General features: G+C 60.2%; 836 protein-coding genes, 7 tRNA genes, 1 other RNA gene and 7 pseudogenes (2 of these 851 running past the window's edge). 341 read left to right on the top strand and 510 right to left on the bottom strand.

What is annotated here, in order from left to right:
* The 16 genes from ACOYXG_RS07520 to ACOYXG_RS07445 all read right to left on the bottom strand — a co-directional run.
* Positions 1-130, bottom strand: partial view of a carbohydrate-binding protein gene (locus tag ACOYXG_RS07520; protein WP_460356818.1) — the 5' end (the start) only. Its footprint begins 2,312 nt before the window's first position; 130 of the gene's 2,442 nt are visible here — the first part of the coding sequence; it begins with the start codon at positions 128-130; its stop codon lies off the left edge, out of view.
* 235 nt (positions 131-365) lie between these two features.
* Positions 366-758, bottom strand: coding sequence for a DUF2802 domain-containing protein (locus ACOYXG_RS07515; protein WP_007961680.1), 393 nt, complete (start codon positions 756-758; stop codon positions 366-368).
* On the bottom strand, positions 759-1,244 hold the full coding sequence (locus ACOYXG_RS07510; RefSeq protein WP_003222936.1) for a chemotaxis protein CheW: 486 nt from the start codon (positions 1,242-1,244) through the stop codon (positions 759-761).
* Between the two features lie 90 nt (positions 1,245-1,334).
* A complete protein-coding gene (locus ACOYXG_RS07505; protein ID WP_460356814.1) occupies positions 1,335-2,297 on the bottom strand; it encodes a CheW domain-containing protein in 963 nt (320 codons plus the stop codon).
* 105 nt (positions 2,298-2,402) lie between these two features.
* The gene (locus ACOYXG_RS07500; RefSeq protein ID WP_003222933.1) at positions 2,403-3,191 is read right to left on the bottom strand and encodes a ParA family protein; all 789 of its coding nucleotides are present in this window, start codon (positions 3,189-3,191) and stop codon (positions 2,403-2,405) included.
* Between the two features lie 43 nt (positions 3,192-3,234).
* Positions 3,235-4,125 carry a flagellar motor protein MotD gene (gene motD / locus ACOYXG_RS07495; RefSeq protein WP_027613922.1) on the bottom strand — a complete coding sequence of 297 codons (891 nt, stop codon included), beginning with the start codon at positions 4,123-4,125 and terminating at the stop codon, positions 3,235-3,237.
* Positions 4,126-4,140: 15 nt separating this feature from the next.
* Positions 4,141-4,881 (bottom strand): flagellar motor protein, encoded by a 741-nt coding sequence (locus ACOYXG_RS07490; RefSeq protein ID WP_007967839.1) that lies wholly within the window; start codon positions 4,879-4,881, stop codon positions 4,141-4,143.
* Complete coding sequence (locus ACOYXG_RS07485) at positions 4,881-6,017, bottom strand: protein-glutamate methylesterase/protein-glutamine glutaminase (RefSeq protein WP_095139385.1); 1,137 nt, start codon at positions 6,015-6,017, stop codon at positions 4,881-4,883. Before ACOYXG_RS07485 ends, ACOYXG_RS07490 begins: the two co-directional genes overlap by 1 nt.
* Before the next feature lie 49 nt (positions 6,018-6,066).
* Positions 6,067-8,349: a chemotaxis protein CheA gene (locus ACOYXG_RS07480; protein WP_460356808.1), complete on the bottom strand. Its 2,283-nt coding sequence runs from the start codon at positions 8,347-8,349 to the stop codon at positions 6,067-6,069.
* Positions 8,350-8,403: 54 nt separating this feature from the next.
* Positions 8,404-9,192, bottom strand: coding sequence for a protein phosphatase CheZ (locus tag ACOYXG_RS07475; RefSeq protein WP_027613919.1), 789 nt, complete (start codon positions 9,190-9,192; stop codon positions 8,404-8,406).
* A 17-nt stretch (positions 9,193-9,209) separates the two neighbouring features.
* Positions 9,210-9,581, bottom strand: a complete 372-nt coding sequence (locus ACOYXG_RS07470; RefSeq protein ID WP_024012118.1) for a chemotaxis response regulator CheY — start codon at positions 9,579-9,581, stop codon at positions 9,210-9,212.
* A 165-nt stretch (positions 9,582-9,746) separates the two neighbouring features.
* The gene (fliA, locus tag ACOYXG_RS07465; protein ID WP_007920004.1) at positions 9,747-10,487 is read right to left on the bottom strand and encodes an RNA polymerase sigma factor FliA; all 741 of its coding nucleotides are present in this window, start codon (positions 10,485-10,487) and stop codon (positions 9,747-9,749) included.
* The gene (gene fleN / locus ACOYXG_RS07460) at positions 10,484-11,314 is read right to left on the bottom strand and encodes a flagellar synthesis regulator FleN (protein ID WP_003222917.1); all 831 of its coding nucleotides are present in this window, start codon (positions 11,312-11,314) and stop codon (positions 10,484-10,486) included. Before fleN ends, fliA begins: the two co-directional genes overlap by 4 nt.
* A gap of 113 nt (positions 11,315-11,427) precedes the next feature.
* On the bottom strand, positions 11,428-12,768 hold the full coding sequence (flhF, locus tag ACOYXG_RS07455; protein WP_003222914.1) for a flagellar biosynthesis protein FlhF: 1,341 nt from the start codon (positions 12,766-12,768) through the stop codon (positions 11,428-11,430).
* A gap of 11 nt (positions 12,769-12,779) precedes the next feature.
* The gene (gene flhA / locus ACOYXG_RS07450) at positions 12,780-14,909 is read right to left on the bottom strand and encodes a flagellar biosynthesis protein FlhA (protein ID WP_027613918.1); all 2,130 of its coding nucleotides are present in this window, start codon (positions 14,907-14,909) and stop codon (positions 12,780-12,782) included.
* A 218-nt stretch (positions 14,910-15,127) separates the two neighbouring features.
* Complete coding sequence (locus ACOYXG_RS07445; protein WP_460356801.1) at positions 15,128-15,802, bottom strand: hypothetical protein; 675 nt, start codon at positions 15,800-15,802, stop codon at positions 15,128-15,130.
* A 604-nt stretch (positions 15,803-16,406) separates the two neighbouring features.
* Here ACOYXG_RS07445 and ACOYXG_RS07440 point away from each other — a divergent pair.
* From ACOYXG_RS07440 to ACOYXG_RS07430, 3 genes and pseudogenes are all read left to right on the top strand, one after another.
* The gene (locus ACOYXG_RS07440; protein WP_262142808.1) at positions 16,407-16,766 is read left to right on the top strand and encodes a DUF6124 family protein; all 360 of its coding nucleotides are present in this window, start codon (positions 16,407-16,409) and stop codon (positions 16,764-16,766) included.
* Positions 16,767-17,109: 343 nt separating this feature from the next.
* On the top strand, positions 17,110-20,031 hold the full coding sequence (locus ACOYXG_RS07435; protein ID WP_460356799.1) for a hypothetical protein: 2,922 nt from the start codon (positions 17,110-17,112) through the stop codon (positions 20,029-20,031).
* 29 nt (positions 20,032-20,060) lie between these two features.
* Positions 20,061-20,279 (top strand): annotated as a pseudogene (locus tag ACOYXG_RS07430) (DUF6124 family protein); the annotation flags it as partial.
* A 229-nt stretch (positions 20,280-20,508) separates the two neighbouring features.
* Here the strand turns inward: ACOYXG_RS07430 and flhB are convergent.
* From flhB to ACOYXG_RS07365, 13 genes and pseudogenes are all read right to left on the bottom strand, one after another.
* A complete protein-coding gene (gene flhB, locus ACOYXG_RS07425; RefSeq protein WP_027613915.1) occupies positions 20,509-21,648 on the bottom strand; it encodes a flagellar biosynthesis protein FlhB in 1,140 nt (379 codons plus the stop codon).
* 3 nt (positions 21,649-21,651) lie between these two features.
* Positions 21,652-22,437, bottom strand: a complete 786-nt coding sequence (gene fliR, locus ACOYXG_RS07420) for a flagellar biosynthetic protein FliR (protein ID WP_027613914.1) — start codon at positions 22,435-22,437, stop codon at positions 21,652-21,654.
* Positions 22,438-22,440: 3 nt separating this feature from the next.
* Positions 22,441-22,710: a flagellar biosynthesis protein FliQ gene (gene fliQ, locus ACOYXG_RS07415; RefSeq protein ID WP_007920026.1), complete on the bottom strand. Its 270-nt coding sequence runs from the start codon at positions 22,708-22,710 to the stop codon at positions 22,441-22,443.
* Complete coding sequence (gene fliP / locus ACOYXG_RS07410; RefSeq protein ID WP_115990419.1) at positions 22,707-23,465, bottom strand: flagellar type III secretion system pore protein FliP; 759 nt, start codon at positions 23,463-23,465, stop codon at positions 22,707-22,709. Before fliP ends, fliQ begins: the two co-directional genes overlap by 4 nt.
* The gene (fliO, locus tag ACOYXG_RS07405; RefSeq protein ID WP_460356794.1) at positions 23,465-23,917 is read right to left on the bottom strand and encodes a flagellar biosynthetic protein FliO; all 453 of its coding nucleotides are present in this window, start codon (positions 23,915-23,917) and stop codon (positions 23,465-23,467) included. The genes fliP and fliO overlap by 1 nt, the downstream gene beginning before the upstream one ends.
* The gene (gene fliN, locus ACOYXG_RS07400; RefSeq protein ID WP_460356791.1) at positions 23,918-24,379 is read right to left on the bottom strand and encodes a flagellar motor switch protein FliN; all 462 of its coding nucleotides are present in this window, start codon (positions 24,377-24,379) and stop codon (positions 23,918-23,920) included.
* A 52-nt stretch (positions 24,380-24,431) separates the two neighbouring features.
* Positions 24,432-25,400, bottom strand: a complete 969-nt coding sequence (fliM, locus tag ACOYXG_RS07395) for a flagellar motor switch protein FliM (RefSeq protein WP_003222890.1) — start codon at positions 25,398-25,400, stop codon at positions 24,432-24,434.
* Between the two features lie 9 nt (positions 25,401-25,409).
* Positions 25,410-25,913 carry a flagellar basal body-associated protein FliL gene (gene fliL, locus ACOYXG_RS07390; protein ID WP_047599975.1) on the bottom strand — a complete coding sequence of 168 codons (504 nt, stop codon included), beginning with the start codon at positions 25,911-25,913 and terminating at the stop codon, positions 25,410-25,412.
* A gap of 213 nt (positions 25,914-26,126) precedes the next feature.
* Positions 26,127-27,518 carry a flagellar hook-length control protein FliK gene (locus ACOYXG_RS07385; RefSeq protein ID WP_460356787.1) on the bottom strand — a complete coding sequence of 464 codons (1,392 nt, stop codon included), beginning with the start codon at positions 27,516-27,518 and terminating at the stop codon, positions 26,127-26,129.
* Positions 27,519-27,624: 106 nt separating this feature from the next.
* Complete coding sequence (locus tag ACOYXG_RS07380) at positions 27,625-27,972, bottom strand: Hpt domain-containing protein (RefSeq protein ID WP_027613911.1); 348 nt, start codon at positions 27,970-27,972, stop codon at positions 27,625-27,627.
* A 37-nt stretch (positions 27,973-28,009) separates the two neighbouring features.
* On the bottom strand, positions 28,010-29,707 hold the full coding sequence (locus ACOYXG_RS07375; protein ID WP_460356784.1) for an ATP-binding SpoIIE family protein phosphatase: 1,698 nt from the start codon (positions 29,705-29,707) through the stop codon (positions 28,010-28,012).
* A 5-nt stretch (positions 29,708-29,712) separates the two neighbouring features.
* Positions 29,713-30,018, bottom strand: coding sequence for an STAS domain-containing protein (locus tag ACOYXG_RS07370; protein WP_103368110.1), 306 nt, complete (start codon positions 30,016-30,018; stop codon positions 29,713-29,715).
* 192 nt (positions 30,019-30,210) lie between these two features.
* Positions 30,211-30,321: pseudogene (locus ACOYXG_RS07365) on the bottom strand (flagellar export protein FliJ); the annotation flags it as partial.
* A gap of 136 nt (positions 30,322-30,457) precedes the next feature.
* On the opposite strand from ACOYXG_RS07365, the gene ACOYXG_RS07360 reads away from it, so the two are divergent.
* Positions 30,458-30,811, top strand: coding sequence for a hypothetical protein (locus ACOYXG_RS07360; RefSeq protein WP_027613907.1), 354 nt, complete (start codon positions 30,458-30,460; stop codon positions 30,809-30,811).
* Between the two features lie 35 nt (positions 30,812-30,846).
* On the opposite strand, the gene fliJ is transcribed toward ACOYXG_RS07360, so the two are convergent.
* The 41 genes from fliJ to ACOYXG_RS07155 all read right to left on the bottom strand — a co-directional run bounded on the left by fliJ (position 30,847) and on the right by ACOYXG_RS07155 (position 79,764).
* Positions 30,847-31,296, bottom strand: coding sequence for a flagellar export protein FliJ (gene fliJ / locus ACOYXG_RS07355; protein WP_095139370.1), 450 nt, complete (start codon positions 31,294-31,296; stop codon positions 30,847-30,849).
* Between the two features lie 6 nt (positions 31,297-31,302).
* Complete coding sequence (gene fliI / locus ACOYXG_RS07350; protein ID WP_007966241.1) at positions 31,303-32,661, bottom strand: flagellar protein export ATPase FliI; 1,359 nt, start codon at positions 32,659-32,661, stop codon at positions 31,303-31,305.
* Positions 32,651-33,445 (bottom strand): flagellar assembly protein FliH, encoded by a 795-nt coding sequence (fliH, locus tag ACOYXG_RS07345; protein WP_460356778.1) that lies wholly within the window; start codon positions 33,443-33,445, stop codon positions 32,651-32,653. The genes fliI and fliH overlap by 11 nt, the downstream gene beginning before the upstream one ends.
* 4 nt (positions 33,446-33,449) lie before the next feature.
* Positions 33,450-34,469 (bottom strand): flagellar motor switch protein FliG, encoded by a 1,020-nt coding sequence (fliG, locus tag ACOYXG_RS07340; protein WP_007920042.1) that lies wholly within the window; start codon positions 34,467-34,469, stop codon positions 33,450-33,452.
* Complete coding sequence (gene fliF, locus ACOYXG_RS07335; protein ID WP_027614236.1) at positions 34,462-36,249, bottom strand: flagellar basal-body MS-ring/collar protein FliF; 1,788 nt, start codon at positions 36,247-36,249, stop codon at positions 34,462-34,464. Before fliF ends, fliG begins: the two co-directional genes overlap by 8 nt.
* Before the next feature lie 15 nt (positions 36,250-36,264).
* Positions 36,265-36,594 carry a flagellar hook-basal body complex protein FliE gene (fliE, locus tag ACOYXG_RS07330; protein WP_096796266.1) on the bottom strand — a complete coding sequence of 110 codons (330 nt, stop codon included), beginning with the start codon at positions 36,592-36,594 and terminating at the stop codon, positions 36,265-36,267.
* A gap of 252 nt (positions 36,595-36,846) precedes the next feature.
* Complete coding sequence (locus ACOYXG_RS07325; protein WP_097090141.1) at positions 36,847-38,226, bottom strand: sigma-54-dependent transcriptional regulator; 1,380 nt, start codon at positions 38,224-38,226, stop codon at positions 36,847-36,849.
* Positions 38,227-38,231: 5 nt separating this feature from the next.
* Positions 38,232-39,425 (bottom strand): sensor histidine kinase, encoded by a 1,194-nt coding sequence (locus ACOYXG_RS07320; RefSeq protein WP_179353308.1) that lies wholly within the window; start codon positions 39,423-39,425, stop codon positions 38,232-38,234.
* Between the two features lie 125 nt (positions 39,426-39,550).
* Positions 39,551-41,026 carry a sigma-54 dependent transcriptional regulator gene (locus tag ACOYXG_RS07315; RefSeq protein ID WP_003222863.1) on the bottom strand — a complete coding sequence of 492 codons (1,476 nt, stop codon included), beginning with the start codon at positions 41,024-41,026 and terminating at the stop codon, positions 39,551-39,553.
* Between the two features lie 172 nt (positions 41,027-41,198).
* Complete coding sequence (fliT, locus tag ACOYXG_RS07310; RefSeq protein ID WP_007966233.1) at positions 41,199-41,495, bottom strand: flagellar protein FliT; 297 nt, start codon at positions 41,493-41,495, stop codon at positions 41,199-41,201.
* A gap of 11 nt (positions 41,496-41,506) precedes the next feature.
* A complete protein-coding gene (fliS, locus tag ACOYXG_RS07305) occupies positions 41,507-41,905 on the bottom strand; it encodes a flagellar export chaperone FliS (RefSeq protein WP_027614233.1) in 399 nt (132 codons plus the stop codon).
* Between the two features lie 129 nt (positions 41,906-42,034).
* Positions 42,035-43,507, bottom strand: a complete 1,473-nt coding sequence (fliD, locus tag ACOYXG_RS07300; protein ID WP_103368115.1) for a flagellar filament capping protein FliD — start codon at positions 43,505-43,507, stop codon at positions 42,035-42,037.
* Positions 43,508-43,590: 83 nt separating this feature from the next.
* Positions 43,591-43,950 (bottom strand): flagellar protein FlaG, encoded by a 360-nt coding sequence (locus ACOYXG_RS07295; protein WP_097090143.1) that lies wholly within the window; start codon positions 43,948-43,950, stop codon positions 43,591-43,593.
* A 73-nt stretch (positions 43,951-44,023) separates the two neighbouring features.
* The gene (locus ACOYXG_RS07290) at positions 44,024-44,884 is read right to left on the bottom strand and encodes a flagellin domain-containing protein (protein ID WP_007958307.1); all 861 of its coding nucleotides are present in this window, start codon (positions 44,882-44,884) and stop codon (positions 44,024-44,026) included.
* Between the two features lie 237 nt (positions 44,885-45,121).
* Positions 45,122-45,394: a hypothetical protein gene (locus ACOYXG_RS07285; protein ID WP_097090144.1), complete on the bottom strand. Its 273-nt coding sequence runs from the start codon at positions 45,392-45,394 to the stop codon at positions 45,122-45,124.
* Positions 45,391-46,680, bottom strand: a complete 1,290-nt coding sequence (locus ACOYXG_RS07280; RefSeq protein WP_097090145.1) for a motility associated factor glycosyltransferase family protein — start codon at positions 46,678-46,680, stop codon at positions 45,391-45,393. The genes ACOYXG_RS07285 and ACOYXG_RS07280 overlap by 4 nt, the downstream gene beginning before the upstream one ends.
* A gap of 86 nt (positions 46,681-46,766) precedes the next feature.
* Positions 46,767-47,693, bottom strand: a complete 927-nt coding sequence (locus tag ACOYXG_RS07275) for a ketoacyl-ACP synthase III (RefSeq protein ID WP_460356768.1) — start codon at positions 47,691-47,693, stop codon at positions 46,767-46,769.
* 227 nt (positions 47,694-47,920) lie between these two features.
* Complete coding sequence (gene pseI, locus ACOYXG_RS07270) at positions 47,921-48,973, bottom strand: pseudaminic acid synthase (protein ID WP_097090146.1); 1,053 nt, start codon at positions 48,971-48,973, stop codon at positions 47,921-47,923.
* Entirely contained in the window at positions 48,966-50,471 is a 1,506-nt protein-coding gene (gene pseG / locus ACOYXG_RS07265) for a UDP-2,4-diacetamido-2,4,6-trideoxy-beta-L-altropyranose hydrolase (protein WP_460356765.1), read from the bottom strand. The genes pseI and pseG overlap by 8 nt, the downstream gene beginning before the upstream one ends.
* Positions 50,468-51,163: a pseudaminic acid cytidylyltransferase gene (gene pseF / locus ACOYXG_RS07260; protein ID WP_097090148.1), complete on the bottom strand. Its 696-nt coding sequence runs from the start codon at positions 51,161-51,163 to the stop codon at positions 50,468-50,470. The genes pseG and pseF overlap by 4 nt, the downstream gene beginning before the upstream one ends.
* Positions 51,160-51,780 (bottom strand): pseudaminic acid biosynthesis-associated methylase, encoded by a 621-nt coding sequence (locus tag ACOYXG_RS07255; RefSeq protein WP_097090149.1) that lies wholly within the window; start codon positions 51,778-51,780, stop codon positions 51,160-51,162. The genes pseF and ACOYXG_RS07255 overlap by 4 nt, the downstream gene beginning before the upstream one ends.
* A 31-nt stretch (positions 51,781-51,811) precedes the next feature.
* Positions 51,812-52,969, bottom strand: coding sequence for a UDP-4-amino-4,6-dideoxy-N-acetyl-beta-L-altrosamine transaminase (pseC, locus tag ACOYXG_RS07250; RefSeq protein WP_460356761.1), 1,158 nt, complete (start codon positions 52,967-52,969; stop codon positions 51,812-51,814).
* Positions 52,966-53,967 carry a UDP-N-acetylglucosamine 4,6-dehydratase (inverting) gene (gene pseB / locus ACOYXG_RS07245; RefSeq protein ID WP_027614222.1) on the bottom strand — a complete coding sequence of 334 codons (1,002 nt, stop codon included), beginning with the start codon at positions 53,965-53,967 and terminating at the stop codon, positions 52,966-52,968. Before pseB ends, pseC begins: the two co-directional genes overlap by 4 nt.
* 30 nt (positions 53,968-53,997) lie before the next feature.
* Positions 53,998-56,913: a TIGR00180 family glycosyltransferase gene (locus ACOYXG_RS07240; protein ID WP_460356758.1), complete on the bottom strand. Its 2,916-nt coding sequence runs from the start codon at positions 56,911-56,913 to the stop codon at positions 53,998-54,000.
* Positions 56,914-56,968: 55 nt separating this feature from the next.
* Positions 56,969-57,706, bottom strand: coding sequence for a cephalosporin hydroxylase family protein (locus tag ACOYXG_RS07235; protein WP_027614220.1), 738 nt, complete (start codon positions 57,704-57,706; stop codon positions 56,969-56,971).
* Positions 57,707-57,723: 17 nt separating this feature from the next.
* The gene (locus ACOYXG_RS07230) at positions 57,724-58,794 is read right to left on the bottom strand and encodes a class I SAM-dependent methyltransferase (protein WP_460356755.1); all 1,071 of its coding nucleotides are present in this window, start codon (positions 58,792-58,794) and stop codon (positions 57,724-57,726) included.
* Positions 58,791-59,642, bottom strand: a complete 852-nt coding sequence (locus tag ACOYXG_RS07225; protein WP_460356753.1) for an NAD-dependent epimerase/dehydratase family protein — start codon at positions 59,640-59,642, stop codon at positions 58,791-58,793. Before ACOYXG_RS07225 ends, ACOYXG_RS07230 begins: the two co-directional genes overlap by 4 nt.
* On the bottom strand, positions 59,639-60,865 hold the full coding sequence (locus ACOYXG_RS07220; RefSeq protein WP_460356750.1) for a methyltransferase domain-containing protein: 1,227 nt from the start codon (positions 60,863-60,865) through the stop codon (positions 59,639-59,641). The genes ACOYXG_RS07225 and ACOYXG_RS07220 overlap by 4 nt, the downstream gene beginning before the upstream one ends.
* Entirely contained in the window at positions 60,862-61,422 is a 561-nt protein-coding gene (gene rfbC / locus ACOYXG_RS07215) for a dTDP-4-dehydrorhamnose 3,5-epimerase (protein WP_460356747.1), read from the bottom strand. Before rfbC ends, ACOYXG_RS07220 begins: the two co-directional genes overlap by 4 nt.
* Positions 61,419-62,501 (bottom strand): CDP-glucose 4,6-dehydratase, encoded by a 1,083-nt coding sequence (gene rfbG, locus ACOYXG_RS07210; protein WP_097090155.1) that lies wholly within the window; start codon positions 62,499-62,501, stop codon positions 61,419-61,421. The genes rfbC and rfbG overlap by 4 nt, the downstream gene beginning before the upstream one ends.
* On the bottom strand, positions 62,483-63,256 hold the full coding sequence (rfbF, locus tag ACOYXG_RS07205; protein WP_095139348.1) for a glucose-1-phosphate cytidylyltransferase: 774 nt from the start codon (positions 63,254-63,256) through the stop codon (positions 62,483-62,485). The genes rfbG and rfbF overlap by 19 nt, the downstream gene beginning before the upstream one ends.
* Before the next feature lie 255 nt (positions 63,257-63,511).
* Positions 63,512-65,518 (bottom strand): calcium-binding protein, encoded by a 2,007-nt coding sequence (locus ACOYXG_RS07200; RefSeq protein ID WP_150367980.1) that lies wholly within the window; start codon positions 65,516-65,518, stop codon positions 63,512-63,514.
* Positions 65,519-65,738: 220 nt separating this feature from the next.
* The gene (locus ACOYXG_RS07195; protein ID WP_460356744.1) at positions 65,739-69,332 is read right to left on the bottom strand and encodes a glycosyltransferase; all 3,594 of its coding nucleotides are present in this window, start codon (positions 69,330-69,332) and stop codon (positions 65,739-65,741) included.
* A 109-nt stretch (positions 69,333-69,441) separates the two neighbouring features.
* Positions 69,442-71,013 carry a flagellar hook-associated protein 3 gene (locus ACOYXG_RS07190; protein WP_103368129.1) on the bottom strand — a complete coding sequence of 524 codons (1,572 nt, stop codon included), beginning with the start codon at positions 71,011-71,013 and terminating at the stop codon, positions 69,442-69,444.
* Positions 71,014-71,026: 13 nt separating this feature from the next.
* Entirely contained in the window at positions 71,027-73,072 is a 2,046-nt protein-coding gene (gene flgK, locus ACOYXG_RS07185) for a flagellar hook-associated protein FlgK (protein WP_460356741.1), read from the bottom strand.
* A 21-nt stretch (positions 73,073-73,093) separates the two neighbouring features.
* Positions 73,094-74,380 carry a flagellar assembly peptidoglycan hydrolase FlgJ gene (flgJ, locus tag ACOYXG_RS07180; protein WP_225137948.1) on the bottom strand — a complete coding sequence of 429 codons (1,287 nt, stop codon included), beginning with the start codon at positions 74,378-74,380 and terminating at the stop codon, positions 73,094-73,096.
* 11 nt (positions 74,381-74,391) lie between these two features.
* The gene (locus tag ACOYXG_RS07175) at positions 74,392-75,480 is read right to left on the bottom strand and encodes a flagellar basal body P-ring protein FlgI (protein ID WP_177325661.1); all 1,089 of its coding nucleotides are present in this window, start codon (positions 75,478-75,480) and stop codon (positions 74,392-74,394) included.
* Between the two features lie 27 nt (positions 75,481-75,507).
* Entirely contained in the window at positions 75,508-76,203 is a 696-nt protein-coding gene (gene flgH, locus ACOYXG_RS07170) for a flagellar basal body L-ring protein FlgH (RefSeq protein WP_027613958.1), read from the bottom strand.
* 52 nt (positions 76,204-76,255) lie between these two features.
* Complete coding sequence (flgG, locus tag ACOYXG_RS07165) at positions 76,256-77,041, bottom strand: flagellar basal-body rod protein FlgG (protein WP_003222804.1); 786 nt, start codon at positions 77,039-77,041, stop codon at positions 76,256-76,258.
* Between the two features lie 45 nt (positions 77,042-77,086).
* Positions 77,087-77,827 carry a flagellar basal body rod protein FlgF gene (locus ACOYXG_RS07160; protein WP_007965507.1) on the bottom strand — a complete coding sequence of 247 codons (741 nt, stop codon included), beginning with the start codon at positions 77,825-77,827 and terminating at the stop codon, positions 77,087-77,089.
* A 374-nt stretch (positions 77,828-78,201) separates the two neighbouring features.
* Positions 78,202-79,764 (bottom strand): sigma-54-dependent transcriptional regulator, encoded by a 1,563-nt coding sequence (locus ACOYXG_RS07155; RefSeq protein ID WP_096796287.1) that lies wholly within the window; start codon positions 79,762-79,764, stop codon positions 78,202-78,204.
* 383 nt (positions 79,765-80,147) lie between these two features.
* Here ACOYXG_RS07155 and phhA point away from each other — a divergent pair, with 383 nt between their 5' ends.
* From phhA to ACOYXG_RS07125, 6 genes are all read left to right on the top strand, one after another.
* Positions 80,148-80,939, top strand: coding sequence for a phenylalanine 4-monooxygenase (phhA, locus tag ACOYXG_RS07150; RefSeq protein WP_007965510.1), 792 nt, complete (start codon positions 80,148-80,150; stop codon positions 80,937-80,939).
* A 118-nt stretch (positions 80,940-81,057) separates the two neighbouring features.
* The gene (locus ACOYXG_RS07145; protein WP_003222798.1) at positions 81,058-81,414 is read left to right on the top strand and encodes a 4a-hydroxytetrahydrobiopterin dehydratase; all 357 of its coding nucleotides are present in this window, start codon (positions 81,058-81,060) and stop codon (positions 81,412-81,414) included.
* Positions 81,414-82,607 carry an amino acid aminotransferase gene (locus tag ACOYXG_RS07140; RefSeq protein ID WP_098967801.1) on the top strand — a complete coding sequence of 398 codons (1,194 nt, stop codon included), beginning with the start codon at positions 81,414-81,416 and terminating at the stop codon, positions 82,605-82,607. The genes ACOYXG_RS07145 and ACOYXG_RS07140 overlap by 1 nt, the downstream gene beginning before the upstream one ends.
* Positions 82,608-82,875: 268 nt before the next feature.
* Entirely contained in the window at positions 82,876-83,007 is a 132-nt protein-coding gene (locus ACOYXG_RS07135; RefSeq protein WP_256214475.1) for a hypothetical protein, read from the top strand.
* 70 nt (positions 83,008-83,077) lie between these two features.
* Positions 83,078-83,260: a hypothetical protein gene (locus ACOYXG_RS07130; protein ID WP_025113527.1), complete on the top strand. Its 183-nt coding sequence runs from the start codon at positions 83,078-83,080 to the stop codon at positions 83,258-83,260.
* 103 nt (positions 83,261-83,363) lie between these two features.
* Complete coding sequence (locus tag ACOYXG_RS07125; RefSeq protein ID WP_460356734.1) at positions 83,364-84,563, top strand: MFS transporter; 1,200 nt, start codon at positions 83,364-83,366, stop codon at positions 84,561-84,563.
* Between the two features lie 62 nt (positions 84,564-84,625).
* Here ACOYXG_RS07125 and ACOYXG_RS07120 read toward each other — a convergent pair whose 3' ends face one another.
* Together ACOYXG_RS07120 and arfB are read right to left on the bottom strand one after the other, a co-directional pair.
* Positions 84,626-85,918 (bottom strand): hypothetical protein, encoded by a 1,293-nt coding sequence (locus ACOYXG_RS07120; protein WP_460356731.1) that lies wholly within the window; start codon positions 85,916-85,918, stop codon positions 84,626-84,628.
* A 200-nt stretch (positions 85,919-86,118) separates the two neighbouring features.
* Positions 86,119-86,532, bottom strand: a complete 414-nt coding sequence (gene arfB, locus ACOYXG_RS07115; protein ID WP_027613963.1) for an alternative ribosome rescue aminoacyl-tRNA hydrolase ArfB — start codon at positions 86,530-86,532, stop codon at positions 86,119-86,121.
* 146 nt (positions 86,533-86,678) lie between these two features.
* Here arfB and queC point away from each other — a divergent pair, with 146 nt between their 5' ends.
* The gene (gene queC, locus ACOYXG_RS07110) at positions 86,679-87,377 is read left to right on the top strand and encodes a 7-cyano-7-deazaguanine synthase QueC (protein WP_115987972.1); all 699 of its coding nucleotides are present in this window, start codon (positions 86,679-86,681) and stop codon (positions 87,375-87,377) included.
* A gap of 62 nt (positions 87,378-87,439) precedes the next feature.
* Here the strand turns inward: queC and ACOYXG_RS07105 are convergent, their stop codons facing one another.
* The 3 genes from ACOYXG_RS07105 to ACOYXG_RS07095 form a co-directional block, all read right to left on the bottom strand.
* Positions 87,440-88,315: a queuosine precursor transporter gene (locus tag ACOYXG_RS07105; RefSeq protein WP_139054133.1), complete on the bottom strand. Its 876-nt coding sequence runs from the start codon at positions 88,313-88,315 to the stop codon at positions 87,440-87,442.
* Positions 88,299-88,904, bottom strand: coding sequence for a helix-turn-helix transcriptional regulator (locus ACOYXG_RS07100; protein WP_027613966.1), 606 nt, complete (start codon positions 88,902-88,904; stop codon positions 88,299-88,301). Before ACOYXG_RS07100 ends, ACOYXG_RS07105 begins: the two co-directional genes overlap by 17 nt.
* A 210-nt stretch (positions 88,905-89,114) precedes the next feature.
* Positions 89,115-89,408 carry a hypothetical protein gene (locus ACOYXG_RS07095; protein WP_460356727.1) on the bottom strand — a complete coding sequence of 98 codons (294 nt, stop codon included), beginning with the start codon at positions 89,406-89,408 and terminating at the stop codon, positions 89,115-89,117.
* Between the two features lie 67 nt (positions 89,409-89,475).
* On the opposite strand from ACOYXG_RS07095, the gene ACOYXG_RS07090 reads away from it, so the two are divergent.
* Entirely contained in the window at positions 89,476-90,825 is a 1,350-nt protein-coding gene (locus tag ACOYXG_RS07090; protein WP_460356724.1) for a serine hydroxymethyltransferase, read from the top strand.
* Positions 90,826-90,880: 55 nt separating this feature from the next.
* On the opposite strand, the gene ACOYXG_RS07085 is transcribed toward ACOYXG_RS07090, so the two are convergent.
* Positions 90,881-92,302 carry an amino acid permease gene (locus tag ACOYXG_RS07085; protein WP_027613968.1) on the bottom strand — a complete coding sequence of 474 codons (1,422 nt, stop codon included), beginning with the start codon at positions 92,300-92,302 and terminating at the stop codon, positions 90,881-90,883.
* An 893-nt stretch (positions 92,303-93,195) separates the two neighbouring features.
* On the opposite strand from ACOYXG_RS07085, the gene ACOYXG_RS07080 reads away from it, so the two are divergent.
* Positions 93,196-93,333, top strand: a complete 138-nt coding sequence (locus ACOYXG_RS07080; protein WP_003222780.1) for a hypothetical protein — start codon at positions 93,196-93,198, stop codon at positions 93,331-93,333.
* A 71-nt stretch (positions 93,334-93,404) separates the two neighbouring features.
* The gene (locus tag ACOYXG_RS07075; RefSeq protein ID WP_460356720.1) at positions 93,405-94,370 is read left to right on the top strand and encodes a M29 family metallopeptidase; all 966 of its coding nucleotides are present in this window, start codon (positions 93,405-93,407) and stop codon (positions 94,368-94,370) included.
* 219 nt (positions 94,371-94,589) lie between these two features.
* Here ACOYXG_RS07075 and rluB read toward each other — a convergent pair whose 3' ends face one another.
* From rluB to ACOYXG_RS07045, 6 genes are all read right to left on the bottom strand, one after another.
* Positions 94,590-95,804: a 23S rRNA pseudouridine(2605) synthase RluB gene (gene rluB / locus ACOYXG_RS07070; RefSeq protein WP_183781814.1), complete on the bottom strand. Its 1,215-nt coding sequence runs from the start codon at positions 95,802-95,804 to the stop codon at positions 94,590-94,592.
* A 142-nt stretch (positions 95,805-95,946) separates the two neighbouring features.
* The gene (locus ACOYXG_RS07065) at positions 95,947-96,138 is read right to left on the bottom strand and encodes a DUF1289 domain-containing protein (protein WP_047292462.1); all 192 of its coding nucleotides are present in this window, start codon (positions 96,136-96,138) and stop codon (positions 95,947-95,949) included.
* A gap of 131 nt (positions 96,139-96,269) precedes the next feature.
* The gene (scpB, locus tag ACOYXG_RS07060) at positions 96,270-97,247 is read right to left on the bottom strand and encodes an SMC-Scp complex subunit ScpB (protein WP_460356716.1); all 978 of its coding nucleotides are present in this window, start codon (positions 97,245-97,247) and stop codon (positions 96,270-96,272) included.
* Between the two features lie 11 nt (positions 97,248-97,258).
* Entirely contained in the window at positions 97,259-97,957 is a 699-nt protein-coding gene (locus tag ACOYXG_RS07055; RefSeq protein WP_171061841.1) for a segregation and condensation protein A, read from the bottom strand.
* A gap of 123 nt (positions 97,958-98,080) precedes the next feature.
* Positions 98,081-98,710 (bottom strand): L-threonylcarbamoyladenylate synthase, encoded by a 630-nt coding sequence (locus ACOYXG_RS07050; protein ID WP_007966016.1) that lies wholly within the window; start codon positions 98,708-98,710, stop codon positions 98,081-98,083.
* 13 nt (positions 98,711-98,723) lie between these two features.
* Positions 98,724-99,587, bottom strand: coding sequence for a PHP domain-containing protein (locus ACOYXG_RS07045; RefSeq protein ID WP_460356712.1), 864 nt, complete (start codon positions 99,585-99,587; stop codon positions 98,724-98,726).
* Between the two features lie 87 nt (positions 99,588-99,674).
* Between ACOYXG_RS07045 and ACOYXG_RS07040 the strand changes: the two genes are divergently transcribed.
* The 6 genes from ACOYXG_RS07040 to ACOYXG_RS07015 all read left to right on the top strand — a co-directional run bounded on the left by ACOYXG_RS07040 (position 99,675) and on the right by ACOYXG_RS07015 (position 104,183).
* Positions 99,675-100,271, top strand: a complete 597-nt coding sequence (locus ACOYXG_RS07040) for a septation protein A (protein WP_027613975.1) — start codon at positions 99,675-99,677, stop codon at positions 100,269-100,271.
* A gap of 1 nt (position 100,272) precedes the next feature.
* Positions 100,273-100,572 (top strand): YciI family protein, encoded by a 300-nt coding sequence (locus ACOYXG_RS07035; RefSeq protein ID WP_007966019.1) that lies wholly within the window; start codon positions 100,273-100,275, stop codon positions 100,570-100,572.
* A 297-nt stretch (positions 100,573-100,869) separates the two neighbouring features.
* The gene (locus tag ACOYXG_RS07030) at positions 100,870-101,280 is read left to right on the top strand and encodes a translation initiation factor 2 (protein WP_247267734.1); all 411 of its coding nucleotides are present in this window, start codon (positions 100,870-100,872) and stop codon (positions 101,278-101,280) included.
* Positions 101,281-101,287: 7 nt separating this feature from the next.
* Entirely contained in the window at positions 101,288-101,965 is a 678-nt protein-coding gene (locus ACOYXG_RS07025; RefSeq protein WP_097090171.1) for a response regulator transcription factor, read from the top strand.
* A gap of 246 nt (positions 101,966-102,211) precedes the next feature.
* Positions 102,212-102,661: a Spy/CpxP family protein refolding chaperone gene (locus ACOYXG_RS07020; protein ID WP_047600020.1), complete on the top strand. Its 450-nt coding sequence runs from the start codon at positions 102,212-102,214 to the stop codon at positions 102,659-102,661.
* Between the two features lie 181 nt (positions 102,662-102,842).
* Entirely contained in the window at positions 102,843-104,183 is a 1,341-nt protein-coding gene (locus ACOYXG_RS07015; RefSeq protein WP_460356707.1) for a sensor histidine kinase, read from the top strand.
* A gap of 109 nt (positions 104,184-104,292) precedes the next feature.
* Here ACOYXG_RS07015 and ACOYXG_RS07010 read toward each other — a convergent pair whose 3' ends face one another.
* Positions 104,293-104,859: a nitroreductase family protein gene (locus ACOYXG_RS07010; RefSeq protein WP_460356704.1), complete on the bottom strand. Its 567-nt coding sequence runs from the start codon at positions 104,857-104,859 to the stop codon at positions 104,293-104,295.
* A 121-nt stretch (positions 104,860-104,980) separates the two neighbouring features.
* On the opposite strand from ACOYXG_RS07010, the gene ACOYXG_RS07005 reads away from it, so the two are divergent.
* The gene (locus ACOYXG_RS07005) at positions 104,981-106,435 is read left to right on the top strand and encodes a TrkH family potassium uptake protein (protein WP_027613980.1); all 1,455 of its coding nucleotides are present in this window, start codon (positions 104,981-104,983) and stop codon (positions 106,433-106,435) included.
* On the opposite strand, the gene ACOYXG_RS07000 is transcribed toward ACOYXG_RS07005, so the two are convergent.
* Entirely contained in the window at positions 106,392-107,447 is a 1,056-nt protein-coding gene (locus tag ACOYXG_RS07000) for an AraC family transcriptional regulator (RefSeq protein ID WP_202369364.1), read from the bottom strand. The genes ACOYXG_RS07005 and ACOYXG_RS07000 overlap by 44 nt on opposite strands.
* 164 nt (positions 107,448-107,611) lie before the next feature.
* Here ACOYXG_RS07000 and ACOYXG_RS06995 point away from each other — a divergent pair, with 164 nt between their 5' ends.
* Positions 107,612-107,923, top strand: a complete 312-nt coding sequence (locus ACOYXG_RS06995; protein ID WP_003222750.1) for an Mpo1-like protein — start codon at positions 107,612-107,614, stop codon at positions 107,921-107,923.
* Between the two features lie 26 nt (positions 107,924-107,949).
* On the top strand, positions 107,950-108,540 hold the full coding sequence (locus ACOYXG_RS06990) for an HD domain-containing protein (RefSeq protein WP_460356699.1): 591 nt from the start codon (positions 107,950-107,952) through the stop codon (positions 108,538-108,540).
* Between the two features lie 120 nt (positions 108,541-108,660).
* Here the strand turns inward: ACOYXG_RS06990 and ACOYXG_RS06985 are convergent, their stop codons facing one another.
* Positions 108,661-109,476 carry a UDP-2,3-diacylglucosamine diphosphatase gene (locus ACOYXG_RS06985; RefSeq protein ID WP_041073087.1) on the bottom strand — a complete coding sequence of 272 codons (816 nt, stop codon included), beginning with the start codon at positions 109,474-109,476 and terminating at the stop codon, positions 108,661-108,663.
* Between the two features lie 136 nt (positions 109,477-109,612).
* Between ACOYXG_RS06985 and ACOYXG_RS06980 the strand changes: the two genes are divergently transcribed.
* Together ACOYXG_RS06980 and ACOYXG_RS06975 are read left to right on the top strand one after the other, a co-directional pair.
* Positions 109,613-110,377, top strand: a complete 765-nt coding sequence (locus ACOYXG_RS06980) for an AraC family transcriptional regulator (RefSeq protein ID WP_027613983.1) — start codon at positions 109,613-109,615, stop codon at positions 110,375-110,377.
* A gap of 74 nt (positions 110,378-110,451) precedes the next feature.
* A complete protein-coding gene (locus ACOYXG_RS06975; RefSeq protein WP_027613984.1) occupies positions 110,452-111,345 on the top strand; it encodes a DMT family transporter in 894 nt (297 codons plus the stop codon).
* On the opposite strand, the gene ACOYXG_RS06970 is transcribed toward ACOYXG_RS06975, so the two are convergent.
* Positions 111,339-111,626, bottom strand: coding sequence for an Rdx family protein (locus ACOYXG_RS06970; protein WP_027613985.1), 288 nt, complete (start codon positions 111,624-111,626; stop codon positions 111,339-111,341). The two genes, ACOYXG_RS06975 and ACOYXG_RS06970, sit on opposite strands and share 7 nt — an antisense overlap.
* A gap of 71 nt (positions 111,627-111,697) precedes the next feature.
* Between ACOYXG_RS06970 and ACOYXG_RS06965 the strand changes: the two genes are divergently transcribed.
* Entirely contained in the window at positions 111,698-113,899 is a 2,202-nt protein-coding gene (locus ACOYXG_RS06965) for a patatin-like phospholipase family protein (protein WP_460356693.1), read from the top strand.
* A 142-nt stretch (positions 113,900-114,041) separates the two neighbouring features.
* Here ACOYXG_RS06965 and ACOYXG_RS06960 read toward each other — a convergent pair whose 3' ends face one another.
* The 3 genes from ACOYXG_RS06960 to recQ all read right to left on the bottom strand — a co-directional run bounded on the left by ACOYXG_RS06960 (position 114,042) and on the right by recQ (position 118,625).
* Positions 114,042-115,799 carry a FimV/HubP family polar landmark protein gene (locus tag ACOYXG_RS06960; protein WP_460356690.1) on the bottom strand — a complete coding sequence of 586 codons (1,758 nt, stop codon included), beginning with the start codon at positions 115,797-115,799 and terminating at the stop codon, positions 114,042-114,044.
* 128 nt (positions 115,800-115,927) lie between these two features.
* Positions 115,928-116,362 (bottom strand): MarR family transcriptional regulator, encoded by a 435-nt coding sequence (locus ACOYXG_RS06955; protein ID WP_027613988.1) that lies wholly within the window; start codon positions 116,360-116,362, stop codon positions 115,928-115,930.
* 133 nt (positions 116,363-116,495) lie between these two features.
* Entirely contained in the window at positions 116,496-118,625 is a 2,130-nt protein-coding gene (recQ, locus tag ACOYXG_RS06950; protein ID WP_097090179.1) for a DNA helicase RecQ, read from the bottom strand.
* Positions 118,626-118,934: 309 nt separating this feature from the next.
* On the opposite strand from recQ, the gene ACOYXG_RS06945 reads away from it, so the two are divergent.
* From ACOYXG_RS06945 to ACOYXG_RS06935, 3 genes are all read left to right on the top strand, one after another.
* Positions 118,935-119,522, top strand: a complete 588-nt coding sequence (locus tag ACOYXG_RS06945; RefSeq protein WP_007962155.1) for a UPF0149 family protein — start codon at positions 118,935-118,937, stop codon at positions 119,520-119,522.
* 10 nt (positions 119,523-119,532) lie between these two features.
* A complete protein-coding gene (locus ACOYXG_RS06940; protein ID WP_098967773.1) occupies positions 119,533-119,928 on the top strand; it encodes a YbaN family protein in 396 nt (131 codons plus the stop codon).
* Between the two features lie 223 nt (positions 119,929-120,151).
* Positions 120,152-121,645: a hypothetical protein gene (locus ACOYXG_RS06935; protein WP_460356684.1), complete on the top strand. Its 1,494-nt coding sequence runs from the start codon at positions 120,152-120,154 to the stop codon at positions 121,643-121,645.
* Between the two features lie 114 nt (positions 121,646-121,759).
* Here ACOYXG_RS06935 and ACOYXG_RS06930 read toward each other — a convergent pair whose 3' ends face one another.
* The 3 genes from ACOYXG_RS06930 to ACOYXG_RS06920 all read right to left on the bottom strand — a co-directional run bounded on the left by ACOYXG_RS06930 (position 121,760) and on the right by ACOYXG_RS06920 (position 128,345).
* The gene (locus tag ACOYXG_RS06930) at positions 121,760-124,006 is read right to left on the bottom strand and encodes an autotransporter outer membrane beta-barrel domain-containing protein (RefSeq protein WP_460356683.1); all 2,247 of its coding nucleotides are present in this window, start codon (positions 124,004-124,006) and stop codon (positions 121,760-121,762) included.
* Between the two features lie 285 nt (positions 124,007-124,291).
* Positions 124,292-126,238 (bottom strand): hypothetical protein, encoded by a 1,947-nt coding sequence (locus ACOYXG_RS06925; protein WP_460356680.1) that lies wholly within the window; start codon positions 126,236-126,238, stop codon positions 124,292-124,294.
* A gap of 157 nt (positions 126,239-126,395) precedes the next feature.
* Complete coding sequence (locus tag ACOYXG_RS06920; protein ID WP_460356677.1) at positions 126,396-128,345, bottom strand: hypothetical protein; 1,950 nt, start codon at positions 128,343-128,345, stop codon at positions 126,396-126,398.
* 595 nt (positions 128,346-128,940) lie between these two features.
* Here ACOYXG_RS06920 and ACOYXG_RS06915 point away from each other — a divergent pair.
* The gene (locus ACOYXG_RS06915; protein ID WP_460356674.1) at positions 128,941-135,420 is read left to right on the top strand and encodes a beta strand repeat-containing protein; all 6,480 of its coding nucleotides are present in this window, start codon (positions 128,941-128,943) and stop codon (positions 135,418-135,420) included.
* A 585-nt stretch (positions 135,421-136,005) separates the two neighbouring features.
* Here ACOYXG_RS06915 and ACOYXG_RS06910 read toward each other — a convergent pair.
* The 3 genes from ACOYXG_RS06910 to ACOYXG_RS06900 all read right to left on the bottom strand — a co-directional run bounded on the left by ACOYXG_RS06910 (position 136,006) and on the right by ACOYXG_RS06900 (position 146,728).
* On the bottom strand, positions 136,006-136,365 hold the full coding sequence (locus ACOYXG_RS06910; RefSeq protein ID WP_460356671.1) for a DUF6124 family protein: 360 nt from the start codon (positions 136,363-136,365) through the stop codon (positions 136,006-136,008).
* Between the two features lie 141 nt (positions 136,366-136,506).
* Positions 136,507-136,878, bottom strand: coding sequence for a DUF6124 family protein (locus ACOYXG_RS06905; protein WP_460356668.1), 372 nt, complete (start codon positions 136,876-136,878; stop codon positions 136,507-136,509).
* 1,243 nt (positions 136,879-138,121) lie between these two features.
* Positions 138,122-146,728, bottom strand: coding sequence for a retention module-containing protein (locus ACOYXG_RS06900; RefSeq protein ID WP_460356665.1), 8,607 nt, complete (start codon positions 146,726-146,728; stop codon positions 138,122-138,124).
* 531 nt (positions 146,729-147,259) lie between these two features.
* Between ACOYXG_RS06900 and ACOYXG_RS06895 the strand changes: the two genes are divergently transcribed.
* The 3 genes from ACOYXG_RS06895 to ACOYXG_RS06885 all read left to right on the top strand — a co-directional run bounded on the left by ACOYXG_RS06895 (position 147,260) and on the right by ACOYXG_RS06885 (position 152,494).
* On the top strand, positions 147,260-148,618 hold the full coding sequence (locus ACOYXG_RS06895) for a TolC family outer membrane protein (RefSeq protein ID WP_007962570.1): 1,359 nt from the start codon (positions 147,260-147,262) through the stop codon (positions 148,616-148,618).
* Between the two features lie 157 nt (positions 148,619-148,775).
* Entirely contained in the window at positions 148,776-150,938 is a 2,163-nt protein-coding gene (locus ACOYXG_RS06890; protein WP_096797468.1) for a type I secretion system permease/ATPase, read from the top strand.
* A gap of 194 nt (positions 150,939-151,132) precedes the next feature.
* Positions 151,133-152,494 (top strand): HlyD family type I secretion periplasmic adaptor subunit, encoded by a 1,362-nt coding sequence (locus ACOYXG_RS06885; RefSeq protein ID WP_098967759.1) that lies wholly within the window; start codon positions 151,133-151,135, stop codon positions 152,492-152,494.
* Between the two features lie 144 nt (positions 152,495-152,638).
* Here ACOYXG_RS06885 and ACOYXG_RS06880 read toward each other — a convergent pair whose 3' ends face one another.
* Together ACOYXG_RS06880 and ACOYXG_RS06875 are read right to left on the bottom strand one after the other, a co-directional pair.
* Complete coding sequence (locus tag ACOYXG_RS06880) at positions 152,639-153,235, bottom strand: tRNA-uridine aminocarboxypropyltransferase (protein ID WP_097090487.1); 597 nt, start codon at positions 153,233-153,235, stop codon at positions 152,639-152,641.
* 5 nt (positions 153,236-153,240) lie between these two features.
* Complete coding sequence (locus ACOYXG_RS06875) at positions 153,241-154,134, bottom strand: LysR family transcriptional regulator (RefSeq protein ID WP_007956593.1); 894 nt, start codon at positions 154,132-154,134, stop codon at positions 153,241-153,243.
* A gap of 340 nt (positions 154,135-154,474) precedes the next feature.
* Here ACOYXG_RS06875 and speB point away from each other — a divergent pair, with 340 nt between their 5' ends.
* The 6 genes from speB to ACOYXG_RS06845 all read left to right on the top strand — a co-directional run bounded on the left by speB (position 154,475) and on the right by ACOYXG_RS06845 (position 160,061).
* On the top strand, positions 154,475-155,425 hold the full coding sequence (gene speB, locus ACOYXG_RS06870; protein ID WP_003222717.1) for an agmatinase: 951 nt from the start codon (positions 154,475-154,477) through the stop codon (positions 155,423-155,425).
* Positions 155,426-155,435: 10 nt separating this feature from the next.
* On the top strand, positions 155,436-155,858 hold the full coding sequence (locus tag ACOYXG_RS06865) for a YybH family protein (RefSeq protein WP_097090488.1): 423 nt from the start codon (positions 155,436-155,438) through the stop codon (positions 155,856-155,858).
* A 56-nt stretch (positions 155,859-155,914) separates the two neighbouring features.
* Complete coding sequence (locus ACOYXG_RS06860) at positions 155,915-157,417, top strand: purine-cytosine permease family protein (protein WP_097090489.1); 1,503 nt, start codon at positions 155,915-155,917, stop codon at positions 157,415-157,417.
* 162 nt (positions 157,418-157,579) lie between these two features.
* Positions 157,580-158,959, top strand: coding sequence for a sodium:solute symporter family protein (locus ACOYXG_RS06855; RefSeq protein ID WP_097090490.1), 1,380 nt, complete (start codon positions 157,580-157,582; stop codon positions 158,957-158,959).
* 86 nt (positions 158,960-159,045) lie between these two features.
* Entirely contained in the window at positions 159,046-159,771 is a 726-nt protein-coding gene (locus ACOYXG_RS06850; RefSeq protein WP_097090491.1) for an MBL fold metallo-hydrolase, read from the top strand.
* A gap of 56 nt (positions 159,772-159,827) precedes the next feature.
* Entirely contained in the window at positions 159,828-160,061 is a 234-nt protein-coding gene (locus ACOYXG_RS06845) for an acyl carrier protein (protein ID WP_460356656.1), read from the top strand.
* 88 nt (positions 160,062-160,149) lie between these two features.
* Here ACOYXG_RS06845 and ACOYXG_RS06840 read toward each other — a convergent pair whose 3' ends face one another.
* Entirely contained in the window at positions 160,150-160,278 is a 129-nt protein-coding gene (locus tag ACOYXG_RS06840) for a PA1414 family protein (protein WP_003184145.1), read from the bottom strand.
* Between the two features lie 142 nt (positions 160,279-160,420).
* Complete coding sequence (gene ptrR / locus ACOYXG_RS06835; RefSeq protein WP_097090493.1) at positions 160,421-161,314, bottom strand: putrescine utilization regulator PtrR; 894 nt, start codon at positions 161,312-161,314, stop codon at positions 160,421-160,423.
* Between the two features lie 104 nt (positions 161,315-161,418).
* On the opposite strand from ptrR, the gene ACOYXG_RS06830 reads away from it, so the two are divergent.
* Complete coding sequence (locus ACOYXG_RS06830) at positions 161,419-162,600, top strand: MFS transporter (protein WP_097090494.1); 1,182 nt, start codon at positions 161,419-161,421, stop codon at positions 162,598-162,600.
* Here the strand turns inward: ACOYXG_RS06830 and ACOYXG_RS06825 are convergent.
* The 3 genes from ACOYXG_RS06825 to ACOYXG_RS06815 all read right to left on the bottom strand — a co-directional run bounded on the left by ACOYXG_RS06825 (position 162,545) and on the right by ACOYXG_RS06815 (position 165,006).
* A complete protein-coding gene (locus ACOYXG_RS06825) occupies positions 162,545-163,477 on the bottom strand; it encodes a DMT family transporter (RefSeq protein ID WP_150370478.1) in 933 nt (310 codons plus the stop codon). The genes ACOYXG_RS06830 and ACOYXG_RS06825 overlap by 56 nt on opposite strands.
* Positions 163,478-163,719: 242 nt before the next feature.
* Positions 163,720-164,124: a DUF2177 family protein gene (locus ACOYXG_RS06820; protein WP_103369204.1), complete on the bottom strand. Its 405-nt coding sequence runs from the start codon at positions 164,122-164,124 to the stop codon at positions 163,720-163,722.
* Positions 164,125-164,169: 45 nt separating this feature from the next.
* Positions 164,170-165,006 carry a CvfB family protein gene (locus ACOYXG_RS06815; protein WP_096797475.1) on the bottom strand — a complete coding sequence of 279 codons (837 nt, stop codon included), beginning with the start codon at positions 165,004-165,006 and terminating at the stop codon, positions 164,170-164,172.
* A gap of 349 nt (positions 165,007-165,355) precedes the next feature.
* On the opposite strand from ACOYXG_RS06815, the gene ACOYXG_RS06810 reads away from it, so the two are divergent.
* The 3 genes from ACOYXG_RS06810 (at position 165,356) to ACOYXG_RS06800 (ending at position 167,410) form a co-directional block, all read left to right on the top strand.
* Complete coding sequence (locus ACOYXG_RS06810) at positions 165,356-165,544, top strand: hypothetical protein (RefSeq protein ID WP_016985943.1); 189 nt, start codon at positions 165,356-165,358, stop codon at positions 165,542-165,544.
* A 205-nt stretch (positions 165,545-165,749) separates the two neighbouring features.
* Positions 165,750-166,469, top strand: coding sequence for a TorF family putative porin (locus tag ACOYXG_RS06805; protein WP_150370476.1), 720 nt, complete (start codon positions 165,750-165,752; stop codon positions 166,467-166,469).
* Positions 166,470-166,540: 71 nt separating this feature from the next.
* Positions 166,541-167,410 carry a DUF6279 family lipoprotein gene (locus ACOYXG_RS06800; RefSeq protein WP_460356648.1) on the top strand — a complete coding sequence of 290 codons (870 nt, stop codon included), beginning with the start codon at positions 166,541-166,543 and terminating at the stop codon, positions 167,408-167,410.
* A 114-nt stretch (positions 167,411-167,524) separates the two neighbouring features.
* Here the strand turns inward: ACOYXG_RS06800 and ACOYXG_RS06795 are convergent, their stop codons facing one another.
* Positions 167,525-167,917, bottom strand: a complete 393-nt coding sequence (locus ACOYXG_RS06795; protein ID WP_096797478.1) for a transcriptional regulator — start codon at positions 167,915-167,917, stop codon at positions 167,525-167,527.
* A 175-nt stretch (positions 167,918-168,092) separates the two neighbouring features.
* Here ACOYXG_RS06795 and ACOYXG_RS06790 point away from each other — a divergent pair, with 175 nt between their 5' ends.
* Positions 168,093-168,833: a DUF899 domain-containing protein gene (locus tag ACOYXG_RS06790; RefSeq protein ID WP_460356645.1), complete on the top strand. Its 741-nt coding sequence runs from the start codon at positions 168,093-168,095 to the stop codon at positions 168,831-168,833.
* Between the two features lie 54 nt (positions 168,834-168,887).
* Here the strand turns inward: ACOYXG_RS06790 and ACOYXG_RS06785 are convergent, their stop codons facing one another.
* Together ACOYXG_RS06785 and ACOYXG_RS06780 are read right to left on the bottom strand one after the other, a co-directional pair.
* Positions 168,888-169,307, bottom strand: a complete 420-nt coding sequence (locus ACOYXG_RS06785; RefSeq protein WP_460356642.1) for a hypothetical protein — start codon at positions 169,305-169,307, stop codon at positions 168,888-168,890.
* Positions 169,308-169,312: 5 nt separating this feature from the next.
* The gene (locus tag ACOYXG_RS06780; protein ID WP_460356638.1) at positions 169,313-182,242 is read right to left on the bottom strand and encodes a hemagglutinin repeat-containing protein; all 12,930 of its coding nucleotides are present in this window, start codon (positions 182,240-182,242) and stop codon (positions 169,313-169,315) included.
* Positions 182,243-182,687: 445 nt separating this feature from the next.
* Here ACOYXG_RS06780 and ACOYXG_RS06775 point away from each other — a divergent pair, with 445 nt between their 5' ends.
* From ACOYXG_RS06775 to ACOYXG_RS06765, 3 genes are all read left to right on the top strand, one after another.
* The gene (locus ACOYXG_RS06775; RefSeq protein ID WP_097086740.1) at positions 182,688-182,963 is read left to right on the top strand and encodes a hypothetical protein; all 276 of its coding nucleotides are present in this window, start codon (positions 182,688-182,690) and stop codon (positions 182,961-182,963) included.
* A 262-nt stretch (positions 182,964-183,225) separates the two neighbouring features.
* On the top strand, positions 183,226-183,810 hold the full coding sequence (locus ACOYXG_RS06770) for a papain-like cysteine protease family protein (protein WP_097086739.1): 585 nt from the start codon (positions 183,226-183,228) through the stop codon (positions 183,808-183,810).
* A gap of 12 nt (positions 183,811-183,822) precedes the next feature.
* Positions 183,823-184,422 (top strand): hypothetical protein, encoded by a 600-nt coding sequence (locus ACOYXG_RS06765; RefSeq protein ID WP_460356636.1) that lies wholly within the window; start codon positions 183,823-183,825, stop codon positions 184,420-184,422.
* A 62-nt stretch (positions 184,423-184,484) separates the two neighbouring features.
* On the opposite strand, the gene ACOYXG_RS06760 is transcribed toward ACOYXG_RS06765, so the two are convergent.
* Positions 184,485-185,825: a DEAD/DEAH box helicase gene (locus tag ACOYXG_RS06760; protein WP_041070247.1), complete on the bottom strand. Its 1,341-nt coding sequence runs from the start codon at positions 185,823-185,825 to the stop codon at positions 184,485-184,487.
* Positions 185,826-186,016: 191 nt separating this feature from the next.
* Here ACOYXG_RS06760 and ACOYXG_RS06755 point away from each other — a divergent pair, with 191 nt between their 5' ends.
* Entirely contained in the window at positions 186,017-187,315 is a 1,299-nt protein-coding gene (locus ACOYXG_RS06755; RefSeq protein WP_096796631.1) for a mechanosensitive ion channel family protein, read from the top strand.
* 110 nt (positions 187,316-187,425) lie between these two features.
* Here ACOYXG_RS06755 and ACOYXG_RS06750 read toward each other — a convergent pair whose 3' ends face one another.
* The 3 genes from ACOYXG_RS06750 to ACOYXG_RS06740 form a co-directional block, all read right to left on the bottom strand.
* A complete protein-coding gene (locus ACOYXG_RS06750) occupies positions 187,426-188,292 on the bottom strand; it encodes a carboxylate/amino acid/amine transporter (RefSeq protein ID WP_139055239.1) in 867 nt (288 codons plus the stop codon).
* Positions 188,293-188,637: 345 nt separating this feature from the next.
* Positions 188,638-189,237, bottom strand: a complete 600-nt coding sequence (locus tag ACOYXG_RS06745; protein WP_096796629.1) for an FMN-dependent NADH-azoreductase — start codon at positions 189,235-189,237, stop codon at positions 188,638-188,640.
* 229 nt (positions 189,238-189,466) lie between these two features.
* Positions 189,467-189,781, bottom strand: coding sequence for a 3-phosphoglycerate kinase (locus ACOYXG_RS06740; protein WP_098967723.1), 315 nt, complete (start codon positions 189,779-189,781; stop codon positions 189,467-189,469).
* 49 nt (positions 189,782-189,830) lie between these two features.
* On the opposite strand from ACOYXG_RS06740, the gene ACOYXG_RS06735 reads away from it, so the two are divergent.
* The 5 genes from ACOYXG_RS06735 (at position 189,831) to aqpZ (ending at position 195,046) form a co-directional block, all read left to right on the top strand.
* A complete protein-coding gene (locus ACOYXG_RS06735; protein ID WP_027614550.1) occupies positions 189,831-190,754 on the top strand; it encodes a LysR family transcriptional regulator in 924 nt (307 codons plus the stop codon).
* Between the two features lie 14 nt (positions 190,755-190,768).
* Positions 190,769-191,572 (top strand): alpha/beta fold hydrolase, encoded by an 804-nt coding sequence (locus ACOYXG_RS06730; protein ID WP_460356630.1) that lies wholly within the window; start codon positions 190,769-190,771, stop codon positions 191,570-191,572.
* A 3-nt stretch (positions 191,573-191,575) separates the two neighbouring features.
* Positions 191,576-192,139 (top strand): peptidylprolyl isomerase, encoded by a 564-nt coding sequence (locus tag ACOYXG_RS06725; protein ID WP_095138580.1) that lies wholly within the window; start codon positions 191,576-191,578, stop codon positions 192,137-192,139.
* Between the two features lie 88 nt (positions 192,140-192,227).
* Complete coding sequence (locus ACOYXG_RS06720) at positions 192,228-194,060, top strand: ABC transporter ATP-binding protein (RefSeq protein WP_027614547.1); 1,833 nt, start codon at positions 192,228-192,230, stop codon at positions 194,058-194,060.
* Positions 194,061-194,350: 290 nt separating this feature from the next.
* Positions 194,351-195,046 carry an aquaporin Z gene (aqpZ, locus tag ACOYXG_RS06715; RefSeq protein WP_027614546.1) on the top strand — a complete coding sequence of 232 codons (696 nt, stop codon included), beginning with the start codon at positions 194,351-194,353 and terminating at the stop codon, positions 195,044-195,046.
* Between the two features lie 158 nt (positions 195,047-195,204).
* Here the strand turns inward: aqpZ and ACOYXG_RS06710 are convergent, their stop codons facing one another.
* Positions 195,205-196,329 (bottom strand): GNAT family N-acetyltransferase, encoded by a 1,125-nt coding sequence (locus ACOYXG_RS06710; protein ID WP_460356624.1) that lies wholly within the window; start codon positions 196,327-196,329, stop codon positions 195,205-195,207.
* Positions 196,330-196,607: 278 nt separating this feature from the next.
* On the opposite strand from ACOYXG_RS06710, the gene ACOYXG_RS06705 reads away from it, so the two are divergent.
* Positions 196,608-197,930: a putative porin gene (locus ACOYXG_RS06705; RefSeq protein WP_097086729.1), complete on the top strand. Its 1,323-nt coding sequence runs from the start codon at positions 196,608-196,610 to the stop codon at positions 197,928-197,930.
* A 168-nt stretch (positions 197,931-198,098) separates the two neighbouring features.
* On the opposite strand, the gene ACOYXG_RS06700 is transcribed toward ACOYXG_RS06705, so the two are convergent.
* The 5 genes from ACOYXG_RS06700 to aceK form a co-directional block, all read right to left on the bottom strand.
* Complete coding sequence (locus tag ACOYXG_RS06700) at positions 198,099-198,338, bottom strand: anti-sigma factor family protein (RefSeq protein ID WP_460356621.1); 240 nt, start codon at positions 198,336-198,338, stop codon at positions 198,099-198,101.
* On the bottom strand, positions 198,332-198,946 hold the full coding sequence (locus ACOYXG_RS06695; protein ID WP_003222662.1) for an RNA polymerase sigma factor: 615 nt from the start codon (positions 198,944-198,946) through the stop codon (positions 198,332-198,334). Before ACOYXG_RS06695 ends, ACOYXG_RS06700 begins: the two co-directional genes overlap by 7 nt.
* Before the next feature lie 106 nt (positions 198,947-199,052).
* Positions 199,053-200,174: a beta-ketoacyl-ACP synthase III gene (locus tag ACOYXG_RS06690; protein ID WP_007969627.1), complete on the bottom strand. Its 1,122-nt coding sequence runs from the start codon at positions 200,172-200,174 to the stop codon at positions 199,053-199,055.
* Between the two features lie 325 nt (positions 200,175-200,499).
* Complete coding sequence (gene hrpA, locus ACOYXG_RS06685; protein WP_460356617.1) at positions 200,500-204,411, bottom strand: ATP-dependent RNA helicase HrpA; 3,912 nt, start codon at positions 204,409-204,411, stop codon at positions 200,500-200,502.
* Positions 204,412-204,644: 233 nt separating this feature from the next.
* The gene (gene aceK / locus ACOYXG_RS06680; RefSeq protein ID WP_095138571.1) at positions 204,645-206,366 is read right to left on the bottom strand and encodes a bifunctional isocitrate dehydrogenase kinase/phosphatase; all 1,722 of its coding nucleotides are present in this window, start codon (positions 206,364-206,366) and stop codon (positions 204,645-204,647) included.
* Between the two features lie 408 nt (positions 206,367-206,774).
* Between aceK and ACOYXG_RS06675 the strand changes: the two genes are divergently transcribed.
* Together ACOYXG_RS06675 and ACOYXG_RS06670 are read left to right on the top strand one after the other, a co-directional pair.
* Entirely contained in the window at positions 206,775-208,400 is a 1,626-nt protein-coding gene (locus ACOYXG_RS06675; RefSeq protein ID WP_460356614.1) for a methyl-accepting chemotaxis protein, read from the top strand.
* Between the two features lie 85 nt (positions 208,401-208,485).
* Positions 208,486-209,394: a DMT family transporter gene (locus ACOYXG_RS06670; protein WP_115988002.1), complete on the top strand. Its 909-nt coding sequence runs from the start codon at positions 208,486-208,488 to the stop codon at positions 209,392-209,394.
* A 136-nt stretch (positions 209,395-209,530) separates the two neighbouring features.
* Here the strand turns inward: ACOYXG_RS06670 and ACOYXG_RS06665 are convergent, their stop codons facing one another.
* Positions 209,531-210,394 (bottom strand): DMT family transporter, encoded by an 864-nt coding sequence (locus tag ACOYXG_RS06665; RefSeq protein WP_098967708.1) that lies wholly within the window; start codon positions 210,392-210,394, stop codon positions 209,531-209,533.
* Between the two features lie 451 nt (positions 210,395-210,845).
* On the opposite strand from ACOYXG_RS06665, the gene ACOYXG_RS06660 reads away from it, so the two are divergent.
* Positions 210,846-211,373 carry an N-acetyltransferase gene (locus tag ACOYXG_RS06660; protein ID WP_027614537.1) on the top strand — a complete coding sequence of 176 codons (528 nt, stop codon included), beginning with the start codon at positions 210,846-210,848 and terminating at the stop codon, positions 211,371-211,373.
* 35 nt (positions 211,374-211,408) lie between these two features.
* The gene (locus tag ACOYXG_RS06655; protein ID WP_167734099.1) at positions 211,409-211,567 is read left to right on the top strand and encodes a hypothetical protein; all 159 of its coding nucleotides are present in this window, start codon (positions 211,409-211,411) and stop codon (positions 211,565-211,567) included.
* A gap of 58 nt (positions 211,568-211,625) precedes the next feature.
* Here ACOYXG_RS06655 and ACOYXG_RS06650 read toward each other — a convergent pair whose 3' ends face one another.
* Positions 211,626-212,564: an aspartyl/asparaginyl beta-hydroxylase domain-containing protein gene (locus ACOYXG_RS06650; protein ID WP_027614536.1), complete on the bottom strand. Its 939-nt coding sequence runs from the start codon at positions 212,562-212,564 to the stop codon at positions 211,626-211,628.
* Between the two features lie 184 nt (positions 212,565-212,748).
* Entirely contained in the window at positions 212,749-213,723 is a 975-nt protein-coding gene (gene cysK / locus ACOYXG_RS06645) for a cysteine synthase A (RefSeq protein ID WP_041070300.1), read from the bottom strand.
* A 127-nt stretch (positions 213,724-213,850) separates the two neighbouring features.
* Between cysK and ACOYXG_RS06640 the strand changes: the two genes are divergently transcribed.
* A complete protein-coding gene (locus ACOYXG_RS06640) occupies positions 213,851-214,927 on the top strand; it encodes an AsmA family protein (protein ID WP_098967705.1) in 1,077 nt (358 codons plus the stop codon).
* On the opposite strand, the gene ACOYXG_RS06635 is transcribed toward ACOYXG_RS06640, so the two are convergent.
* Both ACOYXG_RS06635 and ACOYXG_RS06630 read right to left on the bottom strand, forming a co-directional pair.
* Complete coding sequence (locus ACOYXG_RS06635) at positions 214,924-215,421, bottom strand: helix-turn-helix domain-containing protein (protein WP_041070304.1); 498 nt, start codon at positions 215,419-215,421, stop codon at positions 214,924-214,926. The genes ACOYXG_RS06640 and ACOYXG_RS06635 overlap by 4 nt on opposite strands.
* A complete protein-coding gene (locus ACOYXG_RS06630) occupies positions 215,409-215,639 on the bottom strand; it encodes a DUF4160 domain-containing protein (protein WP_460356607.1) in 231 nt (76 codons plus the stop codon). The genes ACOYXG_RS06635 and ACOYXG_RS06630 overlap by 13 nt, the downstream gene beginning before the upstream one ends.
* 202 nt (positions 215,640-215,841) lie before the next feature.
* Here ACOYXG_RS06630 and ACOYXG_RS06625 point away from each other — a divergent pair, with 202 nt between their 5' ends.
* Both ACOYXG_RS06625 and ACOYXG_RS06620 read left to right on the top strand, forming a co-directional pair.
* The gene (locus tag ACOYXG_RS06625) at positions 215,842-216,687 is read left to right on the top strand and encodes an AAA family ATPase (protein WP_098967703.1); all 846 of its coding nucleotides are present in this window, start codon (positions 215,842-215,844) and stop codon (positions 216,685-216,687) included.
* Positions 216,688-216,699: 12 nt separating this feature from the next.
* Positions 216,700-217,878 carry a vWA domain-containing protein gene (locus ACOYXG_RS06620; protein ID WP_007969609.1) on the top strand — a complete coding sequence of 393 codons (1,179 nt, stop codon included), beginning with the start codon at positions 216,700-216,702 and terminating at the stop codon, positions 217,876-217,878.
* A 92-nt stretch (positions 217,879-217,970) separates the two neighbouring features.
* Here ACOYXG_RS06620 and ACOYXG_RS06615 read toward each other — a convergent pair whose 3' ends face one another.
* The 4 genes from ACOYXG_RS06615 to ACOYXG_RS06600 form a co-directional block, all read right to left on the bottom strand.
* Positions 217,971-218,894 carry a 5-oxoprolinase subunit C family protein gene (locus ACOYXG_RS06615; protein ID WP_414889403.1) on the bottom strand — a complete coding sequence of 308 codons (924 nt, stop codon included), beginning with the start codon at positions 218,892-218,894 and terminating at the stop codon, positions 217,971-217,973.
* Positions 218,891-219,595 (bottom strand): 5-oxoprolinase subunit B family protein, encoded by a 705-nt coding sequence (locus ACOYXG_RS06610; RefSeq protein WP_027614530.1) that lies wholly within the window; start codon positions 219,593-219,595, stop codon positions 218,891-218,893. The genes ACOYXG_RS06615 and ACOYXG_RS06610 overlap by 4 nt, the downstream gene beginning before the upstream one ends.
* Entirely contained in the window at positions 219,592-220,344 is a 753-nt protein-coding gene (locus ACOYXG_RS06605) for a 5-oxoprolinase subunit PxpA (RefSeq protein ID WP_103369777.1), read from the bottom strand. The genes ACOYXG_RS06610 and ACOYXG_RS06605 overlap by 4 nt, the downstream gene beginning before the upstream one ends.
* Positions 220,345-220,407: 63 nt before the next feature.
* A complete protein-coding gene (locus ACOYXG_RS06600; protein ID WP_096796615.1) occupies positions 220,408-221,694 on the bottom strand; it encodes an MFS transporter in 1,287 nt (428 codons plus the stop codon).
* 158 nt (positions 221,695-221,852) lie between these two features.
* Here ACOYXG_RS06600 and ACOYXG_RS06595 point away from each other — a divergent pair, with 158 nt between their 5' ends.
* Positions 221,853-222,767 (top strand): LysR family transcriptional regulator, encoded by a 915-nt coding sequence (locus ACOYXG_RS06595; RefSeq protein ID WP_103369778.1) that lies wholly within the window; start codon positions 221,853-221,855, stop codon positions 222,765-222,767.
* A 144-nt stretch (positions 222,768-222,911) separates the two neighbouring features.
* Here ACOYXG_RS06595 and ACOYXG_RS06590 read toward each other — a convergent pair whose 3' ends face one another.
* From ACOYXG_RS06590 to ACOYXG_RS06580, 3 genes are read right to left on the bottom strand one after another with little or no spacing between them, the layout of a single operon-like run.
* Entirely contained in the window at positions 222,912-223,454 is a 543-nt protein-coding gene (locus tag ACOYXG_RS06590) for a DUF2937 family protein (RefSeq protein WP_336840976.1), read from the bottom strand.
* A 14-nt stretch (positions 223,455-223,468) separates the two neighbouring features.
* Positions 223,469-224,245, bottom strand: a complete 777-nt coding sequence (locus ACOYXG_RS06585) for a class II glutamine amidotransferase (RefSeq protein WP_007969599.1) — start codon at positions 224,243-224,245, stop codon at positions 223,469-223,471.
* A 16-nt stretch (positions 224,246-224,261) separates the two neighbouring features.
* Entirely contained in the window at positions 224,262-224,759 is a 498-nt protein-coding gene (locus ACOYXG_RS06580) for an MFS transporter (RefSeq protein ID WP_086791999.1), read from the bottom strand.
* 235 nt (positions 224,760-224,994) lie between these two features.
* Here ACOYXG_RS06580 and ACOYXG_RS06575 point away from each other — a divergent pair, with 235 nt between their 5' ends.
* Complete coding sequence (locus ACOYXG_RS06575; RefSeq protein WP_460356599.1) at positions 224,995-227,049, top strand: S9 family peptidase; 2,055 nt, start codon at positions 224,995-224,997, stop codon at positions 227,047-227,049.
* A gap of 206 nt (positions 227,050-227,255) precedes the next feature.
* Positions 227,256-227,729, top strand: a complete 474-nt coding sequence (locus ACOYXG_RS06570; RefSeq protein WP_007969596.1) for a cyclic nucleotide-binding domain-containing protein — start codon at positions 227,256-227,258, stop codon at positions 227,727-227,729.
* Here ACOYXG_RS06570 and ACOYXG_RS06565 read toward each other — a convergent pair.
* The gene (locus tag ACOYXG_RS06565; protein WP_097086705.1) at positions 227,726-228,010 is read right to left on the bottom strand and encodes a hypothetical protein; all 285 of its coding nucleotides are present in this window, start codon (positions 228,008-228,010) and stop codon (positions 227,726-227,728) included. The two genes, ACOYXG_RS06570 and ACOYXG_RS06565, sit on opposite strands and share 4 nt — an antisense overlap.
* Positions 228,011-228,090: 80 nt before the next feature.
* Here ACOYXG_RS06565 and ACOYXG_RS06560 point away from each other — a divergent pair, with 80 nt between their 5' ends.
* The 4 genes from ACOYXG_RS06560 (at position 228,091) to ACOYXG_RS06545 (ending at position 230,321) form a co-directional block, all read left to right on the top strand.
* A complete protein-coding gene (locus ACOYXG_RS06560) occupies positions 228,091-228,777 on the top strand; it encodes a spermidine synthase (RefSeq protein WP_003222615.1) in 687 nt (228 codons plus the stop codon).
* A gap of 49 nt (positions 228,778-228,826) precedes the next feature.
* On the top strand, positions 228,827-229,198 hold the full coding sequence (locus ACOYXG_RS06555) for a YajD family HNH nuclease (RefSeq protein ID WP_003222612.1): 372 nt from the start codon (positions 228,827-228,829) through the stop codon (positions 229,196-229,198).
* 192 nt (positions 229,199-229,390) lie between these two features.
* Positions 229,391-229,861, top strand: a complete 471-nt coding sequence (locus ACOYXG_RS06550; RefSeq protein ID WP_007911337.1) for an RNA methyltransferase — start codon at positions 229,391-229,393, stop codon at positions 229,859-229,861.
* An 82-nt stretch (positions 229,862-229,943) separates the two neighbouring features.
* Positions 229,944-230,321, top strand: coding sequence for a YgaP family membrane protein (locus tag ACOYXG_RS06545; RefSeq protein ID WP_096796610.1), 378 nt, complete (start codon positions 229,944-229,946; stop codon positions 230,319-230,321).
* 108 nt (positions 230,322-230,429) lie between these two features.
* Here ACOYXG_RS06545 and ACOYXG_RS06540 read toward each other — a convergent pair whose 3' ends face one another.
* Positions 230,430-231,659 (bottom strand): hypothetical protein, encoded by a 1,230-nt coding sequence (locus ACOYXG_RS06540; protein WP_460356595.1) that lies wholly within the window; start codon positions 231,657-231,659, stop codon positions 230,430-230,432.
* 36 nt (positions 231,660-231,695) lie between these two features.
* On the bottom strand, positions 231,696-232,145 hold the full coding sequence (locus tag ACOYXG_RS06535) for a YcgN family cysteine cluster protein (RefSeq protein WP_098967686.1): 450 nt from the start codon (positions 232,143-232,145) through the stop codon (positions 231,696-231,698).
* Between the two features lie 165 nt (positions 232,146-232,310).
* Here ACOYXG_RS06535 and ACOYXG_RS06530 point away from each other — a divergent pair, with 165 nt between their 5' ends.
* A complete protein-coding gene (locus ACOYXG_RS06530) occupies positions 232,311-232,904 on the top strand; it encodes a nitroreductase family protein (RefSeq protein WP_139055256.1) in 594 nt (197 codons plus the stop codon).
* A 124-nt stretch (positions 232,905-233,028) separates the two neighbouring features.
* Here the strand turns inward: ACOYXG_RS06530 and ACOYXG_RS06525 are convergent, their stop codons facing one another.
* The 3 genes from ACOYXG_RS06525 to rnd form a co-directional block, all read right to left on the bottom strand.
* A complete protein-coding gene (locus tag ACOYXG_RS06525; protein ID WP_460356592.1) occupies positions 233,029-233,961 on the bottom strand; it encodes a D-2-hydroxyacid dehydrogenase in 933 nt (310 codons plus the stop codon).
* A gap of 118 nt (positions 233,962-234,079) precedes the next feature.
* Positions 234,080-234,373, bottom strand: coding sequence for a YcgL domain-containing protein (locus ACOYXG_RS06520; RefSeq protein ID WP_097086697.1), 294 nt, complete (start codon positions 234,371-234,373; stop codon positions 234,080-234,082).
* A complete protein-coding gene (rnd, locus tag ACOYXG_RS06515; RefSeq protein ID WP_027614515.1) occupies positions 234,370-235,503 on the bottom strand; it encodes a ribonuclease D in 1,134 nt (377 codons plus the stop codon). The genes ACOYXG_RS06520 and rnd overlap by 4 nt, the downstream gene beginning before the upstream one ends.
* Before the next feature lie 267 nt (positions 235,504-235,770).
* Between rnd and ACOYXG_RS06510 the strand changes: the two genes are divergently transcribed.
* Both ACOYXG_RS06510 and ACOYXG_RS06505 read left to right on the top strand, forming a co-directional pair.
* A complete protein-coding gene (locus ACOYXG_RS06510; RefSeq protein ID WP_460356588.1) occupies positions 235,771-236,952 on the top strand; it encodes a cyanate transporter in 1,182 nt (393 codons plus the stop codon).
* 200 nt (positions 236,953-237,152) lie between these two features.
* A complete protein-coding gene (locus ACOYXG_RS06505) occupies positions 237,153-238,088 on the top strand; it encodes a LysR family transcriptional regulator (RefSeq protein WP_027614513.1) in 936 nt (311 codons plus the stop codon).
* A gap of 3 nt (positions 238,089-238,091) precedes the next feature.
* Here ACOYXG_RS06505 and ACOYXG_RS06500 read toward each other — a convergent pair whose 3' ends face one another.
* The 7 genes from ACOYXG_RS06500 to ACOYXG_RS06470 form a co-directional block, all read right to left on the bottom strand.
* Positions 238,092-238,457 carry a 5-carboxymethyl-2-hydroxymuconate Delta-isomerase gene (locus ACOYXG_RS06500; RefSeq protein ID WP_460356586.1) on the bottom strand — a complete coding sequence of 122 codons (366 nt, stop codon included), beginning with the start codon at positions 238,455-238,457 and terminating at the stop codon, positions 238,092-238,094.
* Positions 238,458-238,509: 52 nt separating this feature from the next.
* Entirely contained in the window at positions 238,510-239,718 is a 1,209-nt protein-coding gene (locus tag ACOYXG_RS06495) for a low temperature requirement protein A (protein ID WP_460356583.1), read from the bottom strand.
* A 173-nt stretch (positions 239,719-239,891) separates the two neighbouring features.
* The gene (locus tag ACOYXG_RS06490) at positions 239,892-240,812 is read right to left on the bottom strand and encodes a LysR substrate-binding domain-containing protein (protein WP_027614510.1); all 921 of its coding nucleotides are present in this window, start codon (positions 240,810-240,812) and stop codon (positions 239,892-239,894) included.
* A gap of 81 nt (positions 240,813-240,893) precedes the next feature.
* Positions 240,894-242,999 carry a DUF6311 domain-containing protein gene (locus tag ACOYXG_RS06485; protein WP_460356580.1) on the bottom strand — a complete coding sequence of 702 codons (2,106 nt, stop codon included), beginning with the start codon at positions 242,997-242,999 and terminating at the stop codon, positions 240,894-240,896.
* Complete coding sequence (locus tag ACOYXG_RS06480) at positions 242,996-243,382, bottom strand: GtrA family protein (protein ID WP_096796603.1); 387 nt, start codon at positions 243,380-243,382, stop codon at positions 242,996-242,998. Before ACOYXG_RS06480 ends, ACOYXG_RS06485 begins: the two co-directional genes overlap by 4 nt.
* Positions 243,379-244,089 (bottom strand): class I SAM-dependent methyltransferase, encoded by a 711-nt coding sequence (locus ACOYXG_RS06475; protein ID WP_460356576.1) that lies wholly within the window; start codon positions 244,087-244,089, stop codon positions 243,379-243,381. The genes ACOYXG_RS06480 and ACOYXG_RS06475 overlap by 4 nt, the downstream gene beginning before the upstream one ends.
* Before the next feature lie 3 nt (positions 244,090-244,092).
* Entirely contained in the window at positions 244,093-245,058 is a 966-nt protein-coding gene (locus tag ACOYXG_RS06470; protein ID WP_027614506.1) for a glycosyltransferase family 2 protein, read from the bottom strand.
* A gap of 276 nt (positions 245,059-245,334) precedes the next feature.
* Here ACOYXG_RS06470 and ACOYXG_RS06465 point away from each other — a divergent pair, with 276 nt between their 5' ends.
* Both ACOYXG_RS06465 and ACOYXG_RS06460 read left to right on the top strand, forming a co-directional pair.
* Positions 245,335-245,526 carry a YegP family protein gene (locus ACOYXG_RS06465; RefSeq protein WP_007963291.1) on the top strand — a complete coding sequence of 64 codons (192 nt, stop codon included), beginning with the start codon at positions 245,335-245,337 and terminating at the stop codon, positions 245,524-245,526.
* 138 nt (positions 245,527-245,664) lie between these two features.
* The gene (locus ACOYXG_RS06460; RefSeq protein WP_460356574.1) at positions 245,665-245,871 is read left to right on the top strand and encodes a hypothetical protein; all 207 of its coding nucleotides are present in this window, start codon (positions 245,665-245,667) and stop codon (positions 245,869-245,871) included.
* Between the two features lie 128 nt (positions 245,872-245,999).
* On the opposite strand, the gene ACOYXG_RS06455 is transcribed toward ACOYXG_RS06460, so the two are convergent.
* From ACOYXG_RS06455 to dapA, 7 genes are all read right to left on the bottom strand, one after another.
* Entirely contained in the window at positions 246,000-246,332 is a 333-nt protein-coding gene (locus ACOYXG_RS06455; RefSeq protein WP_095138544.1) for a type II toxin-antitoxin system HicB family antitoxin, read from the bottom strand.
* Complete coding sequence (locus ACOYXG_RS06450; RefSeq protein WP_081730304.1) at positions 246,329-246,583, bottom strand: type II toxin-antitoxin system HicA family toxin; 255 nt, start codon at positions 246,581-246,583, stop codon at positions 246,329-246,331. The genes ACOYXG_RS06455 and ACOYXG_RS06450 overlap by 4 nt, the downstream gene beginning before the upstream one ends.
* Before the next feature lie 346 nt (positions 246,584-246,929).
* Positions 246,930-247,019, bottom strand: a tRNA-Ser gene (locus tag ACOYXG_RS06445).
* 84 nt (positions 247,020-247,103) lie between these two features.
* Positions 247,104-247,817 carry a phosphoribosylaminoimidazolesuccinocarboxamide synthase gene (gene purC / locus ACOYXG_RS06440; RefSeq protein WP_007963288.1) on the bottom strand — a complete coding sequence of 238 codons (714 nt, stop codon included), beginning with the start codon at positions 247,815-247,817 and terminating at the stop codon, positions 247,104-247,106.
* Positions 247,818-247,845: 28 nt separating this feature from the next.
* Positions 247,846-248,607 carry an MBL fold metallo-hydrolase gene (locus tag ACOYXG_RS06435; protein WP_047598088.1) on the bottom strand — a complete coding sequence of 254 codons (762 nt, stop codon included), beginning with the start codon at positions 248,605-248,607 and terminating at the stop codon, positions 247,846-247,848.
* Positions 248,608-248,611: 4 nt separating this feature from the next.
* Positions 248,612-249,727 (bottom strand): outer membrane protein assembly factor BamC, encoded by a 1,116-nt coding sequence (gene bamC / locus ACOYXG_RS06430; protein ID WP_027614466.1) that lies wholly within the window; start codon positions 249,725-249,727, stop codon positions 248,612-248,614.
* 17 nt (positions 249,728-249,744) lie between these two features.
* Positions 249,745-250,623 (bottom strand): 4-hydroxy-tetrahydrodipicolinate synthase, encoded by an 879-nt coding sequence (gene dapA / locus ACOYXG_RS06425; RefSeq protein ID WP_027614465.1) that lies wholly within the window; start codon positions 250,621-250,623, stop codon positions 249,745-249,747.
* Between the two features lie 325 nt (positions 250,624-250,948).
* On the opposite strand from dapA, the gene ACOYXG_RS06420 reads away from it, so the two are divergent.
* The gene (locus tag ACOYXG_RS06420; RefSeq protein WP_007963284.1) at positions 250,949-251,509 is read left to right on the top strand and encodes a glycine cleavage system transcriptional repressor; all 561 of its coding nucleotides are present in this window, start codon (positions 250,949-250,951) and stop codon (positions 251,507-251,509) included.
* Between the two features lie 10 nt (positions 251,510-251,519).
* Complete coding sequence (locus ACOYXG_RS06415) at positions 251,520-251,993, top strand: peroxiredoxin (RefSeq protein ID WP_003222570.1); 474 nt, start codon at positions 251,520-251,522, stop codon at positions 251,991-251,993.
* A gap of 131 nt (positions 251,994-252,124) precedes the next feature.
* Here ACOYXG_RS06415 and ACOYXG_RS06410 read toward each other — a convergent pair whose 3' ends face one another.
* Positions 252,125-253,195 (bottom strand): AI-2E family transporter, encoded by a 1,071-nt coding sequence (locus ACOYXG_RS06410; protein ID WP_027614463.1) that lies wholly within the window; start codon positions 253,193-253,195, stop codon positions 252,125-252,127.
* Between the two features lie 32 nt (positions 253,196-253,227).
* Complete coding sequence (locus tag ACOYXG_RS06405) at positions 253,228-253,467, bottom strand: sulfurtransferase TusA family protein (protein WP_007963279.1); 240 nt, start codon at positions 253,465-253,467, stop codon at positions 253,228-253,230.
* A 98-nt stretch (positions 253,468-253,565) separates the two neighbouring features.
* Here ACOYXG_RS06405 and ACOYXG_RS06400 point away from each other — a divergent pair, with 98 nt between their 5' ends.
* On the top strand, positions 253,566-254,999 hold the full coding sequence (locus ACOYXG_RS06400) for a M48 family metalloprotease (RefSeq protein WP_007963277.1): 1,434 nt from the start codon (positions 253,566-253,568) through the stop codon (positions 254,997-254,999).
* An 80-nt stretch (positions 255,000-255,079) separates the two neighbouring features.
* Here ACOYXG_RS06400 and ACOYXG_RS06395 read toward each other — a convergent pair whose 3' ends face one another.
* The 4 genes from ACOYXG_RS06395 to rpoE form a co-directional block, all read right to left on the bottom strand.
* Positions 255,080-256,510: a DegQ family serine endoprotease gene (locus ACOYXG_RS06395; RefSeq protein ID WP_096796602.1), complete on the bottom strand. Its 1,431-nt coding sequence runs from the start codon at positions 256,508-256,510 to the stop codon at positions 255,080-255,082.
* Between the two features lie 210 nt (positions 256,511-256,720).
* A complete protein-coding gene (locus ACOYXG_RS06390) occupies positions 256,721-257,683 on the bottom strand; it encodes a MucB/RseB C-terminal domain-containing protein (protein ID WP_097086674.1) in 963 nt (320 codons plus the stop codon).
* A gap of 8 nt (positions 257,684-257,691) precedes the next feature.
* The gene (locus tag ACOYXG_RS06385; protein ID WP_003222558.1) at positions 257,692-258,279 is read right to left on the bottom strand and encodes a sigma-E factor negative regulatory protein; all 588 of its coding nucleotides are present in this window, start codon (positions 258,277-258,279) and stop codon (positions 257,692-257,694) included.
* A gap of 30 nt (positions 258,280-258,309) precedes the next feature.
* Entirely contained in the window at positions 258,310-258,891 is a 582-nt protein-coding gene (gene rpoE, locus ACOYXG_RS06380) for an RNA polymerase sigma factor RpoE (RefSeq protein WP_003172477.1), read from the bottom strand.
* A 558-nt stretch (positions 258,892-259,449) separates the two neighbouring features.
* Between rpoE and nadB the strand changes: the two genes are divergently transcribed.
* The gene (gene nadB, locus ACOYXG_RS06375; protein WP_460356563.1) at positions 259,450-261,066 is read left to right on the top strand and encodes an L-aspartate oxidase; all 1,617 of its coding nucleotides are present in this window, start codon (positions 259,450-259,452) and stop codon (positions 261,064-261,066) included.
* On the opposite strand, the gene ACOYXG_RS06370 is transcribed toward nadB, so the two are convergent.
* Both ACOYXG_RS06370 and ACOYXG_RS06365 read right to left on the bottom strand, forming a co-directional pair.
* The gene (locus tag ACOYXG_RS06370; protein WP_097086670.1) at positions 261,035-261,487 is read right to left on the bottom strand and encodes a protein YgfX; all 453 of its coding nucleotides are present in this window, start codon (positions 261,485-261,487) and stop codon (positions 261,035-261,037) included. The two genes, nadB and ACOYXG_RS06370, sit on opposite strands and share 32 nt — an antisense overlap.
* Positions 261,471-261,725, bottom strand: a complete 255-nt coding sequence (locus ACOYXG_RS06365; RefSeq protein WP_003222550.1) for an FAD assembly factor SdhE — start codon at positions 261,723-261,725, stop codon at positions 261,471-261,473. Before ACOYXG_RS06365 ends, ACOYXG_RS06370 begins: the two co-directional genes overlap by 17 nt.
* Before the next feature lie 150 nt (positions 261,726-261,875).
* On the opposite strand from ACOYXG_RS06365, the gene ygfZ reads away from it, so the two are divergent.
* Entirely contained in the window at positions 261,876-262,817 is a 942-nt protein-coding gene (gene ygfZ, locus ACOYXG_RS06360) for a CAF17-like 4Fe-4S cluster assembly/insertion protein YgfZ (protein WP_460356559.1), read from the top strand.
* A 35-nt stretch (positions 262,818-262,852) separates the two neighbouring features.
* Positions 262,853-263,674, top strand: a complete 822-nt coding sequence (locus ACOYXG_RS06355; RefSeq protein WP_097086666.1) for an HDOD domain-containing protein — start codon at positions 262,853-262,855, stop codon at positions 263,672-263,674.
* A 117-nt stretch (positions 263,675-263,791) separates the two neighbouring features.
* Here ACOYXG_RS06355 and ACOYXG_RS06350 read toward each other — a convergent pair whose 3' ends face one another.
* Entirely contained in the window at positions 263,792-265,177 is a 1,386-nt protein-coding gene (locus tag ACOYXG_RS06350) for a sensor histidine kinase (protein ID WP_027614456.1), read from the bottom strand.
* Complete coding sequence (locus ACOYXG_RS06345; RefSeq protein ID WP_003222545.1) at positions 265,170-265,841, bottom strand: response regulator; 672 nt, start codon at positions 265,839-265,841, stop codon at positions 265,170-265,172. Before ACOYXG_RS06345 ends, ACOYXG_RS06350 begins: the two co-directional genes overlap by 8 nt.
* 236 nt (positions 265,842-266,077) lie before the next feature.
* Between ACOYXG_RS06345 and ACOYXG_RS06340 the strand changes: the two genes are divergently transcribed.
* From ACOYXG_RS06340 to ACOYXG_RS06320, 5 genes are read left to right on the top strand one after another with little or no spacing between them, the layout of a single operon-like run.
* Positions 266,078-267,370, top strand: a complete 1,293-nt coding sequence (locus ACOYXG_RS06340) for an OprD family porin (RefSeq protein ID WP_460356555.1) — start codon at positions 266,078-266,080, stop codon at positions 267,368-267,370.
* Between the two features lie 39 nt (positions 267,371-267,409).
* Entirely contained in the window at positions 267,410-268,387 is a 978-nt protein-coding gene (locus ACOYXG_RS06335) for a Bug family tripartite tricarboxylate transporter substrate binding protein (RefSeq protein WP_007963261.1), read from the top strand.
* A 58-nt stretch (positions 268,388-268,445) separates the two neighbouring features.
* Complete coding sequence (locus ACOYXG_RS06330) at positions 268,446-268,904, top strand: tripartite tricarboxylate transporter TctB family protein (RefSeq protein ID WP_103519697.1); 459 nt, start codon at positions 268,446-268,448, stop codon at positions 268,902-268,904.
* Between the two features lies 1 nt (position 268,905).
* Positions 268,906-270,420: a tripartite tricarboxylate transporter permease gene (locus ACOYXG_RS06325; RefSeq protein ID WP_027614452.1), complete on the top strand. Its 1,515-nt coding sequence runs from the start codon at positions 268,906-268,908 to the stop codon at positions 270,418-270,420.
* On the top strand, positions 270,413-271,447 hold the full coding sequence (locus ACOYXG_RS06320) for an AbrB family transcriptional regulator (RefSeq protein WP_027614451.1): 1,035 nt from the start codon (positions 270,413-270,415) through the stop codon (positions 271,445-271,447). Before ACOYXG_RS06325 ends, ACOYXG_RS06320 begins: the two co-directional genes overlap by 8 nt.
* Before the next feature lie 127 nt (positions 271,448-271,574).
* Here ACOYXG_RS06320 and ung read toward each other — a convergent pair whose 3' ends face one another.
* On the bottom strand, positions 271,575-272,267 hold the full coding sequence (gene ung / locus ACOYXG_RS06315) for a uracil-DNA glycosylase (RefSeq protein ID WP_097086750.1): 693 nt from the start codon (positions 272,265-272,267) through the stop codon (positions 271,575-271,577).
* Positions 272,268-272,399: 132 nt separating this feature from the next.
* On the opposite strand from ung, the gene ACOYXG_RS06310 reads away from it, so the two are divergent.
* On the top strand, positions 272,400-273,512 hold the full coding sequence (locus ACOYXG_RS06310) for an enoyl-CoA hydratase/isomerase family protein (protein WP_460358410.1): 1,113 nt from the start codon (positions 272,400-272,402) through the stop codon (positions 273,510-273,512).
* Positions 273,513-273,578: 66 nt separating this feature from the next.
* Here the strand turns inward: ACOYXG_RS06310 and ACOYXG_RS06305 are convergent, their stop codons facing one another.
* Both ACOYXG_RS06305 and ACOYXG_RS06300 read right to left on the bottom strand, forming a co-directional pair.
* The gene (locus ACOYXG_RS06305; protein WP_460356549.1) at positions 273,579-273,971 is read right to left on the bottom strand and encodes a hypothetical protein; all 393 of its coding nucleotides are present in this window, start codon (positions 273,969-273,971) and stop codon (positions 273,579-273,581) included.
* A 179-nt stretch (positions 273,972-274,150) separates the two neighbouring features.
* Complete coding sequence (locus tag ACOYXG_RS06300; protein WP_103368263.1) at positions 274,151-274,399, bottom strand: hypothetical protein; 249 nt, start codon at positions 274,397-274,399, stop codon at positions 274,151-274,153.
* Positions 274,400-274,771: 372 nt separating this feature from the next.
* Between ACOYXG_RS06300 and ACOYXG_RS06295 the strand changes: the two genes are divergently transcribed.
* The 7 genes from ACOYXG_RS06295 (at position 274,772) to ACOYXG_RS06265 (ending at position 279,977) form a co-directional block, all read left to right on the top strand.
* Positions 274,772-275,002 (top strand): cysteine-rich CWC family protein, encoded by a 231-nt coding sequence (locus tag ACOYXG_RS06295; protein WP_098967655.1) that lies wholly within the window; start codon positions 274,772-274,774, stop codon positions 275,000-275,002.
* A gap of 33 nt (positions 275,003-275,035) precedes the next feature.
* Positions 275,036-275,728 (top strand): pseudouridine synthase, encoded by a 693-nt coding sequence (locus tag ACOYXG_RS06290; RefSeq protein ID WP_150370441.1) that lies wholly within the window; start codon positions 275,036-275,038, stop codon positions 275,726-275,728.
* A gap of 316 nt (positions 275,729-276,044) precedes the next feature.
* Positions 276,045-276,929, top strand: coding sequence for an alpha/beta fold hydrolase (locus ACOYXG_RS06285; RefSeq protein WP_460356544.1), 885 nt, complete (start codon positions 276,045-276,047; stop codon positions 276,927-276,929).
* A 159-nt stretch (positions 276,930-277,088) separates the two neighbouring features.
* Positions 277,089-277,162 (top strand) — tRNA-Gly (locus tag ACOYXG_RS06280).
* Between the two features lie 286 nt (positions 277,163-277,448).
* Positions 277,449-277,766, top strand: a complete 318-nt coding sequence (locus ACOYXG_RS06275) for a helix-turn-helix domain-containing protein (RefSeq protein WP_285375996.1) — start codon at positions 277,449-277,451, stop codon at positions 277,764-277,766.
* Positions 277,759-279,018, top strand: coding sequence for a type II toxin-antitoxin system HipA family toxin (locus ACOYXG_RS06270; RefSeq protein ID WP_460356541.1), 1,260 nt, complete (start codon positions 277,759-277,761; stop codon positions 279,016-279,018). The genes ACOYXG_RS06275 and ACOYXG_RS06270 overlap by 8 nt, the downstream gene beginning before the upstream one ends.
* A 230-nt stretch (positions 279,019-279,248) precedes the next feature.
* The gene (locus ACOYXG_RS06265) at positions 279,249-279,977 is read left to right on the top strand and encodes a class I SAM-dependent methyltransferase (protein WP_150370438.1); all 729 of its coding nucleotides are present in this window, start codon (positions 279,249-279,251) and stop codon (positions 279,975-279,977) included.
* A 128-nt stretch (positions 279,978-280,105) separates the two neighbouring features.
* Here ACOYXG_RS06265 and tam read toward each other — a convergent pair whose 3' ends face one another.
* Positions 280,106-280,876 carry a trans-aconitate 2-methyltransferase gene (gene tam, locus ACOYXG_RS06260; RefSeq protein ID WP_460356537.1) on the bottom strand — a complete coding sequence of 257 codons (771 nt, stop codon included), beginning with the start codon at positions 280,874-280,876 and terminating at the stop codon, positions 280,106-280,108.
* Positions 280,877-281,063: 187 nt separating this feature from the next.
* Here tam and ACOYXG_RS06255 point away from each other — a divergent pair, with 187 nt between their 5' ends.
* Entirely contained in the window at positions 281,064-281,474 is a 411-nt protein-coding gene (locus ACOYXG_RS06255) for a low affinity iron permease family protein (RefSeq protein ID WP_460356535.1), read from the top strand.
* 100 nt (positions 281,475-281,574) lie between these two features.
* On the opposite strand, the gene ACOYXG_RS06250 is transcribed toward ACOYXG_RS06255, so the two are convergent.
* The 8 genes from ACOYXG_RS06250 to ACOYXG_RS06215 all read right to left on the bottom strand — a co-directional run bounded on the left by ACOYXG_RS06250 (position 281,575) and on the right by ACOYXG_RS06215 (position 287,401).
* Entirely contained in the window at positions 281,575-282,078 is a 504-nt protein-coding gene (locus ACOYXG_RS06250; RefSeq protein WP_027614439.1) for a DUF4142 domain-containing protein, read from the bottom strand.
* A gap of 75 nt (positions 282,079-282,153) precedes the next feature.
* Entirely contained in the window at positions 282,154-282,312 is a 159-nt protein-coding gene (locus tag ACOYXG_RS06245; protein WP_003222499.1) for a KGG domain-containing protein, read from the bottom strand.
* Between the two features lie 118 nt (positions 282,313-282,430).
* Entirely contained in the window at positions 282,431-283,780 is a 1,350-nt protein-coding gene (locus ACOYXG_RS06240; RefSeq protein WP_460356531.1) for a sensor domain-containing protein, read from the bottom strand.
* A gap of 79 nt (positions 283,781-283,859) precedes the next feature.
* A complete protein-coding gene (locus ACOYXG_RS06235; RefSeq protein WP_097086642.1) occupies positions 283,860-284,498 on the bottom strand; it encodes a LysE family translocator in 639 nt (212 codons plus the stop codon).
* Between the two features lie 60 nt (positions 284,499-284,558).
* Positions 284,559-284,975: a fosfomycin resistance glutathione transferase gene (fos, locus tag ACOYXG_RS06230; protein ID WP_460356527.1), complete on the bottom strand. Its 417-nt coding sequence runs from the start codon at positions 284,973-284,975 to the stop codon at positions 284,559-284,561.
* A 3-nt stretch (positions 284,976-284,978) separates the two neighbouring features.
* Complete coding sequence (locus ACOYXG_RS06225) at positions 284,979-285,695, bottom strand: PA3715 family protein (RefSeq protein WP_460356524.1); 717 nt, start codon at positions 285,693-285,695, stop codon at positions 284,979-284,981.
* 37 nt (positions 285,696-285,732) lie between these two features.
* Entirely contained in the window at positions 285,733-286,467 is a 735-nt protein-coding gene (locus ACOYXG_RS06220) for a PA3715 family protein (RefSeq protein ID WP_460356521.1), read from the bottom strand.
* 22 nt (positions 286,468-286,489) lie between these two features.
* The gene (locus ACOYXG_RS06215; protein ID WP_460356518.1) at positions 286,490-287,401 is read right to left on the bottom strand and encodes a LysR substrate-binding domain-containing protein; all 912 of its coding nucleotides are present in this window, start codon (positions 287,399-287,401) and stop codon (positions 286,490-286,492) included.
* A 77-nt stretch (positions 287,402-287,478) separates the two neighbouring features.
* On the opposite strand from ACOYXG_RS06215, the gene ACOYXG_RS06210 reads away from it, so the two are divergent.
* The 3 genes from ACOYXG_RS06210 (at position 287,479) to ACOYXG_RS06200 (ending at position 290,555) form a co-directional block, all read left to right on the top strand.
* Positions 287,479-287,967 carry a DMT family transporter gene (locus ACOYXG_RS06210; RefSeq protein ID WP_460356515.1) on the top strand — a complete coding sequence of 163 codons (489 nt, stop codon included), beginning with the start codon at positions 287,479-287,481 and terminating at the stop codon, positions 287,965-287,967.
* 171 nt (positions 287,968-288,138) lie between these two features.
* Positions 288,139-289,374: an aminotransferase class I/II-fold pyridoxal phosphate-dependent enzyme gene (locus tag ACOYXG_RS06205; protein ID WP_095138511.1), complete on the top strand. Its 1,236-nt coding sequence runs from the start codon at positions 288,139-288,141 to the stop codon at positions 289,372-289,374.
* A gap of 14 nt (positions 289,375-289,388) precedes the next feature.
* A complete protein-coding gene (locus ACOYXG_RS06200) occupies positions 289,389-290,555 on the top strand; it encodes an MFS transporter (protein ID WP_095138510.1) in 1,167 nt (388 codons plus the stop codon).
* Here ACOYXG_RS06200 and yiaY read toward each other — a convergent pair.
* Complete coding sequence (gene yiaY / locus ACOYXG_RS06195; RefSeq protein ID WP_443533155.1) at positions 290,552-291,700, bottom strand: L-threonine dehydrogenase; 1,149 nt, start codon at positions 291,698-291,700, stop codon at positions 290,552-290,554. The two genes, ACOYXG_RS06200 and yiaY, sit on opposite strands and share 4 nt — an antisense overlap.
* Before the next feature lie 153 nt (positions 291,701-291,853).
* Here yiaY and ACOYXG_RS06190 point away from each other — a divergent pair, with 153 nt between their 5' ends.
* Positions 291,854-292,873, top strand: a complete 1,020-nt coding sequence (locus ACOYXG_RS06190) for a DUF4917 family protein (RefSeq protein WP_460356511.1) — start codon at positions 291,854-291,856, stop codon at positions 292,871-292,873.
* Between the two features lie 99 nt (positions 292,874-292,972).
* Here ACOYXG_RS06190 and ACOYXG_RS06185 read toward each other — a convergent pair whose 3' ends face one another.
* Positions 292,973-293,515, bottom strand: a complete 543-nt coding sequence (locus ACOYXG_RS06185) for a helix-turn-helix domain-containing protein (RefSeq protein WP_460356509.1) — start codon at positions 293,513-293,515, stop codon at positions 292,973-292,975.
* Between the two features lie 106 nt (positions 293,516-293,621).
* On the opposite strand from ACOYXG_RS06185, the gene ACOYXG_RS06180 reads away from it, so the two are divergent.
* Together ACOYXG_RS06180 and ACOYXG_RS06175 are read left to right on the top strand one after the other, a co-directional pair.
* A complete protein-coding gene (locus ACOYXG_RS06180) occupies positions 293,622-294,404 on the top strand; it encodes an aldolase (RefSeq protein WP_103368249.1) in 783 nt (260 codons plus the stop codon).
* A gap of 22 nt (positions 294,405-294,426) precedes the next feature.
* Positions 294,427-295,311 (top strand): dihydrodipicolinate synthase family protein, encoded by an 885-nt coding sequence (locus ACOYXG_RS06175; protein WP_178085246.1) that lies wholly within the window; start codon positions 294,427-294,429, stop codon positions 295,309-295,311.
* A gap of 123 nt (positions 295,312-295,434) precedes the next feature.
* Here ACOYXG_RS06175 and ACOYXG_RS06170 read toward each other — a convergent pair whose 3' ends face one another.
* The 3 genes from ACOYXG_RS06170 to ACOYXG_RS06160 form a co-directional block, all read right to left on the bottom strand.
* The gene (locus ACOYXG_RS06170; RefSeq protein ID WP_096797064.1) at positions 295,435-295,779 is read right to left on the bottom strand and encodes a YegP family protein; all 345 of its coding nucleotides are present in this window, start codon (positions 295,777-295,779) and stop codon (positions 295,435-295,437) included.
* 195 nt (positions 295,780-295,974) lie between these two features.
* Positions 295,975-296,280, bottom strand: a complete 306-nt coding sequence (locus tag ACOYXG_RS06165) for a ribbon-helix-helix domain-containing protein (protein ID WP_150370430.1) — start codon at positions 296,278-296,280, stop codon at positions 295,975-295,977.
* A 13-nt stretch (positions 296,281-296,293) separates the two neighbouring features.
* A complete protein-coding gene (locus tag ACOYXG_RS06160) occupies positions 296,294-296,875 on the bottom strand; it encodes a DJ-1/PfpI family protein (protein WP_027614423.1) in 582 nt (193 codons plus the stop codon).
* Positions 296,876-297,155: 280 nt separating this feature from the next.
* Here ACOYXG_RS06160 and ACOYXG_RS06155 point away from each other — a divergent pair, with 280 nt between their 5' ends.
* Positions 297,156-298,061 (top strand): DMT family transporter, encoded by a 906-nt coding sequence (locus ACOYXG_RS06155; protein WP_330206394.1) that lies wholly within the window; start codon positions 297,156-297,158, stop codon positions 298,059-298,061.
* A 59-nt stretch (positions 298,062-298,120) separates the two neighbouring features.
* Here ACOYXG_RS06155 and ACOYXG_RS06150 read toward each other — a convergent pair whose 3' ends face one another.
* From ACOYXG_RS06150 to ACOYXG_RS06135, 4 genes are all read right to left on the bottom strand, one after another.
* Complete coding sequence (locus ACOYXG_RS06150; protein ID WP_460356505.1) at positions 298,121-299,347, bottom strand: class I SAM-dependent methyltransferase; 1,227 nt, start codon at positions 299,345-299,347, stop codon at positions 298,121-298,123.
* A 280-nt stretch (positions 299,348-299,627) separates the two neighbouring features.
* Positions 299,628-300,245: a TPM domain-containing protein gene (locus ACOYXG_RS06145; protein ID WP_095138499.1), complete on the bottom strand. Its 618-nt coding sequence runs from the start codon at positions 300,243-300,245 to the stop codon at positions 299,628-299,630.
* A 33-nt stretch (positions 300,246-300,278) separates the two neighbouring features.
* Positions 300,279-301,031, bottom strand: coding sequence for a TPM domain-containing protein (locus tag ACOYXG_RS06140; RefSeq protein WP_096797059.1), 753 nt, complete (start codon positions 301,029-301,031; stop codon positions 300,279-300,281).
* Between the two features lie 13 nt (positions 301,032-301,044).
* A complete protein-coding gene (locus ACOYXG_RS06135) occupies positions 301,045-301,653 on the bottom strand; it encodes a LemA family protein (protein WP_097086619.1) in 609 nt (202 codons plus the stop codon).
* A 258-nt stretch (positions 301,654-301,911) separates the two neighbouring features.
* Here ACOYXG_RS06135 and bglX point away from each other — a divergent pair, with 258 nt between their 5' ends.
* Positions 301,912-304,203, top strand: coding sequence for a beta-glucosidase BglX (gene bglX / locus ACOYXG_RS06130; protein WP_460356500.1), 2,292 nt, complete (start codon positions 301,912-301,914; stop codon positions 304,201-304,203).
* A 153-nt stretch (positions 304,204-304,356) separates the two neighbouring features.
* Here the strand turns inward: bglX and ACOYXG_RS06125 are convergent, their stop codons facing one another.
* The 5 genes from ACOYXG_RS06125 to ACOYXG_RS06105 all read right to left on the bottom strand — a co-directional run bounded on the left by ACOYXG_RS06125 (position 304,357) and on the right by ACOYXG_RS06105 (position 308,718).
* Positions 304,357-305,514 (bottom strand): phospholipase D-like domain-containing protein, encoded by a 1,158-nt coding sequence (locus tag ACOYXG_RS06125; RefSeq protein WP_460356497.1) that lies wholly within the window; start codon positions 305,512-305,514, stop codon positions 304,357-304,359.
* Between the two features lies 1 nt (position 305,515).
* The gene (locus ACOYXG_RS06120) at positions 305,516-306,106 is read right to left on the bottom strand and encodes a YceI family protein (RefSeq protein ID WP_096797056.1); all 591 of its coding nucleotides are present in this window, start codon (positions 306,104-306,106) and stop codon (positions 305,516-305,518) included.
* Positions 306,107-306,296: 190 nt separating this feature from the next.
* A complete protein-coding gene (locus ACOYXG_RS06115) occupies positions 306,297-306,614 on the bottom strand; it encodes an amidase (RefSeq protein WP_096797055.1) in 318 nt (105 codons plus the stop codon).
* Positions 306,611-307,690 carry a serine hydrolase domain-containing protein gene (locus tag ACOYXG_RS06110; RefSeq protein ID WP_333988314.1) on the bottom strand — a complete coding sequence of 360 codons (1,080 nt, stop codon included), beginning with the start codon at positions 307,688-307,690 and terminating at the stop codon, positions 306,611-306,613. Before ACOYXG_RS06110 ends, ACOYXG_RS06115 begins: the two co-directional genes overlap by 4 nt.
* Positions 307,691-307,839: 149 nt before the next feature.
* Entirely contained in the window at positions 307,840-308,718 is an 879-nt protein-coding gene (locus ACOYXG_RS06105) for an acyl-CoA dehydrogenase middle domain-containing protein (RefSeq protein ID WP_460356492.1), read from the bottom strand.
* A 153-nt stretch (positions 308,719-308,871) separates the two neighbouring features.
* On the opposite strand from ACOYXG_RS06105, the gene olsB reads away from it, so the two are divergent.
* Both olsB and ACOYXG_RS06095 read left to right on the top strand, forming a co-directional pair.
* On the top strand, positions 308,872-309,627 hold the full coding sequence (gene olsB / locus ACOYXG_RS06100) for an L-ornithine N(alpha)-acyltransferase (RefSeq protein ID WP_027614412.1): 756 nt from the start codon (positions 308,872-308,874) through the stop codon (positions 309,625-309,627).
* Positions 309,627-310,421 carry a lysophospholipid acyltransferase family protein gene (locus tag ACOYXG_RS06095; protein WP_330206389.1) on the top strand — a complete coding sequence of 265 codons (795 nt, stop codon included), beginning with the start codon at positions 309,627-309,629 and terminating at the stop codon, positions 310,419-310,421. Before olsB ends, ACOYXG_RS06095 begins: the two co-directional genes overlap by 1 nt.
* Before the next feature lie 109 nt (positions 310,422-310,530).
* Here the strand turns inward: ACOYXG_RS06095 and ACOYXG_RS06090 are convergent, their stop codons facing one another.
* Positions 310,531-311,115 carry an acyl carrier protein phosphodiesterase gene (locus tag ACOYXG_RS06090; RefSeq protein ID WP_460356488.1) on the bottom strand — a complete coding sequence of 195 codons (585 nt, stop codon included), beginning with the start codon at positions 311,113-311,115 and terminating at the stop codon, positions 310,531-310,533.
* Between the two features lie 169 nt (positions 311,116-311,284).
* Here ACOYXG_RS06090 and ACOYXG_RS06085 point away from each other — a divergent pair, with 169 nt between their 5' ends.
* The 4 genes from ACOYXG_RS06085 (at position 311,285) to ACOYXG_RS06070 (ending at position 314,463) form a co-directional block, all read left to right on the top strand.
* A complete protein-coding gene (locus ACOYXG_RS06085) occupies positions 311,285-311,605 on the top strand; it encodes an ArsR/SmtB family transcription factor (RefSeq protein WP_003222436.1) in 321 nt (106 codons plus the stop codon).
* 5 nt (positions 311,606-311,610) lie between these two features.
* Complete coding sequence (locus ACOYXG_RS06080) at positions 311,611-312,777, top strand: MFS transporter (protein WP_108590685.1); 1,167 nt, start codon at positions 311,611-311,613, stop codon at positions 312,775-312,777.
* Positions 312,778-312,807: 30 nt separating this feature from the next.
* Positions 312,808-313,857: an alkene reductase gene (locus ACOYXG_RS06075; protein WP_096797051.1), complete on the top strand. Its 1,050-nt coding sequence runs from the start codon at positions 312,808-312,810 to the stop codon at positions 313,855-313,857.
* 156 nt (positions 313,858-314,013) lie between these two features.
* Complete coding sequence (locus ACOYXG_RS06070) at positions 314,014-314,463, top strand: hypothetical protein (protein WP_097086606.1); 450 nt, start codon at positions 314,014-314,016, stop codon at positions 314,461-314,463.
* A gap of 365 nt (positions 314,464-314,828) precedes the next feature.
* Here ACOYXG_RS06070 and emhR read toward each other — a convergent pair whose 3' ends face one another.
* Positions 314,829-315,461: an efflux system transcriptional repressor EmhR gene (gene emhR, locus ACOYXG_RS06065; protein WP_027614407.1), complete on the bottom strand. Its 633-nt coding sequence runs from the start codon at positions 315,459-315,461 to the stop codon at positions 314,829-314,831.
* Between the two features lie 267 nt (positions 315,462-315,728).
* Between emhR and emhA the strand changes: the two genes are divergently transcribed.
* The 7 genes from emhA (at position 315,729) to ACOYXG_RS06030 (ending at position 325,766) form a co-directional block, all read left to right on the top strand.
* A complete protein-coding gene (gene emhA, locus ACOYXG_RS06060; RefSeq protein ID WP_460356482.1) occupies positions 315,729-316,883 on the top strand; it encodes an efflux RND transporter periplasmic adaptor subunit EmhA in 1,155 nt (384 codons plus the stop codon).
* A 3-nt stretch (positions 316,884-316,886) separates the two neighbouring features.
* Complete coding sequence (gene emhB, locus ACOYXG_RS06055) at positions 316,887-320,036, top strand: efflux RND transporter permease subunit EmhB (protein ID WP_027614405.1); 3,150 nt, start codon at positions 316,887-316,889, stop codon at positions 320,034-320,036.
* Positions 320,033-321,493 carry an efflux RND transporter outer membrane subunit EmhC gene (emhC, locus tag ACOYXG_RS06050; protein ID WP_027614404.1) on the top strand — a complete coding sequence of 487 codons (1,461 nt, stop codon included), beginning with the start codon at positions 320,033-320,035 and terminating at the stop codon, positions 321,491-321,493. Before emhB ends, emhC begins: the two co-directional genes overlap by 4 nt.
* Positions 321,494-321,904: 411 nt before the next feature.
* Positions 321,905-323,164: an OprD family porin gene (locus ACOYXG_RS06045; RefSeq protein ID WP_346651570.1), complete on the top strand. Its 1,260-nt coding sequence runs from the start codon at positions 321,905-321,907 to the stop codon at positions 323,162-323,164.
* Between the two features lie 188 nt (positions 323,165-323,352).
* Entirely contained in the window at positions 323,353-324,543 is a 1,191-nt protein-coding gene (locus ACOYXG_RS06040) for an NAD(P)/FAD-dependent oxidoreductase (protein WP_460356477.1), read from the top strand.
* Between the two features lie 26 nt (positions 324,544-324,569).
* The gene (locus ACOYXG_RS06035; protein WP_027614401.1) at positions 324,570-324,926 is read left to right on the top strand and encodes a helical membrane plugin domain-containing protein; all 357 of its coding nucleotides are present in this window, start codon (positions 324,570-324,572) and stop codon (positions 324,924-324,926) included.
* 21 nt (positions 324,927-324,947) lie between these two features.
* Positions 324,948-325,766 carry a methyltransferase domain-containing protein gene (locus ACOYXG_RS06030; protein ID WP_460356474.1) on the top strand — a complete coding sequence of 273 codons (819 nt, stop codon included), beginning with the start codon at positions 324,948-324,950 and terminating at the stop codon, positions 325,764-325,766.
* Positions 325,767-326,002: 236 nt separating this feature from the next.
* Here the strand turns inward: ACOYXG_RS06030 and pcaC are convergent, their stop codons facing one another.
* The 11 genes from pcaC to pcaR form a co-directional block, all read right to left on the bottom strand.
* Complete coding sequence (pcaC, locus tag ACOYXG_RS06025) at positions 326,003-326,395, bottom strand: 4-carboxymuconolactone decarboxylase (RefSeq protein ID WP_027614399.1); 393 nt, start codon at positions 326,393-326,395, stop codon at positions 326,003-326,005.
* A gap of 10 nt (positions 326,396-326,405) precedes the next feature.
* Positions 326,406-327,197: a 3-oxoadipate enol-lactonase gene (gene pcaD / locus ACOYXG_RS06020; protein ID WP_460356470.1), complete on the bottom strand. Its 792-nt coding sequence runs from the start codon at positions 327,195-327,197 to the stop codon at positions 326,406-326,408.
* Between the two features lie 12 nt (positions 327,198-327,209).
* The gene (locus ACOYXG_RS06015) at positions 327,210-328,574 is read right to left on the bottom strand and encodes a 3-carboxy-cis,cis-muconate cycloisomerase (protein ID WP_460356466.1); all 1,365 of its coding nucleotides are present in this window, start codon (positions 328,572-328,574) and stop codon (positions 327,210-327,212) included.
* 46 nt (positions 328,575-328,620) lie between these two features.
* Positions 328,621-329,916 (bottom strand): MFS family transporter, encoded by a 1,296-nt coding sequence (locus ACOYXG_RS06010; protein ID WP_134785599.1) that lies wholly within the window; start codon positions 329,914-329,916, stop codon positions 328,621-328,623.
* A gap of 196 nt (positions 329,917-330,112) precedes the next feature.
* Complete coding sequence (gene pcaG / locus ACOYXG_RS06005) at positions 330,113-330,679, bottom strand: protocatechuate 3,4-dioxygenase subunit alpha (protein ID WP_003222412.1); 567 nt, start codon at positions 330,677-330,679, stop codon at positions 330,113-330,115.
* 1 nt (position 330,680) lies between these two features.
* Positions 330,681-331,385, bottom strand: a complete 705-nt coding sequence (gene pcaH / locus ACOYXG_RS06000) for a protocatechuate 3,4-dioxygenase subunit beta (protein ID WP_027614394.1) — start codon at positions 331,383-331,385, stop codon at positions 330,681-330,683.
* 37 nt (positions 331,386-331,422) lie between these two features.
* Positions 331,423-332,628, bottom strand: coding sequence for a 3-oxoadipyl-CoA thiolase (gene pcaF / locus ACOYXG_RS05995; RefSeq protein WP_460356461.1), 1,206 nt, complete (start codon positions 332,626-332,628; stop codon positions 331,423-331,425).
* On the bottom strand, positions 332,625-333,404 hold the full coding sequence (locus ACOYXG_RS05990; protein WP_027614392.1) for a CoA-transferase subunit beta: 780 nt from the start codon (positions 333,402-333,404) through the stop codon (positions 332,625-332,627). The genes pcaF and ACOYXG_RS05990 overlap by 4 nt, the downstream gene beginning before the upstream one ends.
* Entirely contained in the window at positions 333,404-334,261 is an 858-nt protein-coding gene (locus ACOYXG_RS05985) for a CoA transferase subunit A (protein WP_003222404.1), read from the bottom strand. Before ACOYXG_RS05985 ends, ACOYXG_RS05990 begins: the two co-directional genes overlap by 1 nt.
* Before the next feature lie 267 nt (positions 334,262-334,528).
* A complete protein-coding gene (locus ACOYXG_RS05980; RefSeq protein WP_027614391.1) occupies positions 334,529-335,875 on the bottom strand; it encodes a 4-hydroxybenzoate transporter PcaK in 1,347 nt (448 codons plus the stop codon).
* A gap of 294 nt (positions 335,876-336,169) precedes the next feature.
* Complete coding sequence (gene pcaR / locus ACOYXG_RS05975; protein ID WP_007963153.1) at positions 336,170-337,012, bottom strand: pca regulon transcriptional regulator PcaR; 843 nt, start codon at positions 337,010-337,012, stop codon at positions 336,170-336,172.
* A gap of 653 nt (positions 337,013-337,665) precedes the next feature.
* On the opposite strand from pcaR, the gene ACOYXG_RS05970 reads away from it, so the two are divergent.
* Both ACOYXG_RS05970 and ACOYXG_RS05965 read left to right on the top strand, forming a co-directional pair.
* A complete protein-coding gene (locus ACOYXG_RS05970; RefSeq protein ID WP_003222398.1) occupies positions 337,666-337,866 on the top strand; it encodes a hypothetical protein in 201 nt (66 codons plus the stop codon).
* Positions 337,867-338,242: 376 nt separating this feature from the next.
* Positions 338,243-339,718 (top strand): inorganic phosphate transporter, encoded by a 1,476-nt coding sequence (locus ACOYXG_RS05965; RefSeq protein ID WP_003222397.1) that lies wholly within the window; start codon positions 338,243-338,245, stop codon positions 339,716-339,718.
* A gap of 1,017 nt (positions 339,719-340,735) precedes the next feature.
* Here the strand turns inward: ACOYXG_RS05965 and ccoM are convergent.
* From ccoM to ACOYXG_RS05950, 3 genes are all read right to left on the bottom strand, one after another.
* Positions 340,736-340,849 (bottom strand): cytochrome c oxidase subunit CcoM, encoded by a 114-nt coding sequence (gene ccoM, locus ACOYXG_RS05960; RefSeq protein ID WP_003222396.1) that lies wholly within the window; start codon positions 340,847-340,849, stop codon positions 340,736-340,738.
* A gap of 148 nt (positions 340,850-340,997) precedes the next feature.
* Positions 340,998-341,159: a hypothetical protein gene (locus ACOYXG_RS05955; RefSeq protein WP_096797040.1), complete on the bottom strand. Its 162-nt coding sequence runs from the start codon at positions 341,157-341,159 to the stop codon at positions 340,998-341,000.
* Positions 341,160-341,271: 112 nt separating this feature from the next.
* Positions 341,272-341,613, bottom strand: a complete 342-nt coding sequence (locus tag ACOYXG_RS05950) for a hypothetical protein (protein WP_003222394.1) — start codon at positions 341,611-341,613, stop codon at positions 341,272-341,274.
* 254 nt (positions 341,614-341,867) lie between these two features.
* On the opposite strand from ACOYXG_RS05950, the gene rapA reads away from it, so the two are divergent.
* Positions 341,868-344,714 (top strand): RNA polymerase-associated protein RapA, encoded by a 2,847-nt coding sequence (gene rapA, locus ACOYXG_RS05945; RefSeq protein ID WP_460356454.1) that lies wholly within the window; start codon positions 341,868-341,870, stop codon positions 344,712-344,714.
* Between the two features lie 172 nt (positions 344,715-344,886).
* Here rapA and ACOYXG_RS05940 read toward each other — a convergent pair whose 3' ends face one another.
* Positions 344,887-346,236 carry a spinster family MFS transporter gene (locus ACOYXG_RS05940; protein ID WP_460356451.1) on the bottom strand — a complete coding sequence of 450 codons (1,350 nt, stop codon included), beginning with the start codon at positions 346,234-346,236 and terminating at the stop codon, positions 344,887-344,889.
* A 301-nt stretch (positions 346,237-346,537) separates the two neighbouring features.
* Between ACOYXG_RS05940 and ACOYXG_RS05935 the strand changes: the two genes are divergently transcribed.
* Both ACOYXG_RS05935 and ACOYXG_RS05930 read left to right on the top strand, forming a co-directional pair.
* A complete protein-coding gene (locus ACOYXG_RS05935; RefSeq protein WP_098967577.1) occupies positions 346,538-346,906 on the top strand; it encodes a YkgJ family cysteine cluster protein in 369 nt (122 codons plus the stop codon).
* A 148-nt stretch (positions 346,907-347,054) separates the two neighbouring features.
* A complete protein-coding gene (locus ACOYXG_RS05930; protein ID WP_460356448.1) occupies positions 347,055-349,337 on the top strand; it encodes a putative bifunctional diguanylate cyclase/phosphodiesterase in 2,283 nt (760 codons plus the stop codon).
* Here the strand turns inward: ACOYXG_RS05930 and ACOYXG_RS05925 are convergent.
* Positions 349,228-350,124: an NAD(P)-dependent oxidoreductase gene (locus tag ACOYXG_RS05925; protein WP_177408940.1), complete on the bottom strand. Its 897-nt coding sequence runs from the start codon at positions 350,122-350,124 to the stop codon at positions 349,228-349,230. The two genes, ACOYXG_RS05930 and ACOYXG_RS05925, sit on opposite strands and share 110 nt — an antisense overlap.
* 195 nt (positions 350,125-350,319) lie before the next feature.
* On the opposite strand from ACOYXG_RS05925, the gene ACOYXG_RS05920 reads away from it, so the two are divergent.
* Positions 350,320-352,518: a hypothetical protein gene (locus tag ACOYXG_RS05920; RefSeq protein WP_460356445.1), complete on the top strand. Its 2,199-nt coding sequence runs from the start codon at positions 350,320-350,322 to the stop codon at positions 352,516-352,518.
* Between the two features lie 319 nt (positions 352,519-352,837).
* Here ACOYXG_RS05920 and ACOYXG_RS05915 read toward each other — a convergent pair whose 3' ends face one another.
* The gene (locus ACOYXG_RS05915; protein WP_460356442.1) at positions 352,838-353,143 is read right to left on the bottom strand and encodes a DUF2288 domain-containing protein; all 306 of its coding nucleotides are present in this window, start codon (positions 353,141-353,143) and stop codon (positions 352,838-352,840) included.
* A gap of 351 nt (positions 353,144-353,494) precedes the next feature.
* Between ACOYXG_RS05915 and ACOYXG_RS05910 the strand changes: the two genes are divergently transcribed.
* The 9 genes from ACOYXG_RS05910 (at position 353,495) to ACOYXG_RS05870 (ending at position 361,247) form a co-directional block, all read left to right on the top strand.
* On the top strand, positions 353,495-354,622 hold the full coding sequence (locus ACOYXG_RS05910) for a branched-chain amino acid ABC transporter substrate-binding protein (RefSeq protein ID WP_098967574.1): 1,128 nt from the start codon (positions 353,495-353,497) through the stop codon (positions 354,620-354,622).
* 230 nt (positions 354,623-354,852) lie between these two features.
* Positions 354,853-355,776, top strand: a complete 924-nt coding sequence (gene livH / locus ACOYXG_RS05905; RefSeq protein ID WP_027614381.1) for a high-affinity branched-chain amino acid ABC transporter permease LivH — start codon at positions 354,853-354,855, stop codon at positions 355,774-355,776.
* The gene (locus ACOYXG_RS05900) at positions 355,773-357,029 is read left to right on the top strand and encodes a high-affinity branched-chain amino acid ABC transporter permease LivM (protein WP_096797533.1); all 1,257 of its coding nucleotides are present in this window, start codon (positions 355,773-355,775) and stop codon (positions 357,027-357,029) included. The genes livH and ACOYXG_RS05900 overlap by 4 nt, the downstream gene beginning before the upstream one ends.
* Positions 357,026-357,793: a high-affinity branched-chain amino acid ABC transporter ATP-binding protein LivG gene (livG, locus tag ACOYXG_RS05895; protein ID WP_007969480.1), complete on the top strand. Its 768-nt coding sequence runs from the start codon at positions 357,026-357,028 to the stop codon at positions 357,791-357,793. Before ACOYXG_RS05900 ends, livG begins: the two co-directional genes overlap by 4 nt.
* Positions 357,794-358,495 (top strand): ABC transporter ATP-binding protein, encoded by a 702-nt coding sequence (locus tag ACOYXG_RS05890; RefSeq protein ID WP_003222380.1) that lies wholly within the window; start codon positions 357,794-357,796, stop codon positions 358,493-358,495.
* A gap of 302 nt (positions 358,496-358,797) precedes the next feature.
* Entirely contained in the window at positions 358,798-359,106 is a 309-nt protein-coding gene (locus tag ACOYXG_RS05885; protein WP_007969475.1) for a BufA1 family periplasmic bufferin-type metallophore, read from the top strand.
* 25 nt (positions 359,107-359,131) lie between these two features.
* A complete protein-coding gene (bufB, locus tag ACOYXG_RS05880; RefSeq protein ID WP_097086577.1) occupies positions 359,132-360,019 on the top strand; it encodes an MNIO family bufferin maturase in 888 nt (295 codons plus the stop codon).
* Positions 360,016-360,774: an HvfC/BufC N-terminal domain-containing protein gene (locus ACOYXG_RS05875; protein ID WP_460356434.1), complete on the top strand. Its 759-nt coding sequence runs from the start codon at positions 360,016-360,018 to the stop codon at positions 360,772-360,774. The genes bufB and ACOYXG_RS05875 overlap by 4 nt, the downstream gene beginning before the upstream one ends.
* Positions 360,771-361,247 carry a DoxX family protein gene (locus tag ACOYXG_RS05870; RefSeq protein ID WP_285373252.1) on the top strand — a complete coding sequence of 159 codons (477 nt, stop codon included), beginning with the start codon at positions 360,771-360,773 and terminating at the stop codon, positions 361,245-361,247. Before ACOYXG_RS05875 ends, ACOYXG_RS05870 begins: the two co-directional genes overlap by 4 nt.
* A 45-nt stretch (positions 361,248-361,292) precedes the next feature.
* Here the strand turns inward: ACOYXG_RS05870 and ACOYXG_RS05865 are convergent, their stop codons facing one another.
* Positions 361,293-362,228, bottom strand: coding sequence for an IS110 family transposase (locus tag ACOYXG_RS05865; RefSeq protein ID WP_103369841.1), 936 nt, complete (start codon positions 362,226-362,228; stop codon positions 361,293-361,295).
* A 296-nt stretch (positions 362,229-362,524) separates the two neighbouring features.
* Positions 362,525-363,439 (bottom strand): LysR family transcriptional regulator, encoded by a 915-nt coding sequence (locus tag ACOYXG_RS05860; protein ID WP_460356430.1) that lies wholly within the window; start codon positions 363,437-363,439, stop codon positions 362,525-362,527.
* 103 nt (positions 363,440-363,542) lie between these two features.
* Here ACOYXG_RS05860 and ACOYXG_RS05855 point away from each other — a divergent pair, with 103 nt between their 5' ends.
* From ACOYXG_RS05855 to ACOYXG_RS05845, 3 genes are all read left to right on the top strand, one after another.
* Complete coding sequence (locus ACOYXG_RS05855) at positions 363,543-364,142, top strand: short chain dehydrogenase (RefSeq protein ID WP_460356427.1); 600 nt, start codon at positions 363,543-363,545, stop codon at positions 364,140-364,142.
* A gap of 59 nt (positions 364,143-364,201) precedes the next feature.
* Positions 364,202-364,855, top strand: coding sequence for a COG3650 family protein (locus ACOYXG_RS05850; RefSeq protein ID WP_003222359.1), 654 nt, complete (start codon positions 364,202-364,204; stop codon positions 364,853-364,855).
* Between the two features lie 97 nt (positions 364,856-364,952).
* The gene (locus ACOYXG_RS05845) at positions 364,953-366,566 is read left to right on the top strand and encodes an NAD(P)/FAD-dependent oxidoreductase (protein ID WP_135295099.1); all 1,614 of its coding nucleotides are present in this window, start codon (positions 364,953-364,955) and stop codon (positions 366,564-366,566) included.
* Between the two features lie 137 nt (positions 366,567-366,703).
* Here ACOYXG_RS05845 and ACOYXG_RS05840 read toward each other — a convergent pair whose 3' ends face one another.
* A complete protein-coding gene (locus ACOYXG_RS05840; protein ID WP_027614370.1) occupies positions 366,704-367,798 on the bottom strand; it encodes a PLP-dependent cysteine synthase family protein in 1,095 nt (364 codons plus the stop codon).
* Between the two features lie 337 nt (positions 367,799-368,135).
* Here ACOYXG_RS05840 and ACOYXG_RS05835 point away from each other — a divergent pair, with 337 nt between their 5' ends.
* Both ACOYXG_RS05835 and ACOYXG_RS05830 read left to right on the top strand, forming a co-directional pair.
* A complete protein-coding gene (locus ACOYXG_RS05835; RefSeq protein ID WP_460356423.1) occupies positions 368,136-369,329 on the top strand; it encodes an S-type pyocin domain-containing protein in 1,194 nt (397 codons plus the stop codon).
* Between the two features lie 11 nt (positions 369,330-369,340).
* Positions 369,341-369,592 carry a pyocin S6 family toxin immunity protein gene (locus ACOYXG_RS05830; RefSeq protein ID WP_027614368.1) on the top strand — a complete coding sequence of 84 codons (252 nt, stop codon included), beginning with the start codon at positions 369,341-369,343 and terminating at the stop codon, positions 369,590-369,592.
* Positions 369,593-369,666: 74 nt separating this feature from the next.
* Here the strand turns inward: ACOYXG_RS05830 and ACOYXG_RS05825 are convergent, their stop codons facing one another.
* Complete coding sequence (locus ACOYXG_RS05825; RefSeq protein ID WP_007969461.1) at positions 369,667-370,131, bottom strand: outer membrane lipoprotein; 465 nt, start codon at positions 370,129-370,131, stop codon at positions 369,667-369,669.
* Positions 370,132-370,298: 167 nt separating this feature from the next.
* Between ACOYXG_RS05825 and ACOYXG_RS05820 the strand changes: the two genes are divergently transcribed.
* Positions 370,299-370,535: a hypothetical protein gene (locus ACOYXG_RS05820; RefSeq protein ID WP_096797521.1), complete on the top strand. Its 237-nt coding sequence runs from the start codon at positions 370,299-370,301 to the stop codon at positions 370,533-370,535.
* Positions 370,536-370,540: 5 nt separating this feature from the next.
* On the opposite strand, the gene pdxH is transcribed toward ACOYXG_RS05820, so the two are convergent.
* From pdxH to dinG, 5 genes are all read right to left on the bottom strand, one after another.
* Positions 370,541-371,188 carry a pyridoxamine 5'-phosphate oxidase gene (pdxH, locus tag ACOYXG_RS05815; protein ID WP_096797520.1) on the bottom strand — a complete coding sequence of 216 codons (648 nt, stop codon included), beginning with the start codon at positions 371,186-371,188 and terminating at the stop codon, positions 370,541-370,543.
* Positions 371,189-371,212: 24 nt separating this feature from the next.
* Complete coding sequence (locus ACOYXG_RS05810) at positions 371,213-372,349, bottom strand: OmpA family protein (protein WP_460356418.1); 1,137 nt, start codon at positions 372,347-372,349, stop codon at positions 371,213-371,215.
* A 113-nt stretch (positions 372,350-372,462) separates the two neighbouring features.
* The gene (locus ACOYXG_RS05805; protein ID WP_097086555.1) at positions 372,463-373,608 is read right to left on the bottom strand and encodes a serine hydrolase domain-containing protein; all 1,146 of its coding nucleotides are present in this window, start codon (positions 373,606-373,608) and stop codon (positions 372,463-372,465) included.
* Between the two features lie 213 nt (positions 373,609-373,821).
* The gene (locus ACOYXG_RS05800) at positions 373,822-376,314 is read right to left on the bottom strand and encodes a beta-galactosidase (protein ID WP_103369629.1); all 2,493 of its coding nucleotides are present in this window, start codon (positions 376,312-376,314) and stop codon (positions 373,822-373,824) included.
* Positions 376,315-376,408: 94 nt separating this feature from the next.
* Positions 376,409-378,553, bottom strand: a complete 2,145-nt coding sequence (dinG, locus tag ACOYXG_RS05795; protein ID WP_460356414.1) for an ATP-dependent DNA helicase DinG — start codon at positions 378,551-378,553, stop codon at positions 376,409-376,411.
* 99 nt (positions 378,554-378,652) lie between these two features.
* Here dinG and ACOYXG_RS05790 point away from each other — a divergent pair, with 99 nt between their 5' ends.
* Positions 378,653-379,117 carry a CopD family protein gene (locus ACOYXG_RS05790; RefSeq protein ID WP_285373263.1) on the top strand — a complete coding sequence of 155 codons (465 nt, stop codon included), beginning with the start codon at positions 378,653-378,655 and terminating at the stop codon, positions 379,115-379,117.
* Between the two features lie 82 nt (positions 379,118-379,199).
* Here ACOYXG_RS05790 and ACOYXG_RS05785 read toward each other — a convergent pair whose 3' ends face one another.
* The 4 genes from ACOYXG_RS05785 to ACOYXG_RS05770 all read right to left on the bottom strand — a co-directional run bounded on the left by ACOYXG_RS05785 (position 379,200) and on the right by ACOYXG_RS05770 (position 381,897).
* A complete protein-coding gene (locus ACOYXG_RS05785) occupies positions 379,200-379,958 on the bottom strand; it encodes a collagen-like protein (protein ID WP_027614361.1) in 759 nt (252 codons plus the stop codon).
* Positions 379,951-380,226 (bottom strand): DUF1145 domain-containing protein, encoded by a 276-nt coding sequence (locus tag ACOYXG_RS05780; RefSeq protein ID WP_027614360.1) that lies wholly within the window; start codon positions 380,224-380,226, stop codon positions 379,951-379,953. Before ACOYXG_RS05780 ends, ACOYXG_RS05785 begins: the two co-directional genes overlap by 8 nt.
* A gap of 162 nt (positions 380,227-380,388) precedes the next feature.
* Positions 380,389-381,111, bottom strand: a complete 723-nt coding sequence (locus ACOYXG_RS05775; protein ID WP_007961895.1) for an OmpA family protein — start codon at positions 381,109-381,111, stop codon at positions 380,389-380,391.
* A 90-nt stretch (positions 381,112-381,201) separates the two neighbouring features.
* Positions 381,202-381,897 (bottom strand): OmpA family protein, encoded by a 696-nt coding sequence (locus ACOYXG_RS05770; RefSeq protein WP_460356408.1) that lies wholly within the window; start codon positions 381,895-381,897, stop codon positions 381,202-381,204.
* Between the two features lie 197 nt (positions 381,898-382,094).
* Between ACOYXG_RS05770 and ACOYXG_RS05765 the strand changes: the two genes are divergently transcribed.
* Genes ACOYXG_RS05765 through ACOYXG_RS05750 form a run of 4 tightly spaced genes read left to right on the top strand, consistent with a single transcriptional unit; the run spans position 382,095 to position 383,810 of the window.
* The gene (locus ACOYXG_RS05765; RefSeq protein ID WP_027614357.1) at positions 382,095-382,592 is read left to right on the top strand and encodes a DUF6231 family protein; all 498 of its coding nucleotides are present in this window, start codon (positions 382,095-382,097) and stop codon (positions 382,590-382,592) included.
* 4 nt (positions 382,593-382,596) lie between these two features.
* Complete coding sequence (locus ACOYXG_RS05760) at positions 382,597-383,073, top strand: YchJ family protein (protein WP_103369633.1); 477 nt, start codon at positions 382,597-382,599, stop codon at positions 383,071-383,073.
* Positions 383,074-383,115: 42 nt separating this feature from the next.
* Positions 383,116-383,610 (top strand): LEA/WHy family protein, encoded by a 495-nt coding sequence (locus ACOYXG_RS05755; RefSeq protein WP_027614355.1) that lies wholly within the window; start codon positions 383,116-383,118, stop codon positions 383,608-383,610.
* Positions 383,607-383,810, top strand: a complete 204-nt coding sequence (locus ACOYXG_RS05750; protein ID WP_003198420.1) for an SEC-C metal-binding domain-containing protein — start codon at positions 383,607-383,609, stop codon at positions 383,808-383,810. The genes ACOYXG_RS05755 and ACOYXG_RS05750 overlap by 4 nt, the downstream gene beginning before the upstream one ends.
* A 148-nt stretch (positions 383,811-383,958) precedes the next feature.
* Here ACOYXG_RS05750 and ACOYXG_RS05745 read toward each other — a convergent pair whose 3' ends face one another.
* Positions 383,959-384,516: a cysteine hydrolase family protein gene (locus tag ACOYXG_RS05745; RefSeq protein ID WP_336837204.1), complete on the bottom strand. Its 558-nt coding sequence runs from the start codon at positions 384,514-384,516 to the stop codon at positions 383,959-383,961.
* Between the two features lie 190 nt (positions 384,517-384,706).
* On the opposite strand from ACOYXG_RS05745, the gene ACOYXG_RS05740 reads away from it, so the two are divergent.
* The 10 genes from ACOYXG_RS05740 (at position 384,707) to pdeM (ending at position 398,024) form a co-directional block, all read left to right on the top strand.
* Positions 384,707-387,154 (top strand): penicillin acylase family protein, encoded by a 2,448-nt coding sequence (locus tag ACOYXG_RS05740; RefSeq protein ID WP_460356404.1) that lies wholly within the window; start codon positions 384,707-384,709, stop codon positions 387,152-387,154.
* A gap of 205 nt (positions 387,155-387,359) precedes the next feature.
* Entirely contained in the window at positions 387,360-388,394 is a 1,035-nt protein-coding gene (locus ACOYXG_RS05735) for a ligase-associated DNA damage response exonuclease (RefSeq protein WP_123586987.1), read from the top strand.
* The gene (locus ACOYXG_RS05730) at positions 388,391-390,079 is read left to right on the top strand and encodes an ATP-dependent DNA ligase (RefSeq protein ID WP_460356401.1); all 1,689 of its coding nucleotides are present in this window, start codon (positions 388,391-388,393) and stop codon (positions 390,077-390,079) included. Before ACOYXG_RS05735 ends, ACOYXG_RS05730 begins: the two co-directional genes overlap by 4 nt.
* 426 nt (positions 390,080-390,505) lie before the next feature.
* Positions 390,506-391,288, top strand: coding sequence for a transporter substrate-binding domain-containing protein (locus tag ACOYXG_RS05725; protein WP_460356399.1), 783 nt, complete (start codon positions 390,506-390,508; stop codon positions 391,286-391,288).
* 57 nt (positions 391,289-391,345) lie between these two features.
* Positions 391,346-392,074 carry an ABC transporter permease gene (locus tag ACOYXG_RS05720; protein ID WP_003222319.1) on the top strand — a complete coding sequence of 243 codons (729 nt, stop codon included), beginning with the start codon at positions 391,346-391,348 and terminating at the stop codon, positions 392,072-392,074.
* Positions 392,071-392,781, top strand: a complete 711-nt coding sequence (locus ACOYXG_RS05715) for an ABC transporter permease (protein WP_027614350.1) — start codon at positions 392,071-392,073, stop codon at positions 392,779-392,781. Before ACOYXG_RS05720 ends, ACOYXG_RS05715 begins: the two co-directional genes overlap by 4 nt.
* Before the next feature lie 11 nt (positions 392,782-392,792).
* Positions 392,793-393,911, top strand: coding sequence for a succinylglutamate desuccinylase/aspartoacylase family protein (locus ACOYXG_RS05710; protein WP_097086538.1), 1,119 nt, complete (start codon positions 392,793-392,795; stop codon positions 393,909-393,911).
* Positions 393,912-393,924: 13 nt separating this feature from the next.
* Positions 393,925-394,689: an ABC transporter ATP-binding protein gene (locus ACOYXG_RS05705; RefSeq protein WP_003222314.1), complete on the top strand. Its 765-nt coding sequence runs from the start codon at positions 393,925-393,927 to the stop codon at positions 394,687-394,689.
* Between the two features lie 192 nt (positions 394,690-394,881).
* On the top strand, positions 394,882-397,371 hold the full coding sequence (locus ACOYXG_RS05700) for a ligase-associated DNA damage response DEXH box helicase (protein ID WP_460356394.1): 2,490 nt from the start codon (positions 394,882-394,884) through the stop codon (positions 397,369-397,371).
* Complete coding sequence (pdeM, locus tag ACOYXG_RS05695; RefSeq protein WP_150370399.1) at positions 397,368-398,024, top strand: ligase-associated DNA damage response endonuclease PdeM; 657 nt, start codon at positions 397,368-397,370, stop codon at positions 398,022-398,024. The genes ACOYXG_RS05700 and pdeM overlap by 4 nt, the downstream gene beginning before the upstream one ends.
* A gap of 46 nt (positions 398,025-398,070) precedes the next feature.
* Here the strand turns inward: pdeM and ACOYXG_RS05690 are convergent, their stop codons facing one another.
* On the bottom strand, positions 398,071-398,280 hold the full coding sequence (locus ACOYXG_RS05690; RefSeq protein WP_027614346.1) for a hypothetical protein: 210 nt from the start codon (positions 398,278-398,280) through the stop codon (positions 398,071-398,073).
* A 102-nt stretch (positions 398,281-398,382) separates the two neighbouring features.
* Complete coding sequence (gene dcd, locus ACOYXG_RS05685; protein ID WP_003222308.1) at positions 398,383-398,949, bottom strand: dCTP deaminase; 567 nt, start codon at positions 398,947-398,949, stop codon at positions 398,383-398,385.
* Between the two features lie 353 nt (positions 398,950-399,302).
* Here dcd and ACOYXG_RS05680 point away from each other — a divergent pair, with 353 nt between their 5' ends.
* Positions 399,303-399,512 carry a cold-shock protein gene (locus ACOYXG_RS05680; protein WP_002554837.1) on the top strand — a complete coding sequence of 70 codons (210 nt, stop codon included), beginning with the start codon at positions 399,303-399,305 and terminating at the stop codon, positions 399,510-399,512.
* Positions 399,513-399,627: 115 nt separating this feature from the next.
* On the opposite strand, the gene ACOYXG_RS05675 is transcribed toward ACOYXG_RS05680, so the two are convergent.
* Positions 399,628-400,635: a DUF481 domain-containing protein gene (locus ACOYXG_RS05675; RefSeq protein WP_027614345.1), complete on the bottom strand. Its 1,008-nt coding sequence runs from the start codon at positions 400,633-400,635 to the stop codon at positions 399,628-399,630.
* A 165-nt stretch (positions 400,636-400,800) separates the two neighbouring features.
* On the opposite strand from ACOYXG_RS05675, the gene ACOYXG_RS05670 reads away from it, so the two are divergent.
* From ACOYXG_RS05670 to ACOYXG_RS05655, 4 genes are all read left to right on the top strand, one after another.
* Positions 400,801-401,154, top strand: coding sequence for an MGMT family protein (locus ACOYXG_RS05670; protein WP_123586993.1), 354 nt, complete (start codon positions 400,801-400,803; stop codon positions 401,152-401,154).
* Between the two features lie 43 nt (positions 401,155-401,197).
* Complete coding sequence (locus tag ACOYXG_RS05665; RefSeq protein WP_027614343.1) at positions 401,198-402,757, top strand: AmpG family muropeptide MFS transporter; 1,560 nt, start codon at positions 401,198-401,200, stop codon at positions 402,755-402,757.
* Positions 402,758-402,886: 129 nt separating this feature from the next.
* Positions 402,887-404,602 (top strand): proline--tRNA ligase, encoded by a 1,716-nt coding sequence (locus ACOYXG_RS05660; RefSeq protein ID WP_041070725.1) that lies wholly within the window; start codon positions 402,887-402,889, stop codon positions 404,600-404,602.
* 17 nt (positions 404,603-404,619) lie between these two features.
* A complete protein-coding gene (locus ACOYXG_RS05655; RefSeq protein WP_027614341.1) occupies positions 404,620-405,573 on the top strand; it encodes a hypothetical protein in 954 nt (317 codons plus the stop codon).
* Between the two features lie 119 nt (positions 405,574-405,692).
* Here ACOYXG_RS05655 and dinB read toward each other — a convergent pair whose 3' ends face one another.
* Positions 405,693-406,754 (bottom strand): DNA polymerase IV, encoded by a 1,062-nt coding sequence (dinB, locus tag ACOYXG_RS05650; RefSeq protein ID WP_460356385.1) that lies wholly within the window; start codon positions 406,752-406,754, stop codon positions 405,693-405,695.
* 280 nt (positions 406,755-407,034) lie between these two features.
* On the opposite strand from dinB, the gene ACOYXG_RS05645 reads away from it, so the two are divergent.
* The 5 genes and pseudogenes from ACOYXG_RS05645 to ACOYXG_RS05625 form a co-directional block, all read left to right on the top strand.
* A tRNA-Met gene (locus ACOYXG_RS05645) sits at positions 407,035-407,111 on the top strand.
* A gap of 220 nt (positions 407,112-407,331) precedes the next feature.
* A tRNA-Met gene (locus tag ACOYXG_RS05640) sits at positions 407,332-407,408 on the top strand.
* Between the two features lie 279 nt (positions 407,409-407,687).
* Positions 407,688-410,327, top strand: a complete 2,640-nt coding sequence (mprF, locus tag ACOYXG_RS05635; RefSeq protein WP_460356383.1) for a bifunctional lysylphosphatidylglycerol flippase/synthetase MprF — start codon at positions 407,688-407,690, stop codon at positions 410,325-410,327.
* Positions 410,327-411,619, top strand: a complete 1,293-nt coding sequence (locus ACOYXG_RS05630) for a virulence factor family protein (RefSeq protein ID WP_103367813.1) — start codon at positions 410,327-410,329, stop codon at positions 411,617-411,619. Before mprF ends, ACOYXG_RS05630 begins: the two co-directional genes overlap by 1 nt.
* 341 nt (positions 411,620-411,960) lie before the next feature.
* A pseudogene (locus tag ACOYXG_RS05625) lies at positions 411,961-412,092 on the top strand (DUF3077 domain-containing protein); the annotation flags it as partial.
* A 185-nt stretch (positions 412,093-412,277) separates the two neighbouring features.
* Here the strand turns inward: ACOYXG_RS05625 and ACOYXG_RS05620 are convergent.
* Entirely contained in the window at positions 412,278-414,119 is a 1,842-nt protein-coding gene (locus tag ACOYXG_RS05620; RefSeq protein ID WP_430962683.1) for a potassium transporter Kup, read from the bottom strand.
* Between the two features lie 349 nt (positions 414,120-414,468).
* On the opposite strand from ACOYXG_RS05620, the gene rimO reads away from it, so the two are divergent.
* The 5 genes from rimO to tsaA all read left to right on the top strand — a co-directional run bounded on the left by rimO (position 414,469) and on the right by tsaA (position 418,756).
* Complete coding sequence (rimO, locus tag ACOYXG_RS05615; protein ID WP_003222282.1) at positions 414,469-415,806, top strand: 30S ribosomal protein S12 methylthiotransferase RimO; 1,338 nt, start codon at positions 414,469-414,471, stop codon at positions 415,804-415,806.
* A gap of 328 nt (positions 415,807-416,134) precedes the next feature.
* The gene (locus tag ACOYXG_RS05610; RefSeq protein WP_027611095.1) at positions 416,135-416,608 is read left to right on the top strand and encodes a GNAT family N-acetyltransferase; all 474 of its coding nucleotides are present in this window, start codon (positions 416,135-416,137) and stop codon (positions 416,606-416,608) included.
* A 189-nt stretch (positions 416,609-416,797) separates the two neighbouring features.
* The gene (locus ACOYXG_RS05605) at positions 416,798-417,508 is read left to right on the top strand and encodes an rRNA pseudouridine synthase (RefSeq protein WP_346651736.1); all 711 of its coding nucleotides are present in this window, start codon (positions 416,798-416,800) and stop codon (positions 417,506-417,508) included.
* Positions 417,509-417,580: 72 nt separating this feature from the next.
* The gene (locus ACOYXG_RS05600; protein WP_027611093.1) at positions 417,581-418,048 is read left to right on the top strand and encodes a YehS family protein; all 468 of its coding nucleotides are present in this window, start codon (positions 417,581-417,583) and stop codon (positions 418,046-418,048) included.
* Between the two features lie 9 nt (positions 418,049-418,057).
* On the top strand, positions 418,058-418,756 hold the full coding sequence (gene tsaA, locus ACOYXG_RS05595; RefSeq protein WP_460356377.1) for a tRNA (N6-threonylcarbamoyladenosine(37)-N6)-methyltransferase TrmO: 699 nt from the start codon (positions 418,058-418,060) through the stop codon (positions 418,754-418,756).
* Positions 418,757-418,927: 171 nt separating this feature from the next.
* On the opposite strand, the gene fpr is transcribed toward tsaA, so the two are convergent.
* Positions 418,928-419,707: a ferredoxin-NADP reductase gene (fpr, locus tag ACOYXG_RS05590; RefSeq protein WP_007908723.1), complete on the bottom strand. Its 780-nt coding sequence runs from the start codon at positions 419,705-419,707 to the stop codon at positions 418,928-418,930.
* A 133-nt stretch (positions 419,708-419,840) separates the two neighbouring features.
* Here fpr and ACOYXG_RS05585 point away from each other — a divergent pair, with 133 nt between their 5' ends.
* Positions 419,841-420,767: a LysR family transcriptional regulator gene (locus ACOYXG_RS05585; protein ID WP_027611091.1), complete on the top strand. Its 927-nt coding sequence runs from the start codon at positions 419,841-419,843 to the stop codon at positions 420,765-420,767.
* Here the strand turns inward: ACOYXG_RS05585 and ACOYXG_RS05580 are convergent.
* The 3 genes from ACOYXG_RS05580 to ACOYXG_RS05570 all read right to left on the bottom strand — a co-directional run bounded on the left by ACOYXG_RS05580 (position 420,764) and on the right by ACOYXG_RS05570 (position 422,822).
* On the bottom strand, positions 420,764-421,126 hold the full coding sequence (locus ACOYXG_RS05580; RefSeq protein WP_003222276.1) for a diacylglycerol kinase: 363 nt from the start codon (positions 421,124-421,126) through the stop codon (positions 420,764-420,766). The two genes, ACOYXG_RS05585 and ACOYXG_RS05580, sit on opposite strands and share 4 nt — an antisense overlap.
* Positions 421,127-421,200: 74 nt before the next feature.
* Entirely contained in the window at positions 421,201-421,851 is a 651-nt protein-coding gene (gene erdR, locus ACOYXG_RS05575; RefSeq protein ID WP_027611090.1) for a response regulator transcription factor ErdR, read from the bottom strand.
* 224 nt (positions 421,852-422,075) lie between these two features.
* Entirely contained in the window at positions 422,076-422,822 is a 747-nt protein-coding gene (locus ACOYXG_RS05570) for a tRNA-uridine aminocarboxypropyltransferase (RefSeq protein ID WP_177408950.1), read from the bottom strand.
* 189 nt (positions 422,823-423,011) lie between these two features.
* Between ACOYXG_RS05570 and ACOYXG_RS05565 the strand changes: the two genes are divergently transcribed.
* Positions 423,012-423,437, top strand: a complete 426-nt coding sequence (locus tag ACOYXG_RS05565) for a PA3611 family quorum-sensing-regulated virulence factor (protein WP_027611088.1) — start codon at positions 423,012-423,014, stop codon at positions 423,435-423,437.
* On the opposite strand, the gene ACOYXG_RS05560 is transcribed toward ACOYXG_RS05565, so the two are convergent.
* On the bottom strand, positions 423,438-423,632 hold the full coding sequence (locus ACOYXG_RS05560) for a hypothetical protein (protein ID WP_027611087.1): 195 nt from the start codon (positions 423,630-423,632) through the stop codon (positions 423,438-423,440).
* Between the two features lie 358 nt (positions 423,633-423,990).
* Here ACOYXG_RS05560 and ACOYXG_RS05555 point away from each other — a divergent pair, with 358 nt between their 5' ends.
* A complete protein-coding gene (locus ACOYXG_RS05555; RefSeq protein ID WP_097086513.1) occupies positions 423,991-425,109 on the top strand; it encodes an LOG family protein in 1,119 nt (372 codons plus the stop codon).
* Between the two features lie 56 nt (positions 425,110-425,165).
* Here ACOYXG_RS05555 and recX read toward each other — a convergent pair whose 3' ends face one another.
* The 46 genes from recX to ACOYXG_RS05325 all read right to left on the bottom strand — a co-directional run bounded on the left by recX (position 425,166) and on the right by ACOYXG_RS05325 (position 459,349).
* Positions 425,166-425,636 carry a recombination regulator RecX gene (gene recX / locus ACOYXG_RS05550; RefSeq protein ID WP_027611085.1) on the bottom strand — a complete coding sequence of 157 codons (471 nt, stop codon included), beginning with the start codon at positions 425,634-425,636 and terminating at the stop codon, positions 425,166-425,168.
* Between the two features lie 8 nt (positions 425,637-425,644).
* The gene (gene recA / locus ACOYXG_RS05545) at positions 425,645-426,703 is read right to left on the bottom strand and encodes a recombinase RecA (RefSeq protein ID WP_003222269.1); all 1,059 of its coding nucleotides are present in this window, start codon (positions 426,701-426,703) and stop codon (positions 425,645-425,647) included.
* An 83-nt stretch (positions 426,704-426,786) separates the two neighbouring features.
* A complete protein-coding gene (locus ACOYXG_RS05540) occupies positions 426,787-427,287 on the bottom strand; it encodes a CinA family protein (protein WP_096795871.1) in 501 nt (166 codons plus the stop codon).
* A 68-nt stretch (positions 427,288-427,355) separates the two neighbouring features.
* On the bottom strand, positions 427,356-427,874 hold the full coding sequence (locus tag ACOYXG_RS05535; RefSeq protein ID WP_097086511.1) for a lysis system i-spanin subunit Rz: 519 nt from the start codon (positions 427,872-427,874) through the stop codon (positions 427,356-427,358).
* Positions 427,853-428,419, bottom strand: coding sequence for a glycoside hydrolase family 19 protein (locus tag ACOYXG_RS05530; RefSeq protein ID WP_095138409.1), 567 nt, complete (start codon positions 428,417-428,419; stop codon positions 427,853-427,855). The genes ACOYXG_RS05535 and ACOYXG_RS05530 overlap by 22 nt, the downstream gene beginning before the upstream one ends.
* Positions 428,420-428,452: 33 nt before the next feature.
* Positions 428,453-428,707, bottom strand: a complete 255-nt coding sequence (locus tag ACOYXG_RS05525) for a hypothetical protein (protein ID WP_103367821.1) — start codon at positions 428,705-428,707, stop codon at positions 428,453-428,455.
* On the bottom strand, positions 428,707-429,867 hold the full coding sequence (locus tag ACOYXG_RS05520; protein WP_346651740.1) for a glycine-rich domain-containing protein: 1,161 nt from the start codon (positions 429,865-429,867) through the stop codon (positions 428,707-428,709). Before ACOYXG_RS05520 ends, ACOYXG_RS05525 begins: the two co-directional genes overlap by 1 nt.
* Positions 429,868-429,885: 18 nt before the next feature.
* On the bottom strand, positions 429,886-430,332 hold the full coding sequence (locus ACOYXG_RS05515) for a phage tail assembly chaperone (RefSeq protein ID WP_097086504.1): 447 nt from the start codon (positions 430,330-430,332) through the stop codon (positions 429,886-429,888).
* Positions 430,333-431,229, bottom strand: a complete 897-nt coding sequence (locus ACOYXG_RS05510; RefSeq protein WP_103367823.1) for a gp53-like domain-containing protein — start codon at positions 431,227-431,229, stop codon at positions 430,333-430,335.
* Between the two features lie 22 nt (positions 431,230-431,251).
* Positions 431,252-431,818: a tail fiber assembly protein gene (locus tag ACOYXG_RS05505; RefSeq protein WP_460356365.1), complete on the bottom strand. Its 567-nt coding sequence runs from the start codon at positions 431,816-431,818 to the stop codon at positions 431,252-431,254.
* Positions 431,819-431,826: 8 nt separating this feature from the next.
* Entirely contained in the window at positions 431,827-432,921 is a 1,095-nt protein-coding gene (locus tag ACOYXG_RS05500; protein ID WP_460356362.1) for a phage tail protein, read from the bottom strand.
* A gap of 57 nt (positions 432,922-432,978) precedes the next feature.
* Positions 432,979-433,404 (bottom strand): tail fiber assembly protein, encoded by a 426-nt coding sequence (locus tag ACOYXG_RS05495; protein WP_103367826.1) that lies wholly within the window; start codon positions 433,402-433,404, stop codon positions 432,979-432,981.
* Between the two features lies 1 nt (position 433,405).
* A complete protein-coding gene (locus ACOYXG_RS05490) occupies positions 433,406-434,137 on the bottom strand; it encodes a hypothetical protein (protein WP_041072249.1) in 732 nt (243 codons plus the stop codon).
* Between the two features lie 14 nt (positions 434,138-434,151).
* Entirely contained in the window at positions 434,152-434,751 is a 600-nt protein-coding gene (locus tag ACOYXG_RS05485; RefSeq protein WP_460356359.1) for a YmfQ family protein, read from the bottom strand.
* Positions 434,739-435,785 (bottom strand): baseplate J/gp47 family protein, encoded by a 1,047-nt coding sequence (locus ACOYXG_RS05480; protein ID WP_460356357.1) that lies wholly within the window; start codon positions 435,783-435,785, stop codon positions 434,739-434,741. Before ACOYXG_RS05480 ends, ACOYXG_RS05485 begins: the two co-directional genes overlap by 13 nt.
* Positions 435,775-436,173, bottom strand: a complete 399-nt coding sequence (locus ACOYXG_RS05475; RefSeq protein WP_460358404.1) for a phage GP46 family protein — start codon at positions 436,171-436,173, stop codon at positions 435,775-435,777. Before ACOYXG_RS05475 ends, ACOYXG_RS05480 begins: the two co-directional genes overlap by 11 nt.
* Positions 436,173-436,682, bottom strand: coding sequence for a phage baseplate assembly protein V (locus ACOYXG_RS05470; protein WP_460356354.1), 510 nt, complete (start codon positions 436,680-436,682; stop codon positions 436,173-436,175). The genes ACOYXG_RS05475 and ACOYXG_RS05470 overlap by 1 nt, the downstream gene beginning before the upstream one ends.
* Positions 436,683-436,823: 141 nt before the next feature.
* A complete protein-coding gene (locus tag ACOYXG_RS05465) occupies positions 436,824-437,867 on the bottom strand; it encodes a phage baseplate assembly protein (protein ID WP_460356352.1) in 1,044 nt (347 codons plus the stop codon).
* A gap of 3 nt (positions 437,868-437,870) precedes the next feature.
* Entirely contained in the window at positions 437,871-439,106 is a 1,236-nt protein-coding gene (locus ACOYXG_RS05460) for a DNA circularization protein (RefSeq protein WP_460356350.1), read from the bottom strand.
* A complete protein-coding gene (locus tag ACOYXG_RS05455; protein WP_460356348.1) occupies positions 439,093-441,090 on the bottom strand; it encodes a phage tail tape measure protein in 1,998 nt (665 codons plus the stop codon). Before ACOYXG_RS05455 ends, ACOYXG_RS05460 begins: the two co-directional genes overlap by 14 nt.
* Before the next feature lie 130 nt (positions 441,091-441,220).
* The gene (locus tag ACOYXG_RS05450) at positions 441,221-441,517 is read right to left on the bottom strand and encodes a phage tail assembly protein (RefSeq protein WP_003222226.1); all 297 of its coding nucleotides are present in this window, start codon (positions 441,515-441,517) and stop codon (positions 441,221-441,223) included.
* Positions 441,514-441,861, bottom strand: coding sequence for a phage tail tube protein (locus ACOYXG_RS05445; RefSeq protein WP_007964335.1), 348 nt, complete (start codon positions 441,859-441,861; stop codon positions 441,514-441,516). Before ACOYXG_RS05445 ends, ACOYXG_RS05450 begins: the two co-directional genes overlap by 4 nt.
* A 67-nt stretch (positions 441,862-441,928) precedes the next feature.
* Positions 441,929-443,425 carry a phage tail sheath subtilisin-like domain-containing protein gene (locus ACOYXG_RS05440; RefSeq protein WP_041072261.1) on the bottom strand — a complete coding sequence of 499 codons (1,497 nt, stop codon included), beginning with the start codon at positions 443,423-443,425 and terminating at the stop codon, positions 441,929-441,931.
* On the bottom strand, positions 443,425-443,604 hold the full coding sequence (locus ACOYXG_RS05435) for a DUF2635 domain-containing protein (protein WP_027611066.1): 180 nt from the start codon (positions 443,602-443,604) through the stop codon (positions 443,425-443,427). The genes ACOYXG_RS05440 and ACOYXG_RS05435 overlap by 1 nt, the downstream gene beginning before the upstream one ends.
* Positions 443,601-444,185, bottom strand: coding sequence for a phage tail terminator protein (locus ACOYXG_RS05430; protein WP_460356343.1), 585 nt, complete (start codon positions 444,183-444,185; stop codon positions 443,601-443,603). Before ACOYXG_RS05430 ends, ACOYXG_RS05435 begins: the two co-directional genes overlap by 4 nt.
* 160 nt (positions 444,186-444,345) lie before the next feature.
* On the bottom strand, positions 444,346-445,374 hold the full coding sequence (locus ACOYXG_RS05425) for a phage late control D family protein (RefSeq protein WP_460356339.1): 1,029 nt from the start codon (positions 445,372-445,374) through the stop codon (positions 444,346-444,348).
* 9 nt (positions 445,375-445,383) lie between these two features.
* Positions 445,384-445,596, bottom strand: coding sequence for a tail protein X (locus ACOYXG_RS05420; RefSeq protein ID WP_007964330.1), 213 nt, complete (start codon positions 445,594-445,596; stop codon positions 445,384-445,386).
* Positions 445,589-445,972: a phage tail protein gene (locus ACOYXG_RS05415; protein ID WP_007964328.1), complete on the bottom strand. Its 384-nt coding sequence runs from the start codon at positions 445,970-445,972 to the stop codon at positions 445,589-445,591. The genes ACOYXG_RS05420 and ACOYXG_RS05415 overlap by 8 nt, the downstream gene beginning before the upstream one ends.
* The gene (locus tag ACOYXG_RS05410; protein ID WP_460356335.1) at positions 445,969-448,443 is read right to left on the bottom strand and encodes a phage tail tape measure protein; all 2,475 of its coding nucleotides are present in this window, start codon (positions 448,441-448,443) and stop codon (positions 445,969-445,971) included. Before ACOYXG_RS05410 ends, ACOYXG_RS05415 begins: the two co-directional genes overlap by 4 nt.
* 128 nt (positions 448,444-448,571) lie before the next feature.
* Entirely contained in the window at positions 448,572-449,153 is a 582-nt protein-coding gene (locus tag ACOYXG_RS05405) for a phage tail assembly protein (RefSeq protein WP_460356332.1), read from the bottom strand.
* A 181-nt stretch (positions 449,154-449,334) separates the two neighbouring features.
* Positions 449,335-449,841, bottom strand: coding sequence for a phage major tail tube protein (locus ACOYXG_RS05400; RefSeq protein ID WP_183781410.1), 507 nt, complete (start codon positions 449,839-449,841; stop codon positions 449,335-449,337).
* Complete coding sequence (locus tag ACOYXG_RS05395) at positions 449,841-451,007, bottom strand: phage tail sheath protein (protein WP_460356329.1); 1,167 nt, start codon at positions 451,005-451,007, stop codon at positions 449,841-449,843. The genes ACOYXG_RS05400 and ACOYXG_RS05395 overlap by 1 nt, the downstream gene beginning before the upstream one ends.
* 2 nt (positions 451,008-451,009) lie before the next feature.
* Positions 451,010-451,195: a hypothetical protein gene (locus tag ACOYXG_RS05390; RefSeq protein ID WP_115988108.1), complete on the bottom strand. Its 186-nt coding sequence runs from the start codon at positions 451,193-451,195 to the stop codon at positions 451,010-451,012.
* Positions 451,196-451,282: 87 nt separating this feature from the next.
* Positions 451,283-451,540, bottom strand: coding sequence for a tail fiber assembly protein (locus tag ACOYXG_RS05385; protein WP_232519474.1), 258 nt, complete (start codon positions 451,538-451,540; stop codon positions 451,283-451,285).
* 9 nt (positions 451,541-451,549) lie between these two features.
* Entirely contained in the window at positions 451,550-452,170 is a 621-nt protein-coding gene (locus ACOYXG_RS05380; protein WP_103367837.1) for a hypothetical protein, read from the bottom strand.
* 80 nt (positions 452,171-452,250) lie between these two features.
* Entirely contained in the window at positions 452,251-452,781 is a 531-nt protein-coding gene (locus ACOYXG_RS05375; RefSeq protein WP_103367838.1) for a hypothetical protein, read from the bottom strand.
* A 69-nt stretch (positions 452,782-452,850) separates the two neighbouring features.
* A complete protein-coding gene (locus tag ACOYXG_RS05370) occupies positions 452,851-453,504 on the bottom strand; it encodes a phage tail protein I (protein WP_115988109.1) in 654 nt (217 codons plus the stop codon).
* Positions 453,501-454,496, bottom strand: coding sequence for a baseplate J/gp47 family protein (locus ACOYXG_RS05365; protein WP_460356323.1), 996 nt, complete (start codon positions 454,494-454,496; stop codon positions 453,501-453,503). Before ACOYXG_RS05365 ends, ACOYXG_RS05370 begins: the two co-directional genes overlap by 4 nt.
* On the bottom strand, positions 454,493-454,825 hold the full coding sequence (locus tag ACOYXG_RS05360; RefSeq protein ID WP_047601262.1) for a phage baseplate protein: 333 nt from the start codon (positions 454,823-454,825) through the stop codon (positions 454,493-454,495). The genes ACOYXG_RS05365 and ACOYXG_RS05360 overlap by 4 nt, the downstream gene beginning before the upstream one ends.
* Positions 454,826-454,839: 14 nt before the next feature.
* Positions 454,840-455,448 carry a phage baseplate assembly protein V gene (locus ACOYXG_RS05355; RefSeq protein WP_460356321.1) on the bottom strand — a complete coding sequence of 203 codons (609 nt, stop codon included), beginning with the start codon at positions 455,446-455,448 and terminating at the stop codon, positions 454,840-454,842.
* Between the two features lie 3 nt (positions 455,449-455,451).
* Entirely contained in the window at positions 455,452-455,973 is a 522-nt protein-coding gene (locus ACOYXG_RS05350; protein WP_247269392.1) for a hypothetical protein, read from the bottom strand.
* Between the two features lie 72 nt (positions 455,974-456,045).
* A complete protein-coding gene (locus ACOYXG_RS05345) occupies positions 456,046-456,387 on the bottom strand; it encodes a phage holin family protein (protein WP_150370372.1) in 342 nt (113 codons plus the stop codon).
* A gap of 145 nt (positions 456,388-456,532) precedes the next feature.
* Positions 456,533-456,961 (bottom strand): tail fiber assembly protein, encoded by a 429-nt coding sequence (locus ACOYXG_RS05340; protein WP_178085231.1) that lies wholly within the window; start codon positions 456,959-456,961, stop codon positions 456,533-456,535.
* 265 nt (positions 456,962-457,226) lie between these two features.
* Positions 457,227-457,649, bottom strand: coding sequence for a tail fiber assembly protein (locus tag ACOYXG_RS05335; protein ID WP_150370371.1), 423 nt, complete (start codon positions 457,647-457,649; stop codon positions 457,227-457,229).
* A gap of 49 nt (positions 457,650-457,698) precedes the next feature.
* A complete protein-coding gene (locus ACOYXG_RS05330) occupies positions 457,699-458,103 on the bottom strand; it encodes a tail fiber assembly protein (RefSeq protein ID WP_123587030.1) in 405 nt (134 codons plus the stop codon).
* A gap of 511 nt (positions 458,104-458,614) precedes the next feature.
* Complete coding sequence (locus ACOYXG_RS05325) at positions 458,615-459,349, bottom strand: LexA family transcriptional regulator (RefSeq protein ID WP_027611049.1); 735 nt, start codon at positions 459,347-459,349, stop codon at positions 458,615-458,617.
* 209 nt (positions 459,350-459,558) lie between these two features.
* Here ACOYXG_RS05325 and mutS point away from each other — a divergent pair, with 209 nt between their 5' ends.
* Positions 459,559-462,141 carry a DNA mismatch repair protein MutS gene (gene mutS / locus ACOYXG_RS05320; protein ID WP_027611048.1) on the top strand — a complete coding sequence of 861 codons (2,583 nt, stop codon included), beginning with the start codon at positions 459,559-459,561 and terminating at the stop codon, positions 462,139-462,141.
* Between the two features lie 163 nt (positions 462,142-462,304).
* Entirely contained in the window at positions 462,305-462,628 is a 324-nt protein-coding gene (gene fdxA, locus ACOYXG_RS05315; RefSeq protein ID WP_003222178.1) for a ferredoxin FdxA, read from the top strand.
* 613 nt (positions 462,629-463,241) lie between these two features.
* On the opposite strand, the gene rpoS is transcribed toward fdxA, so the two are convergent.
* The 8 genes from rpoS to ACOYXG_RS05275 all read right to left on the bottom strand — a co-directional run bounded on the left by rpoS (position 463,242) and on the right by ACOYXG_RS05275 (position 470,461).
* Positions 463,242-464,252, bottom strand: a complete 1,011-nt coding sequence (gene rpoS / locus ACOYXG_RS05310; protein WP_007964304.1) for an RNA polymerase sigma factor RpoS — start codon at positions 464,250-464,252, stop codon at positions 463,242-463,244.
* Between the two features lie 105 nt (positions 464,253-464,357).
* On the bottom strand, positions 464,358-465,239 hold the full coding sequence (locus ACOYXG_RS05305; protein WP_460356314.1) for a peptidoglycan DD-metalloendopeptidase family protein: 882 nt from the start codon (positions 465,237-465,239) through the stop codon (positions 464,358-464,360).
* Positions 465,240-465,451: 212 nt separating this feature from the next.
* The gene (locus ACOYXG_RS05300) at positions 465,452-466,087 is read right to left on the bottom strand and encodes a protein-L-isoaspartate(D-aspartate) O-methyltransferase (protein ID WP_169841266.1); all 636 of its coding nucleotides are present in this window, start codon (positions 466,085-466,087) and stop codon (positions 465,452-465,454) included.
* A 41-nt stretch (positions 466,088-466,128) separates the two neighbouring features.
* A complete protein-coding gene (gene surE / locus ACOYXG_RS05295) occupies positions 466,129-466,878 on the bottom strand; it encodes a 5'/3'-nucleotidase SurE (protein WP_047601272.1) in 750 nt (249 codons plus the stop codon).
* A complete protein-coding gene (gene truD, locus ACOYXG_RS05290; protein WP_460356311.1) occupies positions 466,866-467,924 on the bottom strand; it encodes a tRNA pseudouridine(13) synthase TruD in 1,059 nt (352 codons plus the stop codon). The genes surE and truD overlap by 13 nt, the downstream gene beginning before the upstream one ends.
* Positions 467,921-468,394, bottom strand: coding sequence for a 2-C-methyl-D-erythritol 2,4-cyclodiphosphate synthase (gene ispF, locus ACOYXG_RS05285; RefSeq protein ID WP_460356308.1), 474 nt, complete (start codon positions 468,392-468,394; stop codon positions 467,921-467,923). The genes truD and ispF overlap by 4 nt, the downstream gene beginning before the upstream one ends.
* Positions 468,395-468,437: 43 nt before the next feature.
* Positions 468,438-469,283 (bottom strand): S-formylglutathione hydrolase, encoded by an 846-nt coding sequence (gene fghA, locus ACOYXG_RS05280; protein ID WP_460356306.1) that lies wholly within the window; start codon positions 469,281-469,283, stop codon positions 468,438-468,440.
* Positions 469,284-469,348: 65 nt separating this feature from the next.
* Entirely contained in the window at positions 469,349-470,461 is a 1,113-nt protein-coding gene (locus tag ACOYXG_RS05275) for an S-(hydroxymethyl)glutathione dehydrogenase/class III alcohol dehydrogenase (protein WP_027611042.1), read from the bottom strand.
* Positions 470,462-470,576: 115 nt separating this feature from the next.
* On the opposite strand from ACOYXG_RS05275, the gene ACOYXG_RS05270 reads away from it, so the two are divergent.
* Complete coding sequence (locus ACOYXG_RS05270) at positions 470,577-471,473, top strand: LysR family transcriptional regulator (RefSeq protein ID WP_007964295.1); 897 nt, start codon at positions 470,577-470,579, stop codon at positions 471,471-471,473.
* A 143-nt stretch (positions 471,474-471,616) separates the two neighbouring features.
* Here the strand turns inward: ACOYXG_RS05270 and ispD are convergent, their stop codons facing one another.
* The 23 genes from ispD to rpsB all read right to left on the bottom strand — a co-directional run bounded on the left by ispD (position 471,617) and on the right by rpsB (position 497,762).
* Positions 471,617-472,324 (bottom strand): 2-C-methyl-D-erythritol 4-phosphate cytidylyltransferase, encoded by a 708-nt coding sequence (gene ispD, locus ACOYXG_RS05265; protein ID WP_460356301.1) that lies wholly within the window; start codon positions 472,322-472,324, stop codon positions 471,617-471,619.
* Positions 472,321-472,599 (bottom strand): cell division protein FtsB, encoded by a 279-nt coding sequence (gene ftsB / locus ACOYXG_RS05260; protein WP_007964293.1) that lies wholly within the window; start codon positions 472,597-472,599, stop codon positions 472,321-472,323. Before ftsB ends, ispD begins: the two co-directional genes overlap by 4 nt.
* A gap of 171 nt (positions 472,600-472,770) precedes the next feature.
* Positions 472,771-474,060 carry a phosphopyruvate hydratase gene (gene eno / locus ACOYXG_RS05255; RefSeq protein ID WP_003222156.1) on the bottom strand — a complete coding sequence of 430 codons (1,290 nt, stop codon included), beginning with the start codon at positions 474,058-474,060 and terminating at the stop codon, positions 472,771-472,773.
* 156 nt (positions 474,061-474,216) lie between these two features.
* Positions 474,217-475,062 carry a 3-deoxy-8-phosphooctulonate synthase gene (gene kdsA, locus ACOYXG_RS05250; RefSeq protein WP_007954807.1) on the bottom strand — a complete coding sequence of 282 codons (846 nt, stop codon included), beginning with the start codon at positions 475,060-475,062 and terminating at the stop codon, positions 474,217-474,219.
* Between the two features lie 4 nt (positions 475,063-475,066).
* Positions 475,067-476,698, bottom strand: a complete 1,632-nt coding sequence (locus tag ACOYXG_RS05245) for a CTP synthase (protein ID WP_003222153.1) — start codon at positions 476,696-476,698, stop codon at positions 475,067-475,069.
* Between the two features lie 274 nt (positions 476,699-476,972).
* A complete protein-coding gene (gene tilS / locus ACOYXG_RS05240; RefSeq protein ID WP_256578356.1) occupies positions 476,973-478,289 on the bottom strand; it encodes a tRNA lysidine(34) synthetase TilS in 1,317 nt (438 codons plus the stop codon).
* Between the two features lie 145 nt (positions 478,290-478,434).
* The gene (locus ACOYXG_RS05235) at positions 478,435-479,382 is read right to left on the bottom strand and encodes an acetyl-CoA carboxylase carboxyltransferase subunit alpha (protein ID WP_064586192.1); all 948 of its coding nucleotides are present in this window, start codon (positions 479,380-479,382) and stop codon (positions 478,435-478,437) included.
* Positions 479,383-479,521: 139 nt separating this feature from the next.
* Positions 479,522-483,043 (bottom strand): DNA polymerase III subunit alpha, encoded by a 3,522-nt coding sequence (gene dnaE, locus ACOYXG_RS05230; protein ID WP_123587097.1) that lies wholly within the window; start codon positions 483,041-483,043, stop codon positions 479,522-479,524.
* 76 nt (positions 483,044-483,119) lie between these two features.
* Entirely contained in the window at positions 483,120-483,746 is a 627-nt protein-coding gene (gene rnhB, locus ACOYXG_RS05225) for a ribonuclease HII (RefSeq protein ID WP_027611036.1), read from the bottom strand.
* Between the two features lie 8 nt (positions 483,747-483,754).
* Positions 483,755-484,885 (bottom strand): lipid-A-disaccharide synthase, encoded by a 1,131-nt coding sequence (lpxB, locus tag ACOYXG_RS05220; protein WP_027611035.1) that lies wholly within the window; start codon positions 484,883-484,885, stop codon positions 483,755-483,757.
* A 2-nt stretch (positions 484,886-484,887) separates the two neighbouring features.
* Positions 484,888-485,664: an acyl-ACP--UDP-N-acetylglucosamine O-acyltransferase gene (lpxA, locus tag ACOYXG_RS05215; protein WP_007964278.1), complete on the bottom strand. Its 777-nt coding sequence runs from the start codon at positions 485,662-485,664 to the stop codon at positions 484,888-484,890.
* The gene (fabZ, locus tag ACOYXG_RS05210) at positions 485,661-486,101 is read right to left on the bottom strand and encodes a 3-hydroxyacyl-ACP dehydratase FabZ (RefSeq protein ID WP_003222142.1); all 441 of its coding nucleotides are present in this window, start codon (positions 486,099-486,101) and stop codon (positions 485,661-485,663) included. Before fabZ ends, lpxA begins: the two co-directional genes overlap by 4 nt.
* A gap of 106 nt (positions 486,102-486,207) precedes the next feature.
* Complete coding sequence (gene lpxD / locus ACOYXG_RS05205; protein ID WP_027611033.1) at positions 486,208-487,263, bottom strand: UDP-3-O-(3-hydroxymyristoyl)glucosamine N-acyltransferase; 1,056 nt, start codon at positions 487,261-487,263, stop codon at positions 486,208-486,210.
* A gap of 3 nt (positions 487,264-487,266) precedes the next feature.
* Entirely contained in the window at positions 487,267-487,770 is a 504-nt protein-coding gene (locus ACOYXG_RS05200) for an OmpH/Skp family outer membrane protein (RefSeq protein ID WP_003222140.1), read from the bottom strand.
* A gap of 45 nt (positions 487,771-487,815) precedes the next feature.
* The gene (bamA, locus tag ACOYXG_RS05195; protein ID WP_096795834.1) at positions 487,816-490,203 is read right to left on the bottom strand and encodes an outer membrane protein assembly factor BamA; all 2,388 of its coding nucleotides are present in this window, start codon (positions 490,201-490,203) and stop codon (positions 487,816-487,818) included.
* A 74-nt stretch (positions 490,204-490,277) separates the two neighbouring features.
* Positions 490,278-491,630, bottom strand: a complete 1,353-nt coding sequence (rseP, locus tag ACOYXG_RS05190; protein WP_460356290.1) for a sigma E protease regulator RseP — start codon at positions 491,628-491,630, stop codon at positions 490,278-490,280.
* 54 nt (positions 491,631-491,684) lie between these two features.
* Positions 491,685-492,875 carry a 1-deoxy-D-xylulose-5-phosphate reductoisomerase gene (gene ispC, locus ACOYXG_RS05185; RefSeq protein ID WP_135295055.1) on the bottom strand — a complete coding sequence of 397 codons (1,191 nt, stop codon included), beginning with the start codon at positions 492,873-492,875 and terminating at the stop codon, positions 491,685-491,687.
* Positions 492,872-493,678, bottom strand: coding sequence for a phosphatidate cytidylyltransferase (locus ACOYXG_RS05180; RefSeq protein ID WP_007964272.1), 807 nt, complete (start codon positions 493,676-493,678; stop codon positions 492,872-492,874). Before ACOYXG_RS05180 ends, ispC begins: the two co-directional genes overlap by 4 nt.
* Positions 493,678-494,433 carry a polyprenyl diphosphate synthase gene (gene uppS / locus ACOYXG_RS05175; protein WP_183785768.1) on the bottom strand — a complete coding sequence of 252 codons (756 nt, stop codon included), beginning with the start codon at positions 494,431-494,433 and terminating at the stop codon, positions 493,678-493,680. Before uppS ends, ACOYXG_RS05180 begins: the two co-directional genes overlap by 1 nt.
* 14 nt (positions 494,434-494,447) lie before the next feature.
* Positions 494,448-495,005: a ribosome recycling factor gene (gene frr / locus ACOYXG_RS05170; protein WP_047291868.1), complete on the bottom strand. Its 558-nt coding sequence runs from the start codon at positions 495,003-495,005 to the stop codon at positions 494,448-494,450.
* Complete coding sequence (pyrH, locus tag ACOYXG_RS05165) at positions 495,002-495,745, bottom strand: UMP kinase (RefSeq protein ID WP_003222124.1); 744 nt, start codon at positions 495,743-495,745, stop codon at positions 495,002-495,004. Before pyrH ends, frr begins: the two co-directional genes overlap by 4 nt.
* 212 nt (positions 495,746-495,957) lie before the next feature.
* On the bottom strand, positions 495,958-496,821 hold the full coding sequence (gene tsf, locus ACOYXG_RS05160) for a translation elongation factor Ts (protein ID WP_027611027.1): 864 nt from the start codon (positions 496,819-496,821) through the stop codon (positions 495,958-495,960).
* Between the two features lie 203 nt (positions 496,822-497,024).
* A complete protein-coding gene (gene rpsB, locus ACOYXG_RS05155; protein WP_003222119.1) occupies positions 497,025-497,762 on the bottom strand; it encodes a 30S ribosomal protein S2 in 738 nt (245 codons plus the stop codon).
* 373 nt (positions 497,763-498,135) lie between these two features.
* Between rpsB and map the strand changes: the two genes are divergently transcribed.
* From map to ACOYXG_RS05130, 5 genes are all read left to right on the top strand, one after another.
* Complete coding sequence (map, locus tag ACOYXG_RS05150; RefSeq protein ID WP_007964271.1) at positions 498,136-498,918, top strand: type I methionyl aminopeptidase; 783 nt, start codon at positions 498,136-498,138, stop codon at positions 498,916-498,918.
* Positions 498,919-498,959: 41 nt separating this feature from the next.
* Positions 498,960-501,662 carry a [protein-PII] uridylyltransferase gene (locus tag ACOYXG_RS05145; RefSeq protein WP_210558092.1) on the top strand — a complete coding sequence of 901 codons (2,703 nt, stop codon included), beginning with the start codon at positions 498,960-498,962 and terminating at the stop codon, positions 501,660-501,662.
* A 120-nt stretch (positions 501,663-501,782) separates the two neighbouring features.
* Entirely contained in the window at positions 501,783-502,982 is a 1,200-nt protein-coding gene (gene dapC / locus ACOYXG_RS05140; protein ID WP_183785767.1) for a succinyldiaminopimelate transaminase, read from the top strand.
* A 163-nt stretch (positions 502,983-503,145) separates the two neighbouring features.
* On the top strand, positions 503,146-503,838 hold the full coding sequence (locus ACOYXG_RS05135; protein ID WP_460356281.1) for a M12 family metallopeptidase: 693 nt from the start codon (positions 503,146-503,148) through the stop codon (positions 503,836-503,838).
* A 147-nt stretch (positions 503,839-503,985) separates the two neighbouring features.
* The gene (locus ACOYXG_RS05130) at positions 503,986-504,750 is read left to right on the top strand and encodes a zinc metalloprotease (protein ID WP_460356279.1); all 765 of its coding nucleotides are present in this window, start codon (positions 503,986-503,988) and stop codon (positions 504,748-504,750) included.
* 20 nt (positions 504,751-504,770) lie between these two features.
* Here ACOYXG_RS05130 and ACOYXG_RS05125 read toward each other — a convergent pair whose 3' ends face one another.
* Positions 504,771-506,402: a Na+/H+ antiporter gene (locus tag ACOYXG_RS05125; RefSeq protein WP_443534723.1), complete on the bottom strand. Its 1,632-nt coding sequence runs from the start codon at positions 506,400-506,402 to the stop codon at positions 504,771-504,773.
* 279 nt (positions 506,403-506,681) lie between these two features.
* Between ACOYXG_RS05125 and ACOYXG_RS05120 the strand changes: the two genes are divergently transcribed.
* The 4 genes from ACOYXG_RS05120 (at position 506,682) to ACOYXG_RS05105 (ending at position 509,846) form a co-directional block, all read left to right on the top strand.
* Positions 506,682-507,044 (top strand): ArsC family reductase, encoded by a 363-nt coding sequence (locus ACOYXG_RS05120; RefSeq protein WP_003222107.1) that lies wholly within the window; start codon positions 506,682-506,684, stop codon positions 507,042-507,044.
* A 32-nt stretch (positions 507,045-507,076) separates the two neighbouring features.
* Positions 507,077-508,111, top strand: a complete 1,035-nt coding sequence (gene dapD / locus ACOYXG_RS05115; RefSeq protein ID WP_007954762.1) for a 2,3,4,5-tetrahydropyridine-2,6-dicarboxylate N-succinyltransferase — start codon at positions 507,077-507,079, stop codon at positions 508,109-508,111.
* 128 nt (positions 508,112-508,239) lie between these two features.
* Positions 508,240-509,445, top strand: coding sequence for an aminotransferase class V-fold PLP-dependent enzyme (locus ACOYXG_RS05110; protein ID WP_097086433.1), 1,206 nt, complete (start codon positions 508,240-508,242; stop codon positions 509,443-509,445).
* Positions 509,442-509,846, top strand: coding sequence for a SufE family protein (locus ACOYXG_RS05105; RefSeq protein WP_097086431.1), 405 nt, complete (start codon positions 509,442-509,444; stop codon positions 509,844-509,846). The genes ACOYXG_RS05110 and ACOYXG_RS05105 overlap by 4 nt, the downstream gene beginning before the upstream one ends.
* Positions 509,847-509,948: 102 nt before the next feature.
* Here the strand turns inward: ACOYXG_RS05105 and tcdA are convergent, their stop codons facing one another.
* The gene (tcdA, locus tag ACOYXG_RS05100; protein WP_003222099.1) at positions 509,949-510,767 is read right to left on the bottom strand and encodes a tRNA cyclic N6-threonylcarbamoyladenosine(37) synthase TcdA; all 819 of its coding nucleotides are present in this window, start codon (positions 510,765-510,767) and stop codon (positions 509,949-509,951) included.
* Positions 510,768-511,149: 382 nt separating this feature from the next.
* On the opposite strand from tcdA, the gene ACOYXG_RS05095 reads away from it, so the two are divergent.
* From ACOYXG_RS05095 to ACOYXG_RS05080, 4 genes are all read left to right on the top strand, one after another.
* Positions 511,150-513,741, top strand: coding sequence for a glycosyltransferase (locus ACOYXG_RS05095; protein WP_003222095.1), 2,592 nt, complete (start codon positions 511,150-511,152; stop codon positions 513,739-513,741).
* Between the two features lie 216 nt (positions 513,742-513,957).
* Positions 513,958-515,109 (top strand): succinyl-diaminopimelate desuccinylase, encoded by a 1,152-nt coding sequence (gene dapE / locus ACOYXG_RS05090; RefSeq protein WP_115988120.1) that lies wholly within the window; start codon positions 513,958-513,960, stop codon positions 515,107-515,109.
* A complete protein-coding gene (locus ACOYXG_RS05085) occupies positions 515,109-515,918 on the top strand; it encodes a putative RNA methyltransferase (protein WP_098967444.1) in 810 nt (269 codons plus the stop codon). The genes dapE and ACOYXG_RS05085 overlap by 1 nt, the downstream gene beginning before the upstream one ends.
* Before the next feature lie 75 nt (positions 515,919-515,993).
* Positions 515,994-516,371, top strand: a complete 378-nt coding sequence (locus tag ACOYXG_RS05080; protein WP_007964251.1) for a hypothetical protein — start codon at positions 515,994-515,996, stop codon at positions 516,369-516,371.
* 137 nt (positions 516,372-516,508) lie between these two features.
* Here the strand turns inward: ACOYXG_RS05080 and ACOYXG_RS05075 are convergent, their stop codons facing one another.
* Entirely contained in the window at positions 516,509-516,718 is a 210-nt protein-coding gene (locus ACOYXG_RS05075; RefSeq protein ID WP_041072369.1) for a cold shock domain-containing protein, read from the bottom strand.
* 237 nt (positions 516,719-516,955) lie between these two features.
* Here ACOYXG_RS05075 and plsB point away from each other — a divergent pair, with 237 nt between their 5' ends.
* The 4 genes from plsB (at position 516,956) to ACOYXG_RS05055 (ending at position 521,398) form a co-directional block, all read left to right on the top strand.
* Positions 516,956-519,454, top strand: a complete 2,499-nt coding sequence (gene plsB / locus ACOYXG_RS05070) for a glycerol-3-phosphate 1-O-acyltransferase PlsB (protein ID WP_460356270.1) — start codon at positions 516,956-516,958, stop codon at positions 519,452-519,454.
* 97 nt (positions 519,455-519,551) lie between these two features.
* On the top strand, positions 519,552-520,238 hold the full coding sequence (locus tag ACOYXG_RS05065) for a hypothetical protein (RefSeq protein ID WP_460356267.1): 687 nt from the start codon (positions 519,552-519,554) through the stop codon (positions 520,236-520,238).
* Positions 520,239-520,288: 50 nt separating this feature from the next.
* Positions 520,289-520,687: a YbaY family lipoprotein gene (locus tag ACOYXG_RS05060; RefSeq protein WP_098967439.1), complete on the top strand. Its 399-nt coding sequence runs from the start codon at positions 520,289-520,291 to the stop codon at positions 520,685-520,687.
* Positions 520,688-520,708: 21 nt separating this feature from the next.
* Positions 520,709-521,398: a DUF4197 domain-containing protein gene (locus tag ACOYXG_RS05055; RefSeq protein WP_086792179.1), complete on the top strand. Its 690-nt coding sequence runs from the start codon at positions 520,709-520,711 to the stop codon at positions 521,396-521,398.
* A gap of 63 nt (positions 521,399-521,461) precedes the next feature.
* On the opposite strand, the gene ACOYXG_RS05050 is transcribed toward ACOYXG_RS05055, so the two are convergent.
* The 3 genes from ACOYXG_RS05050 to ACOYXG_RS05040 all read right to left on the bottom strand — a co-directional run bounded on the left by ACOYXG_RS05050 (position 521,462) and on the right by ACOYXG_RS05040 (position 527,241).
* Positions 521,462-521,857: a DUF6124 family protein gene (locus ACOYXG_RS05050; protein WP_460356264.1), complete on the bottom strand. Its 396-nt coding sequence runs from the start codon at positions 521,855-521,857 to the stop codon at positions 521,462-521,464.
* 1,208 nt (positions 521,858-523,065) lie between these two features.
* Positions 523,066-526,134 carry an efflux RND transporter permease subunit gene (locus ACOYXG_RS05045; protein WP_460356261.1) on the bottom strand — a complete coding sequence of 1,023 codons (3,069 nt, stop codon included), beginning with the start codon at positions 526,132-526,134 and terminating at the stop codon, positions 523,066-523,068.
* A gap of 6 nt (positions 526,135-526,140) precedes the next feature.
* Entirely contained in the window at positions 526,141-527,241 is a 1,101-nt protein-coding gene (locus ACOYXG_RS05040; protein WP_027611010.1) for an efflux RND transporter periplasmic adaptor subunit, read from the bottom strand.
* 94 nt (positions 527,242-527,335) lie between these two features.
* Between ACOYXG_RS05040 and ACOYXG_RS05035 the strand changes: the two genes are divergently transcribed.
* Positions 527,336-527,971 carry a TetR/AcrR family transcriptional regulator gene (locus ACOYXG_RS05035; protein ID WP_150370358.1) on the top strand — a complete coding sequence of 212 codons (636 nt, stop codon included), beginning with the start codon at positions 527,336-527,338 and terminating at the stop codon, positions 527,969-527,971.
* Between the two features lie 130 nt (positions 527,972-528,101).
* Here ACOYXG_RS05035 and ACOYXG_RS05030 read toward each other — a convergent pair whose 3' ends face one another.
* The gene (locus ACOYXG_RS05030) at positions 528,102-528,884 is read right to left on the bottom strand and encodes a class I SAM-dependent methyltransferase (protein WP_097086416.1); all 783 of its coding nucleotides are present in this window, start codon (positions 528,882-528,884) and stop codon (positions 528,102-528,104) included.
* A 93-nt stretch (positions 528,885-528,977) separates the two neighbouring features.
* On the opposite strand from ACOYXG_RS05030, the gene ACOYXG_RS05025 reads away from it, so the two are divergent.
* Positions 528,978-529,598 carry an energy transducer TonB gene (locus ACOYXG_RS05025; RefSeq protein WP_086792244.1) on the top strand — a complete coding sequence of 207 codons (621 nt, stop codon included), beginning with the start codon at positions 528,978-528,980 and terminating at the stop codon, positions 529,596-529,598.
* Between the two features lie 4 nt (positions 529,599-529,602).
* Here the strand turns inward: ACOYXG_RS05025 and ACOYXG_RS05020 are convergent, their stop codons facing one another.
* The 7 genes from ACOYXG_RS05020 to ppc form a co-directional block, all read right to left on the bottom strand.
* Positions 529,603-530,295 carry an extensin-like domain-containing protein gene (locus ACOYXG_RS05020; RefSeq protein ID WP_150370357.1) on the bottom strand — a complete coding sequence of 231 codons (693 nt, stop codon included), beginning with the start codon at positions 530,293-530,295 and terminating at the stop codon, positions 529,603-529,605.
* A 2-nt stretch (positions 530,296-530,297) separates the two neighbouring features.
* Positions 530,298-531,134 (bottom strand): isocitrate lyase/PEP mutase family protein, encoded by an 837-nt coding sequence (locus tag ACOYXG_RS05015; RefSeq protein WP_150370356.1) that lies wholly within the window; start codon positions 531,132-531,134, stop codon positions 530,298-530,300.
* Between the two features lie 33 nt (positions 531,135-531,167).
* The gene (locus ACOYXG_RS05010) at positions 531,168-532,028 is read right to left on the bottom strand and encodes a DUF72 domain-containing protein (RefSeq protein WP_115986522.1); all 861 of its coding nucleotides are present in this window, start codon (positions 532,026-532,028) and stop codon (positions 531,168-531,170) included.
* Positions 532,028-532,336, bottom strand: a complete 309-nt coding sequence (locus ACOYXG_RS05005; RefSeq protein WP_003222071.1) for a hypothetical protein — start codon at positions 532,334-532,336, stop codon at positions 532,028-532,030. Before ACOYXG_RS05005 ends, ACOYXG_RS05010 begins: the two co-directional genes overlap by 1 nt.
* A gap of 256 nt (positions 532,337-532,592) precedes the next feature.
* Positions 532,593-533,267 (bottom strand): tRNA (adenosine(37)-N6)-threonylcarbamoyltransferase complex dimerization subunit type 1 TsaB, encoded by a 675-nt coding sequence (gene tsaB, locus ACOYXG_RS05000; protein WP_150370355.1) that lies wholly within the window; start codon positions 533,265-533,267, stop codon positions 532,593-532,595.
* Positions 533,268-533,360: 93 nt separating this feature from the next.
* Positions 533,361-534,008: an adenylate kinase gene (gene adk / locus ACOYXG_RS04995; protein ID WP_003222067.1), complete on the bottom strand. Its 648-nt coding sequence runs from the start codon at positions 534,006-534,008 to the stop codon at positions 533,361-533,363.
* Between the two features lie 289 nt (positions 534,009-534,297).
* The gene (ppc, locus tag ACOYXG_RS04990) at positions 534,298-536,928 is read right to left on the bottom strand and encodes a phosphoenolpyruvate carboxylase (protein ID WP_460356252.1); all 2,631 of its coding nucleotides are present in this window, start codon (positions 536,926-536,928) and stop codon (positions 534,298-534,300) included.
* 213 nt (positions 536,929-537,141) lie between these two features.
* On the opposite strand from ppc, the gene ACOYXG_RS04985 reads away from it, so the two are divergent.
* The 3 genes from ACOYXG_RS04985 to ACOYXG_RS04975 all read left to right on the top strand — a co-directional run bounded on the left by ACOYXG_RS04985 (position 537,142) and on the right by ACOYXG_RS04975 (position 539,100).
* A complete protein-coding gene (locus tag ACOYXG_RS04985) occupies positions 537,142-537,486 on the top strand; it encodes a hypothetical protein (protein WP_003222064.1) in 345 nt (114 codons plus the stop codon).
* A gap of 364 nt (positions 537,487-537,850) precedes the next feature.
* Positions 537,851-538,255, top strand: a complete 405-nt coding sequence (locus ACOYXG_RS04980; protein ID WP_007964219.1) for a DUF4398 domain-containing protein — start codon at positions 537,851-537,853, stop codon at positions 538,253-538,255.
* Between the two features lie 56 nt (positions 538,256-538,311).
* The gene (locus ACOYXG_RS04975) at positions 538,312-539,100 is read left to right on the top strand and encodes an OmpA family protein (RefSeq protein WP_007964218.1); all 789 of its coding nucleotides are present in this window, start codon (positions 538,312-538,314) and stop codon (positions 539,098-539,100) included.
* 135 nt (positions 539,101-539,235) lie between these two features.
* Here ACOYXG_RS04975 and ACOYXG_RS04970 read toward each other — a convergent pair whose 3' ends face one another.
* The 15 genes from ACOYXG_RS04970 to ACOYXG_RS04900 all read right to left on the bottom strand — a co-directional run bounded on the left by ACOYXG_RS04970 (position 539,236) and on the right by ACOYXG_RS04900 (position 555,914).
* On the bottom strand, positions 539,236-539,565 hold the full coding sequence (locus ACOYXG_RS04970; protein WP_128615722.1) for a hypothetical protein: 330 nt from the start codon (positions 539,563-539,565) through the stop codon (positions 539,236-539,238).
* On the bottom strand, positions 539,562-540,467 hold the full coding sequence (locus ACOYXG_RS04965) for an alpha/beta hydrolase (protein WP_460356247.1): 906 nt from the start codon (positions 540,465-540,467) through the stop codon (positions 539,562-539,564). Before ACOYXG_RS04965 ends, ACOYXG_RS04970 begins: the two co-directional genes overlap by 4 nt.
* Positions 540,468-540,618: 151 nt before the next feature.
* On the bottom strand, positions 540,619-541,896 hold the full coding sequence (locus ACOYXG_RS04960; RefSeq protein WP_003222055.1) for a flavohemoglobin expression-modulating QEGLA motif protein: 1,278 nt from the start codon (positions 541,894-541,896) through the stop codon (positions 540,619-540,621).
* Between the two features lie 24 nt (positions 541,897-541,920).
* Complete coding sequence (locus ACOYXG_RS04955) at positions 541,921-542,478, bottom strand: hypothetical protein (protein WP_027610998.1); 558 nt, start codon at positions 542,476-542,478, stop codon at positions 541,921-541,923.
* Between the two features lie 157 nt (positions 542,479-542,635).
* Complete coding sequence (locus tag ACOYXG_RS04950) at positions 542,636-543,349, bottom strand: TetR/AcrR family transcriptional regulator (protein WP_096795806.1); 714 nt, start codon at positions 543,347-543,349, stop codon at positions 542,636-542,638.
* 105 nt (positions 543,350-543,454) lie between these two features.
* The gene (gene lysS / locus ACOYXG_RS04945) at positions 543,455-544,957 is read right to left on the bottom strand and encodes a lysine--tRNA ligase (protein WP_003222049.1); all 1,503 of its coding nucleotides are present in this window, start codon (positions 544,955-544,957) and stop codon (positions 543,455-543,457) included.
* Between the two features lie 112 nt (positions 544,958-545,069).
* Positions 545,070-546,165, bottom strand: a protein-coding gene (prfB, locus tag ACOYXG_RS04940) for a peptide chain release factor 2 (RefSeq protein WP_096795805.1) whose coding sequence is annotated in 2 segments (ribosomal slippage) — positions 545,070-546,092 and positions 546,094-546,165 — 1,095 coding nt in all. Because the reading frame shifts where the segments join, the coding sequence is not laid out codon by codon here.
* Positions 546,166-546,387: 222 nt separating this feature from the next.
* Complete coding sequence (locus ACOYXG_RS04935) at positions 546,388-547,389, bottom strand: response regulator (protein ID WP_007964207.1); 1,002 nt, start codon at positions 547,387-547,389, stop codon at positions 546,388-546,390.
* Positions 547,390-547,437: 48 nt separating this feature from the next.
* Positions 547,438-548,448 carry a chemotaxis response regulator protein-glutamate methylesterase gene (gene cheB, locus ACOYXG_RS04930; RefSeq protein WP_007964205.1) on the bottom strand — a complete coding sequence of 337 codons (1,011 nt, stop codon included), beginning with the start codon at positions 548,446-548,448 and terminating at the stop codon, positions 547,438-547,440.
* Positions 548,445-550,736, bottom strand: a complete 2,292-nt coding sequence (locus tag ACOYXG_RS04925; RefSeq protein ID WP_460356243.1) for a response regulator — start codon at positions 550,734-550,736, stop codon at positions 548,445-548,447. The genes cheB and ACOYXG_RS04925 overlap by 4 nt, the downstream gene beginning before the upstream one ends.
* Positions 550,733-551,428 (bottom strand): chemotaxis protein CheW, encoded by a 696-nt coding sequence (locus ACOYXG_RS04920; protein ID WP_460356240.1) that lies wholly within the window; start codon positions 551,426-551,428, stop codon positions 550,733-550,735. Before ACOYXG_RS04920 ends, ACOYXG_RS04925 begins: the two co-directional genes overlap by 4 nt.
* Positions 551,425-552,702 carry a CheR family methyltransferase gene (locus tag ACOYXG_RS04915; RefSeq protein ID WP_460356237.1) on the bottom strand — a complete coding sequence of 426 codons (1,278 nt, stop codon included), beginning with the start codon at positions 552,700-552,702 and terminating at the stop codon, positions 551,425-551,427. Before ACOYXG_RS04915 ends, ACOYXG_RS04920 begins: the two co-directional genes overlap by 4 nt.
* A complete protein-coding gene (locus tag ACOYXG_RS04910) occupies positions 552,699-553,217 on the bottom strand; it encodes a chemotaxis protein CheW (RefSeq protein ID WP_027610993.1) in 519 nt (172 codons plus the stop codon). Before ACOYXG_RS04910 ends, ACOYXG_RS04915 begins: the two co-directional genes overlap by 4 nt.
* Positions 553,217-554,839 carry a methyl-accepting chemotaxis protein gene (locus tag ACOYXG_RS04905; protein ID WP_007964198.1) on the bottom strand — a complete coding sequence of 541 codons (1,623 nt, stop codon included), beginning with the start codon at positions 554,837-554,839 and terminating at the stop codon, positions 553,217-553,219. Before ACOYXG_RS04905 ends, ACOYXG_RS04910 begins: the two co-directional genes overlap by 1 nt.
* Before the next feature lie 352 nt (positions 554,840-555,191).
* The gene (locus tag ACOYXG_RS04900) at positions 555,192-555,914 is read right to left on the bottom strand and encodes a tellurite resistance TerB family protein (RefSeq protein WP_460356233.1); all 723 of its coding nucleotides are present in this window, start codon (positions 555,912-555,914) and stop codon (positions 555,192-555,194) included.
* Between the two features lie 177 nt (positions 555,915-556,091).
* Between ACOYXG_RS04900 and ACOYXG_RS04895 the strand changes: the two genes are divergently transcribed.
* The 8 genes from ACOYXG_RS04895 to ACOYXG_RS04860 all read left to right on the top strand — a co-directional run bounded on the left by ACOYXG_RS04895 (position 556,092) and on the right by ACOYXG_RS04860 (position 566,150).
* Complete coding sequence (locus ACOYXG_RS04895) at positions 556,092-557,006, top strand: LysR family transcriptional regulator (protein WP_007967749.1); 915 nt, start codon at positions 556,092-556,094, stop codon at positions 557,004-557,006.
* A 130-nt stretch (positions 557,007-557,136) separates the two neighbouring features.
* Positions 557,137-558,594 carry a gamma-aminobutyraldehyde dehydrogenase gene (locus ACOYXG_RS04890; protein WP_460356230.1) on the top strand — a complete coding sequence of 486 codons (1,458 nt, stop codon included), beginning with the start codon at positions 557,137-557,139 and terminating at the stop codon, positions 558,592-558,594.
* Positions 558,595-558,680: 86 nt separating this feature from the next.
* Positions 558,681-559,832 carry a putative ABC transporter substrate-binding protein YdcS gene (ydcS, locus tag ACOYXG_RS04885; RefSeq protein ID WP_460356227.1) on the top strand — a complete coding sequence of 384 codons (1,152 nt, stop codon included), beginning with the start codon at positions 558,681-558,683 and terminating at the stop codon, positions 559,830-559,832.
* Between the two features lie 244 nt (positions 559,833-560,076).
* On the top strand, positions 560,077-561,114 hold the full coding sequence (locus ACOYXG_RS04880; protein ID WP_098967401.1) for an ABC transporter ATP-binding protein: 1,038 nt from the start codon (positions 560,077-560,079) through the stop codon (positions 561,112-561,114).
* 1 nt (position 561,115) lies between these two features.
* The gene (locus tag ACOYXG_RS04875; protein ID WP_135295034.1) at positions 561,116-562,051 is read left to right on the top strand and encodes an ABC transporter permease; all 936 of its coding nucleotides are present in this window, start codon (positions 561,116-561,118) and stop codon (positions 562,049-562,051) included.
* Positions 562,041-562,850 carry an ABC transporter permease gene (locus ACOYXG_RS04870; protein ID WP_460356223.1) on the top strand — a complete coding sequence of 270 codons (810 nt, stop codon included), beginning with the start codon at positions 562,041-562,043 and terminating at the stop codon, positions 562,848-562,850. Before ACOYXG_RS04875 ends, ACOYXG_RS04870 begins: the two co-directional genes overlap by 11 nt.
* Positions 562,851-563,017: 167 nt before the next feature.
* The gene (locus ACOYXG_RS04865; RefSeq protein ID WP_460356220.1) at positions 563,018-564,442 is read left to right on the top strand and encodes a gamma-aminobutyraldehyde dehydrogenase; all 1,425 of its coding nucleotides are present in this window, start codon (positions 563,018-563,020) and stop codon (positions 564,440-564,442) included.
* 223 nt (positions 564,443-564,665) lie between these two features.
* On the top strand, positions 564,666-566,150 hold the full coding sequence (locus tag ACOYXG_RS04860) for an APC family permease (RefSeq protein ID WP_460356217.1): 1,485 nt from the start codon (positions 564,666-564,668) through the stop codon (positions 566,148-566,150).
* Between the two features lie 37 nt (positions 566,151-566,187).
* Here the strand turns inward: ACOYXG_RS04860 and ACOYXG_RS04855 are convergent, their stop codons facing one another.
* Together ACOYXG_RS04855 and ACOYXG_RS04850 are read right to left on the bottom strand one after the other, a co-directional pair.
* Positions 566,188-566,814 (bottom strand): RloB family protein, encoded by a 627-nt coding sequence (locus ACOYXG_RS04855; protein WP_097086384.1) that lies wholly within the window; start codon positions 566,812-566,814, stop codon positions 566,188-566,190.
* 2 nt (positions 566,815-566,816) lie between these two features.
* Complete coding sequence (locus tag ACOYXG_RS04850) at positions 566,817-568,070, bottom strand: AAA family ATPase (protein ID WP_285375380.1); 1,254 nt, start codon at positions 568,068-568,070, stop codon at positions 566,817-566,819.
* Positions 568,071-568,509: 439 nt separating this feature from the next.
* On the opposite strand from ACOYXG_RS04850, the gene ACOYXG_RS04845 reads away from it, so the two are divergent.
* Positions 568,510-569,016: a BRO-N domain-containing protein gene (locus tag ACOYXG_RS04845; protein ID WP_460356214.1), complete on the top strand. Its 507-nt coding sequence runs from the start codon at positions 568,510-568,512 to the stop codon at positions 569,014-569,016.
* Positions 569,017-569,065: 49 nt separating this feature from the next.
* On the opposite strand, the gene ACOYXG_RS04840 is transcribed toward ACOYXG_RS04845, so the two are convergent.
* Positions 569,066-569,251 (bottom strand): hypothetical protein, encoded by a 186-nt coding sequence (locus ACOYXG_RS04840; RefSeq protein ID WP_003222012.1) that lies wholly within the window; start codon positions 569,249-569,251, stop codon positions 569,066-569,068.
* Positions 569,252-569,643: 392 nt separating this feature from the next.
* Between ACOYXG_RS04840 and ACOYXG_RS04835 the strand changes: the two genes are divergently transcribed.
* Positions 569,644-571,272, top strand: a complete 1,629-nt coding sequence (locus tag ACOYXG_RS04835) for a glucan biosynthesis protein D (protein ID WP_096795215.1) — start codon at positions 569,644-569,646, stop codon at positions 571,270-571,272.
* A 159-nt stretch (positions 571,273-571,431) separates the two neighbouring features.
* Here ACOYXG_RS04835 and ACOYXG_RS04830 read toward each other — a convergent pair whose 3' ends face one another.
* The 4 genes from ACOYXG_RS04830 to ACOYXG_RS04815 all read right to left on the bottom strand — a co-directional run bounded on the left by ACOYXG_RS04830 (position 571,432) and on the right by ACOYXG_RS04815 (position 575,733).
* A complete protein-coding gene (locus tag ACOYXG_RS04830) occupies positions 571,432-571,965 on the bottom strand; it encodes a GNAT family N-acetyltransferase (protein WP_460356209.1) in 534 nt (177 codons plus the stop codon).
* An 83-nt stretch (positions 571,966-572,048) separates the two neighbouring features.
* Positions 572,049-573,155, bottom strand: a complete 1,107-nt coding sequence (locus tag ACOYXG_RS04825) for an NADH:flavin oxidoreductase/NADH oxidase (protein WP_027610979.1) — start codon at positions 573,153-573,155, stop codon at positions 572,049-572,051.
* Between the two features lie 270 nt (positions 573,156-573,425).
* Complete coding sequence (recJ, locus tag ACOYXG_RS04820; RefSeq protein ID WP_460356206.1) at positions 573,426-575,135, bottom strand: single-stranded-DNA-specific exonuclease RecJ; 1,710 nt, start codon at positions 575,133-575,135, stop codon at positions 573,426-573,428.
* 55 nt (positions 575,136-575,190) lie between these two features.
* The gene (locus tag ACOYXG_RS04815) at positions 575,191-575,733 is read right to left on the bottom strand and encodes a YaeQ family protein (RefSeq protein ID WP_115986546.1); all 543 of its coding nucleotides are present in this window, start codon (positions 575,731-575,733) and stop codon (positions 575,191-575,193) included.
* 146 nt (positions 575,734-575,879) lie between these two features.
* On the opposite strand from ACOYXG_RS04815, the gene ACOYXG_RS04810 reads away from it, so the two are divergent.
* Complete coding sequence (locus tag ACOYXG_RS04810; RefSeq protein WP_027610976.1) at positions 575,880-577,079, top strand: CaiB/BaiF CoA transferase family protein; 1,200 nt, start codon at positions 575,880-575,882, stop codon at positions 577,077-577,079.
* Positions 577,006-577,986: pseudogene (locus ACOYXG_RS04805) on the top strand (TIGR02285 family protein). Before ACOYXG_RS04810 ends, ACOYXG_RS04805 begins: the two are co-directional and overlap by 74 nt.
* A 175-nt stretch (positions 577,987-578,161) precedes the next feature.
* On the opposite strand, the gene ACOYXG_RS04800 reads toward ACOYXG_RS04805, so the two are convergent.
* From ACOYXG_RS04800 to xerD, 7 genes are all read right to left on the bottom strand, one after another.
* Positions 578,162-578,443, bottom strand: coding sequence for a DUF3509 domain-containing protein (locus tag ACOYXG_RS04800; RefSeq protein WP_027610974.1), 282 nt, complete (start codon positions 578,441-578,443; stop codon positions 578,162-578,164).
* Positions 578,444-578,605: 162 nt separating this feature from the next.
* Complete coding sequence (locus ACOYXG_RS04795) at positions 578,606-579,013, bottom strand: response regulator (protein WP_027610973.1); 408 nt, start codon at positions 579,011-579,013, stop codon at positions 578,606-578,608.
* 116 nt (positions 579,014-579,129) lie between these two features.
* The gene (locus ACOYXG_RS04790) at positions 579,130-580,494 is read right to left on the bottom strand and encodes a transporter substrate-binding domain-containing protein (protein ID WP_460356200.1); all 1,365 of its coding nucleotides are present in this window, start codon (positions 580,492-580,494) and stop codon (positions 579,130-579,132) included.
* Between the two features lie 119 nt (positions 580,495-580,613).
* Positions 580,614-582,023 carry a threonine synthase gene (gene thrC / locus ACOYXG_RS04785; protein ID WP_027610971.1) on the bottom strand — a complete coding sequence of 470 codons (1,410 nt, stop codon included), beginning with the start codon at positions 582,021-582,023 and terminating at the stop codon, positions 580,614-580,616.
* 66 nt (positions 582,024-582,089) lie between these two features.
* Positions 582,090-583,394: a homoserine dehydrogenase gene (locus tag ACOYXG_RS04780; protein ID WP_007908972.1), complete on the bottom strand. Its 1,305-nt coding sequence runs from the start codon at positions 583,392-583,394 to the stop codon at positions 582,090-582,092.
* Positions 583,395-583,525: 131 nt separating this feature from the next.
* Positions 583,526-584,257 (bottom strand): bifunctional protein-disulfide isomerase/oxidoreductase DsbC, encoded by a 732-nt coding sequence (dsbC, locus tag ACOYXG_RS04775; RefSeq protein ID WP_115988140.1) that lies wholly within the window; start codon positions 584,255-584,257, stop codon positions 583,526-583,528.
* Positions 584,258-584,510: 253 nt separating this feature from the next.
* The gene (gene xerD / locus ACOYXG_RS04770; protein ID WP_007967784.1) at positions 584,511-585,407 is read right to left on the bottom strand and encodes a site-specific tyrosine recombinase XerD; all 897 of its coding nucleotides are present in this window, start codon (positions 585,405-585,407) and stop codon (positions 584,511-584,513) included.
* Positions 585,408-585,515: 108 nt separating this feature from the next.
* Here xerD and ACOYXG_RS04765 point away from each other — a divergent pair, with 108 nt between their 5' ends.
* Positions 585,516-587,324, top strand: coding sequence for a cation:proton antiporter (locus ACOYXG_RS04765; RefSeq protein WP_346650998.1), 1,809 nt, complete (start codon positions 585,516-585,518; stop codon positions 587,322-587,324).
* A 107-nt stretch (positions 587,325-587,431) separates the two neighbouring features.
* Here ACOYXG_RS04765 and ACOYXG_RS04760 read toward each other — a convergent pair whose 3' ends face one another.
* From ACOYXG_RS04760 to ffh, 6 genes are all read right to left on the bottom strand, one after another.
* Entirely contained in the window at positions 587,432-587,845 is a 414-nt protein-coding gene (locus tag ACOYXG_RS04760) for an acyl-CoA thioesterase (protein ID WP_007908981.1), read from the bottom strand.
* 91 nt (positions 587,846-587,936) lie between these two features.
* Entirely contained in the window at positions 587,937-588,287 is a 351-nt protein-coding gene (gene rplS, locus ACOYXG_RS04755; protein ID WP_003175895.1) for a 50S ribosomal protein L19, read from the bottom strand.
* A gap of 45 nt (positions 588,288-588,332) precedes the next feature.
* Positions 588,333-589,085: a tRNA (guanosine(37)-N1)-methyltransferase TrmD gene (trmD, locus tag ACOYXG_RS04750; protein WP_003221981.1), complete on the bottom strand. Its 753-nt coding sequence runs from the start codon at positions 589,083-589,085 to the stop codon at positions 588,333-588,335.
* Positions 589,086-589,088: 3 nt separating this feature from the next.
* On the bottom strand, positions 589,089-589,625 hold the full coding sequence (gene rimM, locus ACOYXG_RS04745; RefSeq protein ID WP_047601381.1) for a ribosome maturation factor RimM: 537 nt from the start codon (positions 589,623-589,625) through the stop codon (positions 589,089-589,091).
* A gap of 5 nt (positions 589,626-589,630) precedes the next feature.
* Positions 589,631-589,882, bottom strand: coding sequence for a 30S ribosomal protein S16 (rpsP, locus tag ACOYXG_RS04740; RefSeq protein ID WP_003185073.1), 252 nt, complete (start codon positions 589,880-589,882; stop codon positions 589,631-589,633).
* A 261-nt stretch (positions 589,883-590,143) separates the two neighbouring features.
* A complete protein-coding gene (gene ffh / locus ACOYXG_RS04735) occupies positions 590,144-591,520 on the bottom strand; it encodes a signal recognition particle protein (RefSeq protein WP_007967791.1) in 1,377 nt (458 codons plus the stop codon).
* A gap of 195 nt (positions 591,521-591,715) precedes the next feature.
* Here ffh and ACOYXG_RS04730 point away from each other — a divergent pair, with 195 nt between their 5' ends.
* The 3 genes from ACOYXG_RS04730 to ACOYXG_RS04720 all read left to right on the top strand — a co-directional run bounded on the left by ACOYXG_RS04730 (position 591,716) and on the right by ACOYXG_RS04720 (position 595,401).
* Positions 591,716-592,528: a cytochrome C assembly family protein gene (locus ACOYXG_RS04730; RefSeq protein WP_027610969.1), complete on the top strand. Its 813-nt coding sequence runs from the start codon at positions 591,716-591,718 to the stop codon at positions 592,526-592,528.
* A 12-nt stretch (positions 592,529-592,540) separates the two neighbouring features.
* The gene (locus tag ACOYXG_RS04725; protein ID WP_460356190.1) at positions 592,541-593,782 is read left to right on the top strand and encodes a transporter associated domain-containing protein; all 1,242 of its coding nucleotides are present in this window, start codon (positions 592,541-592,543) and stop codon (positions 593,780-593,782) included.
* Between the two features lie 302 nt (positions 593,783-594,084).
* Positions 594,085-595,401, top strand: coding sequence for an MFS transporter (locus tag ACOYXG_RS04720; RefSeq protein ID WP_333988386.1), 1,317 nt, complete (start codon positions 594,085-594,087; stop codon positions 595,399-595,401).
* A 118-nt stretch (positions 595,402-595,519) separates the two neighbouring features.
* Here ACOYXG_RS04720 and purT read toward each other — a convergent pair whose 3' ends face one another.
* From purT to ACOYXG_RS04695, 5 genes are all read right to left on the bottom strand, one after another.
* Entirely contained in the window at positions 595,520-596,701 is a 1,182-nt protein-coding gene (purT, locus tag ACOYXG_RS04715; RefSeq protein ID WP_003221968.1) for a formate-dependent phosphoribosylglycinamide formyltransferase, read from the bottom strand.
* Between the two features lie 99 nt (positions 596,702-596,800).
* Positions 596,801-597,268, bottom strand: a complete 468-nt coding sequence (locus ACOYXG_RS04710; RefSeq protein ID WP_007967799.1) for a VUT family protein — start codon at positions 597,266-597,268, stop codon at positions 596,801-596,803.
* 165 nt (positions 597,269-597,433) lie between these two features.
* On the bottom strand, positions 597,434-597,649 hold the full coding sequence (locus ACOYXG_RS04705; protein WP_096795202.1) for a DUF1289 domain-containing protein: 216 nt from the start codon (positions 597,647-597,649) through the stop codon (positions 597,434-597,436).
* Complete coding sequence (locus ACOYXG_RS04700; RefSeq protein WP_285375408.1) at positions 597,646-598,170, bottom strand: gamma carbonic anhydrase family protein; 525 nt, start codon at positions 598,168-598,170, stop codon at positions 597,646-597,648. The genes ACOYXG_RS04705 and ACOYXG_RS04700 overlap by 4 nt, the downstream gene beginning before the upstream one ends.
* Before the next feature lie 47 nt (positions 598,171-598,217).
* Positions 598,218-598,817 (bottom strand): CoA pyrophosphatase, encoded by a 600-nt coding sequence (locus tag ACOYXG_RS04695; protein ID WP_007967803.1) that lies wholly within the window; start codon positions 598,815-598,817, stop codon positions 598,218-598,220.
* A gap of 146 nt (positions 598,818-598,963) precedes the next feature.
* Here ACOYXG_RS04695 and ACOYXG_RS04690 point away from each other — a divergent pair, with 146 nt between their 5' ends.
* From ACOYXG_RS04690 to nagE, 7 genes are all read left to right on the top strand, one after another.
* Positions 598,964-599,515 (top strand): NUDIX hydrolase, encoded by a 552-nt coding sequence (locus ACOYXG_RS04690; protein ID WP_027610966.1) that lies wholly within the window; start codon positions 598,964-598,966, stop codon positions 599,513-599,515.
* A gap of 48 nt (positions 599,516-599,563) precedes the next feature.
* Entirely contained in the window at positions 599,564-600,079 is a 516-nt protein-coding gene (locus ACOYXG_RS04685) for a L,D-transpeptidase family protein (RefSeq protein ID WP_027610965.1), read from the top strand.
* 282 nt (positions 600,080-600,361) lie between these two features.
* Positions 600,362-601,093, top strand: a complete 732-nt coding sequence (locus tag ACOYXG_RS04680) for a GntR family transcriptional regulator (protein ID WP_027610964.1) — start codon at positions 600,362-600,364, stop codon at positions 601,091-601,093.
* A 30-nt stretch (positions 601,094-601,123) separates the two neighbouring features.
* Complete coding sequence (gene nagA / locus ACOYXG_RS04675) at positions 601,124-602,230, top strand: N-acetylglucosamine-6-phosphate deacetylase (protein ID WP_460356182.1); 1,107 nt, start codon at positions 601,124-601,126, stop codon at positions 602,228-602,230.
* Entirely contained in the window at positions 602,211-603,233 is a 1,023-nt protein-coding gene (locus ACOYXG_RS04670; RefSeq protein ID WP_460356178.1) for an SIS domain-containing protein, read from the top strand. Before nagA ends, ACOYXG_RS04670 begins: the two co-directional genes overlap by 20 nt.
* 179 nt (positions 603,234-603,412) lie before the next feature.
* Positions 603,413-605,926 (top strand): phosphoenolpyruvate--protein phosphotransferase, encoded by a 2,514-nt coding sequence (gene ptsP, locus ACOYXG_RS04665; RefSeq protein WP_460356175.1) that lies wholly within the window; start codon positions 603,413-603,415, stop codon positions 605,924-605,926.
* A gap of 35 nt (positions 605,927-605,961) precedes the next feature.
* Positions 605,962-607,677, top strand: a complete 1,716-nt coding sequence (gene nagE / locus ACOYXG_RS04660; RefSeq protein WP_460356173.1) for an N-acetylglucosamine-specific PTS transporter subunit IIBC — start codon at positions 605,962-605,964, stop codon at positions 607,675-607,677.
* 82 nt (positions 607,678-607,759) lie between these two features.
* Here nagE and ACOYXG_RS04655 read toward each other — a convergent pair whose 3' ends face one another.
* The 4 genes from ACOYXG_RS04655 to purL form a co-directional block, all read right to left on the bottom strand.
* Complete coding sequence (locus ACOYXG_RS04655; protein WP_460356170.1) at positions 607,760-608,053, bottom strand: hypothetical protein; 294 nt, start codon at positions 608,051-608,053, stop codon at positions 607,760-607,762.
* A gap of 244 nt (positions 608,054-608,297) precedes the next feature.
* A complete protein-coding gene (locus tag ACOYXG_RS04650) occupies positions 608,298-608,660 on the bottom strand; it encodes a DUF6124 family protein (protein WP_460356168.1) in 363 nt (120 codons plus the stop codon).
* Between the two features lie 1,147 nt (positions 608,661-609,807).
* Positions 609,808-610,119: a YqfO family protein gene (locus ACOYXG_RS04645; RefSeq protein WP_115988147.1), complete on the bottom strand. Its 312-nt coding sequence runs from the start codon at positions 610,117-610,119 to the stop codon at positions 609,808-609,810.
* A 5-nt stretch (positions 610,120-610,124) separates the two neighbouring features.
* Positions 610,125-614,021, bottom strand: coding sequence for a phosphoribosylformylglycinamidine synthase (gene purL / locus ACOYXG_RS04640; protein WP_103369734.1), 3,897 nt, complete (start codon positions 614,019-614,021; stop codon positions 610,125-610,127).
* Between the two features lie 285 nt (positions 614,022-614,306).
* On the opposite strand from purL, the gene mltF reads away from it, so the two are divergent.
* Positions 614,307-615,767 carry a membrane-bound lytic murein transglycosylase MltF gene (gene mltF, locus ACOYXG_RS04635; protein ID WP_097086355.1) on the top strand — a complete coding sequence of 487 codons (1,461 nt, stop codon included), beginning with the start codon at positions 614,307-614,309 and terminating at the stop codon, positions 615,765-615,767.
* A gap of 127 nt (positions 615,768-615,894) precedes the next feature.
* Here the strand turns inward: mltF and pdxJ are convergent, their stop codons facing one another.
* From pdxJ to lptF, 8 genes are all read right to left on the bottom strand, one after another.
* Positions 615,895-616,638, bottom strand: coding sequence for a pyridoxine 5'-phosphate synthase (gene pdxJ, locus ACOYXG_RS04630; RefSeq protein WP_027610954.1), 744 nt, complete (start codon positions 616,636-616,638; stop codon positions 615,895-615,897).
* Between the two features lie 39 nt (positions 616,639-616,677).
* Positions 616,678-617,367: a DNA repair protein RecO gene (recO, locus tag ACOYXG_RS04625; protein ID WP_007965159.1), complete on the bottom strand. Its 690-nt coding sequence runs from the start codon at positions 617,365-617,367 to the stop codon at positions 616,678-616,680.
* A gap of 168 nt (positions 617,368-617,535) precedes the next feature.
* Positions 617,536-618,438 (bottom strand): GTPase Era, encoded by a 903-nt coding sequence (gene era, locus ACOYXG_RS04620; RefSeq protein ID WP_003221935.1) that lies wholly within the window; start codon positions 618,436-618,438, stop codon positions 617,536-617,538.
* A complete protein-coding gene (rnc, locus tag ACOYXG_RS04615) occupies positions 618,431-619,120 on the bottom strand; it encodes a ribonuclease III (protein ID WP_024011703.1) in 690 nt (229 codons plus the stop codon). The genes era and rnc overlap by 8 nt, the downstream gene beginning before the upstream one ends.
* 183 nt (positions 619,121-619,303) lie before the next feature.
* A complete protein-coding gene (gene lepB / locus ACOYXG_RS04610; protein ID WP_025112167.1) occupies positions 619,304-620,158 on the bottom strand; it encodes a signal peptidase I in 855 nt (284 codons plus the stop codon).
* Between the two features lie 9 nt (positions 620,159-620,167).
* Complete coding sequence (lepA, locus tag ACOYXG_RS04605) at positions 620,168-621,964, bottom strand: translation elongation factor 4 (protein ID WP_003221926.1); 1,797 nt, start codon at positions 621,962-621,964, stop codon at positions 620,168-620,170.
* Positions 621,965-622,136: 172 nt separating this feature from the next.
* Entirely contained in the window at positions 622,137-623,198 is a 1,062-nt protein-coding gene (gene lptG / locus ACOYXG_RS04600; RefSeq protein WP_103369733.1) for an LPS export ABC transporter permease LptG, read from the bottom strand.
* Entirely contained in the window at positions 623,191-624,312 is a 1,122-nt protein-coding gene (gene lptF / locus ACOYXG_RS04595) for an LPS export ABC transporter permease LptF (protein WP_460356160.1), read from the bottom strand. Before lptF ends, lptG begins: the two co-directional genes overlap by 8 nt.
* A 308-nt stretch (positions 624,313-624,620) precedes the next feature.
* Between lptF and ACOYXG_RS04590 the strand changes: the two genes are divergently transcribed.
* From ACOYXG_RS04590 to rlmF, 5 genes are all read left to right on the top strand, one after another.
* Positions 624,621-626,111 (top strand): leucyl aminopeptidase, encoded by a 1,491-nt coding sequence (locus ACOYXG_RS04590; RefSeq protein WP_027610952.1) that lies wholly within the window; start codon positions 624,621-624,623, stop codon positions 626,109-626,111.
* A gap of 60 nt (positions 626,112-626,171) precedes the next feature.
* Complete coding sequence (locus tag ACOYXG_RS04585) at positions 626,172-626,600, top strand: DNA polymerase III subunit chi (RefSeq protein ID WP_460356157.1); 429 nt, start codon at positions 626,172-626,174, stop codon at positions 626,598-626,600.
* Between the two features lie 8 nt (positions 626,601-626,608).
* On the top strand, positions 626,609-626,995 hold the full coding sequence (locus ACOYXG_RS04580) for a DNA polymerase III subunit chi (RefSeq protein WP_097086346.1): 387 nt from the start codon (positions 626,609-626,611) through the stop codon (positions 626,993-626,995).
* A gap of 200 nt (positions 626,996-627,195) precedes the next feature.
* Entirely contained in the window at positions 627,196-630,042 is a 2,847-nt protein-coding gene (locus ACOYXG_RS04575) for a valine--tRNA ligase (RefSeq protein ID WP_150370320.1), read from the top strand.
* 239 nt (positions 630,043-630,281) lie between these two features.
* Positions 630,282-631,301, top strand: coding sequence for a 23S rRNA (adenine(1618)-N(6))-methyltransferase RlmF (gene rlmF, locus ACOYXG_RS04570; protein WP_041064757.1), 1,020 nt, complete (start codon positions 630,282-630,284; stop codon positions 631,299-631,301).
* Between the two features lie 44 nt (positions 631,302-631,345).
* On the opposite strand, the gene ACOYXG_RS04565 is transcribed toward rlmF, so the two are convergent.
* The gene (locus tag ACOYXG_RS04565; RefSeq protein WP_460356153.1) at positions 631,346-632,263 is read right to left on the bottom strand and encodes an IS110 family transposase; all 918 of its coding nucleotides are present in this window, start codon (positions 632,261-632,263) and stop codon (positions 631,346-631,348) included.
* A 376-nt stretch (positions 632,264-632,639) separates the two neighbouring features.
* Positions 632,640-632,921 carry an HU family DNA-binding protein gene (locus tag ACOYXG_RS04560; protein ID WP_003221909.1) on the bottom strand — a complete coding sequence of 94 codons (282 nt, stop codon included), beginning with the start codon at positions 632,919-632,921 and terminating at the stop codon, positions 632,640-632,642.
* A gap of 395 nt (positions 632,922-633,316) precedes the next feature.
* Between ACOYXG_RS04560 and yejK the strand changes: the two genes are divergently transcribed.
* Together yejK and ACOYXG_RS04550 are read left to right on the top strand one after the other, a co-directional pair.
* Entirely contained in the window at positions 633,317-634,321 is a 1,005-nt protein-coding gene (yejK, locus tag ACOYXG_RS04555; protein WP_027610948.1) for a nucleoid-associated protein YejK, read from the top strand.
* On the top strand, positions 634,321-634,671 hold the full coding sequence (locus ACOYXG_RS04550; protein WP_096795188.1) for a glutaredoxin family protein: 351 nt from the start codon (positions 634,321-634,323) through the stop codon (positions 634,669-634,671). The genes yejK and ACOYXG_RS04550 overlap by 1 nt, the downstream gene beginning before the upstream one ends.
* A 158-nt stretch (positions 634,672-634,829) precedes the next feature.
* Here ACOYXG_RS04550 and ACOYXG_RS04545 read toward each other — a convergent pair whose 3' ends face one another.
* The 9 genes from ACOYXG_RS04545 to ACOYXG_RS04505 form a co-directional block, all read right to left on the bottom strand.
* Positions 634,830-635,765, bottom strand: coding sequence for a glutathione S-transferase family protein (locus tag ACOYXG_RS04545; RefSeq protein WP_115988154.1), 936 nt, complete (start codon positions 635,763-635,765; stop codon positions 634,830-634,832).
* 84 nt (positions 635,766-635,849) lie between these two features.
* Positions 635,850-636,152, bottom strand: coding sequence for a GIY-YIG nuclease family protein (locus tag ACOYXG_RS04540; protein ID WP_097086337.1), 303 nt, complete (start codon positions 636,150-636,152; stop codon positions 635,850-635,852).
* A gap of 39 nt (positions 636,153-636,191) precedes the next feature.
* A complete protein-coding gene (locus ACOYXG_RS04535) occupies positions 636,192-636,662 on the bottom strand; it encodes a nuclear transport factor 2 family protein (RefSeq protein ID WP_460356149.1) in 471 nt (156 codons plus the stop codon).
* A 203-nt stretch (positions 636,663-636,865) separates the two neighbouring features.
* The gene (locus tag ACOYXG_RS04530) at positions 636,866-638,152 is read right to left on the bottom strand and encodes a CynX/NimT family MFS transporter (protein WP_460356145.1); all 1,287 of its coding nucleotides are present in this window, start codon (positions 638,150-638,152) and stop codon (positions 636,866-636,868) included.
* A complete protein-coding gene (locus tag ACOYXG_RS04525) occupies positions 638,142-638,801 on the bottom strand; it encodes a FadR/GntR family transcriptional regulator (RefSeq protein WP_285375447.1) in 660 nt (219 codons plus the stop codon). The genes ACOYXG_RS04530 and ACOYXG_RS04525 overlap by 11 nt, the downstream gene beginning before the upstream one ends.
* A gap of 136 nt (positions 638,802-638,937) precedes the next feature.
* Positions 638,938-639,702, bottom strand: coding sequence for an amino acid ABC transporter ATP-binding protein (locus tag ACOYXG_RS04520; protein WP_003221897.1), 765 nt, complete (start codon positions 639,700-639,702; stop codon positions 638,938-638,940).
* 13 nt (positions 639,703-639,715) lie between these two features.
* Positions 639,716-640,813 (bottom strand): amino acid ABC transporter permease, encoded by a 1,098-nt coding sequence (locus ACOYXG_RS04515; protein WP_007965184.1) that lies wholly within the window; start codon positions 640,811-640,813, stop codon positions 639,716-639,718.
* 10 nt (positions 640,814-640,823) lie between these two features.
* Positions 640,824-642,005: an amino acid ABC transporter permease gene (locus tag ACOYXG_RS04510; protein WP_097086328.1), complete on the bottom strand. Its 1,182-nt coding sequence runs from the start codon at positions 642,003-642,005 to the stop codon at positions 640,824-640,826.
* Between the two features lie 65 nt (positions 642,006-642,070).
* Positions 642,071-643,102, bottom strand: coding sequence for an amino acid ABC transporter substrate-binding protein (locus tag ACOYXG_RS04505; RefSeq protein WP_007965188.1), 1,032 nt, complete (start codon positions 643,100-643,102; stop codon positions 642,071-642,073).
* A 468-nt stretch (positions 643,103-643,570) separates the two neighbouring features.
* Here ACOYXG_RS04505 and ACOYXG_RS04500 point away from each other — a divergent pair, with 468 nt between their 5' ends.
* The 5 genes from ACOYXG_RS04500 to ACOYXG_RS04480 all read left to right on the top strand — a co-directional run bounded on the left by ACOYXG_RS04500 (position 643,571) and on the right by ACOYXG_RS04480 (position 648,877).
* A complete protein-coding gene (locus ACOYXG_RS04500; RefSeq protein WP_460356139.1) occupies positions 643,571-644,227 on the top strand; it encodes an alpha/beta hydrolase in 657 nt (218 codons plus the stop codon).
* 96 nt (positions 644,228-644,323) lie between these two features.
* Positions 644,324-645,796, top strand: a complete 1,473-nt coding sequence (gene rhlB / locus ACOYXG_RS04495; RefSeq protein WP_027610938.1) for an ATP-dependent RNA helicase RhlB — start codon at positions 644,324-644,326, stop codon at positions 645,794-645,796.
* A gap of 137 nt (positions 645,797-645,933) precedes the next feature.
* Entirely contained in the window at positions 645,934-646,878 is a 945-nt protein-coding gene (locus tag ACOYXG_RS04490; protein WP_097086322.1) for an ornithine cyclodeaminase family protein, read from the top strand.
* Between the two features lie 152 nt (positions 646,879-647,030).
* Positions 647,031-648,158, top strand: a complete 1,128-nt coding sequence (locus tag ACOYXG_RS04485; RefSeq protein ID WP_460356135.1) for an NAD(P)/FAD-dependent oxidoreductase — start codon at positions 647,031-647,033, stop codon at positions 648,156-648,158.
* Positions 648,159-648,250: 92 nt separating this feature from the next.
* On the top strand, positions 648,251-648,877 hold the full coding sequence (locus ACOYXG_RS04480; RefSeq protein WP_330206289.1) for a helix-turn-helix transcriptional regulator: 627 nt from the start codon (positions 648,251-648,253) through the stop codon (positions 648,875-648,877).
* A gap of 55 nt (positions 648,878-648,932) precedes the next feature.
* Here ACOYXG_RS04480 and ACOYXG_RS04475 read toward each other — a convergent pair whose 3' ends face one another.
* From ACOYXG_RS04475 to ACOYXG_RS04450, 6 genes are all read right to left on the bottom strand, one after another.
* The gene (locus tag ACOYXG_RS04475) at positions 648,933-649,709 is read right to left on the bottom strand and encodes an ABC transporter substrate-binding protein (RefSeq protein WP_096795178.1); all 777 of its coding nucleotides are present in this window, start codon (positions 649,707-649,709) and stop codon (positions 648,933-648,935) included.
* A 291-nt stretch (positions 649,710-650,000) separates the two neighbouring features.
* The gene (moaE, locus tag ACOYXG_RS04470; RefSeq protein ID WP_103369086.1) at positions 650,001-650,453 is read right to left on the bottom strand and encodes a molybdopterin synthase catalytic subunit MoaE; all 453 of its coding nucleotides are present in this window, start codon (positions 650,451-650,453) and stop codon (positions 650,001-650,003) included.
* 3 nt (positions 650,454-650,456) lie between these two features.
* Positions 650,457-650,699, bottom strand: a complete 243-nt coding sequence (gene moaD / locus ACOYXG_RS04465; protein WP_027610933.1) for a molybdopterin converting factor subunit 1 — start codon at positions 650,697-650,699, stop codon at positions 650,457-650,459.
* Positions 650,696-651,169 carry a cyclic pyranopterin monophosphate synthase MoaC gene (gene moaC, locus ACOYXG_RS04460; protein WP_095138249.1) on the bottom strand — a complete coding sequence of 158 codons (474 nt, stop codon included), beginning with the start codon at positions 651,167-651,169 and terminating at the stop codon, positions 650,696-650,698. The genes moaD and moaC overlap by 4 nt, the downstream gene beginning before the upstream one ends.
* Positions 651,170-651,407: 238 nt before the next feature.
* Positions 651,408-652,802, bottom strand: coding sequence for a PhoH family protein (locus tag ACOYXG_RS04455; protein ID WP_027610931.1), 1,395 nt, complete (start codon positions 652,800-652,802; stop codon positions 651,408-651,410).
* 337 nt (positions 652,803-653,139) lie between these two features.
* A complete protein-coding gene (locus ACOYXG_RS04450; RefSeq protein WP_431188391.1) occupies positions 653,140-654,216 on the bottom strand; it encodes a polysaccharide deacetylase family protein in 1,077 nt (358 codons plus the stop codon).
* Positions 654,217-654,530: 314 nt separating this feature from the next.
* Here ACOYXG_RS04450 and yaaA point away from each other — a divergent pair, with 314 nt between their 5' ends.
* The 13 genes from yaaA to ACOYXG_RS04385 all read left to right on the top strand — a co-directional run bounded on the left by yaaA (position 654,531) and on the right by ACOYXG_RS04385 (position 672,666).
* Positions 654,531-655,310 (top strand): peroxide stress protein YaaA, encoded by a 780-nt coding sequence (yaaA, locus tag ACOYXG_RS04445; protein WP_460356128.1) that lies wholly within the window; start codon positions 654,531-654,533, stop codon positions 655,308-655,310.
* 811 nt (positions 655,311-656,121) lie between these two features.
* Entirely contained in the window at positions 656,122-657,438 is a 1,317-nt protein-coding gene (locus ACOYXG_RS04440) for a nucleotide sugar dehydrogenase (RefSeq protein ID WP_047601441.1), read from the top strand.
* A gap of 106 nt (positions 657,439-657,544) precedes the next feature.
* Entirely contained in the window at positions 657,545-659,026 is a 1,482-nt protein-coding gene (gene alg8 / locus ACOYXG_RS04435) for a glycosyltransferase family 2 protein (RefSeq protein ID WP_219738132.1), read from the top strand.
* A gap of 35 nt (positions 659,027-659,061) precedes the next feature.
* Positions 659,062-660,231 (top strand): alginate biosynthesis protein Alg44, encoded by a 1,170-nt coding sequence (locus ACOYXG_RS04430; protein WP_027610927.1) that lies wholly within the window; start codon positions 659,062-659,064, stop codon positions 660,229-660,231.
* Between the two features lie 15 nt (positions 660,232-660,246).
* A complete protein-coding gene (algK, locus tag ACOYXG_RS04425; protein ID WP_177325604.1) occupies positions 660,247-661,749 on the top strand; it encodes an alginate biosynthesis TPR repeat lipoprotein AlgK in 1,503 nt (500 codons plus the stop codon).
* Positions 661,746-663,227: an alginate export family protein gene (locus ACOYXG_RS04420; RefSeq protein ID WP_103369091.1), complete on the top strand. Its 1,482-nt coding sequence runs from the start codon at positions 661,746-661,748 to the stop codon at positions 663,225-663,227. Before algK ends, ACOYXG_RS04420 begins: the two co-directional genes overlap by 4 nt.
* Before the next feature lie 26 nt (positions 663,228-663,253).
* Positions 663,254-664,840, top strand: a complete 1,587-nt coding sequence (gene algG, locus ACOYXG_RS04415; RefSeq protein ID WP_041064886.1) for a mannuronan 5-epimerase AlgG — start codon at positions 663,254-663,256, stop codon at positions 664,838-664,840.
* A gap of 10 nt (positions 664,841-664,850) precedes the next feature.
* A complete protein-coding gene (locus ACOYXG_RS04410) occupies positions 664,851-666,311 on the top strand; it encodes an alginate O-acetyltransferase (RefSeq protein WP_096795172.1) in 1,461 nt (486 codons plus the stop codon).
* An 8-nt stretch (positions 666,312-666,319) separates the two neighbouring features.
* Positions 666,320-667,444 carry a mannuronate-specific alginate lyase gene (locus ACOYXG_RS04405; protein ID WP_460356120.1) on the top strand — a complete coding sequence of 375 codons (1,125 nt, stop codon included), beginning with the start codon at positions 666,320-666,322 and terminating at the stop codon, positions 667,442-667,444.
* A 194-nt stretch (positions 667,445-667,638) separates the two neighbouring features.
* A complete protein-coding gene (locus ACOYXG_RS04400; protein ID WP_027610921.1) occupies positions 667,639-669,204 on the top strand; it encodes an MBOAT family O-acyltransferase in 1,566 nt (521 codons plus the stop codon).
* A 10-nt stretch (positions 669,205-669,214) separates the two neighbouring features.
* Positions 669,215-670,387 (top strand): alginate O-acetyltransferase, encoded by a 1,173-nt coding sequence (locus ACOYXG_RS04395; protein ID WP_027610920.1) that lies wholly within the window; start codon positions 669,215-669,217, stop codon positions 670,385-670,387.
* A gap of 15 nt (positions 670,388-670,402) precedes the next feature.
* On the top strand, positions 670,403-671,059 hold the full coding sequence (locus tag ACOYXG_RS04390) for an alginate O-acetyltransferase AlgF (protein WP_007969549.1): 657 nt from the start codon (positions 670,403-670,405) through the stop codon (positions 671,057-671,059).
* Positions 671,060-671,214: 155 nt separating this feature from the next.
* On the top strand, positions 671,215-672,666 hold the full coding sequence (locus tag ACOYXG_RS04385) for a mannose-1-phosphate guanylyltransferase/mannose-6-phosphate isomerase (RefSeq protein ID WP_183785837.1): 1,452 nt from the start codon (positions 671,215-671,217) through the stop codon (positions 672,664-672,666).
* Positions 672,667-672,740: 74 nt separating this feature from the next.
* On the opposite strand, the gene ACOYXG_RS04380 is transcribed toward ACOYXG_RS04385, so the two are convergent.
* Complete coding sequence (locus ACOYXG_RS04380; protein WP_460356115.1) at positions 672,741-675,593, bottom strand: RHS repeat domain-containing protein; 2,853 nt, start codon at positions 675,591-675,593, stop codon at positions 672,741-672,743.
* A 178-nt stretch (positions 675,594-675,771) separates the two neighbouring features.
* On the opposite strand from ACOYXG_RS04380, the gene ACOYXG_RS04375 reads away from it, so the two are divergent.
* From ACOYXG_RS04375 to ACOYXG_RS04365, 3 genes and pseudogenes are all read left to right on the top strand, one after another.
* Positions 675,772-676,236: a hypothetical protein gene (locus tag ACOYXG_RS04375; protein WP_027610918.1), complete on the top strand. Its 465-nt coding sequence runs from the start codon at positions 675,772-675,774 to the stop codon at positions 676,234-676,236.
* Positions 676,237-676,272: 36 nt separating this feature from the next.
* Entirely contained in the window at positions 676,273-677,097 is an 825-nt protein-coding gene (locus tag ACOYXG_RS04370) for an SDR family oxidoreductase (RefSeq protein WP_414888837.1), read from the top strand.
* A gap of 61 nt (positions 677,098-677,158) precedes the next feature.
* Positions 677,159-677,347 (top strand): annotated as a pseudogene (locus ACOYXG_RS04365) (SDR family oxidoreductase); the annotation flags it as partial.
* A gap of 100 nt (positions 677,348-677,447) precedes the next feature.
* Here ACOYXG_RS04365 and ACOYXG_RS04360 read toward each other — a convergent pair.
* Positions 677,448-678,329, bottom strand: a complete 882-nt coding sequence (locus tag ACOYXG_RS04360) for a LysR family transcriptional regulator (RefSeq protein WP_027610915.1) — start codon at positions 678,327-678,329, stop codon at positions 677,448-677,450.
* A 109-nt stretch (positions 678,330-678,438) separates the two neighbouring features.
* Between ACOYXG_RS04360 and ACOYXG_RS04355 the strand changes: the two genes are divergently transcribed.
* Both ACOYXG_RS04355 and ACOYXG_RS04350 read left to right on the top strand, forming a co-directional pair.
* Entirely contained in the window at positions 678,439-679,809 is a 1,371-nt protein-coding gene (locus ACOYXG_RS04355; RefSeq protein WP_460356110.1) for an MFS transporter, read from the top strand.
* Positions 679,806-680,204 (top strand): DUF4440 domain-containing protein, encoded by a 399-nt coding sequence (locus tag ACOYXG_RS04350; RefSeq protein ID WP_414888840.1) that lies wholly within the window; start codon positions 679,806-679,808, stop codon positions 680,202-680,204. The genes ACOYXG_RS04355 and ACOYXG_RS04350 overlap by 4 nt, the downstream gene beginning before the upstream one ends.
* 130 nt (positions 680,205-680,334) lie before the next feature.
* Here ACOYXG_RS04350 and ACOYXG_RS04345 read toward each other — a convergent pair whose 3' ends face one another.
* The 4 genes from ACOYXG_RS04345 to ACOYXG_RS04330 form a co-directional block, all read right to left on the bottom strand.
* Positions 680,335-681,201 carry an efflux RND transporter periplasmic adaptor subunit gene (locus tag ACOYXG_RS04345; RefSeq protein WP_027610912.1) on the bottom strand — a complete coding sequence of 289 codons (867 nt, stop codon included), beginning with the start codon at positions 681,199-681,201 and terminating at the stop codon, positions 680,335-680,337.
* Positions 681,202-681,211: 10 nt separating this feature from the next.
* Positions 681,212-681,412, bottom strand: coding sequence for a DUF1656 domain-containing protein (locus ACOYXG_RS04340; RefSeq protein ID WP_003221811.1), 201 nt, complete (start codon positions 681,410-681,412; stop codon positions 681,212-681,214).
* Positions 681,402-683,594 carry an FUSC family protein gene (locus ACOYXG_RS04335; protein ID WP_460356105.1) on the bottom strand — a complete coding sequence of 731 codons (2,193 nt, stop codon included), beginning with the start codon at positions 683,592-683,594 and terminating at the stop codon, positions 681,402-681,404. Before ACOYXG_RS04335 ends, ACOYXG_RS04340 begins: the two co-directional genes overlap by 11 nt.
* Before the next feature lie 139 nt (positions 683,595-683,733).
* Entirely contained in the window at positions 683,734-685,233 is a 1,500-nt protein-coding gene (locus ACOYXG_RS04330) for an efflux transporter outer membrane subunit (RefSeq protein ID WP_460356103.1), read from the bottom strand.
* A 296-nt stretch (positions 685,234-685,529) separates the two neighbouring features.
* Between ACOYXG_RS04330 and ACOYXG_RS04325 the strand changes: the two genes are divergently transcribed.
* The 4 genes from ACOYXG_RS04325 to ACOYXG_RS04310 all read left to right on the top strand — a co-directional run bounded on the left by ACOYXG_RS04325 (position 685,530) and on the right by ACOYXG_RS04310 (position 689,512).
* Positions 685,530-686,498, top strand: coding sequence for a LysR family transcriptional regulator (locus ACOYXG_RS04325; protein WP_027610909.1), 969 nt, complete (start codon positions 685,530-685,532; stop codon positions 686,496-686,498).
* Between the two features lie 382 nt (positions 686,499-686,880).
* A complete protein-coding gene (locus ACOYXG_RS04320) occupies positions 686,881-687,255 on the top strand; it encodes a DUF6124 family protein (RefSeq protein ID WP_096795161.1) in 375 nt (124 codons plus the stop codon).
* A gap of 624 nt (positions 687,256-687,879) precedes the next feature.
* Positions 687,880-688,854, top strand: coding sequence for an NAD(P)-dependent oxidoreductase (locus ACOYXG_RS04315; RefSeq protein ID WP_115988174.1), 975 nt, complete (start codon positions 687,880-687,882; stop codon positions 688,852-688,854).
* A 148-nt stretch (positions 688,855-689,002) separates the two neighbouring features.
* A complete protein-coding gene (locus ACOYXG_RS04310) occupies positions 689,003-689,512 on the top strand; it encodes a DUF2165 family protein (RefSeq protein WP_103369613.1) in 510 nt (169 codons plus the stop codon).
* Positions 689,513-689,531: 19 nt separating this feature from the next.
* On the opposite strand, the gene ACOYXG_RS04305 is transcribed toward ACOYXG_RS04310, so the two are convergent.
* Positions 689,532-690,434: a DMT family transporter gene (locus ACOYXG_RS04305; protein ID WP_460356099.1), complete on the bottom strand. Its 903-nt coding sequence runs from the start codon at positions 690,432-690,434 to the stop codon at positions 689,532-689,534.
* A 254-nt stretch (positions 690,435-690,688) separates the two neighbouring features.
* Between ACOYXG_RS04305 and ACOYXG_RS04300 the strand changes: the two genes are divergently transcribed.
* A complete protein-coding gene (locus ACOYXG_RS04300; protein ID WP_097090427.1) occupies positions 690,689-691,564 on the top strand; it encodes a helix-turn-helix domain-containing protein in 876 nt (291 codons plus the stop codon).
* Positions 691,565-691,707: 143 nt separating this feature from the next.
* Here the strand turns inward: ACOYXG_RS04300 and ACOYXG_RS04295 are convergent, their stop codons facing one another.
* The 6 genes from ACOYXG_RS04295 to ACOYXG_RS04270 all read right to left on the bottom strand — a co-directional run bounded on the left by ACOYXG_RS04295 (position 691,708) and on the right by ACOYXG_RS04270 (position 698,114).
* The gene (locus ACOYXG_RS04295) at positions 691,708-694,143 is read right to left on the bottom strand and encodes a TonB-dependent siderophore receptor (RefSeq protein WP_460356097.1); all 2,436 of its coding nucleotides are present in this window, start codon (positions 694,141-694,143) and stop codon (positions 691,708-691,710) included.
* A gap of 205 nt (positions 694,144-694,348) precedes the next feature.
* On the bottom strand, positions 694,349-695,338 hold the full coding sequence (locus tag ACOYXG_RS04290) for a FecR family protein (RefSeq protein WP_460356094.1): 990 nt from the start codon (positions 695,336-695,338) through the stop codon (positions 694,349-694,351).
* A complete protein-coding gene (locus tag ACOYXG_RS04285; RefSeq protein WP_285375492.1) occupies positions 695,335-695,901 on the bottom strand; it encodes an RNA polymerase sigma factor in 567 nt (188 codons plus the stop codon). Before ACOYXG_RS04285 ends, ACOYXG_RS04290 begins: the two co-directional genes overlap by 4 nt.
* Before the next feature lies 1 nt (position 695,902).
* The gene (locus ACOYXG_RS04280; protein WP_096795156.1) at positions 695,903-696,229 is read right to left on the bottom strand and encodes a DUF3325 domain-containing protein; all 327 of its coding nucleotides are present in this window, start codon (positions 696,227-696,229) and stop codon (positions 695,903-695,905) included.
* Entirely contained in the window at positions 696,229-697,812 is a 1,584-nt protein-coding gene (locus tag ACOYXG_RS04275; RefSeq protein ID WP_460356088.1) for a PepSY-associated TM helix domain-containing protein, read from the bottom strand. Before ACOYXG_RS04275 ends, ACOYXG_RS04280 begins: the two co-directional genes overlap by 1 nt.
* The gene (locus ACOYXG_RS04270; RefSeq protein WP_007967542.1) at positions 697,809-698,114 is read right to left on the bottom strand and encodes a DUF3649 domain-containing protein; all 306 of its coding nucleotides are present in this window, start codon (positions 698,112-698,114) and stop codon (positions 697,809-697,811) included. Before ACOYXG_RS04270 ends, ACOYXG_RS04275 begins: the two co-directional genes overlap by 4 nt.
* Before the next feature lie 178 nt (positions 698,115-698,292).
* Between ACOYXG_RS04270 and ACOYXG_RS04265 the strand changes: the two genes are divergently transcribed.
* The 3 genes from ACOYXG_RS04265 to fecA all read left to right on the top strand — a co-directional run bounded on the left by ACOYXG_RS04265 (position 698,293) and on the right by fecA (position 702,184).
* Entirely contained in the window at positions 698,293-698,781 is a 489-nt protein-coding gene (locus tag ACOYXG_RS04265; protein WP_460356085.1) for a sigma-70 family RNA polymerase sigma factor, read from the top strand.
* Positions 698,778-699,710, top strand: coding sequence for a DUF4880 domain-containing protein (locus ACOYXG_RS04260; protein ID WP_460356082.1), 933 nt, complete (start codon positions 698,778-698,780; stop codon positions 699,708-699,710). The genes ACOYXG_RS04265 and ACOYXG_RS04260 overlap by 4 nt, the downstream gene beginning before the upstream one ends.
* Positions 699,711-699,853: 143 nt before the next feature.
* On the top strand, positions 699,854-702,184 hold the full coding sequence (gene fecA / locus ACOYXG_RS04255) for a TonB-dependent Fe(3+) dicitrate receptor FecA (RefSeq protein WP_460356079.1): 2,331 nt from the start codon (positions 699,854-699,856) through the stop codon (positions 702,182-702,184).
* Between the two features lie 214 nt (positions 702,185-702,398).
* On the opposite strand, the gene ACOYXG_RS04250 is transcribed toward fecA, so the two are convergent.
* Together ACOYXG_RS04250 and ACOYXG_RS04245 are read right to left on the bottom strand one after the other, a co-directional pair.
* Positions 702,399-702,803, bottom strand: coding sequence for an HPF/RaiA family ribosome-associated protein (locus tag ACOYXG_RS04250; RefSeq protein ID WP_027610895.1), 405 nt, complete (start codon positions 702,801-702,803; stop codon positions 702,399-702,401).
* Between the two features lie 200 nt (positions 702,804-703,003).
* Entirely contained in the window at positions 703,004-703,951 is a 948-nt protein-coding gene (locus ACOYXG_RS04245; protein ID WP_007914183.1) for a LysR substrate-binding domain-containing protein, read from the bottom strand.
* Positions 703,952-704,086: 135 nt separating this feature from the next.
* On the opposite strand from ACOYXG_RS04245, the gene ACOYXG_RS04240 reads away from it, so the two are divergent.
* From ACOYXG_RS04240 to ACOYXG_RS04230, 3 genes are all read left to right on the top strand, one after another.
* Complete coding sequence (locus tag ACOYXG_RS04240; protein ID WP_460356076.1) at positions 704,087-705,463, top strand: L-serine ammonia-lyase; 1,377 nt, start codon at positions 704,087-704,089, stop codon at positions 705,461-705,463.
* An 86-nt stretch (positions 705,464-705,549) separates the two neighbouring features.
* A complete protein-coding gene (locus tag ACOYXG_RS04235) occupies positions 705,550-706,851 on the top strand; it encodes a serine/threonine transporter (RefSeq protein ID WP_460356073.1) in 1,302 nt (433 codons plus the stop codon).
* Between the two features lie 315 nt (positions 706,852-707,166).
* On the top strand, positions 707,167-707,484 hold the full coding sequence (locus ACOYXG_RS04230; protein ID WP_095139557.1) for a DUF3509 domain-containing protein: 318 nt from the start codon (positions 707,167-707,169) through the stop codon (positions 707,482-707,484).
* On the opposite strand, the gene ACOYXG_RS04225 is transcribed toward ACOYXG_RS04230, so the two are convergent.
* Together ACOYXG_RS04225 and ACOYXG_RS04220 are read right to left on the bottom strand one after the other, a co-directional pair.
* Complete coding sequence (locus ACOYXG_RS04225) at positions 707,481-707,981, bottom strand: phosphate-starvation-inducible protein PsiE (protein WP_003221775.1); 501 nt, start codon at positions 707,979-707,981, stop codon at positions 707,481-707,483. The two genes, ACOYXG_RS04230 and ACOYXG_RS04225, sit on opposite strands and share 4 nt — an antisense overlap.
* Positions 707,982-708,306: 325 nt before the next feature.
* Positions 708,307-709,026: an autoinducer binding domain-containing protein gene (locus tag ACOYXG_RS04220; RefSeq protein WP_103369600.1), complete on the bottom strand. Its 720-nt coding sequence runs from the start codon at positions 709,024-709,026 to the stop codon at positions 708,307-708,309.
* Between the two features lie 155 nt (positions 709,027-709,181).
* Here ACOYXG_RS04220 and ACOYXG_RS04215 point away from each other — a divergent pair, with 155 nt between their 5' ends.
* The 5 genes and pseudogenes from ACOYXG_RS04215 to ACOYXG_RS04195 all read left to right on the top strand — a co-directional run.
* Positions 709,182-709,736 (top strand): acyl-homoserine-lactone synthase, encoded by a 555-nt coding sequence (locus ACOYXG_RS04215; protein WP_027610891.1) that lies wholly within the window; start codon positions 709,182-709,184, stop codon positions 709,734-709,736.
* A gap of 172 nt (positions 709,737-709,908) precedes the next feature.
* Entirely contained in the window at positions 709,909-711,153 is a 1,245-nt protein-coding gene (locus tag ACOYXG_RS04210) for an AfsA-related hotdog domain-containing protein (protein WP_460356069.1), read from the top strand.
* Positions 711,150-712,298 carry an oxidoreductase gene (locus ACOYXG_RS04205; RefSeq protein ID WP_460356066.1) on the top strand — a complete coding sequence of 383 codons (1,149 nt, stop codon included), beginning with the start codon at positions 711,150-711,152 and terminating at the stop codon, positions 712,296-712,298. The genes ACOYXG_RS04210 and ACOYXG_RS04205 overlap by 4 nt, the downstream gene beginning before the upstream one ends.
* Before the next feature lie 13 nt (positions 712,299-712,311).
* Positions 712,312-713,082, top strand: a complete 771-nt coding sequence (locus ACOYXG_RS04200; protein ID WP_027610888.1) for an SDR family NAD(P)-dependent oxidoreductase — start codon at positions 712,312-712,314, stop codon at positions 713,080-713,082.
* A 189-nt stretch (positions 713,083-713,271) separates the two neighbouring features.
* Positions 713,272-713,526, top strand: a pseudogene (locus tag ACOYXG_RS04195) (YebG family protein); the annotation flags it as partial.
* A gap of 181 nt (positions 713,527-713,707) precedes the next feature.
* On the opposite strand, the gene ACOYXG_RS04190 reads toward ACOYXG_RS04195, so the two are convergent.
* Positions 713,708-714,727 (bottom strand): Glu/Leu/Phe/Val dehydrogenase family protein, encoded by a 1,020-nt coding sequence (locus tag ACOYXG_RS04190; protein ID WP_047597781.1) that lies wholly within the window; start codon positions 714,725-714,727, stop codon positions 713,708-713,710.
* Positions 714,728-714,899: 172 nt separating this feature from the next.
* Here ACOYXG_RS04190 and ACOYXG_RS04185 point away from each other — a divergent pair, with 172 nt between their 5' ends.
* Positions 714,900-715,703 carry a SirB1 family protein gene (locus ACOYXG_RS04185; RefSeq protein WP_027610885.1) on the top strand — a complete coding sequence of 268 codons (804 nt, stop codon included), beginning with the start codon at positions 714,900-714,902 and terminating at the stop codon, positions 715,701-715,703.
* Positions 715,704-715,886: 183 nt separating this feature from the next.
* Here the strand turns inward: ACOYXG_RS04185 and ACOYXG_RS04180 are convergent, their stop codons facing one another.
* From ACOYXG_RS04180 to hmgA, 4 genes are all read right to left on the bottom strand, one after another.
* Positions 715,887-717,257, bottom strand: coding sequence for an MFS transporter (locus tag ACOYXG_RS04180; protein WP_097090413.1), 1,371 nt, complete (start codon positions 717,255-717,257; stop codon positions 715,887-715,889).
* A 74-nt stretch (positions 717,258-717,331) separates the two neighbouring features.
* Complete coding sequence (gene maiA, locus ACOYXG_RS04175; RefSeq protein WP_460356061.1) at positions 717,332-717,967, bottom strand: maleylacetoacetate isomerase; 636 nt, start codon at positions 717,965-717,967, stop codon at positions 717,332-717,334.
* 12 nt (positions 717,968-717,979) lie between these two features.
* Positions 717,980-719,284: a fumarylacetoacetase gene (fahA, locus tag ACOYXG_RS04170; RefSeq protein ID WP_027610882.1), complete on the bottom strand. Its 1,305-nt coding sequence runs from the start codon at positions 719,282-719,284 to the stop codon at positions 717,980-717,982.
* Between the two features lie 3 nt (positions 719,285-719,287).
* Positions 719,288-720,592, bottom strand: a complete 1,305-nt coding sequence (hmgA, locus tag ACOYXG_RS04165; RefSeq protein WP_097090410.1) for a homogentisate 1,2-dioxygenase — start codon at positions 720,590-720,592, stop codon at positions 719,288-719,290.
* Positions 720,593-720,757: 165 nt separating this feature from the next.
* On the opposite strand from hmgA, the gene ACOYXG_RS04160 reads away from it, so the two are divergent.
* Positions 720,758-721,543 carry an IclR family transcriptional regulator gene (locus ACOYXG_RS04160; protein ID WP_027610880.1) on the top strand — a complete coding sequence of 262 codons (786 nt, stop codon included), beginning with the start codon at positions 720,758-720,760 and terminating at the stop codon, positions 721,541-721,543.
* 31 nt (positions 721,544-721,574) lie between these two features.
* Here ACOYXG_RS04160 and ACOYXG_RS04155 read toward each other — a convergent pair whose 3' ends face one another.
* From ACOYXG_RS04155 to ACOYXG_RS04130, 6 genes are all read right to left on the bottom strand, one after another.
* Positions 721,575-725,057, bottom strand: coding sequence for a dermonecrotic toxin domain-containing protein (locus tag ACOYXG_RS04155; protein WP_460356057.1), 3,483 nt, complete (start codon positions 725,055-725,057; stop codon positions 721,575-721,577).
* 601 nt (positions 725,058-725,658) lie between these two features.
* On the bottom strand, positions 725,659-726,570 hold the full coding sequence (locus tag ACOYXG_RS04150) for an SDR family oxidoreductase (protein ID WP_460356055.1): 912 nt from the start codon (positions 726,568-726,570) through the stop codon (positions 725,659-725,661).
* 201 nt (positions 726,571-726,771) lie between these two features.
* Positions 726,772-727,674: an alpha/beta fold hydrolase gene (locus ACOYXG_RS04145; RefSeq protein WP_460356053.1), complete on the bottom strand. Its 903-nt coding sequence runs from the start codon at positions 727,672-727,674 to the stop codon at positions 726,772-726,774.
* Positions 727,674-728,456, bottom strand: a complete 783-nt coding sequence (locus tag ACOYXG_RS04140; protein ID WP_097090406.1) for a class II aldolase/adducin family protein — start codon at positions 728,454-728,456, stop codon at positions 727,674-727,676. The genes ACOYXG_RS04145 and ACOYXG_RS04140 overlap by 1 nt, the downstream gene beginning before the upstream one ends.
* 131 nt (positions 728,457-728,587) lie before the next feature.
* Positions 728,588-729,274, bottom strand: coding sequence for an LrgB family protein (locus ACOYXG_RS04135; protein WP_460356051.1), 687 nt, complete (start codon positions 729,272-729,274; stop codon positions 728,588-728,590).
* On the bottom strand, positions 729,264-729,650 hold the full coding sequence (locus ACOYXG_RS04130) for a CidA/LrgA family protein (RefSeq protein WP_460356049.1): 387 nt from the start codon (positions 729,648-729,650) through the stop codon (positions 729,264-729,266). The genes ACOYXG_RS04135 and ACOYXG_RS04130 overlap by 11 nt, the downstream gene beginning before the upstream one ends.
* 94 nt (positions 729,651-729,744) lie before the next feature.
* Here ACOYXG_RS04130 and ACOYXG_RS04125 point away from each other — a divergent pair, with 94 nt between their 5' ends.
* A complete protein-coding gene (locus ACOYXG_RS04125; protein WP_253151074.1) occupies positions 729,745-730,632 on the top strand; it encodes a LysR family transcriptional regulator in 888 nt (295 codons plus the stop codon).
* Here ACOYXG_RS04125 and ACOYXG_RS04120 read toward each other — a convergent pair.
* Positions 730,622-731,077, bottom strand: coding sequence for a flavodoxin (locus tag ACOYXG_RS04120; RefSeq protein ID WP_443532128.1), 456 nt, complete (start codon positions 731,075-731,077; stop codon positions 730,622-730,624). The genes ACOYXG_RS04125 and ACOYXG_RS04120 overlap by 11 nt on opposite strands.
* Before the next feature lie 151 nt (positions 731,078-731,228).
* Here ACOYXG_RS04120 and ACOYXG_RS04115 point away from each other — a divergent pair, with 151 nt between their 5' ends.
* Both ACOYXG_RS04115 and ACOYXG_RS04110 read left to right on the top strand, forming a co-directional pair.
* Positions 731,229-731,705, top strand: a complete 477-nt coding sequence (locus ACOYXG_RS04115; RefSeq protein ID WP_027610873.1) for a PAS domain-containing protein — start codon at positions 731,229-731,231, stop codon at positions 731,703-731,705.
* 55 nt (positions 731,706-731,760) lie between these two features.
* Positions 731,761-732,366 carry a hypothetical protein gene (locus ACOYXG_RS04110; protein ID WP_027610872.1) on the top strand — a complete coding sequence of 202 codons (606 nt, stop codon included), beginning with the start codon at positions 731,761-731,763 and terminating at the stop codon, positions 732,364-732,366.
* Between the two features lie 3 nt (positions 732,367-732,369).
* On the opposite strand, the gene ACOYXG_RS04105 is transcribed toward ACOYXG_RS04110, so the two are convergent.
* Positions 732,370-733,329 (bottom strand): MerR family transcriptional regulator, encoded by a 960-nt coding sequence (locus ACOYXG_RS04105; protein ID WP_027610871.1) that lies wholly within the window; start codon positions 733,327-733,329, stop codon positions 732,370-732,372.
* A 212-nt stretch (positions 733,330-733,541) separates the two neighbouring features.
* Here ACOYXG_RS04105 and ACOYXG_RS04100 point away from each other — a divergent pair, with 212 nt between their 5' ends.
* From ACOYXG_RS04100 to ACOYXG_RS04075, 6 genes are all read left to right on the top strand, one after another.
* Positions 733,542-734,111 (top strand): antibiotic biosynthesis monooxygenase, encoded by a 570-nt coding sequence (locus ACOYXG_RS04100; RefSeq protein ID WP_027610870.1) that lies wholly within the window; start codon positions 733,542-733,544, stop codon positions 734,109-734,111.
* Between the two features lie 175 nt (positions 734,112-734,286).
* Entirely contained in the window at positions 734,287-734,997 is a 711-nt protein-coding gene (gene folM, locus ACOYXG_RS04095; RefSeq protein WP_097090402.1) for a dihydromonapterin reductase, read from the top strand.
* 21 nt (positions 734,998-735,018) lie between these two features.
* Positions 735,019-735,579 carry a GTP cyclohydrolase I FolE gene (gene folE, locus ACOYXG_RS04090; protein WP_103369128.1) on the top strand — a complete coding sequence of 187 codons (561 nt, stop codon included), beginning with the start codon at positions 735,019-735,021 and terminating at the stop codon, positions 735,577-735,579.
* Positions 735,580-735,951, top strand: a complete 372-nt coding sequence (gene folX, locus ACOYXG_RS04085; RefSeq protein ID WP_007968040.1) for a dihydroneopterin triphosphate 2'-epimerase — start codon at positions 735,580-735,582, stop codon at positions 735,949-735,951.
* A 96-nt stretch (positions 735,952-736,047) separates the two neighbouring features.
* Positions 736,048-736,344, top strand: coding sequence for a DUF1244 domain-containing protein (locus ACOYXG_RS04080; protein ID WP_003221730.1), 297 nt, complete (start codon positions 736,048-736,050; stop codon positions 736,342-736,344).
* Entirely contained in the window at positions 736,337-736,675 is a 339-nt protein-coding gene (locus ACOYXG_RS04075; protein WP_097090400.1) for a HopJ type III effector protein, read from the top strand. The genes ACOYXG_RS04080 and ACOYXG_RS04075 overlap by 8 nt, the downstream gene beginning before the upstream one ends.
* Positions 736,676-736,859: 184 nt before the next feature.
* Here the strand turns inward: ACOYXG_RS04075 and trxB are convergent, their stop codons facing one another.
* Positions 736,860-737,822 (bottom strand): thioredoxin-disulfide reductase, encoded by a 963-nt coding sequence (gene trxB, locus ACOYXG_RS04070; protein ID WP_003221727.1) that lies wholly within the window; start codon positions 737,820-737,822, stop codon positions 736,860-736,862.
* A 311-nt stretch (positions 737,823-738,133) separates the two neighbouring features.
* On the opposite strand from trxB, the gene cysZ reads away from it, so the two are divergent.
* From cysZ to ACOYXG_RS04055, 3 genes are all read left to right on the top strand, one after another.
* Positions 738,134-738,895, top strand: a complete 762-nt coding sequence (cysZ, locus tag ACOYXG_RS04065) for a sulfate transporter CysZ (protein WP_460356038.1) — start codon at positions 738,134-738,136, stop codon at positions 738,893-738,895.
* Between the two features lie 117 nt (positions 738,896-739,012).
* Positions 739,013-739,459, top strand: coding sequence for a hypothetical protein (locus tag ACOYXG_RS04060; RefSeq protein ID WP_097090398.1), 447 nt, complete (start codon positions 739,013-739,015; stop codon positions 739,457-739,459).
* Between the two features lie 61 nt (positions 739,460-739,520).
* Positions 739,521-740,720, top strand: coding sequence for a glycosyltransferase family 4 protein (locus ACOYXG_RS04055; protein ID WP_460358396.1), 1,200 nt, complete (start codon positions 739,521-739,523; stop codon positions 740,718-740,720).
* A gap of 135 nt (positions 740,721-740,855) precedes the next feature.
* On the opposite strand, the gene ACOYXG_RS04050 is transcribed toward ACOYXG_RS04055, so the two are convergent.
* The 3 genes from ACOYXG_RS04050 to ACOYXG_RS04040 form a co-directional block, all read right to left on the bottom strand.
* Positions 740,856-741,959, bottom strand: coding sequence for an NADH:flavin oxidoreductase (locus ACOYXG_RS04050; RefSeq protein WP_460356035.1), 1,104 nt, complete (start codon positions 741,957-741,959; stop codon positions 740,856-740,858).
* Positions 741,960-742,100: 141 nt separating this feature from the next.
* Entirely contained in the window at positions 742,101-742,583 is a 483-nt protein-coding gene (locus ACOYXG_RS04045; RefSeq protein ID WP_027610864.1) for a glutathione peroxidase, read from the bottom strand.
* 122 nt (positions 742,584-742,705) lie between these two features.
* On the bottom strand, positions 742,706-743,191 hold the full coding sequence (locus ACOYXG_RS04040) for an FKBP-type peptidyl-prolyl cis-trans isomerase (RefSeq protein ID WP_007968032.1): 486 nt from the start codon (positions 743,189-743,191) through the stop codon (positions 742,706-742,708).
* On the opposite strand from ACOYXG_RS04040, the gene ACOYXG_RS04035 reads away from it, so the two are divergent.
* Genes ACOYXG_RS04035 through ACOYXG_RS04025 form a run of 3 tightly spaced genes read left to right on the top strand, consistent with a single transcriptional unit; the run spans position 743,160 to position 746,552 of the window.
* Positions 743,160-743,486 carry a DUF3565 domain-containing protein gene (locus ACOYXG_RS04035; RefSeq protein WP_096795392.1) on the top strand — a complete coding sequence of 109 codons (327 nt, stop codon included), beginning with the start codon at positions 743,160-743,162 and terminating at the stop codon, positions 743,484-743,486. The genes ACOYXG_RS04040 and ACOYXG_RS04035 overlap by 32 nt on opposite strands.
* A 60-nt stretch (positions 743,487-743,546) precedes the next feature.
* Positions 743,547-745,646 (top strand): phosphate acetyltransferase, encoded by a 2,100-nt coding sequence (pta, locus tag ACOYXG_RS04030; RefSeq protein ID WP_098967230.1) that lies wholly within the window; start codon positions 743,547-743,549, stop codon positions 745,644-745,646.
* Positions 745,647-746,552 (top strand): acyltransferase, encoded by a 906-nt coding sequence (locus tag ACOYXG_RS04025; RefSeq protein ID WP_460356030.1) that lies wholly within the window; start codon positions 745,647-745,649, stop codon positions 746,550-746,552.
* A 711-nt stretch (positions 746,553-747,263) separates the two neighbouring features.
* Here ACOYXG_RS04025 and cysN read toward each other — a convergent pair.
* The 3 genes from cysN to ACOYXG_RS04010 form a co-directional block, all read right to left on the bottom strand.
* On the bottom strand, positions 747,264-749,162 hold the full coding sequence (cysN, locus tag ACOYXG_RS04020) for a sulfate adenylyltransferase subunit CysN (RefSeq protein WP_027610861.1): 1,899 nt from the start codon (positions 749,160-749,162) through the stop codon (positions 747,264-747,266).
* A 9-nt stretch (positions 749,163-749,171) separates the two neighbouring features.
* Entirely contained in the window at positions 749,172-750,089 is a 918-nt protein-coding gene (gene cysD, locus ACOYXG_RS04015; RefSeq protein ID WP_003221715.1) for a sulfate adenylyltransferase subunit CysD, read from the bottom strand.
* A 252-nt stretch (positions 750,090-750,341) separates the two neighbouring features.
* Positions 750,342-751,100: a Nif3-like dinuclear metal center hexameric protein gene (locus ACOYXG_RS04010; protein ID WP_103369132.1), complete on the bottom strand. Its 759-nt coding sequence runs from the start codon at positions 751,098-751,100 to the stop codon at positions 750,342-750,344.
* Positions 751,101-751,203: 103 nt separating this feature from the next.
* Between ACOYXG_RS04010 and algW the strand changes: the two genes are divergently transcribed.
* The 3 genes from algW to ACOYXG_RS03995 all read left to right on the top strand — a co-directional run bounded on the left by algW (position 751,204) and on the right by ACOYXG_RS03995 (position 755,283).
* Positions 751,204-752,358: a Do family serine endopeptidase AlgW gene (gene algW / locus ACOYXG_RS04005; RefSeq protein WP_096795365.1), complete on the top strand. Its 1,155-nt coding sequence runs from the start codon at positions 751,204-751,206 to the stop codon at positions 752,356-752,358.
* Between the two features lie 87 nt (positions 752,359-752,445).
* Positions 752,446-754,551: a TonB-dependent siderophore receptor gene (locus ACOYXG_RS04000; RefSeq protein ID WP_460356025.1), complete on the top strand. Its 2,106-nt coding sequence runs from the start codon at positions 752,446-752,448 to the stop codon at positions 754,549-754,551.
* Between the two features lie 12 nt (positions 754,552-754,563).
* Positions 754,564-755,283, top strand: coding sequence for a DUF4198 domain-containing protein (locus tag ACOYXG_RS03995; protein ID WP_460356023.1), 720 nt, complete (start codon positions 754,564-754,566; stop codon positions 755,281-755,283).
* Positions 755,284-755,402: 119 nt separating this feature from the next.
* On the opposite strand, the gene hisC is transcribed toward ACOYXG_RS03995, so the two are convergent.
* From hisC to ACOYXG_RS03945, 10 genes are all read right to left on the bottom strand, one after another.
* Positions 755,403-756,455 (bottom strand): histidinol-phosphate transaminase, encoded by a 1,053-nt coding sequence (gene hisC / locus ACOYXG_RS03990; RefSeq protein ID WP_097090393.1) that lies wholly within the window; start codon positions 756,453-756,455, stop codon positions 755,403-755,405.
* A 2-nt stretch (positions 756,456-756,457) separates the two neighbouring features.
* Positions 756,458-757,783: a histidinol dehydrogenase gene (hisD, locus tag ACOYXG_RS03985; RefSeq protein ID WP_097090392.1), complete on the bottom strand. Its 1,326-nt coding sequence runs from the start codon at positions 757,781-757,783 to the stop codon at positions 756,458-756,460.
* Positions 757,784-757,908: 125 nt separating this feature from the next.
* On the bottom strand, positions 757,909-758,544 hold the full coding sequence (hisG, locus tag ACOYXG_RS03980; protein WP_007967226.1) for an ATP phosphoribosyltransferase: 636 nt from the start codon (positions 758,542-758,544) through the stop codon (positions 757,909-757,911).
* A gap of 127 nt (positions 758,545-758,671) precedes the next feature.
* Positions 758,672-759,937 carry a UDP-N-acetylglucosamine 1-carboxyvinyltransferase gene (gene murA, locus ACOYXG_RS03975; protein WP_027610854.1) on the bottom strand — a complete coding sequence of 422 codons (1,266 nt, stop codon included), beginning with the start codon at positions 759,935-759,937 and terminating at the stop codon, positions 758,672-758,674.
* 22 nt (positions 759,938-759,959) lie between these two features.
* Positions 759,960-760,199, bottom strand: a complete 240-nt coding sequence (locus ACOYXG_RS03970; protein WP_007953556.1) for a BolA family protein — start codon at positions 760,197-760,199, stop codon at positions 759,960-759,962.
* A 116-nt stretch (positions 760,200-760,315) separates the two neighbouring features.
* On the bottom strand, positions 760,316-760,621 hold the full coding sequence (locus tag ACOYXG_RS03965; RefSeq protein ID WP_460356019.1) for an STAS domain-containing protein: 306 nt from the start codon (positions 760,619-760,621) through the stop codon (positions 760,316-760,318).
* Positions 760,618-761,271 carry an MlaC/ttg2D family ABC transporter substrate-binding protein gene (locus ACOYXG_RS03960; protein ID WP_027610852.1) on the bottom strand — a complete coding sequence of 218 codons (654 nt, stop codon included), beginning with the start codon at positions 761,269-761,271 and terminating at the stop codon, positions 760,618-760,620. Before ACOYXG_RS03960 ends, ACOYXG_RS03965 begins: the two co-directional genes overlap by 4 nt.
* A gap of 11 nt (positions 761,272-761,282) precedes the next feature.
* A complete protein-coding gene (gene mlaD / locus ACOYXG_RS03955; RefSeq protein WP_007967220.1) occupies positions 761,283-761,750 on the bottom strand; it encodes an outer membrane lipid asymmetry maintenance protein MlaD in 468 nt (155 codons plus the stop codon).
* Positions 761,750-762,547, bottom strand: coding sequence for a lipid asymmetry maintenance ABC transporter permease subunit MlaE (mlaE, locus tag ACOYXG_RS03950; RefSeq protein WP_003221704.1), 798 nt, complete (start codon positions 762,545-762,547; stop codon positions 761,750-761,752). The genes mlaD and mlaE overlap by 1 nt, the downstream gene beginning before the upstream one ends.
* On the bottom strand, positions 762,547-763,356 hold the full coding sequence (locus ACOYXG_RS03945) for an ATP-binding cassette domain-containing protein (RefSeq protein WP_027610850.1): 810 nt from the start codon (positions 763,354-763,356) through the stop codon (positions 762,547-762,549). The genes mlaE and ACOYXG_RS03945 overlap by 1 nt, the downstream gene beginning before the upstream one ends.
* Before the next feature lie 274 nt (positions 763,357-763,630).
* Between ACOYXG_RS03945 and ACOYXG_RS03940 the strand changes: the two genes are divergently transcribed.
* From ACOYXG_RS03940 to ACOYXG_RS03895, 10 genes are all read left to right on the top strand, one after another.
* The gene (locus ACOYXG_RS03940; protein ID WP_027610849.1) at positions 763,631-764,605 is read left to right on the top strand and encodes a KpsF/GutQ family sugar-phosphate isomerase; all 975 of its coding nucleotides are present in this window, start codon (positions 763,631-763,633) and stop codon (positions 764,603-764,605) included.
* Positions 764,605-765,129, top strand: a complete 525-nt coding sequence (locus tag ACOYXG_RS03935; RefSeq protein ID WP_460356013.1) for a KdsC family phosphatase — start codon at positions 764,605-764,607, stop codon at positions 765,127-765,129. Before ACOYXG_RS03940 ends, ACOYXG_RS03935 begins: the two co-directional genes overlap by 1 nt.
* An 8-nt stretch (positions 765,130-765,137) precedes the next feature.
* A complete protein-coding gene (gene lptC / locus ACOYXG_RS03930) occupies positions 765,138-765,710 on the top strand; it encodes an LPS export ABC transporter periplasmic protein LptC (protein ID WP_460356010.1) in 573 nt (190 codons plus the stop codon).
* Complete coding sequence (lptA, locus tag ACOYXG_RS03925; RefSeq protein WP_027610847.1) at positions 765,697-766,242, top strand: lipopolysaccharide transport periplasmic protein LptA; 546 nt, start codon at positions 765,697-765,699, stop codon at positions 766,240-766,242. Before lptC ends, lptA begins: the two co-directional genes overlap by 14 nt.
* Entirely contained in the window at positions 766,242-766,967 is a 726-nt protein-coding gene (lptB, locus tag ACOYXG_RS03920) for an LPS export ABC transporter ATP-binding protein (protein ID WP_007967211.1), read from the top strand. The genes lptA and lptB overlap by 1 nt, the downstream gene beginning before the upstream one ends.
* A 274-nt stretch (positions 766,968-767,241) precedes the next feature.
* Positions 767,242-768,735, top strand: a complete 1,494-nt coding sequence (locus ACOYXG_RS03915; RefSeq protein WP_027610846.1) for an RNA polymerase factor sigma-54 — start codon at positions 767,242-767,244, stop codon at positions 768,733-768,735.
* Positions 768,736-768,808: 73 nt separating this feature from the next.
* The gene (gene hpf / locus ACOYXG_RS03910; RefSeq protein ID WP_025109458.1) at positions 768,809-769,117 is read left to right on the top strand and encodes a ribosome hibernation-promoting factor, HPF/YfiA family; all 309 of its coding nucleotides are present in this window, start codon (positions 768,809-768,811) and stop codon (positions 769,115-769,117) included.
* Positions 769,118-769,129: 12 nt separating this feature from the next.
* Complete coding sequence (gene ptsN / locus ACOYXG_RS03905; protein ID WP_027610845.1) at positions 769,130-769,594, top strand: PTS IIA-like nitrogen regulatory protein PtsN; 465 nt, start codon at positions 769,130-769,132, stop codon at positions 769,592-769,594.
* Positions 769,595-769,596: 2 nt separating this feature from the next.
* Positions 769,597-770,454 (top strand): RNase adapter RapZ, encoded by an 858-nt coding sequence (gene rapZ, locus ACOYXG_RS03900; protein ID WP_027610844.1) that lies wholly within the window; start codon positions 769,597-769,599, stop codon positions 770,452-770,454.
* A gap of 15 nt (positions 770,455-770,469) precedes the next feature.
* The gene (locus tag ACOYXG_RS03895) at positions 770,470-770,745 is read left to right on the top strand and encodes an HPr family phosphocarrier protein (protein WP_027610843.1); all 276 of its coding nucleotides are present in this window, start codon (positions 770,470-770,472) and stop codon (positions 770,743-770,745) included.
* A 62-nt stretch (positions 770,746-770,807) separates the two neighbouring features.
* Here the strand turns inward: ACOYXG_RS03895 and ACOYXG_RS03890 are convergent, their stop codons facing one another.
* The 6 genes from ACOYXG_RS03890 to pmbA form a co-directional block, all read right to left on the bottom strand.
* Positions 770,808-771,701: a ZIP family metal transporter gene (locus ACOYXG_RS03890; RefSeq protein WP_460356004.1), complete on the bottom strand. Its 894-nt coding sequence runs from the start codon at positions 771,699-771,701 to the stop codon at positions 770,808-770,810.
* 30 nt (positions 771,702-771,731) lie between these two features.
* Positions 771,732-772,343: a superoxide dismutase gene (locus ACOYXG_RS03885; protein WP_097090390.1), complete on the bottom strand. Its 612-nt coding sequence runs from the start codon at positions 772,341-772,343 to the stop codon at positions 771,732-771,734.
* 1 nt (position 772,344) lies between these two features.
* On the bottom strand, positions 772,345-772,785 hold the full coding sequence (locus tag ACOYXG_RS03880; RefSeq protein WP_096795353.1) for a hypothetical protein: 441 nt from the start codon (positions 772,783-772,785) through the stop codon (positions 772,345-772,347).
* A 27-nt stretch (positions 772,786-772,812) separates the two neighbouring features.
* The gene (locus tag ACOYXG_RS03875) at positions 772,813-774,189 is read right to left on the bottom strand and encodes a class II fumarate hydratase (RefSeq protein ID WP_096795352.1); all 1,377 of its coding nucleotides are present in this window, start codon (positions 774,187-774,189) and stop codon (positions 772,813-772,815) included.
* Complete coding sequence (locus tag ACOYXG_RS03870) at positions 774,170-774,577, bottom strand: hypothetical protein (protein WP_027610839.1); 408 nt, start codon at positions 774,575-774,577, stop codon at positions 774,170-774,172. Before ACOYXG_RS03870 ends, ACOYXG_RS03875 begins: the two co-directional genes overlap by 20 nt.
* A 235-nt stretch (positions 774,578-774,812) precedes the next feature.
* Positions 774,813-776,159 (bottom strand): metalloprotease PmbA, encoded by a 1,347-nt coding sequence (gene pmbA / locus ACOYXG_RS03865; RefSeq protein ID WP_027610838.1) that lies wholly within the window; start codon positions 776,157-776,159, stop codon positions 774,813-774,815.
* 108 nt (positions 776,160-776,267) lie between these two features.
* On the opposite strand from pmbA, the gene yjgA reads away from it, so the two are divergent.
* On the top strand, positions 776,268-776,792 hold the full coding sequence (gene yjgA / locus ACOYXG_RS03860) for a ribosome biogenesis factor YjgA (protein ID WP_003221672.1): 525 nt from the start codon (positions 776,268-776,270) through the stop codon (positions 776,790-776,792).
* A 51-nt stretch (positions 776,793-776,843) separates the two neighbouring features.
* Here yjgA and tldD read toward each other — a convergent pair whose 3' ends face one another.
* The 8 genes from tldD to mreB form a co-directional block, all read right to left on the bottom strand.
* A complete protein-coding gene (gene tldD, locus ACOYXG_RS03855; protein ID WP_007961588.1) occupies positions 776,844-778,286 on the bottom strand; it encodes a metalloprotease TldD in 1,443 nt (480 codons plus the stop codon).
* A 4-nt stretch (positions 778,287-778,290) separates the two neighbouring features.
* A complete protein-coding gene (locus tag ACOYXG_RS03850; protein ID WP_096795350.1) occupies positions 778,291-779,151 on the bottom strand; it encodes a carbon-nitrogen hydrolase family protein in 861 nt (286 codons plus the stop codon).
* Between the two features lie 58 nt (positions 779,152-779,209).
* Positions 779,210-783,013 (bottom strand): YhdP family protein, encoded by a 3,804-nt coding sequence (locus ACOYXG_RS03845; protein ID WP_460355997.1) that lies wholly within the window; start codon positions 783,011-783,013, stop codon positions 779,210-779,212.
* Between the two features lie 75 nt (positions 783,014-783,088).
* Entirely contained in the window at positions 783,089-784,546 is a 1,458-nt protein-coding gene (gene rng / locus ACOYXG_RS03840) for a ribonuclease G (RefSeq protein WP_007961585.1), read from the bottom strand.
* A 58-nt stretch (positions 784,547-784,604) separates the two neighbouring features.
* Positions 784,605-785,201 (bottom strand): Maf family protein, encoded by a 597-nt coding sequence (locus tag ACOYXG_RS03835; protein ID WP_096795348.1) that lies wholly within the window; start codon positions 785,199-785,201, stop codon positions 784,605-784,607.
* A gap of 44 nt (positions 785,202-785,245) precedes the next feature.
* Positions 785,246-785,737: a rod shape-determining protein MreD gene (gene mreD / locus ACOYXG_RS03830; RefSeq protein WP_096795347.1), complete on the bottom strand. Its 492-nt coding sequence runs from the start codon at positions 785,735-785,737 to the stop codon at positions 785,246-785,248.
* Positions 785,737-786,849 (bottom strand): rod shape-determining protein MreC, encoded by a 1,113-nt coding sequence (gene mreC / locus ACOYXG_RS03825; RefSeq protein ID WP_150370275.1) that lies wholly within the window; start codon positions 786,847-786,849, stop codon positions 785,737-785,739. Before mreC ends, mreD begins: the two co-directional genes overlap by 1 nt.
* A gap of 141 nt (positions 786,850-786,990) precedes the next feature.
* Positions 786,991-788,028 carry a rod shape-determining protein MreB gene (gene mreB, locus ACOYXG_RS03820; protein WP_002555108.1) on the bottom strand — a complete coding sequence of 346 codons (1,038 nt, stop codon included), beginning with the start codon at positions 788,026-788,028 and terminating at the stop codon, positions 786,991-786,993.
* Between the two features lie 211 nt (positions 788,029-788,239).
* On the opposite strand from mreB, the gene gatC reads away from it, so the two are divergent.
* From gatC to ACOYXG_RS03790, 6 genes are all read left to right on the top strand, one after another.
* Positions 788,240-788,527, top strand: coding sequence for an Asp-tRNA(Asn)/Glu-tRNA(Gln) amidotransferase subunit GatC (gatC, locus tag ACOYXG_RS03815; protein ID WP_003221657.1), 288 nt, complete (start codon positions 788,240-788,242; stop codon positions 788,525-788,527).
* A gap of 16 nt (positions 788,528-788,543) precedes the next feature.
* Complete coding sequence (gene gatA / locus ACOYXG_RS03810) at positions 788,544-789,995, top strand: Asp-tRNA(Asn)/Glu-tRNA(Gln) amidotransferase subunit GatA (RefSeq protein ID WP_460355991.1); 1,452 nt, start codon at positions 788,544-788,546, stop codon at positions 789,993-789,995.
* Between the two features lie 10 nt (positions 789,996-790,005).
* Positions 790,006-791,451 (top strand): Asp-tRNA(Asn)/Glu-tRNA(Gln) amidotransferase subunit GatB, encoded by a 1,446-nt coding sequence (gene gatB, locus ACOYXG_RS03805; protein ID WP_007961565.1) that lies wholly within the window; start codon positions 790,006-790,008, stop codon positions 791,449-791,451.
* Between the two features lie 151 nt (positions 791,452-791,602).
* Entirely contained in the window at positions 791,603-791,977 is a 375-nt protein-coding gene (locus ACOYXG_RS03800) for a septal ring lytic transglycosylase RlpA family protein (protein ID WP_007966094.1), read from the top strand.
* A gap of 46 nt (positions 791,978-792,023) precedes the next feature.
* A complete protein-coding gene (locus ACOYXG_RS03795) occupies positions 792,024-793,085 on the top strand; it encodes a calcium/sodium antiporter (protein WP_460355988.1) in 1,062 nt (353 codons plus the stop codon).
* Entirely contained in the window at positions 793,082-793,462 is a 381-nt protein-coding gene (locus ACOYXG_RS03790) for a carboxymuconolactone decarboxylase family protein (protein WP_460355985.1), read from the top strand. Before ACOYXG_RS03795 ends, ACOYXG_RS03790 begins: the two co-directional genes overlap by 4 nt.
* Before the next feature lie 109 nt (positions 793,463-793,571).
* Here ACOYXG_RS03790 and ACOYXG_RS03785 read toward each other — a convergent pair whose 3' ends face one another.
* From ACOYXG_RS03785 to kdgD, 5 genes are all read right to left on the bottom strand, one after another.
* Entirely contained in the window at positions 793,572-794,513 is a 942-nt protein-coding gene (locus tag ACOYXG_RS03785) for an AEC family transporter (RefSeq protein WP_134785438.1), read from the bottom strand.
* 160 nt (positions 794,514-794,673) lie between these two features.
* Complete coding sequence (gene garD / locus ACOYXG_RS03780) at positions 794,674-796,227, bottom strand: galactarate dehydratase (protein ID WP_097090385.1); 1,554 nt, start codon at positions 796,225-796,227, stop codon at positions 794,674-794,676.
* An 11-nt stretch (positions 796,228-796,238) separates the two neighbouring features.
* Entirely contained in the window at positions 796,239-797,603 is a 1,365-nt protein-coding gene (locus tag ACOYXG_RS03775; RefSeq protein WP_027610828.1) for an MFS transporter, read from the bottom strand.
* A 158-nt stretch (positions 797,604-797,761) separates the two neighbouring features.
* Positions 797,762-799,207 (bottom strand): aldehyde dehydrogenase family protein, encoded by a 1,446-nt coding sequence (locus ACOYXG_RS03770; RefSeq protein ID WP_460355980.1) that lies wholly within the window; start codon positions 799,205-799,207, stop codon positions 797,762-797,764.
* 60 nt (positions 799,208-799,267) lie between these two features.
* Complete coding sequence (kdgD, locus tag ACOYXG_RS03765; protein ID WP_007981458.1) at positions 799,268-800,179, bottom strand: 5-dehydro-4-deoxyglucarate dehydratase; 912 nt, start codon at positions 800,177-800,179, stop codon at positions 799,268-799,270.
* A 238-nt stretch (positions 800,180-800,417) separates the two neighbouring features.
* On the opposite strand from kdgD, the gene ACOYXG_RS03760 reads away from it, so the two are divergent.
* The 3 genes from ACOYXG_RS03760 to ACOYXG_RS03750 all read left to right on the top strand — a co-directional run bounded on the left by ACOYXG_RS03760 (position 800,418) and on the right by ACOYXG_RS03750 (position 802,499).
* Positions 800,418-801,731 (top strand): phospholipase, encoded by a 1,314-nt coding sequence (locus tag ACOYXG_RS03760; RefSeq protein ID WP_460355977.1) that lies wholly within the window; start codon positions 800,418-800,420, stop codon positions 801,729-801,731.
* A 2-nt stretch (positions 801,732-801,733) separates the two neighbouring features.
* Positions 801,734-801,922 (top strand): hypothetical protein, encoded by a 189-nt coding sequence (locus ACOYXG_RS03755; protein WP_096795338.1) that lies wholly within the window; start codon positions 801,734-801,736, stop codon positions 801,920-801,922.
* Positions 801,923-802,136: 214 nt separating this feature from the next.
* Positions 802,137-802,499, top strand: a complete 363-nt coding sequence (locus ACOYXG_RS03750) for a hypothetical protein (RefSeq protein ID WP_096795337.1) — start codon at positions 802,137-802,139, stop codon at positions 802,497-802,499.
* A 7-nt stretch (positions 802,500-802,506) separates the two neighbouring features.
* Here the strand turns inward: ACOYXG_RS03750 and ACOYXG_RS03745 are convergent, their stop codons facing one another.
* Together ACOYXG_RS03745 and ACOYXG_RS03740 are read right to left on the bottom strand one after the other, a co-directional pair.
* The gene (locus ACOYXG_RS03745; RefSeq protein WP_177325602.1) at positions 802,507-803,253 is read right to left on the bottom strand and encodes a FadR/GntR family transcriptional regulator; all 747 of its coding nucleotides are present in this window, start codon (positions 803,251-803,253) and stop codon (positions 802,507-802,509) included.
* Positions 803,254-803,443: 190 nt separating this feature from the next.
* A complete protein-coding gene (locus tag ACOYXG_RS03740; RefSeq protein WP_414888870.1) occupies positions 803,444-805,171 on the bottom strand; it encodes an ABC transporter ATP-binding protein/permease in 1,728 nt (575 codons plus the stop codon).
* 270 nt (positions 805,172-805,441) lie between these two features.
* On the opposite strand from ACOYXG_RS03740, the gene ACOYXG_RS03735 reads away from it, so the two are divergent.
* Positions 805,442-805,768 carry a hypothetical protein gene (locus tag ACOYXG_RS03735; RefSeq protein ID WP_097090383.1) on the top strand — a complete coding sequence of 109 codons (327 nt, stop codon included), beginning with the start codon at positions 805,442-805,444 and terminating at the stop codon, positions 805,766-805,768.
* Positions 805,769-805,838: 70 nt separating this feature from the next.
* Here the strand turns inward: ACOYXG_RS03735 and ACOYXG_RS03730 are convergent, their stop codons facing one another.
* Together ACOYXG_RS03730 and ACOYXG_RS03725 are read right to left on the bottom strand one after the other, a co-directional pair.
* Entirely contained in the window at positions 805,839-806,399 is a 561-nt protein-coding gene (locus ACOYXG_RS03730) for a response regulator transcription factor (protein WP_003221630.1), read from the bottom strand.
* A complete protein-coding gene (locus ACOYXG_RS03725) occupies positions 806,392-807,654 on the bottom strand; it encodes an ATP-binding protein (protein ID WP_027610820.1) in 1,263 nt (420 codons plus the stop codon). Before ACOYXG_RS03725 ends, ACOYXG_RS03730 begins: the two co-directional genes overlap by 8 nt.
* Positions 807,655-807,967: 313 nt before the next feature.
* Between ACOYXG_RS03725 and ACOYXG_RS03720 the strand changes: the two genes are divergently transcribed.
* Entirely contained in the window at positions 807,968-808,687 is a 720-nt protein-coding gene (locus ACOYXG_RS03720) for an SIMPL domain-containing protein (protein ID WP_097090382.1), read from the top strand.
* A 169-nt stretch (positions 808,688-808,856) separates the two neighbouring features.
* Here ACOYXG_RS03720 and ACOYXG_RS03715 read toward each other — a convergent pair whose 3' ends face one another.
* Positions 808,857-809,216, bottom strand: a complete 360-nt coding sequence (locus tag ACOYXG_RS03715) for a DUF6124 family protein (protein WP_097090381.1) — start codon at positions 809,214-809,216, stop codon at positions 808,857-808,859.
* A gap of 893 nt (positions 809,217-810,109) precedes the next feature.
* Between ACOYXG_RS03715 and ACOYXG_RS03710 the strand changes: the two genes are divergently transcribed.
* The 9 genes from ACOYXG_RS03710 (at position 810,110) to ACOYXG_RS03670 (ending at position 822,743) form a co-directional block, all read left to right on the top strand.
* Positions 810,110-811,711 carry an ABC transporter substrate-binding protein gene (locus tag ACOYXG_RS03710; RefSeq protein ID WP_460355969.1) on the top strand — a complete coding sequence of 534 codons (1,602 nt, stop codon included), beginning with the start codon at positions 810,110-810,112 and terminating at the stop codon, positions 811,709-811,711.
* Between the two features lie 260 nt (positions 811,712-811,971).
* Entirely contained in the window at positions 811,972-813,597 is a 1,626-nt protein-coding gene (locus ACOYXG_RS03705) for an ABC transporter substrate-binding protein (protein ID WP_027610816.1), read from the top strand.
* A gap of 302 nt (positions 813,598-813,899) precedes the next feature.
* On the top strand, positions 813,900-815,498 hold the full coding sequence (locus tag ACOYXG_RS03700) for an ABC transporter substrate-binding protein (protein WP_027610815.1): 1,599 nt from the start codon (positions 813,900-813,902) through the stop codon (positions 815,496-815,498).
* Positions 815,499-815,673: 175 nt separating this feature from the next.
* Positions 815,674-817,089, top strand: coding sequence for an OprD family porin (locus ACOYXG_RS03695; RefSeq protein ID WP_027610814.1), 1,416 nt, complete (start codon positions 815,674-815,676; stop codon positions 817,087-817,089).
* A 78-nt stretch (positions 817,090-817,167) separates the two neighbouring features.
* Positions 817,168-818,763 (top strand): ABC transporter substrate-binding protein, encoded by a 1,596-nt coding sequence (locus tag ACOYXG_RS03690; protein WP_123587279.1) that lies wholly within the window; start codon positions 817,168-817,170, stop codon positions 818,761-818,763.
* 73 nt (positions 818,764-818,836) lie between these two features.
* A complete protein-coding gene (locus ACOYXG_RS03685; protein ID WP_007953665.1) occupies positions 818,837-819,847 on the top strand; it encodes an ABC transporter permease subunit in 1,011 nt (336 codons plus the stop codon).
* 10 nt (positions 819,848-819,857) lie between these two features.
* The gene (locus ACOYXG_RS03680) at positions 819,858-820,784 is read left to right on the top strand and encodes an ABC transporter permease subunit (RefSeq protein ID WP_027610812.1); all 927 of its coding nucleotides are present in this window, start codon (positions 819,858-819,860) and stop codon (positions 820,782-820,784) included.
* A 10-nt stretch (positions 820,785-820,794) separates the two neighbouring features.
* Entirely contained in the window at positions 820,795-821,763 is a 969-nt protein-coding gene (locus ACOYXG_RS03675; RefSeq protein WP_134785427.1) for an ABC transporter ATP-binding protein, read from the top strand.
* Positions 821,763-822,743 carry a peptide ABC transporter ATP-binding protein gene (locus tag ACOYXG_RS03670; RefSeq protein ID WP_027610810.1) on the top strand — a complete coding sequence of 327 codons (981 nt, stop codon included), beginning with the start codon at positions 821,763-821,765 and terminating at the stop codon, positions 822,741-822,743. Before ACOYXG_RS03675 ends, ACOYXG_RS03670 begins: the two co-directional genes overlap by 1 nt.
* 200 nt (positions 822,744-822,943) lie before the next feature.
* On the opposite strand, the gene ACOYXG_RS03665 is transcribed toward ACOYXG_RS03670, so the two are convergent.
* The 3 genes from ACOYXG_RS03665 to ACOYXG_RS03655 form a co-directional block, all read right to left on the bottom strand.
* On the bottom strand, positions 822,944-823,207 hold the full coding sequence (locus ACOYXG_RS03665; RefSeq protein ID WP_027610809.1) for a hypothetical protein: 264 nt from the start codon (positions 823,205-823,207) through the stop codon (positions 822,944-822,946).
* 156 nt (positions 823,208-823,363) lie between these two features.
* The gene (locus tag ACOYXG_RS03660) at positions 823,364-824,557 is read right to left on the bottom strand and encodes an MFS transporter (protein WP_460355961.1); all 1,194 of its coding nucleotides are present in this window, start codon (positions 824,555-824,557) and stop codon (positions 823,364-823,366) included.
* An 879-nt stretch (positions 824,558-825,436) separates the two neighbouring features.
* The gene (locus tag ACOYXG_RS03655) at positions 825,437-827,020 is read right to left on the bottom strand and encodes a peptide chain release factor 3 (RefSeq protein WP_007965665.1); all 1,584 of its coding nucleotides are present in this window, start codon (positions 827,018-827,020) and stop codon (positions 825,437-825,439) included.
* A gap of 358 nt (positions 827,021-827,378) precedes the next feature.
* Between ACOYXG_RS03655 and ACOYXG_RS03650 the strand changes: the two genes are divergently transcribed.
* From ACOYXG_RS03650 to ACOYXG_RS03630, 5 genes are all read left to right on the top strand, one after another.
* Positions 827,379-828,068: an ABC transporter permease gene (locus tag ACOYXG_RS03650; protein WP_177409065.1), complete on the top strand. Its 690-nt coding sequence runs from the start codon at positions 827,379-827,381 to the stop codon at positions 828,066-828,068.
* Between the two features lie 21 nt (positions 828,069-828,089).
* Positions 828,090-828,983, top strand: a complete 894-nt coding sequence (locus ACOYXG_RS03645; protein ID WP_027610805.1) for a glycine betaine ABC transporter substrate-binding protein — start codon at positions 828,090-828,092, stop codon at positions 828,981-828,983.
* 12 nt (positions 828,984-828,995) lie between these two features.
* Positions 828,996-829,649 (top strand): ABC transporter permease, encoded by a 654-nt coding sequence (locus tag ACOYXG_RS03640; RefSeq protein WP_003221593.1) that lies wholly within the window; start codon positions 828,996-828,998, stop codon positions 829,647-829,649.
* Positions 829,646-830,803 (top strand): osmoprotectant ABC transporter ATP-binding protein OsmV, encoded by a 1,158-nt coding sequence (locus ACOYXG_RS03635; RefSeq protein ID WP_003221591.1) that lies wholly within the window; start codon positions 829,646-829,648, stop codon positions 830,801-830,803. The genes ACOYXG_RS03640 and ACOYXG_RS03635 overlap by 4 nt, the downstream gene beginning before the upstream one ends.
* A 635-nt stretch (positions 830,804-831,438) precedes the next feature.
* A complete protein-coding gene (locus ACOYXG_RS03630; RefSeq protein ID WP_460355956.1) occupies positions 831,439-832,602 on the top strand; it encodes a type III PLP-dependent enzyme in 1,164 nt (387 codons plus the stop codon).
* A gap of 47 nt (positions 832,603-832,649) precedes the next feature.
* Here ACOYXG_RS03630 and ACOYXG_RS03625 read toward each other — a convergent pair whose 3' ends face one another.
* From ACOYXG_RS03625 to ACOYXG_RS03610, 4 genes are all read right to left on the bottom strand, one after another.
* Complete coding sequence (locus ACOYXG_RS03625) at positions 832,650-833,528, bottom strand: hypothetical protein (RefSeq protein WP_183784680.1); 879 nt, start codon at positions 833,526-833,528, stop codon at positions 832,650-832,652.
* Positions 833,529-833,575: 47 nt separating this feature from the next.
* Entirely contained in the window at positions 833,576-835,792 is a 2,217-nt protein-coding gene (locus ACOYXG_RS03620) for an alpha-xenorhabdolysin family binary toxin subunit A (RefSeq protein WP_183784682.1), read from the bottom strand.
* 201 nt (positions 835,793-835,993) lie between these two features.
* On the bottom strand, positions 835,994-836,749 hold the full coding sequence (locus ACOYXG_RS03615) for a tetratricopeptide repeat protein (protein WP_115988227.1): 756 nt from the start codon (positions 836,747-836,749) through the stop codon (positions 835,994-835,996).
* Positions 836,746-837,426, bottom strand: a complete 681-nt coding sequence (locus tag ACOYXG_RS03610; RefSeq protein WP_330207661.1) for a Fe2+-dependent dioxygenase — start codon at positions 837,424-837,426, stop codon at positions 836,746-836,748. Before ACOYXG_RS03610 ends, ACOYXG_RS03615 begins: the two co-directional genes overlap by 4 nt.
* A gap of 207 nt (positions 837,427-837,633) precedes the next feature.
* Here ACOYXG_RS03610 and ACOYXG_RS03605 point away from each other — a divergent pair, with 207 nt between their 5' ends.
* On the top strand, positions 837,634-839,955 hold the full coding sequence (locus tag ACOYXG_RS03605; RefSeq protein ID WP_096795326.1) for a TonB-dependent receptor: 2,322 nt from the start codon (positions 837,634-837,636) through the stop codon (positions 839,953-839,955).
* A gap of 231 nt (positions 839,956-840,186) precedes the next feature.
* On the top strand, positions 840,187-842,715 hold the full coding sequence (locus ACOYXG_RS03600) for a PepSY domain-containing protein (protein ID WP_460355950.1): 2,529 nt from the start codon (positions 840,187-840,189) through the stop codon (positions 842,713-842,715).
* A 116-nt stretch (positions 842,716-842,831) separates the two neighbouring features.
* Here ACOYXG_RS03600 and ACOYXG_RS03595 read toward each other — a convergent pair whose 3' ends face one another.
* The 4 genes from ACOYXG_RS03595 to ptsP (ACOYXG_RS03580) form a co-directional block, all read right to left on the bottom strand.
* A complete protein-coding gene (locus tag ACOYXG_RS03595) occupies positions 842,832-844,373 on the bottom strand; it encodes an alkaline phosphatase D family protein (RefSeq protein WP_460355947.1) in 1,542 nt (513 codons plus the stop codon).
* 175 nt (positions 844,374-844,548) lie between these two features.
* On the bottom strand, positions 844,549-846,282 hold the full coding sequence (locus ACOYXG_RS03590; protein WP_460355944.1) for a PTS fructose-like transporter subunit IIB: 1,734 nt from the start codon (positions 846,280-846,282) through the stop codon (positions 844,549-844,551).
* A gap of 11 nt (positions 846,283-846,293) precedes the next feature.
* Entirely contained in the window at positions 846,294-847,235 is a 942-nt protein-coding gene (gene pfkB / locus ACOYXG_RS03585) for a 1-phosphofructokinase (protein WP_027610794.1), read from the bottom strand.
* Positions 847,235-850,096 (bottom strand): phosphoenolpyruvate--protein phosphotransferase, encoded by a 2,862-nt coding sequence (gene ptsP, locus ACOYXG_RS03580; RefSeq protein WP_460355940.1) that lies wholly within the window; start codon positions 850,094-850,096, stop codon positions 847,235-847,237. Before ptsP (ACOYXG_RS03580) ends, pfkB begins: the two co-directional genes overlap by 1 nt.
* 306 nt (positions 850,097-850,402) lie before the next feature.
* Here ptsP (ACOYXG_RS03580) and cra point away from each other — a divergent pair, with 306 nt between their 5' ends.
* Entirely contained in the window at positions 850,403-851,398 is a 996-nt protein-coding gene (gene cra / locus ACOYXG_RS03575; RefSeq protein WP_096795320.1) for a catabolite repressor/activator, read from the top strand.
* A gap of 3 nt (positions 851,399-851,401) precedes the next feature.
* Positions 851,402-852,178, top strand: a complete 777-nt coding sequence (locus ACOYXG_RS03570) for a TatD family hydrolase (protein ID WP_096795319.1) — start codon at positions 851,402-851,404, stop codon at positions 852,176-852,178.
* Here the strand turns inward: ACOYXG_RS03570 and ACOYXG_RS03565 are convergent, their stop codons facing one another.
* The 5 genes from ACOYXG_RS03565 to ACOYXG_RS03545 form a co-directional block, all read right to left on the bottom strand.
* Positions 852,179-852,568, bottom strand: coding sequence for a hypothetical protein (locus ACOYXG_RS03565; protein ID WP_027610790.1), 390 nt, complete (start codon positions 852,566-852,568; stop codon positions 852,179-852,181). It lies immediately after the preceding gene.
* Positions 852,569-852,811: 243 nt separating this feature from the next.
* The gene (locus tag ACOYXG_RS03560) at positions 852,812-853,516 is read right to left on the bottom strand and encodes a methyl-accepting chemotaxis protein (RefSeq protein ID WP_460358391.1); all 705 of its coding nucleotides are present in this window, start codon (positions 853,514-853,516) and stop codon (positions 852,812-852,814) included.
* A gap of 1,591 nt (positions 853,517-855,107) precedes the next feature.
* Complete coding sequence (gene ampE, locus ACOYXG_RS03555) at positions 855,108-855,947, bottom strand: regulatory signaling modulator protein AmpE (protein ID WP_096795317.1); 840 nt, start codon at positions 855,945-855,947, stop codon at positions 855,108-855,110.
* Complete coding sequence (ampD, locus tag ACOYXG_RS03550; protein ID WP_003221563.1) at positions 855,944-856,504, bottom strand: 1,6-anhydro-N-acetylmuramyl-L-alanine amidase AmpD; 561 nt, start codon at positions 856,502-856,504, stop codon at positions 855,944-855,946. Before ampD ends, ampE begins: the two co-directional genes overlap by 4 nt.
* 64 nt (positions 856,505-856,568) lie before the next feature.
* Entirely contained in the window at positions 856,569-858,755 is a 2,187-nt protein-coding gene (locus ACOYXG_RS03545; RefSeq protein ID WP_460355934.1) for a DUF1631 domain-containing protein, read from the bottom strand.
* A gap of 292 nt (positions 858,756-859,047) precedes the next feature.
* Here ACOYXG_RS03545 and nadC point away from each other — a divergent pair, with 292 nt between their 5' ends.
* Positions 859,048-859,896, top strand: a complete 849-nt coding sequence (nadC, locus tag ACOYXG_RS03540; RefSeq protein WP_027610785.1) for a carboxylating nicotinate-nucleotide diphosphorylase — start codon at positions 859,048-859,050, stop codon at positions 859,894-859,896.
* Positions 859,897-859,947: 51 nt separating this feature from the next.
* Here nadC and ACOYXG_RS03535 read toward each other — a convergent pair whose 3' ends face one another.
* The 17 genes from ACOYXG_RS03535 to rlmE form a co-directional block, all read right to left on the bottom strand.
* Positions 859,948-860,247 carry a DUF6388 family protein gene (locus tag ACOYXG_RS03535; RefSeq protein WP_027610784.1) on the bottom strand — a complete coding sequence of 100 codons (300 nt, stop codon included), beginning with the start codon at positions 860,245-860,247 and terminating at the stop codon, positions 859,948-859,950.
* Positions 860,248-860,476: 229 nt separating this feature from the next.
* Positions 860,477-860,552 (bottom strand) — tRNA-Thr (locus ACOYXG_RS03530).
* A gap of 129 nt (positions 860,553-860,681) precedes the next feature.
* Entirely contained in the window at positions 860,682-862,787 is a 2,106-nt protein-coding gene (gene pnp / locus ACOYXG_RS03525) for a polyribonucleotide nucleotidyltransferase (RefSeq protein ID WP_007961443.1), read from the bottom strand.
* Positions 862,788-862,980: 193 nt separating this feature from the next.
* On the bottom strand, positions 862,981-863,250 hold the full coding sequence (rpsO, locus tag ACOYXG_RS03520; protein ID WP_003221553.1) for a 30S ribosomal protein S15: 270 nt from the start codon (positions 863,248-863,250) through the stop codon (positions 862,981-862,983).
* Positions 863,251-863,365: 115 nt separating this feature from the next.
* A complete protein-coding gene (truB, locus tag ACOYXG_RS03515; RefSeq protein ID WP_460355929.1) occupies positions 863,366-864,283 on the bottom strand; it encodes a tRNA pseudouridine(55) synthase TruB in 918 nt (305 codons plus the stop codon).
* A 4-nt stretch (positions 864,284-864,287) separates the two neighbouring features.
* Positions 864,288-864,686 carry a 30S ribosome-binding factor RbfA gene (rbfA, locus tag ACOYXG_RS03510; RefSeq protein WP_047597925.1) on the bottom strand — a complete coding sequence of 133 codons (399 nt, stop codon included), beginning with the start codon at positions 864,684-864,686 and terminating at the stop codon, positions 864,288-864,290.
* A gap of 160 nt (positions 864,687-864,846) precedes the next feature.
* Entirely contained in the window at positions 864,847-867,366 is a 2,520-nt protein-coding gene (infB, locus tag ACOYXG_RS03505) for a translation initiation factor IF-2 (RefSeq protein WP_027610783.1), read from the bottom strand.
* A gap of 27 nt (positions 867,367-867,393) precedes the next feature.
* Positions 867,394-868,875: a transcription termination factor NusA gene (gene nusA, locus ACOYXG_RS03500; protein ID WP_003221546.1), complete on the bottom strand. Its 1,482-nt coding sequence runs from the start codon at positions 868,873-868,875 to the stop codon at positions 867,394-867,396.
* Between the two features lie 47 nt (positions 868,876-868,922).
* Positions 868,923-869,381: a ribosome maturation factor RimP gene (rimP, locus tag ACOYXG_RS03495; protein ID WP_007915250.1), complete on the bottom strand. Its 459-nt coding sequence runs from the start codon at positions 869,379-869,381 to the stop codon at positions 868,923-868,925.
* Positions 869,382-869,519: 138 nt separating this feature from the next.
* A tRNA-Met gene (locus ACOYXG_RS03490) sits at positions 869,520-869,596 on the bottom strand.
* Between the two features lie 97 nt (positions 869,597-869,693).
* Positions 869,694-869,779: transfer RNA gene (locus ACOYXG_RS03485), tRNA-Leu, on the bottom strand.
* 22 nt (positions 869,780-869,801) lie between these two features.
* Positions 869,802-870,188, bottom strand: a complete 387-nt coding sequence (secG, locus tag ACOYXG_RS03480; protein ID WP_027610782.1) for a preprotein translocase subunit SecG — start codon at positions 870,186-870,188, stop codon at positions 869,802-869,804.
* A gap of 4 nt (positions 870,189-870,192) precedes the next feature.
* Positions 870,193-870,948 (bottom strand): triose-phosphate isomerase, encoded by a 756-nt coding sequence (tpiA, locus tag ACOYXG_RS03475; protein WP_008088336.1) that lies wholly within the window; start codon positions 870,946-870,948, stop codon positions 870,193-870,195.
* Positions 870,949-871,013: 65 nt separating this feature from the next.
* Positions 871,014-872,351, bottom strand: a complete 1,338-nt coding sequence (gene glmM / locus ACOYXG_RS03470; protein WP_460355924.1) for a phosphoglucosamine mutase — start codon at positions 872,349-872,351, stop codon at positions 871,014-871,016.
* A gap of 16 nt (positions 872,352-872,367) precedes the next feature.
* Positions 872,368-873,219: a dihydropteroate synthase gene (gene folP, locus ACOYXG_RS03465; protein ID WP_027610780.1), complete on the bottom strand. Its 852-nt coding sequence runs from the start codon at positions 873,217-873,219 to the stop codon at positions 872,368-872,370.
* Between the two features lie 8 nt (positions 873,220-873,227).
* Positions 873,228-875,135, bottom strand: coding sequence for an ATP-dependent zinc metalloprotease FtsH (ftsH, locus tag ACOYXG_RS03460; RefSeq protein WP_027610779.1), 1,908 nt, complete (start codon positions 875,133-875,135; stop codon positions 873,228-873,230).
* Between the two features lie 202 nt (positions 875,136-875,337).
* On the bottom strand, positions 875,338-875,967 hold the full coding sequence (gene rlmE, locus ACOYXG_RS03455; protein WP_003221536.1) for a 23S rRNA (uridine(2552)-2'-O)-methyltransferase RlmE: 630 nt from the start codon (positions 875,965-875,967) through the stop codon (positions 875,338-875,340).
* Positions 875,968-876,068: 101 nt separating this feature from the next.
* Between rlmE and ACOYXG_RS03450 the strand changes: the two genes are divergently transcribed.
* The gene (locus tag ACOYXG_RS03450) at positions 876,069-876,377 is read left to right on the top strand and encodes a YhbY family RNA-binding protein (protein ID WP_003221534.1); all 309 of its coding nucleotides are present in this window, start codon (positions 876,069-876,071) and stop codon (positions 876,375-876,377) included.
* Positions 876,378-876,386: 9 nt separating this feature from the next.
* On the opposite strand, the gene ACOYXG_RS03445 is transcribed toward ACOYXG_RS03450, so the two are convergent.
* The 8 genes from ACOYXG_RS03445 to grpE form a co-directional block, all read right to left on the bottom strand.
* Entirely contained in the window at positions 876,387-876,791 is a 405-nt protein-coding gene (locus ACOYXG_RS03445; RefSeq protein ID WP_247267938.1) for an MFS transporter, read from the bottom strand.
* Between the two features lie 28 nt (positions 876,792-876,819).
* On the bottom strand, positions 876,820-877,296 hold the full coding sequence (gene greA / locus ACOYXG_RS03440; RefSeq protein ID WP_003221530.1) for a transcription elongation factor GreA: 477 nt from the start codon (positions 877,294-877,296) through the stop codon (positions 876,820-876,822).
* Entirely contained in the window at positions 877,293-880,514 is a 3,222-nt protein-coding gene (carB, locus tag ACOYXG_RS03435; protein ID WP_007961429.1) for a carbamoyl-phosphate synthase large subunit, read from the bottom strand. Before carB ends, greA begins: the two co-directional genes overlap by 4 nt.
* Positions 880,515-880,640: 126 nt before the next feature.
* The gene (gene carA, locus ACOYXG_RS03430) at positions 880,641-881,777 is read right to left on the bottom strand and encodes a glutamine-hydrolyzing carbamoyl-phosphate synthase small subunit (RefSeq protein ID WP_097090471.1); all 1,137 of its coding nucleotides are present in this window, start codon (positions 881,775-881,777) and stop codon (positions 880,641-880,643) included.
* Between the two features lie 257 nt (positions 881,778-882,034).
* Positions 882,035-882,841 carry a 4-hydroxy-tetrahydrodipicolinate reductase gene (gene dapB, locus ACOYXG_RS03425; protein ID WP_003221523.1) on the bottom strand — a complete coding sequence of 269 codons (807 nt, stop codon included), beginning with the start codon at positions 882,839-882,841 and terminating at the stop codon, positions 882,035-882,037.
* 9 nt (positions 882,842-882,850) lie between these two features.
* Positions 882,851-883,975: a molecular chaperone DnaJ gene (dnaJ, locus tag ACOYXG_RS03420; protein ID WP_003221522.1), complete on the bottom strand. Its 1,125-nt coding sequence runs from the start codon at positions 883,973-883,975 to the stop codon at positions 882,851-882,853.
* Between the two features lie 297 nt (positions 883,976-884,272).
* Complete coding sequence (gene dnaK, locus ACOYXG_RS03415; protein WP_003221521.1) at positions 884,273-886,189, bottom strand: molecular chaperone DnaK; 1,917 nt, start codon at positions 886,187-886,189, stop codon at positions 884,273-884,275.
* Between the two features lie 102 nt (positions 886,190-886,291).
* Positions 886,292-886,858: a nucleotide exchange factor GrpE gene (grpE, locus tag ACOYXG_RS03410; RefSeq protein ID WP_007961425.1), complete on the bottom strand. Its 567-nt coding sequence runs from the start codon at positions 886,856-886,858 to the stop codon at positions 886,292-886,294.
* 240 nt (positions 886,859-887,098) lie between these two features.
* Between grpE and recN the strand changes: the two genes are divergently transcribed.
* On the top strand, positions 887,099-888,772 hold the full coding sequence (recN, locus tag ACOYXG_RS03405; RefSeq protein ID WP_346651665.1) for a DNA repair protein RecN: 1,674 nt from the start codon (positions 887,099-887,101) through the stop codon (positions 888,770-888,772).
* Between the two features lie 75 nt (positions 888,773-888,847).
* Here recN and fur read toward each other — a convergent pair whose 3' ends face one another.
* Positions 888,848-889,252, bottom strand: coding sequence for a ferric iron uptake transcriptional regulator (gene fur / locus ACOYXG_RS03400; protein WP_003221515.1), 405 nt, complete (start codon positions 889,250-889,252; stop codon positions 888,848-888,850).
* A 97-nt stretch (positions 889,253-889,349) separates the two neighbouring features.
* Here fur and ACOYXG_RS03395 point away from each other — a divergent pair, with 97 nt between their 5' ends.
* Positions 889,350-889,877: an outer membrane protein assembly factor BamE gene (locus ACOYXG_RS03395; protein WP_027610774.1), complete on the top strand. Its 528-nt coding sequence runs from the start codon at positions 889,350-889,352 to the stop codon at positions 889,875-889,877.
* A 61-nt stretch (positions 889,878-889,938) separates the two neighbouring features.
* Here the strand turns inward: ACOYXG_RS03395 and ACOYXG_RS03390 are convergent, their stop codons facing one another.
* From ACOYXG_RS03390 to ACOYXG_RS03380, 3 genes are read right to left on the bottom strand one after another with little or no spacing between them, the layout of a single operon-like run.
* A complete protein-coding gene (locus ACOYXG_RS03390; protein WP_183784723.1) occupies positions 889,939-890,253 on the bottom strand; it encodes an RnfH family protein in 315 nt (104 codons plus the stop codon).
* Entirely contained in the window at positions 890,246-890,680 is a 435-nt protein-coding gene (locus tag ACOYXG_RS03385; protein WP_003221509.1) for a type II toxin-antitoxin system RatA family toxin, read from the bottom strand. The genes ACOYXG_RS03390 and ACOYXG_RS03385 overlap by 8 nt, the downstream gene beginning before the upstream one ends.
* 7 nt (positions 890,681-890,687) lie before the next feature.
* The gene (locus tag ACOYXG_RS03380) at positions 890,688-892,091 is read right to left on the bottom strand and encodes a sodium-dependent transporter (protein ID WP_007961408.1); all 1,404 of its coding nucleotides are present in this window, start codon (positions 892,089-892,091) and stop codon (positions 890,688-890,690) included.
* Between the two features lie 119 nt (positions 892,092-892,210).
* On the opposite strand from ACOYXG_RS03380, the gene smpB reads away from it, so the two are divergent.
* Positions 892,211-892,693 (top strand): SsrA-binding protein SmpB, encoded by a 483-nt coding sequence (gene smpB / locus ACOYXG_RS03375; RefSeq protein ID WP_003221505.1) that lies wholly within the window; start codon positions 892,211-892,213, stop codon positions 892,691-892,693.
* A gap of 102 nt (positions 892,694-892,795) precedes the next feature.
* Here the strand turns inward: smpB and ACOYXG_RS03370 are convergent, their stop codons facing one another.
* Positions 892,796-893,563 carry a GntR family transcriptional regulator gene (locus ACOYXG_RS03370; RefSeq protein ID WP_027610772.1) on the bottom strand — a complete coding sequence of 256 codons (768 nt, stop codon included), beginning with the start codon at positions 893,561-893,563 and terminating at the stop codon, positions 892,796-892,798.
* Positions 893,564-893,824: 261 nt separating this feature from the next.
* Between ACOYXG_RS03370 and ACOYXG_RS03365 the strand changes: the two genes are divergently transcribed.
* The 8 genes from ACOYXG_RS03365 to ssrA all read left to right on the top strand — a co-directional run bounded on the left by ACOYXG_RS03365 (position 893,825) and on the right by ssrA (position 902,796).
* On the top strand, positions 893,825-895,519 hold the full coding sequence (locus ACOYXG_RS03365; RefSeq protein ID WP_027610771.1) for a lactate permease LctP family transporter: 1,695 nt from the start codon (positions 893,825-893,827) through the stop codon (positions 895,517-895,519).
* A gap of 150 nt (positions 895,520-895,669) precedes the next feature.
* Positions 895,670-896,494, top strand: a complete 825-nt coding sequence (locus tag ACOYXG_RS03360; protein ID WP_460355912.1) for a (Fe-S)-binding protein — start codon at positions 895,670-895,672, stop codon at positions 896,492-896,494.
* Entirely contained in the window at positions 896,491-897,945 is a 1,455-nt protein-coding gene (locus ACOYXG_RS03355; protein WP_460355909.1) for a LutB/LldF family L-lactate oxidation iron-sulfur protein, read from the top strand. Before ACOYXG_RS03360 ends, ACOYXG_RS03355 begins: the two co-directional genes overlap by 4 nt.
* A complete protein-coding gene (locus ACOYXG_RS03350; protein WP_027610768.1) occupies positions 897,945-898,616 on the top strand; it encodes a LutC/YkgG family protein in 672 nt (223 codons plus the stop codon). The genes ACOYXG_RS03355 and ACOYXG_RS03350 overlap by 1 nt, the downstream gene beginning before the upstream one ends.
* Positions 898,613-901,423: an FAD-binding and (Fe-S)-binding domain-containing protein gene (locus tag ACOYXG_RS03345; RefSeq protein ID WP_460355906.1), complete on the top strand. Its 2,811-nt coding sequence runs from the start codon at positions 898,613-898,615 to the stop codon at positions 901,421-901,423. The genes ACOYXG_RS03350 and ACOYXG_RS03345 overlap by 4 nt, the downstream gene beginning before the upstream one ends.
* Positions 901,424-901,555: 132 nt before the next feature.
* Positions 901,556-901,837, top strand: coding sequence for a hypothetical protein (locus ACOYXG_RS03340; protein ID WP_027610766.1), 282 nt, complete (start codon positions 901,556-901,558; stop codon positions 901,835-901,837).
* A 197-nt stretch (positions 901,838-902,034) separates the two neighbouring features.
* Positions 902,035-902,310 (top strand): hypothetical protein, encoded by a 276-nt coding sequence (locus ACOYXG_RS03335; protein WP_027610765.1) that lies wholly within the window; start codon positions 902,035-902,037, stop codon positions 902,308-902,310.
* Between the two features lie 96 nt (positions 902,311-902,406).
* Positions 902,407-902,796: a transfer-messenger RNA gene (gene ssrA / locus ACOYXG_RS03330) on the top strand.
* Between the two features lie 177 nt (positions 902,797-902,973).
* On the opposite strand, the gene ACOYXG_RS03325 is transcribed toward ssrA, so the two are convergent.
* Positions 902,974-903,603, bottom strand: coding sequence for a hypothetical protein (locus ACOYXG_RS03325; protein ID WP_047291136.1), 630 nt, complete (start codon positions 903,601-903,603; stop codon positions 902,974-902,976).
* 81 nt (positions 903,604-903,684) lie between these two features.
* Positions 903,685-904,725 (bottom strand): DMT family transporter, encoded by a 1,041-nt coding sequence (locus tag ACOYXG_RS03320; RefSeq protein WP_460355902.1) that lies wholly within the window; start codon positions 904,723-904,725, stop codon positions 903,685-903,687.
* Between the two features lie 205 nt (positions 904,726-904,930).
* Here ACOYXG_RS03320 and ACOYXG_RS03315 point away from each other — a divergent pair, with 205 nt between their 5' ends.
* Positions 904,931-905,854, top strand: a complete 924-nt coding sequence (locus ACOYXG_RS03315; protein ID WP_103367752.1) for a hypothetical protein — start codon at positions 904,931-904,933, stop codon at positions 905,852-905,854.
* A gap of 151 nt (positions 905,855-906,005) precedes the next feature.
* Here ACOYXG_RS03315 and ACOYXG_RS03310 read toward each other — a convergent pair whose 3' ends face one another.
* On the bottom strand, positions 906,006-906,578 hold the full coding sequence (locus ACOYXG_RS03310) for a GNAT family N-acetyltransferase (RefSeq protein ID WP_103367751.1): 573 nt from the start codon (positions 906,576-906,578) through the stop codon (positions 906,006-906,008).
* 142 nt (positions 906,579-906,720) lie between these two features.
* Here ACOYXG_RS03310 and rimJ point away from each other — a divergent pair, with 142 nt between their 5' ends.
* Complete coding sequence (gene rimJ / locus ACOYXG_RS03305) at positions 906,721-907,308, top strand: ribosomal protein S5-alanine N-acetyltransferase (RefSeq protein WP_103367750.1); 588 nt, start codon at positions 906,721-906,723, stop codon at positions 907,306-907,308.
* A 30-nt stretch (positions 907,309-907,338) separates the two neighbouring features.
* A complete protein-coding gene (locus tag ACOYXG_RS03300; protein WP_103367749.1) occupies positions 907,339-908,817 on the top strand; it encodes an ArnT family glycosyltransferase in 1,479 nt (492 codons plus the stop codon).
* Positions 908,818-908,893: 76 nt separating this feature from the next.
* Here ACOYXG_RS03300 and pmrG read toward each other — a convergent pair whose 3' ends face one another.
* Complete coding sequence (gene pmrG, locus ACOYXG_RS03295) at positions 908,894-909,565, bottom strand: lipopolysaccharide core heptose(II)-phosphate phosphatase PmrG (protein WP_097090453.1); 672 nt, start codon at positions 909,563-909,565, stop codon at positions 908,894-908,896.
* 255 nt (positions 909,566-909,820) lie between these two features.
* On the opposite strand from pmrG, the pseudogene ACOYXG_RS03290 reads away from it, so the two are divergent.
* Both ACOYXG_RS03290 and ACOYXG_RS03285 read left to right on the top strand, forming a co-directional pair.
* Positions 909,821-910,834 (top strand): annotated as a pseudogene (locus ACOYXG_RS03290) (methyl-accepting chemotaxis protein); the annotation flags it as partial.
* Positions 910,835-910,876: 42 nt separating this feature from the next.
* A complete protein-coding gene (locus tag ACOYXG_RS03285; protein ID WP_371260362.1) occupies positions 910,877-911,740 on the top strand; it encodes a methyl-accepting chemotaxis protein in 864 nt (287 codons plus the stop codon).
* A gap of 87 nt (positions 911,741-911,827) precedes the next feature.
* Here ACOYXG_RS03285 and ACOYXG_RS03280 read toward each other — a convergent pair whose 3' ends face one another.
* The 3 genes from ACOYXG_RS03280 to ACOYXG_RS03270 form a co-directional block, all read right to left on the bottom strand.
* Complete coding sequence (locus tag ACOYXG_RS03280) at positions 911,828-912,247, bottom strand: type II toxin-antitoxin system VapC family toxin (protein WP_027614125.1); 420 nt, start codon at positions 912,245-912,247, stop codon at positions 911,828-911,830.
* A complete protein-coding gene (locus ACOYXG_RS03275) occupies positions 912,244-912,489 on the bottom strand; it encodes a FitA-like ribbon-helix-helix domain-containing protein (RefSeq protein WP_027614126.1) in 246 nt (81 codons plus the stop codon). Before ACOYXG_RS03275 ends, ACOYXG_RS03280 begins: the two co-directional genes overlap by 4 nt.
* A gap of 221 nt (positions 912,490-912,710) precedes the next feature.
* Positions 912,711-913,665 carry the 3' portion of a DUF1329 domain-containing protein gene (locus ACOYXG_RS03270; RefSeq protein WP_460355895.1) on the bottom strand. It continues 419 nt past the right edge of the window, so the window shows 955 of its 1,374 coding nt (coding positions 420-1,374); the start codon falls outside the window, past its right edge; its stop codon occupies positions 912,711-912,713.

Raw genomic sequence — 913,665 nt, 5'->3', positions numbered from 1 at the left:
TGGCTTCTGGAGCAAGCCTGCTGACCTGAGCCTGACAAGCCGTCAGGAGCAGCACGACTGCCAGCCACAGGGCGGCAACACCGGGTGACTGCACTTTTCTCGCGCGCTCGATTCTGGCTGGCAAATGCATACCCACTCCACGATTGGCTGGATCGGTGAATTGGCGATCAGACGCGTCTGCCTGAAAAGCCGACGGGACTATCGCGAGTCACGAGCAGTGTGAGGAGCGATGAGCGAAATTCTCTACTGTCAGAAATAACAGTTCAGACAGACGGCCATGGGCGAATCAGGCAACAAAATCGAGCGCAAAAAAAATCGCCGGCATGACCGGCGATTCTTATTCAAATGACATGCCTCAACGCATATCAACTTCTGTGCAGCTTGCGCATCAACTCCGCCTCAGCCTGGGTCAAGCCGCAGGACTGGGTCAGCTCATCGACGCTCGCGCCCATGCCCACCAGTTTCGCCGCCTGGGCGAACGACAGGCTCGACGGGTCGCGTTGTTCCAGCGCGACAATCTTGTCCGGCAACGGACCGACTACCGAGCGCAGCTCGTGCAGGGCTTCGCCCATGCGCACGTTGCCGTTCTGATAGTCGTCGACACGCTTGGCCAGGTCCTTGATGCGCTGATCACGCAGCGCATCGCCCTGAGCCTGTTGCGCAGCGATTACCCGCTGCGCCTTGATGTACGCCAGAAACATTGCCAGCGTGCCTGCCCAGAAAAGGAACAGGACAATGACCGCAACCTCGAGAATCAATCAGATGCTCTCCAGTTCCGACCATTCTTCTTCGCTCATCATCTTGTCCAGCTCGACCAGGATCAGCAACTCGTTGTTCTTGTTGCACACGCCCTGGATGAACTTGGCCGACTCTTCGTTGCCGACGTTCGGCGCAGTCTCGATTTCCGACTGACGCAGGTAAACCACTTCGGCCACGCTGTCGACCATGATCCCGACCACTTGCTTGTCGGCTTCGATGATGACGATACGGGTGTTGTCGCTGATCTCGCCGCTGTTCAGGCCGAAGCGCTGACGGGTGTCGATCACGGTGACCACGTTACCGCGCAGGTTAATGATGCCCAGCACGTAGCTTGGTGCACCCGGTACCGGCGCGATTTCGGTGTAACGCAGGACTTCCTGAACGCGCATCACGTTGATGCCGTAGGTTTCGTTGTCCAGCTTGAAGGTCACCCATTGCAGGATCGGATCTTCAGAACCTTTTGCATTCGTCGCCTGACTACTCATACCCTGACCCCTCGAAAAAACCGCACTGGGCGGTGTGTGTTCTGTGTGGAGGCATTGAAAAATGCCTTCGCCTGACTGTTATGTCGGCTGCTATGTCGATTTATGTAGCGGCTTGTGGCCGCCCAAGTGCTTTGCCCCGCCGCTGGCGATCAACTCGGCCAGCGCGGCTACATCAAGTAATGCACACATGTGCTCGATCACCGTGCCGGCAAGCCATGGCCGCTGACCCCGGTGACTTCTCCATTTGATTTCATTCGGATCCAGACGCAACGAACGGCTGACCTGATGCACCGCCAGGCCCCACTCGTAGCCTTGTACCGAAATCACGTACTGCAGGCCCTGACGGAAGTCATCGCGATAGCGATCCGGCATGACCCAACGCGCCGTGTCCAAGACTTTCAGATTGCCGGCCTGGCTCGGCAGAATCCCGAGGAACCATTCCGGCTGCCCGAACAGCGGCGTCAATTCGTGGCCAGCCAGCGAATAGATCGAACCGAGGCACACCAGCGGCACCGCCAGCGTCAGTCCGGCAACATCGAACAACAGGCATTCGAAGGCTTCCGAAGCCCAGGCCGGACGGCCATCGGTTTCCACCGGGGGCGGCGTGTTGCTCGGTGGCAGGTGCACTTCCACCACTGGCGGCACCAGCGTCTGTTCGACGGATGCCGGTGCCACCGGCGCCGGTTCGGCCACGACCGGTTCCGGCGCGGTTTTCAGCAATTGGGTTTGCAACAGCGGTGCGAGGGTCGAAACCGGCGCGCGCGGCGGCTCGGCTTCTTCGATCAACGCCACTGGCGCCTTGGCGATCGGTGCGGCGGCAGGCGCGGCAACCGGGGCGGCAGGCTTGGCGGCTTTCTGCGCATCACGCGCCTGCTCTTCCAGCACCGCTGCCTGGAATTCATCCAGCGCCGCAGCGCTTTCGACCACCTCGACCGGCGCCTCGACCGGCACTTCCACTGGCGGCAACTCGTCAGGGATCTCCTGCAGCAAGCTGTCCAGATAGGACTGCAACGCCAGTTGCGGACGCGATGTCAGCTTGATTGGGCGGTTCATCGGTCAACAGCGCCAGACAGGGGAACCGCGTCGCCTGCTTCGCGAGCAGGCTCGCTCCCACAGGATTTGTGCAATTCAGGCATGCGTGATCGGAACACGGTCATCTCAGGCCACCTGCGGAACAAGTTGTTGCGCCAGCAGATGCTTGAGCAGCGCGCGGTAAGCCAGCACGCCACGACTCTTGCCGTCGAACTGCGAAGGCGTGACCCCGGCCCGGCTGGCGTCGCGCAGACGCGTGTCGACCGGGATGTAACCCTGCCAGATCTCTTCCGGGAATTTGTCACGCAGCACGCGCAAGGTGCCCAGCGACGCTTGGGTGCGGCGGTCGAACAGGGTCGGCACGATGCTGAACGGCAGCGCCTGTTTGCGCGAGCGGTTGATCATCGCCAGGGTGTTGACCATGCGCTCCAGACCTTTGACGGCCAGGTGCTCGGTCTGCACCGGGATCACCAGTTGCTGGCTCGCGGCCAGGGCGTTGACCATCAACACGCCGAGCAACGGCGGGCTGTCGATGATCGCGTAATCAAAGTCCTGCCACAGCTGCGCCAGACTCTTGGCGATCACCAGGCCCAAACCACTCTGCCCCGGCGACTGGCGCTCAAGGGTGGCGAGTGCGGTACTCGACGGCAACAGGGAAATGCGTTCGTCGCTGGTCGACAGCAGCAACTGTCCGGGCAAGCCTTGCGGCACGCTGCCCTTGTGCAGAAACAGGTCGTAGTTGCTGTGCTCCAGGCTGTCGGGGTCGTAGCCGAAATAGCTGGTCATCGAGCCGTGCGGGTCGAGATCGACCACAACCACGCGCTTGCCCGCCTCCGCCAGCAATCCGGCTAAAGCGATGGAAGATGTGGTTTTACCGACACCACCCTTTTGATTGGCGACTGCCCAGACTCTCATTCGGTTCGTTCCTCCCGGCCGAGATGCTCGACCGAGACATAGCTCAGCGTATTAATGCGGGCGACGGAGAATTGACGGCACTCTCGCGTCCCGGCGTCTTGACCGGGGACGGTGCAGTTTGTGTGCCAGCGCGCTTCAATGCCGCGTCCGGTTGCGCATTGGCGGTACCGGTACCGGTCAGGCTGCGGCGCACATCGAGGTTGCGCGACACCACCAGCACCACACGACGGTTTTTCGCCCGGCCTTCGGCGGTGGCGTTGTTGGCCACCGGCTGAAACTCACCGTAACCCACCGAGGCCAGACGTCCGGGGTTGACGCCCTGCATCGCCAGCATCCGCACGATACTCGCCGAACGCGCCGAGGACAGTTCCCAGTTGGTCGGGTACTGCGCGGTGCGGATCGGCTGATCGTCGGTGAAGCCTTCGACGTGAATCGGGTTGTCGAACGGTTTGAGGATCGCCGCCACCTTGTCGATGATGTTGAACGCGATATCACTCGGCATTGCGTCGCCACTGCCGAACAACAGGCTGGAATTCAGTTCGATCTCGACCCACAACTCGTTGCCGCGCACGGTCATCTGGTTGGAAGCGATCAAGTCGCCGAACGCGGCACTGATGTCATCGGCAATGCTTTTCAGCGGATCGCTGGCCCCGGCGATACCGGCATCGACCTGCTCGCTATCCTTGACCAGCGGCTTGGCCGGGGTCACGGTTTTCGGCCGTTCCTCACCGATCGGGATCGGCTTGAGCGAGCGATCGGAGTCGGTGAAAACCCCGATCAGCGCCTCGGAAATGACCTTGTACTTGCCTTCGTTGATCGACGAGATGGAATACATCACCACGAAGAACGCGAACAGCAGCGTGATGAAATCCGCGTAGGACACGAGCCAGCGCTCGTGATTAACGTGTTCTTCCTGATGCCTGCGGCGAGCCATAGTCCATTACCCCCATCAATCCATGAAGCCCTGAAGCTTCAGCTCGATAGAGCGAGGGTTTTCACCTTCGGCGATCGACAAAATACCTTCCAACAACATTTCGCGATAACGCGACTGCCGCAACGCGATTGACTTGAGCTTGGCCGCCACCGGCAGCAACACCAGGTTGGCACTGGCCACGCCGTAGATGGTCGCGACGAATGCCACGGCAATGCCGCTGCCCAATTGGGTCGGATCAGCGAGGTTGCCCATCACATGAATCAGGCCCATCACCGCACCGATGATGCCGATGGTCGGCGCGTAGCCGCCCATGCTTTCGAAGACTTTGGCGGCCTCGATGTCGCGCGCTTCCTGGGTGTAGAAGTCCACTTCGAGGATGCTGCGGATCGCTTCCGGTTCGGCGCCATCGACCAGCAGTTGCAGGCCCTTGCGTGAGTAGTTGTCCGGTTCGGCATCGGCGACGCCTTCCAGGCCGAGCAGGCCTTCCTTGCGCGCGGTGAGGCTCCAGTTGACCACGCGGTCGATGCCGCCGGCCAGGTCCACCCGTGGCGGAAACAGGATCCAGGCGAGAATCTGCATGGCGCGCTTGAACGCGCTCATCGGCGATTGCAGCAGCGCGGCACCGATGGTGCCCCCGAGCACGATCAGCGCCGCAGGGCCGTTGGCCAGCGCGCCGAGGTGGCCGCCTTCAAGGAAGTTGCCGCCGATGATGGCGACGAACGCCAGAATAATCCCGATAAGGCTTAGAACATCCATCAGATACACGCCTCGACGATGTGCTTGCCGATGTCGTCCAGGCCGTAGACCGCGTCAGCCAGATCGGCTTTGACGATGGCCATCGGCATGCCGTAGATCACGCAGCTTGCTTCGTCCTGGGCCCATACCGAGCTGCCGCCCTGCTTGAGCAGACGCGCGCCTTCGCGGCCGTCGGCGCCCATGCCGGTGAGGACCACCGCCAGAACTTTGTCACCGTAGGACTTGGCTGCGGAACCGAAAGTGATGTCCACGCACGGCTTGTAATTCAGACGCTCGTCGCCCGGCAGGATTTTCACCGCGCCACGGCCGTCGATCATCATCTGCTTGCCACCCGGAGCCAGCAGCGCCAGGCCCGGACGCAGGATGTCGCCATCCTCGGCTTCCTTGACGCTGATGCGGCACAGCTTGTCCAGACGCTCGGCAAACGCCTTGGTGAACGCCGCGGGCATGTGCTGGATCAGCACGATCGGCGCCGGGAAGTTCGCCGGCAATTGAGTCAGCACCCGTTGCAGGGCAACCGGGCCGCCGGTCGAGGTACCGATGGCAACCAGTTTGTAGGCTTTGCGCTTTGGTGCCGGCGACGACGCGCTGGCGGCTGGCGCACGAGCAGGTGCCGGAGCAGGCGCCGGACGCGTTGGAGCAGCAGCGCTGTGGCTGCTGAAGCTCGATGCCGCCGGGGCTGGCGCAGGCGTCGGTGCAGCGGCCGGAGCCGGCGCACTGTAGGCACTGAAACGACGATTACTGCGCGAGATGCTGTGGACCTTCTCGCACAGCAGTTGCTTGACCTTCTCGGGGTTGCGCGAGATGTCTTCGAAATTCTTCGGCAGGAAATCCACCGCGCCGGCGTCCAGTGCATCCAGGGTGACCCGGGCGCCTTCGTGGGTCAGCGAGGAGAACATCAACACCGGGGTCGGGCAGCGCTGCATGATGTGCCGCACCGCCGTGATGCCATCCATCATCGGCATCTCGTAGTCCATGGTGATCACGTCCGGCTTGAGGGCCAGGGCCTGATCGATCGCCTCTTTACCGTTGGTGGCCGTGCCGACCACCTGGATGCTCGGATCCGCTGAAAGAATTTCCGAGACGCGGCGGCGGAAAAAACCCGAATCGTCCACCACCAGGACTTTGACTGCCATAAACACTCCATTAGGTGCAGCGGGACGTCGTCGCCCCGCTGCCCCGGATTCAAATACGCTTCGTCGCGTAACGCTTGAGCATGCTTGGAACATCGAGAATCAGCGCGATGCGGCCGTCACCGGTGATGGTGGCGCCGGACATGCCCGGAGTGCCCTGCAGCATTTTGCCCAATGGCTTGATGACCACTTCTTCCTGGCCGACCAGTTGATCGACGACGAAGCCGATCCGCTGGGTGCCCACCGAAAGGATCACCACATGGCCTTCGCGCTGCTCTTCGTGAGCGGCGGAGCTGACCAGCCAGCGCTTGAGGTAGAACAATGGCAGCGCCTTGTCCCGCACGATCACCACTTCCTGGCCATCCACCACGTTGGTGGTCGACAGGTCGAGGTGGAAGATTTCGTTGACGTTGACCAACGGGAACGCAAACGCCTGATTGCCGAGCATCACCATCAGGGTCGGCATGATCGCAAGCGTCAGCGGCACCTTGATGACGATCTTCGAGCCCTGGCCCTTGGTCGAGTAGATGTTGATCGAACCGTTGAGCTGGGAAATCTTGGTCTTCACCACGTCCATGCCGACACCGCGGCCGGACACGTCGGAGATCTCGGTCTTGGTCGAGAAACCCGGGGCGAAAATCAGGTTGTAGCACTCGGTATCGCTCAGGCGATCGGCCGCGTCCTTGTCCATCACACCGCGTTTTACCGCGATCGAACGCAGGACGTTCGGGTCCATGCCCTTGCCGTCGTCGGAGATCGACAACAGGATGTGATCGCCTTCCTGCTCGGCGGCCAGCACCACGCGACCGCCACGGGCCTTGCCCGAAGCTTCGCGTTCTTCCGGCGATTCGATGCCGTGGTCGACCGCGTTGCGCACCAAGTGGACCAACGGGTCGGCCAGGGCCTCGACAAGGTTTTTGTCGAGGTCGGTTTCTTCACCCACCAGTTCCAGATTGATCTCTTTCTTCAGCTGACGCGCGAGGTCGCGAACCAGACGCGGGAAGCGCCCGAAGACCTTCTTGATCGGCTGCATCCGGGTCTTCATCACCGCGGTCTGCAAGTCAGCCGTGACCACGTCGAGGTTCGACACGGCCTTGGACATGGCTTCGTCGCCGCTGTTGAGACCCAGGCGCACCAGACGGTTACGCACCAGCACCAGCTCGCCGACCATGTTCATGATTTCGTCGAGACGCGCGGTATCGACCCGCACAGTGGTCTCGGCTTCGCTCGCCGGTTTTTCCGGCGGCGGAGCAGCTGCGGCGCGGGCCGGCGCCGGCGCAGCAGCGGCAGCAGGTTTTGGCGCTTCGGCTTTCGGCTCAGGCTTGGGAGCAGCCTTCGGCGCAGCAGCCGGAGCGGCAGCAGCCTTGGCGGCAGGCGCGGCCACAGTCGACGCGGTGCCCGCAGCAGCGGCGCCAACGTCGGTGAACTTGCCTTTGCCGTGCAACTCGTCGAGCAGCGATTCGAATTCGTGATCGCTGATCAGATCGCTGCCGGCAGCGGCGGCCGCCGGTGCGGCAGGCGCAACCGGTGCCGAGGCGATCGCCGACTCCAGCGCTTCCACGGCAAAGTTGCCCTTGCCATGCAACTGATCGAGCAGTGCTTCGAATTCGTCGTCGGTGATGTCCGAGCTGTCGCCCGCCGCCGGTGCCGCTGGAGCGGCCTCGGTCGGTGCGACGGCGTCTGGCGCGAACTGGCCTTTGCCGTGCAGTTGATCGAGCAACGACTCGAATTCGGCGTCGGTGATTTCATCGCTGGCGGCCGCATCGGCAGCCGGCGCAGGTGCAGCAGCGGCCGGGGCTTCGGCTTCGGCCTTGACGGCGTTCAGCGAATCCAGCAGCTGTTCAAATTCGTTATCGGTGATGTCGCCCGAATCGCTCGAATCGCCTTCGACGACCAGTTCTTCGATCATCTCGGCCACTGGCGAAGCCGGAGCTTCGTCGGCCGTTTGCGGTTCGGCCAGACGCGCCAGGGCGGCCAGCAGTTCCGGGGTTGCAGCAGTGATCGGTGCACGTTCACGGACTTCGCTGAACATGCTGTTCACCGCGTCCAGCGCTTCAAGCACCACGTCCATCAGTTCTGCATCAACGCGCCGCTCACCCTTGCGCAGGATGTCGAACACGTTTTCGGCGATGTGACAGCACTCCACCAGCTCGTTGAGCTGAAGGAAGCCGGCGCCCCCTTTTACAGTGTGGAAACCGCGAAAAATTGCGTTGAGCAGATCTGCGTCATCCGGGCGGCTTTCCAGCTCGACCAGTTGTTCGGACAGTTGCTCAAGAATCTCGCCGGCCTCAACCAGGAAATCCTGAAGGATCTCTTCATCGGCGCCGAAGCTCATTAATGGGGTGCTCCTACAGGTCTAAAAACCCAAAAAACCTAAAATTCCAAAACACTAGAATCCGAGGCTGGATAACAAATCGTCCACATCGTCCTGACCGGACACAACGTCTTCTCGTTTATCGGCATGAATCTGCGGACCTTCACCCTGCGAGAGATGTTTTTGTGGATCTTTTTCTGCAAGCATCGCGGCACGGTCGTGCTCGATGCCCGCAAAGCGGTCAACCTGACTGGCCATGAGGACGAGTTTGAGTAAATTGCTTTCGACTTCGGTGACCAGCTGGGTCACACGCTTGATCACTTGACCGGTGAGGTCCTGGTAATCCTGAGCCAGCAGGATGTCGTTGAGGTTGCTCGACACCGCACGGTTGTCCGTGCTGCTGCGTGACAGAAAACCGTCGACCCGGCGCGCCAGCTCGCGGAACTCTTCAGCTCCGACTTCACGACGCATGAAGCGGCCCCAATCGGTGCTCAGAGCCTGGGCTTCTTCAGCCAGGCCATTGACCACCGGGGTGGCGCTTTCCACCAGATCCATGGTGCGGTTGGCCGCGGCTTCGGTCAGCTTGACCACATAGCCCAGGCGTTCGGTGGCGTCGGTGATTTGCGACACTTCCTCGGCCTGCGGCATGTGCGGATCGATCTGGAAATTGACGATCGCACTGTGCAGTTCGCGTGTGAGCTTGCCCACTTCCTGATACAGGCCGCGGTCACGGGTCTGATTGAGCTCATGGATCAGTTGCACAGCGTCGCCGAACCTGCCTTTTTCAAGGCTCTCGACCAGTTCGACCGCGTGTTTTTTCAGGGTCGACTCGAAATCGCCCTGTGAAGATTCGTTATGCTCCATAGCTCCCCCGCGCGTCATCAGCCGATGCGTTCGAAAATCTTCTCGATTTTGTCTTTCAACGCCTGAGCCGTGAAAGGTTTGACCACGTAGCCGTTCACACCAGCCTGAGCGGCCTCGATGATTTGCTCGCGCTTGGCTTCAGCGGTCACCATCAGCACCGGCAGATGCTTGAGTTTTTCATCGGCACGCACGTGGCGCAGCAAGTCGATACCGGTCATGCCCGGCATGTTCCAGTCCGTTACCAGAAAGTCGATGCTGCCGCTGTTGAGTACCGGAATGGCGGTAGTGCCATCGTCGGCCTCGACGGTGTTGGTGAACCCGAGATCGCGCAGCAGGTTCTTGATGATCCGCCGCATCGTTGAGAAGTCATCAACGATGAGGATTTTCATGTCTTTGTTCAATTCGACCTCCAAGCAGTCTTAAACGCGCCCAGCACCTGGACGCGCCACTTCAATCAATCGGCGCAGCACTCGAAGACTGTCTGGAGCACAACAGAGCAAGACCGGTGCCGTTCTCACCGCACCAGCCTCGTTCGCAGTGTCCCCACACTGCCTTCAGCGCGCTCGCCACTCCCCCAAACGCCCCCGCAAACGGGCCGCGCACTGGCTGTGTAACTGGCTGACCCGCGATTCACTGACGCCAAGGACTTCACCGATCTCCTTGAGGTTCAGCTCTTCGTCGTAGTACAGCGCCAACACCAGTCGCTCACGCTCCGGCAAATTGGCAATCGCGTCCGCCAGCGCCGCCTGGAAGCGTTCATCTTCCAGATCGCGTGACGGCTCAAGATGAGCACTGGCGCCATCCTCGTGCAGCCCTTCGTGTTCGCCGTCCTGCAACAGGTCGTCGAAACTGAACAGCCGGCTGCCCAGGGTGTCATTCAAAATCCCGTAGTAATCGTCGAGACTCAATTGGAGTTCGGCCGCAACCTCGTGATCTTTAGCGTCACGGCCGGTTTTAGCTTCAATTGAGCGAATGGCATCGCTGACCATACGGGTATTGCGGTGAACCGAGCGCGGTGCCCAATCCCCTTTGCGCACTTCATCGAGCATCGCGCCGCGGATCCGGATGCCCGCGTACGTTTCGAAACTGGCGCCTTTGCTGGCGTCATATTTGGTCGAGACTTCGAGCAGGCCGATCATCCCGGCCTGAATCAGGTCTTCAACCTGCACACTCGCCGGCAAGCGCGCCAGCAAGTGATAGGCAATGCGCTTGACCAGTGGCGCGTAACGCTCGATCAACTCGTACTGCGCGTCACGTGCCGACTTCTTGTAGTAGTTCATACCGCTCGCGGTCATAACACAGGCCCTGCTGTTTGCTGCACGAGGCGCTCGACGAAAAACTCAAGGTGGCCGCGCGGGTTGGCAGGCAGCGGCCAGGTATCGACCTTCTGCGCGATCGCCTTGAACGCCAGCGCGCACTTGGAACGCGGAAAGGCTTCATAGACCGCTCGCTGCTTCTGCACTGCCTTGCGCACGCTTTCGTCGTACGGCACGGCGCCGACGTATTGTAAGGCGACGTCGAGGAAGCGATCCGTGACCTTGGTCAACTTGGCGAACAGGTTGCGCCCTTCCTGCGGGCTCTGCGCCATGTTGGCCAGCACGCGGAAGCGGTTCATGCCGTAGTCGCGGTTGAGCAGTTTGATCAGCGCGTAGGCGTCGGTGATCGAGGTCGGCTCGTCGCAGACCACCAGCAACACTTCCTGCGCGGCGCGGACAAAACTGACTACCGAGTCACCAATACCCGCAGCGGTGTCGATCACCAGCACATCGAGGTTGTCGCCGATGTCGCTGAAGGCCTGAATCAGACCGGCATGTTGCGCCGGGCTCAGGTGCACCATGCTTTGGGTGCCGGAAGCGGCCGGCACGATGCGGATCCCGCCGGGCCCCTGCAACAGCACGTCGCGCAGTTCGCAGCGACCTTCGATCACATCGGCCAGAGTACGTTTGGGGGTCAGTCCCAGCAGAACGTCGACGTTCGCCAGCCCCAGATCGGCGTCCAGCAGCATGACCCGACGGCCAAGCTCTGCCAGCGCCAGAGACAAGTTCACTGACACGTTAGTCTTGCCGACGCCACCTTTGCCGCCGGTCACCGCGATCACCTGTACGGGATGCATGCTGCCCATGTTATTTCTTTACCTTGTCTTGCATAGACGGAGGCCACATTACTGGCTGCGCGTTCTCAACCGGAACAATGCATGGCAGACCATCGATGTAGGTACAAAAACGGTTCATTACCTCAGCCAACCTGCTTGGTCGGGCTGTGGTAGATATCAGCGAACATGTCAGCCATGGCTTCTTCGCTGGGTTCTTCCTGCATTTGCACGCTGACGGCGCGGCTGACCAGTTGATGACGGCGCGGCAGATGCAGATCATCCGGAATCCGTGGGCCATCGGTCAGGTACGCGACCGGCAGTTCATGACTGATCGCCAGGCTCAACACTTCGCCAAGGCTGGCCGTCTCATCCAGTTTAGTCAGGATGCAGCCGGCTAGCCCGCAACGCTTGTAACTGTGGTACGCGGCGGTTAGAACCTGTTTCTGGCTGGTGGTTGCCAGCACCAGATAATTTTTTGAACGGATGCCACGCCCGGCCAGACTTTCCAGCTGCATGCGCAAAGCCGGATCGCTGGCCTGCAAGCCGGCGGTATCGATCAGCACCACGCGTTTGCGCAGCAGCGGGTCGAGCGCCTGCACCAGCGACTGGCCCGGATCGACGTGGGTCACCGGCACGTTGAGAATCCGCCCCAGCGTCTTCAGTTGTTCCTGCGCACCGATGCGGAAACTGTCCATGCTGACCAGCGCGACATTCTGCGCGCCGTACTTGAGCACGTAGCGCGCAGCGAGTTTGGCCAGGGTGGTGGTCTTGCCCATGCCGGCCGGGCCGACCATGGCAATCACCCCGCCCTCTTCCAGCGGCTCGACTTCCGGTACGGCAATCATCCGCGCCAGGTGCGCGAGCAGCATGCGCCAAGCCTGACGTGGTTCTTCAATATCGGTGATCATCGCCAGCAGATCGCGCGACAACGGCCCGGACAGACCGATGCGTTGCAGACGACGATACAGATTGGCTTGCGCCGGACGGCTGCCTTGCAGCTGATTCCAGGCCAGCGTGCCGAGCTGCACTTCCATCAGCTCACGCAAACTGTTCAGTTCGAAACGCATCGAATCCAGCGCACGCGGATCGATGCCAGCGGACGACTGGGCAGGCGCTGGCGCTGGACGCGCCGGGGCGGCGTAAGTCGGTTCGCTCAACGGTTCGGCAGCAGTCAGCGGCAGGCCGGCCGTCAACGGCAGCCCGGCGAACAACTGGCGATTGGTGTTGCCGTCGGCTTCGCCACGCAGGCTCAGCTCGGCCTGAGCAGTAACGATGCGCGACTGGGTCTTGCGCAGCTCGTCCTCGAGTTCCATGTTCGGAACCCGTGGCGCCAGCGCCGACAATTTGTAATCCAGTGCCGCCGTCAGCTCGACGCCGCCGGCAATGCGGCGGTTGCCAATGATGGCGGCATCAGCGCCCAGCTCATCACGAACCAGCTTCATGGCCTGACGCATATCGGCGGCGAAAAAACGCTTAACTTGCATAAACCACTACCTCAGCCGTTGGGCCCTACTGTCGCAACGATGGTCACTTGCTTGTTGTCCGGAATTTCCTGGTAGGCCAGCACGTGCAGCCCTGGGACTGCGAGGCGGCCGAAACGCGAGAGCATCGCGCGGATCGGGCCTGCTACCAACAGGATCACCGGTTGACCTTGCATTTCCTGGCGCTGCGCCGCTTCGATGAGCGAACGCTGCAGCTTCTCGGCCATGCTTGGTTCCAGCAGAACGCCCTCTTCAGAGCCTTGTCCTGCCTTCTGCAGACTATTGAGCAATATTTGTTCCAACCTTGGTTCCAAGGTGATCACAGGCAGCTCGGAGTCAGTGCCTACAATGCTTTGGACGATGGCGCGGGATACCCCGACGCGTACTGCGGCGACCAAGGCGGCGGTATCTTGACTCTTGGCGGCGTTGTTGGCGATGGCTTCGGCAATGCTGCGGATGTCGCGTACCGGCACGTGTTCGGCCAGCAGCGCTTGCAGCACTTTGAGCAACTGCGACAGCGAAACCACACCCGGCACCAGCTCTTCAGCCAGTTTCGGCGAGCTTTTGGCCAGCAATTGCATGAGTTGCTGCACTTCCTCGTGGCCGATCAGCTCGCTGGAGTGCTTGTACAGAATCTGGTTCAAGTGGGTCGCGACCACGGTACTGGCGTCGACCACGGTGTAACCGAGCGATTGCGCCTGGGCGCGCTGGCTGACTTCGATCCACACCGCCTCCAGGCCGAAAGCCGGATCTTTGGCGGTAATGCCGTTGAGCGTGCCGTAGACCTGCCCCGGGTTGATCGCCAGTTCGCGATCCGGGTAGATCTCGGCTTCGGCCAGGATCACGCCCATCAGGGTCAGGCGATAGGCGCTCGGCGCCAGATCGAGGTTGTCGCGAATGTGCACGGTCGGCATCAGGAAGCCCAGATCCTGCGAGAGCTTCTTGCGCACGCCCTTGATCCGCGCCAGCAACTGCCCGCCCTGATTGCGATCCACCAGCGGGATCAGGCGATAGCCGACTTCCAGGCCGATCATGTCGATCGGCGTCACGTCGTCCCAGCCCAGCTCCTTGGTTTCCATGGCGCGGGCCGGCGACGGCAGCAGTTCCTGCTGACGCTGAACCTCTTGCAGCGCCTGCACCTTGGCGACGTTCTGTTTTTTCCAGAACAGGTACGCACCACCGGCAGCCAGCGCGGCCATGCTCAGGAACGAAAAGTGCGGCATGCCCGGGACGAGGCCCATGACTGCCATCAGGCCGGCCGCCACCGCCAAGGCTTTGGGCGAGGCGAACATCTGGCGGTTGATCTGTTTACCCATGTCTTCCGAACCGGAAGCACGGGTCACCATGATCGCCGCCGCTGTCGATAACAACAGTGATGGCAATTGCGCCACCAAACCGTCACCGATGGTCAGCAAGGCGTACACCTTGCCCGCGTCGGCGAAGGTCATGTTGTGCTGGAAGATACCGACGGCCATACCGCCGATCAGGTTGATGAACAGAATCAGCAGGCCGGCGATGGCGTCACCGCGAACGAACTTGCTGGCACCGTCCATCGAACCGTAGAACTCAGCCTCTTGGGCGACTTCCTGACGGCGCGCCTTGGCCTGGTTCTGGTCGATCAGACCGGCGTTGAGGTCGGCGTCGATCGCCATTTGTTTGCCGGGCATCGCATCGAGGGTGAAGCGCGCGCTCACCTCGGAAATCCGCCCGGCACCCTTGGTCACCACGACGAAGTTGATGATCATCAGAATCGCGAACACCACGATACCGACCACGTAGTTGCCGCCGATCACCACTTCGCCGAAGGCCTGAATCACCTTACCGGCAGCGGCGTGGCCGTCCTGACCGTGGAGCATCACCACCCGCGTTGAGGCCACGTTCAACGCCAGCCGCAGCAGCGTCGCCACCAGCAGAATGGTCGGGAACACCGCGAAATCCAGCGGCCGCAGCGCATACACGCAGACCAGCAGGACGACGATCGACAGGGCGATGTTGAAGGTGAAAAACACGTCCAGCAGGAACGGCGGCACCGGCAACATCATCATCGCCAGCATGACCAGCAGCAACAACGGCACGCCCAGATTGCCTCGACTGAGGTCGGCAACATTCGAGCGAGCAGTGTTGAATAACTGAGAGCGATCCACCGGTTTTCCCCGTTCCTTTAAAGCAAACTTTTGACGCCCAAAGCAGGCGCACGGCGGCTACTGCAAGAAGCCTTCCAACTTTTGCCGGGGATTGAAATTGAGGTTTGCCTCAGGGGAATTGTCTTGCCAGAAGCTGGGCGCCATGGAGCCGACCGCAAAACAGACGCAGACGGCTATCACCCTTAGCCCAGGTGAAAAAAATCAGAAAACCCGCGTACTCACGGATACCCGGCAGTCAAAATTTGCTCTGGATTAATCTCACCAAGACGCAAATTGCGGCCCACCAAGTAGCGCGTACCCTTACGGATCTGCTTCCCTCCCACGTCGACAAGCGCCTCCTCAGAATCGCCCAAAGTCACGATTTTCTCAGGCTCATGAAAAGGATTGTCGGGATCTGCCTTCAACACACTCAGTGCCCAGACAAAGTAAATGTCCGGCACATCCTGCGGCTCGATCTTCCTCTTGATCCGCGGCTCGATCTCCCATCGAAAGTCCTGTCCTCCCGTGACCTGTAACTGATCACCGACCATGTGAAATTGTGGTTTGTGATAACGCATCAGTAGGCCACCGCCAATGCTGCTCCATATATCGTAGTAGTTGTTGGGCGAAGAGAAAACGCTGACCAACTCTTTAACGGTGCCAATGTTGCCAGCGGCACTATTGAATCTGTTGTAGAGACCATGGTGGGCTACCCCGTCCAACCTTGGCGTGATCGCATTGATATACGAATCGAGATAGCCCGGCACATACGCATCGCTCATGTGCACGAAATGCGTGAAGTCCAACATCGCCATAAAAGTGAACGTGCAAGCGATATGATCAGACTCTTTCACCACCGACCCGGAAACGAAATCAAACTTCATCCCTTCAAGCTTTCTGTAGTCCTCTGGCATGACCTTCTCCTTGGCGAATGTTAAAGACAGGTCAGAAGGCGACTTGCCCGTGAAACCTGCCAAGGAACATGGGATAGCTGAATGCACTTTGTGTCCACTGTCAGAACTAACAGGTAGAGGTCTTTTTCCGACAAGCGGAAGGCCGCGGTCTTTTGATTTATCAGGAATCGCGCCGCAATGAACACAGATTGGCGGTATCACACAGATCCTCTGTGGGAGCGGGCTTGCTCGCGAAGAGGCCATCTACGACACCACAGAATCATGCGCAGCACCTTTAAACGCTGGCGTTTAAAAGACACCTCCAGACACGCCTTGCGGGCTACATATTCTTGCGCCATTGCCTACAGCTACGCCAGAATCCGCCGGCTTGTGCGCCTTGGGGGCGGGTTCTATTGTGGATCAGTCGCTGACGAATCAGCGATCGGGTCTCGCAGCCCGCTGATTTCTAGACGCACAACTTCCGTCCTCGTTTATGGCGGCTGTACGTGGGAGACCTTTGGGTCTGCCGGTTCTAGAGTCCCGGTCTGCGACCCGCGTATAGCTGCCACCTCCCTTTCGTATCGCAGCGAAATGTGGCAGCTCCGTCGACTCTAGGAGCTTCAGCATGATCAAACCAACACCCAACCCACCCGAAACCGACGCCACCTCCCCTTACGAATCCCTCGATTCAAAAAAGCTCCACGAAGCCGCCGACCGCGCCCTCGACCACTACCTCTGCTCTCCCGGCGCCACGCCCATTCAACGCAAAACCCGCTCGATGTACGCCGTGACCGCCGACTTCAAAAACGAAGAACTGCTGGCCGATGCCTGCGAAACACTCGCTTCAGCCAGAACAATCGCCAATGACTTCGCCCATCTGATACCGGCGTCGCAGCGCAGGACGCTGTTGGGTATTGCGCAATTGATCATGCTCGGAGAGCTGGCGGTGAATCGGGCGCTGGATAATCTGGAGTTGCCGCAGTAGCAGGGATCTGTGACAAGCCCTGAGTGAGGCGTTGTGGCTGCTGACGTCTTCGCGAGCAAGCCCGCTCCCACAGGTTCGGCGTGTAGGCACAGGTTTGTGATCGACCCCAATCCCTGTGGGAGCGGGCTTGCTCGCGAAAGCGGCCTCACAGCCGACACATGTCTTCAGGCATAAAAAAACCGCCACCTCATTTAACCGGGCTGCGGTTTGTCGGCTCTTTTCTTCAGCCCACATGACCACTTGTCGGAAACCCGCCAGCACCTGTTAGATCTGACAGGTGCCTAATTCCTCCAACGCGCGCTCAATAACTCCGTCACCCAGCCCCCCGACCGGAGTTCGCCAAATGTCCAGCCAGCAACCCCCTCGAGCCCTCAGACCTCCGTATTTTCCGGCACTGGTCAACCTCAGCCCTGCCGAACACTATGACGGCGGCATACCCATCAGAGCCGTGGAAGGCGATCTGCAAGGCATCATCCCCGCCTGGCTGACCATGTCCATTGGCGATCTGGCCGAGGTGTTCTGGGGCAATGACAGCGCCGCGGTCTGGAGCAAGACCCTAGAGCACGATGCCGAGCTCAACCAGGACCTGGTTTTCACCATTGCCAAGGGCCAGGTACTTGAGGGGGATGCCACGCCAGTGTTCTACCGGATCACGCGCAAGAACCAGGGCGCCCCGGAGGACTCGAAACCGGTCATGACCCTGCTGGTCAAACTCACGCGTCCCGGGGGGTACGATGACATTCCCGGCGATGACGGCCACTCCGATCTCAAGTTCTCCCTCTCTCATGACGAGGTCGATGAAAACCTGCCGCCCAGCGGGGTGACGATGCACATCGTGCCCTACCGCAACCTCACCCGATACGACCGCATTCTCGCCCGCTGGGGCAGCCAGCAAGCGGTGCATGTCGTTACGCCGGAACAGGCCCAGGACCCGATCAGAAACCCGATCGAGGTTGTCTTCAGCCGCGCCGTTATCGACGACGCCGGGGACGGTGATCGTGTCGCGGTGGCTTATCAGGTCATTGACCGCTGCGGTAATTACCCGGACGAACGTGCGCCGTGGTCAGCGACGCGTGAATTGCTGGTGGACCTGGGGGGCAATCGGCTGGACGAACCGCAGGTGCTGGTCAACGGCATTCCAACCGACAGCATCGACCTCGACCAGCTCGGGGATGACGATGTGACCGCCCGCGTTTACATCACCAAGGACGATTTTGCGGTGGGCGACAAGGTGCTCCTGACCTGGATCGGCACCCCGGCGCAAGGCTCGCAGATCATCGTCGGGCCGCTGGAGAAAGAGGTGTCGTACGTGCCCTTACAACTCGATTTCCCCATCCCCAACGCCGCCGTCAAAGCCATTGCCAAAGGCGCAGCCTCGGTCGGCTATGTGCGCCGTCGCAGCGATGAAAGCGACCGCCGCTCAAAAAATGCCAGCGTCACCGTGATTGGCGACATCAGCCAGTTAGTCGCCCCCACCGTCGACGAGGCACCGGGCGGAACGTTGCCACCCGAAACGCCTTGGGCGACTGTGCAGATCCCTTGGTATCCCGGTCGCAACAGCAGCGACCTGCTCAACCTGATCTGGTGGGCCCAGGCGCCCGGTAACGACACCGTTTATTACGAAGATCCCCGCCCGGTCGGCAACGTAGCGGACAATCAGCCCGTCCTGCGCAGCGTGAGCAATGCCGAAATCCAGCGTTTCAACGGCCTGAACGTCAAGGTCTATTACGTCGTCACCAACAGCGAAACGGGGCTGTTGAGCGTTCGCGAGTCGCTGCCGTTCATGATGCAAGTCGGCGTGGCACTGCCGACGTTCGACCGGCCGGAAGTCGAGGGCGCAGATGCCAACGACGTGCTCGATCCGGACGACGTGCCACCCACCGGTGCCACGCTGGTGGTGCCGTACCTCGGCACCCGCGACAAGGATCGTGTGAACTACCGTTGGCGCGGCTCTGCCAGCGGCGGTAGCGTCAGCGACCATGTCGACCTCATCCCCGCCACCGCCGGCAGGCCTGTGCGGATTACCGTTGAGAAAAAATACGTGACCACCAACCTGAACGGTACGGTGGTCGCCGATTACAGCATTCAGCGGGCGGGCGAGACGCTGGGGCATTCTCATGAGTTGACGTTGCGCATCGGGACGGCGCTGGGGGAGCTGCCGCCACCGTTCCTTGTAGCACCGGCCACAGATCCGATTGATGTCCTGGCCTACCCGGACGGGGTGACGGTGCGCATCGAATACCCAGAAGCATTGAGCGGCGACCAGGCATGCCTGGAGGAAGACAATCCACCGGCAGGTTGGCCGCCGTTTCCGTTGGTGGAATTCAACAGCAACAAGCGAGTGAACACACTGTTGAGCCCCGCATTCCTGGCGGCGCGACATGGAACGGTGATCGAGCTGCGCGGGAACTTGTATCGCAACGGTGGCCACGCTGGCCAATCAGACGCGATCAAGGTGAGACTGCTGAAAATTATCGATGAAGACCCGCGCCTTCCTACACCTAATATCGACGGCAACACCAGTAAAGAGTTGAGCGTTCAAGACCTCACAACAGACGCACGGATTCTCGCGGAAAGATGGCCGTTGTTCGAACCAGGACAACCGATCTGGGCAACCTGTAGAGGCTTTGACAAGAACGGCGAGCCGATAACCAACGACGTCAGGTCGGGAGAGCCCAATGATTCGCCGGATGGATTGTCCCTGGCGGCTCCGATTGAGTGGTTAAAAGAACTGAAGGACGGAACTGAGCTGACGATCAGCGTGAAAGTAAATCTTGACGGAATAGCCAGTGAGTTGACCGCGACAGCCTGCCCACCTCGAATCTATAACCTTAGAGGCACCCAGAGAGATGAAAACTTTGATAATGTCCCGCCTCAACTTATAGGGCCATTGGAAACTTTGGATACTGGTGCGATAAGCATCATTAATCAAAGCTCAACAGGATCACTGAAAATCGTCACATTTAATAGGGATAGCGCTTCAGGGGCGATAGAAGGAAACGTGTTAATTAACGAGAGCGCTGTAACCAAATTCAGGATAGAGCTCAAAGCCCCCGTGCAAAGATTAAGCTTCCACTACGCTGACGTTCAAGCCACCCAAGGCAAAATCTTATTCTACGGCCCAGATGGATATATAGACGAAAGACCACTAATAAGCGGCGCAGGCACTTCACAGTTAATTTTTTCCGCACCAAACATCAATTACATTGAATTTTATAACGGAGGCGAAGAACAAGTAATTTTCGATAACTTTATGTTCAACTGATTTCTGTAAGCGCCTCAATTGGGGGGCTTGAAACCCGCTCGATGTACGCCGTGACCGCAGACTTCAAAAACGAAGAACTGCTGGCCGATGCTTGCGAAACACTCGCTTCAGCCAGAACCATCGCCAATGACTTCGCCCATCTGATACCGGCGTCGCAGCGCAGGACGCTGTTGGGCATCGCGCAACTGATCATGCTCGGCGAGTTGGCGGTGAATCGGGCGCTGGATAATCTGGAGTTGCCGCAGTAGCAGGGATCTGTGACAAGCCCTGAGTGAGGCGTTGCGGCTGCTGACGTCTTCGCGAGCAAGCCCGCTCCCACAGGGATTGGGGTCGATCACAAACCTGTGCCTGCACGCCGAACCTGTGGGAGCGGGCTTGCTCGCGAAGGCGGCCTCACAGCCGACACATGTCTTCAGGCATAAAAAAACCGCCGCCCCGTTCAATCGGGATGGCGGTTTTTATTGCGTCACTGTCAAGTCAGGAATCGCGCCGCAGATCCGGCGGGATCGGCAGATCGTCTTTCAGCGGATCCGGGCGTTTGCCCTTGCCGGCGCGGTACTGGCGGATCTGGTACACGTAGGCCAACACCTGGGCGACGGCCAGGTACAGGCCGCCGGGGATTTCCTGCTCGAGTTCGGTGGAGTAGTAGATCGAGCGCGCCAGCCCCGGCGATTCGAGGAGCATGACGTTGTTGGCGACGGCGATTTCGCGGATCTTCAGCGCGAGGAAGTCGCTGCCCTTGGCCAGCAGCACTGGCGCGCCGCCCTTCTCCGAGTCGTACTTGAGCGCGACGGCGTAGTGAGTCGGGTTGGTGATGACCACGTCGGCGTCGGGAATCGCCGCCATCATCCGCCGCTGCGACATCTCGCGCTGGGTCTGGCGGATACGCTGCTTGACCTCCGGCCGGCCTTCCTGATCCTTGTGCTCGTCGCGCACTTCCTGCTTGGTCATCAGCAGTTTCTTGTGGGCTTCCCAGAGCTGCACCGGCACGTCGACGGCGGCAATGATGATCAGGCCGCAGGCCAGCCACAACGTACTCCAGCCGACCAGCGTGACACTGTGAATGATCGCCATTTCGAGCGGCTCGTGGGCGATCCGCAAGAAATCATCGACGTCCGCCGACAACACCACCAACGCCACCCCCAGGGTGATCAGAAACTTGGCCAGCGCCTTGAGCAGCTCGACCACAGCCTTGAACGAGAACATCCGCTTCAGGCCCGCGGCCGGGTTCATCCGGCTGAATTTGGGCGCCATGGAGCCGGCCGCAAACAGCCAGCCACCGAGGGAGATCGGCCCGATCAATGCCGCCAGCAACAGGGTGATCATGATCGGCTGGATCGCCAACAGTGCCATCTGACCCGACTGCAACAGGAACCTGCCCATGGCCCCCTGGTCCATGATCACTTCGCGCGAGAGGGTGAAGTTCAGGCGCATCAGCTCCATCAGGTCTTCGGCCAGCATGCCGCCGAACACCAGCAGCGCACCGGCACCGGCCATCATCACGGCGAGGGTGTTGAGCTCTTTAGAGCGGGCAATCTCACCCTTCTCACGGGAGTCTTTTTTGCGTTTGTCCGTGGGGTCTTCTGTTTTGTCCTGACCGCTTTCGCTCTCTGCCATGGCTCAGCGCGCCCGTGCCAGTTCGCGTAACAACTGCAAGGCCTCGGAGGCCAGCGGTTGATACTGATTGAGGATGTCCGCCAGACCGACCCAGACGATGAACAGGCCCAGCACCAGAGTCAGCGGAAAACCGATGGAGAAAATGTTCAGTTGCGGCGCGGCGCGGGTCATCACGCCGAAGGCGATGTTGACCACCAGCAGCGCGGTGACCGCCGGCAGCACCAGCAACAACGCCGCCCCGAGAACCCAGCCAAGCTTGCCGGCCAGCTCCCAGTATTGCGCGGTCATCAAGCCGCCGCCGACCGGCAGCGTGGTGAAGCTTTCGGTGAGCACTTCGAAGACCACCAGGTGGCCGTTCATCGACAGGAACAGCAAGGTCACCAGCATGGTGAAGAACTGCCCGATCACCGCCACCGAGACACCGTTGGCCGGGTCGACCATCGAGGCGAAGCCCATGCCCATCTGGATCGCGACAATCTGCCCGGCCACGGCAAACGCCTGAAAAAACAGTTGCAGGGAAAACCCCAGCACCGCACCCACCAGGATCTGCTCGGCAATCAGCAACCAGCCGCTGAGAGCAAGCGGACTGACGTCCGGCATCGGCGGCAGCCCCGGGGCAATGCACACGGTGATGGCGACGGCGAAATACAGGCGTATCCGCCGCGACACCAACGTGGTGCCGAACACCGGCATGACCATCAGCATCGAGGCGACGCGAAACAGTGGCAACATGAACGACGCCACCCAGGTACTGATCTGGGTGTCGGTCAACTGAAGCAGCGATTGCATGGCTTAGCCGATGACCATCGGAATGTTTTTGTACAACTGAATGATGTATTCCATGAACGTCTGCACGATCCACGGGCCGGCGACGATCAGGGTCACCAGCATCACCAGCAGACGTGGCAGGAAGCTCAGGGTCTGTTCGTTGATCTGCGTGGCGGCCTGGAACATCGCCACCAGCAGGCCGACCAACAGGCTCGGCACCACCAGAATCGCGACCATCAATGTGGTCAGCCAAAGGGCTTCACGAAAGATATCGACCGCAACTTCCGGCGTCATGGCGAGACACCTCCGAAACTGCTGGCCAGGGTGCCGATAATCAGCGCCCAGCCATCCACCAGCACGAACAGCATGATCTTGAACGGCAGCGAAATGATCAGCGGCGAGAGCATCATCATACCCATCGCCATCAGCACACTGGCCACGACCAGGTCGATGATCAGGAAAGGAATGAAGATCATGAAGCCGATCTGGAAGGCGGTTTTCAACTCGGACGTCACGAACGCCGGCACCAGAATGGTCAGCGGCGCCTGATCCGGGGTGGCAATGTCAGTGCGCTTGGACAGACGCATGAACAGCTCCAGATCGCTGGTGCGGGTCTGGGCGAGCATGAAGTCCTTGATCGGTACCTGAGCCTTTTCCACCGCCTGCTGCGCGGTGAGTTTTTCCGCCAGATACGGCTGCAGCGCATCGTTGTTCACCCGATCGAACACCGGGGCCATGATGAACATGGTGAGGAACAGGGCCATGCCGGTAAGGATCTGGTTCGACGGCGTCTGTTGCAGGCCGAGGGCCTGACGCAGGATCGAGAAGACGATGATGATCCGGGTGAAACTGGTCATCAGGATCACGGCCGCCGGAATGAAGCTCAGCGCCGTCATGATCAGCAGGATCTGCAGGCTGACCGAATACTCCTGCGCGCCATCGGCGTTGGTGCCCAGCGTGATCGCCGGGATCGACAACGGGTCGGCGGCGAATGCCAGCGGCGCGGCCAGCATCAGGGCCAGCAAAAAGACGATGCGTAGCGCACCCATTACTTCTTATCCTTCTGATCCTTGCCGAGAATCTTCAGCAGATGCTGGGCAAATTCCGTGGTCGCTTTTTCGCTGCTGCTCGGCACTTGCACCGGCTCCTTGAGCACATGCAGCGCGGTGATGGTGCCGGGGCTGAGGCCGAGCAGAATCTGCTCGTTGCCGACCTGCACCAGCATCAACCGGTCACGCGGACCGAGTGCGCGGGAGCCGATCAGATCGATCACCTGGCCCTTGCCCGCCGGCCCTGCCTGCTGCACCCGGCGCAGCAGCCAGGCGAGGAAGAAGATCAAGCCCAGCACCAGCAACAGACCGAACACCAGTTGCGTCAGTTGCCCGGCCACGCCGCTGCTGACCATCGGCGCGGTGGCAGCAGGCACGGTGGTCGCCGTCGACGGCTCGGCGGCCAGCACGCTCAATGGCAGTGCCAGCAAAGCCCAGAGAAACCGTTTCACTCAGCGCAGCTTCTTGATGCGTTCGCTTGGGCTGATCACGTCGGTCAGGCGGATGCCGAACTTCTCGTTGACCACCACCACTTCACCGTGCGCGATCAGCGTGCCGTTGACCAGTACGTCCAGCGGCTCGCCGGCCAGACGATCGAGCTCGATCACCGAACCCTGGTTCAGTTGCAGCAGGTTGCGGATGTTGATGTCGGTGCTGCCCACTTCCATCGAGATCGACACCGGGATGTCGAGGATCACGTCCAGGTTCGGACCGTCCAGGGTCACCGGATCGTTGTTCTTCGGCACGCTGCCGAACTCTTCCATCGGCAGACGGTTGGAGCTTGCAGCGCCAGCGTCGGCGGCCAGCAGCGCGTCGATGTCAGCCTGGCTACCATCACCGGTCTCTTCCAGGGCCGCAGCCCATTCGTCGGCCAGTGCCTGATCGTCCTGGGCGTTCATTTCTTCGTTCATCATTTGTCCTCGGCGGGCAACAATTCAGTTAAATGCGTGGGGGAAAAGCGCCGCTTCAGCGACGCTCGATCGGCTCGATCACCTGCAACGCGAGGTTGCCTTTGTGCGAGCCCATCTTGACCTTGAAGGCCGGTACGCCGTTGGCGCGCATGATCATGTCTTCCGGCATCTCGACCGGGATCACATCCCCCGGCTGCATGTGCAGGATGTCGCGCAGCTTCAACTGGCGGCGGGCCACAGTGGCGCCGATCGGTACATCGACATCGAGCACGTCCTGACGCAGGGCGTTGACCCAGCGCTCGTCCTGATCGTCGAGGTCCGACTGGAAACCGGCATCGAGCATTTCACGCACCGGCTCGATCATCGAGTACGGCATGGTTACGTGCAGGTCACCGCCACCGCCATCGAGTTCGATGTGGAAGGTGGAGACCACGATTGCTTCGCTCGGGCCGACGATGTTGGCCATGGCCGGGTTCACTTCCGAGTTGATGTACTCGAAATTGACTTCCATGATCGCCTGCCAGGCTTCCTTCAGATCGACGAAGGCCTGCTCCAGCACCATGCGCACCACACGCAGTTCGGTCGGGGTGAATTCACGCCCCTCGATCTTGGCGTGACGGCCGTCGCCGCCGAAGAAGTTGTCCACCAGTTTGAACACCAGTTTGGCGTCAAGGATGAACAGCGCGGTGCCGCGCAGCGGTTTGATCTTGACCAGGTTGAGGCTGGTCGGCACGTACAGCGAGTGCACGTATTCGCCGAACTTCATCACCTGGACGCCACCGACGGCAACGTCCGCCGAGCGGCGCAGCATGTTGAACATGCTGATGCGGGTGTAACGGGCAAAACGCTCGTTGATCATCTCCAGAGTCGGCATGCGTCCACGGACGATGCGATCCTGGCTGGTCAGGTCGTAGCTTTTGACACTGCCGGGTTCGGCAGCGTTATCGGTCTGTACCAGACCATCGTCGACGCCATGCAACAGCGCGTCGATTTCATCCTGGGACAGCAGATCCTGCACGGCCATGTCGTGTTCCTACTGCAGTACGAAATTAGTGAAAAGCAACTGTTCGATCACCACTTTGCCCAGCTCTTTCTGCGCCACTTCCTGGACGCTGGCGGTAGCCTTCTGGCGCAACATCTCCTGGCCGACCGGGGTCGCCAGCGTGGCGAAATCCTGACCGGAGAAGAGCATCACCAAGTTGTTGCGGATCACCGGCATGTGCACTTTGAGCGCTTCCAGATCGGCCTGGTTACGCGCCAGCATGGTGATGCTCACCTGCATGTAGCGCTGACGGCCGTTCTGGTTGTAGTTGGCGACAAACGCCGGCGCCATCGGCTCGAAGATCGCCGGTTGCTTGCCGACCGGCGCAGCCTCGGCCGCTGCGGCAGGCTTGCTCTGAGCGCTGTGCATGAAGTACCAGGTCGCGCCCACGGACACACCGATCGCCAGCAGCAGAGCCACCACGATCAGGATGATCATCTTGAGTTTGCCTTTGGTCGCGGGGTCTTTTACAGCTGCTGCTTCGCTCTTCGCCATGCCAATAATCCGTCACTAATCGGGTTTTCACAGTCGCACGGCAAGGCAAGAGCAAGTGTTATGCCAGAAGTGTCGGGACAGATTGGAAGGCACTGTAAAACCAATGTGGGAGCGGGCTTGCTCGCGAATGCGGTGTGTCAGCCGACATTGATGTCGATTGAACAACCGCATTCGCGAGCAAGCCCGCTCCCACAGGGGGGATACAGCGTTGTATCAGGCGTAGTAGTCGACGGCGCTGCTGCCGATCACGCTGGTGGTTTGTGCAGCGGCTTCAGCCACGCTCACAGGCGCCAATTCTTCTTCCGCCGAATCCAGTCGACCACCTGCAGCGCTGGTGCGTCCGCTCTGGCCTTGCTGCGCCTGTTCCTGACCCTGCCCCTGCCAGCCACGGCTCTGGTCGGAGACATTGACGTCGACCTGGCCCATGCCCTGCTGGGTGAACATGTCACGCAAGCGATGCATCTGACCGTCGAGCGCTTCGCGCACGCTTGGGTGCGCGCTCATGAAGGTCACCTGGGTCTGCTGGTCCGGAACCATGTTGACCCGAATATCCAGACGCCCCAGTTCCGCCGGCTGCAATTGAATATCCGCCGCCTTCAGGTTGGCGCTGGACAGGTACATGACGCGGTTGACGATTTCTTCGGTCCAGCCGCTCTGATGCATGGCGATCGGTTGATTCACCGGCACCGCGTTCGCGGTTTTCGGAGTGGCCGCCTGAGTCAGCGCCGCCAGACGGTTGGCGAAATCATCGACACGGGTGTCGCTGGTAGCAGCCTTCAGATCTTTCAGGCCATCGTCGATCAGGCCGCTGAAGGCCTTTTCACCATTCTGACTGGTGCTGTCCTTGTCGGCCTGCACGTCGAGCATGCTCGCCATGCCGGCAGCGAAGTTCTGCGCCGCAGTCAATTCACCGTCGGCCTGAGTCTGGGCCGGCGTAGCTTTCGGTTGGGCCTGGCTGCTGGCGGAAATGTGCCCGCCCTGCTCCATCGCCATACGCAGCGCCGGCAACGAGTCGAGTGGATCGGCCGCCGGGTCGAACGCGCTATCGGTTGATGCCGCCGGATCTTTGACCACGGCTGGCGCCAAGGTGGCGGCCACGACCGGCGTTTCGGTTTTGGCCGGTTCCGGTGTTGCAGCGACTGGCGCTGCCACCACCGGCGTGGTCACCAGCGGCTGCACGGTTTGCGCCAGTGCCGGATCCAGCGCCGGATCCACCGGGGTGGTGTCGGCCACTGGCGTCTGCGCGCTGTCAGCGGCCGCATCGGCGGCGGCCTTGTCAGTGGCGGCCTGATCATCGGTGGTGGTCGACGCGGTCTTGTCGGCTGGCAAGGCATTGCCGCTATCGGCAACAGTCTGTTGCGTGGCGGCAGACTTATCCTTGGCGAAATCTTTCTTGTCGCTGTTGTCGGCAACCTTGTCGCGCGCCGGTTTCAACGAACTGTCAGAGTTCGCAAGAGTCTTTTTCGGGCCTTGATCGGCGAACACCTGAGCGAAGCTTGAGGCCTTGTCCCCGGTGTCTGCGGCCATGACCGGCGTTTTCGCGGCGGCGGCTTGCGCCTTGGCCTGGGCGGCAGATTGAAGAAGAACATTGGGGGTCGCAGGCATGACACGGTCTCCGCTGCACTGGGATCGTAGGTACAGTTGACGAGGAATATTGCAAGTGTCGGGCCAGTTTTGTCCGGCGCTTGCGAAAAGCGCCGGACGGCAGGATTCAATGGGTCAGGGCGTGCTGGCGTTCGTCTTCGTAGATCGGGCGGACATCGGCGAACTCGCCACTGATGTCAGCCACCAGCCTGGCAATATCCGAGGGGCTTTTATTTTTGGCTTCCGATTCCAGCTCCTGGCAGAGCGCCGCCAACCGGACAGCCCCCATGTTGCTGGCGCTGCCCTTGAAGCTGTGGGCAACTTCAGACAAAGCCTTGGCATCCGCCGTGTTCTGCAGCTCAGCCAAGCGACTTTCGGAATCGGCCAGAAAGGTATCCAGAAGCTCCGGATAACCCTCCTCCATGACTTCGCGCAGTACGCTCAGCGCCTCGCGATCAATATGTGTGTCAGTCACTTGTTCACTCCTTGATCAAGAATCGGCGAATTATGCCTCAACCCTCCCAGAAAAACTCCACGCAAGCACTGCGACCTTCGTCCGACCAACTGGCGTTATGCCCCAACTGCCGGACCAGGCTGACACCGCGCCCCGACAGACGGACACCGTCCAGCGGCCGCTCCATTACCCGCGCCACGTCAAAACCCTTGCCGCTGTCCTCGACGCGGATCACCAGCCCCCCCCCGGCACCTTGCGGCTTGACCTGCAGATGCACGCGCACGTAACCGTCCTGCAGGGCTTCGAGCCGCTCGTTGCGCTGTTCATAGTAACGAGCGAAGCCACTGGCATCTCGCTTCAGGCTGGAATCCAGACCAAGAACACCGTGCTCCAGCGCGTTGGAGTAAAGCTCGGCGAGCACGCCGTAGATCGCCCCGCCCTGGGTGCGCAAACCGTGCACTTCCTGCAACAACTGCAGCAGATACGGCAACGGATTGAAGCGCATGAGCGTCGCCCCGCGAAACTCGAAACTGACCGACCAGTCCAGCGGACAGGATTGACCGCTGTCGGAATACACCGGCGCCGACGGCATCACCTGCGCCGCCTCCAGCAAGCTGATCTCGACCATGCTCACATCGTCGCGGGGCTCGCCGCGAAAGGCGTGCAAGGCCTGCTCGATCTCGGCGAACAGGTTGTCCGGCTCACGATTGGCGGCAAACAGTTGCTGCAAACGCTCGACACCGAACAAGCGGTCGTCGGCGTCAGTGGTGTCGATCACACCGTCCGACAGCAGGAACACCCGGTCACCCACGGCCATGGTCTGTACTTCGGTGCGATCATCAAACGCTTGCGGACTGAGCACCCCCAGCGGCAAATGGCGCGCCGCCAGCGGCACACGTTCGCCGGTGGCGATCCGGTGCAGATAACCGTCAGGCATGCCGCCGTTCCACACCTCTACCGAACGCCGCTGAAAACTCAGACAAAGCATGGTCGCGCAGCAGAACATGTCCACCGGCAGGATGCGCTTGAGCTTGGCGTTCATCTCGCGCAGGGTCTCGGCCAGGCCGTAACCCTTGGCGGTCATACCGTAAAACACTTCGGCCAGCGGCATCGCCCCCACCGCCGCCGGCAATCCGTGACCGGTGAAATCACCGAGCAGCACATGCATGTCGCCGGCCGGGGTGTAGGCCGCCAGCAGCAGGTCGCCGTTGAACAACGCATAGGGCGATTGCAGATAACGAATATTCGGTGCACTCAGGCAACCGGAATGCGCGACCTTGTCGAAAACGGCTTTGGCCACACGCTGTTCGTTGAGCAGGTAATCGTGATGTCTGGCGATCAGGTCACGCTGTTGCAGCACCGTGGCCTGCAAGCGGCGCAAGCGATCCATCGCCTTGATTTTGGCGGCGAGGATCACCTGGTTGTAAGGCTTCGCCAGAAAGTCGTCGCCACCCGCCTCCAGACAACGGGCTAGCGCTTCACTTTCGGTCAGCGAAGTCAGAAAGATGATCGGCACCAGGGTTTCCCCCGCCAGCGCCTTGATCTGCCGCGCCGCTTCGAAGCCGTCCATCACCGGCATCATCGCGTCCATCAGCACCAGATGCGGTGGCTGACGCTTGAACACCTCGAGCGCTTCGGCGCCATTGGCGGCGGTCAGCACTTCGTGCCCCTGGCGGCGGACGATGGTCGACAACAGTAACCGGTCGGCGGCGCTGTCTTCGGCGATCAGGATCGTCAGCGGCTCTTGCGCCTGCATGGCCGTCAACTGATGTCGAACAGTTTGTCGAAGTTGGAGATGGCGAGGATCTTGCGCACGTCGGAGTTGCTGTTGATCACGCGCACGTCCGACTCGTCGCCGCCGGCGTGATCACGCAGCAGGAGCAGCATGCCCAGCGCGGAGCTGTCGAGGTAGGTGGCATCTTTCAGATCAACCACGATGGAGTCGGGTTTCTGGTCAAGTCGCTCATAGGACTCGCGAAACTCCTGATGGCGCCCAAAATCGAACCGCCCCTTGACCGAAATCGTCAGTTTTTGACCATCCGGAGAGACTTCTGTAACGACTGACATTGACTGGCTTCCTTGTCATTGACGAACGTGTACAAGGTTTAGCACCTGGACAGGGTTGGGGCAAGGCTCAGCGCAGAAGCAAATGTGGGAGCGGGCTTGCTCGCGAAAGCGGTGTGTCAGTCAACATTGGTGTCTCTGACACACCGCCTTCGCGAGCAAGCCCGCTCCCACAGGGAGTTTTTGGGCAATTTGAAAAGGGTTGTGTCGCGGTAGGCGCTGCGACAACTCGTCCAGCAACTTCTGCTCGCGCTTGTCTTCGAGGCGTTGCGCCTCTTCGCCGTAGCGCTGCACCCGTTTGCGAAGGAGAAACAGTGAGCTGCAGCCACTCCGCGACTGCCGCTTGTCGCCACTGTCAGATCTGACAGTAGACCGAGGAAAGAGGCATAGACCTTAATCAAGCGGCAGCAATTTCGCTGCGCTCAGGTCAAAGGACTGCATCATGAACTCGCCTAAAGTTGGATTTTTCGAAGCACCGTTCCTGCATAACACCCAGTCACCACACATCATGACCTACGATGAATTCCTGGGTAGAAATCGTAAATGCACCGTGGTGGCGCGCTACCCTAATAAAATAGGCGAAACACTTACGCTTTACCTTATAGCCGACACCCCCTACCCCAGCCTGGATGTTATTGAGATCTATCGTGAGCAGGAGCTATGGGGCACGGACGTCGACCGCACCAGGTTTTCGGAACTTGAGGGCAAACAAGTACATGCGTTCTTCGTCGTAACCCGTGACTCTACATTAGTGGGTTTCTCCGCAATGCTCAGGTTCGAAATATTAGCCCAATGACTCAGACCATCCTCTAGCACCACTGCTGCGGCACGTTAATACGGATCGTGCCGCGGCAAGCGTTGCGACAACTCGTCCAGCAGCTTCTGCTCGCGCTTGTCTTCGAGGCGTTGCGCCTCTTCGCGGTAGCGCTGCACCAGTTTGCGCAAGCCTTCGACCTTGGCGAACGCCTGCTGCCAGGCATCGCGCGCCTTGATCAGGTTGTTCTGGTGCCAGACCAGACTCTGGCGCTGCTGGTCGATCGCGGTGTCCAGTTGCGCGAGGAAGCCGTGATAACCCAGCAGCCATTGCCCGGAAACTCCGTCGCTGCCGCGCACGATCCACTGTTCCTGATAATCCAGACGAAAGGCGTCGAGGTCGGCGAGTTTGCTTTCAGCGACTTTGACCTGGCCTTGAAAGTAACCCAGGCGTTGCACGGCGGTTTTCTCGGCCTGTTCGGCCATTTCCACCACCGGTGCCAGACGCGCAGCTCGGCTCACGGCCATGGCCGGTTACCCACCCGCCGCAGGCGCGAACAGGGTTTCGAGGTAAGCCTGGCTCTCGCCCATGTTGATCTTGTCGTTCAGGCCCTGTCGCTGGTAGCGGGTCAATTGCGGTTGCAGCGAGATCGCCAGATCGGTCTCGCGGTCGCCACCGGCGACGTAAGCGCCGACGCTGATCAGATCGCGGCTCTGCTGATAGCGCGACCACAGCTGCTTGAAATACTGCGCGCGCTGCATGTGCTCCGCCGAGACCACGGCCGGCATCACCCGGCTGATCGACGCTTCGATGTCGATGGCCGGGTAGTGCCCTTCCTCGGCCAGACGCCGGGACAACACGATGTGGCCGTCGAGCACGCCCCGCGCCGAGTCGGCAATCGGATCCTGCTGGTCATCGCCTTCGGACAATACGGTGTAGAACGCAGTGATCGAACCGCCGCCCTTCTCCGCATTACCGGCGCGCTCCACCAATTTCGGCAGTTTGGCGAACACCGAGGGCGGATACCCCTTGGTCGCCGGCGGCTCGCCGATGGCCAGGGCGATTTCCCGCTGGGCCTGAGCGAAACGGGTCAGCGAATCCATCAGCAACAGGACGTTCTTGCCTTTGTCGCGGAAATACTCGGCGATGCGCGTGCAATACATCGCCGCGCGCAGACGCATCAGCGGCGCATCGTCCGCCGGCGAGGCGACGACCACCGAACGCTTGAGGCCTTCTTCACCGAGGATGTGCTCGATGAACTCCTTAACTTCTCGACCCCGCTCACCGATCAGACCGACGACGATAATGTCGGCCTCGGTGAAGCGGGTCATCATGCCCAGCAGCACCGATTTACCGACACCGGTACCGGCGAACAGACCCAGACGCTGACCACGCCCGACCGTCAGCAGACCGTTGATGCAACGGATGCCGACGTCCAGCGGTTCGTGAATCGGGTCACGGTTGAGCGGGTTGATCGTCGGGCCGTCCATCGGCACCCAGTCCTCCGCCTTCATCCCGCCCTTGCCGTCCAGCGCACGTCCGGCGCCGTCGAGTACGCGACCGAGCATGCTCATGCCCATCGGCAGGCGCCCGGTTTCGGCCAGCGGCACCACACGGGCACCCGGGGCAATACCGGCAACGCTGCCGACCGGCATCAGAAAGACTTTGCTGCCGGAAAAACCCATGACTTCCGCTTCCACCTGGGACGGGTGATAGCTGTCGTCATTAATGACCAGGCAGCGCGTGCCCATGGCGGCGCGCAGGCCTTCGGCTTCGAGGGTGAGGCCGACCATGCGCAGCAGGCGGCCTTCAAGAATCGGCGCGCCGGCGATTTCAGTGGCGTCGGCATAGGTGCTGAGGCGCTTGGCGAAACTGGTGCGTTCAAGGCGCATCGGGGGTGTCCGCGAGCGGCTCTTCAGGCGCAGCCGCCAGTTGGCTTTCTTCAGGAATGTCCAGGCTCAGGTCCGGCGCGGCCGGGTGCAGAGCCTGTTCGTGCAACTGGTCGAACAGTTTGGCCATGACCTGGGTCACGCGGGTCTCGATGCTGGCGTCGATGCGGCTGTGCTCGGTTTCAACCCGGCAACCGCCCGGCAGCAGCGAGTCGTCTTCGACGATGCGCCAGGATTCCTCATGACGCTCGCGCAAGGCCTTGGCCTGCTCGAAGTCCTGCGGATTGACGTACAGACGCACGTTTTCCACGCCCAACGGCAGCAGCTTGAGCGCATCACGCATGACGTGATCGATCTGGCTGGAATCGATGGCCAGTTCGCGCTTGATCACCTGTCTGGTGATGTGTTGCACGAGGTCGACCAGCGACTTTTCGATCTGCGTGTCTTGCTCGGCAATCGGCTCGAACAGATGGGTCATCAGTTGCTCGAGGCTGGCCAGTTTCGCCGCCAGCGCCACTTCGGCTTCCTGACGCACCTTGAGCGTGGCGCTGTGAAAACCTTCCTTCTCGCCGATGCCAAAGCCCTCGTTGTAAGCCTCCTGACGGATGCTTTCGAGTTCTTCCAGGGTCAGTGGCTGGACTTCTTCCAGCGGCACTTCTTCCATTTCCGGCGGTTCCGGCTCGGGTTCCGGTTTCGGCGGATCGAAGCTGGGCAGTGCCCAGGATTCGAAACCACGGACATCGCGGGCGCGGATCAGATCCGTCACTGACTCGTCATGCTTGTCCATGGGCTTAGATCATTTCCTCGCCGCCCTTGCCACCGAGCACGATTTCGCCGGCTTCGGCCATGCGACGGGCAATGGTGAGGATTTCTTTCTGCGCGGTTTCCACGTCGCTGACGCGCACTGGGCCTTTGGCCTCGAGGTCGTCGCGCAACAGTTCGGCCGCACGCTTGGACATGTTCTTGAAGATCTTCTCTTTGACGCCTTCGTCCGAACCCTTGAGGGCCAGCACCAGCACGTCGGAGGACACTTCGCGCAACAGCGCCTGGATGCCGCGGTCGTCGACGTCGGCGAGGTTGTTGAACACGAACATGAGGTCTTCGATCTGACCGGACAGGTCTTCGTCGACTTCGCGGATCGAGTCCATGAGCTGGCCTTCGATCGAGCTGTCGAGGAAGTTCATGATGTCCGCCGCACGCTTGATGCCACCCAGGGTGGTGCGCGAGGCATTCGAGTTGCCGGAGAACTGCTTCTCGAGAATCTGGTTCAGCTCTTTCAGCGCAGCCGGTTGTACGGTGTTCAACGACGACACGCGCAGGATGATGTCCAGACGCACCTTGTGGTCGAAGTTGCCCAGTACTTCACCGGCCTGATCCGGGTCGAGGTACGCCACCACGATCGCCTGGATCTGCGGGTGTTCGTAACGGATCACGTCGGCAACTGCGCGCGGCTCCATCCATTTCAGGCTGTCGAGGCCGCTGGTGTTGCCACCGAGCAGGATGCGATCGATCAGGCCGTTGGCCTTGTCTTCGCCCAGGGCCTGGGTAAGCATTTTGCGCACGTAGTCGTCGGAGCCGACGCCGAGGCTGGTCTGGTCGCCGACGATGTCGACGAACTCGCTCATGACCTGCTCGACCTGCTCGCGATGGACGTTGCCCATCTGGGCCATGGCCACACCGACCCGCTGAACCTCTTTCGGGCCCATGTGGCGCAGCACTTGCGCGGCATCGGTGGAACCCAGGGACAGCAGCAGAATCGCGGCTTTGTCGACCTTGTTCAGTTTGACGGTTGCGGCTCGGTTATCACTCATCTGCGTTAATCCACTCTTTCACGACCTGAGCCACGCGACCCGGATCCTCGGCCACCAAGCTCTTGATTGCATTCAGTTGTGCGTCGTAACCCTCACTCGGGCTCGGCAACAGAATGCTCTGCGGACCACCGAGGCTCACGCGGTCGTTGGCCAGGTCGCCGTCCAGGCCGCCCATGCCACCGAGTTCCACGTCGCTGCCCAAACCGGCCAGCTCCTTGCCTTTGCCGCCGCCGGTGATGTTGTTCAACACCGGACGCAGCACACCAAACACCAGCACCAGGATAAACAACACACCCAGCACTTGTTTGACGATGTCCCAGAACCATGGCTGGGAGTAGAACGGAATATCGGCAACCACTTCACCGCGTTCGGCGGAGAACGGCATGTTGATCACGCTGACGCTGTCGCCACGGCTGGCGTCGAAACCGACCGCGTCCTGCACCAGACGGGTGAAGCGCGCCAGCTCATCGGCGCTCCACGGCGCGCGGGTGGTTTCGCCGTTGGCCGCGTTGACCTTGACCTGATCGTCGACCACAACCGACACCGACAGACGATTCAGGCGACCCTGCTGCTGTTTGGTGTGGCTGATGGAACGGTCGAGCTCGAAGTTCTTGGTGGATTGTTGACGCTTGTCCGCCGGGTACGGCGCGAGCATTGGCTGGCCGGTGGCCGGGTCCATGATCTGCTGACCGTTGGCATCGACCAGTGGCTGACCTGGCTGAATCATGCCGGTAGAGCCTTGCGCACCACCGGTGGTTTGCGGGGCCGAGGCCGGCGCTGGCGGCTGGTTGCTCAGGGCACCCGGCACACCTTGCGGGCCATTGCTGGCGGTGCGTTGTTCGTTGACCGACTGCTCGCTGCGCAATGCCGGCTGGTCCGGGTTGAACTGCTCGGCAGTTGATTCGACGGCACTGAAATCGATGTCGGCCGACACTTCAGCCTTGTAGCGATCGTTGCCCAGTACCGGCTGCAGAATGTTGTGCACGCGCTGAGTCAGCATGCTTTCCATGCGGCGGCTGTAATCGAACTGCTTGCCAGCCATGGTCATTTCGGAGTTCTCCGCCTGATCGGAGAGCAGGTTGCCCTTCTGATCGACGACGGTGATCTGCGATTTGCTCAGCTCAGGCACGGAGGTCGCCACCAGGTTGATGATCGCGACCACCTGACCCGGCTCCAGCGAACGCCCGGAGTACAGCTCGACCAGTACCGAAGCGCTTGGCTTGCGCTCATCACGCACGAACACCGAACTTTTCGGAATCGCCAGGTGCACGCGAGCGCCCTTGACGTTGTTCAGGCTGGAGATGGTGCGCGCCAGTTCGCCTTCGAGACCGCGACGGTAACGGGTCGCTTCCATGAACTGGCTGGTGCCCAGACCCTGTTCCTTGTCGAGGATTTCGAAACCGATGTTGCCGTCGCTGGGAGTGACACCAGCGGCCGCGAGTTTCATCCGCGCACGGGACAGGTCGTCAGCCTTGACCAGCAAGGCGCCGGAGTTCGGCTCGACGGTGTAAGGGATGTCGGCGGAGGCCAGGGTGTCCATGACCTGCTTGGCGTCCATGCCGGCAAGGCTGCCGTACAACGGACGGTAATCCGGCTGCTGCGACCACAGCACCACGGCAAAGCCAATCGCCACGCTCGCAGCCAGGCCGACCAACAGGCCCACCTGACGCAGCATGGTCATCTCGGAGAGGTTTTCCAGGAAGGACAGGCCGAACAGCGGCGGTTTGCCGTCTATCGGGGTGGCCTTGGCCGGAACGTTATCGGCGACTGCTTCTGCCATGACTCAATCTCGTCCTTAAACCGGCATCTGCATGATGTCTTGATAAGCCTGAACCAGCTTGTTGCGCACCTGGGTCAGAGCCTGGAACGACACGCTGGCTTTCTGCGAGGCGATCATCACGTCCGTCAGATCGACGCCGCTCTTGCCGATTTCAAATGCGTTGGCCAACTGAGTCGACGCCTGTTGGGTATCGCTGACTTTGTTGATGGCCTGACCGAGCATGTCGGAAAAGCTGCTGCCTGCCAGTTCAGGGACGGCGGCAGTCGTTTTCGGCGTGGCCATGGCGTCCATTTTCATGGCCTTCATGTCCATCATCAACCGATTGAATTCAATACCTTGGCTCATGGTCTACTCTCTTGGGCGGCCCGCAATTTTTTGACACTCACTCGGCGGGTACACAGGTGTTAGCAACAAGGGTGCCAGCTCGGCTGGTCTTGTTTCATAAATGCCGCTGTGGTCTGTGCGCTATGTCGGGATCACCGCAAAACAACTGTGGGAGGGGGCTTGCTCCCGAAGGCGGCGTGTCATTCAACAATGATGTGACAGACCTGACCTCTTCGGGAGCAAGCCCCCTCCCACCGTTATTCGCGTCAACTTTCAGGTAGCGAACAGATACCCTTCGACGTCCATCCCGGCATCACGCATTTGCGCCAGTTTGTAGCGCAGGGTACGCGGGCTGATACCGAGCTTTTCCGCAGCCTCCTTGCGCCGGCCACGCTCGGTGCGCAGGGTATCGATGATCATCTGGAACTCCCGGCGCCGCAGGTCATCGCCCAGCGCCCCGGCGGATTCAGCCTCGACTTCGATTTCGCGCACCAGCGGTTGCACCGGCGCCGCGGTGTAGGTCACTGCGCCGGTCAGGCAGAAATCCTGCGGCTGGATCAAACCGCCCTGCTGCAGAATCAGCGCGCGTTGAATCGCGTTATCCAGCTCACGCACGTTGCCCGGCCACGGGTAGTGGGTCAGGCAAGCCTGGGCTTCTGGCGAAAGTTTCGCCGCCGCATGCTTCATTTTATTGACGTGTTTGTTCAGCAACCGCTCGGCCAGCGGCAAGATATCGGCAGTGCGCTCGCGAAGTGGACGCCAGGCCAGGGGGAAAACCGACAGACGGTAAAAAAGGTCTTCACGGAAACGCCCCGCCGCCACTTCGCCGGCCAGATCACGGTTAGTGGTGGCGACCACGCGAATGTCCAGGGTGATCGGCTTGCGCGCACCGACGCGCTCGACTTCACGCTCCTGCAGCACCCGCAACAACTTGGCTTGCAGGCCCAAGGGCATCTCGGAAATCTCGTCGAGCAGAATGGTGCCGCCATCGGCCTGCTCGAATTTGCCGGCCTGCGCCGCGATGGCGCCGGTGAACGAGCCTTTCTCGTGGCCGAACAGCGTGGCCTCGAGCATGTTGTCGGGAATCGCCGCGCAGTTGATCGCGATGAACGGCTGATTGGCACGATGGGAATGCTGGTGGATATAACGCGCCAACACTTCCTTGCCGGTGCCGGACTCGCCGGAGATCAGCACTGTGGAATCACTGCGCGCCACCCGCGCCGCCAGTTCGAGCAACTGCGCGCTGGCCGGCTCGACCGCCACCGGACCTTCGCAATCTGTGGTGCTGATGCTGCCCAAGGCATGTCGCGACACCAGGTCCAGTAGAGCCTTTGGCTCGAACGGCTTGACCAGATAATCCGCTGCGCCCTGACGCATCGCATCCACTGCGCGCTCGACCGCGCCATGCGCAGTCATCAGCAACACCGGCAATTGCGGCTGCCGCGCACGCAGCAAACCGAGCAGTTGATGGCCATCCATGCCGGGCATGTTGACGTCGCTGACCACCAGACTGAACGCTTCGCGCTCGACCGCCTGCAACGCCTCTTCGGCGCTGCCGACTGCATGGTAGTCGTGGCCCGCCAGCAACAGTGTGTCGGCCAGCGCTTCGCGCAACGAGCGGTCATCCTCGACCAGCAAAACCTTGATGCCCATGACGTTTACTCAGCTCCGTGTACAGCGGAAAACAGCGGCAGGATCACCTGCGCGCACGTGCCGCGCCCGACCCGCGAGCGCAGCTGCAATTCTCCCTGATGCGCTCGCGCCACTGCCTTGACCACGGTCAGGCCCAGCCCGGTGCCGGTGACTTTGGTGGTGAAAAACGGTTCGCCGAGACGCTCGAGCACCAGCGGATCAATGCCGCTGCCACTGTCGCTGACGCACAGGCGCAGGCTGTTGTCGCGGGTGTAGCAGTGCACCTTCAGGCGCACGTTGCCATCGCTGGCCTGAATCGCGTTTTCGATCAGATTGAGAATCGCCCCGACCAGGGTGTCGCGGTTGCACAGCAGTTCGCCGGCATGGCTGTCGCACTGCCAGCGGATTGGCAGATCCTGCACATGAGTCAGCGCCGCCGCTTGCAGCGCCTGCATCAGAGTATTCGGGGTGATGCGGTCGGTCAGTGGCAGCTCGCCACGGGCGAACACCAACATGTCGCGCACCTGATGCTCCAGCTCATGCAGGCGTTCTTTGAGACGGCCGGCGAAGCGCTGCTGGGTGGCGACGGGCAATTCCTGCTCAGTCAAATGACTGGCGTAGAGCAACGCAGCGGACAATGGCGTGCGGATCTGATGGGCCAGCGAGGCGACCATGCGTCCCAGCGACGACAGACGCTCGTGGCGCGCCAGTTGATCTTGAAGGTGGCGGGTTTCTGTCAGGTCGTTGAGCAGCACCAACTGCCCCGGCTCGGCATCCAGCGAGCGGGTGGCAATCGACAGGCGTCGACCGTTTTTCAGAGAAATTTCATGACCGTCGTCTTCACGCGGGGCGAAGCAACGGGCGATGACGTGGCGCCACAACTCGCCTTCCAGCGGCAGCCCCAACAGGTCGATCGCCGCCGGATTGGCTTCGCGAACCATGCCGTGGCCGTCAATCACGATCACGCCACCGGGCAACAGATCAAGAAGGTTTTGCAGGCGGTTGGCCAAGCGTTCTTTTTCGGCCAGCTCTTGCATGCGCTGGGCACTGACCACCGCCAGCTCGCCCTTGAGCTCGGTAACCCGGGCTTCAAGCATGCTGTAGGAATCGGTCAGTTGACTGGACATCTGATTGAACAGCGCGAACGCGTGCTCAAGACCCTGACGGCTCGCCTGCTCTACGGACGACGGTTGCCCCTCGGCATGGGAGGCAGATGACATCTGGGCGTGGGGCATTGTGTTCTCTCGCTTGGCTGACCGTCAGTTAAACGGAACGTTGCGAGGGATGTAGCAATACCCGTGCCTAAAAAAAACTGCTTATAAATGAAGGCGTTGAAAAACAGGCGTCAATCATCCGCCTGTTCGTCTCCTTCGCGCCGGCTCATGCCGTACTTGCGCATCTTCTCCACCAACGTGGTGCGACGAATACGCAGGCGTTCGGCGGCACGCGCCACGATGCCATTGGCGTCGTCCAGCGCCTGCTGGATCAGGCCCTGTTCCAGACCACCGAGGTAGTCCTTGAGGTCCAGGCCTTCCGGCGGCAGCATCGCGTTGGCGGTAAAGTCCGGCGTATGACCGTTGATCGCCACGCGCTCTTCGAGATCGCTGCGCAGGCTGTCGACCATCTGCTCGTCTTCGTCGTCGACGTAGCGGAATTTCTTCGGCAACTCGACCACGCCGATCACCCCGTACGGATGCATGATCGCCATGCGCTCCACCAGGTTGGCCAGCTCGCGGACGTTGCCCGGCCAGCCGTGACGGCACAGCGACATGATCGCGGCCGAGTTGAAACGGATCGAACCGCGCTTTTCGTGTTCCATGCGCGAGATCAGTTCGTTCATCAGCAGCGGGATGTCTTCGACGCGCTCACGCAGCGGCGCCATCTCGATCGGGAACACGTTCAGGCGATAGTAGAGGTCTTCGCGGAAGGTGCCGATCTCGATCATGCTTTCGAGATTCTTGTGGGTCGCGGCAATGATGCGCACGTCGACGCTCTGGGTCTTGTTGCTGCCCACGCGCTCGAAAGTGCGTTCCTGCAGCACGCGCAGCAGCTTGACCTGCATCGGCAGCGGCATATCGCCGATTTCGTCGAGGAACAGCGTACCGCCGTTGGCCAGTTCGAAACGCCCGGCACGGCTGGTGATCGCACCGGTGAAGGCGCCCTTCTCGTGGCCAAACAGTTCGCTTTCCAGCAGCTCTGCCGGGATCGCCCCGCAGTTGACCGGCACGAAAGGCGCGTCGCGACGCTTGGAGTGGTAATGCAGGTTGCGCGCAACCACTTCCTTGCCGGTGCCGGACTCGCCGAGGATCAGCACGCTGGCGTCGGTATCAGCCACTTGCTGCATCATCTGCCGGACGTGCTGAATCGCCCGGCTGGTGCCGACAAGGCTGCGGAACAGGTTGGGCTCGCGATGACGACCGCGCTCGCGGGCCTGGTCGTACATCTCGCGATAGACCTGGGCACGGTGCAGGGAGTCGAGCAGTTTGCTGTAGCTGGGCGGCATTTCCAGGGTCGAAAGCACCCGGCGGCGCTGGTCTTCCGGCAGGTCGACGGAAGAATTATCGCCCATCAGCAAAACCGGAAGGAACTCATCCCACGTCGAGAGTGTCTTTAACAAGCCCAAAAGTGCACCCGGAGCATTTACCGTCCCGATCAGTACACAGATGACTTCACGACTCGATGACAAAGAGCCGACAGCCTGCTGCCAGTCATGGCTGCCGCAGGGTAAATTTTCTTCGCCGAGAAAATTTAAAATCACCGCCAGGTCGCGGCGGCGGACGCTATCGTCATCGATCAGCAGAATTTTGGTTTCACGCCACATGCAATAGCAACTTCCCTAGTCAACTCAATGCCCGAAAAATGGGGCAAGCGAGACGCTTGCAGGACACCTTGTGCCTGTAGACGCCTGAAATCTGAAAACAGCCACTAGTTAAGTCAAAAAACCGTGCACAGTCAAATTTATGGCGCACATGTCTGGATTAACTGGGGGTTAATTAACCAAACAGATGGTAAACCTTTGCCGCCTTTTGCGCTTGGGTGATCTGCGACATCTCATTGGCTATCGCCTGCCGCTCACCCATCGCCGCCTCCAGAAGCTCCTTGTAGACATGGAGCAATTCCTCAAGGTTACTGCGCAAGGCCTCCTCATCCAGCGAGGCCTCGGCCATGACGTCTTCCATGCAGGAACGGCAAGCCAGATCCAGCTCGCCAATGGCTTCCCAGTTGCGTTCGGCCAGCGCACTGACCAGCGCTTCACGGGTGTCGGCGATTCGCTGCAATACAAGACTCATGGTGCTCTCCTTTAAAACTGCGGAGCAGGCTCGGGGGCGATGGCATCCCAGCCTTCTTTGACCGTGCTCAGCAAGCCGGCGACCTCATCGAGAATGCGCGGATCGCTGTTGATGTTGGCCTCGGCGAGTCGCTTCATCATGTAGATGTACAGCCCGTCCAGATCGGCCAGTTCATCGGCACACTTTTCCAGATCCAGACCTTCGCGCAGCCCGCTGACAATGCCAATGGCCTTGCTGATCGAGGTGCATTTGCCAGGAATGTCCTTGCGCTCGATGGCACCCTTGGCCTGAGCGATGCGGGCCAGCCCGCCTTCCATCAGCATTTGCACCAGACGGTGCGGACTCGCCTCGGAGGTCTGGGCGTGCGCGCCGACTTTCTGATATTGCCGAAGGGCTAACATTGGGTTCATGTTCTACCTCATTGCCACAATGACTCGTATAACCAGTGTATCGCCAACGAATCACAGAACTTTAGATCAAAAGACAAAAACCCGGCGCACGCCGATAAAGCGTAGCCGGGTTTTTGTCGTTATTGCCTGTTACTTCGCGGATTGCTGAGCGTTCAGCGAGCTGAAGAACGACGTGATATTGCTCGCCGTCGCCTTCATCTGCCCTACCAGCAAGTCCATGGCGTTGTACTTTGCAGTCAACGTCTTGGTCAGGTTGGCAACACGCAGATCCAGCGCCAATTGCTGGCTGGTCAGGCTCTTGGTGTTGTTGTTCAGGATGGACATGCGCTGATCAAGCAGGCCTACGGCAGTAGGGGCGCTACCGGCAGGCGCCTTCAGATACGGATCCACTGCCTTGTTCATGCGCGCCAGCAGACCGTTGGTGTCGTCGGTCCCGGTGAACATCTGCTGCACCTGGCCAGCCTTGCCGGGCTGAGCCATGGTTTTGGTGAACGCAGCAGTATCAAATGTCAGGTTGCCGGTGTTGCGGTCGGTCATCACACCGATCTCCGACAGATAGGACAAAGAACCCTTTGCACCAGCACCAGGAGCAGTCAACTGGCCACGGATGTCGGCGATCAGCGAACGCGGCAACGAGTCACCGGTAAACGCCGCCTGCACTGTCAGTTTGCCGTCTTCATCAGGCGTAGCCTTGGAAAGCGTGTCGATGGTGGTCTTCAGGGTGTTGTAGGCGTCAACAAACGCCTGAACCGAGGCCTGCAGCCCCTTGGTGTTGGTATCGACGCTGACAACGGTCGGCGTGGCAACGCCACCAACGAGAGGACTGACAGTGGTCAGATTCAGGGTCAGGCCGCTGATTGCACCACTGACCGTATTGCTCTTGCTGGAAACCTGCAGGCCGTCGATGGTCACCTTGGCATCTTGTGCAGGGCCATTGACGTTGCCAGAGGCGCCTGCCGCCGGATTGGTACCCATCGGCTGAGTACCGTCGATCTCCAGACCGGCAATCCCGCTGACAGAGAGGTCGGTACCTGCGCCCGTCTTGTTCGAGCTGATCACCAGGCGTGAAGCACCGCTGCTGTCGGTCACGATGTTGGCAGAAATACCATTTGAGCCCTGAGCCGTGTTGATTGCGTCACGGGTGCTCTGCAAGGTTGCATTGGCCGGGATCGTGACATTGTAATCAGTGCCATTCTGACTGATTTTCAGGGTACCACTCGGAATGGCACTGGCAGCACCGCCGGCGAAAGAAGCGCTGGCAACTTTCGAGCCAGTGGCCAATTGGTTGACAACAACGTTGTAAGTCCCCGACACCGCGGTGTTATCGGAGGTGGCGCCGAGAATCGCTGTGTTGCTCGAGGTCGCCGTGAAACCGGCAAACGCCGGGTTGGTCTTGCTGCCCAGGTTGGTCATCGCCGTCTGGTACGCGGTCAGCGCACTCTTCAACGTGCCGACACCGGAAATCTTCAGGGTATTGGTCTTGGTCGCGGAATCGATCTGCGTCTGCTTCGGCGACTTGTCGGCGTTGACCAGCGCGGTCACGATCGCGCCGATGTCCAGGCCGGAACCCAGTCCGGAACCCGGTAGAATTGGACTTGCCATGTGCATCTCCCTTCAGATTGTTGCCAGACTTTTGACCCATCCAGGCGTCATTCAAGAAAGACAAACACTATTCATGCCAGCTATCAGACTTTGGCGTCGAACAACACATGGCTTGCGTTGGCGAGGCTGTCTGCGAGCTTGAGTGCTTCTGCGGAGGGGATCTGGCGTACCACCTCGCCCGTCTCGCTTGCGATCACCTTGACGATGACCTTGCCAGAGTGCTCGTCGATCGAGAACTCCAGGTTACGCTTGATCGATTGAACGAACTTCTCGATCTCTTGCACCGCCAGTTTCAACTTGGCGTCATCCGTTTGCTGACTTTTCCTGTCAGCGACCGGAGCGTCGACCGGTGCAACTTTTGGCGTCTCCGACGGCTTATCAGCAACAGGCGTCGCTGGCTTGGGAGCCGGATAAGACACGTTAAGCTTTACGCTCATGTCCATGCTCATCACCTCCTAACGTAAAAAAGCGAGAGAGCGCGACCAGCGCACCCTCCCGCCCAAACTCATTCCGAAATTACTGAAGCAGCTTCAGTACAGCGGAAGGCAGTTGGTTGGCTTGAGCCAGAACAGAGGTCGAAGCCTGTTGCAGGGTTTGCTGCTTGGTCAGGTTAGCAGTCTCTGCGGCGAAGTCGGTATCTTGTACGCGACCTTGTGCAGCAGTGGTGTTCTCGGTGATGTTCTGCAAGTTCTGGATGGTGCTGGTCAGACGGTTTTGCGAAGCACCCAGGCTGGCACGAGTTGCACCGATTGCAGCGATAGCGGCGTCGATTGCAGTGATCGCGTTGTCGATGTTCTGCGAAGCAGAACCAGCGCCAGTACCGGTGGTACCAGTCAGAACTACAGTACCGCTACCTACGGACAGGCTGACGGCGTCGAACTTGGAGCTCAGTACCAGGTCGATGTGGTTAGCCGAACCGGTGTTTGCGCCAACTTGCAGGGTTACAGTACCAGCCGAACCGTCCAGCAGGTTTTTGCCGTTCAGGTTGGTAGCAGCCGAGATACGGGTGATTTCGTCAGACATCTGAGCGAATTCAGCGTTGGTTGCGGTCTGGTCAGCAGTGCCGTTGGTGCCGTTACGTGCTTTAACAGCCAGTTCACGCATACGCTGCAGGATGTCGGTCGAAGCTTGCAGAGCGCCTTCAGCGGTCTGAGCAACGGAGATACCGTCGTTGGCGTTCTGGATGGCTTGGGTGTTACCACGGATCTGCGAAGACATACGGTTCGAGATCTGCAGGCCAGCAGCGTCGTCTTTTGCGCTGTTGATTTTCAGGCCGGAAGACAGGCGCTGCATCGAAGTCGACAGAGCGTCGGAAGCGCGGTTCAGGTTCTTTTGAACGTTCAGCGACGTGGTGTTGGTGTTTACTGTTAAAGCCATGACGAATTCCTCGTTGGTTGGGTACTGCGGCTTCCGGCCCTGGCAACCGCCTGGAATGGCCTAGAGAACCTTCGTAATAGTTATCGTCGGGTTGGCAAGTTGCTTGAGGGCTTTTTGAAAAAAATTTGCCATCACCCTGCCACCCCCGAGAAAACAAGGGCTTAGCGCCCTCCCACCTGCGAAAAAATGACGCCATAAAACCGACCCGCGCGCAAAGCCGCGGGCCAGTGCGGTCGCTCATTTTGCCGATCGTGCTTTTTGCAACACTTCGATCAGCTCGTACTCCATCCAGTCAGCCAGCCCCAACCAGTCCTGACGCTCCTGACAATCGAGCATGTGCGTGAGTACAAAGGACCAGTCCTGCTGAATCGGCGCAGGCGCAGTTATCAGCAACTGCTGCGCGCCCTCGAACACATCGACCATATCCAGCGCCGCCTCGACATCACGCCCTAGACGAAACAGCCCGGCGCAGTGGCGGCACTCGTCGACGCACTGCTCAATCGTTGTCATTGCACAAACTCCTGATTGAACTGCGTCCCGGCGATCAGTGCGCCCGCGCGACTGCTGTTGAAAAACTGCACCTGCGGATGCGCGGCGATATAGCGCTCCAGCACACACAGATAGCCGCGAAAGTTCAGTTGGGTGCTGACCCGCTGGCCATGGCCGTCCTGCACCCAATGCCGCGCCTGATCGACCCCTGGCCCCAGATCACCGTCATTCCAGCCAGCATGGGTCTTGTTCATCGGGAAGGCGAAGTCGGCGCCAAACAGGGTAATGCGCGACGCGCCCATCTTCACCGCCAGATCCACCGCCGGATGAATCACGCTGCCACCGACATGCAGTTGTCCGCGCGGGTATTGCTCACGCAACGCGGCATACACCGGGCTGGCCGAGTAACCGCCGTAACGCTTGCCCTTCCAGGCGGTCAGCACCGCAGGATCGCTCATAGGCAGATACACCAGCGGGATGCCAGCGGAGTCCTCGAACGGCAAATGCCGGAAGCTGATGCGCTGATCGATGGTGACCACCAGATCCGGGACGATGCCGTGTTCGCGCAGTGGCCGGTAAGCGGTATCGACGCACATCAACAATGGACGTTCAGCCTGCGCATGCACCGCCGCCAGACGCTGGAAATGCCCTTCCAGCGTCGGCCCGGTGCCGATCACATAGATTTCCCGGCCATTGGCGCTGCCGAACAACTGCGCCACATCATCATCGCCGAGCAACACCGGCAGGCAGTCCTGCAAACGCTGTTGAATGAACGGCAAGTTTGGATCGAACTCGCGATTGTTGAAGCTCAGGTGCACTTCGCTGACCAGCCGATCGCGGATCTTCGCGTTGAAATCATCAGCCAGCAGCATCTCGGCCGGCAGGGCGAAGAACGGTGTGCAGATGTCTGACAGATCACCGGCATAGAACAGCTGCACACGCGGATCTTCCAGCCACGGGCGCTGATCGAGCAGTTGCAGCACCAGCGCGAACACCGCGCCATTGAGGATATGCACGTACAACCGCTCAAGGCCAGCGCGCTCCAGCAGCACCGTTGGCAAATCGCCGAGGCCAGTGCCGTAGACATGCAACTGCGATTTTTCCGCCAGGCTGGCCGCCTGGATGCGGGCTTCATGGAGGCGGTCGTGGCGACTGGTCAGTTGAATGCCATTGACGCTGAGCGTCGAGCCCAAGCCCTGCACCAGTTCGGCTTGAACGACTGAGGTGTCTTCAGCCAGCAACCGCTCGAACAACGCCGGCCAGCGTTGCTGGATGACCTGGGCGTTGGGTTGGAAAAACTCGCTCATGCCGCCTAGCGCTCCATTCAGGCAAAAAAAATAGCGCTCAAGGGTAACCTTGAACGCTATTTTTGTATCCGCCGTTTTTGACCGACTCAAGGACGATAGATGATCGCCGAGCCCCACGACAGACCGACACCGAAACCGCTCAGGGCAATGCGCTGCCAGTCGGAATCGAGTACGTGTTTTTGCAGCAGCAACGGAATGCTCGACGAGACGGTATTGCCGGTCTCGACCATATCCTTGATGAACTTCTCCGGCTCGCCTTCGAAACGGCGGGCCACCGCATCGACAATCGCCGCACTGCCCTGGTGAATGCAGAAGGCGTCGATGTCGTCAGCCTTCAGGCCGGAGTCGTCGAGCAATTCGTGCAAGTGCGCCGGGACTTTGAGCAGCGCGAAGTTGAACACCTGACGGCCGTTCATGAAGAACACGCCATCGGTGACTTTCAGGTGCGGTGCGCCGGAACCGTCGGTGCCGAACTTGGCCTTGCCCAGCGCCCATGAAGGATCTTCGCCCATCCAGGTCGCGGTGGCGGCATCGCCGAAGAGCATGGTGGTGTTGCGGTCTTCCGGGTCGACGATTTTCGAATACGGGTCAGCGGTGATCAGCAGGCCGTTCTTCAGGCCGGCGGCTTCCATGAAGCCCTTGATCGCGTAGATGCCGTAGACGTAACCGGAGCAGCCCAGGGAAATATCGAACGCCGCGACATTAGTCGGCAGACCGAGTTTGTCCTGGACGATGGCAGCGGTGTGCGGCAGACCTTCTTCGTCACCGTTCTGGGTGACGACGATCAGCGCGTCGATCGATTCACGCTTCAGTTCAGGGTTGCTGGCAAACAGCGCATTGGCCGCTTCCACGCACAGATCGGAGGTTTCCTGTTCAGCGTCTTTGCGCGGCAGGAAGGCCGAACCGATTTTGCCGAGGATGAATTCTTCATCCTTCTCGAATTTTGCACCTTGTGCGTAATTGTCCACGCCGGCTACAGGAACGTAGCTCGCAATGCTTTTTATGCCAATCATTACGGCTTCCCAATAAAAAACAGCCCAAAACCACCGCTCGCAAGGATTCGAGGGGCGCCGACAAACAGAAAACGGCCGCCACAAAGGGCAGCCACGGGGAGCGCAAAGGGCTATCACTGGAACCGATTACACGGCCAGGCGCCATCTCCCCGGTCAATACAATACAGTGAAGATGCGCGTTATGACTCGCAGGTCACGCTATTTTGCCGAATCGGTTGCAGATCGGGTTATTCGACCAACGACCAGTCCAGCGGCGTGCCACGTTTGATCGCCTGACGAGCGCGGCGACCGAGGACGGCATCGGTGTGCTTGGGCGGCAGACCGAGACCTGGGCGAATGGCGCGCAGATTGTCCCCGGAAAAGGCTTCACCGGCCGCCATGTCGGCAGTGACGTACAGCGAACGGCGATAGACCAGCGACTTGCGCTCGGCCTCGGTGACGCCGTAATGCACTTGGCCCATGGCCTGCCAGGCGCGTTCGGTTTCCACCACCAGACTGGCCAGCTCCGCAGGTTCCAGCGAAAAACTGGCGTCGACCCCGCCCGCCGAACGGTCGAGAGTGAAGTGTTTCTCCACTACCGTCGCCCCGAGCGCCACAGCGGCCACGGACACGCCAACGCCCATGGAGTGATCGGAAAGACCTACCTCGCAACCGAACAGTTCACGCAGATGCGGGATCGTGCGCACATTGCTGTTGAGCGGCGTTGCCGGGTAAGTGCTGGTACATTTGAGCAGCACCAGATCCTTGCACCCTGCCTCGCGGGCGGCGCGCACGGTTTCGTCGAGCTCGGCGATGCTGGCCATGCCGGTGGAGATGATCAGCGGTTTGCCGGTCGCGGCCACACGGCGGATCAACGGCAGGTCGGTGTTTTCGAAACTGGCGATCTTGTACGCCGGCACATCGAGGCTTTCGAGAAAGTCCACCGCCGTGTCATCGAACGGCGTCGAGAACGCGAGCATGCCCAACGCTTTGGCCCGGGCAAAAATCGGCGCGTGCCACTCCCATGGGGTATGAGCTTTCTCATACAGGTCGAACAGCGAAGTGCCGGCCCACAGGCTGTTCGGGTCCTTGATGAAAAACTCGCCCTCGGCCAGATCCAGAGTCATGGTCTGCGCGGTGTAAGTCTGCAACTTCAAGGCGTGCGCGCCAGCCTTGGCGGCGGCTTCGACAATCTGCAGGGCCACCTCCAGCGACTGGTTATGGTTGCCGCTCATCTCGGCAATGATGAACGGCGGCGCATCGGCACCGATCAGACGCTCGCCAATCTTGAAACTACTCATCGCGGTGATCCTTCAAAACCTTGGTGAACGCGCAGGCATTCTGGGTGAATCCGGCGTCACGAAACACATTCAAAGACGAACGATTGCCCGGCAGCACCTGAGCGGTGATAACGGTCATCTGCGGCCAGTGCTCGCGGACGAACGCCTCGCCTCGCGCCAGCAGCGCCCTGCCCCAGCCGAGACCGAGCCGTCCTTCCAGCAGATACAGCGACACTTCGGCTTCAAAGCCGCGCAGGTCATAACGCAAGACGCCGACCGCGCCGTCATCGGCCTGCGCAATCAACAGCAGACGCTGCGGATTGCGCAGGCTCGCATTCAGCCAGTTCAGGTGCTGCGGCCATTCGATTGCAGCCGTGTCCAGTGACCAGCGCCGCACAGCCTCGGCATTGCGCCCGTCGAACAGTAATTGCGCATCATCGAGGGTCGCCGGGCGCAGCTTGAGCACCGCACCGGCCAGCGCCGCCGCCACGCGCAACGCACCGCGCCCATCGACCAGTTGCCGTGAACGCTCGGCCAGACTCTGGCGCAGATAGACATTGTCGACGACAAAACCGATGGCGTTGCGCATTTGTTCGACGCTGACCTGCTCGCGGGCGCCCATGAACACATGCGCCCCCGCCGCCGCCATCACTTCGCCGTTGGCCTGCTGATTGTTCGATACCGCGATGCAGAGGGTCGGCAGGCCGAGGGCTGCACGCTCCCAACTGGTGCCGCCGCCGGCGCCGATAAACAGATCGGCTTCGGTCATGCGTTGTTGGAAATCGCTGACGAAACTGTGCAGACGCCAATGCGGCCGTGTTGCGGCCAGTGCCTGCATTTGCGCCCACGCAGGATTGTCTGCACCGGCGACGAAATCCACTTCCAGCTCTGCGAAGTCCTTCAGCGCCAGCATCGCGTGATGGGTCTGCATCGCCGCATCGAAACCACCGAAATTCACCAGCACCCGGCGCGCCTTGGGCTTGATCGCAATGGCCGGGCAGACGAACTCCTCGCGCAGCATGGCGTAGCGCGGACCGAGCAAGGTGCGGCAGTCTTCGGGCAGCAGCGGCGCATAGTTTGCGCTGAGGCCGGACAGGTTCTGATTGAGCAGCAGATCAACGCTGTAACGGCGGGTGGCGAGATCGTCCACCGCCGCAATCCGTGGCGCCCAACGACGGGCAGCGGTTTGCCAGTGATGATCAAGGCCGTAGTGGTCGGCGATGATCCAGTCGAATGCGGCGTGACCTGCCAGCAAGGCATCCAGCGCCTCAATGTCCGCCTGCCACGGCAGCATCGATTCAATGGCTTGCTGCGGGTCTTCGTCGGGGTAGACGTCCGGCAAGGCGAAGGTCTCGAAACCTTCGGCAGCCAAGGCATCGAGCCGATGCCCGGGCAACCGCCGACAGGCAAACGCGACATGACTGCCCTGTTTGCGCAGCACTCGCGCCAGCGTCAGGCAACGGGCAATGTGGCCACTGCCGATGGTCGGCGAAGCGTCAGCGCGGATCAGCACTCTCATTGCAGTTCTCCGCCGGCCTTGAGCGCGGCGTAGAGGTATTCGGCGCGTTTCCAGTCTTGCAGTGTGTCGATGTCCTGTACCAGATGTCGCGGCAGAATGACCGGCAGACTCGCGGACGAATACAACACTTCACCGCGCAACCACGCCTCGCTGCGACCCCAGTAAAACTGGCCGGCGTCCTGAAAGGCCTCGGGCAGATCCTGCGAGCGGGTTTGGCGAAATTCCGGGTACAACGCGGTCAATGCGCCCTGCCCGTCCAGCGTCAGCGCCCGCTGCACGGGGAAACCAAAGCTGCACACGGAGAACGCAAAGGCTTTGTCCGGGTGCTGCTGCAGCAACTCGAATCCCTCGCGCAAAAAACGCGCCTGCAACAACGGCGCCGTGGCGTACACGCAGCAGGCGTAATCGAAGGCTGGCAGTTGCTGCAAGGCATGCACGATCACCGCAGCGGTGCCGGTGAAATCATCCGCCAGTTCAGCCGGGCGCAGGAACGGCACTTGCGCGCCATGGGCCAGCGCCAGCTCGGCAATGTCGGCGTCATCGGTACTGACCACGACCTGTTCGAACAGGCCACTGTCGAGCGCCGTACGGATCGAGCGGACAATCATCGGCACACCGTCGAACGGCAACAGATTCTTGCGCGGGATGCGCTTGCTGCCACCACGGGCCGGGATGATTGCGACGCTGTTCAAGGACGTTTTTCCAGCAGAAACCAGGTGATGTCGTCCACCGGGAATTGCCGGTCACGGTGATAACCAAAGCCGTAATCAAGCAATTGCAGATCGGCATAACGATCGAGCATTTCCCCGGCGAAATCGCGCTTGAACAGCTTGCCGCTGTTGCCGCGATAGGACACTTCCACCGGCGCCGGATTGTAGTATTCGGCGATCAGGATGTAGCGCTGGCTCAGCTCATACAGCTGCGCATAGGCGGTCGGCAACAGTTCCGGCGCCAGATGGATCAGCACGCCTTTGCTCAGGGTCAGGTCGTAGCTGCGCTCGCGGGGAAAATCGAACAGCGAGCCGTGCCAGATCTGCGCGATGCCCAGTGCCCGCGCCTGAGCACAGGCGCTTTCATTGATCTCAACGCCGAACAATTCACTGTGCGGCAGCAGTTGACGCAGCGCCTGCAGGTTGTTGCCGGCATTGGTGCCCAGCTCGACCACACTGTCGATGCGCCCGGCGCGGCTCAGGGCCTTGGCGAACAACGCCAGGTTGGCCGCGACCAGCGGCTGACCGACGTTGCGATCGACGTACTGGTTGCCGAAATCGCCCTGCCAGAATTTTTCCTGTTCACTCAGATCACGCATTGCACAGTCTCATTCGCCGCCGCAGCGGGATTCATTCGGTCAGCCGGCGCAATTGCTCGACCACATGATCCTGCTGCTCGTCACTGAGCAGCGGATACAGCGGCAGACTGATCGCCTCGGCGTAATAACGCTCGGCTTCTGGGAAGTCGCCCTCGGCGAAACCCAGTTCGCGATAGTACGGCTGCAAATGCACCGGAATATAGTGCAGGTTCACGCCGATACCGGCGGCACGCAAGCCTTCGAACACCTGACGATGGGTCAGGCCGATGCGTTCGGTCTGCAAGCGCACCACGTACAGGTGCCACGCCGATTCCGCCTCCGGCTGCGCGCTGGGCAAGGTCAGCGGCAGATACGCCAACAAACGGTCGTAACGCGCCGCCAGTTCGCGGCGACGGGCGATAAACCCGTCCAGTTTGGCCAGTTGCGACAGACCCAGCGCCGCCTGCAACTCGGTGATCCGGTAATTGAAGCCCAGCTCGATCTGCTGGTAATACCACGGGCCGTGGCTGGGTTCGTTCATGTGCTGCGGATCGCGGGTCATGCCGTGGCTGCGCAGGCGTTGCAGACGCTCGGCCAGTTGCGGGCGATTGGTCAGGACCATGCCGCCTTCAGCACTGGTGATGATCTTCACCGGGTGGAAACTGAACACGGTCATCGCCGCAAATTCCCCGCACCCCACCGGGCGCCCGGCGTAGCTGGCGCCCACCGCGTGCGAGGCGTCTTCGATCACCGTGAAGTTGTAGCGCTCGGCCAGTTCGGCAATCTTGCGCAGGTCGCAGCTCTGCCCGGAGAACGCCACCGCCACCAACACTTTCGGCAGCGTGCCGTCCTGCTCGGCCTGTTCGAGCTTCGCGGCGAGAGCATAAGCATCGAGGTTCCAGGTCAGCGGATCGATGTCGACGAAATCCACCTCGGCGCCGCAATAGCGCCCACAATTGGCCGAAGCCAGAAAGGTGTTCGGCGTGGTCCACAAGCGATCACCCGGGCCAAGGCCGGCAGCGAGGCAGGCGATGTGCAGCGCCGCGGTGGCGTTGCACACCGCCACCGCGAAGTCGGCCTGGCATCGTTCGGCCATTGCCTGCTCGAAACGCTCGATAGTCGGCCCTTGAGTCAGCCAGTCCGATTGCAGAACCTCGACCACTGCATCGATGTCCGCCTGATCAACGCTCTGCCGACCGTAGGGAATCATGCCGACAACTTCGCGTGCAGCTCGGCGATCTGCCCGACCGAGAGGTAGTGCGGATTGGTATCGGAGCGGTATTCGAAATCTTCACTCACCGGCCGCCCATGTTCGCCGAGCTTGTCGATGGAGAAATCGACATCGACGCTGGTAAAGCGGATGGAAGGCTGGATGGTGTAGTGGTCTTCGAACTCCAGGGTCATCCGCGCATCGTCCAGCGGCACCATCAGTTCATGCAGTTTTTCCCCGGGACGAATACCAACGTTCTTGTGCGGCAGATGCTCGGCCATGCCCCGCGCCAGATCGACGATGCGAATCGACGGGATCTTCGGCACGAACACTTCACCGCCGTGCATCCGCGCAAAGCTGTCGAGGACAAACTGCACGCCATGATCCAGAGTGATCCAGAAGCGGGTCATGCGCTCGTCGGTGATCGGCAATTCCTGCGCACCGTCGGCAATCAGCTTGCTGAAGAACGGCACCACCGAACCCCGCGAGCCCGCCACGTTGCCGTAGCGCACCACGGCAAAACGCGTTTGTTGTTCGCCGGCAATGTTGTTGGCGGCGACGAACAACTTGTCCGAGAGCAGCTTGGTCGCACCGTACAGGTTGATCGGGCTGGCGGCCTTGTCGGTGGACAGCGCGACGACTTTCTTCACGCCATTGTCGATGGCGGCGGCGATGATGTTCTCCGCACCATTGACGTTGGTGCGAATACATTCGGTCGGGTTGTACTCCGCCGCCGGCACCTGCTTGAGCGCCGCCGCGTGCACCACGTAGTCGATGCCGCGCATGGCCTGCCGCAGACGATCGGCGTCGCGTACGTCACCGAGAAAGTAGCGCATGCACGGCGCGTTGAACGTCTGCTGCATTTCGTACTGCTTGAGCTCATCGCGGGAGAACACCACCACGCGCTTGGGCTGGTATTGCTCAAGCAGACGGGCAATGAATTTGCGCCCGAACGAGCCGGTGCCGCCGGAGATGAAGATCGATTTACCGTTGAACATGTGCTGATTCCTGTTCCTTGTCCGACGGACTCAAGCGAGTAACTGCGACCAGTCCAGCGACGCACTGTCGTTCAGACCATACCCTTTGCCGCTCAGGCTCAGGTTGGCGTTGTACGCCTGATCCTGAGCGAACGCGGCGGCCCATTTTTCCTGTAGCGCTGCCAGTGCCTGGGGTGCCTGGGCAATCGCGCCCTGATGCAGGACCTGCACCGACGGCGTCCATACCGTGAGGTAACCGGCCTGAGCGGCTTTCAGACACAGATCGACATCGTTGAAAGCGTCGCCGAATGTGCTGTCGTCCAGACCACCCAATGCTTCAAACAGTTCTTTGCGCACCATCAGGCACACGCTCGATACCGCCGAGCAGTTCTGCTCCACCGACAACCGGTACAGATAGCCGTCGGCATCATGTTTCTCACCGACGAACGCCGAACCCACCCCGCCATGCATACCAAGGATCAGCCCGGCCTGGCTGACTTTGCCGTCGCGATCGACCAGCTTCGGCCCAACCACGCCGATTTCCGGACGCAGGGCATGGTTGAGCAGCGAGTCCAGCCAGTTCGGGTTGACCACTTCCGCGTCGGCCGCAAGCAATACCAGGTATTCGCCCTGCGCCTGGCGGCTGGCGGCGTTGAGCAATGCCGGTACGCTCAGTGATTGATCGGCACGCAGCACCTGGACTTTCGGATGCTGGTACGTACCCAGCCAGTCATTGACCTGGGCCGATTGCGTGGCCGTGGTGGCGATCAGGATCTCGTAATGGTGATAACGGGTGCGCAGTTGCACCCCTTCGAGACAGCGTTGCAGGGCGGGCAGGTCATCGCCGGCCGGAATCACGATCGATACCAGAGGACGATCACTGTGGTGGTAATCGATCTGATAAATGCCCGGCACCGCCGAGGTGACCTTGGCCTTGTAGCCGCGATTGCCCAGGTGGCGCAACAGCGCCAGACGCTCATGCGCGTTTTCTTCCAGCGACGCGGCTTCGGTGATCAGCAGCGGCTCGTCGAGGTGGGCCAGGCTGTTCAAACCGTGCTCTTCGATGATGCGCAGCAGCACGTCAAATTCCAGCGCCTTGTTGAAATCGGCGCGGTAGCCGCCTACCTCGATCAAAGCGTCACGCCGCACCAGCCAGTGTCGCGCCATCAGGCCCGGCAGGCTTAAGAGCAGGTCGAGGTTGAAGCCGGGACGGAACACATCCATCAGCGCGCCCTTCTCCCCGCGCTGAATCTCGTCGGTGGAAACAGCACGGCAATCGCCTGCGGACATCAACTCCAGGCTGGCGCGCAACAAACCACTGGCGGTGAACTCGTCGCCCGCCTCGGCCAGCAGCACCCAGTCGCACGGCGACTGACGGGCACTCTGATTGAGTTTATCGACCAGGTTGGCCGGCGTAACCCGGACAAAGTGCAAAGTGTTCTGCGCCGTGGTGGCCGCCGGCGCTTCGCCGGTGGTGAACACGACAATTCTGAACGCCTTGCATTGGCCTTCGAGCAGGCTGTCGAGGCTGACCTGCAACTTGTCGATGTCATCGTCCAGATCCAGCAGGAAGATGCCGAACTGCGGGCCACCGCCGTTGACCGACAGGTGCTCGGCAATCGATGCCAACTGAGCACCATCGGCCTGACGCGAATCCAGCCACTTGAGCAGTCGGCCGGACTGCGTCTGGTCGAACACCTGATGATGGTCTTCCACCGTCAACGCTTCGAGACGAGCATTCCAGTCGCGCATGTTCTGCGCCTCTTTGTCCTCGCCGGCCAGTTCCAACTGTTGCGCCAGACGCTTGACCACGGTGCGGTTGAACGCATTGAGGTCGTGCGCCTGCCACAAGCGATCCAGAACACTTTCCGGGGTATCGTTGTTGCGCGCCTGCAGCAAGTGCGCCTGACGAGTCCACACACCCTCCAGGTCGCGCAGTTGAATGCGCCCGGCGGGCATGGCGTGCAGCATGAATTCGAACTGTTCCAGACGATCGAAAAATGGCTGGTTGTAAAACGGCATCTCGACGTATTGCAAAGGCCCGAACCGCCGGTCAGGCCTCTTGAGCGACTGATTCCAGGTGGACTGAATAATCAGTTCTGCCGTCAGTGCCCGGCCGCTTTGCAGGCTGTCGACCATCGCCTCGAAGCTCTGCAGGGCAAACGCCTTGCCCTGTTGCGCATCAAGATCCTTGATACCGGTCGGCAGCGACGCAAGGAATTCAGCGAACGCTTCTCGCTCGGCGACCGATTTGGCGTCGACGTAAGTCAACGAGTGATACACCTCGGTGCTGTGCTCGGAATTGCCGTAGTTGATCTCGCGCACCACATAGGGCATCGGCAGAATCCGCGCCTTGGCACTCGCCAGCAGGAAGTACACGTGGCCGATTTCCTGCCACTGGAAATTGGTACCCGCCGGCAATGCCGAGTGCCAGGTTTTCATCAGGTCAGTACGGGTCACCGCATAAAACGGCGGGATGTACTGACTCATGTAGTCGATAACCCGATCCTGAGCCCGCTCGGACGCATAGTCTTCCTGGACTTTCTTGTCGCGACGGTAATAGCTCACACCACCCGACAGCGTCAGGTACATCAGGCAATAGCCATGGCACATGCCATAGTCCGGATTCGCCTGAAGGAAACCGACGGACTCGGCCAGCGAATCGTGCAGGATGAAATCGTCGTCAGCCGCCAGCACCATGTACGGCGTGGTCAGTCGCTCTACACCGTACGCCAGTTTGGCCTGCATGCCCCAGTAGGCGAATTGCGGCACGTGATGGTAATCGACGGCGGAAAAATCCCCCTCCGGCCGCTCGGGTGTGGAGTCCAGCACCATGATCCGGCAGGGCAAGCTGCTGTAATACTTCACCGCCCGACGCAGGAACGCCGGCCGATTGTGAGTAATCAGCACCACGGTCAACAGCTCGTTGAGCGGTAGCGCCAGTTCAGAACTGTACTTGCCTTGCATAACTTCTCTCCACAACCGGCGACTCGCCGAGATAACGCTTTGGTGATGGTGCGAATTAACGAACGCGACGCAGATAGCCGTCCGGCGCCACGGTGATCAGCAGCTTGTTCTGCAACTGCTGGTCGATCTCGAAGTCCTGATTCTCTTCCAGGTACTTCCACACCGCGGTTTTCGGGTTGTCGCCCGGGCCCCATGGGCGATCCGGGAAGAAATCGGCCGGCATGTCTTCGACCACGGTGTCCATCACCACACAGTAGCTGTCGACCGAAACCAGCGGCGCGTACAGGCGCAGCTCTTCGAGTACGTGGTCGTGGGTGTGGTTGGAGTCGAGGACCAGAATGACCTTCTTGCCCTTGGCCGCAGCCTGCACCTGAGCGGCGATGGCCGGGTCGATGCTCGAACCTTCGATCATCTTGATGCGCTTGGCCATCGGGTGGCTTTCGATCGCTTCACGGTTGTGCGGGCGGATGTCGAGGTCGATACCCAGCACTTCGCCGTGACCTTGCAGTTCCAGCAATGAGGCGTAGTAGATGATCGAACCGCCGTGGGCGATGCCGCACTCGATGACCAGATCCGGCTTGACCTGCCAGATGATCTCCTGCATCGCCATCATGTCCTGCGGCAGCTGGATGATCGGGCGGCCCATCCACGAGAAGTGGTAGCTGTACTTGTGTTTGGCCGATTCGTTGAAGAAATCACGGGCCAGGCCAGTCAGTTTCTGGTCGTCGCCCTGCTGGGCGATCTGCTCGCGGCACTCGGCTTCGAAAGCTTGGTTGATGCTGTTATCGGTCATGTTCAAAGTCTCAATGGTCACTGGAACGAAGCGCTATCGACGGCGTGATAGACGTAGCGTCCACCGGTCATCCGCTTGATTTCTTCGAGGTAATTGGAGTTCATCACAAACAGGTGGGCGCCTTCGGGCAGCGCATCCATCGCCTCTTGCGGCGAGGACACTCGCGCGCCGCTCAGCGGCAGATAACGCCCCTGTTTGGCCGGATTGATATCCACCACACGATCCACCGCGACACCCGCGCGTTGCAGGAACAGCGAATAGATCACGCCTTTGGACGACGCGCCCCAGATCGCCGAACCCTGCTCGGGTGCGGACTGAATGATCTGCACCGCGCGCTCAAGGCTGGCGGTGAAACCGTCCGGCAGCGTCAGGCGTGGCACCGGTTGCTCCGGGGTCAGGCGCAACGTCGAAAGGTCGGCGACGATGTACAGGTATTGGCCGCCAAACAGGTGGCCGGCCTCGTGCACGGTGCCGAACATCCGGCGCAGGTCATCGAGGCGGAAATAATTTACGTGCTCGTAGAACAGGTCGAACCACGCTTTGTGCTCGAGGATCCAGTCGAAGCACGGCACTTCGATGTAGATCTGCCCGCCCTGGTTGGCTTCGGCGATCACCGACAGGAAGCTCACCGGGTCTTCGATGTGTTCCAGCACATGACGCAGCACGATGGCGTCCGCCGCCAGGCCGAGACCTCGGGTGAACGGCGCCTTGATCACGTCGGCGTTCTCGCCTTCGTAGGCCGGATCGATCCCGGTGATCGAATAACCGAGGCCCTTGAGCAACTCAAGGAAGTAACCCTTGCCGCAGCCGACTTCGATCAGCTCCTGGCCCTTGAAGTGTTTGGCGATGATGCCTTCGACGTCGCTCAGGTGCTTCTGGAACTGGCCCGAATGGGCCTGCTCGTTCTGATAGTCGGCGTCATAGCTGAGCTTGTCGGCATTGAACGCGGCGTTGAAGATCAGGCCGCTGCGCTCATCCTGCACCAGCAGCATGTCGGCGCTGGCCGAAGCCTTGGCCGACTCCGGGTCGGCAAAGGTGCGGTTCTGCAACACCGGCAGGTCGGTGACCCGATACAACTCGTGCCTCATTGCGGCTCTCCCAGTAGCTGTTGCAAACGCTCGGTCACGGCCCAGAACGCCATCGGTTCATGGGTCGCATAGGAGTAATGGCCAAGGTTCAGTTTCAGTGCCGCACCGCGCTCGCGCAGCCGTTGTTCAACCAGTGCGCGCACCGATACCGGTTGGCCACTGGCGCAATTGATCACGCCGTTGAAATCGCGCTGATGGACGATCGTGGCGAGGTAATCGGCGGCGCTGGCGATCGGCAAAAAGTCGCGCAGCTGCTCGCCGCCAGACATGTTGAACGACGCCTCGCCGGCATCGATCGCCCGGTCCAGCGCTGCCAGCAGACTGTTGGGGTTCTGCCCTTCGCCATGCAGATAGAACAGACGCGCCCACTGCAAGGTGAACGGTTTTTCCTGCTGCAGATTTTGCAAGAACAGGTGCAGCGTGTGTTTGGCCAGACCGTAAGGGTTGCTCGGCTGCGGCTCGACACTTTCGCCGAGCGGGCCGCTTTGCATGCCGTACTCGAAGCAGGTGCCGGTCACCAATACTTGCGCCACACCCGCCTCGACCGCGCCTTTGATAAAGCGGTAGTCGGCCATCAGGTTGTGCTCGAAATGGAACAGCGCCCGATAGTTCGGCAATCCCGGCCAAGCCAGGTGCGCGAGGACGTCGATACCGTCGGTGAGCGCCGCAATGTCCAGATCCACCGCGTGAATATCCGTCGCGACGAATTCGACGTGGTTGATCCACGGCATGCTCGCCGCAGTCTCGACATTACGCGCCACCGCACGTACCGCGCAGCCACGCGCGAGCAACGCCGCGACCAGATGCCGGCCGACGAAGCCCGTGGCCCCGGTGACCAGGACGTTCACAGGACTTTCATCTCAGGCACGGCGATCACGAAGCGCCCGTCCCACTGACGCACCTGCGCCAGTTGCTGACTGACTTCGTGCAACAGGTTCCACGGCAGTACTAGCACGTAGTCCGGTTTTTCGATGTCGATCTGCGCCGGCGCGACAATCGGGATCCGACTGCCCGGCAGGAACTTGCCCTGCTTGTGCGGGTTGGCATCGGCCACCCACGCCAGCAGATCCGGTTTGACCCCGGCGTAGTTGAGCAAGGTGTTGCCCTTGGCCGCCGCGCCGTAACCGACCACACGCTTGCCGTCGGCCTTGGCCTGCAACAGAAAGCGCAGCAGTTCATGCTTGATGCGTTCGGCAGCCGGCGCGAGGGTCGCGTAGTACTCAGGGGTTTTCACCCCGGCATCCAGCTCGGCCTGCAACTGTTGCTGCACCGCCGGCTGCACCGCACGACGCTCACCGTCCTGGCGTTGCACGAACACCCGCAGCGAACCGCCGTGGGTGCTCAACTGACTGACGTCGAACACTTCCAGACCATTGCGCTCGCACAAGGTCTGCACGGCGGTCAGCGACAGGTAGGAATAGTGCTCGTGGTACAGGGTGTCGAACTGTGCGCCAGCCATCAGCGTCAGCAGTTGCGGAAATTCGAAAGTGGCGACGCCGGTCGGCTTGAGCAGCGTGGCGAAACCACCAAGGAAATCATTGATGTCCGGCACATGCGCGAGCACGTTGTTGGCGGCCATCAGGTCGGCGCCCCAGCCTTCGCCTTTCAACTGTGCTGCACTGTCGCGACCGAAGAACACTTCACGAATCTGCAGACCCTTTTCCCGCGCCGCTTGCGCGGTGCTGCGGGTCGGCTCGACACCCAGACACGGAATGCCGCGAGCAGCGACGTACTGCAGCAGGTAACCGTCGTTGGCGGCGACTTCCACCACTCGGCTGTCGGCGTTCAGGTCAAAGCGCTCGACCATCTCGGCGACATAACGCTCGGCATGGGCCAGCCAGGTGCTGGAGAACGAACTGAAGTAGGCGTACTCGGCATCGAACAGGCTGTCGGCGCGGGTGTAATCCTCGGTCTGCACCAGCCAGCATTGCTGGCACACCGCAACCTTGAGCGGCACCCATTGCTCGGCCTGTTCCAGGCGCTCGGCGTGCACGTAGGCGTTGGACGGTGGCGAGGTGCCGAGGTCGATCAGCGGCAGGCTCAGCGGTGCGGCGCACCCACGGCAGTTCATAGACGCACTCCGGCAAAGTGTTGATCGAGCGCAGGATGGCTGGCATCACGCGCTGACAAATTATTGACAGGCAACGGCCAGGCAATCGCCAGCCGTGGATCGTTCACCGACAGACCGCCCTCATGCTCCGGCGCGTAATCGGCGCTGTGCAGGTAAAGCAGTTCGGCGTCATCGGTCAGGGTCTGGAAACCGTGGGCGAACCCGGCCGGAATCAACAGGCTGCGACCATCGCCAGCCTTGAGGTGCTCGGCGTGCCAGTGCAGAAAGGTCTCGGAATCCGGACGCAGATCCACCGCCACGTCCCACACTTCACCGCGCAGGCAGGTGATCAGCTTGGCTTCCGGCGCATTGGCATTCTGGTAATGCAGACCGCGCACGCTGCCCTTTTTACGGGTGCAGGAATGGTTGATCTGGCGGATGTGAAATTCGCTGCCGAACGCACTCAGGCTGCCTTCGCAGAACAGCCGCGCGAAGTGCCCGCGCTGATCTTCGAAGCGTTTGTGCTGAACGCTGAACAGCCCGGCCAGCGGCAATTGCTTCAAGGAAAACTCGCTCACAGCGCGCCTCGGTACAGGTTCAGTTGGCCGAGAGTGACGTTGCGCATGTCATCGCCGTTCTGCCACGCCAGATGCCAGTCGAGGGTCTGGGTCAGGCATTGCTGCAAGGTCCAGCGTGGCTGCCAGCCGAGTACCTGACGGGCGCGGCTACTGTCGAGGCGCAACAGGCCAGCCTCGTGCAGTTCGCTTTTTTCGATGCGCAGACCACGTGCCTGTGGCCAGCGACTGGCGAGCAGTTCGACCACTTCGCCGACGCTGCACATGTCCGCCTCGCCCGGGCCGAAGTTCCACGCCCCGGCGTATTCCGGGCCTTGTTCGTAGAGGCCGGCAGCCAGTTGCAGGTAACCGGCCAGCGGTTCCAGCGCGTGCTGCCACGGGCGCACGGCTTGCGGGTAACGCAGGGTCACCGGCTCGTCGGCAGTCCAGGCTTTGAGCACGTCGGGAATCAGCCGCTCAGGGGCGAAGTCACCGCCACCCAAGACGTTGCCGGCGCGCGCGGTGGCCAAGGCCAGACCGTGTTCAGCGTACTTGTCGGCCGGGAAAAACGACGCGGCGTAAGACTGCGCCAACAGTTCACAGCAAGCCTTGCTGCTGCTGTAGGGATCGTGGCCGCCGAGGGCTTCGTCTTCGCGGTACGGCCACAGCCATTCCTTGTTGGCGTAAACCTTGTCGGTCGTCACCAGCACGCAGGCGCGCACGCAACCGACCTGACGGATCGCTTCGAGCAGGTTCAGCGTGCCCATGACGTTGCTGGAGTAAGTGCCCAGCGGGTCGCGATAGCCTTCACGCACCAGTGGCTGCGCGGCCAGGTGCAGAACGATCTCCGGCTCGGTGTCGGCAATGATCTCCAGCAACGCGCCGAGATCGCGCAGATCACCGCGCTGATCGTTGATCCCTTCGTGAACCCGCGCCAGTTCATACAGGCTCGGTTCGGTTGACGGATCCAGCGAGAAACCGCTGACGTGCGCGCCGAGGCTTTGCAGCCACAGGCTCAGCCAGCTGCCTTTGAAACCGGTGTGACCGGTGACCAGTACGCGTTTGCCGCGCCAGAAATCCGCACTCAGGCCCATTGCTTCCATGGGGCCTCCCCGCTCTGCCATAACGCTTCGAGGTGGTTCTTGTCGCGCAGGGTATCCATCGGATGCCAGAAGCCTTCGTGCTCGAAGGCGTTCAGCTGTTCATCCTCTGCCAGACGCGCCAGCGGCTCGGCCTCCCAGGTGGTTTCATCGCCAGCGATGTAGGACAGGACTTTGGGCGACAGCACGAAAAAGCCACCGTTGATCCAGCCACCGTCGCCACGCGGTTTTTCGGTGAAACCGAGCACCTGATCGCCCTGGCGCTCAAGGGCACCGTAACGTCCCGGCGGCTGCACCGCGGTGACGGTGGCCAGGCGACCGTGGGCTTTGTGGTAATCGACGAGTTGAGCAATGTTGATGTCGGAAACGCCGTCGCCGTAGGTGAAGCAGAACGCCTCTTCATCCTTGAGGTAACGGCCGGCACGCAGCAGACGGCCACCGGTCATGGTTTCCTCGCCGGTGTCGATCAGGGTGACGCTCCACGGCTCGCTGTAGTTCTGGTGCACGTCCATGCGGTTGTTGCGCATGTCGAACGTGACGTCGGAGGTGTGCAGGAAGTAGTTGGCGAAGAAGTCTTTGATCGCATAGCCCTTGTAGCCCAGGCAAATCACGAAGTCGTGGATTCCGTGAGCGGAATACTGCTTCATGATGTGCCAGAGAATTGGCTTGCCGCCGATCTCGATCATGGGCTTGGGCTTGAGGTGCGACTCTTCACTGATGCGCGTGCCGAGGCCACCCGCCAAAATAACTGCCTTCATCGTCTCCCCTCTCGTTCGTCACCGGGCTGCGCATGGCTTTGTTGAGCGATGCGGGCCGTCTGGCTAACCCTTTTGCCGCCTGCGGCGCCGCTGCGATGACCGCGAGCGCTCGTTTTATGGCGATTTGAGGGGGACTTGCAGGAAACGCGCCAGCTCCGCGAGCGCTGCGTCGGCGGGAATTCAAGGCATGAAAAAGGGATGAGTCCGTTGCCGGAGTCATCCCTTTCATCAAGCTACTTCAATGAATCGGACGGATCAGCCAAACATCGCGAATCCATCGATCGTGGCAGGCAGGTCGTAGGACTGGCCGTCAGCGGTCTGCAGATGTTCGATGTTGTTGTACCCGGCGTACCAGCCCTGCAGCTTCACGCCGTTGTCGGGAACGCCGGCGCTGCCGTCGTTGGCACCATGCAGATAGGCGTCGTCACCGATGCGGGTGACGTTCAACTGGCTGATATTGGCGATGGTGTTCAGGATCAGGGTGTCATTGATATCCCAGCCCTCGTCCTGAATCGATACCAACCCAGTGGTGTTCACGATATAGGTATCGTCACCCATACCGCCCAATGCGATGCCGCCAGTGCCCGACTGCCCCGTGAGATTGAGGTTCAGCACGTCGTTGCCACTGCCACCTGACAACAGATAACTGTTGCCGGTGCCGGTGAGCACGTCAAAACCGTCATCACCAAAGGCACTGCCGTTGTGGACCGTGATGGTGTCACTACCTTGTCCACCGTCCGCCACAGTGCCCAGGTCATTCGCAGCACTAACGATGACGTCATCGCCGTTGCCGCCGAACAATTTGTCAGCCTGCGCCACGTCGCCGTCGAGACCGGACTTCAGCCCGCCATAGAGATGATCGTTGCCATCGTTGCCGTTCAGGGTATCGTCACCACTGCTGCCTTCCAGAATCGTATCTTCCCTGTTGGCACCCAGCTCATCGTTAAAATGGCTGCCACGCAAGCCTTCGACACCGTAATGCGTGTCACCGTCAGCCGTGCCGTTCTGGCCGATTCTCCACAGCGTGGCCACCACACCCGTGTCGCTGTCCTCATAGCTGACGATGTCCATTCCCGCGCCGCCCACGAAGACATCCCGTCCGGCGCCACCGTAGAACAGGTCATCGCCGCTGCCGCCGAAGATGTAGTTGTCGGAATCATTGCCATAACCGGTGAAATCGGCTGTACCGGTGTAGGTCATTTTCTCGATGAACGGGTCCATCTTCATAACCGACAGGCTGGTGTACAGCTCGTCAAACCCCATGCCTGAGTCTGTCTCGACGATGGTCACACCCTCGCTGTTGATCGTGTAGACGTCGCTGCCCCAGCCACCTTCGAAGGTCACGCCACCCGAGTTGGCAGTGAAGTGATCGTCCAGGTTAGTCCCGACAACCTTTTCCACATTGATCAAGGTGTCGCCCTCGGCGTAGTCGCCGGAACCGAAGCCCTTGCCATCACGAAACTCGATGCTGACCGCGTCGTTGGAACGGCTGTAATCGACGGCGTCAAAGCCATCGGCACCGTCCATGACCATTGCGCCTGCGCCGGCGAAGATCACATCGTTGAAATTCGAACCCTGCACGGCCTCGATGCTCGAGTAGGTATCGCCGAATGCAATACCAGTGGCGCCCCACATGCTCGAGAGCTCGATACTGACGCCTTCAAGGCTGTCGGTGTAGCTGACGGTATCGAATCCTTCACCGCCAACAAACCGGTCGCCACCGTCACCACCCCACAGCCAGTCATTACCGGCGCCGGCAATGATCACGTTGTGCTCGGCATTGCCGTAGCCCTTGAAGTCGCCGGTTCCGGTGAAGGTCATTTTGTCGAGGAACGGGTCCATCTTCTGGATGTTAACGCTGGTGCGCAACTCGTCGTAGCCGCCGCGCTCGTCTTCGATGATCGTCACGCCCTCACTGCCGATGATGTAAACGTCATCCCCGCCGCTGCCTTCCAGCGTGACGCCGGAAACCGAACTGGCAAGGGTGTCATCAAGGAAGCTGCCGACCACTTTTTCGATGGCAACCAGCGTGTCAATGGAACCATCTGCCTTCGTGACGCTGGCAAGCCCTTGGCGGATATCGACGCTGACGCCCGAAGACATGATTCGATAATCCACGGAATCAAAACCCTCGCCACCATCCAGCAGATCGGCTCCGGCAGTCCCCCAGATCTGATCATCCGATTCCAGTCCGAAGAGCTCGTCATTGCCTTCACTGCCGCTCATGACATCGGCTTCACTCGTCCCATAAATCACTGCCATTTGCTTCTTCCTTGCATTGTTGTTGAATCCGGAAACCTGCCTCCCGGTAACAAGCCGATCACGCCAGCAGCAACCGTCCGAGGTCAGCGAATAGAGAAGTATCGACAGGAAAAGCGCTATGCTTGAGGCTCTGCGGTAAAAAAGTGTCGATACTGATACAAACAGGATATTGAAGACGCAAAAAAGGCGACTCGAAAGTCGCCTTTTTCAGCAGTGCCGGTCAATCCGCCAGCCAGCCGTTTTCCCAATAGCGCAGGTTGTCGCCCCGCAGTACGTAGTCGCGCAATACGATTTCTCGCAGTTCATCGCCCATGCGATAGCTCGCATCGGGATCGGCCAGGTGCATGCGGATCGCCTGCAGCCATTCATCGGTGCTGTTGGTCTTGACCCGGGTGCACGGCAGGTAGCCGCGATAGGCCTCGGTATCGGTGCAGATCACCGGGTAACCGCAGGCGCCGTACTCCAGCAGACGCAAGTTGCTCTTGCAGTCGTTGAAGATGTGGAATTCCAGTGGCGCCAGCGCCAGATCGAGATTCAGGCTTGCCAGTTTCGCCGGGTACACTTCCAACGGGATTACCCCGTGGAATTCATGCATGTACGGACGCAGATCATCCGGGCACATGCCGAAGAACACCCAGTCGACTTCGTTGGCCAGCTCACGCACGACATCGGCGATCACCGCCAGGTCGCCGTGGTGACTGGTCCCACCGCCCCAGCCGACCCGTGGTTTTTTCGAAGTGCGGCGCTGGCTGCGCAAGTCAGTCCACAAGTTGCGCGCGAGCATGTTGGGGACGACGCGAATGTCGTGGTGCATGTCCGACAATGCATTGGCCAGTGGCTGGGTCGATACCACCACCCGATCACACAGGCTGATCGCACTGCGCACCATCCGCTCCATTTCCTGTTTATTGGGCATGTTGCGAATATGCGCATTGCGATGAGGAACGTCGATCACATAGTCATCAAGCTCAAAGATGCGCCGGGCATGACTGAATTTCTTCAGTGGCGGAATCTCATCAATGGCACCCTGCGAATAACGCCCCTGCAGCACAATCACGTCCGGGGACTGACGCTCGATATCAATGATCGACGGCAGTCCATAGCAAATCCGCCCTTCAGCGCGGTTGGCCGCTTCCAGTTCGATCAGCGGCTGGCTCATGCGGTAGTGACCGATGGCCGAGGCGTTGATCGGCACGGCAAGCACGTTCGGCAACTGCGCCCGGGAAAATGCACTCCAGCCGGTACGCAGGCCCGGTTCCAGGCTGAAGCTCGTCGCACCGACACCCTGCAACGACAAATTGACGTTGAAGGCCGGATCACGGGCAATGCGCGGCAACCAGCGCTGGTAGAAGGTTTCCTGCTCCTGAAGCTGCAATTGCTCCTCTTCTGCCGTCGCCTGAACACTGGGGCGTGCGCCCAGTGCCAGCAAGGCATAAGGGGTCCACACCACCAGGTATCCTTCCTGACCGATCCGCAGGCACAGATCCACGACATTCAGCGCCTGTTTCAGCGCTTGCTCATCGAGACCGGCGACAGCTTCATAAACCGCCTTGCGCACCATCAGGCAATCGCCACTGACGGCACTCAGGTCATGGACCGCTTGCAGCCGGAACATGTAACCATCCGACTGCAACGACTGACCATAGAACGGCAAACCCACTGCACCTTGCAGACCAAGAATCAGACCCGCGTGCAGTACGCACCCATCAGGATTGAACAGCTTGGCGCCGACCACGCCGACTTCCGGACGCTGCGCATGATTGAGCAGTTCGTCGAGCCAGTCGGCCTGGGTGATTACCGCAAACGAATTGAGCAGCAGCACGTATTCACCACGCGCCTGCCCTACCGCAAAATTATGCAGCGCCGCTGCGTTGCCCTGCTGCGGGTAGTTCAGGACACGAATCCGCTCGCCGCCCAGTTGCGCCATACCGTCCAGCCAGGCCCGCGCCTCGTGGCTTTCACTGCCATTGTCGACCAGCAACAACTCGTACTCGGAGTAAGCGGTCTTCTCCAACAGCGTCTCGACGCAGCGCTGCAAGGCAGCCGTCTGGTCCTTGGTCACAATAATGATCGACACCAGCGGACGCCGGGCATGGCGATAGTCGACACGATTGAGCAACCCGGAACTGCCACGGCGGATTTCGTGGGCAATCCCCAGGCGCTGCAGATGGGCCTCGAGTACACGCGGATTCTGCTCGATGACCGCCGGAGCGGCGAGCCAGGCGGACAGATCGAAGGGCGATTGCACCAGAACTTCGGCGACATGCCCGACCACCTGCGTACCATCACTCTCGACCATGCGCCACAGCACGTCGTGGGGGGCCAGTTCGGCGAACGTCGCCGCGAATCCGCCCAGCGCCAGAAAGCGTTCGCGCTTGAACGCCAGCGCGCGCCCGACGTACGGGTAACTGCGCAGCAGGTCGAGGTTGAAATCCGGTTTGAACGCAGGCTCCGCCGATTCGCCGTTGCGCAGGCTGCCTTCATCGCTGTACAGACACGTCAGCGCCGGAGAATGGGCAATGCGCTCGGCCATGATCAACAACGCCGGCACCACCGGACGATCGCCGGCCTGCAACAGGTAGAACCAGTCGGCCCCTTCCAGTTGCGGTAACAATGCATTGATCTGCTCCAGTCCGTCGTCCTGCAACGGCATGCGGAACACCCGACCATCGAGCTCGGCCTCGGAACAGGCAGCGGACAGCACCAGAATCAACTCCGGCAGATAATCCTGTGCGGCAAGCGCCTCCAGCGTGCGCTCGACACCGTCGCGACTGCCGTCGCGATCGATGACGATCGGGACGATGCGCGGCTGATGCGACCAGCCAGCCAGGGTCTCCGGCAGCAACTTGCGCTGCCCCTCGGTGAGCACCCGGCACTCCAGCCATTGCGCATAAAGCTCGGCAAAACTCCAGCTGTCGATGCCGACACACCACTCCTGGCGACTTTGTTTGGTACCCAGGGTGCGGCTCAGAGGCAGCTCTTCCCAGACCCGGGGTGTCTCATCAGCCTTGGTCAGCGGGATGTAGCGAACCCAACCCGGCGCAGGCGCAGATTCGCCGCTGCGCGCCTTGAGCATTTGCAGAATCCACTCGCGCTCGACTTCAACCGCATCTTTCATCGACTGCTGGGCGCTCAGGCGCTCCGGGTACAGTCGCTCGGCACTGAGTACATTGTTGGACACCGCCACGTTGCCGCGCCGCATCAGACAGACGAACAGCGCGAAATCCAGGGTTGCCTCAAAGCAGTGGCCTTCCTGGGTCAACGCCGGCAGCAACTCGACAAGATCTTCCCGGCGAAACAGCGCATTGGTGAACCCACCCAGCACATTGACCGGAAACTTTTCAAAGATGCCCAGCAGGTCGTCGCCCTTGAACAAGCCACTGAGCGGAGACAGCGAAGTGTTTTCCAGACGTGCCGGAAGAATGATGTCGTCAGCGTCCCAGAACAGACGCTGAGCCAGCACCAGCCGGACTTCCTCACGCACCATTTCCTGCGCTTGCTGTTCAACACAGGCGGCATAGAGATGGTCGTCGTCGCACAGAAATTTGACCAATTGGCCCTGCGCCTGTTCCAGGCAGGCCTTGAGATTGCCGACCATGCCCAGGGTGCGCGGATTGCGCACGTAACGCACGGCGACGCCGGACTGCTCGACTACCGCCGCAACGATGGCTTCAATCTCGCTGCCGCGGCTGTCGTCGCAAACGATGATTTCGAGTTGGCCATAAGTCTGGCTCACCGCACTGTTCAAGGTCCGCTCGAAGAAGCGCGGATTGAAGGCGGGAATGACCAGACTGACGAGAGGAAGTGGATTCACGGCGGGCTCACAGGCGGTACGAGCCCGCTCGGTAAAGCGAGCCCATGAAACCGCAAAAAAACATTAACTGAAGGACAAGACAAACGGGCGCCTGCGCGCCCGTCCAATGTCAGATCTTGTTGAACAGACCCAACTGACTGATCTTGCTGAACGCCAGTTGCGAGGCTTGCAGCATGGTCTGCTGCAACGTCAGGCGGGTCATCACCTCGGCCGGATCCGAATCACGGATCGAACCCTGGGTCGTGGTGTTGGCCTGGATCAGGCTCTGGTTGGTGGTGTCCTGGTCATCCAGCGACTGACCGCGCGCACCGATCGAGGTCACCGCAGCGCCAATCTGGTTGGAGGCGCTGTCGATGTTGCCCAGCGCCGACTCCATGGCCCCCTGGAATTTCTGCTTGGCTACCGGATCACCATCGACCGGCATGTTCAGCGCCGTGACCATCTGGCCCAGGGTGTCGAGCACGTTCTGGGTCTGGTGGTTGTTGGACTGAATCGAGAACTGATCGCCCGCGCCCGGCGTACCGCCAATGGCGAAGGTCACACCGGCGGCCGTGGCGTTGCTGCCGACCATGGTGCCCGACGACACCGGTTTGCTGTCAGCGGTCACAGGGGCCGCGTACAGGTCGAAATCGGTGGCGCTGGTGAACTTCAGCACCGCGCCGCCGCCCGACGGGAAGGCCGCGCTGTACGCCGCCTGGTTGGTCACGCTGGAGCCGGTGATGACCGCAGTCGACGGGTTGCCCGGGCTGCGCGCAGTGGTGAACGAATCAGGCGTGGCCGACAGCTGGAAGCTGTGACCGGCGATGACCGCATCCGGGTTGGTGTCGCCGGCCTTGAGGTTGATGTTCAACTTCATGTCGACGCCACGGAAGCTGACGGTCTGGTTGGCACCATTGCTGTTGCTGATCAGGCCGTTCTGGCTGGCCTCGGACGTCACGTCGTTGCCCAGGGCATCGGTGATTTTCAACTGCGTGCTGCTGATGAAATCCACGGTGTATGGCTGGCCCGCCGTGAACTTGGCGTTGTAGGTCGCTGCGGTGCCGACCGTACCGTTGGACAGCACCACACGACCGTCATCCACCGCCGGAGCGGTCATGGTGGTCTGGGTGCGGCTGGTGTTGATGGTCTGCTGGAAGGCGTCCCAACCGGTGGTATTGGTCGCGACCGACATACCGTCGCCAATGCCCAGGTTGATCTGGGTCTGGTCACCGTTATAGGTGTAGGTGCCGTCGACGTTTTGCGAGTACGGCGCGGTATCGGTCTTGGAACCGGAGAACAGGTAGTTGCCGTTGGCATCCTTGGAGTTCATCAGGCCCAGCACTTGTTGCTGGATCTGGCTCAGTTCCGCCGCGTACGCCTTGCGGTTGTCGTCGGTGGCGATACCGTTGTTGGCGGCCAGGCCGATTTCCTTGGCGCGCTGCAGAGCCGTGGTGATGGAGTTCAACGTCGACTCCTGCACGGTCAGCGAACTCTTGGTGGTGTCGATGTTGCCCTGATACTGGTCGAGCATCGCACTTTGCTGACCCAGCTTGAGCAGGCGACCGGCGCCGATCGGATCGTCGGCAGCGGTGTTGATGCGCTGCAGGCTGCTCGCTTCGTTGGCGGTCGCGACCGTCTTGCTGTAGTTGCGCTGATATTGAGCAGCTTGCGTCGCGTAATACTGGGCGGTGGAAATGCGCATGAATTACGACTCCTTAAAGACTGTTGATCAGCGTGGCGAAGGTTTCCTGCGCAGCTTTGATGATCTGCGAAGACGCTGTGTAGTACTGCTGATACTTGACCAGGTTGCCGGTCTCTTCATCGAGGTTGACCTGGGACAGCGAATCACGCGCGCCCTTGGCCTGATCGAGGATCACCGAGGTGGCGTCATTGTCGGACTTGCTCTGCGCAGCCTTGGTACCGACGTTGGTCACCAGTTTGTTGTAGGCGTCGGTCAGGCTGATGCCCTTGCTGCCGCTGCCGGTGTCCACGGTCTGCTTGGTCTGCAGGCCAACCAGTGTCTGTGCGTTGCGGTTGTCCGAAGACGCCGCGCCGGTCAGGTTGATGGTGAAGGTTTCGCCGGACTTCGGCGTCGCGCCCACGGTGGTCTGTACGGTGAAGGTCTTCTGCACGTTCGGCGTGACCGTGGTGTCCATCACCGGAGCACCGGTGGAGTCGACCATGCCGACCTTGAGGTTCAAGGTGTTGGCCTGCCCCGGCACGATGGTGCCCGAACCGATGGTGTTGCCCTTGGCGTCGACCATGTTGTACGACTGGCTGCCGCTGGCGACCGCACCGAACACCAGTTTGACCGGTGTCGAATATTTGAGCGCATTCTGCAACTCGGTCTGCGACGCCGGGTTGTAGATGTCGAACGAATCAGTCAGCGTCGGCTGGGTGTAGGTACCGGAATTGTTCGCACTGGCCACGCCGGTCAACGGCGCTGCCGCAGCGATTTTCTTCGGATCGGTCAGCACGGTCTGAATAGTGCTTGCCGCGTTACGGGTCGGGGTCACCTTGAAGGTGTCGCCAGCGCTCAGGGCGCCGCCGTTGAGCGCCAGGGTGAAGCCATCGATCACTGGCGGTGGCGTGGTCGTGGTGCTGAACGAGCCCATGTCGGTGCCATCGGAGCGCTTGACCGAATAGTTGGTGGCGCTGGTGAAGGTCACCTGATAATCGCTGGTGGTCAGCTTGCCGGTGTCCTTGATGGTGACATCGAGGTTGCCCGAGCCGGCGCTATTGGTCGACTGCGCAATGCTGCGCTGACTGACCAGAGCGGCACTGTTGATGTTGTTGAAGATCGCTGCGCCGAAGTCACCGTTCTTGTCGATGCCCTGGGCTTGTTGGCTGTTGACCTGATCGGCCACTACCAGCGCGACACGCCCCAACTCATTGAGCGAAGGGTCGAGCACTTCTTTGCGATAGGTCAGCAGGCCACCGATTTCGCCACCGCTCATGGCCGACGTGATGTCGATCACGCTTGAGCCGCGGTCCAGCTGAATCGCCATGCGCGTCGGATCGTCCTTGCTCGGCACGGTGCTCAGGGTGTTGGTGGTGTTGCCGATCACCAGCGGCTGGCCGGTGCCGATGTACACGTCAAAACTGGTGCCACGCTCGACGACCTGTGCACCGGTCAGCTCGGAGAGCTGGCGCACCGCTTCGTTACGGCTGTCGAGCAGATCGTTCGGCTGGCCGCCGCTGGTGGAAATCTCGCCGATCTTCTGGTTCAGGTTGGCAATCGAAGTCGCCAGCTTGTTGACCTGGGACGTCATGTCGCCCAGGTTGCCATTGATCGTGGTGTTCTGATCGTTCAGCTGTTTGGCCAGCGCATTGAAACGGCTGGTCAGGGCCTGCGCACCGGTCAGCACCGACTGACGGGAGGTGTCATCAGTGGCCGAGGTCGCCACGCCCTGCATCGAGGTAAAGAACTTTTGCAGCACACCGGTCAGGCCGGTGTTGGTATCGGACATCGAGGCATCCAGCGCAGTGGCCTGGGCACCGTACGCAGCCGCTTCGCTATTGAGCGAGGTGGCGGTATGCAGCTGGTTTTCGAGGTAAGAGTTGTAGACCCGGCGCACATCGGCCAGGGTCGTCCCCGTACCGATGAAGACGTTGCCGAACTGCTGCGATGACTTGGTGCTCTGCACGGTTTGCTGGCGTGAATACCCGGCGGTGTCGACGTTGGCAATGTTGTTACCTGTGGTCGCGAGAGAGGAAGAACTCGCGGACAACCCCGACATCCCGATATTGAGCAAACTCATGATTCAAACCTTACCGTGTGTTTATAGAGGCGTTGTTGAAACGCCGGCCGCAGCGTAGTTTTCGAAACTGTTCATCTGCTTGGCTATCTGCGAAATCTTCGTCGCGTAGTTCGGGTCGGTCGCGTAACCGGCCTTTTGCAACTCGCGTACAAACTGTTCTGGGTTATCGGCCGACTTCACCACATCTTGATAGCGATTGTTGGTCTGCAGCAAAGTCACCAGATCGTGGAAACTGTCCTTGTACGAGGCATAGGAACGGAACTGCGCCGTCTCCTTGACCATCTGCCCGTTGCGGAACTCGCTGGTGATTGCCCGGGCCGAATCGCCGGTCCAGTTGCTGCTGGCCTTGATACCGAACAGGTTGTGACTGCTGCTGCCATCCTGGGCACGCATGACCGATTTGCCCCAGCCGGTTTCCAGTGCGGCTTGCGCCACCAGATAACGCGGATCGACGCCAATACGCGCGGCGGCTTCTTTGGCCATCGGCAGCATGGTGTTGACGAATTCGTCGGCGGAGCTGAAAGCGCGCTTGGCCGGTGCCAGCGGAATCTGCGCCATCGCCCGACCGTAAATCTGCATCTGCCCGCCGGACGCCTTGGCGTCTTCGGCACGGGTCAGCCAGTCGCCGTTGTACAGCGGGCCGGCGCCGGTGGCGGCGGTGGTCACGGCACGTTGTGGCAAGGCATTGGTGGCGGTCGGCGTGGCGGACGGCACCAGACCGGCGAGCAAACGATCGGCCAGCTTCGGCGGCAATGCCAGACGACGCTTGTTGATCATTGCCATGTCATTGCTGTGCGAGGCTTCGGTAGTAGCCACACGCCCGGAACGCGAGGCCCACAACGGACGCTCGCCATTGAGCCGCGATAACGGCCCATTGGTGGCAGTGGTGCCGGCGGCAATCGGGGTCTGCACCGCAGCGGCTTTCGCCGCCTCTTGCTTGGCGGCGGACGCGGCTGCAGCCTCACCCGGTGCCAGCGGTTTGTTCCTCGACATCTGCTTCATCAGCACGTCGGCCAGACCGATACCACCGCCCTCGCGGGACAGCGACACCGCCAGTTGCTGGTCGTACATTTCCTGATATTGCTTGGCCGCCGGCGTGTTCATCGGGTTGTCTTTACCCAACGCCTCGGTGGCCGAACGCATCGACTTGAGCATTTCGCCGAGGAACAGCGATTCGAATTCCTGCGCCACCTTGCGCATGTTCGCATCGCTGTTCTTGTCGCCGACCTTGAGCTGGTTCAGACGATTGAGGTCGGAGTACGAACCCGAATCGCCCGTGCCCACCAGACTGCCTTTGCGCATATCCATGGTCGGCGTCCTCAGATCACGATCAGGTCGGCTTGCAACGCGCCGGCCTGCTTCAGTGCTTCGAGAATGGCCATCAGGTCACCCGGTGCCGCGCCAACCTGGTTCACCGCCCGCACGATCTCGTCGAGGGTGGTGCCCGGGCCGAACTTGAACATCGGCTTGGCTTCCTGTTCGGCGTTGACCCGCGAACGTGGAACCACCGCGGTCTGGCCGTTGGACAATGGGCCCGGCTGACTGACGATCGGGTCTTCGGTGATGGTCACGGTCAGGCTGCCGTGAGTCACGGCGGCCGGCGAAACTTTCACGTTCTGGCCGATGACGATGGTGCCGGTGCGCGAGTTGATGATGACTTTCGCCACCGCCTGACCCGGGTCGACTTCGAGGTTTTCGAGGATCGACAGGTAGTCGACGCGCTGGCTCGGATCGAGCGGCGCGGTCACACGGATCGAGCCGCCGTCGATGGCTTGCGCCACGCCAGGGCCGAGCATGTCGTTGATCTTGTCGACAATGCGCTTGGCCGTGGTGAAGTCGGAACGGTTGAGGTTCAGCGTCAGGCTGTTGCCCTGGTTGAAACCGCTCGGCACCGAACGTTCAACCGACGCACCACCGGGGATCCGACCGGCCGACGGAACGTTGACGGTGATCTTCGAACCGTCGCGACCTTCGGCATCGAAACCACCGACCACCAGGTTGCCCTGGGCGATGGCGTAGACGTTGCCGTCGATACCCTTGAGCGGGGTCAGCAACAGGGTACCGCCGCGCAGGCTCTTGGAGTTACCGATCGAAGACACGGTGATGTCGACCTGCTGCCCCGGTTTGGCGAACGCCGGCAGATCGGCACTGACCGACACCGCTGCGACGTTTTTCAACTGCACGTTGCCCGATCCCGGCGGCACCTTGATGCCGAACTGCGAGAGCATGTTGTTGAAGGTCTGCAGGGTGAACGGGGTCTGCGTCGTCTGGTCGCCGGTACCGTTAAGCCCGACCACCAGGCCGTAACCGATCAACTGGTTGGAACGCACGCCGGAAATGCTGGCGATATCTTTCAGCCGCTCGGCGTGGGCACCAAAGGCTGCGGACAACAGGGCCGCAGCCAGCATGAGGCTCTTGAAATTCAAAGTCGCCACCTAGAAAGGGAACAGCGGGCTGAGGAAGAAACGGTCGAACCAGCCTGGCTGACTCGCATCGGCAAACGAACCGGTGCCCGAGTAGGTGATGCGCGCATCGGCGACACGGGTCGACGACACGGTGTTGTCGGTGGCGATGTCATCGGCACGCACCAGACCTGCGATCCGCACCAGCTCGTCGCCGGTGTTGAGGGTCATCCACTTCTCGCCGCGCACGGCGATGATGCCATTGGGCAGCACGTCGGCCACGGTCACGGTGATCGAACCGGTCAGGGTGTTGCCCTGCGCCGCCTTGCTATCGCCCTTGGTCGCGCGGTCGCCGCTGTAGCCGACGTCGAGGCTCAGATCATTGCCACCCAACGGGTTGTTGGTGGTGCCACTGCCGCCAAACAGCGAAGTCAGGCCGATGCCGGTCTTGCTGTTCTTGGCCACTTGCGAGTTGGCGTTTTTGCTGGCCTGAGTCTTCTCGTTCAGGGTGATGGTGATGATGTCACCGACCCGGAATGCCTTGCGGTCGCTGTACAGGTTCTGCTCGAAGCCGGCCTGATAGATCGAGCCGTTGTTGGCCGCAGACGGCAATGGCGTGCGTGGCAACACCGGAGCGTAATAAGGGTCATTGGGCTTGGGCGTCGGTGCGACGCAGCCCGCGAGCGAGACGACCCCACCCAATGCCAGAACAGATACGAAGCGTTTCATGACCCTACCTCACGGTGTTGCTGGCGACCTCATGGCCGCCCCATAGACTTGATTACAGATTCTGCGTTACGAACGAGAGCATCTGGTCGGCGGTGGAAATCACCTTGGAGTTCATCTCGTAGGCGCGCTGAGTGGTGATCATGTTGACCATCTCTTCAACGGTGCTGACGTTGGAACCTTCCAGGGTGTTCTGCAGCGTGGTACCGAAACCGTTCAGGCCCGGGGTGCCGATTTGCGGCGCGCCGGAAGCAGCGGTTTCCAGGAACAGGTTGTTGCCCACTGCTTGCAAACCGGCCGGGTTGATGAAGTCGGCGGTTTGCAGGTTGCCGATCACCTGAGCGGCCGGGTTGCCTGGCACTGTGATCGACACGGTGCCGTCGGTGCCGACGGTGAAGCTCTGCGCGTTGTTCGGGATAACGATGGCCGGTTCCAGGGCGAAACCGCTGGCGTTGACGATCTGACCGTTGGAGTCGAGGTGGAAAGTACCGTCACGGGTGTAGGACGTGGTGCCGTCCGGCTGCAGGATCTGGAAGAAACCACGACCGTCGATGGCCATGTCCAGCGGCTGCTCGGTGGTTTGCAGGCTGCCGGCGGTGAAGTTTTTCTGGGTGCCGACGATGCGCACACCGGTACCCAGTTGCAGACCCGACGGCAATTCACTGTCCTGGGTCGACTGAGCGCCTGGCTGACGCTTGATCTGGTACAGCAGGTCCTGGAACTCGGCACGGTCACGTTTGAAACCCGTGGTCGAGACGTTCGCCAGGTTGTTGGAAATGGTGGTCAGGTTGGTGTCCTGGGCGGACAGACCGGTTTTGGCAACCCATAGAGCCGGAAGCATTCGATTCTCCTCGTGCGCCTGTTTTACGGCGCGACGTTCTGATAATTAGCTGATCTGCAAGACCCGAGCCATGGCCTGGTCGTCGTCTTTGGCGGTGTTCATCATCTTGACGTGCAACTCGAACTGCTTGGCCAGGGCCAGCACCGAGGTCATTTCTTCCACGGCATTTACGTTGCTCGACTCAAGGAAACCCGACACCAGTTTGACGTTGGCATCGGCCGGCGCCGGCTGGCCGTCCTTGGTGTAGATCGAGCCGTCGAGGCCTTTGTTGAGGTTCTTGATGTCCGGATTGACCAGTTTGATCCGGTCGACTTCCGCCATGACGCGCGGGCCTTCGCCCATCGCACGAATACTGATGGTGCCGTCTTCACCGACTTCGACCTGCTGCTCCGGCGGCACGGCGATCGGACCGCCATTGCCGAGTACCGGCATGCCGTTGCCGGCGCGCAATACGCCGAGGGCGTCGATGTTCAGGCTGCCGGTGCGCACGTAGCTTTCGCCACCGTTAGGGTTCTGCACGGCAATAAAACCGTTGCCGGTCACGGCGACGTCGAGGTCACGCCCGGTCTGCACCAGCGAACCGGCGGTGAAGTCGGTGGCGGGCCGTTCGCTCATGGCAAACGCACGCGCCGGAAAGCTGTCACCGAACACCGGCATCGAACGCGCCTGCTCCAGGTCGCGCTGAAAACCATTGGTGGAGATGTTCGCCAGGTTGTTGGCATGGGCCTTTTGCGCCAGTGCGTTCTGACTGGCGCCGGTCATTGCCACATAAAGGTACTTGTCCACACTCTTTCCTCTGCATGCCGGACGTTTGCCGCCCACCGCTGTACTGCTGAGCCATAAGCAATTTGCAGACCAACTTTTTTCTGGCGGCTTGCGGCCCGGTAAACAAAGGACTTGCGGGGTTTTGCGGGGAAATTGGAAATGTATCGAAGTCGAAAAACCGGCGGTGTTATGCCGCTTGGCGGCAATCCCGATTGTTGCAGATGGAAAAAGAACCTGTGGTGAGGGGATTTATCCCCGATGGGCTGCGCAGCAGCCCCAATCCATCCATTGATGGTGTATCGAATGGACCGCATTTGCCGGGTTTGGGGCGGCTTCGCCACCCTTCGGGGATAAATCCCCTCACCACAAAAGCTCTTTTCACCACAGTGTTGCTGTTAACTCTCGGGATCTTTACCAACTTCGTATTGGCGGAGCTTATTAGCGATGGTGGTATGCGAAACCCCCAACCGCTTACCCAGTTGCCGACTGCTCGGGTGTTCGGAGTACAGCCGCTCCAGTACGGCTTTCTCGAAGCGTCCGACGATCTCGTCCAGCCCACCCTCCAGCGAGAAATCGCCAAGCGGCTGACGCACGCCGTAATCCGGCAGGCGAATGTGTTCGACCTTGACCGTGCCGCCCTCGCACAGTGAGACCGCCTGGAACAGCACGTTCTCCAGCTGCCGCACGTTGCCCGGCCAGTGGTAATGACTGAGGCGATCCATCGCTGCCGGCGCCAGTTTCGGCAGCGAACAGCCGATCTGGCGGCTGGCCTGATCGAGGAAGTGTTCCACCAGCGGGGTCAAACCGTCGAGGCATTCGCGCAGCGGCGGGATGTGCAGCGACAACACGTTCAAGCGGTGATACAGATCCTGACGAAACTCGCCGCGCGCGCACAATTCGGACAGGTCGACCTGAGTGGCGCAGATCACTCGCACGTCCAGATACACCTCTTCGTCGCTGCCGACCCGGCGGAAGCAGCCGTCCTGCAGAAAGCGCAGCAACTTCACTTGCAAGCGCGGGCTCATTTCACCGACGCCATCGAGGAACAGCGTACCGCCCGCCGTCAGTTCCAGCAGGCCGAGCTTGCCTTCGGCGCGCGCGCCCTCAAAGGCGCCGGGGCCGTAGCCGAACAGTTCGGTCTCGGCCATCGACTCTGGCAGCCCTGCACAGTTGAGCGCCATCAGCGGCGACTGCCCACGCGGACTGGCGAGGTGACAGGCACGGGCCAGCAACTCTTTACCGGTGCCGGTTTCGCCTTCGATCAATAGCGGCGCATCCAGCGGCGCCATGCGCCGCGCTTCACGCACGACAGCGGCCATCACTTTCGAGCTCTGGAAGATACTGTCGAAGCCACGCAATTCCTGTTTGCGCACGTTATAGATGCGCTCACCGACGCGGTCGGCGCGGTGCAAGGTCAGTACCGCACCGGCCATGGCTTCGCTGTCGTCGTGCTCCGATTGCAGCGGCGCGATGTCGGCGAGAAAGATGTCGCCCTTGACCTTGACGCGCATGCCGTTGATTCGCGATTTGTTGGCGCGCACCAGTTCCGGCAGGTCGAAATCCTCGGCATAGCGCGACAGCGGAATCCCCGGCACCTCATCCACGCGCACCCCAAGCAACTGCGCCGCCGCGCGGTTGGCGGCGACGATCGAGCCGCCCATGTCGATCGACAGCACCGGGAATTCCAGCGCGCCGAGCAACGCGTTCAACTCCATGTGCCGACGCTCGCTGGGCATCAGCCCGACGCGTTTGACCCCAAACACTCCAGCAATCGCCTCGAACTTCGGCCGCAGCGCCTGGAACTGGATGTTGATCAGGTTCGGGCAGTGCAGATAGATCGCATTGCCGTGCTCGCCGCCGACCTCGCCGCGTGCAACGTTGATCCCGTACTCCACCAGCAGGTTGAGGATGTCGCGCAGGATGCCGATGCGGTTTTGGCAGTGGACTTTGATACGCATATAAAGAGGCCCGACGAGGATGAGGGGTTAAACACAATCCCTGTGGGAGCGGGCTTGCTCGCGAAGGCGGTGTGTCAGCTGAATGAATGGTGACTGACACACCGCTTTCGCGAGCAAGCCCGCTCCCACAGGGATAGCGCCCCGACTTTTCTGTCGAGGCGCGCAGATAGTTGTCAAGATTATGTGACAGCCACAGCCCTTTTCAAACCTGCAAATCACCGCAAATGCGTGATATCAGCCAAAGCGTAACGATTTTTTTACGAAATGCGGTGATTGTTCCTACTAGGAACGCACTCAACCTGCTGCATCACGCCGCACTCTCGGGTAATTCTCAGTCCATCGCTGGACATAACAAGAACGAATTCCCCTAGCAGGAGAGCAGTATGAAGCAGACGCAATACGTGGCCCGCGAGCCCGATGCGCAAGGTTTTATCGACTACCCCGCCGAAGAGCATGCGGTGTGGAACACGCTGATCACCCGCCAGTTGAAAGTGATCGAGGGTCGGGCGTGCCAGGAGTACCTGGACGGTATCGAAAAACTCGGTCTGCCCCACGACCGCATTCCGCAGCTGGGCGAGATCAACAAGGTGCTCGGTGAGACCACCGGTTGGCAGGTTGCCCGCGTCCCGGCACTGATCCCCTTCCAGACCTTCTTCGAATTGCTCGCCAGCAAGCAGTTTCCGGTGGCCACGTTCATTCGCACCCGCGAAGAACTGGACTACCTGCAAGAGCCGGACATTTTCCACGAGATTTTCGGCCACTGCCCGCTGCTGACCAACCCATGGTTCGCCGAATTCACCCACACCTACGGCAAGCTCGGCCTGCAGGCCACCAAGGAAGAGCGCGTGTATCTGGCGCGCCTGTACTGGATGACCATCGAGTTCGGCCTGGTCGACACCCCGCAAGGCAAACGCATCTACGGCGGCGGCATCCTGTCCTCGCCGAAGGAAACCGTTTACTCGCTGTCGGACGAACCCGAGCATCAGGCCTTCGATCCGCTGGAAGCCATGCGCACACCGTATCGCATCGACATTCTGCAGCCGCTGTACTTTGTCCTGCCGAACCTCAAGCGCCTGTTCGATGTCGCCCATGAAGACATCATGGCCATGGTTCGCCAAGGCATGCAGCTGGGGTTGCACGCACCGAAGTTTCCGCCAAAACCGAAAGCCGCGTGATCCGCGACTTTTGCTGAGAATTGAGTCTGTCAGTCGCCGTCACTTTGGTTTAGCGTGACGGCATTGACGGGCCGATAGCTTCTATAAAAAAAACACACTCGATTTCAGGAATCACACCATGTCCACTTTGAACCAAGCCCACTGCGAAGCCTGCCGTGCCGATGCGCCACAAGTCAGCGACGAAGAACTGCCGATCCTGATCAAGCAGATCCCGGACTGGAACATCGAAGTACGCGACAGCATCATGCAGCTGGAGAAGGTCTTCCTGTTCAAGAACTTCAAGCATGCTCTGGCGTTCACCAACGCCGTCGGCGAGATCTCCGAGGCCGAAGGGCACCACCCGGGCCTGCTGACCGAGTGGGGCAAAGTCACCGTGACCTGGTGGAGCCACTCGATCAAGGGCCTGCACCGCAACGACTTCATCATGGCCGCGCGCACTGACGAAGTGGCCAAGACCGCAGAAGGACGCAAGTAATGCACTTTGACGCCATCGGCCGGGTACCCGGCGACCCGATCCTCGGTTTGATGGAGGCCTATGCGCAGGACAGTAACCCGCGCAAGTTCGACCTCGGCGTTGGCGTCTACAAGGATGCCCAGGGCCTGACGCCGATCCCCGAAGCGGTGAAAATCGCCGAGGCGCGACTGGTCGAAAGCCAGGACACCAAGACCTACATCGGTGGTCACGGCAATCCGCTGTTCGGCAAAGTCATCAATGAACTGGTGCTTGGCGCCGACTCGAAGCTGATCGCCGAACAGCGCGCCGGCGCCACCCAGACCCCGGGCGGCACCGGTGCCCTGCGTCTGGCGGCCGACTTCATCGCCCAGTGCCTGCCGGGCAAGGGCGTGTGGCTGAGCAACCCGACCTGGCCGATCCACGAAACTATCTTTGCTGCGGCCGGGGTCAAGGTCAGTCACTACCCCTACGTGGGCAGCGACAACCGCCTCGACGTCGATGCGATGCTCGCCGTGCTTAACGAAGTGCCGCACGGCGACGTGGTGCTGCTGCATGCCTGCTGCCACAACCCGACCGGTTTCGACCTGAACCATGACGACTGGCAGCGTGTGCTCGACGTGGTGCGCCGCCGTGACCTGCTGCCGCTGATCGACTTTGCCTACCAGGGCTTTGGCGACGGACTGGAACAGGACGCGTGGTCGACCCGACTGTTCGCCGCCGAGGTGCCAGAGCTGCTGATCACCAGCTCCTGCTCGAAGAACTTCGGCCTGTACCGCGACCGTACCGGCGCGCTGATTGTCTGCGCGAAAACCGCCGACAAGCTGATCGACATCCGCAGCCAACTGGCCAACATCGCCCGCAACCTGTGGTCGACGCCACCGGATCACGGCGCGGCCGTGGTGGCGACCATCCTCGCCGACCCGGAGCTGAAAGCGCGCTGGGCCGATGAAGTGGAAGCCATGCGCTTGCGCATCGCCCAATTGCGCAGCGGTCTGGTCGAAGCACTGGAACCGCACGGTCTGCGCGAGCGCTTTGCGCACATTGGCGTGCAACGCGGAATGTTCTCCTACACCGGGCTGTCGCCGGAGCAGGTCAAACAACTGCGTGAGCAGCACAGCGTGTACATGGTCAGCTCGGGTCGGGCCAACGTCGCCGGGATCGACGCCACGCGCCTGGCATTGCTGGCCGAGGCCATCGCCAACGCCTGCAAATAACCCCGCAATCCCCCTGTAGGAGTGAGCCTGCTCGCGATAGCGGCGTATCAGCCAGCATATGAGTTGACTGACACACCGCCATCGCGAGCAGGCTCACTCCTACAGTTGTTTTTGCGGCGACCTTTGTTATCGCGCCCCCCCTGCGGCCATCTGTCGCATTATTTTCAATTAAAAGTCTGATTGTCATTTTTCCTGCTGTATCCTGCGCAGGCTTTCAAGAAGCGCGGATCTACCAGATCTATCAACAGACTTAGCGAGGAGCGCAACCATGCACGAGATTCCTAATCTCCCCTTCCCAAGCCTGCACGTACCTGAGCAGACGACCACGCAACAAGCCGGTGCCCAACAGCCCGAGCCGAAAGAAGCCGTTGAGAGCCGCCAGGCCGACAGCGAAGAGTAAAACCCCGCCGTACAGACCGTGTGGAAAGCGCTAAGATGCGCTTTCCACACTGCCTGAAACCGAGCCCGCCATGACCGACGAATTCTCTGAAAGCCAAGCCGCCGTCCTGATCGGCGCCACCGAGAAAATGATCGAGATCTGGAACCGCCTCTCCCCGGAAAAGCAGGCCGCCCTGCTCGCCCGTTTCGGCAGCGAGGAAAACGCCCTCGCCGCCCTCGTCACCACGCAACTGGTCGCCCCGGCCAAGTCATGAATCGGCCCTGCGGCAAATAGTTTTACTTTTCCCCGCCCCAGACTCGTTCGCGCCGGTATCATAAGCAGCCTATCTAATCCTGCTTTGCCGTGGATCGTTTCTCATGTCGTCCTCTATGCCACAACACCAGCGCCCCCTGGCGGTCACGCTGCAAGTCGTGTCCATCGTCCTCTTCACCTTCATCGGCTACCTGAACATCGGCATTCCGCTCGCCGTGCTGCCGGGTTACGTCCACAGCGATCTTGGCTTTGGCGCGGTGATCGCGGGGCTGGTGATCAGCGTGCAATACCTCGCCACCCTGCTCAGCCGTCCGTACGCCGGCAAGATCATCGACAACCAGGGCAGCAAGCGCGCGGTGATGATCGGTCTGGCCGGATGCGGCTTGAGTGGTGTGTTTATGCTGATTTCGGCGTGGACACCCAACTTGCCGATGTTCAGCCTGATCAGCCTGTTGATCGGGCGTCTGGTGCTGGGCAGCGCGGAAAGCCTAGTCGGCTCCGGCTCGATCGGCTGGGGCATCGGCCGCGTTGGCGCGGCGAACACCGCCAAAGTGATTTCGTGGAACGGCATCGCCAGTTACGGCGCGCTCGCGGTCGGCGCGCCGTTCGGGGTGTGGCTGGTCGGCCAGCTGGGATTGTGGAGCATGGGCGTCAGCATCATTCTGCTAGCAGCGCTGGGCCTGCTGCTGGCGTGGCCGAAAACCGCGGCGCCGATTGTCGCCGGTGAGCGCCTGCCATTCATGCATGTGCTCGGTCGCGTGTTCCCGCACGGCTGCGGCCTGGCGCTGGGCTCGATTGGTTTTGGCACCATCGCCACCTTCATCACCCTGTATTACGCCACCCGGCACTGGGACAACGCAGTGCTGTGCCTGAGCCTGTTCGGCGCCAGCTTCATCGGCGCGCGACTGCTGTTCGGCAACCTGATCAACCGCCTCGGCGGCTTCCGCGTAGCGATCGCCTGCCTCTCGGTGGAAACCCTCGGCCTGTTACTGCTGTGGCTGGCGCCGGATGCGCATTGGGCGCTGGCCGGGGCGGCGTTGAGCGGTTTCGGCTTCTCGCTGGTATTCCCGGCGCTGGGCGTGGAAGCGGTGAACCTGGTGCCAGCCTCCAGCCGTGGCGCAGCGGTCGGCGCGTATTCGTTGTTCATCGATTTGTCGCTGGGGATCACCGGGCCATTGGCGGGGGCAATTGCGGCGGGTTTCGGCTTTGCTTCGATCTTTCTGTTTGCCGCCATTGCCTCACTGAGCGGCCTGATGCTGAGTGTGTATTTGTACCGCATTACACCAAAACACCACTTTCATTGATCGCCCAATATTGGCCATTCATTGGTTCCGAATGGCCAATAAACAACTGCGGCTTTTATACGCTAACCATGCAAACGGAAAATGGCGAAGCTACCGTTCTCTCTATTTTTACTGGATACAAACACAATTTTTCGATCTTCCTGGACCGCGAGATCGTGAATAATCTGGTCTTTTGGAAATACAACCTTTCCAACATTACCAAACCCCTCGTCCCAACCCATGTCTTGTTCAAGACTGGCAATAAATGCCTGACTATCCGACCCGCCACGCAAATAAGCATAACCTGCTACCACAACGGTTGATTTCAAATTATAGAGTACTGCTTTCGTCATATAGATATCGCTGAAATCATCAGTGATAAATCCTCCCCACCCTTGTTTGCCAAAAAGTGGATCTTCCTCGCCTTTGAGCCCGCGACGTTGAAGCTGGAGAAACAGATACTGCGGAACTCCATTATCCGAAGTACCCACAATATAAAACTTATCGTCACGTTTCAGAATCACATTTTTAACCGAAGGTACTCCATCATAATAACCTCCGGCCCCAAAACTGGAGTCAAGATCACCACGGGCATCATACCGGCCAACAAACCAACGTTTATCACGCAGACCGTCTGACGCGGCGACAACATAACCATTCCCTTGGCGAAACATATCCTGTCCTATGACTAAAACAGATGGACCTCGAGAAACCAATCGGTACCCGCCATTACCGAACGTTTCGTCCAACCCACCGTTATTTTTTAACTTGACCACAAACGCCCTATCGAAAAATCCTCTGTCGTCAAGCGTGGTCAGAAGCAAAACGCCGCCATCGTCCAATAATTCCATAGTTCCGTGGTAGTCGCGGCCTTTATCCGCCAGAGGCTGCTTCAGCTTTGGAACATCTGAACTTGCAGGAACAACCTCTTTCAGATCCAGACTCCACAACATGACTCCTTTGCTGCCAAACCCTTCATCAATCTCCCCATTCAAATCGAATCGAGCCAGGCCCGTAGCACGATTAAAGCCATCTTTACGAGCGAAGAACCCCAACACATACTTGCCATGAACACTATCAAACTTCACGCTATAGGGCTGCGGCAAATCCCACCCAGGAAAAAACTCCGAGAGTCTAAAAAAAACACTACCCGTTTTTCCGAAACTCTCGTCGATACCTCCTTCCTCATCAAGCATGCACAGGTAAATCTCTTGCCGCTCATCGTCAGTTGCTGCGCAAAGAATCCTGTTCGGTTCTGAGAGAAGAGTGACGACCCGAGGTTGAAGCCTCTGACCTTGTTCTCCGTATAAAACGACCTCACTGCGCACACCAAAATCAGTATCAGGAGTACCACGCACAACATTTAAGTTATTCATTTACTTTTGCTCAATCAATGAAAAGAGAGCTCAGTAAACGTGTAACAGCAATCCGGCACACCTGTCAGATATGACAGTCATGTAGACCAATTAGTTATAAAAGAGTCGTTTAATGTCCGGAATTTGATTTAAGTTGAGAGGTGCGTAATGGATACAATGCCCGCTGCGGATGAAATGGAACAACTCCATGACACCAACCCTTAAAAATCCACCTTGCCGCGCCCGGCCTTGATGCTGCCGCGCTTGGTCTTGGATTCGAGCCGGCGCTTCTTCGAGCCGAGGGTCGGCTTGGTCGGGCGGCGCTTCTTTTCGACCTTGGTGGCGCTGAGGATCAACTCGGTCAGACGCTCCAGCGCATCGGCACGGTTGGCTTCCTGCGTGCGGTACTGCTGAGCCTTGATGATCAACACGCCATCGCTGGTGATGCGACTGTCACGCAGCGCCAGCAGCCGTTCCTTGTAGAACTCGGGCAAGGACGAGGCCGGAATGTCGAAGCGCAGGTGCACAGCGCTGGAGACCTTGTTGACGTTCTGCCCACCGGCGCCTTGCGCGCGGATGTACGTCAGTTCGATCTCGGCATCCGGCAAATGCACGTTGTTGGAAATCACCAGCATGGAAAAAAGTCCGAATTCAGAGCGTGCAGGATACCGCGATTAGCCACAAAGCAGGTCTCCTGCGGCCATGCGCAACTTCTTGCATCAATCGTTTCGCGTTATGATCCCCAGCGAAAATTTACCAGTTCAATGCAGGAAGCATAAGCATGAGCAATAAAGCAGTTATCGTTTTTAGTGGCGGACAGGACTCGACGACCTGTTTGATCCATGCACTGAGCCACTATGACGAAATTCATTGCATCACGTTTGACTATGGTCAGCGTCATCGCGCGGAAATCGAAGTCGCGCAGCAACTGGCCAAACAGCTCGGCGTGACCGTGCATAAAGTGATGGATGTATCTTTGCTGAATGAGCTGGCCATCAGCAGCCTGACTCGCGACAACATCCCGGTTCCGACGGTTAATAGTTCTGGCGAAAGTCTGCCAAGCACCTTTGTGCCGGGAAGAAACATCCTGTTTTTGACCCTCGCCTCTATTTACGCCTATCAGGTACAAGCCAGAACGGTCATCACCGGGGTTTGCGAAACGGACTTCTCGGGCTATCCGGATTGCCGGGACGAGTTCGTCAAGGCACTGAACAAAGCCCTTGAGCTGGGCATGGATTACCCATTGAAACTTGATACTCCGCTGATGTGGCTGAACAAGGCGGAAACCTGGGCATTGGCCGATCATTACCATCAGCTTGATTTGGTTCGCCACCAGACACTGACCTGCTACAACGGCATAACCGGTAGCGGATGTGCAAATTGCGACGCTTGCAATCTTCGCGCAAAAGGCCTCAATGAGTTTCTGGAAAACAAGGATGAGGTGATGAACAGCTTGAAAGCGAAGCTGAATCTGCAATAAAGCACCCAGCATATAAAAATGCGCTCACTTGAAAATTTCGAGTGAGCGCATTATTTAATCCATCAAGCCTGACTACCCGTCAGATACCTCTTGAACAATGACCTGGCACCGTATGCCGGCATGATATTGAAGAACGCAAAACCGACCTTTATCGCGATCTGGACGTAAATCATGCTGAGTATCGCGCTGTTCTCCATCGTCCCGTAAAAGGCGATGTAGCAGAAAAGAAAACTGTCGATTATCACCGCAAACAAAGTACTCAGAAACACCCGCAAGAAGAGAAATCGGGAGTTGGTCAGTTCTTTGATTTTGCACAACAGATAAGAGTTTATATTTTCCGACACCAGAAACGATACAGACGAAGCTATCAGCACCGACGACAACTGACTGATCACATCATTGTAAGGCCCGTCGAGCTTCCACCCGGGTAGGCCGGGAAGGTACGTAGTCATGGCCAGCAAAATGATAATGGCCGCATTACTGATGAACGCGAAGAGTATCGCCTTGCGCGCCAACCTGAGGCCGAAGGTTTCATTCAGCAAGTCAACGATCAAAAACGTCAGCGGATACAGAAAAGTACCCGGCGTTACGACAATATCAAAATATTCCAGATAGATAGGCTTGGTCGCAGCAATGCTGGTAAAAATATAAAGCGTGAACAGCATCAGGTTCAGAATGATATAAATCATCCAGGAACTCTCGTGGCGATCATTTATTTCATAAGCGGTAAGCGACCCTCCCTGGGAGTAGAATTTCTTGTACAGATTCTTTACTTCTATCTTGTTCAGATTATCCATAATCTCACTATTCAACACTTCACTCAGCTTTATTTTAATTATCTTGCCTGTCGCAATGACCATGATCACCGCCAGGCTTTTTCCGTTTTCGAACCCCAACAGCTTATATTTGGTGTTTTCCCTTTCAACGCTGCAATCCATTAAATCGTTCCTCGATTATATCCCCGACAACACAAACACTCTCCAGCGCAAGATCAACTTCAGTTGTTATGAATAACCTTTTACTGACCTTGTCATACACCAGTTTTTCCTTGTCGATGCTTGCCGCGCCTTTCTGCACGATCAGCAGGTCGCCCGGTTCATTCATGCCACTGACTTCATTTTCCAGCAGGACGCCTATCAAATTGAAGGACGTTCCAAAATAGTAAGTCAGTGGAAAAATCGTCGCTAACTCGCCGATTCGCTTATCCAGATTCTGCAGAAGCAGACTTTCCTTGATGACAGGCACTGCCGCCGGGTTCATGTTGCCCTGCGGCGAGATGCTGCTGTCGATGATTTCCTTTTCTTCAAACGAGATCGTCTCTATCTCTTCGTAGGACACTCCGAAAAAGTCGGAAATCTTGCGCACAGTGGACTGCTGTACGTTGACCACTTTACCTTCAAGAATGTTGTAGATCGTGGTTCGGGTCAGTCCACTGGAGTTGCATAACGACAGCTGCGTTTCCCCACGACTCTTTATCAGGTACTTGATATTGTTCTTCAGATTCTCCGATCGTTCTCTTCTGTGCATGGAATGCTTACCGTCTTTTATAAAGGCAATTTGGAAATACCCCTCGAATCATCATTCAGGGACTCAACAGGCCCACTAGGAAATAGTTATACGGGTATTAGAGCCGCGGCAGATCATAGCATTCCCCCTCCCTGATTTCGGCATAAACATAGTGTGAACAACACCGCTGGTGTGAACCAGAAAGAACAATTCGAATTCTGTACTGACCCGTCAGTTCTGCTTATCGGGCAGCAGAATCTCGTGAATAGCGATCCTTCCCGCCTGCAGTTTTACACCCTGAGGCCCGGAGAAAAGAATCATTTTATTTGAACAATGTTCATTTTTCTGATTAATTTTCTGGTGTTCCGCCGTGAAAAACCTATGATGCGTCGGGCAGACCGGACTGTCGGCAGCGACCGCAGTCAGCAGAAAACGGGTCGTCGATACAGAGATTAGTTTGCGCGCACTGCCGCGAAAACAAGGAATCCGCTGTATCCGGTCGGGCAAGGGCAGAAACGCACGCACCCTCCGGTAAAACCAAGGAAGTCGCGCTCGTTCGCAGCGCGCTGCACACAGGGAAGGAATACAGACAATGGCAGTCCATATCGAACCGCTCATGAACCAGGCTGATCTGCTGCAACGGGGCCTGGCGGATCTGTGGGCGCAAGACGCCGAACTGGCAGGGATCCTCGACGCGGAAGTTGCCCGTCAGCACCAGGTGCTGTCGCTGGTCTCCTCCTCTTGCGCCGTCAGGCCCATGACCCTGGCCGCCTCCGCTTCGGCACTGGTCAATGTGACGGCCGAGGGGCTGCCCGGCAGACGTTACGGCGGCGGGTGCGAAAACGTCGATCTGGTCGAAGCGCTTGCCATCCGCAGAGCGCGGGAACTGTTCGATGCCCAGTACGCAAGCGTGCAATCGCATTCGGCATCAAACGCCAATTACCACGTGCTGACCGCCCTGCTCGAACCAGGCGATACCTTGCTGGGAATGGGCGTCAAATACGGCGGCCATCACACCCATGGCAGCTCCACCTCATTCGCCGGCATTTACTACAAGGCGATTCGGTACGGCACGACTTCAGCGGGGGTCATCGATTACGACCAGGTGCGCAAACTGGCGCTCGCCCATCGCCCACGCATCATCATGTGCGGCGCGACGGCGTACTCACGGGTCATCGATTTCCAACGATTTCGCGAGATTGCCGATGAAGCCGGCGCCATCCTGCTCGCCGATATTTCGCATATCGCCGGACTGGTTGCCACAGGGCGGCATCCCAGTCCGATCGACGTCGCACACGTCACCACCACCTGCACCCACAAACAACTCATGGGCCCGCGCGGCGGTCTGATCCTTTCGGGTCAAGCGGCGAACACCAAGGTGCCCGGCTTGAGGACGACATTCAGCCGCGCCCTCGACCAGGCCGTTTATCCGCGAATGCAGGGCGCGCCTGCCGTCAACATGATCGCTGCGAAGGCGGCGGCTCTGGCTTACGCAAAGTCCACGGAGTTCGACAGAAGCATGGGGCGGATTCGCAGCACGGCTGACGAGTTCGCCAGCGCCTTTCAGGCTCACGACTACGAAGTCGTCGGCGGGGGCAGTGAAAACCATACGGTATTGATTCGGTTGCGTGGCGGCATCACCGGCGCCATTGCCGAGTCGGCGCTGGAGCGTTGCGCAATTATCGTGGACAAATATCGTGTACCGGGCGAGACACGCCCTTCACTCATTACCAGCGGTCTGCGCATCGGCACGGGCTCCATCGCGCAGCGCAGAATCGATCCGCAGGGATGTCGCCAGATCGTCGATCTGATCTGCCGGATCCTCGACAGTGTGAGACCGATCAGCGAGCAGGATTACCTGCTGGAACCGGCCTTGCGCGAGCAATTCCGGTTGCAGACCGAAGCGTTCTGCACAGCCCATCCCATCGCCGAATACGTCTGACGGCAAATAAAAAAACCCGGCACATTGGCCGGGTTTCTCACTTTCTGCGTCTGGCTTACTTCGCGGCAGAACCCGCCGCGTGCAGCGCCTGCTGCGCCCCACGCTTGTTCTTGATCACGTAGCAGACCCACATGAACACGACCCACACCGGAATCGCGTACACCGAGATCTGGATGCCCGGGATCAGCAGCATCACGCCAAGGATGAACACCACGAACGCCAGGCAGATGTAGTTGCCGTACGGGTACCACAGCGCCTTGAACAGTGGTGTCTGCTGCGTCTTGTTCATGTGCTGTCGGAACTTGAAGTGCGAGAAGCTGATCATCGCCCAGTTGATCACCAGCGTTGCAACCACCAGCGACATCAGCAGTTCCAGCGCCTGCTGCGGGATCAGATAGTTGAGCAGCACGGCCACCAGCGTGACCGCTGCCGACGCCAGGATCGAACGCACCGGCACGCCGCGCTTGTCGATCTTCGCCAGACCTTTCGGCGCATCGCCCTGCTCGGCCATGCCCAGCAGCATGCGGCTGTTGCAGTAGGTGCCGCTGTTGTACACCGACAGCGCTGCGGTCAGCACCACGAAGTTGAGGATGTGCGCGGCGGTGTTGCTACCGAGCATCGAGAACACCTGCACGAACGGGCTGCCGCTGTACGAATCGCCGGACGCGTTGAGGGTTGCCAGCAGGCTGTCCCAAGGAGTCAGCGACAGCAGGATCACCAGCGCGCCGATGTAGAAAATCAGGATGCGGTAGATCACCTGGTTGATCGCTTTCGGGATCACGGTTTTCGGCTTGTCGGCTTCGGCTGCAGTGAAACCGAGCATTTCCAGGCCACCGAAGGAGAACATGATGATCGCCATGGCCATCACCAAGCCGCTGACGCCGTTGGGAAAGAACCCGCCGTGCGACCACAGGTTACTGACCGAGGCCTGCGGGCCGCCATGGCCGCTGACCAGCAGGTAGCTGCCCAGCGCGATCATGCCGACGATCGCCACGACCTTGATGATCGCGAACCAGAATTCGGCCTCCCCGAAGACTTTGACGTTGGCCAGGTTGATCGCATTGATCAGCACGAAGAACGCTGCAGCGGTGACCCAGGTCGGGATGTCCGGCGCCCAGTAGTGGATGTACTTGCCGACCGCGGTCAGCTCCGACATGCCGACCAGAATGTACAGAATCCAGCAGTTCCAGCCCGACAGGAAACCGGCAAAACCGCCCCAGTACTTGTGCGCGAAATGGCTGAAGGAACCGGCCACCGGCTCTTCGACGATCATCTCGCCGAGCTGGCGCATGATCATGAAGGCGATGAAGCCGCAGATGGCGTAGCCGAGGATCATCGACGGGCCGGCGGATTTCAGCACCCCGGCCGAGCCGAGGAACAATCCGGTACCGATCGCGCCACCGAGGGCGATCAGTTGAATATGGCGATTTTTCAGGCCGCGTTTCAGCTCGCCTGATTGCGAGTTTTGTCCACTCATGAAAAAGGTCCCACGCAAGGTTTGATGATGTTCAGTAGACGTTGCTGCAAGGTTGCGATTTCAGACAACCCCGATCAAACCCCAGCGCAAGCACCAGGAATTCAGCGTTTTTACAACGGTCATGCGTCACCTGTTTGTTTTTATCTGTGACGAAATCGAACCCGACACGCTTGTGACGTGGCGGAGTGAACAAGGCGGATAACCTTGAGGTTTGCGCGATTACGCAGAGGGTCACAGTTAAAACGCGGCGCATTGTACACCGCTAACCCCCTGCTGCCAGACCCCGCTGGATCAGCGTGGCGCTTGCCGGGATTGCGTGGGTCCGCCTCGAGACAATCGGGCGGCTGCAAAAATTGAGTCAGGCCTTTGCAGGCCATCGACGGGGACGAGCGAAAAACCGCCCCACGGAGAGAAGTGGAGATCGATCACGGCGTTCATTGCGCCTCCTTCTTGTTATGCACCTGCACGACAGGCATGAGGCGCATCTCACCCTGCAAACAGCGCTGAAACAAGCGCGCCAGAGCCCTGCGCGACGCCTTTGCAGCCGGGCTTCGGCAGGTTTTCCTTACAGCGTCGGGAAGGGGGTATATCCACAGGGCTTCATCGGGATTTTCGTAAACTTTTCTTTACGACGCGTAACGCAGATTTTCCATTTCTGAAAATTCTGTAGGACGTCTGCAAATTGACGGTAGCAAGCTTGCTAATGAAAGTTGCCGCTTAGTTTTTTGTTTTCAAATAAGAAATCCGCCGCTTGAAAACAGAATAAAAAGTTTATTTAAATTTTAAATAAATAATTTTTTGCATTACAAAACACCCTGAACTAGGTTCTTCACGTCTTGCCGGCCAACTCGACCGGCCAGTCATAACCGTGAAAGTCATCTAGGAGATCGACCATGCAAGCACTGGAAAAAGACCTGGACACCGAACTGCAACTGGACGAATGGTTCGAAGCACCGACCCATGAGGCGGCTGTGGAAATGATGCAAGCCGACGCGGTGGTTCCGTTCGGCACGGCGATGTGGCCTCTGTAAGACATCCCCGGGCAGGCACGATCCGGCCGGTCGTGCCTGCCACTTTCTTCACGGTCAGTCAGGGAGGACTCATGGATAAGCCCCGCGCGATCTCGCATTTCCTTTACTACCTCGAACATCACCCTGCCCTTGCCGGTTTCGATTCGGCGAAGGTACTGCTCGGCCACACCGCCGATTACGAAGCCCTGACCGGCGCCATCGCCGAACAGGCCGGCGATCATCCCCGCTTCACGTTCAGTGCCCGTCGCCTGGATCTGGAAAGCACCGCAACGCTGACCGCGGCGATTGCCGACAGCGATCTGTACATTTTCTTCTACGACTCTTCCACCCTGCCCAACCCGCGCCCCGACGGCCCGGAGTTCGTTCGCGCCCTGCAGGGAGTGATGGCGGAAAACTGGAAGAAGTCGCTGCTGTTCAAGGATTACGGCGACTATTTCTACGACACTTTCAGCGTCACCCCGCAGCGCATCGCCGGGCTCAACAGCCACTTGATCCAGCGCATGTCCCAAGCGACAACGCTGAGCTTCAAGGACGACCACGGCTCCTGGTTTGAAACGCCGCTGAGCAGCATCAAAAAGTGGACCGACATCAACGGTGTCGGCAACTTCGACCTGGCCCCCGGCGAAATCGCCACCCACAGCGAAGCCATCAACGGCCATGTGAAATTCAAGGGCACGTTCCTCAGCACCATCCCGTTTGCGCGCAAGTACGGCGTGCTGGAGTCGCCACTGGAACTGTGGATCGAGAACTCGACCATCAGCCGCATCGCCACCGATGTGCCGGGGCTGGAACACGACTTCAACAAATACCTGGACGCCAACCCGTCAAACCGACGCATCGAGGAATTGGGGATTGGTACCAATGAAGGGGTGAAAGATCTGTATGCGCGCAATGCCGGGTTCGAAGAGCGGCATTGTGGGTTGCATCTGGGACTGGGCGGTGGGGCCAAGGGCAGTCATCACCTGGACCTGATCTTCTCTGGCGGGGTGTTGGCGCTGGATGACAAGCCAGTGTTTGATGGGCGGTTTGTGTTTTAGCCTGAAATTTATGGGCTGAAACCTCTGGCCTCTTCGCGAGCAAGCCCGCTCCCACAATGGGATTTGTGTTTGACGCAATTCCAATGTGGGAGCGGGCTTGCTCGCGAAGAGGCCGGTTCAGCCAACGCAACTCTTTCACCAGACGAAAAAAAACGCCAACCCTGCGGTTGGCGTTTTTTGCTTTAGCTCGAAGCTTGCCGCTCAAAGCTCACAACTGCTTTATTCCGGCTTCTTGCGACCGAAACCCGGACGCTGACCGGAACCGGCCGGAGCACCACGTCGCTTGCCCGACGGCTTGTCGCCGTCGACCAGTTTGATCCCCGGACGCTTCGGTGCAGGCTTGGCCGGACGCTTGTTGGTGGTGTCGGCAGGACGATCCGCCACCGGCGTACCGCGACCGGCCGGCGCACGACCTTCGCCACGCTCGGTACGACCACGCGGAGCGCGCTCGCCATCCGGACGTGCAGCCGGCTTGCGACCCGGACGCTCGCCTTCGATCTGCGGCTCGCGGCTCGGACGCGGACCGGTCGGCGCGCCAGCGGCTGGACGCAGGGTACGCACGCGCTCGGTCTTGGCCATCGGCCGCGACGATTTGCGCTGCATACGCTCCAGCTTGTCCTTGCTCTTGGCGTTGAGTTGCGGCATCGCCACCGGGGTCAGACCGACTTCGGCGCTGAGCACGTCGACTTCGTACTGGCTCATTTCGCGCCAGCGGCCCATCGGCAGGTCAGAGTTGAGGAACACCGGACCGAAACGCACGCGCTTCAGACGGCTGACCACCAGCCCTTGAGATTCCCACAGACGACGAACCTCACGGTTACGGCCTTCCATCACCACGCAGTGATACCAGTGGTTGAAGCCTTCGCCGCCCGGTGCCTGCTGAATGTCGGTGAAACGTGCCGGGCCGTCTTCCAGCACCACGCCCGCCTTCAGGCGCTCGATCATTTCGTCGTCGACTTCACCGCGGACGCGCACGGCGTACTCACGGTCCATCTCGTAGGACGGGTGCATCAGACGGTTGGCCAGCTCACCGTCAGTGGTGAACATCAGCAGACCGGTGGTGTTGATGTCGAGACGACCGATGTTGATCCAGCGGCCTTCTTTCGGACGCGGCAGCTTGTCGAACACGGTCGGGCGGCCTTCCGGGTCGTCACGGGTGCAGATTTCGCCATCGGGCTTGTTGTACATGATCACGCGGCGCACCGACTCGGCAGCCTCTTCGCGCTTGATCACCTTGCCATCGATGGTGATGGCGTCGTGCATGTCGACACGCAGGCCGAGGGTGGCGTCTTTGCCATTGACCTTGATCCGGCCCTGGCTGATCCAGGCTTCGACGTCACGGCGCGAGCCAACGCCGATACGGGCGAGGACTTTCTGCAGTTTTTCGCCTGCTGGGCCGATTTCCTGGTTGTCTTGCTGATTGATGTCACTCATCTGGGCACCTCCCGGTGTGGTCTGTTCAGGCGACGCCTGAAGCATTGAAATCTGGTTTTCGGGCGAAGGGATCGCCGAAGGGTCGCGAATCATACGCGGATGTGCGCCATCGCGCATCAGAGACTAGCTGATCGATCGCCAGTTATTTCTTTTTCCGCCGACCGGCGCCACCAAGTTTGATCAGGCGCAGCGCGGCTTCGGCCAGCACCGTGCGCTTGTCGTCCTTGTCGAGTTTCTTCCAGGCACGAATCTCGCGCTTGCTGCGGCCACAGCCGAGACAGATGTCGTCGCTGAACTTGCACAGGCTGATGCACGGGTCTTTGGTTGAGCTCATCAGCATCTCCTGGCTGAACGTAGATCCAAATGTGGGAGCGAGCCTGCTCGCGAAAGGGTCCTGTCAGTCGACATCAACGTTGTCTGACACGCCGCATTCGCGAGCAGGCTCGCTCCCACAGTTGTTCGTTATCAGTCCTCGAATTCGCGACGTTCGGCTTCGATGGCTTCCGCCAGCGCACGGGCTTCGGCTTCTTCTTCGCTCAGTTCGGGTTCAGGTTCTGGCACCGGTTGTTCGAGGGCAGCGACGGCGGCCAGGAGTTTTTCCCGGGCTTCGGCAACGCCCAGCACATCCTCTTCCGGTTCGGCTTCAGGCTCGGCCTCAAGTTCAACTTCAATCGCCGGCTCGACGGTCTCGACTTCCGGCTCAGTCGTCGACGCTTCACCATCAGCCGCATCGCGTAACAGATCATCGAAGTCGGTCTTGATCCCCTCCTCCATGCTGTCCAGCTCCAGCAACAGCGTGTGGAAACTGGTTTCTTCCTTCGGTTCTTCCGGCTCGGCGCTGGCGTCGGCCTGTTCCTGCAGACCCTGCGGTACCGGTGCGTCGTCGAAATCGAGAACTGGCTCGGTTTCCATCTCGCGCAGCTCAGCCAGCGGTGGCAGGTCTTCGAGGTTCTTCAGGTTGAAGTGATCGAGAAACGCCTTGGTGGTGGCGAACATCGCCGGTTTGCCCGGCACGTCGCGGTAACCGACGATGCGGATCCACTCGCGCTCGATCAGCGTCTTGACGATGTTGGTATTGACCGCCACGCCCCGCACGTCTTCGATCTCGCCCCGGGTGATCGGTTGACGATAGGCAATCAGCGCCATGGTTTCCAGCAGCGCGCGGGAATAGCGCTGCGGACGTTCTTCCCACAAACGTCCGACCCACGGCGAAAACTTCTCGCGGATCTGCAGGCGGTAGCCGGAGGCGACTTCCTTGAGCTCGAACGCGCGGCCCTCGCAGGACTTGGCCAGCAGGCTCAGGGCTTTCTTGAAGACCGGCGGTTCGGGGCGCTCGCCCTCTTCGAACAGTTCGTAGAGACGTTCAAGCGATTGCGGTTTTCCCGAGGCCAACAGAAAGGCTTCAAGCAGGGGCGCCAGCTCGCGGGGTTCAGTCAGGTTCATGTTTCGACTCGTTATTCGGCTCGGGCTCGCACGTGGATCGCGGCGAACGGCTCATTCTGCACCAGCTCGACCAAGGATTCCTTGACCAGCTCAAGGATTGCCATAAAGGTCACCACCACGCCGAGGCGACCTTCCTCGGCGGTGAACAGCTCGACGAACGGTACAAAACCGCCGCCCTTGAGCCGTTCCAGCACATCGCTCATGCGCTCGCGGGTCGACAGTGCCTCGCGACTGACCTGGTGGCTCTCGAACATGTCGCCCCGGCGCAGCACTTCGGCCATGGACATCAGAATCTCTTCCAGCGCGACATCCGGCAACAGCTTGCGCGCCCGGGCTTCCGGGGCGTCGAGTTTGGGCACCACCACGTCGCGACCGACCCGGCTCAGGCCGTCGATGCCTTCGGCGGCAGCCTTGAAGCGTTCGTATTCCTGCAGGCGACGGATCAGTTCGGCGCGCGGGTCGTCCTCTTCGTCTTCGACGGTTTCGGCGCGCGGCAGGAGCATCCGCGACTTGATCTCGGCCAGCATCGCCGCCATCACCAGATACTCGGCGGCCAGCTCCAGACGCACCGACTGCATCAATTCGACATAGCCCATGTACTGGCGGGTGATTTCCGCCACCGGGATGTCGAGGATGTTGATGTTCTGTTTGCGGATCAGGTACAGCAGCAAGTCGAGCGGGCCTTCGAAGGCTTCGAGAAACACTTCCAGCGCATCCGGCGGGATGTACAGGTCCAGCGGCATTTCCGTGACCGCTTGGCCATAGACCATGGCAAACGGCAGTTCCTGCTGGGCGCCGGCCTGGGGATCGACAACGGTCTCCACTGCGGACATTCAGGCCTCGACCATGAACGGCGCGGGGTCGCCGCAACCGACGCGGATCACTTCCGGGTCGTCGCCGGTCAGGTCGATCACGGTGGACGCCTTGATCCCGCCGAAACCGCCGTCGATGATCAGGTCCACCTGGTGTTCAAGCAATTGACGCATTTCGTACGGATCGCTCAGCGGATCTTCATCGCCGGGCATGATCAGGGTCACGCTCATCAGCGGCTCGCCGAGTTCGGCCAGCAACGCCAGGGCAATCGGATGGCTCGGCACCCGCAGGCCAATGGTGCGTTTTTTCGGATGCAGCAACAGGCGCGGCACTTCACGGGTGGCGTTGAGGATAAAAGTGTAAGGCCCCGGCAGATGCGCCTTGAGAATGCGGAAGGTGCCGGTGTCGATCTTGGCGTAGTTGCCCAGTTGCGACAGGTCGCTGCAGATCAGCGCGAAGTTGTGCTTCTCGTCGAGCTGACGCAGACGGCGCACGCGCTCGATCGCGGTCTTGTCGCCGATCTGGCAACCGATGGCGTAGGAAGAGTCCGTGGGATAAATCACCACCCCGCCCTTGCGGATGATCTCGACTGCCTGTTTGATCAGGCGCGCTTGCGGGTTTTCCGGATGGATCTGGAAAAATTGACTCACGTTTTCTACCTGTTCAGACGGCGGCAATATCTGTGTCATGTTTGAACCGACACCACAGGGGTGGAAGGTCCTCGGGAACCGGCCGGTACTGGCCAATCTCGGACCAGCCTCCAGGGCCATGGAAATCACTGCCGGCGCTGACCAGCAGACCGAACTCGCGGGCAAGGATTGCCAGGCTGCCGACCTGTTCCGCGGGCTGATGGCCATTGACCACTTCGATTGCATGCCCGCCCGCTTGAATATAGTCGGCAATCAGCTTTCGGCGCTTGCTGCGGGTGAAATCGTAGTGCCATGGATGCGCCAGACTGACCCACGCTCCGGCGGCGCGCAGGGTGCCGACGGTGTCTTCCAGGGTCGGCCAGTGCTGTTTGACGTCACCCAGCTTGCCGGCGCCGAGCCATTTGCGGAACGCCTCGGCGCGATCCTTTACAAAACCTTCACGCACCATCCAGTCGGCGAAATGCGGACGGGCCGGGGCGTTGCCGCTGTCGCCCAGCTCCTGCTGGATCTGCCGGGCGCCGTCGAGGGCACCGGGCATACCTTTGAGGCCGAGCTTGCGGCTTATTTCTTCCGACCGCAGCCAGCGGCCATCGTGCAATCGGGCGATCGCCTCGACCAGTGGCGCGGCGTTGACGTCGAAACCGTAGCCCAGCACGTGGATGGTCGCGCCGCCCCAGGTGCAGGACAGTTCGACGCCATTGACCAGTTGCATGCCCAGTTCTTCGGCGGCGCTGCGCGCTTCGGCGAGGCCTTCGAGGGTGTCGTGATCGGTCAACGCCAGGACTCGCACGCCGTTTTCGAACGCACGCGCAACCAGAATCGCTGGCGCCAGGGCGCCATCGGAGGCCGTGCTGTGGCAGTGCAAATCAACATTCACGGGGAGTTGTAACCTCAAATCAGCTGGCGCTATCGCGCGCCCATATGTTTGTTATTATGCCGCCACATCCAGCTTCTGGCTCTCACTGTGAAACAATTCATCGATTTCATCCCGCTTCTGCTGTTCTTCATCGTTTACAAACTTGATCCACGGGTTGTCGATATCGCCGGCCACGAGGTCACTGTAGGCGGTATTTACAGCGCCACGGCGATGCTGATCATCAGCTCCCTGGTGGTCTACGGCGCGTTGTTCATCAAACAGCGCAAGCTGGAGAAGAGCCAATGGCTGACCCTGATCGCCTGCCTGGTGTTCGGCAGCCTGACCCTGGCCTTCCACAGCGAGACCTTCCTCAAATGGAAAGCCCCGGTGGTCAACTGGCTGTTCGCCCTGGCATTCATCGGCAGCCACTTCATCGGTGACCGCCTGCTGATCAAACGCATCATGGGCCACGCGCTGACCCTGCCGGATCCGGTCTGGACCCGCCTGAACATCGCCTGGATCGCCTTTTTCCTGTTCTGCGGGGCTGCCAACCTGTTCGTGGCGTTCACCTTCCAGAGCATCTGGGTCGACTTCAAGGTGTTCGGCAGCCTGGGCATGACCGTGCTGTTCCTGGTCGGTCAGGGCATCTACCTGTCCCGCCATCTGCATGACGCCGATACCACCACGCCAAAAACCGAGGACTGACATGCTTTACGCAATCATTGCCACCGACGTCGCCAACTCGCTCGAAGCCCGCCTCGCCGCGCGCCCGGCCCACCTCGAACGCCTGCAAGTGCTCAAGGGCGAAGGCCGCATCGTACTGGCCGGCCCGCACCCGGCGGTCGACAGCAATGATCCGGGCGCTGCGGGTTTCACCGGCAGCCTGATCGTCGCCGAATTCGACTCCCTGAGCGCCGCCCAGGCCTGGGCCGACGCCGATCCGTACATCGCCGCCGGCGTGTACGCCAACGTGATCGTCAAGCCGTTCAAGCAAGTCTTGCCGTAACCAAGGAATGTGGAGGGGCTCTGTGGCGAGGGGATTTATCCCCGATGGTTGCGCAGCAACCCAAAGCCATCCAATGCGGTGTGCCTGACACACCGCATGCTCCCATTTCAGGTCTGCTTCGCAGCCCATCGGGGCGGTGCGACGTTTCGCTGAATCCCCTCACCACAACAGCTCTCTCGCCACACTCAACCCACTCCAAGCACTGAACCTTCCCGCTTCTCACCGCTCTCAATCGCTCATTATTCTCGTTTGCCTGCCGACAACCTGCCCAATATCCATTTGCAAGCAGGAATCGCAATGCGCAAAGGTCCGTTGTGTCTGATGTGGGTCACGTTGTCGATCATGGCGCCCGCCCATGGTGAGGAAACCACCGAAAGCGGCAGCTCCACGCCATTGTCGTTAAGTGCCGGCAGTCAGATTACCGAACTGCAGCAGCGCCTGAAGGCCAGCGAGCAGCAGCGGGAAGAACTGAGCAAACAACTGCAAAATGCCGACAACACCCGCGAAAGCGCCCTGCTTGCCCGGTTGCGCCAGGAGAATCAGCGCCTGAAGCTGCAACTCAAGGAAGCCCAGGCCAGTCCATTGCCGCGTCTGTTGACCGAACAGCAGCAATGGTTCGTCACCGGCGCCGGGGTAGCGCTATTGGCGCTGCTGTGCGGTATCTTTGCCAGTGGAGCAAGCCGAAAACGTCGGCAATGGCTAAATTGAGTGAGTCATGAGCGAGCTGTTACTGATTGATGATGACCAGGAGTTGTGCGAACTCCTGAGTAGCTGGCTGAGCCAGGAAGGCTTCCAGGTACGCGCCTGCCACGATGGCCAGAGCGCGCGCAAGGCGCTGGCCGAATCGGCGCCTGCCGCTGTGGTGCTGGACGTGATGCTGCCCGACGGCAGCGGTCTGGAGCTGCTCAAGCAATTGCGCAGTGAACACGCCGACTTGCCAGTGCTGATGCTCTCGGCCCGTGGCGAACCGCTGGATCGCATCCTCGGTCTGGAGCTGGGCGCCGACGATTACCTGGCCAAACCCTGCGATCCGCGTGAACTCACCGCGCGCCTGCGCGCCGTGCTGCGCCGCAGTCACCCGGCTGCCGTGTCGACCCAGCTCGAACTCGGCGACCTGAGCTTCAGCCCGGTGCGCGGCGTGGTCAGCATCGACGAGAAAGAACTGACCCTCACCATGTCCGAAAGCCGTTTGCTCGAAGCCCTGCTCAAGCAGCCCGGCGAACCGCTGGACAAACAGGAACTGGCGCAATTGGCCCTCGGCCGCAAGCTGACCCTGTACGACCGCAGCCTCGACATGCACGTCAGCAACCTGCGCAAAAAGATCGGCCCCCACCCCGACGGTCGCCCGCGAATCGTCGCCCTGCGCAGCCGTGGTTACTACTACAGCCTCTAATCCAACCACCGCGACGAGGTCGTCCGACACAACGACGCCCCCCTGTAGGAGCTGCCGAAGGCTGCGATCTTTGCTTTTGAAGATCAAAAGATCGCAGCGTGCCGCAGCTCCTACAGGGGGATATGTGTAAGGCTGGAAACAAAGCGTCTTTACCCAAGCTTTACGCAGCGCTGACCGCCGCTGACCTTGATCTCCGTAATCTGAACTCATCCGGAACGTACCGGGAACGAGACAAGGAGATACACCATGCGCAAGACTCTTATCGCTCTGATGTTCGCTGCCGCTCTGCCAACCGTCGCCATGGCCATGCCACAGGATGGTGGCCCGATGGGTGGCCCGCTCGACGGCCCACGCCACGGCGGTCAGATGCACGGCGAGCACGGCAAAGGCCCGTACAGCCAACTCGACCTGTCCCGTGAACAACGTGATCAGATCCGCAAGATCATGGGCGAGCAGATGCATGAGCGTCGCCAGGTAGTCGAGAAGTACCTGGAAAAACTCTCGCCGGCTGACCAGAAAGCCATGAAAGACGAGATGGCCGCCAACCACAAGAAAGCCGAAGCTGACGTACGCAACCTGCTGAAACCGGATCAACAGAAGAAATTCGACGAGATTCAGAAGAAACAGGCTGAACGCCGCGCCGAATGGGCCGAGTTCAAAGCGTGGAAAGCGCAACAACCGCAAAAAGCGCAATAATGCGATAACCTCGGATCCGACGGCTAAGCGCCGTCGGTTCTGTTGCCACTCAATCCAAATGTGGGAGCGGGCTTGCTCGCGAATACGGTGTATCAGACAAAGTAATGTTGACTGACACACCGCATTCGCGAGCAAGCCCGTTCCCACATTGTTGAGTTTTTTGTTTGATTGAGGACTTTCTGTGCGTTCATTGTTCTGGCGTATTCTCGCGAGCTTCTGGCTGGCCATTGCTCTGGTGGCGGGGCTGTCGATTCTGCTCGGGCACATGCTCAACCAGGACGCGTGGATCCTCAGCCGCCATCCCGGCCTCAACACTCTGGCCGCCGAATGGACGCAAACCTACGAAGCCCAGGGCGAAGACGCCGCGCAGGACATCCTCGAACAGCGCAAACGCCAATATCACATCGATGTGCAGGTGCTGAACGAAAGCGGCGACCCGGTGGTGCGTGGCACCTTCCCGCGTCGCGCCGCCGCCTTCGAAGCCCGGCAGAACAACGATGACCGACGCCTGCCCTGGCGGCGCCTGACCGACGAATTCACCAGCGAAAAAACCGGCGACACCTACCTGTTCATCTTCCGCATCCCGCACCCGGAGCTCGACGCCTGGCACCGCGAAAGCCTGCTCTGGCCGCTCAGTGCGCTGGGCATTGCGCTGGTGGTGCTGACCCTGTTCAGCCTGCTGGTGACCTTCTCCATCACCCGCCCGCTCAGTCGTTTACGCGGTGCGGTGCATGATCTGGGGCAGACCACCTATCAGCAGAACAGCCTGGCGAAACTGGCCAACCGTCGCGATGAGTTCGGCGTGCTGGCCAATGACTTCAACCGCATGGGCGCGCGCCTGCAGAGCCTGATCGGCAGTCAGCGCCAATTGCTGCGCGATGTGTCCCACGAACTGCGCTCACCCTTGGCACGGCTGCGCATCGCCTTGGCGCTGGCGGAACGGGCCAACCCGGAAGAACGGGAAAAGCTCTGGCCACGCCTGACCCGCGAATGTGATCGGCTGGAAGCGCTGATCAGCGAGATTCTGGTGCTGGCGCGAGTCGATGCCGACAACGCCAGTGCCGAAGCGGTAGACCTGAACGCCCTGCTCAGCACCTTGCAGAAAGACGCGCAACTTGGCTCGCCGGAGCAGACCGTGCGCCTGGATGCCGAACCACACCTGACGCTGACCGGCTGGCCGACCATGATCGAGCGCGCCGTCGATAACCTTTTGCGCAACGCCCAACGCTTCAACCCGGTGGATCAGGCAATCGAGATGCAGGCCACGCGTCAGGGCGAACGAATTGTGGTGAGCGTGCGCGACCACGGCCCGGGTGTGCAGGCCGAGCACCTGAGCCAGCTGGGCGAGCCGTTCTACCGAGCGCCGGGGCAGACGGCGGCGGGACATGGTCTGGGCCTGGCGATTGCCAGGCGCGCGGCGGAGCGGCATGGCGGGAGTCTGCTGCTGGCCAATCATCCTGAGGGCGGGTTTGTCGCCAGCCTGGAATTGCCGTTGGTGCCAGGGGCTGTCGTGCAGCCGTAAAACAAATGTGGGAGGGGGCTTGCTCCCGAAGGCAGTGTGTCAGGCAACATAGTTTTGTCTGATACGCCGCTTTCGGGAGCAAGCCCCCTCCCACATGGACATCAAAGGCTCAGGCCTTGGCGGGCCAGGCGCTGACGAATTCGGTCAGATCAACCTTCTCCGCCACACGCGGCTCTTTCTGCGGCGTGCCGAGGTACAGAAAGGCAATCATTTGTTCGTCTTCAGCCAGGCCCAGCCCCTTGGCCACGTGCGCCGAATAAGCCAGATCACCGGTACGCCACACCGCACCAATCCCCTGTGCGTACGCCGCCAGCAGAATCCCGTGAGCCGCACACCCCGCCGCCAGCAACTGCTCGGCCTTCGGATACTTGACGTGATCCTGCAGTTTCGCGATCACCACGACCACCAGCGGCGCCCGCAGCGGGCCGTTGCGCGCCTTGTCGATCATCGCTTCAGTGACTTCGCCTTCCTGCATCTGCGCCGCTTCGGCCAGCAACTCGCCCATTTGCTCACGTGCCGCGCCTTCGACGGTGAGGAAACGGTACGGCTGCAAGTGGCCGTGATCCGGCGCGCGCAGGGCTGCGCCAAACAGGGCTTCGCGCTGCTCGGCGGTAGGGGCCGGTTCGACCAGACGTGGAACGGAAACACGGTTGAGCAAAGCGTCGAGAGCCTGCATCGGCCACCTCCTGAGAAAAATGTGCGGCTATTCTAGCGGTATCCGGCAACAGGGTGCCGGTTTACATGCCCTGCCCCACGGGTAGAATGGCGCCCTTCCTACATCAGCCCGAGCGGACTTCATGGCGTTGCCGACCTTACGGATCATTGGTTTCATCATCGGCATCTTCCTGATCACCCTGGCCATCGCCATGGTTGTGCCCATGGCCACCCTGGTGATTTTCGAGCGCACCGGCGATCTGCCGTCGTTCCTCTGGGCGAGCATGATCACTTTCCTCGCCGGCCTCGCACTGGTGATCCCCGGCCGCCCCGAACATATCCACCTGCGCCCGCGCGACATGTATCTGCTGACCGTCAGCAGCTGGCTGGTGGTGTGCATTTTCGCCGCGCTGCCGTTTTTACTGACCCAGCACATCAGCTACACCGACTCGTTCTTCGAAAGCATGTCCGGCATCACCGCCACCGGCTCGACCGTGCTCAGCGGGCTCGACACCATGTCCCCGGGGATCCTGATGTGGCGCTCGCTGCTGCACTGGCTCGGCGGTATCGGCTTCATCGGCATGGCGGTGGCGATTCTGCCGTTGCTGCGCATCGGTGGCATGCGCCTGTTCCAGACCGAATCGTCCGACCGCTCGGAAAAGGTCATGCCGCGCTCGCACATGGTGGCGCGTTTGATTGTGGCGGCCTACGTCGGCATCACCATCCTCGGCAGCCTGGCGTTCTGGTGGGCCGGGATGAGCCCGTTCGATGCGATCAACCACGCGATGTCGGCGATTTCCACCGGCGGTTTCTCGACCTCCGACCAGTCCCTGGCGAAGTGGACGCAACCGGCGGTGCACTGGGTCGCGGTGGTAATCATGATCCTCGGCAGCCTGCCGTTCACCCTGTATGTGGCGACCATGCGCGGCAACCGTCGGGCACTGATCAAGGATCAGCAGGTGCAGGGTTTGCTCGGCATGTTGCTGGTGACCTGGCTAGTGCTCGGCACCTGGTATTGGTGGACCACCAAGCTGCACTGGCTGGAAGCGCTGCGGCACGTGGCGCTGAACGTAACGTCGGTGGTCACCACCACTGGTTTTGCCCTCGGCGACTACAGCCTGTGGGGCAATTTCTCGCTGATGCTGTTTTTCTATCTGGGCTTTGTCGGCGGCTGCTCCGGCTCGACGGCGGGCGGGATCAAGATCTTCCGTTTCCAGGTCGCCTACATCCTGCTCAAGGCCAACCTTAACCAGCTGATTCACCCGCGCGCGGTGATCAAGCAAAAGTACAACGGCCACCGTCTCGACGAAGAGATCGTGCGTTCGATCCTGACCTTTTCGTTCTTCTTCGCCATCACCATCTGCGTGATCGCCCTGCTGCTGTCGCTGCTCGGCGTCGACTGGATGACCGCGTTGACCGGCGCTGCCAGCACCGTGTCCGGCGTCGGCCCGGGCCTGGGCGAGACCATCGGCCCGGCGGGCAACTTCGCCACCCTGCCGGATGCCGCGAAGTGGATCCTGTCGTTCGGCATGCTGCTCGGCCGACTGGAGATCATTACGGTGTTTGTGCTGTGTATTCCGGCCTTTTGGCGTCACTGACCGGCGCCTGCAACAGCCGCGCCCGGTAATCGCCGGGCGTGGTGTCGAACCAGCGGCGGAACGCACGGAAGAAGTTGCTCGGATCGGCAAACCCCAGCAGATAGGCAATCTCCAGCAAGGTCATGTTCGGCTGCGCCAGATACTGCTCGGCCAGTTCGCGGCGGGTGTCGTCGAGCAACTGCTGAAAACTGGTGCCCTCCTCCTGCAAACGGCGCTGCAAGGTGCGCTGCGACAGATGCAGGGTCTGCGCCACGGTATCGCGCTTGGGTTCGCCCTGCGGCAGTAAACGGCATAACACCTGGCGCGCCTTGTGGGTCACGCGGCTTTCAGAGAATCGCGCCAGGTATTCCCCGGCAAACCGGTCGTGCAGCAGCGCCATGGCTTCGTTGGCGGTGGGCAGCGGTGCTTCCATGTCGGCGCGTTCGAAAATCAGCGCATCGTACGGCGCGTTGAACATCAGCGGCGCGTGGAAGGCTTGTCGGTAGGGTTGCAGGTCTGCGGGTTCGTCACCCTGAAACAGCACTTTGACCGGGTGCAGGGTGCGTCCGGTCAACCAGCCGCACAGGCCAAGCGCACAGGCCAGCGAGGCTTCGGCGCTCTGCCGGGTTGGCGGCAGGTGATCGCCATGCACCGTCAGAATCAGCGCATAGCCTTCTTCGAGCAGACGAAAACTCAGGTCGGCGCTCTCGGCGATAATCCGCTGATAACGCACCAGGCGTTGGAAGCCTTCGGCCAGGGTGTTGCTCGACATCAAGGCGTAGCCGGCAACGTGGAACGAGGCCGGGCGCACCACCTTGCCCATGTTCAGGCCGATCGCCGGGTTGCCGGACAGCTCGACCGCCCGTTGCCAGAGGCGGGTCATGGAATCTTGCGGGAAGCGCGCATCCGGATCATTCAGGGCGGCGTAATCGAGCCCCAGTTGCTTGAACAGTACCCGGCAATCCAGGCCGTCCATCTCCAATGCTTTGACAATCCCCATCGCCCAGCTTGCAGAAGTCGTTCGTTCGCTCATGGCGTTATTCTTTTACATGATGGATCGCATGTTACGACCCGATTTGCGAAGGATACTAAAGTGGCGCCCATTGTCACTGGCTGATGCCAGTGTTCACTCTAGACTCAAATAAGCTACCCGCCGAACAACTTGCCGTCAGAACAATAACCACAGAGATCGCAGTCGTGGAAAACATCAAGCAATTCAATACTTTCGCCGAGTTCTACCCGTATTACCTCAGCGAACACGCCAACAGTACCTGCCGACGATTGCATTTCATCGGCACCACGCTGGTGATTTTCATTCTGGCCATGACCATCGCCAAAGGCGCTTGGCTGCTGTTGTTGGCCCTGCCGCTGGCCGGTTACAGCTTTGCCTGGGTCGGCCACTTCTTCTTTGAAAAGAACCGTCCGGCGACTTTCCAGCATCCGCTGTACAGTCTGCTCGGCGATTTCGTCATGTACCGCGACATGATCCTCGGCCGCGTGGCGTTCTGAAACCCGACCCACCAGGAGGCTTGCCGATGAACGCCAATGCCCGCTTCACTCACATGCAAGACGGCACGCAGGAAGACTGGGCGATCATCGCCGCCGACTTCAGCGCCTACGCTCGGCAATTGCCGTCGCGGGTCATCGCGCACCTGAAGTTGCTCGAAGGCGATTTCGGCGGCTTCCCGGTGGATCGCCTGACCCATTCGCTGCAAACCGCGACCCGCGCCTATCGCGATGGTCGTGACGAGGAATATGTGGTCTGTGCGCTGCTGCATGATATTGGCGACACCCTCGGCTCCTACAATCACCCGGACATCGCGGCGGCGATTCTCAAACCGTTCGTCAGTGCCGAGAATCTGTGGATGGTCGAGAAGCACGGGATCTTTCAGGGTTATTACTTCTTCCATCACCTGGGCATGGATCGGCATCTGCGCGAGCAATTCGCCGCGCATCCGCAGTATCAGGCCACGGCGGAATTTTGCGCCAGGTACGATGCGGCGGCGTTCGACCCGGCCTATGAAACCCTGCCGCTGAGCTTCTTCGAGCCGATGATGGAGCGGCTGTTTGCCCAGCCGAAGCACTCGATCTACAAGGCGGCGATGGAAGAACACGCCCCGGCCTGAGAACACCACAGATCAATGTGGGAGGGGGCTTGCTCCCGAAGGCGGTGTGTCAGATAAACATATACTTACTGATACACCGCATTCGGGAGCAAGCCCCCTCCCACAGGAGATATCTGGGGTCTAGGCAATCTCGGCAACCTTGGCCGCCTTGAGCTGCGCCTCCCGCGCCTGTGCATCCGCCAGGCGATACAGCTCGATCGTGCCATCCCAGTGCTCGATCAACGCCGTGCACGACTCCACCCAATCGCCGCAGTTGAGGTAATCCACCTCACCGACTTTACGAATCTCGGCATGGTGAATATGCCCGCACACTACGCCGTGCAATTCGCGTTTCACGCATTCGTGGGCGATGGCTTCTTCGAAGTCGCTGATGAAGCTCACAGCCGTCTTCACCTTGTGCTTGAGGTACGCCGACAACGACCAGTAGCCGTAGCCATAACGCGCTCGCCAGTGGTTGAGCCAGCGGTTGAGGGTCAAGGTGAATTCGTAGGCAGAGTCGCCAAGAAAGGCCAACCAGCGGTGATAACGGGTGATCACGTCGAACTGGTCGCCATGGATCACCAGCAGGTGCCGGCCATCCGCCGTGACGTGAACGGCCTCGTCGACCAACTGGATGTTGCCGAGGATCAGCTTCGAATAACGGCGCAGGAACTCATCGTGGTTGCCGGTGACGTAGATCACCTCGGTGCCGCGCTTGCTCATGGTCAGCAAGCGGCGGATCACGTTGGTGTGCGCCTGCGGCCAGTACATGCCACCGCGCAGCTTCCAGCCGTCGATGATGTCACCGACCAGATAGATCTTGTCGGCGTGGTAGCCCTTGAGAAATTGCGACAAGTGCTCGGCCTGGCAATCCCGCGTGCCCAGGTGCACGTCGGAAATCCACAAGGTACGCACCCGTTGTTTGCGGCTGGGTCTGGCGAGCTCGGCGCTGGTCATGGGCAACCCTCTGCGATGTTTTCGCCACTGTGCACGTGCCGGGTGAATCGACCATGACAGACAGGCGTCAGTCGTGTGACAGCGCGCAAGCCCGTCGCCCCGGTGTAGACTGGCGCTCACTTCGGAGACTTCTTCCATGCGCCCGATCCTCACCCTGCGCCAATACACCCACGACCTGATCGTCCACAGCCACGACCACGCGCAACTGGTGTTCGGGCTGTCCGGCGCGCTGGATTTCGAAGTCGAGGGTCAGGGCAGCCAGGTGCGTCAGCAGAGTTTCGTGGTCGTCCCCGGTGGCGCGCATCATGCCTGCGGCAGCCCCGATGGCAGCCGTTGTCTGGTGCTGGACGTACCCGACGGGCCATGGCTGAACGATTCGCTGGGCGAGCACGCCGACGCCAGTCAGCGCTTGCTCGACCAGCCTGCGCGGTTGTCGCTTGATGCCGGGCAAAGCCAGTTGGTCCACTGGCTGGCGCACAGCCCAGTCAGCGATCCGCTGATCGCCCAGCAAGGCGCAGTGTTGCTGCTGGCCAGCCTGAATCACGCCAGACCTGCCGAACATTCGGCGCGGCGCCTGCCCTACGCAGCGCTGGATGCGCACATCGAACAATACGCCGCCTACCCGCTGCAGGTGGCCGATCTGGCGCAGATCGCCGGGCTGTCCAGCGCCCGGCTGCACGCACGGTTCATGGCGGAATGCGGGCAGACGCCGATGGACTACATTCGCAGCCGGCGGCTGCACAAGGCGGTTTGCCTGCTGCGCGACACGGCACTGCCGATCGGTGAGATCGCCAGTCGGGTCGGCTACAGTTCGCAAAGCGCGTTCGCGGCGGCGGTGTTGCGCGAGTTCGGCGCTTCGCCGGGGCAGTTGCGCCGCGACTCCTGCGACAAAAAACGCTAGTTCGCCGACAGACTTCTGCGCCGCAACACGTTTCAATGGGCAACATTGAAACCGTGTTCGGATTAAGGATTGCAATGACTCCGCGTACCGCCCTCGGCGCCCTGCATATCGGCGCTTTAATGTTCGGTCTGACCGGTGTGTTCGGCAAACTCGCGGCCGCCTCGCCGGCGGTGATCGTCTTCGGACGTGCAGCGTTTGCCGTGCTCGCCCTGGCCTTTTTTGCCCGCTTCGCCAGTCAGCACGGCTGGCGGACACTGCAGGCGGTCGACTGGCGGCGTCTGGCGCTCAGCGGCGTGTTGCTGGCCGGGCACTGGGTGAGTTTTTTCATCGCGGTGAAGGTCGCCGGCGTGGCCATCGCGACCCTGGGCTTTACCAGTTTCCCGGCGTTCACGGTGATTCTCGAAGGGCTGATTTTCCGCGAACGCATCCGCGCCAATGAAATCGTGCTGGTGGTGCTGGTCAGCGTCGGTTTGGTGCTGGTGACCCCGGCGTTCGATCTGGCCAGCGGCGCCACCACCGGGTTGCTCTGGGCGGTGCTGTCGGGCTTGCTGTTCGCCCTGCTGTCGCTGACCAACCGCGCCAGCTCTGGACGGATTCCGGCGGTGCAGGCCGCGCTGTGCCAGAACGTGGTGGTGGCGCTGTGTCTGCTGCCGGTCGCTGCCCCGCAACTGAGCGAAGTGCGAGCGCTGGACTGGCTGTGGATCGGCCTGCTCGGAGTGTTCTGCACCGGTGTCGCCCACAGCCTGTTTGTCGCCAGCCTCGCGGTGATCAAGGCGCGCACCGCCGCCGTGGTGTTCGCCATGGAGCCGGTCTACGGAATCACCGTCGCCTGGTTGCTGTTCGATGAAAACCCGACCGTGCGCATGCTGATCGGGGGGGCGCTGATCATCATCGCCATCGTGGTCTCGGCGCGGATGTCAGGCAGTGCCGACAAGAAAACCGTGGCTGCCGAAGCCGCGTCTCACTGAGTGCGATCATTGTGGCCGAGGTCGCGCTCAGGGTCGATCTGATCGCGCACCCGCTGCTTGAGCACCTTGGCCTCTGGAAAACCACCGTCGGCCTTGCGCTCCCAGATCTGCACGTCGTCGCAGCTGATGTGAAACACCCCGCCGGTGCCGGGCACCAGCGAGACCTTGCCGAGGTCATCGCCGAAAGTGCTGAGCAGCTCCTGCGCCAGCCACGCGGCGCGCAGCAGCCACTGGCATTGGGTGCAATAAGTGATGACGATTTCCGGTTTTGCAGCAGACATGTTCGCTGAAACTCCTGAGACAGAGGGCGCCGCTATAATAGCCGGCTTTATCGCTTGCCCCGAGACTCACCATGCGCCGTTTGCTGTTCTGCCTGCTGCTTGGCTTCCTGCCCCTCTTTGCTAATGTCACCGTGCATGCCGCCGAAGCGCCCCGCCCGAAAGTCGGCCTGGTGCTGTCCGGTGGCGCCGCCCGTGGCCTGGCGCACATCGGCGTGCTCAAGGCGCTTGAGGAGCAAGGCATCAAGATCGATGCGATTGCCGGCACCAGCATGGGCGCGGTGGTCGGTGGCCTGTATGCCTCGGGCTACAAGATCGATGAACTGGAAAAACTCGCGCTGAACATCGACTGGCAACAGGCGCTGTCCGACGCGCCGCCACGCGAAGACGTGCCGTTTCGCCGCAAGCAGGACGACCGCGACTTTCTGGTGAAACAGCAGCTGAGTTTTCGCGATGACGGTAGCCTCGGCCTGCCGCTGGGGGTGATTCAGGGCCAGAACCTGGCGCTGATGCTGGAAAGCCTGCTAGCGCACACCAGTGATACCCGCGACTTCGACAAACTGCCGATCCCGTTCCGCGCCGTGGCCACCGACATCGCCAATGGCGAAAAAGTGGTGTTCCGCAAAGGCCACCTGCCGCAGGTGATCCGCGCCAGCATGTCGATTCCGGCGGTGTTTGCCCCGGTCGAACTGGACGGACGGCTGCTGGTGGACGGTGGCATGACTGACAACATCCCGCTCGACGTCGCGCGGGAAATGGGCGTCGACGTGGCAATCGTGGTCGACATCGGCACGCCACTGCGCAACCGCAAACAACTGACGACCGTGGTCGATGTGCTGAACCAGTCGATCACCCTGATGACCCGGCGCAACTCCGAAGAGCAACTGGCCGCCCTCAAACCCAGCGACGTGCTGATCCAGCCAGCGCTGGCGGCATTCGGCGTGACCGATTTCGGCAAGGCCCAGGAAATGATCGACGCCGGTTACCGCGCCACACGGATTCTCGACGCCCGCCTCGCTCAGCTGAAACCTCAGCAATCTCAAGACGCCGAACTCAATGCCGCCCGCGCCCCGGGCCAGCGCACGCCGATCATCACCGCGATCAGGGTCGAGAACGACTCGAAAGTCGGCGATGAGGTGATTCGCTATTACATCCGTCAGCCGATCGGCGAGCCGCTGGACCTGGGCCGACTGCACTCGGACATGGGTACGCTGTACGGCCTGGATTACTTCGAACAGGTGCAGTACCGCGTGGTGCACAAGGGCCAGGATCACACGCTGGTGATCAGCGCCCGGGGCAAACGCAGCGGCACCGATTACCTGCGGGTCGGCCTGAACCTGTCAGACGATATGCGCGGTGACAGCGCCTTCAATCTCGGCGCCAGCTACCGCATCAACGGCATCAACCGCCTCGGCGCGGAATGGCTGACCCGCGCACAAATCGGCGACAAACAGGAGCTCTACACCGAGTTCTATCAGCCGCTGGACGTTGGCTCGCGCTACTTCGTCGCCCCGTATGCTGCGTTTGAAGCGCAGAACGTCGATGCTGTGCTCGACAACGACCCGATCGCCCAATATCGCGTCGAACGCTACGGTTTCGGCCTCAATTTCGGCCGGCAGATCGGCAATAACGGTGAAATCCGCTTCGGGGTCGGCGAGGCCTGGGGCAAAGCGGATGTGCGCATCGGCGATCAGGACCTGCCGAGAGAAAACTTCACCGAAGGGTTCTACTCGCTGAAGTACTCGTTCGACTCGCTGGACAATGTCTACTTCCCCCACGAGGGCAAGGACGTCAGCCTGACCCTGATGCAATTCGAACCGGGCCTCGGCTCGGACACGCGCTACCGGCAGTGGGAATTCAAGCTCGATAAAGCCATGAGCCATGGCCCGGATACGCTGATTCTCGGCGGCCGTTATGGCCGAACGCTGGACGATGCCAACGTGGTGACGTCGAGCTTCCTGCTCGGCGGTGCGCGACAGTTGTCGGGCTTTCGCGAGGATTCGATTTCCGGGCAGAACGTCAGCCTGATGCGCGCGGTGTATTACCGCCGGTTGACGCCGCGTTCCTATCTGCCGCTGGACTTCCCGCTGTATGCCGGGGCTTCGCTGGAGCGTGGGCGGGCGTGGAACAACGACAATGAATTCGACAGCGGCTACATCAATGCCGCCAGTGTGTTTATCGGCTTCGATACGCCGTTGGGGCCGCTGAACTTCACCTATGGCTTGAATGATGCGAACGAGCAGGCGGTTTATCTGAATCTGGGGCAGACGTTCTGATCATTCAGGTGGATCTATATTGCCTGCCAGGCCGCCTTCGCGAGCAAGCCCGCTCCCACACTGAAACGCATTCCAACTGTGGGAGCGGGCTTGCTCGCGAAGGCGATAGTTCAGTCAGCGAACAATTCCGCTGACTCAACCTTCAGCGAATCCCCGCCAATAACGTCCGCGCCGTTTGCTTGAGGGGTTCATCCCCTTCCTTGAGCAACTCATTAAGCAAGGCAATCGCGCTGTCGATATCCCCATCATCAATGCAGGTCTGTGCCTGTTCGAGTTTCACTGACCCGACAGCAGGTTCCGGCTCCTGCAAGCTCAGCGGCTCCAGCGCCAGAGTGGACGGAGGATCGCCGAACGCATTGAGAAAGTCATCGTCCAGCGGCTGCGCGTCCGGTTCGGGGATCCACTCCAGCTCCGCCTCTTCGCTGGCCCCGGTTTCGGGTAACTCGAAGTCTGCTGGCAGGATCTCAAGTCCTGAGTTCGATGCAGACAGATCCGGGTGCTGCTCAGGTGCAGAGCGACTGCCCTCAAGATCCCAACTGGACGCCATCGACAGCTCACCCAGATTCAATTCGAAATCATCCTCGGGCGCCTGCGCCACCGCTGCGGCAGCGACCATCGGCACTGCCGGGGTTATCGGCGCAGCGCCGGTCAATTTTGGATGCCGTTCACGGATCGCGGCCAGTTGCTGAGGATCCACCCCGGCATCACGCAGGCGATGTTCCTGTTGTTCATAAGCAGCGCTGTCGCCCTGCCGCCCCAGCACTTCGAGCAATTGCACACCCAATTCGGTGCGCTCGGGCTCCTTGTCCATGGCATTGCGCAACAACCCGACCGCCTCACTCAAACGCCCATAAGCCAGATAGATCCCCACCGCCTCCAGCACATCGCCGGCCGCCGGTTCTTCACGGTGTTCGGTGGCTGCGCGGATGCTCGCCGATTGAGTGGCTGGCGGGTCTTCAGGATCTGCTTGCCGATCTGCCGGCAGAGCTGCCAGTGGCGCCGCGCCCTCAGCCAGTTGCCGGCGACGTCGTACGAACAACCCGGTACCCAATAATCCCAGCAGCATCAGCAAGCCACCGAGCAGCGGCCAGTTGAGGCCATCGTCGGCAGCTTCAGGCGCGGTGGTGACCGGCGCGGGTGTTGGCGGCGTAACGGCCGGTGCCGCTGGCTTTCGCAATTCGCTCAAACGCGTTTGCAGATCACTGACCTGCTTTTTGCCGTCGGCAATCTGCACATCTTGCGCCTGCAGTCTGGCGTTGAGTTCGTCCACGGTCTTCTGCAACTGCTGATTGAGCAACACGCTGGCCGCCAATTGCTCGGCCACGGCATCGTTGGCTGGCGCCGCCGGAGCGGGTGGCGCTGAAGGGGCGGCGTCGCGCTTGCCCTGAGCAGCCTGAGGCGCCGCCGTGGCAGGTTCGACGGTGGGAAATTCAGAAGATTGCGGACGTGGATCGGGCTCGTAGGTGGCCGGCACGATACTCGGCGATCCGGGTGGATCGATCAGCAGCGTGTACTCGCGCAGCAGGCGGCCATTGGGCTGATCGAGCTGCACCAGAAAATTCAGAAAAGGTTCATTGACCGGTTTGCGCGAGGTCACCCGGATCATCTGGCGATTGCCATGCAGGATCGGAGTGAACCTGAGGTCATTGAGGAAGAACACCCGCTCGACCCCGGCCCGGCCGAATTCATCCGCGGTGGCCAGGCTGGCCGAGAGGTCGCCGGCACTGAGGCCCGCGGCATCCACCAGGGCGATGTCGGCCTTGAGCGGCTGATTGAGGGCCGAATGGACGGTAATGTCCCCCAACCCCAGCGCCATCGACCAGGTCGAATAGCTGAATACACCAGCGACCAGCAGCCATCTGGCGCCACCGCGCAGTACAACGTGCCGACTTGCGAGCATGAGCATCCCTTAAATAAGCAAAACCGGTTTCTATGCGTTCGCACATCCGGTACGAACACGATATTGCCCAGTAGTTCTTATAGTCTGCTCTGCGCGATCCCTCAAAAAACCGGCGCGCGGTTTATGCCTCAAGATTTTTCCAGGTTGCCCAGAATGTGCCCGTGAACGCGCATGCACACCTTCAGATCCGCCTCGTCGACGCCTTCGAACAATTCGTGACGCAACTGTGTAGCGATGGTTTCGATTTGTTCGATCAGCGGCAGCGCCGGGGCGCAGAGCACGATTTTTTTCGCCCGGCGGTCTTCCATCACCGACTGACGTTGCACCAGGCCCTGGCTTTCCAGGCTGTCGAGCAAGCGCGCGAGGGTCGGCCCTTCGACACCGACGCTTTGCGCCAGCTCACGTTGGGTCGGCGCGTCTTCGAAACGCGCCAGATGCAGCAGCACCAGCCAGCGCGCCTGGGACAAGCCCAGACCGGCCAGCCGGCGATCCAGTTCGGCACGCCAGCCACGAGACATCTGGGCCAATTGCATGCCAAAGCGGTGTTGATCGGTTAACGGCATAAAACACTCATGAGTAGACTGACAAATAGAGAAAAACTAATTATTAGTCAGCTAAGCATGACATTTGGCTATAGGCAAGAGCCGACCTGTACTGAATCGTTACAACTGCCTGACGGTTGGCGCAATCGCCCTCTTACATTTCGAATTCCGATTGCAGCGCAGCCCTTACGCAGTAAAGAACGCCTTCCGGAACCCGACCGGCAAACAGCTCGGCCACTTCGGCGACCGACGGCAACTCGCCCTCGCCGTCGAGGAACGCGTCCTGCACTTCGCCCATCAGTTCTTCAGGCAAGTCGAGCGCCTGCTCCAGCGACAATTGCTGTTTGCCAATGGCCTCGGCGAGCATCGTGTAGACGTTCTTTTCCGAGCATTGCAACTGCCCGGCGATCTGCATCGGGGTCATGCCGGCGCGGGCCAGGGTGATCAGTTCGTGACGCACATCGGCCACCACTTTCGGCGCCTCGGCCTCGCCGCCGAGCACTTCGAGGAAGGCTTCGCCGTAACGTTCCAGCTTGCGCGCACCAACACCGCTGACCCGCGCCATGTCGGCCAGCGAGGTCGGCTGGCTACGGAGCATTTCCAGCAGGGTCGAGTCGGGGAAGATGACGTACGGCGGCACGCCATGCTCTTCGGCGAGTTTGCGCCGCAGTGCACGCAAGGCTTCCCACTGTTCGCGCTCTTCGCCACGCACCAGCTGACTGGCCGGACTCTTGCTGGCGGTCTTGGCGGTGACTTGCGGCTTGAGGTCGCGGCGCAGCTCCAGGCTCACTTCGCCCTTGAGCAATGGCCGGCAGGTATCGCTCAGGCGCAGGCCACCGTAGCCTTCATGATCGACGTCTGCCAGACCACGCGCCACCAGTTGCCGGAACAGTGAGCGCCACTCGCTCTCGCTCAGCGCCTTGCCGACGCCGTACACCGACAGGTGCTGATGGCCAAAGCTGCGGACCTTCTCGTTGTCCTTGCCCAGCAACACGTCCACCAGATGGCCGACGCCATAGCGCTGGCCGGTGCGATAGATCGCCGACAGTGCCTGGCGCGCCGGCTCGGTGGCGTCCCAGGTCTGCACGCCGTCGACGCAGTTGTCGCAGTGGCCGCACGGCTCGGGCATGTCTTCGTCGAAGTACGCCAGCAGGGTCTGCCGGCGGCAGCGGGTTTCTTCGCAGAGCGAGAGCATGGCGTCGAGCTTGTGCTGCTCCAGACGCTTGTGGCGCTCATCGCCTTCGGAGTTCTGCAGCATCTGCTTGAGCATCACCACGTCTTGCAGACCGTAGGCCATCCACGCGTCCGCCGGCAGGCCATCACGGCCGCCGCGACCGGTTTCCTGATAATAGGCCTCAAGGGATTTCGGCAGATCGAGGTGCGCGACGAAACGCACGTTGGGCTTGTCGATGCCCATACCGAACGCCACGGTGGCGACCATGATCAGGCCTTCCTCGTTGAGGAAGCGCTTCTGGTGATAGGCGCGCAAATCGTTGGGCAAACCGGCGTGATACGGCAGCGCCGGGAAGCCCTGCTCGCTGAGGAACGCGGCGACTTCCTCGACCTTCTTGCGCGACAGGCAGTAGACGATGCCGGCATCGCTGCGGCGTTCGGCAAGGAACGCCAGCAACTGCTTGCGCGGCTGCTCCTTGGGCACGATGCGGTAGAAGATGTTCGGGCGGTCGAAGCTCGACAGGAAACGCTCGGCGTTCTGCAAGTGCAGGCGGGTGACGATTTCTTCGCGGGTACGCTTGTCGGCGGTGGCAGTCAGGGCGATGCGCGGTACGTCGGGGAACATTTCCGCCAACTGGCCCAGTTGCAGGTATTCCGGGCGGAAATCATGGCCCCATTGCGACACGCAGTGCGCTTCGTCGATGGCGAACAGGGCGATGTTCAAGCCTTGCAGGAACGACAGCATGCGCGGCTGCACCAGACGCTCGGGCGCCAGATAGAGCATCTTCACTTCACCACGCTTGATCCGCGCCGCGAGGTCGCGCTGCTGTTCGGCGCTCAACGTGGAGTTCAGCGCCGCAGCGGCCACGCCCAGCTCTTCGAGGGTGGCGACCTGATCGTCCATCAGCGCGATCAACGGCGACACGACCACCGCCAGGCCTTCGCGCAGCAACGCCGGGACCTGGAAGCACAAGGACTTGCCGCCACCGGTAGGCATCAGCACCAGCGCATCACCGCCGCTGGCCACGCGCTCAATGATTGCACCCTGACGGCCACGGAAACTGTCGTAGCCGAAGATGTCCTTGAGGACGCGTTGAGCCTGTTCGAGCATAAAAACTCCAAAAATCTACCGAAACATCCCTGCACAGGCTGGTTCAGGACAGCCACATCTGCTTAAACAAAACGTAAGAGCGCATTGCCAGACCACCGCAATACGAGCAGGGAGCGCAAAACGCGGCAGTATACCCGAGCCCTCCCCGGCAGGGGGTGCCGCTGATAAGACTCCGCTAGCCGCCAACACGAAAACCCTGTGGGATATTCGTGTTGCCTGTAATTGCGGCAAATCTGCCGTGCGGCTGGCTTGAGCGCTCAAGAAGGCCTAGAATTCCCGCATTGTTTATTCCCCCAAGGTAGCCCCGTAATGTCCTTCGCTGAGCAACTAACCCGCCTGCAAGTCTTTCTCGACGCCGACGAGCTGCACGAAGAGGCGCTGGATTACGTGGCCGCCCACGGTTACCTGACCGCCCTGTCAATCTGTGCAGAAGACGTACCGGAGCGTGAGTGGATCGACGCCCTGTTCGCCGAAGAGCCGCATTACAGCAGCGAAGCCCAGCGCGAAGAAATCGAAGCCACCCTGATTGGTCTCAAGGCACACATCGCCCGCCAATTGGCGTCCGACGAAGAATTCGAACTGCCGTGTGACCTGGACCTGGGCGACGAGCCGGACGACTCTGAACTGCGCGGCTGGTGCATCGGCTTCATGGAAGGCGTATTCCTGCGTGAAGCGGCCTGGTTCGAAACCGCTGAAGAAGAAGTCAGCGAAATGCTCCTGCCGATCATGGTCGGTTCGGGCTTGTTCGACGAGCAGCCAGAGTTCGAAGACATCGCCAAGGACGCCAACCTGATGGACGACATGATCGTGCAGATCCCGGAAGCCCTGACCGCGCTGTACCTGCTGTGCCAGGCGCCAGACGAAAAACCGGCGATCCTCAAGCCACGTCACCACTAAGATCCGGCCTATGGACAACCCCATAGGCAACCGCTCCCTGATGTTGCGCTACTTCCTGCTGGCCGTCGGCTGGCTCAGCGTGGCATTGGGGGTGATCGGGATTTTCCTGCCGGTTCTGCCCACCACCCCTTTCCTTTTGCTGGCGGCCGCCTGTTTCGCCCGCAGCTCTCCGCGTTTCTATCAATGGCTGGTCGAGCACCCGAAGCTCGGGCCATGGATCCGCGACTACCTCGACGGCAACGGCATTCCGCTCAAGGGCAAGGTCTACGCGATCGGGCTGATGTGGGCGAGCATTCTGTTCTCGTGCTACCTGGTGCCACTGCCGTGGGCGCGGGGGTTCATGTTGACCAGTGCGGTGTTGGTGACGGTGTACATCCTTCGGCAAAAGACTTTGGATAAATCCTGAATACCGCCGCTCCCGCTACCTCTGCATTTATCCCCGATACAGCGCCTCAGGCCGTCTATTGCGTGTGTTTCGAGCCAGTTATCCAAGTGCCCTGCCACTGACCGCTCGTCGGACAAAACCTCCTACCTGTTATTTCTGACAGTTGGCAGCACTCGCCATATCAGGCCCAATCAATCAACGCCTTCCTCGCAGAGCCACCTGTCCTTCGCTGAGGTTTTTCGTCATGACGCACTTTCACTCCTTCCTGTTTCCACGCTTGCAGACTGAGATTCCGGGGCTGAAACTGCGTCCCTTGCGGATTTCGGCCATGATAGAGCCGATCGTCAATGGGGACGGCGGTATAAACTGCAAAACCTACTACCAGTTTCCCGACGGTTTGTTCTGCTCCGTCGATGCCTACGCCGAACCCATGCGCAAAGGTGACACGCTCGATATCTATTGGGGCAAGGACCACAAGATCTTTACCCGGGTTCTGCAGGACGACGAAGACGGCAGCAACCAACCGGTGTTTTTCTTCCTGCCTGTGACGAACATCCTTCCCGGCTGGGTCGACGAGGTCTACTACGTACTGACCCGCGCAGGCAGCACCAGCCCCGACGAGCCCGCCACGCCCTTGCGAATACTGGTGAAGCTGGATCTGCCAGGCGGCAAAGACGATAAGCCCCATTTGCCCGGACATGCAAAATTGCACATCGTGCAGCTGCCGCGTGACGTCATCGTTAACGGTGTGGATGCGGTTTGGGCAGCCAATGGTGTGCCGATGGTTATTCCTCGCTACCCGAACATCGCCGTGCGCGACGTTATCCAGGTGCAATGGGGCAATGCCTTCTTGCCACCTCATACCGTCAGCGCCGATGAAGCAGCCGGCACGGCACCTATCGAGATCACCGCACACAAGGACGATATTGTGGCCGGTGGCGACGGCAACGCGCAGGTGGTGCATTACGGGATCCATGACGAGGTATTCAACCACTCCGAGAAGTGGTCGCTGAGGACCCCAGTCAAAGTCATGTCCGGAATCCGGCAGCTGGATGAGCCGATTATCCAGGAGTCAGTCAACGGCATCATTGATCTCGACAAATTGAACAATCGCGATGTCAACGTGCATGTTCGCGCCTCCACCAGTGATTTCGAGGTGGGTGACACCGTCACCATGACCTGGGTAGGCACACCACCCACCGGTGCTCCGTTGCCCAACCGACAATCCCAGAGGGTGGAAAGCTTTCCCAGCATCCTCATGTTTCAGATTCCGAATGCGCAGGTCCGGGCGATTGCCATGGGAACCGCAGACGTATCGTATGTGCGCTACAAAAAGGACGATGGCTCTGCGCTCCCCTCCAGGCACGAACTCGCCAGGGTGGAAGGCTGGATCCCCGCGCCGGTCTTAACCGAAGCCGCGGGTAATACGGTGAGCGCCGATATCACATCGGCCACTGTGAACATTCAGTACCCGGGGATGACCACGGACGATATCGTCAACATGGCCTGGCTGGGCACCAAGGCCAATGGCATTCCCTACTTGTATGAGGCTCGGCACATCGTCAGCCCGCAGGACGTGGAAAATCATCTCGTGACCTTGTACGTGCCGGGAAAACATCTGCGGGTGCTGGAGAACGGTGCACTGAATCTGTTCTACCGCGTTTCCCGTGACGGGCCGCACTGGCGGGGCACGCATGAGTCCGGGCATCAGGAAATCAACGTGTTGCGATTCACCTGAGTCGCAGGTGTCAGGTCAACCCGCCGGCCCGGACAGCGGGTTGCCCGGCAGGCCAGCACAAAAAAACGCCCCGCAGGTGCGAGGCGTTTTCAGGTATTCACATCATGACGCGGCTTACCACGTCCAGCGCGCTCCGACAGTCAATTCATACGGCTTCTCGATGTACTTGCCATGGCTGTAGTCGTAACCGGCATACACCTGCAGGTCCTTGGTCAATGCCACTGCAACGCCTGCGCCCAGCACACCACGGGTGCCAGACAAGTCGTTGTTGAACTGATTATCAGCGTTGACCGTCACGCGGTTGTTATTGATGAACTCGTGCTGCACCGCAACGCGCACATAAGGCTGGGCGACCATGCCATTGCCCATGTTGAAGTTGCGGCCCACCGTGGTTCCCGCTTCACCCAGCACCGAGCGGCTGCGATCGCCGTCGGCCTGCATGTCATTGTCCAGGTCGAAGCTGCGCCCGCGAATCAGCGCAGTCGACAGTTTGCCGTACGGCCCGATGTAGTAGCCGTTGCCCAGGGTGATCTGACGCCCGAACTCCGCCGAGGCGCTTATGCCGGAGTTGTCATAACTGCCCTTGGCCCGCGTGCCATCGCTCATGCCGACTTTCGTATCGTTCTGAAAGCGGTTGAACTTGAGCAGCGCATCAAAGTAGTAACCGCTCTGCTTGTTCATCCAGGTCACGTAAGGGCCCAGATAGTAGCTGTCGACCGTACCCGAAGTCCCCTGTGCGACGTCCAGGTTGGTATGGCTGTAGCCGCCCATGATCCCGGCCACCCACAGACTGTCGCCCAGGTGCGTATCCGCCCCCAGAGAAAGTCCTTGCTGGGTCTGCTGATAACCCACGCCGGAAGCGGCGCTGATGTTGTACTTGTTGCCGTAGGTGCGCATCCACAGGCCGGTGTCACCCCCATTGAAACGCAACTCGCCCATGCGGCTGCGCAATGTTCCCGCCTCGGCATACAACAGCGTCACCGGAGCGTTGAACAGCGCCAGTACCGATTTCGCCCCGGGGCTGATGGTCTTGGTGGTCGGGTCGAGAAACCATTCCGTACCGCTCTCCCCCACTTCTCGCCGATCAAGTTTATAAGACCAGGTACCCAGATCGACATGCCCGCCTCTCAGGGCAAATTGCGCGTCGCCGGCGGCGGTGTGCACCAGGGTCAACTGCTGCGGGCTCAGCGCGTCCAGACCGGAAGCGGCCACCAGTAATCCGAATTGCCCGCTGGCAACGTCCGTGACATTGAGGAAGTCGTGCTGACCGGTGGCGAAATTGCCCTTCATTTCGACCGTACTGGAACCATCCGGAGAGCCGGTCAGCGTGCCGACGTTCAACTGGTAGAAGGTATCTGGCAAATCCTGCGCACCAAAGCGCACCGTCCCGCCATTCATGGCGAGTGTTTCTACAGTGTCAGCGCCTGTCAGGGTCCAGCTAGAACCGCTGTTGACGGTCACGCCGTTGACCTTGTCGAGACGGCCGGTCAGTTGCGAGTTGTTCTGCAGGGTGACGTTGGCGGTCGAACCGCTTTCGACCAGCACATCGCCCTTCATGTTGCCCTGATCGAAGGTGAGATTGGCGGTACTGTTGCCGGTGACGTTGACGTTGCCTTGCAGCGTGCTGTCGCGGACAGACATGCCCGCGGTGGAAGCGCCCTGCACCGTCAGCACGTTGCCGTTGCCCCCCGTCAGGGAAGACTGGTTCAACACCTCAAGGGTGGCATTGATGCCCTTGTCCACAAGAATCGCATCACCGGTGCGGCCTTCCACACTGGCGTTTTCGAGCCGCAGTGAATTGTTGCCCAGGCCCGAGGGATCCCTGCCCATAGTCACCCCGGTCTTGTCGCCGCTGATAACCGTGCTTGCGGAGGCGCGTACATCCCCCCCCAATATGTTCAGGCCGGTACTGTCAGCCCCTGTGCCCGTCACCTGACTGTTGATGAGCGTGAGCGTGCTCAAGCCGGTGACCTGAGCACCGATTTCCCCACCCTTGAATTGACTGTCGGTTGCAGTGACCGTAGAGCCCAGGGTCGAGCCGATAGACCGATTGACCGCCAGCCCCATAAAGTCGCTGGTCACGATGGCGCGAGTGAGATCACCCGTGCTGCCGGTTATGCGGATACCCACCAGCCCACTGTCGGCATTGACCGTTGCGCCGTTGATATTCAACGTTGATCCGGACGTGACAGACAGACTCTGGGTGGTGGCCCCCGCGATGTTCAGCACACTTGCGTTGCGTACCAGATAATCGCTCTGTGGTGTGCTTGCATCGATATTCAGCGTATTGCCGTTATCGACAATAACGGCGGCAAAAGAATGCCCGCCGGTAAAAAAAAATGCTGGCAGCACGACCAGCATTTTAAAGAGTCCTGCCGCAGCATTTTTTTGCAGCGAAACATGGTTTTTGTTCATGACGTGGCTTCCTGAATGTTCATCACCTCACATCTTTCAGAAGAAACGCCAAAAGACTGTAAGAGGCGCGAACAATACCTATCCGGGTCAAGCAAAAATGTAGGAGAAGTCCTAGATCCGGACGGAAAAGTCCTGTCCCGCTCGAGGAATGATCCGCCTGTTTCAGCAACCGTTTCAGCGAGGACACGGGAGGCGTAGCGGCCTCCCGTGTTTCCTTTGAAACGCATTGAATCAGGTAGGCAACGGGCAACTTCCGCCATCACCCGGATTGACCAGGTACACCCTGACCAAATGCTGTTTGGAGGTCGTCTCACGTCCGTTAATGACAGCCTTATATTTGACGCCACCCCACGCATTCAGAGTCGCGAGCAAGGGCGCGTATGGGATCTTCACAATGAAGCCGGACGCGGCCTCCTGATCTGTCGGTGTGTAGAACACCTCCTCGTCTGTCTCGGGTTTGGGGTTTGCACCGCCGTCGTCGGTATAACCCTGATAGGTGAATGTCAGCTCTTGATTCGCCAGTGCCAATTCCCCGCCCGGGACCCGCACCTCGACCACCACACCCTCGATGGGATCCAGGCGCAAGGCTTTGCAGTTCAGCCAGTCAGTATAATTGGGATCAAGGTGTAAAAATGCCGGATCAGGGACAGTGTCCTCTTGAATCTCCACATCCACCTCCTGAGGTTCTGAAATATCTACGTTGTCGTTCAGCGGATGACCGATGACGTAAGCCATCGGGTGCTTTGGATTACCATTACCTGCCGCCGCAATAACGTCCCACTTCACTTTCCACTCAAGCGATGTGGGGATAACGTCTGGAATCGTAACGAGGCCACCATCCTCCTCAGAAACAAGCTGGCCCGCATATTCAAGTTGAACGGTGTCATATTCCTTGGCGCCGCCATAGGTATTGACCGTAACAGTAACGTCCCCATCTTTGTCGGCTTCTCGCAACTCATTGGCAGGGCCTCCGGAATCACCCTGAACCGTCACCAACGCCAGATTTGGATTGGTCGGGTCTGGATTATTCGGATCAATCGGCAGACCGGGCTTTCGCATATCAACCTTAACTTCTTTGGAAATCGGAGTTGGCGGGTAATAGGTGCTGCCGCGTTTGATTTGGTACTCGGCGTCTACAGTTTTTTCACCAGGGTCGTCTTTGAACACGTCTTTGAATGAAATATCGACGTAAACCGGGAAACCGTTGATGGGCTTCGCCATCTGCGGAATGCCGTCGTAGGTCACCACCAACTCATCTCCCGGCAAGTAGTGGGTGTATTCGTCATAGATTCCCACGCCCAAAGGCGTTTGCGCATCCGCCAGATCGACCAGACCGTCCTTGTCAAGCAGCGGAATATCAAGGGGCAACAGCCCCTCGGGTGGATCTGTCAGAACGACCGTAACGGGGACTGGTGGAGAAAAAGTACTTGGGTTTCCCTTACGGTCGGTGACTCTGAAAAAAAGCGCGTGAGTACCTTCATCTTGCTTGAATACTTGTTCAGCGGTAAGTCTAAGCACGATCTCATTGATGGTATCAGTCCGGGTGACCGAATCGACAACCTCTGCCAACACTGTCGAGTCCCCATATAACAACTCTATAAAATCGCCAATCTTCATATCTCCATACTCAGGAATCTTAATGGCTACAAAATCATTGTCGTCCAGATATTTTTTGGTAATACCGTCATTTACTATTTCATCTGGAAGTCCAACCGGAAAAAACGGGTGCGGAGGAGTTCTATCAACATTGCACTCCAACGGTTCAGAGTTGCTCTCATTACCGCCTTGATCGATAAAGTATCCCAACTCATGTGTCCCCGGCCTATCGGTGTATCCGACAGGAAACGTCATTTCGATTTCAAGAATATCGGCGTCCAGCGGCGTCACATAATTGTATCGAGTAGAGACTATCGGACTTCCGTCAAACGTCAGATCAATGAAGCCCGGTGTCGGCTTCGTTTCGCCAGCCTCCGCAGGTCTCGGAACCAGACACTTGAAAAGCTTTCCCTGCTGGCTCAGCGGAATCTGATTGGTTTCATCATCCGACGTATCGCTTAGAAATGGGTTATCTGGATGCACTTTGATGACGGGTGCAGGTACTTTTGTAACAGCACGGCGAACTTTCAGATAATCGACCCGGCTTTGTTCAGCGGGCGTCAATGGTTGACGACTTGCCATTTTTCAGCTCCTTCAGAAACGGGCTTTATCTGCCCGGGATTTTGTCAAACAACGAACGCCCAAAACGCGGGCACAACACTCTCTGTCAGCCCCGAATAAATACTCGTGACTGTCCTGACTAAAACCGGCTAATGCACTTTAATGAATCAATTACCCGTTACGGTTCCGTACAGGTTTCATTAGTGGGTGAGCACACTGCACCACTGGGCATGGTTCTATTGATAATCACGAAATCTTTTTTTGAAACACCCTGCCCACCCGTAAACTTTTTCAAGGTGTAATGACATAACGCCGAACCCCGGTTTTGCATCGGCGCTATCAATCTTTCGTAATCGGTCACATGCACTTCAAAACCGTTTCTTGCCTGATCCGCACTCAAAGTGGTGAAGAACGGTTGCGCGGCCCCGGGAATGGGCGTGGTGCCATTCGGTCCCGCGCATCCCTGCCAGAACAACGTCACGATGTCCTTCTCGTCAAACGCCGGGTTGCCTTCAATCCTCACGCGCACCCGCTCCCAAAGACGCGGTTTCGCACAGCAGTCAAGCGTCCCTTCGATGCCAGCGTCAGGGAACGAAGGCTCTTGGAGACCTTCGATAATGATGATCGACACCTTGACGGGCGTGGATGGAGCCAACTGCCGGTTGATGCCATTGCTGGTGGTGTAATGGACCGGCAACGCCGGGTTCAGCCGGTCCTGGTCAATGACCGCCCATGGAATATTGAACGGCACTCTCTTGCCGGCAACGTCACCGGTCTGGACGATGTATTGCGCCACGGGCGTACTGATGCTCCCCCAATAAACTTCGATCGTGTGTCCTCGTTCAGGTGCGTCGAACAAGGTCAGGAAGCCGTCGGCGTCCTCGCCGAAATCTTCGGTAAGCAATGTGTTCAGCACCTTGGAGTTGGCGCCGTAGATCTCCAGCAAGGCAAGCTTGGGGTTCAACAACGCCGGCGCATTGGGGTGATCCTGGCCTGCCACCGTCAAGTTCACCGATACCAGGGTTTCCATTGATGGTTTGCTATCGACGCCCCCCGTGCGCACGCGGTAAGTGACACGAGCAGTCGCCGGACCCAGCCCCTTGGCTGTGAGCGCACTCCACGGCACAGGGATCACGCAAGGAAAGTTGGCCGGGTCGACATCCTGCGGCGGCAGAACAGTGCCATCCCAGTCCAGCAGTACCTGATCGCCGCTCAACGGATTGTCATAGGCATCGATTTCGACCGTCACCGCCCCTTGATTGACCGCCCCCTCCCGGGCGTGCTGACGATCGATCAAGCCTCTGTCCGACAGGGGAATGCGCGGAGGCTTGTGAATGGGTGCCCCCGGGGTCAGATCGACGAACACAGGCAGCAACCGCGAGCGCGGTCCCCGGTTTCCGGCCCAGTCGCGCAAGCGATAATAGATGTATCGCTGCCCATGACCACGCAGGCGAATTTCGTCTGCGTAGACGGTGATGATGAGTTGGTCGTTATCGATATCAAACTGACTGAACGCCTGCTCGCGGATTTCGGTTTCGAAGCCCGGTGGCGTGTCGGTGTCCGTCCAGTAATAAATCGCCCGGTCACGGGCCTTCACGTCCAGATAGAGGCGTACTTTGAAACGAACCTGACCGTGCTCGTCCAAATAGTCATCGGTGATGTCGCCCTCAAGATCCAGCAGCTCCAGCATCGCCGGTTCCTGGCCGTCATCCGGCGGCACTCTATCGACGGTGATGGTTTTTTTCAGCGATTCCGCTGCGTTGCCACCAATCACGAGCTTGTACGACAGGTCGTAAACGCCAGCTTCCAGGTCCCTTTGAGGCACCGAAACAATCTTGTCACCCGGATCAATGGGAATATCGAACGGGAACACCCCCGCCGTGTCGTCATCAAAGGGAAGCCCCCGTCGCCTGAAGCCCACCAACACGACGTCTTTTGCGAATTCCGGCTCTGTCGAGAAATCCCACGCCGGAATCGTGATTTTCAAATCGCGATTCAATACATCGCGAGGTAATAGCCCGTCCGGGCTCTCATTTCCCTCTTCGTCTTTCAGGATATCCGGAACAATCGGTTCTGGAATAACCACAAGACTTGGTTCGTCATCGCCGCGTGCATGTTGCGGATCCATCGACGACTCTTCTGGGGGCACCATTGCGAAACTCCACGGCAATTGAGCGGACAGTGTTCTCGCGCAGGGCAGTCGTGAAGATAAAACGGGCCGTTGACTGACGATGGCGTGGAACGTTTGTGACCCAATTAGATGCCTGCCGGAAAAAGCTGACTACTGTCAGAAATACTAGGTTTGCTTACCGTTTGTCGGGAAGCCGATGGAAACGACTGAACAGTCAGCTCAGCGTGAGGCTGCATTTTTGTTGAGCTGAATGGGGGGTGAAGTCGCCGCGCGACCCAGCGAGAGCAGACTCCCTCGCCATAGGTTGGGGTTCACCGCAGAGTCGACTACCCTGCGGCAGCGCCTACGGGGAAGTCGTTTCAGGCACGCAAAACCCGCCCCCCGACCGTTCATCGCAAATACGTCCTTACCTGTAATTTCTGACAGTAGCCAACGCTCGCCCCCTGCCCCTAAATAACTTCCAGCGTCTTCTTTGCCTCCCCACGACTCTGGAGTCTTCAGCATGCTTATTCAGCCCCCTCGCCTCCCGGCCCCAAAGTCTCTGCGGCAACTGGAAATACCCGACCGTACGCAGCCGGCCCTGGAGGGGGGGGTGTGGGGGATCAATATTGCCGCCGCGCAGTTGCTGGCGCCCGACAAGGGGCTGAAAGTCTATTGTCCACCCTGGGACCGTATGGGTTTAGGTGACCACATCGAGCTGCTGCTCGACGGTATTCAGGTCGACCAGAACACCCTCGTCAAGCCAGAGGATGTCGGCGAGCGTGTCACCCTGTATGTCCCGCCCCAGCGCTTCGTGACCGGGACCTATACGCTGCAATATCGGGTCAAGGTATTCCAACAGACTCCGGAAACTTCGCTGCCTCCGGTCGATATCTTCGTCAAACTCGACCGGCCCGGCGGCAAGGATGAAAACGGCAGTGCCCCGGGGCATTCCGAGCTGTACATGTACATCGATCCGCGGATCATCAACGATGGCGTGGACAAGGAAACCGCCGAAACCGGCCTCGACATCATCATCCAGGCCAAACCCGGCAGCAGCAGCCTGTTGCCCTACCCCAACATGGCCGTGGGTGACCGCTGCAAATTGACCTGGGGTGGCTGGTTTGTGTATTCGCCACGGGTGACCCAGGATCACATCGATGACCCGCAAGGCCATCCACTGATCATCCATGTCGACAAGGCCACCATCCTCGCCGCCGGCGATACCGATAGCCTGGCCGTAGCCTTTGAAGTACACGACATTGTCGACAATCGCTCCGAAGACTGGTGCGCCGCAGTAGGGATTGCCGTCGATACCGGCAACACGCGCCTGTCGCCTCCCATGGTCAAAGAGGCCCTCAATAGCGTTGTGGACATGGACAAACTGGGGGATGCGCCGCTGACCTTGCAGGTATTGGTCGACGCACCCGACTTCCGGATCGGTGATGTGATCATCGGCCTGGGCAAGGGCACCACGCTGGACGGCGAACCGATCAGCGTTGAAGTCCGCGGCGAGCCGCTCATCAGCGTGGGCAACATCTACGAATTGGCCCTGCCAAGCGCCGACATACGTTTGCTGGCCAAAACCCAGGCCGTGTTCAGTTATCGCGTGGAACGCAGCGGGTCTGATGATCGCGCCTCCAAGGGGCGCTTCGTCCGTATCATCGGAGCAACCCGACGCCTGCTCGCGCCGATTGCCGTGGATGCGCAACAAGGGGCACTCGACCCTGATCGGGTGTACACCACCGCCGTCATCCCCTTTGACCCGATGATGCAGGTGGGCATGGTCATCGTTCTGCGCTGGGTCGGCACCCGCCAGGATTTCGGCGTCTACGACCCGGAACTGGACTGGCACACCCTTAGCAAGGGCGATATCGACGACAAAGAACCGATCCCGATCATCGTCGAAGGCAAACACCTCAAAGCCATCGAGGGCGGTACGCTGGATTTGTTCTACGTGCTGATGGCCGAGGGCAGCGATGGAGGCATCATTCGGCGCGAGTCACTGCACCATGCTCTGTTGCGGGTGGGTGAACCGCTGCTGGAACTGGTCGCGCCCATCGTCCTCGGTGAGGCCGGCGGAACACTCGAACCCGACGACCTGCCCGGCGGTTCGAGCAAACTGACCGCCCCGGCTGCCGCCGAACCCACCAAAGCGGGTGACAAGGTCACCTATACCTGGCGCGGTTCGAAAACCGGCAAGACCAGCGACTCGGTGCCGATCAATTCGCTCAATGCCGGTAGAGCCATCGATTTCACCCTGAACCCGACCTTCGTCCAGACCCACATCGAACCCAATCGCGGCGGCACTGTGGACGCGATGTATGAAATCCTCAGGGTGGCGGCAGGCGCCACGCCGGAACGTATCAGCTACTCGCGGACGTTGAATTTCACTGTCGGCGAAGCCGTGGTGCTGACCCGGCCGAAGGTTCAGCAGGCCGAGGCCGATGGCACTAGCTTGCAGCCGATCAAGGCCGTGGAAGCCCTGACCGTCAACATCGATTCGCAAGACTTGCTGCTCAGCGATCTGCTCAGCGTGACCTGGACCGGCGCACCCGGCACTGCCGCCGGCGGCTCGCACACCACCCCGGCAAGACCCATCAGTGAAACCACACTGACAATCGAACTGCCGGTCACCGTGCTGGCATTCAACCTGGGCAAAACCGTCACCGTGACGTACACCGTCACCCGCAACGGTGCGCCCCGGACCTCGTTGCCGCTGTTGTTGAATGTCGGCACTCTGCCGGACTCAAGCTTGATCCTGCCGGTGATCATGGACGCCGACGATGACGGCGAGGGCCAGGAGTTCAACGTAGGGAATCTGACCAGCAATGCCACCTATCGCATGGGCGTCTGGCCGTTGATTGCCACAGGCCAATATGTCTGGCTGCGTCTGAAAGGGACGAACGCTGATGGCAGCGACTACAACCTGCAGATTCATACGGCACCAGGCTCAATGGTCAGCGACAAGTGGCTCGAACAAGGTTATTACGAGCGGAGCATCGCCTTTGCAGGCTTGAGAAACCTTAAGGATGGCAGCCCGCTGACCATGGAATTCAAGGCCGCGTTCGGCAAGAGCACGGATGAGAGCGAGGCGGTGCCCTTCCCCGTGCGTACTTACACGATCAAAGCGTTTGAGGATGTGCGACCAGAAATTACCGAATCGAAAGACTCCAAAGGGAATGAGATTGCCAAAGGCGGATTCACCGTTGATACCCAGATCACGTTGTCAGGGGCCGGGGCCAAAGGTCAGAAAGTCCAGATCAAGGATGGCACCACCGTCAAAGGTGAAGCCACGGTTAACCTGACGACCGGCCTGTGGGAACTGACCCTGACAGGCTTGAGCGTGGCCGCTCACAGCTTCACCGCCATCGCGCTGTATGGCAGTGGGCAAGTGTCCGCGGCGTGGACGTTGACGGTGACGGCCAGTAACCCACCGACCATCACCAAGGCCATCGACTCCAAAGGGAATGAGATTGCCAAAGGCGGATTCACCGTCGATACCCAGATCACGTTGTCAGGGGCCGGGGCCAAAGGTCAGAAAGTCCAGATCAAGGATGGCACCACCGTCAAAGGTGAAGCCACGGTTAACCTGACGACCGGCCTGTGGGAACTGACCCTGACAGGCTTGAGCGTGGCCGCTCACAGCTTCACCGCCATCGCGCTGTATGGCAGTGGGCAGGTGTCCGCGGCGTGGACGTTGACGGTGACGGCCAGTAACCCACCGACCATCACCAAGGCCATCGACTCCAAAGGGAATGAGATTGCCAAAGGCGGATTCACCGTTGATACCCAGATCACGTTGTCAGGGGCCGGGGCCAAAGGTCAGAAAGTCCAGATCAAGGACGGCACCACCGTCAAAGGTGAAGCGACGGTTAACCTGACGACCGGCCTGTGGGAACTGACCCTGACAGGCTTGAGCGTGGCCGCTCACAGCTTCACCGCCATCGCGCTGTATGGCAGTGGGCAAGTGTCCGCGGCGTGGACGTTGACGGTGACGGCCAGTAACCCACCGACCATCACCAAGGCCATCGACTCCAAAGGGAATGAGATTGCCAAAGGCGGATTCACCGTTGATACCCAGATCAAGTTGTCAGGGGCCGGGGCCAAAGGCCAGAAAGTCCAGATCAAGGATGGCACCACCGTTAAAGGTGAAGCGACGGTTAACCTGACGACCGGCCTGTGGGAACTGACCCTGACAAGCTTGAGCGTGGCCGCTCACAGCTTCACCGCCATCGCGCTGTATGGCAGTGGGCAGGTATCCGCGGCGTGGACATTGACGGTGACGGCCAGTAACCCACCGACCATCACCAAGGCCATCGACTCCAAAGGGAATGAGATTGCCAAAGGCGGATTCACCGTTGATACCCAGATCACGTTGTCAGGGGCCGGGGCCAAAGGTCAGAAAGTCCAGATCAAGGATGGCACCACCGTCAAAGGTGAAGCCACGGTTAACCTGACGACCGGCCTGTGGGAACTGACCCTGACAGGCTTGAGCGTGGCCGCTCACAGCTTCACCGCCATCGCGCTGTATGGCAGTGGGCAGGTGTCCGCGGCGTGGACGTTGACGGTGACGGCCAGTAACCCACCGACCATCACCAAGGCCATCGACTCCAAAGGGAATGAGATTGCCAAAGGCGGATTCACCGTTGATACCCAGATCACGTTGTCAGGGGCCGGGGCCAAAGGTCAGAAAGTCCAGATCAAGGATGGCACCACCGTCAAAGGTGAAGCCACGGTTAACCTGACGACCGGCCTGTGGGAACTGACCCTGACAGGCTTGAGCGTGGCCGCTCACAGCTTCACCGCCATCGCGCTGTATGGCAGTGGGCAGGTGTCCGCGGCGTGGACGTTGACGGTGACGGCCAATAACCCACCGACCATCACCAAGACCATCGACTCCAAAGGGAATGAGATTGCCAAAGGCGGATTCACCGTTGATACCCAGATCACGTTGTCAGGGGCCGGGGCCAAAGGTCAGAAAGTCCAGATCAAGGATGGCACCACCGTCAAAGGTGAAGCCACGGTTAACCTGACGACCGGCCTGTGGGAACTGACCCTGACAGGCTTGAGCGTGGCCGCTCACAGCTTCACCGCCATCGCGCTGTATGGCAGTGGTCAGGTGTCCGCGGCGTGGACGTTGACGGTGACGGCCAGTAACCCACCGACCATCACCAAGGCCATCGACTCCAAAGGGAATGAGATTGCCAAAGGCGGATTCACCGTTGATACCCAGATCACGTTGTCAGGGGCCGGGGCCAAAGGTCAGAAAGTCCAGATCAAGGATGGCACCACCGTCAAAGGTGAAGCCACGGTTAACCTGACGACCGGCCTGTGGGAACTGACCCTGACAGGCTTGAGCGTGGCCGCTCACAGCTTCACCGCCATCGCGCTGTATGGCAGTGGGCAGGTGTCCGCGGCGTGGACGTTGACGGTGACGGCCAATAACCCACCGACCATCACCAAGACCATCGACTCCAAAGGGAATGAGATTGCCAAAGGCGGATTCACCGTTGATACCCAGATCACGTTGTCAGGGGCCGGGGCCAAAGGTCAGAAAGTCCAGATCAAGGATGGCACCACCGTCAAAGGTGAAGCCACGGTTAACCTGACGACCGGCCTGTGGGAACTGACCCTGACAGGCTTGAGCGTGGCCGCTCACAGCTTCACCGCCATCGCGCTGTATGGCAGTGGTCAGGTGTCCGCGGCGTGGACGTTGACGGTGACGGCCAGTAACCCACCGACCATCACCAAGGCCATCGACTCCAAAGGGAATGAGATTGCCAAAGGCGGATTCACCGTTGATACCCAGATCACGTTGTCAGGGGCCGGGGCCAAAGGTCAGAAAGTCCAGATCAAGGATGGCACCACCGTCAAAGGTGAAGCCACGGTTAACCTGACGACCGGCCTGTGGGAACTGACCCTGACAGGCTTGAGCGTGGCCGCTCACAGCTTCACCGCCATCGCGCTGTATGGCAGTGGGCAGGTGTCCGCGGCGTGGACGTTGACGGTGACGGCCAATACCGCACTGACCATCACCTCAGTAAAAGATCAGAGCAACTGGAACATTCCCGATAACGGTCATACCGTGCACACCAGCGTCACGCTCACTGGCTCCGCGCCTGATGGCCAGAAGGTGGAAGTTTTCCTCGGTGCAATCTCCAAAGGCATCGCGGAAGCTGGCCCCGACAGAACCTGGACCCGTACCGTGAGCGGGTTATCGCTGGACGTACTGCACACCTTAAAGGCCGTTGGCCAATACGCGAACAATCCGACATCGAACCTTTGGCGTTTGACGGCGTTGAATGGCGTGAGGCCGGCCATCACCGCCGCGCAGGATTCCAACGGGCAGCCAATCAGCAATGGTGGAAGTACTCCTGACACCCGTATCCGCCTGACGGGGACGGCGAACACCTTTCTTGAGGTGGAGATTTACGACGGAGCCACCTCCACTGGCAAAAAGGCCAGGGCCGATGAGAAAGGTATATGGACGGTAGAGCTGACCGGGCTGACACGTACGAAGCATGTGTTCAAAGCCAAGGCGTTGTATGGCAGCGGGACGGAGTCGGGAGAGTGGATAGTGGACGTGGTCGATCTCATTGACTTCGTCGAAGACTTTAAGTCATATCCACATGAAGTACCTATCGAAAACACTGGTGCATCTCTCGAGGGGACGCGCACCAAAGTAACGATTATCACAAGTACCGGGAATGGGCAAAGGAGACATTTAGTCCAGTCTAACGATGATCCGATTTATGCTCTAGTGAGTGTTCTGTTTGCCTATAGTACCCAGAGCTTATTGGCGTACTCCTTAGCACTAAACCAAGGCGGCGTTAAGAGCGCGACAATCAAATGCATTCTTGACACCGCATATCCGATACGCGTCCAGCTTGAACTCTTACAAGGCAATTTTGTGGTGGGCTCAATATTACTCTACGACGGCCCCGGCAATGGCGCTGGTATTATAATTGATAGAGAGGTCGCCCCATCCAGCGGTCAAGCGTTCAATACAATCAAATTTGTGATGACGTCTGGAGAATCAAACGGAGCTGTGATGCGTATACTTCTAAGTTCGGTCTCTTTCAAAAGTTAAAAACTTCTGTTGCCTTTAACGCGGCAGTGAAGGAAATCACCCTCCAAGAGTATCATTGACACGAAAACTTGTAATCCACGTTAAGCGCCTCTCCTAGGTGGGGAGGTGCTTAGCACTTGCTACTAAATGATGGTGTGTTTTCGATGAACTGAAGTAGACACAGGAGGTTATTGGCAGGGATAACGCTTTCCCACGAAAGTTTTACCCCGATCAATTGATCCGAGCACAGCCTTATCGGAATTTTTATCTTCATCACTCAAAATATATGCAGGCCAATTCTTGGACCGCAAAAAAAACAATCAGGAACGCAATTAACGCTCACGACTATCAGTATCCTGACGGCATGCACCTTGACTTTTCGCCTAGCTCTCCCGCCTTAAAAAACAACACTTTAAATTATGCTGTGAAGTTCAAGCTGTCACTCGACTTCGCTAAGTTTGGAGGGATAAAGAAATGCATTTATTTAATGAAAATCGCGAACAGGCTCACGCCTACAAGTGATCTTTGAAGGGCACACAAGCTGTGACCAACGCAGATCCACTGTAGGAGTGAGCCTGCTCGCGATGAGGCCATTACTGCTGTCGGCTATTCCTTTGGCACAACGTTATCCAGCGCCTGATTCACCGCCAACTCCCCTAGCATCACCACCTGTGCAATGCCCAACACCGTATTACGGCTCGACCCCTCCAGCGTGCCGGCGAAATCACCGAGCATGACAGTAGCCGAGGCCAGGGATTCGCAGGCGTTGGCCAGCAGGGATTCGGTGTCGGTTTGTGGATTGACGAGGAACATGCTGCTGGGGGTGTATGGCGTTGCCATGATTTGCGCGGGCGCGAGGTAGTGGTCGAGAGCGCGTTCGGCGGCTTCGTGGAGTTTTCTGGAGTTGAGGGATTCGTAGGGTGATAGCGGGTCTGTGATTGGCGGATTGGGCTTGATTTCGGACATCAGTTGGAACTCCGATCGAGGCACTTTGGAAGAATGACTTCGTGTAGGAGCTGCCGAAGGCTGCGATCTTTTGATCTTGTTTTTTAAAAGCAACATCAAAAGATCGCAGCCTTCGGCAGCTCCTACAGGGGGACCGGGTGATTAGTTCGGCACGCGGCGGCCGTCCAGTACCCGGTTGACCATCAGTTCACTGAGCATGATCACCTGATGCAGCATCAGCATGGCCCGGCGCTGTGGGTTGTCGACGGTGTCGCCGATCTCGCGGGCCATGTCGCTGGCGGCGGCCAGGGATTCGCAGGCTTCGACGAGCAAGGTTTCTTCGTCCACGGTGGGGTCGATGAGGAAGATTCTGTTCGCCTTGCATGACGAGGTTGAAGGGATCGAGATCTTCAGGGCGCCGGGGTTGAGGTAGAAGTTGATGGCGCGGTCGGTTGCCGCTTTTATCTTCTGCGGGTCGAGGGCCGGGTCGTACGGGATCGAGGTATCCGGGGGGTTGGGCGTGGCTTTGAACATAGGTGACTCGCTGTTTTGAATAAGTGAGGAGCCATCACTCTCGCTACCAAACGAAGGGTGGCGGCCATTTGTGGGTTGGTAGACCGGTCAAAACAGTAAACCCGGCGCTCCCGAAAGAGCCCCACGCATGGCCACCATAAAGCAGAGTCCCAAAAAACGGACCTGTAATGTGGCGCACGACTGTAATGAAACGGGCTACCAAACCCGATCACTGATTTTCAGTGACAGGGAAACGATATAGCCCGCCCCATAGCCGTGTAAGCCGGCGGATTCTGGCGTACGCGTAGGTAACGGCGCAAGGCGTTGTAGCCGGTATGGCGTAACGGTTCGTGTACTTTAAACGTGGTTGCGGGGTTATGTTTATGTGCGGCGTTTGCTCTGTTGTTTTGATTTTGTCTGGCAGGCCGCTTTCGCGAGCAAGCCCGCTCCCACAGTTGGAATGAGTGCATTCAGGTGGGAGGTTGGTCGGCTGGTAGGCCGCCATCGCTGGCAAGCCAGCTCCCACCATTTGACCGAGTGCATTCAGTCAGGGATTGGTCGGCTGTGAGGACGCTTTCGCGAGCAGGCTCGCTCCCACAGTTGGAATGAGTGTATTCAGTTGGGGATTGGTCGGCTGTGAGGCCGGCATCGCTGGCAAGCCAGCTCCCACCATTTGACCGAGTGTATTCAGTCAGGGATTGGTCGGCTGTGAGGCCGCTTTCGCGAGCAGGCTCGCTCCCACAGTTGGAATGAGTGCATTCAGGTGGGAGGTTGGTCGGCTGGGAGGCCGCCATCGTTGGCAAGCCAGCTCCCACAGTTGGAGTGTGTACATTCAGTTGGGGATTGGTCGGCTGGGAGGCCGCTTTCGCGAGCAGGCTCGCTCCCACAGTTGGAATGCGTGCATTCAGGTGGGAGGTTGGTCGGCTGGGAGGCCGCCATCGCTGGCAAGCCAGCTCCCACCATTTGACTGAGTGCATTCAGTCAGGGATTGGTCGGCTGGGAGGCCGCTTTCGCGAGCAAGCTCGCTCCCACAGTTGGAATGTGTGCATTCAGGTGGGGATTGGTCGGCTGTGAGGACGCTTTCGCGAGCAGGCTCGCTCCCACAGGAGAGCTTTGTTGTTCACAAAATGCTGATCACCCTAAATCCAATGTGGGAGCGAGCCTGCTCGCGAAGGCTGACGCACTGGCAACACAGTTCTCCAAACAGAAAAAACCCGCCGTCCCGACTGATCGGTACGGCGGGTTTTGTCGTTTCAGGCCTTGATCACACCGTGTCCACTTTCAGCGAATGATCATTGAGCATGCCGCTGATAATCGTCGCCGTGTCGTGCCCGCCGGCTACCACCCCACCCGCCCCCGGGGTCACGCCGTAGTGGCTGGCGAGGTTGACGCCGGCCAGGTCGATGGTCTGGTTCGGCGTGGCGCCGGCCAGGGCGCTGACGTCGATGCTGGTGAGCACCGAGGCGCCGCTGCCGGTGACGGTGAAGTGCAGGTAATCATCGAGCGACGCCGTGGTGCCGTTTTCACCTTGCAGCAGTTGCGACAGGTCAAGCTTGTCGGTGCCGGGGGTGAAATCGGTGATGGTGTCGTGGCCACTGTTGCCCTTGAGGTACTGGAAGGTGTCCGCGCCGGCCCCGCCAGTCAGGGTGTTGTTGCCCATGCCGCCGATCAGCAGGTCATCACCGCCGCCACCGTTGAGGATGTCATTGCCCAGCCCGCCGTTGATCACGTTGTTATTGTTGTCGCCGGTCAGGGTGTCGTTGAAGTTCGAGCCGACCAGGTTTTCGATATTGCTGATCGTGTCGGTGCCGGCGCCGATGGTGTTTTGCGCACCGAGCAGGCCGAGGTTGACCGTGACCCCGGCGGTGGCGTGGGCATAGCTGACCGTGTCGATGCCGGTGCCGCCGTCGAGAATGTCGTTGCCCGGGCCGCTGTAGAGCAAGTCGTTGCCCGCGCCGCCGTGCATCTCGTTGTTGCCGGAACCGGCGGTCAGTACGTCGTTGCCGTCGCCGCCATTGAGGATGTTGTTGCCGGTGCCCGCCACCAGAATGTCGTCGCCAGCGGTACCGGTGAGGGTGTGGCCATCCTGATAGGTGATGCTGACGTTGGCGGTGTCGCTGCCGCCATGGTTGTCATTGGCGATATAGGTGCCGTGGAAATCCGGCGTCACGTCATGGGCGCCGGCGTAGTTGACCGTCATGGTCAGTTGATAGTTTTCCGCTGCCGTCGGATTGCTGCCGCTGGTGTTGCTGATGTTGGTCACGTGGATCTGGTAGGTGCCATCGGCACCGGCAGTGATGGTGCCGCCGTCAGCGATGCTGACGAACGCGCCGCCGTTGACCGAGTACTCCATGGTGACGTGGCCGGCCGCGAGGTTGTGATCCAGGTTCAGCGTTTCGCCCTGTTTCAGTTTGACGGTGATCAGGTCCTCATCGTTGGCATTGGCATTGGTCACCGCACCGAGGTAACCGCTGACCACCAGCACTGCGGTCATCGCGGCGGTGTTGGCGGCGAATGCAGCGCGTACGTCGGCCAGGTTCTGGTTGGCGGCGGTGTTGCCGGTGCCGGCGAAGTTGATCGCACCGGTACCGGTGAAGTCCGCGCCCTTGGCCACCCATCCGGTGTTGAAGCTGGTCGGCGAAGCGTTGAGCGTGTCGCCGTCCGGATCGGTGTCGTTGGCCAGCAACAATTCGCCCGGCACGGTGATGTTGCTCGACAGCACGTTGGTGATGACGTGGTCGTCCGTCGCCACCGGTGGCGAGTTGGGGATCACTTTCACCGTCAGCGTCGAGCTGGCAAGGTCGCCGTCGTTGTCGCTGAGGGTGAAGCCGATGTTCTCGGTGATCACCGTGGTCGTGGTTTTTTGCGAGGTGTAGCTGTAGTCACCGGTGTCGAGGTTGATCACCAGCGTGCCGCTGTTGTTGGTGGCGATGCTGATCGTGTTGTTCACGGTGTTGAACGTGCCGTGGTTGGTGCCGCCCGATGCGGTCAACGAACCCTGGCCGCTGTTGGCGCGCGGGTCATAGGTGTAGGTGGTGCCGTCGACCACGATGGATTTGATGAAGCCGCCATCGGCGCCAAAGGTACCGCCCTCGCCCAGCAGCGAACCGGTGACCGGCGCGCCTTCCACAGTGCCCGACAGCACCGAGTTGAGCTGATTGAGGTCGGTGACCACCACCGCATTGGTGTTGGTGTGGCTGATGCCGTCATAGGCCAGCGGATCGAGGTTGGCGTTGCTCACGCCGCTGCCCAGACCGATGGCGTAGTTCTTGATGTTGTTGGCATCGAGGAAGTTTTTCAGCGCGGCTTCGTCGGCAGCGTTGATGTCGCCTTCGTTGGGCTTGCCGTCGGAGAAGAAGTAGCCGACGTTCTGCGCCCCGGTGAGTTTGCCCGAGGTGTTGAACGCGGTCTGCATCACCGCCACGGCAGCGTCGTAGTTGGTACCGCCACCGGCGGTGAGGCCAGCGAGTATGGACTTGGCCGTCGCCACATCGACCCACACCGAAGTCCGGTCAGTGGCATTACTGCTGAAGGTGACGAGTTGTACCTTCACATCGCCAAGATCATCGTACTTGTCGAGCAAGGCACTGATGGCCTGCTTGGCCAGCGCCAGCCGTGACAGCCCCGGTACACCGGAGGCGTCGGCCATACTGCCGGAGATGTCGAGGACGATCAGCAGGTTGGAATCGATTTCCACCGCCGCCACCGAACGATCCGACGCCATGGCTTTGGGCACGTCGTCGACGATGTTGACCACAATCGTGCTGGTGGTGCTGTTGCCCAGCGCATCGGTGGCTTTGTAGGTAAAACTTTCGCTCAGGGTGTTGGCGCCGTCGTTGGCGTTCGGCGTGGTTTTCGGTGCCGAGGTCAGGGTGTAAGTGTAAGTGCCGTCGGCGTTGAGCTGGATCTGCCCGTAAGTGCCGGTGGCGCTGCCGACCAGGGTGTAGGTGAGCGCCCCGCTGCCGCCAGTGACCGCACCGACCAGTGTGCCGGTGGCGGTTTCGCCGGTGTTGCTCGGATCGCTGCCGGTGACCGTGCCGGGGGCCAGGTCCTGGCCGTCCTTGGTCAGGTCGAGGGCTTTTTCGTAGACCGTCACGTCCTGATCGACCGACGCAATCAGTTTGCTGTCGGCGACATTGATGGTGATGGTGGTGGTGCTTTCGTCGCCGTCACCGTCGCGGATGGTATAGGTGAAGGTGTCGGTGGCGCCCGGCGGGCTGACGGAGTTCGGGTTGCTGTGGTAGATGGCGTTGCCTGCCGCGTCGAGGGTCAGGTAGCCGTAGGTGCCGTTGATGTTGCTGTTGAGGCCGCCGATCGCCGAGGTCGCGGTATTGCTGCCGGCACGCACGCCGACCACTGCCCCGCCCGCCGCTGCGCCATCGGCGCCAGTGACGTCGTTGCCGAGCACGCTGATATTGACCGTGCCGCCCTCCGCCACCGAGCCGGTGTCGGCCTTGGCGGTCGGCAGGTCATCGATGATGTTGACGTTGATCTGGCCGCTGGCGGTGCTGCCATCGGTGTCAGTCGCGACCACGTTGAAGTTTTCGGTGAGGCTGTTGGCGCCGTTGCCGGTCGGGTGATTTTCGTTATCCACCAGGGTGTAGCTGTAACTGACCACGCCGGTCGCCGGGTTGTAACCGGTGACGGTGAACGTACTGCCCAGCGGCGACACCACCGATTGCGGGAAGCCTGCGGCGACCCCGTTGGTCACGACGGCAATGCCACCGACAGTGAGGGTTTGCAGGCCATCCAGGGCCGTGACGGTGAACGTACCGCTCTGGGTCAGCGCCGGAGTATCGGGGCTGGTGCCGTCACTGAGGTTTTTCTCGTAGACGGTGAGTTCGCCGCCATTGACGTCGAGGCCGTTGAGCACCACCGGATCGTCGTTGTTGTGGATGTTCAGCACCAGGTTCGCGGTGCTGGTATCGCCGTCAGCATCGGTGAGGGTGTAGGTGAATGTCTCGGTGCCGTTTCCACCGCCGTGCAGCGCTTTGAAGTCGGCGTCAGCCGGGTTGAGCGTGTAGGTGTAAGTGCCGTTGGCATTGAGCACCAGCGTGCCGTAAGTCCCGGTGAAGGTACCGGCGGTGATCGGCCCGGCATTCGGTCCGGTGGCGACCACGTCCGCGCCCTGCACGTCGTTGCTCAGCACGTTGCCGGTCAGGGTCAGCTGGGTTTCCGAGGCACTGGTGGCGTTGCTGTCGTTCATCGCCTTGGGCACGTCATCGACAATGCTGACAACGATGGTGCTGGTGACCACATTGCCCAGCGAATCGGTGGCCTGATAGGTGAAGGTTTCAGTCAGGGTATTGGCCCCGTCGTCGGCATGTGGTGTGGTGGTCGCGGGCGAGGTCAGGGTGTAGGTGTAAGTGCCGTTGGGGTTGAGCACGATCTGCCCGTAATTGCCGGTGGCACTGCCGACCAGCGCATAGCTGATGGCGCCGACCGCACCGGTGACCGAACCGACCAGTGTGCCGGAGGCGGTTTCACCCGTATTGGTCGGGTCGCTGCCGGTGACCGTACCGGGGGCCAGATCGGCGCCGTCCTTGGTCAGGTCGAGGGCTTTTTCGTAGACGGTGACGTCGGTGTCGCTGGTCGCATACAGCTTGCTGTTGGCGACATCGATGGTGATGGTGGTGGTGCTTTCATCGCCATCGGAATCGCGCACGGTGTAGGTGAACACATCCACCGCACCGGGGCCGTTCACGGCATTGGGGTTGCTGTGATAGACCGCGTTGCCGTTGGCATCGAGGGTCAGGTAACCGTAGGTGCCATTGATGTTGCTGTTGAGGCCGCCAATGGCCGAGGTCGAGGTGTCGGAGCCGGCGCGCACACCGACCACCGCGCCGGTCACCGCCGGGCCGTCGGCGCCGCCGATGTCATTGTCGAGCACGTTGCCGCTGACGGTGCCGCCCTCCGCCACCGAGGCGGAATCGGCGTGCGCGCTCGGCAAGTCATCAATGATGTTGACGTTGATCTGGCCGCTGGCGGTGCTGCCGTCAGTGTCAGTCGCCACCACGTTGAAGTTCTCGGTGATGCTGTTGGCGCCATTGCCGTTCGGATGGGTTTCGTTATCGACCAGGGTGTAGCTGTAGCTGACCACGCCAGTCGCCGGGTTGTAGCCGGTGATGGTCAGCGTGCTGCCCAACGGCGTAACGATCGATTGCGGGAAGCCTGCGGCCACACCACCGGTGACGACGTTGATGCCGCCTACGGTCAGGGTTTGCAGACCGTCGAGCGCGGTCACGGTGAAGGAACCGCTCTGAGTCAGCGCCGGCGTATCGGGACTGGTGCCGTCGCTGAGATTTTTTTCGTAGACCGTGAGTTCGCCGCCATTTACGTCGAGGCCGTTGAGGGTCACTGGATCGTCGTTGTTGTGGATCTGCAGAACGAGGTTGGCGGTACTGGTATCGCCGTCCGAGTCAGTGATGGTGTAGGTGAAATTTTCCGTGCCGTTGCCGCCGCCGTGCAGGTTTTTGAAGTCGGCGTCGTTGGTGTTCAGCGTGTAGGTGTAGGTGCCGTCGGTGTGCAGTTCCAGCGTGCCATAGGTGCCAGTGAACGTACCGGCGGTGACCGGGCCGGTGGGTACGCGGTCGGCGCCCTGCACGTCGTTGGTGAGGACGTTGCCGGTCAGGGTCAACTGACTTTCCGAAGCGGTGTTGGCGTTGCTGTCGTTCACGGCTTTTGGCAGGTCATCGATGATGTTCACATCGAGGGTTGCGTTAGCGGTGGTGCCGTTGTCGTCCACTACGGTGACGGCGAACTGTTCAGGCAGATTGTTGGCGCCGTTGGCGGTCGGGTGTGCCTCGTTGTCGACCAGGGTGTAGCTGTAGCTGACGACACCGGTGGTCGCGTTGAATCCGGTGATGGTCAACGTGCTGCCCAGCGGTGTGGTGACCGATTGCGGGAAGCCTGCGGCTACACCGTTGGTGACCACGGCGATGCCACCGACGGTCAGGCTCGTCACGCCGTCCAGCGCAGTGATGGTGAAGGTGCCGCTTTGGGTCAGTGCGGTGGAGTCCGGTGCGCTGCCGTCAGTGAGATTTTTCTCGTAGACGGTGAGTTCACCGCCATTGACGTCGAGCCCGTTGATGATCACCGGATCGTCGTTGTTGTGGATCTGCAGGACGAGGTTGGCGGTGCTGGTATCGCCGTCCGAATCGGTGATGGTGTAGGTGAAGGTTTCGGTGCCATTGCCGCCACCGTGCAGGTTTTTGAAGTCGGCGTCGGTGGTGTTCAGCGTGTAGGTGTAGGTGCCGTCGGTGTGCAGTTCCAGGGTGCCGTAGGTGCCGGTGAACGTACCGGCGGTGACTGGACCGGTGGGTACGCGGTCGGCGCCTTGCACGTCGTTGGTCAGGACGTTACCGGTGAGGGTCAGATTGGTCTCTGACGCGGTATTGGCGTTGCTGTCGTTCGCGGCTTTTGGCAGGTCGTCGATGATGTTCACATCGAGGGTCGCGTTGGCGGTGGTGCCATTGTCATCCACTACCGTTACGGCGAACTGCTCGGGCAGGTTGTTTGCGCCGTTGGCGGTTGGGTGTGCCTCGTTGTCGATCAACGTGTAGCTGTAACTCACAACACCCGTAGTGGCGTTGAAACCGGTGATGGTCAGCGTGCTGCCCAGCGGTGTAGTGACCGATTGCGGGAAGCCTGCGGCCACGCCGTTGGTGACCACGGCGATGCCGCCGACGGTCAGCGTGGTGACGCCGTCCAGAGCGGTGATGGTGAAGGTGCCGCTTTGAGTTAGCGCGTTGGTATCAGGCGCGCTGCCGGTGCTGAGGTTTTTTTCGTAAACGGTCAGCTCTCCGCCGTTAACGTCGAGGCCGCTGATGACCACGGGGTCGTCGTTGTTGTGGATTTGCAGGACGAGATTCGCAGTGCTGGTATCGCCGTCCGAATCGGTGATGGTGTAGGTGAAAGTCTCGGTGCCATTACCGCCGCCGTGCAGGTTTTTGAAGTCGGCGTCGGTAGTGTTCAGCGTGTAGGTGTAAGTGCCGTCGGTGTGCAGTTCGAGGGTGCCGTAGGTGCCGGTGAAGGTGCCGGCGGTGACTGGACCGGTGGGTACGCGGTCGGCGCCTTGTACGTCGTTGGTCAGTACGTTACCGGTCAGGGTCAACTGAGTTTCCGAAGCGGTGCCAGTGTTGCTGTCATCGATTGCTTTAGGCAGGTCGTCGATCACGTTCACATCAAGCGTTGCATTGGCAGTCGTGCCGTTGTCGTCCACGACGGTGACGGCGAACTGCTCAGGCAAATTGTTGGCGCCATTGGCGGTTGGGTGTGCCTCGTTGTCGACCAGGGTGTAGCTGTAACTCACAACACCGGTGGTGGCATTGAAACCGGTGATGGTCAGCGTGCTGCCCAGCGGTGTAGTCACCGATTGCGGGAAGCCCGCGGCCACGCCGTTAGTGACGACGGCGATGCCGCCCACCGTCAGCGTGGTGACGCCGTCGAGCGCCGTGATGGTAAACGTGCCGCTCTGGATCAGCGCGCTGGAATCCGGCTCGCTGCCGGTGCCGAGGTTTTTTTCATAAACCGTCAGCTCGCCACCTTCAACGTTCAACCCGTTGATCACCACCGGATCGTCGTTGTTGTGAATCTGCAGAACCAGATTCGCAGTGCTGGTATCGCCGTCCGAATCGGTGAGGGTGTAGGTGAAAGTCTCGGTGCCATTGCCGCCACCGTGCAGCGCTTTGAAATCTGCGTCGCTGGTATTCAGGGTGTAGGTGTACGTGCCATTGGCATTCAATACGAGGGTACCGAAAGTGCCGGTAAAGGTGCCGGCAGTGACCGGGCCGGTGGGCACGCGGTCGGCGCCTTGCACGTCGTTGGTCAGGACGTTGCCGGTCAAGGTCAACTGGGTTTCCGAGGCGGTGTTGGCGTTACTGTCATTCACCGCTTTGGGCACGTCATCAATGATGTTGACGTCGAGCGAGCCGGTGGCGCTGTCGCCATTGCTGTCGCTTGCGGTCACCGTGAAATGTTCACTGAGGCTGTTGGCGCCGTCACCGGCCGGATGGGCATCGTTGCCGTTGAGGGTGTAGCTGTAGCTGACTACGCCGGTGCTGACGTTATACCCGGTGATGGTCAGGGTGTTGCCCAGTTGTGTGGTGATCGACTGCGGGAAACCGGCCGCCACACCGCCGCTGATCACGTTGATACCGCCGATGTTCAGGCTGCTCAGACCGTCCGGCGCCGACACCGTGAAGCTGCCGCTCTGGGTCAGCGCGCCGGGGTTGGCCGAGGAGCCGGCAGGCAGATTGGCTTCGTTGAGGGTCAGCTCACCGCCAGGCACGGCGAGGCCACTGAGGGTCACCAGGTTGTTGACCGGCGGCGGCACGATCGGCGTGTTGTCGCCATTGTCGATGACTGCGTTGTGCCGCTCTTCGGGAAACTCGGGAATACCGTTGAAACCGGCGGTCGGGAAGCCGATCACCGGATCCACGCGCCCACCGACTTCCGTCAGCAGCACAAAACTGTGGCCGCCACCCAACTCACCTGGCGCGCCGCCCGGTGCATTCGGGCCGGCGGCGGTGGCCTCTGCCGCTTTGGTCGGGTCTTCACCGGCAGCGATGGCTTTCTGAATCTGCTCGACATCGGTCAGTTGCGCTTCGCTCGGCGTCAGCGCTTCAGGGGAATCAATGTGCACCGCCTGATTGGCCAGCAGCTGCCCGGACATGGTCATGCTGCTGTCGCGGCCCAGGGTCAACTCGTGGCCATTTTGCAGATGAATGGCGACGGCACCTTCTGCGCCGGTGATCACTTGATCGCCGGCAAACAAGCGGTCGCCCTCGATCAGGGCGCGGCGCGTGCCGTCGGTGCCCTGCGCAAAAACCTGACCAATGACTTTAGTGACTGTCCCGATGAGCGTTGCCATGTGAATTCCTCCGCTGCCGACCACCGTCGGCACTGGTTCGCGAAGCAGCCCATGGCTCAATCGGGTTGTCGGGGCGACGCTCGCACCTCGACAGTTCGTTTCGCAGGTTGCGCAAACGAGGAAACTTCAGTGCTTTCAAGCACTTCAGAATCCTGATCAATGCAGCGAACCCACTAACGCTACGTAACGGTGGTGAATCACCCGAGTGACAAAAATCTGTCGCTCATCTGCCGCTACGCGTCCCTCCCCTTCAGCAGTACTTCGCCGTATGTCGCAAAGTGAATGGAACTTTCCTCAAGCCTTTTTGTGCTCCCTAAAGCGCATGAAACAAAGGCTTTCGATCTGAACAATGTGCTGGTTTTCGCCAAGCGCATAAGTTTTTTTCGGCATAAGGCTTATGAAAATTTTTTCTTAGCTACGCTTCAGGATGTTCTTAGCTCTGTTGTTACAAGAGTGAAACGCTTACACCTCAAATTATCGTCAAATATTTGGCGACAGTAACGCACCATCAGGACCAGGGAGATGCACCCCATGCGCGTTTTAACCCCCCTCTGCAGCGCGGTTTTGCTGGCCATGGCTTGCACTTCCCAAGCCCAGGCCATGAATCTGACCGAAGCGATTCAAAGCACCATCGCCACCCACCCGGACCTCGCCTCGCGCGTGGACGCCAAACTGTCCGCCGATGAACAGGTGAAAGTGGCCAAGGGTGGCTTCTATCCGTCCGTCGATTTGAATGCCGCCTACGGGCGCGGCTACAGCGACAACACCAATACCCGGGCTTTCGGTAATCACCACACCGAAATCCTCAATTACACCCAGTCCGAGCTACGGCTGCGGCAGATGATCTTCGACGGCTTCAACACCGCCAACGAGGTCGAGCGCACCAAGGGCGTGTCAAACTCGCGCGCTTACTACGCGCAAGGCACCGCTCAGGATCTGGCCCTGCGCACCATCGAGGTTTACCTCGAAGTGCTCAAGCGCCGTGAACTGGTGACCCTGGCCCGGAACAACCTGCAAGCGCACTTGCGCGTCAACGATCAGATCGGCCTGCGCACCCAGCGCGGCATCGGCAGCACCGCCGACTCCGATCAGTCGGTCGCCCGTAAGGCGCTGGCGCAAAACAACCTCGACACCGCTGAAGTCGATCTGGCCGACGCCGAATCGAACTTCTACGCCGTGGTCGGGCGCATGCCCGATGAACTGGAAGCGCCACCGTCGACTCGCGGCGAAATCCCCACCAGCCTGCCGGAAGCCCAGCAGAGCATGGTCGAGAACAACCCGTACCTGAAATCCGCGCAGGCGGACGTGCAGTCGGCCGAGAGCCAGTACGAAGTCGCCAAGTCGCCGTTCTACCCGCGTTTCGACGCCGAAGCGGCGGTGGGTGCGAACAACAACGTGCAAGGCGATGAAGGCCACGACAACGAATGGCGCGTCGGCGTGATCATGAATTACAACCTGTTCCGTGGCGGCAGCGACAAGGCTCGTCTGGCCTCCGATGCGCACCAGATCAATCAGGCGATGGACATCCGCAACAACGCCTTGCGTCAGTTGAACGAGAATATTCACCTGGCGTGGAACGCCATGGTCAACGCGAACAAACAGACCCCGACCGCCCGTGAATACGCCGAGACCACCAAGCGTGTGCGCGCGGCGTATCAGGATCAGTTCGGTCTCGGCCAACGCACTCTGCTCGACTTGCTCGACAGTGAAAACGAGCTCTACAACGCCAACCGTCGCTACACCGAAATCCGCTACACCGAGGAATATTCGATGTACCGCGTGCTGGCGAACATGGGCCAGTTGCTGAGCAAGCAACGGGTGGTGCTGCCGGCGGATGCCATTGCGGCGACCGAAGTCAAAAACGAGGCGCGCCTGCCTGAGCTGAAGTAAGTCCCACGATCCATTGTGGCGAGGGAGCTTGCTCCCGCTGGGTTGCGCAGTGACCCCAAAGATTTGAGCAGCAATGAGATCCATGGGGCTGCTGCGCAGCCATCGGGGATAAATCCCCTCGCCACAGGTTGGACCAGTCATTACAGGGGCGATCAATATGACCAGCATGGCCGAAGGCGGACACACCGGGATCGATCCGCGGCTGAGCTTCGATGACCCGTTACTCGACGGTCTGCTGATCCTCTGCAAACTGCATGGCGCGACGGTCAGTCGTGCCAGCCTGAGTGCCGGGCTGCCCCTGAACAAGCAACGTCTGAGTCTGGACCTGCTGCCCCGCGCAGCAGCCCGGGCCGGTTTGCAGGCGCGCTTGTTGCGCCGCGAACTGAAGGATATTTCCGCGCTGAATCTGCCGATCCTGTTGCTGCTCAAGGATGGGCGCACCGCCGTCCTGCGGCGTTTCGCCGACGACGGCAAGGCGCTGATCCTGCCCAGCGAAGCCGATGGCGGCGAGCAATGGGTCGAGCGCGAAGAACTCGCCGAACACTACAGCGGCCAGGCCTTGTTCGCCCGTCCGCGCCACGAACTTGAAGACTTGCGTTCACCGCTGGTGCCGCGAGTGCATGCCTGGTTTCGCGACACCCTGAAGCTGTCGAAATGGCTGTACAGCGACGCGATCCTTGCCAGTTTCCTGATCAACCTTTTAGGCCTGATGGTGCCGCTTTTCGTCATGCAGACCTACGACCGCGTGGTGCCGAATCAGGCCACGTCGACCCTGTGGGTGTTGGCGATCGGCCTGCTGATCGGCACCGGTTTCGAACTGGTGCTGCGGGTGGTGCGCGCGCACCTGCTGGACACCGCCGGGAAGAAAACCGATGTGATCCTTTCCGCGACTTTATTTGAGCGCATCACCGGTATGGCGATGAAGGCGCGGCCGGCAACCATCGGCGGTTTCGCCCAGAGCATTCATGACTTTCAGGGCCTGCGCGAATTCCTCACCGCCGTGACCCTGACCAGCCTGATCGACCTGCCCTTCGTGGTGTTGATGCTGGTGGTGATCGGTCTGCTCGGTGGCTGGCTGGTGGTGATTCCGCTGCTGGCGTTTCCGATCACGATCATTTTTGCTTTGGCGATCCAAGTGCGCCTGCGTGACACCGTGCAGAAAAGCCTGAGCCTGGGTGCCGAACGCCAGGCGTTGCTGATCGAAACCCTCGGCGGCCTGGAAACCCTCAAGGCCTGCAGCGCCGAAAGCGAGCGTCAGCACAAATGGGAAAGTACCCACGGCGCCCTCACCCGCCTCGACAGCCACGCGCGCAACCTCTCGGCGCTGGCGACCAACGGCACGCTGTTCATTCAGCAGTTCTCGGGGATGGCGACGATCGTCGCCGGGGTCTACAGCATCATCGCCGGCAACCTCAGCGTCGGTGCGCTGGTGGCCAGCTACATGCTCGGCAGCCGGGTGCTCGCGCCGCTGGGGCAGATCGCCGGGCTGATCACCCGCTACCAGCAAGCGCAACTGACCATGAAAAGCACCGACGCGCTGATGGGCCTGCCCCAGGAACGCGACGGCAAACAGCGACCGCTGGAACGCACGCAACTGCAAGGTGCGCTGGACGTCAGCGGCGTGACCTTTCACTACAACGGCCAGAACGCACCGGCGCTGAGCAACGTCAGCTTCAGCATGAAACCCGGCGAGCGGATCGGCATCATCGGCCGTAGCGGCTCGGGCAAAAGCACCCTGGCGCGACTGGTGATGGGCTTCTATGAACCCGAGGAAGGCCAGTTGCTGCTCGACGGTCTCGACCTGCGGCAACTGGATGTCGCCGACCTGCGCCAGCAGATCGGTTACGTCGCCCATGACCTGCCGCTGCTGGCCGGCAGCCTGCGCGACAACCTGACCCTCGGCGCCCGCTACATTAGCGATTCACGCATGCTCGAAGTTGCCGAGCTGACCGGCGTCACTGAACTGGCCCGCCAGCATCCGCAAGGGTTCGACCGGCCAGTGGGCGAGCGTGGGCAGTTACTCTCCGGTGGCCAGCGTCAGGCCGTTTTACTCGCTCGGGCGTTGCTGCTCGACCCACCGATCATGCTGCTCGATGAACCCACCAGCGCCATGGACAACAGCAGTGAAGACCTGCTGCGCCAGAAGCTCCACGGCTGGGTGCAAGGCAAGACCCTGCTGCTGGTCACCCATCGCACCTCGATGCTGAGCCTTGTGGATCGGCTGCTGGTACTGGACAACGGCCGGGTCGTCGCCGACGGCCCGAAAGAAGCGGTCATCGATGCACTGCGCAAGGGCCGCGTCGGCTCGGCAGCGGTTTAGATGCGTGCACATAATTTATGGCTCTCACAAAACTGTGGCGAGGGGATTTATCCCCGATGGGCTGCGCAGCAGCCCCAAAGACTCTGAGGGCGCTTCGCACCCTATCGGGGATAAATCCCCTCACCACAAGTAAGTGTTCCGGGCGACGCATGGGTTGTGCGGTTTGATGTTTCCTAACTGAGGGGTATCGCCCCATGTCTGCATCTTCAGATAGCAAATCACGCGGCTACTTCGACAGTTTCGGCAAAAGCGCCGAAGCCGAGTTCATGCCGGAAACCGCCGGCGCTTCGTTGCAGGATTCGCCGCGCTGGTCGCGGATCACCGTGTGGCTCGCAGCGGCGCTGCTGATCAGTGCGCTGGTCTGGGCCAAGTTCGCCGTGCTGGAAGAAGTGACCATGGGCGAAGGCAAGGCGATTCCGTCAAGCAAGGTCCAGGTGATCCAGAACCTGGAGGGCGGGATCGTCACCGAGATTTTTGTCCGTGAAGGACAGATGGTGAACAAGGGCGACAAGTTGCTGCGCCTGGATGACACACGCTTCCTGTCGAACAAGGGTGAGAGCGAGGCCGATCGTTACGCCCTGACCGCGCAAGTCGAACGCCTTTCCGCCGAAGCCGAGGGCCGTCCGTTCAAACTGTCTGACGAGGTGATCGCCAAAGCGCCACAGGTCGCCGAAGACGAACGGGCACTCTACGACCAGCGCCAACGGCGTCTGGCCAGCGAACAACGCACCCTCACCGAACAGCTGCGGCAGAAGACTCAGGAGCTGGCGGAATTCCGCTCCAAGCAAGGCCAGTACAGTTCCAGCCTGGCGCTGCTGCAGCAAGAGATGAACATGTCGGCGCCACTGGTCGGCACCGGTGCGGTGTCGCCGGTGGAGATCCTGCGACTGAAACGCAGCGCGGTGGAAATTCGCGGCTCGCTGAACGCAACGACCCTGGCCATCCCAAGGGCGGAATCGGCAATCAACGAGATCAAGAGCAAGATCGACGAATCGGAACAGACTTTCCGTTCCGACGCCGCCAAGGACCTCAATCAGAAGCGCACCGACCTGTCGAAAATCACCGCGTCGAGCATCGCCATCGACGACCGCGTCAGCCGCACCACCGTGACTTCGCCAGTGCACGGGGTGATCAAGCAACTCAAGGTCAACACCATCGGCGGCGTGGTGCAGCCGGGCAGCGACATGGTGGAAATCGTGCCGCTGGAAGACAACCTGCTGATCGAAGCCAAGGTGCGTCCGCAAGACGTCGCGTTCCTCCATCCGGGCCAGAAAGCCATGGTCAAGTTCAGTGCCTATGACTACACGATCTACGGCGGGCTGAGCGCAAAACTGGAACTGATCGGCGCCGACACCATCACCGATGACAAGGGCAACAGCTTCTACCTGATTCAGGTGCGCACCGATAAAAACCATTTGGGCGGGGATGTGAAACCGCTGCTGATCATCCCGGGGATGGTGGCGACGGTGGACATTATTACCGGGGAGAAAAGTGTGCTGGATTACCTGCTCAAACCAGTGCTCAAAGCCCGGACCGAGGCGATGCGGGAGCGGTAGAAATGTCTGGATTTTGTGGTGAATTGGCTGGCCTCATCGCTGGCAAGCCAGCTCCCACAGGTTCTGAGGTGTTCACAGATTTTGTGTTCGACACGGACACTGTGGGAGCTGGCTTGCCAGCGATGGGGCCAGGCCAGACAACAACTATTTTTCTCCATGATTTCGCTGGTAGACCTCCTCCCCCATCGCCGCAATCTGCCCCTCGATCAACGCTTCGAACGGCTTGAGCAACGGCGCAAACGTCGTCGGCGCTTCCAGGGTTTCCAGCGCCTGCACAATCGCCTCGATGGTCGACAACGCCCCCGGCCCCGGTGCCTTGCGCAACCGGTAGCGCGACACCCCGCACTGCGCCAGCGTCACCCGTGGCAACGCTGCCAATAGCGGATTGAGGTGGAGCATCTTGCGCGCCTTGCGCCAGGTGCCGTCCGGCACCACCAGCAACAACGGTTGATCGGATTCGCGGTAAGCCTGCATCGGCTGCGCATCGTCAGCGGGAAACAGCAACCGCGCCTGATACCCCGGCTGACTCAACAGCGCCGGTAAATCCTCGAACACTTCACCGACAATCAACTCGGCATTGGTCAAACCCAGCGCTGCCAGTCGCGCGGTGTTGAGCGCGTGATTGACCTCGCTCGGATGCTGCAACAGCAGAACGCGGGTGCGGCTGTCGAGGCGCGGAATCAGCGAGCACAGGCAGTGGCTTTGTGGGCGCAGGCAGCGCGGGCATTGGGGTCTGGACATGGTTCTTATGCCTGATTGAGCTGTGCTTTGAGCAAATCACGGAAGGTCTGGATCAGCGGCTCGCGGCTGCGGCCACGGCGCATGATCATCGAAAACGGCGCCTGATAACCGAAGGTCGCCGGCAGCAACACGCGCAGGTCGCCCTTGTCGGCCCAGGCCTGGGCGTAATGTTCTGGCAAGTAACCGATGTAGGCGCCGGAGAGCACCAGAATCAGCTGCGCCTCCATACTTTCCACGGTCGCCGCGCTGTGTTTGAAACCGTGCCGTGCCAGCTCGGCCTGGCTCCAGTAACCACGGCCGACCATGCGTTGCTGGGTGATGACCTGCTCGGGGATCCGCCGTTCGTTGAACAGCGGATGCCGGCTGCTGCAATACAGCCAGTGCTGCTCGCGGTACAGTGGCATGTACACCAGACCGCTCATGCGCGTGGAAAACGCACCGATGGCAAGATCGAGTCGATTGTCCTGCACGCCGAGCTGCAATTCGTACGGGCTCATCACCGACAGATGCAAATGCACCGCCGGGTGTTCCTGACTGTAGGCACCGATGGCTTCGGCGAACGGCAAGGCCTTATCGCTGACAGTGGAGTCGATCACCCCGAGGTTGAGCGTGCCGCGCAGTTCGCCCTTGAGCGCCGCGGCGTATTGCTCGAAACCTTCGAGTTCGGCCAGCAGGCGCAGGGTTTCCTGATGGAACAGCTCACCCTTGCTGGTCAGGCTGAACCCACCGCGCCCGCGATGGCACAGCACCAGACCGAGCGCCGCTTCAAGCTGGCTCATGTAAGTGCTGATCGCCGAGGTCGACAGGTTGAGTTCCTGCTGCGCATTGGCAAAGCCCTGATGCCGAACCACGCTGACGAAGATGCGCAATAGTTTCAGGTCGGGTAAAGCGTTGGCCATGTCTACTCCATCACAACAAGCATTCGGTGCGTCCAAAGAAACACAGTCCCTGTGGGAGCGGGCTTGCTCGCGAAGGCGTCGTATCAGTTGGCATCCATGTTGCTGACACACCGCATTCGCGAGCAAGCCCGCTCCCACACAGGCGTCATGTTCACCCCGGCGAACAGCGACGAGTCTATCTCCAGCCTCAACATTAGTTTAGAAAAATCTGAACTAAGTTTTTGCCCGTAGCGATTCTTCCCCCGCACTACATTTCGCAGAATCGGCCCCACAGCGGCGTCCGAACCTGTGCTCAACGGTGCGCCGACATAAATAAAACAAAGACGATGAGGCCCTACCCGTGGACAAGATTCTTCACCAACCACTGGGCGGCAACGAAATGCCGCGCTTCGGCGGCATCGCCACCATGCTCCGACTCCCCCATGTACCGACCGCTGCCGGCCTGGACGCTGCCTTCGTTGGCGTGCCACTGGACATCGGTACTTCGCTGCGCCCCGGCACCCGCTTCGGGCCGCGCGACATCCGCACCGAATCGGTGATGATCCGCCCGTACAACATGGCCACCGGCGCCGCGCCGTTCGACTCGCTGTCGGTCGCCGACATCGGTGATGTGGCGATCAACACCTTCAACCTGCTCGACGCCGTGCGCATCATCGAAGAAGCCTACGACAACATCCTCGAGCACAACGTGATCCCGATGACCCTGGGTGGTGACCACACCATCACCCTGCCGATCCTGCGGGCGATCCATAAGAAGCACGGCAAGGTCGGTCTGGTGCATATCGATGCCCACGCTGACGTCAACGATCACATGTTCGGCGAGAAAATCGCCCACGGCACGACCTTCCGTCGTGCCGTCGAAGAAGGTCTTCTGGACTGCGACCGCGTGGTGCAGATTGGTCTGCGCGCACAGGGCTACACCGCTGACGACTTCAACTGGAGCCGCGATCAGGGCTTCCGCGTCGTACAAGCCGAAGAGTGCTGGCACAAGTCGCTGGCGCCGCTGATGGCCGAAGTGCGCGAGAAAGTCGGCGGCGGCCCGGTGTACCTGAGCTTCGACATCGACGGCATCGACCCGGCCTGGGCGCCCGGCACCGGCACCCCGGAAATCGGGGGTCTGACGACCATTCAGGCGATTGAAATCGTTCGCGGCTGTCAGGGCCTCGACCTGATCGGCTGCGATCTGGTAGAAGTCTCGCCCGCTTACGACACCACCGGCAACACCTCGCTGCTGGCCGCCAACCTGCTGTACGAAATGCTCTGCGTACTGCCTGGCGTGGTTCACCGCTGAGGGTTCGGCCATGAACGAACGTGAGCAGGTATTGCAAGCGGCTGCCGATCTGGTATCCGCCTTCGCTCGTAACGATCGCGAGGCTTATTTCGGCGCGTTCAGCGCCGATGCAAGTTTCGTGTTTTACACCCTCGAACAGCCGCTGCTGTCGCGCGATGCCTATCAGGCCTTGTGGGACAGCTGGCGTGCCGAGGATGGCTTTGAAGTGCTGTCGTGCACTTCGAGCAACGCCTTCGTCAGCCTGCAAGGTGACGTGGCGGTGTTTATCCATGACGTGGCCACCGAGCTGCGCATGCAAGGGGAGCAACATTTCAGCCAGGAGCGCGAGACGATTGTTTTCAAGAAACAAGCGTCGAGCCTAGAACAACAAGGCCATTGGCTGGCCTGCCACGAACATTTGTCCGCAATGCCGGAAGGGCTGCCATCCCCTTAGCCAAACAGGTGACGCCTCACACACGATGAGGCGCGCCTTTATGATCGGAGCAGATCATGAATAACAACAACAACGACCAAAGCCTTACGCAAATTGAAACCCACGGGGTCGAACAGATCCCGGACCACGAACGCACCGCAGGCCCGACGGACTTGTTCCGGATGATCTTCGGGGGTTCCAATACCTTTGCCACCGCCGTGCTCGGCAGTTTCCCGGTGCTGTTCGGTCTGTCGTTTCAGGCCGGTGTCTGGGCGATTGTGTCGGGCGTGCTGCTCGGTTCGCTGATCCTCGCCCCGATGGGCCTGTTCGGCCCGCTCAACGGCACCAACAATGCCGTGTCCTCCGGGGCGCACTTCGGCGTGCACGGGCGGATCGTCGGTTCGTTCCTGTCGCTGTTGACCGCCATCGCGTTTTTCTCGCTCTCGGTGTGGAGTTCGGGCGATGCGTTGATCGGGGGTGCGAAACGCCTGATCGGTCTGCCGGAAACCGACCTGACCCTGGGCCTGGCCTACGGGCTGTTCGCGATTCTGGTGCTGACCGTGTGCATCTACGGCTTCCGCTTTCTGCTGTGGGTGAACAAGATCGCGGTATGGAGCGCCAGCCTGTTGTTCCTGCTGGGCATCTTCGCCTTCGCCGGTCCTTTCGATGTGAACTACGCCGGCACCGTGAACCTCGGTCAACCGGGCTTCTGGGCGGCGTTCATCGGCGCGGCGCTGGTCGCGATGAGCAACCCGATCTCGTTCGGTGCGTTCCTCGGCGACTGGTCGCGCTACATCCCGCGTGACACCTCCAAGCAGCGGATCATGGCCGCTGTGGTGCTGTCGCAGATCGCCACGTTCATCCCGTTCCTGTTCGGCCTGAGCACCGCGACCATCGTCGCGATCAAGGCGCCGGACTACATCGCGGCGAACAACTATGTGGGCGGCCTGCTGGCGGTATCGCCGAGCTGGTTCTTCCTGCCGGTGTGCCTGATTGCGGTGATCGGCGGCATGTCCACCGGCACCACCTCGCTGTATGGCACCGGGCTGGACATGTCCAGCGTATTCCCACGGGTGCTGTCGCGGGTCAAGGCGACGTTGCTGATCGGCGTGCTGTCGATCGCCTTCATCTTCATCGGGCGCTTTGCGGCGAACCTGGTGCAAAGCGTGTCAACCTTCGCCGTGCTGATCATCACCTGCACCACCCCGTGGATGGTGATCATGATCATCGGCCTGCTGGTGCGTCGCGGCTTCTACTGCCCGGATGACCTGCAGGTGTTCACTCGCGGCGAGCAAGGCGGACGCTACTGGTTCAACCACGGCTGGAACTGGCGTGGCTTGGGCGCATGGATCCCGAGCGCGGCGGTCGGCCTGTGCTTCGTCAACCTGCCGGGACAATTCGTCGGCCCGCTGGGTGAGCTGGCCGGCGGCATCGACATCAGCCTGCCGGTGACCCTGGGCCTGGCGTCGGTGGTGTATCTGACGCTGCTGAGCCTGTTCCCGGAACCGCGGGAGGTGTTCGGGCCCAAGGATGCCCGGCGTGAAGCCGCAGTAAAACCTCAACTGCGTCAGGCCGCCTGACGCAAATCCCCTGTGGGAGCGAGCCTGCTCGCGAAAGCAATCTGTCAGTCACTTCTTTGTTGAATGTGCCGACGCCTTCGCGAGCAGGCTCGCTCCCACAGTGAGCAGCACCCCGAACCAAATTTGTTTCACCATAAAAAAGACAATCGGAGACACGCCATCATGGCTTTGGATTTATTCGTCGTCCTCATCTACGCCGCCGGCATGCTGTTGCTCGGCTACTACGGCATGCGCAAGGCCAAGACCAACGAGGACTTTCTGGTCGCCGGGCGTAACCTGGGTCCAAGCCTGTACATGGGCACCATGGCCGCGACCGTACTGGGTGGCGCGTCCACCGTCGGCACCGTACGCCTGGGTTACGTGCATGGCATCTCCGGTTTCTGGCTGTGTGCGGCGCTGGGTTGCGGCATCGTCGCGCTGAACCTGTTCCTCGCCAAACCGCTGCTGAAACTGAAGATCTACACCGTTACCCAGGTGCTGGAAAAACGCTATAACCCGATGGCCCGCTCGGCGAGCGCGGCGATCATGCTGGCCTACGCGCTGATGATCGGCGTGACCTCGATCCTCGCCATCGGCACCGTGCTGCAAGTGCTGTTCGGCCTGCCGTTCTGGATCTCGGTATTGCTCGGCGGTGGCGTGGTGGTGATCTACTCGGCCATCGGCGGCATGTGGTCGCTGACCCTGACCGACATCGTCCAGTTCATCATCAAGACCGTAGGTCTGATGTTCATCCTGTTGCCGATCTGCCTGTACCGCGTCGGCGGCTGGGACGAACTGGTGCTGAAGCTGCCGGCAGCGGCGTTCAACTTCACCACCATCGGCTGGGACACGATCATCACCTACTTCATGATCTACTTCTTCGGCATCCTGATCGGTCAGGACATCTGGCAACGGGTGTTCACCGTCAAGACCGCCAAAGTCGCCCAGTACGCCGGCAGCATCGCCGGTATCTACTGCATCCTCTACGGCCTGGCCTGCGCGCTGATCGGCATGGCCGCGCACGTACTGATCCCGGATCTGGACAACGTCAACAACGCCTTCGCCGCCATCGTCAAACTGTCGCTGCCGGACGGCATCCGTGGTCTGGTGATCGCTGCTGCTCTGGCGGCGATGATGTCCACCGCCAGCGCCGGCCTGCTGGCTGCTGCCACCACGCTGACTGAAGACCTGCTGCCGAAACTGCGCGGCGGCAAACAGTCGAGCCTGGCGATCAACCGCCTGTTCACCTTGCTGACTGGTGTTGTGGTACTGGGCATCGCGCTGGTGGTGAATGACGTGATCAGCGCCCTGACCCTGGCCTACAACCTGCTGGTGGGCGGCATGCTGATTCCGCTGATCGGTGCGATCTTCTGGAAGCGCGCGACCACTGTCGGCGCCATCGCCAGCATGGGCCTGGGTTTTGCCACCGCGCTGTTGTTCATGTTCAAGGACGGCCTGGATGCCAACACCCCGATCTACTACAGCCTGGCTGTGGGTCTGGTGAGCTTTGTGGTGGTCAGCCTGGTCTCCCCTCGCCCGGCGACGGTGGCGAGTGCGATCTAAGCTTTGATGTAACGACTTGATGCTTTCTTCGACGGGTGTGGCGTCGGTTGCCACACCCGTTTTTTTACGTCTGGAGAAAAGTGAATATGAAGATCGTTTCGCGCGATCAGTGGTTCGAAGTTCAGCACTTGAGCGACGGCATCCGGTTGATCCATGAGCCGTATATCCGCCCGTTCTACCGCTGCAATTTGTGGCACGTGCAGGGCCGCGACAAAGACTTGTTGCTCGACAGCGGCTCGGGGCTGGTCAGCCTGCGCGAGCAGTTACCGTGGATTACCGAGCGGCCATTGGTGGCGGTGGCCAGTCATTGCCACTTCGACCACATTGCCGGGCATCACGAATTCGCCGAACGCCTGGTGCATCGCGCCGAGGCCGACATTCTCGCCGCGCCGGATGGAGAAAATGACCTGAGCCGGGCCTTCGTTGGCGACGACATGTTCGAGGCACATCCGGACTGCCCGCTTTGCTACGCCGAATACCGGGTGAAGGCCGCGCCGGCCACCGGTTTTGTTGAGGATGGCGATGTGCTGGATCTGGGCAATCGCACCTTGCAGGTGCTGCACACGCCGGGGCATTCGCCGGGTGGCATCAGCCTGTATGAAGCGGCCACCGAAACCCTGTTCAGCGGCGACATCATCTACGACGGGCCGCTGATCGAAGACGCTTACCACTCCAATCTGCAGGACTACGCCACCAGTCTGCGGCGTTTGCAGGCGCTGCCGATCCGCACCGTACATGGCGGGCATTTCGGCAGTTTTTCCGGCGGGCATTTGCGTTCGATGATTGACGAATGGTTGCGTCGACACGCTTGAGGCCTGCTGTAATCAGTCAACACAACAACGAAACTGTCTGCCATGGAAGAGCTGCCGTGCGTGCTGCCGTGCACCGATACATTCAGCGCCTGCTGGACTCCCGCGAATTCAACGACGACACCAGCCTGGTGCAATTAGGGCTGGAGAAGGCAGATATCGAAGATCTGATATTTCATCTGGAAGATGAGTTCGGACTGACGGCGTTTACTGCCGAAGAGGATCACATGCTCAAGACCGCGAAGACTGCGAAGGACTTGAGCCGGTTTTTGCTGGAGATCGGGCGACACTGAAAGCAAAAGATCGCAGCCTGCTGCAGCTCCTACACTTTTCTCTGTAGGAGCTGCAGCAGGCTGCGATCTTTTGATCTTTAATCAGGCACTACCGCCGGCGAGGCTGACGCCGGCGCTGTTCGTCATCGGTGCGGATCGGAACAGGTTGCAGAGGCGGTTCGATCAAGCCGAGGGCAACACCCAAATCGTGCAGCCAGTTCTGAATTTTCTCTTTCATCGTCATGCCCCCTTCAGGGTAGTGCTGAGCGGCCGGAATTCTGAGGCCGCTTCGCACTGATAATAGTCCGAAGTCCTACGCAATGCTCGGTCAAATCCGCAATGATCTGTTACTGAATTGAACAGAATTACGATTGGTTGGTTCACGCCGTCTGCCGGGATTCACTCGATGCCACGGGATAGAGCGCTTGCTGCTGTTCAATCCAGGCATTGAGGTTGGCCCCGACCATGCCCTTGCGCCACATGAGCCATGTTGTCGCACTGGCAAACGGTTCGGCCAACGGGTGCACTGCAACGCTCTCGCGCCCCGGCAGACTGGCGAGCATCGACTCCGACATCAACGCCACACCGCTGCCGGCAATCACGCAGGCAAGCATGCCCTGATAGGACTCGATCTCCATCGCCCGCCCCATCGCCGCCTGATAGTGAACGAACCACGCCTCCAGCCGCGCGCGGTAGGCGCAACCGTGGCGGAAAGTGAACACCGCCCGGCCCTCGACCTCCTTGGCGCTGCGGATCGGCGGGTGGTCGGCTTCGCTGATCAGCACGAGACGCTCGTCGCACAGCGGCACGCCGTCGATCCCCGCCAATTGCGGCGGGCCGTCCACCAACGCCGCATCAAGACGCCCGGAGACCAGACCTTCGAGCAACTCGCCGCTGGGTCCGGACTGCACTTGCAGGTTCACCGCCGGGTATTGCTTGTGATAGCGCGCCAGCAACGCCGGCAAATGGATCGCCGCGGTGCTGTACAGCGTGCCGAGGACAAAATCCCCGGCCGGTTGCCCGCCCATCACCGCCGCACTGGCCTGATCGCGCAAGGCGAACAGCTTGCCGGTGTAGTCCAGCAGGACTTTTCCCGCAGGCGATAACTGCAAACGCTGACGCTCACGAACGAAAAGTTCGACGCCCAATTGCTCTTCCAGCTGTTTGAGCCGGGTCGACAGGTTGGACGGCACTCGGTGCAGGCGTTCTGCTGCGCGGGTGATCGAACCTTCCTCGGCGACTGCCTGAAAGATCCGCAACTGGCTGAACTCCACGACCTTTCTCCATAACAGAACAAGTTACTCACTATTATTCAATTTTAAAGAAAGTCAATCGCTTCTAGCCTGACGGTCATTGCTCCTTCAAAGGAATCCCGACCATGTCGCCACTGATTCGCTTATCCGCCTGTTTCGTCGCCCTGATGATGGCCATGGGCATCGGGCGTTTCGCCCTCACCCCGCAATTGCCGCACCTGCTCAGCGAAGGCCAGGTCGACCTGACGGCCGCCGGTCTGATTGCTGCGGCCAACTACCTCGGTTACCTGCTGGGCGCGGTGGACGCGATGTTCGCCCACCGTCCGCAGCAAGTGCAGCGCCGGTTGCATGGCGGTTTGTGGCTGTGTGTGCTGCTGACCCTGGCATCGTTCTGGGCCAACGGCTTCTGGGCGCATTTGCTGCTGCGCTTCGGTACCGGGGTGGCGAGTGCCTGGGTGCTGGTGATGATCACCGCATTGAGTCAGCCGCTGGCAGCGGCGGCAGACCGGCCACGGCTGGGGGCACTGGTATTTGCCGGTCCCGGACTGGGAATTTTTCTGACCGGGTTGCTGGCACTGTTCTCACATCTGCTGAATCAGACATCGGCCACCTTGTGGCTGATCTATGCCGCCGTGGCGCTGGTGATGTTGCTGGGGATCGTGCGGATCCTGCCGCAACCGGGCGTGCACACGCCGGTCGCCACCCTCAACGTCAATCATTCGAATCGCGGCATCCCGCGACTGGCAGCGGTGTATGCGTTATATGGCGTGGGTTACATCATCCCGGCCACGTTTCTCTCGCAAATGGCCAACGCGCAATTTCACGGGCAATGGCAGGCCGACCTGTTCTGGCCGTGCTTCGGTCTTGGTGCGGCGATTGGCGTGCTGTTGGTGAGCCTGCGTCGCCATGATCCGAACACCACACGGCACTGGCTGACCGCCACCCTGTGGTTGCAGGCGCTCGGGGTCTTCGCCTGTCTGTTGGGCAGCGCTTATGGCCTGGCGCTGGGGGTGGTGTTGTGCGGCATGCCGTTCCTCGCTTGCATGCAACTGGTGATGCAACGCTCGCGAGAACTGGCGCCGCACACAACTCAGCGCAACGCCGGACTGCTGACCGCATGCTTCGCCGTCGGCCAGCTCAGCGGGCCGTTGCTGGCGGCGCTGAGCAGCCATTTCAGCGGTGGTCTGCAACCGGCGCTGATCATTGCCGGCAGCGGTCTGCTGATTGCCGGCGGGCTTGCGCTGCAATCGGTCAGTGCTGGCCGAGGGCTTTGCGCAAACGCCGACGCACCCACTGCTCAGCGCTGACAAAGGTAATGCCAAGCAACACCAGCACCGCGCCGATGACGAAGTTCACGCTCAACTCTTCACCAAGCAGCACCACGCCGAAGGTGACGCCGAACAGCGGCGTCATGAACGAAAACACCGCCAGATTGGCCGCCAGATAGCGCCGCAGCAGCCAGAACCAGGTCAGGTAACTGAAGAACGACACCACCAGGCCCTGGAACAGCACGCTGGCCACCGCCACGCTGGTCAGGCTGACGTGGCTGATCTGGCCGCTGAACAGCGCGATCAACAGCAGGCCGACGAAGCCGACGATCAGCTGATAGAACAGGGTCAGCGTCACTGGCGCCTCTGACAGACGCGAGGCGCGCACCACCACGGTGGTCGCGCCCCAGCAGGCGCCGGCAATGACCCCGAACGCATCGCCCAGCAGCATGTGCCGGTCGAGGTTGTCCCACGACACGCCGCCGGCGAAGGCGATGGCGATACCGACGAACGCCAGCAGAATCCCCAGCCATTGCAAAGGCCGCAGGCGTTCACTGGCCAACAGAAAATGCACGCCGAGCGCGGTGAAAATCGGCGCGGTGTAGAGGAACACCGACATGTGCGCGGCGGTGGTCAGTTGCAGGCCTTCAGCAATGAAGAAGAACTCCAGGCCAAACAGCGCACCGGCCAGCAGGCCGCCGCGCCAGGTGTTGCCCACCTGATCCCAGCCGCCCTTCCAGCACAGCAACAGGCCTACCAGCAGCGCAGAAATCCCCGAGCGCCCGGCCGCCTGCATCACTGGCGCGATGTCGGGCGCGGCCCACTTGATCATCACTTGCTGCACGCCCCAGATCAGGCACAGGCCGATCATCACCTGCAAGGCAAACCCATCGGCATTGCGCCGCTCGACACTCACCGCAACACCTCGAACACACACAACATGGCAGCCATCCAATGGTCAAAAATCTTTGTCGGGGATTATCAATCAGTCGGACAGAAAAAACCGTCTGGAAAAGACATTTAGTTTGTCTGTTGCGGCAGCGGCGAATGGTTGTCGGCTGCGCCGCCATTCGCGAGCAAGCCCGCTCCCACAGGATGATCGCATTCCCCCTGTGGGAGCGGGCTTGCTCGCGAAGGCGTCGCCCCAGACAACAAAGATTACGGGGCTGACTTCACAAATCGCTTTGCCGCCAAAAAGCCGACCGTACACGCCACAGCCGTAGCAAACGTCCCCCACGCCCAATCCAGCAAACTCACCTGCACCGACCACCCGCGCAATGTCGCCCAATTGGTCAGGTCATACGTGCCGTACGCCACCAGCCCCAGCAGCGCGCCCATCTTTGCCGCACGTTGCCAGCTCTGTGCCGGCAAGACCACAAACACCACGCAGCCAAAAACATACAGGCAATAAAAAACCGCTGCCGGAACCAGCAGCGGTTTTTCGAGCATCAGCGAACCGAGCAGTTCGCGGTAGGTTGGCGCCATCAATACGCCGAGCCAGATACCGTCGAGCAACAGAAACGCCAGCAGAGTGGCGATATAAGCAAGCAACGGCTTTTTCATTTACCCGACCTCAAGTGACCCCATGCAACATGGGCCCCGGAAGGCTCAGCTTAGTTCAATGCGATCAGCATGAATGACGATCTTGCCTTCCTTGTACAGCGAACCGATGGCCTTCTTGAAGTTGCCCTTGCTGACACCGAACAGACTGCTGATCAACGCCGGATCGCTCTTGTCGCTGACGGCCAGCGTGCCATTGTTTTCACGCAACTTGGCGAGGATCTTCGAGCTCAGGCTGCTGGCCGCTTCCTGACCCACCGGTTGCAGGCTGAGGCTGATCTTGCCGTCGGCGCGCACTTCCTTGATGAAACCCTTCTCGCGCATGCCGGAACGCATGAACTTGAAGATTTCATTCTTGTGGATCAAGCCCCAGTGCTTGTTGTTGATGATCGCCTTGAAGCCCATGTCGGTGGCTTCAGCCACCAGCAGATCAACTTCCTGACCGGCGCTGTAGTTGGCCGGGGTCTTGTCGAGATAGCGATCCAGACGTGCGGTGGCGGTGATGCGGCGCGTGTGTTTGTCAAGGTAGACGTGCACCACGCAGTACTCACCAGCGGTCATCTGCCGCTTTTCTTCGGAATACGGCAGCAACAGATCTTTGGGCAAGCCCCAATCGAGGAACACGCCGATGCTGTTGATTTCAACAACTTTCAGGCTGGCAAATTCGCCGACCTGAACTTTTGGTTTTTCAGTGGTAGCGATAAGTTTGTCATCGCTGTCCAGATAAATAAAAACGTTGAGCCAGTCTTCATCTTCGCTGGGAATATCTTTAGGGATATAACGGTTGGGCAAAAGAATTTCGCCGTCGGCACCGCCGTCCAGATATAAACCGAAGTTAGTGTGTTTAACCACTTGCAAACTGTTGTAACGCCCGACTAAAGCCATTTTCCAAAACCCTCATTGCGTGGGCGGCATTCTACCCGGTTTTGCCGGTCTCGTTCGCTGGGCAAGCAGCCTGCCGCAGAAAATCTGCGGAAGCCTTGATTTTCCTTGGTTTGCGCAGGCGGCTTGCCATTCGTCAGGCCAGCGCGAAGCCTGCTGTGCCGTTTCACGGCGGACATTTGCGCCAATGAAGAATAAATGTTGTTATTTAAAACAGTGGCTTAGGGGAATATTCCGATTGTTTAATCGAGAATAATCCACCCACGCGCTCAGTTATTCCCGGGGATATTTATCAAGCAATTGTCAAGTTATTCCTGTACGATGCCTGGCCGAGTTACTTTTCTACAGGTTAATGGCCGCCATGCGTGTAAAAGCATCCACCAGCAAAGCAAAGCCAGCTCCAGCCGTTGAAACCAGCGAATCGATCAACGATCAGATCGCAGCGTTCCTCAAGTCCGGCGGCGAAATCCAGCAAATTGCCAAAGGCGTCAGCGGCCAGACGTTCGGTCCGTCCAAGCAGATCAGCCTGGGCAAGAAGTAACACCCGGTAATACACCCGTCCTGAGACGCTTTGAGCTTCGAAGCGTCTGGACTGGCACCCGCGTTACACCCTCCTTCTGTTTAACCAAATCTTTGAAAATCGACGAACGGCCATCATTGCCGAGCATTCGCCGGTATCCTTGCACGCGTCTGGATCAAGCGTTTCAGCAGGCCAAGCCCTGCACTCGCTGTTCATGGAGTGACGCATGCTCAAATCAACTTTCTGTTTATCGTTTGTGGGCCTAATGGCCTGCTCATCGGCGCACGCGCAGATTTTCCAGCGCGAGCTCGGCGACTTCGACCTCAAACTCGGCACCACGCCCAGCCGCAGCATGGCCCAAGGGCTGGTCAAACCGGCGGCAGTCGGCTCGTTCCACGGCGGCCTCGATCTGAGCCACGACAGCGGCCTGTATGTCGGCCAGTATGCACCGAGCATGGGCCTGACCCCGGGCAAGAATCTGGAAATCGACTCCTACGTCGGTTTCAAACAACCTTTCGATCAGACCCTCGGCTACGAAGTCGGGATGATCCATTACAGCTATCCCAAAGTAGACACCCTCGACAGCCAGGAGCTGTTCGGCGGCCTGACCCTGCTCGGCAGCCGCTTCGGTGTGGCCGTCAGCAACGACCCGGACAAACAGAACAACACGCTGTTCGCCGACCTCGGCGGCAATCAGCCGTTCGGCATCGGGATCAGCATGAAATACACCACCCACCAACTGAACACACCGGTGTCGGTGGACGGTGGTTATGTCAGCAGTTTTACCGATTGGTCGGTGAAATTTTCCCGCCCGTTCATGGGCGTCGATCTCGATCTGATCTACAGCAATTCCAACCTCAGCGGCAGCGAATGCTCGGCGTACTCGGGGCACAACAGCCAGTGTGACGGGCTGGTGACGCTCAAGGCCGAGCGCGCATTCTATTGATCGGCTGAACTGCCGGGAGCTTCCTGCGTTCACATGAGAATCAGACGTCAGGCTCTCGCAAGGATTCGCTCATGTCTCGCTGGTTCAAACACCTCGCCACCCTGCTGATCTTCACCCTCGCCCTCGGCGCCTGTAGCCGCGTCGGCCTGGCCTACCGCAATCTCGACGTGATCATTCCATGGACGCTTGGTGACTATCTGGACATGAACGGCGAGCAGAAGGACTGGTTCAACGAACGACTCAAGGAACACTTGAACTGGCACTGCACCACGCAACTGCCGGGCTACCTCGACTGGCTGGATCGCCTGCAGGCAATGGTCGAAAGCAATCAGGTGACCGACGCTGCGCTGCAAGCACGAACCGAGGAAGCGAAAAAAGCCATTGCCGAAACTGCACGGCAGATCACACCGTCGGCCATCGAGCTGCTGCAAGGGCTGGACGACAAGCAAGTCGCCGAGATGAACGATGCGTTTGCCAAGGATCTGCGCAAACGGGAAAAGGAATACGTCAAACCGCCACTGGCGCAGCAGATCGCCGAGCGCGGCGCGCGCATGGACAAACGCCTGACCGATTGGCTTGGCCCGTTGAGCGCCACTCAGGAACAACGGGTGATGGCCTGGTCGACCGCGCTGGGCGATCAGAACACTCAATGGATCGCCAACCGCGCGCACTGGCAGCAACAGTTCAGTAACGCCGTTGCCCAGCGTAAAAGTGCCGAATTCCCACAACGAATCGAGACACTTCTGGTCAACCGCGAGCGTTTATGGACAGCGGATTACCAGAAGGCCTACGCCAACACCGAAGCACAGGCGCGCTCGCTGGCAGTGGATTTGATGGCCGAAAGTACGCCGCAGCAGCGTCAGCGGTTGTTGAAAAAGATCGAAGGCGTACGTAAAGATTTCAACGACCTCAAATGCCTGAAGGCCGCGCAAAAACCTTAAGGCTATGCAAAAAAACAATGTGGGAGCGGGCTTGCTCGCGAATGCGGTGTATCAAACACGTAAAGTGTGAATGACACGCCGCATTCGCGAGCAAGCCCGCTCCCACAAAGGTTGTCAGGCAATCTGCGCTTTGGAAGCCACCTCATCAAACGTCGCTTCATCCAGCGCATCTTCCTGCTCGTCCAGCACCTGCCGCGGATGATCATTTCCGGGAATGCTGCTGTCGATCAGGCTCAGCAGGCTTGATCCGCGTGGCGTCAGAATGAAATTGCTGCCGGTACTGCCCATATGATCAGGGCGCGGTTCGATAAATCCACGATCAAGCAACAAGCCTTCATATTCGCAGGCCACCGTTTTCAGGTGATCCAGATTCTCGATCGGCTCGCCTGCACTGGCTTTCTGCGCTGCGTAGTCCTCGGCATATTTTCGCGGCGCGAAACTTTCGCCTGCGCTGTTCTGCACTTCATGCAGCAGGCGTTCAATCAAATCCCAGTTATAAGTCGTCATCCTGATTCAACCTCCGGTGCGCGTGATTTGGGGCGCTGTCATAGGTTGTGACCCGGACGCATCGCAGCCGTTCAGCGGCATTTTCCGCAGCGACCGACCGGCGGTCTGTCGAATTGATCGAGGGTTAAACGACTAGTCTGACAAAGACGGTTTCAACCCCGCAGGAGAAATCATCATGAACGTCGAGAATCATCCGGTGGTGTCGCGCGAAGAATGGCTCGCTGCGCGCAAACAACATCTGGCCGACGAAAAGGCCTTCACCAAAGAACGCGACCGCCTCAGCGCCAAGCGCCGCGCGTTGCCCTGGGTCAAAGTCGACAAGGACTACCAATTTCACGGCCCAAACGGCGAACTGAAGCTGGCCGACCTGTTCGGCAAGCACAGCCAGTTGATCGTTTACCACTTCATGTTCGCCAAGGACTGGGAGGAAGGCTGTCAGGGCTGCTCGTTCCTGTCCGACCACATCGACGGCGCCAATCTGCACCTGGCCCACCACGACATCGCCATGGTCGCGGTCTCCCACGCCCCGTTTGAACAGTTCCAGGCCTTCAAGCGGCGTATGGGCTGGAAATTCGACTGGGTGTCGTCAGACGGTTCCGATTTCAACTACGACTTTGGTGTTTGCGCCCGCGCTGAAGATGTTGCTGCAGGAAAGGCTACGTACAACTACGAAAAGACTGACAGTGCCGAGGAAGAAATGCCGGGGCTGAGCGTGTTTTATCGTGATGCAAAGGGCGACATTTTCCACACCTACTCAACCTATGCCCGCGGTCTGGACATGTTGGTGGGCGCCTACAACTACCTTGACCTGACGGCCAAGGGCAGGAATGAGGACGAGATCATGGAGTGGGTGCGGCATCATGATCGGTATGAGTCGGCAATGAAGTCTGACTGCTGTCATGACAAAGAATGTTGAACCCAATCGGAAAAAGCGGGGTTCGCCCCGCTATCGACGCAGCCAGAAGGTGACTTACCTTTCGGTACGCAAGTTCATATACAAGGATTTGATCAATGCATCCTCGCCGTCCTCAATGTCCGGGACATAAAAGCTCATGCCAAATTCGCTAACGTCGAACCCGTCATCGTCAATGACGGGTTGGATGCCATTACCGCGAAACAGACTCAGTACGGGGAACAGTTTTTCTCCCACAAGTTTGTGTCCCTGCCAGGAGACGCCGCTTCTATCGAAAAATTCCACACCTTTTACCATGTCTTGCTCGTCGTAAAAGACATGCAGGTCGTGACGTACAAAAGAATCGGTAGTGTTCAACGAGGCAGCCGTTTTCTTGAACTCCTCGAAATCCCGGCCCAAAATACTGCGCACCTGCATTCTGGACAAGGTTCCACTCAGCGGCCCTACCGCTCCGAGCACCCGGAATGAAAAGTCCACCTCCGCTACCTCCTGAAATCGTTCGGATCTAGTTTGGAGGCATACTCCAACATTTGTTTTATTCCTTCATCATATTTATTGCCAAACTTACTTCTGATGTCGTTGATGTCCATCTGAATAGCGTCCATCAGGCGACCCTCTTCGAGCAGCGCTTGCTGCTTGTCCCGATAAGCCTTGGCTTCTTCGGAACGACCAAAACTCGCGGTGTTTTTGTGATCCTCTGGATCCATCTTGATGGCAGGACCATCACGACTGCTGATTGGCGCGCCTTTGTAGCATTTCTGAGCAGGACAATGGTGCGAGTCCAGCCCGTCGTTTACTGGCTTGCTGGTGTCTTTGTGCGGACCGCCCAATACATCTGCCGGATCCTTTTTGACGACGGCAACCGTTCTCGTGACGGCCTTCATCCCAATGGACTTGAATTCCCCGAGTACCGCATCGATCAGGAAACGGGTAGCGACAACATACCCATCACCATCGTATTTGTATTCCTCATTACCCCCTTCGTGCTCTTGTTTGGCAGTCTCGTGGAGCTTCGTCAGGTCCTCCTCTTTCTCACCCAGTAATTTCGCGGCCAACTTGATGGCTGCCAGATCTTTCAGTTCGTCAATTTTGTCGCCATACGCGGCGTTGAGTAATCCATTGGCGGTCATGCTCAACAGAAACTTCATCGGCCCCATGACTGCCTGTACAGCAATAACGGTGGCCTGAATTTTCTCGGTCGGCATATCCTTCGTGAGATCAATCAAGTCCAGAACTTGATTCAATGCCAACTGACCATGAGTGATCAGGTTTGCGGGAACCGGAATAGGCGGCAGCGTCATTGTTCCAGGTTTGTCTGGGCCGCTTGCCGGATCAACCGTCATTTGTGGGCAGGTGTTGTTTGCGGTGCAGCTTTCTACCAGCTTTTCGTAATCAGCCGCTTGTTTCGCGAACTCGGACAGCCCTTTCAACACTGTCTCAGGCAATGATTTTATCTGGTTGGGATCAAGCCCTTGTCGAACGAAGTTCTTGGTGACTGCCAGAGCGCGCTCTTTGCCCAACTCAGTGATCAGCGTTGGAGAAACATCATCAATGTCAACAAGCTGAGCATTGATCGCCTGATTCAGGTTTTGCAGAAAGCTGGCGCCCGCCTTGGCTTGATCGAGCATGTTCTTCTTGAAGTTGATGACGTTATCGCCCCAACGCTCAAGCGTCTCCAGCGGATGGCTAACGGCATCAATGGAGGAACTGCTCGCATACAGCGTCGTGCGATGTTCTTCATCCCTGGTGATTTCATACGCCTTGTTCACATCACGATTAAGACCTGCCGTGGAATCCTGCCCGGTAGTCTTGTCGTTACGTACAACAATCTGCCCCTCGCCCACCGTGGCGTTCAACGTCTGTTGGCGATCCTTGTCATATTTGTAGCCTTCAACTGCCCAGCTATTTTTGCTCTCGCCTTCCATGCCTTTGTTTGGCTTGTCGGCCTGGGAGCCACCGCCACCGCCATAGCTGCCACTGACATTAAGGTAGTAGCCGTGCTCGTTATCCTTACCGGTGATGTTGCGGTAGCCGAGGGTGTCGGTGTCGAGTTTCAGATTTCCGTTGTCGGCGCTGATTACCGAACCATCGAGTTGCGTATGTTTTTCGGTACGGATGTCGACTTTGCTTTTGCCACTGATAACAGTCTGGTTGTCGACCCAGTTGGTTTTGCCGTTGGTTTGGCCATAACCCAAAGAACCGCTGACCGTTGCACCGAAGCTGACCGCAACCGTCAGGCTGGCATCGAACTCCTTGCCTTCGACCTTGCCGGTGTTGGGTACCGAGGTCACGGTCAGGTTGCGACCCACATCACCGATGACCTCGTCGCCGCGCAGAGTCGCGCCAGCAATCGTGGTATCACGGCCGCTTTCGAAGCCCAGTTTGTTTCCGGCATACAGATAGGCTTCTTGCTGCTTGACGCCTTCCCGATTGAGATCGCCAATGCCCACATTCGCCGAACCATAAATCCCGAAGCCGTCCTGGCCCGCGATGATGCCGCCCTCCGCGCCCCAACTGCGCCGATCATGCGAACTCTCGTAGGCGTTTTGCGCCGAGAGAATATTCAGATCGTTACCGGCCTTGAGTGAAATATCCCGCTCGGCGGTGGCCCGGGTGCCGATCAGCGTCAGGTCGTTTTTCGCGTCAAGGTTGATGCTGCCACCGGCGTTCAACTGAGTTGCCGTCGAGGTGCCCTGCGTGGATTTGTCTGCAGTGCCGGCATTGCTGACACCTACACCCAGTTTGAAGCCGCCGGTGGTGCCCCCCTTGACGCCGCCCTTGCTCTGGGTTGAATGCCCGTCGCTGCTTTCTGAACCGTGCGCGACATCAAAGGTAATGTCTTTGCCTTTGACGTTGATGTCACGGCCGGCATTGAACTGGCTACCGCTAACGTTGACGTTGTTGCCAGCGTCCAGCGAAATGTCATTGCCTGCAGAAAGTGTCGACGGACGTTGAGTAACCGACGTTTGAGTCTGGTTTGAACTGACGCTCGATCCACCGATATGGCCGTCAAATTTCGGCCCACTGAAAAACTGATCCAGCGTATCAACCGACTTCAGAACACTTGAGCCCTTGCTGACCCCGTCCTCACCTTTGCCAGTGCCTTTGAGGCCATCCATCGTATTGCCAATGTTGTATGCCGTGGTCACGGTGATGCCGTTGCGCTTGATGCTGTCACGGATGGTGACTTCGCTGGCCTCCTCCTTGGCATCGATGTTGATGTCGCGATCGGCCTTGAGGCGGATGTTGTTCTCCGCCGTCAAGTCCGAGCCTTGCTGATTGATGTCACGACCGGCGTTTACAGTGATGTTAATCCCCGCATCGATGGAACTGCCCGCAGCGGTGTAGCCCTTGCTGTTGACACCATGTTGAATGGTTTCACTACCGGCGAAGGTGGTGAAAGCATTGCTGTCGATGGTCTGTTTGATACCAACGGTCTTGTCTGTCTCCCAGCTGCTGCTGCGCTGGTTGTCGATGGACGCGACCACGTTGACGTCGCGACCCGCGTCGAGCGAAACATTGTTGTCGGCACTGATGCCGCTGCCAATGACATTGATGTCACGCGACGCATTGAGAATGGCATCGTGCCCGGCATTGACCTGGCTACCGATACTCTCGGAGCTGACAACTTCCCGTCCTCCATTGTGGGAGGTGGCGAAAGTCATGTCCGCGCCAAAGCCCGGCGTTCCGGCAGCCCAACCGATTGCGTCCTTCAGCGAAAGGCCCAGTTTCTTTTTGTACTCTTCGGCACGGCTGTAGGCCTGATCATCGGCGGAAGACAGGGTGATATCGCCTTCCTTGTCCACCAGGCCAGCGTGTAGTTCAGCGTCGTTTTTGGCGTTGACTTCACTGGCGTTCAGGCGAACATCACGCCCGGCGAGAACCACCGTATCGTGACCAGCGTTCAACTCACTGCCGACCTGGGTAACCGATGTCTGCAAATGACTGCTGCCACTTTTGGACATGCCGAATAGGCCGGTTTTGGTTTTTTTGCTGTAACTGCCCGACTCCTCCGTAGCGGAAAGCACCGCGACATCGTTGGTCGCACCGACAAACAGATCATTACCGGCGTTCATCTGGCTGCCGATGATGGTAACGTTACGACCGCCATCAAGACTGAGGTCGCCGTCTTTACGCCTTGAGACGTTGACGGTCAGATCACGGCCCGCGTCGATCACTGACGCGACGTTTTCACTTTCATAGCTTTCTGTCTGGGTCGTCTTGCTTCGACCAAAAGAGCCTTTTTTCTTCCTGTAGTAGTAAGCGGAACTCTCGTCCTTGGCCGAGGCGACAGTAATATCCTGTACTGCGTCGAGGCTGACATCATCTTCGGCCTTGATCCGGCTGGCGATAATCCCAAGATCGTTACCTGCCTTCAGGGCAATGTCGCGCCCGGAATTTAAAACCGACGACTGTTGAGTAATGCTGTGGGTTTCGTTCGCGCGCTTCTTGCTGCGCGAGACGTAGTCACTCTCGTCGGCGGCCGAAGTAATGACAATGTCATGGCCTGAATCGACGCTGAGATCGCGCTTGGCATCCAGCCGACTGGCCACGACCGCCACATCCCGATCGGCACTGATCGACAGATCCCTTCCGGACGTCACTTCTGCGCCGAACTGGGTAATGGTCTGATTCAGGAAGCTGCTGCCACGCGAATCCGTGCGGCGATCCTGAACCGAGGTGATGTTCACATCGCGATCGGCATCGAGCGTCATATCCCCACCGCTTTTCAGCACACCGCCGATATTGCTGATATCACGCCCGGCATTGATCGTCAGATCATTGGCCGCTTCGATCCGTGCCGCGTTGTTCAGGACGTCGCGGTGCTGCAGCGTGCCGCCATAGTTGGTGTCGTAGCCATAAACATCGCGCTGGTTGATCACGTCACCGTTGGTGGCCGTCAGACTGACGTCCTTGCCCGAAATAACGCCGCCGCCCTTGTTGACGATGTTGTTGCCAGCCTTGAGCGTCAGACGCTCACCGGCTTCGATCAAACCGCTGTTGGTGAGGTTGTTGCCGGCTTCGGCCGACAGGTTGTTCGAGGCGCGAAGCGTGCCGGCGTTATTGAGGTCCGCACCGGCGATCAGAGTCACGTCACCGCCCTGAATCAATGCACCGTTGGGTGCCAGACGGTTATTCGCCTGGGCGAGGTAAAGCACCGGCACCAGCACCTTCTCGCCATTCACTTCGTGCTCTTCGAGCCAGACGATGTCATGGGTCAATGCCGCCACTTGTTGCGCCGTCAATGTCACGCCCATCGACAGGTTGAGTTCATTCTTGCTGGCGACAGCATTGTTCATCAGGTACTTGAACATCGCTTCGTCGGAGGTCTGGCCGTCGATGAAACGTTGGCCGGTGCGGGCAACGACAGCCTGCTGAACCAGGCGCTGTTCAAACAGGCCATCGCCCAGACGCTTGGCGCTGTTGTCCGGGTCGTACCCCAGTTTGTCGAGCAGATAGTCCGAGCTCATGAACTGCTTGAGATCGGTGAGTGCCGGGTTGGTCTCGATCAGGTATTTGTGCGGATTGGAGCGCACGCTGGTGTCAGGCAAGCCCTGGACGCGCGGAACGTTGAATGAGGCGCTTCCCCGATTGGGCAACAGCACGCCGACCGGCCCGTCACCCGCGGCTGCGTTGACATTGATCACGGCCGTCTTGTCGTCGAGGTTCAACGATGGGCGACTGGCCAATGCCAGCTCTCGGTTTTTCACCGAGACCGGATCGTTCTTGTCGAACTGCAAGTCAGTGGCGTGCCTGACCGGCATGCCATCGGAGCGCTCTGTAGTACTTGCGGCTATGGAACCAATCGTCCAGTCCTTGCCGGCAACCACCGCTTGTTCCGTGCCGCCCTTGCCACTGAGACGGAACAGGCCATTGTCACCGGTCGGCAGCGTGAAGCCTGGCAGTGCCAGCGGGTTGACCTGTTGTTGCGCCAGATCCGGCGGCAACTGCGGGTTCAAGAAAACCACCGTCGGTTTGGCCGCGTTTTTCACCCCGGTATCGGCACCGCCCTTAGTGGTGCCGTCAAAGTTTGTATATGGGTTCAGGTTGCCGTTGTTGATGGTGGTCTTGGCGTTGATCTGTACCGCTTGTCCGGCCTGAATGATCGAAGGAACACTGCCGCCGCCGTTGGTGAAACCCCGGTCATCGCGCTGCTTCACGCCTGCCAGAATCTGTGCCGGCACTGCGACCTCGGGCCCGATGCCGAACTTGGTATTGACCTTGTTGAGCAATTGCTTGTTCAGCGCCTGGTAATCCCAATGCATCCCGCCCTTGTCAGGCTCGTGCCAGCTATCAATATAGTCATATTGATTTTTTGAGTTTCGGTCGGCATAAGCCTGCAGATCCGTGCTGACCCAGCTCGATTGGGGTTTGTTTGGAAGCCCGCCGAGTTTGTAGGTGCGCATCCGTGTAAAGGTGCCCGACTGCAAGCCGAAATTATCGAAGCTATCAACGTCGAGAGTGATGTTCTTGCCCGCGGAAATCAGTGACGCCGTGTTGGTGAAGGCCCCAACATTCGCGGTCAGATTGCCAGCCACCGAGAGCGATGATTGCGGCCCGGTGATCTTCGAAGTCGACTCAAAGTTCTCGTTGACGTAGAACGTGGTACCGCTGAACGTAATGTCGCCGGAGAGAAACTTCTCCTCGCCAATCACACCTTCAGTCTTGTTATTGAAACTGTTGGCCGACAGCGAAAAATCACCGTCCACATTGATCGAAGCCGCGAGGTTGTTGACGCTGTTCGCACGACCGCCAGCCATACCGGCAATCGTCAGGTTGCCAATGCTGTAAACGTCCCCGGTCTGGTTGGTGAAATCATTGACCAGCAGATTCATGTTGCCGCCGCTGAAGACCAGCCCGTGGTCGTTCACCAGGTTAGCCGTCCTGATCGTCAGGTCCTGCGCGGCACCCAGCGTACCGGTGTTGCTCACGGCGCCCGCATTGATCGTCAGGCCGTTGTTGGAAGTCAGTCGACCTCCGGCATTGTTCAACAGCCCGCCAATGTTGAAGTTACCCTGCCCGCCACTGCCGATGCTGGCGACGCTGGTGAGGCCCAGTTGCGCCGCGTTGAAGGTCATGTCACCCAAGCTGCTGACACGACCATTCCCGCCGTAAGTCCCGCCTATCTGGAAGTCCATGCCACCATCACTGGCGATCAAACCCTCGTTGGTCCAGTTGCCGCCACGCGCCACCAACAGGTTCGACGCCAGCAACTGCCCGCTAGCGGTCTGCACAAAATTGCCGACATTGACGGTCAACCGCCCAGCCTGAATCACACTGCTGTTGGTCCAGCTGTCCGCGTTCAGCGTCAGGCCGCCGAGGGTCACCAGCGAGCCGCCGGCGTTCATGACGTTGGCGGTCGAGATGCCGAATTCGCCGACGCCGACATGGGTGATCGAGCCGCCGGCATTGAGCAGGCTCGGCGTGGCGAGATTGAAGTCGTTGTTGGCGGTTTCCACCAGACCGTTGCGGTTGTCGAACAGGCTGCCGATCTGGAAATCGGTTTTGCCGCCAGCGCCCAGTGCGCGCAGTTTGCCGCCCTGGTTGTCGAGGTTGGCGGCGCGAATCGTCAGTGTGCCAGCGCTTTCGATCAGGCCGCTGCGGTTGCTGAGGTTGCCGTTGACGCCCAGGTCGATGCCATTGCCGCTGATCTGGCCGGCGTTGTTGCTCATCGAGCCGGCGGTGGCTTTCACCTTGCCCCGGGCGTAGATCCCGCCGCCGCTGTTGTCGAGCGTGCCGACACCGGCATCGAGCAGGATGTCACCGCTGTTGGCGGCGATACGCCCGCCGTCGCTGTAGATACCACCGAGTGCGCGCAGATCGAGGCGGCTGCCTTCGATCTTGCCGCCCTGGCCGTTGCGCAACACGTCAGTCAGGCGGGTCTGCAGCAAACCCTTGAGGCTCGACAGCACACCGCCACGGCTGTCGAGGCTGGCGGCGGTGAGGGTCAGGTCGCCGTTCTGGGCGATGATCTTGCCGCCCTGGTTGTCGATGGCGCCGCTGCCCGCATTCACGGTCAGTGCAGTCATGCTTTGCACAGCGCCCTTGGCGTTGTTCAGCGCCGCAGCGGTGAGGTGCACCCCGGCATCGCGGCTGGAGATCAGGCCATCGGTGTCGTTGTGCAGAGTGCCGCCAACGGTGAGATCCAGTTGGCTGTTGGCCGACACGGTGCCGCTTTGGCTGTTGTTCAGATCACCGCTGGTGAGCAGGTTCAGCAAGGTCTGGCTAATCAGTTGCCCGCCGCGGTTGTCGACGCTGGCGGAGCGTTTGATCAGCAGTGGGCCGTTGCTACCCAACGCGCCATTGACGTTGGTCAGAGCGCCGAGCAGGTCGAGGCTGACGCTGTCATCGCCAACGAAGCTGCCATGGCTGTTATTCAGTTGCGTGCCGGTGAAGGTCAGGGCTTTTTTCGCGGTAATTCTGCCGCCGCTGTTGTCCAGCGTTACAGCGCGGACATCCAGCGTGTCACCGCTCTCGATCAAGCCGCCGGAAGTATTACTGAGCGTGCCACCGGTCAGCGTCAGCGTCTGCTTGCCGCCACTGCTGAGAGTGCCGTTGCTGTTATCGAGGCTCGCGGCCTTGATGCTCACCTCGCCCTTCGCGCCCACGCCACCGTTGCTGTGGTTGGCCAGCGCGCCACTGAGGTCGATGCTGGTGTCGCCGAGCAGACTGGAAACACTGCCTTGCTGACTGTTGTCGAGGGTGCCGCCGGTGACGCTCACGCCGTTCCAGCCGGAGACCAGCCCCCCCTGGTTGTTCAGTTCGGCAGCGGTCAGAGTCAGTTGATCGTTGCTGATCAGGTTGCCGCCACGGTTGTCCAGGCTGTTGCCTTTCAAACTGAAGCTGTTGACGCTGGAAATCTCGCCCTTCTGGTTATTCAGATTGCGCAGCGTATCGATGCTCAACACGCCTTTGCTGTTGATCACGCCGTTCTGGTTATTGAGGTCACGCAGGTGGGCGATGCTCAGCAAACCCTTGCTGCTGATCAGGCCGTCCTGGTTATTCAGATCCTGTGCGGTGGCGCCCAGATCGATCGCCACGCCCGCAACACCCACCAGCGTGCCGCCCTGATTATTCAGGCCGGTGCTGTTGAGGGTCAGTTGTTGCGCGGCCTTGATGCTGCCCTTGTTCTGGTTGTTCAGCAGGCCATCGACCTTGACGTCGATATCGCTGTCACTGAGCAAAACACCTTCGCCGCTGTTATCCATACTCGCCGCGCGAACCTGCAGCGCCGCCGCGGCGATCTTGCCTTTGATCGAGGTCAGCGCGTTGTCGATCTGCAGGGTGAGTTTCTGATTGCTCAGCAGTTGGCCGCCGCTGTTATCCAATGACTTGGCGAGCAGTTCGAAAGCCTGCTCGCTGGAAATCTCGCCGCCACGGTTGTTTACGTCAGCCAGATTCTTCAACAACAACTGACCCGGTGCACTGATGACGCCGCCCTGGTTGTTCAACGCGCCGCCGTTCAGATCGACGCTGACATCAGCATTGCTGCTGAACAGCCTGCCGCCCTGCTGATCGAGACCACGAACATTGGCCACCAGCGAATTGGCCGCGCCGAGACTGCCGGCGGTGTTGGTCACCTGGCCGGCCGTGATGTGCAGTTGATCGGCGGAGTAAATGCTGGCCTGGCTGTTGTTGAGGTCGCCGGTGGTGATGCTCAGTTTGCCTTTGCCACTGATCGCGCCTTTTTGCTGATTATCCAGCGCGCTGCTGTTGAGCGTCAGGTCGGTGTCGGTCAGCAGTTTGCCGCCCTGGTTACTGACGGCGCCACGGGTGTCGATGGTCAGCGCTTTGGCGCTGGAGACCGTGCCGGCGTTGTTGTTGAGACTGTCGGCGTTGATCGCCAGAGCCCCTTCGCTGACGACACTGCCTTGCGCATTGTTCAGACCCGCAGAGAGGTTGATCGCAAGATCTTTCTGGCTGGTCAGACGTCCGCTGTTTTCCAGGGTCTTGCCCGTCAGGGTCAAGCCGCTGTCACCGGACAGCAGCCCCTTGTTGCGGTTGATGACTTCATTAACCGTCAGCGCCAGATTGCCGCCGGCGAGCATGTAGCCGCTGTCACTGTTGTCGAGCCAGGCGCCGATCAGGCTCACATCGGCCTTGCTCGACAGTTCGCCGCTGCGGTTGTCGATACGGTCGACGCTGAGCTTCAGCGCTTTTGTTGAACCGATGAGGCCTTCCTGACGGTTATCCAGGCTGGCGGCCGTGATCGTCAGGCCGTTGTCGGCGATGACCACACCGTTCTGGTTATCGAACATTCCGGTGACGCTGAAATCGACATCACCCCGCACGCGAATGTCGCCGCTGTTGTTGTTCAGACTGGCGCTGCGACTGTCGAGGCTGGCGGAAGCAATCACCCCTTTGACGTTGCTCAGGGCGCGGTCGATGACGAGGGTGAGCTTTTCATTGCTGAGCAATTTGCCGCCGTCGTTGTTCAGGCTTTGCGCATTGAGGCTCCAGGCCTTCGCAGCGGAAATTTCACCGGCACTGTTGTCGACGTCCTTGAGGTTTTTCAGCAGCAACTGGCCCGGCGTATGAATATTGCCGCGCTGGTTGTTGAGCAGGCCGTTGTTCATGTCCAGGGTCAGGTCGCCGTTGCTGAACAGCTCGCCGCCGTCCTGCTCCAGCGAGGTCACCGAGACTTCGAGTTTCTGCTGACTGCCGAGGCTGCCGCCGGAGTTGTCCAGGTGCCCGGCGGTCAGCAACAGCGTGCCATCGGTGGCGATACTGCCGCTCTGACGGTTTTTCAACTCGCCGGTGGTCAGGGTCGAATCGGCCTTGGCGCTGATGATGCCGTTGGCGCTGTTATCCAGGCTGCCACTTTTGAAGGTCAGGCCCTTCTGCGAGACGATCAGGCCGCCCTGGCTCAGTACCGCGCCGGTAGCGGTCAGCGCCATAGCTTCAAGGCTCGACAGTTTGCCCAAGCGATTGTCGAGGCTGTCGGCGCTGAGGATCATTTGCCCTTCACTGCTGATCAGGCCTTGCTGGTTGTCCATGGCCTCGTCGAAGGCCAGCCCGAGCGTGTTCTGGCTGACGATGCGCCCGCCGACGTTGCTCAGGCCGATGCCGCTGAGGGTGCTCGCGCCTTTGCTGAAAATCAGGCCGTTAGTGGCGTTGATGATCTGCGCGACTTTCAGCGCCAGCGTGGTGTCGGACAACACCTTGCCGCCCTCGCTGTTGTCCAGCCGCGACCCGTTGATGTGCAGGTCCTGCTGGCTGGAGAGCGAGCCGCCGCGGTTGTCGATCTGGTCGACGTTGACCGTCAGGGTCTTGAGCGACCCGACGAGACCGTCCTGATGGTTCTGCAGCGTCTTGCCAGTCAACAACAGGTTGCCTTCGGCAACCAGTTCACCGCCCTGCTGGTTCAGGCTGTCGATGTTGGCGTCGACATCGCCCTTGCCGGAAATCCGTCCGCCATCGTTGGTGACATTGTTGGCCTTGAGGCTCAGCAAACCGGTCGAGGTGAGCAGACCACCATTGCGGTTGTCCAGCGTGTTGCCCTCGAACGTCAGTGTGGTCTTGCTTTCAACGCGGCCCTTGTCGCCGTTATCCAGTTCACTGATCAGCAGTTTCGCCGCCTGATCAGCGCGAATCGTGCCACTGCGGTTGTCCGTATTGGCGCTGGTAACCGTCAGGGTGTTGAGGCTGGAAATTTTGCCGGCGCGGTTATCCAGGCGCGTGGCCTGCACGTCCATCGCTGCGTTGGCCTGGATCAAGCCTTTGTTCTGGTTGTCCAGGCGATCGCTGATGCGCGTGGTCAGCGTGCCTTCACTGGTCAACTGGCCTTGCTGGCTATTGTCGAATTGCTGTGCGCGCAGGGTCAGCGCTTGTCTGGCGCCGATCCGGCCGCCGTTGCTGTTGTTGATCGCGCCGAGGGCGGTGATGTCGAGCAACTGTCCGGCGGTCATCACGCCGGCGACGTTATCCAGCGAAGTGACCGTCAGTACCGCGTCGGTCTGGCCGCTGAGTTCGCCATTGCGGTTGATCAATTGACCGATGTTGCCGGTCAGTCTGGTCTGGCTGTTGATCACGCCTTTGTTGTTCAGCACTTGAGCGGCATTCAGGTTCATCGTGCCGCCGCTCAGTACGCGCCCGCTATTGCGGTTGTCCAGGGTGCCCGCCGTGATCGCCGTGGTTTGTCCGCTGAGGGTACCGCCCTGGTTGCTCAGGGTTTGCGCAGTGCTGACTGTCAGATTGCGGCCGGCGACGAGGCTTTTGCCAGTGTTGTCGAGGTTTTGCGCACTCAGGCTCAGATCACCGTTGCCGTTGCGCCCGCCGTCGGCGTTGACCCCGGCTTCGATGACACCGCCGTTGGTCAATTGCCCACCGGCACTCAGGGCAATATTGTCGCGGGCCGCGAGGGTCTGGCGGTTGCTCAAGTTGCCCTGAGTTTGCACGTTAAGCGCAGTGCCGGCGTAAACCGGGCCGCGTGCATCAAGGCTCGCGGCTTTGACATTGACAGCGCCGGTGGCCGAGGTGTCGACCAGACTCAGTTGGCCATTGGCATCAAGCTGAATATCGCCACCGCTGGCGATCAGTTTGCCGTCGAGCTTCACGCCGACCCCGGCCTCGGTGCCCACCAGTTTGATCGCCCCGGCATACATCCCGCCCAGCGCCGAGGAGTCAATCGCCAGTTGCGGTTTGGCGCTGCCGTCGTCGGCGCGGGCCGTGGCGCTGAGATGTTCAGCGTTGACGTCGTTACGCCCGGCGACGATGGTCAGGTTTTTCGCCTGGATCTCGGCGTTGATCTTCGCGGTGCGGGTGATGATTTCGAAGCGGTCGATATTGGTTGCGTTAAGCCCGGCGCCTTCGATGGCGACCGAGCCTTGATCGACCTGAAAGCGATCGAGGCGACCGTTGTCCAGCACCGGTTTGCCGGTGGTCAACGTGACCCGTGGCGCATTGATGAAACCGCAGCCGTTGCAGGTGATGCCGTAGGGGTTGGCCACGATCACCCGCGCCGACTGCCCCGCCACTTCGGTGTAACCGCGCAACTGGCTTGGGTTGCCGCTGATGACTTCGTTGAGAATCGCTTGCGCCGAGCCGCTGTTTTTCAGGTTCGGGTTGCCGATGATGTGCCCGGCCAACTGGGTGTTCGAGGTTTGCGTCGAGCCGTTGTTGAGGATGACGCCCTGCGCGCCGACGTTGTAATCGTGGAACTGGTTGTGCGACAGCCCGCTGCCGTTGGGCGTGGCGATGTTGATGATCGGCACGCCATTGCCGGCCCGATCCAGCGCGGTGTTCGGGTTGGCCACGACAATGCCGTCGGCCTGCGCCCACATCGGTTGCCAGAACATGACGTTCGCCAGCAGGAACGCCAGCCCGCGCTTGGGCATGCCCAGAAACGACTCACGGGTTTTCACGTCAGCAGAAGGCTGACCAGCGAGGAAGGCGTATTGGCGAACGTCCATGTTTGAGCTCTCGTTGCGACAGGCGAGTGAGGTCTGGGTAATCAACAGGCAAAGCGATCCCTGCCTGGCCAAAACACGGGGCCAAGTGAGAGAACAAGCAAAAGGGGGATAAATGCGCGCCTCGGTCAGAACGTCCAAAGCGTGGCAAAAACGATCGCAGAACCGCTGGCGAATAGTTTGTTCGATCCCTCGAAATCACAATTTGATATCAATGTGATGGCGCGATGGTAGATCGCCATCATTCTGGCGTCAATAAGTCGTACAGTGTCTTTTACAACAACCGCTCTAACCCGTGGCTTTTCCTCAAGAAGTATGCTTTTTCAGGGGAAGATCGCGACCGTTCGGTCACTCTAAATGGACTGGTAAAAACACTGGAACTGAACTTTTCACCGCCCGAAACCCTCCACCGATCAACCCGCCCTACCCGGAACGGAGGCCTGCCCCCATGAAAACCCTGCTCAAGCTCACCCTCGCCGCCACCCTCGCCTGCGCCCTGCCCGTCTGGGCCTGCACACCAGAAGAGGCCACCGCCAAACGCGAACAACTGGCCAAGGAAGTGGCCAAGCTCACCGAACAGAATCCGGCCAAGGCCAAGGAAATCAATGCCGAGTTGCAGAAGATGGACTTGGGCACGGCCAGCGCCGATCTGCCGGACAAGTGCCAGTTGATTGATCAGCGCTTGAAGGAACTGGACTCGGCTGAGAAAAAAGCCGACAGCTAAAAGCAAGATCAAAAGATCGCAGCCTTCGGCAGCTCCTACACCAGACCCTGTAGGAGCTGCCGAAGGCTGCGATCTTTTGATCTTGAAAATGCATTTGTGCATTTATTTTCTTGCACAAACGCATATCCAGACTAAGGTTACATCGAGCAAGGAGATCGGCACCGTTCATCGCAGATGAAAACCGTTAACCACCGATCGCTCGGCAATACCGCAACACAATCACAAGCTGGACGCTTGTTTTCATTCATGGAGGACTGAAAAAATGTTAACCACTCAAGCAACATCGTTCACCGGCGAGAGCCTGCCAAGGTGCCTTGTTGGCCACCTGATCGACCCGCAACTGGTCGAGGTTGAAGCCACTGCGCAAACGGCGGCACTGGCCGCTGCCAACCTTAACTTCACGATGCAGAAACAGACTCAGACCAATTGGTGCTGGGCCGCTGTTTCCGCTTCGGTCGGCAATTATTACGGCACTGGAAACTGGACCCAGTGCGGCGTCGCCAGCACCCAACTGGACCGCAATTGCTGCAGCCAGCCGGGGCCGTGCAACGTCTACGGCTATCTGGATTCGGCCCTGCAGACCACCCGCAGCTATAACGGGATGAATCAGGGTTCGCTGCAGATGTCGGCCATTCAGAACCAGATCAACATGGGCCGCCCGGTCGGCCTGCGTTGTGCCTGGTACGGTGGTGGCGCGCACTTCCTGGCGATCTACGGCACCAACGGCAACTACGTGCTGATCGCCGACTCGATCTACGGTTACTCGACCCGCGCGCTGAACTCATTCCCCGGTTCGTACAACGGCGGCGGCAACTGGACTCACACTTATTTCACCGCAAAAAACTAGGAGGGCGACATCATGCAACTGACTTATCCAAAGGCGCCTTCCAACGGCGTACAGACTTTGCGTCCGGTGCTGCAAGCCGCGCTGCAAAACCAGAGCTTCGGCATCAACCGCCAGTTCGCCAACGCGACACCGGCCAAAGTCAGCCTCAGCGAAGCCTATCGCGGCTACTCGCTGACGCTGGACGATCTGAGCCAGGGCAAAGGTCTGAAGGACGCGCGCATCGGCGACTGGCATTACCTGGTATTTGCCGACGGCGTGAGCATTGCCGATGCGCAACTGGCCGAGGTGCGTGGCCATGTCGAGTTCGCTTCGCTGAACCACGGCACCCGGGCCGCCGACACCGTGGGCGCGTTGAAACTGGCGGAACAGGCGCCGCAACTGCAGGGCAAAAGCGTTGAATTGCGCGTGTTGTTTGTCTCGGCACTGCACGTCGTGGCGATCTGGCTGCACGCTGCCGGTGAAGATATGCTGATCCCCATCGAGCCGACGCCGAAAGAGCTTGGGGACTCGCGGCTGTACAGCGAAGCCGCGCTGCTCGCGCTGCTCAAACCGGCGGCAGGTCGCGCCAAACAGCGCTTTGACGCAGACACCAGCGGACAGTTGGGGAGCTGACAAACCCTGCGCAAAAAAAACCCGGACACTGTCCGGGTTTTTTATTGGCCATTTGTGGCGATTTATTCAGCCGCTGGCTCAGCCGGCTTGCGACGTTTGAGCGGGGCCATGCCGTCGCTGCTCACCAGAGAATCCGGCTTCGGACGGTTGGCGCTCTTGCGCTTGGTCGGGGTCTTGGCGGCGGTTTTCTTCTTGTCGCCCTTGGCGTCGGTCTTTTTCTTCTTCACGCCGACGGCTTTGCCCGAGGCCTTGACCTTCTTCGGTCCGCCGTAGGTGCCTTTGACTTCCTTGATGGTGCGGCGCTCGAAGCTCTGCTTGAGGTAGCGCTCGATGCTCGACATCAGGTTCCAGTCGCCGTGGCAGATCAGCGAGATCGCCAGACCGTCGTTGCCTGCGCGGCCGGTACGACCGATGCGGTGCACGTATTCGTCGCCGCTGCGTGGCATGTCGAAGTTGATCACCAGATCCAGGCCATCAACGTCCAGACCACGGGCCGCGACGTCGGTAGCGACCAGAATCTTCACGCCGCCCTGCTTCAGACGATCGATCGCCAGTTTGCGATCCTTCTGGTCTTTCTCGCCGTGCAGCACGAACGCCTTGTATTCCTGAGCCACGAGGCGGCCGTAGATGCGGTCGGCCATGGCACGGGTGTTGGTGAAGACGATGGCCTTCTGGTAGGTCTCGTTAGCCAGCAGCCAGTTCACAATCTGCTCTTTGTGCTGATTGTGGTCGGCGGTGATGATTTGCTGGCGGGTGGTCGAGTTCAGCTGGCTGACCGCGTTGAGCTGCAGGTGCTCTGGGTTGTTCAGCACCTTGGCGATCATCTCGCGCAGGCCGGAACCGCCGGTGGTGGCGGAGAACAGCATGGTCTGCTGACGGTTCGGGCATTCGTCGACCAGACGTTGCACGTCTTCGGCGAAACCCATATCGAGCATGCGGTCGGCTTCGTCGAGCACCAGCACTTCAACTTCTTTGAGGTCGAGGTTGCCGGCGTTGAGTTGCTCGATCATCCGGCCCGGCGTACCGATCAGGATGTCCGGCACCTTGCGCAGCATCGCGGCCTGCACCTTGAAGTCTTCACCGCCGGTGATCAGGCCGGACTTGATGAAGGTGAACTGCGAAAAGCGCTCGACTTCCTTCAGGGTCTGCTGGGCCAGTTCGCGGGTCGGCAGCAGGATCAGGGTCTTGATGCTGACGCGGATCTTCGCCGGGCCGATCAGACGATTGAGGATCGGCAGGACAAAAGCGGCGGTCTTGCCGCTACCGGTTTGCGCCGTCACCCGCAGGTCACGCCCCTGGAGCGCCAGCGGAATGGCCGCTGCTTGCACAGGCGTTGGCTCGACAAATTTCAGCTCGGCCACGGCTTTGAGCAGGCGTTCGTGCAGGGCGAATTGGGAAAACACGGGTGCTACCTCGAAGATATGCAAAAAAACAGCTGCATAGGTTACCGGTTTCGAGCGCTCAGGCCGAGTTTCTTTATACAAACGGGCGCAATCAGTGGCTTTTTTGTTGCTCGATTTGTCTCCAACGGTAATACACAGCGTCTTAAATGCTCTAATCGCCCATCGCGTCTTACAGAAGAATCGTTGCTCACATGGATTTCAAACAGCTCTGGCTCAACGCCCAAGACCTCTGGGGTGCCCTCGAAAAGCACCCATTCCTGCAATCCGGCCTGGCGCTGATGCTGCTATTGGTGATCGCGCTGGTCCTCGGACGAGTGGCACGCTATCTGATCCTGCATGCCAGCCGCATGCTCGGGCGCCAGCCGGCCTTGCACTGGATCAACGACTTTCGCCACAACAAGGTGTTTCAACGTCTGGCGCAGATGACGCCGTCGCTGGTGATCCAGTTCGGCCTGCACCTGGTGCCGGAACTGAGCAAAACCGCGATGACCTTTCTCGGCAACGTGGCGCTGTCCTTCACCATCCTGTTCCTGCTGCTATCGGTCAGCGCCCTGCTCAATGCGCTGCTGGACATCTACGCCCGCACCGAACACGCCCGCACCCGCTCGATCAAGGGCTATGTGCAACTGGCGAAAATGGTTCTGTACGTGTTTGGCGCAATCATCATCGTCGCCACGTTGATCGACCGTTCACCGCTGTTGCTGCTCTCTGGTCTGGGTGCGATGTCGGCGGTGATTCTGTTGGTCTACAAGGACACGCTGCTGTCGTTCGTCGCCAGCGTGCAACTGACCAGCAACGACATGCTGCGGGTCGGCGACTGGATCGAAATGCCGCAAGTCGGCGCCGATGGCGACGTGGTCGACATCACCCTACACACAGTCAAGGTGCAAAACTTCGACAAGACCATCGTTTCGATCCCGACCTGGCGCCTGATGTCCGAGTCGTTCCGCAACTGGCGCGGCATGCAACAGTCCGGCGGGCGACGGATCAAGCGCAGCCTGTTCATCGACGCCAGCGGCGTGCGCTTCATTCGTGACGATGAAGAAGAGAAGTTGAGCCAAGTGCACCTGCTGACCGGCTACATGGGCCGCAAGAAAGCCGAACTCAAGGCGTGGAACGAGGCGCAAGGAAACGTCGCGGCGATGTCGGCCAACCGCCGGCGCATGACCAACATCGGCACCTTCCGCGCTTATGCGCTGGCGTATTTGAAGAGTCACCCGGAGGTGCAGCCGAACATGACCTGCATGGTGCGCCAGATGCAGACCACGGCGCAGGGCATTCCGCTGGAGATCTACTGCTTCACCACCACCACGGTGTGGGCCGATTACGAGCGGATTCAGGGGGATATTTTCGATTATCTGCTGGCGGTGCTGCCGGAGTTTGGCTTGAGCCTGTATCAGCAGCCGAGTGGCGGGGATTTGCGGACCGGGTTGTTGCCGGCGGTGTTGGGGGCGGCGAGCATTCCCGAGCCGCAGAAACACCTCATGTAACGCCATCGATCAAAACTGTGGGAGCGGGCTTGCTCGCGAAGGCGTCAGGTCAGTCAACATAATCGTTGAATGACACACCGCTTTCGCGAGCAAGCCCGCTCCCACAGGGGTTATGCGGTGGCTTGGGAATTGCGGATGCCCAACCGGCTGATCCACACTGCCGCCAGAATCACGCTGCCGCCCAGCAACAACCTTCCCAGTTCCTCATGCTGATTCCAGATCAGCAGATTCAGCAGCAAGCCCACTGGCACATGCAGGTTGTTCATCACCGCCAGCGTGCCGCCGTTGACCATGCACGCGCCCTTGTTCCACCAGTACATCCCCAGCGCAGTCGAGACCAGTCCTAGGAACAACAACACGCCCCATTGCAGCGGTGCTTCCGGCAGAAAGTTCGCTTTACCAAACAGCAGGAATGCCGGTAATACCACCGCCAACGCGCCGAGATAGAAGAAGCCGAAACGTCGGTAGTGCGGCAGATCACTCGGGTGTTTTGCCACCAGATGCTTGTACATCACCTGCCCTGCGGCGTAGGTGAAGTTGGCCAGTTGCAGCAGCAAAAAGCCCATGAAGAAGTCCGGATTGATCCGGTCAAAACGAATCACCGCCGCACCGCCCACCGCTACCAACGCGGCCACCAGCGCCCACGGATTGAAGCGGCGGTTCAGCGCATCTTCGATCAGCGTCACGTGCAGCGGCGTGAGGATCGTGAACAGCAACACCTCCGGCACCGTCAGTACACGGAAGCTCAGGTACAGGCAAACGTAGGTGATGCCGAACTGCAACGCGCCGATCAGCAGCATGCCGCGCATGAACGAAGGCTCCACCGAGCGCCAGCGGGTCAACGGAATGAACACCAGCCCGGCCAGCACCACGCGCACCAGCACTGCAAAGTAGCTGTCGACGTGACCGGCGAGGTATTCGCCGATCAGACTGAAGGAAAACGCCTGGATCAGCGTGACAAAAAGTAGATAGCCCATGGTCGCCTCTGTTTCGAATGGCGGCGACGATAGCGGTTTTCTGGTCTCACTGCGAATAGCCCGAAACACAAAATCCCCCTGTGGGAGCGAGCCTGCTCGCGAAGGCGGAGTGTCAGACGGCAGATACTTGTCTGATGCACCGCTTTCGCGAGCAGGCTCGCTCCCACAAGGAGTTTTGTGTTGTTCAAAAAACACAGGCAAAAAAAAGCCCGATCTCGCTAAAGCGTTCAATCGGGCTACAGCACTCAGGAGCAACAAGTGCAAAGGGAGGTTCGATGCGCGTAGAGCCTTGAAGGGGTTGCGCCAGGTCACTTAACCAGCGGCGATTATCTGGCGATTAACATATCAAGCGACCTGAGACAGTTTGGCGTTGGCCTGATTCAGGCCCTTCTCCTGGAAGTCGCCACCCAGGTTCATGCCTTCGGCGTGAATGAAGGTCACGTCATGGATGCCGATGAAACCCATGACCTGACGCAGGTACGGTTCCTGATGGTCGGCCGGGCCGCCAGCGTAGATCCCGCCGCGAGCGGTCAGCACGTAGGCACGTTTGCCGCTGAGCAGGCCTTGCGGGCCGGTTTCGGTGTACTTGAAGGTCACGCCGGCACGCAGCACGTGGTCGAGCCAGGCCTTGAGGGTGCTCGGGATCGCGAAGTTGTACATCGGCGCAGCCATCACCAGTACGTCGGCGGCGAGCAGCTCGTCGGTCAATTCGTTGGAGCGCTCCAGCGACGATTGTTCGCTGGCATTGCGCTGCTCGGCAGGCTTCATCCAGCCGCCCAGCAGGTTGGCGTCCAGGTGTGGAACGGGATTCACGGCGAGGTCACGCACGGTGATCTGATCGTTGGGATGCGCCGCTTTCCACTGACCGATGAAGGTCTGGGTCAGTTGACGGGAAACCGAGTCTTGCTGGCGGGCGCTGCTTTCAATGATCAGAACGCGGGACATGGTGTGTAGTCTCCATCCGAGAATGTTGTAGGTCGATGGAGTGAAGGTTAAACAGGGTCGTATCGATGAAAAAGCGCAAATAATTGCTGCAAAGCATCGAATAATTCGTTTAGATGCAGTTTGTACCCTGTGGGAGCGGGCTTGCTCGCGAAGGCGGTGCATCAGTCAGAGCAGGTATCGACTGACACACCGCAATCGCGAGCAGGCTCACTCCTACAGGGGATTACCGTTATTTCGGGCTGCAGCTCAGATCGATGCGCAGCCTGATGATCTCGCGGGAGAACTTGGCCGTGGCATTCGTATGCTTGCGGGCCGGGACTTCGATGTTTCGCGTACGCGGTGCTTCCGGGCCATTGTTGAAAACGACTTTGCAGGTCGCGTCGACATCACCGTAGTTGGCGACCCGGATGGAGCCGATGTCTTTGTCGGTGTCGAAGGTCTCGTAGTCGATCTTCAAGCCATTGAGGTTCTTCTGCACATCGATCGGGTAAGCAAACGCAGTCAGCGGCAGCAACGCGAGCACCACACAACAGAATTTTTTCATTCGCCAGTCTCCATGAGGGACGGCCAGCTTAGGACAAGAGGAGCTATTGATGAAAGCGCCCCGCGTGACCCTTGATCAATGGCGAACATTGCAGGCCGTGGTCGACCACGGTGGTTTCGCCCAGGCCGCCGAGGTTCTGCACCGTTCGCAATCGTCGGTGAGTTATACCGTCGCCCGCATGCAGGACCAGCTCGGCGTGCCGTTGCTGCGCATCGACGGACGTAAAGCGGTGCTCACCGAAGCCGGCGGCGTACTGCTGCGCCGCTCGCGACAACTGGTGAAACAGGCCAGCCAACTGGAAGACCTCGCCCACCACATGGAGCAAGGTTGGGAAGCCGAAGTGCGGCTGGTGGTCGATGCGGCTTACCCGAGCGCACGTATCGTGCGGGCGCTGACCGCGTTCATGCCGCAGAGCCGCGGCTGCCGCGTGCGTCTGCGCGAGGAGGTGTTGTCGGGGGTCGAGGAGGTCTTGCTCGAGGGCGTGGCCGATCTGGCAATCACCGGCCTGAGCATCCCCGGCTACCTCGGCGCGGAATTGAGCGACGTCGAATTTGTCGCGGTCGCCCACCCTGATCACGCGCTGCATCGGCTCAACCGCGAACTGAGCTTCCAGGACCTGGAAACCCAGATGCAGGTGGTGATTCGCGACTCCGGCCGCCAGCAACCACGCGACGTTGGCTGGCTCGGCGCCGAACAGCGCTGGACCGTCGGCAGCCTCGCCACGGCTGCCACGTTCGTCAGCAGCGGCCTGGGCTTTGCCTGGCTGCCACGGCACATGATCGAACGGGAATTGAAGGAAGGCACGCTCAAGCTGCTACCGTTGGATCAGGGTGGCAGCCGCAACCCGAGCTTCTATCTGTATTCGAACAAGGACAAACCGCTGGGCCCGGCCACACAAATCCTCATCGAACTGTTGCGCACCTTCGACACTTTGCCGCTTGACGCACCGTTCGCCGCCCCCGAGCAAGCCTGACACGGAGTTCACCGATGGCCTATTTCGAACATGAAGGTTGCAACCTGCACTACGAGGAATATGGCCACGGCACCCCGTTGCTACTGGTTCACGGACTGGGTTCGAGCACCCTGGACTGGGAAATGCAGATCCCGGCGCTGTCGGCGCACTACCGGGTGATCGTTCCGGATATACGCGGTCACGGTCGCTCGGACAAACCTCGCGAGCGCTACAGCATCGCCGGGTTCAGCACCGATCTGCTGGCGTTGATCGAACACCTGAAACTCGGCCCGGTGCATTACGTCGGGCTGTCGATGGGCGGGATGATCGGCTTTCAGTTCGGCGTCGATCAGCCGCAAATGCTGAAAAGCCTGACCATCGTCAACAGCGCCCCCGAGGTCAAACTGCGCAGCCGCGACGATTACTGGCAGTGGTTCAAGCGCTGGAGCCTGATGCGCGTGCTCAGCCTCGCGACCATTGGCAAGGCATTAGGCGGCAAACTGTTCCCGAAACCCGAGCAGGCTGATCTGCGACAGAAAATGGCCGAACGCTGGGCAAAAAACGACAAACGTGCTTATCTCGCCAGCTTCGATGCGATTGTTGGCTGGGGCGTCCAGGAACGACTTTCCCGGGTGACCTGTCCAACGCTCATCGTCACTGCCGACCGTGACTACACACCGGTAGCACTGAAAGAAACCTATGTAAAACTGCTGCCCGATGCGCGGTTGGTGGTCATCGCCGATTCGCGCCACGCCACCCCGCTCGATCAACCCGAACGCTTTAACCAAACGCTGCTGGCGTTCCTTGCCACAGCCGATACTCAATCTCAGGATCACTGACCCATGCTGAAAAAACTCGCCCTCGCCGCCGGCACCGTGCTGTTTGCTGCCAACCTGATGGCTGCCACGCCTGCAAAAGCACCGCACGTACTGCTGGACACTACCAACGGCCAGATCGAAATCGAACTGGATCCGGTCAAGGCGCCGATCAGTACCAAAAACTTTCTGGATTACGTCAACAGCGGCTTTTACACCAACACCATTTTCCATCGCGTGATCCCGGGCTTCATGGCTCAGGGCGGCGGTTTCACGCCACAGATGCAGCAGAAAGAAACCAAGGCGCCGATCAAGAACGAAGCCAGCAATGGCCTGCACAACGTTCGCGGCACCTTGTCGATGGCCCGTACCTCCAACCCTGATTCGGCCACCAGCCAGTTCTTCATCAACGTCGCCGACAACGCCTTCCTTGATCCGGGCCGTGATGCCGGTTACGCGGTATTCGCCAAAGTGGTCAAAGGCATGGACGTGGTCGACATCATCGTCAACTCGCAGACCACCACCAAACAGGGCATGCAAAACGTGCCTGTCGACCCTGTGATCATCAAGTCGGCCAAAGTCATCGACTAAGCTGTACAGGGCGTTTCGAGCGGCGCTGGCCTGAAGCCGCGCCGCTCACACCGATAAAAGGAGAGCCCGGCATCCGGGCGGTTATCTGATGCTCTATCGCCGTTTCGAACAACTGATCGACATATTCCGCGACGCCCCCACGGCCTCCCCGCCGGATCGTGTCTGGCCCTTCTATACCTATTACCTCAAGCAGGTCTGGCCGAGTTTTGCCGCCCTGCTCGTCGTCGGCCTGTTTGCCGCGTTGATCGAAGTGGCGCTGTTCAGCTACCTGAGCCGCATCATCGACCTGGCCCAGGGCACGCCCAACCCGAATTTCTTCAGCGACCACGCCCTCGAACTGACGTGGATGGTGGTGGTTGCGCTGGTGCTGCGGCCGATCTTTTTCGGCCTGCACGATCTGCTGGTGCATCAGACCCTGAGCCCGGGGATGACCAGCATGATCCGCTGGCAGAACCACAGTTACGTGCTCAAGCAGAGCCTGAATTTCTTCCAGAACGACTTCGCCGGGCGCATCGCCCAACGCATCATGCAGACCGGCAACTCGCTGCGCGATTCGGCGGTGCAAGCGGTGGATGCGCTGTGGCACGTGGTGATCTACGCGATCAGTTCGCTGGTGCTGTTCGCCGAAGCCGACTGGCGCCTGATGATCCCGCTGCTGACGTGGATCGTCGCCTACATCGGTGCGCTGTATTACTTCGTGCCACGGGTGAAAGAGCGTTCGGTGGAAGCTTCCGACGCGCGCTCGAAACTGATGGGACGGATCGTCGACGGCTACACCAACATCGCCACCCTCAAGCTGTTCGCCCACACCAACTTCGAACAGCACTACGCCAAGGAAGCCATCGAAGAACAGACGGTCAAGGCGCAGATGGCCGGCCGCGTGGTGACCAGCATGGACGTGGCGATCACCACCATGAACGGTCTGCTGATCGTTGGCACCACCGCGCTGGCGCTGTGGCTGTGGACGCAGTCGCTGATCACCGTCGGCGCGATCGCCCTGGCCACCGGTCTGGTGATTCGTATCGTCAATATGTCCGGCTGGATCATGTGGGTGGTCACCGGCATCTTCGAAAACATCGGCATGGTGCAGGACGGTCTGCAGACCATCTCGCAACCGGTCAGCGTCACTGATCGCGAGCAGGCCAAACCGCTGGCCGTGGCTCGTGGCGAAGTGCGTTTCGAGCACGTGGATTTTCACTACGGCAAGAAGAAAGGCATCATCGGCGACCTCAATCTGAACATTAAACCCGGCGAGAAAATCGGTCTGATCGGGCCATCCGGCGCCGGCAAATCGACCTTGGTCAACCTGCTGCTGCGCCTGTACGACGTCGAGGGAGGACGCATTCTGATCGACGGGCAGAACATCGCCGAAGTCGGCCAGGAAAGCCTGCGCGCACGCATCGGCATGATCACGCAGGACACCTCCCTGCTGCACCGCTCGATCCGCGACAACTTGCTGTATGGCAAGCCTGACGCCACCGACGCCGAGCTCTGGGACGCGGTGCACAAGGCTCGCGCCGACGAGTTCATTCCGCTGCTGTCGGACGCTGAGGGCCGTACCGGTTTCGACGCGCACGTCGGCGAACGCGGGGTGAAACTGTCCGGCGGTCAGCGCCAGCGCATTGCGATTGCCCGGGTGCTGCTCAAGGACGCGCCGATCCTGATCATGGACGAAGCAACCTCGGCACTCGACTCGGAAGTCGAAGCGGCGATCCAGGAAAGCCTGGAAACCCTGATGCAAGGCAAAACCGTGATCGCCATTGCTCACCGTCTCTCGACCATTGCCCGTATGGATCGGCTGGTAGTGCTGGAAAACGGCAAGATCGCCGAGAGCGGTACCCACGCCGAACTGCTGGCGCATCGCGGATTGTATGCGCGGTTATGGGCGCACCAGACCGGGGGATTTGTCGGGATCGATTGATCATTGAATCAATACAACTCCAATGTGGGAGGGGGCTTGCTCCCGAAAGCGGGGTGTCAGTACCGAACATTTGTCTGACACACCGCATTCGGGAGCAAGCCCCCTCCCACAATATATTGAGAACCGCCACAGCCCTCTAACCACGGGCTCTGGCGGTTTTTTGATGGCTGCTGGAAATCCATCCAAAGCGTGCTGTACTCAGCCAAGGTTCCAGCACGGAACCTGTCGTAAATCTGCAGGGAAGCACAACTCGATACAGTCTCGATAGCACGCCTATCAAGGACTCTCTCATGTCTCTGTTCAAACGTTCAGTTACTGAGTTGTTGGGTACGTTCTGGCTGGTTCTGGGTGGTTGTGGCAGTGCGGTGCTCGCCGCGTCTTCGCCTCTGGGCATCGGAGTGCTGGGGGTGGCCCTGGCGTTTGGTCTGACGGTGCTGACCATGGCGTTCGCCATCGGCCACATCAGCGGATGTCATCTCAATCCGGCGGTATCGGTCGGGTTGGTGGTCGGCGGACGGTTTCCAGCAAAAGAGCTACCCGCCTACATCATCGCCCAGGTGCTCGGCGGGATACTCGCCGCCGCGCTGCTCTACTACATCGCCAGCGGCAAGGAAGGTTTCGACATCGCAGCAGGTCTGGCGTCCAATGGGTACGGCGAGCACTCGCCCGGCAAATACTCGATGGCGGCAGGCTTTGTCACCGAGCTGGTGATGACCGGGATGTTCGTGATCATCATCCTCGGCGCCACCGACAAACGCGCCCCGGCGGGCCTCGCACCGATTGCCATCGGCCTGGGGCTGACGCTGATTCACCTGATCTCGATTCCGGTCACCAACACTTCGGTCAACCCGGCTCGTAGCACCGGGCCGGCGCTGATGGTCGGCGGCTGGGCGATCGCGCAGTTGTGGATGTTCTGGGTCGCGCCGCTGATTGGCGCGATAGTGGGCGGGACGATTTATCGCTGGCTGGGCAAAGAGCAATCCTGAACCCACTGGAAATCCCCTGTGGGAGGGGGCTTGCTCCCGAAGGCGTCGTGTCAGTCATAGCTACCGTACTGACACACCGCATTCGGGAGCAAGCCCCCTCCCACAGTAATAAATCAACCACGCCCGAGAATCGATGTCGGCCCCGTTTAAAGGCAAGCTCAGGCCTGGCGGTATGGCAAGGCTGTTCTGGCTTCCTCGGCGTACGCAAGGACGCCAGCACGTTCCTGTTGCAGGAAGTCTTTGACTGCGGCTTTCAGACCGGGATGACGCAGGTAGTGCCACGAGTGGGTGATCACCGGTTCAAAGCCGCGAATCAGCTTGTGCTCGCCCTGAGCGCCGGCATCAAAGCGCTGATACCCCTGAGCAATCGCATAGTCCATGCCCTGATAGAAACACGTCTCGAAATGCAGCCGGTCAAACTCGGCCAGACAGCCCCAATAGCGCCCATAGAAGCTGTCGCCCCCGACCAGACTGAAGGCCATCGCCACCGGCCGTGAACCCTGTCTGGCGAAGACCACCCGAATCGCCTCCGGCATCCGCGCAGCCAGCAGACTGAAAAACTCGCGCGTCAGGTACGGCGCCTGGCGGCGCACGGCGTAGGTGTTGGCATAGCAGGCGTAGACAAAATCCCATTGCGCCTCGTCCACCTCACGCCCTTCCAGCCATTCGAATTCGAAGCCCTGCCCCGCCACCTGCTCGCGCTCTTTACGCATTTGCTTGCGCTTGCGCGAACTGAGCGCGTCGAGAAAATCCTGGAAGTCCCGATAACCGCGATTCTGCCAGTGATACTGACAGCCGATACGTTGCAGCCAGCCCGGCTGCTCGGCCATGGCGGCATCGGTGAACGGGTCGGTGAAATTGATGTGCGCGCTGGAAAGCTCCTCGATTTCCAGATAACCCGGCAGGCTCTTGAGCAGTTCGAAACCGTCCTCGACCCGGGCGGCCAGCAAGCGTGGTCCGCTGACCGGGCTGAACGGCACCGCCGTCAGCAGTTTGGGATAGTAATCGATGCCGGCCCGGGCGCAGGCATCGGCCCAGCCGTGATCGAACACGTACTCGCCGTAGGAATGCCACTTGCGATAACTGGGCAGCGCGGCGATCAACCGACCGCCTTCAACGTGCAGCAGATGCTCGGGCTGCCAGCCGGTATGGGGTCCGACGCTACCGCTGTCTTCCAGTGCGCTGAGGAACGCATGGCGCAAAAACGGCTGGTTCTCGGGCACCAGCGCGTCCCATGTCGCCGGGGCGATTTCTGACAGGCTTTGCAGGCGTTGCAACGGCATCAACTGACTCTCCACTTCCGGGCTTCAAAGCCCCGCGAGTATCGCTTATCGCTGCCCTTTGCACACGAGCAATCGGACGACAGTGCTCTAGCTCAATAGTTCACGAGGACTTTGTATCGTCATCGACATGACATCACTTAGCCACTGCTCTGTCATAAACCATCGCGATACTCGCTCCTGTTTTTAGAGCGCCGGGGTCTACCCGGACACTGTTTTCCGACGTACGCGTCGGTGTGCCCCGGATGGTTCTGCCATCCCTCTCATCTTCGGAGATTGCTATGCGTCTTGCTTCCACGAAAACTGCGGCGGCCTTGTGCGGTGGCCTGTTGCTGGCCATGAGCGTTCCGGCCAGTGCTGCAGTCGACGCCAAACTGCTCGACATGCTCAAGGCCAACGGTTCCATTTCCCAGGCGCAGTACATCGAACTGCAAACTGAACTGGCCAAGGATCAGAAGGCTCAGCAAATCGCGCAGCAGGCGCAGCAAGAGACCAACGAGCAAATCGCGGCAACCGCGAAGAAAACCAACGAGCTGAGCTCCTTCGACCAGAAACTCGCCTGGGCCGCCAAGACCCAGTTCAAGGGTGACGTACGTATTCGTCAGGAGACCGTCAAGATCGACGGCGAATCCAACAACGGCGGCCGAGACAAGGATCGCCAGCGCATCCGCGCACGTCTGGGGGCTTACACCGAGATCAACCCGCAAGTCGACACCGGCATCCGTATTGCCACCGGCGGCGGCGACGATGCCCGTTCGACCAACCAGGACATGGACAACTACTTCGACAAGAAGCAGATCTGGCTCGACCTCGGCTACATCGACTACCACCCCGATGCCATCAAGAACCTGCACGTGATCGGCGGCAAGATGCTGCAACCGTGGGTCAGCATGGGCGACGTGATCTGGGACAGCGACATCAACCCGGAAGGTCTGGCCGTCACCTACAAATATCCACTGGGCAGCAGCGCCGAACTGTTCGGCAGCCTGGGTAACTACACCCTCAAAGACAACGTCGACGGCGAAGGCGTGCAATTCCGTCACGACCTGCGTCTGACTGCCGGGCAGTTGGGCAGCCGCTTCAGCATCACCGACAACCTGAAACTGACCCTGGGCGGCAGCGTCTACGCCTACCAGAACGACGAAGACAGCCGCTGCACCGGGACATCCACACCGTGCGCGCTGTCGGTCAACGGCAACTCGGCCAACAACGAGTTCCGCCTGTACGAAGGTTTCAGCCAGATCGACATTGGCGGTCTGCCGATGCCGCTGTCGTTCTACGGTCAATACGTGAAGAACAACGATGCCGTGACCGACGCCGATACCGCGTGGCTGGTCGGCGCCAAGTCGAAAGTCTTCGGTCTGAACCTGGATTACAACTATCGTGACGTACAGCGTGACGCCGTGGTCGGCGCGTTCACCGACTCCGACTTCGCCAACGGCACCACCGGTTCCCGTGGGCACAAGTTCAAGGTCGGTTACGACATCGACAAGAACTTCGCCATCGGCGCCACGTACTTCCTGACCAAGGCCGACTTCTCCAGCCGTACCCAGCGTGACGCAGACACCAACACTCTGCAGCTGGATGCGGAAGCCAAGTTCTAAAACGCGTCACCCTCTAGCCTGACGCGGGCGAGACGATCCCCATCATCCGTTCGTGTCGACCGCGCCGGGCTATTTCTGCAGGAAGCAAAAAAACCTGTAGGAGCTGCCGCAGGCTGCGATCTTTTGATCTTCAAAACAAGATCAAAAGATCGCAGCCTGCGGCAGCTCCTACAGGAGATTATCCTTGCGGCGTTGCTCGGCCAGGCGTTCGGCCAGCGCGTCCACACCCTCATCCGGCTTCTCAGGCAGAGCCTTCAACGTGGCCTGCATCAAACGCATCTGACGAATGAACCGCCGACAGTTGGGGCAGAACATCAGGTGATGGCGCACCAGCAGTTTCTCGCGAAAGCTCAATTGGCCATCGAGATAATCGCTGGAGCGCGCTACTTGTTCCTTGCAGGTCAGCATTCGCCGGTCTCCTCAAAATGCTCCACCGTGGCGAAGACTTTCAGCCGCGCCCGATGCAGCAGCACACGGACATTGGAGAGCGAGATCTCCAGAAGATTACAGATCTCTTCCAGCTCCAGGCCCTGACGCTCGCGTAGCAGCAACACGCTGCTTTGCAGTTCCGACAGACTGAGCAAGGTGTGCTCCAGGCAGTCACGCAACTCGCTTTCGGTGAGCAAGGCTTCCGGGGTGTCCTGATGCCAGGCGAATGGCGCCACCAGCCAATGGCCGTCACCGGGCGAAAAACGGTCGTCATCGATGGTGCCGTGGGGTGACGGCAGATCATCCATCAACACTTCGCGGCGGTTTTGTTTGTAGCGGCTCTTGGCCGAGTTGGCGGTGATGGTCAGCAGCCAGGTCTTGAGACTGGAACGACCCTCGAAGCTGCCGATGTGGCGCACCACCGAAAGCCAGGCGTCCTGCACCACTTCTTCGACATGGCGCTGGCCGACGATGGCATACGCCACGGCGCGCATGGCGCTCTGGTAGGTGCTGACCAGCTCCTTGAAAGCCTTTTGCTCACCCGCGAGCAGACGTTCGAGCAGTTGGGTGTCGTCGGTTGCGGCCATGCACGCCTCGTTTTCAGATGGTCGAAAGCAAAAGATCGCAGCCTGCGGCAGCTCCTACAGAGATCAGTGTAGGAGCTGCCGCAGGCTGCGATCTTTTCAGGCGCACTCAGCGCTTGCGCAGAATCACGCTGCCGATCGAGTAACCGGCGCCGAACGAGCTCAATACCGCCAGCGATCCACTGGCCAGATCGTCCTGATATTTGTGAAAGGCAATCACCGAGCCGGCAGAGCTGGTGTTGGCGTAGGTGTCGAGAATCACCGGGGCTTCTTCTTCAGTGGCTTCACGGCCCAGCAGCTTGCGCACGATCAGGTGGTTCATGCTCAGGTTGGCCTGGTGCAGCCAGAAGCGCTTGACGTCGCCGACGTTGAGTTTGTTCTCCTCCAGGTGCTCACCGATCAGCTCGGCGACCATCGGGCAGACGTCCTTGAACACCTTGCGACCTTCCTGCACGAACAGCTTATCGCGGGCGCCGATGCCCTCTTCCGCGGCGCGGTTGAGGAAGCCGAAGTTGTTGCGGATGTTGTTGGAGAACTTGGTCAGCAGTTTGGTGCTGACCACGTCGAACTGGTACTTGGACGTCGCCAGGTCAGCGCGCTCGATGATCACCGCCGTCGCGGCGTCACCGAAGATGAAGTGGCTGTCGCGGTCACGGAAGTTCAGGTGACCGGTGCAGACTTCCGGGTTGACCATCAGAATCGCCCGGGCCTGGCCCAGTTGCACGCTGTTGGCCGCGGCCTGAATGCCGAAGGTCGCCGAGGAGCAGGCGACGTTCATGTCGAAACCGAAACCCTGAATGCCCAGTGCTTCCTGGACTTCGATGGCGATGGCCGGGTAGGCGCGTTGCAGATTGGAGCAGGCAACGATCACGCCGTCGATGTCGGCGGCGGTCTTGCCGGCACGTTGCAGCGCCTGTTCAGCGGCGCCGATGGCCATCTGGCACAGCACCGACCATTCGTCGTTGGAACGCTCCGGCAGGCGCGGGGCCATGCGCGCAGGATCAAGGATGCCGTCCTTGTCCATGACAAAGCGGCTCTTGATGCCCGAGGCTTTTTCGATGAATGCAGCACTGGATTCGGTCAGCGCCTGGACTTCACCGCTGGCGATGGCGTCGGCGTTGTCGGCGTTGAACTGCGCGACGTAGGTATTGAAAGACTGCACCAGCTCTTCGTTGGAGATGCTGTTGGCCGGGGTGTACAGGCCGGTGCCGCTGATGACGACGTTATGCATGGTCGTTTCTCTAATCTGTTCAGGCAGAAAGCGCTGGCACCGACGTACCAACACACAAAGGGTCTATTCCCGTCCGGGGACGCTGACCTGGCATCTTTTAGTCCGATCCGCGAACTCGCCAAAGGCTCTGGGTCGCGAAAACGGCATTTATGGTCGCGAAGTTTGCCATAAACCCAAGGTTTTGGCGCCTTTCTCAAGCACCACCCCATTTCCCTGTAGGAGTGAGCCTGCTCGCGATTGCGGTGTGTCAGTCAGTATTACGGTGACTGACACACCGCAATCGCGAGCAGGCTCACTCCTACAAGGGATTGTGTAAGGCTCACTGTCAGGCCTCGACCTGACTCCACTGCTTGCTCAGCCGCTTGTCCGAGATCGGCACTTTCGTTCCCAACTGCTGGGCGAACAGCGACACGCGGTATTCCTCCAGCCACCAACGGTACAGTTCAAGCTGCGGATCGCGTTTGCCTTCCTGGGCATGCTTGGCGGCGCGGGTCTGGTATTGCGCCCAGAGGCCGGCCAGTTCACCGCTCCAGACTCGATCCTTCTGCACCTGCGCGCCGAGCTTCTCGAAACGCTGCTCGACCGCCTTCAGATAACGCGGCAACTCCTTGAGCCATTGCATCGGTGTTTCCCGGACGAAACCCGGATACACCAGATGGCTGATTTGCTGCTTGATGTCATTCAGCGCCACAGCCTGCGCCAGATCGATCTTGCCCTTGAAGCGTTTTTGCAGGCTGTGCCACAGCTTGAGAATCTCCAGCGTCAACCGCGCGACGCGCTCGGCGTGTTCGGTCCAGCTGCCGCGTTTGCGTTCGGCCAATGCCGCCAGCCCGGCGCCATCACGGGGCAACGGGTCTTCGCCTTCCAGAATGCAGCTGTCGAGACTGGCCAGCAGAATGTCTTCGACCAGCGCATCCACTCGGCCCAGCTCGCGATAGAGCAGGCCCAACTCGGTGATACCCGGCAGTTTGCTGCGCAGGAACTTCGCCGGCTCCGCCAGTTGCTGCAGCAGCAGCCGCTGCAAGGCGCGGCGATGCTGGAACTCGGCTTCGGCCGGGGTCGAGAACCGCCCTTCCTTGACCGTGCCGCCCTCTTCCACCAGCGCCGGATAGACCGTCATCGACAATCCGGCAATCTTCTGCTGGGTCTTTTCCGCCACCGGGGCGAAGACCTTGGCCTCCACCGGTTGCTGACTTTTCGCACTCTGCGGCACGGCCAAAGCCGCCTGGCTGGCTTCGGCAAAACGCGCGGTCAGCTCGGCCAGGTCGCGGCCCTCGCCGAGGAACTTGCCCTGGCCGTCGACGATTTCCAGGTTCATCCGCAGATGGCTTTCGACCTGCTGCGCGGCTTCCGCCCATGCTTCATCGCTGACGCGCGCACCGGTCATGCGCAGCAACTCGCGACCGAGCGCTTGCGGCAATGAGCCTTCAGCGAAGGTCATGCGCTGCAACGCCGCCTTGATGAAATCCGGCACCGGCACGAAGTTCTTGCGCAAGGCTTTCGGCAGATTGCGCACCAGCGCAATGCACTTGGCCTCGATCAGCCCCGGCACCAGCCATTCCAGACGTTCCGGTGGCAGCATCGGCAGCAGCGGTGCCGGCACGCGCAGGGTCACGCCGTCGCGCGGGTGATTGGGTTCGAAGTGATAACTGAGCGCCAGTTCCAGATCACCGATGTGCAGCGTGTCCGGGTAGTCGCGCGCGGTGACCTCACTGGCCTCGCGGGCCAGCACGTCTTCTTCGCGCATGATCAGCAATTGCGGGTCTTTCTGGCTGTTGACCCGATACCAGCTGTCGAACGTCGCGGTCTGATGAATCTCCGCCGGCAAGCGCGCATCGTAGAACGCGTACAGGGTTTCTTCGTCAGCGAGAATGTCGCGGCGCCGAGCCTTGGCTTCCAGCTCGTCGAGCTGTTCGAGCAACTGCTTGTTGGCGGTCAGGCACTTGGCTTTCGACTGAATCTCGCCACGCACCAGACCTTCACGGATAAACAGCTCACGCGAGACCACCGGATCCACCGGGCCGTAATGCACCGGGCGGCGACCGACCACGATCAGCCCGAACAGGGTGATCTGCTCGTAGGCCACGACCTGGCCGCGCTTCTTCTCCCAGTGCGGTTCGAAATGGTTTTTCTTGATCAGGTGCCCGGCCAGCGGCTCGATCCAGTCGGCATCGATTTTGGCGACCATGCGCGCGTAGAGTTTGGTGGTTTCCACCAGTTCGGCGGTCATCAGCCACTGCGGACGCTTCTTGCCGATGCCCGACGACGGGTGAATCCAGAAGCGCCGCTGACGGGCGCCGAGGTAATCACCGTCCTCGGTTTTCTGGCCGATCTGGCTGAGCAGGCCGACCAGCACGGCTTTGTGCAGTTTCGGGTAATCCGCCGGTTCCTTGTTGAGGCTCAGCTGCATGTCGCGGCAGATCAGGCTCAACTGGCGATGAGAGTCACGCCACTCGCGCAGACGCAGATAATTGAGGAAATTCTTCCGGCACCAGTTGCGCAGCGGACTGGCGGTCAGCGCCTGGCGTTGCTCTTCAAAACCGCGCCACAGATTGACCAGCCCGGCGAAGTCGGAGTCGGTGTCTTTCCATTGTGCGTGGGCCTGATCGGCTGCTTGCTGACGCTCCGGCGGACGCTCGCGCGGGTCTTGAATCGACATGGCGCTGGCGACGATCAGCACTTCCTGCAGGCTGCCGAGTTTTGCCGCTTCGAGCAGCATGCGGCCCATGCGCGGGTCCACCGGCAGACGTGCCAACTGGCGCCCGAGCGGAGTCAGCTGACTGTTGCGGTCCACCGCCGAGAGTTCTTGCAGCAGGTTGAAACCGTCGCTGATCGCCTTGCCGTCCGGCGGCTCGATGAACGGGAACGCGGTGATCTCACCGAGGCGCAGGTGCAGCATCTGCAAGATCACGGCGGCGAGGTTGGTGCGCAGAATTTCCGGATCGGTGAACTCCGGGCGGCCGAGGAAATCTTCCTCGCTGTACAGACGCACGCAGATCCCCGGTTCAACCCGGCCGCAACGACCTTTACGCTGATTGGCGCTGGCCTGGGAAATCGCTTCGATCGGCAGGCGCTGAACTTTGGCGCGATAGCTGTAGCGACTGATGCGCGCGGTGCCGCTGTCGATCACGTAACGGATGCCCGGCACGGTCAGCGAGGTCTCGGCAACGTTGGTCGCCAGCACTACGCGGCGCCCCGGGTGCGACTGGAAAATCCGCTGCTGTTCGGCCGGCGACAGGCGCGCGTACAGCGGCAGGATTTCCGTGTGTTTGAGCTGGGCCTTGCGCAGCATGTCGGCGGCATCGCGGATCTCGCGCTCGCCGGGCAGGAACACCAGCACATCGCCGGGACTGCGGCGTTCGCTGCGCTCGTAGGCGGCAATTTCGTCGAGGGTGGCGAGGATCGCCTGATCCACGGTCAGGTCGTCTTCGACACGGTTGCCCTCTTCGTCTTGCTCCAGGGTCAGCGGGCGATACCAGGTGTCCACCGGGAAGGTGCGACCGGACACCTCGACAATCGGCGCATCGTCGAAATGTTTGGAGAAGCGCTCCAGATCGATGGTCGCCGAAGTGATGATGACCTTCAGATCCGGGCGACGCGGCAGCAGGGTTTTCAGGTAACCGAGCAGGAAGTCGATGTTCAGGCTGCGTTCGTGGGCTTCGTCGACGATGATCGTGTCGTAGCGCTCGAGGTAGCGGTCGTTCTGGGTTTCCGCCAGCAGGATGCCGTCGGTCATCAGTTTGATCAGGGTGTTGGAATCGCTCTGATCTTCAAAGCGCACCTGATAGCCGACCAGCGAACCGAGCGGTGTGCCGAGCTCTTCGGCCACCCGACTAGCGACACTGCGCGCAGCGATTCGGCGTGGCTGGGTGTGGCCGATCAAGCCATGCTGGCCGCGACCGATTTCCAGACAGATTTTCGGCAACTGGGTGGTTTTACCCGAGCCGGTTTCGCCAGCGATGATCAGCACTTGATGCTTCTCCAGCGCTGCCTTGATTTCGTCGCGCTTGGCGGCGATCGGCAGGCTGTCGTCGTAACGAATCACTGGCAGGCTGGCACGGCGCGCCAGCACCTGATCACAGGACGCCTGCATGCGCGCCACCCACTGGGCCAGTTTGGCCTCGTCGGGTTTCTTACGCAGCTCGAGCAACTGCCGCCGCAGCCGGTGACGGTCGGCGAGCATGGCGTGATCGAGGTTTTTCAGCAGTTTGTCGATGGAGGGCGATTCGTCGGTCATCGGGTACGCAATTCGGTCGTCTGTTTATGCAGGGGGCCGATTGTCGCAGATTTGCATCACTGAACACGACTGCGAGGTGCTCTTGTGGCGAGGGGATTTATCCCCGATCGGCTGCGCAGCAGTCGCCGACCGGATATAAAAGTTGATCTGAAGCGTTTGAGTTGAATGGTTTTTGGGGGGCTTCGCACCCCATCGGGGATAAATCCCCTCGCCACAATGTGTTCACTTGGCAGTTATTCGTTATCGAGGCCCTTGCGGCGGTAGGGGAATACGTCGATGACTTTGCCGGCGCGAATCGCCTCTTGCAAACCCTTCCAGTAATCGGCGTTGTACAACTCGCCATGCAGTTGATCGAACAGTTTGCGCTGCCCGGCATCGGCAAACAGAAACGGCGGAAACTCTTCCGGGAACACATCCAGCGGCCCGATCGAGTACCACGGTTCGGAAGCCATTTCGTCCTCGGGGGTGCGCGGCGCGGGGATGTGGCGGAAGTTGGCTTCGGTCAGGAAGCAGATCTCGTCGTAGTCGTAGAACACCACTCGGCCGTGACGAGTGACGCCGAAGTTCTTCAGCAACATGTCGCCGGGAAAGATGTTGGCCGCCGCCAGTTGTTTGATCGCCAGGCCGTAATCCTCCAGTGCCTCGCGCACCTGTGCTTCATTGGCGTTTTCCAGATAGAGGTTGAGCGGGGTCATGCGGCGTTCGGTCCAGCAGTGGCGGATCAGCACCGTGTCGCCCTCGACCGAGACCGTCGACGGCGCGACCTCGAGCAGCTCTTCCAGACACGCCGGATCGAACTTGCTCAGCGGAAAACGGAAGTCGGCGAACTCCTGGGTATCGGCCATGCGCCCGACCCGGTCGACACTTTTCACCAGACGATATTTTTCGATCACCGTCGCCCGGTCGACGTTTTTCGACGGTGAGAAACGGTCCTTGATGATCTTGAATACGGTGTTGAAGCCCGGCAGCGTAAACACGCTCATGACCATGCCGCGCACACCGGGGGCCATGATGAACTGGTCGTCGGTGTTGGCCAGATGATTGATCAGCGCCCGGTAGAATTCGGATTTGCCGTGCTTGTAGAAACCGATCGAGGTGTACAGCTCGGCGATGTGCTTACCCGGCAGAATGCGCCGCAGGAAGCCGATGAACTCCGCCGGCACCGGCACATCGACCATGAAATACGAACGGGTGAAGGAGAAGATGATCGACACATCGGCTTCGTCGGTGATCAGCGCGTCGATCTGAATCCCCCGGCCTTCGCGGTGCAGCAATGGAATCACCAGCGGCCACTGCTCGTCGCGGGTGTAGATACGCCCGACCAGATACGCGCCCTTGTTGCGGTACAACACCGAGGAAAACAGCTCGACGCTCAGCTCCGGGTCCTTGCACACCCAGTCCGGCAGGTTCTCGCGCAGTTGCGACTCGAGGCGCTGCAGGTCGCCGGGCAAATCGGCGTAATCCTCGCTGAAGCGGTAGTCGGCAAAGATGCTCGCGAGCATCGATGACAACTGCCCTTGCGGCTTGTAGGTGCGGGTTTGCGCAGCCCGGGCGCGGCGCAGGCTCGGCCGCGTGGTGTGGATGAACATGCAGCCGTCGCTGATCAGGTCGTGACTGAACAGCCCGCAGAAAATCGAGTTGTACCAGGTCTCGGACAGTTCATCGTCGAAGCGCAGGTCGATGACACTGATGTAAGCACTTTTCACCAACGGCCAACTGCCGACATTCATCAGCGTCTCGTCGTCGAAATGCTCGCGCAGGCGGGCGATGGTTTCGCCGACCTTTTCTTCGTAGAGATTGATCCGCGCCGCCGACGCGGTCTGCGTCTCCTGCCAGCGCGCCTGCTCGAAGCGCTCGCGCGCACCGTCGGTGATCCGCCGGAAGTGCTCGCGGTAATCGTCAAAGCCATCGAGGATCATGCGGGCGATGTCGGTGGCTGGCCATTGCTGCGGCATAGAGGAGACCTCGGCGTGCAAGTGGAAATCTGTGCCTGAGCTTAGCCACGGATGCGTGCGCAGGAGAAGTGCAATTTCTGCCAAAAGCGCGGCAGGGTTGTACAGCGACACAGTTTTTATCAAAGTTTTTTGAGTCGACCGTTCGGTCAATTAACCGCCCTGCCGGTTTCGCCTGACGCACCGCGCCAGCCCGCGAATTCTCTGGGACTCGGATCCAATCCTGCCCCACCGCTCTGGCTCGCGGTTTTACCGCTGCGTTCCCGCCTGTCGATGAAAGAGAAGAACTGCTCACAGATTGGTCTTACCAAAATAGTGGCACTTTGATATACAGCCCGCCAGTACCCGCCTCACAACAAGATCCTCGGCCCACGGGGACGACCTCTTCCTCATAGATCAAGGAGCACATTGATGTCTATCCGCAATCTGCGCATCGGTTTGCGCGCCAGTTTGAGTTTTGCCGTATTGGCCGCCCTGCTGGTGGTGGTCGGCCTGTTCGGCCTGGGCCAGATGAAAAATCTGCGTGAGAGCGCAACGGTGATCGAGGAATCGTGGATGCCCAGCATCGAGAGCATTCACGATGCGGCGGCGAACATCGCCAACATCCGCCTCGAATCCCTGCGCCTGATCACCAGCACCCAGCCGGCGGTACGCGACACAAGCAAAGGCATCATCAAGGTGCAGCGCGAAGAATTGTCCAAGCGCCTTAAGGATCACACCGCTCTGCTGGCCAGCGATGCGGAACGGGCGATGCTCGACGGTTTGAATGGCGACGTCGCCAAGTACATGAGCATCCTGGACCAGATCATCGCTCAGATCGACGCCGGGCAAAGTGAACAGGCCTATGCCCGTCTGAACAATGAACTGGCGCCACAGGGCCGGATCCTCGACAAAGCGCTGGAGCAGATGATCAGCTTCAACCAGCAAGGCGCCGACAGCGCCGCCGAAGCTGCTGCCGGGGTTTATCAGCAGGCGCTGTGGATTGTCGCGTCGATCATCGTTGTCGCCCTGATCGCTACCCTGCTGCTGGCCTGGCTGCTGACCCGCAGCATCACCGCACCGATCAATCAGGCCCTGTCCGTCGCGCAAAAAATTGCCGCCGGCGACCTCAGCGGCCAGATTGCCGATCACGGTAGCGATGAGGCGGCGCAGTTGCTCAGCGCCCTCGCCGAGATGCAGAACAACCTGCGCTCGACCATCCGTGGCATCAGCGAATCGGCGCAGCAACTGGCCTCCGCCGCCGAAGAAATGAGCTCGGTGATGGAGCAAAGCACCCGTGGCCTGCAACAGCAGAACGATCAGATCGAACAGGCCGCCACCGCCGTCACCGAGATGAGCACGGCGGTGGATGAAGTTGCGGCCAACGCGGTGTCCAGCGCCGAGGCCTCCGAAGCCTCGAACGAGGACAGCAAACACGGGCATGTGCAGGTCAGCGAGACCATCAACTCGATTCAGGAACTGGTCAGCGCGGTGCTCGGTGCGTCGGAACAGGCCGAAGGCCTCGCCACTCAGGCTCAGGACATCAGCAAGGTGCTCGAGGTGATTCGCGGCATCGCCGGGAAAACCAACCTGCTGGCGCTCAACGCCGCCATCGAAGCGGCGCGCGCGGGTGAGGCCGGACGCGGTTTTGCGGTGGTCGCCGATGAAGTGCGTTCGCTGGCGCAACGCACGCAGAACTCCACCGAAGAAATCGAGCTGATGATCAGCAGTATCCAACAAGGCACCGGTGCCACCGTCGGAGCGCTGCAAAGCAGTGCCGAGCAAGCCAGCCACACACTCCGCCGGGCGAACAGTGCCGGTCAGGCACTGGAGAAAATCACCGCGTCGATCTCGCAGATCAACCAGCGCAACCTGGTGATCGCCAGTGCCGCCGAGCAGCAAGCGCTGGTGGCGCGTGAGGTTGATCAGAATCTGGTGACCATCCGCGATCTCTCGACCCAGACCGCCGCCGGCGCTACCCAGACCTCCGCTGCCAGTCAGGAACTGTCGCGCCTGGCGATCGACCTCAACGGCCTGGTGACGCGCTTCGTGCTCTGAATGAAAAATTAAATGCCCGATTGGCGGTTGCCATCGACAGGGCGCTCGGCAACACTCTCGTCCCGATCAAGGAAGGAGTGCCATCGTGAGCGCTGTCGATATTTTCCGCATGCTGTCGCTGGCAGCCATCTGGGGCGCGAGCTTCCTGTTCATGCGCATTATTGCGCCGGTGATCGGCACCATTCCGACCGCGTTCTTTCGGGTGTCGATTGCTGCCGTCGGTCTGCTGGTGATTCTCGGGCTGATGCGCATCAGCTGGGATTTCAAGGGCAAACTGAAAACCGTGATGTTGCTGGGCGTTATCAACTCGGGGATTCCGGCGACGTTGTATTCGGTGGCGGCGCAAGTGTTGCCGGCCGGTTACTCGGCGATCTTCAACGCCACCACGCCGTTGATGGGCGTGTTGATTGGCGGGCTGTTTTTCAGCGAAAAACTCACTGTCGCGAAACTGACCGGGGTGTTTCTCGGCTTGTTCGGTGTCGGTGTGCTGACGCGCGCAGGTCCGGTCGCGTTCGATCTGCAATTGCTGATGGGCGCCCTCGCCTGCCTGCTCGCTACCACTTGCTACGGCTTCGCCGGGTTCCTCACGCGGCGCTGGCTGGATCACAGCGGCGGGCTCGACAGTCGTCTCTCCGCCGTGGGCAGCATGCTCGGCGCCTCGCTGTTTCTGTTGCCACTGTTCGGCTACAGCGTGATCACCGCCCCTCCGGCAAGCTGGGGTGGGTGGAATGTCTGGCTGTCGCTGCTGGGCCTGGGTCTGGGCTGCACGGCGTTCGCCTACATCATCTATTTCCGCCTGCTCAGCTCCATCGGCCCGGTCAAATCGATGACCGTGACCTTCATGATTCCGGCGTTCGGCGTGTTGTGGGGCGCATTGTTGCTGGATGAACCGCTGTCGATGGCGCACCTGTATGGCGGGGTGTTGATTGCGCTGGCGTTGTGGCTGGTGTTGAAGCCGGCGGTGGTGAAGCCCGCTGCCGCAACAGTCCGCTGATTTTGCGGCGTTAACAAGTCAGTCTTCGCGAGCAAGCCCGCTCCCACAGAAGGAATGCATTCCAATTGTGGGAGCGGGCTTGCTCGCGAAGAGGCCGGCCCAGACACTGAAAATGTCTGGGGCAGCCTGAAGGTTTTCAAGCAGTTTTACGGAACACAAACGCCAGCCCGACGATGATCAACAGCATCCCCAGCACACTCAACGCCGCCAGACGATTGCCGAAAATCAGGTAATCCATCACCGCCGTCACCGCCGGCACCAGATAGAACAGACTGGTGACATTCACCAGATTGCCCCGGGCGATCAGGCGATAGAGCAACAGTGTCGCCAGCACCGACACCACCAGTCCCATCCACAACACCGGCACGATGAAACCCGTGCTCTGTTCAAAGTGGAACGGCTGAAATGGCACAAATATCCCGCACAACAACAGCCCGGCCAAATACTGCACCGGCAATGTGCCGAGGGGATTGTCGGTGATGCGTTTCTGCATGATCGAGCCCACCGTCATGCTCGCCAGCGCCAACAGACCGAACAGCATCCCTGCCCAGGACATCCCCGCCAGTCCGATCCCCTGATAAACCACCATGATCAGCCCGGCCAGCCCCAGCGCCAGACCGAACATCCGGCTCGCCGAGCGCTGCCGCTCTATCAACACGACAGTGAGGATCGGCTGTACGCCCATGATGGTCGCCATCACCCCCGGCGTGACTCTGGTGTTAAGGGCCAGCAGATAGAAAATCTGATACGCCCCCAACAACACCACGCCCGTTGCAATCGCAAACAGCATCGGCCGACCGCCCTTGGGCAGCTTCAACTTGAGCAGCGGCGTCAACAGCAGCAGCCCGCACAGCGCGATCACAAAGCGCATCAGCAGAAAGGCAAAGGGCGAAGCGTGGGCCAGCCCCCATTTGGAGAAGATCGCCCCGCTGCTCCACAGTAGAACGAACAGGCTCGTGGACGTCGCCGCGAGCGCGGATTTTTTCGAAAGGACAAACATGAATACCACCTGTAGTCAGGCAAACAGCCAACTCAGCCGAGGCTGAAATTCAGTAGGTTTTTCTGGCGGGCGCAGGGGTCAGCAAAGAATGCCGATCAGCCCGAAACGCCAACGCCCGGCGGTGATACGACGGCGCACACCGGCGTGCTACTGACAGGTGGAGGGTAATGACTGATCTGCCCAGGCTGCTGATTCCCGCACGGCACGACGCCAGCGTTGACCGCTGAATCGACTACCGCGTTGATGAGGGATGCAGGCATTGGGGCTGATCTTTTTTGAAGGGTTTGGAGAGTGAATCAGATGATTCACGAGCGCCGACTATAACCAGCGTGGGACATGGATTGCAATGATTTGGACAAAGGGCCAGCAGGGACAGCTCGATGGCAGGCGCATAGGCTGATGAGCCACGGATAGGCCCATTGATGGGGAGACAGGGAATGCTCGGGATCACATGCCAAGGGAACGGACGAATTTGCGGTATCAGTTGTACAAGTCGCAGGCCAGGAAACAGGCAAGCATCGCCAAAGCTCTATTGCAGCTACCAGCGCGACAAGACTTGTCGAAAGTACGCTTCGAACCCATCGACGCCATAGCACTGAGCGCGTTCGAGCTCTGGGAGAATCCACTTTTTTGCTGGCGAGAGGTTGCCGCATGGAAATCACGAGAACCCCTGTCCCTGGATATCGCGATCTGGTTCGAAGAACAGCTCTGCGGACTGTGCTTCGTCAATCCGAACAAAAGCCGCCAACGTATTCGAATCGTACGATTGGAAGGGCGACCCGGAGATTCTCACCCGCTGAAAAATCGTATCGGGACCTTGGCAATGATGGTCATCGATGAGTTCGCCCAAATAGTCGGCAGCAAGTTCATTGAAGTCCAGGAGCCAATGCAGGGAGCAATTCCTGTTTATACAAAGCTCGGCTTCAAATTTGATTTGGAAGGTCGTCTTGTCCTCGCAGTGGAGAGTAAAGTATCGTGAAAACAGTTCAAGTAATGATCAATGAGGGAGGGAGCATGCGCAAATCAGTCAAGAAATCCCCCGCTAAGAAAAGATCAATCAAAACAGAAGAAAAGATTGTGTCATCCGGGCTATCAGCCAATCAGCAGCGCTTTCTGCAGTTACTGATTACAGGCATTGAAGACGAACCCAACGTTCTCGCCGGGCGCCGCTGACTCACAGACAATAAAAAACCGCTCACAAGGAGCGGTTTTTTCATTTCAAGATCCGGCTTCAACCAAACAGCCAATACCCCAGCAACGTCAACACTACCACTGCCAATACCGGACGCAGGATGCGGTAGGCCTTGGGATTGCGGCGTTTCCACTGTTTGACCACGCCGCTGAACCGGTCGCTGAAGTTCTTGCTCCAGGCGTAGGCCTGGTTGATGCCGCCGACACGTTCATCATCAAGGTTCTGCGGCGCGGTGGCGCGGCCCAGCCAAGCGCTGATGGCGCGGTTGATGCGGGTCATCAGGCGATTGCTCAGCGGGCGTTCGACATCACAGAACAGGATGACGCGGGTCTGTTCGGTTTCGTTCTTGACCCAGTGCACGTAGGTCTCATCGAACATCACGTCTTCACCGTCGCGCCAGGCGTAGACCTGACCATCAACGAAGATCCGGCAATCGTCGGAGTTTGGTGTCGACAGGCCCAGGTGATAACGCAGCGAGCCGGCAAACGGGTCACGGTGCGGGTTCAGATGGCTGCCACCTGGCAACAGCGCGAACATCGCGCCTTTGACGTTAGGGATCGCACTGACCAGCGCCACAGTCTTCGGGCACAGGGTTTCGGCCGACGGCAGCGGTTTGTCGTACCACTTGAGGTAGAAACGCTTCCAGCCCTTCTTGAAGAACGAGCCGAAACCGGCGTCATTGTTCTTTTCGGCGGCGCGGATGTAGCCCTCGTCGAACAGGTGCATGGCCTCGTCGCGAATGGTTTCCCAGTTATCGCGCAGCACATCCAGTTCCGGAAACTTGCTGCGATCCAGATATGGCTTGGACGGAACGCCGGAGAACAGGTACATCAGCGCGTTGTACGGGGCGAACAGCGCCGAGTGGTTGACGAACTGGCGCAGAACCGGCAAACGCGCCTTGCCGCGCAAATGCACATAGAGGATGCTGCCCACAAACAGCAGCAGCACCAATACCTTGGCGGCTAACGAAAAGGTCATCAACGACTCCTTGAATAAAGACAACGCTGCGCAATGCCCTATAGCCGGCATGGCAGCCGGCCATGATAAACACTACCGGCCTCGGGAAAAACCCGCTGAACCCAAGATTCAGTGTTAAGAATTGCGCAACAAAGCATTTATTAGCATAACGATCCTGAACCCTGGCTGATCTGAGTCAATTCGACTACTGCTGATTCTCCTGCTCGGTGAACAGATCGCTGAACAGCATGCTCGACAGATAGCGTTCACCGGAGTCCGGCAAAATCACCACGATGGTCTTGCCCTGCATTTCAGGCTTCTCGGCTAAACGCACTGCCACGGCCATGGCCGCGCCGCAAGAGATACCGCACAAAATCCCTTCTTCCTGCATCAGGCGCAGCGCCATGGCCTTGGACTCGTCGTCAGTGACCTGCTCCACCCGGTCGACCATCGACAGATCGAGGTTCTTCGGCACGAAACCCGCGCCAATCCCCTGAATCTTGTGTGGGCTCGGCTTGATCTCTTCACCCGCCAGCGCCTGGCTGATGACCGGCGAAGACACCGGCTCCACTGCCACCGACAGAATCGGTTTGCCCTGGGTATTCTTGATATACCGCGAAACGCCGGTGATGGTTCCGCCGGTCCCGACGCCAGCCACCAGCACATCGACGGCGCCATCGGTGTCGTTCCAGATTTCCGGGCCGGTGGTTTTTTCGTGGATCGCCGGGTTGGCCGGGTTATCGAACTGCGACGGCATGAAGTATTTGCCGGTGTCGCTGGCAACAATTTCGGCAGCCTTCTCGATCGCGCCTTTCATGCCCTTGGCCGGTTCGGTCAGGACCAGCTCTGCGCCGAGGGCCTTGAGCACCTTGCGCCGCTCGATACTCATTGATGCCGGCATGGTCAGCATCAATTTGTAACCACGGGCGGCGGCGACGAAGGCCAGACCGATGCCGGTATTGCCCGACGTCGGTTCGACGATGGTCATGCCCGGCTTGAGTTTGCCGCTGCTTTCGGCGTCCCAGATCATGTTCGCGCCGATCCGGCACTTGACCGAATAACCGGGGTTGCGCCCCTCGATCTTGGCCAGAATGGTCACGCCGCGCGGCGCGATGCGGTTGATCTGCACCAGCGGCGTGTTGCCGATGGAATGGGCGTTGTCAGCGAAAATACGGCTCATGGCTGGGTCCTTATGCAGCGTTGAATTCAGCCTTTCAAGGTATGCCTGTTGCCGGGCGCAGTCCAGTCGGGTCGAACGTCTGCGCCGCGCCACAGTCAATCGCTTACATCGTTCGGGAATTGTTGTCATGAAGCGTCGTTATAGCTGGCCAATAGGGATTTTTGCCGTCGTGGTTGTGCTGCTGATCGCCCTGCACATCGCCCTGCCCTACGTGGTGCGCGATTACCTGAACGGCAAACTGGCCGACATGGGTGACTACCGCGGCCAGGTCACCGACGTCGATCTGGCCCTGTGGCGCGGCGCCTACCGGATCAACGGCCTGAAGATCGTCAAGGTCGACGGCAAGGTGCCGGTGCCGTTTGTCAACGCGCCCGTGATCGATCTGGCGGTCAGCTGGCATTCGCTGTGGTACGACCATGCCGTGGTGGCGCAGGTGCAATTCTTCAATCCCGAGATCAACTTCGTCGATGGCGGCCCCAACAAGCAGAACTCGCAGACTGGTAAAGGCACCGACTGGCGGGCGCAACTGGGCAAGTTGCTGCCGATCACTCTCGACGAGGTGCAGATCCACGACGGCAAGATCACTTTCCGCAATTTCAACTCCAAACCGCCGGTCAACATGAACGCCAGCAACGTCGAGGCGAGCATCTACAACCTGACCAACGTGGTCGACAAACAGGGCAAGCGCGATGCCCGCTTCGAAGGCAAGGCCAAGCTGCTCGGCCACGCACCACTGGAAACCACGGCCACTTTCGATCCGCTGAGCAATTTTGAGGACTTCCAGTTCCGCCTGCGCGCCCGCGACATCGAACTCAAGCGCATGAACGACTTCGCCTCGGCCTACGGCAAGTTCGACTTCAACGCCGGCCACGGCGACGTGGTCATCGAAGCCCAGGCGAAAAAAGCCCAGGTCACTGGCTACATCAAACCGCTGCTGCGCGACGTCGAAGTGTTCAACTGGCAGCAGGACGTGGAGAACAAGGACAAGAGCATCTTCCGCTCAGTCTGGGAGGCCATCGTCGGCGGCACGGAAACCGTGCTGAAGAACCAGGCCAAGAATCAGTTCGCCACCAAGGTCGAACTCAGTGGCAACGTGCATCAGCAAAACATCAGTGCGTTCGAAGCGTTTTTGCAGATTTTGCGTAATGGCTTCATTCAGGCTTTCAATGCGCGGTATGAGCGGCCGAAGCCGGATGCGGGCTAATTCTTACGATTAACGACATATCGACCAGATTCTTCAGCCGCCAGCGTGGACTTTTGCTGCAATGAGTCCCAACCAAGACAAGCCAAGGCTAATGACCTTGGCACCGCCTCCCGCCCATTACTGTATCGGCTGATGCTGCGGGCACTGACACCCAGCGCCTCGGCTGCCTGATTCAGTGAGAGTCCGGTACGTGCACGCCAATCGATGAAAATCCGAGTGTTTTCATCGACAGTGTTTTGGGCCAGCGCATCCATATAAAGCGTGTCTGCGCCAATCTGTATATCGGGCTCAAGCCATTCGACCGTCCAGCCATTGTCGTCAAGGGTCGCAGCCGCAAACACTTCGGGATCAAGCAATGGTTGCAGACCTGGATAAGCGTGGATGTCTCGGCTCAGGTCAAGGGTCAGATCCTGACCATCAATAAAGGTCAGTTTCAATCGAAAACCTGACAGTGCCTGCACAGCCGTCAGACGAGGCCTTTTCATGGGTAACATCGTTTCCAGTCCTCCAGCAGTTGCACTTGATGAGCCGCAACCCAAGCCAGCGCTTCCTTGATAATCAGCGGCGGTGCCTTGCCCGTCATGACTTCGACGGTTTCAAGGCTCAGCATCACGTCCACTCCGCCACCGATAAAGTGGACATGGGGTGGCGGGTGATCCTTCTCACGTAACTGAATGCGGTATTTGTCGCGAAATCGGTATTTAGTCGTCATGCCCGACAGGCTATCGCCAGATCGGCGATACCTGAATACTGGCCTCTGGCCGAAACTGAGTCAACATGTGACGCCCCATTCAGAGACTGAATAAGCCGTCTGCGTTCACAGTCGACCGGGCTGCGCGTTATAGTCGGGGCATCCGATTTTTTCGCCCCCGCCCTGCCCGTGCAGGTCGGCGTTACCGTTCGAGGATTAGCAGATGAAGTTCGAAGGCACCCAGGCCTACGTCGCCACCGATGACCTGAAGCTGGCGGTCAATGCCGCCATCACCCTGGAGCGGCCACTGCTGGTCAAGGGCGAACCGGGCACCGGCAAGACCATGCTCGCCGAGCAACTGGCCGAATCGTTCGGCGCCAAGCTGATCACCTGGCACATCAAGTCCACCACCAAGGCCCATCAGGGTCTGTACGAGTACGATGCGGTCAGCCGTCTGCGCGACTCGCAACTGGGCAACGAAAAAGTCCACGATGTGCGCAACTACCTGAAGAAAGGCAAGCTCTGGGAGGCGTTCGAGTCCGAAGAACGGGTGATTCTGCTGATCGACGAAATCGACAAGGCCGACATCGAGTTCCCCAACGACTTGCTGCAAGAACTCGACAAGATGGAGTTCTACGTTTACGAGATCGACGAGACCATCAAGGCCAAGAAGCGCCCGATCATCATCATTACCTCGAACAACGAGAAAGAGCTGCCGGACGCCTTCCTGCGCCGTTGCTTCTTCCACTACATCGCCTTCCCCGACCGTAACACTTTGCAGAAAATCGTCGACGTGCACTACCCGGACATCAAGAAGGATCTGGTCAGCGAAGCGCTGGACGTGTTCTTCGACGTGCGCAAGGTGCCGGGCCTGAAGAAGAAGCCGTCGACCTCCGAATTGGTCGACTGGCTGAAGCTGCTGATGGCCGACAACATCGGCGAAGCAGTGCTGCGCGAGCGCGATCCGACCAAGGCCATTCCGCCATTGGCCGGTGCGCTGGTGAAGAACGAGCAGGATGTGCAGTTGCTTGAGCGCCTGGCGTTCATGAGCCGTCGCGGTTCTCGCTAAGAGGCTGATGCCATGTTGCTCAACCTGTTCAATGAAATGCGTGCAGCCAAGGTGCCAGTGTCGGTGCGCGAGCTGCTCGACCTGATCAACGCGCTGAAACAGCGCGTCACCTTCGCCGACATGGACGAGTTCTACTACTTGTCGCGGGCGATTCTGGTGAAGGACGAACGGCATTTCGACAAATTCGACCGTGCGTTCGGCGCCTACTTCAATGGCCTGGAAAAACTCGACGATCACTTGCAGGCGCTGATTCCCGAAGACTGGTTGCGCAAGGAATTCGAGCGTTCGCTGACTGATGAGGAACGCGCGCAGATCCAGTCCCTCGGCGGTCTGGACAAGCTGATCGAAGAATTCAAGAAACGTCTGGAAGAACAGAAGGAACGCCACGCCGGCGGCAACAAATGGATCGGCACCGGCGGCACCAGTCCGTTCGGCTCCGGCGGCTTCAACCCGGAAGGCATCCGCGTCGGCGATGCCGGCAAGCGTCAGGGCAAAGCGGTCAAGGTCTGGGATCAGCGCGAGTACAAGAACCTCGACGATTCGGTGGAGCTGGGCACGCGCAACATCAAGGTCGCCCTGCGTCGCCTGCGCAAATTCGCCCGTCAGGGTGCGGCGGAAGAGCTGGACATCGACGGCACCATCGACCACACCGCCAAAGACGCCGGCCTGCTGAACATTCAGATGCGCCCGGAGCGGCGCAACACGGTGAAGCTGTTGCTGCTGTTCGACATCGGCGGCTCGATGGACGCGCACGTGAAGATCTGCGAGGAACTGTTTTCGGCCTGCAAGACCGAGTTCAAGCATCTGGAGTACTTCTACTTCCACAACTTCATTTATGAGTCGGTGTGGAAGAACAACCTGCGCCGCACGTCCGAGCGTTTCTCGACCCAGGATCTGCTGCACAAATACGGCGCCGACTACAAAGTGATCTTCATCGGTGACGCCGCCATGGCACCCTACGAAATCACCCAGGCCGGCGGCAGCGTCGAGCACTGGAACGAAGAGCCGGGCTACCTGTGGATGCAGCGGTTCATGGAGAAGTACAAGAAGCTTATCTGGATCAATCCGTATCCGAAGGACACCTGGGGCTACACCTCGTCGACCAATATCGTGCGCGATTTGATCGAGGATCAGATGTATCCGCTGACGTTGCGTGGGCTTGAGGAAGGGATGCGATTTCTGTCCAAGTAATCTTTGTTGTCAGTGATGCCCTCTTCGCGAGCAGGCTCGCTCCCACAGGTGAAATGCATTCCAATGTGGGAGCGAGCCTGCTCGCGAAGCCCTTAGCTAATTATGAAACGCTGCAAATACTCGACATGCTCGCGATATGCGACTTCCTGCACCACCGGCCTCAGCCGCACCTGCGCCCCCGGCAGACATTGCGCCAGCCGCGCCAGCGCCAACGGCGTCAACGCTCCCAAGCGCGGATAGCCACCAATCGTCTGCCGATCATTGAGCAGCACAATCGGCTGTCCATCCGGCGGCACCTGCACCGCACCCAGCGGAATACCCTCGGAAATCATCGGCCGGCCCTGATACTGCAACGCCTTGCCCAGCAACCGAATGCCCATGCGATCAGCGCGACTGTCGAGCGTCCACGGACTGTTGAACACATCGAACAGACTCTGCCCGCTGAACTGGCCGATCTGTGCGCCAAGCACCAGATCCAGCGGCGCGTTGAGGCGCAGATCAGGTCGATGCGCCAGCGGCACTTCACGCACCTGCAAAACCGCACCGCGATAACTCAGTGTCGCGCCCTTGGTCAGCGGTAACCCCATACCATCCAATCCACCGAGTTTTTCGCGCACCACCGTAGCACTGCTGCCCAGCACCTGCGGCGCGTCGAAACCACCGGGCGCCGCCAGGTAAGCCCGGGCACCGAGCAGCGGTTGAGTGAACTTCAATGTCTGGCCTTTGCCCAGTTTGAAACTGCGCCACGGCGCCAGCGCCTGCCCATCGATCTGCGCACCAAGATCAGCGCCGGCCAGCGCCAGCAGGCAATCCTCCTGCGCCACCACGGCAAACCCGCCGAGGGTGATTTCGATCACCGGCAGATCCAGCGCATTACCGAGCAACCAATTGCCCCAACTCATCGAACTCCAATCCGCTGCGCCGCCCTGGGTCACGCCCAAATGGCGCACGCCGAAGCGCCCGGCGTCCTGCAACAGGCACAGCGGCGTGCTCGCTTCAATTGTCAGTCGGCTCATGCCAGCGCCTCCAGTGGCGTGTCATCGCCGCCCAGGTTGATGAACTCGGCGTGGCTCACCGCTTCGAAACGCACGGTGTCGCCGGGTTGCATCAGGCTGTAGCCGTCGCGATGACGGTCGAACAGTTTCGCCGGGGTGCGGCCGATCAGGTTCCAGCCACCGGGGGACACCACCGGATAAGCCGCGGTCTGCCGCTCGGCAATCCCGACGCTGCCAGCCGCGACTTTCTTGCGTGGGGTGTCCAGGCGTGGCGCCGCGAGGATTTCTTCCACCAGCCCCATGAAGGCGAATCCCGGCGCGAAGCCGAGGGCGAACACCTGATATTCACGCGCGCTGTGACGGCGGATCACCTCTTGCACCGCCAATCCACTGCGCTGCGCCAACAGACTCAGTTCGGGACCGACACTCAGGTCGTACCAGACCGGCAACACATGGCACTGGCCGCCGGTGCGCGCATTCGGCGACAGGTCGATCAAGGCTTCAGCGATCAATTCACGCGCCTGACTCGGGCTCAGCGCGGTCAGATCGTAATGCACCATCAACGTGGTGTAGGACGGCACCAGGTCGATCAACTGCGCGCCAAACACCGCGCGCAAGCGCTCACTGGCGGCGAGCATCCACGGCATGTTGGATTCGGCAATTTCATCGAACAGGCGCAGCATCAGGCAGTCGAGGGCCACCACTTCAATCCGTGGACTCATGGCGCGCTCTGCTGATTCAGGGCCTCGCGAATGCGCTGCACGGCGGCCACCGAACTGGTGTTGTCGCCATGCACGCACAAGGTGTTGGCCTGCAGGTGCAGCGCGCTGCCGTCGCTGGCGACGAGCTCGCCGCCACGGGCGATGGTCAGCGCCTGTTCGATGATTTTTTCTGCTTCGTGATGCACTGCGCCCGGCAGTTGCCGCGAGACCAGTCGACCTGCGCTGTCGTAGGCGCGATCAGCAAAGGCTTCGAACCACAGGGTCACGCCGTATTCGTCACCGAGTTGCTGCGCCGCTGAATTGTCGCGGGTGGCCATCAGCATCAGCGGCAAGCTGCGATCGTAGGCGGCAACAGCCTGAATCACCGCCCGCAATTGCACCGGGTTGGCCATCATGTCGTTGTACATCGCGCCGTGGGGTTTGACGTAACTGACTCGCCCGCCCTGCGCCTTGCAGATGCCGTCGAGCGCGCCGATCTGGTAATGCAGGATGTCTTGCAGTTCCTGGGCGGAATAGGCCATGGAGCGCCGGCCGAAACCGACCAGATCCTGATAGGCCGGGTGCGCGCCGATCTGCACGCCGTGGCTCAGGGCCAGGCTGACGGTCTTGCGCATGATGCTCGGGTCACCGGCATGGAAGCCGCAGGCCACGTTGGCGCAATCAATGAAGGGCATGACCTCGGCGTCCAGACCCATGGTCCAGCTGCCGAAACTCTCGCCGATATCACAATTCAATAGCAGGCGGCTCACGGTGAACACTCCTGTAGCTTCTTGTCTTTTTATCTGTAGGACGCTTGCCCGGCAGGTTATCAGTTACTGCGCATCCAGTTGCTTGCCACGGGTCTCCGGCAGGCTCAGTGCGGCGAGAATCACCACGCCGTAGGACACCGCAGCAAACGCACCGATCCCAACGCTCAACGGCACCTTCTGGCTGAGCAAGCCGATCAGTAGCGGAAACAAAGCCGCCAGCGCCCGACCGATGTTGTAGCAAAAGCCCTGCCCCGAGCCGCGAATTCGCGTTGGAAACAGCTCGGTGAGAAACGCGCCCATGCCGCTGAAAATTCCCGAAGCGAAGAAGCCCAGCGGAAAGCCCAGCCACAGCATCACCCCGTTGCTGACCGGCATCTGCGTGTACAGCAGAACGATGGTGAACGAGCCGACCGCAAACAGGATGAAGTTCTTTTTACGCCCGAGCAGATCAGTGAGATAAGCGCTGATCACATAGCCGACGTAGGAGCCGACAATTACCATCGCCAGATACCCGCCAGTGCCGAGCACACTCAAGCCGCGTTCGTTCTTGAGGAAGGTTGGCAGCCACGAGGTGATCGCGTAGTAACCGCCGAGCGCACCGGTGGTCAGCAAGGAAGCACGGAACGTGGTGAACAGCATGCCGGGGGCAAAGATCTCGTAGAACTTCGCCGGATTCTGCGGAGTTTGCGCCGCCTTGGCTTCGCGATAGATCTCCGGGTCTTTCACCAGGCGCCGGACGAAGATCACGAAAATCGCCGGGACGATGCCGAGGATGAACAGCGCTCGCCAGGCATCTTCCGGCGGCAACACCGAGAACAGCAGCGCATAGAGAATCGCCGTCAATCCCCAGCCCAAGGCCCAACCGCTCTGCACCATGCCCACCGCTTTGCCGCGATCCTTGGCGCGGATCACTTCACCGATCAGCACCGCGCCAGCGGTCCATTCGCCACCGAAACCGAAGCCCATCAGGGTGCGGGCGATCAGCAGCTGTTCGTAGTTCTGCGCAAAACCGCAGAGGAACGTGAAGAAGGCGAACCATAGCACCGTCAGTTGCAGGGTGCGCACGCGGCCGATGCGGTCGGAGAGAATCCCCGCCACCCAGCCACCAATGGCCGAAGCGATCAGGGTGCTGGTGTGAATCAGCCCGGCCTGTCCGGTGGTGATGCCCCACATGGCGATCAGGGTCGGCACCACGAAGCTGAGCATCTGTGTGTCCATGCCGTCCAGGCCATAGCCGATCTTGCAGCTCCAGAAGGTACGACGCTCTTGCTGATTGATGTTGCGATACCAGTCGAACGGTCCGGGGCGGGCCGTGTTCTTGGGGAGGTCGAGGGTGTCGGGCGCACGCATGGCAAGTCTCCGCAGGCTTTTATTGGTCTTGTTCGAAGTTCCGACGACGCCTATCGTGGGAACCGGATGCGCCGATTTTTCGTCGCCCGGCCCTGCTGCGTCCAACGAATAAAAACCCGCCTTAGGCATAAGAAAAATTTGTCACCCGAGCCGTTGCCATGAACCTGAAGTTTCTCGAGACCTTTGTCTGGGTCGCCCGGCTGAAGAGTTTTCGCCTGACCGCCGACAAGCTGTTCACCACCCAGGCGTCGATTTCCAGCCGCATCGCGGTGCTCGAAGGCGAGCTGGGGGTGAAGCTGTTTCTGCGCGATTCACGCGGCGTCAGCCTGACGCCCGAAGGCCTGAAAGTGCTGGATTACGCCGAGCAGATGCTCGATACGATGTCGGCGCTGAAGCAATCGATCGAGACCCGTTCAAGCAAGGTCGGCCGGGTGCGCATCGGCGTGATGGACACGGTGATCCACACTTGGCTCAGCCCGTTGGTGGCACAGATGACCGATCTGTATCCACGGGTGGAAATCGAGCTGGTGGCGGACACTTCGCTGAACCTCTGCGATCAACTGCAAAAAGGCTTCCTCGACATCGTTCTGCAAACCGATCTGGTGCGCCACGAAAGCGTGCGCAGCCTCGAGCTGGCCAGCCATCCGCTGGGCTGGATCGTTGCGAGCAATTCGATCTACAACCGCGAGTACGCCGACCTCGGCGAACTGGCGCAGGAACGGATCATCACCTACTCGAAAAACTCCCGACCGCATCAGGATCTGCTGGCATTGATGCAGGCCAACGGTGTGCTGGCGCCGCGCCTGAACTGCGTGAATTCGGTGTCGGCGATTACCCGGCTGTTGCGTGATGGTTTTGGGATTGGCGTGCTGCCGCCGGTGCTGGTGGCCGAGGAACTGGCGCGGGGTGAACTGACCTTGCTCGACATCGACCAGCGACCGCCGAATCTGCAGGTGGTGGTGTCGTGGCGAGTTGGCGTGGAGTGGGTCGAGGAGATGGTGACGTTGTGTCAGCAGGTGCTGGCGGGGTATGCGCGCAAGGTCGGTGAAAAGTACATCACCCTCACTCAGTAATCACACCTGTGGTGAGGGGATTTATCCCCGATGGGCTGCGCAGCAGTCCTGAAACCTGAGCAATCAGGTTGATCTGACACACCATTGAGGGCCGCTTCGCGCCCCATCGGGGATAAATCCCCTCGCCACGGGGTTTGGCCAGCCTTACAAGCCGCGCACGTCGCGGTCTTCAATCGGCCGGCTCTGGCGCAAACGCCGGCCACCGAGCACCACCCAGTCAATCAGACGAATCAGGCACTCGATGCCGAACGACAGCAGCAACGCGCCGCTCATGCCCCAGATCATCGCCTCCGGGGTCAGCAGGATCTGGTAGCTGTAGCCGTTCCAGGTTTCCTTGCGAATGTCCGGGTCGGCGGCCAGCACCACTTGCAGGAAGCGGATGTACCACGGCCCCTGCATCGCTTGGAACTGTTTATCCAGCGCCAACTGCCGGTTGAGCAAAGTGCTCAGGCTGTCGGCATCGCTGCGAAACACCGGGTCGTCACTGGCGCGGTAATGCGCGACCAGCGCCTGCAAGTCGCCCTTGAAAAACTGCTCGGCGGTGCCCTGAAAACCGCGCAGACCGGTCTGCGCTTCGATCAGATGGGCTTCGATGCGTTTGGCGTAATCGTTGATGAAACCCGGCACCTGGACACCGATCAACAGGCCCGCCGCAAACAACACCAGCCGTAGATAACTGAGCAACATCGGGGAGAGATCCTTTATTCGGTCGTGCCCTGGCTGACGCATTCGCCGCGTCGCCACAGGCTCCATTGGCCCGGTTGGTAACGGGTCCAGGTTTCGTTTTCGGTCAAAGGCTCGGTGGCGATCACCGTGACCACGTCGTTAGGCGTGGTTTCCGCCTGGAAATCGACGATCACATCGACATCCTTGAGCCGCGCCGGGCCGAACGGTGCGCGCCGGGTGATCTGTGCCAGTTTGGTCGAGCAATAGCAGAACAGCCAGTCGCCGTCGCTGAGCAGGCAGTTGAACACGCCTTTGCTGCGGTATTCGGCACATGCAGCGACCAGATCCGGCAGCAGCACTTCTATATCGACCGGTTCGGGGAAGGCTGCACGCACGCGGTTGAGCAAATCGCAGAACGCCGCTTCGCTGTCGGTATCGCCCACCGGGCGGTAGAAACTCTTGATCGGGGTGAAATCGGCGAGCTGGCCGTTGTGCGCAAAACACCAGTTGCGCCCCCACAGTTCGCGGACGAACGGGTGGGTGTTGGACAGGCAGACCTTGCCGACATTGGCCTGGCGGATGTGGCCGATGACCACTTCGCTCTTGATCGGATAGCGCTGCACCAGATTGGCGACTTCCGATTCGCTGCTCGCGGCCGGGTCCTGAAACAGGCGCAAGCCACGACCTTCATAGAAGGCGATGCCCCAGCCGTCGCGGTGCGGGCCGGTACGCCCGCCGCGCTGCATCAGGCCGGTGAAGCTGAACACGATATCGGTCGGCACGTTGGCACTCATGCCCAGTAGTTCACACATGTGCTGACTCTCGTGATTACAGACGCGGCTCGACGCGCATGCGCTGCGGATTGTTCGGCAATGGCGGGCGACCGTAACGGTCATCACCGGCAGCGCCGAACGGCTGATCGTCGTCGCGATCATCGGCACGCGCCGCCGCTTTGGCCGCCTCGGCCTGCTCGCGGCGGGCGCGCGAGGCGCGTTCGATCGGGAAGCGGATCAGCACGAAAATCAGGTAGATGCCGAACGCAATCATGCCGTACATGAACAGATCGGAAATCGCCCGCCAGGCGTTGTTGCCGACCTTGAAGGCCAGGTCCAGCGCGGTAATGGCGATCGACGGCGCAACCTTGGCTTTCACCGGGTCAATGATGGTCGGGCTGAACAGCAACACTGCCATCAGCACCCGCAGCGGCTCGCGCAGCCAGCGCCACATCCAGCGGGTCAGGCGCATCCATACCAACAGGCAGCCCACAGCGGCAAAGGCGTAGAGGCCCCAGGCGATCAGATAGTCGTTCTCGGTCATGGTGTCCATGGCAAGGCAGGCAAAGAGGCGCTTATAGTAACGACTTTTCGCCCGTCAGGCTTGTCCCAATGCCAGACGGCCCGCAGCATACCCTGTGGGAGCGAGCCTGCTCGCGAAAGCGTCGGGTCAGTGAAACAAATGTCATCTGACAGGACGCTTTCGCGAGCAGGCTCGCTCCCACAGGGGCTGAGGCGGTTTCAACAACCGCGAACACCATTATCCGAATACTGTCCGAGAGCCTTCCATGCCCGAATCCGCCCACGTCATCCGCGCCCCGATCGCCCGCAAGGCAGCCGGTGCCGACCCGTATGCCTGGCTGCAGGAACGCGACACCGACGCGGTGCTCGACTACCTCAAGGCTGAAAACGCCTATCAGGAAGCACAGACCGCCGATCAGGCCGGCCTGCGCGAAAGCCTGTTCGAGGAGATCAAGGGCCGGATCCTCGAAACCGACCTGTCCCTGCCCTCGCCCTGGGGCCCGTATCTGTATTACACGCGCACCACGGCGGGTGACGAGTACGCCCGCCATTACCGTTGCCCGCGTCCGGCCGACGACAGCCTGACCCTCGACGAAAGCCGCGAGCAACTGCTGCTCGACCCGAACGTGCTGGCCAATGGCGGCTTCTTCTCGCTCGGCGCGTTCAGCATCAGCCCGGATCACCAGCGTCTGGCCTACAGCGTCGATGCCTCGGGCGACGAGATCTACACGCTGTTCGTCAAGGAGCTGGCCAATGACAAGGTCAGCGAGCTGGAATTCGAAGACTGCGACGGCAGCATGACTTGGGCCAACGACAGCCTGACGCTGTTCTTCGGTGTGCTCGACGAAACCCATCGCCCGCACAAACTATTTCGCTATCGCCTCGACGGCACCGCCGCCGAAGAGGTGTTCCACGAGCCGGACGGGCGTTTCTTCCTGCATTGCTACCGCTCCAGTTCCGAGCAGCAATTGCTGCTGACCCTGGGCAGCAAGACCACCAGCGAAGTCTGGGCGCTGGACGCGCATCAGCCGCACCTGCCCTTCACTTGCCTGGCGCCACGGGTCGAGGATCACGAATACGACGTCGACCACGGCGCACTGGATGGCGTATGGACCTGGTTCATCCGCACCAACCGTGACGGCATCAATTTCGCCCTGTATCAGGCGCCGGACACCGGTGTGGTACCGAGCGAAGCCGACTGGCAGAACCTGATCCCGCACAGCGACACGGTGATGCTCGACGGCGTGACGCTGAACACCGCGGCCATGACCCTGAGCCTGCGCGAAGGCGGTCTGCCGATCATCGAAGTTCATCCGCAAGGCCAGACGCCGTATCGCGTGCAATTGCCGGACGCGGCTTACAGCCTCTATGTGCAGAACAGCCTGGAGTTCGAGAGCGACCGCATCCGTCTGCGTTACGAGGCGCTGAATCGTCCGGCACAGGTGCGCCAATTGCTGCTGGCCAGCGGCGAGCAAACCGTCCTGAAAGAAACCCCGGTGCTCGGCCCGTTCGACGCCGACGCCTACGTCAGCCAACGCCTGTGGGCTACCGCGCCGGACGGCACGCAGGTGCCGATCAGTCTGGTGATGAAACGCGAGATGGTCGGCAAACCGGTGCCGCTGTATCTATACGGTTATGGCGCCTACGGCTCCAGCCTCGACCCGTGGTTCTCCCACGCGCGTTTGAGCCTGCTGGATCGCGGCATGGCTTTCGCCATCGCTCACGTGCGTGGCGGCGGCGAGTTGGGCGAAGCGTGGTACCGCGCCGGCAAACAGGAACACAAGCACAACACCTTCAGCGACTTCATTGCCTGCGCCGAATTTCTGATCCTCAACGGCATCACCACCGCCGAGAAACTGGCAATCAGCGGCGGCAGTGCTGGCGGCTTGTTGATTGGCGCGGTGCTCAATCAGCGCCCGGACCTGTTCGGCGTGGCGATTGCCGAAGTGCCGTTCGTCGACGTGCTCAACACCATGCTCGACCCGGACTTGCCGCTGACCGTCACCGAGTACGACGAGTGGGGCAACCCTGAAGAGCCGGAGGTCTACGAGCGGATCAAGGCGTACGCGCCGTACGAAAATGTCACCGCGCAGGATTACCCGGCAACCCTGGTCATCGCCGGCTACAACGACAGCCGCGTGCAGTACTGGGAAGCGGCCAAGTGGGTGGCGAAACTGCGCGCGACCAAGACCGACGACAACCTGCTGCTGCTCAAGACCGAACTCGGCGCCGGGCATGGCGGAATGAGCGGGCGTTATCAGGGATTACGTGACGTAGCGCTCGAATATGCATTTGTGTTCAAGGTTTTGGGCCTGGCCTGAGGAACTCCGTCGGTCACTTGGGTCTTAACTCCAGACCCCGGTGGTCGATACACCACAGATCCCATTGTGGGAGCGGGCTTGCTCGCGAATGCGGTGGGTCAGTCGACACTGATATTGACTGAACCACCGCATTCGCGAGCAAGCCCGCTCCCACAGGGGTCCGTGTAGTGCCTGAAAACCGTGAAAACAATAAAGACCGCAACGACATGTCAGAACCGACCTTACTGAACAACGAAATTCGCGACTGGCTGATGGACTGTGGCCTGTTCGATCAATTGCAACTGGCGGACTTCGCCGCGGCCTCGGGCTACTTCAGCATCAGCACCGTGGCGGAGGGCGAAGCGATTTTCCGTGAGGGTGATGCCGGCAGTTTCATGTGCATCCTCCACACCGGCCAGGTCGCCGTGCAAAAGACTGGCCCCGACGGCCAGGTCATCACCATGGCCACCCTGCGCAGCGGTCGGGCGTTCGGCGAAATGGCGGTGCTCGATGGCGAACGCCGCTCGGCCACCTGCATCGCGGCGAGCAATTGCCAACTGCTCAACCTGGGCAAGGACTCGCTGGAAAAAATGCTCAACGACGCGCCGAAGATCGCCGCCAAGATCATCCGCGCCCTCGCCGTGTCCCTCTCCAAACGTCTGCGCATGGCCGACGGCCAACTGGCGGCGCAACAGGTTTAACCGCCGGGAGATTTGGTCTTGGTGCTGCCCGGTTCGATGCCCGGCACCGGTTGATCCTTGCTCGGCGGGCTGGGCATTTCGATCGGCACCAGCGGCGGGCTACCACTGCCGGCACCGGCCTTCGGTGCGCTGATCGGGGTGATTTGCGGATACGGCGTCGGCGTGGCGGTTCCCGGCGAGCCGGGTTGCGGCGTCGGGCTGACCGGAATGGTCTGCTGCGCCTGCACTGCAGTAATCGAGAGCGCGGCCAGGGCAATGGCCGTTAGAATGGTGCGCTTCATCAAGGGCTCCGTTTGGCCTTAAGTCTGCGCTCAGGCTACTCCCAACGGGCCTGCTTGCCTTCCCCCTTGTAGAGATTTCCATGAAACGTTTCGTTCTGCTCGACACCACGCCGATCCCTGACAACGGTGGCGCCCTGTGCCTGTTCGAGTATGGCGAGGATTTCGTCATCAAGATCCAGGGTGGCGACGGCGGGCAATTGATGAACACCCGCATGCACGGTTCGGAAGATGCGCTGGCCGAGATCCCTTGCCGCAAGGTCGCCGGCCGGCCGAATTCGCGTGTATTGATCGGCGGTCTGGGCATGGGGTTCACCCTCGCCTCGGCGCTCAAACATCTGGGCAAGGGTGCCGAGGTGGTGGTCGCCGAACTGGTGCCCGGCGTGGTCGAGTGGAATCGCGGGCCGCTCGGTGAAAAGTCCGGACGACCATTGCTCGACCCGCGCACAGTGATCCGTCAGGACGACGTGGCCAAGGTCCTGCAAAGCGAGCCGAACGGCTTCGACGCGATCATGCTCGACGTCGACAACGGCCCCGAAGGCCTGACCCAGAAGGCCAACAGCTGGCTGTACTCCGCCGCTGGCCTCAACGCCTGCGCCAAGGCCTTGCGGCCCAAGGGCGTGCTGGCGGTGTGGTCGGCCAGCGCTGACCGGCAGTTTTCCGACAAATTGAAGAAGGCCGGATTCAAGGCCGAAGAAGTCCAGGTGTTCGCCCACGGCAACAAGGGCACGCGCCACACGATCTGGATTGCCGAGAAGCTCAAGGGCTGAGCTAAACTCTGCACATAACCGTCATTAGTCTTTTTACAAAGGTGAACCCATGAGTTCGTCCACCCCGACCAACACGTCGAAGCTCGATCGCATCCTTGCCGACAACCAGCGCGACAAGGAAATGGGCTACCGCGACAAGGCCCTGAAGATGTACCCGCACGTCTGCGGCCGCTGCGCCCGTGAGTTTTCCGGCAAGCGCCTGAGCGAACTGACCGTGCACCACCGCGACCACAACCACGACAACAACCCGCAGGACGGCTCGAACTGGGAGCTGTTGTGCCTGTACTGCCACGACAACGAACACTCGCGCTACACCGACCAGCAATATTTCGGCGACGGCTCGCTGAGCACGCCGAAAATCGCCAAGGCCACGCATAATCCGTTTGCTGCCCTCGCCGGGTTGATGAAAAAAGAAGACTGAAGATCTTCAGCGCCTGAACCGGCCCTTTCGCGAGCAGGCTCGCTCCCACATTTGATCGGTGGTGTACACAAAATCAATGTGGGAGCGAGCCTGCTCGCGAAGGTGGCCGGCCAGACACAACAGATCTCGAATCTGCCCGCCCTCCCCCAATCCCCGTATAATCGCCCTCTTTTTCCCGAAGGCACCCCGCTCGTGGCAGACAAACGTTACAGCTGCATTGGTTTGTACAACCCCAAATCACCGGAGAACGTCGGTTCGGTGATGCGCGCCGCAGGCTGTTACGGCGTGGCGTCGGTGTTCTACACCGGCAAGCGTTATGAACGCGCCGCCGATTTCGTCACCGACACCAAGCGCGTGCACTACGACATCCCGCTGATCGGCATCGACGACCTGAAAAAGATCCTCCCGCTCAACTGCGTCCCGGTCGCCGTGGAACTGGTCGAGGGCGCCCGCCCGCTGCCGGAATACACCCATCCAGATCGTGCGCTGTACATCTTCGGCCCGGAAGACGGCTCGCTGGATAAAGAGATCCGCGACTGGTGTGAAGACGTCGTGTACATCCCGACCACCGGTTGCATGAACCTGGCGGCAACGGTCAACGTCGTACTCTACGACCGCATGGCCAAGGGCCTGAATACCCGCTCCGGGCCGAAATTCCGCTGAAACGTCGCACATCCGATGGAACGAGCCGGCCGCTGCGGCAGTCAGCTTATCTATCTATTGCACATTGCCTGGGAGACAGATCATGACCGAACTCAAACGCGTCCAACGTATCGATTCCACCCCGTTCCAGAGCCCGACCGAGCAGAACGTCCAGGGCTGGGAGCGCATCGGCTCGCTGGCCGGTGGCGTGATCATGGTCGGCAAAGGCCTGCGCCGTGGCGGCGTGTTCGGTCTGATTCAGGTGGCGATTGGCGGCGTGGCGATGGCCCGTGGCATCACCGGGCACAGCTCGGTGAAAAGCCTGCTGGAGAAAAGCCGTGAGGACATGAACAACGTCCGGGCGAAGATCGAACGGGCCGGGGAAGAACTGAGCCAGCTCAAGGCCAATGCCGAAGCGGCGACCAGCACCGCCACCGTGACCGGCAATGATTCGGTGAAATCGCCGAAGGCCGGGGTTTGAGCCTGAATTTTCGGTGAGGCTTCTGGCCTCTTCGCGAGCAAGCCCGCTCCCACATTGAAAGCTGGAATGCGATCAAAAGTGGGAGCGGGCTTGCTCGCGAAGGCGGTATTACTGAAGTAATGCGCTATCGAGGACTTTGGAAGACTCGCCCAGAACACTCTCGGCCAGTTGCACAAACTCCTTGGTACTCACCGTCCCCAGATGCATCGCCCCGCGCAACACATCATCCAGCGAACGTTTGTTGCGCGTCTTCAAGAGAATCTCGCGATCCAGTTCCTGCAAGACAATCACCGCTTTTGCAAGCTGCGCCGCACTGATCTGCTCGCCGCGCAGGGACGTGACTTTCTGACTGTCCTTGGTCAACTTCGCCTGCAACGCCTGATAGCGCTCATCGCTCATGCCCCCGGCACGCCGCAGCAGTTCGATCGCGTAGTACTCGGCAAAGCCTTCGCTGATCCAGTCACTGCGCTGCTCGTCATTGATACGCCCGAACACCTGCGCCAGCTCACGTACCAGCGCACTGCTGCCGCTCTCGCTGACCAGTGGCAACCGCGTGTTCACGTAAATGGACTCATGTGCGCCGAGGCTGCCGCGCCACATCGGGTCGTTGGCGCCGACGATCAGCAGTTTTTTCGGATGCCGGGGATAGACTGCTTGCACCTGCGGCCAGACGAACGTCAGCAGCGTCAGCACATCCATGCGACGCATGCCCTGCCCTTGCGGTGAGGCCACGGTGACTTCGGTTTCGCCCAGGCGGGTGCGGCGGCTGCCGAGGTGACCGGCGAGCATCCAGCCGGTCGGGCGGTCGAACAGGCGTGACGGGTTATCGATGCGGAATTTGTTCTTGCCGATGCGCGGCCAGGCGGTTTCAACGCTTTGCCAGCCATTGGGCAGTTCGAATTGCAGACGCGACACCAACTCGATGCCATCCTGCTGATCGAGCCTGGCCGGCGGCACCAGATCATCACCACGCAGCAGCGCCCAGCTCGGGGTCATGCGCGTGTCGAAGCTGCCGCTCTTGCGGCCGTGGCTGATACTGACGCGATAAGTCAGGCTGGGCTTGTCGCCGATCGGGCGCCAGAGGCCCCGGGTCTGTTTGCCCGGGGTCAGTTGCCACTGGCCGTCGGCCTTGAAGTCGCTGTAATGGCTGCCGTCACCGAGGTCAAAGTCGAGACTGCGCACCGCTTCGCCTTTGGCCAGGGTCAGGCGTACTTCGGCCTGATCGCTTTGCGGCAACAGGCGTACGTGGTAATCGAGGTCGACTTTTTTCGCCGCCCACACTGGTGCGCTTAGCGCCAGCAGGCCGATCAGCGATGCCCGCAGCAATCCCCCAGCCATACACACTCCTTGTTGAATCCTGGAAACCCTTGGTGCTTAACCAGCCCGGAAAATCAGGTGATCTTCCCAATCGTCCTCCGGCACACTGCCTTCGGCGAGCATGCGCCCGGACTGGGAAATCCGTTCGTGGTGCACCGCGTCACGATCGCCGCACACCAGGTGGTGCCACAACGGCAGATCCTTGCCTTCGCTGACCAGACGATAACCGCAGGTCGGCGGCAGCCATTTGAATTCTTCAGCCTGGCCCGGAGTGAGCTGGATACAGTCCGGGACAAACTTGATGCGATTCGGGTAGTCGCTGCACTGGCAGGTCTTCAGGTCCAGCAGTTTGCAGGCGATGCGCGTGTAATAGACGCTGTTGTCTTCTTCATCTTCGAGTTTCTGCAGGCAGCACAGACCGCAGCCGTCGCACAGCGATTCCCATTCCTCGTGATCCAGTTGCTCGAGGGTTTTGCGTTTCCAGAACGGTTCGACTATGGCGGCCATGGTTCAAGCATCAACATCAGGTGGTGAAAAGGCCGCCAGTCTAGTGCCCAAGGCCTTGCGGGCCAAGCGCTGGCGACTGTCGGTAAATCGCGCTTGTCAGCCGAATCGCCGCCCAGTAGGGTTTTGCCACGAATTCATGACTCAAACACAGCAAGGAATCTTTCGATGAGTGCCAACCCTCGCGTCGCCGATTACGCCATTCACCCGCAGTTCACCGACCGCTGGTCGCCCCGCGCCTTCACCGGCGAAGCGATCCCGGAAGAAACCCTGCTGAGCTTTTTCGAAGCCGCACGCTGGGCGCCGTCGGCCTACAACTCGCAGCCATGGCGCTTTCTGTATGCGCGCCGTGACACGCCGAACTGGGAACGCTTCCTGGGCCTGCTGAATGAATTCAACCGCAGCTGGGCGCAACACGCTTCGGCGCTGGTGATCGTGATTTCGAAAACCACCTTCACCGCACCCGGTGCCAGCGAAGAGTCCCCGGCGCTGTGGCACACCTTCGACACCGGCTCGGCCTGGGGCCACCTGGCGCTGCAAGCGAGCATCAGCGGCTGGCACACCCACGGCATGGCCGGTTTCGATCAGGAGCTGACCCGCAAGGAGCTGAATATTCCTGAAGGTTATGCGCTGCATGCAGCGGTCGCTATCGGCAAGCTGGGTGACAAGGCGACCCTGGCCGAATACCTGCAGGCTCGTGAAGTGCCGAGCCCGCGTCGCCCGCTGAGCGAGTTGGCCGCAGAAGGCAACTTCACCCTCTAAGCCAGCACAAAAATAAATGTGGGAGCGAGCCTGCTCGCGAAAGCGGTATGTCAGACAACGATGATGTTGGCTGACACTCCCCCTTCGCGAGCAGGCTCGCTCCCACAGTTTATTCGGCGAACATTCAGTAACCGCGACTGAAATCCACTTCCCCGCGCAACGCTTCTCCCGCCTGATACGCCTTCAGGTTCTCGACAAACAACTGCACCATCAACGCCGGCGACGTCGGTGCCGAGCTGTGCCCGGTCAGCAGCAGGCCCCAGGCAGTCCAGAACGGATGGCGTTGCGGCAATGGCTCCTGACGGCAAACGTCGATCACCGCACCAGCCAGATGCCCTTCCTTCAAGGCTTCGACCAGATCCGCATCGACCACCGCCACCCCGCGCCCAACGTTGATGAACAACCCGGTCGGCTTGAATTGCTTGAACAGCGCCGCGTCGTAAATGTCGTGGGTGTGCGCGGTATTCGGCAGCAGATTGACCACGTAATCGACCGCGCCCACCAGCCGTGGCAGATCCGCCATCGAGCCGACTTCGACGAACGGCGCCTGCTCGCGCGCGCTGCTGGCGATGCCGTACAGCTCGACGCCAAACGGCAGCAGAAACTGCGCCACGCTCTGGCCGATATCGCCGGTGCCGACGATCAGCACCTTGCGCCCGACCAGACTCTGGCCGGTGCGATTGTCCCACTTGCGCTCGACCTGGCTGACCAGGCGCGCCAGCACTTCACGCTCGTGACCGAGCATGTAGGTCAGCACGTATTCGGCCATCACCTGACCGAAGATCCCCACCGCGCGGGTCAGGCGATAATCGCGGCGCAAGCCGTCAGCGAGCAGCGGCGTGATGCCGGCCCAGGTCGATTGCAGCCATTGCGGCTGATGGCCCTGACGCAGCAGGGTCGCCAGCAGATCCGGCTGCCCCAGCCACACCGGGCAATCGGCCGCCTGCCGGGCCAGTTCGGCGGAGTCGCCACTGGTCAGTACTTCAAGCTCGGGGGCCGCCTGACGCAGCAGCCGGGCGTACACCGCGTGGTCGTGTTCAGCAATCAGAACGCGCATCTTCAAACCTTTCGCAAACCGTGCAGGCAACCGCCGAAGGAGTCGCGCTCCTTCGTGGCGGTCGTCGCCGTAAAATCAGTTCCAGGGTGGCAAGAGGCCCAGAACAGGGCCTCGCAGATCAGACCGGGTCGTTGCGTCGCAGCAATTCTTCGGGCAGGTGTTCGATGTACTCGTCCTCGGCCGGTGGCATCTGCAGGTGATAGCCCTGCTTGTCGAGGTTTTCCAGGACCACGACGATGTCCTCGCTGGCCAGCTTGCGCTCAGGCGATAGCACCAGATCGAAGGCATGTTTCGGCTTGCCGAACGCCAGCATCAGGGGTTCCGGCACACGCTCCAGAGCATCGCTCTTGAGCACATAAAGGTACATTCCGCTTCGCTTGGAGCTTTGGTAAATGGAGCAAATACGTTTCAAGGCTGTTCTCCGGCGGTGGCCAGGCTGTCGAGCAGCTTCTGGCCCATGAGTTCGCGGCGCCAGCCACGCAGCGACTCAGGCAATTGATAAGGGCCCTCGGGGAAGCCGCTTTTGACCAGCGCTTCGAGGGTTTTCTTGCGCAGCATCAGTTCCGGGGCGATGCCCAGGCGTTCGGCTTCGACCTGGCCGAGGGCGCGCAGTTGCTTGATCAGCGCAGCCGCTTCGACCGGCAATGGCTCCGGCACCGCCGGCGGCCATTGATCAGGCCCCACACTGCCAGAGCGCTTGATCAGATCAAGCAGAAATTGGCCGTCCTGACGCACGGTACGCGGGTGCATGTCTTCGATCTTGCCCAGCGCGGCGAGGTTGTCCGGCTGCGTGCGGGCCAGCGGCCACAGCGAGTGCTCACGGACGATGCGGTTGCGCGGCAGATCACGGGCACGCGCTTCTTTTTCACGCCAGGCGCACAGTTCACGCAGCACCGCCAGTTGCGCACGGGACAGTTTCCACGCCAGTTTGGCTTCGCGGTAGACCTCGTACGGGTCGGTCTCGCGGCGCAGGTTGGCGACCAGTTCGGCGCCGTCCTCCAGCACCCAGGCGAATTTGTCGTCGGACAGCTTCGGCCGCAGCTGTACGAAAACTTCCGCCAGATGCACTGCGTCTTCAGCGGCATAGCTGATTTGTGTGTCGGAAAGTGGACGCTGCAACCAGTCGGAGCGGGTTTCGCCCTTCGGCAACTCAATGCCCAGCACTTCCTGCACCAGCCGCGAATAGCCCATCGAGAACCCAAGGTTCAGGTAGGCCGCTGCCAATTGTGTGTCGAACAGCGGCGCCGGCAGGCTGCCGGTCAGACGCAGCAGCACTTCGAGGTCTTCGCTGCAGGCGTGCAGGACTTTGAGCACCGCCGGGTTTTCCAGCAACGCCGCCAGCGGTTGCCAGGCGTCGATGGTCAGCGGATCGATCAGGTAGGCGCGTTTGCCGTCGCCGACCTGCAGTAAACCGGCAATCGGGTAGAAGGTGTCGACCCGCATGAATTCGGTGTCGAGGGCAACGAACGGCAGTTGCTGCCACTCGGCGCAAAACTGCGCGAGGCTTTCGTTGTCGCGAATCCAGTGAATATCGATGGCCACACGGCTCTCCCTTGAAGAATGGCGCGCAGTATATATCGCCGCCGGCGTTTTACGCGCCTGCGCTGGGCCAGAGCTGTAACGAAATGTCCTGCCAGAGAGAAAGAATAGTCTTACAGCGAGGTTCGCAAGATTAATCCGGGCGTAACGATCCATGACGCGTTACCAGGAGAGCGGTATTTAGTTTTTAAATAACACTCGGGAAATCTGATTTGTCCGCACCGCGTGGCCGCGGCCTAATCGATAGCCTCCGCAATCCAGAGTCTACCGATGGAAAACGTCTGCGCTACCTCCCGCCCCGCTGTCTGGCTGATGATCGGCATCATTCTCGTCGCACTCAATCTGCGCCCATCCATGGCCGCCGTCGGGCCGTTGCTGTCGGCAATTCGTGGCGATATCCCGCTGAGTTTCAGCGTGGCATCGCTGCTGACCATGCTGCCGGTGATGGCAATGGGGCTGGCAATGTTTTTCGGTATCGGCATCAGCCGGCGCCTGGGCGAGCAACCCACCGTGATCCTGTCGTTGTTGATCATCGGCCTGGCGACGCTGTCGCGGCTGGTGCTCGATTCGGCACCGCAGTTGATTGGCAGCGCGGTGCTGGCCGGGATGGGTATCGCCCTGATTCAGGCGCTGATGCCGGTGCTGATCAAGTCGCGCTTCCCCGAACATGTGGCGCTGTGCATGGGCTTGTATGTCACATCGATCATGGGCGGCGCCGCGTTGGCCGCCTCATTTTCGCCGCTGGTGCTGGGGCAGACCGGCAGCTGGCGCATCGGCTTGGCGATCTGGGCGGCACTGTCCTTGCTCGCGTTGCTGGTCTGGTGGACACAGTCGATCCCGTCATCCCTCCAGATCACGCCTGTAGGAAAAGAGTCCTTCACGCGTAATTCCCGCGCCTGGCTGCTCGCCATCTTCTTCGGCCTCGGCACGGCGTCCTACACCTGCGTACTCGCCTGGCTGGCGCCGTACTACGTGGAGCAAGGCTGGAGCGAACAGCAGGCCGGGCTGCTGCTGGGTTTTCTGACCGCCATGGAGGTGATTTCCGGGCTGCTGACGCCGGCCATCGCCAACCGCAGCCGTGATCGCCGTGCCGTCCTCGCAGCGTTGCTGTTGCTGATCATCGGCGGCTTCTGCGGATTGATCCTCAGCCCGCAACACCTCAGCCTGCTGTGGCCGTGCCTGTTGGGGCTGGGGATTGGCGGCTTGTTTCCGATGAGCCTTATTGTCTCCCTCGATCACCTCGACAACCCGCAGCGCGCCGGCAGCCTGACCGCGTTCGTGCAAGGCATCGGCTACTTGATCGCCGGGCTTTCGCCGCTGCTGGCCGGAATCATCCGCGACCGTCTCGGCAGCTTCGAATGGGCCTGGTGGTCGCTGACCGCAGTGATGGTGGTGATGCTGCTGATAGTGCTGCGCTTCGACCCTCGGCTGTACGCCCGACACATCCGTTGAAGCCGAATGCCGCCGCCGGGCTAGAGGCCTGTTGCCATCTTTTTGCGGTTTATTTGTCGACGTCGTGTTGCTAAAAGTTTCTGTCCCACTGGCGACATTGAAACGTCCTACAGGGCTTTGTCCTGGCACCATCGTTCCGCTACGATCATGCGCACACGTTTGCGCGGATTCAGCGCAAGGAGCACAGCGGGACGGAACGGATGCTGAACAGTAACTTGCTTCGAAAGCTCGACATGCAGGACCTCATGGTGTTTATCGCCGTGTATGAGCAAAGCAGCGTCACGGATGTCTCGGAGACGCTGTGCGTCAGCCAGTCCACTGTCAGCTATTGCCTGAAAAAATTGCGCACCAGTTTTGAAGACGAGTTGTTCATCAACACCCGCACGGGCATGCGTCCCACCTACAAGGCCGGCACCATGTACGGCCATGTGCAGAAGATCCTCGAAAGCATCAACCTGTGCCACGCCGGCGCCCCGGCCTTCGATCCGACCCGGCAAGCGGTGACCTTCAATATCTGTGCCCCGGAATACTTCGAGCAACTGGTGCTGCCACGGCTGTTGAAGCGTTTCGACTTCGACGATTTGCCGGTGGTGGTCAACATGCACAAGTTCGAGACCGATGTGCCCGCCGACGAACTGCGCGACGGCAGCCTCGACCTGGTGATCTGTTTCGGCCCCAACTTCCACCGCAGCCACACCGACCTGAAATCGCGGATGCTGCTGGAGGACGATCTGGTCTGTGTCTTCGACAAACGCGCCACGCCGCTGGAACCGCGCCTGAGCCTGCAGGCCTTCACCGAGCGGCGCCATGTGTTCCCGACACCGTGGACTTCCACCACCAACATGGTCGATGGCTGGCTGGCGCGTCAGGCGCAGAAACGGCAGATCGTCGCGCGCTCCAACAGCTACAGCGCGGCATTGAAGATGATCACCGGCACCGACTTCATCCTCACCCTGCCCCGGCGCATCCAGCGCCTGCTGACCAACGACGCGGTGTTCAATCACTGCGAGGCGCCGAACGGCCTGCCGGGGTTTACCCTCGACATGCAATGGAGCCAGAACGCCGATCAGGACAGCGCCAACGTCTGGCTGCGCGAGCAGGTGATCAAGGTGTGCAGTGAGCTGGAAGCGGCCTGAGTCCTACATGCCGATGGCGGTCTTGGTGTAGGAATCGCGGTCGATATCGAGCAACTCCACACACAACTGCACTTCGACCCCCGCCGGCCATTCGCACAGATCCTGCAACACCGCCAGCAGGCTATCCGAGAGCTGCTTCTTGATCTGCGGCGAACGACCGCTGAGCAGCGCCAGCTTCACATGGACGAAAGCGCGCTCGCCGATGCCGGTACCGACCTTGAAGGTCTCGACCTTCACCGCCCGGCTTTTGATATCAAACTCCGCAGCGAACTGACCGGAACCCACCAGGGCGTTGTTGAGCCGGATCAACGCCACATCAGCGTTCAACTGCGGCAGGTTGGCGGTGTATTCCATGTGCAGGTGTGGCATGGGGTGCTCCAGTCAGTCGGCGGAAAGGTCGTACATATACCACAGCGCTGCCCTACTCTCCTGCGGCTTTTTCCGAGGTTATCGAGGCCGACGCCTGACGCAATGCCAGGCTTTCCCACAGCGCCACCAGCACCACGATCGCCGTGGTCAGCGCCCCGAGCACCAGCGCCGAAAACCAGTGATTCAACGCCAATGGCAGCGCCAGCATGAGCAACACCAGCCCCGCCAGATGCGACAACGGCGGCAGCGGTCGGTCGGACATGACCCACTTGAACAGCGCATTGCCCAACAGAAACAGCCAAGGCCCGCCCACGATCACCAGGATCCCGGCGTCACTGGCGTGATCCGGATGCACCAGCACCAGTTCGTCGGCCACCGCACTGACAATCACCCCGGCAACAATCAGCACGTGCAGGTAGGTGTAGGCGATGCGCGCCTGGCGCCCGGGATCGCTCGAATGCGCGATGCGGTGATGCGCGCGCTCGGCGCCGCTGTCGAAGTACACCCACCACATGCCGATGCTGCCCAGCACCGCCACCAGAAACGCCATGACTCCGGTGGCGCTCAGCGTCAGTTCAGCGAACGTCGCACCGGTGACCAGCAACGATTCGCCCAGGGCGATGATCACGAACAGCGCGCAGCGCTCGGCCATGTGATTGCCTTCGACGTTCCAGTCACTCAATGACGAACGCCCCAGCCCCGGCACCCAGAAATACAGCGAAGGCGAGATCAGCTCGATCAGCAGCGCCAGCGCCCAACACAGCAGACGTTGCTGCCCGTCAAGAAAGGCCCCGGCGATCCAGAACACGCCGGAGCACATCAACCACGCCAGAATTCGCTGGAAGTTGCGGGTCATGCTCAGCGATTCGCCACGCACCGCCCAGATCGCAAACAGCGTGCGCCCGACCTGCATGAACACGAACGCCGAGGCAAACATCAGCCCGCGCTCGGTGAAAGCCTTGGGGATCGAGGACGACAGCAACAGACCGGCGATCATCAGCCCGAACAGGCCGAGACGGATCGGCAATTTTTCCGGGTCGAGCCAGTTAGTGATCCACGAAGTGAAAATCCACACCCACCACACCGCGACCATCAACAGCGCCACCTGCACCGCGCCCAGGATCGACAAATGCGCGAGCAACGAATGCGAGAGCTGAGTCACGGCAAACACGAACACCAGATCGAAAAACAACTCGACCATGCCGACCTTGCCACTGTCGAGACTGCCGCGCCCACGCAGCAACGATCGGGAAATGCTCATCGGGACAGGCCTCCGCCAAGGTTACTGCCATTGAGCAAAGCAGCCAGACCAGACGAACGCAAACCCTGTGGGAGCGGGCTTGCTCGCGAAGACATCGTCTCAGGCGACATCAATAGTGTCTGACACAACGCTTTCGCGAGCAGGCTCGCACACAGGGGAGGTTTGTAGTGGTTTCAGGGGGCTGTCAGTGGCCGCTCACTCATGAACGCCTCAAGCCGCGACCGCAGCCAGCGCTCGGCCGGGTCGCTGTCGACGTGGCTGAGCCAGACCATCGACAGATCCAGCATCGGCGTCTTGAACGGAAACGGTTCCTTGAACAACAGCCCGGAGGCAGCCATGGCTTCGGCGGTGTAGTCCGGCAGGCTGGCGATCAGGTCGGTGCCGGCCAGCAATGCCGGCAGCGCACTGTATTGCGGCACCGACAACACCACATGCCGGGTGCGGCCGATTTCCGCCAGCCACTCATCGGCATAGCCGCTGATGTTGGCGGTGTGCGACACCAGTACGTGTGGGCGCGAACAGTATTCATCGAGGGTCAGCGGCGAATCCGAGGCGTCGGCGCGCAGGATGCTTGGCTGGATATGCCGCAGCAGTTTGCGCTTGGCATTGGCCGGCAGGCCCCGGGTCTGACTGATGCCGACGGTGATGTCGCCGGCGGCCAGCAGGTCGGGGATGCGCCAGTAGTCGACGTGTTGCACCACGAACACTACGCTGGGTGCTTCCTGACGCAGCGCCCGCAGCAACGGTGGCAGCAGGCCGAATTCGACGTCATCGGACAGGCCGATCCGGAACGTCATGTTGCTCACGGCCGGGTCGAAATCGTGAGTCAGGCTGAGCGCCACCGACAGTGAGTCGAGGGCCGGCGACAGGTACTTGAACAGCTCTTCGGCCCGGGCAGTCGGCTCCATGCGATGGCCGACGCGAATGAACAGCGGATCGTTGAACATCGCGCGCAAGCGATTGAGCGCCGAACTGATGGTCGGCTGGCCGAGAAACAGCTTCTCCGCCGCCCGGGTCACGTTGCGTTCGAGCATCAAGGTCTCGAACACCACCATCAGATTGATGTCGGCCTTGCGTAATTCATTTCGATTCATCCATTGCCCCTACTCCCCGGTCTGCGGGCAGTTTAGAAAGGCCCATGGACAGCGTCTATGGGCGAAAGGAACAACACCGGCTCAATTCACCGTCAACGCCTGTATCCCGATCGCCAGCTTGCGCATGTCCTTGCCCATGCCCAACTCCCCCGGACTGATAGCGTTGGCGTATTTGAAACGAATATTCAGCACACCTTGTTGCTCGACACGCTGCTGCACTTCGACCGGCAACTCGACATTCAGGCGATTCGCTTCAGGCTTGACCAGCCGGGTGGACAGCACGCGTACATCGTTGACGAAAATTTCCACTGCTTGCTCGGTGTGTGAAGGGGCCAGCAGCGCAGTGGTTTCCAGCAAGAACGAGTGCACCCGAGCAGTCGGCCGCAGGGCAATTTGCGACTCATTCCCCTCGGACCAGGTGCCCCACGGTTCATTGTTCGCCCACCCTTTACCGAGGAAAAACGTCGCCAGACTGCTGGGATTGAACACGACTCTCTCGCCCGACTTGAGTGGCGGGATCAGCGTCAATGGGTCCGGGGCCGATATCGGCAGGCAGTCGGCGCAACGCTTCCAGCCCGGCGCCAACACGTTCAACCCGTCAATTCTGGCGAGCACATCGGTGTCGCGATTCAAGGTCAGAGCTGCTTCCAGCACAGTACGGTTACTGAGCACGTACAGGGTATCGGCTGCATAGTTTCCAGAACTGACCATTCGATCCGACACCGCTTGAGCGGCTTCAGTGGCAACCGTACTGACGCGCCCAAGGTAGACCGCGTTGGTCGGCAAGTGATGGCGACCCGAGTAGTCGGCCAAGGTCATCCACTGTTCCGGATAATTCTCCGGGCGCAGCCAGCGCACTGCCTGATAACGCTTCGCCGCCTGCTCCCAGAACGGGTCGACCAATGGCGTCTTCCATGTGGGCGACGGCGTGGCCATGAATAAACCGCGCGACACCGCCCAACCGGCGCGCGTGTCTGCCACCTGAACCACCAGCGCCACACTCAGCAGCATCAACGCCACGCGCGAAGAGTGCCCGCGAATCACCACATAGAGGATCGCAAAAATGGCCATGTACATGAGCGGCCAGATCATTCGCCCCGAGCCACGAAAAATCGTGGCCACGGCAACCACCGCATCCGGCAGCGGAATCCTGAATTCGAATGGCCCTACGCCGATATTGTTGGAAACGGCGAATATCGCCAGCCCTGCCAGCGCGAGCAAAACCAACGGGTAACGGCGAGCCTTGGCTCCCAGGTCAGTCGTCCCTTGCAGCACAGGCACCAAGGCAAAGATCCCCAGGCAGATCACGCCCAGGCCCAGAAATGCGAACCCGTCGCCGTCGCCCAGTACACCCGGCATGTCCTGCAAGGTATAGGACCAGACACCCGCATCGAAAAAGGTCAGCACATTCGCCCGGAACAGGCCATACCCCATCAACGCCAGACCGCTGTCGCCTATGCTGAAATAACCCGCCTGCCAGCAGCAGACACTGACCAGCAGAAACAGACCGATCAACTCGATCAAGGCCTTACCCGGCGTCTGGCGCCGCTGAAGGGTTTTGGCGGCAAGGTCGGCAAGCCAGATCAACGCAACCATCGCCAGCAAATAAGCGTGCACCAGCGCAGCCGCCGCCAGCAGCGCGCCCCAGGCGAGGCGGCGTTTCGGCGTAAAGGGGCGCAATGCCAGATATAACCCTGCCAGCAACAGAAAATGCCCAGCCAGGGACAGATGTACGCTCATGCGGACGATCATCGCCGGAATGAACAAAAACATTCCTGCACCAAGCAAACGCAACGCCACGTCGCGACTGAACAGGCCAATCAGCTTCCAGGCAAACCAGCTCTGCAGAATGAAACACGTCAGTAGCCACAACCCGAAATACTGGAAGGGTTCAGGCAACAGGGCTGAGAACGGTTTGAAGATAAAGGCGAACAACGGATTGGAATCCGAGAAAATTATCCCGTTACCCAACTCCAGCCCATAGCTCGGGTTAAGCCCCAGTGGAAACGTCCAGGGCGAATGACGAAAAAAAACCCAACCCTGATAGTGCGTGGCGGGGTCGCCGTCGCCCAGCCATGCAATGTTCATCGGGTTCAAGGCACGTGGGCCGACCACAATGAAAAACGCCAGAATTCCCAAGAGCACGGGCAGCAGCGCAGTCGCCCGATGGGTTGCGGAGAGCTTCATCGATACGTCCAGAAGTTGTGCAAGACAAACGTGAATGCCGGAATCGTCAGCGCCACCGCGACAATGCCCAACAGATAATTCAACCCGGCAACCTGCGCGGCCCAGGCGACAAACATCGCCAAGAGAAAACCGCACGCCGATACCAATAGAAATCGCAGCAACGTTCTGCCGTGCAACCGAGCCGAGAAACTCCAGGTGGTATTGATCACGTAGGACACCACCGTTGCCACGGCAAACGCCACTCCGTTGGCCAGCGGCGGTTGCGGCGCAACGAAATTGATGAACAGCACAGCCACCAGCGCATGCAGCGCGGTGACGAACAGACCGGTCACGGCAAAGCGCAGACCGCGCTGGATCAGCGTTTTCCTTTCAACTGAAGTCACGGTTTTTGCGCCAGCACGAACACGCTCAGCCCGGCCAGACGGTTGTGGCTCATCAGCGGCAGTTCGAGGCTGCACAGCGTCTTGAGCACGCCGTTGACCAAGGGATGATGGCGTTTGAGCTGAGACTGCGGCGCTGCGGCCTGCGGCCCTTTGGGCAGCAAACGCAACGCCGCCGCGATCGGAAACACCGCGCCGAAATAGTAGGCACCGCGCTGTACGCTCAAACCGGCATCACAGGCCAGGGTTTCAAACTGCGGCAGGGTGTAGCGGCGCTTGTGTTCGAGGAAGTCGTCGTGACCGCTCCACAGGAACTGAAACGCCGGCACGGTCATCAGGAAACGGCTGCCCGACGGCACCTTGTCAACGTAAGCCTTGAGCAGACCGAGGTCATCGTCGACATGCTCCAGCACATCCATGAGCAGCACCAGATCGGCGTCGATGGCGTCGATATCGCGGCGGTAATGCACCGGTTTGCCGGCAGTGATCGCATCTGAATCGGCGGGGTAACTGATGTCGACGCACCACGCTTCGCGCGCATCGGTTTGAGTCAGCAGGTGATGGGAGAAGAAACCCGAGCCGGCGCCCACGTCGAGAATCCGCGTGATCGGTACATCACCGAGCAGACGACGAGTCGCCGCCGCTTTGGAGCAGTAATACCAATGCTCACCGATGCTGTCGCCGAGGATATCGGTTTCCTTGAGATCCATGTTTCAGTCCTTGGGGTCGTAGACGCGACGCACCAGAAAAACCGGCCGGCGTTTGGATTCGATATAAGTGCGGCCGAGGTACTCGCCGAGTACGCCGATGCCAATCAATTGCAGGCCACCGAGGAACGTCACGGCCACCATCAGCGAGGCATAACCGGGCATGTCGACGCCGTGGATCAGCGTGCGCAACACGATAAAAATGGCAAAGGCAAAGGACACCAGCGACACCGCGGCGCCGATGTAAGTCCAGATCCGCAACGGTTCGGTACTGAAACTGGTGATGCCTTCCAGGGCAAAATTCCACAGCCGCCAGCCGTTGAATTTGCTCTGCCCCGCCACGCGCTCGGGCCGCTCGTAATCAACGTGGGTAGTCCGAAAACCGACCCAGGCGAACAGGCCCTTCATGAAGCGCCGGGACTCGGGCAAAGTCAGCAAGGCATCGACTACACAACGGTCCATCAGGCGGAAATCGCCGACGTTTTCCGGCAGCGGTTGCTCGGCGATCTTGTTGTGCAGGCGGTAAAACCAATGCGCCGACGTCTGCTTGGCCCAGGTGTCGCTGCGGCGGCTGACGCGATGACCGAGCACCACTTCATAGCCCTCGCGCCATCGCTCGATCATTTGCAGAATGACTTCGGGTGGGTCCTGCAGATCGGCATCGATAGGCACCACAATCTGCCCGTTGGCGATTTGCAATCCCGCAGACAACGCCGCCTCTTTGCCGAAGTTACGGCTCAGATCGACGATGCGCAGCCGCGAGTCGTGCCGCTGACGATCCAACAGCCGCTCAAGTGTGGCATCAGTGCTGCCGTCATTGATGAACACCAGCTCCAAAGCAATTGAGGCTTGGTGCTGGAAGACTTCATCGATGCGCAGAATGAACGCGTCGAGACTGTCCTCCTCGTTAAAAACCGGGACAACCAGCGATAACGTGACCCGTGTGGCCTGTGCCGTTCCATGCTCAGTCAATGGAGTGCTCTTTTTATAGTGTTTGTCGGTCGTCGAAGCATTTTCAACGCCATGAGCCGTCCCGTATTAAGCAGTAGCGTCGATAGCCTTGCAAGGTGCAAAGGGCGACATTCTGGCCAATCCAGACGCCGATGCGTGCGCTCTAGCCCGCACTCTTCAGAAACATCTGCCAACGATTGGAAACAAATACCCGATAGCGAAAAAAACTCGCTCCGCTAGGCTTGCGACGATGCGCCACACAGGTTGTCGCAAACACCATCGCAAGGAGCGAACTGAATGTATTTCGAGATCTACAGGCAATCCCGAGGCACCCCGAGCACCGGCAAAGGCCAATGGCGCTGGAGACTGCGGGCGGGGAACCACGAGACGATTGCCAGTGGCGAGTCGTATGTGAACAAGGCCGATTGTTTACACGTGATCGAGTTGATCAAGGGTGTGCAGGGGGAGACGCCGGTGAAGGAAATCTGATGGCGCCGCGTCCTACAGCCTCTTCCTTTTTCGTCTGAAGCACTGGCAAAGCACTTTTGCGCCCCTACGCTGTTCAGCGTACGGGGCCATACAGCCCTGTTTCGCCAAATGACGTTCAAACTAAAAAGGAGCCGCACCATGGCTAGAGACAAAGCGAAAGACGACAAGCACTTCAACTGCACCCAAACACACGAAGCCGACTACATCGCCAGCCTCTATCCGCACGCCAAGGACGAAGTGAAAACCTTCCTGGCCTCGGCTTGCAAGGACAACACCCTGCGCAACTCGACGCACAAGGAAGTGTATGACCTGATCAAACAGAAGCTCGGGCATCCGCAGCCGTGAGTGGCTGAGGCGGGTGCTCGGTAAAACTCGCAGATACAAAAAAGCCCCGTAGCTTCTCAGCTACGGGGCTATTTGCTCTGCTCGGGAACGACGTACATAAGATCTTGTAGTTCCACATCAGAATCAAGCTAGGCATGGGCCTCTCGGTCAAGAACATCCGCAACCCACTGATTAATGCTTTTTTGAGCCAATTGCGCTTTTACGGCAACAGTCGCATGAAGAGCAGGCGCCAAACGCAGACTGAGATTGCCCGAATAAGGCCTTTGCGGGGCACGACCCAGTTTTTCGCAAGTCTCCAGATAGTCAGTAACAGCCTCTTCGAACGCTGACCGAAGCTCTTTCACAGATTCGCCATGAAAACCTACTACGTCCTTGATCCCAGCGATATGACCAACAAAAAGACCATCTTCATCACTGTATTCAATTCGGGCTGCATACCCGTTGTAATTCATCACGTTCATGGAGTGACTCCTGCTTGTTCAAGGAAAGCCCGAGCATCACGAACCTGATAGGGCTTTGCTTCTTTATCCGGGTGAGGTCGGTGGAACGTAGCAACCACACCTCTTAATTCAAACCGAACTCGCGAACCATTGCCTTCCACGGTTCTGGCCCCGACCGCATTGAACAGAGACTCGATGCGCGCCCATTCCAACGTGGCGGGTGTGGGTCGTGAAAATATAGCTGCGAGCGTACCGAGTTGTTTGTTGTTCATAGTATTACACCATGATACCGCGCAGGAAAAATTGACAATCGCGATTCATATCGCTGATCCATGAAGCGCCCCCTTGAACAAGCGGACAACGCCACCCTCCAAGCTTGAAAACGGCGTCTTTTTATCCGAATCCGGTCAATATTGGGCACATAGGTCAGGATAAGGAGTGATTGGAAATAGAGCTGTAGGTAGACTCCGAGAGTTACGTACGAACCGGCATCAATCGAGTCACATCCGATTATCGAGTTTTCAACCTCGGGTTCCGGCGACAGGATTTGCTGATTACTCAAGCGAGCAGAAACAAAAAAGCCCCGTAGCTTCTCAGCTACGGGGCTTTTTCTATATATGGCGGAGAGATAGGGATTCGAACCCTAGGTACCGGTGAAGGTACAACGGATTTCGAATCCGTCCCATTCGGCCACTCTGGCATCTCTCCAACGGCGCGCATCATAACAACACTTCTGCCGAAAGCAAACCCTCTTTCGAAAATTTTCTTCGTGCTATCAGATGCTTGCGTCGATTAAAGCGGTACACCCAGACGATTGGCGACTTCTTCGTAGGCTTCGATGACGTCACCGAGGCCCTGGCGGAAGCGGTCCTTGTCCATCTTCTTCTTGGTGTCCTTGTCCCACAGGCGGCAGCCGTCCGGGCTGAACTCGTCGCCGAGGACGATCGAGCCGTCGCTGAACACGCCGAATTCAAGCTTGAAGTCCACCAGCAGCAGGCCTGCGTCGTCGAACAGTTTGCTCAGGACTTCGTTGACCTTGAGCGACAGTTCTTTCATGCGTGCCAGCTGCTCGGCGGTGCCCCAACCGAATGCCACGACGTGGGATTCGTTGATGAACGGGTCGCCCTTGGCGTCGTCCTTGAGGAACAGTTCGAAGGTGTACGGGTTGAGCTTCATGCCCTCTTCGACGCCCAGACGTTTTACCAGGCTGCCGGCGGCGTAGTTACGCACGACGCACTCGACCGGGATCATGTCCAGCTTCTTCACCAGGCACTCGTTGTCGCCCAGCAGTTTGTCGAATTGGGTCGGAATGCCGGCCGCTTCGAGTTTCTGCATGATGAAGGCGTTGAACTTGTTGTTCACCATGCCTTTGCGGTCGAGCTGCTCGATGCGCTTGCCGTCGAACGCCGAGGTGTCGTTGCGAAACAGCAGGATCAAACGGTCAGCGTCGTCGGTCTTGTAAACCGATTTGGCTTTGCCGCGGTAGAGTTCTTCACGTTTTTCCATGATGGGCTCCGCTTGCTAAGTAGATGGGCTAGGCGATATGGCGCCAGTCGAGCCCTGAATCTTGATCGGCCAGTTGCAGCCAGTCCGGGTCGCACCCGAGGGTGTCGACGAAACATTGCCGGGCCAGCTGCGGCAGATTGTTCTTGCTGCTCAGGTGGGCGAGAACCAGATGCTGCAAGCCCTGCCACCCCAACTCGGCCACCAGGAATGCCGCCTGATGGTTGTTCAAATGTCCCAGCTCGCCGCCCACCCGTTGCTTGAGAAAGTACGGATAGTGACCACGGGCCAGCATGTCGCGGCAGTGGTTGGACTCGATCATCAACGCATCGAGATCCCGATAGCCGTCCAGCACCCGCTCGCAATAGGAACCCAGGTCGGTCAGCAGGCCGAAGCGCCGCTGCTCGTTATCACTGAATACGTACTGGGTCGGCTCCTGCGCATCATGGGCCACGGCAATGACCCCGATGTTCAGTGCGCCGATCTGCAGCTGCTCGCCGCCGGCCAGAAAGCCTGCGGGTTCGATCGGTTTGCGCATCCCGCGCAGTGTGCCGCGACTGAGGTAGACCGGCAGATTGTAGCGCCGAGACAGCAAACCCACGCCATGCACGTGGTCGGCATGTTCGTGGGTTACGAGTATCGCGCTCAGCTGCGCCGGGTGAACCCCCAGACGCAACAGGCGTTTTTCGGTTTCCCGCAGGGAAAAACCACAATCCACCAGCACATAGGTATCAGCGCTGGCGATCAGCGTGCCGTTCCCTTGGCTACCGCTGCCGAGAACGGCAAAGCGCATGTGATCAGCCCAGGTTGTCTTGAATCACGCTCAACACTTTGCGCGCCACATCGGCCGGCGCAACGGTATTGATGTTCTTCTCTACGGTCACCTGAACGTTCTCACCGACCTTGCTCAGGCGAACCTGATAACGCTCGGCGCGGGCTTCAACTTCTTCCTTGGTCGGCGCACTGCCGAACAGGCTGCTGAAGAAACCAGGCTTGTCGTCTTTCTTCTCGGCTTTCTCGGCCAGGTTGATGTAGTACAGGCCCAGGCTGCGGTTGATGTCTTCAACGCGCCACTGACCTTGCTCCAGCGCACGACCGACGCTCGACCAGGCACGATCCAGGTCAGGACCGACGTTCAGCACCGGGTTGCCGCTGCCGTCTTCGCTGAGGCTGACACGGCTCGGGGTATCGAAGTCACGCGAAGCCAGCATCGACACCGAACCACCCTTCTCGGAGATCCGGCTCATGCTCGCGAGCATGTCGTCGACCAGCGCTGCGTCCAGGCCAGTGTTGACCGAACGGTTGGTGAAATCGACGTCGGCGGTGCTGCCGGCAGGACGCTCGGCGCTGACCACGTAGATTTCACTGGTGTTGCGCTGCACGCCTGGCTCGATACGCACCCGCACGCGGGTTTCGCTGTCGGCACCGACACCGGCGGCGCTCAGGCGCTTGGCCATGGCGGCGGACAGTTCGTCGGAATGCTGCCAGGTGGTGGTGAATTCGCCGGTTTGCGGACGCTGTTCATCCAGCCGGAAACCATTGTCCTGGAAGAACTGTACCGCCACTGGCCAGACTTCGGCCGGCGGGTGCTGGGCCACGACCCAACGCGAGTCACCGCTCTTCTGCAGCGAGTAGTCGGTCGCCTCGGCAACCGCCGTCAGCGGTTGCGGGCGCGGTACCACGTATTCGCCCTTCGCCGTGTCATCAGCCACGTTGCGCGGGATCGGCAACAGCGGATCCAGACGCTTGGAGGTGCTGACATTCGGTGGCAGTTGCATCGGTGCAGTCTGTTGCGCTTCCAGGTAATCGCTACCACGGTCACGGAAATAACCTTCCGGGCCCCAGACCCATCCGCAGCCACTGGTGCTGGAGATAATCAAGGCAAGTGCGGAAAGTCCGGCCATTCGCTTCATGCGTTGTACTTCCTCAATTAAACCAGGACGCTGCACTGGCGCAGGGCCGTGCGAAGCGTTTCATGACAAGGAGCGCTCAGCCAAGTCAACGGCAGGCGGATGCCTTCGTGCATCAGGCCCATTTCAACCAAAGCCCACTTCACCGGAATCGGGTTGGCTTCGATGAACAGGTCCTTGTGCAGCGGCATCAATTTTTCGTTGATCGCCCGTGCGGTCTCGGCGTCGCCTTTCAACGCGGCCTCGCACAGGTCAGCCATTTCGCGCGGGGCGACGTTGGCCGTTACGGAGATGTTGCCTTTGCCGCCCAGCAGGATCAGCTCAACCGCGGTCGGATCATCGCCGGACAGCACGATGAAGTCCTTGCTCACGCCGTCGATGATGGCTTTGGCGCGTTTCAGGTCGCCGGTGGCTTCCTTGATGCCGATGATGTTCGGCACGCTGGACAGGCGAATTACGGTCTCGGCCTGCATGTCGCAGGAGGTGCGGCCGGGAACGTTGTAGAGAATCTGTGGAATGTCGACGGCTTCGGCAATGTGCTTGAAGTGCTGGTACAGGCCTTCCTGGGTCGGCTTGTTGTAGTACGGAACTACCAGCAGGCAGGCGTCGGCGCCGGCTTCCTTGGCGTTGCGGGTCAGCTCGACGGCTTCGCGGGTCGAGTTGGCGCCGGTACCGGCGATCACCGGAATGCGCCCGGCTACCTGTTTGACCACGGCTTTGATGACGGCGATGTGTTCTTCTACATCAAGGGTCGCCGACTCGCCGGTAGTACCGACCGCGACAATGGCATGGGTGCCGTTCTTGAGATGGAAGTCCACGAGTTTGCTGAGGCTGTCCCAGTCAAGACGCCCTTGTGCATCCATGGGAGTGACCAGTGCCACCATACTGCCCGCAATCATGAAACCGCTCCTGCCGGAAAAAGAGAGCGGTAATGGTACTGGCGCCAAGATGCTTGCACAAGCGAAGTACTGCGCCGCCATTCCCCTTGGCGTCGGTTTTCGCTACCCTTCAGACTTTGATCGGTACAGATCAGCTTGTACGCCGGGTTCCAGCCTCCCCTTTCGGCCTCCCAGGCCCCGTTCCAGTGTCGCTGCTGCACGCTCCGCCTTTATTGGAGCGAATTGCGAGCCACGGCCCGGGGCTTTCTGAACGGGCACGCGCAGACGCTTCCCGACGGCCAACGCCCATCGACCTACCGACCGCTCATCGCTTTAGGAATGCTGCATGTCCACCCCCACAGTTCGCGAACAATTCCTTGTCATCAGTGCCCTTGGCGCCAACCCCATGGAGCTGACTAACGTCCTGTGCCGCGCCAGCCATGAAAATCGCTGCGCCGTCGTCACCTCCCGCCTGACTCGCCATGGCGAATGCAGCGCCCTGGTGCTGGAAATCTCCGGCAGCTGGGACGCGCTGGCCCGCCTCGAAGGCAGCCTGCCGACCCTGGCCAAGCGCCACGCATTTACCGTCAACGTGGTGCGCAGTGCGGCCCTCGAAAATCGTCCACAGGCCCTGCCGTACGTGGCTTATGTCAGCTCGGCGTATCGCCCGGACATCATCAATGAGCTGTGCCAGTTCTTCATGGATCACAACGTCGAGCTGGAAAACCTGACCTGCGATACCTATCAGGCCCCGCAGACTGGCGGCACCATGCTCAACGCCACGTTCACCGTAACGCTGCCGGCCGGCACCCAGATCAGCTGGCTGCGCGACCAGTTCCTGGACTTCGCCGACGCGATGAACCTGGATGCGCTGATCGAACCTTGGCGCCCACAAAACCCAATGTAAGGAAGCTTTCATGGCCGTTGTCATCGACCAACCGGTTGCGGATTTCGAAGCACCTGCCACCAGCGGGCAGACCGTCAGCTTGTCCGCCCTGAAGGGCAAGCAAGTGGTGATCTACTTCTATCCGAAGGACAGCACCCCCGGCTGCACCACCGAAGGCCAGGGTTTTCGTGACCAGTACGCGGCGTTCCAGGCCGCTAATACCGAGATTTTCGGTATCTCCCGCGACAGCCTGAAGTCTCACGAGAACTTCAAATGCAAGCAGGAATTTCCGTTCGAGCTGATCAGCGACAAGGACGAAGCCGTCTGCCAGCTGTTCGACGTGATCAAGCTGAAGAAACTGTATGGCAAGGAATATCTGGGCGTTGATCGCAGCACGTTCCTGATCGACAAGAACGGTGTACTGCGTCAGGAATGGCGCGGCGTGAAAGTGCCGGGGCATGTGGATGCGGTGCTGGCTGCGGCTCAGGCCTTGAATAAAGCCTGAAGGTTTTGCGTCGCCCTCATTGACGCCTTCGCGAGCAGGCTCGCTCCCACATTGAACTTGTGAACGGCACAGATCCAATGTGGGAGCGAGCCTGCTCGCGAATAGCCTTCATCTAAAATCTGGCTCAACCGCTACAGCAGCGGAGCGACAACCGGCTCCTTGCGCGGCCACGCATCCAGCACGGCCTTGAACAGCGTCGCCAGCGGAATCGCGAAGAACACGCCCCAGAACCCCCACAACCCGCCAAACAACAGCACCGCGCAGATGATGGCCACCGGGTGCAGGTTGACTGCCTCGGAAAACAGCAACGGCACCAGCACGTTGCCATCCAGCGTTTGAATGATCCCGTAGACCGCCATCAGATAGATGAACTGATCGCTCCAACCCCACTGGAACAGCGCGATCAGTAACACCGGCACGGTCACCACCACCGCGCCGACGTACGGCACCACCACCGATACCCCGACCAGCAACGCCAGCAGCGCCGCATAGTTGAGGCCAAGCGCGACGAAGGCGATGTAGGTCACGCCGCCACAGATCACGATCTCGATGACCTTGCCGCGAATGTAGTTGGCGATCTGCCGGTTCATTTCCTGCGCCACGCGGGTGATCAGCGCCCGCTCACGGGGCAGATAGCCGCGCACCCACTCGCCGATCATGGCCCGATCCTTGAGAAAGAAGAACACCAGAATCGGCACCAGCACCAGATAGATCATGATATTGACCAGCAGCGGCAGGCTCGACAGCGAAAAGGTCAGCGCCCATTGGCCGAACTTGCCGATTTCGCCACGCGCCGCTTCGATAGCCTGCAGCACCTGCTCGTCAGAGACCAGATGCGGATAGCGCTCCGGCAGCAACAGCAACAGCGACTGCCATTTGGCGAGCATCCCCGGCAGCTCGTTGAACAGCGTGATCAACTGATGCCACAGCAACGGCAACACTACCACGATGAACACTAGCAACACGCCCATGAACAGCGCAAATACCAGCCCCACCGCCGCCGCACCAGGCACGCGCATACGCTCCAGTGCGAGTACCAGCCCCTGCATCAGATACGCCAGCACCATCCCGGCCAATACCGGCGCGAGCATGCCACCGAGCGTGAGCACCGCGGTAAAGGCGAGAAACAGCAGCACCGCCAGCACCACCGCTTCTTCGTCGGAAAAGTAGCGCTGAATCCAGTCGCGTAACACTTTGAACATCAATAATCCTTAGGTCTTTTACGCTGTCGGTTTCAGGCTTTTTTCAACCAGTAACGGTAGACGCCCGCTTCGTCTTCTTCGCGCAGCAGCGTATGACCGGCCAGACGGGCAAAGGTGCGGAAGTCGCGCTGCGAACCCGCGTCCGTGGCGATCACCTTGAGCACCGCGCCGCTGGGCAACTTGTTGAGTTCCATCTTGGCCTTGAGCAACGGCAACGGGCAATTCAGGCCACTGGCGTCCAATTCACAGTCATGGGCTACAGCGTCGGTCATTGCGTCACTCCGGTTCAGGTGGTTGAGGCGCCTAGAATATCTGGTCGCAAGCCCGGTGTCCGGCTACAGTAAGGTCTTTGTCTTCTAAGGCTTTGTGCATGACATTTCTGCGCCCTACCCTGCTGACGCTCGCTTGCCTGCTCGCCTCACCGGGCTTTGCCGACGATCTGCCGTCACTTGGCGACGCCAGTTCTGCCATTGTCTCTCCGCAACAGGAATACCAGTTGGGCCGCGCCTGGCTGGCCATGTTGCGTAGTCAGGTTGCACAGCTCAACGATCCGCAGCTCAAAGACTACGTCGAATCCAGCGTCTACAAGCTGGTGGAAACCAGCCAGGTGACCGATCGTCGCCTGGAATTCATTCTGATCAACAGCCCGCAACTCAACGCTTTCGCGGCGCCGGGTGGCGTGGTCGGGGTCAACGGTGGCCTGTTCCTCAACGCGCAGACTGAAGGCGAATATGCCTCGGTACTGGCCCACGAACTGGCTCACTTGTCACAGCGCCACTTCGCGCGCGGTGTAGAAGCTTCGCAGCGGATGCAGGTGCCGATGATGGCGGCGCTGCTCGCCGGGATCGTGATTGCCGCCGCCGGTGGCGGTGATGCCGGGATCGCGACCATCGCCGGTACTCAGGCCGCAGCCATTCAGTCGCAGCGTACCTTCTCGCGCCAGAACGAGCAGGAAGCCGACCGTATCGGCATCCTCAACCTGGAAAAGGCCGGATACGACCCGCGCTCGATGCCGACCATGTTCGAACGTCTGATGCGCCAATACCGCTTCGACGCCAAGCCGCCAGAATTTCTGCTGACTCACCCGGTGACCGAATCGCGTATCGCCGACACCCGTAACCGCGCAGAACAAGCGCCAGCGGGCGGCATCGAAGACAGCATGCGCTATCAGCTGATCCGCGCCCGTGTTCAGCTGATCTACGAAGAAACCCCGGGACTGGGCGCCAAGCGCTTTCGTGCACAACTGGATGAGAATCCGAAAAACGACGTGGCGCGCTACGGCCTGGCGATCGCCCAGATCAAGGGCGGCCAGCTCAATGAAGCCAGGGAGAATCTCAAACAGCTGCTGGCCAAGTCACCCAACGAGATCATCTACAACCTCGCGCAGATCGACCTGGACATTACCAACAACCGCCTGCCGGATGCGCAAACGCGGGTTGACCGCATGCTCACGCAATATCCGGGCAATTACCCGCTGAATCAGGTTCGGGTCGATCTGTTGCTGAAACAGAATCGCACCGCCGACGCCGAGAAAGCCCTCGACAGCTTGCTCAAATCCCGTCCGAATGATCCGGACGTGTGGTATCAGGTCGCCGAAACCCGTGGCCTCTCTGGCAACATCATTGGTCTGCATCAGGCCCGCGCCGAGTACTTCGCGCTGGTGGGTGATTATCGTCAGGCGATCCAGCAGCTCGATTTTGCCAAGCGCAAGGCGGGCAGCAACTTCCCGCTATCCTCGCGGATCGATGCGCGCCAGCGCGAGTTGATGGAGCAGGAGCGCATGATCAAGGACATGATGGGCTGAGTTTTCCTCGACGAGGCAAATGTTTCAGGCATAAAAAAACCGCCTCTTTCGAGGCGGTTTTTCATTTCACCGCTAGCGGATTATTCAGCCAGTTTGAAGGTGATGAAGCTCGCGCGACCTTCACGCAGGACGCGCATCGACACCGAACGATTCTTCGGCAGCGCCTTGGCGATCTCGGCGAATTCCTTGGTGGAGCCAATGGCCTGATTGTTCAGGTGAGTGATCACGTCACCCGGTTGCAGACCAATCAAAGCCGCAGGACCGTCCTGAACTTCCTTGATCACCACTCCGCCCTTGAGGTCGTAGGTTTTCTTCTGCTCAGCGGTCAGTTCCGCCACCGAAACGCCGAGGCGGTTGCTGCTGCTTTCCGCACCCGACTTCGGCAGTGCAGCCAGCTCTTTGTCCTCATCCGGAATCGCACCGACAGTCAGCTCGACATTCTTGCGTTTGCCGTCACGGATCACTTCGAGGCTGGCCTTGGCGCCCGCTTTCAGCGCACCGACCAAGTGCGGCAGGTCGGCGGACATGACGATCGGCTGACCGTTCATGCTCAGGATCACGTCGCCCACTTGCAGGCCACCCTTGGCTGCCGGACCGTCATCCTGAATCTGCGCAACCAGCGCACCGGCCGGCTTATCAAGACCGAACGACTCGGCCAGATCCTTGTTCACTTCCTGGATGACCACGCCCAGCCAGCCGCGGCTGACTTTGCCACCGCTTTTCAGCTGATTGGAAACGTCCATCGCCACGTCGATCGGAATGGCGAACGACACACCCATGAAGCCACCGGAACGGGTGTATATCTGCGAGTTGATCCCGACCACTTCACCGTTCAGGTTGAACAGCGGGCCACCGGAGTTACCCGGGTTGATCGGCACGTCGGTCTGGATGAACGGCACGTAGTTTTCGTTCGGCAGGCTACGGCCGACGGCGCTGACAATGCCTTGGGTCACGGTGTGGTCAAAGCCGAACGGCGAACCGATCGCTACAACCCACTGACCCGCCTTCAGGTCCTGGGACTTGCCAAGCTTGAGCACCGGCAGATCCTTGCCATCGATCTTCAGCAAGGCCACGTCGGAGCGCGGGTCAGTTCCGATCAGCTTGGCTTTCATTTCACTGCGATCAGCCAGACGCACGAGGATTTCGTCGGCATCGGCAATCACATGGTTGTTGGTCAGGATGTAGCCATCGGAGGAAATGATGAAGCCCGAACCGAGCGATTGCGCTTCACGCTGACGATCGCCGCGCGGCGAACGCTGCTGAGGCGGCATGCCACGCTCGAAGAACTCGCGCAACATCGGCGGCAAGCCTTCCAGGTCAGGCATCTGCTGGTTCACCTTGCGGTCCGGCAGCTTCTGCGTGGTACTGATGTTCACCACTGCAGGCGAGGCCTGTTCAACCAGTTGGGTGAAATCCGGCAGGTCGGCCGCCTGGACAGCGGGGACAGCCTGACCCAGCACCAGCACGGTGGCGAAAATGGAAAGATAAGACTTCAAGCTAAGTATCGACATACAGCTCCCGTTACGACGAGCAGGGTTAAGCGATATGGAGCAAGGAACACCGGGAACCGCGGGCCGGTATTTTTGTTCCGGGAACAACAGACAAGGCCAGAGCCGTGAGGCTCTGACCTATAAAAAACTTTCGGGTGATTTGCAAATGAAAATGCTGAGCAAACATTTCATCTACGTCTCGAAGAAGAAGTGGAAATGACTGAAATCAGCTCACTGCTTGCTGGTTGCAGCGCCATCGTTGCGCATCGAAAGGGCAATCCTCTCGGCCGTGCCGATTGGAATTTCGCCGACCACCGTCACCATCATCTCGCCCTCAGGCGTAGTGAGGCGGCGGGAAACAGCGACAGTTGGCCCCAACTGCGTGCGGGTATCGGTCACTGTTGCACCGTTCAACGGCTCAAGAAATACCGAAAACCGTGCCAGCCCGTCGTCATACATCAGGCTACTGACTTGAGTCTTGGTTTCAGAATCTTTGTGTGAAGTGCTGCTGGTCAGCACAAAACCCGGAGGCAGCCAGTCGGAATGCCAGACCTGAGCCGTTTTCACGGCAGAGGCCTTGTCACTATCAATAGTGACGGCCTTGCACTCGGTGCCAGCTTGCAGATCTTTGTCCGACGGGACATCAGCGGTATCGAGGCTGGTGAACTGGAAACGCTCGAGTAGCTGCCCCTTGTCGTTGAGCAACAACGACTTCAGTGGCAAACCGGTCTGTTTATCCAGATGCAGCTCGAAACCATAACGATGCTGGTCGCGGGGCGTCAGCGATACAATGACCGCATCACGCCCGGCCACGCGCGACTTGCCGATGACGGCAAGCTCATACCAGTTTTTCAGCTTTTGGGGATCAAGCGAACGAGCGGTCGAGTTGGGAGAGTCTCCCAACCCCGCAATCAGAGTGCCGCTGACGCATTGAGTATGCCCATCAACACGCACGACTTCCTGAGCCGAGCCGTCGAGCTGAAGCAAACGCTCGCGGACCTGACCGTTCTGGACACGATGCCAGATATTGTGGGTAGAAAAACTACCGTTACGCTCGTATACGAAAGTGCCTTGGAAGCTTTGCTGCTGCTCCGCCTGACCCAGGCGGATCAGCCAGTCCTGGGCCTCGTCGGCATGGGCTGGAACAATGAACCAGCCGCTAAGCAGAAGCGAAAGTAGAGGTATGGCGCGCATGATCCTCCTTAACGGTTTTCCATGCTTGCTGCACGCGCATAAGGCAGAGCGCTTTCAGTACCTTTCAACGCAGCTTGCTGGGCATGCTGACGCAGATAGCCTGGCAGACGCTGATCGTGCCAGCCTGGCTGACCTTGCAGGACGCCGTTGGCCATCGGACCGGTAGTTTCCGAGCTTTCCTTGTAGCCTGCCAGAACAGCCGGGCCTTTGACCTGCGGCGCAACCAGCGAAGGCTGATTGGACTGCTGGGCCAGTTCGACGCCAGCGATTTCGTCCTGGTTGTACAGGCGCACACCAGCCAGTACCGCAACGGTCACCGAAGCCGCAACGGCCAGACGACCCAGGTTGCGCCAAGGGCCGCGGGATACTTTGGCTGGAGCCGTTTCGTCTTCCAGCGCAGCAGAAACTGCCGCAGCAATGTCCAGACGCGGAAGCAGCAGATCCTTGTGCATGGCTGCCCGAGCGATCTGATAACGAGCCCAGGTCTCACGGGTTTCAACATCGTCCAGTGCATTGATCACTCGACGCAATTCCAGTTCGTCCGCTTCGTTATCCATCACTGCGGACAGCGATTCCTGCAGGGCTTCACGACTCATGGCGTTCCTCTCTTGGCTGTCGCCGCTGTCTCAGTTTTCCTGCAACAACGGCTGCAGGGCTTTATCGATGGCCTCCCGGGCGCGGAAAATCCGGGAGCGCACGGTACCCACCGGACACTGCATGACGCTCGCAATGTCCTCGTAACTCAGACCATCGAATTCACGTAAAGTTAAAGCCGTACGTAAATCCTCTGGCAGTTGCTGAATGGTTCGATGGACGGTGCCTTCGATCTCATCCCGCAGCAACGCGCGTTCCGGCGATTCGAGATCCTTCAGGCCGTGATCGCCGTCGTAGAACTCTGCGTCTTCAGAACTTACATCGCTATCCGGCGGCCGGCGGCCGCGTGAAACCAGATAGTTCTTTGCCGTGTTGATGGCAATGCGGTAAAGCCACGTATAGAACGCGCTGTCTCCGCGAAAGTTTCCTAGCGCTCGGTAGGCCTTGATAAAGGCTTCCTGAGCCACATCCTGGGCTTCATGGGTGTCGTGCACGAAACGCACGATCAACCCGAGAATTTTGTGCTGATATTTCAGCACCAGCAGATCGAAAGCTCGCTTGTCGCCACGCTGAACGCGCTCGACCAGCTGCTGATCCTCTTCCTGGGTTAGCATGAACACTCCTCGATAAGCATGGAGGAGGCTTGCATAACTAAACGACCAGACTTGCAAACATAGACTCGGGCTTTTCGCAAAAGTTCTCCCCCTCCAGGCAAGTTTCCTGCGGGCTCTGATTTGGCACGCACGAAAAACGCAGCGCGGGATAAACCGGCTGCGCGAATAATCTTGTCATCGGTTCGCCGGCAAAAACCCAATCGCAGGTTTTGCATTGAAGCCGACACTGTCCCGTGCTTCTGGCAACTGACTATTGATCTTGGGCCTCTGGCAAAAGTTCCAATTATTTATAGCCGTGCTGAAGCGACATTGAGCAACCGCGTGCTGAAAAAGCCTGTTTCATCCTCGATACAGTCGCCTTTTCCCAAAACGACAGAAAAAAACGTCCGACGAAACGTCAAGCTTTTGTCGTCACAGTAGTTTCACAATGCCATACGGGCCCGGCTATTGTGCCGCTCCCCCCCTCTATATACTAGTGGGCTGTGTGGCTGTCTTGACTCGCCGATCCAGCTGTCCTGCGCCACCCCCGATCCGGGTCGCTTTGAGCGGAATCCTGAAATGAGCCAACAGTTTCAACACGATGTTCTGGTGATTGGCAGCGGCGCTGCCGGTTTGAGTCTCGCGCTGACCCTGCCGGGTCATTTGCGCATTGCCGTATTGAGCAAAGGTGATCTGGCCAACGGCTCGACTTATTGGGCCCAGGGCGGCGTCGCTGCCGTGCTGGACGATACCGATACTGTCGAATCCCACGTCGACGACACCCTGAATGCCGGCGGCGGTCTGTGCCATGAAGACGCGGTGCGTTTTACCGTCGAGCACAGCCGCGAAGCCATCCAGTGGCTGATCGACCAGGGGGTGCCGTTCACCCGCGACGAACAGTCCGGCACCGAAGACGGCGGTTTCGAATTCCACCTGACTCGCGAAGGCGGCCACAGCCATCGGCGCATCATCCATGCCGCCGACGCAACCGGCGCAGCGATTTTCACCACCCTCCTCGCCCAGGCCAGAGAGCGCAGCAACATCGAACTGCTGGAGCAGCGAGTTGCCGTTGATCTGATCACCGAACGCCGTCTGGGCATGAATGGCGAGCGCTGCCTCGGCGCCTATGTGCTGAATCGCGCGACCGGCGAAGTCGACACCTACGGCGCACGCTTCGTGATCCTCGCGTCCGGCGGCGCCGCCAAGGTCTACCTCTATACCAGTAACCCCGACGGCGCTTGCGGTGACGGCATCGCCATGGCCTGGCGCTCGGGCTGCCGAGTGGCGAACCTGGAATTCAACCAGTTCCACCCTACGTGCCTGTATCACCCGCAGGCCAAGAGTTTCCTGATCACTGAAGCCTTGCGTGGCGAAGGCGCGCACCTGAAGCTGCCCAACGGCGAACGGTTCATGCCGCGCTTCGACAAACGTGCCGAACTGGCGCCACGCGACATCGTCGCCCGCGCCATCGACCATGAAATGAAGCGCCTGGGCGTCGACTGCGTCTATCTCGACATCAGCCACAAGCCTGAAGCCTTCATCAAAAACCACTTCCCGACCGTCTACGAACGTTGCCTGGGTTTCGGCATCGACATCACCAAACAGCCGATCCCGGTCGTGCCGGCGGCGCACTACACCTGTGGTGGGGTAATGGTCGATCAGCATGGTCGTACCGACGTGCCGGGGCTGTACGCCATCGGCGAAACCAGCTTCACCGGCCTGCACGGGGCCAACCGCATGGCCAGCAACTCGCTGCTCGAATGCTTCGTTTATGCCCGCTCGGCGGCAGCGGACATCCTTGCACAATTGGATGAGGTCACCGCGCCAATGGCCCTGCCCGAGTGGGACGCCAGCCAGGTGACCGATTCCGACGAAGACGTGATCATCGCCCACAACTGGGACGAGCTGCGCCGCTTCATGTGGGACTACGTGGGGATCGTGCGCACCAATAAACGCCTGCAACGAGCGCAGCACCGCGTGCGTCTGTTGCTGGACGAGATCGACGAGTTCTACAGCAACTATAAAGTCAGCCGCGACCTGATCGAGCTGCGTAATCTGGCGCAAGTCGCCGAACTGATGATCTGCTCAGCCATGGAGCGCAAGGAAAGTCGCGGTCTGCATTACACCCTCGACTACCCGAACCTGCTGCCCGAGGCGCTCGACACTATTCTGGTGCCGCCCACCTACGCCGGCTGAACTTGAGCCGCACTCGCAGGCGTCGGTGCACATCCGCTGCCTGCGAGTCTCGCGGTACACAGATCGAGCGCACCCGCCGCTCCCCGCGCAAACGAAAGCGCAGCACCACGATCAACGGCAACGCCAGGCTGTCAGGGCGCAGCTGGACTGCTTGCCAGCCGCCCGCCTGATTCCACAATTGCCAGCCATCGGCATCGCGGCGCAATCGGCAAAAAGCCTGCGGATGCGTCAGCAGAATCTGCCGTGGCAACACCCACACGGCGTGCAGCAGACAGGCGAAAGCCCCGAGCAGACAGGCCCAGAGTGGAATCGACAGGAGAAACAACACACCCAGCGCGAACGCCTGGGTCAACAGATACGCCGCCAGCAACTGCCGAGAGGCATGCCAGCGGCATTCGAACGTATTACTTGGGCTGAACACGGTCCAGGATCATCCGGACCATGCGCTGCAGCTCAGGGTCTTCGGACTCACTGCGCTCCATGAACCAGCCGAACATGTCCTGATCCTCACAGGTCAGCAGACGGACATACAAGTCGCGATCGACCTGGTTGAGGTGCGGATAGACCTCTTTCACGAACGGCACCAGCAGCACGTCAAGTTCCAGCATGCCGCGGCGGCTGTGCCAGAAGAGGCGATTGAGTTCAACTTGTTCGACCATGGAGCCCTCCTCAAATAGGCGCGCAGTATACAGCCCCGGCGCGGGTCGCACAGTCGGCTTTGGTCGGGCACCACCGATCCTTTATCAACTACCCATTTCAACAACGCGCCCTTATGATGTGCCCCAGACTTTTTTACCCTGCGATGACCCATGGCCGATTCTGCTTTTTTCTGCACCCTGTCTCATGAAGGCGTACTCGCGGTTCGCGGCGTGGATGCCGGCAAATTCCTGCAAGGCCAATTGACCTGCAACATCAATTACCTCAGCGACAGCCAGGCCAGCCTGGGCGCGCGCTGCACGCAAAAAGGCCGGATGCAGTCGAGCTTCCGCATTCTGCTCGAAGGTGACGGCGTGCTGCTGGCAATGGCCAGTGAACTGCTGGAGCCGCAACTGGCGGATCTGAAAAAGTACGCGGTGTTCTCCAAATCCAAATTGACCGACGAAAGCGCCGCCTGGGTGCGTTTTGGCCTGGAGCACGGCGACGCCGCGTTGGCCAGCCTGGGTCTGAACCTGCCAGGCGAAACCGACGGCGTGGTGCGCAACGCAGGCCTGATCGCTATTCGCGTCTCGCCCGATCGCGCCGAACTCTGGGTACCGGCCGATCAAGCCGACGCCATCAAAGCCAAGTTGGCCACCGCCCTGCCCGAGGGCAATCTGAACCAATGGCTGCTGGGGCAGATTCGCGCCGGTATCGGTCAGGTCATGCCGACCACCCGCGAGTTGTTCATCCCGCAGATGCTCAACCTGCAGGCCGTCGGTGGCGTGAGTTTCAAGAAAGGTTGCTACACCGGCCAGGAAATCGTCGCGCGCATGCAGTACCTGGGCAAGCTCAAGCGTCGCCTCTATCGCGTGCAACTGGACGCGACTGAACTGCCGGAGCCGGGCACCCCGCTGTTCGCTCCAAGCCACAGCAGCGCCATCGGCGAAGTGGTGATTGCCGCCCGCGCCGCAGAAAAGATTGAACTGTTGGCGGTGTTGCAGGCCGAAGCTGCCGAAGCGGGTGATCTGCACCTGGGCGCCCTTGAAGGGCCAGCCCTGCATTTGCTCGACCTGCCCTACGAACTGGATCGCGACCGCGAAATCCAGCGCTGATCGCAGCTTTTGTTGCAACACCCTAGAGAATCTACATGAGCGAGCTGGCGGATAAGGTCCAACAGGATTTGGTTGAGGCCATCGATAACGATGACCTGGTTCTGCCAACGTTACCGGAAGTGGCCCTGCAAATTCGCAAGGCTGCCGAAGACCCGGAGATCAGTGTCAGCGACCTGAGCAAAGTGATTGGCCGCGACACGGCGCTGTCGGCGCGCCTGATCAAAGTGGTCAACAGCCCGTTGCTGCGCGCCACCCAGGAAGTCACCGACCTGCACACCGCAATCACCCGACTGGGGGTGAACTACAGCAGCAACCTGGCGATCGGCCTGGTGATGGAACAGATCTTCCACGCCCGCTCCGAGGTGGTCGAACAGAAGATGCGCGAAGTCTGGCGCAAGAGCCTGGAAATCGCCGGCGTCAGTTACGCCCTGTGCCGCCGTCACACCCAACTCAAACCTGATCAGGCGGCGTTGGGCGGGCTGGTGCATCAGATCGGCGTACTGCCGATCCTGACCTACGCCGAAGATCACTACGAACTACTGTCTGACCCGGTCAGCCTCAACCATGTGATCGATCACATTCACCCGCTGCTGGGCGACAAGCTGTTGCGGGTCTGGGAATTTCCCGAGCAACTGGTGGCGTTACCGGGGCTGTACCTGGATTTCAAACGCGACTCGGCGCACCTCGATTACGTCGATCTGGTGCAGGTGGCGAGCCTGTATTGTCACAAGGACAGCGATCATCCGATTGCGCGGATTGATCCGCTCAGCGTGCCGGCGTTCAGAAAGCTTGGGATCGATCCGGAGAACAAGGAGTTGTGCGCGGATCTGCAAGAATCGCGGACGATGTTTTACTGATCCGGAACCGCGGCGCGGCCTTCGCGAGCAAGCCCGCTCCCACAGGGGATTTGTGTACGGCGTGGATTCCCTGTGGGAGCGGGCTTGCTCGCGAAGAGGCCCGCACCAACACCACATTTATCCGGCAATAAAACTCACCCGAACCTTCAAACCGGCCTGCTCTCCATCGTGCAAGGTGATCTGCGCCAGATGCGCCCGGCAGATCTCTCCGACAATCGCCAGACCCAACCCTGACCCCGCGACCTGCTGATTGCGCCGATAAAAGCGTTCAAACACCCGATCCCGCTCCTCCAGCGGAATGCCCGGCCCGTCATCTTCAACTTCAAGCACCGCCGGCGCCGCGACCCGCAGAATCACGTTGCCGCCCGGTGGCGTATGCGCCAGTGCGTTGTCCACCAGATTGCTCAGCAGTTCATTAAGCAACGTCGGCTCACCGCGCAGCCACACCGGCTCATCGGCCTCCAGAGCCAGCGCGACCCCGCGTGCATGGGCCAAGGGCGCCATGGCCATGCCCAGCTCGCGGGCCAACTGACTCAGATCCAGTAATTGCGCGCCGCCCTCGGCAATCGCCCGGGCACCGTTTTCCACCCGCGCCAGCGACAGCAGTTGATTGGCCAGATGGGTCAGGCGATCAGTGCTTTGCGCAGAGGATTCCAGGGTTGTGCGCCAGGTTTCCGCTTCAGTCGAACGCAGCCCCAGTTCCAGCCGCGCCTTCAACGCCGCCAGTGGCGTGCGCAGTTCGTGGGCGGCATCGGCGATGAACTGCGCCTGCCGCTCGAATTGCCCGCGCAAACGTTCAGTGAAGTGATTGAGCGCGCGCACCAGCGGCCACAATTCATGTTGCACTTCCACCAGCGGCAGCGGCCGCAAATCATCGGGCTGACGCTCCTCCACCGCCGTGCGCAAACGCTCCAGCGGGCGCAGCGCGGCACTCACCGCAAACCACACCAGCAACAAGGCGCCGATCGCGAGCATGCCCAGACGCAGCAGCGTATCGGCCGCCAGACTGCGGGCCATGCTGACTCGCGCCTCATCGGTTTCGGCGACACGGATTTCCGCCATGCCATTCATGTTCGGTTCGGTGACCGCTTTGAGCAGGCTGACCACGCGCACGTTCTGCCCGCGATAGGTCGCGTTATAGAAGCGCGCGAGCGCTGGATAATCGTCGGTTCTCGGCGTACCGGGTGGTGGCCCGGGCAGGTTTTCGTAGCCGGAAATCAGCTTCTGATGGATGTCGTTAACCTGGTAGTAAATCCGCCCGGCGCTATCGTAAGCGAAGGTGTCCAGCGCCACGTATGGCACGTCGGCGCTGAGCGTGCCGTCGCGCTGCGACAGGCCGGCGGCAATGGTTCGCGCCGAGGCCAACAGGGTGCGGTCGTAAGCCGTGTCGGCAGCTTCGCGACCGTTCCAGTACGCGCTCAGACCACTGGCGAGCATCAACACCACCAGCAACAACGCGAGGTTCCACAGCAACCGCCAGCGCAGGCTGCTGGGCTTATGCATCGCGACTTTCCAGCAGGTAACCGAGGCCACGGAAGGTCACGATCGCCACCGGTTGGCCGTCGAGTTTCTTGCGCAGGCGATGCACGTAGATTTCGATGGCATCGGGGCTGGCTTCTTCGTCGAGACCGAACACCTGTGCGGCGAGTTGCTCCTTGCTCATCACTCGGCCCGGGCGGGCGATCAACGCTTCGAGCACGGCTTGTTCGCGGGAGGTCAGAGTCAGCAGTTCTTCGCCGAGACTGAAGCGCCGGGTGTCGAGATCGTAGGCCAGCACGCCGCAGCGCTGCTGACGCTCGCCACCGAGCACACTGCGCCGCAACAGGGCTTTGACCCGGGCTTCGAGCTCGGTCAGTTCGAACGGTTTGGCCAGGTAATCGTCAGCGCCGAGATTCAAGCCGTGTACGCGGTCCTTCACATCGCTGCGCGCCGTCAGCATCAACACCGGCAGGTTCTTGCCACGTGCGCGCAGGCGTGCCAGCACCTCGAAACCGTCCATGCGCGGCAGGCCGACATCGAGGATCGCCATCGCGTATTCCTCGCTGCCCAGCGCCAGGTCGGCGGCCACGCCATCGTGCAACACGTCCACGGTCAGACCGGTGCTCTTGAGCGCCTGGGCGACGCTTTCGGCCAGTTGCAAATGGTCTTCGACGAGCAGAACACGCATGGATCTCTACCTCATTCAGGGATGGCCGACGCCACTCTTTGCCGCGGAGTTTACAGCCGCAACCGCCGCTGTGAAGCCCGAAACCCGCGAAATCCAGCTGAAAGGTTAGTGAAAGGTTAGCCCGTTAGAGTCCGGTCACGGACAGTTTCGACTGCCGTCGCTGCTGCCACACAGCGATACGAAAAACGCCTCGAAGCGTTTTCGACCAATAAGAACAATAAACGGAGTACACCCGCATGCCGTCCTTGCAGACCAAGGCTTCTACGCCTGTTCGTCCTTCTCGTTTGCGCCACGCCACCCTAGCCAGCACCGCTGCCCTCGCCGGTTTCTCACCGTTGAGCTACGCCGACTTCATCAAAGACAGTTCCGCCACCTTCGAAACCCGCAACATGTACTTCAACCGCGACTTTCGCGACGGCACCAGTGCCCAGCAAAGCAAGCGTGATGAATGGGCGCAGGGTTTCATGCTCAACCTGCAATCGGGTTACACCGACGGCACCGTGGGCTTCGGTGTCGATGCGCTGGGCATGCTCGGGGTCAAACTTGATTCGAGTCCGGATCGTACCGGCACCGGCCTGCTGCCGACCCACGATGACGGGCGCGCCGCCAACGAATACTCGAAAGTCGGCCTGACCGGCAAAGTGAAAATCTCCGCCACCGAACTGAAAATCGGCAGCCTGACTCCCGAACTGCCGATCCTCAAACCGAATGACGGGCGCATCCTGCCGCAGACGTTCGAAGGTGGTTTGCTGACCTCCAAAGAGATCAAGAACCTGACCTTCACCGGTGGGCGTCTGGAGAAAGCCAAGGATCGCGACAGCACCGATTTCGAGGACATCGCCCTCAACAACAAGAACAGCCGCTTCGCGGGCACCGTGGCCGGCAAGCATTTCGATTTTGCCGGCGTGGACTACAAGTTCACCGACAAGATCACCGGCAGTTACCACTTCGCCCAGCTCGACGAAGTCTATAACCAGCACTTCTTCGGTCTGGTCGCCTCGCGGCCGATGGGCCCGGGCACCTTCGCCACCGACCTGCGCTTTGCGGTCAGTGACGATCAGGGCGCGGCCCGTGGTGGCGAGATCGACAACCGCTCGCTCAACGGTCTGGTCAGCTACGCCCTGAGCGGCCACAAGTTCAGCGCCGGTTATCAGCACATGTCCGGCGACAGCGCGTTCCCCTATGTCGATGGCAGCGACCCGTACCTGGTCAACTTCGTGCAGATCAACGACTTCGCCGGCGCCGAAGAACGCTCCTGGCAGGCGCGTTACGACTTCGACTTTGCCCGCCTCGGCATCCCCGGCCTGTCGTTCATGAGCCGTTACCTGAGCGGTGACAACATCAAGCTCAAGAATGGCGAAGAAGGTAAAGAGTGGGAGCGCAACACCGAGATCAAATATGTAGTACAAAGCGGCGCCCTGAAGGACGTTGCCGTACGCCTGCGTAATGCCACCTACCGTTCCAACTACTCCGCTCGCGATGCCGATGAAGTGCGTCTGCTGGTGAGCTATAGCGTTGCCCTTTGGTAATTCAGTACGTCCATAACAACAACTCCCAAGGAGACATAGATGAACTTATCACTGCGTAAAGTTGCTCTGGCCGCTGGCGTCATGCTGTTCGCCGGCCAACTGATGGCCGAACCGAAACGTCCGGAATGCATCGCCCCGGCCTCCCCCGGCGGTGGTTTCGACCTGACTTGCAAACTGGCGCAGAGCGCGCTGGTCAACGAAAAACTGCTGACCAAACCGATGCGCGTGACCTACATGCCCGGCGGTGTCGGCGCGGTGGCGTACAACGCGGTCGTCGCCCAACGCCCGGCCGATGCCGGCACGCTGGTGGCCTGGTCCAGCGGTTCGTTGCTGAACCTGGCACAAGGCAAGTTCGGTCGTTTCGATGAAACCAATGTGCGCTGGCTGGCCGCCGTCGGCACCAGTTACGGCGCGATCGCGGTGAAGAGCGATTCGCCCTACAAGACCCTCGACGATCTGGTCAAAGCCCTGAAGAAAGATCCGAGTTCCGTGGTGATCGGTTCCGGCGGCACCGTCGGCAGCCAGGACTGGATGCAGACCGCACTGATCGCCAAGGCTGCCGGGATCAACCCGCGTGACCTGCGTTACGTCGCCCTCGAAGGCGGCGGCGAAATCGCTACTGCACTGCTCGGCGGTCACATCCAGGTGGGTAGTACCGACATCTCCGACTCCATGCCGCATATCCAGAGCGGTGACATGCGGCTGCTCGCGGTGTTCGCCGATAAACGCATCGACGAACCGGAAATGAAAGACATCCCGACCGCGCGCGAGCAGGGCTACGACATCGTCTGGCCGGTGGTGCGCGGTTTCTACCTCGGGCCAAAAGTCAGCGACGAAGACTACGCCTGGTGGAAAGACGCCTTCGACAAACTGCTGGCCTCGGACGACTTCGCCAAGCTGCGCGATCAACGTGAACTGTTCCCGTTCGCCATGACCGGCCCGGAGCTGGACACCTACGTGAAGAAGCAGGTCGCGGACTACAAAGTGCTGGCCAAAGAGTTCGGCCTGATTCAGTGATCGTCTCTGTCTAGCGGCTGCGGCCTCGCGCATCGAGGCCTCGGCACAGGAGTTTCCCATGCTCTTACAACGCATTTTCGCCTCGGTGCTGTTGCTGGCCTGCGTTGGCCTGGCGCTGATGGCGTGGCCGTATCAAGCGGCTTTTTCTTATGAACCGGTCGGCCCACGCGCCTTTCCTCTGCTGATGCTCGGCCTGATGGGCGTGGCGCTGCTGTACATGGTGTTCCGCCCGGCACCGATCAAACACAGCGAAGACGAGCCGCCGCTGGATCGCCAAACCCTGACCAAGATCGGCATCTGCGTGCTGTTGCTGCTGGTCTTCGCCGGCCTGTTCGAACCGCTGGGCTTCATCCTCAGCAGCATCCTGATCGGCATCCCGATGGCGCGCCTGTATGGCGGTCGCTGGCTGCCGAGCATCGTGGTGACAACGTTGATGGCCATCGGTCTGTACCTGCTGTTCGACCGTCTGATGGACGTTCCACTGCCTCTGGGCCTGCTCGACGTTCTGGAGAACTGATATGGATACTCTCGGTTATTTGGGTCAGGGCTTCGGCGTCGCGCTGAGTCCGTACAACCTGGTCACGGCCCTGACCGGCACGCTGATCGGCACCGTGGTCGGGCTGTTGCCGGGCCTGGGTCCGATCAATGGCGTGGCCCTGCTGATCCCGATCGCCTTCGCCCTCGGCCTGCCGCCGGAGTCGGCATTGATTCTGCTGGCGGCGGTGTATCTGGGTTGCGAATACGGCGGGCGGATCAGCTCGATCCTGCTGAACATTCCGGGCGAAGCCTCCACCGTGATGACCACCCTCGACGGCTATCCGATGGCGCGTCAGGGTCTGGCCGGTGTCGCCCTGTCGCTGTCGGCATGGAGTTCGTTCATCGGTGCGTTCATCGCCACCTGCGGCATGGTGCTGTTCGCCCCGCTGCTGGCGAAATGGGCGATTGCCTTCGGTCCGGCGGAATACTTCGTGTTGATGGTGTTCGCGATTGTCTGCCTTGGCGGCATGGCCGGTGATCGACCGCTGAAGACTTTTATTGCGGCGCTGATCGGGCTGTTTCTGTCGACCGTGGGCATCGACGCCAACAGCGGTGTGTACCGTTTCACTGGCGACAACATTCACCTGACCGACGGCATCCAGTTCGTGGTGCTGGTACTGGGTCTGTTCTCGGTCAGTGAAATCCTCCTGCTGCTGGAAAAAACCCATCGTGGCCAGGAAGCGGTGAAAGCCACCGGACGCATGATGTTCAACTTCAAGGAAGCGGCGTCGGTGTTCGTGGTGAACATCCGTTGCGGCCTGCTGGGTTTCATCATGGGCGTGTTGCCGGGTGCCGGCGCAACGCTCGCCAGTGCCGTGGCCTACATGACCGAAAAACGCATCGCCGGTGCCGGCGGCAAATTCGGTCAGGGTGACGCCCGTGGCCTCGCTGCTCCGGAGACCGCAATCGGTGCTTCGGCGTGTGGCGCGCTGGTGCCGATGCTGACCCTCGGCGTACCCGGTTCGGGCACCACCGCCGTGATGATCGGCGCGTTGTCGCTGTACAACATCACCCCGGGGCCGCTGCTGTTCCAACAGCAACCGGACATCGTCTGGGGCCTGATCGCGTCGTTGTTCATCGCCAACATCATGCTGGTGATCCTCAACATCCCGATGATCCGCATCTTCACCCGCATCCTCGCCGTGCCGAACTGGGCACTGGTGCCGGTGATCGCGATCATCACCGGGATCGGCGTCTACGCCGTGCATGCGACCACCTTCGACCTGTTCCTGATGGTCGGCATCGGCATCTTCGGTTACATCCTGCGCAAACTGGATTTCCCGTTGTCGCCGGTGCTTCTGGGGTTCATTCTCGGCGGGCTGATGGAGCAGAACCTGCGTCGTGCGCTGTCGATTTCCAACGGTGCGCTGGAAATCCTCTGGTCGAGCCCGATCACTTTCGGCGTGTGGATCCTGACCGCGATCATGTTGCTGATGCCGCTGCTGCGCATCTGGCGCAAGCGTTCGGCGGCGCAACGCGCCATCGCCGATGTCTGATCGGTCTTCCCTCAGAAGCTGGTGGGCTACCCCGCTGGTCGGTCTGCTTGGCGGTTTCATCGCCAGCCAGATCGGCTGGCCACTGCCATGGATGGTTGGCTCGTTACTGGCGATCATCCTCGTGCGCTGCCTGACCCCGTGGCAACTCACGGAAATCCCCGGCGGGCGTAAATGCGGCCAATGGATTGTCGGCATCGGCATCGGCCTGCACTTCACCCCGTTGGTGATGGAGCAGGTGCTGAGTCATTTCGGATTGATCTTCTTCGGTGCGCTGGTCACCAGCCTGTCGGCGGTGGTCGGGGTGTGGTTGATGCGCCGCACCGGCGAAGATCGCGCCACGGCGTTTTTCTCAAGCATGCCCGGCGGCTCCGGGGAGATGGTCAACCTCGGCGCGCGCAATGGCGCGCTGCTCAGCCATGTCGCCGCGGGGCAGAGTCTGCGGGTGCTGGTGGTGGTGCTGTGCGTGCCGGCCGCGTTCAAGTATCTGCTGGGCGACGGCACACCGATTTCCCACGCCGGCAACGTAGATTGGCGCTGGCTGGCGATTCTGTTTCCCACGGGCGCCCTGCTCGCCTGGCTCTGGCAGCGTTTGCGTCAGCCCAATCCGTGGCTGTTCGGGCCGCTGCTGGTCAGTGCCACGGTGAGCATTGCCTGGGATTTGCACATCGGCCTGCCGGACGGCGGCAGCCAGATCGGCCAGTGGCTGATCGGCAGCGGCCTGGGCTGTCACTTCAATCGTCAGTTCTTCCGCCGCGCGCCGTCATTCATGGGCCGTACGCTGATCGGCACGGCGCTGACCATGTTGATCGCCACATTGGCCGCGCTGGGTTTGAGTGCGCTGACCCATCTGGATCTGCGTTCGCTGACGTTGGGCATGATGCCCGGGGGGATTGCCGAGATGAGTCTGACGGCGGAGACCCTGCAACTGTCGGTGCCGCTAGTGACGGCGATGCAGGTGATGCGGCTGCTGTTTGTACTGTTTCTGGCGGAGCCGTTGTTCAAGTACTGGAACCGTAATCCCGAGTAATACCGCGCCGCCCTTTTCGCGAGCAGGCTCGCTCCCACAGGGTTTTGAGGTGTTCACACAATCTGTGGCAACCACAGGAACCTGTGGGAGCGAGCCTGCTCGCGAAGGGGCCCGCCCATTCAACCCATCAAATCGGCGGCAGACGCCACTCAATTGGCGCTTCGCCATTTTGCTCGAGAAACTTGTTGGTCCGGCTGAAATGCCCGCAACCGAGGAAGCCCCGATAAGCCGATAGCGGCGACGGATGCACCGACGTCAGCACCAAATGCTTGGTCGCATCAATCAGCTTCTGTTTGCTCTGCGCATGCGCACCCCACAGCATGAACACCAGATGCGGCTGGCGTTCGCTGACCACCTCAATGATCCGGTCGGTGAAGAACTGCCAGCCCTTATCCTTGTGCGCGTTGGCATTGGCGCGCTCGACGGTCATGGTGGTGTTGAGCATCAACACGCCCTGATCGGCCCAGCTCTGCAGGTAGCCGTGGTTGGGAATGTCGATGTTCAGGTCGCGCTTCAACTCTTTATAAATGTTGACCAGCGACGGCGGCGCCGGCACGCCGGGTTGCACCGAGAAGCACAAGCCATGGGCCTGGCCCGGGCCGTGATACGGGTCCTGGCCGAGGATCACCACTTTGACTTTATCCAGCGGCGTCGAATTCAGCGCGTTGAAAATCAGCGGGCCCGGCGGGTAGATTTCCTTGCCGGCCGCCCGCTCCTGCTGCAGAAAATTGCGCAACTCTGCCATATAAGGCTGGTCGAATTCAGCACGCAGTGCCTCCTTCCAGCTCGGTTCGAGTTTGATACGGTCGTCAGCAGTCATGGTCATACCCGGCAAAAACAATGGGGCGAACCCTAGGAAAGCCGACCACGCTTGTCAATTGATCTGACACAGATCCGGCACTTTCCCGCACAGCGATCATACTGAACGCTCAATTTCCCGATCGAGGTCATGATGAATCTGCACTTCGAAGAACTCACCGGCACCGACGGCGCCCGCCTCGGGATCGCCAGCCTGGATGCTGAAAAGTCGCTCAACGCGCTGTCCTTGCCGATGATCAACGCCCTGAGCGACAAATTGCACGCCTGGGCCAAGGATCCGCAGATCGTCTGCGTATTGCTGCGCGGCAATGGTGCCAAAGCATTCTGCGCCGGCGGCGAAGTGCGCAGCCTGGTGGAGGCCTGCCGGACCCATCCCGGTGAAGTCCCACCACTGGCCGCGCAGTTTTTCGCCGCCGAGTATCGCCTGGACTACAGCCTGCACACCTACCCCAAACCGCTGATCTGCTGGGGCCACGGTTACGTGCTGGGCGGCGGCATGGGCCTGTTGCAAGGCGCGAGCACGCGGATCGTCACGCCGAGCAGTCGCTTGGCGATGCCGGAGATCACCATCGGTCTGTATCCGGACGTCGGGGCCAGTTGGTTTTTGTCACGGTTGCCGGGCAAGCTCGGCTTGTTCCTCGGTCTGACGGGTGCGCACATGAACGGCCGCGATGCGATCGATCTGGATCTGGCCGATCGCTTTCTGCTTGAAGAGCAGCAACCGCAGCTGATCGAAGGCCTGCTGCAACTCAACTGGCAGGAACAGACCGACATGCAGCTCAACAGTCTGCTCAAGGCCCTGCAACAGGAAGCCGTCGGAAAGATGCCCGAGGCGCAGTGGTTACCCCGCCGTCAGCAGATCGATGAACTGCTCGACGTCAGCGACGTCACCTGTGCCTGGAAAGCCATCAGCCTGCAACGCGACAGCAGCGACCCGCTGATCGCCCGCGCCGCGAAAACCCTGAGCGAAGGCTCGCCGCTGACCGCGCATCTGGTCTGGGAACAGATCCTCCGCGCCCGCTACCTGTCGCTGGCCGAAGTGTTCCAGATGGAATACACCCTGAGCCTCAATTGCTGTCGGCACCCGGAATTCAGCGAAGGGGTGCGGGCGCGGCTGATCGACAAGGATCAGAAACCGCACTGGCATTGGCCGGACATCAATAACGTCCCGGACGCGGTGGTCGAGGCGCATTTTCACAAGGTCTGGGAAGGTCGGCATCCGTTGGCGGATCTGACGCAATACTGAACGCTTGGTAAATCGCAGGCACAAAAAAAGCGGCGCTCAATGCGCCGCTTTTTTGTTTGCGGATGATTACCAGCGACCGCCTCGCCCGCCGTGGTCACCGCGGTTACCGTGATGATCACGCCCACCCCGGTCACGATCCCCACCGCGGTGGCCGTCCCAACGGCCACGATCATTGTCGTGCCAGCGACGACTCTCATAGTAGCGCGGCGCTGGTTGGTAGTAGCGGGGCGCCGAGTAGTAACGCGGAGCCGGTTGGTAGTAACGCGGGGCCGCCTGATAGTAGCGCGGGGCCGAGTAATAGGTGCTGCCACCGCTGTAATAGGTGCCGCCAGTGTTGTAGTAAGCCGGAGCGGGTGAGGTGTAGACCTCCGAGCTGTAATAACTGTCTGCGTAGGAGTAGGGAGCGCAACCGGCAACGGAAAACATCATCGCAGCAAGTAGAAGAATTCGTCGATACATGGCGGCCTCCTGGACCGCGGGTAGCCACACCAGCGACGCTGGCAGGCATCAGTCGTTTATTCGGTGACTGACGAAACATCTGACAGCGTTTTCCGAATCTGGTGCGCTTCCGTAACAAGTTGAAACATGTGATTGATGAAATCCTGTTCATTTGGAAAACACTGTCATTCAGCCGCTGATCAGTGGTGCCCACCGTGATAGCCGCGTCCGTAACCGCCGCGATAGCCGTGACCGCCGTAGTAATAGTGCCCGCCACCGTAATAGCGCGGGCCGTAATAACCGCCGTAGTAATACGGTGAGTAATAGCCTGGATAGTAGTAAGTGGCAGGGTAAGCATCGTAAGGACCGGCGTAGTAATAACACCCGGACAGACCCAAGCCGAGCACCGCTCCCAGCAGCACCCGGCGCAACAGTTTGGAAGTAACCATGACGGCCTCCTGAAAGACCTGCGGCCGCAGCAGGACAGCGCAGCCGACACAGTTTTGACTGTCAGGTCCGGGGCAAGTGCCGGGCGCGGAAAAGCTTCAGATCAGCGGTGTCAGTCACACTGCCCCCCTATGGGAGCGAGCCTGCTCGCGAAGAAGGAGTGTCAGACGACATTTACGTTGGCTGACCCACCGCTTTCGCGAGCAGGCTCGCTCCCACAGTTAGCCTGCGTAATGTCCAGGAATACATCGGTGCCACCACCGTACATGCTGATGACACCTTGCATACCCTGCTGTCTCGGGCCGATCATGCGATGTAGCAGGCCAGACAAACTGGCCGTAACCGCAATTGCGTGGAAATGCCTTACTCGTCCTATGCCTGATTCCGACATCAAACCCGACCTCTGCCCGGCCTGCGGCGCGCGCAACGACTGCACCCTGGCTGACCCGCGCACCGCCGACCAGGCCTGCTGGTGCTATGCCGTGAGCATCGATCCGGCAGTGCTTGAAGCCTTGCCCGCAGCGCTGCGCAATCAATCCTGTCTGTGCCCGCGCTGCGCGCAGGTCGAGGCGCAACTGCAAGCAGCGGCGCGGCCGATCCCGTAAGATACGCGCCCCTTTATCCGCCGATTCCTGACCATGCGCGTCGACCGTTTCCTCAGCAACCTGCCCCGCTATAACCGTCAGCAGGTTCGCCTGTTGCTGGTGGAAAAGCGCGTGCGGATCGACGGAAAAGTCGTCAGCGACCCGCACAGCGAAGTGCTGGAGTTCAGCCGCGTCGAAGTCGACGAAGAAGTCCTGCAACTCGGCAAACCGGCACGCTACTTCATGCTGCACAAGCCGCCGGGGTGCGTCAGTGCCACTCGCGATCCGCAGCACCCGACCGTGCTTGATCTGATCGATGAACCGGACAAAGACGACCTGCACATCGCCGGTCGCCTCGACTTCAACACCACCGGGCTGATGCTGATCACCAACGATGGCAGCTGGTCGCGACGCCTGACCCAACCGCAGACCAAACTGCCGAAGGTCTATTACGTCGAGACCGAACAGGAGATCGGGCCGCAATACGCGCTGACGTTTGCCGATGGCATCTACTTCGCCTTTGAAAACCTGACCACGCAACCGGCGCAACTCGAAGTGCTCGGCCCAAGAGCGGCGCGTCTGAGCATCGTCGAGGGTCGCTACCATCAGGTGAAGCGCATGTTTGGTCACTTCAACAACAAAGTCTTGTGCTTGCATCGCGAATCCATGGGCCCGCTGTCGCTGGATAACGCGCTAAAACCGGGCGAGTACCGCGCTTTGCGCACCGAAGAGATCCATTTGTTCTAAGCCGGCGACCGCTCAGCAGAAGTTGTCGAACAATTTACCAACGGCACTTGCGCGATCCCCATCCCACTGCTTGAATCAGGACGTCGGCCAAATTGTGACCGATGAGTCACCACATACTTCCAAGAAACTTTTTGCCGGTCGCCAGCCCCTTGGGTTGCGCCTCAGCCGGCAGACTGCCCGCCAATAACAACACCCGTCGACCGCAGTCATGGATCGACATGGGCCAAGCAAATTCCAGGCGTATGCCTACCTGTCACAAAGCTCGTGCAATCTCTATTTGCGCGCATACCCGCTTGCTTGCCAGGAGTCTTATGACATGAGGCCAGAAATCGCTGTGCTGGATATACAGGGTCAGTATCGGGTTTACACGGAGTTCTATCGCGCAGACGCCGCAGAAAAGACCATCATCCTGGTCAACGGCTCGATGGCCACGACTGCGTCGTTTGCACAGACTGTGAAAAACCTGCACCCGCAATTCAACGTGGTTTGCTACGACCAGCCCTACGCGGGCCGGTCGAAAATCCACAACCGTCACGAGAAACATCTGACCAAGGAAGTCGAAGGGCAGATCCTGCTGGAGCTGATCGACCACTTCGGCGCCGAACACGTGCTGTCGTTTTCCTGGGGCGGCGCAGCCACCCTGGTTGCCCTGGCCAATCAGCCGCGGCGTATCGAGAAAGCCGTGATCAGCTCGTTCTCGCCGGTGATCAACGCACACATGCTTGATTACCTGGAGCGCGGTATCGATTACCTCGGCCAGCGCGATGGCGACCGCGTCGGGCACCTGGTCAACAGCACTATCGGCAAATACCTGCCGTCACTGTTCAAGCGCTTCAACTATCGCCACGTCAGCAGCCTGGCCGAACACGAATACGGGCAGATGCACTTCCACATCACTGACGTACTGCACAGTGATCGCCAGTGCTATTTGAATGCGGCGAAAAAGATCAACGTGCCGGTGCTGTTTCTCAACGGCGAATGGGATGAATACACCGCCGCCGAAGACGCCCGGATATTCGGCAACCACGTGGCGCACAGCACCTTCACCACGCTGCAGGCCACCGGCCACTTCCTCGACATGGAACACAAGGCTGCGTGCCGCGATAGCCAGAACGCCTTGCTCGGTTTCCTGAAACCCTCAACGCAGTCGAGCCGAACGCGTTACGCGTTCGTCCAGGATCACCATGCATTGGCCATTTGAAAAAGCGTCGTCGCGAGCGAGTCTGTGGGGTTGAAAAACCAGCATTCATTGCCCTGCAGATTTGCCCGCGAATGACCGTTTTCAATGCTGTAACGCGCTGCGAGCAAAAGAAAAACTTCAAATCTGCGCCCGACTCTGGTACAAAGTCAGCCGCTCTGAGCGGGTATAGTTTAGTGGCAAAACGAAAGCTTCCCAAGCTTTAGTTGAGGGTTCGATTCCCTCTACCCGCTCCACTCAATCAGGTCTCACGTCGTGTTATGACGGGGGATGCAGGAACAGAAAAACCGGCCTACAGGGCCGGTTTTTTGTGTCCGGGATTTTGTGGGAAGGCACCATGAATGATGATTCTCCTGATTCGGACCTCTCCTCAACCAAATTTGAATAATTCCATTTTTCTGTGGGTTATTGCGATTTTTAAAAGATAAGCCACAATAAACAGGAATAACGCATGGATGACAATTTCCTGGATAAATCCAGAATTACCGGGTTTAAAGTAGCTTTTGAGGTGTAAGACCCATTATGTTGGATTTGAGCCTTAGCAAGCCAAGTGAGGTCGTCAAGCGGATCTGTGAACGCCTGCGCACTGATCGACTCGCTCTGGAGATGACACAAGCAGATGTGGCCGCACGTGCCGGCATCGGAACCAACACGGTATCCAATCTTGAGGCCGGGCGTAATGTGGGCTTCGAAAATCTGGTGCGCGTCGCCATGGTACTTGGACGCAGCAAGGAACTCGAAAATCTGTTCCTGCCAAAGCTTGAAACTCTGGACGACATCCTGCGCTACGAAAACAGCGCCAAGCGTCAACGCATCAAAAGGAAATCCGAAAATGCTTGAGCGAGTGGACGTCTACTACGAAGGCTGGGGTGAACATTGGCAGTGGGGCACGCTGGCTTCCACCACAGCTCTGACCGGTCGGCCGCTGGTCGTGTTTGAGTACAGCGACGAAGCGAAAAAAAGAGGACTCGAACTTTCGTCCCTGAAACTTCCTTTACAAGGCGCAAAATTAAGCCGGGATTTCCCGCAACATCAGTTGGGATTGCCAGGCCCCGTCTATGACTCGCTGCCCGACGGTTGGGGCATGCTGCTGATGGATCGTCTATTCAAACGTCGCGGCCTGAATCCCGCACGCATCGGCCCCTTGGAGCGACTGGCCTACATTGGCAACAATGCCATGGGCGCCATGTCGTTCAAGCCTGTGGCGCCTGAGGTGCTAGAACCGCAGATGCATGTTCCCATTGAATTGCTTGCAGCCGAAGTGCAGCAAGTGCTCAAAGGTGAAGGGGGTGAGCTTCTTCAGAAGTTGTTGCTGGTGGGAGGATCTCCGCAAGGTGCCAGACCAAAAGCTCTGGTCTATCGCGATCCTGATACCGGGACGTTCACCACTGCCGCCACTCCGGATTTTGAAGCATGGCTGGTGAAGTTCCCGGCCCAGCACGAACACCCCGAAGTGTGCGCTATCGAAATGATCTATGCCGAGTGCTTGCGCCTCTGCGGCATTCAAACACCAGACACGCAATACTTCAGTCTGTCAGACGGAATGACTGCCTTCGCCAGCAAACGCTTTGATCGACAGGACGGGCTGCGCGTCCCCATGCAAAGTCTCGCAGCTTTCACCGGAGCAGATTTTCGATCCCCTGGAGCATTGGACTACGTCAACTTCCTGCGCGCGACGCAGAGATGCACCAATGATGTACGAGAAAAAGCTCGAGCGTTCGAGCGAGCTGTATTCAACGTTGCGTTCCACAATCGAGACGATCACCCCAAAAACTTTGCCTACACCATGTCACGAACTGGCGACTGGAAATTAGCCCCGGCTTACGATGTGACCTTTTGCGAGGGGCCGGGTGGGTATCACCAGATGGATGTGATGGGCGAAGCGCTGGAAATCGACCGAAAGGCCATGCTTGGACTGGCAGAAGAGGCGGAGGTTGGTGCCTATGAGGCAGGAGTTATAATTGAGCGCTTTTGCGACGTATCCAGCCAATTCTCAACTGTGGCAAATGATCGTTATCCTGGCGCGATCACTCAGGAAACCCTGTGTACCATTCAAAGCCGAATTGATCACAACATCAAGTTGTTGCGATGACTGCATATCCTTGCAAATCACACTTTTTGAAACCCTGAAGATTTTTCCGACATTACAGATCCACAACACACCGACGGTTCTCACCTTCCCCACGACCCGCTAGCATTTCCCCATCACCCACCACCCTCCCCCTGCGCGGCCATCGACGAATACGCGTTTTGACTTTCGAGGGACTCCATGGCGCGGCCTCTGTGCCGCTGATGACCGAACTCAAAAGACCACTTCCCCCCATGACGCAAAATATTTACGACGATCCGGAGTTTTTCCAGGGCTACAGCCAGATGAACCGCTCTATAGGCGGCCTCGATGCCGCGCCGGAGTGGCCGGCGCTCAAGGCGTTGCTGCCATCGATGCACGACTTGAATGTGGTCGACCTCGGCTGCGGCTATGGCTGGTTCAGCCGTTGGGCCAGTGAACATGGCGCCGCCCATGTGCTGGGGCTGGATGTCTCGGAAAAGATGCTGGAGCGGGCGCGCGAAACCACAGCGGCGGCGAACATCCGCTATGAACGCGCCGACCTCGAACATCTCGACTTGCCGGCCTGCAGTTTCGATCTGGCCTACAGTTCGCTGGCGCTGCACTACATCAAGGATCTGGCCGGACTGTTCGCCCATCTGTACGCGGCGCTGAAACCGGGTTCGCATTTTGTGTTCTCCATCGAGCACCCGATCTTCATGGCCCCGCGCAATCCAGGCTGGCTGGTCGACAGCGATGGCCACAAGCGCTGGCCGCTGGACAGCTATCAGATGGAGGGCGAGCGGGTGACCCACTGGCTGGCCGACGGGGTGATCAAGCAGCATCGCACGATGGGCACGCTGTTGAATTCGTTGATCGCGGCGGGTTTTGCCATTCGCCATGTCAATGAATGGGGGCCGAGCGATGCGGAGGTGGCGGCGCAACCAGCGCTGGCTGAAGAGCGGGAGCGGCCGATGATGTTGTTGGTGGCGGTGCAGCGCTAATCTGATCTGAGCAAACAATATGTGGTGAGGGGATTTATCCCCGATGGTTGCGTAGCAACCGCTTAAAGGGCCTGCTGCGCAGTCCATCGGGGATAAATCCCCTCACTACAGGTGGCTGAAGGCTGGCTTCAGCGAGTCGCGACGATGAACAGCCGCGGAAACGGCAACAGCACCGAACCATCCGGCAACGCCGGATACGCCTCGGAAACGGCCGCCAGATACTGCTGCAGATACTGCGCCTGCTCCTCTCCGCTCAGCGGGCTCAGAAACGGAATCAAACCACTGCCCTTGAACCACTCCACCACCCCCGCTGCCCCGCCCGACAGTTGATGGTGATAGGTCGTGCGCCACACATCGACCCGCGCACAGTGCGGACGCAACATCGAGAAGTAATCGCTGGCACTGGCCATCTCGGTGCGCTGCCCGGCGGCGTCGGCGAGTTTCGCGGCCCACGGGCCGTTGGCGGCAACTTCGCGCATCAGTCGATGGGAAGGTTCGTTGAGGTTGTCCGGCATCTGGATCGCCAGACTGCCACCGTCCGAAAGTTTAGCCGCCAACGCCGACAGCAATGTCGCGTGATCCGGCACCCATTGCAGCACTGCATTGGCGAAGATCACATCGAACGGGCCTTGATCCCCCCAACTATCGATTTCTGCGACCTCGAACTGCAACTGCGGGAGGCGCTTGCGCGCGGCGTTGACCATGTCCGGCGAACTGTCGAGACCCCTGACCTGGGCCTGCTCAAAACGCTGCACCAGCAGCTCGGTGGAGTTACCCGGACCGCAACCGATATCGACCACCGATCGCGCCTGAACCGTGGGAATCGCCGCCAGCAGATCACGGGCCGGGCGAGTGCGTTCATCTTCGAAAGCGACGTATTGTCTGGCGGACCAACTCATTGCGTTCTCCTGTCGGGACATTCGTGCGGTTCGTCACAATACAGGCAGCGCTGCGCGCAGTTCCAGACAGGCTTATTGCAAGGGATGTCTTCACCCTCACAATTATTGGCAGACGTCATTAGTAAGTAGAATTTTCATCGCGCCCCGGATGTCTGAATTTCAAGCTCTCCCAATAAGGAACACCGCAATGAAATTCGCGAAAATCTCCCAGACCCTGGCCCTCTGGGCCGGTAGCCCGAAAACCTTCATGGGCGCGTTGATCCTGATTTTTCTGTGGGGGTTGAGTGGGCCGATTTTTGATTTCAATGACACCTGGCAACTGATCATCAACACCTCGACCACGATCATCACTTTTCTGATGGTATTCCTGATCCAGAATACGCAGAACCGTGATACCGACATCCTGCATCTGAAGCTCGATGAGTTATTGCGGGTGAACAAGGAAGCGCAGAACGCAATGCTCGGCCTGGAATCGCTGGATCTCAAACAACTCGAGGCGCTGCGCAAGCATTACCGCAGCCTGGGGGAAAACGAGGTATTCGATCTTGAAGGGCTGGGGGAGAAGAGCAAGCCGAAGCAGGATTTGAATGACTGCTAAGTAAAGTTGAACAAAGCAAAAGATCGCAGCCTGCGGCAGTTCCTACACCGTTCTATGTAGGAGCTGCCGCAGGCTGCGATCTTTTGCTTGGCAGTTGGTATCAGCGACTGGCTTGCAGCGCTCGGGCCATTTCCAGATGGCTTTGCAGTTTTGGCAGCGTCTCGTCGGCAAATGCCTTGATTTCCGGCACGTCGGTCGACTGCGCTTCCTGCTGGATCTGCTGGATGGCCTCTTCGGTCGCTTTCACCTGGCTCGCGGCGTAGGCCTGGTCGAAGGTTTCACCGTCCTTGACCTGAGGGATCATGGTCTTGGCCTTGTCGGCAATTTCTTCACGGGGCGCGACCGGCAGATCGAGTTTCTTCGCGATCTTCGCCAGATGCTGGTTGGCCGTGGTGCGGTCATTGATCACGACAATGGTGTAATCCTTGACCTCTTTGGATTCGGATTTCTGGTGCGCCAGACGGCTGGCTTCAATGTCGGCCATGCCTTTGGCGGACGCATCGTTGATGAAGTCGGCAGGCGACTGGGCGAATGCTGTGCCCGCGAACAAACCCAACAGCGTGGCAAAACTGAAACGACGTATCTGGGTGGCCATCCGGCTCATGGTCGCGCCCTCCTATCTCTGCAAATTCAAGCGGGGGCTTGCGCCCCCGCCTCTCAATCAAAACTACCTCACCGACTACTTCGACTTCTGAGCTGGCTTGCGGCCCATTTCGGTTTTCGCAGGCTCTTTGTCGACCGTCGTGGTGGTGGTTTTCCCACCTTTGCGACCGGCTTCAGACGCCTTGGTTCGATCGTTGGCGAAGTTTCCCGAGTTCGAGTTTCTTGAATTAGGCATGATTCTCTTCCTCTTGGTGTTGATCGTTGGCGAGCAGATGCCCGCCTAGATTGAGAATTGCCGGACTGCCAAAGGTTTAGAAAAGTTGCCCGCGCCGCGACGAACGGCGCGCACTGTTTCAGCTATCCACCGCCCGATGATTGAGGCGTTTGGCGGCGTACATCGCTTGGTCGGCATGCCGGAACAATTGTTGCTCCTCACTGCCATGTTCGGGATAACGGGCCACGCCGATGCTCGGTTCGATGTACAGGTTGTGACCGTCCAGGCGCATCGGCTGCACCAGCACCTGGCGGATTTTTCCGGCCACGATGTCGGCGTCTTCAGCGGCGTGAACGCTGTACAACAGCACCACGAATTCGTCGCCACCGATGCGCGCCACGGTATCGGTGTCGCGTACGCAGCCCTTGAGCCGACTCGCCACCGTTTGCAGCAGCATGTCGCCGACCGCATGGCCAAAGGTGTCGTTGACCTGTTTGAAACGATCCAGATCGACATACAGCAGCGCCATGTTTCCCGAGGTTTCACGGGCAGCGGCCAGCGCAGCCTTGAGGCGGTCTTTGAGCAACCCGCGATTGGGCAACTGGGTCAGTTGATCGTACTGCGCCATGCGTTTGAGCCGCGCGTGCAACTGCTGGCGCTCGATGGCGGTGGCGACCTGGGCGCAGACGTATTGCAGCAGTTCCTTGTCCTGCTCGGTATAACGCTCGCCGCCCGGCAGACTTTTGACGATCAGCGCACCGATGGTGCCGTTCTTCGAATTCAGCGGCACACCGAGCCAGCACGGTGAGTCCTGCCCCGCCACCAGCGCGGCGAAGTCGGGCGAGGCGTCGGGGCTGTCCGGCGTCAGCAGAATCGGCTGACCGCTGCGGATGACCTCCGCACACAAACGCCCGGTAACGGTGCCAGGTTGCTCGGGCTGCAATTCGTGATCGTCGACGTGATAGGGAAAATTCAGCTGCGCACAGTGCTCGTCGTACAGCGCCACGGAGAAATTCAGCGCCGGCAGCCATTCGCCGATGATCAGGTGGATGCGTTTGAACAGCGCTAGCAGGTCTTCGGCGACATGCGCCGCCTCGGAAATCGCGTACAGCGCAGCCTGACGCGATTCCGCCTGCTTGCGCTCGGTGATGTCGCGGGCCACGGCGATGCGCAGTTGATCGACCTCCGACCAGCGCGCCGACCAGAGGATGTTGACGATGCGGCCATCCTTGCGCACGTAACGGTTTTCGAAATTGTGCTTGGGTTCGCCGCTCATGATGTCGTGGGCGGCGGCCAGGGTGCGCTGGCGGTCTGCGGGATGCACCAGTTCGATCATCGACCGGCCGATCAACTCGTCAGGCGTATAACCAAAAATACGCTCGCAGGCAGCACTGACAAAAACGAAACGGCCCTGCCTGTCCACCGCGCAGACGGCATCGAGCAACAGGTCCATATAACTCGCCAACGGCGCGGAATTTCGGCTTTCCATGGTTCAGCGTGGGTGTCCGGACAATGCAGCACTGTTCAACCATCCCTGACCCTTTGTTCACGCATCCCTGCACACAACATCAAGCCTTGTTCGGCAGCAATCCCGGTAGTGCGTGCATCAGTGCGTTGATCGCAAAACCGATGAACATCACGCCACACAAACGCGTGATCATCAGCTCGTGGCGCTGATACAGCGTGCGCACCCGTCGGGCGCCGACAACGCCGATCAAGATAGCGTAAGCCAGCAATCCGCCGAGAAAGCTCAGGGCGATCAGCCCCGGCAGCATCGACCAGTTGAGCAGTTCGGCGCGGCTCGACAGCAGCGCCGTAAACGTCGCCACCGCTACCGGATACGCCTTGGGATTGGTCAGGCCGAACAGGATGCCGTGCCAGAACGGCTGACGCGCCGCGCCCTGCGGCTGATCAGCGCTGCGCCGCTGGGCTCGCACTGCGCGCCAGCCGAGCCAGAACAGGTACAAACCGCTGAGCACACCCAGCACATCGAATGCGGTGCTGCCGATCTCGCGGGCACCGACGATGGCGATCAGCGCGGTGCTGCACCAGACCACATCGCCAAGCAAATGCCCACAAAGAAACCCGGCCCCGGCCCGTCGCCCATGCGCCGCACCGATGCCGAACACCGCCAGAACACCCGGCCCGGGCGTGATGCCGTATATGAAACCCGAGGCCAGAACGGCCATTAGCAGCGATGGAGTCATGGAAAACCTGCTGGCGCCAGTACAAATGATGGCCAGTCTATATCAGCCCGCAACGCCTGATCACGATGCGTCGTAAAAACGCATGCCCGAGTACGGTTTATGCCGACAGGCTGCCAGTCGCGAGGCGAGATCGCCGACGTGAGCCTCTAGTTTGTGACCATCGGGGTCAAGGAAATAGAACGACGCACCTTCGCTGCGGTTGTCGCGCCACTCCCGCACGTTCGCCGCTCTTAGCTTCTGCGCGAATAGCGGGAAATCCGCCTCAGCCAGGCTGAACGCATAATGGGTGTAGTCGACGGACGGCTCGCCGCTGCGCTGCGCATCCAGCGACAGACACAACCACAGCCCCGACAGCGACAGATAGGCACCGGCGTCCCACGTGGCTTCGACGCGCAGACCCAATACATCGCGATAGAACGCCAGGCTGCGGGGCAAATCGCTGACAGCGATGGTCAGGTGGTTGAGGCCGGTGAGCATGGGTCAGTAACCTCTGAGGTCTTCAGGGACGTTGTACTGCTGGCCATCGTACGTCAGGGTGATCTGCTTTTTCTTCAGCTCGGTGGTTTTCGAAACGCACTGACTGCCGGACCGGGTGTTTTTCATTTTGCTGCCGCTGGTGGTGACGATCAGATCGGCAAAACCATTGTGGCTCGTTGGAGCGATCTCGAGCGTTCGGCGGATTTTCTTGCTGTAGCCCTCGCAGTCATTCGCGAACTCACCGTTGTCCTTGAAGACCACCAGGCCCTCAAGCACCGGACGTAACTCGTCGCCCTCGCGCACATACAGCGCCAGATCGGTTTTTTCATAGGGAATGGCATGGGAACTGTGCACGAATTTCGCGCGCAGCCCAAACGCGCGGATATCCGGCGTCAGGCGGTAGCGCGCCGTGTCGATGCGTACATCATCCAGGCGCACGGCATCGGAGTTGTAGGCGCCCGGCTTCCGATAGGTGGCGATGGGTTTGGCGTTACTCGCATTGAGGAGCGCCAGGTCCAGATCAAACGCCCCGGCATCGTCACCACCGGAGTCGGCCAGGTAGGTGGATTTGACCGAAATCGCCTGACTCGGGAACGCCGGCCAGACGTTGCAGCGCGACATGGATTTACCGTCGAAACTTTTGGTGATGCAGGCGGCGTGGGCGTGGGGGGTGATGGCCAGCAAACCGAGGGCGATCAGGAGTCTGGTGGGGTTAAGCATGGTTCTTCCTTGATAAGTGTCGTATTTGGCTAGCGGGTTACAGGCCTTGGAAACCGTTTGGCAAAACGTAGGATTTTCCGTCGTAGTACAATGTTGTCAAAACGGGTTTGTTGTCAGTGGTTTCAGTTTTACATGCGTCTCCCGTCCCCACACTTGTTGTGTCTTTCTCCAAGGTTTTGACAATCAGATCTGCATAGCCGTGAGAGCTCGTTTTAGCGATTTCTACCGTTCTTGAAATCTCATATCGCTCGCCTTCGCAGTCACCATCCCACTCGCCGCCATACCGATAAACCACTAATTTATCCAATACCGGGCGCAATTTTTCGCCCTCTTTCACGTAGAGCGAAAGCAGGTTTTCTTCCATCGGATTGATCCGGGATCCATTAGTGGATAACGCACGTACGCCAAAGGCACGAAGATCGGTAGTCAGTGTGTAGCGAGCCGTATCGAGCGTTATTTCTCGCAAACTGACGCCATCCAATACAAATGCAGCCGCTTTGTAATAAGTCGCAATGGGCTTCGATTGAGCGGTGTCCAGAACGGACAAGTCGAAATCGTAGGTACTCAGCGCTTCTGGGTCATCAGATGGGGATCCGCGCTTAAACTGTGCAGTGGCGTTGATGGTTAATCCTGGATATGCAGGCCACTCCTTGCAGACAGAAAGATCCAGATCTCCTGCCATCGGTGTTGGCACGCAATCAGCCAACACCTGCCCCGCCATCAACCACCCACTCAGGGCCACCCAGCCGATCCATCCAGACTTCACTGTCACACCCCACTCCTTGATAACGTTTTCAGCCGCGCACTATCCCCTCCTCAATCCGGCGATTCAACCAGTTCAACGCCTGATCCCCACCCCGGCGCTTATGCCACGCCAGCACAAACGTGAACGGCGCAATCTCGAACGGTGGCGGCAGCACAATCAATTCCTGCTGATCAATCTCGCGCACGCTGCGCGACGACACCGTGAGAATCAGATCCGTACCGCTGATCAACTGCGGCGCGACGTTCCAGTGCGGCAGGCTGATGGCGACGCGGCGGCGTTCGCGCAATGAGGTCAGCGCCCGTTCGATTTCCGGGGTGCCGCTGCCGCGCATCTCCAGCAGAACATGCGGGCGCGACAGGTAGGTCGGCAAATCCAGCACACCGTTGGCTGGCAAGCTGCGGCGATCCAGCAGGCAGACGTAGCGCTCTTCGAACAGCACGCTGCTGCGCAACTCGTTGGGCATTTCCGGGAACACCCCGGCGGCCAAATCGATGTCACCGTTGAGCACACCCTCCAGCATGCCCTCGCGGCTGGCATGGCTGATCTGCAGGTCGATGCCCGGCGCCTCGCGGCGCAAGATGCGGATCAGCCCGGGCAGGATGATGGCCGCACCGTAGTCGGACATCGCCACACGAAAGGTTCGCCGCGCAGTGGCCGGATCGAAAGCATTGGGCGCCAGCAGCGATTGCACTTGGGCCAACGCTTCGGCCAGTGGCGCAACCAGTTCCAGCGCCCGCGCCGTGGGCACCAGCGTCGAACCGGCGCGCACCAGCAGCGGATCGCCGAGCAAGTCGCGCAGACGCGCCAGCGCATGGCTGACCGCCGGTTGACTAAGGTGTAGCCGCTCGGCGGCGCGAGTGACGTGTTGCTCGCAGAGCAAGGCGTCGAGGACCACCAACAGGTTGAGATCGATCCGGCGCAGGTCATTCATCTTGTGCATGTTCTGGATGACAAAACGGAATTTAAATCTGTGCGACGAATACCTTAGAGTCCAGCAAAACCTGTTGGAGAGTGATCATGAGTACGTTGCAGTGGACCGGTTTGTTGCTGTTGGCCGCGTTTGCCGGGGCAGTGGTGCCGTTTCAAAGTGCGATCAACAGCAATCTGGCGCGGGGGCTTGGCCATCCGCTATGGGCAACCTTGGCCTCGTTGCTGGTGAGTGTGTTGGTGTTGTTACCGGTAATTCTGGCGTTGCGCCTGCCGCTGCCGTCGCTCGGGATAATCAGCAAGGTACCGCTATGGATGTGGGCTGGCGGTGCGTTTGGCGTGTGTTTTGTGGCGCTGGCGGTGATGTTGTTGCCAAAGCTCGGCGCTTCGGGGTTTGTTGCGCTGGCGTTGGCCGGGCAGGTGATTGCTTCGATGCTGCTCGATCACTTCGGGTTGTTTGGGCTGGTGGAAAAACAGCTGTCGATGTCGCGGGTGTTGGGCGCATTGTTGCTGATTGGCGGGGTGGTGTTGATTCAGTTTGGTGAGGCGGCGAGCAGGAATCTGGCACCTGCCGGGTAGGATTCGGAGGCGCCCGACACCCCATCAGAACATCGCCCTACAAGCAAATATCCAATTCCGCTCAGTATTGCAGGAAGTGTCTGATTCAGGCCCGAAGTCGTGTTCCGTAAAGTCTGGCAATACACACAAATTGCAACGACCCACGGATTGCCACGCTCAAGGGATGCCCCGATGAACCATACACAGCAAGCACCAAACCTTTATTCCAACTATCGAAAAGTTATCGCCCTGGCAAACCAGGACTGGGAAAACGCCGAGCTCGGAAAAGTCGCCGGGCTCAATGTCGAGGTCATGGGTTCCAACCACCTGCTCGATCAATACGGACGGGAATTACAACACTTCTGTACCACGTCCTACCTTGGCCTTGATCACCACCCTGCCTTGCTCGAAGGTGCAATCGCCGCACTGCAGGAAACCGGCACCTTGCGCATCGCCAACTCGAAAAATCGCTGCAAGCTGGGGATTCTCGAAAAATACGAAACCGAACTTTCGCAGTTGTTCGATGCAGTGTGCCTGACGACCCTGTCCTGCAGCGCTGCAAGTGCGGGGATCTTGCCGCTGCTGGCCAGCGGTGTATTGACCGAGAATCGCCCGCCAGTGATGGTCTTTGACCGTCAAGCGCATTACTCGATGAATCACTTGAAAGCTGCATGCGCCGACGAAACCCGGGTGATGACCTGTCCACACAACGATATGAATTTTCTAGAAAAGATCTGCCAGCAATATGGTCGTGTGGCCTATATTGGCGATGGCGCTTACAGCATGGGCGGCGTGTCCAACATGGAAGGCCTGCTGTACCTCAAGGATCGTTACGGGCTGTTTCTTTATCTGGATGATTCACACGCGTTGTCAGCCGTGGGCCATAACGGCGTCGGTCTGATACGCCCGAGAATCCAGACGCTGGAAGATGACTGCGTGATCGTCGCGTCGCTGGCCAAGTCATTTGGCGCCAGTGGTGGACTGGTGATGCTTGGCAACCAGCGCCAGAAAAAAATCATCCAGCGTTATGGCGGCCCGAGCAATTGGTCACAAAGTCTCAACTGTGCGGCAATCGGCGCCGGACGAGCGTCAATTCGTCTACATTACACCGCCGAATTCGCCGCTCTGCAGGCCCGCCTCCAGGCTAATATCCGCCTCTTCGACAGTTTGATCAGTACAGAGCAATGCCACAGCGCGATGGCAATCCGCTTGATCGACTGCGGCCAGGCGGATCTGGCCAATCGCATCGCCAGCGAGCTGGCCGAGCAAGGCTTTTTCACCAGCGCAGTATTTTTCCCGGTAGTTGCCCAAGGTAAAGCGGCCATTCGGGTAACCTTGCGTGCTGATATGGAGCCGTCGCTGATCCGACGTTTCTGCGATGTAGTCAGCGAATTGTTGCGCACACACCGCGTCGATTTCGACATCTGAGCCAGGGACGATCGATGAACGCCAGCGCCACCCTTCTTATCACCTGCTGCACTGTGTTCCTCGCACAGTTGGGCATGAGTATTTACCTTCCAGCGCTGCCGGAGATTGCCGGCCATCTGCATGCGGGGCCTGCGCAAGTGGCGTGGGGTTTATCGATTTATCTGGTCGGCATGGCGCTGCCAATGCTGCTTTGGGGATCACTGGCCCAGCGTATCGGGCGCAAACCTGTGTTACTCGCAGCATTGGGGCTGTATGGCGTGGCGAACCTGGCGTTGCCGCTGGGTTCGACGCTGGAGTCGTTCCTGTTACTGCGCCTGATTCAGGGCGTCGGCGCCAGCGGGATTTCGGTGATGGCACGGGTGCTGATTCGCGACAGTTTTCGCGGCGACCTGCTGGCCAAGGCGTTGTCATGGATTTCGATTTCGTTCGTGGTGGCTCTAGGCATCGGCCAGTACCTGGGTTCGATCATTCAGGTCACGCTGGGCTGGCAGGCAATCTTCTACTTGCTCGGCATCACGTGCCTGCTGATGGCCATGATCGTATCCCGGGTCAATTTTGCGACATTGGAGGAGGCGCAAACCAATGCTTCGGCATGGATGATTTACCGGCGCATCCTGATCCATCGCGCGTTCCTGTTGCCGGCACTGGCCGGAGGCCTCGGCTACGGGGTGATCATCGCCTTCAACACGGCTGCGCCACTGATCCTGCAAGGACCGTTCAATTGGTCTACGGTGGATTATGGTCTGCTCGGCTGGCCGATCAGTGCCGCATACTTTCTCGGGGCACTGGTGGTCAATCGCTTCGTTCTGCGCACGGGTCAACACCGGTTGATGACGTTGGGCGTGGTGCTGGTGATGGCGGGGTGCGGAGTGATGCTGCTGGGCAGTCTGACAGCCAGTTCCGTCGCGCTGATGCTGTGGCTGCCCTATTGCGTAGCGGTGTTCGGACAATCGCTGAACTACCCGATCAGCCTGTCCCGTGCCAACGATGGCGCACCGATTGCGGGTGCTTACGCAATGGCGTTGAGCGGATTTATTCATCAACTGATGGCGGCAATGATCGGCGCAATTGCCAGTCTTGTCGCTAGCCCTTCGGCGTGGCCGCTGGCACTGTTATGCAGTTTGCTTGCAGTCGGCGCGATGCTCTGTGTGAGATTCACGCCGACGCGCGTCAGCCCTTAAAACGCGTTACGGAAAATCTCCTCGATCTGCCGCTGATCCGCCGCCCGTGGGTTGGTCAGGCCGCACGCGTCTTTCAACGCGTTGGTGGCGAGCACTGGAATATCGCTGAGCTTGGCGCCGAGTTCACGCAGGCCGCCGGGAATATCGACATCCCTGGCCAGGCAACGGATCGCGTTGATCGCCGCCTGAGCGCCCTCCTCCGGGCTGAAACCACGGATGTCCGCACCCATCGCATGGGCGACGTCAGTCAGGCGTTCGGCGCAGACCAGCGCGTTGAAGGTCTGCACATGCGGCAGCAGCACGGCGTTGCACACGCCATGGGGCAAGTCGTAGAAACCGCCCAACTGGTGGGCCATCGCGTGCACGTAGCCGAGCGAGGCGTTGTTGAACGCCATGCCGGCGAGGAATTGCGCGTAGGCCATGTTCTCCCGCGCGGCGAGATCGCTGCCGTCCCGCACGGCCAGGCGCAGGTTGTTGCTGATCAGGGTCATGGCCTTCAGTGCGCAGGCATCGGTGATCGGGTTGGCCGCAGTTGAGACGTAGGCCTCGATGGCATGGGTCAGCGCGTCCATGCCGGTGGCGGCGGTCAGGCTTTTCGGCATGGCAACCATCAGCGCCGGGTCGTTGACCGACAGCAGCGGCGTGACGTTACGATCAACGATGGCCATTTTCACGTGGCGCGATTCGTCGGTGATGATGCAGAAACGGGTCATCTCGCTGGCAGTGCCGGCGGTGGTGTTGATGGCGATCAGCGGCAGCTGCGGCTTGCTCGATTGATCGACGCCTTCGTAGTCACGGATCTGCCCGCCGTTGGTCGCACACAGGGCAATGCCCTTGGCGCAGTCATGGGGCGAACCGCCGCCCAGCGACACCACGAAATCGCAACGACTTTCCTTGAGCAGCCCCAGCCCGGACTCGACATTGGCAATGCTCGGGTTGGGTTTGGCGCCATCGAAGATCACCGAATCGATGTCCTGCATCGCCAGTTTTTCGGCAAGCATGGTCGCCACGCCAGCCTTGGCCAGCCCCGCGTCGGTGACGATCAGCGCCTTGCGAAACCCATAGTTGCGGATCGCAACCATGGCCTCGTCGAGGCATCCATTGCCCATGATGTTTACCGCCGGAATGAAAAAGGTGCTGCTCATGCGCGTCTCCTGACTGGGGCCGAATCGACTGCTCCGATCCGGCGGATGTGCACAGGATCGACTGATCGGTCACCACCGATGTTGATCTGGCTCAATGCCCGCTCGTGATAAAGTCGCCGTCCATCCGCCCTTTGTTTTGAGACTGCCCACGCAATGACCGATTTTCTGGACGTCGACGCCACCCTCGAAGACTGGAGCGCCCTGCGCGCCACCGCCGACTTCAACGGTCTGCTGGTGGGCAATGGCGCCAGCCGCGCGGTGTGGGACGATTTTGGCTATGACTCGCTGTTCGAAAACGCGCGCACCGTGGAGGAGAAACCGCTGAGCCCATCGGAGCTGAGCGTGTTCGACGCGATGCAGACGCGCAGCTTCGAGCAGGTACTCGGCGCGCTGAAAACCACCAGCCGGGTCAACAAGGCGTTGGCCGTCAGCTCGGCGGCACCGCGCAATCGCTACTATGCGATCAAGGAAGCGCTGATCAACAGCGTGCACGCCGTGCACATTCCATGGCGCCTGGTGCAGGCCTCGACCCTGGCCACGCTCAATGAAGAACTGGCGCGGTATCGCACGGTGTTCACCACCAATTACGACCTGCTCAGCTACTGGGCGATCCAGCACCGCAGCGAGGCGATCGACGACCTGTTCAACGGTCCCGACGCCAGTTTCGATCTGAGCGCAAGCAGCAGCGCCAAACCGCGTCTGTTGTATCTGCACGGCGGGCTGCACCTGGTGCGCAATCAGGACGGCGCCGCGCGCAAACTGACCTCGACCGAGGGCACCCTGCTCGGCAGTTTCGCGATCAACAACACAATCAAGACGCTCGACGACGTGCCGCTGTTCGTCAACGAAGGGCCGAGCGCAGACAAGCTCAAGACCATCCGCAGTTCGGATTATCTGTCGTTCTGTTATGAGCAGTTATTGGGACACGCGCAGAACCTGTGCATCTTCGGTCATGCCTTGGGCGAGCAGGATGCTCACATCGTCAGGGCGCTGCGTCTGGCGAAACCGGCGAGCGTGGCGATCTCGATTTATCCGCGCAGTGCGGCGTTCATTCAGCATCAGAAGCGGCATTACGCGAAGGTGTTCGAAGGGACCGGGGTTGAGTTGCGGTTTTTTGATGCGAAGACGCATGCGTTGGGTAATCCGAAGTTGTCGGTGCCGGTCGAGGTTTGATGTAAACCGGACTGACGCTTTCGCGAGCAAGCCCGCTCCCACAGGGGAATGCATTCCAAATGTGGGAGCGGGCTTGCTCGCGAAGCTTTTGGGGCCAACTCATTCTTCGCTGCTGTGCACCACCACCAGCAACTGCGCCTGCACCTCGCCCACCGACCTGATCCGGTGCGGCTTCTGCGCGTTGAAGTGCAGCGCATCGCCACGTTCGAGCAGCACCCGCTCGTTCATGAAATCCACTTCCACCTGCCCTTCGTGGACGAACAGAAACTCCTCGCCCAAGTGCTCCTTGAAGATCTTGTCGGTGAATTCGCGCGGCGGGTAGATGATGAACGGCAGCAGGTTGCGTTCGCTGACCTGATGCGCCAGCACCGCATACCCCGGGCTCTGATCGTTGGCCGCCAGTGACTGGCGTTCGTGGCTGCGTACCAGGCTGTAGCTGTCGAGGCTGACGTTGTCTTCGGAGAACAATTCCTCGACCTTCACGTTCAGTGCCTTCGCCAGTTTCAGCGCGGCCGCAATCGACGGGGTGTTCAGCCCGCGCTCGACCTTCGACAGATAACTCTTGGTCATGCCGGATTTTTCCGCCAGCGCCTCAAGTGTCACGCCAAGTTTTTTTCTCAACAATTTCAAACGGATAGACATGCGCAGCAGTTATTCCATCAAGGAAACGACGATTGATGCTTGCTTATGACACTTTGTGTCATATAGGCTCTTTAGTGTCATTTGCAATCACCCAAAGGACACAGACATGGCCAAGACATTAGCACTACCCAAAGAGCAACTGGTCAAGCAAGCGCTGACCCAGATGCAAAACACCCTGGCGGATAATACGTGGACTGACCGGCAAAAGCTGGCGCTGACCTGCCGGATCCTGTTCGAGAGCGGTCATGACTCCGGTCTGGCCGGACAGATCACCGCTCGCGGCCCACAACCGGGGACCTATTACACTCAGCAACTGGGCCTGGGTTTCGATGAAATCACCGCGAGCAATCTGCTGCTGGTCAACGAAGACCTGGAAGTGCTCGAAGGGCACGGCATGGCCAACCCGGCCAACCGTTTCCACAGCTGGGTCTACCGCGCCCGGCCGGACGTGAACTGCATCATCCACACCCATCCGACGCACATTGCCGCGCTGTCGATGCTGGAAGTGCCGCTGCAGATTTCCCACATGGACCTGTGCCCGCTGTACGACGACTGCGCGTTTCTCGAAGGCTGGCCGGGCGTGCCGGTGGGTAACGAAGAGGGCGAACTGATTGCCGGTGCACTGGGCGACAAGCGCGCGATTCTACTGTCGCACCACGGCCAGCTGTCGACCGGCAGCACGATCGAAGAAGCCTGTGTCATCGCCCAACTGATCGAGCGCGCCGCCAAACTGCAGTTGCTGGCAATGGCCGCCGGTACGATCAAACCGATCATTCCGGCGCTGGGGCGCGAGGCCCATGACTGGGTGTCGAAACCCAAACGCCACGCCGCCGCCTTCAACTACTACGCCCGGCAGAACCTGCGCCAACACGCCGATTGCCTGAACTGATTTCAGCTTTTTCCGGAGACTCATCATGTCCAATATTCACGGCATCATCGGCTACACCATCACCCCGTTCAGCACCCACGGCGAAGGCCTCGATCTGCCGGCGCTCGGCCAATCGATCGATCGTCTGATCGACAGCGGCGTCCATGCCATCGCCCCGCTCGGCAGCACCGGCGAAGGCGCTTACCTCAGCGACGCCGAATGGGATCAGGTCGCCGAGTTCAGCATCAAGCACGTGGGCAAACGGGTGCCGACCATCGTCAGCGTGTCCGACCTGACCACCGCCAAAGCCGTACGCCGCGCACGCTTCGCCGAAGCCCATGGCGCCGACGTGGTGATGGTGCTGCCGGCGTCGTACTGGAAGCTGACTGAAGCGGAAATCCTCGCGCACTACCGCGCCATCGGCGACAGCGTCGGTGTGCCGATCATGCTCTACAACAACCCAGCCACCAGCGGCACCGACATGTCGGTCGAGCTGATTCTGCGCATCGTCAATGGCGTGGAAAACGTGACCATGGTCAAGGAGAGCACCGGCGACATTCAGCGCATGCACAAACTGCAATTGCTCGGTGAAGGCCAGGTGCCGTTCTACAACGGCTGCAATCCGCTGGCACTGGAAGCGTTTGCCGCCGGGGCGAAGGGTTGGTGCACCGCCGCGCCGAACCTGATCCCGCAGTTGAACCTGGATCTGTATGCGGCCGCTCTGGCCGGTGATCTGCAGCAGGCACGCGAGTTGTTCTACCGCCAGTTGCCGCTGCTGGACTTCATCCTCAAGGGCGGTTTGCCGGCGACGATCAAGGCCGGATTGCGCGAGACGGGGCTGGAGGTTGGTGATCCGCGCTTGCCGGTGTTTCCGTTGAGCGAAGCTGGGCAAGCTCAGCTAAAAGCAATCCTCAACACCCTGCGCTGACACACAAACTTAATGTGGGAGCGGGCTTGCTCGCGAAAGCGGTGGATCAGTCACTGCAGATGTCGACTGACACGACGCCTTCGCGAGCAAGCCCGCTCCCACATTTTTGCTCTTAAGTGTTCTTCAGAGCACCGGCAAGGTCTTGTCCTTGATCACTTTGCTCGGCCCATTGGCCTTGACGCTCGCGATGCCTTTGGCACACGCGGCATCGTTGGAGTACGACTCGCTGCTGCCGATGATCTGATGGTTGGCAGCCTTGAGGTTGAAGTAAGGATGACCATCCTTGGTGGTCTTTTTCTCGTAGCGCTCATCCAGCGGGCTGTTGGTCTGCACGGAAGCAATGCCGTTGTCGGCAGCCGCGCGGGTGGTGTAGAGCTCGCTGGTAAGAATGGTTTCGGCGTTGGCGGCCTTCAGCACAAACCTGAACTGGCCGTTGCTGCTTTTGCTCACTTCGTACCATCCGGACATGCGCGTTTCTCCTTGGCGGTTGAGAGGTTTTGCGCTTCAAAGTAAAGACCAGCCCGAGACTTCTGTCGCCTGTAGTGGCCTCTTCGCGAGCAAGCCCGCTCCCACAGTAGATCTCCAGTGATCACAAAAATAGGTGAGCACTCGGCAATCAATGTGGGAGCGAGCCTGCTCGCGAAGGCGTCACCCCGGTGTTGGCTATTTCACCCCCGCCCGCACCACCGACAACTCCGGCGCACTCACCCGTCGCTGACTCAGATACCGCGTGCAACTCACCCGCAGGAACGAAGCGAAATTCACCACCTCCCCGCGATAATCCATCACCTCTTCATACAGCTTGGCGATCAACTGGTTGGTGGTCATGCCATCGACTTCGGCGATTTCGCTGAGGATGTCCCAGAACTGGTTTTCCAGGCGCAGGGTCGTCACCACGCCGCAGATGCGCAACGAGCGCGAGCGGGATTCGTAGAGAATCGGGTCGGCCTTGACGTAGAGCTCGCACATCGGCGAATCCTCGTTACAGGGTGATTTTGGTGCCAAGCAAACCGAGGAAACCGGCCAGCCAGTTCGGATGCGCCGGCCATGCTGGCGCAGTCGCCAGATTGCCCTGAACGTGGCCGTCGGTCACCGGGATATCGATGAACGTGCCACCGGCCAGCCGAACTTCCGGGGCGCAGGCCGGATAGGCGCTGCACTCGCGACCTTCGAGAACGCCGGCCGCTGCCAGCAATTGCGCACCGTGGCAGACCGCAGCAATCGGCTTGCCGGCCTTGTCGAAGGCGCGCACCAGCTCCAGGACTTTTTCGTTCAGGCGCAGGTATTCCGGCGCACGACCGCCGGGGATCAGCAGCGCGTCGTAATCGGCCTCGGTGACCTTGGCAAAGTCGAAATTGAGGGCGAACAGGTGACCGGGTTTCTCGCTGTAAGTCTGGTCGCCTTCGAAGTCATGGATCGCGGTGCGCACGGTCTTGCCCGCAACCTTGTCCGGGCACACGGCGTGCACAGTGTGACCGACCATTTGCAGGGCCTGGAACGGCACCATCACTTCGTAGTCTTCGACGTAATCGCCGACCAGCATCAGGATTTTTTTTGCGGCCATGGGAGGACTCCTCTGGGAATGGGCTTGCAGGAGTATTCAAGGTAGACCTTATCCGTTGGGCCGGGTAACAACCGGCTACTACCTCGAAGACCGCGTTATCGTTTTTCGCGAGCAGGCTCACTCCTACAGGGGAATGCATTCCAATTGTAGGAGTGAGCCTGCTCGCGATAGCGTCCGCAAACTGTACGCCTAAGTCTGTGCCTAGCTGTAACAGCCCGAGCCGCCCGGTTTATGGCTTGATTAAGGCAATCCCCTGCCACCTTCTATCTGGTCCCCCATCATGTCCTCGCGCGAAAACACCGGCATGGCCCTCGGCCTGCTCGGGGTTGTGATTTTCAGCCTGACCCTGCCCTTCACCCGGATTGTGGTGCAGGAACTGCATCCGCTGCTCAACGGCCTCGGCCGCGCGCTGTTCGCGGCGATTCCCGCGGCAGCGTTGTTGCTCTGGCGGCGCGAGAAGTGGCCGAGCTGGCAGCAGATCAAAGGCCTGAGCCTGGTGATCGCCGGGGTGATTCTTGGCTTCCCGGTGCTGTCGGCGTGGGCCATGCAGACCTTGCCGGCGTCCCACGGCGCGCTGGTCAACGGTTTGCAGCCGCTGTGCGTGGCGCTGTATGCGGCGTGGCTGTCCCACGAGCGGCCGTCGAAAGCCTTCTGGGCCTGCGCCGCACTGGGCAGTGCGCTGGTGCTCGGCTACGCGTTGTACACCGGAGCCGGGAGCATTCAGGCCGGTGACTTGTTGATGCTCGGCGCGATTGCCGTCGGCGGTCTGGGTTATGCCGAGGGTGGCCGGTTGGCCAGGGAAATGGGCGGCTGGCAGGTGATCTGCTGGGCGCTGGTACTGTCGACGCCGCTGCTGATCGGGCCAGTGTTGTATCTGGCGCTGCAACATCACGGTGCAGTGTCAGCCAAGGCCTGGTGGGCGTTCGGCTACGTGGCACTGTTCTCACAGTTTCTCGGTTTCTTCGCCTGGTACGCCGGGTTGGCGATGGGCGGGATCGCGCGGGTCAGTCAGATCCAGTTGCTGCAGATCTTCTTCACCATCGCGTTTTCGGCGCTGTTCTTTGGTGAACATGTCGAGCCGATTACCTGGGTGTTTGCCTGCGGGGTGATTGCCACTGTGATGCTCGGGCGCAAGACCGCCATCAAACCCCATGTGGGAGCGAGCCTGCTCGCGAAGGGGCCATAACAGCCAGCAGCATCCTTGGCTGGCAGTCTGCCTTCGCGAGCAGGCTCGCTCCCACAAGGTCAGGCGAGAAAGCCGTCGGCGCGCAGCAGCGTTTCCAGACAGTGCTCGCTGATGTTGTAGAAATCCTTGAGCTCCTGAATCTTCACCAGCAACTGAGCCGGGTCCACCGGCTCGGCGCGTTTCACCGCGAGAATCATCTTGTTCTTGTTGGTGTGTTCCAGCGAGATGAATTCGAACACTTTGGTCTCGTAACCGCAGGCTTCGAGGAACAGTGCACGCAGGCTGTCGGTGACCATTTCCGCCTGTTGGCCCAGGTGCAGACCGTATTGCAGCATCGGCTTGAGCAGCGCCGGGCTCTGGATCTGCAGGCGGATCTGTTTGTGGCAGCACGGCGAGCACATGATGATCGACGCGCCCGAGCGGATGCCGGTGTGAATCGCGTAGTCGGTGGCGATGTCGCAGGCATGCAGGGCGATCATCACGTCCAGTTCGCTCGGCGCCACGCTGCGCACGTCACCGCACTTGAACACCAGTCCCGGGTGCTCCAGTTTCGCCGCGGCGGCGTTGCACAGGTTGACCATCTCTTCGCGCAGCTCGACGCCGGTGACTTCGCCTTCGGCCTTGAGCGTGTTGCGCAGGTAATCGTGAATCGCGAACGTCAGGTAGCCCTTGCCCGAACCGAAGTCCGCCACCCGCACCGGTTTATCCAGCGCCAGCGGTGACGAGGTCAGCGCATGGCTGAAGACTTCGATGAACTTGTTGATCTGCTTCCACTTGCGCGACATCGCCGGGATCAGCTCGTGCTGCGCGTTGGTCACGCCCAGGTCCTTGAGGAACGGCCGGCCCAGGTCCAGAAAACGGTTTTTCTCACGGTTGTGCTCGGCGGACGGCGCTTCACGCAATTGCTGAGGTTTGCTCTTGAACAGTGAACTCTTGCCCTTTTTGCTGTATTCGAGCTGGGCTTCGTCGGTCAAGGTCAGCAAATGCGCATTCTTGAACGCGGCCGGCAACAGCTCGGCAATCACCGCCACGCCTTCGCTCAGCGGCAGATTCTTGGTGATGTCACGGGTCTTGTAGCGATAGACAAACGACAGGTTTGGCTGCGCCTTGACCGTCACCGCTTTGATGATGATCCGCTGCAGATCCGCCTCTTCACCCACGTACTTGGCCAGCACCAGTTTGATGAAGCCGGTGTGTTCGAGGCTGGTTTGCAGCAGCTCGATGAACTGGGCGTGATGATCGGGCGCGGGTTTGGCAGACGGCGCGGATGGGGCGGTAACGGACATGAACAAGCGGCCTCGGGCGGGGCGAAACGGGAATGGCGGGTATTTTAGGGGGGATGGGAGTTGGGGACACGTTCTTATTTACCCAACGGCTTTAAAAGCGCCCTCACCCTAACCCTCTCCCGGAGGGAGAGGGGACTGATTGGGGGATACTGAAGAGGTTCACCGACTTGAAAGAGTGCCTTTGAATCCATAATCGACTCGGTTTCTCAGGCCGATGTCGAGCGCAAGACATCTCGGTCGGCTCCCTCTCCCTCCGGGAGAGGGCTGGGGTGAGGGGCTTCTAGGCCAGCACCACCAACCGATTGGGCAATTCATTCCTCACCTGCGTCACCGGCACGTGCACCTTGAGTAATTCACCGCAGGCCTCGATGCACGTCACAAAGCCCTCAAGCGTGCGCCCCTGCCGCACCTGCTCGGTGAACGCGGCGACAATCGCGTCCCAACTCTTGTTGTCCAGCCGCCGGGAAATCCCCTCATCCACCAGAATCTCCACATAGCGCTCGGCCTCGCAGACAAAGATCAACATGCCCGTGCTGCCGACGGTGTGGTGCAGGTTCTGTTCGAGAAACTGCCGCCGCGCCAGATTCGATGCCCGCCAGTGGCGCACGCGGCGCGGGATCAGATGGGTGGTGATCTTCGGCAGGCGAAACAGCAGGCACAGGACGATGAACAGCCCCCATTGCACCAGCAACAGGCTGTGCATGGTCAGCCAGCCAGTCAGGTAATGGACGATGCCCGGCACCAGCAGCGCCAGCAGGCTGGCCCACAGCAGCGGAATGTACGCGTAGTCATCGGCGCGGGCCGCCAGCACGGTGACCAGTTCGGCGTCGGTGTCGCGCTCGACCCGGGCAATCGCCTCGGCGACTTTGCGTTGTTCGTGTTCAGTCAGTAATGCCATGTCGAAAAGTGCCTGATCATTATTGTTGTGTGTTCACCAGCCGCCGGACGAACCGCCGCCGCCGAAACTGCCCCCGCCGCCGCTGAAGCCCCCGCCTCCACCGCCACCGCCAAATCCACCACCGCCGAAACCGCCCCCGCCTCCGGAGCCGCCACGGCCGGCGGGAAGGATACCGAGCATCTGGCAGACAAACACGGTCAGGATGAACAACACCACCAGAAAAACGAACAACAGCGGATGCCGCGAGACAAAATCGCTCTGCGGATCGCCGCTCGACTCGTACACCGTCGATGGTTCGTCCAGAGGATTGCCGCCGAGCACCACCAGCATCGCCGCCACGCCGTCGCTGATGCCCTTGCTGAAATTGCCGGCCTTGAACGCCGGGGTGATCACTTGATGAATGATCACCGAACTCTGCGCATCGGTCAGCCGATCCTCCAGACCGTAACCGACTTCGATGCGCAGTTTGCGCTCGTCCCGGGCGACGATCAGCAGCGCGCCGTTGTTCTTGTCTTTCTGGCCGATGCCCCAGTGCCGGCCCAGTTGCACGCCGTAATCCTCGATGGTGGTGCCCTGCAGATCAGGCACCGTGACGACCACCAGTTGCTCGCCGGTGGCCTGCTCGTGAGCCTGCAATTGCTGGCTCAACTGGGCGCGCACCGACGGCTCGATCATCTGCGCCTCGTCCACCACCCGCCCGCTCAGCGCCGGGAACGTCAACTCGGCCCGGGCGCTGACGGCGAACAGCCAGAGCATCAGCACCAGGCCTATCTTCAACACACGCATGGGCAACCTCGAATCAGAACTTCACTTCCGGGGCCTTTTCCGCACCGGGGGTGGTGGCTTCGAAGGTTTCGCGAATCGGCAGGTCGCTGTACATCACGCTGTGCCAGAGGCGCCCGGGAAACGTGCGGATCTCGGTGTTGTATTTCTGCACCGCCAGAATGAAATCGCGCCGCGCCACGGCAATCCGGTTTTCCGTGCCTTCGAGCTGCGATTGCAGGGCAAGGAAGTTCTGGTTGGCCTTCAGGTCCGGATAACGCTCGGAGACCACCATCAAACGGCTGAGCGCGCCACTCAACTGATCCTGAGCCTGCTGGAACTGCTTGAGTTTTTCCGGATTGTCGAGGGTGCTGGCATCGACCTGGATCGACGTCGCCTTGGCCCGCGCCTCGACCACGGCGGTCAGGGTCGCCTCCTCATGCCTGGCGTAGCCTCTGACGGTCTCCACCAGGTTGGGGATCAGGTCGGCACGGCGCTGGTACTGGTTCTGGACCTGGCCCCAGGCCGCCTTGGCCTGTTCATCGAGGGTCGGGATATTGTTGATGCCGCATGCGGTCAACAAAGTGGCAAGCACCAGCAGCGTGGCGACCTGCAGACGCGAGCGATAGGTTGGACTGACATTCATCAAAGTGATGCTCCCTGGCATATTTCATAAAAAACCGACCGTGAAACCTTCTGCATCAGCGGTTGGGGCATAATCGGCCGCGCCACTGGATTGCAACGGGCCGATGGGCTAAAAAGAGGCCCTGCGCAAACGCAGCCGAGTGTCGGCGGGCGTTTTTGGCTCGGTCATTTTGAGCCTGCACCCGAACAACAATAGTCGCTCCCTAACTTTTGGCTGGCCGGCATTGCATTGCCGCTTGGGCCCTTGAGAAAAATATTCATGAAGAAGCTGTGTTTGCTGGGCCTGTTCGTCAGCCTGGCCAGTCATCAAGTATTGGCCGCCACGACCCCGGTACCCCTGGAAAACAAGGACGCGTTCATCAGCAATCTGATGAAACAAATGACCCTCGATGAAAAGATCGGCCAGTTGCGCCTGATCAGCATCGGCCCGGAAATGCCCCGTGAGTTGATCCGCAAAGAGATCGCCGCCGGCAACATCGGCGGTACGTTCAACTCGATCACCCGCCCGGAAAACCGTCCGATGCAGGACGCGGCGATGCGCAGTCGCCTGAAGATTCCGATGTTTTTTGCGTACGACGTGATCCACGGTCACCGTACGATTTTCCCGATTCCGCTGGCCCTGGCATCGAGCTGGGACATGGACGCCATCGGTCAGTCCGGGCGCGTTGCCGCCAAGGAAGCCGCGGCCGACAGCCTCGACATCACCTTCGCGCCGATGGTCGACATCTCCCGCGATCCGCGCTGGGGCCGCAGCTCCGAAGGGTTCGGTGAAGACACCTACCTGACCTCGCGCATTGCCAAAGTGATGGTCAAGGCCTATCAGGGCGACACGCCGAGCGCGGCTGACAGCATCATGGCCAGCGTCAAGCACTTCGCCCTGTATGGCGCGGTCGAGGGCGGGCGCGACTACAACGTCGTCGACATGAGCCCGGTGAAGATGTACCAGGACTACCTGCCACCGTACCGCGCGGCGATCAACGCCGGTGCCGGCGGGGTAATGGTGGCGTTGAACTCGATCAACGGCATTCCGGCCACCGCCAACACCTGGCTGATGAACGACCTGCTGCGCAAGGACTGGGGCTTCAAGGGCCTGGCCGTCAGCGACCACGGGGCGATCTTCGAGCTGATCAAGCACGGCGTGGCCGCCGACGGCCGTGAAGCGGCAAAACTGGCGATCAAGGCCGGCATCGACATGAGCATGAACGACACCCTGTACGGCAAAGAGCTGCCGGGGCTGCTCAAGTCCGGCGAGATCGAGCAGAAAGACATCGACAACGCCGTGCGCGAAGTGCTCGCCGCCAAGTACGACATGGGCCTGTTCAAGGACCCGTACCTGCGCATCGGCAAGGCCGAGGATGATCCGGCCGACACCTACGCCGAAAGCCGTCTGCACCGCGCCGAGGCCCGTGACGTGGCACGCCGCAGCATGGTGTTGCTGAAGAACCAGAACGACACCCTGCCGCTGAAGAAAGACGCAAAAGTCATGCTCGTCGGCCCATTGGCCAAGGCCCCCATCGACATGATGGGCAGTTGGGCCGCCGCCGGTAAGCCGGCGCAATCGGTGACCCTGTTCGACGGCATGAGCTCGGTGATCGGCGACAAGGCCAACCTGATCTACGCCCGTGGCGCCAACATCACCAGCGACAAGAAGATCCTCGACTACCTGAACTTCCTCAATTTCGATGCTCCGGAAGTGGTCGATGACCCGCGCCCGGCCAACGTGCTGATCGACGAGGCGGTGAAAGCGGCCAAGGACGCTGACGTGATCGTCGCCGCTGTGGGCGAGTCCCGTGGCATGTCCCACGAATCCTCCAGCCGCACCGACCTGAACATCCCGGAAAATCAGCGCGAGCTGATCCGTGCCCTGAAAGCCACCGGCAAACCGCTGGTACTGGTGCTGATGAACGGCCGTCCGCTGACCATCCTCGAAGAGAATCAGTCGGCTGATGCGATTCTGGAAACCTGGTTCAGCGGCACCGAGGGCGGTAACGCGATCGCCGACGTGCTGTTCGGCGACTACAACCCGTCGGGCAAATTGCCGGTGACCTTCCCGCGTTCCGTGGGCCAGATCCCGACCTACTACAACCACCTGAGCATTGGCCGGCCGTTCACGCCGGGCAAACCGGGTAACTACACCTCGCAGTATTTCGATGACACCACCGGTCCCCTGTTCCCGTTCGGTTACGGCCTGAGCTACACCCAGTTCACGCTGAGCGACATGGCGCTGTCGTCAACCACGCTGAACAAGACCGGCAAGCTCGATGCCAGTGTCACCCTGAAAAATACCGGCAAACGTGACGGCGAAACCGTGGTGCAGCTGTACATCCAGGACGTCGCCGGTTCGATGATTCGCCCGGTGAAAGAACTGAAGAACTTCCAGAAAGTCATGCTCAAGGCCGGCGAACAGAAAGTCGTGCACTTCACCATCACCGAGGATGACCTGAAGTTCTACAACGCCCAGCTCAAGTACGCGGCCGAGCCAGGCAAGTTCAACGTGCAGATCGGCCTGGATTCGCAGGATGTGACGCAGCAGAGTTTTGAGTTGCTGTAATTATTCAGTAACCAATGCCCGTGTGAGAGGGGCCTTTGTGGGAGGGGGCTTGCTCCCGAATGCGGTGTATCAGCTAAATCAATGCTGAATGACATGCCGCCTTCGGGAGCAAGCCCCCTCCCACATTGGAATCCACTGGTTTCGAAATTGGCATTAACCGCGTCTGTCGAGAATGTTGACCACCAGCCGATCCACCCACCCCCAGATCCGCTGCTTCACTCGCCGCCACAACGGCCGGCGCTGCCACTCTTCCAGACTGACCTGCTGACTCAGGCCGAAATCCTTCTCGAAACTCTGCACCACCGCTGCCGTCAACGACGGGTCCAGTGCCTCCAGATTCGCCTCCAGATTGAAGCGCAAGTTCCAGTGATCGAAGTTGCACGAACCGATGCTCACCCACTCGTCCACCAAGACCATTTTCAGGTGCAGGAAGCACGGCTGATATTCAAAGATCTGCACCCCGGCCTTGAGCAGGCGTGGGTAGTAACGATGGCCGGCGTAACGCACCGACGGGTGATCGGTGCGCGGCCCGGTGAGCAGTAACCGGACGTCGACACCACGGGCAGCTGCCTTGCGCAGCGAGCGACGGATTTTCCAGGTCGGCAGGAAATACGGGGTGGCCATCCAGATGCGCTTCTGCCCGCTGTTCAGTGCACGAAACAGCGACTGCAGAATGTCGCGATGCTGACGGGCATCGGCATAGGCCACGCGGCCCATGCCCTCGCCCATGTCCGGGACCTTGGGCAAGCGTGGCAGGCCGACATGCGCCGACGGTTTCCAGGCCCGGCGATGGCGGTTGGCGATCCATTGGCGGTCGAACAGCACTTGCCAGTCGAGCACCAGCGGGCCGTTGATTTCCACCATCACTTCGTGCCACTCGCTGCTGCCCTGCCCCGGTGTCCAGAATTCATCGGTAACACCGGTGCCGCCGACCACCGCCAGACGCTGATCGACCAGCAGCAATTTGCGGTGATCACGATAGAAGTTGCCGACCCAGCGCCGCCAGTTCAGGCGATTGTAGAAACGCAGTTCGACCCCGGCTTTGGTCAGGCGCTGACGCAGGTGCAGGGTAAACGCGAGGCTGCCGTAGTCATCGAACAGGCAGCGTACCCGCACGCCGCGCTCGGCGGCCTGGACCAGCGCCTGAACCACGGCCTCGGCACAAGCGCCCGCCTCCACCAGATACAACTCCAGTTCGACCTGCTCCTCGGCGCGGGCAATTTCCACCAGCATGCGCGGGAAGAATTGCGGGCCGTCGATCAACAGTTCGAACCGGTTGCCGTCACGCCACGGAAACACCGCGCCGCGCATGTCAGCGCGCCGTGAAAATCAGCACCGCACCCACCGGCACCGACAGACTGATGGCCGACAGGCCGGCCAGGTTGCGCAGGGTTTCCAGCCCCGGCGCCAGATCGAAATCCTCGGCGTTGATCACCAACGGCTCCAGGGTCACCACTTGAAAACGCCGGTCGTCGAGACGGGTGGCCAGCAACTCTGCCGGGTATTCATGTTGCTTGCCGTGCAGGTTGACGGTCAGCGGCAGACGCAATTCCAGCTGCGCACCGGGAGCCAGATCGTTGATCGGGCGCAGGTCGATCCGGGTGCTGATGGTCGCTTCGGGGAATTGCTCGATCTGGAACAGCTCCTTGCGCATGCGCTCGTCGCGCAGCGGGATGCCGCTGTTGATCGAATCCAGCTCGACTTCGACTTCAGCGCGGCCATCCGGATCGACCTTGCCGTGCAGCACCAGAAAGCGCTGCACTTCAGAAATGTGGGCGTTTTTCGTGCTGACGAACGACAGCCGCGACGACTCGCCATCCAGATACCAGTTGGCCTGCGCCGGCAGCGCGGCGGCAGTCAGCAGCAGACTGGCGAAGGCTGTATAGAGGGAGCGGTTGAACATTGAATACTCGTGGGGGCGATAAACCTGCACGAACCTTAACCGCCCACGCCGTTATTGCAAACTGATCGCCGCAAATCTATCGATTGGTGAAACCTCCTGTGGGAGCTGGCTTGCTCGCGAAGGCGGTGAGTCAGTCAACACAAATACTGAATGGCACACCACATTCGCGAGCAAGCCCGCTCCCACAGGGTTATCTATTGACTTGAGGATTGAGGCGGCAGCCCTGGCGTTCGCCCAGCCACTGGGCACGATTGCTGCGGCCCATGCCGCTGACGGTGATGGTTTTGCTCGCGCTGTCATCGCTAAAGTGGCTGGTTGGCAGCCACTGTTTCACATAACCCCGGCAGTATTCGGCATCGTTGTTCATCACGTAACGACACGAACAATATTCCTTGGCCGTGTAGGCGCTGATGATGTCGGGGAACGCCCAGAGGTTTTCCCGTTCGAGCCAGATCCAGCCGAGCAGCACGATCAGCGCCAACAGCAACACCCGCTTCAACAGCTTCATGGCTGCACCGCCTTGAGTACGCGTTTGAGCAGTTCGTTATGGCGATAGTTGCCGTCGCGATCATCGGCGTAACGCACGATCACCAGTTTCTCGCTGGGGATCACATACAGCGCCTGGCCCCAGTGGCCGAGGGCGGCGAAGGTGTCGGGCGGCGCGTCGGGCCACGGCGCGGCGGCGCCATCCGCCGGGCGATTGAGCCACCACTGACCACCGGGCACCGCTTCGTCCTGATGCGCCTTGTAGCCGGCAAAGGCAGTGCGGTTGAAAGCGACCCAATCCTTGGGCAGCAATTGCCGGTCGTGCCAACGTCCGTCGCGAGCCATCAGCAGACCGACCCGCGCCAGATCCCGCGCCGTGAGATAGGCATAAGAGGACGCGACAAACGTACCGCCGGCATCGGTTTCCCACACGGCGTGGCGGATGCCCAGCGGCTCGAACAACGCGGTCCATGGATAGTCGGGATAACGCTGCGGGCCCACCATGTTCTTCAGCGCCGCCGCCAGCAGATTGCTGTCGCCACTGGAGTAACGGAACGTCTGCCCCGGCGGCGCATAAGCGTCGTGATTGGCAGTGAACGCGGGCATGTCGCGGTGCCCACGGGTGTAGAGCATCGCCACCACCGAGGATTTCAGCGGCGCGTATTCGTAGTCTTCCTGCCAGTCCAGCCCGGAAGCCCAGTGCAGCAGATCCGCCACGGTGATCGTGGGGTGTTGTTCCAGCGCCGGATAAAACTTCGCGACCGGATCATCCAGTTTGAACAGGCCTTCGCCATAGGCCACACCCAGCACGGTGGCCATCAGGCTTTTGCTGATCGACCAGGTCAGGTGCGGGGTCTCGGCACGGGTCGGGCCGGCGTAGCGTTCGTAGATCAACTGGCTGTCGCGGATGATCAGCAGCGCGTCCGTGCGGATGCCCTGGCGGGTAGTGTCGTCGCGGGGTGGGAAGGCGTAGGTCTCCAATGCCTCGACCGCTGCGCCGCTGATTTTTGCGTCAGTCGGCCATTGCTCACCGGGCCATTGTTCGGCCTGGACCGTGAAGCTGATCAGCAGCAGAAACAGGGACAGGCTTTTGCGCATGGTGAGGGCTCTTGGGGAGAACCTGCTGAGGGTAGTCTTGCCACATGACAGATGTGTGGTGTTTTTGCCGCCGCCTTCGCGAGCAAGCCCGCTCCCACATTTGAAACGCATTCCAAGGGTGGGAGCGGGCTTGCTCGCGAAGAGGCCAGTCAGCCCACCGCCAAAGCCTTGGCCAAGCGCTTGGCCCGCGCACCGGCCGCCAACTGCATCACCCCCTGATCACGCTGCCACATCTGCGCCCACTCCGGACTACCCTCGGCCAACGCCTGATCGATCTCGCCCTTCAGCGCATCAAACTGCGCAAACAAACCGCCCAACAGCAAATGCCCGGCCGGGTTGTTCGGTGCCTGGCGACTCGCTTCCGCGCACCCGGCCAACAGCGCCAGCAAGCGCAACAGCAGCGGCTGCGACCAGCCGCTGTCCTGACCGACACCGTACAGCCACGCGGTCATCGCGCTCAGCACATAGACATCTTCCAGGCTACGAAACGGCTTCACATAAGCGTCCCAGCCATCGCCCGCGAGCAATTCGCACAACGCGCCGTCCAGATGCAGCCGACCGTGACTGATGTCCGGCATCAGCGGCAGCGCCGGGAGTTTTTCCACGCGCACGCCGGGCTCGCCGGGATAGACCACCGCCAGACTCAGGCGCGGGGTTTCGCCGGGTTCTTCACTGCGCGCGGCGATGAGCAGCCAGTCCGCCGCGTCCCCGGCGGTGACGAAATCCTTGCGCCCGCTCAGGCGCAAATCGCTGAGACGGGTCTGCATGTCCGCGGGACGCAGGCTGCGCTGCTCGGTCGCACACAACGCACCAAGACTCGGCGGCGCGCTCGGCCAGAGCATGCGCAACGCCGCCTGATACCCCACCAGAAATGCCAGCCCCGGCGTCGCCATCCGCCGCCCCCCGGCCACCGCCAGTTCGAACGGCGTCACGTTGCCCACTTGCGGCAACAAGGTGGCGAAACCTTCCGCCAGATCAGCGACGGCGGGCAGGCGTTCATGGTTTTCGAGCAGGCTGGGCCAAGGCATAAGAGGCTCCTTGAGGGCTGTCATACAAGCATCACCAAACGTTCACGGTGATGACACCGGGGCTACATAGCCTGACTTTGCACAACATGGCTGCATAAAGAAAGTCGATCGGCTGCAACCCACGACGGGTTCAAGGCCCGTACGGAGATTCAAATGACTCAGATCGCCCGCATCAGCGACACCGGCAATGAACGCCGCCTGCAAGCCGAACGCCTGATCGGCGCCGAGGCCTTGCAGCAAGCCCAGGCCTTGCGCTTCAGCGTATTCAGCGGCGAGTTCAACGCCAAGCTGAAAGGCGCGGAGCTGGGTCTGGACATGGATGACTATGATGTTCACTGCAGCCACATCGGCGTGCGTGACCTGAACACCGGACGTCTGGTCGCCACCACCCGTTTGCTCGATCACACCGCTGCCAGCAGCCTGGGCAAGTTCTACAGCGAAGAAGAATTCAGCCTGCACGGCCTCGCCCATCTGCAAGGCCCGATCCTCGAAATCGGCCGCACCTGCGTCGACCCGGCCTACCGCAACGGCGGCACCATCGCCGTGCTCTGGGGTGAACTGGCCGAAGTGTTGAATCAGGGCGGCTACAGCTATCTGATGGGTTGCGCGAGCATCCCGATGCAGGACGGCGGCGTGCAGGCCCACGCGATCATGCAGCGTCTGCGCGAACGTTATCTGTGCACCGAACACTTGCGCGCCGAACCGAAGAAGCCGCTGCCGTCGCTGGATATCCCATCGAACGTGATCGCCGAAATGCCACCGCTGCTCAAGGCCTACATGCGCCTGGGTGCGAAGATCTGCGGCGAGCCGTGCTGGGACGAAGATTTCCAGGTCGCCGACGTGTTCATCCTGCTCAAGCGCGACGAACTCTGCCCGCGCTACGCCAAGCACTTCAAGGCGGCCGTGTGATGAGCCGGTTGCGCGTGTACGCGCGGATCGCGCGGGTGCTGCTGGTGGTGGCGCTGGGCCTGACCATGGCCAGCGTCTTCGGCGTGTTCGAACGAATTGGCCTGGCGCACTCGATGCAACGTCGGCAGCGCTGGTCGCGGTTTTTCATGGCGCGTTTGAGCCATGCCCTGCCCTTTCGCGTGACCGTGTACGGTGAATTGCCGAAACAACCGATGCTGTGGGTCAGCAATCATGTGTCATGGACTGACATTCCGCTGCTGGGCATGCTCACGCCGCTGTCGTTTCTGTCCAAGGCCGAAGTGCGCACCTGGCCGGTGGCCGGCTGGCTGGCGGCGAAGGCCGGCAGTCTGTTCATCCGTCGCGGTTCGGGTGACAGCCAGTTGATCCGCAAACAGATGACCCGTCACTTGCAAACGCAACATCCGTTGCTGATGTTCCCGGAAGGTACCACCACCGATGGCCGCTCGCTGCGCACCTTTCATGGTCGCCTGCTGTCGGCGGCAATCGATTCGGAGGTGATGCTGCAACCGGTGGCGATCCGTTATCTGCGCAATGGCGAAATCGACGCGCTGGCGCCGTTCATTGGTGACGATGATCTGCTGTCGCATCTGATGCGTCTGTTCAGCCACGACTGCGGCGATGTCGAAGTGCATCTGCTCAAGCCGATCGCCTGTCAGGGCCGCGAACGTGCGGCGCTGGCGTTCGAAGCGCAGCAAGCGGTGCAGAAGGCGTTGTTTGGTGATATCGCCAAAGCGGCCGAACCGCGTCGCGCCGGCGAATTGATCGCAGCCTGAAATACAGGTTCCCCCCCCCTGTGGGAGCGAGCCTGCTCGCGAAAGCGGTGGATCAACAACATGAATGTTGAATGGCACTGCGCTTTCGCGAGCAGGCTCGCTCCCACATTTAGATCTTCAGTGGCTCAGCTTTTTGGGCGAAGTCCTGAAGTTGCGGATAGAACAAGCGGAAGTCTTCACTCAGCGGCTCATACAAACGCCGCAACTCCTGCATCGCCCCCGCCAGCTCCTCAGGCCGGGTCAGGCGGCGGGAGATCCCGCGCAGCACCTGCTCCAGCACTTCAAACTCTTGATACGAACCCAGCCAGTCATTGGCAACCATGTGCGGGGCGATTTTCGCCAGGCGTTCTGGCAATTGCCGTTCATTCGACAGCACCCGGTAAACATCGCGGGTGAAATGTTCCAGCGGCTGATCGGCGTACAACGTCCAGTCGCGCGCCAGGCAATGGTCGAAAAACACATCGAGGACAATCCCCGCGTAACGCCGCCGGGTCTCGGTGAAACGCCCGAGGGCGATGTCCACCAACGGGTGGCGATCGGTGAATACATCAATCCGCCGATGCAACTGAATCGCCGCTTCAATCTGCGGCGCAAACTGCCCCTGCAGGCGTCCTTTGACGAAATCGCCATACAGACTGCCGAGTAATTGCTCGGGGTGCTGGCCTCCGAGGTGTAAATGTGCGAGATAGTTCATGGGCGCAGCTTAGCACTGCGCGCTTTCATCGTTACAGCACACGTATCGTTATAACCCGATATACCGATTTATGCGGTCGTCAGATCAAATTCATATTGGTATATCGCGAAATACCGATTTAAAGTTCGCCTCATCGCGATATAGCGCTACACATCACGAGCATAAAGCCATGAACCTCGACCTCGACGAAATAATAAAAGCCCTGGCACACCCAGTACGGCGAGACATTCTCATCTGGCTGAAAGACCCCAAAGCCCAGTTTCCTGAGCAGATTCACAACCACGAGTACGGCATCTGCGCCGGGCAGATCGATCAACGCTGCGGCCTGTCGCAGTCGACCGTCTCCGCCCACCTGGCGACCCTGCAACGCGCAGGTCTGATCAGCAGCCAGAAAGCCGGACAGTGGCACTTCTTCAAACGCAACGAGGACGTGATCCAGGCGTTCCTCGACGCCATCGTCAAAGAGCTCAGCGCTCCCACAAGGAATTGATTCAAATGCCCCTCTCGCTACTCATTCTGGCCTTGAGCGCCTTCGCCATCGGCACCACCGAGTTCGTCATCATGGGCCTGCTGCCCGATGTGGCGGCCGACCTCGGTGTGTCGATTCCCGGCGCCGGCTGGCTGGTGACCGGTTACGCCCTGGGCGTGGCCATCGGTGCGCCGTTCATGGCACTGGCCACCGCAAAATTGCCGCGCAAGGCTGCACTGGTAGCGCTGATGGGCATTTTCATCGTCGGTAACCTGCTGTGCGCCATCGCCAGTGACTACAACGTGCTGATGTTTGCCCGTGTCGTCACCGCGCTGTGCCACGGTGCGTTCTTCGGTATCGGTTCTGTAGTAGCCGCCGGGCTGGTGGCGCCGAACAAACGGGCGTCGGCCGTGGCGCTGATGTTTACCGGCCTGACCCTGGCCAACGTGCTCGGTGTACCGCTGGGCACGGCGCTGGGCCAGGAAGCCGGCTGGCGCTCGACCTTCTGGGCGGTGACCGTGATTGGTGTAGTGGCGCTGATCGGTCTGATCCGCTTCCTGCCGGCCAAGCGTGACGAGGAAAAACTCGACATGCGCGCCGAACTCGCCGCCCTCAAAGGCGCCGGCATCTGGCTCTCGCTGAGCATGACCGCGCTGTTCGCCGCGTCGATGTTCACCCTCTTCACCTACGTCGCGCCGCTGCTCGGTGATGTCACCGGTGTCTCGCCAAAAGGCGTGACCTGGACCCTGCTGCTGATCGGCCTCGGTCTGACGGTGGGCAACATCATCGGCGGCAAACTGGCGGACAAGCGTCTCGGCGCCACCCTGATCGGCGTGTTCGTGGCGATGGCGGTGGTTTCCACCGTGCTGAGCTGGACCAGCGTTGCGCTGATCCCGACGGAGATCACCCTGTTCCTCTGGGCCACCGCTTCGTTTGCCGCCGTCCCGGCGCTGCAAGTCAACGTGGTGACCTTCGGCAAGGCCGCACCGAACCTGGTGTCGACCCTGAACATCGGCGCATTCAACATCGGCAACGCCCTGGGCGCCTGGGTCGGCGGCAGCGTCATTGCCCACGGTTTCGGCCTGACCAGCGTGCCCCTGGCCGCCGCCGCGCTGGCCGTGCTCGCGCTGCTGGTGACCCTGATCACTTTCCGTCAGAACGGCGACGCCGGTCTGGCCCCCGCTACCCACTGATTAACCACTTCACTGACGAGGGTTGTACACATGGCAACTATTTTCGATCCGATCAAACTGGGCGACCTCGAGCTGTCCAACCGCATCATCATGGCTCCGCTGACCCGCTGCCGCGCCGACGAAGGCCGCGTACCGAACGCGCTGATGGCCGAGTACTACGTGCAACGTGCCTCCGCCGGTCTGATCCTCTCCGAAGCCACTTCGGTGACGCCGATGGGCGTCGGCTACCCGGACACCCCGGGCATCTGGTCCAACGACCAGGTGCGCGGCTGGACCAACGTGACCAAAGCCGTGCACGCTGCCGGCGGCAAGATCGTCCTGCAACTGTGGCACGTCGGCCGCATCTCGCATCCGTCGTACCTCAACGGCGAAACCCCGGTCGCGCCGAGCGCCATCCAGCCTAAAGGTCACGTCAGCCTGGTGCGTCCATTGGCCGACTATCCGACCCCGCGAGCTCTGGAAACCGCTGAAATCGCCGAGATCGTCGAGGCCTACCGCACCGGTGCCGAAAACGCCAAAGCCGCCGGTTTCGACGGCGTGGAAATCCACGGCGCCAACGGCTACCTGCTCGACCAGTTCCTGCAAAGCAGCACCAACCAGCGCACCGACAACTACGGTGGCTCCCTGGAAAACCGTGCGCGTCTGCTGCTGGAAGTGACTGACGCAGCGATCGACGTCTGGGGCGCCGGCCGTGTCGGCGTGCACTTGGCACCCCGCGCCGATTCCCATGACATGGGCGACGACAATCTGGCCGAGACTTTCACTTATGTGGCTCGCGAGCTGGGCAAGCGCGGCATCGCCTTCATCTGCTCCCGCGAGAAAGAAGGCGCCGACAGCCTCGGCCCACAGCTGAAAGAAGCTTTCGGCGGCGCGTACATCGCCAACGAACGCTTCACCAAGGACAGCGCCAATGCGTGGCTGGCTGAAGGCAAGGCTGACGCGGTAGCGTTCGGCGTACCGTTCATTGCCAACCCGGATCTGCCGGCACGCCTGAAGGCCGACGCACCGCTGAACGACGCACGTCCTGAGTTGTTCTACGCGAAAGGCCCGGTCGGTTATATCGATTATCCAACGCTGTAAACAACAACTAACAAGTAAGCCCCGCCCCGAAAGAGGTGGGGCTTTTTTTATTTTCATACATTTAAAGATTCGCCATCAGAACAATATAAACCTAAGCTCCGCCCAGCAACTCATCAATTACAACCCACCAACTTAATCTAACAAGGCAATATAAAGATGAATGATATAGATCCAAACAAACTTACATTCCTCCTGCAAATCACCAATGCCACGGACTCTACTTTCTGGCTTGAGGATTCCTCTGCAAAGCACCCACCCTTGACGCGTATCGACAAGATCCTCCCCTACCAGACCGTCTTTATGATGTTTGAAGGAGATCCTCATCTGAAGCAGGACATCGTTATTGATTACGATATCAAAAAGGAGGTATTCAGCACTTACGTCTGCTACACCAACTACAAACAGAAAGTACAATTCGACACTACGCTCAGTTATTGCTACCGACAAATGGCGGGGCACCGAGCTCCAAAGGTCGAACTCTTCTGGGATACCAACGCGTTCTCTATTGGCGCCGAACCCATCACCTGCGGCGCGGCATTGGAAAATGAAAACCCGGTTTACCCTTACAGCTATAAGATGATCGCATTCATGACGCCATCGGCCTGATAGAGAGTTACCTGCTCATGCAGTAACGGTACGGACAACGCTGACATTATAGAGGCGCGAGCAAACTAAAGTCCGTGGCTCAAGCCCATCGGAAGTAACGCAGCCTAGTGGTGAGGATCGGGCAAAGGGAACCCGGAAACGAAACGGATCGGTTGGTGCGTATCGGCTGCTCGGCGCCCTTTTAGCCCGAGTCGTTAACATTCATTCACACAGTCGACACAAAACCCCTACAAAATACGTAGCTCGCTACCTATCAACCCGGCCAACGTACGTATATAAAAGCACCCCATTACAAAAAGACTTGAAGCAGGGACATTTCCCCGCTTCAAGTCTTGACACGGATAGATTCAATTACGCATTTTGTTTCATTTGCGCAGGCTGGGGCTCAGGCGCAGCATATCAAGCCCTGTATCGACCCAGCGCTCGGCTTCGGCATGCAATTGAAAGCTGTCCGGCGCCAACAGCCATCCATACAGGAGGCCATCGATATACGCATGAATGCTGATGGCCGCCCGGGCAGTGTCGAGATCTTCCGGCAACTGGCCGCGATTGACCGCATTACGCAGGGTCAGACCGATGCGCAGGTTGCAATCGAGACTGGCCGTGCGGCGCTGCTGGCGCAGATCGCACATTTCATCGGTGAATTCGCACTTATGAAACAGAATCTCGTTGATGCGACGGGTCTTCGGATCCAGGGCTACCTGATGAAACAGATGGATCAACAGCTTGCGCATGCACCCCAACGGGTCGAGTTCGTCCTCGCTCTCGCTGGCCTTGGCCAATTCATCCAGCGGTTCATGCAGGCTGTCGAGCATCGCCTGCACCAGATCGGCCTTGTTGCTGAAATGCCAATAGATGGCACCGCGCGTCACGCCGGCCATCGTCGCGATATCCGCCAGGGTCGTGCGGGCCACACCCCTTTCATAAAACGCTTTCTCGGCCGCTTCGAGAATCTGGCTGCGCGTTTCCTGAGCTTCCTCTTTGGTACGACGGACCATGGCAGTAAAACCTCAAACAGGATGTTTCAGGGATGGCTGAATATCCGCTGAATAAAGAGGGGGCTGATCTCTCACGAATCGGCTCCCCGGCCTACAATTTCAAACCTTGCGACGCATTTTGTAACAGGGTGGGTACGACGCCAAGCTATTTACAAACAACCATGAACGTAAGTATATTCCTTAGCAAGCTACTTATCCACTCGACCCGATTTTTTTACCCTTTCACACTTCTTGTGCGCAATGTGCGCGCCTGACCCGAGGATCTTCATGCAATTCAAGCCAGCTGTTACCGCTCTGGTCACTGCCGTCGCCCTGGCATCGCTGCTCAGCGGATGTAAAAAGGAAGAAGCGGCCCCAGCCGCTCCGCCTCCTCAGGTCGGCGTCGTCACCCTGCAACCACAAGCGTTCACCCTCACGTCGGAACTGCCGGGGCGCACCAGTGCGTACCGCATCGCTGAAGTTCGACCACAGGTCAACGGCATCATTCTCAAACGTCTGTTCAAGGAAGGCGGCGACGTCAAAGCCGGCCAGCAGCTGTATCAGATCGATCCGGCAGTCTATGAAGCGACCCTGAAAAGCGCCGAAGCCAACCTGCGTTCGACCAAGTCGGTCTCCGACCGCTACAAGCAACTGGTCGACGAGCAGGCCGTGAGCCGCCAGGAATACGACACCGCCGTGGCCAATCGTATGGAATCGGAAGCGTCGTTGCAGAGTGCGCAGATCAACGTGAAATACACCAAGGTCTACGCGCCGATCTCCGGCCGTATCGGCCGTTCTTCGGTGACCGAAGGCGCACTGGTCAGCAATGGTCAGGCCGACGCGATGGCGACGATCCAGCAACTGGACCCGATCTACGTCGACGTTACCCAGTCCTCGGTTGAGCTGCTGGAACTGCGCCGCGAGCTGGAAAGCGGTCGCCTGCAGAAGGCCGGCGACAACTCGGCAGCGGTCAAGTTGACCCTTGAGGACGGCAGCCAATACAAGCTCGACGGTAAGCTGGAATTCTCCGAAGTATCGGTTGATCCGACTACCGGTTCCGTGACCCTGCGCGCCGTGTTCCCGAACCCGGATCACACCCTGTTGCCAGGCATGTTCGTCCGCGCCCAGTTGCAGGCCGGGGTCAACGCCGCGGCCATTCTGGCGCCGCAACAAGGCGTGACCCGTGATCTCAAGGGCACTCCGACCGCACTGGTCGTCGGCCCGGACAACAAGGTTGAACTGCGTCAGCTCAAGGCCAGCCGTACCGTTGGCAGCCAGTGGCTGATCGAAGATGGCCTGAAAGCCGGCGATCGTCTGATCACCGAAGGCCTGCAATACGTTCGCCCAGGTGCTCAGGTCAACCCGACCGAAGCGACCAACGTAGCCAAGAACCCGGCCCCCGCTCAAGCAGCTGACAAAGCCGCTGGCGGCAAAGGGGAGTAACTCATGTCGAAATTTTTTATCGACCGTCCGATTTTCGCCTGGGTAATTGCCCTGGTGATCATGTTGGTCGGGGCACTATCGATCCTGAAATTGCCAATCAACCAGTACCCGAGCATTGCACCGCCGGCCATCGCGATCTCCGTGACCTACCCGGGCGCTTCGGCGCAAACCGTGCAGGACACTGTGGTCCAGGTGATCGAGCAGCAGCTCAACGGTATCGACAACCTGCGTTATGTGTCCTCGGAAAGTAACTCCGACGGCAGCATGACCATCACCGCGACCTTCGAGCAAGGCACCAACTCCGACACCGCGCAGGTTCAGGTCCAGAACAAGCTGAACCTGGCCACCCCGCTGCTGCCACAGGAAGTGCAGCAACAGGGTATCCGCGTGACCAAGGCAGTGAAGAACTTCCTGCTGGTGATCGGCGTGGTGTCGCGTGACGGCAGCATGACCAAGGACGACCTGTCCAACTACATCGTGTCGAACATGCAGGACCCGATCTCGCGGACCGCCGGTGTCGGCGACTTCCAGGTCTTCGGTGCCCAGTACGCGATGCGCATCTGGCTCGATCCGGCCAAGCTGAACAAGTACAACCTGACGCCGTCGGATGTCAGCGCCGCGATCTCGGCGCAGAACGTCCAGGTGTCTTCCGGTCAGCTCGGCGGTTTGCCGGCGCTGCCAGGTCAGCAACTGAACGCCACGATCATCGGCAAGACCCGTCTGCAGACTGCCGAGCAGTTCAAGGCGATCCTGCTGAAGGTCAATCAGGACGGCTCCCAGGTCCGTGTCGGCGACGTGGCCGACGTCGGTCTGGGCGGTGAAAACTCGAGTATTTCTGCGCAGTTCAACGGCAGCCCGGCGTCTGGTCTGGCGGTAAAACTGGCCAACGGTGCCAACGCCCTCGACACCGCCAAAGCGCTGCGCAAGACGATTGACGACCTCAAGCCGTTCTTCCCGCAAGGCATGGAAGTGGTGTTCCCGTATGACACCACTCCGGTCGTGACCGAGTCGATCAAGGGTGTGGTTGAAACCCTGGTCGAAGCGATCGTGCTGGTGTTCCTGGTGATGTTCCTGTTCCTGCAGAACTTCCGCGCCACCGTCATCACCACGATGACCGTGCCGGTGGTATTGCTCGGTACGTTCGGCATCCTCGCCGCCGCCGGTTTCAGCATCAACACCCTGACCATGTTCGGTATGGTGCTGGCCATCGGCTTGCTGGTGGACGACGCCATCGTCGTGGTGGAAAACGTCGAGCGGGTGATGGCCGAAGAAGGCCTGTCACCGAAGGAAGCGACCAAGAAGTCGATGGGTCAGATCCAGGGTGCCCTGGTCGGTATCGCCCTGGTGCTGTCGGCGGTACTGCTGCCGATGGCGTTCTTCAGCGGTTCCACCGGTGTGATCTACAAGCAGTTCTCGATCACCATCGTCTCGGCCATGGCCCTGTCGGTAATGGTTGCACTGATCTTCACCCCGGCACTCTGCGCGACCATGCTCAAGCCGATTGCCAAGGGTGACCACGGCACGCCGAAAAAAGGTTTCTTCGGCTGGTTCAACCGCAATTTCGATCGCGGTGTCAGAAGTTATGAGCGCGGTGTCGGCAACATGCTGTCGCGCAAAGCCCCGTACCTGCTGGCGTACCTGCTGATCGTCGTCGGCATGATCTGGCTGTTCACCCGCATTCCAACCGCGTTCCTGCCGGAAGAAGACCAGGGCGTACTGTTCGCCCAGGTGCAAACCCCGGCCGGTTCCAGTGCGGAACGTACTCAAGTCGTGATCGACGAGATGCGTACCTACCTGCTGGATAAAGAAGCGGGTGCGGTGTCCTCGGTGTTCACCGTGAACGGCTTCAACTTTGCCGGTCGTGGTCAGAGCTCGGGTCTGGCGTTCATCATGCTCAAGCCGTGGCACGAGCGTGATTCGGGCAACAGCGTGTTTGCCCTGGCACAGCGGGCGCAGCAACACTTCTTCAGTTTCCGCGATGCGATGGTGTTTGCGTTCGCCCCGCCTGCGGTACTGGAATTGGGTAACGCCACCGGTTTCGACGTGTTCCTGCAGGACCGCGCCGGCATCGGTCACGAAAAACTGATGGAAGCCCGTAACCAGTTCCTCGGCATGGCCGCGCAGAGCAAGGTGCTCTACCAGGTGCGTCCGAACGGTCTGAACGACGAGCCGCAATACCATCTGGAAATCGACGATGAGAAAGCCCAGGCCCTGGGTCTGAGCCTCTCCGACATCAACAGCACCCTGTCGATCTCCTTCGGTAGTAGCTACGTCAACGACTTCATCGACCGTGGTCGGGTGAAGAAGGTGTATGTGCAAGGTCAGGCCGGTGCGCGCATGAGCCCTGAAGACCTGAAAAAGTGGTACGTGCGCAACAGCGCCGGGACCATGGTGCCGTTCTCCGCGTTCGCCAAGGGCGAGTGGATCTACGGTTCGCCGAAACTGGCCCGTTACAACGGCGTCGAAGCGATGGAAGTGCTCGGTTCTCCGGCGCCGGGTTACTCCACCGGTGAAGCGATGGCCGAAGTCGAAGCGATTGCCAAGAAGCTGCCGGCCGGTGTCGGTATCTCCTGGACCGGTCTGTCCTACGAGGAACGTCTGTCGGGCTCGCAAGCGCCAGCGCTGTACGCCCTGTCGCTGCTGATGGTGTTCCTGTGTCTGGCGGCGTTGTATGAAAGCTGGTCGATTCCGATCGCGGTCATGCTCGTGGTACCGCTGGGGATCATCGGTGCGCTGATGGCCACCAGCCTGCGCGGGCTGTCCAACGACGTGTACTTCCAGGTGGGCCTGTTGACGACCATCGGTCTTGCGGCTAAAAACGCCATTCTGATCGTCGAGTTCGCCAAGGAGCTGCATGAACAAGGGCGCAGTCTGCGCGATGCGGCGATCGAAGCGTGCCGCATGCGTCTGCGACCGATCATCATGACCTCGCTGGCGTTCGTCCTCGGTGTAGTACCGTTGGCGATCTCCACCGGTGCCGGCTCGGGTAGCCAGCACGCGATCGGTACTGGCGTGATTGGCGGTATGCTCACGGCCACGATCCTGGCGATCTTCTGGGTCCCACTGTTCTTCGTCACGGTTTCGTCCATCGGCCAGCGTAAAATCGCCGACCCGGACGAGACGACTGAAACTCCTAAAGAGGCTGGCCAATGAGCAAGTCGCTACTCTCCATCGCAGTCGCCGCCTTCGTGCTGAGCGGTTGCTCGCTGATCCCCGATTATCAGCAGCCTGAAGCACCGGTCGCGGGCCAGTACCCGCAGGGGCCGGCGTACTCGCCGGCCCAGGCGCCGGCGCAAGCCGCTGCCGAACAGGGCTGGAAGCAGTTTTTCCATGACCCGGCCCTGCAACAGCTGATCCAGGTATCACTGGAAAACAACCGCGACCTGCGTGTCGCGGCGCTGAACATCGACGCCTATGCGGCTCAATACCGCATCCAGCGTGCCGACCTGTTCCCGGCGGTTTCGGCCAATGCCAGCGGCAGCCGTCAGCGGGTTCCGGCCCGTGCCTCGCAGACCGGTGAAGCGAACATCAGCAGCTCCTACACCGCGACCGTCGGCATCAGCGCCTACGAACTCGACCTGTTCGGTCGGGTGCGCAGCCTGAGCGAACAAGCGCTGCAACAATATTTCGCCACCGAAGAAGCGCGCCGCAGCACGCAGATCAGTCTGGTGGCCAGTGTCGCCAACGCGTACATGACCTGGCAGGCCGACAAGGAACTGCTCAAGCTGACGCAAGACACCCTCGGTGCCTTTGAAGAAAGCTACAAGCTGACCAGCCGCAGCAACGAAGTCGGTGTGGCTTCGGCGCTGGACCTGGCGCAGTCGCGCACCTCGGTGGAAAACGCCCGGGCGCAATTGGCCAAGTACACCCGTCAGGTGGCTCAGGACGAAAACAGCCTGACCCTGCTGCTCGGCACCGGCATCCCGGCCAATCTGCAAGCGGCCAAACCGCTGTCGGATGACCTGCTCAGCGACGTACCGGCCGGTCTGCCTTCGGATCTGCTGCAGCGTCGTCCGGACATCCTCCAGGCCGAGTACAACCTGAAAGCGGCCAACGCCAACATCGGCGCCGCCCGTGCAGCGTTCTTCCCGAGCATCAGCCTGACCGCCAACGCGGGCAGCCTGAGCCCGGACCTGTCCGGTCTGTTCAAGGGTGGTTCGGGAACCTGGCTGTTCCAGCCGCAGATCAACCTGCCGATCTTCAACGCCGGTAGCCTGCGCGCCAGCCTCGACTATGCCAAGATCCAGAAGGACATTGGCGTGGCGAACTACGAGAAGTCGATTCAAACCGCCTTCCAGGAAGTCGCCGACGGCCTTGCCGCGCGCCAGACCTACACCGAGCAGCTGCAAGCGCAGCGTGACTTCGTCGCGGCCAACCAGGATTACTACCGCCTGGCCGAGCGTCGTTACCGCATCGGTGTCGACAGCAACCTGACCTTCCTCGACGCCCAGCGTCAGTTGTTCAGTGCTCAACAGGCACTGATCACCGACCGCCTCGCGCAGCTGACCAGTGCGGTCAACCTGTACAAGGCCCTGGGTGGTGGCTGGAATGCGCAGACCGCGCAGAACGAACCGCTGAAAGAAGAAGCACCGAAGATGAAGCTGTTCTGATCATCCGGTGAACACAAGGAGCCCGCCATTTGGCGGGCTTTTTGTTGCCTGAAACAAATGTGTTGTCTGGAATGGCGCTATCGCGAGCAGGCTCACTCCTACAGGGGAACGCATTCCAATTGTAGGAGTGAGCCTGCTCGCGATAGCGCCTTATCGACCACCACAAAACCCGGCTCAATCTTGCGTTCGATAATCGCCCGAAACCCGCTTTCCCCGATTGAATCCCGCACACCGCCCCCCGCACCATTCGCTCCACAAAACCAATAACAACAGGTTCGACACCATGCTCCCGCGCCCTGTCCCGTCCGGCTGATCGCCGCCGCTTCATCCCTGATTCTGCAAGCTCGTGCCCGCTCCGAAAATGGCGGCAACGGCTCTGTTCGACCTAAAAAAATAACAAGAGACCCTGCGATGACTCATCCCACTGCGCCGTACGCACTCCCCGGCCTGATCGCCCTGGCCCTCACCGGCGTCGCCCTCCCCGCCGCAGCCGAAGAAGCCGGTTTCGTCGAAGGTGCCAAGGTCAACCTCAACCTGCGCAACTTCTACATCAACCGCAACTTCACCAACCCGACCAAGGCTCAGGGCAAGGCTGAAGAGTGGACGCAGAACTTCATCCTCGACGCCAAATCCGGCTTCACCCAAGGCACCGTTGGCTTCGGCATGGACGTGCTCGGCCTGTACTCGGTGAAACTTGATGGCGGCAAAGGCACCGGTGGCACGCAACTGCTGCCGCTGGATCACGACGGGCGGCCGGCGGACAACTTCGGTCGCACCAACGTCGCGTTCAAGGCCAAGCTCTCTCAGACCGAAATCAAGGTTGGCGAATGGATGCCGGTGCTGCCGATCCTGCGCTCGGATGACGGCCGTTCGCTGCCGCAAACCTTCCGTGGCGGGCAGATCACTTCGAAGGAAATCAACGGGCTGACCCTGTATGGCGGGCAGTTCCGCGCCAACAGCCCGCGCGACGACAGCAGCATGAGCGACATGTCGATGACCGGCAAAGCGGCGTTCACCTCTGATCGCTTCAACTTTCAGGGCGGCGAGTACGTTTTCAACGAAAAACGCACGCAGATCGGCCTGTGGAACGCCGAACTCAAGGACATCTACAGCCAGCAATACCTCAACCTGATTCACAGCCAGCCACTCGGCGACTGGACGCTGGGCGCCAACCTGGGCTTCTTCTACGGCAAGGACGACGGCAGCGCCCGCGCCGGCGAACTCGACAACAAGACCTGGTCGGGGATGTTCTCGGCCCGCTACGGCGGCAGCACCTTCTACGTCGGCCTGCAAAAACTCACCGGCGACAGCGCCTGGATGCGCGTCAACGGCACCAGCGGCGGCACCCTCGCCAACGACAGTTACAACGCCAGCTACGACAACGCTCAGGAACGCTCCTGGCAGGTGCGCCACGACTACAACTTCGCCGCCCTGGGCATCCCCGGCCTGACCCTGATGAACCGCTACATCAGCGGCGACAACGTGCACACCGGAACCATCACCGACGGCAAGGAATGGGGCCGCGAATCGGAACTGGGCTACACCGTGCAGAGCGGCGCCCTGCGCGACCTCAACGTGCGCTGGCGCAACTCGACCATGCGCCGCGATTTCAGCAACAACGAGTTCGACGAAAACCGTCTGATCATCAGCTATCCGATCAGCCTGCTCTGAACCCGCACGCCGGCGCTGCACAAGCGGCGCCGGCATCAACCACTGGTCAGCCCGGACTGGCGATTTGTCGAGGCGCAGATACAGTCAACAGAGTGTGTAAATTCTCCATCCTGCTGTAGGAGCCCTTAGTTTTCTTCCGTTATCTCCGGATGCTGTACGCGAAGCTGCCTTGGCCACGGAGGTCAGGTATGAGCAAGCGAATAGTTATCGTCGGTGGCGGTGTAGGTGGAACCATGCTGGCCAATCAACTGGTCGGCAAGCTGTATCCCGAAGTTCTACGCGGCGACGTCTCGATCACATTGCTGTCCAGTTCTCCCGATCATTACTACAAACCTGCGTTCATGTACGTGGCGTTCAGCCAGTTCTTCGAAGAGGAACTCAAACGTCCGGAACGCTCATTGTTGCGCCCGGAAATCAGTTTCCACGTTGAAGAAGTCACCCGTTTCGACTTTTCCGGGCAGCAATTGCGCACCCGCACCGGCAAGCGCTTCGACTATGATTTTCTGGTGATCGCCACCGGCTGCGTGCCGGCGCCGGAACGCATCGAGGGTCTGCAAGAAGCCGGCGACCACTTTTATCAATACCTTCCTGCCCGGCAGCTGGCGCAACGCCTGAACACCATCGAAAAAGGCCGGATTTTCATTACCGTGTCCTTCCCGCAGACACCGAACGTACCGCACCAATGCGGAATCGCGCCCGTGGAAACGACATTGATGCTGGATGATTTATTGCGTCGCCGGGGTGTTCGCGAGCAAGTGGAAATCATCTACACCTACCCGACGGTTGCCCAGCTATTGCGCAATTGTCTGTTCTTGCAGCGTCCCACGGGTGAAATTCTGCCGAGCATTTTTGCCCGGAAAAACATTCATTTTCAGCGTGGCTTCACCTTGAGCCATGTGGATCCCGATGCAAAAGTCGCCCACTCAGCCGAGGGCGACGCGCAACCCTTCGACATTCTGATGGCTACTCCACCCATCCAGGCCGTCGAGGTGGTGCGTGGGTGCGGCATCTCACACGCCGCCAATGATGAAGGATGGCTGCCGACCAATCACGAAACGCTGCAGGTCTACGGTCTGGAGAATGTCTACGTGATCGGCGACACCGTCGACCTGCCGGTCAGCAAGGCCGGCGGCGCCTGTCATAACCAGGCGCCGGTGATCGCCAACAACATCACGGCCCAGATCCGTCTTGGCGCACCCAACTCGGTATACGACGGTCGGGTACAGGCGGTAGCCCAAATGGGCCTGAATGCCGGGATGCCACTGTGGTACGACTACGCCCACGATGTATTGCCGACACCCCCGACCAAATTGGGCGGTCTGCTCAGAAACGGTTTCAATCGCGGTCTTTACTGGGCGGTGGCCCGGGGAATGCTTTGACCCTGCACAGGGAGGAGTGATTGCTCATGAACATGCCCGAGGAAATGTCAGCCACGCCCGGGTTCACTGCCTTGATGGCGAAACTGCAGCCGTTAATCGATGGCGGACGCCTGGAGAATATTGTCGACCTGCTTTCCCTGGTTTCCGATATCGCCGATCTCCTCGACGCGGCCATGGTGGAAAAACTCGCGCAATTGTTCGAGAGCAGCACAGCCGCCACCTGGACAGTCAGTAATGCAGTGCGCGTAGCCAAAGCCGAAGTATCGGCACAGTCAGCGGCGCCGGGCACTCTGGCGTTGCTCAAACTGCTGAATGAAGAGGATACACGCAAAGGCGTGGCCGTTGTCCTGAAGACCCTCAACGTCATTGGACGACAACTGTAATCCGCCAGAGAGGACCTCCTCATGAGCGCCAAACTCGAAACGGCAGGGAACGCCTGCACTCACTGGGACGCCAAGGCGTACCAGCAGTTTTCCCGTCTCAGGCAACGCCCGGTCAACGAATTGCTCGACCGTATCGATCTGCAAGACCCCAGACGAATTTATGACCTGGGCTGCGGCACCGGCATCGCCACTCAACTGCTGGCCGAGCGCTGGCCGCGTGCGCAGTTGCTGGGTGTCGACAGCTCGCGGCAGATGCTTGATCAGGCCCGGTGCCTGCCGATCAACGCCCAATGGCAAGAGTGCGACCTGCTCGACTGGCAACCCGGACAACCAGCCGACCTGCTGCTCGCGGCGGCGGTGCTGCATTTCATTGGCGATCATCAACACCTGCTGCCGCGCCTGTTGGGGTATCTGAACCCCGGCGGCTGTCTGGCGGCGCACATGCCGGACTGGCGCGAGGCCTTGTGGTATCGACTGATGCTCGACACCCTCGACGACGCGGGACCGGGACACACCCCCATCGGCACACCGCAACTGCGCCAGTGCATGGCTGCGCGGTCATTGTTGACACTGGAGGACTATTACCGCGTGCTGGCGCCGCTGACCACGTCGCTGGAGATCTGGGAAACCGAGCAATTGCAGGTGGTTGGCGGCAAATCGCCGGTGTACGACTGGGTGAAGGTCTCGGCGCTGCGGCCGGTGATGCAGACGCTGACGTCTCAGGAACAGGCGCGGTTTATCTATCACTTCCTGATGCGGGTGCATAAACATTACCCGCCGGAGAAAAACGGGCAGACACTGTTTCCCTTCAAGCGGATTTTCATTGTCGCCAAGGTCTGAGTGTCTGTGCTGATTGATGCATCACGGCGCCTGCCGCTTTCGCGAGCAAGCCCGCTCCCACAGGGAAATGCATGCCAAATGTGGGAGTGGATTTTCATTGTCGCCAGCGTTTGAGTACCTGTGCTGATTGATGCATCACGGCGTCTGCCGCTTTCGCGAGCAAGCCCGCTCCCACAGGGAAATGCATTCCAAATGTGGGAGCGGGCTTGCTCGCGAAGGCGTCAGTTCAGGCACCATCACTCCCGGGATTCGACTCCCAGCTCATCCCACACCGACTCCGCCAGATGGAACGTCGCATTCGCCGCCGGGATCCCGCAATAAATCGCGCTCTGCATGATCACTTCCTTGATCTCGCTCCGGCTCACACCGTTGTTGGCCGCCGCACGCAGATGCAATTTCAGCTCGGCCTCGCGGTTCATCCCGATCAGCATGGCGATGGTGATCAGGCTGCGCGTGTGCCGTGGCAGGCCCGGACGGGTCCAGATGTCGCCCCAGGCGTGACGCGTGATCATCTCCTGAAATTCCGAGTTGAACTCGGTCAGCGCATTCAGGCTGCGGTCGACGTGAGCATCGCCCAATACCGCGCGGCGGACTTGCAGGCCTTCGTCGTAACGTTGTTTCTCGTCCACAAACTTCCCCTCACTGAGCGTTCAGAAACGCCAACACACGATCACTGAAAGCGGCACCGGCCTGCACGTTGGACAGGTGCGCGGCATAGAACTCGGCGTACTCGGCGCCGCGCACATGCTCCCGAATGAAATGCCCACCACACGGTGGCGTTACCGCATCTTCGGTACCCGCGATCACCAGCAGCGGCAGGTTGATCGAGGCCAGTTGCTCACGGAAATCGGCATCGCGCACTGCCGCGCAATTGGCCGCATAACCTTCAGGCGAAGTCGCCGCGAGCATGTCGGTGATCTTCTTCGCCGCGGCCGGATTGGCCGCGGAAAAATCAGGCGTGAACCAACGGGCAATCGACGCATCACGCAGTGCGACCATCGCTGCCGGGCCATCACGCAGCACGGTTTCGATGCGCGGGTTCCATACCGATGGATCACCGATCTTTGCGGCGGTGTTGCACACGATCAATTTGTGCAGACGATGACCGGCATTGATCCCCAGCCACTGGCCGATCAACCCGCCCATCGACAATCCGCAAAAATGCGCGCGCTCGATGTGCAGCGCATCGAGCAAGCCGAGCACGTCGCGGCCCAGTTGCTCGATGCTGTAAGGCCCCGGCGTCACCAGCGACTGGCCGTGACCACGGGTGTCGAAACGCAGCACCCGGAAATGCTCGGTGAATGCCGGCATCTGCGCGTCCCACATGTGCAGGTCGGTGCCCAGCGAGTTGGACAGCACCAGCACCGGTGCGTCGACCGGACCTTCAATAACGTAATGCAGTTCGCCATCGGCGAGTTGAACGAAAGCCACAGCCCTCTCCTTTCAGACAGACAATGCGTTGTGTTCGGCCACTGCGCGCTCGACCCAGGCTTGCGCCTGGCCGAGGTAATGCGCGGGGTCGAGCAGATGATCGAGTTCGGTGCTGCTCAGTTCGGCGGTCACTTGCGGCTCGTCGCCGAGTACCGCACGCAGGTGGCGCTGTTCGGCCACCGCGCGTTTGCAACATTGTTCGAGCAGGTGATGCGCGGTGTCGCGGCCGACCCGTTGCGCGAGGACGATGCTCACCGCTTCGGCCAGCACCAGCCCTTGGGTCAATTGGAGATTGCGCGCCATGCGCTCGGCATCGACCTCCAGACCATCGGCCAGCAAGCGCGCCTGTTGCAGCGCACCGGACACCAGGCAGCAGATGTCCGGAAGGGTTTCCCATTCGGCATGCCACAGACCGAGGCTGCGCTCGTGCTCCTGCGGCATGGCGCTGAACAGCGTCGAGACCAGCCCCGGTACCCGCGTCGCCGCGCCGATCAACACCGCTGCGCCGACCGGATTGCGCTTATGCGGCATGGTCGACGAACCGCCCTTGCCCGGCGCCGACGGCTCGAACACTTCCGCCGCTTCGGTCTGCATCAACAGACTGACGTCGCGCCCCAATTTGCCGAGGCTGCCGGCGATCAAACCGAGGACTGCACCGAACTCGACGATGCGATCACGCTGGGTGTGCCACGGTTGCTCAGGCAAAGTCAGTTGCAGCTCTTCGGCAAGCGCCTGAGCGATCGGCAATGCTTGCTCGCCGAGCGCCGCGAGGGTGCCGGAAGCGCCGCCGAATTGCAGCACCAGCAGCCGCGGCTTGAGTTCGCGCAGACGCTGACGGCTGCGGGTTACCGCGCCGAGCCAACCGGCGATCTTCATCCCGAGGGTGACGGGCGTGGCGTGCTGCAGCCAGGTGCGCCCGGCCAGTGGCGTCGCCGCATGCCGTTGGGCTTGGGTGGCGAGCGAATCGGCCAGCGCTGCCAGATCGCTTTCAATCAGCTCCAGCGCCTGCCGCAATTGCAGGACCAGCCCGGAATCCATCACGTCCTGACTGGTGGCGCCCAGATGCACATAGCGCTCGGCCTCGGCACTGCTTGCGGCGATCTCTTTGCCCAATGCCTTGACCAGTGGAATCGCCGAGTTGCCGGCCGTGGCAATCGCCTCGCCCAGCGCCGCGAAGTCATACAGACCGGCATTGCAAGCGGCGGCAATCGGCGCCACGGCAGACGCCGGAATCACCCCGACCCGCGCCTCGGCCCGGGCCAGCGCCGCTTCGAAATCGAGCATGGCCTGCACCCGGCCCTGATCGCAGAACACCTCGCGCATGTCGCGGGCAGTGAAGTAGGCATCGAACAATTGATTGCCCGGTCGCTGAGTCATAAACAGTCCTTGCCGGCGCGGGCCAATGCGGCCCGCGCACATCGGTTTACAGATCGTGGTGCAAGTACGCCGCCTGTTTCGGCAGGCGCAGGCTGAACAGGAACGCCACCGCCATCATCACCGTGACGTACCAGTAGAAGGCGTTTTCCATGCCCCCGGCCTTGAGGCTCAGGGCCACGTATTCCGCCGAACCGCCGAAGATCGCGTTGGCCACCGCATAGGCCAGACCGACGCCGAGGGCGCGGACTTCCGGCGGGAACATTTCGGCTTTCACCAGACCGCTGATCGAGGTGTAGAAACTGACAATCGCCAGCGCCACGGTGATCAGCGCAAAGGCCAGAATCGGGCTGCTGATGCTTTTCAGGCTCAACAGGATCGGCACAGTGAACAGCGTGCCGAGCGCGCCGAACCAGAGCATCGAATTACGTCGGCCGATCTTGTCGGCGAGCATGCCGAACAGCGGCTGCATGCACATGTACAGGAACAGCGCGCCGGTCATGATGTAGCTGGCGGTCTTGGCGTGCATGCCGGCGGTGTTCACCAGGTACTTCTGCATGTACGTGGTAAAGGTGTAGAAAATCAGCGAGCCACCGGCGGTGTAACCGAGCACGGTGATGAACGCGGCTTTGTGATCACGGAACAGCGCGCGGATGCTGCCGGCGTCCTTGTTCTCGCGCATTTCCTTGCTGGTGGTTTCTTTCAGGGAGCGACGCAGGAACAGCGAAATCACCGCCGCCACCGCACCGACCACAAACGGAATGCGCCAGCCGTAAGCACGCAGTTCATCTTCACTGAGGAACTGTTGCAGGATCACCACCAGCGACACCGCCAGCAGTTGCCCGCCGATCAGGGTCACGTACTGGAACGAAGCGAAAAAGCCGCGCTGGCCCTTGAGCGCAACTTCACTCATGTAGGTCGCGGTGGTGCCGTACTCGCCGCCCACCGACAGGCCTTGCAACAGCCGCGCGAACAGCAACAGCAGCGGAGCCCAGACGCCGATGCTGGCGTAAGTCGGCAGACAGGCGATGAGCAGGGAGCCGAAGCACATCATCAGCACCGAAATCATCATCGAGGTCTTGCGGCCCTTCTTGTCCGCCAGCCGCCCGAAAATCCAGCCGCCAATCGGGCGCATCAGAAACCCGGCAGCGAACACCCCGGCCGTGTTGACCAGTTGCACCGTGGGGTTGTCGGAGGGGAAAAATGCCGGGGCGAAATAGATCGCGCAGAAGGCGTAGACGTAGAAGTCGAACCATTCGACGAGGTTGCCGGACGAGGCACCGACAATGGCGAAGATGCGCTTGCTGCGCTCCTCGCCGGTGTAATGAGCGGTGGTAGTGGTCATTGTTTTTTACTCTGAAGGGACAGGTGAGAGTCTAGACACACTTCGCAACAGTCCCGTTCCACAGTTCCATCTGCAACACAGTTCTCCGCTGTGGGAGCGAGCCTGCTCGCGAAGAGGGAGTGCCAGACGACATTTACGTTGGCTGACCCACCGCTTTCGCGAGCAGGCTCGCTCCCACAGGGGATTGGGGCGAACTTCAGTAATCGAAGAACACCGTCTCCGCCTCAGTGCCCTGCAAAATCACATTCCACTGATACACACCCGCCGCATCCGGCTTCGCCAGCAACGTCCCGCGGCGCTCCGCCGGCACACATTCCAGCAGCGGATCATTGACGTTCGCCGGATCGCCTTCGAAGTAGATGCGTGTCAGCAAGTGCTTGACCAGACCACGGGCAAACACCAGCACCACCAGATGCGGGGCCTGGGTCGAGCCCTTCAGGCCTTCGACCGTGCCCGGTTTGATCGTGGTGAAACGGAAGCGCCCTTCGGCGTCCACCGGCACCCGGCCAAAACCTTCGAAGTGCGGATCCAGCGGTTTGTCCTGCTCGTCTTCCGGGTGCGCGTACTTGCCGGCGGCGTTGGCCTGCCAGACTTCGAGCATCGCGTCGTTGACCACATCGCCGTTGCCGTCAACGACTTGGCCGGTGATCGCCACGCGCTCGCCGAGGGTTTGTTCTACCGCGAGGTTTTCGCGATTCAGCCAGGTCAGGCCGATGTGGTAGTACGGCCCGACGGTGTGGGACGTGGTGGCAGTCAGCGTCATCTTATTTCTCCATCGGCGTGGCGTCGCGGCCGCGCAAGACGATGTCCCAGCGATAGCCGAGGGCGTAGGACGGAATGGTTTTTTCCAGATCGAAAGCGGCGATCAGACGTTCCTTGGCGGAGGTGTCCGGCACGCAGTTGTAGATCGGGTCGTAGGCCAGCAGCGGGTCGCCGGGGAAATACATCTGCGTCACCAGACGGGTGAGGATGCTCGGCCCGAACAGCGAGAAATGGATGTGCGCCGGGCGCCACGCGTTGTGGTGGTTACCCCACGGATAGGCGCCGGGCTTGATGGTCTGGAACTGATACCAGCCATCGGCGTCGGTCACGGTGCGGCCGGTGCCGGTGAAGTTCGGGTCCAGCGGTGCGTCGTGCAGGTCGCGCTTGTGGTTGTAGCGACCGGCGGCGTTGGCCTGCCAGATCTCCACCAGAATCCCCGGCACCGGCAAACCGTTTTCGTCGAGCACACGGCCGTGAATGATGATGCGCTCGCCCAACGGCTCGCCGTCGTGCTGCGCGGTCAGGTCGTTGTCTTTCTCGGCGACGCGTTCGGCACCGATGGTCGGGCCGGTGATCTCCGACAACGAATGCGGCAGAAACACCAACGGCTTGGACGGCGAGCGCAGGTTGGTGGATTGATACGTCGGGTGCAGGTATTCAGGCTGGGTGCCTTCCTGCGGACGACGGTAGCCAGGCTTGTCAGTCATTTCGCTTTCCTCAGTTCTTATCAGTCGACGCGCTGCGTCAGACGCGTTCGATGGCCAGGGCCAGACCCTGCCCGACGCCGACGCACATGGTCGCCAGACCTTTCTTGCCGCCGGTCTTTTCCAGCTGATGCAGCGCCGTCAGCACCAGTCGCGCCCCGCTCATGCCCAACGGGTGGCCCAAGGCAATCGCGCCACCGTTCGGGTTGACCTGCGGCGCATCGTCGGCCAGACCCAATTCACGCAGCACTGCCAGGCCTTGGCTGGCGAAGGCTTCGTTGAGTTCGATCACATCGAAATCGCTGACCGCCACGCCGAGACGCTCGATCAGTTTGCGCACCGCCGGCACCGGGCCGATGCCCATCACCCTAGGTGCAACACCGGCGCTGGCCATACCCAGCACTTTGGCCCGTGCTGTCAGGCCGTGTTTTTTCACCGCTTCCGCCGACGCGAGAATCAGCGCGGCGGCGCCGTCGTTGACCCCGGACGCATTGCCGGCGGTGACAGTCTTGTCCGGGCCGTTGACCGGTTTGAGTTTGGTCAGCGCTTCGAGCGTGGTGTCGGCGCGTGGATGTTCGTCCTGGCTGACCACGGTTTCGCCCTTCTTGTGGGCGATCCGCACTTCGACGATTTCCTCGGCGAAGTAGCCCGCCGCTTGTGCAGCGGCAGTGCGTTGCTGACTGCGCAAGGCGAAAGCGTCCTGGTCGGCACGCGACACTTTATAGTCGTCGGCGACGTTGTCGGCGGTCTGCGGCATCGCATCGACGCCGTACTGGGCTTTCATCAGCGGGTTGATGAAACGCCAGCCGATGGTAGTGTCTTCCAGCTTCATGTTGCGCGAGAACGCTGCGTCCGCCTTGCCCATCACGAACGGCGCGCGGGACATCGACTCGACGCCGCCGGCAATCGCCAGCTCCATCTCGCCACTGGCAATCGCACGGAAAGCAGTGCCGATCGCGTCCATGCCCGAAGCACACAGACGGTTGAGGGTCACGCCCGGCACGCTCTCCGGCAAGCCCGCCAGCAGCAGCGCCATGCGCGCCACGTTGCGGTTGTCTTCGCCAGCCTGGTTGGCGCAGCCGAGGAACACTTCGTCGATCGCGTTCCAGTCCACTGAGGGATTGCGTTCCATCAGCGCCTTGATCGGCACGGCGGCCAGATCGTCGGCGCGCACGGCGGACAAACCGCCGCCAAAACGGCCGATGGGGGTGCGAATTGCGTCGCAGATATACACGTCACGCATCATGCTTCTCCCGGTGCCTGGCCGTGGGCGGCGGCGGTGCGCGCTTCGAGATCGCGCAGTGCAGTGAGTTCCACCTCGGTCGGTGCCGCCGTGGTTTCAACGTTGTCGGCAAAACGAATGGCCCAACCGGTGGCGGCGACCACTTGCTCGCGGGTCACGCCTGGGTGCAGGGCGGTGACCACGAATTCGTGGGTGCCCTGCTCCGGCTCCATGATGCACAGGTCGGTGATGATCCCGACCGGGCCGGCACCCGGCAGGCCCAGACGCTTGCGCGAATCGCCGCCCTCGCCGTGACCGACCGAGGTAATGAAGTCGAGCTTGTCGACGAACGAACGCGCCGACTGCTTGAGGATAATCAACACGCTCTTCGCCGAACCGGCGATTTCCGGCGCGCCACCGGCACCCGGCAGGCGCACTTTCGGCGCGTGGTAATCGCCGACCACGGTGGTGTTGATGTTGCCGAAACGGTCGACCTGCGCCGCGCCGAGAAAACCGACGTCGATGCGCCCACCCTGCAGCCAGTAGCGAAAAATCTCACCGGTCGGCACGACGGTGTCGGCGGTTTCCGCCAGTTCACCATCACCGATCGACAGCGGCAGCACGCTCGGCTTGGCGCCAATCGGACCCGATTCGTAGATCAGCACCACGTCCGGCGACGAAGTCAGGCGCGCAAGGTTGGCGGCTTTCGACGGCAGGCCGATGCCGACGAAGCACACCGAGCCGTTCTTCAGGCGACGGGCCGCCGCGACGGTCATCATTTCATTGGTGGTGTAAGTCATTACTTGGCCTCCGAAGCAGCGGCCAACTTGGCCTGAAACTCGCTGAAGTCAGCGCAGCCATGGATGTATTCGTTGATCCACGCGGTAAACGTCTCACGGTCGCGGGCGATCGGATCCCACGCCTGATAGAAGCGATTGTCACGCTCGGTGTAACCGTGGGCGTAGGATGGATGCGCGCCGCCGGGTACGTGGCAGACCGCGCTCAAGGCCCAGGTCGGCAGCACGCAAGCGTTCATCGGGGCGTTGAGGTTGTCGACGATTTCCTCGACGGTGACGATGCAGCGCTTGGCCGCCAGTGCCGCTTCTTTCTGCACCCCGAGAATGCCCCACAGCAGCACGTTGCCCTGACGGTCGGCTTTCTGCGCGTGGATCACGGTGACGTCTGGACGCACCGACGGCACGGCCGCCAGCACTTCACCGGTGAACGGGCAGGTCACGGATTTGATCAGCGGGTTGACCTTCGGCAGGTCGGAACCGGCGTAGGCCCGCAGCACGGCGAACGGTAGGCCGGAAGCGCCGGCGACGTAGGCGTTGGCCAGGTCGGCGTGGCTGTGCTCTTCGATTTCCAGGGCATGCGGCCACTGCTTCTCGACCGCATCGCGCAGACGGTGCAGCGAACCCACACCCGGATTGCCGCCCCAGGAAAAGATCAGCTTGCGTGCACAACCGGCACCGATCAGTTGGTCGTAGATCAGGTCAGGCGTCATCCGCACCAGGGTCAGATCTTTCTTGCCCTGCCGAATGATTTCATGACCTGCGGCTGTCGGAATCAGGTGAGTGAAGCCTTCGAGCGCGACGGTGTCGCCGTCGTTGACGAATTGCTTCACCGCGTCGTGCAGCGAAAGGATCTCAGCCATGGAGCAGGCTCCCGTTTTTGTAGTGAATCGCCAGTGATAAAAAGGCGCGAGGTTCAGCGCCGGAGTCACTGAAGATTAAGCCGCTGAAAATCGCCAAACAATCCGATAATCGACTGAGTGTTCGTTTATCGAACGGATTGTTACTCCCCTAACTATCTCCTCATTCGCGAGCAGGCTCGCTCCCACATTGGAATGCATTTCAAAATGTGGGAGCGAGCCTGCTCGCGAAAAGACCGGAACATTCAACGCAAATCAAAATGACTCGACTCAAGTCGCATCCGCATGACTGACCATGCCTTTGATCACCACCGCCGTCGTCGCCAACGCCGCCGGAATCACCAGCGCCGTCAGCACCTGCTCGAAATTCCAGCCCAGGCCCAGCAACGTCGCGCCCATCCACGCCCCGAGAATCGCGCCAAACCGGCCAATCCCGAGCATCCACGAGACCCCGGTCGCCCGCCCCTGAGTCGGATAAAACCGCGCCGCCAGCGACGGCATCGCCGATTGCGCACCGTTGACGCACATCCCGGCCACCAGCACCAAGGTCGCCAGCAACGTGATGTTGCCCAGACTCTGCCCTACCGCGTAGGCAAACACCCCGGCCAGCAGGTAGAAAGTGCCGATGACCTTGTGCGGATTGAAGCGATCCATCGCCCAACCCACAGCGACCGCACTCAACACCCCGCCAAACTGGAACAACGCGCCAATGAACGCCGCCTGCTCCATGCTCGCGCCGCTGTCACGCATCAGGGTCGGCAGCCAACTGGTCAGCAGATAAACGATGACCAGGCCCATGAAGTAGGTCAGCCACAGCAGCAAGGTACCGACGCTGTAGGTGCCGGAGAAAATCACCGCGAACACATTGCGCGCCTTGACGGTTTTCTGTTCCGGCACGCTGAAACTCGAGGCCTGCGCGACGGTGACCGGATCGATCGGCGACAAGGTCTTGCGTACTTTGTCGGTGCCGCGATTGCGCACTACCAGAAAACGCGCCGACTCCGGCAGCCAGAACAGCAGCACCACCGCGAGGATCAGCGGCAGGATCCCGCCGATCAGCAGCAGGCTGTGCCAGCCGAACGCCGGGATGAGCTTCGCCGAAATGAAACCGCCACCGGCCATGCCAAGGTTGAAGCCGCAGAACATGCTGGTCACCAGCAAGGATTTCTTGCGCTCCGGGGTGTATTCCGAGAGCAGCGTGGTGGCGTTGGGCATGCCGGCGCCCAGACCGAGGCCGGTGAGGAAGCGCAGCACCAGCAATTGTTCGACGTTGGTGCTGTAGGCCGAGGCCAGGCTGAAAGCGCCGAACAGCAGCACCGCGCCAACCAGCACCACTTTGCGTCCGAAGCGGTCAGCCAGCGGGCCGGAACCCAGTGCGCCGAAGACCATGCCGATCAACGCGGCGCTCATTACCGGGCCAAGGCTGGCGCGGTCGATGCCCCAGTCCTGGGACAGTGCCGGCGCGATAAAACCCATCGCCGCGGTGTCGAGACCATCGAGAAATACAATCAGGAAACACAGGATCACCACCCGCCACTGATAGCGCGAGATCGGTTGGGCATTGATGAAGGTCTGCACGTCGAGGCAGTTACCTACAGCGGACTGAGGCTGGTTCATTATTTTTATTCCACGCAAAAAACGCAGTCGAACGGCGGCCGGCCAAAGAGCGGCACGGTCACAAGAATAGAAGATCGAAATCAGGCGTTGCGGTGAATCCGGCAACAGGGAATGGAGCTGAGACAGTCGGGGAGCATGCGCATGGTGAATTGCCTCTTGTCATTATTATGGGAGTCGACAGTCCGGGCTGAGACCTGTGCTCAGCGCGGGATGACGCTGCCGCGACATTAATGATCCGGGGCTTTTAGCGTCAATTCGATAAACGCAACACTGTGCGTTTATCGAACAGCTTCATCAGGCGAACAACTGCGCGCTGAGGTCGCGGCTGGCACTGAGCAGGCCCGGCAGGAAGCGTTGTTCCAGTTCGGTACGGCTGACGCGGCCGGCGTGGGTGCTGACATTAAGCGCCGCCACCACCTGGCCCGACGCATCGTAAACCGGCACGGCAATCGAACGCAGGCCTTGTTCGAGTTCCTGATCGACGATGCACCATCCCTGCTGCCGTACCTCCTGCAGGCATTCGAGCAGACTTTCGGGGGTGTGCAGCGTGCGGCTGGTCTTGGCCACCAGTTCGGCATGGTCGAGGTATTCGCGCAGCGAGGTGTCGTCCAGCGCCGCCAGCAGGATGCGGCCCATCGATGTGCAATAGGCCGGCAGACGCCCGCCCACCGACAGGTCCACCGAGATCAGCCGTTGCGTGGTCGCCGAGCGGGCGATGTACAAAATGTCGTCACCTTCGAGCGTGGCCATGTTGCAGGCTTCGTGCAGTTGCTCGCTCATGCGGTCGAGGTACGGCTGGGCCGACACCGCCAGCGGCGTCGACGACAGATACGCGTGCCCGAGAGTCAGCACTTTGGGCAGCAACGAGTAAGTACGGCCATCAGTGGTGGCGTAACCCAGTTTGATCAGTGTGTGCAGGCAACGGCGCACGGCAGCGCGGGGAATTTCCGTGCGGTGGCTGATCTGGGCGATGGTCAGGTGCCGCTTGCGCTCCTGAAACGCCTGCACCACCGCCAGGCCACGGGCCAGCGAGGTCATGAAATCCGGATCGCCGGTCAGCGCCTGGATGCGTTTGGCCGGCGAAGCGACGATCGGCGGCGCCACGGAGGTGAAGGAGTTGCGCATTTGATCGTTCATTTCTTGTCCTTGTTTCCGGCACGAATCAATGGCTATACAAGCGGCTCGCCAGCAGATGCACAAGAGTCGAGACGCCAAGATTGGGCGATTATCGAACCGCCGACCGATTATCGCAATCCATCAGCCGCTGTCCTTCTTGGCTTCTTCATTCATTCACCTGCCTGTTCATCCAACTTCGCATGCCTCATTAGTTGATCGACTTAATGGCGCCAGAAACTGAACGCGAGTGCTTAAAAGGTTTCGGCGAATTTCAACTAGCGATAAAACTTGTCAGTAACAAAACGATCACACATCCCGAACCGTTTTTAACTTGGCAAAGATAGTCATTCCCGAATCGACCGCTATAATGCACCTCAGTGGCGCCACGTTTTCACTGGCCGAGGGTGCCGCCCGCTGACCCGATGCCTATTGCCGTCAGCCCGGCCAGCGCCTGACGCTCATTATTCATGCACCGCCAGCGCGCTTGCTGAAACAGGAAACTGATGCTGCGTCAGTTTTAATCTGGTGCCGTAGCCGCCTGCAACATGGAAGTCTTGATCGCCTTGCCGATAACGCCAATGCCTGAACCGGCATGGCCCTTTGGTGGACGTGTTCAATCGACTCGTTGCCGTGCGTTTCACCAGATATTTATCTCAACTCAAACAGGTAGCACTGTGACGAAAGACGAACTGCGCGCGGAACTTGAGCGCCAGGAACAACGTTACAAGGAAGTTTACGGCGGGGAAGTCACCACCTACGCCGCGCAACCCGAACCGGAACGCAAGGCATGGCGCAAACGCCCCACCGTTCAGGATCAGGTTTTCCAGCAAGAACTGAAAAAGATGGAAGAAGAACTCAAAACCGAAGAGCCCTGAACGGGCGATCCTGAGATTTTCGAGGGTCTGCGTCGCCACCGGCTAAAAGCACGGTGACCCGACCATGCCTTGCGCGCCCGCTATCCGCGGGCAGCGGCCTACCTCCCCCGGCCTGCACGGGAAAGGAGCGTGTCTGACTCGTTTCAGAGATATTTCACACAGGCGTTTGAGGCTCGCGCGCGCTCGACAAATTGCTTGCTGCCCAAAGGTTTTTACAAGCTAATCAATGACTTAAAAAACCCTGCATCACGCTAGGGCTTTGCACCTTGCAACAATTTAATTCGACATTGATTGCTACCGATGAGCAGGTAGGGGATCGATTTCCAGTCTTTTCTGGCATAATCGCGCCCCCTTATGACCGGGTCAGAAAACCTTCATGATCGATTTATTCAGCGGACTGGATGCTTGGGTGCTTGTGAGCCTCTTGCTCGCCCTGACGTTTGTCCTCGCCTTCGAGTTCATCAATGGATTTCATGACACCGCTAACGCGGTAGCCACTGTTATCTACACCAAAGCCATGCCGCCTCACCTGGCGGTGTTCTTCTCCGGTGTGTTCAACTTCCTCGGCGTGTTGCTGGGCGGCGTTGGCGTGGCGTATGCCATTGTTCACCTGCTGCCGGTAGAACTGCTGATCAATGTGAATACCGGCCATGGCCTGGCGATGGTGTTCTCGTTGCTCGCCGCGGCGATCACCTGGAACCTGGGCACCTGGTACTTCGGTATCCCGGCCTCCAGTTCCCACACCCTGATCGGCTCGATCCTCGGTGTCGGCCTGGCCAACGCCCTGATCAACAACATCCCGTTGGCCGACGGCGTGAACTGGCAGAAAGCGATCGACATCGGCGCCTCGCTGGTGTTTTCGCCAATGGCTGGCTTCCTGATTGCCGCGCTGATCCTGATCGGCCTGAAGTGGTGGCGCCCGCTGTCGAAGATGCACAAGACCCCGGAACAGCGCCGCAAGATCGACGACAAGAAGCACCCGCCGTTCTGGAACCGTCTGGTTCTGGTGATTTCGGCCATGGCCGTGAGCTTCGTGCACGGTTCCAACGATGGCCAGAAAGGCATCGGCCTGATCATGCTGGTACTGATCGGTATCGTGCCTGCGCAGTTCGTCCTCGACCTGAGCAGCACCACCTACCAGATCGAGCGCACCCGCGACGCGACCCTGCACCTGAGCCAGTTCTACAAGCGCAATGCCGATTCCCTGGGCGAATTCCTGGCCCTGGGCAAAAGCGTTGAAGGCGACCTGCCGGAGAAATTCCGCTGCAACCCGCAGCAGACCGAACCGACCATCAACGCCCTGCTTGGCACCCTTAAAGGTGTAGCGGACTACCATTCGCTGTCCTCGGAAAGCCGCATCGAAGTCCGTCGCTACTTGCTGTGCCTGGACGACACCGCGAAGAAAGTCGGCAAGCTGCCAGGCTTGGAAGCGCGTGAGAAGGCTGACCTGGACAAACTGCGCAAAGACCTGACCACCACCACTGAATACGCCCCGTTCTGGGTGATTCTGGCGGTGGCCCTGGCCCTTGGCCTGGGTACCATGGTCGGCTGGAAACGCGTGGTACTGACCATCGGCGAGAAGATCGGCAAGCAGGGCATGACCTACTCTCAAGGCATGTCAGCGCAGATCACTACCGCCAGCTTGATCGGTATGGCCAACATCTTCAGTCTGCCGGTATCGACCACTCACGTTCTGTCCTCGGGCGTGGCTGGCACCATGGTCGCCAACAAGAGCGGCCTGCAGGGTGGGACTGTTCGCACCATCTTGCTGGCGTGGGTGCTGACCCTGCCGGCGACTGTGGCGCTGTCGGCTGGGTTGTTCTGGTTGGCGTCCAAAGCGTTGGGTAGCTGATAGACCGCTGCACATGAGAAAGGCGCGATTCGTGAGGATCGCGCCTTTTTTTTGGGTTTGGTTTTGTGAGCATATCCGTTGCTGCGGTAATGGCCTCCTATGGTTCCGCCCTTACGGCGGGTCACTTTTTCCAAACGCCGAAAAAGTAACCAAAAAGGCTTCCCCCGGCGTACGGCACTTCGCTGAGGCTCAGTGTTCCCTCGCTACGGCGTCCATCCGGGGGCATCGCCTCCGGTTTGCTTCGCTGCACCTCCTCTCGATGTATGCGGCTTCGCCGCATGGCGCTGCGCGCCTAACCCCCGGATGGACACCTTCGCTCGGCCTGCCGAAGGGGCTGAAGATCAAAAGCCACATCAAGAGCCAAAGCCAAAGCCAAAGCCAAAGCAGATCAAAAGATCACAGCCTTCGGCAGTTCCTACAGGGGATTGGGTGTATTCGGTTTTGAGATTTGGTCGGCTGTCAGGCCGCCTTCGCGAGCAAGCTCGCTCCCACAGTTGGATGAGTGCATTCAGCAGAGATCGGTCGGCTCGTAGGCCGCCATCGCCAGCAGGCTGGCTCCTACAAAAAAGCAAAAGCCGAGCGCACGCTTTTCCACCACTCAACACGATGAGCGTTAGCTCGAGTAAAGCTTTTGATCTGAGGGCCCGTCGGCAGGCTGAGTGGAGGGATTTGTCCGGGGGTGGGAGCGCAGCGACCGTTTGGCGCAGCCAAACACAGCGAGAGGAGGTGCAGCGAAGCAAACCGTAGGCGCTGCCCCCCCGGATGAATCCCGCAGCGAAGGAACCCGAGCCTAAGCGAGGGCCGAACGTCAGGGTAAAGCCTTTTGGGTTACCTTTTCGGCGTTTGGAAAAGGTGACCCGCCGTAAGGGCGGAACCCTAAGCCGCCGTTACCGCAGCAACGGATATTCACAAAGCACACCCAAAGTCTGGTCGGCCCAAAGGCCGCCAAGACACAAAAAAAAGGGGCAACCGAAGTCGCCCCAAAATGCCTTGCGTGCTCATCAAACCCGGAAAGACCTACTTCTTGCGCTTATTCGCATCCTTCCAGATAAAAAATCCAAACCCTGCAAAAAACAGAACCATGAGCCCCACGGTCAGAACCCCGGCAAACACCACGTTATCGAAAAACATGACTGTGGCCTCCTGGCCCCTGCTTTGCTGCGATGGAGCTAAGTTAACCAATCGCGCAGGCGCAGAAATTGACCAGGATCAAGTCCGGTCAACACAGAAGGCAAAGGCGGGAAAATAACTGACCTGCATCAAAGGATGCAGGGGAAGATCAACGCTTTTTCGGTTTCTTTTTCGGCTTTTTCTGGGCTTTTCCCAACGGCATGGCTTGCTCGAAGGCCTTGCGCACTTCGTTCAGCCGCTTTTCGTTGAGATCATGCACACGCTTGGCGCGCTCGGTGCCGAGGTCGATCAGTTTTTCATCTTGGCTCATGACGTTCAGCGCATCACTTGAAGAAAACACAACTGCCGCATCAGAGGCAGGACTGCGCCAATCATGCAGCCTGACGCCAGCGCTCGACAACAATTGATGTAAATAAGCAGACTCAGATCTCGATATCGACCCACAAGCCCTGACGCGGCTGATCTTCCATCAGCGGCACCACCGGCACGGTGTTGTCGGCATTCAGCTCGGTGCCCGGCACGGCGAGGTGTTCTTCCGGATCTTCGTCGGCTTCGCGACGGCGACGATCACGCTCCTGCTGGCGACGCTGTTCTTCGCGCGCCAGCAGTCGATCCTCTTCCGGATCGCGCTTTTGCAGATCGATCGTGCTTTCGTTGGAGCTCTCCTGCACCGGCACCACCGGAGGAATGTCCGGCCGCTGGCGAATCGGATCCTGCTGGGAAGTGATCGGCACAGCGCTCAGGGGGAGCATCGGTGGCAGCATATAAAGGGTCTCCTGTCAGCAGGCTATCGGCTGCGGCAAAGGCGCCTTGAGCCATCCGTCGCAAATCTGTGACGCATTTGGCACCTGTAGGAGCTGCCGCAGGCTGCGATCTTTAATGGAACACCGTAGAACGCAAGCGTTCCCGAAGATCGAAAGATCGCAGCCTTCGGCAGCTCCTACACTCGTAAACCTTTGGTCTGGAGGCCTGCATTCCGTTAAGATAGCCCGCTTTTTCAAGGTGGGAGTCAGGCAGCATGGCGCAGCAGTATCAACCGGGGCAACGCTGGATCAGTGACAGCGAAGCAGAGCTTGGTTTAGGCACCGTTCTGGCACAGGACGGCCGCTTGTTGACCGTGCTTTACCCGGCCACTGGCGAAACCCGCCAGTACGCGCTACGGAATGCGCCCCTCACCCGCGTGCGGTTCTCGCCGGGTGACACCATTACTCACTTCGAAGGCTGGAAGATGACCGTGCGCGAAGTCGACGACGTCGACGGGCTGATGGTCTATCACGGTCTCAACGGGCAGAACGAAGCCGTTACCCTGCCGGAAACCCAGCTGTCGAACTTCATTCAGTTCCGTCTGGCCAGCGACCGTCTGTTCGCCGGGCAGATCGACCCGCTGTCGTGGTTCTCCCTGCGCTACAACACCCTGGAACACACCAGCCGCCAGTTGCAGTCTTCGCTCTGGGGCCTGGGCGGCGTGCGTGCGCAACCGATCGCGCACCAACTGCACATCGCCCGTGAAGTCGCCGACCGTATCGCGCCGCGGGTTCTGCTGGCGGACGAAGTGGGTCTGGGTAAAACCATCGAAGCCGGTCTGGTGATCCATCGCCAACTGCTCTCGGGCCGCGCCAACCGAGTGCTGATCCTGGTGCCGGAAAACCTGCAGCACCAGTGGCTGGTGGAAATGCGCCGCCGCTTCAACCTGCAGGTCGCGCTGTTCGACGAAGAACGCTTCATCGAAAGCGATGCCACCAACCCGTTCGAAGACACCCAGCTGGCATTGGTTGCCCTGGAGTGGCTGGTCGAAGACGAGAAGGCGCAGGACGCCTTGTTCGCCGCCGGCTGGGATCTGATGGTGGTCGACGAAGCCCACCACCTGGTGTGGCACGAAGACAAGGCCAGCCCCGAGTACTCGCTGGTCGAACAATTGGCTGAAGTGATTCCCGGCGTGCTGCTGCTCACCGCGACCCCGGAACAACTCGGTCAGGACAGCCACTTCGCCCGTCTGCGCCTGCTCGACCCGAACCGTTTCCATGACCTGGCCGCGTTCCGCGCCGAGAGCGAGAACTATCGCCCGGTGGCCGAAGCCGTTCAGGAACTGCTCGACAAAGGGCGCCTGTCGCCTGCAGCACACAAGACCATCCACGGTTTCCTCGGCAACGAAGGCGAAGCCTTGCTGACCGCGGTCAACGATGGCGATAGCGAAGCCAGCGCGCGTCTGGTGCGCGAGCTGCTCGACCGCCACGGCACCGGCCGCGTGCTGTTCCGTAACACCCGCGCCGCGGTGCAGGGTTTCCCCGAGCGCAAACTGCACCCGTACCCGCTGCCATGCCCGGACGAATACCTCGAACTGCCGCTGGGTGATCACGCCGAGCTGTACCCGGAAGTCAGCTTCCAGGCCCAGCCGGACGCCAGCGAAGAAGAGCGCTGGTGGAAATTCGACCCGCGCGTCGAGTGGCTGATTGATCAGCTGAAAATGCTCAAGCGCACCAAAGTGCTGGTGATCTGCGCCCACGCCGAAACCGCGATGGACCTGGAAGACGCGCTGCGCGTGCGTTCCGGCATCCCGGCCACGGTGTTCCATGAAGGCATGAACATCCTTGAGCGTGACCGCGCCGCCGCCTACTTTGCCGACGAAGAGTTCGGCGCGCAGGTGCTGATCTGCTCGGAAATCGGCAGTGAAGGTCGCAACTTCCAGTTCGCTCACCACCTGGTGCTGTTCGATCTGCCGTCGCACCCGGACCTGCTTGAGCAGCGTATCGGTCGTCTCGACCGGATCGGCCAGAAGCACATCATCGAACTGCACGTGCCGTACCTGGAAACCAGCCCGCAAGAGCGCCTGTTCCAGTGGTACCACGAAGCGCTGAACGCGTTCCTCAACACCTGCCCGACCGGCAACGCCTTGCAGCATCAGTTCGGCCCGCGCCTGCTGCCGCTGCTTGAAGAAGCCGACGACGGTGAGTGGCAAGCGCTGATCGACGAAGCGCGCACCGAGCGCGAGCGTCTGGAAGCCGAGCTGCACACCGGCCGCGACCGTCTGCTGGAGCTGAACTCCGGCGGTTCGGGCGAAGGCGATCAGTTGGTCGAGGACATCCTTGAGCAAGACGATCAGTTCGCCCTGCCGATCTATATGGAAACCCTGTTCGACGCGTTCGGCATCGACAGCGAAGACCATTCGGAAAACGCCCTGATCCTCAAGCCGAGCGAGAAGATGCTCGACGCCAGCTTCCCGCTGGGCGATGACGAAGGCGTGACCATCACCTACGACCGCAACCAGGCGCTGTCGCGCGAAGACATGCAGTTCATCACCTGGGAACACCCGATGGTGCAGGGCGGCATGGACCTGGTGCTGTCCGGCTCGATGGGCAACACCGCCGTCGCACTGATCAAGAACAAGGCACTGAAACCGGGCACGGTGTTGCTGGAACTGCTCTACGTCAGCGAAGTGGTTGCACCGCGCTCACTGCAACTGGGCCGCTACCTGCCACCGGCCGCCCTGCGCTGCCTGTTCGACGCCAACGGCAACGATCTGTCGGCCCGCGTCTCGTTCGAAACCTTGAACGATCAACTGGAAAGCGTGCCACGCGCCAGCGCCAACAAGTTCATCCAGGCCCAGCGCGATCAGCTGACGCCACGGATCAACGCCGGTGAAGACAAGATCACCCCGCGTCACGCCGAGCGCGTGGCCGAGGCCCGTCGTCGTCTCGCGGCGGACACCGACGAAGAACTGGCGCGCCTGACCGCGTTGCAAGCGGTCAACCCGACTGTACGCGACAGCGAACTGGATGCGTTGCGCAAGCAGCGTGAACTGGGTCTGGCGATGCTGGATAAAGCGGCATTGCGTCTGGAAGCGATACGGGTGTTGGTGGCGGGTTAAGCCGCCCTGCTCCAGCGTTGAAAACAACAAGGCCCGCAGTGATGCGGGCCTTTTTGTTTGTCTGTTATTTATCCGGTGATGCTACTGGCCCTTTCGCGAGCAGGCTCGCTCCCACAGGGATTGTGTTCACGCTGGAGATCCAATGTGGGAGCGAGCCTGCTCGCGAAGGCGGTTATGCAGTCGCCACAGAAACATCAGGCTCAACCACAGCCACCAACCCCTCCCTCATCCGCTGCGCATCGCGCACAAAACACCGCGCCGCCAGAAACAGAAACACCATGGTGAAGAACAGCGCCACCGGAATCAGGTACATCGCGTCATGCAGCCCCACAGCCTTGAACGCCTCAGTCATCTGCTCGGCCCCCGCCGAGAGCATCGCCGATTTGGCGAAATGGTCGGACAAGGCCCCCACCACCACTGGCCCCAAGCCGCCGCCGAGCAGGTACAGCCCGGCAAAGAACAGCGCCATCGCCGTGGCCCGCAGGCGTGGTTCGACCACGTCCTGAATCGCCGTGTACACGCAGGTGTAGAAGTTATAGGCAAACAGCCAGCCGACACTGAACACCGCGACGAACACGCCGATCTCGACCCGTCCGGCGTGCAGCGCCCACGCGGTGCACAGGGTCGAGATGATCAGGCTGAAGCCGGCAAACAGCAGCCGGCCGTTGGCGACTCGTTGATGAATCTTGTCAGCGATCCAGCCGCCGAGGGTCAGACCGATCAACCCGGTGACGCCGACGATCACGCCGGTCGCCACCGCCGCCTCCTGCAACGGCATCAGGAAGTAGCGCTGCAGCATCGGCACCAGAAACGAGTTGCAGGCATAGGTGGCGAAGTTGAAGCACAAACCGGCCATCACCAGCCACAGGAATGTCGGCACCGCCAGCACCCGGCGGATAGGCTTGTCGACTCTCTCTTGGGACACCTGCACGGTTTCCGCCGCGCCGCGTTTGGGTTCCTTGATGAAGAACATGAACACCGCGAGGATCAGCCCCGGCACCGCCGCGATAAAGAACGGCGCGCGCCAGCTGTCGAAGGCCTTGACCATCGCGCCGATGGTGAAGAACGCCAGCAGCAGGCCCAACGGCAAGCCGAGCATGAAAATACCCGTGGCCCGCGCCCGACGGTGCGCCGGGAACAGGTCACCGATCAACGAGTTGGCGGCCGGCGCGTAACTGGCCTCGCCAATGCCGATGCCCATGCGCACCAGCAGAAAACTCCAGAAACTGCCGACCAGCCCGTTGACCGCAGTCAGCGCGCTCCAGGTCGCCAGGCCCCAGCCCATCAATTTGCTGCGCGAACCGGTATCGGCCATGCGCCCCAGCGGCAGGCCGGCGATCGCATAAACCAGGGTGAACGCGGTGCCGACGATTCCCAGTTGAAAATCGCTGAGGTGCCATTCCATGCGGATCGGCTCGATGATGATCGCCGGAATGGTGCGGTCGAAGAAATTGAACAGGTTGGCAAGGAACAACAGGAACAGAATGCGCCAGGCATTCGCCGCTTGGGTCGAGTTCTGCATGGGTCCGTCTCTTTATTGTTATGTGGGCTTCACTGCCGACGCATCCGAGCCCGGAACCTGCAATCTAGACAGGCCTGCCGGGGCTGTCTGTGATCATTCGTCAGCCTGATAACGGGCCATGGCACTGTAACGAAACGTAAGCCCTTGATAACACTGAAATCCCCCATAAACCGGGGGTTTCGCGGCAAAACCCGGCTACAAAAAAATACTTTCGCGCCCCCCTTCCCAAGTTCATGGCGAAGCCTAGAATAGCCGCCGGATCCGTCCGGATTCGCCGATCAACCCCTTTGATACCCTCCCCATGTCCGAAGTCAGTCCGTGTCTGAATTGCGGTGCCTGCTGTTCCCATTTTCGCGTGTCTTTTTTCTGGGGTGAATGCGCCTCCTCCGGCGGTACGGTGCCCGATGAACTGGTGACGCAGATCAGTCCCAGTCGGGTAGCGATGAACGGCACCGACTGCAAATCGCCGCGGTGTACGGCGTTGATCGGTGAAGTGGGCAGTAACGTGCAGTGCTCGATTTACGAGCAACGCTCCAGTCCCTGCCGCGAATTCGATGCTTCCTGGGAATACGGCGAACAGAATGTCGATTGCGACAAGGCGCGCGCCCGCTTCGGCTTGCCGCCGCTCGAACCGGAATGGAATCAGATCCCTTACGACCAAAGCGCCTGATGGTTTAGCGCCAATCGCTATAAGGCTCATGCCGAAATGGTTGGCGCCAATGTGCCACTACCGCTTGCATGGCAAAAACCGCCTCTATACTCCTCTCATTCGCCTGCGTTGCTGACGCAGCAGGGACGACTTCAGAGACGGGGATGCTATGGAGTGGCTTGGTTTGCAGTTTGTTACCGAGCTGCCGCAGAGCGGGCAGGTCATTCTCGATTGCACACACAATCCCTTGCTGGTGCTGGTGGCCTATCTGGTCGCCTGCGCCGCGAGTTTTGCCACCCTCGACATGGCCGAGCGGGTTGGCCACGCCGAAGATCCGGGTTCGCAACGGGTCTGGCGCTGGATCGGCGCCACCTGCCTGGCTGGCGGCATCTGGGCCATGCACTTCATCGCCATGCTGGCATTCCAGGCGCCGCTGGAAATCCATTACGAACTGGCCACCACTCTGTTTTCCCTGGTGATCGCCCTGCTCGCCTCATGGCTGGCGATGCACACCCTGAGCGTGCCTCAACCCTCGCTGATGCAATACCTGAAAACCGCCATCGTCATTGGCCTGGGCATCGCCGGCATGCATTACGTCGGCATGGCGGCGATGCACTCGGTGGCCACTGCGTATTACCAGCCGCTGCTGTTCTGCCTGTCGATCGTGATTGCCATCGGCGCCAGCTTCGCCGCGCTGTGGGTCGCCGGTTATCTGCGTGAAGGCAGCGGCCGTTTTCATCAGTTGCTCAAATACACCGCCGCAGTGATCCTCGGCGCCGGCATCATCAGCATGCACTTCACCGGCATGGCCGCGTTGAATCTGGTGGTGCCCGAGGGGGCAGCACCGACCCTGAGCGGCGAAACCAATTACCTGCAACTGGGCCTGACCGTCGCATTGATCATCCTGCTGATTCTCGGCAGCGCGATCAGCGCGGCACTGGCCGACAAGAAACTGCAAAGCAAGGAACACGATCTGCGCCGGGTCAACGCCCTGCTCGGCCAGCTCGATCAGGCGCGGATGTCATTGCAGCAAGTGGCCAATTACGACGCGCTGACCAACCTGATCAACCGCCGCGGTTTCAACCAGCTTTTCGCCGAGAAACTCAACCAGAAAACCAGCGAGGGCGGCATGCTCGCGGTGATGTTTCTCGACATCGACCACTTCAAGCGAATCAACGACAGCCTCGGCCATGACGCCGGCGACGCCCTGCTCAAAGTCATCGCCAATCACATCAAAGGCTCGGTGCGCAGCCATGAAGACGTGGTCGCCCGCTTCGGCGGTGACGAGTTCTGCATCCTGATCAGCCTGCGTGAACGTGAGGAAGCGCGCAACATGGCGCAACGGATCATGCTGAAAATGAAGGAGCCGATCGAACTGGCCGGCCGCCGTATGGTGATGACCACCAGCATCGGCATCAGCCTGTTCCCCGACGACGGCACCACCTGCGAAGAACTGCTCAAGCACGCGGATCTGGCGCTGTATCAATCCAAGGGCGCCGGGCGTAACGGCCTGCATTTTTTCAGTGCCAAAATGAAGACCCGCGCCAGCCTCGAACTGCAACTGGAAGAAGAACTGCGCCAGGCCCTGCGCGAAGAAAACGGGCTGACGCTGTATTACCAACCGATCTTCGAACTGAAAACCGGTCGAGTGACCAAACTCGAAGCGCTGATCCGCTGGCAGCATCCGGTGCATGGCTTGCTGGCCCCGGATCGCTTCATCGCGATTGCCGAAACCAATGGCCTGATCGCCGAACTGGATAACTGGGTGTTGCGCCGGGCCTGCACTGACCTTGGCGAACTGACGCGGCATGGCTGCAACGACCTGAAAATCGCCTGGAACTGCTCGCCGCTCAACCTTGCCCGGGAAGAGCTGGCCGATGAGATCGAAAGCGCACTGCGCAGCGCTGGCGTTGCGCCGGAACGGCTGGAACTGGAAGTCACCGAAAACGCGCTGATGGGCAACATCGCCAACACCCTGGTGCTGCTGCGGCAGATCCGCGCCCTCGGGGTGTCGCTGTCGATCGACGACTTCGGCACTGGCTATTCGTCGCTGGCCTACCTCAAGCGCCTGCCGCTCAATACGCTGAAAATCGACCGTTCGTTCATCCTCGACATTCCCACGGCGACCGCCGACATGGAGATCGTCCAGGCGATCATCGTCATGGCCCACACCCTGCATTTGCAGGTGGTGACCGAAGGCGTGGAGAGCCTGGAACAGTACGAATTCCTCGAGCGCTCAGGCTGCGATTTCATTCAGGGCTACCTGCTCAGCCGCCCGGTGCCGCTGGACGAGTTACGCCCGGTGCTGGAAGAAATCAATCAGCGCAAACACTCGCATGCAGTCAATCCGTTGAGTCTGGCGCGCGGTACATTTGTACCAGTGTCGCTGGATCCTTCTGCAAAAAGCCCTGCGCCCCATGCAGGCGCATCAATTGTGCGGCCAATCCGCTGATCGGCGTGGCCGAGCCTTGTTCGCGGGAGAATTTCACTGCGGTATCGAGGTCCTTGAGCAGCGTGCGCACGTGCCATTTCACCGGTTCAAAACGGCTCTCGGCCATTTGCGGGGCGAGGATCTGCAACGGTTTCGAATCGGCAAAACCACCGGCCAGCGCTTCGGCAATCAGGCTCGCATCGACTCCGGCCTGTTCGGCCAGCGCCACTACTTCGGCGATCACCAGCGCATTACAGGCGACGATCATCTGGTTGCAAGCCTTGGTGACCTGCCCGGCGCCGATGCCACCCATGTGCGTGACCCGTTGACCAAGGTTGAGCAGCACCGGGTGCACCCGCTCCAGATCCGCCACCGCGCCGCCGACCATGATCGCCAGACTGCCGGCCTCGGCACCCACCACGCCGCCGGACACCGGTGAGTCGAGCCAGCTCATCCCGGTCTTGTCGGCCAACTCGGTTGCCATCTCGCGGGTAGCGGTCGGTTCGAGGCTGGAAAAGTCCACCAGCAACTGGCCGCTTTTCGCACCTTCAGCGACACCCCCGGCGCCAAACACCACCTCGCGCACCACCGCCGTGTCGGCCAGACAGAGCATCACCACGTCCGCGTGTTCGCACAGTTCAGCGGGGCTTGCCACCTGCCGGGCGCCGGCTTCGACCAGTGGCGCGCACTTGGCCGGGTTGCGATTCCACACGGTCAACGGGTAGCCGGCAGCCAGCAAACGGCGGCACATCGGCAGGCCCATCAGGCCGATTCCGGCAAAACCCAACGAAGGGAGCGTTGACATCATTTCGCCTCTTTTTGATTAAAGATCACTGAATAATGGCCGATTCATGAGCGATCAGGAAAGGATTCCCCCGTGCGACGATCAGGCCAAGCCCCTGACGCCCGGGCCAAATTCGCGCAATAAAAGACGCGAGATCTTATTCCGTGAGGCTCGCTGACACTGGTCAGCGGACCAACCAGTCCAGGTATATGGCGCACAATGACTTCTAAAAACAATCCCGCCACTGCGGTATCCGATCTGCCCCTGAGCCCTGCCGCAAACAGCCCGTCATCATCGAAGCCATTGCCTCCCTCGCGCCCGCTGGGCACTCAGCAATATCTGTACTACACCGAAACCAACACCGACCGCATCCTCGACAACCTCGATGGCCTGCGTGATCTGGTGTTCCCGCGTCCACCGCACCTGGAAGGCGACAACGAACAGCACAACGATCAGGAGTTTCCGTCGGTGTGCCTGATCGGCCTCGGTCGCTGCGGCTCGAACATCGCCCTCGATGTCGCGGAGCTGGTGTACAACGCGCGCAAGTTCTACCTCAACGAATTCAACAACGAAGACCGCGCTGCTGACCGCCGTCTGGCCGACAAGGGCTACAGCCCGGCGCAGTGGATCAAAAACAACCTGCGCATCGGCCCGAACAAGTCGAGCAAACCGGTGTTCCTCGTCGAACCGCTGGTGATGCTGGGCGACCTCGACAAGGACATCGCCGGGCGCATCCGTTTCTCGCGCAAGGGCGAGAAAAGCGGCTTCCTGCGCGATTACAGCAAAATGAAGATCATGGACTTGTCCGAAGTCCACGCCGGTGGCGCCGGTAACGCGCCGATCCTCGGCCAGTATCTGGCGAAGATCATCCTCAACAAGGACACCCAGCGCTTCTCCAGCCCTGACTGGAAAATGATCCACTCGTACCTGATCGACAGCTGCGGCATCAAGGCCAACCAGTCGCGCCTGTACTTCTCGATCTTCAGTGCCGGCGGCGGTACCGGTTCGGGCATGGCCTCGGAATTCGGCCTGGCCCAGCAGCACTCGTACATGAACAAGACGTTCGACACCAAGCCGATGGACGAACACGACGGCAAGAGCGGACATTCGTTCGTGTTCGAGCCGATCTTCACCAGCGGCATCTGCGTGCTGCCGAACATTTCCGATCACCGCAGTGAAATGTCCGAGGCGCTGCACATCAACGCCGGACGCCTGCTGTGCAAATACCTGTCGGAGGAATGGGATTTCTCCTACAACTTCGCCAATGAAGACAGCAGCGAAGCCAGCGTCATGGGCCGTATCCGCCCATGGAACGCGATGATGCTGATCTCCAACGACATCATGCGTTACGCCGAAGAGAGCGATGACGGCAACATCCAGAACATTGATGTCAATGCGATGGAAAAGCACGCCAACCAGTACATCTCGCAGCAGATCTTCAACATTCTGACGGCGCAGGCGGTGACCACCGACTACGACCAGAACTACTTCCGCCGCGCCGGCATCGACATCGGCGAAACCATTCGCCTGGATGCCAACGACCTGTTCATGAGTCTGGCCGGCCCGGTGGCGATTGCCTACGCCGAATCGGTGGTGCCGGAAACCCCGCCGCCGAGCAGCGACAAGTTCAAGGTGTTCGACAAAGAGCCGCAGCGTCTGAACATCGACGACCTGTTCTTCCGTTCGATCGACCTGCCGCACTTCAATAAAGTCACCCAGGCCATCGAAGGCATCAGCCTGCTGCCGATCGAATCCAAGCGCTATCGCGCCTCGCTGGAGCAGTACAAGAATTCCGGCTACGACGCCGCCGCGCTGCACGACCTGCACTTCTTCAAGAACTGCTCGTCGGTGGTGTCGATCGTCTCGTTGCCCAAAGACTACAAGCTGTCGTACATGGACCTGAACCGGTTGAAGACCCACCTCAACAGCCTGTTCCCCAACACCACGCTCAAGCGCTATGCGCTGGTGATCGGTGCCTCGGCCAACCTGTCGCTGACCACCCTGATCGCCAAGAGCCCGTGCCTGTCGGACGACTTCCTGACGTTGATCGTGGCGTTCATCAAGCGCTGCTTCGCCAAGACCCCGTACCGTTTCGACGAGACTCTGGACAACTCGATCCTCGACTTCATCATCAATGAAGACTTCGACGAAGACCGCATCGACGATCTGCTCAACGAGTTCGAGAACCCGGCGAAGATCCTCGACACCAACTGGTACGCGATCAAGCCGATGTACGAGAAGAAGTACCGCGAGCTGATCAACGACAAGGACAAGTTCGTCTCGATCAACGACATTCGCCTGTCGCGCGATTGCGTGAAGAAGTCGATCAAGTACCTGCGCGAGATCTACCGTCACCGGATCGGCAAGACCAAGGTTATTTCCCTGAATAACCATACGGGCAAGACTTACTCGGTCTAATGTCAGACCGAGTCGCCCCAATCGCTGGCAAGCCAGCTCCCACAGGGTCTGCGTGAACACAACTATTTGTGAACACCACAAAGCCTGTGGGAGCTGGCTTGCCAGCGATGGGGCCGGCAAATTCTCTGAAGATTTCACTCATTCCATAATCCAGAAACAATTAAGCAGCCCTCAGGCTGCTCAATAAACTGTTCCCGTTACGTTTACGTCACCGTTATGCCACCCACGCTTGTGGCCTTTCTCTACGGCACCGTGCCATCACGCTACTCGGCTACACACTTTTCGCTGCTGGTCAGGCGCACCATAAAGGTGCTCAGTCTCAGATGACCGCCCTTTCCTGGATCAGAATCCACGGACTTACCACCACCGCCCATAGCTGCGGATCACGCTCGAAAATATCCAGCGCCCGCGTTTCAGACAGCTTGGCGACCTTGTCTTCGGCCAGCCAGGCGGCGACTTTCGCACCATCATCCGAAGCCACGGCCTCGGCGGCGGCGATCAAATCCAGAGCCGGGTCGACCCACAATAGGGCACCCTTGGCGAAGAACGGCTCCAGCTCTTTCCAGGTAATAGATGCGGTTTCACCAAGCAGCTTGGCATAGAGGGTGCTAGGTTCTTGATTCATGGGACTGTCCGGAAAAGAAATCGACGCGAATGATAACGTCGGTGGTCCGGCAGAAAAACCCGGTTGCAAATGGCTTCACCGAACGAAAAGAGCAGGAACGCCAAGGAATGCTGGTGTTTGGGATATATGCCCGCGAAAGCCCCGCCGCAATTCTGTCTTTTTCATTCAAAAATGCGACACCCCCAAGTTTTGTCCCTCGGCGCCTGCTTCCCAGGCCAACAACCGGCGCTCTACACTGTACCGGTACAGTTGCCGGGGGCATTTCCGGAGGGTATCGCAAAGATATCTGACCCGGTTCTGCTGCTACGGCGCCAGAACTCAAAAAAATTACAACAGTAAGAGTGGAGCACTATGACTAAGGCTACTAAGCAGATTTCCAAACTGTTTGCCGCTATGGTTCTGGCCGGGGTTGCCAGCCATTCGTTCGCCGCTGACACCATCAAGATCGGTATCGCCGGCCCTAAAACCGGTCCTGTAGCCCAATACGGCGACATGCAGTTCAGTGGCGCGAAAATGGCCATCGAGCAGATCAACGCCAAGGGCGGCGTCGACGGCAAGAAACTCGAAGCCGTTGAATACGATGACGCGTGCGATCCGAAACAAGCGGTAGCGGTGGCGAACAAGGTCGTCAACGACGGCGTCAAGTTCGTGGTCGGTCACCTGTGCTCCAGCTCCACTCAGCCTGCTTCGGACATCTACGAAGACGAAGGCGTCGTGATGATCACCCCGGCTGCCACCAGCCCGGACATCACCGCCCGTGGTTACAAAATGGTCTTCCGCACCATCGGTCTGGACAGCGCCCAGGGCCCTGCCGCCGGTAACTACATCGCCGACCACGTGAAGCCGAAAATCGTCGCCGTACTGCACGACAAGCAGCAATACGGTGAAGGCATCGCCACCGCAGTCAAAGCGACCCTGGAGAAGAAAGGCGTGAAAGTCGCCGTGTTCGAAGGCGTCAACGCCGGCGACAAGGACTTCTCCTCGATGATCGCCAAGCTCAAGCAAGCCAACGTCGACTTCGTCTACTACGGCGGCTACCACCCGGAGCTGGGTCTGATCCTGCGTCAATCCCAGGAAAAAGGCCTGAAAGCCAAGTTCATGGGTCCGGAAGGCGTGGGTAACGACTCCATTTCGCAGATCGCCAAGGACGCCTCCGAAGGCCTGCTGGTGACCCTGCCGAAATCCTTCGACCAGGATCCGGCCAACGTTGCCCTGGCTGATGCCTTCAAGGCGAAGAAAGAAGACCCGAGCGGCCCGTTCGTGTTCCCTTCCTACTCGGCGGTTGAAGTGATTGCCGGCGGTATCACCGCAGCCAAATCCGAAGACCCTGCCAAAGTGGCCGAAGCCATCCACGCCGGCACCTTCAAGACCCCTACCGGCGACCTGAGCTTCGACGCCAAGGGTGACCTGAAGGACTTCAAATTTGTGGTTTACGAGTGGCACTTCGGCAAACCGAAAACTGAAGTTTCGCCTCAGTAAGGCGCGCCCTGACTGACTGCCAATAAAGCCCACGGCGTGCCGTGGGCTTTGTTTTACGAATGTATGGGCCGCGCTGGCGTGATCCGCCAGTCTCCCCACCTGAAAATCTCAAAACCGTCATCAGCGGTTCGCTGGCAAAACCCGGATTCGAAGTGGATAAAGATCCACGGGGCCGGGCGGGAAAATGACTCCACCAGTGAAATGCGTATCAGGTTTTTAGGAGCGTTGTAATGCCTGACATCTATCACTTCTTCCAACAGCTGGTTAATGGCCTGACCATTGGCAGCACGTATGCCCTGATCGCCATCGGCTATACGATGGTTTACGGCATCATTGGAATGATCAACTTCGCCCACGGCGAGGTGTACATGATCGGTTCCTACGTGGCGTTCATCGCCATCGCCGGGCTGGCCATGATGGGAATCGACAACGTCCCGCTGTTGATGACCGCCGCGTTCATCGCGAGCATCGTCGTCACCAGTTCCTACGGTTACAGCATCGAACGGATCGCCTACCGCCCCCTGCGCGGCAGCAACCGTCTGATCCCGCTGATTTCCGCGATCGGTATGTCGATCTTCCTGCAGAACACGGTTCTGCTCGCGCAAGACTCCAAGGACAAATCCATCCCCAACCTGATCCCCGGCAACTTCTCCATCGGGCCAGGTGGCGCACATGAAGTGCTGATTTCCTACATGCAAATCGTGGTGTTCGTGGTGACCCTGGTCGCCATGCTCGGCCTCACGCTGTTCATCTCCCGCTCTCGCCTGGGTCGCGCCTGCCGTGCCTGCGCCGAAGACATCAAGATGGCCAACCTGCTGGGCATCAACACCAACAACATCATCGCCCTGACCTTCGTCATCGGTGCCGCGCTGGCAGCCGTTGCGGCTGTGCTGCTGAGCATGCAGTACGGCGTGATCAACCCCAACGCCGGTTTCCTCGTCGGCCTCAAGGCCTTCACCGCTGCGGTACTCGGCGGGATCGGCAGCATCCCCGGCGCCATGCTCGGCGGGCTGGTGCTTGGGGTGGCGGAAGCCTTTGGCGCCGATATCTTCGGCGACCAGTACAAGGACGTCGTGGCTTTCGGCTTGTTGGTTCTGGTGCTGTTGTTCCGTCCGACCGGCATTCTGGGCCGTCCGGAGGTTGAGAAGGTATGACTAAAAATCTTAAGCAAGCACTCTTCAGTGCGCTCTTGGTTTGGGCGGTTGCGTATCCGGTACTCGGTCTGAAACTGACCATCGTCGGCATCAACCTCGAAGTGCACGGCACCAGCCCGGCCATTCTGGCGACCATCGCCGTGTGCTCGGTGCTGATGTTCCTGCGGGTGCTGTTCAACCAGCAGATCAGCAAGGCGTGGAAATCCTCGCCGGGCCTGCCGTTGATCCCGGCCAAGGCCAGCAACTTCCTGACCCTGCCGACCACGCAACGCTACATCATCATTGCGCTGATCCTCGGTGCACTGGTGTGGCCGTTCTTCGGCTCCCGCGGAGCGGTGGACATCGCCACGCTGATCCTGATCTACGTGATGCTCGGCCTCGGTCTGAACATCGTCGTCGGTCTGGCCGGTCTGCTTGACCTGGGTTACGTCGGCTTCTACGCCGTCGGCGCCTACAGCTACGCGCTGCTGTCGCACTACTACGGCCTGAGTTTCTGGATCTGCCTGCCGATTGCCGGCCTGATGGCGGCGACGTTCGGCTTCCTGCTGGGCTTCCCGGTGTTGCGTCTGCGCGGTGACTATCTGGCGATCGTGACCTTGGGTTTCGGCGAAATCATTCGTCTGTTCCTGCGTAACCTGACCGACATCACTGGTGGCCCGAACGGCATCAGCAACATCGAGAAACCGACGTTCTTCGGCCTGACCTTCGAACGTAAAGCGGCGGAAGGCATGCAAACCTTCCACGAATATTTCGGCCTCGAATACAACTCGATCAACAAGGTGATCTTCCTCTACCTGGTGGCCCTGTTGCTGGCACTGGCAGCGCTGTTCATCATCAACCGCCTGCTGCGCATGCCGATCGGCCGTGCGTGGGAAGCGCTGCGTGAAGATGAAATCGCCTGCCGTGCACTGGGTCTGAATCCGACGATCATCAAGCTGTCGGCGTTCACCCTGGGTGCGAGCTTCGCCGGTTTCGCCGGTAGCTTCTTCGCTGCCCGTCAGGGTCTGGTGACGCCGGAATCGTTCACCTTCATCGAGTCGGCGATCATCCTCGCCATCGTCGTGCTGGGTGGCATGGGCTCGCAGCTGGGCGTGATTCTCGCGGCCGTGGTGATGATCCTGTTGCCGGAAATGATGCGTGAGTTCAGCGAATACCGGATGTTGATGTTCGGTGCGCTGATGGTGTTGATGATGATCTGGCGTCCACAAGGTCTGCTGCCGATGCAACGCCCACACATGGAGTTGCGAAAATGAGCCGCGAGATCCTTAAAGTCGAAAACCTGAGCATGCGCTTCGGCGGCTTGCTGGCGGTCAATGGCGTGGCCCTGACCGTCAAGGAAAAACAAGTGGTGGCGCTGATCGGGCCGAACGGCGCGGGCAAGACCACCGTGTTCAACTGCCTGACCGGTTTCTACCAGCCCTCGGGCGGCAGCATCCTGCTGGACGGCGAGCCGATCCAGGGCCTGCCGGGGCACAAGATCGCCCTCAAGGGCGTGGTGCGCACCTTCCAGAACGTGCGGTTGTTCAAGGACATGACGGCGGTCGAGAACCTGTTGATCGCCCAGCACCGTCACCTGAACACCAATTTCCTGTCCGGCCTGTTCAAGACCCCGGCGTTCCGCAAGAGCGAACGCGAGGCCATGGAATACGCCGAATACTGGCTGGAAAAGGTCAACCTGAAAGAGTTCGCCAACCGTACCGCCGGTACCCTGGCCTACGGTCAGCAACGACGTCTGGAAATCGCCCGCTGCATGATGACCCGTCCGCGGATCCTCATGCTCGACGAACCGGCCGCCGGTCTGAACCCGAAGGAAACCGAAGACCTCAAGGCGCTGATCAGCGTGCTGCGTGAAGAGCACAATGTCACTGTGCTGCTGATCGAACACGACATGAAACTGGTCATGAGCATTTCCGACCACATCGTCGTGATCAACCAGGGCACACCGCTGGCTGACGGTACGCCGGAACAGATCCGCGACAATCCTGAAGTGATCAAAGCCTACCTGGGGGAAGCGTAAATGCTGCAGTTCGAAAACGTTTCCACCTTCTACGGCAAGATCCAGGCCCTGCACAGCGTCAACGTCGAAGTCCGCCAGGGCGAGATCGTGACCCTGATCGGTGCCAACGGTGCCGGCAAGTCCACGCTGCTGATGACGCTCTGCGGTTCGCCGCAGGCGCACAGCGGCAGCATCCGCTACATGGGTGAGGAGCTGGTCGGCCAGGACTCGTCGCAGATCATGCGCAAGAGCATCGCCGTGGTGCCGGAAGGTCGTCGGGTGTTTGCCCGGCTGACCGTCGAAGAGAACCTGTCGATGGGCGGCTTCTTCACCGACAAGGGCGACTATCAGGAGCAGATGGACAAGGTCCTCGGCCTGTTCCCGCGCCTGAAAGAACGCTTCAACCAGCGCGGCGGCACCATGTCCGGCGGCGAACAGCAGATGCTTGCCATCGGCCGGGCGCTGATGAGCAAGCCAAAACTGCTGCTGCTCGACGAGCCGTCGCTGGGCCTGGCGCCGATCATCATCCAGCAGATCTTCGACATCATCGAACAGCTGCGCAAGGACGGCGTGACGGTGTTCCTGGTCGAGCAGAACGCCAACCAGGCGCTGAAAATCGCTGACCGTGCGTACGTTCTGGAGAACGGCCGCGTGGTCATGCAAGGCACCGGTGAAGCGCTGCTGACCGACCCGAAGGTGCGCGAGGCGTACCTCGGCGGTTGACCCTTTTCGCTGAACAGAAAAACGGCCTTCGGGCCGTTTTTTTGTGCCTGGCAGATAGATTGAATCCAACACAGATCCCCTGTGGGAGCGGGCTTGCTCGCGAAGGCGTAGTGTCAGACGCCATTGATGTTTGATGACACATCGCCTTCGCGAGCAAGCCCGCTCCCACACTGGATTGCCGTGTTCGAAGATTTTTCTGAAAAATTTGCACTGCGCTGTAACGCATCGCCATGAGCGTTCTCTAGTGGGGTAAGCAAGCGCACTTCGCTTGTAAAACCCAAGCTCAAATCTGGAGAAACATCATGACTGCTACCACTCGCACCCTGTCCGCCGCTGCACTGGTTCTGGCTCTTGGTTCCGCCCTGAGCATGACTGCCGTTTCCAGCGCCAATGCCGCCGACAACAGCAACATGGAAAAATGCTTCGGCGTGGCCATGAAGGGTCACAACGATTGCGCCGCGGGCGCGGGCACTACCTGTGCCGGCACAGCGAAGATGGACTACCAGGCCAACTCGTGGAAGTTCGTGCCGAAAGGCACCTGCACCACCACCGAGAGCAAGACCTCGCCGACCGGTTTCGGTCAGATGGAAGCCTTCAAAGCCAAGTCCTGATCCATTGCCTGCCCGAGTGACGCCCATGTTCACCACCAACGAACCTGTCCCACCGCGCACTCGGGCAGCCCTCTGCGGGCTCCCGCCCCGCGCGGGGCTGGGGCTCAAGACCGGGCACTTTGTTGAAGTGCTCGGCACCCAACCGGACATCGGTTTCTTCGAAGTCCACGCCGAAAACTACATGGTCGACGGCGGTCCGTTTCATCATTTTCTCGGTTTGATCCGCGAGCAGTATCCGCTGTCGCTGCACGGCGTCGGGCTGTCCATCGGGGCCGAAGGGCCACTGGACGTTCAGCACCTGCAACGCCTGCAAACACTGATCGAGCGCTATCAACCGCAAGCCTTTTCCGAACACCTGGCCTGGTCGAGCCACGGCCCGGTGTTCCTCAATGACCTGCTGCCGCTGGCGTATGACACGCCGACGCTGAACCGCGTCTGCGAACACATCGATCAAGTGCAGAACAGCCTCAAGCGGCCGATGCTGCTGGAGAATCCAGCGACCTATCTCGGCTTCGAACGCTCGACCATCGATGAGCCGGAGTTCATTACCGAGGTGATCCGCCGCAGCGGCTGCGGTTTGCTGCTCGACGTCAACAACGTCTACGTCTCGTGCGTCAATCATCAACGCGATCCACTGACCTACCTCGACGCGCTGCCGTTGCACGCGGTTGGCGAGATTCATCTGGCCGGGTTCGCCGAAGACGCCGACAGCCTCGGCGACCGCTTGCTGATCGATGATCACGGCGCGCCGATTGATGACGCGGTCTGGGCGCTATACCGACAGGCGCTCGAACGCGTTGGCCCGGTGGCAACCTTGATCGAGCGGGACAATCAGGTCCCGGCGTTCAATGTGCTGCTGGCCGAGGCGCAGCAGGCCGAAGCGTTGTTGCTGCACGCTGGGAGTCGGCCATGAGCACGCAAGCCGACTTCAGCGCCGCCCTGCTCGACACTCGCCTACCCTGCCCCGCCGGCCTGTGCAGCGCCAACGGTGCCGATCCTGCCAGCCGATTCTCGGTGTATCGCAATAACGTGCAAGGTTCGTTGATCAACGCGCTGGCCGACAGTTATCCGGTGGTGCAGCAGTTGGTCGGCGAGGAATTCTTCCGTGGCATGGCCGGCATATTCATCCAGCAGCAGCCGCCGCACAGTCCGTTGATGAGCCGTTACGGCGACGGTCTGGCGGACTTCATTGACGCATTCGAACCGGCAGCCGAGGTGCCGTATCTGGCCGATGTCGCACGGCTCGAACGCTTGCGCACCCGCGCTTATCACGCCGCCGATGCCGCGACGGTCAGTGCGCAACAGATCAGCGCTGCACTGGCCGATCCACAAACACTCGCCGAACTGAACATCACCCTGCATCCCTCGCTGCACCTGCTCGATTCGGCCTGTGCGGTGGTTTCGATCTGGGCCGCACATCAAGGAGACGCGACGCTGGCAGGCATCGACATCCATCAAGGGCAACACGCACTGGTGCTGCGCAACGGTCTGGAGGTCGAGGTGTTTGCTCTCGATCACGGCGCCAGCGTATTCATCCGCCATCTGCTCAACCACCGACCGCTGCTGCAAGCGGCGCAAGACAGTCCGCCCTTCGATCTGCCGCAGACCCTCGCCCTGCTGATCGGCCACAACGCCATCACCGACCTGAACACCAAGGTATCGCCATGAACAACCTCATCATTCGCGCCATCGGATTAATGGAAAAAATCCCCCACAGCCTGATCGCCTTCATCGCGCGATTCTCGATTGCCGCGGTGTTCTGGAAGTCCGGGCAGACCAAGGTCGAGGGGCTGGCCATCGATTTGATCGACGGCACCTTGCAACTCGGCTGGCCACATTTGGCGGACTCGACGATTCCGTTGTTCCAGAGCGAATACCACGTACCGCTGCTGTCACCGGAAATCGCCGCGCACATGGCGGCGTTTGCCGAACACTTCTTTCCGGTGCTGATATTGATCGGCTTCGCCACGAGGTTTTCGGCGCTGGCGCTACTGGGCATGACGCTGGTCATCGAGGTGTTCGTCTACCCCGATGCCTACCCGACCCATGGCACCTGGGCGGCGGTGCTGCTGTACCTGATGGCGACCGGGCCGGGGAAATTGTCGATCGATCACCTGATCGCTCACCGCTTCGTAAAATAAAAAATCCATGTGGGAGATTCTATGTTGCTCAGCAACCCTAGAATCTCAAACTGATCGGTATTCGCCCTGATTCTTCATCAGGGTGAATGCCACTCGGCAGAGCTTGCGAGCAAGAGCTACCAATGCCTGTGTTTTCGAGAAGCCTCTGGCCAAGTATGACTCGTAAAAAGGCTTCCACTTGGTTGAGCGACACGCCGCCATTGCGGCGTTGTAGGCTAATCGACGGATCTCCGGATCTCCTTTTTTGCTCAGGAACCTCGGGCCGTTCTTTTTCCCCGAATCGTCCACCGTCAGATCCATACCCAAAAACGCGATGAACGCGTCGCTGTTGGCAAAGTCACCGCGCATATAGGTCGTTGCCAACCCAGTCGCAGTCAGCTCTCCCACGCCCTCGATTGCTTTGCAGCGGTCAATATTGTCATCAATACCGGCCTCTTTGCTGACTTTGCGCAGCAGTTTTTGAATGACCTTGTCGGATCGCTCGAATGCCTTTTGCTGAGCCGTACGTTCTTTCTTCAGCAAGGGTTCGTCGGCCCAGCTCAACATCAGACCCGTATGGTTCTGAATCAGCGTCGCGCGTCTGTGCAGCAAGCTTTTCAGTACGGTGTAGGCTTTAGGAGGCGGGTTCCAAAGCCGCAGTTTGCTTTGTTCATTCGTCAGATAGCGTGCGAGCACGCGTGCATCGCAGGGATCATTTTTGGCTCGCTGACCGACACCGCGACGATAGTGGCTGACTCGATAAGCATCCACCACATAGACCTGATGTCCCATCGCATGAGCCAGATCAACAGTCTCCAAATGGTAGATATTGGTGGCTTCGACAGCGATAGCGCTTTGCGCGGGCAGAGTTTTGAGCCAACGTTTGAGGGCGGCACGATCATTCTTGACCGCTTCAATGGTTTCCAAGTCGGCGCGATAGACAACGATTTCGGCCTTGGCGATATCGATACCAACAACCGTCTGCGAAGTAAGGATTGTCATGACGAATCCTCGGAGCTAGGGTTTAAGAGCTTGTTGGGGTCTACCGTTGCGCTGGCTTGTCTCTATCGTCGGTTTACCGATGAATTCCTTATTGGCGCTTTGGGTAGAAGGGGCGGGACGAGAAGTCTCCCACGGTCTGTACTGGTCAGAGTCAGAATCGAGTCTGTAGTCCCGCCCACCCCTTCAAGTCTAAACATACAAGCGAGCCTGCTCGCGAATGCGCTTTCACAGTCACTCCATGTGTTGACTGAACCAACACATTCGCGAGCAGGCTCGCTCCCACAGAGGAATTGGAGTTAGCGCTGAAGGCGATCCAGCGCCTCGCCGCTGCGTTTGAACCAGCCAATCAGATAATCCGCCAGCACTTGCGTGCGTTTGGGCAAACCGCCCTGGTATGGGTGCACCAGATACATCGGCATCCGGCGCGTCTGAAAATCGCGCAGCAGCCAGCGCAACCGGCCATCAGCCAACTCCGTTTGCAGCAGGTACGACGGCAATCGTGCGATACCGGCGCCGGCCAGTGCGGCTTTCTTCAGCAGGTTGTAATGGTTGCTGGCGAACGGCCCCGACACCCGCACCCGCAGCAATTCGTGCTGTTGGTGATACAGCCATTCCTCGCGACCACTGTAGTGGCTGTTGAGCAGGCAACGGTGTTCGGCCAGCTCCTGCGGGGTCAGCGGTTCGCCGAACTGTTCTAGATAGGCCGGGCTGGCGCAGGTCATTTCCTGCCAAGCCAGCAGCGGCTTGGCCACCAGCCGCTCGTCATTGGCCACCTCGGAGCGAATCGCCAGATCGAAGCCATCCCGGGACAGGTCGCGATAGTGGTTGTTCAGTTCCAGTTCGATCTGCACCTCGGGATATTTTTGCGAGAACTCCAGCAGCAAACCATCGAAAAACGTTTCCCCCAACGACACTGGCACCGTCATCCGCACCGGCCCGGCTATGTCGTCTTTCAAACGCGCCAATGCCTGCCGCGCGCGCTCCACCTGGACGACCAGCGCCTGCGCCTGTGGCAGCAAAGCGGCGCCGGCGGCAGTCAGGCTCAAACGGCGCGTCGTGCGTTGCAGCAACACCACGGAAAACTGTGCTTCCAGCTGACTGATGCGCTTGGACAACTGGCCCTTGCTGCAACCCAGTTGCTGCGCCGCCAGGGTAAAGCTGCCGGCCTCGATCAATACCGCAAACGCCGCCAGATCATCCATTTCGCTCATGGATTGTTTCCATTTGAAAACCAAAGGTTGCCTATTAGTGCGCTTATCCGCAGAAAAAACCACTCTAGACTGAAACCTCGTTCAACCCACTGAGGAACAGCCCATGAAGATTCTGTTGATCGGTGCCGCCGGCACCATCGGTTCGGCCGTGGACAAAGAGCTGAGCCAGCGTCACGAAGTGATTCGCATCGGTCGCAGCAGCGGCGACTTCCAGGTCGACATCAGCGACAGCGCCTCGATTCGCAAACTGTTCGAGCAGACCGGCAAGTTCGACGCGCTGATCTGCGCCGCCGGCAACGTGACCTTTGCTCCGCTCGGCGAGATGAACGCTGACAGCTTCGCCCTGGGCCTGAAAGACAAACTGATGGGCCAGGTCAACCTGCTGCTGATCGGTCGCGAATACGCCAACGACGGCGCCTCGTTCACCTTCACCACCGGCGTGCTCAGCCATGACCCGATCCGTACCGGCGCCTCGGCAGCGATGGTCAACGGCGCGCTGGACAGCTTCGTCAAAGCCGCCGCCATCGAACTGCCGCGCGGCCTGCGCATCAACTCGATCAGCCCGACCGTGCTGCTGGAAGCGATGGGCAGCTACGCCCCGTATTTCCGTGGCTACAAGCCGGTTCCGGCAGCCGATGTGGCATTGGCCTACGCGAAAAGTGTCGAAGGTCTGCAAACCGGCCAGACCTTTCACGTGGGCTAAACCCTTGTGATCAACGGTCAGCCTGCGTAACGTGGCGGCACTTGTCTGGAGAGCCGAAGATGCGTGTTGCCCGTTCGTTGATCGTTGTTGCCCTGCTGCCGTTGTTCGCCGCCTGCCAATTGCTCGATGGCCCGCGTGAAAGCGCGTCCCACGTCGGGCAGACCCGGATGCAGGGGCAGTTGACGGCGGCCGACGGCAAGCTGGTGTTCCAGCCGTGTGGCGAACAGCGTCAGTACGTGGTCAACGACATCGGCGGCACCAGCGTGCTGCAAGAAGCCGCGACCCTCGCCGATCAGCAGGGCAAACTGTTTGCCGATGTGCGCGGGAAGATCGCCGGCGACCGGCTCGACCTTGGCCAGTTGTATCGCGTCGAGCGCTCCGGCACCGCGTGCGATGACCCAAACTTCAAACTGTTGATCCTGCGTGCCGCCGGCCACGGGCCCGAGTGGAACGTCAAAGTCAGCGGCAAGGGCATGGTCATCGACCGTGAAGGCCAGCCGGCGCTGGCGGTGCCTTATGTCGAAGAGCAATTGGGCGACGGCCGCTTCAACCTGAGCAGCGAAGCCAACAACCAGCGCATCGAGTTGTGGGTCGCGCCGCAGCGCTGCGTCGACAGCAGCACCGGCAGCGTGCAGCACATGAGCGCCGAGCTGCGCATCGACGGCAAGGTCGAGCGTGGTTGCGGGTATTTCGGCGGATCGCGCAACGACTGAGCGTTTTAGCCTCACCGGATCCGGCCTTTGCGGCTTATAATCGCGGCCTTCAAACGCCCTGGCGCAGTTGTGCGCCCCGCGAATCCGGATCCTCGCCATGTTACGAATCACCGAACTCAAGCTGCCAATCGACCATCCCGAAGAAGACCTGCGTGCCGCCATCGTGCAGCGCCTGGGCATCGCCAGCGATGATTTGCTCGATTTCACCTTGTTCAAGCGCAGCTACGACGCGCGCAAAAAGTCCTCCGAACTGTGCTTCATCTACACCATCGACCTCAACGTGCGCGACGAGGCCAAGGTGCTGGGCAAGTTCGCCGACGACCGTAACGTCAATGTGGCGCCGGATGTCAGCTACAAATTCGTCGGTCAGGCGCCGAGCGACCTGAGCCAGCGCCCGATCGTGGTCGGTTTCGGCCCGTGCGGGATCTTCGCCGGCCTGCTGCTGGCGCAGATGGGCTTCAAGCCGATCATCCTTGAACGCGGCACCGAAGTTCGTCAGCGCACCAAGGACACCTGGGGTCTGTGGCGTAAAAGCGTGCTCAACCCCGAGTCCAACGTGCAGTTCGGCGAAGGCGGCGCGGGCACGTTCTCCGACGGCAAGCTGTACAGCCAGATCAAGGATCCGAAGTTCCTCGGCCGCAAAGTCCTGCACGAATTCGTCAAGGCCGGCGCGCCGGAAGAGATTCTCTACGTCAGCAAACCGCACATCGGTACGTTCCGTCTGACCGGCATGGTCGAGACCATGCGTGAAGAGATCCGCGCCCTGGGTGGCGAAGTGCGCTTCCAGGAGCGCGTCACTGACGTGCTGATCGAAGACGGCCAACTGGTCGGCGTCGAGCTGGCGAGCGGTGAAACCCTGCATTCGAAACACGTGGTTCTGGCCCTCGGCCACAGTGCCCGCGATACCTTCCGCATGCTTCACAGCCGTGGCGTGTTCATGGAAGCCAAGCCGTTCTCGGTGGGCTTCCGCATCGAACATCCGCAATCTCTGATCGACCGCGCGCGGCTGGGCAAGTACGCCGGCCACCCGAAGCTGGGCGCCGCCGACTACAAACTGGTGCACCACGCCAAGAACGGCCGTTCGGTCTACAGCTTCTGCATGTGCCCGGGCGGCACCGTGGTCGCGGCGACTTCCGAGCCGAATCGCGTGGTCACCAACGGCATGAGCCAGTACTCACGTAACGAGCGCAACGCCAATTCCGGGATCGTCGTCGGCATCACCCCGGAAGTTGATTACCCGGGCGGCCCGCTGGCCGGGATCGAGTTGCAGGAGCGTCTGGAATCCCACGCGTTCATCCTCGGCGGCAGCGACTACAAGGCCCCGGCGCAACTGGTCGGCGACTTCATCAACGGCACCCCGTCCACCGAACTGGGCGAAGTCGAGCCGTCGTACAAACCGGGCGTGGCCCTGGGCGATCTGGCCCTGGCGCTGCCGGACTTTGCCATCGAAGCGATTCGTGAAGCGTTGCCGGCGTTCGAGAAGCAGATTCGCGGTTACTCGCTGCACGATGCGGTGTTGACCGGCATCGAAACCCGCACCTCGTCGCCGCTGCGCATCACGCGTAACGAATCGCTGCAGAGCATGAACGTCAAAGGTCTGTTCCCGGCGGGTGAAGGTGCGGGTTATGCCGGTGGCATTCTGTCGGCGGGTGTGGACGGGATTCGGATTGCGGAAGCTGTGGCGCGGGACATTCTAGGCCTCGAAGCCTGATACATCTGTCTTGAAGTAACACCAACCTCCTGTGGGAGTGGGCTTGCTCGCGAATGCGGTGGGTCAGTCGACGACAATGTTGACTGACCCACCGCATTCGCGAGCAAGCCCGCTCCCACAGTGGTTTCTGTGTTACTTCAGATATTGGCGCGCAGAACTGAAGTCGGCAGCGGCTCACCTTTCTCGGCACTCGCCGCCACCGCTGCAATCAATCCCTCCAGCTCATAGCCCTGCGCCTTCAGCCAGGCCTGATCGTAATAGGTGTCGGCATACCGCTCGCCGCCATCGCACAGAATCGCCACGATCGACCCCGACTCCCCCGCCGCTTTCATCTGCTGCGCCGCCATCAGTGCGCCGATCAGGTTGGTGCCGCTCGACCCGCCGACATGCCGTCCCAGACGCTGCGCCAGATAATGCATGGCCGCCAGCGACAAGGCGTCCGGCACCTTGACCATCGCATCGATGACCTTCGGCAGGAACGACGCCTCGACCCGTGGCCGGCCGATGCCTTCAATTCGTGAACCGCAGTCCAGACGCAGACTGGCGTCGCCAGTCTGGTAATAATCGAAGAACACCGAGCGCTCGGCGTCGGCGCACAGCACCCGGGTGCAATGCTGGCGGTAACGCACGTAACGACCGAGGGTCGCGGTGGTGCCGCCGGTGCCGGGGCTGGAAATCAGCCAGCTCGGTTCCGGGTGTTTCTCGAAACGCATCTGCTGGAAGATCGATTCGGCGATGTTGTTGTTCGCCCGCCAGTCGGTGGCCCGCTCGGCGTAGGTGAACTGGTCGATGAAGTGGCCGCCATGCTCGCGGGCCAGACGTTCGGATTCGGCGTAAATCTGCGTCGGATCTTTCACCAGATGGCTCTGGCCACCGTAGAAAGCGATCTGCGCGATCTTCTCTTTCGAGGTGGTCGCCGGCATCACCGCAATGAACGGCAAACCGAGCATGCGCGCGAAATACGCTTCGGAAATCGCCGTCGAACCGCTGGACGCCTCGATCACCGGCGCGCCGGGTTTGAGCCAGCCGTTACACAACGCATACAGGAACAACGACCGCGCCAGGCGATGCTTGAGGCTGCCGGTGGGATGGCTCGACTCGTCCTTGAAATACAACTCGATGCCTGCAAACCCCGGCAGCGGCAAGGGGATCAGATGGGTGTCGGCGCTGCGCTGGAAGTCCGCTTCGATGATGCGGATGGCTTCGCGGGCCCACTGGCGGTTGTCGCTCATGGTCATGCTCTCGTTGAATCGGGCAGGAGTAGCCTTGTCACAGGCTCAGTCCCCCAGCATAGGAAAAAACCGGCAAGGCTCACAGATACAGCTGAGGCTCAATTCATCCACCAACTGCCAGGTTCTGGGCAAATGGGTATCAGGCTTTTGCAGTAATTGCGCAGAAACCTATCCCCCCGTTCTTTGAACTGAAGCGGCCTGCTCGCCCCCCTGCCTGACAAATAGCGAACAATCCGCACTTAATCAAAGATCCGTCCTACAGCCAGCATTTGTCCGCTTCGTTAACGTCGCACAGCCCTTTCGAAGGGTTGTCGATGGATGAACGAAAGGACGCTCAGTGGCTCGCAACAAGGACATTCCTCGGGTCCCCAACCCACCGGCGGGCGACGGCCATCACGTCACTTGGCGCTACATGACGGCCACTGAACTGGCCGAGCGCGAAGCCCGACAAAATGCATACGACGCCATGCTGGCGCGGCAGGAGGCTTTCGAGCGCAGTCGAGAGGTTGCGGCGAAAAAGCCTGATCCCGTACGCGCCGGGTGCGTGTTCGCCAAGTCCTGCAAGTTGCCGGACGCGATCATCGATTACTCGAATCCTTCGGGGATGGTGCCGACCGACAGCCTGAAAGATTACGGAGATCTGGTCCTGCTCGGCGGCCGTGAAGCCGATGACAGCGGCGGCGTTCCACTCAAGAAAATCAGCGGCACTGCCATTCCCGCAGGCCTGGGCACCTTCGCCCTTGCGGGTGAAGCGTTCAAGGCATTGCCCGCCATCGCTTCCGCCGCCGTTGTGACCCCTTTGGTCGGGCTGGTGGCGTTGCTCATGCCATCGAACCTGGGCGACAGCGCCCTCTATACCGAAGACCAGTTGCTCGCCCTCAGACAGGCTCGAACCCGCGTGCGCCTACATGTCGAACAACAGGCCGACGGCAGCCTCAAGGGTTATGGTTTCTACACCGGCAAGAATCGCGACTGGGAAATGGTCGATGTCGCGCAGTTCATCGCACGTGATAACCGCTTTGTCGCAGACCTCGGCGAAGGCATCGAACTGATCTGGACGCCCGCCGTGGACGGCTCCGACATCCTCGGCATCCCCGCGCTGGAGGCCGCTCCGCAGGCACCGCATATCTGGGTGTACCCACCGACAAAAGCGGCGGACGGGATTCTGGTGAATCCGGTTTATCCGCCGGAGTATCGGGATTTCATTCTGGTGTTTCCGGCGGATTCGGGGGTTCGGCCGGTTTACATTGTGCTCAGTCGAGCTCGCGACCATGCCTACTACGACCACCCGAAGACGTTACCTGCGTTTCCTGATGCAGTCAGAGTGAAGTCCAAGTCATCGGTTCAGGGGGGAGGAAAGCGGCGAGCACGCTGGGTAGACCGCAAAGGTCGGATCTATGAATGGGATTACAAAAGCAATGCTGTAGAAAAATACGACAAACTGGGAACCACTCATTTGGGTGAGTTCAATCATATTACTGGTGAACAAACCGGGCCTGCCGAGCCGGATAGAAGAACCTCTAGAAATTAAGGGACTAAAACATGCGTTACCTTTCAATAACCGGGTTTTACCCTGACGAATTCCAAGACAGCTCGCTACAGTTTGAAATGGATATCAACGGTAGCGAAATGAATGAAAAGGTTGCACAGCTCATTGAATCCAAGCCACTTAACGAACTGGAGCCTGGAGAGTTGTTATTGAGCCGGGATCAAGTAAGCGCATTGGAGGTCCTTCTGAAAGTCAGCTTCCCAAAGGGTCTGGAGTATTTTATGGGTACCTGTGCCCAGCACTAAGCAGTCGAATTGAAACAAACAAAAAACCCCGACCAGTCACCCGATCGGGGTTTTTCTTTACCGCTCGTTGCCGCTTAGTGCGAAACGCGGCTGGTGCCACCGACGGTGGAGATGCGCACGCGCTCACCGACACGGAACACTTCGTTTTCCTGAACCTGTTGCACGTAGGCGCGCATGCTGCCGTCGTCTTCGCGCACGGTGATTTCCACGCCCTGGGTGCGGGTCAGGCCTTCTTCAGTCGCGGAACCGATCAGACCACCGGCCACAGCACCGATGACCGCCGCGACGATGCTGCCCTTGCCGCCACCGATGGCGCTGCCGCCGACACCGCCGACCACTGCGCCTGCAGCGCCGCCGATCGGGGTCTTGGTGCCTTCGATTTTCACCGGACGCAGGGATTCGATGGTGCCCATGCGAATCGTCTGCACACGACGCGCTTCGTCACGGGAGTAGGAGTCACCGGTCAGGCTCGACTGGCAGCCGGTCAGCAACATCGCCATCGTGGAAAAGGAAGCAACCAGCAGAACAGACTTACGCATAGCATCAACTCCAAAAGAACATGTGTTCATTAAACCCCGCTGCTTGACGCCTGTCACGACGCAGCCCGGATAAACTTGATTTTATTCAGGCCCGGTACAGGCACCTGCAAACTCACCCAACAGTAGCGCCAAATCGCTCAATCCGCCCTGCCGACCCAAGGATTTTCATGGATTACCTGATCATTTTCGTCACCACCGTCGCCGGTCTGTACTTCCATTGGTGGCTGTACGTGCGGATCAAACGCTGGATGGATCGTGATCTGGCCCTGTCGCTGGCGGGCAAGGATGAAGACAAACGCGCCTTCATGCTGGAACGACTGGCCGATGCCCGCGTGCAGAAGATCAAGCGTCGGGACCTGCCGAAGTGGCTTGAGGCCGCTGCGGCAGGCTATCCCGCTCGGTAGACTGCTCAGGGCGCCAGACGTTCAAGAATCCAGTTGGCACCCTGCTGACGGTAGTTCAGGCGATCGTGCAGACGACTTGGACGGCCCTGCCAGAACTCGATGCGCTCGGGCAGCAGGCGATAACCGCCCCAATGTTCCGGGCAGTCGGGCTGAGTATCGCTGAAGCGCTGCTCGGTGGCCTTGAGCAGATCTTCCAGCTCACCCCGTCCGTCGATCACCCGGCTCTGCGGCGAGGCCCAGGCCCCCAGACGGCTGCCCAGCGGTCGCACCTGATAGTACGCGTCAGACTCTTGCGGGGTGACTTTCACCACCCGCCCCTCGATACGCACCTGACGCTCGAGGGTCGGCCAGAAGAAGGTCATGGCGGCAAACGGGTTGGCCGCCAGATGCTGGCCCTTCGCGCTGTCGTAGTTGGTGAAAAAGGTGAAGCCCTGCGCGTCCAGGCCCTTGAGCAGCAGAATGCGGCAATGCGGTCGACCGTCCGCATCGACCGTGGCCAGGGTCATGGCGTTGGCCTCCACCGGTGCCTGTTCGGTTTTTACCGCGTCGGCAAACCATTGGTGGAACAGCGCAAACGGTTCGCCCGGGGCTTGCGCCTCGGTCAGTCCGTCCCGGGTGTAATCACGACGCATATCTGCCAGAGCCTGGGTCATGGCGCATTCCTTTTCGTTAGCGGATCACTGCTTGGAAGTATCACTTGCAGCAACTTTCTTGTCAGTCGCTGCGGCTTTGGCCGGGGCGGTTTTCTTGGCAGGGGTTTTTGCCGGTGCCTTGGTCGCCGCTTTTTTCGCAGGCGCCTTGGCGGCGGCTTTCTTCGCTGGAGCCTTTTTGCTCGCTGGTACGGCGGCCTTCGAAGCAGCTGGCGCCGGGGTTACCGGTTTGACTGCAGGCTTGACGTCCTGAGCCGCAATCATCGTGGTCGGTGCCGGCGCCGGCATGTTGTATTTGCTCAGCAGGGCCACCATGGTGTTCTGCGGGGTCACCAGCAGTTCGACGCGACGGTTCAGGGCACGGCCTTCGGCGCTGTCGTTGGCCGCACGCGGGGCATCGCCACCCATGCCGCGCAGCATCAGGCGATCACGCTGCAAGCCGCTCAAGCGGAAGATCGCCGCCACGGACTGGGCGCGCTCCTGGCTGAGTTTGACGTTGGCCGGCGCGGCACCGGTGTTGTCGCTGTGACCAAGCACCAGGACTGCGGTTTTCGGGTCAGCTTCGAGGATTTTCGCGACATTGGTGAACGGGCTGAGGGTCACCGGCAGCAGCATCGCTGGACGCTTCGGGTTGAACGAGCCTTCAACCGGCGCGATCACCACCAGCACGTTGTCACGGCGCTCAAGTTGCAGATTGCTGTCCTTGATCGCTGCACGCAGACGTGGCTCGTAGTCATCCAGCCAGGCTTGGGTGACTTTCGGGTCAGGCATCGGCACCACTTTGGCAGTCGATTGATCTTTGCCGCCGAACGGCCACCACCACTTCGTGCCGGTGTCGGCATCGGCCTTGGCCACTGCCGCCGGTTTGGCTTCTGGTTTTACTTCGGCTTTCACCTCGGCTTTGGCCGCCCCATCATCGGAACCGCCGAACGGCCAGTACCAGTGGCTGCTGCTTTCAGTCTTGGCCACGGGTGCGGTCGCGGCAGGTTTGAGCGGCGCCGGGGCTACGGCAGGAGCCGGGGCTGGGGCCGGCTCTTTGGCCGCCACTTTGTCGGAGGACCCGAACGGCCACCAGCTACCGCCGTCCGCATCGTTTTTAGGAGTCTGTGCACAACCGGTGATCGCAACACACAGGGCCAGGGCGAGAGTTTTTTTGGATGACATTGAAAATCCACAAAGTGAAGTAATAAAAAATCAGAGCTCTTTTGCCCGGATAAACTGACGCTTTGAATCGAAAAACCGGATCTGGTTCCAACCCTGGAACCTCATGTAAAGCTTTACAGACAAGTGGCAAGTACCCGCGCCAGTTGCTGCGCGCGCGGATCCATCAAGACGTACGGCCCAAGGGTATTTGTCACAAAACCGAACGCGACATCGTGCTCGGGATCAGCAAAACCCACTGAACCGCCCGCCCCCGGATGACCAAACGCCCGCGGGCCGAGGCCGTAGGTGGCGTTCGCCATGTCCGGTTGATCGAGCATGCAGCCCAGACCGAAGCGGGTGCGGGTCAGCAGGGTCTTGTCCTCGCCGTAGCTGTGTTCGCGGGTCAGTTCTTCGAGCATTTCGCTTTCAAGCAGGCTGCCGTCGAGCAAACCGGCGTAGAAACCGGCCAGGCTGCGTGCGTTGCCATGCCCGTTGGCGGCCGGTTGCTGCATGCGCCGCCATTCCGGTTTGTTGGTGCTGGTGAGCACCGACGGCGGATTGGTGAAGGCGCGAGTGGTCATGGCGGTCGGTTCGCGCATGGTCACTTGCAACAGGCGCTGGGCCGCGGCATCGCCGACGTTGCCCTTGCCCCGTGCAATATGCGCCACGCGGTGGAACTCTTCGTCAGGCAGGCCGACGTGGAAATCCAGCCCCAGCGGCTTGGCGACGCGGGCGACAATCGACTCGCCCGGCCCACAACCGTCAGCGCGACGCAGCAACTCCCCGACCAGCCAGCCATAGGTGATGGCGGCATAGCCGTGGCCGGTGCCCGGCGTCCACCACGGCGCTTCGGCCGCAAGGGCGTCGACCATGGTCTGCCATTCGTAGAGGGCGGCAGGCGCCAGCAACTCGCGCAGGGCCGGCAGACCGGCCTGATGGCAGAGCAGTTGGCGCAGGGTGACGGATTCTTTACCGGCGGCAGCGAATTCCGGCCAGTAGCGGGCAACCGGTGCATCCAGTTGCAGTTTGCCTTCGGCCACCAGTTGCAGCGCCGTGACCGCGGTGAAGGTCTTGGTGCAGGAAAACAGGTTGGCGATGGTGTCGCTGTGCCAGGCTTCGGTACCATCCTTGTCGGCCGTACCGGACCAGAGGTCGAGGACGGTTTCTCCGCCGACCTTGATGCACAGGGCTGCGCCGCGTTCCTGGGGATCGTCGAACAGTGCCGCGAAAGCCTCGCGCACCGCTTCGAATTGAAGCTCGTAATGTCCCTGAATCTGCACCCGCAACTCCCCCGCGAAAACGCTCTACAAAGTGGCCCGCATTGTTCCAGCCCTTGAGGGATTTGGGAACAGCTGCGGGCCGGACGGTTGAATGCTGTAGTGAGGCGGCTGACGCCTTCGCGAGCAGGCTCGCTCCCACACTGGATCGATGGTGTTCACAAATCCGATGTGGGAGCGAGCCTGCTCGCGAAGAACGATGACGCGGTCTAAACCTTAATGACCATTGCCCGAGTGCCCACCGGCATGCCCGCCCCCCGGGCCTTTGCCGGCTTCAGCCTTGCGCCCGCCTTCGGCTTCATGACCGGCGGCGGCCGCTTTCTCAGCCTCCTTGCCCAACTGATCGATCGCCTGCAAATTGCTCTTGCGCACCGCCTCGACAAAGCCCTGATACGGCAGATCGGTAATCCCCACCAGGCCGAAGTGCCCGTTCTCGCCATCGAGCAGACGCCCGGTCACCGGTTGATCCAGATACTGGAACCAGTGCACGCCGACAATCGACGGTTCACTCAGCGCCTGTTTGAGGAAATTGGCGTACGCCGGGCCACGATCTTCTTCCCGCGCCAGTTGCGTCACGCCACCCCAGAACGGGCCACGATCACTGGAGCCGAAGTTGAATTCGGTGATCAGCACCGGTTTGTCGAGGGCACGCAGAGCGGCGAAGTCATAGCCGTCCTGTGGTTTCAGCGTGTACATGTTGAAACTCAACACGTCGCAATACTGCGCGCAGGACGCTACCGCTTCCGGAGTGCTGGTGGCGAAACGGCCACCGAGCAGCAACTGATTTGGCGCGTGCCACTTCAGCGAATCGGAGATGGTTTTGAAGTAAGTGTCGGCGAACACTTTCTGGAAGTATTTGAAGTCGTTTTCGATTTCCGGGTGCTCCGGATTCGGCATCGGTGGCACGAAACCCGGGTCTTCCATCAATTCCCACGCCGGCAGATCAATGCCCCACGCTTTCGACAGCCCCGCCTGGTTGCGGTACTTGTCGCGCAGTTGCTTGAGGAATGCGCGCTTGGCCGGCACGTCGGTGGTCATTTTCAATGTGCCGTAGGCCAGGGCGTAGCGCGACTGCGGGTCGTCGCCGGGGCCGGCCCAGGCCAGTTCGTTGTCGGCGTAGTAGCCGATCAGCCACGGATCATCACGATGATCGCGGGCAGCAATGGCCACGGCACGCTCGGTTGCCATGGCGAAACGCGGGTCGAACGGGTCAGGCATGCCGCCCCACCAGTCGCTGCCGGTGCTGATGCTGGTGTAGTCGCCGACGATCGACAGCGGCAAGGTGTACGGCACCCGTTCGGCGTCGGCAAGCGAGTCGGCACTCCAGTTGCCGACGGTGTTGAAACCCCAGGCCTGCAGGCGATCGAGGGTGTGCGTGGCCCACTTCTGCTGATCGACCGTGGCCTTGCACGGCGCAGCGACGGGTTGATCGGCAGCCTTTTCAGCAGTCGTCGCTACGGCGTCTGTTTTCGCCGCTGCGGCGACACCGGCCTTCGCCTCGTTTGACTTTGGCACAGGCTCGGCAGCTTTTACTGCGGTTTCTTCAACCGCACCAGCCTTGGCCGCTTCAGCAATTCCGGCCTTGGTATCGCTGTCCGGTTTGCAGGGCTCGCCGTAAACCCGCTGCAGGTTGGCGCCGTAGAAATCGTACCAGCGCCCGTTGCCATAGCCACGGCCCTGATCGGCACCGTTGCCGCCACGGTTGTCGCCCTCGCCGAAATGGCTGGCGAGTGGCTCGTCGGCCTTGGGCAGGGATTCGAACATCCACTCACGCCCGGCCACGTAAGTCTGGTTGACCTGCGGGCTGACGGTGTTGACCCCCAGCGAATAGAACGGATGCCCTTCAGGGGTCACCAGATACCAGCGACCGTCACGCTTTTCGGTGCGGAAAAACCCGCTGGCCTTGAACGCCGGGCCTTTATTCCAGCCACCGAACTTGTCCAGCGAGGACTTTTCGCGCTCGGCCAGCCAGGTTTTCAGCTGTTGCTGTTCCTTGGCGGCGGCGGATTTCAGTTGTTCGTCGTTGCTGATTTTTTCCGGCCATTTGCTGCGGGTCGATTGACCGTAGGCGTCCACCAGATTGCCGTAGACGGCCTGGGTCACAGCATCGCCGTCCTGCACGCCGAATCGCTCGAGCAGCAGGCTCTGCGCGGCTTTCGGCTGATCCATCCACAGACTCACCGACACCACCTGGCTGCGATCCAGTTCACCGCTGCTGCTGGCCAGCAGAATTCGCTGGCCATCGACAGTCATCGGCATCGGCGGCCCGGCCTTCATGCCCTGGCTCAGCGGCGAGGTCGCCACCAGCGGCACCAAAAGGGTTTGCGCCGGGCCGGCCGGCAGGTCGACGCGGCTGGTCAGGGTCTGGCCGTTGTTACTCTGGATTTGCACATAGACCGTCACGGCCCAGTTCATTGCGCTTTGCAGACGCAGGCTCATCATGCCCGACTGCGACCAGTCCCAGGCGCCGGTTTGCGGAGTCAGACGCAGGGTCGGGCGAGCCACCGGGTTGAACGTCACCCGGCGCAGCACTTCACCTTCGGGGGTTTGCTCGGCGTTGGCTTGTGGCAGGTCAGTGTTTTCGGTGACGACTTTCACCACGTCGGCAGGACGGACGAAGTTGAACAGGGTCTGCTGACCCGCAGGCGCCGCCAGTAACGGGGCAGCGAAAATCAAGGCGAATACGGCAGGCAACGAACGGCGAATCATAAGAACGGAGTTCTCCCTAACGACCAACTAAGGCCAATGGAAAAGCATGGCAGAGAGATAGACAGCGCGGCGGGCAAAACTGCCCACCGTTGTCTCAGGATATTTCACGACGGAATGGCGGCAACGCATTGAGGATCGCCTTGCCGTAGCGCTGGGTGACCAGGCGCCGATCGAGCAAGGTGATGGTGCCGCGGTCCTCTTCGGTACGCAGCAGACGCCCGCAGGCCTGAACCAGTTTCAGCGAGGCATCGGGCACCGAGATTTCCATGAACGGATTGCCGCCCCGGGCCTCGATCCACTCCGACAGCGCCGCCTCGACCGGGTCGTCCGGCACCGAGAACGGGATCTTGGCGATCACCACGTGCTCGCAGTAGGCGCCCGGCAAGTCCACGCCTTCGGCGAAACTGGCGAGGCCGAACAACACGCTGGAATCGCCGCCATCGACCCGCGCCTTGTGCTTGTTCAGGGTTTCCTGTTTCGACAGGTTGCCTTGAATGAACACTTGCTTGCGCCAGTCGCGGTCGAGGCCGTTGAACACGTCCTGCATCTGTTTGCGCGAAGAGAACAGCACCAGCGTGCCGCGCGAGCCTTCGACCAGATCCGGCAACTCGCGGATGATCGCCGCGGTGTGAGCCGCGGCGTCGCGTGGGTCGGCCTTCAGATCCGGCACCCGCAGCACACCGGCGTCGGCGTGATGGAACGGGCTCGGCACCACGGCGGTGACGGCTTTTTTCGGCAGACCGGCGCGCATGCGGAAACGGTCGAAAGTGCCCAGCGCGGTCAGCGTTGCCGACGTCACCAGGCAGCCGTAGGCCACGTTCCAAAGGCTGCGGCGCAGGGTTTCGGCGGCAAGAATCGGGCTGGCGTTGACCTCGATGTCGAACAGCGAACCGCTTTCGGCCAGCGTCAGCCAGCGCGCCATCGGCGGGCTGTCTTCCGGGTCTTCGGCGGTGAACGCGGTCCACAACTCCCAGTTGCCCGACGCCCGCGACAACAGGCTGCCGAACAGCGGATACCACTCCTCGGCCTGATTGCTGGCGATGCCGATGTTGACCTCGCCGTCCATGCCTTCCTTGAGCAGGTCGGTCAGGCGGGTGAACAGATCGTTGAGCCGCGAATAACCCTTTTTCAGCTCGATGCCCATTTCGCGCATGTGCTCGGGAATCACCCCGCCGACGAAACGATGGCGTGGTCGTTCGCGACCTTCGACGTCTTCGCCGGGTTTGAAATCGGCAATCTGCTCGCACGCGGTGAACATGAACTGCTGCTGGGTCTTGATCTCGCGCGCCAGCTCGGGCACTTGCTCGATCAGCTTGCCGAGATCGCCCGGCAGCGGATGCTGGGCCAACAGTTTGGTGAGGTTCTTCGCGGTGGTTTCCAGCCAGTCGGCGGTGGAACGCAGACGCGTGTAGTGGGCGAAGTGGCCGATGGCCTTGTCCGGCAGGTGGTGACCCTCGTCGAATACGTAAATGGTGTCGCGCGGGTCGGGCAGCACCGCGCCGCCGCCCAAAGCGAGGTCAGCCAGCACCATGTCGTGGTTGGTGACGATCACGTCGACCTTGCCCATGCCTTCGCGCGCCTTGTAGAAAGCGCATTGGCCGAAGTTCGGGCAGTGGCGATTGGTGCACTGGCTGTGATCGGTGGTCAGGCGCGCCCAGTCGGCGTCTTCCAGCGCGTTGGGCCAGCTGTCGCGGTCGCCGTCCCATTTATTGCCGGCGAGCTTCTCGATCATGCTGGTGAACAGCTTCTGACTGGCCTCGTCGACCTCGATCTTGAAACCTTCCTCTTCGAACAGCTGGGCGGTGGCAGTTTGCGCGTGGCCTTCCTGCAGCAGCATGTCGAGCTTGGACAGGCACATGTAGCGGCCACGGCCCTTGGCCAGCGCGAAGCTGAAGTTCAGCCCGCTGTTGCGCATCAGGTCGGGCAAGTCCTTGTAGACGATCTGCTCTTGCAGAGCCACGGTCGCGGTGGCGATCACCAGGCGCTTGCCGGCCAGTTTCGCCGTGGGGATTGCCGCCAGGCTGTAGGCCACGGTCTTGCCGGTACCGGTGCCGGCTTCCACCGCGACAATCGCGGGGTCGCCACTGCGCCGGCCTTCGTCGTCGGTGTCGATATCCCCGAGGACTTTGGCGATTTCAGCGATCATCAGGCGCTGGCCGTAACGCGGCTTGAGGCTCTTGGCTTCAAGAAAACGCGAATAGGCGCCCTGGATCGTGGTTTTGAGTTCAGTGCTGATCATTGATTGTCGGGCGCTAAAAACGCTGGATAAATTTTCAGTGGTTTCGGATGGCGGCTATCATACCCCGCTAATTAATCCTGCGCAGAACGGAGTGCCCCAATGACACCTTTTAGCCTCGTTTATCCGCTGCATGTCCTGTCCGCCCTGGTCTGGGTCGGCGGCATGTTTTTCGCCTGGATGGTCCTGCGCCCGGCGGCGGTAAAGGCTCTCGACGGCCCTGGCCGCCTGACCTTGTGGGTGGAAGTGTTTCAAGGTTTTTTCCGCTGGGTCTGGGTCGCGGTGATTCTGCTGCCGATCAGCGGCGTCGGCATGTTGCACTTGCAGCAGGTCGGATTCGAGACCGCGCCGAAGTACGTACAGGTGATGATCGGGCTGTATGTGGTAATGACGGCGCTGTTTATCCGGATTCAGGGTTTGATGCTGCCAGAGTTGCGCAAAGCCGTTGAAGCCAAGGAATGGCCAATGGGTGCGGCGGTGCTGGGGCGGATTCGCCGGGTAGTGGGGATCAATTTGATTGTGGGGTTGGTGCTGGTGGCGATTGCGGCGGCGCGGCCGATGTTCTGACCCGCTGACGGCAAGCACTAAAAGCACTATTTGAGGTGAGGGGATTTATCCCCTCACCTCAAATAGTGAACAGTGCTGTTATTCAGAGGCGCTGTACGGTCACCGCCCCCGCCGCACCCACCGGTCCAGGCTGACCATCCGCCCCGGCCTTGCCGTTCTTGCCGCCATCGGCGCGATACACCAGGCAGCCCTTGGACTGGCCGCCCTTGCCCGCCTTGCCGCCAACACCCGCTGGACCACCGGCGCCGCCCGCAACGTTGACCTTGATCAGCTCGGCCGGAAACTCGCGCGGCACTTCCAGACGCACCAACGCACCCGGTGCACCCGGCTGGCCGTCACTACCATTGCTGCCGTCAAAACCATGACCGGCCGCGCCCCAGGTGCAGCCCGGATCTTCGCCGTTGCCGCCATCCAGGCCGACGAAACCCGGTGCGCCGGTGCCGCCACGGGCATCGACAAACAGTTTTGGCGCGTTCAGTGCCTTGAACTGCAAATTCAGATTGCGCCCGGCACGGGCGGCTTTTTCATAGGTGCCCGGCGCGCCGCGTGCGGTGATCAGGCTGCCTTCGGACAGTTCGGCACGAATGACTTTCATGTCCAGCGCCTGTTCACTCGGGACGATCGCGATGCGCGCTTCATGGCCCAGACGCAATTCACCGACGGTCAGCTCGGTCACATTGGCAGGAATCAGCAAGGTGCCGTAGTCCGCCACTTCCAGGCGTTCCAGCTGCAAGGTGCTGGCGGTGTTGGGCAAACGCATCAGGGAGTTGGTTTCGACGCTGACCACCTGGGCGCAGGCCAGAGGACTGATGAGTGCAGCGAGCAGGCAAAGTTTACGCATGGGAAGAAGCCTCCGGAGCGGCCGGGGCCGGGATGGTTTGCAGGTGAAAAACGCCGAACAGCAGGATGCGCAGACGGTCGCGCCACGGGTTGGGACGCCCTTTGAGGCGCGAGAAAAGCAACTCCAGCACATGCAGCGCCAGCAGCGAGGCACCGGCCAGATTGACCAGCGCATGCAGCGGATGCACAAACGGCAGCAGCAGATTGACCACCACCACGCACCAGAACAGCAGGGTCAGCAAACGCCCCAGCCCCCAGAAAACCTTCATACGCTCCCCCGTGTCGGAATTATTCTTTGGGCGCACAGTAACGGCTTACGCGGGGGATAAGCCAGAGGGGCAAAAGAAAAAACATTTGTCAGTCGTCGGATCGCTGCCGGTTCGACGACGATCGTCGACCGGCAGCTCTAGCCTGCGGACTACAGACAAGTCCTAGCGATTGATATGCAACTCCACCCGACGGTTTTTTGCCCGTCCCTCGTCCGTTGCGTTATCAGCCACCGGCTCGCTCTCGCCGCGCCCTTCACTGGTCAGTTTGTCCGGCGCCAGGCCCTGACTCAGCAGGTACGCCGCCACGCTGCTGGCGCGTCGTTCCGACAGTGCCTGGTTGTAGGCGTCCGAACCTTTGCTGTCGGTATGGCCGATAACCTTGATGCTGACCACGTCGGCGTTGCGCAATTTGTCCATCAGCGTATCGAGCTGGGCCTTGGCGGCAGGGGTCAGGTCCGACTTGTCGAAATCGAACAACACATTGCCGGCATCGCTGAGGGTGATGACTTCCGATTGCGGCGCAGGTTCGGGAGCTTTTGCAGTGACCGGATATTGCGGCAGCGGACAGCCGCGATGATCGACCGGGGTATTGGCCGGGGTGTCAGGGCAACGGTCGCGGCGGTCGAACACGCCATCGCCGTCTTCATCGCCATCCTGGGCATAACAGATCAGCCCGCCAGTCAGAATCCCCAACGCCGCACCGCCACCGGCCCAGCCGCCACTTTCAATGGCGCCAAGACCGCCACCGACCAGCCCGCCGATCAGGCTGCAGATCGGCCACGTACGTTGATTGAGGGGGGCATCGCCATCGCTATGAGTGGCGCAACCGGTGAGCAGGCTGCCCAGCAGCAGCACCGGCAAGACGGACCTTGAGAAAACAGTCATTGTGAAAGCTCCTGTGTCACCGGCCCATACCGGTTACACAGGAGTAAAGACCCGCATCCGCGACTGCACAAGCCGCGGATGCGAGAGGGGCTAGCGGACGATTTTGATTTCGGTACGACGGTTCTGTGCGCGACCGTCTGCGGTTTTGTTATCCGCCACTGGCTGGCTTTCACCCATGCCCGATACCGAAACGAAGCTGGCACGCGGCACACCCTGCTGGATCAGGTATTCCACCACCGAGTGCGCACGACGATCCGACAGTTTTTTGTTGTAGGCATCGCTGCCGACGCTGTCGGTGTGGCCGGTCACGGTCAGTTGCGCCGTGGACGACTCTTGTTTCAGGCGCGTGGCGACTTTATCCAGCACCTGTTTGTCGGAGCCGGTCAGGGTGGCTTTGTCGAACTGGAAGTGCACATCGCGAATGACGATAGTTTCTTCCTTGACCACAACCGCCTCTTCTACCACTGGCGCAGGGGCAAGTGGTGGGCAGCCGTCAGCATCGACCTGCACGCCTTTAGGCGTGTGCGGGCACTTGTCGCGACTGTCCGGCACACCATCTCCGTCTTCGTCGCCATCACCGTGCACCCAGCAATAGGCCGCTGCCGTACCACCGACAATCAGCGCGCCGTAGCCGGCCCACGACGAACTTTCCGTCGCGCCGAGACCGGCACCGACTACACCACCGACCGCCGCACAGGTCGGCCAGTCGGTTTTCTGCAAACCTGCGCAACCAGTCAACACACTGGTTAGCAGAATCAAAGGTAATGCTGTCCGAACTATGCTCATCTGGTTTTCTCCTGAGGGATCGGCTTAGAACCGATTCACGGAGTAAAGACCGGAGTTTTAATCTCCGCCAGCAATAGGCCACTGGCATTTGGGACCGTGTTCACAGGGATTCGGCACTTTTGCCGCCCGCGGCAAATCGGGGTCTAGGCCGGATCCGTCTGGCGCGCTAGTCTTGGCGATCTGATTGAGGAGCTTCGATGAACGTCGCCATTTCTTCGCGCACGCCGCAACAGGCGCTGGCTGCTTTACTGGATCGCTATGCCCCGGCGCGTCTGCTGCTGATCGGCGCCAGCGAATTTCCGGCGCTCGCCGCTTTCAAGCAGGCACATCCGGACACCTGCGTGGCCCACGCCGCACCCGGTGCATTGCCCGCCGAACTGGCGGCGCGGCGCTTCGACCTGGCGCTGGTGGTCGATTGCCTGGAGCACCTGCCCAAGCGTGACGGCTTGAATCTGCTGGGCGGGATTCGCAACCTCAACGCCAGTCGCATTGCAGTGCTGGCGGATCTGCCGGCCAGCGGCTGGCAGGAAACCGATTTCTACTCGCTGGCGCTGCAGGCCAGTGAACGCTTCCAGCGTGACGATCAGGTACTGACCCTGTTCACCTATGATCTGCTTGACTACAAACAAGTCCCCGACTGGCTCAACTCGCGATTCTGGGCCAATCCGGAAAACTTCGGCAAATACTGGTGGTAATGCAATGAGTACAGCCATTTGCCCGTGCGGCAGCGGCAACCTGCTGGAGGCCTGCTGCGGCCACTATCACGAAGGCCACCCGGCGCCTTGCGCCGAAGCGCTGATGCGTTCGCGCTACAGCGCCTACGTGCTGGGGCTGATCGATTATCTGGTGGCCACCACCCTGCCCGCCCAGCAGGCCGGTCTGGATCGCCAGTCGATCAGCGCCTGGAGCGCGCAGAGCACCTGGCTCGGCCTTGACGTCGAAAGCTCGGAAGTGTTCGGCGGCCAGCCCGAGCATGCCTTCGTCACCTTCACCGCGCGCTGGCACGACAGCCAGGGCGAACACAGCCACCGCGAGCGCTCATCTTTCGTGCAGAACGCCGGGCGCTGGTACTTCATCGACCCGACCGTGCAGTTGAAGCTGGGGCGCAATGACGCGTGCCCGTGTGCCAGCGGGCAGAAGTTCAAGAAGTGCTGTGCGGGGTATTTCGGCGCATAAAGGGAAGTGCCGACTAGACTGGGCACAAAGGGAGTTTTTTCGATGCTCGGTCACTGTCGCACACTGCATGGCTTGTTATTGATGCTGATCCTGAACCTCGGCGGTTGCGCCTCATGGTTCAGCGACGACAGCGTCGACCCCGCCGTGCACCTGGTAAAAGTCGAGGTGGTGCGGGCCAAGCTGCTCGAACAGAAATTCATCCTGCACTTTCGCATCGACAACCCCAACGACAGCGACCTGACGGTGCGCGGCATGGAATATCGCATTCATCTGGCAGACCTGTTGCTGGCCGAAGGCGAGCATGAACACTGGATCACGGTAGGGCCGAAAAGCAGCGCGTTCTATCGGATACCGATCCGCACCAACCTGTGGCCGCGGGTCAAGGACGTGGTGAAAATGCTGAAAAGTCAGCACCAGCAGGTGCCCTATCGATTGCAGGGTGAGATGGAAACCGGTTTATTCATCGCCCACTACGTGCACCTGGAGCGCAATGGCGTGATAATCCCCGCCGATTTAATTCCGGAGCACAACCGATGACTCAGCAACCTCATGTCCATGGCCCTGACTGCAACCACGATCATGACCATCATCACGATCACGACCATGGCCATGTCCACGGCCCGAACTGCGGCCACGCCCACCAGGAACCGGTGCGCAACGCCCTGAAAGACGTCGGCCGCAACGACCCTTGCCCATGCGGCAACGGCAAGAAATTCAAGAAGTGCCACGGCGCTTGATGCTTCAGGTGAAGTCCTTCTTCGCCTGACAAGCCGCCTTCGCGAGCAAGCCCGCTCCCACATTCGACCGCATTCCTACTGACTGAACGCGGTCGACTGTGGGAGCGGGCTTGCTCGCGAAAGGGCCGGCACATTCACCCCAAACTGTTCAGACAGCCGCCAGAATCTGCTTCGCACTGACCACCGTCGCATACTCCCCGTGCACATTCCCCAGCGACATCCCGTGCACTTCTTCGGCTGAACGCGGTGTGCCGAAATAATCGGCCTTGTCGAAGGTGAAACACGCATCCTCCGCCACCCACGCCTCAAACCCCAGATTGCCCGCCGTGCGCGCTGTGGATTCCACCGAGTTGTTGGTCGCTACACCAACAATGATCAATTGCCCGATCCCCGCCTCACGCAGCTGCGCTTCCAGCCCCGTGGCACAAAACGCATCCGGTACCTGTTTCTGGATCAGCCATTCACCGTCCTGCGGCATGAATCGCTGCTGAAATTCCACCCCTGACTGCCCGGGCCAGAACACCGAATCCGGTTCACGCGACAGATGCTGCACATGAATCACCGGCCGCCCGCTACTGCGCCACGCCCTCAGTAAATCGAGCATGCGCTCTTCAGCCTGTGGATTATTCCGCCTACCCAGTCGCGGCTGCAGAATGCCTTGTTGCTGGTCGATGATGATCAGTGCAGCGTTGGCCTTGAGCTCCATGGCGTCTTCTCACGAGAGTCATTTGATTCCCGCACTTCATCACCCACCCCTGCAAATAAGCAAGCCATCAGACAATCATCGATCAATGGCAAGAAATAACCACTCGCCCCGCTTGCGCGGCCATCTCCTGCTCACTAACGTAGCGGCTTTATTGCGCCCCCAGCCTCTACACCCCCGCAGGAGCTTTGCCATGGCCTCGCCAGCCCTTACTCATTTTCTACCCCGGTTCGGCGTTGCCGCAGCAGTGACCGGTGTCTTGAGCCTGTCCGGTTGCCAGACCTGGAACGCGCAGGACACCGTTCCTCCCACCTCCGGCGTGCAACCGCTCAAGGGTCTGGCACAGAACGTCTCGGTACGACGCAATGCCATGGGCATGCCGTTGATCGAAAGCAACAGCTTCCACGACGCGCTGTTCACCCTCGGTTACGTGCATGCCAGCGACCGCATCAACCAAATGGTCACCCTGCGCCTGCTGGCCCAGGGCCGACTGGCGGAAATGTCCGGCGCCTCGATGCTCGACGCCGACCGCTACATGCGCGCGGTCAACCTGAAGAAAAGCGCCGACGAGCTGTACAAGGCCTCGTCGCCCCGCCTCAAGCGTTTCTTCGAAGTCTATGCGCGGGGCGTCAACGCCTACCTGTTCCGCTACGCCGACAAACTGCCGGGCGACCTCGCGTCCAGCGGCTACAAGCCGGAATACTGGAAACCGGAAGATTCGGCACTGATGTTCGCGTTGCTGAACTTCAGCCAGTCGGCCAACCTGCCGGAAGAGATTGCCTCGCTGGTGCTGGCGCAAACCGTGAGCAGCGACAAACTCGCCTGGCTGACCCCGTCCGCACCGGATGAAAACCTGCCACTGGCCGAGGCTGACAAGCTGCAAGGCCTCAAGCTCAACGGGCAGATTCCCGGCCTGACGGAGCTGAGCAACGCCAGCCAACAACTGGCGGCGGTGAATCTGCTCGGCGCCAGCACCTCGAACAACTGGGCCATCGCCCCGCAACGCAGCCGCAGCGGCAAGAGCATTCTCGCCAGCGATGCCCATGGCCCACTGGCAGCGCCGTCGCTGTGGACTTTCGTGCAGATCCGCGCGCCGAAATATCAGGCCGCCGGTGTCACCGTCGCCGGTTTGCCGATGGTCCTCGGTGGTTTCAACGGCAAAGTGGCGTGGAGCGCCACCAGCGTGCTCGGCGACAATCAGGACCTGTTCCTGGAAAAAATCCGCCGTCAGGGCAACAGCCTGACCTATGAGGTCAATGGCAAATGGCAGCCGCTGGGCGTGCGCAACGAAACCTATTTCGTCAAAGGCCAGCGACCAATTCGCGAAGCGGTGTACGAAACCCGCCACGGCGCGCTGCTCAACAGTGCTCAGGCCGTACAAGGCAACGGTTTTGGCCTGGCCCTGCAAACCCCGAGCTTCACCGACGACAAATCACTGGACGCATTTTTTGACCTGACCCGCGCGCAGAACGTTGAACGCGCGTCAGACGCCAGTCGCGAGATCCGCGCCATCGCCCTGAACATGGTATTCGCCGACGCCAGCAACATCGGCTGGCAGGTCACCGGGCGTTTCCCCAACCGTCGCGAAGGCGAAGGTTTGCTGCCATCGCCGGGGTGGGAAGGTCGTTACGATTGGGACGGTTATGCCGACCCGATGTTGCATCCGTACGATCAGGACCCGACCCAGGGCTGGCTCGGCACCGCCAACCAGCGGGTCATTCCTCACGGCTATGGCATGCAGTTGTCCAACTCGTGGGCGGCACCGGAACGCGGCGAACGTCTGGCAGAACTGGCGGGCAGTGGCAAACAGGACGGTCGCAGCGTGATTGCCATGCAGTACGACCAGACCACCACCTTCGCCGCCAAGCTGAAGAAAATGTTTGAAGCGCCGGGCATGAAGCAGCCGCTGAAACAGGCGATCGACGCCCTGCCGGAAGCCGATCGCAGCAAGGCGCGCGAAGCGTTTACCCGCTTGATGGCGTTTGACGGCAAGCTCAGCCCGACCTCGGCGGATGCGGCGATCTATGAGCTGTTCCTGCAAGAAAGCATGAAGCAGATCTTCCTCGACGAGCTCGGCCCCGAGTCGAGCCCGGCGTGGAAAGCCTTTGTTGCCAATGGCGACTTGTCCTACGCGGCGCAGGCCGATCACCTGCTCGGGCGCGAAGACAGCCCGTTCTGGGATGACTTGCGTACACCGCAGAAAGAAGACAAAGCCGTGATTCTGGCGCGCAGTCTGGCCGCCGCGATCAACGCTGGCGACAGTCAGTTGGGCGGCGACCGCAAGGCCTGGCAGTGGGGCAAACTGCACAGCTACACGTGGAAAAACGCCAATGGCCAGACCGTTCGCGGCCCGCTGGCAGCCGGCGGCGATCACACCACGCTCAATACCGCGGCGTTTGCCTGGGGTCAGGACTTCAGCACCACGCGTGCGCCGTCGATGCGTTTCATCGTCGATTTCAGCCAGGCTGAGCCGCTGATGGGCCAGAACGGCACCGGCCAGTCCGGCAACCCGGCCAGCCCAAGCTACCTCAACGGCATCGATGCGTGGCTCAAGGGTCAGTACATCGGCTTGCCGATGCAGCCGCAGAACTTTGACCGGGTGTATGGCAAGACGCGTTTGACCCTGACCCCCGGCAAATAAACGCAATCTCCCTGTGGGAGCGGGCTTGCTCGCGAAGGCGTCGTGTCAGGCGATTTTGTATCGCCTGACACACTGCATTCGTCGGAACGCCGCCCGGAGCAAGCCCGCTCCCACATTGGTTTTGTAGCGACTCTAAAATAATCGATAGAACTTCCGGACTCGCGCCAACCTCATAGCTAACAAGCCCCCCCATTCTGGTAACGACATGGACCTTGTTATCGCCCGCCCCGAAGGTTTGTATTGCCCTGCCGGGGATTTCTATATTGATCCGTGGCGCCCGGTCGAGCGCTCGGTGATCACCCATGCCCACGGCGATCACGCCCGTAACGGCAATCAGCACTACCTTGCCAGCAGCGCCAGCGAAGGGATTTTGCGTGCGCGTCTGGGTCAGGACATCAACCTGCAAACCCTCGCCTACGGCCAGCGGCTGACCCACCACGGCGTGACCTTGAGTTTCCATCCCGCCGGGCATGTGCTCGGTTCGGCCCAGGTACGTCTGGAATATGGCGGCGAAGTCTGGGTCGCGTCGGGGGATTACAAGATCGAACCCGACGGCACTTGCGCACCGTTCGAACCGGTGCGCTGCCATACCTTTATCACCGAATCGACCTTCGGCCTGCCGATCTACCGCTGGCAACCACAGGCGCAGGTATTCAACGAGATCAACCAGTGGTGGCAGGCGAACATCGCGGCGGGCAAGGCCAGCGTGCTGTTCTGTTATTCGTTCGGCAAGGCTCAGCGGATCCTGCACGGCATCGACGCCAGCCTCGGCCCGATCCTCAGTCACGGTGCCGTCGAGCCACTGAACCGGGTCTACCGCGAGGCCGGCGTGTACCTGCCGCCGACGATCTACGCCGGCGACATCAAAAAATCCGACCCGATCATGCGTCAGGCGCTGGTCATCGCCCCGCCCTCGGCCGGTGGCAGCACCTGGATGCGCCGGTTCGGTGACTACAGCGACGCCTTCGCCAGCGGCTGGATGCGCCTGCGCGGCACCCGTCGGCGGCGCGGCGTGGATCGCGGTTTCGTGCTGTCGGATCACGCCGACTGGCCCGGCCTGCTCTGGGCCATCGAACAGACCGGCGCCGAACGTGTGATGGTCACCCACGGCTCGATCGGCGTGCTGGTGCGCCATCTGCGCGAACAGGGCCTGGACGCGCAGGGTTTCAACACCGAATACGGCGACGATGAAGAGGAGAACATTGGCGCCGAGCCGGTTATCGCCGAGGTGCAAGCATGAAAGCTTTCGCCGAGCTGTACGCCGAACTCGACGCCACCACGTCAAGCAATGCCAAACTGGCGGCGATGCAAACCTACTTCGCTCAAGCAGCACCACAGGACGCGGCATGGGCGGTGTACTTTCTGTCCGGTGGACGCCCGCGGCAACTGGTGCCGGTGCGCATCCTGCGCGAACTGGCGGTGGAAGTCTCGGGACTGCGACCGTGGCTGTTCGAGGAAAGTTATCAATCCGTTGGCGATCTGGCGGAAACCATTTCCCTGGTGCTGCCGGAAAATTCGCACAGCTCCGAGGCCGGCCTTGCCGAATGGATTGAAGACAAGCTGCTGCCACTGCGCGGTGAAACCCCGGAGTACCTCGCCCGCCACCTGCCCGCGCTGTGGGCGCAACTGGATCGGCCGAGCCTGATGCTGTGTATCAAGCTGATCACCGGCAGTTTCCGCGTCGGCGTGTCGAAATTGCTGGTCACCCGCGCATTGGCGTCGATGGCCGGCCTCGACAGCAAACGCGTGGCGCAGCGGTTGGTGGGGTACACCGACCTGTCAAACCGGCCGAACGCGGCCAGCTACCTGAAACTGATCGCGCCGGAGTCCGCCGACGAACATGCGCAACGTGGCGGCCAGCCCTACCCGTTTTTCCTCGCGCATGCCTTGTCGCAACCGGTCGAGGAATTTGAAGCGCTGCTGGGGCCGGCGAGCAACTGGCAGGTGGAATGGAAGTGGGATGGCATCCGCGCGCAGGTGGTCAAGCGCGAGGGTCGGCTGTGGGTCTGGTCGCGGGGTGAAGAACTGGTGACCGAGCGCTTTCCCGAGTTCGACACACTGGTCCACGCGTTACCCGACGGCACGGTAATCGACGGCGAAATCGTGGTCTGGAAAAGCACCCATCCGAGCACCGCAGACGCCTTCGACCCGCAATCGAGCGCACCGCCGGCGGTGCAACCGTTCGCGCTGCTGCAGCAACGCATCGGGCGCAAAACCCTCGACAAGAAAATCCTCGAAGAAGTGCCGGTGGTGGTGCTCGCCTACGACTTGCTGGAGTGGCAGGGCGAAGACTGGCGCAACCGTCCGCAGGCCGAACGACGCGCGCAACTGGAGCAGGTCATCGCTCACGGTAACAACCCGGTGTTACTGGCCTCGCCGATTCTGACCGGCAGCGACTGGTTCGACCTCGCCCGCCAGCGTGAAGCCTCACGGCGCCTCGGTGTCGAGGGCATGATGCTCAAGGCCCGCGACGCCCTGTACGGCGTGGGCCGGACCAAGGACATGGGCGTGTGGTGGAAGTGGAAGGTCGATCCGTTCAGCGTCGATGCGGTGTTGATCTATGCCCAGCGCGGACATGGCCGGCGCGCCAGTCTGTACAGCGATTACACCTTCGCCGTGTGGGACGGCCCGCCCGAGTCCAGCCAACGAGCGCTGGTGCCGTTCGCCAAGGCCTATTCGGGGCTGACCGACGAGGAAATGCGCCAGGTCGACAGCATCGTGCGCAAGACCACCGTGGAAAAATTCGGCCCGGTCAGCAGCGTCAAGCCGAGCCTGGTGTTCGAACTGGGTTTCGAAGGCATCGCCCTGTCGCGGCGGCACAAGAGCGGCATTGCCGTGCGTTTTCCAAGGATGCTGCGCTGGCGGCAGGACAAGACGGTGGATGAGGCCGATAGCCTGGCAACGTTGCAGGATTTGCTGGCCTGACCCGGTTTTCCGGGGACAAACCTCCAATCGTCCTGAATGAACATCCTGTAGTGAGTGGATTTTCTGGTGAGGAGATCTTGTGGTGAGGGGATTTATCCCCGATGGGCCGCGAAGCGGCCCCCCATCATTCTTTCAGTAAACCGCGTGTACCGGATTTGCGACTGCTGCGCAGCCGATCGGGGATAAATCCCCTCGCTACAAGTATTCTGAATCACTTAAAAATACCTGCATCGACCCAACTTGGTGCAGCTCATTCCCCGCGCCCATTCCCGTGCATCAATCCCTCTCCCTCCTCCCTCCCCCAACCTTTTAAAACACTTGTTCGGGACTCTGGTTCGGAAATTGCTACTTTCTATAGGTCGTACGCGTTCCAGTAACAATAATTCTGCGCCACAAGCGCTCATATTGGTTCTTAGGGATTGAATAATGAAAAAAGCATTGCTGACCCTTTCTGCACTGGCGTTGTGCGTGGCTGCCGGCTCCGCGCTGGCCAAGGAATACAAAGAGCTGCGTTTTGGCGTTGATCCTTCCTACGCACCGTTCGAGTCGAAAGCGGCCGACGGCAGCCTGGTGGGCTTCGACATCGACCTGGGCAACGCAATCTGCGCCGAGCTGAAGGTCAAGTGCAAATGGGTTGAAAGTGACTTCGACGGCATGATTCCGGGCCTCAACGCCAACAAATTCGACGGTGTGATCTCGTCGATGACCGTGACCCCGGCCCGTGAAAAGGCGATCGACTTCTCCAGCGAGCTGTTCTCCGGCCCGACTTCCTACGTGTTCAAGAAGGGCTCCGGCCTTAGCGATGACGTCGCGTCCCTCAAGGGCAAGTCCGTCGGTTACGAGCAAGGCACCATCCAGGAAGCCTACGCCAAGGCCGTATTGGAGAAGGCCGGGGTAAAAATCCAGGCGTACGCCAACCAGGATCAGGTCTATGCCGACCTGAAAAACGGCCGCCTCGACGCCTCGATCCAGGACATGCTGCAAGCCGAATTGGGCTTTTTGAAGTCGCCGGATGGCGCCAATTACGAAGTCAGCAAGCCGGTCGACAGCGAATTGCTGCCAGCCAAAACCGCTGTCGGTATTAAGAAAGGTAACAAAGAGCTGAAGGCGCTTTTAGATAAAGGTATCAAAGCGTTACACGATGACGGCAAATACGCCGAGATTCAAAAGAAACACTTTGGCGATCTGAATCTGTACAGCGGTAAATAATGCCCTGGCGCCCATCAGTCGATGGGCGCCTTTTCCATCCGCTCAGGTTGCTGATTTATGTTCGAAAACCTCTTACAAAATCTGGGGCTCTCCGCCTTCAGCCTCAAGGGCTTTGGCCCGTTGCTGTTGGAAGGCACCTGGATGACCATCAAATTGTCCGCGTTATCGCTGCTGGTGGCCGTGTTGCTCGGTCTCTTGGGCGCCAGTGCCAAACTGTCGAAATCCAAACTGCTGCGCCTGCCTGCCCAGCTTTACACCACGCTGATTCGCGGGGTGCCGGATCTGGTGCTGATGCTGCTGATTTTCTACAGCCTGCAAACCTGGCTGACCGCCCTGACCGACGTCATGGAGTGGGACTACATCGAAATCGACTCTTTCACCGCCGGGGTGATCACTCTGGGCTTCATCTATGGCGCGTATTTCACCGAAACCTTCCGTGGGGCAATCCTCGCCGTACCACGCGGTCAGGTCGAAGCGGCCACCGCTTATGGCCTCAAGCGCGGCCAGCGTTTTCGCTTCGTGGTGTTCCCGCAAATGATGCGCTTCGCCCTGCCGGGCATCGGCAACAACTGGATGGTGATGCTCAAGGCCACCGCGCTGGTGTCGATCATCGGCTTGGCCGATCTGGTCAAAGCCGCGCAGGACGCCGGTAAAAGCACCTATCAACTGTTCTACTTCCTGGTACTCGCCGCCTTGATCTATCTGCTGATCACCAGTGCATCCAACGTCATCCTGCGCTGGCTTGAGCGTCGCTACGCCGCCGGTGCCCGGGAGGCCGTACGATGATCGAACTCCTGCAGGAATACTGGAAACCCTTCCTTTATACCGACGGTACCAACATCACCGGTCTGGCGATGACCCTGTGGCTGCTCAGCGCCTCGATTTTCATCGGTTTTCTCGTATCGATCCCGTTGTCGATTGCCCGGGTATCCCCGCATTTCTATGTGCGCTGGCCGGTGCAGTTCTACACCTACCTGTTCCGTGGCACGCCGCTCTACATCCAGTTGCTGATCTGCTACACCGGGATCTACAGCCTGGCCGCCGTGCGCGCGCAGCCGTTGCTCGACAGTTTCTTTCGCGATGCGATGAACTGCACGATCCTCGCGTTCGCCCTCAACACCTGCGCCTACACCACGGAGATTTTCGCCGGGGCGATCCGCAGCATGAACCATGGCGAAGTCGAAGCGGCCAAGGCCTACGGCCTGACCGGCTGGAAGCTGTACGCCTACGTGATCATGCCGTCGGCGCTGCGCCGGTCGTTGCCGTATTACAGCAACGAAGTGATCCTGATGCTGCACTCGACCACCGTGGCCTTCACCGCGACCATCCCCGACATCCTGAAAGTTGCGCGGGACGCCAACTCGGCGACCTACCTGACCTTTCAATCGTTCGGCATCGCCGCGCTGATCTACCTGACCATCACCTTCGCGCTGGTCGGCCTGTTCCGCCTCGCCGAACGCCGATGGCTGGCATTCCTCGGGCCGACCCACTAGGAAAACCTGTAATGCGACACCAGATCCATGACCTGTTGGCCCCGGTGCCGGGGACCGCACGACAGATCCACAGCTTCCACTTCGGCCCGGAGCAGGCCCAAGGCAAGATCTACATCCAGTCCTCGCTGCATGCCGACGAAATGCCCGGCATGCTCGTGGCCTGGCACCTCAAGCAGCGACTGGCGGAGCTGGAAGCCGCCGGGCGCCTGCGCAGCCAGATTGTGCTGGTGCCGGTGGCCAACCCGGTCGGCCTCGAACAAGTGCTGATGGACGTGCCGCTGGGCCGGTACGAGATGGAGAGCGGGCAGAATTTCAATCGCTGGTTCGTCGACCTCAGCGAAGAAATCGGCAACGACATCGAGGGCAAACTGGGCGACGACCCGCAGCGCAACCTTGAGCTGATCCGCGCCAGCCTGCGCAACGCCCTCGCCCGTCAAACGCCCGGCACACAACTGCAATCCCAGCGCCTGACCTTGCAACGGCTAGCGTGCGATGCCGACATGGTGCTGGATCTGCACTGCGATTTCGAATCCGTGGTTCATCTCTACACCACGCCCGAAGCGTGGCCGCAGGTCGAGCCGCTGGCGCGTTACATCGAAGCTCAGGCCAGTCTGCTGGCCACCGATTCCGGCGGCCAGTCATTCGACGAATGCTTCACCCTGTTGTGGTGGCAACTGCAGGAGCGCTTTGGCGAACACTTCGAGATTCCGCTGGGCAGCTTTTCGGTGACCGTGGAATTGCGCGGCCAGGGTGACGTCAATCACCCAATGGCCAGTCGTGACTGCCAGGCCTTGATCGATTACCTGATCCAGTTCGACGCGATCGTCGGCGAGACCAAGCCGCAGCCGCCCCTGCCGTTCCCCGCCACACCGCTAGCCGGCGTCGAACCGGTGACCACGCCGGTGGGCGGCTTGCTGGTGTACACCGCTACGGCCGGGCAATACCTGCAAGCCGGGCAACAGATTGCCGAAATCATCGACCCGATCCACGACCGGGTCACCCCCATTCATTGCACTGCCGCCGGCCTGCTGTACGCCCGCTCGCTGCGGCGCATGGCTACTGCCGGCATGGTGATCGCCCACGTGGCGGGCGCCGAAGCCTATCGCAGCGGCTATCTACTTTCGCCTTGAGGATGTCTGTCCCATGTACAAATTGACTGTTGAAGGTCTGCACAAAAGCTATGGCGACCATCAGGTACTCAAAGGCGTTTCGCTCAAGGCCAAAACCGGCGACGTGATCAGTCTGATCGGCGCCAGCGGCTCGGGCAAAAGCACCTTTTTGCGCTGCATCAACTTCCTCGAACAACCCAACGACGGCGCCATGAGCCTCGATGGCCAGGCGATCCGCATGGTCACCGACCGCCACGGCATGCACGTCGCCGACCCGAATGAACTGCAACGCCTGCGCACGCGACTGGCCATGGTGTTCCAGCACTTCAACCTGTGGAGCCACATGACCGTGCTGGAAAACATCACCATGGCCCCGCGCCGGGTGCTGGGTTGCAGCAAGCAGGAAGCTGAAGACCGCGCCCGCCGTTATCTGGATAAAGTGGGTCTGCCGGCGCGGGTTGCCGATCAGTACCCGGCGTTTCTCTCCGGCGGCCAGCAACAGCGGGTGGCAATTGCCCGGGCGCTGGCGATGGAGCCGGAAGTGATGCTGTTCGACGAACCGACCTCGGCACTCGACCCGGAGCTGGTGGGTGAGGTGTTGCGGGTAATTCAGGGTCTGGCTGAAGAAGGCCGGACGATGATCATGGTGACCCATGAAATGAGCTTCGCCCGCAAAGTCTCCAGCCAGGTGTTGTTTTTACATCAAGGGCTGGTGGAAGAAGAAGGCGCGCCGGAAGACGTGCTGGGCAACCCGAAGAGCGAACGGCTGAAGCAGTTCCTCAGCGGGAACCTCAAGTAACAGACGCAGATAATAACCTGTGGGAGCGGGCTTGCTCGCGAAAGCGGTGTGTCAGTCAAAACTGTTCTAACTGGCACACCGCTTTCGCGAGCAAGCCCGCTCCCACAATGGTGTAGGTAATCGCACAAAATTAAACTTGTCCCGCAACGGCGCGGTCACTGAAGGAACACTTTCAGAGCGCACGCCGCCGGTATGCCCACCTCCACCGACTTCGCAAAACTCTGGTTCAGCGCACGCAACTGGCAGCCGTTCGCCTTTCAAAAGCAGGTGTGGGCCGCCGTCAAACAAGGTCAGTCGGGGTTGCTCCATGCCAGCACCGGCGCCGGTAAAACCTATGCGGTGTGGTTCGCCGCGCTCAACCGCTTCGCCCGCATCAAACCCAGCGTTGCAGACAGCAAAAAACGCAAACCACCAGCTGAACCACTGACCGTGCTGTGGATCACGCCGATGCGCGCCCTCGCCGCCGACACCGCGCGCGCCTTGCAAGCGCCGGTCAGCGATTTGCAGATTCCATGGAGCATCGGTCTGCGCACCGGCGACACCAGCAGCGCCGAACGTGCGCGCCAGGGCCGGCGCCTGCCGACCACGCTGATCACCACCCCGGAAAGCCTGACCCTGCTGCTAGCCCGTGCCGACGCCAGGACTGCCTTGTCGAGCCTGCGGATGATCGTCGTCGATGAATGGCACGAACTGCTCGGCAACAAACGCGGCGTACAGCTGCAACTGGCCCTCGCCCGTCTGCGCCATTGGCAACCCGAGCTGATCGTCTGGGGCGTGTCCGCCACCCTCGGCAATCAAGCCCACGCCGAACAGGTGCTGATCCCACAGGGTGGCGGCATCAGCGTGCAGGGCCAGAGTGAAAAATCACTCAAGGTCGACACCTTGATCCCTCCGGCCATCGAGCGGTTTCCGTGGGCCGGGCACATCGGTCTGAAGATGCTGCCGCAGGTGGTCGCCGAACTGAACGCCTGCGCCAGTAGCCTGGTGTTCACCAACACCCGGGCGCAGTCGGAAATCTGGTATCAGGCGTTGCTCGAAGCGCGGCCGGACTGGGCCGGGCTGATCGCGCTGCACCACAGTTCACTGTCCCGCGAGACCCGCGACTGGGTCGAGCAAGCGTTGAAGGACGGCAAGCTGAAAGCCGTGGTCTGCACTTCGAGCCTGGATCTGGGCGTGGACTTTTTACCGGTGGAACGGGTCCTGCAGATCGGCTCGGCCAAAGGCGTAGCGCGACTGATGCAACGCGCCGGGCGCTCCGGTCACGCGCCGGGGCGCACCTCGCGAGTGACGCTGGTGCCGACCCACAGCCTGGAACTGATCGAAGCCGCCGCCGCAGGCGATGCCGTGGCGCAACGACTCATCGAACCGCGCCTGTCGCCGCACAAACCGCTGGATGTGCTGGTGCAGCATCTGGTCAGCATGGCGCTGGGCGGTGGCTTTATTCCCGAAGAGCTGTACGAAGAAGTGCGTGGTGCCTGGGCTTATCGTGATCTGACACTGGCAGATTGGGCCTGGGCGCTGGCTTTCGTACGTCATGGCGGGCTTTCTCTGACGGCCTATCCGGATTACCGCCGGGTCGAACCGGATGAACACGGCGTCTGGCGCGTGCCCGATGCGCGATTGGCGCGCCGTCATCGCATGAGCATCGGCACCATCGTCAGCGACGCGAGCATTAATCTGAAATTCTGGAGCAAGGGTGGTGGTGGCAAGCAATTGGGCAGTGTCGAGGAAGGTTTTATCGCGCGGCTGAAACCGGGTGACGGCTTTCTCTTTGCCGGGCGTTTGTTGGAGTTGGTGCGGGTGGAAAACATGACCGCGTACGTCAAACGCAGCACCGCGAAAAAAGCCGCCGTGCCGCGCTGGAATGGCGGGCGGATGCCGCTTTCCAACGAACTGGCCGCCGCCGTGGTCAGCCGCTTCACGGCGGCAGCACGGGGCGAGTTCGTCGGCCCGGAAATGCAGGCGCTACAACCGTTGCTGCAAACCCAGGCGCACTGGTCGGGTCTGCCCACCTCCAACAGTCTGTTGGCCGAAGCGCTGAAATCCCGTGAAGGCTGGCACCTTTTCCTTTATCCGTTTGCCGGGCGCCAGGTGCATCTGGGGCTCGCCAGCCTGTTGGCGTGGCGCGTCAGTCAGCGCCAGCCACTGACGTTCTCGATTGCGGTGAATGATTACGGGCTGGAGTTGCTCAGCGCCACGCCGGTCGATTGGTTCGAGCAATTCGATGCGGCGCTGCTCAGCCCCGAGCATCTGCTGCGCGACGTGCTGGCCAGCCTCAATGCCGGGGAGTTGGCGTTGCGGCGTTTTCGCGAGATCGCGCGGATCGCCGGGCTGGTTTTCGCCGGCTATCCCGGCGCGCCGAAAAGTACCCGCCAGGTACAGGCTTCCAGCGGATTGTTCTTCGAAGTGTTCAAACAATACGACGCTGACAACCTGCTGCTGGCTCAAGCCGGGGAAGAAGTCTTACGGGAAGAACTGGATATTCGTCGTCTGGAACAGACATTGGAGCGGATCAACCGGATGAAACTGGACATGCACCTGATCAAACGTCCTACACCGCTAGGCTTTCCGTTGCTGGTGGAGCGCATGCGCGAAAGCATGAGTTCGGAAAAACTCGCTGACCGCATCCGGCGCATGGTCGGCGATCTGGAGAAATCCGCCGACAAGGGTCAAGCCTCATGAGCGCAGCGTATCCAGTGCGCCTGGCCGGTGAAGAACTCTGGCTGCTGCCGGAAAAGGCCCTGTACTGGCCGGCGCAGCAAGCACTGCTGATCGCCGATGTGCATTTCGGCAAGGCCGCGGCCTATCGCAGCCTCGGCCAGCCGGTGCCACAGGGCACCACGACGGCGAACATCGAAGTGCTCGACCGCTTGCTGGCCAGACTGCCCTGTCGGCAACTGATTTTCCTCGGTGATTTTCTGCACGGCCCCGGTTCGCATGCGGCGGGCACGCTGAATGCACTGGCCGAATGGCGTGCACGGCACGCGGATCTGCCGATGACGCTGATTCGCGGCAACCACGACAAACGTGCCGGAGATCCACCGGCGGCGCTGAATATCCGCGTGGTTCCGGAGCCCCTGCTGCTCGGGCCGTTTGCCCTGCAACACGAACCCGCCCCACATTCCGAACGACACGTGCTGGCCGGGCATGTGCATCCGGTCTATCGGCTCAACGGCAAGGGGCGGCAGCGTTTGCGGCTGGCATGTTTTCGACTGGGTGAGCGATTGAGCCTGCTGCCGGCCTTTGGTGCCTTTACCGGTGGTTATCAGGTCGAGAAAGACGCTCAGTGCAGGATTTTCGTCATCGGCGACAACGAAATATGGCCCGTCAGTTGAGGTCTTGGGCAAACCTCAACTGACTGGCCATTCATGGAGTAGCGACTCAGGCCACTGGCGCGGGTGGCGGCTCGTCCGGCAGCGTCGGCTCGCCGGGTTCGGTCGGTTGTTCGTTAGGGGTGTCGGGATCAGGCTGACCGGGAATGCCGCCTGCCATATGGAAAGCCGGGTGTGCCAACAATGACCAGGCCAAAACGCCAACCTGATTGGGCTCAAGCCTTGCCAGTTGGGCGGTGATATGCGGATCGATCTTCATGCAACCTCCTCGGCGAAGGCCCGCTTTGCCAGAAGCAAAAACGGGCAGTACACCCCATAGAGTGTCTGCCCGCCAAAGAATTCCCGCGAACTGCCGGATGGATCAGGTACGCGGCAGGGTCACGCCACGCTGGCCCTGATATTTGCCGCCGCGATCCTTGTACGAAACTTCGCATTGCTCGTCGGATTCGAGGAACAGCATCTGCGCCACGCCCTCGTTGGCGTAGATTTTCGCCGGCAGGTTGGTGGTGTTGGAGAATTCCAGGGTCACGTGGCCTTCCCACTCAGGCTCGAGCGGGGTGACGTTAACGATGATGCCGCAGCGCGCGTAGGTGCTTTTACCCAGGCAGATGGTCAATACGTTGCGCGGAATGCGGAAGTATTCGACGGTGCTGGCCAGGGCGAAGGAGTTCGGCGGGATGATGCAGACGTCGCTGTGGATGTCGACAAAGCTGCCGGCATCGAAGTTCTTCGGATCGACGATCGCCGAATTGATGTTGGTGAACACCTTGAAATGGTTGGTGCAGCGTACATCGTAGCCATAGCTCGACACACCGTAGGAGATCACACGGCTGTCGTCGCTGCCGCGCACCTGGCGCTCGACGAAGGGCTCGATCATGCCGTGTTCCTGCGCCATGCGGCGAATCCACTTGTCCGATTTGATGCTCATGGCGGGTGTCCTGAATAGCGAGGTGGAAAAAATCTGTCCGGCATCTTACCGGGCGCGCCGCCGGGTTCAAAGTCCGCGCTGCAATTCTCGCCGAACACCCTGGAAATACAGGCCCTGGCGACGAACCGTCACACCGTCGATCCCTAAAACAGAGAAACCTTCGCAAGAAACATTGGCACGTTCCGGAAAAAGGGTTAAGGTGGCGCCACTGTGTTGCTTGTGTCACTGAGAATCTCTACACGATATGTTGAATTTCGATCCAACCATCTACAAGAATTTTTCCTGCTCTTTGCACTCAGTCTCGGCCAGGGTTCTTCCTGAGTCGCAGTTATCTTTGTTCAAGGAGTTACACCATGTCTAATCGCCAAACCGGTACCGTTAAGTGGTTCAACGATGAAAAAGGCTTCGGCTTCATCACTCCACAATCCGGTGACGACCTGTTCGTTCACTTCAAAGCTATCCAATCCGACGGCTTCAAAAGCCTGAAAGAAGGCCAACAGGTTTCTTTCATCGCTACCCGCGGTCAGAAAGGCATGCAAGCTGAAGAAGTACAAGTTATCTAACTTGTAGCTTCTTTAGAAAAGAGCCCCGCCCTCAAAGCGGGGCTTTTTTGTGGGCGTGTGTTTGTTAACGGCCACAAAAAAGCAGCCCTCACGGCTGCTTTTTTTTCGACTTGCCTTACCAGGCCACGCCAAACCCTGCGGTGTAGCGGGTTTTGTTCAAGTCCGCATCCTTGGTACCACTGATGATGTCGCGTTCGGCCTTGAGGTTGAGCGAGGCCCAGTCGGTGACCTTGTAGCGCAAGCCCATCTCGGCATCGAGCGCATAGTTGGCTACGTCAGACAGCGGCTTGCCCAGTTCGCCATTGGTGAAGAACTCGACTTTTTTGCCGATCAGGTAACGGTTGTAATCCCACTTCATGGCGACCGAATAGAAGTTGTCCTTGCCGCCATCGCTGTACTCGTAATCGGTGCGGTTGAGCAGCGAACCGAGCGAGAACGCGCCCAGCTCGTCGTCCCAGAACTGGTAACCCGGACCGGTACCGACCACACGCTGACGCGACAGCTCTTCAACGTAGTCGCGCTTGTAGTTCAGGCGGCCCTGCCAGAACCATTTGTCAGTCAGGAAACGGTCGAGTGCGTATTCGGCGCGCCAGTTATTGGTGGTGACCTGCTCGTCCTGCACCTCGCGGTTGTATTCGCCCTCGGCGGTGTGCCGCCAGCGGCCATGACGCGCGGTGGTCTTGAAGTCGATGTCGTAGTCGTCGGTGTCCTTTTCCGCCCGTTGATAATCCATCGCCAGGCCTATATTGCCTTTCCATACCAGATCCTCGACCACCGGTTTGGGTTTGAGAATCTGCTGAATGCTCGCCAGCTCGACGGTCTTCGGCGCCTCGCCGTTGGCCAGGGTGACCTTGCCGTCATCGGCAGCGGTCAGCGACTTGGCTTTTTCACCGTTGTAGGCGTCCTGTTTGACCAGCAGTTCCTGATCGCTTTGCAGGGTCTTGACCTCTTTCCAGTCGATGCTGACCGCACCCGCATACTGGGTCTGAATCAGCAATTTGCCGCCATCGAAAACGGAGATCTTACCGCTCAGCTTGTCACCGTTCTTTAACCAGACGGTATCGGCAAGCAGCGGCGTGGAGGCACTGAAAACAGCAAGGCACAGCAAGGTTCTGGACAACATAAGCGGATCGAGGGCTCAAGTTTGCGAAAAAGGTCGGCATTATCCGTAGGAATAAGACCCTGACAAGGACTGACCGAGCGATTTCCATTGAGTTCATTTCTCATCTGGCCAACGAGCGATTACGCTTGAGCCCATCGATACGACTATTGTTCAGGAACCGCGCAGGTGAAAGAGCCGAATCATCCCGAGGAAAGCGAAGCGCAAATCCGACGCACGGCGCTTTATTCCACCCTTGCCCAAGTGCCTGAGGGCAAGGTGGTCAGCTATGGTCAGTTAGCTGAACTCGCAGGGTTGGGGCGCGCCGCCCGCTGGGTCGGTCGGACCCTGAGCCAATTGCCCGGCGATACCAAACTGCCGTGGCACCGGGTATTGGGTGCCGGCGGTCGGATCAGCCTGCCGCCGGGCAGCCCTTCGGGGGACGAACAACGGGCACGATTGCGTTCTGAAGGCGTCACCGTCCTGAACAATCGTGTGGATATTCAGCGCCATGGCTGGCGTCCGATAGAGCACAGCGGTTAGAGTGCGCGCTTTGTTTTCGCAATCTTGAGGCAGACTTCAGCCCATGCCCCGTAAAACCTGGCGCGCCGCGCTCGCCGCCTATGCCAGTCCTTCGACGCTCGTGCTGTTGTTGCTCGGTTTTGCTGCCGGCCTGCCGTACATGCTGGTGTTTTCGACGCTTTCCGTCTGGCTGCGTGAGGCCGGCGTTGCCCGTGAAACCATCGGCTACGCCAGCCTGATCGGTCTGGCGTACGCCTTCAAATGGGTCTGGTCACCGCTGCTCGACCAATGGCGCCTGCCTTTATTGGGCAAGCTGGGCCGCCGCCGTTCGTGGCTGGTGCTCTCGCAGACGCTGGTGATTCTGGGCCTGATCGGCATGGGCTTCTGTGATCCACAGAAACACCTGTCCTGGCTGATCGCCATTGCCGTCATCGTCGCCTTCGCTTCCGCCACCCAGGACATTGCGGTCGACGCCTATCGCCTGGAAATCGCCGACGACAGCCGCCAGGCCGCGCTGGCTGCCAGTTACATGTCCGGCTACCGCGTCGCCGCCCTGCTCGCCACGGCGGGCGCGCTGTTCTTTGCCGAAGGCTTCGGCTCCACCGGTTTCAACTATCAACATTCGGCCTGGACCGGCACCTACGCGCTGTTCGGCGTGTTGATGGTCCCTGCCCTGCTGACTTCGCTGCTGATGCGCGAGCCGCCAGTGCCACTGCGCACGCAGCTGCAGGCCGGCCGCTACAGCTTCGCGCATCAACTGGCCTCGGTATTCGTACTGATCGTGTTGCTGGTGTCGGTTCCGGCGATGTTCACCCAGCTCTACAACACCGATTTCGCCAGCGTACTGTTCGGCCAGATGAGTCCGCTCGACCTGCTGCTCGAAGACCGCGCTTTCCTGCGCGCCATCCTCTATACCCTGCTCACCGGCCTGTGCCTGTCGACCATGGGCCGTCGCGGCCTGGCGCCAGTGTTGACTCCGGTCAACGACTTCATCCTGCGCTACCGCTGGCAGGCGTTGTTGTTGCTCGGACTGATCGCCACCTACCGGATGTCCGACACGGTGATGGGCGTAATGGCCAACGTGTTCTATATCGATCAGGGCTTCACCAAGGACCAGATCGCCAGCGTCAGCAAGATCTTTGGCCTGATCATGACCCTGGTCGGCGCCGGCATGGGCGGCCTGCTGATCGTGCGCTTCGGCATCCTGCCGATCCTGTTCATCGGTGGCGCGGCTTCGGCGGCAACCAACCTGCTGTTCGTGATGCTCGCCGATATGGGGCCGAACCTGAAGATGCTGGTGGTCACCATTTCGCTCGACAACTTCAGTTCCGGGCTTGCGACCTCGGCGTTCGTCGCCTACCTGTCGAGCCTGACCAACCTTAAGTTTTCGGCCACCCAGTACGCCCTGCTCAGTTCGATCATGCTGTTGCTGCCACGCCTGATGGGTGGTTACTCCGGAGTGATGGTCGAGAAGTTCGGCTACCACAGCTTCTTCATGATCACCGCACTGCTCGGCGTGCCGACGCTGTTGTTGATCGCCCTGCACTGGTTCCAGGAAAATCGCCGCGCGGGCCCGACGCCAACCCCCGAGCCTGCACCAACCTCCGTCGTCGAGGAGTCGTAGGACATTTCAGCAACGGCGGGAGGATTCCCGCCGTTGAGCCTCACCGCCGAGCGCAATCCTGTACGTCGGCAAATCTCGCCGGTACACTGCTCCGTCATTTCCAGTCATAGCAACCGACAACGGCCAACCATGCGCACCAGTCAATTTTTGCTCGCCACACAGAAAGAAACGCCTTCCGATGCGGTCGTCGTCAGCCACCAGCTGATGCTGCGCGCCGGCATGATCCGCAAACTCGCTTCGGGCCTGTACACCTGGCTGCCGATGGGCTTGCGGGTAATGCGCAAGGTTGAAGCCATCGTTCGCGAAGAAATGAACGCTGCCGGTTCTCTTGAAGTGTTGATGCCGAGCACCCAACCGGCCGAGCTGTGGCAGGAATCGGGGCGCTGGGAAGAATACGGCCCTGAGCTGCTGCGCATCAAAGACCGCCACGGTCGCGACTTCTGCGCGGGCCCGACCCACGAAGAAGTGATCACCGATCTGATGCGCAACGAGTTGAGCAGCTACAAACAGCTGCCAATCAACCTGTACCAGATCCAGACCAAATTCCGTGACGAAATCCGCCCACGCTTCGGTTTGATGCGCGGCCGCGAATTCATCATGAAGGACGCCTACTCGTTCCACGCCGATCAGGCGTCGCTGCAGGTCACCTACGACCGCATGCATCAGGCGTACTGCAACGTGTTCACCCGTCTGGGCCTGAAATTCCGTCCGGTTGAAGCCGACAACGGCTCGATCGGTGGCGCTGGCTCCCACGAGTTCCACGTACTGGCCGAGTCCGGCGAAGACGACATCGTCTTCAGCAATGGTTCCGACTACGCGGCGAACATCGAGAAAGCCGAAGCCGTGCCACGCGAAACCTCGCGTCCAGCGCCGGCCGAAGAGCTGCGCCTGGTCGACACTCCAGACACCAAGACCATTGCCGCGCTGGTGGAAAAATTCAATCTGCCGATTGAAAAGACCATCAAGACCCTGATCGTCCATGCCGAAGAGCCAGGCAAGCTGATTGCCCTGATCATCCGTGGCGACCACGAGCTGAACGAAATCAAGGCTGCCAACCAGCCAGGCGTGGCCAGCCCGCTGGTCATGGCTTCCGATGCCGAGCTGCGTGACGCCATTGGCGCCGGCGCCGGTTCGCTCGGCCCGCTGAACCTGCCACTGCCAATCATCATCGACCGCTCGGTCGAGCTGATGAGCGACTTCGGTATCGGCGCGAACATCGACGACAAGCACTACTTCGGCGTGAACTGGGAACGCGATCTGCCGGTTCCAACCGTTGCCGACCTGCGTAACGTCGTGGCCGGTGACCCAAGCCCGGACGGCAAAGGCACCCTGGAAATCAAGCGCGGCATCGAAGTCGGGCACATCTTCCAGTTGGGCAACAAGTACAGCAAGGCAATGAAGTGCGAAGTACTGGGCGAGAACGGCAAGCCGGTCACCCTGGAAATGGGTTGCTACGGTATCGGCGTATCCCGCGTGGTCGCTGCCGCCATCGAGCAGAACAACGACGACAAAGGCATCATCTGGAGCGACACCCTGGCGCCGTTCCAGATCGCTCTGGTACCGCTGCGTTATGAAACCGAGCAGGTGCGCGAAGCCACTGACAAGCTGTACGCAGAACTGACGGCGGCCGGTTTCGAAGTGTTGCTGGACGATCGCGACAAGAAAACCAGCCCGGGCATCAAGTTCGCGGACATGGAGCTGATCGGCATTCCTCACCGGATCGTGGTCAGCGACCGCGGCCTCGCCGAAGGCAACCTGGAATACAAGAGTCGCACCGAGGCCGAAGCGCAAGCGCTGCCGGTTGCCGATGTGCTGTCCTTCCTTCAGGCCCGTATCCGCCGCTGAATCCAGATAGAGACCTCATGTTCAAGCGAAACACCTTGGGCCTCGGTGGCGCCGCCTTGTGCGGCGCCCTGCTGGTCAGCGGCTGTGCCAATCAGATGTCACAGCGCAGCGAGCACGAAGAGCGGGTCGAGCGCAAACTGCTCGATCACAGCCTGCAGATCGATGTCGGTGAGCCTAAGGTGCTCGAACTGCCGCAGCGTCGCGTGAAAATCAACGAACAGAAGACCTTCGAAGTCACCGAGTTTGAGGTCACCCGCCGTTACGATCGCTACACGCCTTACCAACCCTGGCGCGAAATCTACGAGATTCCGCTGGGCGCGGTGGCCGTGGTTGCCGGTATCGGCGCCAATGTGGTCAACGTATTCGCTCTGGGCAACCTGCCGGACAGCGTGACCAAGGACTGGTTGAACTACGGCATTGCCGGGGTCAACCCGTTCATGAACGTGCAGTCCCACGGTCGTGCGCAACAGAATCTGGCCGGTATCGATGAAGTCCAGCGCGACAAGCGCACGGAGTATTCGAGCCTGCCGTGGAGCGAGCGTCCGGTGCAAGTCAAGGCCGGCAAGCAGACCTTCGACATGACCACCGACCGCAACGGCGTGCTGCGCCTGAACCTGCTGGACAGTCCGTTCGCCGAAAATGACCTGAATCATATCGGCAAACTGCAGATCAGCGTCGAAGACGGCAAGGATGACGTGCACAGCGATTCATCCCTGGCGATCAGCAGCCATTTGCGCAGCAAGTTGCTGGAAGCGCACGGGCTGATTTACGACGATCTGGAAGACGACGAAGTGAGCCAGTGGGTCCACCGGGTCAAGCGTCTGTCGGAGCTGGGTCTGGAAGAAGAAGCCAGCGAGCTGGAGCAGAGCCTGATCGAACTGACGCGTAACGATCCTGAGTTGCAGGCGGAATTTCTCAAGTCGCTGACCAAGGATGCGGGGCGTCTGGTCGCTGATCCTGGACCGAATTAAGCCTGAAAAGCTTCGCGAGCAAGCCCGCTCCCACATTTGATCGAGTTCCTTCAGATGGAATGCAATCAAATGTGGGAGCGGGCTTGCTCGCGAAAGCGGCATCAGCAACACCACAGGCATTAGCGCTCAAACAACTCCATCTGCTCAAACCCGCCGCGCAAATCCTCCAGCCTCACCCCTACCCCCAACAACCGCACCGGTTTCCCACCCCGGTTGAACGCCTGCGTCAGCATCAACTGATAACTGCCCAGATCGCGCCCTGCCCCGGCTTGCTCCAGTGTGGTCTGGGTAAAGTCATGGAACTTCACTTTGACGAACGGCTTGCCCGGGCGATAACTGCTGTCGATCCGCGCCATGCGGGTTTTCAGGGTTTCCAGCAGCTCCGGCAGCTTGTCGAGGCAACTGCGCAGATCCGGCAGATCGACGTCGTAGGTGTTTTCCACACTGATTGACTGACGGCGGCTGTCGTTGTGCACCAACCGGTCATCAATCCCACGGGCCAGACTCCAGAGTCGCTCACCGAAACTGCCGAATTCGCGCACCAGCGCCAACTTGTCCCACTCGCGCAGTTGCAGGCAATCGACGATGCCGAGCTTGCCCAGTTTGTCGGCAGTGACTTTGCCGACGCCGTGCAACTTGCTCACCGGCAAGCCACTGACGAAATCCTCGACCTGATCCGGGGTAATCACGAACAACCCGTTGGGCTTCTTCCAGTCACTGGCGATCTTGGCCAGAAACTTGTTCGGGGCCACGCCCGCAGACACGGTGATGTGCAACTGATTGGAGATCCGCCGGCGGATATCTTGCGCGATGCGCGTGGCACTGCCGCCAAAATGCGCGCTGTCGGAGACGTCGAGGTAGGCCTCATCCAGCGACAGCGGCTCGATCAGGTCGGTGTAATCGCGAAAGATCGTATGGATTTCCTTCGAGGCTTCGCGATAGGCCTCCATGCGCGGCTTGACGATGGTCAGGTCGGGACACAGCTTCAAGGCATGCCCGGACGACATTGCCGAACGTACGCCATACGCCCGCGCTTCATAGTTGCAGGTGGCAATCACCCCACGCCGATCCGCCGACCCGCCCACCGCCAGCGGTTTGCCGGCCAGGTTCGGGTCGTCGCGCATCTCGATGGCGGCGTAGAAACAGTCACAGTCGACGTGGATGATTTTTCGCTGGGTCATGACAGAAAAGGAAACATGGCGAGCCGGAAACGCAGTATCTCACTGACACCTGTATATAGCACCAGTGGTCTGAATGTTCTTTTCAGCCTGTGGGAAAACCACGATGAATTTATTTTCTCAATCGAGAATCACCGACCGATAGAGCTGAAAGCCTTGCCCCGCCTGCCCTGCGCGCCCGTCTCCTGCACTGGAAAAAGCGCTAACCGATTGAACAGGAACAGATTTATCCAGATTCAAGGTTGACACCCCGGCGATCCTCTGTAGAATGCCGACACACAGACGCGGGATGGAGCAGTCTGGTAGCTCGTCGGGCTCATAACCCGAAGGTCGTCGGTTCAAATCCGGCTCCCGCAACCAAACATCAAAAAAGGCTACTCGAAAGAGTGGCCTTTTTTGTGTCTGTCTGTTTTTCAGACCAGCCTCTGCATCACGCACATCGGGGCGAACAGGAATTCGTTGCATTTCCGAAACTTACCGCGCCGCTGCGACCGTTTGATGCAAATTCACACTTATTTGACCCTTTACGGGATTAGCGGTTGACACCTCGCCGTTCGCCTGTAGAATGCCGCCACACAGACGCGGGATGGAGCAGTCTGGTAGCTCGTCGGGCTCATAACCCGAAGGTCGTCGGTTCAAATCCGGCTCCCGCAACCAAACATCAAAAAAGGCTGCTCGAAAGAGTGGCCTTTTTTGTATCTGTGGAAAAAGTCCTTTCGCAACAATGATCTGTCACGCTGCAGTGAAACGCTCAGGATCATCAGACCGACCGAGTTGCGACTATGCTTGAGTCGCAGGCAAGACGTCTGCAATCCATGACCCGCCCTCGCCGATCCCGGATGAGAGGCGTAGTATTTTGTGATTATTTTTTTCTACAGGGATTGGTAACTTGGCTGGATACCTCCATCCTGTCGCGCACAATCCAAGAGGTGATTGATGCGCGCCAACTCGTCTGATTCACAAGACACCGTCACAGCAGAACATCCGATCAAACCCGAGCGCCTGCGCTTGCTGGATCGGTTGAGCAAATATCGCCAGCCGATCGGTCTGGCGGTCACGTTGCTGCTGTTTGCCATTGCGCTGATTGCCTGTCGCCACCTGCTGAGCGAACTCGATCTGTATGCCCTGCATGACTCGATCCTGGCGGTGCCGAAACCGGCCCTGCTCGGTGCGTTGGGTGCAACGGTGGCCGGCTTCATCATATTGCTGGGCTATGAATGGTCGGCCAGCCGCTATGCCGGCGTGACACTGCCGCCGCGCACTCTGGCGCTGGGCGGCTTCACCGCATTTGCGATTGGCAACGCCATCGGCCTGTCGCTGCTGTCCGGCGGCTCGGTGCGCTACCGTTTATATGCACGCCATGGGCTGGGCGCCTCCGAAGTCGCGCACATGACGCTGTTCGCCAGCCTGTCGCTGGGTTGCGCCCTGCCACCGCTGGCGGCTCTCGCGACCCTGAGCGACCTGCCCGCCGCCTCCGCCGCACTGGGCCTGTCAGAAGGCTTGCTCGGCACGATTGCCATGGTGCTGCTGGGTCTGGGCGCGATTCTGGCGATCGGCATCTATCGCCGCCGTCTGCCGGAGCAACCGTACCGCGACAACCTGCTGGTCAGGGCCGGTCGCCGGACGCTGCGCCTGCCCGGCCGACGCCTGACCTTCCTGCAACTGATCATCACCGCCCTCGACGTCGCCGCAGCGGCCACCGTGCTTTATCTGCTGCTGCCGGAAGCCCCGCCGTTCGGCGCCTTCCTACTGGTGTACCTGCTGGCCCTGGCCGCCGGCGTCCTCAGCCATGTGCCGGGGGGTGTCGGGGTTTTTGAAGCGATCCTGCTTGCCGCGTTTGCCGACACCCTCGGGGCCGCGCCACTCGCCGCCGCCCTGCTGCTCTATCGTCTGATCTACGTCGTGCTACCGCTGCTGGTGGCCTGCCTGTTTTTGCTGATCAACGAAGGCCAGCGCCTGTTCCAGACCCAGACCATGCGCGCCGCATCCGGTCTGGCCGCGCCGATTCTGGCGGTGCTGGTGTTCCTGTCCGGCGTGGTGCTGCTGTTTTCCGGCGCCACCCCGGAGATCGACACCCGTCTTGAACACATCGGTTTTCTGATCCCGCATCGCCTGGTTGACGCCTCGCACTTCGGCGCCAGCCTGATCGGTGTGCTGTGCCTGATGCTGGCGCAGGGCCTGCGCCGTCGCCTGTCAGCCGCGTGGATGCTGACCACCATTCTGTTGCTGGTCGGCGCCCTGCTCTCGCTGCTCAAAGGCTTCGACTGGGAAGAAGCCACGCTGATGACACTCACCGCTGCGTTGCTCGGAGTGTTCCGTCGTTCGTTCTATCGTCCGAGCCGCCTGACCGAACTGCCGTTCTCGCCGCTGTATCTGGTGGCCAGCCTTTGCGTCCTGGGCGCCTCGACCTGGTTGCTGCTGTTCGCCTATCAGGACGTGCCGTATAGCCATCAACTGTGGTGGCAGTTCACCCTAGACGCTGACGCCCCGCGCGGCTTGCGTTCGCTGCTCGGCGCCGCCGTGCTGTTACTGGTGATCGCGCTGACCTGGCTGCTGCGCACCGCGCGCCCGGTGATCCACCTGCCGACCCCGGACGAACTGGATCGCGCCGCGAAAATCCTGATGGCTTCGTCGCAACCCGATGGCGGCCTCGCGCTGACCGGTGACAAGGCGTTGCTGTTTCACCAGAACGACGAAGCCTTCCTGATGTACGCCCGCCGTGGCCGCAGCCTGGTGGCGCTGTACGACCCGATCGGCCCCGGCCAGCAACGCGCCGAGATGATCTGGCAGTTCCGCGACCTGTGCGACATCCATCACGCTCGCCCGGTGTTCTATCAGGTACGTGCGGAAAACCTGCCGTACTACATGGACATCGGCCTGACCGCGATCAAGCTCGGCGAAGAAGCCCGGGTCGATCTGCAGCGCTTTGACCTGGAAGCCAAGGGCAAAGAGATGAAGGACCTGCGCTACACCTGGAACCGTGGTACCCGCGATGGTCTGTCGCTGGAAATCCATGAACCGGGCCAGGCGCCGATGGACGAGTTGAAAGTGATTTCCGATGCGTGGCTGACCGGCAAGAACGTGCGCGAGAAAGGTTTCTCCCTCGGTCGGTTCAGCGACGATTACCTGAAGCATTTCCGCATTGCGGTGATTCGCTTCGAAGGTCGCCCGGTGGCGTTCGCCAACCTGCTCGAGACTTTCAGCCATGACCTGGCCAGTCTGGACCTGATGCGCTCGCACCCGGACGCCCCCAAGCTGACCATGGAATTCCTGATGGTCGGCCTGATTCAACACTATAAGAGTCACGGATACGCGCGCTTCAGCCTGGGCATGGTGCCGTTGTCGGGGTTGCAACCCCGGCGTGGTGCACCGCTGACCCAGCGTCTGGGTTCGATGGTCTTCCGCCGTGGTGAGCAGCTGTACAACTTCCAAGGCTTGCGCCGCTTCAAAGACAAGTTCCAGCCTGACTGGGAACCCCGTTATATGGCAGTGCCCGCCGGACTCGATCCGCTGGTGGCGCTGGCCGATACTGCTGCCCTGATCGCGGGCGGCTTGACTGGATTGGTGAAACGCTGATGATTCAACGCTCCCTGAAGTACATCCTGGCCGCACTGATCGTGCTGGCCGTGATTGCCGGCGGCGGTTACTGGTACCTCAAACGCCCGGCACCGCAACCGACTCTGCAACCACTGACGGCCGCCGACGGCACGGTAATGACCCGCGTCATTCCCGGCACCCAGCCCAAGGCTCAGGTGCTGGTCGCGGTCAATGACGACCAGAAGCTGACCGACAACCAACTGAGCACCCTGAGCCGCAGCGCCTCGGCGCAGATCGTTCAAGTGATTCTGCCCAAGGACTGCCTGCAACAGAGCCGCGCCCTGCAGACCGGCCTGCGCGAACTGAACGGCCCGGCCACGCTGGTCAGCGGTATCGGCCCTGGCGCCGTGCTGGCCTGGCGCTGGTTGTCCGAGCAGAAGGACGACAAGGCCCAGGCGATCTCGGTTGACCTGGCGCTGGAAAAACCCGGTTGCACTCACCTGCTGCCGAAAGCCGCGGCTCATGGCCACTGGCTGGTGGCATGGAACGACAACCCGGACGACACCAGCGCCGGTTTCGTGCGCGATCAACCGAACGCTGAAACCAGCATCAGCGACTACGACATCAACCTGCCGCAAGTGCTGAACAACGAGCTGCGCAAGATCCTCGTCGGCGGCGACAAGGCCAACGGCGGTCTGGCAATCCCGGTGGTGGAAGTGCCGGCCGGTCAGGCCAAAGACACCGTCACGCTGTTCCTCTCCGGTGACGGCGGCTGGCGCGACCTCGACCGCGACGTAGCGGGCGAGATGGCCAAGATTGGCTACCCGGTGGTCGGCATCGACACCCTGCGCTACTACTGGCAGCACAAGAGCCCCGAGCAAAGCGCGCTGGACCTGACCGAACTGATGCAGCACTACCGGCAGAAGTGGGGCACCAAACGCTTCATCCTGACCGGTTACTCGTTCGGTGCCGACGTCCTGCCAGCGATCTACAACCGCCTGCCGGACACCGAGCAGCAACGCGTCGACGCCATCATCCTGCTGGCTTTCGCCCGCACCGGCAGCTTCGAAATCGAAGTCGAAGGCTGGCTCGGCAACGCCGGCAAAGAAGCCGCCACCGGCCCGGAAATGGCCAAGCTGCCTGCCGCCAAAGTGGTGTGCATCTACGGCGCCGAAGAAACCGACGAAAGCGGCTGCACCGACAAGACGGCAGTCGGCGAAGCGGTGAAACTGCCTGGCGGCCACCACTTCGACGAGAACTACCCGGCGCTGGCCAAGCGCCTAGTGGACTTGATCGAGAAGCGTCAGAGCAAGGATCAGCCGGCAGAGTGATCTGAGCCGGCCAAACAAAAAGCCCCCGCAGCCTTACGCTTGCGGGGGCTTTTTACATTCCAGCAATCCACACATTTCCCTGTGGGAGCGAGCTTGCTCGCGAAGGCGGCGTTTCAGCTAACGGGTTCGTCGACTGACACTACGCCTTCGCGAGCAAGCCCGCTCCCACAGGGTCAGTTTCGTGCCGGATGTTTAGTTTCGTTTACTTCCAGTTTCGCAATATCAGATGACGCCCACAGACCTTGTAGGCAAACTCCGAAACTCGTGTTCGGGCGCTTTGCGGCTCTATTGCGCTGTTTTTTGACGAGATACTCTCTGGACGTCGCTGACCCATTCAGCACCACGCCTGGGCTGCGCATTACCTGACCGTGATGGGCAAAGCCTTGATTGATGACGTGATCCAAGCGCTGATGCCGCGACCTGCGCGGACGAAGACCGAATCTGAAGCCGAACTGGCTGAACCCACCTCATAACCTTGTGGGAGCTGGCTTGCCAGCGATGGCGGTGAGTCAGTCGACATTGATTCTTGATGTGCCGGACTCATCGCTGGCAAGCCAGCTCCCACAGGGGATTTGTGGTGGACTTGAGGTTTATGTGCGGGCACAAAAAAGCCCCCGCCAGCCTCGAAGCTGACGGGGGCTTTCCAGTTAGGGCGCGACTACATCTCCACCTGCGTCCCCAACTCAATAACCCGGTTCAGCGGCAGATTGAAGAACCGCAGGTTGCCGTTGGCATTTTTCAACATGAACGCAAACAGCGCCTCGCGCCAGCGGGCCATGCCTTCGAGTTTCGAGGCGATGACCGTTTCGCGGCTGAGGAAGTAGGTGGTGCGCATCGGGCTGAAGTCCAGTTCATCCAGATGGCACAGTTTCAGCGCCTGAGGCACATCCGGCTCGTCGGTAAAGCCGAAGTGCAGGATCACCCGGAAGAAGCCTTCGCCGTGGGCCTCGACTTCGAAGCGGCGCGATGGCGGCACGCGCGGGATGTCTTCGTAGACCACGGTCAGCAGCACCACTTGCTCATGCAGTACCTGGTTGTGCAGCAGGTTGTGCAACAGCGCATGCGGCACCGCGTCGGAGCGTGCGGTGAGGAACACCGCCGTGCCCTGCACGCGGTGCGGTGGTTGCACGCGGATGCTGCTGATGAAGATCGGCAGCGGCAACGCGCCTTCGTCGAGGCGTTCGACCAGCAATTGCTTGCCGCGCTTCCAGGTGGTCATCAGCACGAACAGCGCAATACCGGCGATCACCGGAAATGCACCGCCCTGCACGATCTTCGGCACGTTGGCGGCGAAATACAGACCGTCCACCAGCAGGAAACCGATCAGCACCGGCACCGCGAGGATCGGCGGCCATTTCCACAGCAGCAGCATGACGGCCGACACCAGAATGGTGGTCATCAGCATCGTACCGGTCACTGCCACGCCGTAGGCCGAAGCCAGGGCGCCAGAGGATTCAAAGCCGAGTACGAGCAGCACTACGCCGACCATCAGCGACCAGTTCACCGCGCCGATGTAGATCTGACCTTGTTCATCGCTGGAGGTGTGCTGAATGTACATGCGCGGGATGTAACCGAGCTGGATCGCCTGACGAGTCAGGGAGAACGCGCCGGAAATCACCGCTTGCGAGGCGATCACCGTGGCCAGCGTCGACAGCCCCACCAGCGGAATCAGCGCCCAGCTCGGCGCCAGCAGGTAGAACGGGTTACGCGCCGCTTCCGGATTTTCCAGCAGCAAAGCACCCTGACCGAAGTAGTTCAGCACCAGTGCAGGCAGCACCAGCAGGAACCACGCACGGGCAATCGGCTTGCGCCCGAAATGGCCCATGTCGGCGTACAGCGCTTCGGCACCGGTCAGCGCCAGTACCACCGCGCCGAGGATCGCCACGCCCATGCCGGCGTGCACCATGAAGAAACGCACCGCCCAGACCGGATTCAACGCATGCAGCACTTCCGGGTAATGGCTGATGCCATACACCCCGAGGGCGCCGAGCACCAGGAACCAGGTCACCATGATCGGCCCGAACAGAATGCCGATCCGCGCCGTACCGTGGCTCTGGATCAGAAACAAGCCGACCAGCACCACCAGCGACAACGGCACCACCCAGTGATCGATACCGTCGAACGCCAGGCCCAGACCTTCGATCGCCGACAACACGGAAATCGCTGGGGTGATCATGCTGTCGCCGTAAAACAGCGCCGCGCCGATCAGTCCGCAAACCACCAGCAACGAACGCAACCTCTTGCGCTTGCCCGCCGCACGACGTGCCAGTGCGGTGAGCGCCATGATGCCGCCCTCGCCCTGGTTGTCGGCGCGCAGGACGAACATCATGTATTTGATCGAAACGACCCAGATCAGCGACCAGAAGATCAACGACAGAATGCCCAGCACCCCATCGTGATTGACGGGCACGCCATACGCGCCGGAAAACACTTCTTTGAGGGTGTACAACGGGCTCGTGCCGATGTCGCCGTAAACTACCCCGACTGCCGCGACCAGCATGCTCAGCGGTTTTGCAGCCGAATGCTCGGCGCCCGCCGCCTGACTACTTGCCTGACCCATCCAACACTCCTGATTCTCGAACCGGCTTCTTTGAATGAAGCACTATGCTTTGTGGTGCAGCATGCGCTGTTTTACCTGTTGTTACAGACGTTTTGTTGACTGTAAAAAATTGGTAAAGCTCAACGGCGCGAAGCATAGCGCAGCACTCGTCGTATTTCCCTGCATAAAGCTGGTCAAGTGCGTTGCTCATCGCTAGAATTGCGCACTTTTTGATCAGAGGCGCACCCTGAGCGCCCATCCGTCGGCTTTCCCACACGGCAAGCGACGTCACAAAACACCGAGGTTAGACATGTCCACCACTCCTGCGCCGGCCAATCCAAAGGTTGGCTTCGTATCTCTGGGTTGCCCGAAAGCACTGGTCGACTCCGAGCGCATCCTGACCCAGCTGCGTATGGAAGGCTATGACGTGGTGTCCACCTATCAGGACGCCGACGTGGTGGTGGTCAACACCTGCGGTTTCATCGACTCGGCCAAGGCTGAGTCGCTGGAAGTGATCGGTGAAGCGATCAAGGAAAACGGCAAGGTGATCGTCACCGGTTGCATGGGCGTGGAAGAAGGCAATATCCGCGACGTACACCCGAGCGTGCTGGCCGTGACCGGCCCGCAGCAGTACGAGCAAGTGGTCAACGCCGTGCACGAAGTGGTGCCGCCGCGTCAGGATCACAACCCGCTGATCGACCTGGTGCCGCCGCAAGGCATCAAGCTGACTCCGCGTCACTACGCCTACCTGAAGATTTCCGAAGGCTGCAACCACAGCTGCAGCTTCTGCATCATCCCGTCGATGCGCGGCAAACTGGTCAGCCGTCCGGTGGGTGATGTACTCGACGAAGCCCAGCGTCTGGTCAAATCCGGCGTCAAAGAGCTGCTGGTGATCTCGCAAGACACCAGCGCCTACGGCGTCGACGTGAAATACCGCACCGGCTTCTGGAACGGCGCGCCGGTGAAAACCCGCATGACCGAACTCTGCGAGGCGCTGAGCACCTTGGGCGTGTGGGTGCGTCTGCACTACGTTTACCCGTACCCGCACGTTGACGAGCTGATCCCGCTGATGGCCGCCGGCAAGATCCTGCCGTACCTGGACATTCCGTTCCAGCACGCCAGCCCGAAAGTGCTGAAGGCGATGAAACGCCCGGCGTTCGAAGACAAGACCCTGGCGCGGATCAAGAACTGGCGCGAGATCTGCCCGGATCTGATCATCCGTTCGACCTTCATCGTCGGCTTCCCGGGCGAAACCGAAGAAGACTTCCAGTACCTGCTGAACTGGCTGACCGAAGCCCAGCTCGACCGCGTCGGCTGCTTCCAGTACTCGCCGGTCGATGGTGCGCCCGCCAATGATCTGGACCTGGAAGTAGTGCCGGACGACGTCAAGCAAGACCGTTGGGAGCGTTTCATGGCGCACCAGCAGGCGATCAGCTCGGCCCGTTTGCAAATGCGCATCGGCCGCGAGATCGAAGTGCTGGTGGACGAAGTCGACGAGCAAGGCGCCGTCGGCCGCTGCTTCTTCGATGCCCCGGAAATCGACGGTAACGTATTCATCGACAACGGCAGCAACCTCAAGCCGGGCGACAAGGTCTGGTGCAAGGTGACTGACGCTGACGAATACGACCTGTGGGCTGAGCAGATCTGATCTGAAGATCAAAAGCCCCTCACCCTAACCCTCTCCCTGAGGGAGAGGGGACTGATTGAGTTGCTCTTTCGAATGACGGCGACTTGAAATATCGAGTCGACCTCAGATTTTGAACAGCATGAAGATCAGCTCCCTTTCCCCCTCGCCCCCCTTGGGGGGAGAGGGTTGGGGTGAGGGGGAAGCTCTTGCAGGCAACATTAACAGCCAGCCAGACACCGAAATAAATACAAAAAGCCCCGCTCTTTTTACGAGATGCGGGGCTTTTTTGCGTCTATCGTTTGCAGCGGGAAGGAATCCCGCTCATCCATTTGAAAAGAGGCAGCCGGGCATGCGTCAGCATTCGGTCATTCACACGCCGAAACTCAGCGATTATCAGGAACTGACCCGGGTCTGGGAGGCCTCGGTCCGCGCGACCCATGATTTCCTGCCGGACAGCTACATCGAGTTGCTGCGTAATCTGGTGCTCACGCGTTACCTGGATGCAGTGATGCTGATCTGTACCAAGGACGCCAACCAGCGCATCACCGGATTCGCCGGGGTGGCGGCGGGCAAGATCGAAATGCTGTTCATCGATCCCGAGTATCGTGGCCAAGGCTTGGGCAAGAAACTGCTCAACTACGCCATGCAACATCTGAATGCCGATGAACTGGACGTCAACGAACAGAACCCGCAGGCGCTGGGGTTTTACTTCAAGCAGGGTTTTGAAGTGATCGGCCGCTCGGAGGTGGATGGCATGGGCCAGCCGTACCCGTTGCTGCATATGCGCCTGCGGCAGACCCAGCAGCGCTCAAGTAACGGCTGACACACCAAAGAACCCTTGTAGGAGTGAGCCTGCTCGCGATAGCGCCGGACCAGCCGACATCAATGCTGAATGTTAGACGGCAATCGCGAGCAGGCTCACTCCTACAAAAAACCACCTACCGAAATGGAACCGGGCTTAACCGGCGCCAGGCAGGTACAATGCCCACCCCTTTTTTGTTACGGCCCTGTCATGACTGACCCGATTCGCCTCTCCAAACGCCTCATCGAACTGGTCGGTTGCTCCCGCCGGGAGGCCGAGCTGTTCATCGAGGGCGGCTGGGTCACCGTGGACGGCGAAGTGATCGACGAACCGCAATTCAAGGTCGGCGAGCAGAAGGTCGAGCTCGACAAGGACGCTCAGGCCACCGCGCCGGAGCCGGTGACTATCCTGCTCAACGTGCCGGCGGGCATGGACGTCGACACCGCTATGCAATCGCTCAGCGCAGACACCCTCAGCGAAGAGCACCGCTACGGTAAACGCCCGCTGCGTGGCCACTTCCTGCGCCTGACAGCCAGCGCCGATCTGCAGCCCAAGGCCAGCGGTCTGCTGGTGTTTACTCAAGACTGGAAAGTACTGCGCAAGCTGACTGCCGATGCGGCCAAGATCGAGCAGGAATATGTGGTTGAAGTCGAAGGCGACATGGTTGCCCACGGCCTCAATCGCCTGCAACACGGCCTCACCCACAAGGGCAAGGAGCTGCCGCCGGTCAAAGCCAGTTGGCAGAACGAAAACCGCCTGCGCTTCGCCATGAAGAACCCGCAGCCGGGGATCATCGCGCAGTTCTGCGAAGCGGTTGGCCTGAAGGTCGTCGGCATCCGTCGCATCCGCATCGGCGGCGTGTCGATCGGCAAGGTTCCGGTCGGCCAATGGCGCTATCTGTCCGGCAAAGAGAAGTTCTGAGGCTTCCACTGCTGCCACACATTTCGGCAGCGCGCCTGCGTGTTGCCCACAACGATTATCAGGATAACCCACATGATTCATAACGACGTACTGCGCAGCGTGCGCTACATGCTCGACATCAGCGACAAGAAAGTCATCGAGATCATCAAGCTCGGCGGCCTGGACGTGGAGCTCAAAGACGTCGTCGCGTACCTCGACAAGAAAGAAGAAGACGAAGAAGGCTTCGTGCGCTGCCCGGACGAAGTCATGGCGCACTTCCTCGACGGTCTGGTGGTGTTCAAGCGCGGCAAGGATGAAAGCCGTCCGCCGCAGCCGATCGAAGTGCCAGTGACCAACAACATCATCCTGAAGAAGCTGCGCGTGGCCTTCGAACTCAAGGAAGACGACATGCACGCGATCCTCAAGGCAGCCGAGTTCCCGGTGTCCAAGCCTGAGCTGAGCGCACTGTTCCGCAAGGTCGGCCACACCAATTACCGCGCGTGCGGCGACCAGTTGCTGCGCAACTTCCTCAAGGGCCTGACCCTGCGCGTTCGCGGCTGATAACGAAACGTGACTTACAGTGTCTCCCCCATCGGCTTCGTGCGCTCCTGCTTCAAGGAGAAGTTCGCCATCCCGCGCCAGCCGCAACTGGCCCCCGCCGCCCGTGGCGTGCTGGAGCTGGTGGCGCCGTTCGATCAGGGAGACGCCGTGCAAGGGCTGGAGCAGGTCAGCCATGTCTGGCTGCTGTTCCTGTTTCATCAGGCGCTGGAAGAAAAGCCGCGTCTGAAAGTGCGGCCACCGCGCCTGGGCGGCAACAAGTCCATGGGCGTGTTCGCCACCCGTGCGACGCACCGGCCCAATGGCATCGGGCAGTCTGTGGTGAAGCTGGACAAGGTCGAGGCCAATCGGCTGTTCATTTCGGGGATCGATTTGCTCGATGGCACACCGATTCTCGACATCAAACCGTATGTACCTTACGCCGACATCATCGCTGACGCCTCCAACAGCATCGCCAGCGCCGCGCCACAGCTGATTGACGTGCGGTGGACGGACGCCGCACTGCAACAGGCGCACGGCCATGCTCAGCGCCTCGGCGAGCCTCTGGTCGAGTTGATCGAGCAGTGCCTGGCGCAGGATCCGCGTCCGGCGTACCAGACGCCGACACCAGAGCGCGAATACGGTGCGCAGTTCTGGGATCTGGACGTGCGCTGGCATTACCCGACGCCGGAGCAGATCCGGTTACTGGAAGTCATCCCCGCCAACACCTGAACCCCGGAAACGCAAAAGCCCGCGCTGCCTTCTCAGGCAACGCGGGCTTTTCTGTGTAGCACGAAACCATTGTGGGAGCGGGCTTGCTCGCGAAAGCGGTGCGCCATTCAACATTGACGTCGACTGACAGCCCCCCTTCGCGAGCAAGCCCGCTCCCACAGGTATTGCGGGTTACTTCTCGACGAATGCACGCTCGATCAGGTAGTCACCCGGCTCGCGCATACGCGCCGAGATCTTCAGGCCGAAGCTGTCGAGCACTTCGCTGGTCTCGTCGAGCATGCTCGGGCTGCCGCAGATCATTGCGCGGTCGTCCTGCGGGTTGATCGGTGGCAGACCGATGTCGCTGAACAGCTTGCCGCTGCGCATCAGGTCGGTCAGACGGCCCTGGTTCTCGAACGGCTCGCGGGTCACGGTCGGGTAGTAGATCAGCTTGTCACGCAGCGCTTCACCGAAGAACTCGTTCTGCGGCAGGTGCTCGGTGATGAATTCGCGGTAGGCGACTTCGTTGACGTAGCGTACGCCGTGCACCAGGATCACTTTTTCAAAGCGCTCGTAGGTTTCCGGGTCCTGGATCACGCTCATGAACGGCGCCAGACCGGTGCCGGTGCTCAGCAGATACAGATGCTTGCCCGGGTTCAGGTCGTCCAGCACCAGGGTGCCGGTAGGCTTCTTCGAGATGATGATCTCGTCGCCTTCCTTCAGGTGCTGCAGCTGCGAGGTCAGCGGACCATCCTGCACCTTGATGCTGAAGAACTCGAGATGCTCTTCCCAGTTCGGGCTGGCGATCGAGTAAGCGCGCATAAGCGGGCGGCCGTTGGGCTGTTGCAGGCCGATCATCACGAACTGACCGTTCTCGAAGCGCAGGCCCGGATCACGGGTGCACTTGAAGCTGAACAGAGTGTCGTTCCAGTGATGAACACTGAGGACACGCTCGTGGTTCATGTTGCTCATGTACGTGGGACTCCTGGATATTGGGTCTGCGCTCGCCTTTGCGGCCAACAGTGCGCAATTGCATCGCATTCTAATAGCGACGACAATATCTGTTAACTGGATTATTAAGATAAGGGTTATCGGTTATATCGATATGCGATTTACTCTTCGTCAACTGCAAGTCTTCGTCGCCGTCGCCCAGCAGGAGAGCGTATCCCGTGCTGCGGGTCTGCTCAACCTCTCGCAGTCGGCGGCGAGCACCTCGATCACCGAACTGGAGCGCCAGTCCAGCTGCCAACTGTTCGATCGCGCCGGCAAACGCCTGAGCCTCAACGCCCTCGGCAAACAGCTGTTGCCGCAAGCGGTGGCACTACTCGACCAGTCCAAGGAAATCGAAGACCTGCTCAACGGCAAATCCGGTTTCGGCTCACTCTCGGTGGGCGCCACCCTGACCATCGGCAATTATCTGGCGACCCTGTTGATCGGCGGCTTCATGCAGCGCCACCCGGAAAGCCAGGTAAAACTGCATGTACAGAACACTGCCAATATCGTGCATCAAGTCGCTCATTACGAAATTGATCTGGGTCTAATCGAAGGCGACTGCAGCCATCCGGACATCGAAGTGCAGAGCTGGGTGGAAGATGAACTGGTGGTGTTTTGCGCGCCGCAGCACCCACTGGCCAAACGTGGCAGCGCGACCATGGAAGAGTTGACGCACGAAGCGTGGATTCTGCGTGAACAGGGTTCCGGCACACGCCTGACCTTTGATCAGGCCATGCGGCACCATCGCAGTGCGCTGAATATCCGCCTGGAGCTGGAGCACACCGAAGCGATCAAACGCGCGGTGGAATCAGGGTTGGGGATTGGCTGTATTTCGCGGCTGGCGCTGCGCGATGCGTTTCGACGCGGCAGCCTGGTGGCGGTGGAAACGCCGGATCTGGACCTGGCGCGGCAGTTTTACTTCATCTGGCACAAGCAGAAATACCAGACTTCGGCCATGCGCGAGTTTCTCGAGCTGTGCCGCGCCTTCACCGCCGGGGTGCAGCGCAGCGACGAGATCGTCTTGCCGAGTATCGCTTAAAGCAGAATCACCGCCCACACCAGGGCAATCATGCTCAGGGCCACGAATTGCGCGGCGCTGCCCATGTCCTTGGCGTTCTTCGACAGCGGGTGCAGTTCCAGGGAAATACGGTCAATCGCCGCTTCCACCGCCGAATTCAGTAACTCGACGATCAGCGCCAGCAGGCACACAGCGATCAGCAGCGCCTGTTCAACGCGACTGACATTCAGGAAGAACGTCAGCGGAATCAGCACCACATTGAGCAGCACCAGTTGGCGAAATGCGGCTTCGCCGGTGAAGGCTGCGCGCAGGCCGTCCAGCGAGTAGCCGGATGCGTTGAGGATGCGTTTCAGGCCGGTCTGGCCCTTGAAAGGTGACATAACGTAAAAACCAACCAGAAAGGAGTGGGAAAGCTAGAGCAACAAAAGTCAAAAAAGCGTGAAGACGCCAGCCTTTATTGGCTCGGAATTGACTCAAGTTGTTGCAGAAGTAATGCCGCCTGAGTCCGGGTGCGCACATTCAACTTGCGAAAGATCGCCGTGACGTGGGCCTTGATGGTCGCTTCGGACACGCTCAACTCGTAGGCAATCTGCTTGTTGAGCAGGCCTTCACAGACCATGGTCAGTACGCGGAACTGCTGCGGGGTGAGACTGGCCAGGCCGTCGCTGGCGGCTTTGGCTTCATCGGAAACACTGACGGCTTCGAATGCCTGCGGGGGCCAGAACACATCGCCATCGAGCACCTTGCGCACAGCTTGCTGAATCACATTCAGGTCGCTGGACTTGGGAATGAAGCCACTGGCGCCGAACTCCCGGGACTTGACCATGACCGAAGCCTCTTCCTGGGCCGAGACCATCACCACCGGAATCTGCGGGTACTGCCCGCGCAGCATGACCAGACCGGAAAACCCGAACGCGCCGGGCATGTTCAGGTCCAGCAGGACCAGATCCCAGTCGGATTTTTCGGTCAGGCGCGCTTCCAGCTCGGCGATGCTCGCCACCTCCACCAGTCGCACATCAGGGCCAAGGCCCAGTGTCACCGCTTGATGCAGCGCGCTACGAAACAGAGGGTGATCATCGGCAATCAGGATGTCGTATGTGGCCATTTTTCAAATGATCCTGTTTTTTGATGGCAGACCCGACGCATTCGGGCCTCGCCAAAGCAACTCGAGATACCGCCGCACAGCGCTATCCACAGGGGCACGTTCAACGCCAATCACGAGCAAACACGGCGTTTCAAACCTTGGCCGCACCCCAATCGGCGCCAAGCATGCCCAGCGTAGCCGGGGTGGTCAAGCAGCACGGCCGCCGCTGGGTGAAGTATGGGCCACTATGGGGCCAACACCGCTTGCGGCTTTCGTATATAAGGCAAGAGCTCGGCGTGGGCCGGAGTCGACTCGTTGAGCGGCAACTGTTGTTTGGCGCCTAGATAGTGCTGGCTGAACACATCGAAGTAAGCGTCCAGCGCCGACGCTGCATCGCTGTCCCCGGCCAGTTCCAGGCACAAAGCCGCGACTTCGGCGGTGCACAGGTGCTCGCTGCGGGTCGAGCGGCGCAGGCGATAACGCGAGAGTCTGTCGGGCAGCAGGCTGAGAATCGGCAAACGGTCGAAGTACGGACTCTTGCGGAAAATCTTGCGCGCCTCGGTCCAGGTCGCATCCAGCAGGATGAACAACGGACGCTTGCTGCTATCGGGCACGACGGTGTTGGTCACCCGCGACGGTTCTACATATTCGCCGGGAAATACAAGGTACGGCTGCCATTGCGGGTCGTTGAGCAGCGCCAGCATCCGCGGGTCCGGCTCGGTGCGCGACCAGATGAACGCGTGGTTGTCGCGCACCACATCGGCGATCAGCCAGCCGGTATTGCTCGGCTTGAACACTTCCTTGCCGGTCATGATCAGACACACACCGGAACGGGTTTCGACGGTCGGCCGCCAAGCGCACAGGCAGTGGCTGATGATCACCCGGCAGTCGCGGCAACGCTCGGAGCGAAAACCACGGGCCTGAATCGGCTTGATACCTTCGTCCTCGCGCTGGTCACGCAAGCGGGCTACGGCGTTGGGGGCATGATGGATCACGGGCAACGCCTTATGGCAGGAAAACTCGACACACACAGCACTCGGCAAGGCAATAAAGGGCGGCAGTTTACCAGAGCGACGAGCGCAAACCTGTACCGTCCCGACCGGCTCCCCTATAATCCGGCGCCACTGAACGCACAGCCACGGGGCTGGTCGAACCACCAGTCACTGAATCAGGAGAGTTTCATGCTGCGCCTTATCGTTCCTACCGCGGCCATCGCACTGGCGTTGTCCTTCAGCGCACAAGCGGCGTCCTTGAAAGAGCAGAATCTGAACAAAGAACTGCGCAACATCGCCGAGCAAAGCAGCGTCGGCACGCCGCGGGCGATCAATGAAGACATTCTCGATCAGGGCTACACCGTTGAGGGCGTTACCCTGATCAACCACCTGAGCGTCCAGGCCAGCCACGCCGAAAAGATGCGCGCTGACCCAAAAGCCGTGTATTTCCAGCTGGGTGCTTCGGTGTGCAATAACCCGTCGTACCGCAAGCTGATGGCCAAGGGTGCGATCATGCGTTACGACTTCAGTGAATATAAAACCAACAAGGCCATCGGCTCGGCCAGCTACCAGGATTCCGATTGCCCGAAAGCTGCCCCGGCGAAGAAGAAGTAATCATCGGGTATTGGCGCGCCGTTGTTCATCCTCGGCGCGCAATTCGGCCACCAGGGCCTGCAAGTAGCGAGAACGCCGTTCTCCACCTGCCAACCGACGGCAGCACTCCTCTTCGAGACTCACTTGATTGGTCTCGGCTGATGCTTTCAGCATCCGATACAACTGCGTATCGATTTCCAGAACCACTCTGGCCATCTCTCCCGCCTCCATGCCTGCTACCCGCGAATCCTTGAAAAGCGCGCACCCTGCGTACGGTTGCCGACTCAAAGCTGTCGTACAGTGCCTGTAGGTTAGTAAATCAGAGTGATTGCTCTACGGCGTACGTTCGGACGAGTGGTGAATATTCATTGCCAGCCAGCCCGCAACGGTTGCCAGGAAAGCCTGCGCGGCGTAAAGATCAACTCAGCGCAATGGCTCGCAAGGGTCTAGATTCAAAGTATTCCCGATCACCTGTTCACGGCAGAAAAAGGAGCTGCCGAGTGTGTGTGTTTTTGCAGCGCGGCACTGACGCCGCACGTCAGGGCCACCCGCTCTGTGCAGAAGGAGACGTTGAATGCCTTACCAACCGAATGACCTGCTCAGCCGACATTTTCAGGAAAGCGGCCCCGACCTCATCAGCAAGGTCGAAGAACAGCTCAAGCAGATTTCCCCCGACAGCCCGAACCTGCCGATTTATCGCGACATGATCCTGACCGTGCTGCGCATGGCCCAAGAGGATCACAACCGCTGGAACGCCAAGATCACCCTGCAGGCCCTGCGTGAACTGGAGCAGGCGTTCCGGGTGCTGGAACAATTCAAGGGACGACGCAAAGTCACGGTATTCGGCTCGGCGCGCACGCCGGTCGAGCACCCCCTGTATGCAATGGCGCGTGAACTCGGCGCGGCCCTGACGCGATCAGACATGATGGTCATCACCGGTGCGGGTGGCGGGATCATGGCCGCCGCGCACGAAGGCGCCGGGCGTGACCACAGCCTCGGGTTCAACATCACCCTGCCCTTCGAGCAGCATGCCAACCCGACTGTGGACGGCACCGGCAATCTGCTGCCGTTCCATTTTTTCTTCACCCGCAAACTGTTCTTCGTCAAGGAAGCCGATGCGCTGGTGCTGTGCCCTGGCGGGTTCGGCACCCTGGACGAGGCACTGGAAGTACTGACGCTGATCCAGACCGGCAAAAGCCCGTTGGTGCCAGTGGTGCTGCTCGATGTGCCGGGCGGAACATTCTGGCAAGGCGCCCTGGACTTCATTCGCCAGCAACTCGAAGAAAACCACTACATCCTGCCCACCGACCTGAAACTGATGCGTCTGGTCTATAACGTCGATGAGGCGGTGGAGCAGATCAACCAGTTCTACAGCAACTTCCACTCCAGTCGCTGGCTCAAGCGTCAGTTCGTGATTCGTATGCATCACAAGCTCAGTGACGTGGCGATGGCGCATATGCAGGAGGCTTTCGCCGATCTGTGCCTGAGTGACCAGTTCCATCAACACGCTTACAGCGGCGAGGAACATGACGAAGCGCAGTACAGCCACCTGGTGCGGCTGGCTTTCGCGTTCAATGCCCGAAATCATGGCCGTCTCAGGGAACTGGTGGATTACATCAACCTCCCCGAAAACTGGGCTCACACCCAACCGCAGACCGCCCAACGTGCACGTGAGCCATCAAAGGTAATTTGAAGGCAAAAAAAAACGGCCGGCTATTTTCATAGCGGGCCGTTTCTATTTAAACCGATTTAATCGTCCATGCTTCTGCCGCTGAACAAGCGGTTGATCATCTCCATCGAAAAACCCCGATAGGCGAGGAAGCGGCCTTGTTTGGCCCGCTCCTTGGCGTCAATCGGCAAGTGTCCGGAGAACTTGCGTTGCCACGTCTCGCGAAGCTGCTCCTGCCAGTCGATACCGCTTTCACGCAGGGCGAGTTCGATATCGGCGCGTTGCAAACCCCGTTGGCCCAGCTCTTCACGAATGCGCAAAGGGCCATAGCCGGAGCGGGCACGGTAGGAAACAAAGCTTTCAAGGTAACGGGCTTCGGAAAGCAGCCCCTCTTCCGTCAACCGGTCGAGGGCTGTTTCGATCATTTCCGCCTCAGCGCCGCGCTGACGCAGTTTACGCGTCAGTTCGACTCGACCGTGCTCGCGTCGAGCGAGCAGGTCCATGGCGGTTCGCCGCACCGCGACGAGGGTATCGAGTACAGCGGTGGTCATCGCTGCGATCAGATATCAGCGTCAGCCAGGTCGTCTTCGGTCTCTTTGACCGCAGAAGCCTTGGAGTCGGCGATCACCGCTGGCGACAGCAGTTTGTCACGCAGCTGCTTCTCGAGCTTGGCAGCGACTTCCGGGTTGTCTGCCAGGAACTTGGCCGAGTTGGCCTTGCCCTGACCGATCTTGGTGCCTTCATAGGCATACCAGGCGCCGGATTTCTCGACGAAACCATGCAGCACGCCCAGGTCGATCATCTCGCCATTGAGGTAGATGCCCTTGCCGTAAAGGATCTGGAACTCGGCCTGACGGAACGGCGACGCCACCTTGTTCTTCACAACCTTGACGCGGGTTTCGCTGCCAACCACTTCGTCGCCTTCCTTCACCGCGCCGGTACGGCGGATGTCGAGACGGACCGAGGCGTAGAACTTCAGCGCGTTACCACCGGTGGTGGTTTCCGGGCTGCCGAACATCACGCCGATCTTCATGCGGATCTGGTTGATGAAGATCACCAGGCAGTTGGCGTTCTTGATGTTACCGGTGATTTTACGCAGCGCCTGGGACATCAGACGGGCTTGCAGGCCCACGTGCATGTCACCCATTTCGCCTTCGATTTCAGCCTTCGGTACCAGTGCCGCCACCGAGTCGACGATGATCACGTCTACTGCGTTGGAGCGCACCAACATGTCGGTGATTTCCAGTGCCTGTTCGCCGGTGTCCGGCTGGGACACCAGCAGGTCGTCGACGTTGACGCCCAGCTTGCCGGCGTACTCAGGGTCGAGGGCGTGTTCGGCGTCGACGAATGCGCAGGTCGCGCCGGCTTTTTGCGCCTGGGCGATCACGGACAGTGTCAGTGTGGTTTTACCGGAAGATTCAGGACCGTAGATTTCAACGATACGGCCTTTTGGCAGACCGCCGATGCCGAGTGCGATGTCCAGACCCAGAGAGCCGGTGGAGATAGCCGGGATCGCCTGACGGTCCTGATCGCCCATACGCATTACGGCACCCTTGCCGAATTGACGTTCGATCTGACCCAGGGCCGCAGCCAAGGCTTTCTTCTTGTTGTCGTCCATTAAAGTCCTCACGTAATCAATAAGGCCTGACGGCCAACACCTGTATAAGTAGCCAGTATTATTCCACAGCGTTCGCGGATCGCCTACCCCTGATTTTCGATTTCTCGTGCCGCTAGTCGCAACAGCCCCTCTAGCGCGGCCTTCACCGTTTGTCGGCGGACTTCATCGCGGTTGCCGGGGAAGTGCTGAACCTCACTGGAAACCGCATCGCCCACGCCCCAGGCCAGCCACACCGTGCCCACCGGTTTGTTCGGTGTACCGCCATCGGGCCCCGCCACGCCGCTGACCGCCACGGCAAACCGCGCCAGACTGTGCTTCTGCGCACCACGCACCATCGCCTCGACGACTTCGCGACTGACCGCACCCACCGTGCCGAACAATTCGGTGGGGACATTCAGCTGCCGGGTCTTCTGCCGGTTGGAGTAGGTCACGTAACCGGCCTCGAACCACGCCGAGCTCCCCGGAATCCGCGTGATCGCTTCAGCAATTCCGCCACCGGTACACGACTCGGCCGTGGTGACGTGGGCGTTGAGCAACTGCAAACGTCGGCCGAGCTCGGCAGCCAGTTGAGTGATCTCTTTCACGGTGCGCTCCGGATCGGATGGAATGACTACCACCGTACACGACCCGGTTGCGCTTTCAATACACAGACTCATTCAAAATGTTCGGGCGCCAGCGCTCTGACATAGGCCTGACAGGCCTGCAAGGCAATCAGTCCGCGGTCACCGGTGTCGGTGATGGCGATAATTCGTTGAGCATGCGCCGGGTCAAGTCGGGCGCGTACGGCTGCATGATCCACGCCGCCGGGGCCGGCGGTGGCTGGCACCCCGCAGCCTTGGGCAACGTCGCCAGCGTCGATGAGGACTGACAGGCGCAAATCAGCAGTGGCAAGACGATCGCGCAGGCGATCCTGATCACGTTGGGCATCACTGAGTGCTCGATAGTGGGTTTGTTCACTGGCTGCGAGGCGTTGCTCAAGGGCCAGACGTTTATCCTGCTCGACCTGCTGCGCGCTGGCTGCGGCCACATTCAGCTGATTGAGAGTGTCGGCGTTTAACCGCGCCTGCTCCGCGAGTTGTCGCCCGTAACGCCAGTCCTGAAACTGCCAGGCCAGCGCAGCGCCCCCCAAGGTCAGTAACAAAAAGCCGGTTAAACGCCAGGAGACGGACATAGCACCGCCCTCGCCCGCGCCCAGATGTCGAGCCGATCCTGCAGGCCATTCAACCCGCCGTTGATTCGGCGGGTGATGCTGTTGAACTGGTCGCGGTCGGCCAGATCGTTCAGGCCGTTCTGCTCCCAGAACCATGCCGCCGATTCCGCTGCCCATTGCGGTTGCTCAAGCAATTCCGGCAAGGACAGCAGACGTTCATCGCCGAACAGGCCGAGACTGCACTGCCGATAGTTGCTGCGCCCGGTGATCTGGATCAGCCCGCGACCGCGGTACTTCTGCCCGTCGCCGTCGGCCTCGGGCGTGTTGCCCAGACGTAACGCCAGCGTGCCAGTGTCGTATTTGCTCAGGTACTGGTTGTTGCCCAGCTCGCGCACGTATTGCAGTTGCCCCGACTCATGGCCGACTTGCGCCAGGAACGCGGCGATGCGTTTGGGCGAGTCGATATGGCGGCGAGTCATTGCGTTGTTGAGTGCAGAAACAAAAACGCCCGCTTGGCTGCGGGCGTTGGGCATGATGGTTTTAAGGTTGTCTTCAGTTATTTGCATGATGCGTGATCCTCCCTGGAAGCTCCGATTGAATCATGGTTGGCGGACAACGCCCCCCAGCCATTTTTTTGCCAGAGTTGTCAGGGTGTTGTTCGGGGCCGCGACCTCGGGGGCCGTGAACACCCAGCCGAGAGTGCCGAAGTTGGCGTTCCAGTCGATTTGCGGTGTCGGTGTCACGTCGGTGATGTCGACCCACAGCAGTTCCGGATGGAACATATTGGCCATGTTGCCGTCAGTCGAGAACAGTTCGGCCACAGTGTTGTTGACGATGCGTGCGTAGGTTTTCATCAGGCGTACTCGTAGATGATCACTGCACCAGGGGCACCGGAAGCCCCCGGTCTGCCAGATTGACTGGGGGCGTTGGCAATGCCGCCCGCTCCGGAACCGAACCCGGAACCAGGGGCCGCGATTGCTCCCTGCGCACTGCTGGCAACACCACCATTGCCCAAGGGCGAGTTGGCACCATGTCCGGCCAGGGTCGACGCATTGATGGAAATACCTGTCGAACCGGCAGAACCCGCCATGCTGACGATGTTCCCGCCTTTCGCAGCTTGGCCGGGATACCCACCAACATACAGACCGGTCCCTGGGAAGCTGGTGTAACCCAACGAGGTCGAACCAGCACCGCCAGGCGCTGAAACCAACGATCCCAAGGAGCTGGTTCCGCCCGTTCCAGCGTCGGATGCGATCAAACCTGCGGCGCCACCAACGCCCACCGTGACGATCTGACTGGCTCCAACCGTTGCGGCCGAAAGCCAGGCTTCCGCGTAACTACCAGAGGCCCCTCCACCTGCAAGCGAATACTGGGAAGCAGTTGTCCCAACAATGCCTGCACTCCCGCCCCCTCCGCCGACAACTTTCACCAACACATTCTTCATCCCCACCGTCGGCACATAAGTGCCAGACGAGGTGAACGTCCTCACACTCAACAACCGCCCACTGGCACCACTGCCACCGCCGGCATACACCAGCACCCAACTTTCCAACGCCGCGCTGTACACCACCGAACAAACACTGCCGCCGACAATCTCGGCAGGCCGCAATGCACTCGATGCAAGATTTACCAGCGGCTTGGGCATCAACCCGTTCGGTGCAAAGGTACTCGCTCCGGTATTGGCATTACCGGCGGTAAAGCGCAGCGCCAAGCCGTCCTTCAATGCGGTGACGGGAGGCACATAATTGGCCATGTATAGATTGGCGGCGCCGATGTCAGTGGCATGTTTGTCTTCACCTGCCTGACTGAGTTTTTGCACCGCTTGCAACAATTGGGTTGCATCGGCTTCGCTTGGCTCAAGGCCGGCGGATTTGACGACGTTCAACAACTCATCGGTGACGCTGTTGCCCCAGGTCGCCGGGATCAACGATCCGGGCAATCCCGCGACAACATCTTCATTGACGAACTTGCCGTTCACCAGCCCGACGCTGGGAACACTTTTTGGATAATCCATGTATGTTTCCTCTACGGCTCAAACCGCATTTGCCAACCAACGCGGCGCTACAGGCCGATGCTCACTGAAAGGAAAAAAAGAACCCTGCGGCCAATCGCGCAATTCGCGGCGATAGGTTTGCAGCTCGGCATATTGCTCGCTGGTCAGCGTCGTGCCACCACCGTCTTCAAGCTCATCACGATCACGTGCAACCAGACCATCGGTGGCAGCCAGTTGTGCTGTACGCCAGCTACGTTCAGCATCTGCCGCTTCTTCTGCCGAATAAGGTGGTGGATCAACCAGAGTCGGATAACCGTTATCCGCGTGCACACCGACCACTTTTGCACTCACCGCCAGTTGCTGCAGCAGTGAGATCCAATAGGTCTGGGGAATTTCAATGACGTCATCCGGAATATCCGATGAGTTGATAGCGGGAACATAAACCCCACGGGTGCTGGCGCTGAACAAGACATTGAACGGATTCATTTAATAACCCTTTGCGAAGAAGTTGATACCCCAGCCTGCAGACACTTCGCCGCTGTAGCTTCGAACTTTCAGACGGCACCCCTGCTTCGACGCAGAGTTCGCGTACATGACGACCATCGCCCCATCGCCTCCTACGTGCATGGCGATGATCGAAGAAAACGCGGTAGGGAAAGAGATCGGAAAGACGACGTTGACATCGCCATTGGCATCCGTCGTGCCAACACCCCATTGATCGATATTGCCGCTGGCATAACGCTGGTAGCCAATGTTGCCGTACACACCGGAGTGTGCCGACGCATATCGATCACTCACCGAGCCGCCATAGAGGCGCCACTGTCCCGTGAGTTTGATCAGATAGGCAGTGTCACCAATACCCAACTTCAGTGGGCCGGATGTGCCATTACAGGTAAGGAGTCCATCGTTACCGGAAGGATTGACGGTCAACACGCCGGTACCCGCGTTGATTACGTGAATCGTGCTCGCATGGGCCACACCATTGGTAGACGGCAGCGTCGCAGTCAGCGCGCTGGCACTGGAGAAACTCGCGACACCGCCAATATTCGCTGCGTTCAATACCGTGCTGGCGGCGTAAGAAGCAAAACCGGAGAACTGTAGTCCCGCCCGCGTAACAAACTCTGTGGTCGCCATCGACTGATCATTGGAGAACTGTGGTGCAGTCAAAAACAACTTGTTGCTGCGCAATGCGGTTAGCACCTGATCATCTTTCGCTTCCGTCGGAGCGGTGCCACCAGCATTGATGACATTCAACAACTCTTGGGTAACGCTGTTGCCCCATTTCGCCGGAATCAACGAGCCCGGCTTGCCGGTCAGCGGGTCTTCATCGACAAACCGGCCGTTGACCAGGCCGGCACTAGGGACACTGTTTGGGTAGTCCACGGTACTTTTCCTTATGTGTGAGTCAGGTGTTTACTGCTGATTCGGGCGCAACCGGCCAGGTAATTTCGTCAGGAAAACCAGCCTGTTTTTCGATCCGGTTCAGCTCGACGCTGTAGAGCTTCCATTCGATCAGCAGCAGTTGTTCGTCATGGTTGGCATCGCCAATATCCTCGGCGTATTGCAGCGGGGCGATGCGCAGGACGGCGTCGCGCAGCAGTGCGTCGCGCTTGCCGAGACATTGCTGTCTGATGCTCGCCAAACGAGCCTGCTCATCCAGCACCCAGGCGTTGTCGCGCCAGATGTGGAATTCACCTGGCCATGGCTGTGCGGTCAGGGTATCCGGCAACTCACCCAGGTCGGTCCAAATCTGCTGCGCACCGCCTTCCTTGCGATAAACCACGCCACGGCGATCGATCACCTCACGCGGTACGCCGTTGATCAGTGCCCAGCTACGGCCGGTTTCCGGCTCAGGCAATTCGTACGCCAGCTCAACAGCATTACCGGGTAACTGGATGCCAATGCCCGGCGTGACAATGAACTCGACAGGCCCGGACAGAGCGCCCGAGCCATCAAATAGATAATTGAACATAAAGTGCCTCAGATGAGTTTGATGCGGCCGGGATAGGCGATGTTGCGCGGGCGGGATTTGAAGGCGTAGAGCAATGTTGCTGCGGTATCCCTCTGGTAAGTGGTATTAACCGGAAAAGTCGGACCACCATTGATCAATCCCGTCACGTATTGCGGTTCTTCCCGGGTATCCGCGCCAAAACTGGTCAAGCTATCTGACCAGTACGCGCCAACAGCGCCTCCGCCATTGGCACCTTGCGCATACGAATGCGTCGATCCAGTCTGAAAAGTGCCCATCGCACGCCCGGCATCCACACCACGACCCTCATCCAGAACCCGCAGGAACTCCCCTCGCCCTTCAGGGCCACGAAAGGTCGTCGCACCGTCACCCGTGGTCCATTTCCCCTCGGAGCCCACGCGTAAGGCTTCAGTCTCCAGCATTCCCGATTGCTGTGCGTGATCCCACAGCCACGGCCATTCCGCGCGTTTCATCACGGTGCCGTTCAATGCACCGTATCCGCCGGGACTGAGCATCAGGGTCGTCTCGAAAAACGGCCGCCCCAATGGCGTATTGTCGAAACGACCGACCGGCCACCAACTCCCCGCCCCATCACTGCGCAAATGCCACCAGTCACCGCCGCCCATCAATACGAAGAACGGATAACCGCTGGCCGACAGATGGGTGTGAAAACGAATCCCGTCGGTACCGGACGCCTGGATGACCATGCGATTACCGCTGTTGTCCACCCGCCGAACAATCACGTCGCGCACACCGAGGGCGGCGTTGGCCGGTGGCAGCAGCAAGGTCACTGGCCCCGGGCTGCCGTCGATCAGCACCAGGCCAAGCTCGGCTTCGGTCAGGGTTTTCGATGCGGCCAGTCGGGTGATGACCGAACGCATCGGGCTCGCTCTGCCGATGATCGACTGAATCGCCTTGTACAACTGCCCGGTATCGGCTTCAGAAGCCACCAACCCGCCGCCGTTAATCACACTCAGGATCTCCTGAGTCACGCTGTTGCCCCACACCGCCGGAATCAACGAACCCGGGGTTCCCGCCACCGGGTTTTCATCGACAAAGCGGCCATCGACCAGGCCGACGCTGGGGACGCTTTTTGGATAATCCATAGTTAACTTTCCTTTACCTGGAACATTGATGGGCGATGCCGACGATGCAGCATCCATTCACTCGGCAGTCATCCAGGCAGGCTTTTTCGGTCGAGAGCGTTTGGAGGGGAATTTCTTCGCCTGGGGCCACTTGCGTAGCGCCTGCAGGTAATTCAGCAGGGTCAGATATTCAGAGTCGGATAGCGTGGTGGCTTTTATCAATTCCACTTCGTCCCGATGGCGGTCACGCAACCAGACCACGCGATCAAATTCCTTGTCGCGCCATGCCTTTGCTTCGATCAGCGCTTGCTCGCCTGAAAGGGGCGTCGACTCGATCAGTATCGGCAGACCTTGCTCGTCATGGGACCGCTCGGTTCCGGCTGCAGGGTTAGCAATAACCGACTCGTAACGCTCGTCGTCAATTTCAACGGCATCGCCCGGGAGGCTCGTGTGATAGCCCGACAAATAAGTGTTGCCAGTGGTGCAGCTATAGAAACGTTTCATTTCAGTTCCCCACTCCCAGCACAGTGACAAAACCGGTGCCACCGGAATTACTCAAAACCTGCACCTGGCTAGAATCAAAATAGGTCACCAAGGGTGGAGTGGTGATATCGAAATAGGGTGCGTTTCCGCCGTGCGAATAACTCGCCCAAGTAGCGGCACACTGGGTCTTGAAAGCCACCGGCCAAGGTTGGGCAGCATAGGTTTTATCTGCAGCAATGGTGATCAGGACCCACTGGATCATGAAGCCCCCCAACCAACTCGGAAAGGCGATATAGCCGTTCGCGCCAATGCTGTAGGAAACACCAAACCGGAGCTTTTTCGGTGTGACGATGGCGGTGTCGTCAGTCCCCGCATTGACTTGGCTTTGGGTCGCGATCCGCGCCCAGCCTAAAACCGTTTCAGTGGCTTGAACCACTTTCTTTTCGATCGCTTGGAAAACGCGCTGCGGCGTCATCAGACGGCTGCTGCTGGTACCTGCTTCGGCCTCATCCTTGCTCGCCAAAGAATCATTTTTGTTCTTCTCGACAATCGTCGAAATCGCCAATCTCAGTTGCGTGCTGTTACCCTCGTCAGGCACAAGTCCGGCGGCAGTGATCGCGTTGATGATTTCATCGGTAACGCTGTTGCCCCATCGCGCCGGAATCAGCGACCCCGGCGTCCCGGTCAGCGGGTTTTCATCGACAAATTTCCCATTCACCAGACCGGCACTGGGCACACTCTTCGGATAATCCATCCCGTCATTCCTCCCTAGTCATAATTGATGTGCACTTTGGTATGCGCCGGCGCACTGCGGTGGATCAGGCACTCAAGCGCCGAGCCGGGGTTGACGCCAAAACGCTCGCCCCAGTAGCTCGCGCCAAAGCGCCGGCCGAGCAGCAGGCGGCCGCCGGTGTTGAGGGTCCACATGAACTGCGCTTCCCAGGTGCCCCAGTGCGCTGCGCCGAAACGCGAGCGGCCCATGCGTGGGGCTTCGTGTTCGGTGATGCTGGCGTTGGGGTAGCCCTGGCTTTTGGCGATGTCGAGGTAGTAACCGACAGCCTGGCTGCCGACCGCGAGCAAGCGCCGGCGTACGGCGAGGCGGCGGTCGTCGAACAGCGGCGTGGCGCCCAGGCACGGGTCGGGCAGCTCCATCACCCGTTCCCAGTCCGGCACCAGTTCGCTGACGCCGGCCGGGTCCATCTCGTTGAGCAGGTCGGCAGCGCGGGCGTCGAGGCGCGCCAGTTCGACGGCCACGCCTTGCAGCACTTCCTCAAGTTCCGGGACGCGTTCCGGGTCCCACGCCGGGCCGGTCGGCAGCAAGGCGCGCAGCTGCGCCTGATATTGCGCGGCGGTTCTTATGCCCCCCATACGCAGCCTCCGAAGGTCAGCAGTTCGCTTTGCCCGGCAGGCACGTCAGCGGCCGGCGCGGTCAGCGTGTGATCGTACTCACCGCCGGCGCTGCTGATGGCTTCGCGGATATGGCTGATCAGCAGCGGCACACCCAGATCGGCCTCGCGGTTGTGCAGGTCGCGCAGTTGCGCTTCAACGGCGGCGCGCACAGCAGTGGTGTCCGGGTTGACGCTCTTGAAGCGATACACCACCGGCACCTGAATCGGCCGCTGCACGTGTACTTCCGCCGTCACCGGACGCAGCGGTTCGATGTACTCCTGAACCTCCGCCAATTGCTCATCGTTGGGCACCGGTTGCGGGTCTTCGTCACGCATGATGAACACCGTCACTGTGCCTGGCCCGAGCAGGCCGCCACGGCACCAGGCCCGCGTCACACCCGGCACTTCCAGCGCCCAGGTCTCGTAGTCGCTGGCCGAACCGCCATGGGGGATCACGCGATAAGAGCGGATCACCCGCGAGCGCAACGACTCCAGACTTTCCCGCGCTACACCACCACTGAGGCCGGGCGCGAGCACCACGAAGCTATTGCCGACGACACCGGCGATCGGCTGCACCGGGTTCAGCGCCAGACCGGTGTCGGCATTGCCCAAGCTGCCAGCATCCAGCGCCGCGACGGTGGTGGTGTTGCTGCCATTGACGGTGGTGCGCGCGGTGGTGACCTTGTAGGTACGGCCATCGCTCGCTTGCAGCAGCGTGTCGACATCCAGCACCGCACCGGCGGTCGCGGTAAAACTGACGCTGCCGGTGGCGACTTGCGCCGGTTTGCGTGGCTGGTTCAGGCGCAGCGCGGCGATGCGTTCCAGGGTCGATTCGTCGGCCTTGTCCGGCAGGATCTGCTCGGCAATCCAGTCGAGATAACCGTACAGGCCATAGGCGGCGCCACCGAGGGTGCGGGCCAGCACTTGCGCATCGGACTGGCGCAGCGAATCGCCGGCCAGGTCGCTTTGGGTGCGCTTGATCAGCACCGGCAGCGAAGGGGTTTCAAACGGCATAGATCACCTGCCAACTGTTATCGGGGTTGATGTCCAGACGTTCGCCATCGGCCAGGGTCAGGACCGTGCGCAGGTTCAGGCGCTGGGCGTCGAGGCGTTCGCTGATGATGTCGATGGCGCTGCAGTGGCCGTCGTCGATCAGCCATTGCAGGGCTTCGCGGGCATAGAACTCGGCGTCCATCTGGGTCTGTCGGGTCAGCTTGACCCGACGCAAAAGCCACAGCCGCGAACCGATGCGATCGTCGGCGACGGTGGGAAAGCTGTCGCCCCACCAGCCGAAGCGCTCCTCGTCGTCGAGGGCGTCGTCATCGGCGGCGCGGCGCCAGGTGAACAGGCTGATGAGCACGGCACGGGTCAGTGCGGCGTAGAGGTTCTGGCTGATGAACATCATTGGCCTCCTGCCGGCGCACCGGTCTGGCCGCTGCCGGCCTGTACGCCAACGTGCACGTGTTTGATCTGGCTGATGCCGCCGGCGAGTTGATCGCCCGTGGAAACGATCTTGCCGGTCTGGTTGATCACCGGCGTGTCGAAGTTCACCGCGCTGCTGGCGCGGATGTTCAGGGTGGCGGTTTCGATGTCGATGATCCGCCCGCGCTTGAAGTGAATTTTGTCGCCCTCGTCGGTGTAGATCGCCACTTCGCCAGAGGCCAGCGACTGCAAGCGATAGCGGCGGTCGGCGACCACCAGGGCGATGGCGTGAGACCGGTCACCGCCGAGAAACGTGACGATGCCTTCGGCGCCGGCCAGCGGGTTGCTGGTGAAACCATAGGGTTCGAAGTGCTCCATGTCGTCGTTCACCTCGCCGGCGGTGAGGCGCATTTGCAGCGATTGCAGCTTGGATGCCGAATGGGCGAGCACGACAGTGCCGCGCGCCAGTAGGCGTGTCAGTAGGCTCATGAATTGTCCTTCAAAAGATGGGCACGACGCGGTCAACTGTAGGAGTGAGCCTGCTCGCGATGGCGTCAGTGCAGTCGACCTTTCAGTGGCCGGTCTACCGCTATCGCGAGCAGGCTCACTCCTACAGGGGCGGTGTCAGGCCTAAGATTTTTTCGGGGGGATGGGATCAGGATCGAAGGTATGCGGTGGCGCCACTTGCAGCGTGGTCACCGAGCCCTGCGCCGAGAGCGAATACGTGACTTTGGAGATCAGCATGTCGCCGTCAAAGCCGAGTACCGGATCCGTGACCTTCACCAGCGTGTTGTGGCGCCACAGATCGCCATTGGCCTGACGCCAGCCCTGCACCTGATAGGTGGTGGTCTGCGCCCGGCCCATGCGGGTGGCGCTTTCCCATTGGGCGCGTTGCTGGGCCAACTCGAACGTCAGTGCGGTGCCCTCGTTGATGATCGTGGTGCGGCGGCGCTTGAAGCTCAGATCAGCCGCGCTGGATTGAACCTCGCTGACGGCCGCCCCGCTCTTCTTGTCCGAGCCTTTCTGCTGACCGATCACTCGGTATTCAGAAAACACCTGGCTCTGATCCATCGGCGCGTTCGCCGACAGAATGTTCTTGCCCAACTCCAGCGCGTCACTGGCCCGACCACCACTACCGGGCTTGGCCAGCACCAGCCGGCCCTGCTCGTCATCGGTGGAAAACACCCGGAACAGCGAGAGCAATCGGTCGATCGACTGGAACACTGTTTCGCCCGGCACGATGGTGTGTTTGGCGAGCCGCGCGGTCTCGGGAATTTCGTTGACCACGTACAGCGAGTATTCCGCCGCCAGAGCCTGGACGATGCTCAGCAGCGGTTGCTCCTGCCATTGGTTCGGCCGGTTGGTGGCTGCGCAATCGACCAGATCCTGAGTCTTGGAACTGCCCTCGATACTCAAGCTGATCTGGCGTCCGTCATAACTGATCGGCGCCTTGAACACGTAGCCGGTGAGCACCAGGTCCTGGCCAATTTTCACTTCGCACGGGTCACCCGGTTTGATCCGTTGATCCACCGTCTGCCCCGGCCACTGCCAGGTGATGTCGAGTTTGAAGGTGCGGAACTGGCGCTCAAGATCGGCGGTGATTTCCACACTTTTCCAGCCACCGTATTCCATGTTGTTGACGGTCAGCGTGACATGGTTGTCTATCTCGCTCATGGTTTACTCCCCGGAGACTTTCACTTCGTTGGGTGAGAAACCAGGATGGGTGATCCCGTTGCGTTGAGTGATTTCCGTGACCCGCGTCGCATCGCCAAGGTACTTGTAGGCCACCACCAGTGCCGGAAAGCTTTCCTGGAACGACTTGCTGACTTGCCGCACACCCGACGACGCGACGGCCTTGAGGTGCGCAAGCAGCGCCTCTTTCACATCGCTGATGGCCTGGTAGTGCACCGGGTCGGCCTTGTCCAGCATCGGGTTGATCGCCACCGCCACGGCGTCACGCAATGCCTGCATGTCGTCACTGACCGGGACTTCCTGGCGCGTTACCGGGCTCGTCGCCTGCTGCCCTACCGTAGGTGTCGATGACAGTTTCACCGGGCTTGTCGCCACCGGCATCGATGCCACCCATTGCGCGACTTTGACCAGCACCGTGTCCTGCACCAGATCGGCCATGGCTTGTGCCGCCGCGTTGGTGTCCTTGCCGGTGGTGATCTTCGGCGCATCAGCCTTGCGGATGGCTTCGAGTTGTTGGGACACGTCGGCAATCACGCCACGGTAGCCCTCCTTCGCGAATGCCTTGAGTTCCTTGATATCGCCGAGCAAGCCTTTGAACTCCGCCGCCACTTCCTTGGGCAACTCCTTGACCGCTTTGACCAGTTCGGTGATCTGCCGATACTGCTCGATCAGCGGTTTGAGCTGCTCTTTGATCACCTCATACACGCCGGTCAGGCTGTTGCGCAGATTGGCGATGCCGATCCGCGCAGCCTTGATCAACGTCATCGCCTGCTCAAAGCGCGCCACCGCAGAACCCAACAAAGTGTCAGCCTTGGCCAACAGAACTTTTTGCGTACTGACGGTAGCGGTCGGAAACGGCAACGGCCGGTCCGGGTAAAACTTCAGACTGAACGTCACCAGCCCGCCGTCCTGGCGGGTGTGGGTCATGTCGCATTCGCCGACCTTGACTTGCAGGCGTCCGAGCCACGGATGCACCAGTTCACCACTGCCCGCCTCCAGGGCCTTGAGCAGCTTGTCGCGCTGCTCCAGGCAATCGGCGCCGATGATGAACGCCGTGATGTCGTGGGTCTTGGCCTGCTGGCCGAGATCCTCGAAATACGGCAGGTCGCGTTGCGGGTATTCGTGCAACTGACCTTTGCGACCGACCGGAGTTTTCGCCTGATCGATCCAGAATCCGACACCGCGAAACGATGCCGGCAACAAGCGGTCACGCCAGTTCATTGGAACCTCCTGCCGACAGCGAGCGATAGCCGATGCGCGAAGACAGCGCCAGGCCCGGTTGATTGGTTTGTGGTTGATCGGTGCGCAGCCCCGCCGGTGCATTTTCGAAGCGCACGGTCAGGCCGCCTTCGAGTTGCGTACGGTTGTTGGCAGCGCTCTGCTGGATCAGGGCGCTGGAGGTTTGTGGCAGCGAACTGCTTAACTTCGGGGCACCGGCAGGCGCTGCCGGGGCAGTACCGGTGAGGGTTGCAAAGACACCGGAGAAATTGCCACCGAACAGTTCTTTAAGCTGCCCGAAAATCCCTTGCAGGTTTGTCCACATGTCGCTGAACCAGGTCAGTACCGGCTGCCATTTCTGCTGGATCGACTCCAGCGGCGACTGGCTGAACAGATCGCCGAAGATGCTCTTCACCACTTGTGCATCCGTGGTCAACGATGCCCACAGACCGGAGAAGTAAGCGCTCACGCCATTCCACTTCGCCATGACCGCTTCCACAGGCGCGCTGCCAAACAGGTTTTGAAACTCGTCTTTCAACGGCTGGGCTCCAGCCCTGAGTACGTCCCACAGCGCGGAAAAAACCGGCGCCAAGGGTTGCCATGCCGATTCAATCATCGCCACCGGCGATTGCGTGAAGATCGATTTAACCTGCTCCCACTGCGCCGCGGCGTTATCGGCAACACCGCCAACAAGATTGCCAAACACATTGCTCAGCGAACCCCAGGCGTCAGTAATCGTCTGCACTGGCGACCAACTGAACTTCGCCTTGAGCGCGTCCACACCGGCAGCAGCTTTGGCCTGGGCGCCAGCGAAGAAATCACTGACGACATTGCTCGCGGTTGCAAAAGCCTTGCTCATCACTTCACTCGGCGAGAAATCGAATTTCGCCCTGAGCCTGTCGATACCCGCTTGCGCATCCGCCATGGTGCCAGCGAAGAAATCACTGACAACGCTACTGGCCTTCGCCAACGCCTTGTTCCACACCTCACGCGGTGAGAAATCGAACTTCGCCCTGAGCTTGTCGATCCCTGCTTGTGCATTCGCCATGGTGCTGGCGAAGAAATCACTGACAACGCTGCTGGCTTTCGCCAACGCCTTGTTCCACAGCTCACTCGGCGAGAAGTCGAAGGCCGCCGCGAGCTTGTCAGTGGCTGCCTGCGCTTTCGATACCAAGCCGTTGTAAATATTGACGACGCTGTCGACGCCGGCAAAAAATTCCGCGCTGATCTCTCCCCACGTTTTGCTGATCAATGCGCCCATCGATTCGATTGCCTGCGTGGTCGCCGCAACTCCAGCGTTGAATTTCGTCGAAACGTAGTCCCACATCCTGCCGAAGAATCCGGAAATCGACGCCCAGTTATTGGTAATCAACCGTGCGCCAATCACGATGATGGCCACCGCTGCCGCGATAGCCGCCGCAATCAGCCCGATGGGCGAGGTCAGAATCCCCAGCACCGCGACCAGCCCCATCGCCCCGACCGTGACCACCGTAAACGCTACGGCAGCGGCCGCCAGCCCTTCGACCAGATACGGATTGTTGGCGACAAACTGGCCAATCGAAGTCATCACCGGTGTCAGCGCCGTGACGATGCCGTTAACCGCCGGCAACAACGCCTGACCGATTTTCAGCGAGATGTTATCCAGCGCCTTGTTGAATTTTTCCAGGTTGGCCGAGGTTTCCCCCTGGACCACCTTCGGCACTTTAAGGCCCTTGAGTGCCCTGGCTTTCTTCGCCAGCGCATCCTGCGCTTCGATGGCTTTTTTGATGCCGTCCTGAAACGGCTTGAGCAAACCACCTTCGGCAATGAAGCCGGCCACGTCCAGCGGCTCGAGGCCGCTGTCTTCCATGCTTTTCTTGAATGCTGCGACCTTGCCGCGCAGCCCCTTCATCTCGGTCTCCATTTTCTCGGCGCCCTTGAGCACCACGAGCATGTTGACCGTGACGGGAAAGTTCTGCGGGATCAGGCTCAAATTTGTATTCGCCATCACTGCACCTGCTGCATCGCATTGATCCGTTGCGCGTGCTCCAGCGATTCGCGGAGCACATCCAGTGGCCTGGCCATCATCTGTTCGGGGTCAACCTTCCAGAACCAGGCCAGGTCATAGGCGACTGCGATCAGGTCGGTGATGGCTCCGACGCCGCACTCATGAAAAAACTCGCAACGGCCCAGCTCAGCGCGTTGAGGTCAGCCAGATCGAGCTGGTTGACCGACGACGGCGGGATGCCGGCGCACACGGCGATGTATTTGGCCGCCACGTCCATGTCGAGGCTGACTTCTTCGCTTTTGTCGATCTTGTACGGCAGCGCCTTGATCGCTCGCACTTCCTGCACCGTCGGACGGCGCAGGACGAGTTCGGTCAGGGGCTCGCCGTGAGCTTCGATCGCAACCTGAAGCTTCACGGCGCCGCTCATTGCCAGGTCCCCTTGATGCCTTCGAATTTCAGTTCGATGGTGGCGTCATCGCCCTTGGAAACCGGCTCTTCGACCAGATAGGCACCGGCCAGCACGTAGACTTTGCCGTTGCTGAATTCGCAGGTAACGGTGATGTCGGTGCCTTCGATCAGCTTCTTCAGCGGGAAGTCGGCGGTGTGCAGCGCGGTCACTTTGAACGACGGCGCGACGTCGGTTTCCTTGTAGAAACCCGGTACGACGGTTTCGCGTTTGACGGCCATCAGCGGGGCTTCGCAGCCGCCGTTGATAGTCAGTTGTGCACCGTCGACTTTGACGTAGCAGGTGCCTGCAATCACTTGACCCATGGTGTTACTCCCTTCAAATAAAAAAGCCCACCGGAGTGGGCTGAATGCTTACGGCCAAACGCGGCGATCAAGCCGCGTCGTCGTATTGCAGACGGAACTGGTTGAGCAGTGCGAACACGCGCAGACCGTTGATGTAATCCGGCGGGAACAGCACGTTCACGCGGCTCGGATCCTGTACGTCGCGCTCGACGATCAGGTGCTCGGCGAACAGCTCGGCGTTCTCCACGTGGCCTTCCAGTTCCAGCTTGGCGTACTGCGCGATCAGCTCGCCGCGAATGGTCGCCGGGGTGACGATCGGCTGACCGGCGCCGAAACGGGTGCCATCGGAGGCCAGTTTGTGGCGACCGTATTTGCTGGTGATCACGCTTTGCAGACGACGCACGATGAACGCCGACTGGTGCATGGTTTCGCTGTCCAGGTAGGAGTTGTCGGCCTGACCGTAAGCGTTCTTCTGGTAGGTGGTGATCGAACGCTGAATGCGCACGTAACCGCCTTCGTAGTACGCGGTGGCAATGCCGTAGTTGAGCAGCGACTGACGCTCGGTCAGGGTGAAACGCTCGCTGGCCGGCGCCGGATCAACACCCGGCAGGCTGCCGCTTTGGGTCGGACGGCTGGCATCGGCGGAGATGAACACCGCGGTGCGCGCAGCCAATGCGGCAGCTTGTACCCAGAACGGTTGCGGTACGCCCGGCTCCAGCGCCTGAATGGTCATGTGCTGATCGTTACGTGCCTGACCAGCAGCGACCAGCGTACCGACGGTGCCGCGCTTGGCGCTGTAGACGTGACCGAACAGTTGCTTGGCCCAGGACCAGCGACCGGTGCTGTCATCCATCACTGCTTGCCAGGTATTGAGGGTCGACAGATCCGACCACGGCAGAGCGATGAACTCGAACGGCTCGTCGCCCAGTGCAGCCACGGCTGCGACCTGGTCCGGTACACCGGCGCCGCCGGTCATGGCGGTGATCGCGGTGGTCAGGCCGGCCGGGGTTTCTTCGCCGTTGCTCTTGCCCAGGCGATTGAACTGCAGGCTGATGTCGTTACCGCTGTCGCCGGTCCATTTGGCGGTCAGGGTGACCACACCTTCTGCAGCCGCCGCGCTCACCGGCAGATCGGCGGTGGCGTTGATTTTCTGTGCCAGTGCGGTAGCCGCTTGAGCAGCGGTGGCACCGTTGACCACGGTGGCCTGCACACGCACACCAGCGACGTACAGGTTGAGCACGCCAGCCTGAGTCGCAGTGCCAGTCAGGGTCAGCACGCCTTTGGCGATGGCGCCTTCAGTGTTGTGCAGCGGCAGGCACCAGATCTCGCCGATCGGGTCGGCCTTGCGGAAGGTCTCGTACATCGAGGCGAGCATCGAGCCCTGACCGCCGATGCTTTTTGCCAGCGCGACGCTGGAGACCAGCACCAGTTTGCCGACTTCAGTCGGGGCGATGTTGTCGTTGACCTGAGCGACGATCAAACGGCGCATGGCCGAAGTCGCGCTATTGGCGGCCGAGTTGTCCATTTCGGCATAGAACAGCGGTACACGAATGTCCGCAGGGATGTTGCTGAATCCGATCGCCATTATTTGGCTCCCTGTGCTTTGACTTTTACGGTTTTGAGAGTGATATCGCCGTCGGCCAGACGTCGGCGCCACCAGGCGCTGTCCAGCACTTCACGGCCTTCTTTGGGCAGCAGATCGCCCGCTTCCGGGTCAGGCACGGCACGGCCAGCGGCCGGCAGTACGGTGATGCGATTGCTCATGGGGTTACGTCTCCAGAGAAAGTCAGTTCCACGCGCCCGTCAGGGCCCGGGTGTTTCAGATTGGGGTCGGCCGGGTCGATCGCATCGACCCGCACGGTGACCCCGGTAAAGGACGACAAACCGTCCAGTTCACGTTCGTGCCAACTCTCCGCAGGCTGACTCGGCAGATTGCGGCCGAGCTGGAACTCGGTAAAAAAGCGCAGCCGATAGAAGGCCCGGCTGCTGTTGATCGAGACCATCTCGCCGCCGTCGTAGACGATGGCGCTGTAGTCATTTCCCGGCTTGAATCCCACCAGCGCGCGCCACAGTTCGGCGCGCAGGTCGTGCAACAGATCCAGCGCTTTTGTGCTGTCGCTGGCGTCGAGCGCCAAGACGATTTCGAAGCGGTCGCGGATCGGTTGGGCGGTGAGGTTTTGTGCGGTGCTGTTGCTGGCCACATCGGCCAGCGGCAGCACATGGGCCGAGGGTGTCGGCAGATCAGCGTTGCCTTGCAGCAACGCCAGATCGACACCCACCGCAATGTGATCGGCAAGGCTTGGGCATTGCCCACGCAGCTGCGTGAGGATCGGGGTGATCTTCATGGTGGTGTTCCAGAGTGTGGGGGAGTTACCGCAGGACCAATGTGGGAGCGAGCCTGCTCGCGAAGGCGGACTTACATTCAAAAACAGTGTTGATTGATCCACCGCTTTCGCGAGCAGGCTCGCTCCCACAGGGGTTTGTGTCGCTCTGAGAAAGAGTGAATCAGTCTTTGGCGCCCGCCTTGGGATCAAGGCCGCTGGCATCGATCATGCAGCGATAGCTGTTCTCGCGATTGCCGCTGGCGGTGACTTTTTCGATCGACCAGCGACCGCGCATGAAGTCTGGCCAGGTGTCATCGAGTACCAACAGGCCTTCGGCAGCCAGTAGCGGGTCGCCCGGGCAAGTGACCTTCAGCTTGTATTTCTCGCGCAGCATCTTGCGCACTTCGGCTTCGCCGATGGCCTTGGCTTCTTCTTCACTCGCCTGTTTCTGGCGAATGACCTTGTAGGGCGCGGAACCGGTGATCACCTCCTGCAGCTTGCCAAAAGCACCGTCCCAGAAGCAGGTCTTGCAACCCTGATTCTGGGTGCGGGCAGTCTCTTCCAGTGTCGCGCTGATAAAGGCGTGATCACCCGGCCGATTGTTGCTGGTCACCGACAGCCTGACGTCCGGTATCACCTGGCCCGAGAGGTTTTTCAACTGCGCCGGTTTAGCCAGCACGTAGAGGTTGTTGAACGGTTTGGCCACCGCGTCGTACTTCTTTGCCAGTCGCGTGATGAAGCTCATGTCGGTTTCGTTCGACTGGTCGATATGAGCAATCCGGATCAGCGCCAGTTCAGGATCGACGCGCGGCGAAAAAGCGTGCCGCGAGACCAGTTCGCGAAACAGTGCGCCAAGGGTGGTGGGGCCATGACTGGCCGTACGCCGTTCCTTGAATCCGGTTTCGTCCTTGCCGCTGAAAGGCGCGGCCGTAGCGACCAGCGTCAGGCGCAGCGGGAACAGCGTTGGTGTCAGTCTGGTCACCTTGAATTGGCCCTTTTCGACCAGCCCGGATTCCAGATAACCCACCCGCAGGCCGATGGTTCCGCCCAGGGTCGGCAAGCCTTCGAGGCCTTCCAGGTCGATCACCAGTGTCAGTTGATCGGACTCCATCCCGGCAGCATCAACGTGCTCCCAACTGATCAGACGCTGATTCAGCAAGTCTTTGTTGGCCCCGTAGATTTCGATCGCCGGGGTGAATCCCTGTGTCATGCAACCTCCTTAGTCCCAGGCCAGAACCGGTTTGATCGCGGCGGGTTTGCTGTCGAGTTCCGGCAGTGTCACCCAGACACCTGCCGGGAGAATCGGACCACGTTCGGCCAAGGTCGGGTTGAGTTTCCACAGGGCTTCTTCGGCGCTGTCATCGCTGCGACCGGTTTCACGGTAGAGCAGCAGATTCACCGAATCGCCGGCCATGCTTCGTACCTTACGCATTGTTGAACTCCGCCAGTTCAAGGGTCCAGTCGACCACCATTGCCGTACCATCATCGATGATGCAGGTCTGGGTTTCCTGAACCATGGTGATTCGCCACAGGCCCCAATTACGGCCGATGCCATCAATCAGCGGTAGCGGCACACGAAGGGCTTGCAGCGCCCGCAGCTCATCCAGCCGATCCATGGCCACCGCGTACATTGATTTACCGGTGATGGTCAGGGTTTCGGGTTTCTGGCCAATTTGATGGGACTTGGGTTTGCTGGTGAGAATCTGCAGTTCCGTCCAGCCGCCGTCGGACTTGCGCAGAAAACTGCTGTAGGCAAAGCCGCGTGACAGGCCAAAGATGAAACTGCCCAAGGCCATTTGTTGTTTCATGTGGCGACTCCATCGGTCAGGGCTGCGTCACGTCGTGTGGCGAGGGAATTGGTCGGCATGATCTGGCCCAACTGCCCCATGGTGGTTTGCACCACCAGATTGGCCAGTGCCTGGGCGCTGGTCTGGTCTTGACCATTGATGTTAATGGTTGAGTTGAACGTGACCGGCTGGCTGGCGGCTGTGATCGCAGGTGCCCCGGGGATCGTGGAAATCGCCGAAGTCGCGATAAGGTCTTTGCTGACCTGTGCAGGTGAGCCGAGACGATCGACTTGTGTCCCTAGCTTGTCGCCCAGGGATTCACCGATCGCGCCCCCCGCCATGCTTCCGAGCCACCCGCCAATTGCCGTGCCCACACCGGGCAAAATCAACGTGCCAAGTGCTGCACCGACGGCGGCCCCAGCAGAAGACCCGGCCAACGAGGCACCGGACGACACGACGGCACGCGTATCGCCCTTCATGACGCCGGTGACCATTTCATATCCGGCACTGAGCAACCGCAGCGGCGGTGCCCGTTTGGCAAGCAGTCTGCCTGCCTTGGCGTAAGAACCGGACAGTGAAGCGGCCGGGGCAGGACTGACGGCTGATGACCCTGCAAATGCGGTCATGCTTGCCGGCCAGGACGTGCCGGACATGCGGGGCAGAACGGGTCGTGCCGGCGACGCCGGCGGTGCACTGATCCGTAGTGGCCGAGGAGTCACCGTGCGGGGGCTTTTCCCGCCTCGACCGGTTTGTTCACGTCTGACTCGAGGCTTGGTGCTTGACCGGCGAGGCTTGAGTTTGTCGCCTGTCCCGCCGCCCAGCGGTTTGCAGCAGCAGTCATGGCCCGCGCCATTTCCGGCAGACGTTTTCTTGGCTTTCGGGTCTTCAATATCGGCAATCAAACCGCCAAGACCAAGCGGCAATTTTGAAGCGACGCCCTTGAGCAGCTTGTCGGTGAAATTGCCGAATGCCTTGGCCATCACCGCCACCACGATGGCCGACAGTCCAGCGCCCGCAAGGGCCAATGCCGTCGAGGTCTTGGGATGGGCTTCAGCCATATCGGCCACGCCATTGGTCATATTCGTCAGCGAGTCCAGCGTGCCGGTCGCATCCGGTGCCAACGCCGTGATCAGACGATTGAGACTGGCATCGAACGCGTTCCAGCTTCGCTGAGGATCTTTACCCGCAGGCTCGGCGCTGCGTTGAATCGCGCCGCTGTAAGCCGGTGTCAGTGGATCATCAGGCTTGAGCAATGAAAGCGGCGTCTGAGCCTCCCCGGGCTTGCCCATCCACTGGCGCACGCCCCCCTCACCCTTGAATGGCGATGCGAGGCTGCCCTGGGTCGCTTGCGATGGCACAAGCGTCGACGTTCCTTCCAGTTTGGCCGGCGCAACCAGCGAAAACGCTTTTTGCAGGTCTTCGGGTTTCGCCAGCAGTTTGCGCACACCGTCGTTGCCACCGAAAAGTGTCTTGACCAGCTCCGTTTGCTGCTCTGCCGGTTGTTGCTTCAATGCCGCCAACGCTTTGACAAGGTTGTCCGGTACGTTTTCAGTCAACTTGCCGGGATCAAGGCCCAACGCCTTCCACGCCGACTGCTCGGCCGCCGAGCCTTGGGTGCCTTTGTCCAGGGCTGCGCTGATACTTTTCACCGCCGCGCCGGCACCGGCCTTGTCGACATCAGCGTTGAGCAACGCGGCTGACAGCGCCGCCAACTGCTCGGGCAGGATCCCCACTGCAACGGCCGACTCGCCGGATTGCTGCACGACCGAGCCGATGTCGGCAGCCGTCGCATTCAGTCCGCTGTTGCCCAGATGCTGAGTCGCATCGGCCAGCAGCTGACCTTGAGTGCGATCCAGTTTCATCGACAATTGCCAGGCCGACAGCATTTCACCGGCCGACTTAAGGCTGATGCCGAACGCCGACGCATTGACCGCTGCATCCTGGGCAAAGTCCAGCAGCACCTGTTCCTTGTCGGCGCCCTTGAGACCCGCGCCAATCCCGGATCGGCCAGCCGCGACTTCGACCTGCACCAGATCCACGACCGTCGCCCCACTGCCGGCAACTCGTTTGTCGGTGGCCAGTTCAAGGTTGGCTTTCGACAGCGTGTCGAGGTCGCCACTCAGGCCTTGAACCTGCTTGATCTGGGCCATGGCGGTTTCCAGGGCCATGGCCGATTGCAGGTAGGCCGGAGGCGAGCGTTGTTCAATCTCAGCCTTGAGCTTTGACTTGCTTTCGCCGCCAGCCGCCGGTGCGGCAGTTACCATTGGTACCTTGAACGATGCCAGGGCCGTGTTCAGCCCCAGGACAACGGCGCCGAGTTTGATCTGTTCACGCACCAGACTGCGGATGTCCAGGCTGGCCGTGAGCAGCGCCTCTTTCAGTTCGGACAGTGGTTTGATCAGGCTGTCTGTGGCCGATCCCCCTGCCGACAAACCGGAACCCGCGCCGCCGGTTTGCGCGGCGTACATCAGCGAAAACGATGTGTCTGCCATGCCGCTCTACTCCTGTTTCACGCCAAGGCGAGTGATCGCTATGTCGTAGCGGCGCAACGCCTTTTCGGCGTCCCATTCCAGAATCTCCGCCTCACTTACCGGGTAAATGAGCGGGACGATATCGAGGATTACTTCGATGTCGCGTTCCGAAAGTAGGCCGCCGGCTGGTTTAAAAAATCGTCGATGCGCACCTGCAATTGGGTCCAGTCAGGGACGCTCAGTTGGGCCAGATCGGGGATCATCAGACCGGTGCAATGGGCAGTGATGAACTCGGCGCGTTCCTTGGCCGTTTTCAGTTTCTTCATCACTTTGGTGGCGCGCAGTGCGGGCATTTCCAGCGACAGCGAGGTCACGGTGCGGCCGGTCACGGCGAGCGGTTGCAGCAGTTGCACCTGGTCAGGATCGGCGGACTTTTCCGCGTCCTCGACCTGCTCCAGAAAGTACGACGCCGGACGGGTCGATATCTCGTGCACGTACTGGGCGATGCTCACGTAGTCCGGGCGTTTGAGCTGGTCGAGTTCCTTGACCGACAGGCCGGTGGCGAGCAGCGCCAGTTCGAAGAACTGATCGTCTTCATCATCGCCGGCGCGTTCCAGCGCTTCTTTTTGCGCGGCGTAGAACAGCGGCTTGAGCTGGATCTGTTCGATCTGCGAGCCGTCGTCACCGGTGATCGGCGACAGCAGGTCATGCTTGGGTGGCATCCACGACATGTATGAATTCCTTGGTGATTCTTGAGGGGGTATTGCTAAACATCGGCCAGTCACACTGGCCCAATGTGGGAGCGGGCTTGCTCGCGAAGGCGGCCTGTCAGATAAATGAGCGTCGACTGTCACACCGCATTCGCGAGCAAGCCCGCTCCCACAGGGTCAGGTGCCTGGCTGGCTTACAGCGTTACGGCATCAGCACCGCACGGCGCGCATCACCAAGGATGTCGACGCCGTTAAGCACGAACTTCTGGGTGCGCACGTCGATGTCGATCACCGGCACGCCGTTTTCCAGGCGGTTGTAGGTGCGGCAGGAGAACTCCAGAGTCGTCAGGGCTTTGCCGCCCATCTTGATCGCGTCTTCACCCATGGTTTTGAGCTTGCCGCCGATGGTGTGATAGGTGAACCAGGTGTTGCCGTCCTGATCCTGACCGGCTTCACGCACGTTCAGCAGGATGTCGTCGCCCAGCTTCACCCCCATCGCCAGCAACACTTCTGCACCGGTGCCTTGCAGCTTGAGCGTGGCGTTCAGAGCCTTGGCACTCTTGGCCATTTCCTCAACGATGAAGCGTCCGCCCGTCATGCTTTCCATGTCGAAATCGATTTTCGGCGGGGTGAACTCCTCAACGGTCGCCGACAACGGCAGGCCTTGCAGGGTGGCCGCGATGGCCTGTCTTACGCGGTTGGTAAACATTAGAGAACGTCCTCCAGGAACTGCTCGATGATTTCATCGCGGGCGTTGAGTTGATAAACCATGTGTTCGTTCGGCGCGTAGCGGCCGTAGTCGATGACCACGTACCAGGTGCCGTTCTTGTACTTCTCGACGCTGTTGAGTTCCGGGTGCAGGTACACGCTGCCGCCAGGAATGGTTTCGTCGGCGACCAGGATCTGCAGCCAGTCGTTGATGCGCTTGACCTCCTGATCCATGAACGACTTGGTCAGGTTCTTGGCCATGGCTTTCTGGCCGGCCTTGACCAGCTTGCGGCTGATCGCATCTTCAAGGCCGACGTAGCTGATGAACTTGCCGGTAATCGAACGGTTACCCAGCAGCGAGAAGCCACCGAGCACGGTGCGGGCGTAGTAGCTGACGCCGTAGCGGTTGAGCAGATCGCCTTCGGTGGAGGTATCGAGGATGTTGTACTCAACGACGCGGGACACGTCTTCGGCGTAGGTCACCTGGTTGCCCGGGCTCTCCCACTGCTTGACCTTGGCCAGTGCGGCAATCGCCAAGCTGGACGGCGACAGGAAGACGTTTTTCTTCGCTGCTTTCGAGTACACGGCCGGCATGTTGTGCACCACCAGGCAACGGTCGAAACCGAGGTCGGCGCCGCCAAGTTCCTGGCTGTAAGTCACTTGATCAGCGACCGAGGCATCCTTGCCGTCCAGCACCACACGGGCCTTGATGCGTTTGCCGAACGAAGCGAACTCGCTGGCCACTGCTTTGGTACCGGTGAAGCCCGGCGCGCCAATGATGGTCAGGTCTTCCGGGACACTGCCCAGTGCGGCCAGACCGAGCTTGCGGCCGGTGGTTGGATCGACACCGCCGATCACTGCGTTGACGGTGTCGGCCGGGGTCGCGCCCGCTTCGACGATCACCACGTACACCGGCACCTTGACCACTTTGAGGATCTGGTAAACCGCGTGATACAGCGTGCCCTCTTCGGCGCCGGTCGGATCGAGCAGCGCGTGAGTGGTGAAGCTGTTGATGCGGAACGGTGCGTTACGCGGAATCAGCGGATCAGCCTTCGGCGCGGTGCCGACCAGACCGATGACGTTGTCACCCAGGCCACCCATGGCCTCGGGGGATTCAGTGGCATTGACGGTAATGCCGTTGTGCTCGAAGTTCAAAACCTCAGCCATAGTTAGTCAGCCTTCTTGGCAGCGGCCTTTTTGGCCTGGGTGGAGGGTGTTTTCAGTTCCAGTCGACCGGCGCTGTGCAGCGCACTGGCCTCGACGTCAAGCAGATCAAGGTCTTGACCGACGCTCGACCAGTGCCCACCGCCGGTGGGGAATGGAACGAGCACGGTGTAGGTTTGGCGAACAGACATTTGCGAAATTCTCCAGACGCAAAAATGCAAAAGCCCCATGCCGGGGCTTTGTGCAGACGAAAAAAAACCGCTTTCGCGGTATGTGGCTTACTTGATGAAAGAGGGCAACTCAGGCCAGACCAGTTCAGCCGGTTGTTCCACCGTTTCAGGAATGTCGCGTAGAGCCTTTCGGTAAGCCTTGAGCTGTGCCAGTTGCTCGGCGGTAGCCGGATAATCAGGCAATTGAGTAAAGTCAGTGGCGCGCAGCAATTGATCGCGACGACTGCGAATGGCAGCCCATTCGATCTCCAGCATGGGCACTGCCAGGGGCAGATCGGCCATGATATTTTCTGATTGCTCAGTCATGCTCTCTCCTTAGTTGAACAAAACGGTGTCGGCCAGGGACAACTTCGTCTTCAAGTCACCCAGATTGAATAAGCGGCCATTACCCACGCGCATGGTATCGATACGAACCGTGGTGAAATAAATATTTGGAATCAGCACTCGCATAACAATATTGCCATTTGCATCCACATAAACAGCAGGCGTCATATTGCCAAAGGTAGAAACATTCTGAAGCGTGCGGGTAGGCTGGTAGCAATAACCAACTATTGTTTCCTCAATGATTTTTGCCGTGCCATAACTGTAGCCTTTTATATTGAACCAGAACATTTCGGAGTTGACATTGATATTCAATGGGATTTTGAAATGCATGTAGACATTAAGACTGCTCGCCAGATCTGTCGACACAAAATCACCCTGCGCACCCACCCCATGCACGCCCCCCGTGCCGGTGACAAAACCTTGCAATATGTTCCGACGGATAGTACCCAGGGCCGTTGGATCACCTTCAACATCTTTTAGACTTCGCCATTCATTGAACTGATTCAACGCCGCGGCCATGGTGGTATTAATGCTGCCAATTTTCCCATTCACGACATTGGTCAAATTGTTTGCAGCCGTGACCAACGATGCAACAGTGGTTTCTAGACTCACGTTTAAGTTTCCTGTTTTATTAATAAGCCGACACAACCCTTGACGAGAGACTCGCCTTTATCAGCTGCAACCGCGATGACTTATCGGGTTTCAAGCGCCATTACCCGTAACAGCAGTTGAACATGACGGGACATATTATCGATATCGGCACATGCCAACGCCGTAAACTCTTCACTCAACAATATATTGAGATTTTCCGTCCCTACCGACACGGTGACGCTGTTCGCCGGCAACGGAGAGACATCCAGGGTGAACTTCTGCAATACGCGCGCGGCACTTGCCTTGTAGGTCAGTAACTTGCCGGCTACGGAGTAAACCGCCAGGAGCGTGCCACTGGCGAGATAGAAGCCGAATTCCCCGATTTCATATTCATCCGGACCGCTGAACAGCGCTCCCATCCTGAGTTGTCCTGCACCCAGGTCTTCGTAATCGACAATCGCAACGCGCTGTCGCTCATCGCGAAGTGCGGTTTCGGCGCCGGTAGGATCGTAGCGAGCGGTGCCGGCACCGATATGCGTGATCTCGCCCTTCAAACCCTGGTTTTTTGCCTGCAACACTTCACCCAGTCCCACAGAGGTGAAGCGAACCAGGCGCGTAACGTCATCCGTCATAACTGCGCCCTTCAATCATTGATTTTTGATGCGCTGGAGTTCCAGCGTTTATTGGCCGCGCCTCGCCCTTCACTCAGGCAGCGCCGAGTGCAGAGACAGCTCGCTATCAGAGAGCGGCAACGATGCACCTGCGCCAAACCCCACCAGAGCAGGCAACTCGATTTGCGGCAGAGCCCCTGCCCGCTCGCGGTCATGAATACTCAGACCGGGGTCCACAGCCATCGCAGCTTGCAAACCGGCGCGGGTGCTGTGAACGATGGTAATGGTTGCCTCATCACGCTCGCTTTTCGCTGCATTGATACGCCGTATCAGGCGGTTGTGATCGCCGCTCGACCAACGCGTACCAATCAGCGCCTGCACGTCGAAGGAATAGGGCTGCCCTGCTGGTCGCTGCTGATACCAGGCCGCTATATTCGGCGTGAAACCCAACGACTCAACGGCATGACTCAGCGCCTGGCGAGTACCCGCCTGGCGTTGTATTTGCCAGGCGAGCGATACCGTCAGACGTTTTTCGGTCTCGCCGGCATCGGCATCCCACTCACTGACACCGCGATCCGCTGCCAGATACGGCAGGAATGCCACCGGTGTTTCGCTCGGGTTCATCAGCTCGGGGAACGGCGGCGCGATGCGATCAAGCAGCGCACCGAAGCCCAGATCCAGTCCCCGTTCGAGTGCCGAGCTGTTGGCCGGCAACAAGGTCGGGCGTTGCGTTGGCTCACTCATAGCGTCAGCACCTCGACCTCGACCGCCGTGCAGTACGGCGCCTGAAACGCAGTGGTCACGATCGGCGCCAGCGGTTCAAGAATCTGCAGTTGCACGGCGCCAGCGCTGTGCAGCGTGTAGTCGATCCAGCTCGGGTCGACACGCCCTTCGAGGCGATGACAACTGTCGGCGTAGGCCTGCAATTGTTGCTGCGCGGCGACTTTGGTCAGGCCCGAGTCGGGGCCGGAATTGATCTTCGCCACCACACGAATCTTGTAGCGCTGAATGTCGGCAGCCTTGACCGTGACGAGGTCGGTTTCCGGCCGCACATCAGGGCGGGCGAAGTGCTGACGCACGCCATCCAGCAACGCTGCAGACGGAGTGCCATCGCCGTCGCGGGACAACACTGTGACCTGCACCTCGCCCGGCGCAGTACGCCGACCGTTGCCGTCCTTGACCTGTGCAGCGAGGCCGTCCGGGTTGAAGGCGTAGGTGACGTTCACCACACCGCCATCGCTGGATTCGACCTTCACCGTTGGCCGTTCACCGAGGGTGAATACCTCGCGGCGATACTGCATTCGCGAACCCGCAGCCGGGGCATGCGGCGCCAGGTAATAGCGCAGCCGGGCGTCGTCATCACTTTCATAAATCGGCGGTACCGGCGGAAATGCCGCCGGGTCGCCGGGGTCGAGCAACTGCCGCTCCAGGCCCATGTCCGCCAGCCGTGCGTCGAGGTTGCTGCCGGTCGCCCACCACGCCAGCATCTGCTTGATGCGGGCGTTGTATTTGCGTTCATGGGTTTGCAGACGCACGCAGAAGGCTTCCAGCGCCAAGGTCAGCAGCTCGCTCTCGTTGTCGAGGCTGGTCTTGAGTTTCGCCGCGCTGTCCGGCGCCCGGGCGCCGACGTATTCGACGACGAAAGTCTTGAACTCGGCGAGCAAGTCTTCGAAGGCGTCGACGGTGATCAGCGCCGGTTCGGCCAATTGGTTCTGGCCGGGGATCAACATGCTCATGTCACGACCTCGAATGTCTGTTGACGGTTTTTCCAGGTGCCGGCGAAACGCAGCAGCAGACCGGCGCCGTGACGGCTGGCGACGATCACGCTCGGCTGAAAATCACTGATCCCGTTCTGCGTGTTGTAGAACGCCTGAGCCGCGTGGCTCTGGGCCAGAAGCAGAACGTCGTCACCGAGGTTCTGCCCCAGCAGCGTGGGGATCAGCGAGCCATAAAGGGGCCTTTTTTGCCGGGTGCCCAGCGGCGTGGTCAGGGCTCGTGTCGCGCGCTGCACGAACTGCAGCCAGTCGTCGACCGTGGCCCCGGAGTCTCTATCGATTCCGATCATGGGAAGCTCTTGATTCAGGGGCTGATGACGCGGCCCTGGTGATCCACCAACGGGCCGCTGAAGTGCACGCCCGAGGCGTCGATGCTCAGGCCAACGCCGCCGAGTTGCAGGCTGATCAGCTGTGGTGACATCGTCAGTTGCGCCGGGCCGATGCTCAGTGCAAGCGATTCGCGAGAGCCACTGAATGCGGCCGGGCCGTTCTGCCAGTGCAAGGTGTGTGTAGCGTCGTCGTAGCCGCTTTCAGTGCCGTCGACATGCACACGGCGCGTCAGCGTCGGTACCGTCGCCGTCGGCGGAAATCGGTCACTGTTGAGGCCGAACAACGCCACGCTTTGCGCGCCGCTTTCACCGCTGCCGTAGTTGAATAGCAGGCACTGCTCGCCCACGCTCGGAATCCGCGACTCGCTCTGCGCTCCGGCGCTGGGGTTGAAGAACTTGATCGACGGCGTGAGCAATCCTCCGTGGCTGACTTGGCAGGTGTTGCTCGCGGCATCGACTGCCTGACAGACGCCGATGCGACAGAAACTCTCGGCGCGTCGGTGCAGGTCGTCGATTTCCGCTTCCATCTCGGCCAGCCGCTCGATGATCGGCCCCAGTTGCATGCGCAGTAATGCGTCGAACATCGGTCAGGCCTCCAGCGCGGTGTATTGGTCCGGATCGTCGATATTGCTGACTTCCCAGGTGCGGGCGAATTTCGGCGTGCCGAGCGGGTCGTCGAGCAGCGTCGGACCGAGGTAGAGGGTCTGGGTGAAAGTCAGAGTCCACGCCTTGTATTGCTGATCGGCGCGGATGAGCACTGACGGCAGACCATCAAGGTTCATCGGCAGATCACATTGAGCACCGGGCAGGCCCCAGCGGTTGTCGGTGATCAGGTTTTTCAGCACGGCGATCAGATCGCAGGCGGCAAATGCACTGGCGGACAGTGCCGGAATGACTTGCAGCGACACCGTCATGACGTGGGCGATACGTCCGTCGGCGCCACGCACACCGGGCGCATTACGGTCGAAGTCAATCAATGCCCAGGCCTGAGCGCCGGGGGCGGTGAAGTCGTCGTGATTGCCAACCTGCAGATTCAGGCCGGCGCTGTTGCGCAGGGTTGTCGCCATCGCCGTGAACAGCTGCGAAGGCTGCTGGATCGGTGCGGGCATGCATGACCTCCTTTTCAATTGTCCACGCGCAGCCCCGCCGCATCAGTTGCAGCGAGGCAGGAAAGTGTTGAGTTACTGGGGATCGCGCGGCGAGGGAACTTCGCAGACGCCGATGCGCTTGGCGGCCCAGCGTTCGTACAGACCGATGGCGACGTCGGCACCGGCCATGGCGGTCAGGCAACCGAAGGCACCGGCGGCCCAGATCGACAGCCCGGCTGCATACAGCAGCATGATCGCCGAGACGCCGCAGATCATGCAGGCGCCGGAGCGCAGGGCCAGACGCCGCAGCAATGACCAGCCGCGGGCACCCTCCTTATCGGCGCGCCACATTTCGCCGGACACCCCTCCCACTACAGCGAGGAGGATGACCAGCCAGATCGGCATGTCCGCCAACGCTTGTTGCTCGTTTGTCATGTCACGCCTCCTGGTTCTAGTTGATGAGTATTGTGTGTTGGGTTCAAGCGATGTCTCTTCAGGTAGGCATTCCGAAAAGCCCGGCGTTGAGGCCGGGCTTTTCAGTAATGCGCTCCCGCTGACGGGATTAACGCTTATGCCTGAATCAGAAAGGAGCCACTGGCCAGTCAATCGTGTAGGGATAGCCAGCCTGTTTTTTCACGTCGGAGACTGCAATGTAATATTGCTGATAAGCGAGCCATGCGGCTTCTTCCTCTGGCGTGGCAACACCGAGATTCACCTTGTAATTGACCGGGTTGATATCAAGCCAGCCAGCGGCTACGCCGAGCCGCTGTCGTACAAACAGCGTTACCTGATCAACATGGTCTTGATAAGTGGGCTCAGAAAACTCCCAGCCATTCGCGCCGTATGTAGCCTTCCAGCCCACTTGAACAACGGTGTCAATTGCAAATCCGTACCAACCGCCGGCTATGCCCGGGGGATTGATGACAGGTTGGTCCTCAGAGACCTGAATCATTACCGCCTTGGAATACGCAGCAATATTGCTCATCTCAATGAAAACGTATTTCTTCATGAATATTTCCTTATAACAAAATGGGCCGAGACAAAGTTCTCGATGCGCCAAAGATTCAGTAAGGCGCAACAGGCCAAATGATTTTTTCGGATAGCCGGACTGTTTCAATGTCGCTGACAGCCATGGAATACTGCTTGTGAGCCAGTAGCAACGCATGTACTTTTTGGGTAGCTACAGAAATCAGGCAGGCATTTCGAAAGCCCGTTGGTGAGACCGGGCTTTTCAGTAATGCGCTCTAAGAGGCAGGCGCGTTAACGCATTCGCATCAGAACGGGGCGACTGGCCAGTTGATTGTCGGGAAGGTGTTCTGGTTGATAACTTCGCTGACGGCAACGCAGTACTGCTTATAGGCAACCAGTGCCGACTCATCTGCCGCAGTGGCGATGCCGAGATCCAGCTTGTATTGCAAAGGGTTGAACATCAACCAGCGCCCGGCTGCGTCAAAGCGTTGTTGCATGCGGCCATTGGTGGTCATCTGTTGCTCGAGGAGAGTTGTCTCAACATACTCATCGCCAAAAGGCCCCCAGCTGATTTTCATTCCCGGTTGCGCAATGTCGTTACCGGTGATGTTGCGCCATTGGGCAAAAGGTTCATTTGCCGGAATAGCGGGTGCCGCGCCCTCAGACTCGACGATCTGAAGAATCACGGTGTAACCCATTACTGTCGTTGTAAGTGCGTAACGATTCATTCCAACTTCCTTTTTATTGATTACCAGCGAACGCTGTTTGTCATGTCTGTCAGTACGGGGCGACTGGCCAGACGATAGTTGCCGGATAACCCGGCTGTTTATCGATGTCGCTGACGGCGATGCAATATTGCTTGTGCGTCAGCAGCAGGGCTTGTTCTGCCGGGGTGGCAACGCCGGTCTCAACTTTGTAATTCAGGGAGTTGAGCAGCAACCAGCCAGCGGCAACATTCAGCAATTGCCATTTCTGCTGCTGCGCTTCATCGCGCAGGTCTTGCTCGGAGGGCGGCGTGAATGTCCAGACGCCATCGAATGTTGCGCCCCAACCGACGCGAATCTGTGTATTACCTGTTACATCAACCCAAAACGAAGTTGGCGAAGCAGGTGCTTCCGGGCTGACTTCACTTTCCTTGAGCTGGGTAACTTTGCTGTATTCAACCAGTGCATAGAGATTCATTTAGTCTTCCTTTGTGCGGTGTTAGCGATGAATGTCGTGATGGATCTGGCAGGCATTCCAAAAAGCCCGGCACTTAGCCGGGCTTTTCAGTAATGCGCTCCTTCGCCTTCCTTCAAATCCTGTATCCGAGAAGGAAGCTGACTTTTCGGCGCTACTGGCGCGGTACGAGTCCATTCAAATTGTTTTTCCGACCGCGGTCCCTGCCCGCCGGATAACTGCTCTTGGTGCTTTACGCTGCACACCCGGGTCAGTTGCCAACCCTCTGAACCGTTGAGGCCGGTTCATCGCTGCCTGTTCTTGTGGAACTAAAGAGCTGTTGTTGCCAGCCGCTTTGTCGAGCGGCTTGGTGGCAAGAATATGCATGGATGCATATACAGTCAATGCATAAATGCATTTATTTATGCGAAGGAAATGCACGAACGCATGCAGGCCGCATAAATCAAGGGCTCGAGGGTTTTATTCAGGCGAAAAAAAACCCGCTAGGAGGCGGGTTTCTTTGACGGGTGAAAATCTATCGGGCGTACATGCCCCACCAGAAGACGTGACCGAGGATGACGATCTGCTCGTCCTGCATATCCTGGAAGCTGTAGTCCTCGTCCGGATGTTCATCGCGGTTGAAACTGCGCAGACGGATACCGGTCGGCAGGCGATAGAGCTGCTTCACGCGCAACTGGCCGTTGTGGTTGATCGCGTACAGATCGCCATCGATGATATCGCCGATGCCGCACTTGCCGGCATTGACTCCGACCGTGGCGCCGTCACGCAACACCGGCATCATGCTGTTACCGCGCACCGTCACGCATTTGGCCTGGTCGAACTGCACACCGTTATGGCGCAGGCTGCGTTTGCCGAAGCGCAGGCTAGAGCGTTCGCTCTCTTCGATGACGAATCTTCCTGATCCAGCAGCCAATTCAACCTCACGAAGAAAGGGCACCGACACCTCGTCGTCATCGACAGGGGTATCGTCGTCCCACAGGCTTATGTCCTTGAGTTCCGCATGCACGTCATCGCGCGCGCCACCGGTCGCGATCGCGACATCGGCGCGGCCACGCAATTGATCGGTGCTCACATTGAAGTATTCGGCGATCTTCGAGATATGTTTATCCGAAGGATCGACGATCTTCCCGCTGAGAATCCGCGAGAGCGTTGATTGAGGCACGCCGGTGCGACGGTGGAGCTCCGTGGGGGAGATCCCGTGCTGGTCGAGCAGTGCTCTTAAGACGGAGGATACGTTGCGTTTTTGCATAACGCGCATAGTGCTTGAAGTTTTTTCCGAAGACAAATGCTGATTTGCATAAATCGTGCATAAATCACAATTAAACGCAGAAAGTGTCAGCCGGCCGTCATGCCTGCGTCGAGCCGACCGCCCATGGTAACCTTGCGCCCATCGCGGAAAAGCCCGGCGGTTGCCCTCGCTTTTGCCCTACATCATTTAACGAGTTACCTGACAATCCGATGAATAAAGCCGTCTCCGACCTGTCCTCCCACACCCCGATGATGCAGCAATACTGGCGCCTGAAGAATCAGCACCCGGATCAGCTGATGTTCTATCGCATGGGCGACTTCTACGAGATCTTCTATGAAGACGCGAAGAAGGCGGCCAAGTTGCTCGACATCACTCTGACCGCGCGCGGCCAGTCGGCGGGGCAAGCGATCCCGATGTGCGGGATTCCTTACCACGCGGCGGAAGGTTACCTGGCGAAACTGGTCAAGCTCGGCGAGTCGGTAGTGATCTGCGAGCAGGTCGGCGACCCGGCCACCAGCAAGGGCCCGGTAGAACGTCAGGTGGTACGGATCATTACCCCGGGCACGGTCAGCGACGAAGCGCTGCTCGATGAACGTCGCGACAACCTGATTGCCGCCGTGCTAGGCGACGAGCGCCTGTTCGGTCTGGCAGTGCTGGACATCACCAGCGGCAACTTCACTGTGCTCGAGATCAAGGGCTGGGAAAACCTGCTGGCGGAGCTGGAGCGAGTCAACCCGGTGGAACTGCTGATCCCGGACGATTGGCCGAAAGACCTGCCAGCGGAAAAACGCCGTGGTGTGCGTCGTCGCGCGCCGTGGGATTTCGAGCGCGATTCGGCGCTGAAAAGTCTCTGCCAGCAGTTCTCCACGCAAGACCTGAAAGGTTTTGGCTGTGAAACCCTGACCCTGGCCATCGGCGCCGCCGGTTGCCTGCTGGCCTATGCCAAGGAAACCCAGCGCACCGCCCTGCCCCATCTGCGCAGCCTGCGTCATGAGCGCCTGGACGACACCGTGGTGCTCGACGGCGCCAGCCGTCGCAACCTCGAACTCGACACTAACCTGGCTGGTGGTCGCGACAACACCCTGCAATCGGTGGTTGATCGCTGCCAGACCGCGATGGGCAGCCGCCTGCTGACCCGTTGGCTGAACCGTCCGCTGCGCGATCTGACCGTGCTTTTGGCGCGGCAGACCTCGATCACTTGCCTCCTCGACGGCTACCGCTTCGAAAAGCTGCAGCCGCAGCTCAAGGAAATCGGCGACATCGAGCGGATTCTGGCGCGGATCGGTCTGCGCAATGCGCGCCCTCGTGACCTCGCTCGTCTGCGCGATGCTCTCGGTGCCCTGCCGCAACTGCAAGTGGCGATGACCGACCTCGAAGCACCGCACCTGCAACGCCTGGCGACTACCACCAGCACCTACCCGGAACTGGCGGCGCTGCTGGAAAAAGCCATCATCGACAACCCGCCAGCAGTGATTCGCGACGGCGGCGTGCTGAAAACCGGTTACGACAGCGAACTCGACGAGTTGCAATCGCTGAGCGAAAACGCCGGCCAGTTCCTTATCGATCTGGAAGCCCGGGAAAAGGCCCGCACCGGTCTGGCCAACCTGAAAGTCGGCTACAACCGCATTCACGGCTACTTCATCGAACTGCCGAGCAAGCAGGCGGAATCGGCTCCGGCAGACTACATCCGTCGCCAGACCCTCAAGGGCGCCGAGCGCTTCATCACGCCCGAGCTGAAAGAATTCGAAGACAAGGCGCTCTCGGCCAAGAGCCGTGCCCTGGCTCGCGAGAAAATGCTCTACGAGGCGCTGCTGGAAGACCTGATCAGCCAGTTGCCACCGCTGCAGGATACTGCCGGTGCATTGGCCGAGCTGGATGTGCTGAGCAACCTTGCCGAGCGTGCGCTGAACCTTGACCTGAACTGCCCGCGCTTCGTCAGCGAGCCGTGCATGCGCATCACCCAAGGGCGTCACCCGGTGGTCGAGCAAGTGCTGACTACGCCATTCGTGGCCAACGACCTGAGTCTGGATGACAACACCCGGATGCTGGTGATCACCGGCCCGAACATGGGTGGTAAATCCACCTACATGCGCCAAACCGCATTGATCGTGCTGCTGGCGCATATCGGCAGCTTCGTGCCGGCGGCCAGTTGCGAGTTGTCGCTGGTGGACCGGATCTTCACCCGAATCGGTTCCAGCGATGACCTGGCCGGTGGCCGTTCGACCTTCATGGTCGAGATGAGCGAAACCGCCAACATCCTGCACAATGCCACCGAACGCAGTCTCGTGCTGATGGACGAAGTCGGTCGCGGCACCAGCACCTTCGACGGTCTGTCCCTGGCATGGGCCGCCGCCGAGCGTCTGGCGCATCTGCGTGCCTATACTCTATTTGCCACGCACTATTTCGAACTGACCGTGTTGCCGGAAGCCGAGCCGCTGGTGGCCAACGTGCACCTCAACGCCACTGAGCACAACGAGCGCATCGTGTTCCTGCACCACGTGTTGCCGGGGCCTGCCAGCCAGAGCTACGGCCTGGCGGTGGCGCAACTGGCCGGCGTGCCGAGTGAAGTGATCGTGCGTGCCCGTGAGCACCTGAGCCGACTGGAAGACACCGCATTGCCGCATGAAGCGCCCAAGCCTGCCGTCAAAGGCAAACCGGCCGTTCCGCAGCAGAGCGACATGTTCGCCAGCCTGCCGCACCCGGTGCTCGATGAGTTGGCGAAAGTGGATCTCGATGACCTGACCCCGCGTCGAGCGCTCGAATTGTTATATGCACTTAAGAACCGGATCTAAGCAGCGAAGAACCGGATATAACGCAAACGGCTTCAAGCTGTTAGAATCTCGCGCGGTTTGGGATGCTGCTGGCTAATAGCCTGGCTGGCAGACATCGCTCCCGAACATGGCGACCCCAACCGTGAAGGGGCTACGCTGCCGCCGCCTGAGGAGAAAATTAGAAATGACCTTCGTCGTCACCGACAACTGCATCAAGTGCAAGTACACCGACTGCGTAGAAGTCTGTCCGGTGGACTGCTTTTACGAAGGCCCGAACTTCCTGGTGATTCACCCGGACGAGTGCATCGACTGCGCCCTGTGCGAACCGGAATGCCCGGCCGTCGCGATTTTCTCCGAGGACGAAGTTCCGGAGGATATGCAGGAGTTCATTCAACTGAACGTTGAATTGGCCGAAATCTGGCCGAACATCACCGAGAAGAAAGAATCGCTGCCGGATGCCGAAGAGTGGGATGGCGTCAAAGGCAAGATCAAAGATCTCGAACGCTGATCTGTCGCGCGTTACCAAAAGGCCCCTTGCGGGCCTTTTTGCTTTTTCGGATTTTACTTTTCTACAGGCAAAAAAAGGGGCGGTTTGACCCGCCCACATTTTTTCCCTATTCCCTGTATTCCTTTTCATCGTCCTGATGAATCGCGTCCTGCGATGTCCGTTCCCCTCTTCCTTGAAGGGCGTGTCTGTCCGTCGACACAGTGCTGATACTAGAGAGTTCCCTGCCGAGAGCAATCGGCCCGGCGGGGTGAAAGTCGCTGTAATAAGCACTTCATATTAAAAAATAAGCATATAAATCAATTGGTTAAAAACGACTCTCGGCAGAAGTCGACGTCTACCGTCCTGCAAAAATGGGGAACGCTTACGAAAGAGTAAGCCAAGGCTTACACCGCAAGACTACAAACGATGGAAATGCTGACCATTTGTCCGGCAATGAACTTTGTGGCGAGGGAGCTTGCTCCCGCTTGAGTGCGCAGCGCTCATGAACCTTTAGGGTTGCTGTGCAACCCGGCGGGAGCAAGCTCCCTCGCCACAGACAGACTTCAGCCGATCTCCGAACCATAAAAAAACCCCGAACCAGTCGGGGCTTTTTATGGGCGGGCGTCAGAGGCGCTTACTGAAACAGCGACTCGCTCGACAGGCCATTCTTCTCGAGGATTTCGCGAAGGCGCTTGAGGCCTTCCACCTGGATCTGCCGCACCCGTTCACGGGTCAGGCCGATCTCCAGGCCTACGTCTTCCAGCGTGCTGCTCTCATGGCCGCGCAGGCCGAAACGGCGTACGACCACCTCGCGCTGCTTGTCGGTCAGTTCCGAGAGCCATTGATCGATGCTCTGCGACAGGTCGTCATCCTGCAGCAGTTCACATGGATCGGTCGGACGGTCATCCGTCAGGGTGTCCAGCAGGGTTTTATCCGAATCCGGACCCAGCGAGACATCGACCGAAGAAACCCGCTCGTTCAGGCCGAGCATGCGCTTGACCTCGCCCACCGGTTTTTCCAGCAGGTTGGCGATTTCTTCGGGTGAGGGTTCGTGATCGAGCTTTTGCGTCAGCTCCCGTGCCGCCCGCAGGTACACGTTGAGCTCCTTGACCACATGGATCGGCAACCGGATGGTCCGGGTCTGATTCATGATCGCGCGCTCGATGGTCTGACGGATCCACCAGGTCGCGTAGGTCGAGAAGCGGAAGCCACGCTCGGGATCGAACTTTTCCACTGCGCGGATCAGGCCGAGGTTACCCTCTTCGATCAGATCGAGCAGCGACAGCCCCCGATTGACGTAACGCCGGGCGATCTTCACGACCAGCCGCAGGTTACTTTCAATCATGCGCTTGCGCCCGGCAGGGTCGCCACTTTGCGACAGACGCGCAAAATGAACTTCTTCCTCCGGGGAGAGCAGTGGTGAAAAGCCGATTTCGTTGAGATACAGCTGCGTGGCATCGAGTGCCCGAGTGTAGTCGATGTACTTGTGTTGTTTAAGTGAAGCGGATTGTCTGGATTTGGAACGAACGGAAGGTGGAGCAGCCCCTTCATCATTCGACATCGAAGATTCCGAATCGATGCCGGCCTCCATAAGGAGAACCTCATCGTCGATGTCAAACTCCGGCACTTCTTTACTGAGAGCCATTGTTATAGTCCTTTGGTGAGTTCGACCCCAAGCTCAAGCGACGCCTTTATCCTTGGCAGCGCTGGAGCCTGTCCCCTCTACGCGACGGAACAGGCTGGCCTCAAATCAACGTTTGGGCAGGAACTGCAGCGGATCTACAGGTTTACCTTGGCGGCGAATCTCAAAATGCAGTTTCACCCGGTCTGTACCCGTGGACCCCATTTCGGCAATTGTCTGTCCGACCTTGACCTGCTGCCCCTCCCGTACCAACAGCCTGCGGTTATGTCCGTAGGCACTGACGTAGGTTTCGCTGTGTTTGATGATGACTAATTCGCCGTAGCCCCTTAAGCCACTCCCGGCGTAAACCACCGTCCCATCAGACGCAGCTAAAACAGGCTGTCCCAAATCTCCGGCGATATCAATTCCTTTATTCAAACTACCGTTTGAAGAGAATTTTCCAATCAGAATGCCATTAGATGGCCATCCCCAGCCGGTCGGGGCCGGGCCCGGTGGAGGCATCGGAGTCGGAGCCGATTTGTTCGCGACGGACGGTGCAGCCCCCGCGGCAGCGGCTCCGGAGCCGGTCACGGTGGTGGTCGTCGTGCCATTCGCCTGGCGCCGGATTACCGTGGTTTTGCTCGACGATGATGGCGCGGAACCGCCGTTGCTCACCACCGCTGTCGGTGTTGAACCGGTGCGGCCGTCAAAGCGAATTGTCTGACCCGGGTGGATGGTATACGGCGTAGGAATATTGTTCCGGGCCGCGAGGGCTTTGTAGTCCCAGCCGTAGCGAAAAGCGATGGAAAACAGCGTATCGCCCGGACGGACTACATACTGCCCGGTCGTGACGGCCGGACGCTGGGCCGCCGCGCTGTTGCGATCGACCACCCGCACGTTGCTCGATTTGGTGCTGGAGCAACCGACCAGCAGGGTGCTCAATACAAGGCCAGTCACCAGGCGCTGAAAGCTCGTGTTACCCATACGCTGCGCAATGACTGTGAGACTCACCCGCCGCTCCCTTTGTGGTGGCTGAAATATGTGGAATGCCGAATCGCGGCAAGTAGTGTCGCAAGTATAACGGGCCGAACCGGCTTTACCGTTAAAGATGCGAAAACACTTCACGCACACGTTTGCCCTTGGACAATTCGTAGCGTTTAAACCATCGCTGCCGATGTAAGACACAGGCCAGCGCGAGGAATTCAGCGTCCGCAAACAAATGCTCAGGCCAGCGGGCCATTGAGCAATGGCACGAAGCGCACAGCTCCCAATACGTGACGGGAAAAGCCGTGTTCTTCACGCACGATCAGCATCAGTTGCTGCACTTCCCCCGAGCCGACCGGAATCACCATCCGCCCACCCGGTGCCAGTTGATCGAGCAAGGCCTGCGGCACGTCGGTCGCGACTGCGGTGACGATGATGCCGTTGTACGGCGCCAGCGCCGGCCAGCCTTCCCAGCCATCACCCCAGCGGAACACCACGTTGCGCAGGTTGAGTTCGACCAGGCGTTCCTTGGCCCGATCCTGCAGAACCTTGATGCGCTCGACCGAAAATACCCGCTCGACCAGTTGCGACAGCACGGCGGTCTGATAGCCCGAACCGGTACCGATCTCCAGCACCTTGTCCAGCGGCCCCGCCTCCAGCAGCAGCTCGCTCATGCGCGCCACCATATAAGGCTGGGAGATGGTCTGGTTGTGGCCGATCGGCAGCGCGGTGTCTTCATAGGCGCGATGCGCCAGCGCTTCATCGACAAACAGATGACGCGGCGTACGGCGGATCACTTCCAGCACCTTGGCGTTGGACAGGCCTTCTTCATACAGGCGCTGGATCAGACGTTCACGGGTGCGCTGCGACGTCATGCCGATGCCACTGCGCAGTCTGTCTTCGTGTTCACGAGCCATCAGCGCAGTTCCTCCAGCCAGCCGTCGAGACTTCTGAAGGCATCATTGAAAGTGCGATCGAGCTGTAACGGCGTGATCGACACATACCCCTGCATCACCGCATGAAAGTCGGTGCCCGGGCCGCCGTCTTCGGCATCACCGGCCGCAGCAATCCAGTAGCCGGCCTTGCCACGCGGGTCGACCACTTTCATCGGCGCCGCAGCCCGGGCGCGATGGCCCAGACGGGTCAGTTGAATGCCACGAATATGATCGATCGGCAGATTGGGAATGTTCACGTTCAGCACCGTGCGCGGCGGCAGGTCCAGCCCGGCGTGGGCCTCGACCAGTTTGCGCGCGAAATGTGCCGCTGTCGCCAGGTTGTCCACCTGTCGCGAACACAGCGAAAACGCAAACGAAGGGCGCTCGAGAAAGCGCCCTTCGAGGGCTGCCGCCACAGTGCCGGAATACAGCACGTCATCGCCCAGATTGGCGCCGAGGTTGATCCCGGAAACCACCATGTCCGGCTCGCGCTCCAGCAGGCCGTTGAGGCCCAGGTGCACACAGTCGGTCGGCGTACCGTTGAGGCTGATGAAACCGTTTGCCAGGTATTGCGGGTGCAACGGACGGTCGAGCGTCAGCGAACTGCTGGCGCCGCTTTTGTCCTGCTCCGGGGCGATAACCACGCACTCGGTGTAATCCGCCAGCGCAGCATAAAGCGCGGCGAGACCGGGTGCTGTTACCCCATCGTCGTTAGAAATCAGAATACGCATGGGCTGTCCGTCTGCCCCACCGGCACCAGATCAACGAGTTCGCGCACCAATACGGTGGCGAAGCATCCGGCCGGGAGGACGAATTCCAGTTGCAGAATGTCAGGCTGGGGATAATGCCACGACAACCCGCCAATGGGCAGCCGCAGGATGCGACGTTCGTGGCTCATTCCGGCATTGATCAACCAATCGCGCAGATCCGCCTCACGCTCGGCAATCCCCTGCTCCAGATCATGGACAGCGCCAGCGGCGGGTGAGTCACCTTCGCCCCACTGCGGACCGGTCGGGTGCAGGTCGAGAATCGCCAGGCGCGGATCGCTGCATTCGGCAACCCCGGCCGGGAAGAAACTGCGGCTGTCGGTAAACGCCAGCAGGTCGCCGACCTGTGCCTGCTGCCAGGTGCCATCGGCCACCCGGGCGGCCAGTACCTGATTGAACAGAAAACTGCGCGCCGTCGATAGCAGCCGCGAGCGCACATTGCGCTGCTCCGGTAGCGCCTTGCGCGCCGCCCAGGCACGCGCATCAACGACGTTACCGCCGTCATGGCCGAAACGCTGGGCGCCGAAATAATTGGGAATGCCTTGCTTGGCGATCAGTTGCAGACGCTGCTCGATCGCATCCTTGTCCCCGGCAAACTGGGTCAGGCGCAAGGTGAAGCCGTTCGCCGAATGCGCGCCGCGTTGCAGCTTGCGCTTGTGGCGCGTGGTTTTAAGGATCTTCAGCGTGTCGTTTTCCGCCGCCGACAGATCCGGATCAGCCTTGCCCGGCAGTTGCACGCTGAACCACTGACGGGTCAACGCCTGACGATCCTTGAGCCCGGCATAACTGACGGTGCGCAACGGCACGCCGGCTGCCTTGGCGATGCGCCGCGCTGCTTCTTCGGTGTTCAGGCCACGTTTTTCGACCCAGATCCACAGGTGTTCGCCATCGCCACTGAACGGGATGTCGAGCACTTCATCGACCTGGAAATCTTCGGCAATGGCTTTCAGTACGGCGGCGCCGAGTGGTTCGCCATAGGCCCGCGGGCCAAGCAATTGCAGTTCGTTCATGCGCGCAGCAACAAGGCAACGGAATGCACGGCGATGCCTTCTTCGCGACCGACAAAGCCGAGCTTTTCGGTGGTGGTAGCTTTCACGTTCACTTGATCCAGTTCAACTTGCAGATCGGCGGCGATCAACGCGCGCATGGTTTCGATATGCGGGGCCATTTTCGGCGCCTGAGCGACGATGGTGTTGTCGACGTTGCCGACTTTCCAGCCCTTGGCGTGGATCAGCGCGACCACATGCCGCAGCAGCAAACGGCTGTCGGCGCCCTTGAATTGCGGGTCGGTGTCCGGAAAGTGCTTGCCGATATCGCCCAGCGCGGCCGCGCCGAGCAAGGCATCGCTCAAGGCATGCAGCAGGACGTCACCGTCGGAATGAGCGAGCAGCCCGAAGCCGTGTGCAATACGCACGCCGCCCAGAGTAATGAAATCGCCTTCAGCGAAACGGTGAACATCGTAGCCGTGGCCAATACGCATAAAAAAACGCCCCGATTTTTGTCAGGGCGTGATTCTACCTGCATTAACCGCGCAGGGCGCGTGCGTGATGCTGCAAGTGGTCGTCAATGAAGCTTGAGATGAAGAAATAGCTGTGGTCGTAGCCCGGTTGCAGGCGCAGCGTCAGCGGATGACCCGCTTGTTTTGCAGCTTGTTGCAGGGCTTCGGGTTTGAGCTGCGTGGCGAGGAAGTCATCGCGATCCCCCTGATCGACCAGCAACGGCAGTTTCTCGTCGGCTTCAGCAATCAGCGCGCAGGCATCCCATTCTTTCCACTTGGAACGGTCTTCGCCCAGATAGCGGGAGAATGCTTTCTGCCCCCACGGACAATCCATCGGGTTGTTGATCGGCGAAAACGCCGACACCGACTGATAACGCCCCGGGTTGCGCAGCGCGCAGACCAGTGCACCGTGACCGCCCATGGAGTGGCCGCTGATGCTGCGTTTGTCCGACGCCGGGAAATGCGCTTCAACCAGTGCAGGCAATTCCTGCACGACATAGTCATGCATCCGATAGTGCCGCGACCACGGTTCATGCGTGGCATTCAGGTAGAACCCGGCGCCAAGGCCGAAATCCCAGGCGCCATCTGGATCACCCGGCACATCCGGGCCGCGCGGACTGGTGTCCGGCGCGACGATGATCAGACCGAGTTCGGCGGCCATGCGCATCGCCCCGGCCTTCTGCATGAAGTTCTCGTCGGTGCAGGTCAGACCGGACAGCCAGTACAGCACCGGCAGCTTGCCACCCTGCTCCGCTTGCGGCGGCAGGTACACGGCGAACACCATGTCGCAACCAAGCACGTCGGAACGGTGGCGATAGCGCTTGTGCCAGCCGCCGAAACTTTTCTGACAGGAGATGTTTTCCAGACTCATGTAAAGACTCCTACGCGGCCCCGGCTATAAACCTTCAAGGTCTGTAGCCGTGGCGTCGCGATTGATCAGAAATGAATGACGGTGCGGATGCTCTTGCCTTCGTGCATCAGGTCGAAGGCCTTGTTGATGTCTTCCAGACCCATGGTGTGGGTAATGAAAGTATCCAGCGGAATCTCGCCGCTCTGCGCCATGTCGACATAGCTTGGCAACTCGGTACGACCACGCACGCCGCCAAATGCCGAACCACGCCAGACGCGACCGGTCACCAGCTGGAACGGACGGGTCGAAATTTCCTGACCGGCACCGGCAACACCGATGATCACCGATTCGCCCCAGCCCTTGTGGCAGCATTCCAGCGCCGCGCGCATCAGTTGCACGTTGCCGATGCACTCGAAAGAGAAATCGACGCCGCCGTCGGTCATGTCGACGATCACTTCCTGGATCGGACGATCGAAGTCTTTCGGGTTGACGCAATCGGTGGCGCCCAACTGCTTGGCGATTTCGAACTTGGCCGGGTTGATGTCGATGGCGATGATCCGCGCAGCCTTGGCTTTCACTGCACCGATGACTGCCGACAGACCGATGCCGCCGAGACCGAAGATCGCCACAGTGTCACCCGGCTTGACCTTGGCGGTGTTGATCACCGCGCCGATACCGGTGGTTACACCGCAACCGAGCAGGCAGACCTTTTCCAGCGGCGCATCCTTGGCGATTTTCGCCACGGAGATTTCCGGCAGTACGGTGTATTCCGAGAACGTCGAAGTACCCATGTAGTGGAAAATCGTTTGGCCCTTGTAGGAAAAGCGCGAAGTGCCGTCCGGCATCAGGCCTTTGCCCTGAGTGGCTCGAATCGCCTGGCACAGGTTGGTCTTGCCCGACTTGCAGAATTTGCACTGGCCGCATTCCGGGGTGTACAGCGGAATCACGTGGTCACCGACGGCGACCGAGGTGACGCCCTCGCCGATGGCTTCAACGATCGCGCCACCTTCGTGGCCGAGGATCGACGGGAAGATACCTTCCGGATCCGCGCCGGACAGGGTGTAGGCGTCAGTGTGGCAAACCCCGGAAGCCACCACGCGCAGCAACACTTCACCGGCCTTGGGCATGGCCACATCGACTTCTACGATTTCCAGCGGCTTCTTGGCCTCGAAGGCAACGGCGGCGCGCGACTTGATCATGCTGACTCTCCAGTGAATCCAATGAATAAAAAACCAGACCGGCAGTGTAGTTCAGCGCCAACTGATTAATAATCCGGACAAATGCAAAATATTATTGCTGTACAGGGATAATCAAATGTCCGAAAACCGCTGGGAAGGTATCGACGAATTCGTCGCCGTCGCCGAATGCAGCCAATTCACCGCTGCGGCCGAACGCCTTGGGGTTTCCTCCTCACACATCAGTCGACAAATCGTACGGCTGGAGGATCGATTACAGACGCGCCTGCTCTACCGCAGCACCCGTCGTGTGACCCTGACCGAAGCCGGTCAGACCTTTCTGCAGCATTGTCAGCGCCTGCAGGACGGTCGCGAAGAAGCTCTGCGCGCGGTCGGCGACCTGACCAGCGAACCGAAAGGCATGCTGCGCATGACCTGCGCCGTGGCCTATGGCGAGCGGTTTATCGTGCCGCTGGTGACGCGGTTCATGGGGCAATACCCGCAACTGCGCGTTGATATCGAGCTGAGTAACCGCCAACTCGATCTGGTGCATGAGGGACTGGATCTGGCGATCCGTCTGGGCCGATTGCAGGATTCTCGATTGGTCGCCACCCGCCTGGCGCCGCGTCGGATGTACCTGTGCGCGTCTCCGTCCTACGTGGAACGGTATGGCCGCCCACACAGCTTGTCGGAACTGAGCCGGCACAATTGCCTGATCGGCAGTTCGGATCTGTGGCAACTGGAACAGAACGGCCGGGAATTTTCCCAGCGCGTACAGGGAAACTGGCGCTGCAACAGTGGGCAAGCGGTGCTGGATGCGGCGCTGCAAGGGGTCGGCCTGTGTCAGTTGCCGGACTATTACGTGCTGGAGCATTTGCACAGTGGTGCGCTGATTTCGCTGCTGGAGGCGCATCAGCCGCCGAATACGGCGGTGTGGGCGTTGTATCCACAGCAGCGGCATTTGTCGCCGAAGGTGCGCAAGCTGGTGGATTTCTTGAAGGAAGGGTTGGCCGAGCGGCCGGAGTATCGGGGCTGAGTGATGGGTTGCTTGAACGATCGCCTTCGCGAGCAGGCTCGCTCCCACAGGGGATCGGCGGTGCATGCAAATTCGGGGTCAGGCGCAAATCAAATGTGGGAGCGAGCCTGCTCGCGAAGGCAATCTGACAGGCTCCACAGCAATCAGCGGCGATTGGCCCAGCGCTGGCGCAACCACTCCAGGTCTTCCGGCCGGGTGACCTTGAGGTTGTCCGCCCGCCCTTCGATCAGACGCGGCGCCAGACCGGCCCACTCCATCGCCGAGGCTTCATCGGTAATCACCGCATCCGCCACCAGACTGTCAGCCAACGCCCGATGCAAGGCACCGAGACGGAACATCTGCGGCGTATAGGCTTGCCAGATCACGCTGCGATCCACGGTTTCAAGCACACGACCGTGCTTGTCGACCCGCTTCAGGGTATCGCGCGCCGGCACGGCCAGCAGACCGCCGACGGCATCATCCGCCAGTTCAACCAGCAACTTGTCGAGATCGTCGCGACTCAGGTTGGGCCGTGCCGCATCGTGCACCAGCACCCAGTCATCGTCATCGGCACCCTGCGCATGCAAATGCAGCAAAGCGTTCAGCACCGACCCGGAACGCTCCGTGCCGCCCTCGACCCGCTGAATCCGCGAGTCGCTGGCGCAAGCCAGGTTTGGCCAATAAGGATCATCAACAGCCAGACTGACCACCAGCCCCTTGAGGTTCGGGTGATCAAGGAAACAGCCGAGGCTGTGTTCGAGAATTGTGCGCCCGCCCAGTTGCAGATATTGCTTGGGACGGTCCGCGGCCATTCGGGCACCGACGCCCGCGGCAGGAATCACGGCCCAGAAGGCCGGCAGGGAATCGATCATTGCGCGAGCTGGTAAAGGGTTTCACCGTCCTTGACCATGCCCAGCTCATGGCGAGCCCGTTCTTCAACGGTCTCCATGCCTTTCTTCAATTCGCTGACTTCAGCGTCCATCACCCGGTTGCGCTCCAGCAGGCCTTCGTTCTCGGCGTGCTGATCAGCAATCTGCTGCTTCAGCTCGGCGACCTGCGCCAGACTGCCATTGCCCACCCACAGGCGGTACTGCAGACCGGCCAGCAGCAAGAGCAAAACGAGAAACAACCAGTAAGGACTGCGCATCGAATATCAGGTATCCAGTGAAAAAAGACAGCCACGCGAAAACTTTGAAACGTCTGATAGCACGAAGCCTGGAAGATCCAGGCTTGTGCATGTAAGGCATCAGATTAGTGGCAAATCCATCGCTGTCACGACTTTTCCGACACAATCCGGTGTCTTTTTACCATCTACTGCTTAACCGCGGAACTCGGAGCGACCGTTGTACTTGGCTTTGCCATTCAACTGCTCTTCGATACGCAGCAGTTGGTTGTACTTGGAAACGCGGTCGGAACGGCACAGGGAACCGGTCTTGATCTGGCCAGCCGAAGTGCCCACGGCCAGGTCGGCAATGGTCGAATCTTCGGTTTCGCCCGAACGGTGCGAGATCACGGCGGTGTAACCGGCAGCCTTGGCCATCTGGATGGCTTCCAGGGTTTCGGTAAGGGTGCCGATCTGGTTGAACTTGATCAGGATCGAGTTGGCGATCTTTTTATCGATGCCTTCTTTCAGGATCTTGGTGTTGGTCACGAACAGGTCGTCGCCGACCAGTTGGGTCTTCTCGCCGATCTTGTCGGTGAGGATCTTCCAGCCAGCCCAGTCGGACTCGTCCAGACCGTCTTCGATCGAGATGATCGGATAACGTTCGGTCAGGCCTTTCAGATAATCGGCGAAACCTTCAGCGGTGAACACCTGGCCTTCACCGGACAGGTTGTACTTGCCGTCTTCGTAGAATTCGCTGGCCGCGCAGTCCAGCGCCAGGGTCACGTCGGTGCCCAACTTGTAACCGGCGTTGGCCACGGCTTCGGAGATCACTTTCAGCGCGTCTTCGTTGGACGCCAGGTTCGGTGCGAAACCGCCTTCGTCGCCAACGGCGGTGCTCAGGCCACGGGCCTTCAGCACAGCTTTGAGGTGATGGAAAATCTCGGTGCCCATACGCAGACCTTCCGAGAACGTCTTGGCGCCAACCGGCTGTACCATGAACTCCTGGATGTCGACGTTGTTATCGGCATGCTCGCCACCGTTGATGATGTTCATCATCGGCACCGGCATCGAGTACACACCCGGGGTGCCGTTCAGGTTGGCGATGTGTGCGTAAAGCGGCAGGTCCTGGTCCTGTGCAGCCGCCTTGGCCGCAGCCAGGGACACGGCGAGGATGGCGTTGGCGCCCAGGGTTGCCTTGTTTTCGGTACCGTCGAGCTTGATCATCGCGTGGTCGAGGGCTTTCTGGTCGCTTGGGTCGGTGCCCAGCAGCAGATCGCGGATCGGACCGTTGATGTTGGCTACCGCCTTGAGCACACCTTTGCCCAGGTAACGGCTCTTGTCGCCATCACGCAGCTCGAGCGCTTCACGCGAGCCAGTGGATGCACCGGACGGCGCGCAAGCGCTGCCGATGATGCCGTTGTCGAGAAGCACGTCCGCTTCCACGGTGGGATTGCCACGGGAGTCGAGAACTTCACGACCTTTGATGTCGACGATTTTTGCCATTGTTGTAAACACTCCAAAGTTGACGAAAACGACGCAGCTAGAGGAAATCTTTTGACCGTCGGCAAGTGGTGTGCAGCGGGCAGCTTGCAGACGACAACGCACATGCCCGAGGGCATGTGCGACAAATCGTGCGGTACTTTACCGGAGAAATGAGCTTTACGCGGTTTCTACCGTCGGAAAACTCTTCACCAGTTCGTCCAAAGCTTTGAGCTGGGCCAGAAATGGCTCCAGTTTGTCCAGACGCAAGGCGCAAGGGCCGTCGCATTTGGCGTTGTCCGGATCCGGATGCGCTTCGAGGAACAGGCCGGCCAGCGACTGGCTCATGCCCGCCTTGGCCAGATCGGTGACCTGTGCACGGCGACCGCCGGCGGAGTCGGAACGACCGCCAGGCATTTGCAGCGAGTGAGTCACGTCGAAGAATACCGGGTACTCGAACTGCTTCATGATGCCGAAGCCGAGCATGTCGACCACGAGGTTGTTGTAGCCGAAGCTCGAACCACGCTCGCAGAGGATCAATTGATCGTTACCCGCTTCCACGCACTTGTTCAGGATGTGTTTCATTTCCTGAGGCGCGAGGAACTGGGCTTTCTTGATGTTGATCACAGCGTTGGTCTTGGCCATCGCCACGACCAGATCGGTCTGGCGCGACAGGAAGGCCGGCAGCTGAATGATGTCGCAGACTTCAGCGACGACCGCGGCCTGATCAGGCTCGTGGACGTCGGTGATGATCGGCACGCCGAAGGCTTGTTTGATGTCCTGGAAGATGCGCATGCCTTCTTCCAGGCCAGGGCCGCGATACGAAGTCACAGAAGACCGGTTGGCCTTGTCGAAGCTGGCCTTGAACACGTAAGGGATACCGAGTTTCTCGGTGACCTTCACGTACTCTTCGCAAACCTGCATGGCCATGTCGCGGCTTTCCAGCACGTTCATGCCGCCGAACAGCACCATGGGTTTGTCGTTGGCGATTTCGATGTCGCCGACGCGGATGATCTTCTGTGCCATCGGGTTACGCCTTCTTCTGGTGTTGAGCCAACGCAGCTTTCACGAAACCGCTGAACAGCGGGTGACCGTCACGTGGCGTCGAGGTGAACTCCGGGTGGAACTGGCAAGCGACGAACCATGGATGATCCGGCGCTTCGACCACTTCAACCAGCGCGGCATCAGCGGAGCGACCGGAGATTTTCAGGCCGGCTTCGATGATTTGTGGCAGCAGGTTGTTGTTCACTTCGTAGCGGTGACGGTGACGTTCAACGATCACGTCCTTGCCGTAGCAATCGTGCACCTTGGAGCCGGCTTCGAGCAGGCATTCCTGAGCGCCGAGGCGCATGGTGCCGCCCAGATCGGACGCTTCGGTACGCACTTCAACTGCGCCGGTGGCGTCTTCCCACTCGGTGATCAGACCCACGACCGGATGGCCGCTGGCGCGATCGAATTCGGTGGAGTTGGCGTCTTTCCAGCCCAGCACGTTACGGGCGAACTCGATAACCGCCACTTGCATGCCCAGGCAGATGCCCAGGTACGGAACCTTGTTTTCACGAGCGTACTGAACGGCAGTGATCTTGCCTTCCACGCCACGCAGACCGAAGCCGCCCGGAACGAGGATCGCGTCGACACCTTCGAGCAGCGCAGTGCCCTGGTTCTCGATGTCTTCGGAATCGATGTAACGCAGGTTGACCTTGGTACGGTTGGTGATGCCGGCGTGACTCATCGCTTCGATCAGCGACTTGTAGGCGTCCAGCAGTTCCATGTACTTGCCGACCATCGCGATGGTCACTTCGTGCTCTGGATTGAGCTTGGCATCGACGACCTTTTCCCACTCGGACAGGTCGGCGCCATTGCATTGCAGGCCGAAACGCTCGACGACGAAATCGTCCAGACCCTGAGCGTGCAGCACGGCCGGAATCTTGTAGATGGTGTCGACGTCTTCCAGGGAGATCACCGCACGCTCTTCAACGTTGGTGAACAGCGCGATCTTGCGACGCGACGACACATCCACCGGATGGTCGGAGCGGCAGATCAGCACGTCTGGCTGCAGGCCGATCGAACGCAGCTCTTTGACCGAGTGCTGGGTTGGCTTGGTTTTGGTCTCGCCAGCGGTGGCGATGTACGGAACCAGCGTCAGGTGCATCAGCATCGCGCGCTTGGAACCGACTTCCACACGCAGCTGACGGATGGCTTCGAGGAACGGTTGCGATTCGATGTCGCCAACGGTACCGCCGATTTCCACCAGGGCCACGTCGGCATCGCCGGCACCCTTGATGATGCGACGCTTGATTTCGTCGGTAATGTGCGGAATCACCTGGATGGTTGCACCCAGGTAGTCACCACGGCGCTCTTTGCGCAGCACGTGCTCGTAGACACGGCCAGTGGTGAAGTTGTTGTTCTGGGTCATGGTCGTGCGGATGAACCGCTCGTAGTGGCCCAGGTCCAGGTCGGTCTCGGCGCCGTCGTGGGTGACGAACACTTCACCGTGCTGGAACGGGCTCATGGTGCCCGGGTCGACGTTGATGTACGGATCCAGCTTAAGCATGGTGACCTTAAGCCCCCGCGCCTCCAGGATGGCCGCCAATGAAGCCGAGGCAATGCCTTTCCCCAATGAAGAAACAACACCGCCCGTGACGAATATGTAGCGCGTCATGAAAAACCCTAGAAGTCTGCGTTAAAGCGGTACGAGCCGCCGGGGAAAGCGAAGGAAGGCCGAAGCCCCCGATCACCTGCATTAATCACAGTGCACCTTTCAAAAAAACCGCCGCGTTGGGACAGACCGGCAGATGAAACACCGGTACGTTGCTCGCTACACATTTTTTGGAATCGCCCAGCAAAGACTGCTTGGTAATCGGCAACTCCTGCAATTCAGGCGAATCCACAGAAGTTGTATCAAGAAGGGAGCGTAGTCTACCGGAATGCCCCTTTCATCTCAAACCTTGATCTTCGTCTGTTGGCTGCCAATGCAATTTCCAGCCGTCCGACTCCTGCCCGTCAAGCCCCGGCAGGTTCGCCACGGCGAGCAATTCTGCGCCGCGAAACAGCAGCGGCAATCTGCCACGGACGAAGCCCGGCACCGCGCGCTCATTGAGCAGGCGCTTGAGATCGCGGTGGCCGCGCCCCGCCAGATGCATCAGCTCGCCGCCCTGCCGATAGCCAATGCGCAGCGGCCCGACGGGAGTCTGCCCGCTGAACATGACACGCCCGTTATTCGCCAAGCGTAGCGTTGTCGACGGGTCAGGCCACTCGACGCTGACCGCTGGCGCGCGCAGCCAGTCGCCGCTCAACCACCATACCCGGCCGGCGCTGCGCTGCAGCTCACCGTCGGCCAGACGCCAGACCGGGGATGCATCGCTGGCAGCACCGCACAGGTCGTTCCAACCCGACCAATGGTCAGTGTCGGGCAGCCGGGTCAGCGGTTCGAGCCAGTGGCTGAGTGCATTGCGCTGACGAGCGGCGGACAGACTCGTCAGCGGCGCCAGCTCCAGCGACGGCAGGCCCAGCCATGAAAACTCGCTCGGCGTGGCGGTTTGCGCCAGATCGAGCTGCGCCAGCTCATCGAGCAAGCCTTGCGCCTCACGCAGGTGCGCCGCGCTGCGGGCCATGCTCGCCTGCGCCTGCGGCCAGCGCGCGGTGAGCAACGGCAGCACCTGATGGCGTAGATAGTTGCGCGAGAACTGCCGATCCTGGTTTGACGGGTCTTCGATCCAGCGCAACTGATGCGCGCGGGCGTAAGCCTCAAGCTCGGCGCGCGTGACGTCGAGCAATGGCCGCACCAGCGTGCCCTGCCCCAACGGTCGCTGCGCCGGCATCGCCGAAAGACCGCGAACACCGGCACCGCGCATCAGGCGAAACAGCAGGGTTTCGGCCTGATCATCACGGTGTTGCCCGGTCAGCAGCACCTCATCCGCCTCGGTCAGCGAGGTGAACGCCGCATACCGCGCCTCCCGCGCCGCCCGCTCCAGACTGGCGCCGAGTTGTACTGACACCCGAATCACTTGCAAAGAAACGCCCAGCGTATCGCAGACCGACTGACAATGCGCCGGCCACGCATCAGCCGCAGCCTGGAGGCCATGGTGGATATGGATGGCGCTGAGCGCCGGCAGGGAATGGTGTTTAGCGAGATGCGCAAGCAGATGCAGCAGGACGGTGGAATCGAGACCACCGGAGAAAGCCACGCGCCAGGTCCTGGCATTGCGCCAGGCTGCAAGGTTCAGCAGAAGCCGGGACGGCAGATCACTCACGGACTGACCCCTATCTAACTGTTTGCCCAAATCAAATGTGGGAGCGGGCTTGCTCGCGAAGGCGTTTCAACAATCAACACATCTGTCGACTGTTATACCGCTTTCGCGAGCAAGCCCGCTCCCACATTGGGTATTGCGAGATCTGTCAGAGACCGTAGCTCATCAGACGATCGTAACGACGCTTGAGCAGCGCTTCGTTGTCGAACTTCTTCAGCATCGCCAGCTGCGAGCTCAGCTCGGCACGGATCGATGCAGCGGCAGCCGCCGGATCACGGTGAGCGCCGCCCAGTGGTTCACCGATCACCTTGTCAACGATACCCAGACCTTTCAGGCGCTCGGCGGTGATGCCCATGGCTTCAGCGGCATCCGGCGCTTTTTCGGCGGTTTTCCACAGAATCGAAGCGCAACCTTCCGGCGAGATCACCGCGTAGGTCGAATATTGCAGCATGTTCAGTTGATCGCAGACGCCGATGGCCAGTGCACCACCGGAACCACCCTCACCGATGACGGTGGCGATGATCGGGGTCTTCAGACGCGACATCACGCGCAGGTTCCAGGCAATCGCTTCGCTCTGGTTGCGCTCTTCAGCGTCAATGCCCGGGTAAGCACCCGGGGTGTCGATGAAGGTCAGGATCGGCATCTTGAAACGCTCGGCCATCTCCATCAGACGGCAGGCCTTGCGGTAGCCTTCCGGACGCGGCATGCCGAAGTTGCGGCGTACCTTCTCACGCACTTCACGGCCCTTCTGGTGGCCGATGATCATCACCGGCTGGTCTTCCAGACGTGCCACGCCACCCACAATGGCCGCGTCGTCGGAGAAGTGACGGTCACCGTGCAGTTCGTCGAACTCGGTGAAAATGTGCTCGATGTAGTCGAGGGTGTACGGGCGTTTCGGGTGACGCGCCAGGCGTGCGATCTGCCAGCTGGTCAGCTTGCCGAAAATGTCTTCGGTCAGCGTGCGGCTCTTGTCCTGCAGGCGGGAGATCTCATCGCCGATATTCAGCGAATTGTCATTACCGACCAAGCGCAACTCTTCGATCTTGGCTTGCAGGTCGGCGATCGGCTGTTCGAAATCTAGAAAATTCGGGTTCATAGGCGTCCGTCTTGGGTCGTGTCCCAAATGAGCTTGGGCCGGCCGGTTGTCTATTCGCGCCCTACCTTAAGGGAGAGGCGCGCTGAGGTCGAGATTAAAAATTCAGGTTGTGGGCAAGCGCAATGATGGCACTTGCCGGTCAACGGTATTGGAGGAAGACGTTGTCTCGCCCGAACTGGTCACGCAGGGCTTGAATCAACGCATCCGCCGGGTCGATTCGCCAGGTCTCGCCAAACTGCAGCAAGGTCTTCGCATCGGGGCTGGTGTACTCCATGGTGATCGGGCACGCCCCGCGGTGACGCTTGAGCAGCTCACCCAACCAGCGTAGCTGATCGCCTTTCAAGTCCTGAGTGTGCAGCTTCAGGCGCAGGCTCTCGGCCAGATTGGTCCGTGCATCTTCCATGCTCATCACCCGTTTGACCCGCAGGCGCAGGCCGCCGGAGAAGTCGTCGTTGCTGACCTCGCCTTCGACCACCACCATCGCGTCGGTCTGCAGCAGTGACTGCGCGGAGTGGAACGCATCGGCGAACAGCGACGCCTCGATCCGCCCCGAGCGGTCGTCGAGGGTGATAAAGCCCATCTTGTCGCCCTTCTTGTTCTTCATCACCCGCAGAGCAATGATCATCCCGGCCACGGTTTGCGTGTCGCGGGCCGGTTTCAGGTCGATGATGCGCTGCCGGGCGAAACGGCGAATCTCGCCTTCGTACTCGTCGATCGGGTGACCGGTCAGGTACAGGCCCAGAGTGTCTTTCTCACCCTTGAGCCGCTCCTTGAGGGTCAGCTCCTTGGCCTTGCGGTGCGTCGCGTAGACGTCCGCATCTTCCTCGACAAACAGCCCGCCGAACAGGTCGGCATGGCCGCTGTCGCGGGTGCGTGCGGTCTGCTCGGCCGACTTGATCGCCTCCTCCATCGCCGCCAACAGCACCGCGCGGTTGCGGTCGATGTTGGCCTGATAAGCCTTCTGCTCGTCATGGAAGTACGGCCCGAGGCGATCCAGCGCGCCGCTGCGGATCAAACCGTCCAGCGTACGCTTGTTGATGCGCTTGAGGTCGACCCTGGCGCAGAAGTCGAACAGATCCTTGAATGGACCGGCCTGACGGGCCTCGGTAATCGCTTCCACCGGACCTTCACCGACACCTTTGATCGCGCCCAGGCCGTACACGATGCGGCCTTCGTCGTTCACCGTGAACTTGAACTCCGAAGTATTCACGTCCGGCGCGTCGAGGCGCAGCTTCATCGTGCGCACTTCCTCGATCAAGGTCACGACCTTGTCGGTGTTGTGCATATCCGCCGAAAGCACCGCTGCCATGAATGGCGCCGGGTAGTGGGCTTTCAGCCAGGCAGTCTGGTACGACACCAGGCCGTAAGCAGCGGAGTGGGACTTGTTGAAGCCGTAACCGGCGAATTTTTCCACCAGGTCGAAAATGTTACCGGCAAGATCCGCGTCGATATTGTTCGACGCACAACCTTCAATAAAGCCGCCGCGCTGCTTGGCCATTTCCTCGGGTTTTTTCTTACCCATCGCCCGACGCAGCATGTCCGCACCACCGAGGGTGTAACCGGCCATGACCTGGGCGATCTGCATCACCTGTTCCTGATACAGAATGATGCCGTAAGTCGGCGCCAGTACCGGCTGCAGGCCTTCATACTGGTAATCCGGATGCGGATAAGCCAATTCGGCGCGACCGTGCTTACGGTTGATGAAGTCATCCACCATGCCCGATTGCAGCGGGCCCGGACGGAACAGGGCCACCAGTGCGATCAAGTCTTCGAGACAGTCAGGCTTGAGCTTTTTGATCAGCTCTTTCATGCCCCGGGATTCGAGCTGGAATACCGCGGTGGTTTCAGCTTTTTGCAGCAACTGATAAGTCGGTTTGTCATCCAGCGGGATAAACGCGATATCCAGCGGCGGCTCGTTGACCTTGGCGCGGTCACGGTTGATGGTTTTCAGCGCCCAGTCGATGATCGTCAGGGTCCGCAGGCCGAGGAAGTCGAACTTCACCAGACCGGCCGCCTCGACGTCGTCCTTGTCGAACTGGGTCACCAGACCATCGCCAGCCTCGTCGCAATAGATCGGCGAGAAGTCGGTCAGCTTGGTCGGGGCGATTACCACACCACCGGCGTGCTTGCCGACGTTACGCACCACGCCCTCAAGCTTGCGCGCCATCTCCCAGATTTCCGCCGCTTCCTCATCGACCTTGATGAAGTCGCGCAGGATCTCCTCCTGCTCGTAGGCTTTTTCAAGGGTCATGCCGACTTCGAACGGAATCATCTTCGACAGACGATCCGCCAGGCCGAATGACTTGCCCTGGGCCCGCGCCACGTCGCGCACCACAGCCTTGGCGGCCATGGAACCGAAGGTGATGATCTGGCTTACCGCGTTGCGACCGTATTTCTCGGCCACGTAGTCGATCACCCGGTCACGACCGTCCATGCAGAAGTCGACGTCGAAGTCGGGCATCGAGACCCGTTCCGGGTTGAGGAAACGTTCGAACAGCAGGTCGTATTCCAGCGGATCGAGGTCAGTGATCTTCTGCACATAGGCCACCAGCGAGCCGGCACCCGACCCACGGCCCGGGCCCACCGGCACGCCGTTGTTCTTGGCCCACTGGATAAAGTCCATCACGATCAGGAAATAACCGGGGAAGCCCATCTGGATGATGATATCCAGCTCGAAATTCAGCCGGTCGACATAGACCTGACGCTTGGCCTCGTAATCTTCGGTAGTGTCCTTGGGCAGCAGTACGCTGAGGCGGTCTTCCAGACCGTCGAACGACACCTTGCGGAAGTATTCATCGATGGTCATGCCATCGGGAATCGGGTAGTCGGGCAGGAAGTGCTTGCCCAGCTTCACGTCGATGTTGCAGCGCTTGGCGATCTCGACGGTGTTTTCGATCGCGTCGGGAATGTCGCTGAACAGCTCGGCCATTTCCTCGGCGCTTTTGAGGTATTGCTGGTCGCTGTAATTCTTCGAACGCCGCGGATCGTCGAGGGCACGGCCCTCACCGATGCACACGCGGGTTTCGTGAGCGGCGAAGTCTTCCTGCTTGATGAAACGCACATCGTTGGTCGCCACCAGCGGCGCGCCGAGCTTGTCGGCCAGGGCCACGGCACCGTGCAGTTGCTCTTCGTCGTTGGGACGATTGGTGCGCTGGATTTCCAGATAGAAACGATCCGGGAACACCGCCATCCATTCGCGCGCCAACATCTCGGCTTCGTCCGGGTTACCACTGATCATGGCCATGCCGATCTCGCCTTCTTTGGCAGCGGACAGCATGATCAGGCCTTCGTTGGCCTCGGCGACCCATTCACGCTCGATGATGATCATGCCGTTGCGCTGGCCGTCGATGAAGCCGCGCGAGATCAGCTCGGTGAGATTGCGATAACCCTTGGCGTTCATCACCAACAGGCTGATCCGGCTCAATGGCCCGTCCGGATCCTTGTTCGACAGCCACAGGTCGGCACCGCAGATCGGCTTGATGCCGGCGCCCATGGCGTTTTTATAGAATTTGACCAGGGAACACATGTTGTTCTGATCGGTGACCGCCACGGCCGGCATGTTCATGCCGGTCAGCGCCTTGACCAGTGGCTTGATCCGCACCAGCCCGTCGACCAGGGAGTATTCAGTGTGCAGGCGTAGATGAACGAATGAAGCCGGCATAGTGATCCTGTCCAGTTACATAGAGACAACAAGGCCCGGATTGTACCGGGCCTCGAACAAAACATCAGCCTTGCGCCTAAACCTGCGTCAGGCCTTCGAGCGCCTCGTAAGCCTGACGCACCGGGGCGAAGGAGCGCCGGTGAATCGGGGTCGGGCCAAGGCGCACCAACGCTTCCAGATGAACGGGCGTCGGGTAGCCTTTATGACCGCCGATGCCGTACCCCGGGTAGATCAATTCGAATGCAGCCATTTCACGGTCGCGGCTGACTTTGGCCAGAATCGACGCGGCAGCGATGGCCGGTACCTTGCCGTCACCCTGCACCACCGCTTCGGCGCGCATCGGCAGTTTCGGGCACCGGTTGCCGTCGATCATCGCCAGTTTCGGCTGAATATGCAGCCCGGCCACCGCGCGTTGCATGGCGAGCATGGTCGCGTGGAGGATGTTCAGCTCGTCGATTTCCTCGACTTCGGCGCGTGCAATGCACCAGCTCAGGGATTTCTCGATGATCTCGTCGTAGAGTTTCTCGCGCTTGGCTTCAGTGAGTTTCTTCGAGTCGTTGAGGCCGAGGATCGGCCGGTTCGGATCGAGGATCACCGCCGCCGTCACCACTGCGCCGCACAACGGGCCACGACCGACTTCGTCGACACCGGCCACCAGTTCTTCGACTTCGGCGACCAGGGTGAAATCCAGGCCCATCTGCATCGTCTTGCTCATTGTTTCTGACCGATCAGGTTGAGGACGGCATCCGCCGCCTGATTGGAAGCATCCAGCCGCAGGGTGCGGTGGATCTCGTCGAAGCCTCGGGTCTGCTCTTCGCCGCCTTCGATCAATGGCAACAGTGTCTGGGCCAGGGCCTCGACTGTCGCATCATCCTGCAACAATTCCGGCACCAACAGACGCTGGGCCAGCAGGTTCGGCAGCGACACGTACGGGCTCTTGACCATGCGCTTGAGAATCCAGAAGGTCAGCGGTGCCAGGCGATACGCGACGACCATTGGCCGCTTGTACAGCAACGCTTCCAGCGTCGCCGTGCCCGAAGCGATCAGCACCGCGTTACACGCCGCCAAGGCCAGATGCGACTTGCCGTCGAGCAGGGTTACTGGCAAGTCGCGGCCAACCAGCAACTCTTCGAGCTGAGCGCGACGCTCGGCATTGGCGCACGGGATGACGAAGCGAAGCCCGGGGCGCATGGCCCGCAGACGCTCGGCCGTATCCAGGAACAGCGCACCGAGACGGCCGACTTCGCCACCGCGACTGCCGGGCATCAATGCCACCAGCGGCCCGTCGGGCAAGCCGAGTTCGGCACGCGCTGCGGCGCGATCGGCCTGCAGCGGAATGGTATCGGCCAGCGTATGACCGACGAACCGCACCGGCACGCCCTTCTCTTCGTAGAATTTTGCTTCAAACGGCAACAGGGTGAGCATCAGATCGCAGCCTTCGCGAATCTTCAGCACACGCTTCTGGCGCCACGCCCACACCGAAGGGCTGACGTAATGCACGGTCTTGATCCCGGCCTGACGCAGCTTGAGTTCGATGTTGAGGTTGAAATCGGGAGCGTCGATGCCGATGAACACATCCGGTTTCTCGGCGATCAGCGTGGCGATCAGGTCCTTGCGGCGCTTGAGCAACTCGCGCAGCCGCCCAAGGACTTCCACCAGCCCCATGACCGACAGACGTTCCATGGGGAAATAAGACGTCAGGCCCTCGGCCTGCATCAACGGACCGCCGACACCGATGAACTCGACTGCCGGATGTTGAGCCTTGAGGGCGCGCATGAGGCCGGCGCCCAGAATGTCGCCGGAAGCTTCGCCCGCCACCAGCGCAATACGCAGACTGGCCATGATCAGCGGGTGATGCCGCGAGTCGACGACTGGATCGAGTCACGAAACAGCGCGACTTCCGGGAACTGCGCAGCAGGTTCGGCCAATTCGGCCAACGCTTGCTCCACGGTCAGGCCCTGGCGATACACGGTTTTGTAAGCGCGACGCAGCGCATGAATCGCGTCTTCGCTGAAACCACGACGGCGCATGCCTTCGAAGTTCATGCTGCGCGCTTCGGCCGGGTTGCCGAACACGGTGACGAAAGCCGGAACGTCCTTGCCGATGGCGGTGCCCATGCCGGAAAAACTGTGGGCGCCGATGTGGCAGTACTGATGCACCAGGGTGAAACCGGAAAGGATCGCCCAATCGTCAACGTGCACATGCCCGGCCAACGCGGTGTTGTTGACCAGGATGCAGTGGTTGCCGATCACGCTGTCATGCCCGATGTGGGCATAGGCCATGATCAGGTTGTGATCGCCCAGCGTGGTTTCCGAACGGTCCTGCACGGTGCCACGGTGAATCGTCACGCCTTCGCGAATGACGTTGTGATCACCGATCACCAGACGGGTTTCCTCACCCTTGTACTTCAGGTCAGGGGTGTCTTCACCGACCGAGGAAAACTGGTAGATGCGATTGTGCTTGCCGATGCGGGTCGGGCCTTTGAGGACCACATGCGGTCCGATCACAGTACCCTCGCCGATTTCCACACCTGCGCCGACGATCGACCACGGGCCGACCTCGACGCCATCAGCCAGAACGGCCGACGGATCGATGATTGCGCGAGGGTCAATCAAACTCATAGCTTGCGTTCCGCACAGATGATTTCAGCCGAGCAGACTGGCTTGCCGTCGACCGAAGCCTGGCATTCGAATTTCCAGATCTGGCGCTTGCAGCTGATGAACTTGGCTTCCAGGATCAACTGGTCACCCGGCAGCACTGGCTGACGGAAACGCAGCTTGTCGGAACCGACGAAGTAGTAAAGGGTGCCATCGGCCGGCTTCACGTCGAGCATTTTGAAACCGAGGATCCCGGCAGCCTGGGCCATCGCTTCGATGATCAGTACGCCCGGCATGATCGGGTGCGCCGGGAAGTGGCCGTTGAAGAATGGCTCATTGATGCTGACATTCTTGTAGGCGCGAATGCGCTTGCCTTCAGTGTCCAGTTCCACCACCCGGTCCACCAGCAGGAACGGGTAACGGTGAGGCAGGTATTCGCGAATCTCGTTGATGTCCATCATTTCGGGGGGAAGCCTATGTAAAGATTGGGAGCGCGACTGACGCGCACTCCTCTAGCAAATCAAGGAGGCAGTCTAGAGGCTGTGCACACTTGATATGGAAATGGTATCAGCCATCAGATGAAGCATTGCTGCCGGGGGTCACTTCCCCGACGCGCTTTTCCAGCTGCTTCAAACGTCGCGCGAGGTCATCGAGCTGACGGATGCGGGCCGCGCTTTTGCGCCATTCGGCCGCCGGTTGCATGGCTGTGCCGGAAGAATAGGCACCCGGCTCGGTAATCGAGTGGGTCACCATGGTCATCCCGGTCAGGAAAACGTTGTCGCAAATATCGATGTGCCCCACCAGGCCGACACCACCGGCGAGCATGCAGTGCTTGCCGATTTTGGTGCTGCCGGAGATACCGACACAGGCCGCCATGGCGGTGTGATCACCGACCTGGACGTTGTGCGCGATCTGGATCTGGTTGTCGAGTTTCACGCCGTTGCCGATCACGGTATCCGCCAGCGCGCCACGGTCGATGGCAGTGTTCACGCCGATCTCGACATCGTCGCCGATGGTCACGCCGCCGATCTGGGCGATCTTTTGCCAGATACCTTTCTCGTTGGCAAAACCGAAGCCTTCACCACCGAGCACGGCACCGGACTGGATCACTACACGCTTGCCGATGCGCACGTCGTGGTACAGCGTCACCCTCGGAGCGAGCCAGCCGCCCTCGCCGATTTCACTGCGGGCACCGATGACGCAATGGGCCCCCAGGGTGACCTGCGCACCAATGCGCGCACCGGCCTCGATCACCACAAACGGGCCGATGCTGGCGCTTGGATCAACCACCGCATCCGGTGCAATCACCGCCGTGGGATGAACACCCGCAGTGGCTTTCGGTTTGGGATCGAACAGATGGGAGATACGGGCGTAAGCCAGATAAGGATCCGGCACCACCAGCGCGTTACCGGCAAAACCTTCGGCGTCGGCTTCCTTGAGCAATAGCGCAGCCGCCTGGGAACTTGCCAGGTATTTACGGTATTGAGGATTTGCCAGAAAGCTCAACTGAGCTGGGCCAGCCTCCTGCAAGGTGGCTAGCCCAGTAATTTGCTTCTCGGGGTCGCCACGCAGGGTGGCGCCGAGGAACTCGGCCAACTGGCCGAGCTTGATAGTCACGGTCATGGGTTACTTCAGCTGATTCATGCGCTCGATAACCTGGCGCGTGATGTCGTACTGAGGTTTGACATCGATCACTGCGCCACGCTCGAACACCAGGTCAAAGCCACCTTTTTTGATGACTTCTTCCACTGCGCTATCCAGTTTCGGCTTCAGTTGCTTGAGCATTTCGCGGTCGGCAACTGCCTTGGCTTCGTTCAGTTCCTTGGACTGGAACTGGAAGTCACGGGCCTTTTGCTTGAATTCAAGCTCCAGACGCTCACGCTCGCCCTGCTGCATCTTGTCGCCACCGGCCATCAGACGGTCCTGAATGCCCTTGGCGCTGCTTTCCAGCGTCTTGAGCTTGGTCAGTTGCGGACCGAACTTCTTCTCGGCATCCACGGCGTATTTCTTGGCCGCGTCGGACTCCAGCAGTGCCATCTGATAGTTCAGAACGGCGATTTTCATGTCGGCGAACGCCGGGCCTGCCACCAGTACGGAGGCCAGGAGAACCAATTGAGTCAACTTACGCACGATGCACTCCTACAAAATCCATTGTCGTTATCTTGGGTCAGACGCTTAGAACGTCTGGCCGAGGGAGAATTGGAACACTTGAGTTTCAGCGTCATCCGGTTTCTTGATCGGCATGGCCAACGCGAAGCTCAAAGGCCCCAGTGCGGTTACCCACGTCACGCCCACACCGACGGAACTGGCCATGTTGCTCAGGCTGATGTCGTTGCACTGAGTGTTGGCTTTTGTACCGTCAGCGTTGCTGGTCGACTTGCAAGTCGAATCGAACACGTTACCCACGTCCCAGAATACCGAGGTGCGCAGGGAACGTTGATCTTTCACGAATGGCAGCGGGAACAGGACTTCAACACCACCCTGGATCAGCACGTTACCACCGAACGGCAGCGGATCCTGATCCGGGTCGGCCAGCGTACCGGCGTTACCTGTAACCCCGGCACCACGACTCGGGGTACTGCGAGGACCCAGCGTACTGTCCTTGAAGCCACGTACCGAGTTGAAACCACCAGCATAGTAGTTTTCATAGAACGGCAAGCCGTCGGTCGAACCATAACCGTCGCCATAACCCAGTTCGGTGTGCAGACGCAGGGTGTAGTTTTCGGTGATCGGCTGGAACAACTGACCACGGTAGTCGAGCTTGTAGAACGACAGGTCGCTGCCCGGGATCGTGGTTTCCAGCGTCAGGCTCTGCGAACGGCCACGGGTCGGCAGCACGCCCTTGTTCAGGGTCGACTCGGACCAGCCGGCCGAAGCCTTGAAGTTCAGGTAGTTGTCGCCTTCCTTGTTAACGAAGTCGAAAATCTCGTCAACGGTGTATTGACCGGTCTTGATCTTGTCCTGCTGAGCGGACAGACCGAAGGTCAGACGCGAAGTCTCGCTGATCGGGTAGCCAACGTTGACGCCGGCACCCAGGCTGTCTACCGCATAGCTCGCTACGTCGACGTCGAGGTCTTTGTAGTCGGTGGTGCGATAGAACGCGTTGTAACCCAGGCTCACGCCATCGGCGGTCCAGTAGGGGTCAACGTAGCCGAAGTTGTAGCGACTCTGGTATTCGCTGCGAGTAAGGCCCACGCTCACACGGTTACCGGTACCGAGGAAGTTGTTCTGGGTGATCGAACCACCGAGGATCAGACCGGCACTCTGCGCGAAACCGACACTGGCAGTGATCGAACCGGAAGCTTGTTCTTCAACGGCGTAGTTCACGTCAACCTGGTCGTCGACACCCGGTACAGCCGGCGTTTCAACGTTCACTTCCTTGAAGAAGCCCAGACGCTCCAGACGGGTCTTGGACTGGTCGATCAGGTAGGTCGAAGCCCAGCCACCTTCCATCTGACGCATTTCACGACGCAGCACTTCGTCCTCGGACTTGGTGTTGCCGCGGAAGTTGATGCGATTGACGTAGGCACGTTTGCCCGGATCGACGGCGAACAGGATGTCCACAGTGTGATCGTCGTCATGCGGCTGAGGTACGCCGTTGACGTTGGCGAAGGTGTAACCCTCGTTACCCAGACGGCGGGTGATCAGTTCGGAGGTGGTGGTCATCAGCTTGCGCGAGAACACCTGGCCTTTCTGCACCAGCAACAGCGACTTGACCTGGTCTTCAGGCACTTTCAGGTCACCGCTGAGCTTGACGTCACGAACGGTGTACTTCTCGCCTTCGGTGATGTTGACGGTGATGTAGACGTGCTTCTTGTCCGGGGTGATGGACACCTGGGTCGAAGCGATATCCATGTTGATGTAGCCACGGTCCAGGTAGTAGGAACGCAGGCGCTCCAGGTCACCGGAGAGTTTTTCACGGGCGTACTTGTCGTCGTTCTTGAAGAACGACAGCCAGTTGGTGGTTTTCAGCTCGAACAGGTCGATCAGATCGTCATCAGGGAAGACCGTGTTACCCACCACGTTGATGTGCTGGATGGCCGCCACGGTGCCTTCGTTGATCTTCACTTTCAGCGCGACGCGGTTGCGCGGCTGCGAGACCACTTCGGTGTCGACGGTCGCCGAGTAACGGCCTTGGGCAACGTACTGACGTTGCAGCTCGTTACGGACACCTTCGAGGGTGGCGCGCTGGAAGATTTCACCTTCGGACAGACCGGACTGCTTGAGGCCCTTCATCAGGTCTTCGGTGGAGATCGCCTTGTTGCCTTCGATCTCGATACTGGCGACCGACGGACGTTCGACGACCGTGATCACCAGAACGTTGCCTTCGCGGCCCAGCTGGATATCTTGAAAGAAACCGGTTTTGAACAACGCACGAGTGGATTCCACCAGGCGACGATCATCCGCCTGCTCGCCGACGTTCAACGGCAAGGCACCAAAGACGCTACCCGCGGAGACCCGCTGGAGGCCATTGACGCGAATATCAGAGATAGTGAAGGACTCGGCGTGAACTTCGGCGATCATCAATACGGTGAGAACCGCAGTTAGCAGCAGACGTTTCATGAAGTCCTTTCTTATTCCAACTGGCAATAAACAAACTGCCGCAAAATGCGGCAGATTCGCAATTCAGCGAAGCTTTACAGTCGACCCAGATCATTGACCAGAGCAAGCAACATCACTCCGACCACCAAACTGATACCGATCTGCACCCCCCAACCTTGCACCCGATCCGACAAGGGGCGACCACGCACCCACTCAATCAGATAAAACAACAAATGCCCCCCATCCAGTACAGGAATGGGCAGCAAATTCAGAACCCCCAGGCTAATACTCAGATAAGCAAGGAAATTCAGGAAATCAGCAACGCCCGACTGGGCAGAAGCGCCCGCCACTTTAGCAATGGTTATCGGCCCACTCAAGTTTTTTACCGAGAGCTCGCCAAACAGCATTTTCTTCAGTGAGTCCAGCGTCAGGATGCTCATGGTCCAGGTACGCCGGGCACCCTCGCCAATCGCGGCCAACGGGCCATAACTGACCTCGCGGATCATTTCCGGCGGCCAGTCCACTGCTTTCACGCCAGCACCCAGATAACCGCTCGGCGCCTTGCTTTCGCCACGCGCAGCCAAGGTCACCGGGACGACGATTTGAGCACCGTCGCGCTCGACGCGCAGCAAGATTTTGGTATCAGGACGCGTACGAACGGTATCAACCACTTGCTGCCAGTCACCCAGCGCCTGGCCATCGAGCGACAACAGGCGGTCGCCGGTTTTCAGACCAGCGGCCTGCGCCGGACCTTTTGGATCGAGCTCGGCCAGCACCGGCGGCAACGCCGGGCGCCATGGGCGAATACCCAGCGAGCGAATCGGATCGGGTTCATCAGCCCCTTTGAGCCAGTGATCCAGCGCCAGTTCGCGCGGCGTGTCAGCGGTAGAGCCCTGCTCGCGCACGAGCAATTGCAGGGAACCGCTTTCCCCAAGACGACGAACCAACTGCAAATTGACGGCCGCCCAGCCGGAAGTCGGCTCACCATCGATGGCGACGATTTCCTGACCGGCACTCAAACCGGCCTTGGCCGCGATGCTGCCGGACTCGACGGCACCGATGACCGGACGGATCTGCTCACTGCCGAGCATCGCCAGCACCCAGAAAAACACCAAGGCCAGCAGGAAGTTGGCGATCGGTCCCGCCGCGACAATAGCGATGCGCTGGCGAACCGATTTGCGATTGAAGGACTGATGAAGCTGATCGGCTGGCACCTCGCCTTCACGCTCATCGAGCATTTTGACGTAGCCACCCAGCGGAATCGCGGCGACAACAAATTCAGTGCCCTGCTTGTCGTGCCAGCGCAGCAGGGGCATGCCGAAGCCTACGGAAAAACGCAAAACCTTGACGCCACAGCGACGCGCGACCCAGAAGTGGCCGAATTCGTGAAAGGTGACCAGTACACCCAAAGCGATCAGGGTGCCGGCAATCATATAGAGCGCGCTCATCTACTTTCTCCGCAATCCTGTTCAGTGCCGCGTGACGCCATGGTTCTGCAACGGCTATCGGCCGTGACGATCAAGCCATTGTTCCGCCAGAATCCGCGCTTTCGCGTCTGCGGTAAACACCGCATCCAGATCCTCAAGCGCAACCACTGGCTCGAGGTTCAGCACGTCCTCGATGATACTCGCGATTTCCAGATAACCAACGCGTCCGTCGAGAAACGCCGCGACTGCCACTTCGTTGGCCGCATTGAGCATGGCCGGTGCGCTGTTGCCAGCCTCCGCCGCCTGCCGCGCCAGGCGCAGACAAGGGAAGCGCTGTTCGTCCGGCGCCTCGAAATCCAGGCGCGCAACGGCAAACAGATCCAGCGGTGCCACACCCGAGTCGATCCGCTCAGGCCAGGCCAATGCGTTGGCAATCGGCGTGCGCATGTCAGGGTTGCCCAACTGCGCCAATACCGAGCCATCCACATAGTCGACCAGCGAGTGAATCACACTCTGCGGATGGATCACCACCTCGACCTGCGACGGCTTGGCATCGAACAGCCAGCAGGCCTCGATCAACTCCAGGCCCTTGTTCATCATGCTGGCCGAGTCCACCGAAATCTTGCGACCCATCGACCAGTTCGGGTGCGCACACGCCTGATCAGGCGAAACATGCGCCAGCTCGCTCATCGGCGTCTGCCGGAAAGGACCGCCCGAAGCCGTCAGCAGAATCCGCCGCACGCCGACCGCACCCAGTCCACGGGCAAAATCCTGCGGCATGCACTGGAAGATCGCGTTGTGTTCGCTGTCGATCGGCAGCAACACCGAACCGCTCTTGTGCACGGCCTGCATGAACAGCGCGCCAGACATCACCAGCGCCTCTTTGTTGGCCAGGAGAATTTTCTTCCCGGCCTGCACCGCCGCCAGCGTCGGGCGCAGGCCCGCGGCGCCGACAATGGCCGCCATCACAGCATCGACTTCAGGGGCGGAGGCAACCTGGCACAGGCCCTCCTCGCCGACCAATACACGAGTGGACAGACCGGCAGCCCGCAAGTCGTCCTGCAGACCACGCGCCGCCGCCACTTCAGGCACTACCGCGAATTGAGGCACATGGCGAACGCACAAGGCGAGCAACTCGCTCAGGCGCGTGAAACCGCTCAGGGCGAAAACCTGATAACGCTCGGGATGCCGAGCGATAACGTCGAGGGTGCTCAGGCCAATCGAACCGGTAGCCCCCAGAACAGTGATCTGTTGCGGGCGGCTCACGGTGCAGCCATCCACAGCAGTACGGCAAAAATCGGGATCGCAGCGGTCAGGCTGTCGATGCGATCAAGCACACCGCCATGACCGGGCAGCAGGTTGCTGCTGTCCTTGATGCCGGACTGGCGCTTGAACATACTTTCGGTTAGGTCGCCCACCACCGAAATGAACACGATCAACGCAGCGCCGATCAAGCCCTTGAGCAGTTCGGCCACGGTCCAGTCACGCACCAGGCCGACGATCGCGGTGATCACCAGACTCAGCGCCAGACCACCATAAACGCCTTCCCAGCTCTTACCCGGGCTGACTTGCGGCGCCAGCTTGCGCTTGCCGAAAGCACGGCCGGAGAAGTAAGCACCGATGTCGGCACCCCAGACCAGCACCATCACCGCCATGATCAGCCAGTTACCCAGCGGGTACTGTTTGATCTGCACCAGCCCTTGCCAGGCCGGCAACAGGATCAGCAAGCCGATCACCAGTTTGGTGGCCGCCGTAGACCAGTGCTCGCTCGAGCGCGGGTACGTCAGCACCAGGTACGTCGCCACCGCCCACCACAACACCGAAGCGCCCAACACCCAAGGGGCGAGGCCCGGCAGGACGTACATGACGAACAGCATCAGCGCGACGACAGCGGCAAAGCCGACACGGAACGACTGCGCGGTAAAGCCCGCCAGGCGTGCCCATTCCCAGGCGCCCAGGCTTACGACCAGACCGATGAACAGCGCAAAACCGGAGCCTTCGAGCAGGAAAAACCCGCACAAAGCGATCGGCAGCAGGATCAGCGCAGTGATGATTCGTTGTTTAAGCATTAAACCCGGGCTCCAGCTTCGACCTGTTCGCTCGTTTTACCGAAGCGACGCTGGCGCGAAGCGAAATCGGCCAGCGCGATGCGCATGGCTTCGTGTTTGAAGTCCGGCCAGAACAGGTCGGAGAAGTACAACTCGGCATACGCCAGTTGCCACAGCAGGAAGTTGCTGATGCGGTGCTCGCCACCGGTGCGGATGCACAGGTCCGGCAACGGCAGGTCGCCGGTGGCCAGACAGGTTTGCAGCAGATCCGGTGTGATGTCTTCCGGACGCAGATGCCCGGCCTGGACTTCACGCGCCAGACGCTGCGCAGCCTGGGCAATATCCCACTGACCGCCGTAGTTGGCGGCGATCTGCAGAATGAAGCGGTTGGCACCAGCGGTCATGGCCTCGGCTTCGCGCATCGCTGCCTGAAGCTCAGGATGGAAACGCGAGCGATCGCCAATGATGCGCAAGCTGATGTTGTTGTCGTTCAGACGCTTGGCCTCACGACGCAGCGCCTTGAAGAACAAATCCATCAAGGCACTGACTTCATCGGCCGGGCGCTGCCAGTTTTCACTGGAAAAGGCGAACAGGGTGAGCACTTCGACCTTGGCCTCGGCGCACACCTCGATCACTGCCCGCACAGCATCCACGCCGGCCTTATGCCCGGCGACACCCGGCATAAAGCGTTTTTTCGCCCAGCGATTATTGCCATCCATGATGATCGCGACATGGCGCGGCACCGCGGACGGCGCAGACTGCTTGGTCTTGTCCATTAAAAGCTCGACCCTTATACGGCCATCAGGTCTTTTTCTTTCTCGTCCGTGGCCTTGGTGATCTGGGCCTCGGATTCTTTGGTCAGCTTATCGATATCAGCGATGGCACGACGCTCTTCGTCTTCACTGATTTCCTTGTCCTTGACCAGCTTTTTAAGCTCACCCAATGCGTCACGACGAATGTTGCGCACGGCAACGCGCGCGTCTTCCGCTGCGCTACGAGCCTGCTTGGTGAAGCCCTTGCGCGTTTCCTCGGTGAGGGCAGGCATCGGGATCAAAAGCAACTCACCCAGGTTGGTCGGATTGAGGTTCAGACCGGCGCTCTGGATCGCCTTGTCGACGGCAGCGAGCATGTTGCGCTCGAAGGCCACGACTTGCAGGGTACGCGAATCTTTCACGGTGACGTTGGCGACGCTGCTCAGCGGGGTGTCAGTGCCGTAGTAAGGCACCATGACGCTGCCGAGGATGCTCGGGTGAGCCTTGCCGGTACGAATCTGGCCGAACGCGTGGTTCAGAGATTCCAGGGATTTCTGCATACGCGCTTGGGCGTCTTTCTTGATTTCGTTGATCATTGTTGGCCTTCCTCGATCAAAGTCCCTTCAGCGCCGCCGTGCACAATGTTCAGCAGGGCGCCGGGCTTGTTCATGTTGAATACGCGCAGCGGCATCTTGTGATCGCGGCACAGGCAGATTGCAGTCAGATCCATTACACCCAGCTTGCGATCCAGCACTTCATCATAAGTCAGATGATCGAACTTCTCGGCATGCGGGTCTTTGAACGGGTCTGCGGTGTAAACGCCATCAACCTTGGTCGCTTTCAGCACGACGTCGGCATCGATTTCGATGGCACGCAGGCAGGCTGCCGAATCCGTGGTAAAGAACGGATTACCGGTACCGGCGGCGAAGATCACCACGTCCTTGGAGTTCAGGTGGCGCATGGCTTTGCGGCGATCATAGTGATCGGTCACGCCAACCATGGAAATGGCCGACATCACGATGGCTGAGATATTGGCACGTTCCAGCGCATCGCGCATGGCCAGGGCGTTCATCACAGTGGCCAGCATGCCCATGTGGTCGCCTGTCACCCGATCCATGCCAGCCTTGCTCAAGGCCTCGCCACGGAACAGGTTGCCACCGCCGATCACCAGACCGACCTGTACGCCGATGCCGACCAGTTGGCCGACTTCCAGCGCCATCCGATCCAGCACTTTTGGATCGATCCCGAACTCTTCCGAGCCCATCAGGGCCTCGCCGCTAAGCTTGAGTAGAATGCGTTTATAGCGAGCCTGATAACCACTGCCCTGCTGAGCCATTGCGAATCTCTCCTGCGGCGTATTTAAAAAATTCTGTGCAAGCTGTTTTACAGCTGCCGTTCACTCTAGCTTGGCGCTGCTTCAGCGCCATCGGAACCTGGCTTTGTAAGTCAGTTCCCAGTGGAAACCAATTAAAAAATGGTAACCCCATCTGAAAAGAGGCTGCGCGCGTGAGCGGGCAGCCTCTTTCGGGCGACAGTTGAAAAACCGTCTTATTGCTTGGCGGCAGCCAGCTGGGCAGCAACTTCTTCAGCGAAGTTGTCGACCGGCTTCTCGATGCCTTCGCCTACTTTGAAGTAGGTGAAGGAAACGATTTCTGCGCCGCCTTTCTTGGCCAGCTCGCCAACCTTGATTTCAGGGTTCTTGACGAACGCCTGCTCAACCAGGCTTGCTTCTGCCAGGAACTTGCTGATACGGCCTTTGACCATGTTCTCAACAATGTTTTCTGGCTTGCCTTTGATCTTCTCTTCGTTCAGCTGCAGGAACACAGCTTTTTCACGCTCGATCGCTTCAGCCGAAACTTGCGAAGGCAGCAGGAACTCAGGGTTGCTGGCAGCTACGTGCATCGCGATGTCTTTGGCCAGCTCGACGTCACCGCCTTTCAGAGCCACAACGACACCGATCTTGTTGCCGTGCAGGTAAGAACCGACAACGTCACCTTCGATACGGGCCAGACGACGGATGTTGACGTTCTCGCCTACTTTGGCAACCAGTGCTTCGCGAGCAGCTTCTTGCGAAGCGATCAGCGGAGCAGCGTCGGTCAGCTTGTCAGCGAAAGCTTTTTCAACGCTGGCAGCGACGAAGTTTTTGAAGTCGTCTTGCAGAGCCAGGAAGTCGGTCTGCGAGTTCACTTCCAGGATAACGGCAGCTTTACCGTCGTCCTTGATTGCGATTGCGCCTTCAGCGGCAACGTTGCCAGCCTTTTTCGCAGCCTTGATCGCGCCCGAAGCACGCATGTCATCAATGGCTTTTTCGATGTCGCCGTCAGCCTTTTCCAGGGCTTTCTTGCAGTCCATCATGCCTTCGCCGGTACGCTCGCGCAGTTCTTTAACCAACGCTGCAGTAATTGCTGCCATTTTCAAATTCCTCTTGGATAGGTTTTCAACCATTCCACCCGATCGAACGGGCGTTCAATTCTTCCCGAAACACCTTGTAGCTGCTGCACGTTACAAATGCAGGAGGTGCGCTGCCACAAGTGGGCGCCAACAAACGGTTTTCGAGGTGGCAAAAAGGGGGCCAAGCCCCCTTTTTGCTTACTGAGTCAACGCCAGGGCGTCGATTACTCAGCTGCAGCCTGAGTTTCTTCAGCTGCGAATTCAACAGTGCCGCCAGCAACATTGTTGCGACCACGGATCACTGCGTCAGCCATCGAACCCATGTACAGCTGGATAGCGCGGATTGCGTCATCGTTGCCTGGGATGATGTAGTCAACGCCTTCCGGGCTGCTGTTGGTATCGACAACGCCGATGACCGGGATGCCCAGCTTGTTGGCTTCGGTGATCGCGATGCGCTCGTGGTCAACGTCGATCACGAACAGTGCGTCTGGCAGACCGCCCATGTCCTTGATGCCGCCCAGCGAACGATCCAGCTTTTCCAGGTCACGGGAGCGCATCAGCGCTTCTTTCTTGGTCAGCTTGGCGAAAGTACCGTCTTCGGCTTGAACTTCAAGGTCACGCAGACGCTTGATGGAAGCACGAATGGTTTTGAAGTTGGTCAGCATGCCGCCCAACCAGCGGTGATCGACGTACGGCGAACCGCAACGTGCTGCTTCTTCAGCAACGATCTTGCCAGCGGAACGCTTGGTGCCGACGAACAGAATCTTGTTTTTGCCCTGGGCCAGACGCTCTACGAAAGTCAGAGCTTCGTTGAACATTGGCAGGGTTTTTTCAAGGTTGATGATGTGAATCTTGTTACGCGCGCCGAAAATGTACTTACCCATTTTCGGATTCCAGTAACGGGTTTGGTGACCGAAGTGCACACCGGCCTTCAGCATATCGCGCATGTTGACTTGGGACATGATAGTTCCTTAATAAGTCGGGTTTGGCCTCCACGTATCCCAATGACCAACCAGTGGCATAAAGCCAAAAGCACCCAGGTCATCGTGTCGACACGTGTGTGGATTTAAGCTTTTCGGGGTATCCCCGGAAAGCGGCGCATTTTATACCACAGGGTGCACAGAAACGGAACCCGGAATCTGCAATCGCACCAGGGACATGGGCGCAGCCCCCTTGGAATCGCCTTCAAGCGCACCATTGTATAGACAGACGCGATGCACGCAGGCGCGGATTTACTCCTTTCGTCTGGTAGAATCGCGTTTTTCAGGGTCGCAAATCCCACACCTGCCACCCTATCCGTATCAGCAAGCGCCGCCGAGCGCAGAGAGAGCCTGTATGACCGTCAACCTCAAAACCCCCGAGGACATCGCTGGCATGCGTGTCGCCGGCAAACTGGCCGCCGATGTGCTGGAAATGATTGCCGAACACGTCAAACCGGGCGTGACCACCGATCAACTGAACCAGATCTGCCACGACTACATCGTCAACGTGCAGCAGGCCATCCCTGCCCCGCTCAACTACAAAGGCTACCCGAAGTCGATCTGCACCTCGATCAATCACGTCGTCTGCCACGGCATCCCGAATGACAAGCCGCTGAAGAATGGTGACACGCTGAACATCGACGTCACCGTGATCAAGGACGGCTACCACGGCGACACCAGCCGCATGTTCCACGTTGGCGAAGTGCCGGTCTGGGCCGAACGCCTGTCGCAGGTCACTCAGGAATGCATGTACAAGGCGATCGAAATCGTCAAACCTGGCTGCCGCCTCGGCGACATCGGTGAAATCATCCAGAAGCACGCGGAAAAGAACGGTTTCTCGGTGGTTCGCGAGTTCTGCGGCCACGGCATCGGCAAGGTGTTCCACGAAGAGCCGCAGATCCTGCATTACGGTCGCGCCGGCACCGGCATGGAACTGAAGGCCGGTATGACCTTCACCATCGAACCGATGATCAACCAGGGCAAGGCCGACACCAAGGTACTGGGCGACGGCTGGACCGCGATCACCAAGGACCGCAAACTCTCGGCGCAGTGGGAACACACCCTGCTGGTGACCGACACCGGCTACGAGATTTTCACCCTGCGCGCCGACGACACCATCCCGCGCGTCTCGGCCTGATCCCAAGAACGTTTCCAGCCTTATAGAAGGAAAGCCAATCGATGCCGCAGGTGGATCCCGAACTCTTCGACCGCGGCCAGTTCCAGGCGGAACTGGCCCTGAAAGCGAGTCCCATCGCGGCGTTCAAGAAGGCGATCCGCCAGGCGCGCGAGGTCCTCGACACGCGTTTTCGCAGCGGCCGCGACATCCGCCGACTGATCGAAGACCGTGCGTGGTTCGTCGACAACATCCTGCAAAAAGCCTGGGAGCAGTTCAACTGGAGCGAAGACGCCGACATCGCGCTGGTCGCGGTCGGCGGCTACGGCCGGGGTGAGTTGCACCCCTATTCCGACATCGACCTGCTGATCCTGCTGGACAGCGCCGATCACGAAGTCTTCCGCGATTCCATCGAGCGTTTTCTGACGCTGCTGTGGGATATCGGTCTGGAAGTCGGTCAGAGCGTACGCTCTGTCGACGAATGCGCCGAGGAGGCGCGCGCCGACCTGACCGTGGTCACCAACCTGATGGAAAGCCGCACCATCTGCGGCCCCGAGCGCCTGCGCCAGCGCATGCTCGATGTCACCAGCACCGCGCACATGTGGCCGGCCAAGGAGTTTTTCCTGGCCAAACGCGCCGAGCAAAAGGCCCGTCACCACAAGTACAACGACACCGAATACAACCTGGAACCCAACGTCAAAGGCTCGCCCGGCGGCCTGCGGGATATCCAGACGATTCTGTGGGTGGCCCGGCGTCAGTACGGCACCCTGAACCTGCGCGCCCTCGCCGGTGAAGGTTTCCTGGTCGAGAGCGAAAACGCCCTATTGGCGTCGTCCCAGGAATTCCTCTGGAAAGTGCGTTACGCCCTGCACATGCTCGCCGGGCGCTCGGAAGACCGCCTCTTGTTCGATCATCAACGGACCATCGCCGGCCTGCTCGGTTTTGAAGGCGACGACGCCAAACAGGCCGTCGAAAACTTCATGCAGCAGTACTTCCGCGTGGTCATGAGCATCGCCCAGCTCAGCGACCTGATCATCCAGCACTTCGAGGAAGTGATCCTCGCCCCGGAAGACGAAGCACCGCCGCAGCCGATCAACTCGCGCTTCCAGCTGCACGACGGCTACATCGAAGCACGCAACGACAACGTGTTCCGCCGCACGCCGTTCGCCATGCTCGAGATCTTCGTGCTGATGGCCCAGCAGCCGGAAATCAAAGGCGTGCGCGCCGACACCATTCGTCTGCTGCGCGAGAACCGGCACCTGATCGACGACAACTTCCGCAACGATATCCGCAACACCAGCCTGTTCATCGAGCTGTTCAAGTGCAAGATCGGTGTACACCGCAACCTGCGCCGGATGAACCGTTACGGCATCCTCGGGCGCTATCTGCCGGAGTTCGGTTTCATCGTCGGGCAGATGCAGCACGACCTGTTCCACATCTATACGGTCGATGCGCACACGCTGAACCTGATCAAGCACCTGCGTAAGTTGCAGTACACCCAGGTGTCGGAAAAATTCCCGTTGGCCGCCAAGCTAATGGCCAAACTGCCCAAGCCCGAACTGATCTACATGGCCGGCCTGTATCACGACATCGGCAAGGGCCGGCATGGCGACCACTCCGACATCGGCGCGGTCGATGCCGAAGCGTTCTGCCAGCGCCATCAGTTGCCGCTGTGGGACAGCCGCCTGATCGTCTGGCTGGTGCAGAACCATCTGGTGATGTCGACCACCGCGCAGCGCAAGGATCTGTCCGATCCACAGGTGATCCACGACTTCGCGCAGATCGTCAGCGACGAAACCCGTCTGGATTACCTGTATGTGCTTACCGTGGCCGACATCAACGCGACCAACCCGACGCTTTGGAATTCGTGGCGCGCCAGCCTGCTGCGCCAGCTCTACACCGAGACCAAACGCGCTCTGCGCCGTGGCCTGGAAAACCCGGTGGATCGCGAAGAGCAGATCCGCCAGACCCAGAGTGCGGCGCTGGACATCCTGGTGCGCGGTGGCACTGATCCGGACGATGTCGAGCAGTTGTGGGCACAGTTGGGCGATGACTATTTCCTGCGTCACACAGCCGGCGATGTGGCCTGGCACAGTGACGCGATCCTGCAGCAGCCGGCCGATGGCGGTCCGCTGGTGCTGATCAAGGAAACCACCCAGCGCGAGTTCGAGGGCGGCACGCAGATCTTCATCTACGCCCCGGACCAGCACGACTTCTTCGCCGTAACCGTGGCCGCGATGGACCAGCTCAACCTGAACATTCACGACGCCCGGGTCATCACGTCGAGCAGCCAGTTCACCCTCGACACCTACATCGTGCTCGACACCGACGGCGACTCGATCGGCGACAACCCGGCGCGGGTCAAACAGATTCGCGACGGTCTGACCGAAGCGCTGCGCAATCCTGACGATTACCCGACGATCATCCAACGCCGGGTGCCGCGCCAGCTCAAGCACTTCGCCTTCGCGCCGCAGGTGACGATCCACAACGACGCCCAGCGTCCGGTGACAGTGCTGGAACTGACGGCACCGGATCGCCCGGGCCTGCTGGCACGGATCGGCGGGATCTTCCTCGAGTTCGACCTGTCGCTGCAGAACGCCAAGATTGCGACCCTGGGCGAACGCGTAGAAGACGTGTTCTTCATCACCGACGCCCACAACCAGCCGCTCTCCGACCCGCTGCTGTGCAGTCGCCTGCAGGACGCAATCGTCGAGCAACTGAGCGTCAATCAGGAACCGGATATCAAGCTTTCGCGCATCAGTATTTGATCCAGCAATTCCCCCCTGTGGGAGCGGGCTTGCTCGCGAAAGCGGTGTGTCAGGCAACACATCATTCACTGACACACCGCTTTCTCGAGCAAGCTCGCTCCCACATTGAACGAGGCCCCCATGAACAACGCTCTGAACCAGCTCCAGCCCTACCCGTTCGAAAAACTCCGCGCGCTGCTTGGCACGGTCACGCCGAACCCGGACAAACGCCCGATCGCCCTGTCGATCGGCGAGCCGAAACATCGCTCGCCAGGCTTTGTCGCCGAAGCGCTGGCGAACAATCTGGATCAGATGGCGGTGTATCCGACCACCCTCGGCATCCCGGCCCTGCGCGAAGCCATCGCCGGCTGGTGCGAACGTCGTTTTGGCGTACCGAGCGGCTGGATCGATCCGGCGCGCAATGTGCTGCCGGTCAACGGTACCCGCGAAGCGCTGTTCGCCTTCACCCAGACCGTGGTCAACCGTGGCGACGATGCACTGGTGATCAGCCCGAACCCGTTCTATCAGATCTACGAAGGCGCAGCGTTCCTCGCCGGAGCCAAGCCGCACTACCTGCCGTGCCTGGACGAAAACGGCTTCAACCCGGATTTCGACGCCGTGTCGCCAGACATCTGGAAACGCTGCCAGATCCTGTTCCTGTGCTCGCCAGGCAACCCGACCGGCGCGCTGATCCCGGTTGATGTACTGAAAAAACTCATCGCCCTGGCCGACGAATACGACTTTGTGATCGCCGCCGACGAGTGCTACAGCGAACTGTACTTCGACGAACAGACCCCGCCGCCGGGCCTGCTCAGCGCCTGCGTCGAACTGGGCCGCAAGGACTTCAAGCGTTGCGTGGTGTTCCACAGCCTGTCCAAGCGCTCCAATCTGCCGGGCCTGCGCTCCGGGTTCGTCGCCGGTGACGCGGATATCCTCAAGGGTTTCCTGCTGTACCGCACCTACCACGGCTGCGCGATGCCGGTGCAAACCCAACTGGCCAGCGTTGCGGCGTGGAATGACGAAGTGCATGTACGCGCCAACCGTGCGCTGTACCGCGAGAAGTTCGACGCAGTGCTGGCAATTCTCAGCCCGGTGATGGACGTACAGCGTCCGGACGGCAGCTTCTACCTCTGGCCGAACGTGGCCGGTGACGATGCCGCATTCTGCCGCGACCTGTTCGAGCAGGAACATGTGACTGTCGTGCCAGGCTCGTATCTGTCGCGCGAGGTCGACGGCGTGAATCCGGGCGCCGGGCGCGTGCGCATGGCACTGGTTGCGCCTTTGGCTGAATGTGTTGAAGCTGCAGAACGGATCCGCGACTTCATCACCCGCCAACACTGAGTTTTTAATGTCCGTGCCAGTCATCTGGCACGGACATACCTCTCAAGTTACATTTAAAACCACTTTACGACTACTCCAGACACTGCCCGAAGCTTAATCTCGCGCAGTGGTTTTTTGCATGCGCGAAACAACCAAAAAGACAAATCAAGGAGCAAGACAAAGCATGGACAACTTTCAATATTGCACGCTGCAACAACCGGCTAAAGAACTCAAATCCAGCGCCCTTAACAACAGCCGAAAAAAACGCTCGTTGGTGCACTACGACAAACTTTGGCCAAGCCGACACACTCTGAAAATAGCTTTCATGGATAACCCAACTCCGGAACACAAAGATAAAATCATTGCCGCTGCCGAAAAATGGCTTCCTTATATCAGTTTGAAGTTTGAGTTCGTTGAAGGCGTAGAGGGTGAGATCCGAATCGCCACCGAGGGTGTGGTGAACAGTTCATTTCTGGGTACCGATGCACTGGATATGTTTCCTGACACGCCAACCATGAACCTTGGCATCGACCCCGAACACGAAGACTTCGAGACGGTCGTCATCCACGAGTTTGGCCACGCACTCGGCGCGATGCACGAACACCAGCACCCCAAGGCGCAAATCCCCTGGAATAAAGAAAATGTTTACAACTACTACCAGAACAGACCGATGAATCCACTGTCGCGAGGCGAAGTTGACGACAATATATTTACGCCTTTTGACGATGCCGACGCGCTTTACTTGCCATACGATCGAAAATCCATCATGCACCATCCTGTCCCCAACAATTTGACGCTTGGCAATTGGGCGAATCCGATCAATCGCGAAATCAGTGATAAAGACAAACAGCTCATGCGGTTGATTTATCCACGTTGAATCACATCTTTACCGTGCCAGTTCTGTTGGCACGGTAATCCGTCATAAAATCGTACACATATCCAATTTACCTGCTCAGGCGCAGCAACTAGCATCCTTCATTCAAAGCGACTTTCCGGGAACAAAAAGCAGCCCGAGAAGTTACATATGACGAACGAAAACATGGATGTTCAGTTATGCACTCAACCCGGCTTCAGCCAAACAAAAAAACCGAAACCACACGCACCTCCCGCAACATCAAATGCACTTCGGAGGTTCAGTAAAATGTGGGCTAAAAACAATCCGGCAAAATTCTGGACTCCCGGCAGCACTCTCCGCATCGCCTTCCTCAACGGTACGCAGGAATTCAAGGACGCGACCATTGCCGCTGCCAGCAACTGGTTGCCGCACATCAACTTGAAATTCGATTTCGTTGAAGGTGAAGTGGGCGACATCCGCATACTCAGTCAGGAAGGAACGTTTTCCTCCCGGATAGGTACGGATGCTCTGCTACATCCCGATGAACCGACCATGACACTCTGGCCCCATCCACCCAGTCAGGCACGTTACTTCGCAGCCAATGTCATGCATGAGTTCGGGCACATGCTGGGCGCGGAGCATGAACAGACCAATCCCACGGCAGATATTCCCTGGGACAAGCCAGCCATCTATGCACAATTTGGAATCACCGCCGACCCGGAAGAAGACGACTACCAGGCCAGCGTGACGCGCAAACGCCTGCACGACTGGTACTTTGACCGCGGCAATCCCGACGAAAGCATTTATTCGGAATACGATCCAAAGTCGATCATGCACTATCGCATCAGCCAGTCCTGGACCATCGGAGACTTCCAGCTCTTCATCAATCTGGATCTCAGCGAAAAGGACAAAATCTTCATGGCGAACGCTTATCCCTGCCCCGTGGGTGAGTGAGCGCATCAGGTCCGTGTCGGCTATTTGACCTGCCCCAGATTCGCTTCGCTTAAATCCAGGTCTGCCAAAACCTCGCGCAACACGTCATCACCGATCTGGTGCTGACGGCTGAGGCTATACAGCTCCAGGCGTTGCGCCCGCAACGCCTTCAAGCGCAAGCGGCGTTCCAGCAGATCCATCTGGAACGCCAGCGCCTGGGCTTCGGCCGAATCATTGAACACGTCGAGCTGATGACGATACTCGGACATGATCCGCGCCTTGAGTTCCGCCGAGAGTGCGGCCTGCGCCGCATCCTGCGGGCCGACCTCTTCGGTTTCCAGCGCATGGATCGCCGCCTCGGCGGTCTTGCGCCAGGCGTCGCGCACTTCCTGGCGGCGCTTGTCGTCCGGGCTTTTCTCGATGCCGCGCAGCAGCAACGGCAGGGCGATGCAGGCGCAAATCAGCGACAACAGAATCACCCCGGCGGCGATGAAGATCAGCAGATCGCGCTCGGGGAACGCCTCGCTACCCATCAACATCGGCACCGACATCACACCGGCCAGCGTCACCGCCCCGCGCACTCCGCCGACAGTCAGCAACCAGCAGGATCGCGCGGTCGGCACTTGCGTCAGGTCGCCCTTGCCGCGCAGCCGTCGCAGCAGTACCGACAGACGCCAGATGCTCTGTACCCAGATAAAGCGCAACAGCACCAGCGCGAGGAAAATCGCCACCACGTCGAGGCCACGGTACAGCAGCGTCGGCCACAACGTCGGTTCGTGGCTGACCACGGCCTTGATGATGTCCGGCAATTGCAGACCCAGCAGCAGAAAGATCAGGCCGTTGAAGGCAAACTCGAGCAATGACCAGACGCTGCGATTGAGCAGCCGGGTGCTGGTCTGCCGCGGCAACAGATCAAGCCAGCTCTGCATCATCCCCGCCGCGACGGCCGACAAAATCCCCGATGCGCCCAGTCGCTCGGCCAGTACATAGGCGGCGAACGGCAGCAGCAACATGAACACCACGTGGGTGGCCGGATCGTCCCAGCCACGGGCGATCATCCACGCGCGCAAGCGCCCGACCAGCCAGCTCAGCGCGACGCCGACGGCCAAGCCCCCGACCGCCACCAGTACGAACGTCAGGCTGGCATTGGCCAGCGAGAACACCCCGGTCACCGCCGCCACCAAGGCAAACTTGAACGTCACCAGACCCGAGGCATCGTTCATCAACGCCTCGCCTTGCAGGATGTGCATCAGCGGTGTCGGCAAGCGGTTCTGCGAGATCGCCGAGACCGCCACGGCGTCAGTCGGCGAGAGCACGGCCGCCAGCGCGAAGGCCACCGGCAGCGGAATGCTCGGCAACAGCCAGTGAATGAAGTACCCGGCGCCGACCACGGTGAACAGCACCAGGCCAACCGCCAGCGTCAGGATCGGCCCGCGCAGATGCCAGAACTCGCGTTTGGGCATGCGCCAACCGTCGGAAAACAGCAGCGGGGGCAGGAACAGAAACAGGAACAATTCGGGGTCCAGCGCGACGTGCAGGCCCAGTGTCGGCCAGGCCAGCAAGGCACCGGCGGCGATTTGCACGAGGGGCAGCGGCAGCGGGACGACCCGTCCGACCAGCCGCGAAACGCTGACCAGCATCAGCAGGATCAGGACGGTATAAGCGGTTTGCATAAAGCGGAAATCTCAGACAATCGACAGCGTTGAACTGCCATATTAGCCGCTTAGGATGCGTCTGGCGTTTGCACCTATGTCGCACTGCCCTTGTGGGAGCGAGCCTGCTCGCGAATGCGGTGTCTCCTTCAACAGAAATATTGCCTGTCATGGCCCCTTCGCGAGCAGGCTCGCTCCCACAGGTTTTGCAGCGTTACGACAACCGTGGCCGACGAAACGCTTTGGTCATGGCATAATCCGACACCATTTTTTTCCAGCACCTGTAAAGGGGGCGATTCCTTGACCGTTTCAAGTAAAACGTTGCACCTTTTCGGCATCAAAGCCTGCGACACCATGAAGAAGGCGCGCACCTGGCTCGATGAACACGCTGTCAGCTACGACTTCCATGACTACAAAACCGCCGGTATCGACCGTGAGCACCTGACCCAATGGTGTGACGAGCACGGCTGGCAAACGGTGTTGAACCGTGCAGGCACGACCTTTCGCAAACTCGACGACGAACGTAAAGCCGATCTCGACCAGTCGAAAGCCATCGAACTGATGCTCGCTCAACCCTCGATGATCAAGCGCCCGGTGCTCGATCTCGGTGACCGAACCCTGATTGGCTTCAAGCCAGACATCTACGCGGCCGCACTCAAGTAAGCAGCCCGTCACTTATTGCTAGAGGTATTCACATGTCCAACTCTCTGTTCAGCATCGCTTTTGGTGTCGGCACGCAAAACCGTCAAGGCGCCTGGCTGGAAGTGTTCTACGCTCAGCCACTGCTCAACCCGTCGGCCGAACTGGTCGCCGCTGTTGCGCCGATCCTCGGTTACACCGAAGGCAACCAGGCCATCACCTTCACCACCGCGCAGGCTGCGCAACTGGCTGAAGCGGTCAAAGGCATCGACGCCGTTCAAGGCAAACTGCTGACCCGTCTGGCCGAGAGCCACAAGCCGCTGGTCGCCACCCTGCTGGCCGAAGACGCACAGCTGACCTCGACGCCAGAGGCGTACCTCAAGCTGCACCTGCTGTCGCATCGTCTGGTCAAGCCACACGGCGTAAGCCTGGCCGGGATCTTCCCGCTGCTGCCGAACGTGGCCTGGACCAGCCAGGGTGCAATCGACCTGAGCGAACTGGCTGAACTGCAACTCGAAGCGCGTCTGCGCGGCGAACTGCTGGAAGTGTTCTCGGTGGACAAGTTCCCGAAAATGACCGACTACGTGGTGCCGGCCGGTGTGCGTATCGCTGACGCGGCACGTCTGCGTCTGGGTGCGTACGTGGGTGAAGGCACTACCGTGATGCACGAAGGCTTCATCAACTTCAACGCCGGCACCGAAGGCCCGGGCATGATCGAAGGCCGCGTGTCCGCTGGCGTGTTCGTCGGCAAGGGTTCGGACCTGGGCGGCGGCTGCTCGACCATGGGCACCCTGTCGGGCGGCGGCAACATCGTGATCAAGGTGGGCGAAGGCTGCCTGATCGGCGCCAACGCCGGTATCGGTATCCCGTTGGGCGACCGCAACACCGTCGAGTCGGGCCTGTACGTGACCGCCGGCACCAAGGTCGCGCTGTTGGACGAGCACAACAATCTGGTCAAGGTTGTAAAGGCGCGCGAGCTGGCCGGTCAGACCGACCTGCTGTTCCGTCGCAATTCGGAAACCGGTGCCGTGGAGTGCAAGACCCACAAATCGGCGATCGAGCTGAACGAAGCGCTGCACGCTCACAACTAAGTGCCGCAGGCACTTGTGGGAGCGAGCCTGCTCGCGAAGGCGTCCTTGAGGTCGCAAAAAGCTTCGCGAGCAGGCTCGCTCCCACAGTGCCTTGTGTACACCCCGCCCAAGTTCACAGGGCTGAACCTATGATGATTCCCTCCCCCTGGCGCGCCGACTTTCCGGCCATCGCCGCCCTGCAACGGCAAGACCAGACCTATCTGGACAACGCCGCCACCACGCAAAAACCCCAGGCCCTGCTCGACGCACTGACGCATTACTACGCCAACGGCGCGGCCAATGTGCATCGTGCGCAGCATCTGCCCGGCGCCCACGCGACGCAGGCGTTCGAAGACAGTCGGCTCAAGGTTGCCCAGTGGCTGAATGCCGGTGACAGCGGGCAGATCATCTTCACCCATGGCGCCACCAGTGCGCTGAATTTCCTGGCCTATGGCCTGGAACATCTTTTCCACCCGGGCGATGAAATTGTCATCAGCGCCCTGGAGCATCACGCCAACCTGCTGCCGTGGCAGCAACTGGCACAGCGTCGCGAGCTGAAACTGGTGATCCTGCCGCTGGACGCCGACGGCGTGATCGACCTCGGCGCCGCCGTGCGTTTGATCACCCCGCGCACTCGCTTGCTGGCGGTCAGTCAGCTGTCCAACGTGCTCGGTGCCTGGCAACCGCTACCAGCGCTGCTGGCGATGGCCAAGGCGCACAACGCGCTGACCGTGGTCGATGGCGCCCAGGGTGTGGTGCATGGTCGCCACGATGTGCAGGCGCTGGGTTGCGACTTCTATGTGTTTTCCAGCCACAAGCTGTACGGCCCCGATGGCCTCGGCGTGCTGTTCGGGCGCAACAAGGCGCTTGAGCAACTGCAGCCGTGGCAGTTCGGCGGCGAAATGGTGCTGGAAGCCAACTATCACGATGCACGCTTCCGCCCTGCCCCGCTGGGCTTCGAAGCGGGCACGCCGCCGATTGCCAGCGTGATCGGCCTCGGCGCGACCCTCGATTATCTGGCTGGCCTGGATCAGGACGCGGTGTCGGCCCATGAAGCGGCGCTGCACGCCTACCTGCTGCAAGGCCTGGCCGCGCGCAACGGCATTCGTCTGCTGGGCAAGCCGCAATTGGCGCTGGCGAGTTTCGTCGTCGAGGGTGTGCACAACGCCGATCTGGCGCACTTGCTGACCGAGCAAGGTATCGCCGTGCGCGCCGGGCATCACTGCGCCATGCCGTTGCTGAAAAGCTTCGAACTGGCCGGGGCGATTCGCGTGTCGCTGGCGCTGTACAACGATTCCGAGGATCTGGAGCGTTTCTTCGAGGCGTTGGATCAGGCCCTGGAGTTGCTGCGATGAGCCTGCCGCTCCCCGCCGCCGAAGCGCTGCAGACCTTTCAGAATGCCGCCGGTTGGGAACAACGCGCGCGGTTGCTGATGCAGTTTGGCGATCGTCTGCCGCCGCTGGATGACGCGGACAAATGTGAAGCCAATCGCGTGCATGGCTGTGAGAGCCAAATGTGGCTGGTGGGTGAGTTGCAGGACGGTCACTGGCAGTTCAGCGCTGCCAGCGATGCGCGGATGATTCGTGGGTTGGTGGCGTTGCTGCTGTTGCGGGTCAACGGCTTGAGCGCTGCCGAGTTGCGGCAGGTGGATTTGCCCGAGTGGTTCAATCAGCTGGGACTTTCGCGGCAGTTGTCGCCGTCGCGCAGTAATGGCTTGAATGCCGTGCTCCAGCGGATGAATGAGTTGGCTAAATAAAGCGGCTGCTTCGCAGCCATCGCGAGCAGGCTCACTCCTACAATTGGAATGCGTCCCCCTGTAGGAGTGAGCCTGCTCGCGATGAGGCCATCAGCCCCAGAATCAAACCTGAGGCTTCACCCGATCCGCTGGCCGCCGCACACCCGCCACAATCTTGTCCACCGCCTTGGTCGCCGCGACCATGCCGAACGTCGCCGTGACCATCATCACCGCGCCAAAGCCACCAGCGCAGTCGAGCTTCACCCCGTCGCCGACAAAACTCTTCTGCAAACAGATGCTGCCGTCCGGTTTCGGATAGCGCAGTTGTTCGGTGGAGAACACACACGGCACGCTGTAATGCCGGGTCACGGTGCGCGAAAAGCCATAATCACGACGCAACGTCGAGCGCACTTTCGAGGCCAGCGGGTCATTGAACGTGCGGTTGAGGTCGCAGACCTGAATCAGCGTCGGATCAATCTGCCCACCGGCACCGCCAGTGGTGATGATCTGGATCTTGCGGCGTTTGCACCAGGCGATCAGCGCAGCCTTGGCGTTGACCGCGTCGATGCAGTCGATCACGCAGTCGATGTTCGGTGTGATGTACTCGGCCATGGTGTCGCGCGTCACGAAGTCCGCCACCGCATGCACGGTGCAATCCGGATTGATCCCGCGCAGGCGCTCGGCCATCACTTCGACCTTGGGTTTGCCGACGGTGCTGTCCAGCGCGTGCAACTGGCGGTTGGCGTTGCTGACGCAGACGTCATCGAGGTCGAACAGCGAAATCTCGCCGACGCCACAGCGGGCCATGGCTTCCGCCGCCCAGGAACCGACGCCACCGACGCCGACAATCGCCACATGGGCCGCACGCAGGCGCTCGAGGCCCTCGATGCCATACAAACGGGCGATGCCTGCAAACCGCGGATCTTCTGTACTCATGACCATTACCCCAAAAACCGGCGCGCATTATAGGGCCGTCGGCGGCCAAGAGCATCTTTGACGCTATGAACGGTGAACGCAGCCGTTTTGCGCAAGCCTTGTGGCGAGGGAGCTTGCTCCCGCCGGGTCGCGAAGCGGCCCTTTGAAAGCGGCCTGCTTCGCAGTCCAGCGGGAGCAAGCTCCCTCGCCACTGGGAATTGCTATAACTAAGCAACAAAGTTTTCTCTTACAAGCTGTTACTAAAGAACTTAAATCAGGTTGGACTGCCCAATGTCGGGCATTTTCCTGCCCGGTGTACGAGCAGTGAACTGCCGGTGTAGGATTCGCGCCCTTTTGGCGTAAGCCGATCCGTTCCTTCGTTCCACAGCCTTTGGAACCCGAAATAGCTATGTCATCGCGTAAATTTGGTCTCAACCTGGTGGTGGTTCTGGCAATCGCCGCCCTGTTCACCGGTTTCTGGGCGCTGATCAATCGCCCGGTCTCCGCGCCCAACTGGCCGGAGCAGATCTCCGGTTTCTCTTATTCGCCATTCCAGCAGGGCCAGTTCCCGCAGAAGGATCAGTATCCGACTGACGACGAAATGCGCCGCGACCTGGAGATCATGAGCAAGCTGACGGACAACATCCGCATCTACTCGGTCGACGGTTCGCTGCAGGACATCCCGAAACTGGCGGAAGAATTCGGTCTGCGCGTGACCCTCGGGATCTGGATCAGCCCCGATCAGGAACGCAACGAGCGCGAGATACAGCGCGCCATCGAACTGGCCAACACCTCGCGCAGCGTGGTTCGTGTGGTGGTCGGTAACGAGGCGATCTTCCGCAAGGAAATCACTGCCGAGCAACTGAGCGTGCTGCTGGATCGCGTGCGCGCGGCGGTGAAAGTGCCGGTGACCACCTCCGAGCAGTGGCACGTCTGGGAAGAACACCCGGAACTGGCCAAGCACGTCGACCTGATCGCTGCGCACGTGCTGCCGTACTGGGAATTCATCCCGGTCGACAAGGCCGGACAGTTCGTCTTCGACCGCGCCCGTGACCTGAAAAAGCTGTTCCCGAAAAAGCCGCTGCTGCTGTCCGAAGTCGGCTGGCCGAGCAACGGGCGCATGCGCGGTGGCGCCGATGCGTCGCCAGCGGATCAGGCGATCTACCTGCGCACACTGGTCAACAAGCTCAACCGCCAAGGCTTCAACTACTTCGTGATCGAAGCGTTCGACCAGCCGTGGAAGGCCAGTGACGAAGGTTCGGTGGGCGCTTATTGGGGCGTGTTCAACGCCGCGCGCCAGCAGAAATTCAACTTCGAAGGCCCGGTCGTCGCCATCCCGCAATGGCGCGTGCTGGCCATCGGTTCGGTGGTGCTGGCGCTGCTGTCGCTGACCCTGCTGATGATCGACGGCTCGGCCCTGCGCCAGCGTGGCCGCACCTTCCTGACCTTTATCGCGTTCCTTTGCGGTTCGGTGCTGGTGTGGATCGGTTACGACTACAGCCAGCAATACAGCACGTGGTTCAGCCTGACGGTGGGTTTCCTCCTGGCACTGGGTGCGCTCGGGGTGTTTATCGTGTTGCTGACCGAGGCGCATGAACTGGCCGAAGCGGTCTGGACCCACAAGCGCCGGCGTGAATTCCTGCCGGTGGTGGGCGATTCGGACTACAGACCGAAAGTCTCGATCCACGTACCGTGCTACAACGAGCCGCCGGAGATGGTCAAACAGACCCTCGACGCCCTGGCCGCCCTCGATTACCCGGACTACGAAGTCCTGATCATCGACAACAACACCAAAGACCCGGCCGTCTGGGAGCCGGTGCGCGACTACTGCGCAACCCTCGGCCCGCGCTTCAAGTTCTTCCACGTATCACCACTGGCCGGGTTCAAGGGCGGTGCGCTGAACTACCTGATTCCGCACACCGCCAAGGACGCCGAAGTGATCGCGGTGATCGATTCCGACTACTGCGTGCACCCGAACTGGCTCAAGCACATGGTGCCGCACTTCGCCGATCCGAAAATCGCCGTGGTGCAGTCGCCGCAGGATTACCGCGACCAGAACGAAAGCACCTTCAAGAAGCTCTGCTACGCCGAATACAAAGGCTTCTTCCACATCGGCATGGTCACCCGTAACGACCGCGACGCGATCATTCAGCACGGCACCATGACCATGACCCGCCGTTCGGTTCTGGAAGAGCTGGGCTGGGCCGACTGGTGCATCTGTGAAGACGCCGAACTCGGTCTGCGCGTGTTCGAAAAAGGCCTGTCGGCGGCGTATTACCACGACAGCTACGGCAAGGGTCTGATGCCGGACACCTTCATCGACTTCAAGAAGCAGCGTTTCCGCTGGGCCTATGGCGCAATCCAGATCATCAAGCGCCACACCCGCAGCCTGCTGCGCGGCAAGGACACCGAACTGACCCGTGGCCAGCGTTACCACTTCCTCGCGGGGTGGCTGCCATGGGTCGCGGACGGCATGAACATCTTCTTCACCGTCGGCGCCCTGCTGTGGTCGGCGGCGATGATCATCGTGCCGCAACGGGTCGATCCGCCGCTGCTGATTTTCGCAATCCCGCCGCTGGCGCTGTTCGTGTTCAAGGTCGGCAAGATCATCTTCCTCTACCGTCGCGCCGTGGGCGTGAACCTCAAAGATGCGTTCTGCGCCGCACTGGCTGGCCTGGCGTTGTCGCACACCATCGCCAAAGCGGTGCTGTACGGCTTCTTCACCAGCAGCATTCCGTTCTTCCGCACACCGAAAAACGCCGACAACCATGGCTTCTGGGTGGCGATTTCCGAAGCACGGGAAGAGCTGTTCATCATGCTGCTGTTGTGGGGCGCGGCGCTGGGGATCTACCTGGTACAGGGCATTCCGAGCAACGACATGCGCTTCTGGGTCGCAATGCTGCTGGTGCAGTCGCTGCCATACCTGGCCGCGCTGATCATGGCGTTCCTCTCGTCGCTGCCAAAACCTGCGACAGCGCCTGAACCGGCGCCTGTCGTCTAATTCCTCTTTGATCCACTAAACGGCGGCCAATGGTCGCCGTTTTGCTTTAAGATAACCGCCATTTTGCGGGGCACTCCTCTAATCCCTGTGGGAGCGAGCCTGCTCGCGAAGGCTTTGTAACATTCACCGATTATGTTGACTGACACACCGCATTCGCGAGCAGGCTCGCTCCCACATTGTTAGTCCGCGCCCACATTCATGACTCCGGAGTTTTCCATGACGGCCCACGCCGACCTTTCGCCGACCCTTCAACTCGCCATCGACCTGATCCGCCGTCCGTCCGTGACGCCGGTCGACGCCGATTGCCAGAAGCAGATGATGCAGCGCCTGGGCGATGCCGGTTTCACCCTCGAGCCGATGCGCATCGAGGACGTGGATAACTTCTGGGCCACCCACGGCAACGACGACGGCCCGGTGCTGTGCTTCGCCGGCCACACCGACGTGGTGCCGACCGGTCCGGTGACCGCCTGGCAGATCGACCCGTTCAACGCGGTGATCGATGAACACGGCATGCTCTGCGGCCGTGGCGCAGCGGACATGAAAGGCAGCCTGGCGTCGATGACCGTCGCCGCCGAGCGCTTTGTCGCCGACTACCCGAACCACAAGGGCAAGGTCGCGTTCCTCATCACCAGCGACGAAGAAGGCCCGGCGCACCACGGCACCAAGGCTGTGGTGGAACGTCTGGTGGCGCGCAAGGAACGTCTGGACTGGTGCATCGTCGGCGAACCGTCGAGCACCACACTGGTCGGTGACGTGGTGAAAAACGGTCGTCGCGGCTCGCTGGGCGCCAAGCTCATTGTGCGCGGTGTGCAGGGTCACGTGGCCTACCCGCATCTGGCGAAGAACCCGATCCACCTCGCCGCCCCGGCCTTGGCCGAACTGGCCGCCGAGCACTGGGATCACGGCAACGATTTCTTCCCGCCGACCAGTTTCCAGATTTCCAACCTCAACTCCGGCACCGGCGCGACCAACGTGATCCCGGGTGATCTGGTGGCGGTGTTCAACTTCCGCTTCTCCACCGAATCCACCGTCGAAGGCCTGCAGAAACGCGTGGCCGACATCCTCGACAAACACAATCTGGATTGGCACATCGACTGGGCGCTGTCCGGCCTGCCGTTCCTCACCGAGCCGGGCGCGCTGCTCGACGCGGTGTCGTCGAGCATCAAGGACATCACCGGCCGTGAGACCAAGGCGTCGACCAGCGGCGGCACTTCCGATGGCCGCTTCATCGCGACCATGGGCACGCAGGTTGTTGAACTGGGCCCCGTCAACGCGACCATCCACCAGGTCAACGAGCGTGTGCTGGCGGCCGATCTCGACGTGCTGACCGAGATCTACTACCAGACCCTGATCAAGTTGCTCGCCTGATGCTCGCGTGCCCGATCTGCAGTGAACCGCTGAACAGCGTCGACAACGGCGTGGTCTGCCCCGCAGGCCACCGCTTCGACCGTGCGCGTCAGGGCTACCTGAATCTGTTGCCGGTGCAGCACAAGAACAGCCGTGACCCTGGCGACAATCAGGCGATGGTCGAGGCGCGCCGCGACTTCCTGAATGCCGGGCATTACGCGCCGGTGGCCAAGCGTCTGGCCGAGCTGGCGGCGAGTTATGCGCCAGCGCGCTGGGTCGATATCGGCTGTGGCGAGGGTTACTACACCGCACAGATCGCCGAGGCCCTGCCGGACGCCGATGGCTACGCACTGGACATCTCCCGCGAGGCGGTGAAACGCGCCTGCAAGCGTAATCCGGCAATCACCTGGTTGATCGCCAGCATGGCCCGCGTGCCGTTGGCATCGGGCAGTTGCCAGTTTCTCGCCAGCGTTTTCAGCCCTCTGGACTGGGCAGAAGCCAAGCGCCTGCTCAGCGTCGGCGGCGGCCTGATGAAGGTCGGCCCGACCAGCGGCCACCTGATGGAGTTGCGCGAACGCCTGTACGACGAAGTGCGCGAATACACCGACGACAAGCATCTGGCATTAGTGCCCGAAGGTATGGCGCTGGCGCACAGCGAAACCCTGGAATTCAAACTGACGCTGGACAAGCCCGAGGATCGCGCCAACCTGCTGGCGATGACGCCCCACGGCTGGCGCGCCAGTGCCGAACGCCGCGCCGCCGTGATCGAACAGGCCGAGCCGTTCGTGACCACCGTATCGATGCGCTACGATTATTTCGTTCTTCAATAACTTTTGGTCTCGGGCAAGTGCCCGGGGCCGGCTAAATCCGCGAATGGATTTTTCAGACCCGCAGTGAGGACATCCATGCGCCAACCGGATATCGAGATTTACCTGAAAGACGCCGACGTCGACCACAAGGCGATTTCCGCCTGGCTCGGTGAGGCTCTGGGCCCGTGCAGCGACTGGGTACAGAAAGGCCAGACCTACAAGTGCAAGGCCGGCAACATCCCGGTGACCTGGCTGCCGAAAGCCGTGGGCAAGTGGAACAGCCTGTACCTGGAAAGCGATGCGACTCCATGGGACGACGACATCGCCTGCGCCCGTGCAGCTTTCGCCGCGCTGAACGTCGAAGTGCGTTGCGCACCGGGAACGTGGGTCGAGGAAGAGGGTGAGGAAACGGCTGATCGCTGGATTCGCATCAGCGCCGACGGTGAAGAAGAGATCACCTGGAAAACGGCATAACAAAGCCGTACACAAAATCTGTGGGAGCGGGCTTGCCCGCGAAGGCGGCGTCACATCCAAAATAGAGGTGGCTGACAAACCGCTTTCGCGGGCAAGCCCGCTCCCACAGTGTTTTCTGAGGACCCGAAGAGTGCGGTTTACAATCCGACCACGTCTTCGGCCTGCAACCCCTTCTGTCCTTCCACCACCGCATACTCAACCTGCTGACCTTCAGTCAGCGAGCGATGCCCTTCGCCGCGAATCGCGCGGTAGTGCACGAACACGTCCACCCCGTCGTCGCGCTGAATGAAGCCGTAGCCCTTGGCGTCGTTGAACCACTTCACATTGCCGGTTTCACGTGTTGCCATCTGTTCATACTCCTTTTTTATTATTGAACAGGCTTTTCGCAGGAAAGCCTTTGCGGAACGTCAGCCTGCGCCCGACGTCCATAAAGGGCCCCGGCGACAGATTGCCGAGTATATGACAGGCGCAAAAAGTCTCAACAGGAGATTACTTCGCCGCTTTTTTGCCGATTTTCGGTGAATACGGCAAACTGTCGACCTCCCGAGCAAACGCTCGGTTTTATTCACTCACGCAGAAGCCGTATGACCCGTTCCCCGTTCCGCCGTCTTGTGTTTGGCACCTTGCGCCGACTGTTGTACCTCTGGGTTCGCTCGGAGACGATCAACCAGTCGTCGTTCACCCTCAACCTCGACCGCAGTCGTCCGGTGTTCTACGTCCTGCAAAATCCCTCGCTCACCGATCTGGCAGTAGTCGACACCGAGTGCACCAAGGCCGGCCTGCCGCGTCCGGTGCTGCCAGTGTCGGTGGGGCCGTTGATCGAACCGGCGGCGTTTTTCTATCTGACGCCGGATCCGGACTGGCTCGGTCGTCAGGACAAGCGCGGCGCACCGCCGACCCTGACCCGCCTGGTCAGCGCCCTGAGCCAGAACGCCGCCGAAGATGCGCAGATCATTCCGGTCAGCGTGTTCTGGGGCCAGTCGCCGGACAGCGAAAACAGTCCGTGGAAGCTGCTGTTCGCCGACAGCTGGGCGGTCACCGGGCGCCTGCGTCGGCTGCTGAGCATCATCGTCCTCGGGCGCAAGACTCGCGTGCAGTTCTCCGCGCCGATCCACCTGCGTGAACTGATCGAGCACAACAAGGGCCACGAACGCACCGTGCGCATGGCTCAGCGCATCCTGCGCGTGCACTTCCGCAATCTGAAAGCCGCCGTCATCGGCCCGGACATCTCGCACCGTCGTAATCTGGTCAAAGGCCTGCTCAACCAGCCGCTGGTCAAGCAAGCGATCCTCGACGAAGCCGAACGCGAGAACATCTCCCCGGAAAAAGCCAAGGCTCAGGCGTTGCGCTACGGCAACGAGATCGCCTCGGACTACACCTACACCGCGATCCGTTTCCTCGAAGTGGTGCTGAGCTGGTTCTGGAACAAGATCTACGACGGGATCAAGGTCAACCACATCGAAGGCGTGCAGAAGGTCGCCCAGGGTCACGAAGTGATCTACGTGCCGTGCCACCGCAGCCACATCGACTACCTGCTGCTTTCGTATCTGCTGTTCCGCAACGGCCTGACACCGCCGCACATCGCCGCCGGAATCAACCTGAACATGCCGGTGATCGGCAGCCTGCTGCGTCGTGGCGGCGCGTTCTTCATGCGCCGCACGTTCAAGGGCAATCCGCTGTACACCTCGGTGTTCAACGAATACCTGCACACCCTGTTCACCAAAGGTTTCCCGGTCGAGTACTTCGTCGAGGGCGGCCGCTCGCGCACCGGGCGCATGCTGCAACCGAAAACCGGCATGCTCGCGATCACGATGCGCAGCTTCCTGCGTTCGTCGCGCATGCCGATCGTTTTCGTGCCGGTGTACATCGGTTACGAGCGCGTGCTGGAAGGTCGCACCTACCTCGGCGAACTACGTGGCGCGAGCAAGAAGAAAGAGTCGATCTTCGACATCTTCAAAGTCATCGGCGCGCTCAAGCAGCGCTTCGGTCAGGTCGCGGTGAACTTCGGCGAGCCGATCAAACTCGCGGAATTCCTCGACAGCGAACAGCCAGACTGGCGCCAGCAGGAGCTCGGCCCGCAGTACAAACCGGCGTGGCTCAACGAGACCACCAACCGCCTTGGCGAGAAAGTCGCGCAGCACTTGAACGAAGCAGCGGCGATCAACCCGGTCAACCTGGTGGCGCTGGCGCTGCTCTCGACTACGCGTCTGGCGCTGGACGATCGGGCCATGGCACGAGTGCTGGATCTGTATCTGGCGTTGCTGCGCAAAGTCCCTTACTCGCCGCACACGACCCTGCCGGAAGGCGATGGCCGTGCGCTGATCGAGCATGTGAAGGACATGGATCTGCTGTCCGAACAGAACGATGCGTTGGGCAAGATTCTCTATCTGGACGAGCAGAACGCCGTCCTGATGACCTACTACCGCAACAACGTGCTGCACATCTTCGCCTTGCCGGCGCTGCTGGCGAGCTTCTTCCAGAGCACCTCGCGCATGAGCCGCGAGCAGATCCTGCGCTACACCCGCGCGTTGTATCCGTACTTGCAATCGGAGCTGTTCATTCGCTGGAGCCTGGAGGAACTGGACGGCGTGGTCGAGCAATGGCTGGAAGCGTTCGTCGAGCAAGGCCTGCTGCGTTTCGAGAAGGACGTGTATATGCGCCCGGCGCCAAGTTCACGGCACTTTGTGCTGCTGACCCTGCTGTCGAAAAGCATCGCGCAGACCCTGCAGCGCTTCTACATGACCGTGTCCCTGCTGCTCAACAGCGGCCAGAACAGCATCAGCGCCGAAGAGCTGGAAGACCTGTGTACGGTCATGGCCCAGCGCCTGTCGATCCTCCACGGCTTGAATGCCCCGGAGTTCTTCGACAAGAGCCTGTTCCGCCACTTCATCCAGACCCTGCTCGACCTCGACGTGCTGCGCCGCGACGAAGCGGGCAAGCTCAGCTACCACGAACTGCTCGGCGAACTGGCCGAAGGCGCGGCCAAACGCGTGTTGCCGGCGGAGATTCGCCTGTCGATTCGTCAGGTGGCTTTGCACCGCAGTGAAGATGCCGCCGAAACAGCGGATACACCACAAGTCTGAAACTTGCTGACAACTAACGGGCGCGCACTTCAATGGCCCCGTTAGTTGATTCATGGATTAATAGGCTCACTCCACCAATCACGATACGGATATCGAGATGAGCCTGTTAAACGAAGAAACTTGCGCAGTAATCCTGGACTTCCGCCTACCGCCCGAATTCCATGCGCCTGCCGATGGTGTCAATGAAACCATTGTCAGCGTCAAAGTATTCAATTCCCAATCGCCTATTAACATCAAGGACTGGCACCGTGCTGCGATCTTCGACGCCGGCTGGAAATTTGACTTCCCTCATCACTACGGCGATGTAGGCGTCAGGTACCAAGTCAATGTGCAGATCCTTCATGACCAAATACCCTTGCTGATCGAGCAGGACTACTTCGTCACTGTCAACAACACTCCCCATCGCCAAACCCTGCACCTGAGCCCGATCGGTTTTCTATATGTCGAGGCTCAAGAAGCCGAAATTGTTGCGCCAGAAGAAGCGGTCACCATCAGTCTGCATGAAGCAGAGTCTCCCGAAGTTGAGCTGGTAAGTGTCAAACAGGACGAACAGTCAGTCTCCGGGTTTTATCTGAAATATGATCCTGACAGCGTTATACCCGGTAAACGCTATGCACTGACGGGTATTGAAAACCGCTACCATCAACGTCTTGTGATCTCGCCTGAACAAGTCGAACTGGCTCCCGCGATGCCCAGCACAAGCGCGCTTTCGTTTCATAAATTAATGCAGTGGCTGGAAAAACCCTTACGTTTGTTCACTGACGCTGGCACCAAAATCCGCTAGATTTCCTTCGGCGCCGGGATTCTTCCGGCGCAACCGTCTCAGAGGTCCCGATGAAAAAACTCACCCTTCTCGCCGCAGCCACCCTGTTGAGCGCCTGCCAGTCGACCACCCCCGCCGGCAAAGTCGGCCTCGACGGCGAAGTGTTCTACCTGCAACGCATCGCCCTGCCACCAAGCGCGACCCTGAGCGTGAGCCTGCAGGACGTGTCGCTGGCCGACGCACCGGCGGTGGTCATCGACGAACAGAAAGGCCCGGTCAAAGGCCAGGTGCCGCTGCCGTTCCACTTGAGTTACGATCCGGCCCAAGTCAAACCCGGCCACCGCTACTCGGTCAGCGCGCGCATCGAAGTCAACGGCGAGTTGATGTTCATCACCACCGAAAACCACGCCGTGCAACTGGACGGCAACGATCCGCAGCCGCTGAAAATCCGCGTCGACGCCATTCGCTAATTGTCTTTCAAGGAAGCTGCCATGCTCCGCCCTACCCTTCGCTTCGCCGGCCTGTGCGCGGGCTTGATGATCTCTGCCAGCGCTCTGGCACTGTCGCTCAGCGACCTCTCGCAACAAGACGCCACCGGCGGCCTCAAGGACGCCCTGACCCAAGGCGCGCAAATCGCCGTCAAACAACTCGGCACCCCGGGCGGCTTCAGCAACAACCCGGAAGTGAAAATCGAACTGCCGGGCAAACTCGGCAAAGTCGCCGGCAAGATGAAAGCCTTCGGCATGGGCGCCCAGGTCGACGAACTCGAAACCGCGATGAACAAGGCCGCAGAAAGCGCCGTGACCCAGGCCCAGCCGATCCTCGTCGACGCCGTGAAGAAAATGACCGTGGCCGACGCCAAAGGCATCCTCAGCGGCGGCACTGACTCGGCCACCCAATACCTGGACAAAACCAGCCGCGAGCAGATCCGCGCCAAGTTCCTGCCCATCGTCAAACAAGCCACCGACAAGGTCGGCGTAGCGCAGAAATACAACGCCTTCGCCGGCCAGGCCGCGACCCTGGGCGTGGTGGATGCGAAAAGCGCCAACGTCGAAAACTACGTCACCGAACAAGCGCTCAATGGCCTGTTCGAAATGATCGGCAAACAGGAAGAAACCATCCGCAAGAATCCGGCTGCTGCAGCGACGGGGCTGGCGAAGAAAGTGTTCGGCACCTTGTAATTTTTGCCGCGGCACGAAAAAGCCCGCTGAACCGGTGAAGGTCAGCGGGCTTTTTATTGTGGGTCAGCCTTGCGGATCCACCTGATCGAGGACGCGGTTAACCGACAGCTCAGCGAGCGAAATCATCTGTTGTATGCCCAGCAACTGACTGCACGTCGGGCCGCTCAGGGTAAACGCCAACTCACTGGCCATGACATTGGCCGACGCCAGCGTTTCACAGGCATGGGCCAGCAGGGTCTCGGAATCGACTTCGGGGAGGACAGTGAAGATTGTGCTCGGCTGATTGACGGGCTTGGGCTGTTTTTCAGGCTGGGGCAGGAGGTAGTGATTGAGCGCACGCAGGGCTGCGTCGTGGAGCTTGCGCGAATCGAGGAAGGCGTAGGGGGAGACGGGGTCGGTTGGTCGTTCGGGGGTGGTTTCGGGTGCCGATTCTGGGGGATTTGGGGTGTGTTTGAACATGGTGGAACTCCTGAAGTAGTGGAGCCGCCACCATTCGCTGCGAAACGAATGCAGGGTGGCGGCTGTACGCAGGTTCGCAGACCGGGACTTCAGGCACCCGGCATACCCGAAGGTATCCCGCGCACAACCGCCATGACACAGGCATAAAAAAGCGCCCGCTTTCGGATGGTGGACGCTGTGCGTCTGAAGTTTAACCGGGCTGCGAAACCCGGTCGCTGATTTTTGCAGCGACAGACTCAGGCTAGAGATCGCGCTTCCGACGGGCAACCTGAAAACCTTGTGGGAAGGTTCTGGTTATCTGGAACATTTTTAAACAGATCAAAGAGGTTGGGTGGCTGGGCAGGCCTCTTCGCGAGCAAGCCCGCTCCCACAGTTGAATTGAGTGCAGGCAGTTGGAGATTGGTCGGCTACTAGGCCGCCATCGCTGGCAAGCCAGTTCCCACAGTGGGATTGGCTGCGGTCAGTTGGAGATTGGTCGGCTGACAGGCCACCATCGCGAGCAGGCTCACTCCTACAGTGGGATTGGGTGCAGGTAGTTGGAGATTGGTCGACTGTCAGGCCGCCTTTGCGAGCAAGCTCGCTCCCACAGTTGGATTGAGTGCAGGCAGTTGGAGAGTGGTCGGCTACTAGGCCGCCATCGCTGGCAAGCCAGTTCCCACACTGGGATTGGCTGCGGTCAGTTGGAGATTGGTCGGCTGTCAGGCCGCCATCGTGAGCAGGCTCACTCCTACAGTGGGTTGGGTGAGTCAGTTAGAGCCTGGTCGGCTGTCAGGCCGCCTTCGCTGGCAAGCCAGCTCCCACAGAAAAGCAAAGCAGTCCAGACAGACCGCATGCTCTTCACCACTCAAATGGCCGAGTGTCAGCTCGCCGAAAGCTTTTGATCTTGCCTTGCCGGCCCCTTCGGCAGGCTGAGTGGAGGGGTTTATCCGGGGGTGGGAGCGCAGCGACCGTTCGACGAAGTCGAACACATCGAGAGGAGGTGCAGCGAAGCAAACCGGAGGCGATGCCCCCGGATGAACCCCGCAACGAAGGAACCCGAGCCTAAGCGAGGGCCGTACGCCGGGGCCAAGACCTTTGCTTCCTTTGGGGCGTTTGCCAAAGGGAGTCGCCGTAAGGGCGAAACCGCCAGCCGCAACCCCCGAAGAAACGGATATTCACAAAGAACACCCAGAACCTGGTCGGCCCAAAGGCAGCCAAGTCCAAAAGCCTCACCCCTCCCGACGCACCCGGAACCAGGCCGCATACAACGCAGGCAAAAACAAAAGCGTCAAAGCCGTAGCCACAATCAACCCCCCCATGATCGCCACCGCCATCGGCCCGAAAAACACACTGCGCGACAAAGGAATCATCGCCAGCACCGCCGCCAAAGCCGTCAACACAATCGGCCGAAACCGCCGCACCGTCGCCTCGATAATCGCCTGCCAAGGCTTGAGACCAGAGGCAATATCCTGCTCGATCTGATCCACCAGAATCACCGAGTTACGCATGATCATCCCCGACAGCGCAATCGTCCCCAGCATCGCCACAAACCCGAACGGCTGGCGGAACACCATCAGAAACAACACCACCCCGATCAACCCCAGCGGCGCCGTCAGAAACACCATCGCCGTGCGCGAGAAACTGCGCAATTGCACCATCAGCAACGTCAGCACCACCACAATGAACATCGGCACCCCGGCATTCACCGACTTCTGCCCACGCTCCGAATCCTCCACCGTACCGCCAACATCCAGCAGATACCCGTCAGGCAATTCGGCACGGATCGGATCCAGCGTCGGCTCGATCTGCTTGACCAGCGTCGCCGGCTGCTCCTTGCCATAAATGTCGGCACGCACTGTCACGGTCGGCAGACGATTACGGTGCCAGATGATCCCTTCCTCAAACCCGTATTCCAGCGTGGCAATCTGCGACAGCGCCACACTGCGACCGTTATCGGTCGGCACCGCCAGACTCGGCAGCAACGTCAACTCGGTGCGCTCATGCACCGTGCCGCGCAGCAGAATCTCGATCAACTCGTTGTCCTCGCGGTACTGGCTGACACTCGAGCCGGTCAGCGAACTCTGGAGGAATTTCGCCAGATTGGCCGTGCTCACACCGAGCGCTCGCGCACGATCCTGATCGATGTTCAGGTACACCACTTTGCTCGGCTCTTCCCAATCCAAGTGCACGTTGACCACATGCGGGTTCTCGCGCACCTTGGCCGCCACTTTGCGCGCCAGCGCACGGACTTCCTCGATGTGCTCACCGGTGACGCGAAACTGCACCGGATAACCAACCGGCGGGCCGTTTTCCAGACGCGTGACCCGCGAACGCAGAGTCGGGAATTGCTCGTTAAGGGTCTCGATCAACCAGGTGCGCAGGGTCTCGCGCTCCTCGATGTTTTTCGCCAATACCACAAACTGAGCGAAGCTCGCCGCCGGCAGTTGTTGATCCAGCGGCAGGTAGAAGCGCGGCGAACCGGTGCCGACATACGCCACATAGTTATCGATGCCGGCGTGATCCTTGAGCATCGCCTCCAGGCGTTTGACCTCGGCCGTGGTGTTGGCCAGCGACGCCCCTTCAGCGAGTTTCAGATCGACCATCAACTCCAATCGATTGGAGGCCGGGAAGAACTGCTGCGGGACGAAACGGAACAGCATCACCGACGCAATAAACAGCCCCACTGTCAGCACAATCACGGTTTTGCGGTGCGCCACGCACCACTCCACCAGACGTCGAACCCGTTGATAAAACGGCGTGCCATACGGGTCGGCTTGCCCGTCAGCCGTGCCGTGTTTGGCCGCATGAATCTTTGCCAGATCCGGCAGGAGTTTTTCCCCCAGATACGGCACGAACATCACCGCTGCCACCCATGAGGCGAGCAAGGCGATGGTCACTACCTGAAAGATCGAACGGGTGTATTCGCCGGTGCCGGACTGCGCGGTGGCAATCGGCAGGAAGCCGGCGGCGGTAATCAGCGTACCGGTGAGCATCGGGAACGCGGTGCTGGTCCAGGCGTAGCTCGCGGCCTTGATCCGGTCGAAGCCCTGTTCCATTTTGATCGCCATCATTTCCACGGCGATGATCGCGTCGTCCACCAGCAAGCCCAGCGCCAGCACCAGCGCGCCGAGCGAGATCTTGTGCAGACCGATGCCGAGGTAATACATGCAGGCGAAGGTCATCGCCAGCACCAGCGGAATGGTCAGCGCAACCACCATGCCGGTGCGCACGCCGAGGGAGAAGAAGCTCACCAGCAACACGATCGCGAGTGCCTCGACCAGCACCTGGACGAACTCGCCGACCCCGGTTTTCACTGCCGCCGGTTGGTCGGACACCTTGCGCAATTGCATGCCGGCCGGAAGGTTTTTCTGCAGGCGCGAGAACTCGCCTTCCAGCGCTTTGCCCAGCACCAGAATGTCGCCGCCGTCCTTCATCGCTACTGCGAGGCCAATGGCATCTTCACCCATGAAGCGCATGCGCGGCGCCGGTGGATCGTTGAAACCGCGATGCACATCGGCGACATCGGAGATGCGGAACGTCCGGTCACCGACACGGATCGGGAAGTTCTTGATCTCCTCGACCGTCTGAAAATTCCCCGAGACCCGCAGTTGCACGCGCTCGCTGCCGGTTTCAAAGAACCCGGCGGTGGACACCGCGTTCTGCTCTTGCAGCGCTTGCTGCACGGCCGCCAGTGGCAAGCCAAGGGTGGCGAGTTTGACGTTGGACAACTCGACCCAAATCTTCTCGTCCTGCAAACCGAGCAGATCGACCTTGCCGACATCTTTGACTCGTTGCAGCTGAATCTGGATACGGTCGGCGTAATCCTTGAGCACCGCGTAATCGAAACCGTCGCCGGTCAGCGCATAGATGTTGCCGAACGTGGTGCCGAATTCATCGTTGAAGAACGGCCCCTGAATATCCGGCGGCAAGGTTTGACGAATGTCACTGACCTTCTTGCGCACCTGGTACCAGAGGTCAGGGATTTCCTTGGAATGCATCGAATCGCGGGCAATAAACGTGACCTGCGACTCACCCGGGCGGGAGAACGACACGATGCGTTCGTACTCGCCGGTTTCCATCAATTTCTTTTCGATGCGTTCAGTGACCTGGCGCGAGACTTCCTGCGCGGTCGCTCCCGGCCAGCGGGTCTGGATGACCATGGCCTTGAAGGTGAACGGCGGGTCTTCGCTCTGGCCGAGCTTGGTGTAGGACAACGCGCCGACGATGGCCAGCAAAAGCATCAGGAACAGTACGATCTGGCGATTACGCAGCGCCCATTCAGAAAGGTTGAAGCGCATCGGGACTTACTCCTTGTCCGCCAGATTGACCACTCGGTTGGAGCGATCCACAGGCCGCACCTGCTGACCTTCGAGCAATACGTGAACACCGGCGGCCACCACCCAGTCGCTGGCATTCAGGCCTTCGAGCACCGGCACACTTTTCTCGCCGAACGGGCCGATGCGCACCGGGGTCTTTTTCAGGGTGTTGTTGGCGTTGACGACCCAGACGTAGGTCGCGCCGTTCTCGGCAGTCAGGGCCGAAAGCGGCACCGACAGCGGCACGGCATCCGCCGATTGCACAAACACCCGGGCGCTCTGCCCGAGCTCAGCCGGGACTTTGCCGCTGGTGAACGAGATGCGCGCGGCGAAGGTGCGGGATTTCGGGTCGGCTGCCGGCGACAGTTCACGAATCTGCCCGGCGAAGCGCTGGTTCTGCTGGGTCCACAGTTCAACGGTCACTGGCTGGCCAACCTTGAACCGCCCGAAGCTCTGCTCCGGCAGGCTGATCGACACTTCGCGCTCGCCATCGGTGGCGAGGGTGAACACGGTTTGCCCGGCGGCAACCACTTGCCCGACTTCCACCGAACGCTTGGCCACCACGCCGTCCTGCGGCGCGCGCAACACCGCGTAACTGGCCTGGTTGGTCGAGACGTTGAATTCGGCCTTGATCTGCTTGAGGCGCGCTTCGCCGGAACGATAGAGGTTTTCCGCGTTGTCGTAGGCCGAACGGCTGACCATCTGCCGTTCCATCAAAGTCTTGTAGCGGTCACGCTCGGCGCGCACCAGGTTCAGATTGGCTTCGGCGGCGGCGACCTGTGCGCGAGTGGCTTCCAGTTGCAGGCGCACATCCTGCGGATCGAGCTCGGCCAGTGGCTGATCGGCCTTGACGCGCTGGCCTTCTTCGACCAGTCGTCGGCTGACTTTGCCGCCAATGCGGAATGCCAGATCCGGTTCGTAACGGGCGCGCACCTCGCCCGGATAACTTTCCATCGCCTGCGCTGAAGGCTCTGGCTGCACCACCATGGCCGGTCGAACGCTGACTTGCGTCGCCTCTTCCTGACCGCATGCGGACAATAAAACAGCCAGGCTGACTGGCACGGCAAACGACAACGCATGGCGGAACATGGTGACGGACCTTTCGCTAATGGTGCTTGGAATATTTATACTGGCCGGTATGGTATTAATAGCAAACTCACCAGTCCAGTATTAAAAGCGAAGAATGTCGAACAATCTTGCAGCTCCAAACGGCCCGGGCCGTCCGAAGGATCCGGCCAAGCGCCGGGCGATCCTCGACGCGGCGAAAACCCTGTTTCTGAGTCACGGCTACGCCAACACCAGCATGGACGCGGTCGCCGCCGAGGCTGGCGTGTCGAAACTGACGGTTTACAGCCACTTCAACGACAAGGAGACGCTGTTCTCCTCCGCGGTGATGGCCAAATGCGAGGAGCAGTTACCGCCGCTGTTCTTCGAATTGCCCGCCGGAATCCCCGTGGAAAATGTGTTGCTGAACATTGCTCGAGGCTTTCATCAACTGATCAACAGCGACGAGTCGGTGAATCTGCATCGCTTGATGATGGCGCTGGGCACGCAGGATCCGAAGCTGTCACAGATTTTCTTCGAGGCCGGCCCCGAGCGCATGGTGCAAGGCATGGAGCGGTTGCTGAAACGCATCGACGAGACCGGCGCGCTGAGCATCGACCTGCCGCGTAATGCGGCCGAGCATTTCTTCTGCCTGCTCAAGGGTGCGGGGAATTTTCGTTTGCTGTATTGCTGCGGTGAGCCGCTGAGCGAAGAGGCGGCGGAGAGTCATGTGCAGGAGGTGGTGGGGTTGTTCATGCGGGCGTATCGGCCCTGATTTTTTTAGCGCCTGTTCTGACGTCATCGCTGGCAAGCCAGCTCCCACAGGGTTCGTGCTGAACACAAATTGTGCGAACCATACAAAAATCTGTGGGAGCTGGCTTGCCAGCGATTGGGGCGACTCGGTGTCAGGGCTTGAGCGCTTTCTTCGGGTAGATGTCATACCGACTGGATTTGCCATCCAGCGCATGACTCGGTTTCGGCCCTTCAATACACGGCGCCTTGCGCGGGCGCTTGACCACCACCCGGTGCGTCGCCAACGCCAGCGCCGCTTCGAGCAATGCCGGCGCATCCGGATCATCCCCGACCAGCGGCCGGAACAGGCGCATTTCCTTCTTCACCAGCGCGGTTTTCTCGCGGTGCGGGAACATCGGGTCGAGGTAGATCACCTGCGGTGGCTCGCCCTCCCAGTTGCGCATGACCTCGATCGAGTTGCCCTTGAGCAACTTCATCCGCGCGACAATCGGCGCCACGTCGAAATCTTCCGCCGCCCGCGCCAGACCATCCTCCAGCAACGCCCCAATCAACGGCTGACGCTCGATCAGGCTCATCTCGCAACCCAGACTGGCCAGCACGAACGCGTCCTTGCCCAGCCCCGCCGTGGCATCCAGCACCCGTGGGCGCACGCCTTGAGCAATGCCGACCGCCTTGGCGATCATCTGCCCGCTGCCGCCACCGTACAGACGCCGATGCGCCGCGCCGCCCTCGACAAAGTCCACCCGCACCGGCCCTGGTGCATCCGGGCCGAGCTGCTGCAGCTGCAAACCCTGCTCGCCGACCTGCAAGGCGAACTCACCGTCGTCCACCTGCAGCGGCAGGTCCAGACGCTTGGCCCACTGCTCGGCTTGCGCTTCAAACGTCGGGCCGAGGGCCTGGACATGGATGCGGCAGGCCGCGGGTTGCTCAATCATGAAAACACGCTCAAAAAAGTTAAGGATCGGCAAAAAGTGGCCGATAAACCAATCAACGCGCATTTTGCCAGAGCTGAGCGTCAACCGAAAAAAATGTCAGGCATTCTTCCCACATCGATTGGCTACATTTCGCCCAAGGGCGACTTCAGCCGTCATAACACTCAAGCATTGGGCGGCGTCAGTCACCTGTGGCAGGATTTCTTTGCCCAGGCGATGGCCGAACAGACGAGTGATGTGGTGCCGGCCTGTGGCACCTTTCCACCGGTTGACCTGAACAGCCCGGAAGAACCGACCCTGGGCAGCGAGCTGCACGCGCACATCGTCGAGCAGCGTCAGTGCGATGTGGTCGAGACCGAAGTGCGCCCGCCGGAGCCGCTGTTCCTGCCGATCGCCGAGTTCGAAACCGATCTGCTGGACAAGCCGTTCCCACCGTTCCCGCCAGAAGAACTCAAAGCTCAGCAAGAGCAGCAGGACTTCGACAGCAGCTGGGTCCGTCCAATCGTGATCAACAATGGTCAGCCGCTTCCCGAGCCTGGCCCGGCGCCGCAGAAGAAGCCGCTGTACCTGCCAATTGCCGAATTCGACCTCGATCTGCTGCAAAAACCTTATCCACCGTTCCCGCCGGAAGAAATCGTCGAGCAGCAGAAGGCTTTGGACTTCGATAACGGTTGGGCGCGCCCGATCGTCTTGCAGAACCTGCGCCTCGCCGCCTGATCCCTCAGCGACACACGCTCCAGCGCCCGACATCGACATGAAAGTGATTGCGGTGGGCGGCGTTGTAATCCGGACTCAACACCACACTGAACGCCTCGCAGGCGCCATCGCGCACCTGCCGCAGAAACCGCGCGTCCTGATTCTGTTTCGGCCAGTCCTTGAGCACGCTGATGCTGCGCCCGTCGGCCAGCCGAAAACCGCTGATATCCAGCGCATCGGCACTGGCATGCCGACTGAGCGCTCCGCTCTCGCGGTTGTAGACATTGCGACAGGCGAAGCTGCCGAGGTGATCAAGGCGCGCCACCCTCTGCCCGTAAACAGATTGCGCGGCGGGTTGCAGGCTATGCCGTTCAAACATCGCGTAAGCCACCGCCAGCGGGCAACTGGCGAGGAAGCTGCTGCTCAGCGCCACCTCACCGCCCTGCACGCGCACGGTGCCGATCAGCGGGCACTTGGCGTCGGGGCTGTCGGCTTGCGCGGTGACGCGCAGACCCGAGTTGCTCAGGACTTGTGCGCATAATTCGGGATTGCCGCGCAGGCGCATCAGCTTGAAACCGGTCAACCAGTTCGGCGCTGCCTTCACGTCCAGCGGCGCCCACGGGTTCCACTCGGCCGGGACGTCGAGCCAGCCGCGCCAGACGCCGACCACGGCACCCGCGATGATCAGCAGTAGCGACAGCGCGATCCAGCGACCCATGCTCAGCCTTTGAAGAACTGATTGGCCTTGGCGTACGGCATCGACTGCGACGTAAAGCCGAACGTCCCGCGCTGCTGGATTTCTTCAGCCGCGCGGAAGAACTCGCCGAACGCTGCCAAGGCCAGCGCCGAACCGGTGCTGATGCGCCGCACACCCATCTCTTCAAGCTGCTGCACGGTCAGTTTCAAACCGCCGGACATCAGCACGTTGACCGGTTTTGGCGCCACCGCGCGCACCACCGCCAACACCTCTTCGGCGCTGCGCAAACCCGGCGCATACAGCACGTCGGCGCCCGCCTCGGCAAAGGCTTGCAGGCGGCGAATGGTGTCGTTGAGATCGGGATTACCGTGCAGGTAGTTTTCCGCGCGGGCGGTCAAGATGAAGGGAAATGGCAGCGTGCGCACCGCAGCGACGGCGGCTTCGATGCGTGCCACGGCGTGTTCAAAGCAATAGATCGGCGCGTCGGCACGGCCCGTGGCGTCCTCGATCGAACCACCGACCGCGCCGGCCTCGGCGGCACGCAACAGGCTTTTCGCGCATTCGGCGGGGTCATCGGCGAAACCGTTTTCCAGATCCACCGCTACCGGCAAATCCGTGGCCGCGACAATCGCCCGGACGTTGGCCAAAGTGTCATCGAGACTCAGGGCGCCGTCGGCCTTGCCCTGGGAAAACGCGTAACCAGCGCTGGTGGTCGCCAACGCCTGATAGCCCAGACTGGCGAGCATCTTCGCCGAGCCGGCATCCCACGGATTGGGAATCACAAAAATCCCCGGACGCTCGTGCAGGGCCTTGAAGGCCTGGGCTTTGCGGGTTTGTTCTTGAAGGGCGTGGGCGTCCATCGGCAGGCTCCTGGGCAGGGGAAAAATCCGCCTTCAGAGCAAGCCGAGTTGCTCGGCGGCGGGTTCTCTGTATAGCTCAGGCAGGGATGGCAGGCCAGGCAAACGTTGCATCAGTTGTGCGTGAAAACGTTGCGCCAGCTTCGCCGCCATGACGTTGTCGGCGGTGTGCAGGAAGATGTACGGCGTGCGGCCTTCTTCGATCCACTCGGCGATTTTCGCCACCCACGGCACCAGAAACGGATCATTGGCTTCCAGCTCCGGGTGGCCAATGAAGCGCACCTGCGGGAACTGGGTAAACGCCGCCGGCCGCGTCGGCACCCGCGGCTTTTTCGATTGCGCGTGGATCACCGAAGACTCGGTCGACAGGCAACTGAACAGCGCCCGTGGATCGAGGCAGATACGTTCCACGCCACGATCCAGCAGCAGGCGATTGAGCAGGCGTTCGCTCTCGCCCTTGGCGAAGAACTGCTCGTGGCGCACTTCCACCGCCAGTGGCCGGTCCAGCGCGTCGATGAACGCGGTCAGCTCCGGCAGTCGATGCGGGGTGAAGCTTTTCGACAGTTGCAGCCACAGCGGCGAAACACGTTCGCCGAGCGGGCTGAGAAGATTTACGAAGGTTTCGGCGGCGGTCAGTTGATCGCGCAGATCACCGCTGTGGCTGATGTCGCCGGGAAACTTGGCAGTGAAGCGAAAGTGTTCGGGCATGGTCTCGGCCCAGCGCTGCACGGTGGCCGGCGAGGGGCTGGCGTAGAAGGTCGTGTTGCCTTCGACGGCATTGAACACTTGGGAGTAGAGAGCGAGGAAGTCGGAGGTCTTGGCGTCTTCGGGGTACAGATAATCGCGCCAGGCGTTTTCACTCCAGGACGGACAACCGAGGTAGTAAGGCAGATCCATCAGATGTAAAGGTCGAGGCCCAGCACATCCGCATCCCAATCGACAAAACCGGCGGTGCTCAGGTAGCTGGCCAGGGCCATCGCTACGCTTTTGCTCATGGCGCGGTGATAAATCATGTCTTGCTGACGGGCGGGCAGATTGGCCAGGCGTTGTGCGGAGGCTTTGGCAGCGCGGGCGGCCAGTTGCTCTTCAGTCGGGAATTCCAGCTCGCCGTCGATATCGTCGACGGATTCATCCAGCGCCACATTGCCTTTGCGAGGCTTGCGCTTGATGGGGTAGGACTGAGAGGAGAGGCCGTCTATACGCATAATTTCATGCTCGGTATCGATGATGGCAATTTAGCGGCACTTGACCGACTTAGCAAATTGCCGAGTGATAACTAGAACACATAAAGCGCAAAAGGTTTAAAGCGCGGGGTTGGAAACTGACGATTGGCAGTGACTTTAATTGAACACCGGACCTGTGGGAGCGGGCTCGCTCGCGAAATCGGTGTGTCAGGCACCTGGATAGAGACTGACATGGCCTCTTCGCGAGCAAGCCCGCTCCCACAGGTTTTGTGGTGAATCAGCGAGCCTTGGGGGTGGCGACTTTGTCGCGCAGGTAAACCGGTTGCGCGTCATCGGCAGGGATCGACTCGCCGCGCTCCCAGCCAAACCGCGCCAGGGTCAGCAGGTCTTCGGCGTGAGGCAGCATGCCGGCATCGGAGCCGGTGAGGTTGACCGCGATCCGCTCGCCATAGCCCCAACCGGTACCTGCACCGAACCACTCACCGCTGGCATCGCCCGGCAGCGCCGCGACTTCCGGCGGCAGTACCGCCTCGACGCCGACCAGACGCATCTCGCCAGCCGTTTCGCGGTAGCAGCCCCAATACACTTCATCCATCCGCGCATCGATAGCCGCCGCGACCTGGCTCACGCCGTGTTCGCGATATGCACGTTGCGCCAGGACGGCAAGGTTCGACACCGGCAGCACCGGACGATCCAGCGCGAACGCCAGACCTTGCACCACACCGATGGCAATCCGCACACCGGTAAACGCACCCGGCCCGCGACCGAACGCGATGGCGTCTACCGCTTGCAGCGTGGTGCCGGCATCGGCCAGCAGTTGCTGGATCATCGGCAGCAGCTTCTGCGCGTGCAGACGCGGGATCACCTCGTAATGGCTCGTGACCTTGCCGTCATGCAGCAAGGCAACGGAGCAAGCTTCGGTCGCGGTGTCCAGGGCCAGCAAGGTGCTCATCGATGTATCCAAAACAGGTGGGAGAAAAAGTGCGTCAGTATAAACAACTACGGCCCGCAAGCGGGCCGTGGATGATGCAGCCGATCAGCTTTTTCAGCTCAGCGCTTCGAGCACCTTGGCGGTGATCGCTTCAACCGAACCAACGCCCGGAATATGGCTGTACTTCGGCTTGCCGTTGGCAGCGGAAAGCTTCTGGTAGAAGTCCACCAGCGGCTTGGTTTGCGAATGGTAGACCGACAGGCGATGACGCACGGTTTCTTCGGTGTCGTCCTTGCGCTGCACCAGATCGTCGCCGGTAACGTCGTCTTTGCCAGCCACTTTCGGCGGGTTGTAGACGATGTGGTAAACGCGGCCACTGGCCTCGTGAACGCGACGACCGGCGATACGCTGAACGATTTCTTCGTCTTCAACCGCGATTTCAACCACGGCGTCCAGCTCGACACCGGCAGTTACCAGCGCTTCGGCCTGTGGAATGGTGCGCGGGAAACCGTCGAACAGAAAGCCGTTGGCGCAGTCTGGTTGAGCGATGCGATCCTGCACCAGCGCGATGATCAGGTCATCCGACACCAGGCCGCCGGCATCCATGATGCTCTTGGCTTGAACGCCCAGCGGAGTGCCAGCCTTGACCGCTGCACGCAGCATGTCGCCGGTGGAGATTTGCGGAATGCCGAATTTCTCGGTGATGAACTTAGCCTGAGTACCTTTACCGGCCCCGGGAGCTCCCAGCAGAATGACGCGCATCGATGTGCTCCTCAATTTTTTATATAGAAAACAACGGGATTCGCCTCTTTGGGCCAATCTTAAAAAACGGGTCGTGGCCGCACAAACGGCCAAAGGCTGATCAAGATACACAGCAGGCTGCGCCCACACAAGACGCCAAAAGTCGGAGAAACCGGCGCCCGCCGCGACCTCGCGACGCGGTAACCCAAGTCGCAACCCCATCACTAACTGTCGCCTGACCGCACTTTCTCCCTGTGTACAAAGCGGCACCCGGGCTGTGCACCGGGCGCCCGATACCAGCGCAAAAACCTTAGCCGGTATTGCGCAACCCGGCGGCAATCCCCGCCACAGACACCAGCAGCGCCTGCTCCACCGGGCTGCCCTGCTCGACATTTTGCTGCCGTGATCGGGCCAACAGCTCGGCCTGCAATAGATGTAGCGGATCAAGATAAGTGTTGCGCAGACGGATGAATTCCAGGGTGTCCGGGCTATGTGCCAGCAGCTGCGACTGCCCGGTCAGACCAAGCACCACCGCACACGCCTGCGACAATAGGTCGCGTAACTGCGCGCCCAACGGCAGCAAGTCCGGCTCGACCAGACGCTGGTCGTACGACAGCGCGATGTCAGCGTCGGCCTTGGCCAGGACCATTTCCAGCATGTCGATACGGGTGCGGAAGAACGGCCACTGTTCGCGCATCTGCCCGAGCAGTTCGCCTTCGCCGCGCTCCAGCGCCTTGCTCAGCGCAGTTTCCCAGCCGAGCCACGCCGGCAGCATCAGCCGCGTTTGCGTCCAGCCGAAGATCCACGGAATCGCCCGCAGGCTCTCGATCCCACCGGCACGGCGCTTGGCCGGACGGCTGCCAAGGGGCAAGCGCCCCAGTTCCTGCTCCGGCGTCGATTGGCGGAAATACTCGACGAACTGCGGATTCTCCCGCACCACGGCGCGGTACGCGGCGACGCCATCGGCGGCCAGTTCATCCATCAGGTATCGCCATTCGGGCGTTGGCGGCGGTGGTGGCAACAACGTCGCTTCCAGCACGGCAGCCAGATACAGATTGAGGTTCTGTTCGGCGATGTCCGGCAGGCCGAATTTGAATCGAATCATTTCGCCCTGCTCGGTGGTGCGAAAACGCCCCGCCACCGACCCCGGCGGCTGCGACAGGATCGCCGCGTGCGCCGGACCGCCGCCACGGCCCACGGTGCCACCGCGACCGTGGAACAACAGCAGTTCGACTTGCTGCTCGCGGCAGATCTCCACTAGCCGCTCCTGCGCGCGATATTGCGCCCACGCCGCCGCGGTGGTGCCGGCGTCCTTGGCCGAGTCGGAGTAACCGATCATCACTTCCTGCGGGCCTTGCAGCCTTGCGCGGTAGCCCGGCAACAGCAACAGACGCTCCATCACCGGCCCGGCGTTGTCGAGGTCGGCGAGGGTTTCGAACAGCGGCACCACGCGCATCGGCCGCAGCACGCCGGACTCTTTCAGCAGCAGTTGCACCGCCAGCACGTCGGAGGCGGCGCCCGCCATCGAGATCACGTAGGAACCCAGCGAGGCGCCCGGTGCGGCAGCGATTTCCTTGCAAGTGGCGAGCACTTCAGCGGTGTCGGCGGACGGTTTGAAATGCGCCGGCAACAACGGGCGACGATTGCTCAATTCGCGGGTGAGGAAGCTGATGCGCTGTTCTTCATCCCAGTCTTCGTAGCGACCGAGGCCGAGGTAGTCGGTGATTTCGGTCATCGCCGAGCTATGCCGCGTCGAGTCCTGACGCACATCGAGGCGCACCAGGAACAGGCCGAAGGTTACCGCCCGGCGCAGACAATCGAGCAACGGCCCGTCGGCGATCACGCCCATGCCGCACTCGTGCAGCGAGTTGAAGCACAGCTCCAGCGGATCGAGCAGATCGCGGTTGTTGTGCAACACGTCGGCTGGCGCTGGCGTTGTTGCGCTCAGCGAGGCGTGCGCCCAGTTGCGCGTGGCGCGCAGGCGTTCACGCAATTGCTTGAGCACCGCCCGGTAAGGTTCGGCGCTGTCGCCGGCCTTGGCCTTGAGCGCATCGCTGGCCTGCTGCATCGACAGCTCGGCCGCCAGGTGATCGACATCGCGCAGATACAGGTCGGCAGCCATCCAGCGCGCCAGCAACAGCACTTCGCGGGTCACTGCGGCCGTGACATTCGGGTTGCCGTCGCGGTCGCCACCCATCCACGAGGCAAAGCGAATCGGCGCCGCCTCCAGTGGCAAGCGCAGGCCCGTCGCTTCATACAGCGCCTTATCGGCCTTGCGCATGTGGTTGGGAATCGCCTGCCACAGCGAGTGTTCGATCACCGCAAAGCCCCATTTCGCTTCGTCGACCGGGGTCGGCCGGGTGCGGCGGATTTCTTCGGTGTGCCAGGCTTCGGCGATCAGCCGTTGCAGGGTGTTCTGGATCTGTTCGCGCTCGGCGCTGGTCAGATCGCGATGATCCTGGGCGGCCAGTTGCGCAGCGATCGCGTCGTACTTCTGGATCAAGGTGCGCCGCGCCACCTCGGTCGGGTGGGCAGTCAGCACCAGTTCGATTTCCAGGCGCGCCAGTTGTCGGGCCAGGGATTCGGCGCTGTGGCCTTCGTTGCGCAGGCGGGCGAGCAGTTCCGGCAGCACGCGGGACTCGAACGGCGCGGGCTGCGACTCTTCGCGGCGATGAATCAGCTGATACTGCTCGGCGATGTTCGCCAGGTTGAGAAACTGGTTGAACGCCCGCGCCACCGGCAGCAGTTCGTCTTCGCTCAACTGATTGAGGCTGGCGCTGAGTTCGGCGTCCATCGAGCCACGGCGGTCGGCCTTGGCGCCCTTGCGAATCTGCTCGATCTTGTCGAGAAATTCCTCACCGTACTGGTCACGGATGGTATTGCCCAACAGCTCACCCAACAGGTGAACGTCCTCGCGCAAGCGTGCATCAATATCGGTCATCAGCAGTTCTCCAGCGTTAATCGGGACGGCGCAGAAACGAATGCTTTGCCCAGAGAGTGCCGCTCTACGGCGCTTCTTACAAGCAGACGACGAAGGGACTTTAAACCTTGTGGCTTGAAGCTAGTCTCAACAGTAAGCCGTACAACGGCTTGCCGCCGGCCCCGCCGGACACTCACCCAGGCCTGCCACGAGCAGGCGCGAAATGAGGTCATCATGAAAATTCGTGAACTCGCCCAGCATTGGGAAGAAAACGCCAAGGGTCGCCTGACCGACACCGGCTACACGATTCATCTGGACGTCGAGGCCGCTGCGCGACTGGCGGCGATTGCCGAGATGTACCCCAAACGCCACCCGGAAGAACTGCTCGGCGAACTGATCGGCGCCGCGCTCGAAGAGTTCGAGGCGAGCCTGCCGTATGTGAAAGGCTCGACGGTGGTGGCGACTGATGAGGAAGGTGATCCGCTGTATGAAGACGTCGGGCCGACACCGCGTTTTCTGGCGCTTTCTCGCCGGCATCTGCAGGATTTATCCGCCGCTGCCGGCAAGCAAAAACATTGACACAACCCCATCAAACTGTGGGAGCGGGCTTGCTCGCGAATGCGGTATTTCAGCCGACATTGATAGCGACTGATTCACCGCATTCGCGAGCAAGCTCGCTCCCACAGGGGTCGTGTTTTCATCTGGAAAATTGCCTTTTTTCCCCGCGCGTACCTCTCCCCGCCTCCAAAGTTCCCGGTTTAGAGCCTTGTCCGTTTGGTCAAAAAAAAATTTGGCGATAGGCCATCTTTTCTGAACTTTTGAAAAACGCCTCCGGTCGGAAGCTGTAACCACGCCTGGAACGAGCGTTTCAAAAACGCGCTTTTACACGACGCTTGCGGCTCCTCGACCAGGATGGATTTTCGGTTTTATCAGGAGTTAAACAATGGAGTTGAAGACCATGAAGACCCAAACCTCGTTCTCCCACCTGCGCGGTCTGAAACTGGCTGCTCTGGCTATCGGTACCAGCTTCGTTCTGGCCGGTTGCGCCGGTAACCCGCCGACCGAGCAGTACGCCGTGACTCAATCGGCCGTCAACAGCGCCGTCAGCGCTGGTGGTACCGAGTTCGCTGCAGTGGAAATGAAGCAGGCTCAGGACAAGCTCAAGCAAGCCGAAATTGCCATGCACGACAAGAAGTATGAGCAGGCTCGCACCCTCGCCGAGCAAGCCGAATGGGACGCTCGCGTAGCAGAACGCAAGGCTCAGGCTGCCAAGGCCGAACAGGCTGTGAAGGATTCCCAGAAAGGTGTTCAGGAACTGCGTCAGGAAAGTCAGCGCACCGTGCAGTAAGCGCGCATCCAGAATCGCAAAGCTGAAACTTTTATCGATAGAAAGGACGACAAATTATGCGTAAGCAACTGATGATCCCCGCTCTTCTGGCCGCAAGCGTTGCCCTGGCTGCCTGCTCTACTCCGCCTAACCCGAACCTGGAACAGGCGCGCACCAACTACGCCGGCCTGCAGGCCAACCCACAGGCGAGCAAAGTCGCTGCCCTGGAAACCAAGGACGCCAGCGATTACCTGGACAAAGCCGACAAGGCTTATCTGGACAAGCAAGACGCAGCCAAGGTTGACCAACTGGCCTACCTGACCAACCAGCGCGTGGAAGTGGCCAAGCAGACCATCGCCCTGCGCACCGCTGAAAACAACCTGAAAAACGCTGCCGCGCAACGTGCCCAAGCGCGTCTGGACGCTCGTGATCAGCAGATCAAACAACTGCAGCAGAGCCTGAACGCCAAGCAGACCGATCGCGGTACCCTGGTGACCTTCGGTGACGTGCTGTTCGCCACCAACAAGGCTGACCTGAAATCCAGCGGTCTGGTGAACATCAACAAACTGGCGCAATTCCTTCAGGAAAATCCTGATCGCAAAGTGATCGTTGAAGGCTACACCGACAGCACCGGCGCGGCTTCGTACAACCAGTCGCTGTCCGAGCGTCGTGCTACCTCGGTACAAGTCGCTCTGATCAAGATGGGCGTAGATCCTTCGCGCATTGTGGTTCAGGGTTATGGCAAGGAATACCCGGTTGCTGATAACAGCAGCGTTTCCGGTCGTGCGATGAACCGTCGTGTGGAAGTGACCATTTCCAACGACAACCAGCCAGTGATGCCACGTTCGGCAGTCAGCTCGAACTAAGCAACACGCGCTAGCGTAAAAGCCCCGCCTGAGTGATCAGGCGGGGCTTTTTTGGTGGGAGCTGAAATTGCGGCCCCCTCGGTCAGTCCCCTCTCCCACAGGGAGAGGGTTAGGGTGAGGGCTGAACCTGCAGAATCACTCCTCCAGCTTCTGCGGAGTCTCTTCACCCATGCAGCGCACGGCTTTTTTCTGCGCATTGATCAGCACCCCGGTCAGGCCTTTCTGCTCGGTGTCGAACAGCACCAGCACGCCATCGATGCACTGCGCCACTTGCGGCGCCGGGTCGAGCGAGACTTTGTAGTCTTCGCCCGGCACGGTCTTGAGCATGGTGAATTCGTTGAGCAGCAGCGCATCCTCGGGTTTGGCGAAGTGCAGGTAACCGTAGTACCACAGCGCCCCGACGGTGCCGAGGATGCTGCAGATACCGGTGATGATCAGCGGGATGGCGTTACGTTCTTCAGTCATTGCGGACTCTCATCTTCAGAATTCGGGGGTTGCGGATAATTCGGGATCTCGCCGAGGCGGCGCAGGCCGTTGAAATGTTCGGGATCTTCCAGATAGCGCAGCATCACCTGGCGCCAGACAGGGTCGCCGAAGGTCTGCACATGGCCGCCGCGGGTCAGCTGCAGCACGCGCGGTGGCGGCGCAGCCTGATACAGGCGGATGGCGTTGGACATTGGTACCAGCGGGTCGTCGATGCTGTGAAAGATCAGCTTCGGCACGCCCGTGAGCTGCGGCATCGAGTTGATCGCGCTGTCGCCGTCCGGCACCAGCCACGACAGCGGCACCTGAAACGGCCAGGTCAGCCATGAAGTGCTGAGGGCGTACTGGCCGACGCTGCGATAACTGGCGGGCACACCGTCGAGCACGAAGGCCTTGAGTTGCTTCTGCCGCTCCGGGTGCTGCACCAGCCAATGCACGGCCATCGAGCCGCCGAGGCTCTGGCCGAGGAGGATCAGCGGTTTGCCTTTGACTTCTGGCGCCTTGTCGAGCCAGGCGAACGCAGCGTCGATGTCCTGATAGATCGCCGGCAGGCTCGGCTTGCCCTCGGACAAGCCATACCCGCGATAGTCCACCAGCAGCACCTGATAGCCGTTTTTCGGCAACCACCAACTGCCGCCGAGGTGCATCGGCAGGTTGCCGCCGTTGCCGTGCAGGTGCAGGACTGTGCCTTTGACTTCGACGCCAGGTTTGGCTGGCAGCCACCAGGCGTTCAGCTTCAAGCCATCCGCCGTGACCAGTGTGACGGTGCGGTATTCGAGCCTGGCTTTTTCCGGGGTGAAGATCTGGCCCGGTTCGGGGTAGAACAACAACGAACTGCAACCACTGAGGGTCAGGAGCAGGCAAAGGATGCCGAGGATTCTCATCCGGTGAAACCTCGCAGAATTCGAATTGGAATACCGTCAAAAACTGTAGGAGTGAGCCTGCTCGCGATAACGGTGTGTCAGTCGATATTTATGTTGATTGATACACCGCTATCGCGAGCAGGCTCACTCCTACAAGGGATTTGTGTGTGGATTAGAGGATGTTGGAGTAATCCGCCTCGATCCGGTCCAGGCTCAAGTGATTGAGGAAGTTGGAGAAGCACATCCACGCCGACAGCGCGTTCATGTCGCGGAACTGCTCCGGCAGATATTTCGGCGGCACCACCAGACCTTCATCGACCAACTGACGCAGGGTACGCATGTCCTCCAGCGTGGTCTTGCCGCAAAACAGCAGCGGTACCTGCTCAAGCTTGCCCTTACGCACGGCCAACTGAATGTAGTTGTAAACCATGATAAAGCCCTTGAGATAGGACAAGTCTTTGGTGAATGGCAGACCGGTCGGGGTCGAACCACGGAACACCCGGCTGGCGTTGCCGTAGCTTTCGGCCATTTCAAAGCCCTGTTCGCGGAAGAACTCGAACACCTGCAAAAAGTCCGCGCCCTCCTCGACCATGTGAATGGCACGGGTGCGGTTGGTCAGTTTGCGCAAGCGACTCGGGTAGGAGGCGAAGGTGATGATTTCCATCAGGATCGCCAGGCCTTCCTGGGTCACCGTCGACGACGGTGGGCCTTTGGACAGGAAGGTGCAGATCGGCTGGTTCAAGCCATTGAGCGTGGTGCCGACGTGCACCAGACCTTCGTGGACTTCCAGTGCACGCACGTCGCGGTCGTTGAACAGCGCGTCGGTGCGGATCTTGATGTAGTCGGCGCCTGCCGCCGCGTCGGCGACGATGCCGTCGGACTCGAACACGCGGATGGTTTCCTCGGCCTCGCCAAATACCTTGTTCAACCGGGTTTGCAGCAGGTGCACGGCATCCTTGGCGGTGAGGATCTTCGGTTCGTCCTTCAGGTCGCCACGGCCATCAATGTTGTTCAGGTAGTCGGACATCATCAGGCCGAGGTCGGCCAGGGTCGGGTCACCGGCGTGGAACGCATCGGAGGCGGCGCCGTAGAGTTCCTGGGAGATCAGGCCGAAATCCTCGGTGCCGCGCGCTTCGAGCATGCGCACCACCATGCGGTATTCCTTGCACATGCGCCGCATGATCTGCCCGACCGGGTTGAACTGGCCGAGCTGGCGGGTGATGTCGCGCTCGATGTTCTGGAATTCCAGTTTGACCTTGCTCGAATCGAAGGACAGCGGCCGATTGAGGTAGTAGTCGCGATCCACCGCCGGCATTTCCTTGCCCTTGGCCTTGAGAAAGCCCTTGCGGATGTTCTCGTCCCACTTCACCGCATCGAGCACGCGGATCGGCGTCTGCGCCAGCACAATGCGATCGGACAGCGTGCGTATCGTCTGCTGGTAATCGTCCACCCGAAACTCCTGTAGAAAACTGAATTATTTGGCGCGGGCCTGGCGCTGATAGCGCGCGGCCTCGACGAAGACATCGGAATTGGCCGGATCGTCGAGGTAAGCAAAGACCTTGTCGAGGCGACTGTCGACCTGCACGCCGTCGCCGTCGTCTTCAGTCTGGAAAGCCTTGCCGTCAAGGGCTTGCTGTTTGATCGCCTGATTGATCTGTTCGAGGTCGAGGTTGTACACCACCAGCTCGTGTTTGTCGGTGAGTTCGAAACCGGCGATGGTGTATTGGCCACCGTAACGCGCCGGCACTTTCGCCGACAGGTACCAGCGACTGCCATGGCGCGACACGGTGAACGGGTACGCCTCGCGCTCGTGAGGCCGGGCCTTGAACCAGGTGACGGCCTGATAGCGATCGTTGCCGACGCGGGTCAGCTCAAGGTTCATTGGTTCGCCCCAGGCATTGGTGCTCGACCACGTGCCCAGCAGGCCCTTGGGCGCCGGGTCACTGGCAGGCAGCGGATCCTTGAAGGTCACCAGACAGCCACTGAGCAGCAGGAACGACAAGGCGATCAGCACGCCACGCCAGGCTTTCATTCAATACTCCCTATGAACACGCGTCGCCCTGATGATCGGCTCAGTCCCTTGTGGGAGCGGGCTTGCTCGCGAAGGCGGTGGGTCAGTCAACTGAAGCGTTGAATGTGATACCGCATTCGCGAGCAAGCCCGCTCCCACAGGGGATCTGCGTCGGCTATCAGACCGAGGCCAGGACCAGATGCATGTACCGCGTCAGAATCCCGAGCATGTCCTGTTCGGCCAAAGGCTCGGCGTCGTTGAGCAGGCCCTGATATTCCATCCGTCCGATAATCGCCGTCAACACCTTGGCATCCTGCTGCGGTTCACGCGAGCCAAGCACCTGGAACAACTGGCAGGTGCCTTGCAGCAGAATCTGCTGATGCGAGCGCACCAGATCCGCCAGCCGCGGGTTGAGCAGCGCTTCCTGGCGGAACGCCTGCTCGGCCATCAGGTGTTCGCGACGATTGGCCAGTTGCCGGTGCACATAGTCGGCCATCAGCCGCGCGATGTCGTCCGCCAGTTGCGAGCGCGACTCGGGGCTGCCGTCGCCACTGACGACCATCTCGCGCAGCAGGCCTTCGTTGTTGATCCACAGCTTGGCCATGTAGGCCGCGCTGCGTTCGACGTATTGGGCGAAAGTATCGGTGAGCAGGTCATCGATATCCTTGAAGTAATAAGTAGTGGCCGACAGTGGCACACCGGCCTCGGCCGCCACCGCACGGTGGCGCACGGCGCGCACGCCGTCACGCACGACAATGCGCATCGCCGCGTCGAGAATGTCCTGTCGACGCTGCTCACTGCCCTGTCGGCTGGCCTTGCGGCCTTGGTACTGAACACTTTCAGCGACCGCAGTGGCGATACCCGCTGCACCTTCTTGAGCGATTGCAACCATCACGACTGGACTTCCTCTGCTATTGCAAAATTAACCAATTGATACATTTGTACCAGACAGGCAATAAAAAGCCGCCTGTTTTAGGCGGCTTTTTAACTGAAACGTTTACGCTTGCGGTCGCATGTGCGGGAACAGGATCACATCGCGGATCGATGGCGAGTTGGTCAGCAACATCACCAGACGGTCGATGCCGATACCTTCACCGGCCGTTGGCGGCATGCCGTACTCCAGCGCGCGCACGAAATCGGCGTCGTAGTGCATGGCTTCGTCGTCGCCGGCGTCCTTGTCGGCCACCTGCGCCATGAAGCGCTCGGCCTGGTCTTCCGCGTCGTTCAACTCGGAGTAGGCGTTGGCGATTTCACGGCCGCCGATGAACAGCTCGAAACGGTCGGTGACGTTCGGGTTCTCGTCGTTACGACGGGCCAGCGGCGACACTTCGAACGGGTACTGAGTGATGAAGTGCGGCTGCTCCAGCTTGTGCTCGACCAGCTCTTCGAAAATCATCACCTGCAGCTTGCCCAGACCTTCGAAGCCCAGCACCTTGGCACCGGCCTTCTTGGCGATGGCGCGCGCCTTGTCGATGTCGTTCAGGTCATCGGCGGTCAGCTCAGGGTTGTACTTGAGGATCGAGTCGAACACCGACAGACGGGCGAACGGCTCGCCGAAGTGGAACACCTTGTCGCCGTAAGGCACGTCGGTACTGCCCAGCACCAGCTGTGCCAGTTCACGGAACAGTTCTTCGGTCAGGTCCATGTTGTCTTCATAGTCGGCGTAAGCCTGATAGAACTCCAACATGGTGAATTCAGGGTTGTGACGGGTCGAAACGCCTTCGTTACGGAAGTTGCGGTTGATCTCGAACACTTTCTCGAAACCGCCAACCACCAGACGCTTCAGATACAGCTCAGGCGCGATACGCAGGAACATTTCCATGTCCAGCGCGTTGTGGTGGGTTTCGAACGGCTTGGCTGCGGCGCCGCCAGGAATGGTCTGCAGCATCGGCGTTTCGACTTCGAGGAAGTCGCGCTTCATCAGGAAGCTGCGGATGTGCGCGATCACTTGCGAACGCACGCGGAACGTCTGGCGCACGTCTTCGTTGACGATCAGGTCAACGTAACGCTGACGGTAGCGCTGTTCGGTGTCGGTCAGGCCGTGGTGCTTGTCCGGCAGCGGGCGCAGTGACTTGGTCAGTAGGCGCACGTTGGTCATTTCGACGTACAGGTCGCCCTTGCCGGAACGCGCCAGGGTGCCTTCGGCGGCAATGATGTCGCCCATGTCCCAGGTCTTGACGGCGGCCAGGGTGTCTTCGGACAGGGTTTTACGGTTGACGTAGACCTGGATGCGACCGGTCATGTCCTGGATCACCATGAACGAGCCACGGTTGAGCATGATGCGACCGGCAACCTTGACCGGAATTGCAGCCTCGGCCAGCTCTTCCTTGGTCTTGTCCGCGTATTTCTTCTGCAGATCTTCGCAGTAGTTTTCGCGGCGGAAGTCGTTCGGGAAGGCGTTGCCCTTGGCGCGCTCGGCAGCCAGCTTTTCCTTGCGCAGGGCGATCAGGGAGTTTTCTTCCTGTTGCAGGGCTTGCGGGTCGAGTTGTTGGTCGCTCATGTCTTCAGATATTCCATCAGGTTCGTTGCCCCCGGGCCTGGCGGCCCGGGAATCGCCAGCAGGGCTGGCTCCTACAGGGATCGCGTTGCATCAGCGACCCTGCGTGCGTCTTTTACAGCCCCGATTTCAGGCTGGCTTCCAGGTATTCGTCGATGTCGCCGTCGAGCACCTTGTCGCAGTCGCTGCGTTCAATGTTGGTGCGCAAGTCCTTGATCCGCGACGCGTCGAGCACGTACGAACGGATCTGATGACCCCAGCCGATGTCCGACTTGGTGTCTTCCAGGGCCTGGGAAGCGGCGTTGCGCTTCTGCATTTCCTGCTCGTACAACTTGGCCCGCAGCATTTTCATGGCGGTGTCCTTGTTGGCGTGCTGGGAACGTTCGTTCTGGCAGCTGACCACGGTGTTGGTCGGTACGTGGGTGATACGCACGGCCGAGTCGGTGGTGTTTACGTGCTGACCACCGGCACCGGAGGAACGATAGGTGTCGATCCGCAGGTCTGCCGGGTTGATTTCGATTTCGACCTTGTCGTCGATCTCTGGCGAGACGAAAACCGCAGAGAACGAGGTGTGGCGACGGTTGCCGGAATCGAACGGGCTCTTGCGCACCAGACGGTGCACGCCGATCTCGGTACGCAGCCAGCCAAAGGCGTATTCGCCCTTGATGTGCACGGTCGCGCCTTTGATACCGGCGACTTCACCGGCCGACAGTTCCATGATGGTCGCGTCGAAACCGCGTTTGTCCGCCCAGCGCAGGTACATGCGCAGCAGGATGTTGGCCCAGTCCTGGGCCTCGGTGCCGCCGGAGCCGGCCTGGATGTCCAGGTAGGCGTTGTTCGGGTCCATCTCGTGGCTGAACATGCGGCGGAATTCAAGCTTGGCCAGTGACTCTTCAAGCCCTTGAAGCAGTTCAACGACGTCGTTTACCGCGCCTTCGTCGTTTTCTTCAACGGCCATGTCGAGCAGCTCGCGGGAATCGGCCAGACCACTGGACAGCTCATCCAGGGTGTCGACGATCTGCGCCAGCGATGCTCGCTCGCGGCCCAGTTCCTGGGCGTATTCAGGTTTGTTCCAGACTGCAGGATCTTCAAGCTCGCGATTGACTTCGATCAGACGCTCATGCTTTTGATCGTAGTCAAAGATACCCCCGAATAGTTTCGGAGCGCTCGGACAGGTCCTTGATGGTGTTCAGGATCGGGTTGATTTCCATGACGGGCAGCACTCGTTGGCGAACTTTTGAAAGCCGGCGAGTATAACGTAATCACGCTGTCACGGCAGCCCGTCTGGCGGCTGTTAAGGCGATTCACTTGACATACCGCCGATCCATTGTGGGAGCGAGCCTGCTCGCGAAGACGGTGCATCAGACAACATCAATGTCTCCCGTGCGGCAGCTTTCGCGAGCAGGCTCGCTCCCACAGGGGGTTTGCGTGGGCTATTCGATACCCACCTGATTACGCCCGTTGTTTTTCGCCAGATACAACCCGCGATCCGCCGCCGAAATCAGCAGCCGGCAATCGCTGCCCGCCTGCGGCACCATGGTCGCCAGACCGATGCTGATGGTCAAGCTCGCCCCTTCGCTCGGGGTGTTGTGCGGAATCTTCAGCGCCGCCACGGTCTGGCGCAGTTTCTCCGCCACCAGGCGTGCGCCGCCCGGCGAGGTGTTCGGCAGCACCAGCGCAAACTCTTCACCGCCGTAGCGGGCCGGCAGGTCCGACGGTCGGGCGCTGGCGTCGCGGATCGCTGTGGCGACCTTGCGCAGCGCCTCGTCGCCTTCGACGTGGCCGAAGCTGTCGTTGTAGGACTTGAAGTAATCGACGTCGATCATCAGCAACGACAACTGGCTCTGGTCGCGCAGCGAGCGGCGCCATTCCAGCTCCAGGTACTCGTCGAAGTGCCGGCGGTTGGACAGCCCGGTCAGGCCGTCAGAGTTCATCAGCCGTTGCAGCACCAGGTTGGTGTCGAGCAACTGCTGCTGGCTGACGCGCAACGCACGGTACGCCGCATCCCGCTGCAGCAGGGTCATGTAGGAGCGCGAGTGATAGCGGATGCGCGCCACCAGCTCGATGGTGTCCGGCAGTTTCACCAGATAGTCGTTGGCCCCGGCCGAGAACGCCGCGCTCTTGATCAGCGGGTCTTCCTTGGTCGACAGCACGATGATCGGGATGTCCTTGGTCGCCGGATGATTGCGGTATTCGCGCACCAGGCTCAGGCCGTCGAGGCCGGGCATCACCAGGTCCTGCAGAATCACCGTCGGCTTGATCCGTACCGCCTGGGCGATGGCCTGGTGCGGATCGGAGCAGAAGTGGAAGTCGATGTTCTCTTCATTCGACAGCCCACGGCGCACGGCTTCGCCGATCATCGCCTGATCGTCCACCAACAACACCATGGCGGCGTTTTCGTCGGTTTTAATGTCGTCGATCTGTAAATCATTCATGGGCGGTCACCTGAGTACTGCGGGGGCCAGGATTGCGGAATAGCCTGTTCATTTGGGGAATACCTCCAGCAATCGTGGCGCTATCTTTTCCAGTGGACGGATTTCGACGGCCGCATCGATCGCCGCTGCTGCCTTGGGCATGCCGTACACCGCACTGCTTTGCTGATCCTGCGCGATGGTCAGATAACCCTGCTGGCGCATGAGCTTAAGCCCTTGCGCCCCGTCGCGTCCCATCCCGGTCAATAAAACCCCGATGGCATCACCGTTCCAATAGCTGGCGACACTTTCGAAAAACACGTCGATCGAAGGCCGGTAGATCTCGTTGACCGGCTCGGCGGTGTAGGCCAGCGTGCCGTTTTTCAATAAACGAATATGGTGGTTGGTGCCGGCCAGCAGCACCGCGCCGGCCTGCGGTGGCTCGCCCTCGCGGGCCAGGCGTACATCGAGGCCACTGGCGCTGGCCAGCCATTCGGCCATGCCCGCGGCAAACACCTGATCCACGTGCTGCACCAGCACGATGGCGGCCGAGAAATGGCGTGGCAGGCCCTTGAGCAGGACTTCCAGCGCGGCCGGTCCGCCGGCAGACGAGCCGATCGCCACCAGCCGCTTGCACGACGCCGAACTGCGGTGGGGCGTCGGCACCGGGCGCGAGCGCGGGGTTTTCTCGCCGATCAGCCAGCCGATGTTGAGGATCTTGCGCAGCAACGGCGCCGCCGCTTCCTGCGCGTTCCCCGCACCAATGGCCGGGGTATCGACCACGTCCAGCGCGCCGTGGCCCATGGCTTCGAAGACCCGGTGCACGTTCTGCTGACGGTCGACCGTGACGATAACGATCGCGCACGGGGTTTCGGCCATGATCCGTCGCGTGGCCTCGACGCCATCCATGACCGGCATGATCAGGTCCATCAGGATCAGATCCGGGGTGTTTTCGGCGCACAACCGCACCGCCTCGGCGCCGTTGTTGGCGACCCAGACCACCTGATGCGCCGGCTCGAAGGCCAGCGCACGGCGCAAAGCCTCCACCGCCAGGGGCATGTCGTTGACGATTGCGATTTTCATGCCCGCGCTCCTCCAATGAGCTCAACCACTGCATCAAGCAGGGCGTCGTCATGAAAACTGGCCTTGGCTAAATAATAGTCGGCGCCAGCGTCCAGTCCACGACGCCGGTCCTCTTCACGATCCTTGTACGAGACCACCATCACCGGCAGCGATTGCAGGCGGTTGTCGCGGCGCAACAGGGTGACCAGTTCGATGCCATCCATGCGCGGCATGTCGATGTCGGTGATCAGCAAATCGAAGTCCTCCGAACGCAGCGCGTTCCAGCCGTCCATGCCGTCCACCGCGACCGCCACGTCATAGCCGCGATTGAGCAGCAACTTGCGTTGCAACTCGCGCACGGTCAGCGAGTCATCGACCACCAGAATCCGTTTGCGCGCCACTTCGGCGGCCTGATTGCCATGGCGAGCAATACGCTCCAGACGCCCGGTGTTGAGCAGTTTGTCCACCGAGCGCAGCATGTCCTCGACATCGACGATCAGCACCACCGAACCGTCGTCGAGCAGCGCCCCGGCGGAAATATCCTGAACCTTGCCCAGTCGCTCATCCAGCGGCAGCACCACCAGCGTGCGCTCGCCGACAAACCGCTCGACCGCCACCCCGTAGATCGCGTCACGCTCGCGAATCACCACGACCTTGAGGGTTTCGCCGCTGCTCTGACTGGCCGGACGATTCAGCAACTGACTGGCCGCGACCAGCCCGACATGCCGACCTTCGTGCCAGAAATGCTGACGGCCCTCGATCTGCACGATGTCCTGTGGCTCCAGATCGCACATGCGTTCGATATGCGCCAGCGGAAACGCATAAGCCTCCTCGCCGACTTCGACCACCAGACTGCGCACCACCGACAGGGTCAGCGGCACTTCCAGATGAAAGCGGCTGCCCTCGCCCGCCGTCTGCTCCAGCACCACCGCGCCGCGCAGTTGCCGCACCATGTGCTGCACCGCGTCGAGGCCGACGCCACGCCCGGACACTTCGGTCACCGTGTCGCGCAGGCTGAAGCCCGGCAAGAACAGGAAGGTCAGCAGTTCTTCTTCGCTCAACTGCGCGGCAGTTTCTGCCGGTGACAATTGGCGTTCAACGATGCTGCGGCGGACCTTTTCCAGATCGACGCCATTGCCGTCATCGCTCAACTCCAGCACCAGCAAACCGGCCTGATGCGAGGCACGCAGGCGGATCAGGCCTTCTTCGGACTTACCCTTGAGCAAGCGTTGTTCCGGGGTTTCGATGCCGTGGTCAACGGCGTTGCGCAGCAAATGAGTCAGCGGCGCTTCGAGCTTTTCCAGCACGTCGCGATCGACCTGGGTCTTCTCGCCCTCGATCTCCAGCCGCACCTGTTTTCCGAGGCTGCGCCCCAGGTCTCGAACCATGCGCACCTGACCGGTGAGCACGTCGGCGAACGGGCGCATGCGGCAGGCCAGCGCAGTGTCGTAGAGCACCTGGGCGCGCTGGCTGGCTTGCCAGGCGAACTCGTCGAGCTCGGCGTTCTTTTCCGCGAGTAATTGCTGAGACTCGGCCAGCAAGCGCCGCGCATCTTCAAGGGCTTCCTGGGCCTCAAGGCTCAGCGCATGTTCCTTGAGATGTACGTTGAGGCTTTCCAGTGCCCGCAGGCCATTATTCTGCATGCGTTTGAGGCGCTGCATGGTCGCCAGATGCGGCTTGAGGCGCTGGGTTTCGACCAGCGATTTACTCGACAGGTCGAGCAGGCTGTTCAGGCGCTCGGCGGTGACCCGCAGCACCCGTTCGCCACCCTCGGTGGTGCGCTTGCTCTTGCGCGGGGCCGGGTCGGAGGTTTCCAGCGGTGTCTCGATCACTTGCGCCGGGGTTTCAATCGGTGCAGGCGCAGGCGGCGCCTGCATCTGCAACTCGGCCATCGGCGGTGGCGCCACTGTGGGCGCTGCCGAAGGGTCGAGCAGGAGTCCCATCAACGCCACATACGCTTCGATGTCCGGCGCTTGCGGAGCATTGGCCGGCGTGGCGATGCGCATCAACAGATCGGTGCCCTGCAACAACGCATCGATGTGCTCGGGACGCAGCAACAGCCGCCCCTCCTGCGCGCTGACCAGGCAATCTTCCATCACATGGGCGACGCTGACACCGCTGTCGATACCGACGATCCGCGCCGCGCCCTTGAGCGAGTGCGCCGCACGCATGCACGATTCCAGATAGTCGGCCTGAGTCGGGTTGCGCTCCAGCGCCAGCAGCCCGCTGCTGAGCACCTGGGTCTGGGCTTCGGCTTCAAGACTGAACAGCTCCAGCAGCGAGGCGTCGCGCATTTGCTCGGGGGTCATGTGAGGCTCCGGGTCACGGCGGACAGCAGCTGTTCTTCATCCAGCCAACGCAGGCTGCGCCCCCGGAAATGCAGGACACCACGGGTGTATTTGGCGCTGGCCGTGCTGTTGTGCTCACCGCCGGCACGCGACGCGGCGTCGAGAATTTTTTCATCGATGGCGTGGATGCCGTCGACCTCGTCCACCGGCACCACCACCGGTCCGCCGTGGGCGGCGATGATCAGCATGCGCGGCATGATCCGCGCGCCAGTGGCCGGTGCGGCGTTGCCATCAAGGTCGAGCAACTCGACCAGCGACAGGCACGCGACCAGCGCGCCGCGCACGTTCGCCACGCCGAGCAAGGCCCGCGAACGCTGGTGCGGCAACGAGTGAATCGCCTGCAGCGGCGCTACCTCCACCAGGCTGCGGGTGGCCAGCCCCAGCCATTCCTCGCCGAGGCGGAACATCAGCAGCGAACGGGTTTTCACATCGGTTTCGACCGCCACGGCGACCGGATCGCGTTCGTCCTGCTGCAATGCATAACGGTCCAGCAGGCGCGTGGCGGCGGCGGAATACACCGCGCAGTTGCGGCAATGAATATGCTCGGCCAGCAACGGGCACGACTTATCGCCATGAATACCGATACGGTTCCAGCAATCATCGATGGCCCGGGCGTCTTCGTGGGTGACGTTCAAAGTGTCGGACGGGATCATCGTTTACGCTCACTGTCGGCGGTGCGGCCGCTGCGGGCGGCGCGTTCCTGCAATCGTCTGGCACCGGCGCTGTCGCCCTGGGCCTGCAGCAAGGCGGCCAGGTGCATCAACGCTTCGGGGTGTTGCGGTTCAAGGTACAAGGCCTTGCGGTAATGACTCTGGGCTTCGAGCGCGGCACCGGCAACATCGCTGAGCAGACCGAGCCAATAGAACACCTGCGCCACCGGTTCGTGACTGCGCAGATACTGCTCGCATGCCGCGCGGGCCTCGGCGCTTTTGCCTTCGTTGGCCAGCGCGGCGATGTTGGCGAGCAAGGTCGCCGCGTCCGGGTTGGCGCTTTTGCTGCTGACGGGCAACGGTGCAACGCTGGCAAACGGCCGCGGACGCACCGGTGGCGATACTGGCGGCGGACTGCGCAGCGGTTGGCGCACGGGCAATGGCGTGGGGGTAGGCAATGACACCGGCTCCGGCAGCGGATCATTGTGCCGACTGAAGGCGAACGACTGCGGAATACCGATCGAACGCATGCCCAGGCGCCCGAGCAGACTGCCCTCGGCCGGGCCGATGAACAACACGCCATCAACGTGCGTCAGACGCTTGAGCACTTCGAAGACTTGCTTCTGCGTCGGCTGGTCAAAATAGATCAGCAGGTTGCGGCAGAACACAAAATCGAACGGCGGCTCACCCGCCAGCAGCGTCGGATCCAGCACATTGCCGGCCTGCAGGCGCACCTGCTCGCGCACCGCTTCGTTGACCCGATGCCCCTCCGGCTCGGCGGTGAAATGACGCTCGCGAAAATCCAGATCCTGCCCCCGAAACGAGTTCTTGCCGTACAACGCCCGTCGCGCCTTGTCCACCGACAGCGGGCTGACGTCCATGCCGTCGACCTTGAACTGATGCGGCTTGAGCCCGGCATCGAGCAAGGCCATGGCAATCGAATAGGGTTCCTCGCCGGTCGAGCACGGCAGGCTGAGGATGCGCAGCGCACGCATGTTGTTCAATTCGTCCAGACGCTTGCGCGCCAGTTTGCCGAGGGTGGCGAAGGATTCCGGATAACGGAAAAACCACGTTTCGGGGACGATCACCGCTTCGATCAACGCCTGCTGTTCGTCCCGCGAACCTTGCAGCAGTTGCCAGTATTCATCGCTGTGCGCCGCTTGCGAGAGCGTGGTGCGTTGGCGCACCGCGCGCTCGATGATCGCCGGCCCCACCGAGGTGACATCCAGGCCGATGCGTTCCTTGAGGAAATCGAAAAAACGCTGGTCGCTGCTCATGACTGCGCCCCAAGCGGCGCCGGAAACAGCAGGCTGCGCACCGCGTCATCCAGCAGGTCGTTGACCCGTACCCATTGCACCAGCCCTTGGGCGTCTTCGCGCACCGGGCCGAGGTACGGTGCCTGACGATTGTCCAGGCCATACGGCTGAAAATCCTCGGGATTGCAGCGCAGGGTGTCGGTCGCCTGCTCAAGGATCAGCCCGAGCCAGCGCGACGGCTGCTGTTCATCCGGACGGTAATGCACCAGCACCAGCCGCGTACTGGTGCGCGCCTCGGCGGGATGGCCGAAAGTCAGCGCGCTGAGGTCGATGGCCGGTACCACCGCACCGCGATAGGCGAACACCCCGGCGACCCAGTTCGGCGCTTGGGCAATCGGCTTCAACGGCAGGCGCGGCAACACTTCCGCCACCTCGGTGGCGCGCAAGGCGTAACGCTCGCTGCCGATGCGAAACAGCAGGAACAACGCCTGCTTCGCCACCGGCGCAGCGCTGCGTTTGGCGGTGACTTCGCTCATCAGACTTTGAATCGCGAAACGCCGCTGCGCAGCCCGACGGCCACCTGGCTCAGTTCGTCGATGGCGAAACTGGCCTGACGCAGCGACTCGACGGTCTGGCTGCTGGCGTCGCCCAACTGCACCAGCGCATGGTTGATCTGTTCGGCACCGGTGGCCTGGGCCTGCATGCCTTCGTTGACCATCAACACCCGCGGCGCCAGCGCCTGCACCTGATGGATGATCTGCGACAGTTGCTCGCCGACCTGCTGCACTTCGGCCATGCCCCGGCGCACTTCTTCGGAGAACTTGTCCATGCCCATCACGCCAGCAGACACCGCCGACTGGATCTCGCGGACCATCTGCTCAATGTCGTAAGTGGCGACGGCGGTCTGATCCGCCAGACGCCGTACTTCGGTGGCGACCACGGCAAAACCACGCCCGTACTCGCCGGCCTTCTCGGCCTCGATGGCAGCGTTGAGCGACAGCAGGTTGGTCTGATCGGCGACCTTGACGATGGTCACCACCACCTGATTGATGTTGCCGGCCTTCTCGTTGAGGATCGCCAGTTTGGCATTGACCAGATCGGCTGCGCCCATCACCGAGTGCATGGTGTCTTCCATGCGCGCCAGGCCTTGCTGGCCGGAACCGGCGAGTACCGAGGCCTGATCGGCGGCGGTGGACACTTCGGTCATGGTGCGCACCAGATCCCGCGAGGTGGCGGCGATTTCACGTGAGGTCGCGCCGATTTCGGTGGTGGTGGCCGCGGTTTCGGTGGCGGTGGCCTGTTGCTGCTTGGAGGTGGCGGCGATTTCGGTCACCGAAGTGGTCACCTGCACCGAGGAGCGCTGGGCCTGGGACACCAGCGAAGTCAGCTCGGTCATCATGTCGTTGAAGCCGGTTTCCACCGCGCCGAACTCGTCCTTGCGATCCAGATTCAGCCGGCTGCTCAAGTCTCCGGTACGCATGATTTCGAGGATTTTCACGATGCGGTTCATCGGCGCCATGATCGCGCGCATCAGCAGCAGACCGCAGGCACCGGCCGCGAGCACGGCCACCAGCAGCGAGACGAACATGCTGACCTTGGCCGCCGCCACGGCTTCGTCGATGTTGGCCATGGCCTGATCAGCGACCCGTTTGTTTTCGCCGATGATGTCGTTGAGTTTCATGCGGCCGGTGTACCAGGCCGGGGTCAGCTTCTCGGTGAACAGCTTGACCGCTTCGGCTTCCAGATTGCGCTTGTGCAGATCGAGTACCTGATCCTGAATCTGCATGTAGGTGTCGTGATCCTTCTCGAACGCGGCGAACTCGACCCGGTCTTCGTCGGTGGTGACGGTGTTGCGGTAGTTGGCCATCTGCTCTTGCAGGCGCGTCTCGAACGCCTTGTAGTCCGCCGCATCTTCGCTGCTGATGCCCTGCCCTTCCTTGAGGCCGAGCAGTTCCTGGGTCTGCAGATAGCTGTCGACCCAGGCACCGCGAATCATCGAGCTGTAATAAACGCCGGGAACCGCGTCGTCACGCACGCTGCTTTCACTGGCCTCGATCTTCAGCAAGCGTGAATACGAGACGACGACCATCAGCAACATGATGGCGATAATCACCGCAAAGCTCGCCAAAATGCGTTGGCGCAACGTCCAGTTCTTCACAGTGATTCCTCGTGCCTAAGTCGAAATGCGGGGAGTATAGCCGAGGGCGGTGTTTCATTTATAAGACGCTTTTTAACCCTCGGGCCGGCCCGACTTGGTTCGCGGGAAGGCTCTGGGGTGGGACTGTCCGACAATCCGGGGCTGGCGTGCCAGTGATGGAATGGCAAAAAGGGGCGCTGGATCGGTCATTGCTGTGGATGCGCGGCTGAAAACGCAATCGTGAGCAGGCTTCGGCGTCTGGCCCAAAACCTTGTAGGAGCTGCGGCACGCTGCGATCTTTTGCTGTTGGCTTAAAAAATCAAAAGATCGCAGCGTACCGCAGCTCCTACATGAATACCGTGCTCAGGCAGTTCTATTGCGATGCCAGGCGCACCTGCTTCTCCAGCTCCACCTTCAACCCCGGCTCCAGTTTCAGTTGCTTGGCCAACTCCTCCAGATACGCCTTTTCCATAAAGCTCTCCTCATCCACCAGCATCACACTGGCGATGTACATCTCTGCGGCCATTTCCGGCGTACTCGCAGCGCGGGCGACATCGGCTGGATCGAGGGGTTTGTTGAGTTCGGCGTGCAGCCAGTGTTGCAGTTCCTGATCGTTGTCGAGTTTGGTGAATTCACCTTCGATCAACTGGCGCTCGCGGTCATCGATGTGGCCGTCAGCCTTGGCGGCGGCGACCAGCGCCTTGAGAATGGCTTGACTGTGTTGTTCGGCTTGGGCGGGGGGCAGGCGATCCAGGGTCTGCGGTTCGGTTTGTGGGGCGGTGCCTTTCTGGGCGTTCCAGTTGCCGTAGGCCTTGTAAGCCAGCACCCCGAGCGCGGCGAGACCACCGTATACCGCGACTTTACCGCCGACCTTACGGGCCTTTTTGCTGCCGAGCAGCAGGCCCATGGCCCCGGCCGCCAGAGCACCACCGCCCGCCCCCGAGAGCAAGCCGCCCAGCGCACCGGAGCCTGAAGACCCACCAAGCAAACCGCCCAGCCCGCCAGCCGACGGTGTGTTCCGCGCCCCGCCGGCCTTGTTCTGCAACAGATCCTGGCCGGATTTGAGTAGTTGATCGAGCAATCCACGGGTGTTCATGTTCCGCCTCCAAAACAGGGGTTATCCGGATCTATCAGGCCCTCAGCCTAGTTCGAAAGTGCCCCGGCCCGACCTGCGAGTGTGCTTCCAGATGTTGCTTCGCCTGCAACAGCCCTTCGTGAAAACAGATATACACTCAGGCCAATCGATAAAAACCGCCCACCGGGTACCCTTCTCATGATGACCCTGCGCCAGATCCGTCACTTCATCGCGGTGGCCGAGACCGGCTCGATTTCCGCCGCCGCGCAAACCGCGTTCATTTCCCAATCGACCCTGACCCTGGCGATTCAGCAACTGGAAGAGGAAATCGGCGTCAGCCTGTTCAGCCGTCACGCCAAGGGCATGACCCTGACGCATCAGGGCCATCAATTCCTGCGGCAGGCGCACCTGATTCTGGCGACTGTGGACAACGCCAAACGCAGCCTGCAACAGAGTACCGATCAGGTCGCCGGTCAGTTGATTGTCGGCGTGACCAGCCTGGTAGCCGGTTATTACCTCGCCGATTTGCTGACCCGGTTCCAGCGCGCCTATCCCAACGTCGAGATCCGGGTGATGGAGGACGAGCGGCCATACATCGAGCATTTGCTGGTCAGCGGCGAAATCGATGTTGGCGTGCTGATCCTCTCCAACCTCGAAGACCGCCACGCCCTGCAGACCGAAGTGCTGACCCACTCGCCGCACCGTCTGTGGCTGCCGGCCCAACATCCGCTGCTGGAACACGACAGCATCAACCTCGCCGACGTCGCTCGCGAGCCGCTGATTCAACTGAACGTCGACGAGATGGATCGCAATGCCCAGCGCTTGTGGCGCGGTGCCGGGCTGCAACCGAAGATCACTCTCAGAACCGCATCCACCGAGGCGGTGCGAAGTCTGGTGGCGGCGGGTTTGGGTGTGTCGATCCAGCCGGACATGACTTATCGCCCATGGTCACTGGAGGGCGACATCATCGAAGCGCGGCCGATTGCCGACCTCAACCAGACCCTCGATGTCGGTCTGGCCTGGCGCCGCGGTACTGCACGTCCCGCTCTGGTCGACCCGTTTTTGACTGTGGCCCGCGAACAACCGCACGGCGGACGCAAGCCATCTATTTAATCGAATGCCACCTTCAGTATTTAGAATTTGTCGACCTCGGAGCCGCGCACTAGTCTTGCTGCATCTATAAGACGGTCGGCTCCCGGGCACGGGAGCCACAATGACCACACAAGAAAAGAGATCGCGGAAAATGGCTGGCGTGCAGACCCCGATGTGTACCGCGTTGTTGATCGACGGCGAACTGGTCGCCGGGCAGGGTTTTGTCGAACCGATCCTCAACCCGGCCAGCGGTGAAATCCTCACCCACATCGCCGAGGCCAGCACCGAGCAGGTCGAAACCGCGATTCTCGCCGCCCACCGCGCCTTTGCCGAATGGTCGCGCACCACGCCGCAACAACGTTCCAGTCTGCTGCTGGACATCGCCAACGCCGTCGAAAAACACGCCGATTACCTCGCCCGCCTCGAAGCGCTGAACTGCGGCAAGCCGCTGCACCTGGCGCGGCAGGACGATCTGACCGCCACCGTCGACGTGTTCCGCTTCTTCGCTGGTGCCGTGCGCTGCCAGACCGGTCAGCTCAGTGGCGAGTACCTGCCGGGTTACACCAGCATGGTGCGTCGCGATCCGATTGGCGTGGTGGCGTCGATTGCGCCGTGGAACTACCCGATCATGATGGCCGCGTGGAAAATCGCCCCGGCCCTCGCCGCCGGCAATACGCTGGTGTTCAAGCCGTCGGAACACACACCGCTGTCGATCCTCGCACTGGCGCCAGCACTCGCCGAGATCCTGCCGCGCGGGGTGATCAACATCATCTGCGGCGGCGGTGAAGGCGTCGGCAGCCATCTGGTCGGGCACGCCAAGGTGCGCATGGTCTCGCTGACCGGCGATATCGTCACCGGGCAGAAGATCCTTCAGGCGGCAGCAAAAACCCTCAAGCGCACACATCTGGAACTCGGCGGCAAAGCCCCGGTGATCGTCTGCAACGATGCCGACATTCAAGCGGTGGTCGACGGCGTGCGCACCTACGGTTACTACAACGCCGGGCAGGACTGCACCGCCGCGTGCCGGATCTACGCGCAAACAGGCATTCACGACAAATTGGTCGCCGAGCTCGGCGCAGCGGTCAGCAGCCTGCGCTTCGCCGGCAAGCGCGATGCCGACAACGAGATCGGCCCGCTGATCAGCACCCGCCAGCGCGACCGCGTCGCCAGTTTTGTCGAACGCGCCCTCGGCCAGCCGCACATCGAGCGGGTGACCGGCGCGGCGGTGCATTCCGGTGCCGGATTCTTCTACCAGCCGACGCTGCTGGCCGGTTGCAAACAGAGCGATGAAATCGTCCAGCGCGAAGTGTTCGGCCCGGTGGTCACCGTGACCCGCTTCGACGAACTCGCGCAAGCCGTGGACTGGGCCAACGACTCCGAATACGGCCTCGCCTCGTCGGTGTGGACGCAGAATCTGGACAAGGCAATGCAGGTCGCCGCCCGCTTGCAGTACGGCTGCACGTGGATCAACAGCCATTTCATGCTGGTCAGCGAAATGCCCCACGGCGGGCTGAAACGTTCCGGATACGGCAAAGACTTATCCAGTGATTCGCTGCAGGATTACAGCGTGGTGCGGCACATCATGGCCCGCCACGGCCAGCATCTCTGACTACGCTAATAACAAGCCGCAAAAACGGCATGGCTTCACCGCGTTCACAACTGCCCCGACCATAATTTAAAGAAGAGGGTTCAACCATGTTCGTGCACAAGACCGCACTGCTCAGTGCAATCACCACAGCCTTACTGGCCAGCGCCAGCCTGCAAGCTGCCGAGCCGCTGAAGGCTGTCGGCGCCGGCGAAGGTCAGCTGGATATTGTCGCCTGGCCGGGTTACATCGAACGTGGCGAGAGCGACAAGGCCTACGACTGGGTGAGCGGTTTCGAGAAGGAAACCGGCTGCAAGGTCAATGTGAAGACTGCCGCCACCTCCGACGAGATGGTCAGCCTGATGGCCAAGGGTGGTTACGATCTGGTCACCGCTTCGGGCGATGCCTCGCTGCGGTTGATCGTCGGCAAGCGCGTACAACCGATCAACACCGCGTTGATCCCGAACTGGAACACCCTCGACCCACGGCTGAAAGATGCGCCGTGGTATGTGGTCAACAACCAGACCTACGGCACCCCGTATCAGTGGGGTCCGAACGTGCTGATGTACAACACCAACGTGTTCAAGACGCCGCCGACCAGCTGGAACGTCCTGTTCGACGCGCAGAATTTCCCCGACGGCAAACCGAACAAGGGTCGCGTGCAGGCCTATGACGGCCCGATCTACATCGCCGACGCGGCGCTGTACCTGAAGACCGCCAAACCTGAGCTGGGGATCAAGGATCCGTATCAACTCACCGAAGCGCAGTACAAGGCCGTGCTCGATCTGCTGCGCGCGCAGCAGCCATTGATTCACCGCTACTGGCACGACACCACGGTACAAATGAGCGACTTCAAGAACGAAGGCGTGGTGGCGTCGAGCGCCTGGCCGTATCAGGTCAACGGCCTGATCAACGAGAAGCAGCCGATCGCGTCGACCATCCCGAAAGAAGGCGCTACCGGTTGGGCCGACACCACCATGCTGCACGCCGAAGCCAAGCATCCGAACTGCGCGTACAAGTGGATGGACTGGTCGTTGCAGCCGAAAGTCCAGGGTGACGTGGCGGCGTGGTTTGGTTCGCTGCCAGCCGTGCCCGCGGCGTGCAAAGAGAGCGAACTGCTCGGCGCCGAGGGTTGCAAGACCAATGGCTTCGACCAGTTCGACAAGATCGCCTTCTGGAAAACCCCGCAAGCCGAGGGCGGCAAGTTCGTGCCTTATAGCCGCTGGACTCAGGACTACATTGCGATCATGGGCGGCAGGTAAGCCCGAGAGCAACTTGGTCTAACTCCCTCTCCCCCCTGGGGGAGAGGGCTGGGGTGAGGGGGTGGCTTTTGACTTTGCTCTTGATTGAAGGGCGACGGCCAATGAGGCCACCCTCCCCCCCCGCCCTCTCCCGGAGGGAGAGGGAGCTAAAAGCGGATCGCATTCACCGTTAGATGTTTCAGTTTTTTCAGAAGTCCAGGCGAGGACCGCTGCGACGGCCCACGCCTTTTTGGAGCACCGCACCATGACGCTTGCAGTCCAGTTCACCAACGTTTCCCGGCAGTTCGGCGAGGTGAAGGCCGTTGACCGGGTTTCCATCGACATCCAGGACGGCGAGTTCTTTTCCATGCTCGGCCCTTCCGGCTCGGGCAAGACCACCTGCCTGCGCCTGATCGCCGGATTCGAACAACCGAGCGCCGGCTCGATCCGCATTCACGGCGCCGAAGCCGCCGGTCTGCCGCCGTATCAACGTGATGTGAATACCGTCTTCCAGGATTACGCACTGTTCCCGCACATGAACGTGCTGGACAACGTCGCCTATGGATTGAAGGTCAAAGGCGTGAGCAAAACCGAGCGCCACAAGCGCGCCGAAGAGGCGTTGGCCATGGTCGCCCTCGGCGGTTATGGCGCACGCAAACCGGTGCAGTTGTCCGGCGGTCAGCGCCAGCGTGTCGCCCTCGCCCGCGCCTTGGTCAATCGTCCACGCGTGCTGTTGCTTGATGAACCGTTGGGCGCACTCGACCTGAAACTGCGCGAGCAGATGCAGAGTGAACTGAAGAAGCTGCAACGCCAGCTCGGCATCACTTTCATCTTCGTCACTCACGACCAGACCGAGGCGCTGTCGATGTCCGATCGCGTCGCTGTATTCAACAAGGGCCGCATCGAACAGGTCGACACCCCGCGCAATCTGTACATGAAACCCACCACCACGTTCGTCGCCGAATTCGTCGGCACCTCGAACGTGATTCGCGGCGATCTGGCCCGCCAGCTCAGCGGCCATCCGCAGCCGTTTTCGATTCGCCCCGAACACGTGCGTTTCGCCGAAGGGCCGCTCGCCAGCCATGAAATCGAAGTCAGCGGTCTGCTCCACGACATCCAGTATCAGGGCAGCGCCACGCGCTATGAACTGACGCTGGAAAACGGCCAGACCCTGAGCATCAGCCACGCCAACAATCAGTGGATCGACAGCAGCGCACAACACCAGACCGGCCAGCGCCTGAGCGCACGCTGGGCGCGGGAAGCGATGATTCCACTGCACGACACCGTGGCGAGCGGGGTCTGACATGAGCACGCTCGCAATGACCCAAGCACCGCCCTTGCGCCGGTTTTCCAACCTGCTCTATCGCAAGCCGAATCTGTATCTGTCGCTGCTGCTGGTGCCGCCGTTGCTGTGGTTCGGCGCGATCTACCTCGGCTCGTTGCTGGTGCTGTTGTGGCAGGGGTTCTACACCTTTGACGACTTCACCATGGCGGTCACTCCTGACCTGACCCTGGCGAATTTTGCCGCGCTGTTTCAGCCGTCGAACTTCGACATCATCCTGCGCACGCTGAGCATGGCCATCGTCGTGTCGATCGCCAGCGCCATCGTCGCGTTCCCGATTGCCTATTACATGGCGCGCTACACCACGGGCAAGACCAAGGCGTTTTTCTACATCGCGGTGATGATGCCGATGTGGGCCAGTTACATCGTCAAGGCCTACGCCTGGACGTTGCTGCTGGCCAAGGGCGGTGTCGCGCAGTGGTTCGTGCAACATTTGGGACTGGAGCCGGTGTTGCAGTTCATCCTCGGCATTCCCGGAGTGGGCGGCAGCACCCTGTCGACCTCGCACTTGGGGCGCTTCATGGTGTTCGTCTACATCTGGCTGCCGTTCATGATCCTGCCGATTCAGGCTTCGCTGGAACGTCTGCCGCCGTCACTGCTGCAGGCCTCCGCCGACCTCGGCGCCAGGCCGCGCCAGACCTTCATGCAGGTGATTTTGCCGTTGTCGATTCCGGGGATTGCTGCCGGCTCGATCTTCACGTTTTCGCTGACCCTGGGCGATTTCATCGTGCCGCAACTGGTGGGCCCGCCGGGCTACTTCGTCGGCAGCATGGTCTACGCGCAGCAAGGTGCGATCGGCAACATGCCGATGGCCGCAGCGTTCACGTTGGTGCCGATTGTGTTGATCGCGGTTTACCTGTCCATCGTCAAACGACTGGGGGCCTTCGATGCACTCTGAGCGCGCTTCACTGGGCCTGCGCATTGCCGCCTGGGGCGGGTTGGTGTTTCTGCACTTCCCGATCCTGATCATCTTTCTTTACGCCTTCAACACCGAGGAAGCGGCGTTCAGCTTTCCGCCGAAGGGCTTCACCCTGCACTGGTTCAGCGTGGCGTTTTCGCGGCCGGATGTGCTGGAGGCGATCAAGCTTTCGCTGCAGATTGCCGCCATCGCCACCTTGATCGCGATGGTGCTCGGTACGCTGGCTTCGGCAGCGTTGTACCGCCGCGATTTCTTCGGCAAGCAGGGCATTTCGCTGATGCTGATTTTGCCGATCGCGCTGCCGGGGATCATCACCGGGATCGCGCTGCTGGCGACGTTCAAGACACTGGGGATCGAGCCGGGGATGTTCACCATCATCGTTGGTCACGCGACCTTCTGCGTGGTGATCGTCTACAACAACGTCATCGCCCGTCTGCGGCGTACTTCGCAAAGTTTGATCGAAGCCTCGATGGATCTGGGTGCCGATGGTTGGCAGACCTTTCGCTACATCATCCTGCCGAACCTCGGCTCGGCGTTGCTGGCCGGCGGCATGCTCGCGTTTGCGCTGTCGTTCGACGAAATCATCGTCACCACGTTCACCGCCGGGCATGAGCGCACGTTGCCGTTGTGGCTGCTCAACCAGCTCAGCCGCCCACGGGATGTGCCGGTGACCAATGTCGTCGCCATGCTGGTGATGATGGTGACCATGCTGCCGATTCTCGGCGCGTATTACCTGACCCGGGGTGGCGAGAGTGTCGCGGGCAGTGGTGGGAAATAACCGAATAACTGAAGAAACCGGATCGAAATGTGGGAGCGGGCTTGCTCGCGAAGAGGCAATCAAATTCAGCATTGATGTCGGCTGACACACCGCTTTCGCGAGCAGGCTCGCTCCCACAGGGTTATCGATTCGGCCAGAACAATAAAAGTGTTAGTGAGGACAACAACATGCAAACCAGACTCTTGATCAACGGCCACCTGGTCAACGGCGAAGGCCCGGCCCAACCGGTGCTCAACCCGGCGCTCGGCAGCGTACTGGTGGAGATCAACGAAGCCTCCGAGGCCCAGGTCGATGCCGCCGTGCGCGCCGCCGACAACGCCTTCGCCGAGTGGTCGCAAACCACGCCGAAAGACCGTTCGCTGCTGCTGCTCAAACTCGCCGACGCCATCGAAGCCCACGGCGAGGAACTGGCCAAACTCGAATCCGACAACTGCGGTAAACCCTACAGCGCCGCACTGAACGACGAGATCCCGGCGATTGCCGACGTGTTCCGCTTCTTCGCTGGCGCCAGCCGTTGCATGAGCGGTTCGGCCGGTGGCGAATACCTTGCCGGCCATACTTCGATGATCCGCCGCGATCCGGTGGGCGTGATCGCGTCCATCGCGCCGTGGAACTACCCGTTGATGATGGTCGCCTGGAAAATCGCCCCGGCCCTCGCTGCCGGTAATACCGTAGTGCTCAAGCCGTCGGAACAAACTCCGCTGACCGCGTTGCGTCTGGCCGAACTGGCGTCGGAAATCTTCCCGGCCGGTGTACTCAATCTGGTATTCGGTCGCGGTCCTACCGTCGGCAGCCCGTTGGTCACGCATCCTAAAGTGCGCATGGTCTCGCTGACTGGCTCCATCGCCACTGGCTCGAACATCATTTCCAGCACCGCCGACAGCGTCAAACGCATGCACATGGAACTGGGTGGCAAGGCGCCGGTGATCATCTTCGACGACGCCGACATCGATGCCGCCGTCGAAGGCATCCGCACCTTCGGTTTCTATAACGCCGGGCAGGACTGCACCGCCGCGTGCCGGATCTATGCGCAGCAAGGCATTTACGACAAGTTTGTCGAGAAGCTCGGCGCGGCGGTGAGCAGCATCAAATACGGCTTGCAGGATGATCCGTCGACCGAGCTGGGGCCGCTGATCACCGCGCAGCATCGCGACCGCGTCGCCGCGTTCGTCGAACGCGCCGTGGCGCAGTCGCACATTCGCTTGATCACCGGCGGCAAGGCTGTGGAAGGCAACGGTTTCTTCTTCGAACCGACGGTGCTGGCCGACGCGCAACAGGATGACGAGATCGTCCGCCGCGAAGTATTCGGGCCGGTGGTGTCAGCAACCAAGTTCACCGATGAAGCGCAGGCGCTGGAGTGGGCCAACGACTCCGACTACGGCCTGGCGTCCTCGGTGTGGACGGCGGATGTAGGCCGCGCACATCGGATGTCCGCACGTTTGCAGTACGGCTGCACCTGGGTCAACACGCACTTCATGCTCGTCAGCGAAATGCCCCATGGCGGTCAGAAATTGTCCGGCTACGGCAAGGACATGTCCATGTACGGGCTGGAGGACTACACCACGGTTCGGCATGTGATGTTCAAGCACTAAGGTCAAAAGCTTCGCGAGCAGGCTCGCTCCCACATTAATTGAAATGCGTTCCACCTGTGGGAGCGAGCCTGCTCGCGAAGGCGTCACCCCGGTTTCAGGAAGGAAACCGGCATTACGCACCACCAGGATTCCAAAACAATAACTACCGACCCGGGCGGCGCCCACAAAGCCTCGCCACGGCTTCGGCCATCCGAAATCTGCCGATTTCACGGAGCAAACACCCATGAGTGCCTCACCCGAACTCTCGGCCGCCGTTGCCGACAGCGATGCCGAACAACTGCGCAAACTCGGCTACACCTCCAACTTCAACCGCAGCATGAGCCTGTGGGAAAACTTCGCTTTAGGGTTCACCTATCTGTCACCGGTCGTGGGGGTTTATACCCTGTTCGGCCTGTGCCTCGCGGCCGGCGGGCCACCGATGTTCTGGGCTTACTTGCTGGTCGGTTGCGGCCAGTTGCTGGTGTGCCTGATCTTCGGCGAAGTGGTCTCGCAGTTCCCGATTTCCGGCGGCGTTTATCCATGGGCGCGACGTCTGGTCGGCAAAAAATGGGCGTGGATGGTCGGCTGGATCTACTCCATCGCCCTGTGCGTGACCATCGCGGCGGTGGCCGTCGGTGCCGGCCCGTATCTGGCGGCGATGCTCGGGTTTGAGCCGAGCAACAACACCAACATCATCATCGCGCTGGTGCTGACCCTGTTCGCCACGCTGGTCAATCTGAGCGGCACCAAAGTGCTGGCGCGCATCGCCATGTTCGGCTTCCTCTGCGAACTGGTCGGCGCGGTGATCGTCGGCGTGTACCTGCTGATCTTCGAACGTCACCAACCGCTGAGCGTGCTGTTCAACACCTTCGACATCAGCGTTGATGGCTCATACCTGCCGGCGTTCCTCACCGCTTCGCTGGCGGGAATGTTCCTCTACTACGGTTTCGAGGCCTGCGGCGACGTTGCCGAAGAAACCCCGAACCCCAGCGCAAAAATCCCGGTGGCCATGCGCATGACCATCTACATCGGCGGCATCGCGGCGATGTTCGCCTGCCTGGCGTTGATCCTCGCCGTGCCGGACATGCAAGCGGTGATCAACGGCACCGACAAGGACCCGGTCACCACCATCCTCAACAACGCCTTCGGCCCGATCGGCTCGAAAGTAGTGATGGGCGTGGTGATGATTTCCTTCATCTCCTGCGTCATCAGCCTGCAGGCTGCGGCGAGTCGTCTGCTGTACTCCTACGCTCGCGACGAAATGGTCATCGGCAGCCGACTGCTGAAAAAGATTTCTCCTACAACCCAAGTACCGGTTGCCGCGCTGTTCGTGTCCGGCGTCCTGCCCGCCCTGATCATCGCCCTCGGCTTCTTCCTGCAAGACGCCGTGGCCACCATCGTCAGCTTCGCCGCCATCGGCATCTACCTCGCATTCCAGATGATCGTACTGGCTGCTTTGTATGCGCGGATGAAAGGCTGGAAACCCAACGGCAAATTCACCCTCGGCGCCTGGGGCTGGCCAGTGAACATCGGCGCGCTGGTGTATGGCGTTGGCGCAATCATCAACATGGCCTGGCCACGTACGCCGGATGCGGCGTGGTACGTGAACTATGCGATGGTGTTGAGTACTGCGATCGTGATTGGTTTGGGGCTGGTTTATATGTGGATTGGCAAGCCGTATGACCATGGGAAGGCGCCGGCTGGGGATGCGTGGAAGGTGAGTCGCTAAATATCAGCAACCTGCCCGCAGGGAGGCGGGCAGGGTGCTAGATCAGTTGCGGCCTGGATAAGGTCTCGAACTCATCCATCAGCAAATGGATTTCCGTACTGGGATTGGGCTCACCACTGACGGCGACGTCCTCAAGCACTTTCGGCGCAAGCGTTCTCGCCCGCTGGAACGGCTCACCCAGCAACTGAGTGAAATAACTGATGTCCCTACCCTTCTCATAGCCCGCCATGTCGGGTTTCGTCCTCAAGCACTTGCTCACCAGGTCACCTGGGGAGTTTTTCCCCACGGCCCGGAATGGCTTGCGACTGAAACCAAAGTGCAAAAGAAGCCAGAACTCGAAACACGGATACGATGCGATAACGTAGATTTTTGGATGCGATCTGGCTGTATTCAACGCGCGCTCGAAACACAGATGTGTATCGCGATCCACCACACAAAATACCTTGTCAAAGCGTTTCTGCCGCATCACCGCCCGCTCCACGATACCGCTCGGGTGTGTCACGCCGCAATGGACGATCTCAACCTGAGCCCGGGCCCGAAAGTGAAACGCGGCCTCCTCCAGATAACGCTTTCCCGACTTACTGTCCTCGCAGAGCACCAGCACTTTGGGCTGTGGTTTGAAGCGTGACGCTTTTCGATCAAACGACTTGCTCGAACTCACCATGGTCAGCCCTGCCTGATCAGTGGCAGCCCGCGATAGCGTCCCTCGAAATAGCGCTTCTCGACGTCCTCGCTTTCCCGGCCTTCAAAGTCGTGAACGGAAAACAGACTTGTCGCGCCATATGCATCACGCTCCGAAATCCAGAACTGATCACGCCGCAGAATCTTTTCATTCATCAAGTGCGTGTCGTGAGTGGTGAAAATCAACTGAGTATTCAGTCCGCTGTCCAGATGTTTGCCAATCAGGACCCCGACGATTTCAGGATGCAGACTGCTGTTCAACTCATCAACACAGAGAACGCCGCTGCCGCCAGCCTGATTCATCATGAACCACGGCAACCAGAAGCCGATCAGGTTCTTGGTGCCGCACGATTCTTCGGCAAAATCGAATTCAGCCTCGCCTGAGATACTGGCATGCGTCAGGGTCAATTTGTCTCCCTGCGCAGCGGCAATAAACTCTTTCAGCGTCATCTTTCGATTGTCTGGAAGCGCAGTGGAATGTTCCGAACTGAGCTGGATCGCCGATACCGGAATATCCAGAGCGCAGAGAAAATCACGTAGATCGCTGGTATGACTTTCAACCATCTGCAGAAAACGAATCGACGCCGTAGAGAGGCCCTGCATATTGCTCTGCTCGACTACCAGCAAACCTCTTTGAAACCAGCAAAATGGTGCGCGCAACTGCGTCAGCTCTTCGCTGCTGTGGGTAACGGCCTGTGCAATAAACAGCATCCTGGGACTGGTCAAACGCCGCCACGCACAATGCACGTTCTTACCGCCTTCAAGGGCTTTCCCAAAGGTGTAATGCTCACCGAGGGAATCAACTTGACGGTTATACAGCAAGGTTTCCTTTCCTTTTGGATAACAGAGCAATTGTTCATGGACAATGCGCTGCGCTGTCAACGCGAGCACAAATCGATAACGCAACCCGCTTTGAACAAAGTCGTATTCAAAAACGCTGGGCGCTTCTCTTAGCATCTCGTCAAAGCGAAAGGATGCAACCGGTAGTACGTCGCCATGGATGCCTGCGGGTGTCGCCAGCAATCTGCCGACGATGCCCATTGCGCGAATGAGCGACGATTTGCCAGAAGCGTTGGGTCCGTAAATGGCGGCGACCTTGAGCAGGTCCGGGAGCTTTTCAGTGCTCGTGCCGGCGCTGAAGACGTTTCGCGCCTTGCTCAGCCGAGGGCTCGCGACCATGGACAGCGTTTGCCTGTCCCGGAACGAGCGGTAATTGGAAACGGAAAATTCGATCAGCATGGATAAAACCTGCAGTTCGTTGCATGAATCTCCATAAATAAATGAAAAAACGCGCCTCAGACGCAGCCTGGCTGCAAGCAATGCAAAAACAGGCATTTCCTACAGACACAGCCTCCCCCAAAAAGCCCAATTTCCTACGCTGCGCGTCCACAGAGTAGACTTGTCGCCGCAAGCGCCTGACCGATAGGCTTTATCCCGTCGCTGCCAAATCAGCGACCCGGGGTCGAAGCCGGAAACTGTCAACGCGGTGCTTGCATGCCCTCCATTGAACTGTGGCAGTCGTAGCTTCAGTTTTGCTTTATGGCGGGCCGTGTGGCGCGGGCCTTCTGGCTTTTCCGTGTTTGACTGGAAGTATCCCGACTTCGAACGCCATACGGTTCGCCACCCAACTTGTCGAAGAGTTGATGGCGACTTTCCTACTCAAATCGGAAGTCACTACATGTCTGCACAAATCCAAAACTCATCGTCGACCCACTTCACCCCCACCGTCTTCACCCGCCACAACCGCTTCCTCCACGCCTTCATGCAAGACCACGAAGCCTGGTTCTGCGTTCAGGATCTCGGTCGCCTGATGGGCTATCCGCTGAACGAGCGCCTTACCCTGAAACTCGATCCCGATCAGCGTCGCAACGTCCTCATGCGTAAGGACGGCGAAATCGTCGATTGCGCGATAGTCAGCGAGTCCGGCCTATACGCCCTGCTTGTCCACCACTTCGTCCCGGAAAACCGCAACCTGCGCCAATGGCTAAGTCATGAAGTGATCCCGATGCTGCGCGAAGCCCAATCAAGCCCTGTGGAAAACCACCCGAGCTTGAGCTCAATGCATTGGGCAGGCGTTACCGTACCGCTGCTGCACTGGCAACAGCAGGCGTGGGTCAAATGGCGGGATGTGCCGGAGTTGATGCGCGGCCAGCGGCCGTATCCAGTCCTGGGAACGTGTAGCTGATCCAGATAAAAAGGGGCGGACCTTTCAGTCCGCCCCTTTTTATTTCCACTCAAAACCGCGAAACACTGCGCATCGCATCCACCAGATACCTCATCGCTATCCGGTCACTCTCCGACAACTCGCGATAACGCTCCACCAGCTTCAGCTCTTCAGAACTCAAACGACGCCTTCTGCGGCCGCTGCCGAGGCAGGGGAAGATGCCGAGCATTTCGGCGATACCTTGTATTTTTGCCATGGACGATGTCCTTCAATACTTCAAAGAATTGCTAAACCACCACATCGCCCTGCCCCTTACAGCAGCGCCGTGTGCCCTACCGGTCAACACCGGTCATGCCCATAGAATAGAAATTAAATCGGCGCTGAAAAGCGGTTTTTAGAGTAATTAGTCGAAAAAAGCAGATATGCCGCATAAATCAGAACGCCCTGTCAGATTTTTAACCGACATGTCTTGTTTCATTGACACTCTGTCACTGTGAATCAACGAATTTTGCTCGGCGAGCGAACCGTTTAAGCTAGCGGGCATCTGTTTATAGTCCGTTGCGTTTGGCCGAAGGCTTGTCCGAACCGTAATTTCTGATCCAGCACGTGCCAGGAACGGCGCGGGATTGCTCACGACAGGTTGTATTTATGCACCGCAGGAATTTGCTCAAAGCGTCGATGGCCATTGCGGCTTACACCGGTCTCTCGGCTTCCGGCCTGCTGGCCGCCCGTGCCTGGGCCGCCAATGGTGGCGCCGCCGATGGCGAGGCCCAGGCTTTCGACTTCGAAGCGCTCAAGCGCCAGGCCAAGCAACTGGCCGGCTCGGCCTATCAGGACAGCAAACAGGTGCTGCCGCCGACTTTGGCGACCATGACCCCGCAGAACTTCAACGCGATCCGCTACGACGGCGATCATTCGTTGTGGAAAGAAAACAAGGGTCAGCTGGACGTGCAGTTCTTCCACGTCGGCATGGGTTTCCGTCAGCCGGTGCGCATGTACAGCGTCGATCCGAAGACCCGCACCGCGCGCGAGGTGCATTTCCGCCCGACGCTGTTCAACTACGAAAACACCTCGGTCGATACCCAGCAGCTCAAGGGTGACCTGGGCTTTGCCGGTTTCAAGCTGTTCAAGGCGCCGGAGCTGGATCGCCATGACGTGGTGTCGTTCCTCGGCGCCAGTTATTTCCGCGCGGTGGATGCGACTGGCCAATATGGCCTCTCGGCCCGTGGTCTGGCCGTCGACACCTATGCGAAAAAGCGCGAAGAATTCCCTGACTTCACCAAGTTCTGGTTCGAGACTCCAGAGCAGAACGCCACCCGTTTTGTGGTCTATGCGCTGCTCGACTCGCCGAGCGCCACCGGTGCCTACCGCTTCGACATCGATTGCCAGGCCGAGCGCGTGGTGATGGAGATCGACGCCCACATCAACGCGCGTACCGCCATCGAACAACTGGGCATCGCGCCAATGACCAGCATGTTCAGCTGCGGCACCCACGAACGCCGCATGTGCGACACCATCCACCCGCAGATTCACGACTCCGATCGCCTGGCGATGTGGCGCGGCAACGGCGAGTGGATCTGTCGCCCGCTGAACAACCCGGCGACCCTGCAATTCAACGCGTTCGCCGATACCGATCCGAAAGGCTTCGGCCTGGTGCAGACCGACCACGAGTTCGCCAACTATCAGGACACCGTTGACTGGTACAGCAAGCGCCCGAGCCTGTGGGTCGAACCGACCACCGCGTGGGGCGAAGGCTCGATCGATCTGCTGGAAATTCCTACCACCGGCGAAACCCTCGACAACATCGTCGCGTTCTGGACCCCGAAGAAGCCAGTGGCCGCCGGCGACTCGCTGAACTATGGCTACAAGCTCTACTGGAGCGCCCTGCCACCGGTCGGCACGCCGCTGGCGCGGGTGCATGCGACCCGGTCGGGTATGGGTGGTTTCGTCGAAGGCTGGGCACCAGGCGAGCATTACCCGCCGGTCTGGGCCCGTCGTTTTGCCGTGGACTTCACCGGTGGTGGCCTGGATCGCCTGCCGCAGGGCACCGGGATCGAACCGGTGGTCACCTGCTCCAACGGCAAGGTGCAGGACTTCAGCGTGCTGGTGCTCGATGACATCAAGGGTTACCGGGTCCTGTTCGACTGGTACCCGACCAGCGACAGCGTCGACCCGGTGGAACTGCGCCTGTTCATCCGCACCAATGACCGCACATTAAGCGAGACCTGGCTGTACCAGTACTTCCCGCCGGCACCGGACAAGCGCAAGTATCCTTGATGATTTGAGGCGCCTGTAAGGGACTCTTCGCGAGCAAACCCGCTCCCACACTGGATCCCGGTCGATCACACAGTTTGCGACCGACACAGAACCACGGTGGGAGCGGGCTTGCTCGCGAATGCGTCAGAACATTCAACATCGGATATTGAAGAAACTGCGTCAGGTCAGTGGGCAATACAGATGAATGTCTCTGGGTTCTTGATCAAACAACTCCGGATCCGCCTGATCCACCAACCGGCAACCCTGACGCTGATAAAACTCCACAATGTTGCGCGATTCAGTCGCTGAAACATACAACGCCTGGGCACCGAATCGCCGCCCCTGCTCGCAGGCCAGCGCAAACAACTTCGCCCCCAGCCCTTGCCCGCGGTAATCACGGCTGATGTGCAGAAACTTCATCTGCCGCATGCTCAACCCCTGATTGTGAATAACCCGGTTATCCACAACCACCGCCGCGACCAGCGCCTGCCCATCGAAAACCCCGTACAACCAGCCACCGCGCCGCAAGCACTTCTCCAGCGCCAGCGCGTTTTCCTCAGCTTCCCCTTCCGGCCAGCCACGCATGTCGAAATGCACCGGATACAGAATCAGCTCACCTTTTTCCAGCCGATAACATTCCTCCACCAGCTCGCTGCGGTCGATCTGCGCCAGCAACGGCAAGTCGTGTTCGGTCAGTTCTCGCTCGATCAACATGCTCGACTTCCTTGGCAAATGGCAGGCAAGAAAAAACCCGCCGGTTCAATGGCGGGTTTTATAGACGTTGCGCCGGTTTGAAATCAATCGCGCAGATCGGATTCGTGAATCGGCTGATCACGATGGGTCGCGCGCTGATACTGCGCCGGCCATACCGCTTTGCGCCCGCCCAGATCATCGTCGGCATGCAGCGGCCAGTACGGGTCACGCAGCAGCTCGCGGGCGAGGAAGATGATGTCGGCCTGACAGGTGCGCAGAATGTGCTCGGCCTGCGCCGGCTCGGTAATCATGCCGACGGTGCCGGTGGCGATGCCGGACTCCTTGCGCACCCGTTCGGCGAAGCGCGTCTGATAACCCGGCCCCACCGGAATCTCGGCGTTGGCGGCGGTACCACCGGAAGAGACGTCGATCAGATCCGCTCCCAATGCCTTGAGGCGGCGCGCCAGTTCCACGGTTTCATCCGGGTTCCAGCCGTCTTCGACCCAGTCGGTGGCCGACACCCGGACAAACACCGGCAACTCTTGTGGCCAGACCTCGCGCACGGCCTCGGTGACTTGCAACACCAGCCGAATACGGTTTTCGAACGAACCACCGTATTGATCGCGGCGCTGATTGCTCAGCGGCGAAAGAAACTGATGCAGCAGATAACCGTGGGCGGCATGCACTTCGACCACGCTGAAACCTGCGGTCAACGCACGTTTGGCCGCAGCAACGAACGCCTGGATGACTTCGGCGATCTGCCCTTCATCCAGCTGTTTCGGTTGCGTGTGCTGCGGGTCGAAGGCAATCGGTGACGGGCCGACTGGGGTCCAGCCGCCATCCTCCGGTTTGACGCTACCGTGTTTGCCGATCCATGGCCGATGGGTGCTGGCCTTGCGCCCGGCATGGGCCAGTTGAATGCCGGCGACGGCGCCTTGAGCGGTAATGAAGCGAGTGATGCGTTGCAGCGGTTCGATCTGTTCGTCGTTCCACAAACCGAGGTCTTCGGCGGTGATCCGCCCGTCGGCGGTGACCGCCGTGGCCTCAGTGAAAATCAGTCCGGCACCACCCACCGCGCGGCTGCCGAGGTGCACCAGATGCCAGTCGTTGGCCAGACCGTCGACGCTGGAATACTGGCACATCGGCGACACGGCGATGCGATTGGGCAGGCTCAGTTGGCGAAGGGTAAAGGGTTCGAGCAGCAGACTCATGGGGCACCTCTCAAATCAGTGGGCAGGCTCCAGGGTTCTGTTTGAAAAGTCGACGAGTGACAGGAAATGGTGCAGCACCCGCCCCCGCGGGCAAAAAATTCGACAAGACGTCACAAGGCCAATCAAGCAGTGCTTAGAGCCTAGTCGACAACCGGGGATGAGGGAGGGTTCAGAGTAATTCTGTGTGTGAAAGGGTGCTTTCGCGAGCAGGCTCGCTCCCACATTTTGGAATGCATATCCCTGTGGGAGCGGGCTTGCTCGCGAATGGCGTCAGCGCGGTTCGATGTGGGCAATCATCAGTTGCACCGTCTCGTTGCCCCGGAACTCGTTGACGTCGAGCTTGTAGGCCAGCTCGACCCACTGAATGGTCGGGTTCGGCCAGACATCACGGTCGATGCCGAAAGCGATGCCATCCAGCTTCACCGACCCGCACTCGCTTTTCAGCACCACTTTCAGGTGCCGCTCGCCGACCACCCGTTGCTCGACCAACTGGAACACGCCATGGAACAGCGGCTCCGGGAAGTGCTGGCCCCAAGGCCCGGCATGGCGCAGGGCGCGGGCCAGTTCCAGATGGAATTCCTCGACCGCCAGCGTGCCATCCGAAAGCATGCGCCCGGTCAGGTCTTCCTCACGAAGTTGCCGACGCACTTCGGCATCGAAAGCCTCGGCGAACAGCGGAAAATTCTCTTGCGGCAAAGTCAGACCGGCCGCCATCGCGTGGCCACCGTACTTGGCGATCAGGTTCGGATGCTGCGCCGCCACCACGCTCAGGGCGTCGCGAATGTGGAAACCCTGCACCGAACGCCCCGAGCCCTTGAGCAAACCGTCACCGGCGTCGGCGAAGGCGATGGTCGGACGGAAATAACGTTCTTTCATCCGCGAGGCGAGAATGCCGATCACGCCCTGATGCCACTCGGGATCGAACAGGCACAGGCCAAACGGCATCGATTCCACCGGCAAGTCCTTGAGCTGCGCCAGCGCCTCGCGCTGCATGCCCTGCTCGATAGATTTGCGATCCTGGTTCATACCATCCAGTTGCGCGGCCATTTCCCGCGCCAGATTGGCGTCGGCGGTGAGCAGGCATTCGATCCCGAGGCTCATGTCATCCAGGCGCCCCGCCGCATTCAGGCGCGGGCCGACGATGAAACCCAGGTCGGTGGAGGTAATCCGCGCCGCGTCACGCTTGGCCACTTCAAGAATCGCCTTGATCCCCGGTCGTGCACGCCCGGCGCGAATCCGCTCAAGGCCCTGATGCACCAGAATCCGGTTGTTGGCGTCCAGCGGCACCACGTCGGCAACGCTGCCCAGCGCCACCAGATCGAGCAGTTCGCCGATGTTCGGCTGCGGCCTGCTCTCATACCAGCCGAGGCTGCGCAGGCGTGCACGCAAGGCCATCAACACGTAGAAAATCACCCCGACCCCGGCCAGCGCCTTGCTCGGAAACTCGCAGCCGGGCTGGTTCGGGTTGACCAGCGCATCGGCCAGCGGCAGTTCATCGCCGGGCAAGTGGTGGTCGGTGATCAACACCTTGAGCCCATGACGCTTGGCGGCGGCAACGCCTTCGACGCTGGAGATGCCGTTGTCGACAGTGATCAACAACTGCGGTTCGCGGGTCAGGGCGACTTCGACGATTTCCGGGGTCAGGCCATAGCCGTATTCGAAGCGGTTCGGCACCAGATAATCGACATGCGCCGCGCCCAGCAGACGCAAGCCGAGCATGCCGACCGTACTGGCCGTCGCGCCATCGGCGTCGAAGTCACCGACGATCAGAATCCGCTGACGCTGCTCCAGCGCCGTCACCAACAGATCCACCGCCGCCTCGATGCCCTTGAGCTGCTGGAACGGAATCAGCCGCGCCAGACTTTTATCCAGCTCCGCCTCGGATTGCACGCCCCGCGCCGCGTACAAACGGGTCAGCAAAGGTGGCAGGTCACCGAGAAACGGCAGCGTGGCAGGCAACGGTCGAGGATCAATACGCATGGGCTAACGGAAACTTCTCTTGAATACGTGGGATTAATCAGTAAGCGGCGCAGGATCAGCCGCGTTCACCGGCCAGCCATTCCAGCTGGACTTCGTGCTGACCACGGTCGTCAGTGACGAAGATCGTGCCTTCGCTGATCATCACGTCCCACTTGATGACGCGCGGCATGTCCTTGGCCAGGGTTTCCAGCACTTCCTGCGGCACAGCGGCGATGTTGACGTTTTTCAGGTTCTTGGCCACCGGCACCACTTTGCCTTCCCACACGCGCAGGCTGCCGTAAGCCAGCAGGCTGGTGCGCTCGGTGCGACGCGAGCACCAGGTCAGACGATCAGCGTCTGGCTGACCGACTTCGATCCAGTGCAGAACGCGGTCATCCAGGCTTTTTTCCCACAGCGCAGGTTCATCCACGTCCGACAGACCACGACCGAACGAAAGCAGTTCGTTGTACCAGAGCGCGTAAGCCAGCAGCCGCACGGTCATGCGCTCTTCGGTTTCCGAAGGGTGACGGGCGATGGTCTGCTTGACGCTCTCGTAGATGCTGCGGTCGAGGTCAGTGAGGTTCAGTTCGAATTTGTACGTGGTAGACGGCTGGGCCATGAACGGGCTTCTTGATACGAGGAAAGTCGGCAAGTCTAACCGATGCCGTAGGCAATCATCGAATTGATGGCGATCAACCTGCGGCGTCTGACAGCCGGCTATGTTAAAACGCTGTATCCGCTCAGCCTTGTCCTACAGGATTCAGTATGCCGTTCGCCAACAAACCGCTCAGCGGTGTGAAAGTCATTGAATTGGGTACGTTGATTGCCGGGCCGTTCGCCTCGCGCATCTGCGGCGAGTTCGGCGCCGAAGTGATCAAGATCGAATCGCCCGACGGCGGTGATCCGCTGCGCAAGTGGCGCAAATTGTATGAAGGCACCTCGCTGTGGTGGTTCGTCCAGGCGCGCAACAAGAAGTCGCTGACCCTGAACCTCAAGCACCCCGACGGCCTGGCGATCCTGAAAAAACTGCTGGGCGAAGCCGACATCCTGATCGAAAACTTTCGCCCCGGCGTGCTGGAAAAACTCGGGCTGAGCTGGGAAACCCTGCACGCGCTGAATCCGAAACTGGTGATGGTGCGCCTCTCGGGGTTCGGCCAGACCGGGCCGATGAAGGATCAACCGGGCTTCGGCGCGGTCGGCGAGTCCATGGGCGGTTTGCGCTACATCACCGGCTTCGAAGACCGGCCACCGGTGCGCACCGGGATCTCCATCGGTGACTCGATTGCCGCGTTGTGGGGCGTCATCGGCGCGCTGATGGCGCTGCGTCATCGCGAGGTCAACGGCGGTCTCGGCCAAGTGGTCGATGTCGCGTTGTACGAGGCGATTTTCGCCATGATGGAAAGCATGGTGCCGGAGTTCGACGTGTTCGGCTTCATCCGCGAGCGCACCGGTAACATCATGCCGGGCATCACGCCGTCATCGATCCACACCAGTGCCGACGGCAAGCACGTGCAGATTGGCGCCAATGGCGACGCGATCTTCAAGCGCTTCATGCTGATCATCGGCCGCGAGGATCTGGCCAACGACCCGACACTGGCGAGCAACGACGGGCGCGACAGTCGCCGCGACGAGTTGTATGGCGTGATCGACCGCTGGGTCAATTCGCTGCCGCTGCAAAGCGTGCTCGACCTGCTCAATCAGGCAGAAGTACCGGCCAGCCGGATCTTCAGTGCCGAGGACATGTTCAGCGATCCGCAGTACCTCGCCCGGGAGATGTTCCTGCAGGCGAAACTGCCGGACGGCAAGCCTTTCAAGATGCCGGGCATCGTGCCGAAACTCTCCGAGACACCGGGTACTTCCGAATGGGTCGGACCGCAACTCGGTGAACACAATGCGCAGGTACTGCACGATCTTGGCTACGACGAACAGCAGATCGCCCGGTTGCGCGCAGACGGAGCTATCTAAGCTGAAACATCGGCAGACATCGGACGCCAACCGCGCCCACCACTGGTGGACGTGGCGGCTGTTCGGCCTGTTGTTTCTGCTCGCCCTGCCCGCCTGGGCGCAAGCGAAACCCACGCTGGTCTGGTTGCTGCGCGACCTGCCGCCCCTGACCATCTTCGAAGGCCCGAAAAAGGGCTAGGGCGTCATCGATCAACTGATGCCGATGCTGATCGCCGGCATGCCGCAATACGAACACACGCTGATGCGGGTCAATCGCGCCCGGGGCATGCAGATGCTGCACGAGCCGACCTTCACTTGCGATCCGTCGCTGATCTGGAGCAAGGAGCGCACGCAATGGATCACTTTCTCTATCCCGGCGTTTCGCGCTGTCAGTAATGGTCTGGTGGTGCGTCAGAAGGATCGCAATGTGCTGGCGCCGTACCTGATCGACGGTGAAGTCGATCTGCCGGCATTTCTGGCCAATGGCGAGATCAAGGTCGGAGTCGTCGCCGAGCGCAGTTACGGCGAGTATCTCGACGCGCTGCTCAAGCAGGCGCCCGACGGCGCGCTGACGCCGCATTACGGCAACGACGCCCTGAGCAGCCTGCTGTCGATGCAGCGCCTGGGGCGTCTGCAAGTGGTGCTGGGTTACTGGCCGGAGATCCGCTATCAGGCGCAGCAGGCGCAAATTGCCGAAGACGAACTGGTGTTCTTTCCGATTCGCGGCACCGGCAAGTATCTGTCTGGCTTTGTCGGGTGTTCGGATACGCCTCAGGGCCGTCAGGCGATCAGTGAGATCAACCAACTGCTGCGTACCCTGCCCCACGAGCAACTGAGCCAGTCGTATGCCGACTGGCTGGACCTCGAAATGCGCACGGATTACCTGCAACAGGCGCGGATTTTTTTCGAGCAACAGACCGCGCAATAAAACCTGCGGGCAAAAAGAAACCCCGAGCAGTGGGGAGACAACTCGGGGTTAAACGCGGTCTGCTTAAAGACCCGTAGCAGCAAGCGACAAGCACCGGAGCACAATGCTTGATCCTGCTGTTATGGGGTCTGACTGACGGGGATGCAGGAAGGTTCCCACAAAAAATATTTCATCTTTACAGGGCCGCACGCTTATCCAGCGCCGCATTGCGCAAGGCCGCAATCACACAGGGCTCCAGCCGCCCTTCGGCGATCAGGACGTCACGGTGCAAACCGTCAACCACATCTGTCAGCAGGCGTTTGTCGCTCAACTGCGCCTGATTGAATTCGCGCTCCACTACGAGGGCGCCGTTGCTGTTCTTCAGCGTCACCAGGCATTCGCCATGGGCGCCACACGGAGTCAACGTCACCTGATACGGGCTCAGAGCCTCACCGAGCAATAGACTGATACTTTCCATCTCGATCTCCACTCAATAGTCCGAAAACATTGTGCCTGGGGCGTGTTCACAATAAATGACCACCGGCCCGAGAAGAAAGTTCTGAATACCGCGCTGCTCCCGGAGCAGTTAGCGGTCTGTCAGAGCATGCACGGTGAAGATGACAGAAACATAACCATCGGCTCAAGCCCCCGCCGGATGGGCTGCCGCTTGCAGGTAGCTGTCCAGCAGCCCGCGCATCAGCACCGCCGAGACCGGCGTTTGCAAACGCCCCAGGAGTTTCAGCTCCTGCTGGTGCAGCAGGCTTTCGAGATCACTCAGCAGGCCGGGAGCCACACGCCCCAGCAGGATAAGCGCCCGCGCTTCCCGCCCGGCCACCAGATGACGGATCAGCGCCAGGCCCTCTCCGCCGCGCAGTTGCGGATCGCAAATCGCTATGTCGACCCGGGTGCGGCGCTCCAGCGAGCACTTTGCGGACGCCAGCGACGGCGCTGTCAGCACGTCGTAGATACCGACCGCATTGAGCATCTGGTGCAACGCCATCATTCGATAAGGATCGGGTTCGAGAATCAGTACTTTGAGCGAGCGCATGGACGACCTCTGAAACGGCAATCGCGGACTCGTCCGCAGTTGCTGCCCACTTTAGGGCAGCCTCCTTCAGTCCCCCATCGGAAAAGGAAACGCGTGATATAGGAAATTTCCCTATATCAATGCGGATGTCCCGTCGTTGCCGTATCACGCCGGGTGATATCCGTCCACCCGCCGAGCAGACCTCGCAACTCCCCACTGGCACAGTAAAACGGTACCGTCCATTGATAGATGTCGCGATTACCCTGCTTGAATTGCAGGCGACGTCTGCTGAAGCGGGTTCGGCGGGTTCTCAGCTGAATCATGAACTCCTCATGCAGCATGCCGGCGGTGGCACGCGGCAGGGCATCGACGTCGATCAAGCGACACCCCTGCACCTGCTCAAAGCGGATCGACAACGCCTCTTCGTAGCTTTTGTTACAGAGGATCAGACGCCCTTCCAGGTCGCGAACGAACACCGGGTCAGGCATGGCGTCTATCAGCGCGCGCTGGAAGACCAATTGATCACCGAGTTGGCTTTGCACGTCTCGATGCTGTTTGATCAGCGCCGCCATTCGCCGATGCCATAACAGCGACAACCCACAAAAAGCCCCCACCACAAACACACCCCAGTAGCCCAAACGCGACCAATTCTGCCAGCCCGCAGCAGCTGGTTTCGGCCCGATACCGCCCAGCCAGTTCAGGCGAATGGCCCGCAGTTCGGAAGCCGGGAACGCTTCAAGCGCCTTGTTCAGGATGCTCAGCAATTGCGGCTGACCCTTGCGCACGGCCAGAAGATCCGCCTCCCATTTTCCCTCCAGCAATTCGCCAACCTTCAGCAAGCCTGAGGGATAGAGCTGCGCACCGATTTCGTTTTCGATGGTGGCATAGGCCTCACCGCTTTCGACCAGCGCCCGTGCCTCGGCATAGGTTTTCACCGAACGTAATTCGATGGACGGATAATCGCGTCGGATCACCCCCTCCAGCGCATGCCGACCCGGCAACACCAGCACCCGTTTGGCCAACTGCTCCAGCGATTGCACTCCAGGCTCGCCGGCGCGGCCGACAAATACCCAACCGGCACCGCCAAAGGCATGACTGAAATCCAGACTCAAACGGCGCTCATCATTCATCGCCAGAGTCGTGCTCATGTCTGCGGCACCGGTTTCCAGGCGCTCGAGCATCTGCGCGGTGGAAAACGACTCCCGGTAAACGAATTGCAACCCGGTCATGGCACTGATGCGTTTGAGCACGTCGTTGTTCAAGCCGCTCCAATGACCATGCTCATCCAGAAACAGGTACAACGGGTACTGCTCCGCCGCCACGATCACCGTCGGGTTATCGCGAACCCATTGCCGCTCTGCTTCATTCAGCACAACGGTGCCGATGTTTAACTGCTCTTCATCATGCGCCAGATGCGCCGCAACGCCCACGCGCCAGCCAACCAACAGGCACAGCAGAAAAACCCGCTTCAGGGCGTGTTTCCATCCTCTTTCAAACAGCATTGCCACTTCCTTCGTGATCGACTCACCCGTCCTTCATGGGCGAAAACCCGAGCAGTGTGGCAGCAGAAACAAAAAAGCCCGTCAGGAGACGGGCTTCAAAATGTGACAGCTTTTTCGGCTTACAGCGGCTTGCCACGGTTGCCATGCTGGCTGACAAAGGCCTGTACGGCTTTCAGCTCGTTTGGCAGAACGGTGCAGCGCTCGTTTCGCTCAAACAAATCAGAAAGATGTGCAGGCAGTTCGAGAGCTTTTCCTACACCCGCTTTCTCCACGGCATCCGGGAATTTCACCGGATGTGCGGTACCCAGGATCACCATCGGGATGTCCAGACTGCGGCGGCATTCGCGCGCGGCCTTGACGCCGATGGCGGTGTGCGGATCCAGCACTTCGCCGCACTGCGCGTAGACTTCGGCGATGGTTTCGCAGGTTTGCGCGTCATCCACGGCCAGCGAGTCGAACAGCTTGCGGGCTTCGGTCCAGCGCTCTTGCTCGACGCTGAAACCACCGCCCTGCTTGAACGAATCCATCAGCCCGGCAATCGCCGCGCCGTTGCGACCGTGCAGGTCGAACAGCAGGCGTTCGAAGTTCGACGAAACCATGATGTCCATCGACGGCGACAGCGTGGCGTGCAGGGTTTCCTTGACGTACTGGTTGCCGCTCATGAAGCGGTGCAGGATGTCGTTGCGGTTGGTCGCGACGATCAACTGGTTGATCGGCAGGCCCATGTTGCGCGCCAGGTAACCGGCGAAGATGTCGCCGAAGTTGCCGGTCGGTACCGAGAACGCCACCGAACGCGCCGGGCCGCCCAGCTGCAGGGCTGCGTGGAAGTAGTAGACGATCTGGGCCATGATCCGCGCCCAGTTGATCGAGTTCACCGCCACCAGACGCGTGCCCTTGAGGAAGCTCTGGTCGGCGAAGCTGTTCTTGACCATTTCCTGGCAGTCATCGAAGTTGCCTTCGATGGCGATGTTGTGGATGTTCTCGCCGACAATCGTCGTCATCTGCCGACGCTGCACTTCGGACACACGGTTGTGCGGGTGCAGGATGAAGATGTCGACGTTTTCGCAGTGCTTGCAGCCTTCGATGGCGGCCGAACCGGTGTCACCCGAGGTGGCACCGACGATGACCACGCGCTCGCCGCGCTTTTCCAGCACGTAATCGAGCAGACGACCGAGCAGTTGCAAGGCGAAGTCCTTGAACGCCAGGGTCGGGCCGTGGAACAGCTCGAGCACCCATTCGTTGCCGTTGAGCTGACGCAGCGGCGCAACAGCGCTGTGCGAGAACACACCGTAGGTTTCTTCGAGGATCTTTTTGAAATCGGCGTCCGGGATGCTGCCGGTGACAAACGGGCGCATGACCCGGAAAGCCAGCTCGTGATACGGCAGGCCGGCCCAGGAAGCGATTTCTTCCTGGGTGAAACGTGGCAGGTTTTCCGGGACGTACAGACCGCCGTCAGTGGCCAGACCGGCCAGCAGGACGTCTTCGAAATTCAGGGCCGGTGCCTGGCCGCGGGTACTGATGTAACGCATGACTGACTCCAATGGAGAGTGTGCACAACAGTGGCCCCTTTCACGGGGCCATTGCAGGACAACGACTTAGTTCAGGTGCTCGACGCGGATCCGTACAACCGGACCATTCACGCCGGCCAGGGCTTCGAGGGCAGCGATCGCATCGTTGATACGCTGCTCGACCACGCGGTGGGTCAGCAGGATCATCGGTACCAGACCGTCGTGTTCCTCGACTTCCTTCTGCATGATCGACTCGATGTTGATGCCGCGCTCCGAGAGGATGCTCGCCACCTGAGCCAGTACGCCCGGATGGTCCTTGGCCTGGATGCGCAGGTAGTAGGCGCTTTCGCAGGCTTCGATCGGCAGGATCGGGTGCGCCGACAGCGAGTCCGGCTGGAAGGCCAGGTGCGGCACGCGGTTTTCCGGATCGGACGTCATGGCGCGAACCACGTCCACCAGGTCGGCGATCACCGACGACGCGGTCGGCTCCATGCCGGCACCGGCGCCGTAGAACAGCGTCGAACCGGCGGCGTCACCGTTGACCATCACGGCGTTCATCACGCCGTTGACGTTGGCGATCAGGCGATCGGCCGGGATCAGCGTCGGGTGTACGCGCAGCTCGATACCGGCAGCGGTGCTGCGGGCTACACCGAGGTGCTTGATGCGGTAGCCCAGCGCTTCGGCGTAATTCACGTCGGCGGTGGTCAGCTTGGTGATGCCTTCGGTGTAGGCCTTGTCGAATTGCAGCGGAATGCCGAACGCGATGGAGGCCAGAATCGTCAGTTTGTGCGCGGCGTCGATGCCTTCGACGTCGAAGGTCGGATCGGCTTCGGCGTAGCCCAGCGCTTGCGCTTCGGCCAGCACGTCTTCGAAGGTGCGACCCTTCTCGCGCATTTCGGTGAGGATGAAGTTACCGGTGCCGTTGATGATCCCGGCGACCCAGTTGATGCGGTTGGCGGACAGGCCTTCACGGATCGCCTTGATCACCGGAATGCCACCGGCCACGGCCGCTTCGAATGCCACGATCACGCCTTTCTCGCGTGCCTTGGCGAAAATCTCATTACCGTGAACGGCAATCAGTGCCTTGTTCGCGGTGACCACATGCTTGCCATTCTCGATGGCCTTGAGTACCAGCTCGCGGGCAACGGTGTAGCCGCCCATCAGCTCTATGACGATGTCGATCTCAGGGTTCGTGGCCACTTCGAAGACATCGTTGGTAATCGCAATACCGGTCGTCTGGAACTGAGGCTTTGGCGTGCGCATGGCAATTTGTGCCACTTCGATCCCACGCCCGGCACGACGAGCAATTTCCTCGGCGTTGCGCTGAAGTACGTTGAAGGTACCGCCACCGACGGTCCCTAACCCACAGATGCCTACTTTGACCGGATTCACTGTGAACTCCCCATGAAACGGCCGACGCAAGGTCGGCCGGAAAACAACCGCGTGTTCGCGGCTCTCTATTAATGGCCCGGCGAAGTTACCGCCGGACCATGATCGTCAAAGGCTGACCGTGACGATGCGAATTACTTGGCGTCCAGCGCCAGTTTGGCGACTTGTGGCGCCGGCTGGTAGCCCGGAATGACTTGTCCGTCAGCCAAAACGATGGCCGGTGTGCCGTTCACGCCGATCGACTGACCCAAAGCGAACTGTTTGGAAACCGGGTTCGCGCACTTGGCGGCCTTGATTTCCTTGCCATCGACCATTTTGTCCATGGCGGCTTTCTTGTCGGTCGAGCACCACACGGCTTGCAGTTGCTCGTCACCCGGCGAGCCGAGGCCCTGACGCGGGAACGCCACGTAACGCACTTCGATGCCGCGCTTGTTCAGCTCAGGCACTTCGGCGTGCAGCTTGTGGCAGTACGGGCAGGTGGTGTCGGTGAACACGGTGATGTGCGATTTGGTTTCGCCCACCGCCGGATACACCACGGTTTCGGCCACTGGAATGGCATTGATCAGTTTGGAGATGCCCAGGCGTTCGGTCTTCTCGGTCAGGTTGACCGGTTTGCCGTCCTTGAGCTGGAACAGGTAGCCCTGAACGATGTACTGGCCGTCGGCGCTGGCGTACAGCACGCGGCTGCCCTTGAGCTTGACTTCATACATGCCCGGCAACGGGCTGGCGCTGATGCTTTCTACCGGAACCTCGAGTTCGAGTTTTTCCAGGCTTTGACGAATGGCTTTGTCGGCCGCGTCATCGGCGACGGCAAAGGTGCTGACCAACGCAATGGCTGCGGCGGCGAAAATCTGGGTCAGACGCATGAGAACTCCTGAAGGCGGACAAATGAAACGGTCAGAACGCCCGTGCCGGAACACCGGGTCATAACCGTCCATCGTGCAAACCGGCAAAGCCTACCACATAAGGCTCGCATGGCCGAATGCGCCTGTCGCCAGAGATTGTGGGCGACGCAAACCCTGTGGGAGCGGGCTTGCTCGCGAAGGCGTCCTGGCAGGCGACAAATATCTCGTCTGTGACGGCCTCTTCGCGAGCAAGCCCGCTCCCACATGTTTTTCATTAGCCTCTAGGGTGATGTTTGGCATGGAGGTCCTGCAGGCGGGCACGCGCCACATGGGTGTAGATCTGCGTGGTCGACAAATCACTGTGGCCGAGCAGCATCTGCACCACCCGCAGGTCGGCGCCGTGGTTAAGCAGGTGCGTGGCGAATGCATGACGCAAAGTGTGCGGCGACAGCGATTTGCCGATCCCGGCGACCTTGGCCCAATGCTTGATCCGGTGCCAGAAGGTCTGGCGGGTCATCTGCTCGCCGCGCTGGCTGGGGAACAGCACATCGCTGGGGCGCCCGCCGAGCAGCTCGCTACGGCCATCACGCATATAGCGCTCGACCCAGACAATCGCCTCTTCGCCCATCGGCACCAGCCGCTCCTTGCTGCCCTTGCCCATCACCCGCAACACGCCCTGACGCAGGTTGACCTGCTCCAGCGTCAGACTGACCAGTTCGGTCACCCGCAGACCACAGGCATACAACACCTCAAGCATGGCGCGGTCACGCTGGCCGATGGCTTCGCTCAGATCCGGCGCCTTGAGCAGCGCCTCGACGTCGGCTTCCGACAGCGACTTGGGCAAAGGCCGACCGAGTTGCGGCATGTCGACGCGCAAGGTCGGATCGACCGTAATCAGCTTTTCCCGCAGCAGATAGCGATAAAAGCCACGCACACCGGAAAGAAATCTGGCGGTGGAACGCGGTTTGTAGTTCTGCTCCAGACGCCAGGACAGGTGATCGAGGATCAACTCGCGACCGGCATTGATCAGCTCGAGGTTTTTCTCCTGCAGCCAGCCATTGAACAGCGCCAGATCGCTGCGGTAAGCGCCGCGGGTGTTGTCGGACAGGCCTTTTTCCAGCCACAGGGCGTCGAGGAATTGGTCAATCAGCGGATGGTCGATGGCAGGCATGGGCGCTCAAGACACACAACCTCCGAGGCTGTGCGCAAATGTAGAGTGAACTGTAGGAATGGCCGCTAGTCTTTCATAGCCCGCTAATTCAAGGAACAGGGAGCATCAATGAACGAGCAGCAAATTCTCTTGGCATTTGGCGGGATCGGCGCCGCTGCGCTGGGTTGCCAGTGGCTGGCATGGCGCCTGAAGCTGCCGGCGATTCTGTTTCTGTTGCTGACCGGGATTCTCGCCGGGCCGGTGCTGGGCTGGCTCGACCCGCAGGAAATGTTCGGCCCGCTGCTGATGCCGCTGGTGTCGCTGGCGGTAGCGTTGATCCTGTTTGAGGGCAGTCTGACCCTGCACCTGTCGGAATGGCGCGAGATCGGCAGTGTCGTGCATCGGCTGGTGACTCTCGGTGCGCTCGTCACCTGGGTGGTCATCGCCGTCGCGACGCACTTCTTGCTCGGCTTCGACTGGCTGCTGGCGATCCTGTTCGGCAGCCTGACGCTGGTGACCGGCCCGACGGTGATCGTGCCGATGCTGCGGGTGGTGCGGCCGAAAGCCTCGATCGCCAACATCCTGCGCTGGGAAGGCATCGTCATCGACCCGATCGGCGCCCTGCTCGCGGTGGTGGTCTACAGCTTCATCATCGCCCGCTCCGAGGGCAACGGCCTCGAACAGAGCCTGTTGACCTTCGGCGGGGTGATTGTCTGCGGCAGCGTATTCGGGGTGGTCGGCGGCTGGGTGCTGGGCACCATCATCCGGCGCCAGTGGTTGCCCGAGTACCTGCATAACCTCGCCTCGCTGGCGGCGGTGTTGGGGATCTTCATTGCATCCAATCAGGTGATGCACGAGTCCGGCCTGCTGGCGGTGACGCTGATGGGCATGTGGCTGGCGAACATGAAGGGCGTGGATGTGCGGCACATCCTGCACTTCAAGGAAAACCTCAGCGTGCTGCTGATTTCCGGGTTGTTCATTCTGCTGGCGGCGCGGCTGGACCTGCATGCCCTGATCGGCCTCGGGCCGCTGGTGCTGATTCTGCTGCTGGTGATTCAACTGATCGCGCGCCCGCTGAACGTGCTGTTGAGCACTGCCGGCTCTAGCCTGAGCTGGCGTGAACGCGCCCTGCTGTGCTGGATCGCCCCGCGCGGGATCGTGGCGGCGGCGGTGTCGGCGATTTTCGCGATTCGTCTGGATCAAGCCGGGCACGAAGGTGCGCTGCTGCTGGTGCCGCTGACTTTCGCGGTGATCATCGGCACCGTGGTGCTGCAAAGTGCAACCGCTCGGCCACTGGCACGCTTGCTGAACGTCGCTGAACCGGCGCCGAGCGGCTTCCTGATCGTCGGCGCCAACGGCCCGGCGCGCCTGCTGGGCAAGTCGCTGCAGCAGCTGGGCAGCCGGGTGCTACTGACCGATTCGAGTTGGGAAAACATTCGTGCGGCGCGCATGGAGGGTTTGCCGACGTACTTTGGCAACCCGGCTTCACAGCATGCCGATGCGCATCTTGATCTGGTGGGGCTGGGGCATCTGCTGGCGCTATCGCCGTCGGGCGAACTGAACACCCTGGCGGCGATGCGTTTTCGACACGACTTTGGTCATCAACGCCTGTTTGGTCTGGCCAGTGGTCAGGAAAGTCGTCGCAGTGACAAGCATCGGGCAAGCCTGGAACATCGCGGCAATCAGCTGGGGAGCGAGGCGCTGACCTACGCCAAGCTGGCCAGCCTGATCAGCAACGGCGCCGAGGTCTACAGCACGACGCTGACGGACGGGTTCGGTTGGGAGGATTACCAGGCATTGCATGGCAATCGGGCGACGCTGCTGTTCATGCGCGATGACAGCGGCTGGGTGCATGTGGTGACGCCGGAGACCGTTTTGAAACCGGGATCCGGGTGGACGTTGTTGGCGTTGATTCAGCCTGAAAGCAGCGGTGCCTGAGCTGACGCCTTCGCGAGCAGGCTCGCTCCCACAGTGATCGGAAATTGTGTCCGACACAAAGCCTGTGGGAGCGAGCCTGCTCGCGAATGGCGCGACTCGGTTTCAGATCAGGCTGCAAACCCAGGCAGCACCGGCACCGGCCGCTTGTCATCATCAATAGCGACAAAGCTGAACTGCCCATGAATCGCCTTCTCGCGGCCATCGCAACTCATGCTCTCGACAAACACTTCCACCTCGACCTTGAGGCTGGTATTGCCGACCTTGATCACTTTACCGACCAGTTCGACGATGGAGCCGGCCGGGATCGCGTGGTTGAAGTCGATGCGGTCGGTTGAAACAGTCACCAGCGGCAGGCGGCAGAAGCGCGTGGCGGTGATGAACGACACTTCGTCCATCCATGCCAGCGCGGTGCCGCCGAACAGGGTGTTGTGGTGGTTGGTGGTCGGCGGGAAGACGGCTTTGGTCACGCGGGTTACCGAGAGTTCGGTACGGCGCTGGATTTCCTGGTCGCGGGTGGTCATGGTTCTGGCCTGAAACAAAAATGCTGTGGATAAATTACAGGCAACAAAAAAGCAGCCCGTAGGCTGCTTTTTTCTGCATCGGAAGCTGGACTTAAGCCAGTTTTTCCTTGATGCGAGCTGCTTTACCCGACAGGTCGCGCAGGTAGTACAGCTTGGCTTTACGTACGTCACCGCGACGTTTAACAGCCATGCTGTCGATCTGCGGGGAGTAGGTCTGGAAAGTACGTTCTACGCCAACACCGTTGGAGATTTTACGAACGGTGAACGCACTGTTCACGCCGCGGTTACGCTTGGCGATGACAACGCCTTCGAACGCTTGCAGACGGGAACGATCGCCTTCCTTCACTTTCACCTGAACGACAATGGTGTCGCCTGGGGCAAAGGTAGGGATTTCTTTGGTCATCTGCTCTGCTTCGAGTGCAAGGATGATTTTGTTGGTCATGCTGTGCTCCTAAGGTAAATCAACTGATCTACCATCGATACGTTGTTAACTATCGTCCCGCTCGCGGATGTATTCCTCGAGCAGCTTCTTCTCTTCTCCAGAAAGCGAGCGGCTTTCCAGAAGATCGGCGCGTCGTTCATAGGTCCTACCAAGGGACTGCTGTAAACGCCAACGCCGGATATGCGCGTGATTGCCACTTAGCAACACGTCGGGAACACGCTGATCCGCGTACACCTCAGGTCGGGTGTAGTGCGGGCAATCCAGCAGACCATCCGTAAAGGAATCTTCCTCAGCGGAATCCGCATGCCCTAAAGCTCCGGGCAGCAGTCGTGTAACCGCATCGATCATGACCATGGCCGGCAGCTCGCCGCCAGACAGTACATAGTCACCAATCGACCACTCTTCATCGACATGAGCCTCAATAAAGCGCTCGTCAATGCCTTCATAGCGGCCGGCAATCAGGATCAATGCATCCGATTTTGCCAACTCGCGTACCGCCGACTGAGTCAGTTGACGGCCTTGGGGGGACAGGTAAATCACCTTCGCCGCCTCCCCGGCTGCTGCCTTGGCCTGAACCAGAGCATCTTCCAGGGGCTTGATCTTCATCACCATGCCCGGACCACCGCCAAACGGGCGATCGTCCACAGTGTGATGCCGATCCGTCGTGTAATCCCGCGGATTCCAACAGGTCAGCTGCAAGAGCCCCTGTTTGACCGCACGACTGGTAATGCCGTACTCACTGATGGCCGAGAACATCTCGGGGAACAGCGTAATGACGTCTACGCGCAGGCTGGCCATTGCTTAGAAGTCCGCGTCCCATTCCACCCGCATCACGCCTGCTTCCAGGTCGATTGCCAGCACGCATTGCTCTGTATAGGGCAACAACCGCTCGCGATCATCCAGGCTGCCCGCGCAGGGCTTGACCACCAATACATCGTTCGCGCCGGTCTCCAACAGGTGATCAACCTTGCCGAACAATTGCTCGTCCTGGTTGATGACGCTCAGACCCTGCAACTGGTACCAGTAGTACTCGTCGCCTGTCAGGTTGGGCAAAAGGCTTCGTGAGATGCAAATCTCGTAACCGCTCAGAAGACGGGCTTCATCGCGATCGTCGAGGCCTTTGAGCTTGGCAACCAGATCCTTTTGAGTGGATCGGCCGCTGACCAGCTCGACCTGTTTCACCACGCCTTCACGCCGAAGCGTCCAGTTGCGGTAGTCCAACAGGTTTTCAATCGGATCGGTAAAGGAAAAGACCTTCACCTCGCCGCGAACGCCGTGAACCGAAAAAATCTTGCCGACAACGATCAGGTCATCAGCTTTTTCTGGCGTCGCGCTCATACTGCTCAGGCTGCAGCCTTGGCAGATTCCTTCAGCAACTGAGCAACACGCTCAGATGGCTGTGCACCAACGCTCAGCCAGTAGGCTACGCGCTCTTGGTTCACGGACAGACGGATTTCCTGACCACGGGCAACAGGGTTGAAGAAGCCAACCTGTTCTTTGTGGGAGCCGTCACGCGGGTTACGCGAGTCGGTTACGGTCAGGTGGTAAAACGGGCGCTTTTTGGAGCCGCCAAGGGCAAGACGGATTGTTAGCATGTGAACATCGTTCCTGTAGTCGGTGCTGCAAATCTAAATGCACAGCGGGCATGGGTGCCCGAAAGGCCGCATATTCTAAGGAATATCCGGACTTTTGCAAATGACTTTTTCCGGCGCCTATGGCATGCCGTGCGGATTTGCATATAGAGCCGTCGATGAAAACGGCCAGTCAGCTCCCGCCGAGTGCGGGTTTGCTGTTGATCCTGCGTCCTTGCAGGGTCTGCGCCGGTGCGACGACCGGCGAAGTCTTGGTGTCCTGAATCACATTTTCGGCATGCCGCCGCCGGGCAACATACCGCCCATGCCGCGCATCATTTTCGCCATTCCGCCTTTGGCGGTGAATTTCTTCATCATCTTCTGCATCTGCTTGTGCTGCTTGATCAAGCGACCGATGTCCTGCACCTGAGTGCCGGAACCCATGGCGATCCGGCGCTTGCGCGAACCGCTGATCAGCTCAGGGTCGCGGCGCTCGGCCGGGGTCATGGAGTTGATGATGGCTTCCATCTGCTTGAACTGCTTCTCTGCCGCGTTCTGGGCATTGCCCATTTGCGACAGGTTGACGCCGCCGATGCTCGGCAGCTTGTCCATGAGGCCGCCGAGGCCGCCCATGTTCTTCATCTGTTGCAACTGATCGCGGAAGTCTTCGAGGTCGAAGCCCTTGCCCTTCTTCAGCTTCTTGGCCAGTTTGTCGGCCTTGTCCTTGTCGAGGGTCGCTTCAGCCTGTTCGATCAGGCTGAGCACGTCGCCCATGCCGAGGATCCGCGAAGCGATACGCTCAGGATGGAACGGATCGAGCGCTTCGCTCTTCTCGCCCATACCGATGAACTTGATCGGCTTGCCGGTGATCGCGCGCACCGACAGTGCGGCACCGCCACGGGCATCGCCGTCGACCTTGGTCAGGATCACACCGGTCAGCGGCAGCGCATCACCGAAGGCCTTGGCCGTGTTGGCGGCGTCCTGACCGGTCATGGCGTCAACCACGAACAGGGTTTCCACCGGGTTGATCGCGGCGTGCAGCGCCTTGATCTCGCCCATCATCTCTTCATCGATGTGCAGACGACCGGCGGTGTCGACGATGACCACGTCGATGAATTTCAGTTTTGCTTCTTTAATAGCCGCGTTGGCGATGTCGACCGGCTTCTGGCTCAGATCGGACGGGAAGAACGTCACGCCGATGTCGTTGGCCAGGGTTTCCAGCTGTTTGATCGCAGCCGGACGGTAGATGTCCGCCGACACCACCATCACCGACTTCTTCTTGCGTTCTTTAAGGAAGCGCGCGAGTTTGCCGGCGGTGGTGGTTTTACCGGCACCCTGCAGACCGGCCATCAGAATGACGGCGGGCGGCACGGCGCTCAGGTTCAAGTCTTCGTTGGCCGCGCCCATCAGGCTTTCGAGTTCGGCCTGGACGATCTTCACGAAGGCCTGGCCCGGCGTCAGGCTGCGCGACACCTCGGTGCCGACAGCGCGCTCCTTGACCGAATTGACGAAGTCCTTGACCACCGGCAGGGCGACGTCGGCTTCGAGCAACGCCATGCGCACTTCGCGCAGGGTGTCTTTGATATTGTCTTCAGTCAGCTTCGCCTTGCCGGTGACATGGCGCAGCGTCTGCGAGAGACGGTCGGTTAAGTTTTCAAACATTGCGCGATCCTTTCAGGCCCTGTGTAGACCGGGATAATGGCGGCCCAGACCGGATTCAACATGTGCTCGGCGAGCCTGCGGCGTGGGCAGGTCGCGGATTATAGCGAAGACTGCGTCGGGCGGACACCTCGCACTTTCGTGGTGTGGCGGTTCTATGCCAAACTCAGCGCCTTTCGGGCCTGCCTAACAGGATTTATGCTCCCCTTGTCACCCAGTTTGCTGACTACCATCGCCGCCGCGCTTCTTTATGCCGCTGCGACCCTTTATCAGGGCACCCGCCTGGCCTCCGGCGCCAAGGCGAACAAGCGCCTGCTGGTTACGCTCGGCATCCTCGCCGTGCTCGCCCACAGCGCCAGCCTGCTCACTCACCTGCTGACGCCGATCGGCCTGGGCCTGGACTTCTTCAGCGCCGCCAGCCTGATCGCCGCGGCTGTCATCGCCCTGACGCTACTGGCCTGCTCGCGGATCCCGGTTGAAAACCTGCTGGTGCTGCTGTTCCCGCTCGGCGCGGCGACGGTGTTGCTGGCGCAGTTCGCCCCGGCCGGCACGGTACAAATCATCGACGAAGAACCGGGCATCCTCGCCCACATCCTGCTGTCGATCCTCGCCTACGGCATGTTCACCATCGCGGTGTTCCAGGCCTTGCTGCTGCTGGTGCAGGATCACCAGCTCAAGCACAAGCACCCGTCGGGCCTGATCAAGAATTTCCCGCCACTGCAAACCATGGAAAGCCTGCTGTTCGGTTTCCTCTGGGCCGGCTGGACGCTGCTGTCGCTGTCGCTGATCTCCGGCTGGCTGTTCGTCGAGAACCTGTTCGCCCAGCATCTGGTGCACAAGACCCTGCTGGCGTGCCTGGCCTGGATCGTGTTCAGCGTGCTGCTGTGGGGCCGCAATCGCCTCGGCTGGCGCGGCCACAAGGCGATTCGCTGGACCCTCGCCGGTTTCTGCCTGCTGATGTTGGCGTATTTCGGCAGCAAACTGGTTCGTGAATACATCCTGCACATCTGACGGGCGGCATAAATGGACGGTTTGCCCATAGGGCCGATGCTTGCGGTATTTGTCCTGCTGATTTTATGGTCGGGGCTGTTTACCGCCGTCGAAATCGCGCAGCAGCACTTGCTCGCGCAACGCACCGCCTCGCGCGCCAGCGATAAACCGCTGGCGAAGCTGAGCTTCCCGCTCGAAAGTCTGATCCTGTGCAACACCCTGTGCCGCGCCCTCGCGGTAATCATTGCCACGTTGCTGGCGATCTTCCTTTGCGAGGAGAACGGCCCGTGGGCCGCCTGCCTCGTCGCCGGCGCCGTATTGCTGGTGTTTGCCGATTACTTTCCGCGCACCGTGGCCCAGCGCTACCCGGATGCGGTGCTGTCGTTCGGTAATACCCTGCTGGCGGTTCCGCTGAAGATTATTTATCCGCTGGCCTGGCTGCTGAGCCGCATCAGCGGTTTGCTGCTGCGCCCCTTCGCGCGCAAACCCCAAGTGGTGCAGCAAAGCGAAGACGAAGAACCTGCCGACCCTGATAACGATCCGGAACACCCGTCTCGCACCCACCCGGTCTCAGGCATCCATGCGCTGGACAACATCACGGTCAACGACATTCTGGTGCCACGCAGCGATGTCGACGGCATCAACCTCGACGACTCGATCGAAGAGATCATCGAACAACTGCGCCACAACAAACGCACGCGCCTGCCGGTGTTCCACAGCGACATCAATCAGGTCGAAGCGGTGCTCAACACCCGGCAGATCCGCCATCTGCTCAACGATGGCCAGCTGACCCGCGAAGCGCTGCTGGCCGCCAGCTACGAACCGTACTTCGTTCCGGAAAGCACGCCGCTGCAACTGCAACTGCTGAATTTCCACAAGCAGCAGCGCCGCTTGGGCATGGTGGTGGACGAGTACGGCGAAGTGCTGGGCATCGTCACTCTGGAAGACATTCTCGAAGAAATCGTCGGCGAATTCGAAAGCGAGCACAGCCTCGACAACCCGCACATCCATCCGCAGCCCGACGGGCGCATGGTGATCGATGGTACCGCGTCGATCCGCGAGTTGAACAAATGCCTCGGCTGGCATTTGCCGAGCGACGGGCCAAAAACCCTCAACGGTCTGGTGACCGAAGCGCTGGAGACCATTCCGGACAGCGCGGTGTGTCTGAAGATCGGGCGTTATCGGCTGGAGATTCTCGAGACCGAGGACAACCGGGTGAGCAAGGTGCTGATCTGGCATACGAGCGCTGTGCCTGCTTTGGTGCCGGCCAGATAAAAGATCAAAAAATCGCAGCCTTCGGCAGCTCCTGCATTTTGGAATGCGTTCCTCTGTAGGAGCTGCCGAAGGCTGCGATCTTTGCTCTTGTTCATTTGTTAGCCCCCTTCCTATAATCGAGCCGCTTACCCAAGCGCTGCCGAGCCCTGTGCTTACCCCGCACCCAAGCGGTTTCGGTAATTTTCCGCACTACCCCGACGACTGTTCCTACTCGAAACAGCGCTCGCGTCTCATCCCACATCCCTGGGTGTTCAACCATAATAATTCGCTCCAACGGAGCCATGACTGTCAGGGATCACCGCATGACGACCAGTACCGCTTACAGCGCCACCGCGCCTGCCCAGCCGACCAACTCCGCCACCCGCGTGGCGACGGCAAGTTTCATCGGCACCGCCATCGAGTTTTACGACTTCTATGTCTACGCCACGGCCGCTGCACTGGTGATCGGGCCGGTATTCTTTCCACAGACGTCCGGTACCGCGCAGATGCTCTCGGCGTTTCTCACCTTCGGTATCGCCTTCCTCGCCCGCCCGCTGGGTTCGGCGCTGTTCGGCCATTTCGGTGACCGCATCGGGCGCAAGTCGACACTGGTCGCCTCGCTCTTGCTGATGGGCGTGTGCACCACGCTGATCGGCGTGCTGCCGGGTTACGCCAGCATTGGCGCCTGGGCACCGATTCTGTTGTGTGTGCTGCGTTTCGGTCAGGGTTTGGGCTTGGGTGGCGAATGGGGTGGCGCGGCGTTGCTGGCCACGGAGAATGCGCCCAAGGGCAAACGGGCGTGGTTCGGCATGTTCCCGCAGCTTGGTCCGTCGATCGGCTTTCTTGCAGCCAACGGCCTGTTTCTGACCCTGGCCATGACACTCGATGACGAGCAGTTTCGCAGTTGGGGCTGGCGGATTCCGTTTCTGCTCAGCGCGGCACTGGTGATGGTCGGCCTGTATGTGCGCTTGAAACTGCACGAAACCCCGGTATTCGCCAACGCCATCGCCCGTCAGGAGCGAGTGAAGGTGCCGCTGGTCGAGCTTTTCACCCAGTACTGGGCGCCCACTCTGCTCGGCGCGGCGGCGATGGTGGTGTGCTATGCGCTGTTTTACATCTCGACGGTGTTTTCCCTGAGCTACGGCGTATCCACCCTCGGCTATAGCCGTGAAACGTTTCTTGGGCTGCTGTGTTTTGCCGTGCTGTTCATGGCCGCCGCAACGCCGTTGTCCGCCTGGGCCAGCGACCGCTACGGGCGCAAACCGGTGCTGATCGTCGGTGGTGTGCTGGCGATTCTGTCCGGATTCCTGATGGAGCCATTGCTGACGCAGGGCTCGACCTGGGGCGTGGCGCTGTTCCTGTGCATCGAGCTGTTCCTGATGGGCGTGACGTTTGCCCCGATGGGCGCGCTGCTGCCGGAACTGTTTCCGACCCACGTGCGCTATACCGGCGCATCGGCCGCTTACAACCTCGGCGGGATCGTCGGCGCCTCGGCGGCTCCGTTCTTCGCGCAGAAACTGGTGGCGATGGGTGGTTTGAGTTATGTCGGCGGGTATGTGTCGGCGGCAGCGGTACTCAGCCTGATTGCTGTGCTGTGCCTGAAGGAAACGCGCAATAACGATCTGAATCAGGTTGCCTGACGGAAGATCAAAAGCTTCGCGAGCGGGCTCGCTCCCACAGTGTCCGTGCAGTACACAAAATTTGTGAACACCGCCGAACCTGTGGGAGCGAGCTTGCTCGCGAATGCCGCGCCTGGGTTTACAGCTCTACAACAACAGCCTGAGCAGCCCGGGTCGCCTTGGCACGCGCTGCCTCAATCGACTCATCCCGCGCCAACGCCACGCCCATCCGGCGCTGACCATTGACTTCAGGCTTGCCGAACAGACGTAACGCCGTATCCGGCTCGCTCAGCGCAGCGCCCAGGTTGGCGAACGCAGTCTGGGTCGACTGCCCTTCCACCAGAATCACTGCCGAAGCCGACGGACCGAACTGACGGATCAGCGGCACCGGCAGACCGAGAATGGCGCGGGCGTGCAGGGCAAACTGCGACAGGTCCTGGGAAATCAGGGTCACCAGACCGGTGTCGTGCGGGCGCGGCGAAACTTCGCTGAACCACACCTGATCGCCTTTGATGAACAATTCCACGCCGAACAGACCACGACCACCCAGTGCCTCGGTCACGGCTTTGGCCACGCGCTCGGACTCGGCCAGAGCAATCGGACTCATGGCCTGCGGCTGCCAGGATTCCTGATAGTCGCCCTTCTCCTGACGGTGACCGACCGGTGCGCAGAACGTGGTGCCGCCGATGTGGCGCACGGTCAGCAGGGTGATTTCGTAGTCGAAATCGATGAAGCCTTCGATGATCACCCGACCTTTGCCGGCGCGACCGCCCTCTTGCGCGTAATCCCAGGCTTTCTGCACGTCATCGGCGCTGCGCAGCAGGCTCTGGCCTTTGCCCGACGAGCTCATGACTGGCTTGACCACGCACGGGAAACCCAGGTCCTGAACGGCTTTGCTGTAGTCCTCGAAGGTGTCGGCAAAATGGTACGGCGAGGTTGGCAGGTCCAGCTCTTCAGCGGCCAGACGGCGGATGCCTTCGCGGTTCATGGTCAACTGCGCGGCGCGGGCGGTCGGGATCACGGTGAAGCCTTCGGCTTCCAGCTCGACCAGCGTGGCGGTGGCGATGGCTTCGATTTCCGGCACGATGAAGTGCGGTTTCTCGGCTTCGATGACTGCACGCAGCGCGGCGCCGTCGAGCATGTTGATCACGTGGCTGCGGTGCGCCACCTGCATGGCCGGCGCGTTGGCGTAACGGTCGACGGCAATCACTTCAACGCCCAGGCGTTGCAGCTCGATCACCACTTCCTTGCCCAACTCACCACAGCCACACAGCAATACGCGGGTCGCGGTCGGCGACAATGGAGTTCCGATACGGGTCATCTCAGGTCCTCAAAGAAGCGGATCATCGAGGAAAGCAACGCCAGACGCGCTTTCCATGGGGAGAAAGCGCGGCATTTTACATGAACCGCAGGGTTTGGCTCAGCTGGCGACAGCCTGTTTACGCTCGCGCCAGGCCATGATCAGCCAGACGGCAGTGACGCCAGCAAACTTCGAGACCAGTGCGGTGATGATCACCGGTGGCGTCATCAGGTCGATCATGCCGAAAAAGATGAAAGTATCGAGGGGAATGCTCAGCGCCGAGCTGATCCACAGGCGATCGCGCAAAGGCCGTTTGGTGACGCTGAACACCAGCCAGTCGATGATTTCCGACACCGCGAACGCCGTGGCGCTGGCCAACGCGATGGATGGATCGGAAGTGACGTAAGACAGTACCAGCGCCGCCAGCATCGCCACGAGCGCACCGTGACCGAAACGGGTTTGCACCATGTCGCGCAACACGAATACCAACCCGCCCCAGGCCGACCAGATGATGTCCAGGTGTGGCGCGGTGGAGAAAGCGAAGTTGATCAGCACGACGCTGCTGATGTAGGCGATGAGGAAAATCATGGCGGCGACCTGGGAATTTGGCGCACAGGTTACTTCAGGCTTGGAGTCGGGCCAATAAGAAGTGGCGACTGTTCTGGCCTCTTCGCGAGCAAGCCCGCTCCCACAGTTGATCGAATGTGAACACAAATCCAATGTGGGAGCGGGCTTGCTCGCGAAGGCGGTTTGTCAGACGCCAGATTTCCCGGGGATCATCCACACCAACCCACTCGCCTTCGCCCGCTCATGACACAACCCCAGCACCACCCGCCGCTCGTCATTGGTCATCCGCCCCCAGCGGGTGATCTCAGCGACCGTACGCTGGCAACCGGTACAAATATCGTCGTCATCCAGTGCGCAGATATTCACACACGGCGAGGCAACCGGTCTTTCGGGAGTACTCATTCTTCCTGCTCGACCAGATCACGCGCATAGCGCTGCGAGTTATGCACATAGTGCGCGGCGCTGGCTTCGAGCATCTTCTTCTGCGGCTCGGTCAGCTCACGCACGACCTTGCCCGGCGAGCCCACGACCAGCGAGCCATCGGGGATCTCCTTGCCTTCGCCGATCAGCGAATTGGCGCCGATGATGCAGTTCTTGCCGATTTTCGCCCCGTTGAGGATCACCGCGTTGATGCCGATCAGGCTGTAGTCGCCGACGGTGCAGCCATGCAGCATGGCGTTGTGACCGATGGTCACGCCGGTGCCGATGGTCAGCGGATAGCCCATGTCGGTGTGCATCACCGTGCCGTCCTGGACGTTGCTGTTCTTGCCGATCAGGATCAGTTCGTTGTCGCCGCGCAATACGGCGTTGAACCAGACGTTGGCGCCCTCTTCCAGTCTGACCTTGCCCACCAGCACGGCATTGGGCGCGACCCAGCTCTGTGGATGGGTGTCGACGCGGGCGTCGCCCAGGCGGTATTTCATCTTGTTTTCCTCAGGGCTCACGATGACGGGCCATTCGAGCGATGGCTTCAGGTGTTGATATAGCTTTTGGGCGGATGATGCAGGCTGATCTGTTCGTCATAGAGCAGATTGATCAGTTCGACGATCATGATAGCGGTCAAACCCCAGATCTTGAATTCGCCGTAGCGATAACTCGGCACATACCAACTACGGCCCTGGTAATCGATACGGTGCGTGTGTTCGCGCGGATCTTTGCGGAAAAACTCCAGCGGCACGTTGAACACCGCTGCGATCTCGGCATCGTTGGCCTGGTATTCGACGAAGTCCGGGATCACCCCGACATACGGCGTGACCTTGATGCCGTGCAGGGAGATCAGCGGGCTGAGCGGGCCGATCACCTCGACCAGCCCCGGTGGCAGGCCGATTTCTTCCTCGGCTTCGCGCAGAGCGGTGAAGATCAGATCGGGGTCTTCCGGGTCGCGGCGACCGCCGGGAAAGGCCACCTCGCCGCCATGGGTCGAGAGGCCGCTGGCGCGCAGGGTCAGCACCAGCTCGGGTTCGTCACTGCGGGTGATCGGCACCAGAACAGCGGCCTCGGGGAAACGTTTATCGGTCTCCAGCGTGCGCGGTGTGTGGTTGCTTACCCTATGCAGTAGCTCGTCCAGCATGAGTGTTCTCGATCTGTGCCTTACCCTGCATCATGCACCAATCATTGCAGCCGCCCAAGCCCCTGACCGGGCCATGTCGCGAAACGACAACTTGCCGACCGGCACCGCTGCACGCCAAGATAGGCGCAGCATTCAGGAACCCCAGCATGAAATTTTGCAGCCAGTGCGGCAACCCGGTGACCCAGCGCATTCCCGAAGGCGATTCGCGGCTGCGATTTGTCTGTGACAGCTGTCAGACCATTCACTATCAAAACCCCAATATCGTCGCCGGTTGCGTCGCGACCTGGGGCAGTAAAGTGCTGCTCTGCCGCCGCGCCATCGAGCCACGCCTCGGTTACTGGACGCTGCCCGCCGGTTTCATGGAAAACGGCGAAACCATCGAGCAAGCCGCGATCCGCGAAACTGCCGAGGAAGCCTGCGCCCGGGTACGCAACCTGAGCATCTATACCTTGATCGATGTGCCGCACATCAGCCAGGTGCACGTATTTTTCCGCGCCGAACTGGCCGATCTGGACTTTGCTGCCGGGCCCGAAAGCCTCGAAGTACAACTATTCGACGAAGCCGACATCCCGTGGGACGAGCTGGCTTTCCGCACCGTGGGGCGTACCTTAGAATGCTTCTTCGCTGATCGCCGCGCCGAAAGCTACCCGGTTCGCTCCGAATCGATTCCGCCGTTGACGCAGCCTGCCATCACCTAAAGCTTCTATAAATAAAATATCTGCGTCACTCCTTGGGGAATCGTTTCAATGCGCTGGTTGCTTGCCCTGTTTTGCCTGTCGTTCGTCACCGTGTCCCAAGCGTCATTCGTGACCACCGTGACGCCGTCGAATACCCCGATGATCGAAAAAATCCTGGTGCTCAAATCGGCTCATCAACTGCAATTGATCGCCGACGGCAAGCCGATCAAGACCTATCGAATCTCCTTGGGCAAGGGCGCGAAAAAAGGACCGAAACTGATTGAAGGCGACAAACGCACGCCCGAAGGTTTCTACTGGATCGACTGGCGCAAGGTCAGTGAAAAATTCAACCTGGCGATGCACATCTCCTACCCGAACATCAGCGATTCGGCCCGCGCCCGCCGCGAAGGCGTCGAGCCTGGCGGGATGATCATGATCCACGGCACCCCGGATTCGGAAGAAACCCCGGAAGACCTGTTCCACACCCTGGACTGGACCGACGGCTGCATCGCCATGCGCAACATGGACATGCGTGAAGTCTGGGGTCTGGTGCCGGACGGCACGATGATCGAGATCCGTCCTTAACCAGCGACCACTGGTCACCTGAAAAAAATAAATCAAAAGATCGCAGCCTGCGGCAGCGCCTACAGGGTTGATACCACTTCCCACTGTAGGAGCTGCCGCAGGCTGCGATCTTTTACTTTCTGCAGGCCACCTCTAATACCACTTCAAGACAACCCACTCAGAACCCGCCATTTCATTGGGCTACACGCCAATTCCCCGCGTTGACATGGTATTCAAGTGGTATTAATTTCCGCCCCACAAGCGAGCCACAACAATCCTATACTCGCGTCGGAAATGACCTACATGAACGACCTCCAGGCCCTACGCCCAGATGACTCCCAGCCGACGCCGCTGTACCTGCAGCTGGCGCGCAATCTGGAATCGGCGATCCATTCCGGGCAGTGGAAGGCCGAGCAGGCGATGCCGTCCGAGCGCAACCTCAGCGAGCAACTGGGTATCTCCCGGGTCACCGCACGCAAAGCGCTGGAAGTGCTGCTCGATCAAGGTCTGATCCGCCGCCTGCAAGGTTCCGGCACGTTCATCACACCCCGTCTGGAACAACCGCTGTCACGCCTCTCGGGCTTCAGCGAAATGCTTCGCCTCAAGGGCTTTGTCCCCAGCTCGCAGTGGCTGGAGCGCGAAATCACCCTGCCGACTCACGAAGAACTGATCCGCCTGAGCCTGTCGCCGAACGACAAGGTCGCGCGCATGAAACGCCTGCGCAAGGCCGACGACACGGTGATGGCCATCGAGATGAGCACCCTGCCCGCCTCGATCATGCCCAAGCCGCACCTGGTCGGCGATTCACTCTACGAATACCTCGACGGCATCGGCAAACCGATCGTCCGCGCCCTGCAGCACATCCAGGCGATCAACGCCTCGGACGAGTTCGCCGCGCTGGTCGGCATCGCCCCCGGCACCGCCATGCTGCTGATGACCCGGGTCGGCTACCTCGAAGACAACACACCGATCGAAGTCACCGACACCTATTGCCGCAACGACTACTACGACTTTGTTGCAGAGCTTCGCCGCTGATCAGCAGCCAGGCCAAACGAGAGAAGCAAAATGTCCGAAGACAACATCCTCACCGCCAGCGGCTGGGTTCGCGGCCGGCTGATCCACGAACACGGCAAAGTCGTGTCGATCGAAGGCGTGCCCTGCGACCCGGCCGACAATGACCTGCCCTACCTGCTGCCGGGTTTCATCGACCTGCACGTCCACGGCGGTGGCGGCAAAGACATCATGGAAGGTGCCATTGCCTTCGAGACCATCACCCGCACCCACGTGCGCTTCGGCACCACTTCGCTGCTGGCCACCACCATGACCGCGCCGAGTGCCGAGATCTCCAGCGTGCTGAAAGAGGTCGGCGAGTTCTGTGAACAGCGTCCGCAAGGTGCCGCCCGCGTCCTCGGTGTGCATCTCGAAGGCCCGTACATCAACCCCGGCAAACTCGGCGCGCAACCGAACTTCGCCCACACCGCGTTGATGGCCGAGGTCGAGGAATACCTCGCGCTGGCGCCGATCTGGGTGATCACCATCGCCCCGGAAATCGCCGGTCACGACGGGTTGATTCGTGAACTGAGCAGCCGGGGCATCCGCATGCAGATCGGCCACACCCTCGGCAGCTACGAGGAAGGCGTTGCCGCCCTCGATGCCGGCGCCACCAGTTTCACCCATTTGTACAACGCCATGAGCCCGCTGCATCACCGCGAGCCGGGGATCGTCGGCGCCGCCCTCGCACACGCCAAGTTCGCCGAACTGATCCCGGACTTGCTGCACGTGCACCCCGGCGCGATCCGCGTGGCCCTGCGTTCGATCCCATGCCTGTATTGCGTCACCGATTCGACCGCGGCCGCCGGCATGCCCGATGGTGAATACAAGCTCGGCAGCCACACCGTGACCAAATGTCTGGGCGGCGTGCGCCTGCCCGACGGCACGTTGGCCGGCAGCACCCTGACCATGGATCAAGCCCTGCGCAACCTGGTGAAGATCGGATTGCCGATCGCCGAGGCCTCGCAGCGTCTGTCGCAATTTCCCGCCGACTACCTCGGCATCACTGAACGCGGGCGCCTGCAACCGGGGGCCTGGGCCGACTGCGTGCGGCTGGATCGCTCACTCACACTGACCGCCGTCATGGTCGAAGGAGAAGACATTGACTTCAAAAATGCTTGAAGAGGCGCTGTCCTCGTTCGAGGCCGTGCAAGCCCAATTGCAACAGCTCGACCCGCAGATGATCGAGATCGCCGGGCGCCTGCGCCGTCAGCCGCCGCAAGTGGCGATGACCGTCGCGCGCGGCAGCTCCGACCACGCGGCGAGCTACTTCGCCTACCTGACCATGCAGCAACTGGGGGTGCCGGTGGCGTCGCTGCCGATGTCGGTGGTGACCATGCAGCAGGCGCCGCTGAAGGTCAGCGGTCAGGTGGCGTTCGCGTTCTCCCAATCAGGTCAGAGCCCGGATCTGGTCAACAGTCTGCGTCTGCTACGCAAGCGCGGCGCACTGAGCGTATCGATGGTCAATGCCGCCGATTCGCCACTGGAAGCGGCGTGTGAATTCAGCCTGCCGTTGCTCGCCGGTATCGAAAGCAGCGTCGCCGCGACCAAGAGTTTTATCGCCACCCTCAGCGCCAGCGCCCGCCTGATCGCGCACTGGAAAGAAGACCACGAACTGCTGGAAGCGCACAACGCCCTGCCCGAAGGCCTGCGCGAAGCGGCGCAGCAGGACTGGAGCGCGGCCATCGATGCCTTGCGAGATTGCGAACGGCTGATGGTCATCGGCCGTGGCGCCGGTTTTGCCATCGCCCAAGAGGCCGCGCTGAAATTCAAGGAAACCTCGGCCATTCAGGCCGAAGCCTTCAGCAGCGCCGAAGTCCGTCACGGCCCGATGGCGCTGATCGACGAACACTACCCGCTGCTGGTGTTCGCTCCACGCGGTGCCGAACAGGCCGGTCTGATCAGTCTTGCGGCAGAGATGCGTCAACGCGGCGCTCGCGTGCTGCTGGCCGCGCCGGACGACATCCTCGAACGCGACCTGATCCTGAGCCGCGCCGAACACCCGGCCCTCGACCCGATTCTGGCGATCCAGAGTTTCTACGTGATGGCCGCAGGTCTCGCCGTGGCCCGCGGCATGGACCCGGATCAGCCGCGCCACCTGAGCAAAGTGACCCGTACGCATTAACCACTACTGAACGATGCACAACCCTGTCGGCGGACGCGAAAACCGTTGATTGATGCACAACCCTGTAGGAGCTGCCGCAGGCTGCGATCTTTTGATCTTGATTTAAAAAACAACATCAAAAGATCGCAGCCTGCGGCAGCTCCTACAGGGGAAAGCGAAATTACTGATGAGACCGAGCCATGCACAACAACAATAAAGAGCTGACCCTCAGCGCCCCGCTCAGCGGCCCGGTGCTCACGCTCGCCAAAGTCCCGGACGCGGTGTTCGCCAGCGGCGCGATGGGTGACGGCATCGCCATCGACCCGCTGAATGACACCCTGTATTCGCCCTGCGCCGGGGAGATCATCCACGTCGCCCGCACCGGCCACGCGCTGACCGTGCGCGCCGACAACGGCGCGGAAATCCTCCTGCATCTGGGCCTCGATACCGTTGAACTGAACGGCGAAGGCTTCTCGATGCTGGTCAAGGAAGGCGCGCGGGTCAGCAACGGCCAACCGTTGTTGCGCTATGACCTGGACAAGGTCGGCCAGCAGTGCAAAAGCCTGGTCAGCCTGTTGATCCTGACCAACAGCCAGGATTTCCAAGTGCGCCCGATCACGCTCAGAGCGGTGAAGGTCGGCGAGCCGTTGCTGCACATTATTGCCCGCAACGGTGCGGCTGCGAATGTTGAAGAAACTGGCGGGCCTGAGGTGCGTGGGCAAGTGTTGGTGGCTCATCGCGGCGGTCTGCATGCGCGCCCTGCCGCACTGATTCGGCAGACCGCACAAGGCTTCAAGAGCCAGTCGCAGCTGCACTTCGCTGGTAAGTCGGCGCCGTGCAACAGCCTGATCGGGCTGATGGGACTGGCCATCGGCGAGCAGGATGAGGTGCAGGTCAGCTGTCAGGGGCCGGACGCCGAAGCCGCGCTGCAAGCCTTGCTCAATGCCTTGGCGACCGCCCTGCCCGATGATCATCACGCTGCTGCACCGGTCAACGCCGCACCGCGCAAACGCCCCGCCGAGGCTGGCGTATTGCAGGGTGTGTGCGCCGCACCGGGTCTGGTCGGCGGGCCGCTGTTTCGCCTGAACGCGATCAGCCTGCCGGCGGATGCGGGCAATCATGCTCCGCTTGAGCAACTGCAGAAACTTGAAGCCGCGCTCAATCAGGTTCGCGGCGAAATCCACGCCACTCTCACCCAAGCAAAAAAGCACAAGAACACCGACGAAGAAGCGATCTTCGCTGCGCATCTGGCACTGCTCGAAGACCCGGCCCTGCTCGACGCCGCGCAAAATGCTATCGACCAAGGAACAGCGGCGACCCACGCCTGGAGCCAGTCGATCGACGTGCAGTGCGAAGTGCTGCAACACACCGGCAGCGCGCTGCTGGCCGAACGCGCCAACGACCTGCGCGACCTCAAGCAACGTGTCCTGCGCGCCCTGCTCGGCGAAGCCTGGCATTACGAAGTGCCGGCCGGCTCCATTGTCGCTGCGCATGAATTGACGCCGTCGGATCTGCTGCAACTCAGCGCGCAAGGTGTCGCCGGGTTGTGCATGGCCGAGGGCGGCGCGACTTCGCACGTGGCGATTCTGGCGCGCGGCAAAGGTCTGCCGTGCCTGGTTGCACTGGGCGCCGCATTACTCGATCAAGCACAGGGTCAGTCGGTGGTGCTGGATGCCGATGGCGGCCGCCTCGAACTGACGCCGAACACCGAACGCCTGGCCGAAGTACAACAGGCGCAAATCGACCGTCAGCAACGCCGCGATGCACAACAGGCCAAGGCGCATCTGCCCGCTGAAACCCGCAATGGCGTGGCCATCGAAGTGGTCGCCAATGTCGCCTCCAGCCATGAAGCGGCAGACGCCTTTGCCAACGGCGCCGATGGCGTCGGCCTGCTGCGCACCGAGTTTCTGTTCGTCGACCGGCAGACCGCGCCGGACATCGAAGAGCAGCGTGCCGCCTATCAAGCCGTGCTCGATGCCATGGGCGAGCACTCGGTGATCATCCGCACCATCGACGTCGGCGGCGACAAGCAACTCGACTACCTGCCGCTGCCCGCCGAAGCCAATCCGGTACTCGGCCTGCGCGGCATTCGTCTGGCCCAGGCCCGTCCGGAAATCCTCGATCAGCAATTGCGCGCACTGCTGCAAGTCAGCCCGCTGCGCCGTTGCCGGATCCTGTTGCCGATGGTCACCGAAGTCGACGAACTGCTGCACATCCGCCAACGGGTCGATGCGCTGTGCATCGAACTGGGTGTGACTCAGCGCCCGGAAATCGGCGTGATGATCGAAGTCCCGGCCGCTGCATTGCAGGCCGAACAACTGGCCGAGCACGCCGACTTCCTGTCGATCGGCACCAACGACCTGTCGCAATACACCTTGGCCATGGACCGCGACCACGCAGGTTTGGCCGCCCGCGTCGACGCCCTGCATCCGGCACTGCTGCGGCTGATCGCCATGACCTGCGCAGGCGCGGCGGTGCACAAACGCTGGGTCGGCGTGTGCGGTGCCCTCGCCTCCGACCCACTGGCGACACCGGTGTTGATCGGTCTGGGCGTGACCGAGTTGTCGGTCAGCCCGGTGCAAATCGGCGAAATCAAGGACCGCGTGCGCCAGTTGAACGAGGCCGAATGCCAACGCCTCAGCCGCGATCTGTTGAAGCTCAACAGCGCCGCTGCGGTACGTCACGCCTGCCACCAGCATTGGCCTCTGCACTAACAACAAGCTCTCTATAAAGAGCAGGGAGAACCACCATGTACCAACTCTTCATCGAAGGCCTGCAACGCCTCGGCCGTGCGCTGATGCTGCCAATCGCGATCCTGCCGATTGCCGGCCTGCTGCTGCGTCTGGGTGACACCGACCTGCTGAACATCGCGATCATCCACGATGCCGGGCAAGTGATCTTCGCCAACCTGGCAATGATCTTCGCCATCGGCATCGCTGTCGGTTTCGCCAAGGACAACAACGGCACCGCAGGCCTGGCCGGGGTGATCGGTTACCTGGTGATGATCTCCACGCTCAAGGTGCTCGACCCGAGCATCAACATGGGCATGCTCGCCGGGATTGTCAGCGGCCTGATGGCCGGCGCGCTGTACAACCGCTTCAAGGACATCAAGCTGCCGGAGTACCTGGCATTCTTCGGCGGCCGGCGCTTCGTGCCAATCGTCACCGGGTTCGCCGCCGTCGCGCTGGGCGTGGTATTCGGCTACATCTGGCCGCCGATCCAGCATGGCATCAACAGCTTCGGCGCCTTGATGATGGAAAGTGGCAGCATCGGCGCATTCGTCTTCGGCGTGTTCAACCGCCTGCTGATCGTCACCGGCCTGCACCACATCCTCAACAACATGGCGTGGTTCGTGTTCGGCAACTTCACCGACCCGACTACCGGCGCACTGGTCACCGGCGACCTGTCACGCTACTTCGCCGGCGATCCAAAGGGCGGCCAGTTCATGACCGGCATGTTCCCGATGATGATCTTCGGCCTGCCCGCCGCATGCCTGGCGATGTACCGCAACGCGTTGCCAGAGCGGCGCAAGGTCATGGGCGGGATCTTCCTGTCGATGGCTTTGACGTCGTTTTTGACCGGCGTTACCGAGCCGATCGAGTTCGCCTTCATGTTTCTCGCCCCGCTGCTGTATCTGCTGCATGCGCTGCTGACCGGGTTGTCGATGGCGATCACCAATGCGCTGAACATCCACCTCGGTTTTACCTTCTCCGGCGGCTTCATCGACATGGTCTTGGGTTGGGGGCGCTCGACCAATGGCTGGCTGGTGATTCCGGTCGGGCTGGCGTATGCCGTGGTGTATTACGCGGTGTTTGATTTCTGTATCCGCCGCTTCAATCTGAAGACGCCGGGGCGTGAGGACGTGGCCGCCACCGAGAAGTCGGTGCTTACGGAAAACGAACGTGCTGCTGCGTACATCAAGGCCTTGGGCGGTGCCGAGAATCTGCTTACCGTGGGCGCCTGCACGACTCGTCTGCGCCTGGAAATGGTCGATCGCAACAAGGCTTCCGACGCTGACTTGAAGGCTCTGGGTGCGATGGCCGTGGTACGCCCGGGCAAGGGCGGCAGCTTGCAGGTGGTGGTCGGGCCATTGGCCGACAGCATCGCCGACGAAATCCGCCTCGCCATGCCGACGCTGGGGCATGCGTTGGTGGCTGCGCCTGCGGTGGTGGTCGAGGAATCGAAAGCTGCATTGGTCGCTGCACCGGAAGCCCAGCAATGGCTGACGGCGTTGGGCGGTAGCGAGAATGTGCTGCAGCTGGACTGCATCGCACTGACGCGTATTCGTCTGCAACTGGCCGATGGTAAAGCGTTGTCCGAGGCTCAGTTGAAAGAGCTGGGTTGCCAGGGTGTCAGCCCGCTGGAGGGTGGGGTGTGGCATTTGTTGATTGGCGAGAAAGCGGCGAGTTTGAGTGGGGCGATTGAGGCGTTGGTGAACCGGAGTGAGGTCAGCGCCAAGGTATAACCCACAGCGAAACTCAACAGCCTCACTGATAAACGGAAAGCCGCTGGGCTGTGGAGCTCAGCGGCTTTTTATCAAGTGTTTACTAAGCCTTGACGGTGAACGTACGTGCTTGGGAGTGAAGGACCCGTCCTCTGGCCGTGATCGAATGAACCCCCAATGACAAAGCCGTCAAGATAAAGTGCCAAGTGCCTGCAGCGTCAGCGACAACTCGCCCCTTCAAAGTAGCACCGTCGAAAATCTGGAGTTCATCGCCGGCAGACGCCAAGCCGCTCGACTGCACAACAGTGGAGGAGGTCGTACCGCCGTTTGGAATCTCCTCGCCTTGGCTGTCTTTCATGGAGGTAATTACCGGCACAGTGTTTTTTTCAGTAGACATAGCAAAATCCTTCTTACCTGTTGTGAATGGAAGTCTAATCAGACAGAAGTTTGCCGAATCGCACCACTGTCAGAAATTACAGGTAAGCGGTGGTTTCCGATGATTGGTCATCATCAAGACGAACCTAAGCATTGAATCCAAAACTTGATCGCCGACGGCTCGCTCCCACGTGAGGTCTCAATTCCCCAAAAAGGATATGAGATCCGCGACGGGACGAGCCGGTTTGCAATGATCATCCGATAAATCAGGTTTGCGGATCGACTCGATCCAGCGCTCGATTTACCGCCAGTTCGGCGAGCATGACGATTTGCTGGATCGCCAGTGCGGTGCTGCGTTGCAGGCCGCTGAGTTCGCTGGCGAAGTTGCTGGCCATGGCACTGGCGCAGGCCAACGATTCGTAGGCGTGGGCCAGCAGGGTTTCGGTGTCGATGCTGGGGTTGACCAGGAACATTGTGCTGGGCTGATGCGCCTGAGCGGGTTGCGGGGTGAAGTAGAAATCGACAGCGCGCTTGATGGCTTCACGGTCTTTCGTCAGGTCTTCAACCCGGATGGCGTCTACGGGTGGTGCTATGGTTTCGTTGGGTGGGTCGGGGATCAGTTTGTCCATCGAACAAGTCCTTTTAAGTGTTGTAGCCACTTGTTCCCGATCTCACTCGAAGAAGAGGTGGCAGCTATGTACGGAGTGAGATTACCGGTAAGGACCCCAAATCCGGCCGGACCGAAGTCCGCCCGTACATAGCCGCCATAATGAATTGCTGACAGCGAAAGCTGGCCGCAATTATGGGGGCACTTGTCTGGGGATCCAAATCGGGTATCTCACCTCCCGGTCGCTGAATTGGCAGCGACAGACGAAGCCTAGAGACCGGACGTCCGAGGGACAACCTGAAAACCTTGTGGGAAGCTTCTGGTAATTCCACACACTCTTAAACACAAAACATCCCGTGTAGGAGCTGCCGAAGGCTCGGGCCGCGTTCGGACGATCTTTTGATCTGCCCTTTGACTGTAAAAAACCAAAGTCAAAAGATCGCAGCCTTCGGCAGCCCCTACAGGTGAGTACTGCACCAGATAGAGACTGGTCGGCTGTCAGGCCGCCATCGCTGGCAAGCCAGGCTCCCACAGGAGTTGTGGGCATCTGCAATGGATCAGTGAGCTATCAGGACGCCTTCGCGAGCAAGCCCGCTCCCACAGTTTGAACCCGGTGTATTCAGGTAGAGATTGGTCGGCTGTCAGGCCACCTTCGCCAGCAAGCTGGCTCCTGCAATTTAGCAAGCGCACACCCCATGCGGCGAAGCCGCCCCACTCCAGGATGAGCGCAAGCTCGGCTGTCGCTCTTGATCTTGATCCACGGGCGACGTCGGAAGGCTGAGTGGAGGGATTGATCCGGGCGTGGGAGCGCAGCGACCGTTTGGCGCAGCCAAACACAGCGAGAGGAGGTGCAGCGAAGCAAACCGGAGGCGCTGCGCCCGGATCAATACCGGAGCGAAGGGACCCCGAGCCTCAGCGAGCGGGCCGAACGCAGGAGCAAGCGTTTTGGGTTACTTTTTAGGCGTTTGTAAAAAGTGACTCGCCGTAAGGGCGAAACCGCCAGCCGCTGCACCCGAAGCAACGGATATTCACACAGTCAGCCAGAGCATGGTCGCCTGTCAGGGCGCCATCGCGAGCAGGCTCACTCCTACAGAAAAGCAAATCGCAGGCAACAAAAAACCCGCAGACAATCACTCATCTGCGGGCTTCCCGTTCCAGCGGCAGAAAGATCAGAAATCCTCCAGCCGCCACACCTCATAAGCCGGCGTCTCGTAAGGGTGGCTCAACTTCAAAGCAGCCACCACATCACCAATCAAAGCGTCACAAACCACAAGCTCAACCTTCCATTCCTCGACCCGCTCAACCTGCCCCGCCTCACCAATGAACGGCTGACTGCCGTCCAAAGGCCGAAACTGACCAGACCCAAGCACCTGCCAAGCACAGTGGTCATAGTCCCCGATCCGCCCACCACCGGCAGCGAATACAGCGTCCTTGACCACCTCGACATGACTGTCAGGAACAAAAAACCCGAGCTTGTACACGACGCTTAATTCACCCAGACGCGAGCATTACGGAACATGCGCATCCAGGGAGCATCCTCGGTCCAGTCTTCCGAACGCCACGAGTTCTGCACCGCGCGGAACACCCGCTCCGGGTGCGGCATCATGATCGTCACGCGGCCGTCGCGACTGGTGAGACCGGTAATCCCGCGCGGCGAACCGTTCGGGTTGGCCGGGTAGGCTTCGGTGACCTTGCCGTGGTTGTCGACAAAACGCATCGCCACGCAACCGGACAGATCGGCTTCCAGCAAGGCTTCTTCGCTGGAGAACTCGGCATGGCCTTCACCGTGAGCGATGGCGATCGGCATACGCGAACCGGCCATGCCCTGCAGGAAGATCGAGTTCGATTCCTGGATCTGCACCATCGCCACGCGCGCTTCGAACTGCTCGGAGCGGTTGCGCACGAAATGCGGCCAGAACTCGCTGCCCGGGATCAGCTCGTGCAGGTTGGACATCATCTGGCAACCGTTGCACACACCGAGGGTGAAGCTGTCGTTACGCTCGAAGAAGCCCTGGAACGCATCGCGGGCACGGCTGTTGAACAGCGCCGACTTGGCCCAGCCTTCACCGGCGCCGAGTACGTCGCCGTAGGAGAAGCCACCGCAGGCCACCAGACCTTTGAACTCGTTCAGGTCGACGCGGCCAGCGAGAATGTCGCTCATGTGCACGTCGATCGCGTTGAAACCGGCGCGGTCGAACGCTGCCGCCATTTCCACCTGACCGTTGACGCCCTGCTCACGCAGCACGGCAACCTGTGGGCGGATGCCTTTCTTGATGTAAGGCGCTGCGATGTCTTGGTTGACGTCGAAGCTCAGCTTGACGCTCAGGCCCGGGTTGTCTTCTTCCAGCAGCGCGTCGAATTCTTGCTCGGCGCAGTCGGCGTTGTCACGCAGACGCTGGATCTGGTAGCTGGTCTCGGCCCACTGACGTTGCAGCAGACGACGCTGACCTTCGAACACCGTGTCACCGTTGAAGGTGATGTTGATCTGGCCATTGTTGATCGGCTGACCGATCACCGACACGCAGTCACCCAGACCGGCCGCGCTGAACTGCGCGAGGATGTCTGGCGTGGCGTCCTGACGAACCTGAATCACCGCCCCCAGTTCTTCGTTGAACAGGATCGCAGCGATTTCTGCCGAGTTTTCGGCAACGCTGTCCAGGTTCAGGCTCAGACCGCAGTGGCCGGCAAAAGCCATTTCCACCACGGAGGTCAGCAGACCACCGTCGGAACGGTCGTGGTAAGCCAGCAGGTGACCGTCGGCGTTGAGGCCCTGGATCACTGCGAAGAAGGCCTTCAGGTCCTCGGCGTCATCGACGTCCGGCGCGTGCTTGCCGAGCTTGCCGTGCACCTGGGCAAGGATCGAAGCACCCATACGGTTCTGACCGCGACCGAGGTCGATCAGGATCAGGTCGGTGGTGCCCTTGTCCATGCGCAGTTCCGGAGTCAGGGTCTGACGGATGTCAGCCACTGGGGCGAAACCGGTCACGATCAGCGACATCGGCGAGGTCACGGTTTTTTCTTCGCCGTTGTCGTTCCAGCGGGTGGCCATGGACATGGAGTCCTTGCCCACCGGAATGGTGATGCCCAGCTCAGGGCACAGTTCCATGCCGACCGCTTTCACGGTGTCGTACAGACGCGCGTCTTCGCCCGGGTGGCCGGCGGCGGACATCCAGTTCGCCGACAGTTTGATGTCGGAGATCTTGTTGATGCGCGAGGCGGCAATGTTGGTCAGGGTTTCGCCGATGGCCATGCGGCCCGACGCCGGAGCGTCCAGCAACGCCAGCGGAGTCCGCTCGCCCATCGCCATCGCTTCACCGGTGTAGACGTCGAAACTGGTGGCGGTGACGGCCACGTCGGCCACCGGGACCTGCCATGGGCCGACCATCTGGTCACGGGCCACGAGGCCGGTGATGGTGCGGTCGCCGATGGTGATCAGGAAGCTTTTGCTCGCCACGGCCGGGTGATGCAGGACGCGCTCGATGGATTCGCTGATGTCGAGGTTCGACGGATCGAAATCGTCGCCCAGCTCGGCTTCGCGAACCACCGAACGGTGCATGCGCGGGGCCTTGCCCAGCAACACTTCCAGTGGCATGTCCACCGGGTTGTTGCCGAAGTGGCTGTCCGTCACGGTCAGTTGCGGCTCGGCAGTGGCTTCGCCGACCACGGCGAACGGGCAGCGCTCACGTTCGCAGATCGCCTTGAAGCGCTCGAAGTCGGCCGGGCCGACCGCCAGAACGTAACGTTCCTGAGATTCGTTGGACCAGATTTCGTGCGGGGCCATGCCCGGCTCGTCATTTGGAATGTTGCGCAGTTCGAAACGGCCACCACGGTCGCCGTCGTTGACCAGTTCCGGGAAGGCGTTGGACAGACCGCCCGCACCCACGTCGTGGATGAAGCTGATCGGGTTCTTGTCGCCCAGTTGCCAGCAACGGTCGATGACTTCCTGGCAGCGACGCTCCATCTCAGGGTTTTCACGCTGTACGGAAGCGAAGTCGAGATCCGCCGAGCTGGTGCCGGTGGCCATCGAGGACGCAGCACCGCCGCCCAGACCGATCAGCATTGCCGGGCCGCCAAGCACGATCAGCTTGGAGCCGACCAGAATCTCGCCTTTCTTGACGTGTTCTTCGCGGATGTTGCCCATGCCGCCCGCGAGCATGATCGGCTTGTGGTAACCACGAACCTCATCACCGTGCGGAGTAGAGATCGACTGTTCGAAGGTACGGAAGTAGCCAGTCAGGGCCGGACGACCGAATTCGTTGTTGAACGCGGCGCCGCCCAGCGGGCCTTCGATCATGATGTCCAGCGCGGTAACGATGCGCTCAGGCTTGCCGTACGGCACTTCCCACGGCTGTTCGAAGCCCGGGATCTGCAGGTTGGACACGGTGAAACCGGTCAGGCCGGCCTTTGGCTTGGCGCCACGACCGGTTGCACCTTCGTCGCGGATCTCGCCACCGGAACCGGTGGAGGCACCCGGGAACGGGGCGATCGCGGTCGGGTGGTTGTGGGTTTCGACCTTCATCAGGATGTGCACCGGCTCCTGCACCGCGCCGTACTGGCGGGTTTCCGGATCCGGGAAGAAGCGGCCGGCGACGTTTCCGACGATCACCGAAGCGTTGTCCTTATAAGCGGACAGCACGCCTTCGTTGTGCATCTGATAGGTGTTCTTGATCATGCCGAACAGGCTTTTTTCCTGGCTTTCGCCGTCAATATCCCAACTGGCGTTGAAGATCTTGTGGCGGCAGTGCTCGGAGTTGGCCTGGGCGAACATCATCAGTTCGATGTCGTGCGGGTTGCGCTTGAGACCGTTGAAGGCGTTGACCAGATAATCGATCTCGTCTTCGGCCAGGGCCAGGCCCAGCTCGGTGTTGGCCTTTTCCAGCGCGGCGCGGCCGCCACCAAGAATGTCGATCGCGGTCAGCGGCTTCGGCTCGGCGTGGCTGAACAGACCGGCGGCCTGTTCCAGATTGCCCAGAACGATCTGGGTCATGCGGTCATGCAGCACGTCGGCGATTTGCTGGGCTTCGGTATCGCTGAACTGGCCGGCGACGTAGAACGCGATACCGCGCTCCAGGCGCTGGATCTTGCTCAGGCCGCAGTTGCGGGCGATGTCGCTGGCCTTGCTCGACCATGGCGAGATGGTGCCGAAACGCGGCAACACCAGAAACAGACGGCCGGTCGGCTCTTGTACCGGAACGCTTGGGCCGTACTTCAGAAGGCGCGCAAGCACCTGCTGTTCGTCGCCGGTCAGGACGCCGGTGACTTCGGCGAAGTGAGCGAATTCAGCATACAGGCCACTGACAGCTGGAACCTTCTGGCTCAGTTGCTCAAGGAGTTTGCTGTGGCGAAAGGCAGAAAGGGCAGGAGCGCCGCGCAGGATCAACATCTTCGGGACAGCCTCGGGAAGGGGTGTGCTTTGAGGCCGTGCATTCTAGCCTAAACCGCCCTCAACATCACCCGAAACGCTACGCACGGTTGCACTCGGATATCAATCTGTGTTTCTGCCTTTGAAGTCAAATTTCAAGGGTGTGCGAGCAGCGCTTATTTTTTCTGTCACAAAATGCCGTTCAGCCCTATTCCTGCGGGGTTTCGTGCGGTTTTGTGATCTCTAGCAGACAAGCCGCTCACTGTCGAGATATGGCGCCCGCAGCCGTTTGCGTATACTGCGCAGATGTTTTTCCCAACGGCTTTGCGTCCGCGGTACGCCAAATGGCTGATCGCAACCGGACTCTTCCTGATGCTCGGTGGCTGTGTTGATAAACCCAACACACTCGAGCGCGTAAAGGAGGATGGTGTGCTGCGGGTGATTACCCGTAACAGCCCCGCCACCTACTTTCAGGATCGCAGCGGTGAAACCGGCTTCGAATACGAGCTGGTGAAGCGCTTCGCCGACGATTTGGGGGTTGAACTGAAGATCGAGACCGCCGACAACCTCGATGACCTGTTCAACCAGATCGGCAAGCCGAACGGCCCGGTGCTGGCGGCGGCAGGTCTGGTCAGCAGCGAGGATCGCAAGAAGCAGGTGCGGTTTTCCCACTCCTACCTCGAAGTCACCCCGCAGATCATCTACCGCAACGGCCAGTCGCGCCCTACCGATCCAGGTGATCTGGTCGGCAAGAAGATCATGGTGCTCAAGGGCAGCACCCACGCCGAACAACTGGCGGAGCTGAAAAAGAAATTTCCAGGCATCGAATACGAAGAATCCGACGCCGTTGAAGTGGTCGACCTGTTGCGCATGGTCGATGAAGGCCAGATCGACCTGACGCTGGTCGACTCCAACGAAGTGGCGATGAACCAGGTGTACTTCACCAACATCCGCGTGGCCTTCGACCTCGGCGATGCGCGCAGCCAGAGCTGGGCGGTGGCTGCTGGCGAAGACAACAGCCTGCTCAACGAGATCAACGCCTACCTCGACAAGGTGCAGAAGAACGGCACCTTGCAGCGCCTGAAAGACCGTTATTACGGCCATGTCGATGTCCTCGGCTACATGGGCGCCACCACCTTCGCCCAGCACTTGCAGCAGCGCCTGCCCAAATACGAACAGCACTTCAAGACCTACGCCAAGAAAGAGAAAGTCGACTGGCGCCTGCTGGCGGCCATCGGTTATCAGGAATCGCTGTGGCAACCGGCAGTCACTTCGAAAACCGGCGTGCGCGGTTTGATGATGCTGACCCAGAACACCGCTCAGGCGATGGGCGTGTCGAACCGTCTCGATCCCAAGCAAAGCATCATGGGCGGCGCCAAGTACCTGGCCTACATGAAGGATCAGCTCGACGAATCGATTCAGGAGCCGGACCGCACCTGGTTTGCGCTGGCGGCGTACAACGTCGGCAGCGGTCACCTCGATGACGCACGCAAACTGGCGTCCCGCGAAGGCCTGAACCCGGACAAGTGGCTGGACGTGAAGAAGATGCTGCCGCGCCTGTCGCAGAAGCAGTGGTACAGCAAGACCCGCTACGGCTACGCCCGGGGCGGCGAGCCGGTGCATTTCGTGGCGAACATCCGTCGCTACTACGACATCCTGACCTGGGTGACCCAACCGCAGCTTGAAGGCGATCAGGTGGCCGAGGGCAATCTGCATGTGCCCGGTATCGACAAGTCAAAACCGGCTCAAGAGCCTGCCCCGCTCTAACCAACAGCATAAATCCAATGTGGGAGCGGGCTTGCTCGCGAAGGCGGTGTGTCAGTCGACATATTCTTTGACTGATACACCGCCTTCGCGAGCAAGCCCGCTCCCACATTGGGTTCTGGGGTGTTGCTTAGTGCTTGGCGGCCGCCAGAATCAGCGTTTTCATCTCGGAAACAGCTGACTTAAAGCCCACGAACAACGCATGCGCCACCAGCGCATGGCCGATGTTCAATTCGTTGATGCCCTTGATCGCCGCCACAGCTTCGACGTTGTGATAATGCAGGCCATGCCCGGCGTTGACGATCAGGCCCTGCGCCAGACCAAACGCCACGCCGTCCGCCACACGCTTCAGCTCTTCAGCGACTTCGATCGGAGTTTCGGCATCAGCGTAACGCCCGGTATGCAGTTCGATGGCCGGCGCGCCAACGCGCTTCGAAGCAGCGATCTGACGTTCGTCAGCATCGATGAACAGCGACACTTCGCTGCCGATCTTCGACAGGCGCTCGACCGCTGCCCTGATGCGTTCTTCCTGCCCCGCTACATCCAGACCGCCTTCAGTGGTCAGTTCCTGACGGGTTTCCGGGACGAGGCAGATGTGCGCCGGACGGATGCGCTCGGCGAACGCCATCATTTCTTCGGTGACGCCCATTTCGAAATTCATGCGGGTCTGCAGCACATCCTTGAGCAGCAGCACGTCGCGCTCCTGAATGTGCCGGCGGTCTTCGCGCAGGTGCACGGTGATGCCATCGGCGCCCGCCTCTTCCGCGTCCAGCGCTGCCTTGACCGGATCCGGGTAGCGTGTGCCACGGGCCTGACGCAGGGTGGCGACGTGGTCGATGTTCACGCCAAGAAGAATGCGATTGCTGGTGGTCACGGATGCGCTCCTGAAGGGAAAGATTCGGCGCACAGCATATCAGGGCTTGCGAAATAGCTCGCGGCTGACGAGGGGGCGACCGCCCAAGTGCACGGCGAGTGCCTGACGCATCAGGCGCTTGGCCGCCGACAGTGCGCCGGGAGCGGTCCAGTCGGCTTCGGCCATGGCCAGCAGTTCGGTGCCGTTGAACAGGCCCGGCTGCAACAGAAACACCCGTTCAAGTCCGGCGTCCACTTGCAGACGATACAGACCGTCCGGCGCGACCGGTTCGCTGTGGATATCGGTGTTCAGGGAGAAGCCGTAACCGAGATCGTCCAACAGGCGCCATTCGAAAGAACGCAGTAGCGGCTCCAACGGGCGACCCTCGGCCAGGGCCAGCAGTGTTGCAGCGTAATGGTCGAACACCGCCGGGTGCGGGTCTTCGGCAGGCAGCAGGCGGATCAGCAGCTCATTGAGATAGAGGCCACTGAACAGCGCCTCACCGACCATCCAGGTCGCGTTGCCGGCACTTTCCATGCGCCCGACATTCTTCAGCTCACCCTTGCCACGAAACTCGACTTCCAGCGGCACGAACGGTCGCGCCAGTGTCCCGGCCTTGCCCCGCGCACTGCGCAACACTGCCCGCAGCCGCCCTTGCGGCGTGAGGAAGTCGACCAGCGCGCTGGTTTCGCGGTAAGCGCGCGAATGCAGGACGTAGGCGAGTTGGGCGGGAGGTGGGGTTTGCGACATGGAGTTCTCGATGAAGAAACGCGGTTTTTACACACCACCCAAAAACCAAATGTGGGAGCGAGCCTGCTCGCGAAAGCGGAGTGACAGTCAACATCAATGCTGAATGTTACTTCCCTTCGCGAGCAGGCTCGCTCCCACAGTGGGTATCGGTGTTCTCAGGAACGGTGATTACAGATCGCCGTAACCCAGCGAACGCAGAGCACGCTCGTCGTCGGACCAGCCGCCCTTCACCTTGACCCACAGGTTGAGCATGATCTTGGAGTCGAACAGCAGCTCCATGTCCTTGCGCGCCTCGGTGCCGATGCGCTTGATGCGCTCGCCCTTGTCGCCAATGATGATTTTCTTCTGGCCGTCACGCTCGACGAGGATCAGCGCGTGGATGTGCAGGGTCTTGCCCTGCTGCTTGAACTCTTCGATCTCGACGGTGATCTGGTACGGCAGCTCGGCGCCCATCTGGCGCATGATTTTCTCGCGCACCAGTTCAGCGGCAAGGAAACGGCTGCTGCGGTCGGTGATCTGGTCTTCCGGGAAGAAGTGATCGTTCTCCGGCAGATGATCGGCGATGACCTTTTCCAGCGCGTCGAGGTTGTGCCCGTGCTGCGCGGAAATCGGGATGATCTGTGCGTTCGGCAGCTGTTCCTGCAACCACGACAGGTGCGGCATCAGCTCGGCCTTGTCTTCGATGCGGTCGGTCTTGTTCAATGCGACGATCAGCGGCCCGGTCACGTACTGCACGCGCTCCAGCACCATCTGGTCTTCTTCGGTCCACTTGGTGCGATCGACCACGAAGATCACCACGTCGACGTCTTTCAATGCTGCCGAAGCGGTTTTGTTCATGTAGCGGTTCAGGGCCTTTTCGCCCCCCTTGTGCATGCCGGGGGTGTCGACGTAGATCGCCTGCACGTCACCCTCGGTCTTGATCCCGAGCATGTTGTGACGGGTGGTCTGCGGCTTGCGCGAGGTGATCGCGAGCTTCTGGCCGAGGATGTGGTTGAGCAACGTCGACTTGCCGACGTTGGGACGGCCGACGATGGCAACGTAGCCACAGCGAGTTGCGTTTGTATCAGTCATTGCCATTCTCCACGCCCAGGGCAATCAGTGCTGCGGCGGCCGCTACCTGTTCGGCAATACGACGGCTCACACCCTGACCTCGGCTTTTTTCATTCAATAAGACAACTTCGCACTCGACGAAGAAGGTACGGCAGTGCGGCTCACCCTGGATATCCACCACTTCGTAGCGTGGCAGTTCGCAACCGCGCGATTGCAGGTGTTCCTGCAGTCGGGTCTTGGGATCCTTGTTGGTGTCGACCAGCGTCAGGCCTTCGAACTCACCGGCCAGCCAGGCCAGTACGCGCTCGCGAGCGACGTCCATACCGGCGTCGAGGTAGATCGCGCCGATCAGCGCTTCGAGGGCATCGGCCAGAATCGATTCGCGACGGAAGCCACCGCTTTTCAGTTCGCCCGATCCCAGACGCAGGTAGTCGCCCAAGTCGAAACCACGGGCCAGTACGGCCAGTGTCTCACCCTTCACCAAACGTGCGCGCAAACGCGACAACTGGCCTTCGCGGGCCAGCGGGAAGCGATCGAACAGCGCCTCGCCAGCGACGAAGTTGAGGATGGCATCGCCGAGGAATTCCAGGCGTTCGTTGTTACGCCCGGCAAAGCTGCGGTGCGTGAGGGCCAGCAGCATCAGCTCCTGATCCTTGAAGGTGTAACCGAGCTGGCGCTCGAGACGGCTTAGAGAAACGCTCACGGTTTACCCACGCTGAGTTCGTGGCTGGATTCCACTGCCATCGCCGGGGTACGGCGCAGGCCTGGGACAATTAACGCTGTGTTCAAAAATGACGTCCTGAATATCGTGGCTTCATGCCCTGGTGCCGATTTGTGTCGACTCCAGAAATGCATTCGGCGCTGTGGTCAACAGCGCCGTGATTGATTACTTGATCAGGCCAACCCGCGAGAAATTCGGCAGGTGGCTGAGTTTCGGTTCCGGCCAGCTCATCCAGACAGCGAAGGCTTTGCCGACGATATTCTGGTCGGGAACCATGCCCAGCAGATCCTTGGGAATGTTCGGGTCATCCCAGTAGCGACTGTCGTTGGAGTTGTCGCGGTTGTCGCCCATCATGAAGTAGTGCCCGGCCGGCACGGTCCAGGTATGGTCCGGCGTAGCGCGGTAGCGGCTCATTTCCTTGCGGATCAGGTGCTCGGCAGCGCCGAGTTTTTCCTTGTAGAGTTCCGCGCTGCCCAGCGTGCCCGGCTCGGAGCCGACCAGTTGCTCGGCAATCGACTCGCCATTGACCAACAGACGCTTGTCGGCGGTGTAACGCACCGTATCGCCCGGCAGACCGACTACACGCTTGATGTAGTTGACGTTCGGGTCGCTCGGGTAGCGGAACACCATCACATCGCCACGCTGCGGATCACCGACTTCGATGATTTTCTTGTCGATCACCGGCAGGCGGATCCCGTAAGAAAACTTGTTCACCAGAATGAAGTCGCCGACGTCCAGGGTCGGTTTCATCGAGCCGGACGGGATCTGGAACGGTTCCACCAGGAACGAACGCAGCACCAGCACGATGAACAGCACCGGAAAGAACGACTTGCCGTATTCGACCAGCAACGGCTCTTTGTTCAGCTTCTCGACCACCACGGGCTCGGGCTGGCTGACACTGCCTTGATAAGAGGCAATGGCAGCACGCCGACGCGGCGCCAGGAACAGCAGATCGAGCAACGCCAACAGGCCGCAGACGAACACGGCGATGACCAGCAACAGCGGGAAATTTAGTGACATAGGACCTGACTATTCCAACCTGAGCACGGCAAGGAAGGCTTCTTGTGGAATTTCCACGTTGCCGACCTGCTTCATGCGTTTCTTACCGGCCTTTTGCTTTTCAAGCAGCTTTTTCTTACGGCTTACGTCACCGCCGTAGCATTTGGCCAATACGTTCTTTCTGAGTGCCTTGACGGTTGTCCGGGCAACGATCTGACCGCCAATGGCCGCCTGGATCGCCACGTCGAACATCTGACGAGGAATCAGTTCTTTCATCTTCTCGGTCAACTGGCGACCTTTGAAGTGCGAATTGTCACGGTGCACGATCAACGCCAGGGCGTCGACCTTGTCACCGTTGATCAGCACGTCCAGTTTCACCAGATTAGCCGATTGGTAACGATCGAAATGGTAATCCAGCGAAGCATAGCCACGGCTGGTGGATTTGAGACGGTCGAAGAAGTCCAGGACCACTTCGTTCATCGGCAGGTCGTAGGTCACCTGGACCTGATTGCCGAGGAACAGCATGTCGACCTGTACGCCGCGTTTCTCGATGCACAGGGTGATGACGTTGCCCAGGTGCTCCTGCGGAACCAGGATGTTGGCACGCACGATTGGCTCGCGCATGTCTTCGATGGCCGACACATCCGGAAGCTTGGATGGGTTGTCGACGTAAATCGTTTCACCGGTTTTCAGCACCAGCTCGAAAATTACCGTTGGCGCGGTGGTGATCAGGTCCAGGTCGTATTCGCGCTCGAGGCGCTCCTGGATGATCTCCATGTGCAGCATGCCGAGGAACCCGCAACGGAAGCCGAAGCCCAGTGCGTCGGAGCTTTCCGGGGTGTACTGCAGCGACGAGTCGTTCAGGGTCAGTTTCTGCAGCGCTTCGCGGAAATCCTCGAAGTCGTCGGAGCTGACCGGGAACAGACCGGCATAAACCTGTGGCTGAATGCGTTTGAAACCGGGCAGAACCGGTACATCCGGAGTCGAGCTCAGGGTCAGGGTGTCACCGACCGGTGCACCGTGAATGTCCTTGATGCTGGCGATGATGAAGCCCACTTCGCCAGCCTTGAGGTCAGCGGTAGCAGTGTGTTTCGGGTTGAATACACCGACGCTGTCGACCAGGTGGATCTTGCCGGTGGATTTCACCAGGATCTTGTCGCCCTTCTTCACGCGGCCATGACGCACGCGCACCAGGGAGACAACGCCCAGGTAGTTGTCGAACCAGGAGTCGATGATCAACGCTTGCAGCGGATCTTCGATGTTGCCGGTCGGCGCAGGAATGGTCGCGACCAGACGCTCGAGCACTTCGTCGACACCCAGGCCGGTCTTGGCGCTGCAGGTGACGGCGTCGGTGGCGTCGATGCCGATGATCTTCTCGATCTCGTCCTTGACGCGGTCCGGCTCGGCCTGGGGCAGGTCGATCTTGTTCAGCACCGGCATGACCTCGAGGCCCTGCTCGATGGCGGTGTAGCAGTTGGCCACGGACTGGGCTTCAACACCCTGACCGGCATCGACCACCAGCAACGCACCTTCACACGCGGCCAGGGAACGGCTGACTTCGTAGGTGAAGTCGACGTGACCCGGGGTGTCAATGAAGTTCAGCTGGTAGGTGACGCCATCTTTGGCTTTGTAATAGAGGGTAACGCTGTGGGCCTTGATGGTGATCCCGCGTTCGCGCTCCAGATCCATGGAATCCAGTACCTGGGCTTCCATTTCACGCTCGGCCAGGCCACCGCACATCTGGATGAAACGGTCAGCCAGCGTCGACTTGCCATGGTCAATGTGGGCGATGATGGAGAAATTGCGGATATGACTCAAATCACTCACGGATCAACACTCAAAAAGGCTGCAGGCTTGGCCCGCCGAAAAATAGCCGGGAATTGTACCTGATACACGGCGCAAGCGTCACGTTCGCCTGTCACCCCGATTGCATACGAAAACGCCCCGATCTGTCGACCGAGGCGTTTTCGCGGTTAAAGCGTTGGCAACAACGCGGCCATCAGCCGGCCCGTCGCAGCAACCACACACCCGCCAGCGCACAGACCGTGGCCGGCACCAGCACCGCGAACAGCGGCGAGAAACCGAACACCAGGCTCGACGGGCCGAGCAGATCCTGGACGATGCGGAAGGTGAAGCCCACCAGCACACCGGTGAACACTCGCTGACCGAGGGTGACCGAGCGCAACGGACCGAAGATGAAGGAGATCGCCATCAGCACCAGCGCGGCGGTGACCAGCGGCTGCAACACCTTGACCCAAAATGCCAGCCAGTAGCGGCCATTGCTCAGGCCTTGATCCGCCAGATAGTGGATATAGCCCCACAGACCGGAAATCGACAGCGACTCAGGCGCCATCACCACCGTGTTGAGCAGTTGCGGGCTCAGCGATACGTCCCACTCCTCGCTCGGCGCGTTCACCACTTCGGTGCTGCGCTCGTGGAACACCGTGGTGGTCACGTCGCTGAGCAGCCAGCGCTTGCCGTCGAACTCCGCACGCTTGGCGAAGCTGGAGCTGAGCAGGTGGCGCTCTTTGTCGAAGTGATAGCGGGTCACGCCATACAACAGGCCGTCGGGTTGCACGGCGTTGATATGGATGAATTCCTCACCCTGACGGTGCCACATGCCGTGCTTGGCGCTCTGCGCGTCGCCGCTGCCTTGCGCCAGCGAGCGATTGGCCTGGGCCATGCTTTCGGTGGCCGGCGCCACGTATTCGCCGATCAGTACGCCGGCCAGCATCAACACCAGCATTGGCTTCATGACGGCCCAGACGATGCGCCCGATGGACACACCCGCGGCACGCATGACCGTCAGTTCGCTGCTGCTGGCCAGACTGCCGAGGCCGATCAGACAGCCGATCAGCGCGGCCATCGGCAGCATTTCGTACAGGCGACGCGGCGCGGTGAGCATGACGAAGCTCAGCACGTCAGCCAGTGTGTAGGTATCGCTGACGTCGCTCATCTCGTCGATGAAGGCAAACAGGGTCGCCAGACCCAGAATGATCGCCAGCACGGCGATGATCGCCACGAATACGCTGCTGCCGATGTAGCGGTCGAGTTTAACCACGGGCCACCTCCAGCGCAGCGCTGCGACGGCTGGCCAGCTTCAGGCGCAACGGCTCCCAGTACAGCAGACCGAGACCGATGACCAGGAAGATCCCGTGCACCCACCACAGTCCCAGCGCCGCTGGAATCTTGCCTTTTTCGAGGGCACCGCGGGCGGCAATCAGGATGGTCAGGTAAGCCATATAAAGAAGAATCGCCGGCAGCAGCTTCAGGAAACGGCCCTGACGCGGATTGACCCGCGACAGCGGCACCGCCATCAGGGTCACGATGAACACCAGCAACGGCAGGGAAATCCGCCATTGCAGTTCGGCCCTGGAACGCTCGTCGTTGGCGCCCAGCAGGGTCGAAGTCGGGATCGCGTCACGGTCGGTGACTTCGTCACTGGCATCGGGTTTTGGCAGCAATACGCCGTAGGTGTCGTATTTGATCGCGCGGTAATCGGCCTGACCCGGGCTGCCGTCATAGCGATAGCCGTTGTGCAGGATCAGGTAGCGGTTGCCGTCAGAGTGGATCTCCTGACGGCCCTTCTCGGCCACCAGCACGGAAATCCCGCGATCCTTCTGATCGGAGCCGAGGTTCTTCTGCGAGATGAACACGCCGCCGAGGTTGACGCGATCATCGGTCAGGCTTTCGGTGTAGGTCACCCGAGTGCCGTCACGCAACGCCTGGAAGCGGCCAGGTTCGAGGGTATCGAATTCGGTCAGGGCATCCTGCTTGTTCAGCAGCAGCTGGAACTGGTTGGCGCCCTGCGGGGCCAGACTCAGGCTCAGCCACGCCACCACCAGTGCCACCAGCGTCGCCGGGAACAGGGTCATGCGCAGCAGACGCTGCTGACTCATGCCGGTGGCCGAGAGCACGGTCATTTCGCTTTCGAGGTACAACCGGCCGTAAGCCAGCAGGATCCCGAGAAACAGACCCAACGGCAGGATCAGTTGCATGAAACCCGGCAGACGGTAACCCATGATCAGGAACAGCGATCCCGGATCGAGTTGGCCCGCAGCGGCCTGGGCAAGGTATTTGATGAAGCGACCGCTCATGATGATGACCAGCAGCACGGCGCTGACGGCGCTCAGGGTCAACATCACTTCACGGGACAGATAACGGAAGACGATCAAACCAGACACTCCAGGGTTGTCAGGCTAAGGCGGCCAAACAAGCAAACGTTTCGAGCGACCCGCAAGGCAGAGCCGTCGAAAAAAGATGCGGCATTATCCTGTGATTGAGGGCGCCTGTCACTGCGCACACTCACCCAAGCGTAGATTCCGTTGAAGATCGCACAACCGAGGGTTGTCAGGCGCGGTGAGCGAGGTTCAAACTGCCGCCTTCGTCGCAGGCACAGACCTGCGCCTCTTCTATCTATAAGCAGGCGACTGCGGACACCGTCGAACGCCTGTGTGTTGACCATTCATTCAGGGATCCGGACATGGAACTGGTTGTAAAAAGCGTTAGCCCAGAAACGTTGAAAACCGCCACCCTGGTGGTTGCCGTCGGCGAAGGCCGCAAACTCGGCGTCGCCGCCAGACAGGTCGACGAGCTGAGCGGTGGCGCGATCAGCGCCGTGCTCAAGCGTGGCGATCTGGCCGGCAAGGTCGGTCAGAGCCTGCTGCTGCACAGCCTGCCGAACCTGAAAGCCGAGCGCGTGCTGCTGGTCGGCGTGGGCAAGGATGAAGAACTGGGCGACCGTCCGTTCCGTAAAATCGTGGCTGGCATCCTCAACACCCTGAAAGGTCTGGGTGGCAGCGATGCCGTGCTGGCCCTGGATGAAATCATCGTCAAGAACCGCGACAGCTACGGCAAGACCCGTCTGCTGGCGGAAACCCTGGTGGACGGCGAATACACTTTCGACCAGTTCAAGAGCCAGAAAGCCGAACCGCGCGCCCTGAAGAAAATCACCCTGCTGACCATCAAGGCTGCTCAGGCTGAAGTGCAGCGCGCCGTGAACCATGCCACCGCGATCGCCAACGGCATGGCCTTCACCCGTAATCTGGGCAACCTGCCGCCGAACATCTGCCACCCGACCTTCCTCGGCGAGCAAGCGAAGAACCTCGGCAAAGAGTTCAAGGATCTGAAAGTCGAAGTCCTCGACGAGAAGAAGATCAAATCCCTGGGCATGGGCTCGTTCTACGCCGTCGGCCAGGGCAGCGCCCAGCCGCCGCGCCTGATCGTCATGCAATACAACGGTGGCAAGAAATCCGAGAAGCCTTACGCGCTGGTCGGCAAAGGCATCACCTTCGACACCGGCGGCATCAGCCTCAAGCCGGGCGCCGGCATGGACGAAATGAAGTACGACATGGGTGGCGCGGCCTCCGTGTTCGGTACCCTGCGTGCCGTGCTCGAACTGAAACTGCCGATCAACCTGGTGTGCATCCTCGCCTGCGCCGAAAACATGCCGAGCGGCAATGCTTCGCGTCCGGGCGACATCGTCACCACCATGAGCGGCCAGACCGTGGAAATCCTCAACACCGACGCCGAAGGCCGTCTGGTGCTGTGCGACGCCCTGACCTACTCCGAGCGCTTCAAGCCGCAGGCAGTGATCGACATCGCCACACTGACCGGTGCCTGTGTGGTTGCACTGGGCGCCCACACTTCGGGCCTGCTGGGCAATAACGACGAACTGATCGAACAACTGCTCAGCGCCGGCAAAGCCGCTGACGACCGCGCCTGGCAACTGCCGCTGTTCGACGAATACCAGGAGCAACTGGACAGCCCGTTCGCCGACATCGCCAACATTGGCGGGCCGAAGGCCGGCACCATCACCGCCGCGTGCTTCCTGTCGCGCTTCACCAAGAACCTCAACTGGGCGCACCTGGACATCGCGGGCACCGCATGGACCAGCGGCGGCAAGGACAAGGGCGCCACTGGCCGTCCGGTTCCGCTGCTGACCCAATACCTGCTGGACCGCGCCAAAGCCTGAAACCGATGAACCTGGGCGGCGTCACTCTACGGTGACGCCGTTCAAGGCTCAGGAACCGCAATGACCAAAGTCGACTTCTACATCCTGCCCAGCGCCGATCCTTCGGCTCGTCTGGACTTTGCCTGCAAGCTCACCGAGAAAGCCTGGCGCATGGGCCATCGCATCTACCTGCATTGCAGCGATGCTGCTCAGCGTGATGATCTTGATGCGCGTCTGTGGGCGTTCAAGGGCGAAACCTTCGTGCCGCACGGCCCTGCCGAGAGCGAACCGGACGGTTTGATCGTGCTGGGAACGGGCGCTGACTGCGGCGAGCATCAGGATCTGCTGGTCAACCTCGACCTGAAAGTCCCAGCCTTCGCCAGTAACTTCGCCCGCGTGGCGGAAGTGGTGGTGGAAGATCCGACGATCCGCGCGGCGGCACGGGAGAGTTTCCGTTTCTACCGCGAACAGGGCTATCCTCTGCAAGACCACCGTTTACAGCGACTCTGAGTACGCCGATGGACACTCCAAAACCGCTGCAAAAGCCTGCACACCTGCTGGACGATCTTGAATCGATCCGCCAATTGCTCGGCGATGACAACCTGCAACCGCCACTGCTGACCGACACGGTCGAGGACGGTGAACAGGAACAGATTCCGATGCTGTTCGAGGCCGTCGACGCCACGCCGCCGACCATCGAACCGCCACCTGCTCCGGCCCCGGCACCTGCTGCCGCACCTGTGGATAAAGGCCCGGACGCCCTGCTGCACCTGGACAGCGAACTGCGCGCCGCTGCGCAATTGATCATGCAGGACGTGATCGACGACTTCGCGCCGCACATCGAAACCGAAATCAAACGCCGCCTCGAGGCGCGGATGGAACGGCTTTTGAGCCAATACGAATAACCACAAATCCCCTGTGGGAGCGGGCTTGCTCGCGAATGCGGTATGTCAGGCACCATCATCGCTGGCTGACACACCGAATTCGCGAGCAAGCCCGCTCCCACATTTGAACCGCGCACTACCTCCCCCGCTCGCCCTCGGCCCCATGCCCCGCTATACTTCCCGGCTTTTCCTGAATAAATGCCAATAGGGTCCCGCCGCGCATGGATAAGACCTACCAGCCGCACGCCATTGAAACTTCCTGGTACAACACCTGGGAGTCCGAGAACTATTTCGCACCGCAAGGCGCGGGCGATTCCTACACCATCATGATCCCGCCGCCGAACGTCACCGGCAGCCTGCACATGGGGCACGGTTTCAACAACGCGATCATGGACGCCCTGATCCGTTTCCGCCGCATGCAGGGTCGCAACACCCTGTGGCAGCCGGGCACCGACCACGCCGGTATCGCCACGCAGATGCTGGTGGAGCGTCAACTGGAAGCCACCGGCCAGAACCGCCACGACCTGGGCCGCGAGAAATTCCTCGAGAAAGTCTGGGAGTGGAAGGATCAGTCCGGCGGCAACATCAGCCGTCAGATCCGCCGCCTCGGTTCGTCCGTGGACTGGAGCCGCGAGCGCTTCACCATGGACGACGGTCTCTCGGAAGCGGTTAAAGAAGCCTTCGTACGCCTGCACGAAGACGGCCTGATCTACCGCGGCAAGCGTCTGGTCAACTGGGACACCAAGTTGCACACGGCGATTTCCGACCTCGAAGTGGAAAACCACGACGAGAAAGGTTTCCTGTGGAACCTCAAGTACCCGCTGGCTGACGGCGCGAAAACCGCTGAAGGCAACGATTTCCTGATCGTCGCGACCACCCGTCCGGAAACCATGCTCGGCGACTCCGCCGTCGCGGTTAACCCGAACGACGAACGCTACAAAGCCCTGATCGGCAAATTTGTCGAGCTGCCACTGGTTGGCCGCCGCATCCCGATCATCGCCGACGATTACTGCGATCCTGAATTCGGCACCGGTTGCGTGAAAATCACCCCGGCCCATGACTTCAACGACTACGAAGTCGGCAAGCGCCACAACCTGCCGCTGCTGAACATCTTCGACAAGAACGCCAACGTGCTGCCCGCCGCCCAGGTGTTCAACCTCGACGGCACGTTGAACGACAGCATCGACGGCAAGATCCCGGCCGAGTACGCCGGTCTCGAGCGTTTCGAAGCGCGCAAGCAGATCGTCGCTGCGTTCGACGCCGCCGGCCTGCTGGTCAGCGTCGACGATCACAACCTGAAAGTGCCGAAAGGCGACCGTTCCGGTACCGTCATCGAGCCGTGGCTGACCGACCAGTGGTACGTGTCGACCAAGCCTCTGGCTGAACCGGCGATTGCCGCCGTTGAAGACGGCCGTATCCAGTTCGTGCCAAAACAGTACGAAAACATGTACTTCTCGTGGATGCGCGACATCCAGGACTGGTGCATCAGCCGTCAGCTGTGGTGGGGCCACCGGATTCCGGCCTGGTACGACGAGTCGGGCAAGGTCTACGTCGGTCGCGACGAAGCCGAAGTGCGTGCCAAGCACAACCTCGGCCCGGACGTTGCGCTGCAACAGGACAACGACGTGCTCGACACCTGGTTCAGCTCGGGCCTGTGGACGTTCTCCACCCTCGGCTGGCCGGAAAAGACCGAGTTCCTGAAAAAATTCCACTCCACCGACGTGCTGGTCACCGGCTTCGACATCATTTTCTTCTGGGTTGCCCGGATGATCATGCTGACGATGCACCTGATCAAGAACGAGGACGGCACCCCGCAAGTACCGTTCAAGACCGTTTACGTGCACGGCCTGGTGCGTGATGGCCAGGGCCAGAAGATGTCCAAGTCCAAGGGCAACGTCCTGGACCCGCTGGACATCATCGACGGTATCGAGCTGGAAGCCCTGGTGCAGAAACGCACCTCCGGCATGATGCAGCCGAAACTGGCGAAGAAGATCGAGAAGCAGACCCGCGACGAGTTCGCCGACGGCATCGCCAGCTACGGCACCGACGCCCTGCGCTTCACCTTCTGCTCGCTGGCGTCCACCGGTCGCGACATCAAGTTCGACATGGGCCGCGTCGAAGGCTATCGCAACTTCTGCAACAAGATCTGGAACGCCGCGCGTTATGTTCTGGACAAGGGCGAAGACTGCGGCCAGAACGGCGAAGCCTACGAGCTGTCGCTGGCGGATCGCTGGATCATCTCGCAACTGCAGCGCACCGAAGCCGAAGTGACCCGTCAACTGGATCAGTTCCGTTTCGACCTCGCCGCGCAAGCGCTGTACGAGTTCATCTGGAACCAATACTGCGACTGGTACCTGGAACTGTCCAAGCCAGTGCTGTGGGACGAAAACGCGCCGATTGAGCGTCAGCGCGGCACCCGTCGCACGCTGGTGCGCGTGCTGGAAGTGGCGCTGCGCCTGGCGCACCCGTTCATGCCGTTCATCACTGAAGAAATCTGGCAGCGCATCGCGCCGCTGGCCGGTATTCAGGGCAAGACAATCATGCTGCAGCCTTGGCCAGTGGCCAATGAAGAGCGCATCGATCCGGCCGCTGAAGACGACATCGAGTGGCTCAAGGGCCTGATGCTCGGCACGCGTAACATCCGTGGCGAAATGAACATCGGCCCGGGCAAACCGCTACCGATCTACCTGAAGAACGTCAGCGCTGAAGATCAGCGTCGCCTGACCGAGAACGAAGCGCTGCTGAAGAAACTGGCGCGTCTGGAATCGATCACCGTTCTGGCGGCTGGCGAAGAAGCGCCGCTGTCCGCCACCGCGCTGGTCGGCGAGATGGAAGTGCTGGTGCCGATGGCCGGCCTGATCGACAAGGGCGCCGAGCTGGCACGTCTGGACAAGGAAATCCTGCGTCTGCAGGGCGAAGTCCAGCGGGTTGGTGGCAAGTTGTCCAACGCCGGTTTCGTCGACAAGGCCCCGGCCGAAGTCATCGAGAAGGAACGCGCCAAACTGGCCGAGGCTGAACAGGCCCTGGGCAAACTGGCCGAGCAGCACGCGCGGATTTCCAGCCTGTAAGGGCAGGGCAAGCCGAAATGAAAAAGGGAGGCCCGCAAAGGCCTCCCTTTTTTATTCAAGAATCGCCACGAATCCCCTGTGGGAGCGAGCCTGCTCGCGAATGCGGTGTGTCATTCAACCTATGTGTTGGCGGATACACCACTTTCGCGAGCAAGCCCGCTCCCACAGTTTGAACGGTGTTGCCTTTAGATGTGGGACAATACCCGCCACTTTCAGCCATACCCGAATCGATCACACCCATGAACGCCCCCCGCACACCCAAACCAGCGCGCAAGAAGCCTGATGCCGCGACCCCGGCCAAAGCCGTCGAGCCGCGTGAAAAAGCCAGCCTGCACCCGCGCAATCGCCACCAGGGTCGCTACGACTTCCCGGCGCTGATCAAGACCACGCCGGAACTGGCGAAATTCGTGATCACCAACCCGTACGGCAAGGAAAGCATCGACTTCGCCAGCCCCGACGCGGTGCGCGTGTTCAACCGGGCGCTGCTCAAGGCGTTCTATGGCATCGAGCATTGGGACATTCCGGCGGACTACCTGTGCCCACCGGTCCCGGGCCGTGCCGATTACGTGCATTTCCTCGCCGACCTGCTGGCGAGCATGAACGACGGCAAGGTGCCGCGCGGTGCGATCGTCAACGTGCTGGACATCGGCATGGGTGCCAACTGTGTGTATCCGCTGATCGGTAACAGCGAATACCGCTGGCACTTCCTCGGTTCGGAAATCGACCCGACCGCCGTGGCTGCCGCCCGAGCCATCGTCCAGTCCAACGGGCTGAACAAAGTGATCCAGCTGCGCCAGCAGGAAAACCGCAAGCACATCCTGATCGGCTTGCTGGAGCCGGGCGAGCGCTTTGACCTGACCATGTGCAACCCGCCGTTCCACGCTTCGATGGAGGAAGCGACCAAGGGCAGCGAGCGCAAATGGCGCGCACTGGGCAAGGCCGATCCGAAACGCAAGCTGCCAGTACTGAACTTCGGTGGTCAGTCCGCCGAACTGTGGTGTGAGGGCGGTGAAGCGCGTTTCGTGACCCAACTGATCGCCGAGAGCGCGAACTTCCAGCACAAGGTGCTGTGGTTCAGCACGCTGGTGTCGAAAGCCTCGAACCTGCCCGCCATCGAAACCGCCCTGAAAAAGGCCGGCGTGCTGGAAAGCCAGGTGGTGGAGATGTCGCAAGGGCAGAAACAGAGCCGCTTTGTGGCGTGGACCTTTCAGACCAAGTCCGAGCAGCAGATCTGGCGGCGCGAGCGCTGGGTTCGCTGACACTGAGCTACTTGTGGGAGCAACTGTCTTACTGCCACCGTTCGTCACCGCCACTCTGTGCCGTCTCGCAGCATGGCATTCAATCTGATCAGCAGTATTCGCATACAGGCGATGAGCGCGACTTTCGCGCTCTTGCCCCGTTCTCTTAAGGATTCATAACGGGCCTTGAAGTCGGCCTGACAACGGATAACGACCCAGCACGACATGTAAAGCGCACGTCTGACGCGCGCTCTCCCTCCGTAAATCTGACGCTTTCCGCTGTGATTACCGCTGTCGTCGTTATAGGGGGCGATTCCCGCCAAGGCGGCGATCTCCCTGCGATCCAGCTCGCCGAGTTCGGGTAGATAAACCAACAAGCTGGCGGTCGCCACAGTGCCGATGCCTTTGACGGAGATAAGCTGATCGGCTTTTTCCGCATCCAGCTCACGCATGCTTTGATCGATGGCTTTGCCGAGCTGCTTGATCTGGGTTTGCAGGTAGCGAATATGGTCCCTGATCGCCTCTACAACCGCAGGCAACTGGGCCTGCTGCAGCCGGCGCTTGTTGTCGTCGCGCTGCTGGACGAAGTGCTCGCGTAATTGAATCAACTCGCGCAGGGCTTCACGCTCAGGCGAGATGGGCTTTTCGCGAGACGCATGCAGCGCTTCGGCAAAATCGGCGAGAACCGCCGCGTCGATGGGATCGGTTTTGGCGTTCTTGCCCATTGCTACGGCAAAGGCTCTGGCCCGGCGAGGATTGATCCTCAACACGCTGAAACTTGCCTGCTGCAATGCCGCCATGACCTTGCGTTCATAGCCGCCTGTGGCTTCCAGCAACACGCGGCCAACCGTGTACTGACCTAAACGCGCGACCAGCACATCAAAGCCTTCAACGGTATTGGGAACTTCAAAGCCGTCTTTCTGTGGTTGAACCCAGACGACCAGATTGGATTTGGAGATATCGATGCCGACCCAGGAAATCATGGCAAAACCCTCTTACACTCAGAAGTGAGAGTGCTCTGGCTTTGCCCACGCTTGTGATTCGAGTGGCGCTCGTCCAACTGTTCGGGCTTATGGGCCAGAGTAGAAAGGTGGATGGCAGCTTTGCTCCCACTCGTGCTTCAAGCACCGCGGACTCACAGCTTGCCATCCACCCCTCTCACCTCAGAGTTTATTCCCTTACTCAGACACAAGCGGGCTTGCTCGCGAAAGCGGTGTATCAGCCGACATCAAGGTGACTGACACACCGCTATCGCGAGCAGGCTCACTCCTACAAAGGTTCGAGGTGCATCGCCAAATCGCAGGCACAAAAAAACCGTGCCCGGATCGCTCCGGTGCACGGTTTTTTTATCGCTGCGTCTTACTTGTTCACAGCGTCGGTAAGGCCTTTGGCCACAACCAGCTTGATCACTTTCTTGGCAGGGATTTCGATGGCAGCGCCAGTCGAAGGGTTACGGCCAGTGCGGGCAGGACGCTCGGTCACTTTCAGCTTGCCGATACCTGGCAAGGTGATTTCGCCGCCGTTTTCCAGCTGATCGGCAACGATTTGGCCCAGTTGGTCCAGAGCGTTACGCGCGGTGGTTTTCGGCGCGTCGATAGCTTCAGCGATGTCGGCGATCAGTTGGTCTTTAGTAAGAGCCATGTAGTGTTCCTTCCCTATCAAATTCATATGGATTGCAGAGTGCAGTGTCAGCCATCGAGCCCGATCTTCTGGATCTGGCACCCTAGGCGATAACCACGACGAGTCGGGTTATAGATGCCGAAATCAGGGTTTGGTTCGACCTGACAAATGCTGATTGCACGCTTAACGCAGTGACTTCGCGTAAGACCGGGCAAAACTAGCACAGAGACGGGGAAATATCCGCCTCTAGCTACCCATTTGGTCAGCTTTATTGCTCTAAATCGGTAAAAAACTGCATAAGGGCACCCACCCGCCCTGGATTTGCCCTTCACCCCGCGCCAAAACCAGTGGTTGCGGTACACTGGGCGCTTTTTCGGGGGAGCCTGCCCTCCTCCCTTCCACCAGCCGAGAAGCCCATGCCGATCCGTCATTGCATCGTCCACCTGATCGACAAAAAACCTGACGGCACGCCCGCAGTTCTGCACGCCCGTGACTCCGAACTGGCTGAGTCCGCGGCCATCGAGAACATGCTCGCCGACCTCAACGAGAGCTACAACGCCAAACAGGGCAAAGCCTGGGGCCTGTTCCACCCGGAATCCGGTGCGTTCCCGTTCAGCGGCTGGCTGAAGGAATACATGGAAGGCGGCAAGGACTTCGCCGCGTTCAGCAAGGTTGCGGTCGAGCATCTGCAGAAGCTGATGGAAGAGTCGAACCTGTCGGTCGGTGGCCACGTGCTGTTCGCCCACTATCAGCAAGGCATGACCGACTACCTGGCGATTGCCCTGCTGCACCACAGCGAAGGCGTGGCGGTGACCGATGAGCTGGACGTGACGCCGTCGCGTCACCTCGACCTCGGCCAGCTGCACCTGGCGGCGCGGATCAACGTCTCCGAGTGGCAGAACAACAAGCAGTCCAAGCAGTACATCTCGTTCATCAAGGGCAAGAACGGCAAGAAGGTTTCGGAATACTTCCGCGACTTCATCGGCTGCCAGGAAGGCGTCGACGGCCCGGGTGAGACCCGCACGCTGCTCAAGGCCTTCAGCGACTTCGTCGAGAGCGAAGACCTCCCGGAAGACTCCGCCCGCGAAAAAACCAAGACCCTGGTCGATTACGCCAGCAGTCAGGCCAAGCTCGGCGAGCCGATGGGCCTGGAAGAGCTGTCGGAGCTGATCGACGAAGAACGCCCGAAAGCCTTTTACGACCACATCCGCAACAAGGACTATGGCCTGTCGCCGGAGATTCCCGCGGACAAACGCACCCTCAACCAGTTCCGCCGCTTCACCGGCCGCGCCGAAGGCCTGTCGATCAGCTTTGAAGCGCACCTGCTGGGCTCGAAGATCGAGTACGACGAAGAGGCTGGCACCCTGATCATCAAGGGCCTGCCGACCTCGCTCACTGATCAGCTCAAGCGCCGCAACTGATGCTCGGCAATGTACTGAAGAAGGTCGCGCTGGTTCTGCTGGTGGTGGTGATCTATCAGAACTGGGGCAAGATCGAGCGGGTGTTCAAGCCGTCGCAGATGGTCTCGGAGCAGACGCGGGCGCAGGCCCGTGTCGTGCTGTATGCCACCGACTGGTGCGGCTACTGCAAGCAGACCAAACGCTTTCTCGACAGCAAGGGGATTCCTTTCAAGGAATTCGACATCGAGAAGGACGCCGAGGCGCGCAAGGCGTACGAGGCGCTGGGCGGGCGCGGGATTCCGCTGATCGACGTGAATGGCACGTTGATTCGCGGGTTCGACCCGGACGAGATCCTCGCCGCCCTGAAATAACACAACTCCTCTGTGGTGAGGGGATTTATCCCCGATCGGCGGCGAAGCCGTCGCAAAATCTGCTTGGTAGGGCGTGCAGTTTTTTGGGGGCGCTTCGCGCCCCATCGGGGATAAATCCCCTCACCACAATTGCCCCCCAAGCAAAGGCCGCTTGCTGATCAGCGAGCTTCGATGCGGAAACCAAAGCGCGGAAAGTGCACATGCACCACGCCGCCACGCGGGTCTTCACGGCGCAGGATCAGCTCTTCGCGGCCAGCAAACAGCAACTCACCCACCACCGGATCAACCCCGTAATCTGTCGCGGCAATCGCCACCTGCTGCCCGGCCTTGAAACCGTTCGGATCGACAAACTGCTCATCCGGCAACGCCGCCGGCGTCGAACTGCGCGCCACTTCCAGCGCCTCCTCGGCAGTCATCTCACTCGCGGCACCATGACCAAAGCCCAGCACACGCCCCAGCCAGGCAGTCACGGCCGGATATTCATCGACCAACGGCGCAGTGACGTGCGTCGCCTTGAGGAACCACAGTGGATGCGCCAGGGCGAAGTCGGCAATCGACGGCTCACCGAACAGGAAGTCGCCCTGCTCGCGCTGCAACTGCTGCTCCAGCCGCGCCATGAGCGTTGGCCATTGATGCTTGGCCTGTTCGGCCGACAGCCGCGTGGCGCTGCCGCCACTGAACAGCCCGGCACGGTCAGCGATAAAGGCCTTGATCGCTTCCGGCGGCAACTTGCCGAAACGCACGGCGACCGATTCTGGCTGGAACACCAGGCTGACCGCGTGCTGGAACACCACCGAATCGGCCCACGCGGCAAAGCTGGCGCTGGTCATTTCCTGGCCTTCCGGGAAAAACGCCGGCAGGGCTTTTTCCTGCTCCAGACGACGAGCAATCAACGATGTGTCGCAATAGATGTCGGCGCCGATCTGCAACACCGGGGTCTTGCGGTAGCCGCCAGTGAGCGCAGTCAGATCCGGCTTGGGCATCACTGGCGAAATGTGCACCGAGCGCCAGGACAAGCCTTTGAAGCCCAACAGGAGGCGAGCCTTTTCGGCAAATGGAGAGGTCGGGTAATGATGCAGAATCAACTCGGACATGCTCGGCTCCGCCGCACAGAAAGTGAGTCGGCAGCTTAGCGTGCATTTGATTAGCAGCCTACAGATCTGCCTGATGGGAACCGATCAGTCAGATTGATAAGACGCGACCAGGCATTCCTTGGCGCTCTTGCGCAGCTTTTTGATCAGCCGTTCCTGGCGCAGCGCGTCGCTCTTGTCGCGGCAACGCTCGGTGTAGACCAGCGCCATCGCCGGGCTGGACAGGAAGAAGCGTGCGCCCTTGCCGCTTTGATGCTTGGCGAAGCGGCGCACCGGGTCGTCGCTGATCCCGCAGTACAGCGAACCGTTGGCCGCGCGTACGAGGTAGACGAACCAGGCCTTGCTCGCTGGCTCGACGACTTCAACCGGTTTTTCGCTGAGGCTGGTCACTTCGGGATCTGGACGTGTAGGAAACAGGCCGCGATCTTATCAGCGACCGGCCTGAAATGCCTTCAGCCCTTTCAGCGCCTGCGCACGGACCGCGTTGCGCACCAGCGGAGTCCAGCCGAGCAGCAGGCCTTTGAAGCCCAACGCCTGCCGCGACCAGCGCCACAGGTCGAAGTGATCGTGGTGTTCGCAGATCTTGCCGTCACGGAACACGAAGCGCGCCTGGATATCGTTGATCACCACGTTGCCGGTCCGGCTGAACAGGTAAGTCGCCACCCAGTGCGCACCGCCGCTACGCTCGTCGGCGCGGACATTGTCGAAGGTCAGGGAGAAGTCCTTGGCGCGGGTGGTGAGCATGCGCCACATGTCGCCGGCATCGCGCCCGCGCAGCTCACCGAAGGCCGGATCGCTGAATACCACATCGTCGGTATAGCAGGCGGCCATGGCCTCGGCGTCGAGGCGCTGGAAGGCCTGGTAGAAGCGAGTGATCAGGGCGGCGTGGGCTTCGCTCATGGGCAAACTCCGGAAATGGACAGATTGCCAGCACGATAAGCTGCAAATCGCAGAAACACTATCGGCATTCGTGCACCGAATATCAGCAACACACAGAACCACTGTAGGAGTGAGCCTGCTCGCGATAGCGGTGTATCAGTCAGCGCAATGTTGACCGACACACCGTTATCGCGAGCAGGCTCACCCCTACAAGTTGAACCGTGTCAGATCTTTTCGCTTTGCACTTGCACGTACAGCGCCCGGCCGGCACCCAGCCCGGCAATGATCGCACCGGTGCCAATGATGCCGAAGATCCAGCCCACGGCATTCCAGCCGCCGGTCCAGTCATGCACCACGCCGACCGCGAACGGCCCCATCGACGCCAGGGTGTAGCCGAAGCCCTGGGACATGCTCGACAGGTTCGCCGCCACATGCGAATCCCGCGAGCGCAGCACGATCAGGGTCAGCGCCAGACTGAACGTACCGCCCTGCCCCAGCCCCAGCAGAATCGCCCAGCCCCACAGCCCTTCAATCGGCGCATACAGGCAACCGAACAGACCACCGAGGGTCAGCGCCATCACCACCACGATCGCCAGCCGCTGATCCTTGCCACGGGTCGCCAGCCACGGCGCAGCCAGCGAACTGGCGAGCTGGATGATCACCGAACCGGACAGCACCAGGCCGGCCTGGGTCGGAGTCAGACCACGACCGATCAGGATCGACGGCAACCAGCCGAACACAATGTACGCCAGCGACGATTGCAGGCCCATGTACAAGGTCACTTGCCACGCCAGCGGATCGCGCAGCAGACCTTTCACCCGATAGGCGACGTTGTGCGCGCCGTGTTTCTGCCCGACCTGCGGCAGCCAGAGCAACGCCGCCACCAGCGCCGGGATTACCCAGAAGCCCAGGCCCAGTGCCCAGCTGTGGTCGAAGTGTTCGCTCAACGGCACGGTGGAACCCGCGGCCATTGCCGCGCCCAGGCACAGGGCCATGGTGTACACGCCGGTCATGGTCCCGGCGTGTCTGGCGAAGTCGCGTTTGACGATGCCCGGCAGCAGCACGCCGATAATGCCGATGCTCGCACCGCCAAGCACGCTACCTGCAAACAGCCCGATCTCACCGAAGTTGCTGCGCACAATAATCCCGGCGGCCAGGGTCAGCAGAATCCCCAACACCACCCGTTCAGCGCCGAAACGCCGCGCCAGAATCGGCGCCAGCGGCGCAAACAAGCCCAGGCACAACACCGGCAACGTGGTCAGCAGACCGGCCTGAGCCGCAGACAGGCCAAGGCTTTTCGACACTTCGCTGAGCAGCGGCGCCATGCTCGACAGCGCCGGGCGCAGGTTCAGCGCCACCAGAATCAGCCCCAGCAACAACAGCCACGGCCGGCGCACCAGCGGATGGCTTTGCTGCACTTGCTCGTCATCGGCCTCGGCGTCGATCAGTAGCTCTTCGAGCTCCGCCGTGCGCTTGGGGATTGGGAGGTTTTTATCGCTTTCAAGGTTCATTGATCAACTGCCTCGATATGGCTTTGGCCCGTTCCGGGTCGCGTTGTTCGACCGCATCGAGCAACTCGATGTGCAGGTCGAACACTTCCTGACGGCGCGGGACGATGTTCAGCGTCTGGCGCAATTGCGCGCCGACGATGCTGGAGAAATAGCGATACAACTCGCTGAGGGTGGGGTTGTGCGCGGCGTCCACCAGACGGCGGTGGAACACCAGATCGCAGGCAATGTAAGTGTCGAGATCGCCGTGGTAGTGGCTGCCGCTGGTGCCGAGCGCTTCGCGCAGCGCGGCGAGATCTTCATCGGTGCGACGCAACGCGGCCAGGCCAATCGCTTCGACTTCGAGGATGTGCCGGGTCTCGCGCGCCTGCTCCAGCGAGCAGCGTGATAACGCCTTGAGCGTGTCCATCGGATCGACCACTGCGCGCAGATAACTGCCGTCGCCCTGCCGGATTTCGATCAACCCGGAAAACGCCAGCACGCGCATGGCTTCGCGCACCGTGTTGCGGCTGATGCCCAGTTCGGCGCACAACTCAGGCTCGGTCGGCAGCCGTTCGCCGACCTGCCACACGCCATCGCTGATGCGCTGACGCAACTGATCCAGAGCCTGATCGACCAGGGATCGTTTGATCAAAGGTGAGATGTCTGTCATTGAATTCGCCCTTTCATCCAATCATAGGATGAATTTCCTGACATGGTAGTCAGGCAGCCGAATCGGCACAAGGGGCAAATCGCGGGCAAAAAAAAACCCGGAACAGGTCCGGGTTTATTTCACTGGCTGATTTCGATCAATGCAGGATCTGGCTCAGGAACAGTTTGGTGCGGTCATTCTGCGGGTTGTCGAAGAAGTCGTTCGGCGCCGCCTGTTCGACGATTTCGCCCTTGTCCATGAAAATCACGCGGTTTGCCACGGTGCGGGCGAAGCCCATTTCGTGGGTCACGCAGAGCATGGTCATGCCGTCTTCGGCGAGGCCGATCATGGTGTCCAGCACCTCTTTGACCATCTCCGGGTCGAGTGCCGAAGTCGGTTCGTCGAACAGCATGATTTTCGGTTTCATGCACAGCGCGCGGGCAATCGCCACACGCTGTTGCTGACCGCCGGACAGTTGCCCCGGGAATTTATGCGCCTGCTCCGGAATGCGTACGCGCTCCAGATAATGCATGGCGATTTCCTCGGCCTTGCGCTTGGGCATCTTGCGCACCCACATCGGCGCCAGCGTGCAGTTCTGCAGGATGGTCAGGTGCGGGAACAGGTTGAAGTGCTGGAACACCATGCCGACTTCGCGACGGATCGCTTCGATCTGCTTGAGGTCGTTGGTCAGCTCCACGCCGTCGACAACGATGCGCCCCTGCTGGTGCTCTTCCAGACGGTTGAGGCAGCGGATGGTGGTCGATTTGCCGGAACCCGACGGGCCGCACAGGACGATGCGCTCGCCCTGTTTGACGTTGAGGTTGATGTCTTTCAGCACGTGGAACTGGCCGTACCACTTGTTCACGCCCTGCATCTGGATAATGCCTTCAGGGCCGACAGGCTTTTTGATTGCTTCGCTCATTTACAGAGAACTCCTAACGCTTGTGGCCAGTGTCGAGCTTGCGTTCCAGATGCATGGAATAGCGCGACATACCAAAACAGAAAATCCAGAACACCAAGGCGGCGAACACGTAGCCTTCGGTGGCCATGCCCAGCCATTTCGGGTCGGCAGCGGCTTGCTTGACGCTGTTGAGCAGGTCGAAAAGGCCGATGATGATCACCAGGCTGGTGTCCTTGAACAGCGCAATAAACGTGTTGACGATGCCCGGAATCACCAGCTTCAGGGCTTGCGGCAGAATCACCAGGCCCATCGCACGCCAGTAACCGAGGCCCATCGCCGCAGCCGCTTCGTACTGACCTTTGGGGATCGCTTGCAGACCGCCGCGCACCACTTCGGCAACGTAGGCCGACTGGAACAGGATCACCCCGATCAACGCCCGCAGCAGCTTGTCGAAGTTCATGCCTTCGGGCAGGAACAGCGGCAGCATCACCGAGGACATGAACAGCACGGTGATCAGCGGCACGCCGCGCCAGAACTCGATGAAGGTCACGCAGACCACACGAATCGCCGGCATGTTCGAGCGCCGGCCCAGCGCCAGAATGATCCCCAGCGGCAAGGCGCCGGCGATACCCACGGTGGCGATGACCAGGGTCAGCATCAGACCGCCCCACTGGCTGGTCGCCACGGCGTCGAGGCCGAACACGCCACCGTGCAGCAGGCACCAGGCGACAATCGGGTAGATCACCAGGAAGCTCAGACCGTACACCGCTTTACGCGGGAAGCGCGAGATGAACAGCGGCGCCACACCGATCACCGCCAGCCACACGGTCAGGTCGACGCGCCAGCGCAGGCCGGTCGGGTAGTAGCCGTACATGAACTGGCCGAAACGCTGCTGAATGAACACCCAGCAGGCGCCGTCCTTGGTGCAGTCGGCGCGGGTGGTGCCGACCCAGTTGGCATCGAGAATCGCCCAGCTGAGGATCGGTGGTACCACCAGATAGATCAGGTAAAACGCAAACAGGGTCAGCAGGGTGTTGAGCCAGCTGGAAAACATGTTCGCGCGTATCCATGCCATCGGGCCGAAGACCTTGGCCGGCGGTGGCATGTCGGGTTTGAAAGTATGGGTTGTCATGCGCGTTTCCTCACCGCTCGATCAGCGCAATGCGCTTGTTGTACCAGTTCATCAGCAGGGAAATGCTGATGCTGATCGCCAGGTACACGCTCATGGTGATGGCAATGACTTCGATGGCCTGACCGGTCTGGTTGAGCACGGTGCCGGCGAACAGCGAAACCATTTCCGGATAACCGATACCGGCGGCCAGCGACGAGTTCTTCGCCAGGTTCAGGTATTGGCTGGTCAGTGGCGGAATGATCACCCGCAGGGCTTGCGGAATGATCACCTTGCGCAGGGTCGGGCCGTTGCGCAGGCCGAGCGAACGCGCCGCTTCGGTCTGACCATGGCTGACCGACTTGATCCCCGAACGCACAATTTCCGCGATAAACGCTGCGGTGTACACGGTCAGGGCGAGGGTCAGCGCCAGCAGTTCCGGGATCAGCACCCAGCCGCCGACGAAGTTGAAACCCTTGAGTTGCGGCATTTCCCAGTGCAGGGGTGCACCGAAGATCAGTGCGCACAAGGTCGGAATCACCAGCAGGATAGCCAGCCCGGTCCAGAACTTGTGGAACGGGACGCCGGTGTCTTCGAAACGCTTGTTTGCCCAGCGGCACATCAGCACGATGGCGACAATGGCCAGCACCACGCTGATGAAGAACGCCCAGAAGCCGTCAGCCATTTGCGCAGCCGGCATGTTCAGGCCACGGCTGCTGACGAAGAAGGTGTCGCCGAAGTTGTGGCTGTTGCGCGGTCCCGGCATGGTCAGGAATACCGCGAAGTACCAGAACAGAATCTGCAGCAACGGCGGAATGTTGCGGAACACTTCCACATACACGGTCGCCAGTTTGCTGATGATCCAGTTCGGCGACAGCCGCGCCACACCGATGATGAAGCCCAGCAGGGTCGCCAGGATCACGCCGATGAAGGTCACCAACAGGGTGTTGAGCAGGCCGATCACGAACACCCGAGCGTAACTGTCCGCTTCGGTGTAGGAGATCAGGTGTTGAGCGATGCCGAACCCGGCACTGCGCTCCAGAAAGTCGAAACCGGAGGTGATGCCCCGGTGCTGCAGGTTGGTCTGGGTGTTATCGAACAGATACCAGCCCATGGCGACCACCGCCACGACGGTGATGATCTGAAACAGCCACGCACGCACTCGCGGATCGCTGAGGCTGAGCCTCTGCTTTGGTGCGCCGATTGAATTTTGCATGAAGTGCCCCGGAAGAAATGGAACAGAACATCACCCGGCGGTTGGCCCGCCGGGTGATAGAACCATTAGCGCACTGGTGGTGCGTACTGAATGCCGCCGTTGGTCCACAGCGCGTTCAGGCCACGGTCGATTTCCAGCGGAGTGCTCTTGCCGAGGTTTTTCTCGAAGATTTCACCGTAGTTACCGACCTGCGAAACGATTTTCACAACCCAGTCCTTCGGCAGTTTCAGGTCTTTGCCGTATTCACCGTCAGCACCCAGCAGACGGGCGACGTCCGGGTTCTTGGTGGATTTGGCTTCTTCCAACACGTTTTTCGAGGTCACGCCGGCTTCTTCAGTGTTCAGCAGCGCGTAGCCAACCCAGCGAACGATCGCCAGCCACTCGTCGTCGCCGTTACGTACGACCGGGCCCAGCGGTTCTTTGGAAATGGTTTCCGGCAGCACCACGTAGTCTTTTGGCGAAGCCAGTTTGCTGCGCTGTGCGTACAGCTGCGACTTGTCGGAGGTCAGCACGTCGCAACGACCGGATTCCAGCGACTTGGCGCTTTCATCGGAGGTGTCGAAAGTGATCGGGGTGTACTTCAGGCCGTTGGCACGGAAGTAGTCGGAGACGTTCAGTTCGGTGGTGGTACCGGCCTGGATGCAGATGGTTGCACCGTCCAGTTCCTTGGCACTTTTCACGCCCAGCTTGTTGTTGGCCAGGAAGCCCACGCCGTCGTAGTAAGTGATGAAGCCCGGGAATTTCAGGCCCATGCCGGCGTCACGCGAGCTGGTCATGGTGGTGTTGCGCGAGAGCAGGTCGATTTCGCCGGACTGCAGCGCGGTGAAGCGCTCCTTGGCGTTCAACTGGCTGAACTTGACCTTGTTGGCGTCGCCGAATACGGCAGCGGCCACAGCGCGGCAGACGTCAGCGTCGATCCCGAGGATCTTGCCCGAAGCGTCCGGTACCGAGAAACCCGGCAGACCGTCGCTCACGCCACATTGCACGAAACCTTTCTTCTGCACGGCATCCAGGGTTGCACCCGCCTGAGCGAACCCGCTGACGCCGAGTACTGCTGCTGCAGTCACGACCGCCAGAGTGGATTTCAACATCTTCATTCAAACCTCCAGTTTTGCTCTTGTTGTGTCGGAGCTTGAGTCCAGTCGCACCCTTTTGAGGCGTTGTTGACCCGTGTTGGCTTTTTTTGGGGTCAACCGACGTAAGACCTTCGCTATGAGTCTAGTAGGAGAAAATCCACATCATGGACAACTCACTTCTCACCAATCGGCCGAACGGGCTGTAGCCCTTTCACGTTCGCTTTGCCCGTAGCGGCCATTGGCGAACATCCATCACCGGATTCTTTGCAATCCCGTCGCAAGACGTACACTGATAGTGTTACCGCAAGGCGTAGGACGCTTCGTACAGAATCCTCCATAGCAAAGCCCGTACCACACCGCTTGCTGAAGCGATTGCGCGACAGGTCAATAGCAAAACTTGTAGCCTTGCGACATCTTCTTAACGGATCGACCGGACGCGCACCTCAATCACGCACTTATTGAGAGCGCCCGCACATTTTTGGAGCAGCCATGACCGAGCCCCTGATTCTTCAACCCGTAAAGCCTGCAGACGCCTGCGTAATCTGGCTGCACGGCCTCGGCGCGGACCGCTATGACTTCTTGCCAGTCGCCGAAGCGCTGCAGGAAAGCCTGCTGACTACCCGCTTTGTATTGCCGCAAGCGCCTACCCTGCCCGTCACCATCAATGGTGGTTACGAGATGCCGAGCTGGTACGACATAAAGGCCATGAGCCCGGCGCGGTCGATTGACCGTGAGCAGTTGGAAGCGTCGGCGGATCGCATCATTGAATTGATCGAAAAGGAGCGCGCCAGCGGAATAGACGCTTCGCGGATTTTTCTCGCCGGGTTTTCCCAGGGGGGCGCCGTCGTTCTGCACACCGCTTATATAAAGTGGCAAGGTCCGTTGGGTGGCGTACTTGCCCTGTCCACCTATGCCCCGACCTTCACTGACGAGATGGAGCTTTCAGCCAGTCAGCAGCGTATTCCCGCGCTGTGCCTGCACGGCCAGTTCGACGGCGTGGTGCAGAACTCGATGGGGCGCAGCGCCTATGAGCATTTGGTGAAGCATGGTGTCACCGTGACATGGCAGGAATACCCAATGGAGCACGAAGTGTTACCCGAAGAAATTCGTGATATCGGCGTCTGGCTGGGCGAACGCCTGCGTTGATCGTTTCAGCGCGAACGCCCCTTTGATCATCCCACTACGCCGCGCCCGTTTCTTGCATTACACTGGCCGGCGTACATTCCTTAACCAATTGATGAGATGACCGTGCTCAAAGCACTCAAGAAAATGTTCGGTAAAAGCGAGGCTGAGCAGCTCGCGCCAGTCCCCAGTGCGCCGTCGCACGCCCCCGGCCCTCGCAGCGATGCGCCCAAGGCTGAACGTCCGGCTCCGGTAGCGACACCCCAGCCTGAGCCGCAACCTGCCGTCGCCACCGAACCGGTCCGCGCCGAAGCGCCGAAACCACCCCGGCCGCGCCGCGAACCGAAGCCCAAGGCACCGGTCATTCCCTGGAAACTCGAAGATTTCGTCGTCGAGCCACAGGAAGGCAAAACCCGCTTCCACGATTTCAAACTCGCTCCGGAACTGATGCACGCCATTCAGGATCTGGGCTTCCCGTACTGCACGCCGATCCAGGCGCAGGTGCTGGGTTTCACCCTCGCCGGCAAAGATGCCATCGGCCGCGCGCAGACCGGCACCGGCAAGACCGCTGCGTTCCTGATCTCGATCATCACTCAGTTGTTGCAGACGCCACCGCCGAAAGAACGCTACATGGGTGAACCCCGTGCGCTGATCATCGCGCCGACCCGCGAGCTGGTGGTGCAGATCGCCAAGGATGCTGCCGACCTGACCAAGTACACCGGCCTCAACGTGATGACGTTCGTTGGCGGCATGGACTTCGACAAGCAGCTCAAGCACCTCGAAGCGCGCCACTGCGACATCCTCGTCGCCACCCCGGGCCGTCTGCTCGACTTCAACCAGCGCGGCGACGTGCATCTGGACATGGTCGAAGTGATGGTGCTGGACGAAGCCGACCGCATGCTCGACATGGGCTTCATCCCGCAAGTGCGGCAGATCATTCGCCAGACCCCGCCGAAGTCCGAGCGTCAGACCCTGCTGTTCTCCGCGACCTTCACCGAAGACGTGATGAACCTGGCCAAGCAATGGACCACCGATCCGGCAATCGTCGAAATCGAAGTCACCAACGTGGCCAACGAAAACGTCGAGCAGCACATCTATGCGGTGGCCGCGGCTGACAAATACAAACTGCTCTACAACCTGGTCAACGACAACGGCTGGGAACGCGTGATCGTCTTCGCCAACCGCAAGGACGAAGTGCGCCGTATCGAAGAACGCCTGGTGCGTGACGGCATCAACGCCGCGCAACTGTCCGGCGACGTGCCGCAGCACAAGCGCATCAAGACCCTCGAAGGCTTCCGCGAAGGCAAGATCCGCGTGCTGGTGGCCACCGATGTCGCCGGTCGCGGCATCCACATCGACGGCATCAGCCACGTGATCAACTTCACCCTGCCGGAAGTGCCGGACGACTACGTACACCGCATCGGCCGTACCGGTCGCGCAGGCGCTGACGGCGTATCGATCAGCTTCGCCGGCGAGGACGACTCCTACCAACTGCCGTCGATCGAAGAGAAACTCGGTCGCAAGATCAGCTGCGAAACACCGCCGACGCACCTGTTGCGCGCTGTTGAACGCAAGCGTCCGCAGCCGCAGTAAGCGATCTGTAACGCAAAAAGCGCAGCCGGCAACGGACTGCGCTTTTTTTTGCCCGGCGTTTTCAACAGGCGCTTGCGGCAGACAACTAAAAGTCCATAATGGACAAATTAGTTTACATCCAGAGCGTGGAGCCTGACATGTCCAGTACACCCTACGTGATCGACCACACCCAGGCCCGCGAGCTGCTGGCGCGCATCGACGTGCCGCAGATCCTGCGCAAACTGTTCCGCGACCTCGCCGCCGGCCACGCCGTGCAACCGGCGCAGCAGTTGGTGGAGTTTCCGCAGGGCGCCGGCGACTTCATCAATTATCTGGGGGTGCTGGCCGAGGACGGCGTGTACGGGGTCAAGACCTCGCCGTACATCGTCCGCGAGCAAGGGCCACTGGTGACAGCGTGGACCCTATTAATGTCGATGAAAACCGGCCAACCGCTGCTGCTTTGCGATGCCGGCGAGCTGACCACCGCACGCACTGCAGCGACCACCGCCGTTGCAGTCGATGCCCTCGCCCCGCTGAATGCCCAACGACTGGCGATCATCGGCAGCGGCAAGGTTGCCCAGGCTCATTTGCATTACGTGAAAGGTCTGCGCGACTGGCAGAACATCAGCGTGTATTCGCCGAGCCTGTCTGAAGACGCTGAAACCCGGGCGCTGCTGAAAGAGATCTACCCGGGGGTGAAGATTGCCGACAGCCGCGATGTCGCCCTCACAGACGCGGACGTGATCATGCTCTGCACCTCGTCCGCCGGCCCGGTCATCGACCCGGCCAGCTTGAGCAAACCGGCGCTGATCACCTCGATCAGCACCAACGCGCCACGCGCCCATGAGGTGCCGCCGCAGAGCCTGGGCGACATGCAAGTGTTCTGTGACTATCGGCTGACCACGCCGGGCTCGGCCGGTGAGATGTTGATCGCGACCGAGCAGCATGGCTGGGACAAGTCTGCGATTGTCGGTGACCTCGCCGACCTGCTCAGCGAGAAAGTGCCGCGCCCTGATTACGACCGTCACGTATTTTTCCGTTCAATTGGCCTGGGCCTGGAAGACATTGCGCTGGCCAATGCGGTTTATCAATTAAATAACTGACACCACACATCCCATTGTGGGAGCGAGCCTGCTCGCGAATGCGGTCTGACATTCACCGAAGATGTCGACTGATACACCGCTTTCGCGAGCAGGCTCGCTCCCACAGGGGAATAGTGAACGCCTTGATATTGCGTAAACACCGGAGACCTTTCATGAGCCAGGCAGATTTCATCATCATCGGCGGCGGGATTGCCGGCGCTTCCACCGGTTTCTGGCTGTCGCGCCACGCCAAAGTGATCGTGCTCGAACGTGAATCGCACCCGGCCTATCACTCCACCGGGCGTTCTGCCGCGCTGTACACCGCCGCCTACGGTACGCCGCAGGTGCGCGCGCTGACGCTGGCCAGCCGTGAGTTTTTCGACCAGCCGCCGAGCGGCTTTTGCGAGCACCCATTGCTGACACCGCGCGGCGAAATGACCGTGGACTTCAGCGGTGACGCCGCCGAGCTGAACAACCAGTACCTCAGCGCCAAAGCCACAGTGCCAGAAATGCAGCTGCTCAGCGCCGACGAAGCCTGCGCCCGTCTGCCGATCCTGCGTCGGGAAAAAGTCCACGGCGCGATCTACGATCCGACCGCCAGCGACATCGACACCGACGCCCTGCATCAGGGCTACCTGCGCGGTATCCGCCGCAACAACGGCCAAGTGCACACCGATTGCGAAGTGCTAGGCCTGACGCGCGACGCCGCTGGCCTCTGGCAGGTGCAAACCAACGGCCAGACCTTCAGCGCCCCGGTCATCATCAACGCCGCCGGCGCCTGGGCCGACCAGATCGGCGCACTAGCAGGTGCCCAAGCACTGGGCTTGCAACCCAAGCGCCGCGCAGCGTTCATTTTCGCCGGCCCCGAGGGAGTGGACATTCATCACTGGCCGATGTTGGTCAGCCTCGACGAATCGTTCTACATGAAGCCCGACGCCGGGATGTTCCTCGGCTCGCCGGCCAACGCCGATCCGGTCGAACCGCATGACGTGCAACCGGAAGAGCTGGACATCGCCATGGGCATCTATCAGATCGAAGAGGCTACGACCCTGACCATTCGCCGCCCGACCCGCACCTGGGCCGGACTGCGCAGCTTCGTCGCCGACGGTGATCTGCTCAGCGGTTTCGATCCGCAGGTGCCGGGGCTGTTCTGGGTCGCGGCCCAGGGCGGTTACGGTATTCAGACTTCACCGGCCATGGGCCAGGCCAGCGCGGCATTGGTGCGTGGTCAGCCGTTGCCTGAGTCGTTGCAGCAGTTCGGCCTGAGCAGCACCATGCTCTCCCCTTCACGACTGCGCTGATGGCCCCTGCGGATGACGCGCCCAACGGATTGCGGCACACTCGCAGCGCCCCCGTGCACGGGGGCGCTGACGCCGCCTGGAGCTCCACAATCATGACCGCCCCCGAATTCGATCCGGCCCTGGATAACTTCCGTGCCATCGCCGACGCCATCGCCACGCTGTTCTTTCCCCACGCCGAAGTGGTGCTGCACGACCTGCGCACGCAGAAGGTCGACTACATCGCCAACAACCTGTCCAAGCGCGAGATCGGCGACGATTCATCGCTTGAAGACATGCTCAGCGAGGAGGTCAGCGAGCGCAACATCGGCCCTTATGAAAAACTGAATTGGGACGGCCAGAAAATCCGCAGCCTGAGCACCGTGCTGCGCGACGGTGAAGAGCGGCCACTGGCGGTGCTGTGCATCAACCTGAATATTTCGCTGTTCGAGAATGCCAAGGCCGCGCTGGATCTGTTCCTGTCGCCGAGCAAACTGATCCCGCAACCGGACTCACTGTTTCGCGATGACTGGCAGGAACGCATCAACACCTTCCTCCACGCCTGGCTGCGCGAGCGGCAGCTGAGCCTGAATCTGCTGACCCGCGATCACAAGCGCGAACTGGTGCTGGCGCTGCACGCCGAAGGCGCGTTCAAGGGCAAGAGCGCCTCGAACTATGTGGCCAATGTGCTGAACATGGGGCGGGCGACGGTGTACAAGCATTTGAAGGAATTGAAGGGCTGAAGATCTGCATTGGCATTTCCGGCCCCATCGCTGGCAAGCCAGCGATAGCGGGCTGTCAGTCGCCGTAAATGTCAGACTTGAAGTACTTCTGGGAAATCTTCTGATATTCGCCACTCGCACGAATCCCGTCGATGGCCGTGTTCAACTCGCTGACCAGCTCGGTATTGCCCTTGCGCACCGCGATCCCCGCGCCCTCGCCCACGTACTTCGGATCCTTCAGCTCCGGCCCGACAAACGCATAGCCCTTGCCGCGTGGCATCGACAGGAAATCGTTCAGCGGGATGGTGTCGGCGAAAATCGCATCGAGCCGCCCGGCCGCCAGGTCCATGTAGATTTCTTCGTTATTGCCGTAGCGCTTGACGTTGATGCCCTTCGGTTCGAACACCTCGGTAGCATAACGATCGGTGGTGGTGGCGCGCTGCACGCCGACGCTCTTGCCCTTGAGGCTGGCATATTGGTCATCGACCGTGGCGCCTTCCTTCATCACCAGCCGTGACGACGTGAAGTAGTACTTGTGGGTGAAATCCACCGACTTCTTGCGGTCTTCGTTGATGGTCATCGACGACAACGCCATGTCGATTTTCTTCACTTTCAACGAAGGAATCAGACCATCGAACTCACCCTCAACCCACACACACTTGACCTTCATCTGCGCGCACAGGGCGTTGCCGATGTCGTAGTCGAAACCGACGATTTCACCCTTGTCGGTTTTCGAGGCGAACGGTGGATAGGCGGCCTCGATGCCGATGCGCAAGGTTTTCTCGGCGGCAAACGAGCTGGTGCACGCCAACAGGCTCAGGGCCAGACCGGTGATCAGGGGGAGTTTCTTCATGTTCGTTCTCTCGCGGGTTGTTGTTGGTTTGGCAAGACGAAGAAGAGCAGCTGGGAGCAGGGAGCTACGAGCGGCAAGATTGACGTTTTTTGTACTTATAAATCCATGTTGGACTTATATGTACATTCCGTCAATTGGGCAAAGAAAGAGGATTTTGGTGATGCAGGTGACGCCTTCGCGAGCAGGCTCGCTCCCACAGGGGATCTGTAGCGAACACAATATCTGCGTTCATGAAGATCCAATGTGGGAGCGAGCCTGCTCGCGAAGACGGACTTGAAGGCGCTATAAAAACTATTTTTTCCAGCGATCCGCAGCGGCATGATCACTGTCACGCCCTTCGACCCAGCGCGGGCCGTCACTGGTGTTCTCTTTCTTCCAGAACGGCGCGCGGGTTTTCAGGTAGTCCATGACAAAGGCGCAGGCGTCGAACGCCGCCTGGCGATGGGCGCTGGCCGCGCCGACAAACACGATCGGTTCGCCCGGCTCCAGCGCGCCGATGCGGTGCAGCACTTCCAGCTTCAGCAACGGCCAGCGCTGCTCGGCCTCGACGGCGATCTTGCCAAGGGCTTTTTCGGTCATGCCCGGATAATGTTCGAGGAACATCCCGGCTACATCCAGCCCGTCATTGAAGTCGCGCACGTAGCCGACAAAGCTCACCACCGCGCCGACACCGACATTCGCCGCGTGCATCGCGTTGACTTCAGCGCCGGGATCGAACGCCATGGACTGCACCCGAATCGCCATGCCTCAGCCTCCGGTCACAGTGGGGAAAAACGCAACTTCGTCGCCATCGCTCACCGGCTCGTCGAGCTGGCACAGGTCTTCGTTGCGCGCGCACATCAGGTTCTGTTCGCTCAGCACTTCGGCGCCCTCGCGTTGGGCGAGCAGCGCACGCACAGCGTCGACCGTGGCGAAATCGCCTTCGACCTCCACCGAGTCCACGCCCAGCGCTTCACGATAACGGGCAAAGAATTTAACCGTCAGCTTCATGGCTGCTCCGCCTGAAAATGCCCGCTCTTGCCGCCAACCTTCTCCAGCAGACGCACGCTTTCGATGACCATGCCGCGGTCCACCGCTTTGCACATGTCATAGATGGTCAGTGCGGCGACGCTGGCAGCGGTCAGTGCTTCCATCTCTACGCCGGTCTGCCCTGACAGCTTGCAGCGGGCGACGATGCGCACACTGTCGTCACCTTCAGCGCTGAGTTCAACCTTGACCCCGGTGAGCATCAGCGGATGGCACAGCGGGATCAGATCACTGGTTTTCTTCGCCGCCTGAATGCCGGCAATGCGCGCCACGGCAAACACGTCGCCCTTGGGATGGCCGCCGCTGACGATCATCTGCAGGGTTTCGGGGAGCATGCGCACCAGCGCTTGGGCCGTCGCCTCACGGAACGTCACGGCTTTTTCGGTGACGTCGACCATGTTGGCGCGACCTTGGGAATCGAGATGAGTCAGCACGGGATTACTCCTGATCAGGAGCAGGGATTGTAAACCTGTGGGTCAAATTTCCGCATCACTGATTATGAATTCACCGTTGCCCCCTGTGGGAGCGAGCCTGCTCGCGAAAGCGGATTCAGATTCACTATAGATGTCGACTGATACACCGCATTCGCGAGCAGGCTCGCTCCCACAGGGGATATGCATTTATCAATAAAAAACCGGGCGGCTTTTGAGCCGCCCGGTTTTGTTGGAAGGGTTACAAATGCGATTCGGCGTATTCAGCCAGAATCGAGCGAGGCACCCCTTGCAGGGTGATGTGCACCCCGTTGGGGAAATCCTTGAAGCGTTCGGTCAGGTAGGTCAGCCCGGAGCTGGTCGCGGACAGGTAAGGGGTATCGATCTGTGCCAGGTTGCCCAGGCACACCACTTTGGAACCGGCGCCGGCCCGGGTGATGATGGTTTTCATCTGGTGCGGCGTGAGGTTCTGGCATTCGTCGATCAGGATCAGGCTCTGCTGGAAGCTGCGACCACGAATGTAGTTGAGCGATTTGAACTGCAACGGCACTTTGCTGAGGATGTAATCGACGCTGCCATGGGTGTTTTCGTCATCCATGTGCAAGGCTTCGAGGTTGTCGGTGATGGCGCCCAGCCAAGGCTCCATTTTTTCCGCTTCAGTACCCGGCAGGAAGCCGATTTCCTGGTCCAGGCCCTGCACGCTACGAGTCGCGATGATCCGGCGATAGCGCTTGCTGACCATGGTCTGCTCGATCGCTGCAGCCAGCGCCAGAATGGTTTTACCGGAACCGGCGGCACCCGACAGGTTGACCAGATGAATGTCCGGATCCAGCAACGCATACAGCGCCAGGCTCTGATAGATATCGCGCGGTTTGAGACCCCAGGCTTCCTGATGCAGCAGCGGTTCCTGATGCAGGTCGAGGATCAGCAGCTTGTCTTCCTGGATTTCCTTGATCCAGCCGACAAAGCCTTGTTCGTCAATGATGAACTCGTTGATGTGCACCGCCGGCAGGTTATCGATCAACTGCACCTGATGCCAGGTGCGGCCGTGATCCTGACGGGTTTCGACCTTGCTCACGCGGTCCCAGAAGGAGCCCGTCATGTTGTGGTAGCCGTTGGGCAGCAGGGACACGTCATCGACCAACTGGTCGGTGCTGTAGTCCTCGGCATCGATCCCGCAGGCGCGCGCCTTGAGGCGCATGTTGATGTCTTTGGTGACCAGCACCACGGCCTTCTTCGGATCACGGGTGTGCAGGTCGATCAACTGGTTGATGATTTTGTTGTCGTTCAGATGCTCGGGCAGAATCAGGTTCGATTCGGCCTGTTTGCTCATCAGAATTGACAGCAAGCCCTTTGGCCCGCCCTTGCCGCGCTGGATCGGCACACCCAGTTCAACGTCCTCGGGGGAGGCATCGCCCAGGGTCTTGTCGATCAGCCGGATCGCCTGGCGGCATTCGGCAGCAACGCTGTGATGGCCGCTCTTGAGCTTGTCCAGCTCTTCGAGCACGGTCATCGGGATCGCGACGTGGTGTTCTTCGAAATTCAGCAGGGCATTTGGATCGTGAATCAATACGTTGGTATCGAGTACATAAAGGATTGGCTGGTTGGAAGAAGGGCTACGTCCGTGATCATCCATACTCGGTCACCTTTGTGGGAGCCATTCGACGCAATACCTGGGCGGTGCTGCGCCTCGAAGTGACTGCCGAATTCATCCACGAGGGCCTGGATGAACTGCACACAAAAGGAGTCTTGGAAGACGCCACCTGTGTTGCAGGTTTCGGCGGTCTGTCTTCGTAATACTCCAAAACCCATGACATAAAAAAGCACTTTGACGGTTTTTTTAAGTTTATTTTGCAGAGTGACGAAAAGCCCTTGGCGGACCGTCCAGACCCCGCTAAAGTCGGAAGTCCGCCTGCATCGAATTCTCTAGAAAAATCGCCCCAAGCCCAATGTTTCCGGGCTTTTTCCGTTTGTCAGCGAAACCCGTCCTGACAGTCCTCAAAGCCGATGCCGCTTTGCGCAGTTTGCGTGATCAGCCACGGCAACGCGGTTTTCACCGCATCCTGTTTCATGTTGAAATTGATCACCCCGTGACGCCACAGCAGCATCAGGGTCAGCACCCGCTGCGCACTCTGCGCGCCCTTGAGCTTGCCGGCGCCGTCCTGGGCATCGATATCCCACAGCGCCACTTGCAGGCCCTGATTGCGGAAGAAGCTGCCGGCATCACTGCGGCGCTGTCCCTCCGGCGGACGGAACAGCGGCACATAGTTCTCCGGCAACTTGTTCTTCACCAGATCGGCGCTGCGGCGCACCGAGTCCTGCCAGTCCTGCCAATAGCTGTGGGAGCGGAACTCCCAGCCCTGCACGCCCACACACTGTTTCGAGAACTCCGATTGCAGGTTGCTCACCGAGCGATCAGCGAGCCGCGCCTGCACATCCTTGCCCAACAGGAAGAACGTGCCGCTGAGATTGGATTTGCGCAGGTAGTCGGCAATCCAGTCAGTGTTGTCCGGCTGCAGATTGGCGGCGCTATCGAAGCTCAGCAGAAACAGCCGATCGTGCATCTCGTCGCCGTTGCGCTCGTAGTCGCCGAATTGATCGACTTCGCTGCTGGTCTGCGGCGACAGCGCCGCCTTGCGCATCAGCTCGTCCAGATACTGCAGATGAAACAACCGGCTCGGCTCGGCCCACTTGGTGTAATAGCTGTCGTCGCTGACCACAAACTTGGCGGCCTGCTCGCGCAGGGTCGGCAGGTCCTCGACGAGGAAGCAGAACGAGGCATCCTGATCGCAGCTCTGCTGGGCGAAGTTGTAGTTGGCCAACAGACGTTCCCAGAGCCGCTGCCGCAGGTGGCTGATCGCGTCGACGTTGACCGTGCGCAACCCCAAACGCTGTGCCAGCGCGGCCTCGTCCAGCGCCTCGGTGCCGAGCAGGCCCCGGGCGAACATGAGGATTTCCGCGCGCGAGGCGACGTCGAACAGCGTCGGGCTGCTCAGTTGCTCCGGCCAGGTGCTGCGATCCAGCGTCGCCACATCGCCCGGCGCCGCCATGGCCCCGAAGCTCAACAGCCACGCGGTGAATAAAAGAACAATGCGCAAAGGGGTGTCTCCATAACCAAACCCGCGCGGCACTATAGCTGATCCCGCACGATTCCCAGCAGCAACACCTATCTCCTGTGGGAGCGAGCCTGCTCGCGAATACGGTGTATCGGTCCACATTTATAGTGAATCTGAATCTGCTTTCGCGAGCAGGCTCGCTCCCACAGGGGGTTTGAGTTAGGCCGTCGATCACCTATGGACTTGATAGCTGGAGTCCACTCGGCCAACCCCCTAGAATCGCCCCCACGATTAAAGGAGACGACTTCATGCTGATGGTGATTTCCCCCGCCAAGACCCTCGATTACGAAACACCGCCGGCGACCCAGCGCTTCACCCAGCCGCAATACCTCGATCATTCTCAGGAGCTGATCCAGCAGCTGCGCGAACTGAGCCCGGCACAGATCAGCGAACTGATGCACGTGTCCGACAAGATCGGCGGCCTGAATGCCGCGCGTTTCGGCAGCTGGACGCCCGCCTTCACCCCGGAAAACGCCAAGCAGGCGCTGCTCGCGTTCAAGGGTGACGTATACACCGGCCTCGACGCGCAATCGTTCAGCGAAGCTCAGTTCGACTATGCGCAAAAGCACTTGCGCATGCTCTCCGGTCTCTATGGCCTGCTGCGTCCGCTGGACCTGATGCAGCCGTATCGTCTGGAAATGGGCACCAAACTGGCCAACGCCCGTGGCAAGGACCTGTACGCGTTCTGGGGTACGCGCATCAGCGAATGGCTCAACGAAGCGCTGGCCGATCAGGGCGACGATGTGCTGCTGAACCTGGCCTCCAACGAGTACTTTTCGGCGGTCAAACGCAGCGCCCTGAACGCCCGGATCATCAACACCGATTTCAAGGACCTGAAGAACGGCCAGTACAAGATCATCAGCTTCTACGCGAAGAAGGCCCGCGGCCTGATGAGCCGTTTCGTGATTCAGGAAAAAATCAACGATCCTGCCCTGCTCAAGCAGTTCGATGTGCAGGGTTATCGCTTCAGCGCCGAGCAGTCGAAACCGGACAATCTGGTGTTTCTGCGCGACCACGCTCCGGAATAAAGCATGCCCATTGCACGACTCTGTCTATAAAGAGTCGTGCAGCTCGCACGACGTCAAAAATTCCTCGCCACATTTCGCCGTTTTATTGGCGCCATAAAATCGTCCCCGGCATTTCTAATTTTAGTTTCACTCGACACCCGCACTTTTTTTCAGTAGTGGCACCTAAATTTTTTTACGGTAGTGGCACAAAACTATCTAGCTCGATTACGCGCCGATTAATAAAGGCCCAAATCGAAAGTGCTATCAAATTGAGACCAGTGCCATCTTTGGCAATATTTCAAAAAATTTCAGCTTTCGCGATGAGCGGGTAGGAACTATGTCCAAATGCATAGCTCATACCACCGGTAACGATTCTCGCCGAGTTTGTACGAGATAACTTACGCAGAGCGGAGAACCATGTAACCAAGTTGTCACAGCAACTTGCCTAGATGGTTCACTCATCTGATCAACTAACGATGGATAGGTGATACGCACCATAAACATCCTCTACAAGGCCAAGGCTGCGCCCCTGTAATTGTGCTCGCCTGAGCACCCAACCGCTTGATCTACGGGCCTTTCGTCCGACATCAGGTGGACTGAACACATGCACAAGAGTCTTCCAGCAAGAAGATCCGCTGCATAACAGGGCAAGTCATAACAACTAAGGCCTAGTTGCGCACATCTTGAGTGCACTTATTTAGACACTCGGAACTTAGTATGCCTGCACACGGCATTGTGGCGCCTGTATGCCGCACTTTCGAGTGCACTATGACCGCTGAACACCATTAACTCCGGCCATCTAATGGCTTGATAAAACACAGAGGTAATTGCGATGCGCATCAGCATATTTGGTTTGGGTTACGTTGGCGCAGTGTGTGCCGGTTGCCTGTCTGCACGGGGCCATGACGTGGTTGGCGTCGATGTTGCCAAAGACAAGATCGACATGATCAACGCCGGCAAGTCGCCGATTGTGGAACCGGGTCTGGGCGAACTTCTGGCTCAGGGTATCGAGACCGGTCGTCTGCGCGGTACGACCAACTTCGCCGAGGCGATTCGTGACACCGACCTGTCGATGATCTGCGTCGGTACGCCGAGTAAGAAGAACGGCGACCTGGAACTGAACTACATCGAGGCGGTGTGCCGCGAGATCGGTTTCGTACTGCGTGAAAAAACCACCCGCCACACCATCGTGGTACGCAGCACCGTGCTGCCGGGCACCGTCGCCAACGTGGTGATCCCGATCCTCGAAGACTGCTCGGGCAAGAAGGCCGGTGTCGATTTCGGCGTCGCGGTCAACCCGGAATTCCTGCGTGAATCCACCGCGATCAAGGACTACGACCTGCCACCGATGACCGTCATCGGCGAGTTCGACAAGGCCTCGGGCGACGTTCTGCAATCGCTGTACGAAGAACTCGACGCGCCGATCATCCGCAAGGACATCGCGGTCGCCGAGATGATCAAGTACACCTGCAACGTCTGGCACGCAACCAAGGTCACCTTCGCCAACGAGATCGGCAACATCGCCAAAGCGGTTGGCGTCGATGGTCGTGAAGTGATGGACGTGGTCTGCCAGGACAAGACCCTCAACCTGTCCCAGTACTACATGCGCCCGGGCTTCGCCTTCGGTGGTTCGTGCCTGCCCAAAGACGTGCGCGCCCTGACCTACCGTGCAGGTTCGCTGGACGTCGAAGCGCCGTTGCTCAACTCGCTGATGCGCAGTAACGAATCGCAAGTGCAGAACGCCTTCGACATCGTTGAAAGCCACGACAAACGCAAAGTCGCCCTGCTCGGTCTGAGCTTCAAGGCCGGTACCGATGACCTGCGCGAAAGTCCGCTGGTGGAACTGGCCGAAATGCTGATCGGCAAGGGCTACGACCTGAGCATCTACGACAGCAACGTCGAGTACGCCCGTGTTCACGGCGCGAACAAGGACTACATCGAGTCGAAGATCCCGCACGTGTCGTCCCTGCTCAACTCGGACTTCGATTCGGTGATCGACAACTCCGACGTGATCATCCTCGGCAACCGCGACGAGAAGTTCCGCGCGCTGGCCCAGGAAGCGCCGCAAGGCAAACAGGTCATCGACCTGGTCGGCTTCATGGCCAAAGCCACCAACCCGGGTACTCGCACCGAAGGTATCTGCTGGTAAGTCAGCCTTCCGGCCGGGGGATTTGAACCCTCGGCCGGTTCTTCGCCTGCCTTAACCCCATCGGGCCACCCGACAGGCTCGCCCGAGATAGAGACGGATGCAGATTATGCACAGGCTAAAGCACGGCCTACTTCAGGCCGCCGGTTGGCTGTTTTACCTCAGTTTGTTGTTGGGCCTGGCCTTGATGCTGCCCACGTCCACGTTCGACTCCGAGTCGAAGGACTTTATTTTCCTGATTGGCGCCGTGGGTATCTGGCGCTACTCGATGGGTGCAACGCACTTTGTGCGCGGCATGATTTTTCTCTACATCGTTTACCCGCACCTGCGCCGCAAAGTGCGCAAGCTGGGTAAGGCGGCGGACCCGTCGCATGTGTTTCTGATGGTCACCAGTTTCCGTATCGACGCGCTGACCACCGCGCAGGTCTACAGCTCGGTGATCCGCGAAGCCATCGACTGCGAACTGCCGACCACCGTGGTCTGCTCGATCGTCGAAATGTCCGATGAGCTGCTGGTCAAGGCGCTGTGGGCGCGGATGAATCCGCCAGACCGCGTGAAGCTCGACTTCGTGCGCATTCCCGGCACCGGCAAGCGCGATGGCCTGGCTTATGGTTTCCGCGCGATCTCCCGTCACCTGCCGGACGACCGTGCCGTGGTGGCCGTGATCGACGGCGACACCGTGCTCGGCGAAGGCACCGTGCGCAAGACCGTGCCGTGGTTCCAGCTGTTCGGCAACGTCGGTGGCCTGACCACCAACGAATTCTGCGAAGTACGTGGCGGCTACATCATGAGCGAATGGCACAAGCTGCGTTTCGCCCAGCGTCACATCAACATGTGCTCGATGGCCCTGTCCAAGCGCGTGCTGACCATGACCGGGCGTATGTCGGTGTTCCGCGCCACCGTGGTGACCGATCCGGAATTCATCGCCGACGTCGAAAGCGACTCGCTGCAACACTGGCGCCTGGGCCGTTTCAAGTTTCTCACCGGCGACGACAAGTCGAGCTGGTTCAGCCTGATGCGCCTGGGTTACGACACCTTTTACGTGCCGGACGCCGCGATCAACACCGTTGAGCATCCGCCGGAAAAGAGCTTCATCAAGGCCAGCCGCAAACTGATGTTCCGCTGGTACGGCAACAACCTGCGCCAGAACTCGCGAGCGCTGGGCCTGGGTGTGAAACGCCTCGGCGCCTTCACCTCGGTGGTGCTGTTCGATCAGCGCGTATCGATGTGGACGTCGTTGCTGGGCCTGACCGTGGCGATCATCGCCAGCTTCAAGTACGGCGGCGCGTTCATCCTCGCCTACCTGCTGTGGATCGGTATCACCCGCCTGATTCTGACCCTGCTGCTGTCGTGCTCCGGTCACCGGATCGGCCCGGCCTATCCCGTGATTCTGTATTACAACCAGATCGTCGGTGCGCTGGTGAAGATCTACGTGTTCTTCCGCCTCGACCAGCAATCCTGGACGCGCCAACCCACTTCCCTGACCCGTGATCTCGCCAGCTTTCAACGTTGGTTCAACACCTGGTCGTCTCGGACCATGACCTTCTCCGCCGGCAGCATTTTCGTCGCCGTGCTGCTGATGATGGTCTGACCTGCCCCTATTGAATTAACAAGGAAATCGCCCCCATGAATACCGCCGTCAACGCCAACGTAGTGCATGAATCCGAAGCCCAGCGTCAGCACGCCCGAGTGAAAATCCCGGCCAAACTGCGTTTCTTCGGCCCAGACCGGACGCCGGTCGAAGCGCGGGTCCTCGACCTGTCCGCCGGCGGTCTGGCGTTCAACGCCGGGCAACTGCCGCTGACCATCGGCGAGGTGTACAAGGCACGCCTGCAATTCGTCATCGACAACCTCGGCCTGGCCATGGACGTCGAACTGCAAGTGCGCTCCTACGACCGCCAGAGCGGCCGCGCCGGTTGCCAGTTCCAGAATCTGGAACCGCAGGACATCTCGACCCTGCGTCACCTGATCACTTCGCACCTGGCCGGCGACATCGTCAGCATGGGTGAAGTACTGGCGACCCTGCAGCGCGACAACTTCACCAAGGCGCGCAAGGTCAAGGACGGCGGGAGCGGCATGACCCCGTTCGGGCGTCTGAAAGCCGTGACTTTCAGCGCCGGCATTTTCGCCATCGGTCTGGTCGCTTTCGGTTTCGTCTTCAAGTCGGTGTACGGCATGTACTTCGTCAGCCACGCGCAAGCAGGTCTGGTCAGCGTGCCGGGAATGAACATCACCATGCCGCGTGACGGCACGGTGCAGAGCCTGGTCAAGTCCGACGGCGTCGCCGCCAAAGGCGCGCCGCTGGCGACCTTCAGCACCAGCATGCTCGACGTGCTCAAGGGCCATCTGGACGAAGACCAGTTGCAACCGGCCAAGGTTGAAGAACTGTTCGGCAAGCAAATGACCGGCACCCTGACTTCTCCGTGCGATTGCACCGTGGCCCAGCAACTGGTGGCTGACGGTCAGTACGCGAGCAAGGGCGACGTGATCTTCACTCTGGTACCGCGCAATACACAGGCCACCGTCGATGCACGCTTCTCCTATCGTCAGTTCGGCGACGTGCGTCCGGGGACGCCAGTGAGCTTCCAGATCGCCGGCGAAGACCAGACCCGCACCGGCAAGATCGTCAGCAGCACCAGCCTGAAAAGCGCCGACCTGTCCTCCGACATCCGCGTGCAGATCCAGCCGGACGAACCACTGGACAGCAGCTTCGCCGGGCGCCCGGTGGAAGTGAACAGCGATCGAGGTCCGAACCTGAACTGGCTGATCGACAAAGCCATGGCTGCCGGTCTTTAAGTCGAGGACATGCCTGTGACTACTCCTATCTTGAACACACCGCCGAACCTGTGGGAGCGAGCCTGCTCGCGAAAGGATCAGCGCGGTTTGTCTGAAGTACCGAGTCGACTGCTTCGCGAGCAGGCTCGCTCCCACATGGGTTTGATGGTGTGCTCGCTGGCATTGGCGGTGAGTCTCGCCGGTTGCGCCGGCCTGCCCGACCAACGTCTGGCCAACGAAGCGCTCAAGCGTGGCGACACCGCCACCGCCGCGCAAAACTACCGCGCACTGGCTGATCTGGGTTACAGCGAGGCGCAAGTCGGTCTCGCCGATATCCAGGTCGACAGCCGCGACCCCGAGCAGATCAAACAGGCCGAAGCGACCTACCGCGCCGCCGCCGATGTTTCGCCACGGGCCCAGGCCCGTCTCGGTCGCCTGCTGGTAGCCAAGCCCGGGTCAACCGAAGCCGAGCACCACGAAGCCGAAAGCCTGCTGAAAAAAGCCGCCGCCAATGGCGAAGGCAACACGTTGATCCCGCTGGCGATGCTGTACCTGCAATTCCCGCACAGCTTCCCGAACATCAACGCGCAGCAGCAGATCGATCAGTGGCGCAAATCCGGCTACCCGGAAGCCGGTCTGGCGCAGGTGCTGCTGTATCGCACTCAGGGCACTTACGACCAGCATCTGGATGACGTGGAAAAAATCTGCAAGGCCGCGCTCAACACCACCGACATCTGCTACGTCGAACTGGCCACGGTCTATCAGAAACGCGCCCAGCCTGAACAACAGGCCGAGCTGATCAAGCAGATGCAGGCCGGTTACAGCCGTGGCACGGTCAGCGCGCAGCGCGTCGATTCGGTGGCCCGCGTGCTGGCCGATTCGACCCTCGGCAAGACCGACGAGAAGACCGCGCAGTCGCTGCTCGAACCGATCGCCCCGGGCTACCCGGCATCGTGGGTGACCCTCGCGCAGCTGCTCTACGACTTCCCGGAACTGGGCGACGTCGATCAGATGATGAAATACCTGGACAACGGCCGCGCCGCCGACCAGCCGCGCGCCGAACTGTTGCTGGGCAAGCTCTACTACGAAGGCAAACTGGTGCCGGCCGACGCCAAAGTCGCCGAAGAACACTTCCAGAAAGCCGTCGGCCGCGAAGTCGCCGCCGACTACTACCTCGGCCAGATCTATCGCCGTGGTTACCTGGGCAAGGTCTACCCGCAGAAGGCCCTCGACCACCTGCTGACCGCTGCGCGCAATGGCCAGAACAGCGCCGATTTCGCCATCGCCCAACTGTTTTCCCAAGGCAAGGGCACCAAGCCCGACCCGCTCAACGCCTACGTATTCAGCCAATTGGCCAAGGCGCAGAACACCCCGCAAGCCGATGAACTGGCGACCACCCTGGCCGCGCAATTGCCGCCCGAGCGTCTGGCCGAAGCCCAGCGCCTGCTGCAACAGGAACAGGCCAGCCGTGGCGCCCTGAACCAGAACACGCTGCAACTGCACGCCCTGCAAGAAGAAGACGGCGAGGAATCCCTATGAAGTTGAATCCCTTTGTGAAGGCCGGCATTGGCCTCACGTTCGCGCTGATCTGGTCTTGCCCGACACTGGCCGCGATCACTGAAACCAAGAACTTCGGCCTGGAAGTAAAAATCACCGGCCAGTCCGAAGACGACCGCGACCTCGGCACCGCCAGCGGCGGCGACGTCAACGGTGTGGGCCTGGACCTGCGTCCGTGGGTCTACGGCGAAAGCGGCGCGTGGAGTGCCTACGCCATGGGCCAGGCCGTGACCTCGACCGACATCATCGAGACTGACACCCTGCAGCAGTCCGACGGTGAGCAAACCACCGACAACAGCGACCGCAAAACCAAGAAAAACTATCTGGCGATGCGCGAGTTCTGGGTCGGCTACAGCGGCCTGACGCCGTACCCCGGCGAGATGCTCAAGCTCGGTCGCCAGCGCCTGCGCAATGACGACGGCCAATGGCGCGACACCAACATCGAAGCGCTGAACTGGACCTTCGACACCACCCTGTTGCGCGCCAACGTCGGTGTCGCCGAACGCTTCAGCGAATACCGCACCGACCTCAAAGAGCTGGCACCAAAAGACAAGGATCGCCTGCACGCCTACGCCGATGCCGCTTACCAGTGGACACCGGGTAACTGGGTCGGCATTCGTGGTCATCACACCCACGACAACGGCAAGCTCGATTACGCCGAACCGGGCGTGCCCCGCGACACCCTCGACAAAACCCAGAACGGCGACATCAGCTGGCTCGGTCTGACCGCCGACAGCGACGCCTACAACTGGCGCAACACCAACACCGTCAACTACTGGGGCAGCATCACCGGCATGAGCGGCGACCTTGATTCGGTCAACCCGCTGAACGCCGATGGCAGCCGTCCGGCCCAAGCCAAGCGCAGTGATGACATCAACGGCTGGGCCACCGATCTGGGCGTGCGTCTGCGCCTTGATCCGCAGTGGCAGGTCGGTGCGGCCTACGCCCGCGCCAGCGCCGATTACCAGCAGAACGGTCTGGAGAGCAACCGCTCCAACTACACCGGTACCCGCTCGCGCGTGCACCGTTTCGGCGAAGCATTCCGTGGCGAAATGAACAACATGCAGACCGCGACCCTGTTCGGTTCGTGGATGCTCAACGACCAGTACGACGCCAGCCTGATCTACCACAAGTTCTGGCGCGTGGACGGCAACAAGCCGGTGGGCAGCAACGGCATCAACGCCGTGGAAAACAACACCGACGACGTCACCGGCGCGATCCTCTCCAGCACCTCGCTGCCGCTGCAGGATGGCAACAAGGATCTGGGTCAGGAAATGGACCTGGTGGTGACCAAGTACTTCAAGCAAGGCTTGCTGCCGGCGGCGTTGAGCCAGTCGATCGACGAGCCGTCGGCGCTGGTGCGCTTCCGTGGCGGTGTGTTCAAGCCCGGTGATGCCTATGGCAGCCAGGTCGATTCGTACATGCACCGCGCGTTCATCGACGTGATCTGGCGCTTCTGATGCAAACCGCCAAGGGAGTGCCCGACATGCACCATGCAAGGAAAGGCTCGCTCAGCCTGTTGGCCGGCGCCATGCTGCTGGCCTCCGCTGGCGCGTTCGCCACGGTGGAACCGGCTGTGCCTCAACAGGGCAAACCGGTGACCACCGCCAAAGAGCTGCAACAAGCCAAGACCTACACCGTCAGCAGCGCGCCGACCGAGGCGCTGGAACTGGCCAAGCCGAAACTGCCCGACCTGTCCGGCTTCACCGCCGAAGCCGCTGCCGCGAAGATCAATCGCAGCAAACCGGGCAAGATCAGCGTGCGCCGGATGATGCAGGAAGACGCCCTGAAGGACTTCATCGGCGGCGACAACAAGATGGCCGAATGGGTGGTGCGTCAGCACGGCATCCCGCAGGCGATCTTCGTCGACGACGGCTACCTGAACCTCAAGGATCTGGCGCAGAAACTGCCCAAGCAGTACTTCAGCGAGACCTCGCCGGGCGTGTACCTGGCGAAGCTGCCGATCGTGGTAGGCCGCAAAGGCATCCTTGAAATCGACGGCCAGACCCAGGAGTTGCGTCTGTCGCAAGAGGCCGGTTCGTTCCTGGTCAACGACGGTCAGCTGTTCGTGCGTGACACCAAAGTCACTGGCTGGCGCGAGAAGGACAACGGCCCGGCCACCTTCCGTTCGCCGAAGGAATTCCGTCCGTTTCTGCTGGCCTGGGGCGGCACCGAGACCTACATCGTCAACAGCAAGATGGCCAGCTTCGGTTACGCCAACAGTAAGTCGTACGGGGTGAGTATTTCCCAGTACACGCCGAACATGGCCAAGGTGCTCAAACGCCCTGAACCGACCGGCTGGATCGTCGGCTCCGAGTTCTCCGACATGTGGTACGGCTTCTATTGCTACGAGACCCGCGACTTCGTGGTCAAGGGCAACACCTACAAGGACAACATCGTCTACGGCATCGACCCGCACGACCGTTCCCACGGTCTGATCATTGCCGAGAACACCGTCCACGGTACGAAGAAGAAGCACGGCATCATCATTTCCCGTGAAGTGAACGACAGCTTCATCTTCAACAACAAGAGCTACGACAACCACCTCTCGGGCCTGGTGATCGACCGTAACAGCGTCAACAACATCATTGCCTACAACGAGATCTACAAGAACCACACGGACGGCATCACGCTTTACGAGTCCGCCGACAACCTGCTGTGGGGCAACAAGGTCATCAGCAACAAACGTCACGGCATCCGCATTCGTAACAGCGTGAACATCCGCCTCTACGAAAACGTCGCCATGGCCAACGGTCTGACCGGCGTCTACGGCCACATCAAGGACCTGACCGACACCGACCGTGACATCAAGCTCGACCCGTTCGACGCGCAAGTCTCGCTGATCGTGGTCGGCGGTGAACTGGCGGCCAACGGCAGCGGCCCGATGGCCATCGACTCGCCGTTGAGCGTCGAGCTGTATCGCGTATCGATGCTGGCGCCGACCAAATCCAGCGGCATCAGCTTCAACGGCATCCTTGGCGAGCGCCAGGATGAAATTCTCGACCTGCTGGTACGCCAGCAGAAAGCCGTACTGATCGACCCTGTCGAACGCCAGACCGAACTGCGGGACTGAGGATAATTTTATGCACCCACACTTGATCAAATTACTCAGCCTGTCGGCCCTGACCGTGGGCATTCTGGCGGCCAGCAATGCTGCCCGCGCCGATGACGCGGCGGGCGCCACCCCGCCAAAATTCAGCGCCGAACCGTGCTGCAACCTGTGCCCGGCCGCCCATGACGCGAAGAACTACACCACGCGCTACCAGCAGAACTTCACCACCCTGGTGCAGGCGCAGGGCGACTGGCTGTTCCGTACCCAGGAAGATTTGCGCACCGAGTTCAACACCACTCCGGCCGGCTACAAACGCCTGCAACAGCTGCACGATGCGTTCAAGGCCAAAGGCGTCGAACTGGTGATCGTCTATCAGCCGACCCGTGGCCTGGTGAACCGCAACAAGCTCAATCCGCAGGAAAAAGCCGCGTTCGATTACGAGAAAGCGCTGGGCAACTACAAGACCATGCTCGGCCGTTTCGCGCAGATGGGTTACGTGGTACCGGACCTGTCGCCGCTGACCAACGAATCGCTGCCGGACACCCTGCCCGCCCACGATTTCTACTTCCGCGGCGACCAGCACTGGACCCCATACGGTGCCCAGCGCACAGCGAAAATCGTCGCCGAGAAGGTCAAGCAGATCCCGGCCTTCGCCGACATTCCCAAGCGTGAATTCGAAACCAAACGCACCGGGCGCATGGGCAAGACCGGCACCCTGCACAACATGGCCGGGCAACTGTGCGGCACCAGTTACGCGATCCAGTACATGGACCAGTTCACCACCGAGCCGAAAGGCGAAGCCGGTGACGGCGACCTGTTCGGTGACTCCGGCAACCCGCAAATCACCCTCGTGGGTACCTCGCACAGCGGCAAGAACTACAACTTCGCCGGCTTCCTCGAAGAGGCCATTGGCGCCGACATTCTCAACGTCGCCTTCCCCGGCGGTGGTCTGGAAGGTTCGATGCTGCAGTACCTCGGTAGCGACGAATTCCAGAAGACCCCGCCGAAGATTCTGATCTGGGAATTCTCGCCGCTGTACCGCCTCGACCAGGAAACCATCTATCGCCAGATGATGTCGCTGCTCGACAACGGCTGCGAAGGCAAAGACGCGCAAATGTCCGCCAGCACCACGCTCAAGCCTGGCGGCAAACAGGAACTGCTGGTCAACAGCAAAAACCTGAACCTGCAAAACAGCAGCCATCAGGTCGACATCCGCTTCGCCGACCCCTCGGTGAAAACCCTGCAAGCCACCCTCTGGTACATGAACGGTCGCCACGAGGACATCAAGATCGAGAAACCGGAAACCTCCGACACCGACGGTCGTTTCGCCTTTGAGCTGCGCACGGACGAAGACTGGGCCTCGCAAAATCTGCTGGCAGTCGAAGTCCAGGGCCCGGAAGCGGGTACCGCGCCGCAAAAAGTCGAAGCGAAAATCTGCAAACGCAACGTATTCCCGGGCGCTGGGCCACAAACCGCTCAGCTCGGGCAATGAGGTCTGCTATGCGAAATCGAACGATCAAACACTTGCTTGCGCCATCCCTGCTGACCCTGGCGATGTTCGCCGGGGCCACTCAGGCCGCCGCACCACTGCGTCCGCCACAGGGCTACTTTGCGCCGGTGGATAAATTCAAGAGCGGCGACAACAGCGAAGGCTGCGACGCGATGCCGGCGCCGTACACCGGGCCGCTGCAATTTCGCAGTAAGTACGAAGGCTCGGACAAGGCTCGCGCGACGCTGAACGTGCAGTCGGAAAAAGCCTTCCGCGACACCACCAAGGACATCACCACGCTGGAGCGCGGCACCGCCAAACGGGTGATGCAGTTCATGCGCGACGGTCGTCCGGAGCAGCTCGACTGCACGCTGAACTGGCTGACCGCGTGGGCCAAGGCCGATGCGTTGATGTCGAAAGACTTCAACCACACCGGCAAATCAATGCGCAAATGGGCGCTGGGCAGCATGGCCTCTTCGTACATTCGCCTGAAGTTCTCCGACTCGCATCCGCTGGCCACGCATCAGCAAGAAGCGCAGCAGATCGAGGCGTGGTTCAGCAAGATGGCCGATCAGGTGGTCAGCGACTGGGACAACCTGCCGCTGGAAAAAACCAACAACCACTCGTACTGGGCCGCGTGGTCGGTGATGGCGACCTCGATCGCCACCAACCGTCGCGACCTGTTCGATTGGGCAGTGAAGGAATACAAGGTCGGGGTCAATCAAGTCGATGCCGACGGCTTCCTGCCTAACGAGCTCAAGCGCCAGCAACGCGCCCTCGCCTATCACAACTACGCCCTGCCGCCACTGGCGATGATCGCCAGCTTCGCCCAGATCAACGGTGTCGATCTGCGTCAGGAAAACAACAGCGCGCTCAAGCGTCTGGGTGATCGGGTGCTGGCCGGGGTGAAAGACCCGGACCAGTTCGAGAAGAAGAACGGCAAAGAGCAGGACATGACCGACTTGAAAGAGGACATGAAATTCGCCTGGCTCGAACCGTTCTGCACCCTCTACACCTGCCCGGCGGATGTGATCGAGAAGAAGCACGGCATGCAGCCGTTCAAGACCTTCCGCCTCGGCGGCGACCTGACCAAGGTCTACGACCCGTCGCATGAGAAGGGCAACAAGGGTTCGTAAGAGTGAATGCAATCCCCTGTGGGAGCGGGCTTGCTCGCGAATGCCGTCTGACATTCAAAACTGATGTCGACTGACACACCGCCTTCGCGAGCAAGCCCGCTCCCACAGTGAAGTGATGTCGCCCCCTGAATTTTCACGGGGGGTTTGGGGGGGCTTTGGCCCTTGACTGTTGGTTCAAACATGGAGAGATCGGGATGGTATTTTCATCCAACGTGTTCCTGTTTCTGTTCTTGCCGATCTTTCTCGGCTTGTACTACTTGAGCGGGCAACGCTATCGCAACCTGTTGCTGCTGATCGCCAGCTACGTGTTCTACGCGTGGTGGCGGGTGGACTTCCTGGCGCTGTTCGCCGGCGTCACCCTGTGGAACTACTGGATCGGCCTGAAAGTCGGTGCCGCCGGCGTGCGCAGCAAACCGGCACAGCGCTGGCTGCTGCTCGGCGTGGCGGTCGACCTGTGCATCCTCGGCTACTTCAAGTACGCCAACTTCGGCGTGGACAGCATCAACGCGATCATGACCTCGTTCGGTCTGGAACCGTTCATCCTGACCCACGTGCTGCTGCCGATCGGTATCTCGTTCTACATCTTCGAATCGATCAGCTACATCATCGACGTGTATCGCGGCGACACCCCGGCCACCCGCAACCTGATCGACTTCGCGGCGTTCGTGGCGATCTTCCCGCACCTGATTGCCGGCCCGGTCCTGCGCTTTCGCGACCTCGCCGACCAGTTCAACAACCGCACCCACACCCTCGACAAGTTCTCCGAAGGTTGCACGCGGTTCATGCAGGGTTTCATCAAGAAGGTCTTCATCGCCGACACCCTCGCCGTGGTTGCCGATCATTGCTTCGCCCTGCAAAACCCGACCACCGGGGATGCCTGGCTTGGCGCGCTGGCGTACACCGCGCAGCTGTATTTCGACTTCTCCGGTTACAGCGACATGGCCATCGGTCTGGGTCTGATGATGGGTTTCCGCTTCATGGAAAACTTCAAGCAGCCGTACATCAGCCAGTCGATCACCGAGTTCTGGCGCCGCTGGCACATCAGCCTGTCGACCTGGCTGCGTGACTACCTGTACATCACCCTCGGCGGTAACCGTAAAGGCACGCTGATGACCTATCGCAACCTGTTCCTGACCATGCTCCTGGGTGGTCTGTGGCACGGCGCGAACATCACTTACATCGTCTGGGGCGCCTGGCACGGCATGTGGCTGGCGATCGAAAAAATGCTCGGCATCAACACCTCGCCGCGCAGCCTCAACCCGATCCGCTGGGCGCTGACCTTCCTGCTGGTGGTGATGGGCTGGGTGATCTTCCGTGCCGAAAACCTGCACGTCGCCGGGCGCATGTACGGCGCGATGTTCAGCTTCAGCGACTGGTCGCTGTCGGAACTCAACCGCGCCAGCCTCACCGGTCTGCAAGTGGCGACCCTGGTGGTGGCGTACGCAACCCTGGCGTTCTTCGGCCTGCGTGATCTGTACACCAACCAGCCTCCGGTGAAGAGCAAACCTGAAGTCAACGTCGAGGCCAACGGCCCTGCCACCGCGACCCCGGGCATGATCAAGGCAGCCCCCGGCGAGAACCCGGCGAGCATCCATGAGCCTGGCTACACCGTCGGCGTCGAGGCGCAGGTGCAACCGGCCTACTGGACGGCGGACTGGTCACGCTACGTGATGCGCGGGCTGATCCTGCTGCTGTTCATCGCCTCGATTCTCAAACTCTCGGCGCAAAGCTTCTCGCCGTTCCTTTACTTCCAGTTCTGAGGGATCTGACATGACCCGCTCATTACGCATCTTCTACATCGCGCTGTTTCTGGTGACCCTGCTGGTGCTCGGTCTGTGGTCGGTGCGCAGCTTCTTCGGCTTCAGCACCAACGCCGATGCGACCGTGCTTAACGGTCGCTGGACCAAAGCCGTGGAAACCCACTACGACGATCAGTTTCCGATCAAGCGTCTGGGCACCAACCTCTGGGCGGCGCTGGATTTCAAACTGTTCAACGAAGGTCGTCCAGGCGTAGTGCTCGGTCGCGATCAGTGGCTATACAGCGACGAGGAATTCAACCCGATCGTCAACGAAGAACTGAACCTGCAAGGCAACTACGCGCTGGTCGAAGGCGTGCGCCAGACCCTGAAAGAGAAAGGCGTGAAACTGGTGATGGCCATCGTGCCGGCCAAGGTGCGTCTGTACCCGGAACACCTGGGTGAAGTGAAACCGGCGAGCATCCACGCCAACCTCTATCAGGACTTCCACGCCCGTGTCGCCGCAGACAAGATCCTCGCCCCGGACCTGCTTGGCCCACTGCAAAAAGCCAAGCAGAACGGTCAGCAAGTGTTCCTGCGCACCGACACCCACTGGACCCCGGAAGGCGCTGAAATCGCCGCCAACACCCTGGCCAAGACTATCGCCGACAAGTTCCCGCTCAGCGGCGAGCCACAGCGCTTTGTCACCACGCCAGCGGAGAAGGTCACGCACAAGGGCGACCTGCGTCTGTTCCTGCCACTGGATCCGCTGTTTGAAAACCTGATGCCGGCACAAGAGCCGCTGCAGAAGCGCAACACCGTGGCCGCCGAGCAGCCTGCCGGTGACGACGCGCTGTTCGCCAGCAGCGAAGTACCGGTCGCACTGATCGGTACCAGCTACAGCGCCAACCCCAACTGGAACTTCGTCGGTGCGCTGAAACAAGCGCTGCACAGCGACGTGGTCAATTACGCCGAGGACGGCCACGGCCCGATCCTGCCGATGCTCAGCTACCTGAAAAGCGATGACTTCAAGAACAGCCCGCCACAGGTGCTGATCTGGGAGTTTCCTGAACGATATCTGCCTGTGAACAACGAAATCGGCGACGCCGACCCACAGTGGGTCGCAGAGCTCAAACAAGCCGGTGCTCGCCAACAAAACGTAGCTATCAACACTAAATCCGAGACGCCCGATCGGGCGCAAAACTGAAAGAGAGGTAACACCATGACTTTCACTACTACTCCTCGTCGTCTCGCCAAACGCTTCGCACTGGTTGCTGGTCTGAGCGTGCTGTCGGTCCAGGCCTTTGCCGGTGGTGACGCCGCGCTGTACGGCCCGACCGCGCCGAAAGGCTCGACCTTCGTGCGCGTCTACAACGCCAGCAACGCCGAAGTCAGCGCCACCGTCGGCAGCACCAACCTGAGCGACGTTGCGCCACTGGCCAGCAGCGACTTCAGCTTCATGCCGGGCGGCGACTACAGCGCCAAGGTCGGCAGCCAGACCCTGCCGGTCAAACTCGCCGGCGACCACTACTACACCCTGGTCAACAACGCGTCCGGCGCGCCACAACTGATCGAAGAACCACCGTTCAAGAACAAGCAGAAATCCCTGGTGCGCGTGCAGAACCTCAGCGACAAGCCGCTGACCCTGAAGACCGCCGACGGCAAGACCGACGTGGTGCCGAACGTGGCGGCCAAGGGCCGTGGCGAACGTGAAATCAACCCGGTGAAAGTCAGCCTGGCGCTGTACGAAGGCGACAAGAAAGTCGGCGACGTGAAACCGGTCGCCCTTGAGCGCGGTGAAGCAGCGGTGCTGTACGTCACCGGTTCCGGCAGCAGCCTGTCGCCAGTCTGGGTGAAACGCCCGGTGTCGACTCGCTAACCAATTTCATGAACTGACGCAGTAACCCTGTGGGAGCGAGCCTGCTCGCGAATACGGTCCGACATCCAACATCAATGTCGACTGATGTACCGCTTTCGCGAGCAGGCTCGCTCCCACAGGGCCTCTAACCAATCGATTTTTATGGAGTAAACAACATGATTCCGGTGATCTTGTCAGGTGGTAGCGGTTCACGTCTTTGGCCGCTTTCGCGCAAGCAGTTTCCTAAGCAATTCCTCGCCCTGACCGGTGAACACACGCTGTTCCAGCAAACCCTGGAACGTCTGGTGTTCGAAGGCATGGACACGCCGATCGTGGTCTGCAACAAGGATCACCGCTTCATCGTCAACGAGCAGTTGGCCACCCGTAACCTTGAATGCCAGCGCATCCTCATGGAGCCGTTCGGCCGCAACACTGCGCCAGCGGTAGCGCTGACCGCGATGATGCTGGTCAACGAAGGCCGTGACGAACTGATGCTGGTGCTGCCGGCCGACCACGTGCTGGAAGACCAGAAAGCCCTGCAACGCGCCCTCGCCCTGGCCACCGTGGCCGCCGAAAACGGCGAAATGGTGCTGTTCGGCGTGCCGGCGACCAAACCGGAAACCGGTTACGGCTACATCAAGTCCACCGGCGATTCGCTGCTGCCGGAAGGCGTCAGCCGCGTCTCGCACTTCGTCGAAAAACCCGACGTCAAACGCGCCACCGAGTACGTTGAATCCGGAGGCTACTACTGGAACAGCGGCATGTTCCTGTTCCGCGCCAGCCGCTTCCTCGAAGAGCTGAAAAAGCACGATCCGGACATCTACGACACCTGCCTGCTGACCCTCGAGCGCAGCCAGCAGGACGCCGACACTGTCACACTGGATGAAGCCACTTTCGCCTGCTGCCCGGACAACTCCATCGACTACTCCGTCATGGAAAAAACCCAGCGTGCCTGCGTGGTGCCGCTGACCGCTGGCTGGAGCGATGTCGGTTGCTGGTCGTCGCTGTGGGAAGTCAACGAGAAAGACGCCAACGGCAACGTCAGCAAGGGCGACGTAGTGATCCAGGACAGCAAGAACTGCATGATCCACGGCAACGGCAAACTGGTGTCGGTGATCGGTCTGGAAAACATCGTCGTGGTCGAAACCAAGGACGCGATGATGATCGCCCACAAGGACAAGGTTCAGGGCGTCAAGCAGATGGTCAACACCCTCAACGAGCAGGGTCGCAGCGAAACCCAGAACCACTGCGAGGTTTATCGTCCGTGGGGTTCCTACGACTCGGTGGACATGGGCGGGCGTTTCCAGGTCAAGCACATCTCGGTCAAACCGGGCGCGTGCCTGTCGCTGCAGATGCACCACCACCGCGCCGAACACTGGATCGTGGTCAGCGGCACTGCTGAAGTGACCTGCGACGAGAACGTCTTTCTGCTCACTGAAAACCAGTCGACCTACATCCCGATCGCCTCGGTGCACCGCCTGCGCAACCCGGGCAAGATCCCGTTGGAAATCATTGAAGTGCAGTCGGGCTCGTACCTGGGCGAAGACGATATCGAGCGCTTTGAAGATATCTACGGTCGCTCGACCCCGATCGAACGCGGCGTGTCGGTGAAAACCATCGCGCAGTAAGCGTTCCGCAATAAGAAGCCCCCGTCCAGCCCGCTGCGTCCCCTATCCGCAGTGGGTTGGGCGGGGGCTTTTTTTCAACTCAACGAATGTTGTCGAGTCAGCCTCGGCCGGGAATGTCCCCCCAGCGATTGCTGCCTTCCCGCGTAGGGAGCCGGTGCGAGCAGTCCGATAAAGTCCTGGGTCCGCCGCAGGCTCTGCAGCGTACTGGACGTTTGCATCGACAAGTCGGAGACCGCTTCGAAAAGCTCCGGATCCGCGCTGCCGGTGGTTGCCAGCTCGGTAAGGATGGCCTGCGTCCTGAACTCGACCATGTCGATGTTTGCCGAAAGATGTTCATAAGTGTTGCTTAACGCCTCAGCATTCAGTCCCTGCGCTGCATGGATGAATTCCCGCCCCGTCTGGAACAGCCCCCGAGTTTCTGGTCCCAGTTTTTCAGAGACTGCCTCGATCACTTTGCCCTCGACCTTGGCGCGCGCCATTTGGGTCAAGCGTGATCGACCGTCGGCTGTGCGCGGATCATGCGCTGCCAATTGCAGCTTCACTGTGGCAAGACTCAGCTTCTTTTTCGGCTCGACGCTTTCAACCAGAGCCTTGGGATTCAATTCGCTGCCCTTGAAATGGATAGGTCGGTTCAACTGATAGGTGTCCACCACCTTGTCGATGGCTGCACCCGCCAACTTATCGGCGACCTTCGTGCCAATCTTGCCCCCAAGCGAACCGGCTACCGGTCCGAACACGGTGCCCATTGCAGTGCCAATCGTGCCCCCTGCGGCTTGAGCGCCTGCGCTGAACATGCTGCTGGCCAGTTGCGTCCCGACGCGCCTGGCCAAGGCCTGAAACCGGTGTCGCGCCTGAGTGTGATTGAGCAATGAGTTTCTGACGTCCGCTGCCGCCGAGGTCATCGTGCTCATTAATGCCTGCTGCTTTTGCACACTGTCAGCCAACTCAGATGTGGCGGTCTTCCCGCCCCCATCGGTGTCGACATGGTTCATGGGCGAGTTACCCACCATCTGATACAGGTTCGGCCCGTCGATAAAGCCTTTCGGGTCAGGATTCAACCAGCGCTGCAACCACGGCATGTAATAGCGATAGCCATAATAATAGAGACCTGTGGCATCGCGCTCCTTGCCCGAATAACGCAGGGTTTTGTAACTGGCCTCGGTGTCCTTGCTCCACGCCGTTTCACCGAACGGGAAGAATGTTTCTTGACTGATGAGCCGGGCATCCTCGCCCAGTTCCAGGCAGGTCGATCCGAGATGATCCGTCAGCGTGTACCGATAATGGTCATTGGAACCGGTGGGCGGAGCACTTTCCCAGTGCAGCACGTGTACACGGCTGATGTGGCCCTCGACGCAGATCACTTGCAATTGCTCACCGGTGGCCGTGTCGGTGCGTAGCTCCAGTCCAGGCAAATAGCGCACCTGGGCCGTGACGCCGCGGGCATTCGTCTGGAGTGAGCGAATCTTGCGCACACGTTGACCGGCACCGTCGTAGCAATAGTGTTCACGGTCATTGGGGCCGCTGGCACGTTCGACCGGCGTGACCGATTGCAACTGATTACGCAGATTCCACGTCAATGAACTCCCCGCGTACAGCGCTCGCAAATTGCCACGGGGATCGAACGCCGCGGCAATCTCCTCTTCCGTCGGTGGCACGCCATTACGGTAAGGCAAACAGCGATTACTTGATCGCGCAGCTTTGAGCTCGCGGCCATTGCGCGCGCCAACATGCGTCAGCAGCAGCAGATTGCCGGATTCATCGTAGTCGAAGGTCTGTCGATAATTGCTCACTGCTGCCGGATCGTCACGTCCGATGGACGCCGGACCTTGAGTAGCAGCACCTGCTTCCCAACCGGTGGCCACATGCAACTGGTAGAAGCTGTCGTAGTCGAAACGACTGACAGGATCGATACGCTGGTTGGCGAAATACCGGATCGGCAGTGCCTTGTCCTCGATGCTCAGCAAGTTGCCCATCGGGTCATAGTCGTAGATCAGATGTTGCAATACCTCGCCCCCGGCTTTCCTCGCATGGCGGGTTAGCAGAAGACCGTCCTCGGGCTGATAGGTCAGCGTCGTCAGCACACCATTGCCCGCCAGTTCCTGAGTGACTTGCCCATCAGCGTTGTAACGAATGTCGCTCACCAGCGTTTGCGCTTTGGTCTGGTGCCGCAATTGCAGATGGCAGGCACGCAACTGACCGTCCAGCGTCAACTCGCGGTCCTGTCGATTATCACGTGCATCGACTTGTTCGAGTACCTGCCCCAGCGGCCCGAAGCGCCAGCGGGTCGTTGCACCGTCACCGGGCTCCAGCAAGCGCTGGCGGTCATCAACGTTTTGCGGCCAATCGGGGACGCTGGGGTCGAGGGTGAAGTGCCGCGTGCTTTCAATGCATTGCCCACTGATTGCAAAGCTTTGCGAGCACACACTACCCGCCGGATCATCGTGCCGAATCAACTGGCCCAGCTGATTCCGGGAGGGATCACCCGCGCCGGGCTGACCGTAAGTGAGACGTTCGACGCACCGCCTAGGCTCGGATGCGCCTTCTTCGAACACGGCAATCGGACGCAGCAGCGGGTCGTGATGCACCTCGCGCCAGGTTTCTCGACTGTCCCAGTCGTACAGCGTCTCGGCACCGAGCCCGTACAACGCCAGCTGCGTACCGGCATCGACGCTGTCGGAGCGCAGCGTTTGCCCGATCAACGAATAAAGGGTGCGCAGATTCGCTGGCGTCAGCGGCTCGGTCGTTTGCAGTGCCCACAGGCGCGGATCCCACTGTTCCACAACCCTTCCAGCAGCGTCGCGCACCGTGCGATTGACGCGGGTTTGAGCTGGGCAAAGGTCGTCGGCACGCCAATAACCAACCGTCCGAACCTGCAGTCCGCGCGGGTCGCTTACTGAAAGCGTCGGTGTTTTGCCATGCTTGTTCATCAGCTTGCTCCCGGCACTAGCGTTATCCATGCTTCAGGGCATCAGAGCATCCGCGCTTTGCGATTTTCAACTGTCAGAAATTACAGTACCGACTGACGGTACATTCGGAATACGCGCGAATGTCCATTGCGCCGGCCCTCCGGTAGGATGGTACTCACGAACCAAGGAGCCTTCCCTCATGTTCATCGGCATCCTGCTGATCATCACCTGGTTGATTCTGCTGCTGCGCTATCCCGCCAAGGCTGTGCCGGTCTCCGTGGCCGCGGCTATCGGTCTGGGCCTGGTGGCCATGTGGGTGGTGTGGCTGGACAACCGCGAGCTCAAGCAACTGGCGCGCCTTGAGATGCGCATCAGCTATGCACCGGAACAATGCCCGGCAGATCGGCCGCTGCAATTGAAAATGAAAAACGGCAACGACGTGCCGCTGACTGAACTGCGCTGGCGTATCGCAGCTTACGCGCCGGGCGACACGGTCAATCTGGCCGACAACCAATACACCGCCCCGCGCTATCGCGGCCCCGGCGAACTGCAGGCCGGTGGCGACTGGGAAGACTGCCTGCCAATGCCGCCGCTGCGTCCCGGTTATCGCCCACAAACCCTGGAGTTTCGTGCCGAGCGCTTGCAGGGCAGTTTCTCCGACTGATCCCCCTCCTCCCATTTTTTGCACAAGGAATGCGCCATGCCCGTTGCGTTGATTACCGGTTGCTCCAGCGGCATTGGCCGCGCCCTCGCCGATGCGTTCAAAGCCGCCGGTTACGAGGTCTGGGCCAGTGCGCGCAAGGCTGATGATGTTGCGACCCTCGCCGCTGCCGGGTTCAGCGCGATCGCGCTGGACGTCAATGACAGTGTGGCGCTGGAACAACTCGCCGAGCGCATCAACCAGCAACACGGCGGCCTCGACGTGCTGATCAACAACGCCGGTTATGGCGCGATGGGGCCGCTGCTCGACGGTGGCGTGCCGGCCATGCAGCGCCAGTTCGAAACCAATGTGTTCTCGATTGTCGGCGTTACCCGCGCCCTGTTTCCGGTACTGCGCCGGACCAAGGGGCTGGTGGTGAACATCGGCAGTGTCTCAGGGGTACTGGTCACGCCGTTCGCCGGCGCCTACTGCGCCTCGAAGGCCGCGGTGCATGCGCTGAGCGATGCGCTGCGCATGGAGCTGGCGCCGTTCGGCATCCGCGTGATGGAAGTGCAACCGGGAGCGATTCAGTCGAGCTTCGCCAAGAATGCCGGGCATGAAGCGGAGCAACTGATCAACGAGCAATCACCGTGGTATCCGTTGCGTGAGGGAATTCGTGCGCGGGCCAAGGCCTCGCAGGACAAGCCGACCCCGGCCAGTGAGTTTGCGGCTGAGTTGCTCAAGGCTGTGCAGCAGAGCACGCCGCCACGCTTGATCCGTATTGGTAATGGCAGCCGCGCGTTGCCATTGCTGGCGACGTTATTGCCCAAGGGATTGCTGGAGTCGACGTTGATGAAGCGGTTCGGGTTGCGCGGCCAGCTCTGAGACCGGGTTGACGCTTTCGCGAGCAGGCTCGCTCCCACAGGAGAATGCATTCCAAATGTGGGAGGACAAGCCGACCCCGGCCAGTGAGTTTGCGGCTGAGTTGCTCAAGGCGGTGCAGCAGAACACGCCGCCACGCTTGATCCGCATTGGTAATGGCAGCCGCGCGTTGCCATTGCTGGCGACGTTATTGCCCAAGGGGTTGCTGGAATCGACGTTGATGAAGCGGTTCGGCTTGCGTGGGAAGCTCTGAGACCGGGTTGACGCTTTCGCGAGCAAGCCCGCTCCCACAGGAGAATGCATTCCAAATGTGGGAGCGGGCTTGCTCGCGAAGGGGCCAGATCAGCCAACACTCAACCCCAACCCTTCATGAAATCTATAAACGCCCGCACCTTCAGCGGCAAATGCCGGGTATCCGGATACAGCGCGTAGACACCCTGCGGGGCAAAGCGGTAATCGGCCAGCAACCGCACCAATCGCCCGGCCTGCAGATCCTCCTGAATCAGCCACTGCGGCAAAATCGCCACGCCTTGGCCAGTCAGCGCAAACGCCCTGAGCGTCGCCGAGTTGTCGGCGACGATGGCGGTGGTCCCCGGTTTTGGCTGGTAGACATGCTCGCTGCCGGCCGGGTCGGTCACGGTCATTTCCGGAACTCGGCCATGGCCCAGCGTCGGCATCGACTCCAGCGTCGCCAGCGTGGCGACCGGCGCGAAGCGCTCGACCAGTTGCGGCGCCGCCACCGCAAACACTTCGAACCTCGACAACTGCACCGCGCGCAGATTGGAGTCGTGCATGCGCCCCAGACGAATCGCCATATCGAAGCGTTCGGAGATCAGATCGGCGTGGGTCGAGGATGTCGACAAGTGAATGTTCAGTTGCGGCTGTTGCTGGCGAAACACCTCCAGCGCCGGCACCACTTGGGCCAGGGCGAATTCCACGGTGGTAGTGATGCGCAACGTGCCCTTGAGTTGCGAATGCTCGGAGCGCGCCTCCTCGATCGCCAGTCGCGCTTCGTCGAGGGTGCGCAGGCAGCGCCGATAGAAGCGCTCGCCGGCATCGGTCAGGGCCAGTTGCCGGGTGTTGCGCGTAAGCAAGGTGACGCCCAGTTCCTCTTCCAGGCGCTTGAGATTGAAGCTCACCACCGCACGGGTCTGGCCCAAGGTATCGGCAGCCGCGGTCAACGACCCGGCCTCGACCACAGCTTTGAAAGTGTCAAAACGATCCAGGCTGACCATACCCAGCGCGCTCCCTGTCAAAATTATTTTGACAAACTAGCAGGCAAACCAGCGTTTTCCTAACGCCTGAAGCGCACTACCCTGCGCGTCTCATTACAGGGAAGCTGCCATGGCCTATCGCTCGAAAGTCGCGCTGGTGTATCTGTTCGGGTTCGCCCTCGACCTGCTGAACATGTTCGCCGCGAGCATCGCCTACCCGGACATCGCCCGGGAATTACAGGCCTCGGTAACGCAACTGGCGTGGATCACCAACGCCTACATGCTCGGGCTGACACTGATCATTCCGCTGAGCGTGTGGCTGGCGGCGCGGCTGGGCGAGCGGCGGCTGATTCTCGGCTCGTTGCTGCTGTTCGGAATCGCTTCCGGTCTGGTGGCCCAGGCCGGGTCGATTGAAAGCCTGATCGGCTGGCGTTTGCTGCAAGGGCTCGGTGGCGGGTTGTTGCTGCCGATCGGTCAGGCCTTGGCTTATCGGCAGTATCCATCGACACAACGCGCGCACCTGACCGGCGTGGTGCTGATGGTCGCGCTGATGGTGCCAGCCCTGTCGCCGGCGGCGGGCGGCCTGATCGTCGAGGCGTTGTCGTGGCGCTGGATTTTCTACCTGAACATGCCGCTGGCGCTGCTCGCGTTCGGCCTGGGTCTGCTGTGGTTGCAAGCGGATCAACCCGGCACGGAACGCCCGACACTGGATCTGCGCGGCCTGCTGCTGGCGGTGGCAGCCCTGACACTGTTGTTGATTGCCGTGAGCCTGGCGAGCGCCGCCGCTACCCGACACCTCGCCGGCGGAGTTCTGCTGCTCGGCGTCCTGACCTTATGGCTGTACCTGCGTGATGGCTGGCACAAACCCGACGCGGTGCTCGACCTGCAACTGCTCAAGAGTCCGTCACTGCGTTTGGCAATGCTGATCTACCTGTTCGTGCCCGGGGTGTTTACCGGCACCAACATGATTGCCGTGTTGTACCTGCACGACCTCGGCTTCGGCGCCGCGCAGACCGGTGCGCTGATGCTGTCCTGGGCGGCCGCATCGGGGGTGGCGATCATGCTCGGCAAACGCAGTTTCAACCGCATCGGCCCCAAACCGTTGCTGATCGCCGGAATGCTTTTGCAATGTATGGGCATTGTCTTGTTGATGCGCATTGAGCAGCCCGCCGCCGCGCCGCTGATCATCGCCTATGCCTTGATGGGACTGGGCGGCAGCCTGTGCAGCGTCACCGCGCAGAGCCTGGCATTTGTCGGCATCGCGCCGGAAAAAATGGGCCACTCCAGCGCTCTGTGGAACATCAATCGCCAGCTCGGTTTCTGTCTTGGCGCCGCGTTGCTCAGTTCGCTGTTGGGCGCACTGGGCGGCAACGGATTCAAATACTGCTTTGTCGCAGCGGCCTTGCTCACCTTGTTGCCCATGATCGCCGTGCTGCGTTTCGACGCCTCCACAGTGCTCGCCCTGCTGAGCCCACCTCCCCTTCAGGAAAAATCCACATGACTGACTACAACGAATATTTTGATGAAGTGTTCCAGGCGCACCTGGTGATCGAACGCTGGTTTGCCGTGGAGCAGGATTCAGCCGAAATGGAGCGCTTGCTGAGCCGATTCTCGGCGGATTTTTCCATGGTCACGCCGCTGGGCCGGGCGCTGGATATCGAAGCCTTGCGTGCGCTGTTTCACGCGGCGGGCGGGAAGAAGCCCGGGTTCAGGATCGAGCTCAGTGAGCTGCGCGGGATTGCGCTGCATGCGCATGGCGCGACGCTGAGTTATCGCGAGCAGCAGAGCGATGCGAGCGGGTTGCGCACCGATCGCCGGTCGACGGTGGTGTTTGAAAAGACCGAGGCCGGGTGGGTGCTGTGGCGGCATTTGCAGGAGACGTTTTGCGCTGAATGATTACTCGGTTTTGGTCTGAAAGACCGGGTTGTTCTCTTCGCGAGCAGGCTCGCTCCCACACTGGATCTGTGGCACATCGAAGATCCCTTGTGGGAGCGAGCCTGCTCGCGAATGGCCGCGACGCGGTCTGTCAGTTGTCCACCGACTCTTGCTTCACCACCACCGTGCAAGTAATCCCCGCCGCCAACAACACCCCCTCCGGCACTTCATCGATGTGAATGCGCACCGGCACCCGCTGCGCCAGACGCACCCAGTTGAACGTCGGGTTCACATCGGCGATCAGCTCGCGGCTTTCCGGGTTGTCGCGGTCGTAGATGCCGCGGGAAATGCTCTCGACATGGCCCTTCAAGACTTCGCCGCTCATCAGTTGCATGTCGGCCTTGTCGCCTACGCGCACGTGCGGCAGTTTGGTCTCTTCAAAGAAGCCGTAGACCCAGAACGAGTTCATGTCGACCACGGCCATTTTCGCTTCGCCGATGCGCGCGTAGTCACCGCGATGCACGTTGAGGTTGGTCACGTAGCCGTCCACCGCCGCGCGCACTTCAGTGCGTTTGAGGTTGAGTTCGGCGGCTTCCAGTTGCGCTTGTGCGTGTTGGTAATCGGCGAGCGCGGCGTCGGCGATGTTGCTGGCGTCGTCGCGGTTTTCCTTGGAGATCACCAGGTTGTCGAGGTCGGCACGACGATGCGCGTTGACCTTGCGCATCTCCCAGGTCGACTTGCGCGAAGCGACCAGCGACTGCGCCTGCTTGACCGCGATGCGGTAGTGCTCCGGGTCGATCTGCATCAGCAGGTCGCCCTTCTTCACCAACTGGTTGTCGCGCACCGGTACGTCGACCACTTCCCCGGTGACGTCGGCCGCGACGTTGATGATGTCCGCCCGCACCCGGCCGTCGCGGGTCCACGGGGTGTTCATGTAGTGCTCCCACAGGGTCCGGCCGATCCACAGTGCCAGGGCCAGCACCAGCAGGGTCGCAAGCAGGCTGAAAAACTTTTTCATCAGAACGTTCTCAACGGTAGACAGTCAGCGCCATGGCGCCGAACAGACAGGTAAACAGACTCAGACGCAAAAGCGCCGGGTGCCAGAAAAAGCGGTACAGGTCGAACCCCGAGAGGAACCGGTCCAAGGCCCAGGCCAGCGCCGCAGCGACAAAAAACATCAGGGTCATGGTCGGCATGTACACGCCGTGGAAGGCGATTTCACGAGGCATGGGCAAGTCCTTCGGGCTTGGCGACGGCATAGGCAGCGAGTGGTGATTGCGGGTCGAGCAACGAGGTGCGGATGAAGTGCAGATAGCTCTTCACCCGGCGTAACGCGGACGTGTCGAAGTGCGGCGCAAACGGCTCGTCGGTCGCGGCGACCCGACTGATCGCGTGATCGACCGCCACCAGTGCGCGCTCCAGATTGCTCGGGTTCGGTTGCAGAAACAGTCGCACCAGCGCCCGGCCCATGACGCGGATCGCCTGACGCCACGGCTGCGATTCGGCATACGCCGGATGCACCGGGAGGATCGCCTGTTCCTTGCGCAACTCGATGATCGCGTGGCCGACTTCGAGTACCACGAACATCCAGCGCAGCAGGTTCTTCTGCACCGTCGGCTGACCTGCCGCCAGGCCATAAGCCTGGTGCAGCAGGTCACGGGTACGACTCTCGAAACTCGATGCCAGGCCCTTGAGCTTGCCGCTGATCGCATAGACCACTTGCTCGCGCAGATCCTGCTCCAGGCGCTTCCACAACCAGCGGCTGTTCGGCGGCAGAATGATCGCGCCGGCAGCGGCACACACCAGCATGCCCATTACCATGGCGATGTAGTCGTTGATGAAGGTGTAAGGGTTGTAAATGGTCAGGTTGTCCGGCACCGAACCGGTGCTGAAGAAGATCAACAGACCGAGACCGACCCCGGCATATTTCGGCCGCGAAGCGAGGAATGAGCCGAGCACAATCACTGGCGCGAGCATCACGCACAACAAGGGAAAACCGTCGATCCACGGGAAGATGAAAAACATCTCGACGAAGCCGATCACCGCTCCGAGGAAAGTCCCGCAGGCCATCTGGAACGCCATGCGTTTCGGGTTCGGCGTGGCGGCAGACAGGCCCACGGTCGCGGCGGCAATCAGGGTCATGGTCGCACCACTCGGCCACGCCGTGGCGACCCAATAGCTGCCCAGCACAATCAGGATGAACGAGGCGCGAATCCCCGAAGCGGCAGCAGCCCACCAGTTGGTTTGCGGGGTGAACGGCTCGTCCCAGCGCTCACGTTCGTGGCGGTGATCGGCCAGCGAGGCGTGGGTCTGTGCATAACTGTGCAGGTCGTCGACGAAACGATAGAGCAGTTCGTATGCGGTGTGAAAATCCAGTTGTTCGGCTTCACTCGGACCGGTTTCCTGGAAAATCCCGCGCAAGGTTCGCACGCGCGTCGGCAGGCCTTCCTTGTACGTGGCCAATGCCGTCGCCAAACGTGCCGCGTCCGGGCTGGTCAAGGCGCGGCCACTGAAGCCGTCGAGTACTTCCGCCAGATCCTGCAGGCCCGGCCTGATCGCGGCCACCACGTGTTCTTCGTCATTCACGCGCAAGCGTTCCAGCAACTGATGCAGCGCGTTGAAGCGCGTGGTAATGCCCATGAACTCGCTGTTCAAACGGCTGAGGCGACCGTTGCGCCGACGCATGTGCGGGTCTTCGAACACGGTGACGCTGCGCAGCCCTTCCAGGCCCACGGCTTCGGCGATAAAACGCACGTTGCTCGCTTCGAACGATTCGGCTTTGCTGCGTCCGCGCAAGCCATCGGTGACGAACAACGCGAACACCCCGAAGCGCTGATACAGCGCGTTGCGCATCGCCGCGCTGGCTGTTTGCGGCAGGATCGCGGCGCTGACCACCGTCGAACAGAGAATCCCCAGCGAGATTTCCAGCACCCGCCAGACGGCGGCCATGAACGCACCGTCCGGATGCGCCAGCGCCGGCAGCCCGACCATCGCGGCGGTGTAGCCGGCGAGGACAAAACCGTAGGCGCGGAAGTTACGGCAACGCGCCGCACCGGCCGAGCAGATGCCGACCCAGATCGCCAGCGAACCGAGGAACAACTCAGTGTTTTGCGCGAACAGCGCAATCAGCGTGACCATCATCGCCGACCCGGCCAGGGTGCCGAGGAAGCGATAGAAACTCTTGGCGAACACATGGCCGCTCTGCGGCTGCATGACGATGAATACGGTGATCATCGCCGTGCGCGGTTGCGGCAACTCCAGGCGCATCGCCAGCCACAGCGTGAGGAACGCGGCGAGCAATACCTTGAAGATATACACCCAGGTCACGCCATCGCTGCGCGCCCAGTCAAACAAACCCCGACGCCATTCCAGGGAGTAGAGCCAGCGTAGAGGTGCGGGCAAGGGAGTCATTAAATTTTGCTCAAGAATTCAGTCGAACCGGAGAACCTGTGGGAGCGGGCTTGCTCGCGAATGCGCTGTGTCAGACACCTGATGCGCGGGCTGACACACCGCATTCGCGAGCAAGCCCGCTCCCACAAGGGTTGTGTGTTCACCGCAGGAGGGCCGGGGTTTTCGGGGCTGCCGTTTGCTCGGTGGTGGGCACATCATCGCCAGCCCCGAGGCCGCCACCCAGCGCCGTCACCAGCTCGGCATGCGCACTCAAGCGCGCCGCCTGCACCTGCTGCTGCACCTGCTGCTGCTTGAACAGCAGGGTCTGCGCATTGAGCACGTTGAGGTAATCGGTGAGGCCACGCTGATAAGCGATCATCGCGATGTCGTAGGTCTTCTGCGCAGTAGCCACCGACTCGGCGGCGAAGGCTTGCTGCTTGTCCATCGACTCGCGGCGGATCAACTGGTCGGAAATGTTCTTCAGCGCATTGACCAGCGTCTGGTTGTAATGCGCCACGGCAATGTCATACCCGGCGGACGCTTCGCCCAATTCGCTGCGCAAACGCCCACCGTCGAAGATCGGCAAGGAGATCGCCGGGCCGACGTTGTAGTTGAGTTTCTTGCCAGTCAAAAACTCCAGCGCCCCACCGCCGGTAGCCATGTAGCCGAGGCTGCCGACCAGATCGACATTGGGATAAAACCCGGCATGCGCGACATCGATGCCGCGTGCCTGCGCCGCCACTTGCCAGCGACTGGCGACCACGTCCGGGCGCTGACCGAGCAACTCGGCGGGCAATGCCGATGGCAGTTTCAACGCAGCACCCAGGGCCAGCGTCGGCCGCTCCAACTGCGCACCGTCGCCCGGGCCTTTGCCGGCCAGCGCGGCGATCTGGTTGCGGCTCAGGGCGATTTCTTCGTCCAGCGCATCCAGTTGCCGATGGGTCTCCGGCAACGGCGTTTCGGCCTGGCTGACTTCAAAGTGCGTGCCGATGCCGCCGTCGAGACGCTTCTGCGCCAGATCGAGAATCTGCTGTTGCTGCTTGAGGGTCGCGGCGACGATGTCGCGCTGGGCGTAATGCAGCGACAGCTCGATGTAGGCGCGCACGATATTGTTCTGCAATTCCAGCTGCGCCAGCCGCGCTTCGGCGGCGCTCATGTGCGCCAGATCCACCGCGCGTTCGCTGGCATTGCTTTCCCGGCCCCAGAGGTCGAGGGCGTAGCTGAAACCCAGCGCGGCGTTGTTGTCCCAGGTGGTGGTGTTGGCCAGCTCGCCCGGGCCGTAGAACTGGTCGGTCGGCCAGTTGTGGCGCTTGAGCGTTGACTCGCCATTGATCTGCAACGACTCGGCGGCCTCGGCGACACCGGCCAGCGCCTTGGCCTGACGCACTCGTGCAGCGGCCATGGCCATGCTCGGGCTGCCCTGCACGGCAAGGTCGATCCAGTGATTGAGTTGCGGGTCGCCGTAGGCTTGCCACCATTGTGCGGTGGGCCAGTGTGCGTCACGGGCGGCGTGGGCGATGGCGTCGTCAGTGGCCAGTGCGTCGGCTTCCAATGCCGTGCTATGCGGGGCAATTCCTTGCGTTGAGATGCAGCCGCTGAGACCCAGGGTAAAAGCCAGAACACTGAGCGGCAAAAGCGCTCTGATGATGCGACGCGGCACAGCTGCGAATTCCTGAAAGAGGGGTAAGGCGGGCGTGTTCCCTTCTGTAGGAGCTGCCGAAGGCTCGGGCCGCGTTCGGACGATCTTTTGATCTTGATTCCCTTAAAACAAAACCAAAAGATCGCAGCCTGCGGCAGCTCCTACAGGGAGCGGCGCAATTCTAGGTGGGCGCCTTGGTGGCGATAAGCTGGGATTCCTGTGAATCTTTGTTACCGTTAACGAGATAATCCGTTGGTCGGGGGTCTCAGCCCCTGAAACTTCGTGTCACAATTTGCCATCTCCCTTGAGAGCACCCCATGGACACATTGCAAAACATGCGCGCCTTCAGTTGTGTGGCCGAAGCCGGCAGCTTCACCGCCGCCGCCGTGCAACTCGACACCACCACGGCCAACGTCTCGCGCGCGGTCTCCAACCTGGAAGCCCACCTGCAAACCCGCCTGCTCAATCGCACGACCCGGCGCATCGCCCTGACCGAGGCCGGCAAGCGCTACCTGCTGCGCTGCGAACAGATCCTGGCCTATGTCGAAGAAGCCGAAGCCGAGGCCAGCCAGGCCCACGCCCGCCCCGCCGGCCAGTTGAAAGTGCACACCATGACCGGCATCGGCCAGCACTTCGTGATCGACGCCATCGCCCGCTACCGCAAGACCCACCCGGACGTGACCTTCGACCTGACCATGGCCAACCGCGTGCCGGACCTGCTCGACGAGGGCTACGACGTGTCCATCGTGCTCGCCAGCGAACTGCCGGACTCGGGCTTCGTCTCGCAACGCCTGGGCATCACCTACAGCATCGTCTGCGCCTCCCCGGCCTACGTGAAAGCCAACGGCTGCGCACAAAAGCCCGCAGACCTGCTGAACCACGCCTGCCTGCGCCTCGTCAGCCCGGTGATCCCCCTGGAAAAGTGGGCCTTCAACGGCCCGGACGGCCAGGAAATGGTCACCATCAACAGCTCGCCGTTCCTGGTGAACTCCGCCGACGCGATGAAAGCCGCGATCATCAGCGGCATGGGCGTCGGCGTCCTGCCGGTCTACGCCGCCATCGAAGGCCTGCGCAACGGCACGCTGGTGCGGATGATGCCCAACTACCGCTCGCAGGAACTCAACCTGTACGCGATCTACCCGTCGCGGCAATACCTGGATGCGAAGATCAAGACTTGGGTCGAGTATTTGCGCGGGTCACTGCCGGAGATATTGGCGGCGCATCAGGCGGAACTGGCGGCGTATGAGTTGAGTGGGAGCCTCGCCGGAGCCCGCGTCGCCAACTGATTTTCAACACACGGTGTTCACTGTAGGAGCTGCCGCAGGCTGCGATCTTTTGCCCTTGATGTTTAAAAATCAAAAGATCGCAGCCTACGGCAGCTCCTACAAAAGCGGTGATTTGAAGGGAGTTTTCCGACAGGTTTTGACGGTTGTGGCTCGGAAGTGGGGTGGATAGGCTCAGGGGGTCGTTGACGAATCAACGACCGGACTTGGTCGTCCGGGTTTAGAATGGCGCACTTTTTAAGCTTGCTTAATGGCGAGCTGTGCGTGGGAGGGCCTTGGCCCTGCCGGGTTTCCATTCCCTGGTCGACCAACCTGCGTACGGTTCGCCACCCTATTGCTTGGTCGCAGTACGTGGCGAACTCCACATCCCGAATGGAGTTCCACCATGATCAAACCCACACCCAATCCGCCCCAAGCCGAAAGCACCTCCCCCTACGAATCCCTCGATTCAAAAAAGCTCCACGACGCCGCCGAGCGTGCACTCGACCATTACCTGAAACCTTCCGCCGCCGCTGTGAGATTCCACAAACCCAGCAGCATGTTCCAGGTCGTCCCCGACATGGACAACGAAAGCCTGCTGGTTCACGCCTGCGAATCACTGGCCTCGGCAAGCATCATGACCAGCGACATTGCGGCCTATGTCGAAAGCCCGCAGCGACAGACGATACTGGCGATCCAGCAAATCATCATGCTGGCCGAGCTGGCGGTGAATCGGGTGCTGGATAACCACGAAATCTCGCAGTCTCCAACACACAACTAATCCCCCTGTGGGAGCGAGCCTGCTCGCGAAAGCGTCAGCCCATTCAATATTTTTGGTGCCTGACACACCGCTTTCGCGAGCAGGCTCGCTCCCACAGTTGGAATGGGTGTGTTCAATTGGAGACTGGTCGGCTCGTAGGCCGCCTTCGCGAGCAGGCTCACTCCTACAGAAAAGCAAAGCAGTCCAGACAGACCGCATGCTCTTCACCACTCAATGGCCGAGTGTCAGCTCGCCGAAAGCTCTTGATCTTGCCGTGCCGGCCCCATCGGCAGGCTGAGTGGAGGGGTTTATCCGGGGGGAGGCGCGCAGCGCCATGCGGCGAAGCCGCATACATCGAGAGGAGGTGCAGCGAAGCAAACCGGAGGCGATGCCCCCGGATGAACCCCGCAACGAAGGAACCCGAGCCTAAGCGAGGGCCGAACGCAGGGGCCAAGACCTTTGCTTCCTTTGGGGCGTTTGCCAAAGGGAGTCGCTGTAAGAGCGAAACCGCCAGCAGCAGCACCCGAAGCAACTGATATGTCCCCCATCAACCCAAAGCATGGTCGGCCCAGAGGCCGCCAAGACAACCCAAAACAGAAATGTTAGCTTGCTTGGCAATAAAGCCCAGAAGCCGAGCCCATAGCGATGAAAAAAACAGTCCTGGCCTTCAGCCGCATCACCCCACCCATGATCGAACAGCTGCAACAAGAGTTCGACGTCATCGTCCCCAACCCGAAGAACGGCGACATCAACGCCCAATTCAACGAAGCCCTCCCCCACGCCCACGGCCTGATCGGCGTCGGCCGCAAACTCGGCAAAGCCCAACTCGAAACCGCCACAAAACTCGAAGTAGTCTCCAGCGTCTCCGTCGGCTACGACAACTACGACCTCGACTACTTCAATGAACGCGGGATCATGCTCACCAACACCCCCGACGTACTCACCGAAAGCACCGCCGACCTCGCCTTCGCCCTGATCATGAGCAGCGCCCGCCGCGTCGCCGAACTCGACGCCTGGACCAAGGCCGGCCAATGGCAGGCCAGCGTCGGCGCACCGTTGTTCGGCTGTGACGTCCACGGCAAAACCCTGGGCATCGTCGGCATGGGCAATATCGGCGCCGCCGTCGCCCGCCGTGGCCATTTCGGCTTCAACATGCCGATTATCTACAGCGGCAACAGCCGCAAGACCGAACTGGAACAGCAACTCGGCGCGCAATTCCGCAGCCTTGACCAACTGCTGGCCGAAGCCGACTTCGTCTGCCTGGTGGTGCCGCTCAGCGACAAGACCCGCCACCTGATCAGCCATCGCGAATTGGCGTTGATGAAGCCGGGGGCGATTCTGGTCAACATCTCCCGTGGCCCGGTGGTCGACGAGCCGGCGCTGATCGAAGCCCTGCAAAACAATCGCATCCGTGGCGCAGGACTGGACGTCTACGAGAAAGAACCGCTGGCCGAGTCGCCGCTGTTCCAGTTGAAAAATGCTGTGACATTGCCGCACATCGGCTCCGCCACGAATGAAACGCGCGAAGCCATGGCCAATCGTGCACTGGCCAATCTGCGCAGCGCGCTGCTCGGCGAACGCCCGCAGGACCTGGTCAATCCGCAAGTCTGGCGCGGATAAAAAATGACGGGCAAGTGCAGAACCGCACTTGCCCGTTAGTTGCCGCCCTACACAACTTGAAATTGAACAACAAAGCCAACTTAACAACAGCATTATAAGCTCTGCCTGGCAATCGAATGATCGACCACTGCTATGGAGAGCTAATCCTGTGAACAACCTGACAACCGATAAAGTTATTCGCTACAGCAAAGTTATATTGATGGCTTACATCAGCTTCTTTGGTGTATTGGTGATGATTCACAACTTTACCGACTATGACTCGAACTACACGTACGTGGCTCATATCCTGAGCATGGACACTACCACCGCCAATGAGTCCATAAAGTACCGAGCCATCGATTCACCGATGATTCATCACCGGATCTACTGGTTCATCATCACGCTGGAAGTAACGTATACGACGTTATGCCTGATAGGCACCTATCAACTCTATCGGCACATCAATGCGCCTGCAGAGGTATTCCACGAGGCAAAAAAGTTCTCGATCATGGGCATACTGACGGCAATTTTCATTTATTACGTGTGCCTGCAAACCGTGGGTGTGGAATGGTTTGACATGGACACCTCACAATCATGGAATGCCAAGGACTGGGCCCGGCATATCATTGACTTCATATTCCCGGTGATGATTTACATCACCTTGAAAGTCGAGCGCTGATGTTCAGTGATCGTTTGTTTCATACCAACTTCCCCTGCACCGGCGCCACCAGCGTTTTCGGCTTACGAAACACCAAGACATTACCCAGCATCACCAACACCAGCCCGAGCAACGCCGGTGCCGTCCACTGATAACCTTCAGCAAACGCTGACACGTTCAGTGCCACCACCGGGAACAGCACGGTGCAATACGCCGCACGCTCCGGCCCCATACGTCCGACCAGCGTCAGGTACGCGGTGAAGCCGATAACCGAACCGGGGATCACCAGATACAGTAACGCCCCGACGTAACGTGGCGACCACTCCATGTCGAACGCAATGCCATTGACCAGACACCACACCGACAACATCGCCGCCCCGTAGGCCATGCCCCAGGCATTGGTGGTCAAGGGTTTCAAGCCTGCCTTCTGCTGCAGACTCGACAACATATTGCCCGCCGAAAAACACAAGGTGCCACACAGCGCCAGGCCAAGACCAAGCAACGTTTCGGGGCTGGCGTGATGGCCGGCCAGTTCCGGCCAGAACAGCATTCCCAGACCGAACAGGCCGAGCGCCCCGCCCATCAACACGTTGCGCGCGATGCGCTGACCGAAGAATACGCGTGCATTGAGCGCATTCCACAAAGTGGCCGTGGAAAACACCACCGCCACCAACCCGCTGGGAATCCACTGGCTGGCGGTCAGAAAGCACATGAAGTTGACGCAGAACAGGCACAGCCCCTGCGCCACACAGATCAAATGGCCACGCCGATTCATCGGTTGCAGCCGCCGATTGAGCAGCAACAGCACGAACAGCACCAGCGCGGCGAGACCGAAGCGATAAACGATCGACACCGGAATCGCCACCACGCCCAGTTGCCATTTCAGGGCAATCCAGGTGGTGCCCCAGATCAGCACGGTCAGCAGATACAGCGAAAGGTTCATGACGAAACTCCTGAGAACACCGGGCACTCTGTGGCAAGCGAGCTTGCTCGCGCTTGAGTGCGCAGCACTCACTGATGGGTCCGCTGCGCAGCCCGGCGGGAGCAAGCGCCCTCGCCACAGGGTTGTGTTGTATGGAGGTTCAGGGTGCGACAGCAACGATCGGGGCGCTTGCAGATTCTTGCGCTTTTGTCGCTCGACAGGCTGGCAGCGCGAAAGCTACGGAGTAGGATGCAAGGCGTTGGAGAGAACCGAATATGGCCGCTATCGATACCCTGCAAGTCTTCCAAGCCCTCAACCGCTCGCCGAATGCACGCCTGTTGCACAGCGCCGATCTCGGTGACGGCTTGTCTGCGGCCCTGTGGACCAACCACCACGATGCCCAGGAATACGAAACGCCGAGCCACCACACGCTTTCCTGCTACATCGCCGGGGGCACGGGCACCTTTCGCCGTGGCCAACCGGGGCGCAAGGGCGGACCGGACAAGTTGTGCATCCTGCCCGCCGATCACCAATCGGGCTGGGTGATCAACGGCGATCTGCGTCTCGCTCATCTGTATTTCAGCGCCGAACAATTTGCCTTGGGTTGCGTCACGCTGCTGGATCGCGAGCCGCGAGAGATGCAGTTGCGCGAGCAGACCTTTCTGGAAGATCCGCAGCAGGCCCGACGCTTTCGTCAGTTACTGACACTGAATTGGGACGAACCGGCCGAACGCCTGCTGACCAGCAGCATTGCGCATGAATTGATCAGCCATACCCTGCTCAGCCAGGTCGGCGCCCGGCAGGGTGTGCGCCTCAAGGGCGGACTGGCGCCCCATCAGCGGCGGCAACTGGTCGAGTTCATCGACAATCAGTTGGCCGAGCCGATCAGCCTCGGGCAACTGGCCGGATTGTGTGCGCTGTCGGAATACCACTTTGCGCGGATGTTTCGCGTGAGCTTCGGCCTGCCGCCGCATCAGTACGTGCTGGCGCGGCGCTTGAACCGGGCGCGGGAATTGTTGCGTGGCACGGCGTTGCCGCTGGGGGAGATTGCATTGGCGTGCGGGTTTGCCAGTGCCAGTCATTTCACCAACCGGTTTCGGCAAGTATTGGGTGGGACGCCGGGGGATTATCGACAGGCGTTTTTGCGTTAGATCCGAACTTTTCAGGTGTCTATCAGGGCCTTATCGCTGGCAAGCCAGCTCCCACAATGTCTCCGGCCGTTCAAGATATTTGTGCCCGACCGAGAACCTGTGGGAGCTGGCTTGCCAGCGATGAACGATGACGCGGTCCTGAATCAGAACTCCAGCGTACTGGAGAGCGAAATCTGCCGCGAATCGCCCATCGACACAAAGAACCGGCTCGCCGCAGAGGTGTAGTAGGTGCGGTCGAACAGGTTCTTCACGTTGAGCTGGAACTTGACCTTCTGCCCTTCGAGTCTGGTGTCGTAAGTGGCAAACGCATCGGCCACGGTGTAGCTCGGCAGGTCGAAATCATTCACCGCATTGCCCGCGCGTTCGCCGACATACCGCGCCCCGGCACCGACCCGCAGTTGGTCGCCACCAATCACGCTGCCGAAGTCATACACCGCCGACAATGAACCGCTGTTCTTCGCCACGTTTTGCAAGCGATTGCCTTTGTAGTCCGGGTCTTCGGTGACCTCGGCATCGGTGTAGGCATAGGCGCCGATCAGGCTCCAGCGATCGGTCAACTGCCCAGTCAGATCCAGTTCCAGACCACGGGAACGCACTTCGCCTGCGGCGCTGTAAATGGTGGTCGGGCCTTCAGAATTGGAGACCAGCACGTTGCGCTTCTTGATGTCGAACAGCGCGATATTGCCGGTGATGCGCCCCGGCATATCCAGACGCGCACCCAGTTCCCACGACTTGGCCTCTTCCGGCGCAATGCTGCCGTCGAGCACGGTGCTGCTGCCGCTGAGCGGGGCAATGGTCGAGTTGGGTTTGAACGATTCGGTGTAGCTGCCGTAGAACGATAATTCGTCGGTGTAGCGATACACCAGACCGGCGCGCGGTACGAATTTCTGCCCGTTGCTGTCGGTGTTGGCCTTGAACGGCACGCCTTTGCCGGCGTACTGGTCGTACTCCTGGAAGCGCCCGCCGGCGACCAGAATCCACTGATCGTTGAGGTGGATGGAGTCCTGCAGGAACACCGAATCACTGCGCAGCAGATCGGTCTGCGCACTGTCCGCCGGGCTGACCGTAGTGCCTTCGACTTCGCGGCCGTACACCGGATTGACATAGCTGAAGGTGCTCAGGCTTTTCTGGCGGATCAGGTCGGCGCGGTAGATCTTGCGGTACTCGTCGTCGACGCCGAACACCAGATCATGCTGCATGCCCAGCAGGTTGACCTTGCCTTCGAGGCTGGCGGTGGTGAAACGGTCAGTGCTGATTGCGCCTTGCGTGCCGTCCATGCTGCGGGTCAGCGTGCCTTTTTTGGTGTCGATGGCGGTCACGCGCACCTGGCTGGCGTCGTAGGTTTCGCGGTTCCAGCTGTAGCCGAAGTGGGCCTTCCAGTCGTCGTTGAGTTCGTGGTCAGCCTCGAAATGGTACAGATCCGAGCGGCCTTCCATGTCGTTGAACGGCTCGTCCAGACGCTCGTTGCGCGAGATGTCCAGCGGATGGTTGGTGCGTGGATCGATCACCGTGCCACGGTCGAACGGGGTGAGAAACTCGCGGTGTTCATAGCCGAACGACAGCTTGGTGCGCTCGCCGAACCAGGCCAGCGACGGTGCGATCAGCGTCTCGCGGTGAGTGCCGTAGTTGCGCCAGTAATCTTCGTCTTCGTGATCCAGTACCAGCCGGTAGGCCAGCCCGGATTCACCCAGCGCACCAGTGCTGTCGAAGGTGCCGCCGCTGCCATTTTTGCCGTCGCCGTAGGTGGAACCGCGCAGGGTCAGGGCGTTGTATTGAGTCAGTTCCGGCTTCTTGCTGACCAGGTTGACCACACCGCCCGGGTCCTGAATGCCGTAGAGCAACGAGGCCGGGCCCTTGAGCACTTCGACCCGATCGACTGTGGCGTTCATGCCGCGGCCCTGCACGATCGGCATGCCGTCGCGCATGATCGAGCCATTGCGGTTGTCGCCAAAGCCGCGGGTCATCACCGAGTCCTGGGTGCTGCCCAAGGTGTTGCCCTGGGTGATGCCGCTGACGTTGGCCAGCGCATCGTCGAGATTGCGCGGGGCCTGATCGCGAATCACCTGAGCCGGGATCACGTTGACGGTCTGCGGGATTTCCTGCAGCGAAGCCGAGGAGCGCATCACCGAACTGGTCTGCGGCGGTTGATAGGTCATCGACTCGTCGCGGGTCGAGGTGATGGTGGTGGCGCCGAGGTTGAGCGCACCTGCGGTGGGCTGCGGTTCCAGCGCCAGAGTGTGGCTGTCGGTGCGGCGGAAGGTCATGCCCGAACCGCTGAGCAGGCGTTGCAGCGCTTGTTCGGCGCTCATCTGGCCGCTGACGGCCGGGGCGTTAATGCCGTACGGCGCCTCATCGGTGTAGACCACGCTCTGCCCGGTGACGCGGCTGAAGTCGCTCAGGGCCTGGGGCAGTGGTTTGGCGCTCAGGGAGAAACTGAACTGTTTCTGTGTCTGTGTCGGGCTGCTGACGGTTTCAGCGGCCAGCGCCACACTCAGCGGCAACAGCGCCAACGCCGAAAAACTCAATGCCGAAACACCCAACCACTGTTTGACCGAACCCGATTTTGCCCTGGACTTCATTGCTCAATGACCTGTGTAGAACCGCAACGGATGCGAATGACTCGCAGTTTCAGTCACTACACGGATGGGGCTGTGGTTTACCTCACCACAAATTTGAAAATATTTTTTGCTGTCTGAAAGAACGCTATCGCGAGCAGGCTCACTCCTACAGGGGGAACACATTCCAAATGTAGGAGTGAGCCTGCTCGCGATGGCGCCGGCAGGCTCAGCGCAAAATAATCAGATGCCCCAGCACCTGATGCTGCTCAAACCCCAGCACCCCTCGCAACGAACTCAGCACCGCCTGCGGATCCTTGCTCGGAAAACTGCCGCTGACCTTGCGCGCTGCCAACTCATCATTGAGCACAACAATCCGTCCCGGGTAATAGCGCCGCAGATCCTCCACCACATCGGCCAGCGACGCCTTGTAGTAATTCAGCCAGCCCTGACGCCAAGCCAGTTGCGCCTCGCTGTCCACCGCGTGCAGTTTTTCTGCACTGCCCTGCCCGTAAGCCACTTGCTGGCCGGCGGTCAGAATCTGCTGTTGCGCGTTGCGATTCGCCGTCACGCCAACGCGCCCGGACAGCACCGTGACCTGCGCACCTGCGGGCTGCAGTCGCACTTCGAATTGCGTGCCGAGCACCCGCGCCTCGCCCTTCTCCGCCGCGACCACAAACGGATCCCCCGTATGCGTGACACTGAAAAATCCGGCACCGCGACGCAATTGCACATGCCGCTCGCCATGACTGAAATCCACCGCGATGGCACTGTCGGCATCCAGCGTGACTTGCGATTGATCGGCCAGGGTCACGGTGCGGATCTCGCCCGGTGCCGAAACGTAATCGGCACCCAGATCATCGATCCAGCGCTGCGGCTGCCATCCCGTGCCAACGCTGATCATCAGCATCAGACACGCGGCCATCGCCAGCGCGCCCGACCAGCGCAGCAGCGTTGAACGACGCGGACGATCCATCGCATTGAGGTAGCCCTGCAACGCCAACGCCTCTTCATCGGCCAAGGTACGCGCCGGACTTTCGCTCAACTCCCAGAGCACTTGCGCCTGGGCGTAAGCCTCGGCGTGGGCCGGGTCGGCGCGCAGCCATTGGCTGAAGGTCAGTTGATCGCCGGTGCTCGGGCGGTCGTGCAGCAGGCTCAGCCAAGCGAGCGCGGCCTGCTCCTGAGCAGGCGTCGGGGTGACGCGGTCGGTGACTTTCACGGTGCTTTCCCTGGCAGGCGTGGCGCGGGTTCGCGCAGGCAGGCCTTGCAGGCCTCGAGGGCGCGCATCATATGTTTTTCCACGGCACTTTGGGACAGGCCCATGGCCTTGGCGATGTCTGCGTATTTGCGGCCGTGGATGCGATTGAGCAAAAAGATCTGTCGGGTGCGCTCGGGCAAGGCGCGCAACGCTGCTTCGACATGGCGCAGATCATTGCCCGCTTCGAGCGCGGCTTGCGGTTCGCTGCCGTGGCTGTCCGGCGCATCCGGTTGCCAGCCCTCATTGACCCGCACCCGCGTGCCTTCGCTGCGCAAGTGGTCGATGGCGATGTTGCCGGCGCAGCGCAACAGGTAGGTGCTGAGTTCTTCGACCTGCACCAACGGCCGTCGCCAGAAACGCAGGAACAGATCCTGCACCAGATCCGCCGCCGTGGCCCGGCAGCCGACGCGCCGGTTGACCAGCGCTTCCATCTGTGAGCGCTGCGACAGGAACACCTGGAGAAAATGCGCACGCGCGCCGTGTGGCTCGTCGTCGCGGGATTCCGGAGGATGACCGATCAGCATGTCAGCCCTGCGCCCAGGCAGCGACCGGGCTGGCCAGCAGACTCAACCCAGCCAGTGCGAGGGCCAAGCGTGGGCGATACGGCAGCAACAGCACCAACGCCAAGGCGCTGAGCATGAGTACCGCGAACCAGTCGACCAGACCGAAACTCCAGCCGTGTGCAGCGACTGCCGCCCAAAGCGACAGCCCGAGCAACAGCCAACCAGCGAGTTTCAAAACCCGTGCGCGTCGGGCCGAGGGTTTGTTGCCGAGCAGTTCATCATGGTGCCGAGGCATCGACAGACACAACGCGCTGAAGGCGGCATAGCACAGCAACAACGCCAGCAACATCAGCTGACCTCCTGCTCAAGCGCGATCGGTCGCGGCTTTTCGCGGGATGTTTTTTTCACGCTGACGGCGCCGCCGGCACGCTGCATTTTCCATGCGGCCCAGCCGAGGAACAGACCTGCGCCCAGGCAAGTCAGATCGAAACCCGCCAGCGTCCAGTCACCTTGCGCCAGCGTTACCCCGAGATTCCACGGTGTGGTCAGATTGATCAGCGGCACCGCGATAAACAGCACGGCAGCCAGCGCGAGCTGTTCGACCCAAGCCTTGCGCCCTTTGCGCAGCAACGCATGCACCACACTCAAAGCCCAGGCGATAAAAAACGCATTCACTTCCTGATCGGCGCGCACGAGCAGATCTGTCGGCAACAGGCGATTGGCCAAAAAGAACACCGCCACCGCCAACACCAGCCCGGCCATGCTGGCGATGTTCAGCACTTCCACCAGACGCAATTCGAACGGCATCACGCCGCTCTTGGCGTGTTTGAGCTGGCGCTTGCCAAGCCAGATCACCAGCCCGGTGCCGATCATCGCGGTACTCGCCAGACCACAGATGAAATACAGCCAGCGCAATGTCGACCCGGCAAAGTGGCCCATGTGCAAACCGTAGAACGTGCCGCCGACCGCCATCGCCACGGGCTGCTCCGGCGTGCTGCCGAGGCGCTCGCCGGTGACGCCATTGAACGTCACCGCGCGCCCGAAATCGTGGACGACGCGGTCGCCACGGCGCGACAGCACCACCGAGGCATTCGCGTCCCCCGGATTGTTCACCGTCAGCCGCGCGGTGCTGCCTCCCGCCCACTGCTCGCTGGCCTTGGCCAGAAGTGGAGCCATCGGGCTCAGCGGCGCCGCCCGGTTGGCTCGCTCAGGGGTCTTCGATGCCGGAAAAACTTCGTCGTAAAAGGTGCGCACGTCGCCGTTATAGGACGCCAGAATGCTCGCCGGCATGACCATCGCCATGAAAATCACCAGGCTGCTGTAGGTGATCATCAAGTGAAACGGCAACACCATCACGCCGACCGCGTTATGCCCGTCGAGCCATGAACGCTGGCCTTTGCGCGGGCGAAAGGTGAAGAAGTCCTTGAAGATTTTCTTGTGGGTGATGATGCCGGTGATCAGCCCGACGAACATCACCATCGCCGCCATCGTCGCCAGCCAGCGGCCCCATGGATAAGGCATTTGCAGCTGGAAATGGAAGCGATAGAAGAACTCGCCGCCCAGGCTTTCGCGGGCCTGGACTTCACTGCCGGTCTGCGCGTCGAGTGTTCTGGATTCGAACTTGCCGCGCTCGCCCGGTGTGTTCGGAGCCTGTTGCCAGCGCACCGTCAGGCCGGGATCGCGGGCGTCGGGCAAGTCGATCAGCCAGCGCGAGGCGCCGGCGGCGTGTTGCTGCAGGTAACTTTGCGCCAGGGTCAGGCTCGCTTCGGCATTAATCGGCCGCGCGGGAATTTCCGGCTGCATCCAGTGGCTGATCTCATCCTTGAAATAGGCCAGCGTCCCGGTCAGAAAAATCGCAAACAGCAGCCAGCCGAACACCAGCCCCGTCCAGGTGTGCAGCCAGGCCATCGACTGACGAAAGCCCTCTTTCATGCGTAACCCAAGCCCCGCGCGGCACCCGACACCGTCGCCAGAATCACGCTGGGCACCAGCAAACCGACCCACGCCGACCACGCCGTGCGGCAAGCGAAGCACCACAGCACCGCGACCAGATAGACCAGAAAGGAAATGGTCATACCGGTCACCACCGCTTCGGCGCGGCTCAACGGCAGCCACATCGTCAGCGCGACACTGGCCAGCGCCGCGACCAGATAGCCGCCGAACACCGCCGCCAGCACCCGCGAGGTGACGGCCAGACGATAGGACATGGGAAGTGAGGCGAGTTTGCCTTTCATGTTTCGACCCTGAAACGAAAAAACGTCCGGCCAACGAGCCGAACCAACAGGCGAGCAATATTAATGATAAATATTCTCATACGCAAAAGCATCTGATTGCCGGACACCCTCGCCCGCCCCTACAATGCGAACAGTTCTTGTTCTCTAACGCATCGATCATGCGCCCGGAGTAATACCCTTGTCGTCCGCCCATCCCGTCGAATCGCTCTACCACGACCACCACAGCTGGCTCACCGGCTGGTTGCGGCGCAGACTCGGCTGCCCGGACAGCGCGGCGGATCTGGCGCAAGATACTTTCATCCGCGTGCTCAGCGCTCGCGACCCCGCAGTGATCATCGAACCGCGCGCCTTTCTCACCACCCTCGCCAAACGTGTGCTGTTCAATCATTACCGCCGTCAGGATCTGGAACGCGCCTATCTCGACACCCTGGCGCAGATGCCGGAAGTGACCGCGCCATCGGAAGAAGACAAAGCGATCATCCTGCAAACCCTGATCGAGCTGGACCAGCTGCTCGATGGCTTGCCGCGTCTGGTCAAGCGCGCCTTTTTGCTGGCGCAGGTCGATGGCCTGACTTATCCGCAAATCGCCACCGAGCTGAGCATCTCGGTGGCCACGGTCAAACGTCATCTGCACAAAGCCGCCCTGCGCTGCTATTTCGCCCTATGAACCGCGCTCCGGATTTCTCCGCGCAAGTGGCCGAACAGGCCGTGCACTGGCTGATGGAAATGCAGCAAGGCACGCTCTCCCCGCGTCAGCAACAAGCCTGGCAACAATGGCTGGACGCCCACAGCGAACATCGTCGCGCGTGGGAGCACATGCAGCGAGTCAACCAGCGCTTGCGCGGCGTGGCGTCGCCATTGGCCCACGCCGCGTTGAACGGGCCAAAGTCTTCCAGTCGCCGTCAGGCGCTCAAATTGCTGCTGCTTCTCGGTGCCGGTTCTGCCGTCACCTGGGGCATGCGCGAGCACAATCCGCTGCCGACGCTGCTCGCCGATTACCGCAGTCCGCTGGGGGAGCGCCGCAAAGTTACGCTGGGTGCGGGCAGCCAGTTGCAGCTCAACACCGCGAGTGCGGCGGACGTGGACAGCACGCAACGGCTGATCCGTTTGCTGGAAGGCGAGATCCTCCTGAGCACCGCACAAGCGTTCGAAGTGCGCACGGCGCAAGGGCTGTTGAGAACCGCTGCTGCCCGGCTCAACGTCCGGCAATTTGCCGATCGCACGCAGGTGGCGCTATTCGAAGGCCAGGTCGAATTGACCCGCCCCGGGCGCGAGCCGATGTGGCTACCCGTTGCCCGTCAGCTGAGTTTCAGCGCCACTTCGGTCAGCGAAGCCAAGCCACTGGACGCCAACAGCGGCGCCTGGGCCGAAGGTATGCTGGTTGCCGCGCACATGCGCCTGGGCGAATTTATTGAAGAGCTCGGCCGCTACCGTCGCGGCCAGTTGCATTGCGATGCGAAGGTGGCCGACTTGCTGATCTCCGGGACCTATCCACTGGACGACAGCGAGCGGATTCTTGATCTGCTGCAAATCAGTCTGCCGGTGAAAGTGCGGCGGTTTACTCGTTATTGGGTGAGCGTCGAGGCCCGGGTTTAAAACAAAACAGTGGCGAGGGGGCTTGCTCCCTAGCCACAAAAGCAGTCATTCAAAAAATATTCGTAAACCGTGAGCCGTTTTTCAGATCTGGCGTGACAGAGAAGGAAAGCCCCCTTGATTCAACCTTCTCAGGATCAACCTTCATGCACCCCACCCGTCTCACGCCACTGGCCCGCCGCCTGCGCAACCTCATACTGGGCGCCAGCCTGAGCTTCAGCGCCCTACCGGTCATGGCTGCCGAAACCAAGGTTTACCACATCGCTCCGGCGTCGCTGGAAAACGCCCTCAACCAGTTTGGTCGTGAAGCCGGCGTGCTGATTTCCTTCGGCTCACAAATCACCAGCGGCGTGCAAAGCCGTGGCCTCGAAGGCAGCTACAGCGCCGAACAAGGTCTCGATGCGCTGCTCGAAGGCACCGGCCTGCAAGCCCGCGCCGAGGGCAACAATGCCTTCAGCCTGCAACCGGTCGGCGACACGGCGCTGGAGCTGGACACCTCGAAGGTCGTCGGTGACTGGCTCGGTGAAGCGGCGCAGGTCAACGTGTTCGAACACCCCGGCGCCCGCGATGTGATCCGCCGCGAAGACTTCGAACGTCAAGGCGCGACTCAGGCGCGCGACGTGCTCAACCGCATCCCCGGGGTCAATGCCCCGGAAAACAACGGCACCGGCAGCCACGACATGGCGCTGAACTTCGGCATTCGCGGTCTCAATCCGCGCTTGGCCGCGCGCTCGACCGTACTGATGGACGGCATTCCCGTGCCGTTCGCACCGTACGGCCAACCGCAGTTGTCGTTTGCGCCGATCAGCATGGGCAACATGGATGCCGTGGACGTGGTGCGTGGCGGCGGCGCCGTGCGTTACGGCCCGCAGAACGTTGGCGGGGTGGTCAACTTCGTAACCCGTGCCATCCCGGATGAGCCGACGGTCAAGGGTGGTTTCCAGACGGAGACCAGTCCGTCGTCGAGCCATGACGGCTTCAAGACCAGCGCCAACCTGCTGGCCGGCGGCACCAACGAAAATGGTCTGGGCGGCGCGCTGCTTTACTCCGGCACCCGTGGCGGTGACTGGCGTGAACACAGCGACAGCGAAATCGACGACCTGATCCTCAAGGGCAAATATCAGCTCGACGAGGCCAACAGCTTCAACGCCATGGCCCAGTATTACGAAGGCAAGGCCGACATGCCCGGCGGCCTCAGCGTTGCCGATTACAACGCCGATCCGTATCAGTCGACACGCCTGAAAGATCAGTTCTGGGGCCGTCGGACGATGTTCAACTTCGGCTATCGCTATCAGGAAGATCGCCGCGAATTCACCGCCAACACTTTCTTCACCAAGACCCTGCGCAGCGGTTATCTGGATCAGGGCAGTTTCCTCTCGCTGTCACCGCGCGAATATTGGGTACGCGGTTTCGAAACACGTTTCGCCCAAGGCTTCGACCTCGGCCCGACCAGCCATGAAGTAGGCGTCGGTTACCGCTACATCAACGAGGCCGGCCACGAGTTGCGCTATCGCACGCCGATCAGCAGCAACCAATACCCGACTACCGACAGCCGCAACGACCGCGACACCCGCGGTGGCACCGAAGCCAATGCGTTGTTCGTCGACGATCGCATCGACATCGGCAAATGGACCATCACTCCGGGCGTGCGTTACGAGATGATCGAGTCGCAGCAGACCAACAACCTGACCGACGTCAAATACAAGGGCGACTACAACACCGCGCTGCCGGCGCTGAACGTGCTGTATCACCTGAGCGACAGCTGGAATCTGTACGCCAACACCGAAGGTTCGTTCGGCAGCGTGCAATACAGTCAGATGCCCAACCGTGTGAGCAGCGGCGAAGTCAAACCGGAGAAGGCCCGCACCTGGGAACTCGGAACCCGTTATGACAACGGCACCCTGCGCGCGGAAATCGGTGCGTTCCTGATCAACTTCGACAACCAGTACGAAAGCAACCAGACCAACGATTCGGTGATCGCCCGGGGCGAGACCCGCCATCAGGGCATCGAGACCAGCGTCAACTACGCGCTGGATGACTTGAGCCCGGCACTCGCCGGTTTCGATGTGTACGCCACTTATGCCTATGTTGACGCGACCATCCGTGAGGACGGGCCAAATAAGGGCAATCGCGTGCCGTTCTCGTCGAAACACAAAGGCACGATTGGCGTCGGTTACACCGAAGGCCCGTGGAAACTCAATGTCGACAGCAGCTTCCAGAGCGACCAGTTCGCCGACAATGCCAACACCTCCAGGGAAAGCGCCGACGGCAGCACCGGCAAGATCCCCGGCTACATGCTGTTCAGCAGCCGCGCCGGTTATGACTTCGGCACGCAATTGTCGGATCTGAACGTGGCGGTGGGGGTGAAGAACATTTTCAACACCCAGTATTTCACCCGCTCGTTCGATGACAACAACAAGGGCAAGTACGTCGGTGAGCCACGCACGGTGTATGTACAAACGTCTGTAGCGTTCTAAGAAAACTGTGGCGAGGGAGCTTGCTCCCGCTCGGCTACGGAGCAGCCGTAAATCCTGCTGAATACAGTCTGGCTGTTGAACGCCGTGCAGGTATTGGGGCCGCTTCGCAGCCCAGCGGGAGCAAGCTCCCTCGCCACACTGTTCAGCAACACAAACAAAAACGGGCCTGCTTGCGCAGGCCCGTTCTCATTGGGTGGCTTGAAAAATCAGCGCATCAACTGTTGATCGCTGCCTGTTCGTTCTCGAGAAACTCTTCTTCCAGCAGTGCGTCATTCGCCTTGCTGAATGGCACGATGGCGGCGCGGGGTTTGCCTCGCAGTTTGCCAAACAGGTGCTCCAGCGCGTGTTCCAGTTTTTCGGCTGCACCGTCGATCGCCTGTTCCAGCGAATCGGCTTTGTGGGTGACGGAAATCGGTTGATGGCCTTTTGGCCGCGCTTCCAGTTGGCAGCGCAAGTCATGGGGACCTGGTTTGTCGCCGTTCTCGTCGCTCAGGTGGACTTCGACACGGGTCAGGTCTTCTTCATAACGTTCGAGCGTGCTCTCAATAGTTGTACGTACCCACTCCTCCAGTCGCTTGCTGCTTTGAATATGGTTATCGCTGTTGACTTGGATTTGCATAGTTCATCCCTTATTTCAGCTAGCTCGCCAGAGGCCTTGAATTGGATTTCCTGACCTCCTGGTTACAACAATCGGCCCGACCGGCGAACATTTCAACCCCTGAAAAAAGATAAAGATTCATTCGCAAAAAAAGCCGGACAACCGGGCAAGTCACTGGTAAGGTTGGGAGTTGGGTCGCTTCGCAACCCTGCAAAATCTGCTCACAATTGCCCGTCGTTCAACGGGTGCAAGCTACGGAAAATCCCCGCCTCCTCCACCAGCCAGTCATGCACCGCGCGCACGCCCGGATGGCTCAAGGCCCCCGGCGCATACAGCAGCACGTAGCGTTTGTGGTTGGGCACCGACAGGCCGAACGGCACAATCAACGTCCCGCGCTCCAGCTCATCGTTGAGCAACGTGCGCCGGGCAATCGCCACGCCCATACCGGCGATCGCCGCTTCGATGGTCAGGTGATTGCGATTGAACGTATGCCCACGCCGTACGTCGGCGCCTTCAAAGCCAATCGCGTTCAGATAAAACTCCCATTCCGCATATTCATAACTGCCCCGCCAGGCGGTGATGTCGTGCAACAACGGGAAATGCACCAGGTCCGCCGGCCCATGCAGCGGCGGACGCCCGCGCAGCAAACTCGGCGCGCACACCGGGAAAATCTGTTCGTCGAGCAAGGCTGTGGATAACAGCCCCGGATAGCTGCCGTCATTCAGGTCAATCGCCAGATCAAAGTCGCCCTCATGCAACGGCACGCTGCTGTCCTCGGCCACCAGCCGCAACTGGATGTCCGGATAGCGCTGTTGCAGACGCGGCAGGCGCGGGGTCAGCCATTTGCTGAGGAACGACGGAATCGAACGCACCCGCAGAATCCCGCTGATCATCCCGGCATCCAGTCGACGCAATTCCGCATCAATGCTGCCGTAGGCCTCGTTGACGGTAATCGCTAACCGCTGGCCTTCCGCACTCAACTCCACGCCCCGCGCTCGTCGGTGGAACAGGCGAAAACCGAGGCGCTCTTCCAGCTGGCGAATCTGCTGGCTGACCGCCCCCGGAGTGATGTGCAGCTCTTCAGCGCAACGGGTGAACGACAGGTGCCGCGCGGCACAGGAAAACACCTGCAGCCAGACGTAGGTCTGGGCATGCAATTGACGACTCATCGTTTAGTCCTGCTAAAGGCTTTCTTAGGAAGTTTCGTTGGTCACGTAGATCTGACGTAGGCAGTATCGCCGACATTGCGCTTGTCCTACAAAAAATGGCAGCGATTCCTACTCCATTGTTTGTAAGGGTTTAGCATGGCTATCAGTGTTTTCGATCTATTCAAAGTCGGCATCGGCCCGTCCAGCTCCCACACCGTTGGCCCGATGCGCGCCGCCGCGACCTTCGCCCAGGCGCTGATCGATCAACGGTTGCTCAACGATGTGCGCCGCGTGGAAATCCGTTTGTACGGTTCGCTGTCGGCCACCGGTGTCGGCCACGCCACCGACCGCGCGACGGTCATGGGCCTGATGGGCGAATGGCCGGACAGCATTGATCCGGCGACCATCGATCCACGCATCCAGCAACTGCGCGAAAGCGGCCTGTTGCTGCTGGCCGGCCAGAGAGAAATTTCCTTCAACTGGCAGCACGATCTCCTGCTGCTGGATGAAAGCCTGCCCTACCACCCCAACGCCATGTCGCTGACAGCCTTTGGCGAAAGCGCCGAGCTGTTCACGCAAACGTACTACTCGATTGGCGGCGGTTTCATCATCGAAGCGGCGGAAGCCGAGTCCGGTGTGGCGCCGGCCGGCGACGTGGTGTTGCCATACGATTTTTCCAGCGCTGCCGAATTGCTGAACCTGTGCAAGCAGCACAACTTGCGCGTGTCGGAGCTGATGATGGCCAACGAACGGGCCTGGCGCAGCGACGCTGAAATCCGTAGCGGCTTGCTGCACATCTGGTCGGTGATGCGCGAGTGCGTCGAACAGGGCTTGCGCCACGAAGGCATCCTGCCCGGTGGGCTGAACGTGCCGCGCCGCGCGGCGAAATTGCACCGCAGCCTGCTGGAAATCGGCAAGCCGAATGTCATCAGTTCGACGCTGTCGGCGATGGAGTGGGTCAATCTGTTCGCCCTCGCGGTCAACGAGGAGAACGCTGCCGGCGGGCGCATGGTCACCGCGCCGACCAATGGCGCGGCCGGGATCATCCCGGCGGTGCTGCACTACTACATGAAATTCAATCCGGACGCGTCTGACGATGACGTGGTCGCGTTCTTCATGGGCGCCGCCGCCGTCGGCATTCTGTGTAAGAAAAATGCCTCGATCTCCGGCGCCGAAGTCGGCTGTCAGGGCGAAGTCGGTTCGGCCTGCGCCATGGCCGCGGCGGGCCTCGCTGAAGTGCTCGGCGCAACCCCGGAGCAACTGGAAAACGCCGCTGAAATCGGCCTGGAACACAACCTCGGCCTGACCTGCGACCCGGTCGGCGGCCTGGTGCAGGTGCCGTGTATCGAGCGCAATGCCATCGCCGCCGTGAAGGCGATCAACGCCACGCAAATGGCCCTGCGCGGCGACGGCAAACACTTCATTTCCCTCGACCGGGTAATCCGCACCATGCGCGATACCGGCGCCGACATGCACGACAAATACAAAGAGACTTCACGGGGCGGCCTGGCTGTGAACTGGGTGGAATGCTGACGCGCATTACCTGACCGTCCCGGCGGGTCGCAACTTGCGGCCCGCCAACCGTGAGCCCGAGCAAAAATAATAACGAGGCAAAAACGATGACCGATGTACGTACACCTGCTGCCGAAAATCCCGCTGTAGATCGCACACGCAATACCGAAATTGCCCACAAGGGCTGGAGCAAATCCGACACCACCTGGATGCTCGGCCTGTACGGCACCGCGATTGGTGCCGGCACATTGTTTCTGCCGATCAATGCCGGCGTCGGCGGTTTCTGGCCGTTGCTGATTCTGGCGTTGCTGGCGTTCCCGATGACCTTTTTCGCCCACCGGGGCCTGACCCGCTTCGTCTTGTCTGGGCGTTCGGGCGACATCACCGAAGTCGTTGAAGAACATTTCGGCATCGGTGCCGGCAAGCTGATCACCCTGCTGTACTTCTTCGCGATCTTCCCGATCCTGCTGGTGTACAGCGTTGCACTGACCAACACCCTGAGCAGTTTTCTCGAACATCAACTGCACATTGCCCCGCCACCTCGGGCAATCCTGTCGCTGGTGCTGATCCTCGCCCTGATGGCGATCGTGCGCTGCGGGCAGAACGTGATCGTCAAAGCCATGAGCGTGCTGGTCTATCCGTTCGTCGCCGCGCTGCTGTTGCTCGGCCTGAGCCTGATCCCCAACTGGAACGGCGCGTTCTTCGCCAGCGCCAAGGAAGCGATGCCGCTGTCGACGTTCCTCAAGACCCTGTGGCTGGCGATCCCGGTGATGGTGTTCTCGTTCAACCACTCGCCGATCATCTCCGCCTTCGCGGTTGACCAGAAGCAGCGCTACGGCGCCGAGGCCGAACGCAAGAGCAGCGGCATCCTCGCCATGGCCCACGGGATGATGGTGGTGACGGTGATGTTCTTCTGCTTCAGCTGCGTGCTGGCGCTGTCGCCGGCCGATCTGGCCGCGGCCAAGGCGCAGAACATTTCGATCCTGTCGTACCTGGCCAACCACTTCCAGACCCCGGTCATTGCTTACGCCGCGCCGCTGATCGCGCTGGTGGCGATCACCAAATCCTTCCTCGGCCACTACATCGGCGCCAGCGAAGGCTTTCAGGGCATGATCGTCAAGAGCCTGCGCGGCCGTGGCAAGGTGATGTCGGCGAGCTGGCTGAACCGTGCGACCGCGCTGTTCATGATCCTCAGCTGCTGGGCCGTGGCGACGTTCAACCCGAGCATCCTCGGCATGATCGAAACCCTCGGCGGGCCAGTGATTGCCTGCCTGTTGTTCCTGATGCCGATGTACGCCATCCGCCGTGTGCCAGCCTTGCGCCAGTACTCGGGACAGGCGTCCAACGTGTTCGTGGTGCTGATCGGCCTGATTGCACTGTCGGCGATCATCTACTCGGTTCTGCCCTGAAACGGGCCACAAATGACAAAGGCGAGCCATGGGCTCGCCTTTTTTATGCCGTATCCATTGTCCAACAATTTTCCCGGCACAGCCCTTGCTATGACCTGTGCAGGAGCTGTGTAGGAGCTGTCGAGTGCAACGAGGCTGCGATCTTTTGATCTTCATGACCGAAGTCAAAACAGCGCAGATCAAAAGATCGCAGCCTTCGGCAGCTCCTACAAAACGCAACAACACAGGCCACGGAATCGCCGATGATCAGGTATTGCGAACCAACCCGATCACGGCCGGTCAACAACTGCACGTTCAATCAGGCGGTGACGCATCATGGACAACCCTTTTCAGATCATTACCGATGCCTTCGCGCCGGACTATCAGATCAACCTGAGCATTCAGGGGCTGGACGGCAGCATCATGCTGACCCTGTCCAACAGCGGCCGGATCGTCGCCAAACGGATGATCAGCGCCGAACAGCGCAACGATCCGGTACGGCTCAAGCGGCTGGTGCAAAGCATCCAATTCGGCATCGCCATCGAGCAAGGCCATAGCGCCATGGCGATCCTCGAAGCAATGACCAGCGGCGGCGGGCTGCCCCCGCCACCGCAGCAGAGCAACGGCCAGCCTCGGCCGTCGATGGGCCTTTAAAGCTCGCCCTTCTCGATCTCGGGGTGTTCACCGGAGCCGGCGCCGAGCTTGCGTTGCGGTTTTTCGATCTTCACCGACGGAAATTGCGACGAGGCGTAACGCACCACCAGGATCGAGAACGCCAACAGCAGAATGCCGCCGCACAGGTAGATGATGCCCATGTCCGGCGGGTTGTGGTGCGAGACGTTGGAGATCAGCAGGCGGGTCAGCGCAGTGATCGCCACGTAGATCAGGAAGCGCACCGGCATGTGGTTGGTCTTGAAGTAAATCCCGACCATTGCCCCCAGTTCCAGATAGATGAACAGCAACAGAATGTCATCGATCTTGATGTGGCCTTCTTCGAGCATGCCGAGAAATTCCATCACCGCCGCCCATGCGGTCACCGCACCAATGGCGAACAGCGCCAGGTAGTGGAAGGTCTCGACGAACAGGTTGCCCAGGGACTCGGCCAGTTGATGCACGTTTTGCCGCAGTTTCTCGGCCCAGTTGATTTTCACGATGATGTTCCTTAGCCCGATGCGAGCGGATGATGCCGGTTGGACGTGACGGTTTTCCGTATGCGCTATGCGCCATGCAGAAACGAGGCCACGCATCATGGCGAGCCGGCATGAAACCTGCGCCGTGGCGTTTGGTCGCACCGTTGAGCAGGCACCGTCGACAGGAATGTTTGTGACGCTATAACTGAAGTTTCTTGATGAATTCGTTACGCTTGAAAAGGCATTAGCTTATAAATGAAATATTATTAATCGGGAAAATCTGTGAACTCGCGCACAAACACTCCGGTTATTCACCAGTTAGTTATCCAATAAATGACCAGGGTAATTATTTCCACAGCAGCCCCATCAGCGAAGCTTTAACTGCAGCGGCGATCTTGTTTTGGCAACCGAGTTTTTTCAGGCAATGGTTAATATGGAAGTTTACTGTCCTTTTGCTGATGCCGAGGATCACCGAAACATCGTCCGATGACTTTCCGTCAGCGGTCCATTGCAGGATTTCCTTTTCTCTCTGCGACAGTTCTATCGGCACCGGGAGCACCGAATCGGCGCCGCGCATCTGCAGGCGCGTCAGCCCCAGGTGAGTAATCTGGGCCAGCCAGGACAGCTGCGCCTGTTTGGTTTCGAGTTCCTGCGCGGTGATCGTCCCGCCGCCCCGGGCAAAGGTCACCAGCCCTTGAGTTTCGCTGTTGAGCAGCGTCTGCCCCCAGCCCTCCGAGAGCCCGTGAGCCTGCGCATCCTGCCAGAATTCGGGCATCTGAGCCTTGAGTTCAGCGTCCCACAGCACCGGTTTCACGCTGCGCATTGCGCGCTGGACGTAAGGATCGATGTCCAGGTAACGATTGGCGGAATAGGCAGCTTGCCAGGCGGGCGAATAATTATTGGCGAGAAAAAGACAGGGTTTGGTGATGGGGAAAAGTCGGCGTGACCCGTAAGCCACATAATCAAACTCCAACTGCCTGGCGACGGTCTTGATACTGTCGAACAACAACTCGACATCCGTTGCAGACATGGCGTTTTCCAACAGTTCAGCCTGCCAATATGACATAGAGATTCCTTTCCCACAGTTAATGCTGTCGGCCTCTTGCCAACATGCCTAGCATATTTCCAAATGTTTCCGCTAGCTGTCAAGGGTGACAGGTAGTATGCGAGCGCAGTGTGCACTTTAATCGCCACCCAACCAATCACTAAACGGAATCTGTGATGGATTACTTGTCAGGACGTTATGACGAGTTGACGACACTAAAGCGTCAACGCTTGGCTCAATATCGCTATCAGGTGTTCGTCGAACGCCTCGGCTGGCAATTATCCACGCCGGACGATTTCGAATTCGACCAATTTGATCACAGCGGCACTCACTACATTGTCGCCGAAGAGCACGACGGCAACATCAAGGGATGCGCCCGCCTGCTGCCCACCACCCAGCCGTATCTGCTGAGTGAAGTGTTCACCTCGTTGCTCGGCGACAAGCCTGCCCCATGCGGCGATGACATCTGGGAGCTGTCGCGCTTCACCTCACTGGACCTTGATGCCGAGGGCGGCAAAAACGAACAGATGATGTCCGACGAAAACACCGTTGGCCTGTTCATGGCCACGCTGGAGTACGCCCGAACCTGCGGCGTTTCACATCTGGTGTCAGTGTCCCCGGTTGCCATCGGACGCCTGCTCAGACGTGGCGGCATCGACTACAAATGGCTGGCGCCGCTGCAGGTTCTGGACAACCGAACCCTGGGCGCCTGCTACATCACGGTGCAGTAACCCTGCCCGACACTCGATAACAAGAAAACAAGAAAACAAGAAAACAAGAAAACAAGAAAACACATCAACTGAAGCTGCTGACACGCGTCGAGCAGCACCTTTCGGTGTGGGTCGATTTCACGCCATGGATAGCAACTGCCTTACAACCAACGTTCAACACAGAGGGATGATCATGATCGACATGCACAGGAAAGTTGCCAAAGACATCGTCCACAAGGGCCACGATGACGACGTGCTGATTTACGACGCTCACCACTTGCTGCCGGCCTGGCTGCCGGCCGCCATCGTGCAACGGGCGAACCTTGATCCAATGGATCTGGAGATCGTCAATCAGGCCTATCGGCTCGACAGCGAGCGTCTGGTGCTGCGCTCGCTGCCAACCATCATTGACCTGGAAGAGCTCGAACAGGCAGGCCTGTCGGACTGTCTGCCGGAACTGCTGACGAATTACGAAAAGGCCACCGACCACCTGATCCTCAGCGGCATCTGGGTGCTGGAAAGCACCGAGGCCAAACTGGCTCGACTGCCCGGTTGCGGCAACGGCCTGAGCCTCGATCAGCGCCGGCAGGTACATGATGTCCTGAAAAACCTGGACGGCTGCCCGCAGCAGGGTCTGCTCTATTTCACCCTGTTCAACGACACCGCCAATTACTTTTTCTACCGCAAGCACCACGAGCACGTGCCCGGCCTGATGCTGATCGAAGCGGCACGCCAGGCCATGTACGCGCAGTTCTACGAGCACAGCGGTTATGCCCGCGGTGAGGTGTCGATTTCCATCGTTGATCTGCTGTCGAGTTTTCCCCGTTACACCGAGTCTTCGTTTCAGGTGGATGTGCTGGTTGGCGACTACGAAGGCATGGCCCAGCCGCGGGGGCGCAAGGTCGACAAGCGTGCGCGATTCTTCCAGCGTGGCGAGCTGGTGGCCGACATTCGCCTGCACGGTGAAGTGATCAAGATGCCGGTGTTCAAGCGCATGCGCAATATCAACATCGACCCCGCCTGCTGGTTCCGTCCGCTCAAGGGCATACGCCATGAAGTGCTGGTGCGCCTGGATTCCGGACGTCACCTCTCCGCCCGTCTGGAGCTGCTGTCGATGGCCGGCCTGCAAGTGCAATGCGACAGCCCGCTCGAGGCTTCCGAGCGTGGACACGTCTACCTGTACCTGGAAAACGAAGGGATGATCAGCCTGCCGTTGCAATCGCTGCACGCCAGCGACGCGACAAAGGCCGGCACGCTCAAACTGCACCTGGCAGAGCTGGATTCGCCGTTGCGCTTCAAGTGGCGCGAAGTGCTCAAACAGTTCGCTTACTTCTCCCACGAAGAAACCGCCCCGGTTCCGGCGCCCGTCCTCGGCCAACCGTTGTGGATGACCTTCGACCAAGCTTCGGCGATGCCCGAACAAAGGAAGGAAGCATGATGCCGCGCTATCCCCACGTGCTGGAGCCCCTGCGGCTGGCCGGCGGGCTGGAGTTGCGCAATCGGCTGTTCTTCGCGTCGATGGGCGTGGACCTGGCCGATCACAGCGGGTGTGTGACGCCCGCCATGATCGAGTTCTATCAGGGCATCATGGAGGGCGGTTGCTCCATGGCGTTTCTGTGCAACGCCACGGTCTCGCCGCAATCGCGTCTGCAGAGCACCGGGCTCGGCCTGTTCGAACAGCAGCAGGGCGAATCGCTCAAGGCGATGTTCGCGATGGCCGAGCAGGTCAACACGCCGGTAGGTGTGCAACTGCAGCATTACGGCGGTCAGGGCACCACCACCCACACCGGCGTTGCCGTGCTGACCCCGAGTGGCGTGCCCTGCCCGCGCGTGTCGAAACTCGATCCGGATTACCGCGTGCGGATCATGGACGAAAGCGATATCGCCCTGGTGATCGAGCAGTTCGCCCACTCCGCCTGGCTGGCCTGGACCAACGGCGCACGTCTGGTGCAGTTGCAGGCGTCCAACGGCTACCTGCTGAGCAGTTTTCTTTCGCCGCACACCAACAAGCGCACTGACCGATATGGCGGCAGCGAAGAGAACCGTGCGCGACTGTTGCTCGACGTGGTCAAGGCCATCCGCGAGCGCACCCAGGGCCAACTGATCGTCACTATTCGTCTGGGCATCGACGACCGTCTGGGCGCTGAAGGGCTGCAATATCCGGACCTCAAGGAAACCGTGCAGGCGCTCTGTCAGGCCGGCGTTGCCGCGCTGGAATGTTCGATGTGCATGGGCGCGACCTTCGGCCAGTTGATTGTGCATTCGGAGACCATGGACCACTACCTGCAAGCCGGAGTGCGGGCGATCAAGTCGGTGTCGACAGTACCGGTGGGTTACGCCGGTTTCATCGACGGTCTGGACAAGGCCGAGCAGTTGGTGGCCGACGGCGTATGCGATTGGGTGGGGATGTCGCGGGCGCTGTTTGCCGACAACGACCTGATCAACAAAACCCTGCAGGGCCGCTCCGCCGACATCCACAAATGCCGATGGGACAGCCAGTGCTTCAGTGACAAAAGCAATCCGCGACTGGATCGGGTGTATTGCTGCGTAAACCCGAAATATTTACGCCCCGCGTTGGCATAAGGAGATGCGACATATGTACGATTTTCTGGGAAAAGTCTGCCTGGTCACCGGCGGCACCAGCGGCATTGGCGAAACCGTCAGCGAACGCCTGATCAAGGCCGGCGCCGATGTGATCGTGTTCGGTCGGGACGAAGAAAAAGGCGCGGCGCTGGCTGATCGGCTGGGTGAACACTGCCGCTTTATCGCCTGCGATGTCGGTGATCCGGAGCAGGTCGAGCAGGCGTTCGCGACCATTCGTTCGGCCTACGGCCGCCTCGATTGCGCGTTCAACAATGCCGGCGTGACTGCCAAGTACGGAGCACTCGCGCAATCGTGCCCGGACGACTGGATGAAGGTGATGAACATCAACGTCAACGGCACCTACCACTGCATGCGCCATGAACTGCAACTGATGCTCACCCGCGGCACCGGGGCCATCGTCAATACCTCGTCCTGCGCCGGCGTGGTACCGATTGGCGGCCAGGTCGCCTATGTCGCCAGCAAGCAGGCGATCAACGGCATGACCCAGGTGGCGTCGATCGAGAATGCGCGGCTGGAAGACGGCGGCTGCATTCGCGTCAATGCGGTCGCCCCCGGGCCGATCCTCGGCGGCATGAATAGCGAGGCACGCCTGAAAGCCGCACCGGAAAACACCCAGCGCAAAATCAACGTGACATCGATGAAGCGCTTCGGCACGGCGGACGAAGTGGCCAACGCGGTGCTCTGGCTGCTCAGCGATCAATCCGCATACGTCACGGGTGTGATCATGCCCATCGATGGCGGTTACGCCAGCGGTAAGTTCTGAAACCAAATAAACCAAACGACCCGCCGTGTGCGGGTCGTTTTGTTTGAGGCGCGTGCATCAGGAAAAATGCCGAATCCGGTCTACATTGAAAAGCCACTACCCAAAGCGCAGGGATTCGCTTATCCTTTCGCTGTATATAAATACAGTAGTCGCTAAGACAACTAAATGTGAAGGCATGTGAGGTGGTGAATGGCCGTCGAAGTGGTATACCGCAGCAGCCGAGATCTGGAGCGCTTGTTCATGGATAAAGCCGAAGCTGACCGTCATGACAAAATGCTCGAACTGGCCGAGATGCTGTCCGAAGTGTTGCAAAAAGCCGTGCCGTCGCTGAACGAGCAGCAGGTTGAAGAAGTCGGAATCTACATGGCGAAGAACCGCGATGTGTTCGCCAAGGCCTTCAAGAGCCAGCCTGATGCGCTGTCGGAGCTGATCAATGCACCGGCCGAGCCAGTGGCTGAAGAGGTTGAGTCGGTAAAATCCGATGAGGCACCGGTCAAACCGGCAAAAGCGGCGAAAGCTGCCAAGTAACCACGTTTGAATCGAAAAGATCGCAGCCTGCGGCAGCTCCTACAGGGAATACGCATTCCATATGTAGGAGCTGCCGCAGGCTGCGATCTTTTGCTTTTCAGCGATACAGGACTTTCTCCGCCAACTCATCCGCCACCCGCGCCGGTGAGCGCTTCTCGGCCTGCGCATGGGCAAACACCTCGGTCAGCCGCGAACTGATCTTCGACAGGTGCGCAGTAATTGTCCCCAGCTCTTCGCCGCGATGCTTGAGCGAGACATAAATCAACCCGCCCGCATTGATCACATAATCCGGCGCATAAAGAATCCCGCGCCGCTCCAGCTGATCAGCCACATCCAGATGCGTCAGTTGATTGTTCGCCGAACCGGCCACCGCCGAGCAGCGCAGTTGCGTCACCGTGTGACTGTTGAGCACCCCGCCGAGGCCGCACGGCGCAAGGATGTCGCAAGGTGTGCTGAGCAAGGCATCGTTGGCGATCGGATGCGCGTTGAGCTGTTCCATCGCCAGTTGCACCTTGCCGTGGTCGATGTCGCTGACCAGCAATTCGGCGCCTGCCGCGTGCAACTGCTCGGCCAGTGCATAACCAACGTTTCCCAAGCCCTGAATCGCCACGCGCAAGCCTTCAAGATTGTCGCTGCCCAGCCGCGCCATGGCGGTAGCGCGAATCCCGGTGAACACGCCCATCGCCGCATGCGGCGCCGGGTCGCCGGCCGAGGTGGTGCTGGTGACATGCTGGGTCTGCTGGGCAATGCAATCCATGTCCGCCACCGAAGTGCCGCTGTCGATGGCGGTGATGTAGCGACCGTCGAGCTGCTCGATGCAGCGGCCAAACGCTTCGAACAGCGCGGCGCGGTTTTCCACATGCGCCGGGCGCACGATCACCGCCACCCCGCCGCCCTGATCGAGCCCGGCCAGTGCCGCCTTGTAGCTCATGCCCTGCGCGAGGCGTATGGCATCCTCGACTGCGGATTCGTCGTTGGGATAGGCAAGATAACGGCAACCGCCCAGGGCAGGCCCGAGGCGACTGTTATGAATGGCAATGACCGCCTTCAACCCGGTGACCGGGTCAACGCTGAGGTGCAGCGATTCCAGGCGAGTGCTTTGCATGAGAGCGAACATCGGCAGGCTCCCGAATCACTTCTGGTAGACGCCAGTATAGGCTTGCGCCCAAAAATTGCTGAAGCGCACCGGAATAAGCGCCCGCTTCGACGGCGACTTTGCGGCATAACCTGGCCGGTACTGGACGAATGGCGCGGACGGGGCTAAAACGAGGCATTCCCCGGAGATTTCGATGAGTCCGCGCCAACGCTTTTTCGAGTGTCTGCACCGTTCACCGCCCGCGCTGTTCGAAGCGGCGCTGTGGATGGCTGCCGAGCACGAAAAAGGCCTCGATGTAGAAGCGCTGCAACAGGACTTCAAGGAGCTGCAACAGCGCGTCAGCTACGGCTTGCCAATGCTGCCAGTCAGCGAACTGGCGCAACCGTTGCTGCGGCGGTTGAATGATCTGGGCTTCTCTCAGGACGATTTTCTGCCGCTACGCCCACAGGTCGCGTTGTTGCACAAAGTGTTGCAGACCCGTCGCGGCCAGCCGCTGACCCTGTCCCTGATTGCTCTGGAATTGGCCCGTGGTCTGGAGATTCCGCTGGTCGGGGTGAACTTCCCGGGGCATTTCCTGCTGCGGGTACCCGGTGCTGATCACCTGCTGGATCCCTGCGGCGGTCGGCGGCTGTACCCCAATGACTGTCGCGAGTTGTTGCAACGTCAGTACGGCGCGCACCTCAAACTCAATGCCGACCATCTGGCCACCGCCAGCCCAGAGCAGATGCTCCAGCGCCTGTCACGCAACCTGCGGCAGTTGCATCTGGCCCATGAGGATTACATCGCCGCGCTGATCGATGCTGAACGCGTGCTGGAACTGGGCGGTGCCAGCGCCGCCGATTATCTGGCCCGCGCCAGCCTGTATCAACGGCTTGATTGCCCGAACGCCGAGCGCTTCGACCTGGAACATGCGCTGCTGCTCAGCGACGATCCGATCCAGCGCCTGCGCCTGACTGAGCGGCTTGGGCACCTGCCGCCGAATTCAGTCGTCCACTAATCCCTGTGTGGGAGCGAGCTTGCTCGCAAAGCGTGGTGTCAGCGATGAATGCATCGAAGCCTGAATCGCCTTCGCGAGCAAGCCCGCTCCCACAGGGTTCAGCGTGGCCCCATCCTTCTGCCTCACAACGATCCCTTGTGGGAGCGTGGCTTGCCCGCGAAGCAGGCGCCACCGTTGTTCCTGTCAGACTGCGTTATCGTTCTTCGCGAGCAAGCTCGCTCCCACATTGGATTGCGGGATATCTGAAGGCGAGCGCACCTGGATGATTAGCAGCGCCGCAATGACCGCCGGTATCGCGCAGAAGAAGAAAATCTGCGTCACCGGAATGTGCATCGCCAGCAGCATGCTGCCGAACAGCGGCCCGAGGATCGAACCGAAGCGCCCTACCCCCAACGCCCAGCCCGTGCCCGTGGCCCGCACATGCGCTGGGTAGAAGTTGCTGGCGAAGGCGTTCAGCGTCAGTTGCCCACCGATGATGCAGAACCCGGCGGCAAACACGCAGGCCACCAGATAACGTGGATTATCGTGGTTCAAACCCAGCAGAATCGTGCACAGCGCCGCCCCGGCCATCACTGCGCAGAGCAGCCGCACCTTGCGTTTCAAACGGTCGGCGAACCACGCCATGCATACTGCGCCCAAGGTGCCGGCGAACAGGAACATCGAGGTCACCAGGTTGGCTTCATTGAGTTTCAGACCGCTTTCCAGCAACAACGTCGGCAGCCAGCTGATCATGAAATACAACAGAATCAGGCTGACAAAAAACGTCGCCCAGATCAGCAGGGTCGGGCGCGCATAACCGTTGCGGAACAGCTCGACCACGGTCAATTTGCTGCCCTGCTCGCGCTTGTTCTGTTCGACGGACGCGGCCGGCGGTTGCCAGTCCGGCAGCATTCGCGCGGTGACTTTGCGCAGGCGCGCATAGGGCGGTGCATCGCGCAGCAGACGTGGCAGCGACTCCGGCAGCATCCACCACAGGAACGGGAACAGCAGCAACGGCGTGACACCACCGGCAAGGAACACCGCTTGCCAGCCAAAGCGGTCGATGAAGCCCGCAGCAACAAAACCACCCGCCGCACCGCCAAACGAAAACCCACAAGCGGCCAGCGTCACCATCAAGGTGCGCAGACGAGGCGGTGAATATTCCGACATCAAGGCCATGGCACTGGGCATCGCCCCGCCCATGCCGATGCCGCAGATGAAGCGCGCGATCATCAAGGTGTTCAGAGAATCGGCGAACACCATCAACACCGTCAGGCTGGCGTAGATCAACACGCAGGCGAGCAGGATCCGCCGTACGCCGAAGCGATCGGCCAGCGGCGTCACCGCGAGCGAACCGAGCGTGAGGCCCAACAGGTTGGCGCTGAAAACCGGCCCGAACGCGGCTTTCTCCAGCCCCCAGTCCTGAGCCAGGGCCGGCACCACGTAACCGAGCACCTGGGCGTCATAGCCGTCGGTGACCAGCAGCAAGGCGAGCAGGATCAGCAGTAACCACTGATAGCGGGACACAGGACGGGCGTCGAGTGCCGCGCGAAAGCTGGCAATCTGGTTATGCATCGCAAGGTACCTGTTTTGTTTTTATGATTTTTTTGGCGGGCGCCGAATCTCCCACATTGGGGCAAGGTGAAGCTTTAAGGGGTATCCGGCTGGTTAGCCGGATGCGCCTTGATGAACGCCGGATGCTCAGCCGCCAACACCGCCACCCGACAAATCCGCGGATAAGCCTCCAGCGAAACACCGAAGCGCTCCGCCGCATACAACTGCGGAATCAGATAAACATCCGCCACACACGGCCACTCGCCGAAACAGAAACCGCTGTCACCGATCAATTGCTCGACGGTCGCCAGCCCCTGACTGATCCAGTGCGCGATCCACTCCACCACCTGCGGCTCTTCGTGGCCCAACTGACGCAGGCGATTGAGCACGCTGACGTTGTGCAACGGATGCACGTCGCAGCCGATCACCGCCGCCACACCGCGCACATGGGCACGCGCGGCAAGGTCTTCAGGCAGCAGTGGCAGCTGTGGATAACGCTCTTCCAGGTACTCGATGATCGCCGGCGACTGAATCAGCAGCTCGCCGTCATCGATGCGCAGGGCCGGCACCCGGCCCTGCGGATTGATCGCCAGATACGCCGCCTGGCGGTGCTCGCCCCCCGGCGGCGCGATCAGGTTGACCGGCAGCGCGGTGTAGTCGAGCCCTTTCAGCGCCAACGCGATACGCACCCGATAAGACGAGGTCGAGCGGTAATAGGTGTAGAGATCCATGATCCGCTCCTGTCAGCGCGCCGCCAGCACTTTGCCGCGGCATTCGCCGAAGCCGATCGAGGCAAAACCGTCACGGGCGCAGCGCGCACGCAGAATGATTTCGTCGCCGTCTTCGAGGAATTTGCGCACTTCGCCGGAGGCCAGTTCGATCGGCTTTTTACCGCCCTCGGTGATTTCCAGCAGGCTGCCGAACTGACCGTTTTGCGGGCCGGACAAAGTCCCCGAACCGAACAGGTCACCCGCCTGCAACTGGCAGCCGTTGACGCTGTGGTGCGCGACCATTTGTGCGACGGTCCAGTACATGTAGCGAGTGTTACTCAGGGTCAGCCGATGGGCTGGCAGATTCTGTTCGCGCATGGCTTCGGTGAGCAGCAGCACTTCCAGTTCGATGTCGAAGGCGCCGCCATCTTGATCACGTTTGTCGAACAGGTATGGCAGCGGCTGCGGATCACCTTCCGGGCGCGCAGGTTGCGCCATGCGGAATGGCTCCAGCGCTTCGGCGGTCACCACCCATGGCGAAACACTGGTGATAAAACTCTTGGAGAGGAACGGGCCCAGCGGCTGGTATTCCCAGGCCTGGATATCGCGGGCCGACCAGTCGTTGAGCAGGCAGAAACCGGCGATGTGTTCGGCGGCGTCACCAATGGCAATCGGCTCGCCCATGTCGTTGCCCTGACCGATCCAGATGCCCAGTTCCAGCTCGTAGTCCAGTCGTGCGCACGGGCCGAAGGTCGGCTCGCTCGCACCGGCCGGCAGGGTCTGGCCTTTCGGGCGGCGCACGTCGGTACCAGAAGCGCGCACGGTGGAGGCGCGACCGTGATAGCCGATCGGCACGTGCTTGTAGTTGGGCAGCAGCGGGTTGTCCGGGCGGAACAGTTTGCCGACGTTCTGCGCGTGCTCGATGCCGACGTAGAAGTCGGTGTAATCGCTGATGCGCGCCGGCAAATGCATCTGGCAATCGGCAGCCAGTGGCAACAGTTTTGCGCCTTGGGCTTCGATGGCGCCGCGATGGCTGCTGCCCTCGCTGAACAATTCCAGCAAGCGGCTGCGCAAGGCTACGCGGGCTTCGCGACCGAGGTCGAAGAAGGCGTTCAGCAGACCGCCGTGCATGGCTTCGACCGCGCTGCGTGCCGGGCCGTCGAACAGGCCGGCTTCAAGCGCCACCTGCAGATCGAAAATATGTTCACCGATCGCCACGCCCGCGCGCGGCGCCGAGCCGCCAGTGCTGAACACGCCCAGCGGCAGGTTCTGCAGCGGGAAATCCGCGTGGCCATTGGCCGAAGCAACCCAGCTGCGGGTGATGGAAGTCTGAGTCATGGGTTATCTCCGGGTCGGGTCGAACGTGGCGGGCAGCGTGGCCCAGCAGGCGTCGTAAGTGGATTGCAGTTGCGGGCAGTCGAGGGCGAAGCGGCTTGGACGCAGCACCTGACTGGTCTCGAACATGAAGGCCATGGTGTTGTCGATCTTCGCCGGTTTGAGTTCCGCGTTGATCGCTTTGGTGCAGGTTTCGCCATCCGGGCCGTGGGCGCTCATGCAGCTGTGCAGCGAGGCACCGCCGGGCACGAAGCCTTCAGCCTTGGCGTCGTATTCGCCGTGGATCAGGCCCATGAATTCGTTCATCAGGTTGCGATGGAACCACGGCGGACGGAAGGTGTTCTCGGCGACCATCCAGCGTGGCGGGAAGATCACGAAGTCGAGGTTGGCCAGACCGTGCACGCTGGTCGGCGAGGTCAGCACGGTGAAGATCGACGGATCCGGGTGATCGAAGCTCACGGTGCCGATGGTGTTGAAACGGCGCAGATCATATTTGTACGGCACGTTGTTGCCGTGCCAGGCGACCACGTTCAGCGGCGAATGATCGAGCTCGGTGCCCCACAACTGGCCGAGGAATTTCTGCACCAGCGTCGTCGGCTGCTGCAGGTTTTCGTAACACGCGACCGGCGCGAGGAAATCCCGTGGATTGGCCAGGCCGTTGCTGCCGATTGGCCCCAGGTCCGGCAGACGCAGCGGCGCGCCGTGGTTCTCGGCAACGTAACCGCGCGCCTGCGGATCAAGCAGCTCGACGCGGAATTTCAGGCCACGCGGCAGCACAGCAATTTCCAGCGGCGCGACTTCGAGCACGCCGAGTTCAGTGGCAATTCGCAGCCGCCCCAGTTGCGGCACCAGCAGCAGTTCGCCGTCGGCGTTGTAAAACACCCGCTCCATCGAACGGTTGGCGGTGTAGTTATAGATGCTGATGCCGGCTGGTTTTTCCGCCGCCGAATTGGCCACCATGCCGACCAGACCGTCGATGAAATCAGTCGGCTCGCCCGGGATATCCAGAGGATTCCAGCGCAGGCGATTGGGCGTCACTTCACCCAACGGGCCGCCGGCCAGTTGCCGCTCCAGTTTGACGAACGCCGGGTGATTGGCCGACGGCTGAATCCGGTACATCCAGGTACGCCGGGCTTCACTGCGGGTCATGGTAAACGCAGTGCCGGAGAGCAATTCTGTATAGAGGCCGTACGGGGCTTTTTGCGGGGAGTTCTGGCCGATGGGCAAGGCGCCGGGCAACGCTTCACTGCTGAATTCGTTGCCGAAACCGGACTGGTACGTCAGCTCCGACGCGTTTGAATCGAGGTTCATGGAGCCTCCTGAACAGGGAGTCGGCAGTGGCCCATCGCTCTGGCTCAGAGCTTTGCGCACGCCGGGGTTGTTATTATCGTAATTCGATTACGCATAACGTAATTTGCTCGCTATCCAGCGTCAAGCTATAAAGACGCCCATTCGTTTTCGGATCCCGGCCGCACCATGGAAAAAACCAGCGACAGCAACGGCAAACAGAAAGTCCGCTCCGCCGAGGTCGGCACCGACATCCTCAAGGCGTTGGCCGAGTTGTCGCCCTCTACCTCACTGTCGCGTCTGGCCGAACATGTGCAGATGCCCGCGAGCAAGGTGCACCGTTATCTTCAGGCACTGATCGCCAGCGGTTTTGCCGAGCAGAATGCCGCCACCAACCACTACGGCCTCGGCCGTGAAGCGTTGCGTGTAGGCTTGGCAGCCCTGAACAGTATGGACGTGTTGAAAGTCGCCGCCCTGCCCCTGTCCGAGTTGCGCGATGAACTGAACGAAACCTGTTTTCTGGCGGTGTGGGGCAATCAGGGCGCGACCGTGGTGCACATCGAACCGGCGGTGCGCGCGGTGACGGTGGTGACGCAACTGGGTTCGGTGTTGCCGTTACTCAGCTCGTCCACCGGGCTGGTGTTCAGTGCCTTTCTGCCGCATCGGGAAACCGATGAGTTGCGCGAGCAGGAAATCGCCGTCGCCGGCCATCCACTGGCCGATCAAAATGCCTACAGCGGTTTGTGCGAGCAGATCCGCGAACGCGGTCTGCATCATGTGCACGGCTTGTTGATGCCAGGTGTGGACGCGTTGTCAGCCCCGGTGTTCAACGCAGTCGGGCAGATCGCCGCGGTGCTGACCATCGTCGGCCCGACTTCACTGTTCCACGCTGATGAAGACGGCCCGGCGGCGCAGCGGTTACTGGCGGCGTCGCGGGCCGTGAGCTGGCGAATGGGGTATGAGCAAGCCGGTTGAGTCAGGCGATCTCCAGGCGCCAGCCCGGGGATCAGCGCACGATGGTCTGGCTGATGCCGGTTACCCGATCCTTCATCAATTCAGTGAAGAAATCGATCAACTGTTGATCTGCCGCTTTATGACCCGCCGCCTCGGCGACGAATTGCGCCGCCGACCGTGCATCATCGACCAGACCGAGAAACGATCGTTGAACGTTGGTCACCTGCTTGATCACCTCTGCGCTCGCACCGGCTGTGGCCGCCTGGCCGAGCGTAAATAGTCCGATCAACGCGTCCGCGCCGTATCCCAGTGCCGCCGAGTAGTCACCGCGCCGTTGCGCCTGTGCTCCGTCGTAGACACTTTTCATCATCTGCACCGCAACGGCCACGGAGCCAATAGGCGGCACGGCGAGACTGATGACATTCACCACTTTGATCAGGCCATCGTAAACCAGTCCCGCGATAACCTCCTTCAAACTGGTGGTTCGCTCATCGATATCGCTCAATGCGCGACGCACTCTCCGATCATGGAACGTGAAGAGGTTGTTCAACTTGGCGCGTTCTTGCGTCTTGACCGGAGGCAGGGGTTTCCCGCTTGCGGCAAGATCGTCAAAATAATCATTGATTACTTTTTGATCGACGATTGCAACCCGGTCAAAGTAGTAATCGCGCATCGGTCCATATTGGAAACGAATGGATGGAATGAAATCGTTGATGGGTCGATAGGCAACGCCATCCGGCGCATCGGGCGTATATAACCAGTCGTGGAACTGGCCGAGAACGTTCATCCGCAGGATGTAGACACCCGCAACCGTACGATCCCTCGACTTGGTCAAGCCTGTTTTCCCGATATTGAATTCGTAAAGACCTTCATCACCTTCTGCGGACGAATCATTGATCGGGTAGTGATAGACATCCTCTTTCAAATTCCCGACAACCCGTTGTAGCGCTAAAAAAATGTCAGACCCAAACCTGCCATCGATGTAGTTGGAGAGCAGATCGTAATGCATCTGACAGCGAATTTTTTTTGCGTGAACGGCGCGCTTGAATGCATAGCCAGGATGCTTCCCGTCCAGATAGTCGGTATTGAGCATTTCCGTATACCTGTCACCAGGACGGAATGTTTTCGATAACGAGGACAGATCGCGAATATCCAGTTGATCGATCGCCGGATGGCCGTCCGTCAAAAAATACCTCGGGTCATACTTGCTCGGATAAGCCGGATTGGCAGCTTCAAACGATAGCCCTTCGATGAGCAGATCCGTTACGCTTTTCTGAAAATCGTCAGTCTGGACAATAATCTGATCGGGATTGATCTCGACATTTCGTCCTCGCGAACGCAACAGACTTTCAAGGTTCTGCTTTACCGCATCGTGGGTAAAGCGTTCGAAAGAAGGGAACGCATTGTCCCTTGCCTCTACGGTGGAGAGCGCTTTCAGTTCGGTATTCAATCGAGCGTAACGTTTGCGCGGCTCAATTCCGAGATAGCGGTAAGGCGCAGGCGCAATGGTCTTGTGTAACGCCAGCTCAGACTGAAAAGCGAGATTGACGTCATTGAGCAACGGCGCTGTGCCATTGGGGAAAAGATCCGAGTATTGAGTATCCAGCTTGTACAGATAATGGGTGGAGTGACGGCTGACACCGCGCAACGATCCGGCTTCGTGCAAATAGTCCGGATGAATCAATGACGCCGCGTATTGACGATCAGCGGTCATGGCCGATTCAAACCATTTGTTCAGAGCGAATACATCCGCAAACGTCATGAAAACGGATTTGCCTGCAGGTGTTATCAGATAAACAAGATAGTTCCGAGTCTCCGGTGCCCGAAAAACCATCACACCTTTCAAGGCGGGCCCTGGAATCTGCAGGCTCAGTCTCAATCCGCGAATAGACACCGAAAGGTCACCTGCCAACGCCCTTTCAATGACCTTCGCTTCGGTTTCACTGAAAACGCCCGAATGGCGCGCAACGAAAAGCGCGAACTCGATGTTGCTGTGCAAGTGGTCGCGATACGCCTGTGCAAACTCCGGCGATGGATCAGTTGGAAGACTGGATACGAACTGCGAGCGCAAGTTGATGTTGCTCAACCATTGCTCAAGTGCAGCAGCGGACAGCCTGCTGCCGGACGGCAGCCCGGTGATGCTGATTTCGGCTTTATACCCCTCGTCATGCAGACCGAAGATGATGAATTCCGTCAGGGTCCGGTTATCGACCTGCTCTAGGGTGCGGCCCCCCAGTTGCATCTTGTGGACGCTGCGCACCTTTATAGTCTCGGCTTCCAGTTGCTCGCCCAACGCGCTCATCGCCCACTCGGAAAAACAACGCAAGACATAATCTTTAAACGAGAAACACCTGTCGAAAACCACCCGGTAGTCAGAGTGATATTTCTCCATCGAGCGCTCAAGCTCGACGTAACGCTGCTGAAGAGCGTTACCACCGTTCTTCAGCCAGAGTGGCCATTCGGTCCGCTTGAGTTCTGCCTGCACTTGATCGAATCGACGACCGATGTCAGTACGCATCACCGACAACACCTGATTGTCCTGCAATACCCGGCTGAACGCTTGAGTCTGGCCCTTGCGATCGCGCATCAGACTTGCAAGCGTATCGAGTTGTCCCTTCAAGTAAGCGTCGACACAATGAGCAGACACACTTTGCGTGGCTTTAGGGAAAGCGATTTTGCTACCGGACGCCGATACACGCGCCAGCAGCGTTGCGTGCGCGTCGATATTCCTGGCGAAGTATTCAAAGCCGTTGCCTGGCGTGTGAATGACATAACCGGTGGACTCATTGAGCAGTTTCATTTGCGGATCCGCCCGCATCGCATTATCGAGGACAAACCCCGGAACAAGCGAAGTGCGAGAGTCGGATTCAGCACTCACCACAACGCTATAAGCGCCGGCGCCGTTTTCCAGGTTCAACAAATAGCAATAGCGCGTCGCCATGCCATGATCCAGAAATCCCGCCATGGCTTTTAAAGAAAGCTCCGCTGTCAGCACAACGTTATAAGCCTGCTGCAAGGCCTGTTTATTTGTCAGTCCGGTATTTTCAGTTGTTGCGATTTTTACGGGGGCCGCCCAATATTTGCCTATCTCCGAACGCAGGCTGCTCTCCATGTTTCGCAGCGTATAAGTAATAGCCTCCTCAGCCTCGATAATACTGAAGCCCTTGACTCTCATCTCTTCGCCAACGGTATCGGGCAGGTGAAAGACACCGTCCCCGCCGCCAGCCAGATAGCTCGGCGCCACATTATTATCAAGACAATGAAGCAATACCTCAGACAGTTTCCCCGAAGGACGACGTTCAATCTCATTGGACTGATCGGTAATATTTATATAAACATTATCGATATTGATATTCTTCTGCCGCTGCTGCAATTCTTGCTGCAATGCCTGCCGAGCAATCTGCCGAACTGTCGGGATCGCCTCAACAATAGCGAACAAATCATTCTGCGCGGCAGCGGCCTTTGCCCACTCAGCCCTCCAGGTTACTTCTGCACCTTCAGAACCTCGCATCAAGCTTTTGTATAACTTATCCATATTCAAGTCCTATCTTTCAAGTTCAGTGAACGCAACCCCGCATCACTGCGATAGCGAAAGATAGTTTTATTTTCGACAAACAAGAAGCGCCAGTTCATTTCAACAAATATAGATTACAAGGTATTAACCGAAATAAAAAAACCACCTGTAAAAAATGACAAATTCACAAACAAATAATCCGCACAAAACTTTATACAAAGTAACTAACTCAACCATCCAGAATAGACAGCGAAGCGATATATTTCCGGGCGCGAACACTTTGCGCAGTCCGTGCAGGATCCTGTGGCGCGATCAAGACTGTTGCACGCCCCGTAACAGTGCATGTCCGGAATCGCTATTTTTCCTTCGGGTTCAAGTGCTTATTCTGAGCGGGCTTTCAGGCAGACGCCGCAAAGCACCAAGCCTTGGCTGCTGAGCAACTCGCGCCAGCGCTGACCGATTTCAGATGAGTCGATGCTTCGATTGATCGCCCCGGTGTTCACTGACGTTGATTTGTAGCTCCTTGATCCAACGTCTTACCTTGGCCGCTGCGTTTGCAGCGGCCTTTTTTATGGGCGAAGGCATTACCGACGGGATCGGTATTTGCGGGGCGTGGCAAACGTTACAGCGAATACTTCTGCAAATTCGCCATCATTTCCTTCAGCGCTTCAATGTTGTCCTTCGGATGCGCCGCGCCTTCGAAATCGCAGATCTGCTGCCAGTGCGCCGCGACATCTTCCGGGGAGAAGCCGCTGCGGGGATCGAAGCCAGCACCGAGGCTGCGTTCCCAGCGCACCTTGCCCATCCAGCCGCCACCGACTTCAAACAGGCCGGACGTTTCCTGGCACTGTTCACTGGCCAGGTACACCACCAGCGGGCTGACCAGCTCCGGTTTGAGCTGTTCGAACACTTGCGGCGGGATCAGGCCTTCGGTCATGCGCGTGCCGCCGGTAGGCGCGATGGCATTGACCAGAATATTGTTCTTGCGACCTTCGATGGCCAGGGTACGGGTCAGGCCGTAGAGGCCGAGTTTGGCCATGCCGTAGTTGGACTGGCCAAAGTTGCCGTAGATGCCCGAGGTCGAGGCGGTGAAGATCACCCTTCCGTAGTTTTGCTCGCGCAAGTGCGGCCACGCGGCGCGGGTCACTTTGTAGGCGGCTTCGACGTGGACGCGGTAGACCAGATCCCAGTCGGCGTCGTCCATCTTGTGAAAGGTCTTGTCGCGCAGAATCCCGGCGTTGTTCACCACCACGTCGACACGGCCAAAGGCGTCGAGGGCGTTTTGCACCAGTTTGTCGCCGTCGGTGACCGAGTCATGGTTGGCCTCGGCGATGCCGCCGGCTTCGCGAATTTCCGCCACCACACGGTCGGCGGCGGAGGCGTTGGCCCCTTCGCCCTGGGTCGAGCCGCCGAGGTCGTTGACCAGCACTTTGGCACCGTGCCGGGCGAACAGCAAAGCGTGCGCTCGCCCCAGGCCACCACCGGCGCCGGTGACGATCACGACTTTATCTTCGAAACGTACGGACTCATTCATCGCAGGAACTCCAGCAGGCCAGTATTGAGTCCGAGTGTCAGGCACAGGGCTTTGGGTCACAACGAATACGGCTGAGGCTGAATGGTGCGCGATAAGGGTGAGGGATGATGAGGGCGTCAAAAGATCAAAAGATCGCAGCCTGCGGCAGCTCCTACAGAAGATCGGTATAGGAGCTGCCGCAGGCTGCGATCTTTTGATCTTTCAGGAGCATGCGACCTTGCGCGGCGGCAACTCCAGGCGCTCACGAAACGCCAGGTAATGCTTGAGCACCTGCACCGGCGCTTCGATCTGCGGATAGTGGCCGATACCTGACAGTAGCACCGTATCGGCGTCGGCAATCAGTTCGCGGTAACGTTCGACCATGTGCGCACCGGAAACCGGGTCAACTTCGCCATCAATCACCCGTAGCGGGATTTCATCACGCTGCATGGCCGCCACCCAGCGGTCGCGCTGCACACGGCGCTCGGGGATGTAGCCGATCAGTTTGTGCAGGATGCGCGGCCCGCGATGGGTCTCGATCAGGCTCCAGAAATCATCCAGTTCACTTTCACTGGGGCCGGTCTGCGGGCCGAAAATCTGTCGGAAGCTTTTCACCAGCGCATCACGGGTAAATGCACGGCCGATCATCCAGCCCAAGGGGCTGAGCAGCAGCTTTTGCATCAAGACCGGGCGATGGGTTTCCGGAAACAGCCCGCCATTGAGAAAGACGCAACTGGCGACCTCGATCCGGTTTTCGTAATGCCGGGCGAGCAACTCCTGGGCAACGCTGTCGCCGTAATCGTGGGCCAGCACATGCACCGCTTGCTCGACCTGAAGATGCGCCAGCAGCGCCTGTTGCAGGTCGGCCTGTTCCAGCAGGCTGTAGCGGTGATGCAATGGTTTGGCCGAATCCCCAAAACCGAGCATGTCACAGGCGATCACCCGGTAGCGCTGGGCCAGCGGCTGCCACAGGTAGTGCCAGTCCCAACTGGCCGTCGGGAAACCGTGGATCAGCAGCAGCGGCTCACCCTGCCCCGCCGTCCAGTAACGGATCGACTGACCGCGAAAGACAAACGTCCGGCTGCGTTTGCGCCAGACACACAGAGGGATCTCGGCAAGAGGCATCAGAGTTTATATCCGGGGTCTTGTTTATCGAGTTTGCGCAGCAACGCCGGCCAGGCCAGCGCGCCACCCATGCCTTGAGCACTTTTGGTGACGCCGGCGATCATCGCTTTGGCGCCCGCCAGGATCTGCGGTTCGATGGCAATCAGTTCAGCAGCGCCGGTCTGCGCCATGACCTGAATATCGCAGGCGCGCTGGAAGGTGAACATCATCAGAAAAGTGTCGGCGATGGTGCCGCCACAGGTCAACAGACCGTGGTTGTGCAGCATCAGGAAATTGTTCTCGCCAAGGTCCGCCTGCAAGCGCGCCTTCTCTTCGTGATTCAGCGCCACACCTTCATAGGCGTGATAGGCCAGGCTCGACAGCACGAACAGCGACTGCTGGCTGATCGGCAACACACCCTGTCTTTGCGCGGAAACGGCTACACCGGAGGCGGTGTGGGTGTGCAGCACGCAAACCACATCGTGCCGCACTTCGTGCACGGCGCTGTGGATGGTGTAACCGGCGGGATTGATTTCGTAGGGACTGTCCATGAGCTTGTTGCCGGCCTGATCGACTTTGACCAGGCTCGACGCGGTGATCTCATGGAACATCAACCCGAACGGGTTGATCAGGAAGTCTTCGGTGCCCGGCACCTTGGCGGAAATATGGGTGAAGATCAGGTCGTCCCAGCCATGCAACGCTACCAGCCGATAACAGGCGGCGAGATCGACCCGGGTCTGCCATTCCGCGGCACTGACCTGGTCTTTGACATCAAGGGACAATTGGACGGGGGCTACGCTCACTGTATGCACCTCTGCGTTCTTATTGTTCTGCACGTACGAGCAGTCTAGTCAGGCGCAGAGGATCGCGTAGTTGCATTGCCAGCCAGCTTGATGACTGAGCGGGTCAGCCGGGCAAACACCTTGGATCCATGTCAAAGCAACGACGCCAACAAAGGTGCGGCGAACAGATTGAGCAGCCCGGTCAGCACCATCACCAGCCCCGCAACCGAGCCTTCCTCACCACCCACTTCATGCGCCCGACTGACGCCTGCGCCGTGCGCGCCAACCCCGAACAACGCGCCGCGCGCCAACGCACTGCGCAACGGCAGCCACTTGAGCAATACGCCGCCGAGCATCGCGCCGAACACACCGGTAAACATCACGAACACGGCAGTCAGTTCCGGCACGCCACCGAGATCCTGCGCCAGTGGCATGGCGAACGGCGTGGTGATCGAACGCGGCACCAGCGACATCGTCACCGAGCTATCCAGCGCCAGCGCCCTGGCCAGGCCGAACGACGTAGCGATCGACGCCGCGCTGCCGGCGAGCATGCCCAGCAGCAGCGCCGACCAGTGCCGCACCAGCAAACGCCGCTGCTGCCAGATCGGCACGGCGAAGGCCACCGTCACCGGCCCGAGCACCAGCATCAGCCAATGCGTGTTGCTGGCGTATTCGGCATAGGCGGTGTGCAGCGGCACCGCGAGCGCCAGCAGCAGCGCCGGCACCAGAATCAGCGGCGACAGCAAGTAACGCCCGGTGCGCCGGTAAATCCAGCGACTGAACAGGTACGCCAACAGGGTGAAGGCGAGCCAGAACATCGGCATCAGCTCAAGCTTCATGGGACCGCCTCAGGCGCACGGCCAGCTCCACGGTGAAGGCTGTCACCAGCATCACCATCAGGGTGCTGGCGCCGATCACCAGCAAAATCCGCCAGCCGTCATCGCGCAACAGCGCGCCGTAGTCGAGCAGACTCATCAGCGCCGGAATGAAGAACAGCAGCATCTCGGCCATCAACAATCCGGCACCCAGTTGCAGCGCCGCCGGTTTGACCGAGCCAGACGCGAACGCCAACAGCAACAGGGCCATGCCGATGACTCCGCCGGGAATCGGCCAGGCCAGCCACGCGGCGATCTGACAGCCGAGCAGGTAGAGACCGAGCAACACGGCCAGTTCGACGCAAAGACGGGAAAGATACTTGAGGGATGCAGCGTTCATGATGGGCTCCTTACAGGGGCTTATTTTACGAAGCGGCCTGCCATCCCAGAAGCGAATTGTTAGACTCGACACTATTCCAAAACGGAATCGGATCATGGAATTCAAACAGCTGCGCAGTTTTGTCGAAGTCATGCATCAGGGCGGATTCACCCAGGCAGCGAAAACCCTGCACATCAGTCAGTCGGCGGTGAGCAAACAAGTCGCGCAACTGGAGCAGAGCCTCGGCACGCCGTTGCTCGAACGACTGGGCTCGCAACTGCGCCTGACTGCCGCGGGCAGCGTGGTGCTGCAACGCGCCGAGGGCATGCTGCGTTTGCGCAACGAATTGCTCAGCGAACTGGATGATCTGAGCCAGCTGGCGCGCGGCGAATTGCGCCTCGGTCTGCCGCTGCTGGGCAGTGATGCGCTGTTCGCCGGGTTGTTCGCCGAGTATCGCCGGCGCTATCCGAACATCAGTATTCAATTGCTTGAGGGTGGCAGCCGTAATGTCGAGCAGGCGGTGCTCAGCGGCGAACTGGAGTTGGGTGGCAGCCTGTTGCCGAAAGATCCACAGTTCGATTTTCAGCCGTTCTGCGATGAAAAACTCGATGCGTTGCTGCCGGTGGATCACCCATTGGCAGCACGCGGCGAGATTGGCCTGGAGGAGCTGGCCGACACGCCGTTCCTGTTGTATCAGCGCAGCTTCGTGCTCAATGACCGTTTACTGCAGGCCTGCCAGCAATTGGGCTTTACCCCGAAAGAAGGCGGGCGCAGTGGGCAAGCGGATTTTCTCGTGGCGCTGGTGGCCGCCGGGCAAGGCGTGGTGTTGCTGCCCAGCGTGGTGGCCCGGGCTCTTGAGCGTCCGGGCGTGGTGCGCCTGACCTTGCGCGCGCCAGAGTATCTGCGCTGGGACATCGCGTTCATCTGGCGCCGGGGTGCCTATCTGTCGAAAGCCGCCCAGGCCTGGCTGGCCTTGCTGCGCGAACGCGCGATCAGCCCTTGAGGGTGGCGATCAGTTGCGCCAGCCATGGCTCGGCGTCGGTTTCCGGGGTCACACTTTCGCTGGCGTCCAGACGCAGCATCTCCTGCACTTCACGCACGCCCAGCTCGGCGAACAACTCACGCATCAGCTCGCCACCGCCGCAGAACGTATCGCCGTAACTGGCATCACCCAAGCCGATCACCGCCCCCGGCAAACCGCGCCACGCGGCTGGCAACTGATCGCGAATCGCCGAATACAGCGGCTGCAGGTTATCCGGCAACTCGCCCATGCCGGTGGTCGAGGTCACCGCGAGGAACGCTTCAGGGCCGAACGCCTGAATGTCCGCCAGGCTGGCGCGCGAGTTGTGGAAGGTTTCAAAACCGGCGTCTTTCAGCAGGTTCTGCGCGTGACGGGCGACTTCTTCGGCCGTGCCGTATACCGAGCCGGAGAGGATGGCGACTTTCATCAATCTGATCCTGAAGCGGAAAAAAGAGCGGCGATAGTAGCAGTCCGACGCAAAAGCCGCGATCCAGCCCCGATTCGCCGTGATAGCCAGTAGACAGCGGCGTTGGAACTTCTAGAATGCCAGCCATTATCGACACTGAAAGGATTCATTGATGATCAACGCCAGTCTGCTGCAAATGGTGATCAACGCGTCGAACGATGGAATCGTGGTGGCCGAAAAGGAAGGCGAGCAGGACAACATCCTGATTTACGTAAACCCGGCCTTCGAACGCCTGACCGGTTACAGCAGCGAAGAGATTCTTTATCAGGACTGCCGCTTTCTGCAGTCAGGAGACCGCGATCAAGCCGGTCTGTCGCTGATTCGCGACACCTTGCACAACGGCGGGGCGTGCCGGGAAATCCTGCGCAACTACCGCAAGGACGGCACACCATTCTGGAACGAGCTGTCGTTGTCGACAGTGAAAAACGCTGATGACGGCCAGACTTATTTCGTCGGTGTGCAGAAAGATGTCACGGTTCAGGTCAAGGCGCAGCAACGCGTTGCACAACTGGAAGCACAAGTTGCCGCCTTGCAAGCCGAACTCGCCGCCCTGAAAGCGACGAACGGCGCAAACAAAACTGCGAACTAAGTGTCAGTAACTACAATCACCAATGACTTTGTAACTATTTCTTTCGAGCCAGGCCATGCAACGCGACGCACTCCTGACCCAGGATGAGCTGGATTTCATCCAGACCATGCAGCACAACCCGCAGCTCAATGTGCGGGATGCGACGTCGAGCCTGTTGGTCAATGGAGGTTCGCAGATCCGTGACCTGCTCACACGCCTGGCGGCTCACGAGCAAGTGACCATTCAGGCCAATTTCGAAAATCAGCAAATGACCTTTCCGCTGCACCTGGTGGAAGACGAATTCCACGCGTTGCACCTGCGCCTGGGCGTGCCGAGCATTTACGAAGACGGGCCGATGATTCGCCCATGGCGCCTGACTCTCGAAGAGCCGGTCGCGCTGGAAAATGCCAAAGGCCAACCGGGCATGATGTGGGTGCACGAGGTGTCGCACAAAGGCGTGCTGCTGGAAATGCGCAACAAGACCAAACCGCCCAAGCATTTCGCGCTGTGGTTCAGCCCTTCAGGTTACGAGCGGATTTCCCTGCGCGGCAACTTCGAGCGCGAAACCGAGCACGGCTTCTACGCCTACGAGCTGAGCCAGACCGACGCCGATGAAACCGAACGGCTGCGCCAGTTCATCCTGCAACAACACCGTCTGACCCACCCCGCCCTGCACACCTGATATTCAGGTATCCAGCGTACCTGCGAGAAATTGCGTCATGCGCTGACGCATCGTCGCTCCTTCATTGCCCAGACAACCGATCGAGGATCCGGCCAGACTGTCCTGTGCCAGATCGGCAGCGTCGCCGGCGAGCATTACCTGACAGTCGAGACTCAAGGCCAGTCGATTCAGACGGCGCGGCAAATCCGCGGTGGGGGCATGGTTGGAAAACAGCACCAGCGCCTGCGGCTTGATCCGCTCGCACACCAGCGCCAACTCATCGAATGGCTGGCCGGTGGTCAGCACCCGCACGCCCGCATCATTGCCACTGAGAAACAACGCGGCAACCAGTAGCTCGAGTTCACGACACTGACCGGCGAGCGCACTGACAATCACTTTGCGCGGCTGGGTGCCGCGCAGCGCGACGATCCGCTGCAACACCCGCGCCCGCAGGAACCCGTCGAAAAACAGCCACTCGCTGGTCTGCCCGAAGGCATCCTGGCGCTGCAACATCTGCAGCCACAAAGGCATGAGAATGTTCGGAAACACCACCGGCAGCGAGTAGGACGAGAAGATCTGGTTGTAAACCTGATCCAGCGCGCGGTCGTCGAACGAACTGACGGCCAATTGCACCTGCTGCTGCCATTGCGCGTAATCGGCCTGGACCAGATCATCGGGGATGATATGGGCCAAGGCTTTCAGCGGCTCGGTCCTCGCCAGGATCTTGCCGACCTTGCTCACGGCAACGCCGCGATCAATCCAGTCGACAATGCTGCGCACGCGCTCGATTTCGGTCATCGAATACAACCGGTGCCCGCTTTCGGTGCGCGTCGGCTGGATCAAACCGTAGCGGCGCTCCCATGCACGCAGCGTTACCGGGTTGACGCCGGTCAGCCGCGACACCTCCCGAATAGGGAACAACTCTTCGCGCTCAAGTGCGACAGAGGCCTGCGAGGCAGGGTTAGCGTCCGTGATAACAGCCATGGTGCTGGTGTGTCCGCTCGGTAAATTTGGATCCCATTCTACATCCGATGCCCTCTGTCGGTTCAACCCAATAAACAGAGACGAAAGTCTCTGAAACTGTCATCAAAATCGGGAATAATCCTTGCTTGTTGAAAAGCGCAGACCCCTACCCCGGTTTGCGCAATGCGAAACCTCCTACCCGGAGCGCCGCACTCGAAATATGGAGATACACAATGTCTACTTCCCCCGTCACGCTGATGGTTGCGCGTCGCGTCGCCGACGGCCGCTATCAGGACCTGATTGCCTGGCTGCGCGAAGGCGAACAACTGGCCACTGACTTTCCCGGTTACCTGGGTTCCGGCGTGCTCGCTCCGCCACCCGGTGACAACGAATTCCAGATCATTTTCCGCTTCGTCGACGAGCAGACCCTGCACGCCTGGGAGCACTCGGTCTCGCGGACCGCGTGGCTGGCGCGGGGCAGCGATCTGTTCGAGCATCCCAAGGAGCATCGGGTCAGCGGCATCGAAGGCTGGTTCGGCGCTGCCGGTCAACGGCCACCACGCTGGAAACAGGCCGTGGCGATCTGGCTGGCGTTCTTCCCGGTGTCGCTGCTGTTCAACTTTGTCCTCGGACCGCTGCTCGGCGAGATGAGCCTGCTGCCGCGGGTATTGATCAGCACGGCGTGCCTGACGCCCTTGATGGTGTATTTCTTTATTCCGTTGTCGACGCGGTTGCTGGCCAACTGGTTGAACGCTGTGCCTGCGCGACCTTTGCCTGCAACACCCTCTACGCAGAATCGATGATCTCTGTGTGGGAGCTAGCCTGCTCGCGAATACGGACTGCCATTCAACATTGATGTCGACTGAGACACCGCATTCGCGAGCAGGCTCGCTCCCACAGGTATTGGTAAGGCCGACGATAGGTGCATGGCTCATGTCGCTGTTATAGTTTTTGCTCCAACCGCGACGCGAGCCGTTCATGTCCATATCCTCCGCCCCGATCCTCATCACCGGTGCCGGCCAGCGTGTCGGTCTGCACTGCGCACAGCGTTTGCTTGAAGACGGCCATCGGGTCATCTTCACCTACCGCAGCGAACGTCCGGGCGTACAAGCCCTGCGTGATCTGGGCGCTGTCGCGGTGTTCGCGGACTTCTCCAGCGAAGCCGCCATCCTCGCCTTCATCGATGAACTGAAAACCCACACCGACTGCCTGCGCGCCATCGTCCACAACGCCTCCGAATGGCTGGCGGAAACCCCGGGCAGTGAAGCCGAGGCCTTCTCGCGCATGCTCAACGTGCACATGCTCGCGCCGTATCTGATCAACCTGCACTGCGCCGACCTGCTCAAAGGCTCGACCCCGGCCGACATCATCCACATCAGCGACGATGTCACGCGCAAGGGCAGCAGCAAGCACATCGGTTATTGCGCCAGCAAGGCCGGGCTCGACAGCCTGACCCTGTCCTTCGCCGCGCGCTATGCGCCGGCAATCAAGGTCAACGGCATCGCGCCGGCCCTGCTATTGTTCAATCCCGACGACGACGCGGCGTACCGCGCCAGGGCGCTGGCCAAATCCGCGCTGGGCATCGAGCCCGGCAGCGAAGTGATCTACCAGAGCCTGCGCTATCTGCTCGACAACCCCTATGTCACCGGCACAACCCTGACCGTCAACGGCGGACGGCACGTCAAATAAGCTGCTGCGCGAGGATCTCCCATGACCCGTTCCCTGCCCGAGAATTACCGCGAGATCCTCATCGGCCTCGGCGAAGACCCCGACCGCGAAGGTCTGCTCGATACCCCGGTGCGCGCGGCCAAGGCCATGCAATACCTGTGTCACGGCTATGAACAGAGTGTGGAGCAGATCGTCAACGGCGCGCTGTTTGCCTCCGACAGCGACGAGATGATCATCGTCGCCGACATCGAGCTCTACTCGTTGTGCGAACATCACCTGCTGCCCTTCATCGGCAAGGCCCATGTGGCTTATATTCCGACAGGCAAGGTGCTGGGGCTGTCGAAGATCGCGCGGCTGGTGGACATGTTCGCCCGGCGCCTGCAGATTCAGGAAAACCTCACCCGGCAGATTGCCGATGCGGTGCAACAGGTCACCGATGCCGCCGGCGTCGCGGTGGTCATCGAGGCCCGGCACATGTGCATGATGATGCGCGGTGTCGAGAAACAGAATTCGACCATGAACACCTCGGTCATGCTCGGCGCCTTTCGCGACTCGAGCAACACCCGCCAGGAGTTCCTGCAATTGATTGGACGGAGCAAGTAAATGTCACAACTTCAACCGGGAATGGCGCGCATCCGGGTCAAGGATCTGCGCTTGCGCACCTTTATCGGGATCAACGAGGACGAGATCCTCAACAAGCAGGATGTGCTGATCAATCTCACGATCCTGTACGCGGCGCAGGAAGCGGTGCGCGACAACGACATCGATCACGCGCTGAATTACCGCACCATCACCAAGGCGATCATCGCCCACGTCGAGGGCAATCGGTTTGCGCTGCTCGAACGCCTGACCCAGGAACTGCTGGATCTGGTGATGACTCATGCTGCGGTGCTGTACGCCGAAGTCGAAGTCGACAAGCCGCATGCGCTGCGTTTTGCCGAGTCGGTGTCAATCACGCTTGCAGCGAGCCGCTAGCTTCAAGCTTCAAGCGGCAAACTGTAAACTTCGTATCAACGCCACCCATCTTGCAGCTTGAAGCTCGTCGCTTGAAGCTGTCTCGCAGAGACTCCCATGACCGAGCAACAACGCCTCGAACTCGAAGCCGCCGCCTTCCGCCGGCTGGTCGCCCACCTGGACAGCCGCAAGGACGTGCAGAACATCGACCTGATGAACCTTGCCGGGTTCTGCCGCAACTGCCTGTCCAAGTGGTACAAGGCTGCCGCCGATGAACAGCAGATCGAGGTCAGCCTCGACGACGCCCGTGAAGTGGTTTACGGCATGCCTTACGCCGAGTGGAAAGCCCAATACCAGCAAGAAGCCAGCGCCGAACAACAGGCGGCGTTCGCCAAAGGAAAACCCAATGAGTGATCTGAACACCCTGCGCGCCAGCCTCAAAAGCGGCGAACACGCTTTCGCCGACACCCTGGCTTTCATCGCCGCCGGTTACGACTACCAGCCTCAGGCGTTCAACAACGGTGGCGTGGAAAACGCCGCCGGGCAGAACGAAGGTTCGTGCAAGACTTTGGGTCTGGCACTGCTGGAAGGCTTGAGTGATGAAGAAGCGCTGCTGGCGTTCGGTGAACATTACCGTTCGGTGGTGGCGACGCCTGAGGGCAGCGACCACGGCAATATCCGCGCGCTGATCAAGCACGGTCTGGCGGGTGTGAAGTTCGAAGCACAGCCGCTGACCCGTCGCTGATATCAGATCCAACACCAGTCCCTGTGGGAGCGAGCCTGCTCGCGAAAGCGGTGTATCAGACATCCAGAATGTTGCCTGACATGACGCCTTCGCGAGCAGGCTCGCTCCCACATTTGTTGAGTGGTGGCTGTGAATAACGGGCACAAAAAAAACCGGCCGAAGCCGGTTTTTTTGTGTCTGCGATTTAGAACGAAGCGTTCTGCAGACCGTCCAGGTAACGCTCGGTGTCCAGTGCTGCCATGCAGCCGGCGCCGGCCGAGGTGATGGCCTGACGGTAAACGTGGTCAGCCACGTCACCGGCAGCAAAGATGCCTTCAACGCTGGTGGCAGTGGCGTTGCCGTCACGACCGCCCTGCACAACCAGGTAACCGTCTTTCAGGGTCAACTGGCCTTCGAACAGCGAGGTGTTCGGGGTGTGGCCAATGGCGATGAACACGCCATCGACTTTGATCTCGTCGAAGCTGCCGTCGTTGTTCTTGAGGCGCGCACCGGTCACGCCCATGTTGTCGCCCAGCACTTCGTCGAGGTTGGCGTTCAACTTGAGGATGATCTTGCCTTCGGCCACGCGGGCGTTCAGCTTGTCGATCAGGATCTTCTCGGCGCGGAAGGTTTCGCGACGGTGGATCAGGGTCACGGTGCTGGCGATGTTAGCCAGGTACAGCGCCTCTTCAACAGCGGTGTTGCCGCCGCCGACCACAGCCACTGGCTTGTTGCGGTAGAAGAAACCGTCGCAGGTCGCGCAGGCCGAAACGCCTTTGCCCATGAACGCCTCTTCCGACGGCAGGCCCAAATAACGAGCGCTGGCACCGGTGGCGATGATCAGGGCGTCGCAGGTGTAAGTCGCGCTGTCGCCGGTCAGGGTGTACGGCTTGGCAGCGAAGTCCACGGCGTTGATGTGATCGAAAACGATCTCGGTTTCAAAACGCTCGGCGTGCTCGCGCATCCGCTCCATCAGCGCCGGACCGGTCAGGCCGTGCACGTCGCCCGGCCAGTTGTCGACTTCGGTGGTGGTGGTCAATTGACCGCCGGCCTGCATGCCGGTGATCAGCAGTGGCTTGAGGTTGGCACGGGCGGCGTAGACCGCAGCGCTGTAACCGGCAGGGCCGGAACCGAGAATAATCACTCGCGAATGACGGACTTCAGACATGACCTGCTCCTGTTGACCGGGCCGAAACACTGGCGCGGAACGCCGGACTGCCGGCGGGAATAAAAAAGGACTGTGGATAACCTTGGGGAAGGCATGAGCTCGACAGTCCTGTAAAAAGTTGGGTGCAGCGTATCGAGGGGGGCAAGATTAAGGAAATACGGATTAACAATCCAGCTCATAGGTGGTCTCTATACGCAGACTCCGACCAGATCGACGTCTTTGTTACAGTGAATGTCGATCGCTCTGCCGCGCTTTCGCACCTGTTGCAAAGTCGGTAAGGTCGGCGCGTTTTCCCTTGCTCGGAGCACCTTATGCCCGCCCCTGTTCTGTCCGGCCCGCAATACCTGCGCGAAGGCCTCAAACTGGTTCTCAGCCCGGGCCTGCGCCTGTTCGTGTTGCTGCCACTGGCGATCAACCTGGTGCTGTTCGTCGGATTGATCTATCTGGCCGGCCATCAGTTCAGCCTGTGGGTCGACAGCCTGATGCCGTCGCTGCCCGAATGGCTGAGTTTCCTCAGCTACATCCTCTGGCCGCTGTTCGTGGTGCTGGTGGCGTTGATGGTGTTCTTCACCTTCACCATGCTCGCCAACGTGATCGCGGCGCCGTTCAACGGTTTCCTCGCGGAAAAAGTCGAAGTGGTGGTACGCGGCACCGATGATTTCCCGGCCTTCAGCTGGGGCGAACTGATTGCGATGATCCCGCGCACCCTCGCCCGGGAAATGCGCAAACTCGGCTACTTCCTGCCGCGGGCGATCGGCCTGTTCATTCTCTCGTTCATCCCGGTAGTGAACATCGTCGCCGCCCCGCTGTGGCTGCTGTTCGGCGTGTGGATGATGGCGATCCAGTACATTGACTACCCGGCAGACAACCACAAATTGGGCTGGAACGAGATGCTCGCCTGGCTGCGGCAGAAACGCTGGCAGAGCATGAGTTTTGGCGGGATCGTCTATCTGGCGCTGCTGATTCCGGTGGTGAATATTTTGATGATGCCAGCCGCCGTTGCAGGCGCGACGTTGTTCTGGGTGCGTGAGCGCGGGGCCGAAAACCTCGTGGCGCAGGCTGAGCGCCCCTAGCCAATTTAATTTTTGCGACGTTGACAGCCATCAGGATGCCACCATTCTGATATCATCCCCTTTTCCCGGCACTGCGACATCAACTTTTTGGTCGGGTTACAGGGAGTACATACACAGATGGAAAATGAGCTGAACAGCGGCCAACCTGAGCCTGCACAGAAGCTAGAAAAAAAAGGATTCCCGACAGAACTCCTGCCCGAGCCCCAAACAAAGCTGAACTTGAGCAGCCTGATCCTTCATTTGGTGCATCTCGAAACCAAGGACGTAACCCTAAAGTGGGTTTTTGACCACATTCGAAATTACGTGATTTGTGGGGTGGTTCTCTGGGCGGGTGTCAAAGCGTTCAAATTACCGAACATCACTTACTTCGACACAATTACACACTACCTCGGCGGCGGTGTTCTGCTTATCACTGCAATTACTCTTTTTTCCTTGAACATGCTCCACGGAATCGTTGGATTCGCCAAACTCAGAGACTTGAAAAGTACCAGCACAATTCTTTATATCGTGGGAACACTTCTCGCGTTCTTTGCGGGAAATATTCTTTTTATCACGGCTAAATAGCGCTGATTTTTCGGTGACGGATGCCGTCACAAATCCATCATCCGAACGTCACATGCACGACATGGCCTCAGCCGACACTGAGGTCATGACGACAGCTCTGCATATCACACTGATCAGCGAAACCTTCCCACCGGAAATCAACGGGGTGGCCAATACCCTTGGTCGCTTGTGCGATGGCTTGCGCGCGCGTGGGCATCAGGTGGAACTGGTGCGACCGCGCCAGGCGGGAGATCCGCAGCGCGTCGAGGACGATGCCTTGCTGTTGTGTCGAGGCTGGCCGTTGCCGGGTTATCCCGGTCTGCAATGGGGACAGTCGTCGATGCACAAGCTGCTGCGGCGCTGGAAGCGTCATCGCCCGGACGTTTTGTACATCGCCACCGAAGGCCCGCTCGGTTTGTCGGCGTTGCGTGCGGCACGGCGTCTGGGGATCTCGGTGGTCAGCGGCTTTCACACCAATTTTCAGCAGTACACCAATCAGTACGGACTGAGTTTGCTGACGCGCTTGCTCACGCATTATCTGCGCTGGTTTCACAACCGCTCGGCGATGACCCTGGTGCCGAGCGTCAGTCAGCGCCTGGAACTGGAGCGTCGGCATTTCGACCGCCTCGCCCTGCTCTCCCGCGGCGTGGACAGCCAGTTGTTTCACCCGGCCAAGCGCCTGAACGGCTTGCGTGAGCAATGGGGCCTGAGCGAGCAGGACATCGCGGTGATTCACGTCGGCCGGCTGGCCCCGGAAAAGAACCTCGGTCTGCTCAAGCGCTGCTTCGACACCCTGTGCCGCACTTATCCACAGCGCAAGCTGAAGCTGATCGTGGTCGGCGACGGGCCGCAACGGCCTGCGCTGGAAAAGGAGCTGCCCGAGGCGATCTTCTGTGGTTCACAGCGCGGCGAAGCACTGGCGGCGCACTATGCGTCCGGCGATATCTTCCTGTTCCCAAGCATGACCGAAACCTTCGGCAATGTGGTGCTGGAAGCTCTGGCGTCAGGGCTGGGGGTGGTGGCGTACGATCAGGCTGCGGCAGCGCAGCACATTCGCCACGGTTACAACGGCGTGTTGGCGATGCCCGGTGATGAACAAGCGTTCTGCGATGCGGCGGCGTGGTTGCTGGAGGAAGATGAGACCTTGCGTTGCGTGCGCCTGAATGCGCGCCAGCATGCCAGTCGCCAGGGGTGGGCGGCGATCATCGAGCAATTTGAAAAGCACTTGCGTGGCGCGTGTGTGCGGGAGGGGGTGTTGCCGAATGCGCAGACATTGCCTTAGATCTTTGCTGATTTTGAACCTGCCTTCGCGAGCAGGCTCGCTCCCACAAGGGATCCTCAGTGAACACAGATTCTGTGAACCCAGAGAAACCTGTGGGAGCGGGCTTGCTCGCGAAGGGGCCATCAAAGGTGCTACTTAAACCAGCGTCATCAACGCCTCACGGCTGAACGGCAGAATATCCTGCTCACGCCCTTCACGGACTTTCAGCGCCCAGTCCGGATCCACCAGCAGCGCACGGCCCACTGCCACCAGATCGAACTCGTCGTTGTTCAGACGCTCCAGCAGTTTCTCCAGGCTTGCCGGTTGCGCGACCTTGTCGGTGTTAACCATGAACTGCAGGAACTCGCCGTCCAGGCCGACGCTGCCTACGGTGATGGTCGGTTTGCCGGTCAGTTTGCGCGTCCAGCCGGCCAGGTTCAGCTCGGAACCGTCAAATTCAGGCTCCCAGAAACGCCGCGTCGAGCAGTGGAAAATGTCCACGCCGGCGTCGGACAGCGGCTTAAGGAATTCGCCCAGCGCCTCCGGGGTCTGCACCAGACGCGCGGTGTAATCCTGCTGCTTCCACTGCGAAAAACGGAAGATGATCGGGAAGCCTTCACCGACTGCCGCGCGCACCGCTTGAATCAACTCGATGGCGAACCGCGAACGGTTGGCCAGGCTGCCGCCGTATTCGTCGGTACGCTGGTTGCTGCCTTCCCAGAAGAACTGGTCGATCAGATAGCCGTGGGCGCCGTGGATTTCCACGCCGTCCATGCCGATGCTTTGCGCATCCTTCGCCGCTTGGGCGAAAGCACCGATCACGTCCTGAATGTCCTGTTTGGTCATGCCGTGCACCACGACCTGGCCATCCTTGAGTTTTTCCGTCGGGCCGTAAGCCGGGACGCTGGCGTCCGGCTCGGTGCCGATGCGGCGCACGCTGCCGACGTGCCACAGTTGCGGAACAATCTTGCCGCCCTCGGCATGCACCGCGTCGACGACTTTTTTCCAGCCGGCCAATGGCGCTTCGCCGAAGAACTGCGGCACATTCGGGTAACCGTTGGAAGCCTTGTGACCGACAGTGGTGCCTTCGGTGATGATCAGGCCAACACCGGCCGCAGCGCGGCGACGGTAGTACTCGATCACTTTGGAATTGGGTACGCCACCCGGGGAAAACGAGCGGGTCATCGGCGCCATCACCACGCGGGTCGGCAGTTCGAGGGCACCGAGGTGGAACGGTTTGAACAGGGCTTGCACCGGCATTGGAAGGCTCCACAGGGAATGACTTTATGACGGCGATAATATGAACAGTTAGCGCCTTTTAACAGCACTATTGATTTGAATGATTAAGGGTCAAAAGTCAGACAAAAAAAATCGCAGCTCGATGGCTGCGATTTTTGTGTTTCAGCCCAGCGCTTTTTCAATCGCGTGGACAATGGTCGGATCATCCGGCGGCGTGCGCGGCGAGAATCGCGCCAATACCCGGCCATCCTTACCGAGCAGAAATTTCTCGAAGTTCCAGGTGATATCCCCCGGAAACTCCGCACCCTCGCCCGCCAGCAAGCGGTACAGCTGATGACGATCATGGCCGTTGACTTCAAGCTTGCTCGACAACGGGAACGTCACGCCATAGTTCAGGCTGCAGAACTCCTGGATTTGCTGTTCGGTACCTGGTTCCTGGCCAGCAAACTGGTTGCACGGCAGGCCCAGCACACTGAAGCCCTTGCCCTTGAATTGCTGGTAGAGGTTTTCCAGCGCCGCGTACTGTGGGGTCAAGCCGCATTTGGAGGCGACGTTGACCACCAGCACGACTTGGCCTTTGAAGGGCGCCAGCGGTAGCTCCTGACCATCCAGGGCTGTCAACTTAAGGTCGTGAAAAGCACTCATGACGGACTCCAGATTCCCGTGTTCTACTCGAAACAGCCACTTGGCGAGAGCACCAAGGACAGCCGCGGACTAAAAAGGCGCCCGCAGGCGCCTCTCCAGTACTCGAAGCTTAGCGCAGAAAATCAGTGGTGATGGCCACCTTCGCCATGGACGTGGCCATGAGCGACTTCTTCCTGGCTGGCGTCACGGATAGCAACGACCTTCACTTTGAAGTTCAGGCGCTGACCGGCCAGTGGGTGGTTGCCGTCGACGGTGACGTCGTCGCCGTCCAGGTCACGGATGGTCACGATCTGCATCTGGCCGTCCGGCGCCGAAGCGTGGAACTGCATGCCGACTTCCAGCTCGTCAACGCCTTCGAACATGCTGCGGCTCAGGGTGCTGACCAGTTCGGCAGCATATTCGCCGTAAGCGTCTTCCGGCTCAACGGACACTTCCAGCTCGTCACCAACAGCTTTGCCTTCCAGAGCTTTTTCCAGGCCCGGGATGATGTTGCCTGCGCCTTGCAGGTAGACCAGCGGAGCGCCGCCGGCGGAGCTGTCGATGACCTCACCAGCGTCGTTGGTCAGGGTATAGTCGATGGAGACAGCCTTATTGGCGGCGATCAGCATGGGGCGAGACCTTTTGCAGAAGAATATAGAAAGGCCAAGTTTAGCGAAGCAATCGCGCGAAAGCGAACACAACCCGGACAAACGGGATTCGACAATCGCCGGCTTCCATCAGGATGAAGACGGTCACTGGGTGGCCGAGCTTTCCTGTGGCCACACCCAGCACCTGCGTCACCAGCCGCCGTGGCAATCGCGGCCATGGGTCCTGGACCCGGCGCAACGTATTGAAAAAATAGGCCAACCCTTTGACTGCGGTTGGTGCGCACAAGGCTCGGTTAGCGATAACCTTGGCGACTGAATTGCGGTAGGCGGTCACGTATAGATCGCCACCATTGCCATGCACCTTTAGAGAATCCGCATGCAAACTTTTTTTATCGCGCCCACCGATTTTGGCGTGGGTCTGACCTCCATCAGCCTCGGGCTGGTGCGTACCCTGGAGCGGGCCGGACTGAAAGTCGGCTTCTTCAAACCGATTGCCCAGCCGCATCCGGGCGACACTGGTCCTGAGCGTTCCACCGAACTGGTGGCGCGCACCCACGGCCTGAAACCGCCGCAGCCACTGGGCCTGGCCCACGTCGAGCGGATGCTCGGCGACGGTCAGCTCGATGAGTTGCTCGAAGAAATCATCGCCTTGTATCAGCAAGCTGCCATCGGCAAAGACGTGCTGGTAGTCGAAGGCATGGTGCCGACCCGCAGCGCCAGCTACGCCGCGCGGGTCAATTTGCACCTGGCGAAAAGCCTGGATGCCGAGGTGATTCTGGTCTCGGCCCCGGAAAACGAAGTGCTTGCCGAACTCTCCGGCCGCGTGGAATTGCAGGCGCAATTGTTCGGCGGCCCGAAAGATCCAAAAGTCCTCGGCGTAATCCTCAACAAGGTCAAGACCGAGGAGAGCATGGACGCCTTCGCCACGCGCCTCAAAGAGCATTCGCCGTTGTTGCGCAGCGGTGATTTCCGCCTGCTCGGCTGCATTCCGTTTCAGCCCGAACTCAATGCACCGCGTACCCGCGACGTCGCCGACCTGATGGGCGCGCAGGTGCTGAACGCCGGCGATTACGAAACCCGGCGCATGACCAAAATCATCATCTGCGCACGGACCATGCGCAACACCGTCGAGCTGCTCAAGCCCGGCGTGCTGGTAGTGACCCCGGGCGACCGCGACGACATCATCCTCGCGGTCAGTCTCGCGGCGTTGAACGGCGTACCGCTGGCCGGGCTGTTGCTGACCAGCGACACCCTGCCCGATCCACGCATCATGGACCTATGCCGTGGCGCGCTGCAGGCCGGTCTGCCCGTGCTGTCGGTGAGCACTGGCTCCTACGACACCGCCAACCTGCTCAATGGCCTGAACAAGGAAATCCCCATTGATGACCGCGAGCGTGCGGAGATCATCACCGATTTCGTCGCCAGCCATCTCGACGCCAAATGGCTGCACCAGCGCTGTGGCACACCACGAGAAATGCGCCTGTCGCCAGCGGTGTTCCGCTATCAACTGATTCAACGGGCGCAGTCGGCGAACAAGCGCATCGTCCTGCCCGAAGGCAGCGAGCCGCTCACCGTGCAAGCGGCGGCGATCTGCCAGGAGCGCGGCATCGCCCGTTGCGTGCTGCTGGCCAAACCCGAGGACGTCGAAGCGGTGGCCCGCGCGCAAGGTATCGAGTTGCCGCCGGGGCTGGAGATTCTCGATCCGGACCTGATCCGCGAGCGCTACATCGAGCCGATGGTCGCCCTGCGCAAAAGCAAAAGCCTCAATGCGCCGATGGCTGAACAGCAACTGGAAGACACCGTGGTGATCGGCACCATGATGCTCGCGCTGGATGAGGTCGACGGCCTGGTCTCGGGTGTGATCAACACCACCGCCAACACCATTCGCCCGGCCCTGCAACTGATCAAGACCGCACCGGGCTGCACGCTGGTGTCGTCGGTGTTCTTCATGCTGTTCCCCGAAGAAGTGCTGGTCTATGGCGACTGCGTGATGAACCCGCACCCGAGCGCCGCCGAACTGGCGGAGATCGCCCTGCAAAGCGCTGATTCCGCAGCAGCATTCGGCATCACCCCGCGCGTGGCGATGATCAGTTACTCCAGCGGCGAATCCGCCAGCGGTGAAGAAGTCGAGAAAGTCCGCGAAGCCACCCTGCTCGCCCACGAGCAACAGCACTCGCTGCTGATCGACGGCCCGCTGCAATACGACGCCGCTGCCAACGCAGACGTCGCCCGGCAACTGGCGCCGAACAGCCAGGTGGCCGGTCGCGCCACGGTGTTCGTGTTCCCCGACCTGAACACCGGCAACACCACCCACAAAGCCGTGCAGCGCAGCGCCGACTGCGTCAGCCTCGGCCCGATGCTGCAAGGCCTGCGCAAACCGGTGAACGACCTGCCGCGCGGCGCGCAGGTCGACGACATCGTCTACACCATCGCCCTGACCGCGATTCAAGCCGCCAACCGACCTATGGATGTGTAAATGCTGGACTTTCTGCCCGCCCCGATTCGCGGCGTGATCGCCGCGCTGCTGTTGGCGCTCAATACGATTCTGCTGTGCTCGTTCCTGTTCTGCGTCGCGCTGATCAAAGTGCTGCCCTTCGACCTCGCCCGCCGCGCCTCACTGTGGCTGATGAGCCACACCCACGAAGCCTGGATCAGCAACAACAAAGGCTGGATGAACCTGGTGCGCCGCACCCGCTGGCACATCAGCGGCCTGCAAGGTCTGGACTACCAACACTCGTACCTGATCACCAGCAACCACCAGAGCTGGGTCGACATCCTGGTGCTGCAATACGTGCTCAACCGGCGCATCCAGCCGCTGAAATTCTTCCTCAAGCAGGAGCTGATCTGGGTCCCGGTAATTGGCCTGGCGTGGTGGGCGCTGGGCTTTCCGTTCATGAAACGCTACTCCAAGGCCTATCTGGAAAAACACCCGGAGAAGAAAGGCAAAGACCTGGAAACCACGCGCAAGACCTGCGCGAAATTCCGCAACAACCCGGTGGGGATTTTCAACTTCGTCGAAGGCACACGCTTCACCGAAGGCAAACATGCGCAACAGCAGTCACCGTTCAAACACCTGCTCAAACCCAAGGCGGGTGGCATCGCCTTCGTGCTGGACGCGATGGGTGAGCAACTGGAGTCGATCGTCAACGTGACCATTCACTATCCAGGCGGGCGTCCGGGTTTCTGGGATCTGCTGTGCGGCAACGTGCGCGACGTGGTGGTGCACTTTGAAGAACTGAAAATCCCGCCGGCCTTCATCGGCAAGAACTACGACCAGGACGGCGAATACCGCCTGCAATTCCAGGGCTGGATCAACCAGCTGTGGCAGGACAAGGATGCGCTGCTGGAGCAGATGCACCGCGAATTCCCAGACAAACGTTAATCCCCTGTAGGAGCGAGCCTGCTCGCGATAGCGGTGGAACAGCCACTCCCAATGTTGAACGACATACCGCTATCGCGAGCAGGCTCACTCCTACAGTTGGATGGAGTGCATTCAGTTAGAGCTTGGTCGGCTGTCAGACCACCTTCGCGAGCAAGCTCGCTCCCACAGTTTGAAACCGGTGTATTCAGGTAGAGATTGGTCGGCTGTCAGGCCGCCATCGCTGGCAAGCCAACTCCCACAGGAAAAGCTAAAGCCAGGCGCACGCTTTTCACCACTCAAATGGCCGAGTGTCAGCTCGCCGAAAGCTCTTGATCTTGATCCACGGGCGACGTCGGAAGGCTGAGCGTAGGGATTGATCCGGGGGTGGGAGCGCAGCGACCGTTTGGCGCAGCCAAACACAGCGAGAGGAGGTGCAGCGAAGCCAACCGGAGGCGCTGCGCCCGGATCAATCCCGCAGCGAAGGGACCCCGAGCCCCAGCGAGCGGGCCGAACGCAGGAGCAAGCGTTTTTGGTTACTTTTTAGGCGTTTGTAAAAAGTGACCCGCCGTAAGGGCGGAACCGCAATCAGCAACACCCGAAGAAACGGATATTCACACAACCCACCCAGAGCATGGCCAGCCCAAAGGCCGCCACCGCCGAAAACCAAATGCCCCCCAATAAAAAACCCGCCGATGATCACTCATCCGCGGGCCTTTTATTTCCGACTAAAGCTTAAATCGCGCCACGCTTACGCAGCAGATCCAACACCTGCTTGACGCTCTCTTCCAACGACAGCGACTGCGTGTCGATCACCAGATCAGCATTCAGCGGCACGTCATACGGGAACGACTCACCCGGAATATTATCGCCACCCGCAGCATACAGCCCTTGCGGATCACGCTCGGCACACACCGCCGGCGAGGCCTGCACATAAACCGTCAGCAGACGCTCCTTGCCGATCAGATCCTTGGCCTGCTCACGACCTTCAGCACTCGGCGCAACAAACGCCGCCAGGGTCAACAGACCCGCCTCGTTGAACTGACGCGCCACATGCGCAGCACGCCGCCAGTTCTCGGTACGACCGGCACGATCCTGCGGCAGCCCTTTGTTCAGGTCGTGACGCAGATTCTGACCATCGAGCACAAACACCGCACGGCCCATGTCGAACAGCTTGCGCTCGACCGCGTAGGCCAGCGTGCTCTTGCCCGCGCCCGACAGGCCGCTGAACAGCACGGTCGCTGGCTGCTGGCCGAAACGCTGGGAACGTTCCTCAGTGGCAACGTGAGCCAGTTTGCCGTGGTGCGAGGCAGTCCCATGAGCCACTGGCTGAGCGACGATCATGCCGGCGCCGACGGTGCCGTTGGTCAAACGGTCGATGACGATGAACGCGCCGGTGGTGCGGTTGCTGTCGTAACCGTCGAGGGCGATCGGCGCGTCGAGCGCGATCTTCACCTTGCCGATTTCGTTGAGCTGCAACGCGCTCGCCGGGCCTTCTTCGAGGGTGTTCACGTCGACCTTGTTGACGATGCTGGCAATCGAGCCCGGCACGTAACTGGTGGCGCGCTTGATGTCGTATTTCTTGCCCGGCAGCATCGGCTCTTCAGCCATCCACACCAGCATCGCTTCGAAGCTGTCGGTGACCGGCGGCACGTTGTCGGCATGCACCAGCAGGTCGCCACGGGAGATGTCGATTTCGTCTTCCATGGTCAGCGTCACCGCTTGACCCGGGCCGGCCTGCTCCAGCTCACCTTCGAAGGTGACGATGGATTTGACGCGGCTGCTCTTGCCCGACGGCAGAACCACCACTTCGTCGCCCTTGTGCACGATGCCGCTGGCGAGGGTGCCAGCGAAACCGCGGAAGTTCAGGTTCGGACGGTTGACGTACTGCACCGGGAAACGCAAATCGGTGAAGTTGCGGTCGCCCGCCACTTCCACGGTCTCGAGGATTTCCATCAGCGACTGGCCTTTGTACCAAGGCGAGCGCTCGGACTTGTTCACCACGTTGTCGCCCTTGAGGGCAGACATCGGCACGAAGTGCATGCTGGTCGGCTTCATCTTCAAGCCTTCGGCGAACTTCAGGTAGTCGGCCTTGATCGACTCGAACACGCCTTCATCGAAGTCTTTCAGGTCCATCTTGTTGATGGCGACGACGATGTGCTTGATGCCCAGCAACGAGGCAATGAAGCTGTGGCGACGGGTCTGGGTCTGCACGCCGTAACGGGCGTCGACCAGGATGATCGCCAGATCACAGGTGGAGGCACCGGTGGCCATGTTGCGGGTGTACTGCTCATGGCCAGGGGTGTCGGCGATGATGAATTTGCGTTTGGCGGTGGAGAAATAGCGGTAGGCGACATCGATGGTGATGCCCTGCTCACGCTCGGCCTGCAGGCCGTCGACCAGCAACGCCAGGTCGATGTCGTCACCGGTGGTGCCGACTTTCTTCGAATCACGGGTGATCGCTTCCAGGTGATCTTCGTAGATCATCTTGGAGTCGTGCAGCAGGCGCCCGATCAGGGTGCTCTTGCCGTCATCGACGTTACCGCAGGTCAAAAAGCGCAGCAGCTCTTTACGTTCGTGCTGGCCCAGGTAGGCGAGGATGTCCTCGCTGATCAAATCAGATGCGTGCGACATGACAACCCCTTAGAAATAACCCTGACGTTTCTTGTCTTCCATCGAGCCTGCGCCATCGTGGTCGATGACCCGGCCCTGGCGCTCGGAAGTTCGCGTCAGGAGCATTTCCTGAATGATGTCCGTGAGGGTTTCAGCCTCGGACTCCACCGCGCCCGTCAACGGGTAGCAGCCAAGGGTACGGAAACGCACTTTCTTTTTGACGATGCGTGCCTTGTCCTCGTCGGACAGGTGTTCGAGGATACGGTCGTCGTCGATCATGATCAGCGTGCCGTTCTTCTCGATCACTTCACGCTCGGCGGCGAAGTACAGCGGCACGATCGGGATGCCTTCGAGGTAGATGTACTGCCAGATGTCCAGCTCGGTCCAGTTCGACAACGGGAACACCCGAATGGATTCGCCCTTGTTGACCTTGCCGTTGTAGACGTTCCACAGCTCAGGGCGCTGGTTTTTCGGGTCCCAGCGGTGCTTGCTGTCGCGGAACGAGTACACGCGCTCTTTGGCGCGGGATTTCTCTTCATCGCGACGGGCACCGCCGAACGCGGCGTCGAAACCATGCTTGTCGAGCGCCTGCTTGAGGCCCTCGGTCTTCATGATGTCGGTGTGTTTGGCGCTGCCGTGGGTGAACGGGTTGATGTTCTGCGCCACGCCATCGGGGTTGATGTGGGTGATCAGGTCCAGGCCCAGCTCTTCGACCATCTTGTCGCGGAACTTGTACATCTCCTGGAATTTCCAGCGAGTGTCGACGTGCATCACCGGAAACGGCAGTTTGCCCGGGAAGAACGCCTTGCGTGCCAGATGCAGCATCACGGCGGAGTCTTTACCGATGGAGTACAGCATCACCGGGTTGTCGAACTCGGCGGCCACCTCGCGGATGATGTGGATGCTTTCCGCCTCCAGCTGTTTCAGATGCGTCAGTTTGTCGACCATGGCTACTCACGAAAGCTTTCTTATGAACGGCCAGCGGGCCGTGTTCGAGCGGGGAATCCTAGCACAGCGACCTCTTCTAATCAGGACGCCTACTAGATCGAAAGGGCATATGAATATGCCTGCCGGTTCGGCCGGGCAATGCTGTTCCTGTGGGAGCGGGCTTGCTCGCGAAAGCGGTATGCCAGACACCTTTGTATTGAAAGTCTGACGCCTTCGCGAGCAGGCTCGCTCCCACAGGTATTTGTGGTGGATTCAGATCGGGTTCGGGCAATCGATGAAGATGTGTTCGAGGGCGAAACGTTTTGCCAGGTAGTCACCCAGCGCCTGCACGCCATAGCGCTCGGTGGCGTGGTGACCGGCGGCGATGAAGCTGATGTCGTTTTCCCGCGCGCTGTGGAAGGTCTGCTCGGAGGCTTCACCACTGAGGAACAGATCGACACCCGCCGCCACGCCCTGATCGATATAACCCTGCCCGCCGCCAGTGCACCAGCCGACCCGACGAATCATCCCACTGCCCTCGACCAGCAGCGGCTCGCGGCCCATGACGTCTTTAACCTTGCGGGCGAAATCACGCGCAGTCATCGGCTCATTCAACGACCCGAGCAGTCCGACGATTTTGAGGTTGTCCGGATCCAGTGGCCCTTCGACGGTAATGTCCAGCTGACGCGCCAGTTGCACGTTGTTGCCGACTTCCGGGTGCAGATCCAGCGGCAGGTGATAGGCGAGCAGACTGATGTCGTGCTTGAGCAGCGTCTTCAGGCGCCGCTGCTTCATGCCGGTGATGCACGGGTTCTCGCCTTTCCAGAAATAGCCGTGATGCACCAGTATCAGGTCGGCCTCGGCCTCCACCGCCGCGTCGAGCAGCGCCTGACTGGCGGTGACGCCACTGACGATGCGCATCACTTGCGGTCGGCCTTCGACCTGCAGGCCGTTGGGGCAATAATCGGCGATTTTCGCACTGCCGAGGTAACGGTCGGCTTCTTCGACGAGGGTGCTGAGGGCGACGGCCATGAAAGACTCCTGAAAATCCCGTTCAGAGGCGCGCGCGGCCTCGTATAATGCGCGACATTATGGGCGGTCTGACCCCGCCTGCAACTTTTCCAGGACGTGCTTAATGCTCAAGGCGCTGCGTTTTTTCGGCTGGCCGCTGTTGGCCGGTGTGCTTATCGCTCTGTTGATTATTCAGCGTTACCCGCAGTGGGTCGGGCTGCCGAGCCTCGATGTCAACCTGCAACAGGCCCCGCAAACCACCAGCGTGCAGCAGGGGCCGGTGTCATATGCCGACGCGGTGACCATCGCCGCACCGTCGGTGGTCAACCTTTACACCACCAAGGTCATCAACAAACCGGCGCACCCGCTGTTTGAAGACCCGCAGTTTCGGCGCTTCTTCGGTGACAACTCGCCGAAGCAGAAACGCATGGAATCGAGCCTCGGTTCCGGGGTGATCATGAGCCCGGAAGGCTACATTCTGACCAACAACCACGTGACCACCGGCGCCGACCAGATCGTGGTGGCGCTCAAGGACGGTCGCGAAACCCTCGCCCGGGTGATCGGCAGCGATCCGGAAACCGACCTCGCGGTGCTGAAGATCGACCTGAAAAACCTGCCGGCGATCACCGTCGGCCGCTCCGACAGCATCCGCATCGGCGATGTCGCGCTGGCCATCGGCAACCCGTTCGGCGTCGGCCAGACCGTGACCATGGGCATCATCAGCGCCACCGGGCGTAACCAGTTGGGCCTGAACAACTACGAAGACTTCATCCAGACCGACGCGGCGATCAACCCGGGCAACTCCGGCGGCGCGCTGGTCGATGCCAACGGCAACCTCACCGGCATCAATACGGCGATCTTCTCCAAGTCCGGCGGCTCGCAGGGCATCGGTTTTGCGATCCCGGTGAAACTGGCGATGGAAGTAATGAAATCGATCATCGAGCACGGTCAGGTGATTCGTGGCTGGCTCGGTATTGAAGTGCAGCCGCTGACCCAGGAACTGGCCGAGTCGTTTGGCCTGTCCGGGCGTCCGGGGATTGTCGTGGCGGGGATCTTCCGCGATGGCCCGGCACAGAAGGCCGGCCTGCAACTGGGTGACGTGATTCTGAGTATCGACGGCGAACCGGCCGGTGATGGCCGCAAGTCCATGAACCAGGTGGCGCGGATCAAGCCGACTGACAAAGTGACCATTCAGGTCATGCGCAACGGCAAAGAACTGAAGCTCACCGCTGAAATCGGCCTGCGTCCGCCGCCTGCACCGGTGAAAGAAGAAGAGTAAAACTTTATTCGCGCCGAGTGCGCGAATGAAAGACACTCTCAACAGGCATGTTATATTGTTTCAATTTAACGATTGGAACAACATAACATGTCGTCTCGAAAAAAGGCTTCGCTGCTTGGCCTGACCCTGGGCCTGCTGGGCGATCCGGTCTTCGCCGAAGATCCGCAACCCCTCGAACTCGACGCCATCAGCGTCACTTCCGATTATGAATCCCCCAGCGGGCCGGTCAGCGGCTACCGCGCGACGCGCTCCGCCAGTGCAACCAAAACCGACACCGCCATCCGCGACATTCCCCAAACGATCAGCGTAGTGCCCGCCAGCGTGCTCAAAGATCTGGGCAGCACCAGTGTCGAACGCGCACTGGATTTTGCCGGCGGCGTGTCGAAGCAGAACAATTTTGGCGGCCTGACGCTGTACGAATACAGCGTGCGCGGCTTCACCACCTCGGAGTTCTACAAGGACGGTTTCAGCGCCAATCGCGGCTATCCGAGCACGCCGGACGCCGCCAACGTGGAGCGCATCGAAGTCCTCAAAGGCCCGGCCGCGAGCCTGTATGGCCGAGGCGATCCGGGCGGCACGGTGAACATCGTCACCAAAAAACCGCAGCCCGAAGCGTTCACCACCCTGCAGACCAGCGCTGGCAGCTGGGATCGTTATCGCACGGCACTGGACGTCAATACGCCGCTCGACGAGCAGGGGGACGTGCTCTCGCGGATCAACCTCGCGGTCGAAGACAACCACAGCTTCCGTGATCACGTCGACAGCCAGCGGGTCTTCGTCGCACCTTCGATCAGTTGGCAACTGAGCCCGGACACTTCGTTGTTGGTGGAAAGCGAAATCGTCCGGCACAACTCCACGTTCGACCGAGGAATCGTCGCGCCGAACAACAAATGGAGCGGCGTTTCGCGCTCGACCTTCCTCGGTGAACCGAACGACGGCAACATCGACAACCACAACAACCTGCTCCAGGCCACCCTTGAACATCACCTCAACGACAGCTGGAAACTGCGTCTGGCCAGCCACTACAAGGAAGGCAAACTGTGGGGCGACGCGTCTGAAAGTCGTGCGCTGAACGCCGATGGTCACACGGTCAACCGACGCTACCGCGAACGGGACACTAACTGGCACGACAGCATCACCCAATTGGAGCTGCGCGGTCTGTTCGACCTCGGCCCATGGCAGCACGAACTGCTGATCGGCACCGAATACGAGAACTTCCGCAAGAACGAACGTGTCACTACCATCGCTGGCGGTCCCTACGCCATCGACATCTACAAGCCGATCTACGGCCAACCAAAACCCAACGGCCCACGCTCGGGTACTGACTTCTTCGAACACGTCGAAAGCCACGCACTGAACCTGCAGGATCAAATCATCTTCACCGACAAACTGCGCGGGATGATCGGCGCACGCTTCGAACACTTTGATCAACGCATCGACGATCACACCCGCGATGCCAAAAGCCAGCAGACTCACGACGCCCTCACCCAACGCGCCGGCCTGCTCTATCAGTTGACGCCGAACACCGGCCTGTTCGCCAACACCTCGACCTCGTTCAAACCGAATAACGGCCTCGACGCCTCCGGCAAATCCTTCGATCCCGAAGAGGGCATCGGTTACGAAATCGGGATCAAGAACGAACTGTTCGACGAGCGCCTGAGCAGCACCCTCGCCTTCTTCCACATCGACAAGGAGAACGTCCTCGCCCTCGACCCGGGCACCGACACTAGTCGCGCGATGGGCAAGGCGCGCAGTCGCGGTTTCGACTGGCAAGTGACCGGGCAAATGACCGATGCCGTGCGGGTGATGGGTGCCTTCGCTTACATCGACGCTGAAGTGACCAAGGGCGACGCGGCAATCCCGACCGGCAGCCGCATCCTTGGCGTGGCCAAGCGCAGTGGCAGCCTGCTCGGTGTGTACGAATTTCAGGACGGCCATTTGCGCGGCTCGGACGTCGGCGCGGCGTTCACCTATGTCGGCGATCGCTCCGGTGAAGCCGGCGGTGATTTTGAAATGCCGGCCTATCACACCGTCGATCTGCTGGCCCATTACAAGGCCAGCGACAACGTCACGGTTGGCCTGAACCTCAACAACCTCTTCGACGAAAAATACTACGAGCGCTCCTACAGCAATTACTGGGTCAACCCCGGCGAGCCGCGCAATTTCACCGTCAGCCTGACACTCAACCTGTAAAAGGACGTCACTATGCAATACGGCAAAACCCTACTGATCATCGCCGCTTTGTTCGTCACTCAAGCCTCGGCCCATGGCCTGTGGACAGAACAACGGCGCGGCAATATCGAAGTGATCTACGGCCACGGCGCCGAAGACAATGCCTTCAAGGCGCAGAAAATCAGCGGCGCCTGGGCTTATGACGCGGGCGGAAAAATGATTCCGGTCAGCGTTGAGCGCCTGCCTGATCACGCTCGCCTGAAACCTCTGAAAACGCCGGCGGTACTGGCAGTGGCGTTGAACAACGGTATGTGGTCGCAAACCGCTGACAAAAAATGGATCAATGAGGGGCGCAGCAAAGTGCCGGGCGCTGTCGAGGCGACGCAGACCTTCAAGTACAGCCTGGCGATTTATCAGCCGGGGGCCAAGTTGCCCAAGCTTGATCAGATCAAATTGCTGATTCTGCCGGAAGTCGATCCGCTGACGGTCGGGCCGGGGCAATCATTGCCGGTGCGGGTGTTGCTTGATGGCAAACCGGCGGCGGGGGTGAAGTTGATCGGTGACTATCGCAGTGCGCCGAATACCTTGAGCACCGAGACTGACAAGGACGGCCGCGCGCAGGTGTTGGTGCGTAATGAAGGGTTGAATGTGATTGCCGCGCAGGTGGAGGTGCCGGTGAAGGGCAGTGCTGATGTGAACAGTCGTGGACTGTTCAGTTCGCTAACGTTTTTGGGTGAGCCACATCACGAATAATCAACACAAGTCCCCTGTAGGAGCGAGCCTGCTCGCGATTGCGCCGGGTCAGTCAGCATAAATGCTGAATGTCCGTCCGCTATCGCGAGCAGGCTCGCTCCTACGGGGGTAATGGTGTTTTAGAGTTCGCCGAGGCCGTCGATCAGCGCCTGATTCTGCTCCGGCGTACCGATCGAGATCCGCAGGAACTGGGCAATCCGCTCCTGCTTGAAGTGACGCACGATCACACCCTGCTCGCGCAGTTTGGCTGCCAGCCCTGCTGCATCGTGTTGCGGGTGACGGGCGAAGATGAAGTTCGCCGCCGAAGGCAGCACTTCAAAGCCTTTGGCCTGCAATTGCGCGATCACCCATTCACGGCTCTCGATCACCAGACGGCAGGTCTTGTCGAAATACTCGCGATCCTCGAACGCTGCCGCCGCCCCGACAATCGCCAGGCGATCCAGCGGATAGGAGTTGAAGCTGTTCTTGATCCGCTCCAGCGCCTCGATCAGATCCGGGTGCCCCACCGCCAGACCGACGCGCAGGCCGGCCAGCGAGCGCGACTTGGACAGGGTCTGGGTCACCAGCAGGTTCGGATAACGGTCCACCAGACTGATCGCGGTTTCGCCACCGAAGTCGATGTACGCCTCATCCACGACCACTACCGAATCCGGGCTGGTCTTGAGGATCTGCTCGACCGCCTCCAGCGCCAACAGGCAACCGGTCGGTGCGTTCGGATTGGGGAAAATGATCCCGCCGTTCGGTTTGGCGTAGTCCGCCGGGTTGATCTGGAACTGCGCGTCCAGCGGCACGGCATCGAACTGGATGCCGTACAGACCGCAATACACCGGATAGAAGCTGTAGCTGATGTCCGGGAACAGCAGCGGCTGCTCGTGTTGCAGCAGACCGTGAAAGATGTGCGCGAGCACTTCGTCCGAACCATTGCCGAGGAACACTTGATTGCTCTGCACGCCGTAGTAGTTGGCGACGGCGCTTTTCAGCAGATCGCTGTTCGGGTCCGGGTACAGACGCAGGTTGTCGTTGAGTTCGGTCTGCATCGCCGCCAGGGCTTTTGGCGACGGGCCGTAGGGGTTTTCGTTGGTGTTGAGCTTGACCAGTTTGGTCAGCTTTGGCTGCTCGCCCGGCACATACGGCACCAGATCCTTGACGAACGGGCTCCAGAATTTACTCATGATCAGTTCCCCTTCTGCTCAGCTTTGATGCGGTATTCGGCGCTGCGTGCGTGCGCACTCAGGGATTCGCCACGGGCCAGCACCGAAGCGGTCTTGCCCAGCTCGGAAGCACCGGCCTCGGAGCAGAAGATGATCGACGAACGTTTCTGGAAGTCGTACACACCCAGCGGCGAGGAGAACCGCGCGGTGCCAGAGGTCGGCAACACGTGGTTCGGACCAGCGCAGTAGTCGCCCAGCGCCTCGGAGGTGTGACGGCCCATGAAGATCGCACCGGCGTGACGGATCTGCGGCAACCACGCTTGTGGATCAGCGACCGACAGCTCCAAGTGTTCCGGGGCGATACGGTTGGCGACTTCGATGGCTTGCGCCATGTCGCGCACATGAATCAGTGCACCGCGACCATTGATCGAGGTTTCGATAATGGTTGCGCGGTCCATGGTCGGCAGCAGTTTGTCGATGCTCGCAGCGACCTTGTCGAGGAATTCGGCGTCCGGGCTGACTAGAATTGCCTGCGCGTCTTCGTCGTGCTCGGCCTGGGAGAACAGATCCATGGCGATCCAGTCCGGATCGGTCTGGCCGTCGCACACCACAAGGATTTCCGACGGGCCGGCGATCATGTCGATGCCGACCTGACCGAACACGTGACGCTTGGCGGTGGCCACATAGATGTTGCCCGGGCCGACGACCTTGTCCACCTGCGGCACGCTTTCAGTGCCGTAAGCCAGCGCGGCAACCGCTTGCGCACCGCCGATGGTGAACACCCGGTCAACGCCGGCAATGCACGCCGCCGCCAGCACCAGTTCATTGATTTCACCGCGCGGGGTTGGCACGACCATGACCACTTCGGTCACGCCGGCGACCTTGGCCGGAATCGCGTTCATCAACACCGACGATGGATACGACGCCTTGCCGCCCGGCACATACAGACCGGCCCGATCCAGCGGTGTGACCTTCTGCCCGAGTACGGTGCCGTCGGCCTCGGTATAGCTCCAGGAATCCTGTTTCTGTTTTTCGTGGTAGCTGCGCACCCGCGCCGCGGCTTTTTCCAGCGCTTCGCGCTGTGCCACGGTGATGCGGGTCAGGGCCAGTTCCAGACGCTCGCGTGGCAGGATCAAGTCAGCCATGGAGGCGACTTCGAGGCCGTCGAACTTCTGGGTGAACTCGACCAGCGCCGCGTCGCCGCGCTCGCGCACCGCCTTGATGATGTCCAGCACGCGCTGATTGACCGAGTCGTCAGACACACTTTCCCAGCTCAGCAGATGATCCAGATGATGCGCGAAATCCGGGTCAGCAGCGTTGAGTCGGCGAATTGCAGTCGGTGCGGTCATAGCGAGAGCCTCATAGGAATGGCAAAAACTCAGGCGCCCTAACTTAGCAGTCGTTTCCGCTTGGGCACCTGAGATTCTGGCTATGAGGCGGATAGACGGGCGCGACTCAAGGTCACGCAGGTGAATCAGCCGCGGTGTCGCGATTCCACTGCGTTGCGCAGGGTATCGATCAACGCCTGGATTCGGGCGTGTTGCATCTTCATCGAAGCCTTGTTGACCACCAGGCGCGAGCTGATCGTGGCGATCAGTTCCTGAGGTTCCAGGCCATTGGCGCGCAGGGTGTTGCCGGTGTCGACCACGTCGATGATCTTGTCGGCCAGACCGATCAGCGGCGCCAGCTCCATCGAACCGTAGAGCTTGATGATGTCGACCTGACGCCCCTGTTCGGCGTAGTAACGCTTGGCGACGTTGACGAACTTGGTCGCCACGCGCAGACGGCCCTTGGGCTCGGCCGCGCCGATCTTGCCGGCGGTCATCAGCTTGCACTGGGCAATCTGCAGATCCAGCGGCTCGTAAAGGCCCTGACCGGTGTATTCCATCAACACGTCTTTACCGGCGACGCCAAGGTCGGCCGCGCCATGCTCGACATAGGTCGGCACGTCGGTGGCACGCACGATCAACAGACGTACGTCATCCTGAGTGGTGGGGATGATCAGCTTGCGGCTCTTGTCCGGATTCTCGGTCGGCACGATGCCGGCTTCAGCGAGAAGCGGCAAAGTGTCGTCAAGGATGCGGCCCTTGGACAGTGCGATGGTCAACATGGGAAACGTCAGTCCTTATCAAGGTACTCATGTCCGGTCGCAATCGGCGCCGGACACACATCGAGCCGGATACCGGCTCGACTCGAAACAAATTCAGTGGACACGTCCCTGTGTCCGCATGCAGCAATCAGCCCGGAACGCGACGGATCTTGGCGCCCAGCATCTGCAGTTTTTCTTCGATGCACTCGTAACCACGGTCTATGTGGTAGATGCGGTCGATCAGGGTGTCGCCTTCGGCCACCAGTGCCGAGATCACCAGGCTGGCCGAAGCACGCAGGTCGGTGGCCATCACTGGCGCGCCCTTCAGGACTTCAGTACCGGTGACGATCGCGGTGTTGCCTTCGACCTGGATCCTGGCGCCCATGCGGTGCAGTTCGTACACGTGCATGAAACGGTTTTCGAAGATCGTCTCGATCACTGCACCGGTGCCTTCGGCAATGGCGTTGAGCGAGATGAACTGCGCCTGCATGTCGGTCGGGAACGCCGGGTACGGCGCGGTACGCACGTTGACCGCTTTCGGGCGCTTGCCGTGCATGTTCAGCTCGATCCAGTCTTCACCGCAGGTGATTTCCGCACCGGACTCACGGAGCTTTTCCAGGACCGCTTCAAGAATGGTCGGATCAGTGTCCTTGACCTTCACGCGGCCACCGGTGACCGCAGCGGCCACCAGGTAGGTGCCGGTTTCGATACGGTCGGGCATGACTTTGTAGAAGCACGACCCCAGACGCTCGACGCCATCGATGGTGATGGTGTCGGTACCGGCGCCGGATACCTTGGCGCCCATGGCGTTGAGGAAGTTCGCCAGGTCAACCACTTCAGGCTCGCGCGCAGCGTTCTGCAGCACGCTGCGACCCTTGGCCAGGGCGGCTGCCATCATGATGTTTTCGGTACCGGTCACGCTGACGGTATCGAAGAAGAAGTGCGCACCGCGCAGACCGCCTTCAGGCGCCTTGGCCTTGATGTAGCCGCCTTCGACGTCGATCACCGCGCCCATGGCTTCGAGGCCACGAATGTGCAGGTCGACCGGACGCGAACCGATGGCGCAACCGCCAGGCAGGGCGACTTCGGCTTCACCGAAACGCGCAACCATCGGGCCCAGTACCAGGATCGAGGCACGCATGGTTTTCACCAGTTCGTACGGCGCGATCAGGGTCTTGATGGTGCGTGGGTCGATTTCGACGCTGAGCTTCTCGTCGATCACCGGCTCGATGCCCATGCGACCGAACAGCTCGATCATGGTGGTGATGTCGTGCAGGTGCGGCAGGTTGCCAACGGTCACCGGGCCATCGCACAGCAGGGTGGCAGCCAGAATCGGCAGGGCGGAGTTCTTCGCCCCGGAGATACGGATTTCGCCATCAAGACGAACGCCACCGGTAATAATCAATTTATCCATAAGAATCTCGACGCCCTAGGGCTCAGGTGCGCTCGGCCCAGGCCGCGCTGCTGAAAAATTTCATAGTGACCGCGTGGATGCTGCCATCGGCGATCCAAGGGTTCAAATGGGCATAGATGCTTTGCTGACGCTTGACCGGGCTCAACGCCGCCAGTTCATCACTAATCACGTTCAGCTGGAAGTTGCAGCCTTCGCCTTCAACTTCCACCTGCGTTCCTGGCAGCTTTCCTTCAAGGAAGCTCTTCACTTCTACGGCCTGCATGCTCAACCTCAATCGGCGCCCTGTGCGCACGGGTCGGACATCATACAAAAAAGCCCCGCGCCTGCGAACCCCGCATTGGCAGGACTCTGACGGGGGGCTTGTTTATCGATGCGGGTTCAGGGGTGCGCCAGCAACTCGGTCAGTTCACTGACCTGAGCGATTTCGCGCATGTCTTCCGGCATCGCACGGATGCTGACGGCCTTGCCGGCCGCCTGGACATCGCGCATGAAGCACAGCAGCAAGGACAAGCCGACGCTGCTGGACTTCTTCACTGCCGAGCAATCGATGACCAGCGATGCCGCCTTGCTGGACTTGATCAGCGCCTGGCCTTCCTTGCGCAGGTCGGGACCTGTTCGATAGTCCAGCACTCCGCTGAGCAATAGCTCGTCGACATCACTCATACGAACTGCCGCCTCATTCATTGTGCTGGCTTCTCGGCAGCTTTCTCGGTGGTTTCCTTGGCCTTGGCCACTTCGCCAGCCCAATTGTTGATGGTCTTGTCCAGATCGTTGCCATTGCGCTGCATCGCGTCGGCGAACTGATCACGGAACAGCTTGCCGATGTTGATGCCGTTGATGATCACATTGCGCAGTTTCCACTCGCCATTGATCTTCTCCAGCGTGTACTGCACAGGGTAGATCGCGCCGTTGTTGCCCTTGACGGTCATGCCGACGCTGGTGCGATCGCCGGACTCATCCTTGGCCGGATCAACCGTGATGCCCTGGTTGTTGTATTCGAGCAAGGCATTGCCATAGAACTGGAACAGGCCGCGCTTGAAGTTTTCCTGGAAGGTTTGCATCTGCGCCGGCGTGGCCTTGCGCGAATACTTGACCGTCATGATGCTCTTGGAAATGCCTTCGGCATCCACCACAGGTCCGACGATGGTGTTCAGCGCCGTGTAGAAGTCCTGCGGATCCTTCTTGTACTTCTCTTTATTGGCCGACAAGTCGGCCAGCATCCGGTTCGTGGTGTCCTGAATCAGGTCGTGCGCCGACTGTCCGGGCGCAGCGCTAGCCAGCATCGGCAGTGCCGCAAGCAACACCAACAGGCCACGTCGCAAGGTAGAGATCATTCAAAAGCTCCTCATTTGGCGTCTTTGCTAACGGTATTGAGCAGGAATTTACCGATCAGGTCTTCCAGTACCAGAGACGACTGGGTGTCGTGGATGGTTCCACCATCCTTCAGACGGGTGTCTTCGCCGCCCACGCTGATACCGATGTACTTCTCGCCCAACAGGCCAGCGGTCAGGATAGACGCTGTGGAGTCGGTCGGCAGGTTGTCGACCTTTTTATCCACTTGCAGGGTTACCCGACCGGTGAAGCTGTCGCGATCCAGATCGATGGCCGTGACCTTGCCGATGGTTACGCCAGCCATGGTCACTTTGGCTCTGACCGTCAAACCGGCGATATTGTCGAAGTAGGCATACAGTTTATAGGTGTCGGTGGTCGAAGTCGGAGACAGGCCACTGACCCGCAGAGCCAGTAGCAACAAAGCCAGGATCCCTGCCAGCAGGAACAGGCCGACACCGATTTCCAGGGTGCGGTTTTGCATCAGAAATCTCCAAACATCAAAGCGGTCAGAATAAAGTCCAGGCCCAGTACCGCCAGCGAGGCGAATACCACGGTCTTGGTGGTGGCGCGACTGATGCCCTCGGAAGTGGGCTCACAGTCATAGCCTTGGAATACGGCGATCCAGGTCACGACGAAGGCGAAAACGATACTTTTGATGACGCCGTTGAGCACATCGCTGGTGAAGTTCACGCTGTTCTGCATGTTCGCCCAGTAGGAGCCTTCATACACGCCAAGCCAGTCGACAGCCACCCACGAACCGCCCCAGATTCCCACCACGCTGAAAATCATCGCCAGCACCGGCAGGGAAATGAAACCGGCCCACAGACGCGGGGCAATAATGTATTTGAGCGGATCGACACCGATCATTTCCAGGCTGGAAAGCTGTTCGGTGGACTTCATGTTGCCAATTTCTGCGGTCAGCGCCGAACCGGCACGCCCGGCAAACAGCAACGCCGTCACGACTGGCCCCAGTTCACGCAGCAACGTCAGGGCCACCATCTGCCCTACCGCCTGCTCCGAACCGTAGCTCGACAGAATACTGAAGCCCTGCAGCGCCAGCACCATGCCGATGAAGATCCCTGACACGACGATGATCACCAGCGACATCACGCCGACCGAATGCAACTGCTTGACCAGCAGGCCGAAACCGCCGCTGATACCGCCACGACCGAGCAGGGCGTGAAACAGGAACAGGGTCGCGCGGCCAAACACCGCGACGGCGTCGATCGCCGCCTCGCCGAAGCGGCGTACGCGTTCTATTAATGAAATTCTGCGCATCAGCGCTTCCCCAGAAGATCTGCGCGGTAATCCGTCGCTGGAAAATGGTACGGCACCGGGCCATCGGGATTGCCGGTCATGAACTGGCGAATACGCGGCTCCTCCGAATTCATCAATTCGTCCGGCGTGCCCTGCCCCAGCACCTGACCATCACCCACTACATAGATGTAGTCAGCGATGCTCGCGGTTTCGGCCAGATCGTGGGAGACCACGATGCTGGTGATCCCCAGCGCATCGTTGAGCAGACGGATCAGGCGTACCAGCACGCCCATGGCGATCGGATCCTGACCGACGAAAGGCTCGTCATACATGAGAATCTGCGGATCGAGCGCAATCGCCCGGGCCAGGGCGACCCGACGCTTCATGCCGCCGGACAGCTCGTCGGGCATCAGCTCGATGGCACCGCGCAAACCGACCGCCTGCAATTTGAGCAGGACGATGTCGCGGATCATTTCATCCGGCAATTGGGTATGAACGCGCAGGGGGAAAGCGACGTTCTCGAAGACATCGAGATCGGTGAACAGCGCGCCGCTTTGAAACAGCACGCCCATGTGCTTGCGCGCATCGAACAGATCACTGCGCGACAGCGTCGGCAGGTTCTGGCCGTTGACCCAGACTTCGCCGCTGGAAGGACGCAACTGTGCACCCATCAAGCGCAACAAAGTGGTCTTGCCGCACCCGGAAGGTCCCATGATGCCGGTAACCTTGCCACGCGGGATGCGAATATCGACGTTATTGAAAATGCTGCGCGCACCGCGCTTGAAGGAGACTCCCTTCAGCTCGACCGCGTAGGCGTTATCGGCACTCATCTAAACTCCTTGCGATGCAGCCTCTCACTCGGACGCCTGGCTTTCCGCAGAAAGCACATACCTCCCGGGCAGGCCGAACTGGCGGCGAACTATATCACTGCAAACGCCAAGCGCCCAAGGCCCCGCCCCTCCGCGTTCAACGATATGACAGGCCTGATGGCACTTTTTCGGGGTTTTGCTGACGCGGAATGACAAAGCACGACGAACTTGCGTGAGGCTTTTCAACATAACCGCTATAATCGCCGCCTTTTCATCGGGCTATACGATTTCTGACATGAGCCAATCCAGCGACCTGATTCAATCGGCACAACGCACCATCCGCCTCGAAGTGGAAGCCGTACAAGGCTTGTTGCCCCATATCGACGCCGATTTCGTACGCGCTTGCGAGATGATTCTGGCCAGCAAAGGCCGTGTGGTCGTGGTCGGCATGGGCAAATCCGGGCACGTCGGCAACAAGATTGCCGCGACCCTGGCCAGCACCGGCACCCCGGCATTTTTCGTCCACCCGGCCGAAGCCAGCCATGGCGACATGGGCATGATCACCCGCGACGACGTGATCCTCGCCCTCTCCAACTCCGGCTCGACCAACGAAATCGTCACCCTGCTGCCATTGATCAAGCGCCTCGGCATCCAGCTGATCAGCCTCACAGGCAATCCGCAGTCGCCGCTGGCCAAAGCTGCCGAAGTCAATCTCAACGTTCATGTCGAACACGAAGCCTGCCCGCTGAACCTGGCACCGACTTCCTCGACCACCGCCGCGCTGGTCATGGGCGATGCCCTGGCCGTGGCGCTGCTGGAAGCGCGTGGTTTCACCGCCGAAGATTTTGCCTTTTCACACCCGGGCGGCGCTCTGGGTCGACGCCTGCTGCTGAAAGTGGAAAACGTCATGCATGCCGGGCAAGAGCTGCCGCAAGTGCAGCGCGGCACCCTGCTCAAGGACGCGCTCATGGAAATGACCCGCAAGGGTCTGGGCATGACCGCGATCGTTGAAGCCGATGGCAAACTGGCCGGAATCTTCACCGACGGCGATTTGCGCCGCACGCTGGACCGCAGCATCGACATCCGCAGCGCCACCATCGACCAGGTCATGACCGCACACGGCAAGACCGCACGGCCCGAGATGCTCGCCGCCGAAGCCCTGAAAATCATGGAAGACCACCGAATCAACGCACTGGTTGTCGTGGACGAAGAAGATCGCCCGATCGGCGCCTTCAACCTCTCCGATCTGCTGCGTGCAGGAGTGATGTAATGACCACCGATCTGCTGCAACGCGGCAAAGCGATCAAACTGGCGGTGTTCGACGTCGACGGCGTCCTCACCGACGGGCGCCTGTACTTCCTCGAAGACGGCAGCGAATTCAAGACCTTCAACACCCTCGACGGCCAGGGCATCAAGATGCTGATGAATGCCGGTGTCGAGACCGCCATCATCAGTGGCCGCAAGACCCCGGTGGTTGAACGCCGGGCGAAGAACCTCGGCATCCCGCACCTGTTTCAGGGCCGCGAAGACAAATTGGTGGTTCTGGACGGCCTGCTGGCGCAACTGGGCCTAAGCTATAAACAGGTCGCCTACCTGGGTGACGACCTGCCTGACCTTCCGGTGATCCGCCGCGTAGGCCTGGGCATGGCCGTTGCCAATGCTGCCGACTTCGTGCGCGAACACGCCCATGGCGTCACTCGGGCCCGCGGTGGCGAAGGTGCCGCCCGCGAATTCTGCGAATTGATCCTGCGCGCCCAGGGCCGCCTCGATGCGGCCAACGCCGCGTACCTGTGAGCCAAATCATGTTTAGCAAAAAATTTCGCAACTTCCTGCTGTTCGGCTGCATCGCTGCGATGTTTGCGGCGGTCGGCTACTGGAACATCAGTCCGGAACGTTTCCTCGACATGCCTGTGGCCAAGGTCGAAGACACTGCCATCGACTGGTACGCCACCAATACGCATACCCTGCAATATCTGCCGGACGGCAAAGTGCAGTACGAAATGACGTCGGACAAGGCCGAACACCTGAAAGCGACGGATGTGACTCTGGTTACCAAACCCGACCTCAACATGTATCGCGGCACCGAGTTTCCGTGGCACGTGACCAGCGAGCGAGGCGAAGTGAATCCGGACGGAACGCAGGTAGAATTGATCGACTCGGTACGCATCAAGCGCACCGATGAAAAGAAACGCGACACCCTGATCACCAGCACACGCATGACGGTGTTCCCTCAGCAGCAATATGCGCAGACCGAGCAACCCGTTAGAATCGACGGCGCTGGCGGTGTATCGACTGGCGTGGGAATGAAGGCGTATTTGAAGGAAAGCAGGATACACCTGCAATCGAACGTAAGAGGACAGTATGAGGCTCGTTAAAACCCTCCCTATTTTGCTCAGTCTGGGCGCAGCACTGGGAAGCGTGAGCGCCTGGGCTCTGCCGAACGATCAGCAGCAACCTATCCGCATTCAGGCCGACGACGCCCAGCTGGACGACAAGAACGGCATCGCCACCTATAAAGGTGATGTGATCATCACCCAGGGCTCGATGATCGTTAAGGGCAATACGGTGACCATCACCCGTACTCCGAACGGCGATATCGACGTGGTGACCTCGGTGGGCAACCTTGCCTACTTCGAGCAGTTGCAAACCCAGGGTGACGCCAAGCCTGTTCAGGGCTGGGGCGTGACGATTCAGTACCACGCCGCGCAAAACCGCGTCGTGCTGATCGACAAGGCCAAGGTTGTCGACAAGGACAACAACACCACTCAGGGCGAGAAAATCGTCTATGACACGGTGAAGAAACTGGCCAGTGCCGGTCGCGCTACCGGCAGCAAAGTCACCGAAGCGCGTCCGCGTATCGACATGGTGATCCAGCCGAAGAAGAAAACCGACGAGAAAACCCAGTAATGGCAACTCTGAAAGCTCAACACCTGGCCAAGGCCTATAAAAGCCGCCAGGTTGTGCGCGACGTCAGCCTGTCGATCGACAGCGGCCAGATCGTTGGCCTGCTCGGCCCGAACGGCGCCGGCAAGACCACCTGCTTCTACATGATCGTCGGTCTGGTGCAGGCCGATCAGGGTCGCGTACTGATCGATGATCTGGACGTCAGCCATCAGCCGATGCACGGCCGTGCCAAGGCCGGTATCGGCTATCTGCCGCAAGAAGCGTCGATCTTCCGCAAACTGTCGGTGGCCGATAACATCATGGCCATCCTCGAAACCCGCACGGAACTCGACAAGGCCGGTCGTCGCAAGGAACTGGAAAGCCTGCTGCAGGAATTCCACATCAGCCACATCCGCGACAACCTCGGCATGAGCCTGTCCGGTGGTGAACGCCGCCGGGTGGAAATCGCCCGCGCCCTGGCGACCGCACCGAAATTCATCCTGCTCGACGAACCGTTCGCCGGTGTCGACCCGATCTCGGTCGGCGACATCAAGCAGATCATCCATCACCTCAAGGCCAAGGGCATCGGTGTTCTTATCACCGACCACAACGTGCGTGAGACCCTGGATATCTGCGAAACCGCCTACATCGTCAACGACGGTCAACTGATCGCGGAAGGCGATGCGGCGACCATCCTTGCCAACGATCTGGTGAAGGAAGTGTATCTGGGCCACGAGTTCCGCCTGTAAGCACCAAGGCACTTGGCCAGCCTCCGGGTGCTGTATCGATGAAGCAGGCTTTTATACGCTTTTATTGTTACAGCGCTCTAGGCAGACACGACGCCTCAAAGATGTTCACCGTGCTCCGACGCGATGCGTCAACAAAGTTTTATACGCTTTTATTGTTACAGCGCTCTAGGCAAACACGACAGTTTCAGGCATATAATTTGCTTAAGTTTGGCGCTCCGGCGCCCTGTAGTGGATGGCGCATGCGCGCCGGCGAATAAGGTGTTAAGCCCCTGCCATGAAACCATCGCTAGTCTTGAGAATGGGCCAGCAGCTGACGATGACACCGCAGCTGCAACAGGCCATCCGCCTGCTCCAATTGTCGACCCTGGACCTGCAACAGGAAATCCAGGAGGCCCTGGAATCCAATCCGATGCTCGAACGCCAGGAAGAAGGCGACGACTTCGACAATACCGATCCTTTGGCCGACAACGCCGAACAAAAACCCAACACCGACATTCAGGAACCGTCCTATCAGGAAGCCGCCCCGACGGTGGACAATCTGGAAGATGGCGAATGGAACGAGCGCATTCCTAACGAACTGCCCGTTGATACCGCCTGGGAAGACGTCTACCAGACCAGCGCCAGCAGCCTGCCCAGCAGCGATGACGACGAGTGGGACTTCACCACCCGCACGTCCGCCGGCGAAAGCCTGCAAAGCCATCTGCTGTGGCAATTGAACCTGGCGCCGATGTCCGACACCGACCGCCTGATCGCCGTGACCCTGATCGATTGCATCAACAATCAGGGCTACCTGGACGAAACCCTCGAAGAAATTCTCGACGCCTTTGATCCGGAGCTCGACATCGAGCTGGACGAGATCGAAGCCGTTCTGCACCGCATTCAGCAGTTCGAACCGGCCGGTATCGGGGCGCGCAACCTCGGCGAATGCCTGCTGCTGCAACTGCGTCAGCTCCCGGCCAAGACCCCGTGGCTCAACGAAGCCAAACGTCTGGTCAGCGATTACATCGATCTGCTCGGCAGTCGCGACTACAGTCAGTTGATGCGGCGTATGAAGCTCAAGGAAGACGAGTTGCGTCAGGTCATCGAACTGGTGCAAAGCCTCAATCCGCGTCCGGGCTCGCAGATCGAATCGACCGAAGCCGAGTACGTGGTGCCCGACGTCATTGTGCGCAAGGATAACGAACGCTGGCTGGTCGAGCTGAATCAGGAGTCAGTGCCCCGTCTGCGGGTCAACGCGCAGTACGCCGGTTTCGTCCGTCGCGCCGACACCAGCGCCGACAACACCTTCATGCGCAACCAGTTGCAAGAGGCACGCTGGTTCATCAAGAGCCTGCAAAGCCGCAACGAAACCCTGATGAAGGTGGCCACCCAGATCGTCGAGCATCAGCGCGGCTTCCTGGAGTATGGCGATGAAGCCATGAAGCCGTTGGTCCTGCATGACATCGCCGAGGCGGTCGGCATGCACGAATCGACGATTTCCCGGGTCACCACGCAGAAATTCATGCATACCCCGCGCGGTATTTATGAACTGAAATACTTTTTCTCCAGCCACGTCAGCACCTCCGAAGGCGGTGAATGCTCGTCGACAGCGATCCGCGCGATCATCAAAAAACTGGTTGCGGCGGAAAATCAGAAAAAGCCGTTGAGTGACAGCAAGATCGCTGGTTTACTGGAGGCACAAGGCATTCAGGTGGCTCGCCGCACCGTCGCCAAGTACCGCGAATCCCTCGGGATCGCGCCTTCGAGCGAACGCAAGCGGTTGATGTAAGCCACGTTACAGCGTTCCAGTGGCAGGCTTTTCGGCCTGCCGCTTTATGCACTGGCAACGAAGGAGAAGCTGTATGCAAGTCAACATCAGTGGACACCAACTGGAAGTGACCGAACCTCTGCGCACCTACATCAACGAGAAACTCGAACGATTGGAGCGCCATTTCGACAAGATCACCAACGTGCAAGTCACGATGTGCGTCGAAAAGCTCAAGCAGAAAATCGAAGCCACCTTGCATATACCCGGCAGCGAAGTGGTCGCCAACGCAGAAGATACCGACATGTACGCTGCGATCGACTCACTGACCGACAAGCTGGATCGCCAACTCAAAAAGCATAAGGAAAAGACCCAGAGCCTCCTTCAGGGCGCGACAGGTCGTTAACACTCCCAACCCATGATCCGACTTGAAAGTATCCTGACCCCCGGCCGTTCCCTGGTGAACGTGCCGGGCGGCAGTAAAAAGAAAGCCCTCGAACAGATTGCCAACCTCATCCATAAAGAAGTGCCGGATCTGGCCATGCAGGATGTTTTCGAGAGCCTGGTAGCCCGTGAGAAACTCGGATCCACCGGTTTCGGCAACGGCATCGCCATTCCCCACTGTCGCCTCAAAGGCTGCGAAGCGCCTATCAGCGCGTTGATGCACCTTGATGCCCCCATCGATTTCGATGCCATCGACGGCGCACCGGTCGACCTGCTGTTTGTACTGCTGGTCCCGGAAGCGGCCACCGATGCCCACCTGGAATTACTGCGCCAGATCGCCAGCATGCTCGATCGCAAGGAAGTGCGCGAAAAACTGCGCAGCGCACCGAGCAACGAAGCCTTGTATCAGGTCGTCCTGAGCGAGCAGAACGGTCATTAATCATGCGTTTGATCATCGTCAGCGGCCGCTCCGGCTCGGGTAAAAGTACCGCCCTGAATGTCCTTGAGGACAACGGCTACTACTGCATCGACAACCTGCCGGCCGGTCTGCTGCCGGAACTCGCCGAACGCGCCCTGATTCACACCGAACTGGCCCAGCCGCTGGTGGCCGTGTCGATCGATGCACGCAATCTGCCGAGCCACCTGTCGCGTTTCCCCGAACTGCTTGAAGAAGTCCGTGCCCGGCACATCCAGTGCGATGTGCTGTATCTGGATGCCGACGAAGAAACCCTGCTCAAGCGCTTCTCGGAAACCCGCCGGCGCCATCCATTGAGCACTGCCAACCGCTCGCTGGCCGAAGCGATCGAAGATGAAACCGCCCTGCTCGGCCCGATCGCCGACCTGGCCGACCTCAAGGTCAACACCACCAATCTGAATCTGTACCAGTTGCGTGACACCATCAAACTGCGCCTGCTGAACCAGCCGGAGCCGGGTACGGCGTTTCTGGTCGAGTCGTTCGGCTTCAAGCGCGGCATGCCGGTGGACGCGGATCTGGTGTTCGATGTGCGCTGCCTGCCCAATCCTTACTGGAAACCGGAACTGCGTGCACAATCGGGTCTCGACGCACCGGTCGCCGAGTACCTGGCTGCACAACCGGAGGTTGAGGAGATGTTCCAGGACATCTACGGCTACCTGTACAAATGGCTGCCACGTTTTGCCGCGAGCAACCGCGCCTACGTCACCATTGCCATTGGCTGCACCGGCGGGCATCACCGCTCCGTTTACCTGACCGAACGCCTGGGTCAGGCCCTGCAGAAAACCCTGAAGAACGTCCAGGTTCGCCACCGCGACCTCACTTAAAGGATTCACACCGCGATGCCTGCTCGTGAAATCGAAATCATCAACAAATTGGGTCTGCATGCCCGGGCATCGGCCAAATTCGTCGGCGTGGCCGGCAAGTTTCCGGAGACCACGATAAGAGTCGGTCGCACACCCGAGACAGCAGTAGACGGCAAAAGCATCATGGCGATGATGATGCTCGCGGCCGGCAAGGGCACCAAGATCCATTTGAGCACCGAAGGCGAACAGGCTGAGGAGGCCATGGTTGCTTTGGTGGAGCTGATCAACAACTACTTCGATGAAGGGGGCTGACAGCCCAGCACCGAAGATCGCAGCCTTGGCAACAGCTGCCGCAGGCTGCGATCTTTTGATATTCAACCCAACGCCGTATCCATCACCATCATCAGACAAAACCCGATCAGCAAGCCAAGACTGGCCAGCTTGTCATGACCATTGCGGCGCGATTCCGGAATGACTTCGTGCGTCACCACCAGCAACATCGCCCCCGCCGCCAGCGCCAGCCCCAACGGCAATAACAGCTCCGCAAGACTGACCAGCCACGCACAGAGCAGCGCAAACACCGGTTCGACCAGTCCTGACGCCGCGCCGATCAAGAATGCCTTGACCCGCGACATTCCTGCCCCCGCCAGTACCAGCGCAATCACCAATCCCTCTGGCACATCCTGCAAGGCGATGCCCATCGCCAGACTGTCGGCATCCGGCATGCCGCCGCCAGCGGACACCCCCACCGCCATGCCTTCCGGGATGTTGTGAGCAATGATGGCGAAGACGAACAGCCAGATGCGCGGCGGAATCACCGGGTGCTCGGGGGTACCGACGAGCATTTCCGGTGAGGCGCCGGACAGTTTCAGATCCACCAGATACAAACCGAATGCACCGAGCATGATGCCGAAGCAGATCAACCCGCTGGCGGCCCACGGTGTCAGGCCCAGACTTTCGGCAGCAGCGATACCCGGCACGATCAGCGAAAACGCGGTCGCCGCCAGCATCACGCCGGCGCCGAAACCCAGTAGCGTATCGCTGAGCCTCTGCGGCATACGCCGGATCACCAGCACCGGCACCGCGCCGAGCGCCGTGCCGAGGGCGCAGATCGCGCCGCCCTGCAATGCGCGTGACAATCGCGACTGCAGATCCAGCCATTCCAGCCCGTGCACGACCAGCAGGGTCATGCCCGCCAGCAGCAACAGCGACCCGACCGCGTAACGAAACATGCGCCCACCGCCAATCGCCAGTGTTTCAGTGCCCATAGTCAGCCCTGGATTGTTTTTATAGAAGACTTAAACCAGTGCAGCCTGGTAGCGCGCAGCAACTTCCGGCCAGTTGATCACGTTGTAGAACGCGTTGATGTATTCCGGGCGACGGTTCTGATAACGCAGGTAATAGGCGTGTTCCCAAACATCCAGACCGAGAATCGGCGTGTTGCCGTTCATCAACGGGCTGTCCTGATTGCCGCTACTTTCCACGACCAGTTTTCTCTCCGGGGTCACGCTGAGCCAGGCCCAGCCACTGCCGAAACGGGTCAACGCGGCTTTGGTAAAGGCGTCCTTGAAGCTGTCGAGGCCGCCCAGTTGCGCCTCGATGGCCTTGGCCAGCGCGCCGTCCGGCTTGCCACCGCCGTTGGGCACCATGACTTCCCAGAACAGCGAATGGTTGGCATGCCCGCCACCCTGATTGATCACCGCCGCGCGGAGTTTTTCCGGCAACTGCTGAACACTGGCGACCAGTTTTTCCACCGGCCATTCGGCGTACTCAGTGCCTTCGACGGCGGCATTAAGGTTGTTGATGTAGGTCTGGTGGTGCTTGGTGTAGTGGATCTCCATGGTTTGCGCATCGATGTGCGGTTCCAGGGCATCATAGGCGTAAGGCAAGGCAGGCAAGGTAAAAGCCATTTCAGTGGACTCCATGGTGATGTGAGACTGAGGCGCGGCGTGCATTGCCGGTGTCCGGGTGCAGCAGGCGCTGGGTGCGCGGGTATTCGCCGTGTTCGCTGATGAAATTCAGCAGTTCGACGTAGGTCTTGCTGCTCTGGCGCAACGCCGCTTCCCGCAGGGCCGGGCGCAGACGCTCGTCCTGCATGGTCTGCAACAGCCGTTGATGAATCGCGCAGAGGTACTCGGCGCTCTCCTCCGGCTGATTCAAGCGCAAATGCAGATCCGCGAGGTTGTGGTGGGAGATGACGCAGGCTGCCACCGCTTCGTCGGCATCGGCCCAGCGCTCGAACAGCACTTGCGCCAGGGCCAGGGCTTGCAGATAAGCTTCACGGGCATCAATCAGCTCGCCCAGCATGAAGCAGCGATTGGCCCGTTCGATCGTGCGTTTCCAGTGCTCCATGGTGAACCTCCAAAGCGGTTGCGGTATTTACACGCCGCCAGCGGTGAGTTTCTCGGGGTTGAGCAACTCTTCCAGTTGGCTGCGCGACAGGTCGGTGTGCTCCAGCGCGACGTCGATCACCGGGCGGCCCTGCTTGTAGGCCTGCTTGGCGATTTCGGCGGCTTTCTGGTAGCCGATGATCGGGTTGAGCGCGGTGACCAGAATCGGGTTGCGCGACAGCGCTTCCTTGAGCCGCGACTCATTGACCTTGAAGCTGGCGATGGCCTTGTCGCCGAGCAGACGACTGGCATTGGCCAGCAGTTCGATGCTGCTCAGCAGGTTCTGGGCGATGATCGGCAGCATCACGTTCAGTTCGAAATTGCCCGACTGGCCGGCGATGGTGATCACCGAGTCGTTGCCGATCACTTGCGCAGCGACCATCGCAGTAGCTTCCGGAATCACCGGATTAACCTTGCCCGGCATGATCGACGAACCCGGTTGCAGGGCTTCCAGCTCGATCTCGCCAAGGCCGGCGAGCGGACCAGAGTTCATCCAGCGCAGGTCGTTGGCGATTTTCATCAGCGATACGGCGGTGGCTTTGAGCTGACCAGAGACGGCGACGGCCGTGTCCTGCGAGCCGATCAGGGCGAACAGATCCTTGCCCGGAGTGAATTGCACATTCGTCAGTTGGCTGAGCTGGCGGCTGAAACGCGCGGCGAATTCCGGATGCGCATTGATCCCGGTGCCGACCGCCGTACCGCCCTGCGCCAGCGATTGCAGGCTCGGCAGTAAATCCTGCAGATGACCGATGTTGGCCTTGAGCTGCTGCGCCCAGCCATTGAGCACCTGACTCATGCGCACCGGCATCGCGTCCATCAAGTGCGTACGGCCGGTTTTGACGTGGTGGTGCACCTGATCGGCTTTGTTTTCGATGACCTGCACCAGATGCAACAGCGCCGGCAACAGCTGCTCATGCAGGGTCAACGCCGCGCTGACGTGGATGGTGGTCGGAATGATGTCGTTGCTGCTCTGGCCGCAGTTGACGTGATCGTTCGGGTTGACCGGCTCGCCGAGCAGGCGGCTGGCGAGGGTCGCGATCACTTCGTTGGCGTTCATGTTGGAGCTGGTGCCGGAGCCGGTCTGGAAGATATCCACCGGGAAATGCTGCATGAAATCGCCTTCGAGCAGGCCTTGCGCGGCATCGCTGATAGCTTTGCCCTGGCCGGCGCTGAGCTGGTTGAGCTCGACGTTGGCCCGCGCGGCGGCGGCTTTGGCGAGGATCAGCGCACGGATGAATTGCGTTGGCATCGGCTTGCCGCTGATCGGGAAGTTATCCACTGCGCGCTGGGTCTGCGCGCCGTAGAGAGCGTCCACCGGCACCTGTAGTTCGCCCATGCTGTCGCGCTCAATACGAGTCTTGGTCATCGGTAAATCCTTGGACTAATTCAATGAGAGGAATCGAGGGAAGCAACTCGCAGGTCGCCAGTTGCCAGGTGTAGCGCTGCCAGCGCTGGAGCCGGCAGTTGCACAGCGACAGGCGCTCCATTTCACGCAACGGACGCCAGGCTTGATCGAGACACAGGCTGCGCCAGTGCCACGGCAACGCGATGTCGGTGGCTGTGTCGAGCAGCAGACGGAAGGAGGTTTCAGCGATGGTCCACGGGGAAGTCGCCGTACAGCAGGCCAGATAACGGCCTTCGGCCAGGTAATGTTCGATCAGGCGTGGTTCGTCAGGATCCATCGCGCAACGGATCTGGCGACTCATCCAGCGCCAGCTTTCGAGGTACGGCTGCTCGTGCAAGGCAGAACTCATGATCCGGGGCTCGTTCGGAGATGAGATTTATTATTAGATGATAATGAGAAGCAAAACAAGAGCGCCTGATTACACAGACTCCATTGTAGGAGCGAGCCTGCTCGCGAAGGCGTCGTGTCAGTCGCCGCTGCCGCTTTCGCGAGCAGGCTCGCTCCCACAAGGTTTTGTGTGGAGCCAAGAAAAAAGGCGCGCCACCCGATGAGGTGGCGCGCCTTTCTTGTCTGACCGCTGGGGCTTAGCTGCCCGCGACAGTCATCCGCTCGATCAGCACCGAGCCCGTACGAATATTGCTGCGCAGCTCCAGATCATTACCGACTGCGACGATCTGCTTGAACATGTCGCGCATGTTGCCGGCGATGGTCACTTCCTGCACCGCGAACTGGATTTCGCCGTTCTCGACCCAGAACCCCGCCGCCCCACGCGAATAGTCGCCGGTGACCATGTTCAAGCCATGGCCCATCAACTCGGTAACCAACAGGCCACGGCCCATGCGTTTCAACAGCGCCGCCTGATCTTCATCACCGTGAGTGACGAACAGGTTGTGCACGCCACCCGCGTTGGCGGTGCTCGGCATGCCGAGTTTGCGCCCGGAGTACGTGCCGAGGATGTACGACACCAACTCGCCCTTCTCGACGAACGGTTTGGCGTAGGTGGCCAGACCATCACCGTCGTAGGACGCACTGCCCATGGCGCGCATCAGGTGTGGACGCTCATCGATGGTCAGCCATTCGGGGAACAGCTTCTGGCCCAGCGTGCCTTCGAGGAACGACGATTTGCGATACAGACTGCCGCCAGACACCGCAGACAGGAAGCTGCCGAACAAGCCGCCCGCCAGCTCGGCGGAAAACAGCACCGGCACTTCGCAGGTCGGTACCGGACGCGCGCCCAGACGGCTCGCGGCGCGTTGCGCGGCACGCTGGCCGATGCTCACCGGATCCGCCAGCAGGCTGCCCTGACGGTTCACGTCATACCAGTAATCGCGCTGCATCTGGCCATCGGCTTCGGCGATCATTACGCAACTGAGGCTATGCCGGGTTGACGCGTAACCGCCGATGAAACCGTGGCTGTTGCCATATACACGGCAGCCCTGATGGGTGCTGAGGGTGGTGCCGTCGGCGTTCTTGATTCGCGCATCGGCGTCGAACGCCGCCGCTTCACAGAGCAACGCCTTCTCGATGGCCTGCTCCGGGGTGATGTCCCATTCGTGGAACAGATCGAAATCCTGCACATCCCTGGCCATCAGCGCGGCATCGGCGAGACCCGAGGCTTCGTCCTCAGAGGTATGTTTGGCGATCGCCAGTGCGGCAGCAACAGTTTCACGAATCGCATCAGGGCCGGTGGCGGACGTGCTGGCCGAGCCTTTGCGCTGGCCGACGTACAGGGTGATGCCAAAGCCCTGGTCGCGATTGAATTCGACCGTCTCGACCTCACGCTGGCGCACCGACGTCGACAAACCCTGCTCCAGCGACACCGCGACTTCGCAGGCACTGGCGCCCTGACGCTTGGCTTCGGCGATGATCTGCTCGACCTGTTCCTGCAGTGCCGGCAATGCTTGCGGGCCGACGCTTTGAACTGCACTCATGCTCATCTCCACTCAAATTCTGCTTTCGGCTGGGGTCATCGAGCGACCGGGCCGGACAAGCGGCCCCCGACTGGTTATCATGGCGGCGTTTCTTTGCGGACTGCCACCATGGTTGATTCTTACGACGACTCCCTCGATACGGGAGAAAAAAGCAAATCTCAGGTCAAACGCGAGCTGCATGCTCTGGTTGACCTTGGCGAGCGCCTTACAACACTCAAGCCCGACTTGCAGGCAAAACTGCCATTGACCGACGCCTTGCGCCGGGCCTTGGCCGATGCGCCGAAGCACACCGCGAACATCGCGCGTAAACGGCACCTGCAGTTCATCGGCAAACTGATGCGCGATCAGGACACTGACGCGATTCTGGTCCTGCTCGATCAACTCGATGCCTCCACCCGTCAGTACAACGAGCGTTTCCACAACCTCGAACGCTGGCGTGACCGCCTGATCGCCGGTGACGATGCCGTGCTGGAGAAATTCGTCGTCGAATACCCCGACGCCGATCGCCAGCAACTGCGTTCCCTGATCCGTCAGGCTCAGCACGAGGTTGCGCAAAACAAACCTCCTGCTTCCAGCCGCAAGATCTTCAAGTACATCCGTGAGCTGGACGATACCCAACGCGGCCTGCGTTGATACTCGCCATCGGGTGGCCGCCCTGCGCGCCACCCGCAGCTCCACCTCTGTTTATGCTCCCGTGCCACCCACGGTAATCGCATCGATCTTCAGCGTCGGCTGACCGACACCCACCGGCACCGACTGCCCGTCCTTGCCGCACGTGCCCACACCGCTGTCCAGCGCCAGATCGTTACCGACCATCGACACCCGGCTCATCGCCTCGGGGCCGTTGCCGATCAACGTCGCGCCCTTGACCGGCGCGGTGATCTTGCCGTCCTCGATCAGGTACGCCTCACTGGTGGAGAACACGAACTTGCCGCTGGTGATGTCGACCTGACCGCCGCCAAGGTTGGCGCAGTAGATGCCCTTCTTCACCGACGCGATGATTTCCGCCGGATCGCTCTCGCCTCCGAGCATGTAGGTGTTGGTCATGCGCGGCATCGGCAGATGCGCGTAGGACTCGCGACGACCGTTGCCGGTACGGGCCACGCCCATCAGACGCGCATTGAGCTTGTCCTGCATGTAACCTTTGAGCACGCCGTTCTCGATCAGCGTGGTGCACTCGGTCGGGGTGCCTTCGTCGTCGACGCTCAGCGAGCCGCGACGACCGCTCAACGTGCCGTCATCGACAATGGTGCAGAGCTTGGAGGCAACCATTTCGCCCATCCGCCCGCTGTAGGCCGAACTGCCCTTGCGGTTGAAGTCGCCTTCCAGACCGTGACCGACCGCTTCGTGCAGCAGCACACCGGACCAGCCCGAACCGAGGACGACAGGCAAGGTGCCGGCCGGTGCCGGAATCGCTTCCAGATTCACCAGGGCCTGACGCAGTGCTTCACGGGCATAGCCCATGGCACGGTCTTCGGCGAGGAAATAACGGTAGTCGGTACGCCCGCCGCCGCCATGTCCGCCGCGCTCGCGACGCCCATTCTGCTCGACGATCACGCTGACGTTGAAACGTACCAGCGGACGCACATCAGCGGCCAGGCCACCGTCGGTGGACGCCACCAGAATCCGTTCCCAGACCCCGGCCATGCTCACGCTGACCTGCTGAATCCGTGGGTCGAGAGCGCGGGTGGCGACGTCGATGCGCTTGAGCAGCTCGACTTTCTCGGCGCGGCTCAGCACTTCCAGGGGATTGTCCGGCGCATACAACTGCGCGACATCCTGAGTGCTGAACGCCTGCACCGTGCCGTTCTGCCCGGCGCGGGAAATCGAGCGGGCGGCACGGGCCGCAGCGCCCAGGGCTTCGAGGGTGATCGCGTTGCTGTAGGCAAAACCGGTTTTCTCGCCGGACTGCGCACGCACGCCAACACCTTGGTCGAGGTTGAAGCTGCCTTCCTTGACGATACCGTCCTCCAGCGACCACGACTCGGAGATCTGGCCCTGGAAATACAGATCGGCAGCATCGATGCCCGGGCCGGCCAGATCGCCGAGCACACCTTGCAGGCTCTCGATGGTCACGCCGCCGGGCGCCAACAGGTGATCACTGACTGAGGACAACAACTCGCTCATAGGTTTACGCCTTAAATTCATGTTCTGAAGCAGGCCGCTGGGCGCCCTGCGAGAAAAACCGCCGATGACTCGTCACCGGCATTCGCGCCCTGATAGACGCTTGTTCATCACTGTCGCGTGCGGCCAACAATACCGCCTCGCCTTGATCCTGATGCGCCAGCACACGGCCCCACGGGTCGACAATCGCCGCATGACCGAAGGTTTCACGCGGTCCCGGGTGAGTCCCGCCCTGCGCTGCCGCCAATACATAACACTGCGTCTCGATGGCCCGGGCGCGAATCAGCACATCCCAATGCGCCGCACCGGTCACTGCGGTGAAGGCCGACGGGGCGGTAATCAACTCGGCACCGGCGGCGCGCAATTCGCTGTACAGCTCCGGAAAGCGCAGGTCGTAACACACGGTCAGGCCGACTCGGCCAACCGGCGTGTCTGCGACCACCACGCCACTGCCATAAGCATAGTCATCGGATTCGCGATACCGCCCGCGATTGTCCGCCACATCAACATCGAACAGGTGCAACTTGTCATACCGTGCCACGGTTTCACCCTGATCGTTGACCAGCAGCGAACAGGCATGCGACTTGGCGTCCGGTTGCCCAAGCGGCGGCAACGGCAAGGTGCCGGCCACTATCCATAACTTGAGGTCGCGGGCGGTCTGTTTCAACCATGGCAGGATCGGACCTTCGCCCAGCGCTTCGGCACGGCCGATGTCGGCGATGTCGCGACGGCCCATGGCGGCGAAGTTTTCCGGCAGCACCGCCAGCTTCGCGCCGCCGGCCGCGGCCTGTTCGAGCAGGCGTCGAGCCTGCGCCAGATTGGCCAGCACATCACTCTGGCTGACCATTTGAATCACCGCTAAAGACATGGCGCACTCCGTAACAGGTATGCAGCCATGCTACTCCATAGGCCTGGGATGTGGCTGTTCAAAAAGGCTTGTCGAAGGTGATTTTCGGCTCTTTCCACGGGCCTTTGACGGTGTACTTGACGCTGGCGAAGCGCGCTACGCGGTCGCCGATCAGCTTGTCGATCAGGAACAACGCCCCGCCGACCGCCGGCGCGCCGACGATCAACGCGGCAATCGGCAGGTTGTTGGTCACCGGCAAGGTCACCAGCAATTTCGCATCGACCTTATCACCGACCAGATCCAGCGTACCGTCCAGCTCAAGGTTGCTCGAAGGACCGGTCAGACGAATCGGCTCGCGGGTGACATACACGCCGTTATTTGCCACCAACAGGCCCTTGACCCGATCGTAGCTCAAGCCTTTGCCAAACAAGTCGGAGAAGTCCAGGCGCAGACGACGGCCGATGGAGTTGAAGTTGAGCAGACCGAACACCCGCAACGCCTGCGCGCCGCCCTCCACTTCAACGAACTGACCTTTATTGAGCGAGGCGTCCAGCGTGCCGGAGAAGCGCTTGGTCGCCAGCCATGCCGGCGAGCCCGGCCAGCGGCCATCGACATCCATGTGGAACTCTTCACTGGTCACGCTCGGCGCAAAGCCCCAGCCCTTGAGCACATCGGCGAGGTTCTTGCCGCTGATCCGGCCCTTGAACCAGCTGTTGGTCGAACCCGGCGCCCCTTCCCAGCCGCCATTGCCCTGCAACAGGATGCCCTTGAGGCCCATATCGAGATTGTTCAGGGCAATGCCTTTGGCCGTCGGTCGAACCTTGAGCGACCAGCCGCCCACCAGATCCTGGCCCAGAAACAACTGATTGATGGTGATATCCAGCGCGGGAATCTTGGTCGGGTCGACCGAAACCAGCGGATCAGGCGAATTCTCGTCGGCCTGCACCGTCGGATCCGGCGCCGGCAGACGTACGTATTGCAGATTGACCGCGATCGGCGCGCCCTTGGCATCGGGCAGGCTGGCCGAACCCTTGGCCTGCTGGCTGTCGAGCGCCAGATTCCACGCCCATGGCTTGCGATTGACCTGTACAGCAGCCTGATCCAGCGTGGTGCCGAAGGCGGTGAGCTTGCCCACCTTGAAGTCGGCACTGTTGAGCAATTGTTTGGCACTGCCGCCCGGATCGTTGCCGGCGTATTTGCTGACCAGATCCTGCCACGGCGCGACGTCCAGCTCCGACAGCACCCCGCGAATGCGCAAGCCCTTGGCATCCGGCAGTACGGCGTCGCCCGTACCGAGGAACAGCTCACCGCGACCATCGGCGATATTGCTCGGCGGCGCGGCGAAAGTGAAGCTCGCCAGTTGATCGTAGTTGACCCAGTAACGCCGCTCCGCACCTTGCAACGTCATGCGGAACACCGTGTCACGCCCCTGCTCGGCCGACATGCCAAACGGTGCCGGCAGATCCACTGCCACACCTTTCATGCTGGAGCTGACAGTGAGCTGACTGTCAGTGCCGTCAAGGTTGACCTGCAACTGATACGGAAGGGTCCCGGACACCGGCAACGGCTGAGTCACGCCCAGCCAGTCAGTGAGCTTCTTGACCTCGACCTGCCCGGAAGCCGCGACCCGAGTCTTGAGCTTGTTCGGGCTGCCATCAGCGAAAATCTGCGCGGTCACCGGCTTGTCGAAGGCCCTGGCGGCGATGTTCTGCCCGCTCAGCCCCTTGGCGCTGTCAAAACGGAAATCGCCCTTGAGCTGGCTCAGTTCCAGCTTCGGCTCAGCCAGTTTCAGGCGCGCATTGGCGGTTTTGAAATCGACGAGGATCTTCGGCAGATCGCCCTTTTCCAGCGGAATGTCGAGTTTGACCTTGCCCTGCAAATCGCCCTCGCCCTCCCAGCCGGCAAAGGTTTCGCCGGTACCGATCGGCGCGGTCTGCAGAATCTTCAAGCCATCGCCCAGCCCGCCGACAAATCCGCCGTCGAGCAACAGATGGGTGGGCTGCCCGGCCGGCACATGGGGAATGTTGACGAAAACGTCGCTGACCTGGGTGTCGAGCAACTGGCCCTTGTCGGCCACGATGCGCACGCCGCTGTCCTCGATGAACACATCGCCGCTGACCTTGCTCACGTGCGGCCAGCCCGGCTGGAACGCCAGCTCGGCGTCATGCACCTTGAAGAACAGGCTGATGCTGCGATCCACGTCCTTGGCGTTTTTGCTCAGCGAACCCTGGTACTGGAAGAAGCCCTGATCCACGGCGCCCTTGAGGATCGCTGTACGCAGCCACTCGTCGAGGGCCGGACTCAAGACTTCGGGCAGGTATTTGGCGGTGTAGCGACCATCGCCATCGACCAGCCCGACGCGCAGGTCCATGTAGTCTTCCTGGCTATGGTCGAAGTGCAGGCGGATCAGGAAGTCGCCGGCAATTTTGCCCTCTTCGCCCAGCACTTTCAGGTACGGCGCGATCAGGGTGAAACCTTCTTTATCGAGCTTCCAGGTCAGTCGGGCATTGGCCTGGATGTATTGCCATGGCTTGGCGAAGATCGGATCGAGGTGCAGGACGAAATCCTTGCTGTCCAGGCGTAACTCGCCACCGTCGAGGTTGCCGCTGAGGCTGCCACTGACGTTTCGCGCCGCCGGGGCACCGTGATAGGCATCGAAACCGACATTATCGAGGTTGGCCGCAAAGCCGAATTTCGAGCCGTCGGTGGCATTGGGACGAAAATCCAGCAGCACGTTGCGCAGTCCACCCGTCACCTTCAGGTGGTCGACGACCGTAGCGACGTTTTCGGGCAACGGCCCCAGCGCATTGAGCAACGGCGTGATCGGTGTCAGGTCGAGGCGGTCGGCCTGCAAGTGCCACAACTCATCGGTTTTATCGGTGGCCACCGTCTGCTTGAGCTGCACATGGGATTCCCAGCGGGTCTCGCCGAAGTTCATCGCCAGCGAATCGAGAGTGACAATCGCGCCCTCGTCATCGCGCTGGTAATAGCCGTTGAGCGCCAGATTGCTGATCTTGATCGGCTTGCGCTCGGCATAAGCGCCGGTCACCTGTGGTGCGTTCAAACGGATGGCGGCGCTTTGCAGAGCGCCGTCGTTCCAGTTCACCCACAGCTCGCCGCCCGCTTTGATCTCGGAAAAATTCCACTGTTGAGTCACACGCTCAGGCAGCCACTTCGACCAGTCGCTTTGCGGCAGGCTGACATAACCTTCCACCGAACTGTTCGGCAATTGAGAGGGGCGAATCCGTGTACGCAGGCTCATCGCCACCGGTTGCCCATCGGGCAAGGTCAGACGAGCATCAAGACGCTGACGGCTGCTGCCGGTTTTCAGATTCAGTCCGACGTAGGTAAAGGTCATCGGCGCCTGATCCAGCGGCTGCACGGTCACCTGACTGTCGAGCACCGACAGTTGCTGAACCATCTGCGAACGTTGGAACAATTGTTCGGGATCCAGCGGCTGGTCGTTCTGCACCGGCAGGCCTTCCAGCGCCCAGGTGCCGTCCTGTGCTTCTTTGACACTGATCTTCAGGCCGTTCAATTCCAGATGGGCGATACGCACTTCGCGCGCCAGCAGACTGGCCCAGAGGTCAGGCACCACGCGCACCCGATCCAGACGCAAGGCATTGGCGCCGTCACCGACCATCACATCGTGGGCCAGCAGAATCGGCGCGAAGCCGCTCCAGTTGCCTTCCAGTTCGCCGATCTGCAACGGCATGCCGAGCGCAGCCGTGGCCTTGTCTTCGATATCGGTGCGGTATTCCGCCACCAGTGGCGTCAGTTCCCGACCGAGGCTGACGTACAACGCCATCAACACCAGAACCAACGCGCACAGGCCCAGCCCCCAGCGGGTCAGTGCGGCCAAAATGCGTGTCAGACGCTCCATGTCAGTTGGCTCCCATGGCAAAAAAACTACTGAAAGCTGAGGCCAGCCGTTGTGGATTAAATGTGCTGCAGGGGTTCAGAGCAGCACCACGTCATATTGTTCCTGGGAATACATGGTTTCGACCTGAAAGCGTATGGTGCGGCCGATAAACCCTTCAAGCTCGGCGACGTTACCGGATTCTTCATCGAGCAAACGGTCCACCACTTTCTGGTTCGCCAGCACCCGGTAACCTTCGGCCTGATAGGCGCGGGCTTCGCGCAGAATCTCGCGGAAAATCTCGTAACAGATGGTTTCCGGGGTCTTCAGCTTGCCCCGGCCCTGGCAACTGCTGCACGGTTCGCAAAGCACTTGCTCAAGGCTTTCACGGGTGCGCTTGCGGGTCATCTGCACCAGGCCCAACTCGGTGATGCCGATGATGTTGGTCTTGGCGTGATCACGTTCGAGCTGTTTTTCCAGGGTGCGCAGCACCTGGCGCTGATGCTCCTCATCTTCCATGTCGATGAAGTCGATGATGATGATCCCGCCCAGATTGCGCAGGCGCATCTGCCGGGCAATCGCGGTGGCGGCTTCGAGGTTGGTCTTGAAGATGGTTTCTTCAAGGTTGCGATGGCCTACAAACGCGCCGGTGTTGACGTCGATGGTGGTCATGGCTTCCGCGGGATCGACCACCAGATAACCGCCGGACTTGAGCGGCACCTTGCGTTCGAGGGCTTTCTGGATTTCGTCTTCGACGCCATACAGGTCGAAAATCGGCCGTTCGCCCGGATAGTGTTCCAGACGATCGGCGATTTCCGGCATCAGTTCGGCGACGAACTGCGTGGTTTTCTGGAAGGTTTCCCGGGAGTCGATACGGATTTTCTCGATCTTCGGGCTGACCAGATCGCGCAAGGTGCGCAGGGCCAGACCGAGGTCTTCGTAGATCACACTTGGCGCGCCGATGGTCTGGATCTGCGCATTGATCTGATCCCACAGACGGCGCAGGTAGCGGATGTCCATGAGAATCTCATCGGCCCCGGCACCTTCGGCGGCGGTACGCAGGATGAAGCCACCGGCCTCTTTGATTCCTTCTTTGGCCACACAATCGCTGACCACCTGCTTGAGGCGCTCGCGCTCGGCTTCGTCTTCGATTTTCAGGGAAATGCCGACGTGGGCGGTGCGCGGCATGTACACCAGATAACGCGACGGAATCGACAGCTGCGTGGTCAGGCGCGCGCCCTTGGAACCGATCGGGTCCTTGGTCACCTGTACCACCAGGCTCTGCCCTTCGTGCACCAGCGCGCTGATGCTTTCCACCGCCGGGCCTTCGCGCAAAGAAATTTCCGAGGCATGAATGAACGCGGCGCGATCCAGACCGATGTCGACGAATGCCGCCTGCATGCCCGGCAGCACCCGGACAATCTTGCCCTTATAGATGTTGCCGACGATCCCGCGTTTTTGCGTGCGCTCAACGTGGACTTCTTGCAGCACACCGTTTTCGACCACCGCCACGCGCGATTCCATCGGCGTGATGTTGATCAGAATCTCTTCACTCATGGCAGGGTCTCGTTCAGGCATGTTCACGATAATGGCCGCATCTTGATTCGTACGACGCTCATTGCGCGTTCAGGTTTTGCCAACAGGGTATGCCGAAATGGCCCAACAGTTCTGCGGTTTCGCAAACCGGCAGCCCGACCACCGCCGAATAGCTGCCATTGAGCCCGGCGACAAACACCGCGCCGAGGCCCTGAATGCCATAACCGCCGGCCTTGTCCCGGGGTTCGCCACTGGCCCAGTAGGCCGCAGCCTCTTCGCGGCTGATCGGGCGGAACCGCACCAGACTGCGCACCACGCGCGACTCGCAGCGCTCGCCTTCGAGCACGGCGATGGCGGTCAGCACTTCATGCTCCTTGCCGGACAACATCATCAGCATGGCGCATGCATCGGCTTCGTCCACCGGTTTGCCAAGAATTTTGCCGTCGAGCACCACGGCGGTGTCCGCGCCCAGAACGCAAAACGCCGCGTCGGACACCCGCGTGCGTCGACCGGCCTCGGCCTTGCCACGCGCGAGGCGTTCGACATAGGCCGAGGGCGATTCTTCGGGGATTGGGGTTTCATCGATGTCCGCACTGATGGCGGAGAACGGCACGCCGATCTGCGTGAGCAACTCACGCCGACGCGGCGAACCAGAGGCGAGGTAAAGCGGCTTCATCAAGACATCTCCCTTGTCGAGGTGCGGGCACATGCCTGACCGAATCAGTTGATTTTGTAGCGCCGGCGCAATCCACGCAAAGCGAAGCTGACCCAAGGCCAGAGCAAGGCACTGACCAGTGCCGGCAGTACCAGCGCCAGGGTGGGCTGACGATTGCCGGTCAAGGCGCTGAGCCACAGTTGAACCAGTTGAGCGAGGCCGAAGATCACCAGGATCACCAGGCATTGCTGCCACATCGGGAACATCCGCAGACGCTGCTGCAACGACAGCACGAGGAAAGTGATCAGCGTCAGGATCAAGGCATTCTGGCCAAGCAGATCGCCCTGCAGCACGTCTTCGGCCAGCCCCAGGCAGAACGCGGTGACCATGCCGACCGTATGCGGCATGTACAACGCCCAGAAAGTCAGCAGCAAGGCCAGCCAGAGGGGACGCAGGATTTCCATGAACATCGGCAGCGGTGAAACGCTGAGCAGGATGCCGAAGACAAACGTCAGCCAGACAATCCAGCCGTTACGCGAAGCGGTAGCGCCGACCATTATTCTTGTCTCCCGGTGTTGGCTGGCGTGGCGGCAGGTGGTTTCGCCGTCGGGCGCGCAGCAGGCTGGGATGCCGGCGGCTTGCTTGCCGCCGGGGGCTTGGCTGCAGGTTTGGCCGGCGTGGTGCTGGCCGCAGCAGCGGGCGCTGGAGCGGTCGACGCAGCTGGCGTTGCCGCCGCTGCCGGTGTGTTGACGACTTTCGGCACCGTGGCCGGAAGCATCGGGCCACCGCCCTGCGCATCGAGATTTTCCTGGGCCTGCGCCGCATCGTTGGCGCGCTCTTCGGCGGTGCGGTTGTCACTGAACACCAGCAGCAGATAACGGCTGCGGTTCAACGCAGCGGTCGGCACCGCGCGGACAATCGCGAACGGCTGGCCGGAATCGTGGATGACTTCCTTGACCGTCGCCACCGGATAACCGGCCGGGAAACGCTGACCCAGGCCGGAGCTGACCAGCAGATCGCCTTCCTTGATGTCGGCGGTATCGGCGACATGGCGCAGTTCCAGGCGTTCCGGGTTACCGGTGCCGCTGGCAATCGCCCGCAGACCGTTACGGTTCACCTGCACAGGAATGCTGTGAGTGGTGTCGGTCAGCAGCAGCACCCGGGAGGTGTAAGGCATCAACTCGACCACCTGGCCCATCAGACCGCGTGCATCGAGCACCGGTTGACCGAGCACCACGCCATCGCGCTCACCTTTATTGATGATGATGCGATGGGTGAAGGGATTGGGGTCCATGCCGATCAACTCGGCCACTTCGACCTTTTCGTTGACCAGCGCGGAGGAATTGAGCAACTCGCGCAGCCGCACGTTCTGCTCGGTAAGGGCGGCGAGCTTCTGCATGCGGCCCTGCAACAGCAGGTTCTCGGTCTTGAGTTTTTCGTTTTCGGCGACCAGCTCGGTGCGGCTGCCGAACTGACTGGCGATCCCTTCCCACAGCCGTCCGGGCAGGTCGGTGATCCAGTAGGCGTCCATCAACACCAGCGACGCTTGTTTGCGCGCGGGTTTGAGCAGGTCGAAGCGGGCATCGACCACCATCAGCGCGACCGATAGCACGGCCAGCACCAACAGGCGCACACCCAACGAAGGGCCTTTGGCGAAAAGCGGTTTAATAAGCCGCTCCTCCCAGGCAAATGTTCTGTTTATTCATACGGCATCAAACCGGCCTGGATGAAGACTGACAGAAGATAAACGCCAACAGGCAGCACTGCAAAGTGCTGCCTGTGCGCTCACCCACGTATTGCAAACCGGCGCTTATTCGCTGGAGAGCAGATCCATGGTGTGCTTGTCCATCATTTCCAATGCACGGCCACCGCCGCGAGCAACGCAGGTCAGCGGATCTTCGGCAACGATCACCGGCAGACCGGTTTCCTGAGCCAGCAACTTGTCGAGGTCACGCAGCAGCGCGCCACCACCGGTCAGCACCAGGCCACGCTCGGCGATGTCGGAAGCCAGTTCCGGCGGCGATTGCTCCAGGGCGCTTTTCACAGCCTGAACGATAGTGGCCAGGGACTCTTGCAGAGCTTCCAGCACTTCGTTGGAGTTCAGGGTGAATGCACGTGGAACACCTTCGGCCAGGTTGCGACCGCGAACGTCGACTTCGCGAACTTCGCCGCCCGGGTAGGCCGTACCGATTTCCTGCTTGATGCGCTCGGCAGTCGATTCACCGATCAGGCTGCCGTAGTTGCGGCGCACGTAGGTGATGATCGCTTCGTCGAAGCGGTCGCCGCCCACGCGGACGGATTCGGCGTAGACCACACCGTTCAGGGAGATCAGCGCGATTTCAGTGGTACCACCACCGATATCGACGACCATCGAACCGCGTGCTTCTTCAACCGGCAGGCCGGCACCGATCGCAGCAGCCATCGGCTCTTCGATCAGGAACACTTCACGGGCACCGGCACCGAGGGCCGATTCACGGATGGCACGACGCTCAACCTGGGTGGATTTGCATGGAACGCAGATCAGCACACGAGGGCTGGGCTGCAGAAAGCTGTTTTCGTGAACCTTGTTGATAAAGTATTGCAGCATCTTTTCGCAGACGCTGAAGTCGGCGATCACGCCGTCCTTCATCGGACGAATGGCAGCAATGTTGCCCGGCGTACGGCCGAGCATGCGCTTGGCTTCGGTGCCGACAGCAACGACACTTTTCTGGTTACCGTGTGTCCGAATGGCCACAACCGATGGCTCATTCAGGACGATACCGCGCTCGCGCACGTAAATAAGGGTGTTGGCAGTGCCCAGGTCAATGGAAAGATCGCTGGAAAACATGCCACGCAGTTTCTTGAACATGGGAAAGGGACCCTAGGCAACGCGTGGGTAAAAAAGTGCGGCAAACTCTAACAACGACAGGGATTTTGGGCAAGGCGCCAATATGTTAAATTGGCCGCTTTTCTGTGCACCAAGCCCCACAATCGCGGCCTTATGACCGTAGAAGTGCGGTAGTGTTCCGACAATCTAACACACGGACGCCGTCCGTTCTGTTTTCCACTGGAGAATCCCGATGGCGCTAGAACGCTCCGACGTGGAAAAAATCGCACATCTGGCCTGCCTTGGCCTGAATGATGCCGATCTTCCGCACATTACTTCCGCCCTCAACAGCATTCTCGGGCTGGTCGACGAAATGCAGGCCGTCGATACCGACGGTATCGAGCCTTTGGCCCACCCGCTGGAAGCCAGTCAGCGCCTGCGCGCCGACGTCGTGACCGAGACCAATCACCGCGAGGCCTATCAGTCCATCGCACCAGCGGTCGAAAACGGCCTGTATCTGGTTCCGAAAGTCATCGACTAAAGGGAAAGAGCCTGCAATGCATCAAATGACTCTGGCCGAGATCGCCCGCGGTCTCGCCGATAAAAAGTTTTCCTCCGAAGAGCTGACCAAAGTCCTGCTGGCGCGTATTACCCAGCTCGATCCGCAGCTCAACAGTTTCATCAGCCTCACCGAAGAGCTGGCACTCGAGCAGGCGAAAGCCGCCGACGCGCGCCGGGCCAACGGTGAGAGCGGCGCCCTGCTCGGTGCGCCGATCGCCCACAAGGACCTGTTCTGCACCCAGGACATCCGCACCAGTTGCGGCTCGAAGATGCTCGACAACTTCAAGGCCCCGTACGACGCCACCGTGGTCGCGAAACTGGCCGCTGCCGGCGCCGTGACCCTGGGCAAGACCAACATGGACGAATTCGCCATGGGTTCGGCCAACGAGTCGAGCTGGTACGGCGCGGTGAAAAACCCGTGGAACCTGGAACACGTGCCGGGCGGTTCGTCCGGTGGTTCGGCGGCGGCGGTTGCCGCTCGTCTGTTGCCGGCGGCCACGGCCACCGATACCGGTGGTTCGATCCGTCAGCCCGCTGCATTCACCAACCTCACAGGCCTGAAACCGACGTACGGTCGTGTTTCGCGCTGGGGCATGATCGCTTACGCCTCCAGCCTCGACCAAGGTGGCCCGTTGGCGCGTACGGCCGAAGACTGCGCGATTTTGTTGCAAGGTATGGCCGGGTTCGACCAGAACGACTCCACCAGCATCGATGAGCCGGTTCCGGATTACTCCGCCAGCCTCAACACTTCGCTGCAGGGCCTGCGCATCGGCGTGCCGAAGGAATACTTCAGCGCCGGTCTCGACCCGCGCATCGCCGAACTGATCCAGAACAGCATCAAAGAGCTGCAGAAGCTCGGTGCCGTAATCAAGGAAATCAGCCTGCCGAACATGCAGCACGCAATTCCTGCGTACTACGTGATCGCCCCGGCCGAGGCCTCCTCGAACCTGTCGCGTTTCGACGGCGTGCGTTTCGGCCATCGCTGCGAGAACCCGGAAAACCTGATCGACCTGTACAAGCGCTCCCGCGGCGAAGGCTTCGGGCCTGAAGTGCAGCGCCGGATCATGGTCGGCGCCTACGCGCTGTCTGCCGGTTACTACGACGCCTACTACCTGAAAGCGCAGAAGATCCGTCGTCTGGTGAAGAACGACTTCATGGCGGCCTTTAATGAAGTCGACATCATCCTCGGCCCAACCACGCCGAACCCGGCCTGGAAGCTCGGCGCGAAGAACAGCGACCCGGTCGCTGCCTATCTGGAAGACGTCTACACCATCACCGCCAACCTCGCGGGCCTGCCGGGCCTGTCGATGCCGGCCGGTTTTGTCGACGGTCTGCCGGTGGGCGTGCAGTTGCTTGCGCCGTATTTCCAGGAAGGCCGTTTGCTCAACGTTGCGCACCAGTATCAGTTGAACACTGACTGGCACACCCGCACCCCAACCGGCTTCTGAGGAGACACACATGCAATGGGAAGTCGTGATCGGGCTGGAGATTCACACTCAGCTCACTACCCGGTCGAAAATCTTTTCCGGTAGTTCCACCCAGTTCGGCTCCGAGCCGAACACCCAGGCCAGCCTGATCGACCTGGGCATGCCCGGCGTATTGCCGGTGCTGAACCAGGAAGCGGTGCGCATGGCGGTGATGTTCGGTCTGGCGATTGACGCCGAGATCGGTCAGCACAACGTGTTCGCGCGTAAAAACTACTTCTACCCGGACCTGCCGAAGGGCTACCAGATCAGCCAGATGGAATTGCCGATCGTCGGCAAGGGTCACCTGGACATCGCGCTGGAAGACGGCACCGTCAAACGTGTCGGCATCACCCGCGCGCACCTGGAAGAAGACGCCGGCAAGAGTCTGCACGAAGAATTCAACGGTGCCACCGGCATTGACCTGAACCGTGCGGGCACGCCGCTGCTGGAAATCGTTTCCGAGCCGGACATGCGCAGCGCCAAGGAAGCCGTGGCGTACGTCAAGGCGATCCATGCGCTGGTGCGTTATCTGGGCATCTGCGACGGCAACATGGCCGAAGGCTCGCTGCGTTGCGACTGCAACGTCTCGGTGCGGCCGAAAGGCCAGGTCGAGTTCGGTACCCGCTGCGAGATCAAGAACGTCAACTCGTTCCGTTTCATCGAGAAGGCCATCAACTCGGAGATCCAGCGGCAGATCGAGCTGATCGAAGACGGCGGCAAAGTGATCCAGCAGACTCGTCTGTACGATCCGAACAAGGACGAGACCCGTCCGATGCGCTCCAAAGAGGAAGCCAACGACTACCGTTACTTCCCCGACCCGGACCTGCTGCCGGTGGTCATCGAAGAGTCGTTCCTCGGCGAGGTGCGCGCCACCCTGCCGGAACTGCCACCGCAAAAACGCGAGCGCTTCCAGAGCCAGTTCGGTCTGTCGGCCTACGACGCCAACGTGCTGGCTACCAGCCGTGAGCAAGCGGACTACTTCGAGAAGGTCGCAGCCATCGGCGGCGACGCCAAACTGGCGGCGAACTGGGTCATGGTCGAGTTGGGCAGCCTGCTCAACAAGCAAGGCCTGGACATCGACGAGTCGCCGGTTTCCGCTGAACTGTTGGGCGGCATGCTGCAGCGCATCAAGGACAACACCATCTCCGGCAAGATCGCCAAAGTGGTGTTCGAAGCGATGGCCAACGGCGAAGGCACGGCGGACGAGATCATCGACAAGCGCGGTCTGAAGCAAGTGACCGACAGCGGCGCGATCTCCGCGGTGCTGGACGAAATGCTCGCGGCCAACGCCGAGCAGGTCGAACAATACCGTGCGGCAGACGAAGCCAAACGCGGCAAGATGTTCGGCTTCTTTGTCGGTCAGGCCATGAAGGCGTCGAAAGGCAAAGCCAACCCGCAGCAAGTGAACGAACTGCTGAAAAGCAAGCTCGAAGGCTGATGCAAATGGGGCCAGACCTGAAGCCTGGCTCCATCCCCTGTGGGAACAATCCATGGCTGAAGGGGTTTTGTGGCGAGGGGATTTATCCCCTCGCCACAGAAGCTGATCTTCACATTGGGTTGTTTCCACATTTGTTTTGTGGAGCCTTTGAATGAAACGTCTGCTCGGCGCCTGCGCCCTGCTCTCCTTGCTCGCCGGTTGCGCCAGCAACGACATCATCGACCCGCACGGTTACGACCAGACCGGCGTCGCCTCCTATTACGGTGCCAAACACCACGGTAAACGCACCGCCAGTGGCGAGCCGTTCAACCAGCATTCCCTGACCGCCGCCCACCGCCAATTGCCATTCGGCACCCGGGTGAAGGTCACCAACCTGAAAAACGACAAATCCTGCGTTGTGCGCATCAACGATCGCGGCCCGCACACCCGTGGCCGCTTGATCGATGTCTCGCGCGAAGCCGCCGAACGCCTCGGCATGCTCGGCAGCGGCACGGCACGGGTGCGCATACAGGCCCTCGACGACTGATGGAGCACTGACCATTTTTGCTCTAGCCGATTTACCGCTGATCAATGTGATCGAACTGCTCAGCGGCCTGATCCTGCTGATCCTCGGCGCCGAACTGATGGTGCGCGCCGCCGTGCGTCTCGCCGCGCGCCTGCATGTGCGACCGCTGATCATCGGCCTGACCATCGTCGCCCTCGGCAGCAGCGCCCCACAGATGGCGGTCAGCTTGCAAGCGACCCTGGCGCACAACCCCGACATTGCCGTCGGCAGCGTGATCGGCAGCAGCATCTTCAACATCCTCGTGACCCTCGGCCTGTCGGCGCTGATCATTCCGCTGCGGGTGTCGCGGCAACTGGTGCGCTTGGACATTCCGCTGATGATCGGCGCCAGCCTGCTGGTGTTCGTCCTCGCCTGGAATGAACAGATCGGCCGCTTCGACGGCGTGCTGTTGCTCGCGGCATTGGCGTTGTATCTGGGCCTGTTGCTGCGCCAGTCGCGGCACTCGGCGCGCCCGCATTCGGAATTGCCGCAAGCCCCGCAGGCACCGTGGTTCAGCAGTCTGCTGATGATCGTTGTCGGCCTGGCGCTGTTGGTGTTCGCCGGGCATTTGCTGCTCGGCGCAGCGGTGGCGGTGGCGACCGATCTGGGCTTCTCCGAACGGGTGATCGGTCTGACGGTGGTTGCTGTCGGCACCTCGCTGCCGGAACTCGCCACCTCGCTGATCGCGGCATTGCGCGGACAACGCGATATCGCCGTGGGCAACGTGATTGGCGCCAACCTGTTCAACCTGCTCGGGGTGCTCGGGGTCACTGCGTTGATTGCGCCGACGCCGTTGTCGGTCTCGCCCAACGCGCTGGATTTCGACTTGCCGGTGATGCTCGGCGTCGCCGCTTTGTGCCTGCCAGTGTTCTATTCCGGCTACCGCGTGACCCGCGTCGAAGGTTTGTTGTTGCTCGGTTTGTATGCGGCTTACGGGCTGCACGTGGTGTCGTTCACCACCGGCATGCCACTGGCCGGCAAACTGGAAAAACTGATGCTGTTCTACGCGCTGCCGACGCTGCTGGCGTTTCTGTTGTTCACGTCCGTACGCGCCTGGCGCCGCCAACACCACAAGAGGGATGTGCCATGACCGATTCGCAGAAAACCGGGGTTGAAATCCGCCGTCAGGTAATGGGCGATGCGTTCGTTGATCGCGCCTTGGGCAACGCCACCGACTTCACTCAACCCTTGCAGGATTTCGTCAATGAACATGCCTGGGGTGGCGTGTGGAATCGCGAAGGTCTGCCGCTGAAAACCCGCAGCCTGATTACCCTTGCAGCGCTGACCGCATTGAAGTGCCCGCAGGAATTGAAGGGCCACGTGCGCGGTGCGCTGAACAACGGCTGCACGGTCGAAGAGATTCGCGAGGCGCTGCTGCATTGCGCAGTGTACGCCGGGGTGCCGGCGGCGATTGATGCGTTTCGCGCGGCGCAGGAAGTGATCGATAACTATCAGAAACCTGAGTGATCGAACTGACGCCTTCGCGAGCAGGCTCGCTCCCACATTGGGAATGCATTTCCCTGTGAGAGCGAGCCTGCTCGCGAAGAGGCCCTGTCAGCCACTGAAGATCTGTCAGTCAGATCCACCCACCCCACTGCAACAGAAAGATCCCGATATTGGTGGTCACCGCCGCCATCAGCGTGGTCAACACAATGATCGCTGCCGCCAGCTCATGATTGCCCTGCGCCGCTCGGGCCATGACGAAACTGGCCGCCGCCGTCGGGCTGCCGAAGTACAGAAACAGAATCCCCAGCTCTGCGCCACGAAAGCCCCACAACCACGCCCCCAGCGTCGCCAGCACCGGCAGGCCGATCATCTTCACCAGACTCGAACTCAGCGCCATGCTGCCGCTCTTGCGCAGCGCCGCCAGTGACAGCGTGCCGCCAATGCAGATCAGCGCCAGCGGCAAAGTGGTTTGCGCCAGATACTGCCCGGAGGTTTCCAGCCAGCCGGGCAGGCTGATCTGGAAATACGCGAACGGCGCGGCGGCAATCACGCTGATGATCAGCGGGTTGCTGAACACGCTTTTGCAAATGCTCCACGGATCGGACTTGATCACCGGGCTGTACACCGCGAGCACGATGGTCGACAGGGTGTTGTAAAACAGGATCACCAGCGCCGCGAGAATCGCCCCGAGGGAAATCCCGTAGTCGCCGTACATGCTCGCCGCCAGCGCCAGACCGATCACCCCGTTGTTGCCGCGAAACGCACCCTGGGTGTAGATGCCGCGATCTTCACGCGGGCACTTGATGATCGCCCAGCCCCAGGCCAGAGCAAAACTCACCAGCGTCGCGATCGCAAAATAGATCAGCAGCGCCGGTTGCAGTGCGGCGTGCAGATCCGCATGCAGAATCCCGAGAAACAGCAGCGCCGGCATGCTGACGTTGAACACCAGCGCCGAGGCGGTGTGGATGAAGTTATCGTTGATCCAGTCGATGCGCTTGAGCAACACCCCGAGGAACAGCATGGCGAACACCGGCGCGGTGATGTTCAAGGTTTCGAGGAAGATTGCCAGCATGCCGGGGGGAGCCTTTGGGTGAGCGTCGTCAGGGCTTAATGATAAGCCACCCGATCCTTTGGCGTCTGTTGGATCGCTTTCGCGAGCAGGCTCGCTCCCACAGGGGAATGCATTTCAAATGTGGGAGCGAGCCTGCTCGCGAAGAACGATGACCGCGGTATCAGGTAATCGGCGCAGGATTGAACAGGGTGATGTCGTTATGCAGCTTGTGCTTCTCCGCCCAGGTCTGCTGCTTGCCGCTCGCCACATCCAGGTAGTAGTGGAACAACTCCCAGCCCAATTCCTCGATGGTCGCGCGCCCGGTGGCAATCCGACCGGCATCGATGTCGATCAGGTCCGGCCAGCGCTGCGCCAGCTCGGTGCGGGTCGAAACCTTGACCACCGGCGCCATCGCCAAACCATAAGGCGTACCTCGCCCGGTGGTGAACACATGCAGGTTCATTCCCGCTGCCAACTGCAAGGTGCCGCAGACAAAATCGCTCGCCGGTGTGGCGCAGAAAATCAAACCCTTCTGCTTGAAACGCTCGCCCGGGCCGAGCACGCCATTGATCGCGCTGCTACCGGATTTGACGATCGAACCCAGCGACTTCTCGACAATGTTCGACAACCCGCCCTTCTTGTTGCCCGGCGTGGTGTTGGCACTGCGATCCGCTTCACCTTTGGCCAGATAACGGTCGTACCAATCCATCTCGCGCACCAGTTCCTGCGCCACGGTCTTGGTTTCGGCACGGGAAGTCAGCAGATAAATCGCATCGCGCACTTCGGTGACTTCGGAAAACATCACCGTCGCCCCTGCGCGCAGCAGCAAGTCCGAGGCATAACCCAGCGCCGGGTTGGCGGTGATGCCGGAGAACGCATCGCTGCCGCCGCACTGCATGCCGAGGATCAGTTCGGAGGCCGGCACGGTTTCGCGACGGCGCTGGTCGAGCTTCTTCAAACGAGTATCGGCCAGCGCCATGATCTGCTCGATCATCTCGGTGAAACCGTGACTGGAATCCTGCAGGCGATACAGCCATGGCTCGCTGAGATCGACCGAGGCATCGTCCTCGTGCATCACCTGCCCGGCCTGCAATTTCTCGCAGCCTAGGCTGATCACCAGCGCTTCGCCACCCAGGTTCGGGTTGCGCGCCAGGTTGCGCACGGTGCGGATCGGTATATAGGCGTCAGTGGCGGTGATCGCCACGCCGCAGCCGTAACTGTGGGTCAGCGCCACCACGTCATCGACGTGCGGATACTTCGGCAGCAACTCGTCCTTGATGCGTTTCACCGCGTGATCGAGCACGCCGGTCACGCACTGCACCGTGGTGGTGATCCCGAGAATATTGCGCGTACCGACGGTGCCGTCGGCGTTGCGATAACCCTCGAACGTGAAGCCTTCCAGCGGGGCCTGTGCGGCAGGCACCTCGGTGGACAGCGGCAGGCTGTCCAGCGGCGGCGCGGTCGGCATGCGCAGTTGATCTTCCTTGACCCAGCTGCCACGCGGGATCGGCTGCAACGCGTAGCCGATGGTCTGGCCGTAGCGAATCACCTGGCCGCCCTCGGGAATGTCCTCGAGGGTGACCTTGTGGCTCTGCGGCACAAAGTCCACGGTCACCAGACCGTCCGGGAACTCGGTGCCGGCCGGTACGCCCTGATCGTTGACCACAATCACTACGTTGTCCCGCTCGTGCAGGCGGATGTAGCGCGGCGAGTCGGAATGTTCAATCAACTGCATGACGCCGCTCCTCAGGAATGCGCTTGAGACAATTTGCCGGTGATTTCAGAACCACCGTTGGTTGGCGGCTCTTTGAGCACCACACGTTTGATCGGGCCGACGATCACCAGGTAGCTGAACACCGCGACCAGTGCGTTGGCACCGACGAACACCAGCGCCCATTTGAACGAACCGGTGGAGCTGATGATGTAGCCAATCACGATCGGAGTGGTGATCGAAGCGATGTTGCCGAAAGTGTTGAACAGGCCACCGCTCAGACCGGCGATCTGTTTCGGCGAGGTGTCGGACACCACCGCCCAACCCAGCGCGCCCACGCCTTTGCCGAAGAATGCCAAAGCCATGAAGCCAACCACCATCCACTCCACATCAACATAGTTGCAAGCGACGATGCTGCTGGACACCAGCAGACCGGCGATGATCGGTGCCTTGCGGGCGAAGGTCAGCGAATGCCCTTTGCGCAGCAAGTAATCGGAAATCACCCCGCCAAGCACGCCACCTATGAAACCGCAGATTGCCGGCAGCGAGGCAATGAAACCGGCCTTGAGGATGGTCATGCCGCGCTCCTGCACCAGGTACACCGGGAACCAGGTCAGGAAGAAATAGGTGATGCCGTTGATGCAGTACTGACCCAGGTATACACCGAGCATCATGCGGTTGGTCAGCAACTGACGGATGTAATCCCACTTCGGACCGTCGGATTTTTTGCCTTGCTTGACGTCCATGTCGACCATGCCGCCGTTGTCGGCGATGAACTGCACTTCGGCTTCGTTGGCCAGCGGATGTTGACGCGGGCTGTGGATAACCTTGAGCCAGACCAGCGAGAAGATGATACCGAGGATGCCCATGACGATGAACACGTGCTCCCAGCCGAAGCGATACACGATCCAGCCCATCAGCGGTGCAAACAGCACGGTGGCGAAATATTGCGCCGAGTTGAAGATCGCCGAGGCGGTACCGCGTTCTGCAGTCGGGAACCAGGCCGCGACAATCCGCGCGTTACCGGGGAACGATGGCGCCTCGGCCAGGCCCACCAGAAAGCGCAGCATGAACAGCGCAACGATCGCCGTGGACATGCCGAATTCACCGACAAAGCCTTGCAGCACGGTGAACAGCGACCAGGTGAAAATGCTCAGGGCATAGACTTTTTTCGAGCCGAAGCGATCGAGCAGCCAGCCACCGGGAATCTGCCCGGCAACGTAGGCCCAGCCGAAAGCAGAGAAGATGTAGCCGAGGGTGACCGCGTCGATGCCGAGGTCTTTTTGCAGGCTGGAACCGGCGATGGCGATGGTCGCGCGGTCGGCGTAGTTGATCGTGGTCACCAGAAACAGCATGAGCAGGATCAAATAGCGGACGTGAGTCGGCTTGGACGATTGCATGTAGATGTACTCCCACTGATTATTTTTATGCGCGGGTGAATCTTCTTTGGTGTTGCTTTTGTGGGAGCTGGCTTGCCAGCGATGGCATCACCGCGGTACGAGGGCATATCGCGTCGTCCGCATCGCTGGCAAGCCAGCTCCCACAGGTATTGCGTGTATCAGGAAGCGATGTAGGCGGTTTTCACCACGGTGTAGAACTCTTGCGCATAGCGCCCTTGCTCACGTGAGCCATAGGATGAACCCTTACGGCCACCGAACGGAACGTGGTAATCGACACCGGCGGTCGGCAGGTTGACCATCACCATCCCGGCCTGCGAATGACGCTTGAAGTGGTTGGCGTACTTCAGCGACGTGGTGGCGATACCAGCCGACAGACCGAACTCGGTGTCGTTGGCCATCGCCAGCGCCGCCTCGTAATCGGCCACGCGAACGACGTTGGCCACCGGGCCGAAGATCTCTTCACGGCTGATGCGCATCGACGCTTCGCTGTCGGCAAACAGCGTCGGCGCGAGGAAGTAGCCTTCGGTGTCGCAGGTCACCAGACCACCGCCGCTGACCAGACGCGCACCCTCGCTCTGGCCGATGTCGATGTACTTCATGTCCTGTTCAAGCTGCGACTGGGAAACCACCGGACCGATGTCGGTGCCGGATTTCAGCGCGTGGCCGACCTTGATCGACTGCATGCGCTCGGCCATGGCCTCGACGAATTTGTCATGAATCCCGGCGGTGACGATCAAGCGGCTCGACGCCGTGCAACGCTGGCCGGTGGAGTAGAACGCGCTCTGCACCGAGAGCTCGACCGCCTGTTTGAGGTCGGCGTCGTCGAGAATGATCTGCGGGTTCTTGCCGCCCATTTCCAGCTGCACCTTGGCCTGGCGCGACACGCAATTAACAGCGATCTGCCGACCCACGCCCACCGAACCGGTAAAGCTGATGCCATCGACTTTCGGGCTGTTGACCAGCGCTTCGCCGACCACGCGGCCGCTGCCCATCACCAGGTTGAACACGCCGGCCGGGAAGCCTGCACGGGAGATGATTTCCGCCAGCGCCCACGCACAACCCGGCACCAGATCCGCCGGTTTCAGCACCACGCAGTTGCCGTAGGCCAATGCCGGAGCAATCTTCCAGGCCGGGATCGCAATCGGGAAGTTCCACGGGGTGATCAGACCGACCACACCGAGGGCTTCGCGGGTCACTTCAACGTTGACGCCCGGGCGCACCGACGGCACGTAATCGCCGGACAGACGCAGGCATTCACCGGCGAAAAACTTGAAAATATTGCCGGCGCGGGTCACTTCGCCGATGGCTTCGGGCAGGGTCTTGCCCTCTTCCCGGGCCAGCAGGGTGCCGAGTTCTTCGCGACGGGCGAGGATTTCCGTGCCGACTTTATCCAGCGCATCGTGACGGGCCTGGATGCCCGAAGTCGACCACGCCGGGAACGCGGCGCGGGCCGCATCGATAGCGGCGTGAACCTGAGTCAGGTCAGCCTTGGCGTAATCGCCGATGGTGTCGCTCAACTCGGACGGGTTGATGTTGGCCGAGTAGTCGGCACCGGCGACCCATTCACCGTTGATGTAGTTGTCGTAACGCTTGGAATCAGCCACAGAAAATTCTCCTCTCTACGCAAAAGCCGCTGATTGCTCAGCGGCCTTGTGGGTCGGTGTTTATTGCGCGCCTTGCTTGTCGATCAGCGCAGCGAGCATTTCGTACTCTTCGCCGGTCAGGTCGGTCAGCGGTGCGCGCACCGGGCCTGCGTCATAGCCGGCAATTTTTGCCCCGGCCTTGACGATGCTCACGGCGTAACCGGCCTTGCGGTTGCGGATGTCGAGGTACGGCAGGAAGAAGTCGTCGATGATCTTGCCGACGGTGGCGTGATCTTCGCGAGCAATCGCGTGGTAGAAATCCATCGCGGTTTTCGGGATGAAGTTGAACACCGCCGACGAGTAAACCGGCACGCCCAAAGCCTTATAGGCAGCGGCGTAGACTTCGGCGGTCGGCAGACCACCCAGATAGCTGAAGCGATCACCGAGGCGGCGACGGATCGACACCATCAGCTCGATATCGCCCAGACCGTCCTTGTAGCCGATCAGGTTCGGGCAGCGCTCGGCCAGACGTTCCAGCAGTGGCGCGGTCAGGCGGCAGACGTTGCGGTTGTAGACCACCACGCCGATGTTCACCGATTTGCACACCGCTTCAACGTGGGCGGCAACGCCGTCCTGGCTGGCTTCGGTCAGGTAATGCGGCAGCAGCAACAGACCTTTGGCGCCCAGACGCTCGGCTTCCTGCGCGTACTCGATGGCTTGACGGGTCGAGCCGCCGACACCGGCCAGAATCGGCACGCTGGTGGCGCAGGTATCGACCGCGGTCTTGATGATTTCCGAGTATTCGCTGGCTGCCAGGGAGAAGAACTCACCGGTGCCGCCGGCGGCGAACAGTGCCGACGCGCCGTACGGGGCCAGCCATTCCAGACGTTTGATGTAGCCAGCGCGGTTGAAATCGCCCTGGGCATTGAAATCGGTGACCGGGAACGACAGCAGACCGGCGGAAAGGATGGACTTCAGTTCTTGTGGATTCATTTTTCGAACACCCTGGGTAGCAACATTTTTTTGTGAGTTTTATGGTTCAGCCAGCGCTGAAGTTGTAGGTCATCGTACAACTTAAAAGATAACCGTCAACTGCATTTCATCGTCGCTTCACTCTTTTTGTCGGACAAGATTCGTTCTTGACGTAGGAAAAATCTGGGCTAGGCTCGATTTTGCTGTATATCCATACAGCTAAAAATAAATCCACCGACGACATATCAAGGAGCCAGAAATGTCCAGACTGCATGCAAAACCACAGGAAAGACCCACACCGGTCATCGCCCGATTCGAAGATCTTTTCACTGTAAACGGCATCCACTTCAGCACCGACAATCCGCATCTGCTGCTGCACATCGCCGACGCCCACAGCGATGTCGAACCGGCCACCGCCCTCCCCGGCAAAGCGTTGAACATTCGACCGCCACTGCGCTTTGAAGGCGCTGAACACACGGCCATCGGCGACAACACCCTGCTGCGCTTCAGCGAAAACGTCGAGCCGGTTCGCGCGCAAAACCTGCCCTTGCACTTGCCCAACGGTCTAGCGCTGACCTACGGCCAGGTGGTGACGCTGGCTGGAGATTTCTACGGCGTGGTCGATCGACCGATCAACGAAGGCGCGACCCCGGCTGATCGCCTGAACCGTTTCAATGCCGCCTTCGACTCTCTCGCCGTGCTGCCGGCCTCCCGCGCCGAGGCCACGCAGATTCTCGCGGTCATGCAAAAAGAGATCGACGCGGTTAAGCAGGCGATCAAGGACGGCAAAGCACCGCACGAAGCCTACGACGCGCTCGGAGATACGTTGTCCGAAGAGTGGAACAAGATCACCGGTGGCGGCAGTTTTGTCTCCGCGCTGTTCCCGCTCGGACGTTATCTGAAACTGGCGGCGAACAACGCCGACCACTTCGGCGAATGGGCCAGACTGGCCTACATCGCCGGCCACACCGCCGCCCTGCAAACCGCCGTCGCAGCCCGCGCCACTCACGATGAACAACGATTGGAACGGGCCTACGCGATGAACGCGTTTGCCGACCACTTCCTCACTGACCTGTTCTCTGCCGGCCACCTGCGGGTGCCGCGCAAGGAGATGGCGGCGGTGGTCACGCCGAGCGATCTCGGCTCGCTGGTGACCCGTTTCATGCACGACGAGGACAGCAAATTCGGCCTCAAAGTGCGCAACGCCCATGGCGATCAATGGCGCGCGTACGGCGACAAGCGCTACTTCGAAACCAGCGATGCGGACAACCGCACCCAGGTCAACCTGGCGGTGCAGGCCTCGGCGGATGAAGTCTTCGCCGCTTACCTCAGCGGCAACGTGCCCGCCCCTTCGACGTTTGCCGCGCTGCAACGCCTGCCGGATCTGACGGCGGTGCTGAATCTTTCCGGCAACTTCTCGCCGCTGTTCCGCGTCGAGGGCGGCAAGGTGCTGCGGCGCAAAGATGTGAACAACCTCAACGACACCGCCACCATCGATGACTGGTGGGGCTGGAGCACCTACCTGCTGCTCAAGGACTACCACCCGAAGGGCAACGTCAATCAAGGAGAATGAGCATGACGATCAGATTGAAACTGGAACTGGCGTCGGGGCAATCGCTGCAAGGTGCGCCGCTGGAGTTGCTGGCAGATGGCAAGCCGATTGCGCGAGGGATTGTGGATGAGGACGGTTTGGTGGCGTTTGCTGCCAGGCCGGGGAAAGTGCAACTGGCAGTGAGGGTGGATCGTTCGATATTGCCGCGCTGAACTCACCGGCCCCTTCGCGAGCAAGCCCGCTCCCACATTGGAATGCATTTCAAGTGTGGGAGCGGGCTTGCTCGCGAAAGCGCTTTGTCGTTGCATGAATCAGCGGCTTACCGTTCGTCGAGACTGGTATTTCTTACAGGTGCTTTGCTTTCGTGATCAAGACATTAATCAGGTCGTGCCGATATCGGCCTGGACGACCAAAAGGATCTTGAACATGAAAGACAAAAGCTTCGCTGTAACAATGCTGCCGGCTCCTTCGCTTAAAGAAGCGGTCAATGGGGTGCTCTACGTTCATAACCTGATTGATTCCGCCCATGGGGAAGTGCGCGAGCTTCCAAACGCAGCCTCTGGGGACACGATCAAACTGACAGTGAGTAACTCGGACGGCTCCCTGGAATGGGATACAGAGACCGTACTGACTGATATCACCGTCGGAAAGCCGATTGTATTGCCAATCCCGAAAGCGACGTTTGAAAAAATGCTCAATGCTGAAACGAACGCCGCATTGCAGTACTCCCTCGAAAGTGGGGGCAACCAAAAGCTTTCAATGCAACTGTCAGTCGAGCTTAAAGACTGATTCAACCTCACCCCTGCGCCTGCGCCTCTTCATGGGCCTGGCGCAGTCTTTCGCGGCTGTTGGTCAAATGCAGGCGCATTGCCGCTCGCGCCGCATCGGAATCCTGACGGGCAATCGCATCGTAGATTTCCTCGTGCTCGCGGCTCAGGCGGTTCATGTAGTGCTGCTGATCATCATGGGCCAGGCGCGCCGAATTCAGCCGCGTACGCGGAATGATGCTGGTGCCCAGGTGGGTCATGATGTCGGTGAAGTAGCGGTTGCCGGTGGACAGGGCGATTTCCAGGTGGAAAGCGAAGTCCGAGGCCACCGCATCGCTGGCGTGGGCCACGCTGTCGTTCAGCGCATCGAGGGCGGCGCGCATGGTCGCCAGTTGTTCGGGACTGCGGCGTTGCGCGGCGAGGCCGGCGGACTCCACTTCCAGGCTGATGCGCAATTCGAGAATCGCCAGCACGTCACGCAGGGTGACGACCGTGGCCGGGTCGATGCGAAAACCGCTGGGGCTCGGCGTGTCGAGCACGAAGGTGCCGATGCCGTGGCGGGTTTCCACCTGGCCGGCGGCCTGCAAACGGGAGATCGCCTCGCGCACCACGGTGCGGCTGACGCCGTGCTCCTGCATGATCGCCGACTCGGTGGGCAATTTGTCGCCGCGCTTGAGCAGACCGTCGCGGATCTGCTCGGTCAGCACCGTCACCAGCTCCTGAGCCAGGCTGCGGCGCTTGCGTGGGAGGCGTGGAGTGTCGATCGGGTTTTCCATGGTCAACGTCTGGTCTCGAAAATTCGGCTTGGTGGGCATCATAGCGCAGGCGGGTTGTACGATCACATCCCGCCTCACAATACCCCATGTGGGAGCGGGCTTGCTCGCGAAGGCGGTGTGTCAGACAACCGATTTGTCGACTGAATGGACGCCTTCGCGAGCAAGCCTGCTCCCACGGGGGTTGTGGTGATCAAGCGGTCACGGCCTGCTCCACCAGATGCCCGCTGTCGATCCGCACATGTCTAGGGTGGAAACGCTTCAGGCTGCTGCGGTGGCCGACGCTGACGATGCTCAGGCCCGGCAACTGATCGATCAGCGCCTGATACAACGTTGCCTCATCCTCTTCATCCATCGCCGACGTCGCTTCGTCCATGTACAGCCATTGCGGTGCGTAAAGCATGGCGCGGGCGAAAGCCAGGCGTTGCTGCTCACCCGGCGACAGCATGCGCTGCCAGTGATTGGCTTCATCGAGACGCGCGACCAGATGCGGCAGTCGGCAAGTTTCCAGCACCTCGGCGTAGCGCTCCGGCGCATAGGTATCGCCCGGTTGTGGATAACTCAAGGCCTCGCGCAAGGTGCCGATCGGCAGATACGGTTTCTGCGGCAGGAACAGGTAACGCGCCGCCGGCAGCCGGATGTTGCCGTGCCCCGCCGGCCACAGATGCCCCATCGCTCGCAGCAACGTCGACTTGCCGCTGCCGGATCGGCCGCTGAGCATCACCCGCTCGCCCGGCTCCACCGTCATGTCGGCATTGGTCAGCAGGTGACGACCATCAGCCAAGTCCAGACCGAGGTTGTGCACTTTGAGTTCGCTGCCCTGATTCTGCACATCGATGGCCGGGGTGCGCTGTTCGTTATCGGTCATGGCCTGACGGAAACTCAGCAGACGATCACAGGTGGCACGCCAGGACGCGAGGCTCTGATACGCACTGATAAACCAGCTGAAACTCTCCTGGACGTTGCCGAATGCCGAGCTGATCTGCATCAGCTCACCCAGTTCGATCTTGCCGGCGAGGTAACGCGGCGACGCAACGATAAACGGGAAAATGATCGCAGCCTGGCTGTAACCGGCAGTGAAAAATGTCAGGCGCTTGGACACTTTCATGATGTCCCAGAAGTTATGCCAGACCATGCCGAAACGGTTGCTCAAGCGACGGTTCTCATTCGGTTCGCCGTTGTACAACGCGATGCTCTCGGCATTTTCACGAATCCGCACCATGGAAAAACGCAGGTCGGCTTCGAAGCGTTGTTGTTGGTTGTTCAGGCCGATCAAGCGACGACCGATCAAATGCGTCAGCCAGCTGCCCACCACGGCGTATACCAGCACGCACCAGAACATGTAGCCGGGAATGGTGATGCCATAGACTTCGATGCTGCCCGACACGCCCCACAAAATGATCGAGAACGACACCAGGCTGACGATATTGCGCAGCAGGCCGATCCCCAGTTCAAGGGTGTTGGAGGTGAAGTTATTGAGGTCTTCGGAAATCCGCTGGTCCGGGTTATCGGTGTAACCGCCCTGCTCCAGCTGGTAGTAATTCTTGTCGGCAAGCCAACGGGAAAAATGCTTTTCGGTGAGCCAGGCCCGCCAGCGAATCGTCAGCATCTGGGTCAGATACAGCCGGTACACGGCACCGACAATCGCCACCGCCGCAATGCCGCAGAAATACAGAATCAAGCGCCAGAACGCCGCCTCATCCTTCTTTTGCAGCGCGTTGTAGAAATCCTTGTACCAGGTGTTGAACCACACCGAGATGCCCACGCTCAGCAGCGAGAGCGCGATCACCGCGATCAGCAGCGTCCAGGCCTTGCCCTTCTCTTCACTGCGCCAGTAAGGCGTGATGATCGCCCACACCTTGCGAAAAAACTGCCCGCGCACAGCATCGTTGACCGCGGAATATTCAGCGTTCTGATTCATGAAAAAGGCTCGATAAAGAAAAGAACAGATACGCACCGATCATAGATGATCGGTGCGTTTTATCGCCAGAGTGGGACTGGCTCATTCAGGGATTGTTCAGATTCATGGGGGTTTCAGTATCGCCGCGAGCGCACGTACCGTTCATCGGGACTGTCAGAGTTGACAGTAGAGGGGGGCGATTCAGGCTGATCAACTGGGCTGGCCTCCTGCAAGGAATTCGCTGTGAATCAGGAGAGCAGGTTACCCCTCTGACAACGAAAGGAATTGGTCATGAACAAAGTAGAAAACCCGCTTAATGCTCCAACCAGCGATTCGATCAAGAATGGCAAACTGTCTATCAGTGAGGTGAGTGATTTGGGGATTACAGTCAAATTCAGTTCCGATAACCCCAAGGTTGATATCCATCTTGCCTGGATCGGATATGCCTCCGAAAAGAAATCCGAGCAGAAAGGCAGTAAAAACAACGAGCTCATTCTCCCGGTATCAAAAGCTACCGTGGAAAGCTGGCTAAGGCAGGATCTCTACGCGCAATGCGAAGCGACTCTGGGTGGAAAAAAATACTCATCGCCAAAAATGTTCTTCACGGTCGTAGCTTGAACCCAGGCGCTACCCGAATGCAGGGTAGCGCCTGTTTCATTCAGTCCAGCTCATTTGGCCAGCAAACCTTTCAACGACGAACCGGGCGCTTCTGCAGTTTGCGCTGCAGGGTGCGGCGGTGCATGCCCAAGGCACGGGCAGTGGCGGAGATGTTGCCTTCGTGTTCGGTCAGCACGCGCTGGATGTGCTCCCATTGCAGACGGTCAACCGACATCGGGTTTTCCGGCACCAGGCTGTCGAGGTCGGCGTGCTCGGAGAGCAGCGCGGCCAGTACGTCATCGGCGTCGGCCGGTTTGCACAGGTAGTTGCAGGCGCCGCGCTTGATCGCTTCGACCGCGGTGGCAATGCTCGAATAACCGGTGAGGATCACCACGCGCATTTCCGGGTCCAGCTCCAGCAGCTTGGGCAGCAGCACCAGGCCGGAGTCGCCGTCCATTTTCAGGTCCAGCGCGGCGTAGTCCGGCAGGTCGGCCTGGGCGATGGTCAGGCCTTCTTCGGCGGAGCCTGCGGTGCTGACGCGAAAGCCACGACGAGCCATGGCACGGGCCATTACTCGGGTGAACGTTGCGTCGTCGTCGACCAGCAGCAAATGCGGCAGTTCTTCGCCTTCGACTTGGATTTCGTCACTCATGTTGGTCTCCTCGGGCGCCGTGGGGCAGGCGCAGCTCGGTGAGCGTGCCGCCTTCCTCATGACTATAGAGTTTCACTGAGCCGCCGGCGCGTGTCACGCTGGCCTTGCTCAAAAACAGGCCCAGGCCGAAACCTTTGCCCTTGGTGGTAAAAAACGGTTTGCCGATCTGCTCGGCGATGGCCAGCGGCACACCGGCGCCGTGGTCACGAATGCTGATGGTCACGGTTTCCGCATCCCAGTCCAGCGTCACCTGAAGGTTTTCCGGGCAGGCGTCGGCGGCGTTGTTCAGCAGATTGAGCAGCGCCTGGGTCAGGTCCGGCGGCGGTGCCATGCGCGGCACGGTGCCTTGGCCGAGACGCTGGAAGCGATAACTGGCTTCCGGACGCATCAGGTGCCAGCGGTTCAGCGCTTCGTCGAGCCATTGGGTGACGTCCTGCATCTCCACGGCCATACGGCGGTTGGCTTCGGCGGCACGCACCAGTTGCTGCAGGGTTTCTTTGCAGAGTTTGACCTGATCCTGCAGCACCTTCAGATCGTCTTGCAGCATCGCGTCGGGGTGATCCTGCTGCATCTCCTTGAGCAGTACGCTCATGGTCGCCAGCGGCGTGCCGAGTTCATGCGCGGCGCCGGCCGCCTGAGTGGCGACGGCGAGCAATTGCTGATCGCGCAAGCCTTCTTCACGACGAATCGCCCGCAACTCTTCCTGACGACGCAGCTCTTCCGCCATGCGCGCAGCGAAAAACGTGATGACCGCAGCGGCCAGCGCGAAGCTCAGCCACATGCCGTAGATCTGCAGGTTCTCGCGGGCCACCGGCAGGGTTTCCAGCGGATAGAAACGCGTGAGCATCACGGTGTACAGCGCCAGCGCGATACCCGACAGAATCACCGAATAACGCCACGGCAGCGTCACCGCCGCGATGGTCAGCGGCACCAGGTAGTAGGAAACGAACGGGTTGGTCGAACCGCCGGAAAAATACAGCAGCGCACTGTGGATCACCAGATCGCAGGCCAGTTGCAGGGCGTATTCGAGCTCGGTCACCGGCCATGAAGTGCGCAGGCGCACGGCGGTGAACACGCACAGCAGAATCGAGCAGCCGAGGGTCATCGCCAGTTGCACCCATGGCAACGGCAGCAGTTGCAGCCAGTAGGCCAGGCCTACAGAACCGGCCTGCGCGGCGAGCACCAGGGTGCGAATGAAGGTCAGCCGCCAGAGGTTCTGGCGAGTGGCGGAAGTCAGTTGTACGGGGGCGAGCATGAGCTCTCCTGATGAGCGCTCCAGGCGGATCGCACGGAGTATAACCAAGCCGCGCCTTTGAGAGGCGAAAGTGCGGCAAATGACCACATGGCGAAAACATTTTCGGAGGCTATAAGGGCGCCTTCGCGAGCAGGCTCGCTCCCACAGAGGAATGCATTTCAAAAGTGGGAGCGAGCCTGCTCGCGAATGGCCGCGCAGCGGCCCGCTGCATCTGTATAGAAGTTGTAACTGGGCGAACCGGATCGCAGAAGCTAGAGTCTGATGGTTTCACGCAGGGACGAACCAACACCTGCGCATTATTCAAGGAGCCTTCATGCACACCTTTCGCCGCAGCGCCGCCCTTCTCGCCCTGACCGTCGGCAGCATCGCCAGCCTTCCGGCGCTGGCCGCCGATGAGCTGCACTACAACCAGATTTCCCTGCGCGCCGAAGTCAGCCAGGAAGTGGCCCGCGACCTGATGATCGTGACGCTCTACACCGAAGCGCAAAACACCGACCCGGCCAAACTCGCCGCGGACGTCAGCACCACCATGAACAAGGCACTGGCCCAGGCCAAGCAAGTCAAAGACATCACCCTGCGCCAGGGCAGCCGCAACAGCTACCCGATCTACGACACCAAGGGCCAGAAAATCACCGGTTGGCGTGAACGCGCCGAACTGCGCCTGGAAAGCGCCGACTTCGCCGCCCTGTCCAAACTCACCGGCGAACTGCTGACCGACCTGAAAATGGGCGGCATGGACTTCGCCATCGCCGAGCCGACCCGCAAGGCTAGCGAGGACAAGTTGCTGAAAGAAGCCGTCAACGCCTTCAAGGCCCGCGCTCAACTGGCCACCGATGCACTGGGCGGCAAGGGCTACAAAATCGTCAACCTGAACCTCAACAGCAACGGCTACCCACAACCGTACATGCGCGCCCCGATGATGATGAAAGCCGCCGGCATGGCGGATTCGGCACCGGTCACGCCAGAAGTTGAAGCCGGCACCAGCCAGGTCAGCCTGACCGCCGATGGCTCGATTGAAGTGCTGATGCAGTGAATTGATGTGGGCTGAATGAGAAACCGGCGATCAGTGAATGATCGCCGGTTTTTTTGTGCCTGGATTTTGTGGTGAATGTTCCGCCGCCATCGCGAGCAGGCTCACTCCTACAATTTGGAATGCGTTCCCTGTAGGAGTGAGCCTGCTCGCGATGAACGATAACGCGGTCTCAGGTCTGCGGATCCACCCGATCCAGCGCCCGATTCACCGCCAACTCGGCCAGCATGATGATCTGCTGAATCGCCAGCGCCGTATTGCGCTGCGGGCGACTGAGCTGATCGGCGAAATCGCTGGCCATGATGTTGGCCGAGGCCAGGGACTCGCAGGCGTGGGCCAGCAGACTTTCCGTGTCGATGCCCGGATGGACGAGGAACATCGAACTGGGCGGACGCGGTTTTGTGGCTTCGGGGCTGAGGTAGAAGTCGAGGGCGCGCTTGATCGCTTCGCGGTTTTTCGCGAGGTCTTCGGCGTGGAGGGCTTCGGTGAGTGGGGTTGTTTCTGGGGGTGGATCGGGGACAGGCTTGGACATTGATAGCGTTCCTAATCAAAAGCCATTCACTCGCCGTTTCTCACGCGGCGGAGTGGTGGCAGCAATGTGCGGGGTGAGAAACCGGTAGGAACAAGCCCGGCCGGACCGAAGCCCGCCCGCACACAGCCGCCATAGAACATTGCAGCAGCAGAAATGCTGGCGGCAATTATGGTGGTACTGATTGTGGATTAACAGTTCCTGCGGGTTCTCACACCCGATCGCTGAATCTTCAGCGACAGTTCAAGGCTAGAGAGCTGACGTCCGAGGGACAACCTGAAAACCTTGTGGGAAGGTTCTGGTTATTTGAAACGACTTTAAACAAACCAATTTTATCAGGTGACTGGACGGGCCTCTTCGCGAGCAAGCCCGCTCCCACAGTGGATGGCGTGCAGACCGTTAGAGATTGGTCGGCTGTCAGGCCGCCATCACTTAGCCAGTCGCCGCACCCGCTTTTCACCACTCACACGATGAGCGTTAGCTCGAGTACCGCTTTTGATCTTGATCCACAGGCGACGTCGGAAGGCTGAGTGGAGGGATTGATCCGGGGGTGGGAGCGCAGCGACCGTTTGGCGCAGCCAAACACAGCGAGAGGAGGTGCAGCGAAGCAAACCGGAGGCGCTGCGCCCGGATCGATCCCGCAGCGAAGGAACCCCGAGCCCCAGCGAGCGGGCCGAACGCAGGAGCAAGCCTTTTTGGTTACTTTTTCGGCGTCTGGAAAAAGTGACCCGCCGTAAGGGCGGAACCCCAAGCCGCCGTTACCGCAGCAACGGATATGCACCCAAAAGCCCCAGATATACCGAGATAGACACCCCAACAAGAAAAACGATATTTCCGAACACACCCAAATCCCCGCTAACCTGAAAAAACAACCACCTCCAAATCCCGGGGACTCCATGGAAAGATTCACCCTAAAACCACTACTAATCACCCTCGCACTAACAGCCATAGCCCCGATCGCCAACGCAGCCACCACCCTGGTCTACTGCTCCGAAGCCAGCCCGGCAGGCTTCGACCCCAGCCAATACACCAGCGGCACCGACTTCGACGCCTCAGCCGAAACCGTCTTCAACCGCCTCACCCAATTCCAGCGCGGCGGCACCGAAGTCGAACCCGGCCTGGCAATCAACTGGGACGTAAGCCCGGACGGCCTCCAGTACACCTTCCACCTACGGCAAGGCGTGAAATTCCACACCACGGAATATTTCACCCCGACCCGCGATTTCAACGCCGACGACGTCCTCTTCACCTTCCAGCGCCTGCTCGACCCGGAAAACGCCTTCCGCAAGGCCTACCCCGCCGAATCCCCCTACTTCACCGACATGGGCCTGAACACCACGATCAAATCGGTAGAAAAAATCGACGATCAGACCGTGCGCTTCAACCTGAACAACGTCGACGCCGCGTTTGTGCAAAACCTCGCCATGAGCTTCGCCTCGGTGCAATCGGCCGAATACGCCGCGCAACTGCTAAAGGAAGGCAAAGCCGCCGACCTCAACCAAAAACCGGTGGGCACCGGCCCGTTCGTATTCAAGCGCTACCAGAAAGACTCGCAGATCCGCTACGCCGCCAACCCGGCCTACTGGAAACCGGGAGACGTGAAGATCGACAACCTGATCTTCTCGATCACCCCCGACGCCGCCGTACGCCTGCAGAAACTCAAGGCCGGCGAATGCCAGGTCAGCGGCTACCCGCGCCCGGCCGACATCGAAGTGATGCAACAAGACCCGAACCTGCGCGTGCTCAAGCAGCCCGGTTTCAACCTCGGCTTCCTTGCCTACAACACCACTCACCCGCCATTGGACCAGCTCAAGGTCCGTCAGGCACTGGACATGGCCATCGACAAACCGGCAATCATCAAAGCCGTTTACCAGAGTGCCGGCCAACTGGCGCAGAACGCCTTGCCGCCGGCGCAATGGTCGTATGACCCGAACATCAAGGACGCGCCATACGACCCGGCGAAAGCCAAGGCGCTACTCAAGGAAGCCGGGGTTGCGCCGGGTACCACCATCAACCTGTGGGCGATGACGGTGCAGCGCGCCTCAAACCCGAATGCACGCATGTCGGCGCAGATGATCCAGCAGGATTGGGAGAAAATCGGCATCAAGGCCAACATCGTCAGCTACGAATGGGGCGAGTACATCAAGCGTGCGAAAAATGGCGAACACGACGCGATGATCTATGGTTGGACAGGTGACAACGGCGACCCGGACAACTGGCTCGGCGTGCTCTACAGCTGCGCCGCGGTCAAGGGCAGCAACTACGCCAAGTGGTGCGACCCGGCCTACGACAAACTGGTGCAGCAGGCCAAGGTGACCACCGACAAGGCGCAACGGGTAAAACTGTATCAACAGGCGCAACTGATCCTTAAACAGCAGGTGCCGATCACCCCGATCGCCAACTCCACGGTGTTCCAGCCGCTGCGCAAGGAAGTGACCGACTTCAAGATCAGTCCGTTTGGCCTTACGCCCTTTTACGGCGTGGGTATAAATAAGTAACACCGAGCCCCAATGCGGCGCGCACAACGTGACCGGCGCACCGTTTTGGGGCTTCGTTTGCACCGTAAAAACCACCCGCAAACGGTCAAATGCGTCAAAAGTTATACAGATGCGACATTAAGGTACGTACGTGCCACCGTTTAACGCTCGCTCACACTCTGGATCTTGCATTGGGTATGGCCCCTGCATAAGTATCCGCAGGCACGACTCACGAGGTCGTACCTCAATATTAAAAAATGACAACAAATCATGAGGCCAACATGCTTAAACACGCGGTCATTCCGTTTTTAGTCGGCGCAGGCTTGTTAGCCTCCGCACCTTTCGCATCCGCTGCGACTAACCTGGTGTTCTGCTCCGAAGGGAGCCCGGCCGGTTTTGATCCAGGCCAGTACACCACCGGAACCGACTTCGACGCCTCAGCCGAAACCATGTTCAACCGTCTGAGCCAGTTCGAGCGTGGCGGCACCGCCGTTATCCCGGGCCTGGCCACCAGCTGGGACATTTCCCCGGACGGCCTGACTTACACCTTCCACTTGCGTGAAGGCGTCAAGTTCCACACCACCCCGTATTTCAAGCCGACTCGTGAGTTCAACGCCGACGACGTGCTGTTCACCTTCAATCGCATGATTAACAAGGATGACCCGTTCCGTAAGGCGTACCCGACCGAATTCCCGTACTTCACCGACATGGGGATGGACACCAACATCACCAAGATCGATAAAGTCGACGACCACACCGTCAAGTTCACCCTGAAAGAAGTCGACGCCGCGTTCATCCAGAACATGGCCATGAGCTTCGCCTCGATCCAGTCCGCCGAGTACGCAGCCCAGCTGCTCAAGGAAGGCAAGGCTGCCGACATCAACCAGAAGCCGATCGGCACTGGCCCGTTCGTGTTCAAGAGCTACCAGAAAGACTCGAACATCCGTTACACCGGCAACAAGGATTACTGGAAGCCTGAGGACGTGAAGATCGACAACCTGATCTTCGCCATCACCACCGACCCGTCGGTACGTATCCAGAAACTGAAAAAGAACGAGTGCCAGGTCACCCTGTTCCCGCGTCCGGCGGATCTCGCGGCGCTGAAGGCCGACAAGACCCTGAAGATGCCTGACCAGGCCGGTTTCAACCTGGGCTACATCGCCTACAACGTGATGGACAAGGTCAAGGGCAGCAACGAGGCTAACCCGCTGGCTGACCTGCGCGTACGTCAGGCGCTGGACATGGCGGTGAACAAGCCGCAGATCATCGATTCGGTTTACCAGGGCGCCGGCCAGCTGGCCGTCAACGCCATGCCACCGACCCAGTGGTCCTACGACACCACCATCAAGGACGCCAAGTACGATCCTGAAAAAGCCAAGCAACTGCTCAAGGAAGCTGGCGTCAAGGAAGGTACCGAGATCGTGCTGTGGGCGATGCCGGTGCAGCGTCCGTACAACCCGAACGCCAAACTGATGGCTGAAATGCTCCAGTCTGACTGGAAGAAGATCGGCCTGAACGTGAAGATCACCAGCTACGAGTGGGGCGAGTACATCAAGCGTTCCAAAGGTGGCGAGAACCAGGCCATGATCATTGGCTGGAGCGGTGACAATGGTGATCCGGACAACTGGCTGAACGTGCTGTTCGGCTGCGACTCGCTCAGCGGCAACAACTTCTCCAAGTGGTGCGACAAGAAGTTCGACGGTCTCGTCAAGGAAGCCAAGCGCACGACCGACCAGGCCAAGCGCACCGAACTGTACAAACAGGCGCAACACGTCCTCAAAGATGCAGTCCCAATGACACCTATCGCTCACTCGACGGTGTATCAACCCATGCGCGCCAACGTGCAGGACTTCAAGATCAGCCCATTCGGCTTGAACTCCTTCTACGGCGTCAGCGTCAGCAATTAAGCCATTGCAAGGGCGACGTTCATGACGTCGCCTTTGCTTTAGCTGCCGGGAAGTCAGGAATTTGCCTACAGCCAATTCCGTTGCGGATGACTGCAGCGGCATAGGACGCGTCGACTTTTCCTACGAGTTTTCGGGCAATTACGCATTTACTGCCAGACCCACGGCCCCTACCGTCGGGTTCTGACCAGTTTCTTCGTGGGCCACCGGCTTGCTGTACGTACTGGATTGAGCTCAATGCCACCTCAGCGTCCCTGGACGGGACCGCGGTGCATTGAACAACACTACAAAAAAGAGGGAGCGTCATGCGCCATACCTTGGTTTTTTCCGCACTGCTGGGCGCCGGCCTGTTGGCCGCCACGTCCGCCAGTTACGCCGCCAGCAACAGCCTGGTGTTCTGCTCCGAAGGCAGCCCGGCGGGTTTTGATACCGCGCAATACACGACGGCCACCGATAACGATGCCGCCGAGCCGCTGTACAACCGCCTGGTCGAGTTTGAAAAAGGCGCGACCAACGTCGTACCGGGACTGGCAACCAAGTGGGATATTTCCGAGGATGGTCTCAAGTACACCTTTCACCTGCGTGAAGGTGTGAAATTTCATACAACGCCGTACTTCAAACCGACGCGCGATTTCAACGCCGACGACGTGCTGTTCACGTTTAACCGCATGCTCGATCCGCAACAGCCATTCCGTAAGGCTTATCCGACCGAATTCCCGTATTTCAACGGGATGAGCCTGAACAAGAACATTGCCAAGGTCGAAAAGACCGGGCCGCTGACCGTGGAATTCACGCTCAACAGCGTCGACGCCGCGTTCATCCAGAACATCGCCATGAGCTTCGCTGCCATCCTGTCCGCCGAATACGCCGACAAACTGCTGGCCGAAGGCAAGCCGAGCGACATCAACCAGAAGCCGGTCGGCACCGGGCCGTTCGTGTTCAAGAGCTATCAGAAAGACTCGAATATCCGTTACACCGGTAACGAGCACTACTGGGATCCGAGCCGGGTCAAGCTGAAGAACCTGATCTTCGCGATCAACACCGACGCTTCGGTACGCGTGCAGAAGCTCAAGGCCGGCGAATGCCAGATCACCCTGCATCCACGCCCTGCCGATGTCGAAGCACTGAAGGTCGACCCGAAACTGCAGCTGATTTCCAAGCCGGGTTTCAACCTCGGCTACATCGCCTACAACGTGCGCCACAAGCCCTTCGACCAGCTCGAAGTACGTCAGGCGCTGGACATGGCGGTGAATAAACAGGGGATTCTCAACGCTGTTTATCAAGGCGCCGGGCAACTGGCGGTCAACGCCATGCCACCGACCCAGTGGTCCTACGACGACAGCATCAAAGACGCCGCCTACAACCCGGAAAAAGCCCGCGAGCTGCTCAAGGCTGCCGGCGTGAAAGAAGGCACCGAGATCACCCTGTGGGCGATGCCGGTACAGCGTCCATACAACCCGAACGCCAAACTGATGGCCGAAATGCTCCAGGCAGACTGGGCGAAAATCGGTCTGAAAGTGAAGATCGTCAGCTACGAATGGGGCGAGTACATCAAGCGCACCAAGAATGGCGAGCACGATATCAGCCTGATCGGCTGGACCGGCGACAACGGGGACCCGGACAACTGGCTGGGCACCCTGTACAGCTGCGACGCCATTGGCGGCAACAACTATTCCATGTGGTGCGATCCGGCGTACGACAAGCTGATCAAAGAGGCCAAGGTCGTCACCGATCGCGACCAGCGCACCACGCTCTACAAACAGGCGCAGCAGTTGCTCAAGCAGCAAGTGCCGATCACGCCTGTCGCCCACTCGACGGTCAACCAGCCGTTAAGCGCCCGGGTTGAAGGCTTCAAGGTCAGCCCCTTCGGTCGCAATGTGTTCTCGGGCGTCAGTATCGATTAACCCAACCGATTAGCCGCAACGCTGAGGGGACCGTCTATCCCCTCACGCAAGCGCTTTGCCGAAATTCGCCGATCCGGCATTTTGCAAACGTTTGCGATGTGTGAAATGAGTTCTAAACCAATAACCGGCCCACCCAAAAAAGCCGGCATAAAAAGAAAGTAAAGGAGCTTCACCCATGAAACTGAGCAGCACCGCGATACTGGCCCTGGCCATCAGCAGCGTCACCGCTACGGCTTATGCGGAAACCCAAAGCCAGGCGTTCACCCCGGTGACCGTCAACACCAAGAGCGCCCAGGCTGAAGCGACCGGCTTCGTCGAAGGACAGTCGATTACCGGTACGACGCGTAACTGGTACGCCAATGAGCAATTGAAACGTGGTGCCAAGTTCAAGTACCAAAAAAACGGTACAACCGAACTTACTGATCGCCGGATCAACTGGGTACAAGGCACGATTCTCAAGTACAACTCGGGGTTCACCGAAGGTACTGTCGGCATCAGCACTGAAGTGGCGGTCTATAACGCTGTAGCTCTTGAGCGTGACCGCAAAAACCTCGCTGCAAACGTCGGTGGGGCGCCGATTCCTAACGTCGCCTCCGGTAACAACCGGACCCTGACCCGAGATGGTGGCGATGCGGAGGGACAGTGGAGCAAACTGGGTCTGGCCAACATCAAGGCGCGGGTTTCAAATACCACTCTGACCGCCGGCCGCCAAAACTTCAGCAGCCCGATGGTCGATGTGATCGGCAACCGCGCTCTTCCTTCGAGCTTCCAAGGTGTCAGCCTGCACAGCGAAGAGTTGGAAAACCTGACCTTCGACATCGCTACGTTCGACAAGAACTCGCCACGTATGGAAGAAAGCCAGCGCAAGTTCCGCTCCGAATATGCTGACACGCTCATTGAAATTGATCACGTCAACACCGCTGGTATTTCCTACCAGCCGTTTGCCAGTCTGAAAACCAGCCTGTGGGCAACTCAGGCTGAAGATATGTGGAAACAGTATTACTTCGGCGCCACCCACGAGCTGGGCGATAGCCAGATCCTCAGCCTGACCACCGGTCTGAACTACTACAAGACCGTCGATGAAGGCAAAAAGAAGCTGGGCGAAATCGACAACGATACCTACTCGCTGTCGCTGGGTCTGACTCACCAGGCCCATAGCCTGACCTTCTCGTACCAGGAAATTAACGGTAACGAGTACTTCGACTATCTGCACGAAACCAACGGTATTTACCTGGCCAACTCCCTGCTCTCGGACTTCAACGGCCCGAACGAGAAATCCTTCCAGGTCGCTTACGGTCTGAACATGGCTGAATATGGCGTGCCAGGCCTGAAGTTCAACATCTACAGCGCTCGTGGTTGGGGCATCGACGGCACTCACTACAAAGGCGGCGCTTACGACAGCGTGCTGGCGATGGATGGCGAACACCACTACGAATACGGGATCGGTGCTGCATACGCCGTGCAAAGCGGGCCGCTCAAGGCTACCGCAATACGCGCAACCTACACCGCACACCGTGCCAGTGAAAACCAGCTGGATGGCAGCATCAACGAGTTCCGTCTCGTGACCACCATCCCGTTCAACATCCTGTAAAAAACGCCAACCGACGGCTGACTCATGACGAGTCGGCCGTTCGGTTTTTTGTCTTCAACCGATTGCAGAGGGTTATCGATGAAAATGCTTCCCCTACGTGCGGCCGTCGCTGCCGCGTTGTTGAGCGCCGCCATCGGCGTCTCGGCCAAACCCTTGGTGGTCTGCACCGAAGCCAGTCCGGAAGGCTTCGATATGGTCCAGTACACAACTGCAGTCACTGCCGATGCGGTGGCCGAAACGATCTTCAACCGCCTGGCCGACTTCAAGCCCGGCACCACCGAAGTGATTCCGGCACTGGCCGAATCCTGGGACATCAGTGAAGACGGCCTGACCTATACGTTCCACCTGCGCAAAGGCGTCAAGTTTCACACCACCGAATACTTCAAGCCGACCCGCGACATGAACGCCGACGATGTGGTCTGGAGCTTCCAGCGTCAGCTGGACCCGAATCACCCATGGCACAAACTGTCGAGCGTGGGCTTCCCGTACTTTGAAAGCATGGGCTTCAAGGAACTGCTCAAAAGCGTAGAGAAAGTCGACGACAACACGGTCAAGTTCACCCTGACCCGCCGCGAAGCGCCGTTCCTGGCCGACATCGCCATGGCGTTCTCCTCGATCTACCCGGCCGAATACGCCGACCAGTTGCTCAAGTCCGGCAAGACCGGCGACCTCAACAACAAGCCAGTCGGCACCGGCCCGTTCATCTTCCAGCGTTATGCCAAGGATGCGCAGGTGCGCTTCAAGGCCAACCCGGACTACTTCCGCGGCAAGGCCCCGGCCGACGCGCTGATCCTGGCGATCGCCACCGACAACAACGTGCGCCTGCAGAAGCTCAAGGCCAACGAGTGCCAGATCGCGCTGTATCCGAAACCGGATGACATCCCGAGCATCAAGAAAGACAGCAACCTGAAAGTCGACGAGATGGACGCGATGACCGTCTCGTACATCGCCATGAACACCCAGCACAAGTACATCAGCGACGTGCGTGTGCGTAAGGCCATCGACATCGCGTTCGACAAGGAAGCCTACGTCAACGCGCTGTTCGGCAAAGGCAACGCCTCGGTGGCGGTCAACCCGTACCCGCCGACGCTGCTGGGCTACAACCACGACCTGAAGAACCCGCCACGCGATCTGGACAAGGCCCGTGCCTTGCTCAAGGAAGCCGGGGTTCCGGAAGGCACCGTGTTTACCCTGTTTACCCGTAACGGTGGCGGCCCGACCAACCCGAACCCGATGCTCGGCGCGCAGATGATGCAGGCTGACCTGGCGAAAGTCGGAATCAAGATCGACATCCGCGTGATGGAATGGGGCGAAATGCTCAAGCGCGCCAAGGCCGGCGAGCACGACATGGTGTCGGCCGGATGGGCGGGCGACAACGGCGACCCGGATAACTTCCTGACGCCTATGCTCAGTTGCGAAGCAGCCAAGAACGGCGAAAACTACGCGCGCTGGTGCAACGAGAAATTCCAGGCACTGCTCGACGAAGCACGGGCTAAAGTAGATCCGGCCGAACGCGCCAAACTCTACGAACAGGCCCAGGTGCTGTTTAATCAGGACCAACCGTGGATCAGCATGGCCCACACCCGGATGTTTACCGCAATGCGCAACAACGTAGAGGGTTATCACATCAGCCCTCTCACAACCAATAACTTCGCCACTACCCAGGTGAAGTAGATAAGAAACTCCCGGCCTCCCTGACCCCAGGGGCGCCGGGCACGCCTAACCGGCTGATGAGGTACCACACAAGATGTTTAGTTTTATTGCCCGCCGACTGGGGTTGTTGATCCCCACGTTTTTCGGCATCACCTTGCTGACTTTCGCGTTGATTCGCATGATTCCGGGCGACCCCGTGGAAGTGATGATGGGCGAACGTCGGGTCGACCCCGAAATGCACGCTCAGGCAATGGAACGCCTAGGTCTGAACAAACCGCTGTATGCCCAGTACCTGGACTACATCGGCAAACTGGCCCACGGCGATCTCGGCGAATCCCTGCGTACGCGTGAGAGCGTATGGACCGAGTTCACCTCCCTCTTCCCGGCGACCCTGGAACTGTCCATGGCCGCCCTGCTGTTTGCCGGCATCCTCGGTCTTCTGGCCGGGGTGATTGCGGCGCTCAAGCGAGGATCCCTGTTCGACCATGGGGTGATGGGCATCTCCCTGGCGGGGTATTCGATGCCGATCTTCTGGTGGGGCCTGATCCTGATCATGTTCTTCTCGGTGAGTCTGGGCTGGACCCCGGTTTCCGGGCGGATTGACCTGCTTTACGACATCGAGCCGCGCACCGGTTTCATGCTGATCGACACGCTGCTGGCCGATGACATGGGCGCATTCCTCGACGCCCTGCATCACCTGATCCTGCCGGCCATCGTGCTTGGCACCATTCCGCTGGCGGTGATCGCGCGGATGACCCGTTCGTCGATGCTCGAAGTGCTGCGTGAAGACTACATCCGTACCGCCAAGGCCAAAGGCCTGTCGCCCTCGCGCGTGGTGTTCGTGCACGGCCTGCGCAACGCGCTGATTCCGGTGCTGACCGTGGTCGGCCTGCAAGTCGGCACCCTGCTGGCCGGTGCAGTCCTGACCGAAACCATTTTCTCCTGGCCCGGCATCGGTAAATGGCTGATCGAAGCCATCGGCGCCCGGGACTACCCGGTTGTGCAAAACGGCATCCTGTTAATCGCCTGCCTGGTGATTCTGGTCAACTTCGTAGTGGACATCCTCTACGGCTTTGCCAACCCACGCATCCGTCATCAGCGCTGAGGTCCATACCATGAGCACTCCAACATCCTCAGTAGCCACTTCCGCCCCAAGCGCGGATCAAAGCCTGCTGTACCCGTCACCGTACAAAGAATTCTGGCAAGCCTTCTCCAAGAACAAGGGCGCGGTTGCCGGCCTGCTGTTCATGCTGCTGATCATCTTCTGCGCGATCTTCGCGCCGTGGGTCGCGCCGCATAACCCAAGCGAGCAATACCGTGACTTCCTGCTGACGCCACCGGCGTGGCTCGAAGGCGGGCAGATGCAATTCCTGCTCGGCACCGATGAACTGGGTCGCGACCTGCTGTCACGGCTGATTCAGGGTTCGCGCCTGTCGCTGCTGATCGGTCTGTCGTCGGTGGTGATGTCGCTGATCCCGGGGATCCTGCTGGGTCTGTTCGCCGGTTTCTTCCCGAAAATGATCGGCCCGACCATCATGCGTCTGATGGACATCATGCTGGCCCTGCCGTCCCTGCTGCTGGCTGTGGCGATCGTCGCCATCCTCGGCCCTGGCCTGATCAACACCGTGATCGCCATTGCTGTGGTATCGCTGCCGTCCTACGTGCGTCTGACCCGCGCCGCCGTGATGGGCGAACTGAACCGCGACTACGTGACCGCCGCGCGCCTGGCCGGTGCCGGTCTGCCACGTCTGATGTTCATCACCGTGCTGCCGAACTGCATGGCGCCGCTGATCGTGCAGGCCACCCTGAGCTTCTCCTCGGCGATTCTCGATGCTGCGGCACTGGGCTTCCTCGGCCTTGGCGTACAACCGCCAACCCCTGAATGGGGCACCATGCTGGCCTCGGCCCGCGATTACATCGAACGCGCCTGGTGGGTCGTGAGTCTGCCTGGTTTGACCATTTTGCTCAGCGTGCTGGCAATCAACTTGATGGGCGACGGTCTGCGCGATGCGCTGGACCCGAAACTCAAGAACGCCGCCTGAGGAGATTCCCATGTCACTGCTAGAAATCAAGAATCTCAACGTTCGCTTCGGCGACAAAACCGCGACACCCGTTGTCGATGGCCTCGACCTGAAAGTCGACAAAGGCGAAGTCCTGGCAATCGTTGGCGAATCGGGTTCGGGTAAATCCGTGACCATGATGGCGCTGATGGGCCTGATCGAGCATCCCGGCATCGTCACCGCCGACTCGCTCAGCTTTGACGGCAAAGACATGCTCAAGCTGAGCAATCGTCAACGTCGGCAAATCGTCGGCAAAGACCTGTCGATGGTGTTCCAGGACCCGATGACCGCGCTCAATCCGAGCTACACCGTCGGTTTCCAGATCGAAGAAGTGCTGCGCCTGCACCTGAAAATGTCCGGCAAGCAAGCGCGCAAACGCGCCATCGAACTGCTGGAAAAAGTGGAGATCCCGGGCGCCGCCAGCCGTATGGACGCCTACCCGCACCAACTGTCTGGCGGTATGAGCCAGCGTGTCGCGATTGCCATGGCGATTGCCGGCGAGCCGAAACTGCTGATCGCCGACGAACCGACCACGGCGCTGGACGTTACGATTCAGGCACAGATCATGGATCTGCTGCTGGCGTTGCAGAAAGAACAGAACATGGGCCTGGTGCTGATCACTCACGACCTCGCGGTCGTGGCCGAAACCGCTCAGCGCGTCTGTGTGATGTACGCCGGCCAGGCTGTTGAAGTCGGTCAAGTGCCGCAACTGTTCGACATCCCGGCGCACCCTTACAGCGAAGCGTTGCTCAAGGCGATTCCGGAACACAGCCAGGGCGCCGAGCGTCTGGCGACACTGCCGGGCATCGTCCCGGGCCGTTATGACCGTCCGCAGGGCTGCCTGCTGTCGCCGCGCTGCCCGTACGTGCAGGACACCTGCCGCGCGCAGCGTCCGGCCCTTGATCCGAAAAGCAACAGCCTCGCGCGCTGCTTCTTCCCGCTGAACCAGGAGGTGGCGTAATGGCCGTCGTACTTACCGCCCGCGACCTGACCCGTCACTACGAAGTGTCCCGTGGCCTGTTCAAGGGGCACGCCACCGTACGCGCGCTCAACGGCGTGTCGTTCGAACTGGAAGCCGGCAAGACCCTCGCCGTGGTCGGCGAATCGGGCTGCGGCAAATCCACCCTCGCCCGTGCCCTGACCCTGATTGAAGAGCCGTCGTCCGGTTCGTTGAAAATCGCCGGCCAGGAAGTCGCCGGTGCCGACAAGGCTCAGCGCAAGCAACTGCGCAAAGACGTGCAGATGGTGTTCCAGAGCCCGTACGCGTCATTGAATCCTCGGCAGAAAGTCGGTGACCAACTCGGCGAGCCGCTGCTGATCAACACCAACCTGTCCGCCGCTGAACGCCGCGAAAAAGTCCAGGCGATGATGAAGCAGGTCGGCTTGCGTCCCGAGCACTACCAGCGCTATCCGCACATGTTCTCCGGCGGTCAGCGCCAGCGGATCGCTCTCGCCCGGGCGATGATGCTGCAACCGAAAGTGCTGGTGGCGGATGAGCCTACCTCGGCACTGGACGTGTCGATTCAGGCCCAGGTGCTGAACCTGTTCATGGATCTGCAGCAAGAGTTCAACACGGCGTACGTGTTCATTTCGCACAACCTGGCGGTGGTGCAACATGTGGCCGATGACGTGATGGTGATGTACCTCGGTCGCCCGGTGGAAATGGGCCCGAAAGACGCTATCTACGAACGTCCCCTGCACCCATACACCCAGGCGTTGCTGTCGGCGACCCCGACCATTCACCCGGACCCGAACAAGCCGAAAATCAAGATCGTCGGCGAATTGCCCAACCCGCTGAACCCGCCACCGGGCTGCGCGTTCCACAAGCGCTGCCCGTACGCGACCGAGCGTTGCAGCACTGAAGAGCCGTTGTTGCGTGAATTGGATAATCGCCAGGTGGCCTGCCACTACGCCGAGCAATTCCTCGACGGCGCCGCCTGATTAACGGCGGACGAAAGTGTGGGAGCGGGCTTGCTCGCGAATGCGGTGTGACAGTCACTGATAATGGTGACTGACACACCGCTTTCGGGAGCAAGCCACCTCCCACAGGGAACTTGAGTTGTCGCTAAAGCGTTAACCAAACCCCTTCTCCCCCGATTGCGCATCAGTCGGGGAAGAAGGGGTTTTCTTTTATTTGCGATTTACGTCTGGCTGTCGCCTTCGTCGTCCGGATCATCAGAGTCCGGTTCATCAGTAGTCGAGTCATCGTCATCGGCGCTGCCACCCTGCCCCTGATCACCTGGCTCTGATTCGGACTTGGCGAGCATCAGGCCGCTGTGTCCAACCTGGCCGTTAAAGGCCTGGGAATCGTGATCCTCGCACTCCGCCCAGGCCGTCGCGGTGCCGAGGGACAGCATGACCATCACTTTCAATAGCAATAAAAACCGTAGCAACCTGCTTTTCATAGCTGACTCCATCCACTTTCAGGTGAGACATGGGTGCCTGACTGGCGCTGTGTGAAATCTAGTTCCGATCCGTCGGGTTCACCAGATAGGACGCTAACGAGCAGACAGAAATGCCCTCCACAGACAGACAGGTTTCGAATAACACCTATCGCGTAATCAGCTAAGCGGGCGGGTCGCTTGCCACGTCAAGGGAATCGACATCAACACCAGTACGGCGCTACCCAGCCAGACGCTATGGCCACCGAAATTGCCGTACAACTGACCGCTGAGCACCGGCGACAACAGCGCACTGGCGCTCCAGCTCATAAAGAACAGACCAAAGTACTGGCCGCTTTTGCCGCGCTGGGCAAATTGCATCGCCAGCACATTCAGCGGCGGCATGAACAACGCCTCGCCCAAGGTCCAGATCACCGTCGACAGGCAGACGAACGCCGGCCCGGATCCGAACGGCAACATGCCCAATCCGCCGGCCAGCAACAAACTCCCCGCGAGCATTTGCCGCCGCGTGCCCCAACGCTCGCCGCAGTGTGACAAGGGAATCTGCAAGGCGATCACCAGCAACGCATTGAGCCCGAACTGCCAGCCGATCGCCTCGGTACTCAAGTGGTAGTAATCACGCAGATAATTGCCCAGCGTGCTGTAGACCGTGTCGAATGCAATGCCAAGCACGGCCGTCGCCGCGAGCAACCACAGGAACGCTTTATCGTAAAACGGCGCAACGGATCCACCGGCGCCGTTTGTAGAGGGGGCGTCATTGATCAGTACCGGCCGACGCCACGTAGTGCGAACAAACCACAGCAAGGCCAGCAGCGTCATCGCCGCGCTGCCGAAAAACACCCAACGGAAATCCGTCTGCGCCAACACCCCGCCCGCCACACCCGCGGCGGCCATGCCAAGGTTACGCGCCACCCGGCTCAAGGCCTGCGCGCGCGAGCGTTGAGCGACTTCGCAGTACTCCATGATCAGGCGCTGGTGCAGGGTGCGAATGGCCCCATCGATCGTCCCGCTGAGCAACAGCAATGCCGCAAGCAACGGCACTTGCGAGACCAGCCCCAGCAAGATCAATACCCACACCGAAACAAAGAACAACGTCGCCGTCAGCCGCGCCGTGCGCACATGATCACTGAGCAGCCCACCGAGCATCGAACCGACCAACAACCCGGCACCATAGGCCGACAGCAACCAGCCGACGGTTTCAATCGCCAGCCCCAGCTCCTGGCGCAGATACAGCGCCATGAACAACTTGACCATGCTGCTCAGACGATTGATGAACAGCAACGCCGCAAGCACCCAGGCCATCAGACTGAAATAGCCATTGGGGCGCAGCAGATGGATGAGGTTGCGCGTCATTCCATTGACCTCTCAAAGCGACCGGCATGACCTTGAACACTAACGTCCAGCGCGCCGGTTGTCGCGCTCAAGAACCTCGAGATCTCAAAATACGGATTCGTCCTACAGTCCCTGCAAGGAGCTTCCTTCAGTCGCTCAATTGGATTAGAAAAAATGGTCTGCTGTCAGATCGTCATCGCCAGCGGGCTGGCTCCTACAGTGGGATTGGTTGTGCTCAGTTAGAGATTGGCCGGCTGTGAAACCGCTTTCGCGAGCAAGCCCGCTCCCACAATTGGATTGGGTGCAATCAGTTAGAGATTGGTCGGCTGTCAGGCCGCCATCGCCAGCAGGCTGGCTCCTACAGTGGGATTGGTTGTGCTCAGTTGGAGATTGGCCGGCTGTCAGGCCGCCTTCGCTGGCAAGCCAGCTCCCACAGTTTTGATTTGTGTATGCCCCATGCGGCGCAGCCGCCCCACTCAAAACAATGAGCGCAAGCTCGAGTACCGCTCTTGATCTTGATCCACGGGCGACATCGGAAGGCTGAGTGGAGGGATTGATCCGGGGGTGGGAGCGCAGCGACCGTTTGGCGCAGCCAAACACAGCGAGAGGAGGTGCAGCGAAGCAAACCGTAGGCGCTGCGCCCGGATCAATCCCGCAGCGAAGGGACCCCGAGCCCCAGCGAGCGGGCCGAACGCAGGAGCAAGCCTTTTTGGTTACTTTTGAGGCGTTTGTCAAAAGTGACCCGCCGTAAGGGCGGAACCCTAATCCGCCATCACCTAAAAAACGGATATGTACACAAAAAAACCAAGAACCTGGTCGGCCCAAAGGCCGCCAAGACAAAGCCCAAAAAAAGCCCCCAAGGCCTACACCTCAGGGGCTCCAGACAACCCAGCTCAGCGCTTAATGATGCTCACGCGTCGCCCGGAATTTCACATCCGGCCACCGCTCTTCCATCAACGCCAGGTTAACCCGCGTCGGCGCCAGGTAGGTCAGGTGCCCACCACCATCCAGTGCGAGGTTCTCCACCGCCTTGTTGGAAAATTCCTCAAGCTTCTTCTTGTCGCTGCACTCGATCCAGCGCGCGGAGTAAACAGTGATCGGCTCATACGAGCACTCAACCTTGTATTCCTCCTTCAAACGACTGGCGACCACATCAAACTGCAGCACACCGACGGCGCCAAGAATGATGTCGTTGCTGCGCTCCGGGAAGAACACCTGGGTCGCGCCTTCTTCGGCCAGCTGTTGCAGGCCCTGACGCAGTTGCTTGGATTTCAGCGGATCGCGCAGGCGCACGCGGCGGAACAGTTCCGGGGCGAAGTGCGGGATACCGGTGAAACCGAGGACTTCACCTTCGCTGAAGGTGTCGCCGATCTGGATCGTGCCGTGGTTATGCAGACCGATGATGTCGCCGGCGTACGCCTCTTCCAGCTGTTCACGCTCGGAGGAGAAGAACGTCAGGGCGTCGCCGATGCGCACGTCCTTGCCGGTACGCACGTGGCGCATCTTCATGCCTTTCTCGTACTTGCCGGAGCAGATACGCATGAAGGCGATACGGTCGCGGTGCTTCGGGTCCATGTTCGCCTGGATCTTGAAGATGAAGCCCGAGAACTTCTCTTCCACCGGCTCCACGGTACGCTCGTTGGCGACGCGGGCCAGCGGACGCGGTGCCCAGTCAACGACGGCGTCGAGCACGTGGTCGACACCGAAGTTGCCCAGTGCGGTACCGAAGAACACCGGGGTCAGTTGACCGTCGAGGAACTCCTGCTGGTTGAACTCGTGGCAGGCGCCCTGCACCAGTTCCAGTTGTTCGAGAAAGCGCTCGTACTCATCGCCCAGGTGCGCGCGCGCCTCGTCGGAGTCGAGTTTCTCGATGATCTTGGTTTCGGTGCGTTCGTGACCGTGACCGGCGGTGTAGACAATGATGTAGTCATCGGCCAGGTGGTACACGCCCTTGAAGTCGCGGTAGCAACCGATCGGCCAGGTGATCGGCGCTGCCTTGATCTTCAGGACGGCTTCGATTTCGTCGAGCAGTTCGATCGGGTCGCGGATGTCACGGTCGAGTTTGTTGATGAAGCTGACGATCGGCGTGTCACGCAGACGGCAGACGTCCATCAGGGCGATGGTCCGTGGCTCGACGCCTTTACCGCCGTCGAGCACCATCAGCGCCGAGTCGACCGCCGTCAGGGTGCGGTAGGTGTCTTCGGAGAAGTCTTCGTGGCCCGGGGTGTCGAGCAGGTTGATCATGTGTTCGCGATACGGGAACTGCATGACCGACGTGGTAATGGAAATACCCCGCTGCTTCTCCATCTCCATCCAGTCGGATGTCGCATGGCGGTCGGATTTACGGGATTTCACCGTACCGGCCACTGCAATCGCCTTGCCCATCAACAGGAGCTTCTCGGTGATCGTGGTTTTACCGGCATCGGGGTGGGAAATAATGGCGAAAGTGCGGCGTTTCGCGACTTCGGCGGCCTGGTTGGTCATGGGAAATCGCCTGGCGGTGATTCAAAAAAGGGCCGCGATTATAGCCCAACTCGATGCAATAACCGAACCGTTGAGCACATTAAGGGTGGCCAAATGCTGCCCCGGATGGGAACCTTTTAAAGCACGGAGACGTCCATCCCCTGTTACGACATTTCGTCAGGGGCTGAAAAATCAGCAAGTTAGCCTGACGAGGCTGCGCTCATGGCTCGCTTTCAGACCGCTTGTTGCCGGTGCTGAAGGAGCTGCTTCTCGCGAACGTTTATTCCCGGCAGCCAAGGCTTGGCATGCCACACGGGAGAGCGTTCGCCGACTATAAAAAAGGAGTCCGCCTGTGGCTATCCGCTATGGCAAAGGGCTGATGGGAGGTGCGGTGGTTATCGCGCTCCTGGCCCTGCTGATCCACTGGATCGGCATCAACACGATCGAACACTACCGCGACGATTTGTTGTTTTACCTGCAAGCTCATCTGATTCTCGTCCTCGCTTCAATGCTGGCCGCCCTTGTCGTGGGCATCCCCGCCGGTATCTTTCTCAGTCGCCCGACCATGGTCGGCCGCGCTGAACGCTTCATGCAGATCTTCAATATCGGCAACACCGTGCCACCGCTGGCCGTACTGGCGATTGCCCTGGGGATTCTCGGCATCGGCAGTGGTCCGGCGATCTTCGCTTTGTTCCTCGCTTCTCTGTTGCCGATCGTGCGCAACACCTACGAAGGCCTGAAAAACGTTCAGGGCTCGCTTAAGGAAGCCGCCGTCGGCATCGGCATGACCCCGCGCCAGGTGCTGTGGAAAGTTGAATTGCCCAACGCCGTGCCGATCATCATCGGTGGCGTGCGCGTGGCACTGGCGATCAACGTCGGCACCGCGCCGCTGGCATTCCTGATCGGCGCCAACAGCCTCGGCAGCCTGATCTTCCCTGGCATCGCCCTGAACAATCAGCCGCAACTGCTGCTCGGCGCCGCGTGCACAGCGCTGCTGGCCCTGCTGCTCGATGGCGTGGTCACCCTCGCCAGCCGTCTCTGGCTGGAACGCGGTTTGCGCCCGTCTTAAGGCTCTTGCGAAGGAATACTTATGAAACGATTTAGCTTGATCTTAGGCTGCATCATGCTGTTCGCAGGATTTGCCCAGGCGGCGGAAAAACCGCTCATTCGCCTCGGCGCCCGGGTGTTCACCGAGCAGACCCTGCTCGCGGAAATCACCGCGCAATACCTGCGCAGCAAAGGCTACGACGCGCAGATCACCGGCGGTCTGGGCAGCAACCTCGCCCGCAGCGCCCACGAAAGCGGACAACTGGACATGCTCTGGGAATACACCGGCGTGTCGCTGGTGGCCTACAACCATGTCACCGAAAAACTCGACAGCGAACAGTCCTACGCCCGGGTCAAAGAACTCGACGCGAAAAAAGGCCTGGTCTGGCTGACCCCGTCGAAATTCAGCAACACCTACGCCCTCGCCCTGCCGAAAAAAGTCGCCGAGGAGTACCCGCAGATCAACACCATCAGCGACCTGAACAAGGTGCTGCGCGATGAAGCCAAGACCAATCACCTGGTGGCGCTGGACACCGAGTTCGCCAACCGCTCCGACGGTCTGGACGGCATGGTCAAGCTCTACGACATGAACCTGACCCGCAAGAACATCCGGCAGATGGACGCCGGGCTGGTCTACACCGCGCTGCGCAACGGCCAGGTGTTTGCCGGTCTGGTCTACACCACCGACGGCCGCCTCAACGCCTTCGGCTTGAAGCTGCTGGAAGACGACAAGCACTACTTCCCCGACTACACCGCCGCGCCAGTGGTGCGTCAGGCGTATCTGGACAAGCACCCGCAACTGGCCGAGCAACTCAAGCCGCTGGCGCAACTGTTCGACGACGAAACCATGCGCCAACTCAACGCGCGGGTCGATGTCGATCACGAAAGCCCATCGAAAGTGGCCGCGGATTTCCTGCGCCAGCACCCACTCAACTAAGGAGGAAAAGTCATGGAATTTCTCAACGCCTTTTCCCACCTCGACTGGCAGCAGGTGATGCACCTGACCTGGCAGCACATCACCCTGGTTGGCATCGCGGTAACGCTGGCGATTTTCATCGGTGTGCCGCTGGGCATCCTGATGACGCGCTTCCCGAGCCTCGCCGGTCCCTTGCAGGCCAGCGCCACGGTGCTGCTGACCGTGCCGTCGATTGCCCTGTTCGGACTGCTGCTGCCGTTCTACTCCAAGTTCGGCCAGGGCCTGGGGCCAATGCCGGCAATCACCGCGGTGTTCCTCTATTCGCTGCTACCGATCATGCGCAACACCTATCTCGCCCTGACCGGCGTCGAGCCGGGCATTCGTGAAGCTGCACGCGGCATCGGCATGACCTTCGGCCAGCGCCTGCGCATGGTTGAGTTGCCGATTGCAGTGCCGGTGATCCTCGCCGGGGTGCGCACCGCCGTGGTGATGAACATCGGCGTGATGACCATCGCCGCGACCATCGGCGCCGGTGGCCTTGGCGTGCTGATCCTCGCCTCCATCAGCCGCAGCGACATGTCGATGCTGATCGTCGGCGCGCTGCTGGTCAGTCTTCTGGCGATCTTCGCCGACCTTCTCCTGCAGTGGCTGCAACGTACGCTGACTCCAAAAGGACTCCTCAAATGATCGAACTTCAAAACCTCAGCAAGACCTTCCAGAGCAACGGCAAAGATGTCAAAGCCGTGGACTCGGTGAGCCTGACCGTCAATGAAGGCGAAATCTGTGTGTTCCTCGGGCCATCGGGTTGCGGCAAAAGCACCACGCTGAAAATGATCAACCGCCTGATCAAGCCGACCTCGGGCAAGATCCTGATCAACGGCGAAGACACCACCGACCTCGACGAAGTCACCCTGCGCCGCAACATCGGCTACGTGATCCAGCAGATCGGCCTGTTCCCGAACATGACCATCGAAGAGAACATCGTCGTGGTGCCGAAACTGCTCGGCTGGGACAAACAGAAATGCCACGACCGCGCTCGCGAACTGATGAGCATGATCAAGCTCGAGCCCAAGCAGTATCTGCATCGCTATCCGCGTGAACTGTCCGGCGGCCAGCAACAGCGTATCGGTGTGATCCGCGCATTGGCGGCGGATGCGCCGTTGTTGCTGATGGACGAGCCGTTTGGTGCGGTCGACCCGATCAATCGCGAGATGATCCAGAACGAGTTCTTCGAGATGCAGCGCGCGCTGAACAAGACCGTGATCATGGTCAGCCACGACATCGACGAGGCGATCAAACTCGGTGACAAGATCGCGATCTTCCGTGCCGGCAAACTGCTGCAGATCGATCATCCGGACACCCTGCTCGCGCATCCGGCAGATGATTTCGTCAGCAACTTCGTCGGCCAGGACAGCACCCTCAAACGCCTGCTGCTGGTGAAGGCTGAAGACGCAGCGGACAACGCGCCGTCAGTCAGCCCCGAAACCCCGGTGGCCGATGCGCTGGAGTTGATGGACGAGCATGACCGACGCTATGTGGTGGTCACCTGTGCCGAGAACAAGGCGCTGGGCTATGTGCGTCGTCGCGACCTGCACCGCCAGACCGGCACCTGCGCGCAGTATCTGCGTGAGTTCAACGCCACCGCGGCGTACGACGAACACCTGCGCATCCTGTTGTCGCGCATGTACGAGTTCAACCGTTCGTGGCTGCCGGTGATGGATGCCGAGCGGGTGTTCCTCGGTGAGGTGACGCAGGAGTCGATTGCGGCTTACCTGAGCTCGGGTCGTTCGCGCGGGATGAAGACCAATATCGTCTCGCCGGCTGAGGCTGTGGTCGCGTAAAAACACCTGACCTGTGGGAGCGAGCCTGCTCGCGAATGCGTAGTGGCCGTCGGCGGTGACGTCGGCTGTGAAAATGTCTTCGCGAGCAAGCCCGCTCCCACAGGATTCGTGCAATTTCCTGATGATTCGCAGGGCGGAAAAGAATCTCAACAGCTGCGTTCACAGAACCTCTGCAAACACCCGCTCCCAAACGGCCAAAATCCCCCTCACATCCACCTCCCGCCGCCAACGTCGCCGATGTTGCGCCGATCACACTTCCCCGCTAATTAGCCGACAAAAGCCGCGAACGTGCAGGTATTTTTAACACATGAAAATTCCCGGGGAACATCTGTCCGTCATCTCGGTCGGCTACAAAGAGTGATATCCGCGACGTACGTCAGAAGCGTGCAAAAACGCGACATTTTTAGTTGATCTCAGGCCCCTCACGCCCTAAAGTTCGCGCCGAACGTCCATGCTGGAAACGATCCATCCGGCTCAAGTACTGACGACGAGACAGCAAGGCCAAGGGCAAAAACGCCCGTGGCCTTTTTGCTTTCGGCGACATGCCTTGGGAAGTAGGCGAACCAAAGTGGGGATACGGAGGACGTTCATTTACACCCATGTTTTTACCCGTTTGCCCATAGGAGCACTCCAGCATGTCGATCCAGGTCGAAGACTATTTCGCGCGCGAAACCTTTCAGAAAATGAAGGCGTTCGCCGACAAACATGAAACCCCGTTCGTGGTGATCGACACCGCGATGATCGCCCAGGCCTACGACGACCTGCGCGCCGGTTTCGAATTCGCCAAGGTCTACTACGCGGTCAAGGCCAACCCGGCTGTCGAGATCATCGACCTGCTCAAAGAGAAAGGCTCGAGCTTCGACATCGCCTCCATCTATGAGCTGGACAAAGTGCTGAGCCGTGGCGTCAGCCCGGACCAGATCAGCTACGGCAATACCATCAAAAAGTCCAAGGACATCCGCTACTTCTACGAGAAGGGTGTGCGCCTGTTCGCCACCGACTCCGAAGCCGACCTGCGCAACATTGCCAAGGCTGCGCCGGGTGCGAAAGTCTATGTGCGCATCCTCACCGAAGGCTCAACCACCGCTGACTGGCCACTGTCGCGCAAGTTCGGCTGCCAGACCGACATGGCCATGGACCTGCTGATCCTCGCCCGCGACCTGGGCCTGGTGCCGTACGGCATCTCGTTCCACGTCGGTTCGCAACAGCGCGACATCAGTGTCTGGGACGCGGCGATCGCCAAGGTCAAAGTGATCTTCGAACGCCTGAAAGAAGAAGACGGCATTCACTTGAAGCTGATCAACATGGGTGGCGGCTTCCCGGCCAACTACATCACCCGCACCAACAGCCTGGAAACCTACGCCGAAGAAATCATCCGCTTCCTGAAGGAAGACTTCGGCGATGACCTGCCGGAAATCATTCTGGAACCGGGCCGTTCGCTGATTGCCAACGCCGGTATTCTGGTCAGCGAAGTGGTACTGGTTGCGCGTAAATCCCGCACCGCCGTCGAGCGCTGGGTGTATACCGATGTGGGCAAGTTCTCCGGCCTGATCGAAACCATGGACGAGGCGATCAAGTTCCCGATCTGGACCGAGAAGAAAGGCGAGATGGAAGAAGTGGTCATCGCCGGCCCGACCTGCGACAGCGCCGACATCATGTACGAGAACTACAAATACGGCCTGCCGCTGAACCTGGCCATCGGTGATCGCCTGTACTGGCTGTCGACCGGTGCGTACACCACCAGTTACAGCGCCGTCGAATTCAATGGCTTCCCGCCGCTGAAATCGTTCTACGTGTAATACGTAGCGATTGAGAAAAAGGCCCATGAGCAATCATGGGCCTTTTTTTATGGGCGCAGCCACGCCTCAAGATGATCAAGCATTGCCATGCACTCATTGGCGCTCTCGGTCATCGCGGCGAGTTTGAAATTCAGCTCACTCAGTTTCACCGCAGCCTTCGCCTGCAAGAGTTGATTGCACACGTTGTCGAGGCGCTGATAAAGCGCTTCGATGAATAGCCCCATCTGCGTATTCACCGACACGAACCCATTGAATAACGCCGCGATATCAGCCTGGTATTCAGCCGCCCTGATGGCCGGATCGGTCGATGCATAAGCCAGATCCCAGACAGGCGTCGTCAATGAATCGCCAAACAACCCTTCGGCAACGGTTGGCGTCGCATGACACAGGCAGGAGCGGTGATCCATAGCGCCGAGAAACACTGACTTCAAGCCAAATGACTCGTCGTACACTTCCACGACTGTGTATTTCAGCTGCCGTATCTCGGCCTGCAGCGCATAGAAACGCAGTGCCAGTTCGTGGATCAGGTCAGGCACATCCTCTGCTGGGAACAACTGCCAGCTGGTCGACCGCGAAAGGCTGAACAGCCGAAAGTCCACCTGGCTGACAGGCTCGTGTCTGGAGGTGTTGCCTGTGATATCCAGGGCTTCGCGGGTAAACACTTGCAGATCCCCTAGATACCCTGCGCCAAGACGCCTCGACGCTTCGGTACGAGCCCAGAAATCCTGCAGATAGCGCTGATTGAACCGGGCGTTCTCCAGACGCGAGTCTTTGGCCAGGACGGCCAATTGATGCCCTGCCTTTCTCCGGCGCTCGAAGACCAGCGGTATCGCATTGAATGTCGTCGGCAAGGTGCCGAGAAATCGCGCGTAACGGTCCAGTACACGCCGTTGCATCGCTGAAAATTCATAAGCCAAAGCATTCATGCCGTTTCAGGAAAGGCAGGCTAGTCGCCCACCTTTCCAGCTCCTTGTTATTGATGAATGCTCTGTAGATGCCTGACGACTTCGGCGACTCGATCAATCGCTGCTTGCGCCCGGGTTTCAACGGGAAGCGCAGTGTTCTGTCTGAAATCATTGGCGAAGCGGGTAAAGTCATCGATCAGAACGCTGAACTCTCCAGCGTAAGCCGCACGGCCGTCATCCAGTTGATCCAGGGTTTCGACCAGCTCGATCCGGCCTTCAATGCGCGCGAGGTCTTTGCTGTATTTGTTGATCTGTGTGCGCAGATCACCTGCCTGTTCATTCAGCCGGTTGTACGCTGCCAGCATATTGAGAAAGGAAACGGCCTCGCCAATGCCGGAAATCAGTTTCTTCAGCGTCTCGATAGCCAGCAGGGCAACTTGCACCTGAGGTGGCGCCAGTCCCAATGCCTTCAGGCTTTCCAGAGACAACTGCGCTTGTTCGCCAATTTTCTCGATGCCAGCCTTGGCGATCAGATCAATACCCTCGGAAACAGACTTCATTTCGGTCGTCAGGTCTGCGAGTTTTTTGTCGGATCTGGCCTTGAGCTCGATCGTGGTGACACGCTCGGCCTTGAGCGTCACGATCCACTCGGCCGAGGCGCTGCGATCGTAATAAGCGCTGATGCTCTTGTGCACAGCTTTCAGATCTTCGTTCTGCACCGCCACCTTGTTGAAGATATTCTTCAGCTCGACCTCCATATCCTCGCGAACTTCGTCCGCGTCGTCCGGATACTCCAGCTCAGCTTGATAGCTGCGCAGTTTTTTATCGGCGCGTTCCAGGTAAATGCTGGTGGCCTGTGCCTGACTCCGCAGATCGTAGGTGGCCTTGTTGATGGCGAGCGCCAGATTGTTCATGGCCCCGACAGTTCCAGGCATGTAATCGAATTGCTCGAAGAGCATCTGAGCCGTGGTATTAAGACCCTGCACACCCGCATTATGCTCACGCAGGCGGGGCATGTTGAATGCGGGTACAGCCGAACTAACCGATAGCAAAGACATCATTGACCCACTCCGAACAACCAGCCCACTTCTTTCATATTCCCTGTCAGCCTCTTCAAACACTTTCAGCAACTGATCAGAGCTGACTTTTATCTGCTCCCAGGGATCGATGATACTCAGTAATTGAATCTTGAAACGGCGTAGCGAAGTCGCTTCGAAAATACCGTCAACTTCCTTGAACGACGCCTCGACGTAATCACTGAGGGCATTCCATACCAGCATCAGGTTCTGAGTCGCGACCTCGGCTTCAATCGCCACGTAACTCAAATTCTGCAAATCATCTCGAACCTTGTTCAACGAACTCAGCGTCTGGTTCTTGCTTGCCATACTCTGGTTATCGACCTGCTGCAGTTGCTTCAGGCGATTACGTTCAGAGCGGATTTTCTCGGCCTTGACGCCTTGGTAAATGCCAAGAATCAATCCGCCAATATTCAGGGTGGCTGCCGACTTGATCGCTTCCTGCACCAGTTGATCGTACTGTTTGTTCAGTTCATCAATTTCTTTTGCGCGCTGATCAATGACTTCCTGCAGCGCCTTGGTATCGTTCTGATAAGTGTTCCTGGAGACGAACTGCAGCCGCAAGGCAATTTCCGGCAGCACCTTTTCACGCATATCGGCGCCAAAACTGTCCAGCAGGGCCCGAACGCGCTCGGCTTCCTGATGACAATGCGCAACTTTTGCCAACAGGTCATTGAGATACGCCTTGATATCCAGGATATCTTCCGAAGACAGGTCAAGATCAGGCAGACCCGGAATCTGCCGTTGCAGATTCAGGTATTCCTCAGGCGTATTGATGTTGTGCTCTTCGAGATACCTCGAGGCCTTGAGATCCTCATACACTTCAACAATGGCGTTACCCGTGCGGATAATACTGCCAGCAAAGATTCTCAGATCGTTACCGGTCAACATGATCTTTTCGCGCAATGGCGACCAGCGTTTGGCGTGATCATAGGTCATGCTGAAGGTACGCAGGAAATCTCCCGCTTTCAGGCCCACGCCGCCTTCATCACCCGCACCATAGTTCAGATAGGCAATAACATCTTGCAACCGGACGGGCAGCGAGAGGCCGAGAACTTCATACTTCCTTAGACTGATAATTTGCTCTTTGGTCAGTTGTATACCGGTACCACGGTTATATTCCTCACCCACGCCCAGCGAGGCATTTACAAATGCCAGAGGCGCTTTCGCGGCGGCCTCGACCACCTTGTCATTTAACTTGAGTTCCATCAAAGACTCCTTGTCTTCCGTGGATATTAATAACGGCTAATTTATTTTCGATGTAGACAAGAAACTTCCAATCACTTGAACAACATCGAACCCGACAGTAGGCAGATACAACTAATTCGCCAAGTTATTAACTATTAAAATTAAATACAAGAAGCAGAAAAGCCAACTAACCAATGGCCAACCGAAAGACTTTTTAATGACTCAAGCGAAGAGCAATTCCCCAAGCCGCTGCCGATAAGCATCGGCCATCTGGCGAATCGACGGATGACGGGCGCTCGATAATGAACCCATGCTCACCCGCAGAAAATTCACGTTCCCTGTAGCCAGTGCCTTGCGCAACCAGCCCAGTGCGTCCTCGATCAATCCAGCATCAGCCAGCATTGCGGCATAACTGAACTGCCCACGAAAATCTCCGCCCTCGGCCGAGCGTCGGTACCAGTCGCGTGCGGCGACCGGGTCGGCCCGACAGACCAGCCCTTCTTCCAGATAACGCCCCAGCAGGTTCATCGACTTGGCGTGGCCGGCTTCAGCGGCGCGCTGATACAGCCCCAGGGCCTGAGCATGATCCAACGTCACTCCGCGCCCGGTACCCAACAGGTTGGCCAGGTTGTACATCGCCCAATCCAGCCCCGCGTCAGCGGCAATTCGATAATGCTGCGCGGCAATCGCGGCATTCGCCACACACCCCCAGCCATGTTCATGACAACGCCCCAGCATGTTGCGCGCCATCAAGTGCCCTTGCCCGGCAGCGATACCAAACCAGCGCAGTGCCAAGGGTTGATCCTGGGCGATGCCACGGCCATCGAGCAGGATCTGCCCGAGCAGCGCCTGCGCTTCAACAATGCCCTGGCCGGCCGCGAGCAGAATCGCCTGCGCCGCACGCGCCGGGCTTTCTTCAAGCATGGCGTTGAGCTGGGCGCCGTCGAGTACTTCTTCGCGTCGCAGTTGAAAACTCATACCTCGACCCAGCGCCGCAAGAGATTGTGATAGGTGCCGGTGAGACGGACCAGCGACGGATGATCGGGCATGTCTTGCGTCAGTTGCTGGATCGCCCCATCCATCTCGAACAGCAGGGCGCGCTGGCTGTCTTCGCGCACCAGACTTTGGGTCCAGAAGAACGACGCATAACGCGCGCCGCGGGTGACGGCATTGACCTTGTGCAGGCTGGTGCCGGGGTATAGCACCATGTCGCCGGCGGGCAGTTTCACCCGTTGCGTGCCGAAAGTATCCTGGATCTCCAGCTCGCCGCCGTCGTAATCCTCGGGTTCGCTGAAAAACAGCGTGGCCGACAGATCGGTGCGCACCCGCTCGATGCTGCCTTTGGGCTGACGCACGGCGTTGTCGATGTGAAAGTCGAAACTGCCGCCCGCCGTGTAGCAGTTGAGTAACGGCGGGAATACTTTGTGCGGCAGCGCGGCCGACATGAACAGCGGATTTTTCCACAACCGTTCGAGCATCGCTGCGCCGATTTCTTTGGCCAGTGGGTGGCCTTCCGGGAGCTGCAGATTGTGCTTGGCCTTCGCCGACTGATAGCCGGCGGTGATCTTGCCATCGGCCCAATCCGCCTGCTCCAGCGCCTCGCGGATGCGCTGCACTTCTGCTTTGGCGAACAGGCCGGGGATGTGCAGCAGCATGGCGATCGTACCTGATGGTAAAGGGATGCCAATGGTATTGATTCTTATTGGCTGTGTAAAACCCGCACGACGAATGAATCGGCAAAAACCGTAAGGTTAAATTGTAAAGAATGTAAATTCGTCGCGAATAACAATGTTTCGCAATTGATACGAATACCTGTTTACCCTATATTCCGCGACCTCAAATCCTTGGGGAGGGGAATAAAAATGTCACGTCAACAGGTTCAATTGCCGGTCAGTTCACCACGTTTGCTTGCTTCGGCCATTGGTGTTGCCATCACCGCCGGCTCTGCTGGGCACATGGTCTTCGCCGCGGAAAAGACCGACAGCAAAGCGTCCGGCAATGCCATCGCTCTGGACGCTACCGCCATCACCGGCGAAGCGCAGGACTCGACGTCCTACCAGGTCGAAAAAGCCTCCTCGCCCAAGTACACCGCGCCGCTGGTCGACACGCCGCGCTCGGTCACCGTCATTCCGCAACAAGTCCTGAAAGACACCGGCGCCCTGAACATGCAGGACGCGCTGCGCACCGTGCCGGGCATCACCTTCGGTGCCGGTGAAGGCGGCAACCCGCAGGGCGATCGTCCGTTCATTCGTGGTTTCGATGCCCAGGGCGACACCTACCTCGACGGCGTGCGCGACACCGGTTCGCAGAGTCGCGAAATCTTTGCCGTGGAAAACATCGAAGTCAGCAAGGGCCCGAACTCCGCCATCGGCGGTCGCGGCGCGGCTGGCGGCAGCATCAACCTGGTGAGCAAGAAAGCGCACCTGGGCAATTCGTTTGATGGTGGTTTCACCTGGGGTTCCGACCAGACCCAGCGTTACACCCTGGACGGCAACTACCAGTTCAGCGACACCGCTGCCGGCCGCCTGAACCTGATGAGCCACGAGAGCAATGTCGCCGGTCGCGACAAGGTCGACTACGATCGCTGGGGTATCGCGCCGTCCCTGGCGTTTGGCCTGGGCACCGACACCCGCGTCAATCTTGACTACTACCATCTGGAAAGCAACGACACCCCGGACTCGGGCATCCCTTACACCATTCCGGCCGGCGGTTCGGCAGCACGCACCAAGTCCAACCCGGACAAGCCGTACGCCGGTGGTGATCACAGCAACTTCTACGGTCTGGATCGCGACTTCCGCAAGGGCCGCACCGACACCGCGACCTTCGCCATCGAGCATGACCTGAGCGACTCGCTGACCATCAAGAACACCCTGCGCCACGGCACCAGCATGCAGGATTACATCTTGACTCAGCCGGACGACAGCAAGGGCAACGTCAACAATGGCAGCGTCTGGCGCCGTGCCAACACGCGGGTCAGCAACACCGAGACCACCACCAACCAGACTGATCTGTTCGGCAATTTCTACGTCGCCGGTTTCAAGAACAGCTTCTCCACCGGTGTCGAATACACCCGTGAGGAAGGCCAGAAGTCCTCGTACAACGTCAACACTGACACCACGCCGCGCACCAGCGCCGCGACCACCAATTGCACCCCGTCGATGATTGGCGCATCGAGCGGCTACAACTGCACCTCGCTGTCGAACCCGAACCCGAACGATCCGTGGAACGGCGCGATCTCGCGCAACTACGCCGGCACCGACACCAAGGCCAACACTTACGCGCTGTATGCGTTCGACACCCTGGAGTTGTCCGAGCAGTGGCTGGTGAACATGGGCCTGCGTTACGACCATTTCGACACCGACTACAAGACCTACAACAACGCCGGCACCACCACCTCCAAGGGTGATGACACCAGCGAATTCGTCACCGGTCAGTTCGGCGTGGTCTACAAACCGGCACCGAACGGCAGCATCTACGCCTCCTACGCGACTTCCGCGACACCACCGGGCAACACCCTCGGCGAAGGCCAGGAAGGCAACCCGCTGGGTGGCACCCCGGATCGCAATGGCAACCTGCTCAAGAGCGACATGGAGCCGGAAACCACCAAGAACTACGAAATCGGCACCAAGTGGGATCTGTTGAACGATCGCCTGTCGCTGACCGCTGACATCTTCCGCACCGAAAAAGAAAACGCTCGTGTACAAGTCGACACCACCTCCTACGAGAACGCCGGCAAGACCCGCGTGCAAGGTATCGAGCTGTCGGCCAGCGGCAAGATCACTGACAAGTGGCAAGTGTTCGCCGGCTACGCCTACATGGACAGCGAACAGGTGGACGGCGGTGACCTGCCAGCCAACAAAATCAACAACGGTAACGAGTTGCCCAACACGCCGAAAAACAGCGCCAGCCTGTGGACCACTTATCAGGTCACGCCGAAGCTGACCCTCGGTGGCGGCGCGTTCTACGTCGACGACGTTTACGGCAGCGTGGCCAACACCACCATGGTCGATTCCTATGTACGTTACGACGCGATGGCCGCCTACAAGCTGAGCAAGAACGTCGACCTGCAACTCAACGTGCAAAACCTGACCAATGAAACCTACTACGACAAAGCCTTCTCGACCCACTTCGCCAACCAGGCGGCGGGCCGTACGGCGCTGTTGAGCACCAACTTCCACTTCTGACCGATGTGGAAACTGTGGGAGCGAGCCTGCTCGCGAAGCGGTGGGTCAGTTAAGTAGAGGCTGACTGACACGACGCCTTCGCGAGCAGGCTCGCTCCCACAAGGTATGCGCCGCAGGCTTGGCCCCGTTCATCGACTGAACGGGGCCTTTGTGCGTAATCAAAGAAGCTCTCGACAACCCACGGCATAATGCGCGCCGTGAAACAAATTTCGAACGGACAAGGCGAGCGACGTGTTGAAGAAAACCCTGTTCCAGTTGCACTGGTTTTTCGGCATCACTGCCGGGCTGGTGCTGGCCCTGATGGGCATTACCGGTGCCGCCTATTCGTTCCAGGACGAAATTCTGCGGGCGCTGAACCCGTCGGTGTTGCAGGTGGAAAAACAGGTCGCTGGCGTCCTGCCTCCAGTCGAGCTGGTGGAACACATCGAAGCGAACTCCGGCAAGAAAGTCGGGATGCTCTGGGTCGAGACCGACAGTGGCAACGCCGCGCGCGTCTACTTCACCCCGCCAAAAGGCGAACGCCGTGGCGAGATGCGCTACTTCAACCCATACACCGGCGAGTTCATGGGCGACGCCGTGGGTCAGGACTTCTTCGGCCTGATGCTGCAACTGCACCGCTTTCTCGCCATGGGCGACACCGGGCGCAACATCACCGGCGCCTGCACCCTGATCCTGCTGTTCTTCTGCCTCTCCGGGCTGTACCTGCGCTGGCCACGCCAGTGGAACAGCTGGCGCGTGTGGCTGACCCTTGACTGGAAGAAAAAGGGCCGCAGCTTCAACTGGGATCTGCACTCGGTGGCTGGCACCTGGTGCCTGCTGGTGTATTTGCTGCTGGCGTTGACCGGGTTGTCCTGGTCGTACGAGTGGTACAACAAGGGCCTGACCAGACTGCTTTCCGATGCGCCGCAAAACGAGCGCGCGCGCGGCGGTCGCGGCCCGGCGCCAGAAGGTCCGGCACCGACCGCCGACTATGCGGCGATGTGGAGCAGCATCTACAGCGCTGCCGGCCCGGGCCTGTCGGCCTACAACATCCGCATGCCGCCAGTGGCCGGGCAACCGGCGACCGTGTTCTACCTGCTCGACAGCTCGCCGCATGATCGCGCGCTGAACCAGATCACCCTCGACCCGGCCACCGGTGTGGTCAAACGCGTTGATCGCTACGCTGACAAGAGCTTCAAGGCGCAGCTGTTGACCAGCATTTACGCGCTGCACGTCGGCAGCTATTTCGGTCTGGTCGGACGGATCATCGTCACTCTCGCGGCGGTGTGCATGCCGCTGTTTTTCATCACCGGGTGGCTGTTGTATCTGGATCGCCGACGCAAGAAAAAGCAGATTCAGGACGCGCGCAAAGGTCTTCAGGCACCGGCCGCTGATGCACCGGCATGGCTGGTGGGTTTCGCCAGCCAGAGCGGTTTTGCCGAACAACTGGCGTGGCAGACCGCCGGACAATTGCAGGCCGCCGGGTTGCCGGTGAAGGTGCAGCCGCTAGCGAACGTCAGCGCGCAGGATCTGCGTGAATCGAATAACGCTCTGTTCGTGGTCAGCACCTTCGGCGACGGCGAAGCACCGGACAGCGCCCGCGGTTTCGAGCGCAAAGTGCTGAGCAACGCTGCAAGCTTCGACGGCCTGAACTATGCGGTGCTGGGCCTCGGCGACCGCCAGTACCAGAATTTCTGCGGCTTCGCCCGACGCCTGCATCAGTGGTTGGGCGAGCACGGCGGCAAGACCCTGTTTGCCCCGGTCGAAGTCGACAGCGGCGACCCCTACGCCCTGCGTCATTGGCAAACCCAGCTCGGACAGCTGACCGGGCAAGCGCCGGTCGACACCTGGCAAGCGCCGAGCTACGACAACAGGACGCTGGTCAGCCGCGAACTGATGAACCCCGACAGCAGCGGCGCGCCGGTTTACCTGCTGGGCCTGAAGGCGCCGAGCACCAGCAGCTGGCTGGCCGGCGATCTGGTGGAAGTGCTGCCGCGCAACTGCCCGTGGGCCATCGAACACTTCCTCGACGGCCTCGGCATTCGTGGCGAAACCACGGTGAAGATCAACGGACTCGAAGAGCCACTGGAAATCGCCCTCGCCAGCCGCCAGTTGCCCGAGCATCGCGCGCATCTGGTCGGCCTGCATGCACAAGCGCTGGTGGATGCGATGGTGCCGCTGGCCATGCGCGAATACTCGATCGCCTCGATTGCCGCCGACGGCGTGCTGGAGTTGATCGTGCGCCAGGAGCAGCACAGCGATGGCAGCCTCGGCATCGGCTCCGGCTGGCTGACCGAACATGCGCCCGTGGGCGGCAGCATCAGCCTGCGCGTGCGACGCAACAGTGGCTTCCACTTGCCAAACGAACCGGTGCCGATGATTCTGCTGGGCAACGGCACCGGCCTCGCCGGATTGCGCAGCCTGCTCAAGGCGCGCATCGCCGACGGTCAGCAGCGTCACTGGCTGCTGTTCGGCGAGCGCAATCGTCAGCACGATTTCCTCTGCCGGGCGGAGCTGGAAGAGTGGTTGATCAATGGTGATCTGGCGCGGCTGGACCTGGCGTTTTCGCGGGATCAGGCGCAAAAGATTTACGTGCAGGATCGCCTGCGCGAATCCGCTGACGAGCTAAAAAAATGGCTGGCTGACGGTGCGGTGATCTACATCTGCGGCAGCCTGCAGGGCATGGCCGCCGGCGTCGATCAGGCACTCAACGACATCCTCGGTACCACCGAAGTCGAACGTCTGATCGAACAGGGCCGCTACCGCCGCGACGTGTACTGACACCCATCATTACCCGGTGGGAGCGGGCTTGCTCGCGAAGGCGCCGTGCCAGTCGATATCGACTTCGCTGACACACCGTCTTCGCGAGCAAGCCCGCTCCCACAGGTTCTCAGCGTCTAAACGGGCTGCAATTTCTGCTCGAAAACCGCTACCCCATTCAAATCCCGCAACACCACGCTCATCTCCCCGCTCTGCCCTTCGATGTTCACCTCGCCAAAGAACTGAAACCCGGCAAACGGTGAAGCATTCTGCGTGGGCGGAGCCTTCTGGAACACCACTTCCGGGCCGAAGGTCTTGTCCAGCGGATTAGGCCCGAAACTCCCGGCATTCAATGGCCCGGCGACAAACTCCCAGAACGGTTCGAAGTCCTGAAACGCCGCGCGGTCCGGGTGGTAGTGATGCGCCGCACAGTAATGCACGTCCGCCGTGAGAAACACGAAATTGCGCACCTGCTGCGCGCGCAGAAAACCGAGCAACTCGGCGACTTCCAGCTCTCGTCCCTGAGCCGGGCCGGGATCACCGTTGGCCACCGCCTCCCAGCGCGCCACACCCGGGCTGACTTCACCGTCAGGCACGCCGAGGCCGATCGGCATGTCGGCGGCGATTACCTTCCACTGCGCCTTGGAATGCTTCAAGCCACGCTTGAGCCAGTCCAGTTGCTCACGCCCCAAAAACGGTTTGGCCGCGCCGAGGTTGTCGTCGTTGGCCCCGCGATAGCTGCGCATGTCGAGCACGAACACATCGAGCATCGACCCGTAGCTGAGCTTGCGATAAATTCGCCCGCCGCCGTCGGCCGCCTGCAAACGCATCGGCGAATATTCCAGCCAGGCCTTGCGTGCACGGCCGACCAGGGTGTGGATATCTTTTTCCTGATAACGCTCGTCGAGCTGCTTGCCCGGCGACCAGTTGTTGACCACTTCGTGGTCGTCCCACTGCCAGATCTGCGGGACTTCGGCGTTGAAACGGCGGATGTTTTCGTCCATCAGGTTGTAGCGATAATTGCCGCGATAATCGTCAAGGTTCTGCGCGACTTTGCTCTTGGCCTCGGTGGTGAGGTTGCGCCAGATCCGCCCGCCCTCTGTGGTCAGTTGCGCCGGCACCGGGCCGTCGGCGTAGATGGTGTCGCCGCTGTGGATAAAGAAGTCCGGCAGGCGCAGGCGCATGGATTCGTAGATGCGCATGCCGCCGATGTCCGGATTGATGCCGAAGCCCTGGCCGACGGTGTCGCCACTCCAGACGAAACGGATATTGCGCCGCGCCTTCGGAGCGCTGCGCAAATGGCCGAGCCACGGTTCGCTGGCGACGCCAGATTGCGCGTCCTTGAAATACACCCGATAGAAAACCGCCTGATCGGCGGGCAGCCCGGTGAGTTCGACACGGGCGGTGAAGTCAGTGCGCGCATCGGCCAGTGGCGAGACTACCCGGCGCGGGTGACGAAACTGGCTGCGGGTGTCCCACTCGACCACCATCCGCGCCGGACGATCAGTACGGCTCCAGATCATCGCGCGGTCGCCTTGCAGGTCGCCGGACTGCACGCCGTCGGTGAGTTGCGGCCGATCCTTGACCGACGCGATCACCGCCGGCGCCAGCCCCGGCATCAGCAGCCCGGCACCGACAACCTGCATGACCCGTCGACGCCCCGGATTGAAATCGCTCATGCGTGTTCTCCCTGAAAAAAGGAAAACTTAAGCACGGCTATATGAACTCGCCATGACACCACTAACCATTGTGGGAGCGAGCCTGCTCGCGAAAGCGGTGTACCAGTCAACATACATGTCGCTGGCAGATTGCATTCGCGAGCAGGCTCGCTCCCACAGGGTTTTGTGGAGCCAGTTAAGCCTTCGCCGGTTCCAGCGCCAACTCAACGGCTTCCGGGCGCTTGACCGTCGCATAGACAACGGCCGTCAACAGACTCCCCGCGACAATCGCCAGCAGATACAGCAACGCATGATTGATCGCATTCGGGATCGCCAGCACAAACAAGCCACCGTGCGGTGCCATCAGTTTGCAGCCGAAGTACATCGACAACGCGCCGGTCAACGCACCGCCGGCGATGCTCGCCGGAATCACTCGCAGCGGGTCTTTCGCGGCAAACGGAATCGCCCCTTCGGAGATGAAGCACAGCCCCAGCACCAGCGCCGCTTTACCGGCCTCGCGCTCGGTCTGGGCAAACTTGCGGCGAGCAATGAAAGTGGCAATGCCCAGCCCAATTGGCGGCACCATGCCGGCAGCCATGGTCGCGGCCATCGGCGCATAACTCTGCGAAGCCAGCAGCCCCACCGAGAAGGCATACGCGGCTTTGTTGATCGGGCCGCCGAGGTCGACGCACATCATGCCGCCGAGCAACACGCCGAGCAGGATCGCGTTGGTGGTGCCCATGCTGTCGAGAAAATGCGTCAGTGCCGCAAGCATCCCCGCGACCGGTTTACCGACCACGTAGATCATCACCAGACCGGTGATCAGGCTGGCGAACAACGGAATGATCAGAATCGGTTTCAGCGCTTCGAGGCTCTGCGGCAATGCCACATAACGACTGATGGCCTTGGCCGCATAACCGGCGATAAACCCGGCGACGATCCCGCCGATAAACCCTGCCCCCAGCGTGCTGGCGAGCAAGCCACCAATCATCCCCGGCGCCAGGCCCGGGCGGTCGGCGATCGAGTAGGCAATGTACCCGGCGAGCAGCGGCACCATCAGCTTGAACGCGGTTTCGCCGCCGATCTGCATCAGCGCTGCCGCCAGCGTGCCTTCTTCCTTGAACGCGGTGATGCCGAAGACGAACGACAGCGCGATCATCAGACCACCGGCCACCACCATCGGCAGCATGAACGAAACACCGGTCAGCAGGTGTTTGTAAACCCCGGTTTTCTCTTGCTTGGCCGGCGCCTTGCCGTCGCTCGCAGCGCTCTCGACCTGAGCTTCGGCGAGGGCCTTTTTCAGTGTCGCTTCGGATTGCTTCAAGGCAATCCCGGTGCCGCAACGGTAGATTTTCTTGCCGGCGAAACGCTCGGTGGCGACTTCGATGTCGGCCGCCAGCAACACCACGTCAGCCTCGGCAATGGCCGTCGCACTGAGCGGGGTTTTCGCGCCGACCGAGCCTTGGGTTTCGACGTGCAGTTCATAGCCCAGACGCTTGGCCGTCTGCTGCAACGCCTCGGCCGCCATGAAGGTGTGGGCAACACCCGTCGGGCACGCAGTGATGGCGACGATGCGTGGCGCACGTGGCGCAGCGGCAACCGGGACGGCTTCGCTGGCGACGTAAACTTCAGCCTCTTCAGCACCCCGACGCAGCACCGCTTCGACATCTTGCAGAGCTTGCGCCGGGGCGATGCGGAACACGCGCTTGCCGACGAAACGGCGCATGTCGACGTCACCGGTGGCGACCAGCAACACCCACTCCGCCGCTTCAATGGTGGCAGCCGACAATTCGCGCTCCGGGTGCGCCGCATCGACCACTTCAACGCTGGTGCTCCAGCCCTGACGCTGGGCCGCCGCGTCCAGCAGACGGGCGCACAGCACACTGGTGACCATGCCGTTCGGGCAGGCCGTGACAATGGCTAATTTCATGACAAACCCTCTTATTGTTCTGTCAGGGGACGCACGCGTACGCCCTGTTCGAGCTGCGCCAGTTGCGCCGCATCGTTGATGCCGAAACCGATCTGCGTCACCGCCATCGCGGCAATCGCCGTGGCCGTGCGCAGGGTCTGCTCGGGCGTATCGGCACTGAGCAGACCGTGGAGCATGCCGGCCAGCAACGAGTCACCGGCCCCTACCGTGCTGGCAACAGTCACCTTCGGCGGCGTGGCATGCAGCGCCGAGCCGACGCTGAACCAGTTCACACCGTCGGCGCCATGGGAGATCACCACGTGCTCGATACCCTTGGCGTGCAGGCACGCCGCAGCCTGAGCTTCGGCGGCGTGCGAAACCACATCGCAATCGAGCGCATCGGCGAGTTCTTCAGTATTCGGCTTGATCAGCCACGGACGCCCTTCAATGGCCGCGCGCAAAGCTTCGCCACTGCTGTCGAGGGCGACTTTCAGGCCGAGACCGTTCAGGCGTTCGATCAACTCACGCAACCACTGCGCGCTGACGCCACGCGGCAGACTGCCGGCGACCACCACCGCGTCATGCCCCGGAGCGATCTGCAGCAGACGCTCAAGCAACGCCTGCTGCGCCGTCGCGTCGACCACCGGCCCCGGGCCGTTGATGTCGGTGATGCGCCCGTCGTGCTCGGCGACCTTGATGTTGCTGCGCGTCTCCCCCGGCACGCGAATGAACGCATCGACAAAGCCGCGCTTGGCGAACAAAGTCTCGAAGGCTTGCAGATTGTCTTCGCCGAGAAAGCCGCTGACCGTCAGTTGATGCCCGAGGTCTGCGAGTACCTGGGCGACGTTCACGCCTTTGCCGGCGGCGTGGGTGTGCATCTCGTCGCTGCGGTTGACCTGACCGGCCTCCAGGCGTGGCAGCTCGACCGTGAGGTCCAGCGCCGGGTTGAGGGTCAGGGTGAGAATCTTGGCCATTACAGGGCCTCCACTAATGTACGCACTTCGTTCGCGCTGCCCACGGTGAGGGCTTGTTGAGCAAGGGTTTGCGCCTGGGTCAGGCTGAGTTCGCGGATGCGCGCCTTGACCTCGGCGATGCTGCGACCGGACACGCTCAGCTCATCGACACCGAGGCCGACCAGCACCGGCACCGCCAGCGGATCCGCCGCCAGCTCGCCGCACACGCCGACCCATTTGCCATGGGTATGTGCGGCGCGCACGGTGATGTCGATCAGTTGCAGCACCGCCGGGTGCAGGCCGTCAGCCTGGGCCGAGAGTGTCGGGTGACCACGGTCGATGGCCAGGGTGTATTGCGTCAGGTCGTTGGTACCGACGCTGAAGAAGTCGACTTCCTTGGCCAATACCGGCGCCAGCAATGCGGCGGACGGTACTTCGATCATGATCCCCAGTTGCAGATCAGCGACCGGGATTTCCAGGCGCAAGCGCTCGGTCATGTCGCGGGCCTGACGCCATTCTTCGACGCTGCCGACCATCGGGAACATGATCCGCAGCGGCCGGTTATCCGCCGAACGCAGCAAGGCGCGCAATTGCGCTTCCATGACCTGTGGACGCTGCAAGGTCAGGCGAATGCCGCGCACGCCGAGGAACGGGTTTTCCTCCTTGGCGATCGGCCAATATGGCAGCGGTTTGTCGCCGCCGACATCAAGGGTGCGCACCACCAGCGGTCGCCCGGCGAGGCCGTCGAGAACGCGGCGGTATTCGGCTTCCTGAGTGGCTTCGTCCGGCGCCTGCGGGTGGGCCATGAAAATCAGTTCGGTGCGCAGCAGGCCAATACCTTCGGCGCCCTGCTCGACCGCAGCGGTAACGCCGGCGCTTTCACCGATGTTGGCGAACACTTCCACGGCGTGACCGTCAGTGGTGTGCGCCGGTTGATGGCGTTGTTCGGCGGCAGCCTTGAGACGCTGCTCGCGGGTATCGCGTTCTTCGGCGGCGCGTTGCAGGGTCGCGGCATCGGCGTCGACGTGCAGGCGACCGCGCTGGCCGTCGAGCAGCAACGGCGTGCCCGGTTCCAGCAGCAACACCGCAGCGCCAGCTCCGACCAGCGCAGGAATCCCGAGAGCACGGGCGACGATTGCACTGTGCGCGGTGGCGCCGCCGCGCGCGGTGAGAATCCCTGCAACTCGGGCCGGATCGAGCCGCGCCACGTCGGATGGGCCGACTTCGTCCATCACCAGAATGTATGGCTGCTCCGGCTCGTTCGGCGTCTGCACACCGCAAAGTTGCGCCAGCACCCGGCGCCCGATGTCACGCAGGTCCGCCGCCCGCTCGGCGAGCAACGCGTCCTGCAGCGATTCCTGTTGTTTGGCCGCTGCTTCAATCACCGCCATCCACGCCGCTTCGGCGCTTTCGCCTTGCTTGAGACGGGTGTCGACTTCGTCGGTCAGTTCCGGGTCGTCGAGCATTTCCTGGTGGGTGATAAAAATCTCGCGAATCGCCTTGGCCTTGCTGCGTTCGATCAGACCCTGAATGTCACGGCGCACATCGCTCAGCGCTTGCTTGAGGCGCTCGCGCTCGATGGCGGCGGACTCGCCGCGCAACGGGTAATCGATAGCCTGCTGCACCTGAATGTGCGCAGGCCCAATGGCGATGCCCGGTGCCGCCGGTATCGCCTGCAACTGCGCGCCGGACGCCGGGGCGATCAGCACTTCGGCGATATCAGCGATGGCTTCGCGTTGCTGACTCACGGCCGGCAACGGTTCGACTTCTTCACCGAGGCCTTCTTCGATAGCGGCCAGCAATGCAGGCAAGGCGTCAGCAGCGATGCTCGGTTCGGCGATCAACTCCAGCACCTGACCACGACGGGCGCCGAGACTCAGCAGCTTGCTCAAGCTTTTTACCGACACGGCGCTGTCCGCGCTGTCGACGATGCGCACGCGGATTTCACCGTCAAAACTCTTCGCCAGTTGCGCAAGGATCTTCGCCGGACGTGCATGCAAACCGTGGGCGTTGGCCAGGGCAATACGCGCGCTCGGCCAATCGGCCGGCAGTTCGCCGCCGAGCACTTCGAGGACTTTGCGGCTGCTGGTGGCGCGGCCCAATTCATGACCGCGTCCTTCGATGAGCAGCGCACACAGACGTTCGAGCAGCGCCTGATGCGCCTCACCCAGACTGGCCAGACAGAACAGACCGCTGAGCGGCTGCCCGAGGTAGCGCATCGGTTTGTCCGGGGTGACGAACGCCAGGCCCGGGCGCTTCACGGTTTGCTCGCTGTGCAGCCACCACAGGCCATCGCCCAGTGGCAGCGCTTCGACTTGTTGCAACACACCGGCAAAACCGTTGCTCACACAATCAGCCTGCCGCAACAGACGCGCGCCACGCCAGACCAGTTCTTCGAAATCGTCAGCTGAGACGCCGAGGCCGATCATCTGCGCATCCAGCGCCAGTTCCTGTGGCGCGCCTTGCAGCAGTTTCAGCAGCGCTTCCGGCGAGCTGGCGCGACGCAGGGCCTGACCCAGATCGGTCTCGCCGAGGGCGCGGGTCAGCAGTTGCAGCAGGCGCAGGTGTTCGTCGGATTTGGCGGCGATGCCGATCGCCAGGTAAACGATCTGGCCGTCGCCCCAGTCCACACCCTCGGGAAACTGCATCAGCCGCACGCCGGTGGCGAATACCTGATCGCGGGTCTCCGGGGTGCCGTGGGGGATGGCGATACCCTGGCCGAGAAAGGTCGAGCCCTGGGCTTCCCGGGCCTGCAATCCAGCGAGGTAGCCATCGGCGACCAGGCCATCGGCCACCAGATGATGGGCAAGCAATTGCAGGGCGGCGGGTTTATCCACAGCCGATTGGCCCATGGATATCTGCTCTATAGTGAGCTCGAGCATGCGATCTCCTTTTTGGCACATGGATGCGCCAGGATATTGTTTTGAATGGTCACAGCTTAGGCGCTGGTCAACCTGCTTTTCAGCGGCAGTTTTGGCGGTTTCACGGCAGAACCGGCCAAAGGCGTCTAAAACGTAGAAAATACGCTTGCTGAAACGTTTAATCTAGATTGATCGGCACGTTACTCGATAATGTCTCATCCTTGAAGTCCAACTTGTCGGATGCGCTGCGACAATAGTCGTCTGCCCGAATCGGGTAGGATTGGCGAAAATGTGGCGGCAAGCTCGAAAAAACAAGGAAATCCCGGGTTGAAACTCAGTGATATCGCGCGGTTGGCCGGAGTGTCCGTGACCACCGCCAGCTACGTCATCAACGGCAAGGCCGAACAGCAACGCATCAGCAACGCCACGGTCGAGCGGGTGCGTGCGGTCGTCGAACAGCACGGCTTCACCCCCAACCCGCAAGCGGCCGGGTTGCGCAGTCGGCACACCCGCACGCTGGGCTTTATTCTGCCGGATCTGGAAAACCCCAGTTACGCGCGGATCGCCAAACTGCTGGAGCAAGGCGCGCGGGCGCGGGGTTATCAGTTACTGATTGCGAGCTCCGACGATGCGCCGGACAGCGAGCGCCAGTTGCTGCAACTGTTCAAGGCGCGCCGTTGCGATGCGCTGATCGTCGCCAGTTGCCTGCCGGCCGGTGACGACAGCTACCGCCAGTTGCAGGCCAAGGGCTTGCCGATCATCGCCATCGACCGGGTCATGGAACCCGAGCACTTCTGCTCGGTGATCAGTGACGACCGCGAAGCCAGCCTGCACCTGACCCAAAGCCTGCTCAACCCGCAGCCGAAACAGATCGTGCTGCTCGGCGCACGTCCGGAGCTGAGCATCAGTCAGGAACGTGCTGCCGGCTTCAAGCAGGCACTGGTCGACTTCAAAGGCGAAGTGCTGATCGAGCACGCCGAGTCCTTCAGTCGCGAATGCGGCAAGCAACTGATGGAAGAACTCCTGCAACGTCTGGGGCATTTGCCGGATGCACTGGTAACGACTTCCTACGTGCTGCTGCAGGGCGTGTTCGATGCGCTGCATGACTTCCCGCTCAAATCCCGCCCGCTGCGTCTGGGCACCTTCGGTGACACGCAATTGCTCGACTTCCTGCCGCTGCCGGTCAACGCCATGGCCCAGCAGCACCAGTTGATCGCCGACAAGGCACTGGAACTGGCGCTGGCCGCTGTCGAGCAATCGCAATACAAGCCTGGCGTGCAGGCCATCGCCCGTACCTTCAAGCAGCGTATTCATCGGGACTGAACCGTGGAGCTGATCGACAGCCACACCCACCTCGACTTCCCCGACTTCGACGCCGATCGCTCGGCGTTGCTCGCCGAAAGCCGCGCCCTCGGGGTGCGGCGGATGGTGGTGCTGGGGGTTTATCAGGGCAATTGGCAACGGGTGTGGGAGCTGGTGCAGAGCGATGCCGACCTGTACGCGGCATTCGGCCTGCATCCGGTGTACCTCGATCAGCATCAACCCGAAGATCTACGCGCACTCGGCGACTGGCTGACGCGGCTACGCGGCCATCGGCAACTGTGTGCGGTGGGCGAGATCGGCCTGGATTACTTCATCGAAACCCTCGACCGCGAACGCCAGCAGGCGCTGTTCGACGCGCAGCTGCAACTGGCGGCAGATTTCGAACTGCCGGCGCTGATCCACGTGCGCCGCAGCCACGCCGCGGTGATCGCCACGCTCAAGCGCTTTAAGCTCAAGCGCGCGGGCATCATCCACGCGTTCGCCGGCAGCCGCGAAGAAGCACGCGAATACATCAAGCTCGGTTTCAAACTGGGTCTGGGCGGCGCGCCAACCTGGCCGCAGGCGTTGCGCATGCATCGGGTACTGGCGGATCTGCCGCTGGATTCGATCGTGCTGGAGACCGACTCTCCGGACATGGCGCCGGCGATGTTTCCCGGAGTACGCAATACACCGGCGCACTTGCCGGCGATCTGTGCGGCGCTCGCCGAACTGATGAAGATCAGCCCGGAACAATTGGCCGCCGCCAGCACCGCCAACAGCTGCGAAGTGTTCGGTTGGTAATCAGTCGCCGTGGACCTTGGCCGCTTCGAGAATCAAGGTCATGTGCTGACGTTGACGGACAAAGCGTGCCAGTGCGAAGTAGATAAAAATCACGATCAACGACGCATTCAACTGTTCAGTCACGCTGAGCAGCCCGATCCATTCCATGACCAACGCCACCAGCAGCGCAGTGCACACGGTTACCGAGGCGCTGAAGCGCAGCAATCCCAGCGAATCGAGGGACTTGAAGCGTTTGATCTGTTTGGGGCAGCGCAGCTCCACAGCGTTCTGGCAGTGCGCGCAAGTGAACGGTTCATTGATTGCGATGGCGTTGAGTTGCCAGGGTTTGAGTACCTGTAGGGTCTGGCAATGAGCACAACGGCCCTGGACTCCCAGGGTTGCAACGGACATGAGCGGCCTCCTCGACGCAATCAGCGGAACTCGGATACTGGCTCATTAATGACGAAAAGCCAGCCGCCGGAAGAAAACAGGAATTGGCTTACAAGCGTAAGTATCAATGCATTACAAAATGTTCTGACATTACCGCCCTTGTAGGAGTGAGCCTGCTCGCGATAGCGGTGTATCAGCCAACAATTGAATTGACTGACACACCGCTATCGCGAGCAGGCTCACTCCTACAGAATTCGCGCTCGATCAGACGCGGAACGCGCTGATCAGTTGTTTCAGCTCCACTACCTGCGCCGACAGTGCCCGGCTGGCGTCCTCCGTCTGGTGCGCCCCCTGGGCCGTGCGCTCGCCAGCACGGTTGATCTCGACGATGTTCTGGTCGATGTCATGGGCCACGGCGGTCTGTTGCTCCACGGCGGCGGCGATCTGCTGGTTCTGATCGACGATCATGCCGACCGCGCCGAGGATGTTTTCCAGCGCCTGCTGGACCTTTTCCGACTGCCCGACCGTGCCGTTGGCCATCTGATGGCTAATGCCCATGGCCTTCACCGCAGCGCCCACGCCGCCATGCAGCTTGCTGATCATCTGCTCGATTTCTTCGGTCGATTGCTGGGTGCGCTTGGCCAACGTACGCACTTCGTCCGCCACCACCGCAAATCCCCGGCCCTGCTCTCCGGCCCGGGCGGCTTCGATGGCGGCGTTGAGCGCCAGCAAGTTGGTCTGCTCGGCAATGCTCTTGATCACTTCCAGCACGCGGCTGATCGACTGGCTGTCGCTGGCCAACTGGTTGATCACCAGCACCGATTGATCGATCTCGCTGGCCAGCGCGGCAATGCTGCCCTGCTGCGACTCCACCAGTGTGCGACCGCTGACGGTTTCATCGTTGACGCTGTGCGCGCTGCTCACCGCTGCCGCTGCGCTGCGTGCAACTTCCAGCGAGGTCGCCGACATCTGATTCATCGCGGTCGCCACTTGCTCGATCTGCGTGCGCTGCCCGGCCACCGCCTGATTGCTTTGCGCCGAGACAGTTTCCACCTGCCCGGCCTGGCGCTCGACCTCAGCCACGGTCTGCCCGACTCGTTCGATCAGGTCGTGGATTTTCCTCACGGTGCCGTTGAACACCTCACCCAGTTCGCCGAGTTCATCGCGACTGTTGGCCTTGAAATTGACCGTCATGTCACCGGCCGCGACCTTGTCCATCATCGCGCCCAGGCGCTTGAGCGTGGTGCGAGTCGAGGCGTAGAACCCGCCGTAGAGATAGAAAATCAGCACGAACACCACCGCCAGCGCCACCGCCTGCAACACCATGTGCGTGCGGTTTTGCGCCAGGCGCTGCTGCAGTTGGGTATCGAGAAATTTCAGGGTCGCGTCATTAAGCTGGTAGGTCTGCGCCATCAGCCCGGTGACCTGATCGTAGAACGCCTGCCACGGGGTATCGAGGGTCTCGGCCACCACGACTTTCGCCTCAAACAGTTCACTGGCCTGTTTGAGCGAAGCCTTGCTGCTGTCGGCCGGCGCGCTGAGGCTGACGCGCGCGGCCTGGCTGGAGTCGAGGGCGTCCTGCAGTTTCAACGCGTATTCAGCCTGGAGCTTTTCGATCTGCGCCAGCAACTCGTCGAAACGGCTGCTCGACGAACTGTTGAGAAAGCCCTGCCCCAACGAATACGAACCGATGGCCCGACCTTCGCCGAGAGTCTGGGTCACGGCCGGAGTGATATTGGTGAGCAGCTCGCTGAGCTGGCGGATGTCGCTCTGGTTGTCGCGGCTCAGACCGGCCTGACTGGTGACGATCTGGCTGAAGATCTGCGCATTGCCGAGCAGTTTGCCGATCATCGCGCTTTTGCTTTGCAGGGAGCTTTCCGCCTGTTGAGCCTTGAACGCGCTGATCATTTCATCGCGTTTGCCGTCGAACAGTTTGATCTGCTCGGAATCGTCGGTCATCGCCTGCAAACCTTGCAGGCGCGCCAGCACGGATTGCTCCAGGCTGCGGATCTGCGCTTCGAGGTTGTCGGCTTTGCCGGACTGGCCGAGGGTGACGTTGATCTGCACCAGATTGTTCAGCGTTTCCAGATCCCGGCGCAGGCTCAGGCTGCTGCCCAGCAGATCGAGGCTCTGCAATTCGACCCGGGTGCCCTGGAATTCGCGATAGGAATCGCGCACCAGATAAAAATTGGTCACCAGCATCGGCACCAGGAACAGCACGCTGATCAAGCTGAACTTCATGCCGAAGCTCAGACGGTTCATCAGCGAGACGGCGGGATAGAGCAAGCTCTTCACTGGAAGTCTCCCTTGGTTTTTCTTGTTTTTATTGGCAGGCGCGGGGCGACAGCAGATAGCCACTATCGGGCGCTGTCTCTGTATAGCTCAAATCGGGGGGAGGTTTTGTAACTTAAGGTTAACGACTACTCTGCGCCGGTCACTGACCTGTGGCGAGGGGATTTATCCCCGATGGGCTGCGCAGCAGCCCCATTAAGATATTGGGGCCGCTGCGCGCCCCATCGGGGATAAATCCCCTCACCACAATGAATTTCACGGGCGAGTATCAGTGAATCAACACTGTCCACAAGGCAAACCCGGCATACCACAGCACCGCCGCGCGCAGCAGCAGTTCCCACAGGCAGTCGAGAGTGTTGATGCCTTCAGGCCCGACTACCGGCGGCGGGATCTCACCCGCTGCCAGCCCGACCTTGTTGATCAGCTGCGCGGCGCTGATGTTCCAGTTCAGCAGCTCATGCAACATCACCCGGCTGACCGCGACGAAATTGCCGACCAGAGCCAGACTGGCGGCGAGCAAGCGCACCGGCAACCAGTCAAAGGCGTGACGTAACTGGCCGGCGCGTTCGGCGAGCGCCGGGTTCTGGCTGTGCTCTTCAGCCAATGCGAGCAAGCGATAAGCCAGCGCCGCCACCGGGCCAAGCACGAAGTACCAGAAGATCACCGCGAAGAAACTTTGATAGGCCTGCCACAACAGGTGCCCTTGAACCCGATCCAGCAATTGCTCACCACTGTCGGCGCAGATATCCAGATCACGCTTGGCCACATGCGCGGCCGCTTGCAGGTCTTCACGGCGCCAGGCGTCACGAAACGGCCCGAGGCCGCCAAGCAGATCACCGCGCCCCAAGGCGTAAATCACCACCAGCAAGTGCACCGGCAAGGCCAGCAAGCCGTACGCGACGGGTTCCAGTACCACCAGCAAAAAGGCGAGCAGCGCCACCGGCAGCAACACCAGAATCGTCAGCACCAGCCATGGTCGCTGGGCCAGGCGCTCGCTGGTTTCGAGTTTGTGCAGTTCGCGGATCCATCCGCCATCGCGTTGAACCCGATGGCGCAGGGCCGAGAATTTCTCGATCCAGACCGCCAGCAGTAACACCAGAAAACTCATTGTCCTTCCTCTTGTGCCAGGGCTGCGCGGTAACGCGCCCAGTCGAATGCCGGGCCAGGATCGGTCTTGCGCCCGGGTGCGATGTCGCTGTGCCCGCAGATACGGGCGCCGGTGATAGCCGGAAATGCTGTTTGCAGCTGACGCGTCAACGTGATCAGCGCCTGATACTGCGCATCGGTAAAGGGCAGATCATCAGTGCCTTCGAGCTCGATGCCCACGGAAAAATCGTTACAGGTTTCCCGGCCTTCGAACATCGACACGCCCGCATGCCACGCCCGCTCAAGACAGGAGACAAACTGGGTGACGCTGCCGTCACGTTCGATCAGAAAATGCGCCGAGACGCGCAGGTCGGCAATCCCTGCAAAATAGGGATGCTCGGTGACATCCAGACGATTCTGGAAAAATTCCTGCACCTTGCCGGTGGCGAACTGCGCCGGCGGCAGGCTGATGTTGTGGATCACCAACAGGGAGATTTCGCCCGCAGGGCGTTCATTGAAGTTGGGCGATGGGCAGACCTGTACCCCGTGACACCACCCGCTAGCGGGATCCAACTGCATACCGATTCCTTCAACGCCGACTGTGTTGGCGCCCAGTATGCCGTGATCGGCCCCCGGCGCGCGATCACTTGCCGCGATTGAGTCGCCGCAGATTGCCGAGCACCGATTCCAGCGCCCGATCGAACAGCAAGGTGTCATCCAGCGCCCGCACCGCGCCACGGCGGAACTCGAGGGCCAGCTCGACGCGGCTGCGCTCCAGCACTTTCATCCCGGTGCGGTCGACAAACACGTATTTGCCGGTGGCTTCGATGATCGCTGCCAGTTTGCAGCGCAGGCTGTGCTCGTCGTCTTCCTGGAACGCCACCCAACTGCCCAGGCGCAGTTGCTCCAACTGACGCAGCCCCGGGTCGTCATGCGCCAGGCCGCTGGCATTCACGCCGATCGCGCCCTCGTCGGCGCTACGCAGGGTGATGTGCTGCGACACCTCCACCAACGCCGGCGCATCGGCCGGCGGCTGCTCGGTGAGCGGTTCAAGCACACGCACATGCAGCGCTTCCAGCTCGCTGAAAAATTCGCTGGTGGCGAACGGATCAAACGCCGAGCTGCTCAGGCCATCACGCAATGATTTGAGCAACCCTGGCACCAGCGCCAGCAACTGCAGACCGGCGTCCGCCTCGTCGTGACGCTGCACGCTCCAGATCAATTGCTCCATGGTCTGCACATCGGCCTGCCATTCAGCGCAGTGGTCGCCATGTTTGAGGCAGGTCAGCAGCAGCACTTTGCTCCACGCATCACGCACAAAGGTCACCACCGACGGCGGCAGGACTTTACCCAGCAACGCCTGGTTCAGCACATGCTCGACTCGCTGCCGAGCCAGTTCGGTTTTCGCCCGCCCTTCCTCGGCATCGCGCAAACGCTGTTCGAGCAATTCGCTGCGCCGCCGCTCATCACTGGTGAAGGCCAGGAAATCGGCGAGCAACTCGGAGAAAATCGCCGGGTCGTCGACGAAGTCACTCAACAGGCGCTGCACCACTTGTTCGATGCGCAGATACAGGCTGTCACGCGCCTCGCCATTGCAATCGCCCCAACCCATGGCGGCATCGGCGATTTCATTGAGCAGGCGCCGCGCCGGGTGGCTGCTGCGGCTGAAGAAACTTTTGTCGAGTACTGCCACCTTGAGCATCGGAATCTGCAAACGCGCGATCAACGCCTTGAGCGAATCCGGCAGGTTACGGTCTTCGAGGATGCAATCGAAGACCATGGCGATCAGGTTGATCACGTCTTCATCCGCGCCGTCGACGATGCGTGATTTGCCGCTCCTCACGCTGACCCGCGTCAGCAGCTGCTCAAGCTGATTGCGCAGATCGAAATCGTCCTGCGCCGCCAGTGCCGGGACGTATTGCTGCAAGTGTGAAAGCAGGCGCAGTAGATCGCGGGTGCTGATCGGTTGCGCCGCCGCACTCGGCTCCAGGGTCGGCGCGACACTGCCGCGCACGTGCAGCAGCAGTTCCTGCAACGCGGCGAAGACTTCCTGCACGCCTTCGTCGGCGGGCGCGGGTTCGTCACTCTCTTCGCTGCTGATGCTTGCTGCCGCACGCTCGATTGCGCGGCGTGCGGGGGCCGGTTTCAACTCAGGCAACACGCCGGTGGCGACCAGCAATTGATTGGCTTCGGCATACAACTGCTCGGTATCGGCCAGCACATAGCGTTCGAACAGTTTGAGCAGGATCAGCTTGACCTTGATCTCCACGCCCAGGTTACGTCCGGCCTGCAGAAAGAACTCGCAGAGCATCGCCGGGCCGAGCGGATTGTGTTGGTTATCGAAATCCTTGCCCAGCAACACGTTGAGCCGCGCAGTCAGTTGATCGAGGGCAAAACCATCACGCTTGAGCACCCGCCCGACCATGGTCTCGACCGCCACGCTGCGTTCCATGTCATCGGTACGCGGTGCCGAATCCTCGAATATCAGCGTGCCGGGCAATTTGGGTTGCACGACTTCGTATTGAATCAGCGCGACAAAGGCTTCGAAGAATTGCTCGAGAAAACCCCGTTCGATGTTTTTGCGCTTGAGGCGCAGGTCGCGCATGGCTTCGAAAAAGATGTTCTGTTCGACGTCATTACGCGCCCGGTCAGCCATTTCGAACAGGGTGTCGTCTGCGTTATCGAACAATTCCTGCAAGCCGTGGCGCAGTTGCTGGGCGGCCTTGTCGCGGACCTGAAGCAGAATCACAGGCAGGCGGGCGAGCGGCGAATGATTCGCTTGATCGGTAGCGGCCTTGTGCAAAGGCACTACATTCCCGTCGTTGTGCATCCAAGCCTCCTGAAACGGTGATTTCACTGGTCAGTTACAACACAGGTCCCTGTGGGAGCGGGAGACGTCAAAGCTATGACGTCAAATGCAAGGCGGATTATCTTGCAAAACTTGTCCCCGGCGCTATAGCCGTCAGGGTTTCCCCTATGCCAGCGACACCTTCCAGTGACCACGAAAAGCCGCGCTTTGCTCACAGGAAATCGACCAGTTGCAGTCAGGCACGCGCGTTCTCGCCTTGGGTTGGCTCTCGCCATGCCCCTATAATCGGCGCACTTAGTTTGTGGAGCCCGTTATGCCGAATCTACGTCTCGCCGATCTGACCGCCGAAATCGAAGCCAACGTGCGCCGTGCGTTGCTCGAAGATGTCGGCAGCGGCGACATCACCGCACAACTGATCCCGGCCGAACGTCTGGCCAAAGCCACCATCATCACTCGCGACGAGGCGGTTATCTGCGGCACGGCGTGGGTCGACACGGTGTTTCGCCAGCTCGATCCGCGCGTCGCGGTGCACTGGCAGGTACGGGACGGTGAACGGGTCAAACCCAATCAGCCGTTGTTTCATCTGGAGGGCCCGGCCCGTTCGTTGCTGACTGGCGAACGCAGCGCGCTGAACTTCCTGCAACTGCTGTCCGGCGTGGCCACGCGTGCGCAATATCTGGCGGACTTCGTGGCGCAAACCCAGGTCAAGCTGCTGGATACCCGCAAGACCCTGCCGGGCCTGCGTCTGGCGCAGAAATACGCAGTGACCTGCGGTGGTTGCCACAACCACCGCATCGGCCTCTACGACGCGTTCCTGATCAAGGAAAACCACATCGCTGCCAGCGGCGGCATCGCGCAGGCCATCGCCGCCGCGCACAAGATCGCGCCGGGCAAACCGGTGGAAGTCGAAGTGGAGAGCCTGGAAGAACTGAAGGAGGCGCTGACTGCCGGCGCCGACATCATCATGCTCGACGAACTGAGCCTGGACGACATGCGCGAAGCTGTCCGCTTGAACGGCGGCAAGGCCAAACTGGAGGCCAGCGGCGGTATCAATGAAAGCACACTGCTGCCGATCGCTGAGACCGGGGTGGACTACATCTCGATCGGTGCGATGACCAAGGATGTGAAGGCGGTGGACCTGTCGATGCGTCTGAGCCTCTGAGGCTGTCACGCAATAAAAAACGCCAGCCCGGTTGAGGCTGGCGTTTTTGTTTCAGACCACCAGATTGTTCATCTCGCAGTATTCATCCCACTCGACGCCCAACACCTCGGCCGCCTCCTTGTGCAGCTCCAGGCGCTTGGCCTCAAACTCTTCAGGGGTGCTGGTGTACTTGAGCGTCAGCTCCCACGGCTGCAAGCCCTGGGCTTCGGCTTCGTCCTCGAACGCCCACTGGATCTGGTCTTTCTGATCATCAGGACTCAGGTCCTTGATCTCTTCTTTCAGGTCCGGGACGTCCTGAATGTATTTTTCCAGCGCTAGTGCGTGACGTTGCTCTTGAGTTAATTCGGTCATGGCGTTCTCGCTGATCGTAAGAATGGAGGATGGATCTGGATCATCAAGGATCTCTCTGACGCGGATTGTCCGGCCTTCGGAACCATTCGGGATCATCTGAAAACTGCTAAGCGATGCTCATGCAGGCACCGAATATAGGACGTTTGCATGACGAATTACACGGCTCTTTACATCTCTCGCACAAAAACTTTGACCTGGGAGATACAAATCGCGGGATTGCGCGAGGGGATGGTGCCCGAGACAGGAATCGAACCTGCGACCTTCGCGTTACGAGTGCGCTGCTCTACCGGCTGAGCTACACGGGCGGTGGGCTAAACCTAGCACCGGTCTTGAAGTCCGGCAACTTCAAAGCCTGTCCCGGTATTTCGCAGACAAAAAAATGCCCCGCCGTTTTCACGGCGGGGCATTTTCATTGCGCTAAAGCTGTGGGCTGATTAAACGCCCGAAGCCTTGGCCGCTGCCACGTCTTTGATGGACAGCTTGATACGGCCGCGGTTGTCCACGTCCAGTACCAGCACTTCCACTTCCTGGCCTTCTTTCAGGATGTCGGTGACTTTCTCTACGCGAGCGTCGCTCAGCATCGAGATGTGCACCAGACCGTCCTTGCCCGGCAGGATGTTGACGAATGCGCCGAAGTCGACGATGCGTTCAACCTTGCCGACGTAGATCTTGCCGATCTCGGCTTCTGCAGTGATGCTCAGAACGCGCTGACGAGCAGCCTCTGCGGCATCCTTGGTTTCGCCGAAGATCTTGATCGAGCCGTCGTCTTCGATGTCGATCGAAGCCTTGGTTTCTTCGCAGATCGCACGGATGGTCGCGCCACCTTTACCGATAACGTCACGGATCTTGTCGGTGTCGATCTTCATCGCGATCATGGTCGGAGCATTGGCCGACAGTTCGGTACGCGACTGGCCGATGATCTGGTTCATCTGGCCGAGGATGTTCAGGCGCGCTTCCAGGGCTTGGCCCAGAGCGATTTCCATGATCTCTTCGGTGATGCCCTTGATCTTGATGTCCATCTGCAGCGCAGTAACGCCTTTGGCGGTACCGGCTACTTTGAAGTCCATGTCGCCCAGGTGGTCTTCGTCACCGAGGATGTCGGTCAGGACGGCGAACTTCTCGCCTTCTTTAACCAGACCCATGGCGATACCGGCAACCGGAGCCTTCATTGGCACACCAGCGTCCATCAGGGCCAGGGAAGCGCCGCAAACGGAAGCCATCGAGCTCGAACCGTTGGATTCGGTGATTTCCGAAACCACACGGATGGTGTACGGGAACACGTCAGCGGCTGGCAGCATGGCCGAAACCGAACGACGGGCCAGACGGCCGTGACCGATTTCACGACGACCGGCACCACCCATGCGACCGCACTCGCCCACCGAGAACGGAGGGAAGTTGTAGTGCAGCATGAACGGGTCTTTTTTCTCGCCTTCCAGGGTGTCCAGCAGCTGTGCATCACGGGCGGTACCCAGCGTCGCGACTACCAGAGCCTGGGTTTCGCCACGGGTGAACAGCGCCGAACCGTGAGTCTTCGGCAGAACGCCGACTTCGATGTTCAGCGGACGTACGGTGCGGGTGTCGCGGCCGTCGATACGTGGCTTGCCGTTAACGATGTTTTCGCGAACGGTGCGGTATTCGATTTCGCCGAAAGCGGCTTTGACGTCAGCAGCAGAAGGCTGGCCTTCTTCGCCGGACAGCTTGGCAACGACCTGGTCTTTCAGCTCGCCCAGACGTGCGTAGCGGTCAGCCTTGACGGTGATGGTGTAAGCCTGGGAGATCGCTTCGCCGAACTCGGCACGGATCGCGCCCAGCAGTTCGGTGGCTTCTGGAGCAGGAGCCCAGGTCCAGGTTGGCTTGGCAGCTTCAGCGGCCAGTTCTTTGACGGCGTTGATCACCACCTGGAACTCGTCGTGAGCAAACAGTACCGCGCCCAGCATCTGGTCTTCGGTCAGCTCTTTGGCTTCCGATTCAACCATCAGTACGGCGTCGGAGGTGCCGGCAACGACCATGTCCAGGCTCGAAGCAGCTTGCTGCTCGTAGGTCGGGTTCAGCAGGTAGCCGGTGCTTTCGTGGAAAGCGACGCGAGCGGCGCCGATCGGGCCGTCGAACGGAATGCCCGAGATGGCCAGGGCAGCCGAGGTACCGATCATCGCAGCGATGTCCGGATCGGTCTTCTTGCTGGTGGAAACGACGGTGCAGACAACCTGCACTTCGTTCATGAAGCCTTCCGGGAACAGCGGACGGATCGGACGGTCGATCAGTCGGGAAGTCAGGGTTTCTTTCTCGGAAGGACGGCCTTCACGCTTGAAGAAACCGCCAGGGATCTTACCGGCAGCGTAAGTCTTTTCCTGGTAGTGAACGGACAGAGGGAAGAAGCCCTTGCCTGGATCGGCTTGCTTGGCACCGACTACGGTCACCAATACGCTGACGTCGTCGTCAACGGTGACCAATACTGCGCCGGAGGCCTGACGGGCGATACGGCCAGTCTCGAGGGTAACGGTCGACTGACCGAACTGGAATTTTTTGATTACCGGGTTCACGGTGTCCTACCTTCTTTGTGGCTCTTGGGGGAACTGGTTTCTTGCGAAATTCTTGGGCAATGTCGGGAATCGGCCCGCTGACTGTCCGGGTAAAACGGTAGTGCAGATAAAACTTGAGGCTGGGAGCCTGCCAGCCACCAACGGAAAACCGCTGATGCCTGACAGACAACCAACCTCATAGCGCAATCGCTGATTAGCGACGCAGACCCAGGCGGCCGATCAGAGCGCTGTAACGGCTCAGATCTTTGCCTTTCAGGTAATCCAGCAGCTTGCGACGCTGGTTTACCATGCGGATCAGACCACGACGGGAGTGGTGGTCTTTACCGTTGGCCTTGAAGTGACCTTGCAGTTTGTTGATGTTGGCGGTCAGCAGTGCAACTTGCACTTCTGGCGAACCAGTATCACCAACAGCTTGCTGGTAGTCGGCAACGATTTGAGCTTTTTCTTGAACGTCGAGAGCCATGAGGCAATCCTTTTATCAGGAAACTGTTTCAAAAACAGTTTCAACAGGCCAGGGACAAATCCCTGTATCTATAAATGAGTAGTGACCGTGCCTGTTAACAGCCACACTCGTTCGGTCATTCTGACCGAATCAGTCGACGCGGCGCGATGCGCCCGTCTTCGCTCACTTCACCGATACCGATGAAGCGACCATTGTGATCCTGTACCCGTACCATGCCGAACTTCGGAGCATCCGGGGCACGTACCGGCTGGCCGTTGAGCCAGTAGAACGCACTCGCTTCGGAGAAGTGCAGCAGCGGCCAACCCTGCAGGCCGCTGTCCGATGGCATCAGGAAGCGGTCGACCGCTTCGTTGCCGCCTTCGGCATGTACCGCTTCCAGCTCTTCGAGGGTCACGGTCTGCGCCAGGGTGAAAGGCCCGGCCTGGGTACGACGCAGTTCTGCGACGTACGCACCACAACCGAGTTGCTCACCGATATCCTCCACCAGGGTGCGGATATAGGTGCCCTTGCTGCAATCCACCGCAAGACGCGCAGTATCGCCTTCGAAGGCCAGCAATTCCAAGCGCGCAATAGTAACAGAACGCGGTTCGCGCTCCACTACTTCGCCTGCACGGGCCAGCTTGTACAGCGGCTGACCGTCACGCTTGAGTGCCGAGTACATCGGCGGTATCTGACTGATTTGCCCACGAAATTTCGGCAGAACCGCTTCGACATCGGCGCGACCAACGGTCACCGGGCGCTCCTGCAAAACCTCACCCTCGGCGTCCGCCGTGGTAGTGGTCTTGCCCAGTTGCGCCAGGGTTTCGTAACCCTTGTCGGAATCGAGCAGGTATTGCGAGAACTTCGTTGCCTCACCAAAGCACAGCGGCAAGACACCGGTGGCCAGCGGGTCGAGACTGCCGGTGTGACCGGCCTTCTCGGCGTTGAGCAACCAGCGAACCTTCTGCAACGCGGCGTTGGAGGTGAACCCCAGAGGCTTGTCGAGCAGGATGATACCGCTGACGTTACGACGGATACGTTTGACCTGAGCCACCGAATTACTCCTTGGTGTCTTCAGGTGCAGCGACCACGTGCTGATTGTCCTCAGCCACGGCGCGCTCGATCAGGGCCGACAGATGCGCGCCACGCACGACGCTTTCGTCGTAGTGGAAGTGCAATTGCGGCACGCTGCGCAGCTTCATTTCACGGGCCAGCTGCATGCGCAGGAAACCTGCGGCAGCGTTGAGCACCTTGATGCTTTGCGCGATGTCTTCAGCGTTGTCCTGCCCCATCACGGTGATGAAGATCTTCGCGTGACCGACGTCACGGCTGACTTCCACAGCGGTAATGGTGACCAGGCCGACGCGCGGATCTTTGACTTCACGACGGATCAGCTGGGCCAGCTCACGCTGCATCTGATCGCCGATACGTTGGGTACGGCTGTATTCTTTTGCCATGATTTTGTTACCTGTTACTGCCCCACGGTGAAACCCGCAAGGTCTGAAAGCGGCAAACGCCCGGCCTGACAAAAGCCAGACCGGGCGTTGCGTTTAGAGTCCTGACGCCGTGGCGCGCATCTGCATGCGGCGGCTCGGCGTGGCCCTTGAAGTGCGCGAGTCAGAGGCTGCGAGCAACCTGAACCTTCTCGAAGACTTCGATCTTGTCACCGACTTTGACGTCGTTGTAGCTCTTCACGCCGATACCGCATTCCATGCCGGCACGTACTTCGGAAGCGTCATCCTTGAAGCGGCGCAGGGATTCCAGCTCGCCTTCGAAGATAACGATGTCTTCACGCAGTACACGGATCGGACGGTTACGGTGCACAACACCTTCGATCACCATGCAACCGGCGATCGCGCCAAACTTCGGCGAACGGAACACATCACGCACTTCGGCCACACCCAGGATGTTCTCGCGAACATCGCTGCCGAGCATGCCGGTCAGGGCTTTCTTGACGTCTTCGATGATGTCGTAGATCACGTTGTAGTAACGCATGTCCAGACCTTCCTGCTCGACGATCTTCCGTGCGCCAGCATCGGCACGCACGTTGAAGCCGAACAGTACAGCGTTGGAAGCCAGTGCCAGGTTGGCGTCGGATTCGGTGATACCACCGACACCGCCACCGACTACGCGCACTTGCACTTCGTCGTTGCCCAGGCCGTTCAGAGCGCCCTGCAAAGCTTCCAGCGAACCACGGACGTCGGATTTGAGGACGATGTTGAGCGTCTTCTTCTCTTCCTGGCCCATGTTTTCGAAGATGTTTTCCAGCTTGCCGGCGTGAGCGCGAGCCAGTTTGACTTCGCGGAACTTGCCTTGACGGAACAGAGCCACTTCACGGGCTTTCTTCTCGTCGGCAACCACGCTCATCTCGTCGCCAGCGTCCGGCGTACCGTCAAGACCCAGGATCTCGACCGGAATGGCCGGACCTGCTTCCTTGATCGGCTTGCCGTTCTCGTCGAGCATGGCGCGCACGCGGCCATAGTTCGAGCCGACCAGCACCATGTCGCCTTGACGCAGCGTACCGTCCTGAACCAGAACAGTGGCTACCGGGCCACGGCCCTTGTCCAGACGCGATTCGACGACTACACCACGGCCAGGAGCCGATGGAGTGGCGGTCAGTTCGAGTACTTCGGCCTGCAGCAGAACCGCTTCGAGCAGCTCGTCAACGCCGGTACCCATTTTCGCCGAGACCGGTACGAATGGAGTGTCGCCGCCCCAGTCTTCGGAGGTCACGCCGTGAACCGACAGTTCGCTGCGGATGCGATCGAGGTCGGCACCCGGCTTATCGATCTTGTTCACCGCAACCACCAGAGGAACGCCAGCCGCCTGAGCGTGCTGAACAGCCTCGATGGTTTGCGGCATCACGCCGTCGTCCGCCGCAACCACCAGGATCACGATGTCGGTCGCCTTGGCACCACGGGCACGCATTGCGGTAAACGCAGCGTGACCAGGGGTATCGAGGAACGTCACCATGCCGCGGTCGGTTTCAACGTGGTACGCACCGATGTGCTGGGTAATGCCGCCGGCTTCGCCCGCTGCTACCTTGGCACGACGGATGTAGTCGAGCAGGGAAGTCTTACCGTGGTCAACGTGGCCCATTACGGTCACGACTGGCGCACGGGAAACTGCCTCACCTTCAAACTTCAGGGACTCGGCCAGGGAATCTTCCAGGGCGGTGTCGCTGACCAGGGTCACTTTGTGGCCCAGCTCTTCAGCTACCAGTTGAGCAGTTTCCTGATCGAGTACCTGGTTGATGGTCGCTGGAGTGCCCAGTTTGAACATGAACTTGATGATTTCAGCAGCCTTGACCGACATCTGCTGAGCGAGATCGCCAACAGTGATGGTCTCGCCGATCTTCACTTCACGCACGACAGGACCGGTAGGGTTCTGGAAACCGTGAGCGTTGCGTTTTTTCAGCTTGGCCTTGCCGCGACCACCACGACGGAAGCCATCGCTTTCTTCGTCGGTAGTGCGTGGCGCCACACGTGGAGCCGGCGCTTTTTCTTTGACCGATGCGCGATGCGGAGCGTTTTTGCGCTCGCCATCGCCACCACCGCCGCGACGATTGTTATCGTCGGCACGTGGCTTGTCCGGACGGCGCTGTTCGTCACGCTTGCGAGTGTCGGCAGCCGGCGCAGCAGCAACCGGCGCGGCGTCGCGCACTGGTTCAGCGACTGGCGCAGGTGCTGCAACAGCTTCGGCAGGAGCGGACGGCGCAGCAGCAGGCTGGCGACGCGCTTCTTCTTCAGCGCGCTGCTTGGCTTCTTCTTCAGCCTTCTGACGAGCAGCATTTTCTACTGCGCGACGCTCTTCCAGTTCACGCTTGCGCTCGGCTTCGATTTCTTCCGGGCTACGCTGTACGAAAACTTTCTTCTTGCGAACTTCAACGCTGATGCTCTTGCTACCAGCCACACGCAGGGTGCTGGTGGTTTTACGCTGCAGCGTGATCTTGCGTGGTTCTTCCACTTTCGCCTTGTGGCTGCTCTTCAAGTGAGTCAGCAGGGATTGCTTCTCACTGTCAGTCACATTTTCTTCGGCGGCGGTGTGCGGCAGACCTGCCTCACGCATCTGCTGCAACAGGCGCTCTACCGGTGTTTTGACCTCATCGGCCAGTTGTTTCACCGTGACTTGCGTCATGCACTTCTCTCCTCAGGCCGCGCCTAATTACTCGAACCAGTGGGCTCGGGCGGCCATGATCAACTTGCCGGCACGATCATCGTCAATGCCGTCGATGTCGAGCAGGTCGTCAATAGACTGCTCGGCCAGGTCTTCGCGGGTAATTACGCCGCGCACCGCCAGTTCCATCGCCAAATCCTTGTCCATACCCTCAAGCGAGAGCAGGTCTTCGGCCGGATGGGCGTCTGCCAGCTTTTCCTCAGTAGCGATGGCTTTGGTCAACAAACGATCCTTGGCACGAGCGCGAAGCTCGTTGACGATATCTTCGTCAAAGCCGTCGATGTTGAGCATTTCTTCCAACGGTACGTAGGCAATCTCTTCCAGGCTGGTGAAGCCTTCATCTACCAGCACCTGAGCCAGTTCTTCGTCGACTTCCAGCTCGTCGATGAAGTTGCGCAGGATGTCGCCGGTTTCTGCTTGCTGCTTAGCCTGGATGTCCGATTCGGTCATCACGTTCAGGGTCCAGCCAGTCAACTGGCTCGCCAGACGCACGTTCTGACCACCTCGACCGATGGCCTGAGCCAGATTGTCTGCGCCAACGGCGATGTCCATTGCATGGGCATCCTCGTCAACGATAATGGCCGCCACTTCTGCCGGCGACATGGCATTGATCACGAACTGCGCCGGGTTATCGTCCCACAGGACGATATCGACACGCTCGCCACCCAACTCGCCCGACACGGCCTGGACGCGCGAACCGCGCATACCGATGCACGCGCCCTGCGGGTCGATGCGTTTGTCCTTGGAACGGACAGCGATCTTGGCACGCGAACCCGGATCACGGGACGCCGCCATGACTTCGATCAGGCCTTCAGCGATTTCCGGCACTTCGATACGGAACAGCTCGATCAGCATTTCCGGCGCGGTACGCGACAGGATCAGCTGCGGGCCGCGGTTCTCGGTGCGGATTTCCTTGAGCAGTGCACGCAGACGCACACCGACACGGAAGGTTTCGCGAGAAATGATGTCTTCACGGGCCAGCAACGCTTCGGCGTTGTTGCCCAGATCGACGATCACATTGTCGCGGGTGACTTTCTTCACGGTGCCGGAGATGATTTCTCCCAGGCGCTCGCGATAGGCGTCGACCACTTGAGCGCGCTCGGCTTCACGCACTTTCTGCACGATGACCTGTTTGGCGGTCTGTGCTGCAATGCGGCCGAACTCGATGGATTCGATCTTTTCTTCGACGACGTCGCCGACCTTGGCGCCCGGATGCGTTTCGGCAACCTTGCTTGGCCAGGTTTCGATCGCAGGATCGTCGAGATCATTCTCTTCGACGACTGTCCAGCGACGGAAAGTCTCGTAGGAACCGGTGTGGCGATTAATTTCCACACGCAGGTCAACTTCGTCTTCAAAACGCTTTTTGGTAGCAGTGGCCAGAGCCAGCTCCAGCGCTTCAAAAATCACGCTTGCCGGTACGCCCTTTTCATTGGATACCGACTCAACAACCAGCAGTACTTCTTTGCTCATCGTACGCCTCGCCTTTCGCAAGCCATTGGATCCGCGGGATCCGCGTCTCAGTCAAAACTGGGAATAATGTTGGCCTTGTCGATCATATCGATCGGCAACAGGAATTCATGGTCATCTACCTGCACCACGACATCCTGTTCTTCTACACCGCGCAGAAGGCCCTGAAAGTTGCGTCGACCTTCAAAAGGCGAGCGCAGCTTGATCTTCACTTGTTCACCGGCAAATTTTGCAAACTGCTCAAGAGTGAACAGTGGGCGTTCCATGCCAGGCGAGGAAACTTCGAGGGTGTATTCAACGGAGATCGGATCTTCAACATCCAGGACACCGCTGATCTGACGGCTGACAATGGCGCAATCGTCCACCAGCACGCCACCCTCTTTATCGATATAAACGCGCAACATCGAGTGACGACCTTGAGCCGAAAACTCGATACCCCAGCATTCATAGCCTAGGGCCACGACCACCGGGGCCAACAAGGCCTGCAACTCTTCTAGCTTGCTCGACACCTGAACCCCCTCGTGCATGTAAATGCATGCGCTGCAAAATAAAAAAATGGGCGAAACGCCCATCCTTGAAACGCCGTCGAACATCGGCGTAGAAAGTGTCCAGCTAACAAAAAGCCCCTGAAAAGGGGCTCCTTAAACTGGTTGCGGGGGCCGGATTTGAACCGACGACCTTCGGGTTATGAGCCCGACGAGCTACCAGACTGCTCCACCCCGCGACAAAGCTGGGGCGGAAGTATACGACCGATCCCTTATAGGGTCAATGTAACCTTCCACCTGCAAGAAAGCCCGCAACAGCGGGCTCTCCTGACTAATTGGTACCGAGAAGGGGACTCGAACCCCTACACCCTATGGGCACAACCACCTCAAGGTTGCGTGTCTACCAATTCCACCACCTCGGCAAAACTACGTTTGAAACCCTTCTTACTTCTGCTCTTGAGCTGGAGGTACGTCAGTCGCTGGAGTAGCCGACTTTTGCTCTTGAAGCACCGGGACATCATCAGAAGCCGGTTGTTGTTGCTTAGGTACTTCCAACACTGCTGGATCTGGCAAACCTGCTTGAGTCAGCTGATGAGCCTTCTCTTTAGCAAAGTAACCTAACCCCAAGCTGGTTATGAAGAAACCGGCGGCAAGTATAGCAGTAAACTTACTAAGAAAGGTAGAGGAACCTTGGCTTCCGAACACAGTATTTGAAGCACCTGCTCCGAAAGACGCGCCAGCGTCCGCACCCTTACCCTGCTGCAGCAAAACCAGAGCAACTACGCCCAATGCACCCAGCAGATGAAAAACGACTACGACTGTTTCCAGCATTTTTTCAGTTTCCCGCGGCGCGACAAATCGCACCGAACTCATCTGCATTCAGGGAAGCTCCACCAATGAGCCCCCCATCGATATCCGGCATGCCGAACAGTTCGACCGCATTGGCCGCCTTCACGCTGCCGCCGTATAGAAGCCGCACACCTCGTGCGACTTCAGAATTCTCTGCCGCCAACTGCTCGCGAATGGCTTTATGCACATCCTGAGCCTGTTGCGGCGTTGCAGTCAGTCCGGTACCAATGGCCCAGACAGGCTCGTAAGCAATGACTGCCTTGGCAAAGGCACCAACACCCAGCTCCTCGATGATGCTGCCCAGCTGACGCCCGACAACTTCAAGAGTTTTTCCGGCTTCGCGCTGCTCGAGGGTTTCCCCTACACACAACACCGGAATCAAGCCACATGCCTGTGCCGCTGCGAACTTGCGATTCAGCATCCCGTCTCGCTCGCCCATTATCTGGCGGCGTTCGGAGTGCCCGACAAGCACCAGGGAACAACCTGCATCCACCAACTGACTCGGTGCAATTTCACCGGTCAATGCACCTTGCATGGATTCCACCGCAGAATTCTGCGCACCGACCGAAATCGATTTGCCTTTCAAGCCATCAATCACTTGATTGATATGCAAGCAAGGCGGGAATACCGCGACATCAACACCGCTTGGCAAGGCCAGATGACGAAGGCCGTTGATCAGCTCAGCGACGCTGGCGCGGGTACCGTGCATCTTCCAGTTACCAGCTACCATAGGGCGACGCATGCTGTACCTCGTCGGTCAAAGTGGGCGCAGATGTTACCCAACACAATCATGGCTGGCAAGCCGAATCAGGCAGAAACTTCACTTACCAGTTGTGCCAGTTCTTCGGCGTAGCTGCGAACCTGAGTTTCATCCTCACCTTCGACCATCACACGCACCAAAGGCTCTGTACCGGACTTGCGCAGAAGTACCCGGCCACGCCCCGCCATTGCCTGGGTGACACGCGCACTGGCTTCCTTGACCGCCGGATGCTCAAGCGGACTTTCACCGCCACCAAAACGCACATTGATCAGCACCTGAGGACACTTGCGCAAGGCCTGACGCGTTTGCGCAAGACCTTCATTGCGGGCCTTCAGTGCCATCAGCACCTGGAGCGCAGCAATGATCGCATCACCGGTGGTGGTGTGATTGAAGCAGACGATATGCCCCGAGTTTTCACCGCCTACCAGCCAGTCGCGCTCCAGCAGTTCGGCGATCACATAACGGTCACCGACATTGGCACGAATGAATGGTATCGAGAGCTCTGCCAGCGCGAGTTCAAGACCCAGGTTGCTCATCAGCGTACCGACTACGCCGCCCTGCAATTTGCCCCGCCCGTGCAGATCGCGCGCAATGATGAACAGCAACTCATCACCATCAACGATGGCGCCAGTGTGATCAACCATCAACACCCGATCACCGTCACCATCAAAGGCGATGCCCAGATCAGCGTGCTCGGCCAGAACCGCGGCCTGCAGCTGACCCATATGGGTCGAGCCGCAATTGTCATTGATGTTCAGACCGTTGGGCTGCGCCGACAGCACGACCACTTCAGCACCCAGCTCACGGAACACACTCGGAGCAACCTTGTAGGTCGCACCGTGCGCACAATCGATCACGATCTTCAAACCGGAAAAGCTGGTACCGGTCGGCACACTGCTTTTGCAGAATTCGATGTAGCGGCCGGAGGCGTCATTGATGCGCGACACCTTGCCGATCTTGCTCGACTCAACCACAGTCATTGGGGTATCGAGCAGCTCTTCGATCATCAGCTCCAGCTCATCAGGCAGCTTTGTGCCCTTGCCGGAGAAAAACTTGATGCCGTTATCGTCATGCGGATTGTGCGAAGCACTGATCACGATCCCGGCTTCAGCCTGGAACGTGCGCGCCAGATAAGCAATGGCCGGCGTCGGCATCGGACCGAGCAGCATCACGTCCGCACCAGCCGAGGTCAGGCCTGCTTCAAGTGCCGATTCGAACATGTAGCCAGAGATGCGCGTGTCCTTGCCGACCAGCACCTTGCAGGCGCCCATCTTGCGAAAGGCCATGCCCGCCGCCCAGCCGAGCTTAAGCATGAAGTCAGGAGTGATCGGATATTCACCGACACGACCACGAATACCGTCAGTACCAAAGTATTTCTTGCTCATAAGTGCTCCATCATTCTTATTCGGCTGATTCCACGGCCGCGAGCATGCGCACCACGTCTACCGTTTCCGCCACATCATGGACGCGCAATATACGCGCTCCTTTAACCGACGCGAGTGCTGCGAGAGCCAGACCACCATAAAGACGCTCACCCACGGGGCGGTTCAATGCGTGGCCGATCATGCTTTTGCGTGAGACACCGACCAATAGCGGACGCCCCAGCGCATGCAGGGCTTCCATATGCTTGAACAAGCTTAGATTGTGCTGCAGGGTTTTCGCGAAACCGAAACCGGGATCAAGAATGATCCGTTCGGCAGGAATACCCGCCGCCGCGCATTGAGTCATGCGCTCTGCCAGAAACTCACCCACTTCCCGGGTAACGTCCTGATAGTGCGGATTGTCCTGCATGTCACCCGGCTCGCCGAGCATGTGCATCAGGCAGACCGGCAACCCGGTCGCGGCTGCGGCATCCAGCGCGCCATCGCGGCGCAGCGAGCGCACATCATTGATCAACCCGGCACCCAGGCGCGCCGTTTCACGCATCACCGCTGGCGTCGAAGTATCGACCGAGATGACTACATCCAGCTCGCGATTGATCAACTCCACGATCGGAGCTACGCGTTCCAACTCCTCCAACGGCGAAACCGCTCGAGCGCCAGGCCGGGTCGATTCGCCGCCGACATCGATCAGCGTCGCACCAGCAGCCACCATGGCTTCGGCGTGACGCAAGGCCACGTCGAGCTGGTTGTACCGGCCACCGTCGGAAAAGGAATCGGGAGTGACATTGAGAATACCCATGACATGCGTCTGGGCCAAATCAAGAACCCGATTGCCGCAAGGCAACCGGGTCAGGGACTGTACAGAAGTCATTTCAAACCTTAAACGTCAGCAGCCGGACCGCCGATCGGTGTTTCCGGGCGCTCATCCTGAATCACTGGAGGCGGGGGCGTACCCGTGCCACCGGTCCAGTCACGCGGTTCGCGAGGCGTACGACCCGCCATGATGTCGTCGATCTGCTCGGCATCGATGGTTTCGTACTTCATCAGCGCATCAGCCATGGCATCCAGCTTGTCACGGTTGTCCGTGAGGATCTGCTTGGCCGTGCCGTAGCACTGGTCAATGATGCTGCGCACTTCGGAGTCGATCAGCTTGGCAGTCTCACCGGAGAAACTTGCATTCTGACCGCCACCACCGCGACCGAGGAACACTTCACCCTCTTCTTCGGCGTACATCAGCGGACCGAGCTTTTCCGACAGACCCCACTTGGTCACCATGTTCCGCGCAATCTGACTGGCACGCATGATGTCGTTGGAAGCGCCGGTGGTCACACCGTCGAAACCAAGGGTCATTTCTTCGGCGATACGGCCACCGTACAGCGAGCAGATCTGACTGATCAACGCACGTTTGGACAGGCTGTAGCGATCTTCTTCCGGCAGGAACATGGTCACACCCAGCGCACGACCACGTGGAATGATCGAAACCTTGTAGACCGGATCATGCTCAGGTACGACGCGACCGACAATAGCGTGACCCGCTTCGTGATAAGCGGTGTTCTGCTTCTCTTTCTCGGACATGACCATCGATTTGCGCTCGGCGCCCATCATGATCTTGTCTTTGGCCAGTTCGAACTCTTTCATTTCGACGATGCGCTTGCCGCTGCGTGCAGCGAACAGCGACGCTTCGTTGACCAGGTTGGCCAGATCGGCACCAGAGAAGCCCGGGGTACCACGTGCGATAACGGCCGGGGCAACGTCGTCACCCATTGGCACTTTGCGCATGTGAACCTTGAGGATCTGCTCGCGACCACGGATATCCGGCAAACCTACAACGACCTGACGGTCGAAACGGCCCGGACGCAGCAGCGCAGGGTCGAGTACGTCAGGACGGTTGGTAGCGGCGATCACGATGATGCCGTCATTCATTTCAAAGCCATCCATCTCTACCAGCAACTGGTTGAGAGTCTGCTCACGCTCGTCGTGACCGCCGCCCATGCCGGCGCCACGGTGGCGACCGACGGCGTCGATTTCGTCGATGAAGATGATGCACGGCGCATGCTTCTTGGCCTGCTCGAACATGTCGCGAACGCGGCTTGCGCCAACACCCACGAACATTTCAACGAAGTCGGAACCGGAAATAGTGAAGAACGGAACCTTCGCTTCGCCGGCAATCGCCTTGGCCAGCAAGGTTTTACCGGTACCCGGAGGGCCGACCATCAATACGCCGCGAGGAATACGACCACCCAGGCGCTGAAACTTGCCCGGATCACGCAGGAACTCAACCAGTTCGCCGACCTCTTCCTTGGCTTCGTCGCAACCTGCAACGTCAGCCAGGGTGGTTTTCACCTGATCTTCGGAAAGCAGGCGTGCCTTGCTCTTGCCGAAGCTCATCGGTCCGCCCTTGCCGCCAGCACCGCCCTGCATCTGGCGCATGAAGAACATGAACACCGCGATGATCACCAGGATCGGGAAGCTCGCCACCAGGAGTTGAGTCCAGATGCTTTGCTGTTCAGGCTGCTTGCCCTCAACCACAACGTGGTTGTCGACCAGGTCGCCGATCAGGCCATTGTCCTGGATCGCCGGACGAATGGTCTTGAAGCTGTCGCCATCGTTGCGCTTGCCGGTAATCACATAGCCGTCAACGGCTACGCGCTCGACCTTGCCATCCTTGACCTGCTGGATGAAGTCGGAATAGTTGAGGGTCTGCGGCTCGTTAGGGCTGGAGAAGTTGTTCATCACCGTCACGAGGACTGCCGCGATGATCAACCACAGGATCAGATTCTTTGCCATATCGTTCAATTAACTACCCTCTGAAGCAAGCTCCGCTACTGGCGCGCGCTTCGCATGATATTCACCGGCCTAACTTACTACATTACCTACAACTCTGGCAGGCGCCGTCTGTAACCCTTTGTGAAACACTTTCTACACAATATTCGCTTATGCACGCGGGGCAAAATACGAAAAACCTATCGCCCCGGCAAAAAACCTCGTTTTACTCGTTACCACCGCGGTAACCCCAAGCCAGCATATATTGCTCGCGGGAGCTGCCTCGAGAAGAATCCGGCTTGATCATCTGGATCTTGTCGAATTTCTTGCGAGCATCCTTCAGGTAAACATCGAAACCTTCACCCTGAAAGATCTTGATCACGAAATTGCCACCCGGCTTGAGTATCCGTTCCGCCAGATCAAGCGCCAGTTCGCAAAGGAACATGGCTTTCGGCATATCCACTTCAGGCGTACCACTCATATTGGGGGCCATATCGGAAATCACAAGGTCCACCTGCGAATTACCCACAGCCTCAAGAATCCGCGCAAGCACTTCGTCTTCGGTGAAGTCCCCTTGAATGAAGGTCACGTCCGGAATGCTGTCCATTTCCAGAATGTCCGAAGCGATCAGACGCCCCTGACCGCCAATCAGCCGGCTGGTGACCTGCGACCAGCCGCCGGGCGCTGCGCCCAGGTCGACAACGCTCATGCCGGAACGGATCAGCTTGTATTTCTCCTGGATCTCCAGAAGCTTGTAACTTGCACGCGAACGGTAGCCATCCTTCTGCGCCTGCTTCACATAAGGATCGTTGACATGTCGTTTCAGCCAACCAAGGCTTGTCTTGGAACGCGCCATTGGGCACCTCGATGATTAGGGTCGTGATTAATTGGGCGGATCCACGAACCCTCGGGTAAAATGGCCGCCATTTTACAGAATCCAGACGAAAGGGTCAGATTATGCCGCTCACTCCAGAGCAGAAGAAACAGTACAAATCCATTGGCCACCACCTGAAGCCGGTTTTGACGGTGGCGGACAACGGTCTGACTGAAGGTGTATTAGCCGAACTCGAACGCGCACTGGCGGATCACGAGCTGATCAAGATCAAGCTCAACATCCTCGATCGCGAGTCGCGCCTGGCGCACATTGCAGAGTTGTGCAAGGTCGGCAAGGCTGACCTGGTTCAGGTCATCGGCAAGATGGCACTGGTTTATCGCAAGAACTTCAGCGTCAACAAGCAGCTGTCGAACGTTCATCGCTTCAAGTGATGACAAGGGTCAAGGGTGTGCTTCGCGCACCCTGCCACTCCATCCCGGCAGCGGTTGCAACACCAACACCACACCGGAGAAGCCCAACACCAGAAAACTGAACTCCTGCCAGCGCTGCGCTTGCGGCCAGCCGACACGCACTGCAATAAACATCGCACACGCATACAACGCCATCAGCAACACCTGCCCGCGAAAATCCCGCCATAGACTGGCAAGGCCATCGGCCTGTACCAGCACCAAAGCCTGAAAAATCACGCATGCCGCGGCAAAACCCGCCACCGGCACTTCGAATGCATCGGCAACTTCATCGATCAGCAACGGTGCCAGGCCAATCTTGCCCAACACCGGTCGCAAACCGAGATGTATCAACCAGAAGCCGCCGACCCACAACATCTGGGTCAGCTGCCAAAGCATGGCGCCCGCACGTAGCGGGCGCCTGCCTTCAGATGTGACGGACTTCGACAATCTCGTACTCGATAACGCCACTCGGCGTTTTCACGGCAACCACATCACCCTCTTCCTTGCCGATCAAGGCACGGGCCAATGGTGAGCCGACCGAAATCTTGCCGAGTTTGAAGTCAGCCTCATCCTCACCCACGATGTGGTAAGTGACGCTCTCATCAGTCTCGACGTTGGCGATTTCGACGGTAGTACCGAAGATCACTTTGCCGGTGTGCGGGATAGTCGTGACGTCGATGATGACCTGATTCTGAATCCGGCCTTCGATGTCACGGATCCGCGCCTCGACCATGCCTTGCTGTTCGCGGGCGGCATGGTATTCAGCGTTTTCCTTCAGGTCACCCAACTCGCGAGCGGTACCGATGTCCTGGCTGAGCTTTGGACGAACGACCTTGGTCAGGTGAGCGTGTTCTTCTTCCAGGGCTTTCGCGCCCTGGACGGTCATTGGGTATTTGATCATGCCTTCAATCCTGCGTGTAGATCCTGCAAGCGGCGCACGGTCTTCTCGGGACCGAACTTCAGCGCTTCGCAGATAGCTTCGCCCGCAGCAATGGTGGTGGTGCAGTAGATCTTGTGCTGCAGGGCATTACGACGAATGGAGTAGGAATCAGCGATCGACTGACGGCCTTCGGTGGTGTTGATGATCAGAGTGACTTCGTCATTCTTGATCATATCGACCACGTGCGGACGCCCCTCGGTCACCTTGTTCACACGGCGCACTTTCAGGCCTGCAGCTTCGATCAGCTTGGCAGTGCCGGCAGTGGCGACCACTTCGAAGCCCAAGTTGATCAGATCACGGGCCACGCCTGCAACCAGCGGCTTGTCATCGTCACGCACGCTGATGAACGCGGTACCGCCGGTCGGCAGCACTTCGCTGGCGCCCATCTGGGCCTTGGCGAATGCTTCACCGAAGGTGTCGCCGACGCCCATCACTTCACCGGTGGACTTCATCTCTGGGCCGAGGATCGGGTCAACACCAGGGAATTTGGCGAACGGGAACACCGCCTCTTTCACGCTGTAGAAGTTCGGGATGATTTCCTTGGTGAAGCCGATTTCCTTCAGGGTCTTACCGGCCATGACGCGAGCAGCGATCATTGCCAGGGAAACACCGATGCACTTGGACACGAACGGCACGGTACGCGAAGCGCGCGGGTTGACTTCGATGACGTAGATGTCTTCGCCCTGCAGCGCCAGTTGCACGTTCATCAGGCCGACAACGCCCAGTTCCAGGGCCATTTTCTTGACCTGTTCGCGCATCTCGTCCTGGATGTGTGCCGGCAGCGAGTACGGCGGCAGCGAGCACGCGGAGTCACCGGAGTGAACGCCCGCCTGTTCGATGTGCTGCATGATCGCGCCGATCACCACGTCTTTGCCGTCGCAGACCGCATCTACGTCCATCTCGATGGCGCAGTTGAGGAAGTGGTCGAGCAGCACCGGGCTGTCGTTGGACACTTGCACCGCGTCACGCAGGTAGCGCTTGAGTTCGTCTTCCTTGTAAACGATTTCCATCGCGCGGCCGCCCAGTACGTAGGACGGGCGAACCACCAGCGGATAACCGATTTTCGCGGCAGCGCGAACGGCTTCGTCTTCGCTGCGCACGGTGGCGTTTGGCGGCTGACGCAGGTTCAGGCGCTCAACCATTTGCTGGAAGCGCTCACGGTCTTCGGCACGGTCGATCGCATCAGGGCTGGTACCGATGATCGGCACGCCAGCGGCTTCGAGGGCACGCGCCAGTTTCAGCGGCGTCTGGCCCCCGTACTGGACGATTACGCCTTTCGGCTTCTCGACGCGGCAGATTTCCAGCACGTCTTCCAGGGTTACCGGCTCGAAGTACAGACGGTCGGAAGTGTCGTAGTCGGTGGAAACGGTTTCCGGGTTGCAGTTGACCATGATGGTTTCGTAGCCGTCTTCGCGCAGTGCGAGGGCGGCGTGTACGCAGCAGTAGTCGAACTCGATGCCCTGGCCGATACGGTTCGGACCGCCACCCAGAATCATGATCTTGTCGCGACCGGACGGCGCGGCTTCGCACTCTTCCTCGTACGTCGAGTAGAGGTACGCGGTGTCGGTGGCGAACTCGGCAGCGCAGGTGTCAACGCGCTTGTAGACCGGGAACACTTCCAGTTTTTGACGGTGAGTACGCAGGTTCTTCTCGGTCACACCCAGCAGCTTGGCCAGACGCTGATCGGAGAAGCCTTTGCGCTTGAGCTTGAACATCAGGTCGCGGTCGATGGCGGACAGACCGAGGGTCTTGACCTTCTCTTCGTCCTTGATCAGATCTTCGATCTGTACCAGGAACCACGGGTCGATCATGTTCATGCCGAAGATGTCTTCGACGGTCATGCCGGCGCGGAAGGCGTCCGCCACGTACCAGATACGCTCGGCGCCCGGCACGGTCAGCTCGCGCTTGAGGATGCTCATGCTTTCCGGATTGCTCAGGTCGAGCTTCTCGTCCAGACCGCAGACACCGACTTCCAGACCGCGCAGGGCTTTCTGCAGGGATTCCTGGAAGGTCCGGCCGATGGCCATGACTTCGCCGACCGACTTCATTTGAGTGGTCAGGCGTGCGTCAGCGTTGGCGAATTTCTCGAAAGCGAAACGTGGCAGCTTGGTCACGACGTAATCGATCGACGGTTCGAAGGACGCCGGGGTCTTGCCGCCGGTGATGTCGTTCGACAGTTCGTCGAGGGTGTAGCCCACAGCCAGCTTGGCCGCGACTTTGGCGATCGGGAAACCGGTGGCTTTCGAAGCCAGTGCCGAGGAGCGCGATACACGCGGGTTCATCTCGATCACGACCATGCGGCCGGTGTCCGGGCAGATGCCGAACTGCACGTTGGAACCGCCGGTCTCGACGCCGATCTCGCGCAGTACCGCCAGCGAGGCGTTACGCAGGATCTGGTATTCCTTGTCGGTCAGGGTCTGTGCCGGAGCCACAGTGATCGAGTCACCGGTGTGCACGCCCATCGGGTCGAAGTTTTCGATCGAGCAGACGATGATGCAGTTGTCCTTTTTGTCGCGGACAACTTCCATTTCGTATTCTTTCCAGCCGATCAGCGATTCGTCGATCAGCAGCTCTTTGGTCGGCGACAGGTCCAGACCGCGGGCGCAGATTTCTTCGAACTCTTCACGGTTGTACGCGATACCGCCACCAGTGCCACCCATGGTGAAGGACGGACGGATGATGCACGGGAAACCCAGACGCTCGAGGACGGCGTTGGCTTCTTCCATGCTGTGGGCGATACCGGAACGCGGGCATTCCAGGCCGATCGACTTCATGGCCTTGTCGAAACGCGAACGGTCTTCAGCCTTGTCGATGGTGTCGGCGTTGGCGCCGATCATTTCCACGCCGAACTTTTCCAGAACGCCTTCGCGCTCCAGGTCCAGGGCGCAGTTCAGAGCAGTCTGGCCGCCCATGGTTGGCAGCACGGCATCCGGACGCTCTTTTTCGATGATCTTGGCCACGGTCTGCCATTTGATCGGCTCGATGTAGGTCGCGTCGGCCATGTCCGGGTCGGTCATGATGGTGGCCGGGTTGGAGTTCACCAGGATGACGCGGTAACCCTCTTCGCGCAGGGCTTTGCAGGCCTGGGCGCCGGAGTAGTCGAATTCGCAGGCCTGGCCGATAACGATCGGGCCAGCGCCGAGAATCAGGATGCTTTTAATGTCTGTACGTTTTGGCATGGGTTTGTCACTCAAATCCGCAGGTCAGTCGGCAAGCCGTCTTGATCGATTTCTGAAGCCCTGAGGGGCGCCACCGGTGTCGGGGCCGCCCTCGAGGGCTTCTCGCTACAGTCTCAAGGCGAACGCTTAGCGTCGCTTGGCCATCTCGTTGATGAAGCGGTCGAACAGGGGCGCCACATCGTTCGGGCCCGGGCTCGCTTCAGGGTGGCCCTGGAAGCTGAACGCGCTCTTGTCGGTGCGCTCGATGCCTTGCAGGGTGCCGTCGAACAGCGATTTGTGAATCGCACGCACGTTGGTTGGCAGGGTCGCTTCGTCAACCGCGAAACCGTGGTTCTGGCTGGTGATCATCACGACGCCAGTGTCCAGATCCTGTACCGGGTGGTTGGCACCGTGGTGGCCGTGACCCATTTTCAGGGTCTTGGCGCCGGAGGCCAGAGCCAGCAGCTGGTGACCGAGGCAGATACCGAATACCGGAATTTCGGTTTCCAGCACTTCCTTGATCGCCTTGATCGCGTAGTCGCAAGGCTCCGGGTCACCAGGGCCGTTGGACAGGAACACGCCGTCCGGCTTGAGTGCCAGCACATCGGCAGCCGGGGTTTGCGCCGGCACCACGGTCACGCGGCAGCCGCGCTCGACCAGCATGCGCAGGATGTTCAGTTTGACGCCGTAGTCGTAGGCAACCACGTGGTATGGCAGCTCGGAGGCATCGATGGTCGCGTGGCTGTCGGTCTTCAGCTCCCAGACAGTTGAGCGCCATTCGTACTTTTCCTTGGTGCTGACGACTTTTGCCAGATCCATGCCCTTCAGGCCCGGGAAGCCTTGCGCGGCGGCAATTGCAGCTTCTTCGGAGATGTTGTCGCCGGCCATGATGCAGCCGTTCTGTGCGCCTTTTTCACGCAGGATGCGGGTCAGGCGACGAGTATCGATACCAGCGATTGCCACAACGTTGTTGGCTTTCAGGTAGTCGGACAGGGACATCGTGTTACGCCAGTTGCTCGCTACCAGCGGCAGGTCACGGATGACCAGGCCAGCGGACCATACGCGGTCGGACTCGGCGTCTTCCGGCGTGGTGCCGGTGTTGCCGATGTGCGGGTAAGTCAGGGTAACGATCTGCTGGGCGTAGGAAGGATCGGTAAGGATTTCCTGATAGCCGGTCATTGCGGTGTTGAACACCACCTCACCAACGGTTTGACCGTCGGCTCCAATGGCTTCGCCGCGAAAAATGCTGCCATCAGCAAGGGCGAGTATGGCTGGCTTAGTCAAGAAGACCTCCCGTAAATAACGCATGAAAGGGCAATCGCAGGTTGTAAAAAAGCGGAGTGACGTATGGACACGTCACCCCGCTTCTTCACTGAATTATTCTGCGCGCTTTTAGTGGACACACTAAAGCTGTAGCTTACAGAAAAAGGCTTTTTTGGTCCACCGCTAAAGAGCCTAAAAGGCCGGAGAATGCGACAGGCCGTCGCGCGGTGTAGAAAAACCAGCGCAAACCGGGCGTTTGCGCTGGGTAAAACAGTCAATCAATGCAGGTCGAGCACGTCCTGCATGTCGTACAGACCCGGCTCGCGACCATCCAGCCACAACGCCGCACGCACAGCACCCTTGGCGAATGTCATGCGACTGGAAGCCTTGTGCGTGATCTCCAGGCGCTCGCCCTCACAGGCGAACAGCACGGTGTGATCGCCAACCACATCACCACCACGCACGGTAGCGAAACCGATGGTTTCCCGCTCTCGCGCGCCGGTATGGCCTTCACGGCCATAGACCGCAACCTTCTGCAGATCACGATCCAGCGCATCGGCGATCACTTCACCCATGCGCAGCGCCGTGCCCGAAGGCGCATCGATCTTGTGCCGGTGATGCGCCTCGATGATTTCGATGTCGGCATCGTCGCCCAGCACCCGGGCGGTCATTTCGAGCAGCTTCAGCGACAGATTGACCCCAACACTGAAGTTGGCCGCGAACACGATCGGAATATCCTTGCCCGCCTCGGCCAGCAGCTGCTTTTGCGCAGCGTCGAGCCCGGTGGTGCCGATGACCATGGCCTTGCCGGCCTTGCGGCAGAACGCGAGGTTTTTCAGCATGACTTCCGGCAGGGTGAAATCGATCAGTACATCGAACTCTTCAGCCACCGATTCGAGATTGCCGGACAACGGCACACCGATGCGACCCAGCGAAGCCAGCTCACCGGCATCCACCCCGATCAGCGTACTGCCGGGACGAACGATCGCCGCGGTCAGGCCGGTCAGCGGCGCGCGCTGCTGCACGGCCTCGACCAGAATCTTGCCCATGCGCCCGGCGGCGCCCATCACAGCTATACGTCGCATGCCGACTCCTTACAGATCGCCGAAGAAGCGCTTCACACCATCGAACCAACCGGTGGTTTTTGGCGAGTGGCTGTTGTCATCCGCCAGCGAGCTGCGGAATTCTTCGAGCAATTCGCGCTGACGACGATTCAGATTGACCGGGGTCTCCACCGCTACACGGCACATCAAGTCGCCCGCACCACCGCCCCGCACGGGCGCCACGCCTTTGCCGCGTACACGGAACTGCTTGCCGGTCTGGGTGCCTTCAGGGATTTTCAGTTTGACGCGACCGTCGAGGGTCGGGATTTCCAGTTCGCCGCCGAGCGCCGCATCCACGAAGCTGATCGGCACTTCGCAGAACAAGTGCTTGCCATCGCGCTGGAAGATGTCGTGCTCGCGCACGTTGATCACCACGTACAGGTCGCCAGTCGGGCCACCTTGAGTACCCGCCTCGCCTTCGCCGGACAGACGAATGCGGTCACCGGTATCGACGCCAGCCGGCACTTTGACCGACAGTGTTTTGTACTCTTCGACACGACCGTCGCCGTGGCAGGAGTCGCACGGATCGGAAATGATCTTGCCCTGGCCATGGCAACGCGGGCAGGTCTGCTGCACCGAGAAGAAGCCCTGCTGCATGCGCACCTGACCGATGCCGCCGCAGGTCGGGCAGGTCGATGGCGACGAGCCTTTCTTCGCGCCGGAACCATCGCATGGCTTGCAATTGACCAGTGTCGGTACGCGGATATTCACGGTAGTGCCGCGCACCGCTTCTTCCAGATTCAGCTCCAAGGTATAGCGCAGATCGCTGCCACGCTGGGCGCCACCACGGGAACCGCCGCGACCGCCACCGAAGAAGTCACTGAAGACATCGCCAAAGATGTCGGAGAAGTTCTGCCCGCCGAAACCGGCGCCACCGCCACCCATGCTTGGGTCGACGCCAGCATGACCGTACTGGTCGTACGCCGCGCGCTTGCTCGAATCGGACAATACTTCGTAGGCCTCGTTGGCCTCTTTGAACAGTTCTTCCGACGCTTTGTCATCGGGATTACGGTCCGGGTGATGCTTCATCGCCAGACGACGATAGGCCTTCTTCAGGTCTGCATCGCTTGAACCGCGCTCAACACCCAATACTTCGTAATAGTCACGCTTTGCCATAAGTCTTTTGCACTCTTGAGGACGTTCGGCAAACCCCTCCTGAGGATGGCCAAACTCGTTGAGCCCCAATACAGGCCCGGACCCAACTCACGTCAATTCAACGATCCTGGTCTTTGTTTCATTTGGTACTTGCGGCGCGAAAAGCAGGAGCATTCCCGGCCATACCAGCAGCAGGCGAACCTTGTCGCATGCTGTAAAAATTCGTGTATTCCAGATACGCCAACGCGGGAGCAAGCTCCCGCGCGGCGACATCCTACCAGTCACCGCCGCAAGGCAGTCAACCGGTCGACCAACAACTTACTTGTGGTCTTTGACTTCTTCGAACTCGGCATCGACAACATCGTCAGCCTTTTCAGCTTTCTCGTCGTGCGGCGCCGCGCCTTCAGCAGGCTGAGCCTGTTCGGCGTACATCTTCTGAGCGACCGGAGCCGAGACTTTCGACAGCTCTTCGATCTTCGCTTCGATGGCAGCCTTGTCGTCGCCTTTCACAGCGGCTTCCAGTGCAACCACAGCGGCTTCGATCGCGGTCTTCTCTTCAGCGCTGACCTTGTCGCCCGCTTCGGTAACCATTTTGCGAGTCGAGTGAACCAGTGCATCACCCTTGTTACGGGATTCAGCCAGTTCAGCGAACTTGCGGTCTTCCTCGGCGTTCAGCTCGGCATCGCGAACCATCTTCTGAATTTCTTCATCCGACAGACCGGAGTTGGCCTTGATGGTGATCTTCTGCTCTTTACCGGTCGCCTTGTCTTTCGCACCAACGTGCAGGATGCCGTTAGCGTCGATGTCGAAGGTCACTTCGATCTGCGGCACGCCACGTGGAGCTGGTGGAATGTCGGCCAGGTCGAACTTGCCCAGGGACTTGTTCTGTGCGGCTTGCTTACGCTCACCTTGCAGAACGTGAATGGTCACAGCGCCCTGGTTGTCGTCGGCAGTCGAGAACACTTGCGATTTCTTGGTAGGAATCGTGGTGTTTTTCTCGATCAGCGCGGTCATCACGCCACCCATGGTTTCGATACCCAGGGTCAGCGGGCTGACGTCGAGCAGCAGAACGTCTTTCACGTCACCGGCCAGAACGGCGCCCTGGATCGCAGCACCCATGGCAACCGCTTCGTCCGGGTTCACGTCTTTACGTGCTTCTTTACCGAAGAAATCGGTCACCAGCTTCTGTACCAGCGGCATACGGGTCTGACCGCCGACCAGAATCACGTCGTTGATCGCGCCAACGTCGATACCGGCGTCTTTCATAGCGATACGGCAAGGCTCGATGGTGCGCTGAACCAGGTCTTCAACCAGTGCTTCGAGCTTGGCACGCGAAATCTTCACGTTCAGGTGCTTAGGACCGGTAGCGTCTGCAGTGATGTACGGCAGGTTGACGTCGGTCGACTGAGCGGACGACAGCTCGATCTTGGCTTTCTCAGCGGCTTCTTTCAGGCGCTGCATGGCCAGCGGGTCACCTTTGAGGTTCATGCCGCTTTCTTTCTTGAATTCGTCAACGAGGTAGTCGATCAGACGAATGTCGAAGTCTTCACCGCCGAGGAAGGTGTCACCGTTGGTGGCCAACACTTCGAACTGGTGCTCGCCGTCAACTTCAGCGATCTCGATCACGGAAACGTCGAAAGTACCGCCACCCAGGTCATAAACGATCACGGTGTGATCGCCCTTGGCCTTGTCCATACCGTAAGCCAGAGCCGCTGCGGTTGGTTCGTTGATGATACGTTTAACGTCCAGACCGGCGATGCGGCCGGCGTCTTTGGTCGCCTGACGCTGGCTGTCGTTGAAGTAGGCCGGAACGGTGATTACCGCTTCGGTCACGGGCTCGCCGAGGTAGTCTTCGGCGGTCTTCTTCATCTTCTTCAGAATTTCGGCCGAGATTTGTGGCGGCGCCATTTTCTGGCCGTTCACTTCAACCCAGGCGTCGCCGTTGTCAGCCTTGGCGATTTTGTACGGGACCATCTTGATGTCTTTCTGTACGACTTCTTCGTCGAACTTGCGACCGATCAGACGCTTCACCGCGTACAGGGTGTTGTGCGGGTTGGTCACTGCCTGACGCTTGGCCGACTGACCAACGAGGATTTCACCATCGTTGGCGTAAGCGATGATCGACGGCGTGGTACGCGCGCCTTCGGCGTTTTCGATAACTTTGGCTACGCCGTTTTCCAGCACGGAGACGCAGGAGTTGGTAGTCCCCAGGTCGATACCGATAATTTTGCCCATGTTCACTCTCCCGAAACTTTGGATTTTGTTGCCGCAGCAGTGGTGGCTAACTGCGGTAATACTTAAACGCTTGACTTCTAAATGGGGGCCTTGCGGCTAATTTCAAGCCTTCTCGTCAATCGAAGGCGAAATTGGCGCCGGCGCCTTGCTGACCACAACCATGGCCGGACGCAACAGGCGGCCATTGAGCTGGTAGCCCTTCTGGAACACCTTCAGAACGCTGTTCGGTTCGACGTCGGCGCTTTCCTGCATGGCCATCGCCTGATGGTGAACGGCATTGAACGGTTCGCCATGCGGATCGATCGCTTCAAGCTGGTAACGCTTGAGGGTGTCGTGGAACATTTTCAGGGTCAGCTCGATGCCTTCGCGCATCGGACGGATGCTTTCGTCGTCCGGGCTCGACAGTTCGAGACCGCGCTCCAGGCTGTCGACGATTGGCAGCAAGTCACCGGCGAATTTTTCCAGCGCAAACTTGTGCGCCTTCTCGACATCCTGCTCGGCACGACGGCGGACGTTCTGCAGATCGGCAGCTACGCGCAGCGACTGATCCTGCGCGGCGGCCAACTGCTCTTCGAGCACTTGTACACGGGTCGCCAGGTCGTCACCCGAAGTTTCGGGCGCCTGATTGGCTTCTGGATTTTGCGTATCTACTGTCTGTTCGTCAGCCATAGAATTCTCCTTTCAATTACGTCCGCGAGCAGTACTCGCGCTTCTGCCCCGATATATGGGGCCGCAAAATCAGGCTTCAAGGGCCTGCAATGATTAACCCTACAAAAAAGTGCTGCATTGTCATTCCTGCTCGGACTAAGCATTTGATCGGATCAAGCAAATCGAGCTAAGCGAGGGCATTGTCAGCCTGAAACAAAACACTGTATAAATAACCAGACCTAAAGCCTGGGAGCGGCCTTTATGCTGGTGCACCTGTCCGTACATAACTACGCCATCGTTGAACATCTCGATCTCGAACTCGATCGCGGGATGAGCGTGATCACAGGGGAAACCGGCGCCGGCAAGTCGATCATGCTCGACGCCCTGGGCCTGACCCTCGGCGATCGCGCCGACAGCGGCGTAGTTCGCCCAGGCGCCGACAAGGCCGATATCCTGGCCACCTTCGACCTGGTCGACATTCCCGAAGCCCATGCCTGGCTGGCCGAGCGCGATCTTGAAAGCGATGGTCCGTGCATCCTGCGTCGGGTGATCACCGCTGAAGGCCGTTCACGCGGCTATATCAATGGCACGCCCTGCCCGCTCGGCGATCTCAAGGCCCTCGGCGAGCTGCTGATCGATATCCACAGCCAGCACGAACACCAGTCCCTGCTGAAGACCGACACTCACCGGCGCCTGCTCGACGAATACGCCGGCGCTACCGATCTGGCCCGCCAGGTTCAACTCGCCGCGCAGCGCTGGCGTCAAACCCGCCAGGAGCTGGAGCGCCTCTCCAATTCTGGCGACGAACAACGCGCGCGCCACCAACTGCTCAGCTACCAGCTTGAAGAACTGGAAAACCTCGGCCTCGGCGACAACGAGCTGGAACAGCTGGAGCAGGAACACAAGAATCTGACCAATGCCGAAACCCTGCTCGGCATCTGCCGACAGGTGGTCGAGCAGTGCAGCGAAAGCGATTCCGGCAACGTACTGAATGCACTGACCGCCAGCCTCAATCGCCTGTCGAGCGTGAACAACTCGGTTGGCGCACTGGGCGAAGCCAGCAGCCTGCTGACCAGCGCGCAGATCCAGGTCGAAGAAGCCGTGGGCGAACTCAATCGCTTCCTCGACAACTTCGATGCCGATCCGGCGCGCCTGCAGTATCTGGAAGAACGCCTCGACGCAATTTACACCCTGGCCCGCAAGCACCGGATCCAGCCAACCGAAGTCGCCGAGATGCAGCAGAAGTTGCTGGATGAGATCGAAACCCTTAACGCCAACGACGAATCCATCGAGCGCCTGGGTGAAGAACTGGCGTCCTACGCACGCCATTATCAAGAGAAGGCCCGAGAGCTGAGCGACTTGCGTCACCAGGCCGCCGGCAGCCTTGCCAGCGCCGTGGAGCAGGAAATCCAGCGCTTGGGCATGCCGGGCGGGCGCTTCACCATTGAATTGCGCGCCAATAGCAGCGACGAACTGCTGCCCAATGGTCTGGAACAGGTTGAACTGCTGGTCAGCGCCAACCCCGGCCAGCCACTGAAGGCGCTGGCCAAAGTGGCCTCCGGCGGCGAGCTGTCGCGGATCAGTCTGGCGATTCAGGTGATCACCGCGCAGACCTCACGGGTACCAACCCTGGTATTCGACGAAGTGGACGTGGGCATCGGCGGGCCGACCGCCGAAATCGTCGGCCAGTTGCTGCGGCGGCTTGGCGATCGCGGTCAGGTGCTGACCGTGACGCACTTGCCGCAAGTGGCAGCGCAGGGTCATCAGCATTTATTCGTGCACAAGGTACGGGGCGAACAAGCGACTCACACCGCCGTGTCCAAGCTGAGCAAGAACGACCGTATAGAAGAAGTGGCGCGGATGCTGGGCGGCATCGACCTGACCAAAGAGTCTTTGGCTCACGCAAAAAAAATGGTGGTTACCGCAAAAGTTTAAGCACAGCAGAAAGCACGAAGGCGACCCTTGGGTCGCCTTCGTTCGTTTCGCGAACCTGAAATTCGCGCGACATGCTTACTTTTTCTTGCGTACGTACAGCACCAGATTGTGATCTACCAGATCAACACCGTGCTCCTCGGCAATTGCCTTCTGGAGCTTTTCGATTTCCGGACTGACGAATTCGACGACTTCACCGGTTTCCACGTTGACCATGTGGTCGTGGTGGCCACCGTCGGCCAGCTCGAATACCGCGTGGCCACCGTCGAAGTTGTGACGGACCACGAGGCCAGCGGCTTCGAACTGGGTCAGAACACGGTAAACCGTGGCCAGACCAACGTCCTCGCCCGCTTCCATCAACGCCTTGTAGACGTCTTCGGCACTCATGTGACGCTGCTCGGTAGAATCGAGCATTTGCAGGATCTTGACCCGTGGCAGGGTCACTTTGAGGCCGGCTTTGCGTAGTTCGCTATTTTCAACCATGGTCAGCTTTCTCGCGATGCTGCTTCGCAGCTTCTCTTAATGCGGGTATGATCGGCGTTTACGTTGTCCCAGCCAAGATAGTGGAAGTCGCCCACCGATGCAAAACACCAAGCTCTTGCTAACCAGTTTCACCTTTGTGGGACTGCTCGCACTCGCCGGTTGTTCATTCCCCGGGGTTTACAAAATCGACATCCAGCAGGGCAATGTCGTCACGCAGGACATGATAGACCAGTTACGCCCGGGAATGACCCGTCGGCAAGTACGGTTTATCATGGGTAACCCTCTGCTGACCGACACGTTCCATGCCGATCGCTGGGATTATCTGTACAGCCTGCAACCTGGTGGCGGTGAACGCCAACAGGAACGCGTGAGTGTTAACTTCAACTCCAACGACCAGCTTGTCAGCCTGTCCGGTGACTTCATGCCGGGCGTGAGCCGTGACGAAGCCATTCTCGGCAAGGACAGTGGCACCAGCGTGACCGCCCCTGCTGAAAACGCCGAGAAGCCGAAGCCGGAACAACCAGCCAAACCAGGTTCCTTGCTGGATTCGATCCAGAAGGACGTGGACGGTGTTGAAACCGTTCCGGTTCCGACGCCTGAACCGCTGGACACCTCGCCGCAGTAATGTGCGAGGCAATAAAAAACCCGGAATTTCCGGGTTTTTTATTGCCTGCGATTTGGCCTATCTACTGATTTCGCGCCTTGGCTTCGGCAGCCTTGGCCGCCCGCAAGCGCCGAACCTCTTTCGGATCTGCCAATAGCGGCCGGTAGATCTCGATGCGATCCCCTGCCTGAATCAAGCGAACCTGTGAATCAGCCACCACCTTGCCGAAGATTCCCAGCGGACATTCGTTCAGGTCCAGCTCCGGAAATTCATCGCCAATACCTGACTTGAGCACCGTCTCACGCACTGTCGTCCCTTCAGGAACGCTCAAAGTGCGCAAGATCTGACGATCCACGGCGGCATACACCACTTCAATCTCGATCACCGGCTCAACCATGCATCTGCTTGGCACGCTGGCAGAACGCATCCACCAGCGTATTCGCTGCCTGATTGAACAGCGGCCCGAGCGTCGCGCGCACCAGCGGGCCGGCGTAGTCGAAAGACAGGTCAAGACTGATCTTGCAGGCCTTCTCGTTCAACGCCTTGAAGACCCAGACGCCATGCAGTTGGTTGAACGGGCCTTCTTCCAGGTTCATCTCGATCGATTGCCCCGGCACCAGCGTATTGCGCGTGACGAAGTGCTGACTCAGACCACCCTTGGCCACGCCAACGCTGGCACGCATGTGCTCGGGCGAGCTTTCCAGCACCTCGGCGGACGAGCACCACGGCAGGAATTCCGGGTAACGCGCGACGTCGTTGACCAGGTCGTAGAGGAATTGCGCCGGGTATGGCAGCAACGCCGAACGTTGAATATGTGTCGTCATGTAAGCGTTACTTCCAGAGCTGAGCGGCAAACACTACCAGAATGCCGATGGGCGCCACGTAGCGCATCAAGAACAAGGACAGGGCAAACAGCGCCGGGTTACGAATCGACAACTCGTCACGCACCGCCTCACGCCCCATCACCCAACCGGCAAACAGCACGAAGCACAGGCCACCGAGCGGCAACATGATCCGCGAGGTGAAGAAATCGATCACGCCGAAGAAGTCCAGACCACCTGCCGCACCCCATTGATAGAGATGGAACAGCCCGCCATCGTTCACGAAAAATTTGGCTTCCTTCCAGATATTGAAAGAGAAAACCGTACCGAGACCGACGAACCAGCAAATGAATGCCAGCCAGAAAGTCACCCAGCCACGGCTGATTTTCGTGCGCTCAACCAGATAGGCAACCATCGGTTCGAGCAGGGAAATCGCCGAGCTCCAGGCGGCAATCGCCACCAGGACAAAGAACACCACGCCCATCAATTGGCCGAAAACCACGTTACCGAAGGCAAATGGCAGACTGACGAACATCAGGCCCGGACCTTCGCTAGGGTTCAAACCGCCAGCAAACACAATCGGAAACAATGCCAGACCGGCCACCAGCGACACGAAGGTGTCGAGCAGTGCCACACCGACCACCGTGCCGGACAACGAGGCTTCCTTGGTCATGTAAGCGCCGTAGATCATGATCGAGCCGACGCCCACGCTCAGGGAAAAGAACGCATGGCCCATGGCGGGCAGCAAGCCGTCGAGGACCTTTTCCGGGTGGAAATCGAACATGAAATGCACGCCTTCCATGAAATGCCCGGTGGTCATGCTGTAACCCAGCAACACCAGCACCATCACGAACAGCAGCGGCATCATGATCCGCAGACTGCGCTCAAGCCCGGCAACCACGCCTTTGGCGATCACCACGGCCGACAACAGCATGAAAACGGTGTGCCAAAGTGTCAGGCGCCAGGGATCGGAGATGACATTGCCGAAATAAGCGCCGACCTGCTCCGCCGTGGCGCCCTGGAAGTCGCCGCGCCCCATGTCGATGATGTAATCCAGCGACCAGCCGCCAACCACACTATAGAAAGAAAGGATCAGCAACGCCGTGATCATCCCGGCAAATGCGCCCCACGACCACTTGCCCGAGTGCCCGGCTTCCAGCGCCAGCACCTTCAGGGCGTTCGCCGGACTCTGCCGTGCGCGGCGGCCGATCAGGGTTTCAGCCAGCATGACCGGGATCCCGATCAGGGCGATGCAGGCCAGAAACATCAGCACGAAGGCGCCGCCACCGTAGACCCCGACCATGTAGGGGAATTTCCAGATGCTGCCCAGTCCCACGGCCGAACCGGTCGCGGCGAATATGAAAACCCAGCGGCTAGCCCAACTGCCGTGGACAGAAACCTTGTCTGTCGACATTGAATATCACGCCCAAGCGTTAGAAAAAGAGGCCGCATTGTCCGGGATTCACTCAACCTGCTCAAGCACGCAGCATCACCGTAGCCGAGGACCGTTTATCTCCATATAATGCCGCCCCTATGGCTAAACAGAAGAAACACCCAACAGGGACCATCGCGCAGAACAAAAAGGCGCGACACGATTACTTCATCGAACATCGTTTCGAGGCTGGTCTGGTCCTGGCCGGCTGGGAAGTAAAAAGTCTGCGGGCAAGCAAGCTGCAACTGGTCGACAGTTACGTGCTGCTCAAGGATGGCGAAGCCTGGCTCCTCGGCAGTCACATCACGCCGTTGATGACCGCCAGCACCCACGTCATCGCCGATCCGACCCGCACCCGCAAACTGCTGCTCAACAAGCGCGAGCTGGAAAAACTCGCCGCTGCCGTGCAACAGAAAGGCTACGCCTGCGTGTGCCTGTCCTTCTACTGGAGCAAGCACATGGTCAAGTGCGAGATCGCTCTGGGCAAGGGCAAGAAGGAATACGACAAGCGTGACACCGAGCGCGAACGCGACGCCGGTCGTGAATTGCAGCGCGCCGTGCGCAACAAGGGCAAGGAAGAATAATTTTCCTGCTGTAAAAGATCGCAGCCTGCGGCAGCTCCTACACAGGAATGAGAATTTCCCTGTAAGAGCTGCCGAAGGCTGCGATCTTTTTGCTTCTAAAAGCTACATCCCCTTGCGCCGCTCCGCCCGAGCCATGCGCTGAACTTCCTGCCGCACCTCCTCCAGCACCTCCTGCACATACAGAATGTGCCGGCTGGAAACCTCCCGCGCCTGCTCCGCACGCCCCTCGATAATCGCCAGATACAGCTCCCGGTGCTGAGAAATCAGCATGTCGCGGGTTTCCGTGCGCTGCTTGTACATACCGCCGATGTTGGTCACTACGTTACGCTTGAGCAGATCGAACAACCCGCGAATGGTGTGCAGCAGCACTGCGTTGTGGCTGGCTTCGGCGATCGCCAGATGAAACTTCGCATCCGCCGCGCCCTCTTCCGCCCGGCTCACTTCGTCATGCCGCGTATAGCAATCCTGCAACTCATTGAACGCAGCAGTCAGACGCTCACGATCCACATCCGTAGCGCGCAATGCTGCGTAATAGGCGCACGATGCCTCCAGAGTGTGCCGAAACTCCAGCAAGTCGCGCTGCGCCTCGGGATTGCTCTCCAGCAGCAATAGCAAGGGATCGCTGAAAGTCGAGCCGAGCGTTTCCACCACATAATTGCCGCCACCCTGGCGACTGACCAGCAAGCCCTTGGCCGCCAGTTTCTGAATCGCTTCGCGCAACGACGGACGCGACACGCCGAACTGCTCGGCCAAGGCGCGCTCGGCCGGAAGCCGTTCGCCGGACTTCAGCGTGCCCTCGAGGATCATCCCCTCGAGGCGCTCGACAATATCGTCAGACAAACGGCGCTGACGAATCTGATCAAACCCCATAACTCAATTCTCCACGATCCCGACCGCTCGCCGGGCTCTCTATTCTGGCCTATCGGCGCCCCGCCGACACCTGTCAGCGCACATTCGCCCGACCGGATCAGATGCCCTCTGCACCGCCTGTTCGACAAAAGTTTCAGGGCGACAAATTGACACACCGACATCAAGGCTTTTACCCTAGCCAACAGCGATTGTAAATTGGTATTACCAATTAACCAAGAACGCTGACAGTGCCTGACCAACAACAATTAGGGGCCACCCCATATGCAAACCTGGCAACAGCTCTATACCCCGCTCGGCAGTCTCGGCGTCTCCGCTCTTGCGGCCGTCATCCCCATCGTTTTCTTCTTTCTCGCGCTGGCGGTGTTCCGCCTCAAGGGTCACGTGGCCGGCAGCATCACGCTGGCCCTGTCGATTGCCGTGGCGATTTTCGCCTTCCACATGCCGGTCGACATGGCCTTCGCCGCGGCCGGATACGGCTTTGCCTACGGTCTGTGGCCGATTGCCTGGATCATTGTCGCGGCGGTGTTCCTCTACAAACTGACGGTCAAGAGTGGTCAGTTCGAGGTCATTCGCAGTTCGGTGCTGTCGATCACCGACGACCAACGCCTGCAGGTGCTGCTGATCGGTTTCTGTTTCGGTGCGTTTCTGGAAGGTGCCGCCGGCTTCGGCGCGCCGGTAGCGATTACCGCCGCGCTGCTGGTCGGCCTCGGCTTCAACCCGCTGTACGCCGCTGGCCTGTGCCTGATTGCCAACACCGCGCCAGTAGCGTTTGGCGCACTGGGCATTCCAATCATTGTTGCCGGGCAAGTGACCGGCATCGACGCGTTCAAGATCGGCGCCATGACCGGCCGCCAACTGCCGCTGCTGTCGCTGTTCGTGCCGTTCTGGCTGGTGTTCATGATGGACGGCCTGCGTGGCGTGCGTGAAACCTGGCCGGCAGCGCTGGTTGCAGGCCTGAGCTTCGCCGTGACCCAGTACTTCACTTCGAACTTCATCGGCCCGGAGTTGCCGGATATCACCTCGGCTCTGGCCAGCCTGATTTCCCTTACCCTGTTCCTCAAAGTCTGGCAGCCAAAACGCGCCGCCGGCCAACACATCGCCGGCGCCGTTTCGGCCTCGGTGGTGACCGCCAGCGCAGGAGGTTTCGGCCAGAAGCGCAGCACCGTGGCGTCGCCTTACAGCCTCTGGGAAATTTTCATCGCCTGGTCGCCATTCCTGATCCTCACCGTGCTGGTAACCATCTGGACCCTCAAGCCGTTCAAGGCCATGTTTGCCGCCGGCGGTTCGATGTACGCCTGGGTGTTCAACTTCGCCATCCCGCACCTTGATCAACTGGTGATCAAGACTGCTCCGATCGTCGCCACCCCGACCGCAATCCCGGCCGTGTTCAAACTCGACCCGATTTCCGCGACCGGTACCGCGATTTTCTTCTCGGCGCTGATCTCGATGCTGGTATTGAAGATCAATTTCAAAACTGGTCTGACCACTTTGAAAGAAACCTTTTACGAACTGCGCTGGCCTATTCTGTCGATCGGCATGGTGTTGGCGTTTGCTTTCGTTACCAACTACTCGGGCATGTCTTCGACCATGGCCCTGGTATTGGCCGCGACCGGCGCAGCCTTCCCGTTCTTCTCGCCGTTCCTCGGCTGGCTGGGCGTGTTCCTCACCGGCTCGGATACCTCGTCCAACGCGCTGTTCAGTTCGCTGCAGGCGACCACCGCACACCAGATCGGCGTCAATGACACCCTGCTGGTAGCCGCCAATACCAGCGGCGGTGTGACCGGCAAGATGATCTCGCCACAATCGATCGCCGTGGCCTGCGCCGCGACCGGGTTGGTGGGTAAGGAATCGGATCTGTTCCGCTTCACTCTCAAGCACAGCCTATTCTTTGCCACGATTGTCGGCCTGATCACTCTGGCCCAGGCTTACTGGTTCACCGGCATGCTGGTGCACTAAACCTATAAACAAAACGGAAATAACCGACGCCGGCTGGTGATTCCGGCGTCAGCAATTCACACCCCGGTCTGTAAGGCTGCTGAAAGCAAGGCGCTTTATATTCAGCAGTCTCAACAGACGGATAACCGGGCCCACCCGGAGACACGCCTGATGAGCGAGCTTTTTTACAACGCTGTGCCCAACGCCACCCGCGTCGCACCGCCACTGCCCGAACCGCGGCAGTACCCCAGCGAGAAACCGTCGCGGGTCTACCTGTTCGGCACCTGCGTGGTCGACCTGTTCTACCCCGAAGCCGGGATGGACGCGATCCACTTGCTCGAGCGTGAAGGGATCAAGGTCGAGTACCCGCAAGGGCAGAGCTGCTGCGGGCAACCGGCCTACACCTCGGGTTATACCGAGCAGGCGCGGACGGTGGCGCGCGCGCAACTGGCGCTGTTTGCCGGGGATTATCCGGTGGTGGTGCCGTCGGGTTCCTGCGCGGGCATGTTGCGCGAGCATTACGCCGACTTGTTCAAGGACGAGCCGCAAACGTTGAAACAGGTGCAGGCACTCGCGGCCCGCACCTATGAGCTGGCCGAGTTCCTGCTGTTCGTCTGCAAGGTGCAGCTCAAGGACAGCGGTGAGCCGGTGAAAGTCGCGCTGCACACTTCGTGTTCGGCACGGCGCGAAATGAACACCCACCTGCACGGCCGCGAGTTGTTGGCGCAGTTGAGCAAAGTGGAACGGGTCAACCACGACCACGAAAGCGAATGCTGTGGCTTCGGTGGGACATTCAGCGTCCGTATGCCAGACATTTCCGGCGCGATGGTGGCGGACAAGACCCGGGCGTTGAAGGATTCCGGCGCGCACAAAGTGTTGAGCGCCGACTGTGGCTGTTTGATGAACATCAACGGCGCGTTGGAGAAACAAAAGGAAGCGCTGCGCGGGCAACATCTCGCCAGCTTTCTGTGGCAACGAACCGGAGGTGCGCAATGAGCACCTCGACGATTATTCCTACGGTTGCCGTAGAAGAAGATTTCCGCACCCGAGCACACAACGCCCTGGGTGATCAGCAGCTACGGAACAACTTCCGCACTGCGATGGATTCACTGATGACCAAGCGGGCAGCGGCTTTCAGCGATGCCCACGAAAGAGAACACTTGCGCGCCCTGGGCAACTCGATCAGGGCGCGTGCGCTCTCCAAGTTGCCCGACCTGCTCGAGCAACTGGAACAGAACCTGACCCGCAACGGTGTGACAGTGCACTGGGCGGAAACGGTGGACGAAGCCAATGGCATCGTCCTTTCGATCATCCGCGCTCACGAGGCGCGGCAAGTGATCAAGGGCAAATCGATGGTCAGCGAAGAGATGGAGATGAACCATTTCCTCGAGGCTCAAGGTGTTGAATGCCTGGAGTCCGACATGGGGGAATACATCGTCCAGCTCGACCACGAAAAGCCTTCACACATCATTATGCCGGCGATCCACAAGAATGCCGGTCAGGTCGCGTCCTTGTTCCACGACAAACTTGGCGTGGAGTACATCAAGGACGTTGACCAACTCATTCAGATCGGTCGCAGAGTCCTGCGGCAGAAATTCTTCGAAGCGGACATCGGCGTTTCCGGCGTCAACTTCGCCGTGGCCGAAACCGGCACCCTGCTGCTGGTGGAAAACGAAGGCAACGGGCGCATGACCACCACCGTGCCGCCGGTGCACATCGCCGTCACCGGCATCGAAAAGGTCGTGGAAAACCTGCGCGACGTGGTGCCGCTGTTGTCGCTGCTGACCCGCTCGGCGCTGGGCATTCCGATCACCACTTACGTCAACATGATCTCCGGCCCGCGCAAGGAACATGAACTCGACGGCCCGCAAGAAGTGCATCTGGTGCTGCTCGATAACGGTCGCAGCCAGGCCTTTGCCGACAGCGAACTGCGCCAGACCCTCAACTGCATCCGCTGCGGTGCCTGCATGAACCATTGCCCGGTTTACACCCGCGTCGGAGGCCACACCTACGGCGAGGTGTACCCGGGACCGATCGGCAAAATCATCACGCCGCACATGGTCGGTCTGGCAAAAGTCCCGGATCACCCGAGCGCTTCGTCGTTGTGCGGTGCCTGCGGTGAAGTGTGCCCGGTGAAAATTCCGATCCCTGCCCTGCTGCGGCGATTGCGCGAAGAAAACGTCAAAGCCCCGGACAGTCCGCATCAAGTGATGCGCGGTCAGGGCAGCAAGTATTCGCGCAAGGAACGTTTCATCTGGAACGCCTGGGCGAAACTCAACAGCTCGCCGACGTTGTATCGGTTGTTCGGTTTCTTCGCCACACGCCTGCGTGCCCTGACCCCGAGCAATGTCGGCCCGTGGACGCAAAACCACAGCGCACCAAAACCCGCCGCCCGCTCACTGCACGACATGGCCCGCGAGCATCTGGGCAAACAGGGAGATCGCTGATGAGCGCCAAGCAAAATATCCTCGCCAAGCTACGGAAAAGTCTGACCGGCACCACACCGATTGCCGACGACTTCGACGTCGATCTGGTGACCCAGCCTTACACCTACAGCGCCGAGCAACGTATCCCGCAACTGCGCAAACTGATGGAAGCGGTGCACACCGAAATCCATCTGACTACCGGCGCAGACTGGCCGACGCTGCTCGCGCAATTACTGCGTGACCGTCAACTGCCAAGCCTGCTGATCGCACCGACTACGCCTCACGGGCAGCGCATCTCACAACACTGGGCGAACAATCCTGATCTGCCGGCACTGAAGTCCTACGACCGGCCGATGGAGGAGTGGAAAGCCGAGCTGTTCAACGACACCCCGGCCAGCCTTACCGGCACTCTCGGTGCCATCGCCGCCACTGGCAGCCTGATCCTCTGGCCAACCCGTGAAGAACCGCGGTTGATGAGCCTGGTGCCGCCGGTGCATTTCGCCCTGCTTAAGGCCAGCGAAATCCGCGACAACTTCTATCAGGTGCAACAGGAGTTCGAGTGGGCCCAAGGCATGCCGACCAACGCACTGCTGGTGTCCGGCCCGTCGAAAACCGCCGACATCGAACAAGTGCTGGCCTACGGCGCCCACGGCCCGAAAGATCTGGTGGTACTGATCCTGGAGGACCAATGACGCTTCCGGTGAATTTCCTGCGCGATGCGCAGCAACTGATTCCAGCAGATCGCCGTTTCGACGATCCACTGTCGACCTTGGCCTTCGGCACCGACGCCAGTTTTTATCGGCTGATTCCCAAACTGGTGATCCGCGTCGAGTCCGAGGACGAAGTGGTGGCGCTACTGAAACTGGCCCAGCGCGATCAAGTCCCGGTGACCTTCCGCGCCGCTGGCACCAGTTTGTCCGGGCAGGCGATCAGCGATTCGGTGCTGATTGTGCTGGGGGATAACTGGAACGCTCGCGAGATTCGCGATCAGGGCCTGCAAATCCGCCTGCAGCCGGGCGTGATCGGCGCGCAGGCCAACGCGTGGCTGGCACCGTTCGGGCGCAAGATAGGCCCGGACCCGGCGTCGATCAATGCCTGCAAAATCGGCGGCATCGTCGCCAACAACGCCAGCGGCATGTGCTGCGGCACCGCGCAAAATACCTACCACACCCTGGCCGGAATTCGCTTGGTACTCGCCGACGGCACCCGTCTCGACACCGAAGACGCCGCCAGCGTCGCCGCTTTCCGCGTCAGCCACAGCGATCTGCTGGAGCGCTTGGCGACATTGGGCCGCGAGACCCGCGCCAATGCAGAACTCGCTGCGCGAATCCGCCACAAATATCGTCTGAAAAATACCACCGGTCTGTCACTCAACGCTCTGGTGGATTTCGACGAGCCTGTGGATATCTTGAGCCACTTGCTGGTCGGTTCCGAAGGCACCCTTGGCTTCATCAGCGCGGTGACCTATGACACGGTGATCGACCATCCGAACAAGGCGTCGGCGCTGATCGTGTTCCCGGATGTGGAAACCTGCTGCAACGCGGTCACCGTGCTGAAAAGCCAACCGGTGTCAGCCGTAGAACTGCTCGATCGACGCAGCCTGCGCTCGGTGCAGGACAAACCGGGCATGCCGGATTTCGTACAGCAGCTGTCGAATAATGCCTGCGCGCTGCTGATCGAATCCCGCGCCGCCTCTTCCACTTTGCTGCAAGAACAACTGGCGCAGATCATGGCTTCGTTGACCAGTTTTCCGGTGGAAAAACAGGTCGATTTCACCGAAGATCCGGCCGAGAACGCCAAGCTTTGGGCCATCCGCAAGGACACCTTTCCCGCCGTCGGCGCCGTGCGCAAAACCGGCACCACGGTGATCATCGAAGACGTGACCTTCCCGGTCGAACAACTGGCCATCGGCGTCAATCGCCTGATCGCGCTGTTCGACAAACACGCCTACGACGAAGCGATCCTTTTCGGACACGCACTGGAAGGCAATCTGCACTTCGTTTTCACCCAAGGCTTCAACAGTCCGGAAGAAGTCGCACGCTATCAGGCGTTCATGGACGACGTGGCGCAACTGGTGGCGGTGGAATTCGGCGGTTCGCTCAAGGCCGAACACGGCACCGGGCGCAACATGGCGCCGTTCGTTGAGCTGGAATGGGGCAGCGATGCCTATCAGTTGATGTGGCAGCTCAAACGTCTGCTCGACCCCAACGGCATCCTCAACCCCGACGTGGTGCTCAGCGAAGATCCGCAGATCCACCTCAAGCACCTCAAGCCGCTGCCGGCGGCTGACGAGATTGTCGATAAATGCATCGAGTGCGGCTTCTGCGAACCGGTCTGCCCGTCGAAAGGTCTGACCCTCAGCCCGCGCCAGCGCATCGTGATCTGGCGTGACATTCAGGCGAAGAAACGCGCCGGCGTTGACACCACCGAGCTGGAACAAGCCTACGAGTACCAAGGCATTGAAACCTGTGCCGCGACAGGCTTGTGCGCGCAGCGTTGCCCCGTAGGCATCAATACCGGCGAACTGGTGAAAAAGCTCCGCGCCCGTAACGCCACGCATCAGAAAACCGCTGACTGGATCGAAGGAAATTTCGCCAAGACCCTGCAAGGCGCACGCTTCACCCTGCACGTGGCCAACGGCGCACGGATGTTGCTTGGCGCAACGCGCCTGGCGAAGCTGTCGGCAACCCTGACGCTTTTGTCCAAGGGGCAGGTGCCGCTGTGGACCAACGCGATGCCGCAACCGGAAAAAGCCATTCGCTTCAGCCCGAGCGTGTCCGACGAACGCCCACGCGTTGTGTATCTGGCCGCCTGTGTTTCACGGGTGATGGGCCCGGCAGCCGGCGACAAAGAGCAGATGTCGCTGTACGACAAGACCCGTGGCCTGCTGGAAAAGGCCGGTTACCAAGTGGTGTTCCCGGACAATCAGGACAACCTCTGCTGCGGTCAGCCGTTTGCTTCCAAAGGCTATGCCGAACAGGCCGAGCACAAGCGTCAGGAATTGATCAGCGCGCTGCTGCACGCCAGTCGCGGTGGACTCGATCCGATCTATTGCGACACCAGCCCGTGCACCTTGCGCCTGGTGCAGGACGTGGGAAATGTTCGCCTGGATCTGTATGACCCGGTGCGCTTCATCCGTACGCATCTTCTCGATCGACTGGAGTTCACCCCGCAAGAAGCACCGATTGCAGTTCATGTGACCTGCAGCACGCAGCATCTGGGCGAAAGCCAGGCGCTGATCGAACTGGCACGCAAATGCAGCAAAACCGTGGTGATCCCGGAAGGCATCCATTGTTGCGGGTTTGCCGGTGATAAGGGTTTCACCACGCCGGAGCTGAACAGCCACTCGCTGCGCACACTCAAGGACGCGGTGCAGCATTGCAGCGAAGGCATTTCCACCAGCCGCACCTGTGAGATCGGCCTGACGCAGCACGGCGGCATCGACTATCACGGACTGGTCTATCTGGTGGATCGGGTCACTCGAGCGAAGGCCTGCTAAAAGAAAGTTAGAACCCTTGAGCGAGGCGGTAGTCCACAGAACAAGCCCCGAACACGCGGGGCTTTTCCTCCTTTCGCTGGCCTGCTCTGACGGTCAGCGAGAGTCTGGATTCCTCAGTGCAAGGAGATACTCATGAAGCATTCTGTACTGTTTGGTCTGTTCGTTACTGCCTCGATGATGGCTTCTACTTCGTTCGCCGATGGCAAACCTGCCGACTTGTGCGAGGCGAATCTGCAAAAGATCGAAAGCGCCAAGACGCAATATCAGACGTCGCCGGATCTGAATTCGCGCGTCTCGGCAAGCGTCAGCAAAGCCCAGGCCCTCAAGGCTCAGGGCAGGATCGACGACTGCCTGGCGGAAACCCAGCAAACCCTTCTGGTAATCCAGAACTCGACGGGTGATACCAAGAAATAAACCTCGGGACGACCAGTCTTCAGGTGGCGTGATGCAGCGCGGTTCGGGTTGACGGGCCACGATGTAAAAAAAACCGAATTCCTGCGTGCGGCCGCGGTCGATTGAACAGGCCCACTACCATACACGGCCTGTTACGACCTCGGCATCGCCGCCAGACCGTCCGGCAGCACCGAGACCAACCGTTCAAGGAGATACCCATGAAGCATTCTGCAATTGCTGGATTGTTCATCGCTGGTGCCCTGCTGACGTCGCCGGTGTTTGCGGCAGACAAAGACCTTTGTGCCGGGAATCTTCAAACCATCAAAGACTTCGTTACCAGTCAGCCGTCAATTCCCGAGACGTCCATGAACAACGTCAAGGAAGCGCAGAAAAAAGCTGAAGACGCGCAGGCGGCCGGCAATGACAAGGATTGCGTTGAGGTCACCTCTTCCTTGATAACCAAAATGCAAATCCGCAATCCAACGCGCAATTGATATGCCACGAGGCCAACCTTCGGGTTGGCCTCGCCGGCCGTTTGGCGTACACTGCGCAGGCTTGTTGCCTCACCTGATGTACGAGGCAATGAGTTCGGGGCCGATTAGGATTCGACGCCGGTGACGAAACTTTAGGTGCATGCCGACTTGGTAACAGAAGTCGTAAATCCACTGTTGCAACTTCTTATAGTTGCCAATGACGACCAATACGGTGCTGCTCTCGCTGCTTAATTGCAGCTGACATGCACTCCTGGTGCCTTCGGGCCCAGCAATCATCAGGGGATGTCTGTAAACCCGAAATGATTGTCATATAGAACAGAATCGCCGTGCAGTACGTTGTGGACGAAGCGGCTAAAACTTACACAACTCGCCCAAAGCACCCTGCCCGTCGGGTCGCTGAGGGTTAACTTAATAGACACGGCTACGCATGTAGTACCGACAGCGGAGCACTGGCGGACGGGGGTTCAAATCCCCCCGGCTCCACCAACTCTCGACGACAAAGCCCGCCTTGTGCGGGCTTTGTCGCATCTGGACATCAGCCAAACCGGCCACACAAGCCCACAGCCTGCAAGCGATCGAACTCGATAACCCCGGCAATGCTCTGCCTACTCACAAAAAAGGACGACACGATGTCGTCCTTTTTCGTACCCGCATTCATCAAAATCAATGAACCGCGCTGAGCAAATCCGGGCGGCTGGATTTGAGCATAGCCTCATTGACCTTGCCTTGAATCGAGCAGGTAAACATCCCCTTGCTGCCAGTCGTCAGCTCTTGCGGAGCAGGCTCGATCAGGAACACGCGCTCGGCACTGTCGACAACCAGCTTGCCCGCCGTTGCGGATGGGTCTTCCGGCTGCCAGTTGGATTTGCCGTGGGACCAGATTTCCGCGCGTGCGTAGAGTCCCTGCGACATGTCCATACGCGGCCCGCCCGCTTTTTCCAACTGGGTGTGGAGTTCATTCGGCGTCTGTTTGGCGTAGAACCCCCAACTGATGATGCGAGTGCCCATCAGGTCTGTATCTTCGGCGTAGAAGCCGGTCAACGACATGCCGTCAATTTCGACCGGCTTGGCGAACATCCAGCGCTGCCCCATATCGCTCTTGGTGCCGCCGGACAATTTGATCTGGCCATTTTCGACCGTGCTCGGCACCAGATCCTTGAACAAAGGTGATTGCACGACTGCCAGGGAGTGATCGTCACAAGCGGCAAACGACGCCACCGGCGAAGGTGCAGCGGCAACGCTGAAAGCAGAAAAAAGGGCCGCAATGGGCAACAACAGGAAAATTGGTTTCATGGAATGACTCGAGTGAAAGACTGAAGAAATCGACAGCGACGATATCACAATGACATCAATCGACAGACTTCAGAGTTTCAATCAATGCCCATGCCGATGATGCACATCCGGAAAATGCGCATGACTGTGCCGCATCGGCGTATGCACATGCGGATGGCTATGCGGCTCCGCCCCATCCCAGTCAAAACCATGCGTATGTTGATGATGCTCATCGTGTGTATGCCGATGATCATGCTCAAGCGGTTCGTGCTGATGCTCATGAACATGGTTTTCCATCAGATGAATCCATACCCCCACGGCCATTAACGCCGCTGCGAGCAGAAACATCAGCGATATCGACTCGCCGAGCAGCAGAATCGAGATGCCTGCGCCGAGAAACGGTGCGGTGGAAAAGTAGGCGCCGGTGCGTGCGCTGCCGAGGCCGCGCAGGGCGAGGACGAACATTACCAGGCTGACGCCGTAGCCGAGAAAGCCGACCAGCATGATCGGCACCAGCGAGGTGGCGACGGGTAGTTGGGTGCCGATGAACAGGGCCAGTGTGCAGTTGACCAAACCGGCCACGAGGCCTTTGCTGCCGGCGATGAACAGTGCATCCGAGGCAGACACCTTGCGCGTCAGGTTGTTGTCGATGGCCCAGCAGAAGCAGGCGAAAGCGACGGCCAACGGGCCGGTCCAGTCTTGCGCCGAAACGGTCCCTTGCGGCCAGGACAGCACGACACCGCCGGCGACGATGGCGAGCATGCCGATCACGATTCGTCGGTCGGCATTTTCCTTGAACACCACCCACGCCAGCAGCGCCGTGAGCACGGATTCGAGGTTGAGCATCAGTGACGCGCTCGCGCCGGACGTTCGGGTCAGACCGAACATCAGCGCCACCGGCGCCAGCACTCCGCCGAAGCCGATGGCGCCGAGCAGCCATGGCCATTCACCGGTGCCGAGCCCGGAAGGCTTCCAGCCACGATCGCGGACAAAACGCAGGGCGGTCAAGCCCAGACCGCTACCGAGATAGAGCAACCCGGCCAGCAGAATCGGCGAAACCTGTACCCCCAACAGTTTGGCAAGGGGCGTACTGGCGCCAAACAGCGCCGCCGCAATCAATGCGTGGAGAACGCTCACATTCATGCCGGGATCACTCGCTCGGGCCGATGGAATACCGACGCCCATCATCGCAAAACTCAGGTGAGAATTATGTGAACAGCTGATTCGTGTCAGCGAACATCAACTCTGGCACGTGCTCAAATCCAGCAACATTTAATCCGCGCAATCTCTGGGCGGGCACTCGAAGCAGGCTCTATGCTGCGAACATCGAGATGCAATGGAGTTGAAGATGAAGAGCTGGATTGTCGTAGCGCTGGCCGCGCTGATTTCCTTGTCCGTCCATGCGGCCGACGCCCCCACCGTGCGCGTCGAGCCGATCGCGTTCACAACCAGTGCCGACAGCATCCAGCGCAAACAGTCGATCAAGGGTGACCAGACCGCGCAGTACACATTCAACGCCAAAGCCGGCCAGATACTGACCGTCGACTTCAAACCGTCCAACACCTCCGCTTACTTCAACATCCTCGCCAAGGGTGCGGATTACGCGCTGTTCAACGGCTCGATCATGGGCAATCACTTTCTCGGCCCACTGCCCGGCGATGGCGAGTACACGGTTCAGGTCTACCTCATGCGCAACGCCGCCCGGCGTAATGAAGTGGCCAACTATCAGTTGTCGCTGAGGCTGGTCAATGGCGATGCCATCAGCCGGCAGCAGCCATTCGATCAGACGCTGGAATTGCACGGCATCGCTTTTCACGTCAGCACCGAGCAGGTCGATGGCAAACCGACGCTGCGCATCGCTCCCAAGGGGCTGGAGATCGACAACACGGTCATCAGCCAGGCGCTAACGGGTGATGTGGTACGCGCCGAAGTCGCCGACATCAATAACGACGGCTCCCCCGAACTCTACGTTTTTACCCGCTCGCCCGGGCGCGGCATGCCGGGCGAACTGATCGCCTATTCAGCCAACAACAAGAAATCCCTGAGCGCAATCTACTTGCCTCCGGTCAGCGACAACCCGAAGACCGCGTCGGGCTATCAGGGCGAGGACTCGTTTGCGGTGGTGGAAAGCACCCTGGTGCAACGTTTCCCGGTGTATGACAGTGCCGACGCTGGCGCCGGGCGTACTGGGAAGATGCGTCAGGTTCAGTACAAGTTGGTGGCGGGTGAAGCCGGGTGGATTTTGCGCGAGGACAAGGTCACGGAATTCTGAAATGACCTGGCTCGTTACGGCCGACCCGGAAGCCGATTTCGCCGCGGATCATCTGCCCTGAGGCATTGCAGAGCGGTCGCTGCCGAGATGAATTTTTCTTCACTGCTCAGGCTCGATCAACACGGTACAGTCCGCTCGCTCATTCAAGAAACTACGGTTCGCCCGCGCTCTCCCGCGGGCTTTTTTTTGCCTGGCGTTTGCTGCCGAAGCGATACACCCAAGTGTCCTGCACGCCGTGCTGCTGCGATTGCCGCGCCTGTGGGTGAACCCTGATCAGCGCAAACGCCGCCGCTTCAGCCAGACGCTGACTGCGAGCGTTGGCCGACGATGTGGTCAGGTAAAAGGTGAACTCCGGCAGGCGCCTGACCAGTTGCTGCAGTACTTCGCGCATGTAGCCCTTGCCGGCAAACGCGCTGTTGGCCCAATAACCGACGACATAACGCTTGCGTCGACGCGGCACGAGGCCGATGCAGCCAACGACGGCTTGTTCGTCTTCAGTCACGATGAATAAGCGCCGCTCACCGGTCTCGCTGGCGAAATCAGCCCGCGCTTGCAGCATGGACGAAAGCGCCCGCTCCTCACTGGTGTGTTCAACCGCCCACTCGAGAAAAGGCGCATGCTCGTGGTAACTGGCGTTCAGCGCCTCCCGCACCGGAGCGACCAGCGCTGGGTCCGGCGCCCGAACACGCAGCGCCAACCCGTTCACCGTCAATGCAAATTCCATTGCTTGTTCCTCCAATCCCGGAAATGCCGCAGTCGATAACCCTGTGCACTCAACCAAAGAAATTTACAGAGCGCCAGCGCGGTTTGTTTTTTTCCATCTCCTAGGCAATCCTGTCCCTCGATCCTGCCAACCGGAGCGCCCGATGTCACTGCTGAGCCTGCCCTGCCAACGCCTGACGCTCGCCATCCTCGCCCCGGAACAGGCCGAGCTGGAAAGTGACTTCTATGCACGCAACCAGCGCCATCTCGCCCCCTGGTCGCCGATTCGCACCACCGAATACTTTTCTACCGAACAGATTCGTCGACGCCTTGAAGTTCAGGCCAGTGCTTTCGAGGCCGGGCTGGCGATGCATTTCGCCCTGCTGACGCCGGATGGCCAACAGATGATCGGCGCGTGCAATTTCAGCGGGATCATTCGCGGCGCGTTTCAGGCGTGCTATCTGGGTTATCACATTGACCACGCGCATCAGGGTCAGGGTTTGATGCAGGAAGGCCTGGAGGCTGGCATCGGCTACATGTTCGATACGCAGAACCTGCACCGGATCATGGCCAACTACATGCCCGGCAACGAACGCAGCGCGCGATTGCTGGAGCGCCTGGGTTTCGAACGCGAGGGCTACGCCAAGGCGTACCTGAATATCGCCGGGCGCTGGCAGGACCATGTGCTGACGGCGCTGGTCAATCCGCTGTTTGAAACGCCGGAGAAGCGTTGGTCGCGTCAACTGGCGTGAGTTTCACAATTTGTTAAGCATTGGCGAAGTATGCTCAAGGCTCCTGCCCTTTCCGGTTGCCTGAAATCCATGCCGCGTGCCGCCACTTCACTGTTTCTACTCGCCGCCCTGCTGTTTTTTTTCGCTTTGGGTAACCACCAGTTGCAAGGCTCTACCGAGGCCCGGGTCGCCGGGATCGCCATGGAGATGCATCTGGACGATGACTGGGTGACGCCGCGCCTGTTCGGCGAACCGTTTCTGGAAAAGCCACCGCTGAGCCTGTGGCTGGACGCCGGCGCCATGCGCGTGTTCGGTGTTTCGCCATGGGCAGTGCGACTGGCGTCGGCGGTGGCCGGGTTGCTCAGCGTGATGCTGCTGTACGGCATGCTGCGCCGCTTCGGCCGGCCAAAAGCGGTCGCGTGGACGGCGGGGATTCTGCTGGCGACCATGGCCAGCTACTGGAGCAACGTGCGCGGCGTCGGCGAAGATGCGCTGCTGGCGCTCGGCGTGACCACGGCGCTGCTGGCGTTCTTTCAGGCGCAACGTGGACCGAACGCGGCTAACTCGCTGCTGTTTATCGTCGGCATCGCCGTCGCCACTTTGAGCAAGGGCGTGCTGGGACTGGCGATGCCGGGGTTGGTGATTTTCGCCTACCTGCTGGCCGACAACCTGATCGACAAACGCCTGAAGGTCGGCGCCTGGCTGCGTCCCGGCCTGCTCACGCTTGTAGGTCTGATTCCGTTGCTGATCTGGCTCGCCGTGCTCTATCAGCGCGGTGGTTCGCACGCTGTCGCTGAAGTGCTGCTGACCAACAGCGTCGGTCGCTTCAGCGGCTCGTTCGTCGAGGCCGGGCATTACGAGCCGTTCTATTACTACCTCGCCAAACTCCCGGAAGCGTTCCTGCCGTGGAACATTCTGGTGTACCTGGGGCTGTGGCATTTCCGCAAGGAGCTGAAGGCCAACCGCTATCTGCTGTTTTTCAGCCTGTGGATCGTCGCGCAGTTCATCATGCTGACCCTGGCCTCGAGCAAGCGCACGGTGTACCTGATGTCGATGACCCCGGCGGCGGCGGTGATCGCCGCTGAGTACGCACGCGTGTTGTTCGAGCGCTTGCAGGCGCGTGAAAACGCAGACCGCTTCATCGGAAAAGTCGCCCGCCATCGTCAGGCGATTGCCGCAGGATTGCTCACGGTGGTGATCGCCAGCTACCTCGGCGCCGCGCAGTGGGCACTGCCCAACGCCGACAAGGAGTTGTCGTTCCTGCCTTTGACCGAACACATTCAGAGCTTGCAGGCCAACGGTCAGCGGGTCGCACTGTTCCAGGCCAATGAACGGGTCGGCGGCGCCAGCGTGTTCTACACGCAACGCGTGCTCAAAGGGCTGGATACTGACGCGCAACTGCACGACTTCCTCAGCGCTTCCCCCTCGAACGTCGCGGTGATCTCGGCAGACAGCGAACCCGCCGCACCGCTCAAAGTGCTCAAGACCATGATGGTTGGGCGTCAGGCGTACTACTTCGTCGGCTACTGACGACCCTCCGCCAGACAATAAAAAACCCGCCGTCACTGGCGGGTTTTGTTTGCGCTGCCGCTTGGCAAACGTCGGTTCATCGGGTGCTCACTGAGTGCCAGTCGGAGGCTTCGATGAAGCCAAGCACCCGCGGGTCCGCTTTGTTTGCGGCAGACACAAACAGTGAGGAACCGTAGCCAGGGTCAGAAATCGGTGTATTCAAGTCCTTTTCCAGCTCCGCCATGCATTCGCTGTGGGTCACCAGGATCAGGTTGCGCCCCGCAAGCTTGTGCGCCAGCGCTTCCTGCAGGATGTGGCCCTTGCAGCTGATTAGCCAATCTTCGCCGCTGGCCGCGCGGTTGAACATGTAACTGGCGGTCTGCACGGTGCGCAGCATCGGGCTGTTGTAGATGTCGGCGTTATTCAAGCCCAGATGTTCAAACTGTGCACCGACACCGACCGCAACACTACGCGAGCGGTCGGTGATGCCGTCGTCGCCACTCAGGCACGGCGCCGGCGAGTGATCACAGCGCTCGACGTGACGCACCAGCACAATCATGTCGCCCTTGGCCCATCCGGCCGCCAGTGCACGGTCGCCGGACACATTGCCATGGGCCAGGTCCGGCACCGCCGCCGGGGCGAGCAGCCACAAGGTAAGCGGGATCACCAGCAGCAACGCGGCGAGCACCACCCAGGTATTGCGATAGCGGGCCAGTCCGCTCAGAGAAATCGAGCGTTTGACGCCGAACAGACTCAGTCTCAATTCCACATCGGGCCGCCTCGTCGGCATCCATCACAGTCAATTCGATGCGGCGAGGGTAGAGAGACGGGCGTAAGTGACGAGTGAAACGCATGTGAAAAAAGTCTTGAAGCGCCCTTGTTACAAATTCCGTCGGACAAAAACCTTTCAGCTCTCGTGTTTGCGGCCGATACAGACCTGCTAACACCCTTGCTGGCTCAAAAAAACAACAATCTTCCAGCCTGACCGACGATCAAGTAGCTCTACGTTCCTGGAGGAATTGTGATGAATAGCTGGTTCGGCAACATCAGCGTGAACATGAAATTGGGCCTGGGCTTCGGCCTGGTCCTGGCCCTGACCTGCGTGCTGGCCCTGACGGGCTGGACCAGCCTCGGCGGCCTGATTGACCGCAGCAACTGGATGAGCGACATCACCCAGCTCAATGCCGGTCTGACCAAGCTGCGCGTGGTCCGCCTGCAATACATGCTGACCAACGGCGACGAAACCGCCGCGCAGAATGTACAAACCACCCTCGAAAGCTTCGCCGCGCAACAACAGGCGCTGATCAACAAGTTCAAGAGCCCGGAAAACGTCAAACTGCTGAAAGAGCAGGCCGCGACTATCGCCGAATACCAGACCTCGCTGAACAAGATGCGCAACGCCTACCGCACCGGCAACAGCGCCCGCGACGTGATGGGCACTAACGCCGACACCGCTTACAACCTGATCGAAACGATCAGCAAGCGCGTGCAGCAAATGGACATGAGCGAGCAGCGCTTCGAGCAGTTCCAGGCCATCACCCAGGCCAAGGAAGCGTTCATCCTGGCGCGCTATGAAGTGCGCGGCTACACCGCCACCACCAACGCCGAAACCGAGCAGAAAGCCGTCGGCCAACTGGACGCAGCGATCGCCAGCCTCAAGCAACTGAACGTGCATTTCGCCGCCACCCAGCAAGACGCCCTGCGTCAGCTGGAAACCGCTTTGACCAACTACCGCAGCGCGTTACAGGCGTACAAGAACGCCAACAGCGAAGCGGTGCAGGCGCGTAAGGAGATGACCGATCAGGGCACCGCGATCGTCAACACCAGCGAGCAGCTGTACCAGATCCAGCTCGACCGCCGTGACATCGAAAGCGCCCAGGCCCGTACCTTCCAGCTGATCAGCACCCTGCTGGCGCTGTTGGTCGGTGTGATTGCTGCAGTGATCATCACCCGTCAGATCACCCGTCCGCTGCAGGAAACCCTGGCCGTGGTCGAGCGCATTGCCAGCGGCGACCTGACCCAGAACGTCACCGTCACCCGCCGCGACGAACTCGGCGTGCTGCAACAAGGCATCGCCCGCATGGGCGTGACCCTGCGCGACCTGATCAGCGGCATCCGCGACGGCGTCACCCAGATCGCCAGCGCCGCCGAAGAACTATCGGCCGTGACCGAGCAGACCAGCGCCGGCGTGAACAGCCAGAAGGTCGAGACCGACCAGGTGGCCACCGCCATGCACGAGATGACCGCCACTGTGCAGGAAGTCGCGCGCAACGCCGAAGAAGCCTCGCAAGCCGCAGCCGCCGCTGACGGCGAAGCCCGTGAAGGCGACAAGGTGGTCAACGAAGCCATCGCGCAGATCGAGCGTCTGGCCAGCGAAGTGGTGCGTTCCACCGAAGCCATGAGCGTGCTGCAACAGGAAAGTGACAAGATCGGCAGCGTCATGGACGTGATCAAAGCCGTGGCCGAACAGACCAACCTGCTCGCGCTCAACGCCGCGATCGAAGCGGCGCGTGCCGGTGAAGCCGGGCGTGGGTTTGCCGTGGTCGCCGACGAAGTCCGTGGTCTGGCCCAGCGCACGCAGAAATCCACCGAAGAAATCGAAGGTCTGGTCGCCGGTCTGCAGAACGGCACCCAGCAAGTGGCCGCCGTGATGAACAACAGCCGCGCCCTGACCGACAGCAGCGTGGCCCTGACCCGCAAGGCTGGCGACTCCCTGGAGAACATCACCCGCACGGTGTCGAATATCCAGTCGATGAACCAGCAGATCGCCGCCGCGGCCGAACAGCAAAGCGCCGTGGCCGAAGAAATCAGCCGCAGCATCATCAACGTGCGCGACGTGTCGGAACAGACCGCCGCGGCCAGTGATGAAACCGCAGCGTCCAGCGTTGAACTGGCGCGCCTGGGCGGTCAGTTGCAGCAGATGGTCAGCCACTTCCGCGTCTGACCTCAGTCAGCGCCAAAGGGTAAATCCAATCGCGGGCAAGCCCGCGATTGCGTCAGTCCAGTCAGCCCATACTCACTGCCCCAACGCTCACACCTCCCACGGATTCATCACTTCCACTCCCGAGAACTGAAAGTCCTTCACGTTCCGCGTGGCGATTGCCGCACCATGAGCACGGCAGATTGCGGCTATCTGCGCATCAGCCATCGACACCGCCCGCCCCTTTGCTTCGCAATCTGCGACGAGTGACGCGTACTCGACAGCGGCATGCGCATCGAACGGCAAAATGCGTCCAGCGAAGTCTTCCTCGAACATAGCCATCGCATGAGCTTGAAGATTCTGTTTGCGTTTGCCTGAGGGAAGTCGGGCGATGCCGTGGAGTATCTCAGCCACCGTTATCGCACTGATGGCCAGATCCATGGCGGGCTGCGCATCAACCCAGGCCAGCACCCTGGCTTCAGGTTCGATACGCATAAACTCTGAAAGCACGTTGGTATCGAGCACTATCATTCAGAAAAATCCACCCCGGTGGCTTTCTCTGAGCGCTCTGGCAGATCAAGTTCTGCTCCGCCGAGAGCACTGAATCTGTTGCGTATCCGGCTTCCAAGTCCGCCGGCACGATCCACCGTTGCCAAGGCTCGACCGAGAATCAGGCGCGCCTCTTCCTCCATGGAGTGTCCGTTGTGTGCAGCGGTGATACGCAACTGTTCCTTGAGCTTCTCGTCAAGGTTTCGAATGGTGATGCTGGCCATGACGCCTCCTGCAATCAATGAAATCATTGATTGCAGGCTAGCACATCCGTTCCGGCTCACACCGGGCAATCTTCCGAACGGCCATTCTTACTGCAGCAGATGGTCAGCCATTTCTGCGTCTGACCTTCACCTCTGCGCTGAACGAAAGATCGATTCGCGAGCAGGCTCGCTCCTACAGGGGTTGCGTTGGATCAGCAGGCCGGTGCGCGTGTTGCCTGACTCTAGCGAGTCCCGCGCTGGCGCAACGCCGAGGGCATGAAATACGCGTCTTCCGGCACCGGTTGCGAGAAGTCCACGGTGGAGGCTTCTTCGTTGTCGAGGTTCTGCACGTAGTAACGGCGGGCCTGCAGGTCGTGGAACACGTCCAGTGCGCTCCAGGTGGTCGGCAGATCGTAGAAGTTTTTAAGGTAGGCCATCGACACCCGCCACAGCTCCCCTCGCCCATCGTATTGATCAACCAGCGCCGCCCCCCAGCTGTCCTCGTCGAGGAACAGCACGCGTTTGGAATAGACATGCCGCGCGCCCGGTTTGAGATTGCCTTCGACCACCCACACGCGGTGCAGCTCATAGCGGGTGAATTGCGGGTTGAGGTGGCCCGGGGTAAGCAGTTGCGCGTACTTCACCTCGGGGCTGCCGACCTTGTAGTTGTTGTAGGGAATGTAGATTTCCTGCTTGCCCTTGAGCTTCCAGTCGTAGCGGTCCGGCGCGCCGTTGAACAGGTCGGTGTCATCGGCGGTGCGCAGGCCATCGGACGAGGCGATCGGCGTGTCATACGCCAGGTTCGGCGCACGGCGCACGCGGCGTTGGCCGGCATCGTAGACCCAGGCTTGGCGCGGGTCCTTGAGCTGATCGAGCATCTCGTGCACCAGCGCCGCACCGCCGGCCAGTCGCGCCGGACTTTTCACGAAGGCGAGGTAGTAGAACAGGATGTTTTTCAGGTCGGCGTACTGCCCGCCCGGACGGTAGAAGTTGAACAGCGCTTCCTGCTGCGAAGTCACCAGCGCAAAGCTGCCGTTGCGCTGCACCGGCGCTTCGGATGCGCGACGTACCACGTAGATTCCGCGATAACGGGTGATGTGGTTCCACAGCACTTCGATGCCGTCCTTGGGCACCGGGAACGGTACGCCGCCGTAGGCATCGGCGAATCCGCTGCCGCCCTCCAGCAGCTTGGCCGAG

The organism is Pseudomonas sp. G3-39 (genome assembly GCF_054790485.1).
Note: the sequence above shows the minus strand (reverse complement) of the source record. Positions and strands in the feature narration are given on the sequence as shown.

Excerpts from the sequence above, each read along its gene's own strand:
- ACOYXG_RS07510 (WP_003222936.1), bottom strand. The coding sequence starts at position 1,244 with ATGAGTAGTCAGGCGACGAATGCAAAAGGTTCTGAAGATCCGATCCTG.
- ACOYXG_RS07505 (WP_460356814.1), bottom strand. The coding sequence starts at position 2,297 with ATGAACCGCCCAATCAAGCTGACATCGCGTCCGCAACTGGCGTTGCAG.
- ACOYXG_RS07500 (WP_003222933.1), bottom strand. The coding sequence starts at position 3,191 with ATGAGAGTCTGGGCAGTCGCCAATCAAAAGGGTGGTGTCGGTAAAACC.
- motD (WP_027613922.1), bottom strand. The coding sequence starts at position 4,125 with ATGGCTCGCCGCAGGCATCAGGAAGAACACGTTAATCACGAGCGCTGG.
- ACOYXG_RS07490 (WP_007967839.1), bottom strand. The coding sequence starts at position 4,881 with ATGGATGTTCTAAGCCTTATCGGGATTATTCTGGCGTTCGTCGCCATC.
- ACOYXG_RS07485 (WP_095139385.1), bottom strand. The coding sequence starts at position 6,017 with ATGGCAGTCAAAGTCCTGGTGGTGGACGATTCGGGTTTTTTCCGCCGC.
- ACOYXG_RS07480 (WP_460356808.1), bottom strand. The coding sequence starts at position 8,349 with ATGAGCTTCGGCGCCGATGAAGAGATCCTTCAGGATTTCCTGGTTGAG.
- ACOYXG_RS07475 (WP_027613919.1), bottom strand. The coding sequence starts at position 9,192 with ATGGAGCATAACGAATCTTCACAGGGCGATTTCGAGTCGACCCTGAAA.
- ACOYXG_RS07470 (WP_024012118.1), bottom strand. The coding sequence starts at position 9,581 with ATGAAAATCCTCATCGTTGATGACTTCTCAACGATGCGGCGGATCATC.
- fliA (WP_007920004.1), bottom strand. The coding sequence starts at position 10,487 with ATGACCGCGAGCGGTATGAACTACTACAAGAAGTCGGCACGTGACGCG.
- fleN (WP_003222917.1), bottom strand. The coding sequence starts at position 11,314 with ATGGGCAGCATGCATCCCGTACAGGTGATCGCGGTGACCGGCGGCAAA.
- flhF (WP_003222914.1), bottom strand. The coding sequence starts at position 12,768 with ATGCAAGTTAAGCGTTTTTTCGCCGCCGATATGCGTCAGGCCATGAAG.
- ACOYXG_RS07445 (WP_460356801.1), bottom strand. The coding sequence starts at position 15,802 with ATGCCAGAGGACTACAGAAAGCTTGAAGGGATGAAGTTTGATTTCGTT.
- ACOYXG_RS07440 (WP_262142808.1), top strand. The coding sequence starts at position 16,407 with ATGATCAAACCAACACCCAACCCACCCGAAACCGACGCCACCTCCCCT.
- ACOYXG_RS07435 (WP_460356799.1), top strand. The coding sequence starts at position 17,110 with ATGTCCAGCCAGCAACCCCCTCGAGCCCTCAGACCTCCGTATTTTCCG.
- flhB (WP_027613915.1), bottom strand. The coding sequence starts at position 21,648 with ATGGCAGAGAGCGAAAGCGGTCAGGACAAAACAGAAGACCCCACGGAC.
- fliR (WP_027613914.1), bottom strand. The coding sequence starts at position 22,437 with ATGCAATCGCTGCTTCAGTTGACCGACACCCAGATCAGTACCTGGGTG.
- fliQ (WP_007920026.1), bottom strand. The coding sequence starts at position 22,710 with ATGACGCCGGAAGTTGCGGTCGATATCTTTCGTGAAGCCCTTTGGCTG.
- fliP (WP_115990419.1), bottom strand. The coding sequence starts at position 23,465 with ATGGGTGCGCTACGCATCGTCTTTTTGCTGGCCCTGATGCTGGCCGCG.
- fliN (WP_460356791.1), bottom strand. The coding sequence starts at position 24,379 with ATGATGAACGAAGAAATGAACGCCCAGGACGATCAGGCACTGGCCGAC.
- fliM (WP_003222890.1), bottom strand. The coding sequence starts at position 25,400 with ATGGCCGTGCAGGATCTGCTGTCCCAGGATGAAATCGACGCGCTGTTG.
- fliL (WP_047599975.1), bottom strand. The coding sequence starts at position 25,913 with ATGGCGAAGAGCGAAGCAGCAGCTGTAAAAGACCCCGCGACCAAAGGC.
- ACOYXG_RS07385 (WP_460356787.1), bottom strand. The coding sequence starts at position 27,518 with ATGCCTGCGACCCCCAATGTTCTTCTTCAATCTGCCGCCCAGGCCAAG.
- ACOYXG_RS07375 (WP_460356784.1), bottom strand. The coding sequence starts at position 29,707 with ATGCAGGCGCAAGAGCCGCTGACGATCCTGATCGCCGAAGACAGCGCC.
- ACOYXG_RS07370 (WP_103368110.1), bottom strand. The coding sequence starts at position 30,018 with ATGTCAGTCGTTACAGAAGTCTCTCCGGATGGTCAAAAACTGACGATT.
- ACOYXG_RS07360 (WP_027613907.1), top strand. The coding sequence starts at position 30,458 with ATGAACTCGCCTAAAGTTGGATTTTTCGAAGCACCGTTCCTGCATAAC.
- fliJ (WP_095139370.1), bottom strand. The coding sequence starts at position 31,296 with ATGGCCGTGAGCCGAGCTGCGCGTCTGGCACCGGTGGTGGAAATGGCC.
- fliI (WP_007966241.1), bottom strand. The coding sequence starts at position 32,661 with ATGCGCCTTGAACGCACCAGTTTCGCCAAGCGCCTCAGCACCTATGCC.
- fliH (WP_460356778.1), bottom strand. The coding sequence starts at position 33,445 with ATGGACAAGCATGACGAGTCAGTGACGGATCTGATCCGCGCCCGCGAT.
- fliG (WP_007920042.1), bottom strand. The coding sequence starts at position 34,469 with ATGAGTGATAACCGAGCCGCAACCGTCAAACTGAACAAGGTCGACAAA.
- fliF (WP_027614236.1), bottom strand. The coding sequence starts at position 36,249 with ATGGCAGAAGCAGTCGCCGATAACGTTCCGGCCAAGGCCACCCCGATA.
- fliE (WP_096796266.1), bottom strand. The coding sequence starts at position 36,594 with ATGAGCCAAGGTATTGAATTCAATCGGTTGATGATGGACATGAAGGCC.
- ACOYXG_RS07325 (WP_097090141.1), bottom strand. The coding sequence starts at position 38,226 with ATGGGCATCAAGGTTTTGCTGGTCGAGGATGACCGCTCGTTGCGCGAA.
- ACOYXG_RS07320 (WP_179353308.1), bottom strand. The coding sequence starts at position 39,425 with ATGTCATCTGCCTCCCATGCCGAGGGGCAACCGTCGTCCGTAGAGCAG.
- ACOYXG_RS07315 (WP_003222863.1), bottom strand. The coding sequence starts at position 41,026 with ATGTGGCGTGAAACCAAAATTCTGCTGATCGATGACGATAGCGTCCGC.
- fliT (WP_007966233.1), bottom strand. The coding sequence starts at position 41,495 with ATGAGTCTTGTATTGCAGCGAATCGCCGACACCCGTGAAGCGCTGGTC.
- fliS (WP_027614233.1), bottom strand. The coding sequence starts at position 41,905 with ATGAACCCAATGTTAGCCCTTCGGCAATATCAGAAAGTCGGCGCGCAC.
- fliD (WP_103368115.1), bottom strand. The coding sequence starts at position 43,507 with ATGGCAAGTCCAATTCTACCGGGTTCCGGACTGGGTTCCGGCCTGGAC.
- ACOYXG_RS07295 (WP_097090143.1), bottom strand. The coding sequence starts at position 43,950 with ATGGACATGAGCGTAAAGCTTAACGTGTCTTATCCGGCTCCCAAGCCA.
- ACOYXG_RS07290 (WP_007958307.1), bottom strand. The coding sequence starts at position 44,884 with ATGGCTTTAACAGTAAACACCAACACCACGTCGCTGAACGTTCAAAAG.
- ACOYXG_RS07285 (WP_097090144.1), bottom strand. The coding sequence starts at position 45,394 with ATGACAACGATTGAGCAGTGCGTCGACGAGTGCCGCCACTGCGCCGGG.
- ACOYXG_RS07280 (WP_097090145.1), bottom strand. The coding sequence starts at position 46,680 with ATGAGCGAGTTTTTCCAACCCAACGCCCAGGTCATCCAGCAACGCTGG.
- ACOYXG_RS07275 (WP_460356768.1), bottom strand. The coding sequence starts at position 47,693 with ATGATTGGCATAAAAAGCATTGCGAGCTACGTTCCTGTAGCCGGCGTG.
- pseI (WP_097090146.1), bottom strand. The coding sequence starts at position 48,973 with ATGAGTAGTTTCAAGATTGGCGAGCGTCTGATCGGTGCCGATGCGCCG.
- pseG (WP_460356765.1), bottom strand. The coding sequence starts at position 50,471 with ATGAGAGTGCTGATCCGCGCTGACGCTTCGCCGACCATCGGCAGTGGC.
- ACOYXG_RS07255 (WP_097090149.1), bottom strand. The coding sequence starts at position 51,780 with ATGCGTGATCTGAGTGAACAGGAAAAATTCTGGCAGGGCGATTTCGGC.
- pseC (WP_460356761.1), bottom strand. The coding sequence starts at position 52,969 with ATGATTCCCTACGGTCGGCAGAGCGTTGATCAGGCGGACATCGATGCA.
- pseB (WP_027614222.1), bottom strand. The coding sequence starts at position 53,967 with ATGTTCAACGGTAAATCGATCTTCATCTCCGGCGGCACCGGCTCGTTC.
- ACOYXG_RS07240 (WP_460356758.1), bottom strand. The coding sequence starts at position 56,913 with ATGCAAGGCAAGTACAGTTCTGAACTGGCGCTACCGCTCAACGAGCTG.
- ACOYXG_RS07235 (WP_027614220.1), bottom strand. The coding sequence starts at position 57,706 with ATGACCGATAACAGCATCAACCAAGCTTTCGAAGCCGAGTGCCGCGAG.
- ACOYXG_RS07230 (WP_460356755.1), bottom strand. The coding sequence starts at position 58,794 with ATGAGGCACGAGTTGTATCGGGTCACCGACCTGCCGGTGTTGCAGAAC.
- ACOYXG_RS07220 (WP_460356750.1), bottom strand. The coding sequence starts at position 60,865 with ATGAACTGCCGTGGGTGCGCCGCACCGCTGAGCCTGCCGCTGATCGAC.
- rfbG (WP_097090155.1), bottom strand. The coding sequence starts at position 62,501 with ATGGAAGCAATGGGCCTGAGTGCGGATTTCTGGCGCGGCAAACGCGTA.
- rfbF (WP_095139348.1), bottom strand. The coding sequence starts at position 63,256 with ATGAAGGCAGTTATTTTGGCGGGTGGCCTCGGCACGCGCATCAGTGAA.
- ACOYXG_RS07200 (WP_150367980.1), bottom strand. The coding sequence starts at position 65,518 with ATGGCAGTGATTTATGGGACGAGTGAAGCCGATGTCATGAGCGGCAGT.
- ACOYXG_RS07190 (WP_103368129.1), bottom strand. The coding sequence starts at position 71,013 with ATGCGCATTTCCACCGCCCAGTATTACGCGACGCAAGCTGCTCAATAT.
- flgK (WP_460356741.1), bottom strand. The coding sequence starts at position 73,072 with ATGAGTTTGCTCAATATCGGGATGTCGGGGTTGTCCGCGAGTTCTTCC.
- flgJ (WP_225137948.1), bottom strand. The coding sequence starts at position 74,380 with ATGGATATGCGCAAAGGCAGTCTGGTGGGCACGGGCGATTCGGGTTCG.
- ACOYXG_RS07175 (WP_177325661.1), bottom strand. The coding sequence starts at position 75,480 with ATGCTGGCTGCGGCCCTGTTGTCCGCAGCCTTTGGTGCCCACGCCGAG.
- flgH (WP_027613958.1), bottom strand. The coding sequence starts at position 76,203 with ATGAAACGCTTCGTATCTGTTCTGGCATTGGGTGGGGTCGTCTCGCTC.
- flgG (WP_003222804.1), bottom strand. The coding sequence starts at position 77,041 with ATGCTTCCGGCTCTATGGGTTGCCAAAACCGGTCTGTCCGCCCAGGAC.
- ACOYXG_RS07155 (WP_096796287.1), bottom strand. The coding sequence starts at position 79,764 with ATGCGTATCAAAGTCCACTGCCAAAACCGCATCGGCATCCTGCGCGAC.
- phhA (WP_007965510.1), top strand. The coding sequence starts at position 80,148 with ATGAAGCAGACGCAATACGTGGCCCGCGAGCCCGATGCGCAAGGTTTT.
- ACOYXG_RS07145 (WP_003222798.1), top strand. The coding sequence starts at position 81,058 with ATGTCCACTTTGAACCAAGCCCACTGCGAAGCCTGCCGTGCCGATGCG.
- ACOYXG_RS07140 (WP_098967801.1), top strand. The coding sequence starts at position 81,414 with ATGCACTTTGACGCCATCGGCCGGGTACCCGGCGACCCGATCCTCGGT.
- ACOYXG_RS07135 (WP_256214475.1), top strand. The coding sequence starts at position 82,876 with ATGCACGAGATTCCTAATCTCCCCTTCCCAAGCCTGCACGTACCTGAG.
- ACOYXG_RS07130 (WP_025113527.1), top strand. The coding sequence starts at position 83,078 with ATGACCGACGAATTCTCTGAAAGCCAAGCCGCCGTCCTGATCGGCGCC.
- ACOYXG_RS07125 (WP_460356734.1), top strand. The coding sequence starts at position 83,364 with ATGTCGTCCTCTATGCCACAACACCAGCGCCCCCTGGCGGTCACGCTG.
- ACOYXG_RS07120 (WP_460356731.1), bottom strand. The coding sequence starts at position 85,918 with ATGAATAACTTAAATGTTGTGCGTGGTACTCCTGATACTGATTTTGGT.
- arfB (WP_027613963.1), bottom strand. The coding sequence starts at position 86,532 with ATGCTGGTGATTTCCAACAACGTGCATTTGCCGGATGCCGAGATCGAA.
- queC (WP_115987972.1), top strand. The coding sequence starts at position 86,679 with ATGAGCAATAAAGCAGTTATCGTTTTTAGTGGCGGACAGGACTCGACG.
- ACOYXG_RS07105 (WP_139054133.1), bottom strand. The coding sequence starts at position 88,315 with ATGGATTGCAGCGTTGAAAGGGAAAACACCAAATATAAGCTGTTGGGG.
- ACOYXG_RS07100 (WP_027613966.1), bottom strand. The coding sequence starts at position 88,904 with ATGCACAGAAGAGAACGATCGGAGAATCTGAAGAACAATATCAAGTAC.
- ACOYXG_RS07090 (WP_460356724.1), top strand. The coding sequence starts at position 89,476 with ATGGCAGTCCATATCGAACCGCTCATGAACCAGGCTGATCTGCTGCAA.
- ACOYXG_RS07085 (WP_027613968.1), bottom strand. The coding sequence starts at position 92,302 with ATGAGTGGACAAAACTCGCAATCAGGCGAGCTGAAACGCGGCCTGAAA.
- ACOYXG_RS07080 (WP_003222780.1), top strand. The coding sequence starts at position 93,196 with ATGCAAGCACTGGAAAAAGACCTGGACACCGAACTGCAACTGGACGAA.
- ACOYXG_RS07075 (WP_460356720.1), top strand. The coding sequence starts at position 93,405 with ATGGATAAGCCCCGCGCGATCTCGCATTTCCTTTACTACCTCGAACAT.
- rluB (WP_183781814.1), bottom strand. The coding sequence starts at position 95,804 with ATGAGTGACATCAATCAGCAAGACAACCAGGAAATCGGCCCAGCAGGC.
- ACOYXG_RS07065 (WP_047292462.1), bottom strand. The coding sequence starts at position 96,138 with ATGAGCTCAACCAAAGACCCGTGCATCAGCCTGTGCAAGTTCAGCGAC.
- scpB (WP_460356716.1), bottom strand. The coding sequence starts at position 97,247 with ATGAACCTGACTGAACCCCGCGAGCTGGCGCCCCTGCTTGAAGCCTTT.
- ACOYXG_RS07035 (WP_007966019.1), top strand. The coding sequence starts at position 100,273 with ATGCTTTACGCAATCATTGCCACCGACGTCGCCAACTCGCTCGAAGCC.
- ACOYXG_RS07030 (WP_247267734.1), top strand. The coding sequence starts at position 100,870 with ATGCGCAAAGGTCCGTTGTGTCTGATGTGGGTCACGTTGTCGATCATG.
- ACOYXG_RS07025 (WP_097090171.1), top strand. The coding sequence starts at position 101,288 with ATGAGCGAGCTGTTACTGATTGATGATGACCAGGAGTTGTGCGAACTC.
- ACOYXG_RS07020 (WP_047600020.1), top strand. The coding sequence starts at position 102,212 with ATGCGCAAGACTCTTATCGCTCTGATGTTCGCTGCCGCTCTGCCAACC.
- ACOYXG_RS07010 (WP_460356704.1), bottom strand. The coding sequence starts at position 104,859 with ATGCAGGCTCTCGACGCTTTGCTCAACCGTGTTTCCGTTCCACGTCTG.
- ACOYXG_RS07005 (WP_027613980.1), top strand. The coding sequence starts at position 104,981 with ATGGCGTTGCCGACCTTACGGATCATTGGTTTCATCATCGGCATCTTC.
- ACOYXG_RS07000 (WP_202369364.1), bottom strand. The coding sequence starts at position 107,447 with ATGAGCGAACGAACGACTTCTGCAAGCTGGGCGATGGGGATTGTCAAA.
- ACOYXG_RS06990 (WP_460356699.1), top strand. The coding sequence starts at position 107,950 with ATGAACGCCAATGCCCGCTTCACTCACATGCAAGACGGCACGCAGGAA.
- ACOYXG_RS06985 (WP_041073087.1), bottom strand. The coding sequence starts at position 109,476 with ATGACCAGCGCCGAGCTCGCCAGACCCAGCCGCAAACAACGGGTGCGT.
- ACOYXG_RS06980 (WP_027613983.1), top strand. The coding sequence starts at position 109,613 with ATGCGCCCGATCCTCACCCTGCGCCAATACACCCACGACCTGATCGTC.
- ACOYXG_RS06975 (WP_027613984.1), top strand. The coding sequence starts at position 110,452 with ATGACTCCGCGTACCGCCCTCGGCGCCCTGCATATCGGCGCTTTAATG.
- ACOYXG_RS06970 (WP_027613985.1), bottom strand. The coding sequence starts at position 111,626 with ATGTCTGCTGCAAAACCGGAAATCGTCATCACTTATTGCACCCAATGC.
- ACOYXG_RS06965 (WP_460356693.1), top strand. The coding sequence starts at position 111,698 with ATGCGCCGTTTGCTGTTCTGCCTGCTGCTTGGCTTCCTGCCCCTCTTT.
- ACOYXG_RS06960 (WP_460356690.1), bottom strand. The coding sequence starts at position 115,799 with ATGCTCGCAAGTCGGCACGTTGTACTGCGCGGTGGCGCCAGATGGCTG.
- ACOYXG_RS06955 (WP_027613988.1), bottom strand. The coding sequence starts at position 116,362 with ATGCCGTTAACCGATCAACACCGCTTTGGCATGCAATTGGCCCAGATG.
- recQ (WP_097090179.1), bottom strand. The coding sequence starts at position 118,625 with ATGCTCGAACAGGCTCAACGCGTCCTCAAGGACATCTTCGGCTACGAC.
- ACOYXG_RS06945 (WP_007962155.1), top strand. The coding sequence starts at position 118,935 with ATGTCCTTCGCTGAGCAACTAACCCGCCTGCAAGTCTTTCTCGACGCC.
- ACOYXG_RS06940 (WP_098967773.1), top strand. The coding sequence starts at position 119,533 with ATGGACAACCCCATAGGCAACCGCTCCCTGATGTTGCGCTACTTCCTG.
- ACOYXG_RS06935 (WP_460356684.1), top strand. The coding sequence starts at position 120,152 with ATGACGCACTTTCACTCCTTCCTGTTTCCACGCTTGCAGACTGAGATT.
- ACOYXG_RS06930 (WP_460356683.1), bottom strand. The coding sequence starts at position 124,006 with ATGCTGGTCGTGCTGCCAGCATTTTTTTTTACCGGCGGGCATTCTTTT.
- ACOYXG_RS06925 (WP_460356680.1), bottom strand. The coding sequence starts at position 126,238 with ATGGCAAGTCGTCAACCATTGACGCCCGCTGAACAAAGCCGGGTCGAT.
- ACOYXG_RS06920 (WP_460356677.1), bottom strand. The coding sequence starts at position 128,345 with ATGGATCCGCAACATGCACGCGGCGATGACGAACCAAGTCTTGTGGTT.
- ACOYXG_RS06910 (WP_460356671.1), bottom strand. The coding sequence starts at position 136,365 with ATGTCCGAAATCAAGCCCAATCCGCCAATCACAGACCCGCTATCACCC.
- ACOYXG_RS06905 (WP_460356668.1), bottom strand. The coding sequence starts at position 136,878 with ATGTTCAAAGCCACGCCCAACCCCCCGGATACCTCGATCCCGTACGAC.
- ACOYXG_RS06900 (WP_460356665.1), bottom strand. The coding sequence starts at position 146,728 with ATGGCAACGCTCATCGGGACAGTCACTAAAGTCATTGGTCAGGTTTTT.
- ACOYXG_RS06895 (WP_007962570.1), top strand. The coding sequence starts at position 147,260 with ATGCGCGTTTTAACCCCCCTCTGCAGCGCGGTTTTGCTGGCCATGGCT.
- ACOYXG_RS06890 (WP_096797468.1), top strand. The coding sequence starts at position 148,776 with ATGACCAGCATGGCCGAAGGCGGACACACCGGGATCGATCCGCGGCTG.
- ACOYXG_RS06885 (WP_098967759.1), top strand. The coding sequence starts at position 151,133 with ATGTCTGCATCTTCAGATAGCAAATCACGCGGCTACTTCGACAGTTTC.
- ACOYXG_RS06880 (WP_097090487.1), bottom strand. The coding sequence starts at position 153,235 with ATGTCCAGACCCCAATGCCCGCGCTGCCTGCGCCCACAAAGCCACTGC.
- ACOYXG_RS06875 (WP_007956593.1), bottom strand. The coding sequence starts at position 154,134 with ATGGCCAACGCTTTACCCGACCTGAAACTATTGCGCATCTTCGTCAGC.
- ACOYXG_RS06865 (WP_097090488.1), top strand. The coding sequence starts at position 155,436 with ATGAACGAACGTGAGCAGGTATTGCAAGCGGCTGCCGATCTGGTATCC.
- ACOYXG_RS06860 (WP_097090489.1), top strand. The coding sequence starts at position 155,915 with ATGAATAACAACAACAACGACCAAAGCCTTACGCAAATTGAAACCCAC.
- ACOYXG_RS06855 (WP_097090490.1), top strand. The coding sequence starts at position 157,580 with ATGGCTTTGGATTTATTCGTCGTCCTCATCTACGCCGCCGGCATGCTG.
- ACOYXG_RS06850 (WP_097090491.1), top strand. The coding sequence starts at position 159,046 with ATGAAGATCGTTTCGCGCGATCAGTGGTTCGAAGTTCAGCACTTGAGC.
- ACOYXG_RS06840 (WP_003184145.1), bottom strand. The coding sequence starts at position 160,278 with ATGAAAGAGAAAATTCAGAACTGGCTGCACGATTTGGGTGTTGCCCTC.
- ACOYXG_RS06830 (WP_097090494.1), top strand. The coding sequence starts at position 161,419 with ATGTCGCCACTGATTCGCTTATCCGCCTGTTTCGTCGCCCTGATGATG.
- ACOYXG_RS06820 (WP_103369204.1), bottom strand. The coding sequence starts at position 164,124 with ATGAAAAAGCCGTTGCTTGCTTATATCGCCACTCTGCTGGCGTTTCTG.
- ACOYXG_RS06815 (WP_096797475.1), bottom strand. The coding sequence starts at position 165,006 with ATGGCTTTAGTCGGGCGTTACAACAGTTTGCAAGTGGTTAAACACACT.
- ACOYXG_RS06810 (WP_016985943.1), top strand. The coding sequence starts at position 165,356 with ATGGCCGCCATGCGTGTAAAAGCATCCACCAGCAAAGCAAAGCCAGCT.
- ACOYXG_RS06805 (WP_150370476.1), top strand. The coding sequence starts at position 165,750 with ATGCTCAAATCAACTTTCTGTTTATCGTTTGTGGGCCTAATGGCCTGC.
- ACOYXG_RS06800 (WP_460356648.1), top strand. The coding sequence starts at position 166,541 with ATGTCTCGCTGGTTCAAACACCTCGCCACCCTGCTGATCTTCACCCTC.
- ACOYXG_RS06795 (WP_096797478.1), bottom strand. The coding sequence starts at position 167,917 with ATGACGACTTATAACTGGGATTTGATTGAACGCCTGCTGCATGAAGTG.
- ACOYXG_RS06790 (WP_460356645.1), top strand. The coding sequence starts at position 168,093 with ATGAACGTCGAGAATCATCCGGTGGTGTCGCGCGAAGAATGGCTCGCT.
- ACOYXG_RS06780 (WP_460356638.1), bottom strand. The coding sequence starts at position 182,242 with ATGGACGTTCGCCAATACGCCTTCCTCGCTGGTCAGCCTTCTGCTGAC.
- ACOYXG_RS06775 (WP_097086740.1), top strand. The coding sequence starts at position 182,688 with ATGAAAACCCTGCTCAAGCTCACCCTCGCCGCCACCCTCGCCTGCGCC.
- ACOYXG_RS06770 (WP_097086739.1), top strand. The coding sequence starts at position 183,226 with ATGTTAACCACTCAAGCAACATCGTTCACCGGCGAGAGCCTGCCAAGG.
- ACOYXG_RS06765 (WP_460356636.1), top strand. The coding sequence starts at position 183,823 with ATGCAACTGACTTATCCAAAGGCGCCTTCCAACGGCGTACAGACTTTG.
- ACOYXG_RS06755 (WP_096796631.1), top strand. The coding sequence starts at position 186,017 with ATGGATTTCAAACAGCTCTGGCTCAACGCCCAAGACCTCTGGGGTGCC.
- ACOYXG_RS06750 (WP_139055239.1), bottom strand. The coding sequence starts at position 188,292 with ATGGGCTATCTACTTTTTGTCACGCTGATCCAGGCGTTTTCCTTCAGT.
- ACOYXG_RS06745 (WP_096796629.1), bottom strand. The coding sequence starts at position 189,237 with ATGTCCCGCGTTCTGATCATTGAAAGCAGCGCCCGCCAGCAAGACTCG.
- ACOYXG_RS06740 (WP_098967723.1), bottom strand. The coding sequence starts at position 189,781 with ATGAAAAAATTCTGTTGTGTGGTGCTCGCGTTGCTGCCGCTGACTGCG.
- ACOYXG_RS06735 (WP_027614550.1), top strand. The coding sequence starts at position 189,831 with ATGAAAGCGCCCCGCGTGACCCTTGATCAATGGCGAACATTGCAGGCC.
- ACOYXG_RS06730 (WP_460356630.1), top strand. The coding sequence starts at position 190,769 with ATGGCCTATTTCGAACATGAAGGTTGCAACCTGCACTACGAGGAATAT.
- ACOYXG_RS06725 (WP_095138580.1), top strand. The coding sequence starts at position 191,576 with ATGCTGAAAAAACTCGCCCTCGCCGCCGGCACCGTGCTGTTTGCTGCC.
- ACOYXG_RS06720 (WP_027614547.1), top strand. The coding sequence starts at position 192,228 with ATGCTCTATCGCCGTTTCGAACAACTGATCGACATATTCCGCGACGCC.
- aqpZ (WP_027614546.1), top strand. The coding sequence starts at position 194,351 with ATGTCTCTGTTCAAACGTTCAGTTACTGAGTTGTTGGGTACGTTCTGG.
- ACOYXG_RS06710 (WP_460356624.1), bottom strand. The coding sequence starts at position 196,329 with ATGCCGTTGCAACGCCTGCAAAGCCTGTCAGAAATCGCCCCGGCGACA.
- ACOYXG_RS06705 (WP_097086729.1), top strand. The coding sequence starts at position 196,608 with ATGCGTCTTGCTTCCACGAAAACTGCGGCGGCCTTGTGCGGTGGCCTG.
- ACOYXG_RS06700 (WP_460356621.1), bottom strand. The coding sequence starts at position 198,338 with ATGCTGACCTGCAAGGAACAAGTAGCGCGCTCCAGCGATTATCTCGAT.
- ACOYXG_RS06695 (WP_003222662.1), bottom strand. The coding sequence starts at position 198,946 with ATGGCCGCAACCGACGACACCCAACTGCTCGAACGTCTGCTCGCGGGT.
- ACOYXG_RS06690 (WP_007969627.1), bottom strand. The coding sequence starts at position 200,174 with ATGCATAACGTCGTCATCAGCGGCACCGGCCTGTACACCCCGGCCAAC.
- hrpA (WP_460356617.1), bottom strand. The coding sequence starts at position 204,411 with ATGACCGACGAATCGCCCTCCATCGACAAACTGCTGAAAAACCTCGAT.
- aceK (WP_095138571.1), bottom strand. The coding sequence starts at position 206,366 with ATGCCGCAGCAATGGCCAGCCACCGACATCGCCCGCATGATCCTCGAT.
- ACOYXG_RS06675 (WP_460356614.1), top strand. The coding sequence starts at position 206,775 with ATGTCTATCCGCAATCTGCGCATCGGTTTGCGCGCCAGTTTGAGTTTT.
- ACOYXG_RS06665 (WP_098967708.1), bottom strand. The coding sequence starts at position 210,394 with ATGTTTGTCCTTTCGAAAAAATCCGCGCTCGCGGCGACGTCCACGAGC.
- ACOYXG_RS06660 (WP_027614537.1), top strand. The coding sequence starts at position 210,846 with ATGCCAAGGGAACGGACGAATTTGCGGTATCAGTTGTACAAGTCGCAG.
- ACOYXG_RS06655 (WP_167734099.1), top strand. The coding sequence starts at position 211,409 with ATGCGCAAATCAGTCAAGAAATCCCCCGCTAAGAAAAGATCAATCAAA.
- ACOYXG_RS06650 (WP_027614536.1), bottom strand. The coding sequence starts at position 212,564 with ATGACCTTTTCGTTAGCCGCCAAGGTATTGGTGCTGCTGCTGTTTGTG.
- cysK (WP_041070300.1), bottom strand. The coding sequence starts at position 213,723 with ATGAGCCGTATTTTCGCTGACAACGCCCATTCCATCGGCAACACGCCG.
- ACOYXG_RS06640 (WP_098967705.1), top strand. The coding sequence starts at position 213,851 with ATGAAGCGTCGTTATAGCTGGCCAATAGGGATTTTTGCCGTCGTGGTT.
- ACOYXG_RS06635 (WP_041070304.1), bottom strand. The coding sequence starts at position 215,421 with ATGTTACCCATGAAAAGGCCTCGTCTGACGGCTGTGCAGGCACTGTCA.
- ACOYXG_RS06630 (WP_460356607.1), bottom strand. The coding sequence starts at position 215,639 with ATGACGACTAAATACCGATTTCGCGACAAATACCGCATTCAGTTACGT.
- ACOYXG_RS06625 (WP_098967703.1), top strand. The coding sequence starts at position 215,842 with ATGAAGTTCGAAGGCACCCAGGCCTACGTCGCCACCGATGACCTGAAG.
- ACOYXG_RS06620 (WP_007969609.1), top strand. The coding sequence starts at position 216,700 with ATGTTGCTCAACCTGTTCAATGAAATGCGTGCAGCCAAGGTGCCAGTG.
- ACOYXG_RS06615 (WP_414889403.1), bottom strand. The coding sequence starts at position 218,894 with ATGAGCCGACTGACAATTGAAGCGAGCACGCCGCTGTGCCTGTTGCAG.
- ACOYXG_RS06610 (WP_027614530.1), bottom strand. The coding sequence starts at position 219,595 with ATGAGTCCACGGATTGAAGTGGTGGCCCTCGACTGCCTGATGCTGCGC.
- ACOYXG_RS06600 (WP_096796615.1), bottom strand. The coding sequence starts at position 221,694 with ATGCGTGCGCCCGACACCCTCGACCTCCCCAAGAACACGGCCCGCCCC.
- ACOYXG_RS06595 (WP_103369778.1), top strand. The coding sequence starts at position 221,853 with ATGAACCTGAAGTTTCTCGAGACCTTTGTCTGGGTCGCCCGGCTGAAG.
- ACOYXG_RS06590 (WP_336840976.1), bottom strand. The coding sequence starts at position 223,454 with ATGTTGCTCAGTTATCTACGGCTGGTGTTGTTTGCGGCGGGCCTGTTG.
- ACOYXG_RS06585 (WP_007969599.1), bottom strand. The coding sequence starts at position 224,245 with ATGTGTGAACTACTGGGCATGAGTGCCAACGTGCCGACCGATATCGTG.
- ACOYXG_RS06580 (WP_086791999.1), bottom strand. The coding sequence starts at position 224,759 with ATGGACACCATGACCGAGAACGACTATCTGATCGCCTGGGGCCTCTAC.
- ACOYXG_RS06575 (WP_460356599.1), top strand. The coding sequence starts at position 224,995 with ATGCCCGAATCCGCCCACGTCATCCGCGCCCCGATCGCCCGCAAGGCA.
- ACOYXG_RS06570 (WP_007969596.1), top strand. The coding sequence starts at position 227,256 with ATGTCAGAACCGACCTTACTGAACAACGAAATTCGCGACTGGCTGATG.
- ACOYXG_RS06565 (WP_097086705.1), bottom strand. The coding sequence starts at position 228,010 with ATGAAGCGCACCATTCTAACGGCCATTGCCCTGGCCGCGCTCTCGATT.
- ACOYXG_RS06560 (WP_003222615.1), top strand. The coding sequence starts at position 228,091 with ATGAAACGTTTCGTTCTGCTCGACACCACGCCGATCCCTGACAACGGT.
- ACOYXG_RS06555 (WP_003222612.1), top strand. The coding sequence starts at position 228,827 with ATGAGTTCGTCCACCCCGACCAACACGTCGAAGCTCGATCGCATCCTT.
- ACOYXG_RS06545 (WP_096796610.1), top strand. The coding sequence starts at position 229,944 with ATGACCGAACTCAAACGCGTCCAACGTATCGATTCCACCCCGTTCCAG.
- ACOYXG_RS06540 (WP_460356595.1), bottom strand. The coding sequence starts at position 231,659 with ATGGCTGGGGGATTGCTGCGGGCATCGCTGATCGGCCTGCTGGCGCTA.
- ACOYXG_RS06535 (WP_098967686.1), bottom strand. The coding sequence starts at position 232,145 with ATGGCCGCCATAGTCGAACCGTTCTGGAAACGCAAAACCCTCGAGCAA.
- ACOYXG_RS06530 (WP_139055256.1), top strand. The coding sequence starts at position 232,311 with ATGAGTGCCAACCCTCGCGTCGCCGATTACGCCATTCACCCGCAGTTC.
- ACOYXG_RS06525 (WP_460356592.1), bottom strand. The coding sequence starts at position 233,961 with ATGCGCGTTCTGATTGCTGAACACGACCACGCGGTGTACGCCCGGCTG.
- ACOYXG_RS06510 (WP_460356588.1), top strand. The coding sequence starts at position 235,771 with ATGGAAAACGTCTGCGCTACCTCCCGCCCCGCTGTCTGGCTGATGATC.
- ACOYXG_RS06505 (WP_027614513.1), top strand. The coding sequence starts at position 237,153 with ATGCTGAACAGTAACTTGCTTCGAAAGCTCGACATGCAGGACCTCATG.
- ACOYXG_RS06500 (WP_460356586.1), bottom strand. The coding sequence starts at position 238,457 with ATGCCACACCTGCACATGGAATACACCGCCAACCTGCCGCAGTTGAAC.
- ACOYXG_RS06495 (WP_460356583.1), bottom strand. The coding sequence starts at position 239,718 with ATGAGCATTTCCCGATCGTTGCTGCGTGGGCGCGGCAGTCTCGACAGT.
- ACOYXG_RS06490 (WP_027614510.1), bottom strand. The coding sequence starts at position 240,812 with ATGAATCGAAATGAATTACGCAAGGCCGACATCAATCTGATGGTGGTG.
- ACOYXG_RS06485 (WP_460356580.1), bottom strand. The coding sequence starts at position 242,999 with ATGAAGCTCTCCGCAACCCATCGGGCGACTGCGCTGCTGCCCGTGCTC.
- ACOYXG_RS06475 (WP_460356576.1), bottom strand. The coding sequence starts at position 244,089 with ATGGATCTCAAGGAAACCGATATCCTCGGCGACAGCATCGGTGAGCAT.
- ACOYXG_RS06465 (WP_007963291.1), top strand. The coding sequence starts at position 245,335 with ATGTATTTCGAGATCTACAGGCAATCCCGAGGCACCCCGAGCACCGGC.
- ACOYXG_RS06460 (WP_460356574.1), top strand. The coding sequence starts at position 245,665 with ATGGCTAGAGACAAAGCGAAAGACGACAAGCACTTCAACTGCACCCAA.
- ACOYXG_RS06455 (WP_095138544.1), bottom strand. The coding sequence starts at position 246,332 with ATGAACGTGATGAATTACAACGGGTATGCAGCCCGAATTGAATACAGT.
- ACOYXG_RS06450 (WP_081730304.1), bottom strand. The coding sequence starts at position 246,583 with ATGAACAACAAACAACTCGGTACGCTCGCAGCTATATTTTCACGACCC.
- purC (WP_007963288.1), bottom strand. The coding sequence starts at position 247,817 with ATGGAAAAACGTGAAGAACTCTACCGCGGCAAAGCCAAATCGGTTTAC.
- ACOYXG_RS06435 (WP_047598088.1), bottom strand. The coding sequence starts at position 248,607 with ATGCGCTTTGCCGTTCTCGGCAGCGGTAGCCAAGGGAACGGCACGCTG.
- bamC (WP_027614466.1), bottom strand. The coding sequence starts at position 249,727 with ATGAAGCGAATGGCCGGACTTTCCGCACTTGCCTTGATTATCTCCAGC.
- dapA (WP_027614465.1), bottom strand. The coding sequence starts at position 250,623 with ATGATTGCGGGCAGTATGGTGGCACTGGTCACTCCCATGGATGCACAA.
- ACOYXG_RS06420 (WP_007963284.1), top strand. The coding sequence starts at position 250,949 with ATGTCCACCCCCACAGTTCGCGAACAATTCCTTGTCATCAGTGCCCTT.
- ACOYXG_RS06415 (WP_003222570.1), top strand. The coding sequence starts at position 251,520 with ATGGCCGTTGTCATCGACCAACCGGTTGCGGATTTCGAAGCACCTGCC.
- ACOYXG_RS06410 (WP_027614463.1), bottom strand. The coding sequence starts at position 253,195 with ATGTTCAAAGTGTTACGCGACTGGATTCAGCGCTACTTTTCCGACGAA.
- ACOYXG_RS06405 (WP_007963279.1), bottom strand. The coding sequence starts at position 253,467 with ATGACCGACGCTGTAGCCCATGACTGTGAATTGGACGCCAGTGGCCTG.
- ACOYXG_RS06400 (WP_007963277.1), top strand. The coding sequence starts at position 253,566 with ATGACATTTCTGCGCCCTACCCTGCTGACGCTCGCTTGCCTGCTCGCC.
- ACOYXG_RS06395 (WP_096796602.1), bottom strand. The coding sequence starts at position 256,510 with ATGTCGATACTTAGCTTGAAGTCTTATCTTTCCATTTTCGCCACCGTG.
- ACOYXG_RS06390 (WP_097086674.1), bottom strand. The coding sequence starts at position 257,683 with ATGCGCGCCATACCTCTACTTTCGCTTCTGCTTAGCGGCTGGTTCATT.
- ACOYXG_RS06385 (WP_003222558.1), bottom strand. The coding sequence starts at position 258,279 with ATGAGTCGTGAAGCCCTGCAGGAATCGCTGTCCGCAGTGATGGATAAC.
- rpoE (WP_003172477.1), bottom strand. The coding sequence starts at position 258,891 with ATGCTAACCCAGGAAGAGGATCAGCAGCTGGTCGAGCGCGTTCAGCGT.
- nadB (WP_460356563.1), top strand. The coding sequence starts at position 259,450 with ATGAGCCAACAGTTTCAACACGATGTTCTGGTGATTGGCAGCGGCGCT.
- ACOYXG_RS06365 (WP_003222550.1), bottom strand. The coding sequence starts at position 261,725 with ATGGTCGAACAAGTTGAACTCAATCGCCTCTTCTGGCACAGCCGCCGC.
- ygfZ (WP_460356559.1), top strand. The coding sequence starts at position 261,876 with ATGGCCGATTCTGCTTTTTTCTGCACCCTGTCTCATGAAGGCGTACTC.
- ACOYXG_RS06355 (WP_097086666.1), top strand. The coding sequence starts at position 262,853 with ATGAGCGAGCTGGCGGATAAGGTCCAACAGGATTTGGTTGAGGCCATC.
- ACOYXG_RS06350 (WP_027614456.1), bottom strand. The coding sequence starts at position 265,177 with ATGCATAAGCCCAGCAGCCTGCGCTGGCGGTTGCTGTGGAACCTCGCG.
- ACOYXG_RS06345 (WP_003222545.1), bottom strand. The coding sequence starts at position 265,841 with ATGCGTGTTCTGCTCGTCGAAGACCATTTGCAACTGGCCGAAAGCGTC.
- ACOYXG_RS06340 (WP_460356555.1), top strand. The coding sequence starts at position 266,078 with ATGCCGTCCTTGCAGACCAAGGCTTCTACGCCTGTTCGTCCTTCTCGT.
- ACOYXG_RS06335 (WP_007963261.1), top strand. The coding sequence starts at position 267,410 with ATGAACTTATCACTGCGTAAAGTTGCTCTGGCCGCTGGCGTCATGCTG.
- ACOYXG_RS06330 (WP_103519697.1), top strand. The coding sequence starts at position 268,446 with ATGCTCTTACAACGCATTTTCGCCTCGGTGCTGTTGCTGGCCTGCGTT.
- ACOYXG_RS06325 (WP_027614452.1), top strand. The coding sequence starts at position 268,906 with ATGGATACTCTCGGTTATTTGGGTCAGGGCTTCGGCGTCGCGCTGAGT.
- ACOYXG_RS06320 (WP_027614451.1), top strand. The coding sequence starts at position 270,413 with ATGTCTGATCGGTCTTCCCTCAGAAGCTGGTGGGCTACCCCGCTGGTC.
- ung (WP_097086750.1), bottom strand. The coding sequence starts at position 272,267 with ATGACTGCTGACGACCGTATCAAACTCGAACCGAGCTGGAAGGAGGCA.
- ACOYXG_RS06310 (WP_460358410.1), top strand. The coding sequence starts at position 272,400 with ATGAATCTGCACTTCGAAGAACTCACCGGCACCGACGGCGCCCGCCTC.
- ACOYXG_RS06305 (WP_460356549.1), bottom strand. The coding sequence starts at position 273,971 with ATGTATCGACGAATTCTTCTACTTGCTGCGATGATGTTTTCCGTTGCC.
- ACOYXG_RS06300 (WP_103368263.1), bottom strand. The coding sequence starts at position 274,399 with ATGGTTACTTCCAAACTGTTGCGCCGGGTGCTGCTGGGAGCGGTGCTC.
- ACOYXG_RS06295 (WP_098967655.1), top strand. The coding sequence starts at position 274,772 with ATGCCTGATTCCGACATCAAACCCGACCTCTGCCCGGCCTGCGGCGCG.
- ACOYXG_RS06290 (WP_150370441.1), top strand. The coding sequence starts at position 275,036 with ATGCGCGTCGACCGTTTCCTCAGCAACCTGCCCCGCTATAACCGTCAG.
- ACOYXG_RS06285 (WP_460356544.1), top strand. The coding sequence starts at position 276,045 with ATGAGGCCAGAAATCGCTGTGCTGGATATACAGGGTCAGTATCGGGTT.
- ACOYXG_RS06275 (WP_285375996.1), top strand. The coding sequence starts at position 277,449 with ATGTTGGATTTGAGCCTTAGCAAGCCAAGTGAGGTCGTCAAGCGGATC.
- ACOYXG_RS06270 (WP_460356541.1), top strand. The coding sequence starts at position 277,759 with ATGCTTGAGCGAGTGGACGTCTACTACGAAGGCTGGGGTGAACATTGG.
- ACOYXG_RS06265 (WP_150370438.1), top strand. The coding sequence starts at position 279,249 with ATGACGCAAAATATTTACGACGATCCGGAGTTTTTCCAGGGCTACAGC.
- tam (WP_460356537.1), bottom strand. The coding sequence starts at position 280,876 with ATGAGTTGGTCCGCCAGACAATACGTCGCTTTCGAAGATGAACGCACT.
- ACOYXG_RS06255 (WP_460356535.1), top strand. The coding sequence starts at position 281,064 with ATGAAATTCGCGAAAATCTCCCAGACCCTGGCCCTCTGGGCCGGTAGC.
- ACOYXG_RS06250 (WP_027614439.1), bottom strand. The coding sequence starts at position 282,078 with ATGAGCCGGATGGCCACCCAGATACGTCGTTTCAGTTTTGCCACGCTG.
- ACOYXG_RS06245 (WP_003222499.1), bottom strand. The coding sequence starts at position 282,312 with ATGCCTAATTCAAGAAACTCGAACTCGGGAAACTTCGCCAACGATCGA.
- ACOYXG_RS06240 (WP_460356531.1), bottom strand. The coding sequence starts at position 283,780 with ATGGAAAGCCGAAATTCCGCGCCGTTGGCGAGTTATATGGACCTGTTG.
- ACOYXG_RS06235 (WP_097086642.1), bottom strand. The coding sequence starts at position 284,498 with ATGACTCCATCGCTGCTAATGGCCGTTCTGGCCTCGGGTTTCATATAC.
- fos (WP_460356527.1), bottom strand. The coding sequence starts at position 284,975 with ATGCTCACCGGCCTCAACCACCTGACCATCGCTGTCAGCGATTTGCCC.
- ACOYXG_RS06225 (WP_460356524.1), bottom strand. The coding sequence starts at position 285,695 with ATGCTTAACCCCACCAGACTCCTGATCGCCCTCGGTTTGCTGGCCATC.
- ACOYXG_RS06215 (WP_460356518.1), bottom strand. The coding sequence starts at position 287,401 with ATGCACAAGATGAATGACCTGCGCCGGATCGATCTCAACCTGTTGGTG.
- ACOYXG_RS06210 (WP_460356515.1), top strand. The coding sequence starts at position 287,479 with ATGAGTACGTTGCAGTGGACCGGTTTGTTGCTGTTGGCCGCGTTTGCC.
- ACOYXG_RS06205 (WP_095138511.1), top strand. The coding sequence starts at position 288,139 with ATGAACCATACACAGCAAGCACCAAACCTTTATTCCAACTATCGAAAA.
- ACOYXG_RS06200 (WP_095138510.1), top strand. The coding sequence starts at position 289,389 with ATGAACGCCAGCGCCACCCTTCTTATCACCTGCTGCACTGTGTTCCTC.
- yiaY (WP_443533155.1), bottom strand. The coding sequence starts at position 291,700 with ATGAGCAGCACCTTTTTCATTCCGGCGGTAAACATCATGGGCAATGGA.
- ACOYXG_RS06190 (WP_460356511.1), top strand. The coding sequence starts at position 291,854 with ATGACCGATTTTCTGGACGTCGACGCCACCCTCGAAGACTGGAGCGCC.
- ACOYXG_RS06185 (WP_460356509.1), bottom strand. The coding sequence starts at position 293,515 with ATGTCTATCCGTTTGAAATTGTTGAGAAAAAAACTTGGCGTGACACTT.
- ACOYXG_RS06180 (WP_103368249.1), top strand. The coding sequence starts at position 293,622 with ATGGCCAAGACATTAGCACTACCCAAAGAGCAACTGGTCAAGCAAGCG.
- ACOYXG_RS06170 (WP_096797064.1), bottom strand. The coding sequence starts at position 295,779 with ATGTCCGGATGGTACGAAGTGAGCAAAAGCAGCAACGGCCAGTTCAGG.
- ACOYXG_RS06165 (WP_150370430.1), bottom strand. The coding sequence starts at position 296,280 with ATGTGCGAGCTCTACGTCAAGGCCGACCCGATTCTCTACGAATCCCGC.
- ACOYXG_RS06160 (WP_027614423.1), bottom strand. The coding sequence starts at position 296,875 with ATGGCCGCAAAAAAAATCCTGATGCTGGTCGGCGATTACGTCGAAGAC.
- ACOYXG_RS06155 (WP_330206394.1), top strand. The coding sequence starts at position 297,156 with ATGTCCTCGCGCGAAAACACCGGCATGGCCCTCGGCCTGCTCGGGGTT.
- ACOYXG_RS06150 (WP_460356505.1), bottom strand. The coding sequence starts at position 299,347 with ATGTCCGTTACCGCCCCATCCGCGCCGTCTGCCAAACCCGCGCCCGAT.
- ACOYXG_RS06145 (WP_095138499.1), bottom strand. The coding sequence starts at position 300,245 with ATGGCATTACTGACTGAACACGAACAACGCAAAGTCGCCGAGGCGATT.
- ACOYXG_RS06140 (WP_096797059.1), bottom strand. The coding sequence starts at position 301,031 with ATGCGTGTGTTGAAGATAGGCCTGGTGCTGATGCTCTGGCTGTTCGCC.
- ACOYXG_RS06135 (WP_097086619.1), bottom strand. The coding sequence starts at position 301,653 with ATGAATGTCAGTCCAACCTATCGCTCGCGTCTGCAGGTCGCCACGCTG.
- bglX (WP_460356500.1), top strand. The coding sequence starts at position 301,912 with ATGAAGAAGCTGTGTTTGCTGGGCCTGTTCGTCAGCCTGGCCAGTCAT.
- ACOYXG_RS06125 (WP_460356497.1), bottom strand. The coding sequence starts at position 305,514 with ATGCGCGGCGCGGTGTTTCCGTGGCGTGACGGCAACCGGTTCGAACTG.
- ACOYXG_RS06120 (WP_096797056.1), bottom strand. The coding sequence starts at position 306,106 with ATGTTCAACCGCTCCCTCTATACAGCCTTCGCCAGTCTGCTGCTGACT.
- ACOYXG_RS06115 (WP_096797055.1), bottom strand. The coding sequence starts at position 306,614 with ATGAAGCTGTTGAAGCGGGTGTTGCTGTTGGCGCTGATCGTGCTGCTC.
- ACOYXG_RS06110 (WP_333988314.1), bottom strand. The coding sequence starts at position 307,690 with ATGCGCAAAAGCCTGTCCCTGTTTCTGCTGCTGATCAGCTTCACGGTC.
- ACOYXG_RS06105 (WP_460356492.1), bottom strand. The coding sequence starts at position 308,718 with ATGCCTTGGCCCAGCCTGCTCGAAAACCATGAACGCCTGCCCGCCGTC.
- olsB (WP_027614412.1), top strand. The coding sequence starts at position 308,872 with ATGACTCAGATCGCCCGCATCAGCGACACCGGCAATGAACGCCGCCTG.
- ACOYXG_RS06095 (WP_330206389.1), top strand. The coding sequence starts at position 309,627 with ATGAGCCGGTTGCGCGTGTACGCGCGGATCGCGCGGGTGCTGCTGGTG.
- ACOYXG_RS06090 (WP_460356488.1), bottom strand. The coding sequence starts at position 311,115 with ATGAACTATCTCGCACATTTACACCTCGGAGGCCAGCACCCCGAGCAA.
- ACOYXG_RS06085 (WP_003222436.1), top strand. The coding sequence starts at position 311,285 with ATGAACCTCGACCTCGACGAAATAATAAAAGCCCTGGCACACCCAGTA.
- ACOYXG_RS06080 (WP_108590685.1), top strand. The coding sequence starts at position 311,611 with ATGCCCCTCTCGCTACTCATTCTGGCCTTGAGCGCCTTCGCCATCGGC.
- ACOYXG_RS06075 (WP_096797051.1), top strand. The coding sequence starts at position 312,808 with ATGGCAACTATTTTCGATCCGATCAAACTGGGCGACCTCGAGCTGTCC.
- ACOYXG_RS06070 (WP_097086606.1), top strand. The coding sequence starts at position 314,014 with ATGAATGATATAGATCCAAACAAACTTACATTCCTCCTGCAAATCACC.
- emhR (WP_027614407.1), bottom strand. The coding sequence starts at position 315,461 with ATGGTCCGTCGTACCAAAGAGGAAGCTCAGGAAACGCGCAGCCAGATT.
- emhA (WP_460356482.1), top strand. The coding sequence starts at position 315,729 with ATGCAATTCAAGCCAGCTGTTACCGCTCTGGTCACTGCCGTCGCCCTG.
- emhB (WP_027614405.1), top strand. The coding sequence starts at position 316,887 with ATGTCGAAATTTTTTATCGACCGTCCGATTTTCGCCTGGGTAATTGCC.
- emhC (WP_027614404.1), top strand. The coding sequence starts at position 320,033 with ATGAGCAAGTCGCTACTCTCCATCGCAGTCGCCGCCTTCGTGCTGAGC.
- ACOYXG_RS06045 (WP_346651570.1), top strand. The coding sequence starts at position 321,905 with ATGACTCATCCCACTGCGCCGTACGCACTCCCCGGCCTGATCGCCCTG.
- ACOYXG_RS06040 (WP_460356477.1), top strand. The coding sequence starts at position 323,353 with ATGAGCAAGCGAATAGTTATCGTCGGTGGCGGTGTAGGTGGAACCATG.
- ACOYXG_RS06035 (WP_027614401.1), top strand. The coding sequence starts at position 324,570 with ATGAACATGCCCGAGGAAATGTCAGCCACGCCCGGGTTCACTGCCTTG.
- ACOYXG_RS06030 (WP_460356474.1), top strand. The coding sequence starts at position 324,948 with ATGAGCGCCAAACTCGAAACGGCAGGGAACGCCTGCACTCACTGGGAC.
- ACOYXG_RS06015 (WP_460356466.1), bottom strand. The coding sequence starts at position 328,574 with ATGACTCAGCGACCGGGCAATCAATTGTTCGATGCCTACTTCACTGCC.
- ACOYXG_RS06010 (WP_134785599.1), bottom strand. The coding sequence starts at position 329,916 with ATGACCACTACCACCGCTCATTACACCGGCGAGGAGCGCAGCAAGCGC.
- pcaG (WP_003222412.1), bottom strand. The coding sequence starts at position 330,679 with ATGACGCTGACTGCCACCACGTCCCACACCGTCGGGCCGTACTACCAC.
- pcaH (WP_027614394.1), bottom strand. The coding sequence starts at position 331,385 with ATGACTGACAAGCCTGGCTACCGTCGTCCGCAGGAAGGCACCCAGCCT.
- pcaF (WP_460356461.1), bottom strand. The coding sequence starts at position 332,628 with ATGATGCGTGACGTGTATATCTGCGACGCAATTCGCACCCCCATCGGC.
- ACOYXG_RS05990 (WP_027614392.1), bottom strand. The coding sequence starts at position 333,404 with ATGACTTACACCACCAATGAAATGATGACCGTCGCGGCGGCCCGTCGC.
- ACOYXG_RS05985 (WP_003222404.1), bottom strand. The coding sequence starts at position 334,261 with ATGGCTGAGATCCTTTCGCTGCACGACGCGGTGAAGCAATTCGTCAAC.
- ACOYXG_RS05980 (WP_027614391.1), bottom strand. The coding sequence starts at position 335,875 with ATGAACCAGCCTCAGTCCGCTGTAGGTAACTGCCTCGACGTGCAGACC.
- pcaR (WP_007963153.1), bottom strand. The coding sequence starts at position 337,012 with ATGAACGATCAAATGCGCAACTCCTTCACCTCCGTGGCGCCGCCGATC.
- ACOYXG_RS05965 (WP_003222397.1), top strand. The coding sequence starts at position 338,243 with ATGATCGATTTATTCAGCGGACTGGATGCTTGGGTGCTTGTGAGCCTC.
- ccoM (WP_003222396.1), bottom strand. The coding sequence starts at position 340,849 with ATGTTTTTCGATAACGTGGTGTTTGCCGGGGTTCTGACCGTGGGGCTC.
- ACOYXG_RS05955 (WP_096797040.1), bottom strand. The coding sequence starts at position 341,159 with ATGAGCCAAGATGAAAAACTGATCGACCTCGGCACCGAGCGCGCCAAG.
- ACOYXG_RS05950 (WP_003222394.1), bottom strand. The coding sequence starts at position 341,613 with ATGCTGCCACCGATGCTCCCCCTGAGCGCTGTGCCGATCACTTCCCAG.
- rapA (WP_460356454.1), top strand. The coding sequence starts at position 341,868 with ATGGCGCAGCAGTATCAACCGGGGCAACGCTGGATCAGTGACAGCGAA.
- ACOYXG_RS05940 (WP_460356451.1), bottom strand. The coding sequence starts at position 346,236 with ATGCAGAACTCGACCCAAGCGGCGAATGCCTGGCGCATTCTGTTCCTG.
- ACOYXG_RS05935 (WP_098967577.1), top strand. The coding sequence starts at position 346,538 with ATGTCCGAAGTCAGTCCGTGTCTGAATTGCGGTGCCTGCTGTTCCCAT.
- ACOYXG_RS05930 (WP_460356448.1), top strand. The coding sequence starts at position 347,055 with ATGGAGTGGCTTGGTTTGCAGTTTGTTACCGAGCTGCCGCAGAGCGGG.
- ACOYXG_RS05925 (WP_177408940.1), bottom strand. The coding sequence starts at position 350,124 with ATGATGTCAACGCTCCCTTCGTTGGGTTTTGCCGGAATCGGCCTGATG.
- ACOYXG_RS05920 (WP_460356445.1), top strand. The coding sequence starts at position 350,320 with ATGACTTCTAAAAACAATCCCGCCACTGCGGTATCCGATCTGCCCCTG.
- ACOYXG_RS05915 (WP_460356442.1), bottom strand. The coding sequence starts at position 353,143 with ATGAATCAAGAACCTAGCACCCTCTATGCCAAGCTGCTTGGTGAAACC.
- ACOYXG_RS05910 (WP_098967574.1), top strand. The coding sequence starts at position 353,495 with ATGACTAAGGCTACTAAGCAGATTTCCAAACTGTTTGCCGCTATGGTT.
- livH (WP_027614381.1), top strand. The coding sequence starts at position 354,853 with ATGCCTGACATCTATCACTTCTTCCAACAGCTGGTTAATGGCCTGACC.
- ACOYXG_RS05900 (WP_096797533.1), top strand. The coding sequence starts at position 355,773 with ATGACTAAAAATCTTAAGCAAGCACTCTTCAGTGCGCTCTTGGTTTGG.
- livG (WP_007969480.1), top strand. The coding sequence starts at position 357,026 with ATGAGCCGCGAGATCCTTAAAGTCGAAAACCTGAGCATGCGCTTCGGC.
- ACOYXG_RS05890 (WP_003222380.1), top strand. The coding sequence starts at position 357,794 with ATGCTGCAGTTCGAAAACGTTTCCACCTTCTACGGCAAGATCCAGGCC.
- ACOYXG_RS05885 (WP_007969475.1), top strand. The coding sequence starts at position 358,798 with ATGACTGCTACCACTCGCACCCTGTCCGCCGCTGCACTGGTTCTGGCT.
- bufB (WP_097086577.1), top strand. The coding sequence starts at position 359,132 with ATGTTCACCACCAACGAACCTGTCCCACCGCGCACTCGGGCAGCCCTC.
- ACOYXG_RS05875 (WP_460356434.1), top strand. The coding sequence starts at position 360,016 with ATGAGCACGCAAGCCGACTTCAGCGCCGCCCTGCTCGACACTCGCCTA.
- ACOYXG_RS05870 (WP_285373252.1), top strand. The coding sequence starts at position 360,771 with ATGAACAACCTCATCATTCGCGCCATCGGATTAATGGAAAAAATCCCC.
- ACOYXG_RS05865 (WP_103369841.1), bottom strand. The coding sequence starts at position 362,228 with ATGACAATCCTTACTTCGCAGACGGTTGTTGGTATCGATATCGCCAAG.
- ACOYXG_RS05860 (WP_460356430.1), bottom strand. The coding sequence starts at position 363,439 with ATGAGCGAAATGGATGATCTGGCGGCGTTTGCGGTATTGATCGAGGCC.
- ACOYXG_RS05855 (WP_460356427.1), top strand. The coding sequence starts at position 363,543 with ATGAAGATTCTGTTGATCGGTGCCGCCGGCACCATCGGTTCGGCCGTG.
- ACOYXG_RS05850 (WP_003222359.1), top strand. The coding sequence starts at position 364,202 with ATGCGTGTTGCCCGTTCGTTGATCGTTGTTGCCCTGCTGCCGTTGTTC.
- ACOYXG_RS05845 (WP_135295099.1), top strand. The coding sequence starts at position 364,953 with ATGTTACGAATCACCGAACTCAAGCTGCCAATCGACCATCCCGAAGAA.
- ACOYXG_RS05840 (WP_027614370.1), bottom strand. The coding sequence starts at position 367,798 with ATGAGCGACAACCGCCAGTGGGCCCGCGAAGCCATCCGCATCATCGAA.
- ACOYXG_RS05830 (WP_027614368.1), top strand. The coding sequence starts at position 369,341 with ATGCGTTACCTTTCAATAACCGGGTTTTACCCTGACGAATTCCAAGAC.
- ACOYXG_RS05825 (WP_007969461.1), bottom strand. The coding sequence starts at position 370,131 with ATGCGTAAGTCTGTTCTGCTGGTTGCTTCCTTTTCCACGATGGCGATG.
- ACOYXG_RS05820 (WP_096797521.1), top strand. The coding sequence starts at position 370,299 with ATGGATTACCTGATCATTTTCGTCACCACCGTCGCCGGTCTGTACTTC.
- pdxH (WP_096797520.1), bottom strand. The coding sequence starts at position 371,188 with ATGACCCAGGCTCTGGCAGATATGCGTCGTGATTACACCCGGGACGGA.
- ACOYXG_RS05810 (WP_460356418.1), bottom strand. The coding sequence starts at position 372,349 with ATGTCATCCAAAAAAACTCTCGCCCTGGCCCTGTGTGTTGCGATCACC.
- ACOYXG_RS05800 (WP_103369629.1), bottom strand. The coding sequence starts at position 376,314 with ATGATTCGCCGTTCGTTGCCTGCCGTATTCGCCTTGATTTTCGCTGCC.
- dinG (WP_460356414.1), bottom strand. The coding sequence starts at position 378,553 with ATGATCAGCACTGAACTCAAAACCACGATCCAGGGCGCCTATTCGCGT.
- ACOYXG_RS05790 (WP_285373263.1), top strand. The coding sequence starts at position 378,653 with ATGACACCTTTTAGCCTCGTTTATCCGCTGCATGTCCTGTCCGCCCTG.
- ACOYXG_RS05785 (WP_027614361.1), bottom strand. The coding sequence starts at position 379,958 with ATGCGTAAACTTTGCCTGCTCGCTGCACTCATCAGTCCTCTGGCCTGC.
- ACOYXG_RS05780 (WP_027614360.1), bottom strand. The coding sequence starts at position 380,226 with ATGAAGGTTTTCTGGGGGCTGGGGCGTTTGCTGACCCTGCTGTTCTGG.
- ACOYXG_RS05775 (WP_007961895.1), bottom strand. The coding sequence starts at position 381,111 with ATGACTGTTTTCTCAAGGTCCGTCTTGCCGGTGCTGCTGCTGGGCAGC.
- ACOYXG_RS05770 (WP_460356408.1), bottom strand. The coding sequence starts at position 381,897 with ATGAGCATAGTTCGGACAGCATTACCTTTGATTCTGCTAACCAGTGTG.
- ACOYXG_RS05765 (WP_027614357.1), top strand. The coding sequence starts at position 382,095 with ATGAACGTCGCCATTTCTTCGCGCACGCCGCAACAGGCGCTGGCTGCT.
- ACOYXG_RS05760 (WP_103369633.1), top strand. The coding sequence starts at position 382,597 with ATGAGTACAGCCATTTGCCCGTGCGGCAGCGGCAACCTGCTGGAGGCC.
- ACOYXG_RS05755 (WP_027614355.1), top strand. The coding sequence starts at position 383,116 with ATGCTCGGTCACTGTCGCACACTGCATGGCTTGTTATTGATGCTGATC.
- ACOYXG_RS05750 (WP_003198420.1), top strand. The coding sequence starts at position 383,607 with ATGACTCAGCAACCTCATGTCCATGGCCCTGACTGCAACCACGATCAT.
- ACOYXG_RS05745 (WP_336837204.1), bottom strand. The coding sequence starts at position 384,516 with ATGGAGCTCAAGGCCAACGCTGCACTGATCATCATCGACCAGCAACAA.
- ACOYXG_RS05740 (WP_460356404.1), top strand. The coding sequence starts at position 384,707 with ATGGCCTCGCCAGCCCTTACTCATTTTCTACCCCGGTTCGGCGTTGCC.
- ACOYXG_RS05735 (WP_123586987.1), top strand. The coding sequence starts at position 387,360 with ATGGACCTTGTTATCGCCCGCCCCGAAGGTTTGTATTGCCCTGCCGGG.
- ACOYXG_RS05730 (WP_460356401.1), top strand. The coding sequence starts at position 388,391 with ATGAAAGCTTTCGCCGAGCTGTACGCCGAACTCGACGCCACCACGTCA.
- ACOYXG_RS05725 (WP_460356399.1), top strand. The coding sequence starts at position 390,506 with ATGAAAAAAGCATTGCTGACCCTTTCTGCACTGGCGTTGTGCGTGGCT.
- ACOYXG_RS05720 (WP_003222319.1), top strand. The coding sequence starts at position 391,346 with ATGTTCGAAAACCTCTTACAAAATCTGGGGCTCTCCGCCTTCAGCCTC.
- ACOYXG_RS05715 (WP_027614350.1), top strand. The coding sequence starts at position 392,071 with ATGATCGAACTCCTGCAGGAATACTGGAAACCCTTCCTTTATACCGAC.
- ACOYXG_RS05710 (WP_097086538.1), top strand. The coding sequence starts at position 392,793 with ATGCGACACCAGATCCATGACCTGTTGGCCCCGGTGCCGGGGACCGCA.
- ACOYXG_RS05705 (WP_003222314.1), top strand. The coding sequence starts at position 393,925 with ATGTACAAATTGACTGTTGAAGGTCTGCACAAAAGCTATGGCGACCAT.
- ACOYXG_RS05700 (WP_460356394.1), top strand. The coding sequence starts at position 394,882 with ATGCCCACCTCCACCGACTTCGCAAAACTCTGGTTCAGCGCACGCAAC.
- pdeM (WP_150370399.1), top strand. The coding sequence starts at position 397,368 with ATGAGCGCAGCGTATCCAGTGCGCCTGGCCGGTGAAGAACTCTGGCTG.
- ACOYXG_RS05690 (WP_027614346.1), bottom strand. The coding sequence starts at position 398,280 with ATGAAGATCGATCCGCATATCACCGCCCAACTGGCAAGGCTTGAGCCC.
- dcd (WP_003222308.1), bottom strand. The coding sequence starts at position 398,949 with ATGAGCATCAAATCGGACAAGTGGATTCGCCGCATGGCGCAGGAACAC.
- ACOYXG_RS05680 (WP_002554837.1), top strand. The coding sequence starts at position 399,303 with ATGTCTAATCGCCAAACCGGTACCGTTAAGTGGTTCAACGATGAAAAA.
- ACOYXG_RS05675 (WP_027614345.1), bottom strand. The coding sequence starts at position 400,635 with ATGTTGTCCAGAACCTTGCTGTGCCTTGCTGTTTTCAGTGCCTCCACG.
- ACOYXG_RS05665 (WP_027614343.1), top strand. The coding sequence starts at position 401,198 with ATGCCCCGTAAAACCTGGCGCGCCGCGCTCGCCGCCTATGCCAGTCCT.
- ACOYXG_RS05660 (WP_041070725.1), top strand. The coding sequence starts at position 402,887 with ATGCGCACCAGTCAATTTTTGCTCGCCACACAGAAAGAAACGCCTTCC.
- ACOYXG_RS05655 (WP_027614341.1), top strand. The coding sequence starts at position 404,620 with ATGTTCAAGCGAAACACCTTGGGCCTCGGTGGCGCCGCCTTGTGCGGC.
- dinB (WP_460356385.1), bottom strand. The coding sequence starts at position 406,754 with ATGACCCAGCGAAAAATCATCCACGTCGACTGTGACTGTTTCTACGCC.
- mprF (WP_460356383.1), top strand. The coding sequence starts at position 407,688 with ATGCGCGCCAACTCGTCTGATTCACAAGACACCGTCACAGCAGAACAT.
- ACOYXG_RS05630 (WP_103367813.1), top strand. The coding sequence starts at position 410,327 with ATGATTCAACGCTCCCTGAAGTACATCCTGGCCGCACTGATCGTGCTG.
- ACOYXG_RS05620 (WP_430962683.1), bottom strand. The coding sequence starts at position 414,119 with ATGCTGGTCGCGGCAGTCGGGGTAGTTTACGGCGACATCGGCACGAGC.
- rimO (WP_003222282.1), top strand. The coding sequence starts at position 414,469 with ATGTCCACCACTCCTGCGCCGGCCAATCCAAAGGTTGGCTTCGTATCT.
- ACOYXG_RS05610 (WP_027611095.1), top strand. The coding sequence starts at position 416,135 with ATGCGTCAGCATTCGGTCATTCACACGCCGAAACTCAGCGATTATCAG.
- ACOYXG_RS05605 (WP_346651736.1), top strand. The coding sequence starts at position 416,798 with ATGACTGACCCGATTCGCCTCTCCAAACGCCTCATCGAACTGGTCGGT.
- ACOYXG_RS05600 (WP_027611093.1), top strand. The coding sequence starts at position 417,581 with ATGATTCATAACGACGTACTGCGCAGCGTGCGCTACATGCTCGACATC.
- fpr (WP_007908723.1), bottom strand. The coding sequence starts at position 419,707 with ATGAGCAACATGAACCACGAGCGTGTCCTCAGTGTTCATCACTGGAAC.
- ACOYXG_RS05585 (WP_027611091.1), top strand. The coding sequence starts at position 419,841 with ATGCGATTTACTCTTCGTCAACTGCAAGTCTTCGTCGCCGTCGCCCAG.
- ACOYXG_RS05580 (WP_003222276.1), bottom strand. The coding sequence starts at position 421,126 with ATGTCACCTTTCAAGGGCCAGACCGGCCTGAAACGCATCCTCAACGCA.
- erdR (WP_027611090.1), bottom strand. The coding sequence starts at position 421,851 with ATGGCCACATACGACATCCTGATTGCCGATGATCACCCTCTGTTTCGT.
- ACOYXG_RS05565 (WP_027611088.1), top strand. The coding sequence starts at position 423,012 with ATGCTGCGCCTTATCGTTCCTACCGCGGCCATCGCACTGGCGTTGTCC.
- ACOYXG_RS05560 (WP_027611087.1), bottom strand. The coding sequence starts at position 423,632 with ATGGCCAGAGTGGTTCTGGAAATCGATACGCAGTTGTATCGGATGCTG.
- ACOYXG_RS05555 (WP_097086513.1), top strand. The coding sequence starts at position 423,991 with ATGCCTTACCAACCGAATGACCTGCTCAGCCGACATTTTCAGGAAAGC.
- recX (WP_027611085.1), bottom strand. The coding sequence starts at position 425,636 with ATGACCACCGCTGTACTCGATACCCTCGTCGCGGTGCGGCGAACCGCC.
- recA (WP_003222269.1), bottom strand. The coding sequence starts at position 426,703 with ATGGACGACAACAAGAAGAAAGCCTTGGCTGCGGCCCTGGGTCAGATC.
- ACOYXG_RS05535 (WP_097086511.1), bottom strand. The coding sequence starts at position 427,874 with ATGTCCGTCTCCTGGCGTTTAACCGGCTTTTTGTTACTGACCTTGGGG.
- ACOYXG_RS05530 (WP_095138409.1), bottom strand. The coding sequence starts at position 428,419 with ATGCAAATAACTGAAGACAACCTTAAAACCATCATGCCCAACGCCCGC.
- ACOYXG_RS05525 (WP_103367821.1), bottom strand. The coding sequence starts at position 428,707 with ATGAAAACCTACGCACGCATCGTCAACAACACTGTGGCCGAACTGTTC.
- ACOYXG_RS05520 (WP_346651740.1), bottom strand. The coding sequence starts at position 429,867 with ATGGATTATCCAAAAAGTGTTCCCAGCGTCGGGCTGGTGAACGGCAAG.
- ACOYXG_RS05515 (WP_097086504.1), bottom strand. The coding sequence starts at position 430,332 with ATGAATCCGTTCAATGTCTTGTTCAGCGCCAGCACCCGTGGGGTTTAT.
- ACOYXG_RS05505 (WP_460356365.1), bottom strand. The coding sequence starts at position 431,818 with ATGTTCAATTATCTATTTGATGGCTCGGGCGCTCTGTCCGGGCCTGTC.
- ACOYXG_RS05500 (WP_460356362.1), bottom strand. The coding sequence starts at position 432,921 with ATGGATTATCCAAAAAGCGTCCCCAGCGTCGGCCTGGTCGATGGCCGC.
- ACOYXG_RS05495 (WP_103367826.1), bottom strand. The coding sequence starts at position 433,404 with ATGAAACGTTTCTATAGCTGCACCACTGGCAACACTTATTTGTCGGGC.
- ACOYXG_RS05490 (WP_041072249.1), bottom strand. The coding sequence starts at position 434,137 with ATGGATTATCCGAAGAGTGTGCCCAGTGCCGGTCTGGTGAATGGGAAA.
- ACOYXG_RS05485 (WP_460356359.1), bottom strand. The coding sequence starts at position 434,751 with ATGGGGGGCATAAGAACCGCCGCGCAATATCAGGCGCAGCTGCGCGCC.
- ACOYXG_RS05480 (WP_460356357.1), bottom strand. The coding sequence starts at position 435,785 with ATGCCGTTTGAAACCCCTTCGCTGCCGGTGCTGATCAAGCGCACCCAA.
- ACOYXG_RS05475 (WP_460358404.1), bottom strand. The coding sequence starts at position 436,173 with ATGTTCATCAGCCAGAACCTCTACGCCGCACTGACCCGTGCCGTGCTC.
- ACOYXG_RS05470 (WP_460356354.1), bottom strand. The coding sequence starts at position 436,682 with ATGAGCCTACTGACACGCCTACTGGCGCGCGGCACTGTCGTGCTCGCC.
- ACOYXG_RS05465 (WP_460356352.1), bottom strand. The coding sequence starts at position 437,867 with ATGAGCGAGATAGACAACCATGTCACGCTGACCGTCAACAACATGGAA.
- ACOYXG_RS05460 (WP_460356350.1), bottom strand. The coding sequence starts at position 439,106 with ATGAACTGGCGTGACCGCTTGTTGCCGGCATCGTTTCGCGGTGTCGGA.
- ACOYXG_RS05455 (WP_460356348.1), bottom strand. The coding sequence starts at position 441,090 with ATGGCGAATACAAATTTGAGCCTGATCCCGCAGAACTTTCCCGTCACG.
- ACOYXG_RS05450 (WP_003222226.1), bottom strand. The coding sequence starts at position 441,517 with ATGAGCGGCGCCGTGAAGCTTCAGGTTGCGATCGAAGCTCACGGCGAG.
- ACOYXG_RS05445 (WP_007964335.1), bottom strand. The coding sequence starts at position 441,861 with ATGGGTCAAGTGATTGCAGGCACCTGCTACGTCAAAGTCGACGGTGCA.
- ACOYXG_RS05440 (WP_041072261.1), bottom strand. The coding sequence starts at position 443,425 with ATGGCGATCGGATTCAGCAACATCCCTGCGGACATTCGTGTACCGCTG.
- ACOYXG_RS05435 (WP_027611066.1), bottom strand. The coding sequence starts at position 443,604 with ATGAGCAATCGCATCACCGTACTGCCGGCCGCTGGCCGTGCCGTGCCT.
- ACOYXG_RS05430 (WP_460356343.1), bottom strand. The coding sequence starts at position 444,185 with ATGAAGATCACCCCGATCCTCACGCAGCTGCGTGGGCAATGCCCAAGC.
- ACOYXG_RS05425 (WP_460356339.1), bottom strand. The coding sequence starts at position 445,374 with ATGACACAGGGATTCACCCCGGCGATCGAAATCTACGGGGCCAACAAA.
- ACOYXG_RS05420 (WP_007964330.1), bottom strand. The coding sequence starts at position 445,596 with ATGCGTAAGGTACGAAGCATGGCCGGCGATTCGGTGAATCTGCTGCTC.
- ACOYXG_RS05415 (WP_007964328.1), bottom strand. The coding sequence starts at position 445,972 with ATGAAACAACAAATGGCCTTGGGCAGTTTCATCTTTGGCCTGTCACGC.
- ACOYXG_RS05410 (WP_460356335.1), bottom strand. The coding sequence starts at position 448,443 with ATGGCAGACACATCGTTTTCGCTGATGTACGCCGCGCAAACCGGCGGC.
- ACOYXG_RS05405 (WP_460356332.1), bottom strand. The coding sequence starts at position 449,153 with ATGTCGTGGATGCCACCCAAGCATGACCTGCTGTCGCCGATCACCGGT.
- ACOYXG_RS05400 (WP_183781410.1), bottom strand. The coding sequence starts at position 449,841 with ATGTTTACCAACCGCGTAAGACAGGCCATCGCGGCCACCCTGCAAGGC.
- ACOYXG_RS05395 (WP_460356329.1), bottom strand. The coding sequence starts at position 451,007 with ATGGCTGAGGTTTTGAACTTCGAGCACAACGGCATTACCGTCAATGCC.
- ACOYXG_RS05390 (WP_115988108.1), bottom strand. The coding sequence starts at position 451,195 with ATGTCTGTTCGCCAAACCTACACCGTGCTCGTTCCATTCCCCACCGGC.
- ACOYXG_RS05385 (WP_232519474.1), bottom strand. The coding sequence starts at position 451,540 with ATGACTGAGCAATCAGAAAATATCATGGCCGATCTGCCCCTGGCAGTG.
- ACOYXG_RS05375 (WP_103367838.1), bottom strand. The coding sequence starts at position 452,781 with ATGACGGATGACGTTACGCGCCTGGTTCGCTTCACCTCTGTGGGACTG.
- ACOYXG_RS05370 (WP_115988109.1), bottom strand. The coding sequence starts at position 453,504 with ATGAGTGAGCCAACGCAACGCCCGACCTTGTTGCCGGCCAACAGCTCG.
- ACOYXG_RS05365 (WP_460356323.1), bottom strand. The coding sequence starts at position 454,496 with ATGAGCATGTTGATCCCCGGCCAGAACCAATTGGCCGAACCGGCGCTG.
- ACOYXG_RS05360 (WP_047601262.1), bottom strand. The coding sequence starts at position 454,825 with ATGATCGGAATCGATAGAGACTCCGGGGCCACGGTCGACGACTGGCTG.
- ACOYXG_RS05355 (WP_460356321.1), bottom strand. The coding sequence starts at position 455,448 with ATGTTCGACGCATTACTGCGCATGCAACTGGGGCCGATCATCGAGCGG.
- ACOYXG_RS05350 (WP_247269392.1), bottom strand. The coding sequence starts at position 455,973 with ATGCCCGCACCGATCCAGCAGCCTTCGCAGCTGTTCACGGCGATGGCG.
- ACOYXG_RS05345 (WP_150370372.1), bottom strand. The coding sequence starts at position 456,387 with ATGACAAACGAGCAACAAGCGTTGGCGGACATGCCGATCTGGCTGGTC.
- ACOYXG_RS05340 (WP_178085231.1), bottom strand. The coding sequence starts at position 456,961 with ATGAAGAAATACGTTTTCATTGAGATGAGCAATATTGCTGCGTATTCC.
- ACOYXG_RS05335 (WP_150370371.1), bottom strand. The coding sequence starts at position 457,649 with ATGAATCGTTACGCACTTACAACGACAGTAATGGGTTACACCGTGATT.
- ACOYXG_RS05330 (WP_123587030.1), bottom strand. The coding sequence starts at position 458,103 with ATGAATCTCTATGCACTGGTTGAATACAGCAAAGTTACCCAGCTCAAG.
- ACOYXG_RS05325 (WP_027611049.1), bottom strand. The coding sequence starts at position 459,349 with ATGCAAAAACGCAACGTATCCTCCGTCTTAAGAGCACTGCTCGACCAG.
- mutS (WP_027611048.1), top strand. The coding sequence starts at position 459,559 with ATGAATAAAGCCGTCTCCGACCTGTCCTCCCACACCCCGATGATGCAG.
- fdxA (WP_003222178.1), top strand. The coding sequence starts at position 462,305 with ATGACCTTCGTCGTCACCGACAACTGCATCAAGTGCAAGTACACCGAC.
- rpoS (WP_007964304.1), bottom strand. The coding sequence starts at position 464,252 with ATGGCTCTCAGTAAAGAAGTGCCGGAGTTTGACATCGACGATGAGGTT.
- ACOYXG_RS05300 (WP_169841266.1), bottom strand. The coding sequence starts at position 466,087 with ATGACGTCGCAGCGCACCCGTGAACGTCTGATCCAGCGCCTGTATGAA.
- surE (WP_047601272.1), bottom strand. The coding sequence starts at position 466,878 with ATGCGTATTCTGATTTCTAACGACGATGGGGTAACAGCACCCGGTCTC.
- truD (WP_460356311.1), bottom strand. The coding sequence starts at position 467,924 with ATGAACGAACTGCAATTGCTTGGCCCGCGGGCCTATGGCGAACCACTC.
- ispF (WP_460356308.1), bottom strand. The coding sequence starts at position 468,394 with ATGCGTATTGGCCACGGCTACGATGTTCACCGTTTCGCTGAAGGCGAT.
- fghA (WP_460356306.1), bottom strand. The coding sequence starts at position 469,283 with ATGAGTCTGGAAAACATCTCCTGTCAGAAAAGTTTCGGCGGCTGGCAC.
- ACOYXG_RS05275 (WP_027611042.1), bottom strand. The coding sequence starts at position 470,461 with ATGATCAAGTCGCGCGCCGCCGTTGCCTTCGAGGCCAAGAAGCCGCTG.
- ACOYXG_RS05270 (WP_007964295.1), top strand. The coding sequence starts at position 470,577 with ATGTCCGAAAACCGCTGGGAAGGTATCGACGAATTCGTCGCCGTCGCC.
- ispD (WP_460356301.1), bottom strand. The coding sequence starts at position 472,324 with ATGATCGATTCCCTGCCGGCCTTCTGGGCCGTGATTCCTGCCGCGGGC.
- ftsB (WP_007964293.1), bottom strand. The coding sequence starts at position 472,599 with ATGCGCAGTCCTTACTGGTTGTTTCTCGTTTTGCTCTTGCTGCTGGCC.
- eno (WP_003222156.1), bottom strand. The coding sequence starts at position 474,060 with ATGGCAAAAATCGTCGACATCAAAGGTCGTGAAGTTCTCGACTCCCGT.
- kdsA (WP_007954807.1), bottom strand. The coding sequence starts at position 475,062 with ATGGCACAGAAGATCATCCGCGTCGGCGACATCGAAATCGCCAACGAC.
- ACOYXG_RS05245 (WP_003222153.1), bottom strand. The coding sequence starts at position 476,698 with ATGACGCGCTACATATTCGTCACGGGCGGTGTTGTTTCTTCATTGGGG.
- ACOYXG_RS05235 (WP_064586192.1), bottom strand. The coding sequence starts at position 479,382 with ATGAACCCGAATTTTCTAGATTTCGAACAGCCGATCGCCGACCTGCAA.
- dnaE (WP_123587097.1), bottom strand. The coding sequence starts at position 483,043 with ATGCCGGCTTCATTCGTTCATCTACGCCTGCACACTGAATACTCCCTG.
- rnhB (WP_027611036.1), bottom strand. The coding sequence starts at position 483,746 with ATGCAGATGGGCCTGGATTTCACCCTGGTCGCCGAAGTCGAAGAACTG.
- lpxB (WP_027611035.1), bottom strand. The coding sequence starts at position 484,885 with ATGGCCAGTCTGCGTATTGCGCTGGTGGCGGGCGAAGCTTCCGGCGAC.
- lpxA (WP_007964278.1), bottom strand. The coding sequence starts at position 485,664 with ATGAGTTTGATTGACCCTCGCGCAATCATCGATCCGTCGGCCGTTCTG.
- fabZ (WP_003222142.1), bottom strand. The coding sequence starts at position 486,101 with ATGATGGACATCAACGAGATTCGCGAATACCTGCCTCACCGTTACCCG.
- lpxD (WP_027611033.1), bottom strand. The coding sequence starts at position 487,263 with ATGACCGTGACTATCAAGCTCGGCCAGTTGGCCGAGTTCCTCGGCGCC.
- bamA (WP_096795834.1), bottom strand. The coding sequence starts at position 490,203 with ATGAAACGTCTGCTGCTAACTGCGGTTCTCACCGTATTGATGATCGCC.
- rseP (WP_460356290.1), bottom strand. The coding sequence starts at position 491,630 with ATGAGCGCGCTCTATATGATTGCCGGCACCCTGATCGCTTTGGGTGTA.
- ACOYXG_RS05180 (WP_007964272.1), bottom strand. The coding sequence starts at position 493,678 with ATGCTTAAACAACGAATCATCACTGCGCTGATCCTGCTGCCGATCGCT.
- uppS (WP_183785768.1), bottom strand. The coding sequence starts at position 494,433 with ATGGACAAGACCAAGCAGTCTGCGCCGTCCGCGGTGCCGCGCCATGTC.
- frr (WP_047291868.1), bottom strand. The coding sequence starts at position 495,005 with ATGATCAACGAAATCAAGAAAGACGCCCAAGCGCGTATGCAGAAATCC.
- pyrH (WP_003222124.1), bottom strand. The coding sequence starts at position 495,745 with ATGGCTCAGCAGGGCAGTGGTTATCAGGCTCGCTATAAACGCATTCTA.
- tsf (WP_027611027.1), bottom strand. The coding sequence starts at position 496,821 with ATGGCAGCAATTACTGCAGCGTTGGTTAAAGAACTGCGCGAGCGTACC.
- rpsB (WP_003222119.1), bottom strand. The coding sequence starts at position 497,762 with ATGTCCCAAGTCAACATGCGCGATATGCTGAAGGCCGGTGTGCACTTC.
- map (WP_007964271.1), top strand. The coding sequence starts at position 498,136 with ATGACCGTCAACCTCAAAACCCCCGAGGACATCGCTGGCATGCGTGTC.
- ACOYXG_RS05145 (WP_210558092.1), top strand. The coding sequence starts at position 498,960 with ATGCCGCAGGTGGATCCCGAACTCTTCGACCGCGGCCAGTTCCAGGCG.
- dapC (WP_183785767.1), top strand. The coding sequence starts at position 501,783 with ATGAACAACGCTCTGAACCAGCTCCAGCCCTACCCGTTCGAAAAACTC.
- ACOYXG_RS05135 (WP_460356281.1), top strand. The coding sequence starts at position 503,146 with ATGGACAACTTTCAATATTGCACGCTGCAACAACCGGCTAAAGAACTC.
- ACOYXG_RS05130 (WP_460356279.1), top strand. The coding sequence starts at position 503,986 with ATGACGAACGAAAACATGGATGTTCAGTTATGCACTCAACCCGGCTTC.
- ACOYXG_RS05125 (WP_443534723.1), bottom strand. The coding sequence starts at position 506,402 with ATGCAAACCGCTTATACCGTCCTGATCCTGCTGATGCTGGTCAGCGTT.
- dapD (WP_007954762.1), top strand. The coding sequence starts at position 507,077 with ATGTCCAACTCTCTGTTCAGCATCGCTTTTGGTGTCGGCACGCAAAAC.
- ACOYXG_RS05110 (WP_097086433.1), top strand. The coding sequence starts at position 508,240 with ATGATGATTCCCTCCCCCTGGCGCGCCGACTTTCCGGCCATCGCCGCC.
- ACOYXG_RS05105 (WP_097086431.1), top strand. The coding sequence starts at position 509,442 with ATGAGCCTGCCGCTCCCCGCCGCCGAAGCGCTGCAGACCTTTCAGAAT.
- tcdA (WP_003222099.1), bottom strand. The coding sequence starts at position 510,767 with ATGGTCATGAGTACAGAAGATCCGCGGTTTGCAGGCATCGCCCGTTTG.
- ACOYXG_RS05095 (WP_003222095.1), top strand. The coding sequence starts at position 511,150 with ATGTCATCGCGTAAATTTGGTCTCAACCTGGTGGTGGTTCTGGCAATC.
- dapE (WP_115988120.1), top strand. The coding sequence starts at position 513,958 with ATGACGGCCCACGCCGACCTTTCGCCGACCCTTCAACTCGCCATCGAC.
- ACOYXG_RS05085 (WP_098967444.1), top strand. The coding sequence starts at position 515,109 with ATGCTCGCGTGCCCGATCTGCAGTGAACCGCTGAACAGCGTCGACAAC.
- ACOYXG_RS05080 (WP_007964251.1), top strand. The coding sequence starts at position 515,994 with ATGCGCCAACCGGATATCGAGATTTACCTGAAAGACGCCGACGTCGAC.
- ACOYXG_RS05075 (WP_041072369.1), bottom strand. The coding sequence starts at position 516,718 with ATGGCAACACGTGAAACCGGCAATGTGAAGTGGTTCAACGACGCCAAG.
- plsB (WP_460356270.1), top strand. The coding sequence starts at position 516,956 with ATGACCCGTTCCCCGTTCCGCCGTCTTGTGTTTGGCACCTTGCGCCGA.
- ACOYXG_RS05065 (WP_460356267.1), top strand. The coding sequence starts at position 519,552 with ATGAGCCTGTTAAACGAAGAAACTTGCGCAGTAATCCTGGACTTCCGC.
- ACOYXG_RS05060 (WP_098967439.1), top strand. The coding sequence starts at position 520,289 with ATGAAAAAACTCACCCTTCTCGCCGCAGCCACCCTGTTGAGCGCCTGC.
- ACOYXG_RS05055 (WP_086792179.1), top strand. The coding sequence starts at position 520,709 with ATGCTCCGCCCTACCCTTCGCTTCGCCGGCCTGTGCGCGGGCTTGATG.
- ACOYXG_RS05050 (WP_460356264.1), bottom strand. The coding sequence starts at position 521,857 with ATGTTCAAACACACCCCAAATCCCCCAGAATCGGCACCCGAAACCACC.
- ACOYXG_RS05045 (WP_460356261.1), bottom strand. The coding sequence starts at position 526,134 with ATGCGCTTCAACCTTTCTGAATGGGCGCTGCGTAATCGCCAGATCGTA.
- ACOYXG_RS05040 (WP_027611010.1), bottom strand. The coding sequence starts at position 527,241 with ATGTTCCGCCATGCGTTGTCGTTTGCCGTGCCAGTCAGCCTGGCTGTT.
- ACOYXG_RS05035 (WP_150370358.1), top strand. The coding sequence starts at position 527,336 with ATGTCGAACAATCTTGCAGCTCCAAACGGCCCGGGCCGTCCGAAGGAT.
- ACOYXG_RS05030 (WP_097086416.1), bottom strand. The coding sequence starts at position 528,884 with ATGATTGAGCAACCCGCGGCCTGCCGCATCCATGTCCAGGCCCTCGGC.
- ACOYXG_RS05025 (WP_086792244.1), top strand. The coding sequence starts at position 528,978 with ATGTCAGGCATTCTTCCCACATCGATTGGCTACATTTCGCCCAAGGGC.
- ACOYXG_RS05020 (WP_150370357.1), bottom strand. The coding sequence starts at position 530,295 with ATGGGTCGCTGGATCGCGCTGTCGCTACTGCTGATCATCGCGGGTGCC.
- ACOYXG_RS05015 (WP_150370356.1), bottom strand. The coding sequence starts at position 531,134 with ATGGACGCCCACGCCCTTCAAGAACAAACCCGCAAAGCCCAGGCCTTC.
- ACOYXG_RS05010 (WP_115986522.1), bottom strand. The coding sequence starts at position 532,028 with ATGGATCTGCCTTACTACCTCGGTTGTCCGTCCTGGAGTGAAAACGCC.
- ACOYXG_RS05005 (WP_003222071.1), bottom strand. The coding sequence starts at position 532,336 with ATGCGTATAGACGGCCTCTCCTCTCAGTCCTACCCCATCAAGCGCAAG.
- tsaB (WP_150370355.1), bottom strand. The coding sequence starts at position 533,267 with ATGAGCACCTTGCTGGCCCTGGACACCGCGACCGAAGCTTGCTCCGTT.
- adk (WP_003222067.1), bottom strand. The coding sequence starts at position 534,008 with ATGCGCGTCATTCTGCTGGGAGCTCCCGGGGCCGGTAAAGGTACTCAG.
- ppc (WP_460356252.1), bottom strand. The coding sequence starts at position 536,928 with ATGACCGATATTGATGCACGCTTGCGCGAGGACGTTCACCTGTTGGGT.
- ACOYXG_RS04985 (WP_003222064.1), top strand. The coding sequence starts at position 537,142 with ATGAAAATTCGTGAACTCGCCCAGCATTGGGAAGAAAACGCCAAGGGT.
- ACOYXG_RS04980 (WP_007964219.1), top strand. The coding sequence starts at position 537,851 with ATGGAGTTGAAGACCATGAAGACCCAAACCTCGTTCTCCCACCTGCGC.
- ACOYXG_RS04975 (WP_007964218.1), top strand. The coding sequence starts at position 538,312 with ATGCGTAAGCAACTGATGATCCCCGCTCTTCTGGCCGCAAGCGTTGCC.
- ACOYXG_RS04970 (WP_128615722.1), bottom strand. The coding sequence starts at position 539,565 with ATGACTGAAGAACGTAACGCCATCCCGCTGATCATCACCGGTATCTGC.
- ACOYXG_RS04965 (WP_460356247.1), bottom strand. The coding sequence starts at position 540,467 with ATGAGAATCCTCGGCATCCTTTGCCTGCTCCTGACCCTCAGTGGTTGC.
- ACOYXG_RS04955 (WP_027610998.1), bottom strand. The coding sequence starts at position 542,478 with ATGAAAGCCTGGCGTGGCGTGCTGATCGCCTTGTCGTTCCTGCTGCTC.
- ACOYXG_RS04950 (WP_096795806.1), bottom strand. The coding sequence starts at position 543,349 with ATGGTTGCAATCGCTCAAGAAGGTGCAGCGGGTATCGCCACTGCGGTC.
- lysS (WP_003222049.1), bottom strand. The coding sequence starts at position 544,957 with ATGAGCGACCAACAACTCGACCCGCAAGCCCTGCAACAGGAAGAAAAC.
- ACOYXG_RS04935 (WP_007964207.1), bottom strand. The coding sequence starts at position 547,389 with ATGAATGATTTACAGATCGACGACATTAAAACCGACGAAAACGCCGCC.
- cheB (WP_007964205.1), bottom strand. The coding sequence starts at position 548,448 with ATGAAAATCGCAATCGTCAACGACATGCCCCTGGCGGTGGAGGCTTTG.
- ACOYXG_RS04925 (WP_460356243.1), bottom strand. The coding sequence starts at position 550,736 with ATGACCCCCGAGCAAATGCGCGACGCCTCGCTGCTGGAGCTGTTCAGT.
- ACOYXG_RS04920 (WP_460356240.1), bottom strand. The coding sequence starts at position 551,428 with ATGATCCCGTCCGACACTTTGAACGTCACCCACGAAGACGCCCGGGCC.
- ACOYXG_RS04915 (WP_460356237.1), bottom strand. The coding sequence starts at position 552,702 with ATGAGCAGCGACCAGCGTTTTTTCGATTTCCTCAAGGAACGCATCGGC.
- ACOYXG_RS04910 (WP_027610993.1), bottom strand. The coding sequence starts at position 553,217 with ATGAGCGAAGTCACCGCCAAACGCAGCGCTGCGCCGGTGGCGAAGCAG.
- ACOYXG_RS04900 (WP_460356233.1), bottom strand. The coding sequence starts at position 555,914 with ATGAACACCCGTGGATTGCTCGATCAACTACTCAAATCCGGCCAGGAT.
- ACOYXG_RS04895 (WP_007967749.1), top strand. The coding sequence starts at position 556,092 with ATGATGACCCTGCGCCAGATCCGTCACTTCATCGCGGTGGCCGAGACC.
- ACOYXG_RS04890 (WP_460356230.1), top strand. The coding sequence starts at position 557,137 with ATGGCTGGCGTGCAGACCCCGATGTGTACCGCGTTGTTGATCGACGGC.
- ydcS (WP_460356227.1), top strand. The coding sequence starts at position 558,681 with ATGTTCGTGCACAAGACCGCACTGCTCAGTGCAATCACCACAGCCTTA.
- ACOYXG_RS04880 (WP_098967401.1), top strand. The coding sequence starts at position 560,077 with ATGACGCTTGCAGTCCAGTTCACCAACGTTTCCCGGCAGTTCGGCGAG.
- ACOYXG_RS04875 (WP_135295034.1), top strand. The coding sequence starts at position 561,116 with ATGAGCACGCTCGCAATGACCCAAGCACCGCCCTTGCGCCGGTTTTCC.
- ACOYXG_RS04870 (WP_460356223.1), top strand. The coding sequence starts at position 562,041 with ATGCACTCTGAGCGCGCTTCACTGGGCCTGCGCATTGCCGCCTGGGGC.
- ACOYXG_RS04865 (WP_460356220.1), top strand. The coding sequence starts at position 563,018 with ATGCAAACCAGACTCTTGATCAACGGCCACCTGGTCAACGGCGAAGGC.
- ACOYXG_RS04860 (WP_460356217.1), top strand. The coding sequence starts at position 564,666 with ATGAGTGCCTCACCCGAACTCTCGGCCGCCGTTGCCGACAGCGATGCC.
- ACOYXG_RS04855 (WP_097086384.1), bottom strand. The coding sequence starts at position 566,814 with ATGGTGAGTTCGAGCAAGTCGTTTGATCGAAAAGCGTCACGCTTCAAA.
- ACOYXG_RS04850 (WP_285375380.1), bottom strand. The coding sequence starts at position 568,070 with ATGCTGATCGAATTTTCCGTTTCCAATTACCGCTCGTTCCGGGACAGG.
- ACOYXG_RS04845 (WP_460356214.1), top strand. The coding sequence starts at position 568,510 with ATGTCTGCACAAATCCAAAACTCATCGTCGACCCACTTCACCCCCACC.
- ACOYXG_RS04840 (WP_003222012.1), bottom strand. The coding sequence starts at position 569,251 with ATGGCAAAAATACAAGGTATCGCCGAAATGCTCGGCATCTTCCCCTGC.
- ACOYXG_RS04835 (WP_096795215.1), top strand. The coding sequence starts at position 569,644 with ATGCACCGCAGGAATTTGCTCAAAGCGTCGATGGCCATTGCGGCTTAC.
- ACOYXG_RS04830 (WP_460356209.1), bottom strand. The coding sequence starts at position 571,965 with ATGTTGATCGAGCGAGAACTGACCGAACACGACTTGCCGTTGCTGGCG.
- ACOYXG_RS04825 (WP_027610979.1), bottom strand. The coding sequence starts at position 573,155 with ATGAGTCTGCTGCTCGAACCCTTTACCCTTCGCCAACTGAGCCTGCCC.
- recJ (WP_460356206.1), bottom strand. The coding sequence starts at position 575,135 with ATGCGTATTGATCCTCGACCGTTGCCTGCCACGCTGCCGTTTCTCGGT.
- ACOYXG_RS04815 (WP_115986546.1), bottom strand. The coding sequence starts at position 575,733 with ATGGCCCAGCCGTCTACCACGTACAAATTCGAACTGAACCTCACTGAC.
- ACOYXG_RS04810 (WP_027610976.1), top strand. The coding sequence starts at position 575,880 with ATGCCGTTCGCCAACAAACCGCTCAGCGGTGTGAAAGTCATTGAATTG.
- ACOYXG_RS04800 (WP_027610974.1), bottom strand. The coding sequence starts at position 578,443 with ATGGAAAGTATCAGTCTATTGCTCGGTGAGGCTCTGAGCCCGTATCAG.
- ACOYXG_RS04795 (WP_027610973.1), bottom strand. The coding sequence starts at position 579,013 with ATGCGCTCGCTCAAAGTACTGATTCTCGAACCCGATCCTTATCGAATG.
- ACOYXG_RS04790 (WP_460356200.1), bottom strand. The coding sequence starts at position 580,494 with ATGCTGTTTGAAAGAGGATGGAAACACGCCCTGAAGCGGGTTTTTCTG.
- thrC (WP_027610971.1), bottom strand. The coding sequence starts at position 582,023 with ATGCGTTACATCAGTACCCGCGGCCAGGCACCGGCCCTGAATTTCGAA.
- dsbC (WP_115988140.1), bottom strand. The coding sequence starts at position 584,257 with ATGCGTCTGACCCAGATTTTCGCCGCCGCAGCCATTGCGTTGGTCAGC.
- xerD (WP_007967784.1), bottom strand. The coding sequence starts at position 585,407 with ATGCCTGCCATCGACCATCCGCTGATTGACCAATTCCTCGACGCCCTG.
- ACOYXG_RS04765 (WP_346650998.1), top strand. The coding sequence starts at position 585,516 with ATGAACGAGCAGCAAATTCTCTTGGCATTTGGCGGGATCGGCGCCGCT.
- ACOYXG_RS04760 (WP_007908981.1), bottom strand. The coding sequence starts at position 587,845 with ATGACCACCCGCGACCAGGAAATCCAGCGCCGTACCGAACTCTCGGTA.
- rplS (WP_003175895.1), bottom strand. The coding sequence starts at position 588,287 with ATGACCAACAAAATCATCCTTGCACTCGAAGCAGAGCAGATGACCAAA.
- trmD (WP_003221981.1), bottom strand. The coding sequence starts at position 589,085 with ATGGCCAGCCTGCGCGTAGACGTCATTACGCTGTTCCCCGAGATGTTC.
- rimM (WP_047601381.1), bottom strand. The coding sequence starts at position 589,625 with ATGAGCGCGACGCCAGAAAAAGCTGATGACCTGATCGTTGTCGGCAAG.
- rpsP (WP_003185073.1), bottom strand. The coding sequence starts at position 589,882 with ATGCTAACAATCCGTCTTGCCCTTGGCGGCTCCAAAAAGCGCCCGTTT.
- ffh (WP_007967791.1), bottom strand. The coding sequence starts at position 591,520 with ATGTTTGAAAACTTAACCGACCGTCTCTCGCAGACGCTGCGCCATGTC.
- ACOYXG_RS04730 (WP_027610969.1), top strand. The coding sequence starts at position 591,716 with ATGCTCCCCTTGTCACCCAGTTTGCTGACTACCATCGCCGCCGCGCTT.
- ACOYXG_RS04725 (WP_460356190.1), top strand. The coding sequence starts at position 592,541 with ATGGACGGTTTGCCCATAGGGCCGATGCTTGCGGTATTTGTCCTGCTG.
- ACOYXG_RS04720 (WP_333988386.1), top strand. The coding sequence starts at position 594,085 with ATGACGACCAGTACCGCTTACAGCGCCACCGCGCCTGCCCAGCCGACC.
- purT (WP_003221968.1), bottom strand. The coding sequence starts at position 596,701 with ATGACCCGTATCGGAACTCCATTGTCGCCGACCGCGACCCGCGTATTG.
- ACOYXG_RS04710 (WP_007967799.1), bottom strand. The coding sequence starts at position 597,268 with ATGATTTTCCTCATCGCCTACATCAGCAGCGTCGTGCTGATCAACTTC.
- ACOYXG_RS04705 (WP_096795202.1), bottom strand. The coding sequence starts at position 597,649 with ATGAGTACTCCCGAAAGACCGGTTGCCTCGCCGTGTGTGAATATCTGC.
- ACOYXG_RS04700 (WP_285375408.1), bottom strand. The coding sequence starts at position 598,170 with ATGAAATACCGCCTGGGCGACGCCCGCGTCGACACCCATCCACAGAGC.
- ACOYXG_RS04695 (WP_007967803.1), bottom strand. The coding sequence starts at position 598,817 with ATGCTGGACGAGCTACTGCATAGGGTAAGCAACCACACACCGCGCACG.
- ACOYXG_RS04690 (WP_027610966.1), top strand. The coding sequence starts at position 598,964 with ATGAAATTTTGCAGCCAGTGCGGCAACCCGGTGACCCAGCGCATTCCC.
- ACOYXG_RS04685 (WP_027610965.1), top strand. The coding sequence starts at position 599,564 with ATGCGCTGGTTGCTTGCCCTGTTTTGCCTGTCGTTCGTCACCGTGTCC.
- ACOYXG_RS04680 (WP_027610964.1), top strand. The coding sequence starts at position 600,362 with ATGAACGACCTCCAGGCCCTACGCCCAGATGACTCCCAGCCGACGCCG.
- nagA (WP_460356182.1), top strand. The coding sequence starts at position 601,124 with ATGTCCGAAGACAACATCCTCACCGCCAGCGGCTGGGTTCGCGGCCGG.
- ptsP (WP_460356175.1), top strand. The coding sequence starts at position 603,413 with ATGCACAACAACAATAAAGAGCTGACCCTCAGCGCCCCGCTCAGCGGC.
- nagE (WP_460356173.1), top strand. The coding sequence starts at position 605,962 with ATGTACCAACTCTTCATCGAAGGCCTGCAACGCCTCGGCCGTGCGCTG.
- ACOYXG_RS04655 (WP_460356170.1), bottom strand. The coding sequence starts at position 608,053 with ATGTCTACTGAAAAAAACACTGTGCCGGTAATTACCTCCATGAAAGAC.
- ACOYXG_RS04650 (WP_460356168.1), bottom strand. The coding sequence starts at position 608,660 with ATGGACAAACTGATCCCCGACCCACCCAACGAAACCATAGCACCACCC.
- purL (WP_103369734.1), bottom strand. The coding sequence starts at position 614,021 with ATGTTGATCCTGCGCGGCGCTCCTGCCCTTTCTGCCTTTCGCCACAGC.
- mltF (WP_097086355.1), top strand. The coding sequence starts at position 614,307 with ATGTTTTTCCCAACGGCTTTGCGTCCGCGGTACGCCAAATGGCTGATC.
- recO (WP_007965159.1), bottom strand. The coding sequence starts at position 617,367 with ATGTCGCAAACCCCACCTCCCGCCCAACTCGCCTACGTCCTGCATTCG.
- era (WP_003221935.1), bottom strand. The coding sequence starts at position 618,438 with ATGACTGATACAAACGCAACTCGCTGTGGCTACGTTGCCATCGTCGGC.
- lepB (WP_025112167.1), bottom strand. The coding sequence starts at position 620,158 with ATGTCACTAAATTTCCCGCTGTTGCTGGTCATCGCCGTGTTCGTCTGC.
- ACOYXG_RS04590 (WP_027610952.1), top strand. The coding sequence starts at position 624,621 with ATGGAACTGGTTGTAAAAAGCGTTAGCCCAGAAACGTTGAAAACCGCC.
- ACOYXG_RS04585 (WP_460356157.1), top strand. The coding sequence starts at position 626,172 with ATGACCAAAGTCGACTTCTACATCCTGCCCAGCGCCGATCCTTCGGCT.
- ACOYXG_RS04580 (WP_097086346.1), top strand. The coding sequence starts at position 626,609 with ATGGACACTCCAAAACCGCTGCAAAAGCCTGCACACCTGCTGGACGAT.
- ACOYXG_RS04575 (WP_150370320.1), top strand. The coding sequence starts at position 627,196 with ATGGATAAGACCTACCAGCCGCACGCCATTGAAACTTCCTGGTACAAC.
- rlmF (WP_041064757.1), top strand. The coding sequence starts at position 630,282 with ATGAACGCCCCCCGCACACCCAAACCAGCGCGCAAGAAGCCTGATGCC.
- ACOYXG_RS04565 (WP_460356153.1), bottom strand. The coding sequence starts at position 632,263 with ATGATTTCCTGGGTCGGCATCGATATCTCCAAATCCAATCTGGTCGTC.
- ACOYXG_RS04560 (WP_003221909.1), bottom strand. The coding sequence starts at position 632,921 with ATGGCTCTTACTAAAGACCAACTGATCGCCGACATCGCTGAAGCTATC.
- yejK (WP_027610948.1), top strand. The coding sequence starts at position 633,317 with ATGCCGATCCGTCATTGCATCGTCCACCTGATCGACAAAAAACCTGAC.
- ACOYXG_RS04550 (WP_096795188.1), top strand. The coding sequence starts at position 634,321 with ATGCTCGGCAATGTACTGAAGAAGGTCGCGCTGGTTCTGCTGGTGGTG.
- ACOYXG_RS04545 (WP_115988154.1), bottom strand. The coding sequence starts at position 635,765 with ATGTCCGAGTTGATTCTGCATCATTACCCGACCTCTCCATTTGCCGAA.
- ACOYXG_RS04535 (WP_460356149.1), bottom strand. The coding sequence starts at position 636,662 with ATGAGCGAAGCCCACGCCGCCCTGATCACTCGCTTCTACCAGGCCTTC.
- ACOYXG_RS04530 (WP_460356145.1), bottom strand. The coding sequence starts at position 638,152 with ATGAACCTTGAAAGCGATAAAAACCTCCCAATCCCCAAGCGCACGGCG.
- ACOYXG_RS04525 (WP_285375447.1), bottom strand. The coding sequence starts at position 638,801 with ATGACAGACATCTCACCTTTGATCAAACGATCCCTGGTCGATCAGGCT.
- ACOYXG_RS04520 (WP_003221897.1), bottom strand. The coding sequence starts at position 639,702 with ATGAGCGAAGCAATCAAAAAGCCTGTCGGCCCTGAAGGCATTATCCAG.
- ACOYXG_RS04515 (WP_007965184.1), bottom strand. The coding sequence starts at position 640,813 with ATGACAACCCATACTTTCAAACCCGACATGCCACCGCCGGCCAAGGTC.
- ACOYXG_RS04510 (WP_097086328.1), bottom strand. The coding sequence starts at position 642,005 with ATGCAAAATTCAATCGGCGCACCAAAGCAGAGGCTCAGCCTCAGCGAT.
- ACOYXG_RS04505 (WP_007965188.1), bottom strand. The coding sequence starts at position 643,102 with ATGAAGATGTTGAAATCCACTCTGGCGGTCGTGACTGCAGCAGCAGTA.
- ACOYXG_RS04500 (WP_460356139.1), top strand. The coding sequence starts at position 643,571 with ATGACCGAGCCCCTGATTCTTCAACCCGTAAAGCCTGCAGACGCCTGC.
- rhlB (WP_027610938.1), top strand. The coding sequence starts at position 644,324 with ATGACCGTGCTCAAAGCACTCAAGAAAATGTTCGGTAAAAGCGAGGCT.
- ACOYXG_RS04490 (WP_097086322.1), top strand. The coding sequence starts at position 645,934 with ATGTCCAGTACACCCTACGTGATCGACCACACCCAGGCCCGCGAGCTG.
- ACOYXG_RS04485 (WP_460356135.1), top strand. The coding sequence starts at position 647,031 with ATGAGCCAGGCAGATTTCATCATCATCGGCGGCGGGATTGCCGGCGCT.
- ACOYXG_RS04480 (WP_330206289.1), top strand. The coding sequence starts at position 648,251 with ATGACCGCCCCCGAATTCGATCCGGCCCTGGATAACTTCCGTGCCATC.
- ACOYXG_RS04475 (WP_096795178.1), bottom strand. The coding sequence starts at position 649,709 with ATGAAGAAACTCCCCCTGATCACCGGTCTGGCCCTGAGCCTGTTGGCG.
- moaE (WP_103369086.1), bottom strand. The coding sequence starts at position 650,453 with ATGGCGATTCGGGTGCAGTCCATGGCGTTCGATCCCGGCGCTGAAGTC.
- moaD (WP_027610933.1), bottom strand. The coding sequence starts at position 650,699 with ATGAAGCTGACGGTTAAATTCTTTGCCCGTTATCGTGAAGCGCTGGGC.
- ACOYXG_RS04455 (WP_027610931.1), bottom strand. The coding sequence starts at position 652,802 with ATGGATGATCACGGACGTAGCCCTTCTTCCAACCAGCCAATCCTTTAT.
- ACOYXG_RS04450 (WP_431188391.1), bottom strand. The coding sequence starts at position 654,216 with ATGGCGGCGCCGGGCGATGTGGCGACGCTGGATCGCAGCACCTGGCCG.
- yaaA (WP_460356128.1), top strand. The coding sequence starts at position 654,531 with ATGCTGATGGTGATTTCCCCCGCCAAGACCCTCGATTACGAAACACCG.
- ACOYXG_RS04440 (WP_047601441.1), top strand. The coding sequence starts at position 656,122 with ATGCGCATCAGCATATTTGGTTTGGGTTACGTTGGCGCAGTGTGTGCC.
- alg8 (WP_219738132.1), top strand. The coding sequence starts at position 657,545 with ATGCACAGGCTAAAGCACGGCCTACTTCAGGCCGCCGGTTGGCTGTTT.
- ACOYXG_RS04430 (WP_027610927.1), top strand. The coding sequence starts at position 659,062 with ATGAATACCGCCGTCAACGCCAACGTAGTGCATGAATCCGAAGCCCAG.
- ACOYXG_RS04420 (WP_103369091.1), top strand. The coding sequence starts at position 661,746 with ATGAAGTTGAATCCCTTTGTGAAGGCCGGCATTGGCCTCACGTTCGCG.
- algG (WP_041064886.1), top strand. The coding sequence starts at position 663,254 with ATGCACCATGCAAGGAAAGGCTCGCTCAGCCTGTTGGCCGGCGCCATG.
- ACOYXG_RS04410 (WP_096795172.1), top strand. The coding sequence starts at position 664,851 with ATGCACCCACACTTGATCAAATTACTCAGCCTGTCGGCCCTGACCGTG.
- ACOYXG_RS04405 (WP_460356120.1), top strand. The coding sequence starts at position 666,320 with ATGCGAAATCGAACGATCAAACACTTGCTTGCGCCATCCCTGCTGACC.
- ACOYXG_RS04400 (WP_027610921.1), top strand. The coding sequence starts at position 667,639 with ATGGTATTTTCATCCAACGTGTTCCTGTTTCTGTTCTTGCCGATCTTT.
- ACOYXG_RS04395 (WP_027610920.1), top strand. The coding sequence starts at position 669,215 with ATGACCCGCTCATTACGCATCTTCTACATCGCGCTGTTTCTGGTGACC.
- ACOYXG_RS04390 (WP_007969549.1), top strand. The coding sequence starts at position 670,403 with ATGACTTTCACTACTACTCCTCGTCGTCTCGCCAAACGCTTCGCACTG.
- ACOYXG_RS04385 (WP_183785837.1), top strand. The coding sequence starts at position 671,215 with ATGATTCCGGTGATCTTGTCAGGTGGTAGCGGTTCACGTCTTTGGCCG.
- ACOYXG_RS04380 (WP_460356115.1), bottom strand. The coding sequence starts at position 675,593 with ATGAACAAGCATGGCAAAACACCGACGCTTTCAGTAAGCGACCCGCGC.
- ACOYXG_RS04375 (WP_027610918.1), top strand. The coding sequence starts at position 675,772 with ATGTTCATCGGCATCCTGCTGATCATCACCTGGTTGATTCTGCTGCTG.
- ACOYXG_RS04370 (WP_414888837.1), top strand. The coding sequence starts at position 676,273 with ATGCCCGTTGCGTTGATTACCGGTTGCTCCAGCGGCATTGGCCGCGCC.
- ACOYXG_RS04360 (WP_027610915.1), bottom strand. The coding sequence starts at position 678,329 with ATGGTCAGCCTGGATCGTTTTGACACTTTCAAAGCTGTGGTCGAGGCC.
- ACOYXG_RS04355 (WP_460356110.1), top strand. The coding sequence starts at position 678,439 with ATGGCCTATCGCTCGAAAGTCGCGCTGGTGTATCTGTTCGGGTTCGCC.
- ACOYXG_RS04350 (WP_414888840.1), top strand. The coding sequence starts at position 679,806 with ATGACTGACTACAACGAATATTTTGATGAAGTGTTCCAGGCGCACCTG.
- ACOYXG_RS04345 (WP_027610912.1), bottom strand. The coding sequence starts at position 681,201 with ATGAAAAAGTTTTTCAGCCTGCTTGCGACCCTGCTGGTGCTGGCCCTG.
- ACOYXG_RS04340 (WP_003221811.1), bottom strand. The coding sequence starts at position 681,412 with ATGCCTCGTGAAATCGCCTTCCACGGCGTGTACATGCCGACCATGACC.
- ACOYXG_RS04335 (WP_460356105.1), bottom strand. The coding sequence starts at position 683,594 with ATGACTCCCTTGCCCGCACCTCTACGCTGGCTCTACTCCCTGGAATGG.
- ACOYXG_RS04325 (WP_027610909.1), top strand. The coding sequence starts at position 685,530 with ATGGACACATTGCAAAACATGCGCGCCTTCAGTTGTGTGGCCGAAGCC.
- ACOYXG_RS04320 (WP_096795161.1), top strand. The coding sequence starts at position 686,881 with ATGATCAAACCCACACCCAATCCGCCCCAAGCCGAAAGCACCTCCCCC.
- ACOYXG_RS04315 (WP_115988174.1), top strand. The coding sequence starts at position 687,880 with ATGAAAAAAACAGTCCTGGCCTTCAGCCGCATCACCCCACCCATGATC.
- ACOYXG_RS04305 (WP_460356099.1), bottom strand. The coding sequence starts at position 690,434 with ATGAACCTTTCGCTGTATCTGCTGACCGTGCTGATCTGGGGCACCACC.
- ACOYXG_RS04300 (WP_097090427.1), top strand. The coding sequence starts at position 690,689 with ATGGCCGCTATCGATACCCTGCAAGTCTTCCAAGCCCTCAACCGCTCG.
- ACOYXG_RS04295 (WP_460356097.1), bottom strand. The coding sequence starts at position 694,143 with ATGAAGTCCAGGGCAAAATCGGGTTCGGTCAAACAGTGGTTGGGTGTT.
- ACOYXG_RS04285 (WP_285375492.1), bottom strand. The coding sequence starts at position 695,901 with ATGCTGATCGGTCATCCTCCGGAATCCCGCGACGACGAGCCACACGGC.
- ACOYXG_RS04280 (WP_096795156.1), bottom strand. The coding sequence starts at position 696,229 with ATGTTGCTGGCGTTGTTGCTGTGCTATGCCGCCTTCAGCGCGTTGTGT.
- ACOYXG_RS04275 (WP_460356088.1), bottom strand. The coding sequence starts at position 697,812 with ATGAAAGAGGGCTTTCGTCAGTCGATGGCCTGGCTGCACACCTGGACG.
- ACOYXG_RS04270 (WP_007967542.1), bottom strand. The coding sequence starts at position 698,114 with ATGAAAGGCAAACTCGCCTCACTTCCCATGTCCTATCGTCTGGCCGTC.
- ACOYXG_RS04260 (WP_460356082.1), top strand. The coding sequence starts at position 698,778 with ATGAACCGCGCTCCGGATTTCTCCGCGCAAGTGGCCGAACAGGCCGTG.
- fecA (WP_460356079.1), top strand. The coding sequence starts at position 699,854 with ATGCACCCCACCCGTCTCACGCCACTGGCCCGCCGCCTGCGCAACCTC.
- ACOYXG_RS04250 (WP_027610895.1), bottom strand. The coding sequence starts at position 702,803 with ATGCAAATCCAAGTCAACAGCGATAACCATATTCAAAGCAGCAAGCGA.
- ACOYXG_RS04245 (WP_007914183.1), bottom strand. The coding sequence starts at position 703,951 with ATGAGTCGTCAATTGCATGCCCAGACCTACGTCTGGCTGCAGGTGTTT.
- ACOYXG_RS04240 (WP_460356076.1), top strand. The coding sequence starts at position 704,087 with ATGGCTATCAGTGTTTTCGATCTATTCAAAGTCGGCATCGGCCCGTCC.
- ACOYXG_RS04235 (WP_460356073.1), top strand. The coding sequence starts at position 705,550 with ATGACCGATGTACGTACACCTGCTGCCGAAAATCCCGCTGTAGATCGC.
- ACOYXG_RS04230 (WP_095139557.1), top strand. The coding sequence starts at position 707,167 with ATGGACAACCCTTTTCAGATCATTACCGATGCCTTCGCGCCGGACTAT.
- ACOYXG_RS04220 (WP_103369600.1), bottom strand. The coding sequence starts at position 709,026 with ATGTCATATTGGCAGGCTGAACTGTTGGAAAACGCCATGTCTGCAACG.
- ACOYXG_RS04215 (WP_027610891.1), top strand. The coding sequence starts at position 709,182 with ATGGATTACTTGTCAGGACGTTATGACGAGTTGACGACACTAAAGCGT.
- ACOYXG_RS04210 (WP_460356069.1), top strand. The coding sequence starts at position 709,909 with ATGATCGACATGCACAGGAAAGTTGCCAAAGACATCGTCCACAAGGGC.
- ACOYXG_RS04205 (WP_460356066.1), top strand. The coding sequence starts at position 711,150 with ATGATGCCGCGCTATCCCCACGTGCTGGAGCCCCTGCGGCTGGCCGGC.
- ACOYXG_RS04200 (WP_027610888.1), top strand. The coding sequence starts at position 712,312 with ATGTACGATTTTCTGGGAAAAGTCTGCCTGGTCACCGGCGGCACCAGC.
- ACOYXG_RS04190 (WP_047597781.1), bottom strand. The coding sequence starts at position 714,727 with ATGTTCGCTCTCATGCAAAGCACTCGCCTGGAATCGCTGCACCTCAGC.
- ACOYXG_RS04185 (WP_027610885.1), top strand. The coding sequence starts at position 714,900 with ATGAGTCCGCGCCAACGCTTTTTCGAGTGTCTGCACCGTTCACCGCCC.
- ACOYXG_RS04180 (WP_097090413.1), bottom strand. The coding sequence starts at position 717,257 with ATGCATAACCAGATTGCCAGCTTTCGCGCGGCACTCGACGCCCGTCCT.
- maiA (WP_460356061.1), bottom strand. The coding sequence starts at position 717,967 with ATGGATCTCTACACCTATTACCGCTCGACCTCGTCTTATCGGGTGCGT.
- fahA (WP_027610882.1), bottom strand. The coding sequence starts at position 719,284 with ATGACTCAGACTTCCATCACCCGCAGCTGGGTTGCTTCGGCCAATGGC.
- hmgA (WP_097090410.1), bottom strand. The coding sequence starts at position 720,592 with ATGAACCTCGATTCAAACGCGTCGGAGCTGACGTACCAGTCCGGTTTC.
- ACOYXG_RS04160 (WP_027610880.1), top strand. The coding sequence starts at position 720,758 with ATGGAAAAAACCAGCGACAGCAACGGCAAACAGAAAGTCCGCTCCGCC.
- ACOYXG_RS04155 (WP_460356057.1), bottom strand. The coding sequence starts at position 725,057 with ATGGATAAGTTATACAAAAGCTTGATGCGAGGTTCTGAAGGTGCAGAA.
- ACOYXG_RS04150 (WP_460356055.1), bottom strand. The coding sequence starts at position 726,570 with ATGAATGAGTCCGTACGTTTCGAAGATAAAGTCGTGATCGTCACCGGC.
- ACOYXG_RS04145 (WP_460356053.1), bottom strand. The coding sequence starts at position 727,674 with ATGCCTCTTGCCGAGATCCCTCTGTGTGTCTGGCGCAAACGCAGCCGG.
- ACOYXG_RS04135 (WP_460356051.1), bottom strand. The coding sequence starts at position 729,274 with ATGAAGCTTGAGCTGATGCCGATGTTCTGGCTCGCCTTCACCCTGTTG.
- ACOYXG_RS04130 (WP_460356049.1), bottom strand. The coding sequence starts at position 729,650 with ATGAACGCTGCATCCCTCAAGTATCTTTCCCGTCTTTGCGTCGAACTG.
- ACOYXG_RS04125 (WP_253151074.1), top strand. The coding sequence starts at position 729,745 with ATGGAATTCAAACAGCTGCGCAGTTTTGTCGAAGTCATGCATCAGGGC.
- ACOYXG_RS04120 (WP_443532128.1), bottom strand. The coding sequence starts at position 731,077 with ATGAAAGTCGCCATCCTCTCCGGCTCGGTATACGGCACGGCCGAAGAA.
- ACOYXG_RS04115 (WP_027610873.1), top strand. The coding sequence starts at position 731,229 with ATGATCAACGCCAGTCTGCTGCAAATGGTGATCAACGCGTCGAACGAT.
- ACOYXG_RS04110 (WP_027610872.1), top strand. The coding sequence starts at position 731,761 with ATGCAACGCGACGCACTCCTGACCCAGGATGAGCTGGATTTCATCCAG.
- ACOYXG_RS04105 (WP_027610871.1), bottom strand. The coding sequence starts at position 733,329 with ATGGCTGTTATCACGGACGCTAACCCTGCCTCGCAGGCCTCTGTCGCA.
- ACOYXG_RS04100 (WP_027610870.1), top strand. The coding sequence starts at position 733,542 with ATGTCTACTTCCCCCGTCACGCTGATGGTTGCGCGTCGCGTCGCCGAC.
- folM (WP_097090402.1), top strand. The coding sequence starts at position 734,287 with ATGTCCATATCCTCCGCCCCGATCCTCATCACCGGTGCCGGCCAGCGT.
- folE (WP_103369128.1), top strand. The coding sequence starts at position 735,019 with ATGACCCGTTCCCTGCCCGAGAATTACCGCGAGATCCTCATCGGCCTC.
- folX (WP_007968040.1), top strand. The coding sequence starts at position 735,580 with ATGTCACAACTTCAACCGGGAATGGCGCGCATCCGGGTCAAGGATCTG.
- ACOYXG_RS04080 (WP_003221730.1), top strand. The coding sequence starts at position 736,048 with ATGACCGAGCAACAACGCCTCGAACTCGAAGCCGCCGCCTTCCGCCGG.
- ACOYXG_RS04075 (WP_097090400.1), top strand. The coding sequence starts at position 736,337 with ATGAGTGATCTGAACACCCTGCGCGCCAGCCTCAAAAGCGGCGAACAC.
- trxB (WP_003221727.1), bottom strand. The coding sequence starts at position 737,822 with ATGTCTGAAGTCCGTCATTCGCGAGTGATTATTCTCGGTTCCGGCCCT.
- cysZ (WP_460356038.1), top strand. The coding sequence starts at position 738,134 with ATGCCCGCCCCTGTTCTGTCCGGCCCGCAATACCTGCGCGAAGGCCTC.
- ACOYXG_RS04060 (WP_097090398.1), top strand. The coding sequence starts at position 739,013 with ATGGAAAATGAGCTGAACAGCGGCCAACCTGAGCCTGCACAGAAGCTA.
- ACOYXG_RS04055 (WP_460358396.1), top strand. The coding sequence starts at position 739,521 with ATGGCCTCAGCCGACACTGAGGTCATGACGACAGCTCTGCATATCACA.
- ACOYXG_RS04050 (WP_460356035.1), bottom strand. The coding sequence starts at position 741,959 with ATGCCGGTGCAAGCCCTGTTCAAACCGTTCCACCTCGGTGCCCTCGAA.
- ACOYXG_RS04045 (WP_027610864.1), bottom strand. The coding sequence starts at position 742,583 with ATGAGTGCTTTTCACGACCTTAAGTTGACAGCCCTGGATGGTCAGGAG.
- ACOYXG_RS04035 (WP_096795392.1), top strand. The coding sequence starts at position 743,160 with ATGGAGACAGCCTTATTGGCGGCGATCAGCATGGGGCGAGACCTTTTG.
- ACOYXG_RS04040 (WP_007968032.1), bottom strand. The coding sequence starts at position 743,191 with ATGCTGATCGCCGCCAATAAGGCTGTCTCCATCGACTATACCCTGACC.
- pta (WP_098967230.1), top strand. The coding sequence starts at position 743,547 with ATGCAAACTTTTTTTATCGCGCCCACCGATTTTGGCGTGGGTCTGACC.
- ACOYXG_RS04025 (WP_460356030.1), top strand. The coding sequence starts at position 745,647 with ATGCTGGACTTTCTGCCCGCCCCGATTCGCGGCGTGATCGCCGCGCTG.
- cysN (WP_027610861.1), bottom strand. The coding sequence starts at position 749,162 with ATGTCGCACGCATCTGATTTGATCAGCGAGGACATCCTCGCCTACCTG.
- cysD (WP_003221715.1), bottom strand. The coding sequence starts at position 750,089 with ATGGTCGACAAACTGACGCATCTGAAACAGCTGGAGGCGGAAAGCATC.
- ACOYXG_RS04010 (WP_103369132.1), bottom strand. The coding sequence starts at position 751,100 with ATGGCCGTCGCCCTCAGCACCCTCGTCGAAGAAGCCGACCGTTACCTC.
- algW (WP_096795365.1), top strand. The coding sequence starts at position 751,204 with ATGCTCAAGGCGCTGCGTTTTTTCGGCTGGCCGCTGTTGGCCGGTGTG.
- ACOYXG_RS04000 (WP_460356025.1), top strand. The coding sequence starts at position 752,446 with ATGTCGTCTCGAAAAAAGGCTTCGCTGCTTGGCCTGACCCTGGGCCTG.
- ACOYXG_RS03995 (WP_460356023.1), top strand. The coding sequence starts at position 754,564 with ATGCAATACGGCAAAACCCTACTGATCATCGCCGCTTTGTTCGTCACT.
- hisC (WP_097090393.1), bottom strand. The coding sequence starts at position 756,455 with ATGAGTAAATTCTGGAGCCCGTTCGTCAAGGATCTGGTGCCGTATGTG.
- hisD (WP_097090392.1), bottom strand. The coding sequence starts at position 757,783 with ATGACCGCACCGACTGCAATTCGCCGACTCAACGCTGCTGACCCGGAT.
- hisG (WP_007967226.1), bottom strand. The coding sequence starts at position 758,544 with ATGTTGACCATCGCACTGTCCAAGGGCCGCATCCTTGACGACACTTTG.
- murA (WP_027610854.1), bottom strand. The coding sequence starts at position 759,937 with ATGGATAAATTGATTATTACCGGTGGCGTTCGTCTTGATGGCGAAATC.
- ACOYXG_RS03970 (WP_007953556.1), bottom strand. The coding sequence starts at position 760,199 with ATGCAGGCCGTAGAAGTGAAGAGCTTCCTTGAAGGAAAGCTGCCAGGA.
- ACOYXG_RS03965 (WP_460356019.1), bottom strand. The coding sequence starts at position 760,621 with ATGAATGAGGCGGCAGTTCGTATGAGTGATGTCGACGAGCTATTGCTC.
- ACOYXG_RS03960 (WP_027610852.1), bottom strand. The coding sequence starts at position 761,271 with ATGATCTCTACCTTGCGACGTGGCCTGTTGGTGTTGCTTGCGGCACTG.
- mlaD (WP_007967220.1), bottom strand. The coding sequence starts at position 761,750 with ATGCAAAACCGCACCCTGGAAATCGGTGTCGGCCTGTTCCTGCTGGCA.
- mlaE (WP_003221704.1), bottom strand. The coding sequence starts at position 762,547 with ATGCGCAGAATTTCATTAATAGAACGCGTACGCCGCTTCGGCGAGGCG.
- ACOYXG_RS03945 (WP_027610850.1), bottom strand. The coding sequence starts at position 763,356 with ATGAGTGCCGATAACGCCTACGCGGTCGAGCTGAAGGGAGTCTCCTTC.
- ACOYXG_RS03940 (WP_027610849.1), top strand. The coding sequence starts at position 763,631 with ATGAGCCAATCCAGCGACCTGATTCAATCGGCACAACGCACCATCCGC.
- ACOYXG_RS03935 (WP_460356013.1), top strand. The coding sequence starts at position 764,605 with ATGACCACCGATCTGCTGCAACGCGGCAAAGCGATCAAACTGGCGGTG.
- lptC (WP_460356010.1), top strand. The coding sequence starts at position 765,138 with ATGTTTAGCAAAAAATTTCGCAACTTCCTGCTGTTCGGCTGCATCGCT.
- lptA (WP_027610847.1), top strand. The coding sequence starts at position 765,697 with ATGAGGCTCGTTAAAACCCTCCCTATTTTGCTCAGTCTGGGCGCAGCA.
- lptB (WP_007967211.1), top strand. The coding sequence starts at position 766,242 with ATGGCAACTCTGAAAGCTCAACACCTGGCCAAGGCCTATAAAAGCCGC.
- ACOYXG_RS03915 (WP_027610846.1), top strand. The coding sequence starts at position 767,242 with ATGAAACCATCGCTAGTCTTGAGAATGGGCCAGCAGCTGACGATGACA.
- hpf (WP_025109458.1), top strand. The coding sequence starts at position 768,809 with ATGCAAGTCAACATCAGTGGACACCAACTGGAAGTGACCGAACCTCTG.
- ptsN (WP_027610845.1), top strand. The coding sequence starts at position 769,130 with ATGATCCGACTTGAAAGTATCCTGACCCCCGGCCGTTCCCTGGTGAAC.
- rapZ (WP_027610844.1), top strand. The coding sequence starts at position 769,597 with ATGCGTTTGATCATCGTCAGCGGCCGCTCCGGCTCGGGTAAAAGTACC.
- ACOYXG_RS03895 (WP_027610843.1), top strand. The coding sequence starts at position 770,470 with ATGCCTGCTCGTGAAATCGAAATCATCAACAAATTGGGTCTGCATGCC.
- ACOYXG_RS03890 (WP_460356004.1), bottom strand. The coding sequence starts at position 771,701 with ATGGGCACTGAAACACTGGCGATTGGCGGTGGGCGCATGTTTCGTTAC.
- ACOYXG_RS03885 (WP_097090390.1), bottom strand. The coding sequence starts at position 772,343 with ATGGCTTTTACCTTGCCTGCCTTGCCTTACGCCTATGATGCCCTGGAA.
- ACOYXG_RS03880 (WP_096795353.1), bottom strand. The coding sequence starts at position 772,785 with ATGGAGCACTGGAAACGCACGATCGAACGGGCCAATCGCTGCTTCATG.
- ACOYXG_RS03875 (WP_096795352.1), bottom strand. The coding sequence starts at position 774,189 with ATGACCAAGACTCGTATTGAGCGCGACAGCATGGGCGAACTACAGGTG.
- ACOYXG_RS03870 (WP_027610839.1), bottom strand. The coding sequence starts at position 774,577 with ATGAGTTCTGCCTTGCACGAGCAGCCGTACCTCGAAAGCTGGCGCTGG.
- pmbA (WP_027610838.1), bottom strand. The coding sequence starts at position 776,159 with ATGAGTGCAGTTCAAAGCGTCGGCCCGCAAGCATTGCCGGCACTGCAG.
- yjgA (WP_003221672.1), top strand. The coding sequence starts at position 776,268 with ATGGTTGATTCTTACGACGACTCCCTCGATACGGGAGAAAAAAGCAAA.
- tldD (WP_007961588.1), bottom strand. The coding sequence starts at position 778,286 with ATGAGCGAGTTGTTGTCCTCAGTCAGTGATCACCTGTTGGCGCCCGGC.
- ACOYXG_RS03850 (WP_096795350.1), bottom strand. The coding sequence starts at position 779,151 with ATGTCTTTAGCGGTGATTCAAATGGTCAGCCAGAGTGATGTGCTGGCC.
- ACOYXG_RS03845 (WP_460355997.1), bottom strand. The coding sequence starts at position 783,013 with ATGGAGCGTCTGACACGCATTTTGGCCGCACTGACCCGCTGGGGGCTG.
- rng (WP_007961585.1), bottom strand. The coding sequence starts at position 784,546 with ATGAGTGAAGAGATTCTGATCAACATCACGCCGATGGAATCGCGCGTG.
- ACOYXG_RS03835 (WP_096795348.1), bottom strand. The coding sequence starts at position 785,201 with ATGAAGCCGCTTTACCTCGCCTCTGGTTCGCCGCGTCGGCGTGAGTTG.
- mreD (WP_096795347.1), bottom strand. The coding sequence starts at position 785,737 with ATGGTCGGCGCTACCGCTTCGCGTAACGGCTGGATTGTCTGGCTGACG.
- mreB (WP_002555108.1), bottom strand. The coding sequence starts at position 788,028 with ATGTTCAAGAAACTGCGTGGCATGTTTTCCAGCGATCTTTCCATTGAC.
- gatC (WP_003221657.1), top strand. The coding sequence starts at position 788,240 with ATGGCGCTAGAACGCTCCGACGTGGAAAAAATCGCACATCTGGCCTGC.
- gatA (WP_460355991.1), top strand. The coding sequence starts at position 788,544 with ATGCATCAAATGACTCTGGCCGAGATCGCCCGCGGTCTCGCCGATAAA.
- gatB (WP_007961565.1), top strand. The coding sequence starts at position 790,006 with ATGCAATGGGAAGTCGTGATCGGGCTGGAGATTCACACTCAGCTCACT.
- ACOYXG_RS03800 (WP_007966094.1), top strand. The coding sequence starts at position 791,603 with ATGAAACGTCTGCTCGGCGCCTGCGCCCTGCTCTCCTTGCTCGCCGGT.
- ACOYXG_RS03790 (WP_460355985.1), top strand. The coding sequence starts at position 793,082 with ATGACCGATTCGCAGAAAACCGGGGTTGAAATCCGCCGTCAGGTAATG.
- ACOYXG_RS03785 (WP_134785438.1), bottom strand. The coding sequence starts at position 794,513 with ATGCTGGCAATCTTCCTCGAAACCTTGAACATCACCGCGCCGGTGTTC.
- garD (WP_097090385.1), bottom strand. The coding sequence starts at position 796,227 with ATGCAGTTGATTGAACATTCCGACTCGCCGCGCTACATCCGCCTGCAC.
- ACOYXG_RS03775 (WP_027610828.1), bottom strand. The coding sequence starts at position 797,603 with ATGCAATCGTCCAAGCCGACTCACGTCCGCTATTTGATCCTGCTCATG.
- kdgD (WP_007981458.1), bottom strand. The coding sequence starts at position 800,179 with ATGAATCCACAAGAACTGAAGTCCATCCTTTCCGCCGGTCTGCTGTCG.
- ACOYXG_RS03760 (WP_460355977.1), top strand. The coding sequence starts at position 800,418 with ATGTCCAGACTGCATGCAAAACCACAGGAAAGACCCACACCGGTCATC.
- ACOYXG_RS03755 (WP_096795338.1), top strand. The coding sequence starts at position 801,734 with ATGACGATCAGATTGAAACTGGAACTGGCGTCGGGGCAATCGCTGCAA.
- ACOYXG_RS03750 (WP_096795337.1), top strand. The coding sequence starts at position 802,137 with ATGAAAGACAAAAGCTTCGCTGTAACAATGCTGCCGGCTCCTTCGCTT.
- ACOYXG_RS03745 (WP_177325602.1), bottom strand. The coding sequence starts at position 803,253 with ATGGAAAACCCGATCGACACTCCACGCCTCCCACGCAAGCGCCGCAGC.
- ACOYXG_RS03740 (WP_414888870.1), bottom strand. The coding sequence starts at position 805,171 with ATGAATCAGAACGCTGAATATTCCGCGGTCAACGATGCTGTGCGCGGG.
- ACOYXG_RS03735 (WP_097090383.1), top strand. The coding sequence starts at position 805,442 with ATGAACAAAGTAGAAAACCCGCTTAATGCTCCAACCAGCGATTCGATC.
- ACOYXG_RS03730 (WP_003221630.1), bottom strand. The coding sequence starts at position 806,399 with ATGAGTGACGAAATCCAAGTCGAAGGCGAAGAACTGCCGCATTTGCTG.
- ACOYXG_RS03725 (WP_027610820.1), bottom strand. The coding sequence starts at position 807,654 with ATGCTCGCCCCCGTACAACTGACTTCCGCCACTCGCCAGAACCTCTGG.
- ACOYXG_RS03720 (WP_097090382.1), top strand. The coding sequence starts at position 807,968 with ATGCACACCTTTCGCCGCAGCGCCGCCCTTCTCGCCCTGACCGTCGGC.
- ACOYXG_RS03715 (WP_097090381.1), bottom strand. The coding sequence starts at position 809,216 with ATGTCCAAGCCTGTCCCCGATCCACCCCCAGAAACAACCCCACTCACC.
- ACOYXG_RS03710 (WP_460355969.1), top strand. The coding sequence starts at position 810,110 with ATGGAAAGATTCACCCTAAAACCACTACTAATCACCCTCGCACTAACA.
- ACOYXG_RS03705 (WP_027610816.1), top strand. The coding sequence starts at position 811,972 with ATGCTTAAACACGCGGTCATTCCGTTTTTAGTCGGCGCAGGCTTGTTA.
- ACOYXG_RS03700 (WP_027610815.1), top strand. The coding sequence starts at position 813,900 with ATGCGCCATACCTTGGTTTTTTCCGCACTGCTGGGCGCCGGCCTGTTG.
- ACOYXG_RS03695 (WP_027610814.1), top strand. The coding sequence starts at position 815,674 with ATGAAACTGAGCAGCACCGCGATACTGGCCCTGGCCATCAGCAGCGTC.
- ACOYXG_RS03690 (WP_123587279.1), top strand. The coding sequence starts at position 817,168 with ATGAAAATGCTTCCCCTACGTGCGGCCGTCGCTGCCGCGTTGTTGAGC.
- ACOYXG_RS03685 (WP_007953665.1), top strand. The coding sequence starts at position 818,837 with ATGTTTAGTTTTATTGCCCGCCGACTGGGGTTGTTGATCCCCACGTTT.
- ACOYXG_RS03680 (WP_027610812.1), top strand. The coding sequence starts at position 819,858 with ATGAGCACTCCAACATCCTCAGTAGCCACTTCCGCCCCAAGCGCGGAT.
- ACOYXG_RS03675 (WP_134785427.1), top strand. The coding sequence starts at position 820,795 with ATGTCACTGCTAGAAATCAAGAATCTCAACGTTCGCTTCGGCGACAAA.
- ACOYXG_RS03670 (WP_027610810.1), top strand. The coding sequence starts at position 821,763 with ATGGCCGTCGTACTTACCGCCCGCGACCTGACCCGTCACTACGAAGTG.
- ACOYXG_RS03665 (WP_027610809.1), bottom strand. The coding sequence starts at position 823,207 with ATGAAAAGCAGGTTGCTACGGTTTTTATTGCTATTGAAAGTGATGGTC.
- ACOYXG_RS03660 (WP_460355961.1), bottom strand. The coding sequence starts at position 824,557 with ATGACGCGCAACCTCATCCATCTGCTGCGCCCCAATGGCTATTTCAGT.
- ACOYXG_RS03655 (WP_007965665.1), bottom strand. The coding sequence starts at position 827,020 with ATGACCAACCAGGCCGCCGAAGTCGCGAAACGCCGCACTTTCGCCATT.
- ACOYXG_RS03650 (WP_177409065.1), top strand. The coding sequence starts at position 827,379 with ATGGGAGGTGCGGTGGTTATCGCGCTCCTGGCCCTGCTGATCCACTGG.
- ACOYXG_RS03645 (WP_027610805.1), top strand. The coding sequence starts at position 828,090 with ATGAAACGATTTAGCTTGATCTTAGGCTGCATCATGCTGTTCGCAGGA.
- ACOYXG_RS03640 (WP_003221593.1), top strand. The coding sequence starts at position 828,996 with ATGGAATTTCTCAACGCCTTTTCCCACCTCGACTGGCAGCAGGTGATG.
- ACOYXG_RS03635 (WP_003221591.1), top strand. The coding sequence starts at position 829,646 with ATGATCGAACTTCAAAACCTCAGCAAGACCTTCCAGAGCAACGGCAAA.
- ACOYXG_RS03630 (WP_460355956.1), top strand. The coding sequence starts at position 831,439 with ATGTCGATCCAGGTCGAAGACTATTTCGCGCGCGAAACCTTTCAGAAA.
- ACOYXG_RS03625 (WP_183784680.1), bottom strand. The coding sequence starts at position 833,528 with ATGAATGCTTTGGCTTATGAATTTTCAGCGATGCAACGGCGTGTACTG.
- ACOYXG_RS03620 (WP_183784682.1), bottom strand. The coding sequence starts at position 835,792 with ATGGAACTCAAGTTAAATGACAAGGTGGTCGAGGCCGCCGCGAAAGCG.
- ACOYXG_RS03615 (WP_115988227.1), bottom strand. The coding sequence starts at position 836,749 with ATGAGTTTTCAACTGCGACGCGAAGAAGTACTCGACGGCGCCCAGCTC.
- ACOYXG_RS03610 (WP_330207661.1), bottom strand. The coding sequence starts at position 837,426 with ATGCTGCTGCACATCCCCGGCCTGTTCGCCAAAGCAGAAGTGCAGCGC.
- ACOYXG_RS03605 (WP_096795326.1), top strand. The coding sequence starts at position 837,634 with ATGTCACGTCAACAGGTTCAATTGCCGGTCAGTTCACCACGTTTGCTT.
- ACOYXG_RS03595 (WP_460355947.1), bottom strand. The coding sequence starts at position 844,373 with ATGAGCGATTTCAATCCGGGGCGTCGACGGGTCATGCAGGTTGTCGGT.
- ACOYXG_RS03590 (WP_460355944.1), bottom strand. The coding sequence starts at position 846,282 with ATGAAATTAGCCATTGTCACGGCCTGCCCGAACGGCATGGTCACCAGT.
- pfkB (WP_027610794.1), bottom strand. The coding sequence starts at position 847,235 with ATGGCCAAGATTCTCACCCTGACCCTCAACCCGGCGCTGGACCTCACG.
- ptsP (WP_460355940.1), bottom strand. The coding sequence starts at position 850,096 with ATGCTCGAGCTCACTATAGAGCAGATATCCATGGGCCAATCGGCTGTG.
- ACOYXG_RS03565 (WP_027610790.1), bottom strand. The coding sequence starts at position 852,568 with ATGTCCGTTGCAACCCTGGGAGTCCAGGGCCGTTGTGCTCATTGCCAG.
- ACOYXG_RS03560 (WP_460358391.1), bottom strand. The coding sequence starts at position 853,516 with ATGTCGGCGACCTCGCTGGAAGTTGCACGCAGCGCAGCGGCAGCGGTG.
- ampE (WP_096795317.1), bottom strand. The coding sequence starts at position 855,947 with ATGAGTTTTCTGGTGTTACTGCTGGCGGTCTGGATCGAGAAATTCTCG.
- ampD (WP_003221563.1), bottom strand. The coding sequence starts at position 856,504 with ATGCAGTTGGATCCCGCTAGCGGGTGGTGTCACGGGGTACAGGTCTGC.
- ACOYXG_RS03545 (WP_460355934.1), bottom strand. The coding sequence starts at position 858,755 with ATGCACAACGACGGGAATGTAGTGCCTTTGCACAAGGCCGCTACCGAT.
- nadC (WP_027610785.1), top strand. The coding sequence starts at position 859,048 with ATGCCGAATCTACGTCTCGCCGATCTGACCGCCGAAATCGAAGCCAAC.
- ACOYXG_RS03535 (WP_027610784.1), bottom strand. The coding sequence starts at position 860,247 with ATGACCGAATTAACTCAAGAGCAACGTCACGCACTAGCGCTGGAAAAA.
- rpsO (WP_003221553.1), bottom strand. The coding sequence starts at position 863,250 with ATGGCTCTCGACGTTCAAGAAAAAGCTCAAATCGTTGCCGACTACCAG.
- rbfA (WP_047597925.1), bottom strand. The coding sequence starts at position 864,686 with ATGGCAAAAGAATACAGCCGTACCCAACGTATCGGCGATCAGATGCAG.
- infB (WP_027610783.1), bottom strand. The coding sequence starts at position 867,366 with ATGACGCAAGTCACGGTGAAACAACTGGCCGATGAGGTCAAAACACCG.
- nusA (WP_003221546.1), bottom strand. The coding sequence starts at position 868,875 with ATGAGCAAAGAAGTACTGCTGGTTGTTGAGTCGGTATCCAATGAAAAG.
- secG (WP_027610782.1), bottom strand. The coding sequence starts at position 870,188 with ATGCTGGAAACAGTCGTAGTCGTTTTTCATCTGCTGGGTGCATTGGGC.
- tpiA (WP_008088336.1), bottom strand. The coding sequence starts at position 870,948 with ATGCGTCGCCCTATGGTAGCTGGTAACTGGAAGATGCACGGTACCCGC.
- glmM (WP_460355924.1), bottom strand. The coding sequence starts at position 872,351 with ATGAGCAAGAAATACTTTGGTACTGACGGTATTCGTGGTCGTGTCGGT.
- folP (WP_027610780.1), bottom strand. The coding sequence starts at position 873,219 with ATGACTTCTGTACAGTCCCTGACCCGGTTGCCTTGCGGCAATCGGGTT.
- ftsH (WP_027610779.1), bottom strand. The coding sequence starts at position 875,135 with ATGGCAAAGAATCTGATCCTGTGGTTGATCATCGCGGCAGTCCTCGTG.
- rlmE (WP_003221536.1), bottom strand. The coding sequence starts at position 875,967 with ATGGCGCGTTCCAAGACAAGCCTTGGTTGGCTGAAACGACATGTCAAC.
- ACOYXG_RS03450 (WP_003221534.1), top strand. The coding sequence starts at position 876,069 with ATGCCGCTCACTCCAGAGCAGAAGAAACAGTACAAATCCATTGGCCAC.
- ACOYXG_RS03445 (WP_247267938.1), bottom strand. The coding sequence starts at position 876,791 with ATGCTTTGGCAGCTGACCCAGATGTTGTGGGTCGGCGGCTTCTGGTTG.
- greA (WP_003221530.1), bottom strand. The coding sequence starts at position 877,296 with ATGATCAAATACCCAATGACCGTCCAGGGCGCGAAAGCCCTGGAAGAA.
- carB (WP_007961429.1), bottom strand. The coding sequence starts at position 880,514 with ATGCCAAAACGTACAGACATTAAAAGCATCCTGATTCTCGGCGCTGGC.
- dapB (WP_003221523.1), bottom strand. The coding sequence starts at position 882,841 with ATGCGACGTATAGCTGTGATGGGCGCCGCCGGGCGCATGGGCAAGATT.
- dnaJ (WP_003221522.1), bottom strand. The coding sequence starts at position 883,975 with ATGGCAAAGCGTGACTATTACGAAGTATTGGGTGTTGAGCGCGGTTCA.
- dnaK (WP_003221521.1), bottom strand. The coding sequence starts at position 886,189 with ATGGGCAAAATTATCGGTATCGACCTGGGGACTACCAACTCCTGCGTC.
- grpE (WP_007961425.1), bottom strand. The coding sequence starts at position 886,858 with ATGGCTGACGAACAGACAGTAGATACGCAAAATCCAGAAGCCAATCAG.
- recN (WP_346651665.1), top strand. The coding sequence starts at position 887,099 with ATGCTGGTGCACCTGTCCGTACATAACTACGCCATCGTTGAACATCTC.
- fur (WP_003221515.1), bottom strand. The coding sequence starts at position 889,252 with ATGGTTGAAAATAGCGAACTACGCAAAGCCGGCCTCAAAGTGACCCTG.
- ACOYXG_RS03395 (WP_027610774.1), top strand. The coding sequence starts at position 889,350 with ATGCAAAACACCAAGCTCTTGCTAACCAGTTTCACCTTTGTGGGACTG.
- ACOYXG_RS03390 (WP_183784723.1), bottom strand. The coding sequence starts at position 890,253 with ATGGTTGAGCCGGTGATCGAGATTGAAGTGGTGTATGCCGCCGTGGAT.
- ACOYXG_RS03385 (WP_003221509.1), bottom strand. The coding sequence starts at position 890,680 with ATGACGACACATATTCAACGTTCGGCGTTGCTGCCATACCCGGCGCAA.
- ACOYXG_RS03380 (WP_007961408.1), bottom strand. The coding sequence starts at position 892,091 with ATGTCGACAGACAAGGTTTCTGTCCACGGCAGTTGGGCTAGCCGCTGG.
- smpB (WP_003221505.1), top strand. The coding sequence starts at position 892,211 with ATGGCTAAACAGAAGAAACACCCAACAGGGACCATCGCGCAGAACAAA.
- ACOYXG_RS03370 (WP_027610772.1), bottom strand. The coding sequence starts at position 893,563 with ATGGGGTTTGATCAGATTCGTCAGCGCCGTTTGTCTGACGATATTGTC.
- ACOYXG_RS03365 (WP_027610771.1), top strand. The coding sequence starts at position 893,825 with ATGCAAACCTGGCAACAGCTCTATACCCCGCTCGGCAGTCTCGGCGTC.
- ACOYXG_RS03360 (WP_460355912.1), top strand. The coding sequence starts at position 895,670 with ATGAGCGAGCTTTTTTACAACGCTGTGCCCAACGCCACCCGCGTCGCA.
- ACOYXG_RS03355 (WP_460355909.1), top strand. The coding sequence starts at position 896,491 with ATGAGCACCTCGACGATTATTCCTACGGTTGCCGTAGAAGAAGATTTC.
- ACOYXG_RS03350 (WP_027610768.1), top strand. The coding sequence starts at position 897,945 with ATGAGCGCCAAGCAAAATATCCTCGCCAAGCTACGGAAAAGTCTGACC.
- ACOYXG_RS03345 (WP_460355906.1), top strand. The coding sequence starts at position 898,613 with ATGACGCTTCCGGTGAATTTCCTGCGCGATGCGCAGCAACTGATTCCA.
- ACOYXG_RS03340 (WP_027610766.1), top strand. The coding sequence starts at position 901,556 with ATGAAGCATTCTGTACTGTTTGGTCTGTTCGTTACTGCCTCGATGATG.
- ACOYXG_RS03335 (WP_027610765.1), top strand. The coding sequence starts at position 902,035 with ATGAAGCATTCTGCAATTGCTGGATTGTTCATCGCTGGTGCCCTGCTG.
- ACOYXG_RS03325 (WP_047291136.1), bottom strand. The coding sequence starts at position 903,603 with ATGAAACCAATTTTCCTGTTGTTGCCCATTGCGGCCCTTTTTTCTGCT.
- ACOYXG_RS03320 (WP_460355902.1), bottom strand. The coding sequence starts at position 904,725 with ATGAATGTGAGCGTTCTCCACGCATTGATTGCGGCGGCGCTGTTTGGC.
- ACOYXG_RS03315 (WP_103367752.1), top strand. The coding sequence starts at position 904,931 with ATGAAGAGCTGGATTGTCGTAGCGCTGGCCGCGCTGATTTCCTTGTCC.
- ACOYXG_RS03310 (WP_103367751.1), bottom strand. The coding sequence starts at position 906,578 with ATGGAATTTGCATTGACGGTGAACGGGTTGGCGCTGCGTGTTCGGGCG.
- rimJ (WP_103367750.1), top strand. The coding sequence starts at position 906,721 with ATGTCACTGCTGAGCCTGCCCTGCCAACGCCTGACGCTCGCCATCCTC.
- ACOYXG_RS03300 (WP_103367749.1), top strand. The coding sequence starts at position 907,339 with ATGCTCAAGGCTCCTGCCCTTTCCGGTTGCCTGAAATCCATGCCGCGT.
- ACOYXG_RS03285 (WP_371260362.1), top strand. The coding sequence starts at position 910,877 with ATGGGCGTGACCCTGCGCGACCTGATCAGCGGCATCCGCGACGGCGTC.
- ACOYXG_RS03280 (WP_027614125.1), bottom strand. The coding sequence starts at position 912,247 with ATGATAGTGCTCGATACCAACGTGCTTTCAGAGTTTATGCGTATCGAA.
- ACOYXG_RS03275 (WP_027614126.1), bottom strand. The coding sequence starts at position 912,489 with ATGGCCAGCATCACCATTCGAAACCTTGACGAGAAGCTCAAGGAACAG.